Origin of the sequence: Corynebacterium atrinae (assembly GCF_030408455.1) — a bacterium.
Lineage (GTDB): Bacteria > Actinomycetota > Actinomycetes > Mycobacteriales > Mycobacteriaceae > Corynebacterium > Corynebacterium atrinae.
The window spans coordinates 848,507-1,771,252 of the sequence record NZ_CP046977.1 but is presented as its reverse complement, the minus strand read 5'-3'; the positions used below and the strand labels follow the sequence as shown (position 1 = coordinate 1,771,252).

Below are 922,746 nucleotides of genomic sequence, written 5' to 3'. Positions count from 1 at the left end.
CTCATGTCTTCGCCGATCTTGCGCGGCGGCAATCTCATCGTCACCGAGCAGGGTATCCGTGATGGCGTGCGCCAAGCTCTCCTGCCGATCTGGAATGCTTATTCCTTCTTGCAGCTGTACTCCTCGAAGCCTGCTGAGTGGTCGGTTGACTCCACCGATGTGCTCGATCGCTACATCCTGGCGAAGCTCCATGACCTTGTCGCTAACGTGGACACCGCCTTGGCCAACACCGACATCGCCGACGCGACGGACGCCGTCCGCCAGTTCGCCGACGTATTGACCAACTGGTATGTCCGTCGTTCGCGGGATCGTTTCTGGGCCGGTGACACCGAGCACCCGGAGGCCTTCAACACGCTGTACACCGTGCTCGAGGTGCTCACCCGCGTCACGGCTCCGCTGCTTCCGTTCGTCTCGGAGGTCATCTGGCGCGGCCTGACCGGCGAGCGTTCGGTTCACCTGGCTGATTACCCTGCCGCCGAGCAGATCCCGGCGGATCCGGCGCTCGTGGAGGCCATGGATGCCACTCGCGGCGTGTGCTCCGCGGCGTCGTCCGTGCGTAAGTCTCACAAGCTGCGTAACCGCCTGCCGCTGCCGGCTCTGACGGTGGCGCTGCCGGACTCCGGCAAGTTGGAGGCTTTCGCCCCGATCGTGCGCGATGAGGTCAACGTCAAGGAGGTCATCCTCACCAGCGACGTCGACTCTGTCGGTACCTTTGAGGTGGTGGTCAACGCAAAGGTGGCCGGCCCGCGTCTGGGCAAGGACGTCCAGCGCGTGATCAAGGCCGTGAAGTCGGGTAACTACGAGCGCTCCGGCGACAACGTCATCGCCGATGGCATCGAGCTGACCCCGTCCGAGTACACCAAGCGCCTCGTCGCGGCGAACCCCGAGTCCACCGCGCGGATCGACGGGCTCGATGGCCTCGTCGTCCTCGACCTCACCGTCACCGAGGACCTTGAGGCCGAGGGTTGGGCCGCTGACGTTATCCGTGGCCTGCAGGATGCCCGCAAGGCCACCGGGCTGGAGGTCTCCGATCGCATCGCGGTGGAGCTGTCGGTGCCGGAGGACAAGCTGGAGTGGGCGTCCCGCCACCAGGAGCTCATCGCCCGGGAAGTCCTGGCGGTGACTTTCAACATCACCACTGAAGAGCTGTCGGCGGAGAACGTCCACGACGTCGTTAAGGGAGCCACTGCGAGCGTGGAAAAGGTTTCCCAGTAATCTAGCTCGCATGAGTAGGTTTCCTCGCCCCGGGACGGGTATCGCGGCTCCAGCCGTGATGGTCGCCTCGGGGCTCAGCCTTTATGCCGGAGCCGCCGTCGCGGTGGGGCTTTTCGACGTCCTCCCGCCCATCATCGTCGCCTGGTTCCGCATCTCCTCGGCTGCCGTTATCCTGCTGGTTCTGGTCCGCCCTGGAGTCCGGGCCTTCCTCGGCCGCGACGGGGCCCAGGCGGCGATTTACGGCATTGCGACGATGGGCATGAACATGAGCTTCTACGAGGCCATTGCCCGGCTGCCGTTGGGCACGGCCGTGGCGGTGGAGTTCCTCGGCCCCGTCCTCGTGGCGGCCATTGGTTCCCGAAGCATTCGCGATTGGCTGGGGTTGCTCTTGGCCACCATCGGCGTCGTCGTTATCTCCGGCGCCGTCTGGTCGACCTCGGCGTTGGGTCTGTTCTTCGCCTTGCTCGCCGGTGGCCTGTGGGCGGTGTACATCGTCGTCGGCTCCCGCGTCGTGGGCGGAACGGCCAACCCGCGCAAGTCGATGACTGTCGGCTTTTCCATCGCAGCCGTCATCGCTTTGCCTCTCATCGTTGCGCTGTGGCCTGATGACGTCGCCATGCCGGGCACCCAATTGCTGGGCCTCGCGCTCGGCCTGGGCGTTTTGTCCGCCATCATCCCTTATTCCCTCGACCAGGTCGTGATGAAGATGGCCGGACCCTCGTACTTCGCCCTTCTCCAGGCGCTGTTGCCGGTGGTGGCCGCCCTGCTCGGGGCGATCGCTTTGCAGCAGTGGTTGAGCGGGGCGGAGCTCGTCGGCATCGCGCTCGTGGTCGCCGCCGTTGCGATCGTGCGACAGCCGGTGCCCAAGCCGGACGATCCATTGGTGTGACATGCAACGCTGGGTCCTGCACATCGACATGGATGCCTTTTTCGCTTCCGTCGAGCAGTTGACCCGCCCCACCCTCCGCGGGCGGCCGGTCCTGGTGGCGGGCGTATCCGGGCGGGGAGTGGTGGCCGGGGCGAGCTATGAGGCGCGAAGTTTCGGTGCTCGTTCGGCCATGCCCACGCAGCGAGCCGCCCGGCTCATTGGCTATTCCGCCGTGCTCGTCAGCCCGCGCCATGCGGTGTATTCGGCGGCGTCGAGACGCGTCTTTGAACTCATTTCCACCCACGTGGACGTGCTCGAACAGCTCTCCATCGACGAGGCCTTCATGGAGCCCGCGGAGTTGGTCGGCGCGAGCCCAGAGGAGGTCCGCCGCTGGGCTGATAACCTGCGCGCGCTCATCCTGCGGGAGACTGGACTACCCAGCTCCATCGGGGCGGGTACGGGAAAACAATTCGCCAAAATTGGTTCCGGGGAGGCGAAACCCAACGGCACGTTCGTCATTCCGGCGGAGGAGGAACTAGAAATTCTCCACCCCATGGCGGTGGGAAAGCTGTGGGGCGTGGGCCCCGTGACCCAGGCGAAGCTCGCCCAGATTGGCATCGAAACGATCGGAGATCTGGCCGCCCTGAGCGAGAAGGAGGTTGCCATCTCCCTGGGCGGGACGATGGGGCCAATGCTGTGGTCCTTAGCGCGCGGCATCGATGATCGCCCCGTCGAGCCTCGCGCCGAGGCGAAGCAGATCTCCGCCGAGCACACCTATCCCCGCGACCTCACCACCCGCGGCGATGTCGATGCCGCCGCCCGCCGCGCCTTCGATCAGGCCCATCGCCGTTTGCTTATCGACGGTCGCTGCGCCCGCACCGTCTCCGTCAAACTCAAGATGGCAGACTTTCACACCGAGTCGCGTTCCGCGACGATGGGATACGCCACCGATGATGAGGAATCCTTGCGCGCGACCGCCTTCCGTCTCCTGCGCTATCCCAGCGAGGTGGGACCGATTCGCCTGGTCGGCGTCGGATTTTCCGGCCTGGAGCAGACCCGGCAGGACGTCATGTTTCCCGAGCTTGATCGCCACACCACCGTCGCTCACTCCACCGGGACGGATGATTTCGAGTCGGGCGTCAGCGACAATGCCACCCCACCGACTGAGATCGTGACCGATTTCGCCGTCGATGAGTCGGGCTGGCGAGCCACCCAGGATGTCCATCACCCGGAGTTTGGTCATGGGTGGGTGCAGGGCACGGGTCATGGGATCGTGTCGGTGCGTTTTGAAACTAGGGCTACCGGCCCCGGCAAGACCCGTACCTTCGACGTCGATGACCCAGACCTCACGGCGGCTGACCCATTGGCCAGCCTCGCGTGGGACGAGTGGCTGGCCGCAGAAGACCGCTAAAGCATGTCGGCAATCGGGTGGCCACCGGCCAACGCCACGATGAGGGCAATGCGCGATTGCCCGGCGCGGAGGTAGCCGGAACCCACGGCACCCAAAGACCCTAAGGTGGCACCCCCGCCCGCGCCGCCATAAGCCAGCGCCACTTCACCGGCGGGAACCCGGGTGGTGACGACTACGGGGATACCCGCCGCCAAGGCCGCGGCGACGCCCTCACCCATCGCCGGGCCCATGTTGCCGGAGCCGAGGGCCTCGACGACGATGCCCTGGGCGCCGGCGGAGACGGCGGCGTCGATAAGCTCTCGTCCGGCCCCGGGCCAGGCGGCGACGACGGGCACGACCGTGCCAGCGAGGGGCACAACGGGGACAGCCTTGGGGCGGCGATCCTCGCGGGGGGTGGTGGAAATGAATGCGTCAAGCTCGCCGGTGTGGCGCTTGGAGGCCCCGCGCGCCGGGATGGTCCAGCCGCCGAAAGCGATGAGCACTCCCTCGCGGCGGGAGAGGGGATCGGCGGCCAGGCGGATGGCGTCGACGAGATTGCCCACCCCATCAGAGGACGGGTGGTCGAAGGAGCGCTGCGCGCCAGTCAGTACTACAGGGCGGCCGTCGGCGTGGAAGATGTCAAGGGCCAGGGCCGTTTCCTCCATGGAATCCGTGCCGTGGGTGATGACGATGCCGTCTACGTCCGGGTCGGCCAAGTCGGCGTGCACGGCCGCGATGATCCCGTCGAGCTCGCTCAACGTGATCGCCGAGGAGTCCAGTCGGGTGAGGTCGCGCACGGTGACGGAGATGTGATCGGGGAGCGAGGGGAGGGCGGCGTCGAGTAGCTCGCGGCCACTGACGACGGGGACGAACGCCCCAGATTCGTCGGCGGCAGAGGCGATGGTTCCCCCGGTGGTCAGCAGCATGATGCGGGTCATCCCACCACCATGCCACAGGATTCACAGCTTCGGAATGGGGGATAGCGGGATTATCCCGTGTACGATTTATGCCGATACGGGCATCTGAAAAGCTCTGACCGATCGTGCCCAGACTAAGGAGAGTTATTTCCGTGAAGCTGAACAAAATCACCGCGCTGGCGGCCGCCGTGGGCGCTGCCCTCGCCCTGACCGCCTGCAGCACCGACGATGGCGGATCCGCCACCACGTCTGCCAGTGGCTCGGCCACCGAATCAGCCATCGCCGCCCCCAGCTTGCCGACGGCCGACGAACTCAACCAGGTCCTCGCCCGCGCCACCGACCCGAACGTGCCGCTGGAAAACAAGGTGTCCACGGTCCAAGGTGGAGAGACCGCCCCGGAGCTCTTTGAAACGATGGCTGCCTCGCAGGCCGAGTCCGGAGCCCAATTCCAGGTGGTCAACCCGGTCCTGCCGGGCTACACCCCGGACTCCGTCCTCGCATCCGTGAACTTCACCCTCCCGGATCAGCCCGCTCAGCCCGCCGAGAACGTGGAGTTCATCTACGAAAACGGCGAGTGGAAGCTCTCCCAGTCCTGGGCCTGCACCCTGATCACCAACACCGTGGCCCCGGACCAGGTTCCGGCCATGTGCCAGGAGTTTGCACCAGCACCGGCTCCGGCAGAGGAAGCGCCCGCCGAGGCACCGGTGGAGGCCCCGACCTCTTAGCCTTCGCGGCTTTCGCGGCCCTCCAAGGTGAGGATCTTGCCACGGCCGTCGGTGCGCACCGCCCACCGGCGGCGAATCCACCGGTCATGGGTGGCCATGAGCACCGTGCCAGGGAACTGAGACAAGGCCTCCTCCAGCTCCTCCGCTAAGGCGAGGGAGAGGTGGTTGGTGGGCTCATCGAGAAGCAGGATGTCCGGCGGAGACGCCAAGATGATGCCGAGCGATACCCGTCGCCTCTGCCCCAGGGAGAGTTCTCCCAGGGGTCGGGCGGCGGTTTCTTCGTTCATCAGGCCCATATCCATGAGGCTGGGGGAGCCGGCGGGGACGCGGGCAGTGAAGATATCGATGGCGGGAGTATCGAGGTCAATCCACTCGTCGTCCTGGCTCAGCCGGGTGATACGTACTTCCTCCGGGATGCGCAGCAGGCCCTCATCTACTGGCACCCGACCCTGGATTACCGACAAGAAGGTGGATTTACCAGCGCCGTTCGGGCCTTCGACCAGCCAATGGTCGCCGGGCTGCACAGTGATGTCGAGGGGCCCGAGCCGGTCGGTGACCACGAGATCGCGGGCGACGACAGCCGGTTCCCCGAGGGAAGCCAGCGTGCCGTGCTCGGGAATGCCGTGGAACTGCAGGCGTGCGGGCGGCTTGGGCAGCTCGTCGCGCTCCAACGCCTCGAGCCGGTTGCGGGCCGAGCGTAGTCGATTACCCAGGGTCTTGGCCGCGCGGTCGGCGTAGAACTTGTCGGTGATCCGGGACTCAGACTTCGACTTGTCGCTGTGGAAGATGTCCGATTCGCCGGTCTGGGTGGCCTTTTCCAAGCGGAGGCGTTCGTGCTCCTGGGCGGCGTAAAGCTCCTCCCAGCGGCGGCGGATGTCTTCGCGGGACTCCAGGTAGTCGCTGAAGGAGCCCGTGAACTGAATGCCTTGGCGGGTCGCTTCGCCCGAACCGCCCTCCGCGCCGAGTCCAGGATCGAGGTCGACGAGGGCATCGGCGGACTTATCCAGGAAGAAGCGGTCGTGGCTGGCGACGAGAACCGGGCCGGAGAACTCTTTGAGTTCGTTGATGAGGAAGTCCACGCCGTCATCGTCGATGTGGTTGGTGGGCTCGTCAAGCACGAGGGCATCGACAGGGCGCAACAAGAGGGCAGCCAGGGCGAATCGGCGACGCTGTCCACCAGAGAGGTGGCCAATGGTCGTGGCGAGGGGAATATCCGCCAACCCGAGCCCGGCGAGGACGGTGGCGATGCGGGCATCGAGCTCCCACACCCCAGACTGCTCGGCCTGGGCGAGGGCGGCATCGAAGGCATCGGCCAGTGCCGGGTCGTCCGGATTGTCCGCCATGGCGGACGATATTTCGCCGATGCGCGTCTCGACGGCGCGGAGCTCGGCCACGGCGGCGTCGATAAGCGCGGACACGGGGGAGGAGAACGGCAGTTCCGTTTCCTGCGCGATGAACCCCGTGGTCGGAGGGGTAGTGACAAAGCCGACATCCGGTTCCAGGGTGCCGGCGATGATCTCCAGCAGCGTCGATTTTCCGGCACCGTTTTCGCCGATGAGTCCGGTGACGCGCCCGGCGGGGACGGCGAAGTCGACGTCGGTAAGCACGCGGCGGGCAGTACCGGGATAGGTAAAGCTCACGCCGTCAATTTTTAAGTGGTGGGGAGAAGCCATGAGGTGATCCTTCGGCCGGGGCGGGAGCCGAGTGTTCAGGCTGCAACCGCACGGAAGATGGGGAAATGAGGGTGAATTACCAAAGGATCATGGGGGTCACTATATCAGTCAGGAGAACTAGCCTTCAGTAAAGGCCAGGGACGTGGTCGAATCCTGCACGATCCTAATCGTTGGATCCTGCCCGCCGTAGACGACGCGGGTGGTGAAGGAGACGCGGCCATCGATAGGCAGCGGCTTGGTCAGGTCGACGGTGAGCGTGCCCTCGCTGGTGGTGTTGGAGTGCAGGACGTTGAGAGTTTCCCCGGTCATCTGCATCGCCCCGGGGAGACCATCTATGCTCAGTGAGCTGATCGCCGGGCGTTGTTGCACCTTCACGTCGAGGGTGACCGTGTCCCCCTGGATAGACGTCACCGTGTACGTCGTGGTCTGCAGGAGGGTGGATTCGCCCGTGACCCGGGAATCGACAGTCCACCGTGCGCCTTCGGAGATCTCCTCGGTGGGGAACTCGACGGGCAGCGACATCAGCTTGAGCAGGGCCTGCTCCGTGACGGCGCGGCCATTGTCAGTCGCATCCTGCGGGGCGGCTAGCCGCACCGTGGACATGGCCCCGTTATCCTCAGCGCGCCAACCCACGAGGAAGCCCTCGGTGGAGCGAACATCATCGGTCAGCTCCAGGTTGGAGTTCGACGGTTGCCCCAGGACCAACGACACATCCCGGGTGGCGGCCCGCTCCTGATTGTTGGTGTTTGCTTCGGCGGCGACCCGGGTGGCACCGGTCAGCGGCAGACGCATGGTCTGCACATCACCCCCGGCGGGAGCGTTAACATCGAGCTTGTCCTGGGTGATCGCGAACTGGTTGAACCCCTCCGCCACCTCCACATTGAAGGTGTGGTCAGTAACATCCTCGCCCTCGGGGGTGGCGTCGCGGAAGGCGATGACTTGTGCCTGCTGCGCGCCTGTGTCCCCCGCCGGATCGTTCGTCGGATCACCGAGGGATTCCACGACCACCCGACTCGCATCCACCGGCAGACCGACCGCGTTCTCCACCGTAGGGGAGGAGTCCTGCTCGGCCGTGCAGGCGCTGAGCAGCAGGGTCGTTGACGCTACCAGGGAGGCAGCGGCGAGGATCGGACGCGGGAAACGGCGCGACGTGGAGAAATTCACATCGTCCACGCTACTCCATGCAGGTGGACGGGTGGACCTGAGGCGGCGGGGTGGGGGATGATGGTCAGCGTGACTCAGCCAGCAGCTTCCGCAGCACCCGTGCCGCGCGCCCGACATGTGGCCCTCATGGCCGCCATCATCGTCATGGTGGCGGCCGTCGACCAGGTGATCAAGTCGCTGGTGGTGCACCTGATGGAACCGGGCGACATCGTCCCCGTGATTGGTGATTGGCTACGGCTGTACCTGCTGTTCAACCCGGGGGCGGCGTTTTCTATGGGGGAGAACTCCACCTGGCTGTTTACCACCATCCAGCTCACCTTTGTAGTGGTGATCGCGGTGGTGTCCCCCCGCATCCGCGACCGGTGGCAGGCCGTGGGCCTGGCCATGATCGCCGGCGGCGCGCTGGGTAACCTCCTCGATCGTCTCTTCCGAGATCCCGGCTTCTGGTTCGGCCACGTCGTGGATTACATTTCCGTCGGCCGCTTCGCCATCTTCAACCTGGCGGATGCCTCCATTACAGTCGGCGTTGTGGTTTTCGTTGTCGCGATGTTTGTGGAGGAACGCCGCGTCAAACCCGCACCAACCGAGGAGGCCGAGGCATGAGCCAACGCGAAACCCGCACCCTGCCCGTCCCCGAGGGGTTGGCTGGCATGCGCGTCGATGCGGGCCTATCCAAGCTCCTGGGCCTCTCCCGCACGGTCGCGGCCGACCTCGCCACGGCAGGGGAGGTGCTTATCGAAGGCTCGCCCGTCGGCAAGTCCGATCGGCTCACCGCCGACACCTGGCTGGAGGTCACCCTCCCCGAAGTCGCCGACCTCACCCCTCGGGCGGAGTTGGTCGAGGGTCTAGATATCCTCTACTCCGACGACGATCTCATCGCCGTGCACAAGCCGGTCGGGGTCGCCGCCCATCCCACCGTCGGGTGGGAAGGCCCCACGGTCGTCGGTGGATTGGCGGCCGCCGGTTTCCGCATCTCCACCTCTGGCCCGCCGGAGCGCAAGGGCATCGTGCAGAGGCTCGACGTGGGCACCTCCGGCGTCATGGTTGTCGCCGCCTCAGAACGCGGATACTCCGTGCTCAAGCAAGCTTTCCGCGACCGGACCGTGAACAAGACCTACCACGCCCTGGTCCAGGGGCACCCCGATCCTTTCACCGGCACGATCGACGCCCCCATCGGCCGTCACCCCTCCTCCGGCTGGCGTTTCGCCGTGACCGCCGAGGGCAAACATGCGATCACCCACTACGACACGATCGAAGCGTTCCGCGAGGCCACCTTGTTAGAGGTGAAGTTGGAAACCGGCCGCACCCACCAGATCCGCGTCCACATGTCCGCCATCGGTCACCCGTGCGTGGGCGACCCGATGTATGGCTCCAATCCCGACCTCTCCGAGCGCCTGGGGCTTGGCCGCCAGTGGCTCCACGCCGTGCGACTCGGTTTCCATCACCCGGCCGACGGTCGCTGGATGGAGATCGAAGCCTCCTACCCGGATGACCTCGCCCTCGCCTTGGATCGAGTGAAAGAATGACTGAGCAGCGCGCGACCCTGCTTTCTCGCGTCGTCGGCGCCGTTGCCATCATCGCTCTCGTCGGGGCCCTCATCTTCGCCTTCTTTGATGATGCGACATCCAAGCCACTCGCCCCCAACGGCGACATCGTGGGCAAGGAGGCCTCCGAGCCCTATTCGGTCTACGCCGCCCGCGCCGCCGACAGCGTGGCAGAGGCTCACGACCCCGCCTACGCGTTGGTCACTTTCACCCATCCGTTGACGCCCGAAGAGGCACAAACTGCACTCGGTTCGGTGGGCCGCGTCAACGCCATGGTCATCGCCTCGGCTTCGCCGTTCCCCCTGCCGGAACCTGTCGACGGCGCCTCCCGCGCCTCCGTCTTCCACACCGAACTTGGCCGCATCGCGCAAATGCTCTCCGGGGTCGGCCAGGTCCCGGTTCCCGAGCGTTTCGACGCCGTCGTGGTCTACGACAGCGGCGACGCCCTGCGGGAGGTCGCTTCCCACGCCAACATCGCCACCGTGGAGGTGCTTCCCGCCGACGCGTCTTGGGGTCGCTTCGGTGTGCGACCCGTCGACGTCCCGCAGTCCTAGGGCCGCCTGGTGGTTGAGCGGCGTCGAGCTTTCCGCGCCAGGTCGATGAGGTAGATGGCAACAGCACACCAAATGATGATGAAGCCGATCCACCGGCCCGTGGACAAAAGCTCGTGGGTGACAAACAGGGCCCACAGCATCTGCATCGTCGGCGTGAGGTACTGAATCATGCCGAGGGTAGCCAGGGGGATGCGCTTGGAGGCCATGCCGAACAGCAGCAAGGGCACCGTGGTGACCACGCCGGAGATGATGAGCAGCGCGGTGTGTGAGGGGCCTTCGCCCACAAACGTGCTGCGCCCTACGGCGCTGAGCCACACGAGGTAGCCAATCGCTAGCGGCGCCATGACCAGGGATTCGGCGGTCAATGATGCCGTGGGAGGCACCTGTACCTGCTTCTTCACCAAGCCATAGAAGCCAAAGGAGAAGGCCAACCCGAGTGCCAGGATGGGTGCCTGGCCGGAGAGGAAGGTCAACTGGATCACGCCTACGGCTGCGATCGCCACCGAGACTGTCTGGAGTCGGCTGAGGCGCTCGCCCAGAAAGACCACGCCCAGCAGCACCGAAACCAGAGGATTGATGAAGTATCCGAGGGCAGCATCGGCGACGTGATCGGAGTTCACCGCAACGACATAAATGCCCCAGTTGACGGAAATGAGCAACCCCGCCAGGACGAGGAGAAGCCACGTCGAGCGGCTAGCGCGGCGCAGGGCATCCCAGCCTTTGAGCGCGGTGAGCACCACGGTCATGATCACGGCGGTCCACACGATACGGTGGGCAAGAATCTCCACGGGTCCCGCCGGCAACAGCAGGGGGAAAAATGCTGGGAACAGGCCCCACAGCAGGTAAGCGACCAGACCGTAGATCATGTCAGGCCATGCTACTAGCCGTTTCTTCAGCTAATTTCCTTGACTTGCCAGACTGGCTAGACTTCACGGCATGGCAAAGAACTCCTCCTTCGTCCACTTGCATAACCACACCGAGTTTTCGATGCTCGACGGAATGGCCAAGGTGGACCTTCTGGCGGAGGAGGTTGGTCGCCAAGGCATGCCCGCCGTCGGTATGACCGACCACGGCAACATGTTTGGCTCCGATGCCTTTTACAAGCGAATGACGGCCGCGGGGATCAAGCCGATCATTGGCATCGAGGCCTACTTGGCGCCCGAGAGCCGCTTCAACAAAACTCGCGTGCGCTGGGGTGAGCCCCACCAAAAATCCGATGACGTGTCCGCCTCTGGTGCCTATCTGCACCAGACGATGCTCGCCGAGAATGCCACCGGCTTAAAGAACCTGTTTTACCTGTCCTCGATGGCGTCCTACGAGGGGCAGTTGGGCAAGTGGCCGCGCATGGACGCGGAGCTCATCGCCGAGCATGCCGACGGCATCATCGCCACGACCGGTTGCCCTTCCGGCGACGTGCAAACCCGCCTCCGCCTCGGTCAGTTCGACCAGGCTTTGGAAGCCGCCGCCATGTGGCAGGACATTTACGGCAAAGACAACTACTTCCTCGAGCTCATGGATCACGGATTGCACATTGAGCAGCGCGTGCGCTCCGAGCTCCTGGAGATCGGCCGCAAGCTCGAACTACCCGCCCTCGTCACCAACGACTGCCACTATGTCCTGGAATCCCAGGCCCAGGCACACGAGGCGATGCTGTGCGTCCAAACCGGCAAGACCCTCAACGACCCTGATCGCTTCAAATTCGATGGCACCGGCTACTACATCAAGCCAGCCTCGGAGATGAGACAGCTTTTCGACGACATCGTGCCCGACGGATGCGACAACACCCTGCTCATTGCGGAAAGGGTGCAAGACTACAGCGAAATCTGGGAATCCCACCCCCACGACCGCATGCCCGTCGCGGATGTCCCCGACGGCCACACCCCGACGACGTGGCTGCACCACGAGGTGATGGAGGGATTGCGGGAGCGTTTCCACGGCGCCGAGATCCCCGCCGACTACATCGAACGAGCTGAGTTCGAGATCAACGTCATCGACATGAAGGGCTACCCCTCCTACTTCCTCATCGTCGCCGAGATCATCAAGCACGCCCGCTCCATCGGCATTCGCGTCGGCCCGGGCCGTGGCTCCGCGGCAGGTGCCCTCGTCGCCTACGCCTTGACCATTACTAACATCGACCCGATCGAACATGGTCTGCTGTTCGAGCGATTCCTCAACCCCGAGCGACCGTCTGCTCCCGATATCGATATCGACTTCGATGACCGCCGACGCGGTGAGATGATCCGCTACGCCTCCGAACGCTGGGGCGAGGACAAGATCGCCCAGGTGATCACCTTCGGCACGGTGAAAACGAAGCAGGCGCTTAAAGACTCCGCCCGCGTGCAGTTCGGACAGCCCGGCTACCAAATGGCCGACCGCATTACAAAGGTCCTGCCGCCGCCGATCATGGCCAAGGACATCCCCCTTTCCGGCATCACCGATTCCTCGCATGAGCGATTCAACGAGGCCGGAGAGGTCCGCCAGCTCATCGAAACCGACCCAGATATCCGGAAGATCTACGAGACCGCCCGTGGCCTCGAAGGCGTGGTCCGCCAGGCGGGCGTGCACGCCTGTGCCGTGATCATGGCGTCGGTCCCGCTGCTCGACCACATCCCGATGTGGCGGCGAGCCAACGACGGCGCGCTCATCACCGGCTGGGATTACCCGGCGTGCGAGGCCATCGGCCTGCTCAAGATGGACTTCCTCGGTCTGCGTAACCTCACCGTCATTGGCGATGCCCTCGACAACATCAAAGCCAACCGCGGCGAAGACCTCGACCTGGAAACCCTGGCGATCGAGGACACGGAAACCTACGAGCTGCTCGGCCGGGGCGAAACCCTCGGCGTGTTCCAGCTGGACTCCGGCGGCATGCAGGAACTGCTCAAACGCATGAAGCCCACCGGCTTCAACGACATCGTCGCCTCCCTGGCGCTCTACAGACCCGGCCCCATGGGCGTCAACGCCCACCTCGACTACGCCGACCGCAAGAACGGCCGCAAGCCCATCGTGCCCATCCACCCCGAGCTCGAGGAACCGCTGCGCGACATCCTCGACGAGACCTACGGCCTCATCGTCTACCAGGAGCAGATCATGGAGATCTCGCGCCGGGTGGCCAACTACACCGCCGGTGAAGCCGATGGCTTCCGAAAAGCCATGGGTAAGAAGAAACCCGAGGTGCTGGAGAAGGAGTACGCGAAGTTTGAGGCCGGGATGCTCTCCAACGGCTTCAGCGCTGAGCCAATCAAGGCACTGTGGGACACCATCTTGCCTTTCGCCTCCTACGCTTTTAACAAGTCACACGCCGCAGGCTATGGCCTCGTGTCCTTCTGGACCGCTTACCTCAAGGCCCACTACGCCCCCGAATACATGGCCGCCCTGCTGACCTCTGTCGCGGATAAGAAGGACAAATCCGCCATCTACCTCTCGGACTGCCGGCACTTGGGGTTGAAAGTCCTGCCCCCGGACGTCAACCAGTCGGAGAATGACTTCGTCGCCGTCGGCGAGGACATCCGCTTCGGCCTCGGGGCCATCCGCAACGTGGGCGAGGAGGTCGTGGCGTCGATTGTGGAAACGCGCAGGGCAAAGGGGTCGTTTACCTCCTTCTCTGATTACCTCGACAAGATCGACTTGCTTCCCTGCAACAAGCGCATCACGGAATCGCTCATCAAGGGAGGCGCCTTCGACTCCCTGGAGCATCCCCGAAAGGGCCTCATGCTCGTCCACGAGGATGCCGTCGACTCTGTTCTGGCCACCAAGAAGGCCGCGGACAAGGGACAATTCGACCTTTTCGCTGGCTTCGGCGGTGAGGAGGGGGACGACAGCGGCGTGAGCGTGTTCGCCATCGAGGTGCCAGAGGAGAATTGGGACCGCAAGCACGAGCTGGCTTTGGAACGTGAGATGCTCGGCCTCTACGTCTCAGGCCATCCGCTGGACGGTTTCGAAGAGGCGCTCGAGGCTCAAACCGACACCGCCCTGACCACCATCCTGGCGGGGGAGGCCCGCCACGGAGCCGAGGTGACCATCGGTGGCATCATCTCGGGTGTGGACCGCCGCTTCTCCAAAAAGGATGGCTCCCCGTGGGCCATCGTGACCATGGAAGACCACCATGGCGCGCAGGTGGAACTCCTCGTCTTTAACAAGGTCTACTCGCTGGTAGCGTCCCAGATCGTTGAAGACAACATCATCCTGGCGAAGGCACATGTGTCCATCAAGGACGATCGCATGTCATTGTTCTGCGATGACCTCAAGGTCCCCGAGCTGGGGCCCGGCAACGGGGCGGGCCTGCCGCTGCGTCTGACGTTGCGCACCGATCAGTGCACCATCGAGCACATCACCAAACTCAAGCAGGTGTTGGTATCCAACAAGGGCGAATCTGATGTCTATCTCAAGATCGTCAACGGTGATTCCTCGACGATGATGGTCCTCGGTGAGCACCTGCGAGTGGAACGGTCCGGATCATTGATGGGAGACCTTAAGGCGACGATGGGGCAGGGAATTCTAGGCTAAGACCCATGCAGCCAAAAAAGGGGCTCACCGGCCGGTGAGCCCCTTAATCCGTTGTGGAGAACTAGACCGGCACGCCGATGCTGCGGAGCGCGTTGCGCAGCATGGCCTCACCGTTGGGGATGAACGGGGTGGCGAAGGCGGCGACCTTGGTGACGAGGGCGCCGACCATCAAGATCGCCTGCACGGTGTCGAGGACGAGCTTGGCATCACCGGTGACAACGGCGGAGCCCATGAGCGGAGGAATACCCTCGGGCAGATCCTCGGGGGTGCTGCTGAGGGAAGTGTCGGAGGACAGGCTGGAGCCCGAGCCATCTTCGGCCTGGACGGGAGTAACGAGCGCGAGGCCGGTGGCAGTGGCTGCGACGAGTGCGACGGTCAGACGACGACGGTTCATGGGTTCTCCTAATAAGAGGCCTAACGGCGTGAAGACATTCACCATGAAACATAGCAGTTGCATGTGAGATTATCTTCCCCCTGCAGAATTCAGTTGCTTGTTCAGCGCTGAGAACTTGGCGGACTACACTGTTTCCCCATGAGCGAGAACCCATCGGTATCCCTGGCCCCTGACACTTTCGACGCAGTCCGCGCGTCGGACATTCAGCATGCTCAGGCCCGAATTTCGGCGGTCATCGCCCCCACGCCACTGCAGTACTGCCCTCGCCTGTCCGAACAAACCGGGGTCGAGGTCTACCTCAAAAGAGAAGATCTGCAAGACGTGCGCTCCTATAAAATTCGCGGCGCCTACTATGCGGTGGCGAACCTCAACGAGGAACAGCGCGCCGCGGGCATCGTCGCGGCCTCGGCCGGCAATCACGCCCAGGGTGTGGCCTACGCCTGTCGCACAATGGGTATCCGAGGACGCATCTACGTTCCCAGCCAGACCCCGAAGCAAAAGCGCGATCGCATTATGGTCCACGGTGGGGACATGGTGGAGCTCATCGTCACGGGGAACAACTTCGATGAGGCGTCCGCCGCTGCGCATGCCGATGCCGCCGAGCGCGGCGCCACCGTCGTTGAGCCTTTCGACGCCCGAGATACCGTCATCGGGCAGGGCACCGTCGCCGCGGAAATCCTCACCCAGTTGACGTCGGTGGGCAAGTCCCTCGACTCGGTTTTCGTGCCCGTCGGTGGCGGTGGCCTGCTGTCAGGCGTGGCCAGCTACCTTGCCGACATGGCTCCCAGGACCGCCATCATCGGCGTGGAACCTGCCGGTGCGGCCTCCTTGCAGGCTGCCCTTGCCGCCGGTGGACCCGTTACTTTGGACAAACTTGACCCCTTCATCGATGGTGCCGCCGTCAAGCGCATCGGCGACCTGCCATTTCACATCGTCGAGGCCAACCAGGGGCGAATCCACACCATTGATGTTTCAGAGGGCTCGGTGTGCACCGAGTTGTTGGAGCTGTACCAAAACGAGGGCATCATCGCCGAGCCTGCCGGAGCCCTATCCGTCACCGGTTTGCGCCACACGAACCTGGCGCCGGATTCGGTTGTGGTGTGCATCATCTCCGGTGGCAATAACGACGTCCTGCGCTACGCCGAGATCATGGAACGCTCGCTGGTCCACCGCGGCCTCAAGCACTACTTCCTCGTCAACTTCCCGCAGGAGCCCGGCCAGCTGCGTCACTTCCTCACGGACATTCTCGGCCCCGACGATGACATCACGCTGTTTGAGTACCTCAAGCGCAACAACCGCGAGACCGGGGCGGCGCTCGTGGGACTCGAGCTCGGACGAGCCAGCGACTTGGACCCACTGCTGGAGCGGATGTCCACCTCGCGCATTGAATGCCAGCTGCTGCACCCGGAGACCCCCGAATACGAGTACCTGGTGAGCCTCTAGTCTGTCTCCGTCGCTTGCACCATGAACTCGGCAATGGTGTGGGGATCGGCGAAGAAGTCTCGCAACGCCCGGAAGGACGTGGTTTGGTCCACGCCGATCCCGCGGAGGACATCGCCGTCAGCCGTGAACTCGTAGATGCGGGCACCCGGCAAGGACAACAGGACGGGCGAGTGCGTCGCGATGATCAGTTGCGCGCCCGCCTGGGCGATCTGGTGCAGCTCCGCGAGCAACGTCATCTGCCGCACGAAGGACAGGCCCGACTCGGGCTCATCGAGAAGGAACAGGCCGTTGCCGTGGAACTTCTCCTGCACGAGGTGCATGACGGATTCCCCGTGTGACATGGCATTGAGGTCGCGATCGTGATTACGGCCAAATTCCGTCGCCAGGCTGTAGTGGGTTTCTGCCCGCAGGAAGTAGCCCTGCATGGCGCGGGTCCCCATCGTGGGATAAGCGGCATTGCGCAGGGGATTGACCCGCTCTTCTACCCGTTCCCCATAGGCGCCGCCGTCGCTGTTAAATCCGCAGGAGACGGCGATGCCTTCTAGAAGCGTGGACTTTCCCACTCCGTTTTCGCCCGTGAACAAGGTGAAGGGCCGTTCGAGGTTGATCCTTCCCACGTTCTTGAGCACCTGGAACGCCGGGACGGCCTCAACCCACTCCGGTGTCGGCGACGTGAGCGAAGGGGGATACGCCGGGCGGTAGTCACGGATGAACCAACCAGCAATGCTCATGCGTCCTCCTCGGTGAGGAACGCCGCGGAGCCTAAGGGGTCGGAGGCGAACTCCTGGGCTGCGGCGAAGGCATCGGTCTCCTCGAACGGCACCCACCGCACCCCGGTGGGGGTCAGTTCGAGGATCTGGGCATCCGGGATGGCCAAGAGGATGGGGGAGTGGGTCGCCATGATGATCTGGGAACCGGCCTCGGCGAGGTGGTACAGACGCCCCAGCAGCTCCAGCTGACGGAGCGTGGACAGGCCGGCCTCGGGCTCGTCGAGAAGAAACAACCCATCGCCGTGGAAACGGCGAAGAATGGTGGCGATGAGGGACTGGCCGTGGCTCATCCTCCGGAGATCGTTCATGGGAGTGCTGCGCGGCGGCACCGGGTGGAGGGTCTCGTAGTAGCTGGCCAGTTGGTAGAAGGACTCCCCGCGGAGGAAGAAGGCGTCTTCGGGGTTGCGGCGCCGAACCAGCGTGATCGCGGCGTGCAGCGGGGAGACCGAGTCTGTCATGGTTTCAAAGGACGCATGGCGCGAGCCGCCCTCCGGGTTGAGTCGGCTGCCGACGGCGATCGCCTCGATGAAGGTGGACTTTCCCGTCCCGTTCTCACCGGTGATGATGGTGATGGGGGAGTCAAAGTCCACACCCTCCGCGGCTAGCAGCTGAACCACCGGCAGCCCCGCTACGTAGGGCGGGAGCTCTTCGAGGGGGGTATCTAGGCGCGCGGAGGTGATGAACACGGCGGTCAGCGCCTGATCAGCGCGAACTCCCAAGCCCCAAGGTCCGTGGCATCCGGTCCCACGGCAGGCGTGCTGAAGGAGTAAATCAACTCGCCGCCGAAGGGCACAGTAACCGATTCCGCAGAGAGATTGGCCACGAGCATGACGTCCTCGTATCCCATGGCCAGCCACATGTTATCTTCTGAGCCCGTCTCCACGATCAGGCGGGTGAGGTCGGCGCGGGCAAGTCCCAGCTCCGCGCGAAGACGCAGCAGCTCGCGATAAGCGGCGTGAATCTCCTCCTGCGTCTCATCGAACGCCCAGTTCAGTTGGGAAGACTCGAAGGTCATCGGGGAAGCCGGATCGGGCACCATGGCGTGGTCCCAGCCCGTGTGGGAAAACTCGCGGGTCCGGCCTTCGGTGGTGAGGCGATTGAGGTGGTCGTCGGTGTGCGAGCAGAAAAACGCGAACGGGGTGCGTGCACCGAATTCCTCACCCATAAACAGCATCGGGGTGAAGGGGGAGGAGAAGATGATCGCGGCCTTGAGCACCTGCTGCTTCGGGCTGAGGTTCATCGACGGTCGGTCACCGGAGGCACGGTTTCCCACCTGGTCATGGGTGGTGGTGTAGGTGACAAATCGGTGCGCCGGGGTGCTCGCGCGGTTGATGGCCCGGCCGTGGGTACGTCCGCGGAAGTGTGACATCGTGCCGGTGAAAAAGTAGGCTTCGCGCAGGGTTTTCTCCAATGCAGCGAGGGAGCCGTAGTCCTCGTAGTAGGCGTGGTCCTCGCCGGAGACGAGGGTGTGAAGCGCATGGTGGACGTCATCAAGCCATTGTGCAGCGAGGCCGTAGCCACCGGCCTCGGGGGAGGTGATCAGCCGGGGGTCGTTGAGATCGGATTCCGCGATGACGTATCGGGGCACCCCGGTGCGGGTCGTTACGTCGTCGGCGACGGCCTGGATCTGCTCCATGAGGGAAAAGGCACCGCGGTCGTCATAGGCGTGGACGGCGTCGAGGCGCAGCCCATCGATGCGGTACTCGACGAGCCACTGGCGCACGGCGTCGAGAATAAAAGCCCGCACCTCATCCGAATCGGGCCCGGAGATGTTGACCACTTCGCCCCAGCCGGTCGACCCACCGGCGGTGTAGGGGCCGAACATGCCGTTGTAGTTGCCGTCCGGGCCGAAGTGGTTGTACACGACGTCGAGGATGACTCCGATGCCGGCGTTGTGCGCGGCGTCGACAAGCTTTTTCAGGCCCTCAGGGCCACCATATGCCGCATGCACGGCGTGCAGGTCTACCCCGTCGTAACCCCAGTTCCGCGTCCCGCCGAAGGGTTGGACGGGCATGAGTTCGATGGCGGTCACGCCCAAGTCCCGCAGGTAATCAAGCTTGCCGATCACCCCGGCAAACGTCCCCTCCGGCGTGAAGGTGCCCACGTGCAGCTCGTAGATCACCTGCCCCGGCAGCGCCCGCCCCGTCCACTCACCAGAGGTCCAGGCGAAGGCCGGGTCAGTGACCTCGGAAAGCCCATGGATGCCATCGGGCTGTGACGTCGTGCGCGGATCGGGTACGACCTTGGACCAGTCCTCCCCGTTGAACAGGGAATATCCATAGCGCATTCCGGGCTGCGCGATCACCTCAGACACCCACCAATCACCGGCGAGCTTCTGCAGGGGATGAACCGAACCATCCCCCAAGTGCAACCGAACGTCGTGGGCATACGGGGCCCACACGGACAATGGCTCATACGCAGTCATGCGTTCCAGGCTAGGGGTTTGCGCCACGCCGTGCCAGGTAACATCAATGCCCATGGTGACCTCGTACGAACTTCCCGCCGCGAACCGCACCTGGAGCGACGAGTACGAAGTCAAACGCTCCCGCTTCATCGCCGTCGCACGCCGGGTCAGTTCCGAGGAGCAAGCCCGCGAGTTCATCCACGAGGTCAAAGCCACGTACCCCGACGCCCGTCACCACTGCAGCGCCTTCATCGTCGCCGTCGACGGCGCCCAACCCATCGAACGCTCCTCCGACGATGGCGAACCTTCCGGCACCGCCGGTAAGCCCATGTTGGACATGCTCAAAGGTTCCTCGCTTATCGACGCCGCCGTGGTCGTCGTCCGCTACTTCGGCGGCGTCAAGCTCGGCGCAGGGGGCCTCGTCCACGCCTACTCCCACGCCGTCGGCCAACTCCTGCCGCAGGTTGCGCGTGTCACCCGCTCCCTGCGGGAGCTGTACACGCTCGACGTCGGGCATTCCGACGCCGGACGCCTCGAAGCGGAGCTGCGCGGCCGAGGCATCGAGGTGGTCGATGTTAGTTACGCGGCGCGGGTGATGTTCACCCTCGCCGTCGCACCAGGAGGGCGAGAAGAACTTGCTTCTACTTTGGCCGCGCTCACCTCCGGGGCGGCGCAGCTGCGCGAATCAGGAACAGCGTGGGTGGAGTCTTAAGCGCGGGCTACTAGAATGAGGGCTATGACAATGCAACGTCGCCCCAATAATCCGATTGAGCAGCGCAAGCAGGCGGTACGCAAGTACACCCGCAACGCCGCCGTGAGCGTCGGCGTCGGTGTCGTCGGCGGCGTAGCCCTCGGCCTGCTGTTCACCAGCTGGACTTTCCTCATCCTCGGCATGGTCGTCGCCGTCGCCGGAGGCTATATCAACTGGTCGAAGGTGCAAAAGATCGTTAACCACCAAGACAACTACTAGGTTTTTTCGACCATGACTCAACCGGACGGCGGGCCCGTCCGCATCGACGCCTGGGTATGGGCCGTGCGGATCTTCAAAACGCGTTCCGACGCCGCCGCAGCCGTCCGCGCCGGCCACGTCAAACTCAACGGCGTCGCCACAAAACCCGCCCAACAAGTGGTCCCCGGTGACCGCGTCCGCGTCTGGGTCAACCATCGTGAGCTCGACCTGGAAGTGCTGGCAACCGTGCGCAAACGAGTCGGCGCGCCCGTGGCCCGTTCCTGCTACGTCGACCATTCCCCGCCGCCGCCTTCCAAGGAAATCCTCGCTTCCCAACCTCGCCGGGACCGCGGGGCAGGTCGGCCGACGAAGCGCGAGCGACGTGACATCGATCGGCTGCGGGGAAGGGGCTGAAGCGAGTGGCGCGAGGAGCCCAAAACCGGCACTTCCTAACAACTCCGGGGTCAATCCCCCTTCCAAACCCGCCAAGTTGTTAGGAAGTGCGGGTTTCGGTCGGCTCAGTGGGCCAATCAGAGCGCTGAGCTAGGACGACACTCAACCCAGAGCTAGGCCGCGAAAAGGTGCGCCCGCGTCATGATCACGCGGGCGCACCTTCGTAGCGCTGGAAGCTAGCGGTGACTAGAACAGACCCCAGTTGGCAGGCGGGAAGTCAACACCGAAATCCCGGAAGAAATTGGCGACGGCCAGGGCCCAGACGTGAATCGCGTCGGCAGCCTGGGGAAAATCTTCGCGGATGGACGAAAGCATCAGGTCTTCTCCTAAGGAAGTCTGTAATCAGGTTCGTTGACCATGCTACTGCTTCTTCGGCGTTTCCGACGAAACTTGACGCGCGGCGCGGATTCGTTTCAACCGAGCTGCCAAACGCTGCGGGCGTTGCGCCGCCCTCGTGCCACTTCCGCCCGTCCGGGTGATATGGCCCTGGCCAAATCGGCGCAACAAAAGATCATCGATGAGGCGAATCTGGCCCGGGTGGAAGCGGTAGCTCAAGGCCGAGTGAACCTCGCCGATCGCCTTCTCGTCCAGCAGCACCTCCAACTCCGCCACCGTGGTGATGCCGTTAGCGTGGAGGAGCTCTTCCAACCAGCGGTAATTCTCCGAGCGCGAACCGGGGAAGCGATTGCCCAGCAACATGGTGAGCACCCCAGGCAAAGTCTCGGCGGTGAAATCGACATCTCCAGCCTTCAAACCTTCGGAGTTTTGCAGCGCCCCGATCTGGTCGAATTGCTGGTCCGCCAGCTCGATAAGGCCGGCGGCGAGGGTAAAGGCGCGATCAACCCGCGGGTCCAGATCCTCACTGCCGCGCTTGTAGCGGATGTCATGCTCGAACTCGGCCCAGGCGTGTTGCAGCACCGTGCGGACCTGGACCTCAAAACTCACGCCCTGATAAGGGGCCAGTTCCTCGATCTCGGAGGAATTCTCGTCCACAGTGAGCACGAGATGGTGGGAGCCGTAGCCAAAGCCGCCTGAAATGCGAGTCTCGGCGGTCTTGTCCACGGAGCGTTCTACGGTGAAGGACTGCTGGAGAACGTCAATGACCATGGGAATTTCCGTCGACTGAAACGTCGTGACCCGAACTCCGACGAGATCATTGATGTCTTTCCACGGGTCCGGGTAGAGGAACGTCCCATCCGCGCGGCGCTTGCGGGCTTTGGTCTTCATCGACGGCCATTCCTTGACCCGGGCGGTGACGCGATCGTAGGTGACGCCGGCGTCGGCAAGCAGGTCCTCGATCGAGTCTCCGAAATCATCCGCGGCGTTGGGGTGCTGGCGGACCCATTCGTGGTACCGGCTCCCAAGCCGGGAGAGCCGCTCAGACATCTCGCTCCACCGCGGGTTGCTTGACCAACAAGGCGGTGGGGAAAAGCGACAGGACATCCCCCACGGGAACGGTACCGCTGAATTGACGTCCGGTGAGACGCTCCAGCCACAACCCCTCGGGCAGGGTAACCGTCGTTCCCTCCCAGCCACCTCGGTCCTCGAGGATCAGCGGACGTCGGGTCGCTAGGGCGATGACCCCGATCCCCGCGGCACTGGGAGCGCTCACGTCGCCGCGGGCGACGCCGATGAGGTGAGATTCGGCGGGGCCGACTGCGTAGACGGCTTGGCTATCGCCGCCAATGAAGTATTCCGGGTGTTCCGAGCGCACCGAAATGCCAGTGTGGACGACGTGCAGTTTGGCCCGGTCACCGTGGGTCTTCAGGTGAGGGTAGAGCCCCTGGTCGCCCTCCTCTGCGGCCACGGCGTCCCAGGTAGCAGTGCCCTCGGAGAGCATGTCCAAGACCTGACGGCGGGCCGTGTAGTCGACGAAGCGACGGTTGTCGGGGTCGACGAGGGAATCGTCGAAGAACTCGGTGCCCTGATAGACATCAGGAATGCCCGGGCCGACCAATTGGAGCATCTTCCTTCCCAGTGACACCTGTACTGCGCCACGGGCGAGGGGGGCGACGAACTCGGTGATCATGGAGGTGACGGGGCCGTCGAAAAGCGCATCCACCCAGTCGGTGATGGCGAGCTCGAAGCTCTCATCCGGGTCGACCCACGTCGTGTGAACTCCTGCCTCACGGATGGCCTTCATCGCATAAGCGCGGAAACGCTCGCGGATGGCATCGGTAACTAGACCATCGGAAGGCCAGATCCCCAACAGGTTCTGCAGGAGAAAATGCCCGGTCCCAGAGTCGGGAGCGGGAACGATGGACGTGACGCGGTGGACGAACTCGGAGAAATCAGTGGGAACTTCGGTCAGCTCGATGATCCGGGCGCGGACATCCTCGCCGCGCTTCGTGTCATGCGTGGACAAGCTAGTCATCGCCTTGGGCCACAGGCGGGCGCGCTCCTGCTGGAGGAGGTGGAATTCCGCAGCGGAGACTCCGAAGCGACCGGGCGCGCCGCCCACTTCCTGGAGGGCAACGAGCCGACAGGCACGGTAGAAGGTCGTGTCTTCGACGCCCTTGGCCATGACGGCACCACAGACTTGGGCGAATCGGATCTTCGCCTCGGCATTGGCATTGAGTGCGGCAGCAATGAGGTCCAGAGCATCACGGCGCGAGGGGAAACGACGCGACATCTCCGCGACGATGGTGGCGGTGACGCGTGAGAGCGACAGGTAGTCGGCGCGGTAGACGGGCATGGCGGCGACGAGCTCGATGATCGTGGTGCGCAGATCCTCATCGGACACCTGGGAGCCAGCAGTGGAGAAGTTGTCACGGCGGATAGCGCGGCCAAGGCGGCGGATCTCAACCGAAAGCTCCTCCCCAGCTACCTCCCGTTTGAGCTGCTGCGAAGCTGCGTGCATGGCGGCGTCATCCCAGGTGGAACCGGATTGTTGCAGGGCCAACATGGACATCGAGTCCTCAGCCTCCCGGGAGAGGAAAACCCCGTCGAACTCGCGCAGGGCGTCGTAGCCGGTTGTTCCATCGACCGCGAGACGGGGGTCGAGGACTTCATTTACCTCCAAGATCTTTTCCACTACGAGCCAGCGGTCCGGGCCAACGACGTCGCGCAGGCGGTTGAGGTAGCCGAAGGGATCGGAAAGGCCGTCAGGGTGATCGACCCGAACGCCGTCGATGAGATCTTCCGCGATGAGTTGACGGATGATCCGATGCGTGTGCTCGAAGACCATCGGGTCCTCCTGGCGGATTCCCGCGAGCCCGTTCACGGAGAAGAAGCGGCGGTAGGAAATGACTCCGTCGCGCCAGTACATGAGCCGATAGGACTGGCGGTCATAGACCTCGGCGACATCGTCGTCGACGCCGGTGGCGGTACCTTCGGCGACAGGATAGATGTGGTCGAAGTAGGCGAGGACCAGTTCACCGTCGACCTCGCGCAGCTCAAGCTTGTCTTCGTCGCCCGGCTGGCCCAGGATCGGCATGCCCAGCTTTCCGCGGGCACCGTTATCGGCGTGCCAGTCAATGTCGAAGTAGTGCTCGAATTGGGAATCCTGACCATTCTTGAGCACGTCCCACCACCAGGCGTTCAACCTCGGGTCCTCTACCCCGAGATGATTCGGCACGATGTCGATGATGACGCCCATCCCCACTTCGTGGGCCGCGGCGGAAAGCTCTCGCAGCCCCTCGATGCCGCCGAGCTCGGGATTGACCTCCGTGGGATCGGTGACGTCATAGCTGTGGGCCGACGTCGGGGAAGCGGTGAAGATGGGGGAGAGGTAGAGGTGGCTGATCCCCAGATCACGCAGGTAAGGAATTTGGGCGGCCGCCTCGGCAAAACCGAAGGACCGACCCGCGGGGTCCGCCTGTGGGCCGCGCATTTGCAGGCGGTAGGTGGCGGTAAGGGGACGGCGCATGGAACTCCTTGGTCGGGGGCGGATGCTAAAAACGCACCCACTAGCCTAGGCGTGCGCGGGGACTAATGGGGAGCGGGTGAGATCAGCGGGGAACCCCTGGGACCACCGAACGGGGGAGGCGATCAAACTCTCTCGTGGTCGAACCAAAGACGCCGCGGCCTCAATCCAGCGAGAATCCGACAACTGGGAAAGCGGCAAGGCGAACAACAAGGAGTGGGAGGGGACGAGGTAGCCCACCGTCTCGCCGAGCAGGCCTTCCAGATGAGAGTCGAGGATGGAAAAGCTATGCGGATGGGCAAGCCAGGCTGTAGCGCAGGCCCCAGGCGTGGAGACTTCCACCCCCGGAGCACCGGCGCCCAAGGAGATAGGGGCGGGCCGGGTGAGGATGCGCACCCCGTGGGGAGAGCTAGCCCGCTCAATGAGGTTACTGGCGGCGAGGTCCCAGGCCCGGTGTGCAGAGAGATCGAGCTCGCCGAGATGGCGGTAACTCAGCGCCATCTCACCGCTGTAGAGGCAGGCCAGTAGGGTGCGCGACAGGGTGATGGTGGCGCGAGAATCACCAAAACCGTCATCGCTTAAATCGCGCCGCTGCGGTAGCTCGAGGCGGCGGAGGGAAGGGAGGATGGTGGTGGCATCAACGGAGGAGGAAGTCAACATGGGGCGGCCTGTTCCTAGTGGTGTCCGATGGGATTCTCACCACTGTCAGACTCCCCTCCGAGGCCGGTTGGTTCCGTGTCCCCCGCATTGGGGGTGATCAGAACGGGGGTTGCTCGCCGTCCCCAGTGTCAGCTTTGGGGTCGAGCCCCAACACAGCGAAGAGTTGTTCACCGGTCCAAATGCTGATTCCTTGGCCCTTGTCGATGAGCTCCTGCGCCCGCTTCTGTTTCGACGTCGGCGTTGCCCAGTCCCCGGCGACCAGGATCGTGGTCTTGCGGGTGACATTCTTGCCGATAGTGGCACCTAGCTCAGCCATTTTCGTCCACAGCAGGCCCTTATCGAAGGGCTCGAAGTCCCCGGAGAGAGTGACGTTGTGCCCGTAGAGCGGGTTAGCAGAGTCCGCGTCAAGGTTGGGCTCGGGGATGACGTCCGGGGTGGAGAAGGATTTCCATGGTGCCGGCCGACGGCTGCCCCGACCGTTGTTGCCACTGTCTTGAGCGCCGTCGTCGTGGGGAGGCTCAACAACGTCCACCTCTCCGCGCGCCTGCAGAGCTATCCGAGCCCCCGAACGATCCTTGAGAACGGGGTGCACGACGCCATGGGAAAGGTGGCCCAGGATGAAGCCCTGCGAGTGCTGGAAATCTTGCAGACTTCCCTCGTGGCCAGCGCGCCGGGCAAGAGTGACCACAATTTCTCCGGCGGCGCGGGCGTCGGAGGAAGCATCGTGATGGTGCTCCAAGGCCACGCCTAATGCCGCGGCCACGGTGGGAAGTCGGTGGTTTCGCAAACCAAGTTGAGCGTGGCGCGAGAGGGCGAGGGAGCAGGCGAATGTGAACGGAGGTGCGGCTTGGGAGATGCTCCGGCACGCTCGTTCCAGGGCAATCGTGTCGAACTGGGCGTTGTGGGCCACCAGGGGTAGCTCGCCGACAAACTCTGCCAGCCGCGGGAGGATGTCGGCAAAGGTTGGCTGATCTGCCACCATCGCGGGGTTGATCCCGTGGACGGCGATGTTGCCAGAGTCGAAGTGGGAGATCGCCGGTGGGGGAGCACACAGCCAGGATTCCGCCGCGACCTCAACTCCGTCGACGTAACGAATGAGACCGACCTGACAAATGGAGCCGGAGTCGGAGTTGGCGGTTTCGACGTCGAAGGACACGAAGTCCAGGCCCGGCACTCCCGATGCTTCCTCAACGGTCTCACCTCTCAAGGCTGCCTCCACCGTCTGCGCGAAAAGGCGGGCCTGTTCTTCTTGCCCGGGAGCGAAGGAGACGGTGACATCGGCGCCCAAGAGGGAGGTGAAACCGACGTCGATAAGCGAAGGCGGGGTGACCCGCACCCCGGTGACGGAGGCGAGCGGGACGGTGACGGTGGCGGTGCCGTAGAGCGCGGCGGCTAACGCTGAGCGGTCAACGACGATGGCGTCCTTGGTAACACGCAGCTGGGCTCCATGTGCCGAAATCACGTTGCAGGCTCCCTTGAGGATCGGACTGGGGTGAAAGGTCAGTCTACTCGGGTGACCTACTCCACTACGATGGGAGGACATGGATAGCTGGGCACGAGACGTCGATCCTTTCGACCGCACCTGCCGCAGCCGCGGGCTGTTGGCCACCCTGGCTGACAAGTGGTCGATCCTCATCATTGTCAGCCTCGACGGGCAGCACATGCGCTACAGCGACCTCGATCAAGCCGTGGACGGGATTTCGCCGAAAATGCTCACGCAGCGCCTGCATACGCTCGTGGGGGACGGGCTTATCCGGCGCATCGCTCACGACGAGATCCCGCCCCGAGTGGTTTACTCCCTCACTGAGCTTGGGTCCAGCTTGCTGCCCGTGTTTTATCCTTTCGTCGGCTGGCTCATCGAGCACACCGCCGACGTCGAGGACTACCGGGAACAGCAGCTGAACCCTGCCGAGGACGCCTAAGACCTACTCGACGTCCGTGTACTCGTCCGCCGCCGCGGCCTTGAGCTTGGCGGCCAGCTCCTCGGGGGAGAGATCGGTGACGCCGGTGTCTTCGGACACCGTGCCTGAGGTCTCCTTCACCACGGCTTCGACAGTGGCGCTCGAAGCGGCGGTGACCTTGTCGCCCACGCGACCATGATCGGTTTCCCGGTCGGCGGCCTCGACGTATTCCGTGTCGTCGTCCTCCGTGTAATCCGGTCCCTCGATCTGCTTGAGCAGCATCGTCGATCGGGCGGGGACGGTGAGGGTGCCCTTCGCGTCGATCACCGCGGCCTCGATAGGGTAGCCAATATCTTCGGTGGTATCCACCAGCAACTGCCAGCGCACGCCGAGCGAGCGCGGCGGGAGGGTGAACTCGATCTCCTCGTAGTGCGCGTTGAACATGAGGATGAAGGAGTCATCGACGATCTTCTGGCCGCGCTCGTCGGGCTCAGTGATGGCGTTACCGTTGAGGTAGACCATGAGGGCCTTACCAAAGGCGAAGTCCCAGTCGTCTTGGGTCATGAGCTTGCCGGAGGGCACCAACCAGGCGATGTCGCGGTCGCGGACATCGGCGCCCAGGGGGCCGCCTGCGAGGAAGCGGCGGCGACGGAACACCGGGTGGCGGCGACGGATGTTGAGCAGGCGTTTGGTGAACGCATGCAGCGTTGCGTTGTCTTCCAGCTGCTCCCAGTCCATCCATGCCAGCTCGTTGTCCTGACAGTAAACGTTGTTGTTGCCGTCCTGGGTGCGGGCCATCTCATCGCCGTGGGAAATCATCGGGGTACCCAGCGACAAAATGAGGGTGGTGAGGAAGTTACGGCGCTGGCGAGCACGCAGGGAGCGCACGTCCTCGTCATCGGTCGGGCCCTCGACGCCGTGGTTCCACGAGCGGTTGTGGGACTCACCATCGCGGTTGTCCTCGCCGTTGGCCATGTTGTGCTTCTCGTTGTAGCTGACCAGGTCGTTGAGGGTGAACCCGTCGTGGGCGGTGATGAAGTTAATCGACGCAGTAGGGCGACGGTCGTTGTTGCCGTAGAGGTCCGAGGAACCGGTGAGGCGGGAGGCGAACTCGCCGAGGGTGGAGGATTCGCCGCGCCAGAAATCGCGGACGGTGTCGCGGTACTTGCCGTTCCATTCCGTCCACAGCGGCGGGAAATTGCCCACCTGGTAACCGTTGTGTCCCACATCCCAAGGCTCGGCGATGAGCTTGGTTTGGGAGACGACCGGGTCCTGCTGGACCAGATCGAAGAACGTGGCCAGGCGGTCGACGTCGTGGAGCTCGCGCGCGAGGGTGGAGGCGAGGTCGAAGCGGAAGCCGTCGACGTGCATCTCGGTGACCCAGTAGCGCAGCGAATCCATGATCAGCTGCAGGGAATGCGGGTCGCGGACGTTGAGCGAGTTTCCGGTGCCGGTGTAGTCCATGTAGTGGAACTTGTCATCATCAACAAGGCGGTAATAGGCCTCGTTATCGATGCCGCGGAACGCGATCGTCGGGCCCAGGTGGTTGCCCTCGGCGGTGTGGTTGTACACCACGTCGAGGATGACTTCCATGCCGGCCTCGTGGTAGGCCCGGACCATGCCCTTGAACTCGGATACGGCACTGCCAGGCTTGTCGGACGCGGCGTAATCCTGCTGCGGGGCAAAGAAGCCGAAGGTGTTGTAGCCCCAATAGTTGCGCAGCCCAATGTCGCGCAGGCGGTCATCCTGGAGGAATTGGTGGACCGGCATGAGCTCGACCGCCGTGACCCCGAGATCCTTGAAGTAATTGATCACACTGGGGTGAGCCAGGCCGGCGTAGGTGCCGCGCAGGTTGGCGGGCACGTCGGGGTGGGTCATGGTCATGCCCTTGACGTGCGTCTCGTAGATCACGGTCTCGTTGTACGGGATACGCGGCGCGCGATCAGAACCCCAGTCGAAGAAGGGGTTGATGACCACGGAGTACATGGTGTGGCCGAGGCTGTCCTCCTCGTTGCGCCCGGAGCCGGCGGGCTCGGCGTGAATGTCGTAGGAGAACAGGGAGGCGTCACCGTCGAACTCGCCGTCGAAGGCGCGGGCGTAGGGATCAACCAACAGCTTGTTGGGATCGCAGCGCTTGCCATTGTCCGGGTCGTAGGGGCCGTGGACGCGGTAACCGTAGCGCTGCCCGGGCTGAACGCCGGGGAGGTAGCAATGCCAGACGTGGGCATCGACTTCTTCCAGATTGACGCGCGTTTCATTATCGTCAGCGTCAATCAGGCACAGTTCAACTTTGTCAGCGACGTAGGAGAACAGGGCAAAATTAGTGCCCGCGCCGTCGTATGTGGAGCCGAGGGGATATGCCTCTCCCGGCCAGACGGTATAGGTGGGCTCAGACTCAAGTGTCATGAGGTCCGATCATAGTGGTTCGGCGACAGATTTACGTCACGGCCGCGCTGTCTGGGCGCTGGGAAAGTCCTGCGAGGATAAGGTCTACTCCGCGGGCGAAATCTTCCTGCGCCTGATCGAGCCCTACGATGGAGGTTCCGGTATCAAACGCGAACTGTCGTTGAGACTGCTCGAGGGCCGCAGCCCCCAGCACGAAGTGCAACAAAGTCGCCGCGCCGATGCGACGAGTATCGGCATCCAATGCGGGGTCGAGGGAGCTAGCCAAGAGCTTTTCGACGTCCGCGCGGGTCTGTGAATCCGGCATCGACAGGGCAGCACTCACTAGCTCTGCGCCGTCCCGGCGCAGTAGCAGCGCGGTGCGGAGTTGTTCGGTGATTTCCTCAGGTGTGGACAGCGTGTCGCCGTTAAGCACATGCACCAAGATCTGGTCCGCGATGGCGGAGATCAATTGCTGCTTGTTGGCGAAGTGCCAATACAAGGCGCCCGGCGCGACTTCGAGCTGGCTGGCAACTCGGCGCATGGTCATGTCCGCGAGGCCGTAGGAGTCGAGGATGTCCAGGGCGGCTGCGACAATGAGTGTCCGGGTCAATTGCACACCTGGAAGCCTACCCGTCCACATTCCACCAGCTTCGGGGTAAGGTGTCCTTTCGACGCGACCGAAACATCAGGAGACCTAAATCGTGACGACTTCTTTCAACGCCAAGTTGGCCATCGCGGCCCTCGCAGTAGTGACCCCGCTAACCCTGGTGGCGTGTGGGTCGGACGAGGAGACCACCGAGTCGACGAGTGCCCCGAGCACGATCACCAGCACTCGCACCACCTCCTCCACGACCAGCTCTGCTGAGTCCACGACGGAGACCACCTCCGTGGAACCGACGACCGAGGCGACGGCGGAGCCTTCCCCGCTCGCCGACCCGCTGGCAAACCTGCCTGAGGGCTCTCCCGTGGCACCCGTCGCGGGAGCTCCCGCCTCCGAAGCGGACTACAACTCCATCAATGGCCTGGTCAGTGGACTGTACCAGCAGAACACCATGCATGCCTTCCTCCGCTACATGCCGGACAACACCTGCAACGCCGTGGTCGAGGCCAACGGCGGGGCCGGCAACATGGATCTCGCCGGTATTCCCGATGCGCCACTCAACCAAATGCCCGGCTACGCCCAGTCGCAGCCGCACATCCAGTCGGTGGACAATGTGATCGTCGACGGCTCGGTTGCCTCTGCCAACGTCACCGTGGTCACCTCCGGCCAGGTCGATACGAGCACCGTCCGCTTCCTCCATGAAGACGGCCGCTGGAAGTTCTGCAATTAGGGCCTTAAGTAGATGACTGTTCCGCGGGCCTTGGGCAGCGGCGCCGGAGTTCTCGCGGCGTCGCTGCTCGCTTTTTCTGCCGTCGGAGCGGTGTGGGGTCTGTTGCGCCCGGCATACCACGGGACCCTCACTGCCGACGGAAATCTGCTCCTCGATACCTCTTTCAACGTCGAGTTCATCTCCTATATCACTTTCGTTGCCGCCACCGGCCTGTTGGCGACGATCATTGCGCTGAGCTCTTTCATCCTGGTTCCCGAGTCGCGGGGGCCGGGGATGGTGTGGTGGCTCGTTGTGGTCGCCGGGGTCTCCGCTATGGCTTTCCTCGCGGTGGGACAGGTGACGTCCTCGCTCCATTTCCCGGCGCCGGACGTAGACGCATTGGCGGAAGGCTCTGCCGTAGCAATCGTGCCGTCGCTGACACCGGGGGTGGGTCTGATCGCCGCGCCGTTCATGGCTGCATTGGCGTATTGGTGTTCCGTCCTCGTCACTCCGGACCTCGACGACGACCTCCTGGCGGCCTAGGGCCACGCGACGGCGGAGGTGCCCGTCGCGTCCGAGCTAATCGAGTCGATAGCCTGCAGCACCTGGTTAATCGCCACCGCGGTGTTGTGTTCTAGCTGCTCATCGCTGAGGCCCTCGCGGACGGGAACGGTGAACTCCACGCGCACCTGCAGGCCTTCGACGTCCTCGTGGCAAAAGGCCTTGGTGCTGATTGAGGACTCGTTCCAGTCATTGCACAACAGGAACAGGCGCAAAAAGTCCGTCTCTGGGTTGAGGTTGGGATCCCAATGGCCCTTGATGAGGTAGCTGGGCCCGTTGTCGAGGAAGAACCCGAACAAGACGTCGTTGATCCAGGCGATGACGATGTCCTCATCACCCTGGGTTTTCTCAATTCCCATCTCAAACAGCATGGTGCGCACTCGATCGACGCTGACCTCGGTGGGCTCGCTCGGGTGGTCCGGGGAGGGCGAATAAAAGTCGTCGTCAGTGCTCATGGGGGTTGAGTGCTCCTCTGTGGGCGCCATGTCATCGGAGCGCTGGTGGATGTCCTCTTGCGCGCGACGCCGGTCGAGCTCGCGGAGGCTGCTCGGGTCATCGTCGAGCTCGTTGAGGTTGATGTGCCGGTCCCGGGGCAGCGGCCCGGCCAAGGCGGCAGTGTCCTGTTTCTTGCGTTGAGCCTCACCGAGATCGTTGTCGAGGGAAGAAAGCTCGGGAAACTCCTCGGCGAGGTAGTCCACGGCGATGCGGGCGGTCTCCATGGCCAATTTGATAAACGATGTCAGTTGCTCATCGGTGACGCCGCGGCTGATGAGCAAACTGGAACGAGCATGCAGGCTCACCGTGGCGTCGTCTCCCACCCGCAGCGACATCGTGGGTCCCAGGCGCTCACGATTCCATTCGGTGATTACTCGGGCGAGTTGGCTGGTGTATTCCATACCCACGCTGGTGCGCAGGTCGGTATCAAAGACAAGCGCGTTAGGGTTGCGCTCGTCGAGGTAGGCGGTGACGATGTGATCCCGCCAGGGGAAAACGAGCCGGTCAGCGCCGATGTAGCTGTGAAAACCCAGCTCTTCGGACACGGCATACACCTGGATGAGGGGAATCAATGGTGGGGCGCCTCCTTCCACAGTGGAGCCGACTCCTTCCACAGTGGAGCCGACGGGGCGGGTGTGAGCTTCTCGACTCATCAGTCTAGTGCTCGGACGCTGGCCCCGTGGGTCCTACAATGAGGAAACAATCATTCGGACTTCGAGGAGTTGCGTCACGATGCTCAATGTCATCGACCTGCGCGGTCGTACCCCGTCCACCAGCGAGCTGCGCCGGGCGCTGCCGCGGGGAGGCACCGACGTCAACTCTGTCCTGCCGGTTGTTGCCCCCATTGTGGAGGCGATCCGCGAACGGGGCGCGCAGGCGGCGTTGGAGTACGGCCAGCAGTTTGACGGCGTGACGCCGGAGACGGTGCGGGTGCCGGCCGCGGTGATTGCCGGGGCCGTCGATACGCTCGATCCGGACGTGCGCCGCGCCTTGGAGGAGGCGATTTCCCGGGTGCGCACAGTGCACGCCGAGCAGGTTCCTTCCTCGCACACTACGACCCTGGCGGAGGGGGCCACCGTGACGGAGGTGTTCCTGCCGGTGGAGCGCGTTGGCCTGTACGTGCCGGGCGGCAAGGCTGTCTACCCGTCCTCGGTGATCATGAATGTCGTGCCGGCTCAAGAAGCCGGGGCCACGTCGCTCATCGTGTCCTCCCCGCCCCAGGCCGAGCACGACGGCTGGCCGCACCCGACGATTCTCGCGGCGTGTGGGCTGTTGGGAGTCGACGAAGTATGGGCGGTCGGCGGGGCGCAGGCCCTCGCGCTCATGGCCTATGGCGACGACGCTGCGGGCCTCGAGCCGGTGGACATGGTCACCGGGCCGGGCAATATTTTTGTGGCTGCCGCCAAGCGCCTCGTGCAGGGCGTCGTCGGAATTGATGCGGAGGCCGGCCCCTCGGAGATCGCGATCCTCGCCGACGACTCCGCCGATCCCGTGTACCTCGCCTACGACCTCATTTCGCAGGCGGAGCACGACGACCTGGCGGCCTCGGTGCTCATCACCGACTCGGAGGCATTGGCGCACGCCGTCGACCGGGAGATCGAGGCCCGCTACACCGTCACCCGCAACGCCGATCGCGTCGCCGGTGCCTTGAGCGGCAAGCAGTCCGGCATCGTGCTCGTCGATGACATCGAGCAGGGCCTGGCCGTGGTCGACGCCTACGCCTCGGAGCATCTAGAGATCCACACCGTCAACGCCCGCGACACCGCCGAGCGCGTGCGCAACGCCGGCGCTATCTTCGTCGGCGCGTATTCGCCGGTGCCGTTGGGTGATTACGCCGCCGGGTCAAACCACGTCCTGCCCACCTCCGGCACGGCGCGTTTCTCCTCCGGTTTGTCCACCCACACCTTCCTGCGCCCGGTCAACCTCATCGAATACGACGAGGTAGCCCTCAAAGACATCGGTCGCCACGTCATCGCCCTCGCCGACGCCGAAGATCTTCCGGCGCACGGCGAATCCATTCGCGCCCGATTTGAAACCATGCCGACCAACAAGGACAGCAAGTAGATGCCCAAGATCACCCTGGACCAGTTGCCGCTGCGCGAGGAGTTGCGCGGGCAGTCCGCCTATGGCGCCCCGCAGCTGGATGTCCCCGTGCGGCTCAACACGAATGAAAACCCCTACGCCCCCTCGCAGGCGCTCATCGACGACCTCGTGGAAACCGTGGGCAAGGTCGCAGGCGAGCTCAACCGTTACCCCGACCGGGACGCCGTCGAACTGCGCACCGAGCTGGCGAAATATGTCCACGCGCAGACTGGCGTGCCCGTCACGGTGGACAATGTGTGGGCCGCCAACGGCTCGAACGAGGTGCTGCAGCAGTTGCTCCAGGCCTTCGGCGGCCCGGGCCGCAGCGCCCTCGGGTTCCAGCCGTCCTACTCCATGCACCCGATCCTGTCGTCTGGAACGCAGACGACGTTCCTGGATTGCCCGCGGGGCGCTGATTTCCGCATTGATATCGCTGCCGCGCTCGCCGCTATCGCGGAGCACCGCCCGGACGTCATCTTCATCACCTCCCCGAACAATCCCACCGGCGATGTCACCTCGTTGGACGACATTAGGACGCTTATCGACGCCGCCCCCGGCATCGTCATCGTCGACGAGGCCTACGGGGAGTTTTCCGCCTCTCCGTCCGCGACGACGTTGCTGGCCGACTACCCCGCCAAACTGGTCGTCTCCCGCACGATGTCGAAGGCTTTCGACTTCGCCGGGGGCCGGTTGGGCTACTTCGTCGCCGACCCCGCCTTCATCGAGGCAGTCATGCTGGTGCGCTTGCCTTACCACCTGTCGATGCTCTCCCAAGCCGCAGCGACGGTGGCGCTGCGGCATAGCGGTGACACCCTCGCGACTGTCGATAAGCTGGCGCGCGAGCGGGACCGGGTGGTCGCTGGCCTGCACGAACTCGGCTACGATACAGTCCCGAGCGAGTCCAACTTCGTATTCTTTGGCCGTTTCGACGACCAGCACGCCACCTGGCAGCAATTCCTCGACCGGGGAGTGCTCATCCGTGACGTCGGTGTCGCCGGATACCTGCGCACGACCATCGGTCTGCCTGCCGAAAACGATGCCTTCCTCGCCGCCGCAGCCGCCATCGAAGGAGAATGACACCCCATGACCGATCGCATTGGGCGGGCCACCCGCACCACCTCCGAATCCGACATCAGCGTCGAGATCAACCTCGACGGCACCGGCCGCGTCAACATCGACACTGGCCTGCCGTTTTTTGATCACATGCTCACCGCCTTCGGCGTCCACGGTTCCTTCGACCTCACCGTCGCCGCCAAAGGCGACGTCGAGATCGATGCGCATCACACCGTCGAGGACACCGCCATCGTCCTCGGTCAGGCGCTTATCGACGCCCTCGGAACGAAGGCTGGCATCCGCCGTTTCGGTTCCCAGCAGTTGCCGATGGATGAGACCCTCGTCGAGGCAGTGGTCGACATTTCTGGCCGACCTTACTTCGTCATGAACGGCGAGCCGGAGCAGATGATCACCGCCGTCATCGGTGGGCATTACGCCACCGTGATCAACGAGCACTTCTTCGAGACCTTGGCGCTCAACTCCCGCATCACCCTGCACGTTCTATGCCACTACGGCCGGGACCCGCACCACATCACCGAAGCCGAGTACAAGGCCGTCGCCCGCGCCCTGCGGCAGGCCGTCGAACCTGATCCCCGGGTGCAGGGGATCCCCTCGACGAAGGGGGCGCTGTAGGTGGAATCCACTAACTGGTTGATTTATCTGCTCTTTATCGTCGCGGGTTTGCTCGTCGGTGGCGTGTGGTCCGCCTACCAGGCTGGTAACAAGCTGCTCACCATCGTGTTGGCCGTATTCGCCGCCGTGGCGCTAACGGGCGCGGTGCTGTGGCTGGCGGGAGCGATGTCCTAAGTGTGGAAGGCGCCGGGTTTCATCCCCACGCTCGTTGCCGTCTTCGCGGCGTTTGCTAGCTGGGCCTTGCTGCTTCCCGTCATCCCGCTCGCTGCGCTGGAAGCCGGGCACGGCAAAGCCCTGGCAGGTGCCTCGACTGGGGTGTTCATGGCCGCCACCGTGATCACGCAGCTGTTCACCCCGGCCGCCCTGCGCCGGATCGGCTATAACCCCGTCATGGTGTTTTCCGCCTTCATGCTCGGAGTACCTGCGCTGGGTCACCTGCTGGGGCTGGAGGCGTGGAACCTCCTGCTGTTCTCCGCGCTGCGCGGCGTCGGCTTCGGGGCGCTCACCGTGGCCGAGTCGGCGCTCATCGCCGAGCTTGTCCCCGTGCGATTCCTGGGCAAAGCCACCGGCATGCTCGGCGTGTTCGTCGGGGTGGCCCAGATGGTGTGCCTCCCCCTGGGCCTGGCCCTGGCCGACGCCTTTGGCTTCGGTGTCGTCTATGTCCTCGCCGCAGCGATCGCCCTGGTTGCGGCGGTGATGTGTCTGCGCATCCCGCGGCTGAAGGCGGCGTCGAAACGCAGGCCGGTTGCTGACGTCGACGCGCCGGAAGCCGCGACGTGGAAGCTCGTCCTCGTGCCAGCGCTGGCCGTCATGAGCCTCTCCATGAGCTTTGGTGCCGTTTCCTCCTTCCTCCCGGCGGCGGTCATCGACCTCGATGCCGGGAAGGGTGCCGTCATCGGTGGCCTCCTGCTGTCGATCGTCGGTGGTGCCGCCATGGTGATGCGCTACGTCGCGGGCATCATCGCTGACCGACGAGGCCTACCCGGTTTGACGATGATCCCCGCTCAGCTTGTCGCCCTCGTGGGAGTGGGCCTCATGGCCGCCACCTTGGCCGGGGAATGGTCCGTGTGGTGGCTCGTCGTCGCGGGTCTGCTCTTTGGCGGGGCATTCGGCATGGTGCAAAACGAGGCCCTGCTCAGCATGTTCCACCGCCTACCCCGCACGAAGGTATCCGAAGCGTCCGCATGGTGGAATATCTCCTTCGATGCTGGCACAGGCATCGGGTCCTTCATCCTCGGCGCCGTCGCAGCTCAGGCTGCTTATTCCGGCGCCTACGGTGTCGGGGCCGGTATCGTGGCCATTGGGATCATCTTTACCCTCGCCGATCGATTTATCGGCGCGCATCGCATCGCCGAGCACCACAACATCCGCGCCCGTCTTCGGCAAATGCCCATAAGACGGCCCCGGAAGGACTGAAGAGGGAGCCCGACCAAGTAGCTCAAATGATTGTCCGCCTGCGGCTGAGCGGGGAAGACTTCTTCGGTGAATACACCCTGGAGGAGTTGCGCTCCCTGTATTTCTTCACGGACTACCACTCGATTGCCAGGCAGTACCGCCACTATTTCGAGTTTGGTGCCTACGCCTGGATCCCCGAGCAGAGGGTGCAAGTAGAACTCATGCCGATAGACGAGTACAAGGACAAGGTGCCGCGGGAACCCCAGGTGGATCTGGCCACGTGGGAAGCAGAAGCGAGAACGTGGCCACGATTTAAGATCTGGGGAGCCCGCAGAACTCCGGTCGAGGACTGGGAGACCACGTCCGGGGCGTAGACTTTCCGCCATGGCAAAAACTGTCGCCCTCCTTGATTATGGATCCGGCAATCTCCGTTCCGCCCAACGCGCGGTGGAGCGGGTCGGCGCCGATGTCACTGTCACCTCCGATCCGCAGGTCGCCCTCAATGCCGACGGCCTGTTGGTTCCCGGCGTTGGTGCCTTCGCCGCCTGCATGGAGGGTCTGAACAAGGTCCAGGGTGCCCGCCTCATCGGCTCGCGCCTCGCTGGTGGCCGCCCGGTCATGGGTATCTGCGTGGGCATGCAGATCCTGTTCGAGGAGGGCCACGAGCATGGCGTCCACTCCCGCGGGTGCGGCGAATGGCCGGGCACCGTGGAACGCCTGCAGGCTGCCGTGCTGCCGCACATGGGGTGGAACACCGTCGCCGCGCCGGAGGGCTCGCAGATGTTCGCGGGCATCTCCGAGGAGGAGCGCTTCTACTTCGTCCACTCTTATGGTGTCCGCGATTGGACCCTCGTCACCGATGAGCTGACCGCACCGCCGCTGGTGACGTGGGCTGAGCACGGGGGCGACTCCTTCGTGGCCGCCGTGGAAAATGGCCCGTTGTGGGCAACGCAGTTCCACCCCGAAAAGTCCGGCGACACCGGTGCCGTGTTGTTGGAAAACTGGCTCGCGACCCTCTGAGAGATAGGATCGGACACCATGAGCGATTTCACCCTTCTTCCGGCCGTCGATGTGGTTAATGGCCAGGCCGTGCGACTTGATCAGGGCGAGGCCGGGACGGAGAAGTCCTACGGTTCCCCGCTCCAGGCCGCGTTGGAGTGGCAGGAGCAGGGCGCGCAGTGGCTGCACTTCGTCGACCTCGACGCCGCGTTCAATCGTGGTTCTAACCACGAGCTCATGGCGGAGATCACCGGTCAGCTCGACATTAAGGTGGAGCTGACGGGCGGCATCCGCGATGACGCCTCCCTCGAACGAGCGCTGGCTACCGGGGCGACCCGCGTCAACATCGGTACCGCCGCCCTGGAGAACCCGGAATGGATCGCGAAGGTGCTCGCCGCCCACCCCGACACGGTGGCCGTCGACATTGCCGTCCGCGAGATCGACGGGGAGTGGCGTACCCGCGGCAACGGGTGGGTCTCCGATGGTGGGGATCTGTGGGAGGTTCTGGAGCGTCTCGACGCCGCCGGCTGCCGCCGCTTCGTCGTCACCGATGTCTCCAAAGACGGGACCCTCGCGGGTCCCAATGTCGAGCTGCTGCGCGAGGTGGCGGCCGCCACTGATGCCCGCATCGTCGCCTCCGGCGGCATCTCCGTCCTCGACGATGTCATCGAGTTGGCCAAGTACACCGACGAGGGTATCGATTCGGCCATCATCGGTAAAGCCCTCTATGAGGGACGATTTACGTTGAGTGAGGCCCTCGCGGCCGTCGAAAAGCTTTAGGAACGACATGGATGCGCGGGAGCTGCTGGTCGTCGCCGAAGCCGTCGTCGATGACGCGGAGGCGATGTTCATCGCCGGCCTGGGGGCGGACCCTGCGCATTGGAAGCAACCCGGGGAATTCGCCACCGAGGTGGACCTGGCCATTGAGGCGCTGCTGCGGCAGATGCTCACCCAATTCACTGGGATTCCCGTGCTGGGGGAGGAAGCCGGTGGGTTGCTCACCGCCGATCCCGTGTGGGTCGTCGACCCCATCGACGGCACTTCGAACTATGCCGCCGGCAACCCCATGTGCTCCATCCTCATTTCCCTGCTGGTGGATTATCAGCCCGTCGTTGCGCTGACGAGTATGCCGCTGTTGGGCCAACGGGTGACGGCTTTCGAGGGCTCGCCGCTCATCATCAACGGGCAACCCTCGACCCCGCTGGCGGAATCGAGGGAGATGGTCGCCCAGGTGGGATTTTCCTCCGTGGCCTCCCAAGTCCGCTCTACCTTCCCCTCGCTGCTGCGCCAAGGACTTCTGGCCGAGCTGGCCGCGACGTACCTGCGGCCACGGATCACCGGTTCCGTGGGCGTCGACCTGGCCTTCACCGCCCAGGGCATCTTCGGCGGCGCCGTGAGCTTTTCCCCCTACGTGTGGGACAACGCCGCAGGCGTCATGCTGGTCAAGGCCGCCGGGGGAGTGGTCACCGATACCGAAGGCAATGAATGGACGCCGGAATCTATCGGGGTGGTGGCCGGGACCAATCGGGCGCACGAGGCCATCATGAGTACGATGGATGCGATCCTCAATTCCTGACTCACACCTGTACTGAAAGGGGCGGATTCGATGGCCGTCGCTGTCCGTGTCATTCCCTGCCTTGACGTCGATAATGGGCGAGTGGTCAAGGGGGTCAACTTTGAGAACCTCCGGGATGCGGGCGACCCCGTCGAGTTGGCTGCTCGCTACAACCAGGAGGGTGCCGACGAGCTGACCTTCCTCGATGTTTCCGCCTCCAAGGACGGGCGCGGCACGATGCTGGAGGTCGTGCGCCGCACCGCCGACCAGGTGTTCATCCCGCTCACCGTCGGTGGAGGTGTGCGCAGCGTCGAGGACGTGGACCAACTCCTACGCGCCGGGGCGGACAAAGTTTCCGTCAATACGGCCGCCATTTCTCGCCCCGAGTTGCTGCGAGAACTGGCGGATCGTTTCGGATCGCAGTGCATCGTGTTGTCTGTCGATGCCCGCCGCGTCCCCGAAGGCGGCCAGCCCCAACCCTCCGGGTTTGAGGTGACGACCCACGGCGGCTCGAAGTCAGCCGGGTTGGACGCTATCGCCTGGGCCAAGTGGGGCGAAGAACTCGGAGTGGGGGAAATCCTGCTCAATTCCATGGACGGCGACGGCACGAAGGACGGCTTCGACCTGGAACTGCTCCAGCTCGTCCGCGAGGCCGTCTCCGTGCCCGTCATCGCTTCCGGTGGCGCCGGCCTGGCCGCGCATTTCCCGCCCGCCGTTGACGCGGGCGCCGATGCCGTCCTCGCCGCCACCATCTTCCACTTCGGCGAGGTATCCATCCCCGAAGTCAAAGACGCCCTGGCCGAGAGCGGGCACGAGGTCCGCCGATGAACCCCGCCGACTACGAGCTCGACCCCGCGATCGCCGAGCGGCTCAAGCTCAATGACGCGGGCCTTATCCCCGCGATCGTCCAGGCCGAAGGCAGCGGCGAGGTCCTCATGATGGCGTGGATGGATACCCACGCCTTGGCCTATACGTTGGAAACTCGGCGCGGTACCTACTATTCCCGTTCGCGCGGTGAGTACTGGATCAAGGGTCTCACGTCGGGTCATACGCAGGACGTGACGGGAGTGCGCCTCGACTGCGACGGCGACACCATCTTGCTCACCGTCAACCAAACTGGCGGCGCGTGCCACACCGGCGACCGGACCTGTTTCGATGCGGGTGAGCTGCTGTGAAGTCGCGCATGGCCTCGCTGCTGCTGGGCCTCGGCGCCATATTCCTGTGGGTCGGGTCGCGCTTCACCTGGATCACCGCAGACACCTTCGACGATAAGTCCGGAGCCGCCACCCTCGGCATTCCCGGCGCCGCCTGGTCGAACGAGACCACCGCGGTCGCGCTGCTATTGGCCGCTGCGTGCCTCGCTGGCTTTGCTTTACGACGCCTCGGTCGCCGCGTCGTCGGCATCGTCGCGGCTATCGCCGCTATCGGTGGCAGCTGGACGCCGTTGACGCTGCTGGCCGGTTCGCCCGACGGCGAACGGGCCCGCACCATCCTCACGTCTGGCGCGGCCAGCCAACGGGCGGATACGACTATCCTCATTTCCGAATGGGCCGAAGTCACCAACCTTACGGTCCATCCCACCGGGGTCATCATCACCATGCTGGGCTGTGCGATCGCCCTGTTCGGTGGCATCATTTTGGCCCTGCGCCCCGGCGTTGACACCGCCAAGATGAACAAATACGAGCGCAAGCAGGACCGCGAAGCCAAGATCGTCGAGGACTTAGAAACGACCCCGGATTCGGGTCGCGTCATGTGGGACGCCCTCGACGCCGATATCGATCCGACCGAGAATAAAGGCCCGCATACCCCCGACAGGTGATTTCCCGGACTGAAGGGCCACGGGTTAGCCTTAACGCTGAAACAAGGCAACCAGCCCAGCAGAGGGGAGGTGTCGATGAGCACACCTGCATATGCGGAACGCATTGTGTCCGAGGTCCTAGCCGACGTCGCCGCCCGCGAAGCCCTGCTGCCTTTTCAAGAAATCAAAGCCCGCTCCCGAGCTACCGCTGATACGCGCGATGGTGTTGCAGCCCTCTTAAGGAGTGGCTGCAGCGTTATCGCCGAGATCAAAAAGGTCATGCCCGGACGGGCTCCTTTCTTTTCTGATGCCAAACCCGCCTCCATCACTGACCTCGCCCGTGACTTCGAGGCGGGCGGGGCGCACCTCATCGCCTGCCAAACCGAGCGGCTTCGCTTCCAAGGTTCCTTGGCGGACATGCTGGAGGCCCGCCGGGCAGTGGATCTGCCCATGTTCTGCCGCGATATCATCATCGACCCCTATCAAATCCACGAGGCACGGCTTTACGGCGCCGACCTTGTCCCCCTCCAGGTCGAACTCGTCGATCAGGCCCGACTTGAGTCCTTGATAGATCGAATCGAGTCCCTCGGCATGACCGCCGTCGCGGAGGTCCGCACGCCCGAGGAAGCAGACCGGGCGATGAATGCCGGGGCACGGGTGGTGGCAGTGAATGCGCGCCCGTTGACGGGCGGGGACGTCGATATGAATCTTTTCGCCAGCATCGTCCCCGGCCTGCCGGAGGCGACCATCCGCATCGCCCTCTCAGGGGTCCACAGCGCCAAAGACTTGTTGAGCTACGCCTCCTCGGGAGCCGACGCCGTGGTCGTCGGCGAGGAACTCATGACCGCCGACGACCCCGCCCGCCTGACCCGCATTCTGGTCGCGGCCGGGCAGCACCCGTCCTGCCCGTCTCGCTAGAGTCTCTGGCACACTGTGGGGGTGCACACGACGATCCTCGCGAACCTTCCTTCTCCTCCGCAAGGGGTCTGGGACCTAGGGCCCATTCCCATTCGCGCCTACGCGCTCTGCATCATGGCTGGCATTCTCGTCGGCCTGTGGCTCACCCACCGCCGCTACGTCGCGCGCGGCGGCGACGCGGACATGGTGTGGGACGCTGCCCTCGTGGCCATCCCCACCGGCATCATCGGGGCCAGGATTTACCACGTCATCACTGATTACGATAAATACTTCTGCTCCTCCTGCACCCCGGTCGATGCCCTAAAAATCACCAATGGCGGGCTCGGCATCTGGGGTGGCGTCATCCTCGGCTCCATTGGCGTGTGGCTGCTGTTTCGCTGGCGCAAGGTGCCCTTGGGCCCCTTTGCCGACGCCGTTGCCCCCGGCATCATCCTCGGCCAGGCCATCGGCCGCCTGGGGAACTGGTTCAACCAGGAAATTTACGGTCGCCCCACCGACGTACCCTGGGCCTTGGACATCTACTACCGGGTGGACGCCAACGGACAATTCGCCCCACTGACTGGGCATTCCACCGGAGAGGTCATCACCTCCGTCCACCCCACCTTCCTCTACGAGCTGCTGTGGAACCTGCTCATCTGCGCCCTACTGATCTGGGCCGATCGCCGTTTCCGCCTGGGCCACGGGCGCGTGTTCGCCCTCTACGTCGCCGGCTACACCCTCGGACGCTTCTGGATCGAGCTCATGCGCGATGACTCCGCCACAATGATCCTGGGCCAACGAGTCAACACCTGGGTGTCCTTGCTGCTCTTCATCGGCGCCGTCATTGTCTTCTTCCTGCTGAAGAAGGGTCGGGAGACTCCCGAGGAAGTCAATCCCCACCGGGAGAGTGACGTGAGCGACGTGACATCAGACGACTCTGTCACAGAACATGGCGTTGCACACGGTGAAACCGCAGAAAGCCAAGGTCGCGGCCCGATCGGGCAGTCCGATCGGACATCTTCTTCTTAGCGCGTTCGGCTCCGTGAAGGTAGGTTGGGGGCTAGCAACTCAACGCCACTTAGCGAAACGGAGAAGGTAGTAACCCGTGTTTAGAAGAACCAAGATTGTCTGCACCCTCGGTCCGGCTGTCGCCAGCCAGGACGCCATTCTGCGACTTGTGGAAGACGGCATGGACGTCGCCCGCCTCAACTTCTCCCATGGTGAGCACGCAGACCACGAACAGAACTACAACTGGGTCCGCAACGCGACCGACGTCAGCGGCCGCGCCGTGGGCATCCTCGCCGACCTGCAGGGTCCGAAAATCCGCCTAGGCCGCTTCATCGACGGCGCCACCGTCTGGGAGAACGGCGAGATCATCCGCATCACCGTTGATGATGTCGAAGGCACCCACGATCGTGTCTCCACGACCTACAAGAACCTCGCCAAGGACGCTAAGCCCGGCGACCGCCTGCTTGTGGACGACGGCAAGGTTGGCCTCGAATGCATCGCCGTTGAAGGCAACGACGTCGTGTGCAAGGTCACCGAAGGTGGCCCCGTCTCTAACAACAAGGGTGTCTCCCTCCCCGGCATGGATATCTCCGTTCCTGCCCTCTCCGAAAAAGACATCGCCGACCTTCGTTTCGCCCTGAACCTCGGCGTCGATTTCATCGCCCTCTCCTTCGTCCGCTCCCCGGCCGACGTAGACCTGGTCCACGCCGTCATGGATGAGGAGGGCCGCCGAGTCCCCGTCATCGCCAAGCTGGAGAAGCCGGAAGCCGTCGACGCCCTCGAGTCCATCGTCCTGGCCTTCGACGCCATCATGGTCGCCCGCGGCGACCTCGGAGTCGAGGTTCCCCTGGAGCAGGTCCCGCTGGTGCAAAAGCGCGCAATCCAGATCGCCCGCGAGAACGCCAAGCCCGTCATCGTGGCCACCCAGATGCTTGATTCCATGATCGAGAACTCGCGCCCCACCCGCGCGGAAGCCTCCGACGTCGCCAACGCTGTCCTCGACGGTGCCGACGCCGTCATGCTCTCCGGCGAGACCTCCGTCGGCGTGGACCCGCACAACGTCGTGCGCACCATGGCGCGCATCGTCACCCAAGCCGAAACCGACGGTCGCGTCCCGTCATTGAGCCACGTCCCCCGCACCAAGCGCGGAGTGATCTCGTACTCCGCCCGCGACATCGCAGAGCGACTCAATGCCCGCGCCCTCGTGTGCTTCACCACTTCCGGTGACACCGCCCGCCGAGTTGCCCGACTGCACTCGCACCTTCCGCTGCTGGTGTTCACCCCTAACCAGTCAGTTCGTTCCCAGCTTGCTCTGACGTGGGGCGCCGAGACGTTCCTCTCCCCGCCGGTGTTCACCACCGACGACATGATGCGCGAGCTCGACGAAGCGCTGCTGTCCATGGATGCCTACGACCGAGATGACATGATGGTCGTCGTCGCCGGTACGCCTCCAGGAGTCTCCGGCAACACCAACATGATCCACGTCCACCTCCTGGGCGAGGACACCCAAGAGCCGCAGCTTCTCCCTTAGACTGGCTTACGTCGAAGGCACCCTCCTTGGTGGAGGGTGCCTTTGTCGTTGGTGAGCGCGTTGCGGGGGTGGGTTGCCTACACGAATTCTCTAGAATCTAAGGTGCTACCAAGCGTTTCTGCAGGTCGTAGAGAATCGCTTGTCGCATTCTAGAGAATTTTGGCACCAGGGCTGAGCTTGTGCACTTCGGTGACGATGTGGCCCCGATACGACGCACAGGTGCCCCCCTTGGCGGAGGGCGCCTGTGGTGTCAGTCGGGGAAAGTGCAGCTACTCGGTGATGGAAACCGGGTTGAGCTTCCACACCTCGGTGGCGTAGTCATTGATCGTGCGGTCGGAGGAGAAACGACCCGACTCGCAGATGTTGACCCAGCACATCCGGGCCCACGCACGACGATCGGCGACGTAGTCGGCGGCCATCCGGTCGCGGGTCTCGCGGTAGTCGGCGAAATCGCCGAGGACGTAGTAGACATCTGGGGTTTCGTAACCGCCGCCGTCGAGAAGCGACGACCGAAGGTCGTGGAACAAGCCGGTGTGGTTGTCGTCGAGGGTGCCGTCGACAAGCGCATCGAGGGTGCGCTTGAGACCGGGGACGGTCTCGTAGGCCTGCCACGGCTGGTAGGTAGCGCGCAGCTCGGGCAGATCCTCCTCGCGGGCGCCGAAGATGTAGGCGTTATCGTCGCCAACCGAATCGTGAATCTCGACATTGGCGCCGTCCATGGTGCCCAAGGTGAGGGCGCCATTCATCATGAACTTCATGTTGCCGGTGCCGGAGGCTTCCTTGCCCGCGGTGGAGATCTGCTCAGAGACATCGGTGGCGGGGATGATGTGCTCGGCGGGGGAGACGTTGTAGTTCTCCACGAACACCACGCGCAGGACATCGTTGACGTCCTCATCATTGTTGACGACCTCGGCGATGGCATTGATCAGCTTGATGATGGCCTTGGCGCGGACGTATCCCGGGGCTGCCTTGGCGCCGAAGATGAAGGTGCGCGGCGGGACATCCTTGAGGCCGTCCTCCTTGATACGGAGGTAGAGATCTAGGATGTAGAGCGCGTTAAGCAGCTGGCGCTTGTACTCGTGGAGGCGCTTGATCTGGGTGTCGAAGATGGAGTTCGGATCGACCGAGATGCCCTGGCGGGCTTCAATCCACTCGGCGAAGTCAGCCTTATTCGCGGCCTTGATGTCCATGAGCTCATCCATGACGGCGTCGTCGTGGGTGAAGGGGAGCAGCTTCTTCAGCAGGTCCATATCGGTGACCCACGCATCGGAACCGACGAGGCGATCAAGCAGGTCGGACAGGCGTGGGTTGCACATCTTCAGCCAGCGACGCGGAGTGACACCGTTGGTCTTGTTGTTGAACTTCTCCGGCCAAATCTCGTGCCATTCGCCCAGAGTGTCGCGCTTGATGATCTCAGTATGCAGCGCCGCAACTCCGTTGATGGAATAGGAGGCGTAGCAGGCAATCCACGCCATGTGCACCTGGCCGTGTTGAACGGGTGCCATGTAGTTGATGAGTTCCTCGTCCACGCCGCGCTCGCGCATGTCCTCCCGGAAGCGACGATCGATTTCGAGGATGATCTCCAAGACGCGGCCAAACAGCTGTTGGAAGATGGTGACATTCCACTGCTCGAGAGCCTCAGCCAGGACAGTGTGGTTGGTGTAGGCGAAGGTCTTGGTGACGATGTCCCAGGCCTCTTCCCAGCCCATGCCGTGCTCATCGAGGAAGAGACGCATGAGCTCGGGGATGGCCAACACCGGGTGGGTGTCGTTGAGCTGGATGCAGTTGTACTCGGCGAAGGTGTCCAACGAACCGTGGTTGGCCAAGTGCGAATCGATCATCGACTGCAGCGAGGCAGAGACGAAGAAGTACTGCTGGCGCACGCGCAGAACCTTGCCGGCGTAGGTCGTGTCGTTCGGGTAGAGGACGCGGCACAAGTCCATGACGGCCTCGCGCTCGACGATGGCGTCGGTGAAACGCTGAGAGTTGAAGGCGTCGTAGTCGAACTCCTCCAGCGGCTCGGCCTTCCACAGGCGCAGGGTGCCCACATTGTCCGTGCCGTAGCCGGTGATCGGCATGTCATAAGGCACGGCAGAGACGGTCATGTCGTCGAAGTTGACGATGCGGGCTTCAGTCTCGCGGCGAATGTAGAAGGGGTAGCCGTCTTCCTTCCACGCATCAGGGTGCTCGGTTTGGAAGCCATTCTCGAAGGTCTGCTTGAACAGGCCATAGCGGTAAAGGATGCCGTAGCCAGTGACCGGAAGGTCCTGGGTGGCGCAGGAATCGAGGAAGCAAGCGGCGAGGCGGCCAAGGCCGCCATTGCCCAGGGCGGCGTCATTCTCGGCCTCGAGAACATCGGAGAAGTTTTGGCCAAGCTTTTCAACTTCTGCGGCGGCTTCCTCGGTGAGACCAAGGTTGGTCGTGTTGTTCAGCAGGGCGCGGCCCATGAGGAACTCGGCCGAGAAGTAGTGCTGCTGACGGGTAGCGGCGTAGGCCTTGGTGGTGGCCTCCCAGTTGTCGGCGATCTGCTCCATGATGCTGGCGGAGAGGCCGAACCAGAACTTCCTATCGCTGGCGGTTTGAGGGGTCGAGCCTGATGCGGCACGGACATGTCCGCCGACGGTCTGGCTCAGCGCGGGGGCAGATTCGGTCATGAAACTCGCTCCTGGAAATGTTGATGACAAATCGGGTACTTAGTCAGCATATCGGGGTAAACACTTTTCTTCTCCTCCGCCCGCCAGTAATGCTCAGCTACCTTTTATTTCGGAGTGTTCTTTGCCACATATGCCAACACTGCCGCTGCAGCCGCCTTGGTGGTGGCCTCGACGGTGGGCTCGTACTCGGGAAGAAAAGTACTCATATGGTTGACGGGGACGTCTTCTTTTACACGATTGTCTGCAACAGCCTTGTCCCACAACTCACGCGGGGTGCAGCCAACGACCCAGAACAGGTAGGGAACTCCGAACGCGCGAGGTAGGTTGGCAAAGTCCTCAGAGACTGTGGTGCGCTGGGCATCGACGGACTGCTCGGCGAACACGGCGTCGAAAGTCGGCCGGACATGATCAAAGACAACTTTATCGTTATCGATCAGTTCGCCGTGGGCAAAGAATTCGAACGTTGGCTCCTCTTCGACTCCGGATGCCTGACACTCGGCGACAACAATTCGTTTAATTGCGGAATAAACCCGGCGCTTGACGTGATCATCATAAAAGCGGCAGTTGAGCACCAACTCGGCAGAATCGGGAATGATGTTGTTCGTCGTGCCGGACTTTAGGGTGCCCACGGAAACAACGGCGAAGTCATTGGGGTCCACCTCGCGTCCGACAATTCCCTGCAAACGGACGACGACCATCGCGGCGGTGTACGTCGGATCAATCGCGTTATGTGGCATGGAGCCGTGAGCACTACGGCCTGGGATTTTGATGCGGATGGAGTCACACGCGGCGAACTGAGGACCGGACATCGTTTGGACTTCACCGGCGCGGCCAGGCATAACGTGCTGGCCCAGGCACACATCGGGACGGGGAACGCGGTTGAGGAGTCCGTCAGCGATCATGGCATTGGCGCCGACTGCATTTTCTTCCGAGGGCTGGAAGAGAGCAATGAAGGTTCCTGACCAGGCTTCGCGGTGGGCGTCGAGAATTGCGCAGGCACCCATGAGTGCCGTGGTGTGCATGTCATGCCCGCAAGCGTGCATGACGCCGGTCTGGGTGCCATCGGTTCCTGGGCGCAAACGCGTGGAGGCGAACGCAACGCCGGTCTCCTCCTTCACCGGAAGTGCGTCGAAATCGGCGCGGAAGAGCGCGGCAGGGCCCTCACCATTACGGAAGATTCCGATGACCCCGTATCCCCCCATGTGCGTAATCACCTCGCAGTCGAAGTCGGCCAACTTGGCCGCGATCTTCTCTGCCGTCTCACTCTCGTGGCCGGATAACTCGGGCCGCTCGTGCAAGTCCTCGTAGAAGGCCTGCTGCCAAGAGAGATCGGCGGAATGCTGGGAGAGGAGACGGGAGATGTCACTCATGGGGGTGTTCGGAGGCTCCTTAATGGGTTGAGTGCCTGGTACTCGGCATGTGGCCAACTCTAGTAGAAGGCATTCTCATCGCTCAGGAGTCTGCAGAATGGTGAGGTTGGGCCGTGTGAGTTCGTTGGGATTAGTTAGGTACCGATCACTGCGACACAGCTCCCTCAAGGAGGGGGCTCGAACAGTGAAGGAGTCTCCTAATTGCGAATATGTTCATCCTTGGGACGACCGGAAAGCTGGGGCTAGGTGGGCAGGGTTGGCTGATCCCTCGCCGATCCAAGTTTTCAAGCTCGGGGACAGTGAAGGCTCAGTCCCGACGTGCTGCTGCCTAACTCAAAACCAGCACTTCCTAACAACTTGGTGGGTTTAGAAGAGGAATTGACCCCGGAGTTGTTAGGAAGTGCGGGTTTTGGGTCCCCCTGCCAGCCGAACGAACTGTGCTCGTCTGAGACAGTCGGTTCCGGCCACACGACAACCCCAGGGACCCCAACCAACCGCCTACTGCAGCAACGGGTTGTACAGAAGCGAGTTCCGTTCCGCCGAGCATTCGGTGGCGATCTTGATGTCGGGTGCGATGGTGCCTTCGTCACGCAGGCGGTAGAGGGCGGGGACGACGCGGTCGCGAATGTCGGTGGGGGAGAGGGTGTTGACGTAGATCTTGGATACGCCCTCAAAACCAGCGACGGTGGACATGCGCCATTTGATGTTGACTCGCCAAGGCATGGGGATGTCGAGGTCGATGGGTTTGTGGTGCCATTCCTCGTTGCAGGCGACGTCGGGTCCGACGGCTGCGTGGCAGGCGTGGATGAGGTCGCTCATGCTGCGTACTTCTGCCGGGGTTTGGAGCCAGGGTTCGGGGGTAGCGGAGCGCGAATAGACGGTGAGGGTGGGGTAGCGGTGGCCTATGCCAGCGGTGACGACGGCGTGTTCGTTTTCGGCGATGATGAGGTTGCGGTAGCCGGCGAAGTCGACGCCCCATTCGTTGTACATGTTCATGTTGTTGCGGAGACGGGAGATCTCCATTTCCGCCTGGACGGAGCGTTCGTCGATGGCGACGAGTTGCTTGTGCAGGTGATCGAAGGATGCACCGGCGGGGGCGAGCCAGTTTTGGAATGCCACGACGTAGGGGGCGTAGCGGTTGCGCCGGTAGAGGTCCTCGATGGCGTCGATGGTGAAAGCGGTGAAGCCGTAGTGTTCTTCGGGGGTGAGGGTGCCGGATGAGGCGAGTTGGTTATCGAATTCGGCTCCGTCGATGAAGTGGCGGCGCCCGATGATGACGTCGTGGCCGCCGGCGAAGTAGGCGTCGGATAGGTCAAGAAGCTCACTGTCAGTGAGGTCGGCGCTACGGCCGCCGGCGCGGAGTCGGGTTCGCACGATGTCGAGGACGTGCTGCCGGCCGATGGGGTCAGCGAGGTAGGCGGCTTTGCGCTCGATGGTGTCGGTGTCCATGAGGAAGCCGTAGTTTTTCACCCAGTAGTCGTAGGAGACGATCTCGAAGAGGTTGGGTACGCGGCGAAACTGCGCTTCGGTGTCGTTGAGTTGTTCGGGGAGGAGGCCGTGGACGATGGACCAGCCGCCGTCGGCGTCGCGAACCATCCGGGACTTCTCCGGCGGGGTGGCGAGGGGTGTGTCGGCGCAGAATGAGCAGGCGTGGGTTTTGTCGCCGTCCGGCAGGGGCTGCGGGTCCTTCGCTGGGGTGGAGAGCGGCCGGTTGCCGCGCCCGGGGACGGTCCACACTTCTGTGCCGGAAAACGGGTTGACCTGCTTTACCGTCCCGTCGGCCATGGTGATCAGTGGGTCGCGGGGGGCGTGGCCGGGGATGCTCATGCCTTAAACACTATTAGCTAGGCTGGCGCCATGCCTGCAATCCTCTTCGATGTTCTTCTTCCCGCTGAACCTGCCGCCCAACTCCTGCACTCCTTCGAAGGTGCTGTGAACAAACTCATTGCTGCGAACAAGCTCACCGGCGGCTCGGTCGCCCTTGATCCGCACCCACCTCTGGTCGATGGGGTGGAGGAGGCGCTGCGACAGTCATATCGCGATGAACATGAGGACGCCGATCTCGACAATTCCAGTGTCGTCCGCTACATCATCAACGTCGAGGGGGCGACTGGTTCGATCAACCAGCTGGCCATGGTGCTCTCACGGTTCATGACCCCGCAGGCGAATCTTCCCGCCGACGCGGTCCTTTTGGAAAACCAGTCGTCCTTGGAGATCCCCGCGATTTATCCCTGGGCGGTCGAAATTCGCAGGTAGTCGGCGGCTATTGCCGCTCCTGCCTCGAAAAGCTGCTTTTCGACGTCCCCATCACCCAACTGAGCGGCAATCACCCCGTCGCCGGGGTCAAGGTCGATGCGGCCAGCGGCGATTGCCAGAGTGGCATCGGTGCCCGAGACGAGTTCGGCGATCGTGCCCACGACCTTGCCGGTGAGCGACTGCTCATCGAAGGCACCCTCGCCAGTGATGACGAGGCTGGCCTGGGGGATCGACTCCGGCAGCCCCAAGGCATCGGCGACGACCTGCGCGCCGGGCAGAACATGAACTTTGCTCGGGGCACCGTGCAGCAGCGTGGACAGCCAATGGATGGCGACGGGGATGGCGCCGGCGGCACCATAGCCCGGCGTGAGCGGGTCGACGTCGAGGATGGCGCAGGCGTGGGCCAGTGCGGCGTCGAGAAGCATGACTTCCTCGGGGGTGGCCCCCTTTTGGGGGCCGAAGACGGCGGCGGCGCCGTCCGGGCCGACGACGGGGGCGGTGACGTCGGTAAGCAACACCCATTCGACGGCCGCGGCTGGGATGTTGAGCTGCGCGGTGTCTACGCTGGCCAACTCGCCGAGTTGTCCGCCACCCTTGGGAAGGGCATAGCCTTCGGCGTTGAGCGGGGTAGCGCCGAGGGCGACCAAGATGCCGGTGCCAGCGTCGACGGTGGCGGATCCGCCGAGGCAAAGGACGATGCGCTCGGCGCCACGGGTCTGGGCGTCGGCAATGAGGACGCCAGTGCCGTAGGTGTCGCCGGTTAGGGGCACAGGGGAGTCCGCGACGGCGGGCAAGCCGGAGGCGGCGGCCACGTCGATGTAGGCGGTGTTGGCCTCCGCATCGAAGGTGTAGGTGGCATCGGTGAGGCGACCGGCGGCGTCGACAGTCGGGAGGGTGATCTGCTGCCCGGCGAAGGTGGCTGCGGTCCCTTCCCCGCCATCGGCCATGGGGGCGAGGGTGATCTCAGCGTCCCGAATGATGGAACGCACGCCCTCTCCGAGGTAGCGGGCGGCCTCCTGGGCGGTGGCGGTGCCTTTGAACGAGTCCGGGGCGATGATGACGGAAACCATGGGTTTCAGCATAGAGGGGTGACCGAAGTTACTACCCGCCAACTTGCATGAGGCGGCTCGCCCGTGAAAACTACTGGGGAATAGAAATGTATGGGCCCGGCGTTCCGGGACGGAAAGGACACCCATGTCTGTTGATGAGCAGGTCTCGACCTACTACAACATGCTCCTTAAGCGAAACGCGGGCGAACCCGAGTTTCACCAGGCCGTCTCTGAGGTACTCGAATCCCTCAAGATCGTCCTGGAAAAAGACCCGCACTACGCCGATTACGGCCTCATCCAGCGCCTGTGCGAGCCGGAGCGTCAGCTCATCTTCCGCGTCCCGTGGGTCGACGACAACGGCGTTGTCCAGGTCAACCGCGGTTTCCGCGTCCAGTTCAACTCCGCACTTGGCCCCTACAAGGGCGGCCTGCGTTTCCACCCGTCGGTGAACCTGGGCATCGTGAAGTTCCTCGGCTTTGAGCAGATCTTCAAAAACTCCCTCACCGGCCTGCCCATCGGCGGCGGCAAGGGCGGCTCCGACTTCGACCCCAAGGGTAAGTCCGACGCCGAGGTCATGCGTTTTTGCCAGTCCTTCATGACCGAGCTGCACCGCCACATCGGCGAGTACCGCGACGTCCCCGCCGGTGACATCGGCGTCGGCGGCCGCGAGATCGGCTACCTCTTCGGCCAGTACCGCCGCCTGGCTAACCAGCACGAGTCCGGTGTCCTCACCGGCAAGGGCCTGACCTGGGGCGGCTCCCTCGTCCGCACCGAGGCCACCGGCTACGGCACCGTCTACCTCACCCAGGAAATGATGAAGGAGCATGGCGAGGAACTCTCCGGCGCCAAGGTCATCGTCTCCGGCTCCGGCAACGTCGCCATCTACGCCATCGAAAAGGCCCAAGAGCTCGGCGCCACCGTCGTCGGCTTCTCCGACTCCTCGGGCTGGGTCGAGACCCCCAACGGCGTCAACGTGGAACTTCTCCGCGAGATCAAGGAAGTCCGCCGCGAGCGCGTGTCCACCTACGTGGAGGAAGAGACCGGGGCCACCTACCACGCCGATGGTTCCATCTGGGACCTCAAGGCCGACGTCGCCCTGCCCTGCGCCACCCAGAACGAGCTCAACGGCGAGCACGCCGCTACCCTTGCCGCCAATGGTGTTCGCTACGTCGCCGAGGGTGCGAACATGCCGTCCACCCCGGAGGCCATTGAGGTCTTCCGTGAGAAGGGCGTCCACTTCGCCCCGGGCAAGGCCGCCAACGCTGGAGGCGTGGCCACCTCGGCACTAGAAATGCAGCAGAACGCTTCCCGCGACTCCTGGTCCTTCGAGTACACCGACCAGCGTTTGCACATGATCATGTCGAATATCTTCAAGAACATGTCCAAGACAGCGTCCGAGTACGGGCACGAGCACAACTACGTGGTCGGCGCGAACATCGCCGGCTTCAAGAAGGTCGCCGACGCCATGCTCGCCCAGGGTGTCATCTAGCCCTTGCTGGCATCACGCAACTGCTGGTTCGTGGCGCTGCACTGAGACGTGCCGCCCGGACCAGCAGCAGTGCTTTCACTGACCAGGGTCCCTTCCACGAGGATCTGGCAGGTCACCTCGCCGCTTTCCGCCTCGCTGTTCGCTGCCGTGAGGTGAGCGGCGGCGTAGCCGCTCAACGTGGCTGACGCTTCCCATCCAGCTGAGACGTTGCTTTCATCGACGAGGGCTGAGTTCGGTCCGGTGTACGTGATGGAAACGTCCTGGGATGTTCCATCCACCCGGTAGGTGACATCATAGGTGTCGGAAGCCTGCTCTTTTACCTGGTCGGAGGCATTCTTCACGTAGAGGGAACAGGCTCCGAACAGGATTAGGGCTAGCGCCACAATGCCTAAAGGAATGATCACCGCGCTGCGGCGAAACCACGGGGTGGTGGGGCGGGGTGTACTCATGAGACAGCCTTTCTCGTTTATGAAGGTCTAGCGGTGTGCTCTCCTAGCCAACCTAGAGGATTCGTCTGGGAGACACACCCGTCCGGCGAGCGCCCCATATCGCTGAACTGCCGGTACGCTGACATTTATGTATCGCGTTTTCGAGGCCCTAGATGAACTCGTCCAGACTGTGGAGCAGGCGTATGGCGTTCCCATGACGTCGAATTGCATGGTCCCGCGCAACGACATGCTCGCTCTGCTCGATGACCTGCGCAATGCCCTGCCCATCGAGATCGATGATGCCCAGGATGTCTTGGATAAGCAGGACAACATCCTCCGTGGCGCGGAGGATCGCGCCCGCGGCATGGTGGAGGACGCCGAGGCCCAGGCTGCGGGCATCCTCGCGGATTCGCAGGACCAGGCGGACGCCATGGTGGCCGATGCGCAGCATCGCGCCACCACGACCGTCTCCCAGGCTGAGGATGACGCCGACCGCATTGTAGGAGGCGCCCGTCGAGAAGCAGAAGACACCGTCGCCCGCGCCCAGGACGAGGCCGATCGCCTCAACGCGGAAGGCAAGGAGTCCTACCGCCGCGCCGTCGAGGACGGCATGGCGGAGCAGAAGCGACTGGTCTCCGAGGCGGAGGTCGTGCGCCGTTCCAACGAGGAAGCCCACCGCATCGTCGATGCGGCCCACGCGGACTCGAACCGCCTGCGCACCGAGTGCGACGAGTTCGTTGACTCCAAGCTGGGAGAATTCGAGGAGTCCCTCAACGGGGTTCTGCGTTCCATCACCCGTGACCGTCAAGCTTTGCGACGCGGCGCCGGTGCCGCCGGCAGCGACTACACCCCGCGCCGCTGAACTGAGTAAGCTCAGGCCTCGATATGACTTCACCTTTTAAGTTCAACATTGCCCGGCTCAGCGACTTTGAGCAGCGAACCCAGACCGGCCCCGCCCCCGTCCGGATCGGCCCCGAAATGATCGGGATCCCCGAAGGCGGGGAGGTCACCGTCGACGCAAACCTCACTCACCTCGGTGGGGGAGTGCTTGTCGACGCCGACGTGCGCGGCGAGCTCATCGGCCAGTGCGTCCGCTGCCTCACGGAGATCCGCCGCCCGCTGGACATGCACATCAGCCAGGTCTTCTCGACCTCGCCAGATTTCGTCACCGGCGACGAGGACGAAGACGGCCTCACCGATGACATCCCCGAGGTCACCGGCGACACCCTCGACCTTCTGCAGACTGTCATCGACGAAGCCGGCCTCACCCTGCCGTTCAACCCGACCTGCGAGGGTGGCTGCTCGGATGAGGAGACCCCCGCCCCCGACGGCGTCTCCGGCGAAGACGAAGACAAGCTGCAAGATCCCCGCTGGGCCGGGCTGGAGAAGTTTCTGTGAGCCGAAAGAACCGTCTGACCGGCAACGAAGCACTTGACGCGGCATTCCACTCTGTCGATCACTTGCCTCTGCTGGCCGCCCTCGGCGTCCCCTTGGCTGATGAGGGCCTGCGCCTGGCGCTGACCCACCGCAGCTTCGCCAACGAAAACGGCACCCTGCCCAACAACGAACGGCTGGAATTCCTTGGCGACGCCGTCCTCGGCCTCTCCGTAGCCAATCAGCTCTACACCCAATATCCCTCGCGCCCCGAGTCGGACATTTCCAAAATGCGGGCCTCCATCGTCTCCCGCTACGGGCTTGCCGACATCGCCCGCGAGATCAATCTCGGCCCCCACATCCTGCTGGGCAAGGGCGAATTGGTCACCGACGGTCGTGACAAGGATTCCATCCTCGCCGACACCACCGAAGCCCTGCTCGGAGCGATCTACCTCGAGCACGGCTTCGAAACCGCCCGCAGCGTCGTCCTGAGCCTGTTCGCCGCGAAGATCGATGCTGCTTCCGCGACGAACATTCACCGCGACTGGAAGACCGCGCTGCAAGAACGCGTCGCCGAGCTGAAATACCCCTTGCCGATCTACTCGGCCACCTCCACCGGCCCCGACCACGATCTCACCTTTACAGCTACCGTGACGGTTAACGACGTCCCCCTTGGGCACGGTATCGGCGCTAGCAAGAAGTTCGCGGAGCAGAAGTCAGCCCACGAGGCCTACCTGCTTCTCCGCGATAAGCCCCTGGCGGCCCAAAAGGAGCAGTAGTGCCGGAGCTACCCGAGGTTGAGGTCGTTCGGCGGGGCCTAGAATCCCACCTACTCGGATCGCGTTTCGAATCAGTCGAGGTCCTCCATCCCCGCGCCAACCGCGGCCAAGACGCCCCACTCGACGACCTCCTCATCGGCGCCCACATCCACGACGTTCGTCGGCGCGGCAAATACTTATGGTGCGACCTCGGCCGCGAGTCAGCCCTCTTCGTCCACCTCGGCATGAGCGGGCAAATGCTCGTCGGCCAACCAGGAACCTGCACCTCGAAGCACCTGCGCATTCGCGCCTCGCTTATTGGCGATGACGCCGCCCACGAGCTCGCCTTCGTCGACCAACGGACCTTCGGCCGCTGGCTTTTCACCTCCACCCGTGACGGCGTGCCCCTTCCCGTCACCCACATCGCCGTTGACCCCCTAGAACCCGGCTTCGACCCCGCCGCGGTGGCCCGACGCATCCGCACGAAAAACTCCGCGATCAAGGCCGTCCTGCTCGACCAAACCGTGGTCAGCGGCATCGGCAACATCTACGCCGACGAAGCCCTCTGGGCCGCCCAGATCGCCCCCACCCGCCGGGCCTCCTCCCTCACCCAAGAAGAAGTAACCCAGCTTCTCGACGCCGCCGCCGACGTCATGGCCCGCGCCCTCGACCAAGGCGGCACCTCCTTCGACTCCCTCTACGTCAACGTCAACGGCGCCTCAGGTTACTTCTCCCGGTCGCTCAACGCCTACGGGCAGGAGGGTGAGCCGTGCATGCGGTGTGGCACGCCGATCAGGCGCGAGAAGTTTATGAACCGGTCGAGTCACTTTTGCCCGGTTTGTCAGCGGTAAGTCTGACTCTCGATCGCTGGAGCTAGAGTTTCGGTCTATCGGACATAGCTTGTTGTGGCCTATCCCCAGTTCCAGCCCGCTGCTAGGGCATCGTCGTTGGTCAACGCTCAAAGTGGCCCACTGTTTGAGCACTGGAGCTACCTGCGAGGGGTGCTCGAGGAAGTAGTGCTGGTCCGGTGGTGATGTGAGGATGGATATCCAGCTCATGTTGTCCCCCTAAACCGTTCACACTCACAGAGTCGATGCAAACCCGCACTTCCTAACCTGACTTAGGCCAAATTAGTCAGACAGACGAGGAAGCTTAGCCAAGATCTCCTCAACCTCAGCAGGAACCGGGGACTGCGCATAAACAGTCTGACCGGCGACCTCAATAGTGAACGATCGGTACTTCTTCAACGTTCTCACCAGCCGCTTCAACGACAACCCCGAGCGCTGCTCCAACACATGACCCACAGCCATCGCCGCCATCACAATCGTCAAGTGCGCATCAATGGAATCCTTCTTCCGATGGAAGATCGGCCGGGCCTTCAGATCCGACTTCGCCATCCGAAACGCCTTCTCAATCTTGAACAACTGCCGATACGCCCCGATGACCTGCTCAGGATTCAGATCTACCCGTGAGGTCTCATAGCCTTTGACCCCAGCTAGTGCGCGGTGTTTATCCGCTAAGGTGTGGTTGACCTGCTTATTCGGGGCTTTCAAGTCCACATAGCGGTTGCGTTTGACCGGCACTTGACCTGCGACAGCTCGCTGCGCTTTCGCTACCTGCTCATCGATCCCTTTCAAGGTCCGGCGTGCCCGATCCCAGGAATACTGGTAGTAGGTCACCGAATGCGGGATACCATCGGGTCCACGGCCCGTGCGGTCAGCAAACCTCCATACTTGCCCGTCGGTGTAGGACGCCCCGGGATTGGCCTGCCTCCACACCTGGATCGGATAGGGAATGTCACGCTCCCGAGTACCGAGGATGTAGTGCAGTCCGGCATCCACGACGGCTTGTTTATTACCGGCGGAGAACATCCCGGCGTCGGCGACGATGGTGATGTCATCAAGCTGATAAGCATCCTTGAGCCGATCAATCATCGGCAACATCGTCTGGGTTTCGGCTTTGTTCCCCTCGAACGCCCCGATCGCTACGGGGAACCCAGCGGCATCAGACAACAACCCGACGGTGATTTGGGGTTCCAGGCGACGCTCCTTGGAAAACCCTGGTTTCCGAAGGTCGTCGTCTTTGTCTGTTTCGAAGTACAAGGTCGTGACATCGTAGAGGACCATCACGCCTGGGCCGATCCCAGCATGGGTGGCAAGTGCCTTTGTGACCTGGTCGCGGAAGGCGGTGGTGGCGTAGACGGGTAGGCGTCGTTGGATGGTGCGGTAGGAGGCAGAGGCGACACCGATTTCGGCGAGGGTTTCGATGGATTCGAACTTCGAACCGGGGTGGATGATCCGTGCGGTGACTAGGTCGTAGAAGACTGGGTCATGATCGGTGGCCTCGTGTAGTCCCAGCTGGTGGTAGGCGCCGTGGATGGCGTTGATGAGGTGGTTGGCGCGTTCGCTGGTAATGGGTACGGGATTATCCACCGCGCCTGTCCCGGCTGGCATGGTGACCTCGTCGTTTAGTCCTAGGTCGAGGCCTATTTGATCGCCGTCGATCATGCGTTGGGCGCGGGCGAGAAGGAGGCTAAGTTCCTCATCAGTGTGGGCGGAGCCAAGGTGATCAAGGACGGGTTTTCGATTCCGATACCCCCAGATGACCTGCACAGCCGTGGCACCGGACGCAGTCGGTACGGTGCGGATCTTCGGTGGCATGATTCACAGCCTACTGCCACCCCCACTGCTACCCCGCTTAGTCTGACAAACAGCCCCTCACACCGCCAAAATGCCCAGTTCCAGACGTCAAGATGGTCTGCGCCACACCAAAATGGCCTAAGTCAGGAAGTAGTGCTGGTCCGGTGGTGATGTGAGGATGGATATCCAGCTCATGTTGTCCCCCTAAACCGTTCACACTCACAGAGTCGATGCAAACCCGCACTTCCTAACAACTCGGTGGGTTTGGAAGGGGGATTGACCCCGGAGTTGTTAGGAAGTGCGGGTTTTGGGGTTCCTCGTGCGAGCCGCAAGAATAGTGCTCGTGGGCCTGGTGCGTCGACTTGGAGGTCCAATATCATCTCTTAAGGATGCCTGTCGGACTGACGGATATCCCGACGGTCGTTCCTCCGGTTTCGTCTAATTTAGATTAAAGGTCATGCGTCCGATCTCGTCTCCAATAAATTCACTGGCTACCAGATCTACTGGAGTGGTTGTGTCGGTTAGAACGTATGCGATTGCGTTTGCGAGGGTGCCGCCGGCCTTAATGCTCGCCGTTTGTGTCTGGCCAAACGTTGAGTCTGGGAGCATCCCCACTTTCAACTTGTTCTCAATGTTCGGGTTGTTATCCTGGAACGAGTCAAAATGGTAGATGAACCGCATCGGTGTAATCTCGTCGTCTGAGGTTCCGAGGTTCGTTGTGTCATACCAGATTGCGAGGACGGGAGCATCGCCGTACTCATTACCTTCCATCCCCGCCGGAATTACGCGATAATCGGTGATCTTGATCGTGAAGTCGGGCGTAGTGAGGACTCCGTCTACGAATGAATTGGCATTCGAGGTCTCTGTCTCTGGCACATCAACCTCTACGGCGGTGCTGGTGGAGGGAGCGGTCTCTGGTGCTATGGTTGTGCCGCAACCAGTAAGGGACAAGGCCGTCACAATGAAGAGTGAGGCGACAGGGGCGAGGAGATTTCTCATAAGCACTATCTTGGCATGATTGATACTGCTCCAACCCCGGAAACGTGCCCAATTTTGGCGAGGTCATATCATTGTCGTGGTCTCCTTTTGGATTCACGGAGGTTGGAAGGAGGGGCTGAGGATTTGGAAGGTCATTCTGGCTACTGAATCGCAGTCCCTGTTTAGAGCAGGCACCCATTCTCCTGGAACGCACCCCTGATTTCGCCAGGTTATCGTCCCGAACTCTCGCGAAAATGACGGTTGCAAAGGGCCTGAGCATGTGTGGGCTGGCTTTGACGCGATTGAGTATCTGGGAGCATCCGCGTGCCCTGACATTATGCGCACTCAAGGATAGGGGAGGCGCTCGATGCCCAGTGAACCACACCAATATCTGCCTAAGTGGTGACCACAGCCACAAGGCGGGCTACATTAAAGCAATGGAAAACATCGAATCGTTCGTCACAGGGACGATCAACGACAACCTCTGGACGGTCGTACCGTGGTTGCTCATTGCTGCCGGACTCTATTTCGGCATCCGTACCCTGCTGGTCCAGATCCGTCTGGTGCCCGACATGTTCAAGTCCGTCATGGAGAAGCCTGGTGGCAAGGGCAAAGACCAGGATGATGAGTATGGCGGCATCTCTGCGTTCCAGGCGTTCACCATTTCGGCGGCGTCGCGCGTGGGTACCGGCAACGTGGCTGGTGTCGCGGTCGCCATCACCCTGGGCGGCCCCGGTGCGGTCTTTTGGATGTGGATGATCGCCATCATCGGTGGTGCGACGGCGTTTGTGGAGTCGACGTTGGCCCAGCTGTGGAAGACGCGCGATAAGGACGGAAACTATCACGGTGGCCCGGCCTACTACATGACGCGTGGCCTCAATGCCCGCTGGCTGGCAATCCTGTTCGCGATCTTTATCTCGATCACCTACGGCTTTATCTACAACGCCATCCAGACGAACTCGATCGTCGAGGCAGTTGGTCAGTCGCTCCAGCGTGACTCCCTGGGCTTCAAGATGATCATCGGTGGCGTCCTGGCCCTGTTCACGGCGTCGATCATTTTCGGTGGTGTGCGCCGTATTGCCCATGCCACTCAGATCATCGTTCCGTTCATGGCGGTGGCCTACATTGTCGTCGCTGTCATCGTCTTGTCGCTGCGCATCCAGGAAGTTCCGGGTGTCATCGCCGACATCATCGGCCACGCCCTCGGCTTCAAGGAAGTCGTCGGTGCGACGGTTGGCGCGGCGTTCATGAACGGTATGCGTCGAGGTTTGTTCTCCAATGAGGCCGGCCAGGGTTCCGCCCCGAACGCTGCCGCTACGGCGACGGTGTCTCACCCCGTTAAGCAGGGACTTGTGCAGACCCTGGGCGTATATTTTGACACGTTGGTGGTGTGTTCCATCACCGCTTTCATCATTCTGCTCGGCAGCCAAGACATGGTGTACGGCGAGAGCATTCAGGGTGCGTCCCTGACTCAGTCGGCGCTGTCCAGTGAGGTTGGCGCGTGGGGAACCCACTTCGTCACCTTCATCCTCTTCTTCCTGGCGTTCTCCTCCATTTTGGGTAACTACTACTTGGCTCAGGCCAACATTGAGTACTTGACCAAGTCGACGACTTGGCTCAACGTCTTCCGCGTGGTCGTGGTCGGGTTCGTCTTCTTCGGTGCCGTCGGCTCCCTCCCGCTGGTGTGGGCACTGGGCGATACCTTCGCCGCTTCGATGGTGTTCATCAACCTCATCGCGATCGTTCCGCTGGGTGGTGTGGCCTTCAAGCTGCTCAAGAACTACGGAGAACAGAAGCGGCAGGGGCTCGATCCGGTGTTTAACCGTGACATGCTCCCCGAACTCAAGAACGTCGAGGTATGGGACGGTTCCGATCCGGTCACCCGTCGCAGCGCCGAGGATTACCGCAAGCTCGAAGGTCGAAGCGAATGGCCGATCGTCTAACTGCTTACGTGCACGGCTTGGTGCAGGGCGTGGGCTTCCGCTGGTGGGTGCGCGGTGAGGCAATCGAGCTGGACCTCACCGGGTCTGCCACCAATCTTCCCGACGGCCGCGTCTGCGTCGTCGCGGAAGGTTCCGGTGCCCAACTCGAAGAGTTGCTCCATCGTCTGCAGGAAAAGCGCAGTTCCCATCGTCGCCCAGGTCGGGTGGATCGCATTGCTTTCAAGTGGTCCCCGGCGAAGGGTGAACGAGGGTTCACCGTCGAATAGCCTCAGGGTTCTCAGGTGTTAATCTGACCGGGTGCATTTGAAGTCGTTGACGCTTAAAGGATTCAAGTCCTTTGCGTCTGCGACGACCCTGAAATTTGAGCCCGGTATCTGCGCGGTGGTCGGGCCGAACGGGTCGGGCAAGTCCAACGTGGTTGATGCGCTCGCCTGGGTCATGGGGGAGCAGGGGGCAAAGACCCTGCGTGGCGGGAAGATGCAGGATGTCATCTTCGCGGGGGCGGGGGATCGTCAGCAGCTCGGTCGCGCTGAGGTGACGCTGACCATCGATAACTCGGATGGCGCGTTGCCCATTGAGTACAGCGAGGTCTCGCTCACCCGTCGGATGTTCCGCGATGGCGCGAGCGAGTACGAAATCAATGGCGCCAAGGCCCGGCTTATGGACATCCAGGAGCTGTTGTCCGATTCCGGCATTGGCCGCGAGATGCACGTCATCGTCGGGCAGGGCAGGCTGGCGCAGATCTTGGAGTCGAAGCCGGAGGAGCGCCGTGCCTTCATCGAGGAGGCGGCGGGGGTGCTCAAGCACCGCCGCCGGAAGGAGAAGGCGCAGCGCAAGCTCATTGGTATGCAGGCGAATCTTGATCGCCTCACCGACCTCACGGCGGAGCTGAAGCGCCAGCTCAAGCCGTTGGCCAGGCAGGCGGAGGCGGCGCAGCGGGCGGCGACGGTCCAGGCCACGCTTCGCGACGCCCGCCTGCGACTGGCAGGCGATCGCGTCCAGCGACTGCGGCAGGAGTTCGAGGACGCGGACCGCCGGTCCCGCCTGCTCGCAGAGGAGGTGGAGGAGCTCACCGAGCGGCTGGAAGAAGCCACTGATGTGCAGGTCACGCTCGAAGGACAATTGGAGGAAATCACTCCGCAGGCCGAAGAGGCGCAGCAGCTGTGGTTTACCTTGTCCACGCTGGCGGAGCGGGTCTCCGCGACCTCGCGGATCGCGGCGGAACGCAGCGCCAATGCCGGTGCCCAGATCGCCTACGCCGGACAAGACCCGGAGGCGTTGGAGCGTCGCGCCGCGGAGGCGGAGGAGGAGTTCGAGCAACTCACCGACACCGCAGAGATGGCTCGCGAACGGCTGGAGTCGATTCGCGACGAGGTGATGGACCGGGAAGAGGCGCGTCGGGAGGCCGACGCCGAGCACATGGCGCAGGTGCGGGCGATTGCGGACCGTCGGGAAGGTGTGGTTCGCCTCATCGCGGCGGAGGAGTCCCTCGCCAACCAGGTGACTGGGGCTGAGGAGGACATCGCGCGCCAGGAGGAAACCCTCGCTGAGACACTTGCCCGCACCACTGCTGCCGAGGCCGAGGTGACGGAGGTGTCGGCCACGCTCCAGGAACTGGGTGGGCGACGGGAGCCATTGGACGAGGCGCACGTGCGGGCCGCGAGCGAGGCCGGCGCCGCCGAGAAGCGGCTTGAACAGCTCCGGGAGCAGCAACGTCAGCGGGAGCGCGCGGTGTATTCGCTGCAGGCGCGGATCGATACGCTGCGCCAGAACGCCCCAACCGTGTCCGCCGCCGAGAAACTAGGGGAGTGGACGGCCCTCGCCGAGCTCATCAGCAGCCCCGAGCCGCGCGCCGTCTCCGCTGCGCTGGGGCCACACGCCGAAGCCTTGACCGGCCAGCTCAGCGAAGGTCTGCTCGCCGAGCTGAATGATAGCACCCGCACCGTCCTCATCGATGCCAGCGACTCGGGCAAACCCTGGCGGCTCGATGCCACGCTCCCGGCCGGGGTGACGTGGATTCTGGACCACGTGGACGTCGATAAGCGAATCCTGGTGGCAGTCAACCGATTGCTTGCCGACGTCGTCCTCACCGCCGACCTGCCCACCGCCCGGAAGGCGGTGGCACAGGACCCGCGCCTGCGGGCCGTCACCCGCGACGGCGTGCTGTGCGGACAGGGGTGGGTGCAGGTCGGCCATGGTGCCGCGACCCCGGTCGAGGTCAGCGCGCAGATTGCGGAAGCAGAAGAAGAACTCGTGAGCGCTCGGGCGGAGCTGGAGGAGCTCTCGGGCACCCTCGCCGGTGCGAGTATCGCCGCGGAGGACGCACGTGTGGACGCCGCGGCGAAGAAGGCGGCGCTGCGCGAACACGATCAGTCGGTGCTCGCGTGGGAGCGCGACGCCGCGCGCCTGCGGAAACAGTACGAGGCCAACCGGGCGGAACACCAGCGTGCCGCCGAGCGCGCTGCGGGTGCCGATGCCCGTCTCGCCAGCCTGCGCGACGAACTTGCTGAGGTCCGCGATCGCTTGGCGCGGGTGGAGGATTCGGCTGCGCCGGAGGAGCCTTCGACGGTGGCTCGTGACGAGGCGACGGCGGCATTGGCACAGATCAAGGCCATGGAAATGGAAGCGAGCCTAGCGCTGCGCACCGCCGAGGAACGCGCCAACCAGGCGGCTGGCAAAGGGGAAAGCTTGCGCCGACAGGCCGCGCACGAGCGGCAGGCGAAGGCCCGACACGATGAAGCGATGCGACGGCGACGGGCGGCGGCTGAGCTGGCGGAGAGCGTGGAGAAGCATGCCCGTGACCTTGCGGCGCGGGTAGCCGACGCGACGGCGCGGGCGGTGACCAATCGAGATGAGCTGACCCAGCGGCGAACGGCGATCTCCACTGAGCTCGCGCGGGCGAAGGACAAGGACAGCGCCACCCGCAACCAGTTGGCTCGGCTCACCGACAATGCACATGCTGGCGACATTGCCCGTTCCCAGGCACAAGTGCGTATCGACGAGGCCGAGTCGAAGATCGTCGAGCAGCTCGGCGTGCCCATTGCCGATTTGATGGCCGACTACACCCCCGGCGAGGACTTCAACCGGCCGGAGGAAGAAAAACGCCTCAAGCAGGCAGAAAAGGATCTCACCGCCCTGGGCAAGGTCAACCCCCTGGCGCTGGAAGAATTCAAGGCGCTGGAGGAGCGCTACGAGTTCCTATCCACCCAACTCGACGATGTCGTCCAGGCCCGCAAGGACCTTTCCGGAGTTATTGACGAGGTAGACGCGCGGATCCTCCAACTCTTCACAGACGCCTGGCACGACGTCGAGGCCCAGTTCCCGCATGTCTTTGGCACACTCTTCCCGGGCGGCGAGGGCCGACTCATCCTCACCGACCCCGATGACCTCCTGACCACCGGCATCGACGTCGAAGCCCGCCCCCCAGGCAAAAAAGTCAAGCGGTTGTCGCTGCTCTCCGGCGGCGAAAAGTCCCTCACCGCCCTGGCCATGCTCGTCGCCATCTTCAAAGCGCGGCCGAGCCCGTTCTACGTCATGGACGAAGTCGAAGCGGCGTTGGACGATGTCAACCTGCGACGGCTTATTGCGCTCTTCGAAGACCTGCGCAAGGACTCGCAACTCATCGTGATCACACACCAAAAACCCACCATGGATGTGGCAAACGTTCTCTACGGTGTCACCATGCGCGGTGATGGAATCACCCGAGTTCTCAGTCAAAGAATGAGTCCACACCACGAACCTAGGTGAGAATTCCGGCGAGTCCTGCCACTATGGACACTATGAACTTGACTCTGGTCTCCGTAGCGCTCGCCGCGCTAGTCCTTCTCCTCATCCTCATTGCTGTGATCGTTGTCGGGCTGAACCGTAGAAAGAGCAAAACGGTCAGCTTTGAAAAGAAGGACGAAGCACCAAAAGAATTAACCCAACAGGAGAAGTCCGGCAACTATCAAGCCACCGGAGATTTCAACTTCGCCCCCGCGAAGCAGGCTGAGAAGGAGCCCGTGCCTGTCGTGCCTGTCGTGCCTGTCGTGCCTGTCGTGCCTGTCGTGCCCGTCGTGCCGGAAAAGGTCGTCGAACCAGAACCGGTGGCGGACGTTGTTGACAATGTCGAGGTTGAGGAGATCCCGATTCCGGAGCCAGTTTCTGAGGCAACCGAGGGCGTTGAGGTGGCGGAGCCGGAAGTTATTGCCGTGGACGAAGATTCCGAGGTTGCTCCTCACCCTGTGGAGGCCGAAGCCGTGGTGGAGCAGGCTATCGAAGCTGACGTTGCACCCGAGCCTGTCGAGACTGAAGTCGTCGTCGACGAAGTCGCAATTGAGATGGATTCGCAGTCCACTTCCGAACCAGACTCCGACTCAATGGTTGTCGAACCGGAAGTTGAACAAAGCGTGATCCCGGAGCCCGAGATCGTGGAGGAAGCTGAAGAGGCTGCAGCTGCGGCCGCAGTGACTGTCGATGCCGTTGAGGAGGCCGTTGAGCAGACTCCGGTTCCCGAGGTTGCGCCCGAGCAGGAGCCGGCTCCCACCGAGGTAGAGGAGATTGCTCCCGCGTCGGGCAGGTTGGGTCGTTTGCGTGGACGTCTGTCGCGCTCTCAAAACGTCATTGGTCAGGGTGTCCTGGGCATTTTGTCCGCAGGTGACTTGGATGAGGATGCCTGGGAGGAAATTGAGGACACGCTCATCATGGCGGACCTGGGTACCGCGGTGACCATGAAGGTCGTAGAGTCCCTGCGCCTAAAGATTGCCGAGCGCGGTGTATCCAGCGAAGAAGAGGCACGGGCCATGCTGCGAAAAACCCTCATCGAGGCGGGCGGTCCTGAGCTCGATCGTTCCATCAAGGCCATGCCCTATGAGGGTAAGCCGGCCGTGGTGCTCGTTGTGGGAGTCAACGGCACCGGCAAGACCACCACCACCGGCAAGTTGGCTCGTGTGCTCGTGTCCATGGGGCACACGGTGTTGTTGGGTGCGGCGGATACCTTCCGTGCGGCGGCGGCAGATCAGCTCGAGACGTGGGGGCGTCGAGTTGGCGCGTCGACGGTGCGGGGCTCGGAGGGGGCGGATCCCGCGTCGGTGGCCTTCGACGCCGTGGCGAAGGGCATCGAGCAGCAAGCTGACGTCGTGCTCATTGACACCGCCGGGCGCCTGCATACCGCAACCGGGCTGATGGATCAGCTGGGCAAGGTCAAGCGAGTGGTGGAGAAGAAGGCCGTTGTTGATGAGGTCTTGCTGGTCCTGGATGCGACGGTGGGACAGAACGGCCTGACTCAGGCTCGGGTGTTCCGGGATGTCGTGGATATTTCCGGTGTGGTGCTGACGAAGTTGGATGGCACGGCTAAGGGCGGCATCGTGTTCCAGGTGCAGGAGGAGCTGGGTGTTCCCGTCAAACTGGTTGGTTTGGGCGAGGGTGCTGACGATCTGGCCCCGTTTGACATCGAGGCTTTTGTGGACGCGCTCCTCGGGTAGCGGCGTGATCACTTGGGCGGGGGTAGGGTCTACCCCCGCCCAAACCTGTTGAGCTATCGAAACCGTTTCTATCGTCCTATAGTTAGTCGCGGCAGTAAAACCTGTCGCACGATAGTTTAGGGAATTCGATAACGAGGAGGTCCGCACATGAACGCAGATGAAATCATGATGGCGTCGGGAAACGCCAGCTGGATGCTCGTCTCGGCGTCGCTGGTGTTGCTGATGACACCCGCGCTCGCACTTTTCTACGGGGGCATGACGGGTCGCCGCTCTGCGCTGAACATGATGATGATGTCTTTCGGCACCTTAGGTGTCGTCAGCGTGGTGTACATCCTGTGGGGCTGGTCGATGTCCTACGGCACCCAGTCCTGGTGGGGAATCGTCGGCAACCCGTTGGAATTCTTCGGCTTGCGGGACTCCATCACCGGCTCGGCCGGTAACTACCTGGCGGGAGCTTCCGGTTACGCCAACGTCATCGATATTGCATTCCAGCTGACCTTCGCCGTTATCTCGACCGCCCTCATCTCCGGCGCGTTGGCCGGGCGAGTGAAATTCGGGACCTGGCTCATCTTCTCCGGTTTGTGGTCGACCTTCGTCTACTTCCCGCTGGCTCATATGGTGTGGGGAGGGGGACTTCTCTCCCACGCGGAATCCGGCGTCGCCGCCTGGCTTTTCGGCTCCACCAATGGGGAAGCGACCATCGCGCCGATCGACTTCGCCGGCGGCACCGTCGTCCACATCTCCGCTGGTACCGCCGCATTCGTGTTGGCTTTGCTGGTCGGACGTCGACGTGACTTCCTCACTGCTGCACAGCGCCCCCACAACCTGCCCTTCGTCATGCTCGGCGCTGCATTGCTGTGGTTCGGGTGGTTCGGTTTCAACGGTGGCTCCGCTTTCGCCGCCGACGGTGCCGCTGGACTGGCCTGGTTGAACACGACTGCCGCGACGGCGGCAGCGATGCTGGGATGGCTCGGCGTCGAAAAGCTCCGTGACGGCAACCCCACCTCACTCGGTGCCGCCTCGGGCGTGGTAGCTGGCCTGGTCACCATCACCCCGGCGGCGGGCGTGCTGACGCCCCTGACCTCGCTGGTACTCGGCGTCATCGGTGGCGCGCTGGCCTGCCTGGGCGTCGGCCTGAAGTACCGCTTCGGCTACGACGACTCGCTCGATGTCGTTGGCGTGCACCTCGTCGCGGGCCTGTGGGGCACCGTCGGCCTGGCGTTTGTCGCCACGGATACCGGTGTTCTCACCGGCGGCGGCATCGATGGCCTCAAGCTGCTCGTGGTGCAAATCGTCATCGCCCTGGTCACCATGATCTTCTCCGGAGGGATCACCGCGATCATCGGACTCGCTCTGCGGGCCACCCTGGGCTGGCGCATTGATGCCGAGGCCGAATTCGAAGGCATCGACATCCATGAGCACCGCGAGTCCGCCTACGACGACCTAGTTGGACGCGAGCCGCGGCCCTTCGCTGGAGGGGCAGTAGGATTTGTCACGGGAGACCAGCACGCCACCCGCCCCTACCCGGGATCAGTGAGCGCTTCCGTCGAAGATGTCCGCGACAGCAACCAGGAGTAAAGAATGAAACTCGTGACAGCAGTAGTCAAACCTTTCACGCTCGCAGACATTCGTGAGGCCCTTGAGACAGTCGGTGTGCATGGCATGACTGTCACTGAAACCCAAGGTTACGGCCAGCAGCGCGGGCACACCGAGGTCTACCGAGGCGCGGAATACGCCACCGAGTTCGTGCCCAAGGTCAAGCTCGAAATCCTCACCCGCGACGATATGCTCGACGATGTCCTCGACGCCGTGACCAAGGCCGCCTACACCGGGAAAGCCGGCGACGGCAAGGTCTGGGTCACCACCGTCGACCACGTCATCCGCGTCCGCACCGGCGAGCGCAATGACGATGCCATCTGATCCACACCCGGATCACCGCCTGAGCGGCCCGGAGCCCCACCCTGACCCCGCCGCAGTGCGGGAGCAGGTCGCGGCCCGGGCCTTTCGGCTATTACAGACTCTCCCTCTCCCGGACGGCTGCGCGCTCGTCGCCACCGGTTCCCTCGCGCGCCGGGAGATGACCGAACATTCCGACCTTGACCTCATATTCCTGCATCCGGCCGAGCAACCGCCGACGCAGGAGCAGGTAGAGCAGGTGTGGACGCCGATCTGGGATGCGAAGTTCCGCCTCGACTACTCCGTGCGCACCCCCGAAGAATGCGCCGCCATGATCGCCGCCGATTCCACCGCGGCCCTGGCCCTGCTGGAAATGCGACACCTCCGGGGCGACGCGGGCCTCACCGAGCGGGCCCATGCGCTCGTCCGCAGCCGCTGGCGCACCGAAATCTCCCGGAACTTCGACGCGCTCGTCTCTACGGCGGCGGCCCGCTGGCGGCGCGCCGGATCGGTCGTCGCCATGACCCACCCGGACCTCAAGCACGGCCGCGGAGGTCTGCGAGATATCGACCTGCTCAATGCCCTGGCTACGGCCAATCTTTGCGACGCCGCGCCCTTGTCGCGGGAGCGCACGCTCCTGCTGGATGTGCGGACGCTGCTGCACCGGGCGACTCGCCGCCTCCGCGATGTGCTCGACCCAGAATTTGCCGAAGACATCTCCGCCCAGTTGGGGATGGCTGACCGCTACGAGCTGTCCACCACTCTGGCCGAGGCCGCCCGCCGCGTCGACGACGCCCTCAACGCAGGTCTGGCCACCGCCCGCGGGGTCCTGGCTGGCCGCTCCCGGGCCGTGTCTCGTCGGCCGCTCGACCTCGACGTTGTTGACGCGGGTGGGCAGATCACCTTGTCTCGCAACCCTGACTATTCCGATCCGGCGTTGATCCTCCGCGTCGCCGCCGCGGCGGCTCGCACGGGTCTGCCCATCGCCGAACACACCTGGCTGCAGCTGGACAAGGTGCCAGCACTCCCGCCCCGGTGGACCGCAGCGGCTGCCGACGACTTCTTCGCCCTCCTGGCCTCCCCGGAACACAGCGCCCGGGTCATTGAAAATCTCGACCGACACGGCAGGTGGGAGCCCATGGTTCCCGAATGGAGCCACGTTCGCGGGCGCATGCCCCGCGAGCGAACACATATCCACACCATCGACGCCCACTCGCTGGTCACCGTCGCCCTCTGTGCCGCAGTCACCGTGCAAGTTGCACGCCCCGATCTGCTGCTGCTGGCCGCGCTATTCCACGACATCGGCAAGGGCTATGGCCGTCCCCACGCGCAGGTGGGCGCTGAGTTCGTCGCCCGGATGGCTGTTCGCCTGGGCCTGAACCTCCCGGACCGGTCGCGGGTGCAGACCCTCGTCGCAGAGCACACCACCATGGCCCGACTGGTCGCCACGACGGATCCCACGTCCGACGCCTCCCGTGACCTGCTTCTCGACGCCCTCCACTACGACCTCATCAGCGTCAACCTGCTGGAGGTGCTCACCGAAGCCGACGCCCGCGCCACCGGTCCCGGGGTATGGAACCGTCGCCTGGAATCGGGTGTGCGAGTCCTCGCCCGACGAGCCCGCCAGGCTCTCACCGAATTAACGCCGGCGCGCCCCCACCTCCACGCCCCGACGGACCTGGGACTGCGTGTCAACGACGAGGCGGAGACGCTGACCGTGTGGTGGCGGGGGAGTGAGCAACGTGTGTTCGAGCGAGTCCTCGCCGTAGCCGCGGCGAAGGCGTGGACCATTATCGGAGCGCGCCTGGCCACCGACTCAGAAGGCCTGGTCCACGTGGAGCTCGATGTGCGCCCGGCCGTGGCTACCCTGGCGGAGGCAGCCGATGCAGATGGGCTCGTCCAGGCCTACAAGTCGGGGGTGTATTCGACACTTCCGCAGGCCGAACCGGGGCCGACCGCCACCTATTGGAACGGCGCTGTCCTGGAGGTCCGCACGGTGTTTCGCCCCAGGGTGTTGGGCACCTTGCTCTCCGTTCTTCCCGAGCTGTCATGGCTGGAGGCCCGCACGCCAGGTGCCACCTTCATCGTGCAAGCGGCATTCGCAGCACCACCCGACCGGGTCCAGGTGGACAAAGATGTGACCCGGGCGCTTGCAAGGGGCTAACATGGGAAAGTTGTAACTGCCCAAGAGCCAGGGAGAGTGTCCTAGTGTTTGAGTCTCTGTCCGACCGCCTCCAATCCGCCCTCACTGGGCTGCGCGGAAAAGGCAAGCTCACCGAGGCGGACATCAACGCCACGGCCCGCGAGATTCGCCTCGCGCTGTTGGAAGCCGACGTCTCCTTATTGGTTGTCCGCGGCTTTATCAAGCGCATCAAGGAGCGCGCCGCAGGAGCCGAGGTCTCCGAGGCGCTGAACCCCGCGCAACAGGTAGTCAAGATCGTCAACGAGGAGCTGGTGGAGATCCTCGGCGGTGAAACCCGTCGCCTCCAGCTGGCCAAGACCCCGCCGACCGTCATCATGCTCGCCGGCCTGCAGGGTGCCGGTAAGACGACCCTGGCTGGCAAGCTGGCCAAGCACCTGACTAAGCAGGGTCACACCCCGATGCTCGTGGCCTGTGACCTGCAGCGCCCCGGTGCCGTCCAGCAGCTGCAGATCGTCGGTGAGCGCGCGGGTGTTCCCACCTTCGCCCCCGACCCGGGCACGTCGATTGATTCTTATGAGCATGAGATGGGCACCTCCCATGGTGATCCCGTCGCCGTCGCGCAAGCGGGCATCGAAGAAGCTCGCCGCACCCAGCATGACGTGGTCATCGTCGATACCGCCGGTCGCTTGGGCATCGATGAAACGCTGATGACGCAGGCCCGGAACATCCGCGATGCCGTCAACCCCGACGAAGTCCTATTCGTCATCGACGCTATGATCGGCCAGGACGCGGTGAGCACTGCGGAAGCTTTCCGCGACGGCGTCGATTTCACCGGTGTCGTCTTGACCAAGCTCGATGGCGACGCCCGCGGTGGTGCCGCACTCTCCATCCGCGAGGTCACCGGCAAGCCCATCATGTACGCCTCCACGGGTGAAAAGCTCGAAGACTTCGATGTTTTCCACCCTGAGCGCATGGCCAGCCGCATCCTCGGCATGGGTGACGTGCTCAGCCTCATCGAGCAGGCCGAGCAGGTCTTTGACCAGAAGCAGGCGGAAGAAACCGCCGCCAAACTCGGCGCGGGCGAGCTCACCCTCGAGGACTTCCTCAATCAGATGCTCATGATTCGCCGCATGGGCCCCATTGGCAACCTGCTCAAGATGCTGCCCGGCGGCAAGCAGATGAACCAGATGGCCGACATGGTCGACGAGAAGCAGCTTGATCGCATCCAGGCCATCATCCGCGGCATGACCCCCGCTGAGCGCTCGAATCCGAAGATCCTCAATGCCTCCCGTCGCAAGCGCATCGCCGCAGGCTCCGGCGTCGGCGTCACCGACGTTAATCAGCTCGTGGACCGCTTCTTTGAAGCCAAGAAGGCCATGAGCCAGATGGCCGGGCAGTTCGGGATGCCAGGTGCGGGCATGAATCGATCCGCCACCAAGAAGAAGCCCAAGGGCCGCAAGGGTAAGGGTGGCAAGCGCAAGCCGGTAAAGAATCGTCCCACTCAGCCGCAGATGCCGGGTGGGATGCCGGGAATGCCCGACATGGCTCAACTGCAGCAGATGCAAAAGCAGATGGAAGCTGGCGGCGGAATGCCCGGCATGCCTAAGCTCCCGGGGATGCCAAAGATGCCCAAGGGCATGGAGGGTATCGACTTGGACAATCTCGACTTTGGGCAAGGCAAAAAGTAGCTTTCCGCCTGATCAGCGAGTCCGCTGCTTATCGACGCCGTCCCCACCTCCATGTTTGTCGTTCGTCCCGCAGACGTGTGCCGACTTGACCTGTACGTTGACACCTCAATCTTTGGGGATTTCTGATCGGGTGGCGGACCCGGTATAGTTGTCCGAGTTCCTGCGTAGCGCCGCCCTTGACCACGGTCAACCGGACACGTCACACGCAGGTGAATCCAAGGGTTGAACCGGCCCGCCGGCAGTTGGCGGGTGACTGAACTGCCCAGTGACTTAAAGGAGCCATCATGGCTGTCAAGATTAAGCTTCAGCGCCTCGGCAAGATCCGTACCCCGCACTACCGCGTGGTCATCGCCGACGCCCGCACCCGCCGCGACGGCAAGGTTATCGAGAACATCGGTATCTACGAGCCCAAGCAGGACCCCTCCATCATCCAGATCGATTCCGAGCGCGCTCAGCACTGGCTCTCCGTCGGCGCCCAGCCGACCGAGCCGGTTCTCGCTCTGCTGAAGGTCACCGGTGACTGGCAGAAGTTCAAGGGCATCAGCGGCGCCGAGGGCACCCTGCGCGTGGCAGAGCCCAAGCCCTCCAAGCTGGACCTGTTCAACCAGGCCCTGGCCGAGGCTAACGATGGTCCGTCCCTCGAGGCCGTGACCGAAAAGAAGAAGAAGGCCAAGGAAGAGGCCGAGGCCAAGGCTCAGGCAGAGAAGGAAGCAGCTGAGAAGGCTGCTGCCGAGGAAGCCGCCGCCGCTGAGGCTGCTGCAGCTGTTGAGGCTGAAGAAGTTGCTGAAGAGGCCGCTGAGGAGACCGCAGAGTAAATCTGCCTCCATTTTCCACGATCATCCCCTTGCCTATGGCAGGGGGATTTTTCGCGCGAAGGGGCAAGAACATGTTGGGACCTTCTCCAACTCCAACATGTCGAATCCCTTGACCCTTCAAGCCTGCTGAGTCGGCGAAACCGGCACTTCCTAACAACTCATAGGGTTTGGGAGGGGGATTGACCCCGGAGTTGTTAGGAAGTGCGGTTTTTGGGCACTCCTTGGGGCATCATGTGCTGGGGTTCGGTCCCGGCCCGGTGGCATGTCGACCGGTGTGGGTCGTGAAAACCATAGGACAGCGTCCTTAGCGCTGGTCAGATGGTGAAGTGAGGACCGACTCCCAACACATTTTTCCCTTATCCCGTGGCGTGGCCCAGCGCAGAAGCACCGAGCGCGCACTGATAGAGTTTTAGCCATGGATAGTAGAGATGAGCAGGCCCTAAGAGCGGCAAAGCTCTACTACGAATCCGAGCTGAGTCAGGCAGAAGTAGCCGCCGAACTTGGGGTTTCCCGGCCTACCGCAGCCAAGCTCCTGCAGCACGCGCGACAAAGGGGATTCGTTACCATCGAAGTGCGCGATCCACGCGAAATGGGCGGGGAGATAGCCCAGCGACTCGTCGAAAAGTATTCCTCTAGGGGTCTTGTTGAGGTCCGTGTTGTCCAGGCAGCGCGCCAGCGGGAAGAGGAGCTTCTTCGAGAGCTCGGACGGATGGGTGCCGCGGTACTCTCCGAGCATGTCCAGGATGGCCAGCTGGTGGGCGTTTCCTGGGGCAACACCATGTATTCAGTGGCTAAGTCGTTGAGTCACCACACCCACCGCGGGGTGGAAATTGTCCAACTCAAGGGAGGACTGAGCTACACCCAGTCGTCGACCAATGACATTGAAACTATCAATCTCTTCTGCCAAGCTTTCGACGCCTACGCCCGCACGCTGCCGCTACCGGTCATTTTTGACAACGCCGAAGCCAAGCGGATCGTCGAGCAAGATCGCCACATTGCGCACTTGTTGGAGCTGGGACGACGCACAGACGTGGTGATCTTTACCGTTGGTGCCACCACAAAGGAGTCCCTCCCACTCACCATGGGCTACCTCAGCGAGAAAGAGACCGAAACCCTCGTCGAAAAGGCGGTGGGGGACGCTTGCTCCCGTTTCTTTACCCGCGACGGGGAGATCGCGTTGCCCTCCGTTGACGAGCGCACCGTGGGCATCACCTTGAAGGAGCTTTCGACCCGTCCCACCCGGATCCTCGTGGCAGGTGGGCAGGAGAAGGCGGACGCCATTGAGACGGCGCTGCGCATGGGCTTAGCCACCCACCTCGTCGTTGACTCGGTAGTTGCCGCTCAGATCCTGGGTTAATGGGAAAAGCCCTTGACGTCCGCACGGACGTCAAGGGCTTCATTCTTGGGGTTTAACTAAAGCGCTACCACACCGACAATCGCAGCGTTGAGCATGTTGGTGCAGAAGCCGGCGAACAGGGCCTTGAGGCCTAGTTGGGCGACGTCGGATCGGCGTTCGGGAGCGAGGGCACCGAAGGCGCCGATCTGGATGGCGATGGAGGAGAAGTTGGCGAAGCCAGCCAGGGCGAAGGTGGTGATCATGATGGCCTTCGGGCTGAGCACGTCGACGTATTCGGAGAAGGACGTGTAGCCGACGAACTCGTTGATGATCGTCTTTTGTCCGATGAAGTTACCGACAAGGCTGGCCTCTTCCCACGGCACGCCCAGTGCCCAGGCGAGTGGGGAGAAGATGATGCCGAAGAGGCCTTCGAGGGACCAACCTTCTTGGCCGAAGATGTTACCGATGCCGCCGAGCATGGCCGAGAGCATGGCAATGAGGGCAACGAAGGCGATGAGCATACAGCCGACGGTGACGGCGATGCGGCCACCGGCCATGGCGCCGGAGCCGAGGGCGTCGATAATGTTTTTGTTCTCTTCGTCGCGGATGTTGCGAACGTCGGCAGAGGCGACGGATTCCTCGGTCTCTGGGATGAGGGCTTTGGCCATGATGAGGGAGCCGGGGGCGTTCATGACGGAGGCGGCGAGGAGGAAGGGCAGCGGAGCTCCGAGCAGGGAGTAGCCGATGAGGGTGGAGCCTGCGACGGAGGCGAAGCCACCGGTCATGCAGGCAAAGAGCTCGGAGCGGGTGAGTTTGGGCAGCCACGGGCGGATGACCAAAGGTGCCTCGGATTGTCCGAGGAAGATGACCGTGGAGGCCCACACCGATTCGACTTTGGAGGTGCCCAGCAGTTTGTTCAGTGCCGTGCCGACGATCTCGACGAACCATTGCAGGATGCGCAGGTAGTACAGCGCTCCGATGATGGCGCCGAGGAAGATGATGACGGGGAGGACGTTGAGGGCAAAGACGAAGCCGATGTTCTCGCCGAAGAGGGGGCCGAAGACGAAGGAGGTGCCTTCGGCGGTGAAGTCGATGAGCTTCTGGATGCCATCGGCGGTCCACTTGAGGGCGGCGAATCCGGGCTCCCATTTGAGGACGAGGAGGGCGAAGATGACCTGCATCGCGAGGCCGACGCCGAGGGTACGCCAGTTGATCTTTTTGCGGTTGGAAGACAAGAGGATGACCACCGCGAAGATCAGCGCGATGCCAATGAGTCCTTGGAAACGATCCATGGTGGATTACTTCCCTTCGAGGGCGTCGGGGCCGAAGGAGTTCGGCAGGAGTTCGTCGAACGTGAGGGACACGGGGTTGCCGTCGGAGTCCTCGACGATGACGCGTTCACAGTGGAATTCCCTCAAGACCTGGCGGCAGGCGCCGCAGGGCCAGCAGGGGGCGGCCTTGAGGCCGACCACCGCGACCGTCGACAAGCGGGGTAGCGAGCCCGCGGCGATCATGGTGGTCACGGCGTTTCGTTCGGCGCAGATTGTTTCGCCGTAGGCGGCGTTTTCGACGTTGCAGCCGGTGTAGATGGTGCCATCTTCGCTGATCAGGGCGGCGCCGACGGGGAAAGAACTATATGGAGCGTAGGCGCGGGCGGCGGCGTCTCGGGCTGCCTGGAGAAGCTCGGTATCGCTAGGTTGGGTCATGGCCGGGGTCCTTTCTGCAGGGCAACCATGAATCGAACAAAAGAAAAATAATAGGTTGACAATTGTTCTAGAAACGATGATAATCGGGTCATAGCGGGCTACGCAAGTAGTCAGAGTCACAAAATTCGTCCCGTACCGAGGAGTGCACAGTGACCACCGAGTCTTTTGACGCCGTAGACGTCATTCGGACCAAGCGAGATGGCGGAGAATTATCCCCTGAGCAGATCAATTGGATCATCGATGCCTACACCCGTGGCATTGTTGGCGATGAACAGATGGCCGCGCTCAATATGGCCATCTTCCTGCGGGGAATGAACCGAACCGAGATCGCGCACTGGACCCAAGCGATGATCGATTCCGGCGAGACCATGAGCTTTGAATCTCTGTCCAAGCCGACCACCGACAAACATTCGACCGGCGGAGTGGGGGATAAGATCACCCTCCCGCTCGGTCCGCTCGTCTCCTCTTTTGGAGTGGCCGTCCCGCAGCTGTCCGGCCGAGGCCTTGGTCACACCGGTGGCACGCTGGACAAATTGGAGGCCATCCCGGGGTGGAAGGCGGACGTGAGTAACGAACGGCTCATGGAGATCCTCGAGGATTCCGGGGCCGTGGTCGCTGCCGCCGGAGCGGGCCTGGCACCGGCAGATAAGAAGCTCTATGCCCTCCGCGACATCACGTCCACGGTGGATTCCATCCCCCTCATCGCCAGCTCGATCATGTCGAAGAAGATCGCGGAGGGAACGTCCTCACTGGTTCTTGACGTCAAGGTCGGCTCCGGCGCGTTTATGAAGGATCTTGACGCTGCCCGCGAACTCGCCCGCACGATGGTCGACCTCGGCACCGACGCGGGCGTGAACACTCGCGCTCTGCTGACCGACATGAACACCCCGCTCGGCCGGTGCATTGGCAATTCCCTCGAAGTACGCGAGTCGGTGGAGGTGCTCGCTGGTGGTGGGCCCGCCGACATCATCGAGCTGACTTGCGAGCTGGCCCGCAACATGCTGGAACTGGCAGGCATCCCGGACGCGGACGTCGAGGAGGCGCTCAAGGATGGTCGCGCCATGGATTCGTGGAAGAAGATGATCCGCGCCCAAGGCGGTGACCCGGATGCCCCGCTGCCCGTGGCTCCGCACACCCACGATGTCCTCGCTGAGCGTGATGGCTACGTCACCGAGCTGGAAGCCCTGTCCTTGGGCGTGGGATCGTGGCGCCTCGGGGCCGGGCGTGCCCGCAAGGAAGACCCCGTGCAGCTCAGCGCCGGCATTGAGATCCACGCCGGGCTGGGGGAGAAGGTGACCAAGGGGCAGAAGATCCTCACCCTCCACACCGAAACCCCGGAGCGATTCGAGCGCGCCCTCGAATCCATCAATCACGGTGTGAGCATTGGGGATGAGTCCCCCGCCCCGCGCACCCTTATTCATGACCGCATTATCTAAAAGGAACACTATGAACCGTACCGAACTCGCCCACACCATCGATCACACTTTGCTCAAGCCGGAAGCCACCCCGGCCCAGGTCGCCGCACTCATCGACGAGGCCGCCGCCCTGCACACCTACTCCATCTGCGTATCACCGTCCATGCTGCCGGTGACCACGCCGGAGGACGTCAAGGTCGCCACCGTCTGCGGCTTCCCTTCGGGTGCTGTGCACTCGGAGATCAAGGCCGCCGAGGCCGCTCTTTCTGCTGAACAGGGTGCTGACGAGGTAGACATGGTGATCAACCTCGCCAACGCCGTCCAAGATGATTTCGACGCCGTCGAGGCCGACATCCGCGCCGTCCGCGAGGCTATCCCCACCACCTTGCTCAAGGTCATCCTCGAGACCGCGGCACTCACGGATGAGCAGGTCACCCAGTGTTGCCTCGCCGCCGAGCGCGCCGGAGCCGACTTCGTGAAAACCTCCACCGGATTCCACCCGGCCGGTGGTGCTTCCGTGCACGCCATTGAACTGATGAATGCTGCTGTCGGCGGTCGCCTGGGCATCAAGGCCTCCGGCGGCATCCGCGATACCGAAACCGCGCTGGCCATGCTGGCCGCCGGTGCCACCCGCCTGGGCTGCTCGTCCAGCGCTGACGTTTTGGAAGGCCTGAAGTGAATCCCAACGACTGGATGACCCACGATCCCGACCCGATCACCCGCGCCGAGATCAAAGAGCTTATCGACGCCTCGTCCCCCGAGCTCGCAGACCGCTTCGCCGGTCCGTTGGAGTTCGGCACCGCGGGCCTGCGCGGCCCGATCGCCGGTGGCGAATCGGCCATGAACGTGGCCACAGTCACCCGCGCCTCCGCCGGGCTGGGTGCTTGGCTAGTGTCCAAAACCCCGCGCCCCCGCGTCGTCGTGGGCTGCGATGCCCGCCACCGTTCGTCCGACTTCCAGCGCGCCACCGCTGAGGTGCTCGCTGCCGCCGGGTGCGAGGTACTCCTCCTTCCGGCCCAGCTCCCGACCCCGGTCACGGCCTTCGCTGTGCGTCACCTCGACTGCGATGCCGGTGTCATGGTCACCGCCTCCCACAACCCACCCCAGGACAATGGCTACAAGGTCTACCTCGGCGGACGGGTTGTCAACAGCGACAACGAAGCCGGCGTGCAGCTCGTCTCCCCGGCCGACAAGGAGATCGCCGCCGAGATCGCGGCTGCCGGATGGGCCGATGAGATTCCGCGGAGCACCGAGGGCGTGCAGGACGTCGACGTCCTCGACGCCTACCTGGAGCGCGCCGTCTCCCTGGTCCCAACCATGGAACGCGACATGCCCATCGTCATCACCGCCATGCACGGAGTCGGCGGCGAGGTCCTGCGCACCGCTTTGCAGCGGGCGGGATTTATCAACATTATCCCCGTCGCCGAGCAGTTCACCCCGGACCCCGACTTCCCGACCGTCGCCTTCCCCAACCCGGAGGAGGCCGGCGCCCTGGACCTGGCGATCGCCACCGCGGAGCGCGAGGGAGCCCGCCTCATCCTTGCCCTCGACCCGGATGCTGACCGCTGTTCCGTCGCCATCCCGCAGGGCGATGGCTGGGTGCAGCTCACCGGCGACCAAGTCGGTGGACTCCTCGGCGAGGACGCTGCTCGCAGAAACGCCGTCGGCACCCTGGCCTGCTCCATCGTGTCCTCGCGACTGCTCTCCCGCATCGCCGAGAACCACGGGTTGAACTTCCAGCCCACCCTCACCGGGTTCAAGTGGATCGCCCGCACCGAGGGCCTGGTCTACGGCTACGAGGAAGCCCTCGGCTACTGCACCGACCCGGAGTTCGTCCGCGACAAGGACGGCATCACCGCCTGCCTGCGTGTGGCCGACCTCGCTGCCCGGACCGATCTCGGTGAATTCCTCGCCGACATCGGCAACGTGTACGGCTGGTACCTCACCGCGCCGCTGACCATCCGCATGGAAGACCCAGCGGACATCGCGGCGGCACTAGGCCGACTGGCTGCCAACCCGCCGGAGCAGTTCGCCGGATCGCCCGTGACCAGCACCATCGACCTGGCCGACGGCTACCTCGGACTGCCCGGAACGCCCGGCCTGGCAATCCTCACCGACGCCGCCGACCGCGTCATCGCACGGCCCTCAGGCACCGAGCCGAAGCTCAAGTGCTACCTCGAAGTCATCGCCGAATCCCCCGAAGAAGGGCGTGCCCGACTGGAGGAGATCAAGCGCGAACTGGCTGTCGCGCTGGGCGTTTAGCTGTCGGGGTGTCGTTCACCCGTGAGCATCGTCAGCAGCAAAATGTTGGATTCGTCCGGAGCATCCGGTGGGCAATCGACGCGGTGGACGATGTGATCACGCAGGTGAACGACCATACCCGGCTTCAGCCGCACCATCTCCCCACCAGTGGTGAAGTCCAAGGTGCCGGATAGGCACTGCACGGTGATGGGGTGGGCGGCCTGGTGGTCGGGGAGATCCTGGCCGGGAGCGAAGCTAAAGACGATGAGGTTGGCGCCGTCTCCTTGAAGGAGACGCTGCACCGCAGGGCGGGGCCGTGCGGGTTTGGGGGACGGGGCGGCGTCGATAAGCGATAAGACAGTCATGCCCGTCGAATCGTGCACCGAAGCGTCGCCGAAGGTGTCGGGGGAGTTGGTGGGAACGGAATGCTCAGCCATGTTCGCGAGGGTACTACCGGCTACGATCTAAGGCGTGAATGAGAACGACGTACAGATCGGCCGAGTGATCAAACCCCACGGCGTGCGAGGCGAGCTCGTTGTCGACCCCACGACCGACGATCCGGCGGGGCGTTTCGCGGTGGGAGAGGTGCTCACCGGTAAGCAGACGGGCAAGACACTGACGCTCACGGTCAAGTCGGTGCGCCCCCATCAAAATCGCCTGCTGGTCACGTTCGATGAGATTCCCGGGCGCAACGAAGCCGACACTCTCCGGGGCCTCCGCTTTTTCGCCGCTCCGGTTGTGGATGATGATGAGGACGCCTACTACGACCACGAGCTGGTAGGGCTGCGGGTTCTCAACGTTGGGGACGTCTCCGAGGACGAGGCCAACGCCCGGGCCTATGAGGGTGCGCAGCCGGAGCCAGTGGATATCGGCGAGGTGACCGGCGTCGTCCGCGGGCCCGCCCAGCGACTGCTCGAGGTTGCGCTCGACGAAGGTGGTCAGGCCCTGGTCCCGTTTGTCCACGCCATCGTCCCGATCGTGGATCTGGACAACGAAGCGATCGTGATCACCCCGCCCGAAGGGTTGCTGGACCTGTGAGAATAGACGCCGTCACGATCTTCCCCGAGTACCTCGACCCCCTTCGCCATGCCCTCCTGGGCAAGGCCATCGAACAGGGGATCCTCACCGTCGGCGTGCACGACCTGCGGCACTGGGCCACCGACGTCCACAAATCCGTCGACGATTCACCCTACGGCGGTGGTCCCGGCATGGTGATGAAGCCGGAGGTGTGGGGTCCCGCGCTTGACGACGTCGCCGTTGGCACCGTTGCACATCATTCGGACTTGCAGTCCTCTCTGCCTCACCTGGATAAACCGCGCCACGATGACGTAGAAGGCGTGGAGAAGCACTCCTACGACGGAGGGGAGGAATCGGACCTTCCCCTGCTCATCGTGCCTACGCCCGCGGGCAGGCCATTCACTCAGGCGGACGCGCAGGCGTGGTCGAACGAGGAACACATCGTCTTCGCCTGCGGACGCTACGAAGGCATTGACCAGCGCGTCATCGATGACGCCGCCCAGCGCTACCGCGTGCGCGAAGTGTCCATCGGTGATTACGTGCTCATCGGTGGGGAAGTGGCCGTCCTCGTCATCACAGAAGCCATCGTCCGCCTCATCCCCGGGGTCCTGGGCAACCGCCGCAGCCACGAGGAAGACAGCTTCTCCGATGGGCTCCTCGAAGGGCCCAGCTACACCAAACCGCGTTCGTGGCGCGGACTCGACGTCCCTGAGGTCCTCTTCTCCGGGAACCACGCCCTGGTGGACCGGTGGCGCCGCGAGCAAGCCCTGCTGCGAACGCGGGCCGTGCGACCGGAACTGCTTGTCGACGCCGATCTGACGGCTGCTGACCAAGCTTTCCTCGACCAACACCTCGTCGAACACCTCGACGAACACCTCGACGAACAAGGAGAATGACATGACCCGACCCATCTCCACCGACCTTAACGTGCTCATCCGCACCTCCGACTGGGAGCACCTCGCCCCCACGATCCCCGCGACGCTGGCCGAGCGAGGTTACGACGTCGAGTCCATCCACGCCGACTTGGTCGACCTCACCTGCGAGCCAGACAACATGCTGGTCAACCAATACGCCCAGATCGAAGGGCGCGCGCCTGCGGTGGAATCCTTGCACCGCATCGTGGTCAACGGAACCTCCGATCTGGCACTGAAGGACGCGACGAAAGCGGTCGTGGCTGCGCTGCCGCCGAACTCCTATTGGTACGGAACCAGCAATGAAGGAGCCACCGAACCCGGAGTCTCTGCCTCCTGCGCGTGGCAACACGGCGGGAGCTAGCGGATGCACTTGTGGAACTTGGTTGGCTTCGCCGCCCCAAGTGAGGCTATCCGAGGTCTCCAACATACGATCTCTGTCATGGCACGATCGGTGAACAGATGAGTAGCAATCCGCAGGACGAGCGGGACGAAGAGCTGGAGGCCACGGAGATTTCGGAGACTGTGGAGGATCCTAAGGACTCCCCGGACGTTCCTTCCTTCATCTCCCACCCGGAGAAGGCAGACAAGTGGCTGCTGTTCGCACTGTTCGCCATGGGCATCTTCTCCCTCTCGATGATTCCCTTGCGCGCCTATCTCCTGTCCCACCCTCTGGCTTACACGCTGCTCGTCGGCGGGTACACCAGCGCGGTGGTCTCTGGCGCAAATGCCTCAGTGGGAAATGGCCTCTGGCTGGTGTACCTGCTGTGCACCGTCATCGGCGCGGCGAAATTCGTCCCTATCTATTGGTTCATGGGTAAGCGCTGGGGCATGGAATTCATCGACATGTCTCTGCAATACATGCCCCGAGCCCATCGCTTCTTCCAACGGGCCGTGTCGTCAGAGTCGGGTAAGGCGACGGCCCTGACCCTGGCGCTGATCCCCGCCGGTTACGCGCCGGGGCCTGTGCCCGGCAACATCGTCAATGCCGTCGCCGGCCTGTTCAAAGTCAAGCTGTGGATCGTCCTCGCGATAAATGTGGCCAGCATCCTCGTTATCAACGGCATCATGATGTGGCTGGGCTTCCGCTACGGCGAAGAAGTCCTTGACGTCGTCACCATCGTCAACCGCTACCTTCTGTGGTTCACGCTTGCACTATTGGGAGTTGTGTTCTTCCGGGCGTGGCGGCAATCGCAAAGGAAGAACGCCGGGGCTTAACTCGCCTGTACGAACGATCCCCGTATGAAAACCCCCGGAGTTTCCCTTTCTCAACCTAGTGATCAAGTCGAGGGAAACTCTAGGGAGTGTTCAGCGGGTTAGCGGTTTAAGAAACGCCCAGGTATTCGCTGAGCTGCTCAACGATGAGGCGGGCACCTGTCGGGCCGAGGCCCAGGAACCAGACGTCATCGTCGACGCGGAATGCTTTGCCGTCGGCCACGGCGGGGAGTGCCTTCCAGGCGCTACCTTCGACGACGGCGGTTTCGCCGGTGGCATCGGGCTGGCCGTAGCTGGAGTAGAAGATGTAGTCCGCGTTGGCCTCGTCGATGTTCTCGGGGGAGATTTCCACCGCGAGGTCGTCGATGTCCTGGTTGGCCGGGCGGGCGAGGCCTGCGTCTCGGAGGATGACGCCGAGCAGGGACTTGTTGCCGTAAAGGCGCAGGCGCTCCGGCATGAATCGCACGGCCGAGATGGTGGTGTCCGGTTCGACGGAGTCGCGGATCACGGCAACCTTGTCCGCGTAGTCGTTGAGGGCGGCGACAGCGGCGTCTTCCTTGCCCAGGGCATCACCGATGAGCAGGAAGTTCTCCTTCCAGGGGTAGCCCGGGCGGATGGAGAACACGGTGGGGGCGATCTCGGCGAGCTGGGGGTAGAGCTTGTCGGCGCGCAGCTGGCTGCCCAGGATCAGATCGGGTTCGAGGGCGGCGATGGCTTCGAGGTTGAGTTCGTTGATGCTGCCCACGGATTCGACGTCGGCGACCTTGTCGGCGAGGTAGGAGGGCACGGGGTTGGCGCCCTGCGTAGTCACCATGCCGACGGGGGTGATGCCCAAGGTGAGGACGTCGTCAAGCTCTCCGGTGTCGAGGACCACGACGCGCTTGGGCTCGGCGGTGAACTCGGTGGTACCGGCGGCGTGGACGACGGTGCGGGGGAAGACTCCGGCCTCGGCGTCGCTGCCGAGTTTGGCGGTTTCGGCATCGGCGGTGCTGAAACGTTCGCCGCCGACGGCCACGTCGGTGTTGCCAGCTCCGTCAGTAGAGGTGGAGGAGCCGGAAGAACAGGCACTGAGCGTGAGGGCAACGGCGGCCGTCAGCGCAATGGTCACGGTGCGTGACTTTTTAAAGAAAGACATGAAAGTAGGTTAGCCTAAGGTATATATGGATGCTAGGCTTCGCATGGTGAAAAGGAGATTACTTGGAGCAACCGCCTTGCTGGCTGCGTTGCTCGGGCTGGTGATCCTCAGCCTGCTCCTCGGCGCCCGCGCCATTCCGGTGCCAGATATCCTCCACGCATTGTGGAATCCAGACCCCGCCGACCCGTTGACGGCGGTGATCTGGGATCGTCGGCTGCCCCGCACCATCCTGGCTGTGGTAGCTGGTGCCGCGATGGGAATCGCCGGGGCGCTCATCCAGGCGCTCACCCGCAACCCGCTCGCTGATACTGGAGTTCTGGGAATCAACTCCGGTGCCGCCTTCAGCGCCGTGCTTGCTTTCTCCCTCCTGGGCGTCACTTCCGCGCCCGGATTCTTGGCCTTCGCCATCCTCGGTGCGCTAGCCGCGGGTGTGCTGGTTTATGTCATTGGGCGCGGGCGCAGCGTCGGGGTGGATCCGTTGCGGCTTGTCCTCGCCGGTGTGGCTCTCAGCGCCATCTTGGAAGGCGTGGGGGAGGGCATGGCCCTGGTGGATCCGCAGGCCTTCGACCGGTTGCGCAGCTGGATGGTGGGCAATCTCGACGTCGGTAGTTTCCGTCCCATCATGACGGTGAGCATTGGACTGTTAGTAGGAATCCTTGTCCTCCTTCCGGGGCTCACCAGCCTCAACTCATTGGCGCTGGGCGATGATATGGCCACCGCGCTGGGTGTCTCGGTTCGGCGGACCCGGGTGCTCATGCTGTTATCCATCACGATCTCGGCTGCCTCGGCGACCGCAGCTGCCGGCGTCATGGTGTTCCTCGGGCTCATGGTTCCGCACCTCGCCCGGTGGGTTGGGGGAAGCGACCAACGCAGCGTGCTCGTACTCTCTGCCATCATCGGGCCCGTCGTGCTCTTGGCCGCCGACATTATCGGCCGCCTCATCCTTCCCGGCGAACTTCCCGCCGGGGTGGTCGTGGCCTTCGTCGGTGCCCCGTTCCTCATCATGTTCGCGCGCCGTCGAGGGGTGATCACGCTATGACGATTCGAATTGGCTCGCCGACCTCGACGTGGGCATTCTCGCGCCGGGTGTACCGCCGCACCCTTCTCGTTGGTTCCATCATGGTTCTCGCCCTGATGACAGCGAGCCTGGTCACCCTCCTTCTACCCGGCGCAGGAATTGGCTCAGCGAAGGCCCTGGCGGTGCTCCTCGGCCAAGAAACTGGGTTCGCCCGCACCGTGGTCATGGAGTGGCGCCTGCCGCGGCTCGTGGCCGCTGCCGTGATCGGCGCGGCATTGGCGCTGGCCGGTGCCTTGTTCCAGGCGCTGACCCGCAACCCGCTTGGTTCCCCCGACATCATTGGCTTCAACACCGGCGCTTATACCGGAGTGCTGTTTACCCTCCTGATGGGGGCGAGCAGTTTCGCGGCGATCTCCCTCGGCGCGCTCATCGGCGGCTGCGTCACTGCGGTGGCCGTCTTCCTCCTCAGTGCGCGCCGAGGCAGCACCATCAGCGGTATCCGGCTTATCCTCGTCGGTTTGGGCATCTCGATGATGTTGTCGTCGTTTAACCGCTGGCTCATCCTGCGGGGAGATATGGAAACTGCGCTCTCTGCAGCCAGCTGGGGTGCGGGCACCCTCAACGGCGTGCGTTGGGAACAAGCCATTCCCGCTGCCGTGTGCTTGGGTGCCCTCGTCATCATCGCCTTGGTGGCTTTCCGCGGGATCAACATTCTGGCCTTGGGGGATGACACCGCCACCGGACTCGGCCTCGGCGTCAATCGCATCAAGGCCCTCATGCTGAGCATCGGCGTCCTGCTCACCGCCATCTCCACTGCCGTCGCCGGGCCCATCTCCTTCGTTGCTCTCGCCTCACCGCACATCGCCGCGCGCCTGACCCGATCGCCTCGCGTCCCGCTGGCCGTCACGGCCCTCACCGGGGCAACGTTGTTGGTCGTTTCTGATGTTCTCGCGCAACGGCTGTTCGCTCCCGTGCAACTGCCCGTCGGCCTCATCACCGTCACGCTCGGCGGAATTTACCTGCTCACACTCATCGCCCGTCCCGCTAAGAACTAATCAGGAGACGACTATTCATGTCTGATCAACCAGCTTTGGAAGGCCGAGACCTCACCCTCGCCTGGGAGGGCACCGTCGTCCTCGAGGGCATTGACATGTCGGTTCCGCGCGGGCAGTTCACGGCGATCATCGGGCCCAATGGCTGCGGCAAGTCGACTTTGTTGAAGTCTTTTGCCCGGATCCTCGCGCCCCAGGCGGGCCAGGTGTTTCTCCATGACCAGCCGATTAACTCCCTCGCGCCGAAGGAGGTGGCACGCGAGTTGGCCATGTTGCCCCAGAGTGCCACCGCCCCGGCGGACATCACGGTCGAGGAACTCGTCGGGCGGGGCCGGTTCCCGCACCAGACGTTTCTGCGGCAGTGGTCCGAGGATGATGCCAACGCTGTAGCGGCGGCCATGCAGGCCGCCCGCGTGGAGGATCTTGCTTATCGACGAGTGGGGGAACTGTCCGGCGGTCAGCGTCAACGTGTGTGGCTCGCCATGGTCCTTGCCCAGCAGACCGAGGTCCTGCTGCTCGATGAGCCGACCACGTTCCTCGACATTGGGCACCAGTACGCCCTCCTGGAGTTGGTGCGCGCGCTGCGCCGCCAGCAGGGGCGAACGGTCGTGGCGGTGCTCCATGATTTGCAGCAGGCTGTCCGCTACGCCGATCACCTCATCATCATGAATAAGGGCACGGTCATCGCCACGGGAAACCCCCACGACATTGTCGATTCCGCTCTTATCCGTGAGGTCTTCGCCCTCGAAGCTGAGGTCGTCCGCCACGGCACAGAGTTAGTCATCGTCCCGGGCATCCTCGCGGAGCCGGACATCAGCGTGTTGGGGACGGTGCCGAAGAAGGCGCCGGCGCATCGCTAGACTGTCCCAAATGATCGTCACCACCATTGCCCGTGAACTTGGCGTGCGCGAAGACCAGATCCGCGCCGTCCTCAACTTGCTCGCGGAGGGAAATACCGTCCCCTTCATCGCCCGCTATCGCAAAGAGGTGACCGGCGGACTCGATGATGCGCAGCTGCGCACCATCGAGGAGCGCGCCACTTACCTGCGTGAGCTGGAGGAGCGCAAGCAGGCCATCCTGGAGGCCATCGAGGAACAGGGCAAACTCACCGACGACCTCCGCTCGCTCATCCTCGCCTGTGAAACAAAGGCGCGCCTGGAAGATCTGTACCTACCGTTTAAGAAGCGCCGCAAGACCAAGGCCGATATTGCCCGCGAGGCCGGGCTGGAGCCCCTCACCGATCAGCTCATCGCCAACCCCTCCGCCGACCCCCAGGAGTTCGCCGCCAGGTACCTCACCGACGGCTTCGACGACCCGGCCAAGGCCCTTGAGGGAGCTCGCCACATCCTCATCGACCGCTTCGCGCTGGACCCGGACCTCGTCGGCGAGGTCCGCGAACGCATGTACTCCACCGGGTCCATGAAAGCCGGTGTGGTGGCGAGCAAGGAGAACGAGGGCTCCAAGTTCAAGGACTACTTCGAGTTCTCCGAGCCCTTCCACAAGCTCCCGTCCCACCGCATCCTCGCGTTGCTGCGCGGGGAAAGCGAAGGGGTGCTGCACCTCGATCTTGATGCCGGGGATGACACCATCTACCAGGGCATGATCGCCGACCGTTTCGATCTGGATACCCACGCGTCCGCGTGGCTTGCCGACGCCGTCCGTCGCGGCTGGCGCACCAAGCTCGCCGTGTCCTCCGGACTCGACGTCCGCATGCGCCTGAAAGAGAAGGCGGAAGAAGGGGCACTCCAGGTCTTCGCCACCAACCTCCGCGATGTCCTCCTCGCCGCGCCTGCCGGCCAGCGCGCCACCCTCGGCCTGGACCCGGGGTATCGCAATGGCGTCAAGTGCGCGGTGGTCGATTCGACTGGCAAGGTGCTCGATACCGCCATTGTGTACCCGCATCAGCCGCAGAACCGCTGGTCCGACGCCGTGCAGACCCTCGCCGGGCTCTGCGCCACGCATGGAGTGGACTTGCTGGCCGTGGGCAACGGCACCGCCTCCCGCGAAACGGAGAAACTCAGCAACGAGATCGCCGACCTCATCAAACAAGCCGGTGGCACCCGGCCGACCCCGGTGGTAGTCTCCGAGTCGGGGGCGTCCGTCTACTCCGCCTCGGAGCTGGCCTCCCAGGAGTTCCCGGACATGGATGTCTCCCTCCGCGGTGCGGTGTCCATCGCTCGTCGTCTGCAAGACCCGCTGGCGGAGCTGGTTAAGATCGACCCCAAGGCCATCGGCGTGGGCCAGTACCAGCATGACGTTAACCAAACGGCCTTAGCCCGCACCCTCGACGGTGTTGTGGAATCCGCCGTCAACGCGGTAGGCGTCGACCTCAACACCGCCTCCGTCCCACTCCTGGAGCGAGTCGCCGGTGTGACCGGCACCCTGGCGAAGAACATCGTCGCCCACCGCGATGATCACGGAGCATTCGCCTCCCGCAAGGGTCTGCTCAAGGTCCCACGCCTGGGCCCCAAGGCTTATGAACAGTGTGCCGGATTCCTCCGCATCACCGGCGGCAACGATCCTCTCGACGCCTCCGCCGTCCACCCCGAGTCCTACCCGGTCGTCGCGCGCATCGCCGCCGCCACCGGACTGAAGGTGGAAGACCTCATCGGCAACACCCGCGTCCTCTCCACCCTGCGCCCGGCCGACTTCGCCGATGGCACCTTCGGCGTTCCCACCGTCACCGACATCATCGCCGAGCTGGACAAGCCGGGCCGAGACCCCCGCCCGGAGTTCAAGACTGCGAGCTTCAAGGAAGGAGTGGAGAAGGTCTCTGACCTCACACCCGGCATGATCCTCGAAGGCACCGTCACCAATGTCGCAGCCTTCGGTGCCTTCGTCGACGTCGGCGTGCACCAGGACGGCCTCGTGCATGTCTCGGCGATGAGCGAGAAGTTCGTCTCCGACCCCCACCAGGTCGTTCGATCGGGCCAGGTGGTCAAGGTCAAGGTGATGGAGGTGGATGTCGAACGCCAACGCATCGGCCTCTCGCTGCGGCTTAGTGACGAGCCCGGCCAAGCCCCGAAGAAGGCACCTCGCCAGCAGAATCGCCAGCCGAAGAAGCAGCAGCCAGCCGCCAGCGGCAGCATGGCTGATGCTCTCAAGCGCGCCGGGCTAGGCCGTTAACACCGCCGGGTAAATCGACGAGGTCGAAGCCCAAGTCAGCGTAGTGCTCGCAGAAGCGAGCACTACGCGCCCCGGAGGCGCAGTAGACGACGACCCGCGGGGCGTCGACAAGCATTGTTGTGAGCTGTTCTGGACCGGTGACGGTGGACAGCGGCAACCGGAGGGGATGCAGCAAGGCGAGTGGATCAGTGAGCTCCCATTCCTCCGGCTCACGGATGTCGAGCAGGAGGGCGCTGCCAGCCCGGACCTCGTCGAGCAGGGCGTGGGTGCCTCCCGAATAGTCGGACGCCAGCGCCCGCACCCGTGGCCGGGAAGGATCCGCCGATACCTGGAAAGAGCGGGTCGTTCCCGCGAGGGCGTCGTAGCTGAGCAGTCGCCCGGCCTGACCAGTGCCGATCCCGCTGAGGAACGTGATGGCCTCGGTGGCCATGAGTGCGCCGACGACCGCGGTGGTCACCCCCAGCACCCCGGCCGTGGCGCAATCGGGGAGGTCCGTGCCGCGCGGCTGCTCGGGGAAGAGGTCGCGCAGGCCGACGGAGCGATCGAAAAGGCAGACGTCGCCGTGGAAACGCAGCACCGTTCCCCAGACGAGGGGAGTGCCGGTGATTTCGGCCGCGTCGGCGATGAGATATTTCGTGGCGAAGGAATCGGAGCCGTCGAGAACGAGGTCGACTGATCCGATGAGCTCGCAAGCATTGGCTACGGTCAGCCTGTCCGGCAGCGTGGTGACGTCGATCCCCGGCTGCACCTCCCGCAGGCGTGCAGCGGCGACGGCTACTTTTGGCTGGCCGACATCGGAAGCACCGAAGAGGATCTGGCGGTGGATGTTGGAGAGAGAAATGGTGTCATCGTCGATGATTGTTATCCGGCCCACCCCGGCGGACGCCAGGGACTGCAGTGCCGGGCACCCCAGGCCACCGGCGCCAACGACGAGAACGTGGGCCTCGTGCAGGCGAATCTGATTCTCCATCCCGAAGCCCGGTAATTGCAGGTGGCGGGCGGTGCGCTCAACCTCGCTGGGCGGCAGGCTCATCTACAAAACCTCATCCGACCAGGACACGAGCCCCTCAAACGTCGAGGAGGCGACGGCGTGCTCGCGCCGGGGAATGCGCCCGGCAGAGCGGGAGAGATGCCCCGCCGCGACCGCGAGTTTCATGGCGCGGGCCATCGCGACGGGGTCCTGCGCCCGGTTAACGGCCGAGGCGAGCAGCACGCCATCGCAGCCCAGCTCCATGGCCAAAGTGGCGTCGGAGGCGGTGCCAACGCCGGCGTCGAGAAGCACCGGGACACTCGCGCGGGAGCAGATGAGCTCGATGTTGTGCGGGTTGAGGATGCCTAACCCGGTGCCGATGGGCGAACCCAACGGCATGACCGCCGCGCAGCCGACGTCCTCCAGGCGCAGTGCGGTGACCGGGTCGTCGGAGGTGTAGGCGAGGACGGTAAGGCCCTCGGCGACGAGGAGCTCGCAAGCATCGACGAGCTCGACGACGTCGGGAAGCAAGGTGTGCTCATCGGCGATGACCTCGACTTTGACCCAGCTCGTGCCCAGTGCCTCCCGGGCGAGCTGGGCGGTGAGCACGGCGTCGCGGGCCGTGCGGCTGCCCGCGGTGTTCGGCAGCGGGTCAATAGACAGCCGTTGCAGGAGGTCAAAGATTGTTTCCCCCTCGGCGCTGGGGGAGTGGCGGCGCATGGCCACCGTGGTCAGCTGCGTGCCGGAGGCAACCAGCGACTCCTCGAGCATCGAGAGGGAGGTGGCCCCGCCCGTGCCCATGATGAGCCGCGATGCGAAGCTGCGATCGGCGATGGTGAGCATGTGGGTTAGCCTCCCTGGACGGCGCTGAGGATGTCGACGACGCAGCCGTCGACAAGCAGATGCGATGACCACCGGGAACGCGGGACGACCACCCCATCGACGGCCACGGCGAGCCCGGCGGCGGGAATTGTGCCGAGGTGGTCGACCAGCAGGGCCTCCAGCGTGTCGGCGGTGGTGGTCACGGGCTCGTCGTTGAGCGTGATGTTCATGGGTGCTCCTGAAATCGGGTGGGCAAGCAGGCGGAGAGATCGACGGCGGGTTCGTTGCCCTCGATGAGGTCGACGGCGGCCTGCGCGGCCAACGCCGTGAGGAGGATGCCGTGGCGGAAATATCCCGTTGACACGATGAGGCGATCGCTGACCCGACCCAGGTACGGCAGGTCGTCCGGGGTGCCGGGGCGCGCGCCGCACGATGCCCCCAGGAAGTCGCATTCCTCCAGGGCCGGCACGAGGCGGATGGCGTCGCGCAGCAGGTCATGGACCCCGGAGACCTGCGGTACATGGCGGCCATCCTCTCGGCTCGTCGCACCGATCGCAATGGTTCGATCGGCGCGCGGGATGACATACACGGGGCGGCCCTCGACGACACCGCGCACAACTTGCGTGACCGGCGGGGTGAGATGATCGGGCACGCGCAGGCGCACAATATCGCCGTACACCGGGCGCAGGCGCAACCCCTCCACCAAACGGGCAGCATCCAGCCCATTGCTCAAAATCACCTGGCCCTCGGTGGGAAGACGGTGAACCTCCTCGCGGATGAGGTCGACACCAACGTTGCCGAGAGCATCGAGAAGCGCCGCCGCAAGCGTCCGGGGCGCAACCTGATGATCATCCGGGATGCTCACCGCACCAGCCAACCGCGGGTGCAGCGCCGTTTCCAAGGCACGCGCCTGCCGAACGCTCAACCTCTCCACGGTCATGCCGTGCATCGACTGATAATCGGCCAATTCCGTCAGATGCGTCGCATCCGCCCGGTCCGCCGCCACGACGATCGTGCCCTCCGTGCGGTAACCAGTGGGCATCGTCGAATGCTTCTCGACGTCCGCGATCAACTCCGGGTACATCCCCGCCGACGCCCTCATCAGCGGAAAGAGGGCCTCCTGGCGGTACACCACCTCCGCCGTGGGCGCGAGCATGCCGCCGGCGTGGTGGGTCGCACCCCGCGCCGGGGTCGGATCAAACAGCACGACGCGGTGCCCACGCAGCCCCAGCCTGAAAGCCGTGGCCAAACCGATGAGCCCGCCGCCGATGACGGAGATATGCGTCATTGGTGAAACCCCTGGAGGAGGTCCGCGGCGTAGGCCGCGGGGTCGGGGGAGTCCATGAGCCCCCGGCACACCGCGAGGCCAGCGACACCCGTCGCCGCGAGAGCCGGGGCATCGGCGGCCGTGACATCACCTATCGCGACGACGGGCACCGCGGATGCCGCCACCAGCGGCGGGTAACCCGCGACGCCGAGCGGAGCCCGCCCGGAATCCTTCGTCGGGGTCGGGCGGAAGGGGCCGGCTCCGACGTAATCGATGACCTCAGCGAATTCGTTCGCCTCCTCCACCAATGCCACGGTGCCGGTGGTGAGGCCGATGATGGCGTCTTCGCCCAACAACTCTCGAGCCGCCCGCACATCGAGGTCATCCTGGCCGAGGTGGACACCGTGGACGGGGAAGCCCCGGCGACGAAGCGCCAGGGCGACGTCGACGCGGTCGTCGATAAGCACCCTCGTGGCGGGGTTGACCGCCGCGACGGCACGGGCCACCTCGGCCGCCAACTCGTAGAGCGCCCGCGCGGGGATGGGTTTGCTGCGCACCTGGACCACGCCCGCCCCACCCGCTGCAGCCTGGGTGGCCACCTCGACCGCCCGGGCGGCATCGCCGGTGACGAGGTAACAGCGCAGGTCAAGCACGATGATAAACCTGCGAACCCGCCGCCCGAAACTCGGCCGCCTTCAACGCCATGCCCGCCTCCGCGTCCACCGGCTCACCCACCGACGGCATCCCGAGCGAATCGGGGAACGCATCGCGGATATCCTGGCTAATGCGCATGGAACAAAACTTCGGCCCACACATGGAACAAAAATGCGCCGTCTTCGCCGGCTCCGCGGGCAACGTCTCATCGTGATACGCCTGCGCGGTATCGGGATCCAGCGACAACGCGAACTGATCATGCCAGCGGAACTCAAACCGCGCCTTGCTCATCGCGTCATCCCACTCCCGCGCCCCCGGATGCCCCTTGGCCACGTCCGCCGCATGCGCCGCCAACTTGTACGTAATCACCCCAGTCTTGACATCATCGCGGTTGGGCAACCCCAGATGCTCCTTCGGTGTGACATAACAGAGCATCGCCGTACCGCCCATCGCGATATGAGCCGCCCCGATGGCGGAGGTGATGTGGTCATAGCCCGGCGCAATATCCGTCACCAACGGGCCGAGAGTATAAAACGGCGCGTCACCACACCACTCCTGCTCCAACTCGTTGTTCACCTGCACCATGTTCAGCGGCACGTGTCCGGGGCCCTCCACCATGACCTGGACGTCATACTCCCAGGCGCGCCTGGTCAGCTCGCCGATCGTCTTCAGCTCCGCGAACTGAGCGGCATCATTGGCGTCCGCGAGGCTGCCCGGACGCAAGCCATCACCCAAGGAAAACGCAACGTCATACTGCGCAAAGATCTCACAGAGCTCATCGAAACTCTCATAGAGGAACGACTCCTTATGGTGAGCGAGGCACCAGCCCGCCATAATCGAGCCACCCCGACTCACAATCCCCGTCACCCGCTTCGTCGTCAACGGAATGAACGGCAGCCGCACACCTGCGTGAACAGTCATGTAATCCACGCCCTGCTCACACTGCTCGATGACCGTATCCCGGAAAATCTCCCAGGTCAGGTCCTCCGCGACCCCATTGACCTTCTCCAGAGCCTGATAAATCGGCACCGTGCCAATAGGTACCGGGGAATTCCGCAAAATCCACTCGCGCGTGGTGTGAATGTCATTGCCCGTGGACAAATCCATCACCGTATCCGCACCCCACCGCGTCGCCCACCGCAGCTTCGACACCTCTTCCTCGATCGACGAGGTCACCGCCGAATTACCAATGTTCGCGTTGATCTTGGTGAGGAACTTCCGCCCAATGATCATCGGCTCCGACTCGGGATGATTCACGTTATTGGGAATGATTGCCCGCCCGCGCGCCACCTCCGAACGAACGAACTCCGCATCGCAATGCTCACGCAGGGCAACGAACTCCATCTCCCGGGTGATGACCCCCGCCCGCGCATAATGCATCTGCGTGACCCGCTTACCCGAGGTCGCCCGTAGCGGCGAACGCTGCGTACCCCGCCACTCCGCCGATGCCTCCCCGCGCCGGGAGGCTTTGCTGCCATCATCGCCCAGGTTGCGTTCCCGGCCCACATACTTCTCGACGTCCCCGCGCCCCAGAATCCACTCCTCCCGCAGGCCCGGCAATCCGACAGTGACATCGCACTCCGGTCCCCGCGTGCGATACACGCGGAATGGCTCATTTGGGCCCGTGGGGGAATCATCCAACTGGATCTCCGTCTCCGGCACGCTCAACCCGTTGTGGGTCAGCGGCGCGAAACGGTGCTTGGGGTGAATCTCGTGGTTTTGATCGTGGGTAGGCGACATCGCCTGGCCTCTCTTCCTTCGCCGGTGCTAACCGGACAGGTTCAAACGGTATTCACGCAAGCTCCAGCGCGATCTCAGCCCGATGCTTCGGGCACCCGTGGGGTGGTCGTGGGACCACGCTAGCGCACTTCGCCTACGCCCGGAAGAGATTTGCCTGATCCCGCGGCGATGTGGCACACTAACCCGGTTAACCGCGACCTTTGACGGGGTAGTGGTGGCAGTACTTTGCACCGGGCACGAACCGGCCGAGCGTTCCACTAGGAAAGAGCCGCCAGGGTCCTCTGTCCAGAACTTAAAAAGGATTCAGTCCAATGAACATTCTCGACAAAGTTGATGCAGCACAGCTGCGCGACGACATCCCGGCCTTCCGCCCCGGCGACACCCTCGACGTACACGTCAAGGTCATCGAAGGTAGCAACGAGCGTACCCAGCTGTTCAAGGGTGTTGTCATCCGCCGCCAGGGCTCCGGCATCCGCGAGACCTTCACCGTCCGCAAGGTGACCTTCGGCATCGGCGTGGAGCGTACCTTCCCGGTCCACTCCCCGAACATCGAAAAGATCGAGGTCGTCCGCAAGGGTGACGTCCGTCGCGCCAAGCTGTACTACCTGCGCGACCTGCGCGGCAAGGCTGCCCGCATCAAGGAGAAGCGCTAGTCGCTTAGCCCCAGTCATGGCCTATACGGGCCCTGACCAGCGGCCCCACTCCACCATCACCTGGTGGCGTGGGGCCGTTTCTCTACCCCAGTCCCGCAATTAGGGTGATGAAAAGTAACGGGAGTGCGACTGGTGGAGATGCTGCTCGCTCATGCTGGCGATGGTCACGATCTCCCGGTTGGGGTCGAAATTCTTCCGATCGAGCCGAAGCCGTTCGCGGGTTGCACCTGCCAGTGATCCAAAGTGGGAGCAGTTTACTGAACCGCTCCGGCGATCATAGTTGATCGAAAATGCCGGCATCATGACCATAACCCTTTCGTTTAAGGCTCTGACGTGTGCTTTCAAGTGCGTCGCAAGATCGGCGTCGACGTTTTTCAGCAGCCCATCAGTTGCTGGTTGAGTTCCATGGCTCGTTGAAGGCTGGAATGTGGTCTGGGGAGACTACTTCCCCTCAGGGGGCTCTTCACCTGTCTCGATGGGACGCTTTGTTAGTAGCTGCTGGCTGGGGTCAGATGGTTCTGGAATAGGGAGAGTGCCAAAATTCTCTAGAATGCATCGAGCTCCTTAGCGTTTCCGCAGGTCGGTGAGAATCAGCATTCGCATTCTAGAGAATTTTGGCACTCGCGACGCCCTGATCGCGACACTCCGGCTTTCTCAGAAGCAGGGCGATATCGCAGGAGGTGGGGCTGAAGCCGCGACTAGATCCAGCCTTCCTCCCACGCAACGTCGGAGGCTTCGCGACGCGTCGATACTCCGAGCTTGCGCATCGCCTGCGAGAGGTAGTTGCGCACGGTGCCGGGCGCGAGGTGGAGTTCGGCGGCGATGTCGCCGACGGTCGCGGCATCGCGGCCGACGCGCAGGACGTCGAGTTCGCGGTCCGTGAGGGGAGTTCGTTCGGCGGTGAGGGCAGAGGCGGCGATATCGGGGTCGACGTGGCGTTTGCCAGCGGCGATGGCGCGGATGACTTCGGCGAGCTCGGAGGCGGGCGTGGATTTGGTGACGAAGCCAGCCACGCCGGCCGCCATGGCTCGGCGGAGGACTCCGGGGCGGGCGTGCCGGGTGACGATGATGGATTTCGTCGCTATCGTCCGGGCGATCTTTTCGGCTGCTTCTACGCCGTCGAGGCCGGGCATTTCGAGGTCGAGGAGGCACACGTCGGGCTTGAGTTCCACGGCTTTGGTCACGGCGGCTTGGCCATCGCCGACGGAGGCGATGACCTCGATGTCGTCTTCGAGGTCGAGCAGGGTGGTCAGGGCGGTGCGGATCAAGTCTTCGTCGTCGGCGAAGAGCACGCGGATCATTCGGATACCTCCAGCTCAGGGGGAAGGGTCGCTTCGAGGGTAAACCGTTCGGCGTCAACGGTGGTAGAGAGCGAACCGCCGGCGGCGCCGAGGCGTTCGCGTAGTCCTGCCAGGCCGGAGCCTTCCGTAGGAAGGCTTATCGACGCCCCCACCGCATTGCTGATGCGCAGGCTCCAGCCGGGGGTGCCGCGGTCGTCGATAAGCAGTTCCACCGGACCCGGTGCGGCATGCCGGAGGATGTTGGTGGTGGCCTCGCGGAGGACGCGGCCGAAGACGGCTCGTGAACCGGGATGGTGGGGGAGGCGGGGGGCGTCCAGGCGGGTGGGAAAGCCGGCCGCTTCGAGGACGTCGTGGGCATTGCTGAGCTCTTCGGACAGTTCCGGGGCGCGATAGCCCTGGACGAGTTCGCGGGTCTCGCTGAGGGAGTCGGCGGCCAGGGTGCGGATTTCGGCGAGTTGGGCGCGGGCGGCGGCGGGGTCTTTATCCAACAGGCGCTCGGCAAGCTCGGCTTTGAGGGCGATGACCTGCAAGGTATGGCCCTGGATGTCGTGCAGGTCGGAGGCGAAGCGCAGGCGCTCCCGGGCGACGGCGAGACGGCTTTCGCTCGCGCGGGCGTCATCGATGCGCACCACCACATCCCAGGCCCACACGGTGCCAATGGTGGTGAGGGGAAAGACCACGGCGAAGAAGTAGGCGGAGGACCCGCGGTGGGATCCCTCGGGCATGGCCATTACTTCGATGAGGATCGCTCCGGCGGCGACGGCCAGGACTAGCCATCGCCAGCCGCCCTTCACCGCGCATGCCAGGAGGGCCGCGGCCGAGATCAGCGGCAGCGACGACCACGGTAGGGGAGCGGCGATCCCCAACACCCCGGCCCCCGCCAACAGCATCGCCACCGCTACCGGCCAGTTGTCCACGCCGCGGCCCATTCCCTGCCGCAATCCCATGAGGAAAGCGAGCTGCGTGCCCGCGGAGACCACACACACCACCGCAGTGAGGATGGCGCGGGCACTCAGCCCCGGAGTGCTCATCGCCGCTGGCACGACGACCAGTGAGTTCGAGGCGAGGATCACCATGGCTAACCCCGACCAGGAATACCACCAGCTGGCCCGCAGCCCGGTGGCGACGCTACCCCGGGTACGGGTGGCGTCGGAAAGCTGTCCCGCGGGGCGGGGCACGGCGACGTCGTGAGTCTTCGTCATAGCGTCCACCGTAGAGCAATGACAATTGTCACGGTCTGACTATGACAAGCATCCGGGCAGGTCATGACGCCGCAGTACTACCGGGAAGCCGCGGCAGGCGCGATGATAGAAAGCGTCAACGAAATACCCCCACAGAAAAGGACCCCAGATCATGCAAACTCTCCAGAACTTCGTATCCTCCCTTCCCGAGGCCGTCCAGTTCGTCGGCGTTTTCCTCATCGGCTTCATCCCGTTCATTGAATCGCACGCCGGATCCATCATCGGCATCGCCGCCGGCGTGCCCATCCCGGTGGCAGTCCTGGCGGCGACGCTAGGCAACGTCCTGTCGGTGCTGGCGTTCGTATTCTTCGGCGGGTGGATCCGCAAGATCGTGCGTGGTTCCCGATCCGAGGCCGCGCCGACGGAAGGAAAGCGGGCGTCTAAGGCAGTGGCGAACATGAAGCGCTTCGGAGTCCCCGGCGCCAGCCTCATCGGCCCGGCCCTGCTGCCGTCCCAGTTCACCTCCTCCGCTCTGGTGGGTGCGGGTGCCAAGCGCAGCACGGTTGTCGCCTGGACGCTGGTGGCCGTGGTGCTGTGGGGAGTGTTCTCCGGCGCGCTGGCCGCTGGACTGTTCCACGCGGTCGGTGTGGTCTAGCCTGCCTGTCTCAGCGGGTGCTGTCAGGATCGACTGGTAGCATCTGCTGGCGTGAGTAGATCTGAGAAGAAGCAAGCACCCTGGTACATCGAGATTCCAGTGGTCATCCTGGTGACGTTGCTGGCTATCTTCCTCATCCAGACGTTCGTCGGACGGGTGTACATGATCCCCTCGCAGTCCATGGAGCCGACGCTGCATGGCTGCGAGGGCTGTACCGGCGACCGTATTTTCGTGGACAAGGTCAGCTACCAGTTTAGCGATCCGGAGCCGGGCGATGTCGTCGTGTTCAAGGGCACCGACTCGTGGAAAAGCGGCTTCATCTCACAGCGGTCGACCAACGATGTCGTGCGCACGTTGCAAAACCTCGGTTCCTACGTCGGCCTCGTCGCCCCGGATGAGAATGACCTGGTCAAGCGCATCGTGGCCACCGGTGGGCAGACGGTGTCCTGCCAGGCGGGCGACCCGGCGGTCATGGTCGATGGCAGCCCGATCGATCAGTCCTACACCATGAAGCCGCCGACTTACCCGATCAATCCCGCGACCGGTTCGGAGGCCTGCGGCGGGGATTACTTTGGTCCCATCCAAGTGCCCGACGGCAACTACTTCATGATGGGCGATAACCGCACCAACTCCCTCGACTCCCGCGCGCACGTCGGCGACCAATACCAGGGCACCATTCCTGCGGAGAACATTCGCGGCAAAGTCCAGGTCATCATCTTCCCGTTCAACCGCATCGGCACGGTGAAGGACCTGGACATCCAGTAGTGGAGTCCCTGCTCACCCAGCACGGCCTCGGTCCCGTCGCGGGCGTCGACGAGGCTGGTCGTGGTGCCTGCTGCGGTCCCATCACCATCGCCGCCTGCATCCTGCCCGAGGGAGAACTCCCCGAGCTAGCTACCCTCACCGACTCGAAAAAGCTCACCCCGCGCGCCCGCGAGAGACTCTTTCCCATCATCACGTCCATCGCAGTGTCCTGGTCCGTCGTCAGCATTGATGCCCCGCTTATCGACGCCCGCGGCATCCAACATGCAAACATCTCCGGCATGCGCCGGGCCATCGCCCGGCTGGACACCCACCCCGGCTACGTCCTCACTGACGCCTGGTACATTCCGGGGCTCACCTCACCCCACCTGCCCATCATCGGCGGTGACGTGGCCGCCCGCTGCATTTCCGCGGCGAGTGTGCTGGCCAAGGTCACCAGGGATCGCCTCATGGTGGAGATGGATGCCCAGTTCCCTGAATACGGTTTGGCCGGGCACAAGGGCTACTCCACGAAGGTGCATATGGCTGCGGTGCGTCAGCACGGGGCCACGCCCCAGCACCGATACACTTATGCCAACGTTGCGGCAGCCCACCGCGAATGGCTGAACATGCAGGAGGATTAACTGTGAGCGCTGAGGAACTCGACAACTACGAGGCAGAGGTGGAACTCTCCCTCTACCGTGAGTATCGGGACGTGGTCAGCCAGTTCTCCTACGTCGTAGAAACCGAACGACGCTTCTACCTCGCCAACGCCGTGGAGCTCATTCCGCACAACGACGGTACGGATGTCTACTACGAGGTCCGGATGTCCGACGCCTGGGTATGGGACATGTACCGCGCTGCCCGCTTTGTCCGCTACGTCCGGGTGATCACCTACAAGGACGTCAACATCGAAGAGCTGGATAAGCCCGATCTCATCATGCCGGATTAGACGTTTGAAACGGCAAGTCCCCCTTTCCTTATTTTGGTCAGGGGGATTTGTGCTACTTACAAATTATCAACGGCATATTGCGCCTCCTCAGGAGTGAACTGCTCGCCATACGCGCTCGTCAACTGGTCGTAGATCGCGCTGGGGGAGAGGGCCATTTCTTCGTAGGCCTTCGCCTTCTCCAGCGCATTGGCGTTCCAATCCGCTTCGACATTGTCGATCGCATACTGCGCGGCCTCCGCCGTGAACTGTCCGCCGTACTCAGAGGTCAGCTGCTCGTAGAGCCCAGCCTTAGACATGTGCATCATGTCGGAGTAGGTCTTCGCCTGGCGCAGCGCCGACTTGTACTCCTTGGGCACGGCCTGTTCTTGAACGGGGGCCGCCACTTCGGGGGCCGCTGGTGTGGCGGCCTCGGGCGCGGCAGCCTCGGGTGTGGCAGCCTGCGACACGGCCGCGACGCTGCTGGTCGGGACGGGGCTGGTGCCGGAGCCATCGACACACGCGGTGGCGATCGCAACAACCAGCACGCTGGCGGCTCCGATTCCGACGAGTTTGCCACGCTTGGAACGGGGCTGTGTTGCGGGAGTCTGTGAGTTAAACATGTGGGTCTCTCCTTATTTAGTGAGAAGTTTCAATCACGAATGATTGAAAGAAGGAACGGAACTCTTGCTGAGTTATCCGTTGATGGGTGGACAGTTTCGTAGCGTGGCAATCGCTTCTTCTGGCTCGCTACAAAACTCAAACTAATAAGTAGGCCCGACATGAGTTTGTCTTTGTTCGAAATTGCAGCAGCGTAACTTTCGAACGAGGCTGGGAATTCTTTGCTGCGTCCGACGAATCACGAGCGGGGAGTGTCTGTCAAGCACCAGGTTCCTGGCGCTGTGGATAACTCCCAGCTATCCACAGATTCTGGCGCTGCGGTGGGTGACCCATTGCTTGGGCGTGAGTTACCAGGGGAAGGTGGGAATTGCCACAACACCAATTGCCAGGGGGAAAATCATGAGCACTCAAGTACGTACTCGGCTCGCTCAACGGGGTGAGACATTCGCGGCTCACCTCTATCAACGCCGCGGCGCGACGGTTGTCGAATGTAATGTCCGTTACCCCGTCGGTGAACTCGACATCATCGTCCGCGAACCGGACGGGACAATCGTGTTCGTTGAAGTTAAGACCCGGTCGGGACGGGGATATGGCGGTGCCGAAGCGGTCACCGGACGCAAGTTGGCGCGCATGCGTCGAGCCGCCGCGCTGTGGCTAGAGGGCCGTCCTTACTATTCCGTGCGTTTCGACGTGGTCGCCCTCACCACCTCGGGCACGGGATTCGACGTCGAGCTCTATGAGGGAGTCGAACATGGCGCTTGGTAGGAGCTTCACCGCCGCCCTCGAGGGGGTCGACGCGCGCATCGTCACAGTCGAGGCAAACATCGGCCCCGGACTTCCCGGTATTCACGTGGTAGGCCTCGGCGACGCTGCGGTGAGTGAATCCCGAGATCGAATCCGCACCGCGTTCGCCAACTCCCAGCTGGCCTGGCCGAAAACGAAGGTTGTGGTGTCGATGTCACCGGCATCATTACGCAAAGCCGGCTCCCACTTCGACCTACCCACCGCATTGGCAGTCCTTGCCGCACGGGAACCGAGGGCGGCGGCGAAGCTCGATCGCACGCTCGTCCTCGGCGAGCTGGGACTGGATGGCTCGGTGCGGGAAGTCCCGGGAGTGCTGCCATCGCTGCTCGCCGCCGCGGCCCACGGCTGCGTGTATGCGCTCATTCCTGCTGCTAGCCAGGAACAAGCCATACTCGTTCCTGGCTTACGTGTCTTGCCGGTCTCATCCCTTCAACAGGCGTGGGACTGGGCACTGGGGGAGACATTGCTCTTCGAAGTCAGTGGCCAGCCAACCCAATCTGCACCACCTCCCGCCGCCGACTTTTCCGACATCGCCGGGCAGTCCGAAGCCAAGCTTGCAGCCGAAGTCGCAGCCGCCGGGGGACACCATCTCATCATGATCGGACCACCTGGCTCGGGAAAGTCAATGATCGCTGCACGCCTGCCGGGCATCATGCCGCCCTTGACACCCCAAAGCTGTCTCGAGGCAACAGTCGTGCACTCCGTCGTCGGAGAATCCGGTGTGGTCACCCGTGCGCCGTTCATCGCCCCACACCATTCAGTATCAAGGGCCGCCCTCCTCGGTGGTGGCTCCGGACGCGCCCACCCCGGAGCCGTCAGTCTCGCCCATCACGGAGTGCTCTTCCTTGACGAGGTCTCCGAGATCCCTGCGGCCATCCTCGACAGCCTGCGAACTCCACTCGAGGACGGAGAAATTCGCCTCGTTCGCTCCCGACGGGAGGTGACTTTTCCCGCTCAGTTTCAGTTAGTGCTGGCCGCCAATCCGTGCCGCTGCGCCGCGGATGACCCAGCTCGGTGCACCTGCACTTCCCGCCAGCGGGCCACCTACCTCAACAATCTCTCCGGCCCGCTGCGCGACCGTCTCGACATGGTCATCAATCTGACAGCTTCTGGCGCAGTGTTATCCACCTCCCTCGGCGAGAGCTCTGCCACCATCGCGGATCGTGTGGCGGCCGCCAGAGCCAAAGCCGAACAACGGTGGACGGGTCACGGGCTGGCCGCCAGCGTCAATGCCCACGTCGATCCCCACGTGCTCCGCCGACACCATCCCGCCACAGAGGATGCGATGGCCTACCTTGGCGGACTGCTGGCACAGGGCAAAATCAGTCAGCGTGGCGTCGATCGCTCCCTGAAGCTCAGTTGGACGCTCGCTGACCTCGCGGGAGAAGATCAACCGACGCTGGAACACCTCGGCCTCGCCGTGACGCTGAGAGGTGGGCGGATATGAGCTCCCTGGAGTCATGGGCCTACCTCAGCCGAGTGGTGGAAGGCCCCAGCCGACCACTGCAAGCACTCCTGAACGCCGGGCGTGATGCCGACGAGATTGCCCACGGAGTACGGACGCGCGCCAGTTGGCTGGGAGACCTACATTCCCAAACCGAGTCGCGCTACGCCTGGGACCGGGCATCAGAAGATTTGGCGCAGGCGGCAACGATCGGCGCTCGGCTGATCAGCCCCGAAAGCCTCGAGTGGCCTGCCGCAGAACTGGACCAAGCTTTTGGCTTCGCCGCCACGGGGCGCAGTGACCACCTCCGCAGCTACCAAGCGGATGCCGTAGCACCGCACGCTTTGTGGGTGCGGGGTGAAAACGTGAAGGTAGCTGTTGCGCAATCAGTCGCCATTGTGGGCACGCGCGCACTCACCCGCTACGGAATGGAAGCCACGAAGCGGCTCGTCAGCGGGCTTGCCGCCCACCAATGGACGGTTGTCTCTGGCGGGGCGCTAGGGATAGACACCGTAGCGCACGAAGCCGCGCTTGACTTCGGAGGAATAACGATTGCCGTCGCCGCCTGCGGCCTCGACCAGTCATACCCCGCCCGCAATGCAGCGCTGTTTGATCGGATTGCCGAACGTGGCTGTCTGATCAGTGAGTATCCCTCGGGAACGCCGCCTCAACGCCACCGCTTCCTCACCCGCAATCGGCTCGTTGCGGCGCTCACCCAAGGGACGGTCATCGTGGAGGCCGCCTGGCGATCCGGTGCTCTGAATACCCTCAGCTGGGCGGAAGGCTTGGGCCGGATTCCCATGGCTGTTCCTGGCCCGATTACCGGGGTGGGGTCCTTGGGGTGCCACGAGCGGATCAAACGGGGCAGAGCAGAACTGGTCACTGGTGCGGACGATATTCGTGCGCTCCTCGGTGCAGTGGGTGCCCTCGACGTGGAGGAGCAATACGAGTTGGCTTTCGCCGCAACTCCAGCGCAGTCGCTGAGCCGCAACGAACTCCGTGTCTTCGACGCCTGCCCTCCGGAGGGATCAGGTACCCGCGACGTTGCCCGGTCAGCTGGAATGACCATCCCATTGACGATGCACGTGCTGATGGAGTTGGAAAGCCGCGGCATGGTGCGGAGAGAGGGATCGGTGTGGCGTCGGCAGACCAATCAGGGAGGTCGGGGGAGCGGGTAGCATCTGACCCATGAGCACGCAGATCGAGGAGGCCATCGAGGACTTCGCCGAGCATATGCGGCTGGTCCAGGGCCGCTCGGAGGCGACGGTGCGGGGGTATCGTTCTGATCTGCTCGATCTTGCGCTGGCGGCGCCGACTTTCGGCGAACTCGACCTGAACTCGCTGCGCGCGTGGCTCGGTCAGGCTGCGTCGGAGGGGAAGTCGCGGGCGACGTTGGCACGGAGGACAGCATCGGCTAGGGCGTTCTCTACCTGGGCGCGGCGCCAAGGTTATCTCGCCGAGGATGTTGCTGCCCGCTTGGTCAGCCCCAAAGTCGGTCGTCATTTGCCTGAGGTTTTGGGAACGAAGCAGGCGGGGGAGTTCGTCGGCAACGCCGCTTCCGCCAACGAGCCGGAGTTTTGTCGGGATAGTGCGATGCTGGAACTGCTGTACGCCACGGGGATGCGCGTGTCCGAGCTGACGGGGCTCGACGTCCAGGATTTGAACTTGTCCCGGCGGACTGCTCGGGTGACCGGCAAGGGAAATAAGGAGCGGATCGTTCCCTTTGGGGAGGCCGCCGCGAATGCGGTATCGATGTGGCTCGAACTAGCTCGCCCCGGCATGGCTAAGGACACGCCAGCATTGTTTGTGGGCGTGCGGGGGAATCGGATCGATCCGCGACAGGTGCGCCGCGTCGTGGAGAAAGCTGGTCAGGTCAGCGGGCAGCATGTCACGCCGCACGAACTGCGGCACACGGCCGCGACCCACCTCTTGGAGGGTGGGGCGGACTTGCGGGTGGTGCAGGAGCTGCTGGGGCATTCGTCGCTGCAAACCACGCAGATCTATACCCACGTGTCCGCCGAGCGGCTCAAGGAAGTGTTTGCACGCGCTCACCCGCGGGCCTGAACGCTATTCTGGCGTTTATGCCGCAGAATCAACCCGCTCCGAGCTACGCGCCTCGGCAGGAGAAAGTGCACGCGCACCGGTCCAAGCCTTTCTCGGTCGCGGCGGTCGTCGATTGGGTGTTTTTCGTTTTTGGAGCAGTGTTTTCCGCGTGGTTTGCGGTGCTGCTCATCCGCTCGGGACTGAACCTCAACTGGTGGCATCTGCTGTATCTCGTTGGGTTCTGGGTAGTTGCCGCTTATTTGGCGCTGCCGCGACTGCACCGCGTGCTCACTGAGCTTTATGTGCCGGACTATTTTATCGGCCGAGTGCGCACCCCCGATGGGTTGCTCGGCGATCCGGTGAATCTCGCGCTCCGTGGAACGGGTGAACAGGTCGCGGCGGCTTTTGAGAAGGCTGGGTGGGCGGTCGCGGACCCCATCACTTTTCAGTCCTCCCGCAGGATCATCACTAGCTCACTCACTGGGCGGTCCTATCCGGAGGCGCCGGTCAGTTCGCTGAATCTCTTCGGCCGGGCCCAGGATGTGGCGTTCCAACAGGAGGTGGCAGATAGTCCCTCGAAGCGACATCATGTTCGGCTGTGGCGTTGCCCCGAAGGCTGGTTTCTGCCGGGCGGGCACCAAGTGGATTGGTTGGCGGCTGGTACCTATGACCGGGCGGTGGGGCTGTCGTTGTTTACGTGGCAGGTAACTCACAAGATTGACGCGGATACGGACGCGGAACGGGATTACATCGTCGAGACGCTCCGTCACGCTGATTCGGACGTGGACGTCGAGGTGATTAAGGATTTTTCCACGGGCTACCACCACCGAAACGGTGGCGGCGACCTCATCGATACCGACGGAGATCTGCCCGTTATCGATGTCACTCGTGTCCAAGGCACGAGCGATCAGCCGTGGGTGGCAGCAACGAGGAATGACACAGAGAGTAGTGACGCCCCGCCGCGCCCGGCCATCTTCATCCTCGCTGTGGCTGCCATCATCACGGGAGTGTTCTTACAGCTGGCCCAGGTGATCCATCATGGGGTACCCGACATTCCTGAGACCGCCGACTTGGATTTCCGCCTCCTCACTGCGAGTTTGGCGGCAATGGTGTCCCTTGTCGTGTACGTGCCGTTGATGGTCTTCTTTCTACGTGGGCACTCTTGGGCGCGCTACGGCATGTTGGCTGTGTTGGCATCCAATGGAGTTGCGACGATGCTCACCCCGATGAACAGCATTATCTCGGAGGGCGCCCTGGGGATTCTTAATATCGCCACCTGGATTGTGGCGCTGGTGGCACTGTCGGACCGGGCGGCCTCCGACTGGGTGAGGGCCATCAAAGTGCAACGCCGGCGGGAGAAGGCTTCAGGCGGATCGTCGTGGCGTCGAGAAGCGATAGGGGATTGAGGTAGTCCTCGCCGCGCTTGGCGCCCCATTGCAAGCCCGGCCACTGGGTGGTGGGGTGGGCTAACCTTCCGATGACCGAGCCTTCTTTCACCAAGTCGCCGGCGGAGATGAGGGGGTGCACTGGTTGATAGGTGGTGCGCACCCCATCCGGATGGTCGATGGACACGGTTGGGGTGCCCGCCACCGTTCCTGCGAAGGCGACGACGCCGGAACCGCTGGCCAGCACGTCGGAGCCCACCGAGAGGCGGAGATCAACGCCTCGGTGGCCGGGCAGCCAGTTCTGGGCGGGCTTATCAAAAGCCCGGATGACGCCGCTGGCAGTGGAGGCTCCGGTGCTGGGGTCGACGTAGGCGAAAGCCGGAGCGGCGACCAGGAAGGCAACCAGGACGGTAGGCACGGTGATGATGAAGGTCCGCATACCCCGCACGATAGGGCGGAGGGGGAGCGGGGCGGGCGTCGATAAGCGGGAACCTGTGGATGGTGGGACTGGAGTGACTGGCCTGTGGAAAACAACGGCGGATGGTTTGGCAACAGCCTGGCCGGAGGTTAGGATGTGCGACAGCAGTGTGTCTTCACGCTGACTACGCGCGGCGGAACAAGCCCACGCAGACTTGGTCCCGGTTCACCGGGTGTCGGTGTGGTCCCGTCGCTAGGGTGCAGGATTAAAACCTGCACACAAGGACAAGAAAACCGAAACTCTATATGAAAGTGAGCGTGACATGGCAGTCGTAACCATGCGCGAACTTCTCGATGCTGGTGTGCACTTTGGCCACCAGACCCGTCGTTGGAACCCGAAGATGCGTCGCTTCATCTTCACCGACCGCAACGGCATCTACATCATCGACCTGCAGCAGACCCTGACCTACATCGATCAGGCCTTTGAATTTGTCAAGGAGACCGTTGCCCACGGCGGCACCGTCCTCTTCGTTGGCACCAAGAAGCAGGCCCAGGAAGCTGTCCAGACCGAGGCCGAGCGCGTCGGCATGCCTTACGTCAACCACCGTTGGCTCGGCGGCATGCTCACCAACTTCCAGACCGTCTCTAAGCGTCTGCACCGCATGAAGGAACTCCAGGCCATGGAGGCCGCGGAGAACGGCTACGACGGCCGTACCAAGAAGGAGATCCTCATGCTGACCCGCGAGCGCACCAAGCTCGAGCGCGTCCTCGGCGGCATCGCCGAGATGAACAAGATTCCTTCCGCTCTGTGGGTTATTGACACCAACAAGGAGCACATCGCGATCAACGAGGCTCACAAGCTGGGCATTCCGGTCGTCGCGATCCTGGACACCAACTGTGACCCGGATGTTGTCGACTGGCCGGTCCCGGGCAACGACGACGCCATTCGCTCCACCGCTCTGCTGTCCCGCGTCATCTCCACCGCCGTGGAAGAGGGCAAGAAGGCTCGCGAAGAGCGCGCCCTCGCCGCTTCCAAGGAAGCCGCTGGCGATACCGAGGCAAAGGCCGCTGCTGACGCCGAGAAGGCTGCAGAAGCAACCGAGGCCGCTGAGGTCGCGGAGGCTGTGGAAGCAGTCGAGGCCGTTGAGGCTGCGGAAGCCGCTGTTGCTGAGGAAGCAACCGCTACCGAGAACTAGTCTCAACTGAGACTTTCTCAGGCCCCCGTCCGTCGTGTAAGCGCGGCGGGGGCTTTTTCTATCGAGTACGCTCGTTGAACGAATACTTTTCCTACAAGAGGAGGATCGCCCGAACTATGGCGAACTACACTGCAGCAGACGTCAAGAAGATCCGCGAAATCACCGGCGCTGGCATGGTGGCCTGCAAGAAGGCCCTGGAAGAAGCCAATGGTGACTTCGACAAGGCTGTCGAGCTGCTCCGCATCAAGGGTGCCAAGGACGTGGGCAAGCGTGCTGAGCGCAACGCCACCGAGGGCCTGATTGCCGTTTCCGGCAACACCATGGTGGAGATCAACTCGGAGACCGACTTCGTGGCTAAGAATGCCGAGTTCAAGGAAGTTTCCGCCAAGATCGCCGAGGGCGCTGCTAAGGCCAAGGCTAATACTCCCGAAGAGCTCGCTGCCGCTGATGTCGATGGCCAGACTGCCGCAGACGTCCTGCAGGCTCTGTCTGCGAAGATCGGCGAGAAGCTTGAGCTTCGTCGCGCCGCCACCATCGACGGCGACAAGGTTGCCGTCTACCTGCACCACCGCTCTGCTGATCTGCCGCCGTCCGTCGGTGTGCTCGTCGCCTACACCGGTGAGGGTGCAGAGGCCGAGGCAGCTGCAAAGGCCGCTGCTATGCAGGTCGCCGCTCTCAAGGCTGGCTACCTGACCCGCGAGGAGATCCCTGCGGAGATCGTGGAGAAGGAGCGTTCCATCGCCGAGCAGATCACTCGTGAGGAGGGCAAGCCGGAGCAGGCTATCCCGAAGATCGTTGAGGGTCGCTTGGGCGGCTTCTACAAGGACGTCGTCCTGCTGGAGCAGGCCTCCGTCGCCGACTCCAAGAAGAACGTCAAGCAGCTCATGGATGAAGCTGGCGTCACCCTGACCGCGTTCAAGCGCTTCGAGGTTGGCCAGGCCTAATCGGCCCCTGCTTATCGACGACCGCCGTGCCCCGCGCACGGCGGTCGTTTTCTGCAATGCGGGTGTTGCGACCACTGGCTGTGGCCTCATCCCTAAGTTTTGCCCGTGCTTGTTCCAAGCCAGAGCGGCCCGGGGATACCTCGCGACGCATGGCAACAATGGACAAGTGCGTCGCCATCACCGTGTCGCCGAGAAAGTCGATCACGAAATCTAGGCGCTCCACGCTGCCGGGGCACCGAGATAGTCCATGATGATGCAGTCAATGCCGGGGTGATTCTCCAACGTTCCCCACATTGATTCGACATAGATGCGCAGCTGTTCCTGCCATGTCAGGTGGTTGGGGGGTGGGACCAGCGAAGCGGCGACTCGAATGAGAGCTAGCTCGACGAGGTCAGCGCGCAAGGCGGCGATGCCGCCGAGGGTAAAAGTGTCCAGCCCCAGCTTCAAGGCAGCGTTGATCATCCATGCTGGGCGTCCCTCATCGGCGATCGAGAAGACTTGACCGGGCCCTCCGACACGTGGCGCTGCTGTTCCATGTGGTGTCAACTTTGGGTGAATCTCGGGCAACGGGGACTGTCGTGGGAGAATGTAGGATGGATTTAATCTGTTAACCCGACCCACAAGGAGACCTAACGGTGACCACCGCTGACAGCCCCCGGAGTCAAGGCTTCAAACGAGTGATGCTGAAGCTGGGGGGTGAGATGTTCGGAGGTGGCAACGTCGGAATCGACCCCGACGTGGTGGAAAACGTCGCCCGCCAGATCGCCGAAGTCGCCCGCACGGGCGCCGAGATCGCCGTGGTCATCGGCGGCGGCAACTTCTTCCGCGGCGCTCAGCTGCAGCAGCGCGGCATGGATCGCGCCCGCTCAGACTACATGGGCATGCTGGGCACGGTGATGAACTGCCTCGCGCTGCAAGACTTCCTCCAGCAGCAGGGCGTCGATTGCCGAGTCCAGACCGCCATCAACATGGCCCAGGTCGCCGAGCCTTACCTTCCGCTACGCGCCGAGCGCCACTTGGAAAAGGGCCGCGTGGTCATCTTCGGCGCAGGCATGGGCATGCCATACTTCTCTACCGACACCACGGCCGCGCAGCGAGCCCTGGAAATCGGCTGCGATGTCCTCTTCCTGGCCAAGGGCGTGGACGGGGTGTACTCCGATGATCCTCGCACGAACCCCGACGCGGAGCTGTTCCACGAAATCTCTCCCCGGGAGGTCATCGAAAAGGGCCTCAAGGTCGCCGATGCCACCGCCTTCTCCCTCTGCATGGACAACGACATGCCGATCTTGGTGTTCAACCTGCTCACCGAGGGCAACATTGCCCGAGCGGTGGCTGGCGAGCAGATCGGCACTCTGGTCAAGTCCTAAGTGCCTGACCTGGTAGATTAATGCAGACAAAACTATTTAGAAAGGTGCCTTGCAGATGATCGATGACATTCTCCTCGAGTCCGAGGACCGCATGACCAACACGGTCGAGCACACCCGCGAAGATCTGATGACCATTCGCACGGGCCGCGCCAACCCCGCGATGTTCAACGGCGTGATCGCTGACTACTACGGCGCTCCCACCCCCATCACGCAGATGGCCTCCATTTCCGTGCCAGAGCCGCGCATGCTGCTGATCAAGCCCTACGAGATGAGCTCCATGGGAGAGATCGAGAACGCTATCCGCAACTCTGATCTCGGCGTTAACCCCACAAATGATGGCCAGGTCCTGCGCGTTACTATCCCGCAACTGACCGAGGAACGCCGCCGTGATCTGGTGAAGGTGGCCAAGGCGAAGGGCGAAGACGGAAAGATCGCCATTCGCAACATCCGTCGCAAGGGCATGGAACAGCTGAAGAAGCTGCAAAAAGACGGTGACGCAGGTGAGGACGAGGTTCAGGCAGCGGAGAAGGAGCTGGACAAGGTCACCAAGTCCTACGTTGAGCAGATCGATGATGTGGTGACCAAGAAGGAAGCCGAGTTGATGGAGGTCTAGCCTCCTGTTCTCTGCGCCGAAGACCACGTCCATTCCCTCGTCCCCGAAACCACTCCAGGAGGCTCCCGGTGGGAGACCAGCGGCTGATTAGGCCGAAGAACTCCGCTGGCCGTAATCTACCGGCCGCCATTGGCGTCAGCTTGTTCCTCGGCGCCCTCGTCCTCATCGCCGTCTGGCTGGGTCCGAAGGGCTGGTACCCATTGGTCGCCGCGGCCGTGGCCGTAGCGACGTGGGAAGTGGTCACCCGGCTGCGCGAGCACTCCTATCATGTGCCCCGCTGGACCATGATCATCCTGGGGCAAGCGATGGTGTGGTTGTCGTGGCCGTTCCAGACGAAGGGGCTGGTCGCCGCTTACGTCATGGCGGTACTTATTATGATGTTCGGCCGGTTGTTTTACCACGGCCGCAACACCCCGCCACAGCATTATTTGCGGGACGTCTCGGTGGCGATTTTCGTGCTCACCTGGATCCCGCTGTTCGCCTCATTCGCGGCCATGCTCTCGCTGTTCTCGGCGGACGGTGTACCGGGGTGGGCCTACATCATCACCTTCATGCTGTGCGTCATTGCCTCCGACACTGGTGGCTTCATCGCCGGCGTGATGTTCGGCTCGCACCCCATGGCCCCGGCCGTGAGCCCCAAGAAGTCGTGGGAAGGATTCGCCGGTTCCGTCATCTTTGGCACGGTCACCGGCGCGCTCACCGTGCATTTCTTGCTGGGCCACGACTGGTGGATGGGCGCCATCATGGGCGTTGGGCTCGTCTTCTGCGCCACATTGGGCGACCTGGTGGAATCCCAGTTCAAGCGCGAACTGGGCATTAAAGATATGTCGAATTTGTTGCCCGGCCACGGCGGCCTCATGGACCGCCTCGACGGCATGTTGCCCTCGGCGATGGTGACGTGGCTGGTGCTGGGAGTGCTCGTAGCCTAAACGGCTGCTAGCTGCGCTTTTTCAACTGCCGGCGCAGCTCCAACATGCGCACGCCACCGACGAGAGCCATGATGAGCGCGCCGGTGATGGCGGAGAATAAGTATCCGATACCCGCCGGGAAGCTGAAGCTCCACGCAAAGAGGTTGAGTTCTATGGACTGCTGGTTTTGCAAGATGAACACGAGCAGCAAGATGAGCAGCAGTGCACCGATGATGAGTGCTGCCCAGGTGCTGCCCGCCAGCGAACTCTTTACCTTGGGTTTGGGCGCAACTACCGTCGTGGTGTCTACAACGGCGGGCTCTTCTGCGTAGACATCCCGGTTCTCGTCTAGGTGCTGGGGCATCGGTTCGTTCTGCACGGCAGGCAGGTCGGAGAAGTCGTCGCGGGATGGGTTCGGAGAAGTCATACCTAGTATTCAACGCTCTGCGCGCATGTTTTGCCAACAATATTGAGCCCGTGGCATGTCAACAATTCGGTAACACCCGCTGGGGCATGCGAGAATGGGGGCCATTATGGCTGAACCGATTGCTCTCCAGTTTTCCGCGCCCAAGCGCGGGATGCCGCCGACCCATTTTGCCGACCTCACCCCTGAGCAGCGCATCGAGCAGCTCAAGGACCTCGGTCTGCCCAAGTTCCGTGCCGACCAGATTGCCCGCCATTACTACGGCCGCTTTGAGGCCGATCCTTCGACGATGACGGACCTGCCGGAGCAGGCTCGCGCGGACGTCGCCAAGCACATGTTTCCTACTCTGCTCACGCCGGTGCGCAGCATCGAGACCGACGAGGGTGACACGACGAAGTCGTTGTGGCGCCTCAACGACGGCACCTTGCTGGAGTCGGTGCTCATGCGCTACCCGGGCCGCGCGACGTTGTGCATTTCCTCCCAGGCCGGTTGCGGTATGGCGTGCCCGTTCTGTGCCACCGGCCAGGGTGGACTCGACCGCAACCTCTCCACCGGTGAGATCGTCGATCAGGTTCGGGCGGCGGCCGCGACGATGGAAGCGGAAGATTCCCGCCTGAGCAACATCGTCTTCATGGGCATGGGTGAGCCGCTAGCCAACTACAAGCGCGTGGTGTCCGCGGTCCGGCAGATCACCGAGCCCTCGCCACGGGGCTTCGGCATTTCCCAGCGTAACGTCGTCGTGTCCACGGTGGGGCTGGCACCGGCCATTCGCAAGCTCGCCGACGAAGACATGTCAGTCACCCTCGCCGTCTCGCTGCACACCCCGGACGACGAACTGCGTGACACGCTCGTGCCCATCAACAACCGCTTCTCGGTCGATGAGGTTCTCGACGCTGCCCGGTACTACGCCGACAAGTCTGGCCGCCGCGTGTCCATCGAATACGCGCTCATCCGCGACATCAACGATCAAGGCTGGCGCGCTGATTTGTTGGGCAAGAAGCTGCACAAGGCACTCGGCCCGAAGGTTCACGTCAACCTCATTCCCCTCAACCCGACGCCGGGCTCGAAGTGGGATGCCTCACCCCGGGAGCGCCAGGACGAGTTCGTCCGCCGCGTCATTGCCCAGGGAGTAACCTGCACGGTTCGCGACACCAAGGGCCATGAAATCGCGGCGGCGTGCGGTCAGCTTGCAGCGGAGGAGAAGTAAGAGTTCTAGTGTTGGAGGCATGACTTCGGCACTCCTCGCTCGTGACCTGACCAAACGCTTTGGCAAGAATATCGCCGTCGACCGACTCAACCTCGACATTCCTCGCGGATCGATTTACGGCATCGTCGGCCCGAATGGTGCCGGTAAAACAACGATGATCACCATGGCGGCCGGGTTGGCACGCCCGACCGCCGGCGAGGTCTTCATCTGCGGCCACAACGTCTGGACCGATCCTCTTCCCGCGAAGGAAGCCATGGGACTGCTCGTCGACGGCATCGCCGTCTTCGACCGCCTCTCCGGCCCGGAGTACTTGAGCTACCTCGGCGGCCTGCGAGGGATGGATCCGGTGCAGGTCAAGCAGCGCTCCACCCAGCTTCTCGACGCCCTCGGCCTCACCGAGGCCGGCAATAAGTACATCGTCGATTACTCCGCGGGCATGACCAAAAAGATCCTGCTGGCCGGGGCACTGCTCCACGGCCCGGAAGTGCTCATCCTGGATGAGCCCCTTGAGGCCGTCGACCCCGTCTCCGGGCGCCTCATCCAAGAAATCCTGCGGAGTTTCGCCGCCCGCGGTGGCACCGTTATCCTCTCCTCGCACGTCATGGAACTCGTCGAGGGTCTGTGCGATCACGTCGCGATCATCAACCACGGCCAGGTGGCCGTGGCCGGTCATGTGGATGAGGTCCGCCAAGGTCGCAGCCTCGTCGATGTCTTCATCGATGAGGTAGGTGGCGCCGCCTTGCAGGAGGGCTCGCTTGATTGGTTGAACCGCTCATGACCCAACTGATCTTCCGCCTCCAGCGCACCCTGCGCCGCCGGAACTCCGAAGCGAATCGCTCCGGGGCGATCATGACCGTGTTGCTGTACGTTTACGCGGTCATCGGCCTAGCCTCCATACTTCTCTTTTCTCAAGGGGAGTGGGCCGGGCTTGCCGGTATCTCAGCTATCGGCACGGTGGCCTTCTTGGCAGCATCGCTCGTCCTTGCGGCCGGTGATGATGCCGTCCGCCCCTCCTTGCTGGCTTCGCTGCCGCTGACGGCCAAACAAGTTGTCCCCGGCTTCGCCCTGTCAGCGCTGGTGTCCTCCCGAGGCATCCTCGTCATCATCTGCAGCCTCGCCACCGCGATCTTCGGCGCCATTATTCTTCCTGGTGCGTGGGCGGTTCCGTGGATTCTATCCATGGTCGTCGCAGCGCTAACGACGATCGTGCTTTCCCGCATCCTGCTGGCAGTAGGCAGCGGGGGAGGGCGTATCAAACAAGATCGCGCCAACATCTACGGCTCGCTCATCATGATCGTCCTCATCCTCGGCTTCAACATGCTCAACAGTATGAACCCGGACACGATTCGGCTTGACCTCCTTGGGTCCGTTTTGGCCTGGACGCCGCTAGCAGCCGCCCCCGGTGCAGTCGTTTCCGCTGCAGCAGGCAACTGGATTGCTGCCCTGGCGCAGCTATGCATCGCGATAGTCACCTTGGTCGGTGGTGGTTGGCTGTGGACCCGTCAGATTGCCAGCCAGATGGTTGCGCCCCTCGACCAAAGCGGTACTGGGGAAGCCACCGCCAAGTCAAAAGGAACAATCCTGCTCCCCGGCTTCCCCGAGCAGCCCTGGGCATACGTTTACTCCCGCGCTATGCGATACGTCCGCCGCGATTCCCGTCTGCTTTCTTCCCTGGTCACCATGCCAGTAGTCATCATTTTCTTCCTCTACCAGGGATTAAGAGGAGACACATTTTTCCTCACCTTGGGCATCGCCGTCGCATCACTGAGCGCCGCCATGATGGCAGTCAATGACTTCGGCTTTGACGGTCCGGCGACATGGACGCACATCATCACTGGCGTCGACGCCCGAACCCTCGTCATCGCCCGTCACGCAGCCTCCATGACTCCGCTGTCCTCTATCCAACTTGCGCTCGTCGTTGGAGCATTGTTCCTCGGCGAATGGAAGATCGCGGTGCTGTCCATCGGGTTATTGTTCTCCGGTGCCGCGATCGCCCTTTTCCTCTCCACCTTCAACCCATATCCCACATCATTACCGGGTACGAACCCCTGGAACGACAAGTCGGGGTACTCTTCGGCGGCCTTCCTCGCCGTGTTCGCCATCCTCCTCATCGGCTGGATCCCCTCCCTCCCTGGCGGCCTCATCCTCTACTTTGTTAATCCTGTCCTGGGTGCGATTCTCGCCATCGGCCTGCCTGTCGCACTATGGATTGGTTCGGCGGCGTTGTCAGTCAAACGGGTGCGCACGAATCTGCCGGAGATTTTCGACAAGGTCCGCCGCACAGTGAAGTAAGGGTTCGGTTGATCGCGACGGGCTGTTCGCGACGGGAATGGCGTTTTCGTGCGAGTTCGCGGACAGATGGCCGACATGCTTGCCGCGGCTGTGGCTAGATGTCGGGAGGAGTCGTGATCGCGACGGGCTGATCACGACCGGAAGAGCGTTTTCGGGCCGGATTTGGCGTGAAAGCCCAGGTCGGGTTCCGGGCGGTCGGCTAAATGTCGGGAGGAGTCGTGATCGCGACGGGCTGATCACGACCGGAACAGCGTTTTCGGGCCGGATTTGGCGTGAAAGCCCAGGTCGCCTCCAGGGCCAGCGGCTAATAGTCGGGATCACACCAAACGACGGGCAAAGCCCGACCGACCCCATTGCCAGGAATCAAAAAAATCGCCCGCCGAGACAATTTTCGGCGGGCGATCAGATAGAAGGCGAATTAGGCCTTTTCGACCTCGCGCAGGTGGGCAACGCGGGAGGGCTCGATGTTGAGGGCGCGCAATTCGGAGTCAGACAGCTGAGAGTAGCTGCCGGAGAGGGTGGCCTGGTCGTAGTTCCAGTCCGGCTCCACGTGGTTAGCGGCCTTGTTGTGGCCGGTGACGGTGCGGACCTGGGAGAGCTTAGGCTCGAAGAGGTGGATCAGCAGGCCAAGGGCGATAACGGCGGCAATGGCCAGCAGCCAGATGGTTTCGACGTGGCCGGTGTGGTTACCGAAGTTGTATCCGAGCATGATCGCGACGGAGATCCATCCAGATACCTGCACGGTGGTGCGGCTGAGCTCGCTCCAACCGAGGCCCGCGGAGGGGACATCCAGGGTGGAGGTTCCCTTGTGAACCTCTGGCACGATCTCGTGGGAAGCAGCCACGTTCCTTCTCCTTCTCAAGAGCACGCCTAAATGTTGGCATGCTGAACTTTTCTCAGGTACTTGTCCAATATCTTTGCATACTCGACTGGCCGTTGCGACAAAACACCCCCAGCAGTAGCGGGGTCACACTTGGGGTTGCCCCCGTGGGGTGAAACAATAGGTGGTGTGACTACACCCAAGCGGCCTAAGCGCATTCTCATCCTCGGTTCGACGGGGTCGATCGGTACCCAAGCCTTAGAGGTCATCGCCGACAATCCTGACTTATTCGAGGTGGTCGGCATCGCTGCGGGAGGTTCCGATCCTGCTCTGGTCGTCGCTCAGGCGCGGGCATTGAAGTTGGGGCCGAGTCAGGTCTGCGTCGCCCAGCCGAAGGCTGCGGAGGTTGTCGCGCGGGAGCTTGGCGGGGCGGTTGTGCCGCGGGCTGATCAGCTGGTTCGAGATATCGAGGCAGATACGGTTCTCAATGCTCTGGTTGGATCTTTGGGGCTGGCGTCGACGTTGGCCACGATCGAGCTGGGTTCCACGTTGGCTCTGGCCAATAAGGAATCCCTCGTGGCTGGCGGTGACCTGGTCATGGGTTTGGCGAGGCCGGGGCAGATTGTTCCGGTTGATTCGGAGCATTCGGCAATGGCGCAGTGTTTGCGTTCGGGGAGCAGCGAGGAAGTTGCCCGCCTGGTTCTCACCGCTAGCGGTGGACCCTTCCGGGGTTGGACACGGGAGCAGATGTGGGATGTGACCCCGGAGCAGGCGGCTGCGCATCCGACGTGGTCGATGGGGCAGATGAATACGCTGAACTCTGCGACGTTGGTGAATAAAGGCTTAGAGCTCATCGAGGCGACGTTGCTGTTTGGGATGCCGGCGGAGCGTATCGACGTCACGGTGCACCCCCAGTCGATCATCCATTCCGCCGTCACCTTCGTCGATGGTGGCACCATCGCGCAAGCCTCCCCGCCGTCGATGAAGCTGCCCATCGCCCATGCGCTGGATTGGCCGCGCCGCGTCGCCGGCGCGCAGCCGGCGCTCGATTTCACGCAGGCGCATGCCTGGACCTTTGAACCGCTTGACGACGCCGCGTTCCCCGCCGTCCAGCTTGCCCGGGACGTCGCCACGCGACGGGGGATGTTCCCGGCGGTGTACAACGCCGCCAACGAGGAGGCCGCGGCTGCTTTCCTGGCGGGGCGGATCCGCTTCCCGCAGATTGTGGACACCGTGGCGGAAGTGTTGGCGGACGCGGACAGCTTTGCAGACGGTGTACCGTCAACGGTCGATGACATCCTCGCGGTAGAACGAGAGGCTCGCGGGCGGGCCAACGCGATCGTCGATAGTTAAGGAGTCTTGTGGTTTCTTATTTCCTGGGCGTCTTCCTCTTTGCGCTGGGCATCGCGGTGACGATCGCGCTGCACGAGGCGGGGCACATGCTCACTGCGCGGGCCTTTGGCATGCGGGTGCGCCGCTTCTTCATCGGTTTCGGCCCGACGATCTGGTCGAAGAAGATCGGGCAGACGACGTATGGTTTCGCGGCACTGCCCTTCGGCGGTTTCTGCGACATCGCCGGGATGACGGCGCAGGATCCCGTCACCGAAGAAGAAGCTCCGCACGCCATGGTGAAAAAGCCGTGGTGGCAGCGCATTATCGTGCTCTCGGGTGGCGTGATGGCTAACCTCATCATCGGCTTCATCGTTATCTATGGCGTCGCGGTGACTAGTGGTATCCCTAATCCGCACGCCGATACCCGTCCCTTGGTTGGCGAGCTGTCGTGTGTGTCCGATCAGGTTTCTGAGACGACCCTCGCTCGCTGCACTGGGCCGGGACCGGCCGAGGTGGCTGGGCTCGAAGTCGGTGACCGCATCGTCGCGCTCAATGGCCAGCAGGTGCGCTCCTTCACCGAGGTCCGCGACACGGTCCTGGCCATGCCGGGCCAGACGGTCACGTTGTCGGTGGAGCGCAACGGTACCCCGATGGAGATTGCTATCGACGTGCCCACGGTGATCCGCAGTGGGGTAGAAGCGGGCGCTATTGGCGTGACCAGCGCCCCGATCCCCGATGCCATCAAGAGCTATGGCCCCGTCGAGGCCGTCGGCGCCACGGGTGAGTTCACGTGGCGGCTGCTCGACGGCACCGTTCGCGGCCTGGCCGCCTTCCCGGCGAAGATCCCCGGCGTGGTGGCCTCCATCTTCGGTGGCGAACGCGACCAGGAAGGCCCGATGAGCGTGGTCGGCGCCTCCCGCGTGGGTGGCGAGCTGGCGGAGCGTTCCCTGTGGGATGTTTTCTGGCTCATGCTTGCTTCGCTGAACTTCTTCCTCGCGTTGTTCAACTTGGTGCCGCTCCCGCCGCTGGATGGCGGGCACATTGCGGTGGTGCTGTATGAGAAGATTCGCGATCTTGTCCGCCGCGCTCGCGGCTTGGCGCCAGGTGGGCCGGCAAACTACGAGAAGCTCATGCCCATCACTTACGCCATGGCAGCGACGTTGCTGACCATTGGCGTCATTGTCATCGTGGCAGACGTGGTCAACCCGGTACGGATGTTTGGATGAGCGGGGTAGAGTTGGGAAGAACTAATTCCAGCATGAATTGTCAGGAGAATCTCTAACAGTGTCGACTTCCATTGGACTCGGTATCCCGGATGCTCCGCCGCCCACCCTGGCGCCTCGTCGGAAGACTCGCCAGCTGATGGTGGGCAATGTGGGCGTGGGATCTGACTACCCGATCTCGGTGCAGTCCATGACGACCACGAAGACCCACGACATCAACGCCACCTTGCAGCAGATCGCGCAGCTCACGGCCTCCGGCTGTGACATAGTCCGAGTCGCCTGCCCGAAGACGGTGGATGCGGAAGCGCTGCCGATCATCGCGAAGAAGTCGCCGATTCCTGTCATTGCGGATATTCACTTCCAGCCGAAGTACATTTTCGCTGCCATTGACGCTGGTTGCGCAGCGGTGCGTGTCAACCCGGGCAACATCAAGGAGTTTGATGGCCGGGTCAAGGAAGTCGCTAAGGCTGCTGGTGATGCCGGTATTCCCATCCGCATCGGCGTCAACGCCGGCTCCTTGGACAAGCGGCTGATGGAGAAGTACGGAAAGGCCACCCCCGAGGCCCTCGTGGAATCCGCCTTGTGGGAGGCGGGCCTGTTCGAGGAGCACGGCTTCGGAGACATCAAGATTTCGGTCAAGCACAACGACCCGGTCATCATGGTCGAGGCGTACCGCCAGCTGGCCGCGCAGTCTGATTACCCCTTGCACCTCGGCGTGACGGAGGCGGGCCCCGCGTTTCAGGGCACCATCAAGTCGTCCGTCGCCTTCGGCGCCCTGTTGTCTGAGGGCATCGGCGACACCATTCGCGTTTCGCTGTCCGCGGACCCGGTGGAGGAAATCAAGGTCGGTGACCAAATTCTGCAGTCGATGAATTTGCGCCCCCGCAAGCTCGAGATCGTGTCCTGCCCCTCCTGTGGCCGCGCCCAGGTTGATGTGTACACCCTCGCCGAGGAAGTTACCGCCGGGCTGGAGGGCATGGAGTTCCCGTTGCGCGTTGCCGTCATGGGCTGCGTGGTCAATGGCCCGGGCGAGGCCCGCGATGCTGACCTGGGGGTGGCATCGGGCAATGGCAAGGGTCAGATCTTCGTCAAGGGCGAAGTGATCAAGACCGTGCCGGAGTCCAAGATTGTAGAGACCCTCATCGAGGAAGCCATGCGCCTGGCTGAAGAGCAGGGCCTGGAGGAAATCGAAGGCGCTCGGCCAGAGGTCAAGGTCACCCGGTAGCTCATGAAGAGGGCGACCGCGGCCTGCGTGGCCACGACCTTAGTGTTTGGGCTGGCAGCGTGCACGCCCAAGCCTCCCTCCGCCGAGCCCACGGCGGAGGATTTCTTGGAGGCTTTGGCCGACCGGGACGTCGATAAGCTCTCTGAGTTGGTGGACGTGCCATCAACCGCCGAGGACATCATCAGCACGACCTTCGACGGCCTGCAGGCCGAGGGGCTGACGACGACGCTCAATGAGGTTAGCGCCCAGGACAACCTCGCTACCGCGAAATACACGCTGGAGTGGCAGCTTCCGCGGGAACGCACGCTGCGCTATGACACGTCGATGACGCTGACGAAGGCGGGGCAGGACTGGACTGTTCGCTGGCAGCCCACGATTCTGCACCCGCGCCTCGGGGCGAACCAACACCTCGAGTTGCGGCCGGTTCCAGCGGGCAAGGCCAGCGTGGTTAGTTCCGATGGGGCGGATATTCTGCAGCCTGGCGTGGTCTATCGGGTGCTAGTGGACACTGATGCGGTGAGCGATGTGCGCCCCGTGGCGGCGCAGATCGCTAGCGCAGTCAACGCGACGGGGCCCGAGAAGCCGGTCGACGCGGCGGCGTTGGCCAGCCGTCTGGACGGAGCACAGGGCCGCTATTCCGTCATGATGCTCGACTCGACCGTGGGGCCGGTGGTGCGCGACAAGCTGGAAAGCGTGGAGGGCATCATCGTCAATGAGGAAGCCGCGATGGTCACCGTCGATCCAGGTTTCGCCCCGGACATCATGTCGCGCGTGTCCACCATCGTGGGCGACGAGCTCGATGGCGCGAACGGGTGGAAAGTCACGGCCGTTAACCAGTATGGGGCGACTATCGATGACCTCGAATACCATGCGGCCGCCCCGGCCCCGGCAGTGCGCGTCGGGCTGGATTACAACATCCAACGGGCCGCCCAGGATGCGGTTAATTTGCGGCCGGAGTCGCAGGCGATGATTGTGGCTATCCGTCCCTCCACGGGGCAGGTGCTCGCGGTCGCGCAGACGAAGAAGGCGGATGAGGCCGGCGATCTCGCCCTCTCGGGTCAGTTCCCACCCGGCTCCGTGTTCAAGATCATCACCGCCGCCGCCGGTATTCAAGACGAGGGACTGAGCGCTGACACCATCGTGCCCTGCCCCGGCAGCATGGATCTCTACGGCCGCCATGTGGTCAACTACAACATGTTCGCCCTCGGAAACGTGCCGTTAGAGCGAGCATTTGCCAGTTCGTGCAACACCACTTTTGCCGATATTTCCACCAGGTTGGAGCCGGGCCAACTCAAGCACACCGCGAAGCAATTCGGCCTCGGCGTCGACTACGACATCCCAGGCTTGGGCACTGTCACCGGCTCGGTGCCGGAGGGCGAGACTCCGCTGGAGCGCACCGAAGCCGGCTACGGTCAGGGCCTCGACCTCGCGAGCCCCTTCGGTCTGGCGCTGGTCGCCGCCACCGCCGCTCGCGGCGACACCCCCGTGCCCGTGCTTATCGACGGCCACGAGACCCAGGTCAGCGAAAACCTCCCGGCCCCCGACCCGGGTGCAATCAGCCAGGTGCAGCGGATGATGCGCTCGGTGGTCACCTCCGGCACTGCCCGCGGAATGCAGGCGGGCGGCGAGATCCACGGCAAGACCGGTGAGGCGGAAATCAACGAGGGTTCGCACGCCTGGTTCGCCGGCTACCGCGACGACGATATTGCCTTCGCCACGCTGGTGGTGCTGGGAGGCGGATCAGAGGTTTCCGTGGCCATTACGGATCACTTCTTCCGGACCCTGGACGGATACCGGGCCGAGCCCGGACTACGATGACCCGTATGTCTACTCGCGCACCCCTGACTCAAGGCAAGATTTCTCCGATCCGCTCCGTTCCCGACCACATCGCCCGACCTGAATACGTGTGGAAAGACGATGTGCAGGAGAACATCGGCGAGCCGTTCGTCCAGACGCCCGAGGTCATCGAGGCGATGCGTGAGGCCTCGAAGATTGCCGCCAACGCCCTCAAAGTCGCCGGTGAGGCCGTGGTTCCGGGCAACACCACCGACGACCTCGACCGCATTGCCCACGAGTACATGGCCGACCACGGCGCCTACCCCTCCACTCTTGGCTACCGGGGCTTCCCCAAGTCCTCGTGCACCTCAATGAATGAGATCGTCTGCCACGGCATCCCGGACAGCACCGTGATTGAAGACGGCGACATCGTCAACATCGACATCACCGCCTTCAAGAATGGCGTCCACGGCGATACCAATGCGACCTTCCTCGCGGGCAACGTCTCCGAGGAGCACCGCCTCCTCGTCGAGCGGACGAAGGAGGCCATGATGCGGGGCATCAAGGCCGCGAAGCCGGGCCGCGAGATCAACGTCATCGGGCGGGTGATTGAGTCCTACGCCAACCGTTTCGGCTACAACGTAGTCCGCGACTTCACCGGCCACGGTGTCGGCCCCACCTTCCACAACGGCCTCGTGGTCTTGCATTACGATTCCACCGTTTACCGGGACATCCTCGAGCCGGGCATGACCTTGACGGTGGAGCCGATGATCAACCTCGGCGACCTGGACTACACGATCTGGGACAACGACTGGACGGTGCAGAACAACGATCGTCGTTTCACCGCCCAGTTCGAGCACACCATCGTTATCACCGCCGATGGCAATGAAATCCTCACGCTGGCGGACTAGCTAAAACTCCAGCCCCAGCAGCGCGTTCTCGGTCAGCTCCGGCAGGGCGGGGTGGATCCAGTACTGCTGGGTAGCCACCTCGCGGACGTCGAGATCAAAAGCCATGACCGTGATCATCTGCTGGATCAGCGTGGCGGCCTGGGCGCCAAGATAGTGGGCGCCCAACAGTCGGCCCGTCTGCTTGTCGGCGATGAGCTTGCAGATGCCGGTGTGGTCATCCATGGCCCAGCCGTAGGCAACATCACCGTAGTTCTGGATCTTGACGGTGATGTCGTACCCGGCGTCGATGGCCTGCTGCTCGGTCAGCCCGACGGTGGCGATCTGCGGGTGCGTGAACACCGCGGAGGGCACGTTGGTGTGGGGCATTGGCTTGAGGTCTTCTGGGTGCAGCAGGTTGTGGCGAACGGCGCGCATTTCGGCGTTGGCCACGTGCTTAAGCATGTATGGCGAAGAGGCATCGCCCAACGCCCACACACCCGGTGCGGTGGTGGAGCGGCCGAACTCGTCGACGGCGACGCGGCCGTCGGCAAGCATTTCGATGCCGCCGGCCGCCAGGTCGAGGCGATCACCGTTGGGGACGCGACCGGTGGCGACGAGGACGACGTCGGCGGTGACCGTCGAGGCGTCGTCAAGCGTAACGGTTACGCCGTCCTCGCCCTGGGTGAGGGAGGAGACGGTGCGGCCGTAGCGGACGTCGAATCGCTTAGAGGCGATGTCGTTGACCTGCGTGGTCAGGTCGGCGTCGAGGGTACGCATGAGTGTGGACCGCGGAACGAGGGTCACGTGCGTGCCTAAGGCATCAAAGACGTGCGCGAACTCCATCGCGATGAAGCCGCCGCCGATGATGACTATCGACTTCGGCTGCTCAGGCAGGCGCATGATGTCTTCGTTGGTGTAATAGCGCACCCCCGACTCCCGGAAGACGGTGGGCACCTGCGGGCGCGAACCGGTGGCAATGACGATCTGATCCGCGCTGATCGTGTCGGCGCCGACCTGGATGGTCCGCTCGCCGACGAAGGTGGCGTGGCCGCTGTAGACGGTGATATTCGGGGTCTCGGGGCCGCGGCGATAGGCTTCGCCGCCGGCGGCGATCGGGTCGATACGTTGGACGAAGATTCGGTCGACTATGGCCGGCCAGTCGACGGAGTTGACCTGGGCATTAATGCCCAGTTCAGCAGCGTGCTCTGTGTCAAAAGCGGTATCCGCTGCGTAGACGTACATCTTGGTGGGGATACAGCCAACGTTGAGGCAGGTGCCACCAAAGGTGCCCTCTTCGACGATAGCGATCGACTTGTCGTTGAATTCTGGTCCCGGGATGGAGTTGCCGGAGCCGGTGCCGATGATGATGAGGTCGAAATGGGTCATGGAGGCATCTTAGCGCTTCCTAAGGCTGGCAATTAATGCTGACGAAGCCAACCCTCAGTTACCTCGAGTGCCTCCGCCTGGGGAGTAGGGGTGGACAGGAAAACATCGTGGCGGGCGCCCTCAATGGGCCGCACGGTAACGTCCGCGCCGAGCTTCGGCGCCCACCGCTGAATCTGCTCCGTATCCAACACCGTGTCGGCGGAGTTCGAGGCGGGGGAGTAGCCAGCGCCGAGGAGGGAATGCGTCGAGCACAGCGTGAGCACGGGGACACCCACATCCACGTTTCCTTCCTGCACTCGCTTCTGCGCGCGCAGCACCTCGCGCAACCAGCCCAGATACTTGCGGTGCCCACTTACCGGCTTGAGCTCGGTGTCAAAGTCCCATTCGCCGAAGTGGTCCTTGTGCAGTGAGACCCCGTAGGAGCCGAGGTTGCCACCGGGAACCTCGAGGTTGGGCAACAACTTCCCGGCAACGTTGATCACCGGTCGCCCCAGCCTTACCGCCGTTCGTGGGTATTGCATGTCGAGCCAGGGGCTGTTGAGCACCATGCCCTTGAGCTTGGCGTGGCGCGCGCTGTCATTGCGGGCCAGGTGGTCCGCCCACAGCGGCGTGATCAGGCCGCCGGTCGAGTGGGCAATCGGGGTCACATCGGGATGAGTGGCAGTAATAATGTCGAGTGCGGCGGTGAGGTCGGGGAAGTAGTGAGCGAAGTCGAGGCTGAAATGCCACCGCTGCCCCGCTTGGCGGGCCCGCCCAATCTTGCGCGGATCCACGGCGTACACCGCGAAGCCGGCCTCGTGCAGCGCCTTCGCTACATGGCTGTGGAAAAAGTAGTCCGTCATGCCGGGCACCCACAGCACGGCGCTTCTGTTCGTCCACTCTCCATCGGCCGCGTCGAGGCCGTCCGGCAGGTAACGCACCAGCGTCGCCTGTACGTCGCCCTCCCCCTCGGGGTCGGGGCCCAAAGGAATATCCAGGGCGCGGAATCCGGGGCCGAGGATGTCGTCGTGCCAGGTTTCTGCAACAGTCATGCTGTCTAGGATATGACCTTGCAGCGGGGGCCGTCGGGGGAGGGGGCAGGGGGTGGGGAATCCGCGATTGCCACATTGAAATCGGGAGTAGTGCCCACCTCCGATATGTGAAGGCGTAAGGTTGAATGGCACCGGATAATGGGCGAGAAGGGGTAGTGATGCGACGCCAATGCCGATCATGCCTTGCCCACCGCTTCGACGACGAATGAGGAACAACAAGGTGTCCACCGACAATAAGAACTCCGCAAAGGTCACCGACGAGGTCGATATCGCCCTCGTCGGTGCTGGCATTATGAGCGCCACCCTCGGCGCTATGCTCCGAGAATTGGAGCCCAGCTGGTCGCAAATTATCTTCGAGCGACTCGACGGACCCGCCCAGGAGTCCTCATCCCCGTGGAACAATGCGGGCACCGGCCACTCTGCACTGTGCGAGCTCAACTACACCCCGGAAAAGAACGGCAAGATCGATCTTTCCAAGGCCGTCGATATCAACGAGAAGTTCCAGGTCTCCCGCCAGTTCTGGTCCCACCAGATCGATAATGGTGTGCTGGGCGATCCGACCGAGTTCATCAACCCGGTCCCGCACCTGGCTTTCGGCCAGGGCGAGGAGCAGATTGATTACCTGCGTCGCCGCTACGATGCTCTCTCCGGCAACATTTTGTTCCCCGGCATGGAATTCGTGGAGGATGACGCCAAGTTCGCCGAGCGCCTCCCCGTCATGTCTAAGGGCCGTGACTTTGGCGCCGAGAAGGTCGCCTACTCTGGCACCGACATCGGCACCGATGTGAACTTCGGCGCCCTGACCAAGCAGTTCCTCACCGCCGCTAAGGCTTCCGGCACCGAGGTCCGTTACGGCCAGGAGGTGCGCAACCTCAAGCGCGAGGGCAACAAGTGGAAGATCACCGTCAAGAACGTCCACACCGGTGACGTCTCCGTGGTCAAGGCGAAGTTCGTCTTCGTTGGCGCCGGCGGTTACGCCCTCGACCTGCTCCGCAAGGCTGGCGTGCCTGAGGTCCGCGGTTACGCCGGCTTCCCCGTGTCGGGCATGTGGCTGCGCTGCACCAACGACGAGCTCATCGAGCAGCATTCCGCCAAGGTCTACGGCAAGGCCAAGGTGGGTGCCCCGCCGATGTCCGTCCCGCACCTGGATACCCGCGTCATCGACGGCGAAAAGGGCCTGTTGTTTGGCCCCTACGGTGGCTGGACCCCGAAGTTCCTCAAGAAGGGTTCCTACCTCGACCTGTTCAAGTCGATCCGCCCGGACAACATCCCTTCCTACCTCGGTGTTGCGGCTTCCGAGTTCGCGCTGACCAAGTACCTGGTCACCGAGGTGTTGAAGAACTTCGAGGACCGCCTCGTCGATCTGCGCGACTACGTCCCCTCGGCCAATGCTGAGGATTGGGAGACCGTCATTGCCGGTCAGCGCGTCCAGGTGATCAAGCCCACCGCCGCCCCGCGTTTCGGTTCCCTCGAATTCGGTACCGCCTTGGTTAACTCCATCGACGGTTCCGTCGCCGGTCTCCTCGGCGCGTCCCCGGGTGCGTCCATCGCCCCGGCCGCCATGGTTGAGCTCCTCGAGCGTTGTTTCGGTGAGAACCTCATCGAGTGGTCCCCGAAGCTGCACGAGATGATCCCCTCCTACGGCACCAAGCTCATCGACGATGAGACCATGTTCAACGAGCTGTGGGAGTACACCCAGAAGACCCTCAAGCTGGAGCGCTAGAAACTCCCAGCTGCGGCCCCTATCCCTCGCGGGTAGGGGCCGTTATCATTTCCTCATGCAACGCATTGTGCCCAACCTCTGGTTCGATCGAAACGCCGACGAGGCCGCTTCCTTCTACGCGGCCACCTTCCCCAACACGCTTATCGACGCCCGCGTCACCTACCCGTCCGAAGGCCTCCCCGACTTTCAGTCGGACAGGGCCGGCGAGACCCTCACCGTCGATGTGGTCATCGACGGCTATCGCCTCACCCTCATCAACGGAGGCCCCATGTTCAGCCCTACCCCGGCGCTGAGCTTCTTCGTTAACTTCGACCCCTCCCGGATGGCGGATGCCCGTGAACAGCTCGACCTGTTGTGGGGCAGGTTGGTCGACGGCGGCGGGCAGATCCTCATGGAGCTGGGCGCCTACGATTTTTCCGAACACTACGGCTGGATCGCCGACCAGTACGGTGTTAACTGGCAACTCATGCTCACCAATCCGGCTGGAGACCCCCGACCGTTCATCATCCCCAACCTCATGTTCTGCGGCCCGGCCCAGGGCAAGGCCCGGGAGGCCGTTGACGAGTACGTCGCCTTATTCCCCGAGTCCCGGGTGGGCAACCGGGTGAGTTACCCGGATTCCGAGGAGATAGTGTTCTCCGAGTTCCAGCTCTACGGCGAGTGGCTAACAGCCATGGACTCCGCCGTTCCGCAGCCGTTCACCTTCACACCTGGCACCTCGCTCATGGTTAACGCCCACGGGCAAGCGGATCTCGATCACCTGTGGGATGGCCTGACGGCTGTTCCCGAGGCAGAACAATGCGGCTGGCTCCAAGACCGTTTCGGGCTCAGCTGGCAGATCGTGCCCGACAACATGGCCGAACTCATGGCACGCCCCGGCGCCTACGAGACGATGATGGGAATGAAAAAGCTGGAGATCGACAAGTTCTAGGTGCCGCAGAACGTACGGTAGGGGCCAAAATCCTCCGGCGCCGGATGCGCGTAGCGCACCAAGGAGAGCTGCTCCTCGAAGGGGTTCGTCACGGCGCTGACAAGCGAGTGGAAGGGATCGAGGTCGCCGTCGGTGGCGGCGTCGAGTGCTTCCTCGACGAGGTGATTGCGCGGGATGTAGACAGGATGCACCTGCGCAAGGGTGGCGGCACCTGGGTAATGGCTGCGCCAACTGGCGAGCCACGGATCGAGATCCTCGGCCGGAATGAGCTCGCGCAAGATGGCCTCGTCGCCGTCGGCGGCGTTGACGAGACCCCGGTGGAAACGGGTGAGGTCGGGGGAGTGGGCGAGGAGTAGGGCTTCGTACCCCTCGATGACGTCGGTCGCGCTGGCGGGAACGTCGAGTGCTCGGCTGAGCTCCCTGGTTTTCGCCTTCTCCCACCGCTCGGGAAACGTCTCCATCGCTTCGCGGGCGGCGGCGAGACCCGCGTCGTCGTTGCCATCTGGGGTGAATAACGGGAGCATCGCCTCCGCGAGACGGGCGAAGTTCCACCCCAGGACGGCCGGTTGGTTTCGGTAGGCGTAGCGGCCCTGAGTATCGATGGAACTGTAGACCGTCGCCGGATAGTAAGCGTCCATGAATGCGCAGGGGCCATAGTCGATGGTTTCCCCGCTCAGGGTGGTGTTGTCGGTGTTCATCACCCCGTGGATGAAGCCCAGCCGCATCCACGCGGCGACGGTGGCGACCTGGCGGTCCATGATGGCGGTGAACAGCTCGAGGGCGTCGTCGACGTCCGGGTAGTGCCGGAGTCGGACGTGCTCGGCAAGGCGGCTGGCAAGCTCCGGGGTCTCATCCTTGAGTCGGGCGTATTGCATCGTGCCAATGCGGATGTGACTATCGGCGACCCGCACGAGCACCGCGCCGGGGACGACCCGGCCCCGCTGGATTTTCCGGCCCGTGCTCAGCACCGCTAGCGAGCGGGTCGTCGGTACGCCCAGGGCATGCATCGCCTCGGAGACGAGGTACTCCCGCAGCATGGGGCCGACGGCCCCGCGCCCGTCGCCACCCCGGGAGAATGGAGTGGGCCCGGAGCCTTTGACGTGGAGGTCCCGTCGGGCCCCTCCTGGGGTGAGGATTTCGCCGAGGAGGAGTGCGCGGCCGTCGCCAAGCTGGGGTGAGAATTGCCCGAATTGATGCCCCGAATATGCCATGGCGACAGTGCCCTCGCCGCGGCCGAGGAGGAATTCAAATCCCTCCGGGCTGCGGAGCCAATCGAGGTCGAGGCCGAGTTCGACGGCGAGTGGCTCATTCAGAACGAGCAGCTGGGGACTAGGTGATTCCTCGGCGGACCAGGGCATGACCAGCTCGGGGAGATCGGTGGCGAAGGTGTGCTCCAGGTGCGGGGTGCTCATGGTGCCACTGTACGTAGGGGTGAACGTGGCGAGCAGTCCCTGAATGGAACGGCGGGCGGCAAGCGAGCATCGTCGTAGACTTTCCGACCATGGAATCAAGCAACGTTGTGCCCGGAGTGACCCTCGTCGGCGGTGGCCCGGGGGCATGGGACCTCATCACCGTGCGTGGGGCGAATGCGCTGCGGGAGGCAGATGTCATCCTCACCGACCACCTGGGACCGACGGATCAGCTGGACCGGCTCATCGATGTGTTGGGTAAGGAGATCATTGATGTGTCCAAACTGCCGTATGAGCGGCAGGTCACGCAGGAGAGGACGAACGAGCTCATTGTTGAGCACGCGCGCGCCGGGAAGAAGGTCGTGCGGCTCAAGGGCGGCGACCCGTACGTGTTTGGGCGCGGGTTCGAGGAGCTGGAGGTGTGCCGCGACGCAGGCATCCCCTGCGAGGTGGTGCCCGGGGTGACCAGCGCGGTGTCCGTTCCCGGTGCCGCGGGTGTTCCCATCACCCAACGTGGGGTCGTGCATTCCTTCACTGTGGTGTCCGGGCACCTGCCACCCGGGCATCGGTCATCCCTCGTGGACTGGTCGGCTCTCGCGCACGCCGGGGGCACGATTTCGGTGATCATGGGAGTGCGCCACGCCCGTTCCATCGCCGCGGCGCTCATGGCCGCCGGGCTCGATGCGGGCACTCCTGCCGCGATTATTCAGGAGGGAACCAAGGCCGCCCAGCGCAGCTTCCGCTGCACACTGGGCACGCTGGCGGACACGATGGAGACGGAAGACGTGCAGGCCCCGGCCGTGTACGTCATCGGCGAGGTCGCTGGGTTGTAGCCGCTGTTCAAGAGTTGAGAAGCAACTGCAAGGCCGAGTGTGAGCTGCTACCGGGTTCCGCGTAGTGGGTGAGGATGCGTTGGCCGTCACCATCGGGCAGGTGAAGGATCTCATAATCTAGATCGAGGTCGCCGACCTCGGGGTGATGCAGCCGCTTGATGCCACTCGTACACAGCTGGACCGTGTGTTGTAGCCAGAGGCGGGCGAAGTCATCGCTGCGGACGTTGAGCTCCCCAATGAGCTCGTACATGCGACGGTCATCGGGGAACTGCCCGGCGACATAGCGAAGGGATGACACCGACAGCGCGGCTTCGGACTCCCAATCGCGGTACAGCTCACGGGTATGGGGGTCGAGGAAGAGCATCTTCAACTGATTGGGGCGATCGTCGTCGACGCTGGGGGCGTTAACGTCGAGGTGCCCAGCCAAGAGGAGATGCCCGGCCCGATTCCACGCGAGAATGTCATTGCGACGGCCGAGGATCAGCGACGGCACGGACTCCATGGCCTGGAGAAGTCTGGTCGCGCCGGGGGAGGGCCGCTCGGGTTTGGAGGGGATGGGCCGGGTCTTGACCATGCCCGGCCGGGCGAGGGTGAATAGATGAGCGGTCTCATCGGCATCGAGACGCAGGGCGCGCGCTAACGATTCGATGACCGAATCGGAGGCGTTCTGCGACTGACCTTGCTCAAGACGGGTGTAGTACGTGACCGAAACCCCGGCGAGTTGGGCGAGTTCCTCGCGCCGCAGGCCCGCTACCCGGCGGCGACCGTAAGACGGCACCCCGACGTCGTCGGGGGTGAGCCGATCCCTCCGGGAACGGAGAAATTCTCCGAGGTCTTCGGCTCGTGATTCGTGGGTGCGTGCTGGATTGGACACTTCCGGAAAATCCTCCATGGCTCTATGGTGCCGTGCTCGCCCGCGCTTAGCCTATCCCTGCGAGTGCTAGGCACGCCGATGCTAGGCACAACAGGGTGCTGGCTGCTTTTACTCCGGGGGCCGATAGTGGCATGGCAATCGTGAACTGCGCCGGCAACCCAGCCCGGCGCAGGTCACTCACCGACCTATGGAAAGTGTGAAAACCACTCATGACCATCGACACAAAGGCAGTCGTGGGGGCCACCACCCCAGTCCGGGGTTCTCGGACCTCACTAGCCTTGCTTGCTCTCAGCGTGGGCGGCTTCGGTATCGGCCTGACCGAATTCGTCATCGCGGGCCTGCTTACGGAAGTTGCCACTGACCTCAACGTTTCTATCCCCGCCGCAGGACACCTCGTCGGCGCCTATGCCCTCGCCGTGGTGCCCGGCGCGCTCGTCCTCACGCCGTTTCTCATGCGCCGGGCGCCGAGAGTGGCCTTGGTGTCACTGTTGGCGCTATTCGTCGTCGGCAACGTCCTCTCGGCGTGGTCACCGAACTACGAGGTGATGTTTGCCGGCCGGATCGTCGCAGCCCTCGCCCACGGCGGGTATTTCGGAATCGGCGCGGTCTTAGCCGGTTCGCTGGTCTCACCCGCCCGGCAGGCCTCGGCCATTTCGATCCTCTTCGCCGGGCTCACCGTCGCGAATGTGCTCGGCGTTCCTTTGGGCAGCTTCATCGGCCAGCAGTGGGGATGGCGTGCGGTGTTCTGGCTCATCAGCGTCGTTGGCGTGATCGCCCTCATCGGCATGGCAACGCTCGTTCCGCATACGGATCCCGAGCAAAATCAACTGCCCGTCCGGCAGCAATTTGCCTCCCTGGCCAAGCCTCAGGTGTTGTCGTCCTTGGTCACCACTGCTCTCATCTTTGGCGGCATGTTCGGGGTCTTTACCTACATCGAACCCCTCCTGCGCAATGTCACGGGCTATTCTGCCGCAGCCATCCCCTGGCTGCTGGTGCTCTTCGGTGGTGGCCTGTTCATCGGCAACGTCCTCGGTGGCCGGGCAGCAGACCGTGATCCCGATAAGGCGGTCCTGATGTTGTCGATCCTGCTTCCGATCGTCATCCTCGCCTTGGGACTCGCAGCAGGGAACCCGTGGGTGACGGCGGTCCTACTCACACTCATGGGTGCGGTTGGTTTTGCCACGGTCCCGGGGTTGCAGGCCCGCGTCATGCGCCACGCTCAGGGAGCCACCACCTTGGCGTCGGCCGCGAATATTGCCGCCTTCAACCTGGGCAACACGGTGGGGGTGAGTCTCGCGGGCGCGGCTATCGGCGCTGGCTGGGGATTCCGTAGCCCCACGATGGTGGGAGCGGGACTGACTGTCATCGGGCTCATTACTGTGAGCCTGGCCATCGCTCGGACTGTGCGCTCTCATCCCCAGGGATGAGGTGACATGTCGGGTGGGGGTTCTACGCTGGGTGCATGACCAGCTCGGCCACCCACCTGGTAGGGCATCCCGCGCGGGTGCTCGGAATCATCGCGTGCGCCCTGCTCTTTACTAACACGCTCATTACTCGGCTGGATGGGCAGATGCGGTGGTTGGCCGTGGCCCTGCTGCTGATCATCACAATCGCTGTGCTGTTTCATCCCCGGTGGGGTGACGCGTCCATTGCCGTGGTCGCGGTGTGCCTTGCTATCTGCCTCGGATTCTCCGATCTCCGCCAGTCATTTGAAGTCGTTATTCCCGTCCTCTACGTCTCCTATGTAGCCAGCGCGTATTCCCCGCCGACCTGGCGGCGGCTGTGGTTGTCACTGCTTCTGGTCGGCGTCGGGAGTGCCATGTTCACCGCCGTTTTCCGCGTGCCGGTGGAAGGGGGACTCCTCGGAGGGATGGCGGGAGAGCCCAAGGTTGGCGTGGCGATAGTCGCGACGGCGGGAACCTGGATCGTCCTCGGCTTTTTCTGGCTGTTGGGCAGGCGAACGCGCGACCGTTACCGCGACATAGCGGTGCTCCAGGAACGAGCGGAGATGGCCCAGGTGATGGAGCGGACTCGCATTGCGCGGGAGATGCACGACATCGTCGCGCACAGTTTGTCGGGAATTATGGCGTTGTCGGATGGGGCGCGGTTTGCTGCCAAGAAGGACCCGGACGTGGCGGTGGAAACGCTCGAGGCCATCTCTGCGCAGTCGCGGGAAGCTCTCGGGCACATGCGTGGCCTGCTGACGGTCCTTCGCACTGACTCCTCCCGCGCTGCCTTGGCGGCTCCGGGAATCGCGGATCTGAGGGCCCTGATCGCCGAGACGACCCGCGCCGGGCAGGAGATCAGCGTCCGCGGATTGGACGAAGCAGTCGAAAGCGCGGAGATGGGGGAACTGGCTCAATTCACCGTCTACCGGGTGGTTCAGGAGATGTTGAGCAATATCCTTCGCCACGCGGACGGCCCCGCAACGATGGAGTTCGAGGCCATGTCTCGGCGCCTGCGCATCGTCGCCTCCAATCCTTCCCAGCCCTCCCCGGTGGACTGAACCCCTGGCTACGGACTCGTGGGCATGACCGAGCGCGTCCGCGGCCTCGGCGGGGTCGTCCGTGTGCAGGAAACAGCGGACCATTTCACCGTCGCCGTGGAGGTGCCCTTGTGATCAGGGTCGGATTGGTGGATGATCAGCCGTTGGTCCGGGCGAGGTTCGCCCTCCTCATTAATTCTCAGGATGACTTGACTGTGGTGTGGCAGGCAGGCGACGGCGCTGAGCTGCTCACCGAAGCAGCTGATGTCGTGCTCATGGACGTGCAGATGCCGCACGTCGATGGGATCACCGCGGCGCGTCAGCTCCTCGTGGGCGATGACCATGTTCGGGTCATCATGCTCACCACGTTCGACGACGAGGCGTTTGTCTCCGGGGCGATCGCCGCCGGTGCCTCCGGGTTTTTGCTCAAGGATTCCCAACCGGAGCAGTTGCTGCACGCCATCCGTACGGTCGCTGAGGGCAACGCGATTTTGTCCCCGAAGGTCACGGCGGGCGTGCTGCGCCAGCTCCAGGGCGACGCGAAACAGGAGGAGCTCGACCTCACTGCCCGCGAGCGCGACATTCTCCGGCTCATCGCCCTGGGATATAACAATGAGGAGATCGCCGCGCAGGAGTTCGTGTCCATGTCCACGGTGAAGACCCACGTGCGTCACATCTTGCTCAAAACCGGGTCGCGGGACCGCGTCCATGCCGTGCTGCGGGCGTATCGCAGCGGGTTGGTGCGCGTTGATGAGCTGCTCATTCATCCCTAGGGTGGATGAAAGGGGCATTCCCGGGCTGCGACAGTGAGGGCATGAGAGACACTGCCATCGTGACGCAAGGATTGACCAAAACCTACGGGAGGGTGGGCGTCGTCAAGCATCTTGACCTCTGCGTGCCCACCGGATCGATTTATGGATTCCTCGGGCCGAACGGCTCGGGGAAAACGACCACCATGAAGATGATCCTCGGGTTGACCCGGCCGACGGCGGGGCAGGTGACGGTTATGGGCATGGAGATGAATGATGCCAATCGGGGAAAGATCCTGCCGCACGTGGGCTCGCTCATTGAGAACCCGGCTGGGTATGGGCATCTGACGGGCCAGGAAAACCTGGATATCCAGCGTCATCTGCTCGGCCTCGACGAGAAAGCGTGCGCGCGTGCGCTGGAGTTGGTTGGCCTGACTCGCCACCGTGACAAGCTGGTGCGCGGCTACTCCTTGGGCATGAAACAACGCTTGGGGATCGCACTCGCGCTTGCCCGGCAGCCACAATTGCTCGTGCTGGACGAGCCGATCAACGGATTGGACCCGGCGGGCATCGAGGAGATCCGGCACCTCATCGTGAAGCTCGCGGGTGAGGGCGTGACCATCATGATTTCCTCGCACATCCTCGATGAAATCGAACGCATCGCCACCCGCATCGGAATCATCGCGCAAGGCACCCTCCTCTTCGAAGGATCACGCGAAGAACTCATGCGCCACAGCATCCCCGACACCGTCTTCGTCACCTCCCGTGGCACGACGACGGTTCCCGGTCTCACCGCCGAGGCGGTGGCCCGCCGCGTCACAGAGCTTGTCGACGCCCGAGAGGACATCTTCGAAGTCAGGCGCGAGGTCCAGCGCTTGGAGGACGTCTTCATGAACCTCACCAAGGGGGCACTCCTATGACTTTGGTGCGGGTGGAATGGCGGAAAATGCGGCGGCTCAAGGTCGGCTGGCTCCTGGCACTCATGGTGCTCTTCGTCGTCGGCTGGACCCAGGCAGCATCGGCGGCCTCCGCTCAAGATGCAGATTCGGCGACCATTCTCCTGGGATTGGGGATGATCGCCAGCCTCGTGGGCCCGCTGTTCATGGCGATCATCGCCAGCCGCGTCGTCGATATGGAGCACACTGCTGCGGGGTGGACCTTGTACGGGACGATCGGCACCGGATTCAGCCGCCTGCTCCTGGCCAAGATGGCCGCCCTCGCCCCACTCGCGGCCGTGGCTGTCGTAGTCGAAGTGGCTCTCGTCGCTCTGTTGGTTCCGGGCGGTATTGGCGCGCCGGGTTATTGGCTGATGTACCTCGCGGGCGTGATCTTGGTCAATGGTGTCTTCCTGGCTGGTCACGTGGTGCTGGCCGCCGTGACCGACAACCAGCTGATCAGTATCGGAGCAGGCGCGCTCGGCTCTTTCATCGCCTTGTTCTGCCTGTTCCTACCGGTGTGGATGGCCAGGCTTGTGCCGTGGAGCTACTACGCCATGATCATCCCGGCCACCGTCTCTGACGGCGACGAGGCCGGGATCCACTACGTCATGCCCGATTGGCTGACCATTCTCGGTGCCGCCGCTCTGTCGCTCGTGGTGCTCACTGTCGTCCTGCGGCGCCTGAACTCCACTAAGGAGAACTGACATGACCCAAGTTCTTGCTGCCGAGCTGCTTAAGCTCAAGCGCTCCTCGACCTGGCTGGTCGCCGTTATCCTGCCGGTGCTCGCGGTCCTCAGCGGGTCGATGAACTACCAGAACAACACAGAAGTGTTAACCGCGGGATGGCAATCCCTCGCCTCCCAGGTGGTGCTGTTCTACGGTCTCTTCTTCTATTCCGTGGGGGTGTCACTACTGGTGGCGGTAGCCTGGCGGGCGGAAACGAACTCCTGGAACCTCACAGCGACGTCGGTAAGCATGCGTCGGCTGCTGGTGGCCAAGACCCTGGCCGTTGTGCCACTACTGGCGACGATGCAGGCGATCATGTTTGCGGGCATCGTGGCCGCCGGGTTGCTCCTCCAGGTGCCGGGAGCTGTGCCTCCCATGCTGGCAGTGGTCGCGGTGCTGGGGGTGCTGTGCGCCATCCCGCTGGTGGTGCTGCAGTCGCTCATTTCGGCACTCATCCCCAGTTTCGCCGCCTCCGTCGCGCTCGGGTTTGTGGGCGTGTTCATTGCGCTGGGGATTAGTTCGAGTCAGTCGGTATCCGCGTTGGCGTGGGTCGTCCCACAGGCGTTGATCACCCGGGCTGTGTCACTCGGTTCCACCGCGATCTCCACTGCCGGCGGACTAAGTGATGTGGTGCCGTTGACTGGTGCCGCCATTGCCGTGACGGTTGTCCTGACCCTCGTGGGGTCGTGGCTCATGCAGCTTGTTCCGCTAGTTCACCCGCACCGAGCGCGGGTGCGCCTGATGTACTTTTGCCGAAGACGCGACCCGAGCGAGGGAGTTCATCACTATCGAAGCGCGCACCAGAGTTCACCCCGGCAGTGAACAGCCGCCGGTGTGAGATGAGTCAACCTTGCCGCTCGGTGGTGGGGGCTATTGATCGGATTCAGGCTCGGGGGCTTCCGAACTAATATGATAAAAGTCGCGTCTCAATTTCTGATAACGCCCATCCCATTCTTTACTTCGAGGGCATGTTCGTCGTGGCAGGAACAACCAGTGGGAACTTCGCCAACAACTTCGCCCTGGCACCTTCGCGCGCCGGGAGGATAGCTGGGTCTGCCTCAGCACTCCTTGGATCGGGACAGCTTCTTCGTGGCAGAACTGGTCTCCCCTGAAGCGGCTCTGTCCACCTCCGTGAACAGAGCACGAACAGATGGCGGTCAGACGAGTAGTTCTCTTTCCTGTGGAAGAGGCATGCGGCTCGAAATCACCCTATTCCACGTTGGTTTAAAGCGCAGAGTCGGCGGACTTCAGCGCGCAAGTCGGGATGGTGGAAATAACCTTGAGTCCTTCAGTGAGCTCGTCGCCCGGCCCAGATAGTTGCTCGATAGATCCATCACGGGCAACCCGGTAGAAATTTCCACTGGGCGATTCTCCCGAATCGCTGGAATCGGCGAAAGGTTCGATACCCTTGTCGTCCAGAAGCTGCCAAAGTGGCTCCAGCGATCCGGCGGTGTCCGCATAGAAGTCTGATTCCCTGACTCGAAAGAACGTCCAACCAACACGTTCAAGATTCCTCTGCCGCACTAGATCTTGCCTGATTGCATCACCGCTATGCCAGTGATCTCCGTCGCACTCGACAGCGACTCTCTGATCTACACCTTCGACTACAAGGTCAATGTGGTAACCGATTACTGGCACTTGCGGTGTGATCGAATAGCCTCTCGCTGAAATCTGGTTGTAAACGCGCTGTTCAAAGAGAGAATCAAATGGTTCCACGTGACTCCTCTCATCCACAGGTTGGGATGCCTCGAGTTGGCATGTTGATCTAGACGCTACGTTATAGGCATATTCGAGCAGTTCATGGCGCATGTCACCTTCGGTGTGCACGTCCGAGCGTCGAAGGGAATGAACGAGCCAGACTTGGTCCTTTGCACGGCTTACGGCAACGTTGTATCGCTGGACGTACAAATCTCGAGTCAGGGCGGCGACTCTGCGCTCGCCGCTTAGTGATGCGACCATGGAAAGGAACATCACATCTCTTTCGGCACCCTGGAAATCAGATGCGTCACCAACCATGAGTTCCCGGGATTCGATCATGTTAGGCGAAAAACGCTGCTGAACGAGCTGTTGCATCTTCCTGGCCTGGCCTTTGCCGGTCAAAGAGATGATGCCAAAAGTCATGCCCTCATATCGCGCATCCTTGTCGCACGCTGCAACCAGATCAACTACTGCCTGGGCCTCCACCTCATTTTGCAGGCTATCCGTAGTGCCTCTTGTGAAACCCCCCTCAGCGTAAACAACCTTGAAGGGGTCTAACCGGTCCCTCCCGACCTGCCGCACTGGCTCGAGACGAATATTCTCCCGCTCGTATGCGATGAGGTTGGAAAAGTTAATGATCTCAGGAACGCACCGACGGTGCTCCTTCAACGTTATTCGACCGGAGAAACGCATAACTGCGTCGTCGAAGAAAGATCGATTAGGATTTGCGAACGCATCCTTGAAAGGAATACCCTTCAAATACTGGCTAGCTAAGCTATCAACTTCCAAAAGGCTGGTGCCAATTGTATTGGGAGACACTTGTTTGTCATCGCCGATCACCACGACCCGTGGCGCAAGGTACTGGAGGAACGTGGCCTCCATACCCGCCTGCGACGCCTCATCCACGATGATGACATCAAAGGAGTTCTCGTTCAAACTCACCTGATCAACTACTCGACCAAGGGGCATAATCCACACAGGAACATATTCCCTACAAGCATCGAGAGCGCGACGAACTGAGGCCCGTTGCTCGGAAGCATACTTTCCAGTTCCTTTGCCGAGTCGCCGGGTCTCTTGGACATAATGGGTCAGGCGAGCTCGAGCGGTTGGGGTGAGGCGGTGAACGGCTTCACGCCATGCCCGAAGTTGTGCCAGTTCTCCTGCGGATTCATGGAGCTTTTCGTCGATGACACGAATCTCGTCCTGGATGCGGTTGGCGTCAATACTGCCCCGTTGCTGAATCTTGACGCCCAGATGGGCCCAATCAGCCGCATTCTCCAAAGTGGAGAGTTGCTCGTCCCACTTCAGGCTGTTGGGGTCACCAATCACTTCTTTTGCTAGTACTGGATGCCACTGGTTGAGGAGAGAGCTGAGACTCTCCCTTCGTTTGACCGTGTCAATATCTCGAACAATATTTTCTCGTTTTCGAAGAGCCTCAGAATAGGCCAATGTATCTCGACTTTTGACAGCAGAAAGCAGAAGAGTAATCCACTCAGGGTATTGCTGCTGAGTGCGAAGCGCCACGTACAGAGATCTGGACAGCTCCTGAAAAGGAACTTTTGCATCTTTGATGTCTAGCTCGGCGATTCGCCGCTGTAGGGCCTCCGCGTAGCTACGCACCGCGCCAGGGGATTTCCAGGAAATCGTCCGGAGCAGTAGTTTTTCTACGTGTTTGTTAAGTTTAACAATCTCCACACCGAGATCGATGGCTGGCTGCAATAGCTCGACGGTTTGGCGCGCTTCGCTTATCCGGTGGTGTGGAGATTGTGCCGCAGGCACGGGTCGCACTGCGGCGATTAGACTTTCAGCCTGCGTGATAGCTGTCTCGAATTGAATATGGTTCTGTAAAAGAGCGTAATCTTCGGCACTCGTGGGTACGCGGCCATCGACTCGCACTGACTCCAGCAGGGACATGTTGTTTTTGAGAACTGCACGGGAGAGTAGCGGGAGTTTGACAGTTCCGTCGGGCTTTAGACGGATCACATTTCCTGATGCCACGTATTCACTGAGTTCGGCAGCTTGATGTGAATATCTCGCCAGGCCGTCGGCTGGTTCTATCTGTACGTTTCCGCAAGATCTGAGTATCTTTTGAGCACGCCTCGTAGATGAGTCGATGTCACGGACGATTGAAATCCATCGGTCTCCGGAGCCAGCTATGACCTCACGTAACACCTTGTTTCGCCAATCGATGCCTGCTGATTCAATGGCTTCAATTTGGTGGAGAAGGCGAATTAGGTCTGAATGAAGCTGCTCAATTGTTTCCCGAGGAATTTCAGAAATGGACTTAGCTAGGTCTGCCCAGTGTACGGATGGTGAAAGTGAGATGGACTTATTCAGTTGGGAAAGATGATTAGCTGCTTCAGTGAACTCTTCTAAAGGCATGAGAGTCGGAAGATCTTTGGGCGTCAGCTTAAATTCAGAAACTGAAAAGGTCAAAGCATCGTCGCGCAAGAGCTGGAGTAGCTCGATTGCTTCACCGTTCTGGAGCGGGGAGGTGCTCGTTTTGGGGCCATTTCCGTGGAGTATCCAGCGGTACTTTTCTGCGTCGTCAAAATAGCGTCTAACTAGCGCCGGTTTCGTTCCGCGATAGCTTCCTACTTGTTGCGACGTTGATTCGTCCAGCAGTGCATCTACTAGCTTCTTAGTCATCCGCTCTCGTTCGCTCAGTAGTTTGGAAACCTTGTGTCGCTCTTGCTTCTCCAATGCCAGGTTTTCTTGGAGATCGAAGTCTTCGGACGAAGAAGCAATCTTGTGGATTGATCCGTTCAATTCGGCCATCTCGGATGTGCTGTGACCGATGGCTGAGACAGCGAGGTCGCGGATTTCTTCGGGGAGTTTTCCCCGAACTTCGTATAGCGCACGCTCCGTGTGTGCGGTGACGAGAATTCGTTTTCCCTGAGCCAAGAGATGGGTGATGAGAGCTGCTGCGGTATGTGTTTTTCCGGTCCCGGGAGGCCCCTGGACGACGGTTTGAGCATTCGTGTCAACACGTTCGAGAACCATCTCCTGCTCCCGGTTGAGCGGGAGCGGGCTAAAGATTTCGTTGTCTTTGCCTTCAAGCAGTGCACCAGGGCGGGAGTCTCGGACGGTAGAGGGTGGCTGATCTGGATCGATCATGGTGATGAGGCCCGCAGGTACTTCACCGGATTGCTGGATTTGCTCGGCGATGCGGTCGAAGGCAGTAGTGTAGCCACGCTGCCCCTTTTTCCGCATGATGATTGCAGGTGAGTAGGAGACTTGAGGGTAGGCCTGGGCATCCGGAATGGAGGACGTGTCCACGTACGCTCCGTTTGTAGCTAGAAGATTAGCGGTTGGTACCCCGATCTCTTGGGAGAAGCCTGCGGAGATCTCCAGAACTTCATTCGTCTCCGCTAGGGTCTGCAGTCGGCTGGGGAGGGATGCGTCATGCATGCTCGGTTCGAGCATGTTGAGCTCGGTTCGAATCCCTGCGTGAGAATCGGTGAGGGTGACGGAGATTTGTCCGGAAACGTCATCGAAGCCCACTTCAATTCCAACTGTAAAAATGTGACGACGAACTTTACTGCTTCCTGCGGGTAGCCAGGTCAAGAGGCCAAAAGCGAAGACTAACTCGAAAGACTCGCTAGCTCTCTCCATGTCCCTACGCAGCTGGAAGAGATCAGCGTAGAGCTTGCGTATCGGTCGATTTGAAAGCTCCTTCTTCGCCGAGAAGTCCCAGACGGTCAGCCATTCGTGCGCGCGATATTGGACGTCTTCGATTGCGTTCGGACGCACAGTCGGCCGGCTCTCGGGGTCGTCCCACGGGCCATTCAAGTACTCCCTGATGTCGGGAGGCGGCAACTGCGGTTCAGCTGTAGTAACTCGGTCAACTGTAAGGACTGGTTCGTATTCGGTTATGACATCGCTGACACTGACGGCATCATGATGCGGCAAGCTTTGAAGCCAGATGACCTTTCCGTCTTCCTTGTAGGACTCAAGGTCAGAAATGCGTTTTTCTCTCATCTCCTGAAGTCGGGCGAGGTAAGTAAAGAGTTTTGCGGCATTATCAACCAAATCGCTTTTAGAAGGCATTCCATATTCCTGTAGGCCGTAGTGCTTACGCAGAGACTGGGCTCCGCGTGGTGGAGGGGACAAGAGAGAATCCTAGATGACGTCGCTACTCTTAAATGCATGAGGATAGGGGACCTTGGAGAGCTAGAATTGTTTGACTGACCTACTTGAAACAGATATTCAGTTGACCCGGGTAACTCGTCTATTGCTGCGCAGGAATTCCGCCAAGTAGGGGAGTGTGAAGGACACCTGCCCCCATGAAGGTGACTCGATCAGACCCCGGTCTAGCAGTTTTCCGCGGGTGTCGGTTGCCTCGTTCGGGCGTTTGCCTACGGCTTCCGCCACGGCCGACGAGGACACCGATTCCTCATCGCCGATGAGGTCGGCCACCGCCCGGAGGTAGGCGATCTGCGCTGGCGGCACGCCCTTGAGCGAGGGTGCATGAACCTGGGACCCCATGGTCAGGACCGCATCCTGGCGTACCACAGACACGTCCTCTGCGGTGATGGTTCCTCCGGAGCTACTCCACGCGAGATAGCCCACGAGCTGCACCAAGTAGGGATAGCCCTGGGCAAGGTGCACGGCGGCGTCGACCCCGGCGTTGTCGAAGGGTCGGCCGGAGCCCTCGGCGGTAGCGAGGAGGGTGGCGCGGGCATCGTCGTCGGTGAGCGGGCCGAGCTCAAACCGGCGGGCACGGCGCAGGAAGGTAGTGCCCGGTAGGTCGAGGAGCCGATTGACCCCGTGGGTGAGGCCCGCCATAGCGAGTGAAACTTCGAGGTTGTCGCGGATGAGATCCTGGTAGGCCACGGCGAGGTGGCTGAGGTTATCGGGATCGGCATCTTGAACCTCGTCGACCGTGATGAGGACGCCGGCTCCGCTGAGCAGCCCAAGCAGGTCGCGCAGCCGGGAGGACAGGGTGGGAGTGGGATCGACGCCGGGGGTCAGTTCGGTGTCCACGCTGCCCAGGCCGGTGATACTCACACCCGTGACTTTGCGGCCGGGTGGGGGAGCGAGCTCGCGAATCTTCATGGGGATGGTGGATTCGACGAGGGTGCGAATCATGTCGTGGCGGCCGGTGGCGCGCAGGACGATCCAGCCCTGTTGGGCGGCGATATCTTCGAGTTCAGTGAGGAGGACCGTCTTGCCGATGCCGCGGGCGCCATCAATGATGAGGCTGCGGGTGGGGTCTCCCGGGTAGCCGTCGATGGCGCGGGCGAACTCATCGAGAATGACGCGGCGTCCGGCCCAGTAGTACGGGCTGGCGCCGAAAGTGGGGCGGAAAGGGTTCTTCACAGCGACTCCTTGATAAATTGATAAATTCCACCCTAGCTGGGAAATGGCGACTAGACCACCACGGTGAGCACCGTCTGCGAGGTGTGCTCCACCTCCATGCCAGCCGCCCGAACAATCGCGAGGATGTCTTCCACTGACTCCGGCTCATCCGGCGCCAACGCCAGCACCCGGGCCAGCTCACCCTTGTAGTGCTTATTGAAGTGGCTGACCACCTTCCGTGAACCATCCGGCTGAGTTGATTCCACCCGCACCGTCACCGCGCCGGGTACCCGGCCCAATTGCTGGTAGGCGCCGGATCTTAGGTCAACGAGCAACTTTTCCGACGCCAAGGCCTCGGTGATTGTGGTGCCCCAGCGAGCCTTCATGGTGACAGCGACGCCATCGGGACCGGGCAACTTCGTGCCCGCCGACAAGCGATAATGCGGGATGAGATCACCTGCCCGGACGACCCCGAACAGTGCCGAGCCGACGGCGAGGCGTTGCCACGCGGAGGGTGGCAGGGACGGGGCATCGAGGGCGTCGAAAAGCACTCCGGTGTAGCGCTGCAGTGCCGGCATGGTGGGGGACGTGCGGAGCGACCGGTTGGATTCGGCTTCCGGCCGAAGTTTCTCCGAGATACCGAGCACACCCATAGCCTCGTCAACAGGCATGGATTCGAGGAGGCTGATGATGGAGTCGCGAGCCGGATTCAAGCTCGGAAACGACAAAGAATCCAGGTCCAAAGGCGGATGGGACCCACCGTGAGCTTTGGTTTCCGAAGGGGGCAACACAATCAGCATGACGATCAGGCTACCGGGTAGAGTTACCGTTCATGATCACACGTCTGTCCTCGCTGTTCCTGCGCACCTTGCGCGAAGATCCTGCCGACGCCGAGGTGCCCAGCCACAAGCTCCTCGTCCGGGCCGGATACGTTCGCCGCGCCGCGCCCGGCGTCTACTCCTGGCTGCCGCTGGGCCTGCGCACGCTGCGCAAGATCGAAAACGTCGTCCGCGAGGAGATGGACAACATTGGCGGCCAAGAGCTGCTGTTCCCCGCACTCCTGCCCCGTGATCCTTATGAGAAGACGGGTCGGTGGACCGAGTACGGTTCCGCGCTGTTCCGCCTGCAGGACCGCAAGGGAAATGACATGCTCCTCGGCCCGACGCACGAGGAAATGTTCGCCACCGCCGTGAAGGATTTGTACAGCTCCTACAAGGATTTCCCCGTCACCCTGTACCAAATCCAGACGAAGTACCGCGATGAGGAGCGTCCCCGCGCGGGCATCCTCCGCGGGCGCGAGTTCGTGATGAAGGATTCCTACTCCTTCGACATGACCGACGCCGGTTTGGAGCAGTCCTACCAAGTCCACCGGGGCGCCTACCAGGCCATTTTCAACCGCCTGGGCCTGGAGTACGCCATCTGTGAGGCAACCTCGGGTGCGATGGGTGGCTCGGCCTCGGAGGAATTCCTTGCGCTCAGCCCCAACGGCGAGGACACGTTCGTGCGCGCCACCGACGGCGATTACGCCGCCAACGTGGAGGCGGTGGTGACCCAGCCGGGCACCGAGCGGCCCATTGAAGGCTTGGCCGAGGCGGTCGAGCATGACACCCCGGATTCGGAGACCATCGCCACCCTCGTGGACTGGGCCAACACCATTGGCGTGGAGATCGAGGGCCGCCCGGTCACGGCCGCCGACACCCTCAAGTGTCTGGTGGTTACGGTCCTGGAGCCGGGCGCCGAGGAGCGCGAACTCCTCGGTGTTCTCGTGCCGGGCGACCGCGAGGTAGACATGAAGCGCCTCGAGGCTTCCCTCGAGCCCGCCGACGTTGCGCTGGCAGAGGAGAAGGACTTCAAGAAGAATCCCTTCCTGGTCAAGGGCTACGTTGGCCCGCGCGGACTCGCCGCAAACGGGGTTCGTGTTCTCGCCGACCCCCGAGTCGTCTCGGGCACCGCGTGGATCACGGGCGCCGATGCCCCCAACCGCCACGTCGTCGGCCTCGTCGCTGGCCGCGATTTTGAGGTGGATGGCTTCATCGAGGCCGCCGAAATCCGTGAGGGCGATCCCGCTCCGAATGGCATGGGCACGTTGACCCTGGAGCGCGGCATCGAGATCGGCCACATCTTCCAGCTGGGCCGCAAGTACACCGAGGCTTTCGATGTGCAGATCCTCGACGAGAATGGCAAGCGAGCCATCCCGACCATGGGCTCCTATGGCATCGGCGTCTCCCGCCTCATGGCTGTGCTCGCCGAGCAGCGCCACGATGACAAGGGCTTGAACTGGCCCATGGAGATCGCCCCGTATCAAGTGCACGTGGTGGTGGCGAACAAGGACTCCGCCGCCCTGGAAGCGGGCGACGCCATCGTCGCCGAACTCGATGCCGCGGGCCTCGAAGTGCTTTTCGACGACCGTCCCAAGGTCAGCCCCGGCGTCAAGTTCAAGGATGCCGAACTGCTGGGCATGCCCGTCGCCGTGGTCCTTGGTCGCTCCTTCGCCGATGGCATCGTCGAGGTGCGAGTGCGGGGCGGCGAGACCTTCGAGGTTCCCGCCACCGATGCCGTCGCCCGCGTCGTAGAGCTGGTGCGCGGCTAGCGGCTGGGCCACCAGATCTTGTCACCCAACATCTGCACGATCGCGGGCAGCAAGATCGTTCGCACGATGAGGGTGTCCAGCAGCACGCCGATGAAGATGACGATGCCCACCTGAGCGAGCACCACCAGCGGCAGGATGCCCAGTGCCGCGAAGACTGCCGCAAGGAGGATGCCGGCCGAGGTGATCACGCCGCCGGTGGAGGATAGCGCCTTGAGTACGCCCTCCTTGGTGCCGTGCACCTTCGCTTCCTCCTGGGTACGGGTGATGAGGAAGATGGAGTAATCAATGCCCAGCGCAACGAGGAAGACGTAGGCGTAGAGGGGCGTGGCGCCGTCGAAACGCTCGAAGCCGAAGACGGTGGTGGAGATCCACCAGCCCAGGCCGAGTGCCGCGATGTTGGTCAGCAGCACCGAGGCCGTCATAATCAGTGGTGCAAGGACCGAACGCAGCAGGACCATGAGCGCGACGAAAATGAGCGCCAGGATGAGCGGGAAGATGAGTATCCGGTCATCCGACGCGGACTGCTCCTGATCGTAAAGCTCAGCGTTCTGGCCGCCGACGAGGGTATCGGTGCCGGAGAGAATCTCGCGCAGCTCGGCGGTGTCCGGCCCGGACACCTGCAGGATATCCCACCCAGCCACGGCGTCTTGCGGGGCCACGTTGGCGCCCGCGGACTCGAGCGCAGAGGTAGCGGCAGCCGCGTCGTGGGTGGCAACGATCGCGGGCGTTGCCTGCTGATCCGGAAACGCCTGCTCCAATGCTTCGGCCGCCGCAATGGACTCGGGCTTATCAATGAACTGATCTGACTGGGTCAGACCCGTCTGGATCTGTAGTGCGCCAAGGCAGGCGACTCCCAACAGCGCGAGGGCGCCAACGGCCACCGGCATGGGGCGACGGCGAACCACACCGCCAATCCGATCCCAGAACTTATGCTGGGTTTCTTCGCCGACTACGGGAGCCTTGGGCCAGAAGATCCACCGGTTGAACAGCACGAGGGCCCCGGGGAGGGCGAACATGGCGAAGATCATCGCGATGGTTACGCCGATCATGGACGCCATGCCCAGGCCGCGAGTCGTGGGCACCGCGGACAGCAGGAGGCAGGCCACGCCGATGATGACGGTGGTGCCGGAGGCGAAGACCGTCTTCACGGTGGGCAGCCACGCGGCCGCCATGGCCTGGAACCGGTCCTCTGTTTTGGTCAGTTCATCCCGGTAGCGGGAGATGAGCAACAGCGCGTAGTTGGTGCCGGCGCCGAAAACGAGGACGGAGAGGATGCCGCCGGTGGACTCATTCCAGCTCGCCCCGACGGCGTCTAGAATCCACGTGTAGGCCGTGGCAGCGACGCGGTCGGCGATACCGATGACCACGATGGGGATGATCCACAGGATCGGGGAGCGGTAGGTCACGATGAGCAATACCGCCACGATGATGCCGGTGACAGCTAGCAGCATGACATTCGCACCCTCGAAGACTCCCGAGAGGTCGGCGTCGATGGCGGCCGGGCCGGTGACCTGGGCGGTAACCGTATCCGGCAACCCCTCGGCGGCCTGGGTGCGCAAGTCGGTCACCGCGGCGACGTTGTCGAGCAGGCTATCGGAGGACACCTCGACCGGAACCAAGGCGGCGGTTTGGTCCTGGTTGGGGATGAGCGGTCCCCCGAGTTCCGCGGCCCGCGGGGCGAGCGCCGCCAGGTCGAGGCGCGAGCCCTCGTTAGCAGTGAAGACCACAATGGCTTCGTTGCTGTTGTCGCCGGGACGCTCCGCGAGGATCGCAGCGACCTGGGTCGACTCGGCGTCGTCGGGAAGCATCGCGGTGGGGGAGGACGGCTGCTGTGCGGCCCCCAGGGCGATGACGCCCATTCCGAGGGCGAGCAGGAGGAGGGTGAGCCAGCGGAAAGCGCGGGCGGTTGAAGAGGTCACCTTCGGAACTTTACCCGCGCACTACGGCGAGCTTATGAATCCTGTACTGACAATTGTGTGCTGGCAGCCCCGCGAACCGCCCAGTCGCGCCACGCGGTGGTCTTCGCGTCCACGGCTGATGCCATCCATTCTTGCTCGAGGTTGCGCTCAATGTCCTTGATGGACGGCATTGCCTCGCCTTCGGCTAACTCGTAGCCCGGCTCGGCGACCGGCACTACCTCATACGGTGCCAGCAATTCCTGCAGGCGGAGGATCCGCTGTTGGTGGGCCGCCCGGAGCTTATCGACGTCTGCCGGGTCACCCAGTGCGTTCGCCACCCCGATGGCGTATTCCGCAGCGTATTCCTGCATGAGCATCTCCCGCACCAACGTGGCATCAGCCTTGATGTCCACGTCCACTGGGAAGTCGTTCCCTGGATTCACGTTGATCGCCTGGTCGACGGCAAGGCTGACGAGGAGGGGGCGGGACTCGGCGGGGGCCTTCCCAATTCCATCGATCATCACGGAAAGCCCGTCTCCGCTGGGAGCCTTCTCCGGTTCTAGTTCCCAGGCACACGACTGGGGGGCCGTTCCATCGGCGTGAGTCCCGCACAGACGGGCAATCTCAGCTTCAAGCGCTGCCAGTTCCTCATCGCGGCCGTCGGCGGCAGCGCGATTGGCCAATTGCACCAGTTCCGGATTAGGGGAGGGGCCGAACACCGTCGCGATGTCATCGATGGTGCAGGAAGCGAGCAGGGGCACGATGGTGACGAGGGCGATAGACAGGCGACGGTTCACATCCGACAACTTACCGCCTCGCGATAGGGTGGACTCCATGGCATTCCCCGGTATTGAACAACTCCGCACCTTGATCACTCCCATTGCCCAGCGGCACGGCCTCGATGTCGAAGACATCAAGGTCACGCGCGCAGGCAAGAAGTCGGTCGTGGGGATCCGACTCGATGCTGACAACCGCCCCGATCTCGACCTGCTGGAAGTTGTCTCGCAGGAGATCTCGGCGCTTCTCGACGCCGCGGAGGACCGCGGGGAGATTAATCTCGGTGCCGGGTACACGTTGGAGGTGTCCACGCCGGGCGTAGACACGCCGTTGACCGCGCCGCGGCACTGGCGCCGCAACCGCCACCGTCTGGTTTCCCTCGGTGGGGAGAAGTGGCGCATCGGCGCCCTCAACGACGCCGAGGACGAAGTAGTTCTGGTCCGCACCGTGAAGAAGCACCCAGAGATGCGCGTGTGGCAATTGGATGAATCGGTGCCCGCGGTGGTAGAAATTGAATTCGCGAAAGCGCCGGAAGCCGAACTTGAGCTCACCGGTTTGGACAGTGAACAGGCTCAAGCCTGGCGAGAGGATAACAAGTGAATATTGATCTGCGAGCACTCGAGGCCATCGAGAAAGATAAAGGCATTGCGGTCCAGGAACTGCTGCAGACCATCGGCGGCGCACTGATCCACGCGTACCGCGAGTACCGCGGCGAGGACGACAAATCCCGCGCCCGTGTCGATATCGACACCGCATCCGGCTCCGTCACCATCATTGTCAGCGAGTTGGATGACAACGGCGACGTTGTCTCCGAACACGACGACACCCCCGACAACTTTGCTCGACTCGGCGCACCTGCGGTGCGCGACGCGATCGTCGCCAAGCTGCGGGAAGCCGAAGCCGGCCGGGCCTTCGACGAATACCAAGAATTCGAAGGCCGCGTGGTTTCCGGTGTCGTTCAGCGCGATGTCACCGCCAACTCCCGCGGCATCGTCATCGTCCAACTGGGCACGGACACCGACCCCCAAGACGGCATTCTCCTTCCCGCCGAGCAGATTCCCGGTGAGAAGCTCGAGCACGGCGACCGCATCAAGGCCTACATCGTCGGAGTGAACAAGGGCCCCCGCAACGTGCAGGTCAACCTGTCGCGCACCCACCCAGAGCTAGTCCGCGGACTATTCGAACTCGAGGTCCCCGAGGTGGCCGACGGCTCCGTCGAGATCATCAACATCGCGCGCGAGGCCGGCCACCGCTCTAAGGTCGCCGTCTCGGGAACCGTCAAAGGCCTCAACGCCAAGGGTGCTTGCATCGGCCCGCGCGGACAGCGCGTGACCAACATCATGAACGAGCTTGCCGGTGAAAAGATCGACATCATCGACTACTCCACAGACCCCGCCACCTACGTCGGGAGTGCTTTGGCCCCGTCGAAGGTTGTACGAGTCGAGGTCACCGATGAGGAAGCTCAAACGGCCAAGGTGACCGTCCCGGACTACCAGCTGTCCCTGGCGATCGGCCGCGAAGGGCAAAACGCCCGCCTCGCAGCTCGTCTGACGGGGTGGAAGATCGACATCCACTCAGACGCTGACTAACCCGCTCATCGGGCTGCACTTGGCGCGCTGAGGAATGAAAGAGTTCAATTCCGGAAGAAAATGGCGTAAGCTACTCGTTGGCCTAAGTGCAGCCTGCGATGTGAAGGAGACGAATGACGGAGAACCGCGATCCCCGCGAGATCCGTATCCGTACCTGCATCGCTACCCGAGAGCGCAAACCCGACACTGAATTGCTCCGCATCGTCCTCGATCCTGAGGATGAATATCGGCGGCGGCTCGTGGCGGACCCCTCTCGTCGACTCCCCGGCCGGGGAGCCTGGATCACGCCCAGCGTGACCGCACTGGAGCTAGCGGAACAGCGTCGCGCCTTCGGGCGGGCGTTCCGAGTGTCCACGGCCGTGGACACAGGTCACGTAAGTGCGTACCTCGCAGCAATCGCTGCCGGACCCGACATTGTAAGGAAGACCGAACACTGATGAGCACCCTGTAATGAAGCATCAGCGATGAACGTCACAGACATCATCTAGAGTTCGAGCTCACCCCCCGGGGCTTGCTCGTTCTCTAGAAAACCAAGAGGAGAGAAGTGCCCGGAAAGCTACGCGTACACGAGCTGGCTAAGCAGCTCGGCGTAACCAGTAAGGAACTACTTGCCGCGCTCAAGGAGCAAGGCGAGTTCGTCAAGACCGCATCATCCACCATCGAACCCCCGGTGGTGAAGAAGATGCGCGCTCACTACGACAACAACAGTGGCAGCGCAGACGCTGCCCCCAAGACTTCGGCCGACGCCGCTGCCCCAGCGCCGTCGTCCACCCCCAAGCCCGGTGCACCGAAGCCGGGCGCACCGAAGCCGGCTGCCGCCAAGCCAGCCGCTCCGGCCAAGCCCGCCGCCGCGGCTCCGGCCCCGGCAGCACCGTCTGCCCCGAAGCCCGCTGACAAGCCGGCTCAGCCGACCTTCAAGGAGGCCGGAACCCCGGCCGCGAAGAAGCCTGCCGCCCCCAAGCCGGCCTCTCCGAAGCCCGCTTCATCGGCACCGGCCCAGGCCGACGCGCCGAAGCCTGCCGCCCCGGCTCCGACCCCGGGTTCGGCCATGCCGCGCCCGATGCCGAAGCCGGGTGGCCGCCCCCGCGTGGCTAACAACCCCTTCTCTTCTGGCACTGATCGTCCGGCTCCTCGTCCGGGTGGCGGACGCAGCCAGGGCCCGGGCCAGGGCGGCCCTCGTCCCGGCGGCGCCAAGGGCGGACAGCCGGGCGGCCGCGGTCAGCAAGGCGGTCGCGGTGGTCAGCAGGGCGCTGATCGTGCTGATCGTCCGGCACAGGGCGGCGGACGTCGTCCGAGCCCGGCCATGATGCCGAACCACCCGAGCCCCGGTCAGATGCCGCAGAAGTCTGCTGGCACCGGTGGCCGTGGCGGTCGTGGTGGCGCTGGCGGTGGCCAGGGCGGCCAGGGCGGCGGCTTCCGCCCCGGTGGCGGCGGTGGCGGCGCAGGCCGTGGCGGTCGTCGCGGTGGTACCGCTGGTGCTTTCGGTCGTCCGGGTGGCGCTCCGCGCCGTGGACGTAAGTCGAAGCGTCAGAAGCGTTCCGAGTACGAGGCAATGCAGGCACCGAACGTCATTGGTGGCGTTCGCCTGCCCGACGGCAATGGTGCCACCGTGCGTCTGCGCCGCGGTGCCTCCCTGTCCGACTTCGCTGAGAAGATCAACGCCGATCCGGCCGCATTGGTCCAGGCGCTGTTCAACCTCGGCGAGATGATCACCGCTACCGCAGCTGTGCCGGAGGAGACTCTTCAGCTGCTCGGCGCGGAGATCAACTACGTCGTGGACGTCGTGTCCCCCGAGGACGAGGACCGCGAGCTGCTCGAGTCCTTCGACCTGCAGTTCGGTGAGGACGACGGCGACGAGGACGATCTGGCCAAGCGCCCGCCGGTGGTTACCGTCATGGGTCACGTTGACCACGGTAAGACCCGACTGCTCGACACCATCCGTAAGGCTGAGGTCGGCGCGGGTGAGGCCGGTGGCATCACCCAGGGCATCGGTGCGTACCAGATCAAGCGCGAGGTCGATGGCCGCGAGCGCAAGATCACCTTCCTGGATACCCCGGGCCACGAGGCGTTTACCGCCATGCGTGCCCGTGGCGCCAAGTCCACGGATATTGCGATCCTCGTGGTCGCCGCCGACGACGGTGTCATGCCGCAAACGGTAGAGGCCATCAACCACGCGAAGGCCGCTGACGTGCCGATCGTGGTGGCAGTGAACAAGATCGATAAGCCGGAGGCTCAGCCGGACAAGATCCGTGGCCAGCTCACCGAGTACGGCCTCGTCGCCGAGGAGTATGGCGGCGACACCATGTTCGTCAACATCTCCGCAAAGCAGGGCATCAACATTGATGAGCTGCTGGAGGCTGTCGTTCTGACTGCCGATGCTTCCCTCGACCTGCGGGCAAACCCGGACATGGATGCCCAGGGCGTGGCCATCGAAGCCCACCTCGACCGTGGTCGTGGCCCCGTTGCCACCGTCCTGGTCCAGCGCGGTACCCTCCGCGTCGGTGACTCCATCGTCGTCGGTGACACCTATGGTCGCGTGCGTCGCATGATCGACGAGATGGGTCATGACGTCGAAGAGGCTGGCCCGTCCCGCCCCGTCCAGATGCAGGGCCTCAACGGCGTCCCCGGCGCCGGTGACAACCTGCTCGTGGTCGAGGACGATCGCGTTGCCCGTCAGATCGCTGCTCAGCGTGACGCCCGCAAGCGGGCCGCGATGCAGGCGAAGACCCGCAAGCGCGTGTCCCTGGAGGATCTGGATGCTGTGCTCAAGGAGACCAGCGTTCTCAACCTCATCCTCAAGGGCGACAACGCCGGCTCCGTCGAGGCGCTGGAAGAGTCCCTGCTCAAGATCGAGATGGACGACGAGGTCGAGCTCAACATCATCGACCGCGGTGTCGGTGCCGTCACCCAGACCAACGTGTCGCTGGCTTCGGCCTCCGACGCGGTGATCATCGCCTTCAACGTTCGCGCTGAGGGCAAGGCAACCGAGGAAGCCAACGCAGAGGGCGTTGACATCCGCTACTACACCGTCATTTACCGCGCTATCGAAGAGGTCGAGGCTGCTCTCAAGGGCATGCTCAAGCCGATCTACGAGGAGCGCGAGGTCGGTACCGCCGAGATCCGTGCCATCTTCAAGGCTTCTTCCGTGGGCCTCATCGCAGGTTGCATGGTCGAAAGCGGCAAGGTGCGCCGTAACGCCCCCGTCCGCATCACTCGTGATGGGGCAGTCGTGACCGAAAGCGCCACGATCAATTCGCTGCGTCGGGAAAAGGACGACGTGACTGAGGTCGCGGCCGGCTACGAGTGCGGTATGGTCCTGTCCTACCCGAACATCGAGGTCGGGGACAAGATCACCGTCATCGAGCAGGTCGAGGTTCCGCGCGACTAACATGCCGCGCACCCTCTGGGTGGTCTCGGACCTCCACATCACCTGGCCCGCCAACCGCGAACGCGTTGAGCGTCTGCGGCCGGCGGAGCCAGGTGATTGGCTAATCGTCGTTGGAGATGTGGCAGAGGCTATCGACGTCGTCGTCGATACGCTCGCCGCCCTCCGGCGGCGATTTTCGCGTGTTATCTGGACCCCGGGAAACCACGAGCTGTTCGCCCGCATCACCGACCGTTTTCGCGGGCGCGAGCGCTACCGGGTGCTGGTTGATGCCCTGCGGGAGGTGGGCGTCGATACGCCCGAGGACCCGTATCCCGTATTCGGTGATGTCACCGTCGCCCCGCTGTTTACCCTCTACGATTATTCTTTCCGCCCGCCCGGGCTCACCGCCGAACAGGCCCTCGCCGCCGCAGCCGAAGCGCGGGCCACGCTTGACGACGTCCTCTTCATCGCCCCCTACGTTGACATTCCGGAGTGGTGCCGCGAAAGGGTGGACTACTCTCGCCGACGCCTCGATGCTGTTAAGGGAAAGACCTTCCTGGTCAACCATTGGCCCCTGGTCATCGAACCCACCCAAGCGATGTTTCACCCTGAGATGGCATTGTGGTGCGGCACCACCTTGACCAGGGACTTCGCCAGTAGCTACCGGGCGGTCGCGGTGGCCCACGGCCATCTGCACATGCCGCGCGAGCTGATGATCGAGGGCGTCCCGCATTTCGATGTCTCCCTCGGCTATCCCTTCGAGCAAGCGCACCAACCTCGCCGACCCTGGCCGCTGCCGGGCCTGCGGATCGCACAGGTAGACTCAAGTACCTAAAACACCCCGTCGACTCAAAGGAACCAGCACACCATGGCCGATCACGCCCGCGCCGCCCGGATGGCCAAGCGCATTCAGACCATCGTGGCCTCCGCTATCGAGCGCGAAGTCAAGGACCGTCGCCTCGAGCTCGTCACGGTTACTGACACCCGCGTCACCGGCGATCTGCACGATGCGACCGTCTTTTACACCGTCCGCGGTCGCACCCTGGAGGAAAAACCCGACCTCGACGCCGCTGCCGAGGCCCTCCACCGCGCACGCGGTCAACTGCGCAAGATTGTCGGCGACGAGCTCGGCGTCCGTTTCACCCCGACCCTGTCCTTCGAATATGACGCTGTGCCGGAAGCCTCCGCTCACATGGAGGAGCTGCTCGCCCGGGCCAAGGCTCGCGACGAAGAGCTGGCGCGCCTGAAGGAAAACGCCAAGCCCGCCGGTGACGCGAACCCGTACCGGACGGAAGATTAGTGTCCCTCTACGCCGAGGCAGCGGCGATTATCCGGCCGGCGCGCAAAATTGCCGTCGTCGGCCATATCCGCCCAGACGCGGATGCCATCGGGTCCGTGTGCGCCACCGTCACCGCCCTGCGCCAACTTGGCAAGGACGCGGCCGGCTACATCGGCCAATCGCACCCCTTCGCCGATAACCTGCTGAGCATCCCCGGTGCCGACGAGGTCATCCTCTCCGACGAGCTGCCCGAGGTTGACCTCATCACCACCGTCGACTGCGGGGCGCTTGATCGGACCGGCTCGCTGGCCGAGGACATCGGTCGGCGGGCGGGGGCCACCTTGGTCATCGACCACCACTCATCCAACGCCGGTTTTGGGGCCGTCAACCTCATCGTCCGCGATGCCGAGTCCACGACGACGATCCTGGGCAGGCTTTTTGATGTGCTCGAAGTGCAAATCGACAGGCACATCGCTCATTGCCTGTACGCCGGTTTGCTCACCGATACGGGAGGCTTCCGGTGGGGGAGTGCTGCCATGCACACCTTCGCGGCACAGCTCATGAGAACGGGCATTGATATCCGGGAGATCTCGACGGACCTCCTCGACTCTGGCTCCGTGGCAGACCTACGGATGATTGGCCAGGCGTTATCCCGGGTGGCCGTGTACCAGGCCGGTGAACATCGGGTGGCGGTGATCGTCGCCGACCACGATCTATTGGCCAGTGCCTCACTATCCGCAGCCGAGGGCCTCGTCGACTTCGTTCGTTCCCTGGACAACACTGACTTGGGCGTGGTGTTCAAAGAGTCCGCCCCCGGCCTCTGGCACGCCTCCCTGCGCTCGAATTCCGTGGACGTCTCCCGCGTGGCCGTTGCCATGGGCGGCGGCGGCCATATCCCGGCCGCCGGTTACACCGCCTGCGGAAATGCTGACGAGGTGGTAGCGGCTTTGTTGGCTCAGGTTGGTCGATGAAGGACGTTTCAGCCCGGCAAATTTTCGGTCTCGCCTTTCCCGCCCTGGGAGTCCTCGCTGCCACGCCGCTGTACTTGCTTCTCGACACCGCCGTCATCGGCCGGCTCGGCGCCTTCGAGCTGGCAGCCCTCGCCGTGGGCACGACAGTCCAATCCACCGTCACCACCCAGCTGACCTTCCTCTCCTACGGTACGACGGCCCGCTCGGCCCGCCTCTTCGGCGCGGGCAAGCGCCAAGAAGCCGTCGCCGAAGGCGTGCAGGCAACCTGGGTAGGGTTGGGAGTCGGCCTCGTCATCGCCTCGCTGGTGTGGCTGTTCGCCGAGAGAATTGCACTCGCCATCACCGGAAATCCCGATACAGCTGCCGCGGCAGCAACGTGGATGCACGTCGCGGCGTTAGCGATTCCCTTGACCCTGATTGACATGGCGGGCAACGGTTGGCTGCGCGGCATTCAAAACACGCGATGGCCTTTCTACTTCACCCTCGCCGGGGTCATTCCTGGCGCCATCCTCATCCCGATCCTCGTGTCCCGCTTTGGCCTCGTGGGTTCCGCGTGGGCCAACGTTGTCGGCATTGGTATCAGCTCCATTTGCTTCCTCGCGGCCTTGCACCGGGAACATAGCGGCAGCTGGGCGCCCCGCTGGTCGATCATGCGCCGTCAACTGGTGATGGGCCGCGACCTGATTCTCCGTTCGTTGTCCTTCCAAGTAGCTTTTGTTTCAGCGGCGGCTGTCGCAGCACGTTTTGGCACCGCCTCATTGGCCGCGCACCAGATCCTCCTGCAGCTGTGGAACTTCATTACCCTCGTGCTAGATTCACTCGCCATCGCCGCGCAGGCCCTGACAGGGGCGGCGCTCGGGCGGGGAGCGGTGGACGTCGCCAAGCATGTGGGCAAGAAAGTGACCATCTACTCCATGGTCTTTGCTGCGGGTTTGGCTCTGGTGTTCGCGCTGTTTGCGGGTGTTATTCCGCGCATCTTCACCACCGACCAATCGGTCCTCGACGCGATTGCTACGCCGTGGTGGCTGATGATTTGCATGATCATCCTTGGCGGTGTTGTCTTCGCCCTCGACGGCGTGCTTCTCGGAGCAGGTGACGCTGCCTTCCTCCGCACCATCACCATTGGCGCTGTACTTTTCGGATTCCTGCCAGGCGTATGGATCTCCTTCGCCGTCGACGGCGGACTCACCGGTATCTGGATCGGCTTGCTCGCCTTCATCGTGTTGAGAATGCTGGCGGTGATCTGGCGTTTCCAATCGATGAAGTGGGCTGTGATAGACAAGTGAGGGCATAAGATGACACGAGGAAGGAGGTGGCCAACGTGAGCACCACATTGTGGGCCGTCAGCGACTTACACGCAGCCGTCAAAGCGAATGCGGTTCGCATCGACGAAATCCAACCGGCCGACCCTTCCGACTGGCTCATCGTCGCCGGCGACGTGGCAGAACGCACGGACCTCGTCCTCCGGATCCTTAAACAACTCCGTTCCCGGTTCGCCCAGGTGATCTGGGTGCCCGGCAACCACGAACTCTTCTCCCGCTCTACCGAACGCTTTCAAGGGCGCGACAAGTACACCGAACTGGTGGAAGGCTGCCGCGCCCTTGACATCTTCACCCCGGAAGACCCCTACCCGGTTTTCAACGGAGTGACAATTGTTCCGCTGTTTACCCTGTATGACTACAGTTTCCGCCGACCCGGCCTCACCGTCGAGCAAGCCATCGACGCCGCACGGGCAAAACAGATCATGATGACCGACGAGTTCGCCATCGCCCCCTTCGTCGACATTCGTGCCTGGTGCTGGGACCGACTGGCGTATTCCATCAAACGCCTCTCGCGTATCGACGGCCCGACCATCCTGATCAACCACTGGCCCCTCGTCCAAGATCCCACCCTGGACATGCGCATTTCCGAGATCGGACTGTGGTGCGGCACCCGCCATACCCGCACCTGGCCGGAGCGCTACAAAGCTCAAGCGGTCATATACGGGCACCTCCACATGCCTGGAGAACGCCTCGTCGATGGCATCCCCCACATCGAGGTCTCCCTCGGCTACCCGCGCGAATGGGAACGCCACGGCCACCTCAATGCTTGGCCTTACCCAGTAATGACGGTTGGTGAGAACGATGCTTGATTCCTCTCTCTTCCCCGACTCCGCCAAGTTCTGCTACGTCATCACCGACCGCGAGCGCCCCGACCTGCAGAACTTCCAAGGCCTCCATCCCCTGGAGCAAGCCCTCGTCTTTCACTCCGTTGACCTGCGCAAAGCCGAATTCGGTGATGCTCGTTGGTGCGCCCATCAGGCTCTACGGAACCTTGGCCTCGGCGAAGCCGAACCCATCCTCCGCGGCGAACGCGGCATGCCACTCTGGCCGCCGCACATCACTGGCTCCATGACCCATACCGAGGGATTCCGCGGGGCAGTGGTCGCCCCCCAAACTCATGTCCGCTCCATGGGCCTCGATGCCGAACCCGCCGAACCCCTCCCCTGCGAAGTCGTCAGTTCCATCGCTCGCCCCGGTGAAATGGCCCAACTCGAACGCCTCGCCGTCAACGGCATCGACTGCGCCGACCGCCTCCTCTTCTGCGCAAAAGAAGCGACCTATAAGGCGTGGTTCCCCATGACCCACCGCTGGCTCGGGTTCGAACAGGCGGAAATCGATCTGCGCGACGACGGTACCTTCATCTCCTACCTACTCGTCCGCCCCACACCGGTGCCTTTCATCGAAGGTCGCTGGGTCATCCGCGACGGGTACGTCGTCGCGACGACCGCGGTGATCGCGGGCGCCTGAGTTCGGAAAGTGCGATCTGAGTTCACTCATTAATCGAGTGGGGGACGAGGGGTACTCGGTTAATGAGTGAAGTGGAATTGGTGAAGTCGAATTGCACTTTTGGGTGAGCCTGGTCAGTGCGCAAGGTTGAGGCGTCCGCAGAGCCCGCGGTGGGAAAGTGCGATCTGAGTTCACCCATTAATCGAGTAGGGGACGAGGGGTACTCGATTAATGGGTGAAGTGGAATTGGTCAAGTCGAATTGCACTTTCCGGAACACTCCTGTGGATAACCCCCACTCACATCAGGGCTTCTACACAGCCCAAGCCCTAGCACTCTGCCACGCCTGCCCTCGATGACAAATACTTCGGGTATGCGGGATTGGCGCCAAGAGATCGAGTTCATCAAGCTGCGGAGCGCGCGGGCGGGTACACCGAAGTTCACGAGGGAGCTGGCGCAGGGGAGGTTTATCGCCCTATGCCCGGAAATCGCAGTCCCCGCGGAGGCATTCGAGAGTTTTACCTGGTGGGACAGGGAAGCGATCAGGGCATTTGCGGTGGGCTTAGGGGCGAGAAGGGCAGTGGTGGTGGGTAAGTCGGCGGCGAGACTTCATGGGTTGCCGGTGCTGGGCAGGAATGCTCCGGTGGAATTGTGTTTGCCGGGCGCGTCGAGGGCTCCCCGGCAGGCTCAGTGGCCGAGAGGAGTGGTGTATCGCTACACGCAACTGTGGGATGAGCACATCGTCGAGGAGGCGGGGGTCAGGGTCACGCGCTTAATCCGGACGGCTGCCGACCTGGCGCGATTCGAGGGGGTTGCGGATGGGATTCTGGCTTTTGACGCGATTTTGCGGATGGATCAGATCACCAAGCCCGTGGCAATGCAGCACCTGGATGGCTTGGGGCGGATGAAGTTTCGCTCGCGGGCGATCAGGGCGCTGGAGCTGGCGGATGGGCGGGCGGAGAGCCCGGCGGAGTCGTGGGCTCGGGCGCAGATCCTGTTGGTCGACCTTCCGGAGGTCACGAGCATCGAGGTACAACCCAAACTATTGGGCGGACGTTACCGGGGAGACTTGCTGGTCAATGGGTATCTTGTGGTGGAAACCGACGGGGAGCAGAAGTACGACGGGGCCACGACGGGGGTCGAGCCGCGGGAGCAGATGAGAAAGGATCGGGAGAGGGATCGCGCGTTGACGAATGCCGGTATCCCTCGCATCCATGTGACGTGGGCAGACTTGGCCGCAAGCAACGGGGACCACAGCCGCTTTATCCAGATGCTGCTTCGAGCGCTCAGATAGTGCTCGGGCGGGCCACGAACACGGTGGCCAGGCGTTTACCCTTTTCCCTAATCAGCGCAATGGAACGTCCGTCGGGGGCGACAGCCGCGTGGGTGCCGGAGAGCCCGCGGGGTTCGAGCCATTTGCCCATGGCCAGGGCGGCCGCCTCCTCCTCGCTGACGTGGAGGACCGGGTAGGAGCGGGCGAGGGCGTCGTCAAGGCTGAGCGAGAGTCGGGGGGAGGCTTCCAGCTCGTCGAGCGTTAGCGCATCACTCAACTGGAACGGGCCGACCTCTGTTCGTCGGAGGGCGGTGAGGTGCCCGCCGACGCCGAGCGCTTCCCCGAGATCGCGGGCAAGCGAACGGATGTAGGTGCCGGAGGAACAATCGACGGTGACGTCGATGTCGAGGTAGTCAGCGGGACGTCGATAAGCAAGTGCCTCGAAGCGGCTGACGGCGACAGGGCGGGCCGGAATGTCGATCTCCTCACCGGCTCGGACGCGCTCGTGCGCGCGCTTGCCATCGATCTTGATGGCGCTCACGGACGCGGGCCGCTGCATGATGTCGCCGGTCAGCGCCGCCATGGCGGCGAGCACGTCGTCATTGCTTATCGACGCCGCCCCAGCCTCACTCAGCACCTCACCCTCGGCGTCATCGGTCGTCGTCGACGCGCCGAGGCGAATGGTGGCGTCATAAGATTTCGTGGTGGCAACGAGGTGGGCGAGGAACTTGGTGCCTCGTTCGATGCCGACGACCAGCACGCCGGTGGCCATGGGATCGAGCGTCCCGGCGTGGCCGACCCGGCGAGTGGAGAAGATCCGGCGGAGGCGGGCCACGACATCGTGGGAGGTCATCCCGGCTGGCTTGTCCACCACGACGAGCCCCGAGCTGGCTAGTGCATCAGTCATACGGGAAGTGTATGCCGTAGTCTGAAGCGGTGATTGTTTGGCACGGAATAGGCAATGTCCCGGCGTCCCTTGAGGCGTCTGTCGTCACCATTGGCGTTTTTGATGGCGTGCACCGCGGGCATCAGCAACTCATCGAGCGGGCTTCCCAACTGGCTGAGGAACGCGGTATCCCCGCCGTCATGGTCACTTTCGACCCACACCCATTGTCGGTGTTCCTGCCCGAACGTGCCCCCATGATGCTCACGAGCCTGGAACAGCGCCTAGCCCTGGCTGGGGAGATGGGTATTGATGCGGCTCTGGTCGTCGACTTCACCCGCGAGCTCGCGGGCTTGAACCCGCAGGAGTACTTCACGGAGCTGCTCCATAACACCTTGGGCGCCACGGCCCTAGTAGTGGGGGAGAACTTCACTTTTGGCAAGGATGCCGCAGGTACGGCCGATACTGCCCGGGAAATTGGCAAGGAACTTGGCATCGATGTCGAGATTGTCGAGCTACTGCAGGAAGACGGACAGCGCATCTGCTCCTCCTCGATCCGGGACTACCTCCAAGCCGGTGACGTCGAACACGCCGCGTGGGCTCTGGGCCACCCCTACACCATCACCGGGCCTGTCGTCCGTGGCGCTGGTCGGGGCGGAAAGCAACTCGGTTTCCCCACCGCCAACCAGTACTTTCTTGACGACGTCGCCCTTCCCGCCGACGGCGTCTACGCCGGATGGTTCACCGTCAAAGGCCCCCGCGCTATTGATGGCGACATGGAACCGGGAGTGGCCTACCCGGCGGCGATCTCCGTGGGCACCAATCCCACCTTCGGAGACGAGCGACGCAGCGTCGAATCCTTCATCCTGGACCGCGACGCTGACCTCTACGGGTACGAAGCTGACGTCGCCTTCATCGGTCACATTCGCAGCATGGAAAAGTTCACGTCTGTCGAAGAATTGCTCACAGCCATCAATAATGATGTGAGTAAGGTCCGCGAAATCCTCGACATCAACTAGGAGTCCGACACCATGGCACGCAAAGTAATCCTCGATCTAGACACCGGTATTGATGACGCGCTCGCCCTGGTTTACGCGCTTAGCTCGCCTGAACTGGAGTTGATCGGTGTCACCGGTACTTATGGCAACGTCCTCGTCGAAACCGGGGTTCGCAATGCCCTGGCTATCTTGGAGCTCTTCGGCCGCGAGGAAGTGCCGGTGTTTGCCGGCCCGCAAAAACCCGGGTTCGAGGTCCTTGAGATCTCCTCCTTCATCCACGGTTCCAACGGTGTGGGGGAGGCCGTGCTGCCTGAACCGAAAGCGCAGGTGCAGGAGGAAGGTGCGGTGGATTTCCTGCTGCGGTCCGTGCGGGAGCATGGCGATGACCTCGTGATTGTGCCGACGGGGCCATCGACCACCATAGCGGCGGCCGTGGATGCAGACCCCTTCTTCGCCGAGAACGCGCACATCGTCATGATGGGCGGAGCCCTCACCGTGCCCGGCAACATCAAACACTGGGCCGAGGTGAATATCCATCAAGACCCGGAGGCCTCTGACCTGGTGTTCCGGCGCTGCCGCGACGTCTCGATGATCGGGCTCGATGTCACACTCCGGACCCTGCTCACGGTTAAGGAAACGGCTGTCTGGCGGGAGCTGGGTACCGCGCGTGGCACCTTCCTCGCCGATGCCACCGACTACTACATCCGCTCCTACGAAAAATTTGATCCAGATCTCGGGGGCTGCGGGCTCCACGATCCTTTGGCCGTGGCGGTGGCCGCTGATCCGACGCTGGTGAGCACCGTGGATATCAACATGATGGTGGACACCGAAGGCCCCACTCGCGGGCGCACCATCGGCGACCACACCAGGCTCAATGATCCAGTGAAGACCTCCCGAGTCGCGGTAGGCGTGGATGTGGATCGCTTCCTCGGTGAGTTCATGTCCCGGTTGACCTCCCTGGCAGGTGAGCACTGATGGAATTCAAAGAGGGCGTCGCCGCCTTCGACCCCGTGACCTTGCGCATCGCCGCCGAGCAGCTGCCGCTGGTGAACTTGCCTGCCGAATTGGACGGCGAGCTACCCCACCTCCTCGCCGGTTTATCCGTCGTAGAGGTCACGCCCTTCGCGGTCACCTGCACAATCGATACGGGGCTCATGTCGTGGGATGCCTCGCGGGTGTCCTTCAACGGGTACCGCGGGGGAAGCTACCAGGGCGTTCTCGTTCAGGAAGGGATGGTTGCCGAGGTGGGGGAGGTGACTCTCGCCCGGGCACCCATGCGCTTGGGGGAACACCAAGTCTGGGCATGGTTCGCCGAGCTGCCCAGCGAAACTCAAGAGGAGCTCGATGCCTGGGCCATCGTGGCGGGCGTGCGCGGCTGGATGAAGACGTTTTCGGCTAAGGCCCACACCACACCCATTCAGGTACCGGCGCAACAGGTCGACTACGAGGCCTTTGTCAAGGGAATGGATCGGCCGACTCGGCAAAGAATCACGCTCGACCTCGATGACCGGGGAGCGCGCGTCGAAGCCGAGACTGTCATCATCCGCAGTGCGATGCGCGCTCCACAGCAGCCCGTGGTGCTGGGGGAGAATGGTCCCGTGCTCGTGTGGTTCAGCGAAGAAAACTCGACGCTGCCATTCGCGATTGTGTACACGGAGGCGGATGCATGGCTGCCACAGGCGTGAACATCCGCGATGTCCTCTCCGTCGAGCAGGTGAAAAAAGAGGCGGACTATGAGGATTTCCTGGCGGGTAAAGCGATAGTGGAATCCACGGGCGTCGAGGTCATCTACCAGGGGCCACGGCGGTTGGGTGGCATCATTCGTAATCCCAAGCCCTTCACCGCCTCCTTGGAATGGGACGGAAAGTCGATATCGGTAGCGCCCGGCTGCTCCTGTCCGGACGTGGCGGGCCTGTTTAAGACCTGGTGCGAACACTCGGTGGCGCTGGCCGTACATTTCCTCGACGTTGACGACGTGAAAGCGGCCTTTGACGAAGACGATCTGCCAAGGCCCAAGCTCACTCTCCTTCGCTTCGACAATGAGGAAGACGATGAAGGATTTGGTCGCTAGCCACCCGGGCCGGTAACATACCCCGAGGCTCATCATGACTGCGGTTCACAGCAGTCGCGCCGCCCGGAGCCCCGGGACATTTCATGTGGACTGAAACAACGAGAAGAGAATCATCATGGCACTGACTTCTGCACAGAAGAGCGAAATCCTCAAGGAATACGGCCTCCACGAGACCGACACCGGTTCCCCCGAGGCACAGGTGGCAATGCTCACCAAGCGCATCAACGACCTGACCGAGCACCTGAAGTTCCACAAGCACGATCACCACTCCCGTCGTGGTCTGCTGCTCCTCGTCGGACGTCGTCGTGGCCTGCTGAAGTACCTGGCAGCCAACAACATCGACCGCTACCGTGACCTGATCGCCCGCCTGGGCCTGCGTCGCTAAGAGCGCCTACGACTTTTACTGCAAGCCCGTTCCGCCGTTTACGGCGGGGCGGGCTTCGGTGATTCTCACCCAACGATGATCAAGCCGGTGCCCACATTGGCCATCACGTGGGCGAGCGCGGCCGGCCACAGGAAGCTGGATCGCTCCCGCAGCACCCCTAGCAACACTGAAATGAGAAACTTTGCGGGCAACAGTGGCCAGAGGCGGGCGTCGATAAGCAGAAGGACAAGGTGGGGGAAGAGGAAGAAATTTCCTCACCGATGGCGGCCGCGGCGACCGTGATGGCGCTGGCAACGCCGAAGGTGCGGGTGGAGGTGTGGGTGATGGCGGCGTCGGGAAGCAACGCGGTTTCCCCGCCGCCAGTCAGACGATTGTTGGCAACGCCCACAACACCAACATTGACATGCCTGATAGTGTAGATACTCGTTGTATTTGACAGCTCAAACCGGCGGCACCGACGATCGCCGAGCAACACCCCAAGAGGAGAAAAACACATATGGCAAACGTTGAAATCAACGTTGATGAAGAGTTCGGCGTGACCGAGGCGGTCGCGACTATTGATAACGGGGACTTTGGTACCCGCACCATCCGTTTCGAAACTGGCCAGCTTGCGCGCCAGGCCGGCGGATCTGTGACCACCTACCTGGATGATGACAACATGCTGCTGGCCACCACCACGGCATCCAACCAGCCCCGCGAGGGCTTTGATTTCTTCCCGCTCACCGTCGATGTCGAGGAGCGGATGTACGCCGCTGGTCGCATCCCCGGTTCCTTCTTCCGCCGCGAGGGTCGCCCCTCGACCGACGCGATCCTGGCATGTCGCCTCATCGACCGCCCGCTGCGCCCGACCTTCGTGAAGGGTCTGCGCAACGAGGTGCAGGTCGTCATCACCGTCATGTCTCAGGTGCCGGAAGACTACTACGACGTCGTTGCCATCAACGGCGCCTCTGCCGCTACTCAGCTCTCGGGACTGCCCGTGTCCGGCCCCGTCGGCGGTGTGCGCATGGCCCTGATCGCCGATGACAAGCACCCGAAGGGCCAGTGGGTCGCCTTCCCGAACCAGGAGCAGCGCGAGCGTTGCGTGTTCGAGATGGTCGTCGCTGGCCGCATGGTGACCCGAAAGAAGGGCAACAAGAAGGTCGACGACGTCGCGATCATGATGGTCGAAGCCGGCGCCGGCAATAACGTCTTCGAACTGGTCAAGAACGGTGCTCCCGCACCGACCGAGTCCACTGTGTCCGAAGGCCTCGAGGCTGCCAAGCCGTTCATCGAGATCCTGTGCAAGGCCCAGGCTGGCCTGGCCAAGGAGACCGCCAAGGCCACCCGCGAGTTCCCGCTCTTCCCGCCGTACTCCGATGACGTGTACGCACTGGTGGAGAAGAAGGCCTCCCGCAAGCTCGGCCAGATCATGACCATCAAGGCCAAGCACGAGCGCGAAGACGCCGCCAACGACTACATGGTCGAGGTGGAAGAGCAGCTCATCAGCAACTTCGGCGATGATCCGAACGCTGTCAAGGAAATTCGTGCCGCGTTCAACGCCGTGATGAAGAACATCGTCCGCACGAAGATCCTCACCGAGGGCTTCCGTATCGACGGCCGTGGCGTCGCCGCCATCCGCGATCTCGGCATCGAGGTCGAGCTCATTCCCCGCGCCCACGGCTCCTCACTGTTCGAGCGCGGCGAGACCCAAATCCTCGGTGTCACCACCTTGGACATGCTCAAGATGGAGCAGCAGATCGACTCGCTGTCCCCGGAGAAGGCCAAGCGCTACATCCATCACTACAACTTCCCGCCGTACTCCACCGGCGAGACCGGCCGCGTCGGCTCCCCGAAGCGCCGCGAAATCGGCCACGGTGCCCTCGCCGAGCGAGCCCTCCTGCCAGTGATCCCGTCGCGCGAGGACTTCCCGTACACCATCCGCCAGGTCTCTGAGGCGCTCGGCTCCAACGGTTCCACCTCCATGGGTTCCGTCTGTGCCTCGACCCTGTCGATGTACAACGCCGGCGTGCCTCTCCTGGCCCCCGTCGCCGGCATTGCCATGGGCCTCGTCTCCGGCGAGGTTGACGGCGACACGAAGTACGTCGCACTGACCGACATCCTCGGCGCCGAAGACGCTTTCGGTGACATGGACTTTAAGGTCGCTGGCACCTCCGAGTTCATCACCGCCCTGCAGCTGGACACTAAGCTCGACGGCATCCCGTCCCAGGTGCTTTCCGACGCCCTCGAGCAGGCCAAGGATGCGCGTACCGCGATCCTGGAGACGATGGCTGAGGTCATCGACGGCCCCGACGAGATGTCCCCGTTGGCTCCGAAGATCACCTCCGTCAAGGTCCCCGTGTCCAAGATCGGTGAGCTCATCGGTCCGAAGGGCAAGACCATCAACGCCATCACCGAAGAGACCGGCGCTGATGTCTCCATCGAAGACGACGGCACCGTCTACATCTCCGCCACCACCGGCGAAGCTGCCGACGCCGCCATCGAGCGCGTCAATTCCATCGCCAACCCGCAGCTGCCCAAGGTCGGCGAGCGCTTCCTCGGCACCGTGGTCAAGACCGTTCCGTTCGGTGCGTTCGTGTCCCTGACGCCGGGTCGCGACGGACTAGTCCACATCTCGAAGCTGGGTGGCGACACCCGCGTGGAGAAGGTCGAAGACGTGGTCAACGTCGGCGACAAGCTTCAGGTCGAGATCGTTGACATCGACAACCGCGGCAAGATCTCCCTCGCCCCGGTTGAGGACAACTAGGTCCCTCACTGATTGCGGAAAGCCCGCGAGCCCCCTGGGGGCTCGCGGGCCTTGTCGTCTGTTGGGCTGGCACGTGTCGGGCCTACCAGAACTCTCTAAGAAGGGAATCTTTGGAAAGCTACCCCTTGACGAACTCCGCTACCACTTGATTGAGGTCGGGATCGTACTTGAGGTTGTAGCTGACTTGCTCATCCAAGCCGATCACGAATTCCGACTGCGCTTCGAAGACGCTAGTGAAGTTAATGCTCCGCACAACGCTGCCGCCGGGGTAGTCGCCGTGGGGAAGCATTTCGGCGTCGCGGTCCGTGCCCGTGGGATAGGGGGTACCGATGATGGTCAACTGCAATGCGGCATTGCCCACATAGTCAACGGGGTTGCCGGAACCTTGCTGGGTTGGTTCAGATGTGTAGTAGGTGGCCCACCCGGGTTTACCCAGGCCGGAGAGCTGGATGATGAGCGCCTCGTAGTCGTCGTGGTCCTCCAGGGTGACCCCGGTAACCATGAGCTCGGAGTTGGGGGAGGGGTCGCGCCACCTGTCAGCGCGGTTGGTTTGGCCGGGCGGGATCGGCCCGAGTTCGGAGGTGATGGCCGGGATCACCGACGTTTTGGATTCCGAATTAGCCACCTCTGGCGGCGTTGTCTCTTCGGTGGCGCCACTGCAGGCGGTCAGGGTGAGGGAAACGATGGCAACGATGGCCAGGGGCTTCACATACTGAGGGAACTTCATGTTTCTAACTTAGCCGGGTCAAAGCAATAGTATTGGCCTCCATCTCATCCCACCCTTGGGATGGTGCGCGCCTAGAGTAGAGTGCTGGCAGATATTCCTTAAATCAGCAGGAGGCAGTCATGGCGATCAAGGTTGGGGTTCTCGGAGCGCAGGGGCGTGTGGGCTCGGCTGTGGTTGAGGGAGTGAACGCGGCGGAAGGCCTGGAACTCGTCGCCACCGTCGATCAGGGCGATAGCCTGCAGGTGTTGGTGGATAACGGCGCGGAAGTTGTTGTCGATTTCACCACTCCCGGTGTGGTGATGGGCAACTTGGAGTTTTGTATTGCCCATGGCATCAACGCGGTTGTTGGTACGACTGGTTTCGATGCTGATCGCCTCGATCAGGTGCGCGCTTGGTGCGCTGCCGATGGGGCCGGCAATGTTCTCATCGCTCCGAACTTTGCTATTTCTGCGGTCCTGGCGATGAATTTCGCCGCCCAGGCCGCGCGTTTCTTCGATTCTGCTGAGGTCGTCGAATACCACCATCCGAATAAACTCGACGCACCGTCCGGCACGGCCATTCATACGGCGCAGGCAATTGCCGCTGCGCGTAAAGCGGCCGGTTTGGGTCCGATTCCCGATGCCACTGACCAAACGCTCGAGGGTGCGCGCGGCGCCGATGTCGATGGGGTTCGCGTGCATGGCGTGCGGATGACGGGGATGGTGGCGCACGAGGACATTATCTTCGGAGCGCAGGGTCAAACGTTGACCATCCGCCAGGATTCTTATGATCGCACGTCCTTCGTCCCGGGGGTTCTCCTCGGTGTGCGCGAGGTCGCTTCCCACGAGGGACTGACCGTGGGCCTTGATTCCTACCTGGGGCTATAGGGTCGTGGCTAAACCAGTGGAGCTGGATGTCCAGCTGATTGCCGCTACTTCGTTCTTTCAGCCTGCCGGGGTGGAGTGGGTGGCAGATGCCGAAACCACCGACACGGAGGCACTCGTCGAGTTCGCGGGGCGGGCTTGTTACGAGTCGTTCAATAAGCCCAACCCCCGCACTGCTGCGAATGACGCCTACTTGCGCCACATCATGGAAGTGGGGCACTGGGCATTGCTGGAGCACGCATCGGCGACTCTTTATATTCGGGGTCTTTCCCGTTCCGCTTCGCATGAGCTTGTTCGGCACCGTCATTTCAGCTTTTCTCAGCTTTCCCAACGTTTCGTGCACACCGAAGAGGCGGAGGTCGTCCTTCCTCCGCTGGTAGCGGAGGACCCGCAGCTGCGTCAGTTGGTGCTCAATGCGGTCGACGAGTCACGGTTTGTCTATCAAGAGCTTCTCGACGCCCTCGAAGACAAGTTGGAGGACGAGCCCAACGCTTTGCTGCGGAAAAAGCAGGCCCGGCAAGCTGCCCGGGCGGTGCTGCCGAATGCTACCGAGTCGCGGATCGTTGTCACGGGCAACTTTCGGACGTGGCGTCACTTCATTGGGGCGCGCGCCACTGAGCACGCGGACGTCGAGATCCGCGCGCTGGCCGTTGCCTGCCTGCGGATGTTGCAGACGCAGTCGCCGGTGCTGTTCTCAGATTTCCAAATTTCTACCCTGGCGGACGGATCAGAGATGGCCGTTAGCCCCTACGCCACGGAACTCTAGCCAATTCCCGTAGAGTCGATGCGCCAGATCGGGGCTTAAGCAGGTACCCTTGACTCCCATGAGTACAGGTTTGACAGCGAAGACCGGAGTCGAGAACTTCGGAACCGTCAGCGTCGCCATGGTCACCCCCTTTGACCAGGACGGCGCTTTAGATATTGACGCTGGACGACGCCTCGCCGCGCACCTGGTCGACAACGGTGTGGATTCGTTGGTTCTTGCGGGAACCACTGGGGAGTCTCCGACGACAACGGTCGCGGAAAAGTTGAACCTACTCAAAGCAGTGAAGGAGGAGGTGGGCGACCGAGCGAAGCTCATCGCCGGGGCCGGTACCAACAACACCGCCGCTTCGATCGAGCTGGCGCGGGCTTCCGCTGAGGCAGGCGCGGATGCGCTCCTCGTGGTCACCCCGTATTACTCAAAGCCGAGCCAAGAGGGCCTCTTCCAGCACTTTCAGGCCGTCGCCGCGGCCACCGATCTTCCGGTGTGCCTCTACGACATTCCTCCTCGTTCTTCTATTCCGATCGCTCCGGATACTATTCGCCGCCTGGCGGAGATCCCGAATGTGCTCGGGGTGAAAGACGCCAAGGGGAATCTGGCCGAATCGGCAGTGCTCATCCGAGAGACCGGCCTAGCGTACTACTCGGGAGACGACCCGTTGAACATCCCGTGGCTGTCTATTGGCGCCACCGGGTTCATCTCCGTGGTGGGACATGCGTGCCCGTCGCATCTGCGTGAGCTGCACACAAGTTTCGAGGAAGGCGACCTCGCCCGCGCGCGGGAAATCAACGCCACTGTTATCGCCCCGCTGATCGCTGCTCAGGTTCGCCTGGGTGGCGCCAGCATGGCAAAAGCTGCTCTGCGTCTGCAGGGCTTTGAGGTGGGGGATCCCCGTCTTCCGGTCGTCGGTCTCGATGACAAGGAAGTCGAGGAACTCCGCCGCGACATGATGAAGGCTGGAGTCCTTTAAATATGACTGAATCCCGTAATCGTTCCCGGAAGGTCACCCGCAAGGCGGGCCCGCCGGAGGCCACGAGCGGACAACAGAACGACAATTCCGCTGCTTCACCGGTCTTTCAGGCGCCGACCTCGGAAACGAAGGGCAGCACCGCTGCCGCTACCGAATCCGCAGGAAACGCAGGAAACTCGGCAGCGACGGACAACGGTGACACCAATCGGGGTGGCAATCGTTCCCGCAGTGCGAACAAGCGCAATGGCCGCGGCGGGCGTTCTCGCGGTGGCAATAACGGAAATGGTGGCCAGGCGAATCAGGGCGGGAGCAACCAGGGTGGACGGGGACGTCGTAATGTCGTCAAGTCCATGCAGGGTGCAGACCTGACCAAGCGCCTTCCGGAGCCGCCGAAGGCTCCGAAGAACGGCCTGCGTATCTATGCCCTCGGTGGTATTTCCGAGATCGGCCGCAACATGACCGTCTTCGAGTACAACAACCGTCTGCTCATTGTGGACTGTGGTGTGCTCTTCCCGTCCTCCGGTGAGCCCGGTGTGGACCTGATCCTGCCGGATTTCGGCCCGATCGAAAAGCACCTTGACCGCGTCGATGCGCTCGTGATCACCCACGGCCATGAGGACCACATCGGTGCTATCCCGTGGCTGCTTAAGCTGCGTCCGGATATGCCGATTCTGGCTTCCCGCTTCACAGCGGCTCTCATCGCCGCCAAGTGTAAGGAGCACCGTCAGCGTCCGAAGCTGATCGAGGTTAACGAGCAGTCCAACGAGAACCGCGGACCGTTTAACATTCGTTTCTGGGCCGTCAACCACTCCATCCCGGACTGCTTGGGCTTGGCAATCAAGACCGGCGCCGGCCTGGTCATTCACACCGGCGACATCAAGCTCGATCAGACCCCGACGGATGGTCGACCGACCGATCTGCCGGCACTATCTCGCTTCGGTGATGAGGGCGTGGACCTCATGCTCTGCGACTCGACCAACGCCACCACGCCGGGTGTCTCGGGCTCGGAGGCTGAGGTGGCGCCCACGATCAAGCGCCTCGTTGTCGAAGCCAAGCAGCGCGTGATCCTGGCATCGTTTGCTTCGAACGTCTACCGTGTCCAGGCGGCTGTCGACGCCGCCGTCGCCGCTGGCCGCAAGGTTGCCTTCAACGGTCGCTCGATGATCCGCAACATGGAGATCGCCGAGAAGATGGGCTACCTCAAGGCCCCACGCGGCACTATCGTCTCCATGGACGATGCCGCGAAGATGGCGCCGCACAAGGTCATGCTCATCACCACGGGTACGCAGGGCGAGCCGATGGCTGCGCTGTCGCGCATGGCCCGTCGTGAGCACCGCCAGATCACCGTCCGCGACGGCGACCTGATTATCCTGTCCTCCTCGCTCGTTCCCGGTAATGAGGAAGCTGTTTTCGGCGTCCTCAACATGCTCGCGCAGATCGGCGCGACCGTGGTCACGGGTAAGGATGCCAAGGTCCACACCTCGGGCCACGGCTACTCCGGCGAGCTACTCTTCCTGTACAACGCTGCGCGTCCGAAGAACGCCATGCCGGTCCACGGCGAGTGGCGCCACCTGCGCGCTAACAAGGAACTAGCCATCTCCACCGGCGTGGATCGTGAGAACGTGGTTCTCGCGCAGAACGGCGTTGTCGTTGACTTGGTTGATGGTCGGGCACGCGTGGTCGGCCAGATGTCCGTTGGTAACCTCTACGTCGATGGCACCACCATGGGCGAGGTCGATGAGGACGTATTGGCTGATCGCACGAGCCTCGGCTCTGGTGGCCTGATCAACATCACCGCCGTGATCGATAACCGCACCGGTCGCCTGATGGAGTCCCCGCAGGTGGAAACCAAGGGCTTCTCTGAGGACGATCGCGGTATCACCCCGGAGGTCAAGGAACTCGTGGAGAACACGATGAATGACCTCGCTGCCGAGGGTGAGAACGATCCGTACCGTATGGTCCAGCAGCTGCGCCGCAAGGTCTCCCGTTTCGTGGAGCAGAAGTGGCGTCGCGCCCCGATGATCCTGCCGACGGTCGTGCCGATGTCCTCCGACATCGATGATCACATTGACGACGACGAGGTGCACGCCTCCGCCCGTCCGTCGCTGTAGCCACGGAGAACCGTCTCAACCATGCACCCCAGCACTATGCTGGGGTGCATGACTTTTTCTGCCACCGAACGCCGTAACCTCGCCGACTTGTTCCTCGAGGTCGGTCCTGACGCTCCGACGTTGTGTGAGGGGTGGACGACGAAGGATTTAGCCACCCACTTGCTCATCCGGGAACACCGTCCGTTGGCTGCGGCCGGGATGTTCGTTCCACTGTTCAAGGGGCAGCTGGACAAGACCACGGCCGCCGTGGAGCAACGTCCCTACGAGGACATCGTGGGCGAGTGGGCTGCGGGACCGGGGCGACTCAGCCCGGCTCGCTACGCCGATCGGCTGATGAATACCACCGAGCACTTTATCCATCATGAGGATGTGCGGCGCGGTGGTGGCACGTATGAGAAGCGTGATTTCAGCGAGGCCGTCAACGACGAGCTCTATGGTTCGCTGAAGATGATGGCTCCCCGGTTGCTGAAGAACTCTGAGGTTCCGGTTATTTTGGCGCCGGCGGGGCGGGAGCGCATCGTCTGCGCTGACAAGCGTGGGGTGGCGGAGAATGGCGAAGCCGTAGTGAGGGTCAGTGGTGACGTTGGTGAGTTGCTTCTTTGGGTGTTCGGGCGCGATGCGGCGGACGTGGACGTGGAAGGAAATGCGGGCGATGTCCGCAAGTCAGGCGTCTAGGCTTGACGAAAATCCTGTCGGGAAGAGTGCTAGTTTCCGGTGTGGCTGATGTGAATAGTGTGGCTTGACCAACTAGAGTGGGGGCCATGTCTGTTCGAAGCTCGGCATCCCGTTCCACCAAGCGCTCGCCCTCGGGCCGCTCGGCTGATCGCGCTCGCCCATCCGCTAGCACCACGCGGTCACGGCAAAGCGCCCAACCAGCCACCTCCGCTTTCCGCGCCGCCGAGACCTCCGAAGAGAGGACCGGTAGCGCGGTTCGGGCTGTCGGCAACGGCATTGGCGCGATCTTCGGGGCAACGGCCCGGGGTATGGGCAGCTTGACCCGCGGTGCTGCCCGCTCGCGGCGCAACGAGGATCTCTATGATGATTCACTCGCTCCCATCCAGCAGGAACTGAGCCCGGAGCCCCAGGACTCGCACGAGCCACGGGAGCCCCGCGATCACGACGGCCTCGCCCTCATTCTCATCGGTTTAGCGGCAGTGCTGGGCGCCTCGGTGTGGTTGGACATCGCCGGACCCGTCGGCGCGGCCATTTCAACCGCAGCGCATTTGGCTATCGGCGCGGGTGCCCTCATCATGCCGGTCGCATTGGTGGGGCTCGCTATCTTCCTCATGCTGGACTTGCGCCAGCTGACAGTGGCCGGTTCCCGGATTGCCCTGGGCACCGGGCTCATTGCGGTTTCCATGCTCGGTCTGGTCCACCTGCTAGCCGGAAACCCAACGCAGTGGTCTGAGCGCCTTCTCGCCGGAGGCGCTATCGGGGCGTGGACGGGCGGGTTATTGGCCGCGGGCTTTAGCGAGTACGTGGCTATCCCGCTGCTCATCCTCGTCATCGTCTATGGTGCGCTCAAGGTCACGGGAATTACGACTCGCCAGGCTGTGGATTACGTGCGGGAGATGTTCGGCGCCCGTGGGCGGCGAACGGACGATGAATACGTCGACGAAGATTACGATGATGACCTCTACGGGCATGCCTCGGACGACATTGAGGACCTCGCAGAGGGACGGGAGCGGGCACCGCGAGTGCCGCGGGCGTCGATAAGCAGGAAGCCAAAGACGCCGATGGAGGCATATCCGGTCGAAGAACCTGACAATGAGGGCGAGTTCGAGCTGGATACGCAGCACACGCTGTTTAACACTCCGGTAGCGACGCCCGATGCGGTGGACAACTCCCGCGAGGCGATTCGCCAGGCCATCGTGGCGCGTTCAGGCATCGATGCCACCGCTATTCCGGCAAGCACGCCGAAATCAGAGCTGGAGAAAGATCTGCCGATACCGGAAGCTCGCCAGCCGGAGAGTGAGTCGGACTACCAGTTGCCGAGCACCGACCTGCTAGTGGCGGGAGCTCCACCGAAGACGCGCACCGAGACGAATGACCGGATCATCGAAGCCATCACCGATGTCTTCAGTGAGTTCAAGATTGATGCGACCGTGACCGGCTTCTCGCGCGGACCGACAGTGACTCGCTACGAAGTGGAGCTCGGTCCGGGCGTCAAGGTTTCGAAGATTACCAACCTGCAATCGAACCTCGCCTACGCCGTGGCGACGGACAACGTTCGCCTGCTCACCCCGATCCCGGGCAAGTCTGCCGTCGGTATTGAGGTGCCCAACCTCGACCGAGAGATGGTTCGCCTGGCTGACGTGCTTAATGCGCCGGCGACCCGCGGAAACCATGATTCCATGCTCATCGGGCTGGGCAAGGATATTGAGGGCGAGTTCGTCTCGCACAGCCTGCAGAAGATGCCGCACCTCCTCGTGGCCGGCTCGACAGGTTCGGGTAAATCGGCCTTCGTCAACTCGATGCTGGTGTCGCTGCTAACGCGCGCGACCCCGGACGAAGTCCGCCTGATTCTCGTCGACCCGAAGATGGTCGAGCTAACTCCCTATGAGGGGATTCCCCACCTGATCACCCCGATCATCACTCAGCCGAAGAAGGCGTCGGCTGCGCTGCAATGGCTGGTGGAGGAGATGGAACAGCGCTACATGGACATGAAGTCCGCGCGCGTGCGCCACATCAAGGACTACAACCGCAAGGTCAAGTCCGGCGAGGTTCAGGCTCCCCTCGGATCACAGCGCGAGTACCGTCCTTACCCGTTCATCGTTTGTGTCGTCGACGAGCTCGCCGACCTCATGATGACCGCGCCAAAGGAAGTTGAGGATTCCATTGTCCGCATCACGCAGAAGGCGCGTGCGGCAGGCATTCACCTCGTGCTGGCCACCCAGCGACCCTCCGTGGACGTGGTCACCGGCTTGATCAAGACCAACGTGCCCTCACGTCTCGCGTTCGCCACCTCCTCGCTCACTGACTCGCGCGTTATCCTCGACCAGGCTGGCGCCGAGAAACTCATCGGTATGGGCGATGCTCTTTTCATCCCGCAGGGCGCCGGTAAGCCGCAGCGCCTCCAGGGTGCCTTCGTCACCGACGAAGAGGTCCAGGCTGTCGTAGAAGCAGCTAAGGGCCAGGCGATGCCGAACTACACCGAAGGCGTCACCGAGGACAAGACTTCCGACGCGAAGAAGGAAATCGACGAGGACATCGGCAAAGATATGGATGACCTCCTTGAGGCCGTCGAGCTGGTGGTTACCTCCCAACTCGGGTCCACCTCGATGCTTCAGCGCAAGCTGCGCATTGGGTTTGCCAAGGCCGGCCGGCTCATGGACCTCATGGAAACCCGCGGAGTGGTCGGCCCCTCTGAGGGATCCAAAGCCCGCGACGTGTTGGTCAAACCGGAGGAGCTCGACACCATCATTTGGATGATCAAGGGCGCTGATCCCGCTGAGGCCCCAAAGGAAGAAGGCTGGGAGGGCGAGGACAACGAAACCAGGGTCATCCCGGCCAACCCGCCGGGCGGTGTGTTCTAGGCCCAGTGTTCTAGGCCCGCCGTGCAGACGCCACTTGACTGACTGTGTATAGTGGCTCTACGTCATGGAGGGGAGTACCCCGTAAGCGACACCGATCGTCAACACGGATCCTTGAGGGTTCCCGGTCGTGTCGGCCTTCGTTCCACCGCAGGGTGGGGGAGACCTCCGGTCAGCGTTTGCACACTTCGACCGGAGGACTAGTACTTTGACTGTTCCCTTGTGGATCTGGGTGGCCACCATCGTGGTCATCGCTGGATTCTTCATCTTCGATTTCTATTCCCACGTTAAGACCCCGCATGAGCCGACGCTCAAGGAGTCGGCCCTGTGGTCGGCGTTCTACGTAGGCCTGGCGTTGCTGTTCGGCGTCTTCGTCTACTTCATGTGGGACCACCAGCACGGGGTGGAGTATTTCACCGGCTACGTGACGGAGAAGGCGCTGAGCGTCGACAATCTCTTCGTTTTCGCCCTCATCATGGGTGCCTTCAAGATTCCGCGAAAGTACCAGCAGAAGGTGCTGCTCATCGGCATCGCGCTGGCGCTGCTTTTCCGGCTGGCGTTCATCCTGCTTGGCGCGGCCGTCATCGCCGCCTGGTCGGATGTGTTCTACCTCTTCGCCATCTTCCTGTTGTGGACGGCCATCAAGCTCATCTGGGACGAAGCAAACGACACCCCGGAAACTGACCCCAACGACATGCGCGTGATCAAGCTCCTACGCAAGGTCGTTCCCGTCACTCCGGGTTATCACGGTGATTCCTTGATCACTCGCTTCAAGGGCAAGCGTGCCCTGACCCCGTTGTTCGTCGCGCTCGTCGCCATCGGCATGGTCGACATCATGTTTGCCTTCGACTCCATCCCGGCGATCTACGGCATCACCACCGAGGCGTACCTGGTTTTCACCACCAACGCCTTCTCCCTCATGGGCCTGCGCCAGATGTACTTCCTGCTCGACGGCCTGCTCGACCGCCTGGTCTACCTGCCCTACGGCCTGGGTCTTATCCTCGCCTTCATTGGCGTCAAGCTCATGCTCCACGCGCTGCATGAAAACAACCTGCCGTTTGTCAACGGCGGTGAGAACGTCTCCGTGCCGGAGATACCGACCGAGCTCTCGCTACTTGTCATCATCGGCATACTGGTGGTCACGGTGGTGCTCTCGCTGTGGCGCAACCACTACGACAAGTCCCAAGGTGTGATCGACACCCGTGTCCGTGCCCCTGAGTGGGACCACGAACTCACCGAGGAGGAGATGGAGGGCACCGCCGCGCAGTCGGCTGAGTCTTCCGGGGCTTCCGCCCCAGCCGATCGCCCGGAACGCGCTTAAGAAAAGACGTTGATGACCGGATTCCACTCCCGGATGGTGCGGCCTGCGAGGCAGTGCTGCCGGGTGAAGGGATCCTGATCCATCAGCTCTTCAGCATCAGTGATGGTCGCGGGCTCGGGCAGGCGAATGATAATCAAAGCGCCCCCGAGCCCGTCCACGTAGGGTCCGGAGCCGACGAGCTGGCCCTTGTCTCGCAGCTCCCCCAGGAACTGGCGATGCTCGGGGCGAACCCGCACAATGTCTTCCGAATCGGCGGCATAAAGGTAGTGGACAGCAAAGTGGTTCATGACAATCGATTCTAGCCCGGTTGGCATTGACAGCTAACCCTCATCCGGCTCAACATCGTCTCGAACCGAAGGAAAGGTAGGGTGTGTGAGGTGAGTGGAGCAATGACACGGTCGACAGCGGACGGCAAGCCGAGCAACTTTAACCTGCCGAACGTCTTGACCAGCCTGCGCATCTTGTTCATCCCGGTGTTTGCATGGCTCGTCCTTAAGGGTGACAATCAGCACGTCTCCTGGATGTGGTGGTCTTTCGCGGTATTTGCCCTGCTGATGTACACCGACAAACTCGACGGAGACATTGCTCGCAGTCGCGGACTGATCACCGACTTCGGCAAAATCGCGGATCCGATCGCGGATAAGGCGCTCATGACGACGGCCTTGGTGTGCCTCAACCTCACCGGCGCGTTGCCGATCTGGGTTACGGTTCTCATCGTGATCCGTGAGTTCGGCATCACTTTCTGGCGACTGTTCATGCTTCGCCGCGGCCTCGTCGTCCCGGCCAGCAAGGGCGGCAAAATCAAGACCGTCCTGCAGACCCTCGCCGTCGCCCTTTGCCTCATTCCGTTCCCCACCTGGATGGGCATCCCCGTGTTCATCGTCATGCTCGCTGCCGTGGCCGTCACAGTGGTCACCGGCGTGCAATACCTGCTGGACTCCCGGCAAAAGCAATGATCCAGATGCTTATCGACGCCCTCCGTACCCGGCGTCAGACCATCTCCTTCTGTGAGTCCCTCACTGCGGGCCTCGCCTCCGCCACGCTGGCCGACGTCCCCGGTGCCTCCACCGTCCTCCGCGGAGGACTGGTCACCTACGCCACCGAGCTCAAGCACAAGCTTGCACACGTCCCCCAAGAGCTTCTCGACGCCCACGGACCCGTCTCGGCCCCCACCGCCGCCGCCATGGCGGCGGGCTGCCGCCAGGCCTGCGGCTCCGACTGGGCAGTATCACTGACTGGAGTCGCCGGCCCGGAGGGCCAAGACGGCCACCCCGTGGGCGAGGTGTGGCTCGGCTTCGCCGGACCCGGCGGCGTCGATACGCAGGTGCTGCACCTGACCGGATCACGCCGCGAGATCCGGGAGGAAGCCGTCGCCGAAGCGCTAACCGGGGCGCTGCAACGAGTGCGGGAACAAAACAATCAGGGCCGACGTTAAAGGGAGTAATGGTTACCACCGCTGTCCTTGAATCCCCGATCACCACGTCCCGCCGCACTCCCGAGCTGCTGCTACGTGAGGCGCTCGGTGGTGCCCTCCGCGCCTTCCGCGCCGACCAGGGCATCACGCTGCGAGAGCTAGCCGAACAAGCACGCGTCTCGCCCGGCTACCTGTCCGAACTCGAACGCGGCCGCAAGGAAGTATCCTCCGAGCTGCTCGCTTCTGTCTGTTACGCACTTGGCACCTCAGTTGCCGATGTCCTCATTGAGGCCGCTGGCTCGATGGCCATGCAGTCGGTAGCGGAGAAGCTCGCGACGGAGCACCTCTAAACGTGCAAAAACCCACCCCTCTACCTACACAGCAGCGAGACTCCTCCGCTACCATGGTGGCGATGAGGACGATGCGTTCCTCGCTTCTACTGTATTCATCTAGGAAGGCTCACATCCGACATGGCTAACCCCTTCGTCAAGGCATGGAAGTACCTCATGGCGCTGTTCGACTCCAAGATCGAGGAGAACGCGGACCCGAAGGTGCAGATTCAGCAGGCCATCGAGGACGCCCAGCGTCAGCACCAGGAACTCTCCCAGCAGGCTGCCGCCGTCATCGGCAACCAACGCCAGCTCGAAATGCAGCTGAACCGCCGCCTCGGTGAGATCGAGAAGCTCCAGGCCAACACCCGCCAAGCGCTCCAGCTGGCCGACAAGGCCCGCAACGAAGGCGATGACAAAAAGGCCGTGGAGTACGAAAACGCCGCCGAGGCCTTCGCTGCACAGCTTGTCACCGCCGAGCAGTCCGTCGAAGACACCAAGCAACTCCACGACCAGTCCCTCCAGCAGGCCGACCAAGCCAAGCAGGCCGTCGAACGCAACGCCATGGCCCTGCAGCAAAAGGTCTCCGAGCGCACCAAGCTGCTCTCCCAGTTGGAGCAGGCGAAGATGCAGGAGAAGGTCTCTGAGTCCCTGCAGTCCATGAACGCCATCACCAATGGTTCCACCCCGAACCTTGACCAGGTCCGCGAGAAGATCGAGCGCCGCTACGCCAACGCCCTCGGCCAGGCTGAGCTCGCCCAGAACTCGGTTGAAGGCCGCATGGCTGAGGTTCAGCAGGCCGGCATTCAGATGGCTGGCCACTCCCGCCTCGAGCAGATCCGCGCCGAAATGCAGGGCGGTAACCAGCTCTCCTCTGGTGCCGACAAGGCAATCGAGGGTGGCGCTCAGCCTTCCGCGAATGTTTCTAACGATGCTGTCGCTCAGCGGATGAAGGAACTGCGCGGGGAGTAGTTACCTCGCTCCGTTGGAATTTAAGCGATCCCATGCCTTATGTGGTGTGGGGTCGCTTTTCTATTGCTCGTGATCGCGACCTGAACTGGGTCTGCTGGATGGCGACCTGGGTTTTCACCCGGTGGAAGGCGTTCTGCGAGCGTTCCGGTCGGGATCAGCCCGTCGCGATCAGTCGGCGACGCCGCGTGCGATGAGTGCCTCGGCGAGCAAACGGGCGCGACGAATGGAACGCACCAGGACCGGCGTGCCGAAGGCAGCTATCGAAAACCCAGCTCCGCGAGCTTTCCGCGCCGCGAGCACCTCCGTGACGGTTGCCAACTGAAGTGGGATGAGCCGAATGGTGAGGGAAACAGCCAGGGAGATAGTTTCAACTGGTAGGCCGAAGCGGGCAAAAGGGGCGAGGCCGTGTTCGATGGCGCTCATGAGTTCGGCGATGGTGGTGGTGAGCGTGAGCAGAGCCGCCGCGGCCACTGAAGAAAGCAGGGTAAGTACCGTGACGGCGGCGAACTCCCAGCCACGCTGCCACCATTGAAAGGCGCCCAGTACCAGCAGAACTGGCAGGACTGGAGCGGTTTGTTGGATGGTTAGGCGAAGTGGGATTCGGGCGATCACGTACAAAATGGCGACAACAGCTACGCAGGCGAGGGCGAGGGGCCAGGTTTTCACCAGGATGGTAGTGGCTAGGATGTAGATGAGAAGAGCGACGAATTTGGCGCCAGCTGGGACCCGGTGAATGAGGGTGTGGCCGGGGACGTAGACACCGAGTGGGATGTTTCTCACGCGGGGTGCTCCGCCATGAGTGTGCGGTAGAAGGTTGTTACTTCTTCTGGGTGGCCGTCGGCGACGATGCTGCCCCCATCGAGGCAGATGACGCGGTCGAAGCCGTCGAGGATGTCTAGGTCGTGGGTGACCACGATGAGTTGTTGCTCCAGCTGGGAGAATTCGCGCGCGATGCGGGAGCGGTTGCGTAGGTCCAGCAGGGTGGTGGGCTCGTCCGCGATTATGATGTCGGGCTCGATGACCAGCACGGCTGCCAGGGCGAGGAGTTGCTTTTGCCCTCCGGAGAGCGTGTGGGGGGAGGCGTCGGCGAGGTGGGTGAGGCCGAAGCGGTCGAGGGCGGCGTCGACACGCTTGTTTCGTTCCTCCCTTGACAGCTTTAGCCGACGTAGGGAGAAGGCTACGTCGTCACGCACCTGCGGCATGATGATCTGATTTTCCGCATCGGAGAATACGAAGCCGACTTGTCGGCGGATGTCACGACCATGCTTTGCGACGTCCCGGTCATCCACCAGCACCTGCCCACCGGTTGGCTCGCCGAGGCCGTTGATGAGGCGGGCAAGGGTCGACTTGCCGGAGCCGTTGGCCCCGATGATGCCGATGCGGTCTTCGTCAAGGTGCAGATTGATGCCCTGGAGAACGGGCTCGACGTCCCCGTCGAAATGGACGGAGACGTCGTTAAAGGTGATGGTGGGCATTACTTCTTACGAGAAAGCAGATCCGGGAAGGCGGCGTGAATGCCGAGGGCGATGATGACCATGACGGCCACCTTGCCAGCATCCGGAAGGAGGAAGGGGACCTGGGCGACGGTAGCCTCGGAGAGGCTCAAACCAGCGCGCCAAACGAGTCCGAGGACACCGAAGAAGTACTGGAGGAACAGGCCAACGAGCGCCGCAACTGCAAAGTAGGCAACCTGTGCACCGCGCTTGCGGGCCGGTGCGCGGTATGCGATCCAACCAGCAACAGCCGCAGAAATTAGGTAACCGACCAAGTAGCCAACCGTCGGGCCGGCCAAGGCAGCGAGCGTAGTCCGGCCACCAGCGAGGACGGGCAAGCCGATGAGACCGAGTCCAAGGAAGAGGGCTACCGCTAGGAAGCCGCGGCGTCCACCGAGGACGAGACCCGCGAGGATCACAGCGGCATTTTGTAGCACGATCGGGACGCCAGCAGTACCGACCGGAATGGCGACGAAAGCTAAAACGACGAGCAGGGCGGCGAATACTGCGATGTATGCGAGGTCTTGCACACCCGAACGCGAGGACCGAGCTGGGCGGCTAGTGGCAGAAGATGTCATGGAAGCAAACCTTAGCACTGAACAGTGTTCATCGACCATATGCGGGTATTTTCGGGTCGCTTGGTGGGGTAGTGGCGGGGTAAGTACTATCGGGGCCATGCGATTGACGGAGTTTTACCAATTGGTTCAGGATGAGTTTGGAAGCGTCCGGGGCAAATGGATTGTCCACTCCCACGTTCTCGCGGTGTACGGCAAAACGCCCGAACAGCTCATCGAGGAGGGGGAGGGCCTCCGGGCCGTGTGGCACCAGTTGTGTGAGGAGTTCGATGTTCCCGAAGAGCGTCGTCTGGGGATAGATCGGCCCGGCTTCTAGCCATTTTGGCCCGAGCGACGTGTTGCACATTGTGTTCGAACAGTTGTGCGTGTAAGTTCGAAGGCGATGTTCCGGGATGTCCGGGCACGGAGCTAGCGTGTCCTCACAGGACAAAAGCTAAAAATGTGGGTCTCGGGAGCCGAACGTGCGAAATGGAAGTCTAACAAGAGTGTGGACCTCATTGAGCACGAAGATCAGTTAGCGAACTCACCTCAACAATCAGAAGGAAAGACCACCATGGCACCGAAGAAGAAGAACTCTGCTGCGGCCCCGGGGGCTGATCGTCAAAAGGCGCTCGATTCCGCGTTGGCGATGATTGAAAAGGATTTTGGCAAGGGTGCCGTCATGCGGTTGGGCGATGAAAACCGCCCGCCGATCTCGGTCATTTCTTCCGGCAACACCGCTATCGATGTCGCTTTGGGTATCGGTGGATTCCCGCGCGGCCGTATCGTTGAGGTCTACGGCCCGGAGTCCTCGGGTAAGACGACCGTCGCGCTGCACGCCATTGCGCAGGCGCAGCGGGCTGGCGGTATTGCCGCTTTCATCGATGCGGAGCACGCGCTCGATCCGGATTATGCCAAGAAGCTCGGCGTAGACACCGATGCCCTGCTGGTGTCCCAGCCGGACACCGGTGAGCAGGCATTGGAAATTGCGGACATGCTGGTTCGTTCCGGCGCTATTGACATCATCGTTATTGACTCGGTGGCTGCCCTGACTCCCAAGGCTGAGATTGAGGGCGAGATGGGTGACAGTCACGTCGGCCTTCAAGCCCGTCTGATGAGCCAGGCGCTGCGCAAAATGACTGGTGCGCTGCACACCTCCAACACCACTGCCATCTTCATTAACCAGCTGCGAGAAAAGATCGGCGTCATGTTCGGCTCTCCCGAGACCACGACCGGCGGCAAGGCCCTTAAGTTCTACTCCTCCGTCCGGTGCGATGTCCGTCGTATCCAGACCCTGAAGGACGGGCAGGATGCGATTGGTAACCGCACCCGTCTCAAGGTGGTTAAGAACAAGGTGTCTCCGCCTTTCAAGATCGCCGAGTTCGACATCATGTATGGCGAAGGCATCTCCCGTGAGTCCTCGATCATCGACCTGGGCGTGGAGAACGGCATTGTGAAGAAATCCGGCTCCTGGTTCACCTATGAGGGTGACCAGCTGGGTCAGGGCAAGGAGAAGGCTCGCCTTCTCCTCAAAGAGACCCCGGAGCTGGCAGATGAGATCGAGCGCAAGATCTTTGCCAAGCTGGGCATCGGCCCCGAGGCGGCCTCGGCTGACGGATCTGATCTCAGCGATGATCCGGTAGATATGGTCCCCAACGTCGACTTCGATGATGACGAGGACGCTGCCGCAGCTGCGGAGTAGCGGCTTTCGATGGAACAAGCGGAAAAGCTCCAGCAACTGCGGCGTGCTCTGGATGAGTATGCGGCCGGCAACGGCCCCAGCCTGTTTGATCCCGAGGAGGAGGTGGCTAAGGCTGCCGTCCGCAAGCGGGCCCTGGGATTATTGGACCAGCGCGCCCGCTCCCGCCATGAGCTCACCGAGCGCCTGTTGCAGGCGGAGTTTCCTGCTGAGGTCGTGGCTAGAGTGGTGGATGACCTGGCGGAGGTCGGTCTCATCAACGACGAGGATTTCGCCTTCGAGTGGGTGCGGCAGCGTCACGCACGTCGTGGGAAATCCGCTCGGGTCCTCGATCAGGAGCTGAAAGAAAAGGGCGTTGACGCGGCTACTCGCGGGGCAGCCCTCAAACAGATCGCGGCGAACGACGAAGCTGCTATGGCATGCGCCCTGGCGGAGAAGAAGGCCCGCAGCCTGAAAGTCGCTCCAGCAGACCGAGCCGAGAGCGACAAGGCTTTGCGCCGGATTGTGGGCGTGCTGGCGAGGAGGGGTTTCGCTCAGGGAATGAGCCTGCGGATCGCGCGGGAGGCACTGGAGCAACGAATCACCGAGCTGCGGGATTAAACCATGCCCTGCAGGGGGCACCCTGAAACGAAACAACCCGTGTACCCCTACTCGCAGGGGACACGGGTTGAGGCTATTGGCCCGGGTTCTTGATCTCGACGTAGTCGGGATCGTGCCAGTCCACGTTGACGTTATCCTTGGTATCCAGGCCCTGATGGGGGAGCTCGGGAACCTTGGCCACGATATTGCGGCGAGCACGGCCAGCGCGGAGCTGTCGCTCGATGCGCTGGGCGAGGGAGGTCAGGGCCCAGTTGATGAGGATCATGATGATTGCCACGACGACGAGGGAAGCCAGGAAGTTCTGGTTCGCGGACGCCGATTGAATGCCGGATCGAACAACTTCGACGTAGCCGATCTGGTAGCCCAGAGCGGAGTCCTTGAGCGCGATGACCATCTGCGCGATTAGCGCCGGGAGCATGGCCGCGACTGCCTGCGGGAGCAAAATGAACCACATCGTCTGGCGGTGCGACAAGCCTAGGGTGAGTGCTGCCTCGGTTTGCCCCTTTGGCAGCGAGCTAATCCCCGATCGCAGGATCTCCGCGATGACCGAACCGTTGTACATCGTCAGGCCGAAGACGACAGCGGCAAATGCTAGTTCCCGCGGGGGCGCCAGATTGTAAATGGCGAAGAGCTGGTAGGCGAAGATCATGAGCAGCAGAACCGGAATGGCTCGGAAAAACTCTACGATAACGGCGCAGATCCACCGGAGCCAGGCCATCTCGGAGAGGCGACCAAGACCTAGCAGAACTCCCAGAACTAGAGCGAGCAAGATGGAAGCGAAGGCCGCCTTCAGCGTGCCCCAGAGGCCGGGCAAGAGGTACGTCTTCCACGTCAGCGAGTCCAGGAACGGGCTCCACTTCGCGGCTGTGAGTTGTCCATTAGCCTGTAAGGTCCACAGGACCCACGAGATAATCGCGATGGTGACTACGGCGGTGATGCCAGTGATGATCCGGTTGAGTTGGCGGCCGCGGGGGCCAGGAGCATCGTAGAGAACTGTTGCGCGTACGGACATTACTTCCTCACCGCCAGTCGGGTGGAGAGTCGGCCAAGTGCGAGGCCGGTGGGCAGGGTAAGGATGATGAATCCGAGGGCGAAGATTGCGAACACGGCAAACAACATGTTGGCGTGAATTTCAATCGTGGACTTCATGAGCAGGGAGGCTTCGGCGACACCAATGGCCGAGGCGATGGTGGTGTTCTTCGTCAGTGCGATCAGCGTATTGCCCAACGGCACAATTGCGGCGCGGAGAGCCTGTGGGAAGATGATCTCTTTAAAGATCTGGGGAAACGTCAACCCAATGGAACGTGCGGCCTCCGCCTGGCCGAAGTGGACGGTGTTGATTCCTGAGCGGAGTGACTCGGCCACGAACGCTGAGGTGTAGATGATGAAGCCCAGCACCGCGAGCCGGAAGTTGTTGTCCACCAGGAAGGTAGAGGAGTCGCGGCTGGCCATGGCGAACCCGAGGTTCTGGTAGAGGCCGAAGGAACAGAACAAGATGATGAGCGTCAGCGGGGTGTTACGGACGGTATTGATGTAGAAGGACGCCATCCCGCGCAGCATTGCGACGGGGGAGACCCTCATGGCTGTGAGGATGGTGCCCAGGATCATCGATCCGAAGGCGGAGTACACGGTCAGCTTGATGGTGATCCAAAAAGCTGGCCACAGCCGTGGGCCAAGATCAGCCCATAGGTCGGTCATGAGGGTCTCCTCAGTGGGGACGTCGGGTAGGGATTAGGAATTGAGGAAGGACAGGTCGCCCGGAGTACCCGGGGAAACCGCGTCCATGCCGCCGAGGTTCTTGTTCACGAGCTTGTCGAACTCTCCGGAGGACTGCATCTCCTTCAGCGCCTCATTGATGGCGGTGGTGCCTTCGGTGTCGTCCTTGGCCAGGCCGATGCCGTAGTACTCGTTGGTGAACGGCTGGCCGTCCTTCTCCATCTCGATGACCTTGAACTGGCCGGGTGCCTGAGCGGAGTAGCCCAGGAGGATGGTGGCGTCGGTGGTCATGGCGTCGATGTTGCCCTGACGCAATGCCTCAACACAGGAGGAGTAGGTGTCGTACTCCTGGAGCTGGACACCGGGGAGGGCGTCTTTGACCTTCTGAGCAGGGGTGGAGCCGGTGACCGAGCAGAGGATCTTGCCGTCGAGGCTTTCGAGGTTGGTGATCTCGGTCTCGCCGTCGCGGACGAGAAGAGCCTGATGGGTTACCAGGTAAGGACCGCCGAAGTTGACGGACTCGGAGCGGCCCTTGTTGATGGAGTAGGTCGCGGCGATGAGGTCGACCTCGCCGTTCTGGATGAGGGTCTCACGCTGAGCGGAGGGGGTCTCGCGCCAGGTGACCTTCGGCTTCTCCCAGCCGTTCTTCTCTGCGATGTGGTTAACCACGTACTGGGAAACGTCGACGTCGAGGCCGGTCATGGTGCCGTCAGGGTTACGCAGGCCCAGGCCAGGCTGGTCGTACTTGGTGCCGATGGTGACTTCCCCGGCTTCGATGGCGCCGAGCATGCCGTCACCGCCGCCCGAGGAGGAACCGCAGGCTGCGAGGGTGACGCCAGCGACAACGGTGGTGGAGACGATTGCTGCGGTGCGGAAGATGTTTCGCTTCATGGTGATGGTCCTTTGCTGTTGTAAAGATGTGGAGGTGTCTAGTGGGACAGGATCTTGCCCAGGAAGTCCTTGGCGCGGTCAGTCTTGGGATTGGAAAAGAAGTCGTCGGGGGTGGAGTCCTCGACGATCGCTCCGTCGGCCATGAACAGAACTCGATCGGCGGCCCGCCGAGCGAAGCCCATTTCGTGAGTGACCACGACCATGGTCATGCCTTCCTTAGCCAGGCCCGCCATGACGTCGAGGACTTCATTGACCATTTCGGGGTCGAGGGCGGACGTTGGTTCGTCGAAAAGCATGATCTTGGGGTTCATGGCCAGCGCGCGAGCGATGGCCACGCGCTGCTGCTGTCCACCGGACAGCTGCGCCGGGTACTTGTCCGACTGATTAGCGATGCCGACGCGCTCCAGCAGTTGCATTGCCCGTTCGGAGGCGGCGGCCTTCTTCAACTTCCGCACTTTCATCGGGCCAAGCGTGACGTTGTCCTTGATCGTCAGGTGGGGGAAGAGGTTGAACTGCTGGAACACCATTCCCACGTCGGCGCGCAGCTTAGCCAGGTCTTTGCCTTCTTCAGGGAGGAGGACACCGTCGATCTCGATGGTGCCTTGCTCGATGGGCTCAAGCCGGTTGATGGTGCGGCAGAGGGTGGACTTTCCTGAGCCGGAGGGGCCGAGCACGACTACGACTTGGCCGCTGGGAATTTCCAGGTTGATGTCCTTGAGTGCCTGAAAATCATCGAAGTACTTCTGCACGTCGCGCATCCGGATCATGGGCTTGTTGCCTGATCCTTCAGCCGTGGCAGGTGTGTTCTGGGTCATACGAGAACTATAGGCCGATCCGGTAGCAAAGTGAGCATTTTCGGCTAACGATTTTGCAACGTGGCAAATCCCGTTACATACGCAATGTTCGCCCAATGGCCTAGCAAATTGACAACCTGACGCAACGGTCCAGGTTGGGGTGGACTTGCCCGCTCTGGCTCAGCAATTGGTTGGCATCTCACCCCCGGCTAGAATGGCACCCCGTGGCGCAGCAGAACCTTCAAATCCTTGACAATCACCCCCGAACCTATGAGGTCCGCACTTTCGGGTGCCAGATGAACGTGCATGATTCCGAGCGCCTATCCGGCCTCTTGGAGGAGGCCGGCTACGTCGCGGCGGCGGGGGAGGAACCGGATCTTGTCGTCTTTAACACGTGTGCCGTCCGTGAGAATGCTGATGAGCGCCTTTATGGCACGCTGGGTCAGTTGCGGGCGACAAAGAACAACCACCCCGGCATGCAAATCGCCGTTGGTGGTTGCCTGGCGCAGAAGGACCGTGACACGGTCGTCACCAAAGCTCCGTGGGTTGACGTGGTCTTCGGCACCCACAACATAGGTTCCCTGCCGACCTTGCTGGAACGCTCCCGGCACAATCAGACGGCCGAGGTCGAAATCGTTGAGTCCCTGGAGGCGTTTCCTTCGATTCTGCCGGCGAAGCGTGAGTCTGCCTATGCCGGCTGGGTATCGGTTTCCGTCGGTTGCAATAACACCTGCACGTTCTGCATTGTGCCAAGTCTGCGAGGAAAGGAAATTGACCGCCGCCCGGGCGAAATTCTCGCGGAAGTCCAGGCCCTCGTAGATCAAGGAGTGACGGAGGTGACGCTGCTTGGGCAGAACGTCAACTCCTACGGAGTCAACTTCGCCGACCCGGAAATTGAGCGAGATCGTAGCGCCTTTTCCAAGCTGCTGCGCGCCTGTGGCGACATCGACGGCCTCGAGCGTTTGCGGTTCACCTCCCCACACCCTGCCGAGTTCACCTCCGACGTCATTGATGCCATGGCGGAAACGCCGAACATTTGCCCGCAGTTGCACATGCCGTTGCAGTCGGGTTCGGACAAGGTGCTCAAGGAGATGCGTCGCTCGTACCGATCGAAGAAGTTCCTGGCCATCTTGGATGAGGTGCGGGAGAAGCTGCCGCATGCCTCCATCACCACCGACATCATCGTTGGATTCCCCGGGGAGACAGAGGAGGATTTCCAGGCCACCCTTGACGTCGTGGAAAAGGCCCGTTTTACCTCTGCCTATACTTTCCAATACTCCCCGCGGCCCGGCACCCCTGCCGCGACCTATGCCGAGCAGGTACCCAAAAATGTTGTGCAGGAGCGCTTTGAGCGACTCGTTGCCCTCCAGGAACGGGTCTCGGCGGAAGGCAACCGCCAGCTCATCGACACGGAAGTTGAGTTGCTTGTCCAAGAGGGCGGCCGCAAAAATAACCAGACGCACCGGATGACCGGCCGTGCCCGCGATGGCCGCCTGGTCCACTTCGTCCCCGAAGGTGCGCTGGACGGCGACATCCGCCCCGGCGATATGGTCACGACAACCATTACTGGTTCCACCCCTTATTATTTGCTTGCCGACGCCGGCGTGCTCACCCACCGCCGCACGCTCGCAGGGGACATGTCTGCGTCCGGTCGCGTTCCGACGACCGCGCCCATCGGCGTCGGTCTCGGTCTCCCGCGCATCGGCGCTCCCGCCCCGGAGGCGGCCCCGGCTGCAGGGGAGTGCGGCTGCTAGAACACTGGCGGGCTAAGGTGTTCTCCATGAGTGAGATCACCCCAAGCAGCGAAGAAATCCGCGCTTCCGCCGCGTCGGTGCGCCAGCTGGCAGTCGAAGAAAAAAAGGCTGCTCGGCGCATGCACCTGGGACATCATCAGTATGTTCTGCTGGCAGCATTGCTGCTCTACGTGGTGGCGTTGCTACTGCCGCAGGCGGGTAGCGTCCGCGGCTTTGAGGTCCTCCTCCGCATGCCGGCGGCCGCCGAGTCAGGCATCAAGATTACCGAGTACATTTACTCCACCCTGCTGTTTTTGGGCCTGGGTGTGTTCACCACCTTGACCCTTATCACTCGCCGCTCGGTGTTCGGGCTTATCGCCTGGATGTTCTGCACCGTCGGCTTCCCTTACTCTGTCCTGGCCATTTGGCTACGTCAGACGCGGAGTAGTTCGGGAGACGGCGTGGATTTGTCGATCGGCATGTGGCTTTCCATCGTGGCCGTCGGCTTGGCATTCGTGGTGTACTGCCTGGTGGCTTTGCGTCGTGACGATCGCCAGAAGAATCTCGCCGAGTCCCGGGCCTCTCAAACTGTCCTCGACGAGGTGGGTTATGCCCAGCGCTCGGCGATGGTCACCAGCCAGAAAAGCGCCGAGGACACCAACCCACTCTTGGAAGATGATCGCCGTCGGCGCGCCGCCGAGCGGCATCGGCGAAATACTCCTTAAGCCTTAGTCGAGGGGAGCCGCTTTTCCCATCCCGAGCTACCGCTGATAACCGTCCAGCCCAGCGACTCATTTACCGCAATCATGGCGGCATTGTCCACGGCACATGACGTGTAAACCCGCCGCGCCCCAGGGAACCTCAGGGGGATTTCGTTGAGCAGCGCGCGCTTGAGGGCGGTGGCTACGCCTCGCCCTCGGGCCCGGGGCACCACGACGGTGAGATCTTGTTCGAGGACGCCGTCCTCAGATCCCTCATGGTGAACTACCGCCGTCATTCCCACCACGCCTTCGGCATCGTGTGCCAGGACTAGGAGGGATCGGCGGTGTGTGTCGAGGAGCCTTGCGCGGGCGTCAATGAGCCGCTGGGTAGTCCATTCGATGTCGGTGGCCCGAAGTCCGCCGTGGGGAATGCTGGAGGCTGCCAGTTGATAGAGCGCGACTACGGCTGCGAACAATTCCGGCGGGACGTCTAGGTCCTCAACTACGGAAAAGCTCAGGTCAGACTCGCATGTGAGGGGCGCGACCTCGATGTAGCCCTGCAGCTCTGTGAGTCCGAGGTGGTATCCGGCATCCGCCAAGACCTCGGTGCTCGGGCCGGTGCCCGGCTCCTCCGCCGGAGAGTGGAGAAGCCAGCTTTGCAGGACGCTGCGATTTTCCCGCGCGGCGAATAGAGCTGCTTCCTCCAGGAGCTCGTCCCACACAGCCCGCGCCGCAAGTGTGAGCGAGGCACCGGGGAGGGGTTGGAAGGCAGCATCGAGAATGACCTCGACGTCGACGACGTCGCGATCTTCGGTCAGGGGCAGGCCCAACACGAGGTAACCGGACACCTCCCATCCATTCTCCAGGTCAGCGACCACGGGATAAGTGCGAGGGGAAGCTACGTGGGCGTCGATAAGCGCTAATGCTCGGGAGTCGTAGACGGACGAGCCGCGCAGACGGTGAGCCACCCTTTCCACCGACATCGATGAGGCCGTGTCGCCGGTGGTTTCCTGCGCCGCGAGGTTGGACATGAACACGAGCTCGCGAAGACCGGCGGCCGGTTCCTCACCTGGAACCGGCCGCGCAAACTGGACGAAGGGCACTACTGGCTTTCCACTGCCTTTTGGGCGGTATCGGCCCACTCCTGCCACTGGGCGGCTTGCTCGCGCAAGGTGGCGGCCTTAGCGGACTTACCGGCAGCTTCGGCGGCATCAGCTTGGGCATTGAAGTCGGCGACCTTCGCGCGGAACTGATCCACCCGGGCCTGGGCTTCCGGATCGGTGCGCTTCCACTTGGACTCCTCGGCCTGGGAAACCCGTTTTTCAATCGCGGCGATCTTGTCCTCGTATTCCGCGACCTTTCCTCGTGGCACGAAGCCGATCTCATCCCACTTCTCCTGCAGTTCTCGCAGCTTGGCACGAGCAGCACCGAGCCCCTTGGCGGGGTCTACTTGAGAGTCATATTCCGCAATGAGCGCGTCCTTGGCGGCCGCGTTGGTGTCAAACTCCTTATCCCGCTCAGCGGTCTCGGCGTTGCGGGCATTAAAGAAATGATCTTGGGCGCCGCGGAACGCATCCCACAGCTTGTCGTCCACCTCGCGGGGGGCACGACCGGCGGCCTTCCACTCCTTCATGAGGTCACGGAAGGCGCGGGCAGTTTCATTCCAATCGGTCGAGTTCTTCAAAGCCTCGGCGCGCTCAACGAGGGCTTCCTTCGCCCGGCGCGCTGCGGCGCGACCCCGGTCGAGATCGGCGAAGTGGGATCCGCGTCGGCGGTTAAAGGCATCCCGAGCGCGGGAATAGCGCTTCCACAACGCGTCGTCGGTGGAGCGGTCAATTCCGCGGATGGTCTTCCACTCTTCCAGGATTTCGCGCAGGCGATCGCCCGAGGCTTTCCACTCGGTGGAGTTTTCGGCCAGGTCTTCCGCCTCCGCCGCGAGCTTTTCTTTATGCTCGATAGCTTTTTCGCGGCGGCGAGCCTTTTCCGCCCTAGCCTGCTCACCTGCGGCTGCGGAGTGTTCCATGATGGTGTTCAGGCGCTTATCCAAGCTCGATAGGTCACCGATGACGGCCGCCGTGGGCAGGGTCTCGCGCAGTTGCGCGGCCGTCGACTTAATCAAGTTCGCATCATCCGGGTGGGCGTTGAGGCGCGATTCCAGCAGCTCCACCTCAGTGGCCAGGTCGTCGAAGCGATGGCCGTAATGAGCCAAGCCTTCGGCTGGAGTGCCGGCCTGCCAGGAGCCGATCTCCCTCTCCCCGTCTGGTGTCTTGACAAAGACAGTCCCGTCTTCGGCGACGCGACCCCACTTGGCCGGATCATTTTTGGGCGGGACGGGCAGGGGAGCGGTCTTCCCGGCGGGGCGCGGCGAAGGAGTTGGACGATTACCCATGTGCGCTCCCGGGCGTGGTCCCGGCTTGGGCATGTTGCCGGGGGTGGGGGAAGGCGTGGGGGGAGTAGTCATAGTCGTTTTCTCTCTTCGTCGATGTGCCGCGCGTCACGGCTGCCGGGGCACCTCACCAGGTGGGCACCCTATGTGCTGCACCTAACATACCGCGCGCCCAAGGGGCGTGTCAGTAATATGTCGGTGATGACCCCGAACCTGCTAGTCATGCCCGCCAGTCCCGCCCTCGTGGCGGAGTTGTCCCCGCAGGACACCATCGGGGCCGCGGCGCTTGCCACGCTCCGGGAGCTTATCGACGCCCTCCCGGACGCGCTGCCCATCGAGCTGGTTGGTAGCCGCAACCCACGGTGGGAAACCGCCTGCGAAGGCTCCTTCCGGGCGTGGGGCGCCCCGCACGTCAACGTCGGGGCGGGTCGCTTCCTACCGGAGCTGGTCCAGCGCTACGCCCTGGCCGAGCGCGCCTCACGGGTGGTCTCGGTGCGCGGCACCCTGGGGCAGCCCGCGGAGGGTGTGATCACCATCGTGGCGGTGGATGGGAGCGCGGGGCTGACCCCCCGCGCGCCGCTGGCCCTGCTGGAGGCGGCGCCACGGGCGCACGAATGGTGCCGGGCAGTTCTCGGCGGCGAGGATGTGGCAGGGGAGATGGACGCGGCGTCGTTACGCACCGCCGGAGTAATTGAGCCGGACCTGTGGATGGAACTTGCCGCGCTGGCGCCCCGTGAGGCACAGGTGCATTTTGCCGACTTGAGTCTTGGTGTCGGGCGTTTTGTCGCCGGATGGGAGCTGTAGCATGTTGCCCATTGCAGTGGTGGGACCGACTGCGTCGGGGAAGTCTGCCCTTGGCATTGCGCTGGCAGAGGAATTAAACGGGGAGATCGTAAACGTTGATTCGATGCAGCTCTACCGGGGGATGGATATCGGCACCGCCAAGCTGAGCATCGAGGAGCGCGCGGGTATCCCACACCATCAGCTGGACGTGTGGGATGTCACGGAAACGGCGTCGGTGGCGCGCTACCAAGCGGATGCCATCGCGGATGTGGAAGCCATCATCTCCCGCGGCCGGGTGCCCATCCTCGTCGGCGGCTCAATGTTGTACGTGCAATCGCTCATCGATGACTGGCAGTTTCCCCCAACCGACCCGGAGGTGCGGGCCAAGTGGGAATCAACCTTGGCCGAGGTCGGTATAGACGCCCTCCACGCGGAGCTGGCCACACAGGATCCCGCCGCGGCCGCCATCATTGAGGACAAAGATCCCCGCCGCACCGTCCGCGCCCTCGAAGTGATCGAGCTGACGGGCCAACCGTTCAAGGCTTCCCAACCACCCAAAAATGCCCCGCCTCGTTGGGGGACTCGCATTCTGGGTCTGCGCACGCAGGCGGAATGGCTCAATCCGCGCATCGAGCTTCGCACGCGCCAGATGTTTGCGCAGGGACTCGTGTCTGAAGTCGAGCAATTGGTGAGTGAGGGCCTCGTGGCGGACTCGACTGCCGGCCGGGCGATCGGCTACGCCCAGGTACTTGCCGCGATGGAGGGGGAGCTGACGTGGGATGAGGCGCTCGAGCGCACCATTACCGGAACCCGTCGCTACGTGCGGCGCCAGCGCTCCTGGTTTCAGCGTGACCCACGGGTGCAGTGGCTAGAGGCAGCTGCCGATCCCCGCTCCCGCGCACTAGAATTGTTGAGGTGACTCGCATCGACTTTGCTAAAGGCCACGGAACCGAAAACGACTTCATCATTCTGCCCGGACCGACCGACCCCACCCCTGCGCAGATCGCGGCGTTGTGCGACCGCCGAGCGAGCCTCGGAGCTGACGGCGTCTTACGCGTGGACACCCAGGACGGCGGCTGGTTCATGGACTATCGCAATGCCGACGGATCCATCGCCGAGATGTGCGGCAACGGCGTTCGCGTATTCGCCCATTGGCTGAGGTCTCGCGGGCTGGTGGACTCGGATGAATTCATTGTGCATACCCGTGCCGGTCAGCGCCGCGTGGTCGTGAAATCTTTCGACGACACAGATGCCATCGTCACCGTCGACATGGGGCCAGCAGAGGTCACCGGCGTTTCGACGGCGCGCATCGGCGACATCCACGTAGCCGGCCTAGGTGTGAATATGGGCAACCCGCACCTCGCCTGCGTCGTACCCGGCCTGAGGCCGGAGGCACTCGCCGAGTGGGATCTCCTCGCGCCGGAATTTGATCCGGACTTTTTCCCCCAGGGTGTCAACGTCGAAATTGTGACGCCACTGGTCGACGGCCGCGTGCACATGCGCGTCTACGAACGAGGCGTCGGTGAAACCCGTTCCTGCGGAACCGGAACGGTCGCGGCCGCTCGCGCTGCTCTGGCTGATGCTGGGCTTGTCGACGGCCGTGTCACCGTCGCCGTCCCCGGAGGCGAGGTCGTCGTCGAGATTTCCGGAGAGCAGTCGACGTTGACCGGGCCTTCGCAGATTGTGGCGACGGGGCAGGTCGAGATCTAGCTAGTAGTTCGGGCCGAGACGTTTGGCGGCGTGACGCGCCTCGAGCCACGCGTTCTTAATCTCGAGCGCACGCTCGTCGGTGACGTTGAGGAGGTTTTCCAGCTGCCCGACCTCTAGATCCTGATTGGCCAAACGGGCGTCCAAGCGCGAGAGATAGCGCCGCGCGGTCGAAGTCTGGTGGTGGAAGCTTTCAATAGCCGGATCGTCACAGTAGTGATCCGCCAATGCTGGGCGATGGAGCGTCCGATCTGCGAGGGCGTCGGCGTCCGGGGAAGTAGAGAAATACTCATACTCGGCGATGACGTCGCGGATGTCATCGGCGGACAGCGCAATGGAGGTGCGCAATGAATCAGTCTCCGAGGAGTTCGGTCGCCTCAACAGCATCAACGCTGCGATGGCGAAGATCGGCAAAAGAAGTAGGAGGCCTTGCACTCGCAACCAGGCGAAAACGAGCAGGGCTAAGACGATGATGACGACCAGGGGCCACCGAAACCGACTCGGTTCCGGCTGGATGGGTAGTCGATCATTCATGATCACGCTTCCGGCTTAATGTCCGCCGCAGCCGCAGCTTCCACCACAACCACCGCAGCCACCTCCGGCGGAGATAGGGGACAGGACCGAGGCGGTGAGTAGTGCAGTACCAGAAATGATGCTGTCCCGGGCCGGGAGCTCGGGGGCGTCGCCAAGACACACATCGAAGGGGAAGACACCATCAACGGTGAGATGGATGAACCTCTGGCCGGTGAGTTGGTTGGTGCGGTATTCCGCGTCCATGATCCGGGCACTAAACGTAGCCGAGGCATCGGGGGCAGCGGCACCGGAGCCCGAGGCGACAGTGAGCGCGCCTTCGGAGTGGAAGGTCGGGCCGACATAGGAGGGGTCCGCATCGGTGATCGTGGAGTCGAAAGCCAGCGCGGTTACGCCGATTTGCTGCCATTCCTGGGTGGCCTCCTCCGCGAGGAGCGGTCCCTGAGACAGGTTGGCGGTAATGGCGGTAATGACATTGCCAAAGGAATCGATGATCTCGCAGTAAGCGAGGACATCATTGACCATGCTGATGTGGGCGAATGTCTGCGTCACGGCATCGAAACCCGCGAATGTCGCAAAAGGTTCCACCGCCAAGATGTTGATCTGCGCGCCGGAGGCGTCCACGTACTGGATTAGCTGCCCGCCGCGAACTTCGCCGGTCACGGCCAGCTGATTGGTGGCGATGGCGGCTTCCACCGCATCCTGCCAGCGGTCGAAACCCAGGCCGATGCTCTTCAAGTCGGTGCTCATAATCCGACAGTCTAATAGCATCTCCCACACCCGTGGTTCTTGACCTCTCACCGGCTTCTCACCGGCTCCAGCTCATAACATGGAACAATTGAAAGACAATGACTGAATCTGACAACAACCGCACGTCCTACAGCACACACGACGATCTGCTGGCCCGCGCCTTCCGCGATAACGCCCCACAGCCGAGCGCAGATGAAGACCCAGGCACGGATCTGTCCGGGTTGATCGCCCCGACGGTCGGTGAGCTTGATTTGGCGGAGCGCCATGCGCTCCGTCGCGGCAGCGATACCACTATCCGATCCGAGGAGATCGCCGACGGCTTCGAAGTCGAATACCGCAAACTCCGCCTCGAGCAGGTCATCCTTGTCGGGGTGTGGACCGAGGGGAGCTCTGCGGAGATCGAAGCAAACATGGCGGAGCTCTCCGCCCTGGCCGAGACAGCTGGTGCCGAAGTCTTAGAAACCCTCTACCAGCGCCGCGACAAGCCGGACCCGGGTACCTTCATTGGCTCCGGCAAGGTCAACGAGCTCAAGGAGATCATCGCCGCTACCGGAGCTGACACCGTCGTCTGCGACGGCGAACTTACCCCCGGCCAGCTCGTCGCTCTGGAGTCGGCGCTCAACCTCAAGGTCATCGACCGGACCATGCTCATCCTTGACATTTTCGCGCAACACGCGAAGTCCAAGGAGGGCAAAGCGCAGGTCAGCCTGGCGCAGATGGAGTACCTCTACACGCGTGTGCGCGGTTGGGGTGGAAACCTCTCCCGCCAGGCAGGTGGCCGAGCTGGATCCAATGGCGGCGTAGGCCTGCGTGGCCCGGGTGAAACGCGCATTGAAGCTGATCGCCGACGACTGCGTACTGATATGGCTAAGCTGCGCCGTGAGCTAGCCGGAATGAAAACTGCACGAGAGATCAAGCGCCAGCGCCGCCAGGACTCAACCATCCCGCAGGTAGCCATCGCGGGATACACCAATGCGGGAAAGTCCTCCCTCATTAATGCCATGACGGGCGCGGGCGTGCTCGTCGAGAATGCGCTCTTTGCCACACTCGATCCGACGACGCGTCGCGCCGAGCTGGCCGATGGCCGCGCCGTCGTGTTCACCGATACCGTCGGTTTCGTTCGCCACCTTCCCACCCAGCTGGTCGAGGCATTCAAGTCGACCCTGGAGGAAGTGCTGGCGGCTGACCTCATGCTCCATGTCGTCGACGGATCCGATCCTTTTCCGCTCAAGCAGATTGATGCGGTTAACAAGGTGATCTACGACATCGTCAAAGAGACGGGGCAGCCCGCACCGCCTGAGATCATCGTGGTGAACAAGATCGACGCCGCGGATCCCTTGGTGCTGGCGGAGCTACGGCACGCCTTCGACCGCGACAACGTTGTCTATGTGTCTGCCTTGACGAAGGAGGGCATCCCGGAGCTCGAAGCACGCATCGAGCTTTTCCTTAACTCCCTCGACGCCCACGTCGTATTGCTCATCCCGTTTACTCGCGGAGACATCGTCTCCCGGCTCCACGAATATGGGACCGTCCGCAAGGAGGAGTACGGCGCCGAGGGCACGCTAATCGACGTTCGCCTGCCCCGTTCCCTCGCCGCCGAATTGTCGGAGTTCATCGTTGAGGATAATCCAGGGGACTAGCACCAACGATCCGGGCTAGCGGCGGTACGCTACATCCCGTGACTAACAAGTACTTCGGTTGGACCGTCCATGGTGACGGCAAGAAGATTCTCCCCGGCGCCGTCGTCGCGCCCGAAGAAAGACTCAGCTGGCCCCGCACCATCGGGATCGGCATGCAGCACGTCATCGCCATGTTCGGCGCGACGCTCTTGGTGCCCACCCTGACGGGATTCCCCGTCAACACCACGCTGCTGTTTTCGGGCCTGGGAACGATGATCTTCCTGCTCATCACCCGGAACCGACTGCCCTCCTACCTCGGGTCATCCTTCGCCTTCATCGCTCCGCTCGCCGCCAGCCAGGCGTATGGCCCCGGCGCGCAGATCGGCGGAGTGTTGGTCACCGGCCTGGCCCTCATTGGCGTTGGCTTCATCATTAAAGCAGCCGGCCGGCAGGTTATCGACGCCGTCATGCCGCCCGCCGTCACCGGCGCCATTGTCGCCCTCATCGGGCTGAATCTGGCACCCACCGCCGCCACAAACTTCCAGGCGCAGCCCCTGGTTGCCGCGGTAACTCTGTTGGCAATCTTGGCAGCCACCGTGGCCGGGCGGGGCATGGTCGCCCGCCTGGGTATCCTCATTGGCGTCGTCGTCGGGTGGGTCTTTGCCGCCGTGACTGGCAACCTTGCTCCGGGCGCCACCGAAGCCATCCGGGACGCTGCCTGGTTCGGCCTGCCCCAGTTCCATTCGCCCGAGTTCCATCTGTCGGCCATCCTGGTCACCTTGCCCGTGATCATCGTGCTCATCGCGGAAAACGTCGGACACGTCAAAGCAGTGTCGGAAATGACCGGGCGCAACCTCGATGACTTGGCAGGCGATGCTCTCGTCGCCGATGGTCTCGCCACCACCCTCGCCGGGAGCTTTGGCGGATCCGGTACCACCACCTACGCCGAGAACATCGGCGTCATGGCAGCCACCCGTGTGTACTCCACTGCGGCCTACTGGGTCGCTGCTGCCACCGCCATTGCCCTCGCCTTCATCCCGAAATTCGGTGCGCTCATTTTCACCATTCCCGCCGGAGTGCTCGGCGGTGCGACACTCGTCCTCTACGGTCTCATCGGCATGCTGGGCATCCGCATCTGGCAGGACAACAACGTCAACTTCAACAATCCCGTCAACCTGACAACCGCCGCCGTCGCCCTCGTCGCCGGTATCGGCAACCTCACGTTGTCCATCTTCGGTGTCGAACTCGAAGGCATTGCCTGGGGGTCAGCTGGCATCATCATCGCTTACCCGATCCTCAAACGGCTGTACCTGTCCGTCGGGGAAGGCAAGAACGCCACCTTCTAATCTCGGGGCCTTATTCTGGGCAGTATGACGTTTTGTGATGCAGATCTGCTACGCGACCGCGCCCGAGGGTGCCTCCTCGGTCAGTTCATTGGTGATTCGCTGGGAAGCCTCGTGGAGTTTCAATCTGCAGCTCGGATTGCGCAGCTTCATCCCGATGGTGTCCGCGACCTGGCCGACGGCGGCACGTGGGATCTCATCGCCGGGCAGCCCACGGATGATTCGCAGATGGCCATGATGCTCATCCGCAGCCTGCAGCGCAGGGATACCTTCGACGTCGAGGATGTCTTTGCCTCATATGTCCACTGGTATTCCACCGGCCCCTTCGACATTGGTGGTACGTGCGCGGCGGCGTTATCTGGCGGGCCCGTGAATGCGAATTCTCAAGCCAATGGTGCGCTCATGCGCGTGTCACCGCTGGGAGTGTTCGGCGTGCGCAGCGAAGTTGGTCTAGCTACGGCCGTCGAGTTCGCCCGGGCTGATGCCCGATTGACCCATCCCCATCCCGTGTGCGTCGACGCCAACGCGGCATTCGTAGCGGCACTGACGACCGGCATTCGGGGTGGTGACCCTGAGCAGATGATTGCCGCGATGGAAGCAACTGCTACCAATGAGTCGGTCCTGGAGGCCATCGCAGCCGGCCGGGCTGGTGACGTCAGTGCCTATGAGATCCACGAGGGTTGGGTCCTTCTAGCGCTGTCCATCGCGGTACGCCAACTTATGCTTTTCGACGACCCCGAGTCCGCCTTGATCGATGCCGTCGGGATGGGCGGGGACACCGACACCAATGCCGCCATCGCCGGTGCGCTGCTAGGCGCAGCGCACGGCAATAGCGGTTGGCCACGTCGGTGGGTAGATACGGTGCTGGAATGCCGACCGGGGGAGGGAATACCCAGCGTGCGGCACCCGCTGGGCCGTGAATTTTGGGCCACCGATCTGGTGATGCAAGCGGACGAGCTGGCCGGGCTAATGTCTGAACGTTCCTAGACTGCGACCTCCGGGTGGAATTCCTTCATCCGAATCTGGCGTTCGCGGCGGGCTGCCAAGCTCGAAGCCAAAAGCATGCCCAACGCGATGCACACGAGCACGACAATGGCCTGGATCGCGCGGTCATCCCCGGGAGACATGCCAAACATGGCCTGCCTGATCAGATTGACCGAGTAGGTCATCGGGTCGTAGGTGTGGAACCACTTCAGCGGTAGCGGTTGGGTCTCTGGCGGGTAAATTCCGCCCGAGGAAACGATTTGCAAGCTCATGAGCGCGATGCAGAGCACCCGACCGACCGTGGAACCGAACACCACGTTAAGACCCTGGGTAATGGCCATGAACGCCATGGAGGTTAAGCACATCGCCGCCCACATGCCGAGTTCGCTGACCGCATGGACACCGATGAAGAGGCGCTGGATGCCAAACATCACGGTGGCCTGGGCTAAACCAACCAGCATTGCCGGAATGTAGGAGGCCATGACGACGCGCAATGGGTTTGCCCCGGCGTCGACGGCGCGGCGCTGGAGGGGACGCAGCAGCATGAAGCAGACCGTGCCACCCATGAAAAGACCCAAGCTGATGAAGATGGGGGCCAGTCCCTCACCGAACAGCTGGGAGGACGAGCTGGTGTAGTTAAGAGCAGCGGGGCTGGATACATTCCGAGCAGCGTCATCCAGGGTGTCTTCCGGGAAGTTTGGTATCTGAGTGGCGCTTTCATTGAGTTTCAGTGCAAGTTCATTGCTGCCGTCATCGAGTTTTACTAAACCGGTAGCCAGTGAATTCGCGCCGACGGTGAGCTGATTGGATCCTTCGACTAGTTTCGACGTGCCATCGGCGAGGGTTTGGGTCCCTATCACCAACTGTTGCGAACCATCGGCTAACGTGTGCAAGCCCGTGGCCAACTGGCCCGATGCGGCGGTCGCGGAGTCGACCCCGGACCGATAAGCCGCTGCCGGATCGGCCAATTGATTGTGGATCGTCTTGGCTCCCGCGTTGAGTTGATCTAGCTTGCTGATCAACTCGGACACGTTGTTGCCATTAGGGTTTTGGAGACCGGCAATGATCTGATCCGCTTGATCTGCAGCGGCCATGGCCTGCGGCAGCCCGGTAGCCCGCAGGGAGGCAGACAAGTTCACCAGGGGAGCGAGGAGCTGTTGCTGGGTCTGTTCGATTCCGCTGGCGAAGCCGGTGAGTTGGTCGACACCATCGGCGACCTGGCCTGCGCCAGCTCCCAGTTCGTCGGTAGCTGATTGCAATCGAGTCATGCCGCTCGCGAGTTGGTCTGCCCCGTTTGCCGCGCTGTTGATGCCTGCGTCGAGCTTCTGTGCGCCCTCCGCGAGTTGGCCGACCCCGTCCTGGGCGGAGGTAAGTCCGTCATTGAGCTGGCTCGCACCGTCGGCAAGCTTCGTGGCACCGTCTTCGGCGGTGCCGGTGCCCTCGGCGAGTTGGGAAGCGCCGTCGCCGGCTTGGTGCAATCCTTCGCCGATGGTGTTGAACCCCACCAAGAGTTTGGAGGCAACTTCCGCGCCGAGTTCCTCGTTGATGGTGTCAATGATTCTCACCACGACCTGGTTTCCCAGCGTCATGGCCATGAAGCCGTTGTTGGTGTTGAACACAACATTAAGCTTGGCTTTATGGGGGGTATCCGAATTCGCGCTGACCGCAGCCACCGAGAAGTCGGTGGGGAATTCGATGGCGAAGTAGTACTTACCGTCATTAACGCCAGACAGTGCGTCTTGGCTGCTGACTTGTTCCAAGTGGACTTGGTCAGATTCTCGGAGCTTGTCGACGATTTGCGATGCCGCTTTGATTTGCTGACCATCGACGCTGGCACCTTCGTCGGAATTGACTAGCGCAATCGGCATTTTATTGATGCGGTCGATCGGATCCCAGTAGGACCACACGAAAAGACCGCCGAACAACAGCGGCAACATAATGATGACGGTCAAGGCCAGGGGAGGTAGTTTGCCGCGGCTGAAGCGCTTGAGTTCCGATCCCAAATGCAATCCATTGAGCATCATGCTTTTGCCTCCTGGTTCATGGCAATCTGGGCCGTCACCAAGCCCTCATCGGAATGCGCCGCATCGTAGTCATCGCTGGTGACCGAAATGAAGTGATCACAAATGCCATCGATGTCACTGTTGGAGGTGACGGCAATACAGCTCAGTCCTGGGTCAGCAGATTCTTCGCTGCCGCGCCATTCGCGTGAAAGCCGGCGAAGCGAGAGCAACACCTGCTTACGTGCGCGCAAGCTGCGCAGCTGGTCGATGTCATCGAAGATGAACAGCGAAGGATCTGGCCGGGCGATGAGAGCCAGGACGATCCCCAGCTTCACCCGGTCCACCACTCCGAGGTGCGAGACGCGATGATGGCGGACGAAGTCATCACTCCATTCCAGGCCCATCACATCCAGTGCCTGCAGGCAACCGGGGATCTTGGCCAGTGAACTGGGGCCAAGTTTCCACCACGGGGAGACCCAGGAGGCCTGCTCGCTGATGACGGTCCACAGCTCGACTTCCCTTTCCAGCTGGTGGTGGAAGTCCACTCCCGCAAAGGCCACCCGCTTGTGCAGCATGCCTGGTGTCATCTGCGCCTCGGAAGTAGCCTCATCCTCGTACAGGTAAAATTCTCCCGCCTCGGGCTTCATCCGCCCGGCGAGAACCATGGACAACACCGTGGCGCCTTCTTCTCTGCCCGCATGAACCATGGTCAGCCCGCGTTCGATCTCAAAGTTCTCGCGGGTGCCTCCGGCCGGCAACCGGAGGTCTCGCACTCGGAAAACCAATTCATCCACGCTGTCTTCTTGTTTAGCTGGCATTGATTTTCACACTCCCAACGTCTATTTCAGTCATTCAGTTTCTCGGGTGCCGTTGATCGCTGTGTGTTTGTAGAATTTCTAGCAGTGTCGTTGACGTTTAATTACTACGCACTAACTATGTACTTCTGCGTCCCGCCAATGGGCGGATTGATAGTTCGTTTCGGCGTCCTACTAAATTCAATACGTCAGCGTTTGAGCATCCCTGTGATTTAAAACATCTTGAAGACAAGCTACACCTCATGCAGGGCAGCGAGAAGCTGGGAAATGCCTGTCAGGATATTAGTCAACTGCATGCGAAATTGAGCCAAAGTTCGAGGAACTGGGGAAACGGGGGAGGGGGCCGCACAATTCATGCGTGAGCGATTGATATATGCACTCAGTCGGGCCCGGGGACTCGGAAAGTGCGTCACTGATGGTGATATAACTCACATTAGAGTTGTTGCCTGACTTAGGCCATTTTGGTGTGGCGCAGATCATCTTGACGTCTGGGCCTGGGCATTTTGGCGGTGTGAGGGGCTGTTTGTCAGACTAAGCGGGTAGCAGTGGGGGTGGCAGTAGGCTGTGAATCATGCCACCGAAGATCCGCACCGTACCGACTGCGTCCGGTGCCACGGCTGTGCAGGTCATCTGGGGGTATCGGAATCGAAAGCCGGTTCTTAATCACCTTGGCTCCGCCCACACTGATGAGGAACTTAGCCTCCTTCTCGCCCGCGCCCAACGCATGATCGACGGCGATCAAATAGGCCTCGACCTAGGACTAAACGACGAGGTCACCATGCCAGCCGGGACAGGCGCGGTGGATAATCCCGTACCCATTACCAGCGAACGCGCCAACCACCTCATCAACGCCATCCACGGCGCCTACCACCAGCTGGGACTACACGAGGCCACCGATCATGACCCAGTCTTCTACGACCTAGTCACCGCACGGATCATCCACCCCGGTTCGAAGTTCGAATCCATCGAAACCCTCGCCGAAATCGGTGTCGCCTCTGCCTCCTACCGCACCATCCAACGACGCCTACCCGTCTACGCCACCACCGCCTTCCGCGACCAGGTCACAAAGGCACTTGCCACCCATGCTGGGATCGGCCCAGGCGTGATGGTCCTCTACGATGTCACGACCTTGTACTTCGAAACAGACAAAGACGACGACCTTCGGAAACCAGGATTTTCGAAGGAGCGTCGCCTGGAACCCCAAATCACCGTCGGGTTGTTGTCTGATGCCGCTGGGTTCCCCGTAGCGATCGGGGCGTTCGAGGGGAACAAAGCCGAAACCCAGACGATGTTGCCGATGATTGATCGGCTCAAGGATGCTTATCAGCTTGATGACATCACCATCGTCGCCGACGCCGGGATGTTCTCCGCCGGTAACAAGCAGGCCGTCGTGGATGCCGGACTGCACTACATCCTCGGTACTCGGGAGCGTGACATTCCCTATCCGGTGCAGGTGTGGCTTGATGCTGAACCCACGCGCAGCTTCGAGGACTACACCGACGGGCAGGTATGGAGGTTTGCTGACCGCACGGGCCGTGGACCCGATGGTATCCCGCATTCGGTGACCTACTACCAGTATTCCTGGGATCGGGCACGCCGGACCTTGAAAGGGATCGATGAGCAGGTAGCGAAAGCGCAGCGAGCTGTCGCAGGTCAAGTGCCGGTCAAGCGAAACCGTTATGTGGACTTGAAAGCCCCGAATAAGCAGGTCAACCACACGTTAGCGGATAAACACCGCGCGCTAGCTGGGGTCAAAGGCTATGAGACCTCACGGGTAGATCTGAATCCTGAGCAGGTCATCGGGGCGTATCGGCAGTTGTTCAAGATTGAGAAGGCGTTTCGGATGGCGAAGTCGGATCTGAAGGCCCGGCCGATCTTCCATCGGAAGAAGGATTCCATTGATGCGCACTTGACGATTGTGATGGCGGCGATGGCTGTGGGGCATGTGTTGGAGCAGGCGTCGGGGTTGTCGTTGAAGCGTCTGGTGAGAACGTTGAAGAAGTGCCGGTCGTTCACTATTGAGGTCGCTGGTCAGACTGTTTATGCGCAGTCCCCGGTTCCTGCTGAGGTTGAGGAGATCTTGGCTAAGCTTCCTCGTCTGTCTGACTAATTTGGCCTAAGTCAGGATATATGCACTCAGTCGGGCCCGGGGACTCGGAAAGTGCGTCACTGATGGTGATATAACTCACATTAGAGTTGTTGGAATCCAACAAGCAGCTCGCTCACCGTCAACATCTTCGAGTTCCGAGCATGAAAAAACTCCCCGGAGAGTCGGACCTGTAAATCTCAGTCCGACTCTCCGGGGAGTAGCTCACTAGCCGCCAGATCGGGCTAGGAGAACATTGAGCTTAGGCGTCCAGATCGGACTCAATGAGAGCGGCAATCTTCTCAACAGCCTCGGCGTTGTCAGAAGTGACGGTGACCTTGTCACCCTTCTCGGCGCCCAGTGCCATGATCATGAGAGAGGAGGCAGCGTCTGCTTCCTCGTCTTCATCATCGGCCATGGTGAGGATGATGTCCTCATCGTATTCGCCAGCAGCGTCGGCGACGAGGGAAGCAGGACGGGCATGCAGGCCGACGGAGGAGCCGACGACAACAGTCTTAGAAGCCATGGGGCAGAGGTCCTTTCAACTAAAGGGATGGTGCTATCCAGTGTAGGCAAAGAGCTAGGAGGCGGCCACGACCGAACCGCGAGCGGCAGCTTCCTCAGCGGCCTTGTTAGGCCAGAACTGTTTGAGGGCGATGACCGCGATTGCAGAGACAATGGTGCCAACAGCGATGGAGAGGAGGAAGCCCCACCAGGGATCAATGGCGAAGAGGACAAACACGCCGCCGTGGGGTGCCCGCGAACCGACTTCGAAGGCCATGGACAGAGCGCCAGTGGTGGCACCACCGACCATCATTGCGGGGATGACGCGCAGCGGATCAGCAGCGGCGAAGGGGATGGCACCTTCAGAGATGAAGGACAGGCCCAGCAGCCAGGCAGACTTGCCATTCTCCTGCTCGGCCGGGGTAAACAGGTGCTTACGCACGAGGGTGGCCAACGACAGTGCGATGGGGGGAACCATACCGGCGGACATGACAGCGGCCATGATCTGCATTGAGGCTTCGTCACCGGTGGACAAGCCTGCGGTAGCGAAGAGGTACGCGGCCTTGTTGACGGGTCCGCCGAGGTCAAAGCACATCATGAGGCCGAGGATCACGCCGAGGAGGACAGCGGACGAGCCGGACATCGCGCCTAGCCAGTTGGTCATTCCGGTCATCGCGGCAGCCAGCGGGCGGCCGAGGAGCAAGAACATGACAAGGCCGATAGTCAGCGAGGTCAGCAGCGGAATAATGACCACGGGCATGAGGGAGTTGAGGATCCGCGGGACCTTCCAATTACCGATCCAGTAGGCAATGAGGCCTGCGAGAATACCGGTGACCAGGCCGCCGAGGAAGCCAGCGCCGATCAGCACGGAAATGGCGCCGCCGACGAAGCCGGGGGCAATGCCGGGGCGTCCCGCCAGGGAGTAGGCGGTGTAGCCGGACAGTGCGGCGACGATGAAGCCCATCGCCATCTGTCCTGTGGCAAACAACACAGCACCGAGGTAGAGCGCGAGACCTGAACGGTCGAAGGTAACTGCGACTCCGTCAACGTCGACGGTGTGTCCGGGCAGGTTACCCAGCGAATGGCCGGTGGCGATGGCCTGCCAACCATTGGCCATGTCGTAGCCACCGATGAGGAAGCCGAGGGCCAGGAGGAGGCCACCGGCAGCCACGAATGGAATCATGTACGAAACGCCGGTCATGACGGCCTGTTGGATGCGGCGCGCCCAGCCCAGCTGCTTGCCCGCCTCTTCCGCTGTGGCCGATGCCGCTCCGGCGGAGACTTTGCGGGAGTTGGGGTTCTGCGCCGCGGCGATGGCTTCGTCGATCATGACCTTGGGGTCGTTGATGGCGCGCTTGACTCCGGATTCGATAACGGGCTTGCCCGCGAATCGCTCCCGGTCGCGGACTCCCACGTCGGTGGCAAAAATCACTGCATCGGCGGCCTTGACCAGGGAAGAGTCAATCGCCTTGGTCGAGGAAGAACCTTGGGTCTCCACGACGAGCTCGACGTCGTCGCGAGCCTCGGCAGCCTGGACCAGGGCGTCGGCCGCCATGTAGGTGTGAGCTATGCCGGTGGGGCAGGCGGTAATCGCGACAATGCGCGTCACCTGCTTATCGACGCCCGGTCTTCCCGCAGGAAGGGGGGCAGCTGAGGCGGCTGCAGGCTTCTTTTCTGCAGAAGTGATCTCGATAACGTCCCGAACGATGTCCTCTGGGGAATTGGCGGTACGGAGCCGCTCGAGGAAGTCACCGCGGACGAGAGCGCGGGCGAGCTTGGACAGAATCTTGAGGTGTTCCTTGCCGCCGCCCTCCGGGGCGGCAATGAGGAACACCAATTCAGCATCGCCGTCGGGACCGCCAAAGTTGACGGGACGGGTGAGTCGGGCAAACGCGAGCGTCGGCACGCTTACTGCTGCTGAGCGGCAGTGGGGAATCGCCACCTTGCCTGGTACCCCAGTGGGGGCCTTCGACTCGCGGGCGATAGCGTCTTCAGCGAGCTGAGCGGCGTCCGTCGCCCGGCCGCTGGACGCGACGGTGTTGGCGAGCTGGGTGATGACATCGGTGGGTGAGGCGCCTAGGTCGGCGTCAAGGAGGACCAGATCATTCGTAATGATCTGATTGTTCGGCGAGGTCATGGTTGTTCCTCAGATTTCGTGGGAGAGGTCGTGCACTGTTGTGCCCGCCATATTGAGTTGTGATGGAGATGGAATAGTTGTTCCGGCCAAACTAGCGGCAGCCGAACCGTACGCGACTGCGCGACGGAGGCACTCTGCGGGCGAGTCGCCCTGGGAACGAGCGATGAGGTAGCCAGCCAAGGAGCTGTCACCTGCTCCGACGGTGGAGACCACGTTGGTGGGCGGGGGAGTAGCCACCCAGGCGCCTGCTTCCGTCACGAGTACTGCGCCCGCAGGACCCAGAGTCACGAGCACTTCCGCCACCCCCCGGTCAACAACCTGTCGACCTGCGCGGATCGCCGGAACGAAGTTGCCTTCGGCGGCGGCAGATTCGATTGCGTCACCGTCAGCGCCCACCATCTGACCAATCTCGAGACCGTTGGGCTTGATCAAGGTCGGGGCAGCAATGTTGAGGTTGCGCCCGAGGGAGGCGATGGCCTCGTCCGAGGTGTCGACAGCGATTGGTAGGTCCGGGAACTTGGAACGGACGAGGGCTAGGAGGCTGGTGTACCAATCCAACGGCACTCCGGGCGGCAGGGAACCCGCGAGGACCAGGTAGGTGGCATTGGCGCCAAGCAATGAAATCAAAAACTCTTCCACTTGCTGGCGGGCCTGGGAATCGAGAGTGGCACCGGCGCCATTGATTTTGGTGGTGGTGCCGTCATTCTCAGTGAGGGTGGTGTTGATTCGCACGCTCTCTGTCACCGGAACGTGGCGGTAGGGGATGCCCGTTTTGGCGACCAACGTGAGGAAGGGGTCGCCCTCATCGGCGGGGAAGAGTGCGGTGCTCTCGACTCCAGCCAACACGAGCGCGTGGGAGACATTGATCCCCTTGCCTCCCGCGACCTGGGAAATGGACACGGGGCGAATGACCTGCCCCCGCTGGAGGGGTGAGTCCAACTCCATAGTCGCGTCGATGCTGGGATTAGGGGTCAAAGTGACAATCAAGGGGTGCTCCCTGTCCGTTCGGAAACCGGCGACGTCCGACTTGTGGATTCTTTGCTCTCAACCTGCCTCTTGGCTGGCTAGAACCTCAGGAGATGTTCACAGTGCCTTTGAGCTGGCAATATGGGGTTCTTGGGGGAATTCTAGCTGGTCGCGAGGTGGCTGACGCGTTAAGATAACAACCTAGAGTCGTGCGATGGATCACATTCGATACTCGAATGTGTTTTTAGTATTGTCCGAATGTGTCCGTTTGTCAAGAGTTTACGCCCGGAAACCAGAAAATTGGTAGGCTGGTCGCATTACTCGAGAACTCCTCAATCCGAGATGGGAGACAACCATGGAGGCTGTTCACAGCACCTCTATTAAGGGAACTGGTGTCGTTGCCGGCATCGCCTACGCCCCCGCCGTTTGGGCCCGACCCCGCCCCGAACTGCCCACGCCTGCAGACGATGTGCCGGAGGACCGGCGCGACGCTGAGTATGAGCGCTTTGTCGCCGCTTCCGACACGGTCGCGGATCGACTCCTGACACGCTCGGGGCATTTGGAGGGCTCATCCGCCGAGGTCCTCAAGGCCACTGCTGGAATGGTTAAAGATCGTGGTTGGCGCAAGACTGCTCAAAAGTTCATTGCCAAGGGCCAGCCAGCGGAAAACGCCACAGCCGCGGCAACGGACAAGTTTGTGTCGATGTTCGAGGCTGCAGGCGGTCTCATGGCCGAGCGCACCACCGACTTGAAGGACATTCGTGATCGAGTCCTCGCGGAACTCCGCGGCGAGCCGGAACCGGGCCTGCCGGAGATCGAGGGGGAAGGCGTCCTCTTCGCCGATGACCTCTCTCCCGCGGACACTGCCACGCTGAACACCGACAACATCGTGGCGCTGGTAACCGAGCTTGGTGGCCCGACTAGCCACACAGCAATCATCGCCCGTCAGCTCAGCCTCCCCTGCATCGTCGCCGTAGGATCCTCCATCAGCTCCGTCGAGCAGGATGAAATGGTGCTTATTGACGGCGCGATGGGAACCATCACCCTCAACGCCGACCCGGTCCTGTCGAAGGAAAAGGTCCGCGAATCCCGTGAGACGGCTGCCCTCGTCGCCCAGTGGCGTGGTCCAGCCAAGACCAAGGACGACTACCGGGTCCAGCTTTTGGCCAACGTCGCGGACGGCAACGCAGCGCGTCTGGCTGCAGAGGGTCAGGCTGAAGGTATTGGCCTCTACCGCACCGAGCTGAGCTTCCTGTCGGCATCCGAAGAGCCCAGTGTCGACGATCAGGCCAAGATCTACCGCAAGGTGTTCGAAGCCTTCCCCTCCTCCAAGGTAGTTATCCGAACCTTGGATGCTGGTTCGGATAAGCCCATCGCCTACGCCAACATGATCGCTGAGGAAAACCCGGCGCTTGGTGTGCGTGGTCTGCGCATCGCCAACAACAATGAGCCGCTGTTGACTCGCCAGCTTGACGCCATTGCCCAGGCTGCGGAAGACCGCAGAGATGACGCTCCGACGTGGGTTATGGCACCGATGGTTGCCACTGCGCGTGAAGCCAAGTGGTTTGCCGGCTTGTGCCGGGAGCGTGGACTCGTCGCCGGTGCGATGATCGAGGTTCCGGCAGCCGCCCTCATGGCCGACAAGCTCATGCCTCACTTGGACTTCGTGTCCATTGGTACCAACGACCTCACCCAGTACACGATGGCCGCTGACCGACTCTCTCCGCAGTTGGCATATCTGACGGACCCCTGGCAGCCGGCAGTGCTGCGGCTGATCCGTCATACCTGCATCGTCGGCAACGACACCCAAACGCCGGTCGGCGTCTGTGGCGAGGCGGCCGCAGACCCCATGCTGGCATGTGTCCTCACCGGACTTGGTGTTAACTCCCTCTCGGCTGCTTCCACGGCCCTGCCGGGAGTCGGCGCCCAGTTGGCAAAGGTGGATCTGGAGACTTGTAAGAAGGCCGCAGACCTGGCTCTCGAGTCCGTCGGTGCTGCAGCCGCCCGCGACGCGGTGCGTGAGCTCCTCCTGGGCTAAACATCGACGATTAAGAGAATGTGCCCCTCGAACCAGAAAGGTTTCGAGGGGCACATCTTTGTCTCTGTTTTCAACGCCGCGCTTACTCGGCGATGATGACATCCACTTCGCGTTCCCGAAGTGCGGAAACATAGGACTCCGGCGCCGATGCGTCCGTGATAACGACGTCGATATCACTGATGCTGGCAAAGCTGACGAGGTAGTCGTTTCCGAGCTTGGTTGAATCGCAGAGGACGACAACTTTGTGGGCGTTGGTGACCATCGCGGACTTGATCGCTGCCTCTTGGGCATCCGCCGTGGACAAGCCGTGATCCAAGGTCAGGGCATTAGTACCAATGAAGGCTACGTCCGCCCGCATAAGAGCCAGAGTGCGAAGCGCGGTGTCGCCGACCACGGCTTGGGTAATCGCACGAACGGAGCCACCCAGAAGCTGCACCTTCGACAGTCCCTTGTTGGCCAAGTTCAGCGCTATTGACAGACTGTTGGTCACGATTGACCACTGGCCAGCATCTTGCTGCTCGGCGATCAACTCTGCCAGGGTGCCGATGGTGGTTCCGGAGTCTAAAAACAGTCCCCCATTAGCTTCGGGGAGGAATTCGAGGGCTGCCCGGGAGATTGCTGATTTTGCAGTCGGGGCGGAGCGAAATCGAGCGTCGAGGGAGAACTCGGCTGTCTGAAATGTTTGGCTGGCAACTGCGCCACCGTGAACCCGGTGAACAACCCCCTCCCGGTCCAGGACAGCGAGATCGCGACGAATGGTCTCGGCGGTAACGTCAAACCGACTAGCTAGCTCAGTGACGTTGACTCGCCCTTCGACGGCCGTCAAAGAGGCTATCTGCCGACGACGCTCCTCTGCATACATCACAATTTCCTCGCGTTCCCACACAATCGGTCGGGTAAATGCCCGTTTGTGCCATTCTCCCAAAAAATCGGGGGCAAAGCCCAACAAAGCGCATCACATTTGGTCCCATTCGGGCAATTCTGGGCCGAAAATCCGCGAAACAACCGCTCAGCGCGTTGAGTTATGTTTGTTACATCGGTAACGAGCGGCCCTTTTTCCTCGGCGCATCCCGAATTCGGGGGTAACGTCGGGATGCGACTGCATAGTCTAGCTCGCTGCGAGGGGGTTACATCAGACATCTGACGATGGGAGAGATGCAGTCCCTAGAGCTTACGAAGAACTGACACAATCTTGCCCATGATTTCCGCATGCTCGGCTGGGATTGGAGCGAAGTCATCGTTGTGGGGGAGTAACCACACGCCTGTGGAGTCTTTGTGGAACTCCTTGGCTGTGGCTTCACCCTCAATGAGGGCAGCGACAAACTCGCCCTGCTCTGCTACTGGCTGGGAACGAACAACGACCCAATCTCCGTCGAGAATGCCAGCATCCTTCATGGAATGCCCCACTACCTTGAGCATGAACAGCTCTCCCTCGCCGACGATGTCGGAAGGGAGCGGGTAGTACTCCTCCACATCCTGCTCGGCGAGGATGGGCGAGCCGGCGGCGATGCGTCCAACAACGGGAATGAAGTTTGTCGGGCTGGCGTCGGTAGGGGCATCGGGGTAGTTGGGTCCAGATGCCTCAGCTGCCGAGCGGCGCCCCGGCTTCTTTTTCATGTCGGTGGAAGGAAGGGTTCGTACATCAACGGCGCGCGGCTTGTTGGCGTCGCGGCGCAAGAATCCCTTCTTTTCCAGCTGCTTGAGCTGATAGGCGACGGAGGAGGTCGACTGTAGGCCAGCAGCGTCACCGATTTCCCGAATGCTTGGCGGGTAGCCACGGAGAACCACCGCATCCCTAATAACTTCGAGGATCCGGCGTTGGCGATCTGAAAGTTCGGAGGGGTCTGGTTTGCCGGTCGGGTCGACCTTCGGAGTTGAGCCACTGCGTGCCATGATTTTGGGTCCTTTGCGGTTGGGGTGTGGTTGTGGGGAAACGGGCTGGTTGAGGTGTCTAGTTCGAATGGTGGATTCTGCCGAGCCATCCATCACCTACATGTTTACCACGACTTGGTACGAATGTTCGAGATATTTTGCGGCGGGTGGACATTTTTTCGAACGGGTGCTATAAATCGAACATAGCAGCTACATCGAACATATGAACGTCATATCTGTTCGAGAGTGTCGGGTCCGCTCGATACTCTGACGCACATCGACGAAAGGATATCATCATGACCATCTCGCTCAATCGCACTACTGCAGGTCGCCGCGCTCCGCATGTCCGCATTTCCTCGCCTTCTGCGGTGGCTGTGTGGGAGCCTTCCGGTTATCGTGAGGCGGCGGCAGAGCAGCGAGTTGTTCGAACTCTACGCATTTCGGATCGAACGGAGCGGCGAGGTGAAGAGCTGGAATCCGTTCGAACAAATCCGGGTCCAACCAAGAAGACTGTCAGCCTTGGACGGCGCAGCCTTCAAGCTTTCGGAACTTACCTACTTGGTGCGGTGTTTGGCGTCTGCGTGGTTACCGCCGCCTTGTCGCAGAGTGGCACTGACTCCACCCCGGGGGCGATTGATACGGGATATAGCTACTCTTCTTCCCCGGCTGCTGCAGGCCAGTAGTCGAGCCAGCTACATCGTGATCGGCGGCGGGTACCATGAGCTCTGTGCCAGGCCAATGACTGGTGCGATCATCTCGCTCCCTGTGCTAGCTGAGGAAGTTCACTGTGTATTGCCCGTTTTGCCACCACGATCATTCCCGAGTCATTGACTCTCGCATCATTGATGCCGGCGCCGCGATTCGTCGTCGACGGGAGTGCACCGAGTGCCAGGGACGCTTCACCACCATCGAGAAAGCCGTCCTGTTGGTAGTTAAACGCAATGGCGTGACGGAGCCGTTCAGTCGTGACAAGGTCGTGCTTGGTGTGCGGCGCGCTTGTCAGGGTCGGGATGTTTCGGATGACGCGCTGAAGCGGCTTGCTCAAGAAGTAGAAGAGACCGTGCGTAGCCATGGCAGCTCACAGGTGCACGCCAACGCCATCGGCCTCGCAATCCTTGAGCCACTCCGCGCCTTGGACGAGGTGGCGTACCTGCGCTTTGCGTCCGTGTATAAGTCTTTCGAGTCTGCTGAAGACTTTGAATCAGAGATCCGGCTCATGCATCGAAGGGCTCGAGAGGAAGACTCGGCTGTGGATCGCTGATCGGTTCTTTAAATTAGCGGAGCTTATCCACTGCCTTTTCGATCCTGCGCAAGGAAATCGGACGGGCGGTACCGAGGCGTTGGGCGAAGAGGCTAATCCTAAGCTCCTCAATCATCCAGCGGATTTCTTTGACTTCTCGCGATTTCTCACGTCCTTTGGGGAGTTTTGCCAACTTGATGTCCAAGTACGACTTGGCTTGGTCAATCTCATCTTGTCGATCGGCGTCTTTGCCCGGGTCGAGTGACATCTCCTCGAGGCGAATGCGCATGCCTTGGAGGTAGCGGGGGAGATGTCGAAGGTGCTGCATGCCATGGACTGTGACGGCGTTTTTTGGCAGGAGGAAAGCTAACTGCGCCTTCATATCGTCGATGGCCTCGCCATCCCACTGCGAAAGCTCCTCGGCCACGGTGTGATATTCAACCAATGCGGGGGCGAGTCCCACGATAGAGCGTCTGACTACGCCAGCCACCTCGGGCTTAATCTTGGCGGCCAACGCGGTGAATTCGGCGGGGTCTCTGACGGGTCCGCCGTTTTCCACCATGAGATCGCGAACTGCGGCTACTCGGGCATCGTCGACAAGACCTGTGGCGCCGCCGTGTGGGTAGGTATCGACCGCTACTCGCTGTTGCAAGGGCAGACCCTTGACCATGGGGCTCGGTTGGACGGCGATCTGGCGAAGCAGCATGGTCAGGGTGGCCGTAAGCATTGAACTATCGGCTGCCGCCTTGGTGGGGTGTACTCGAACCTCGATCCCGGCTGGGGTCACTACCAATGCGGGATAGGCGATGACTTGGTGTCCGTCGACGACGGTTGGCACCTCTTCATCGATGATTCCAAGGGTGTCTGGAGTCCATTCCGATACTGCCTGGGACTCGGCCTTCCGGCTAAGTCGGCTGACTGAAGATGTAATGGAACCTGCCTGGCGAGAAACGAGGGCCGCGAGGACTTTGTCAGCGTCAATGACTTTTCCACGTTTGTCCACGGCTCCGAATGTCATCTTCAGATGGTCTGGGATAGCGGCAGGATGAAAGGAAGCGGCGTCGATATTCGGCCGTCCCATGGTGTGAAGGACCTCGGTGATCTGCTCGACGAGGGAACCCTCATAGGGGATCAGTCGGGGAAGAATCCGGGCTGCGAAATCTGGGGCTGGAACGACGGTGCGGCGCATTTCTTTGGGCAGAGTACGGAGAAGTTCCGTGATCAGCTCTTCCCGCAGCCCCGGAACAAGCCAATCAAAACCATCGGTGTCTAGACCTGCGAGGAGGGGAACTGGAATGAGAATGCTCACGCCGTCTTGTGGGTGTCCGGGCTCGAATCGGTAGGTCAGATCAAAGGTCATCGACCCTGTGCGCCAGCGATCGGGGAAGGCCTCCTCGGTAATGGTGTCGGCATCTTCGGCCAGGAGAGTGTCGGGATCGAAGTCGAGGAGGTGGGGGTGAATCCGCCGCTCTTTCTTCCACCAGGAATCGAAGTGGCGGCCGGTGGTGATGGTCTTGGGCAGTCGGGCATCGTAGAAATCGAACAGCGAGTCTTCGTCGACGACCATGCCGCGCCGGCGCGCCTTCTCCTCAACTTCTGCCGCCGATTCAAGCTTGCCCACATTGTCGTGGAAGAAGGTGTGATGAGTGGTCCAATCTCCTTCAATGAGCGCGTGCCGGATGAACATGTCACGTGCGGCCTCTGGGTCAACGACGTGATAGGGCACCACTCGGTCAGCGACGATGGTGACGCCGTACAACGTGGACTTTTGGTGCGCAATGCCGGAGGCGCGCTTGCGGGACCACGTTGGCTCAGAATGCTGATGTTTGAGCAGCGGGCCTGCTAGCTTCTCCACCCAGGAGGGCTCGATTTTGGCAACGTCTCTGGCCCATAGGCGAGAGGTTTCCACCAGTTCGGCCGCCATGAGGAACTCTGGTGGCTTTTTGGCAAGTGAAGAGCCAGGGAACACCATGAAGCGGGTGCCTCGGGCGCCCTTGAATTCGCGGGTATTGTCGTCGCGAGCGCCGATGTGAGAGAGCAAGCCAGCGAGTAGGGACTGGTGGATGGCGTCCGGGTCGCGTTCATCTGCAGATTCGTGGCGGGTAGTCCACCCCAGCTGGCGGGAAACCTCCCGTAGCTGGCGCACGAGGTCGTACCACTCACGGATACGCATGTAGTGAAGATATTCCTTCTTCATCCGCTTACGGAAGGCATTGCCGGTGAGGTCGTCTCGGGATTGACCGATGTAGTCCCACAACTTGAGGAAGGAGAGGAAGTCGCTGGTGGGTGACTTGAAGCGGGCATGAGCCTGGTCGGCCTGTGCCTGGAATTCCAGTGGTCGTTCGCGCACATCCTGGATGGTCATGGCGGCGACGATGACCAAGACGTCGTCAAGCACTCCCAATCGATTCGCTTCGACGAGCATGCGGGCCATGCGGGGGTCGACGGGGAGGCGGGCAATATCACGTCCGACGGGGGTGAGAGTTGGTTGGCCGTCGCGTTCTTCCTCATTGAGCGCACCGAGCTCGTGGAGGAGCAAAAGCCCATCCCGGATGGCACGGTTTTCGGGCGGTTGGACGAAGGGGAACTCCGTGATGTCGCCCAGCCGCATGAGTGCCATTTGCAGGATGACGCTGGCCAGGTTCGTGCGCAGAATCTCGGGGTCGGTGAATTCCGGACGTGATTCAAAGTCCTCTTCTGAGTAGAGCCGGATGGCAATTCCGTCGGCCACACGGCCGCAGCGGCCGGAGCGCTGGTTGGCGCTGGCCTGCGAGATCGGTTCAATCGGGAGGCGCTGAACTTTGGTGCGTGTGGAATAGCGGGAGATACGCGCGGTACCGGTATCCACGACATAGCGGATGCCGGGAACGGTCAACGAGGTCTCGGCAATGTTGGTGGACAACACGATTCGGCGCCCCGCGTGAGGTTGGAATACGCGATGCTGTTCTTGGTTAGACAAGCGGCCAAACAGCGGTGTGATCTCGACTCCTTTCCACTTTCGGCCCGCCATTGCTTCCATGGCGTCCCGAATATCACGTTCGCCGGGGAAGAAACACAGGATATCGCCGGGACCTTCTGCCATGAGCTCTTCGCATGCCTCACACACGGCGTCGAGTGGATCCTGGTCGACGACCTTTCCAGCCATCTTGAATTCCATGGGCTGGTAGCGGATTTCCACGGGGTAGGTGCGCCCCGAGACCTCAATGATTGGCGCGGGATTGCCTTGAGCGTCGGAGAAGTGGTTGGCGAAACGCTCTGGATCGATCGTGGCTGAGGTGATGATGACCTTGAGGTCGGGGCGCTTCGGTAGTAGTTGACGCAGGTAACCCAGGATGAAGTCGATATTAAGGGAACGCTCGTGCGCCTCGTCAATGATGATCGTGTCGTAGGCATTGAGGTTTCTATCGCGCTGCATTTCAGCGAGCAAGATGCCATCAGTCATCAGTTTTACGGCGGACGTAGGGGAGACGCGGTCGTCGAAACGAATCGCATAGCCAACGGTCTCACCGATCTCTTGCCCCAATTCCTCGGCGATGCGCTCCGCCACCGTGCGGGCGGCGAGACGACGCGGCTGAGTGTGGCCAATGAGGCCACGGCGTCCGCGTCCGAGTTCGAGGCAGATCTTAGGGATCTGCGTTGTCTTTCCGGAGCCGGTTTCACCTGCGATGATGACGACTTGATTGGCTTCGATAGCCTCAGCGATGTCATCCCGCCGGGCGGAAACGGGAAGAGACTCCGGATAGTCGATTTCCGGTACTGCGGCGTCAATCAAAGCCCGCTTATCGACGGCCGCGTCAATGTCACGGTTGATCGCCGCCAGCGCCTTCGGCGCCTTCGCCTTGTGCAGGCGACGACGGAAGGCGCGCTCGTCGGCAAGTGAAACTTCCGGAAGGCGTGCCAGGAGGTCCGCGCGGGTAAGAGAGAAAGGTTCAGTAGTCATAGCTGTTCTTGGATGTTACCTCGTGAGAAAGGCGGTAACCTTGGACGCGAATCGACGAAAGGATTCTGTTGCCATGGATACGCCTGGAAACGACCCCTACCCCTCCACTCCGCATCCCGAAGACCAGCCCAATTACGGATACGGGAACTGGCAGGAATCGTCCCAGCCTTCGCCCGACCAACCGACGGGTACGGGCAAGGTCAACGTTTTGGATGCGATCGGTTGGGGTTTCAAAGCCATGTTCCGGACGCCACTCATCTGGGTTCTTGGTTCGTTCTTGGTCTTGTTGGCATCAGCGGTAGTGAGCTTTTCCGTTGACTTCGCCTTCCGCGCGGATTCCTCGGACACCTCCTACCAACTCAGCACCGGCTACCAGGGGATTCAACTGCTTCTGTCGGTGGCAATGGCGATAGTGGGCATCTTTGTCGTCCACGGCTCCCTAAAGCAGGTCGACCAGCCAAAGGTGAAGCTGGCTGACTTCTTCAGCAACGTCAATTTCCTTCCCTCTTTGGTCACGATGATCCTTGTGCAAGTCATCAACGGAGTCATCATGGCCGTGATTGTCCTGCCCGTCATCTGGCCGGTGTTTACCACCGATCCCACGACGTGGGGGGATGACACTGAGGCCATGGCCATGCTCGGGCGACTGCTGGGCGCGCTGGCACTGCTGATCCTCGTGGCAGTCCTGATCTCGCCGTTGACGTCCTACATCCTTTATTACGTGGTGGATCGCCGAGAAACAGTAACCGGGGCATTTAGGGCCGGAGTGAAAAACAGCCTGGCCAACTATCCCAAGCTGTTGCTCTTCCACTTCCTGGCCATCCTGGTAATGGTGTTGGCGGCGCTGATTACCTTTGGATTTGCCATGATCATTCTCATGCCCGCCTGGTTGCTCATCTCGGCGATGCTTTACCGCCAAATGTCCGGGGGAGCGCTGCCGGTTCCCGATCAGCGGTAAGCGGCCACGGCCTCGGTGTAGGCGGCCGTAGCCAACTCGCCGAGGGCTTCGAACTCCTTAGATCGAGAGCTGGAGCTGCGGTACACCAGGCCGACCTCGCGCTGGGCCGTAATGTCTTCGCGGAACCGGGCGGTGGCGAGACCGGGGCGAGAGCATTCGGTCTCCACCGCTGACAAGGGGGCCAACGTTGCGCCGAGCCCACTGGCCACGAGTTGAGTGACGGTGGTCAGGGAGGACGCTCGGGTATCCGAATTGGTTACTTCAGAAGGATTCAAATCCGCGGCCCGGCATAGATCAATGATTTGGTCGTGGAGGCAGTGCCCGTCATCCAACAGCAGTAGGTTGAGGCCGTCTAGAGATTTCAAGATGAGATCGGTCCGGCCCGCCAGGGGATGGTCTTCGGTGACAACGAGGACGAAGTCCTCCTCATAAAGTCGCTTTTCGACGACGCTCGGCGCACCCGAGGGAAGCGCCATGAGGCCGAGATCAATGTGTCCATCACGCAGCATTTCCAGCAAGTGGTGCGTTTGGTCTTCGATAATGCGCGGCTCAAGCTCTGGGTATGCCTCCGTGAGAGACCTCAGCAGTGCTGGCAAGATATATGGCGCAATTGTGGGGATGATTCCAATGGTTAGCGGCCCGCTCAGAGTCCCACCGTTGCCTCGTGACTGGACAAGGAAGGCATCTGCCGCGTCGAGGGTGGCCTTGGCATAAGGGAGGAGAGCTTCGCCTGCGGAGGTGACGATCACCCGACGAGTAGAGCGCTCGATCAACTGCATGTTGAGCCCCTGCTCTAATGCGACCAGAGCCTGGGACAACGAGGGCTGGGAGATTCCGAGCTTGGCTGCGGCGGAGCCAAAGTGTTTGTTCTCCGCGATGGTGACAAAGGTGCGCAGCTGAGACAGGGTAGGACGGTACTCCTTATTGTGCATGCCTATCACTATATACACACTTGCAAGATTTGTTTATTGACGTACGTCGAGAGGAGGCGCATAATGGATGGCGGCCATCACCGGCTTGCCCTTTCCGGGGCGGCCCTGATGGCGGAGAGTTGCACCGGTCACATTGGCCGGTTGCCCCCAAGATTTCGACGTTTCTAGAAGGAGACACTCATGGCAATCCTGACCGTTGGCGAAAAGTTCCCCGAGTTCGAACTCACCGCATTGAAGGGTGGTGACCTGCACGGAGTCAACGCTTCGCAGCCCGAGGATTACTTCGAGACCGTCTCCTTGGACAAGTACGAAGGTAAGTGGAAGATTGTCTTCTTCTACCCGAAGGACTTCACTTTTGTCTGCCCGACCGAGATTGCCGCCTTCGGCAAGCTCGACGAAGAGTTCCAGGACCGCGACACCCAGGTCCTCGGCGGCTCCACCGACAATGAGTTTGCTCACTTCAATTGGCGTGCCACCCACCCGGAGCTCAAGGACGTTCCATTCCCGATGTTCGCTGACATTAAGCACGACCTCATCCGTGCCCTCGGCGTCGAGAACGCCGCTGGCGTGGCCGATCGCGCGACCTTCATCATCGACCCCGACGGCATCATCCAGTTCGTCTCCGTCACCCCGGACGCAGTCGGCCGCAACGTCGACGAGGTGCTCCGTGTCCTCGACGCCCTGCAGTCGGAAGAGGTCTGCGCTTGCAACTGGCAGGCAAACGACCCGACCAAGAACATCGACAAGCTCGCCGTCGTGCAGGAAGGCCTGAAGTAATCTATGTCGATCGATAACCTGAAGGCGGCTCTGCCGGAGTACGCCAAGGACCAGAAACTCAACCTCGGAGCCTTGACTCGTTCGACCGAGCTCAACGAGCAGCAGCTTTGGGGAACCATGCTGGCCTGTGCCGCTGCCACCCGCAATGACACGGTCTTCGCTGAGATCGCCGAAGAGGCCAAGGAGCACCTCTCTGAGGAAGCTTTCGAGTCCGCCCTTGGCGCCGCCACCGTCATGGCAATGAACAATGTTGGCTACCGCGCCAAGCACTGGCTCGGAGACGATTTCGCTCAGGTCAAGTTCGGCCTTCGCATGAACATCATCTCCAAGCCCGGCGTGGACAAGGCTGACTTCGAGCTGTGGTCACTGGCTGTCTCTACCATCAACGGCTGTGAGTTCTGTGCTGTCGCACATTCCAACACCGTGCGCGAAGAGGGACTGACCAAGGAACAGGTATGGGAGTCCGTTAAGGTCGCCGCCGTTCTGCAGGCAGTTGCCCAGGCAGTCCAGATCGAGGCTGCTCGCTAAGAGCCCACGAGCAAGGGCCCGTGACCGTTTGGTCACGGGCCCTTCATGGCGTTTCTGGAGCTAGTTAGCGGCGATCTTGAGCTCTGCCAGGTCGTTGCCGGATTGATCGTCGAGGTTGACCTCCCATTGCAGACGGCCATTTTCTTCGTCCAAGTCGGCATCATCCAGTACGCCGTCTGGGTGCTGAATCAGTGCCTGGCGGATGGCATCTTCGGCGGTGAGCGTGGCGTTTTGAGCCTTGATCACATCATCGCGATCGCTCTCGCGGTCATCTTCGGTCACATTGCCCGCGGAGTCGACCGTGAGGTCGAAAATTTCATCACCCACTACGACGTCAATGTCGTAGTGCCCGCCGCGGTTGTCACGGTCGATGCTGACGATGATGCCGCCGGAATGGGCGGTGAGGACGGCATCGATCGCGGCGATAACCGGATCCTCACCAGCCACGGCAGGGGCGGTGGAAGCGGGCTGTGTCGGTGCTTCCGAGGTGACGGTGGCCGTGTCAGTGGAGTTTGAGCAGGCGACCAGGGCAAGGCTCACAGAGGTAGCTACGGCGGCGAGCTTAATGGCACGAATTGTCAAAATACTCACTCCTGAGTTTGATGCGCGGACATTGCTGTACTGAAAAGGCTACTTGGCTAGTCCGCAAAACACATTAAAGTTCCTTCATCGAAGAATGTGCGGGGAGGGAACCAGGCGGTCGTCGATAAGCAACACCCACGCAGTGGGTGAGGGGTTACACCTGCACCAACTCCAGCGAACGCAGACGGACTTCGCCTGCCTCGTCCGAGGCATCGAGATCGATGGTGGCGACGAATTGGAAAGAGTTATCGCCCTCTGGATCCTTAATGATCTGGCGGGCGGTCCACAACCGACCCTGATCCGCAGTGAGTTGGAAATACTGTGAAGAACGGGCATCTAAACCGGTATCCATATCGGCGTACTCGTCGAAATAGTCATCCAGGGCGGTGCCGAAGTCCGGCTTATCCTCCCGGTCGAGATACTCGGTGAGCCGAGCCAGATCCGCTTCCTTCTCGTAGGCGAACAGCTCGACGAACCGCCACATGAGGTTACGGACCATGATGGTGAAGGCACGACGGTTGGAGGTCAACGCCGAGGGATCTTCGACACCGAAGGCAAGCTCGCGTTCGAGGGCTTCCTTGGAAATCGGCGTGTCCTCATCTGCCATGTGCGCCCACTCATCGACGAGCGAGGAGTCGACCTGCTTAATGAGCTCGCCGAGCCATTCGACGACGTCATCGAGCTGTTCCGTTGAATGATCTTGGGGAATGGAGTTCTTCAACGTGCGCCAGGCATCAGTGAGGTAGCGCAGGACGACGCCCTCGGAACGAGCCAGGCCGTAGGTCGCAATGAGGTCCGAAAAAGTCATCGCGCGCTCGATCATTTCGCGGATGACAGACTTCGGAGATAGCTCAAATTCCCGCGCCCAAGGGTTACCCTCGCTGAAGGTGGTGAACGCCTCCTCGAGCTCTTCGGCGAGCGGTTTGGGCCACGTGACGTCCTCAATAATCGCCATCCGCTCCGTGTAGTCGACCCCCTCAGCCTTGAGCGCGGCGATCTCCTCCCCACGCTCAGCCTTCTGCTGGGCGATGAGGACCTGCCGGGGATCATCCAGGATCGCTTCATAGGTTGAGATAACGTCGAGCAAGTAGGTGTCAGACTCGGGGTCCAACAACGTCAAGGCGGCGAGAGCAAAGGGAGACAACGGCTGGTTGAGCGCGAAATCCCGTGGTAGATCCAATGTCAGGTGGTAGGGGCGGCCTTCCTCGTCTATCCCATCCTTGGCCTTGACCACGACGTCTGCATCGAGCAGACCTTGGAACAGCTCTAGGGCGGTGAGGATATCGCGGTTCTGCTTAGCGCGAGTGTCGTGGTTACCACGGAGCAGATGCTTGAGATGCTCATAGCCATCACCAGGGCGGGCAATGACATTGATAAGCATGGAGTTGCTGACCTTGAACTGCGAAGTCATCGGCTCCGGCTCCGCGCTGGTCAAACGTTCGTACGTCTTCTCCGACCACGTCACCTCGCCCTCCCGAGCGGACTTCTTACGCAGCTTCTTCAACTTCTTGGGATCCGTGCCCGCGCGCTGCCGCAGGCGCCAGTTCTCAATTTCGTGCTCGGGGGCTTCGATGACTACTGTGCCGATGGTATCGAAGCCAGCCCGCCCCGCCCGCCCGGCGATTTGGTGGAATTCGCGGGACTTGAGAATCCGTTGCTTAACCCCGTCATACTTGGCCAGGCCGGTGAACAACACCGTGCGGATGGGCACGTTGATGCCCACGCCCAGGGTGTCGGTGCCGCAGATAACCTTGAGCAGACCGGTTTGGGAGAGACGCTCCACCAAGCGCCGGTATTTGGGCAGCATGCCCGCGTGGTGAACCCCAATGCCACGGCGCAGCAGCTTGGACAGTGTTTTGCCATACGTGGTGGTGAATTTGAAATCACCAATCTCGGCAACGATCTTGTCCTTCGTGGCATCATCAATAATCTTCAGCGAAGTCAGTGCCTGGGCACGTTCCGTTGCCTCCCGCTGGGAGAAATGAACAACGTAAATGGGGGCCTTGCCGTCTTTGAGTAACTCCTCGATCGTCTCATGCACCGGCGTGTAGACGTAAGAAAACTCCAGCGGAACCGGCCTTTCGGAACCTGCCACCAAGGTGGTGGTGCGGCCAGTTCTTTCGCTGAGGTCTTGTTGGAGGAAGCTCGTGTCGCCGAGCGTGGCCGACATGAGGAGGAACTGTGCTTTGGGGAGTTCCAGGAGCGGAACCTGCCACGCCCATCCTCGTTCGGGATCGGAATAGTAGTGGAACTCGTCCATCACCACCTGATCGATGTCCGCAGCGGCGCCATCGCGCAGGGCGATGTTGGCGACAATCTCCGCCGTGGCCGCGATAATCGGCGCGCGGCCATTGACGGTCGCATCGCCCGTCATCATTCCGACATTCTCCGGCCCGAAGATCTCACACAGTGCAAAGAACTTCTCGCTGACCAGCGCCTTGATCGGCGCGGTATAGAACGACCGCTGCCCGCGAGCCATGGCAATAAAGTGGGCGGCATTAGCCACCATCGATTTACCCGAGCCGGTGGGGGTAGCCAAGATGACGTTATCCCCGGCCAGGATCCCCAAAGCAGCCTCTTCTTGCGCCGGATAAAGGGAAATGCCGCGACCCTGAACCCACGACAGGAACGAATCAAAAATTGATTCATCCAGCAGGGGCGCAGGGACGTCGGAGAGGTCGGGGAGCATCTGGGCGAGGTTCACACCATCAAACCTAGCGGGTTGCCCCGACACGGAGGCCCGACTATTCCCGATTACTCATCATCGCTGAGGTCAGTGCCTTCTTCGGGCCCCTCAGGACCTGCGGGATCTTCTGAGTTGCGATCCACATCGTCGAGGGTGGCTAGGAACCGCTCAAACTCTTCACCGATCTCGTCGCCGGTCGGCATTTCACGCTCACTAGGCAGCATGGCCTGAGGGTTCTTCGAGCGGTAGTTCTCCAACTCCTCGTCAAACTGGTGCTCCAGTTGGCGCACCACGTGCTGAATCTCCGCGGAGTCCTCGATCTGTTCACCCAACTGAGCGGCCACCCGCTCCATGTCATGGGTGAGGCTGCCCAGCGGGAACTCCAAGTCGGCGGCCTGGGCCACCGAAGAAAGAAGCTCACGGGTCGCCTCGGGGTAAGGAGAAGCCGCCAAGTAGTGGGGAACATGAGCGGTGTAACCACCCACGTTGCGCCCTCGCTTGTGCAGCGCACGCTCGATCATCATCGATGCTGAACCTGGCATGACCAGCTTGGAATCATAGGTAAACATCCCGCCGACGAGCCCTAGGGAGTTACCGTGGCCGGAAACTACGAGGGGCCGGGTGTGGGGGACTGCCATCGGTGCTGAGTACAAGCAGATGGTTTGTTCGACCCCAAACTTCTCGACGAGATCCGCGACGGCTTCGGTGAATGCTGCCCAGCGCAGATCGGGCTCGGGTCCGGAAAGCAGCAGAAACGGAGTGCCCGCAGTGTCCTTGACCACGCGCATCCCGAGAGAAATGTCTTCCATGTCGGTGATGCGATGGTGGTCCATCGTTACCGCTGGACGGCGGGAACGGTAGTCAATGAGTTCATCATTGTTGAATGACGCTACAGGGCGAGAATCCAGCGCCGCCAAGAGATGGTCAGCGCTCGCCTCGACCGCATGACCAGCGTCAGCATATCCCTGCAGCGCGACAATGAGGGTGGGGCCGCTTTTGGCGTCCGCGCCCATTTCCGGAGTCGGGTATTCCAATTCGTACATACCACGCTCGTTGTCCTGCATACCCTTCATCCTCCTTCATTTGAAGCAAAAACCGCTGCTAGAGCTTCTCGCCCCCGCTGGACCTGGTGGCCTACGTCGGTCACCCGTTCTGCAGTCGCAGAGGACAGCTCTTGAACGGCAGATATCCTCTTCAACACAGCGTGCGGGGAAGTTAATCCCGCGAACTCTCCACTGTGTTCACCCTGACATCTTGGCGGAATGGCAACCGTCCGGTGGCAACAGTGTATTCGGTCCATCGTGCCGTACTTGGTTCCAACGTGCCACCACCGCCCCTGCCTCCTGTGGATAACTGGAATTTTCATCCACAGATCTATTCAGCCGATAGCAGTCCTCTTCCTCCCCGCCCCGCTGGCTTGCATGATCGACAACATGACCAATTCATTTCGCACCTCTAATGCCCGACTGGACGGCCCCGGCCAACTCATTGCTAACCTCCCAGGTTTTCTAGGTTTCTATCCAGAGGACTCGCTGATATTTGCTGCCCTCGAGAAGACCAAAAGCCCCGGTAGCTTTAAGCTCGGTCCCATCCTTCGAATAAACCTGGAAGATATACCCCTGGTACCTCGGGTTCTGGCCTCGTTGAAGGACTACGAAGTCGAGTTTTCTTCCGTGTTGAGTTTCCTCGTCACCGAGCGTGATAGGGAAGAAGTCATGCTGTCCGGAAGGGACATCAGTCTGCTTGCCGCTAGCAATGGAGTTCACCTGGAGGGCATCTGGTGGGCCGAGAGAGTCCTTTCTGGCGAGCCATACCACTGTCTCTTCGGTCCGCCTTTCGGTGCCGGGCCACCGTCTCCGGCCTGTCACAGCGGAGTGATTCCTCCCGTGACCCAAGCTGTGTCGCTCGGCAAACTAGCGGAGCACGGGGAGCTTCCGGAGATTAGTCGACTGGACGCCTTTCGGCACGTTGCTCGGGACAACCACCGCGTAACCGACTGCGAAGCCGAACAACTTTCCGATTTCGCCCGCAGCTACGCCATCGAGTTGGTTACCCAGATCACGGAAACATCGCCCTACAGGAAGGCTTTCCACCCAGGCCCGTGGGACACCGTTGACGGGATCGTCGAGGATGTGGGCTACCTTCTCACTGAAATTGAGGAGCAGGACCTGAGCGTCGAGGAGCTCATGGATCAGCAAGAAATCCTCCTCAGTGCAGCAGTTTTCCTCTCGGCGAATTTGCTGCGAGACATCATCCTGGAGGATCTCGTTGTTCGCCCAAGACCGGCGGCCCGCCTTATGTTGGCACTCGCCCGCACCTTCGGCGGCAGCATCCGAGCCAATGCCCTGTGTGGCTATTCAGTGGCCTATCTTAGGCAGGGACTCTCCATGCGGGCCTTGCCGGCGCTTTCTAGGGCAGTGGAGGAATTTCCGGGGCACACGCTGAGCGAGATGCTGCACATCAACTGCCATCTGGGCTTGTTCGACAACGTCATTGATCGCGTCAGACGTGGAAGCCGCAGCGTGCGGATTACGTACGGGATCGCTGATCCCGAGCATTCCGACGCCGCGGCCTAGGCCTGGCTGGTCAACGTCCCGTTAGCGCCGAGCAGAGTATGCCCGATCGCCAAGTTGGCTGGTAAACGCCCAAGCATCTTCAACGATAGTTGGCAGGTCGGTGCGGGAGGGGGCCCAGCCCAGCTCAGACTTGATCTTCTCCGATGAGGCGATGAGGACGGCTGGGTCGCCAGCTCGGCGCGGGGCCACTTCGGCTGGAATGGCATGACCGGTCACTCGACGGCATTCCTCAATCACTTCGGCTACCGAATACCCATCTCCGGAACCAAGGTTAAAAATGCGGTGGGTGCCAGGAGAGTTGGTCTGCAGTGCGAGGACGTGGGCGTCGGCGAGGTCGCGGACGTGGATGTAGTCACGGACACAGGTGCCGTCGTTGGTCTCCCAATCATCGCCGAAGATGAAAATCTTATCTCGGTGCCCCAAAGCCACCTGTAGGACCAGGGGAATGAGGTGGGTTTCAACTTCGCGGTTTTCCCCGATGAGGCCGTAGGCGCCAGCCACGTTGAAGTAACGCAGGCTGGTCGCGCCTAGTCCATGGGCATGAGCATAGGAGGTAATGGCGTAGTCGATGGAAAGTTTCGTTGCGCCGTAGGGGTTAGTCGGCGCGGTCGGCATGTCTTCGGTGATGGGGACCTGCTCCGGCTCGCCATAAGTGGCAGCGGTGGAAGAGAATACCAAGTTGTTCACGCCATGCGCCCGCATAGCATCAAGCAGACGGAGAGTGGTCACTACATTGTGCTGCCAATACTCTTCCGGTTTGTCCATCGATTCGCCCACGAGGGAGCGGGCAGCGAAGTGAACAATTCCGTCAAAGCCACCCTCGGCAAGAACTTTGTCGGCTACTTCGCGAACATCTCCTTCCACCAGGCGGGCACCGTGGGGCACGGCGTCGCGGTTTCCGGTAGAGAAGTTGTCGATAATCGTGACATCGTGACCGGCTTCCAACAGCACGGTGGCGCAGACACTTCCGACGTAGCCGGCACCGCCGGTGACGAGGAGCTTCATGGGTGTGGGAGACCTTTCTCGATGCTGCTCAGGCAGTAGTTACACGCGTTCCACGCGAATGGCGTGGGCCAGTTCGGGCGATACCTTGACTTCGTCTGACCCGGCAGTAATGAGGACGGTGCCGTTGTCGTTGACCACCGTGGCGGTATCGCCGACCTGGATACCGGCATCGCGCAGTGCGGCAAACTGCTCAACGTCGACCTGCAGGATTTCGTTGAGCTGCACGATCCGCACCTCTAAAGCTTCGCCTTCGGGTAGATCGACAGCCCGGACGCCGCTGTCGGTGGAGCTGATATTGCCCGCCCCGAGCTCTTCGAGGCCCGGAATCGGGTTGCCGAAGGGAGATCGTGAGGCGTCATCGAGCACAGTGACCAGGCGTTCTTCGACGGCCTTGCTCATCACGTGCTCCCAGCGGCAGGCTTCCTCATGGACTTGGGAGATTTCCATGCCGAGGATGTCAGTAAGCAGGAGCTCGGCGAGCCGGTGTTTGCGCATGACGGCGGTAGCCAGTTCGCGACCCTTCTCGGTCATCTCGAGGCTGCGGTCAGGTCGGACGACGACCAAATCATCACGCTCCATGCGTGCAACCGTTTGGCTAACCGTCGGACCAGACTGCTCGAGGCGTTCGGCAATGCGGGCGCGCAGAGGTGTAATGCCCTCTTCTTCGAGTTCGTAAATAGTTCGCAGGTACATCTCGGTGGTATCGACCAAGTCCTTCACGAGGGAGACCCTTTCTAGAGTGAACTGAGGGACTCATCGCAGGAGGTTCCGGCGGGAGTCAATGTGTATTACCTTAGCTTAATTGCCGGGGCCCGTCGTTGAGATCACACCGACCGATCTCGGGAGCCGCAGGTAGGCGGGAGAAAAGCCCGCCAGTTCCTTAAGCAGAATTAAGGCACTGGCGGGCTCGTCGAGAAATGGTGTTTACATGGCGTATTCGCGTAGGCGCTCTGCGCGGTGCCCGTCGCGGAGCTTGCTCATGACCTCGCGCTCGATTTGGCGGACTCGCTCACGGGATAGCCCAAAGCGGCGACCAATCTGGTCGAGGGTGCGGGGTACACCATCGTCGAGGCCGTAGCGCAGGCGGATAACGTCCTGCTCACGCTCCTCGAGCGTATCCAACACGGCGCGAATATCAGAGTGGCGCATGGAAGCCACCACGGCGGTCTCCGCGTCGGTGGCTTCCGCGTCCTCGATGAAGTCACCCAAGGGGGCTTCTTCGTCCGCGCCCACCGGCATGTCCAGGCTCACCGGATCGCGAGACTGGCGCAGCAGCATTTCGATCTTGGACTCGTCGATTCCAGATTCCTCTGCGAGCTCCTCGTTCGTTGCTTCACGCCCGAGCGACTGGTACAACTCACGCTTGATACGAGAAAGCTTATTTACCTGTTCCACGAGATGAACGGGGAGGCGAATGGTGCGCGATTGATCGGCCATGCCACGGGTAATTGCCTGGCGGATCCACCACGTTGCGTACGTAGAGAACTTAAAGCCCTTGGCGTAGTCGAACTTTTCCATGGCGCGAATGAGCCCTAAGTTTCCCTCCTGAATGAGATCCAGCAGGGGCATGCCACGGCCGGTGTAGCGCTTTGCCAGGGAGACGACGAGCCGAAGGTTAGCTTCCAGCAGGTGGGAACGAGCCTTATTGCCCTCCTTGACCAAGACCTTCAGGTCGCGTTTCATGGCGCGAGTGAGCTGCTTGTCCGGAGCAGTTAACAAGTAGTCGGCATAAAGTCCGACCTCGATGCGCTGGGCGAGTTCCACTTCATCTTCAGCGGTCAACAGAGCGGTTTTGCCGATTCCGTTGAGGTAGACGCGGACGAGGTCCGCCGAAGGGTTGTCATTAGTTTGCCCACGACGGCTGCCGCGGTCGCGGGACTCCTCAACATCCAATTCCTGCGGGGAAGGGTTTGTCATGAGTACAGCCTCCTGTGGTTTCGCCAGTCTTAATATGACAACGCACTACCCCTGTCATTTGTTCCCGGAAACTCTCAGCAGGGTTGTTCAGCATTCAACGAGGACGGTAAAGGGTCCTTCATTGACCGAGGTGACCTGCATGATGGCACCGAATTTTCCTTCCTCCACGTGGATTCCGCGGGCTTTCAAGCCTGCGGCGATCCGCGCCACGACGGGTTCAGCGATTTCCCCCGGTGCGGCATCCGACCAGCTGGGCCGCCGTCCCTTTTTCGTTTGACCATGCAGGGTGAACTGACTCACCAACAATACTGACGCCCCAGCATCCTCAACGCTGAGTTCTCCCTCGAGGATCCGCAGTTCAGCGATTTTGCGCACCATGGTTTCCCAGGCATCAGCGGCATCGTCGCGCCCGACACCGACCAGTGCCAGCAATCCCGGGCCAATCGCGCCGACGATGTCGCCGTCTACTGCGACAGATGCTGAGCTCACTCGAGTGAGCACCGCCTTCATTCTTCGTCTCCCGCCAGGTCGACTGGCACGATCATGCCGCGCCGAATGAGGTCCACAAACGCCGGCAGGGCCAGCTGCATGAGCTCTTCCTCCTCATAACCCTGCGCCATCGCATACAGTCCGATCGTCTCGCCTAAGCTGAGACCCTGCGGGTGCAGCCCGGCCACCAGGGCAGCAACATGCTTATCGACGTCGTGACTCCACCGCGGGCCGTCCGTCCTGGTCAGCCGCAAAGCAGCCTCCACGAAACCGACCTCTGCTTCAGTGTCTGCCCTGGAAATGCTCTCCTTGACAAGGCCGGGCCGGGCAAAGAAGCGAGCAGACATGATGTCCTCGACTCCGCGGTTCCGCAACCACTGAGCGCGCAGAAAGTACTCTTCGACTTCCGGGCCGAGGGGATCGCTGAACGCCTGAGTCATTGATTCGGCGACGACCTCGGAAGGGGCATCGCCGATGTTGCGCAGGGCCACGAAGCCAAATCCGATGCCGGTGACGTTGTGGGACTCGAAGTGATCGAGCCACGCGTTGGTGCGAGCCTCACCCTCCGGTGACAAGGGATCGACTGTCTCATCACGCAGCCACGTCCCTACATGCAGTGCGGGATCGGCGACGTCTCTTTGGAGGAACCACGCCGACACTCCGACGTCCGGTATCCACGAGGCGACCCGTTCCTCCCACGTGGATTCTGGGGTATGCACCCACGCCGCCAAAAGGTGTGCCGTCCCTCCCTCGGCTAGATACTCGGCTGCTTGAGATACGACGAGTTCACTGGCGGAGTCGAGGTTTAGCCCAGAGTCCCGGTAGACGTGACCCACGTTCGGGAGTCCGACCACGAAGGGCGGGTTGGCCACGATCCGGTCGAATCTGCGGCCCGCCACCGGCTCGAACCAGGGCCCCTCCAGTAGTTCGATGTCGCTGGCTCCGGCCGCGGCGAACGTTGCCTCGGCGAGGTCAAGAGCGCGGGGATGGATATCGGTGGCGGTAATTGCCTCGGCGTAACCGATCTGCCCAAGTGCTTGCACACCCGAGCCCGTGCCCAGATCCAGGACCGATCCGGTGAGGGTGGCGGGTGTGGCTTGTAAAAGCGACAAGCTAGCCCCGCCGACGCCGACAACATGGTCCGGGCCGGGGACAATGCCTGTAAAGGAGGCGTCGCCATCGGAAAAGACCCACCGGTTGATGCCGACGATGGTGTGGGGCTGGACATCCAAGATGACTCGAACTGTACCGTGAGGGTCGACGTCTGCCAGGCGGGCGTCGATAAGCGAAGCTGCCAGGCTCGCGCCCACCAGATCCGCGAAGGCGGTGGCCGGGAGGGGATCGCGGAGGATGAAAGCGCGGATGAGGCCTGCGAAGCGGGAGCCATCCGCCGTGGCCCGACGCACGACGGCGGGCTCGCGGCGATACAGGGCAGCGTGGACGTCGGGGCCCAGGTATGCCGCTATGCCATCGGCGGTGAAACCGACGTCCTGGAATACCCGGACGAGCTCGGGAGCAAGCTGTGTAAGGGGAGAACGGGTCACGGGTGGTGGCCTTCCGAAGATTCATCGTGGTCAATAACGTCAGGAGCGGTCGCCGGCGGCAGTGCCGGGGGAGAGGGGGCTTCCACTGCTTCTCGACGCCGCGCCTCCAACTGCGCGTAGTACTCGCGCGCAGCGGCCGGCTTATACACCTGAGCGGTGCGCTTATCCCTCGGCTCCCCATGCCCATTGGCAATGACCACCGCTATCCACGGTAGCGGTACTGAAATGAGAAACAACACACCCGAGATCCACCAGTTTTCCCACCACAGGTACGAGGCCGCACTGAGCAACAGAAAGGGGAGTCGGGAGAGCTGCAGCCAGGAATACGCCCGCTCGCGATGGCGGCGATCTTGCTCGGGAGAACGCCGGGCATCAGTAATCAGCTGGGCGTTACGCCGCCCAAATCTCCGCGGACGACGTTGTGGCTGCCCATCATCGGGCTCGTCGTCGAAGGTGTGCTGATTCATACTGATCAGGGTAGCCCTGTGTGCCAAAGATAACCCCGTGGGGCATGATGGTGGGCGTGAGAACTAGTACGAAGACCATCGAACGCCCCGACGTCACCGAAGACACGCAGCTCGACGACGGAACCCCGAAGTTCTTCCACTATGTCAAGAAGAACCAGATCGTCGATTCCGCTGTGAGCGGGAAAATGGTCGTCGCCCTGTGCGGCGAGACCTTCCCGGTGACCAAGTCTGCCAAGCCCGGTTCCCCCGTCTGCCCCGACTGCGAACGGATCTACCAGGGCCTGCGCAAGAAGTGAGTGGGGGGAACAAGGGGCAGCTGCGCGCCTGGCAGCGGGCGGCACTGACCAAATTTCTGCTCCATAAGCCTAAGGACTTCCTTGCCGTCGCCACCCCCGGTGCCGGCAAGACGACCTTTGCGCTCCGCGTGGCCACGGAACTGACCTCCACTCGCGTCGTCGACCGAGTCATCGTCGTTGTTCCCACTGAACACCTCAAGGTTCAGTGGGCGGAGGCGGCTGCCCGTGTCGGTTTGTCGCTCGACCCATACTTCACCAACTCCTCGGCGGTGAACCCGGCTTATGACGGCGTGGTGGTCACTTACGCCCAGGTCTCCATGCACCCCTACAAGCACCGGGGGGTGTGCACGGCCAAGCGCTCGTTGGTCATCCTCGATGAGATTCACCACGGCGGCGACGCCAAGAGCTGGGGTGATGGAATCCGCGAGGCCTATGGCGACGCCGTCCATCGCCTTGCCTTGACCGGAACTCCCTTCCGCTCCGACGATTCGCCGATCCCTTTCGTCCGCTACGAAGAAGACGGCGAGGGGCACCTCGTGTCGCGGGCGGACCACACCTACGGCTACGCCGACGCCTTGGCCGACGGTGTCGTGCGCCCGGTGGTCTTCCTGGCCTACTCGGGCGAAGCTCGCTGGCGCACGAGCGCAGGGGAAGAGTACGCAGCCCGCCTGGGTGAGCCACTTAGTCCCGAACAAACTGCCCGGGCATGGAAGACCGCGCTCGATCCCAAGGGTGACTGGGTGCCTGCAGTGCTCGGAGCCGCCCACACCCGACTCCAGCAGCTCCGACGAAACATGCCGGATGCTGGCGGCCTGGTTATCGCTACTGACACGACAACGGCGCGCGCCTACGCCTCCATCCTGCGCACCATGTCCAGCACGCCCGTCGCGGTGATCCTCTCGGATGAGCCGGGATCGTCCAAGCGCATCGAAGAATTCAACGCCTCCACTGACGAGTGGATGGTGGCGGTGCGCATGGTTTCCGAGGGGGTCGATGTGCCTCGCCTGGCCGTGGGTATCTACGCCACGTCCGCCTCCACACCCCTGTTTTTTGCCCAGGCCATCGGCCGGTTCGTGCGATCGCGCATGCCGGGGGAGACCGCCTCGGTGTTCCTGCCCAGTGTCCCAGTGCTGTTGGACCTCGCCGCCAAGTTGGAGACATCCCGCGACCACGTCCTGGGCAAGCCCGATCGCCCGAATGAGGGCTGGGATGACGAAGCCCTGGTAGAGGCCAACCGGGAGCAGAATGAAAAAGATGAGGAAAAGAGCTACGAGTCTCTTGGTGCAGATGCCGAGCTCGATTCCCTCATCTATGACGGCTCCACCTACGGCACGGCCACGTTGTCCGGCTCGGATGAGGAAGCAGACTACCTAGGTTTGCCTGGTCTCCTCGACGCTGAGCAGATGAAAGCCCTGCTGCGAAAAAGACAAGAAGAGCAACTCGACGCCCGCGAAGCCGCGGCCAAGGCTAATGATGAGGCACGACTTTCCCCTGGTAATCAGGCAGCTGCGTCCCGCGTGGCGAGCGAAGAGATTCCCCAGTTAAGGAAAGAACTCAACGCGCTGGTATCAATCACCGCCACCCGCACGGGCCGCCCCCATGGTGCCGTTCACACCGAAGTGAGGTCGGCCTGCGGTGGTCCGCCGACCGCGCTGTGCTCGGCTGAGCAGTTGAGAGACCGCATTGCCTACTTGCGTAAGTGGTAGGCGGTTCACAGCAAAGTATGTTTACAACTGCTGATTATTATTGGCAAAGCCAAAGTAGCGTACTTAAGTTGGCTAACCTAAGGTTGTCACGTGAGAAAGTGAAAACAGCCTGCTCGATTCTTGATGCCTTAAGAAAGGTGCACGGACATGACCAACCCATACGATTCCCAGCAGCCTGAGAAGGATGCCACCCCGGACGTCGGCAACTACCAGGCGCCGTCGTCGGAGCCGACTGACTTCGCTGCAACCTCCAGCACCCCCTACGGCTCCTACAATTCGGGTGCCGCAGGATACGCCGGAACCTCTGGCAACTCTGGATGGGCCACCGCCGACGAGCGGAAGAACGCTGTCGCCCCGTGGGCACTGGGCGTAGGAATTTTTGCCATCCTCGCGGGAGTTTCCATCATCGGTTCGGGCCTCTCGTTCGTGCCGGGCCTCATTGGCCTCATTTTGGGCATCATCGCGGTGGTCAAGGGCCGTGGAATCCAGGGCCCGGGTCGACGCATGGGCATGTCAGTTACTTCGATCATTCTGTCCATCCTCGCCATCTTGGCGACCATCGCATTCTGGCTGATCGCGACCTACGTCATGAATGAGACGGGGATGGCGGATTGCATGAGCATTCAAGACCCAGCTGCTCAGCAGGCCTGCATCGAAGACGCTGCGAATAGTTTGGTTCAGTAGTACCCGGTATCTCAACACTGAAGGAACTCGTGTACTGATGAGCACACCCGCGCCCAACCGCGAAGTACAAATCCGCTATATTGCGCCCGACATGGCCCGCGGAATTGCGCTTCTGGGCATTGCTATGGCCAATATCGGCACGGCCTGGGCCCTGACCAATTCAGCCAACTATGCCGACTACTTCGGCGGAATCTTCGGCCCCGGAACTGTGGTGGATAAGGCTGCCGTGGTATTTGCCGCTATGTTCGTCCACGTCCGTGGCATGCCGATGTTTGCCACTCTGTTGGGCTTCGGCGTCGGGCTCATCGCCATGAGCCTGTGGCGTCGGCAATTCCCTTTGGACAAGGCCAAGCGGGTGCTGTGGCGTCGCTACGGGTGGCTCTCTCTGTTCGGCATCGTGCATATGCTCTTGATTTTCTACGGCGACGTCATGTTTGCCTACGGTGTGTGCGCCATGATCGTCGCCGCGATGATTGGGCTCAAGGACCGGACCCTCATGGTTATCGCTTGGTGCATGATGGGTGTCTATCTCATCTTCACCATCGGTTCCTCGGTCGCGATGTTGCTGTATCCGAATGCGATGGCCTTCGATTACTCCTTCCTGGTCCGCAGCGACAGCATCGGGGCGTTCGTCCGCATTAATCTTGTTGGTGCCCTCGGTCAGGCTCTGATGCTGCCAATGGTCATGATCATGATCATCCCGCTCATCCTCATTGGATTTGTCTGGGCCCGCCGCGGGGTGCTAACCAATGTCGAAGAACACCTCTCCACCTTGCGGGCCTGGATGTTGGTCACCGTCGTGGTCATCATGATCATCGGGCTGCCCTGGGGTCTTGCCGCCATCGGCGTTCTGCCGGAAAACCTCGAGCCCTTCCTCATGACGTTGAACTCTGGTTTCGGGCTACTCACCGGCCCGGGCATCTTGGCTGCGATCACGCTCGCCACCCATGGACTACAAAAGCGTCTCGACGCCGCCCGTGCCCAGGGCGAGCAGTATAAGCTGCCGCCGCCGGTCGTTGCGGTGACTGCCCTGGGAAAGCGCTCCATGAGTGGCTACCTCTTCCAAAGCATCCTCTTTGTCATCTTCACCCAGCCCTTCATGCTTGGGTGGGGGATCGACGTGGGCATTGTGAAGCAGATGGGCATTGCGTTCCTCATCTGGTTCATCACCGTGATTGTCGCCTACCTCTTTGAACTGGCCGGCTGGCAGGGCCCCTTCGAGCGCCTCCACCGCCGACTGGCCTACGGCAAGAGCGGGCTGCCGCAGCACTATCCGGCACAAGTCACGTCCTAGCTCCAAACACAACGAAGCCGCCCTGGTTCACTAACCAGGGCGGCTTCGTTATGCAGAGATAGCCTAGTCCAGGTAGTCGCGGAGCACCTGTGAACGCGACGGGTGGCGCAGCTTCGACATCGTCTTGGACTCGATCTGGCGGATACGCTCCCGGGTGACCCCGTACACCTGACCGATCTCATCGAGGGTGCGTGGCATGCCGTCGGTCAGGCCAAAGCGCAGACGGACCACACCAGCTTCACGCTCCGAGAGAGTCTGCAGCACATCCTGCAGCTGATCTTGCAGGAGAGTGAAGGAGACGGCATCGACGGCGACGACTGCCTCAGAGTCCTCGATGAAGTCACCGAGCTGGGAGTCACCTTCGTCGCCGATGGTCTGGTCGAGGGAAATGGGCTCACGAGCGTACTGCTGGATCTCGAGAACCTTCTCCTCGGTGATGTCCATTTCCTTCGCCAACTCGCCCGGGGTGGGTTCGCGGCCCAGATCCTGGAGCAGCTCACGCTGGATACGGCCAAGCTTGTTGATGACTTCGACCATGTGCACCGGGATACGAATCGTGCGGGCTTGGTCCGCCATCGCACGGGTGATGGCCTGGCGGATCCACCAGGTGGCGTAAGTAGAGAACTTATATCCCTTGGTGTAGTCGAACTTCTCCACCGCGCGGATCAGGCCCAGGTTGCCCTCCTGGATAAGGTCGAGAAAGGCCATGCCGCGGCCGGTGTAGCGCTTTGCTAGCGAGACCACGAGGCGGAGGTTAGCCTCCAACAGGTGGTTCTTGGCCTTGCGGCCGTCGCGGGCGATGGCGCGCAAATCACGCTTGACGGCGGGGGTCAGCTTGGCGTCCTTGTCCCCACCGGCGAAAGCAGCTTCCATCTGCTCCATGCGATGAGTGGCGTACAGGCCAGCCTCGATGCGCTTGGCCAGGGAGACCTCTTGCTCGGCGTTGAGGAGAGCGACCTTGCCAATCTGCTTGAGGTAAGCGCGCACCGAGTCAGCCGACGCCGTGAGCTCAGCGTCCTTCCGGGCCTGGCGCAACGTAGCGGACTCGTCTTCGTCCCAGACAGAAGCGCCTTCGTCCTCAGCTACTTCCTCGGTCTCGGCTTCGTCGCCCAACTCGTCTTCGTCGAGAGTGACTTCCGTGTCGTCGTCCTCAGCCAGCTCCGGATCGAAGTCGACGTTGACGTCGGCCTCGTCCTCGACTTCCGGGGTAGGAGAATCTTCCCCGTCAACGCCGTCGACTACTTCAGCCTTGGTCGTTGCTTTAGCCGCAGTCTTCTTGGCCGACTTCTTAGTCGTTTTCTTTGCGGCCTTGCGCGCAGTCTTCTTGGTTGCTTTGCGCGCTGCCTTCTTGGCCACCTTGCGGGCGGCCTTCTTCACCGGGGCGGACTCGGTCGTCTCCTGATTGGAAACCTCCCCGCCGTCCGTGAGTGCCTTGTCTGAAGAAGATTCCTTGGCTGCCACGTACGCCCTTTCGCCTTACCTAATTCGTTCGTGTGGATCGAGATGCGAAGCCGCACCAAAATCACACTGTTCAACAGTGGGACCGTGCTTTCCATTGGGACACTACGCAGGGGATTTGGAAATTCTGCGGGGTGAGTAGAAAGCGGTGACGGCCCACTGCCGTCACGATCAACCGCCTATTGTAGATCAATTATTCCCCGGCTGTTGCACCGGCTAGCTGATTCAGCAGGATTTGTCTAGGGGGTGAGGTGATCGTGAACGGCCATCGCCGCGCCGACAATACCAGCGCGGTTGCGCAGGGTGGCGGGGATGACCGGTGTCTCGACGGTAAGGCGCGGAATCCACTTGTCGTGCAGCCGCGAAATGCCGCCACCGACGACGAAGACGGTGGGGTTGAACAGGCGCTCATATTCGTTGAGGACCACAGAGACTCGTTTGGCCCACTTCTTGTAGCTCAGTTCCTCCCGATCCTTCGCGTGCGATGACGCCAGGTGCTCGGCCTCGCCGCCGTCAATGATGAGATGCCCGACCTCAGTGTTGGGGAACAGATGGCCATCAGTGATGAAGGCGGAACCGATACCGGTGCCAAAGGTGAGGAACACGACCGCGCCCTCGCGAGCCTCCGGGGCGCCGAACTTGACCTCGGCGAGGCCGGCGGCGTCCGCATCGTTGAGAACGCTGATCTCCCGCTCGGAGAGATACCGGCCGAAAAGCTCCTTGACATCGGTGTTGATCCAAGTCGGGTCAATATTGGCGGCGGTGGTGGCCACCTGACCCTTGATCACCGAGGGAATGGTGATTCCCACCGGGCCATCCCATTCAGCCAACCGAATGATCTCGGCGACAGTCTCTGCGACCGCGTCGGGTGTCGCCGGCTTAGGAGTGGGAATTTTAATCCGGTCGCCGACGAACTCCCCGTCGTCGAGGTTAACGCGGGCACCCTTGATGCCGGAGCCGCCGATGTCGATGCCAAACCCGATGTTGCTCATGCCGCCCAGCATACAAATTATGGGCACAATGGGGAGGTGACTTTAACCCCAAAAGAGCTATCCGCATTGCGCACCACAGCCGTCGAGGTTGCCACCCTGGCCGCAGAACGCATCCGCGCTAAGCGCGCAGAGCTCGTCGCCACCGCAGACATTCGTGATTTCTCAACGACTAAGTCCTCGGCAGTTGACCCCGTGACCATCGTCGATACCTTGGCGGAGGACGTCATCGCCGACGAACTGCAGCGGCGGCGGCCTGCGGACGGGATGATTGGGGAGGAGGGGCACGATCGGGCGTCGATAAGCGGAGTGTCCTGGATCGTCGATCCCATCGACGGAACAGTCAATTTTCTCTACGGCATCAGTGAGTACGCAGTCTCCCTCGGAGCGGCAGTTGACGGAGACGTCGTCGCGGGTGCGGTAGTCAACGTGGCGACGTCCGCGGTGTACTCCGCCGCTGCCGGCCACGGAGCCACGCTGGAACGCGCAGGCAGTGTGCGCACCCTCCGCGCCAACACCCTTACCGACCCCGCACAGGCCCTGGTGGCCACAGGTTTCGCCTACTCGGCAGAGCGGCGACGTGCCCAAGCTCAGTTACTCACACACATCCTGCCGCAGGTGCGAGACATCCGTCGGATGGGTGCCGCCGCCCTGGATTTATGTCGAGTCGCCGAGGGAAGCGTCGATGCCTACTATGAGCACGGCATCAACAGCTGGGATTATGCTGCAGGAACGATCATCGCCCGGGAGGCGGGAGCCTTCGTTATGGCCCCGAAACTCTCTACACCTGGGTTGGTAGGAGAAATAACTTATGTTTCGGCTCCACATTTGGCGAAATCTCTGACACACATGTTGGAAGAAGTTGGCGCATTTAGGCCACTTAACCTGCAGGGATGACAGGGAAGAAAAATCCGCTTAATATGCGCCTCGACACGTTGGTTAGATACAAACAAGACATACCGACTTAGCCAAAGGACACCAAACGCATGGCCACTGATTACGACGCCCCCCGACGCCGGGCAGAGGACGAGATCGAGACCGACTCCCTTGAGGGCTTGAAGGCCGCGGAAAACCAAAACTCCGACATGGACGATGATGGCGACATCGTGGAGCCGTTCGACCTCCCCGCCATTGACCTCACAGGCGAGGAACTCAACGTCACTGTCGTGCCGAAGCAGGCCAACGAGTTCACTTGCTCGGTCTGCTTCCTGGTACAGCGCAACAACCTCAAATCCCACACCGAGCCCGACGGATCCGACGTCTGCCTCGACTGCGCTTAGGGACTGTCTAGGTGCACTGAAGAGGCACTGAATGAAACAGATCCCCGCTCACGCCTATGTGAACGGGGATTATTTGCTTTAAACCTGACCTCAGTTTCCCGAGCGGTAGTGCGCGAGCGAGGTATCGGTCTGCTCCGGCAGGAACGCCGTGAGCACCGCCTCTGGATTGCGGGTGCTGATGAGCCAATATGGCGTGGGATCTTCCGGGTCGTCGAGAACCAGCATCACCATCTCGTGGACCCACCCGTGAGAGACGACAAACGCAGCGGGATCGAGCTGTCGGCCCATCGCGTTTCGCTTGGCCGTGGCAGGAACAGCCAGGGAGCGGGACACCACATCCGAAGGCAAGGTGGCTGAGCGGACTGAGAGCCAACGGGTTCCATCCGGGTCTTCTTCCACGGTGAGGACGGTGGAGGACCAGGTCAACAGCACCCACACTGCTACTGCGCCGAGCACGACGGCGGGGACGATGAGCCACCAAATATTGCGGTTGTTTGCCAGCTGGGCGGTGGTCAGTGCCGCGAGCAGTGCAGCGAGGATCCACCAATACGCAGGAACCCATTGGCGCTCGCGGTAGAGCACGTGGGGCGCCTGGTTCTTTGCAGTCTCTGGAGGAAGGGAAGAGGTGTCACTCACAAGGAGACACTCTACTGCACCCTCGTTGGGGCACCCGCTGCTGCGTCGGGGCGAATGGCCCGTATCCTTGGGAGCCGTGAGTGAACAATCAGCCTTCAGCCCCATTTCCGTCCTGCGCTTGGATAAGGACCTTCCGTTGCCGCAGCGTGCCCACCGAGGTGACGCTGGCGTTGATCTCTACGCAACCGAGGACGTCACCCTGGCCCCGGGGGAGCGCGCCCTCGTCGGCACGGGAATCGCCCTCGCCCTGCCCTTGGGCACGGTGGGCCTGATTCACCCGCGCTCGGGGTTGGCCGCCAAGCAAGGTCTGAGCATTGTCAACGCGCCGGGCACCGTGGATGCCGATTATCGCGGTGAGCTGAAGGTCTGCCTGATAAACCTCGACCCCGCCACACCGATTGAGATCACCCGGGGTATGCGGATTGCGCAGTTGGTTATCCAGCGGGTGGAACTCGTCGACTTCGTAGAGGTTGATGAGCTCGATGAGACCGTGCGCGGCGCGGGGGGCTACGGTTCCACTGGCGTCCATTAAGCGTCAGTCAATTGACCCGGCGGTAGAGTGGCCAACAAGTACGTGCGCATTCTAAGAGCACCGTTTTCGCTATTTCAGAGGAGATTAGTTCCATGGCAATGTGGCCATTCGGCAAGAAGAACCACGACGAGCCCGCCGGGGTAAACGAACCCGAAATCGCGGTTGAGGAAGCTGAGCCGGTTGTTGAACAGCCTGTCCACGATGCTGTTAGCGGTGACACTGGGCCGTTTGACGGGGATACCGTCAATATCGATGATTTTGATTTCAGCGACTTCTCTATAGGCGTCCTCAATTTGGGCTCGATGATCATTCCGCTGCCCAAGAACTCCCAGGTGCAGGTCGAGATGGGAGAAGGCGGCCCGCGCATGGTGCACGTAGTGACCGAGTTTGGTCGCCTCACCCCGGTCGCCTTCGCCGCTCCGAGTTCGGCTGGCCAGTGGGCTGAGTCCGTCGAGCAGATCTCCGCAGGAATGACCGGCGATGGGCTTAACGTCGAGACCGAACAGGGGCCGTGGGGGACGGAGATCGTGGGTACCGGTGCCAACGGTTCCATTCGCGTCATCGGTGTGGAAGGTCCACGCTGGATGCTGCGGATGACCACCACCGCCCCGCCCGAGCGCGTCGAGAAACTGCGCGACCTTGCCCGCGAGATGACGGCGCGCACGTTTGTCTACCGCGGCTCGGACCCCATTTTGGCCGGAAACTCGCTGCCGGTGACGTTGCCTGGCCCGTTGGTCGAGCAAGTGCAGCAGGCAATGCAACAGCGATCGCAACAGGCGAATCCCAATCAATAATTTTGATCAACACAGCAATCAAGGAGCACACATCGTGACCGAGCTCGAGCGGGGTACCACCCGGGAACTGCACATCACCCGGATGGCCCACGGCGGCGAAGGCATCGCCGATATCGACGGGCGGGTCATTTTCGTTCGCGGCGCCTACCCCGGCGATACGGTTTCCGCGACGATCACCAAGGTGAAGAAGAATTTTGCTCGCGCCGAGGTGGACGAGGTTGTCTCCGCGGGCCCCTACCGGGTCAAGCAGGCCTGCCCGGCGGCCGCAGCGGGGGCGGGCTGCTGTGATTTCGGCGATCTCGACCCGGCGAAGGAACTCGACCTCAAGATCGGGGTGCTCGAGGGCCAGCTGAGCCGCTTGGGCAAGGTCGCCGAGGTACCCGCGGTGGAGCCGCTCGACCTCCTGCCGGCGCGCGGATGGCGCACGCGGGTGCGACTGGGCGTCGATAAGCAGGGCAAGGCGGGCTTCCGTGCCCGAGGTTCCAATGACATCATCACCGTGGCGTGCACCCAGGTCGCCGATACGCTTCTCGACGGCCTCGTCGGCCCCGGCGCCCGCACCTTCACTCCGGGCGCGGAGGTCATCGCCGTCCTCGACGGCGAAGGCCAGCGCCACGTCGTCGAGACTCGCCGCGCCCCGCGCGGCCGACGAGTCGAGCGCATCACCGAGGTGCTGGAGGGGTCCGGCACCGTCACCGAGCTTGCCGACGCCCACGCCTTCCGCTTCCCGGCCACCGCCTTCTGGCAGGCGCATCGCAACGCCCCTGACGCCTACACCGGCCTCATTCGCCGCTGGCTCGCCGACCTCGCTCCCCGGGAGGATGCGAAGCCAGTCGGTTGGGACCTCTACGGCGGCGTCGGCCTGTTCGTCCCCGCTCTCGCAGCGAGTCTCGGCGCAGATGCCATCGTCCACTCCGTCGACTACTCCGCGGCCGCGAGCAAGCTGGAGCAAAAGGACCTGGCCCAGTACGGCCTGAAGATGCACAACCAGCGGGTGGAGGGTGCCGTGGGTACCCTGCCGAGGCCGCGCGTCGTCGTGCTGGACCCGCCGCGCACGGGCGCGGGCGATGCGGTCGTCGCGGCCGTCGCCAAGCAGGAACCGGAACGCATTATCCATATCGGATGCGACCCGGCGACGTTTTCCCGTGATGTCGCGGCGTGGGCGGAGGGCGGATACCGCCTGAGCAGGCTCGCAGTTGTCAATGCTTTCCCTGGCACCCATCATTTCGAGATCGTCGGCGAACTGACGCGCTAAGGCCATTGACTGGGGATGTCCAGAACTCCGGACATCGACAGGTACCATGGACGGATACCAGCGGCTGCGGTTTGTACACATTGAGACAAGGAGACGATCACACACCAATGGGTATTCTCAATGGATTGTCATCGCCAGCCGACCTCAAGGCTCTAGATGCGACTCAGCTTGATGACCTAGCGGATGAGATCCGCCACCTGCTCGTGGAGAAGGTATCGGCCACGGGTGGGCACTTGGGCCCCAACCTCGGCGTGGTGGAACTCACCATTGCCCTGCACCGCGTATTCAACTCGCCGACTGATCCGATTATCTTCGACACGTCGCACCAGTCGTATGTACACAAAATTCTCACCGGTCGAGCGGATAAGTTTGACACCCTTAGGCAGACCGGGGGCCTGTCCGGCTACACCGATCGCGGCGAATCCGAACACGATTGGACCGAATCCTCCCACGCCTCCGCCGCCCTGTCCTACGCCGACGGCCTGGCCAAGGCGTTCGACCTCACCGGGCAACCCGAACGTAACGTCATTGCCGTCGTTGGCGACGGCGCCCTGACCGGCGGAATGTGCTGGGAGGCCCTGAACAACATCGCCTCGGGCCACGACCGCAATGTGGTCATTGTGGTCAATGACAACGGCCGCTCCTATTCGCCCACCATTGGCGGTTTTGCCACCAACCTCGCGCAACTGCGGATGCAGCGCAGCTACGACGAGATCATGGAGCACGGCAAGAAGACATTAAAGTCCATGGGATGGGTAGGGGAGCGCACCTTCGAGGCGCTGCAAGCCTTCAAAGAAGGCGTGAAATCCCAAGTCATCCCCACCGAAATGTTCCCCGAATTGGGCATGAAATACGTCGGCCCGGTGCACGGGCATGACTTGACCATGCTCATCGACGCCCTCACTTACGCACGCAACTACGACGGCCCCATCATCGTCCACGCCGTCACGGAAAAAGGACACGGTTTCGCCCCCGCGGTCAACGACCTCGCCGATCAGATGCATGCCACCGGGGTCATCGACCCCATCACTGGCGAGCCCAAATCGGCGTCCTCCCCGGGCTGGACCAGCATCTTCACCGAAGAGGTCATCGAGGCGGCGGCGCGGCGCGAGGATATTGTCGCCATCACTGCTGCCATGGCCGGGCCCACAGGTTTGGCCGAATTCTCCGAGAAGTTTCCTTCCCGATTCTTCGACGTTGGCATCGCCGAGCAACACGCGTTAACCTCTGCCGCCGGCTTGGCCCTCGGCGGGCTGCATCCCGTGGTGGCCATCTACGCCACCTTCCTCAACCGAGCCTTCGACCAACTGGTCATGGACGTCGGCTTGCTTGACCTGCCTGTCACGCTGGTGCTCGATCGAGCTGGTGTGACCGGTACGGACGGCGCGAGCCACAACGGCGTGTGGGACATGGCGATCACCTCGATCGTGCCCGGCATCAAGGTGGCCGCTCCGCGCGATGGTGCGCAGTTGCGCGAGCTCTTCCGCGAATCCCTTGACGCTACTGATGGCCCGACTGTCGTGCGTTATCCCAAGGGGTCGCTGCCTGAGGAACACTCCGCGCTGATGCGTCTCGATGACGGCGTGGACATCCTCCGATACACCGACGCCTCGGATTCTGAGGGCGTGGACGTCCTTATCGTGTCCGTCGGCTGTTTCGCAGGCCTCGCCCTGGAGGCCGCCGCCCGCATTGAAGCAGAAGGCGTCAACGTTACTGTCGTCGACCCGCGGTGGATTGCCCCGGTCGCTCCCTCACTCATCGCGCTTGCCGACGACCACGACCTCGTCGTCGTCATCGAAGATGGCGTTGTCCGCGGCGGCGTCGGCTCCCTGATTTCTGAGGCCCTCGACGCTGCGGAAGTAAATACGCCGCTCCGCCGCCTCGGTTTCCCGGACTTCTATCCCGCACACGCCTCCCGCGACGAATTGCTTGCCCAGGTCGGCCTGGACGTCGATGGGATCGTGGCTTCCATCACCGGCTCGTTGGAAGCACTAACGGAATAGAGCATCGACCAGCAGGGGAGCGACCAACTCCACCTGCCACTCGCGGGCACCGTGAGCGTGAAGCCACCCCACGAGGTCATTCTCCGTGCCGATCTCCCGGGTTTCGGTAGCCGCCCAGATCGCCTCGCGTGCCAGCGAAGGCTGCAGGAGATTCTCCACGGGGATTCCCAGATCGAGGGAGACTTCCTCCACGTCCGCGCGGAAGTGCGTCAACGCCTCCCATGCCTCCGGGTGGTAGCCGGCCCACGTGCTGTGGTGCGGCGCGCCCCGCGAGCTGCGCTCCCGCTTCGGCCACGTGCTGGGCTGAGAGGCACGAGCGCGGCGGATGATCTGAAACCAAAAGCTGGTCGAGGATTGGCGCTTGCGCGGGAAACCCTTTACCCGAGCCAGGTCCGCAACAGAATCGGGGAGAGCGCGGGCGATCTCCACCAGCACTTTGTTCGGCAGCACCTTCGACACCGCGCGATCATTATCCACCGCAATCGACTGCCGAGCCAACCACAATTCCCGCGCGACAGCGAACTGTTCCGGGCGGGAAAGCGTGGATACGCCCTTCGTGTCGCGCCACGTCAATGTCGCTGGCTCAACAATGTCGGCATGGCCGGTGCGAATGTGCTCGAATTCCTCCTCGGCCCATTGCAGCTTGCCCTGCTGATCGAGAATCTCCGCCATCGCCTCCGCCAATTCGAGGAGCAGCTCGACATCTAACGCGGCATAAGACAGCCAGTTCTCCGGCAACGGCACTTTCGACCAATCCTCGGCACCGTGCCCCTTGGCCAGCTGTTGATCAAAAACATCCGAAATCATCGCCGCGAGATTAACGTGATCGAAGCCGGCGAGCCTTCCCGCTAGCTCCGTATCAAACAATGTCCCCGGGTATAGGCCCAGCCACGCGAGGCTCGGTAGATCTGACGGAGCTGCATGAATCACCCACTCCTGCCCATTTAGCACCGGAGCAAGCGCCGAAGTGAACGCATCGCGCACGCCCTCCGGGGCGAAAAGCAGCGTGCCGACGCCGCGCCTGCGCACTTGGATGAGGAAGGCGCGGTCGTCGAAACGAAAGCCGGAGGCGCGTTCGGTATCGATCGCAATCGGACCCGTGCCCCCTTGCAGCCTCGTCGCAGCGGACATGAAGCCCTCTACCGTATCGAGCACTGCCGGAATACCTTCGCGCGGGGCAGACAACTCAAACGTCATCGATCTACCGCCCGAGCTGGGTGACGCCCTCCGGCGGCAAGCCCGCGACATTGGCCAACACGCGCGAGAAAGCTGCCACGTGCGGGGCCAAGTCAATGCCCTCAGCAGTCCACGATGCGCGCATCTCCAACTGATGAGACCGCGGCGGACCGCCAATCTCTCCAAAGCGTACCGACGCCGTCGCCGTCACCGTCCCACCCAAATTGGTGTGGTGGGCGCCGGCCTGTGCCAGGCCTTCCGTCAGCCACTCCCACGCCACATCCGGCAATAACGGATCTGCCGCCACCTCATGATCCATATCCGCCTGGATATAGGCGACCAGCCGCATCGAGCCAGTCCACGCTTCCTCCGCACCCGGATCATGCAGCAGAATCAGCCGGCCGAAGGCATCACCCTCCGAATCCGTCGCAATGACCTCATCATCCTGTTCCACCTCCAGCCCAATGGCATGGCTAAACGGAGCCAAACGCTGCGGAGGGCGAATCGTCCCCAACGTAATCTCCGGGCGAAGGGTCGCGCGATGCATCGACTCGACAGCCTCAGAAAACGCCGGAGGTGTCGTATTGCCGGAGACTGTCTCGGTCATCTCGTTGGCGTCCTTAGTGGTGTCTTGAATAGCGCCGAGGGCGAAGCGCTGAGAAATGCTGGAAGACAAATGGGTCTGCCTATCCTTATGCGTCGTCGAAGTGACATCGGTGAATACGCCATTAAAGTAACAACCTGCCTGGATAAGCCGGGGAGGCGCGCCGATAAGGGTGGGTCAAACTACCCCTCCACCAGTATCCAACTTATGATTGACCTAAACGCCGGACACACGGCGCGTCATTTCCTCGAAAGGACACGTGAGAACTTCGTGAGCAAACTGAACTTCGATGAGCTCAACAGCATGCAGCGCTACACCCAATGGGTCACCTTCCGCGCCATCCCCGGTGCCCTTGGCTCAGAGCGCGACAACATTATCGCCGAGGTCCGCGACTATCTCACCCGCCTCGAAGCTGAAGGTAAAGTTGTCGTCCGCGGCATCTACGACATCTCCGGCATCCGCGCCGAAGCCGACGTCATGATCTGGTGGCACGCCGAGCAATTCGAAGAGCTCCAAGACGCCCTCAACCGCCTCCGCCGCACCACCGTCTTCGGCCAAGCAGTCGAGCTATTTTGGATCGGTAACGGCCTCCACCGGCCCGCCGAATTCAACCGATCTCACTTGCCCTCCTTCATCATGGGTGAAGACGCTGAACGCTGGATAACCGTTTACCCCTTCGTTCGGTCCTACGACTGGTACCTCCTCGACCCCAAGGAACGCCGCCGCATCCTCGCCGAACACGGCCAGAGCGCCCGCGACTTCCCCGACGTCCGTGCCAACACCGTCCCAGCCTTCGCGCTCGGCGACTACGAGTGGCTCCTCGCATTTGAAGGTCCGCGCCTCGACCGTATCGTCGACCTCATGCACAAGATGCGCTACACCGATGCCCGCTTGCACGTCCGGGAGGAAATCCCCTTCTTCTCCGGCCGCCGCGTGGACGATGTCGCTGAAGTAATTGAGATGCTGCCGTAAATCTGGTCTGACTCCTGGCCCTGCTCCGGTTCCCCTTGGGGTGCTGGGGTGGGGCCTTGTTGTGCGCCGTCTTCGCGGTTCCGGTCGCGATCAGGGCGTCGGGATCTGCCAAAATTCTCTAGAATGCGAAATCCGATTCTCCGCGACCTGCGGAAACGCTAAGTAGCATCATTCATTCTAGAGAATTTTGGCACTCTGCCCTCCACTCTGCCCGACCCCACCCCATAAAAAAGCGCCGGGAGCCCTCCACGAGGTTCCCGGCGCCAGATACGCAGAAGCTACTCCGCCTCTTCCAGCTGCAGGCTGATGGAGTTGATGCAGTAGCGCAAATCAGTCGGCGTGTTAAAGCCTTCGCCCTCAAAGACGTGCCCCAGGTGAGACTCGCAGTTGGCGCAAAGAACCTCGGTGCGGGCCATACCGAGCGAGGTGTCGGTGCGCTCGATGATGCGATCTTCGGCGAGCGGGGAGAAGAAGGACGGCCAGCCGCAGTGGGAGTCAAACTTCTCATTGGAGCGGAAGAGTTCGGCTCCGCAGGCGCGACAGGTATAGATTCCTTCGGCAGTGGTGTGGGTGTACTCGCCGACGCCGGGCGGCTCAGTACCGGCTTCGCGCAGGACGTGGAATTCCTCGGGGGTGAGGCGTTGACGCCATTCGTTATCGCTGATGAGCTTGAAGTCGGTCATCGTGGTGCCTTCCGTTGTCTTTCGGAGCCCTCACTGTCGGCTCCGCGGGCCCATTGCCCGTGCTCTTGCTCCAACGTCGTCCAGCATCAGCGTATTCCGAACGCCACCACATGAGTGCGCAGGTGGTGATGATGATCAGTAGCATTGCCCAGCCGGCGGTGGCTCGGAAGTACTCGAGCCAGCGGGTGAGGTCCGGGGCCTCGTTGGTGATCCATCCGTCTGGGGTTAGGAAGAGGTATGCGGCGAGCCAGGCGGGCCAGGCGTGGAACACGCTGGTGCGCAGGAGCACGGTGAACATCATGGGGAACAGGGTCATCGAGTAGTACATTTGCCCCAGGGAGGAGAGGAAGAATACGCCGGTGAGCAGCAATCCGGTGGTGGTGGTCGTCCACAGCAAGGGGTCGGTGTAGCGCCAGCGCAGCAAGACGATGACGCCAACACCAACGATGGCCGCGAAGATGAGCCACAGGAAAGACTCCAGGATGGATGGCATTCCGAAATAGACAGCGAAGCCGGCGAGTGAGGAGTTGGCGTAGTCGCGGACTTCGCCGAGGTAGGGCACTAGCCGTGTCAGGTAGTCGGATGCCCCGGGCACGAGCGGCCACGCGACTATGTTGAAGGCAACGGGGACGGTGATGCCACCGGCGACGGTCCTCCAATCTAGTTTGACGGCGGGGAGAAAGAGCAGCGGAGCGAATTGGGGTTTGACCAGGATTGCCAGGCCAATGACTACTCCGGCCCACCAGCTGTGTCCGCGCAACAGCAGCCATAGAAATGCGACGAGCGCCAGCAGCAGGATGCCGTTGATATTGGAAAAGATCAGGGTGTTGCGCACCGATTCGGTGAGAAATGCCAGAGTGATCGCAACTGGCCACACCAGCGACCGGAGTGAAAATCCGAACAGCCTGGTCAGCAGCGCCAGGGCAGCCACGATTGCCAGGGCATTGACGATGATGAATCCCAGCCGGGCACTGTCGAAGTCCGTTGCCCAGCCCAGCGGCGTTAGTAGAAGCGTCGCCCCAGGGTTGTAAAGGTAGTGCGGGTCAACGTAGTGATACGTCTCGTTGTATACCGGTACACCGTCGATCGAGCGGCGGATGGCCGAGTATACGGTGGTGAAGTCATCCGTCACTGATCCATTGACGGCCAGAATAAACACTCGGTGCAGCACGAGCATCACGGCCAAGGGCCAAGCGATGGAGTTGCCGATGAAGTCCCAACGCATCCGGCGGGGGTGCGCCTCATCGACGCTGTCGGTGAGCGGGGAGGGCGCGACCCATATGCGTTCGAGTCTGGCTGTTGGCAAAGTCACATGGTTTACCCTATCTGACCTGCCCGCTACCTCCAGGTTCAACACTCTTGCGATAGCGAAGGAAGACTGTGCTGTCGTCAGTGGCCGCGAGATAGTCCAGCGCCAGCCGCCGGTGGAAACCCTCACCATCCGCCGGTACGTGAAACAGCTGCCTATCGACGGGCGCATTCGCCACCGGTGCCACCGTCAGGTGCCACACATCAACGAGGTCGGCACCAAACATCATGGCGTAGATCCCAGGACCACCCTCGCACGTCACTCTGACCAGGCCCTCGGCGTGCAGTGCGGCGAGGATCTCCATCGGCGAGCCCTGCCCAGTCGGCAAAAAGCGGGCACCGGCTGCCACAAGAGCTTCTCGACGCCCCGCCAGCCGCGGGTCGTCGAGCGCCGCGGCCGGCGTCAACAATAGGGGAGACCCACCCAGCACCCGGTGCCCCGGTTCAAGGCTGAGGCTGCGGGTGATGATCGCAATCGGCGTGGTGGAGGGGCGATAGTTCTCGGCGATGACCGTGCGGGCCCCGACGAGGATGACATCCGCCCATTCCCGCAGCCCTAGCAGCAGCTTCGTGTCGGTTTCGTTGCCTAGGGCCCCAGAGGTGCCGTCGACCGATATGCTGCCGCCCGGCGTAGCGACGGTGACCGCCCTCAGTTCCTTAACCCTCGGCGGTTGAATCGGGCCAATGAGCTCGGTTAGGTCGAGGTCGGTGGGGTAGGGGCGTGTCATATGGGAAAGGTACCAAAAAGAAAAAGCCTAGCGACTTACGCTGGGCTTCATGGAGCGGATGACGAGACTCGAACTCGCGACCCTCACCTTGGCAAGGTGATGCGCTACCAACTGCGCTACATCCGCATCGAGGTTTAACCCTCTGTGCGCGATACTGGGATTGAACCAGTGACCTCTTCCGTGTCAGGGAAGCGCTCTCCCGCTGAGCTAATCGCGCTTGGTCTAACTAGAGGTGGAAACGGGAATCGAACCCGTGTGCACGGTTTTGCAGACCGTTGCCTCACCACTCGGCCATTCCACCGTGGCGTGTTACCGCCTCCGGCATCTTGATGAGAAGATACCAGAGCGGATGACGAGACTCGAACTCGCGACCCTCACCTTGGCAAGGTGATGCGCTACCAACTGCGCTACATCCGCATCGAGGTTTAACCCTCTGTGCGCGATACTGGGATTGAACCAGTGACCTCTTCCGTGTCAGGGAAGCGCTCTCCCGCTGAGCTAATCGCGCGGGTTCATTTCTTACCGATTGGCCCGGTGAAATGAGAGCGGATGACGAGACTCGAACTCGCGACCCTCACCTTGGCAAGGTGATGCGCTACCAACTGCGCTACATCCGCACGCACCTTGCTGTTGCTTGGTGCGAGTCAAAACTCTATCGGTATCCGCATACACAATACAAATCCCCTGGTTGAGGACGATGTCCTCACCTAAGGACGCCCATCAAAGTTACGTTGGTGTCATTTTGTCGTACAACCTGCGGATTAGGAGCCGCGAATACTGCGGTGTAAAGTCTGTTAGCGCACGCTAACGCGTTGCGGTCCTATGGCTCAGTGGAAGAGCGTTCCGTTCACACCGGAAAGGTCGCTGGTTCGAACCCAGCTAGGACCACCAGTTAAACCCCCTGGAAACAGGGGGTTTTCTTCTTTTCACATCGTGGTACAAGGCGTGTCGTGGTACCTGCGTGGTACTCACGTTTCACATGCCGGACTGTCCGGCAGCTGGACGCGCCAAAGGTGGCGCTTCGTGGCGACCGTAGGTATCCTTGAGGCGATCGCATCGAAGGTGACCTGGCGTGGATATCCCCCACTTAGCCCGGCCATCGGAGCGAGCGAGAGGACGTAATGGGATTAGACGTCTAATGACTTATTGAGTCATTACGGGACCGCGCGACGGAGCGGGACTGCAGGACTTCGCCTCAGGGGACTGTCCCCGGGCCGGGGCACCGATAGGCCCCGGTAGCACCACCTTGACGGGTGGGCAGCTACCGGAGGTATATCTCTATGGCTAACGCCGCCCCCACTCTTCCCTCGATCACCGCTGATGACCTGCTCAGGACATTTCGCCGTGAAGACGTATGTGAACGTCTGGGCATCTCTGTCCGCACCCTTGACCGCCTGCTCGCCAGGGATGAGTTAAAGACTGTCCCCGGTACCCGAGGCAAGGGACGCACCACGCTGATCACGGCTGCATCGCTGTACGACTACATTTACGGCGGTGGTCGGTAGTGGCCATCCATAAGAAAACCCCCACCGGGCTGGGCGGGGGTTCCTGGGAAATCGAACATGGTGCTGTAGATAGTTTACCGTCTACCATTCAGCAGGCACACTTGGCGGCTGTTTCCGACGTTGAAGATACCGATTGGAACGCCCGTCTCGTTGACGTTTCTTTGGGCAATCCTGACATCAAGGACGCATCATTTTTCAGCGTCCTGATCCGTCGTGTAGAGCGAGGGAATATGGGGTGGGTCTCCGAGACCCACCCCACGGATTCATTCGAACAAAGCTCTGAAACTGCTGGTCAGAACATTCGAACACTTTCAGGCCAAAATCCCCTATGGGAGAGCAGATTGGCTGGCCTGAAAGGACAGCCAACGTGCGACCCCGCCGGGGCCGCGGCCCCGGCGTTCGGAGACCTCGCCACGGTCCGGTCGATGGGCACTGGACAGTGCTCGCATGTCATCGGTTTCGACACCGAATTCACTTACGTCAGTGAGACTGAGCGGGTCATCGATAGCTACCAATTCTGCTGCCTCGATCCCACCGATGAGGGTGTGCGTATCGACGTGGTGATCCTGCCGCTGCAGCAGCAACGCATCCTGGTGGAGGACGCGCTATACATCGTCGTCCGCGCCGCCGGCCTGCATCGGTTGGTTGAAGATCTCCACCCTCGGGGTGTCGCTCGTCGTGATTTCTGGAAGAACGGTGATTTCAAAGGGGCGCTCGATGCACTGTTTAAGCATCGGGTCCCCCTGGTTTTGGCAGGTCACTACCTTCCGGCTGACCTCACGGCGTTCGCCCGACCCGCCCGGCAGCGTCGCGGTGGTGAGAAGTACAACGATCTCCTCCGGCGCGTGACCAGCGCCAGCGGGGGCCTGGTAGGGCTCAACCCCATTCGTGTGGTGCGCCGGGGAGGTCGTAGTGACGGCTCCCGGTGGATGCCGATGTCGGTCATTGTCCGCGACACGATGGGGCAGGTGGCCCCCGGTCAGAAGACTCTTGCTGCGTTGGGCAAGTCCTGCGGAGTAGAGAAGTTGGATATCGGAGAGTCGATTTCGGACATGAGCGCTCTACGCCGTGATCATCTCCTGGAGTTCCTGGAATACGGTGCTAACGATTCGGTCATTGTCTTGGAGTATCTGGGTGCCCTGTGGGGGTTGAACACGGTACCACCGGTGACGATCTCCGGTGGTGGTGCTCATGCCCTCCGTGATGGTGTCATGGATTACTGGGGGATTGACTCACCGGCTGATTTTCGTATGAGGTTTCAAGGTCTCGTGGAGCTCTCGACTGCCCAGGCCGAGGGCAACGACGGTGATGATGGTCTGTCTTACTACGCCGTGCGTGATCTCGCGCCAGTGGACGGTGACGCGAATCAGACCCACACCGCATGGAAGAAGGCGTTCCATGGTGGGTGGAACGGGTGTATCGCTCCGGGGCATCACCCGTACCCGACCTATGACCACGACATCCAGTCCGCATACCCGTCAGCGATGGCGTCGATTTACGATGTCGATTACGTAGGGGGGGCGATCGATAAGGTGATCAAGGACCGGGAGCTCACCCTGGATGATTTCGACCGTGGGCCGATCACGCCGATGGTGGTCTATGCCTCGTGGGAGTTCCCTGATGACACCGTGGCCCCGTGCCTGCCAGTGCGCTCTGGTGACTCAGTGATCTACCCATTGACTTCTCACGGGTGTGGTGCTGCCCAGGGCGATGACGTCGACGGATACCAAGGTTTTGAAGGTGCCTGGTGCGCCGGGCCTGAGGTGTATCTCGCCTTGCGGCTGGGGGCGCGGGTAACCGTGCAGATCGGCTACACGATGCGCGTGATGGACGCACCGGATGATAGCGAGGACGGTTCTCGTTCTCTCCGGTCGGCGTTGCGGCAGATGGTCGCTGACCGGGCCATCGCTAAGGAGGTTTTCGGCAAAGGGTCGCTTGAAGAGCAGACCATCAAGGTCGGGACTAATTCTGGCTACGGCAAGCTCGCACAGGACGTAGCCGAGCGGAATGGCTGGGATGCGTGGGAAGAACGGATGGAGTCCATCGGCGGGTCCGCAGTCACCAGTCCGTACCACGCGTCTATGACTACGTCTTTAGTGCGTACCTTGCTGTTGGCCATGGCCAACGAGATTGAGATTCTATCCGTGACCACGGACGGTTTCATCACTGCTGTCGAGAAAATTGAAGCATTGGAGTGCTTTGGCATCGCTGATGTTTTCCGCGACACCCGCCTGGCTCTGGCTGATGATCCGACCGTGTGGGAGGTCAAGCACAAGCAGGACGATCTGGTTAATCTTTCAACCCGGGGGAACGTGTCTCTGTCCGCCGGTGGGGTGCTGGCGAAGGCTGGGCTGAAGACCCCAAAAGCATAGAGCGCGAAAGTCTAGAAGAACGACGGTGGTTTCGTGCCACCGCACTTTCGCGCGAAGGGAAAGTGTCCAATCCGTACACGTCGTTTCCGACGTTCCGGGAGCTGTCCCGGTCTGAAGACCGCAAGGATTTTCACCCGGTGACGCGTGATCCGCACGTCTCAACCCTGGACTTCGATTTGAAACGTCGTCCTGATATGTCCACGCTCCGTGTGGATATCGTCGACGGGCATGATTTCGCGGGTTTTGGCACTGTGCCCTGGAAGAGTGTCACTGACTATGAGCGGGCTCGTGGAATTGCCCGTCATATGCAGGACGTACGTCCCGGAACCGTGGGCGAAGACCGACCGTCTGGATGTCTGCGGACTGGTGATGACTGGCGCACCTGGGAGAAGCGGTTTAGCTCTGTGAAAGGGCGTCGTGTGCGCACTGCCAATGATGCCTTGGTGACTGAGTTGGTAGCAGGGCATAAGGAAGGTCTATGGTCCTTGCCGGTGCTGGCGTCGAAGTTGTCTGTGGTCGACAAGCTCACCTGGTTGTCGGGTCTCGGCTATGGCGCTTTCACCCGCGCCCAGTGGGACCACATGAGTAAGCGGGATAGGCGGGTGCGGGTGCTCGACAATGCGGATATGAACCTACTGGAGAGCGTCGTCGAGGGGGTACTCGACATGGATCGTGATGTGGCATGACATCACCGAAACCGCACCGGGAGTGTGTTCGTGCCCCGCCTATTCTCGGCGACACTGACGCACCTCGCATCCTCCCGAATGCAGCCCACAACAACCCCGAAAGGCCACCAATCACCATGGCTACCGCCACCGAAATTCAAGCCCAGATCAACGCCGAAAAGCAGGCCCACGCCCGTCGCCTGGCCGAGCTAGAACAGAAGATGCTCACCGCTGAACACGACGAGCTGGCTGAGCTGATTACCACCCACGCCGGCACCCTGCCCGAGGATGAGATCGAGGCCCTCGAACTGGCCCAGATCCGCCATGATGTGACCCGCCTCAAGGCTGATATCAAGGTTGCGAAGAAGGTTCTGGAGCAGGTCTCTACAACCGGGAATCCAGGTCAGAATCGGGTCATTTCTAACCCAGAAACTGGGTCAGAAGTGACCCCGTAACTTAGGTAACGCGGCCTCCGCGACCACGTGGTAGCGACCCCCTGCAGAGAGCATCTGCAGGGGGTCGTTTTCATGATTTTTGACCCCGAAGATGCGAGAGTCGCAGCAACGACGGGGTCTAAAATCTGCCCTGAATGGCACAAACCGAGCGAGCGAGGGCTTGGGCTATTCAGGGCCAGCCCCCGGCAGGGCACACCCCTTACGTTAACGAGGGAGCGCCAGCGACCAAGTGTAAGGGTAGTGTGTTACGCTTATCTCTAACCGTGGGCAGGTGGAGTAGCGGAGCGAGAGGCTCCACATGTTCAGGGTTAGAGATAAGCGGGGGCCACAGAGGCGGCCCGATCGGCCAGACCGTGACCGGGGTGAGGAACGAACCAACGGCCGTGTCTGGCGAGCGGGTCACCGACGTGGCCCCACCGTCGTAGCCGGGACAGTGCAACGGAATCAATCGACTGGATCGTGCGGGGACACAGTCATCCGCCGCCTCCAACGATCGACGAAGGGGAGCTGGCACGGGCTGGATAAAGCCATTGATGAGACGGAGCCAGGGATGTCTGAGGGGTATTCGACGGTCCTCCGGTGGGAGGGTGTCGCCAAAGCTGATGTCACGCCGAGGATGCGGCACAACGGCCGTGAGGCGGAAGAAGAAGCCGGTATCGTGGCGGCGCACGGCAACGAGCTGATCAATGCCGCGATGACTGCCCGTAACGAGTCCTATCTGTGGCGTGACGGGGTACGCGAACCGTTGACGGGACAGGATCCGATCGGCCAGATGTATGCCGTGGCTGAGGAACGGTGGTCTCAGGCGCAGCATGCACGGTTGAACAAGAAGACGGGCGAATACACCAAACGGGGCACACCATCGAACGCGGCGCACGTGGCTGAGTTTGTGTTGCAGCTGGACCCGAAGTTCACAGGACCCAGTTGGAGCCAGTACGACGACACCTTCGAGGATGGCGCAAAAGATTATCTCGAGAAACTGGAGCAGCGGGTCGACTACTTCGCCGATGTGCTGGAGCGGGCCCCTGCAGGCGGTGTCGATGTCTATGATGCTCATCTTGATGCCGAGGGTGCTCAGATCGAGCTTAAGGAAGGCCGTGAGGATGTAGACCGCTGGCGCGGCACCATCACCGAACGCCGAGAGGCCACAGACATACTTCTGCGCGCGATGATTGACAAGGTCCACGAATGGATGGATGTCGATGGCACGAAAGCTAACCTCGTCTCCGACCACATCCACCGTGACGAGACGAGCCCTCATGCCCAGATCTTCGCCGTCCCTGTAGGTGACGAGCTCAAGCTGCCGGGCGGTGTGACGGAGAGAAAGTTGTCTCTCAAGCAGCTGCTCGTCGGCCACTCCCCCACCAAGTCCGAGGCACAGCGCAATTACTCCGAGCGGCACGACGAGATGCGCAATTACATCAACGACGTGGCCCGGGCGCACGGCATCGACTATGTGGCGACGATGGAGCGCGTGGACAACCAGCGGTCGAACCTGAATAAGACCCAGTTGCGCCGCCACAAGGTCGAGCAACTGCGTCAGCGGGTGCATGACACGCGGGTCGTCGATAACGTCGTGGAGGCCGGCGACCGGCTCAAGAGCCTGGCCGAACGCGAGACCGCAGTGACTGCACGTGAGGACGCTCTGAAAGAACGAGAAATGGCGGTGTCTACCCGCGAGACCGCCGTTAGTGACGCTGAGGAGAAGGCTGCGAAGCTGATTGCCGCTGCCGAGGTCGAAGCGCCGGAGATCCACCGCCGGGCGAGGTCAGCCGGCGAGAAGGATGCCGAGGCGGTGCGCGCCGACGCCGACGACTACGCGAGCAAAACGAAGGGCGCGGCAGATCTGACTCTGCAGAAAGCTCTAGCCGATGCACAGCATCGACGACAAGAGGCCGAAGAACTCATGGCTGATGCGAAGGCTGACCGCGAGGCTGCTGCCCGCCAGCGGACCCGTGCGGCGACGGTGCTCGCCGACGCCGAGGGGATGCTTGCCTCAGTGAAATCGGTCCCCGACTTCGACCCATCCGTGCTTGACGGTGACACTCGTGACGCGATGAAGCAGGTTGATGCCGACTTCCTGGACTGGCTCTGTGAGCGAAACCCGCAGATAGCGGAGATGCGTGAGCGCACGCACAAATCCCTTTGGTCGAAGAACCAGGCGCAGCGGGACCTGGCCAACCGTACTGTCGCGGAGAACCGTCGCCAGGCTCGAGGCCTCCGTGAGCGGTTAGATCGTCCGCCGACAGCCCAGAAGGGCCGAAAGGGCCAAGGCCCTCGTCGCGGTTCTCCAGGGGCCCAGGCGGGCTTCTAGCGGTGTTTTATTAGGTAAGAGCACGACCACGGTGATGATCCTGGCTAGGTTCTTCCCTAATCACCCACCGTGGGTGCGGTAGTGGGGGCAGAATAAAGTCCCGATCGATATCCCTCCACGAGGCTGAACGGGCCGGGTTGATCACTAGTCCCGCCTAGTCCTGTGATAAGCAGTACCTTGTGGCGCAAACAGATGAGATAGATGGGCACATTCTGGCACCGGTCAGTAACTGGCTGAGTGAATCTTTGTGGCCGTGGGTAAGTGACCAGTCTGCAGCCGTAGGTGATCAGATTGTGTCTTTAACCCTCAGCGCTCTTGCTGGTGGCCTTATCTCATGGTCAATCACTCGCCGGTCCGATAAAAAGGCCCGCCGGAAGCAGGCTGAACGTGATGAGAAGCTTCAGCAAGAGCAAGAGCGAAGAGACAGGCGGCGGAATCTTTTTGAGTATCGGCATTGGCGAGCCACTGAATCAGCCGCTGAAGAAAAGCAATGGAATGTATATGTCGATACCACGCCGTGGTATCGCTATAACTGGGTTCTATCTGCCACACCAAAGTTTCAGGAGCGAGTGACGTCCGCTCGCTTTTTGATTGAAAGCATGAACCCTGAGAAAAAGTCAGTTGAACTAACGGGTCAATTCTCCTCGCGCAGTCAGAAGATTCCACCTCTCGGCGTGAACTGGGTGATAGGCGTGAACTGGGCGATAGACGAACATGGCCTTGGTCATTGGGAGTCGGATGGTGGTGACAGTTGCTTTTTTACCTTTGATATCGAAAAAGTAATCGACGATGCCGACGGACTAGTCATCACCTACGAAACAGAGGGAGGCGAAAAGGGCTATGAGCACCATTATTTCTCTCCGTTTGATTCGATGAAGGATTATCGACCATGGGAAGTTATTGAACTTAAAGGAGACGACTAATTGGGTGTCGTTACAAGCAACACTTATAGAATCGGAGGCTAGCTACCCTTACAGTTGACAGGAGGGTGGGGTTCAGAGTGCTCAGCCCGCAAAGCAACCTCTAATACTTAGAGATTGCGCGGATAGGAAGATACAGGGGGCCACGGTGGGGTGGTGAACAAGAGCAGGCACGAGGCCTGGTAGATACGGATTCGACCAAGAAAACGTACACCACTCAGGAGCACTCGTGCCTGCCCTTCCATCCTCTATCATCGACCCCCTCTGGTGCCAGTTCGCCGCGCTGATCCCACCCGTGACCGACACCCACCCACTTCGATGCCACCGCCCACGCATCCTGGACCGGATCATCTTCGACAAGCTCATCCAGGTCCTCGTCCTCGGCGCCTCGTATGCCAAGATCGCCGACACGACATGCTCGGCCACCACCTTGCGCACCCGCCGGGACGAGTGGATCACCGCTGGCATCTTCGAGCAGCTGGAACAGATCTGTTTGGAATTCTACGACCGTATCGTCGGACTCGATCTGGAAAACTTAAGCGTGGACGGGTGCATCGTCAAAGCCCCCTGCGGTGGTGAAGCCGCCGGGCGATCCCCGGTTGACCGGGGCAAACAAGGCACGAAACGCTCCCTGCTGGTCGACGGCGCAGGTATCCCGCTTGGGTGCGTGGTCGCCGGTGCCAACCGGCATGACTCACCGTTGTTGCGCCCGACATTGGAGAAACTAGGCCGGTTCGGACTCGCCCTGCCCGATCAAATCACCGTGCATCTGGACGCCGGATACGACTCAAGCAAGACCCGCAGTCTGTTGACCGAACTTGGCTGCGAGTGGGTGATCAGCCAGAAAGGGGTCCCGTTGCAGGCCGGGGCCCGGTGGGTGGTGGAACGGACGAACTCGTGGCATAACCGCGGGTTCAAGAAACTGCAGGTGTGTACCGAACGTCGCATCCGGGTCATTGAAGCGTTCATTTCTTTAGCCAACGCCGTGATCGTTGTTCGCCGGCTCGTCCGCGAGGCCTGGTGCACCTATCGCTGGGAGACTCGCCCGACCCAACAACCCTGACCTATCCGCGCGATCTCTTAAATGAATGTAGTTGAAGAAGCTCTTATGCACGTCGATTGGGGCGATGCGCCGGCTTGGGTGGCGGCGCTTGGCACTGTGGGGACCCTGGCTGCTGCCCTGTGGCAAATTCGAAACGAACGCCGCGCCAGAAGGAAACTAGAAGAGCAAAGCAGGCAGCCGCAATTTCCACGTGGATAGGTGCCGGGACTTCGCCTCAGTCAACTGGAATCGTCATACAAAACACGTCCGGTGCCCCGATCTATGACGTGGTGGTGACGTTGGTAATCGCGTCAGGAGCGGGACCTGGGACCGGAGAGAAGGTGGCAGAACTACCAGGGCAAAAAGATCACAGCACGCCCAGTATGCGGCGAGCAAGCTCTATAGTCCCCCCTGGAAAGTTCGTGATGGAACTCCCTTCTTCATGGGGCGGTATGAATCGCAAACCGGGAAGTGAGATTGCTTTTACTGATTTTCAGGGGAAACATTGGGTGCGCCGATATAACGGTCAACTAGAACAACTCAAGAAAGACGCGCTGAAGACAATGCACTACCCCTTGCCTTTTGGAGACTTTCCCCTTAGATCATTAGAAAGCTAGCCGACATAAGGTGCGGTCGAAGACGTAACGGGGACGGAGATGTAATCGTTCTGGAGCAATAGTTCCTCGGCGGCGCGCTCCCGCCGGTTACTATTTCCTCCTGGCCCCGCCATGATTTCAGCGATTGCATTGCGTGCGAACTTGACCTCGACGTAAGGTACGGGTCCTTGAGCTGATGCCCGAAACTTCACGGGACCAGCATCACCCACGTGGACTCGCCATTCATTTTCAGCTCGAAAAGCTGGGTGTTTCGTGAGGACCAAGGCTGGAACCATCATTTCCTTAACAGTGAGATAAGTGTTGACTCCCGGCGGAGCAGCAGGATACCCACGTTCGTAGAGCGTCTTAACGGTGTCCGAAACCCGGTTCTGAAGGTATGTATCCGCCTCTTCTCCATAGTGGATTTTCTCAAGAAAAGGTGGGTTTTGTTTCACGTCTACCGCTGGGCTGTCCCCGGCAGGGGCGAGATAGTTTTGGAGCGAGGCGCGGTGGAAGGCTATGCAATATCCGTCTGAGGCATATCCTCGCCACTGGCTCAAATCGTCACGTTCTTCCGAGAAAGAAGCTACGTAGGGGAATTCGAAACGCCCGGCTCCTGGTGTGTTAATAGATTCAAGGGAGTGTGCAACATCTTCCAATGCGTCTGCGACATAGTTGTTCATCCCGCTGTCGTCTGACGAAGACCGTGCCTCGTCTGCCCTGCTGCGAAGCTGTGTAGCTGCCTTTCCAGCACCGTAGGTGAGTTCCTCAGCGTCGTTAAGAAAGCCAGCATTGGTCAACCACATGCGTCCAGATGTAAGGATCCCGATGAGACCGGCTGTGGTGGTGTAGTGATACAAAAAATCACCGGGTTTTTCCCAAGGTTGGTGACCTGCCACGTGAAGCTCCTTTTATGCCTGGCATCAATAGTTGACGCTTCGTTTCCGAGATTTCTCTGCAATACCCTAGCAGTGCTTTAGGGCATATCTCAGTGAGACGATTTCAGACTCAGAAGGCGTTGGTGCAGGGCACTGGGCATGAAAAGGGCGCCCCGTTGGCTGGACCTCGGGGGTGGGTCGCGGTGCTACTCCGACCTCGGGGTCGGACCGTGGACGGGGGTGTGCCATGGTGCCGGCGTAGACTTATGCCCTCGCGGAGTAGGAACACCACATCGAGAAGCTGTCAGGTCGTATCGGCGGGTCTATTTATGCTGTTCAGGGGTCCTACTTGCTCGCTCCGGCAGTTATCCTGCCGATACGATCACGCTTATCGGCAGGTTGTCGACAGGTTCATTTCCCCAGTTCAGAGTGGGTAAGTGTATTGTCCTGTCGATATGTCGATATAAAAGAGAAGAAAGTAACGCACGGCTTTGCTTGACCATCCTTCGCTCTGGCGTGGTTTATGAGTGTTCTGTAGAAAGATTTCGTTTTTATCGACACATCGACAGGACGAGCTAAAGCAAGGTTGAAAACACCCTCTTACCTGCCTAAATGATCCTGCCGACTGATTTGTCGACTGGCTTGTGTCGTGTCGGCAGGTCGACAGGTCGTATCGACAGGCCTGTTGGCACCGGTGGCAAGGCTGTGAAGCTAAGGCACAACACCAAGAAGTATTATCTTTGGCGCGCCTGTCCTGCGCTCGATAGCCACTGTGGGTGACTGTGGCCAGGCTGAGGTGAATCGCTACCTGTCCTCTGGCAAGAGCGCAGACGGACTAGCGGCACGGAAGCATGCCGAGCATTGATCAGGCCCTCAGGTTTGTAGATGCAGTCGAGATAGACGTATCCCACCCATAGGCGCAGCGCTCGGGAGGGTCGATACGAGGGGGATACACGAGTGTCCATATTTTCGACACTGGGAGCACGCATTTTCCGCACTGAAAAGTGGACATTGGAGTGTGCGTTGAGGTGGTACGGAAAGTGCAGCCTGCGCAGACTGTCCGCGGACGGCTCGAAAACGGTGCTGAAAAATGTGCCACACCCTGACTAACAGGATTGTGTCTGGAAAACAGCGCCTGTGGTGGTGCAGTTTTTTAGCTGTCCTGGAGTGCACTGCATAGCGCCGTGGGGGTGTCTGTCTGGGGCACATCTTCGGGTGCTTGCGAGGGTAGGACGGGTAGCCGTGGTTGTGCCTTAGAATAACAACCACGTAATTATTAAGGAGTTTTTACTACATGGGTAATACGAGCCTGGGAGCTGCGAAGAAGGCCAAAAATGATGAGTTCTACACGCAGTGGGCGGACATCGAGCGTGAGATGAATGCCTACTTGGAGTACGACCCCGATGTCTTCCGCGGTAAGACGCTGCTCTTGCCGTGCGACGACCCCGAGTGGTCGAACTTCACCAAGTTCTTCGCACTGCACTTCGAGGAGTACGGCCTGAAGAAACTTATCTCGACGAGCTACGCTCCGATGGCGAACCAGGCTGCCGCGTTCTATCAGCCGACGCTGTTCGAGACCGAGGCCCCGGACTACAACGAAGACAAGTCTCTCTACAGGGGTCGGGTGTTTACTCTCGTGCCTGAGGACCTGGACGGTGACGGCAGAATCAACATCGACGACCTCCGGTGGGAGTATCTGGATGGCGACGGTGACTTCCGCAGCACTGAGGTGACCGCGATGAGGGATGCCGCTGACGTAGTGATCACGAACCCGCCATTTTCGCTGTTCCGTGAGTTTCTCGGTTGGTTGGTGGACGGCGGCGTGTTGTTCTCAGTCATCGGGAACACGAACGCTATTACTTATCGCGAGGTGTTCCCCCTCATCCGCGACAATAAGATGTGGTTGGGTGCCACGGGCAACTCCACGGACATGGTGTTCGCAGTTCCGGCGGGGACCGAGGTGAAGGAAACTGACAAGGCGAAGGCTGAGCGGATGGGCTACGTCGGTGACTACACACGCCTAGGAAACTCATGCTGGTTCACTAGCATTCAGCATGGTCGTCGTCATGAGCCGATGCAGCTAATGTCCATGGAAGACAACAAACGGTTTGGACCTAAGAAGGTCGTCGAGCAGGGTTACCAGCAGTACGACAATTTCGACGCGATCGAGGTTCCCAACACTTCTGCGATTCCTAACGACTACGACAGCGTGATGGGTGTGCCGATCAGCTTCTTGGAGCGTTACAACCCCGATCAGTTTGAGATCCTCGGTACGAGTGAGGGTGACTATCCGGCGACAAAGACGTACACAAAGAAACAGCGGGTCGTAAACGGCGTCCATCAGAAGTCCAATACCGGTACGATGAGCGGCGTCATCCGAGTTGACGACTTCGGTTCTGGGACGTTCTTCGACGTTGGATACCCTGTTCGTGCCGTGTACAAGCGCATCTTCATCCGTCACAGAAACCCCGAGGTGAGGCAGTGAAAACCAAGCTGAAGCAGTACACTGTCGCTGAGGTCGTGGACGGGTTCTTTTATAATGAACTGGAGGGCAAGGGTCTCTACGGCCTGGGTGGCACGCTCATCATCCAGCCTGAGTACCAGCGCCACTACATTTATGGTGACGGCAAGCGCGATGTGGCCGTCATCGAGTCCATGCTCAAGAGTTACCCCCTGGGTCTGATCTACTTCAACAGCGACACCGTCAATGATCGGTATGAGGTCCTCGATGGCCAGCAGCGCATCACCTCCATCGGTCGGTTCGTGACCGGCAAGTTTGCGATCCAGCTTGACAGTCAGGAACAAGTGTTCTCATCACTGCCCAGTGAGCTGCAGGACAAGATCTTGAACACCGAACTGCTCGTCTACATCTGTGAAGGCACCGAGCAGGAGATCAAAGAGTGGTTCAAGACCATCAACATCGTCGGCATGCCACTAGTGGAACAGGAGCTGCTCAACGCTATCTACTCGGGCCCGTTCGTGACGGCGGCCAAACAGGTCTTCAGTGATTCCCGTGATGCCCGTCAGAACAAGTGGGCCGTGTACGTCAAAGGCGATCCCCTGCGTCAGGGCGTACTCGAAGTAGCACTGGAATGGATCTCCGCTCGGAAGGGTACGACGATCGACGGGTACATGGCAAAGCACCGTCTAGATGCCGACGCGGTCGAGCTGGAGTCGTACTTCACCACGGTCATCGACTGGGCCGCGGCTCGCTTTCCTGGACCAATCCATAAGGAGATGCGTGGTCTGCCGTGGAACGAGTATTACGAGCAGTACCACGGTCAGTCCTACAACGGTAAGGAGACCACAGAGCGTGTGGAAACCCTAATGGGTGACGCGGACGTGAAGAAGAAGTCTGGTATCTACCCGTACATCCTCGGCGGTGAAGAGGACACCAAGTTGCTGGAAGTCCGGGTTTTCGACGAAAAGACCAAGAAGGCCACTTACAAGAAGCAGACGGATGCTGCAAAGGCCGCGGAGATCTCCAACTGCCCTTTGTGCGCTGTCGGTACTAACGCCAACAAGACCAAGATCTGGAAGATCGGGGAGATGGATGCCGACCATGTCCAAGCCTGGTCTAAAGGTGGCGCCACCGACATCGATAATTGCGAGATGCTCTGCAAGACGCACAACCGTTCAAAAGGTAACGCTTAGTCGTCACAAAAATTAACCCCTCCACCCGATTGGGTAGAGGGAATTCCTCATGTTTTCTTCCGGTGTTACCTGTCGAGCGTAGCAAGAGATCGCCAGGCATCAGAGTAGAAAGATTAGATCCTGTCGAAGAGGTTAATCACGCTTGCCACTTGGGATGACGTGTGCTGCGGGGCTGTTGTGGCTGACTCTTCCCCTACTGTCTCCTCGTGCCCCAGGGCAGGAAGGGAGGGTGTGCGGGTGAGAGGCATTTCGACTGGAATATGCACGGGTTCGTTCTTCCGCCAGCCACGGGAGCTGATCTGGATCATGAGACTGCGGTAGCGATCGTGATCGATGATGGCGAGATCTCGGGCACGGCGCACGAGTGCCTGGATGGACACCCCCCATTTGGCCTTGAGTCGGGCATAAGACTCGAGCGTGAAGTCGGGAGAGATGAGGTCCATCATGGGCTCTCGAGGGAGCAGGAAGGCTGACGCGAACATGTCTGCCTCGGCTTCCCGATCCGCGAGGCTTCCGTCATGTCCGATAGTGTGCATCATGATGTGGCCAAGTTCATGAGCAGCGGAGAAGCGTAAGCGGTCGCCGGGGACGTTGTAGTTGAGGGCAGTGACGAACGGCGCCTGTGATCGGACGGGCGTGGAAATGCCGTCGATCCGCTCCATGGGTAGGAGCGGGTTGTTCAGGCCGGTGACGATGATGCCAATTTTGTCGAGGCAGCGGGTGACATTATGGATAACTGCATCAGGTTTGATTCCGATGAGCGCACGAGACTCTGCAGCAAATTTTTCAACGGTCGCCAGTGATCGTCGAGAAGCAACAGGTGTGGTTGCTAGCACATCCAGGGGATTGCTCTGACCTGGGGAGCGAACGGCCTGCTCAGTGAGCCCGAACGTGGCGGTAGCCATGTTCAGATGCCGCACGCTGAGCTTCTGGCGGCGGTAGTTCAGTGATGTTGCAGTGTAGGTCAGCGCTGGCGCGTCGAAATAGTCGGAGTCGAGATGGAAGTGAAGCTTGGTGGACACTTTGTGGGCGGGAGTCAGGGCGCGGAGACCTTTTTCGATCTGAGAGTATTGCGCCTGGCCCACACCAAGGATCGCTGCGAATTCCTTCTGCGTAAGCCCATTGAGAGCCCGCAGCGTTTGCAGGCGATGATGGGCATTGTTCACTGTCCTTCTGCCTCCTCTTCCCCATCAACATCCCAGTCCGGAGTATCCATATCGAACTCCGCCGAAGTTGGCATAATACCGGGCTCGGGCAGTAACGCGAACCCGCTCTCCCACTGGCCCTGCCCCAGAAGAGTGTTTGGTTTCGCAACCTTGACCACAAAGGGAAACGGTCCAACTGCCTCATGATCTTCATTTAGCAGTGGGAGGTCCCAGATACAGGCGATCTGTCGGAACTGTGCGTCCGGGCGTGGCGGGAAAACTCGTTCAGGCGTCCGGAACAAAGCCCACGCTGCGTCTTCACGCTTACTTTTGTATGCGTCAAGGGAGCCACGACGACGGAAAATCAATTCAGCTTCGTGGATCTGCGACCGGTAGAGGAGTCGGTTCTGTGGGTAAAGGTCGGCCTCGAGCACAAAAGTGCCCAGCTTTTCTGGCAAGGTGCGACGCAGGCCATGGAGAAAGGGATTTCGCTGAAGACGCTTAATTTTCCACTGATCTCCGTCGTAGGGCGAAGCCGCAACCCGACGGAGTCCGTCGGCACCCGCTGTCTGGAACTCTTCTGCAAGAGGCAAAAGCTCCGAACGAATCTTCTCAATCATGCGTCCTCCATGGGAACTCGATGTTTCTTTGACGCTAAGAATATCACTACATGTTTCAAATGCGGTGATAACTTCACAGAAGAGTGATAATATCACTGTAATTGAAACATCTTGATCGGGGTACAGGGGGGGATACTAGTTCGCATGCTGCCATCGATCTTCATTATTCCAACCGAGCCGAGTGGTCCGCCCCTCTGGGTTGATGTGCTGGTCAATCTGGGTTCAGCCACGCTCGGCGGCATAGTGTCTGGACTTATCGTGGCGTGGGCTGTTAAGCGGGCGACCCGACGATCAAAGCCCCTTTTTGAGTACTTTGACACGGGTCTTGGGGATGGGACCGCCCACCTGTTCTACAACGGGGCTAAACCCATCGTTATCGGTGGTAGTCATGTTCACCACCACGGCCCTGCACTCTTTGAACGGAGCCCCAGAGCAGAGCCCCATGGTTTTTTCATGGAGGGGCGGAGTAACCAAGTCTTTAGCACGTCCGGGAGTCAGGGTTTCGGGCTGAGCCCTGGGGAACGTATCGAGATTGTCTACCGTCACGCCCCGCGAGACATGGTGAAGAACCATGAGGCACGTTATGAGGCGTTCTCGATGGCCTGTCATCCGAATGAACTTCTTTCTGCTCGTGGCCGTATCCGAGAAGCTAAAGAAAAAGGGGAAGCCCTAGATTCTCAAGATGTGGAGATGGACGAGACTTGGATGATGGAAGTCGTGAATCTTCTCCCCAGCTCCACAAGGATTACAGAGTAAAAATAACCCCGTAATCAGCGATACTGCTGGTTGCGGTGTTATTCGTTGCCTAGAAGTTGCGGCACACGTGCCGGCTGCTCGAGTCGAGGCAGTGCTCCGTTGCCTTGGCCACGAAGTAGTCCTGGTCGTCGCTGCCGGTACGGGGTTGAAGGTGTATTTCGCTGATCCCCACTCACCCTGGCAACGCGGAACTAACGAGAACACCAACCGGTTGTTGCGCCAGTATTTCCTGTAGAAAACATCGATGAAAGGCTTCAGCCAGGCTGATCTGAATTAGGTGACCGACAGACTCAACAACCGTCCCTGGAAGATCCTTAGATTCCGCACTCCCGCTGAGCAGTATGAAGCAATATTGCATTGACGAATTGAACCCAAGTCGTAACAAACTATCAACCTCGCGATGCCTGGTCTTCAACATCTGCAGTGATCTCAAGCAGGTTGGTGTATGGGACGTCGTCTTCTCCAAAGTGGTACCGGCGAACAAGGAGGTCGCGGAGGGTACCGGAGCCAGGGGTTTCGCCTCGAGTTTGAAGCTTCCAATTCCTCGCGACGCTGGCGACCTGAATGAAAAGATTGTTCTCAAGATGTTCAAGGATAAACTCCACGGGCAGTCGAAGCTCCGACTCAATCTCGGGACGCGTGGCGAGCTCTCGCATCTGCTGCGGGGTGATCGACATCGGGTCGATCGCTTCCCGCTGTATTCTCCAGTTAAGGCCGATGTTCACGAAGGTCACCAAGATCTGCCAGTCGAGCCATCCATCAGCCTGAAGCCGATCAATTGCATTGCGTCCCCTCGGATCCTGGAGGAACGCCGCGAGCGATAGGCTCCAGCTCTCAGCCGTTCGGTATCGCTGCTCGATGCGTTCGAGTGACTCTGCTCGGTTGTAATCCGGACCTTCGCGAGTCGATGCTGCAAGCGACTCATGACTGGATGGTGTGAACGCGTCCGAGGACGATGGCCGCGTGGCTCCTGCGCACCGCTCGTAGTGCTCCTCGCTCAGAAGATCGGCCGACTCGTTATACGGGCGCCCCATCAGCACCTTGTGGAAGATCCCGTCGCGGCCCAGCGAGTCAAGGAGTGCCATCAGGTCTTCTCTTGGACGTGCGTGCACCTCGCCAAGAAGCTGGATGCTCATGGAGATGATTGATCGGGAGATCTCATCAAGATCGCCGGTGGAGTCAGACCAATTGATCTGCACCGAGACTTCGTCGCCGTCATCATCGAACCGCACGTCATTGCTGGCGTGAGAGGCACCGCGAGTCGTCTCTACCCTGATGCGAGCTGTCGCTCGGATAATTACCGGATGGAAGCGTGCGACGTCTGCGAGGAAGACCTGGAAGGCAGCGACGAGCCCCTCTGCTGTCAGGACCGAGACGTGGTCGTTGTCGAATTTGAAGACCCACCGTACGCCGAGGGCTTCGAAGTCGATCGTGCGCGTGGGTCCGATGTCAGCCAGGACTGGCCCGGCTAACTGCTCACGCGCGAGCTCCTGGAACCGTTCCTCGTCCAAGGGCATCGCTGCGTCAGGATGTAACGCTTGCTCCGAGAGAAGTTCGTATCTGCCCGTGGTCTGATGCGCGTGGTGAAACAACGGCTCGATATCGGGCCAGAAGGTGCGGACGGCGACGTACTCGATCAGTTCGTTCGTATGGTGGTGCTCGAGGTCTGGGTGGTTGGAGAGGTCGAACGGGTTGGTGGCGTGCGAGTTGTGAGCGAGGAGGGCTATCTCTGTCAGGGCGGCTGCATCGATCCAGCAGCCCGCCATCTGGGCGGCACGGGCAGCCTGGAAGAGTGCCTTGGGTATCTGCGTCTTGACGTCGTCGTCGGGGCTCTGGTTCGCCATCATCGTGGCGCCGCAGGCGTACATCTTCGCCGCATAGGTCAAGCCCAGATCAAGGTAGATCTTGGCGATGTATCGTGAGACAAGCACTGTGCCATACATCAAGTCTCCATGGAACCACCGGGCCTTGGCTATGTGCAGTTCGGCGAGCGCCTCGAGGGGTTGGCCGGCCCTCTCGAACGCGATTGCGCGATCGCGGCATCGTTCAGCGATGGCGGCGTCGCCCTGTACTTCTGAGACTCGGGCATCGAGCGCGTCGCGCACTTTCGCATAGCTCGGGTGGGATGCGACCGCGGGCGCGAACATGTTGAAGATCTGACTGACACCGCTTGCTGAGTATGGACGTGCTCGGGGCAAGAGATCGACAAGGTCGTCGAGATATCGCATAGCGGTATCTAGATCGAAGGGGCCATCCGCGAGAGAGGAATCGACTTGCACCGGATCCAGCTTCACGCAGGCATGCGCCGCCACGGCGGCCTTGGGCGGGCGGAATCCGTTCTCCTCTGCAAGTTCCCACCTGGGCTGAAGATGCAGGTAGACGAGTGTGCCTGTCAAGGCCGCGGAACGAACTGGATAGGTGCCTCGGTCCGTTGCCGTTAGCTCTGCAGTGATGTGTTCCCGAAGTTTTTCCCTCACCGCTGCGATCTCAGTCGCGGCGACGGTCGCCACGCCCGCGATCCACATGTTTCCCCAGTAGGTAACAAGTGTGACAGCATCGTCGAGTATGTTCGTGTGGGTGTTCGATAGGGCGTAGTTCACGGCACGGCGGATAAGATCCTCGCTTGTTCCAGCGACGCCCATGCCCCGGAAGCGGGCGACTGCGATCTCGTAGCAGGCGCGGAAAACGGTGTCGTCGTCAGCGTCCCTGTCGAGGAACGCACCCATGAAGTCCAGCCACTCGGGGAGATCCGCGTTCGCGACCTCATCCCAGGTCGCGAATCGGAGGGCCTCTGTAATCTCCCCTTGTGTCGCAGGCGTGAGCGCTACCGGGCCGTCATTGCGACGCAGAGCATCTCGGAGTTCTCCATACCACTCCGGGATGACGTCCTCGGGCTCAGGTATCATGGCAGCGGGCACGCCGAGGTAGTGCTGCGCTACCCAGACCAGGTCGGGCTCGGCGAGGATCGTGGCTACCTTCATCCCGCTGTACACGTCCAGCGTGACACCGTAAGTGGACCGCGCAATCTCCTGGACCTCATGGGTGGCGGCTTCGGGAATCGAGTGCACGCTGAAAAACGCTACGAGTTCAACGGGTGCCGCGTCGTCCGCGCAGATTCCTGCGAGGTCATCTAGGATTTTCCTCTTCAGACCTGTCTTCTGGACCGTGCACGCGATGACCATAGGTGAGGTGGAAGCAGAAGCGGAGAACCCAGCCGCATTCGGCAGTTCATCGGGAATACGCGTCGTGTAGCTCTCTGCGTCTCTTTGCTGGTCTCCGCCGGCGCTGACGGGCCCATTCGCGACGAGGATGTTAGCGCTAACCCGCTTCCGCGCGATTCGCGTTGCAATTGTCTCGAACGTATGGTGCTCGTTGCGCTCGCTGAGTTGACCGAGGCGGAAGGAGATATACGTCTCAAGCTCGGGTACCATACTGTTCATAGACAAATCCTCTCAGTTCCTGGCCGCTTTGGCCCTCAATGCTCCCGGTGCGCGTGGTTATTTTAGTGAGCGCGATGGTTGCGTTAACCCCGCTACGGGCGTCCTCAATGTGGCCTCGCTGGAAACCCTTGACCGAGAGTTCCAGTCCTGGAGCTACCGAGTAACTCCATTCCATGACACCGGGGCGAACCGCCGAAGAGCTATTTTTGTGTCTATGTCCAGCATACTTGGACCTGGACACTAGGGTGTGAGCCATGGCAACAGCGGAGGAGACGCTACGAGCGATACTCAGTAAGTCTGAGTTCGGCGTTATGAGAGTGCTCTCCGAGGGCATCCTCCCGCTTTCCGGCCGCAAAGTCGCGACCGCCTTAGGCGTGTCGCCAACGACTGCCAATAAAGCGTTGATCACGTTGCCAGAAGCGGGGTTCTCCGCCTCACGGAAATCGGAGCGGGCAACCCTGTGGCAGCTCGCTGTCTCGAACCCTTCCATCAGCGCGTGGTTAGCGAAAGCCGTACCCGGTGACCGGGGAACTTTGACTGGGTCAAGCCTTTACTCGACGGGCGGGGGTGGCGTCCGTTTGGAGCACTCGTACGCTGCTTGCCTCGTTGCTGGCCTCCTCACAGGTGACGGACTTCCGGAACTTGGCGATGCTATAGGCGCGGACTTGATTCGGCTCCAGGCCAGCGACCTGAGTGTTACTGAGGACATCGTCATCGAAGGCCACGTGCCCATGGTCAACTGCATCGAGCCTCTATCGCTGTGCGAAGAAGCCCCCGTTCTCCCCCGCACGCAGGAACGATCTCTGAAGCAACTACCCCATCAATTCGTCGAATGCTTCTTCCCCGTAAGCAGAAATTATTCACGGGAAATACCGGGTATGAAACATACTGTCAGCGCAGCTGTGCTGCGCTGGGTCACCGCGCAGCGCGACGCGCAAGCTCGTCATCTCGAGTACCAGCATGTTGGTAGCGCATCGCAGCCACGGGAGAGCTGTGCCCGAGGCGGGCCATCGTTTCCTTCAACGTCGCACCGGTCTGCGCGTAGCGGGTGCCGCTGTAATGCCGCAATGAGTGAAAGTTTGCGATAGAGCCTACGGCCGCTGCTGCTCTCTTCCAGTTATGTTCGAACGTGTGGTACGGCAGTGGTTGATTTGGGTCGCGGGTAGCGTGCCATAGGCGCTTACCTGGGGCGGTCTTTTTGGCATAGGCAGCAATGGTCTCCGCGTCGGCACCGAAGATAGCGATCACGCGCTCACCCGCTTCACTCTTCGTCGTACCCTCGACTCGGCCAGACCTCTTTGTGTGGGCAATCGACTTGGTGACGGCAACCCGCACGGCGTCGATGTCGCCGTCGTCAGTCAGCTCGATAGTGATGTCGTCGCGGGTCAAGGCGATGATTTCGCCGAAGCGCAGACCACCGGCGGCAGCCAAGACGGCAACTGGCCGGTACTTCTCGGGCAGGGCCTCGATAATCTGGTCCAGCTCGTCGTCGGTCGGCGGGATGACCTTCTTGCCTGTGGTTGCTGTTGATCCACCGCGGACTCGGCAGGGGTTGGTTTCGATGAGCTCGTCCTCCACAGCGGTCTTAAGCACGGACTTCATCAGGTCGTAAGCGCGGGCTGCAGCAGTTAGTTTCCCGGTAGCGATCTGCTCGGCATACCAGTTGCGCACGGCAGCAGTGTTGATCTCAGCCAGCGGTGTCTCTGACCAGGAGGCAAGGCGTCCAGTCTCGATCAGCCTCAAGTACTCGTCTCGGGTCGACACCTTGATGGGGTGGCCACGCCCATTCGTCCGTGTGGTGACCCAACGGGTCGCATATGCGCCGAAGGTGATCTGGGCCCGGTCACGAGCCAGCTGGGCTTGCTTACGGGCTTTCTCCCGCTCATCCGGATGAATCCACGTTCCAGCTGCAATAGCTGAGCGCTCCCCGGCAAGATATTCACGTGCCTGAGTTTTGGTCTCGAATGTATCGGGTGCCTTATAGCGGGCACCGTCGTGGGTGTAACGGGCGCGGTAGCGTCCGGACGGTAGACGGTCAATGATTCCCCAGGATTCGCGGGCCATGGTAGTTTCCTCATTCTCGTGGTACCTGCGTGGTATTCAGGTTGGCATTTCGTGGTATTCAACGACGCTTTCCGGCGCTCTTACAACACTACTACCTGCATTGATAATGTATCTACCGTATCATTACTAGCTGGTTCGAACCCAGCTAGGACCACCATGCGCTGCTTACTAGAATTACCGTCCAAAAGCAGGGATTCGAGCAGGTAGCGCGAGGTTTTGGCAGGGTCGTCCTTCGGGGCGACCCTGTTTGCGTTTGCAGACGTTCGGGCAGTTGTGCGTGGCCTCGGCACGATGTGAGCCGTTTGGGCGGCCGTGGCGAGCGAAAGGGCGTCGGCTGGGTCTTTGGGTCGTTTGGTGGCGCTCCCAGCCACGTTCGGCACCGTGGAGGCTGCTGAAGGTACCGCCTAGGCCGTAGTCGGTCACCTCATCGTCGATGACGAAGAGATGCGTGAAGACGGCTTGGTTGATCTCCCGCCGGACGTGGTGGTCGGCCGCAAGGTAGAGCTGGGGGAGCTCAGCCAGGAACGAGAGGCACTCTTCGATGTGCTCGGCTCCCGAGGCGAGATCTTCGGCTGACTGTTCCAGTTCGGCGCGGAGTTTGCGGCGGTCGAGTTCGATGTCACGGATGCGCTGCTGAATTTTGGTCTTGGGCAGGGCGCTGTCGGCAGCCAGGTCGAGGAGGTTCTCTTCCTTGGCGTCGAGCGACGTGAGTTGCTTTGCGATCTGGTCGTGGCGCACTTTTGCGGCTTTGTCGGTGTCGGCCACGGTCTCTGCCATGAGAGATCGCAAGGATGCGAGGAAGTCCGGTGAGAACCGGATGGTTTGGTAGTGGTCTTCGACTGCCTTCTCGACGCGATGGATATTGACGTGCGGTGCATCGCAGGTCTTGTCCTGGATGCCCATGCAGAAGAAGTAGAAGTACTCCTTGCCGTGGCGTCCCACGGTGCGTTGGAGGACCATACGGCGGAGGACTTCCCGCTCCCGCCAGCAGCGGCCACAGAAGAGGCTGCCTTTGAGGTAGTGGTGGTGCTCGCGGCGGCGCTCCCCGGCTACGCCGCGCGCCGCCAGGAACTCCTGCACCTTGGCGAACAGCGCTTCTGACACCAGCGGCTGGTGTCGACCGGGGTAGGTGTGTCCCTTGTAGGTCACGATCCCGAGGTAATACGGGTCGCGAAGTATCTGTGCCATCTTCGAGCTGCTGACGGGTTGGCGGGGTGGATGGGAGTTGACCGTGCGCGCGGGGTTCTAGACGAGCCTGACTCGCTCAGACGTGCGGGATTCGTTACACAGAATCCCACCACCTACGTCGACCGTTTGGGGCTCGACTGGTGGAATCCATTCAGCTGGAAGAAGGATACTTGGCGGAATGTCGGAGCCGGTCTTGTTGGAGTGGCGGCGGCATTCGCTGTGGCTGCGGTGGTTGTGGGAACTGGCTGTGGCGCGGGAGTGGGGTGCGCGGTAGGCGCAGGCCTCCTCGCGGGTGCTGTAGGCGGAGCAGCAGGATCAGTCGCGGCCTATGACTTGCAACCTGGACGCAAGACTAATTGGGGCTACGTTGAAGCTGGTGCTTCCGGATGGCTCTGGGGAGCAGGAACATCTGGCTTATTGGGGCTGGGAAGTGCCGCTTTCGGGGCGGCAGCTCCCAGCATTGGTGCAGCAGTCGGTGGCGCGGCGAGATACGTTGGACGACTTCTCCCGCCCTCAGTGAGAAATGCGGCCTATTCCTTTATGAATCGCTTGCAAATCTCACCAAATGCATCCATAATTAGAACGGATGAAAATTCTCGAATCGGCTCAGCGCTACCCGCTCATATGTCAGGAGCGGAAGCGAAGTCTTGGGCAAGTGAACGGACTGCTCAGTTACAGGCTAGCCTTCCGGAAGCTTCTCGGAGAAGAATTACCATGGAGGCTGGACTCTTGAGGGATTCAACCGGCAAGGAAATTAGGGTGATCTCAACGAGCGAGCCTAACGGATATCTGAGGCCAGGAGTTGAATTACAGCCGGGCGAAATTAAGGTTCCCGGTACTGGTCACGCAGAGGCCGATATTGTACGGTGGGCTACCGATCATGGATATGAAGTCGTGGCGGTTGGTGCCGGAAGGCCAATCTGCGGTGCTTGTGCCGGGTCAATTGTTGACTCAGGCGGTCAAACTGCAGGCCAGCTGAAAGGAGGCGGATGGTGAGCAGGCTATCCTCATGCTATCCAGAACTCGCAGAAGTTATTATTAATGCCAACGATGGCCAGAAGAGGAGAATCGCATTGGCGGTTTCTGAGTTGGCGTTATCTGCTTTTCCCAATGAACTTGAACCCTCCTGGAATCTTCTCAGGTGCGACAGAATTGCAGCTGAACAACTTAGTATAACCACATCCTCTGCGCTTCAACTCGTAGAAAGGCTGGATGAGGAGGCATGGAAAATCCAGGAAGCAGCCGACCGGGGTGAGGCTTCCGAAATTGATTACCTTCATTCATTTATGAAAGCCCGGGCAGCTTCATCTGCCGTTTTTGCAAGCGGTCAAGATCCGGAGTCATCGGCACTTGATTCTGTATATGAGGCGATTGCGGCCCTGGGTTCCTACGATGTCGTACAGAAGGCTGTCCACGGTAACCTTACGGCGTGAAATATATTGCCGCATAGACGTTCGTGGAAATGCTCAGGGTTCTTTAGTTTCGTAGTGTGTAGCAGCGACTCGGTCACCAACTAGCAACTGCTGTGGCTTGGCTGAAAATTCATCAGTTGCATCGCTGAGATTCCGAGCCTCTCCGCGATCCTCTCCACACTCCGCAGCGTCAAGTTCCGCTCGCCTCGTTCTACACCGCCCATGTAGGTGCGGTGGACTCCGAGGACTTCCGCGAAGTCTTCTTGGGAGAGGCCTCTCTCCAGACGGTAGGCACGGAGATTCCGTCCTACCGTTCGTTGGAGATCCGCTGAGCTAGAGTACTGGATCGGAGGGATACCCAAATGACGATGATCGCGCTAGCCATTGCGCTTGCTCTAATCGCTGCCCTGGCAGTCCTGCAACTACTCGTGGCAGCGGGCCTCCCTTTGGGGCGATGGGTATGGGGAGGACAACACCGCGTGCTGCCTCAGCGGTTGCGCCTCAGCAGCCTCATTACAGTGCTGATCTACTTAGTATTTGGGGCTATTCTTCTCTGTCGGGCTGGGGTGATTCCTGGCGGAAGCAGCGTGGCGGTGGTGATCCTCACTTGGGCGCTGTTCGTATTTTTTACTCTGAGCATCTTGTTGAATGGGATTTCACGAAGCCCAGCCGAGCGGTGGGCGATGGCGCCGGTCAGTGCCGCGTTGGCGGTAGCAACATTGGTCATTGCCCTCGGCTAACCTGCAGGCCTTTTCCACTGCCTGCTCGCCTTCTGTTGAGGCTGCGAGTCGTGTGTTTCATGGGTGGTGGTCTAGGTTCTTTTGACTTGCCACACATGCAAGTGCTGCGGTGAATTGCCTATTTAACCTGACTTAGGCCATTTTGGTGTGGCGCAGATCATCTTGACGTCTGGGCCTGGGCATTTTGGCGGTGTGAGGGGCTGTTTGTCAGACTAAGCGGGTAGCAGTGGGGGTGGCAGTAGGCTGTGAATCATGCCACCGAAGATCCGCACCGTACCGACTGCGTCCGGTGCCACGGCTGTGCAGGTCATCTGGGGGTATCGGAATCGAAAGCCGGTTCTTAATCACCTTGGCTCCGCCCACACTGATGAGGAACTTAGCCTCCTTCTCGCCCGCGCCCAACGCATGATCGACGGCGATCAAATAGGCCTCGACCTAGGACTAAACGACGAGGTCACCATGCCAGCCGGGACAGGCGCGGTGGATAATCCCGTACCCATTACCAGCGAACGCGCCAACCACCTCATCAACGCCATCCACGGCGCCTACCACCAGCTGGGACTACACGAGGCCACCGATCATGACCCAGTCTTCTACGACCTAGTCACCGCACGGATCATCCACCCCGGTTCGAAGTTCGAATCCATCGAAACCCTCGCCGAAATCGGTGTCGCCTCTGCCTCCTACCGCACCATCCAACGACGCCTACCCGTCTACGCCACCACCGCCTTCCGCGACCAGGTCACAAAGGCACTTGCCACCCATGCTGGGATCGGCCCAGGCGTGATGGTCCTCTACGATGTCACGACCTTGTACTTCGAAACAGACAAAGACGACGACCTGCGGAAACCAGGATTTTCGAAGGAGCGTCGCCTGGAACCCCAAATCACCGTCGGGTTGTTGTCTGATGCCGCTGGGTTCCCCGTAGCGATCGGGGCGTTCGAGGGGAACAAAGCCGAAACCCAGACGATGTTGCCGATGATTGATCGGCTCAAGGATGCTTATCAGCTTGATGACATCACCATCGTCGCCGACGCCGGGATGTTCTCCGCCGGTAATAAACAAGCCGTCGTGGATGCCGGACTGCACTACATCCTCGGTACTCGGGAGCGTGACATTCCCTATCCGATCCAGGTGTGGAGGCAGGCCAATCCCGGGGCGTCCTACACCGACGGGCAAGTATGGAGGTTTGCTGACCGCACGGGCCGTGGACCCGATGGTATCCCGCATTCGGTGACCTACTACCAGTATTCCTGGGATCGGGCACGCCGGACCTTGAAAGGGATCGATGAGCAGGTAGCGAAAGCGCAGCGAGCTGTCGCAGGTCAAGTGCCGGTCAAACGCAACCGCTATGTGGACTTGAAAGCCCCGAATAAGCAGGTCAACCACACCTTAGCGGATAAACACCGCGCACTAGCTGGGGTCAAAGGCTATGAGACCTCACGGGTAGATCTGAATCCTGAGCAGGTCATCGGGGCGTATCGGCAGTTGTTCAAGATTGAGAAGGCGTTTCGGATGGCGAAGTCGGATCTGAAGGCCCGGCCGATCTTCCATCGGAAGAAGGATTCCATTGATGCGCACTTGACGATTGTGATGGCGGCGATGGCTGTGGGTCATGTGTTGGAGCAGCGCTCGGGGTTGTCGTTGAAGCGGCTGGTGAGAACGTTGAAGAAGTACCGATCGTTCACTATTGAGGTTGCCGGTCAGACTGTTTATGCGCAGTCCCCGGTTCCTGCTGAGGTTGAGGAGATCCTGGATAAGCTTCCTCGTCTGTCTGACTAATTTGGCCTAAGTCAGGACACATGCAAGTGCTGCGGTGAATTGCCTATTTAACTGGGACTATGTTGATGGTCGGCCGTTGAGAAATAGTTCCGATTCCGCGTAGATGAAAGTAGGTCTACGATTCTGTCCATGTCTTTTCGATTGCGGGTTCGCCCGACTACCGGAGTAGCTATGGGCTTCTTCGGAGTCATCCTCTTGGGCACCGTCGCTCTGATGATGCCGTGGGCTTCTCGCAGCACTCCGACGTCGTTTCTCGACGCATTTTTTACGTCAACCTCAGCCACGTGTCTAACTGGTCTGATCACGGTCGATACGGCCACGCACTGGTCATTGGCCGGGCAGATCACCATTATGCTCCTGATTCAGTTGGGCGGCCTAGGGTTCATGACCTTGGCTTCCCTCCTTGGACTCTTCCTCGCTGGCCGCCTTGGGTTGCAGCAGCGGCTAGGGGCGAGCGCGGAAGGGCGCGGTGTTGACCTCGGTGAGGTGTCTTGGGTTATTCGGGCGACGATACTCTTCACGTTGTTGGCGGAAGCGGTCGTCACGGTGGTGTTGGCCTTCCGATTTCACATCGGGTATGGATACTCCTTGGGCAGGTCCTTGTGGGAGGGGTTGTTCCACGCGATTTCGAGCTTCAACAATGCTGGGTTTGCACTCTACACAGATAACGTCATCGGCTTTGCCGCAGATGCGTGGGTGCTCCTGCCGCTGGCATTTTCGCTCATGGTGGGCGGGTTGGGTTTTCCAGTTTTGCTTGAGGCGTATCGACGCACGCGTGGCCGCCTGCTGGGCTTCCATCCTCGCCGGTGGAGCCTGACGGCGAGGTTCACGTTCGTCGGCACGCTGTTTCTGACGCTCAGCGGAACGGTGCTTTTTGCTGTCGCCGAGTGGCGGGGAGCGTTTGCGCATCTGGATTCCGCTGAGAAAATCCTCAATGCTTTCTTCGCCAGTGTCAGCCCCCGTACGGCGGGGTTTAATGCGGTGGATTACGCCGATTTCCACCCGTCGACGCTGTTGGGCACCGACTTCCTCATGTTCATCGGTGGTGGCTCCGGTGGTACGGCGGGCGGCGTAAAGATCACTACGGCTGCCGTGCTGCTCGCGGCGATCATCGCTGAAGTAATGGGGCGTGACTCGGTTTCAGTGCACGGTCGATCCATTGAAGGGCGGATCATTCGTCAGGCCCTGGCGGTATTGACGGCGGCGGTAGGCATGGTGGCCTTGTCTACCATGGCGATCTTGTTTATCGCTCCGCAGTTTACGTCTGACCAGATTTTGTTTGATGTAGTAAGTGCCTTTGCCACAGTGGGATTGTCGACGGGCATCACGCCAAATTTGCCGGCTCCGGCGCAACTCATCCTTATTGTCCTTATGTATGCGGGGCGTGTGGGGCCATTGGTCCTGGCGTCTGCGTTGGCTGGACGATCACGTCCGCGTCAGTTTGAATACCCTGTAGAAAGGCCGTTCATTGCTTAAGCAATTTCGTCAATCATCTCGCGATCGCGGGCCCGTGTTCATCCTCGGTCTGGGACGATTTGGACGCGCTCTCGGCATGGAACTCATCGCCGGTGGCGTTGAAGTTTTGGGTGTCGATGCTGACCCGAAGATCGTTCAGGAGGTGTCTGCAACTTTTGACCATGTGGTCACGGCGGACACGACGAACCCGGAGGTTCTGCGACAACTGGGGATCGAGGAGTCGAGTCGGGTGGTTATCGCCATTGGCCGCAAGGTTGAGAACTCTCTCCTAACTGCCTCTGCGGTGGTGGATATGAAGGTGGCTTCAGTCTGGGCGAAGGCTGACAATGACGCCCACGCGAAGATCCTGCGTCAGATTGGGGTGCATCACGTAATTAGACCCGAAGCCGACTCGGGCCGTCGCGTGGCGCACCTCATGGGTGGAAAGCTGCAGGACTACCTCGAGTTCGACAGGGACTTCGCTGTGGCCAAGATTGCGCCGCCAGTCTCCGAATTGGAGCAAACGGTGGCGCAGATCCACGCTCGCACAGGTGGAAAAATTCAGATCCTCGCGCTGCGGGACCCCAATGGGTGCTTTCACCGGGCTGAAAATGATGACGTCGTGCGTGCTGGAGACTTGATCATCGTGGCGGGGCGAGTGGAGACGATTGAGGATTTCGCTGGACAGAGCTAGGTGTGCTGGAGATCACGCACACCCCGGATGGAGGTCTTCCCGCAGGTTGCAGATAGAAACGGAGTGACTCAGGCCTCGCCATGATGCCTACTGACCATTTGGTCGGGAACTAGTGGATGCGGCGATACGACTGTTCTAATGATGCTCGCCACCTAGCGGGTATCGTGACTCCCAAACCAGTGAAGGTAGTTAATCAATCGTGAAGTTGTCCCGAGTCTCCGTGGTGCACAGTGCCGTTGCCCTGGCGGCAACTGGTTTACTGACGGTCGGTGCGCCAGCGGCGTTCGCCCACGACTCCGTCATCGGAGGCGACCCTGCCAACGGGACCGTGCTGGAGCAATTCCCCGACAAGGTGACTTTGGAGTTCTCCGGCAACATCAAAGACGACTTCAACACATTTGCCATTTCGAATGTCGAATCGGGCGACATCTTGTTCACAGGTGAGCCCACGACCGATGGTCGATTCGCCACCCTGGAGCTTCCCGCAAGCCTTGACGCGGGAGACGGTGAATACCGGATCGGCTTCCAGATCACTTCCTCCGATGGGCACTCCACCCGCGGCATGACGACGTTTAGTGTCGGCGAGGAGGGGACTGCGGAGACGACTTCGGCGGTCGTCGATAGTGAAGAACCCGAGGAGACTGGCTTGGGCAAGTGGTTGATTGCTGGCTTGGGAGCTATCGCATTGCTGGGAGTCATCACAATGGTGATTTTCAAGGGCCGAAACAACAATTAGGAGTAATAATGTTCACTCGCGGTCGAATCGCACTATCTGCCATCGTCATTGCTGGCCTCGCACTTGCTGGTTGCAGCCCGGCGGGGGAAAGCGCCTCTGAATCCAAGGCCAACACCGCCACTTCCGCAGCGGCGCCGTCTACTGTCGCCCATGCTGACGTCGAAGACAGCGTCACCTTCACCAATGCGTTTGTTCGTGCCAAGGGGACGGACAAGGATATGACCGGAATTTTCGGCGTGTTCCACAACTTCAGCGATCACGAGGTGAACGTCGTCGGTTTCAAGGCCGACTTCGATGATGCCAAGTATGAGGTCCATGAAGTGGTCGATGGAGTGATGCGCGAGAAGGAAGGCGGCATCGTCATTCCGGCAGGTGGAACTCACGAACTCGTGCCGGGTGGAGATCACTTGATGATCCTCGACCATAAGGAAGAGATCCCGGCCGGAGGCGAGATCAATCTGGTTATCGAGCTCGGCGATGGCACCACCATTGAAGTTCCCAACGTTCCCGTGCGCACGATCAACTCCGGTGACGAGAACTACGGTGCTGACGGCGAATTGGTCGGCCATGCTCCAGCCCACGGTTCCAACTAAGTAGTAGAGGAGCGCGAGTTCATGTCGTCGATGTCCCGCAGGGGCTTCCTTACCGGGCTGAGTGTCACCGCGGGCGGCGCGGCACTGGTGGGATGCGCTAACGGTCAAGAAGAGCAGCCAGTGATGTCGCAGGGACATGACACGAATGCGTATCTGCAGGACGCCATCGTTGCCTTCGATGATGTCCATCAGGCTGGCATTGGTACGCCGGCCCAGTCTAATCTCAACCTCATCGGGTTCAACCTCGTTGACGGCGTGGACCGGGCTGGCCTGACTCGCCTCATGCGCTCCTGGACGGAGGACTCGCGCTCCCTTAGTACGGGTGAGACGCCCCTGGGCAGTCTCGAACCGGAATTGGTTATCTCGCCAGCTAACCTCACCATTACCTGTGGCCTCGGTGAAGGGGCCTTCACAAAGGCGGGGCTCGACGCCGAGAAGCCAGAATGGTTGGCTCCTATCAAGCCCTTCAGCCGGGACAAGCTTGATCCCGCGTGGGGTCAGACTGACCTGGTGATTCAGATCTGTTCGGATGACCCCCTCATGGTGGCGCATGCCACGCGACACCTAGTGCGATCCGGGGTCGACTACGCCAGGGTGGCGTGGATTCAACAGGGTTTTCTCCACGCAAACGGCTCTGTTGAAAAGGGTACGACCCCGCGCAATCTCTTCGGACAAGTTGATGGCACCGTCAATCCCCGCAGCTCGGAGCAATTTGATGAGCAGGTGTGGATCGATGATGCGCCTACCTGGCAGCAAGGATCGACCTGCCTGGTCGTCCGCCGGATCAACATGAACATGGACACCTGGGAGATGCTTGATCGCGCCTCTCGGGAGGAGTCCGTAGGACGACGACTAGACAATGGTGCCCCCCTGACCGGCGACAACGAGTTTGATAATGCGGATTTCGCGGCCGTCGATAAGTTTGGTTTGCCAGTGATAGATAAAGACAGCCACATGGCGCGTTCGCGGCCGGTGGAAGGGCACCCGGAGCAGCGCCTCCTGCGTCGCGCCTATAACTATGACCTGGCCCCGGAACCCGGCAGCGAGCAGCTGTCTAACTCGGGCCTGGTGTTCATCTGCTTCCAGCGCGATCCTATTGCCCAGTTCACTGCCATCCAGGAACGGTTGGACGAATCGGATCGCCTCAATGAGTGGATTACCCACATCGGTTCAGCAGTGTATTGGATTCCGCCCGGGACCAGTGCCGATGGCCGGGAACGAGATCGATTCTGGGCTGAAGGTGTGCTCGCGGACGCATAAATCCGGAAGTGTGTGGGTGAGGGGGTAGGATGATCGACGAACGTTTTGCGGCTCCGGTCGCCAACGTGCCCACATGTTGAGCAGGTGACGGCCAGGTATGCCGCCGCCTGCGTGAACGAAGTCTAGGAGCGCAGTACAACCATGGTGAATGTCACCTCTGTCATCGAGCACCCCTCCTTCCGCGTAGAAGCAGGTACTGCTGTCGGAACCGCCATGCGGGAGCTGGAGCTTCCGAATAAGGGTGCCGACGCTATCGTCTGCGTAAGGGATGCGGAGGGCAACCTCAAGGACCTGTCCCACGTTCCGGACACAGCTGGTGAATTCACCCCGGTTGCGGCCAACTCCGAGGCTGGTCGCAGCGTCATTCGTCACTCCTGCGCGCACGTGCTTGCTCAGGCGGTGCAGGCGGAGTTCCCTGGCACGAAGCTTGGTATCGGCCCGGCCATCGAGAACGGCTTCTACTACGACTTCCAGGTCGCGGAGCCCTTCACCCCGAAAGATCTGAAGACGCTGGAAAAGCGGATGAAGAAGATCATCAAGTCCGGCCAGCGCTTCGAGCGACGCCTCTACGCCTCTGCGGAGGCCGCGGCGGAAGAGCTGAAGAATGAGCCTTTCAAGCTGGAACTCATCCACGACAAGGGCAACGTTGACCCCAATTCGGATGAGGCGACGGAGGTCGGCGCCGGCGAACTGACCGCCTACGACAACGTCAACCCGCGAACGAATGACGTCGAGTGGTCGGACCTGTGCCGCGGACCGCACATCCCGACGACCCGCTACATTCCGGCGTTCGCACTGACGCGGTCGTCGGCAGCCTATTGGCGCGGCAACCAGGACAACGCTGACCTGCAGAGGGTATACGGCACCGCCTGGGAGACGAAGGAGGCGCTGGAGGAGTACCAGCTCATGCTGGCTGAAGCGGAAAAGCGTGATCACCGCCGCCTGGGCAACGAGCTGGACCTGTTCAGCTTCCCGGACGAGATTGGTTCCGGCCTGCCTGTGTTCCACCCCAATGGCGCGATCGTCCGCCAGGAGATGGAGGAGCATTCGCGCCGCCGCCACATCCAAGACGGCTACTCCTTCGTCACCACCCCGCACATCACCAAGGCGGACCTGTACGAGAAGTCGGGGCACCTCGGCTTTTACAAGGACGGTATGTTCCCGCCCCTGCAGGTCGACGCGGAATATGACGCTGACGGCAAGGAAACCAAGCCGGGCCAGAATTACTACCTCAAGCCCATGAACTGCCCCATGCACAACCTCATCTTTGATTCCCGGGGACGTTCCTACCGCGAACTGCCGCTGCGCCTGTTCGAGTTCGGCACCGTATACCGTTACGAGAAGTCCGGCGTCGTCCACGGCCTGACGCGCGCCCGCGGATTCACCCAGGATGATGCCCACATCTACTGCACCGATGAGCAGTTGGAGCAGGAGCTGACTAGCGTTCTCGACTTCATCATCTCTCTGCTCCAGGATTATGGTCTCGACGATTTCTACCTTGAGCTGTCCACGAAAGACCCGAACAAGTTCGTGGGGTCCGATGAGATCTGGGAGCGCTCCACCGACATCCTGCAGCGAGTGGCTACCAACTCCGGGCTGGAGCTTGTGCCGGACCCGGAGGGTGCCGCGTTCTACGGCCCGAAGATCTCCGTCCAAGCGCGCGACGCCATCGGCCGCACCTGGCAGATGTCGACGGTGCAGCTCGACTTCAACATGCCCGAGCGGATGAACCTGGAGTACACCGCATCCGATGGCACGAAGAAGCGCCCGATCATGATTCACCGCGCGCTGTTTGGTTCCATCGAGCGTTTCTTTGGCGTCCTGCTGGAGCACTACGCCGGTGCTTTCCCGGTGTGGTTGGCCCCGCACCAGGTCATCGGCATTCCCGTGGCCGACGATTTCTCCCCGCACCTGGAGAAGGTCACTTCCCGGCTGCGCCAGCGGGGCATTCGCGCGAATGTCGACACCTCGGATGACCGCATGCAGAAGAAGATCCGCAATCACACCACCGGCAAGGTGCCCTTCATGCTGCTGGCGGGTGCCCGCGACGTCGAGGCCGACGCCGTGAGTTTCCGTTTCCTCGACGGCACCCAGGTCAATGGCGTGCCGGTGGACGAAGCCGTGGAGCTCATCAATGCGTGGGTGAAGGAGCGCATTAATGAACAACCGAGTGAGCAGTCTCTTGCAGCCCGCCGCTGACTCGCCTTCGACAAATGGGGAATACGTCGATACCGGCGTCGGTGTCAATGATGCGCTGACCCGGTTATGGGCGCCTTACCGGATGGGATACATCCAGAAGTGTCCGGACGATGGTGAGTTCAACCGCCCGGCCGACCCGTTTTTGGTGGCCCCGCAGTTGACGGATGAGGAGGCGCTGATCATTGCCCGTGGGCAGACGGTGTACGCCATCCTCAACCTCTATCCGTACAACGCCGGGCACCTCATGATCATCCCTTATCGCAAGGTCGCCAACTTGGAAGACCTGACGGTGGAGGAATCACATGAGTTGATGGCTTTTGCCCAGCGGGCGGTACGCGCGCTCAAGCAGATTTCCCGCCCGGAGGGCATCAACGTGGGATTCAACTTAGGTAAGGCGTCCGGCGGTTCGGTGGGGGATCACCTGCACATGCACGTGGTTCCTCGCTGGTCGGGGGATGCCAACTTCCTTACTATTCTTGACGGCACGAAGGTCTTGCCACAGTTACTTCGGGACACGAGGGCCCTGTTGGCGCAGGCCTGGATTGAGATGGACGATGCTTAGCGTTCACGGTCGCAAGCCGGCCGCAGTCATTGTTGAACCCGCCGCGAAGGCCATGCTCAAGTTGGGTCTGAGCCCGAACGTGGTCACCGTGGCAGGGGCCATTATCACCATTGTCATCGCCGTGGTGTTCATCCCCACCGGCCACCTCGTTTGGGCGGCTGCTTTATCCGGATTGTTCGCCGCTTTCGATATGGTCGACGGCACTATGGCTCGCCTGCGCGGGGGCGGAACGAAGTTCGGTGCGACCCTCGATGCGACGTGCGACCGTATCACCGATGGCGCGTTGTTTGCCGCCATCACCTGGTGGCTCATCTACTCCTATGATGCTCACCCCTCGCTGGTCGTCGCTTCCTTCGTGGTGCTGGTGTCCTCCCAGGTCATTAGCTATGTCAAGGCTCGCGGTGAAGCCAGCGGTTTCACTATGGTCGGTGGGCTGGTGGAGCGGCCCGAGCGACTCATCTTGGGCCTCGGCGGCATCGGTCTGCAGGGCCTTGGTGTTCCCTACGCCATCGATGTGGCGTTGTGGATCTTGGCAGTTGGTTCCGCCATCACCATTGTTCAGCGTCTGGTCATTGCCGCGAAGTCACCCGATGCCCAAGATGTCATCGCACCGCCAGCTGGGGCTAAGGAGGCTGCCCACTGATGCGGGCTAGCCTTGATCCCGTAGCGATGGGTTATCTGGCGGGATGGTCGATTGTTCGTCGCTTGCCCCTGCCGGTGTCGCAGTTCTTGTTCCAATTCGGTGCAGATAAGGCAAGTAGGAATGGCCGGGGAATGGAGCAGTTGCGGAAGAACCTCACCCGGGTGGTGGGGGCGGAAAACGTCACCGCCGAGCTGGTGCGTGAATCGGTTCGTTCCTATGCCCGCTACTGGCTCGAGGCTTTCCGGCTTCCGGCAATGAAGGACGATCCGGAGCTCTTAGCTCAGCTGGTTAACAGTGTGGAGGGCTTAGCGGACCTTGATGCTTCCATCACGTCCGGGCGTGGCGTCGTGCTCACGCTCCCGCATTCGGGAAATTGGGACATGGCTGGGCTCTTCCTGGTTCATCAGTACGGGCAATTCGCCACCGTCGCCGAGCGCCTCAAGCCGGAGGTGCTTTTCGACGCCTTCGTGGACTATCGGCAGTCCCTCGGCTTCGAGGTCCTAGCCCATACGGGTGGCACGCCACCCTTCCCGCGCTTGCGGGAGGTGCTCAACGACGGCGGCGTCGTTTGTCTCTTGGGGGAGCGAGACCTCAAGCAAAAAGGCGTGCCCGTGCAGTTGTTCGGAGAGGCAACCACTATGCCGGCTGGTCCGGCGCAATTGGCCCTGGAAACCGGGGCCGCCCTACACGCCGTGCATTGCTGGTTCACCCCCAAGGGCTGGGGGTTTTCCGTTTCCCCGGAGGTGACGTTGGATGGGCTCGGCGCCACGACTCAACGCATCGCCGATCACTTCGCGGCTAGCATCGCACGCCATCCAGCTGATTGGCATATGCTCCAACCTCAATGGACGGCCGATGTGACAAGGAGGCAGGGATGAGAGTCGGCATCGTTTGCCCTTATTCCTTTGACCTGCCGGGCGGGGTGCAAGCCCACATCCTGGACTTGGCGCAGGAACTCATCAACCGAGGTCACCACGTCGAGGCGATTGGCCCCGCCAACGATGACACGGAGCTGCCCGATTTTGTCACCAAGGGTGGTCGTTCCGTGTCCATTCGTTACAACGGTTCCGTTGCGCGATTGGCCATTGGCCGGCACGTAACTGAACGCCTGCGGACGTTTATCACCGAGGGCCAGTTCGATGTGCTCCACATCCACGAACCGAATTCGCCGAGCTTCTCATTGGCGGCCTTGCGTATCGCCACCGGTCCGATTGTGGCCACCTACCATGCTTCAAGCGCGGGCTCACTTGCTTTGCTGGTCGCCCGCCCAATCCTTCGTCCCTCGTTGGAGAAGATCCGCGGGGGCATCGCGGTGTCAGAGATGGCTCGCCGTTGGCAAGTTGAACAGTTGGGGGGAGACCCGGTGCTCATCCCCAACGGAGTTGATACGTCGCGCTACGCCGCCAGCCGCATTCCGCCGGTGGACGGCGCCCCAGTAGAAATCGTCTTTTTGGGCCGCCTCGACGAACCCCGCAAGGGTCTCGATATCCTCCTGGAGGCCCTCCTTACCGTCGGCCGCGACATCCGCGTCACCGTCATCGGTGGGGGAAAGCACCGTGAGGTCCCCGGGGTGGACTTCGTCGGCCGAGTCAGCGACGAAGAGAAGGCCGAGATCCTCGGCCGCGCGGATATCTATGTCGCTCCGAACACCGGCGGTGAGAGCTTTGGCATCGTGTTGGTGGAAGCGATGGCGGCGGGGTGCGCGGTCGTCGCCAGTGATCTGGAGGCCTTCGCCAGCGTCTGTGACGCCGCCTCTGATCATCCCGCGGGTCGGCTCTTCGAGACCGGTTCTGCGTCGGCGTTGGCCGCCGCCCTGACAGAGCTTATCGACGACCGCGCCCAGCGCGAACAGCTCATCACCGCCGGCACGACCCGTGCCCGGCGATACGACTGGGACACCGTGGCCGGTGATGTCCTGCAGGTATATGAGACTGTGGCGGATGGCACGACAGTGGGAGTGGTCCGATGATCTGGTACATTCTGCTGGCTATTGTCCTTACCGCCATTGCTCTGTGGGCCTACTTCACTGCCCAGCGCCTCAATCGCCTCCACATCCGAACCGACGCGGCCCTGGCGTCCCTGCAGGCTGCTCTCGATCGCCGCGCCGCGGTGGTCGCCGTCGTTATTCCCGAGGCCCGAGAAATAGCCGCCTCAGCCGAGGCAGTTCCCTTGGCTAGCGGCAACTTCGAGGAAAGGATCGGAAGGGAGTCCGAACTGACTAAAGCGCTGGAGCCGGTGGTGGGAAGGGTGCCCGTCCAATTGGCTGATGCTGAAGTCCGCGTGCAGCTAGCCCACCGTTTTTATAATGAGGCGGTCGCCGATACGCGGGCGTTGCGCCTGCGCCCCGCCGTCCGAGTGCTGCGGCTCGGCGGTACCGCGCCGCTACCGGAGTTTTTCGAGTACCGGACCTAAACGTCGACTTTCCTCCGCCAGCCAAGCCAGGGATAGGACGGTGAGCGCCAGCATGAGAACGTTGCGGCTAACCAGGACTACCAGGGATACCGCTCCGGCCTGTGAGCCAATGTCCATGAACAGCGGGTCGTAGAGGAAGGGGAAGATCAAAAGGCTCAGGCCCGCAATGGCGACGGAGAGCCACGCCATGTTTCGGACGTATCGGGAGGCCGAGAGGCACAAGCACACCGCTATGAGGGGACCGAACCACACGGTGTACTGCGGGGAGAAAACCTTGTTGGTGACGATGAGTACGAGCACTATCACCAGGGCGAAGGCCACCGCGGGGCGCGGATTCCAGCGCTGAGTAAAGAATAGGTAGGCCGCCCACACGATGGCGGCGAGGAGGCAGCCGTACATGAGGGCATCAATGATTCCGACGGCGGCGGGGGTGCCGGGGCCGGAGATCTCAAAGCTCTTCGAGGTGGCGTACTCGATGGTGTAGGCCTCGGGCTGGAAGTGAGCCGCAACCATGAACGGAGTAGCCACGAGGGATTCGATCTGCAGCCCGCGGTCTCCCTGGTACTCCAGGGGGCTGAGCAGGCGATCTACTCCGGATGTGAGGGCGGTGAACACGCTCAGCGCCGCTAAGGTGCCAAAGAATACGCCAAGCCTGATCCACGTCGCCGAGGATTTCCAGCCACCCACCAACGTGGCGGCCAGAGCAGCGGGCCAGAGCTTTACTGCCGCAGCACCGGCCAGGAGGGCCGGGGCGATGCGCGGGTGCCGGGTGAGCAAAGCGGCGAAAGCCGCGACGAGCAGCCCGGGGAACAGGTCCAGCCTTTGCACCAGGACCGGCCCGACGGCGAGGCCGAATGCCACCCAGAACCACCCTGCCTGGAAGCGGCGGGCACCGCCGAACCGGAGGAGGAGGGTGAGGAAGACGGCGTCGATAAGCAGACACATGGCGGGGAAAGCCCACCGGAATAGTTCCGCATTCTCCCCAGTGAGCACGGCGAGCAGGTGGACGGGCCACACGCCGGCGTGCGGGTACTCCGTCATGACAGTGGGGTCGGGGCCATAAACACCGGAAAAGTAGTAATGAACATCACCGGCGGTGTCGGGGTCGACGAGGAGGAGGGCCACCAAACCCAGGCGGGCGATGGCCCAGCCGAGCCACACGCCGGCCACGGACTTCCAATTGAGCATGATGGGAATAGTAACCTTGGCACGAATAGAAAGCCGCGTCCCCCTCACCATAAGGGCCCCGCGCCACCTAGAGTTCTTGGAGTAGTTACTGAGATCATTCGAAGGAGCAGGTGTAGATGAGCAATTTCACATCCGTGGATCAATTCGCCGGTGGCGTCATCATGGACGTTGTCAACCCCGAGCAGGCGCGCATTGCCGCCGATGCTGGAGCCGTCGCCGTCATGGCCTTGGAGCGCGTTCCGGCCGACATCCGTGCGGAGGGTGGGGTGTCGCGGATGTCCGACCCCGACATGATCAACGGCATCATCGCGGCCGTCGATATCCCCGTGATGGCCAAGGCTCGCATCGGACACTTCGTGGAGGCTCAGGTGCTTGAAGCGCTGGGCGTGGATTTCATTGACGAGTCCGAGGTGCTCACGCCCGCTGACTACGCCCACCACATCGACAAACGGGCATTTCGCACCCCCTTCGTGTGCGGCTCCACCAACCTCGGCGAAGCGCTGCGCCGCATCAATGAGGGCGCCGCGATGATCCGCTCCAAGGGCGAGGCCGGCACGGGCGATGTGTCCAACGCCGTCACCCACATGCGCACCATCCGCGCGGAGATCGCCCGGCTGACCACCTTGCCCGAAGACGAGCTCTTCGTGGCCGCCAAGGAGCTGCAGGCGCCTTACGACCTCGTCGTTTCTGTCGCGCGCGACGGACGCCTTCCCGTCCCGCTGTTTACTGCCGGTGGCGTGGCCACCCCGGCCGACGCCGCCATGATGCGACAGCTGGGCGCCGACGGCGTCTTCGTCGGCTCCGGCATCTTCAAGTCCGGCGATCCCGTCAAGCGTGCCGCCGCAATCGTCGAGGCTGTGAACAACTACGACAATCCCGAGGTCATCGCCCGGGTGTCCGCCGGGCTTGGCGACGCCATGGTGGGCATCAATGTCGATGATCTTCCGGTTTCCCACCGCCTGGCTGAGCGCGGCTGGTAGTCCTGAGGTTGCTAGCCCGCGATCGCCTCGGGATCGTAGGGCTGGCCCATCGCCAGCAAGAGGCTGAACACGATGGCCACGACGACGAGCAGGACCAGCCCCGAGCGCAGCGGGTGACGCACGAACTGGGCCAAGATCTTGTCCGGCAGCGAATGCGGCTGCGCCGCGGGATCCTGGAATCGCCAGCTGCCATCGAGCAAGCCCCGGCGTTCGGCCCACAGTGAATAAGGCCAGGCAGCCCACGGCACGATAGACACGGCCAGACCAGCAATACCTTGGCCGAAGCTCCAACGATTATTCACCCACAGCAACACGGTGATGGCCACGAAACAGAGGAAGCCGAAACCGTGAATCCCACCGGCAAAAGGCATCACCGCTTCGGTCGTTCCGCTGTACTTGAGGATCATTCCGAGAATGAGGACTGTCCAGGTGACCATCTCGGTAGCGGCGGCAATTCGGTGGAGCTTCATCGGTGTCATGTGCTCTCATGCTACTGGGTGGTGGCTTGGCACCCCGCGTAGACTCGGCTGCTGAACTGTGGACTAGGTGACCGGAGAAGGAGACCGCCCCGCCGTGAGTGACATTGAATACATCCTTAGCTTGGAGAAGATCGACCGAGACATTTTTCGCGGCCCCGCCGTGAAGTCCACGCTGGCCCGAACCTTCGGAGGCCAGGTCGCGGCCCAAGCCCTCGTGGCGGCCACCGAAACTATCGACGCTGAGGTCAAAGACGTCCACTCCCTGCACGGCTACTTCGTCGCCCCCGGCAAGTCCTCCGTACCCACCGTGTTCCTCGTCGATCGCATTCGTGATGGCCGCTCCTTCTCCTCCCGCCAGGTCCGGGCGGTCCAGGACGGAGAGACGATCTTCTCCATGCAAGCCAGCTTTCACCAGCGCGGCGACATCGGCCCTGAGCACTCAGACATCATGCGGGATGTTCCCGGGCCCGAGGAATTGGAGCCGCTGAGCGGTGCAGCTCCGCATAGCTCCCGCGCACTACTCGATGAGTGGGGCGATTGGGACATTCGGGTCGTCCCGAGTGAGAGCTATGAGCACAACAAATACACCCCAAGTCAGCAGGTGGTGTGGTTCCGCTCGAAGCGCCCGCTGCCTGACGATGACACTTTCCACGTGTGCACCCTGGCTTACATGTCGGACATGACCCTGTTGCATTCCTCCCTGGTCCCACATCCCGGACACCGGGTGCAAATGGCGAGCCTCGACCACGCCATGTGGTTCCTCCGACCCTTTCGCACGGACGAGTGGTTGCTCTACGACCAGGTGTCACCGTCGGCCTCGGCGGGACGAGCGTTGACCCACGGCCGGATCTTTGATCGGGCAGGCAATCTGGTGGCGATGGTCACTCAAGAGGGACTCACCCGCACGCTTCGCGACGGCGCTGAGTCCATCCCACTGCGTCGTCCCGAAAGCTAGGCGGCACGCTGCGTATAGTGGAGCGAGTCACAACATCAACGACGTCACCGTGCTCCCTGCCGTTGAAGGCGGGTTGAGGGTCGAATGATGGCGCAAGTTTAGAAAGGTAGTGAGCAGATGTCAGGCCATTCCAAGTGGGCAACCACCAAACACAAGAAGGCTGCGAACGACGCCAAGCGCGGCAAGGAGTTCGCCAAGATGATCAAGAACATCGAGGTGGCGGCCCGGCAGGGAGGCGGCGACCCTGCTGCTAACCCGACGCTCGATGACATGATTAAGAAGGCCAAGAAGGCCTCGGTGCCCAACGACAACATCGAGCGCGCCCGCAAGCGGGGCTCCGGCGAAGAGGCTGGCGGTGCGGATTGGGAAAACATCACCTACGAAGGCTATGGCCCCAACGGCGTGGCCATGCTCATCGAGTGTTTGACCGATAACCGCAACCGTGCAGCCACTGAGGTTCGCACAGCGATGAACCGTAACAACGGCAACCTGGGCGAGTCCGGCTCGGTGGCGTACATGTTCACCCGTACCGGCTTGGTTTTCGTGGCCAAGGGCGAGTTGGCTGAGGACGATGTCCTCATGGCCGTCCTCGATGCCGGTGCAGAAGAGGTGGTGGACTTGGGCGAGAAGTTCGAGGTCGTCTGCGCGCCGACCGATATCGCCGCTGTCAAGGCCGCCCTCGAGGACGCTGGCATTGAGGTCGACGACACGGATCAGGATTTCCGCGCTTCGGTGCAGGTTCCCCTGGAATTGGATGATGCGAAGAAGGTCCTTCGGCTGATCGACGCCCTCGAGGATTCCGATGACGTTCAAAACGTCTACACCAACATGGAGTTGTCCGACGAGGTCATCGCGCAGCTCGATGATTAGCCCCTATTTCGGACAGGTGTGCTATACCTTGAGATGGTTAGGCATCACGTGAGCTAAGCGGAAGGGTGGGGTGCATGGATCTCAACGGCCTGCGCGTCATGGGCATTGACCCGGGCCTCACCCGTTGTGGCCTATCGGTCGTCCAGGCTGGGCACGGGCGAGCCGTGTTCCCCGTGGCCGTGGGGGTTGTTCGCACACCTGCGGCTGAGGACCTGACTGGGCGTCTGTTGCGCTTGTCCAACTCGGTCAATGAATGGATGGATGACTATCAGCCTGACGTCGTCGCCATCGAGAGGATCTTTGAGCGCGGCAACGTCTCCACCGTCATGCACACCGCCCATGCGGTCGGCGTACTCGTCTTATCCGCCGCTCAGCGTGGAATTCCCGTGCACATGTACACCCCGTCCGAGGTGAAGAAAGCCATCTCAGGCAATGGCCGCGCCGACAAGAAGCAGATGACCATCATGATCACCCGGATCTTGGGGCTAAGCGAGCCACCGAAGCCAGCCGACGCTGCCGATGCCCTTGCATTGGCCGTCTGCCACTGCTGGCGCGCCCCACTTCTGGCCCGTCAGGCTGCGTTGACCTCCGTTCCCCAGCAAGGAAATCGCCCATGATCGCCTCTCTGCGCGGCCGCGTCCTTTCACTCGGCCTCGACCACGCCGTTATCGAATGCTCCGGTGTCGGATACCGGGTGGAAGCCACTCCATCCACCTTGGCCAGTTTGCGCCGGGGGGAAGAGCAGATGGTGCTGACGTATTTGGCAGTCAAGGAAGACTCGCTGACGCTGTATGGCTTTACTGCTGATGAAGATCGCTCGATGTTCCACTTGCTGCAGACGGTCACCGGCCTGGGCCCGCGCCTGGCAGTCGCCTCGTTGTCTGTGATGAACGCGGGTGAAATTTCTCAAGCCATTGGGGGTGGCGATTCCAAGGCACTGCAGCGGATTCCCGGGGTGGGCAAGCGGATGGCTGAACGCCTAGTCCTGGAGCTCAAGGACAAAGTTGCAGCCTTTGCCCCCACAGTGGCAGACGAAGGTGTGCAGGTGGTGCTTCCATCTTCAGCAGAGGCAGTAGCCACCCAGGTGTCGGAAGCCCTCGTTGGTTTGGGCTTTAGCGACCGAGTCGCCCAACCGGTCGTGGAAGGTTTGCTGGCCGATAACCCGGACCTGGGCACCGCCGCCGCCTTGCGGGCCGCTCTTTCCCAACTCGGACGCAAGTAGGGGAGTGAGCTAGCTAATGTCGGATATTGAGCGTACTGAGTTCGAACTGCCCGCGTCTGTGATGCCGCCGCGCCAAACAGTGGCTCCGCAGCAACAAGACGGAGAACAGGATGCGGAGACCACCCTGCGCCCCCGAAGTCTCGATGAGTTCATCGGACAGCGCAAGGTCCGCGACCAGCTTTCTCTCGTGCTCACCGGAGCCAAACGACGCGGCGTTACTCCGGATCACGTGCTCTTGTCCGGGCCGCCCGGGCTGGGTAAAACAACGATGGCGATGATTATTGCCCAAGAACTCAACACAAACCTGCGGATGACTTCGGGACCAGCCTTGGAACGCGCAGGTGACCTCGCCGCGATGCTATCGAATCTCATGGAGGGAGACGTCCTCTTTATCGATGAGATTCACCGCATCGCCCGGCCAGCCGAGGAAATGCTCTACATGGCGATGGAGGACTTCCGGATCGACGTGATCGTGGGAAAGGGCCCCGGAGCCACGTCCATCCCCTTGGAGATTCCCCCGTTTACGCTTGTCGGCGCCACCACCCGTTCAGGCATGCTCACCGGTCCGCTGCGCGATCGATTTGGGTTTACCGCCCAGATGGAATTCTATGACGTCACCGACTTGACCCGCGTGGTCACGCGCGCGGCGAAGATACTCGACCTCACCATCGACCCGGATGCCTCGGTAGAGATTGCTTCACGCTCTCGGGGCACTCCTCGCATCGCTAACCGGCTTCTGCGTCGAGTCCGGGACTTTGCTGAGGTCAACGCCGATGGACACGTCAACCTTGCCGCGGCCCAAGGTGCTCTGCAAGTCTTTGACGTGGATGAAGTGGGCCTGGATCGTCTCGACCGGGCTGTCCTCACCGCCCTCATCAAGGGCCACGGTGGGGGGCCGGTTGGGGTCAATACCCTCGCTGTAGCTGTGGGGGAGGAGGCCTCGACCGTCGAGGAGGTGTGTGAGCCTTACCTCGTGCGCGCTGGACTGGTGGCTCGCACTGGGCGCGGCCGCGTGGCCACGGCCTCGGCATGGCGTCACTTAGGGTTGGTGCCGCCGGAAGGAACCCTGGGCCTGCATTGATGGTCCGCTCCGCTGTCTGGCACACTAGGGGACCATGGAACCACTACTCCTTGTCCTTCTGTTGGCCGTTTTCCTCCTTCCTTCTTTCTTCATGATGCGCACGCAGCGCCGTCGCCAGGCTGCCGTGCAGGATTTGCAGTCCCGCGTAAAGGCCGGTGATCGCGTGGTTAACGTCGCCGGTATTCACGGCACCGTCGTTGCGGTGGAGGGTGACATCGTGACGCTGGAGGTGTCCCCGGGCGTCGAGCTGACGATGGACCGCATTGGCATCATGCGCGTGGTAGAAGAGGTGGAAGTTGCTCCCGTCGAAGACGTCACCGTTTTCGAGGAAACTGAGGAGCACCCCGAGAACCGCTAATCGGAGGCTTGTCGCCGATACTCCGGTATCCGTCCATGACGTAGCATGATGAGCTGTACATCCGCTTTGGCGGTCCATGCTGTCTCAATACTTGCCACCCCGGCTCGCCCGCGCGCGGTCGAGGGTGGTGCTTGTTCCCAGAGGAGTTACCTCATTGTCCGCATCATCCCGACTCGCCTCCAGCGGCAGTAGTCAGAGGACGTGGCCGAAGCGCGCTATTGCGCTTTTCGTCCTTATTCTCGCTGTCGTCTATGCCCTCGTCTTTTTTACGGGCGACAGGCAAGCTACCCCGAAACTTGGCATTGACCTGCAGGGTGGTACCCGAGTCACTCTTGTTCCGCAGGGCGATGAGCCGAGCCAGGAGCAGCTTTCGCAGGCTCGCGTCATCTTGGAGAATCGCGTCAACGGCATGGGTGTCACCGGAGCCAGCGTGGTCACCGACGGCAATACCCTCGTGATTACCGTCCCCGGTGAGGATACTTCCGAGGCCCGGGCTGTTGGGCAGACGTCGCAACTGTTGTTCCGTCCGGTCGCCCAGCCCGGCGCCCCGGATGTTGCAGCCCTCCCGGGCGTGTTGGGGGAGATGGCTAACGAGTGGGTCAAGCTGGGAGTCATTACCAAGGAGCAGGCGGATGAGTCCGTCTCGGTGCTCATCAACGCCATTAACACCCAGCAAGCTGAAGGCACTGCGGCAATCGAGGCCCCTCAGATCACGGCCACGCCGCTGCCGGAGCCTGCCAACTCCATCGAGGCGACGGAGCGCCGCCAGCAAGTTACTGAGCAGTTGAGGGCGGATCGTCAGTCGACTGACCCCACAGTCCAAGCCGCCGCCAGCACTCTGTTGCGCTGTGACGCCGCCTCGGACCCCATCTCCGGCACTGACGACCCGGCATTGCCCTTCGTCACCTGCGAGGCCGCTTCCGGCCAGGTGTACCTCCTCGACCCCGCTCCGCTGCTGGCCGGGGTGGAAGACCCCACCGGCCCAAGGTTGACGGGCAACGAGATCAACACCAATGATCCGATCTTCGGTGGATTCAACCCGCAGACGGGCCAGATGGAGATCAACTTCTCTTTCAAGACCGATGACACGCCCAGCGGCTCCGAGACCTGGGCCCAGTTGACCAACGCCTACCTCCAGCGACAGATCGCCATCACGCTGGATTCCCGCGTCATTTCGGCACCTGTTATTCAGTCCGCCACCCCGTTTGGTTCGGCAACTTCGATCACGGGTCAGTTCACGCAGCAGGAGGCGCAGGACCTAGCGAACAACCTGCGCTACGGCGCCCTCCCGCTCTCCTTCGCGGGTGAGGATGGCGAGCCGGGTGGCACCGCCCAGTCCGTTCCTGCCTCTCTCGGTGCGGCATCTCTCCAGGCGGGCCTCATCGCCGGCGTGGTGGGCCTGGTCCTCGTGGCCATCTTCGTGTTCGCCTACTACCGGGTATTCGGCTTGATTTCCCTGGCTACGCTGTTCACCGCGGGCCTGTTGGTCTACGGATCGCTCATCCTCCTGGGCCGTTGGATCGGCTACTCGCTGGATCTGTCAGGCGTGGCCGGTTTGATCATCGGTATCGGCACGACCGCAGACTCCTTCGTCGTGTTCTACGAGCGCGTCAAAGACGAGGTGCGAGAGGGACGAACTTTCCGTTCCGCCATGCAACGAGGTTGGGACCGCGCCAAGCGCACGATTGTCACAGGAAACATGGTCACGCTTATCGGTGCGGTGGTTATCTACTTCCTGGCTGTCGGCGAGGTGAAGGGCTTTGCCTTCACCCTTGGCCTGACGACGGTGTTCGACCTGCTGACCACGTTCCTCATTACTGCTCCGCTCATGCTGTTGGCTGCTCGGAAGCCCTTCTTTGCCAAGCCATCGGTCAATGGCATGGGGAAGGTTTTCGACTTGGCAGAAACCCATCGCCGCGAAGCTAAAGAAACCGCCATTACCACCAACGAGGAGAAGTAGATGAGCACCACAACCAACTCTCGTGGCACGTTCAGCCGGATCTTCACCGGTGAGGGTGGCGTTGACTTCATCGGCCGCTCGAAGCTGTGGTACCGCATCGCCGCGGCGCTGGTGATCTTGAGCATCGCTGCCATCGGTTTCCGTGGCCTCGATCTCAGCATCGACTTTGAGGGCGGCACCAAGATGAATATGCCGGCTGCGGAGCTCACGACCGATGAGGTCGAGCAGACGTTCATCGACTCCACCGGTGTCACTCCTGAGATCACTCAGATCGTGGGCTCGGGCGACGCCCGCACCCTGGAAATCAACTCCCAACGCTTGACCACGGAACAGGTCGATTCGGCCCGCGGAGCGATCTACGAGCAGTACCAGCCGCTCGACGCCAAAGGCCAGCCCTCCCCGGACGCGATCGGCGATTCCACGGTGTCCGAGTCCTGGGGCTCGACGATTACCCAGCGGATGCTCATCGCGATGGGTGTCTTCCTGGCCCTAGCCTTCCTCTACATCGCGCTGCGCTTAGAGAAGGAAATGGCGGCAGCGGCGATGATCGCCCTCGTGGTGGACGGCATCGTTATCGCCGGCATCTACGCCGTGTTCGGCTTCGAGGTTTCCCCGGCCTCTGTCATTGGTCTCCTCACGGTTTTGTCCTTCTCTATCTATGACACCGTCATCGTCTTTGACAAGGTCAGAGAGAACACCGCCGGGGTGACCGATTCGCGTCGGAGCACTTACGCGGAAGAGGCCAACCTCGCGGTCAACCAGACCGTTATGCGATCCATTTCCACCTCGGTGATCTCGGCTCTGCCGATCATCGCGCTCATGGTCGTTGCCGTGTGGATGATGGGCGTGGGCACGCTGAAGGACCTTGCCCTCATTCAGCTCATTGGCGTCATCGAGGGTGTCTTCTCCTCCATTTTCTTGGCCACCCCAATCCTGGTCTCGTTGGCTAATCGCCGCAAGGACATCCGCGCCCACAACAAGGAAGTCGCGGATTACCGTGCGGGGATTACCGACGGTGAGGGGGACGCTGACATGGATGAGGCGGACGTCGATAAGCGAACTGTGACGAGCCCGACTGCCCCTCCGGCAGTCGGAACGAGCTGGCGGCCCGATCGTCGCTAGACCCTGCGCCTATAATGATTTGATCATTGCGAATCAGGGTGAAGGAAGCGGGGCCCGAGTGGCACGACGATCATGGCAAACGATTGTGACGGCTGTGCTGGCCGTCGCGGCCATCGGCCTCAGCGCTTGCTCGAGCGGCGGTGACAGCGATGACACTGGCACGAAATCCAGCACCGAGCACTTCGGCTACCTGGTGGATACCCAGCTGGTCACCACCAATGCAGGCACTCCCGTGGGCGCTACCTCCAACACGGAGGCCCTCGCAGGACGCCTCTACCCGGCTGTGTTCGTGCCGGGGCCGTCGGGGCAGATGATCCCCAACTCCGATCTGGTGCAGACCCAGGTGTTGCCGGGGGTGCACCGCAAGGTCATTTACACGCTCAGCGAGAATTCGCAATACTCCGACGGCGCGGAGATGACATGCACGGACTTCCTGCTCCACGTCGTCGCCGGACAGAACCCAGACCTTTTCGGCTCGCACCTGCCGCTGACCAAGCAGGTGAGCAACGTGGAGTGCGAACCCGGCATGAAACGATTTACCGTCGAGTTCAGCGACGACGGGGGTGGGCGCTGGCGCCATCTGTTCGGGCCCGGTTCGGTGATGCCCGCGCATGCCGTCGCGAAGAAGGCTGGCATGAGTATCACGGACCTGCACCTCGCCCTGCGCAACCGTGATCTCGCGGCGTTGCAGGAACCCGCCCGTATTTGGCGCGAGGGTTTCAGCCTGTCGGAATTCGACCCGGAACTCCAGGTCAGTTCCGGGCCGTTCGTTGTGGAGAGTGTCGGCTCGGAAGGCGAGGCCGTCTTGGGTGTCAACCCCCACTATTACGGCGATAGTCCTCGCCAAAGCAGCTTGGTCGTCTGGCCCCGCACGGCAGAAGCGGCGGAGCTGGCAGAGGTCGGGGCGCTGCGGATCGCGGATATCCGAAGTGAAAACCCCACCTGGGTCAATCGGGATGACCCGACGAATAAGTTCATCATCGAGGCTCAGGTCGGCGATCTTACGGATACCCTCATGCTCGGCGAGCTGGGGATCTTCCAACAAAAGACCTCCCGCGCGGCGTTTGCTGCCTGTGTGGATCAGGCGGCGGTGGCCGGGGCGTCCTCCCAAGTATCCGGCATAGAGGTTCCGCCGGTGGTACTGCGCACCGTCATGCACCACGATCCCGTGACGGCACAGATGCAGGACATCATTGACCGTCACTCCGGCGTAGATTTGGCGAAGGCGAGCCTACTGTCCGGCTATACAATTCGGATTGGCTATCCCGGACCGGATGAGCGTAAAGCTGCGATGGTGCAGGCAATTGCGGATTCCTGCGCGCAAGCGGGAATCACGGTGGTCGACGCCTCTGGTGAGGGTTCGACGATGGCCGAAATGCCGCGGCGCGAGGCCACGGAATGGGGCGGGCAGATCGTCACGGAGGGCACAATTGATGCGGTCCTCATGGCGGTGGACCCTCTTGCCGAATACGGCACGGTCTCCGCTCGCGCACCGGAGATTGAGGGTCTGCGGGCAGCGGAGGACTATCTCTGGGATGAAGTACCCACGGTCCCGCTGTCTGCCCAACCCCGAAGGTTCGTGATCGACCGCACAGTGAGTAACGTAGTTGTGTACACGGGACTGGCCGGAATTGGCTGGAACATGGACCGCTGGCATGTGAGTGAGGACGGCAATGCTCGATAAGGTGTCGAATCAGGAAAACAAGTACGCCACGGCCAAGGAGGCCCTCGCGGAAAAGATTCGATTGGTGCAGGATTTCCCAGCTGAGGGCATCCTCTTCGAGGATCTCACCCCCGTGCTTGCCGACGCCGACGCTTTCCACATGGTCGTTGACGAACTCTCCGCCGCCTGCCGCGAACTCGGCGCCGATATCATTGGTGGGCTCGACGCCCGCGGCTTCCTCCTGGGTTCCGCCGTCGCCTACGATCTCGGAGTTGGAATCCTTGCCATTCGTAAGAAGGGCAAACTCCCGCCGCCGGTTCATTCCCAGGAATACCAGCTGGAATACGGCACCGCGGCCCTGGAGATCCCTGCCGATGGGCAGGATCTCCACGGCAAGCGTGTCGTGCTTGTCGACGACGTCCTGGCCACCGGTGGCACACTCGTCGCCGCCCGCAAACTCATTGAAAAATGTGGGGGAATAGTCGTCGGCTATGTTGTCGTCTTGGAAGTTCCTTCGCTAGGGGGTCGTGAGAAACTCGCCGGCTCGCCGCTGGTGGTGATCAACGCATGACGCAGGAACGCCCCCGCAACCGATCCAATGTGGGCGTGCGCAGCATGTCCGCGCGCCTCGCCCGCAGCCTCACCGGCAACCGTGGTCGCACCAACCCGGTGCTGGACCCGCTGTTGTCCATTCACCGGCAGTTCCACCCCAAAGCCGATGCCGAGCTGCTCAGCCGCGCCTACGAAACCGCCGAGCGCCTCCACGATGGGGTGTTCCGCAAATCCGGTGATCCGTACATCACCCACCCGCTGGCCGTGGCCACCATTGCCGCCGAGATAGGCATGGACACGACCACCCTCGTCGCTGCTCTACTCCACGACACCGTCGAAGACACCGACTACGGTTTGGAACAGCTCACCGAGGAATTCGGCTCGGAAGTTGCCCGCCTAGTTGATGGCGTCACCAAACTTGACAAGGTCGCCCTTGGCGCAGCCGCTGAGGCAGAGACGATCCGCAAAATGATTGTCGCAATGGCCCAAGACCCCCGAGTCCTCGTGATCAAGGTGGCCGACCGCTTGCACAACATGCGCACCATGCGTTTCCTCCCGCCGGAGAAGCAAGCTAAAAAGGCCCGCCAGACCCTCGAAGTCATTGCCCCGCTGGCGCATCGCCTGGGCATGGCCAACGTCAAATGGGAGCTCGAAGACCTCTCCTTCGCGATCCTCTATCCGAAGAAGTACGACGAAATCGTCCGCCTCGTCGCCGACCGCGCTCCCTCCCGGGACCGGGCCCTCAAGGAGATCATCGAACAAGTAACTTCCGCCCTCCGGGAAAACAACATTGAGGCTGAGGTCGCTGGGCGCCCCAAGCACTATTGGTCGATCTATCAGAAGATGATCGTCCGCGGCCGTGACTTCGATGAGATCTTCGACCTAGTCGGAATCCGCATCCTCGTGGACACCGTGAACAACTGCTACGCCGCTATTGGCGTGGTCCACTCGATCTACTCGGCTCTGCCCGGCCGCTTCAAGGACTACATCTCTTCGCCGCGCTTCGGCGTCTACCAGTCCCTTCACACCACCGTGCTTGCCGATGGCGGCAAACCCCTCGAAGTCCAGGTCCGCACCAATGAGATGCACTACAACGCCGAATTCGGTGTCGCCGCGCATTGGCGCTACAAGGAAACCAAGGGATCCCACAAGGGCGACCGTGAAGAAGTAGACCAGATGGCGTGGATGCGCCAGCTCCTCGACTGGCAAAAGGAAGCCGCCGACCCGAACGAGTTCCTCGACTCCCTGCGCTATGACCTCACCGCCAAGCAAATCTTCGTCTTCACCCCCAAGGGCGACGTGGTCAACCTGCCCGCCGATTCGACCTCCGTCGACTTTGCTTACGCCGTCCACACCGAAGTGGGGCACCGCTGCATCGGCGCCAAGGTCAACGGCAAGCTCGTAGCACTGGAATCTAAGCTCAAGTCCGGCGATCGCGTCGAAGTATTCACTTCAAAGGACCCCAACGCCGGCCCCTCCCGCGACTGGCAAGACTTCGTGGTCTCCCCGCGGGCTAAGGCGAAAATCCGCCAGTGGTTTGCCAAGGAACGCCGCGAAGAACATCTCGACGCCGGCCGCGATGCTCTCGCCGCCGAAGTCCAGCGCGGTGGACTCCCGCTGCACCGCCTCTTCACCGCGCAGTCGATGAAGACCGTCGCCACGCAGCTGCATTACCCAGACGTCGACGCTCTCTACACCGCCATTGGCGCGGGCAATGTCTCCGCCCAGCACGTAGCCAACCAGCTTATGGCCATCTTCGGAGACCAAGACGATGCTGTCGACGCCCTCGTCGCGCGATCGCCCATCTCGGAGATCATCAGCTCCCAGGCGAAGGCGGCGGACTCCGAATCTGGCACCGGCATCCTCGTTGAGGGAAGCCCCGATGTCATGGCCAAAATGGCAAAGTGTTGCCAACCGGTCCCCGGCGATGACATCTTCGGCTTCGTTACCCGCGGCGGGGGAGTCTCCGTGCACCGCACCGACTGCACCAATGCCGACAAGCTCAAGGAAGAACCAGAGCGCCTCATCCAGGTGTCCTGGGCATCCCAGAGCGTGCAGGGTGGAGCATTTGCCGCGACGCTGCAGGTCGAGGCACTGGACCGCCAGGGACTTCTCTACGAGATCACCCGCGTGTTTAGCGAGCAGAAGCTCTCAGTGATGTCGATGAACTCCCAGGCCTCCGACGATCACATCGCCACAATTCGAATTACTTTCACCGTCTCCGACACCAAGCAGCTTGGCCAGCTTTTGACTACCTTGCGCAACACCGAAGGAGTATTCGACGTCTACCGCGTCAATTCCTAATGCCAACGCGTAACGTGGACAACCGTGGATAGGCTGCTTGCTGAACTGACCATCGAACCCTGGCGGATACCCGTCGTCGTCATCTCCGCCACGGGTATCTACCTGGGCTTCATGGTGTTGGTGAAGCTCTTCGGCTCCCGGGTGCTGACGTCGATGACTGCTTCCGACGCCGTCGTCGTCATCATGTTTGGTGCCGTCGGTGGGCGCGTCATCCTTGGGCACCCTCCGACCCTCGCCGCCGGTCTCATCGGTCTGCTGACACTGATGCTTCTCGAAGCCGCCTTCGGTACCCTCCGCCGCTACACCGGCTGGGGCAAAATGATCAACCGTCAAGCCGTCCTCATCGTTGCCCACGGCGAACTGCAACCCGACCTCATGCGCCAAGCCCACGTCAGCCGAACAGACGTCTACACAGCCGTGCGTCGAGCTGGATTGGGATCCTTGGACCAAGTTCAGGCCATGTTCCTTGAACCGACCGGCACCCTGTCCCTCATTCAAACCGGCCAGAGTATTCAGCCAGAAATTCTCCGCAGTGTCCAGGGTGCCGAGCGGTTGGTGGCTGGGGACTAGTTCTGCCGATATGGCTTGTTAGAACGGTGGTGGCTCGGGTTCCGGTGGGGGACCGGCCTTTTCTGCTTTGGACTGGGCTCTGATCCTCGCCCTACGTTTCTCAATTCGTTGAGTTACCGTCTGCATCCATCGCCGCTCGCTATCTGCCAGCGGCCCATTAGCCTCAGCCTCGGCCCAAGTTCCGTCTTCGAAAAGGAAGAACTTGTGTCGGGTGTGCGAGTCCATGACGTACGTCATCCGACGATCGGTCTTCATCGTATGGTGCTTCACACACAGCGGAGCAAGGTTAGCCGCAGTGGTGGGACCGCCCTCCGCGAAGTTAATCCTGTGATCCATCTGCGCGTGGTGTGCAGGACTACTGCATCCGCCCATCGCACACGTCCCCTCCAATCCGACAACCATGGAGCGGATATCCGGCGGCGTGGCATACGCGGAAGAGACCTTGTCCCTGATGGCATCGATATCAACCTGTTTGGTACCCCGCTCGAGCAGCTGTCTTGTGGCCGTCGCGCTGAGATACCCTATCCCGGATACCCACCCTGGAGCCTGTGGGATATCGCTGGCCTTGAAGAGATTGATGGTGACATTTGTTGTGCCTTCTCCCTTGAGCAATGCGATCATCGCCTCGGTCTGGCTGACGCCATGAGTCTGGGCGTACTTCCTCACTCTGAGCTCAATCTCGTGGGCGCTGACGGCATCAAGATCTGCCCTGATCACGCCCCTATCCTCGTAGTAACTAACGCCGAAGCTATCGGTTGGAGATGGGGCCGGATCGTTCTCACTGATCGACTCATCCAACATAGTGATGATTGCGTTGAGACGGTTCTTGATCTTGCCCGCGGAAGGGAGGATCTGGTTTGGTCGGGACGGCATGAGAAACTCTGTTAGCGCCGAGTCAATGAAGCCCAAGTGCTCGTCGACCGAGATGTCTGCCTTGCACAAGACACTGTCGATGGCCTTCAACCGCTCCAGATCGAGGTGAAACCAGCATTGCTGGAGGTCATGTAGTTGCGGAAGTTCTCTTAGCCGATAATGAGCGTTAATCGCGGACATGAGGTACTGATCTCCCCGGCCTAATAGCTTGCGTAGACGGGCGAGAACAATCTCAATATCCTCATCATCACTGGGGAGCGCGGACTGCCACAAGAAGTAATCTTCGCGCCGCATTCGCGTGCCCAGGATCGAGATCGGATCATGGATCGAACTGACTGCGAAGTAATTGATTGGATCGAGCATCCGGTGGCGCTCATACTTGAGCAAGCTCTCGTGAAGATCCATGATTCCCCCTCCCAAAAATCGTTCTGATGTTCTAATGATAGAACACATAGTCGATGTGCGCAATGATTGGGCGAAAAAACTTTCGAAGGATTGCGTGGGTGTGCACACATGCAAAAAGCCGCCTCCCCGAATGGGGAGGCGGCTGAAGCTTAGCTGGTAGCTACTGCTACTGCGTGACTACTTGATGAACTTCTGCACGAAGGCGAAGCCAGCAGACAGGGCGCCGATGATGGCGGTGAAGAGGCCGATCCAGGCCTTCCACTGATCGGCACTAGCCTTGTCGAAAGAAGAGCCATTGGTCTCGCCACCAGTCGTGTCATCGCCACCGGTCGTGTCATCGCCACCGGTCGTCTCCTTCGAGTTTGAAGAGAGGGCGGGAAGGGATGAGTCACTCGCGGCGAAGGCCGGAGCGGACATGCCGGAGGTGGTCAGGGCGAGGGCGGTAGCAGCGGCAACCAGGGCCTTGCGAGAAGTAAGCTTCATGAATTTTTCCTTCGGGAAAGGTAGTACTCGGACGGTTGAACTTTAACGTGCCACCTGCAAGTTTGCAACAGTTTGATATCAACCATTGGATTGGCTGTGGGTATATGCAGGTCACAGCCCTTCTGCTGTGACCTGTGCTACAAAAAACCCTTCATAACTCGATATCGAGAAAGATTGGTTACACCATTGCGGGGGTAATCGCTTATGTTTTTGCCGGGACAACTATCCGACGTTGGCGGAGGTGATGCGAACTTCCTCTGCGGGGGCTCCGTCAGCTGCACCATTGGCGACGCCGACTCCGGCGATGTCGTCGAGAACCTTGAGGCCGCTTTCGGAGATCTGGCCGAAGTAGGTGTAGTCGGGGGCCAGTGGGGAGTCGAGGTAGTTAAGGAAGAACTGAGAGCCGTTGGTTCCGGCGCCGGCGTTGGCCATGGCGATGGAGCCGCGGGGGTAGATCACCGGGGAGGTGGCTGCGCCGTCGACTTCGTCGGTGGGGTATTCGTTGGCGAATTGGAAGCCGGGGCCACCAGCGCCGGTGCCGGAGGGATCGCCGCACTGGAGGACGTGGATGCCGGAGGTGGTGAGGCGGTGGCAGACGGTGTCGTTGTAGTAGCCCTGTTCAACGAGGTGCTCGACGGCGTTCACGGTGCACGGGGAGACGGTGCGGTCGAGTTCCATGCCGATGTCGCCCTTGTTGGTGGCCAAGGTGATGTTGACGGTGCCCGTGGCGGGGACGTTCTCGGTCGCGGGGGTGCTCACCTCGCGAGAGGCATCACCGGCTGGTTCGTAGGCGCAGGTCACGGTGTCCGCCAGGGGAGTGGTGCGCACCATGGCGAGGGGTTCCATTTCGGGAGCCTCGGCGGTGGTAGGGGCGGTGGACTCGGAGGCGGTGACCTCTTCATCGTCGCTTTGGGTGGCTAGGTACCAAATGCCACCAACCAGGGCGAGGATGACGGCGGCTGCCGCCAGGCTTACTTTAAGAGGCTTGGATTTTTCAGCGCGGTCACGCGATTTGATTTCGCGGTCGAGCTTGGCGAGGGCTTCCTCGCCGCGATTCTGATTAGTCACCGTAGAAACTTCCTCTGGTTGGTCGACGAAAAGGTCTTGAGGCGTCAGTCTAGCGCCCGTGGCACGAGACCCAGAACACCTCTACTCTTGTGGCATGGCTAACGTAACTTTCCAAAACTCTGAGACCTCGACATCCGGCAACCTCCCGCAGGTCGGCGATCAGCTGCCTGCTTTCGATCTGGTCGGCTCCTCCCTTAACGAAGTCACCAATGGTGATTTTGCGGGAAAGCGCCTTGTTCTCAATATCTTCCCGTCGATTGATACCGGCGTGTGTGCGCAGTCGGTCCGCGAGTTCAACAAGCTCGCGGCGTCCCTGGACAACACCGTCGTGCTTGGGGTGTCGCAGGATTTGCCTTTCGCGCACGGCCGTTTCTGTGCCGCCGAAGGTATCGACAATGTCGTCACCGCTTCCGCCTTCCGTTCCTCTTTTGGCGAGGACTTTGGTCTGACGCTGGAGGGTTCGCCGCTTAAGGGCTTGCTGGCCCGCGCCGTCATCATCGCAGATGAGAATGGCAACGTCATCTACACCCAGCTCGTCGATGAAATCACCGATGAGCCGGATTACGACGCCGCTGTCGCCGCTCTGGCCTAAGCACTAGAATCCGGGAGCATGCAGCTTCTCGGATTCGCCGGTGGTCCCTACCAGACCAATACTTACCTCCTTGCGGACGAGACGTCCGCCGTGGTCATTGACCCGGGCATGCACACCCATGACCGGGTCATTGATCTGCTCGAGGAGCATGGGGTGGACCTCGAGGCCATCGTGCTCACCCACGGACACATCGATCACACCCGCGATGCGGGTGATCTGGCCAAACGCTTCACCGTTCCCGTTTATATCCATTCGGAGGATGCCTTCATGTTGGAGGCGGGTGAAGGGGTGTCACCGCAGTCACAGGTGCTTTTCGACGCCGCGCATATGACCCCCATCGCCGACTTGCGGATGCTGCGGGACGGGCAGACGTTGACCCTCGCGGGCGTCGATACGCAGGTTCTGCACGCTCCCGGGCATTCGCCCGGCAGCGTGCTCATCGTGGCTGACGCCTTTGCCTTCACCGGGGATGTCCTGTTTCAGGGTTCCATTGGGCGTACCGACCTGCCGCATTCGGATCCAGCGGCGATGGACGCGAGCCTTGCCGGGCCGGTGTGGGGGTTGGCGGATCGGCTGCAGCTGCTGCCGGGGCATGGTCCGTTGACGTCGATGCGCGCGGAGCGCACGAGCAACCCCTTCCTCCGTGGTATCGGGTAGCGGCAGGTACTCTTAAACCTCGTGAGCGAGAAAAAGGCAGCTAAGTTCCAGGCCCTGTCCGCGCCGAAGGGCGTTCCGGACTATGTTCCTCCGGCATCCCCGGTGTTCCAATTCGTGCGCGATACCCTCGTGCACCAGGCGCACCTGGCGGGTTTCCAGCACATTGAGCTGCCGATCTTCGAGGACACTGCGCTGTTCGCGCGCGGTGTTGGCGAGTCCACCGATGTGGTGAGCAAGGAGATGTACTCCTTTGCCGACCGCGGCGAGCGTTCCGTCACTCTCCGTCCGGAGGGCACCGCGGGTGTCATGCGCGCGGTCATCGAGCACAATCTCGATCGCGGCCAGCTGCCCGTCAAACTGAACTACGCGGGACCGTTCTTCCGTTATGAGCGCCCCCAGGCCGGACGCTACCGCCAATTGCAGCAGGTCGGTGTCGAAGCGATTGGTATCGATGACCCCGCCCTCGACGCCGAGGTCGTAGCCCTGGCTGATCGTTCCTTCCGTGCCCTCGGACTGCGGGAATTCCGCCTGGAGCTGACCAGCCTGGGCGATAGCACCTGCCGCCCGGCCTACCGCCAGAAGCTGCAGGAATTCCTGTACACGCTGCCGCTGGATGAGGAGACTCGCCACCGCGCGGAGATCAACCCCTTGCGGGTGCTTGATGATAAGCGCGCGGAGGTCCAGGAGATGACCGCCGATGCTCCCCTTATGCTCGACCACCTTTCGAAGGAGTCGCGCGAGCACTTCGAGGTGGTCACGGGCCTGCTCGACGACATGGCGGTGCCCTATGTCATCAACCCGCGCATGGTCCGCGGGCTGGACTACTACACAAAGACATGTTTCGAGTTCGTCCACGATGGCCTCGGTGCGCAGTCCGGAATCGGCGGCGGCGGGCGCTACGACGGCCTCATGGCGCAGCTGGGTGGCCAGGACCTGTCCGGCATTGGCTACGGCCTCGGCGTTGATCGCGCGATCCTGGCATTGGCGGCCGAAGGCATTGAGGTGGAAGGTTCCCAGCGCCGTGTCGATGTCTACGGCGTGGCGCTAGGAGCGGAAGCTAAGCAGCGGATGGCGGTGCTGATCAACCAGCTGCGTGCCGCCGGAATTTCCGCCGACATGGCCTATGGTGACCGTGGACTCAAGGGGGCCATGAAGGGCGCGGACCGGGCCGGAGCTCGCTTCGCCCTTGTGCTCGGTGAATCCGAGCTTGCCGCCGGGGAGGTCCAACTCAAGGATCTCGGCGCGCACGCCCAAGACGGCATTTCTCTGGAAGGGGCCGTCGAGGAAATCGCTCGCCGTTTGAGCTAGCACTCCGTGATGTTCACGGGCAGGCCGAGTGTTACTGCGAGGCCGCCCGTGGACGTTTCTTTGTATTTGGTCATCATGTCGCGGCCAGTCTCCGCCATGGTGGCCACGACCTCGTCCAAGGTGACCCGGTTGGTGCCATTGCCCAGTCGGGCCAAGCGAGCGGCGTTGATGGACTTGACCGCGCCGATGGCATTGCGTTCGATGCAGGGGATCTGCACCAGTCCGCCGACGGGGTCGCACGTCAGACCGAGGTTGTGTTCGAGGGCGATCTCGGCGGCGTTTTCGATTTGAGCGGCTGATCCGCCAAGGATGGCGCAGAGTCCGGCCGCCGCCATCGCCGACGCCGAACCGACCTCACCTTGGCAACCCACCTCCGCGCCCGAGATGGAGGCGTTTTCCTTGATGATGATCCCGATCGCCCCGGCAACGAGGAGAAACTCGCGGGCCTGCGTGGCGGTGAATTCGCCGAGGAAGTCGCGCGCGTAGTGCATCACCGCGGGGATGATACCGGCGGCCCCGTTGGTGGGGGCCGTAACTATGCGCCCGCCCGCAGCGTTTTCCTCGTTGACCGCGAGGGCGTAGAGGTTGACCCATTCGATGGCGCCAAGGCCGCCGCCGTAATGTCCGTCGGTTTGGTCGAGCAGTTGGGCGTAGAGGCCCGGGGCGCGCCGCACGACGCCGAGGCCGCCGGGCAGCATTCCTGGCGTGGAGATCCCGGCGGTGACGCATTGGCGCATGATCATCCACACGTTGTCTAGGTGGTCATTCATGCTTCCGCAGGGACGTAGTGCCGTCTCATTGCGTTCCATAAGTTGGGCAATGGAGAGGTTCTCCCGGGCGCAGTGGGCGAGCAGCTCGGCGCCGCTCGAAAAGGGGAAGGGTATGTCGCTGGCGTCTGGGGCTGCGGTGGCCGCACCGGATGGCAGGGCGGTGAAGGCGCGGGCGTCGAACTCGGCTTGGGAAAGAATGAAGCCGCCGCCGACGGAGAAGTACCGGTCGCCGTTGAAGGAGAGGCAGTTGGGGTGCTCGCCGACGGGGACGGGGTCGAAGCTCAACTGGTAGGTGCTTGACTCATTGATCCGGCCCGCGGCAGGAATGGCGGTGCCGAGCGGAGGCTCCACATCAGCCGGAACAGTCGTGGGTGTCCAGCCTGCCAGTCCGAGTAGGACGGCCCGGTCGGTGCCATGACCAGCGCCGGTGGCGGCCAGGGAGCCGTAGAGAATGATGTCCACGTGATCGGGGAGGCCGCCTTGTTCCTCCACCCAGGCGACGGCGGCCCGCATGGGGCCGACCGTGTGGGAGGAGGAGGGGCCAATACCGATGCTGAACAGATCCACGACACTGAGCGTCATGTGTCCTAGCTTACAAACAGCAGAGGCTAGACGCCGTCGTGCCCCTTGAGCAGGGAAGCGAAGCTGGGCACGTTCTCGTCGGGCGAGACGCCGGTGCGGCGGGCGGTCACTCCACCGACGCTGGCGGTGTTGACGATCTGGTCGGCGAGTTCCCCGGCGGCGCGGCTAATGCGGGAGTCTAGACCCTGGCCTTCTTCCGAGCCGAAGTCGTCGGTAGCGACGAACACGCCGGTCGGCACGACGAAGGCTCTCATGTAGGTCATCAGAGGTCTAAGCGCGTAGTCCAGCACCAACTGGTGGCGGGAGGAGCCGGCGGTAGCCGCGATGATGACAGGCATGCCATTGAGGGAATCCTGGTCGAGCACGTCGAAGAAGGTCTTGAAAAAGCCGGAATAGCTGGCCTTAAACACCGGGGTGACTACCACGAGCCCGTCGGAGGCGGAGACCTTGGTCTTGACCTCGTCGAGCTCCGGGGTGGATATGCCGGTGCTCAAGGACTTGCCCAGGTCGTTGACCAGGTCGCGCAGCTCTATGACCTCGACGTTGAGCGATTCTCCGCGGGCGGAGACCGCGGCGGTGACCGCCGCGGAGATGGAGTCGGCGACTTGGCGGGTCGACGACGGCGTCGATAAGCCAGCGGTGATGACGGAGAGCGTGCGCATTATGCTTCCTCTTCTGCAGAGTCCTCCACCGGGCGGACCTTAAAGTGGGGGGAATCTGGATTGGCCTTCAGCGAGGCGTGGGTCGGGGGGTTGGACGGGACATGCTCGGGGCGGCGGGTCTCCATGCGGCGGCGCAGCTCCGGAACAACCTCGGTGCCAAGGAGTTCAATCTGCTCCAGGACCATCTCCAGGGGCAGTCCGGCATGGTCGACGAGGAACAGCTGGCGCTGGTAGTCGCCCACCCAATCGGCGAACTGCATGGTGCGGTCGATGACCTGCTCGGCGGTACCGACGGTTAACGGGGTCATGGCTTCGAACTCCTCGAGGGACGGGCCATGGCCGTACACCGGGGCGTTATCGAAATAGGGTCGGAACTTCTTCTTGGCGTCTGCTTCGGTGTCGCCGATGAAGATCTGGCCGCCGAGGCCAACGATAGCCTGGTCCGCCTGGCCGTGGCCGTAGTGCTCAAAGCGGCGGCGGTACAGGTTCACCATCTTGGCGGTGTGCTCTTTGTTCCAGAAGATGTTGTTGTGGAAGAAGCCGTCGCCGTAGAAAGCGGCCTGTTCGGCGATCTCCGTGGAGCGGATCGAGCCGTGCCAGACGAACGGAGGCACGCCGTCGAGCGGGGCCGGGGTGGAGGTGTAGCCCTGGAGCGGGGTGCGGAACTGGCCCTGCCAGTTGACTACTGGCTCGCGCCACAGGCGGCGCAGGAGGTGGTAGTTTTCCACGGCCAGTGGGATGCCCTGCCGAATGTCCTTGCCAAACCAGGGGTAGACCGGGCCGGTGTTGCCACGGCCCATCATGAGGTCGACGCGCCCGCCGGCCAGGTGCTGGAGGAAGGCGTAGTCCTCGGCGATCTTGACCGGGTCGTTGGTGGTGATCAGCGTCGTGGAGGTAGACAGCAGCAGGTTCTTGGTCTGCGCAGCGATGTAGGCCAGGTGCGTCGTCGGGGAGGACGGCACGAAGGGCGGGTTGTGGTGTTCGCCGGTGGCGAAAACGTCGAGCCCGACTTCCTCGGCCTTGAGGGCGATTTGGGTCATGGCCTCGATGCGCTCACCCTCGGTGGGCTTAGTGCCATTGGTGGGGTCGGCGGTGACGTCACCGATGCTGAAGATGCCGAATTGCATGTCATGCTCCTTAGTCTGATCTATATGTCATGTCAACAACTGTTCTTCTGATCTATTCCCCATTCGCCGCATCCAGTAATAACGCGAGGTCAGCGCCACCAATGATGCGTAAGGGGCGCTGATGAGCCTTCCCATGTTCGGTGATCAGCGCAGCGCGAGGGAGCGTACCGTCCTTCGTCGGAGTGGTCAGGGCGTCGCAAGCCTCCTGCGCTGTGACCGACCGGGGGAGAAATACCGCTCGATCACTACCTTCAGCAAAACGCAGAACCTCCGCGACCGTGCGCGCGTCGAGATGTTCGTTGTCGTCCAAGTCCGCCGCCACCCACCGGGCGATTGTGTTCGTGGTCAACAAATCAACGTAACGCTGCTGCTCGTAGATCGGGAACTGGCTGATCGTCGTCGCCCGCACCACGCGCAGCACCTGCCGGATGTCATCGCCCGGAGCGAAAACCTGGACCTCATGGTGGCCGAGGACTCCCAGCGCAGTCGGCGGATCCCGCAGCACATCCCGAATGCGCTCAATCGCTGAGACGGTCTCTGGCAACGGCTCCGCGATGGGCCGAAAGTCATCGGTGTACTGGCCGTGACTAATCGCATTGCGCAGCTCCGCAAACTCCTTGAGGTCGTTCGCCTGTTGCTCCGATACCAGGTGTTGCCGCTTCGCCTGGTCCACCATCCACCGGAAGCTGTCGGATTTCTTGGCGTCCAGCACCTCTCGCAGGTGGGTCTCAATAGCATTGAAAGCAGCTAGAAACGCGATTGCCCGATTCTCAGTCACACCCTCAGACTAGACTGATCCACCATGATCAACCGCGCGGATTTGCAGCGACTCCTCTACGACAGCGACCAGCTCACCGCCTTGATCGCCCCGGCCCGCTCGCTTATCGACGCCCTCCGTACCCCACGTTTGCCCACCGTCACCGCCGCCGTCCGCTTCGACGACGGCACGGTCCTGCTCCCTCCGGGAGCAGTTTCCTGGCCAGCGGATTTCTACGCCACGGTGGAGCTGTCATCTTTGCCCGGGGCACGGGAAAGGCTGGAGGAGTTCGTCTTTCAGGCCTCGAACCTCGCCCCCATCCGGGCGGTCGCCCGCGACGCTGCCCCAGGTTTCTTCGGCCGACTGTTCAGTGCTGGTGGGAGGACCGCGACGGCGGAGGCAGCCGCGTCGGATCTCGCGCGTCGCGTGTCCGAGCTGTCGCTCTTGGCTGCCGATGTGCGGACCTACGTTGATATCGCCTCTGCCTCCGCTTCGCGGCAAGCCCGCGGAGTGGCGCTGTTTCCTGGTTCCCACGGCACCCCGGATCATCTCCTCGCCGCCGCACAGTCAGCTCTCGCCGGTGCCGTCGGCGCACCGGGGGAGTTCGCGCCCTACGATGCCTCCACCGCGCGACCCGTTCTCGCCGCCGCCCGCGCACTGCGCGATGACCCGAACTCAGAGCCCGCCATGCGCCGCGACGCCGAACGGCAGCTCGATGCCCTCACCGACGAGCGGGCACAGGTCCTCCTGGAGCAGTTGCCCGTCGAGGCGCTGAAAACGGCCACCGCCGAGCGCCTGCGATTCAGTGGCCTCGACCAGGTCCGCGTGTCCACGGTCGCCGATGTTCTCCGCGCACCTCTTGGTTTGCTTACCCAGGTCTCCGGAATCGGCGAGCAAACCGCCCGCCGGCTCAAGGCCGCCGCGGAATCCCTTCGCCGGGAAGCCGTGGACACCCACACAACGGGCATTGGTGATACCCCCACCGCGGCCGCGACTGCCCTGGTGCGGACCCTGGCCCGCTTTGACCAGATCAATGATCTCGATGAGGTGGAACGCGCCCGGCGACGCCGGATTCTCGGCCACGTCGACCACCTGGACGTACCAACGAGCCTGGAGCCCTGGACCGTGGTGGGCAGCGGGCCCGATTGGGAGCAGTTCCTCGACGACATCTCCTGGGCCCAGGCGCACCCGCAGATTCTCCAGCCCGCCCAACCGGTGAGCCTCAGCGGAGAGACGTGGGCCGATTACCTCGTGCGCCCGGCCCACTACCAAGCATTGTTGGCCACCTTGTTGGGACTCGAGGTGGAAGGCGGCGACGATCTCGCGGCTGACATCCTCACCCGCATTCGCTCCCTGAAACTCGACCAGACCCACCTCACCGATCTCCACTTGCGCGGCTACCAATCATTCGGCGCCCGCTTCGCCCTTGTGCAGGAGAAGGTTATCCTCGGCGATGAGATGGGCCTGGGTAAAACGGTGCAGGCGCTAGCGGTGGCGGCTCATCTCGGGGGCCGGACGCTGGTGGTGGCTCCGGCGTCGGTGATCACCAACTGGGTGCGCGAATCGCGCCGCTTCACCGACCTACCCGTCTACAAAGCCCACGGTGAGGGCAAGGACACCGCAGTCGGCGCCTGGGCCGAGTCCGGAGGTATCTGCGTGGTCACCTACGACGGCGCCCGGACCATGACCTTGCCGGCCCCGGACCTCATCGTTGTCGACGAGGCCCACATGATAAAAAACCCCGCCGCCGCCCGCACCCGCGCCTGCCGGACGCTCATCGACCAGGCTTCCCACGCCCTGCTCATGACGGGTACGCCGCTGGAGAACCGCGTCTCGGAATTCGCCACCCTCGTCGGCTACGTTGCCCCCGATCTCGTGGTGGCAGGCATGGAATCGCTCAGCGCCGAGGACTTCCGCGTCCGCGTCGCCCCCGCATACTTGCGGCGTAATCAAGCCGAAGTGCTTGATGAGCTCCCCGACAAACTCGACCAGCTCGACTGGGTCGACCTAACTTCTCAGGACCAAGCGCACTACGCCTCCGCCGTCCAGGCGGCGAATTTCATGGCCATGTGCCGCGCGCCAATGACCACCCCCGATGCCATACCCGCCAAGCTGGAACGCATCCTCGAGATCGTCGCAGAATCCGAGGAAGCGGGACGCAAGATCCTCATCTTCACGTACTTCCTCGACGTCCTCACCGTCCTCGAACAGGCGTTGGGTGAGCGCGTCGTGGGCACCGTTTCCGGGTCTGTCGCCCCCGCCGCGCGCCAAGAGCTTATCGACGCCCTCGGCACCTCCGCCCCCGGCTCCGTCCTCCTGGCACAGATCACCGCCGGAGGGACCGGCTTGAACATCCAGTCCGCGTCTGTGGTCATCCTCGTGGAGCCACAAGTCAAGCCCTCCATCGAGGCCCAGGCCATCGCCCGGGTCCACCGCATGGGCCAGACTTCTTCGGTGCTCGTTCACCGGCTCATCGCCGACGACACCGTCGACGAGCGGATGCTCGACATGCTGGCCGGGAAGAGCTCGCTGTTTGAGGCCTACGCGCGGCCGTCGGAAAGCGCCGCCGTCCCCGACGCCATCGATGTGACGGAGGGACAGCTGGCCACCGCGATCATCGCGGCCGAACGGGCGCGGCTTGGGTACTCCTAGCTGGAGTAGGCGTTGCGCCCGAGGGTGTCGCAGGACGCCATGGTGCCATTGTTGTAGCCGGCGAGGAAGGCTTCTTGGCGCTGCTCCGAGGAACCGTGGGTCCACACATCGGGGCGGACCTCGCCACCGGTGCGCTTCTGGATGTTGTCGTCGCCGACGGCCCTCGCAGTATCGATGGCAGTGGCCACCTGGTCGCGGGTAATGGGCTCGAGGGATGCGTTGTCGCCCTTGTCCGCTTGGGAGACCCAGATGCCGGCATAGCAATCGGCTTGGAGCTCGATCTTGACGGCATTGGAGTCGGCGCCCGGGTTGTTGTAGTTGCTCAAACCAAGGGTGCCTTCCAGCTGCTGGACGTGATGCCCGAACTCGTGGGCGACGATGTACATCTGCGCCAACGGAGAGTCAGAACCGCCGAGCTGGTTGAGCTGATTGAAGAAGGAGACATCGAAGTAGGCCGTCTGGTCGGCGGGGCAATAGAAGGGGCCCGTCGCCGAGGACGCCATGCCGCAGCCGGACTGGACGGAGTTCTGGAAGACCACGCGACCGGGGTCGGTGTACTGAATACCGGCCTGCTCCGGCAGCATCGTCTGCCACATCTGATCCACCGACTGGGCGGTGAAGTCCACGCGGCAATCGGCATACTTATTGCCGTCTTCGGGGGTATTACAGTGCTCCAGCTGGCTGGAGGTACCCGCGGGCAGCTGCTCCTGTTGGCCGCCGCCGAGAACTTGCCCAATGTCGCCGGGATTGCCGCCGAGAAGAAGAAAGAGGCCGACGAGGAGGAGCGAACCGATGCCGCCGCCGACTGCGATTTTTCCGCCACCGCCACCGGTTGTGGCGCGGCGGCCACCGGTGACATTGGCATCCTTACGGAATGTCATGTGGTTATCTTTACACACCTTGCCCAAGGTTGTGGGGGAGTGGAGTGGGGAAAATGGGCAAAAGGGTAGACTCCACCGGAGATAGGGCTGCCTTCGGCTGCCTGATGAAAGTGATCAACGAAATTGGAAGGACGTAGAACGAACGTGCTGCGCACTCACCTCGCGGGCGACCTCCGCAAAGAAACCGCTGGCCAGACTGTCACCCTCACTGGTTGGGTGGCCCGTCGCCGCGACCATGGAGGCGTGATCTTCATCGACCTGCGCGACCGCTCCGGACTGGCCCAGGTCGTCTTCCGTGAGTCCGACGTCGCCGAGCGCGCCCATGACCTGCGCTCGGAGTACTGCGTCCGCGTTACCGGCGTCGTGGAGCCCCGCCCGGAGGGGTCGGAAAACCCGAACCTCGCTTCCGGTGACATCGAGCTCAACGTCACCGAGCTGGAGGTTCTCAACGAGTCTGCTCCGCTACCTTTCCAGATCGATGACAGCTCCCAGTCCGGCGGCGAGGTCGGTGAAGAAGCGCGCCTGCGCTACCGCTACCTCGACCTACGTCGTCAGCGCCAAGCCCAGGCCCTGCGCCTGCGCTCGGCCGCGAACCGTGCAGCGCGGGAGGTTCTTGATGCGCACGACTTCGCAGAGATTGAAACCCCGACGCTGACCCGTTCCACCCCCGAGGGCGCCCGCGACTTCGTCGTGCCGGCGCGCCTCAAGCCGGGTAGCTTCTACGCCTTGCCGCAGTCCCCACAGCTGTTCAAGCAGCTGCTCATGGTCGCGGGCATGGAGCGTTATTACCAGATTGCTCGTTGCTACCGCGATGAGGATTTCCGCGCCGACCGCCAGCCGGAATTCACCCAGCTTGACGTCGAGATGAGCTTCGTCGACCAGGACGATGTTATTGCCCTGGCCGAGGAAATCCTCGTGTCCCTGTGGAAGCTCATCGGCTACGAGATCTCCACCCCGATCCCACGCATGACCTACGCCGAAGCTATGCGCCGATACGGCTCGGATAAGCCGGACCTGCGCTTTGATATCGAGATCACGGAGTGCACCGAGTTCTTTAAGGACACCTCCTTCCGCGTCTTCAAGAACGACTACGTCGGTGCTGTCGTCATGGAGGGCGGTGCCTCCCAGCCGCGACGCCAGCTCGATGCCTGGCAGGAGTGGGCCAAGCAGCGCGGCGCCAAAGGTCTCGCCTACATTCTCGTCGGTGAAGACGGAGAGTTGTCTGGCCCCGTGGCTAAAAACATCACCGAGGCCGAGCGCGCCGGTATTGCCGCCCACGTGGGAGCCAAGCCGGGCGACTGCATCTTCTTCGCTGCCGGGGAAACCAAGTCCTCCCGTGCACTCCTCGGTGCCGCTCGCGGCGAGATCGCCAACAAGCTAGGCCTGATCAAGGAGGGCGACTGGGCCTTCACCTGGGTCGTTGACGCCCCCATGTTTGAACCCGCAGCTGAGGCAACCGCTTCCGGTGACGTCGCCCTGGGCCACTCCAAGTGGACCGCCGTGCACCACGCCTTCACCTCCCCGAAGCCGGAGTGGCTCGACAGCTTTGATAGCAACCCGGGCGAGGCCACCGCCTACGCCTACGACATCGTGTGCAACGGCAACGAGATCGGCGGCGGCTCCATCCGTATCCACCAGCGTGCTGTTCAGGAGCGCGTATTCGAGGTCATGGGTATTTCCAACGAGGAAGCTCAGGAAAAGTTCGGCTTCCTGCTCGACGCCTTCGCCTTCGGCGCCCCGCCTCACGGCGGCATCGCTTTTGGCTGGGACCGCATCGTCTCCCTGCTCGGCGGCTTCGACTCCATTCGCGACGTCATTGCCTTCCCGAAGTCGGGCGGCGGAGTTGACCCGCTGACCGAGGCCCCGGCCCCGATTTCTGCGCAGCAGCGCAAGGAAACCGGTATCGACGCTAAGCCTGCCAAGCCCGAATAAGGATCACTCTGAGGGACCATGAACTTGCTCAACCAGGACGCTATCGTCGCCGTCGCCCAGGACACCCTGTCCCAGCGCTTCGGTGGAAATCAGCTGTTGTCGGATGTCACACAGCTCAGCGGCTCTGGCAACGCCTTGGTCCTTCGCGCTCGGGTAGCGCCCTCGCCGTTCCTGCAGCAACGATCGGTGATTTTGAAGTACTCCCCGCACTCCGGGGACGCGCTCAATGATGCCGCTCTCATTCGGGAGATCGTCTCCTACCAATTCACCACGTCGTTGAGTGAATCCGTTCGCCCCGGTCCGGTCCTGCTGGCCTACGACGTGGACCAGCGGATCATCGTCCTCAGTGACTCCGGTGACGGGGACACGTTCGCCGATCTGCTCCAGACAGAGGATGCGGAACGTCGAGTGCACATCCTGCGGAATCTCGGTACCGCGCTGGGACGCATGCACGCTGGTACCGCCGAGCATGAACAAGATTTTGACATCTTGCTTTCGCGGATGCTGCGCACTCACTCCGGTTCGCAGGAGATTCAACAGCTGCGGAGCGTGGCCTTCGGTCAGGCGATCCAGGTGGGAGAGGAGCTATTACGTAGCGCCGGATTCGAGATCCCGGAACTGGTCAGCGAGTTTTCCACTGAGGCGCGCCACCGCCTCAAAGTAGCGCGGCATCGCGCGTTTTCGCCCTTCGATTTGTCCCCAGACAACATCATCGTGGCGAACAAGACCCACTTCCTGGACTACGAGTGGGCGGGCTTCCGCGACGTCAGTTTTGACCTGGCGTGCGTCATTGCCGGATTCCCGCAGTTCATCTTCACCCATCCGATCACCGACGACGAAGCCGATGTCTTCGTCGATTCCTGGGTGCACGAGGTCGGCGCCTTGTGGCCGAACTTCACCGATGAAGATAACCTCCACAAGCGAATCACCGGCGCGTTGTTGGGCTGGGCGCTGTCAAGCGTGGCGCTCATGCACTTCGGTTCGCTCTCGGAGGCCGTTCATACCTTGCACGAGGAGGGCGATGATTTCGATCCCACCCGAGTCGCGGCGGATACCCGCCTGCTGCGGCCTGCGGATCACGGTCCCTTCACCCGAGAAGAGATCATCTTCCGCCGGGATATGTATGAGACCTTTGAAGCCCTGGCTCGGTACTCGGCCCGTGGCGCCGACCCTTCTTTTGGCGTGATCGCGAAGTTTGCCAAGGAACTCGCCGATCGCCTGGCTGAGCCCCGCTTGCAGGCCTATTAATCGTGGCTCAGGACGCGCTGTTCGGTCAGGAACCCAGCGGGGTAGAAGGGGCCAACTTCTTCCACGCCGGGGATCATTCGCCGCTGGCGGCGCGCATGCGGCCGCGCACCCTGGACGAGGTCGTCGGCCAGGAGCACCTCCTCGGTGAGGGCCGCCCCCTGCGACGCCTCGTTGAGGGCTCCGGGCACGCCTCGGTCATCCTCTACGGCCCGCCTGGCACCGGTAAGACGACCATCGCGTCGCTCGTATCCACTGCCACCGACCGGAACTTCGTGGGCCTATCTGCGCTCAACTCCGGAGTCAAGGAAGTCCGCGAGGTCATCACCAAAGCCCGCCGAGACTTAGTGCACGGGGAACGCACCGTCCTGTTCATCGACGAGGTGCATCGCTTCTCCAAGACCCAGCAGGATGCGTTGCTGTCGGCAGTGGAAAACCGCACTGTCTTGCTGGTGGCCGCGACGACGGAAAATCCGTCGTTTTCCGTAGTCGCGCCGCTGCTGTCGCGTTCGTTGTTGCTGCAGCTCAACCCGCTTGACGACGCCGCCGTGGCCGACGTCATCACCCGCGCCATCAACGACGAGCGCGGTCTGGGCGGCCGCGTCACCATCGACGAGAAGGCACTCGAACAGCTGGTGTTGTTGGCGGGCGGCGACGCCCGCCGGGCCCTGACCTACCTGGAGGCGGCCGCGGAGGCGGTGGCCGACGGGGCGTCGATAGGCGTCGACGTGATCAAAGACAACGTCAATCGGGCGGTGGTGCGCTACGACCGCGACGGCGACCAGCATTATGACGTCATCAGCGCGTTCATCAAGTCGCTGCGGGGATCGGATGTCGATGCCGCACTGCACTACCTGGCTCGGATGCTCGAGGCGGGCGAGGACCCACGCTTCGTGGCCCGACGACTCGTCATCCTCGCCTCCGAGGACATCGGCATGGCCGATCCCACTGCCTTACAAACAGCCGTTGCCGCCGCGCAGGCGGTCCAACTCATCGGCATGCCGGAAGCACAACTGACGTTGGCTCAAGCGGTGGTGCATCTGGCAACTGCCCCGAAATCGAATGCCGTCTATGAGGCGATCAGTTCCGCCCAGGCGGATGTGCGGGCGGGCAAGATCGGGCACGTGCCTTCCCACCTGCGAGATGGCCACTACGAAGGTGCGAAAAAGCTGGGACATGCGGTGGGCTACGTCTATCCCCACGATGATCCGCGCGGCGTCGTCAAGCAGCAGTATCTGCCGGATGAGCTGGTAGAAGCCATGTACTACCGGCCGAAGGAGCACGGTTCGGAGAAGAGGATCGCCGATTACATCGGTAGGCTGCGGAGGATCGTGCGAGGCCGAGAGTAGGGCCTTATGAAAAGGGGGTAAGGTAGGACGCTGTTATAGCACCACCAGCGATACCTTTGAAAGGACCCCCTGACGTGCAGACTCATGAGATCCGGGAGCGTTTCACCCAACACTTCGTCGACGCTGGCCACGAGGCCGTCCCGAGCGCGTCGCTCATCTTGGAGGATCCGGACCTTCTGTTCGTCAACGCGGGCATGGTGCCCTTCAAGCCTTACTTCCTTGGCCAGCAGAATCCGCCGTTCCCCAACGGCACCGCTACCTCGATCCAGAAGTGCGTGCGCACCCTCGACATCGACGAGGTGGGCATCACCACCCGCCACAACACCTTCTTCCAGATGGCCGGTAACTTCTCCTTCGGCCAGTACTTCAAGGAAGGTGCCATCACGCACGCCTGGGAGCTGCTGACCAACCCCCTGTCTGAGGGCGGTTATGGGCTCGACCCGGAACGACTGTGGGTCACCGTCTACCTCGACGACGATGAGGCCGCCGAGATCTGGGAGAAGAAGATCGGCGTGCCCGCCGAGCGCATCCAGCGCCTTGGTATGGCCGACAACTACTGGTCGATGGGCGTGCCCGGGCCGTGTGGCCCGTGCTCGGAGATCTACTACGACCGCGGCCCCGAGCACGGGAAGGAAGGCGGCCCGGCCGCCGACGACACCCGCTACCTAGAGATCTGGAACCTCGTCTTCATGGAGAAGATCCGCGGCGAGGGTACCGGCAAGGATTCCTTCGAGATTCTCGGTGATCTGCCGAAGAAGAACATCGACACGGGCCTGGGCGTCGAGCGCGTCGCCCTGCTGCTCCAGGACGTGGAGAACGTCTACGAGACCGATCTGCTGCGCCCGGTAATCGACGTCGCTGAGGAGATCACCGGCGCCAAATACCAGGGCGACGGCCCCGATGCCATCCGCTTCCGAGTCATCGCTGACCACTCGCGCACCGGCATGATGCTCATCCTCGACGGCGTGACCCCCTCCAACGAGGGCCGCGGCTACATCCTCCGTCGCCTCCTGCGTCGCATCGTCCGCTCGGCCCGCCTGCTCGGTGCCACCGGGGAGACCCTCGAGCGTTTCATGAACACCATCATGGACACGATGACCCCGTCCTACCCGGAGATTGCCGACAACCGCGACCGCATCGTGCGCACCGCCGTCGCCGAGGAAAAGGCCTTCCTCAAGACCTTGGAGTCCGGAACCCAGCGTTTCGACGAAGCAGCCTCCCGACTCGTCGAGTCGGGGACGAAGCTGTTCTCCGGCGAGGATGCTTTCTCGTTGCACGACACCTACGGCTTCCCGATCGACCTGACGCTGGAGATGGCCGCCGAGGCTGGCCTCGAGGTCGACGTGGCCGGCTTTGAGGCCGCCATGAGCGAGCAGCGGGCCCGTGCCAAGGCCGATAACCGCGCCAAGAAGCACGGCAACGCTGACCTGTCCGTGTACCGCGAATGGGTGGACAACAACCCGACCGAGTTCGTCGGGTTCTCCGAGCTGACCGCTGATGCCAAGGTGCTGGGTCTGGTCATCAATGGCCAGTCGGTCACGCACGCCACCCAGGGCGACGAGGTCGAGGTTATCCTCGACGTCTCCCCGCTGTACGCCGAGTCCGGTGGACAAACGGCCGACCGCGGCCGCCTCGTCGCCGGTGACACGATCCTGGAGGTCAATGACGTCCAGAAGATCGGCAAGAAGCTGTGGGTGCACAAGGCCACCGTCACCTCCGGCGGAATCGACCTCGGTCAGGCCGTGCGCGCCGAGGTGGATCCGCAGTGGCGCCACGGCGCCCGCCAGGCCCACACCGGCACGCACCTCATCCACGCTGCCCTGCGCCAGGTGCTCGGCCCCACCGCCGTCCAGGCTGGCTCGCTCAACCGACCCGGCTACCTCCGCTTCGACTTCAACTACACCGAGCAGCTCACCCCGTCGCAGCTCAGCGAGATCGCCACGATTACCAACCAGGCCGTGGACGCCGACTTGGCCGTCAACACCATCGAAACCTCGCTGGAGGAGGCCAAGAAGATGGGGGCCATGGCTCTATTCGGGGAGAACTACGGCTCGGAGGTTCGTGTCGTCGAAATCGGTGGGCCCTTCTCCATCGAGCTGTGCGGTGGTACTCACACCGAGCACACCTCGCAGATCGGCCCGGTCGCCGTGCTGGGCGAGTCCTCGGTGGGTTCCGGTGCCCGCCGCATCGAGGCCTACTCCGGTCTGGATTCCTTCCGCTACTTCTCTAAGGAAGCCGCGCTGGCCAACGGCCTCGCTGCCTCCCTCAAGGCTCCGACGGAGGAGCTCCCGGAGCGAGTCTCTCAGCTGACCGAAAAGCTCAAGGCCGCCGAAAAGCAGATCGCCGACCTCAACCGCCAGCAGCTGGCCTCCCGCACCGGGGAACTGGTGTCACAGGCTGAGACCGTCGGCAAGGTGACGGTGCTCCTGCAGCGCCTGCCCGACGGTGTTTCCGGTGGCGACCTGCGATCCATCGCCACGGATCTGCGCGGCCGCCTCTCCGGAAAGCCGGCCGTCATCGTCCTGGCCTCCGCCGATGGTGACAAGCTGCCGTTCATCGTTGGTGCTACCCAGGATGCCCTCGACCTAGGAGTCGAGTCCGGCGAGTTGGTCAAGCTGCTGTCCAGCTACGTCGACGGTCGCGGTGGCGGAAAGCCCGACATGGCTCAAGGCTCTGGCACGGACGTTGCGGGCCTCGACGTCGGATTTAATGCCGTGCGCGAAGAACTGGGGCGCTTGTAGGATCTGTAAGATCAGGCAAAGATCACGGATTGGTCACGAGACACGCCGGAGGTGTACCTCGCCAGGGCGAGTCTCGGGGCTACCGTGAACATGTGCCCGCGCCGTTGTCGACGAAAGGTCTCTGCCTGCTATGAAGGTCACTCCTGACACCCCGGGGCCGGATGACCCCGGGGAGGGTCGCCGAATCGGGCTCGACGTGGGCACGGTACGCATCGGCGTAGCAGTGTCCGACCGAGCTGCCGTGTTGGCCACTCCAGTGGAGACCGTCGCGCGGGAGACCGGGTTCAAGGACCGCGACAAGGGTGATATTGACCGATTGGTTGGCCTCATTGAGGAATACGGTGCCGTAGAGGTAGTCGTGGGATTGCCCCGCGACCTCAAAGGCTATGGCTCGGCGAGTGTCAAGCACGCCAAGGAAATCGCCTTTCGGATTAAACGTCGCCTACCAAATGTCCCCGTACGCATGGCCGATGAACGCCTCACTACCGTCGCCGCCACGGCAGCCCTGCGTGCCTCGGGAGTATCGGAAAAAGCCGGTCGAAAGGTGATCGATCAGGCTGCGGCCGTCGAGATCCTGCAGTCCTGGCTCGATGCCCGCGCCGCCACCTTTACCCAGGAGACTTCATGAGCAACAGCATTCCCGTCCGAGGCCAGGGAGGCCGTCGCATGGATCCCAAGTACGTCAAACGCCGCCAGCGAGGGGCGGCCGTGCTCATCGCCTCGCTCATTCTTATCATCGGAGCCGTGGTGTACATCGGTGTCCAGTTCTCCGGCGGATCCGGCGGCAAGCGCGATTTCGAGGGCACTGGCAATGGGACCTACCAATTGGTGGAGATCCCTGAAGGTTCGGCTGTGTCCCTGCTGGGGCCAGAGTTGGAAGAACGCGGCATCGTTAAATCGGATGGTGCCTTCCAAACCGCTGCTGCCAACAATCCCAACGCCGGCAGTATCCAGCCTGGGTTCTACCGCCTGCAGGAGGAAATGAGCGCCGCTTCGGCGGTGCAGGCGCTGCTCGACCCTGCCAACCAAGTTGAGATGCTGGACATTCACGGCGGCTCGACTCTGCTTGACGTCCGTGTCATCGCGGGGCAGACCCGCCAGGGTATCTACAGCCAGATTTCTAGCGTGACCTGCACCGAGGGCTCCACCAACTGCATCTCGGCCGCGGACCTCCAAAAGGCGGGTGCCACCGCCAGCCTGGACACTTTAGGAGTCCCTGATTGGGCCCGCGACGCCGTCACTGCCCGCGGCAATGATCCCAAGCGCCTCGAAGGCCTCATCGTTCCGGGTCGCTACATCGTCAACCCGCAGATGAACGCCGAAGAGATCCTCACCGACCTGGTCACCCGTTCGGCGAACCAGTTCAACGAGTCCGGGATCGTCGACCGTGCCGCTGCCCTCAACCTGACGCCCTATCAGCTGCTCATTGCGGCCTCGTTGGTCGAACGGGAGGCTCCAGCCGGCGACTTCGACAAGGTTGCCCGCGTCATCCTCAATCGTCTGGATGAGCCCATGCGGCTCGAGTTTGACTCCACCGTCAACTACGGGCTGGAGGACGTCGAGGTGGCCACCACCGACGAGGATCGTGCTCGCGTGACGCCGTGGAACAGCTACGCCATGGATGGCCTGCCGGCCACACCCATCGCTGCGGCCTCCATGGAGGCAATCTCCGCCATGGAAAACCCCGCCGACGGCAACTGGCTCTTCTTCGTCACCGTGGATCAGGACGGCACCACGCTGTTCAATGACACCTTCGAGGAGCACCTGCGCGACACCCAGCAAGCTCTCGAGTCTGGAGTTCTGGACACGAACCGATGAGTCAGCCGAAAACCCAGCGGGCTGCTGTGTTGGGCACTCCAATCGAGCATTCCCGCTCACCGATCCTCCACAACGCCGGTTACGCGGCCGCAGGCCTGCCGCACTGGGAATACTCCCGGATCGAGTGTGCGGCAGAAGATTTGCCGCGCATTGTCCGCGAGGCGGATGAGAGCTTTCGTGGCTTCTCCGTCACCATGCCCGCTAAGTTTGCGGCTCTGAAATTCGCCGATGAGGCAAGCGAGCGCGCGAGGGAGATCGGTTCGGCGAACACCCTGATCCGAACCGAGAACGGCTGGTTCGCCGACAACACCGACGTCGACGGCATCATCGGCGCCTTGTCGGAATTGGTGGGCTCCCGGCCGATCCGCCGTGCGCTCGTCATCGGTGGCGGCGGCACTGCTCGCCCAGCGTTGTGGGCGCTGCGCCAGGCGGGTGTAGAAGAAATCGACATAATTAACCGCACCGATCGCAGCGAGGAGCTTCGCACATTGCTGGGGGAGGTACCCTTCAGCATCAGTAGCTTTGACGCCGACCTCGCGGCGTTGTCCTTTGCCGCAGACGTCATCATTTCCACGGTCCCCCCGGCCGCAATTGAGGGCCACGAGTCCGCCCTCGCGCACGCCCCCATCCTCGACGTTATTTATGATCCCTGGCCTACCCCCCTCACCACCGCTGCGGCCGCGAACGGGTACGTGACCGTCGGTGGCGATGTCATGCTCGCCTACCAGGCCTTCGGGCAGTTCGAGCTCTTCACCGGCGTGGAGCCCCCGCGCGAGATCATGCGCCAAGCGCTCAAGGACTCGTTGCGCTAGTCTCTCGGGCATGTGGATGCTCGGGGGAGCTGTCATTATCGTCGTCGGTTGGGCGGTCGCCCTTTCGCTTATCGACGTCCGCGTCCTCCGCCTCCCCAATCATCTCACCGTTCCCGCCGCCTGCGGCGCCGTTGTCGGTGCCATCGGCACCGATCCGCTGTTGCTGGTGGGTGGGCTGGCGTGGGCGTTGCTTTACGTTGTGCTCGGCGGATTTGGGGGCGGGGACGTTAAGCTCGCTGTTTCCCTGGGCATTTTGGCCGCCTCGGGAGGGGCAGTCGCGTGGTTCGGCGCGGTTATTGGGGCGTCGCTGTTAACGGTGGCCCACGGGCTAGTGGTGGGGCAGCGCTCCCTGCCCCACGGTCCGGCCATGATCGTGGCGACTTTCGCTTCAATCGCCGCGGTGAGCGGGCTCTAACTCGAGTCCATCGCCGTCATGTCAGGGGTACATGACACAATGTGCGTATGCTTCGATGGACTACTGCAGGGGAATCACACGGTCAAGCATTGATTGCCCTGCTTGAACACATGCCCGCCGGCGTCCCTGTGACGCGCGAAGAGATCTCGGCTCAGCTGTCCCGCCGCCGCCTCGGCTATGGTCGCGGGGCGCGCATGAAGTTTGAGGCCGACGAGTTGACGCTGCTCACCGGCGTTCGGCACGGTCTCACCTTGGGCAGTCCCATCGCCATCATGATCGGCAACACGGAGTGGCCAAAGTGGACGACCATCATGTCGGCCGATCCGCTGGATCTGGACGATGAGGACGTCGCCAAGCAGATGACATCTGGCCGGGGGGCCAAGCTCACTCGCCCCCGCCCGGGCCACGCTGACTTCGCCGGGATGATCAAGTACGACCAGGATGAGGCTCGACCCATCCTGGAGCGTTCCTCCGCCCGGGAAACCGCGGCTCGGGTCGCCGCCGCCACTGTTGCCCGCAGCTTCCTGCGGGAGACCTTGGGAGTCGAGGTGCTCAGCCACGTGATTTGCATCGGCCGCTCCGAGGTCGTCGAAGGGGAGGAGCCGACCTTCGCCGATCTGGAGAAGATTGATGAGTCCCCGGTGCGCGCCTTTAGCCGAGTAGCCGAAGAGTCCATGATCTCCGAGATCGAGGCCGCGAAGAAGGCTGGTGACACCCTCGGCGGTGTCGTCGAAGTGATCGTCGAGGGCCTGCCGATCGGCCTCGGCTCGCACGTGTCGGGCGAGGACCGCCTCGACGCGCAGCTCGCCGCCGCCCTCATGGGAATCCAGGCCATCAAGGGTGTTGAGGTCGGAGACGGATTTGAGGAGGCTCGCCGCCGCGGCAGCGAGGCCCACGATGAAATGGTGCGCGGTTCTGATGGGATCGAGCGCCTGAGCAACCGGGCTGGCGGACTGGAAGGCGGTATGACCAACGGCCAGCCATTGCGTGTGCGGGCCGCTATGAAGCCCATCTCGACCGTGCCGCGGGCGCTGAAGACGGTGGATATGTCCGATGGCTCCGCCGCTACCGGCATTCACCAGCGTTCCGATGTTTGCGCTGTCCCAGCCGCCGGTGTGGTGGCAGAATCCATGGTGGCGCTCGTCCTGGCGCGGGCGGTGCTGGAAAAATTCGGCGGCGACTCGCTGGCAGAAACGAAGCGCAATGTCGACTCCTACTTGGCTTATGTCGGTCAGCGACTGGATTTCGGAGAGGCAGAGTGATGATCGGGCCGAAGGTCGTTCTCGTCGGTCCCCCCGGTGCCGGTAAGTCCACGATTGGTCGGCGCCTCGCACGGGCCCTCGCGCTTCCCCTCATCGACTCGGACCACCTCATTGAGATCGAGGCGGGAAAGACCTGCGGGGAAGTATTCTCCGACCTCGGGGAACCTGATTTCCGTACCCTCGAAGCCCGCCATGTGGCTGCGGCCCTGGACAGCAATGGTGTGGTGAGCCTCGGCGGGGGAGCGGTCCTCACAGATTCGACCCGACGCTTGCTGGCAGATCACGACGTGGTGTGGATCGACGTCTCCGCCGACGAAGGCGTTCGACGAACTGCCAATGAGACGTCCCGCCCGGTCTTGGCCGCCGATGACCCAGCCGCACACTACCGCCAGCTCCTGGACAGCCGCGCACCGTTCTACGACGAAGTCTCCGGATACCGCGTCCGCACCGACGGGCGTACCCCCCAACAGGTCGTGGCGGATATCCTCGGCTACCTAGACTCCCTGTGAAAGGACACCGACCCGCAGTGACCACCATCAAGGTAAATGGCCCCAGCCCCTACGAGGTCATCATCGATCACGGTCTGGACACCGCGATCGCTGAGCGCGTCGTGTCCACCGGGGCTGCCAAGGTGATGATCATTCATCAGCCGCCGCTCACCGAGCCCGCTTTCAGCTTGGGTGAAGCACTCACCGCCCGCGGAATCGAAGTCGTCGTGGCCGAGGTACCGGACGCCGAAGCCGGCAAGGTCCTCTCCGTCGCCGGGTCCCTATGGGATCGTTTGGGTGCAGAAGCTTTTGGTCGTGGCGACGCGATCATCGGTCTGGGCGGGGGAGCGGCGACCGACCTCGCGGGCTTCGTCGCCGCTGCCTGGATGCGCGGAATTAGGGTCATCCAGGTTCCCACCACTTTGCTGGCGATGGTGGACGCCGCGGTCGGCGGCAAGACCGGAATCAACACGGGGGCGGGAAAGAACCTCGTTGGCGCTTTCCACGAGCCGGATGCGGTGTTCATCGATCTCGATCGCCTGGTATCACTCCCCGCGGATGAGATCGTTGCCGGTTCCGCCGAGATCATCAAGACTGGCTTCATCGCAGACACCGCAATCCTCGATCTCTACGAGTCAGATCCCGTGGCGTGTTTGCGGGTCGACGGCCATCTCCCGGAACTTATAGCCCGTTCTGTCAGTGTGAAGGCCAACGTCGTGGGCCAGGATCTCAAAGAATCTGGACTGCGGGAAATCCTCAACTACGGCCACACTTTCGGCCACGCTGTCGAGCTGCGCGAAAACTACCACTGGCGCCACGGCAACGCCGTCGCCGTCGGCATGATGTTCATCGCCCACCTGTCCCAGCAGCAAAAGCTTATTGACGCCGAACTGGTCGCCCGCCACCGAACCATCCTGCAATCCGTCGGCTTGCCCGTGTCCTACGAGGGTGGACATTTCGAGGAGCTCTACTCCGGCATGACTCGGGACAAGAAAAACCGGGATGGACACATCCGTTTCGTTGCTCTGGATGGGCAGGCCGGTGCGACGACCCGGCTAGAGGGTCCGTCGGTGGAACAGCTGCAAGCGGCTTATGAGGCACTAGTGGAAGGTGGCGCACGATGAAAATCCTGGTTATCAACGGCCCTAATCTCAACCGCCTGGGCAAGCGCCAGCCGGAGGTGTACGGGACTACCACGTTGAGCGACGTCGAAAATTTCATCGCTGCCCGTGCTGAGTCTCTCGGCCTTGAGGTGGAATGCCGCCAGTCCAACCATGAGGGCGACCTCCTCGATTGGGCGCACGAGGCTGCTGATGAAGGTTGGGGAGTGATCATTAACCCCGGTGCCTTCACCCACACCTCGGTGGCCATACGTGATGCTCTCGCCGAGGTATCTGATGGCGCAGGCTTCGTCGAGGTGCACATTTCCAATGTCCACGCCCGCGAGGAATTCCGTCATCACAGCTATCTTTCTCCAATTGCCCGCGGCGTCATCGTCGGACTCGGTGTCCGCGGCTACCTCTTGGCCCTCGAGTCTTTCGCGGGCTAGCCGCAGACCGTGGCCGGGGACAGATACTCTGGTGAGACAACTGTTAGTTTTTGACCGGGAAGGGACCCCACATGGCCTACGCTGACACCCGTTTTGCCACTCGCCGCCGAGCACTATCGGCCAAGCTATCCGGCATGCGCATTGATGAAATGCTGGTGACCAACCTGCTGCATGTCCGATTCCTCTCAGGGTTCTCCGGCTCCAACGCCGCCCTGGTCCTGGCCAAGGACTTGACTGCCTCCATCTGCACCGATGGCCGTTACATTACTCAGATCGCCGAAGAGGTCCCGGACATCCCGGCGATCATTGATCGTCCTTCCGCCGAGGCCCTTCTCCGCCGGATTGAAGGCCCTCGCCGCGTCGGTTTCGAGGCCGACTATGTCTCCGTGGCGGAGCTGGAAAACCTCCAAGAGGCCTGCAACGAAGACGTCACCCTGGTACCCGTGACCGGTGTCATCGAAGACATTCGCCTGATTAAGGACACCACCGAGCGCATTCGACTGGTCGAGACCGCCGAGATCGCGGTCGAGGCCTTCGAGGGCCTCTTAGCCAACGGAGAGGTCGCAATCGGTCGTTCGGAGCGGGAGATCGCTGCTGACCTTGAACACCGAATGCGCCTTCTCGGCGCCGAGCGCCCCAGCTTTGACACCATCGTCGCCTCCGGCGAGAACTCCGCCAAGCCCCACCACAGCGCCGGTGACCGCATTCTCCGCCGTGGTGATTTGGTGACCATCGACTTCGGCGCTCACGCCCGCGGCTTCAACTCGGACATGACCCGAACCCTCGTCATGGGCGAGGCAGATGAATTCTCCCGCGAAATCTACGACGTTGTCTTGCGCTCCCAGCTGGCCGGCGTCGAAGCCGCCACCCCAGGTACCCCGCTTATCGACGTCGACGCCGCCTGCCGCGCCGTCATCGACGAGGCAGGCTACGGCGAATACTTCGTCCACTCCACCGGACACGGCATCGGTCTGGAGGTCCACGAACGTCCCTACGCCTCCAAGGTGGGCGAGGGCGAATTGAAAGAACACATGACGCTGACCATCGAGCCGGGCATTTATGTCCCCGGACGCGGCGGCGTCCGCATCGAAGACACCTTATTGATCACCCAGGGTCCGGCGCGCATTATCACCCCGCTCAGTAAGGAAATGCACGTGGTGTAGGCTGGTAAAGCTGATATACCAGGACAACAAACACCAAGGGAGATAGCTTCGTGGCGTCCACCGCTGATTTTAAGAACGGTCTTGTGCTCAAGGTCGACGGCAAGTTGCAGCAGATCGTTGAGTTCCAGCACGTCAAGCCGGGCAAGGGTCCCGCTTTCGTGCGCACCAAGCTCAAGGACGTTGTCACCGGCAAGAATGTCGATAAGACCTGGAACGCTGGCGTCAAGGTCGAAACCGCTACGGTTGACCGCCGCGACATGACCTACCTGTACAACGACGGCACCTCCTACGTTGTCATGGACGATAAGAACTACGAGCAGGTTGAGCTGTCCGAGGACAAGTTCGGCGAGGCCGCTCAGTTCCTCCTGGAGAACATGCGAGTGCAGGTCTCCTTCCACGAGGGTGAGGCCCTGTTCGCTGAGCTTCCGGTCTCCGTGGACTTGAAGATCACCCACACCGAGCCCGGCCTGCAGGGTGACCGCTCCACCGGCGGTACCAAGCCCGCTACCTTGGAGTCCGGCGCTGAGATTCAGGTTCCGCTGTTCCTCGAAATCGGTAACGTGGTCAAGGTCGACACCCGCACCGGCGACTACCAGTCCCGCGTCTCCAACTAAGGCATTAACCAACTGTGAGTGAAACCTCTGAGACCGGCGCCGACAAGAAGAACTGGCGCCGCCATGGCGCGCGTTATCGCGCCCGCCGCCGCGCCGTTGATGTCCTCTTCGAAGCAGAGGCCCGCGATATCGATCCCGTCGCGATTATCGAGGATCGTATTGCGTTAGCCAAGCTGCCCGATTCGCAGGTGGCTCCCGTGGCCGACTACACCCGTGTGATCGTCGCCGGCTCCGCTGAAGAGCTCGACTCGGTCGACGAAGCCATCGAGCGCTACTTGGCCGAGGACTGGGAATTGGACCGGCTTCCCGCCGTCGACCGAGCTATCTTGCGCGTCGCGGCCTGGGAGATCCTTTTCAACGACGACGTCGATGCCGCCACCTCCGTCGTGGAAGGCGTGGAATTGGCCTCCCAGTACGGAAACGATGTCGCTGCACCGTACATCCATGCTGTCCTGGACGACATCGCGCAGTCCACCTCCGCGGACAACCCCATGATGGCCGAGCCGATCGCTGACGCAGAAGCTGATCCTGAGTTCACTCCGGATGAACCCGGAGTGGACGCTGAGCCGCGGCCGTCAAACGCCGCCGACCCCGGCCCCGGTCCGGTCCGATCTACCGAGAGCCCCGACCTCTGATCGACTCTCGTGAAACGCACCTTCCATGCTCCGCCTCGATATTGTGAGGCGCATTGCGGAAGGTGCGTTTCTCTTTGCCTATACGAGTAGTGGGGGCAGCTAGGGGACCGAGCTACATTCGTTTGGTGAGTGAGGCTGAAAAAGTTGCTCCTACCCCTTGCGTGACTCGCTTGCGTGTTCTAACATTGTGTTAGAACACGCAAGCGAAACACTTGGGGGTGAGCACACGTGACCATCGACATATACCACTCAATGGTAGAGATCTACCTTGAGAAAGCACTGACCCCTCCCCAGCACTACTACGCTGTCAGCTCACCCGATGATCCTGTCGCTCGCCGGGGAACGCAAATGCGACGCGAGGATCACGAACTGTGGCAATCAGTGTTGCCCGGTGATGATGAGGACATCGACATCGTGCTGGCTAGGCTTCGGCGTTCCCTGGGGCGCGGGGATCACTACCTCATGTCCGCGATCAGCGCCCACCACCGCCTCAACGAGCTTCCCGCATTGAAGGAAATCCAGGAGCACTACTTCCATCTCGACCTCCCCCGGCTCAAGATCATCGATAGTGTCCTGTGCAAAGCAGACACCACCGTGTCAGAACACCTGGACCTCATTGATACCGAACTAGCTAAGTTCCTCACCCCGACCCGGGCGAATCAGATCCTTCCCACAGCCGGCAAGATCAAACAGCGTCTCAATGCGATCATCACCATGCTCGACGAGACGATCTCCTCCGAGGATCCCGCCCCGCAGCCGGTTGATAGTGTCTCGATCGTCTTCGATGACGGTAGAGGCCTGCTGCATGCTGATCTCGATGGAGTCACAGCCCAAGAGATCGACCTTCGTATCCGCAAGTACGCGATTACTCACGGGGTCAGCCAAGCAGACGCACTCGTAGCACTGATTAGGGGTGAGGGGGCTACGAATGTCACCCTCAACGTCTATAAGGCATCGGATATCCCCACTGCCCCGGGGTGGGTCTCTGGGGTGGGGTATCTCACGGTTAAGCAGACCGAGGATCTTCTCAACCGGGTTGATGTCGAGATTGATCTAGATGCCATCACCGAGAAGGTCTCCCAGGCGTACGCCACACCGGCAGATATCCGCTCCCTCGTGATTGGTCTTGATGGGTCGTGTGCGGTGGGTGGGTGTGATGCCCCGGCTCATCGAGCACAGATGGATCACCGGATTAATCATGCTGATGGCGGGCCGACGACAGCAGCCAACCTCGCCCCATTGTGTGTCAAGCACCATGCGATCAAGACAGACCGTCGAGTCACCTACGTCATGGACCCGGTGACGAGGCGGAAGTATTTCTTGTTTGATGATGGGTCCTGGGCAGAGTCCGAAGGTGATGGGCCACTAGCCCCCGGCGAAAGACGGTGGTTGCAGACGGTGTCCCAGCGGATTACGAAGCGCAGAGCGAGGATCAGATCGGAGTCCCAAGCACAGAAGACAGAGCAGATAGAGCGGGAAGGACCACCACCGTTCTGACATAAGGCGAGGGTAGTCGACGAAGACAGGCCGCTATTAGATTCCCTACGATCGGTAGCATGGACAAATTCACCATGGATGAGGCCCTCCAGCATCGTGTCGGCCCTGATTTCCAGCTAGCCGATGTCGATCCCACATCGACCCCCGGATTCGAATGGAACAAAAAAGACTGGGAGCGAGAATTCCACCAGTATGACGATGAGCTCGACGAGCTCCAGGAGAAACTCTTCGCCAATGGTCGTGCCAAAGTGCCCGGAACTGGGGCAGTTCTCCTCGTCCTACAAGGCATGGATACCTCCGGCAAAGGCGGCGTCATCCGGCATGTGTTCAATGCCTTCGATCCCCAGGCATTGAGCATTTCCTCTTTCGGTGCGCCGACGGCGGAGGAACGCCAGCATGACTTCCTGTGGCGTATCCGCCCGCATGAGCCGGCGGTAGGGCAGATTGCTGTATTCGACCGATCGCACTACGAGGACGTGCTCATTCAGCGAGTAAGGCAGATGGCGCCGCCGGAGGAGATTGAGCGGCGTTACGGGGCGATCGTCGATTTCGAGCAGGACATGGTGGCCCGGAACGTGAAGATCATCAAGGTGATGCTCCACATTTCCAAGGACTTCCAAAAGGACAACCTCATCGAGCGCCTGGAAAACCCGGACAAGTACTGGAAGTACAACCCGGGTGATCTGGACGAGCGTGAATTGTGGGACGAGTATCAGGAAGCCTACGAGATCGCGATGCGGCGCACGTCGACGGAAGATGCCCCGTGGTACTGCCTACCGGGTGATAACAAACGTTATGCCCGGATGGCGGTGAAATACCTTGTCCTCGACGCGCTACGGTCGATGGACCTGGAATGGCCCGCCGCCACCTTCAACGTCGCGGCGGAACTGCGCAGGGCGGAGAAGGCCTAGCCCTGCTCTTCTTCCAACTGCTTTTCGACGGCCGCGCGGACCTCCGATAGCTCCTCGGCTACGACTTTGATGCCATCGTGGGTAGCGAGGACAGCATCGACGCCGTCGCGGAGGGACGCCGACAGCTGGGCGTCGGTCATACCGGCGGCGATGGAGAGGTCGCGCTCGGTGCGGACGATGAGTGTTTCGGCCCGGTCGACGACCGTGGCGCGGGCCCCAAAGCTGACGCAGTTGACCTGGTTGGCTGCGAGATAGAGGGTGGGGTCGGCGTCGTTAAGCACCTGATCCGTGACGGAGTCGGCGCGAATGATGGCGGTGGAACCGAGGACGGCGAAAGTCATGGGTAAGCCGTTGAGGTTGGCGGTGGCGACCTCGTTCTCAGGGTGGTGCTCCAGTTCGACATCGAATCCGCGCATGGCTTCGACAATTCGGTCGATGGTTACCGCTTGAATTTCGCTATTAGTGCTCATCGGAATGGGGCTCCTCCCACGTGACCAGCTCCGGCAGTTGGCCCTCGACCCATTCGTAAGCGCGCAGGATGCCGTCGAGGGTGGACATCACAAAAGCGCCGATCTGATTGCGGCTGAGGCCCTCGCCGATGAAGATTTGGCGGTGGGCGCTCACCGTGAGGTGGCCCATGCCGGCCGAGGACTCGAAGAAGCGCAGCGTCGGCATGTACTGGGTTTGATTCCACTCGTTGACCATGGCCAGCAAGCGCGGTGCTTCCTTTTTGGTCACTTCGCCGCGCCACATGGAGTCGGCGACGAGGTGATCGCTGTCGACGCTCAGGGCAATCGCGGCGTTAATAAACCCGGTGCGGACCACGACGGTGGCCTCTTCATCGGCAGCAGCCGGAGCGGCTTCGAGGCGGTGCTGCAAACCCTCTTCGTTAAGCAGTTCCGCCAGCCGCTCCGGGGTGACCGGGGCAACCGGGGTGTCGGGGATGGGGGACATCGGTGGTGAAGTAGTCACCTGGTCCACTGTAGCTAGTTAGCCCCTACAGGTCTGTCACGTCTTCCTTGACTAACTCGGGATCGACTAGCTCTTCGCCGCCGAGCTCGTGGGCGAGGGCAGTGTCGATGGTGGGGTAGCGGAAGACGTGAGCATCGGCGTGGAGCTTGGCTGGCACGACTCGTTGATCGGCCAAGGCCAATTCCTGGGCGCCTTCTTTACCCAACAGTATGGTGGGGCCGAGCGAGGGGATGGGCATGACCGCCGGGCGGCGTAGTTCCTTGCCAAGGGCAGCGGTGAAGTCACGGTTGAGCACCGGGTTGGGAGAGACGGCGTTGATGGGGCCGGACCAGGAGTCATCAAGACAGGCTTGGACGAGGATGTCGGTAAGGTCATCGAGGGCAATCCAGGAGAGCCAGAAGTTGCCGTCGCCGAAGTTGCCGCCGAGGCCGGTGGAAAACAGGGCCTTGAGGACGGGGAGCAGGCCGGAGTCGCCGGAGAGGACGACGCCGGTGCGGATCTGAATGACCCTTTTGCCGCCTTCGGCGGCGGGTGAGGTGGCTGCCTCCCAGTCCACGACGACGTCGCTAAGAAAGCCATCGCCGCGGGGCGAGTCTTCCGTGAGCACTTCTTCTCCTCGGTCGGAGCCGTAGAAGCCGACGGCGGAGGAGGAGATCATGGTGGATACGGAAGGGGAGTTGGCGACTAGTTGCGCGAGGCGACGGGTTGGCTCGATGCGGGACTCGCGAATCGCCTTTTTGTGGGAATCGCTAAAGCGGCCGAAAATCGGCTCGCCGGCGAGGTGAATGAGGATATCGACGCCGCTCAGTAGCTCACGATCAGGGTGGAAAGGCTCCCAGAGGCGCTGGCCTTCCTTGGAGTTCTTACGGACGAGCTGGATGACGTTGTGCCCGGCGGTGGTCAGTTGGGCGCTAAGTGCGCGCCCAACGAGCCCCCGGGAACCGGTGATGGCGACGGTGAGCGGTGTGCTCGGTTGCAGAGGGGCGATCCGGGATAGGAAAGCCATATCGCCGATGAGTTGGCGCTGGCGGTAGGCGAAGAAAGACTTCAGGGAATTGCCGGGCAGGCGAGTGGTGACGGTGTCGGTAATGAGGGTGCCGTCCGGATGATCAGCGAAATCGTGGACATGCCGCCAATTGGCCAGCAGCTTCAGGGGTGCGGAGGTACAGACGTCGGTGAAGCGGTAGCCGCGGCGAAAATTGGAAAGGTCGTGGCGGGCGACCCATTTGAGGCCTGCAGGCAGGCCGAAGATCGTGGTTCCGTCGGATAGCTTCTCTGCCTGCTGAATGGGGGTGAAAGGGAGGAAGGGTGCGGTCAGGCGAGAAAGAGCGCCGGGGCGGGTATGCCACTCCCAGACCTGCTCGCGGGGTGCGGGAACGACGTGGCTCACAGTCAGGCTCACGGGGTAGCCGCCTCTCTTAGGGTCGGGGGTGCTAGGATCAGCATCAGTCTTCAAGCATAGACACCATTCGTACTATTCAGACATCCTTTAAATACCGCACAGAGAGGCGGGGAAGGAGGTCACGATGAGTGAACGTAATGGCGCAGTGACAAGCGTCGAGCTCTTGGGCTCGGACGACGTCGCGCGCACTGTCGCACGCATCGCGCACCAGATTATTGAGAAGACGGCGCTGGACGCCCCGGACGCCGTACCTGTCATGTTGTTGGGCATCCCATCGGGGGGTGTGCCCCTCGCTGAGCGTCTTGCAGCCAAAATCGAGGAATTCTCGGGTGTCACCGTCCCCGTGGGTGCCCTCGACATCACCCTCTATCGCGACGACCTGCGTCGTGGACCGCACCGAGCGCTCAAGCCCACCACCATTCCTACTGGTGGCATTGACGGCAGCACGGTCGTGTTGGTCGACGACGTGTTGTACTCCGGACGTACGATCCGCGCGGCGCTCGATGCCCTGCGTGACATCGGCCGGCCGGAAAATATCCAGCTCGCAGTCTTGGTCGATCGGGGCCATCGTCAGCTGCCCATCCGCGCTGACTATGTGGGAAAGAACTTGCCCACGGCCCGCAATGAGGGCGTTACCGTGTTTCTCGAATCGATCGATGGCCGCGATGCCGTCGAGCTGACCCAGGAGGGCAAAGAATGAAGCACTTGCTGTCCATCGCGGACTTGAGCAGTGACGAGATCGTTGGCCTCATGGATGAAGCCGATCGTTTTCGGGAGGCGCTGGAGGGGCGGGAGATTAAGAAGTTGCCCACCTTGCGGGGCCGGACGATCTACACACTGTTCTATGAGAACTCGACCCGGACGCGTTCTTCCTTCGAAACCGCAGGTAAGTGGATGAGCGCGGACGTGATCAACCTGTCTGCTTCGACGTCTTCGGTGAAGAAGGGTGAGTCCCTCAAGGACACAGTCTTGACTCTCAGCTCCATTGGGGCGGATGCGATCATCATGCGGCATCCGTCCTCCGGGGCTGCCAACCTCGTCGCCGAGTGGGTGGCACCCGGTGGCAATGGCCCGAGTGTGATCAACGCCGGCGATGGCTCCCACCAGCATCCGACCCAGGCGCTGCTGGATGCCGTAACCATGCGCCAGCGCATCGGCGAAATCCGCGGCCGTAAGGTCCTCATTGTCGGCGACGTTCTCCATTCGCGAGTTGTGCGCTCGAATGTGGATTTGTTGTCCAAGCTGGGAGCCGAGGTCGTGCTCGTCGCCCCGCCAACCCTCCTGCCTTTCGGTGTGGAGAACTGGCCGGTGCGGACCTTCCAGGACTTCGATGCAGAAATCGCCGACGCCGACGTCGTCATGATGTTGCGGGTCCAACAGGAGCGCATGAACGGCGGCTTCTTCCCCTCTCACCGCGAATACGCCAACTTCTTCGGCCTGTCCAAGGCACGCGCGGCGAAGATGAAAAAGGACGCGATCATCATGCACCCGGGTCCGATGCTGCGCGGCATGGAAATCAATTACGCCGTCGCCGACTATGACTCAACGGCGATCCTGCAACAGGTGAACAACGGCGTTCACCTGCGCATGGCCGTCCTATTCACCCTTCTCGTCGGCGACTCCGCCGCGGCCGGATACTAAAGGAGAATCCCCCATGACCTTTCCCGCCACCGGCCCCCTGTCCGCCGTCGAGCCGGGCACCCTGAAGCTTGTCGACGTCCGCCCCTACGGTGAGGGCGATCCCGTCACGGTCCTCATCAAAGACGGCATCATCGTCGATCTCGATGCGTCGGCTGATGCCGACGCCGACCGCACCATCGATGGTTGCGGCAATGTCCTCCTACCGGGCCTCGTCGATATGCATGTTCACCTGCGTGAACCTGGCCGCGAGGACACTGAAACCATTATCACTGGCTCCCAAGCTGCCGCACAGGGTGGCTTCACTGCCGTGTTCACCATGGCCAACACCATGCCCGTCATGGACCAGCCGGTCTTGGCTGAATCCGTGTGGCTGAAGGGCCAGCACGCCGGAATCTGCGACGTGCACCCTGTCGGCTCTATCACCAAGGGCCTCGAGGGCAAGGAGATCACCGAATTCGGGATGATGGCGACCTCCCAAGCCAAGGTCCGCATGTTCTCCGATGACGGCAAATGCGTCGACGACCCGCTCATCATGCGGCGAGCACTCGAATATGCCAAGGGCCACGACGTTTTGTTGGCCCAACATGCGGAAGATAGTCGCCTCACGGGCGGGGCCGTCGCCCATGAAGGTGAGACTGCGGCCCGCCTGGGTCTGCGGGGGTGGCCGCGCGTAGCCGAGGAGTCCATCGTGGTGCGCGATGCCCTGCTTGCCCGTGACTACGGCAACCGGGTCCACATCTGTCACGCCTCGACGACTGGCACCGTCGAGCTGGTGTCATGGGCCAAGGATCAAGGCATCCCGCTGACGGCGGAGGTGACCCCGCACCATCTGCTTCTGACCGACGAGAAGCTGAATACCTATGACGGCAACTTCCGGGTTAACCCGCCCTTGCGCGAGGAGCACGACACGCTTGCTCTGCGTCAGGCCCTGCTGGACGGTGTCATCGACTGCGTCGCTACCGATCACGCCCCGCACGGCTCCGAAGAGAAGTGCTGCGAGTTCGAGCATGCCCGACCAGGCATGCTTGGGCTGGAGACATCCTTGGCAATCATCGCTGAGATCTTCGTCCGCTCCGGTCTCGCCGACTGGCGCTGGGTGGCGAAGGTGATGAGCGAGCGCCCGGCCGAGATCGTCCGCCTTCCCGGCCACGGCCGTCCCATCGCGGTGGGGGAGCCTGCCAACCTCACCATCATCGACCCAGGGGCGAGCTGGACTGCCCGGGGGGCGGAGATGGCCTCGAAGTCGGAAAACACTCCCTACGAGGGCATGGATTTCGGCGCCAAGGTGACCACCACGGTGCTGCGTGGCCGCCTCACCTGCGTGGACGGCGTGGCTACCGAGCCACGTGAAATCTCCCCCGGCGCCGTATAAGATACAAATTGCTGAATATCATGCAGAACAATAATGTTGCGAAAGGTGACGCCTTGACGTCCTCCTCCGACCCGACACGGGTCCCCGCTGTCCTCGTCCTCGCCGACGGTTCCGTTTTCCGCGGCTACAACTTCGGAGCCTCCGGCACCACCTTGGGTGAGGCTGTGTTCACCACCGCCATGACCGGGTACCAGGAGACCATGACGGACCCCTCCTATCACCGCCAGATCGTGGTCACTACCGCTCCGCAGATTGGCAACACCGGCTGGAACGAGCAAGACAACGAGTCGCGCCACGGCCAGATCTGGGTGGCAGGCCTGGTCATCCGCGATCTCGCCCATCGGGTGTCCAACTGGCGGGCCACGCACAGCTTGGCCGAGGAGATGGACAAGCAGGACGTGGTGGGAATCCGGGGCGTCGATACGCGTGCCCTCGTGCGCCACCTTCGGAACAACGGGTCCACTGCCGCTGGCATCTTCACCGGAGCGGACGCGCGTCGACCGATCGAAGAGCTGCTCGCTGAGGTCAACGCCCAGCCGTCCATGAAGGGGGCTGATCTCTCCGCCGAGGTCTCCACCGGCGAGGTCTACGAGGTCCCCGCCATCGGAGATGCCAAGTTCACCGTCGTCGCCTACGACCTGGGCATTAAGTCCGCCACCCCCGGCCATTTTTCCAAGCGCGGCATCCGCACCATTGTCGTGCCCGCCAACACTCCTTTCGCCGAGATCCAGCAGTTCCACCCGGACGGGGTGTTCCTCTCCAACGGCCCCGGCGACCCTGCCACTGCCGACGAGATGGTCGCCATCACCCGCGACGTCATTGCGGCGAGCATTCCGCTGTTTGGAATCTGCTTCGGTAACCAGATCCTCGGTCGCGCATTCGGGCTGGATACCTACAAGCTGAAGTTCGGGCACCGCGGGATCAACGTGCCCGTCATCAACACGGTGACCTCGAAGATCGACATCACCTCTCAAAACCACGGCTTTGCGCTCAAGGCGCCGGAGGGGGAGACCTTCGACACCGATTTCGGTCCGGCTCGCGTTACCCACCTCTGCCTCAATGACAAGACGGTGGAGGGCGTCGCGCTGGTGGACGGCCGTGCCTTCTCGGTTCAGTATCACCCAGAGTCTGCCGCCGGCCCAAACGATGCGAACCCGCTATTTGACCAGTTCATCGAGTTGATGTCCGCTCACGCTAGCACCGCCGCAGCCGCCAAGTAAGTACCAGGAAGAAGACAAGGAAAACTCATGCCTAAGCGCACAGATCTCAAGCACGTCCTGGTCATTGGTTCCGGCCCCATCGTCATCGGCCAGGCCTGCGAATTCGACTACTCCGGCACTCAGGCCTGCCGTGTCCTTCGCGAAGAGGGCCTGCGAGTAACGCTCATCAACTCCAACCCGGCGACGATCATGACCGACCCGGAGTTTGCGGACCACACCTACGTCGAGCCGATCCAGCCCGAGTACATCGAGAAGATCTTTGAAAAAGAGATCGAGCAGGGCCACCCGATCGATGCTGTCTTGGCTACTTTGGGCGGCCAGACCGCGCTTAACGCCGCCATCCAGCTCGATCGCCGAGGAACCCTGAAGAAGTTCGGCGCCGAGCTCATCGGTGCCGACATTGATGCCATTGAGCGGGGCGAGGATCGCCAGAAGTTCAAGGACATCGTCGCCTCCATCGGTGGCGAGTCCGCGCGCTCGGCCGTCTGCCACAACATGGATGAGGTGCACGCGGCCGTCGCCGAACTCGGACTACCCGTCGTGGTGCGCCCCTCCTTCACCATGGGTGGCCTTGGCTCGGGCTTGGCCTACAACAACGAAGACCTCGAGCGTATCGCCGGCGGCGGACTGGCTGCCTCCCCGGAAGCCAACGTCCTCATCGAGGAGTCGATCCTCGGGTGGAAGGAATTCGAGCTGGAGCTCATGCGAGACGGCGACGATAACGTCGTGGTCATCGCCTCTATCGAGAATGTCGACGCCCTCGGCGTCCACACCGGCGACTCTGTCACCGTGGCCCCTGCTCTCACCCTGACCGACCGCGAGTTCCAAAAGATGCGTGACCAGGGTATTGCCATTATCCGTGAGGTCGGCGTTGACACCGGCGGTTGCAACATTCAGTTCGCCATCAACCCCAATGATGGCCGCATCATCACCATCGAAATGAATCCGCGCGTGTCCCGTTCCTCAGCGCTGGCCTCGAAGGCGACGGGTTTCCCCATCGCGAAGATCGCCGCCAAGCTCGCCATCGGCTATACGCTCGACGAGATCACCAATGACATCACCGGTGTCACCCCCGCTGCCTTTGAGCCGACCCTCGACTACGTCATCGTCAAGGCCCCCCGCTTTGCGTTTGAGAAGTTTCCCGGCGCTGACGACACCCTGACCACCACGATGAAGTCCGTCGGTGAGGCCATGGGCATCGGCCGCAACTACATCGCCGGCTTGAACAAGGTCATGCGCTCGCTGGAGCAGAAGCAGGCAGGCTTTTGGACCAAGCCGGACGAGTACTTCGCCGGTGAGCGGGCCACGGACTTGGTTGCGGTGCTTGAGGATCTGAAGCGTCCCACCGATGGCCGCATGTACGACATCGAGCTGGCCCTGCGCTTGGGCGCCACCATCGAGGAACTGTACGACGCCTCCGACGTCGACCCTTGGTTCCTCGCCGAGCTGAAGGCCCTGGTGGATTTCCGAAAGAGGCTTATCGACGCCCCGGTGCTCGACGCCGATCTCCTCCGCGAGGCTAAAGTCTTCGGCCTCTCAGACGCACAAATCGCCGTCCTGCGCCCTGAGTTCGCCGGTGAGGAGGGCGTGCGCCGCCTCCGCTGGTCGCTGGGGATCCGCCCGGTATTCAAGACGGTGGATACCTGCGCCGCCGAGTTCGAGGCCCAAACTCCATACCACTACTCCGCTTATGAGCTTGACCCCGCCGCAGAGACCGAGGTCGAGCCGCAGACGGAGAAGGAAAAGGTCATCATCTTGGGCTCCGGCCCGAACCGCATCGGCCAGGGCATCGAATTCGACTACTCCTGTGTCCACGCCGCGTTAGAACTCTCCCGCATTGGCTACGAGACCGTCATGGTTAACTGCAACCCGGAGACCGTCTCCACCGACTATGACACCGCCGACCGCCTGTACTTCGAGCCGCTGACGTTCGAAGACGTCATGGAGGTCTACCACGCTGAGGCAACCTCCGGCACCGTCGCCGGCGTCATCGTTCAGCTCGGTGGTCAGACTCCGTTGGGCCTGGCCCAACAGCTTGCCGACGCCGGTGTCCCCGTCGTGGGCACCACCCCGGAGGCCATCAACTTGGCTGAGGATCGCGGCGAGTTTGGCGAGGTCCTCAAGGCCGCCGCACTGCCCGCCCCGGCCTTCGGCACTGCTACCTCCTTCGACGAGGCCCGACAGGTCGCCGATGCCATCGGCTACCCGGTGCTAGTTCGTCCTTCCTATGTCTTGGGTGGACGTGGCATGGAAATCGTCTACGACGAAGAATCCCTGTCGGACTACATCGAGCGCGCCACCGAGCTCAACCCAGCGCACCCGGTGCTCGTTGACCGCTTCCTCGACTCGGCCATCGAGATCGACGTTGATGCCCTGTGTGACGGCGAGGACGTCTACCTCGCAGGCGTCATGGAGCACATCGAGGAGGCCGGCATTCACTCCGGTGACTCCGCCTGTGCCTTGCCGCCCATGACACTGGGCGCGGAGGACATTGAAAAGGTCCGCCAGTCCACCATTGCCCTGGCGCAGGGTATCGGCGTCAAGGGCCTGATGAACGTCCAATTCGCACTTAAGGACGACATCTTGTACGTCATTGAGGCAAACCCGCGTGCCTCTCGCACCGTGCCGTTTGTGTCCAAGGCAACTGGCGTTCACCTGGCCAAGGCCGCTTCCCGCATCATGCTTGGCTCCACCCTCGCTGAGCTGAAGGAAGAGGGAATGCTCCCCACCGATTACGACGGGGGCTCCCTGCCGCTGGAGCACCCGATCGCCGTCAAGGAGGCAGTGCTTCCCTTCAACCGTTTCCGCCGCCCCGATGGCAAGATGCTGGACACTTTGCTTTCTCCGGAAATGAAGTCCACCGGCGAGGTCATGGGTTTGGCGGAAAACTTCGGGGCCGCCTACGCCAAGGCCGAAGCTGCCGCATTCGGCGAGCTGCCGACCGCCGGCAACGTCTTTGTCTCGGTGGCCAACCGCGACAAGCGCACCCTGATCTTCCCGATCCAGCGCCTCTCCTCGCTGGGGTTCAATCTCCTGGCCACCGCCGGAACGGCCGCCATGCTGCGGCGCAACGGCATCGAATGCCAGACGGTGCTCAAGGCCTCCGATATCCGCGAAGCCGGAGAAGGTAAGTCCATCGTTGACCTCATTTTGGCCGGAGACATCGACCTCATCCTCAACACTCCCGCTGGTTCCGCCGGAGCTCGTCACGATGGCTACGACATCCGTGCGGCGGCCGTCTCGGTCGGAGTGCCGCTGGTGACCACCGTGCAGGGTGTTACCGCTGCGGTGCAGGGTATTGAGGCCCTGCGGGCCGGTGACCTGGAGGTCCGGGCGCTGCAGGAGCTTGATCACACGGTGGGTAACTAGCATGACATTTGGCGAGAAGCTTCTTTGCGCCGCCGCTACCCGCGGCCGCCTCTGCGTCGGCATCGATCCGCACGCCAGCTTGCTGCAATCCTGGGGATTGAGCGATGACGCGGAGGGAGTGGCCGAATTTAGCCGCCGCTGCGTGGAGGCTTTCGCCGACACGGCCGCTTTGGTTAAGCCTCAAGTTGCCTTTTATGAGAGACATGGCTCCGCCGGCTTCCGGGTCCTTGAGGAGACCCTTGTTGCTCTCCGGGAGGCGGGGTGCCTGGTCGTCGCTGATGCTAAGCGGGGCGACATTGGCTCCACCATGGCCGGCTATGCACACGCTTGGCTGGGGGAGGGGTCGACGTTGCAGACGGATGCCGTCACCGTGTCTCCTTATCTCGGTGTGGGTTCCCTGCGGCCGGTCTTCGAGCTGGCAGAAGCTACCGGCCGCGGAGTCTTCGTCTTGGCTGCCACTTCTAATCCGGAGGCCGTCGAACTGCAGAGTCACGTGAATTCGGATGGCCGAACTATCGCCCAGCAAGTGGTGGATGAGTGCGCCGCGCTGAACGCGTCCCACAGCGGGCCTGGCAACATCGGTGTGGTTGTTGGAGCAACCTTGGCCAGCCCGCCGAATCTTTCCCGCCTGAATGGGCCGGTTCTATTGCCGGGAGTGGGCGCGCAAGGTGCTAATGCTCAGGACGTGGCCAGAATCGCAGCCGGTGTGAGCAATTTGGCCTTCCCGAATGTCTCGCGAGCCATCCTCTCTGCCGGTCCGAACGTTTCTGACCTGCGGAAAGCCGTGCTGTCGACGGCGTCAGAATTCCCAGGTCACTGATACTAGAAACTGGGCCCGCTGTCCTGGTATTTTATGAAATGCGAGGCGTTGACGTGCCCAAATGGGCGGGTCAATCTCCCCGCTGTCGGCCCGGTGCTAAACTAGTCGGAGTTCAGTGAGTTGCACGCTTGAAATTCGCAGGTAAATCGCTGAAGTCTGGTGCTGAAGTTGAGTACCAAATCTAACCAAACTATCCCCTTTTGAATCGGAGGAACCCCGTGGCCCTTCCCAAGTTGACCGACGAGCAGCGCAAGGAAGCCCTCGCTAAGGCTGCAGAGGCTCGTAAGGCTCGTGCAGAGCTGAAGGCAGAGCTCAAGCGCGGCAGCACCAACCTCAAGGAGGTTCTGGCAAAGGCTCAGACCGACGAGATCATTGGCAAGACCAAGGTCTCCGCACTGCTCGAGGCACTCCCGAAGGTCGGCAAGGTCAAGGCTAAGGAGATCATGGAGGAGCTCGAGATCGCCCAGACCCGTCGTCTGCGTGGTCTCGGTGACCGCCAGCGCCGCGCTCTGCTTGAGCGCTTCGGCTTCTCCGAGGACTAGAACATGCCCGGCGAGAACCCCCAGGGTCGGCTAGTGGTATTGGCCGGTCCTTCCGCAGTGGGAAAATCCACCGTGGTTCATCGCCTGCGCAGTGACGTCAAGGATCTTTACTTCAGCGTCTCCATGACTACCCGGGCACCGCGTCCCGGTGAAGTCGATGGGGTTGACTACTTCTACGTCACCGCTGATCAGTTTCAGGACAACATCGACCGTGGGCGGATGCTCGAATGGGCAGAAATCCACGGTGGCCTGCAGCGCTCTGGTACTCCCGCCGAACCGGTGGAAAAGGCTCTAGCGCAAGGCCGTCCGGTTCTCGTCGAGGTAGACCTCGAAGGGGCGCGCAACGTTAAGGCCGCGATGTCTCAGGCCGAGACTGTGTTCCTCGCCCCGCCCTCGTGGGAGGTCCTGGTGGACCGCCTGACGGGACGCGGAACAGAGCCGGAAGATGTCATCGCCCGCCGTTTGGAGACCGCTCGAGAAGAGCTGGCCAGCCAGGGCGAGTTCGACCACGTGGTGGTCAATGACAACGTCGATGATGCTGTGGCTGCGATCAGTGCTATCCTGCAGGGCGCATCCCGCTAAAATCTTCACAACCCCAATGAAAAGGTGCAAGTGACCAACGTGAGCAACGAGAAGTCCACGTCCGCCGCCGCTGTGTTCGATCCGCCGGAGGGCATTACCTCCCCGCCGATCGACGTGCTGCTCGACACGGTCTCCTCCAAGTATGCCCTGGTGATCTTCGCCGCCAAGCGCGCGCGTCAGATCAACAGCTACTACCAGCAGCACGACGAGGGTGTCTTCGAGTTCGTCGGACCCCTAGTGACCCCTGAGCCCGGCGAGAAGCCGCTGTCCATCGCCCTGCGCGAGATCGAGGCCGGCTTGCTCGACCACGAAGAAGGCAACTAGCCCTCAGGCGCTTCATCTGCCCCCTGAGCCCTTGACCGGGTCAGGGGGCCGTTGTCGTTGCTACCTCGGTAGAGTGTCCACCATGAGTGAGCAGAGTTCTCCCCGCAAGATCGTCGTTGGTGTTTCCGGTGGCATCGCCGCCTACAAGGCCTGTCACCTGGTCCGCGATTTTAAAGAGGCGGGGGATGATGTCCGCGTCGTGCCGACGCCGAACGCCCTCACCTTTGTCGGTGCCGCCACCTTCGAGGCGCTCAGTGGGCATCGCGTATCGACGTCGGTGTTTGACGCCGTCGACGAAGTCCAACACGTTCGCATCGGGCAGGAAGCCGAGGCGGTGGTCATCGCCCCGGCTACGGCCGATGTCATCGCCCGGCTCGCCGCCGGGCGAGCGGACGACCTGCTCACTTCGACGGTGTTGGTTGCCACCTGTCCGATCGTGGTGGCCCCGGCGATGCACACCGAAATGTGGCTGAATGCAGCGACCCGCGCGAACGTCGCCACGCTGCGGGAGCGAGGAATGATCGTGATGGAGCCCGCCCATGGGCGGCTCACGGGCAAGGACTCTGGGCCGGGGCGATTGCCGGAGCCCAGCCAGATCGCCGACCTTGTTCGCCTGGCGCTCGATGGACATGTGCCGCGGTTTGATTGGGTGGGCAAGAAGGTCCTCATTACAGCCGGTGGGACCCAGGAAGCACTCGACCCGGTGCGGTTTTTGGGTAATCGTTCCTCGGGCCGGCAAGGTTTTGCCTTGGCGGAGATCGCGGTTCAGCGCGGCGCGGAGGTGACCATTGTCGCCGGCGCTACCGATCAGTTGCCAGTTCCTTCGGGCGCGACGGTGGAGCGAGTGACGTCTACTCGTGACATGGCGGCGGCGGTCGCTCGGTTGGCTCCGGAATCGGACGTCGTCGTCATGGCCGCGGCAGTGGCTGATTTCCGTCCGGCTGTTCAGGCGGATGCGAAGCTGAAGAAGGGCGCGGATGACGAGTCCCTCGCGCGCCTGGAGCTCATCGAGAACCCGGACATTTTGGCCACGACGGTCCAGCGCCGGCGAGATGGGCAGATTCCCGCGGGCACCGTGATCGTTGGGTTCGCCGCGGAGACGGGCGATGCCACCCATTCCGCCTTGGAGCATGCCCAGGCTAAGTTGCAGCGCAAGGGCTGCGATCTCATGATGGCTAATGAGGTGGGGGAGGGCAAAGTGTTTGGTGAGGCCCGCAATCGTGGGTGGTTGCTGGCCGCGGATGGCTCGGTGACGGCGATCAGTGATGGCTCGAAACTGGCCGTCGCGGCGCAGATTCTTGACGCTGTAGACAGCTTGGTCTAGAGTGGGCGAGACATTAAGTACTGATACTGAAAGAAGCACCCCTTTGTCTAACGACTCTTCCACTGTCCGCCTGTTTACCAGCGAGTCTGTGACAGAAGGTCACCCCGATAAGATCTGCGACGCCATTTCCGACGCCGTGCTGGACGCACTGCTGAAGGAGGATCCGAACGCCCGTGTCGCTGTCGAGACGCTCGTGACCACCGGTCAGGTCCATGTCGTCGGTGAGGTCCGGACGAGCGGCTACGTCGAGATTCCGCAGATCGTGCGCCAAACCCTCCGCGGCATTGGCTTCACCTCTTCCGATGTGGGCTTCGACGGCAATACCTGCGGGGTGAGCGTCGCGATTGGCGAGCAGTCCCCAGAAATTGGGCACGGGGTGGACACCTCCCACGAAGTTCGCCAGGGCGGATCCGTGGAGGACGATGATTACGCCGGTGCTGGCGACCAGGGGCTCATGTTCGGCTACGCCACGGATGAGACCGAAGAGTTTATGCCGCTGCCGATCGCTCTGGCGCATCGTCTGGCCCGCCGCCTGACACAGGTCCGCAAGGAGGGCATCGTCCCGCACCTGCGCCCCGACGGCAAGACCCAGGTCACCTTCGCCTACGACGCGGACGACCAACCGGTCCGCCTCGACACGGTCGTGGTGTCCACTCAGCACGACCCGGAGGTCACTCAGGAGTGGCTCGAGGAGCAGATTCGCACGCATGTCGTCGACTGGGTAGTGGACGATGCCGGGATCAGGCACATGGTGGATGGGGACCTCACGCTGTTGGTGAATCCCTCCGGCTCCTTTATCTTGGGCGGTCCGATGGGCGATGCCGGGTTGACGGGGCGCAAGATTATCGTCGACACCTACGGCGGCATGGCTCGTCACGGCGGCGGCGCCTTCTCCGGCAAGGACCCCTCCAAGGTGGACCGGTCTGGCGCTTATGCCATGCGGTGGGTGGCCAAGAACATCGTGGCCGCCGGTCTGGCCAAGCGAGCTGAGGTCCAGGTGGCCTACGCAATCGGCCGCGCGAAGCCGGTTGGCCTCTACGTCGAGACCTTCGGCACCGCCCGCCCGGGCCTCAACGATGAGGACATCCAGGCCGCCGTGGAGAAGGTCTTCGATCTGCGCCCCGCCGCGATCATCCGCCAGTTGGAATTGCTGCGTCCCATTTACCGCCAGACGGCCGCCTATGGGCACTTCGGTCGTCTCGATCTTCAGCTGCCGTGGGAGCGAACCGACCGAGTCGAGCAGCTGCAGGCAGCCCTGTAGAATCCTGGGCTATGGCCACCCCCCGCGTCCCCGCGCAACACCAGCCGGTGGCGCGGGTTTTGCCTTTGCTGGGGCTAGCGCACCTCGACCGGCCCTTTGACTATCTCGTCTCCGCCGCCGATGACGAGGTCGTTCAGCCGGGCGTGCGGGTCCGGGTGCGCTTCGCCGGTCGGCTTGTCGACGCTCTTGTCCTCGAGCGCCTCGCCACCTCCGACCACGAGGGGGACTTGCGTTACCTCGAAAGGTCAGTGTCCAACGACGTCGTCTATCCCTCCCGGATAGCGCAGCTTATCGACGCCCTGGCCGACCGCTACGGCGGCGTCCGGTCCGACATCATTCGTTCGGCCATCCCGTCTCGCCATGCGCGGGCGGAGGAATCCGACGTGTCCACCCCCTGGGCTGAGCTCGGGGAGGCCACGGAGCCGGATCTTTCCGCCTGGTCCGCTTATGAGTTCGGGGAGTCCTTTGTTGACTCTGTGCTCACGGCGGGAAAGGCGCGGGCGGCCTGGCAGGTGCGGCCAGGGGATGAGTGGGACACAACCCTCGCCGCTTTGGCGGTGAAGGTAGTTAAGGACGGCGGCGGTGCGCTGCTGATCGTGCCGGACCAACGGGACGTCGATAAGCTCGAAGCCGCCTTAAGGGAACTGGTGTCCGCCCGGCAGATCACGGTGCTCACCGCGGGTCTCGGGCCGCAGGCGCGCTACCGGCGCTACCTGTCCGTCCTGCACGGGCAGGGCAGGCTCGTCGTGGGAACTCGCTCCGCCGCCTTCGCCCCCGTGGAGAACCTCCAACTCGCGGTGGTCATGCACGATGGTGACGACAGCCTCGTCGACCCCCGCGCCCCCTACGTGCACGCCCGCGAAGTCCTGACCACGCGCAGCACCATCGAGGGCTGTTCCCTCATCATCGGCGGATACACCCGGACCGCCGAGTCGCAACTACTCGTCGAATCGGGGTGGGCGCACAACCTAGTGGCCCCGCGGGAGACGATCCGGGCGGGCATGCCCCGCATCCGGGCGGCGGCCGACTCGGACTTCGAAATGATCCGAGACCCCCGCGCCGCCCAGTCGCGCATCCCCCTGTTGGCCTTCGATGCCGTTCGGCGCAGCCTCGAACGGGGCAAACCAGCCCTCATCCAAGTCCCGCGCAAGGGCTACGTGCCTACTCTCGCCTGCGGCAACTGCCGGACGCCCGCCCGCTGCCGCACCTGCAACGGGCCCTTGAGCCTGCCCGCGGACGACGGAACCGGGCCGGGAGTGCCCACGTGTCGCTGGTGCGGCCGACCCGACGCCCGCCACCGCTGTGGAGTCTGCGGCTCCGTCAAACTGCGCGCTGTCGTGCTCGGAACGGAACGAACCGCCGAGGAACTGGGCCGCGCGTTCCCCTCTGTCCGGGTTATCACTTCCGGTGGATCGAAGATCGTGAGTGAGGTAGACGACGGTCCTGCGCTGGTCGTGTCCACTCCCGGCGCGGAACCCTGGGGGGAATACGGCGCGGCGATCCTGCTGGATACGTGGTCCTTGTTGGGTAGGCAAGACCTCCGCGCTACGGAAGACACCCTGGCAAAGTGGGCTCAAGCCGCCGCCCTCGTGCAATCCCATGGGGAAGGCGGGGAAGTTGTCGTCATGGCCGATCCGGGCCTGCCGGTGGTGCAGTTCTTCATCCGCTGGGACATGGTGGGCGCCGCTGCGCTGGAGCTGCAGCAGCGCCGGGAGGTAGGCTTCCCGCCCGCCGTGCACATGGCGGCTATCGACGGCGCCAACGCCAGTCTCGATGTCTTCCGCGACGTCGTCACCCTCCCGGACGGTGCCGAGCTTCTCGGCCCCGTCGACTTGCCTCCCGGAGTCACCCTGCCAGGGGAATATGACGAGAAGCGATTCGGGCCCGCCCAGCGCTTGCTCGTGCGTGTGCCCCTGGGGCCACGAGCGGAGGTGGGCCGCGCGTTGCGCGCGGCGATGGTATCGCGGGCGGGCCGCAAAGACGACCTACCACTGCGGGTGCAGGTTGACCCGCTGCACATCGGCTAGCGCTGACGTAGGGGAAGTACACTGAGGAGTCTGTGGAAAGCACCAGGCGCGAAACCGCTACGCAAGGAAATACAAGGAGCCAGCACGCCCCATGACAGTTCGTGAGATCCGATTTTTCGGCGATCCCGTCCTCACCACTCGGTCTGAGGAAATCACCACCTTCGACCATTCCCTGGAGGTCTTGGTCGAGGACATGCTTGAGACCATGGACGAGGCCGGGGGAGTGGGCCTGGCAGCCAACCAAGTGGGCGTCGCCCGCCGCGTCTTCGTCTACGACTGCAGTCACATTGAGGATGGCCTGCGCGGACACATCATCAACCCGGTGTGGGAGCCTATCGGCGATGAGACTCAGCTCGGCAACGAAGGCTGCCTTTCCATCCCCGATATTTCCGCGGACACCGAGCGTTTTGAGACGGTCCGGGTCTCCGGCCAGGACATCAACGGCCATCCCATTGCGATGGTCGCCTCAGGCCTGATGTCACGGTGCATTCAGCATGAAACTGACCACCTTGATGGAGTGCTCTTTCTCAAACGTCTCACGCCAGAGCGACGCAAAGCAGCGATGGCCGCCATCCGTACGTCTACCTGGTTCGACGCCTAACCCCCATAAGGAATCCATGCGCTTGATTTTCGCCGGAACCCCGGAACCCGCGGTTGTGGCTCTCCGCCGTCTACTAGAAACCAATCACGAGATCGTCGCTGTCATCACCCGACCGGACGCGCGCCGGGGACGTGGACGCACCCTCCATCCGTCTCCCGTTTCTGCTCTGGCGCAGGAACATGGCATCGAAGTCCTCACGCCGACGACATTGAAGCCCGGGACGGAGGACGGAGAAGCCCTGCGCGCGAGGCTCGCGGAACTGGCTCCTGAAGCCATACCCGTTGTGGCCTACGGCAACCTCATTACCAAGGACCTGCTTGATGCGGCGCCGCACGGCTGGGTTAACCTCCACTTTTCTTTGCTCCCGGCCTGGCGCGGCGCTGCTCCTGTGCAGGCGGCCATCAAGGCCGGCGACGACATCACCGGCGCCTCGACCTTCCGCATTGAAGAGGGGTTGGACACCGGACCGGTGCTTGGGACCATCACGGAAGCTATTCGCGACACCGACACGGCCGATGACCTGCTGACCCGCCTGGCCTATTCCGGAGCCGAACTACTCGCGGCGACGATGGATGGCTTGGAATCGGGCACCATCGTGTCCCAGGATCAGTCGGGTGAACCGACTTATGCGCACAAGATCAGCACCCAAGACGCGCGGATCGCCTGGACCGCACCTGCCTTGTCCGTTGATCGACATATCCGGTCGCATACCCCGGGCCCCGGCGCGTGGACTGTCCTGGGGGAAGACCGGCTCAAAGTCGGGCCCATTAAGCTCGCCCCGGATGCGGAGGCGTTGGGCGCCGGTGAGCTCCGGGTCATTAAAAATGAAGTCCAGGTCGGAACCGGTTCCGGGGTAGTGACCTTGGGGCAGGTCCAACCGCCGGGGAAGAAGATGATGGACGCTGCCGCGTGGGCGCGCGGCAACGCCGCTATTCAGGGAAAAACGAATACAGGGGAGAGGGTGAGCTTTTCATGAGTGGTGGAGGATTTCGCTCGCGGGCAAAAGGCTCGAAGGAGACAAAGCGAACGACCAAGGGCACGTCGCGGGCACCCCAGCGGGGAGCGGATAAGCCCACCCAGAGCCGTACCGTCCCGGGGCTCGATGCCCCCCGTCTGTTGGCCCACGAGGTGCTGGGTCGGGTGCGCGCCGATGAGGCCTATGCCAACCTCATTCTGCCGAAGGCCTTGAAGCAGCGGAAGATCACGGAACGTGACGCCGCGTTTACGACGGAGATCACCTATGGCACCTTGCGTGCCCAAGGGGTGCTGGACGCGGTCATCGCCGACTGTTCAAGCCGGCCACTGGATCAGATCGCCCCGGAGGTCCTAGAAGCCCTCCGCCTGGGTACGTACCAGTTGCTGTACACGCGGGTAGAGCCGCATGCGGCGGTGGATACGACCGTGCGCCTGGTCGATGCTGCGGGCCACGAGCACGCAAAGGGCTTCGCCAACGCCATCATGCGCACCATCTCACGCACTCCCGCGGAGAAGTGGATCGAGAAGCTCACTCCTAAGGGCGAGATCGCGGCCGCTGCTTTCCGTCATGCCCATCCGACGTGGATTGCCGAGTCATTCTCGCGGGTTCTGGGCCTGGGGGACTTGGAGGAGGCGCTCGCCGCGGATTCGCAGCGTCCCTCGGTCCACCTCGTGGCTCGACCTGGTGAGATCTCCGCTGAGGAGCTGGCACTGATCACCGGTGGTGAACCGGGTCGCTATTCTCCTTATGCGGTGCGCCTGGATTCCGGCGATCCGGGTGACGCCGAGCCGGTTCGGCAGGGCCTCGCGGCTGTTCAGGACGAGGGCTCCCAGCTCATCGCGCGCGCGGTCGTCGAGGCGCCGCTGGAGGGCCCGGATCAGGGGCGCTGGCTGGACCTCTGTGCCGGACCGGGCGGAAAGGCCGCCCTCATGGGGGCGCTGGCCCGCATTGATGGGGCGCATGTCGACGCGGTGGAAGTGTCGCCGCATCGCGCCACCCTCGTCAAAAAGACCGTCGGTGACCTGCCTGTGACAGTCCACGTTGCCGATGGTCGAGAGCCCGGGCTGGAGCCCGGTTTCGACCGCGTGCTTGTCGACGCCCCCTGCACCGGCCTCGGTGCCCTCCGTCGCCGCCCGGAGGCGCGCTGGCGGAAGTCGGAGTCAGACATCGCCCAGCTCAGCCTGCTGCAGTTCGAGCTGTTGGCATCGGCGTTAAAACTCGTTCGCCCGGGCGGGGTTGTCGTGTATTCGACCTGTTCCCCGGATCTGCGGGAGACCCGGTCGGTGGTGGATCGCGCCGTCAAGGAACTCGGCGCCACGGAACTGGCCGCCCACGAGCTGGTGGCCCCGATGGACAACGTGGGCAATGAGCTCAGCGTGCAAATGTGGCCCCACCGCCACGGCACGGACGCCATGTTCTTCGCCGTCCTACGCCGCGCCGACTAACTGCCGGTGAACCGGGGCGGGCGCTTTTCTGCCCGGGCCGCGCGGGATTCGGCGGCATCGCTGGATTCCCAGGCTGCCCGGGCGGCCTCACGTCGGGTAGCTGCATCGTAGGGGCGATGTGAGGTCCGGGCGAATTCGTACTTGAGGTGGCGCAGGGTCAGCGGCGCTTTGGTGGCGAGCAGCTCGGCCAGGGAGAGTGCTGCGGAGAAGTCTCCCGCGGACGTCGCAAAGCCTGTTTCTAGCGCATCGGCGCTGGACAGTTCCGCTCCCGTGAACAGCATCGTGCGGGCCCGGGACCCTCCGACGAGGTTCTCTAACGTGGCGATAGTGACCTCGTCGAGGGCAATTGCAACGTCGACGATGGGCACTCGAAACAGCGCCGTGGTATCCACAACCCTCAGGTCGCAGGCCATCGCGAGTTGCGTGCCCGCGCCGATGGCTGGGCCGTTGACCCAGGCGATGACAGGGATCGGCAGGGTCTGAATCGTCCCCAGCATGTGGAGCAGCGCCTCGTAGAACCCTCCGGCGTACACGCCGCCGGAAAGGTCGGCGCCGGAAGAAAAGACGGTTCCTTCGCCGTGCAGGACGACCACCCGTGCGCCGTGCTCGCACGCGTCCACCATCGCCTGCTCGATCGCCTCGCACATGGGGATGTTTAGCGCGTTGCGGTTGCTGTGCCGGTTGAGCGTGATCACGCGGATCGCGCCTTCCCCGTGGGTGGACGTGAGGACGAGGGGGTGGGTCATAGAAAGCATTCTGCCTGAGAATTATCCCACCCACACGCCGCGTACACTGTGTGCCATGGCTACCCCGATTATTGCTCCGTCCATTCTGGCTGCCGATTTCTCTCAGTTGGGCGAGGAGGTGCGCGCCGTCGACAACGCGGATTGGATCCATGTTGACATCATGGATGGCCACTTCGTCCCGAATCTTTCGTTCGGCCCGGACATCACCATGACCGTCAATAACATCACTGACCAGCATTTGGACGTTCACTTGATGATCGAGAACCCGGAAGAATGGGTGGACAAGTACATTGAAGCGGGCGCGGATTGCGTCATCTTCCACGTGGAAGCGACCACGGACCACGTTGCCTTGGCGAAGCACCTGCGATCCAAGGGCGTCAAAGCGGGCTTTTCCTTGAAGCCTGGCACCCCCATCGAACCGTACCTGGCAGATCTGCGCTTCTTTGACTTGGTGTTGGTCATGAGCGTTGAACCGGGCTTCGGCGGGCAGTCCTTCATGCCGGATCAGCTGGAAAAGGTCCGTACTCTGCGCGAGGCGATCGACAACAACAAGCTCACCACCCTCATCGAAATTGACGGCGGGATCTCCGAGCACACTATCGCAGAGGCCGCCGAGGCCGGCTGTGATGCCTTCGTCGCCGGATCCGCCATTTTTGGCAAGGACGATCGGGCTGCCGCGGTGGACAACCTGCGTCGGCTCGCCACGGTCTAATGCCGCTGTCCGTCGAGGAGGCGCTCCAGGTCGCTCTCCAGGCCGGGGCAGCTGTGCATGGGACTACGAGCCCGAATCCCCCGGTGGGGGCGGTGATGCTCTCGGCCGATGGCGAGCTCGTCGGGGTCGGAGCGACCCAACCGGCGGGCGGTTCCCACGCCGAAGTCATGGCGCTACGCGAGGCGGGGGATCGAGCCCGCGGGGGCACCGCAGTGGTCTCCCTGGAACCCTGCAACCACACCGGCCGCACAGGCCCCTGCTCGCAGGCGCTTATCGACGCCGGCGTCGCCCACGTCCGATTCCTCCACCCCGATCCCACCATCCCCGCCTCCGGCGGGGCAGATTTCCTGCGTGCCAATGGAGTGGATGTCGCCCAACTGTCCGGCAACGCACCGGATTTGGCCCCCTGGCTGACGGCGGTGCGGTTGTCGCGCCCGCACGTGACCTTAAAGTTTGCCCAGACCCTCGACGGATTCACTGCAGCCATCGATGGCTCGAGCCAGTGGATCACGGGTGAGGCGGCGCGCCGCCACGTGCATGCGGATCGGCGGCGTCGAGACGCGATCATTATCGGCACCGGAACAGCCCTAGCGGACAATCCCTCGCTGACCGCCCGATTGGATGATGGGCTCACCCATCAGCCCCGGCGGGTCATCATTGGAACCCGTGACCTGCAGCGTGAGGGCTTTGAGCAGTATCCGGGCATAACGCAGGCCCTGCGCGCGTTATGGGAAACAGGCGCCCGCGACATCCTCGTCGAGGGCGGGGCGAGTCTCGCGTCCAGCTTCCTGGAGGCGGGGCTGGTCGATGCGGTCCAGGCTTATCTCGCCCCAACTTTGCTCGGTGACGGCCGCGGGGTCCTCGCCCGCTCCGTCGGCCCCTCCCTGGCCGATGCCGCGAGCTTTCACCTGGATCGCGTGACCCGCTTGGGGGACGATGTCCTCTTAGAACTCAAGAGAAGGGACTAATAAGTGTTCACTGGTCTGGTAGAAGAAAAGGGCACCGTCGCCAAGCTGGAGCCACAGGGCGATGCCGTGAGAGTGACCATCGCTGCAGACACCGTCTTGTCTGACGCCGCCCTCGGTGACTCCATCGCTGTTAACGGGGTCTGCCTCACCGTGGCAGAACTCGGCGATGGCCGCTTCACCGCGGATGTCATGCAGGAGTCCCTCGATCGGACCAGCCTCGGCGCGCTGGGCGTGGGCTCGCCGGTCAACCTGGAGCGCGCGCTTGCGGCCAATGCCCGCCTGGGAGGGCACATCATGCAGGGACACGTCGATGGCACGGCTTCATTGGTCGAGCGGACCTCATCGGAGAACTGGGACGTTTTGAGGTTTAGCCTCCCAGCAGGGTTGGCCCACTACGTGGTGGAGAAGGGCTCAATCGCTGTCAATGGCACATCCTTGACTGTTTCGGCGGTGGGGGAGGATTGGTTCGAAGTCTCTCTCATCCCCACCACTCTCGCGGAGACGACTCATGGCGACCTCGCCGTGGGTGACGTGGTCAACCTCGAAGTGGATGTGCTGGCCAAGTACGTGGAGCGGATGCTCGCGGGCCGGGCCGATGGTCAAACCTTGGGTACCCAAGGCTAAGGTTGAGCAGCGTGAGTGATCAATCAGTGGAGCACAGTGCCAGCATTCGACTCGACACTGTGGAGCAGGCCATCGCCGATATCGCAGCGGGCAAAGCAGTCGTCGTGGTTGACGATGAAGGCCGAGAAAACGAGGGTGACCTCATTTTCGCCGCCGAGCTGGCGACCCCGGAGCTCGTGGCCTTCATGGTGCGTTACAGCTCGGGCTACATCTGCGCCCCACTGACCTCCGAGGATTGCGATCGCCTCGAACTTCCGCCCATGGTGGCACTCAACGAGGATGCCCGCCAGACGGCATACACGGTGACGGTCGACGCCGCTACCGGCACGACCGGCATTTCCGCGCGCTCTCGCTGCGAGACCCTCCTCCGCCTCGCCAATCCGACGACCGATCGGCATGACTTCACCCGCCCCGGGCACGTGGTTCCGCTGCGGGCTGTCAACGGGGGAGTACTAGCCCGCGATGGACACACCGAGGCTGCCGTGGACCTAGCTCGTCTGGCTGGACTACGCCCCGCTGGTGTGCTCTGCGAGGTTGTATCCGAGAGTGACCCGACCGACATGGCCCGCGGTCCCGAGCTGCGTGCGTTCTCCGACGAACATGGTTTGACGATGATTTCCATCGAGCAACTCATTGACTATCGGCGCCGGAATGAGTCCCAGGTGGAGCGGATCGTCGAAACGCATCTGCCCACCGAATACGGCGAATTCACCATCGTCGGGTACCGACACCTGATCGACAGCACCGAGTTCGTTGCCCTCGTCACCGGAGACGTACAAGCGCCGGGCGAGGTACCCGTGCGTGTTCACTCTGAGTGCCTCACCGGTGATGTCTTTGGTTCCCGCCGCTGTGACTGCGGACCGCAGTTGCACGAATCCATGCGGATGGTGCAGGACAACGGCCGTGGCGTCATCATCTACTTGCGTGGGCACGAAGGCCGTGGCATCGGGCTGATGTCGAAGCTGCGGGCCTACCAGCTCCAGGATTTGGGCTTGGACACCGTCGACGCAAACCTCGAGCAGGGTCTGCCTGCCGACGCCCGCGAGTACTCCGCCGCAGGTCAAATCCTGCGGGACCTCGGCATTGACTCAGTCTCTCTGCTGACGAATAACCCCACGAAGTGCTCGGCGATGGCTGGCTTCGGAGTTGACATCATTGGCCGCACCTCCGTTCCGGTCGAGCCGAACGAGGACAACATCCGCTACCTGCGCACCAAGCGGGATCGAATGGGCCACGACCTGCCCTACGTCGACGAATGGGACAAGACGCACCCCAACAAGGAGAATTCATGAGTAAGGAAGGCTTGCCGGTCGCCGATTCCCTCGATGCTTCCGGCTTGAAGGTAGGCGTGGTCACCGCCCGGTGGAACACCGAGATCTGTGAACAGATGCGCGCCAACGCTTTGGCAACGGCCCGCGAGGCCGGGGTTACCGAAATCACCGACGTCCACGTCATGGGGGCACTGGAATTGCCCGTCGTAGCACAAGCCCTGGCCCGCACTCACGATGCGGTGGTCGCCCTCGGCTGCGTCATTCGCGGCGGCACCCCTCATTTTGACTACGTCTGCGACTCCGTTACCGCAGGTCTGACGCGCATCGCCTTGGACGAATCCACCCCCATTGGCAACGGCGTGCTCACCACCAATGATCAGCCGCAGGCCATCGATCGCGCGGGATTCCCTGGCTCCGTAGAGAACAAAGGGGCGGAAGCAATGACCGCAGCCCTCGACGCGGCATTAACCCTCGCCGACCTGCGCCGCTAGACTGCAATGCAGACTCAAGTACTTTCGCCCGGAACCAGGAAGACTCCCTAAACGTGGACGCCGAGAAAACCACCCGCAAGCCGCTGACCGACGAGGATCGGGCCTTCTACAACGCCCTGGACCCCCACGCGGTCACCACCACGAAGCCATGGGAGTTGGAGGTTCACTCCCGGCGCCTGAAGCTGTTGGCCTGGGTCGTGGTCGCCGTAGTTATGTCGGTCCACATCTTCATGGGCATCGTCCTAGATGTCAGCTTCACCGGTGCTACCGTTTCCTTCATCGATAAGTTCGCCTTCCCCGTGGTGGGCGTAGTTATCTCGATCCTGGGTTTCCTCGCCTTTACTCGCCCGCGCTTGCGCGCCAATGAGGACGGGGTGGAAGTTCGAAACATCGTCGGCACGCGTTTCTACCCCTGGGTGGTCATTTACGGGCTGACGTTCCCCGAGGGCTCCCGCATGGCCCGCCTTGAGCTGCCCGAGTTCGAGTACGTTCCCATTTGGGCCATGCAGGCCGGTGATGGTCCCAGCGTGGTCAAGGCCGTCACCGACTTCCGCGAGCTCGAAGCCAAGTACATGCCGCAGGACTAGCGGAAGGCTTTCGTGGCAGATCCAACAACCTATCGCCCGGCCGCTGGCACTATCCCGACCGAACCCGGGGTGTACAAGTTCCGAGATGATGCCGGGCGTGTCGTCTACGTTGGCAAAGCGAAGAACCTTCGCTCGCGGCTATCCAACTACTTCCAAGACGTCACCGCCCTCCACCCGCGCACGCGTCAGATGGTTTTCGCCGCCTCTTCGGTGGAATGGACCGTGGTTGCCAGCGAAGTGGAAGCACTCCAGCTCGAATACACCTGGATCAAGAAGTTCGACCCGCGCTTTAACGTCAAGTATCGCGACGACAAGACCTATCCCATGCTGGCTATCTCCACGGGTGAGATCGTCCCGCGGGCGTTTTTCTACCGGGGTCCCCGCCGCCGGGGAGTGCGCTACTTTGGTCCCTATGCTCACGCGTGGGCAGTGCGGGAAACCCTCGATCTGCTCACTCGCGTATTTCCTATGCGGACCTGCTCAAAAGGGGTGTTTAACCGCCACGAAAAGCTGGGCAGGCCATGCCTGCTGGGATATATAGATAAGTGTGCCGCCCCATGCGTGGGCCGGGTGAGCGTCGAAGAGCACCGCGACATTGTTGATGGCTTCATCGCCTTCATGGCCGGTCAGACCGCGCCCGTGATCAGGCAGCTCACCAAAGAAATGGAACAAGCCGCAGGCGAACTCGACTTCGAGCGGGCGGCCCGACTGAGGGATGACCTCGGCGCCATCAACAAGGTAATGGAGCAGCAAGCGGTTGTCTTTGGCGATGGGACGGATGCCGACCTCGTGGCATTTCACGTCGACGAGTTGGAAGCCTCGGTCCAGATCTTCCACGTCCGCAGCGGGCGCATTCGGGGCCAGCGCGGCTGGGTCGTCGAAACCGCGGAAGATTCCACCCTCCCGCAGCTCATGCGCGATTTCCTCGTCCAGTTCTACGGCGACGCAGTGGACCGAGCCCGCGTGGAAGCAGTAGAAGATGAGCGGACGGTGCGGCGACGGGGCGTCGATAAGCTCTCTCATGCGCCGGCGAAAGCCGGGGCAGTGGTGCCCCGGGAAATCCTGGTCCAGGAGCTGCCGGATGAGTCCGGGGACGTTACTCAGTTGCTGGAGGAGCTGCGGGGCGCGAGTGTGGATCTTCGAGTTCCCCAGCGCGGTGACAAGCGGGCGTTGATGGAGACGGTGGAGAAGAATGCAACGGAAGCTTTGCGTCAGCACAAGCTCAAGCGCGTCGGTGATCTCACCGCCCGCTCGGCGGCCCTCCAAGACATTCAAGAAGCTCTGGGATTGGAAGAAGCACCCCTGCGGATCGAATGTACTGACATTTCTCATATTCAGGGAACGGATGTTGTAGCTTCCCTCGTCGTCTTCGAGGACGGACTGCCCCGCAAAGCCGATTACCGCCGCTATCGCGTCAAAGAGGCGGCGGGGGACGGGCACTCTGACGACGTTGCGTCGATTGCGGAGATCACACGACGACGATTCCTCCGCCACAACCAGGACAAGCTGGCCGTTCCGGACGAGACGGAATTTCCCGACGACGCGGTCGTAGAAGAGATGAGCACCGACCAACGCAGGTTCGCCTATCCGCCAAATCTGTTCATTGTGGACGGCGGTCTGCCGCAGGTCAACGCCGCTCAACGTATCTTCGATGAACTAGGAATCAGCGACGTCATGCTCGTTGGATTGGCGAAGCGGCTCGAAGAACTGTGGCTCCCAGGTGATGATGAACCGGTCATCCTGCCCCGCAACTCGCAGGGATTGTTCCTCCTGCAGCAGATCCGCGATGAAGCCCACCGCTTCGCCATCACCTATCACCGCCAGCAGCGTTCGAAGCGGATGAGAGTGTCCGAGCTGGACGGCATTCCCGGGCTAGGGGCGACGCGCCGCACGGAACTAGTCCGCCACTTCGGATCGGTGAAGAAGCTGAAAGAGGCCAGCGCAGAAGAGATCGCGCAGGTCAAGGGATTTGGGCCGAAGCTGGCGGAGAGTGTGTATCAGGGCCTGCACCCCTGACAATGAGCACGATAGGATGGGGCGCATGACTGATCCTGTCTCTTCCCTGTCGGCACCGCCTGTCCTCATCACCGGCATGTCTGGTGGTGGCCTTAGTTCCGCGGCGCGAGTCCTCGAAGATAAGGGCTTCTATGTGGCACATAATCTTCCGCCGCAGCTGCTCGTTGATTTTCTCGAACTATGTGCACAGGAAGATTCCCCGGTGGACAAAGTCGCCGTGGTGACAGATGTGCGATCCCGGATGTTCAGTGGGGGATTGCTCGACATTCTGCGCCAGCTGGATGAGCGCGGCCTGCGCCCGACGGTGCTGTTTATGGATGCCCGCAACGACATCCTCATCCGCCGCTTCGATAGCGTGCGCCGCACCCACCCGCTCCAGGAGGGGGACACGCTGCAGGTAGGGATCGAGCGCGAGAGGGCGATCACGTCCGACATTAAAGAGAACGCCGACATCGTGATCGATACCTCGAATCTCTCTGTCCATGACCTGCGGCGGGCGATTGAAGCGTCCTTTGGCACAATGGCGCAGAACCGACAGCACGTCACGGTGGAGTCTTTCGGATTCAAACATGGCGCTCCGCGCGACGCCGACCTCATGGTGGACGTGCGCTTCCTGCCCAATCCCTATTGGGTGCCGGAGCTGCGGGCCTTCCGCGGCGTAGACGCGCCGGTGTCGGATTATGTGCTGAGCCAACCAGGCGCTGAGGAGTTCATCGACAACTTCGTCAAGATGTTTGATTCGATGTTGGAAGGCTACCGGCACGAGGGCAAGCACTTCATCACCATTGCCGTGGGCTGCACTGGGGGGCACCATCGATCAGTTGCGGTCTCTGAGGAGATCGGCCGGCGGCTGGGCAGACGCGAGGAGATCGACGTAAATGTCATCCATCGCGACATCGAACGCAACTAGCGGAGGAGATTCCCAATGAAGATCACCTCTCTCGGTGGCGGCCACGGCCTGTACCAAACCCTGGTGGCAGCCCGCCTGTGCGCGGCCGATGATATTAGCGCGATTGTGACTGTTGCCGACGATGGCGGTTCCTCCGGTCGCATCCGGCGTGAGCTGGGAATTATCCCTCCTGGGGATCTGCGTATGGCCTTGTCGGCGCTGGCTCGCGATGATGAACATGGTCAGATGTGGGCAACGACTCTGCAGCACCGCTTCGGCGGGAGCGGCGCCCTAGCCGGGCATGCCGTTGGCAACCTCCTCATCGCCGGTCTAACGAGCGTTTTAGGCAGCGAGCAAGCCGCACTCGATGCCGTTGCAGACCTCACCCATTCTCATGGTCGGGTTTTCCCCATGTGTGATCAGCCGCTGGAAATTGAAGCAGATGTTGCCGGGCTTGACGACGACCCCCGCATCATGCGGACCGTCCGCGGCCAGGTAGCGGTGGCCACCACTCCGGGCACTGTCCGGAGGGTGCGGCTTATCCCTGAAAAGTCCACCGCCAGCTCTGCGGCTGTTGCCGCTATCACCGATGCTGACCTGGTGACTTTAGGCCCGGGGTCGTGGTTTTCTTCTGTCATCCCACATTTGCTCCTGCCCGGAATTGTTCAAGCCCTCAACGACACGTCGGCGTTGAAAGTCGTGCTGCTCAACCTCTCCGCCGAGCCGGGGGAGACCCAAGGATTCTCATCCGAGCGGCACTTGCACATGCTGAGCCAGCATGCGCCGACATTGCGGATTGATCAGATCCTGGTGGACGAAGACAGCATTTCTACTACCTCCGAGCGAGGCTATGTCGAGCGGGCCGCCCGTGCCTTAGGAGCCGTCGTTGTCTACGCGGACCTGCGGGAAGCAGATGAATCGGGGCGGATGACAAACCGCCATGATCCGTCCAAGATGAGTGCGGCGATGATGGCGATGTATCAGTCAGCGCGACCTGAGCACTAGACTTCACTCCCATTGCTTACTTGCTTGTTTGGAATTGATTGGAATGCCGGAAGAAAGGCAGTCACCTCGCCATGGCGTTGACAGCGAAAGTTAAAGAAGAACTAGCAACCGTATCGGTTCCCCGTCAGTCCGAACGAGCTTCGGAGACGGCCGCGCTGCTGAGGTTTGCGGGCGAGATGCAGGTGGTAGCCGGGGGCCGGTTGGTCATCGAGGTGGAACTCGACTCCGCGGCGGTGGCTAACCGAGTCAGCCAGTCGCTGGCGGATCTCTATGGCATCGAGGTGCACGCTCACACGATTGGGCCGGGTGGGGCTTCCAAGTCCACCCGTCATCTTCTACGCATCACTCAGGGGGCAGAAGACCTTACCCGCCGCCTGGGCTTGGTCACGCGCTCCGGACATCCCGTTGTTGGGCTTCCTCCGCAGGTCATCAGCGGCACAGTCGCCGATAGCGAGGCGGCCTGGCGGGGTGCATTCCTGGCGCATGGATTTTTGACTGAGCCAGGACGATCCTCGGCCTTGGAAGTGGAATGCCCATGCCAAGAGGCGGCGCTGGCTCTGGTGGGCTGTGCCCGACGGTTGGGCATTACCGCCAAGACCAAGGAGACGCGTGGCTCCGATCGCGTGGTTATCCGCGACGGCGATGCCATTGGGGCGCTGCTGACCCGAATGGGTGCCCAGCAAATTCGCTTGCAGTGGGAGGAGAAGCGCCAACGCCGGGAAAGTCGCACGCAAGGAAATCGCTTGGCCAACTTCGACGACGCCAACCTGCGTCGTTCTGCTCGCGCTGCCGTCACCGCAGCTGCCAGGGTAAACCGGGCCATGCACATCTTGGGCGATGACGTCCCCGAGCATCTTGCCGAGGCCGGACAGCTACGCGTTAAACACAGCCAAGCGTCGCTGGAGGAACTGGGGCGATACGCGGATCCGCAGATGACCAAAGATGCAGTGGCTGGGCGGATCCGTCGGTTGCTGTCGATGGCGGATAAGCGAGCAGAGGAATTGGGCATCCCGGATACTAGTGAAGCAGTCACGGACGACCTGTTGGATGACGCCTGACCCGGTTTCCGGTCGGGCGTGGCGCACACCACAATCGAGTTGGTTTACACCATTCGGGGGTAGGGAACCTGCGATGCTCTCACTATTTCCGCCCCAGCACTATCCGGGAAGTTCGCTGATCACCGAGGATGGCACCTAAATTGTGGTGGTTTTTGGCGCAAAGGTGTGTCTTTTGCGCCCGAGGCAAAAATAGCCAAAAGCAACCGGAAACCAATTGTGGGAAAAAACCTCACTGCGCGCGCGGGAATTCGTAGCTAAACTGAGTGGAAGATCGGCCGTGAACGAATGTCCCACGATGGGAGCCATGGCCGTATCCGGACACAGGTATTCGACACCGAGGAGAAAATTGTGACCACTCGCGTTGGCATTAACGGCTTCGGCCGCATCGGCCGTAACTTCTACCGTGCAGTGCTTGAGCGCAGCGATGACATCGAGATCGTTGCGGTCAATGACCTGACCGACAACAAGACTCTGGCAAACCTGCTGAAGTACGACTCCATCATGGGCAAGATCAAGGGCGACGTCGAGTACGACGACGAGTCCATCACCGTCGGTGGCAAGCGCATCGCTGTTTCTGCAGAGCGCGATCCGAAGAACCTTGACTGGGCTGCTCACGACGTCGACATCGTCATCGAGTCCACCGGCTTCTTCACCGACGCTGAGGCTGCCAAGGCTCACCTCGAGGCTGGTGCCAAGAAGGTCATCATCTCCGCTCCGGCGAAGAACGAGGACGCAACCTTCGTCTACGGCGTCAACCACACGGACTACGATCCGGAGAACCACACCGTCATCTCCGGCGCATCCTGCACCACCAACTGCCTGGCTCCGATGGCCAAGGTCCTGGACGAGAAGCTCGGCATCGTCCGCGGTCTCATGACCACCGTCCACGCATACACCGGTGACCAGCGCCTCCACGACGCCCCGCACTCGGACCTGCGTCGCGCCCGCGCTGCCGCCGTCAACATTGTCCCGACCTCCACCGGTGCAGCCAAGGCTGTCTCCCTGGTTCTCCCGCAGCTCAAGGGCAAGCTCGACGGCTACGCACTCCGCGTCCCGGTCATCACCGGTTCTGCCACGGACCTCACCTTCACTGCTTCCCGCGAGACCACCGTTGAAGAGGTCAACGCAATCATCAAGGAAGCCGCTGTAGGCGAGTTCGGCGACACCCTGGCCTACACCGAGGATCCGATCGTCTCCACCGACATCGTCGGTGATGATCACGGCTCGATCTTCGACGCTGGCCTGACCAAGGTCATCGGCGACCAGGTCAAGGTTGTGTCCTGGTACGACAACGAGTGGGGCTACACCTGCCAGCTGCTGCGTCTGACTGAGTACGTCGCTGACAAGCTCTAAGAAAAATTAGCCGCACCTCCTGAATCATGTGATGCTAGGGGAGTGCGACCCCTGCGGCCCGGGGTGTGCCTCGGCACACTTCCCGGGCCGCATCTATATGTCTAGTACCTATAACTTCACCCCTATTGAACCCAGGAGCTTTTCATGACTGTCAAGACCTTGCAGGACCTCCTCGACGAAGGCGTCGAAGGCCGTCACATTCTCGTCCGTTCCGACTTCAACGTGCCGCTCAATGACGCCGGTGAAATCACCGACCCGGGCCGCATCACCGCATCCTTGCCCACCCTCAAGGCACTCGTCGACGGCGGTGCCAAGGTCATCGTCATGGCGCACCTGGGCCGCCCAAAGGGCGAGGTTAATCCCAAGTACTCCTTGGCCCCGGTTGCTGAAGCCCTCTCCGAGGCCCTCGGGCAATACGTCGTTCTCGCTGCCGATGTGGTCGGCGAAGATGCGCATGAGCGCGCGAACGGTCTAACCGATGGCGATGTTCTCCTGCTGGAGAACGTGCGTTTCGACGCCCGCGAGACCTCCAAGGATGAGGCAGAGCGCGGCGAGTTCGCCGACTTGCTCGTCGACCTTGCGGCTGACAACGGCGCCTTCGTGTCCGACGGCTTCGGCGTCGTCCACCGCGCTCAGGCCTCCGTCTACGATGTGGCCAAGCGTCTGCCGGCCTTCGCCGGCAAGCTGGTGGAAAAGGAAATCTCCGTCCTGGAGAAGACTGCCACCGCCCCGGAGCACCCCTACGTCGTCGTCCTTGGTGGTTCCAAGGTCTCTGACAAGCTCGGCGTCATCGAGGCCCTGGCAAGCAAGGCCGATCACATCATCATCGGCGGCGGCATGTGCTACACCTTCCTCGCAGGCGAAGGCTACAACGTCCAGAAGTCGCTGCTGCAAGAAGAGATGATCGACACCTGCAAGAGTCTCCTCGAGCGCTTCGGTGACAAGATCGTCCTGCCGGTTGACCTCGTTGCCGCCTCGGAGTTCTCCGCCGATGCTGAGCGCAAGATCGTGGGACTCGACGGAATCCCCGAGGGGTGGATGTCCCTCGACATCGGCCCGGAATCCGTGAAGAAGTTCGCCGACGTGCTGGCCACCTCCAAGACCGTCTTCTGGAACGGCCCCATGGGCGTGTTCGAGATGGAGCCCTTCTCCAAGGGCACCGCCGGTGTCGCACAAGCAATCATCGATGCCACCGCCAACAATGGTTCCTTCTCTGTCGTCGGCGGCGGCGACTCTGCAGCTTCCGTCCGCGTTCTTGGCCTCGATGAGGATGGTTTCTCCCACATCTCCACCGGTGGCGGTGCTTCCCTCGAGTTCCTCGAGGGCAAGGACCTGCCCGGCGTTTCCATCCTCAACCGCTAGCACTCACCCCTATTGAAAGGAGTGCCACCACCATGGCACGTACCCCCCTCATTGCCGGCAACTGGAAGATGAACCTGGACCACCAGCAGGCCATCGGAACCGTGCAGAAGCTCGACTTCGCCCTGCCGAAGGAATACTACGAGAAGGTTGACGTCGCACTCACCGTCCCCTTCACTGATATTCGCTCCGTGCAGACCCTGGTCGACGCCGAAAAAATGAAGATCACCTACGGCGCACAGGACGTTTCCCAGCACGAGTCCGGTGCGTACACCGGCGAGGTGAGCGCCCAGATGCTGGCCAAGCTGGGCTGCACCTGGGTCGTCGTGGGCCACTCGGAGCGTCGGGAATACCACAACGAATCTGATGAGCTGGTTGCAGCGAAGGCTGCTGCGGCCCTCAAGCACGGAATGAGCCCCATTGTCTGCGTGGGTGAGCCGCTGGAGATCCGCGAGGCAGGCACGCACGTTGACTACGTCGTGGAGCAAACTCGCGCCTCCCTCGCAGGGTTGTCGGCCGAGGACCTGACCAACACTGTCATCGCTTACGAGCCGGTGTGGGCTATCGGTACCGGCAAGGTTGCTTCCGCAGCCGACGCCCAGGAAGTATGCGCCGCCATTCGTGGACTCGTCCGCGAGCTGGCGGGGGACGAGGTTGCTGACGGCATCCGAATCCTCTACGGCGGTTCTGTGAAGTCTGACTCGGTGGGCGAGATCGTCGGCCAGCCGGACGTAGACGGCGGCCTCGTCGGCGGCGCTTCGCTGGACGGCGAGGACTTCGCAAAGCTGGCAGCTAACGCTGCCTCGGCCGTCTAGGCACGACCCAGCACGACCTCAAGCACTAACCCGGACAACCAGGGAGATGACCGCGTGACTGCACGCAATCACCTACAGGAAGATATTCGATACCTGGGCCGAATTCTCGGCCAGGTGATTGCGGAGCAGGAAGGCGACGAGGTTTTCAACCTGGTTGAGCTAGCCCGCCAACAGGCCTTCGAGGTGGCGAAGGGAAACGCCGACCTCGAGGTCTTAGTGGAGCTTTTCCGCAATATTGAACCGACGCAGGCCACGCGAGTTATTCGCGCGTTTTCCCACTTCGCCCTCATGGCGAACCTAGCGGAGGACATCCACGACGATGTTAACCGTGAACTCCAGCTCGATGCCGGTGGCCCCGCGCCCGATTCCACCCTGGACGCCACCTGGGACAAGCTGGCTGAAGCACAGCTCAAGTCCGCGGACATTGCCCGCACTCTCGACGGGGCCCTCGTGGCGCCGGTTCTCACAGCACACCCGACGGAAACGCGTCGGCGCACGGTGTTCGATGCCCAAAAACACATCACCGAGCTGCTCATCCAGCGCAATGACGTCCTCGAGGCCGAGCCGAACGCCCGCACTGAGGCCCGACTCGCTTCCATCGACAGCAACATTCGCCGTCGCATGACAATCCTGTGGCAAACCGCCCTCATCCGCGTGGCTCGTCCGCGGATTGAGGACGAGATTGAGGTGGGGTTGCGCTACTACAAGCTTTCCCTTCTCAAGGAGATTCCGGCACTTAACCGTGCAGTCAATCAGCGACTCACGTCCGACTTCGGTGACGTCACCCCTGCCCGGCCAATCTTGCGGCCGGGATCTTGGATCGGTGGTGACCACGACGGTAACCCCTACGTCACTGCCGAGACGCTTGACTATGCCTCCCGCCGTGCGGCACAGACGGTGTTGAAGTACTACGCCGCCCAATTGCATGCCCTGGAGCACGAACTCAGTCTCTCCGACCGTATGACAGCAGTGACCGTCGAACTCGTCGCCTTGGCCAAAGAAGGCAACAACGAAGTTCCCAGCCGCGTGGATGAGCCCTACCGCCGCGCTGTCCACGGCGTCCGCGGTCGCGTCCTGGCAACGACGGCTTCATTGGTGGGGGAGGACGCAGTCGAAGGCGTGTGGCACCGCAACTACCTGCCCTATGCTTCAGCAGAAGAATTCGACGCTGACCTTGGCGTCATTGATGAATCCCTGCGCAGCTCGCAGGACGACATCATCGCCGATGATCGCCTCGCTTCCATTCGAGCAGCGATCGCTAGCTTTGGTTTCCACTTATACTCGATTGACCTGCGGCAGAACTCCGAGAGCTTCGAAGACGTGCTCACGGAAGTGTTCTCCACCGCACACGTGACTGAGGACTATTCGGCACTGTCCGAGGACGCGAAGGTGGAGCTCCTCACGGCGGAACTGCGCACCCCGCGCCCACTGGTGCCCAGGGGCTATCGGGGATTCACCGAGCCAACGCAGCGCGAACTGGACCTGATCGCCCAGGCAGCCGATTCCGTCGATCGCTTCGGCGAGAAGATGGTCCCACACCAAATTATCTCGATGGCGACCTCGGTCAGCGACATTTTGGAGCCGATGGTGCTGCTCAAGGAGGCTGGTCTCATTCAGGCTGGCGGTGATGAGCCGACCGGCAGCATCGACATCATTCCGTTGTTTGAAACCATCGATGACCTTGAGGCTGGCGCCGACATCCTGCGCAGGTTGTGGGACCTTCCCCTCTACCGTTCCTACCTCGCCCAGCGCGGTGGGGTCCAGGAGATCATGTTGGGATACTCCGACTCGAACAAGGACGGTGGCTATTTCGCCGCAAACTGGGCCCTGTACGCCGCTGAGCTTGAGCTGGTTGAGATCTCCCGCGAGTACGGTATCCGTCTGCGGTTGTTCCACGGCCGCGGCGGCACCGTTGGTCGCGGTGGCGGCCCATCCTACGATGCCATCTTGGCTCAGCCCAAGGGCGCGGTTGACGGCTCGGTCCGCGTGACTGAACAGGGCGAAATCATTTCCGCGAAATATGGCAGCCCCCGGGCCGCTCGTCGTAATCTCGAGGCACTCGTGTCTGCGACCCTGGAGGCCAGCCTTCTCCCCGTCGATGAATTGGAGGACCGCGACCGGGCAATTGAGATCATGACTGAGGTGTCTCGCCTCAGCCGCGAGAAGTACGCCTCGTTGATCCACAATGACCCGGGCTTCATTCCTTACTTCGTCCAATCCACGCCGCTGGCGGAAATTGGGGCGCTGAACATTGGCTCCCGCCCGACGGCCCGAAAGCAAACTAAAGCTGTCGATGACTTGCGGGCCATCCCCTGGGTGCTGGCTTGGTCCCAGTCGCGCGTCCTGCTTCCTGGCTGGTTTGGCGTGGGTACTGCGCTGGCCGAGTGGATCGGGGAGGGCGACGGTGCTGAGGAGCGCCGGGCCGAGCTTCGTCACCTGTATGAGACCTGGCCGTTCTTCTCTTCCGTGATGTCCAACATGGCGCAGGTTATGAGCAAAGCGGGCATGGAACTCGCCGAGCTGTACGCTCGGCTTGTCGACGATCGCGAGATCGCCTCGCGCGTCCACGCCGTCATTGCGGAAGAGTTTGACCTCACCCGCCGCATGTTCAGCGAGGTCACCGGCAGCGATGATCTCCTGGCGGACAACCCTTCGTTGGCACGGTCGGTGCGTCGCCGCTTCCCGTACCTGTTGCCGCTCAACATCATTCAGCTTGAGTTGCTTCGTCGTCACCGCGCCGGAGATGAGCGTGACTCCGTTTCGCGGGGTATCCAATTGACCATGAATGGACTAGCCACGGCGCTGCGGAATTCCGGCTAGTCCCTGGTGTAGACTGACCGGAGTTTCACCCCACCAATTGTTTAAGGATCCTAATGCTCCTCGCGCTTCAGATCATCCTCGTACTCTCTGCCGTGCTCATGACTGTGTTTGTCTTGCTGCACAAGGGTAAGGGTGGCGGTCTGTCGAGCCTCTTCGGTGGAGGTGTCCAGTCAAACCTCTCCGGCTCGACGATCGTGGAGAAGAACCTTGATCGCTATACCATCCTCATGGCGGTCGTGTGGATCGCGTGTATCGTCGCGCTGAACCTGTTGCAGGCCTTCGCCGGCTAGGTCCGACCAAGAACAAGCGGATGCTCCCCAGACACCGTCTGGGGAGCATTCATTTTTGACAGTTCAGCCGGTTGGCCTACTTGAGGCGGCTGAACTTCGCCTTGAGAGCGTCGACCCGCTCTTCGACTTTCTCGTGACGCTCCTGCTTGCGCTGCTCCCTCATGGCGTGTCGGGCGGCGTCGGCGGCATCGGCGACGGCTTGCTGTTGTGCCTCGATTTCCGCGACGATCTCTGCGACCGGGCGGCGAATAATCGTGCCACCTGCCTCCTTCACTACGGCGTCGAGTGCAGTCGTGTCGTTCTCGGCTGTCTCGGCAATGATGGCGTTTCGACCAGTGGGGACGAGTCCAGCGAACTCGGTGATGGCATCATCAGCGGTGTTGGCTCGGGCGGCATCGAAGATCAGTCCGCCCGAGGCGCCTACGGACGCCCCGAGGAGCATGCCGAGCGGGCCGCCGAGGACTCCCACCAACATGCCGAGGAGAGTTCCGGTGAGGGTGCCTTCGCCGGTGAGCGTGTCGTCGCCCTCGGTGAGCCGGATGGCTCCCTGGTCATCGCGTTCCACGATGGCGGCCGCGGAGACTCCAAGTTGTTCGTAGTAGGGCTTCAATTTTGAGTAGAGCTCGTAAGTCGAAGCGTTGTCAGGCAAGGTGATTGCTACTGCGTAGTCGGTCATAGGTTCTCCTCTCGACCGCAGTGAGGTGCCGCGGAATGGTGGAATCCTTCCGGAAACGTTTTCGGGAAGGGGGTAAAACCCAGCCTAAGTCGGAGTAAATAGGGTGTCATCCCTGGTTCCCTGGCAAACCGAACCCTAGCCATTCACTCGTCAGCTAAGAAATGGTTTGTTAGGAATGGAGTTTGGCTACGTGAGTAGCAGTCATCGCGAGCATCATGTGCCAAAGGATCTAAGGCGTCAAGATGGAGAAATTTCCAAAAATCCCCCGAAAGTGCACTACTTTCGGGGGTAACTAAAGGTAGTTCCAATGGAGATGTCAGTCGAACTAGGGTCGCGATTACTCCTCGGCCGCATCGTCGGTCAGGAACAGTACTGTCTCGGACCGGCCCCGCGCTCCCGCAGCTGGCCATTCCACCGCGGGGGAGCCGGCGATGACGTGGGACGCTGCTTCGGCCTTCTCGCCACCGGAGACCAAAAGCCACACCCGCTCGGCGCTGGCGACGGCGGGCAGGGTGAGGGTAACGCGCTCCGCGGGAGGCTTGGGGGAGTCTTCCACTGCCACCACCAATAGGTTTTCCTCGGCAACCGCAGCGGAATGGGGGAACAGTGAGTTGATGTGGCCTTCGTGCCCCATGCCCAGCAGGTGCAAGTCGAAGCCGCCTGGCGCATAGGTTGCTATGGCCTCGGTGTAGGCAGCTACGGCCGGTTTCATGTCCGAGCCGTCAAGGCCGTAGCCGTGGATGTTCTCTGCCGGGATGTCCACGTGGTCCAGGAGGGCCTCGCGGGCTTGGCGTTCATTGGATTCTTCGTGGCTTAAGTCCACGTTGCGCTCGTCGCCGAAGAAGACGTGGACCCGCGTCCAGTCAATCTGGTTTGGCAACGCGCGCAGGTGCCGAAGCAAGCCGATGCCGGCCCCGCCTCCGGTGATGACGACGTGGGCAACCCCACGCTCCGAAATGGCCTCATTAACCACTGACACGAAGCGCAGGGCGGCATCAGAAATAAGGGATTCGAGGTCGGGAACCCGGTGAACGGTGACCATGGGACTAGTCCTTTTCTACGTATTCCACGCGATTGAGACCACGGAGGGCGTTGGCGTAGGTGAGGTCGGGGTCGAGGTGGCGAAGCTCCTCGGCAAGGCAGTCTGCATCCGAGCGGACCACCATCGACACCAGGGACTCTGGCCGGTCGGGCATGGCGACGCGGACGGTGCGGTGGTCGAGCACGTCGACCGTGAGCGGGCCGGAGGCCCGTTCGAAACGAAGTGTTTGGATGGGGAACAGGCGGGCGTCGATAAGCGGCCCCGTGATCTCCCGAATGATGGGGACCCCGAGACGGTCGGCAAGCCAACCAGCGGCAATGTCGACCGCTGGGGTGTCCGGCGGGCCGGACAAAGTGACCGATTCGACGTCCTCGTGGGGAAAGCGGTCCAGGGAGGAGGCAACGATGCCCCGCCAGCTGGTAATTGCCGACCACACCATGTCCGAATCGCCGGGCGCATAGGTGGCGCGCAGCCGCTCGAGGATACCGATGGTTGGGCAGTGCGCCGAGTTGGTGATGCGGCGCTGAGCCAGCAAGCCGAGCGGATGCTCCGAGGGGTCCTCCGGGGCGGCCGTCGGCCACCAGGTGACCACCGGGGTGTCTGGGAGTAGGAGGGGAGTGACCACGGACTCCAAATGCTGAGTCAGCTCCCCGGTGATCTGCATGATGACCATCTCTGACGCGCCCGCATGCCCGCCGACGCGCACCTCGGCGTTGAGGTGCGGCTCGCCCTCCGCAGAACCGGTGAGCAAGACGATGACACGGGCGGGATGCTCGTGGGAAGCATCGCGGGTCACGGAAATGATGTGGTCAACGTTGTCGTCCATTTCCGCAACGACGATGAGCGTAAGCACGCGGCCGGTCGTTTGGGAATTATTCTCGCGCGCATCCAGGAGGCTGGCGGCGATCTTCCGGGTGGAGGTATCCGGCAAAGTGATGATCATGGGGGCCTTTCCAACTGTAATCAGCGACGAGATTAGGGGCGACGCCACGTGCGGCCAGTGCGCTCAAGCATGCGGTCGGCGCTAGCGGGACCCCACGTGCCCGCCCGATACTGCTCGGGCTGGCCCTGCGAGGCCCAGTATTCAAGGATCGGGTCCAGGATCGCCCAGGAGAGCTCGACCTCTTCGTTAGTTGGGAAGAGGCTGGACTCGTCGAGCAGGGCGTCGAGGATGAGACGCTCGTAGGCTTCGGGCGACTCCTCGGTGAAGGCTTCTGCGTAGGAAAAGTCCATGTTGACGTCGCGGACCTCCATGGCCGAGCCTGGGACCTTGGACCCGAACCGCATGAGCACGCCCTCGTCCGGCTGCACCCGAATGACCACGGCGTTGCGCCCCAGCGAGGCGGTTTGGCGTTCAGAGAACGGCTGGTGGGGTGCTTCTTTAAACACCACGGCGATCTCGGTGACACGACGCCCCAGGCGCTTGCCGGTGCGCAGGTAAAAGGGCACGCCCGCCCAGCGACGGGAGTTGATCTGTAGGGTGCAGGCCGCATAGGTCTCGGTCGTGGAATTGACGTCGAAACCGTCCTCCTCCCGCAGGCCAAGAACCTGCTCGGAACCCTGCCAGCCGGAGGCATACTGCCCGCGGGCCGTGGTTTTGCTCAGCGGGTACACCGGTGAGGTAGCGCGCAGGACCTTGACTTTCTCGGCCTGAAGCTCGGTGGGGTCGAAGGTAACGGGTTCTTCCATCGCCACCAGAGCCAACAACTGGATGAGGTGGTTCTGGATGACGTCGCGTGCCGCGCCAATGCCGTCGTAATATCCGGCTCGGCCGCCCAACCCGATGTCCTCGGCCATGGTGATCTGGACGTGGTCGACGTAGTGGGAGTTCCACAGCGGATCAAACAGCTGGTTGGCAAAGCGCAACGCCAGGATGTTCTGGACGGTCTCCTTGCCCAAATAGTGGTCGATGCGGAAGACGGACTCCTCTGGAAAAACCGCGTTGACCACCTGGTTCAGCTCCCGGGCGCTGGCCTCATCGTGGCCAAACGGCTTCTCGATGATCACGCGCCGCCACGATTCCTCAGTCGCTTCCGCCAGCCCCGAACGCTCGAGCTGATGGCAGACCTTAGAGAAGTAGTCCGGCGGAACAGAAAGGTAGAACGCCCAGTTCCCGGCTGTGCCGCGCGTCCGGTCCATCTCCTTCAACGTGGCGGCCAGCCGGTCAAACCCGGCGTCGTCGAAGTTGCCTTCTACGAAGTGCGCGCCCTCGGCGAGGCGTTCCCACACGTGCTCGCGGAACTTGGTGCGCGCGCCGGCCTCCACGGCCTCCCGGACGTAGGCCTCGAAATCGGCCTTGCTCCAATCGCGTCGACCGAATCCCACCAGCGTGAAGCCGGCTGGCAGGAGTCCACGATTAGCGAGGTCGTACACCGCCGGCAGCAGCTTCTTGCGTGCCAAGTCGCCGGTCACGCCGAAGATCACCATGCCGGAAGGGCCGGCGATCCGCGGTAGCCGCTTGTCGTGGACATCGCGCAGCGGGTTGTCCCACTGCTCAGTATCGGTCGAGGCCATGAAGCGTCGTCCTTTCTTCGTTACTGCAGTTGGGTTTCCATGGAGTCGAGCAGTTCCTGCCACGCGGACACAAACTTATCGACGCCCTCCTGCTCCAGCACTGCGAACACATCCTCCATGTCGATGCCGACTGCAGTCAGCTGCTCGAACAACGCCTGTGCCGCATCCGCGGCACCGTCGAGGGTGTCACCGTGGAGGCCACCAAGCTCGAGGACGGCGTCGATAGTCGCTTCAGGCATGGTGTTGACCGTGTCGGGGCCGGCCAGCTCAGTAACATACAAGGTGGCCGAGTAGTCCAGGTTCTTCACTCCGGTCGATGCCCACAGCGGGCGCTGGACGTTAGCGCCGACGGGGAGACCTTCGCGTCCGAGTTCTTGGAACACGGCGTACGCACGCTGTGCGTTGGCCACGCCTGCTTTGCCGCGCAGCGCCAGGGCCTCGTCAGTGCCGATTTCCTCGAGGCGACGATCCACCTCGGAGTCGAGGCGGGAGACGAAGAAGGAAGCGACGGAGAAGATGTCGGAAACGTCATGGCCATTTTCAGCGGCACGCTGGATGCCCTCGCGGTAAGCGATGATGACTTGGCGGTAGCGGGCCACCGAGAAAATCAAGGTGACGTTGACGGAAATACCCGCGGCCAAAGCGTCGGAGATCGCCGGAAGCGAACCGTCCGTGGCCGGGATCTTGATCATCACGTTGGGGCGGTCCACCTTCTTCCACAACTCCTTGGCCTGGGCGATGGTGGCGTCGCGGTCGTCGGAGATTCGCGGGTCGACCTCGATGGAGACACGACCGTCACGACCCCCGGAGCTCTCGAAGATCGGGAGGAACACGTCACAGGCATCGCGAACGTCATCGACTGACATTGCGTAGACGGCTTCGTCCACGGCGGCACCAGCGGCCTTGAGCTCAGCGATCTGCGCGTCGTAGGCGTTGCCCTTGCTCATGGCGGCGGCAAAGATTGCCGGGTTGGTGGTGACACCAACGACCGACTTGGTCTCGATGACCTCTTGCAGGTTGCCGGAGGTGATGCGATCGCGGGAAAGATCATCCAACCAGGTGGATGTGCCCAGCGAGGCTAGCTCGTCGATAAAACTCATCTGTAGATCCTTTACTGAGTTGATGGTGGTTACTGGGAAGCGGCGAGGGATTCCTTGGCGGCGGCGGCAACGGCCGCGGACGTAATGCCGAATTCCTCATAGAGCTTCTCGTAGGCGGCGGAGGCACCGAAGTGTTCGAGGGACACGTTGCGGCCATGCGTGCCGGTCCAGCGGTGCCACGGCTGAGCGATACCGGCCTCGACGGAAACGCGGGCGGGGACGGCTGCCGGGAGTACGGATTCGATGTACTCAGCATCTTGCTCTGCGAACCACTCCATGCAGGGAACAGACACCACGCGGGCGGCGATTCCCTCAGCTTCAAGGGAGGCTGCGGCCTCCACGGCGAGCTGCACCTCGGAGCCGGTACCCAACAAGATGACATCGGGGGTTTGCTTGGAGCCCTCAACGAGGACGTAGGCGCCTCGGCGGACACCCTCGGCCGCCTTCTCCTTCGTGCCTTCCAGCACGGGGACGTTCTGACGGGTCAAGGCAAGGCCCTTGGGGGATTCGCGGTACTCCAGCGCTGCGGCCCACGCCTGAGCGGTCTCGTTAGCATCCGCCGGACGGATAACCGACAGGCCCGGGATCGCGCGAAGCGCAGCCAGGGTTTCCACTGGCTGGTGGGTGGGCCCATCTTCGCCCAGACCGATGGAGTCGTGAGTCCACACGTAGTAGGCATCGCACTTCATCAAGGCGCCGAGTCGAACGGCCGGGCGCATGTAGTCAGAGAAGATGAGGAAGGTGCCGCCGTAGGGCCGGGTCGGGCCGTGGAGGGAAATGCCATTAAGAATGGATCCCATCGCATGTTCGCGGATACCGAAATGAAGGTTGCGGCCATAAGGCTCAGCAGACCAGGTGTCGGTGGAGATCTCCTTCGGGCCGAAGGACGGCGAACCCTTGATCACGGTGTTGTTCGAGCCCGCGAGATCCGCAGATCCACCCCACAGCTCCGGCATGACGGCACCCAATGCCTGGAGAGTGGCTTCGGAGGCCTTGCGGGTAGCAACGCCCTTGGCATCAGCATCCCAGGTGGGGAGGGACTCGTGGAAGCCGGCCGGCAGCTCGCGGTCAGTGAGGCGATCGAACAGGGCCTTGTTCTCCGGGTGGGCGGTAGCCCAGGCATCGAACTTCTTCTGCCAGGCGGCGTGCTTCTCAGCGCCGCGCTTGGTTAGCTCGCGGGTGTGGGAAATTACCTCCTCCGAGACATCGAAATTCTTCGACGGATCGAAGCCCAGGAGCTCCTTGGTGGCTGCAACCTCAGCTTCGCCCAGAGCGGCGCCGTGGGAGGCACCGGTGTTCTGCAGGTTCGGTGCCGGGTAGCCAATGATGGTGCGCAGACGGATGAAGGTCGGGCGAGAGGTGTCGGCCTTGGCTGCGACGACAGCCGATTCGATGGCAGCGACGTTTTCGCCGCCTTCGATCTCAATGGTCTGCCATCCATAAGCCTGGTAGCGGGCGACGACGTCTTCGGTGAAGGCGATCTGGGTGTCATCTTCGATGGAGATGCGGTTGTCGTCCCAGAAGACGATGAGGTTGCCCAGTTCCTGCGTGCCAGCGAGGGAGCAGGCCTCGGAGGTAACACCTTCCTGGAGGTCACCGTCGGAGGCGATGACGTAGACATAGTGGTCGAAGGGGGACTCGCCGGCTGGAGTCTCCGGGTCGAAGAGACCGCGCTCACGGCGAGATGCCATGGCCATGCCGACAGCAGAGGCCAGGCCCTGCCCCAGCGGACCGGTGGTGATCTCCACACCACGGGTGTGATGGACCTCGGGGTGACCCGGGGTCAGTGAATTCCAGGAGCGCAGCGCCTTGATGTCATCGAGCTCGAGGCCAAAGCCTCCCAAATAGAGCTGAATGTACTGAGTGAGGGAAGAGTGACCGCAGGAGAGGACGAAACGGTCGCGGCCCACCCAGTCGGTGTCATTGGGGTCGTGGTTAATGATGCGCTGGTATAGCGTGTACGCCAGCGGAGCGAGGGACATCGCGGTGCCCGGGTGACCGGAACCCACGTTCTGGACTGCATCAGCCGCCAAGACGCGGACGGTGTCGACCGCTCGGGTGTCGGTTTCCGTCCAATCGACGGGGTAGTGGCGCTCGGTCAGAGCCTGCAGTTCGGGTGTCAAGGTCACGGGAAATCCTCACTTCAGTAGAGATTGGGTCAGGAGAAACCACCAACAAAGGCATCGGAGGTTTTCGTCTCCGTCTACTTTAGTGCTCATTGAGACTCTCATGTGATCAGATGCTCTCAATGCCAGCACCGAGTGGCTATTTCCGCCCTGATTCTCACGCGTGATCGATCAGCCGTTAGTATGACAAGAACGCGCGCGCCCCTGAACTTCTCGCTGAGACTGCCCTTCGTTGCGTGCGGTGGGAACTTTTCGAGTCCTAGACACGACAAGTCTGGGGACGCGTCCGTGTCGTCGAAAACCATGTTGTTGGAGGAATCTCACTTGGAGACAATCAAGGCCTACATTGCGCTGACGAAGCCGAGGGTCATTGAACTACTCCTCGTTGCCACGATTCCGGCGATGCTGCAGGCCGAACGTGGCGAGAATAATATCCTGCTGATCTTGCTTACCGTCGTTGGTGGTTGGATGGGCGCGGCCGCGGCGAATACCTTCAATATGGTCGAGGATTCAGACATCGATCAGAAGATGGGTCGCACGCGAGCTCGCCCCCTGGTGCGCAAGAAAGTCTCCAACCGCGAGGCCTCTATTTTCGCCTGGGCGTTGTTGATCATTTCGGTTTTGTGGCTCGGTGTGCTGTGTAACTCCTGGCTGGCCGCGCTTTTTATTGTGCTGACCAACTGGTTCTACGTGTTCGTCTACACCAAGTGGCTTAAGCGTCGCACCTGGCAAAACGTCATTTGGGGCGGTGCCGCGGGCTGCATGCCCGTTTTGGTGGGCTGGGCCGTAATCACCGATAACCTGCCGGAGGGCGTCCCCCACCAGTGGTGGCAGGCGATCGTGCTCTTCATGATCATCTTCTTCTGGACGCCGCCGCACACCTGGGCACTGGCAATGAAGTACAAGGACGACTACCAAAAAGCCGGAGTCCCCATGCTTCCGGTGGTGCGCAAGCCCGTGGAGGTGACTCGGCAGATCGTGTGGTACACCTGGGCCACGGTTATCACCACGCTGCTGCTAGTCCCCGCTGCCTCGTGGATCTATCTCATCGGCGCCCTCGCAGGCGGGGCTTACTTTCTCGTGATGGCGCATGTCCTGCACAACGGCGTGGTCAAGGGCGCGAACGTCAAGCCCCTCAAGCTGTTCATCCTTTCGAACAACTACCTGGCGCTCGTGTTCGTCGCCCTGTCCGTCGACGCGGTCCTAGGGTGGCAGACCATCGGCGAGATGCTCGGCTGGACCACCACCTTTTTCTAGTCCTGCACCTGCAGCACGATCGACCCGGTGGTCTTGCGGGCATGCAGATCCCGATGGGCCTGCGCAGCCTCGGCCAGTGGATAAGAGCTGGATACTCGGAACTTGAGCGTGCCATCAACCACGGCCTGGGTGACCGCCTGCGCGCGCATTCGGAATTCTCCCTCGCCTGAGGTCCACGCACCGATTGACGGTCGAGTGAGGAAGATCGAGCCGTGAGTATTCAGCAGCTGCGGGTCGAAGGGCTCCACCGGCCCGGACGCGGCGCCGAAGAGGCAGACCGTGCCGCGGGGGCGGACGGCTTCGAGGGACTCGTTGAACGTGTCCTTGCCGACGCCGTCGTAGACCACGTCCACTCCAACTCCATCATTGCGGCGGCGGACAACCTCTGCGAGGTTGTCTGAATAGCGAAAGACCTCGGTTGCGCCCGCTTCGAGTGCTAGCTTCTCCTTTTGATTGGAGGAGACGACTGAAAATACGCGAGCCCCCTTGGCGGCCGCCATCTGGGTCGCGAGTAGACCAACACCGCCAGCGCCGGCGGTGATGAGGCAGGAATCTCCCTCCTGAAGGTCGTAGACGCCGTAGGTGAGGTAGTGGGCGGTGATGCCCTGCAACAGCATCGACGCCGCGACGTCCGGGCTTACGCCCTCCGGAACCGCGACGAGGCGATCGCGGGGGACACAGACCTGCTCAGCGTAGGACCCAAATGCATCACACCAGGCGACGACGGTGCCCTCGGCGATCTCGCCTTGGGGGTCATACACCACTCGGCCGGTGCCCTCGAGTCCGGGCACGAAGGGGAGGGCCGCGTGGTAGACGCCTTCCCGGTAGTACGTGTCGATGTAGTTGACGCCCGCCACCTGGACGTCGACAAGCACCTCGTCCTCGGAGGGGACGGGTGCGTCGATGTCGCGTACGTGGAGGACCTCAGGTCCACCGGTCTGGGAAATTTGGATTGCCTTCATGGCATCCAGGCTAGCGACCTCTAGGCAGAAACGGGGGCGTTTTCTGCTGTGGGACCGATTCGACGCCGCCCGTGGGCGTAAAGGAAGGCGGAGAAAGCGACCACAATGGACGACATCGCAATGTGGGCAGGGATGGTCCAGCGCGGGATGCCGAGGTTGAATTGGATGATGCCGATCGCCCACTGCACCAGGATCATCGCGATGAGGACCCAGGCTGTTCGTTTGGCGGCGAGAGAGGCCTTGCCCTGATAAAGCAGCCACACAATGACGACGGTCGCCGTGAGGTAGATGTACATCGTCGCGGCGTGGATGTAGGCCATCAGCTCAATGTTGACGTCGAGGCGACCCTCCATGCCAGCGCCCGAATCACCGGAGTGAACACCGGCTCCCGTAACCATCGTTCCGGTAACGAGGACCACGCTGAGGCAGACGGCGGCGACGACACTGAATCCGCGGATGAGGGGGGAGAACAGGCGGACGGGCTCCGCGCCATCGGGTTCGGCCAGGCGCATGTAAAGCAAAGCGGCGATCCACACCAGCGCCATGGACGGCAGGAAGTGAATGGCCACCGCCCACCACTTCAGATCCAAGTGGACAGAGATTCCGCCGAGCACTGCTTGGAGGACGATGCCCAACCCGGAAATCACCGAGTACACGATGATCTCCCGGCGCCGTTTCGCCCGGAGCACCGCCACGAAAACGGCGATGGCAATGGCGGCCAACACGAAGGTCAGCAGACGGTTACCGAACTCAATCGCCTGATGCAAAGCCGGTGCGGCTCCCTGGACGGGAACCAATGAACCCTCGTGGCAATTGGGCCAAGTGTTGCAGCCCAAGCCGGAACCAGTCACGCGGACGATGGAACCGGTGACGGTGATCGCGCCCTGCGCGACGAGCAAAATCATGGCAAGGACTCGCTGAACCTTCAGCGAAGGGAGCATTGGTTCTTTGATAACGGGGGTTGTCGCAATCTGAGTCACGGCGTCCACCCTACCTGTTCGTGCAGCTTGCGGGCCAATTCTGCGCGGTTGTCGGACGTGGCGTATCCCACTAAAGAACTAGGCGGAAAAGCGGAACCATTTCGCGGCGGCAGCCGACGCCACACCAGCCCACGCGAGAAGGACGAGGATCTCGCGCCAGGGGAAGGCGCCGTCAAAAGCGAGGGTCAAGCCGGAGGCCATCGCCACCGAGGGGATGAGTGTGTACCAGCCGGCGTCGTAGAGGCCCTGTGAGTATAGGACCCAGCCGACGATGCCGACGAGGATCACCCAGATGAGGTTGGCCAACGCCAACACCAGCTCTGAGCTAAACGTGCCACCCATAAGCAGACCTAGGGAGGTGAAGGCCGCGACGCCGGCGAAGAGCACGACGAGGCCGAGCACGACGCCCGTGAAATCGGTGCGCCAGCCGAGCACAAAGGCTGTCCCGGCCAACAGGATGGTTTGGAGGACGGCCATGACGGTAACTGCGATGACCTTGCCCGCGATAATGATGCTGGCCGAGACTCCTGAAGCTCCGGTACGCTTGAGCGCCCCATAACGACGGTCAAAGGCCAGGGCGATTGCCTGCCCAGTGAATCCGGAACTGGTTGTGGCGATGGCCAGCATCATGGGCAGGATCTCGGACACGCCGGTCTCCTCACCCAAGAGGGGAATGCTGCCCGCGATGATGAGCATGCCCAAGGGGATGATGATGCTCAACAGTTGTTGCTCGCCGTGGCGGAGGAAAAGAATGGTCTCCATGCGCCCCTGCGCCATGACCATGCGGCGCTGGGAGGCTCTTTTCGGGGCCGGGGTGAAGGTGCCGGGGGCGAAGCGCGAGGCGTTCGTGGTGTTAGACATGTCAGCTCCTCAGGCTTCGGCCGGTGATGTCGAGGAAGACTTCCTCGAGGTTGCGATGATCGACGTCGAGGCGCCGGATAAGCACTCCTTGCCTTGCGGCGGCAGCCGTCAGGGAAGCGAGGAGCTCCGGGGTGGGGTTCCCGGCAGCTCGATAGTTGAGCGGGCGAACGGTTTCGATGTCGAGCCCCGCGATGTCCGGGAGGTTGAGCGGGCAGTCGGTCTCGAAATTCACTCGGCTCGACCCTGCTCCGGCGGTGAGCGCAGCGGGGGAACCCTCGGCCACGACGCAACCACGATCGATAATGACGATGTGGTCGGCCAAAGATTCCGCTTCGTCCATGAGGTGGGTGGTCAGGATGACTGTGACACCATCCGCCCGCAGTGCACTGACTAGCTCCCACACCGCGAGGCGGGACTGAGTGTCCAAGCCCGCTGTGGGTTCATCGAGGAAGACCAACTCGGGGCGTCCGATGAGTGCGAGCGCGAGAGAGAGCCGCTGCTGTTGTCCACCGGACAGCCGCCGATAGGTGGTGTTGCGGACGCCGCCGAGCCCCAGGACGTCGATAAGCCATTCGGGATCGTGCGGATTGTCGTTGTAGGCCGCGGCCAAACGAAGCATCTCTGCGACTCGGATACCGGAGTAGGAACCGCCGCCCTGCAGCATGATGCCAATGTGTCGGCGGACCTCGTCCGCGTGGCGCGTCGGATCAATGCCGAGAACTCGGATGGCGCCCGAAGTGGGGGAGGTGAAACCCTCGCACATTTCGATGGTAGTGGTCTTGCCGGCACCGTTGGGGCCCAAAAGGGCCAAGACCTCCCCGCGGCGGGCGGTGAAGGTTAGCCCATTGACCGCAGCGGTGTTTCCGTAGGTCTTGACCACGTCCCTCAGTTCGAGGGCTGGTGTCTCCATCGCCGAAGATCCATCAAAAGTTGCAGGCACGATGTATCAGTGTAGGCCAAGCACTCCGCGGCGCCTCAACAGCCACCATCCGCCCGCGACGACTGCTGCAAATACCAGCGCAGCCCCCACGTAAATGCTCACCACTGTCATGGGTGGCAGGGAAAGGCCGCGGGGGAGAACGAAGACACTGAAGGTGGCGGAATAGGCCATGACGGCGAAGCGGAAGAAGGAACGGTTGGCCCATGCTGCTAGGGGGAGGATGGCCCACAGCATGTACCAGGGGTGAACAACGGGGAAGAGGATAACCAGGACAAAGGTAGCCACTCCGAGGCCGCCTACGGGGTGGATTGTTCCCCGGAAGGTGGCGAAGAGCAGGCGGATGAGGAAGCTCCCGGCGACGATGATGCCGACCGCCTGGGAGACGCGGATGACCATCGCCGAGTGATCGCCAAGGCCCAATAGCATGCCAAAGAACCCAGAGATCACGCCGATGGTGGTTGACAGGGACAACCAGCTGCGGATGGTGGCTGCGCCGCCTTGCCCGGTGACCCAGCCGAGGCCGATGCCGGTGCAGAGAGTAACCACCGCGATGGTCGCCAAGAGCAAGGCAACCTGGATGCACACCGCCACGGTGACGGCGACCACCGGATGTCGTCCCGCGCGGAGGAAATAGCGGGCCAGGTTCATGCCCACGAACCCAAGTGCGAGGAAGCCAGTTACCTTGACCATGCCGGCGCAGGCGATGAGCGCGGCGGAAGCGACGATGAAGGCTGCTGCTCTCGCGAGGTTCGCTTTCTCGCCATTGCGGCCGTCGAGCATGTCTACTCCCCGCAAGCCCAGATGCAAACCCACGAGCATCAAGCTCAGCAGCAGGGCCTCATTATGAATCCCGCCGATCAGATGCAGGATGGTCAGGGGATTGAGCACTCCTAGCCACACGGCTGCAACCGGGCTCACGCCGCAGCGCGTAGCCAGCCGACTGATCGCCCACCCGGCGGCGATGAGGCCGATGAGCGACAGCAGGCGATGGGAAAACACGCCCAGGATGATGGAATCAGAGGTGATGTGGCTGATCGCGGAGGAAATCCAGAGAGCGACCGGACCGTATGGCGAGGGGGAGTGCGACCAGATGAAGGGCACGGAACGTGCCAGCGGGTCCTCGGTGCCCAGCAGGTCCACGGGACCGGCGGAGTAGGGATCCATTCCGCGGGCCACGATCGAACCCTGGGCCAAATAGGAGTAGATGTCCTGGGTGAATAGCGGAGCAGTGAAGATTAACGGCAGGACCCAAGCGGCAAAAGTACGTTTGAGAGCGGACATCGACACCGTGGGTTGACGGGAAGTTCTGCGGGATACGCCCACGAACGGAGCCATGAGCAACCAGGCCAGGACTAACAGGCCAACTCCCACCATGACCATGACGGAGGAGGTTTGCAAAAGGCGGGAGAGGAGAAATCCGCCGGGGAAAGAGGAATAGGGATTATCAACCACTGGTAGGGCGCCTGCGCCGAGGGCGCCGAATCCGATGAGCACAGTGCCTGTGGTGCCGACGATGCGCAGGACCTGAAAGCGCGAAAGCTCCCGGACGCCGAGCCGACCGCTGGCCGGAGTGGGGGCGGCGTCTTGGTGCAGGGTCGCCGAGCGGGATCCCGCGGACCCGAGCCGCGGGAGATTTGAGGCAACATCGTCGATGATGGCCGGGCGTCTGCGTTCCACAGAGATCATCCTAGCGGTCGGGCGGTCCCCCATCGGGCAGTGTCGAGCATGGTTACTACTTAGTCACGCCTAAGAGATGGTGGTGGCGTATCAAGTTGGACAAGGGGAATGAATTAAGGAACACTTGTGTTGTCGAATACATACGGAACTTGGCAACCAGTCCGTTTATGTCAGACGCAACAAACAATGAAGCATGAAGGTGACTGCGATGGCTGAGATCGAGGACGGGGACACCCGCCGCCAGATCACGCATACGTTGTTAAAACACGCGCCAATCACCGCTTCGGATCTAGCTAACCGTCTCAACATGTCCGCCGCAGGCATCCGCCGCCACCTCGACATCTTGGAAGCTGATGGCTTCATTGAGATCGATACCCGGCGCGCTGCCCGCTCCGCGACGAGGGGCCGTCCGGCAAAGGCCTTCCGGCTCACCGATCGCGGGCACCTCCAATTCGGCCATTCCTATGACCAATTGGCCGCTGACGCCATCGAGACCCTTCGGGCCACCAGTGGGGAAGAAGCGGTGCGGGATTTCGCTCGCCGCCGGATCGAGCGCATCGTCGAGGGAGTCACTCCCGCCGGCGACACCGCGGAATCGGTCGAGCGCACCGTGGAAGAGTTGGCCGCGGCATTTGACCGCCATGGCTACGCCGCTACGGTGCGCCAGGCGGGCCCAGGAATCCAGATTTGCCACCACCATTGTCCGGTGGCAAGTGTCGCGGCGGACCACCCGGAACTCTGCGAGGCGGAGCATGAGACAATTTCCCATTTGGTAGGCGTGCATGTCCAACCCTTGGCTACCGTCGCTGGTGGGCACGGCATTTGTACGACGAACATCCCTTTAACACCCGTGCAACACACCCCCGACAATCTCACCCCAGAAGAAAGGAGCGGATCATGACCCAGGCAACACAAAACCCCGGAGTCGATACCCCGATGAATGATGATCAGATCATCGAGTCGATCGGTCCGTACAACTACGGCTGGCACGATTCTGACGTGGCGGGCGCCTCTGCTCGTCGCGGCCTGAACGAAGACGTCGTCCGCGACATTTCCGCGAAGAAGGATGAGCCGCAGTGGATGCTTGACCAGCGGCTGAAGGCCCTGAGCATCTTCGATCGCAAGCCCATGCCCACCTGGGGTGCAGACTTATCGGACATCAACTTCGACACGATTAAGTACTTCGTGCGCTCCACCGAGGGACAGGCTCAGTCCTGGGAGGATCTGCCCGAGGATATTAAGAACACCTATGATCGCCTGGGCATCCCGGAGGCGGAGAAGCAGCGCCTCGTCGCCGGTGTCGCCGCTCAGTATGAGTCGGAGGTCGTCTACCACCAGATCCGCGAGGACCTGGAGGAAAAGGGCGTCATCTTCCTCGATACGGATTCCGCGCTCAAGGAGCAGCCGGAGCTGTTCCAGGAGTACTTCGGCACCGTCATTCCGGCGGGCGACAACAAGTTCTCCGCCCTTAACACCGCAGTCTGGTCCGGCGGGTCCTTCATTTACGTGCCCAAGGGCGTCCATGTGGACATCCCGCTGCAAGCCTATTTCCGTATTAATACCGAGAACATGGGGCAGTTCGAGCGCACGCTGATCATCGTCGACGAAGATGCCTACGTCCACTACGTCGAGGGTTGTACCGCCCCCATTTACAAGTCCGATTCGCTCCACTCCGCAGTGGTGGAGATCGTGGTGAAGAAGGGTGGTCGCTGCCGCTACACCACCATCCAGAACTGGTCGAACAACGTCTACAACCTCGTGACAAAGCGCGCCAAGGCGGAAGAGGGCGCGACCATGGAATGGGTCGACGGCAACATCGGCTCCAAGGTCACGATGAAGTACCCGGCCGTCTGGATGACTGGCCCCTACGCCAAGGGCGAGGTCCTCTCTGTTGCCTTCGCTGGTGAGGGTCAGTTCCAGGACACTGGCGCGAAGATGACGCACATGGCTCCGTACACCTCCTCCAATGTGGTCTCGAAGTCCGTTGCCCGTGGTGGTGGCCGCTCCGCCTACCGTGGCTTGGTACAGATCAATGCCAACGCGCACCACTCGACGTCCAACATCGAGTGCGACGCGCTGCTGGTGGATAACATCTCCCGCTCGGATACTTACCCCTACAACGACATCCGCAACGACCACGTGACCCTGGGCCACGAGGCGACGGTGTCCCGCGTCTCCGACGAGCAGCTGTTCTACCTCATGTCCCGCGGCATCGCGCAAGAGGAAGCCATGGCGATGATCGTGCGTGGTTTCGTTGAGCCCATCGCCAAGGAGCTGCCGATGGAGTACGCCCTGGAGCTCAACCGACTGATCGAACTGCAGATGGAAGGATCGGTGGGTTAGACCGATGCAAGCAAGGACAATCGAGACCGAAGCGGTCCGCAATGCAACCCCGCATAACAACAAGGGTGACCTGTTCACCTCGTTCAACGTCGATGATTTCCCCATTCCGGGTGGTCGCGACGAAGTGTGGCGGTTTATTGCTTTGCGACGGATCCGTGGCCTCCACAATGGCACCTTCGCCGAGGCCGTAGAGCAGGATGTGCGTGTCGACGCCCCCGCGGGCGTCATCGTAGACACCCTCACCCCGGGCGATGCGCGCCTCGGGCGCGCTGGCGCGCCCGTCGATCGAGTCGCCGCGCAGGCTTGGACTTCCATGCCTTCGGCCCAGTACGTCGGGTTCGCCAAGGATTCCGTCACCACCGAGCCGGTCGCCATCACGATCACCGGCCGCGGCGAAGGAGTCACCTCCTTCGGCGCCACCGTCATTGAGGTGGAGGCTGGCGCTCAGGCGACGGTCACGCTCAACTACCGCGGCTCGGGCACCCACGCCGACAATATTGAGATGATCGTTGGCGACAACGCCAACCTCACCGTCGTCGTCGACGCCGATTGGGACAACGACGCCGTCCACCTGTCCGGTCAGATCGCGCAGCTCGGCCGCGACGCTGTCCTGCGCCACAACGTGGCCACCTTCGGCGGCGAGATCGTTCGCATCGTCCCCCGGGTGAAGTTCACTGCCCCGGGCGCAGATGCCGAGATGCTCGGTGTCTACTTCGCGGATGACGGACAGTACTTCGAAAACCGCCTCCTCGTGGACCACTCGGTGCCGAATTGCCGTTCCAACGTGATGTACAAGGGCGCCCTGCAGGCGGACCCGACCTCCGATAATCCGGAAGCCCGCACCTGCTGGGTAGGCGACGTGCTCATCCGGGCCAACGCCCAGGGCACCGACACCTATGAGGTCAACCGCAACTTGCTGCTCACCGAAGGTGCGCGGGCGGATGCCATCCCGAACCTTGAGATCGAGACCGGCGAGATCGCCGGTGCTGGACACGCCGCCACCGTCGGTCGTTTTGACGACGACCAGGTCTTCTACCTCATGGCTCGCGGTATCCCCGAGTCCCAGGCTCGCCGACTCATCATCCGAGGCTTCTTCTCCGAGGTCATCAACCGAATTCCGGTGGAGTCCATTAGGGAAGTCCTAGAAGCTCGCGTTGCCTCTGAGCTCGAATCCGTCCACGCCTAAGTACACGTAGAACTGAAAGAGAATCCCACGATGTCCACTCTGGAAATCAAAAACCTGCACGCCCAGGTCCTGCCCTCGGACGACTCCTCCGAGCCTAAGCCCATCCTCAAGGGTGTCAATCTGACCATCAACTCGGGCGAGACCCACGCCGTCATGGGCCCCAACGGCTCCGGTAAGTCCACCCTGGCGTACACCATCGCTGGTCACCCACGCTACGAGGTCACCGAGGGTGAGGTGCTTCTTGACGGCGTGAACATCCTCGACCTGGAGGTCGACGAGCGCGCCCGCGCCGGCCTCTTCCTGGCCATGCAGTACCCCACGGAGATCCCCGGCGTGTCCTCCTCCAACTTCATGCGCACCGCCGTGTCCGCCGTTCGCGGCGAGGCCCCGAAGCTGCGCGAATGGGTCAAGGAACTCAACTCGGCCCGCGATTTCCTTCACATCGACAAATCCTTCGGTGAGCGCTCCGTCAACGAGGGCTTCTCCGGCGGTGAGAAGAAGCGCCACGAGGTGCTCCAGCTGGACCTGCTCAAGCCCAAGTTCGCCATCATGGATGAAACCGACTCCGGCCTCGACGTCGACGCTCTGCGTATCGTCTCCGACGGAATCAACCGCTACCAGGAGGAGACCAACGGCGGCATCCTCATGATCACGCACTACAAGCGCATTCTTAACTACGTCCAGCCCGATTTCGTGCACGTCTTCGCCGATGGCAAGATCGTCGCCACCGGTGGGTCTGAGTTCGCCGACAAGCTTGAGGCCGGCGGATACGACCAGTTCCTGCAATGAGCAAGCACTTGGACGTCGATAAGCTGCGGGCGCAGTTTCCCATCCTGCAGCGCACCGTCCGCGATGGGCGCCCGCTGGTGTATTTGGACTCCGGCGCGACCTCGCAGCGCCCGGAGCGAGTGTGGAAGGCCGAGGAGCACTTCGTCCTGCACACCAATGCTCCTGTCCACCGCGGTGCTTACCAGCTCGCGGAGGAAGCGACCGACGCCTACGAGGCCGCCCGCGAGAAGATCGCGGCGTTCGTCGGCGCCGAGGGCCACGAGATTGCGTTCGTGAAAAATGCCACCGAAGGTCTCAACCTTGTCTCCTACGTGCTTGGCGACGACCGCGCGGGGCAATGGCGCATCACCGCCGACGACACCGTCGTGGTCACCGAATTGGAGCACCACGCCAACTTGGTGCCGTGGCAGGAGTTGTGCCGCCGTACCGGTGCCACCCTCAAGTGGTACAAGTCAACCGACGACGGCCGCATTGACCTCAATTCCCTCGAACTCGACGACACCGTCAAGGTCGTGGCGTTTACCCATCAGTCGAACGTGACGGGTGCGGTGGCCGACGTGGCCGAAATCGTCCGTCGGGCCAAAGCTGTCGGCGCGCTCACTGTGCTCGATGCCTGCCAGTCTGTGCCGCACATGCCGGTCGACTTCCACGAGCTTGACGTAGATTTTGCGGCGTTCTCCGGGCATAAGATGTGTGGCCCTAGTGGCGTCGGGGTCGTCTACGCTAAGGCCCCGCTGCTCGACGAACTGCCCCCGTTCCTGACGGGCGGTTCGATGATCGAGGTTGTCCACATGGACGGCTCCACTTATGCCCCCGCGCCCCAGCGATTCGAGGCCGGAACGCAGATGACCAGCCAGGTCGTCGCGCTCGGGGAAGCCGTGGACTTTCTCTCCGAGGTCGGGATGGACAATATTCACGCCCACGAGCAGGAACTGACGGCTTATGCCTTGGAGAAGCTGTCCAGCGTTCCGGGCTTGCGAATCCTTGGGCCCCTGGGCACCGACAATCGCGGTGGGGCAGTGTCCTTCGACGTGAATGGGATCCACCCCCACGACCTTGGCCAGGTCCTCGACGACCAAGGCGTGTGCATCCGGGTCGGGCACCATTGTGCGTGGCCGACCCACCGGGCGCTATCCGCCCAGTCCACTGCTCGCGCCAGCTTCTACCTCTACAACACGCGCGATGAGGTTGATACCCTCGTCGACGCCATCAACCACGCTCGAGACTTCTTCGGAGTGAGCTAAATGAATCTGGAATCGATGTACCAGGAAGTGATCCTGGACCACTACAAGAATCCTCAACACGCCGGCCTCCGTGACCCTTATGAGGCCGAGGTTCACCACGTCAACCCATCCTGCGGTGACGAGCTCACTCTCCGAGTCCACCTCTCGGAAGACGGCTCGACGGTAGAAGACGTCTCCTACCATGCACAAGGATGCTCGATCTCCCAGGCGTCGACCTCCGTCATGGCCGAGGAAGTCATTGGCGTTCCCATTGATGAAGCAATGGCAAAACTCGCCGAGTTTGACAAGATGATCACCTCCCGCGGCACCGCCACCGGCGACGAAGACATCATCGGCGATGGGATTGCCTTCTCCGGTGTCGCCAAATATCCGGCCCGCGTGAAGTGCGCCCTGCTTGGCTGGAAAGCCTTCCAGGCCGCCACCGCTGAAGCCCTCAACGAAAGGGGTTAAGACATGTCCGAAGAAAACACCACCTCTGCTTCCAACTTCGACGGTGCCCGCGAGCGCCCTGAACAGACCCCGGAGCAGGAAGCCCTCACCTTCGACGTTGAGGAGTACATGCGCGACGTCATCGACCCTGAGCTTGGCATCAACGTCGTCGACCTGGGCCTCGTCTACGACATTTGGATCGAAGAAGAGGGCGAAGAGAAGACGGCCGTGGTCAACATGACCCTCACCTCCCCGGCCTGCCCCCTGACCGATGTCATTGAAGACCAGACGCAATCCGCAGTGGTGGGGAACGGGATCGTCGATAAGCTCGAACTGAATTGGGTGTGGATGCCCCCGTGGGGCGCTCACATGATCACCGAAGACGGCCGCGAGCAGCTGCGCGCCCTCGGCTTCGCGGTGTAGCCCGAATCTAAAACCCCGACCGGAAGCACCCGCTGTGAAAAGGACGGCGGACCAGGACGTATCTCAACCTTTGACCTTTAGTTTAGGTGCGTACGGGCCGGTTTGACCGGGTTGTTAGAGTGGTTCCTTGTGATTGTCACTAATGACCTTGAAGTGCGCGTTGGCGCCCGTACCCTGCTGACTGCCCCGGGACAGCACCTGCGGGTACAGCCCGGCGACCGCATCGGTCTCGTCGGGCGCAACGGCGCGGGCAAGACGACCTCCATGCGCATCCTGGCGGGGGAGACTCAACCCTACGGTGGCACTGTCGTTTCCTCCGGATCGATTGGCTACCTTCCGCAGGATTCCCGCGAGGGCAATATCGATCAGACTGCCCGCGACCGTGTCCTTTCGGCCCGTGGGCTCGACCAAATTCGCAGCTCCATGGAACGCCAGCAGGAAGTCATGGAGACCACATCGGATGAACGCAAGCGTGACGCCGCGATCCGGAAATATTCCCGCCTCGAGGAGCAGTACCATACCCTCGGTGGCTACGAAGCGGACTCCGAGGCCGCCCAAATCTGCGTGAACCTGGGTCTCCCCGAGCGCATCCTCGATCAGCCGCTCAAGACCCTGTCCGGTGGCCAGCGCCGCCGCGTCGAGCTCGCGCAAATCCTCTTCGCCGCGACCAACGGCTCGGGCAAGTCCCAGACCACCTTGCTTCTCGACGAGCCCACCAACCACCTCGACGCCGACTCCATCACCTGGCTGCGCGGATTCCTGTCCAAGCACGAGGGCGGCCTTATCATGATCTCCCACGATGTCGAGCTTCTCGACGCCGTCTGCAACAAGATTTGGTTCCTCGACGCCGTCCGCGCCGAAGCCGACGTCTACAACATGGGCTTTTCCAAGTACAAGGACGCCCGCGCCCTCGACGAGGCCCGTCGCCGTCGCGAACGCGCCAACGCCGAAAAGAAAGCCTCCGCCCTGCAGAAGCAGGCCGCCAAGCTCGGCGCCAAAGCCACAAAGGCTGCCGCCGCCAAGCAGATGCTCGCCCGCGCCGAGCGCATGGTCGATTCGCTTGACGACGTCCGCGTCGCCGATCGCGTCGCCCACATCTCCTTCCCGGAGCCCGCTCCCTGTGGCAAGACCCCACTCTTTGCCAAGGGCTTGACCAAGATGTACGGCTCCCTCGAAGTCTTCGCTGGGGTGGACTTAGCCATCGATAAGGGCTCGCGCGTCGTCGTCCTCGGTTTCAATGGCGCCGGTAAGACGACTCTGCTCAAGCTGCTGGCCGGGGTCGAACGCACCGATGGTGAAGGCGGCATCGTGTCCGGGCATGGCCTCAAGATCGGCTACTTCGCCCAGGAGCACGACACCATCGATCCAGAGAAGTCCGTGTGGCAAAACACTATCGACGCTTGTCCTGAGGCAGGCGAGCAGGACCTCCGAGGTCTGCTCGGCGCCTTCATGTTCTCCGGCCCTCAGCTTGACCAGCCCGCCGGCACCCTCTCCGGTGGTGAGAAGACCCGCCTGGCTCTGGCCGCCCTGGTGTCTTCTCGTTCCAACGTTCTGCTTCTCGACGAGCCCACCAACAACCTTGACCCCCAGTCCCGCGAGCAGGTCCTCGACGCTCTGCGCACCTACACCGGCGCTGTCGTCCTGGTCACCCACGACCCGGGCGCCGTTAAAGCTCTCGAGCCGGAACGAGTCATCGTTCTCCCCGACGGCGACGAGGACCTCTGGTCGGATGAATACATGGAAATCGTAGAGCTGGCGTAGCGTTTCTCCAAGTCATGCACGCTCGAGTGCGCCTGACACTACGTTTGATCCCGCATGCTAGAGCCACCCCGAGTCAGAAAGTTGGTGGTCCTTCCCGCTCTACCTGCTCTGTCTTCTGCGCTTGGGACTCCGACCTAATCCTCGCCCTGCGCTTCGTAATCCGCTGGGACACCGTCTGCAACCACCGTCTTTCGCCGGGGGCTAGTGGCCCATCACCTTCGGACTCTGCCCAGGACCCATCATCAAACAAGAAATACTTCCGCCTCGTCACCGGGTCCATGACGTAGGTGACTCGACGGTCTGTCTTGATCGCATGGTGCTTGACACACAATGGGGCGAGGTTGGCTGCTGTCGTCGGCCCGCCATCAGCATGATTAATCCGGTGATCCATCTGTGCTCGATGAGCCGGGGCATCACACCCACCCACCGCACACGACCCATCAAGACCAATCACGAGGGAGCGGATATCTGCCGGTGTGGCGTACGCCTGGGAGACCTTCTCGGTGATGGCATCTAGATCAATCTCGACATCAACCCGGTTGAGAAGATCCTCGGTCTGCTTAACCGTGAGATACCCCACCCCAGAGACCCACCCCGGGGCAGTGGGGATATCCGATGCCTTATAGACGTTGAGGGTGACATTCGTAGCCCCCTCACCCCTAATCAGTGCTACGAGTGCGTCTGCTTGGCTGACCCCGTGAGTAATCGCGTACTTGCGGATACGAAGGTCGATCTCTTGGGCTGTGACTCCATCGAGATCAGCATGCAGCAGGCCTCTACCGTCATCGAAGACGATCGAGACACTATCAACCGGCTGCGGGGCGGGATCCTCGGAGGAGATCGTCTCGTCGAGCATGGTGATGATCGCATTGAGACGCTGTTTGATCTTGCCGGCTGTGGGAAGGATCTGATTCGCCCGGGTCGGGGTGAGGAACTTAGCTAGTTCGGTATCAATGAGGTCCAGGTGTTCTGACACGGTGGTGTCTGCTTTGCACAGGACACTATCGATGATCTTGAGCCGGGGGAGGTCGAGATGGAAGTAGTGCTCCTGGATTTCCTTCAATGCGGGAAGCTCGTTGAGGCGGTGGTGGGCGCTGATCGCGGACATGAGGTAGTGATCCCCGCGCCCCAGGGAACGCCGAAGCCTAGCCAGCACGATGTCGATGTCCTCATCATCACCGGGCAACACTGATTGCCACAGTTCGTGATCCTCGCGTCGCATTTGCGTTCCCCGGCGAGCGACAGGATCATCGGGTGAGCTGACAGCGTAGTAGTGCTGGGGAGGGGTCAGTGCTTTCTCAAGGTAGATCTCTACCATTGAGTGGTATATGTCGATGGTCACGTGTGCTCACCCCCAAGTGTTTCGCTTGCGTGTTCTAACACAATGTTAGAACACGCAAGCGAGTCACGCAAGGGGTAGGAGCAACTTTGTTGGAAGAGTTCTCGGCACTTGATCACGCACTTCGTGGCATGCCGTTCGATAGCTCTAGGTAGTGCGGTTCTTCAATGCTCTGCGGGTATCTAGCGCAAGCACCCAGGCAGTGGCGAGGAGGCATACCGTTAAGGTTGCGGGGGAAGCATCGAGGTAGAACATGAAGCCGGTGATGGCGGCTATCAGTACTGTCATGGCTGGCTCCTTGTCGGGGGACGTCGATTAGCGGGCGTAACGGCGGGCGAAGTTGAGCAAAATACGGTCATCGACCGTCAGGTTGACACCGCGGGTAGTGGCGAGAATTTCTTCGAATTCCTGGGGATCATAGTATCCGGCGTTGGCGTAGATGCGTAGGCGTTGTTCGAAGGCGTCGGGGGCGAGTTCGGGGTGGAACTGGGTGGCATAAATGTTCTCTTGAACTCGGAACATTTGCGTGGGGCAGTCGGCACCGGTGGCGAGGAGGTCTGCCACATCAGGCAAGTACGAGATTGCTTCCTTGTGTCCGACGATCGAGGCGAACCGCTGGGGGAGTCCTTCGAGGAGTCTGTCCTCCTTGACGAGGGTGATGTCGACGACCTTGGGCTTTTCGCTGTAGGTTTCATCGATGGTGGCTCCAATAGCGGTGCCGATCGAACCGACTCCGTAGCACGCTCCGAAGAGGGGAAAGTCTTGATCGAGAACCTCGTCGAGCATGAGGGCAATATCTGACTCGACTCGCAACTGCAGATCCGACTTGTGGGTGTCTGAGGAGTTGAAGGGACTTCCCCCCAGAATGATGCCGGAAAAGTCGCGGAGGTCCAGCCTGCCGAGGGGTCGTTCTTCCATGCGGATTTGAACAACCCCGTCGTGGGAAAGACCCATCTTGCTGCGGAAGCTAACGAATTCTGCTGCGGCTGCTTCGTCCTCGGGCCGGGTGCTCAGGAGCACAAACGGCTTGCGCGGGGAGATGAGGGAGTCGACCATACCAAGCAGTCTAGAGTGGGCTCGCCGCATCTCCGATTCCGGGGTGTTTAAAAGAGTGGAACGGACTAGGAGTTAGTTGCGCATTCCATGCACGGGGGCGGGGATAAACCCACCGCGGCGAATGAACTCGGCATTTCCCACCTGGTTGACGGGGATGACTGGCGCGTAGCCAAGCAATCCACCGAAGCTGACTTCATCACCAGGTTTGGTACCGGGGACGGGGATAACGCGAACGGCGGTGGTCTTGTGGTTCATGACGCCGATGGCAGCCTCGTCGGCGATCATGCCGGAAATGGTTTCGGCGGAGGTATCGCCGGGAATGGCGATCATATCGAAACCCACCGAGCAGATCGCGGTCATTGCTTCGAGCTTGTCCATGGTGATGGACCCGGCGCGGACGGCGTCGATCATCCCCTTGTCTTCCGAAACGGGGATGAAGGACCCGGATAGTCCGCCGACCCGGGAACAGGCCATCATGCCGCCTTTCTTGACGGCGTCGTTAAGCAATGCCAACGCGGCGGTCGTGCCGTGGGTGCCCACCTGGTCCAGGCCCATGTGTTCGAGGATGTGGGCGACGGAATCTCCTTGCTCGGCAGTGGGAGCCAGGGAGAGATCAACGATGCCGAAGGGGACCCCGAGGCGCTCGGACGCCATGTTGCCGACCAATTGGCCTGCACGGGTGATCTTGAAGGCAGCCTTTTTGATCTCCTCGGCGACCTGATCCAGGGTCGCGCCGGAGAGGTTGCCCAGGGCGCGGTCGACGACGCCGGGGCCGGAGACACCGACGGAGACGACGCAATCGGGCTCTTCAACACCGTGATACGCCCCAGCCATGAATGGATTGTCTCCGACAGAGTTGGCGAAGACGACGAGCTTGGCGCAGGCGATCGCGGAACGATCCTTCGTGAGCTCGGCGGCCTCCTTGATGACGTGTCCCATGGTGGCCACAGCATTCATGTTGATGCCGGCGCGGGAAGTCGCGATATTGACGGAGGAACAGACAACATCCGTATCAGAAAGAGCCTCCGGGATAGAACGGATGAGCGCTTCCTCGGATGTCGTGGCACCCTTGGCCACAAGCGCAGAGTAGCCACCAATGAAGTTGACCCCGACTTCGCGGCCAGCCTTGTCCAATGCCCGGGCGACATCAGCCGGGTTGCCCGTGACCCCCGCGGTGATCAGGGACACTGGAGTTATGGAAATGCGCTTGTTGACGATCGGAATGCCAAGCTCAGATTCGATACCCTCACAGACTTCGACCAGTCGGGAAGCGCGGGTGGTCACGTGCTCATAGACCGCCTGACACGTTTCCTCCATGGTGGAGCGGGCGCAGGTCAACAAGGAAATACCCATGGTGACAGTGCGGATATCGAGGCGATAATCCTCGATCATTTCAATGGTGTCAAGGATGTTGTGGGAATTCAGATGGAAACTCATGGATGCCTAGATCTCGTTGACTGCCGTGAACAAGGCCTCAGCCTGGATGCGGATGACGAGTCCTTGGGCCTGGCCGACCGCCTCCATCTGCCGATCAATCGTGGCAATGTCGGTACGGTTTTGATCGAACTCGACGCGGAGGATCATGGTGAAGTACTTGTCCATGATGGTTTGGGAGACGTCGAGGATGTTGACTTCTTGGGCGGCCAGTTCGGAGGTGACGGCGGCGATTATTCCGGTGTGGTCGGCGCCAGTGACAGTCATGATGGCAAACATGGATCCCATCCTAAACCGCTCGACCTACAATGAGACCTATGAGCACCAAGAGCAGAAAGTTCTCTGAACTGTCGACGCAAGCTCAGGCCGGTATCGTCGTCGGTGCACTCGTGGAATTGACCGCGAAGGTAGGCATGTGGATCGATCTCTCGCGACGTCCCGCCGAGCAGGTCCGTGGTCCAAAATGGGCCTGGGCGGCTGCTTCATTTATCAATGGGTTCGGTCCGGCGGCCTATTGGACATTCGGCCGGAAGTGAGCTCACTGACGTACCCCGATCACTTGCAGTTGGCCACCCTGGCGCTGGCCGACGGCCTACCATCGGGAGTCGATGATTCCTGGCACCTGACCGACTGCAGCGCGGTGCTGGGGACGGGGGAGTCGGTGTTTGCGGCGGCGTCGATAAGCTTGGTGACATGGCGGGCGCATGCCCGCGCAGGAGTCCGAGTATGCCAGGACGGGCCGCTCGTTCGACTGCAATTTGGGCCGACTCTGTCGCCGTGTTTGATTCTCTTCGAAGAACGGACGCCGACGCGAACGGTCATCGTCTACGGGACGCTGCCGGGTCACGTTGAATGTGGGGAAGAAGCCTTCATCGTGGAGATGGCGGAGGACGGCACTGTCACGGGACGGTGCGTGGCGTTTTCGCGCCATGCCTGGTGGCTGGCGCGCCTTGGAGCTCCGGTGGCGAGGGCCGTGCAGCGATGGGTAACTGCGCGATATGTTGACGGCATGCGCCCCTGATAATACGTAGGGTGGGGCCATGACCCACTCGCTAAAGAAAATCTTGCTCATCGGCGGACACGGCCGCGTAGCCCAATTAGCCACTTCGCGACTGGTATCCGCTGGGCTTGATGTGACCTCGCTCATCCGCAGGCCAGAACAAGTCTCCGATATCGAAGCTCTCGGATCGACCCCGCTGGTTCGTGACCTCACGGTCCTTAGCGTCGATGATTGGGCCGACATCCTCAGCGAATTCGACATCGCCGTGTGGTCGGCTGGCAACGGAGGGCGCGGCGGCGAGGCAGATACCTACGCCATTGACCGCGAAGGGGCGCTGACCTGCATTGAAGCTCTGGAAAAATTGGACAACCCGCCAAAGTTCCTCATGGTCTCTTACCTCGGATCGTTAGACCACGACATTGATCCCGAGGACTCCTTCTACCCCTACGCGGATTCGAAGGAAACCGTGGATCGGCGCTTGTTGGCTTCCAATGTGGAGTTCGTCATCTTGGCCCCCGCCCTGTTGACAATGGAGAAAGCCGGGGGAGTGGACATCGTGGCAAATAAGCCTAAGGAGGGCTACACCACCTCCCGCGCGCTTGTCGCCGATGTCATCGTCGAACTAGCGCAGCGGACTGAGCTGCCGAAGGAAAAAATCTTGGCCTTCGTTGACGGATCCGGGCAGCTGGCTCAATTTGCGGAGTTGCCACCGCAGTAGTTGACGAAGTTCTCTAGCAGCCGGTTCGACCACGTCGTGTCGATCTCTGGAAGCGAAGCGACGATGGCGTCGTAGTCTTCGGGTGAAAAGTAGCCGTAGTCGTAGAAGAAGTCCATCCGCGCCTTCATGGCCACCGCATCCATGTCGGAGTGAAATTGGGTGGCCCACACGTGGTCACCGAAGCGGATGAACTGCACGGGGCAGGTCGGGCCGGTTGCCAGCGTGGTCAGGCCTGGGCCCAGTTCCTCGACGTTTTCCGTGTGACCAGTTAACGAGGTAAAGGTCTGGGGAAGGCCCTGCGTGAGGGGATCCTTCTGGCCATCGCTGGTGAGCTCGACGATGGTCTTGCCAGTCTTCTCTGAGTGCCCGTGTCCAATCCGGCCGCCCAACTCGTGGACCAACCAGCTGGTGCCGTAGCACACGAAAAAGGCGGGGATACCGGCGTCGATGATCGTGCGCAGCTGCGCGTGGACGTGATGTTGCCACTCGCCCCACTGCTCATTCGTGATATTGAGGGAGCTGCCACCGATCAGAACGCCATCGAAGCCCGACAGGTCCGGGATGGTGGCCTCCGGAGAATCGAGAACTACCAGCGGCATGTCTTTCGCCTGCATCCTCGTCGCCTCGAGGAAATCACGGTGTTCAGCTGCCGCAACGAGGGAACTGGTGACCCCGGACCGAAGGGAGACGAGGAGAACTCTAGGCATAAGAAAGCATTCTATACGCGAGGGACTAGGCGCCCCGGCGCACGGTGCCTTCGACGAGATCCAAGACCTCTTCCAGCCCTTCGGTTGATCGCCCTGACGCCAGCCGGGCGATGAACCCGTCGAGGACTGTCTCCAAGTAGGTGTGCAGGACATCGGTGGACACGTCGGTGCGCATCCGGCCATCGGCGGCCAATCGCGCTAGGCGCTCCTGAACTGCTTCATCCAACACTGCCTGATGGTCGAGCCAACGGGCGCGGAAAGCCGCATCGGTGCGCAGCATCTTGGTGATCTCAAGGCGAGTAGCCAGCCAGTCATGCCGCTCGGGGTGTTGAAGCATCTCCCGCATAACTTCCACCAGGCCTTCCTCGGCGACAACTTCTGCCTGGCGCGCCGCATCCTCCCGCGCCAGGGCGAGGAACAAGTTCTCTTTATCCCCGAAGTGGTGGAAGATGGCCCCGCGAGACTTCCCTGTTGCCTTCTCCAGCAGACGCACGGTAGCGCCTTCGTAGCCGTGCTCGGCAAAGCAACGTCGCGCGCCTTCTAAAATCTCGGTGCGGCGGCGCGTCAATTCGACGTCACTGACGATGGGCATGCGATGGATCTCCTTTAGGCGAACACACAGAGAAATGGGTGAGGGGGCTACACGCTCTCCCGGCAGGAAACTACCGGGGGAGATGTAACCCCCTCATTGGGGCAGCAACGTTGCCCACGACGAGATGGCGCTAGTTGTTGGCCATCTGACGCAGGACGAACTGCAGGATACCGCCGTTGCGGTAGTAGTCAGCCTCACCAGGGGTGTCGATGCGGACGACTGCGTCGAAGGACACGACGTCACCGTTTTCCTTGGTGGCGGTAACCTTGACGGTCTCCGGGGTAACACCGTTGTTCAGCTCCTCGATGCCTTCGATATCGAAGGTCTCGGTGCCGTCCAGGCCCAAGGACTCGTGGGACTCGCCCTCCGGGAACTGCAGCGGGATGACGCCCATACCGATGAGGTTCGAGCGGTGAATACGCTCGAAGGACTCGGTAATGACGGCCTTCACGCCGAGCAGGTTCGTGCCCTTGGCTGCCCAGTCACGGGAGGAACCGGTGCCGTACTCCTTGCCGCCGAGGACGACCAGCGGGATGCCGGCTGCCTCGTAGTTGACGGCGGCGTCGTAAATGAACGCCTGGGGGCCACCCTCCAGGGTGAAGTCGCGGGTGTAGCCACCGGTGACGTCGACCAGCTGGTTGGCCAGGCGGATGTTGGCGAAGGTACCGCGGACCATGACCTCGTGGTTGCCGCGACGGGAACCGAGCGAGTTGTAGTCCTGACGCTCAACGCCCTTGGAGTCCAGGTACTGAGCAGCCGGGGTGCCGGGCTTGATGGAGGACGCGGGGGAGATGTGGTCAGTGGTGACAGAGTCGCCGAGCTTGGCCAGGACGCGGGCGCCCTTGATGTCGGAGACCGGCTGTGCCTCGGCGGGCATGCCGTCGAAGTAAGGAGCCTTGCGGATGTAGGTCGAATCCTCGTCCCACTCGAAGGTCTTACCGGTCGGGATGTCCAGATCCTGCCACTGCTGGTCGCCCTTGAAGACATCGGCGTAGTCAGCTTCGTACAGCTCACGGGAGATGGCCCCGTCGATGGTGGCCTCGATCTCCTCGGTGGAGGGCCAGATATCCTTGAGGAAGACATCGTTGCCGTTCTGATCCTGACCCAGGGGCTCAGTATCAAAGTCGAAGTCCATGGTGCCGGCGATGGCGTAGGCGATGACCAGCGGCGGGGAAGCCAGGTAGTTCATCTTCACGTCGGGGGAAATGCGACCCTCGAAGTTACGGTTGCCAGACAGGACTGCGGTGGCAGCCAAGTCGTGCTCGTTGATCGCAGCGGACACCTCAGCCGGCAGCGGGCCAGAGTTGCCGATGCACGAGGTGCAGCCGAAGCCGGAGAGGTAGAAGCCGAGGGCCTCCAGGTCCTTCCACAGATCAGCGCGCTTGAAGTAGCCATCGACGACCTGGGAACCCGGGGCACAGATGGTCTTGATCCAGGGCTTGGACTTCAGGCCGAGCTCGTTGGCCTTGCGGGCCAGGAGGCCAGCCGCCACGAGGACGGATGGGTTCGAGGTGTTGGTGCAGGAGGTGATGGAGGCAATGGCCACCATGCCGTGGTCGAGGGTGTACTCGCCGCCCTGCGGGGATTCCACGATAACCGGGCTGGATGCGCGGCCCTCGGCGGACGCCGCAGCGGACTCACCGTGGCCAGCGAAGGACTGGTTGTAAGAGTCGCCCTCAACCTTGGTGGCGCGGACGGCCTCCTTGGTCTCACCATCGGAGTAGGTCGGCAGGTCCTTGCGGAAAGCGGCCTTGGAGTTCGACAGCAAAATGCGGTCCTGCGGACGCTTCGGGCCGGCGATGGACGGAACCACGGTGGAGAGGTCGAGCTCGAGGTACTCGGAGTACTCAGCTTCAGGGGCGTCCATTTCGAGCCACATGCCCTGGGCCTTGGCGTAAGCCTCGACGCGGGCGATGTCCTCGGCGGAGCGGCCGGTGAGCTCCAGGTACTTGATGGTCTCTTCGTCGATCGGGAACATGGCACAGGTGGAGCCGAACTCCGGAGACATGTTGCCGATGGTGGCGCGGTTGGCCAGCGGAACAGACTTCACACCGTTGCCGTAGAACTCGACGAACTTCTGCACGACACCGTGTGCGCGGAGCATCTCGGTGATCGTCAGCACGACGTCGGTAGCGGTGACGCCAGCGGGGATCTCGCCGCTGAGCTTGAAGCCAACGACGCGGGGAATGAGCATGGAGACGGGCTGGCCGAGCATGGCAGCCTCTGCCTCGATGCCGCCGACGCCCCAGCCCAGGATGCCCAAACCATTCTCCATGGTGGTGTGGGAATCCGTGCCGATGCAGCTATCCGGGTAAGCAACGCCATCGTTGTCGAAGACGACGCGGGAAAGGTACTCGATGTTGACCTGGTGAACGATGCCGGTTCCCGGGGGAACCACGCGGAAGTTGGAGAAGTTCTCCGCGCCCCAGCGGAGGAACTGGTAACGCTCTTCGTTGCGCTGGTACTCGATAGCGACGTTCTTCTCGATGGCGTCGGAGGTGCCGAAGGCCTCAACGATGACCGAGTGATCGATGACCATCTCGGCGGGGTTCAGCGGGTTGACCTTGTCCGGGTCGCCGCCCAAGGTCTTCACGGCTTCGCGCATGGTGGCGAGGTCAACGACACAGGCGACGCCGGTGAAGTCCTGCATGAGCACGCGGGCTGGGGTGAACTGGATCTCGATGGAAGGCTCTGCCTTCGGATCCCAGTTGGCAATTGCCTCGATGTGCTCGGTGGTGATGTTGGCACCGTCTTCGGTGCGCAACAGGTTCTCACCGAGAACCTTGAGGGAGTAAGGCAGTTTCTCCATACCCGGCACGGCGTCGAGGGCGAAGTAGTCATAAGACTTGTCGCCGACCTCAAGGGTGCGCTTGGCGTTGAAGGAGTTCTTGCTTTCGGTCACAGGGAGCTCCATTTCCTCTTCATTGAACTGGATGTTCAGTTCCGCCCGCAGCTCTCCCCGGTAAAGGGCAAGCGCTAGCGGCTGAACGCGGTGGTCCGCCCTCAAGTTTAGGGCGCAGGGCCACCGACTGCCCATATTCTAACAGTACGATCGTCCCGTTTATGACATTTCTCCCTGTCACGCGGCGAGTCGCCACCCCCGCTACACCCCTAAGGGATAAAACTAGCTTGATGAAGGGGCGTGCGGGCGTCAACCGCAGTCACCCGAAAAGCCCACCTAAAGACCCGCCTCAGGAGAGTTGCGATGATCCCTGCCGATGTTGACATGAGCGATCTCGCACGCCAGCTCAATGAGGATACCGTCGCTTTTGCCGGCGCCAATGCCCCCCAGATGGAGGTAGATCTCCAGCCTGGACTTATCGAGGCTACGAGCCGGGCTGCCAATGGAGAGGCGGGTTCTCTTGGGGTCGTGGTTTTCGATTGGACTCCCGGCAAGGCTGCTGACCTCCGCGATGTTGCCCAGGACCTAATGGACACCACGGGACTGGACACTGTCATCGTTCGCGCTCCAGGTGGAGGTGCCGTCGTGAGTGATATTCATTCTCGAGCGGTGGTGGAGTCGGCCCAGGCGACGTTTCTATCCAATTGGGACTACGTCGGGGCCACGCAGATTCTTGTCGATGACGTTGCTAACTCCGGCATGAACTGGATTGTGGTGGCAGTCGCGATCTTGGCGTTCGTCGTGGCCGTGACTGTCGTGACGGCCTGGGCCGTCCACTCGGCCCTACGTGCCCGGCTGGCCTAAAGCGCAATACAAACGCACACCAAGTGCGGTCAAGGCTTGGGGCAAGACTCGCGCCCGCCCCACGGCTAAGTGGGGTAATCCTAAACTTGAGGTCAGGACACGCCGAACTGCGCCCTAATGTGAGCAACGTCACAGTGTCGTTATGTTCCCGTAATGCTGCAGGTCAGCGAAACCTTGGGGGTCATGGTGCCAAGCTTTACTTATGTGAAAGTTGATAAAGGTTGTGTCACAAGCGGTCTGCGTGAACTATGGTGCAGATATCGGCTCACGAGTCGATAGACATCTCCATCAAATCAGGAGTCACGGCTTGACGGCCGTCAACGTCGACGCACGGGCATGTGGGGAAGCACGCCAAGGGCGACGAGGCAACGGAAGCGGTGGGTGAGGTCTAGAAACTCGTGTGCCTCAATTGAGAGATGAACAAGTTTCACCCACCCCTCTCCCGAGTCAGGTCGTCGTGCTTGAACCAGGGGGACTGTGAGGAGTCTTCGTGGCCACCGCCCTCCGTCGTTCCCGTGCCCAAATGCGCACGGTCTTAGCCGTCGCACTAGGCGCGGCCACCTTGAGCAGCTTCACCCCTGTTGTAGCTCAGCCCGTCAACCCAGATGACGCGACGGTCACGCGCGCTCAAGAGGCAGTTGGAGCCGGAGAGGCCTCGGTCTCTGAGCTAGTGGGTACGCTGGCTTCCACCCAGTCCGAGTTAGACAGCCTTGAGTTGGAACTAGGTGAGCTGCGCGAGGGTGTGAACAAAGCCCTCGTCGATCTCCATGATGCTCAAGCTTCCGCCGAACAGGCGCGCCAGGGTGTAATTGCGGCCCGCGCGGAACTTGATGCCACCCAGAAGGCACTGGAGGAAGCTCAGGCTGCGCTCGACGAAACTTCTCGCGCGGCATACCGCCGATCCACCACCCCCACTGCCATCGCGACTCTCGCTGGTGAAGAAGCCTCTAACGATTCTCTCGAGCGGCAGACGTTCCTTCGGACTAATGCGGAAAAGCAGCGGGAAAAGGTCGAAGAGCTTGATCGTCTCCGCACGGAGCAGGCGAATAGGGAGTCGCAGCTGCGTGCAGCTCGTAATCTTGCCGAGCAACGTGAATCCGCTGCCAAGGAACGGGAAGCCGCCGCGCGCGCCGCCATTGAGGACAACTCCCGACAGATCTCCGTCCGTACAGCCGAGCGCGACCGCCTTGCTGCTACCCGCGATGAAGCCCAGAATCAGCTCAACGCCGCCCGCAATGACGCGGCCGCCGTCAATTCTCAGCGCCAGGACTATGAGGAGTATCGCGAGGCGGAGGCTCAGCGTAAGCGTGCCGAGGACGAGGCGGCCCGCGCAGCCGCAGCCCGAGCAGAAGCGGACGCAGCAGCCCAAGCCGCTGCCGATGAGGCGGCCCGCCAGCGCGCTGCTGCCGAGGCCGCCCAGTCTCAAGAGGCTGCGGAGGCCGCTCAACGTGCGGAGGCACAGGCCGCTGCGGCGGCTGAAGCTCAGCGCCAGGCAGCCGCCCAGGAGCAGCAAGCTCAGACGGTCACCGATTTGGCGGCGACGGCAGCGGCAGCCGCTGCGGCAGCCCTCATTGCTCAGTCACAGCCGGATCACTCCAACCTCAACAACCCTTACCCCTCGGTGAGCGACGAGGAGACCGCCCCAGGGCCGATCGCTGCAGTCCAGGGCCCCGGAGCCGAGACAGTACCGCAGTCGCCGGATGTGACCACGGTCCCCGACATCAGCACAGTCGACGATATTTCCTCCGCCGTCAGCGACTCGCTTGGCGGCGCGCTGACTGGCAACCGGTCGGCAACCATCGAGGCGGTCATTGCTCGCGCTGAGTCCCAGCTCGGCTTGCCCTATGCCTGGGGCGGCGGCAACGCCACGGGGCCGACCAGGGGTATCCGGGATGGTGGAGTCGCTGATGCCAACGGAGACTTCAACAAGATTGGTTTCGACTGCTCTGGACTGACCCTTTACGCATTCGCTGGTGCTGGCATCGCTTTGCCGCACTACACCGGTTACCAGTACAACCACGGAACAAAGGTCAGCCCCAGCGAGATGCAGCGTGGTGATCTCATATTCTACGGCCCGGGGGGCAGCCAACACGTCGCCATTTACCTTGGGGACGGCATGATGATCGAGGCCCCCAACTCGGGCTCTTACGTGCAGAAGTCGCCGGTCCGTTGGTCCGGAATGACGGAGTACGCCGTGCGTCTGGTGTGATAGTGGCAATCAACCTATTGGTTGATACGCTGGATCGCATGTCTGAAGATACTTCCTTTGATGCCCTCCTCGTCCTTTCTTTCGGTGGCCCCGAATCGGACGAGGAGGTCGTTCCTTTTTTGGAGAATGTCACCCGCGGACGCGGCATTCCGAAGGAACGACTAGTACAGGTCGGGGAGCACTATTTTCACTTTGGGGGGAAGAGCCCTCTCAATGACCTCAATAGGGAAATCATCGCTAACTTAGAGGTCGAAATCGCCAGGCGCGGGCTGGACCTTCCCGTTTACTTTGGCAATCGAAACTGGCACCCGTTTGGCAACGACACCGCCGAGCAAATGGCTCGAGATGGGGTTCGAAAAGCTCTCGTCTTCGCTACGAGTGCGTGGGGTGGCTACTCCGCGTGCTTGCAATACCACGAAGATATCCGAGGAATCCGAGCACACTTGGCCGACGAGGGCCTGCCGGTCATAGATTTCACCAAGCTCCGTCAGTTCTATGATCATCCGGCCTTTATCAGCGAGATGGCCGAAGCGGTGCGTGAAGCCTACTCGCGTATTCCGGAAGATCGCCTCGAAAGCACCCGGATGCTCTTTACCGCGCATTCTGTTCCCACCGCCGCCGATAAGGCTGCCGGCGGTGAATCCAATCCGCATCTCTACTCTCGCCAGGTGGCGGAGGCGGCGCGGCTAATCGCGGAGGCAGCGAGCATCGACGATTATGACCTCGTGTGGCAGTCCCGGTCCGGAAACCCGCGCACACCGTGGTTGGAGCCCGACATCGTCGACCACACGACAGAGCTCGCCGGCCAGGGAACAACCGCCGTCGTGGTCTGCCCGGTCGGGTTTATCTCTGATCACATGGAGGTCGTCTGGGACTTGGACACCGAACTGGTCAACGCTGCACAGGAGCTCGGAGTTGTCGTCGAGCGGGCCCGCACCGTCGGTCCCACTGACACGTTTTCGCACATGGTGTTGGACCTCGTCGCCGAAGTCATGAACGGGGCACCACCCATCGGCCTAGGCACCGTCACCGTTGCTGGCTGCACCACCAATGGCGAGCCGTGCCGCCCAGGTTGCTGTCAGCTCACGCGGCCAAACTCCCCCACGGCATAGGCCACCCCGGCCATGCGTGCCTGACGGATGTGCCGCCACAGGCCAAGCAGCTGAGGGTCGAGGCGGTGATCGTTCATCCGAGTGGTCACCGTCTCGATAATGGCGGCCACGTGGTCAGCTCTCGCGAACAATTTGGCGGCGCGGGGCGGCACTGCTTCCGGGAGGCCCGGAGTGTCGTAGAAGTCCGCCAACGTGCCCACGGTCAGGCGCGGGGAACTCAGTGCATCAGTGCGATAGCCGGACGCCTCGACGATCCGGGCTGCCTCGTCCGTCGCCCGGGTAAGCAATAGATCCGCTTCCCCGGGGCTGAGCCATGCGGGAGCGGGAAGCGGCTGATCCTCCGTGAACCACTCCCATCCGCCGGACATCGTGGGCACAAGAATGTGCGAGGTCAGCGGGTCGCTGTCCCGTACCACGATGGCGTCACCAGTGCTTTGCGACGCCGCCCTGGCCGCCGCACTCCCCGCCCGCAGGGCGGGAGCGTCCCCCGGTCCCGACAACACCAACCGCAAAAGCGGTTCCCCAGGTGCCACCTCGCGGGTGAAGCGGCGAAGGTCCCGGAGAGCGTCGATAAGCTCGTGTGTGCCTAAGTCGTTGAGCGCATCGATGAGGTGATCGGTAGAGGTAAGCCCATAAAGCCACGCACCGAGCCACACCGAGGTGTTTTGCAGCGGCGACCAGACTTGCGAGCGGATATCCATGGCGGGGGAGTCTAGCCGATAGACTGACCCGCCATGAGCTTCAGTGATCCTTATGGCGGCGATATCTTTTCCGGACATCGACGCAACCAACCACGTTCCTATCCGTCGATCCCCGCGAAGCCCGGCCTCGTTGTAGAAATTAGGGGAGAGGACTTTGTTGGGGCAGTTGTGGGTTGGGAGCGCACCTACGACGGGGAGTTTGTGCGCCTGGAAGATCGCCGCGGTGTGCAGCGGCTGTTCCAGCTCACCCCAGGAGGCTTCCTTTTCGAGGGCCAGCCGGTCTCCCTCACCCGCTACCTTCCCCCGAAGGACACCACCCCGCAACGTTCCAATTCCGGTTCGCGGAAAGTGGAGAATGTCCAGGCAAAAGTCGCCGCCCCCTCGAGGATTTGGGTGGAGGGTATCCATGACGCAGCGATTGTGGAAAAGGTCTGGGGTCATGATCTCCGGGTCGAGGGTGTGGTCGTTGAATATCTGGAAGGCCTGGACAACCTCGAAGCTCGTCTCGCCGAATTCAGCCCAGGGCCCGGTCGACGCGTCGGAGTGCTGGCCGATCACCTAGTCACCGGCTCCAAAGAATCGCGCCTCACGGAATCAGTGGGGGAGCACGTGCTGGTCACTGGCCACCCATTCATCGATATCTGGGCGGCGGTGAAACCCGAGCGCCTGCGCCTGAAGGCGTGGCCCGACGTGCCCTACGGCGAGGACTGGAAAACCGGGGTGTGCCGCCGCGTCGGCTGGTCGGACCCGCAGGAGGGGTGGCGGCGGGTATCGTCCGCCGTGACGTCTTTCCGCGACCTCGACTCCACGCTTATTGGGGCCGTCGAGCGGCTCGTGGACTTTGTCACCACACCCGAGCTGAGCAAGTCCGACCTCATGTAGGTGCCGTCCGGTACCTTGGTCTTCGTGGGAGCAATAGTCTGGTTCATAGCATCGCTGGTACTGGCCGGCCTCGAATTGGCGGTCGGTGAATTCACCCTGCTAATGCTGGCAGGCGGCGCCCTCGTCGGCGGAGGCGTGGCGCTAACAGGTGCTCCACTGTGGGCTTCCGTCCTCGCGTTCGCCATTACGTCCATTGGGCTGCTGATGTTCCTGCGGCCCTTTCTTAAGCGCCGGCTTCTTCGGCCACAAGTGCTTGATACCTCTTTCAACGCGCTCGTTGGTTCCACTGCACTGGTCATTGACTCGGTGGAGGAGCACGGGGGTCAGATTCGGCTCGATGGATCGGTGTGGTCCGCGCGTTCATTGGATCCCTCACACACGTTTGTCGAAGGTGAGCGTGTCACCGTCATCAGCATTGATGGCACCACCGCCGTAGTTTGGAAGGAAGATTAATTCGTGTTTGAACTCATATTTCTCGCAGTTCTTCTCATATTCATCGCCATCATCGTCATTAAATCTATCGCGCTGATTCCCCAGGGTGAGGCGGCGGTTATTGAGCGCTTGGGCAGCTACACCCGCACCGTATCCGGCGGTTTGACGTTTTTGTTCCCATTTATTGATCGGGTGCGTACCCGGATCGATACCCGTGAACGCGTCGTTTCCTTCCCGCCGCAGGCCGTTATTACCCAAGACAACCTGACGGTCGCGATCGATATTGTGGTGACATTCCAGATTAACGATCCGGCGAAGGCCATCTACGGCGTGGACAACTACATCGTCGGTGTCGAGCAGATTTCCGTGGCTACGCTGCGTGACGTCGTCGGCGGCATGACCCTGGAAGAGACGCTGACCTCGCGCGATACCATCAACCGGCGCCTGCGCGGCGAGTTGGACGCCGCCACTGCCAAGTGGGGCCTTCGTATTAGCCGAGTCGAGCTCAAGGCCATTGACCCGCCGCCCTCCATCCAGCAGTCGATGGAAATGCAGATGAAGGCGGATCGCGAAAAGCGCGCCATGATCCTCACCGCCGAGGGTCGCCGCGAGTCTGACATCAAGACCGCTGAGGGTGAAAAGCAGGCTCGTATCCTTTCCGCTGAGGGTGACAAGCACGCGGCGATTCTGGCTGCCGAGGCTGAGCGTCAGGCCATGATTCTGCGCGCTGAAGGTGAGCGCGCATCGCGTTACCTCCAGGCTCAGGGTGAGGCCCGCGCAATCCAGAAGGTTAACGCTGCCATCAAGTCCTCGAAGCTCACGCCGGAGGTCCTGGCGTACCAGTACCTGGAAAAGCTGCCCCAGCTGGCCGAGGGCAAGGCTTCAACGATGTGGATGATCCCTTCGCAGTTCGGTGATTCTCTCGAGCAGTTCGCCCGTACCTTCGCGAAGAAGGACGACGAGGGGGTTTTCCGCTACGAGCCCGCCCACGTCGACGACGAAACTCGCGAGATGGCCGAAGCCGAGAACACCGACGACTGGTTCTCTACCGCCTCCGACCCGGAGATCGCGGCCGCGGTCGCTGCGGCGAATGCGGTGGCCAACAAGCCCGTGGACCCAGAGCTTCATGAGCTCAAGGGCCGCACCCAAAAGTCTGATAGCCCCGCGGAACTCGAGTCTTCGCCGCTAAGCCTCGAGGGCGAGGACTACTAGCTTTCTGCCTGGCTGAGTAGATTGACCGCCAGCTGCCAGCCAGCGGTTTCTGCTTGCCACCCAGCCGCCTGAAGGCGCTGCGACATCGCCTGTTTGGAGATGCCCAGCACCTCGGCGGCTTCGTTTTGGTTCAGCCCGGAACGCACCAATGACGTGGCCTCGCGTCCCTCGATCGTCCGCTTGGACAGCACGTGCCCCAGGAGGGCGAAAGTAGCAGCAATATCATCCGCCAGCGTCCCCGACGCCTGCTGCTTCACGTAAACAATGCCGGCCCGTGCGGTCCGGCTTATCGACGCCGTCGCCTCCCGCCTTGCCCCATCCTCAGCGGGGGCCAGCCCAACGCCGATGGCCCAATTGCCATCGGACAGCAGCGCCATAATCGTGTCGCATACCGCGCGTGGCGAGTCGACAACTGCGCGAATATCTTCGACACCGAGCAATTCAAACTCGCCGACCCCGTCGAGGGTGGACAACGCTTCCGCGGATCGTTTTACGAGGTCAGCGCGGCGGGCCTCCCGGCCCCGGTAGCGAGCATGCACCGCAAACATCGGTGTGTGGCCTCCTTCTACTTCCTTAAGTTTCTCTTAAGTAAGAGTCTACGGCACAGGCTTGACCGGCAGGCGTTGGTCGACGGCGAGTCCAAGGAATCCTATGCCAGCCAGCGTTAGGGTGATCACCAGCACTTCGGGATCAAGATGCCCGGTGAGGGCGTCGCCAAGCACGACGGTGGTCACCGTACCCGGCAGCGAACCCACGAACGTGGCGATAGTAAACGCCCACAGTGGCACACTCGTCAGTGCCGCCGCGTAATTGAGGACCGAGAATGGCACGCCCGCAATCATGCGCAGCGACGTCACCGCGAGCCAACCCCGCTGTTCGAGGCGGCGATTTATGGTGGCCACCGCCGGGTGGTTCAACCTGGGACGCATCCACTCACCAAGAAGACGCCGCATGATGGTCAGCGATAGCGCAGCGGCGGCCGTTGTGGCGCTAATAGCCAGCAAAATCCCCAGCCAAGGGCCATAGAGTACCCCGCTGGCCAGGGTGAGAAACGTGCGAGGGATGGGAAACTGGGTGACCGCGACGTAGCCCAACCAGAACAGCACCATGAAACTCGGCCCCGCCGCCGTCGCCCATTCGCGCAATGTGGCAATCGACGGAATATCGATGAGGGCAGTGATGGCGATGAAGGCAACCAGACCCGCGACGACCAAAAGACGACGCTGCCACGACCACCCTCGGACTGCCGCGACGGCGTCATGGACCACGCCGCCAACAAACTGCCCAAATCGATTCACGAGGCATGAGTCTACTGCGCCCCTCGTGCGAGACGGCGAATCCCGCGCCCGGTGCCTCCAGTACGTCGCTATGCTTGGACGTGGATTATGCACTCAGTTAGTTCTAAGGAGAGAACATGGCAGACCTACGCACCGATCACGGCCCCAACCCCTACGTGCTGGACATCGAGGATGTGACCAAAGAGAACGAAGCATTCCGCGACACCCTGTGGACCGGTAAGTTCCTCCAAATGACCGTGATGGCCATCCCCGCCGGCGGTGAAATCGGCGCCGAAGTCCACGATGACCACGACCAGTTCCTGCGCCTCGAGGCAGGCAAGGGTCACATCATGATCGGCGATTCCCCGGACAACCTCGACGTCGACCAAATCGTCGAAGACGATTTCGCCATCTTCGTCCCGGCCGGCAAGTGGCACAACATGGTGAACGAGGGCGAAGAGACCATCAAGCTCTACTCCATCTACGCCGCCCCTGACCACGTGCCCGGTACTTATCATGAGACCAAGGAAGACGCTGACAACGATCCGAACGAGCAGCACTAAACAGTTATGTCTCAGGGTGCTTACGTCTCGTTTCTGGGGATCGACGGAATAGACAAGACGACCCTCGCGCGAGCATTCCGAGACGAACTTGTTGCGCTGGGTGTGAAGGTCGAGGAAGTCTCTTGGCGTTCCACCAATCGAGAGGGCCGTCAATCTTGGCCCACTGACGCTCTCCAGGAGCTCTGGGTAGAGACTTTCCGTCTGCTCTTCGGTGGGTCGACTACGGCTGGTAAACCGCTCGCTCTTCCGCGCGACTTCGCCTCGTGGGAGGGCGGCGGGTGGGAAGACAAACTGGGTGAGATGTCCCTCACCAGCGCGCACCGAAGTGGTCCTATGGCAGCGGCGCTGGCCGAGTTGTCCGGAAACCTCGTGCTTACCGACGCCGTCATCCGCCCACTCGTGGACTCTGGCACCGTGGTGATTCAAGAAACCTTCCCCTACAAGCACGTGCTTAAGGAAATTCTCGTAGCCCGTCAAATTTCAGACGAGCCTCGTTTTACGGGAATGTGTGACTTGTTGGGAAGCGTCATTCTGGACGTATTCGGCAGTGCTCACATGCAACCCGACCTTGGCGTTTTCGTCGACAGAGATCCTTACCTGGCCCATGCTTGGCGGATGAATGAAACCGGCAGGCTGGGACTTCTGGAAGACTTCGGCGCGGCCGGGGATCGAGGTAGGGAAAGCTATCTGCAGCTGCAAGAACAATCCGCCTCTTACTTCTCCGCCGCCGCGACATCCTGGGGTTGGGAGACACACGTCGTGGACAACTCCGGACTCGACGCCAACCTCTCCCGGGGACTCGACCTGCTCATGACTTCCCCGACGGTCAGTCGGATTCTCACCTGACCAATCAGAAACGCTCGTAGGATTCCCCTTCTTGGTAGCCGTGCCTCTATTCCCACGACCGTGGAGGACGGGGTGAGATTTCTTGAGCGCAGGCTTTGGCACTCGCGTCGGGATCAGGAAGTCGCGATCAACATGAATTCTCTAGAATCCGAATTCTGGTTTTCAGTGACCAGGGGAAATGCTAAGTAGCACCATTCATCTTAGAGAATTTGTGGACCCCGCCGATTCGGTCCCATGGGTAGCAGCCCGAACGGCATAAGGCCCAGGAAAGGCATACCAACGAAAAAACTAGGGCCCCTCCCACCGATTTCGGTGGGAGGGGCCCTAGTATGGTTGTGCCCGAGGGGGTGTCTGATTCCGTGACATCGTTCCGCATGTCTCATGAGATCGTTCCGCCCCATAAAGCCCTGATGTCTCACAACACTCTTCCGCATGCCCCGCCCTCCCACGGGAGGAACATCATCGTGCCCAGGATCAGAAAAGCAGATGTCCCGGGACATCGTTCCACCCACTACGAACACGCAGTGTGGACGAGTATCAGAAGGGGCCACGGAAACGTCAAGGCCAGCCGCTAGCAGCCTTACAACTCGGATCAGTAGGTTCCCTTGGTATCAGCGAAGATCAGCCAGGTACAGGAGGCCGCCAGTGGCGGCTTTAAATACTGGGGCACCCAAGAAGTCTCACGCATCAGTGGAGAAGAAGCTCCGATACTCCCGCCGAATCGACCAGATTCGACCGACCTGAACCCGCACAAAAAAGGTCATGCCCCGAGACAAAGTAGGAACTATGTCTCGAGACACGACATTGTGCCCGAGGGGGGACTTGAACCCCCACGTCCGTTAGTAGGACACTAGCACCTCAAGCTAGCGCGTCTGCCATTCCGCCACCCGGGCTGGGTGTTTTTCAATTTTCATGCTCACCCTCTTGGCTGGGCACTCGCATTACTGTAGCCGCAACTCACTAGCGGACACAAATCCGCATGTCACAGGTAGTTACAGGGGTGTAACTGATACTCTTTTGTATCACTATGAAGCGTACGTATTCTCCTCTCAAGCGGATGGCCACGTGGTCGTGGTTTGTTCCTGCTCAGGTGCCCACTGACGATCCGGTGGTGGCTCCTGAGGGCTGGACTTCCCGACGTCAGGGTGCGTTGGCGATGTTGGGGTTGCATGGCCGGGCTGTGGCGGTCGTGGTTGCGTGTGTGTTGTTGGCGCAGGTTCAGATGGTTCTTGTTTCGGTTCTGGTTTCGAAGGGGTCGCAGGCGGCGTTTGAGGAGCGGTCGATGACGATTGCGGCGCTGGCGATCGTGGCGGTTGCTGGTTTAAGTCTCTTTGGCTGGGTTGCGGAGAGTACCAGCGATGCGCTGACGGATTTGGCGGCGTCGCGGACGGTGAACTCGGTTCGGATGTCGTTGACGTCTCGGCTGGTGGGGGCGATTCCGACGTCGCTGACGCCGGGTCAGGTGCTCAATACGGTGGATGCGGATTCGTATCAGATGGGGGAGTTGAAGCAGCTGATTAACTGGCCGGTGATGATGTCGTCCTATCTCGTGGGTACGGCAATTGCGGTTGGTTTTGCCCACCCGTGGTTGGGGCTGCTGACGTTGTTGGCGGGAGTGTTGACGGCGGTGGCAACGTTGGCGACGGCTGGGCCGTTGGCGCGGGTGGCGGCTCGGCGTCGAGAAGCGGAGGGACATGCCATGTCCCTGGCGACGGACTTGGCGCAGGGTTCGCGGGTGGTGAAGGGCTTGGGCGCGGTGAACGCGTCGACCCAAAGGTTCGAGTTCGCTACGGGCAGGGCTTTGCGGGTCATGTTGGTGGAGGCGCGGCTGATGGGGTGGTTGACGTTGGTTCGGCAGCTGGTGCCGACGGCGTCGATAGTCGGCATTCTCGTGGTGGCGATGGTCATGACGCGGGAGGAAATGATTAGTCCGGCGGGGTTGGTGACGGCGTCGTTGTTGGTGCCGCCGGGGTTGATGTTTCTTGGCTATTCGTTGAGTTTTGCGGTGGATTATTGGTCACGGGGTGTGGTGTCGGCGCAGCGTATTCGGGATTTGGTCGGCGACCTGGAGGCACCCCAAGCACCTCAATCATTAACCCAACCTCTTCCTCCGAAGGGGCTGACGGTGTGGTCGGCGACGTCGGCGGCAGGAGTGAAGAAGATCCGTAAGCGCCTCAATGAGCTCGAGCACTTAGGCGACCCGGAGGTCATTGTCGCGCCCCATACTGTGGCGGTGTTTGAAGGTTCGCTGGCCGATAACATCGACGCTCTCGGGACGAGTTCACCGGACCATGTGCAGGCGGCTCTTACGGCTGCGGCTTGCGGAGATATCATCACTCGCCTCGGCGGGATGGACGGTGGAACGTTGCCGGATTCGCCGATCGGCGAAGCGGGTCTCAACCTTTCCGGTGGGCAGCGGCAACGGGTGGCGTTGGCGCGCTGGCTGGTCCGCGACCCGGAAGTGCTGGTGTTGGATGAGCCGACGACGGGGTTGGATGCGGTGACGCTGGATACGGTGGCGCATAGTGTGTCGCGCCTGCGCCGGGATCGATCGACGGTAGTGGTGACGACATCGGCTGCGTGGATTGCGGTCGCTGAAAGGGTGGAGGATTTCGGATGACAGCCTGGCAATTGAGCGACCGGGAGGACGCGCTGGCGCCAGCGAGCCTGAGGCAGTCCCTGGCGATGCTGCGGACGTTGCCGACGAGCCCGCGATGGTCGTGGTATCTCGGCACCGGCGCCGTCGTGGGGCTGACGGTGGGGGCGATGGCAGCTTCTGCTTCGTTGCTCGGTCGAACGGTCGATCTACTCAATGAACCGATGCGTAGCTTCCTCTGGCTGTTGATTGCTGTTGGTGTGGCCATGCTGGTGGAAACGGCTGGACGTGCTGCCACCGGATGGGTCCTCCTGGCCCGCACCCGGATGCTGTCGGTGGACCTGCGCCGGGCGGCCCTGTCGTCGGTGCTGCGCGCGCCTGTGCCGGACGTGCTCGAATTGGGCACCGGTACGGTGATCACTCGGCTGACCCACGACATTGACACGGTCGTCCGGGTGGCGTCCACGGTGGGCGTGCGATTGGTGCTTACCGTTTTCATGTTCCCCGTGACACTTATCGCGCTGCTGATAATCCGTTGGGAGTTCATCTTCCCCTTGGCGCTGATGGTGGTGGTGATCATCCCGCTGCTGAAGTCGATACTGCCGCGGATGCCGCAGGCCGCGAACATCGTGTCTACCGCCGAAGCTCGCCGCAATGCGGTGCTGCTGGACACGGTGCGTAGCTTGCCGACGGTCCGGGCTCTGCGCTTAGGGCCCTGGTCACTGGAGCGCACCCGGCAGGCCTCTTGGGCTGCCGTGCAAGCCCAGGCTGATCGGGCCCCGCTCTTCGTGCGTCTGTTGGGCTTCGGCAATATCGCCTACATCACCCTGTTGGCTGGGACGTTGGGGATCGCCTTGTGGCTGGTCAGTACCGAGCAAATCAGCCTCGGCGCGGCCACCGCCGCGATCGTCCTCGTCGTCCGGCTCGAAGGGCACGTTTTCAACGTGCTCTTCTTCGCCGGCGAAATCCAGGAGGCCAGCACCTCCCTCGGCCGGGCTGTCGCCCTGGCCAGATTGGTGCGTGACGACGAACGCGTGTCCCCAGTCGATCTCACCTCCGCGCCGACGATCACGATCGACTCCCTCGGTTTCTCCTACCCGGGTGGCGCGGCCATCCTCCCCGATATTTCCGTCACCTTGCCTGCTGGTTCGACGACTGCTTTGGTCGGTGCTTCCGGGGCGGGGAAGTCGACGTTAGCTGGTCTCATCGCGGGTTTGCAGCGCCCGAACACTGGTCGCATCATCATCGACGGGATCGATACCGCTGAGGTTGATGATGCCTGGACCACCCGGCAAGTCACGTTGCTGACTCAGGATGTGCACCTTTTCAGCGGGACTCTCCGGGAGGATCTGCGCATGGCCTTCGCCGATGCCAGTGATGAACAGCTGCTAGAGGCATTGGCCGCCACGGGTCTCAAACCAGGTTCCGCTGCGTGGGCGCGCCACCTGCCCGCTGGTTTGGATACCACCGTCGGGGCTGGGGCCGACCCACTGCCGCCCGAAGCTGCCCAACAAGTGGCGCTGGCACGCATTATTCTGCGCGACCCGCCCGTGCTCATTATGGACGAGGCGACCTCGGAGGCCGGAAGTGATGATGCCCGAGCACTGGAAGAGGCGGCCACCGCGGCAGCCCGTGGGCGGACCAGCCTCATTGTGGCTCACCGCCTGGACCAGGCCGTGAAAGCGGACCGAATCCTCGTCATGGACCTGGGGCGGATTGTGGAAAGCGGAACTCACGCGGAACTCATTGCTGCGGGTGGCCGCTATGCCGAGTTGTACTCGCGCTGGGAGGGGCACAACGGCGGCGATATGTGATCTCGGGTACAAAAGAAGGTATGAGTAACTACGCCGAAGATTCCCGATTCCCCGGACCCGACCCCTACGCGCCGCTGAAGGATCTCCCCTCCTTTTCCCTCACCTCGACTGATTTCGAGGACGGCGACAAACTGGGGGACTCGCTCCGCGCACCAGCGAGCATCTCCCCGCAATTGTCGTGGTCTGGCCTGCCGGAGGGTACGAAATCAATAGCTATCACCTGCTTCGACCCGGACGCCCCAACCGCTTCCGGGTACTGGCACTGGTCAGTATTCAACATTCCCGTCTCGGTCACTTCGCTCCCTTCAGGGGCAGGATCGACCTCTGACCTAGGAATCGAGGGAGTGATCACGCTCAAAGGAGATAGCGGCGAAAAGGCCTACTTTGGGGCATACCCTCCGGAAGGCCACGGGCCGCACCGCTACCTCTTTGCGGTGCACGCGGTGGACGTCGAGAAGCTTGACATTGACCCGGATTCCACCGCGACGGTGCTGGGATTCAACCTCTACTTCCATTCGCTCGGCCGGGCCATTCTCTGGGGCTGGTCCGAAACCAAGTAGGCTCTACAGGATATGAGCGAAAAGCAGAATCAGCCTGAACCCGTCTTCCGTGTCCCGCTGGCACTTCGTGTCGGCGGTGCCTTCATGGCCTTAGCGTTGGCTCTGGTGGTCTTTACCGTTATTGCCGTGTTCAGTGATGGTTGGGGACAGCCGTACGACGTTACCGGCCGCATGCTCGTGCTGTTGGTGGCTGCGGCAATTCTGGGAGCCTTTGCCACGATTCGCAAGGATCAAGCGTCGAGCCGAGCACAGATCATCGCTCTCATAGTGGCCGTGGCGCTGGTGGTTTTGGCCCGCTTCATCCCCAACGAGTCGATCTACCGGATGCCGCAGTATCTACTGGCCATGTACGCGGTGTTCGCGCTGTTCTGCGCCCTGATCATTCGTCGATCGCTGATCCCCAAGGACTAGTCCTTTTATTCAGGCAAGATCGACGAGCGCCATTCCAGTCCGGAGCCAATGGCCTCGCTGATGTTGCTCAGACCGTGAGCGTGGATCTGGGCAGCGATTCCGCGGTGAATGTTGCGGATCCAGTCGGGCCCGCCGTAGATCAACCCGGTGTAGCCCTGTAGAAGGGTGGCGCCGGAGGTGATACGCTCCCACGCCTGCTCGGGAGTGGTGATGCCACCGACGGAGATGAGAACGAGGTTGTCTCCCACGCGGGCATAGAGGCGCTTGAGTACCTCCAACGAACGGGCGGCCACGGGGGGACCGGAGATGCCGCCGGCGCCTAGTGCTTCGACCTTAGCGGCCGGAGTCACGAGGTTCTCGCGGGAAATGGTCGTGTTCGTGGCAACGATGCCGGCCAAGCCAAGCTCGAGGGCCAGGTCGGCGACGGCGTCGACATCCTCATCGCTGAGGTCCGGGGCGATCTTGACCAACACCGGGGTGGTGGTTGATTCCTGGACGGCGGCGAGGATGGGGCGCAGTGATTCCACGGCCTGCAAGTCCCGCAGGCCCGGGGTGTTGGGGGAGGAGACGTTGACCACGAGGAAGTCAGCGAGATCGCCGAGGAGAGTAGCAGAGCGGCGATAGTCCTCGACGGACTCTTCGACCGGCACGACCTTGGTTTTACCAATGTTAATGCCAATGACATCGTTGTAGCGGCGGCGCCGGAGATTCTGAGCTGCTTCGGCCGCACCGGCGTTGTTAAAACCCATGCGATTGAGGATCGCGTGGTCTTCTTTTAGTCGGAACAGCCGCGGGGTCGGATTGCCCGCCTGAGGTGAGGCGGTAACGGTACCCAGTTCGGAGTAGCCGAAGCCGACCGCTGTCCACGCATCGGCAGAGGTGGCATTCTTATCAAAACCCGCCGCGAGCCCCAGCGGGCGCGGAATGGTTCGGCCGAAAACCTCCTGGGCAAGGACGGGATCATTCACCGGAACAATCTTGCCAAGCACGCGGTTCGCCGGACCGACTGACTGCAAAACGGCCAGGCCATTGTTAATGAGGCCATGGATCCGCTCCGGTCGGAGAGTAAACATGGCTTTCAAGGCCACCTGGTAAGCAGAGGTACGCAAAGACACTTAGGCTCCTTCGAGGTCGTCGATAACTTGGAGGCCGTCGCCGGACGCGGAGGCGATAACGACTGTGCCGTTTGGCAAGACGACGAGGTGGTGGGCATTGGCGATTGTGGACAGGGATAGTTGTTCTTCCGGCACGCCTTGGGCGATAGAGAAGCCCGCGAGGGTATTCGTCGCGGTCGAAGTGACTAACGCGAGGTCACGTCCGGATTCCCAAGCCACGCCCCAGGGGCTGTCATCAACCGGGTGGGTCTGGTGGAGGCGAATAACGTCGGTCGCGGTGTAAATGGCGACCTGATCACCCATCGTGTCGGAGGCCACGACCAGGCCATCCTCCCCGCCAGCGATCTGACCGATTCCAACGCCGACGCGCAACGTGCCGCCTTGGACCTTCTTCTCCCAGTGAATGTCCTGGATCGTGGTGTTGGGGAGATTGGTGCGGACGGCGACGTCGGGTGCTCCGTCCACCGGAACGGTAATCAGCTGGGTGGTCGGGCCCGCTACCGAGATGACTTCCGGGTCTCGGTCCGGGCGGTAAACGGCGACCTTATCGGCGTCCGCGCTGCCCGCGATGAGCTCACCACTACCGGTGAGGGAGGCGGAGGCGACCGGTGCGACCTCGCTGACTGTGATGGTGTTGACGGTGGTGGGCTCGGCGGCGTCGATAAGCATGACCTCATCCCCGCAGGCCAAGGCAAAGGTATTGCCGGTAGCGGTGAGGTCGGCGCAGGAATCCGGAATCTCGATAGAGGTGGCGGAGCCAGCGTCAAAATCGGCGATGGTGCCCACAACCAGGCGGGCACCCGAACGCAAGCCGAGGATATCTCCCGCGAGTTCCATGTCGGAGACTTCGGCGTAGTCACTAGGTAGTGCGATGACACGACCGGCAGGATTTGTGGCAGGAGGGGAGTCGCTAGCCACTGCATTTCCCATCTCGGGCCCCGGTTCGGGGGAAGAACCCGCCTGACAGGCGCCAAGAAGTAGTGAGGTGGCGGCCACTGCCGCCAGGGCTGTCACACGTCCGGATTTCACAAGTGTTCAGCCTATCAGGGGCTCTAGCGGGAGACGTCGTCTAGCGCCTTGGTGATGGCACGGGGTAGCTGGGTATCCGTGGCCTGGAGCAACTCGGTGAGTTGGGCCGGGGTGGAGGCACCGACGACCGTCGAGGATATGCCGATGCGATCGCGGGCCCAGGCCAGAGCCACCACGGCGGGCGGCAGACCGAGACCTTCGGCAGCGGTGTCTACGGCATCAACGACAGTGTCCGACTTCGTCCCCAGCATGGCGTGGACTTCGGCCCGAGCGGAACGTGGGGCTCCGGTGCGATAGCGGCCGGCCAAGACTCCTCGGGCCAATGAGGCCGCCGCAATCACCCCGACGCCCAGGTGAGAGGCCGCGGGCAGCAACTCTTCCTCGATGCCCCGGACCAGCAGGGAATATTCGTGCTGGGTAGCCACAATTCTGTGGGGGGCCAACGGCTGAGTGACGGCGAGTTGCCAGCCGCTGTAGTCGCGTACTCCGGCATATCGAGTACGGCCGGTGCGCACGGCCCAGTCGAGGGTGTCCGCCACCTCAGCTGGTGGAGTTTTCTCATCCCAGTATCCCACCGACCAGAGGTCTAGGTGGTCCGTGTTCAAGGCGCGCAGCGTGGCTTCCAACTGCGCGATGAGCGAACGGCGGGAGCAATCCACCCGTCGGCCGACCGGCGAATGAGGATCCACGCCGGCGGAAGAAGAGAGCAGAATCTCCTCGCGGGGGATTTTCATGGTGCGTAACACCTCAGCCAACGCCGCTTGCGCCGCACCGGAGCCATAGGCGGGGGAACTATCCACCAATGTGCCACCGGATCCAAGGAAAATGCCGAGGAGTTCCGTGGCATCCTCCAACGATGTGGACTGTCCCCACTGGGCAGTACCCAGCCCGACTTCCGAGACGCGCAATCCGCTGACACCCACAAGTCGTTGCTTCACTTGGTCCACAGTAGTAGTAGCGTAAGCCCGGTGATTGAATTGACGCATGCGGCGGCGGCTGCAGACAACATGAGTTGGATTCAGGTTATTGTCCTCTCAATCGTGCAAGGTCTGACCGAGTTTTTGCCGGTGAGCTCCTCCGGGCATTTGCGGATCGTTTCCCAGCTGTTCTGGGGTCAAGACGCTGGCGCGTCCTTTACCGCCGTGGTGCAGCTAGGCACGGAGCTGGCGGTCCTCGTGTTCTTCGCCCGGGACATTTGGCAAATCCTCACCGGCTGGTTCCGGGGGCTGTTAAATAAGGAACTGCGCGGTTTTGATTACCGTATGGGCTGGATGGTCATCGTCGGCACCCTGCCCGTGGCCATTATCGGCTACCTGGGCAAGGATCTCATCCGAGAGGGCCTGCGCAATCTCTGGATCACCGCCACCGTGCTCATCGTCTTCTCCTTCGTATTCATCCTGGCGGAGCGCTACGGCAAGAAGCAGCGGTCATTTGACGAGCTGAACATGAAAGACGCGATCATCATGGGCTTCGCGCAGTGCTTGGCCCTCATTCCGGGCGTCTCACGTTCGGGAGGCACCATCTCTGCCGGCCTGTTCCTCAATCTGGACCGCGAGGTGGCCACCCGTTTCAGCTTCCTGCTCGCTATCCCCGCCGTCTTGGCTTCCGGGTTGTTCTCGCTTCCCGATGCCTTCGCTCCGGCAGCGGGCCAGGCAGCCAGCGGTTCCCAGCTGCTCCTCGGCGTGAGTATCGCCTTCGTCTTGGGCTATGCCTCCATCGCCTGGCTGCTCAAGTTCGTGGCCAACCATTCCTTCGCCTGGTTCGCCGCCTACCGCATCCCAGTTGGCCTGCTCGTCATGGCTCTGCTGGCATTCGGGGTGTTGCAGCCCGTATAGAGTGTGAGTCATGCGTTCTTGGCCCACCCCCGTTGTCCCGCTTATCGACGCCGCGGGTCCAACCATCCCGCTCAACCTCTACGACACCGCCGACGAGGCTATTCGCCCCGTCGGCGGTGTGAAAGACGATGGCAGCGTCGGCATGTATGTCTGCGGAATCACCCCGTATGATTCGACCCACCTCGGCCACGCCGCGACTTATCTCACTTTCGACCTCATTCACCGCCAGCTGCTGGATAACGGCCACCGGGTTCATTATGTCCAGAACATTACCGACGTGGATGATCCGCTCTTCGAACGCGCAGAGCGCGATGGTGTGGATTGGCGCGAGCTCGGAGACAGCCAGATCGACCTCTTCCGATCCGACATGACCGACCTTTCGGTCATTCCTCCGCGGGACTATATCGGCGCGATGGAATCCATCGATGAGGTCATCGACTTGGTCCAACGGCTCATCGACCGGGGCGCGGCCTACATCGTCGACGACCCCGAGTACCCGGACGTGTACGCCTCTATCGCCGCCACCGATCAGTTCGGATATGAGTCCAACTACGATCGCGCGACGATGGATGAACTGTTCGCCGAAAGAGGCGGCGATCCCGATCGCCCCGGCAAGCGTGATCCGCTCGACGCCCTCATCTGGCGGGCGCACCGCGAGGGCGAACCGGCCTGGGAGTCGCCCTTCGGCCCGGGTCGGCCGGGCTGGCACATCGAGTGCTCCGCGATAGCGACGAATCGGCTGGGGGAGAGCTTTGCCATCCAAGGTGGTGGCAGCGACCTTATCTTCCCGCACCACGAGTTCTCGGCGGCGCACGCCGAGGCTGGGCTCGGCAGCGAGCGAATGGCCGGGCACTACGTCCATTCCGGCATGATAGGCCTCGATGGCGTGAAGATGAGCAAGTCCTTGGGCAACCTCGTCTTCGTCTCCAAGCTCACCGCCGCGGGCGTCGATCCCTCCGCCATCCGGCTTGGCGTCTTCGCCTCCCACTACCGTGCCAACCGGGATTGGTCTGACGCCGTCTTAGCTCAGGCCATTGGACGGCTTGATTCCTGGCGCGAAGCGATTACCCACCCCGGATCCGTGGACAGCGCGCAAGCGCTGGTCCAGGACCTCCGCGCGCACCTGGCGGCGGATCTGGATACTCCTGGGGCACTCGCGGGCGTCGATAAGTGGGCGAGTAGCCCCCGGGGAGAGGACGAGGAAGGCGCAGCAGAACTGGTGATTGCTGCCTTGGATTCCCTCCTGGGAGTGCGGCTCTGATCTTTTTCGGCCACAATGGCCACCATGACCATTCGCGCTGAATTCCAACCAGCTGTAGACGAGTTCATTTCCACGCTGACCGACTTTTCCACCGGCAGCTACCTCAAGGACGAAGACAAGGAATTCTGGGAGCAACCCTTTGATCCTGCAGTGTTGCCCCAGCTACGCGGCATTCTCGAAACGCTCCTGGATAGCCTCGACACCCTGCCGGATGACCCGTCGGCGGAACTACTCGTCGGTGTGGTCACCAAGACGGTAGGCGAGCTCGAGTCATTCAACAGTGCTCAGCATGATGCCGTATTGGAGCCAGAAGAAAAGGCCGAGCTCAATCAGATAATCCGCGATGCTTCCGCAGCCACCGGCGCCGAAGATGACGCCCTGGCCGAACTGCCTGAGCTAGATTAACGGGCATGCTCAAAGCAATTTTCTGGGATATGGACGGCACCCTAGTGGATTCAGAGCCGCTGTGGGAGATCGCTACCTATGAACTAAGCGAAAGGCTAGGGCGGCGACTGACGCCTGAGCTGAGAGAGTCGACCGTCGGCGGCAGCTTGCGGCACACGATCGACGTGTGCGCCTCACACGCAGGGGTCGTGTTGGAAGAGGCGGACTACGTCACCCAACGACGTATCATTTATGACCGGATGGCGGAGCTCATGGCCGACCAGCTGGTGCCTAATCCGGGAGTTCAAGAACTACTGGGAGACTTTCGCGCCGCTGGTCTCCCAATGCTGGTGACCACCAACACTGAACGCGAGTTGGCCGACCCTTCCATTGCGGCGGTTGGCGCCTCCTACTTCTCTGGTTCCGTGGCTGGTGATGAGGTTATCCACCCGAAACCCGCTCCCGAGATGTATCTGGAGGCGGCGCGCAGAGTGGACGTCGCCCCATCCGATTGTCTCGTATTCGAAGATTCCCATGCTGGTATGACCGCAGCTCGGGCTGCCGGATGCCGGGTTATCGGGCTCGCCGACGCAGGACCTGAGGGCGTGACGCTGCTCAAAGAAATTCACGGAGACACCACCTTTGAGGGGGTCACTGCCGAGAAAGTTCGCGACTGGTTCGCGCGCCTGTCGGTGTAGTGGGCTACTCTAATCGCCGTGAAGAACTTTGACTCTCTCTACGCCGAATTGTCCGCCCGCGCGAAGGACCGACCTGAAGGGTCCGGCACCGTTGCAGCCCTCGACGCGGGTGTGCATCATATTGGCAAGAAAGTCATCGAGGAGGCAGGCGAAGTATGGATCGCCGCCGAATACCAGTCCGATGAAGAGCTCGCCGAGGAAATGTCGCAGCTGATCTATTGGACGCAGGTTTTGATGGTCGCCCGCGGCCTCAACCCGGACGACATCTATAAGTACCTTTAGGAGCCCGTGACCATGATCAAGATTGCCGTCCCTAACAAGGGCTCACTCTCCGAGGCCGCCGTCGAAATTCTCGCGGAGGCCGGATACAAAGGTCGCGGAGATTCCAAGGCCCTCGCGGTATTCGATACTTCCAATGACGTTGAGTTCTACTTCCTGCGCCCCAAAGATATCGCCATCTACGTCGCCGCCGGCATGCTCGACTTGGGCATCACGGGCCGAGATTTGGCTCGCGATTCCCGCGCGGAGGTCCAAGAGGTTCTGTCTCTTGGCTTCGGGGGGTCGACCTTCCACTACGCCGGTCCCGCCGACGAGACGTGGACCATCGAAGATCTGGCGGGGAAGCGGATTGCCACGTCCTATCCCAACTTGGTGCGCGATGACCTGGCCGCTCGCGGCATTGAAGCCGAGGTTATCCGCCTGGACGGTGCGGTGGAAATTTCCATCAAGCTCGGCGTGGCCGACGCCATCGCCGACGTCGTTTCCACCGGAAACACCCTGCGCCGCCAGGGCCTATCGACCTTCGGCGAGCCCCTCGTTGACTCGGAGGCCGTGATCGTCGCCCGTGCCGGCACAGAACTTACTGCGGACGAGCGCGTCCTCCTCGCCCGCATCGAAGGCATCTTGCATGCGCAGAACTACCTCATGCTCGACTACAACATTGCCCGCGATCGACTCGATGCCGTATCCCGCGTAACTCCTGGTTTGTCTGCCCCGACGGTCTCGCCACTGGCACGAGAGGACATGGTCGCCGTCCGTGCCCTCGTCCCCCGTAAGCGCGCCAACGACATTATGGACGAACTTTCCCAGCTCGGAGCCCAAGCAATCTTGGCTACTGAATTGCGCATCGTGCGTATTTGATAGCTTTTCGACGACCGCGTGTCCCCACCGCACCGCAGAAAAATTCTGCGGTGCGGTGGTTTCTGTTTTGGGGCTAGCATGGAAGTAAATCAGATTCTTTCTTGTACGGAATACACCCAATCTCAGAGGAGATGTTCACATATGGCAAAAACGACGAAGGCTCAGCCGAAGTCCGAGAAGGAGACGAAGGACGTGAAGGAGCACAACTCCACCGCCGTCGCCCGCGCCACTCGCACCGAGGAAGACCTGCTCGGCCACATGGAAGTACCCGCGGACGCCTACTACGGCATTCACACTCTCCGCGCAATGGAGAACTTCCAGATTTCCCGCACCCAAATCAACGATGTTCCCGAGTTCATTCGCGGCATGGTTCAGGTAAAGAAGGCCGCTGCGATGGCCAACCGTCGCCTGCACACCCTGCCAGCCAAGAAGTACGAGGCAATCGTCTGGGCCTGCAACCAGATCCTCGATGAGGGACGCTGCATGGACCAGTTCCCGATCGACGTCTTCCAGGGTGGTGCTGGCACCTCGCTGAACATGAACACCAACGAAGTGGTGGCCAACCTCGCGCTGGAGCACCTGGGTGAGCCGAAGGGCTCCTACGACATCATCAACCCCAACGACGATGTCAACATGTCGCAGTCGACCAACGATGCGTACCCCACCGGCTTCCGCCTCGGTGTGTACACCGCCATGACGACCCTCATCGAAGAAATTGATCTTCTGCAGAAGGCATTCCAGGAAAAGGGCCGCGAGTTCCAGGACATCCTCAAGATGGGTCGCACCCAGCTGCAGGACGCCGTGCCGATGACCCTCGGCGACGAGTTCAACGCCTTTGCCCACAACCTCGCCGAAGAACAGGCCGTGCTCCGGCACGCAGCCGATCGCCTCCTCGAGGTCAACCTTGGCGCCACCGCCATTGGTACCGGCGTCAACACCCCCTCGGGCTATCGCCACCAGGTGACCGCATCTCTGTCTGAGGTCACTGGTCTGGACCTTAAGTCCTCCCGCGACCTCATCGAGGCAACGAGCGACACCGGCGCATACGTGCTCGCTCATTCGGCCGTCAAGCGCGCTGCAATGAAGCTGTCCAAGATTTGCAACGACCTTCGACTGCTGTCCTCTGGCCCGCGTGCCGGACTCAACGAAATCAACTTGCCGCCCCGCCAGGCCGGCTCCTCGATTATGCCGGGCAAGGTCAACCCGGTCATTCCCGAGGTGGTCAATCAGGTCTGCTTCAAGGTCTTCGGCAACGATCTCGTCGTCACGATGGCCGCAGAAGCTGGTCAGCTGCAGCTCAATGTCATGGAGCCGGTGCTGGGTGAGGCACTGTTCCAGTCCATCCGCATCCTCGGCAACGCCGCTCGCAGTCTGCGCGAAAAGTGCATCGTGGGAATCACTGCCAACCCCGAGGTTTGCCGCATGTACGTGGAAAACTCCATCGGCATCGTCACCTACCTCAACCCGATCATTGGTCACCATAACGGCGACATGGTTGCAAAGGAAGCCACCATCACGGGGCGTTCGGTAAAGGATATTATCCTGGAGCGGGGTCTGATGGAGGAAGAGGAGTTGAACAAAGTCCTTAGCGTAGAGAATCTCATGCACCCGCAGTTCCGCGGAACTTTGTACCTCGATTCCTAAAACCTCCAACCATACGGGAGCGAAATCGAGAGAGAAACCCTGTCCACTTGTGTCCTTACCCACACAAGTGGACATTTCTATGCGCCCGGTTGGATACTTGAGACAGTTGCCCAAATTCAATAAAGGAAGGATTGGCCTCCATGTTGTTGGTCCTCCAAATCCTCATCGTTCTCGGCGCCATCGTCCTCGGTGCTCGCCTGGGTTCGATCGCCATCGGCTTCGCCGGTGGCCTGGGTGTCCTCTTGCTCGCTGCGACCGGTGTCACCGTCACCGCAGAGGATATTCCCTTTGATGTCATCGGCATCATCATGTGTGTTATCGCCGCTATCGCCGCTATGCAGCGCGCCGGTGGCATGGATTACCTCGTCCACCTGGCCGAGAGGTTCCTCCGTCGTAACCCCAAGCAAATCACCTTGTGGGCTCCAGTTGTTACCTGGGCCATGACGGTGTTCGCTGGAACCGGCCACACCGCCTTCTCGACCCTGCCCGTCATCGTCGAGGTCGCCAAGGAGGGCAAGGTTCGCCCCTCCCGCCCCCTTTCAGTCGCTGTCATCGCCTCCCAGATGGCGATCGTCGCTTCACCGATCTCTGCGGCCGTCGTTTTCATGGCGTCGATCCTGGAGCCGCTAGGGGTGAGCTACCTCCAGCTCCTCGGCATCATGATCCCCGCGACTTTCCTCGCTATCTTCCCGACGGCACTGTTGGCTAACCGCCTAGGAAAGAATCTCGAGGACGATCCAGTTTATCAGGACCGACTGGCAAAGAACCTCGTTCGCAAGCCGATCGGCCAAGCCGAATGGACTCCGCCCAAGGGTGCCAAGTCTTCTGTCTGGGTCTTCTTGGTCGCCATCATTGGCGTCATGCTCTACGCCACCGCCATCTCCGAGCAGGTCGGCCTCATTACCGATCCCTCGCTGCCGCGCAACGAAGCCATCATGTGTATCATGCTGGCTGCCGCTACCATCATCGTTCTCGTGACCAAGATCCCGGCCGACGAGATCATCAAGACCCAGGTCTTCCGCTCCGGTATGTCTGCCGCTGTCTGTGTCCTCGGCGTCGCTTGGCTCGGCACGACGATCATCAACCACTACATCGACAACATTCAGGTCCTGGCTGGCGATATCCTTGAGTCCAGCCCGTGGCTGCTCGCCGTGGTCCTCTTCTTCGCCGCAGCCCTGCTCTACTCGCAGGCCGCCACCGCCAAGGCACTCATGCCAGCGGCCCTCGCCATCGGTGTCAGCCCGCTCACCGCGATTGCTGCGTTCCCCGCAGTCTCCGCGCTTTTCGTCCTTCCGACTTACCCGACCCTGCTCGCCGCAGTCGAGATGGACGATACCGGCTCCACTCGCATTGGCAAGTACGTCTTCAACCACCCGTTCCTCCTTCCCGGTGTCGTCTGCATCACGATCTCGGTGATCCTGGGCTACCTCCTAGGAGCGATCATCCTCTAATCCCCAGATTGGCAATGTGATCTGCGGAATTCACTGCCCACCGGCCGCTAGGCTGGTGGGCATGGTCTTATCTGACGTCGATATTGCACAAGCTCACACGCTTGAACCCATTACCGATATAGCTGACAGGGCAGGCATTGATCCTGCCGCCCTGACCCTTTTTGGCAACACCAAAGCCAAGGTAGACATCACCCAACTCGTTGACACACCCGCCAACGGCAAGCTCATCCTCGTTACTGGAATCTCTCCGACGCCGGCGGGCGAAGGAAAATCCACCGTTCTCATTGGTTTGTCTGATGCCATGACCCGTCTCGGGCACAAAGCAGCCGCCGCTCTTCGCGAGCCCTCCCAGGGACCGGTCATGGGAATTAAGGGCGGTGCTGCCGGTGGCGGATATTCCCAGATCGTCCCTATGGAGGACATCAACCTCCACTTCACTGGTGACTTCCACGCCATCGCCGCTGCCAACAACACCCTCGCTGCCCTCATCGACAACCACATCCACCAAGGCAACGACCTCAACATCGATCCCCGTCGCGTGTCCTGGCAGCGCTGCCTCGACGTCAATGACCGTGCTCTACGCAACGTGAACACCGGCCTGGGAGGCCCTGCCCACGGTGTTCCCCGAGAAACCGGCTTCACCATCACCGCAGCCTCTGAGATCATGGCTGTTCTCTGCATGTCGACCGACTTGGAAGATTTCAAGCAGCGAGTACGTAACATCACCATCGGTTTTACCTACGACGACCAGCCTGTCACCGCGGGCCAGCTCGGGGCGGAAGGCGCCTTGAGTGCCCTGATGAAAGACGCCCTCAACCCCAATCTCGTCCAAACCCTTGGTGGTACCCCCGCCTATATTCACGGTGGTCCCTTTGCCAATATCGCCCACGGCTGCAATTCCCTTATTGCTACCCGGGTAGCGATGCAGCACGCTGATTTCGTCCTCACCGAAGCTGGCTTTGGTTCCGATTTGGGTGCAGAAAAGTTCTTCGATATCAAAGCTCGCTACGGCAACCTCGATGTCAATGGCGCGGTCATCGTCGCCACGATCCGCTCACTCAAGTACAACGCAGGCGTGCCGTTAGACCAACTCAAGGAGGAAAACCTCGAAGCTCTCAAGAAAGGGGTAGTCAACCTCGCCCGCCACGTCTCCAACACGCAGCAGTTCGGCGTCACCCCAGTCGTCGCGCTCAATCTTTTCGCCTCCGACACCGTCGCCGAGCGAGAGTTCATGCGTGAATGGGCGAAGGGGTTCCAGGTCCCGTTGGCCGAAGTCAACGTCTGGGCCGAAGGCGGAGCCGGAGCAGAGGACTTGGCACTCGCCGTCCTCGACAACCTTCGCTCGGGATCGACACCGTTGTACGATCCGCAATTGGGCATCGAAAAGTCAATTGAGACCATCGCCAAACGAATCTACCGAGCCGCCGAAGTGGAGTACTCGCCCCGCGCGCGCAAGGACTTGGCGATGATCAAGGCCAATGGGTGGGACAAGCTCCCGGTCTGTATTTCTAAGACTCAGTACTCCTTCAGCGACAACCCCAGTGAACTCGGGGCTCCCTCAGGTCACACTCTCCACATCCGTGAGCTATTGCCGCGTACCGGAGCCGGCTTCGTCGTCGTCCTCACCGGAGACGTGATGACGATGCCAGGCCTGCCCAAAAAGCCCGCGGCCGACAACATCGACATCACAGCCGACGGAAAAATTTCGGGACTCTTCTAAACCTGCACGACGAGGAGTTCCTTGGCAACTTACGTTTGGCAGTCGCCGAGTATGAGGTGAGCCCGGCGTTTTTTGCGCTGGGGCTTTCGTATGAGGTGCCTAGCGGCGGATGGGTACGTTCCCAGGCCGGAGATGAAGAACCTGTCGGAAAGTTGCTTCTACCTCTTGCGCGGTTCGATTCTGTGTTCTACTATTGGAGTTAGAACACCTAATCGAAGGGGCAAGGGGGTGAACGAACATGAGCAGTGACATTTTCTACCCAGGCAAAGCGCTACCACTCACGCTCGAGATCGGCTTTTCCATGGTGGAGGCGCACCTGAAAGAGGCAGCCGCCGGCCCCCAGCACTACTTCGCGGTCAGCTCACCTCATGACCCGGTCGCTCGGCGGGGAACACAGATGCGACGCGAGGACCACAAACTGTGGCAATCCGTTCTCCCCAATGGTGATGAGGACGTTGACATCGTCCTCGCTAAGCTACGGCGCTCCCTAGGTCGTGGGGATCAGTACCTTATGTCCGCGATCAGCGCCCACCAACGGCTTAACGAACTGCCGAAGTTGAAGGAGATTCAGGAGGTGTACTTCCACCTCGACCTTGTCCGCTTGAAGACGATTGACGGTGTGTTGTGTAAAGCAGACACCACCATCACCGAACACCTCGACCTCATCGACACCGAACTAGCCGAATTCCTCACGCCCACCCGGACGAATCAGATCCTGCCCACCCCAGGAAAGATCAAAAGCCGGCTCAATGCGATCATCACCATGCTCGATGAGACGATCTCCTCCGAGGATCCCGCACCACAACCGGTTGATAGTGTCTCCATCTCCTTCGACGACGGCCGGGGCTTCCTCCACGCTGATCTTGATGGGGTCGTCGCCCAAGAAATCGACCTCCGTATCCGCAAGCACGCCATCGCCCATGGGATCAGTCAGGCAGACGCCTTCGTGGCCTTGATGAGGGGTGAGGGGTCAACGAATGTCACCCTCAACATCTACCGAGCATCCGATATCCCGAATGCTCCAGCATGGGTCTCCGGGGTCGGGTACCTCACCGCAAAGCAGACCGAAGATCTGCTCAACCGAGTTGGTGTGGAGATTGATCTCGATGCGATTGCTCAGAAAGTCTCGTCTGCGTATGCCACCCCCTCAGATATCCGCTCCCTCGTCATCGGCCTTGATGGGACGTGTGCTGTCGGTGGGTGTGATGCACCTGCTCATCGAGCACAGATGGATCACCGGATCAATCACGCTGATGGCGGGCCCACCACAGCAGCGAATTTGGCGGCGTTGTGTGTGAAGCATCATGCGGTCAAGACTGATCGGCGAGTCACCTACGTCATGGACCCGGTGACGAGGCGGAAGTACTTCCTGTTTGATGATGGGTCGTGGGCGGAGTCCGAAGGTGACGGGCCACTGGCTGCTAGTGAGCGACGCTGGTTGCAAACCGTGTCCCAACGGATCGAGAAGCGCAGGGCGAGGATTAGGTCGGAGTCCCAAGCCCAGAGAGCAGAACAGATCGAGAAGGAAGGTCCTCCGCCGCCCCCACCACCGGAAGAACCACCACCGTTCTAGCGTTGATGCCCGGTGAAGCGGGGTTCTCCACGCCCACGCATGTGACAAGCGGACAGAGTGACGGGTGATTCCTACTGAGGAATCTTCGGGATTTTCCGAGCGACTACGATGCTGACGATCGCCGCCACTGCGATGGACACTGCCCAGTCAACTGGGGTTGGCCACGCGACCAGAAGATCGATAATTATCCGTGCCACGAGCGTCGTCAAGAGTGCGGTGAGCGCAATAGTGAGTCCGCCGTGGTCGTGTATCAATCTGCCCATGGGTCCCCACCCTACGAAAAAGATGATTCTCGAGTTTAGTGATCTCGCTGATTCTGGTTGACCACAATGTCGGAAGTCGTGGTGAATAAGGCCAGCAGTGAGACCAGTGAACCCGCATAGAAGAACGAAGAAGCGTAGAACCAGGTAGAGCTTGTGGGCGAATGGTGAGTGACGAATGGATGCGCGGGGGATTGCTTGCGGGCTTCTCTCGCCGCCCAGAAGGTGACACAGGCTGAGTTGATGAGAATCAGGAGGGGAGCCAGATGGACCACAGGTCAGGCACAATTCCTCCTTAGTTCGAGTCTGTCGCTGGAGTGCCGGGCCACCCGGGGTACTCCGGGGGAGTACCACCGAATTCGGGGCACAGCGATTGGAAGGAGCACCACCCGCAGAGCTTGGAGGTTTTGGGGCGAAAGCGACCGGATTGTCCGTCGGCGGTGATTTTTCCCCAGAGGTCGGCAAGGTCTCGTTCGAAGTATTCAAGTTCCTCTTCGGAGGGTTGCAGGAACATGGAGTCGAGGACCTTGAGGTACATCAGTCGAAGCTGGTGGGGAATGGTGCCGTGGAGGCGCCAGTAGACGAGGGCGTAGAAGCGCATTTGGAACTGGGCGTCGTGCGACCATCGGGGTTGGGGTTTCTTACCGGTCTTGTAGTCGACGACGCGGACCTCGCCGGTGGGGGCAACGTCGACGCGGTCGATGAAGCCCCGCACCGGCACGCCGTTAGGGAGGACAGTGTTGACGTACATTTCGACGGCGTGGGCGTCGAAACCTTGGGGGTTCTCCATTTCGAAATAGCCGCGGAGGAGGTCTCGGCATTCGATGAGGAAGTCCATCAGTTGGTCGTCTGGGACGAGTTGGACGAGCTCATCATCAGCGGTGCACATGGTGGCCCAGGTGGGCTTGAGCTGCTTCACGGCGGCAGGGTAGGTCCGATCTTCCCGGACGAGGCCGTGCATGTTTTCCAGCACCGCGTGGACGAGGGTTCCCTTGACCTGTGCGAGAGTCTTTGGTTCGGCGAGGCGATCAATGGCCCGGAAGCGATAGAGCAGGGGGCATTGCTTGTAGTCGGAGGCGCGGGAGGGTGACAGGGCCAGGGGTCGGGGAGTGCTCATGATGCTTCACACCCTAGCCGTGGCACAGTGGAGGGTATGAACCAGACTTCTGATTTCCTTGACTTCATCGCTGCGTCACCGAGTTCTTTCCACGCTGCGGAGGAAGTGGCGCAGCGGTTGGAGGCGGCGGGGTTCCATCGTCAGGATGAACAGGATGCGTGGAACGCCGAGGCTGGGGGGCACGTCTTGGTGAGGGGCGGGGCAGTGATGGCGTGGTGGGTGCCGGAGGGTGCGGGGCCGCAGGCGGGTTTCCGCATCATCGGGTCTCATACTGATTCGCCTGGGTTTACTCTCAAGCCTCGGCCAGAGATTGGTGCGGGCGGTTGGCAGCAGGCGGGAGTCGAGGTTTATGGCGGGCCGATTCTCGCTTCTTGGTTGGATAGGGAGCTTAGCTTCGCCGGGCAGATTGTTTTGGCGGACGGCTCGCAACGGTTGGTTAACACGGGTCCGATTGCCCGGATTCCTCATTTGGCTATCCACCTGGATCGCTCCAGCGAGTTGAAGCTGGACCGCCAACAGCACATGCAACCGGTGGTCTCGACCACCGGGACGACGGTGTTGGACGCAGTGGCGGGGGCGGCGGGCGTCGATAAGCAAGATATTTACGGACATGCCCTGATCACTGTTGACGCGCAAACCGGCGATGTGTTTGGTGCCGATATGGACCTCATTGCGGCGGGACGTATGGACAACTTGTCATCCGTGCATGCGTCGCTCGTGGCGTTCCAGCGGGCGATCGCTTCGGGGGATGCGGGAGATGATGTCCTCGTGCTGGCTGCCTTCGATCATGAGGAGGTTGGTTCGGCGTCGACGACGGGAGCGGCGGGGCCGATTCTGGAGCAGATACTTAGCCGGACGGCTGACGCGCTAGGGGCGACGGCAGATGAATTCCAGCGGATGCTGCGGCGTTCGTTCTGCGTTTCGGCGGATGCTGCGCACTCGGTGCACCCGAACTACGTGGGGAAACATGACGCTGCGCATCAGCCGATTATCGGGAAGGGGCCAGTCACGAAGATCAACGCCAACCAGCGTTATGCCTCGACGGCGGAATCGGTAGCTAGGTGGGAGCTTGCGTGCCGGGCGGCCCGGGTGCCCTCGCAGGTGTTCGTTGGAAACAATGAGGTGCCGTGCGGGTCGACCATTGGGCCGATCACGGCAACGCGTCTGGGTATCCCTACGGTTGACGTCGGGGTGCCGCTGCTATCGATGCACTCGGCGCGCGAACTGGCTGGGGTACGTGACCAGCTGTGGTTCGCGGACGCTCTTGAGGCATACTTGATCAATCATTAATCCCACATGAGGAGCACTTCACCCATGGCCTACTCCGGCCCCTTTCAGCCAGGCGATCGAGTTCAGCTCACCGACGCCAAGCGCCGCCACTTCACCCTGATCTTGCAGCCGGGCGCGAAGTTCCATTCCCACAAGGGCATCGTCGAGCACGATCAGATCATCGGAATGGATGAAGGGTCAGTTGTCCGCTCTACGTTGGGCGCGGACTACCTGCTGTTTCGGCATTTGATGGTCGATCATGTGCTGTCCATGCCTCGGGGTGCGGCGGTTATTTATCCGAAGGATTCAGCTCAGATCATCCTTGAGGGAGACATCTTTCCGGGGGCCCGGGTCTTGGAGGCGGGAGCCGGCTCGGGCGCGCTGTCCATGAGCCTGCTGCGTGCCATCGGCGAGAATGGCCAGCTGATTTCCTACGAGATCCGCCAGGATCACCTGGATTACGCCATGTCGAATGTCGATGAGTTTTTTGGCGGGCGACCCGCGACGTGGGACCCGCGGCTGGGAGACCTCAACGAGGTGACCGTTGATGACCTCGGCGGGCCGGTGGATCGCGTGGTTTTGGACATGCTGGAGCCGTGGGAGTGCCTGCCTGTTGTCCGAGACGTCCTCATTCCAGGTGGCGTGTTCATGACATACGTGGCCACCGTCCCGCAGCTGATGAAGGTCATGGAGGGCATCCGGGAGCTACAGTGCTTCACCGAGCCGAAGGCGTGGGAATCGCTAGTGAGGGAATGGAAGGTCGAGGGGCTCGCCACCCGACCGGAGCACCGCATGAATGCCCACACGGCTTTCCTCATTTGGGCTCGTCGCCTGGCAGATGGGGTGACGCCGCCTCGCCCACAGCGTCGCGCACGCAAGTAGAGCCTGATTACAGTAGAGGTATGGAATCAGCCGACACCACTTCCCTCAAGCGCGAACTGCAGACCTTGGGGACCCGAAACGCCAAGCTAGCTCAGTTGCTCAAGGCGTCTCGGGACAAGCTGCAAGATTTGCAGGGGCAGATCGACGCGCTCGCGGAGCCGGCCTCTACCTACGGGGTCTTCCTCGACCATGGGGAGAAGGGGCGTGACGCGGAGGTGTTCACCGCTGGGCGCCACATGCGGCTGAAAATCTCGCCCAATGTAGCGCCGGAAGAGCTCGTTCCAGGCACGTTGGTGCGATTAGGCGACGGGTCGATCGTCGTCGAGGCCTGCGGTTTCACGGAAACAGGAGAGCTCGCCATGGTGACCGAGCGGGTCACGTCGACGAGGGCGTTGGTGACCACTCACAACGGGGATGAGCGGCTCATTCGCCTGGCCACGCCCCTGCTCGATACCGCCCGAGCGGGAGACACTCTCCTAGTTGATACCAAAGCGGGTTTCGCCTTCGAGCGGATTCCCAAGACCGAGGTCTCCCAGTTGTCGCTGGAAGAAGTGCCGGACGTGACCTACGAGGACATCGGCGGCCTCGACGAGCAGATTGACCAGATCAAGGATGCGGTGGAGCTGCCATTTTCGCATCCGCAGCTCTACCGGGACTATCAGCTGCATCCCCCCAAGGGCGTGCTGCTGTACGGACCGCCCGGTTGCGGTAAGACGCTCATAGCCAAGGCGGTGGCGAATTCGCTGGCTACGCGGGTGGGGGATGGTTCGGCCAGCTACTTCCTCAACGTCAAAGGCCCGGAACTGCTGAACAAGTTCGTGGGCGAGACCGAGCGCCGCATCCGCCTCATTTTCGAACGCGCGCGGGAGCTGGCCGGTGACGGGCGCCCGGTGATCATTTTCTTCGATGAGATGGAATCGATTTTCCGCACGCGTGGTTCCGGTGTGTCCTCCGATATGGAGACTACCGTCGTACCGCAGCTGCTCACCGAGCTTGATGGCGTGGAGAATCTCTCCAACGTGATCATCATCGGGGCGACCAACCGGGAGGAGCTCATCGATCCGGCCCTGCTGCGCCCTGGCCGCCTTGACGTGAAGATTAGGGTCCAACGCCCGACCCGCAAGGGGTCCTGCGACATCTTCCGCCGCCATCTCACTGAACGGGTCCCGCATGCGGCACCGGTGGAGGAGTTGATTGAGGTGGGCGTCGATAAGCTTTTTGAACCCCGGCCGTACGTTGAGCTGACCCTCGTCGATGGACGTGTGGAAACGCTGTACTACTCGGATTTTGTCTCCGGCGCGATGATCGCGAATATCGTCGATCGGGCGAAGAAGCTGGCCATTAAGGATCATCTGGCAGGGACGAACACTGCGGGCGTGACCGCACAGCACCTCACCGAGGCCGTCATCGCCGAGCATCTCGAAAGCGAGGACCTGCCGGACACCGCGAACCCCGATGTGTGGAGTCGAATCACCGGACGCCACGGATCGCGGGTCGTGGAAGCCCGTGTGGTGGGCTGACGTCGATTAGGGTGAGGGGCATGACTCGTTTCATGGGCACGGAAATTGAGTATGGGATCTCCACTCCGACTGATCCGGGGTTGAGTCCCATCGTCACGTCGACTCACGCGGTGGTGGCGTATGCCGCGATGAACACGGGTGCTCGTTCGCGCTGGGACTATGAGGAAGAGTCGCCGTTGAAGGATGCGCGCGGCTTTGACCTGCGCCGTTATCACACGGTTCCGGTGGTAGACCCCGACGCGGTGGGTATCGCCAACGTGGTCACGGCCAATGGCGCGCGCTTCTACGTCGATCACGCGCACCCCGAGTACTCCTCGCCGGAATGCTCCAATGCTTATGACGCGATGGTGTACGACGCCGCCGGCGACCTCATCCTGCTCAAAGCCGCTGCGGACGTGGCGGAGTTATTTGAGGAGGGCGTGTCCATTCTCAAGCATCATGATCCGTGCCCGCCGTTGAAGTTCTATAAGAACAATGTCGACGGTAAGGGCGCCTCATATGGTGCGCACGAAAACTATCAGTACTCGCGCCAGACGGACTTCGACGTACTGTCGCAGGCACTCATTCCCTTCTTTGTCACCCGCAACGTCATCATTGGAGCCGGGCGATTGGGCATCGGGGAGGCGGGGGAGCGGGAGGGCTTTCAGATTTCCCAGCGCGCGGACTACTTCTTCCAGGAGGTGTCGCTGGAGACGACGCTCAACCGCGGAATCATCAACACCCGCGACGAGCCGCACGCCAACGCCGTGAAATTCCGTCGCCTGCACACCATTGTCGGCGATGCGAACATGTCGCAGTATTCGACTTTCCTTAAATTAGGCATGACCAAGCTGGTCATCGACGCGATCGAGAACGGCGTGGACTTCTCCGATCTGCGGCTGCGTGATTCTGTCGCGGAGTTGAAGAACGTCTCCCATGACTTAGGCCTCACTCATCAACTGCTGCTTCGCGACGGCCGCGAACTCACCGCCCTCGACATCCTGCGGGTCTATCTCTCCCGCGTCACCGCGGTCGATGAGGTGGATCAGCGCGTCATCGCGCTGTGGGGGGAGGTCCTTGACCTGCTGGCGGACGACCCGATGAAGACTTCGCATCTGTTGGATTGGACCGCGAAGTGGTCGCTGATCAAGGGCTATGTGGATCGCGGGGTGAGCCTCTCGGATGCCAAGCTGCAGCTCATTGACCTGCAGTACGCCGACATCGATCCGGCGAAGTCGCTCTACCACGCGCTGGTGCGCCGGGGCCGGATGCAGACCCTGGCGACGCCGGAGGAGATCGAGCGGGCTGCTTCCACCCCACCTGCTGATTCTCGGGCATGGTTCCGCGGGGAGGTGTCGGCCAAGTTCGGCGAGGACGTTATCGCTGCCTCCTGGCAGACGATGATCCTCAAGGTCGGCGACGTCTCAGCCCGTCTTGCTACCAATGACGTCGACGGCCTCACCCGGGAGCAGGTGGGAGCGATTATTGACGACGCCACCACCACTGCCGAGCTGCTCCAAGGCCTGCAGGCGGTCGGCATCGAACCCAACAACACCTACGTCACGCACCACAACAAATCCTGATTGAAAGGGAGCACCCTCACTATGACCGGACCCCAGACCCATGTCGCCTCGGGTGGCGCTGGCGATGACGATAGCGATCACCTTGACGCCACGGCCGGGCAAGCCCAGCTCAACACCACTGGCACCGATGGCCTCCTCGACGAGATCGACGGGTTGCTGGAAACCAACGCCGAGGACTTCGTCCGTTCCTACGTGCAGAAGGGCGGTCAGTAGGCCGTGGAGGGTCTGTTCGCGCGCCGCATCGTCGGGGTGGAGACGGAGTACGGGATCACCGCGGTTCCGGCAGACCCCAACCTCAAGCTGTCTGTTGATGAGATCGCCCGCTACCTCTTCCGTCCCATCGTCGCCCGTTACAACAGCTCCAACATTTTCACGCTCAATGGCTCGCGCCTCTACCTCGATGTCGGATCGCATCCCGAGATCGCAACGGCCGAGTGTGACAGCCTCACCCAGGTTCTCAACTACGACCGCGCGGGCGATCGGATGGTCGATGACCTCGCACAGTCGGCGGAGCAGGCGCTGAAGACAGACGGCATCGACGCCAAGGTGTTCCTGTTTAAAAACAACGTCGACTCCGTGGGCAACTCCTATGGCTGCCACGAAAACTACCTCGTCGGCCGCCATCTCCCGCTACGCACGTTGGGCAAATTGCTGCTTCCATTTATGGTGACCCGTCAACTCATCTGCGGAGCCGGAATGATCGGACGGGCCACGGGCAATTTCCCAGCCGGGTTCCTGCTGTCGCAGCGCGCTGACCAGGTATGGGAGGGTATCTCTTCGGCCACCACGCGCTCGCGGCCGATCATCAACACCCGCGACGAGCCGCACGGCGATTCCGAGCGCTTCCGACGCATGCACGTCATCGTCGGGGACTCGAACATGTCGGAGCCAACGTTCGCGCTCAAGGTGGGCTCGACGATGCTCGTCCTCGAAATGATCGAGTCCGGGGTTTCGTTGCCAGACTTCGAGCTGGATAACCCCATTGCGCACATCCGAGACATCGCCCGCGACCTCACCGGTTCGACGCCGCTTACATTGAAAAGTGGGGGCACCGTCACCGCCCTGCAGGTCCAGGAGGAAACCCTGGCGGCGGCGAAGGCCTGGCTGGAGGAACGCCCGGACGAGGGCACCCCCACCGAGGAGTTGCGACGCGTTGTCGACTTGTGGGCCCGGCAGGTTGAGGCAATCCGTACCCAAGACTTTTCCCAGGTCGACCAAGAGATCGACTGGGTGATCAAGTACACCCTGCTCAACCGCTATCGAGAGCGGCTGGGGGAGGAGTGGAACAACCCCAAGCTCGCCCAGATCGATCTGACCTATCACGACATTCGCCCTGGCCGGGGGCTGTTCCCCCTCCTGCAATCCAAAGGCTTGGCCCAGCGGTGGACCTCCGACGAGGACATCGCCGCCGCTGTCCTCGAGCCACCGACGACGACCCGTGCCCACCTGCGGGGACGATTCCTTCGCCACGCCGAACGCCTCGGTGCTCCGGTCACGGCGGATTGGGTGCACCTGAAAGTCAATGCGCCGGAACCGCAGCTGATTGAGCTGAGTGACCCGTTCGCGGCCGTCGATAAGCGTGTCGACACTCTTCTGGACTACATGGACGCGCACGCCGGGGACTACGGAGATGACGCATGAGCAAGCACGATGCGGCCGTGCAACGGCTGACCAGCTTGGTGTTCGCCCTGCTGGCAGCCGATAAGAACGGCGGCCGGCGCCTCACCCCCGCGTGGATCCGCGAGCATGTGGATGGCTATGCCGACCTCAGCAACGACTCATTTTTGACCAAGCTGCACCGGGATATCGCCACCCTCGCTCGCGCCGGAGTCCCCCTGGAGTCCCGGCAATCCGAGGAACTAGGCGGCGGCACCACCTACGGCCTGCAGTCCGCGGAGTACGAGCTTCCCGCAATGTCGTTCACGCCCGAGGAGGCGGCAGTCCTGGGGTTAGCGGGGGAAATGGGCCAGGCCACCGAACTGGGCGTTTTCGCCCGATCCGGCTGGACCAAACTGGCCGCCTCCGGCGCGAGCCGCGACCTCTCCCAGGCCCCCGTGTTCACGGCCGTCAACGACCTGAACACACTGTCGCCGGTGGTGCTGACCTCGATCCTCACCATCGTCCGCAATGGTTACCGCATGACGTTTTCCTACGCCTCCCTCCCTACTTCCGAGCCGGTGCGCCGCACGATGGACCCCTGGAGCCTGGTCAACCTGCATGGCCGCCTCTACCTCGTCGGTCACGATATCGACCGGGATGCGCCCCGTTCTTTCCGCCTCAACCGTATTAGCGATATCCGTGCGCGGCGAGAGCCAGCCACTCACCCCGAACCCGAATCGGTCCAGGAAATAGTCGAGGAATCGCTGCGGCTCGGTCGCCAAAGGGTGGACGCGCTCCTGCGTATCCCCGAAGGCGTCGCCTTCGAGCTTTCTTCCGCAGGCAGCCGTCGTCCCGACGGGTTGCTGGAGCTTATCGACGTCGACCGGGACTGGCTCGCCCGCACTGCAGCGGGCTTCGCCCCCGAGGTTGTTGTGGTGGAACCTGCCGACGTACGTTCTCAGATCGCCGCTCTACTGCAAGGAGCCCGCTAGCATGGCCGCCCACCAGGACTCGCCCGCGAAGCTCGACAACCTCGTCCGCTCCCTCAACCTCTTGCCGTACTTCCAGGCGCACCCGGATCGAACCATCATGGAGGCGGCGAAAGATTTGGGGCGGGAGCCTGGAGAAATTCTGGCTGACCTTCACCGCTTGACTTGCACTGGAGTGGGTTCCTGGCCGGAGGAGCTCGTGGACCTCACCGCCGATTATCGCGCCGTAATGATCAACAATTCCCAGGGCATGGACCGCGCCCTGCGACTCACACCCACCGAAGCAGGGGCGTTGCTGCTGACGCTGGAGTCCCTCGAGGCCATGCCTGGACTCACAGACAGGGAGGCCGTGCTGTCCGCAGCGGCCAAACTCCGGGGAATCCTGGCGCCGAAGGCCGTGGCGGTTTATGACTCACTCGCTACCGATGACCCCGCCGAAACCCAACCCCAGGAGCTCATGCGCCGAGCGCTGGACACGGGCCGCCGCGTCCGGTTCACCTACTATTCGGCCTCCGCGGACACCTCGACTGTCCGCACCGTCGATCCAGTGCGCATCTTCGTCAATGCGGGCGAAACCTACCTCACCGCCTGGGAGGAATCCAGCGGGCGGCACAAGCACTATCGCGCCGACCGCATGAGTCACGTCGACGTGCTCGATGAGGCCGCGGCGCCGCACCTGGACCAGATGCCCTTCGACGCACATGACCCCTTCGGTTTCCGGGCGGTCGAAGAAAAAGCGGTGCTGGCGGTCGAACCTGATGCCACGTGGTTGGCGGACTATTACCCGCTTACCCTGGGAGAAGAGCTTGTCGACGGCCGCGTCGAAGCCACCATGCCCGTCGGTTCACGCGAGTGGTTCATCCGCTTCGTCCTCGGCCAATCTGATCGCCTCGCCGTCATCGGCCCGGAATCTCTCGTGGCCGCCGTGCATCAACGCGCGCTTGTGGGACTCGGTGCGTATGATGGGACGTCAGACTAGCTGCCTTCAGCAGACCCGCCCCGTCTTGAAAGGTTCCAATGCCTAACCTCGGCCTCCCTGAGATCCTCATCATCGCCGTCCTCCTCGTGCTCCTTTTCGGTGCCAAGAAGCTTCCCGACGCCGCCCGGTCCATTGGTCGCTCCATGCGCATCTTCAAGTCCGAGGTCAAGGAGATGAAGAACGACGACGAACCGCAACAGACCCCGCAGGGTCAGATCACCACGGGTCAGCAGAGCTACTGGGATCAGCCCCAGAATCAGCCCACCCCGCAGGCCCAGCACAATCCTCAGCAGGGTAACCCGCCGCAGCAGCCTCAGCAGTAGTTGGTCATGACGACCTCGCAGAAGAATAGGCGACTCCGGCTGAGACTGAAGCGGAAGCCGAGGAATGAGACCGGGGAGATGTCCCTGGTCGAGCACCTCCAGGAACTGCGCCGGCGAGTGGTTATCTCTTTGCTGGCTCTCCTGGTGGGTACCATCATCGGCTTCATTTGGTACCAATCCGCCCCCTTTGGCTTGATGCCCTTGGGGGAAATCTTGCGTGGCCCGTATTGTTCTCTCCCGCCGGAGAGCCGGGCTGATTTCTCCGGTGACGGTCAGTGTCGCCTCTTGGCCACGGGTGTGTTTGAGATGTTCATGCTGCGCCTCAAGGTTGGTGCTCTCGCCGGTGCGGTGCTGTCTTCCCCGGTGTGGCTTTTCCAGATCTGGGAGTTCATTACCCCGGGCCTGCTGAAGAATGAGCGCCGGTGGACGTTCATCTTCGTCACCATTGCCGTGTCGCTCTTCGTCGCCGGTGCCGTCCTCGCCTACTTTGTAGTCCACTTCGGCCTGGCCTTCCTGTTGACGATTGGTGATGAATTCCAAGCCGCGGCCCTCACCGGCGAACGCTACTTCGGCTTCCTCCTGGCGCTGTTGTTGATTTTCGGTGTGAGCTTCGAAGTTCCGCTCTTCATTGCCGCCCTCAATATCATCGGCATTCTCGAATACGAAACGATTAAGGGCAAGCGCCGGGTCATCATTCTCGTGCTCTTTGTCTTCGCGGCCTTCATGACACCGGGTCAAGACCCCTTCTCCATGGTCGTCCTCGCGCTCTCGCTCACCCTTTTGGTGGAAATGGCGCTGCAATTTTGCCGATGGAACGACAAACGCCGCAAACGCGAACGCCCGGAGTGGATGGACCTGGACGACGATTCCTCTTCGTCACTGAATACCGGCCCCGGTGGCGTCGATGCCCCGCAACCCGTCGGCTCACCCATGCCCGTCGAGCCCGCCACTGATTTCGGTAATCGTCGCCAGCGACCAGATTTCGGGGACGTCCTCTAGTTCCTTCAGTACCGTGGTGGTCATGATCGAAGACCACCACTTGTCCCATCTCGCCGAGTTTGCCGCCGCCGTGGATTTCCCCCTCGATGACTTCCAGCTCGCTGGTTGCCAGGCGGTGGAAGAAGGCCACGGGGTGTTGGTCTGTGCTCCGACCGGGGCGGGCAAGACCATCGTCGGCGAATTTGCGGTCTCACTCGCCTTGTCGCAGGGCACGAAGTGTTTCTACACCACGCCCATCAAGGCGCTGAGCAACCAGAAGTACCACGACCTGGTGGAGGCCCACGGCGAGGACGTCGTCGGCCTGTTAACCGGCGACGTGTCGATCAATAGCCACGCCGAGATCGTCGTCATGACGACCGAGGTCTTGAGGAACATGATCTATGCCGGATCATTCGCCCTGGATCGGCTCAGCCACGTGGTGATGGACGAAATCCACTACCTTGCGGATCAGTCCCGTGGCGCGGTGTGGGAAGAGGTCATCCTCAACCTCGATGAGTCAGTCAACATCATTGGGCTCTCGGCAACCGTGTCCAACTCCGAGGAATTCGGCAATTGGCTGAGCACCGTCCGCGGCGACACGACGGTGATCGTCTCCGATACCCGTCCAGTCCCGTTGGAGCAGTGGATGATGGTCGGCCGGAAAGTCTACCCGCTGTTCGAACCGGGCACTGGTGGGGAAGTTAACCGTGAGCTGGAGCGGCGCATCGACCGCCTCCAGGAGGCCGCCGCGACGGAGGGGCGCGATGACTGGGAATCGGGCCAGGGGTTCCGCGCCCGGGCGGCGGGTCGCCGCTCTGGGGTCAAGCGCCCCCAGGATCGGCAACGTCCCGTCGGACGCCCCGATGTTCTCCGCGTGCTCCAGGGCATGGACATGCTCCCCGCGATCACGTTCATTTTCTCCCGCGCCGGATGCGAGGGGGCGCTGTTCCAGTGCTTGCGTTCCAGTCTGGTGTTGACCTCGCAGGACGAATCCCGGCTCATCGCCGAGATTGTCGATGCCGGCGTCGCAGGTATCCCCGAGGAAGACCTGGAGGTGCTGCAGTTCAGCCAGTGGAAGGCCGCCCTCCAGCGCGGCTTCGCCGCCCACCACGCCGGCATGCTCCCGGCCTTCAAACACATCGTGGAGGACTTGTTTGTGCGGGGGCTCGTCCGGGCGGTATTCGCCACCGAGACCCTGGCGCTGGGCATCAATATGCCCGCGCGGAGCGTCGTGTTGGAAAAGCTCGTCAAGTACAACGGCGAGGCTCACGTGGAACTCACCCCGGGGCAGTACACGCAGCTCACGGGACGGGCTGGTCGGCGGGGGATTGACGTTATCGGGCACGCGGTCGTGCAGTGGTCGCCGGCGATGGACCCGCGGGCAGTGGCCGGGCTGGCGTCGACGAGGACGTACCCCCTGATTTCTACCTTTGCGCCCGGCTACAACATGGCCGTCAACCTGCTCAACATGATTGGCTTCGCGCCCTCCTTGCGTCTGCTGGAGAAGTCCTTTGCCCAGTACCAGGCGGACGGCTCGGTCGTCGATGAGGTCCGGGAAATCGAGCGGGCGGAGCATCGGGTCAGAGAGCTGCGGGCGCAGTTGGACAAAGACATCGCGGTGTTCAGCCCTCCCGTCACCGACGGGGAGGATCCGGCGGAGCAGCTCGTGGAGTACATGCGCCTGCGCCGTGAGCTCTCCGAGGAGGAAAGGGCAGCCCGGCAGGATTCGCTCAATCAGCGCGTCGAGGAAACCGTGGCCATCTTGGCGCGCCTGCAGCTAGGCGAGGTCATCGCGATCCCGGGCCGGAAGCATCCGGTGTTGGCGGTGGTCGTTTCACCGGCCAGCCAGGCAAAGGATCCGCGACCGTGGGTGACCACGGAGCAGGGGTGGTCGGGAAGGATCGATGCTGCGGGATTTGCCAATCCACCGATCGTCCTGGGGCACATGAGTCTTCCGCGCAAGGTGACGTCAGCGCCGCGGAAGAACACCCGCTACGTCATGCAGCAGTTCCAGCGCAGTTCTTTTGGGCGCCCGAAGAAGATGCGCCAGCAGGCCCGAGTGCGGGATTCGAAAAGGGTGGTCGCCTTGCGGGCGGAGCTCAAGGCTCACCCGGTGCATTCCTGGCCGAACACGGACCGGGAGCAGTTGGCGCGGGTGGGGGAGAAGCTCACCCGCCGGGAGCGCGATCTCGCTCGGCTGCAGACGCGGGTGGAGCGAGCAACGGACACCCTGGGCAAGCACTTCGAGCGCATCATCGGGTTGCTCTCGGAGATGAACTACGTCGAGTTCGAGGGCACCGGTCCGGAGCGCACGCCGGTGATCAGCGAGGAAGGGGCGCGGCTGGCACAGATCCACAACGAGTCGGATCTCTTGGTGGCCCAATGCCTGCGCCGCGGCATTTGGAATGAGCTGGACCCGGCTGAGCTGGCGGGAGTGGTGTCCCTGTGTACCTTTGAAAATCGGAAGTACTCGGGCGGTGGGGAATCGCAGTCGGCGACTGATCGCATGGCGGCCGCCATGGATGCGACGGCTGGGATTTGGTCGGAGTTGGCGGAGGATGAGCGTCGTCACCGCTTGCCCATCACGCGCGAGCCGGAGGGCGGCTTCGCATTGTCTATACATCAGTGGGCGGCGGGTGCTCCACTAGGCTACTGCCTCGCCGCGGCAGCGGAATCGGGGGCGGAGCTGACCCCGGGTGACTTCGTGCGCTGGTGCCGCCAAGTTATTGACCTGCTCGAACAGGTGGCCAAGACCGGCTACACCGATGACATCAGCGCCAATGCCCGGCGCGCCATCGACGCCATCCGTCGCGGTGTGGTGGCGATCGGTAGCTAGTGGCGGTGCCGTAAGGTCGCCACCGCCTCGGCGATCGCGGGGCGGTGCGGGGCGAGCTGCTGGCTGCTGCCGAACCGGATGACGTTACCTCCCCAGTCATTTCCGATCGATTGGAGCGCCACCAGCTCATCGCCGATGATGACGGGCGCTCCCGAGTCTCCCCCGACTGTCGGGGGAGTGTTCCACAGCACGGCCGAGGGGCGGATGACAATCTGGCCGTTGCGGGAGATGGAGGCGGAGGAGCGTGCCCATACTCGACCGTGGCGTTCGGTCGCCCGGACTGAACTGCCTCCGAAGCCGAGGGTGAGGGCACGGGCGAAGAGGGGTGGCCGGGACGTCGATACGCGAAGCAGCTGGGCTGCTGAGGATGCCCGATCCACGCGGACCACCGCCAGGTCGGTGCGGGGGATGTGGACGGAGTCCAGGACTAGGGCGTCTACCCGCTGTCCCGTGACGTGCACAGGTGCGGTTACGTAGGGGATAAAGTGTCCGCAGGTGAGCAGGTACTCGGTGTGGGCTTCGGCGGCGTTGAGGTCCGGGCTGATGAGGACGCCGGAGCAATAGGCGGGGCCGGCTGACAGTCGCACAACGAAGTCGTCGTTCATCATCCCTACAATACGGTCGGCGCTTACCATGGTCGGCATGTCTGACTTCGTCTACCGAAATCGTCTCACCCGTGCCGCCGAGCTTGCCCGCGAGGCTGGGCTGGCAGGCCTCATCATTGGCACGGGTCCGGAGCTGGCCTATCTCACTGGTTCGTGGCTTTCATCGCATGAACGCCTCACTGCGCTCGTGGTTCCCGCGCAAGGCTCGCCAGTGCTGCTGGCCCCTGCCACCGATATCGGGGAAGCTCCTCGAGAGCTTATCGACGTCCGCGGGTGGCACGACGGCGACAATCCTCACCGCCTGGCGGTGGAGATCTTGCCCCCGACGGGGGCAGTGGCGCTCGGGTCGAGCCTGACCACCGTTCACGTGCTGCGCCTGCAGGAGCTACTCGGTGGGCGGGCAACCGTGCCGGCCGCGACGACGCTGTCGGAGCTGTTCATGCGCAAGGATGCCGCGGAGATCGCGCAGCTGCGCCGGGCTGCCCGCGCCATCGATGAGGTCCACGCGCGGGTGCCCGGGCTCCTGCGGGCCGGGCGCACGGAGGAAGAGGTGGCGAAGGAGCTGGAGCAGCTCATCCTGGCAGAGCATGTGGCCGTGGACTTTGTCATCGTCGGATCAGGGCCCAATGGGGCGAATCCGCACCACAGCTTCTCTGCGCGTGTGCTGGAGGAGGGCGACTGCGTGGTGGTGGATATCGGCGGCACCCTGGACAGCGGCTATCACTCGGACTCGACCCGCACGTATACGGTGGGGCGGCCGTCGACGGATGTGGCGTCGGCCTACGAGGTGCTGGAGCGGGCGCATGGGGCGGCAGTTGCTGCGGTGCGACCCGGGGTTTCCGCTGCGGCGATTGATCGGGCGGCCCGGAACGTAATCGAGGAGGCAGGGTACGGCGAGTTCTTTATCCACCGAACCGGCCACGGGATTGGGCTATCCACCCATGAGGAGCCGTACCTCATGGCGGGCAATGACCTGGTGCTGGAGGAGGGAATGTGCTTTTCCATCGAACCGGGGATCTATGTGCCGGGTCAGTGGGGCATGCGACTGGAGGACATCGTGACGGTGACCGAATCCGGCGTCGATATGTTGACGCGACAACAACGTTGCCTATAATGGCTGCATGACTACAGCACTGTTCGTCGGCCATGGCTCTCCCATGAACGCCATCGAGAACAACGACTTCACCCGCACTTGGTCCTCGCTGGGCACAAACATCGCCCCGCGCGCCATCCTCTCGGTATCCGCCCACTGGTACACCGAAGGAACCGGCGTGACCGCGATGGAGAACCCACGTACCATCCACGACTTCTGGGGCTTCCCACCGGAGCTATCCGAAGTCACCTACGACGCCCCCGGCGACCCAGAAATCGCCGAGTTAGTCCGCGACGTCGCCAAGCCCACTCTGGTCCAGAATGACCACGAGTGGGGCCTGGACCACGGCACGTGGTCTGTGCTCAAGCACATGTTCCCCGACGCCTCCATCCCCGTAGTCCAGCTTTCCATTGACGCCACCAAGCCCCTGAGCGAGCACTTCGCCTTGGGCACCCGCCTGGCCCGGCTGGCGCGAGAAAACAACGTCCTCATCGTTGGCTCCGGCAACGTGGTCCACAACCTTTCCCTCGTGGACTGGCAGGCGGGAAACACCGGAGTGGCCTGGGCCGACTCCTTCGACGCCGCTGCCCGCGACGTCATGCTCGACGATCCCTCCCGCCTGGAATCGCTGACCTCACACGCCGATTTCTCCCGCGCCGTCCCAACCCCGGACCACTTCCTGCCGCTGGCCTACATCGCCGGCATTAGCTCCGAACTCGGGGGTGAGGTGGAGGTATTTAATGAACAGCGCACCCTGAGCTCACTGTCGATGACGGGGTACCGAGTAGCCTAAACAACATGAGCAACGGCATCCTCCTCCTCGGCGGCACGAGCGATATCGGTGGAGAACTCATGCTCCGCCTGTGCGCAGGTCGACCTATCGTGCTCACCGCTCGGCGACCCTTCGCCCTCGAAGAGATTTCCCGCCGCGCGCTGGAAGCCGGCGCCACCGAGGTCCGCACGCTCGCATTTGATGCCACCGACCTCGCCTCCCACCGCGCCCTCGTCGAGGAAGCTGGGCCGGTAAGTACCGCCATCGTCGCCTTCGGAATATTAGGGGATCAGGCCGTAGCCGAACGGGATGAAACCCACGCCGTCGAAATCGCCACCGTCGACTACACCGCGCAGGTAAGTATGCTCACGGTCCTGGCCTCGACGATGACCAGCGGTGAGATCGTCGCCTTTTCCTCCATCGCCGGCTGGCGGGCGCGACGCGCCAACTACGTGTACGGCTCGACCAAGGCCGGGCTCGACGCCTTCTGCCAGGGGCTCTCTGATCGGCTGCACGGTAGCCCGCTGCGATTGATCACCGCTCGTCCGGGCTTTGTCATCGGCTCAATGACGGAGGGCATGACCCCCGCACCGATGTCGGTAACCCCCGAGGACGTCGCCGAGGCGGTGGCCAAAGAATTCTCCCACGGAAAAGGCAGCCGCACGCTGTGGATTCCCGCTCGACTGCGCCTCCTGGCCTACGTGATGCGCCTGATTCCGCGGTCGGTGTGGCGGCGGATGCCTCGCTAATCCTGCGTCAAGAGAGGCGAATTTTCGTCAAAGACAAGTCCTAGCGGCGCCAACACCCGGACGACCTGCTCCGCGATGTGTTCCGGCAGGTCGGTGATGTGCAGAACACGGTCGGCACACAGCACGATGGGTGTCTCAATGACGTCGAGCATCCGCGCGATATGGGAGGTAAGCGCGCCCGGTGGCACCGCGGCACCGAGGGGGACCAAGCCATCTTCGTGCTCGATCCACCCGATCTGGCCATCTTTGACGGTGCCTGAGGCAGGGGTCAGTGGCTCAATCTGCGTCACGGTGGTGGTGCGGATGACCACGCCCCCTTCGAACGGCACGTGCAACAGGCCATCGGCGTGGCGGTCCGCCATGGCCGCGAGCGCTTCCCAGCCGCCTGGGGCAACGACCGTTCCCGGGAAGGCGAGGACAATGGTGTGCGTAGCGTCAGTCACAGTGGCCCATTCTAGTTAGGGTGGGGGACATGGCCCGCATCCACCGCACCGGCGTGAATCGAACCGCCGCCCGCACCGCGCTGTCATTGGGGCACGCGGTGGTGAGCGGGGGTCTGCGGAGGGTGATGGGTCGGCAGCGACCCCCAACGCGCGCCCGTGACTATCCGCGGTGGGAAACCGAGCCCGGGTTCGGCGACGCCACGTGGGTGATTGGCCAGAAACCGGGCACCTTGCTGAAGTCTTCTCCGATGCGTCTGCTGGGAACGGAGGGCTCGCTTAATCCCGCGACGGCCCACCGGATCGAGTACGTCACCACCGATGCTCGCGGCCACACCATCACCGCGACGGGCGCCTACTTCCATTCGCACAGTCGCTGGCGGGGAGGTTCGCGACCGGTCGTCGCGTTCGCACCCTCAACCCAGGGCGTCGCGAAGCATTGCGACCCTTCTTACAGCTGCACCGTCGGAGCCAGCGTGTTCCGCACCCGTCCCGTGGACATTATTGCCGCCTATGAGCTCCCCGTGACCAACCTCCTCCTCGCCGCTGGTTGCCACGTCGTTATCACCGATTATCCGCGCGACCCCGACCTGCAATTGCAGCTCTACTGCGACCACACCTCCGGTGCGCATTCGCTTATCGACGCCGTCCGAGCCTCCCACGTCCTTGGCCTCCCGCAGGAGGCCCCTGTAGGCATGTGGGGGTTCTCCCAGGGCGGCGGGACCGTGGCACAGGCCCTGGAAGACCCGACATACGCGCCCGACATGAGAGTGAAGGCCGCTGTCGTGGGTGCGCCACCGGCCCGGCTGGAGGAGGTCTTGCGCCACGTCGACGGCAGCCTGGTCACCGGAGTGCTCGCCTACGCCACCGCCGGACTCATGGTCACCTCCCCGGAGATCCACGAGGAGATCTTCTCCGTTCTCACACCCGAGGGGATCACCAAGCTCTTGAACTACCTCGCCACCTGCGCGGGCGGTTCAGTCTTAGCGTCTGGCTGGCAGTCCTCGGCCACGTGGACGCGCAATGGCGCCACGCTGGGCTCGCTATTGGAAGACCTACCGGCGGTGTCGAAGGAATTTGAGGCCCGGCACCTGGGTCGAGCGAAGCCGTCTGCACCTGTCCTCCTCTGGGGTTCCACCAATGACGACGTCGTGCCCATTGGCATCGTCCGCGACCTGAACCGACGGTGGAGACGCCTGGGCGGTGATGTCACCTGGCGCGAAGACCGCACCCCGCACCTACCTGGGCGAACGGGATTCAATCACTTCGGCCCCTACTACCGTCGCCTGGCCGACGATGTGGGGTGGTTGCTCGATCAGTTGCGACGGTAGGGTGGCGTACGTGCCATTTCTTCTTGCAGTCATTCCGTACCTCCTCATCGAAGCCCTCGCCTTTTGGGCAGTCGCTGCCTGGATCGGTGTGGGATGGGCCATTGTTAGCGTGTTCGCCCTGATGGCCATCTCCCTGGTTCTCTCCGGCGTAGAGATGCGTCGGGTCAGCCGTGCCGCCGCAGCACAGCAGATCGGGCCTGGTCGCCTCGCGGGCGACTATGGGTTGCTCACCGCTGGGGCAATCCTCGGCGGAATTCCCGGTATCGTCTCCTCGGTCCTCGGTTTGTTCCTCATCTTCGCCCCGACCCGCGGGCTCATTCGAAAAGTCCTCGCCGTCAAGCTGGTCAAGACCGTCGAAGACCTCGGGGTCCGCAGCTTCGAAGCGACGAATGCTGGCCGCGCACAGACCAACTACGGCTCCTTCGGGGCCGGGACCGTCATCGACGAAGAAGAGATCCGCGGCTGGACCGACAACATCCAGCCCGAGGACTTCGGCACTGACGAACAGCCGAAAGACGATAAGTGATTCTGCTGCTCAGACTGCTCATCGCGGCGGGCGCAGGGCTTTTGGCGTACCTTTCCAACGAACCGACCGGCTGGTGGTGGGCGGCCATTGCGGGAATGGCCCTGCTGTATGTCTCCCTCATGCCCTGGCGTTCACGCCCAGGTATGTGGTCCGGTGCCCTCATTGGATTCGTCCACGCCCTCGTCCTTTACTTGCTCATGTTGCCGTGGATCGGCGAATTCGTAGGCAACCTGCCCTATATCGCTCTCGCGGTCTTCTGCGCCCTCTACGCACTGGCACTCGGCGTCGGTGGCGTGGCGATTGCCCGCTGGCGCTTCGGCTTCCTCGCTTTCCCTTTCTTCTACATCCTCGTGGAATGGGCGCGCAGTTCTTTCCCCTACGGCGGATTCTCCTGGGTACGCCTGGCGTGGGGTCAGATCAACGGGCCGTTGGCCAACCTCGCGGTCTGGGGCGGACCTGCGCTGGTGAGCTTCGCGGCCGTCTTGTGCGGCGTGAGCGTGGTGGGTCTGTTCTACCGTCAGACCCGGGTGGTGGCGCTGTTGGCCATCATTGTTCCGCTGGCCGCCGGTGTGGTGACTGGCATGACCGAGGTTAACCGCGACAGTGCGACAGTGGGGGAGAAGGAGGTCGCCGCCATCCAAGGCAACGTGCCGCGGATGGGTCTAGATTTCAATGCCCAGCGCCGGGCCGTCCTGGCCAACCACGTGCGCGTCACCGAGACGCTCGAGGCCTCGCCCGACATCGTCATCTGGCCCGAGAACTCCTCCGATGTCAATCCCTTCACGGACCCGCAGGCCCGCCAGCTTATCGACGCCGCCGTGGCCGCCGTCGATGCCCCCATCCTGGTCGGCACCATCACCCGCGATGATGTCGGGCCGCGCAACACCATGATTGTCTTCGATCCAGAGACCGGGCCGGGGGACTATCACCACAAACACTTCCTTCAGCCGTTCGGGGAGTACATGCCCATGCGCGACTTCCTCCGTAGGTTTTCCCCCTATGTGGACCAGGCTGGAAACTACCAGCCCGGCGAACGGGACTTCACCGTTGACATCGGCGGCATCGTTCTCGGGGTGGCTACCTGCTACGAGGTCGCCTTCGACCCCGCTTATCGCCAAGCGGTACTCGATGGAGCCCAGTTGCTGAGCACTCCCACGAACAACGCCACCTTCGGTTTCACCGATATGACTTACCAGCAGTTGGCCATGAGCCGACTCCGCGCCATCGAAACAGACCGGGCCCTCGTCGTGGCAGCGACGTCAGGGGTGTCCGCGATTGTCCAGCCAGATGGTTCGGTCTCCCAAGAAACCGGCATCTTCGAGGCGGGTAGCCTGGTGGAAACTCTGCCGCTGCGAGATTCCATCACCTTCGCCGTTCGCCACGGTTTCGCAGTACAACTGGCGCTGATTATTATGGGTGGAGTTCTTGTGATTTCTGCTCTGGTAACCACCCGACGCTGATCACCAGCACCGACACGACCAAGGAGATCTCTTTGACTAAGCCCAGTGACGCGACCCTGGTGATCATCCCGACCTACAACGAGCTGGAGAACCTCCCGCTCATCGTCGGCCGGGTTCGGGCAGCCACCCCGGACGTGGACATCCTCATCGTCGACGACAACAGCCCCGACGGCACCGGCGACAAGGCTGATGCTCTCGCCGCCGACGATACCAACGTGCATGTGCTCCACCGCGAGGGCAAGGGCGGCCTCCTGGGCGCCTACCTCGCTGGATTCCAGTGGGGCCTCGACCGCGACTACACCGTGTTCTGCGAAATGGATGCCGATGGCTCACACGCACCCGAGCAGCTGCACCTCCTGCTGGAGGAAGTGGACCAGGGAGCGGACCTCGTCATCGGTTCCCGCTACGTCCCCGGCGGCAAGGTGATTAACTGGCCTAAGCAGCGTTGGATCTTGTCTAAGGGCGGCAACCTCTACATCTCCCTGGCGCTTGGCGCTGGCCTGAGCGATATGACCGCGGGCTACCGAGCAATCCGCCGCCAGGTTCTCGAGGCTCTGGACTTCGACGAGCTCTCCGCAGCCGGCTACATCTTCCAGGTTGATCTCGCCTGGCGGGCTGTCACAGACGGCTTCGACGTCCGCGAGGTCCCGATTACCTTTACCGAGCGAGAAATTGGCGAGTCCAAGCTCGACGGTAGCTTTGTCAAGGATTCCCTGTTTGAGGTGACCAAGTGGGGCATTAGACACCGCACCTCCCAGGTCAAGGAGATCGCCAAGGAAACTGGCAAGCTCTTTTCTCACGAGCTCAAGCGCTTCCGTCGCCGCCACTAACGGCAAAGAGGGCCGGTGAGGGGATTTACCCTCAACGGCCCTCTTTCGATTCTTACTCTGCCTGCTGAGCCTGCTGTTCCTTCAGCAGACGAGCTGCCGAGCGGCGACGCTTGCGCAGGTGCTCAATGCGCTCCTCCAGGAGAACATCAAGCTCTTCAATCGTGCGACGCTCACGGAGCATGTCCCAGTGAGTACGCGGCGGCTTCGTCGGCTTAGACTCGACTCCCTCGCCCTCGATGAGCGTGCCAAGCTGGCCGTTTTTGCACATCCACTCCTCGGGGATTTCCGCATCGTCCGCAAAGGGGACGTCGAAAATCTCGCCGCTTTCGGTGCGGTACTTGACCATCTGGCGCGGGGCAAGGTCGTGGTCGCGGTCAGTTTCGTAGCTGACTGCGCCCATTCGACTGCCGCGGAGTACGCGATCTGCCATTGCGGCATCATCCTTTACTGTGGATTTTTCTGATAGACGTACCAGTATAACGGACTGCACCAGCCATTTGTTCCCAGCCTTTGAGTGCCGATGCACTATGGTTAATCGAGTGACGATATCCCGCAATGACCAGGTGTTGACGTGCGCCTGGTGTGGTCGCGAAATCAACAGGTCGGGGCGGGGGAGACCCCGTAAATACTGCAGCGTTTCCTGCAAGCAACGCGCCTACGAACAGCGGAATAACGTCACGGGTACCACTATCCCGCAAAATGCGGTTATTATTCACCCTGATCGCGTCGACACTCTGCGGGATTCTCTGTTCGAGCTGCGATGCGCGGCCGAGGATGTCGCGACAGCCGCTTCGGAAGGCGCCGATCCAGATGAGATCAACGACCTGTGCACAGAGCTGGTGCAGCTTGCTCGGGCCATCGAAAAATTGAGGTAGCAGATTATGTCCAATAGATCCATGCCCACCAGCCGTAAGCTGGTCATTTCTCTCTTCGTCGTATTGATCATCATCCTAGCGCTCGTCGCGGTCGTCCCGATGGTCTATTCAGCCTTCATGGGCCCCGGCGTCCGCACCGAAGGCCTGAGCACCGACGACGTCAAGCCTGCTTCCACAGACATAAACGGTGAATGGGAAGTGGCCCGTGGCGGAGGAGCCAACGCCACCTCGGTCGGGTATACCTTCTTCGAGATCCTGCCCGGCGAGCGCAAGAACACGTCCGGTTCGACCTCCGCAGTCGGGGGCTTTGCGACGATCGAGGCTGGCACCCTCACGGCCGGATCCATCACTGTGGACATGACGAAGGTCTCCTCGGACAACGAGCGCCGCGACATTAACGTCCGCAACAAGATCCTCAATACCGACCAGTTCCCGGACGCCGTGTTCACCGTCACCGAGCCGGTCGATCTTTCGGCCGTGCCTAGCGATGGCCGCGTCGTCCCCGTTAAGCTCATCGGCGACCTAGAGGTGCGCGGCGAAAGCCGCCCGCTGGTCCATGACTTCGACGTGGTTCGCGATGGCGACCGCATCATCGTCTCTGGCGACATCCGCATCAACCGGCACGACTATGGCGTCGAGTCACCCGAGTTCGTCGCTGCAAAGATCGACGAAGAAGGCGAACTGAACATCCGCGTCGCCTTAGAGAAGATCTCATGATCGCCACCCGCATGATCCCTGCGATGTGGATCCGCCTCATCGCCATCATCGCTTTCGGCATCTTCATGGCCGCTCAATCACAGACCCTGTTCGTGGTGATTTCCATCGGGCTCGCTGGCCTGACTGTTGCCCAACTGATTTATGCCTACCGCCAGAAGGGCTCTGATCACGCTAAATAACGTCACAGTGACGTAATAGAGGTGGCCCGGAGTGCAGGGGGAGAAGGTGCCCTAGGGCCACTTTTTACGATTCTGGGTGCGGGTAGCAAAAGGGCAATTCGAGAACACTGATTTGAGTTCACCCATTAATCGAGTGGACTCGCGCAGCCACTCGATTAATGAGTGAACTCGAATTGCACTCCTGTACTGAGCATAATGGCCTCGGTTCGCTCTGTGGCAACCAAGAGGGCCTCCCTGCATGTGCCCCTACTTAAAGGAGTCCGATAATGTACATTATGTCATTTAATGTCGATGGCCGCGAGTGTTACCGTTGCCATACTGTCCGTTGACGTGAAACATGCCCACTTTGACACAAAACATGTCCAATAACGGAATACGCCTCTTTTGACACAAAACATGCCCAATCACCGATGAGGTGCAGTCTTCATAACTCATAGACCCGGCCCTGGTATGAGCATTAGGATGAAAGGAACATGGGCATCCATGATATGCGGCCATCAAGGAGAATTATGGTTAGTCGAAGTAGCCAACCCCTGTACTTCAACCACAACGATCAGCCGGTCCTAGCGTTCATTGATGCCGAAAACACTTATTCAGAACATTCAATATCGACTAGTCTTGCCACCATCCCCTTCGAGGACGCTACCCCCATTCGCACCGTGGCCTCTTGGAAAGGCAAGAACACCTACGAGGGTGATTACTGGTCAGCGACCCTCCGACGGCACATTCATCACGAATCCTTCCTGGAACGCGAATACCTGATGGATGCTGATTTTGACCCCCACGTCGTCGCCCTTCAGTGGCAGCCTTTCGTCCTGAAATGGCCCCGTGGAACGCCTAAACACCGAGGCCATGTCCCAGATTTCTTCGTTCGATTTGATGATGGTGACGGAAAGGTCATCGATGTGAAGCGCCCCGATAAGGTGGAGGCCAATGTCCGCCAATTCGAGATGACGCAGCAGATCTGTGAACAGGTCGGCTGGGGTTATGACGTGTTCACCGGTCTTCCTGAGCCTCAGGCGTCAAACATCACCTTCCTATGTGGGTTTCGGCAAGATCGCTACTCCCCTGCCTCGGCTCATCTCGCTGCCCTTCTCGACGCCTTCACACCGGAAACCTCATTGAAAACAGGCATCCATCGCGCTGCACGAACAACAAGACTTCCTAAGTCCTTAATCCATGGTCACGTGCTGCATCTATTATGGAAACAGGTTTTAGGTATCCACGTGGATACTCTTCTCGATATGGATTCCATAGTGTTCGCTGCCCATCAGGTGAGCAGCGCATGAAATCCGTCCGACTTTTCGACTACCTCCATTTCGATGGTGATTCTTTCCAAGTGATCGCCTTAGAAGGAACAACACTTTCCTTGATGTCCCTCACAACTAACCGTGTGCGTCATCTCGGCGTTTCAGAACTACTCTCCGATGATTCCTACGAGCCTGATTCCCCAGACCGCCTCCCCATTCTTGACGACGTTTCCGTCTTGGACTCCCTCGACAGCGAAACCCGAGAAAAGACCCTCTGGCTGTACCGCCATATCCACGAGATCGTTCACGGCGCCCCTCCCCTCACGGTGATGGAGAACATCGCAACTGAGCCAAACCCCCAATACGCGGCTGATCACCCCCTACTCGCCAGGGTCGAGGCGAAAGCCAGGGAACTTGCGTCAACCGCTCGCCCGCTCTCGGCGTACACGATTCGACAGTACGTATCAAAATATAGAAAACATGGTGTGACAGCGCTCGTCGACGGTCGTACTCGCCGCCGCCATACCCCGGGGCGCGACCAGGATCCCCGCCTATTGAACCTCATCCGGGATGAGATTGCGTCTCAGAAAATCATCAGCACGGGCACCCGGAACCGTGTCATCACCCGCGTCACCCTGCAGGCTAAAGATCTCGGCATTCCCACCCCGACTTCGCGGACTCTCTACCGGCTCCTTGCCGCCGAAGAACGCGACAGTCACGCCTTCGGGGATGCCACGTCGCGCCGCACCCAGGACAATCGTCCTTCCCGCCCTTACGGTCGGCGCACCCCTCTGCGTCCCGGTGAGCTCGTCGAGATTGATTCCACCCGCCTAGACCTCATGGTCGTCTTCCCGGACGGTACTACCGGACGGCCGGAACTAACCTCCATGATTGATGTCGCCACTCGCACGGTTAGCGCCGCCATCCTCTTCCCGGAATCCACCACCTCGATCGACGTGGCTGCGCTAGTCCTTGCTCGGTCATTAACCCCGCTGCCGATGCAGCCGGGCTGGGCCGAGGAACTGTCATTGTCGCGCTCGGTGCTGCCTGCCGAGATGATTGAACCCGATGCAACCCTCCACGACAGCATTGCAGCCCGCCCGCTGATCTATCCGGAGACCATCACCATCGACCGGGGCCGGGTGTTTACCGGAAGTGTGTTCCAGGTGGCCTGCGACCGCCTCCAGATCAGTATTATCCCCGCTCCCCCAGCCACCCCGACCGCGAAGCCGCATATCGAGCGCCAGTTCAAGGCGGTGCATGACGGGCTCATCCAATACCTGCGGGGTTATGTGGGCCGCAGCATCAACCGTCGGGGCCACGACCCTGCAGCCGAGGCACACTGGACTCTGTCGCAGCTGCAGTCGATCCTCGACCAATGGCTGGTGCAGACCTGGCAGACTACACCGCGCAAACATCTGACCGTTCCCGCCCTGCCGAAAAGAGCACTCTCGCCCAATGAGATGTACGCGGCCTTGTCCGGCGTCTCCCCCACCCCGGCGGTCGCCTTGACCCGGGATGACTACATCTCGTTGTTGCCGATGTCCTTCCGCTCAATTCAGCCTTATGGCGTCAACTATTCCGGTCTAGTCTATGACGCCCCCGAACTGCATCCATACCGCTCTCAACCTTCAGGGCTGGGTGGGCGTGCGAAAGACCAGTGGGAAGTACGCACAGACCCGGCCCGTATGAACAGGATTTTCGTCCGTGATCACCTCAAAGGACGTTGGATCGAAGCACACTGGCACCTCGATGATAAAACCTTGGCTCCGTTCTCCAAGGCAGTTTTGGAAGCAGCACGTAAAGCTGCTTCTTTTCGAGACGAGTCAGTCCCGCAGCACACTGTCTTGGAAGAAATCATCCGTATCCAATCTGGGATTGCGGTAACTGGGACTGAGCGCTCAGCGGCCCGACGACGCTCCTCCCCCACCGTGCCCGAACTAGAGATGGTGGAGGAAGTCGATTCCACTCCCCTGTCTCAAATATCCACCTCAACACCGCCCCAGAAAAATCGACTGAGCCCTCGGACTGATCTTCCGGATCGACTACTTTGAAGGATTACCGATGGAATTCCTATCATCGACGCCCGACTCACTTACTGGTTGGCGCGACTTCATGATGTACAAGCCCAACCGACCTGCGGTGCTTCTGACCAGTGAACGCGACGCGCTTAAGTTAGCGAAACGTGAGGACTACGACGATGCACGAATTACTTTCATCAACGCCCCTATGGTGCTACCCACCCCCGATCTCGACAAATTGATTCGTGAAGAGAGGATTGTCACAGGTCTGAATAGGGGGCACCATTTCACAGCCCGCCAAGCGCTAGCGGTTTCCGGTCGTCAAACCATGGGAAAAAGTACCGCCGCAATGTACTTGGGCCGCCGGCACGAAGAACGAATGAGAGCTAAGTCTGCTCGTGAAACCGATAATCGGTACACGCCAGTTGTTTACCTCACCACCCCGCCACAAACCACCCCCAAAGGCCTAATGACGCGATTTGCAAACACTTTGGGGCTGCCATTATCTCAAAGGTTGACAACAGAAAGGCAGATGGACGTGGTGGTGAACGTCCTCCGACAAATGGAAACCAGCATGGTTATCCTCGACGAAATTCAACATCTTCGCACCCGGGCCCAGGCTGGAATGGAAGCTGCTTCTGCACTCAAGGCATTCTCGGAACGCATTCCTGCGACATTTCTTTACGTAGGTGTAAATCTCTCCCAAAGTGATTTTCTAGGGGGCGCTATGGGGGCGCAAATGCAAGGACGTACCACATTTATAGAAATGGAGCCATACTCTCTTGCTTCAGCCAAACACCGAAAACAATGGGAAGAGATCATAGCTCTGTTTGAGCGAGAATTTCCTTTGGCTAACCATGAAATAGGAACACTAGAAGAAGAAGGCGCCTGGCTCCACGCAGTAACTGGAGGGGTAATCGGATCCTTGCGTACTCTCCTACGTAAGGGACAAATCGCCGCGATCATCGACGGACGTGAACATCTCGATCGGGTTGCTCTGGAAGACATCTTGCCGGACTATCGAGCAGAGCTTGATCGACAGAAAAGGGTCGATCGACGAGGGAAATACCCTAGAGGGGTAGCAAATGGATGAGATCCGACCTCTGCCTATTCGAACCCGGCTTATGCATGGAGAAATACTAGACTCCTATGCCTATCGGCATGCGCGCAACAATAGTTTAAGAGTTGATCTTATAGAGATAGAACTGAGAAAGATGGGACTTTTCCCTCGTTCCTCAGCACAGTTACACCCAGGGCGCAAAGCAGCTTGGCGTGCACTGGGAGATTTACACCCACGAGCCTTTTCCCATACTGACACGGTCGCAGGTAACCATGTATACGCTCGTCCGCTGTGTGAACGTTGTTGCGGGGATATTATGGGGACTATAAGACCTATCGGACTCCGTTCCGACATGGGATGGATTTGTTTGACGCACAAACGGTGGATCGGGCCATTAGCGTGGACTGGACCAGGGTCGGAAAAGCAGGTTTTTCTCGCTGATTTCGAGGAAGCTATAGCAGCTGAGCGGCATTGGCGTCGAAAGTTGGCTCCTCGCGGTGTGACGGTTTACAGTCCTATCGCTCTTCTTGCTGAAGAGTGTGCTTCTATAAGCTGGTATCACGAAAGTAGCGATGCCCGCTCGGAGAAAGCTCCCGCCCATGCCCCTCGCATTGTTTTATACCCTGAGTCTGTTAAATTTACAGAGTTACTTACCCGTTCATCCTTCCTTAACGCGGTGGTGGGTGATGCTAGTTGGGCTACAAAGAGGAACATCATTCAGCGTGAGATACAACGAATACTCCCGGATTCGGTCGATTGGGATTGCCAAGAAGCCATTGGCCCTATCCAGGGCCTCGCACTTAATGTGGAAAGAGTTTTGTTGAGCTTAAGGAATAGGCAGAAACAAAGCCAGGATAAATGGAATGTTCTGCAGTATTGGTCGGGGACCATTCATTAATCGGGCTCTTCACGATTTAGAGTGCGTTGATCCGGTTTTGTAGCTGTCCGGAGTGGATCAGACACCGCAAGATGTAGTGGTTGAGATTCCCGAAGCCCAGTGCGATGCCGCGTAGGTGCTCAAGCCGGCCGTTGATCGCCTCGACCGGGCCGTTGGACACCCCGACATCGAAGTACGCCAGGACGTCGTCGCGGCGACGCCACAACGTGCGGCCGAGTTGGGTGAGCTCCTCCAGCCCCTTCGAAAGCCCTCGGCGACAAGTAACTGATCCCGGAGTGCCGACGACGTGTGTTGTACCTCGTGATCCACCGGAACACCTCCCGTCGACACTGAACCGGCGATGCCCAGCTACCAGAACCTTGCAGCGTCTCCCGCTTCAGCGAGGCATTGAACGACTCAGCCATCGCGTTATCCGCACTCGATCCAATCCGGCCCATCGACTGGCGGATCCCCAGCCTTCGACAAGTGTCCTGGAACGCTGATGAGGTATAGACGAGTATTCTAGACAGCCTGACAACGCTGGTACACGATACCCACCAGGAGATGAAAGCTGGACTTTCTCGGCTCTCCCCAACTTTGCAACAGCACCAGGAAAAGTAACGTTGCCAGCTCCACTCTGCCTAACATCACATCGGAATATCCGGGTAGGATCAGTTAAAACCGGGTCAAACCCGGTAACCTCGGTCAGAAGCACGGGGACGCCCCCTTGATCCGCATCAGCAAGAAAGGTCCCGTAGTGTCTGAGCTCTGGTTATCGGCTGACGACATCGCTACCCATCTCGGAGTCTCGAAGGACACCGTCTACACCTGGATCGCGGACAGAAGCATGCCCGCCCACAAAATCGGCCGCCTATGGAAGTTCCAGGCCAGCGAGGTCGACGACTGGGTGCGGCGAGGTGGCGCCTCAGCATCAGGAGGCTCCGAATAAATGCTACCGATGTCGCCACCGGTAAACCCACACACCTTGATATACCGCTACAACATGGAAGGAGATTCTATGAACGCAACTTACGATGCGTCATCCCAGTACTCCCTCTCCTTCACTACCGGCGGACTTTTGACCCGCGAAGCAGGTCTTATCGCGCCGCTATACCTGCGAAATCAAGACTGGCAAGCAGTCCGACGGACCATCACCGAAGACAACCTGCTTCAAGTCCGCACCATCTCATCGCGCACACGCATCACACGTGAGGCTATTCAGCGGCTCAGTGTCTTAAACGACTCGGAGATAGAACTCCTCGTCGAGGCAAGCCCTACCGAGCGTTGCCACCTCATGTGGGTTGCCGCGTGTCGTCGCTACGAACTGATCGGTGACTTCGCTGAAGAAGTCCTTCGTGAGCGTTTCTTGCTCATGACCCCGACGCTCAGCTTCGATGACTTTGATCGGTTCATCACGGGCAAGAGCCTGTGGCACCCGGAGCTTGACGATCTCAAAAATTCCACACGGGCGAAGCTTCGCCAGAATCTTTTCCGGATGCTCCGCGAGGCGGGGCTTCTCACTGTACATGGCGATATTGTCCCGGCAGTGGTCTCCGGACGAGTGCTGAGCCTCTTTCAATCCCACATGCCGAGCGATGTGCGTTTCCTGCCGACCACCCTGCCTGTTGAGGTGAGCTCCCAATGAAGAGTATGACTAATGAACGAAACCTCCAGAATGAGGAGCAACATGTATACGAGGTGCTGCGCAGCAAGCGGTTCCTCAACATGGAAGGACTCTCAAAGGAAGTTCCCTTCTTCATTTATCACTACCCGCCAGTGTGGGAACTCGACGTGCGAGCTGCGCGTAACCGAGTGACCACCAAGCTTCGCAGCGATGACGGGCTGCGCGTCATTGAGATCAACCTCTATGACCTCGCGATCATGCTCCTCAAAAAGCGAGGAGTGTGGGAGCGGCTCTTCGCCTTGGAACTTACCCAGGACAAGTACGAATTCCGCGAGGCCCTCCAGGGAATGCTTGACCCGCATGACCATCTCGCGCCCGCCATCCGTGAACACCTCGCTGAGAACCCGAGCGACATGGTGTTTCTTACTGGCATTGGTGAGGTATTTCCCTACATCCGCACTCATACCGTGCTGGAGAACCTACAAAGCGTGGTGGTCGGCAGACCGATGCTCGCTTGGTTCCCGGGAACCTACGAGTTCACACCGGCAGGTGGTCACCAGCTCCGAGCACTCAACCTCACCACGAGTGATAGCTACTACCGGGCCAAAGACATTATGGAACAGGAAGCATGACGATGACCCAGATCAACGAAATCTTCGCCAAAGACGTTCAGCGCCCCATCGAAGGTGTCATCAAAGCTGACGACACCTCCCAGCTGGCTGTCGAGATCGAGGAATACGTCCTCACTAACGAAGCCGCCAAGGGCGTCGAACAGGTCTTGGAAGCCTACACAAACTACACCAACGCCAACGGTGTCTGGATCTCCGGTTTCTTCGGCTCAGGCAAGTCCCACCTGCTCAAAATGCTTGCTCACCTCCTGGGTGATATTGACGGGCACGATTACCCGCGCAGTAAGGTGTCAGAGTCGTTCCGTACTAAGTCCGAGGACGCATTCCTACCGGCATTACTCGCTAAGGCCGACTCGATCGCGGCCAAGAGCCTGCTGTTCAACATTGATCAGAAGGCCACATTAATCAGCAAGGACCAAAGCGACGCTCTGCTGAAGGTCTTCGTGAAAATCTTTGACGAATCTCGTGGTTACTACGGCAATCAGGGCCACATTGCACGCTTCGAACGTGACCTCGACAGCCGCGGTCAATATCAGGAGTTTAAGGACGCATTCTCCCGTATCGCTGGAATCCCGTGGTCGCAGGGGCGGGAACAAAGTGCACTGGAAGCCGGACACATTGACCAGGCTTTCGCTGAGATCAACGGCAGCCCGAGTGCCGGGATCATCCGGCAATACAGCTCATCGTACTCCGTTTCGATTGAGGACTTCGCTGACGAAGTCGCCGATTGGCTGACACAGCAGCCTGAAGGCTTCCGGATCAACTTCTTCGTTGACGAGGTCGGCCAGTTCATCGGAACCAACAGTCAGTTGATGTTGAACCTTCAGACTATCGCTGAGTCACTCGCGACGAAGTGCAAGGGCCGAGCCTGGATCTTTGTCACCTCCCAGGAAGACATGGAAAAGATTGGCGGCGACCGCACTAAGAGCCAGGCCAACGACTTCTCCAAGATCCAGGCACGTTTCGCCAACCGCCTCAAGCTCACCAGCCAGGACGTCGAAGAGGTCATCCGCAAGCGACTGCTGTCTAAAAACGATGAAGGGTCAGTAGAGGTCGCCAAGATCTACGCGGCTGAGCACGCCAACTTCAAGGCCCTGTTCGACTTCGCCGATGGGAACCGATACCCGAATTACCGCGATAAGGACCACTTCGTTGGTTCCTACCCGTTCGCGAGCTACCAGTTTTCGCTATTCCAGTCCGCGATCGAAGGGATCTCGGATCATAACCTCTTCGAAGGGCGCAACAGCTCTGTCGGTGAGAGATCGATGCTTGGTGTCGTCCAAGAGGTCGCTCAGCAGCTTGCTGGCAAACCCCTCGGACAGCTGGCCTCGTTTGACCAAATGTTTGCTGGTATCCGTGCCTCGTTGAAAGCGGCCAACCACCGCGCCATCTTGAACGCTGAAAATAGTGGAAAACTCAGCGAACTCGCGATCCGGCTGCTCAAAGCGCTATTCCTCGTGAAATACGTCGACGGGTTCAAAGCGACGACACGCAACCTGACCGTACTGGTCTACAACCGTTTCGGCACAGATCTAGCTGCCCTGTCGAAAGAGGTCATCGAAGCTCTCGCAGCGCTGGAATCTCAGACCTACATCCAGCGCAATGGTGACGTATACGACTACCTCACCAATGAAGAGCAAAAGATCGAGCAAGAGATCAAAAACGTTGACATTGACTCTTCCGAGGTTGCGGGGAAGCTGGCGAAAATGCTGGCTGAATCAGTGGTGAAGACGAGCAAGGTCGTGTACGCGAAAAACAATCAGAGCTTCCCCTTCGGGTACAAGCTTGACGGTGCACCAGTGGGCAAGCAGTATGAACTCTCATTGCACTTCACCAGTCCCGATACCTACTTCAGTCTGGACCAGATCAAGCAACACAGCATTGGGCTTGATGAACTGCGAGTGGTACTCCCTGCCGATAGTGAAAGAATCCTATTCGACCTGCGCCTCCAGCTGAAAACTGACAAATACGTGAAACGTGCCCAGACCAGCAGCCGCACAGCCATTGAGCAGACCATCTTGCAGGCCAAGGGCACTCAGAATGCCGAGCGCGAAAAGGAAATCGTCGAGCGACTACGCAGTGCTGTTGGTCACGCAGTGCTCATTCACAACGCGGCGATTCTCGATGTGACCTCGGTCGACCCGGTGAGCCGGATCAATGAGGGATTCCAGCGGCTAATCGCAGCGACGTATACCAACCTGGGTCAGCTCGGTGGTCACGCATTCGGGGAAAAGGACATTTCGAGGCTGGTGAACCCACCTGAGGGGGCTTTACTCGATGAGAGCTTTAGCATGCTTGAGGTCCCTGGTGGAGATCTGCTGGGGCACCTGGAGATGCGGAGTAAACGCCACGAACAGGTCACCATGAGACAACTGGTCGATAGGTACACGACCAAACCGTACGGCTGGGATCACTGGTCGACCGTCTCCATCGTGGCGTACCTTGCAGGCGAGTCCAAGATTGAGATCACCCTGGACGGGACTCTCCTTAAACGTACTGAGATCGCTGCCACACTGCGCAACACGCAGAAATACTCGCATATGGTCATTGCACCTCCGCGGGTGTTCGATCAGAAAGTGGTGTCTTCCTTCCGTAAGTTCGTCATGGATTTCACTGATGAGGGTGCCATTTCCAAGGATCCTTTAGAGCTTGCACGAATGGGCAAGGAACTCCTGGACAAGAAACTCGTCGAACTAAAGTCGCTCAGCGCAGGCGCGCGCTATCCGTTTATCGATCAGCTCGATGAGCCCATCAGTATGCTCACGCAGCTGTGTGGCCACACCGCTGAGTGGTATATCTCCGATTTCCCTGGCGCCGATGATCTGCTCGATGCCAAAGACAATGTCATCGACCCGGTCAAAGCGTTTCTCAACGGCAAGCAGCGCACGATCTACGACACCGCTGCAGAATTCATGAAGACCCAGCAGGTAAATCTTGGCTACCTGCCTTCAGATGTCGCGGGTGAGGTGTCACTCCTTCTGGAAGACCCACAGGTCTTCCGCGGAAACAAAATCAGCCGGTTAAATTCCGCAGTAAAGGCACTGGAAAGCTGCGTTCAGACTGCTATTGAGGAGCAGCAGGCTGAAGCGATTGACGACATCAATGCGCGTTGGCAGCATATCCCCGCCGGCAAGGCCTACCAAGATGCAACCGAGGTCGCACAGCAATCGGTTACCCAGAAATCCCAGACAGTACTCGACCGGGTCCGACACGAAACCCAGATCCCGGTCATCCGATCCCTTGCTACAACGTTCGCTGACACCACCTACCCTGAGATCCTCGACGAGCTCGCGGCTGCTGCCCCCGCCCCAGAACCCGTGGTTAACTCGGACCCTGACATCCCAGATCCGCCCGCGCCAGTACCGGCGAAGCACACCATTGCGATCAAAAGGATTCCCCTCCCGGGTACAGGTGACGTGCTTGAAACCGCAGAGGACATCGAACACTACCTGGATCAGCTCCGCGAGACACTGCTGATCGCCATCAACAACAACCAGCGCATCGCGCTCTAGACAAGTAGGACACGCACACATGGACACCAAACCCCTAGAGCGCTTCGCCACCTGGGCCCGCCAGGAACTGCTCACCGCAGTCGAAGCCCAGGCCACCACCGTACTCAAAGCAGACTCGGTCGCCCGCACCGAACGAGCACACTCAGTCAGAGCACTTGAAGCCGAGATCAATCGACATGGGCGTGAGCATGTGATCGACAAGGTGGCTTACACGTGGTTCAACCGAATCATCGCGCTACGATTCATGGACGCTCGCGGTTACACCGATACGGGCGTCGTCTCTCCTGCACAGGGACAACCACACGGTCAACCGGAAATCCTCGCGGATGCCAAACGCGGCAACATTGATACTGATGTCATCACCAAAAGTCGCACTGCTGACGCCATTATCGGGCTCCTCGACGGCACCCGCCGCAGCACTGATGCTGAAGGTGAGGCGTATGCGTTGCTCCTCACTGCATATTGCCACTATTGGCACGGGCCGATGCCGTTCATGTTCGAACGCGAGGATAACTACACCGAGGTTCTTGTTCCTGCGAACTTGCTCGCTGACGGCGCTATCCTGTCTCGCGTGACCGAGGTGCTCACCGCGGACATTTGTGATGACGTTGAGGTCATCGGCTGGCTCTACCAGTTCTATATCTCGGAGAGAAAAAATGAAGTCTTCGCTGGATTCAAGAACAACCAGAAGGCCGGTGCGGACGAGATCCCCGCGGCCACCCAGCTCTTTACTCCGCATTGGATCGTTCGCTATCTCGTCGAGAACTCCCTCGGCCGCCTCTGGATGCTCAACCATCCCCGCTCGCAACTGGTTGACCAGATGGACTACTATATCGCGTCTGTCGACGAGGAGACAGATTTTCTCAAAATCAGCAGTCCCGAAGACCTGAAGGTCATCGACCCGGCTTGTGGGTCTGGACACATGCTCACATATGCTTTCGATCTCATCTACGCGATATATGAGGAGGAGGGCTATGCGCCATCCGAAATCCCCGGATTAGTCCTCACCCACAATCTTTACGGCGCAGAGATCGACCCACGCGCTGGATCGCTCGCTGCGTTCGCACTCACCATGAAAGCGCGCGCCAAGCAGCGGACTTTTTTCAACAAACAGGTAAAACCAAATATCTGTGTGATTGAACCGATCTCGTTCAGCCCCGTGGAGCTGGACTTCCTGGTGACTCCTAGTGGTGACCGGAACGAGGAGATCGTCTTCTGGAACCAATTCGCTGAAGCTGACACACTGGGCTCGCTGATTCAGCCTGATGCTGCCCTAGCCATTCAGTTAGCATGTCGCCTTGAAGTCCTCGATGACGATGGCGACATGCTAAGGGTCGCCACGATCGATTCGGCGAAGCGAGTTCTCACCCAAGCTGACTATCTGACCCAGAGATACCATGTAGTCGTAGCGAATCCTCCTTACATGGGATCCTCAAATATGGTGGGCGTTCTTGGAAATTTTATACAGGAGCGTCTACCCGACTCGAAAGCGGATCTCTTTGCCACTTTCATTGAGAGATCTCAGACCCTAGCTCTTCGCGGTGGGCGCCTCGCTATGATTGCGAAACAGAATTGGCTCTTCCGTCCAGCGTTCTCCGCATTGCGTAGCAAGTTCTTGGCGGTTCACCAGTTGGAACAGGTTCTCCACTTCGGTGCTGGTGCTTTTGACAGTATTAGCGGTGAGATCGCTTCAACCGCAGCATTTGTGGTGCGGCTAGACGATTCCAGCGGTCGAGACTGCTGGTTCGCACGTCTCGTTGATGGAGAAAGTGAGTCTGTGAAAGAAGCAAACCTTCGCGAAGCTATAACTCAAGGGCAACGTGTTTTCCGTCGTAAGCTTAGCGATTTCCTAGCTATTCCGGGTGCTCCCGTCTGTTATTGGATGTCAGACGCTGCTCTGGACGCATTTGCTTCCGGTCCATATCTCGGTGATGTCCTCAACCCGCGCGAAGGAATGGCAACTGGCAACAATGCTAGGTACCTGAGGTTCTGGTGGGAAGTGTCCACTAGCGCGACGAAACGCAATGCACTTACGCGGGAGGAGGCTTTTAGAAGTAAGAAGCGTTGGTTCCCTTACAACAAAGGTGGCGGACCTAGGCGTTGGTACGGGCACGACGATTACGTTGTTGACTGGTACCAGGATGGGCATGAGCTTCAAACAACATTACATCCAAGTGGTAGTAGGATTTGGGCGCACAATTTCAACCTGGATTTCATATTCAAAGAGGCTGTTTCTTGGTCTTCTATAACGACTCGTGGCCTTGCTCTGCGTTACTACCCGCCGGGATTCCTGTTCGATGCAGCTGGCTTGTCTGCCTACCCACGAGGCGAAGGTGATGCCATGTTTGCAGCGCTGGCCCTTGTAAACTCCAGTTATGGCTCTGAGTTCGCAGACCTTCTTAACCCCACGCACCATTTCAAAGCCGGGGATTTTGCCCGACTGCCGTTGCCCAAAGTAGACCTTAACAGGATGAAGCAAAGTGTGACCACCGCAGTCCAAATCGCAAAGCTGGACTGGCGTTCTCAAGAAAACGCACCTGACTTCACTACATTAGTAGTGGCCCCGACTTCGGGGACCGTATCCTCGTGGATGGAGCAATGCCGCGCGATAGGTGAGGAGCGTACCTCTGATCTCCTTGAGATCGAGCAAGCTATCCAGGATGAAGTCGGGGCAGTGCTAGAGGAGAATAGTCATTCGGTTTCAAGAGAACGAGCGGATATCACTCTCTTTGGCAATGAGCTGTACGTACATGGGAATGCGGAGGACCCCGGGGCCGGTGCACGGCGGGATCTCATCGTGAAGTTGCTTTCCTATGCGGTGGGTTGCATGTTTGGGCGCTACAGCCTTGATGAACCAGGGCTGATTCTCGCGGACCAGGGAGCGACGTTGCAGGATTACGTAGCGAAGGTCCACACGCCGATCTTCATGCCAGATGCAGACAATGTTATTCCGATTCTTGCTGATGACCGGTTCGAAGACGACATTGTCGCCCGATTCCGGCAGTTCCTCCGCGCAGCGTTTGGTTCCGAGCATTTCGAAGAGAACCTGCGGTTCGTTGAAGAATCACTCGGAATCAAGACCTTGCGGGACTACTTCATCACGAAGACAGGCAAGTCGAAGTTCTATGAGGATCATGTGCAGCGCTACAAGAAGCGTCCGATCTATTGGATGTTTTCCAGCCCGAAAGGTTCCTTTAATGCGTTGATCTACATGCACCGCTACACCCCGTCAACGGTATCGACGGTACTTAACGAATACTTGCGTGAGTATCGCGGCAAACTGGAGATCGCTTTGCAAAACGCCGAACACGAAGCAACAGGCGGCGGGTCAACGAAAGCGCAGAAGGAAGCCGAACGGATACGTAAGATTCTCGTCGAACTAGCCGAGTACGAGCACGATGTGCTGTACCCGCTGGCGACCCAACAAGTCGCAATCGATCTTGATGACGGCGTGAAGGTGAACTACCCGAAGTTCGGCACGGCCTTAAAGAAGATCAAAGGTCTCGAGGCAACTGAATGAGCAAAGCTGTCTCAATTCAGGATCACCTGGTATCACGTTTCGCCCAGCACCGTCTGGTGATCTGGCACGACGCGGAAGGCAACTACGCGGCCGACCTCGACATTCATGTCCCGCCCGGCGTCACTGTGCTGCGGGTCGAGGACAACGAGTTCGCACTTAAGCACCGTGTGCTGCGTGAAGACTCGAGCAGCAACTACTTGATCTACCGAGCCGGCCCAATTCCCAAGGGTCCTGCGAACTGGTTGCTTGACCTGGAGCTTGCTTACGGTATCTTCACCGCCGATCGTGGCGCGCTGCTGCGCGCCGACCTCGGACTTAGTGTTACCGGCGCTGAGGAACTCATTGCTGCACACGATTCCTTCTTCGCTACCAGTAAACTCGTCGCGAAATTTAAGGATCTCCTACGAGATAATGACGATCTCGTTACGGTGCAGGCAAAAATGTGCGCCGTCGTGCTAGGTCAGAAGGAACACAGCTTCTCGGAACTGATGCGCACTCTTCTCGTTGAGCATGCCCACGGTAGCAGTGCCAGTTATGACGGACTCGTTGAGCAGAATCTTGCGGAGTTCCACTGGAATGGTGCAGCCAAGATCTATGGCTATAAGGCTGAGATGCCGAGTATGGCCGGATTCGTGCTGTGGATGTTTCGCCAGGCCGCAGCAGATTTTACTGCCTCAACCTCTCGCGCTGCGCGCAATATTGAAATTGACTTCCGTAGCTTCCGCGATAATCGCCAAAGTACCCAGGCGCTTAAGACCCTCGCGCGTCAGGCTGAAAAGAACCTTGACTATGCCGAGCAGGCATCTACTGCATCCCTGGATGAACTCGTCGCCTCCGATATTTTTGATGCCGGCGAGAAAGAAATCATTCTGCGGCTGATCAACGCGATCGCCACGCACACGATGTCAGAACGCGACATCGCTGAAACCATTCGCTCACGCCGCACGAGCATATGGTTCGATGACCATGCCACACTTTATACGGCACTCGATGCCGCAGCGGAATTACTCCCGTTAATTAAATCCACCCAACTCGACATACCGACCTTCGATCAGGGGCTTACCCGCTACCGTGATGAATGGTACCGAATAGATCAGCTGTACCGGCAGTTCACCCATGCAGCTCATACCGCGGAGTTCAAGCAACCCCTGGAAGCTTTAACCGAACAGGTCGAAAACGCCTACGTCAATGACTTCCTCTACCGTCTCGGCACTACCTGGCAGCAACAGGTCGATACGATAGACCAATGGAAAAGCCCCGTGCTTACTTCCCAAGGGGCATTCTTTGACCACTACGTCGCACCGATTATCCACGGTGGCCGCAAAAAAGCCGTCGTCATCATCTCCGATGCGATGCGGTACGAAGTCGCCGATGAGCTGCACGCTCGGATCCGCGGTGAAAATAAGTATGAAGCCCAGCTAGAGGCAATGCTCGGGGTGCTCCCCAGCTACACCCAACTCGGCATGGCATCATTATTGCCCCACCAGGCCCTCGCCCACTCTCCCGACGGTGATCCCGTGCTCGTGGATGGGCAACGCTCGAACGGGACCAGCAATCGCGCCAAGATCCTTGCCGCAGTGGGAGGTACCGCGATCCAAGCCGGAGATTTCCTCAAGCTCAAGCCGAGCGAGCGCCGTGACCTGTATTCAGCGCACCAGGTTCTCTACGTTTACCACGACACCATCGACGCCACCGGTGACAACGCAGTCTCAGAGCGCCGCACATTCACTGCTGCGGCAGAGGCGATTGAGGAACTCATCAGCCTTGTGAAGTCACTCGCAAGCGCGAACGCCACCAATATCCTGCTCACCGCCGATCACGGTTTTCTTTATCAAGACGAAAAGCTTCCCCCACAGTTCAATCTCACGGTGAAACCACAGGGCGATAAAATAGTTGCGGAGAAGCGTCGATACGTACTGGGCCGGGGGCTAAAAGACGATCCCGCGTTCCGGAAGTTCCTACCCGAACAGGTGGGCTTAACTAGTGAGGTCGAGATTCAGATCGCGAACTCAATCCATCGGATTATCCGACCCGGTGCCGGATCCCAGTTTGTCCATGGAGGTGCCTCACTCCAGGAGATTATCGTTCCCGTAATCACTGTCAACAAGCGGCGTTCCGACACGGTCGAACAGGTCAACGTGGATATTCATCCCGAGACCGACAAGATCACCACCGGCCAGGTCGTCGTGAAACTCTACCAGTCGATGCCGGCAACCGATCAACGGCTGGCTCGGCGTCTGAGGGCTGGGGTGTACTTCGGTGAAAAACTGATTTCCAATCAGGTCGAATTACTTTTCGATCATACGAGTAGGGAGGGACGCGACCGATTCCAAAGCGTGGTTCTTTTGCTGAGTAAAGACGCTGATCAGGCGAACAACCACAGCGTGGAGTTCCGGTTGGAGCAACCCATTCCAGGCACTGATGAGTGGAAGCGGTATAAGAGTGCGCCGTATACGATCAAACGTTCGTTTACTTCAGACTTTGACTTCTAAGGACTCCTGATGAGTGATGACCTCAACCTGACCCTGGCTGCCCTAGACACAGCAGCTGAGGAGACCAGCGTGCCGGAGACCGATAATGGTGCGGAAGAGCCGAACGCTTTAGACCGCAAGATCAATCAGTACTTTGCTGGAGCGGTTGTCCGTAAAGATCTCGTCAAAGCAGTCAAGGGCAACGCGATCGTGCCGTCCTACGTACTGGAGTACCTACTTGGTCAATACGCGGCGTCTGACGATGAGGCAACGATTCAGGCGGGCATCGAGAGGGTACGAGACATCCTGGCGCAGCACTACGTCCATCGCAACGAGTCGGAGCTGGTCAAGTCGAAAATCAAAGAACGAGGCCGCCACCGGGTTATCGACCGGGTGAGCGTCACGCTCAATGAGAAAGAAGATGTCTACCAGGCCGAGTTCGCAAACCTGGGAATCAAAGGTATCCACGTCGATTCAGGGACTGTCACTGCCCACCAGAAGCTACTGGTCGGCGGGGTGTGGTGCTTGTGTGACGTCGAGTATTTTCCTTCCGATGAAGCCAAGGGCGTGCCGTGGATTCTCGGCTCCCTCAAGCCGATCCAGATGTCGCATTTCGACTTCGAAGGCTATCTTTCCGCGCGTGCCGAGTTCACCACCGAGGAATGGATCGATTTACTCATCCAGTCAATCGGTTTCAACCCGGAGATGTTCGGACGACGCGCGAAGCTACTACAGCTAGTACGGCTCATCCCGTTCGTCGAACGTAATTATAACCTCGTTGAACTGGGGCCGAAGGGTACCGGTAAGTCCCATATCTACTCGGAATTTTCGCCTCACGGCATGCTGATCTCCGGCGGAGAAGTGACAGCGCCCAAGCTGTTCGTCAACAACGCCAACGGCCGGCTTGGCCTGGTCGGATACTGGGACGTCGTCGCGTTTGACGAGTTCGCGGGCAAGAAAAAGCGCACCGATAAAGCACTCGTCGACATCATGAAAAACTACATGGCGAACAAGTCGTTTTCCCGTGGCGTGGAGACACTCGGGGCCGAAGCCTCCATGGTGTTCGTCGGCAACACCTCACACAACGTGGCCTACATGCTCAAGCACTCTGATCTCTTTGATGAACTGCCTGAGAGCTACCATGACTCGGCGTTCCTTGATCGGTTGCACTTCTACATTCCTGGGTGGGAGGTAGATACGATCCGTGGTGAGATGTTTTCGAGCGGTTACGGATTTGTGGTTGATTACATTGCTGAAGTGCTTAAATCGATGCGCAACCTCGATTTCTCCGACCGCTACCAGCAGCACTTCACTTTAGGGTCGGATATTTCTACCCGGGACCGCGACAGCATCCACAAGACCTTCTCCGGTCTCATGAAACTGTTGTATCCGCATGAGCAAGCCACAGCTGAGGAGATCGAGGAGATCCTCAGGTTCGCGGTCGAAGGCCGAAAACGTGTGAAAGACCAGATCCTCCGCATCGATGACACGATGGCGGCCGTAAAGTTCGGATACAACACGGCGACGGGGACATGGCGTGGCGTCACCACGCTGGAAGAAGAAGAGCACCCAGGGCATTACTACCGGGATTCGGGAGCGAGCGCCCACATTGTCCCAGATCCCGAGCCGCTGGCGGCCGCCTCCACAGTTGCAATAAAGGCTGCAATGGACGAGCCTAAGCCTCTCTACGAGGGGCAACGGGACTTCCAGGAGAATCAGCGAGGAGTCTCATACGAGACGCTGCTACTGCCCTACCTGGCTGGAGCTACCGAGATCGAGCTTCAGGATCCCTATATTAGACAACCCCACCAAGGGCGCAATCTGGTCGAGCTGCTCGCCGCGATCGCGTCGGCAAAGGACCCAGCCGAGGAAGTGACTTTCCGCCTCACCACTAGCGAAGAACCTGACACTACCTTTAAGCAAAAGCAGCTGCTCATGCTCAAGGAGATCTACGACCGAGCACCACAGTACGGCATCGATTTCCACGTCAGTTTCAGCGGCAGCGCACATGACCGATGGATTCGAACTGACACCGGGTGGCGGATCAATCTCGGGCGAGGTCTAGACATCTTCCAAAAGTTCGAAGGCGGTTGGATGGACTTCGCTACCAGCCGTCAGGAGTTCCGACAGGTTCGCGAGTTTGGGGTGACTTATATACACGAGTAGGGATGCGCAAGGATGCTGCCGCTTCCCTGGCCTCTCGCCGTCAGATGGAGTCAGAACCTAGGTCATCGGGGTGCAGGGCATGGTCCATGATGGTGCGGAATTCTCGGTCGATGACGGATTCCTCGTAGTCGGTGGCCTGCTGCACCCAGTAGTTTTCCTCCAGGATCGGCAGCATCGCTTGGATGGCTGCCTTGAGGTAGAACCCCCTGCTTCGCTCGGTGAGTCGGGCGAGGCGGGCGATGGTCTCGGTGTCCAGGCGGACGGAGACCACCCTGCTCGACCGCTGCGGGGAGTGGGTGTTGTCTGTCATCGTGGCTGGCCCTTTCTCGTGGGTGCTTCCCCAGGGTGGTGTACGGCGTGTACCCCTGCTGCCCACTCCAGTGGGCAGCAGGGCCACCACGTCAGGCCACAGGGCACTACCAGCTGTCGTCGGTCCTGCCCAGTTCTTCGCAGATGGCCGCCAACTGTCTTGGATCTATCTGACGGAGAAACTTCGGCGGGTCTCCCATTGGGAGGGCGCGGATGAGAAGCGTATTGGTGGGGTAGGAAGTCAACTCCTCCCTGGTGGCCGTGATATCTGAGATATAGCCACCGCCCCAGGCCTTCGTCCAAAGCCCCTCGTCGGTGACCAGGGGGGTGACCCAGAACAGTTCTTGAGGATCGTGCGGAAACTGGATCGTCTGCCCCCGTTGTCCTGGGATGCCGTGCTGAGATTAACGGTGAACGCTTCTCTCTTCGGCTCGGAGAAAGTGATCTCCCCGATATTCTCCGGAGGACGCCGCGGGTCCTGGGCCAGAGCATCGCGAATGTCCTCGTCGATCGCGTACATCCGAGTGACTGCCCCGTCACAGACCACGACATGGGCGAGGACGTCGCCGTTATCATCCAAGGACATCGCCATTTTCCCTACTGGAACAGCGGTGACGAGGTTGCCGCAGGCCACCATGCCTGGGGATAGGCAGGCACGCAGGCAGAGCGTCACGCCACGGACAAGATCTTTGGTAGCTCGTGGGCCGCGCAGAGGGGAGCTTCTCCAGGAGCGGAACCTCAACGTCTTCCTCCCGACATGAAAGGCTTCCCGGCTTGGGAGTCGGCTACTACGCCATGGGGTGTGGCGGAAATTTTCAAGTCAAGCGGTACCACGGTGAGTTAGACAGTTGTTTTTTCGGTGGGTTGCTTTGGTTCGTTGATCCATGACGGCCCGGGTAGAGCCAGGATCTTAGGATCGGTGATGGTGCTGAATCGATGGGGGTGCCTGGCCCGGGCCGCCGCCAGCGTCTGAGAGCGCTTCCTGGCGACCCCGTCGGCGAAACCGTAGTGCAGGTTGGCCGGGGTATGAAACCCGATCCCTTAAGTGTTGGTGATCATGGTTGTACCAGTCCATAAACTCGCTGATAAAGGCCCGGGCATCACCCAGGGACGTGAAACTTTCAGGAAACCTCGGCCCGTATTTCATGGTCTTAAATAGCGACTCCGAATAGGGGTTATCGTTGCTCACGCGGGGTCTGGAATGTGAACGGGTGACCTCCAGATATGATAGCAATGTGGCCACGGTCTTCGATGTCATTGACGTTCCACGGTCGGCGTGGACCACCTGTGGCACACCGTAGATGCAGAAGATCTCTTTCATCATCTCCACCGCCAGGACTGCGGACTCAGACGCGTGAACATGCGCGCCGGCAATGAACCGCGAGTAGATATCGATCATCAGGTAGCAATCGAAGTACTTGCCCTTGACTGGGCCGGCGAGTTTGGTGATGTCCCAGCTCAACACCTGACCAGGGGCGGTGGCCACAGGCCACCAGCTCGGGGATGACTCGGGGGTGGGTGCGTGGCCATCACCCGGCGTTCCTTGACCTTCTGGTTTTCCTCCAGCACCCGTAGAACGTGGACACTGATCCCAGGTAGATGCCCTGATCGAGTAGTTTTGCATAGATTTGTTGCGGTGCCAGGTCCACGAACCACGGGGAATTCAGCACTGCCAGGATCTCGGCTCGTTCCACGGTGCTGAGCTTGTTCGGCGACGCTGCTGGCAGGTACTCCGCGGGGGTTGTGGGCTTGCGGTAGATCGTGGTGCGGGAAAGCCCCAGCAACGTTGCTGCGTGCCTGGTGGGCACCGCCAGATCAACCAGGTGCCGGTAGGCACCCATCAGCGTTTCTTGGATTTCGGATCGTTGTCGGTGTCCTCGTCAGAGTGTCTCCAAGAAGTCGTGTAGTTTTCCCATCACACCAAGGGCTGCCCCCGGATCGTTTCAACCGGCTCTCGCTCACCTCTAGCTGGCGGCGAAGACTGGCAATCTCGGCTTGGTCTTTCGTGAGTTTCCCGATCTTCTCGCCGGGGTTCTTGCCAGCGAGGACTCCGGCGTCGCGTAGTTTGCGCCACTCGGTGATCTGTGAGGAATACAGTCCCTGTTCGCGGAGGAAGGCCCCGCTTTCCTAGCTGGTGCAGGCCTGTTCGTACTGGGCCAGCAATTCAAGCTTTTGCGCGGGGGTGAATGACCTGCAAGGGGTCGGTCCACCAGCGCGTGGTCCGGGAGTGCTCATGGGGCCATCTTGGCGTACTTCGACTACATCTGGCTACGACATGGTGGTTAATGTCCTGGTTCTCGCCCTACGTGATGGAGCTGATGTGCTCTGTCACCGTGGTACCACCCCAGCCTGACACGTAGGACCCGCTGAGTTGGGTTCTCTCCCCGTGGCAGAGGCGAAAACTGACACAATCACAGGAACCGGCACGTGGTCAGCGGGGTCACCTTCGACGTACATTTCAACGTCGTAGTCCCAGGAAACCTCTGTATCGTCCCGAAACAGACATGCTTGTTGACCGACTACATCAAAAGTGACCGATAGCGAGGCGTTCATGACGAGCTCTCCTTTTATACGGGCTGTCCAGGCCTCACAGCCAGGACGACAGCTTCATTCTAATCCTGAGATGTCCCCCATCATTCCGTAGATCGGGTTGCGCTGACCGGTGGCCCGACCGACATCGAGGATGTAGCGCTCGGCGGAACTCAGCGAGGAGTGTCCGAGGAAAGTCTTGAGCCCGTGTGGGGTCACCGACGGGTCATCGGCCAACATGGTCGCCACGGTTTGGCGCAGCTGATGCGACAACGCTCCCGGGGCACGGTGCGCGGTGATCTCGGCCGCCCGATAGGCGTACTCGAGGCGTTGGTGGAACATTGCCGGCGTCACCGGGCCGCCATCGACCTGGACGAACAGCTCCTGCTCAGGTGCCCACCGGTTCCACAGATCATCGCCATAGCCCATCCCGCGCTCATCGTTGACACGTTCTGACCTGCTCCGCAGGTACTTCTCCATGACCTCGACGGCCGGGGCCTCAAGGGTGAGCTTGCGCTCCTTGTGGCCCTTGCCACGGATGACCACCTGACGTGCTCCGTCATCGGCATACGGCGAGGTGATATCACCGAAAGTGATGCCGCACAGCTCCGAAGCACGCACGGCCGTCACCAGCGTGACCAGCACCATCGCGTGATCGCGCTCCCACCAGCGCCTGGGGTGCGGGTGGTGGCTGTCGGCACCGCCCACCTCGGTCCCTGCATCCGCTGCACGGCCCGCATCGCCTTCCGCCAATCTCTTCAGCAGGGCCTCAACCGCCTCCGTCGGCAACGTCTTGGCCAGGGTGACCGCCGGTAGTTCACCGGAGGGCACCTGCCCCATGGGGTTACGCGCTATCACTTCATGGTCGACGAGTAGGCGGCACATCCCGTTCCACACCGCCCAGGCCTGCTTCTGACTGGCCGGCGAACGTGTGGCTGCATACTCATTGAAGGCGTCACCCAGGTCGTTGCGGTTGACTACCTCCAGCGGAAGAGTGTCGACGGGGTGCCCGGTGATCCCCGCTAAGAGCTGACCGATCCGGTTGAGTCCACCTCGGTAGGCTCGGATCGTGTGCTCCGACATTCGCCGGCCCTGGCACACCGCGAGATACCACCTGGCTGCGTCAGACACGGTGACCACTCGAGATCCTGTCTGCCAGCGATAACGGTCGCACACGTCGATCATATCCCCAGTGGTCACGGTATCTGTCTGCGTACTCATAGCTCCAGCGTAGCGGGTCGCTGACCCCCGTTGGATCGGGGACGTGGGACTAAAGCGGCCATTATGGTTTTATGTCAAACCATTTCGGCGCCTCCCCATACCCACACCCCACCCCGAAAAAAGACACGAAAATAGCTGTTCCAAATTCGGAGTGCGTAATGGGACAAAGAAGACCATCACGGGTTCAGCGGGCCACCACAACATATAGTGCTCCCCGTGTGAAGATGAAAGTTCCTACACAACTATCTGAACACACCAGGGATCCGCACTCTGGGGTTCTGTAATCTCAACCACTATATATTGGGGTGCCTTCCCCACTTCGGGCAGCTGCAGGGGAAGATCAACGCACTCTAAGCTGGGAAGAGTCGGCAGAGTCGCAAGATCGCCAAGGTTGATCACAAACTTTGTACAGACGTTCGAGAGCCGGGGCGAGAAGTTGCCATCGCTTTAGGTCAAGGACCGGGTAGTCGCCAATATAGAGTCAGCTGCCAGCACGGCCTCCAACTGGTGTCGAGGAGTCTCAGCAGCAGAAAGCTCATCTCGGGCGTTCATCAGCCGGCGGTAGATCTCGGAGATTTCCTCTTCTCGCCCTTCCAGCTGAGTGCCAATCCCCTTCGAGAACTTAAGCTTGTCCCAGAAGATAATCTGCTCGCTGACATCAAAGGAGGCATCATTGACCATCGCTTCAATTTCTCTGTTAACGGCTTCACTTTCACGGTCACCAGAGTAGTTGGAGCGAATAATCAAAAAAACTCCGATACTAGGAATGCCGAAGGTCACTACGAACGCTAATATCCACAACAAATGGCCCCAAATACTAAGTATTAAAATGACTACTGGGGAACCAATCAATAGGCCGAGGCCCATCATGCCGACTTTAAAGTCGTACTTGTCTTTCTCTGAACTATCTTCATTCATAACTATGATTCCAGTCATTCAGTAGTAGTAGCGCCAGGCCAAGTCTGCGGCGTAAAACAATGCGAGACCAATGATTAGCCCAATGGCGATGAGTGCAATTCCAGTATTTTTTAGATATCGGGCATTCGAACTGGGTTTCTCCTGGATATCGCCGACAAGGTTGCGGAGATGCATTCGCACGTCTGCCTGCTCAGCTTCCGTCATGACTTGACGGCGCTGGCGGCGGATACGCTCAACGTCAGCTACCGAGACTGACACCTCTCCGCCCGGACTCTTTAGCTTCCCCAAACTGATCTTAATCATAGTTTGAACTTAGCATTGGCCCGGATCGTTGACGGGTCTTGACGCTGAGTTCTCGGTACAGGGGGGCCGACCGTAGGACCAGCTGATTCCCAGCGGATGCTGGGCCGGGTGAACCAGGGCGCCGAGTGAAGGGTTACAGTGGCAAATCGTTGGGCCAGGTGGGGCCAGGATCAGACAATGCGCCTGATCCTGGACAGCCCGTGCTCGAGTAGTTCGCGATACGGTGCGGCGGCGAGGATTATCCTCTTTTGATGGGGCTTCTTTTATGTCAATAAAACAGTGCCTTCGCGACATAAAAGAGGCACAATCGCTTGGTCAGAGTGGGCATGTTCCATGTCAACGGACACATACAACTGATGTCAGATCTCTAGCTGCACTGCCCCAGCAAAGATGACACAATCAAGGCATGGTCCCGGCTTTGTTCGACGCGCACTTTCACATCGTTGACCCACGTCATCCACTGATCCCCAACAATGGCTACGTTCCGCCCAACTTTTCTACGGCGGACTATAAGAAGCGGACCAAGGACCTCAACGTCGTGGGCGGCGCCATCGTCTCAGGTTCCTTCCAGGCCTTTGATACTGGGTACCTTGTGGCCGCGCTCCGCAGCCTCGGCCCTAGTTTCGTGGGCGTAGCCCAAGTTCCTGGTGACATCTCAGACTCGGAAGTACTCCGCCTTGACGCCTCTGGAGTGCGGGGTGTTCGCTTCAACCTGGCTCGGGGTGGTTCCGCAGGCTTGGAGGAATTGGACAGCTTAGCGCGGCATTGCTACGACATTGCAGGCTGGCACACGGAGGTCTATGTAGATTCCCGCCACCTGCCGGCGCTGCATGATGTGTTGGCGAACCTTCCCGCTGTGAGCATTGACCATCTCGGGTTGAGTCAAGAAGGCCTCCCCCACCTTCTTCGTTTGGTTGAACAGGGTGTCAAGGTCAAGGCGACAGGATTTGGCCGGGTCGATCTCAACACTGTGGAGGCGATGCACGCCATCATGGAAGTCGATCCTTCGGCCCTTATGGCAGGTACAGATCTGCCATCGACGCGTGCAACTCGCCCCTTTTCCGATGAAGACCTCCAGCTCATTCAGGATTCCATAGCACCGGAGCAGGTCGAGGCGGTATTTCACAAGAATGCGGAAGATCTCTATCTAGACCCTATCCGCTTATAGGTAGGTGTATTTACATTAAACGCCGCAACGGTTGAGGCTCCCCCACCGTTGCAGCGTCTCCTGAAAGCTAGGCAGTCTTCTGCGCGGCATTTCGCGCATCGTTCCTGCGGCAGATGGCAGCGAAGATGGCGCCCGTGATGTTCGACCAGACGGTGGCGATAGCGCCCGGGATTGCGGCTTCGGGGCTAAAGAACTGACCGGCCAGGCCGGAGGCCAGCGCCGAGTTCTGGGTGGCCACCTCGATGGAGGTTGTCCGGCAGGCAGCGACGTCGTGTCGCAGCAACTTGGGCAGGAAGTAGCCCGCTACGAAGCCGATGAAGTTCTGGATCGCGACGCCCGCGACGGCGATCAGGCCGACAGTGATCAGCACGGAGGCGCTCCGGGCCACGACAGTCATGAGGACCATGACGATGACGATGATCGACAGCCACGGCAGTGCGGGCAGGATCTTGTCCACGAGCTTTCCGGCAAACAGGCGGATGAGTAGGCCGGCGGTTACTGGGATAAGCACAGTCTTCAATAGTGAGATGGTCATGCCCAGTGCATCGACATCGGTCGATTGGCCGGCGAGCCATAGCATGAGTAGTGGGGTGACGATCGGAGAGATGAGAGTCGACACGCTGGTCATGGCCACCGAGAGCGCGACGTCGCCTTTGGCTAGGTAGGCGATGACGTTGGAGGCCGTGCCGCCCGGGACGGACCCCAGCATGATCAAGCCGACGGTCAACTCGGGGCTGAAGCCCAGCATCCAGGCGGCTGCGACGGCGCTCAGCGGCATGATGATGTATTGACAAGCAACCCCGATGAAGATGGGCCAGGGACGACGGGCGATCGTCGATAAGTCAGGCATCGTCAGGGTGAGGCCCATGCAGAACATGATGATCATGAGCATGGTGCTCACGTGTGGCCCGAACGGTTCCATCATCGACGGGTTGAAGAAGGCCACCACTGCCCCAGCGAGAATGGCTAGGGGGAAGACGAGAACTGCCCAGGTGGCGGAGCGATCCTCCACGGTCGTGCCTTCGGGCGTGGTTTTGTGACTATCTGCGAAGGTCGTCATGGCGATGATCCCCGACTTTCCTGAAATTGGAATAGATGAAACATGGACGAATGTCTTAAAGATACAACATCATTCCACTAGATGGAAACATGGTCCCAAAGGTTGGGATACGCTAATCCCCACGGGCTCGATGGCACAGGATTAGGGTTAGAGATATGCGAAAACTCTTCAGTCCCAAGCCAGCAACCATCGGGCGGCCCAAGGGTGCCACTAGTCAGGCCGATGCCGTCAGCGAATCCCATGTGGATGGCACCCCCCAGCCGGTGGTGGACGATCTATCGCGCATCGTCGGTAAAGAAAACGTTCTCGGACGATTGAGCGACCTCGTCCGCTATGCCTCCGATGCAGGCCCATACCGCACGATCCCTAGCGTCGTCGTGCGCTCCCGGAACGCCGAAGACCTTTCAGGCCTAATGAAATACGCGCACCAGAACAATCGGCACCTCGTGTTTCGGGCAGCCGGCACCTCACTTAACGGTCAAGCAATGACTGATGACATCCTCGTCGACGTCAAGACGCACTTCGCTGGCATGCGGGTGCTGGACGACGGAGCGCGCCTGTGGTCTCGTCCGGGCGTCATTTTAGGCGATGCCCAAGCCGTGTTGGCACGCCACGGTTTCATGATCGGCCCGGATCCGGGCTCAACCTCGGTGTGCACCATCGGCGGCGTGATCGCGGATAACGCCGGAGGGATGCGGTGTTCAGTCCCCCGCGATTCCTATCACTGCCTGGAGTCGGCAACCATCGTGCTCCCCTCTGGCACCATCATCGACACGAGCGCCGAGGATGCCGATGAGCAATTAGCCCGCCTCGAGCCGGAAATACACGGTGGGTTGATCAACCTGCGGGATGAGATTCGTGGCGATGAAGAGCTAGTGGCATTGCTCAAGCGGAAGTTCTCCATCCGCAATACCAACGGCTTGCGGCTTGATGCCTTCCTCGATGAGGAGCGTCCCGTCGATATTCTTTTGCGTCTCATGGTGTCCTCGGAGGGAACCTTGGGAGCAGTGACGGAGTTCGTTCTCCGCACGATTCCGCTCCCCCGGAAGAAGGCGGTCGCTTGGGTCATGTTGGCCGACCTGCGCCAGGCCGCATCATACGTCCATGCGCTCATGGAGACCGGCGCGGAGGCCTGCGAGCTACTGGTAGCCCCGGTGCTCAAGCGCGCCGTGGGGAATTTCCCCACTGCCCCGGCCGAGTGGGCCGATTTTAATGAGAATGCTGCGGCCCTGCTGCTGGAAGTTGGCGGGACCGACGAGGCTGACTTGGCGGATGCCATCAAGCGTGCCGAAGATGTACTGACAACTGCGGAACTGCTCAGCCCCCTTAGTTTCGATGACACCCCGGAGGGCATGCGCGGCGCCTGGAGCATCCGCAATGGACTCTTCGGACTCATCGGCGCCGACCGCCCGCAGGGCAGCGCGCTGATCACCGAGGACGTTTGTTTCCCTCCCGCGGATGTCGGGGCGGGCGCCGCCGACCTGCTAGATCTGCTGGCAGCCTACGGGTATCCGGAAATGGTCATGGGACACGCGGCCTTCGGTAACCTGCACTTCTTCCTGCTGCCACGCTTCGATATCGAGGAGGAGCGGGAGGCTTACGCTAACTTCCTCGATGACTTGGCTGACCTGGTCATCGGCAAGTATCAGGGTTCGCTCAAGGCAGAGCACGGCACGGGCGTTAACATGGCGCCGTTCCTCCAGCGTGAGTGGGGCGATCGCGCCTGGGAGCTGATGTGGGATGTGAAAAATCTCCTCGACCCGGCCGGGATACTCGCCCCCAACGTTAAGCTCACCCGCGATCCCCTGGTGCACCTGCAGAATTTTAAGTCCTTCCCGCAGGTGGAAGCAGAGATCAACCAGTGTGTCGAGTGCGGGTTCTGCGAACCGGTCTGTCCCTCTCGCCACATCACTGTCACCCCTCGTCAGCGGATCGTTTTGCGCCGCGAGATGGCTCGCCAGCCAGAGGGTTCAAAGGTCTTGGACAAGCTCCAAGAGGAGTTCCAATACGACGGCATCGAGATGTGTGCGGTGGACGGGACGTGTTCGATCCCCTGTCCCATCAGTATCGATACGGGTGCTGCGATGAAGCAGTTGCGCGCGCAGCAGCACTCGGCTACTGCCAAGAAGGTGGCGCTGAGCACCGCCAAGAACTGGGCAAAGGTGGAAACAGGTGCCCGCGTGGGCATGGGCGTGGCTGAGAAGCTCCCGACGCCACTCTTGCGAACCGCCGCCAACCTCGGGCGGGCCGTCATCAATGAGGATCTGCTGCCCACGGTGCCGGGACCGCTTCCCGATGCAGCCGCGGCGAACCTCCCCCTCACCTCCCGCGAAGGCGCCAGCGCCCTCTACTTCCCGGCTTGTGTCAACCGGATTTTCGGCCAGCCCGGAGACGCCTCCCCCGAGCACTTGAGCCTGCCTGAGTCCGTGGTGGAGCTTGGGCGTCGTTCGGGGCGTCCGGTGTGGATCCCCGAGGGCGTTGCCGGCGATTGCTGCGGCACCCCGTGGTCGTCCAAGGGGTACAAGGAGGGCTTTAACTACCAAGCCCAGCAGATCGCGCGGGACTTGGTGGAATGGTCGGATTACGGGGCTCTCCCCGTCGTGGTCGACGCCGCGAGCTGCACCCATGGTCTGCTGGAGCAGGTGCCCCACGCCCTAGAGGGTGAGCTGGCAGAACAGTTTGCGCAGCTGAGGATCCTCGACGTTGTTGAGTGGCTTCACGCGGAGGTCATGCCGGGGCTGCCGATCGTGCGCACGGTCGGCCGCGCCGCCGTCCACCCGACGTGTTCCACCACCCACATGGGCATCAATGACCAGCTCCGCGAGCTCACCGAGCTAGCGGCAGACGAGGTCGTCGTGCCTGAGCGGGCCACCTGTTGTGGCACCGCTGGCGACCGGGTTTTGCTGCACCCCGAGCTGGTCAAGTCCGCCACGAGTGAGGAGATGGCCGAGGTCACAGGCCATTTCGACGCCTTCGTCTCCGATAACCGCACGTGTGAGATGGGCCTGGAGATGACGTCCGGGCACACTTACGAGAGCATCGCGGTCTTGTTGGAGAGGGCGTCCCGCCCGGTGGTGACGCCCTAGCGGCGACCCCTCCGGTGGCGATGCGTCAGGGTGAATTGCACGACGTCGAGCATGCCCAGGCGGAACATCGCCTCCCGGAGGGCGAATTGGTACCTCCACAGGCGGCGGTAGACCGAGTCGAAGCCCTCGGCGGCTGCCTCGCGCGAGTGCCCCTCAAAGAGGGAACGCTGCATGGCCAACGTCTGTTGGGCGTGCTCGGCGAGGTGGGTCTGGCCGATGACGCGCAGCCCGGTCTCCCGGTCGACGAGAGAATGGACGTCGACCACCGTGGGGTAATCCAGCCCAGGCCAGACGTAGGCGCGCAGGAATCCGAGGGCCGCGCGGGCGGCGGGGGTCGTCGCCTCGGTGGCCACGGGGGTCTGGAGGGCGATGCGACCGCCGTGATCGAGAATTCGGTCAAAGGAGCGCAGCAGCTCAACCCGCTCGCGCGGTTCCACCACCGCCAACTTGTCTACACTAATGATGGAATCGTAGCGCCCCAGCCAATCCCGTGGTCCCGGCAGCGATTGGGAAATGACGCTGGTGTGCACGTTGTCGTCCACACCCGCAAAAGTCAGGCTCTCCCGGACTGCCGCGGCCTGCGCCGCGTCAGCAGTGAGCGTATCGACGGTCGCCCGACGCCGCGCCGCACCCATCGCCACTGCCCCACCCGAGCTGGGAAACTCCATGAGGTGGGTGCCGGGGGTGACGAGGGCGGCGTCGAGAAGCATGTCTGCGCTCCGGCGCTGCGCATCGCCGAGGTCTCCCCGTTCGGCGCCGAGGGGAGGAGTGAACGTAGTGAGGTCGATGAAATGGGTGTCCGGGCCATCTGACGCATGGGAGGGGACGGATGTACGAACCGTGGTCGGCACCCCCGAGGCGAACACGCCACTGAAGTCACTCATCCCATCGCCGGAACTTAAACGCACCAGCTCCGCGGGGATCTCTCCCCCGGTGCCGACCCCCACAGGCAACCGCGACATCCCGCGGGGGCGATAGCCGGTGCGCAAAAAGGCCGCGAGGACATCGGTGAGCGAATCGGTGCGCCACTCCCCTGCCAAATACCCTTCAGCCAGGCCCAGCCAACCCGAGACCGCGAGGCGAGCGAACAGTTCCTCGCGTTCCACGATGAGATCGGCGGATCCCTCGGGATCGAGGGAGAGACCGGCATTAGTGCAGGCGCGGGCGAAGGAAGCCTCGGCGAGGCGCGCGCGGACGTCGATAAGCAAGCCGGAAGGCACCTGGGCGATTCCGGGCCATGCTTTCGCGTCGATAGTGTCAAGATGGGAGGGCCTCACAAGCGGTCATCCTATCTATGTGACGAGGCGATTCCCGGCAGGCGCGGCGGGCGGCGACGTGCGAAAACCCCGGTTGTTGTGACCCGAACTGTGAATAGTCATATGAGGGTCTAAAGTAGGGGTGATCTTTTCCGCCCGTAGAACAGTTGAGGAAACAATCTCATGTCTAACACGCCTTTTCGTCCTGAAAGTGGACGCCACCATGTGGTCATCGTCGGTTCCGGGTTCGGAGGCCTGTTTGCCGCTAAGGAATTTGAGAAGGCTGACGTCGATGTCACCCTCATTGACCGCACGAATCATCACCTTTTCCAGCCGCTGCTCTACCAGGTAGCCACCGGCATTTTGTCTTCCGGCGAGATCGCGCCGTCCACCCGCCAGGTGCTCCGCAACCAGGAGAACGTCAGCGTGGTTAAGGCCGAGGTCACCGACGTTGACCTGGAGAACCGCCTGGTCACCACCTCGCTCGGTGCTTATGATCGCGTCTTCGAGTACGACTCCCTCATCGTGGCGGCGGGCGCCTCCCAGTCCTACTTCGGCAATGATCACTTCGCGGAGTTCGCGCCGGGCATGAAGACTATTGACGATGCCTTGGAGATCCGCGCCCGCGTTATCGGTGCTTTCGAGCGGGCCGAGCTCGCGAAGGATGCCGCCCAGCGCGAGCGTCAGTTGACCTTTGTTATCGTCGGCGCTGGCCCGACCGGCGTGGAGCTCGCTGGCCAGCTGGCCGAGCTGTCCCACCGCACCCTCGTGTCGGAGTACTCCAACTTCTCCACCTCCGCAGCGAAGATCATCCTGCTCGATGGCGCTCCGCAGGTCCTGCCCCCGTTTGGCAAGCGCCTCGGCCGCAATGCGCAGCGCGAACTGGAGCGCCTTGGTGTCGATGTGCGCCTCAACGCGCTGGTGACCAATGTCGATGAGAAGACTGTCACTTATAAGAATGCCAACGACGGCACCGAGCACACCATCGACGCCTTCACCAAGATTTGGTCGGCCGGTGTCGCCGCATCCCCGCTGGGCAAGCTCATTGCCAACCAGGCCGGGGTGGAGACCGACCGCGCGGGCCGCGTCATGGTCAACCCAGACCTCTCTGTCGGTGAGTACGGCAACGTCTTCGTTGTGGGCGACATGATGAACTACAAGGGCCTTCCGGGCGTTGCCCAGGTTGCTATCCAGGCCGGCCAATACGTGGCCGAGAACCTGGTCAATGAGGCATCGGGCAAGTCGACCCCGGATCAGCGCGAGGAATTCGAGTACTTCGACAAGGGATCCATGGCTATCGTGTCCCGCTTTAATGCCGTGGTGAAGATGGGCAAGGTTGAGGTCACTGGCCTGGCCGGTTGGATGCTGTGGCTCGGCGTGCACGTGGTCTTCCTTGTTGGTTTCCGCAACCGTCTCGTCTCGATGATCAACTGGGGCGTCAACAGCGTCTCGCGTACTCGCTACAACCTGGCTACCACTCGCCAGCAGCTCCACTCCCGCACCGCGCTGATGAAGCTGCAGCAGTTCACCTCCGAGATTGAAGGTGACACCCCGATCGAGCTGCGCGACACCGCGAAGTTCACCGGTAAGAAGTAGCTCAGCTTTTCTGGCCCAACCGGCGGTCCTCATCCTCATCGGATGTGGGCCGCCGGTTGTTGTGCTTTTCGACGTCGCCCGGTCGCGTCCTTGGGTAATTGTGGTCAGACCACGTATACTAGTGGACAGAAACTGTGACGTACATATCATTACGTAGAACGGTTTAATGTTCAATACATAAAAGAACACTCTGAGAGGTACCACCTGTGACCACCGTTACCGCGCCTGAAACCCAGGCCTGGGAGGGTTTCCACGAGGGCCCATGGCAAGAAGCCATCGACGTTCGCGACTTCATCTCCCGCAACTTCACTCCCTACTCGGGAGATGCCAAGTTCTTGGCCGGCCCCACGGAGAAGACCCTCCGCACCTGGAAGCACCTGGAAGACAACTACCTGTCTGTCGAACGCCAACGCCGCGTGTACGACGTTGACACCACCACTCCCGCCGACATCGATGCCTTCGAGCCCGGCTTCATTAGCGAAGACGACAACATTATCGTCGGCCTGCAAACCGATACCCCGCTCAAGCGCGCCATGATGCCCTACGGTGGTTGGCGCATGGTCGAAACCGCTATTCGTGAGGCCAACCTGGAGCCGAACGAAGACATCAAGAAGATCTTCACCCGCTACCGCAAGACCCACAATGACGCGGTTTTTGACATCTATACCCCTCGCATTCGCGCCGCCCGTTCCTCCCACATCATCACCGGCCTGCCTGATGCCTATGGCCGCGGACGAATTATCGGCGACTACCGCCGCGTGGCCCTCTACGGAGTGGACAAGCTCATCGCCGAGAAGGAAGCCTCCAAGCACGCCGTCGGACCTCAGGGCTTCTCCGAACACTGGGCCCGCTTCCGCGAGGAGCACTCGGAGCAGATCAAAGCCCTGAAAAAGCTCAAGGCTATGGCCGCTTCCTATGGCTTTGATATCTCCGGCCCCGCCACCACCGCCCAGGAAGCGGTGCAGTGGACGTACTTCGGCTACCTCGGTGCGGTGAAGTCCCAGGACGGCGCGGCCATGTCTATCGGCCGCCTGTCGTCCTTCTTCGACATCTACTTTGAGCGTGACCTCGCCAACGGCACTATCACCGAGGAAGACGCCCAGGAGATCATCGACTCGCTGGTGCTTAAGCTGCGTATTGTCCGATTCCTGCGCACCATCGACTACGACCAGATCTTCTCCGGCGATCCTTATTGGGCCACCTGGTCAGATGCGGGTTTCATGGCCGATGGTCGCCCTCAGGTGACCAAGACATCCTTCCGCTTGCTCCAGACTCTGCGCAACCTCGGTCCCGCCCCGGAGCCGAACATCACGGTGTTCTGGGACCCGCAGCTGCCCGCCGGCTACAAGGAATTCTGCGCTGCCATTTCCATCGAGACCTCCTCCATCCAGTACGAATCAGATAAGCAGATCCGTGACCGGTGGGGCGATGACTCGGCGATTGCCTGCTGCGTGTCGCCGATGGCCGTCGGTAAGCAGATGCAGTTCTTCGGCGCACGCGTCAACGCCGCAAAGTCTCTCCTTTATGCCATCAATGGTGGCCGTGATGAGGTCACCGGCAAGCAGATCACCGCCGAGGGCGAATTTCGCCCCATCGAAGGTGATGGTCCGCTCGACTTTGACGAGGTGTGGCAGAAGTACGAGGAGATGCTCAACTGGGTCATCGGGACCTACGTTGAGGCGCTCAACATCATCCACTGGAGCCATGACAAGTATGCCTACGAGGCCATCGAAATGGCCCTCCATGATTCGGACATCGTTCGTTCCATGGGCTGCGGCATCGCGGGGTTGTCCATCGTCGCCGACTCGCTCTCCGCGATCAAGTACGCCAAGGTCACCCCAATCCGCGATGAAACCGGCCTCATCGTCGACTTCATCACTGAGGGCGACTTCCCCGTTTACGGCAACGACGACGACCGCGCTGATGACATCGCCGCCACGATCGTCCACACCGTCATGGCCAAGATCAAGGAAATTCCGATGTACCGGGATGCCATCCCGACCCAGTCGGTTCTGACGATCACCTCGAACGTCGTCTACGGCAAGGCCACCGGCAACTTCCCCTCCGGTCACCGCGCGGGCACCCCGTTCGCCCCGGGCGCCAACCCGGAAAACGGAGCCGATAACCACGGCATGGTTGCCTCCATGCTGTCCGTGGGCAAGTTGGACTACCATGACGCCCTCGACGGCATTTCCCTCACCAATACCATCACCCCGTCCGGACTCGGCCGCACCAAGGACGAGCAGATTTCCAACCTCGTCGGTGTCCTCGATGCCGGCTTCATCATGGACGAAAACTAAGGAGATCCCCGATGTCCACCAAGACCTACGAAGAACGCCTCAACGACATGAAGGCCAACCGCTCCGAGCGCAACATGGAGTCCGGTCTCTACCACGCCAACATCAATGTCCTGGATGAGTCGACTCTCCACGACGCCATGGCTCACCCGGAGGAGTACCCGAACCTCACCGTTCGTGTGTCCGGCTACGCCGTGAACTTTGTCAAGCTCACTGAGGAACAGCAGCGCGACATTATCTCCCGCACGTTCCACCACGGAGCCTAAGTAGTTTCGATGGCCCACAGTTCGGACGGGGTCACGGGAGTCGTCCACCTCGAGCCGGAGGTGGGCGAACGGGTCCGTGGCGTAGCAGGCGGCTTGGGCGACTCCCCCGACCTGGCGGAAGATTTGACTCGCCCGGAACTCATGGCGGCCCGCCACACTGGCGATGTCGCCCTGGTGCACTCCTGGGAGATGGTCACCGCAGTCGATGGGCCCGGCACACGCATGACATTGTTCCTCAGCGGATGCCCGTTGCGCTGCCTGTATTGCCACAACCCAGACACAATGGAGATGCGCACGGGCACCTTGGAAAAGGTGGAGGACGTGGTCAAGCGCATCACCCGATATAAGCGGGTCTTCCAGGCCTCCCACGGCGGGCTGACCATCTCCGGGGGCGAGCCTCTTTTCCAGATCGCCTTTACTCGCCGAGTGTTGGCTGATGTCCACGCGGCCGGTATCCACACCGCGATCGACACTTCCGGCTTCCTGGGTTCCCGCCTGAGTGACGAGGACCTGGACAATATCGACCTCGTTCTGCTGGACGTTAAATCCGGTGACCCGGACACCTATAAGCGTGTCACTAGCCGGGAATTGCAACCAACTCTCGAGTTCGGTGATCGGCTATCAGCCCTAGGGAAGCCGGTATGGGTGCGCTTCGTTCTCGTTCCAGGCTTGACGGATGATCCTGCAAATGTCGCCAGCGTGGCCGACATCGTCTCTCACTGGCCCAATGTCGAGCGGGTGGAAGTTCTCCCCTTCCACAACATGGGCGTAGATAAGTGGCGAGAATTGGGCTTGAACTATGAGCTCGCGGACGTCCGGCCGCCGACCCCAGAGTCGGTCAACCAGGTGCGCGAGGTCTTCCGATCCCGGGGGATGGAAACGTTCTGATTTTTTGATTGGAATAGCCTTTCGCTCTGCTACCGTAGTTGCAGTTGACATGGGGTGCGCATCACGACCGCGCAGAAATCAGACTCGTTGAACCTGCACTAACTTGCACTTGCGAAGGGATCGTCATGGCCCCCGCTGGCCTCTCTACCTCTAGTTTTTCGGCCCTTGTTGCGTCATTGCGCGAGCACGCTCCGCTCGTGCAGTGCCTGACCAATACTGTGGCTCAGGAGATCACTGCGAACGTCCTGCTGGCCGCAGGGGCATGTCCAGTCATGGCGGACTCGCCACTCGAGGCGGGGGAGATTGCGGCGAAGGCGGATGCGGTCCTCATCAACTCTGGTACCCCCTCCCGGGAGAGCTCTGGAGCGATGCTCGACGCGATTGCGGTAGCGAATGAACGTGGCAAGCCATGGGTCCTGGACCCGGTCGGAATTGGTGCCTCAACCTATCGCACCGACTTCCTGCTGTCAGTCCTAGACAGTCGTCCGACAGCTATCCGCGGGAATGCCTCGGAAATCCGGGCGCTGGCCGGTGAGAAGGTCTCCGGGAAGGGCACAGCCTCGCTGCATGACGTCCCTGGGGCCTTGAACGCTGCCCATCAACTCGCTGAACGCATTAGCGGAGTGGTCGCGATCTCTGGTCCGGTCGACCTCATCGTGTCCCCTTCAAAGTCGAGTTGGGTCACTAGCGGAAGCGGCCTCCTCCAGCGGATCGCGGGCACCGGGTGCTCCTTGGGCGCGCTCACCGCCGCATACCTTGCTATCCCTGGTGCCGACCCGCATTCTGCGGTGATTGCTGCCCACGCGCATGTTGGTGCCGCCGCCCAGATCGCGGCTCGCAAGGCGATGTCGCCGGGAAGCTTTCGCGTCGCCTGGCTGGATGCTCTCGATGAAGTCTGCCCGGATTTGGTCCAAGACCTCGTAAACGTCGAGGACACGCAGTGACCGTGCCCGACAGAATCCTCATTCCCCGCATACTTTCCATAGCTGGCACCGATCCCACCGGAGGCGCCGGTATCCAGGCTGACCTCAAGGCCATCATGGCGGCCGGTGGCTACGGGATGGCAGTGGTCACAGCCCTCGTGTCTCAAAACACCCGCGGGGTCCGCTCGGTGTTCACTCCCCCTCCGGCATTCCTGGCTGATCAGCTGGAGGCGGTGTTCACTGATGTCACCGTCGACGCGATCAAGGTGGGAATGCTTGGCGACGCCCAGACGGTCGAGACCGTCCGCGCCGCCCTGCGGCGATTCGGGCACGGGCCCGTCATTCTCGATCCGGTGATGGTGGCCAGCTCGGGCGACCGACTCCTCGACGAAGCCGCCGAGGAGGCAGTGCGTGCGCTCGTCGCCGACGTCGACGTTGTTACCCCGAATCTCCAGGAACTGGCGGTGCTCGTGGAACTGGACCCAGCCGAGACCTTCGACGACGCGGTGGCGCAGGCCGCTGATCTCGCCCGGACTTCGGGGACGGTGATCATCGTGAAGGGTGGTCACCTGTCCGGTCCCCTCGCCGATAACGCCGTCGTGCATCCCTCCGGAGACGTTCACCGGGTGCCCAGCCCTCGCGTGGATACCAAGAACACCCACGGCACCGGCTGCTCCCTCTCCTCCGCTGTGGCAACGCGGATCGGGGCTGGCAACGGCGTCGAGCAGGCCGTGGCCTGGTCGACTCGCTGGCTCCACGAAGCCATCATGCATGCCGACGCCCTCGACGTCGGCAGCGGACGTGGTCCGGTGGACCATGGGCACCGCGGGCGTCGATTAGCGGATGCGGCGTCTACCGCCCCTTGGCCACACTTATATGTACATCTGCCGTCTCGTCCGGCCCCTGCCCCGCGCCTGACGCCCGCCGGGCCCTTCACCAACAAGCTGTGGGGGCTGACCGGCGACGTATGGTCAGAAATCATGGAGCTGCCCTTCATCCGGGGCCTGCGCTCAGGAACGCTACCTGCCGAGGATTTCGACTTCTACGGTGACCAGCACTCCCAGTTTTCGGACCGCTACTGCCGCGCACTGGCCACGCTCGCAGCCCCCGGCCGCGGGCTTCAGCTCGGCTGGTCGGCCACGTCCGCCCCCTCCCCCGTCACGATGGCCTACGCGGACTTCCTCATCGCCACCAACGCCGTCGACGACGAGGTTGTCCGGGCCGCCGCTGGCCTACCCCGCTACTGGCTCACCGCCGAAATCGCCCTCGACCTCAAGGCCGAGCAGCGTGCGACCAACCCCTGGACAGCCACGTTTGGCAGCGAGGTGTTCCTTCAGGGCACCATCGACACCATCGCCCACGTGGAAAGGATGCTGTCGCGGGCGAGCGACCAGCAACGCGAGGCCGCGACCCGCGCCTATCTGACTGCTTGCACCCACGAGCGGGAGTTTTTCGCCCAGGCAGATCGGGCTTGGTAGCCGATAGCTCTAGGCTGGAGCGCATGACTGATATCGATATCGTTGTCCATGGGGCCACCGGGTTCGTCGGCCGGCTCACCGCCCACTACTTGGCGACGGTCCCTGACGTGCGGGTGGCCCTTTCTGGCCGCGATGCGGCCAAGCTCGAGGCGGTGAGGGACGAGCTTGGTAAGGATTGGGAGATCATTACCGTCGATGCTCACGATGCCGCCGACATGTCCAGGCTCGCGGCGCGTACCTCCGTCGTGATCTCTTGCGTCGGACCGTACACCCGCCTGGGCGAACAACTAGTGCGGGCTTGCGCTCAGGCTGGCACCGACTACGTCGACCTCTGCGGCGAAGCCCTGTTCATCCGCGACATGATCGATAAATACCACGCAGTTGCACACGGCAGTGGCGCTCGAATTGTTTCCTCCTGCGGCTTCGACTCGGTTCCCTCCGACATGGGAGTGTTCGCCCTGCATCGCTACGCCGGGGAGCCGTTCCGCGAGGTCACCATGGTGGTCGAGGAACTCAAAGGCGGAATTTCCGGCGGCACTATCGATTCCATGCGCGCCGTCTCCGCCCAGGCCCGAACGGATCGAGAAAAAGCTCGATTGCTCCACAACCCCTACACCCTCTCCCCCGTCCCTTCCGCCGAGCCTCGCATCGACGGACTGGAGAAAGACTTCGACGTAACCAAGCTTGCCGACGGCCGCTGGTCCGGTCCATTTTTCATGTCCATGTTCAACACCCGCATCGTCCGCCGCTCCAACTCTCTCCGCGAGCACGCCTACGGCTCCTTCCGCTACCACGAGCGATGGGCGACCGGCCGGGGACTATGGGGGCGAATCCGGGCGTACGGACTTGCAGGAATCACCGCCGGACTGTTCTGGGTCGTCCAGCAAAAATTCGCCCAACGCTGGATTCCCAGCCCTGGAGAAGGCCCCTCCGAAATGGACCGGAAGAAGGGCCGTTTCACCGTCCGGCACGTCGGATTCACCGAGTCCGGCCGGCGAGTCACCTGCACCATCTCCGCTCTGGGTGACCCTGGATACGAGGTCACCGCAATGATGCTGAGTCAAGCAGCGCTGACGCTACTCCACAACCCCGGAGGATCGGGCGGATTGCTCACCCCCGCGACGGCCCTCCGCGCACCGTACGTGGATCGGCTGGAGGCCGGTGGGATGAGCTTCACGCTGGAGGGTGATGGTTCCTAGGTCAAGGGTTTCGATCGCTACTCCCCGGCCCGCAAGATCGCGACGAGGAACGTCGACTCTTCGTCGAAGGGATCTAGTTCCCAGGATTCAAAAACGTTCTCCGCCTTGAGTCCGACCGAGCTGGCAGTCTCAAGGAAATCGTCAAAGCCCCAGCCACGGCCTGCACCAAAACCGACAACCAGGCGACCGCCCGGTTTGAGAGCCTGGGTAAGGTGCACGAGGGCATCGCGGCGACCTGCTGGAGCAAGGAATCCCATGACGTTGCCCGCCGAGACAGCTAGATCGAAGCCGCCCTCCGGAATCGGGTCGGCACTGAGGTCACCTACCTCCCAGCGGGCGTTGGGGTAGTCGCGGCGGGCGTAGTCGATGAGGAGCGGGTCGATATCGGTGCCCACAACGTCATGGCCGTGGGCTGCCAGGTAGCCGCCCACTCGGCCAGTGCCGCAGCCAGCGTCGAGAATGCGCGCCTGGCGGGGTACGAGGGCGTCGATAAGCCGTGCTTCCCCGTTAATGTCTTGCCCTTCGGCAACTAAGGAACGCCACCGCCGCGCGTAGTTTTCCGAATGCGAGGGGTTGGCGTTCGTTATCTCTCTCCACGTGCGCATGGAATCAGTATAGGTTCGCGACTTCCGCTAGACGGGGCGGGTAATCTAAGGCGGTTGACCCCTCCGCAATGCCGACCAAGGAGACACCCGCGCTATGGCACCGTCGCCTCCCTCGCCCAAATCGCCCGGTTCCCGCCTCCGGGTGCCCGTCGAGCGGGCCATTGACCACTGTCGGGTCTTCGTCGACGGACGCAGGCTCCCCGGCGAGTACGTCCCCTCCTCGGCGCTTACGGAGGCGAAGGAACACCCGGGCGGGTTCGTCTGGCTCGGTCTGCACGAGCCGGACGAGGCCCAGATGGAGCGCGTGGCGGAGGAATTTGGGATCCATCCCCTCATCGTCGAGGATGCCGTCACAGCCCATCAGCGGCCGAAGGTTGAGCGTTACGACGACCAGTTGTTCATGGTCGTGCGCTCCATCCGCTACTCCGAGGAGGAAAAGGTCAGAGACTCCCGTGAAATCATCGAAACCGGTGAAGTCCAAATCCTCATCGGAAAGGACTTCATCATTACCGTCCGCCACAGCGCTAAACTCCCTGACTTGTCCGACATCCTTATCGACGACCCCGAGATCTACGCCCTCGGCCCCTCCACGCTGGCGTGGCGCGCCGCCGACTACCTTGTCGACGAATACAGTCGCATTTCCGACCTCCTCGGCGTGGAAGTCGACGCGCTGGAAGAGGAAGTGTTCACCCCCGGCTCCCGCTTCAACGTCGAGCAGATCTACTGGTACAAGCGAGAAATCCTAGAGATGCGGCATTCGACGGACCCGCTGGGCCCCGCTTTGAGAATGCTTATCACCGACAACAAGGACCTGTTGCCTAAGCAAGTGCGCAGCTACTTCCGCGATATCCTCGACCACGAACTCAGCGTTAAAGACCAGATTGGGGGCTACGATGAGCGCCTTTCCGCCCTCATCGACGCTTCGGTGGCCAAGATAACCATGCAGCAAAACACCGATATGCGCACCATCTCCGCAGTTGTTGGTATGGCCGCCGGCCCCACCCTCATCGCCGGGATTTACGGCATGAACTTTGAGAACATGCCCGAGCTGAAGTGGGAGTACGGCTACTACATAGTCCTCGGTGTCATCTTGGCGTTCATGGTCATCGCCTTCTATTGGTTCCGGCGCAACGACTGGCTATAAGCCACTTGTACACATTCGTCACCTTGACCGCGATATATCGATACATTAAGTCGGGATGACTCACTTAATCCGGGGAACAGCACAACTCTCCCCGGTGGCGCCGTGGCTGTTGTATACCTATACGTTCCCCCGTTCCGGGCCTACCGTAACATTCTCCGGCGAACGTCTAGCGATATTAACTGTCCAGCCACATTGATTCGTCACTTGTATCTATTTACAGGTTTGCAAACTAGCCGTTCAGGAGCCACGCAACACCATCGTCCGCAGCGTCGAACGAGCCACTAGCCGACCCTGGTTCATCATCAGCACTTCCCACAATTGGGTGCGTCCACCCAGTTGGATTGGTGTTGCCTTTGCATCGATGGACCCTGTGCGGACGGCGTCGATAAAGTCTGTTGAATTATTTACACCCACCACTGGTGCGCCAGCTGAGACCAATCCAGCTAAACTTCCAACGGACTCGGCGAGGGCACAGAACACTCCACCGTTGACCAAGCCAGCAGGCTGGAGCAGATGCTCGCCGACGTCGAGGGTTGCCCGGACACGTCCGTCGGCGATCTGGGTGTAGCGCACCCCGAGGTGGGCATCGAGTCCACCCTTCTGGGCGTTGACTACCTCGAGCATGGCCGCATCCAATGAGCGCCCGGTGCCCTTCAAACGGAAGAGGTCTGTGTAGCTGAATTCCTGTGAGCTCGTCATGGCCACCGAGCTTAGCGGCGCAGCTGGGCGACGACCGATCGGCGGTGAATCGTCCTCTCCAGTTACCTCACAGCGGGTCGGCGCGTAAAGTGAGCAACCATGAGCACTCCTGAATCACCCGAATCACTCGCCCAGATCGGTGTCGTCGGCCTCGCTGTTATGGGTTCCAACCTCGCCCGCAACTTCGCCCACAAGGGGCACACCGTCGCGGTTTTTAATCGCAGTCCGGAAAAGACCCGGGCTCTCATCGCAGAGCACGGCGACGAAGGCAACTTCATTCCCTCCGAGACCATCGAGGATTTTGTTGCTTCCCTCGAACGCCCCCGCAAGGCCATCATCATGGTTCAGGCCGGCCCGGCGACTGACGCTGTGATCAACCAGCTCGCCGATGCCATGGACGACGGCGACATCATCATTGATGGCGGAAACGCGCTGTACACCGACACCATCCGGCGTGAGAAGGAGATGGCAGAGCGCAACCGTCACTTCGTCGGCGCGGGCATCTCGGGCGGCGAGGAAGGTGCCCTCACCGGACCCTCCATCATGCCCGGTGGCCCGATTGAGTCCTGGGAGACCCTCGGCCCGCTGCTGGAATCCATCGCCGCCAACGTCGATGGCACCCCGTGCGTGACCCACATCGGCCCGGACGGTGCCGGCCATTACGTCAAGATGGTGCACAACGGCATCGAATACGCCGACATGCAGGTCATCGGCGAGGCCTACCAGCTCCTCCGCTACGCCGCTGGCATCGAACCCGCCCAGTTGTCGGAGATCTTCTCCACCTGGAACAAGGGTGAGCTGGAGTCCTACCTCATTGAGATCACCGCTGAGGTACTCAAGCAGGTCGATGCCGAAACCGGAAAGCCGCTTGTCGACGTCGTCGTGGACGCCGCCGGTCAAAAGGGCACAGGTCGATGGACCGTCAAGGAGGCCCTCGACCTGGGTATCCCCGTCACCGCCATCGGCGAGGCCGTGTTCGCCCGCGCACTGTCCTCGTCCCTCGATCAGCGCGCCGCGGCGCAAGGCGTGCTCCCTTCCGGGGAACTGGCCACCTTCGAGTCCATGGGGATAGATAAGGAACAGTTCGTTGAGGACGTCCGCCGCGCCCTCTACGCCTCGAAGTTCGTCGCCTACGCCCAGGGTTTCGATGAGATCAAGGCTGGCTCCGACGAGCACGACTGGGACGTAGACCCCCGCGACCTGGCGACCATTTGGCGCGGCGGTTGCATTATCCGAGCCAAGTTCCTCAACCGCATCGTCGAAGCCTACGACCGCAATCCGGCATTGCCGTCGCTGTTGCTTGACCCCTACTTCACGGGTGAGCTTGAGGGCTTGATCGACTCGTGGCGGCGCGTCATCGTCGTGGCTACCCAACTCGGACTGCCGGTTCCGGTCTTCGCCTCCTCGTTGTCCTACTACGACAGCCTGCGGGCCAAGCGTCTGCCCGCCGCCCTCATCCAGGCGCAGCGTGACTTCTTCGGTGCTCACACCTACGGCCGCGTGGATAAGCCGGGTGCCTTCCACACCTTGTGGTCGGGCGATCGCACGGAAATCCTCACCTAGACCCACATAGGTTTGGGATACCGAATATTGGGCGGCCAGGTACTACAGTGAAGCCAATGACCACATTCAAGGACCTCGGCCTGCCCCTTCCCATCGTGAGAGAACTTCAGCGGCAGGGCATCACCGAGCCTTTCCCCATCCAGGAAGCGGCTATCCCCGATGCCCTGGCTGGGCGGGATGTCCTTGGCCGTGGACCCACCGGCTCGGGCAAGACCTTCACCTTCGGCCTGCCCATGCTCACTCGTCTCTCAGAGTCAGGGGCTTCTCGCCCCGGTCACCCGCGCGCCATCGTGCTTACCCCGACGCGCGAGTTGGCCGCTCAGGTCCGCGAGCGCCTGGAGGAGCCCGCCGCTGCCCTGGGACTGCGGGTGCTCGACGTCGTCGGCGGTGTCAACATCAATCGGCACATTCGTTCCCTGGCTTCTCCGGTGGATCTGCTCGTGGCCACCCCGGGTCGCGCACAGGATCTCCTCGATCAGGGCAAGCTCTTCTTCGACGAGGTTGCCGTGGCCGCGCTCGACGAGGCCGACCAGATGGCCGACATGGGTTTTCTCCCCCAGGTACGTCGCCTCATGGATCGCACGCCGAAGAATGGGCAGCGCTTGCTTTTCTCCGCAACACTGGACGGCGATGTGCAAAAGCTCATCGATCGCTACATGCACGACCCGGTCACTCACTCGACCGCACCGGTCTCCGCCAGTGTGGACACCATGACTCATTTCCGCTTGCTTGTCGGCGACCGGGATTCCCGTCATAGTGTCATCGAACGCATCGCCGCTCGCGAGGGCAAGACGATCATGTTCATGCGGACGAAGCACGGTGTTGATCGGTTGGTGAAGAAGCTCCGACGCGTCGGCATCAATGCCGCCGGCTTGCACGGCGATAAGGGGCAGTCGACCCGCACCAACGCACTCGTCGGCTTCGCCGATGGCTCTGTTCCCGTCCTCGTGGCAACTGATATCGCTGCCCGCGGTATCGACATCGATGATGTCTCGTTGGTCGTCCACGTGGACCCTCCCGCCGAGCACAAGGCCTACCTCCACCGGGCGGGACGCACGGCGCGCGCTGGTACCTCCGGAACCGTGGTCACCCTGGTGATGGATGAGCAGCGTAAGGAAGTCGAAGCCCTCATGCGCAAGGCGGGCGTGAAGGCGAAGGAGATCTCGGTCACCGCGGATGCGGATGTGTTGGCCAAGATCACCGGCGCGCGCACGCCGTCAGGCAAATCATTGCTCCCAGTGGGCCAGCAGCAGCCCCGACGTCGCGGCTCGGCCCCGAAGCAGCGTGGCGGTCGGCCGCAAGGCCACGGCAATCGTAGTCGCCGATCCTCCTAAATTCCCTGACGAGATAGACCTCCATGGACATATTCCTCAGCATCCTCTCCCTTCTAGGGTTCGTGGCGCTCACGGCGTCGACCGGCTTGTTTGTCGCCATTGAATTCGCCCTCACCGGCATGGAACGTTCCACGGTGGACAACCACGCTCGCGATAAGGGCGACCGCAGCGCCCTGGCTGTCCAACGCGACTACGGCAACCTCTCATTTGTCTTGTCGGGGGCCCAGCTGGGCATCACCGTGACCACGCTGGCGACGGGTTTCCTGGCGGAGCCGATCCTCGCCCGCTACTTCACTCCCCTGCTGGAGCTGGTGGGCCTAACCGAGGCCTCATCATCGGCCGTCGCGTTGGTGTTGGCGCTTATCGTCGCCACGTTCTTGTCCATGGTCTTCGGTGAGTTGGTGCCTAAGAACATCGCGATCACCCAGCCGCTGCATACCGCGCGCGTCGTTGTCCACCCGGTTAATGCCTTTAACGTGGTGTTTAAATGGTTTATCGTGGCCATGAATCGCTCGGCTAATTTCATCGTCCGCAAGCTCGGTTTCGAGCCCGCGGACGAACTGGCCTCCGCTCGTTCCTCCCAAGAGCTCGGTACGTTGGTACGCAACTCCGCCGAGCACGGGGGCCTCGACATTGACACGGCGGAGGTCATTGATCGGTCCTTGCAGTTTGGTGATGCCATTGCCACCGAGTTCATGACCCCCCGCTCCACTATCGATTCCCTGGGGGTGGACGATACTGTCGACGACCTCATCGCCTTGGCCCTGGAGTCTGGGCACTCCCGCTTCCCGGTGGTCCGCGGCGATCTCGACGACACGGCTGGTGTGGTCCACGTCAAGGATGCCTTTTCCGTCCCCCGGGAGTTGCGTTCAACCACGACGGTCGGCTCGCTGTGCCGTGCGGTGCCTATTGTCCCCGACACGCTTGATGGCGACGCTGTCCTCAACGCCGTGCGTTCCGCGGGCTCCCAGGTCGTCCTCGTCGCCGATGAATACGGGGGCACCGCCGGGTTGGTCACCATCGAAGACGTTGTCGAGGAAATCCTCGGAGAGGTCTACGACGAACACGACGACGCGGAGGCCGAACGTGACTTCCAGGCCTTCGGCTCCTCCTGGGAGGTCTCGGGCCTGGTTCGCATTGACGAGCTGACCCAGCGCGTCGGCTACACCGCCCCGGATGGGCCCTATGAAACCCTTGGTGGCTTGTTCATGACCACGCTGGGGCGGATTCCTCGGGTGGGCGACCTGGTCCTCCTCCCGGAGGCCGATAATCCCGCTCGCGCTGAGTTTGAGACGGGCTACGACGGCCGATGGATTGCCCGCGTTACGGTCATGGAGGACCGCCGGGTAGACAAAGTCATTATCACCCCAGTGACCGATGAGGAAGCCAAGGAGTTCCACGCATGAGCATCTTCACCACCATCCTCCTCATCGTCGGGCTTTTGTCCGCCAACGCCTTTTTCGTGGCCGCCGAATTCGCCTTGATTTCCTCGCGGCGTGACCGCATCGAATCACTCATTGCCCAGGGTCGCCCCGCCGCGCGCAAGGTGCTGTACGCCACCGAGCACTTGTCCATCATGTTGGCGGGCGCCCAATTCGGCATCACGATCTGTTCGCTGATCTTGGGCAAGGTAGCTGAGCCGGCTGTCGCGCATTTCATTGAGGAACCTTTCCTTGCCCTCGGCATGCCGGAGAATCTCCTCCACCCAATTTCTTTCGTCATTGCTCTCGGCATTATCACGTTCCTCCATATTCTCTTTGGCGAGATGGTGCCCAAGAACATCGCCATTGCCGGCCCGGAGACCCTCGCCATGTGGTTGGCGCCCGCCATGATTTGGTGGGTGCGCCTGACTCGCCCGCTCATCGAGTTCATGAACTGGATCGCGCGGATCACCCTCCGCGCCTTTGGCATCGAGCAAAAGGACGAACTGGATTCCACGGTCGATGAGGCCCAACTCGCGTTCATGATCAAGGAGTCCCGCGCCGAAGGCCTGCTCGACGCCGAGGAAACCCTCCGGCTGTCAAAGGCGCTAAGGTCAGAAAAGCGCAGCCTCAAGGAAGTCATGATTCCCCTGGATAATGTCCGCACCCTCGACTTTGGGCGCCGGGGTCCGACCCTGAAGCAACTGGAACTCGCGGTGGTGGAGACCGGGTTCTCCCGCTTCCCGGTGACGGGCCAGGACGGGTCGTTCCTTGGTTACATTCACGTCAAGGATGTCCTCGATCGTCTCGCATCCGCGCAGGAAGACGAGGTCATTCCCCGCTCGCAGATCCGGCCTCTCACCATCGTCGACAGCTCGGGGCTCATGGATGAGGCTCTGCGCAAGCTCCACCGCGGCTCCGCCCACATGGCGCAGGTCCGCGAGCGTGGCGAGCTCATCGGAGTCATCACCTTGGAAGACCTCATCGAAGAATACGTCGGCACCGTCAACGACTGGACCCATGAGGATTCTTGATACCGCCACGTGGCACGCCCGGCAAGAAGCACACATCACCCGCGCGGAGGCGTTGACTCGCGATCATCTGGAGCGTCGACGCCGCAACGTCAAGCACCCGGTATTTGACTTCCTATTTGAGTATTATCCGGTCCGTCCGGCGCATCTGCGCCGCTGGCACCCCGGCCACGGGCTCGCTCTGGAAGGGCACATCGATATGCGGGACTACCTGCTTATCGACGCCCCGCCGGCCACCGCCGTCGACGTCACCGCCCTGTGGCGCCGCCGCGGCGGCGCTTATCTATATATTCGCGACCTCCTCCGGCGAACAAACCTCAACCCGACACACTTCGACTGCTTTGGCCTCCACGAATGGGCCATGGTCTATCGCAGCGATGCCCCTCGCCACGATCTTCCGCTGCGCCTGGGCGCAGCGGGAAGCGACGCGGTCGTCGAAAAGCACCAAATACGGTGTACGCACTTTGATGCGTTCCGATTCTTCACCCCACCTGCCCGATCGCTCAATATTGCGGTGTTGGAGCGTGCGGATCAGCCCGAGTTCGACCAGGCTGGCTGCGTGCATGCGACGATGGATGTGTTCAAATGGGCATCTAAATTGGGCCCGCTTGTCCCTGGCGAGGTTTTGCTCGAGGCCTTTGAACTAGCCGTCGACGCCCGCATTCTCGACATGGAAGCCTCCCCCTACGATTGCCGCGACTATGGGTTCGGAGTGGTAGCGATTGAAACTCCGGAGGGAAAGGCCGAATACGTGGCCCGACAACGGGGTCTGGCAGAGCGGGGAAAACCCCTGCGTGACCGGCTTGTCGCAATCATCGATGCTGCGGAAGTCGATACACTGAGAACTTAAATACCTTTCGTCTCAGGTGAGGATAGACATCCATGGGCCGTCATTCCAATGGACAACCAAACAACCGCCTTTCCGGCGGGCTCATTGCGGCGGCCATTGTGGCGCTCATCCTGGTCATCTCTTTGGTGACGTGGTTTATCGCCCGCAACAACAATGAGGTAGAGAAGGTAGCCGCCTCTGGCGACTGCATCGACGGCGATCTCATCTTGCCCATCGCATCGGCGGGCCCGGAGGCCGAAGAGTTGGTGAACGCTTACAACGAGTCAAACCCCGTGGTCCGCGACTTCTGTGTCAAGGCCCAACTGGTAGATTCTGTTGACTCCGCCGCCCTCTATCTGGCTCCGGACTCTCCCCGTACCGTGCAAGCCTTGGGCAGCCGCACTGTTTCGCTCACGACCCCCGTGTCCATTGAGGCCTCTCAGTTGTGGAACGCAGACGGCGGCGACCTGAGCAACGTTGACCCAGCCTCCATCACCTACCCTGTTGCCACCGACCCCGACGCGGCAGTCGCCGTCGCGACTGCTCTGGACAAGGATCTCGCGCCGCAGTTCATTGAGCGGGATCGCAACGCCACGATTACCGACGCCACCGGAGTCATCGCCGTGGGCGCCAACGACGAGGTGGATCGCAGTATCGGTTCCACCGTCGACATTAACGGCGCCGAGGTCATCCAGATCGCCCACGTCCTCAACCCCTCCGGGTCGGTCACCGAGGAGCAGACGCGCGCCGCCGCCCACTTCGCCGACTTCAGCTCCATCGAGTCCGAAGTGCCTTCCGATCTCCCCGATCGTTCCGCTGCGTGGGCGGTCATCGGCACGGACACCCCGCCGAGCTCCAACGGCGCATCCACTTCCCTCGCCTCGACCCCCACGGACACCCTCATCCTCCTCGATACCTCCTCCGCCGCGGGTGCTACCTTCTTCGGAGAAACTGCCGCGGCTTTGTCCTCCACCGCCCTCGACTTGGGGAGCGACGGGCAGCAGGTCAGCGTATGGAACTACTCTTCCCCGCTCAACCCCGGGGTGACCAAGGGCTGGCGCGCCAACGTCAATTTCACCGACAGCGGTGAACCCGGTGCGAATGCCCTCGTGCGCTTCGGCTACGGCGGGGTTCCCCAGACTCGCTCCGCGCTCGTCGCTGCTGCCGGGGCCGCTGCGGACCACGCCCGCACTGCCGGCAAGACCACCCGCATTCTCTTGGTCACCACTGGTACCGATCAGGATATGGATGATGCTTCGTTCACTCAGGCCTTCTACGGTGCCGTAGCAGGCGCGGACGTCCTAGTGGATGTCATCCAACTCGGTTCGGGCGAGGCCGACCAGGCCGTCACTGGTGTGGCTACCTCCACCACCACGGTCACTTCGCCGGATCAGCTTGATAGCTCCATCCGGAAGGCAGTCGGCCTCTAGCTGGTCCGGCAAGCGTAAAGCCGCTTCCCTGCAACCCTCCCGCCCGTGAGCGGAGCGAGAGTGAATGGGGAAGCGGCTTTTTCTGTTCTAGCGTGACAGCTTAGGAGGTCTTGCGGGTACGGCGCGCGGCCAGCTCGTCCATGCCGATGACTTCGGCTCCGGACTCTTCATCGACGCGCTCCGAGGGGAAGGAGGCGATGGTGCCGGTGAGTTCCTTCATGATGCCGGGGACTGCGATACCAAAGACACCCTGGCCGCCTCCCAGCAAGTCGATGACCTCATCGGCGGAACGGCATTCGTAGACCGTGGTGCCGTCAGAGACGAGGGTGATCTCGGCGATATCGTTGGCACCGCGGTCACGCAGCTTTTCCACGGCGAGGCGGATGTTCTGCAGCGAGATGCCGGTGTCCAGCAGGCGCTTGACGATCTTCAGCACGAGGATGTCGCGGAAGGAATAGAGACGCTGCGAGCCGGAGCCGCGGGCGCCACGAATCGAGGGAACAACGAGCTTGGTCCGGGCCCAGTAGTCGAGCTGGCGGTAGGTGATGCCAGCGACTTGGCAAGCGATGGGGACACGGTAGCCAACCTCTTCCCCGGGGCCGAGGTCGAAGAGGGATTCTTGGACGGGGGCCTGGGTGGTGTCCGAATGATCGTGGGTGCTCACGTAATTACTCCAATGGTGTTTGGAAAAACGCCTTATGCGTCATTTAAAGCCAAGAGTAGAGCAACGTCAAGGCACAACTTGGCAACACGCCGCAACTCTAACCCTCAAGTTGAAGATTAGACTTCATTCTACCCGTTGTCACCTTTAGTCACATCCGTGTCATCTGCCCCGTCGGCACCATCGCCACCCGGCTCCAGGAAATCATTCTCATCCATGCCCAGCGAACGCATCATTTCTTCGAAATCGGCATCCGCCTGGGCATCACCCGAGGCCGACAGGTCATCCTCCACTGATGACCCCGCGGCAGGACTCAGACGCAGCCCGAAGTACTCCTCCAACGCATCATCTGAGACGAAAAAGGACGCTTGGGTGAGCACATCTTCTTCCACCTGAATATCGAGCTCCAACGCCCGCGCCAACTTAATGGCATCAGAGGGTCGGGCATCGATCTCTTCGCCATCGTTGAACACCACCGAGGCAATGAACACGCCCTCGAAATGGCTAATAATGTTGACAGCCGTGACTCCACTGGTCAGACGAGTCGACATTTCCGCCATGAGATCTGGGGTACCCGGGCGACGTGGCACAAAGCCCTCATCCCGGGCTTCCAACTCAGCCGCCGACAAGGGCGACATCCAGATGGGAAGGATACGGTTGTGCTCGGCCCATCGCAGCAGAACGCAACTGAAGTGTTCTGGGCCGGTGCTGTGCACACCGTGGTACTCGACGGGAATCAGCGTCATGATTCCAGCACGTCGCGGAGGGCGCTTTTGACCAATGAGCTGTGCAAAGACACAGCCAGGGCCGTCATCTGCTGACCCATATCCTCCGCCCGCTGGCGCGCGGTAGATCCCTTCGACTTCGCCACCGGCGAAATAACTTGTCCAATGAGGTCAGCCTGACGGCGCGCGGTGTTGCGCATGGACTTCAAATGCCGGGCATCAAAACCAAAGCCCTTGAGCGCCTCGGCCGCTGAAACGATCTTGATGTCATCAACAGAGAAGTAGCCCGCGCCATCCGGCTTGATCAACCCAATCTCTAGCAGCTCAAGGACCAGCTGCATTTCCACGCCCGCCTGGCTGGCCAGGTCGGCGTCTGTGAGCCGGGAGGCAGCTGGTTTGCGAAAGTCCTCGGGTGAGGCACCCGTGGTAAGAATCGCGGCAACAGCCCCGGAATCCATCGCTTCCAGCTGCTCACGGATAACCTTCAGCGGCAGGTAATTGTCCCGCTGGGTCACCAAAATGTAGCGCAACCGCTGGACATCATCGTTGGTGAAACGACGGTACCCTGACGCCGTGCGCTGCGGCGTAATCAGCCCCTCGGCCTCGAGGAAGCGAATCTTGGAGACAGCCACATCGGGGAACTCGGAGCGCAACAACTCCAAAACCTTGCCGATGGACAACGTCCGGGCTGAGGTCCTGGCAGCGTTGTCGCCCGATGCCGCGCGGACTGCCGTCGACTTTCGAACTGCACTCACTGTCTCGGACTAATTTCCCTCTAGTCGGCCTTGGGGCCGGCGACGAAAACGAGACGGAACTTACCGATTTGCACCTCATCGCCCGTGGTCAACACCTGGGAATTACGGGGCTCACGGTTAACATACGTGCCGTTGAGGGATCCCACATCGAATACCTCGAACTCACCCTCATTGGTGCGGAACTCCGCGTGGCGGCGGGAAACGGTGACATCATCGAGGAAGATGTCAGACTCCGGGTGGCGCCCAGCCGTGGTAATCGGCTGATCAAGCAAAAAGCGCGCACCCGCGTTGGGTCCACGTTTAACGACGAGAAGGCCCGCACCAGCAGGCAGATTATCCGCCCCAGAGGTGGCCGGAGCGGCGCCGGACTCCATTTCCTTCAGCAAATCAGCCCGGAAGACCGATGTGGTCTCGACCTGCGCTTCAGGAGTACCGGTGTTCTCACTCATTTCAAAACCTCCGATTGTCGGAACTGTGACTGTTTGCAATCATAGCCGTTGTCGCCCGCCGAGGCGGGCACGGGGACGGCCAAGTCACCCATTCACCCACGCTGATCAGCGGAAAAGATTGCCGATACCGGACACAACCGAATTGCCCGATCCTGCGAGCGGGTTGTCGGAAACCATGTAGGTCCACGTGGCGGACGGCCGAGCGAGGCCGTTGTCGCCGAGATGTGCCCCGGCGGCGTCGATAAGCACAGTACGGAACGTCTCGACGGATTTGTCCACCGCCCGCTGCGCCACGCCTTTGAATTCTCGCACGGCAATGCGGTGGTATTCATCAATCGGAGTCTCGCGCGCAATGGCCCTCAGGTGGATCGACTCTCGCACGTCATCCATGACGGCGAGGTGTTCGGCCCATTCATTGTCCAGGTGGAAGAGCATGATGTCGCGGGCAGCCTGCTCACGCACGCTCACGTCCAGGTCTGCGAGGCCGAGTGCCTTCTCCGGCGCGTGCCCAGATAGCTCCTCCCATGCCAGGGGCGTATCCAACAGTCGGGCGCGGCGCTCATCGAAGATGTCACGCTGATCGGCCAGTAGCTGGTTGTACTTCCACGTCTGGGCATGGATTTCCAACAATTGGCCTTCAGTCACGCGCTGGCAATGCGCCACAAAATTGGCGATCTTGTTGGAAGTGATCCGGCCGAGCGCATCAGGCTGGGCGGTGACGGATTCCCCGGAGCCACCAGACACCACGACGTCGTCCTCTAAAGAAACGAAGAACAGCGAGAGCCCCGGATCGCCCTGTCGCCCTGCCCGGCCGCGCAACTGGTTATCCAAGCGCACAGTGCGATGGCGAGAGGTACCGATGACAGCTAGTCCACCCAGCTTGGCGACGGCGTCGTGGTCCCGCTCATCCGCCCCGCCAAGGCGGATGTCGGTTCCGCGCCCCGCCATCTGCGTCGACACCGTCACCCGCCCGAGGTCGCCAGCTTCCGCAACGATCCGGGCCTCTTCGGCATCGTTTTTGGCATTGAGGACGTTGACCTCGACTCCCCGCTCCGCCAACGCCGCCGCTAGGGCCTCCGACTCGGCGACATCATGGGTGCCCACTAGCACGGGCTGGCCCACGGCATGCAGCGCGGAGATCTCCTCCACGATCGCCCGGTTCTTTTCAGCAGCAGTGGCATAGATCCGATCGGCCTCATCAAAACGCTGGAGCGCCTTGTTTCTCTCAATCTCCGAAACATGTAGGCCATAGAACTGCCGCAGCTGATCCGTTGCTTCGACGGCGGTGCCCGTCATCCCGCACACCATCGGGTAGCGGCGCATGAGGGCTTGAAGAGTAATCGTGTCGAGGATCCGCCCTCCCTCGCTCACGTCCAACCCCTCCTTCGCCTCGACGGCTGCCTGCAGCCCGTCGGGCCACCGCTGGAGATCGGCGACGCGGCCCCGGGAGGCGTCGATTAGCGCGACCTTGCCCTCATCAACTAGATAGTGAATGTCGCGGATAAGCAGAGCCTTCGCGTGCAACGCGAGGTTGACGCGGACGAGGGTGGTACCAATGTGTTCGTCGTCGTAGAGCGTCGTAATACCCAACGCCTGCTCGACGCGAGTGGCGCCGGCATCGGTGAGGAAGACGTTGCGGCGATCATCGTCGATGGAATAGTGTTCGTTCTCCCGCAGCGTGCGCACGACCTCGGTTATCTTTCCGGTGGTTTCCACCCCCGGTTGGCTCCCGGCAAGAACGAGCGGAACGAGCGCCTCATCCACCAGCACCGAATCCGCCTCGTCGACCAGAGCAACATCGGACGGGGCCTGCACCGCATCACTGCGGCGGGTGACCTGCTGATCACGCAGGACATCGAAACCGATTTCATTGACCGGACCGTAAACGACATCACAGCCATATGCCTCACGCCGCTCCTGCGGACCAAGCTTTTCCGTGATGGCGCCTACCGACAGGCCAAAGAAGGACACCAGCGGCCGCATCCATTCCGCGTCACGGTCAGCGAGATAATCATTAATGGTTATGAGGTGGACGCGCTTGCCCATGAGGCCGAACCCGGTCGCCGCCATCGCTCCGACCAAGGTCTTGCCCTCACCGGTGGCCATCTGGATGACATCTCCCTCAAGAAGCCGCAAGACCGCCTGCGACTGGACCGGGAACGGCCGCAGCCCGAGCGTGCGTTCCGACGCGACCCCCAGCACCGCCAAAAATTCCGCGGGATCTGTGAGAGTGCCGCCGGCAGTGAGGTCGTGCGCGCGCTGGGCCAAAGCAGAGTCATCAAGGTGCGACAACTCGGCAGCACGAGCGGCAGAATCCTCAACAATCGCGAGGCTCCGCTTCTGATTGCGTGACTGCTGCGCCCCCATTGCTTTCCAGAACCAGTTGAAAGCCAAGGACCCACTCCTTATGAATTGCTGCTTAAATCGTCGTCTCCACAGTAGTTTAAGGCGACTCAACTACCATGAGCCCATGCATTCTCTGAGCGTGAAATTGCCCTCCAGCACAGGCACTACGATGGCCGGCACGATTGACTTCCCAGACTCCACCCCCGTCGCCTATGCGGTGTTCGCCCATTGTTTTACCTGTTCACGCTTCGCACCCGCTGCCTCCCGAGTGTGCAAAACCCTCGCCGAGCACGGCATCGCCGCCCTGCGTTTCGATTTCCCCGGCCTCGGACAATCCGAAGGCAACTTCGCCGACACCAGCTTTAGCCAAAACGTCGCCGACATCATTGCCGCCTCCGAGTGGCTGACGGACAACTACGAGGCGCCCCAGCTGCTCGTCGGCCATTCCCTCGGCGGAGCCGCCGTCCTGCAAGCAGCTACCAAGCCGGTGATGGCTTCCATCAAAGCGGTGGCCACGATGGGCGCCCCCTTCGACCCTGCGCACGCCGTCCTCCACTTCGCTGAACGGGTCAAAGACGCCGACGAGGACGGTTCCGTCACCGTTGTCCTCGGCGGTCGCGACATCGTCATCTCCCGCGAGTTCCTCGAGGACCTCGCCGACACCGACCCCCAGTCCTACCTGCCTACTCTGCGCAAACCGCTCATGCTGCTGCATTCCCCCGTCGACCACACCGTCGGAGTCGAAAACGCCCAGAACATCTTCCGCCTCACCCGCTACCCGAAATCACTGGTCAGCATCGACAAAGCCGACCACCTCTTTACCCGCGGAACCACCGCGCAACGGGCCGGCCGGTTGATCGCCGAATGGGCCCGCCCTTACCTCACACCAACGCAGGTCCCCTCCCCCGTCTCCGACGGCCAAGCCGTGGCGACCATCGCCGCCGGCACCCGCCTGGGATCAGTAGTGCGGACCTCCCGCGAAGCGATCGTCACCGACCGCCCCAAGGGCGACGGTGGCAAAGGCGCCGGCGTCAGCGCCCTGGAACTACTCATGTCAGCTCTCGCCGCAGCCACCTCCGAAGCCGTCCGCGCCGCCGCGCGTGGCATGAAGCTTCACGACGTCCGCGTCACCATCATCCACGTCTTCGACAACACCTTCGAGCGCAAGGTCGAACTCATCGGCAGCCTCACCACAGCTCAACACCGCCAGCTTCTCGACGCCGCCGCCTCCACCAACATCCAAGGAATGCTGTCCGGAGCCAATATCATGGACGTGTCGGCATGACCTTTCCCTTAGACCGACGATGTCCCTGCGGATCGGGCCTGACATACGGCGAATGCTGCCATAAGTACCACGCCGGGGCCCTCGCCCCCACCGCCGAAACGCTCATGCGCTCCCGCTTCACCGCGTTTGTAACCCGAGATGCCGACTATCTCCTCCGCACCTGGGACCCCGACACCCGCCCCTTCGAACTGACCCTCGTCGACCTCCCCGTCACCTTCTACCGTCTCGACATCCTCGACGTCGTCGAGGGCGGACCCCTTGACCCTCAAGGCATCGTCGAGTTCGAAGCCTTCTACAAAGGCGACCCCGCCGGAAGCCAGCGGGAGCGCTCCACCTTCCGCCGCATCAATGGCCAGTGGTACTACTCCACGGGCGCCGTGCCTTAAAAATGTTCGATGAACAGCAGATTCGTCATTTCAGATGACACTGTTGTAACCTAAACGAGTTGCAAAATGCTGCAACGGCGGACTGTGGCGCAGTTTGGTAGCGCACTACACTGGGGGTGTAGGGGTCGCAGGTTCAAATCCTGTCAGTCCGACAACAGCAGGTCAAGGCATATAAACAGGCTCTGGCCTGTTTTATTTTTCGGGCGTGTTTGCTGCTCAGGGCGCATTTTGATCCTAGGGCGTGCCACCGCATCATCAACCGCCCGGTGTGCCATTGGGCACGGATTGGGCACAAATTGGGCACGCGATTTCACCCTGCCACTCCTTGTTGCGGATCTCAGACAGGGTTTACAAATCAAGCTTGACGGGGATAAGTTGCCCCGCGACACTTCCTTAATTCGAAGGCAGCGATAGGTAAACCTCCGAACGAATCAGAGATATGAGAGGTTCTGGCTAGTGAGCCGCATTGCAGCAGCACTTCCCCACTTGCATGCAAGCGTGCCAACTCTCCGCCGCCATTAATGTCTAGAACGGTGGTGGTTCCTCCGGTGGTGGAGGCGGCGGAGGACCTTCCCGCTCAATCTGTTCTGTCTTTTGGGTTTGGGACTCCGACCTAATCCTCGCTCTTCGCTTCGTGATGCGTTGGGACACCGTTTGCATCCAGCGCCGTTCACTCGGAGCTAGTGGGCCGTCGCCTTCGGACTCCGCCCAGGACCCATCATCGAAGAGGAAGTACTTTCGCCTCGTCACCGGGTCCATGACGTAGGTGACCCGCCGGTCGGTTTTCATCGCATGATGCTTCACACACAACGCAGCCAAATTAGCTGCTGTCGTGGGCCCACCATCAGCATGATTAACCCGATGATCCATCTGAGCCCGATGAGCAGGAGTATCACACCCACCGACCGCACACGTCCCATCCAACGGTTACGTCCTCTAGCGTGGTGTATCTGTAACTGCCGGTGACGACCCCCAGAGAAAATGTGGGCGACCACCGCAGTACCTTTCGAATCAACTCTTACCTCTCCTCGAAAGGGAACCCACGATGGCCGCTGGCCCCCATTCTATCGACCCGACCACCTACCTCGACGATCTACTCTCCCAGGCCTCGCCGGACCTGATGCGCGAGATGCTCCAAAGCTTCATCAACCAGATTCTGTCGACCCAGGCCGACCAGGTCTGCGGCGCCGATTACGCCACCACCAGTGATGCTCGCGTCAACGTCCGCAATGGCTACCGCCACCGCGACCTCGACACCCGCGTCGGCACCGTGGATGTCGCCGTGCCGAAGCTGCGCACCGGCTCATTCTTTCCGGACTGGCTGCTAGAACGACGCACCCGAGCCGAACGGGCCCTGACCACCGTCATCGCCACTTGCTACCTGAAGGGCGTGTCCACCCGCAGGATGAACGACCTGGTCGCCACCCTCGGGATATCCAACCTGTCGAAGTCGCAGGTATCCGAGATGGCCAAGGATCTTGACTCCATGGTGGAGGATTTCCGCACCCGGCCGCTGGATACCAGCCCGTATCTCTACGTCTCGTGTGACGCCCTAACCATGAAAGTCCGCGAAGGCGGACGGGTGGTCAAGACCTCCGTGCTGCTGGCCACCGGCGTCAACGCCGAAGGCTACCGGGAATTGCTGGGCATGCAGGTCGCCACATCCGAGTCAGTCGCCTCATGGACCGGCTTCTTCCGCGATCTCAAGGCCCGGGGCCTAGATGAGGTGTACCTGGTCACCAGTGATGCGCACGTGGGTATCCAGCACGCGATCGGCGAGGTCCTGCCGAATGCGTCGTGGCAGCGGTGCCGCACTCATTTTGCGAAGAACCTGTCCGGGCTGGTGTCGAAGACGCAGTGGCCGACATTATCGGCGATGTTCCACACGATCTTCCAGCAACCGGATGCAGCATCGGTGTGGGCCCAGGCCCGCGAAGTCGTGACCTTCTGCGAGCAGAAGTTCCCGCACGTAGCCGACTACCTGGAGGAGTCCCTAGACGAGCTGTTGGCCTTCACCCACGCCCCGAAGAGCGTGTGGAAAAAAGTCTGGTCGAATAACCCCACCGAGCGGCTGAACCGGGAGATCCGCCGGCGTACCGACGTCGTCGGGATCTTCCCCAACCGGGACGCCGTGGTGCGTCTGGTGGGCGCGGTCCTGGCCGAGCAGCATGACGATTGGATACAGCAGAAGCGCTACATGTCGCTCACGGCACTGGAGCAGACGAAGGCCATGATGAGCGCCACCGTCATCGATGCCGGCGAATCCACTCAGGAGGTCGCATGAGTCGACACCACTACCGGGCTCGGGACGGCCCTTGCACCGTCATCCTGCCTGTTTTATCGAAAGGCAGAAACACCACTCCCGCGGACTTGACCCCATCCAACCCGATGACCAGGGAACGAATATCTGCTGGGGTGGCATACGCATACGAGACCTTCTGGGCAATCTCATCCAAGTCGATCTCGACATCAACCCGGTTAAGAAGATCCTCAGTCTGCTTACGCGTGAGATACCCCACCCCAGAGACCCATCCAGGTGCATTCGGGATATCCGATGCCTTGTACAGGTTGAGGGTGACATTCGTTGACCCCTCCCCTTTGATGAGCGCTACGAGTGCGTCTGCTTGGCTGACGCCGTGAGTAATCGCATACTTGCGCACTCTGAGGTCGATTTCTTGGGCTGTGACCCCATCAAGATCGGCGTGCAGGAGGCCTCTGCCGTCAACGAAGGATATCGAGACGCTATCAGCAGGTGCAGGGGCGGGGTCCTCAGCAGAAATACTCTCATCAAGCATGGTGATGATCGCATTAAGGCGGCTTTTGATCTTGCCCACTGTCGGCAGGATCTGATTCGCCCGAGTCGGGGTCAGGAACTCCGCTAGTTCGGTATCAATGAGATCCACATGCTCTAACACAGTCGTGTCTGCTTTACAGAGGACACTATCGATGACCTTGAGCCGGGGGAGATCGAGATGGAAGTAGTGCTCCTGGATTTCCTTTACCTGTGGAAGCTCGTTGAGACGGCGGTGAGCACTGATCGCGGACATGAGGTACTGATCCCCACGCCCTAAAGAACGCCGAAGCTTAGCGAGAACGATGTCGATGTCCTCATCATCCCCGGGCAGGACTGATTGCCACAGTTCGTGGTCGTCGCGGCGCATCTGCGTTCCCCGGCAAGCAACAGGGTCATCGGGTGAGCTGACAGCGTAGTAGTACTGGGCGCGGGTGAGTGTGCGTTTGAGTAGCTCTTCCACTAGTGAGTGGTAGATCTCGGTGGTCACGCGCGTTCACCCCCTAAAGCAATTCGCTTGCGTGTTCTAATATCTATGTTAGAACACAACATCGAACTCCGCAAGGGCTGGAGGGAAAAATCCTGTAGAAAATTCCGCCTCTGCTGAGACGCGAACGCCCCAGCGCGGTTAAGCACTGGGGCAGACACGAACAGACAAGCTAGCCGAGGAAGGCCTTGTCCGAGAGGGTTGCTCCCTTGATGTTGGCGAATTCCTGCAGGAGATCACGAACGGTGAGCTTGGCTTTATGCTCAGCGCTCGCCTCGTAGACGATCTGACCTTCGTGCATCATGATCAGGCGGTTGCCGAGTCGCAAGGCCTGTTCCATGTTGTGGGTGACCATGAGGGTGGTCAGGTTTCCTTCGGCGACGATGCGTTCGGTCAGGGCGGTGACCAGGTCGGCGCGTTGGGGGTCGAGGGCGGCGGTGTGCTCGTCGAGAAGCATGATGCGCGGGTTGGTGAACCCCGCCATGAGGAGGGACAGAGCTTGGCGTTGGCCGCCAGAGAGGAGGCCCACCTTGGCGCCCAGGCGGTCCTCGAGGCCCAGTTCGAGGGAGGCGAGGTGGTCAATGAACTCGGCGCGCCTTTTAGCGGTGAGGCTAAGTCCCAGCCCTCGGCCTTTACCGCGCAGCCACGCGAGGGAGAGGTTCTCCTCGATGGTGAGGTTCGGTGCGGTGCCGGCTAGTGGGTCCTGGAAGACGCGTCCGACGTAGCGGGCGCGTTTGAATTCGGGGAGTTTGTTGACCCGCTTGCCGTCGATGATGACGTCACCAGAGTCGACGAACAGACGCCCGGCGACGGCGTTGAGCAGGGTTGACTTGCCCGCGCCGTTGGAGCCAATGACGGTGACGAAATCACCTTCATCGAGTTGTAGCGACAAATCTCGAAGTGCGACCCGTTCGTTGACCGTGCCGGGGAAGAAGGTCTTGGTGATGCCTGTGACTTGTAGCATGTCAGGCTCCCTTCGCGGCAAGGGCGGGCTCGGGTGTGCGGACGGCTCGTGACTTTGGCTTGACGGAGACCATCGCTTTGAATCTTGGGAGGAGCAGCGCCACGATCACCAGCAAGGCCGTAATGAGCTTCATGTCGTTGGGGTTGAGGCCAACCTGGAGCGCGGCGAAGATGATCAGGCGGTAGATCACAGCACCGATGATGACGGCGTAAACGGCGAGCCAGAGATTGCGCTGGCCAAAAATCGCCTGCCCCATGATGACCGAAGCCAAGCCAACGAGGATGAGGCCAATGCCCATGGAGATGTCGGAGAACCCTTGGTATTGAGCGATGAGCGCACCGCACATGCCAACAAGGCCATTGGACAGCGCGAGAGTCAGGGTCTTGGTGAAGTCGGTTGACACACCGAAGGAGGTGATCATCTGCCCGTTATCACCGGTGGCGCGCAGCGACAGGCCGAGGTCGGTTTTGAGGAACCCCACCACGAGCGCGCCGAGCACCGCCATGATCACTGCCAGTCCCCCGACGCCGCCCCAGGTGTTGAGCAGTCCTGCCTCGCGAAGCGGAGTAAATAGCGTGTCTTGGCGCAACAGTGGGATGTTGGCGCTGCCCATGATGCGCAGGTTGATCGACCAGAGCGCGATCATGGTGAGGATGCCAGCAAGCAGGCCGTCAATGCGTCCCTTGGTGTGCAGCAGGCCAGTGACACAACCGGCGATGAATCCGGTGCCGAAACCGGCGAGCGTAGCGAGCGCGGGATGCCAACCGTTGAGGATTCCTACGGCGGCGGTGGCCGCGCCCGTCGTAAAGCTGCCGTCGACCGTCAAGTCGGGGAAGTTGAGCACACGGAAAGTCAGGAAGACGCCGAGTGCCATGACCCCGTAGATAAGGCCGACTTCGACCGCGCCGATCATACGGTTTCGGCCTCGCTGAGGATCTCGGCGGGAATGGTGACGCCCTGGCGGGCGGCGGCGTCCTCGTTGATGACGTAAGAAAACTCCGTAGCGGTCTCGACCGGCATGGTGGCCGGATCAGCGCCATCCTGGAGAATGCGCAGGGCCATCTCACCGGTCTGGCGACCGAGCTCATGGTAGTCAATGCCCAGGGTGGCTACGGCGCCACCCTCGACGGTGCCAGCTTCCGCGCCGATGACCGGGATCTTGTTCTGCTCGGCTACCTGGATGAGGGAGGCGATGCCGGACACGACCATGTTGTCGGTGGGGACATAGATCGCGTCGACGTCGCCAAGCGCACCCACAGCCTGCTGGATCTCGTTGACGGTGGTGACCGTCTGGGTCTTGATCTCGAGGTCGAGCGGCGCAGCGGCTTCCTTGACGGCGTCGACCTGGACCTGGGAGTTGACCTCGCCGGAGGCGTAGACGATACCGACGGACTTCGCATCCGGGACAAGCTGCTTGAGCAACTCGAGCTGGGCGTCGATCGGAGCGGCATCGGAGGTACCGGTGACATTAGCGCCCGGGGCCTCATTGGATTCCACTAGATCAGCAGACTCAGCATCGGTGACCGCGGTAAACAGCACGGGGACGTTGGTGATGTTCTGGGCGGTGGCCTGGGCTGCGGGCGTCGCCACCGCAAGCACGAGGTCCTTGTTCGAGTTCGCGAACTGCTGCGCGATGGTCAGAGCGGTGGACTGCTCGCCATTTGCGTTTTGTTCGTCGAAGTCGACGTCAACTCCTGCGTCCGCAAAGGCCTCCTTGAAGCCCGCGGTGGCGGCATCCAACGCCGGGTGCTGCACGAGCTGGTTGATACCGATGGAGTAGCTTTCCCCGCCAGCCTTGTCCGCGCCCGAAGCGTCGGAGGAAGAACTGCCAGAGCCTGAGGTGCAAGCGGTGAGGGTGAGCGCTACGGCGGCGGTAATGCCGGCCAGGGCGCGGGAAGTGCGGGAGGAGAACATAGGGTAGTCCTTCACAGTCAGATTTCCAACAAAGTAGTGATCTAATACGCATTTCAATCTACTTTGCGGAACCGTCACAAGGAACAGCCGCCCCCATTTAACTCCCCCCGGCGCTAAGCCACCTCGCCAGGCTCCTCCACAGGCGGCGGTGAGGATTGGCACACCACTAATCCACCGGGGTCAATGCTGATGTTAAAGGCGGTCACCTGGCCAATTTCTTCACCGTCGACCTCGAAAACCTCGGGATGCTTGAGGGTCGCCTCTAGGTGAGTCCCAGAGAGGTAGCGCAGGGAACTAAGGTCTTGCGCGCCGCCAGTCACAGGGGCCGAGCTGCGGGTCAAGCGGCGGCGGACCTTCTCGCCTGCCTGGCGGATGAGCCTGCCGGCGATCTGCGCCCAGCCGAACACACCCGTGGGTCGAATGAACACGAGGTCGAAGATCCCGTCATTAGCCTGGGCATCGGGTAGCAACGGCAGTCCGCCGACGAGCTCCCCGCAGTTGCCGCCGATCAGCGAGTGCACCCTAGTCTTCTCGGGCTGACCTCCATCGATGCGGTATTCCGCTCGAATCCGATTCCCGCCCGCCAACGATTTCGCGATGGCCACGCCGTAGGCCAGGAATCCGACCTTCCTTTTCAGCTCGTCGTCGGTATTAACAATCATTTGGGCATCAACCCCGACGCCCGCCATGACGACGAAATCAAACCTCTCAGAACTGCCATCCGGCCTGGTCACCGCAGCGGTACACAGGTCGATTGCCGCGTCTTGCCCACCGAACACCGCGTCGACCGCTTCTTCCATGTTCAGCGGCAACTTCAGGTTGCGCGCCAGCAGGTTGCCTGTTCCCAGCGGAATCACGCCTAACGACGCCCCCGTATCCCGCAATCCCGTCGCAGCCGCCCGCACCGTTCCATCCCCGCCGCAGGCCACGACCATGGTCGCGCCCCGCGCGACCGCCTCGCGCGCCGGTCCCTCTCCGGGGTCGTCCTTGGTGGTCTCCCACCACTCGACCTCGCCCCATCCATGCTTATCGACGGCCGCTGCTACCGCAGCTTTCAGCTCATCCAGCTCTACCTTCCCGGGGTGGTAGACGATGGCGACGCGTCCTTTCGGGGCAGCAGTATTCATAAGCGCCAAGTTACACACCAAAGAAGGAACGAACCTCCGCGGTCGCGCCGTCCGGCCAGACGTGTTCACCCCCGCCAACTCGCAGGTGACTCAATGGCATCTCGCATCCTTGCCAGTGCTGCTCAATCTCAGTCGTGCTGCGGCGCACGATAACCGGCTCCTCGCAGCCGTTTCGTTTCGCCACTTCACTGAGTACTTCTGGAACGGACTCGTAGTCCGTATCGTGGCGGCGACCGCCGTAATAATTGATCGTCTGATCATGGGTGCCGTGGATGTCGAGCCAGGCGACGGGGGTGTGCGAACAATCTTTGAGAATCGCCGTGTAGTACGCGGCCCCCACCGGGGCGATGGCGGTTACCTGGTCGGGCATCTGGCAGCTGAGGTAGGCCGCAAATCCACCACCATTGGAGAATCCGGCGGCGAAAATCCGGCGGTGATCGACGTTGAATCTCTTGTCTACTTCGCTGATGATGGTGCGGACGAAGCCCAGATCTTCCTTGCCGGAAGACTTGGCGTAGGGGGCAGGAGCCCAGGCTTTGTCGATGCCGTCGGCGAAGACAACGATGGCGCGGGCCTTATCCAGCTGAGTGGCATCCCGCATGCTTTGCGCGTCCTGGCCCCACCCGTGGAAGGCGAGGATGACGGGCCAGGACCGGGTGCTGTCGTACCCAGGCGGCGTGGAGACGAGGTAGGAGCGTTCCTTGCCCTCCGAAGTAGTGATCACTCGATCGATCGAGCCGGCACTGACCTCCTGGGCTAGTGGGGCTGCTGCGGTGATCGTAGCTGAGGGTTCCGCTGCGATAATGCGCGATGGGTCGCCGACAGTACAGGCGCTTAACCCGACTATGGCGGTAGCCAAAAGCAACATCAGGCGCCTCATGATTGCCTTCCTTTCGACCACGCTGTCCACAAGTCGGTATAGCGACCGCCATTGGCCACCAACTCGGCATGCGTGCCTTCCTCCACAATCCGCCCCTCGTCCATGACGGCGATTCGGTCGGCGCGGGAGGCCTGATCAAGACGATGGGCGATGACCAAAGCCGCCCGGTCGCGGGTGACTTCGTCGGCTGCGGCCTCCAACTCCCCCGCGCTGGCGGAACCTGCTTCCGCCGTGGCTTCATCCATGACGACGACCTTCGGGTCCAGCAAGAGGATTCGGGCCAGCGCGAGCTGCTGGGCGGCAACCGGCTCGAGTTGGTGCCCCCGAGCACCAACCTCAGTATCCAACCCATCAACTAGGGAGCCAAACCACCCAGCCTGGACGCGGTCGAGTACCGCACGGAGTTCGTCATCGCTGGCCTCCGGCTTGGCCAGGGTCAAGTCGTCGCGAAGCGTGCCGGAAAACACGTGGACGTCCTGGGAAATCATGGCCAGGCGGGCGACCCGCTCGGCGTCGGAAAGCTCTGACACCGCGACGCCATCGACAGTGACTGTCCCCTCGTCGGGGACGCGCAGACCGGCAAGCAGTGCCGCGACCGTCGTCTTACCGGCTCCGGAGGCGCCGACGAGCGCGAGTGTCTCACCGGGGCGAATGCTCAAGGACACGTCGCAGACGGCCCAGCCGCCATCGTCATACGCAAAGCTGACGTTGTCCATGACGACATTCCCGACCGGCGCCATCGCCCCAGAGTCGGGCACCGCCGCCGGTGGGTCGATGACCACGCCCACTATGCGGGACAGCGAGGCGTAGCCAGACTGCACGGTGTCGAGCACCCGCATGGTCATCATCAGCGGTCCTCGAAGGCGAATGAGCATGAACATCGCCGCAGTAACTTCTCCCACCGACAGTATTCCCTGGCTGACCGTGTGGTAGCCCACGAGGAGGCCCCCGCTGAGGATGATGAGTTCTCCAATCGATAGCCACACCTGCAGCACAATCATCGTCATGCGGGCGGAGTAGCCGTTGTCCACCACGGCTTGCGACGTGACGCGGATCCGCTCGTGCATCTCCGCTTCCATCCGGTAGGCGCCGACCGTCTCCCGGCCGTGGATCGCCTCGAGCAACTTGCGGGCACGGTCAGACATCGACGCCCGCTCGGCGGCATAACGACTCGGGGCAACAGCCAAATACTGCCGCGACGCGAAGTAATAGAGGGGTGCCACCAGAACCAGGATGATGAGGAACTGCCAGTTCAGCGACACCAACGCCACTCCGGTGGCGGCAATGATAAACAAAGAGCTGCTGAGAATCGGGACCGTCTCCGTGACCGCAGAGGATAACACGGCGACGTCATCGGTAGAACGGGAAACCAAATCACCGGTGCCCGCATCCTCCACTCGATGCACCGGCAGGCTCAGAGCCGTGCCGACCATTTCTTCGCGCAAGTGGGCAATAACACGTTCGCTCAGTGTGGAGACAACGAAAAACCCACCCGCGCTAAAGCAGGCCCCGGCGACCGCCGCGAGGACCAACAAGCCCGCCACCTCGACCAAACCGGACCCGCCCTCAATGACGATGTCCACGACTTTGCCCAGCAGCCACGGAACTGCCACCGTCGCCGCTGCCCCGAGGCTTAACAAAATGAACGCGTAGGAAGCCCGCATCCGCGCGCCGGGTACCCGGGAGATCTGGCGCCCGAGCTCTCGTCGAACCTGGTTGATATTGGCTAAGGGGAACCGCAATTGCGTGCTCATAGCTTCACCTCTGAGGCCGAATCGACGACCCGCTCTGCGACAGCTTTCCACGCCGGGGCATTTGTAAAGACAACCGTCGACTTTCCGTGGCGGTGCGCGGCAACCCGCCGCGAGATAGCCGCCTCAGTGACGGAGTCGACGGCCGTAGTCGGATCCTCCAGAACTAACAGATCCGGGTCGGCGGCAATCGCCCGCGCGAGTGCGACCCGTTGGCGCTGCCCTCCGGATAAATTGCGGCCGTTCTCCCCCACTTCGCGCTCTGGTCCGCCGGGAATATCTTCTGCTGAGGCGCAGTGCAATGCCGCCAACGCCCGTTCCCGGTCGGGATGGATGTTGGTGAGGACGCTACCGTCGAAGAGGTCCGCCGAATGCGGCGCGACAATGACGCGATCCCGCGGGGCAAGGATGATGTCTTCTGGTACCTGACCGGTAACCACCGTCAATCCCACGGGAGTCGCTGGCATAGTGGAGCGCTCCTGGCCGAGGGCGAAAGGCGAACACAGGACCTCTTGGACACGCGCGCCAGATGCCTGAGCCGCAGCCCACCGGGAGGCGATGTTCTTTCCCAGCATGGTCATCGGCGTGATGATGAACTGGGTCAGGCCAATCGCCGTGATGAGGTCGCCAATCGAGATCTGGCCGCCGATCGCCAGCCAGGCCGCAGCGACCGCGATGGTGATGATGTACATGAAGCCGGCTGTGTCGGTGATCGCATCAAGTCGAGCCTCGGAGGCATTGGCGCTGACCGTACGGTCATAGGCATCATCGGACACAGACTGGTAGCGGCCCCGCACCGTGGTGATGGCACCTAAACCCTTGAGAATCCGCAAGCCTTGCACGACATCGGTCGCCGCCGCCGCTGCCCGGGCCAAGGCGGCCTGCCGTTGGGCGGAGCGCTTGCGCAGGGGTTTCGCCGCCCTCAAAGCGACCCACACCAGCAAGGGTCCGCCGATGAACACGGCGATGCCCAAGGGCACGGAAATCGTCAGCATGACCGCGCCGACATAGATGATCGACGCGAGCTCCGCCACCGGGAACACCGTCATGAACACGGCATCCGCGATCTTCTGAGTATCCGAAGAGGCAATGGACAGCAGTTCGCCCGCGGTACGCCGCCGAGGCCCACCCATCCCCCGCGGGTCCTGGATACGATCGGTGACCTCCATCCGCAGATCATGTCCAATGACCAAGATTGCCCGGTTCATCAGGGCACGGCCCCACCAGCTAGCCACCATGCCGACGGCGAACACCACGACCAGGGCGCCCAACCAGGTGAACAACCGCTGAGCATTGAGCTCGGCGATGGCCTCGTCTATCGCTTTGCCAATGATCAATGGAGACAGGCCATTGCCCAGGAACGCGACGGCCACCAAGATCCCCGCTGGCAATGTCCACTGCCAACGCGACAACACCGTTTTCGGTAGCCAGTGTGGATCATTGGCTGCCGGGAGTTGTCGTGTCATGGCTAGCCATCTTAGACGACTAAGGTTGAGCTACGATGACCAGCTCACCTGCATTTCGTCCCGCTTCCACCAAGGATGCCCCGACTTTTCTTGACAGTTCCCATCGGCACCAATCGGCCTCCGCTTTTCGACGCGGCGCTGACACCTACGATGCGGTCCGCCCCGGCTACCCGCCGGCAGTCGCCGCCCTGCTCGCCGGTTACCACCGGGTCCTCGACCTCGGAGCCGGAACCGGCAAGCTCACCACCGACCTTATCGACGCCGGACACGACGTCCTTGCCCTCGACCCCAGCGAGGACATGGTGCGGGTGCTGGCCCGGTTGAACATCCCCGTCTGGCGGGCCACTGCGGAAGCGACCTCGCTCGGTGTCACTCTTGATGCCGTGACCTGCGCGCAGACTTGGCATTGGGTCGACTCCCCCGCCGCTTGCGCGGAACTGGATCGGGTGGTGCGCCCGGGAGGTCGGGTCGTGCTGGTCTGGAACAACCTCGATGTTTCCCACCCGTGGATCCTGCGCCTGGCGAGGATCATGCACTCGGGCGACATCCAACGCCCCGGCTTCCTCCCCGAGGTCCATTCCCCCTGGCGCATCACCGAAGAGTTTCGCACCGGCTGGATCCAACACCTGCGGGTGGAGCAGCTGTTCGACCTCATGGCCTCACGCTCCTACTGGCTGCGTTCAGGAGAGAAGGTCCGAGCTCGGATGACGGAGAATCTGCGCTGGTATCTCTTCGATCGTCTGGAGTACCACCCGGGCCAACTCGTGGCCATCCCCTACCGAACGGATGCGTTCGTGCTGGAGCGTGCTGGGGCCGCGTGATTTCACGCTGGCATGGAGGCTACTTCCGCTGACGGCGCTCGCGCACTCGCACCGCGATTCTCACGGGCGTGCCGTGGAATCCGAAGCGCTCACGGAACTTGCGCTCCAGGTAGCGGCGGTAACCGGCATCAAGGAAACCCGTGGTGAATAGGACGATCACCGGCGGACGGGTTGACGCTTGGGTAGCGAAGAGGACACGCGGGAGGCGACCATTCTTCATCGGCGGCGGGTTCGCAGCGATCGCCTCGCGCAGCCAGGTGTTGAGCTGGCCGGTGGAAATGCGCTTGTCCCAGTTTTCCAAGGCCTCCAGCATGGCGGGCTCGAGGCGCTGAAGGGCTCGGCCCGTCTTGGCGGAGATGTTGACGCGGGTGACCCAGGGCAGGTGGGCCAGCTGCAGGTCGATCTCCCGGTCGAGTTCGTAGCGGCGGTCCTCGTCCATGAGGTCCCACTTGTTGAAAGCGATGACCATGGCTTTGCCGGAGTCGAGGATCATGGAGATGACTCGTTGGTCCTGCTCGGAGACGGGCTCGGAGGCGTCGATAAGCAGGACACAGACTTCGGCGGCGTCGATGGCTGCACGGGTGCGCAGGGAGGCGTAGTACTCGTGGCCCTGGGACGTCTTGACCTTTTTGCGAAGGCCGGCGGTGTCGACGAACTTCCACACGTTCTCGTCGAGTTGCACGAAGGAGTCGACGGGGTCGACGGTGGTGCCTGCCACGTTATCGACGACCGAGCGTTCCTCCTTCGCCATCTTGTTCAGCAGGGAGGACTTTCCCACGTTCGGCTTGCCCACCAGCGCCACTCGGCGGGGGCCTTCGACGATCGATTTGTCACGAGGGACCTCGGGGAACTTCGCCAGGACCTCATCAAGGACGTCGGCGCCGCCGCGGCCGTGGAGGGCGGACACGGGCCAGGGGTCCCCAAGGCCGAGGGCGTAGAACTCGGCCATGTCGGCGTACATCGAGTCGGAGTCGAACTTGTTGGCCACGAGGAGAACCGGGACCTGGGCTTTTTGCAGGTTGCGCGCCATGACGGCATCGGTCTCGGTAATGCCCACCTTGGTGTCCACGACCATGACGATGACGTCGGCGGACTCCATGGCGATCTCAGCCTGGCGGGCAATCGCCCCGTGGATACCCTTGACGTTGGGGTCCCAGCCGCCAGTGTCTTGGACCCAGTAACGGCGCCCATTCCACTCGGCGAGGTACTTAATGCGGTCACGGGTGACGCCGGGAAAATCTTCCACGACGGCTTCCCGTCGACCGAGGAAGCGGTTGACCAGGGTTGACTTGCCCACGTTTGGGCGGCCAACAATCGCGACGGTGCAGAGTTCTTCTTCTAGGTGCTCGGGGTTCTCAAAGCCGACGCTGGCTTCTAGTGCGGCCCACTGCTCCTCGGTCATTTCCTCGAAGTTGAAGTCCTCGGCGTCAAACTCGGCAGGGGCCCAGCCATCACCGGGGGCGAGTTCTTCTTCGTCGATGAACACACCTTCAGCGTCCATTTCTCCGCCACCGGGGGTGTGGAAGACGAACTGGGTGTCCTCTTCGTTCTCGAAATCTTTGGTGCTCATCGGGCGCTCTCCTCCACCAATGTCATGAGGGTGTCGAGCACCTGCGCGAAGCTGAGCTCCGAAGTGTCGACGATGATGGCATCCTCCGCCGGACGAAGCGGGGAGGTTGCACGGTTGGAATCCAGCTCGTCTCGACGCACAACGTCGGCGAGCACGGTGTCAAAGTCAACGTCTCGGCCGGCCACGACATCTTGGTCGAAGCGGCGCCGGGCACGGACCTCAGCGGAAGCGGTGAGGAAGACTTTGACCGGGGCGTCGACAAGCACAACGGTGCCGATGTCGCGGCCCTCGACGATGGCGCGATGCGCCTGGGTTGCCAATCGACGCTGCAGTGCCACCAGGTTGTCACGGACCTGCGGGATAGCAGACACAGCGGAGACGTGGCGGGTGACCTCCGGGCCGCGAATCTCGGCGGAGACATCCTCCCCGGCGAGGAGAACCTCAGTGGAATCGGGGTCATCGTTGACAGATAGCGGCAGGTCAGCGGTAACCTCGATGACTCGGGAAGCATCGGCCGGATCGACGGCAGCACGAAGCACCGCGAGGGTAGCGACGCGGTACATCGCTCCTGTGTCGACGTATTTGGCGTCGAGCTGGGTGGCCAGGCGACGACAGGTCGTGGACTTGCCGGTACCGGAAGGACCATCGACGGCGAGCAGGAGGCCACCATCTGGCATATTGGACAAGGTCACAGTTCGACCGCCTTGTACAGCGACGTCAGCTCGGAATCATTCAAGGCGCGCATGGTGCCGGGCTTTTGCTCACCGAGCTGGACGGTGTGGAGCTTCGTGCGCACGAGGCGCTGCACGGGAAATCCCGCCTCCTTCAGCATGCGGCGCACGATGTGCTTGCGGCCCTCGTGCAGCTCGATGCGAATGAGCGACTGGCCCATGTGGGTGTCCACGATCTGCACGAAGTCGGCCTTGGCGGGGCCGTCATCGAGTTCGATGCCCTTTTGCAGGCGGTGGACGAGGCGCTTGTCGGCCTCTCCGAGCACGGTAGCCAGGTAGGTCTTGCGGACCTCGTGCTTAGGATGCATGAGGCGGTTAGCCAGCTCACCATCGTTGGTCAGCAGCAGCAGGCCTTCGGTGTCGGCGTCGAGGCGGCCGACGTGGAAAAGCCGCTGACCGGAGACTGTCTTCTCCGCGACAATGTCGCCGACGCACGGCCGACCCATGTCATCGGACATGGTGGACTGCATTCCGCGCGGCTTGTTCAGCAGGAAGTACTCGTGGTTTTCATTGACGTTGATACGCACGCCATCGACGCGGATAACGTCGACGTTCGGGTTGACTCGGGTTCCTTGGGTCTTGACAATCTTGCCGTTGACCTCGACTCGGCCCTTATCGATAAGAACTTCGGCGTGGCGGCGAGAGGCGACTCCGGCCTGGGCCAGGACCTTCTGGAGGCGGATGCGTTCATCAGCAGCCGGCTGGTCTTCGACGAGCCAGTCGGCGCCGAGGCTGCGGGCCACCGAGTCGGCGGTGGCAGCTTCCTTGCGGCGCTGATCAGAGTTGACGTTTTGGCGGCGGGCGGGGCGCGCGTTGGACAGCGGAATCTCGGATGCCCGCAGCTTCTTAGGCTGCTGGTCCTTGTCCGGTGTGCCGTCGCGGCGAGCGGGTGGAGTCACGTAGATCGTGTCCTATCTGTAGTTTTAGTGCTAAATCCAGCACCACCCTACCTGAGGAAAGCCTAGAACTCCTCATCAATGGAGTCGACGTCAGGCAACAACGGTGCCAGGTCCGGCAAGCGCTCGAGCGAGTCAATGCCGAGGAGCTCGAGGAACAGCTCCGTCGTCGCGTAACGGTGAGCGCCGGTGGAGGGCTCGATGTCGACCTCCTTGATCAATCCGCGCAGGTGCAGGGTACGCATAACGCCATCGACGTTAACTCCGCGCACACAGGAGATCTGCGATCTGGTGGCCGGTTGCCGATAGGCGATTACCGCCAGGGTTTCCAGGGCGGCGCGGGATAGCTTGGTTTGCGAGCCGTCCAGGAGGAACTGCTCTACCGCAGGGGCGTTCTCGGTGCGGGTGTACAGCCGCCAGCCCTCGGCGGTTTCCCGCAGGTCGAAGCCGGATCCGCGCTCATTGAACTCAGCGGCAATGGAGGTGAGCAGAGAAAAGACTGTGGCCTCGTCGACTTCCAATACCCGCGCCAAGACGGTCTCCGAAGCGGGGGTATCAATGACCAGGAGGATGGATTCGAGTCGCGAGCGAAGTTGGGAAATCATGGGCAAGCTCATGCGATTGCCACGTCCCGCCCACTGTCGGGGCGCCCCCATTCGGACCATGATCCCTCGTACACAGCCAAATCTTCATATCCGGCGAGGGTGGCGGCCAAAGCGTCCACACAGGCAGTTACCCCGGAGCCGCAGGTAAACGCCAGGTCTTCTCGCTTATCGACGACCGCCTCGAACAATGCCCGCAGCTGTCCCGCAGGTCGATAGGTGCCGTCGGAGGCAAACACCTCGGTGTACGGCAAGTTGACCGAGCCGGGAATGTGTCCGGGACGTAGTCCCGGGCGCGGTTCCGCTTCGGTCCCGGCGAATCGGCCCGCCGAGCGGGCATCGACGATGAGGCGGCCACCGGCGGCGACTGCGGCGGCGTCGATAAGCAGTTCGGGCCGGGAGGGAGCGCTAATGGTACCCCGTTGAGTGGGCCGGGCGAAAGGCGCAGTTTCAAAGGTCCAAGGGCCGTTGAGAACCCGGACGTTACTCAGACCTGCGACCCGCGCCAGCCACCAGATTCGCGGAGCAACCGCACCAGCTTGCTGGTCATAGACCACAACGGCGGTGTCATCGCTGATCCCATAGGCTTCGAAGAGCCCGCGGAGGTTTGCCGGAGCAGTATGGGGGAGCTGGCCTGACGGATCGGAAAAGTCTGCCTCCAAATCGGCCAGGTAAGAATCCGGGATGCCGTGGGTCGGCGGTGTCGGCCCCATGGAAGCGCATAAAAGAGTCAGGCCGGCCTGGCTCGCGCGGAGCTCGTCGATGGAGATAAGTGGAGACATACTGTTCAGTTTAAGTTGTGATCAAAGGTATGCGAAGACGTTAAAGATTTTCGTGCAAATCACCTTCTCTCCAATTCGTGATGTGTGTAACATGCCGGTATGAGTACGATCACCCGCACCGACCGCCTGATTTTGATGCCGCTGACCTCGGAGCATGACGCCGAGGCCTACAAGGTTTATAGCGACAAACGAATCTGGACCCACCGCCCGCAAGCTCGCCACGAGGATGTGCGCGAAACACACGTCCTCATCGGCCGAACCCAGGCCTCCTGGGCAGCGAAGGACCTGGGCCCTTGGGGCATTTACCTGCGGGATCAGCCTTCGGAGTTCATTGGCGTCGGCGGACTCGAGCTCGTTGATGGCCGGGTGTGGGACTTGAAGTTCCGCTTCCGCCCCGACAAATGGGGCAATGGCTACGCCACGGAGGTTTCCGAGACTGCCCTGCGTTTAGCAAAGCACCTCGACCCGGACACCCCAGTCACCGCGCGTATCACCACTAACCACCCTTCGTCGGAGCGCGTGCTGGAAAAGCTCGGATTGTCTCCGGTGTGGGAGGGGCGCCGCGTCGGCACCGAGGGCGCCCCGGATGAGCCGGACGTGCGCATCTACTCCGATCGGGAACTGCCGGTCGAGATCCTCGAGTTCCTCAAGGCCCGCCCCTAGTTCTTCTCCCCCGTCCAACAGCCCGCCGGTAAGTATCGGTGGGCTGTTTCTGCGAATGCTGCGTCCTGGCCTAGGCCGGCGGGCAACGTTCCCCAGAGTGGGACGCCCGTGACCACTGGCAGTTCGCTGAGGTTAAGCGAGGTCGCCAGGTCTTGGTCATCAGGCAGGGAGCCGCCGATGAGCCCGAGGACCTTAAGCCCCCTTGCCCTCGTGGCCTCCACGGTCAGCGCCGCGGAATTGAGCGAGCCCAGGCCCAGGGTGGTGACGACGACAACTTCCGCATCAAGTTCCCTGGCTAGATCCGCGCAGGTCTCGCTGTCAGTGAGATGAACGAGCAATCCCCCAGCCCCCTCCACCAACACGACGGTGTCGGGCGCATCGAGCTCGCGGATCTGTTCGGCCAGTTCTTCCAGGTCCGGCGCCGGGCGGCCCGCGCGCCGGGCGGCGAGGTTGGGCGCCAACGGGTCGGGGTAGCGGTGGAATTCCACTCCCCCAAGTCCAGTCAGCTTTTCGACGGTCGCAATGTCCCCGTCGTCCGTGTCCCCGTCCTTCACCCCGGTTTGCACGGGCTTGACAGGGATGACGCGGTGGCCGTCGGCGGTGATGCGTAAGGCAAGGGCGGCCGTGGCAATGGTCTTGCCCACATCGGTACCGGTCCCGGTGACGAAGATGATGCTCATTGGTTTTCCGTTCTCTTAGTTGCGGCTCCGACTGCGGCGTCAACGGCTGCGCAGATCGTAGCGATGTGCTCGGGTGTACATATATATGGCGGCATGACGTAGATGAGGCGTCCGAACGGCCTGATCCACACGCCGTGATCTAGTGCCGCGGCGGTAGTCCTGGACATATCTACCGGCTCGGCCATCTCGACGACGCCGATGGCCCCCAAAACGCGGACATCGGCGACCCCCTCGCGTTGCCGGAGTGGCTCAAGTCCGTCGAGCAGGGCCGATTCAATGGCCGGTACTTGGACTCGCCACTGCCCTTCCTGCAGCATGCGCACCGATTCGGTGGCGACAGCGCACGCCAGCGGGTTGGCCATGAAGGTAGGGCCGTGCATGAGTGCCCCACCACCGGCCGGGCTCTTGATCGCATCGGCGACGGCCTGGGTGGTCAACGTTGCCGCCAAAGTCATGAATCCTCCGGTCAGCGCCTTTCCCACGCAGAGGATGTCCGGGTTGAGGCCCTCGGTGGCGAACATTTTTCCCGCTCGGCCCCATCCACTGGCGATCTCATCAGCGATGAACAGTATCCCTTTCCGCTCACAGAGCTCGCGGACCGCAGCGACGAGAGCCCGGTCGTGGAAGCGCATCCCGCCTGCCCCCTGAACGATTGGCTCGATAATGAGCGCGGCGATGTCGTCCGCGATGAGCCCGTCCATGTTGTCTACATATTCTGTGATCTGGTCCGGGGTGGCGCCCCGGGCCGGTGGAGCCGGCGCGAATACCTGCTGCGCGAGGGTGCCCTCCCACAGCGCGTGCATCCCACCTTCCGGATCACACACGCTCATGGCCGCGAAAGTGTCACCGTGATAGCCCCCGCGCCAGGTCAGCAGCCGTCGGCGCTCGGGGTGGCCGATCCCCCGCTGGTACTGCAGCGCCATTTTGATGGCGACTTCCACGGCCACCGATCCCGAGTCGGAGTAGAAGACTTTGGTCAGTACGGGATCGGTGACCTCGATGAGGGCTTGGGCGAGCTCCACCGCCGGGCGATGGGTGAGGCCGCCGAACATGACGTGGCTCATCGTTTCCGCTTGACGGTGGGCGGCGGCGACAAGGCGCGGATGGCTGTGACCATGGACGACTGCCCACCAGGAACTCATGGCATCGATGACTTCGCGGCCGTCGCCAAGCGCCAGAGTGACTCCGCTGGCCGATTCGACCGGCAGCGCCGGTGTGCCTGCCGCAGCGTACGGGTGCCAGATGTGTGCGGAGTCGAGCCGTTGCACATCGGCTGGATCGAGTGGGTGAACCATCATTTCCTTCGGATTACTGAACACTGTTCAAGTTTAGGTGGGGCTTTGATCATATCCCATTGGCGAGTCTGGCATGATGCTGCTCATGACAATGATTGAACACCGTTCAGGGCAGGCGCCCCACCGCCATCCCCTGGCCATGCCAGCCGTGGTCAGCATCGAAATGTGGGAAAGGTTTAGCTTCTACGGAATGCAAGCCATCCTGGCGTATTACCTCTACGCCACCGTCTCCGATGGCGGCCTCGGAATGGACAAGGCAGAAGCCACCGCCCTCGTCGGGGCCTACGGATCCCTGCTCTACCTCTGCGCCTTTGGCGGTGGCTGGGTCGGCGACCGCCTCTTCGGGCCCGAACGCACTCTGCTGCTCGGCGCGGGCCTCCTCATGTTCGGGCACGTGAGCCTCTCCCTGATCCCCGGTTGGTTGGGAACCGCCCCCGGACTCCTCGCCATCGCCGTGGGCTCGGGCCTGCTGAAAACAGCCGCCATCACCGTCCTCGGGCGTGTCTACCCCGCCGATGGCGCCCGCCACGGCGTCGCCTTCCAGCTGTTCTACCTGGGCATCAACGTGGGCGCGCTCTTCGGCCCGCTGCTTACCGGGTGGCTCGCGGCCCGCTACTCCTACCATCACGGATTCGCTGCGGCCGCGGTCCTCATGGCCGTGGGCGTTGCCATTTATCTCAGCCTGCGACCCCGCATGATGGCCTCCCTCAGCGACTCGGCCCGAGTTGCCATCACCACGGTTCCTTCTCCCCTGTTCGGGCCCGCACGCTACCTCCTCCCGCTTGCCGTCATCCTCGGTGCGGGAGCCGTCCTGACTGTAGGGATGCGCAGCTTTGCCACCCTGGCCACCGTATTGCTCGTCGCGACCTTGAGCGTCGCAGTAGCCCTGTTCATCCAAATGTTCCGATCACCATTGGTCAGTTCCGCCGAACGCCACCGAGTAGCCGCCTTCCTCCCCATGTTCATCGCCTCCACCACCTATTGGGCGCTCCTCGCCCAGACTTACGGAGTCTTCGCGGTCTACTCCGCCGAACGCCTTAACCGCTCCCTCCTCGGCTTCGAGATCCCCCCGGCATGGACCCAATCCCTCAACCCCTTCTACATCCTCACCCTCGCCTTGCCCGTCACCTGGGCCCTCGCCCGCCTGCGCAGTCGCAGAGGCCCCCACTCCGCCACCACGATGGCCTCGGGACTCCTCATTGCCGGGGCAGGCATGCTCGTCCTGCTCCCGTTCGCGGGCGGCGCAGCCGGATCCACCCCGTTCCTCGCACTCGCGGGCTGTATCCTGCTCTTCTCCCTGGGCGAACTCCTCATCGGCCCCGTTGGTATGGCAGCCACCAGCGCCCACGCACCAGCGGCATTCGCCACCCGCTTCTCCGCGCTCTACTTCCTCACCCTGTCCATCGGCACCTCCCTGGCGGGGTCTCTGTCGAGGTTCTTTGACCCCAGCAACGCCGTCGCCGAGCGCACCTACCTTCTCAGCGTGGCCGGCACCGTCATCGCCATCGCGGTGGGCGTGTTCTTCGCAGCTCGCGCCTTGCGGCGAGACTAGTCCCAGTTCCTCGCCGCCACGACAGCCGGGTCGACGTCGAGACCGGTCCAGGCGACGTTGAGCTCCCCCAGCGGCTCAGCTTGCTCAGCCTCCACGGCCTTGGCTTTATAAAGCTCAAGGAGGGCGAGGAACCGCCCCACGATCTCCATCGATATAGTGCAGTCGCGGGTGAGGGCTGCGAAGGTGAGCCAGTGGTTTTGCCCCATAAGTCGCAGCGTATCCAGAATGCGGCCAGCCTGTTCCGGAACGGAGACCGCCACCTGGTGGATATGGCCAATGCCCACTTCTTCTGGCGGCTTGGGGCGGAAAACCCCCGCTGCCAGCTCTGCGAAGGACGCGGGAGTGTGGCCGAGGGTGACGGGTGGAAGGAGATCAGCGAACTGCTCCTCCATTCCGACGGCTCGGGGGTAGCGGCGTTGGGCGTTTTTCTGCCATTGGGCAAACAAGTCCGCTACCTGTTTGTAGGCCTTGTATTGCAGGAGCCGGGCGAAGAGGAGATCGCGGGTTTCCAAAAGGGCGAGGTCTTCGAGGTCGTCGACTTCGCCCCGGGGAAGCAGGCGCGCCGCCTTGAGGTCCAGCAGGGTGGCCGCGATGACGAGGAACTCCGTGGTTTCGTCCAGGTCGGCGGTTTCGCCTAGGCGACGCGTGTACGCAATGAAATCGTCGGTGACTTCAGAGAGCGCCACCTCGGTGACGTCAAGCTTCTTAGCGCCGATGAGCTGGAGCAACAGGTCAAAGGGGCCCTCAAAGTTCTTCAATGCCACGCGGAAGCCCGGCAACTCCGGCTGTACGCCCGCCTCGGGCAGACTCGCTGATCTGCGAGGCGGGATAGTAATCGTCGGTGCGGACACGTGAATTAGCTGGCCCGCTCCAGGACCTCGAGGGCGAGGTGGCGGTACTGCTCAGCGCCCTGGGAGGACGGGGCCCACGTGATGATGGGCTCGCCGGCAACGGAGGTTTCTGGGAAGCGGACGGTGCGGGTAATCACTGAGTCGAAGACTTGGTCCCCGAAGACCTCCACGACTCGGGACATGACCTCACGGGCGTGGGAGGTACGCCGATCAAACATCGTCACCAGAATGCCGAGAATTTCGAGGTCGAAGTTGAGGCGATCACTTACCTTTTCCACCGTGTCGGTCAACAGGGCCAAGCCGCGGAGGGAGAAATACTCACACTCCATGGGGATGATGACTCCGTGGGAGCAGGCCAGCGCGTTGACGGTCAGCAAGCCTAGGGAGGGCTGACAGTCGAGGATGATGAAGTCATACTCCTTCATCACCGGACGCAGTGCTCGGGCTAAAGTCTGCTCGCGGCCAACCTCGTTGACCAACTGGATTTCGGCGGCCGAGAGATCGATGTTGGCGGGCACCAGGTCCATCCCGGGCACGCTCGTGGAATGGATGGCCGAATGGATGGAGGTCTGGTTGTCTATCAGCAAGTTGTAGACCGTTAGGTCCAGCTCGTCATAGGGCACTCCCAGTCCGGCGGACAGCGCGCCTTGGGGGTCGAGGTCAACGAGGAGGACTTTGCGGCCCTGTTCCGCCAGGCAGGCACCCAGGTTGATGGTGGAAGTGGTCTTACCTACTCCACCCTTCTGGTTACACATGGAGATGATCTTGGCGGGACCGTGCTTTTCTAAGTGTGCGGGCTGAGGCAGGTCGCGGACGGGTCGTCCGGTCAGTCCGAGTTCAGAACCCGGAGTCTCAAAGAGTCCGTCTCCGGTCACAGTCACTCCCTCTTCCTTGACGCTACTTACACCAATGTCATCCATAGACTACCCCCACCGGGGCCAACCTGGTGGAGGCACGTCCATCACCCGAACGGTCAAGGCTACAGACCAGACGGACGGTGAACGTCTCATGCCCGTGGATGCGCTTCCCGCCACACCTGCCGCAAGTTCTCTGCGGTCACGTGAGTATATATCTGGGTGGTGGTCACCGATGAATGGCCGAGCAGCTCTTGGACCGATCGCACGTCGGCGCCGCCTTCCAACAGATGCGTGGCGTAGGAGTGGCGGAGCGTATGGGGGGAAATTTCCTTGTCCAGTCTCGCGCGAGCACCCGCAGTCTTGAGGATGGCCCAGGCTGACTGCCGCGACAATGCCCCACCACGTTTGTTCAGCAACAGCGCATGGGACCTGCCGGTGGCGAATGCCGGGCGCGCCCGGACGAGGTAGTCGTCCACGGCCGCCATGGCGGGGGCACCGACGGGAACAATCCGCTGTTTGTTGCCCTTGCCCGTCAACCGCAAGATGCCGTCGCAATCGACGAGGTCATCGACGGCCAACCCCAGGATCTCGGATATGCGGGCGCCGGTGCCGTAGAGCAATTCCAACAGGGCGCGATCGCGCAGGTCGACGGGGGTGGCAGTGTCTCCGGTAGGGACGGCGTCGATAAGCAGGGACACCTCCTCGATGCTCAACGTGTCAGGCAGGTGCCGGCCGGTGGCTGGTGGGGACACGTCGGCGGCGACATCGACGCCGATGTGGCCCTCGACGACGGCGAATTTGTGCAGTCCGCGCGCAACGACGAGGGCCCGCCCGGCGGAACTGGCCGCCAGGCCGCCGCGGCGCAGGTCGGCGACGTAAGCCTCGATGTCGAGGGCCGTCACCGATCCCAGCTCCGTGATACCGGTTGCCTCGAGCCACTCCAGGTAGCGTTCGACGTCGCGGCGATAGTTGCTCAAGGTGTTAGCGGATAGGCCCCGCTCCACGGCAAGGTGGTTGAGCCACGCGGTGGCCAGCGCGCGGGCGGAGATCACCGGGGCAGCATCTTCATGTCGGGTGCGATACCTTCATCGATCCGGCGCTGTGCCAAGCTAGCGGGGCGCAGATCGAAGGGGACCGACACCGGCCGCGCCTCCGAGCGTCCGGCGAGAACCTCTGCGGCGGCGAAGATCCCGGCGATGGCGATGGAATTGACTATCTCGCCGGACATAATCATCGACACCGCCTGCTCAACGCTCACCCATTGGGTGGCCATGTCCGCCTCTTCGTCGTCACCGCTGGGAGGGCGGCCGACCTCGCTCAGCGCAGTGGCCAGGAAGACGCGGACCGATTCGTCGCAGAAGCCGGGCGAGGTCACCAGATCAACCAGGACGGACCACGAATCCGCAACGAGCCCGGCTTCTTCCTCCAGCTCCCGTTGGGCGCCGGTGAGCTCGTCTTCGCCGGCCATGTCGAGCAGGCCCGCGGGCAGCTCCCACAGGCGGCGGCCAATGGAGTGGCGGTACTGCTGGACTAGAGGCAGGCGGCCGCGATCATCCACGGCGACGACCGCCACTGCACCAAAATGTTCCACGATCTCGCGTTTGGCCAAGGTGCCACCCGGCATCAGCACGCGATCTTGGCGCACCGCGAGGATCGGGGACTCGAGAAGAACCTCGGAGCCGTGGACGGAAAACTCGTGCGATCGGGAAACCATGCCCACCAATCTAGTTGAGGGCTAGTTCAGGGCTAGTTAAGTGCAGCACCCACGAGGCCGACGAAGAGCGGATGGGCATCCGTCGGACGCGACTTGTACTCCGGGTGAGCCTGGGTGGCCACGAGGAAGGGGTGGATGGAGCTCGGATACTCGACGAACTCGACGAGGTTGCCATCGGGTGAGGTGCCCGAGAACACCAGCCCACTGCCCTCCTCGATGGCAGTTCGGAAAGCGTTGTTGACCTCGTAGCGGTGGCGGTGGCGTTCGCTCACGTCGGTGGAACCGTACAGCCCAGCCACGACGGAATCCTCCGCCAGCACGGCCGGGTACGCACCCAAACGCATCGTGCCGCCGAGATCTGCTTCGCCGGAGACCGCCGCGCGCTGTTCCTCCATCGTGGAAATGACCGGCGCTTCCGTCTCGGGATCGAACTCCGTCGACGTGGCCCCCTCGATGCCGGCCCGCTGGGCCGCTTCGATAACGATGCACTGCAATCCCAGGCAGATCCCCAGCAACGGAACGCCGTTGTCCCGGCAGTAACGAATGGCGGCGATCTTTCCGTCGATACCGCGAGAGCCGAAGCCGCCGGGAATGACGACGGCGTCGATGCCCGCGAGGGCCGAAGCGGCGTCGACAACGCAGGAATCGGAACCAATCCAGGCGATCTTCGCCTCGACGTGGTGGTGGAAACCGGCGGCCCGGATGGCTTCCACGACCGAGAGATACGCATCTGGGAGGTCGATATACTTGCCCACAATGCCGACGGTGATGCTCCGCTGCGGATTCTCTACCCGCTCCAGCAGGTCGCGCCACGTCGTCCAATCGACGTCGCGGAAGGGCAGGTTGAGGCGGCGAATGAGGAAAGTATCCAGCTGCTCCCGGAACAGGACCTCGGGGATCCGGTAGATCGAGGAAGCATCGGCGCAGGATACGACGCCTTCCGGCTCGACGTCGCACATGAGCGCAATCTTTTCCTTCAGGCCGGCAGGCACTTCGCGGTCGGCGCGCAAGACGATCGCGTCGGGCTGGATGCCGATGGCGCGCAGCTGCGCGACGGAGTGCTGCGTCGGCTTCGTCTTGAGCTCACCCGAGGGCGCGAGGTAGGGAACGAGCGAGACGTGAATGAAGAAAATGTTGGCGCGCCCGACGACCTGGCGCACCTGGCGCACGGCCTCGAGGAAGGGCTGCGATTCGATATCGCCGACCGTGCCGCCGATCTCGCAAATGACGACATCGGGGCGATCACCGTTGGCGTCGGGCTCGCCCATGGCGAGGATGCGCTCCTTGATCTCGTCGGTGACGTGCGGGATAACCTGCACTGTTTTTCCAAGGTAGCCGCCCCGCCGCTCCCGCGCGATGACCGAGGAGTACACCTTGCCGGTGGTGACGTTGGCGTTCTGCGTGAGGTTGCGGTCGAGGAAACGCTCGTAATGCCCGAGGTCCAGGTCGGTTTCCGCGCCGTCCTCGGTGACGAATACCTCTCCGTGTTCGAAGGGGTTCATCGTGCCGGGGTCAACGTTGAGGTACGGGTCCAGCTTTTGCATGGTCACGCTCAGCCCGCGGGCGATGAGCAACTGGCCCAGGCTGGCGGCCGTGAGCCCCTTGCCTAAGGAGGAGACCACTCCCCCGGTGACGACGATGTATTTGGTCGGCTCGGCTGCCATGGCATCCTCCTGAGAATATGAAAATCCGCAGGTGCATCGGTTGATTGCACCTACGGACCCTCAGCATAACACCAATATCTAGCGGCCGATAGTTACGCCTCTAAGGTGCAGGAATGGCCGCTTCCGCCGACGCCGCACTGCCATAAGCTCCGGCCTCACCGGCCAGCTGCTCGCGGACCGCGAGCACGGTGGCCAGTTGGCCCCAGGATCGGTCGACAGAATCGACCGTTGATACGCCAGCCCCATCGGCCCGTACCTTCGCCACGGCACCGCTTTCCGACGCCGCCGTGCGGATCCGTCCCGCCAACACGACACCGTTGCCGCGCGAGTCGAGTGCCTCGGAGAAATCGGCGAGGTTCTGGGCGGCAAAGGCCGCTTCCCCGGCACCATCGGAATCACCGGTGATGATAACGATGACTTGGCCCGGCAGGATCGTCCCGGATTCAAAATCGACGTAACCCGCGTCCCGCAGGGTACTCAGCAACAACGCGCGATCCTCGGAGCTAGCCTGCTCCTCACCGTTGTCGGGATTGAGCAGCAGCGCCGAACCCAACGCCTCCCCGGCATGCACGCCCGGATCGAGACGATCAACCGAGAGCTCCGCCCCCGCCGGGAGGGTATTGGTCACGATCGACTTGAGCTGATCGGCCCCCTCCCGCGAGAAAAACTTCTCCGTCAACGTGATCGTGCCAGCGTCGATGGCACCGGAGGCTTCCAAGAGCGTCTCGACGCCGTCCACTTCCCCGTCGTTGGCGTCAGCCGTGCGCATCACCAAAACCGGGCGTCCATCCAAGGTTCCGCGCACCGCCCCAGTAACCAGCTCCTTAATGACGCTGTCGGCGGAGGCCGCCTGGGACTCGGCGATGTTCGCCTGCTCTTCCGCGGCCGCAAGCTCGTCACTGTTGGCCGAGGGAGACAACCCCACTCCATCTGGCATGTTGGGGGCTAACACTAGAGTGCCGAGGGCCACGCCCACTGCCACGCCGACGCCACCGCCGGCGATGAGCCAGCCACCTACTCCGGGCTTTCGTGCCATGAGACTATGTTCCTCCCCTATTTGAACCAGCCCTGGACGGTCAGCGCAATACCGTTCCAGGTGTCGATGAGGTTGTTGATAAAGCTGTCCGAACCCGTCAAACCCACAATGAGAATGATGGCCGCGAGGGCCACGATGACGCCGAGGACGGCCCACAGCCACGCGAGGTTCGCACCCGAGCGCAGCACGTAGAGTTCGGTAATCGCCTTGGCATCAACCAACTTGGCCCCCACCTTGGTGCGGGTTAGCAACGCCGATGGGGTCGCCGAGGGATCGTTAGCGAACACCGCATCCAGATCGAAGCGCGAGCCAGCATTCACGATCAGCTGAGCGCCGTGGTAATCCGCGAGGAGCAGGGCAAGATCCGTGGCGGAGTCGGTCGCCGTCGGGAACGTCATGGCCCCGATTCCTAAGTCCTGGATCCGCTCCAGGCCCGCGGCATGCCCATCCGGGTCGGCCGGCAGCACCACCCGCGCGCCACTGCGAAGAACATCGGCACCAATCCCGGCGGGATTACCCACGATGAGATCCGGCTTGTATCCCAGCTCCAAGAGAGTATCCGCGGCCTCGTCCACGCCGATGATCACCGGCGAGTACTCCCGGATGAAGTTCCGCAGGAGCTTCACTTCGTTGCGATGATCTGGGCCGGGGCTGACAACCAACACCTTGCGGTCGTGGAGTTGGGCACCGGTGTCGGGGATGCCGAGGCCGTCGATAAGCAACGGACCTTCAGAGTGAATGAACTGAATCGTGTTCCCGAAGTAGGCCTCCATGTGGTCGACGAGCCCCTGTTGGGCCTCCGTGAACGCAGCCTCGGCGGCTTGGGCGTTGACCACCTGGCCCGAGCCAATCGTCTTCTCACCGACGTGGATGCCACCATCGTCGGTAATGCGGCCACGCTTGCCGTCCTTGAAGCCCTCCAGGAGGGAATCCCCCGCCCCCTCCACGAGGAGGATGCCCGCCTCCAGCAGCATGTGCGGACCGAAATTCGGGACCGCACCAGTGCTGAATCGGGCAAGGTTAATAACTGCCGCCGGAGAGGCATCGAGGAGCCGTTGAGAATCCTGGCGGGTGATATCCGGCGCATTGACCACGGCAATGTCGCCGGAGCGCAGGCGCTTAAATCCCTTGCCGGACGTGCAATCGCGCAGGGGTCCCTGCAGGCCGGGCAGGTCAACGTTGCGGGAGAACAGACTCATGGGGTCATTGTGACGCGAGCGACCCGATCGGTGGTGAAGGCGCGCGGGTTAGTGCGAACGAAACTCCGCCCGCTCACTCCGCGCCCGATCAAGCAGCTCAGTCGCGTGGGCGCGCCCGGTGTCGCTCCCATCGAGGCCGGCCAGCATCCGCGCTAGTTCCTCCACCCGTTCCTGGTCGTTCAAGGTGAGCACCCCTGAGGTGACCGCGTCGTCGCCGACGTCCTTCGCCACTAGCAAATGGGTATCGGCGTAGGCGGCGACCTGGGGCAGGTGGGTCACCACAATGACCTGGTTGCGCCCGGCCAGGCGGGCGAGGCGGCGGCCAATCTCCACGGCGGCCCGACCACCGACCCCGGCGTCAACCTCATCAAACACCAACGTGGCCCCCTCACTATCCGCGGAGAGAATCACCTCCAGGGCGAGCATGACCCGGGATAGCTCACCACCGGAGGCCGAGGCGGCCAGCGGGCGGGGTTCCGCCGCGGAATTGGGGGCGAGCATGAGCTGCACAGCGTCCGCGCCATCCTTGCCTGGATCTCCGACGCTGATGTCGACAATGAGGCGTGACTTGCCCATAGCCAGGCCCTGCAACTCGGCGGTGACTGCCTCTCCCAGCGCTTGGGCTGCTTTCGCCCGGGCCGCGCTCAACTTCTTTGCAGCCACCCCTAGTGCCTTCTTCGCCGCCACGACTTGTTTCTTCAACTCATCAAGAGCCTCGGAGGAGATATCGATCTTTGCGAGGCGAGCCCGGGCCTTTTCGCGCCACGCGATGACCCCCTCAGCGTCGTTGGCATACTTGCGGGTGAGCACCTTCAACTGCTGTTGGCGTTGGAGCAACGCGTCCAACTGGTCAACATCGGATGGGAGGTCAGCCAGATAGCTGCCCAGCTCGGCGGAGATTTCCCGCAAGCCAGTCGTCATCTCCGCCAACCGCTCGCCCAACTCCTTCAGCGTTGAGTCTTCGGAGGCCAGCAAGGCGGCTTCGGCTCGACCGAGCAGGGTCGAGGCAGCATCCTCTTCTGTCTCGTACCCGCCAAACACCTCGGGGCCATCAATCGCCCCCAGCGCAGTGGTCGCTTGCTCCCGGAGACTATCCACATCCTGGAGGCGTTGAATGTGCATGAGCAGCGCAGAATCTTCCCCCGGCTCCGGGTCAACCGCATTGATTTCGTCGAGAGCGAACTGCAGGCGGTCGATCTCCTGGGCCAATTCGCGCCGCGACTCGGTGCGCTCCTGCAAGTCCTTCGACAGCGTGCGCCACGCCCGATACTTCTGACGATAATCCGCCAGCAAGGGAGCGATGCGAGGATCAAATCGGTCAAGGGCTGCCAACTGCTGCTCGGGCGCCAGCAGGCGCAGCTGATCATTTTGTCCGTGGATGGTCAAAAGTGGTGCCGTGAACTCGGCCAAGGTCGCGGCGGGGACTGATCGGCCGCCGAGATGGGCGCGGGACCGTCCCGCAGCACTGACGGTGCGGGAGGCGATGTACTCGCCGTTTTCGTCGGCCGCACCCCCGGCGGCGTCGACAAGCTCTTCTACTTGGGTAGACGCCGACTCGGAGGCGATGAATCGCCCCTCAACCACGGCCTGTGCTGCTCCGCTGCGCACGCGGGAAGCGTCGGCGCGACCGCCAGCCAACAGACGTAGGCCGGTGACGACCATAGTTTTTCCGGCTCCAGTTTCGCCGGTCAGGACCGTGAGGCCTTCGGCTAATTCCGCCGTGGCCGCTGGGATGACGCCGAGATTCTCAATGGCGATGTCTGCGAGCATGCGAGCCAGCCTACGCGAACACTCGTGCTAGTTCTTCGTCGAGGTCCGCGGACCTCGCCATCCCGACACCGGCAGCCGCAACTTCGTCACCAATCGATCCGTGAACGTGGAGTTATCCAGGCGCACCCACCGCACAGAACGACGCCCGCGCACCACCTCGACCCGCGATCCCGGCGGCATGGGAATCGGGCGGAAGCCATCCATAACCGCCATCGCGGGCGACGCATCGGGGTTCGATTCGACCGCAACGGTGGAGTACGGGGACACGACCAGCGGCTTGGTGAACAGCGCGTGCGCATTGTTCGGCACGACCAAAATCGCATCGAGCTCCGGCCACAATACGGGACCACCAGCGGAAAAGGCATACGCGGTCGAACCGGTCGGGGTGGAAATAAGGACTCCGTCACACCCAAACGACGACACCGGGCGCCCGTCGACCTCGAGGATGGCATCCAATACGCCGCGCCGGTTGAGGTTTTCCACGCTGACCTCGTTGAGCGCCCAGCCTCGACCAATGACCTCCAAGTCGTTGTCCAACACCGTGACATCGATCGTCATGCGGTCCTCAATGCGGTACTCGCGATCAATGACCCGCCGGATTGCCTCATCCAGCGACTCCGCCTCCCACTCGGCGAGGAAGCCGACATGTCCAAGGTTGATGCCAAGAACCGGCAAGTTGACAGCGTGGGCAAGGTCAGCGGCGCGCAGGAACGTGCCGTCGCCGCCCAGCACCAGCACCAGCTCGCAGCCCTCGGCGGCCGTCTGGGAATGGGTGACGCGCTCCAGCGGTGAGAGAATCTCACTGCCTTCCAACGGGCGGCCATCCTGATGGACCAGCACCCTGACCTTAATGCCGGCCGCCTGCAGCAGCTCCGCAGTGCGCTCAGCAGCGGAGATGTTAGAACTCCGTCCCGTGTGGGGGACGAGCAATACCGTGCGGGCTGTCGTCGGTGCGCTCACTGGGGTCCTTCCTGGACGGCCGTGTCGATCATGGCATTGAGTTGTTCCGGCGTGGGGGCTGTCTTGCCGCCATCCTTGACCAGCCATAGGAAGTATTCTACGTTCCCGCTCGGACCCGGCAGCGGCGAGGCCACCACTCCGTGGCAGCTCAATCCCAGCGTTTGGGCAAACTGAGCGACCTCCGTTGTCACCTCCGCGCGCAGTTGTGGGCTCTTCACCACACCGCCGTTGCCCAGACGATCCTTACCGACTTCAAACTGTGGCTTCACCATGGGCAACAGGTCCGCACCGACAACCAAGGAATCGGCGATCGCCGGGAGAGTTAGGCGAAGAGAAATGAAGGACAAGTCACCGACCATGAGCTCGGCGGGACCGTCCATCATCTCCTGGGTGAGGTTGCGGATGTTCGTCCGGTCGAGCACCGTCACGCGTTTATCGTCCTGCAAGCGCCAGATCAGCTGTCCATAGCCAACGTCGACGGCGACGACCTCCCTCGCGCCGCGACGAAGCAGGACGTCGGTGAATCCACCCGTCGACGCACCCGCATCCAGGACTTTCTTCCCTTTCACGGATAGGCCCAACGGCTCGAAGGCCTCCAGCGCCCCCAGCAGTTTGTGCGCCCCCCGCGACGCCCAGTTCTCATCGCCGGAATCCTCCACGCGGATGGAGACCTCCGGCTCCACCACCGTCGCCGGCTTCAGCGCCGGGAAGCCCCCGACGATCACCCGACCAGCCTTGATCATCTCCACGGCCTGCTCGCGCGAACGAGCGATCTTACGGCGCACTAGCTCGGCGTCAAGACGCCGCCGTGACACGGCCATCCGCGCCCTCCTACCCCTCGTTGTCCTGCAAAGCCCGGTGCAACACCGCGTGCGCCCGGGTGAGCTGCTCGGCCTCCGCTGCAAGCCCCTCGGCCGTCTCGCCGAGGATCTCCTCGATCTGCTTATCGACGTCCGCCGGACTCAACCGATGCGACTGGCCTTCGCTTGCCCTGCGGGCAAGCTCCGCTGGATTGACCACTGGGTTCGTCACCGCCACCCAGCAACGACACGAGCAGCATCCTCCGACATGGGGCGGATGAGCGCAGGCTCCTTCTTCCCCGCCCAGGCGACTTCCAACACCGTCCGAAGGGCCTCGATGGACGTCGACTCCGGGGTTCCCCGCTCCAGGAGAATATCCGCACCGTCAATCCGAGCGGTAAACCCACCCTGAGCGCCGGGCTGAAGGTTCTCCGGAGCTTGGTGGAGATCAAGCAGCGTCTCGCCGATGTAGGTTGGGCGCTGATCCTCTGGCGCTTCGATGAGCGCGAGTTCGCCAGAGACCCCGGTGAGGACATGGAAGGTGGGCATCTTCGCGGCGTTGCCGCCCTGGATATCCGTATCGAGGCGATCACCCACGGCCAGCGGCGACTTCGCCCCAAGCCGGTTGACGGCTGAATAGAACATCGCCGGGCCGGGCTTCCCAGCCGACTGCGGAGCAACCTCAGTGGCCGTGACCACGGCCGCCACCATCGATCCGTTGCCGACCATCAGGCCGCGCTCAGTGGGCAGCGTCGTATCCAAATTAGATGCGAAGTAACGTGCCCCTTGACGGATGGCGAGTGCGGCCTCGGACAGCTCCCGCCATCCCAGGTCCGGATTCATGCCCTGCAGCACGGCTTTCGGCTCATCCTCGGCGCTATCGACAACCACGTAGCCCGCATCAATGGCCAGCGCCCGAAAAGAATCCGTGCCGACGATGAGAATCTTGTCTCCGGGTTGCAGATGCTCTGCAGCCATATCGATGGCAGCTTGCGCCGAGGTAACCACGTTCGCTTCGCTCGTCTCCAGCCCAATGGCACGCAATTTCTCCGCCACCGCCCCGGGGCCGCGCATCGCGTTATTGGTGACATACATGCTGTCGACCCCAGCCGCAGCGGCACCCGAAATAGCTTCTACCGCACCGGGAATAGCTCGCCCGCCCTCCCATACGGTTCCGTCGAGATCCAGCAGTAGGGCATCATGTGAAGCGAGAAGACTCATGCCCACGACTCTACTTGTTAGCCCAGTTCCTCGAGACGATCGGCAGCATCAAGCAGCTCATCCTCGTCGATCTTGTCGGCGTGGCTAAACCACGTTTTGGCCTCATCCACCCGACCCGCCGCGGCCAAGGCGTCCGCGTAGGCATAGGAGAGGCGGGCGGCGATGGGGCCGGTCGCATCCAGCGATGGCTCCAAACGCTGCAGGGTCACCACCGCGGCATCAACCTGACCCATGTCCAAGCGTGCACCGGCAACGACGATCGCCAGCTCGACCTTGCCCTCAGCGTCCAACTGACGAGCCTCCTCCGAACGACCCAACTCAACTGCCTTCTCGGGCCGGCCGAGGCCACGCTCACAATCAGCCATGACCGCCAGCAACCCTGGACCGCCGGACATCCTGCGCGCTGCGCGCAGCTCCGCCAGCGCTTCCTTCCACTCTCCTGCCCGATAGGCAGCAATGCCATTGGTCTCCCGGGCGACAGCGACGCGACCAGCGCGGTTCTTCGCCGCCTGCGCGTGACGCAACGCCAACTGCGGATCATCTTCCATGAGGGTGGCAGCCATAATCATGTGCTTGGCCACGCCCTCCGCATTGTCCTTGGACAACACCTTCAGGTCTTGCAGAACCATCGGATCCAAATCATGGATATCAATGTCAGCCGGCAGATCCGGTTCCGTCAGCCGCTTGTTCAGGCGCTCCTCGCGGAATCCTGAGCGCTGCGGTGCGGAACGGTTGGAGGAAGAATGCTCCGCGCCGGCTCGCTGTGCGTGCCGACGGTCGCCCTGTCCCCCACGGCGATCTGGACGGCCACCGCGGTCAGCACGATCTCCCCGCTCACCCCGGTTGTCGCGGTCGCCCCGGGAGGGCTTGCGGTTGTTGGACTGGTTGCGGTCACGTGACGGACGATCAGACATAGAACCATTCTTCCCAAAAAAGCCCCTAAGGGGGCACAAATGACGACAGGCGCGGCCTACCGAGGAGAAGACTCTCAACTCGGTAGGCCGCGCCTGTCATTCCTCTTTTAAGTTTTTAGTGTCGGCGGTAACCTACTCTCCCACACCCTCCCAGGTGCAGTACCATCAGCGCAACCAGGCTTAGCTTCCGGGTTCGGAAAGGGACCGGGCGTTTCCCTGCTGCCATCAACCACCGACACACCCACCGAAACAACACCACCCACCCCACACAAGGCAAGGCACGTGAACTGTTTCGTGACACGATGTGTTGTGTCAGACACTGCATAATGGACGCGAACCAACCACCACAAGGGCGATCATTGGTTTATTTTTGTTACGTTGCGCAACACCACCACACTCAATCACTCAAGCGTGCGCGTGTGTTTCGTCGGTCTATTAGTACCAGTCACCTCCACACCTTACAATGCGTCCAGATCTGGCCTATCAACCCCGTCATCTCCAGGGGACCTCACATGAAACCTCATCTCGAAACAGGCTTCCCGCTTAGATGCTTTCAGCGGTTATCCCTTCCGTACGTAGCCAACCAGCCCTGCTCCTGGCGGAACAACTGGCACACCAGAGGTACGTCCGTCCCGGTCCTCTCGTACTAGGGACAGCCTTCCACAAGTTTCTACGCGCGCGGCGGATAGAGACCGAACTGTCTCACGACGTTCTAAACCCAGCTCGCGTGCCGCTTTAATGGGCGAACAGCCCAACCCTTGGGACCTACTCCAGCCCCAGGATGCGACGAGCCGACATCGAGGTGCCAAACCATCCCGTCGATATGGACTCTTGGGGAAGATCAGCCTGTTATCCCCGGGGTACCTTTTATCCGTTGAGCGACACCACTTCCACAAGTAGGTGCCGGATCACTAGTCCCGACTTTCGTCCCTGCTCGAGCTGTCACTCTCACAGTCAAGCTCCCTTGTGCACTTACACTCACCACCTGATTACCAACCAGGCTGAGGGAACCTTTGGGCGCCTCCGTTACATTTTGGGAGGCAACCGCCCCAGTTAAACTACCCACCAGGCACTGTCCCCAACCCAGATCATGGGCCAAGGTTCAGGTATCCAATCCGATCAGAGTGGTATTTCAACAACGACTCACACACAACTAGCGTCACATGATCTAAGTCTCCCACCTATCCTACACAAACCGAACCGAACACCAATACCAAGCTATAGTGAAGGTCCCGGGGTCTTTTCGTCCTGCCGCGCGTAACGAGCATCTTTACTCGTACTGCAATTTCACCGGGCCTGTGGTTGAGACAGCAGGGAAGTCGTTACGCCATTCGTGCAGGTCGGAACTTACCCGACAAGGAATTTCGCTACCTTAGGATGGTTATAGTTACCACCGCCGTTTACTGGGGCTTAAATTCTCCGCTTCGACCCCACAAGTGAGATCTAACAGGTCCTCTTAACCTTCCAGCACCGGGCAGGCGTCAGTCCGTATACCTCAACTTCAACGTTTTCGCACGGACCTGTGTTTTTAATAAACAGTCGCTTCCCTCTATTCTCTGCGACCACCACCAGCAACCACACCGCAAAGATGTGTCACCAACAGTGGCCCCCCTTCTCCCGAAGTTACGGGGGCATTTTGCCGAGTTCCTTAACCACAGTTCACCCGAACGCCTTAGTATTCTCTACCTGACTACCTGTGTCGGTTTAGGGTACGGGCCATATACATACATCGCTAGAGGCTTTTCTCGACAGTACGGGATCACCAACTTCACCCCAAAGGGGCTACGCATCACGCCTCACACTAAATGAGGGGCGGATTTACCACTCCCCTCGTGCCACACGCTTACACCACAATCCAATAAGTGGCTTAGCTACCCCACTGCGTCACCCCATCACTTGGCTACTACCAGTTCAGGCCCCACGCACTCACACCACCAACCACAGCAAAACTGCAGTCAGGCGATGATCGCGGGCGGTTAGTATCACTGATTCACACATGGGCGCACATACACGGGTACCAGAATATCAACTGGTTGTCCATCGACTACGCCTGTCGGCCTCGCCTTAGGTCCCGACTCACCCTGGGAAGACGAACTTGACCCAGGAACCCTTAGTCATCCGGCGGATGAGATTCTCACTCATCAATCGTTACTCATGCCTGCATTCTCACTCGCACACACTCCACGCCCCCTCACGGTAACGCTTCACAGCTGTGCACGACGCTCCCCTACCCAACACCCACCCCAAAAGGCGGGTTGTTGCCGCGGCTTCGGCGGTGTACTTGAGCCCCACTACATTGTCGGCGCAGAACCACTCGACCAGTGAGCTATTACGCACTCTTTCAAGGATGGCTGCTTCTAAGCCAACCTCCTGGCTGTCTTCGCGATCCCACATCCTTTTCCACTTAGTACACGCTTAGGGGCCTTAGCCGGCGATCTGGGCTGTTTCCCTCTCGACTATGAAGCTTATCCCCCACAGTCTCACTGCTGTGCTCAACTTAACCGGCATTCGGAGTTTGGCTGACATTGCTAAGATTGTCGTCCCGCTCAACCAACCAGTAGCTCTACCTCCAGCAAGCAACACACAACGCTGCACCTAAATGCATTTCGGGGAGAACCAGCTATCACGGAGTTTGATTGGCCTTTCACCCCTACCCACAACTCATCCCCTCAGTTTTCAACCTAAGTGGGTTCGCGCCTCCACAAAGTCTTACCTCTGCTTCACACTGGCCATGGGTAGATCACTCCGCTTCGGGTCCAGGACATGCCACTAACAACACCCTCGTTAGGATTCGCTTTCGCTACGACTACCCCACACGGGTTAACCTCGCGACATGCCGCTGACTCGCAGGCTCATTCTTCAAAAGGCACGCCATCACACACAAGAGGTGCTCTGACGGATTGTAAGCACATGGTTTCAGGTACTATTTCACTCCCCTCCCGGGGTACTTTTCACCATTCCCTCACGGTACTATCCGCTATCGGTCACACTGAGTATTTAGGCTTACCGGGTGGTCCCGGCAGATTCACAGCAGATTTCACGAGCCCGCTGCTACTCGGGACAACACCAACACACACCACAAGCTATTAACGTACGGGACTCTCACCCACTCCGGCAGGCCATCCCAAACCACTTCCGCTCAACTCATGATCATGCGCGGCGGGTCAACAGCCCCACCACAGGTGCATCCCACAACACCGCATGCGCAACCCCTGTCAGGTATCACACACACACACGGTTTAGCCTCATCCACGTTCGCTCGCCACTACTAGCGGAATCATTATTTATTTTCCTCTCCTGCGGGTACTGAGATGTTTCACTTCCCCGCGTCAACCTCCACCACGACTATGAATTCATCGTGAGGTGACCACCCATAACGATGGCCGGGTTCCCCCATTCGGACATCCTCGGATCAACGCTTAGTTGTCAACTCCCCGAGGCTTAACGCAGACTCACACGTCCTTCATCGGCTCAGCATGCCAAGGCATCCACCATGTGCCCTTACACAAACACACACCCACACACACCAACCACCCAACCCCCAGCCCACCCAAAAAAAGGGCACACCAAGGAACCAAGGCAACCAGCGCGTGTGCGGTGAACACACAACACAAAACACTTACAAAATGCTCTCTACCAAAAATAAAGATGCTCGCGTCCACTATACAGTTCTCACACAACACACCACCCCCACACCACACCACCACCCACCAGGACATAAACCCAGGTCAGACACGACGATGCGACACAGACATGATCACGAAACAACAAAAACGATGTTGTCCCAGACACCCAACAGCATGCCAATGCACCATAATTTACGCTTGCGACAACAATCACCTGTCAACCACACGTGGTATGCGATCCACCCGATAATTTACGATGGCGGGTCAACACTTGTGACCACCAACCACCAACCACCCACCAGACACACACCCACCGACCACAACTGTGACCAGCAAGAAAATGGTGACTACTCAACGTGAGTGAGAAAAATATTTAAGCTCCTTAGAAAGGAGGTGATCCAGCCGCACCTTCCGGTACGGCTACCTTGTTACGACTTCGTCCCAATCGCCGATCCCACCTTCGACAGCTCCCCCCTGTAAACAGGTTGGGCCACTGGCTTCGGGTGTTACCAACTTTCATGACGTGACGGGCGGTGTGTACAAGGCCCGGGAACGTATTCACCGCAGCGTTGCTGATCTGCGATTACTAGCGACTCCGACTTCATGGGGTCGAGTTGCAGACCCCAATCCGAACTGAGGCCGGCTTTCAGCGATTAGCGCACCCTCACGGGCTGGCAACGCGTTGTACCGACCATTGTAGCATGTGTGAAGCCCTGGACATAAGGGGCATGATGATTTGACGTCATCCCCACCTTCCTCCGAGTTGACCCCGGCAGTCTCTCATGAGTCCCCACCATAACGTGCTGGCAACATAAGACAAGGGTTGCGCTCGTTGCGGGACTTAACCCAACATCTCACGACACGAGCTGACGACAACCATGCACCACCTGTATACGAGCCACAAGGGAAACCACATCTCTGCGGCGATCCCGTATATGTCAAGCCCAGGTAAGGTTCTTCGCGTTGCATCGAATTAATCCACATGCTCCGCCGCTTGTGCGGGCCCCCGTCAATTCCTTTGAGTTTTAGCCTTGCGGCCGTACTCCCCAGGCGGGGCGCTTAATGCGTTAGCTACGGCACAGAAGTCGTGGAAGACCCCTACACCTAGCGCCCACCGTTTACGGCATGGACTACCAGGGTATCTAATCCTGTTCGCTACCCATGCTTTCGCTCCTCAGCGTCAGTTACTGCCCAGAGACCTGCCTTCGCCATTGGTGTTCCTCCTGATATCTGCGCATTTCACCGCTACACCAGGAATTCCAGTCTCCCCTACAGCACTCAAGTATTGCCCGTATCGCCTGCACGCCCGGAGTTAAGCCCCGGAATTTCACAGACGACGCGACAAACCACCTACGAGCTCTTTACGCCCAGTAATTCCGGACAACGCTCGCACCCTACGTATTACCGCGGCTGCTGGCACGTAGTTAGCCGGTGCTTCTTATCCAGGTACCGTCACCACCCCACAAAGGGCAGCTTCGTCCCTAGCGAAAGAGGTTTACAACCCGAAGGCCGTCATCCCCCACGCGGCGTCGCTGCATCAGGCTTGCGCCCATTGTGCAATATTCCCCACTGCTGCCTCCCGTAGGAGTCTGGGCCGTATCTCAGTCCCAATGTGGCCGTCCACCCTCTCAGGCCGGCTACCCGTCGACGCCTTGGTAGGCCATTACCCCACCAACAAGCTGATAGGCCGCGGGCTCATCTCGTACCGAAAAACTTTCCACCCACCACACTAAAGGAAGGTTATATCCGGTATTAGACCCAGTTTCCCAAGCTTATCCCGAAGTACGAGGCAGATCACCCACGTGTTACTCACCCGTTCGCCACTCGAGTACCCCAGCAAGCTGAGGCCTTTCCGTTCGACTTGCATGTGTTAAGCACGCCGCCAGCGTTCGTCCTGAGCCAGGATCAAACTCTCCATAAAAAAATTTCAGAAGAAACAATTCCAGGCAGAGCCCAAAACCCAACCAAAAAACAAACAACCAACGATTAAAAAATCATCAACTGCTCACACCCACCCCCACAACCCGACGGGGAAGATACAAGGTGGGCAAAAAAATATACGACAACGATATACATCACTGCACGTACCGGACACACTCACCACCCACACACCCCACCACACAGGCAAGGACATGCACATGGCGCGTTATTTACCGTGGCACCCGATCCAAGAAGAGGTACCACCCGGCACACACCAACCACACCCACCAAACAACACGCCGGAGGGCACAGCTGGCCAACAGCACAATCATCATCACAAACAAAAGTACATTGGCACACTATTGAGTTCTCACACAACATCCGCACGCAGCTCCTCACCCAAGGGCTCGTCGTCTGCGGCTGGAGATCCGACTTTAGTTCAACTCTTCAATCAAAGTCAACTCTTGGTTAATCTCCGTGTCATCTTCACAGTGTCTCGGTTTCCCGCGGCCCTGCTCGGCGACTTGGACTAAGTTACTGGAAACGCCCCAACCCGGCAAATCGCCAGGTAGGGGCACAGATATCAGTCGGAAGGAGACCGCTATCCGATCACTCGGACGCCAGCGAAGTTCTTCTTCCCTCTCCGTAGAACCAACCACGATCCGTGCAACAGATCGCCGGCGGCAGGCTCCCACTCATCACTGTCCACCCGGACATTGTTGACATAGACGCCACCCTCCTTCACAGACCGGCGAGCGGCGCCCTTAGAGTCAGCAAGACCAGAGCCAACCAACAGGTCGACGATCGTGCGCGGCTGGTCGCCCGAGACCTCGAACACCTGGGTCTCGGACACGGCAGAGGCCAGCGTCTTTTCATCAAGGTCGCTGAGCTCAGCACGCCCAAACAACGCTTGCGCAGCCAACTCCACGGCAGCGGTAGCTTCTTCGCCGTGGACCAGGTTGGTCATCTCCCGAGCGAGGCGCTTTTGGGCCTCGCGTTTAAAGGGGCGCTCGGCAACCTCGACCTCAAGCTCGTCGAGTTCCTCTTGGGTGAGGAAAGTAAACCAGCGCAAGTAGCGGATGACATCGGCATCGGCGGCGTTGATGAAGTATTGGTACCACGCGTAGGGGCTCGTCATCTCCGGGTCAAGCCACAGGGATCCACCGCCGGTGGATTTGCCAAATTTCTTACCTTCGGAGTCCGTCACTAGTGGCACGGTCAAGGCGTGAACTGCCTCGCCGTCCATGCGGCGGACGAGGTCCACACCGGCAATGAGGTTGCCCCATTGGTCGCCACCACCGACCTGCAAAGTGCAGTCGAAATTGCGTCGAAGCTGCACGAAGTCGTTGGCCTGCAGCAGCATGTAGGAAAACTCGGTGTAGGAGATCCCGTCGTTTTCCAGGCGGCGCTTGACGGTATCGCGCGCCAGCATGGTGTTGAGCGGGAAGTGCTTACCGATGTCTCGCAGGAAAGCGATGACGGAGAGGTTCTTGGTCCAGTCGTTGTTATTGACCATTTGGGCAGCATTGTCCCTGTCGAAGGAGACGAAGCGGGACAGCTGGCCGGAAATGCGGCTGGACCAGTCGGCGACGGTGTCGGCGGAGTTCATGGTGCGCTCGCCGACATCGCGCGGATCGCCGATCATTCCCGTGGCGCCACCGGCGAGAACGAGAGGTCGGTGCCCGGCCTGTTGGAAGCGGCGGAGCATGAGCAGCGGCACGAGGTGTCCGGCATGCAGGGAGGGCCCGGTTGGGTCGAAGCCGCAGTACAACGTAATGGGGCCAGCTTCGGTCGCCTCGCGCAGCTTGTCGAGGTCGGTGGACTGGTTGATGAGCCCGCGCCAGCTCAGCTCGTCAATGATGTTCATGAAATGGGTGATCCTTTATTGTTCGTTGGTGGAAGCCGGCGGCCAGGGGGTCGCTTCGTCGATGAGCATGACGGGAATGCCGTCGTCAATGCGATAGGCGAGGCCGAGCCGTTCGTTGACCAGGACGTTCTCATCTTCCAGATAGGTCAGCGGGCCCTTGTCCTTGGGACAGGCCAGGACCTCCAACAGTTGCGGATCAAGACTCATAATGGCTCATGGTACCTGGCGGTCGTGGGGACGGGAAAACCCCGACTCCTCGGGTTCGAGGAGTCGGGGTTGGGAAGCAACTTAGCCGCGCACGGGCGTCGTTGCCCACGTCAGGTGGGCCTTCGACGCTTCGACTACGCGTTCGCGTTGCTCGTTGACTCGCGGACCGGCTGTTCCTCCGCGGGTCGCGCGGGAGGCCACGGCGCCGTCGATAGTGAGGACTTCCCGTACAGCGGGCGTCAGACGCTTATCGACGCCCTGCAGTTCCGCGTCAGTGAGTTCGTCCAGACCCACGCCGCGCGCCTCTGCGAGGCGCACGCAGGCGCCGGAGGCTTCGTGCGCCTCGCGGAACGGCACGCCTTCGCGCACCATCCACTCGGCCAGGTCTGTGGCCAGGGTGAATCCTGCGGGGGCGAGCTCGCGCATGCGATCCTCGTGGAAGGTGAGGGTGGAGACGAGTCCCGTCATGGCCGGCAGTAGCAAGTTGAGCTGGGCGATCGAATCAACGATCGGCTCCTTGTCTTCCTGCAGGTCGCGGTTGTAGGCCAAGGGCTGTGCCTTAAGCGTCGCCATGAGTCCGGCCAGGTTGCCGATGAGCCGTCCCGTCTTGCCGCGAGTGAGTTCGGCGACATCCGGGTTCTTCTTCTGCGGCATGATCGACGAGCCGGTGGACCACGCGTCAGACAGGGTGACGTAGCCAAACTCGGGGGTACACCACGCGATGATTTCTTCGGCGAGGCGAGACATATCGACAGCGAGTTGCGCCAGCACATAAGCAGTTTCGGCCGCGAAGTCACGCGACGAGGTCGCGTCGATGGAGTTATCGGCAGCCGAGTCGAAGCCCAGCTCCGCGGCAATCGCCTCGGGGTTGAGCTGGAGGGACGAGCCCGCGAGTGCCCCGGAACCATAAGGGCTCACGGCCAGGCGCTTATCCAGATCGCGGATCCGCTCCACATCGCGCAGCAGCGGCTGCGCGTGAGCGAGCAGCTGGTGTGCGAGCAGGACGGGCTGGGCGGCCTGGAAGTGTGTCTTGCCAGGCATGATGGCATCGGGGTGGCGTGCGGCCTGGTCGACGAGGGCGTCGATAAGCTCAATCGTGCCGACCGCAATACCGCGGACGGCGTCGCGGACCCACATGCGAAACAGCGTGGCCACCTGGTCGTTGCGGGAACGGCCTGCGCGCAGGCGGCCGCCGACCTCGGGGCCGACGCGGTCAATGAGACCGCGCTCCATGGCGCCGTGGACGTCCTCGTCGGTCGGCGCGGGGCGGAAGCTACCATCAGCGACGTCGCGACCCAATTGCTGCAATCCGGCCAGCATGGTCTGCAGGTCTTCATCCGACAGCAAACCGGCGGAGTGCAGAACCTTGGCGTGCGCCTGGGAGGCGAGCACGTCATAGGGGGCGAGCACCCAGTCGAAATGCGTAGACACGCTCAGGGCGAACAGTGCCTCGGCGGGGCCACCGGAGAAGCGGCCACCCCACAGGGCGCCCTCGTTGGTTCCGTGTTGCTCCATCTACTTGGCCTCCCGGTCCCGACTGTTGGCGATCTTGGAGGACAGTCCGTGCAGCTCCACGAAGCCCTTGGCCAGCGTTTGGTCGAAGGTGTCACCGGTGTCGTAAGTGGCCAGGTTGAAGTCGTAGAGCGAGTGGTTGGAGCGGCGGCCGTTGACCACGATGTTTCCAGCGTGCAGAACAAGGCGGATATCGCCGGTGACGTGCTCCTGAGTGGACTCGATGAAGGCATCGAGGGAGCGCTTCAGCGGGCCGTACCAGAGGCCGTCGTAGACCTCCTCGGACCAGCGGGCGTCGATAAGCCGCTTGTAGCGTGCCAGTTCGCGCTCAACGGTAACATCCTCGAGGGCCTCGTGGGCCTTGATGAGGACGAGGGCACCAGGGGCCTCGTAGATCTCGCGGGACTTGATGCCGACGAGACGGTCTTCGACCATGTCGAGACGACCAACACCCTGTGCGCCGCCGCGACGGTTAAGCTCCTCAATTGCCTCCAGCACGGTGACGGGGCGGCCATCGATGGCGACGGGCTTGCCGCCTTCGAAGGAGATGATGAGCTCGTCGGGGGCGTTACCCAGGGAAGGATCCTCGGTGTAGGAGTAGAGGTCCTTCGTCGGCGGGTTCCACAGATCCTCCAGGAAGCCGGTCTCGACGGCGCGGCCCCACACGTTCTGGTCGATGGAGAAAGGCGACTTCGTGGACTGCTCGATGGGCAGGTCAATTTCTTCGGCGAAGGCGATGGCCTTGTCGCGGGTCCAGGCGTAGTCACGGGCCGGAGCAATGATCTCCAGATCCGGGTTGGTGTTGCGGAAGCCGACCTCGAAGCGCACCTGATCGTTGCCCTTGCCGGTGCAGCCGTGGGAGACGTGGGTGCCGCCGTGCTCACGGGCGGCCTCGACGAGGTGCTTGACAATCAACGGGCGGGAAATCGCCGAGACCAGCGGGTACTGCTTCATGTACATGCCGTTGGCCTTGATGGTGGGCAGGCAGTATTCATTGGCAAACTCGTCCTTGGCGTCAATGACGATGGACTCCACAGCACCGCAGTCGATCGCGCGCTGGCGCACGGACTCCATGTCTTCGCCCCCCTGACCCAGGTCGAGGGAGACAGCGACAACTTCGCCACCGGTCATCTTGGCCAGATAAGGGATGGCCACGGAAGTGTCAAGGCCACCGGAGTAGGCGAGGACGACGCGTGCAGTCATGGAAATTTCTCCTTGTAGGAAAGTACTTGCAGGAAGTAATTGGTGATACGGATTAGAGAGTACCGGGGCCTCACCGCGAGGTGAGCAGCTCCCCCAGCTCGTGCCCAGTCATGGGTTCCCGGGCGAGAACAAAAATGGTGTCATCGCCGGCAATGGTGCCCACCACCTCGTCGAGGGAGACCCGGTCGATAAAGCTGGCCAGGTACTGCGCGGCGCCCGGCGGAGTGCGCAACACCGCCGTGTTACCGGAGGAATCGACAGCGACGACGAGCTCATCGAGCATCCTTCGCAGCTTCTCCCTCGGCCCGGACAGCGACTCCGCCAAGGCTTGCTCGACGGCGCCGACCGTGTAATAGGCGCGCCCGTCATCGGGGCGAACCTTCTTGGCACCGAGTTCATCCAGGTCCCGCGACAGCGTGGCCTGAGTGATGTCGAAGCCTTCGTCGAGGAGCAGTTCGGACAGTTGCACCTGACTGGACACCCGGGTTTTCTCGAGGATGTCGAGGATTTTCGCCTGCCTCGCAGTGCGGGTTGCCGGAACACTCATCGCGGATTCGGCTGATTCTCGAGCAACCACACCAGCAGAGCCTTCTGCGCGTGCAGGCGGTTTTCCGCCTCGTCGAAAACGCGGGAGGCGGGGCCGTCGATAACCTCGGCGGTCACTTCGTTGCCGCGGTAGGCCGGGAGGCAGTGCAGGAAGATCGCACCATCTTTGGCCTGGCCCATGATCCCCTCGGTGACCTGATATGGCAGGAAGGGGGTCCGGCGATCCTTGCCATCGTTTTCTTGGCCCATGGACACCCAGGTGTCGGTGATGACGACATCCGCGCCTTCGACTTCGGCGAGGTCAGAGGTCACGGTGACGGTTGCTCCGGTCTCCGCTGCTCGCTGACTCGCCCGCTCGACGAAGCGCTCAGCTGGGTGGAAGCCTTCGGGCGCCACGATCGAGATGTCCATGCCCGCGGTAGCGAATCCAAGCATGTAGGAGTTGGCCATGTTGTTGTCGCCGTCGCCGAGGTAGACGGCCTTCTTGCCGCGCAGACCGGCCGGGCCCTCCTCGGGGCTGAGGTTTTCCACGCACGTCTGCAGGTCCGCGAGGATCTGGCACGGGTGCAGGTCATCGGAGAGGGAATTGATGATCGGCACCGTCGATGTTTCGGCCATGGCGTGGAAGCCCTCGTGGTCGAAGGTCCGCCACACAATGGCCTCGACGTAGCGGGACAGCACCGCCGCAGTGTCCTGCAGGGTTTCACCCTTGCCCATTTGGGACTGGCTCGCATCGACGACGATGGGGTGTCCGCCGAGGTGAGCGATGCCAGCGTCGAAGGAGAAACGCGTGCGCGTGGAGGTCTTATCGAAGAGGACGGCCACGGACAGCGGACCTTCAAGCGGACGCTTGGACAGCGGCGCCTTCTTCAACTCAGCGGCAAGGGTGAGTACCTGGGCCTGCTCAGCCGGGGTCAGGTCATCGTCGGCGAGGAAGTGCCGGACAGTGGGTTGCGTCATGTTAATTCTCCTGGAAGTTCAGTTCGACGAGTAGATCATTGAGGGCTTGGCTCGCGGTGGCGATCTCCTCGTCGGTAATCACCAGTGGCGGGGTCAGCCGGAGGACGTTGGCAGCGGGGGCGTTGAGCACTAGGCCGTGTTCGAATCCCTTCGCCACCGCCTGCTTGGCGACGTCGCGGTCCAGCACCACCCCCAGCATCAGTCCGCGTCCGCGGACTTCCTGCACGCCGACAATCTGGGACACCTTGGCCGCCAACACCTCTCCCTTGCGGGCGACCTCAGCGCAGAAAGCGTCATCGACGATCGACAGCACCGCGTTGGCGGCCGCGCAGGCAATGGGATTACCACCGAAGGTCGTGCCGTGAGCACCCGGGGTAAACAGTTCGGCTGCTGCGCCGCGGGCGACGGTAGCGCCAATGGGCAGACCACCACCGAGGCCCTTGGCCATGGTGATGACATCCGGCAGGACCCCGTCATGCTCGAAGGCGAAGAAGGTGCCGGTGCGGCCCACACCCGTCTGGACTTCGTCCACGATCATGAGGATGCCGTGCTTGTCGCAGAGATCCCGAATACCCTGCATGAATCCTTCCGGCGCCGGGATCACCCCCGTCTCACCCTGGATCGGCTCAAGGATGATGGCGGCCGTGTCCGTCGGATTCACTTCGACGAGTTTGGTGAGGTAGTCGAGGTCGCCATAGGGATAGAACTCCACGCCGACGGGCATCGGCTCGAAGGGCTTCCGCTTGTCCGGCTGGCCGGTCATCGCCAGCGACCCCATGGTGCGGCCATGGAAACCGTGGACGGCGGCCAAGATGCGACCCCGCCCCGTCAGTCGAGCAAGCTTGAAGGCCGCTTCGTTGGCTTCGGCCCCTGAGTTGCAGAAGAAGACGCGGGTGGAGTTATCGCCCACTTTCTCCTTCAACGCGGTGGCGGCGCGGACTACGGGCTCGGAGGCAAACAGGTTGGATACGTGCCCGAGCGTCGAGAGCTGGGAGGTCACGGCCTCGATGATCGCCGGGTGGGCGTGTCCGAGGGAGTTAACGGCGATGCCGCCGAGGAGGTCGATGAGTTCCCGGCCATCGGCATCCACCACGACGGCGCCGTGCCCGGAGACGAGCTCCACCGGCGGGGTGCCGTAATTGTTCATCAGCACCTGGTTCCATTGTTCTACGGCATGGGGCATGGTCAGGTGTCCTTTCTAAAGACGGTGCCAGCTGGGTAGTCGTCGCGGTCGTAGCCATCGGGGAGCACCATCGTGCCGATGCCACCCATGGTGAGCAGCTCGAGGATGACGGAGTGAGCGGTGCGGCCGTCGATGACGTGGGCGGCGCTCACCCCGCCCTGCACAGCGCGCAGGCATGATTCCATCTTGGGGATCATGCCCGAATCCAGATTCGGCAGGACCTCGGCGAGCTCGGCGGTGAGGATTTTCGACACCAGAGAGTCCCGGTTCGGCCAGTCGGTGTAGAGACCCTCGACATTGGTGAGGATGACCAGGCGTTCCGCCCCAATGGCCTCAGCCAGGGCACCCGCAGCAGTGTCGGCGTTGATGTTGTAGACCTCCCCATCGTCGCCTGGGGCGATGGTGGAGACGACCGGGATGCGGCCGGCATCGATAATGTCCATGAGCGCCTCAGGGTTGACGTTGGTGATATCACCCACGAGCCCGATGTCGGTGGGCACTCCCCCGACGTCCACGTAGCGCTTTGTCGCCCTGAACAGGCCTGCATCCTCGCCGGACGTGCCGACGGCGTAGGGGCCGTGCGAGTTGATGAGGCCGACCAGGTCGCGGCCGACCTGACCGAACAGCACCATCCGCACGACCTCCATGACCTCCGGGGTTGTTACGCGGAATCCGCCGGTAAACTCACCGTCCAGGCCAAGTCGTTTAAGCATGGAAGAGATTTGCGGGCCACCGCCATGCACCACTACGGGTTTTGCCCCAACGGTGCGAAGCAACACCATGTCGGCGGCGAAAGCAGCCTTGAGGTCCTCATCCACCATGGCGTTGCCGCCGTACTTGACCACGACGATCTTGTCGCGGTAATGCTGCAGCCAGGGCAAAGCCTCGGCCAGGACATGCGCCCGGGCTTCGTTGCTGAGATTGCTTAGTGTATCCATGTGAGGCGTTTCCTAGCTGGAGTAAGCGGAGTTGATCTCCACGTAGTCGTGGGAGAGATCCGTGGTGCGGACGGTCGCACGGCCGGGGCCGTCGATGCCAAGGTTGACCAGCACGTCAATGTCGGCGCCGGAGAGGTCGACGTCGCGCGCGCCCGGGGTGCCGGTGGTGTTCACGCACACTGCCTCCCCATTGAAGTACACCGAAATATGGTCGGGGTCCATGTCTGCCTCTGCCATCCCGACGGCCGCGAGAACGCGCCCCCAGTTCGGGTCCGATCCAAACATGGCGCATTTGAACAGGTTGTCGCGTGCCAGAGTCCGGGCAGCATTCACGGCTTGCTCATCGGTCGACGTTCCCTCCACCGTGACGGTCACCCGCTTGGTTACGCCTTCGGCGTCGGCCTGCATCTGCCGGGCGATGTCCTCGCTGGCCTGCAGGACCGCTGCGTTGAGCTCTTCCTGGCTCGGGGTGATTCCCGAAGCACCAGAGGCGAGGAGAAAGACCGTGTCATTGGTCGAGGTAGAACCGTCAATATCCAGGGTGTCGAAGGTGACGTGGCTGGCCGCGCGCACTGCCTCATCGAGCATCGCCGGCGTGGCGCTGGCATCGGTGGTCAAGCAAACCAACATCGTGGCTAGTGAGGGCGACATCATTCCGACGCCCTTCCCCATGCCACCGAGCGTCCAGCCCTCAGCGTTGACCACGGTCTCCTTCTTCACCAGATCGGTGGTCATGATGGCTTCAGCTGCCGCCTCACCGTTGTCCCCCAAAACGGTCGACAGCTTATCGACGCCCGCGCGCATCCTTCCCATCGGCAGCACCTCACCGATGAGCCCGGTGCTGCACACCCCGACATCCGTCGGGGCAATGTCCAGCAGGTCTGCCACCTGCTGCTGCAACTCCGCGGCATCCTCGTCGCCCTGCACGCCATTGCAGGCGTTGGCGTTGCCCGAGTTATACAGCACCGCCTTGATCTGCCCATCAGCAATCGCCACACGCGAGAGCTTCACCGGCGACGCCACCACTCGGTTACGAGTGAACACCGCTGCGGCATGAAACTCCGGCCCCTCATTGACCACCAAGGCCATGTCGGGATTACCAGAGGGCTTAATGCCCGCGATCAATGCTGCAGCACTGAAACCAGCAGGCGCAGTGATTCCGATGGAGCTCATGATTTTCTCCTGAAAGTGTGCGGGAAGTCTAAGGGGCGACGGCAACGGCGAGAAGTCCCGCCGTCTCCTCGAGGCCGAGGGCAAGATTCATGCATTGCACAGCCGCACCGCCAGTACCCTTGGTGAGGTTGTCCAACGCCGAAGTCATCAGCAAACGTCCCGATCGCTCATCAACTTCGACCTGCACGTGACAGTAGTTGCTACCCATGACATTTTGGGTTTGCGGCTGCTGCCCCTCCGGCAACAGATGAACAAAGGGCTCGTCAGCGTAGAAAGCCCGATAAGTCTCCGTGGCGATCTGCTGGGTAACACCCTCGACAAGTGGTGCCGTAATCGTGGTGAGTATCCCCCGCGGCAGTGGAGCCAATACCGGCGTAAAACTAACGGTGACCTCGGCATCAGTGACCTCAGCAAGGTTTTGAATGATCTCCGGAGTGTGCCGGTGCTTCCCGGCCGTGTTGTAAGCCTTGAGGTTGCCCATGACCTCCGAGCCGAGCAAACCAACAGAGGCCTTCTTGCCTGCCCCCGAAACCCCCGTGACAGAAACGACGGCGAGGTCCGGCGTAATCAACCCACCCGCGACTGCCGGCAGCGCGGCCAGCGTCGCCCCGGTGGGAAAACAACCCGGAACCGCTACCCGAGTAGCGCCCTGCAGCTCTTCCCGGTGACCGGGCAACTCCGGAATGCCATACGGCCACGTGCCCGCATGCTCCGAACCGTAGTAATGCTCCCACTCCCCTGCATCCTGCAACCGGAAGTCCGCGGCACAGTCAATGACGACAGTGTCTGGGTTAGCAGAAGCAAGCGCCTGACCGATCGGACCCGAATGGCCGTGCGGAAGGGCAAGGAACACCACATCGTGGCCTGCCAAGACCTCCGGAGTAGTGTCCTCAATAATCCGGTCGGCTAGCGGCGACAGCTGGGGCATCAATTCCGCCACCGCCTGACCTGCCGACGATCCGGCGGTCAATGCCCCAATCTCTAGCTCACCCGAGACATAAGCGGGGTGACTGAGCAGCAGGCGGAGGATCTCCCCACCCGCGTAGCCAGTAGCGCCTGCGACTGCAACCTTGTATGCCATGTCGAACAATGTAGCACTTTATGCATCCTCATGCAAACTATTCAGCATGCGATTTTTGACGCTTCCCCGTTGCATCCATTTCTTCCACCAGCGGCTGATGGCATGGTTATGGCCACATATGTCACCGACCCCGACAAAGAGCACCGCCTTAAGGCTACGCGGAAAACCACCACATCAACGGTCTTCGTGACGATCACAGCCGCGATCCCCACAACAACCACCGCCCAAGCTGACAAGACCGTCATCCCGGACAAGATCGACGCCTATGTTGCCGAATTCGAACGAGACCCCCACATGACGCCCTCATCAAGGGCGTCTGCACGATCAGCGACACCGAACAGGACACCCTGCCGAGCATCGAGTCCCTGAACAGCCTCGACAGTCAGATGATGGCGAGGGCTTTGAGCTCGTCGGGCCACTTCTTTGGTCTTGATAGATTCTTTGGGGAAGTGCAGGTTTTCACCCTCGATTAAACAAGGGACATAACAGGTCACCACATCGGCCGTGGCCCACTCAAAAGCGGCGACTGGAAAAGGTCGCGACGGGTGCACTAATAAAGGAAGGCTCCACTGATGACCAACCCCCTGCTGTGCCTCAGGCCTGAATACGGCCACCCCACCTCACTATGGGCTGATATTGTCCCCTTTCCACGAAGTGGACCTCGCGTCGTAACCTATCCAGATGAAATGGAGTTATCTGAAGAGTTGGGTGACCGCCTGTACCGCTGGACCCGACTATGGCATGAGAATTTCCTTGGACGAGAGGATCGACCTGATGGACAACTCAGATGGCGTCCTGGTTTCAATATTGAAGAGTGGACTGACGAAGGCCTCTGGATTGAGAAAGCTCTCATTTCGGAACTGCCCGAGTATGACTTCGACTTTTTGTGGCGCCACTGGGTTCCCGGCTACTTTTCCGGGGACAATTGAGGGCTTTTCGGTGTTGGACCGCCACGATCGCCTTCCCAGGGTAAAATCTGGTCTTTCACTACCCCAGGTTGACTCATCCCGTCGCTAAGTTGAGACCGTCTTCGCAAGTCAGCTCGTGTGTCATCGGGACTTGCTCTCAGCGGTGTGGCTACCATTCGCCGAACGACATCGTAACCACTGTATCCGCTAAGATTACTTTTGCATATTGAATTAGTCCCTCGTCCAGTATCGAGGTCCAGGCCCAGAGAGGCAGGCGTTCATTGTGAGAAGTGCACGTCTGTCAATGGATCAGATCCTCTACCTCTCCGGAGTAGCCGCGGTCCCCTGGGCCGAAATTGGAGCGATAGCGGTGGGCTTCGTAATCCTGCTGAAAGGCCAATTAGTCCCCGACGACTCCAGCCCAGAACCTGCCAACTTCCTCATCGCGCTTGGAGCCCTCGCCATATTTTTCGGTCTTCCGCTCGGAGTCACGCAGATCGACTCCAAATTGTGGGACTTCGTCTATGTGCTCCTAGGCGCAGCAATCACTGGGGTTCTCATTGCGCTACCCCCGGGTCCGGTGATGTTCTTGGGCTTTCTGTTCTACCTAGGGCCACCCCTCCTACTTGCAGGGGCATCAACGGGGCTGCGCAGGTGCCTGGTTCGACATCGAATCCAAAAGTCCTTTATCAAGAAGGGCACCACACCGGGGCCTCAGCGCAGAGATTCAATACCAGCATCGACTCCGAGCCAACATGACTGAGTCAATTTTTCGCGCCCTGGCTAGGTGCAGATCATCTTCCCTACCTGAGTCGACGTTCAAAGTGGGGCATGACAAAGAGCAATAACACCCTGGGCCAAGGTGGCAGTGAAATTGTCCGCAAGCCCCCGGATGTCCATAATCGGCCGGTGACTTTGGAGCGTACGTCAGGAACAAATTGGGCTCACGACCTGGTTGTCGGCCCAGAAGACGACGAAGAGTAAAACGGCGACCTCCTCGCCTTCAACAAACTGAATGCGGAAGGCAACGGCGACGGAGCCGCCCACCGTAGTGGGGTGTCTCCGGCCATAGCCTCCCGCATTAAGGAGCAAAGGTTAGGCGCGCATGTCGGCGCCGAAGCGCTCCTTCGCCAGTTCGGCTGCAGCGAGCCGACGCTCATTGGCCTCCTCGTCGGTAAGGGTACGATCCTGGGCGCGGAAGAGCAGAGCGAAGGCCAGGGACTTCTTGCCCTCGCCGAGGTGCTGGGAACGGTAGACGTCGAAAAGCTCGACGCTTTCCAGCAAGTCTCCGGCGCCTTCCGCAACCACTCGGCGCACATCCTCCGCGGGGACTGACTCATCGACGACGAGGGCGATGTCCTGGTGGAGTGCCGGGAAGGAGGACAACACTGGGGCCGGGAAGGTCTCTTCCAGCGGCAGGGCGGTGACGTCGATTTCCATGGCGCAAGTGCGGGCCGGCAAGCCCAGAGCCTCGATGACCTGGGGGTGCAGCTCGCCGGCGTGGCCGACGACGGTGCCATCGACTACCAAGGCGGCACAACGCCCCGGGTGCCAGGGCAGCGAGTCGGCCGAGACCACGTCGAGTTCCACTCCTGCGGCACGGGCAACGACGCGGGCTGATTCGATTGCATCAGCGTAGGAATATGTGCGTCCCTTGCCCCAGGGACCCTCGAATTCGATGTCGCCGGTGCCGACGGTGGCGGCATGCAGCGGCTGGTACGGGAGAGATTCCCGCAACTCTTGCAGCACCTCGTCGAAAGGACGCTCCTTCACCGAAGGCATCGGGGACACATCGTCGCGAGCGAAGGAAACCTGCTGGATGCCGAAGAGCGCTACGTCGCCGAGGCCGCGGGCGACGTTGCGAGCCAAGGAATCGAGCATCGAGGGCAGCAACGTGGTGCCCAGGATTCCGCGGTCGGCCTCCAGGGGGTTTCGCACTGAGACTGCCTGGCGGCGCTCGTCGTCGGCAGGCAGGCCCCAGGTATCGAACGTGTCGTTGGGAATGAAGGGGCTGGGCAAGATTTCGGCGTACCCGTTGTAGGCCAGTGCGTGGCCAACGGCCCGACGGCGGATCTGGGCAGGCGTCAGACCGCGGCCACCGGCCGGAGTCGGCAGGACGAGCGGGATGTCTTCCAGACCCTCTAGCCGCATGATCTCTTCGATGAGATCCTCCGGCAAGGCGAAGTCAGTTCGCCAGGTCGGCGGGGTGACGGTGAGCTTGCCACCGCATTCGGAGACCTCAACGGCGCAACCAACTTCTTCGAGGCGGCGGATAACGGTGTCGCGGTCGTAGTCCACGCCGATAAGCTCGGACGGGTGGGTCACGCGCATGGTGATGGCCGAACGTGCGGGAACCTCACCGATGAGAGTGCGGCCCTCATCGACGGTGCCACCGGCAATGTCGACGAGGAGGGCGCACGCCATGTCGAGGGCTACCTCGACGATGGCTGGGTCGACGCCCCGCTCGAAGCGTCGAGAAGCTTCTGACGACAACTTGTGCCGGCGAGAGGTGCGCGCGACGGTGATGGGGTCCCACGTCGCGGCCTCGAAGTAGACATCGGTGGTCTGTTCCGAAATCTCCGAACGCGTGCCGCCCATAACGCCAGCCAGGGACTGGATGCCGGTTTCATCGCAGATGACGACATCGCCCGAATCGAGGGTGCGCGTGACGTGATCGAGGGTCTCGAACTTCTCCCCCGCCGTCGCATTGCGCACCACCAGGCCGCCAGAGATCTCGGCGGCATCGAAGGCGTGCATCGGCTGCCCGAGGAGCAACATGACGTAGTTGGTGACGTCGGTGGCGACGTTGACTGGGCGCTGGCCGGAGAGCATGAGCTCGCGCTGCAGCCAGAACGGCGACACCGCCTGCGGGTCGATGCCGGTGACCTTGCGCAGGCCGAAGCGGATGGTCTTGGTCTCCGGATTGACATCGATGTCGATGAGCTGACCGGCGGGAGCCGGGACGTCGGAAAGCTCGAAGCCGCCGACAGCGGGTTCCAGGGCGACGTCGGTGTAAGTGAGATCGAAGGCCGAGGCGATCTCACGAGTAAGACCACGGGCGGACAGCGCGTAACCGCGATCCGGGGTGATGTTGACGTCGAAGACCGTGTCATTCAATCCGAGGGCTTCGCGGGCATCTTGACCGGGCTCGCCATAGGACGGATCAAGGGTGATGATGCCGGGATTCTGCTTGTCGGTGAAACCGAGCTCGGCGGCCGAGCAGATCATGCCGTTGGAAATGTGGTCATAGGTCTCGCGGGCAGCGATCTTGAATCCACCGGGCAGTTCGGAGCCGGGCAGCGCGACGACGACGGTGTCGCCTTCGACGAAGTTGCGAGCACCGCAGACGATGCCCTGGAGCTCACCCGTGCCGTTGGCGTCGCCGACATCGACGAGGCAGTAGCGGATGGGCTTTTTGAACTGCGTCAGCTCTTCAATGTTCTTCACCACGCCGATGACCAGCGGGCCAGTCGTCTCTGGGATGGGAGCGAAACCCTCGGTCTCGAAGCCGACGCGGACGAAGCCGGAGTCCAGCTCCTCGTTGGACACCGCGAAGTCCGGGTTGGCATGACGGAGGAGTCCGGTCACCCAGTTCTGAGCGATAAGCATATGAATTTCCCTCTTTTTCTTCTCGAACCGGGGTGACTACTTGGCAATGCCGAACGGCAGGGTGAAGCGGACGTCGCCCTCCACCATGTCGCGCATATCAGACAGGCCATTGCGGAACTGCAGGGTGCGCTCAAGCCCCATGCCGAACGCAAATCCGGTGTAGACCTCCGGATCGATACCCACGGCCCTCAGGACATTCGGGTTGACCATGCCGCATCCGCCCCACTCGATCCAGCCGGCGCCGCCCTTTTTATTGGGGAACCAGACGTCCACCTCGGCAGAGGGTTCGGTGAAGGGGAAGAAGTTCGTGCGCATGCGGGTGCGAGTCTCCGGCCCGAACAGCGTCTTGGCCAGGTGGTCCAGGGTTCCGCGCAGGTGAGCCATGGTCAGCCCTTTATCCACTGCCAAGCCCTCGACCTGGTGGAAGACGGGCGTGTGCGTCGCGTCGAGCTCGTCGGTGCGGAACACGCGGCCGGGGCACGCGATGTACACCGGCACATCGCGATCGAGCAGCGTGCGGACCTGAACCGGCGAAGTGTGGGTGCGCAGCACCTGCTTGGAGCCCTCCACGGAGACATGGAAGGTGTCCTGCAGCGTGCGGGCCGGGTGATCTGGAAGGAAATTCAACGCGTCGAAGTTGAAGTACTCGGCCTCGACCTCGGGCCCGTCGGCAATTTCCCAGCCCATGGCGAGGAAGATGTCGGAGATCGACTCCATCAAGGACGTGATCGGGTGCAGGGCACCCACCTGCTGGCGGGTGGTAAGAACCGTCACATCGACGGTCTCTGCCACCAGCTGCTCCGCACGGTGCTGCGCTTCGAGCCGCTCAGCCACGTCGGCAAAGTGCTTTTCGACGCGGCCACGTGCCATATTCACCAGTCGACCAGCGTCCTTGCGCTGATCCTTCGGCAAACTTCCGAGCGCGCGGCGTGCCTGAGGAATCGGGGCGTCATCGCCGAGATGATCACGGCGGGCGGCGGCCAATGACTCGAGATCCGAAGCAGCATCAAAAGCAGCGACAGCCTGGTCAGCGGCGGCGTTGAGACCCGCCTCGGTCAGTTCAATTCCCGGTGTGTCAGACACGTGACGCTACCCGAACCTTTCCTTGCATTGGACGCTTCATTTTGAGACTCGTACAGCATACCTGCCCGACCGGATTTACAGCTGACGGGGCTTGCGCGGGCGCCGGGTCGCGAGTGCCACTCCGATGGCCACGGGAATGCACATAGCCAAAGCAATCGGCGAGGCCGACTCCCGAAGAATGAGAGCGCCCAGGGCGATACTGATCAGCGGAGGGAGGAAATGGGCCACGGCAGCGCGATCGGGCCCGGCCTGGCGGATGAGTTGCAGCCACATCGTCATTCCCAGGACGGAGGCCCCGAGTATGAGGTAGGCCTCGGCCAGGATGAACGAGGTGTCGAAGGTGGGGGCTTCTTCCAAAAGGAAAGACAATCCGAGCGCAGGGATGCCCGCGGCCAGACTTTGGATTCCGGTGGACAACCACGGGCTGCCGGGCGGAACGAGTTTCGGGGTAAGTACGGTGCCCGCCACCAGACACGCCACCGCTCCCAACGCAAAGAAGATGCCCCGCCATTGGGTCTCGCCACTGTCGAGTCGGGTCCACGCCGAACCGACGACGCCGAGAAAACCGATGACGCAGCCGATCCACTGCGTGATCATGAGGGCTCGACCCCGCAAAGCAGAAATGACGAGCACCGCCAACGGTGTGAGTGCGGTGATGATCGCGGCCATTCCCGCCGACACATATGGCATAGCACTGGCCATGAGTCCGAGGTATCCGAGGTTGTTCAGCACCCCGACGACGATCGTTCCCCTCAGCCCACTTCGGTTCATGGCCCTTCGTGCGCCCCAGGCCGCCGCTATCATGAGCACACCGGCAATCGTGCAGCGAATGCCCACGATTGCGAACGCTCCAGCAGAACCGCTGGCTACCTTCATCGCGACAAAAGCACCGGACCAAATGGTGGCCCAGGTGACAGCAAGCACGATGAGGCGGGCAGGAGAAATGGTCACCGGAAGCTAATCCTTGCGCGCCTGTGCCTTGGCGGATTCATAAAGACAGATGGAAGCGGCGGTGGCCAAGTTCAGCGACTCAGCGCGCCCTCGGATAGGAATGCGCACCCGGTGGTCCGCAGCGTTGAGCAGCTCCTCCCCCAGGCCATGCGCCTCGTTACCGAATAGCCACGCCGTCGGCTTCTCGAGCAAATCTCCGGCCTCATCGAGATCAACTTCGCCGTCAGCAGCCGTGGCCAAAATTTGCAGACCAGCCTTGCGCAGCTGACCCAATACATCCTTGACTCCCACGTTGCGGGCCACGGGAAGATGAAAGAGGGAACCTGCCGATGCGCGCGCAGCCTTGCTCGACTGCGGGTCGACCGTCTCACCGGCAAAGACGACCGCATCGGCGCCCATTGCATCGGCCACGCGGACCAAGGTTCCTGCATTACCGGGATCGTTGGTCTCGACCGGCACGCACACCAGGCTCGGGCGACCCTGAATCGCCCGGCCTACGGTCCACAAGACGGGCTCACACAGCGCGAAGAGGCCAGTGGTGGTCACCGTGTCGGAGAGGTGCTTAGCCGCGCGCTCGGTAATGGGGTGAACGTACACGCCCATATGGCCCGCAGTAGCGACGATCTCGGGGAATCGCGTGGCAGCCTGCTCGGTGACAAAAAGGTCCTTGGCGGCCCCGGTTGCTACGGCAGCATCCACGGCGTTCTCCCCTTCCACGAGGAAGGCTTCTGCCTTCTTGCGGGCGGCAGCACGGTGGAGCTTCGCCGCATTAACAATGCGGGGTGTGCGCTCAGTGAAGGGATCGTCGAAGTTAAGGTGCATGCGAATAACGCTAGCTCAACGGAACGCCGTGAGAATCATAGGCCATCTGACCACCACCGACGAGGATGAGAATGAACTCGACGAAGGCCCAGACTCCCACCACCATGATGAAGATGAAGCCGATCAAGAAGATCGCCGTGAACCAGCCAAGGATGGTCAGCCCGAGCTGAATGACTCCCCGGTTGGTGTAACCCAGGTAGAAGTTGTGCACACCAAGGGTGCCGAAGAAGAACGCGAGGAGTGCCGCCACGATCTTCGACTTCTGTGCATACGCCGGGTAGCCGTACTGCTGAACCGGGACTGCATACTGGGGCTGGGCAAAAGCGTGGTAGTTGTGGGCGGCCGGATCAATCGGCATACCGTCCTGGTCGTAGTGCTGATAAGGCTGTGTCATGAAAGCGAGTCCTTAATTCAAAGGAGAATACGAGTGAATAAGGGCATGTTAACAGCACCCGCCGACACCACGGATTATGGTTAGTACGTTTTGGCGAGGGTGACGGCGCAAAGTGCGATATGACTTCACCCGTCAATCGAGTGCCCGGGTTTCGTCACTCGATTGACGCGTCAGCTCGTATTGGTCAACTCGAATTGCACTTTTGGGGAGCGCCACCGAGGGATCGTGAGAACGCCAAAACCCCTGTTCCAGCGAGGAACAGGGGCTTATGACGAAGACAAGGGGCGCTTAGGCAGCCTTGGGAGCGTTGACGTCCTCCGGCAGGGCAGCCTTTGCAGCCTCGCAGAGAGCGGAGAAGGCAGCGAAGTCGCTGACGGCCAGCTCGGCGAGGATCTTACGGTCGACCTCGATCTCGGCCAGGCGGAGGCCGTGGATGAGGCGGTTGTAAGTGATGTCGTTCATGCGGGCAGCAGCGTTGATGCGCTGGATCCACAGCTTGCGGAACTCAGACTTACGCTTACGACGATCGTTGTAAGCGTAGGTCATGGAGTGCAGCCACTGCTCCTTGGCCTTACGGTAAAGGCGGGAGCGCTGGCCGCGGTAGCCCTTGGCGGACTTGAGAATTGCGCGACGCTTCTTCTTGGCGTTTACGGACCGCTTGACACGTGCCACGGTGATACTTCCTTACAGTGCTGAGAATTTGTGGGGTGGACAGGCGGCCTATTAGGCCTTGCCGAGGAGACGCTTGATGCGCTTGGTGTCGGCCGGAGCGACATCCTCGGTACCCTTCAGACGACGGGTACGACGGGACGGCTTGCCCTCGAGGAGGTGGCGACGGCCGGCCTGCTCGCGGCGAAGCTTGCCGGAGCCGGTGATCTTCACGCGCTTAGCGGTGCCCTTGTGGGTCTTCTGCTTCATGAGAGTTAAGTCCTTAAATCCCGATTAGTTGTCTTCTACTTCTTACCCTTGCGCAAGGGGCCCAGAACCATGGTCATGTTCCTGCCGTCTTGCTTCGGTCGCATCTCGACGACGCCGTAATCCTTGACGTCCTCGGCGAGGCGCTCGAGAAGGCGGTAACCCAGCTCCGGACGCGATTGCTCACGGCCACGGAACATGATGGTCACCTTGACTTTGGATCCCTTCTCCAGGAAGCGGACCACGTTGCCCTTTTTCGTCTCGTAGTCGTGGTCATCGATCTTCGGTCGGAACTTCTGCTCCTTGACCACAGTCTGCTGCTGGTTCTTGCGAGACTCGCGGGCCTTTTGGGCCTGCTCGTACTTGAACTTTCCGTAGTCCATGATCTTGGCGACCGGCGGCTTAGCGTTCGGTGCGACCTCGACCAGGTCGAGATCGGCATCGAAAGCGAGCTTCCGGGCATCGTCCGTGCGGACAATGCCGACCTGTTCTCCGCCCGGGCCGACAAGGCGGACCTCGGGAACTCGGATACGCTCATTAATTCGAGCTTCAGCGCTGATGTGTGACTCCTCAAATAGCAGGGGTTTCGTAAATCCATACCGTGCCACTCGCGGGGAGGTCCCATAAGAAAAACCCGCCTGCCGTAAATGGCACGCGGGAGATCTCACTAGTATGACGCCAGAACCAAATGCTCCTGGCGTTCTACAAATGACCTGTATCCAACCGGCGAACCGGCGGCGTGAGGTGGGATGATCTCCGCTTGTGACCCGAGCCCCTGGAGAGGCGCTACGGGTGGTAGTGGGGACTACTTTAACCACCGGGGACCGTGATAATCAAATCGACGCGCTGGGGCGCGGACGTCGATAAGCAATTTAGTCCCGAATAGCCCGCTCTTCCAGGACGATGAGCGCATTGTCGCCGCCCTGGCAGACGAAGGAATTGGTCGCCTCCGGCAGGCAACGTACCTGGTACGCCTGCCCCGTGACGGGGCTGGTGACCCTGACCTGATGCTCCGTGGGCTGGCCGGAGTTGCCGGCCATGGCGATCGCGACATTCTTAGCGAACTCGCAACTGGTGGCATCGCTTGCGCGGAAGATCCGCCAATTGACGTTGGCAGCGCACTGCTCGGCCCCCGCTGGCAAGGTGAAAGACAGGACTGGCTCAGTCGATGGCGACGAAGTGGATGTCGTGGAGGTCGGGGTGGCGCTCGACGTCACCGTCGTGGGGGCCTGCGACGTCGTGGTGCGCGAGGAACTGGGTGCCGCGGTGGACACCACTGTCGACGTCGTCGGCGGCGCGGCAACAGGAGCCTCGTCCCGAGCCAGGAAAGCATAATAGAGCCAGACCCCCAGGATGACGGCGCCAAGCACCAGTGCGGCGAGGATGACCATCGCCAGACCCGAGCGATTCCGCGCCACCGGTGCAGACTCCGGGAAATACTGCGGGGCGGAGGTGGCAGCTTGGGGAGCAAACTCGGCGGTCTCCGGATCCTCAGGTGAAGACGGGAATTGCCCAGTGGCCATGTACTGCTCCTCGGACGGTCTCAGTTTGATATCGGACGGGCGCCACGCTCACTAATGGTAGCGGGGCTAATCTTAACGGCCTAGTCTTTAGCCATGGAAAACGACCATCGTTCTGCTCTGGATCTTCGCATAGCGCTGTCCAGACTGGAAAAAGCGGAAAAGCTCCTGACAGAAACTCGCAAGGGACTGGAAGGAATGGTGGAGCGGATAGAAGTTTCCGCACCAACCCATGCCGCCTCCGAGGCCACGGTTCCCGCCATGGCGACGATAGCCGAGCCGCCAGCCGCCGCGCAGGCAGGCCCCTTCTCCCCCGCGCCACGAACTGTTCCTGCAGCGTCGGCCTCTCCCTATGCGAATCAGCCGGTGCGGCCGCCCAAGCCCGCGAAGCCTAGGAAGCCCGCGAAACCTGCGAAACCACCCGTGTCGCTGGAGACCAAGGTCATCCGGGTAGTCGCGGTCGTGGGTTCGTTAATCACGGTCGCTGGCGTGGGGTTGGCGGTAGCGTTGGCCATTCAGAATGGACTGCTCGGTCCTCTTGGGCGGGTCCTGCTGTCCGTGCTCCTGGCCGTGTTGTTGCTTGGAGCTGGCCTGTGGTTGGATCGCCGGCGTCCGGCGGAGGGCACCGTTAACCCAGGCGTGAGTGCTTTGGTGGTGACCTCCTTCATCACGGTGGCCCTCGTGGTTAACTCACTGTTCTCGCTGTTGGGTTGGTGGCCACGTTGGCTGGCAGTCGCCGTCGTGCTGGCCGTATGGATCGCCTACCTCGCACTGACGCGGGTTAGGAAGATGCGCATGGTCGGTTTCGCGATGTGTATCGTCGCCGTCTTCCTCGTGATGAGCTTCTTCACTTCCGAAGACGCAGGCAGCTGGCCCATCGTCATCGTGCCGCTCACTCTTCTCGCGCTCACCTGGAAGACCTCCTGGAACGAGGTTCGATTCGCCGCAGCCGCGACCGCCGTCATTGTGCAAATCGGCTACACCTTGACGGTGTGGTCAGAAGCAACGATTCTCACCGTCTTGGTCGGGATCGTCACGGCACTGGTGTTTGCCGGTGTCTCGATGTTCGACTCGCTCGAAGACAATTCCACGAACATGGTCACCGGCATCATTGCGCCTTTGGTACTGCTGCTCGTCTCGGTTGAGCTGGCGGAAGGTACCTGGACCATCTGGCTATTTATTCCGGCAACCGCCGCGCTGGCGGCGCTTGGCTACTCTCGCTCCTCCAAAATGGCAATTCAATTGGCCCCCATCGCTCTCGCTGCGACGGCCGTCGCCTTCGTCTTTGTCTGGGAGTTCACGCCTCCGCTTGGCTCCGGTGCCCGACTCGACTCGACGATCGTCGTGGCCTTGTTCTTCATCGCCGCCATCGGCACTACCATTTGGCTGGCCATGCGCAATGAAAACCGAATTTGGCCCTGGGCATTTTGGCTGGGCGCCGCGCTGATTGTTACGTGGAATCTGTCTCGCAACGTGCTGTCCAAGACTCCCCTGTGGCTCACGGACAACAGCGCCCTCATCCAGGCGCTCCTCATCGTGGCCTTCCTAGTCGTGGCTATCCGGCTCCGCAGATCCCTGGCCGTCCTCCCCATCCCAGCTCAGGTCATCTTCGCCGTTGCTGGACTGCACCTGTCAATGGTGGCGCTGGTGACGATTTCCACTTGGGTGGGAACCCTAGTTGGAAACACCACGGGGATGTGGCTCGGCTACCTTGTTGGCCACGCCGGAACATCGATCCTGTGGATGATCCTGGCAGCCTGGATACTGCTAGCTGCCCGGGGCATTTCCGAGCGTGCTTCCCTCGGTGCCGGAATGGTGCTCGCGATCGCTGGAGTGGTCAAGCTCGTCTTCTTCGACCTCGGAAACCTCGAAGGTCTCCCGCGCGCCGTGGCGTTCCTCGTCTGCGGTGTTGCCTTGCTGGCCATGGCTGCACTGCGGGCGCGCCGCAAGGATCTTGTCAAGGGTCCGGCCAACGACATCCCAGTGGCTGCACCGACCAGTTCAACGGCCAACCCTTACGCCAGCTTGTCGACGCCGTCGGTTCAGCCGGAGGAGCCACGCGACAACTAGAGCAACTCCGCCAAGAACTGCCCGGTGTAGGAACCGGGCACCTTGGCAACGTCCTCAGGGCTGCCTTGGGCGACGACGGTTCCTCCACCGGAGCCGCCGTCCGGCCCCATGTCAATGATCCAGTCTGCGGCCTTGATTACATCGAGGTTGTGCTCGATGACGAGGACAGAGTTGCCTTTGTCTACTAGGCCCTGGATGACGAGCATGAGCTTGCGAATGTCCTCGAAGTGCAGTCCTGTCGTCGGTTCATCGAGGATATACACGGTACGGCCGTTGGAGCGTTTCTGTAGCTCGGCTGCAAGCTTGACTCGCTGTGCCTCACCACCCGACAGGGTGGTGGCGGATTGCCCGAGGCGGACGTATCCCAGGCCGACGTCGACAAGCGTCTTGAGGTAGCGGTGAATGGAGCCGATGGGCTCGAAGAAGTCCGCTGCCTCGGAAATAGGCATATCGAGAACCTCGGCGATGTTCTTGCCCTTGTAAGTAACTTCGAGGGTTTCGCGGTTGTAGCGAGCGCCGCCGCAGACTTCGCACGGAACGTAGACATCGGGCAGGAAGTTCATCTCGATTTTCAACGTGCCGTCACCCTGGCAGGCTTCGCAGCGCCCGCCCTTGATGTTGAAGGAGAAGCGTCCCGCTTTGTAGCCACGCACTTTCGCTTCGGTCGTTTCGGCGAAAAGCTTTCGGACCTTGTCAAACACTCCCGTGTAGGTGGCGGCATTTGAGCGCGGAGTGCGGCCGATGGGCGACTGGTCGACCTGGACGAGCTTGTCCAAATGCTCGGTGCCCTCGACCCGCTTGGCCCGACCCGGAACCTGGCGGGCCTTGTTCAACTTGTTTGCTAGCGTCTTAGCCAGAATCTGGTTGACCAAGGTGGACTTTCCGGAGCCGGACACACCGGTGATGCAGCACAACACGCCAAGCGGGATGGAAACGTCAACGTTTTGAAGGTTGTTTTCGCGGGCACCGACGATGCGCAACTCTCGGTCGGGGTCGATAGAGCGACGCTCATCGGGCACGCCAAGCACCTTGCGTCCGGAGAGGTAGGCGCCGGTGAGGGACTCTTCGCTTTCATATAGCCCGGCGGGGTCGCCCTGGTAGACAATCTCACCGCCGAACTCACCAGCGCGCGGACCGACATCGACAACCCAGTCAGAGGCGCGGATGGTTTCCTCATCGTGTTCGACGACGATAAGGGTGTTACCGATGTCGCGCAGGCGCTGCAAAGTCGCAATGAGCTTCTGGTTGTCGCGTTGATGCAGGCCAATTGAGGGTTCGTCAAGGACGTAGAGCACGCCCGCCAGGCCAGAGCCGATCTGGGTGGCCAAGCGAATGCGCTGGGCCTCGCCGCCGGACAGTGTGCCGGCGGAACGGCTGAGGGTGAGATAGGACAGGCCGACGTCGAGGAGGAACTGCAGGCGGGCCTGAATTTCCTTCAGCACCGCCCCGGCGATCATCTCTTCCTTCTTGCCCAGCACCAGTGAGTCGAGGAACTCCCGGGCATGCAGGATGGAGAGACTCGTCAAACCGGCGATTGACTTCTCCCCGTGGGCTTCAGAGGCGAGGCGCACCGCCAGGATTTCCGGCTTGAGGCGTTCGCCGTGGCAGGTGGGGCAGGCGACCTCGCGGGTGTATGCGAGGAAGCGCTCCTTGGACCATTCTGATTCAACCTGTTCGATCTTGCGGTTGAGGTAGCCCATGACGCCTTCGAAGGGGCGTGAGTAGCTGCGGACCCGACCAAAACGGTTCTTGTACTTGACGGGAACGACGACGCTGGAGCCGTGCACGAGGGCCTTACGTTGGACGCTGGTCAACTCCGAGTAGGGGGTGTCCGAGTCGAATCCGAGCTCCACCCCCAGGCCCTCAATGAGTTTTTCAAAGTAGGTGTGGTTGGGGCTAGCATTCCACGGCTGGATGGCATTGATCACCGGGGCATCTGGGTCCGGGATGATGAGGTCGATGTCCACCTCAGTGCGGGTGCCAATGCCATCGCACGCCGGGCAGGCACCATAGGGCGAGTTGAAGGAAAAGGCGCGCGGTTCGAGCTCATCAACGTGAAGGACGTGGCCGTTCGGGCACGCCAGCTTCTCGGAGAAGCGGGCGAAGCGCTGGGGATCATCGTCCGGGAGGGAGACGAATTCTAAGACCACAACCCCGTCGGCAAGCTGGAGTGCGGTTTCCACCGAATCGGTGAGGCGCTGACGCTGGTTTGGTTTGACCTGCAGGCGGTCCACGACGACGTCGATATCGTGTTTGATCTGCTTCTTCAGTGTCGGCGGATCAGAGAGCTGATAGACCTCGCCGTCGACGCGAACACGGGAGTAGCCCTGCGACGCCAGGTCGGCGAAGAGGTCCACGAACTCGCCCTTGCGTGTGCGAACAACCGGGGCCAGGACCTGGAATCGCAGGCCCTCCTCCATCTCGAGGACCTGGTCGACGATTTGTTGCGGGGTCTGCCGACGCACCACGGCGTCACATACGGGACAATGCGCGGTACCGGCCCTTGAGAAGAGCAGACGCAGGTAATCATAGATCTCGGTGATGGTGCCAACCGTCGAGCGCGGGTTTCGGTTGGTCGATTTCTGATCGATCGACACCGCCGGCGATAGGCCTTCAATGAAGTCGACATCGGGCTTATCCATCTTGCCCAGGAACATGCGCGCATACGAGCTCAGGGACTCCATGTAGCGGCGTTGCCCTTCGGCAAAAATGGTGTCAAAAGCCAAGGACGACTTGCCTGACCCTGATAGGCCGGTGAAAGCGACCATCTTGTCGCGGGGGAGGTCAACATCCACACCCTTGAGGTTGTGTTCACGTGCTCCGCGCACCACGAGGCGGTCTGCCACTTTGTTTCTCGCCCTTCTCTCGCCCTAATAGCCCTGATGCCATCAACTGCCATCATCAACAATTCGCGGCCGGGTTTGTTTCCACGGCCGCTTGCACCTCTCGAACATACCAACGACTACACCTTCCTCGCTACTCTGGGTGGCATGAACAATCCGCTGAACCTTCAACAACTGTCCGTTTCGGAGATGGATAACAACTGCTATCTCCTCATTGCCGGTGATGAGGCATTGCTTATCGACGCCGCAGACGAAGCCCCTGCCCTGCTCGCCCTCGCCAAGGAGGCGGGAGCACGCATCACCGCAGTGCTGACAACTCACCGTCACGCCGACCACCACCGGGCCCTCGTCGAGGTCCTCGAGGCAACCGGCGCGACCCACTACGCATCCTTCCTCGACACTCCGGCTCTGCCAGCACCGGTCGACGTCGAATTGAATCACGGGGACACAATCGAATTTGCCGGGCATAGCCTCCCGGTTTCCATTCTCCGCGGGCACACCCCGGGTGGGGTTGCCATCTCCGCGGAAGTAGAAGGTCAGACTCATGTTTTCGTGGGAGACAGCCTGTTCCCGGGCGGTTTGGGCAAGACGTCCTCGGAGAGTGACTTCGTTCGCCTCTTCAATGACGTGACCAAGCGGATCTTCGATGTTTATCCGGATGACGCGATTATCGAGCCGGGGCACGGCGCCTCCACTACCCTCGGCGCGGAACGCCCACACCTCGATGTCTGGTGGGAGCGCCGTTGGTAGCGATTCCTCGCTAAGGTGGATTGAGTACAAACATCGCATAAAAGGAGCCAGAGATGATCCGCAAGATTGCCCGACCAATGATCGCGTCCGTCTATATTGCTGATGGCGCTGACAGCCTCCTCAACACCAAGGAGCACACGGAGAACGCGCAGTCCCTGATCAATCGCGTTCGAGCTATCCTTCCGCGTCAGTACGCCCGCCAGGTCCCGCAGGATCCGGAGTTGGTCGTCCGCGCCATCGGAGGCGCCAAGGTCGCTTCCGGTGCCGCTCTGGCCGTGGGCTTCCTGCCCCGCGTTTCTGCATCTGCGCTGGCCATCCTGGCGGTTCCGACGATGATCGGCCGCCACGCATTCTGGGAAACCCAGGACAAGGAGGAGCGCCAGGCTCGCCGCTCCGGGTTCCTCACCAATGCCGCGCTCCTCGGTGGCCTCATGATTACCTCCATGGATACCCAGGGCAAGCCGGGTGTGCGCTGGCGCGCCAACAAGGCCGTGGAGGCCGCGAACCAGAAGGTCCAGGCTGCACTGCCGACCAAGTCGGAGACGGAGAAGCTGGGTGATAATGCCCGCGACTGGTTCGAGGATGCTTCCGAGAAGGTGTCCGAGTACGCCACCCGCGCGCAGGACTACGTCGCTGATAACAAGGACGAGTGGTTCGACTCTGCCGCCGCGGCCGCCACCACCGCTACTGCCGTCGCCGCCGGTGCGGCACACAAGGTCAGCGACTACGTTTCCGAAAACAAGGATGACTGGCTGTCCGCTGCCCAGGACAATGCCAAGGCTGCGCGCAAGAGCGTGGTTAAGACCGCCGCTAAGGCCCAGGACCGCGCCGACGAAGCCTACACCCTCGCTGAGAAGAAGTCCGGGCGCGCTGCCAAGAAGGCTCGTAAGAACGCCTCCAAGCTACAGGGGCGCGCAAACAAGGCCATTCACAAGGCTCAAAAGAAGGTCGGCGACCTGCGCTAAATATTGCGCTAGGCTGGTACCTCCGTTCTTCCAGGAGGTACCACGCTTGACTGAGCACGACAATCGGGAGCTAGCGCGCGAGCAGGCCTACACGGATGGCCTGTTCGCGCGTCTTGACGCGGAAGTGTCTCAGGCGAACCAACGCCTGGCCGAAGTTCAACTAGAAGTCGACCCTGCTAACCCTGACGCGGATGCTCTCATCCGCCGCGAGACCGAGTATCACGGTCTCAATTCCAAGCTTGACCGCCTCAACCTCGCCCAGCTGGGCCTGGTGTTTGGTCGCATCGACATCGCCGATCCCGCAGAGGGGCCGGGGCTGGATCGCCGCTACATCGGTCGCATGGGGCTCGATGTCCGCGAGGAGGGCTACCGCACTCTCCTGCTGGATTGGCGCGTCCCTATGGCGCGTCCGTTCTACCTCGCCACGACGGCCCAGCCTGAGGGCGTGCATCTGCGACGCCATATCCGCACCAAGGGCCGCAAAGTCACCGGCATCGATGACGAGTATCTTTCCGGTGAGTTGGCCGGCCAGGGTCGCGATGGCGTCGGCGGGGAATCCGCGCTGTTCCAGGCCATGAAGGCCGCCCGCACCGGGCGGATGAAGTCAATCGTGGAGACGATCCAGCGCGAACAGGACCTCATCATTCGCGATGAGACCCGCGGCGTCATGGTGGTCGAAGGCGGCCCGGGTACTGGCAAAACCGCCGTTGCCCTGCACCGCGTCGCGTATTTGCTCTACACCGCCCGTGAGCAACTGTCCAAGACCGGTGTCCTCATTGTCGGCCCCAATTCCACCTTCTTGGACTACATCTCCCACGTCCTCCCCGAACTTGGCGAAACTGGCGTGGTGCTGTCCACCGTCGGCGACCTCTACCCCGGCGTATCCGGCACCGCGGAAGAGTCCCTCCTCACCAGGGAGGTCAAAGGGTCGCAGGAAATGGTCACCATCCTTACCGAGGCAGTCCGCGCCTATCAGAGCCTGCCGGACGAGCCCGTTGAGCTGTCGCACGGATCACTCACCCTGCTTATCGACGCCCCGATGGTCAAGGCCGCCCGCACCCGCGCGCGCCGCGCGCGTCGTCCACACAACGACGCCCGCGTGGTCTTCGGCGAGCACCTCATCGGTCAACTCGCCGAGCAGTTGGCCGAGAAGATCGGGGCGGACCCACTGGGTGGGAAGAACTTGCTCTCCCCCGCCGACGTCGATCAATTGCATGGTGACCTCGCGGAAGAGGGGGACGTCGATAAGCTCATCGAGCGCTTCTGGCCGGAGCTGACCCCGGAACGGGTTCTCCGGGAGTTGCTGGAGTCCCCGGCAGTGATCGACTCTGCGGCCAGCGCTTACGACGATGAGACCCGGCAGGCCCTGCTGCGTCCTACGGGTTCGGAGTGGTCGGCGTCTGATGCGGCCCTGCTCGACGAGCTTTCAGTCCTCATCGGCCTGCCCGAGGAGACAACCGCGGAGGCGACAACCGAGGAGGACATCGACGATGCGCAGGAGTTGCTCGATATTCTCGAGTCCTCCGCGTCAGTCGACGACGACGACCTCGGCGACATTTTCGACGCCGAGCACCTCGCCGCCACCGACGTCATCGACGCCGAAACCCTCGCGCGCCGCCAAGACACCCGCGACTCGCTCTCCACCGCCGAACGCGCCCGGGCTGACCACAGCTGGGCCTACGGCCACGTCATCGTCGACGAAGCCCAAGAGCTATCCCCGATGGAATGGCGCATGGTCTTCCGGCGCATCCCCTCCCGCTGGATGACGCTGGTCGGCGACACCGCCCAAACCGGCTCCCCCGCCGGAGTCGATACCTGGGCGACGGCACTGGAACCATTCGTCGGCAGCCGCTTCCGCCACCACGAGCTGACCGTCAACTACCGCACCCCCGCCGAGGTCATGGAGGTAGCCAACCAGATTCTGGCGATCATCGATCCGACTGCGATGCCGGCGCTGACCATTCGGGAATCCGGCCAGCCAGTTCTCTTCCTGCCCGCGGGCACGGAAGTGGAGGTGGAAACCGAGGGCCTTACACTGATCATTACAGCCGCCAACGTGGCCTCGATCAAGGGGTTGGAGTTCGACCACGTCATTGTGGAGGACCCGGCGGCGATCGTCGCGCAGTCCCCCCAGGGCTGGCAGGACCTCTACGTCGCAGTCACCCGGGCGACCCAGACGTTGACGGTCATCGGAGAGTGGCCAGCTCCCCACTAGACCGAATATTTGTTTCATGCTTTCGCTTCCAATGTCGAAGTCCCTCGATATGGTATACATATCCAATTTCTGAGACAGAACCTAAGCGAGTTGAAGTGACACGAGGACACCGTGCGAGAACCGTCCGCGACTTGGTCGAAGAGTCGGAGGGCTTCGGAACTCTAACCGAACAAATGGACGCAGCCGAGCGTGAGCTCTCTTGGCGGATATCGACTGTCGACAAAAAGGGCACAAAGGTGATCCTCCCCGAGCCTCTCCTGGCCGCAGACATGAGATTGACCACCGCCGAGTATGAGTGGCTTCTCGCTCTGCTCGGAAAGGCACTCCAAGGTGCCATCAAGTATCCGCACGCTGTTGAGAAACTTCTCGATAATTTTCCCCTAGTGATCATCGCGGGCCTCACAGGGTCTGCGCTGTTGAACACAAACGACAGCTTCTGGGCGGGCTTCCGGCAACAAATTAACCTTCAGGACAGCACTCGCCTGGAGTCCGTCATCCGCAAGAATCTCCACCGAATCCTCCAACGGAAAAAGCTCGCCGCCTTCACCAAGGCCGATCTTTCCGGGCGCGATTATGTCGGGGCTATCGAACTGCACTCGCTTCTCCCAAATCGCTACCTCAGCAGCGTGCTGTCCTTCCTCGATGACCTGCACACCAGAGGCGTGCTGTTTGAAAATGCCGAGGAATGCGGACGATACGCCGTCAGTGAATTCTCCCGTCATGCGAAGGAGCTCGGAATTCCTGCAGCGGTGCACAACCTCGCTACCCACATCCCAGGTAGGGCTGCCGACTTCTTCTCCCGCATTGAGGAGATCCGTGCATTCTTCACGGAACCAGACACCGATCCTGCGGAGGTAGAGTTCCAGGACACCAACGGACTACCGGAGCCACTTTTTACACACCTGATCCGCCTGGTCACCGAGGAAGAAGACATCCAGGAGGCGGAATCCTCCCCCGTAGCTGCCGGTCCCGAATGGGAACAACCATATCTATCACTGGATCCGGAGGAGTTGGAGCTCCGCATCAACTTCCCTGCTATCGCCAGAAGTGCGTCGCAGGGCGAAGAACTATCCCCCTGGGTGGTTTATCTCGACGACGAAATCATCAGTGTGACTTCGAACCTCGACCGCTCAATCGGCGCCTTCGGAACCACTTCACTGCTCATTGACCGACCGTTTTCCCGGTTGTCTGTTCTCCTTCCGCACGGATCTGCATCCAAGCTCGACGTGAGCATTAGTCGACAGGTACCTGTTTTGCTATTCCGAGAGGACGGTGTACTCCGTGCCAATCAGAGCCAACTAGGCCGCCGCAATTCGGTTGCCCTCTCACAAACAAGTACTGTGCTGGATGCCTCCACCATAGATGGCTCCACATTCGCATCAGAGGATCTTGGTCCTCTCCGTGGATGGAAAGGGTGGTCTGTCCGAAACGTGCCATCCGATGGTCTGAAGTCACTGACCGTTAAGCACGACAGTCACCGGCTCCACCTCCCCGTGGACCGGAAGACTGAGGCCCAGTGGGTTGACACGGATGTCACTATTCCATACCTCAAAGGCCACGATCACCAGCCGGTGTTTCACCGGTCACCCCAAATTCTCATCCCGAGCGACCAATCTCACTGGACACTGGAGTACGTGCACTTCAACCCCGAGGGGCACCGGGAATCTCTTGGCTTTTACCAGGTGGAGGATGAGTACCGAGACACTCCCTTCGATATCTTCGATGAACAAGAGGACCCGTGGGTAGGACGATACGAAGTCGTTGTGCGACGTGGAAACCGGGTCCACATGCGCAGAACATTCAATATTGCTGAGGGCTTACGAGCCAAGGTTTCTTTCGAAAAGGCCGTACAACGCGGCCGATTCCGGGTGCCTGACATGGCGGACAGGAAACCTGGACTCTCGAAGGGCTGGGTAGAGTTCAGTTCTTCCCCCGGGAGTGGAATCAAGCATCCCATTGGTTCGAAGGCCCTTGGTACCAGACACCGAACCCGCTCATTTCTGATCTCCAGTACCTACAATCCGGATGTTTACTGCCTCAATGTCCGCGTCGATGCACCCAGGCTCCAGTACCTCCTACCGCTTCGAGATGAGTCGGCGCAATGGGTGGACACCCCGATGACGATCAACGTCGATGATTTGGCTGACAATGACGAAATCCAGCTCAAGTTCCCGCAGAAAGTATTCGACGTCGAGCTCCGCGTCGCCCCCTATTCGTCCAACACCAGTTTTTCGAACCCCAAAGTCATCACATTGTCTCGGAGGGGAAGCAGCAACGTTTGGACCTGCGCGGCCAGCCGCCTCACTTTCGCGCTCGGTACGACCTCCACCTTCCGGGTTGTCGCAAGCTGGAATGTCCTCTCACTTGACGACTACGTCCGCAACGAAATGGACAAGTATCAGCGCCGCGCCTGGAACAGGACTCCAGTGGAAGAAAGGCAGGACCCCCGACAGCGGGCCTTCGCTTTCCTTTTCTCCGTATCCAGAAAAGCCCTGTTGTCGGGCGTCACCATCAAAGAGGGCGTCCTGAACCTCCACCTTGGTCGTCACACCGATCGTCCTCTCGTCACCTGGGTATGGCCACTACGCGATCCGACAGCTGCACCCGTCCAGGTCTCCATGAAGGGGTCGCGCGGTCAGCTCCCTGCCAATCTCGCAAATTCGGGCCCCTTGATCGTTGATACTCGCGAGGAAGAATTCCTCACAACTTGGGAGCCTGACATTCCTTCGTCCCGATCCCTGCTGGTAGGCAAGTCAGTCCTGAATCCCGCTTTCGATCCCACCAATCAACACCGCTGGCTGTTCACTCGTGATCGCGAGCTGATGCCGAGTGAAGTGAGGACTGTATGGGACATCCGCGACCGAATGCACAACGTGCTGGCTCAAAGCCGGCATCGCACTCACCCGACGCTGGCCCAGCTCGACTCCACTACATTGAAGTACCTCACTGCATCACCTCGCGTCGCCCTGGCTGAACTCGACAACAGTGCCATCCCACGGGACAGGCAGCTCGAAGCATTCATCCGTTCCGGTCTCGCCGTGGAGAAGTTCAGCAGTTTTACCACTGCGGGCGACATCCATCCCACACCTTGGATCGGACTAATCCAAGAAATGAACGACCTGATGATTCTTCAGAAGCGTTCCGCAAAAGACACCTCGACAGAAGCTGAACGCGCAGAATCTGAGCAATACGTCCGTTCTGTTGGTGGCTCCGAACTTTGGAAAATTCTCAGCGGTGAGAGCCTGGGTATGCCCGTAATTCAGGACCATGTACTGAGCACAACTGAGCTGACTTTAGTACGAAATCAGAACATTGAGAGGCTGCGGGCAAGTATTGGCTTTTCTGCAGTAGGTGCGGCCTTCGTCTCCCCCGATGCCCGTGTTGCCGCTCAACTGACTTGGATGGAAAATCACCGTGACTTCACCTCCAGCTCGAAATTGGAGGAAACGTTCCGAGCTCTCAAAGACTGGGAACACCTCATCGATCATCTGAACGACCCGGAGATGAAGAAGACTGCCCGCTCACTCGCACTCATTCCCGAAGAGCATCATCGATCGGCGTCGGACAACTGGCTTTTTGTCCCTTACATCTCCTTCGTCTCCAGCCTCCTGTCCCGTGCCATTGCCCAGAACATCGTCCGGCCGATCAAAGAACTGCACGAACGTCGGCACACCTGGGCCTCCTGTGCCAGGTATGCCTCCGAACTCGCAGCGTTTGATCTCGTAGCGGCAGAGGCCGCCGCCCTCAACGCCCGGTACCGACTACAAAAGAAAAGTGCGACTCATGGCCCCTCATGATTTCCCCACCTTTGAAGAACTGTTTCCAACCGACAATGTCGATATCTCCAGCCCACATTCTGCTTTTGCTGAGAAATCCGCAGACGACGTGCGAGACTTCGCGCAGGACGCCGGATCCCGCAATATCGACCCAGTGGCCGCCTCGGAAAGCATAAACAGGGATTATCGCAGGTACCTCAAGTCAATTCTGCGCCCAAACAGCGGGAGAATTGCACGGGAATTCTACCGTGCAGTGGATGAAGCCCCTAATCTCAGTAAGGGCTCGATTCTCCAATTGACACCGCCCTATGCGCCCGGCTCAACACCCGAGGAACTCATGGAGCAGGGAATCCTTCACGAGTCATTTCGTTCGCTGAACTCCAGATTCCCACTTCATCGTCCTCTGTACAGTCATCAAGAACGGGCGCTGAAGAAGATCACCTCCGGACGGAACCTGATTCTGTCGACCGGTACGGGATCAGGCAAGACCGAGAGCTTTCTCATCCCCATCATCGATCATCTGCTCCGAGAGAAGGCAAAAGGTTCCCTCGGTCCTGGTGTGCGAGCGCTGCTCCTCTACCCAATGAACGCGCTGGCCAATGACCAGGTTAAACGTCTCCGAGAATTACTGGCCGACAATCCGGAAATCACTTTCGGACGATACACCGGTGAGACCCCACAGTCGTTCTCCGATGCTCGGGCCATCTACAAGGAGATCAACGGCGCCGATTCGAGTCCGTTGCCCAATGAGTTGATCAGCCGAGACGACATGCAGGAGACTCCTCCACACATCCTCCTGACCAACTACGCGATGCTCGAGTACCTACTCCTCCGTCCTGAGGACAATGCGTTCTTCGACGACGAGCATTCCCACCAGTGGCGATTCATTGTTCTCGACGAAGCTCATGTTTACGCCGGTGCCCAAGGCGCCGAAGTTGGTATGCTCCTGCGTCGGCTGAAAGACCGCGTCGGTCGCGACCGTCCCCTGCAGTGCATCGCCACCAGTGCCTCACTAGAAGGCACCGAGAAGCGCATTATGGACTTTGGAACTACCCTTTTCGGAGAACCTTTCGAATACGATTCCAACGACGATTTTCGTCAAGACCTAGTGCGAGCAGAGATTCTCACCCGCCCCACAACACCTACCTGGGAATTTCCCGCCGTCCTTTTTGACGCTCCCATCGGCGACGATACGTTGTGGAAGGCACTCCAAGAGCAAGCATGTTCTCGGGACGCCTACGAGGTTTTGTCTGAAGAACGGCATCTCGTCGAGATTCGCGCCATGCTGGCTGAGCACAGTCTATCGCTGAGCGAGGTGGGAAGTAGGTTGTGGCCTGATGTGCCAGTAGAACAGGCGATGCATCGAGCCCACATGCTGGTGCTGCTGGGCAGCATTGTGCTGTCCAGGACCGGAGTTCCGGTTTTGACTGCGCGCTACCACATGTTCGTCCGTGCAGCGGAGGGTGCCTATCTGGGCTTCGAAGAGGACGGAGAACCGGTGATTTCCCTCGATCGGCAGGTCACCCTCCCAGAGTCGGATCGGCCAGCCTTTGAGCTCGGTACTTGTACCAAATGCGGTGCGGTTCACATCAACGCACTCACAGAAAATGACTATTTGGTTCCTCCGGACAGCACCCGTTCAATGGACTCCGCCCACTGGGTGGTGGTGTCCGATGAAGCGCGCTCCGCCGAACTGGATGAAGATGACCTGGAGCAGTCAGACACAGCGATGGATGTGGATCTGCCACCGCTTTCCCTCATGTGCGTGGCGTGCGGCAGGCTCATGGACAGCACCCTCACTTCGTGCCCCAATGGTCGCTGCCAGAGCACCGATCTCATCTCCGTTCGCGTGCTGCCGAAACCTGGGGGAAAGCTAGAAACGTGCACAGTCTGTGGGGGCCGAGCCCGTGATTTGATCCGTCGTCTCATTACGGACGCCAATGCTGCTCCTGCAGTGTTAACCACTTCGCTATTCCAGTTGCTTCCGGAAGCTGCTGATGAGGAGGCAGCCCGCAAAGTCGGAGCCGGAAGAAAGCTGCTGACGTTTTCGGATTCCCGCCAGGCCGCTGCATACGCGGCACCATACCTCGAAAACTCGTATCGGCGCCTTTTGGAACGGCGCATCCTGGTGGAAACGCTTCTCGCCGACGAATTTGAACAGGGCGCCCCGATCGAACGATGGATCATCCGCGCTGGTCAGCTTGCGAAACAGTTGCAAGTTCTGTCTGCTCACCAGACAGAGCGTGCAATTCTGGAAGAAGTCGGCAGTTGGGTATTCGCCGATCTCGCTTCCACTACCCGGCGACTCTCGACTGAGGGACTAGGACTGGCACGTGTGGAGATAGATCCCGAGGCTTTGTCGCGGTTGAAGCTGTTTCCCGGGCTCATCCAATTGTTCGCGGGTCAAAAGCAGGCGGCGGAGAACTTCCTGAATGTGCTCCTCCAAGACGTAAGACATAAGGGGGCGGTCATCCCACCCGACTATGTACGTTTCGACAATGAGCGGTTTGAACCACGCACTGGGCAGCAGACCTTCCGCTATGCAGGGGGGCGCGATGCCAAGAAAAAGGTGTACTCCTGGATCCCTCAACGCGGAACAAACAATCGCAGAGATTTGATCACCAAGGTGCTCAGGAATCTTGGTCAGGCAGGTGAACATGACCGCAACGTCGACAAATTCCTCCGGATGATCTGGGACGACGTAACGAATGCGGGGCTGCTCCGCGTCCCTGATACCAAAAATCCAAATTATGCCATAGACAGTACGTGCCTGCAGGTTTCTCCGGGAACTGCTCACGACTGGTTTGAGTGCGACACCTGTCGCGCTGTCACTGCCTTCGATGTCAGAGGACTATGCCCCAACGGTTGGTGTCCAGGCAAGCTGCACATCATTGAAGATCCCGATCAATCTGAGAACCACTATCGAAATCTCGCTCAGCAAATGGAGATCGTTCCACTCTCTGCGAAGGAACACACCGCTCAGTGGACACCGACGGAAGCTGCGGAGGTCCAAAAAAGCTTCATCTCCGGTGATATCAACGTCCTGAGCTGTTCCACGACTTTCGAACTTGGAGTGGATGTCGGTGACCTCCAGTCGGTGGTGTTGCGCAACGTCCCGCCCCGGACTGCCAACTACGTCCAGCGAGCGGGCCGCGCCGGCCGCCGGACGGGATCTGCCGCTTTCGTGCTCACTTTTGCTAAACGTGGAGCACACGACATGTCGATTTTCAAAGATCCGCAGTCGATGATCGACGGGGAGATGACTGCACCATTCATCAAGATCGATAATGACCGAATTGCCAAGCGCCACGCCTACTCAGTTGCCTTTGCTGCATTCCTGCGAAATCAAGCGGAGCGAGGAAATACCTGGTCACGGATCGCGGATTTCTTCCTTCCCAACGAAGGAATCCTCCACGCTAGGAAAGACTCCCCAGCTAAAGAAGGCCTGCCTCTGTTGAGGGAGTTTCTGTCCCCTGTCCCCAGAGAGATCACTGAGGCCCTCTACCGGATCATGCCGCCAGCAATTCATCAGTCTGTGGAAATAGGTACGGGAGGCTGGGCGGCCGACTATCTGAAATTATTCACCGATGTCGCTACCGAGGTATCCGACGACTATCACACCCTCAACGGGATAAGATTGGACTTGTTGAACCAGGGGCAGGGACGTCATGCGGACGGCTACAAGTTCACGATTCGCACACTGACGGACCAGCATCTTCTCGGGTATCTGGCGAAAAAGAACCTGTTACCCAAGTACAGCTTCCCGGTCGACACCGTCGACCTGCAGACGAACTTCACCAATGAGGGAAGCAAGATTAACCTGTCACGGGATCTGCTCTTGGCCATCAGCGATTACGCCCCCGGAACGCAAGTGGTCGCAGGCGGAATGGTATGGGAGTCTGCCGGGATCCGTCACCTGCCTGGCAAGAAGCTACACAGCTGGAGCTGGGCAGAATGCCCACATTGTCGGCATATCCAGACCTCTTTGGAGGAATTCCAGGACGGTGCCAAATGCTCCCGCTGCAACGCCGAACTACCAGTGACGTCTAAGAGAAAGTTCCTCATCCCCACTTACGGTTTCGTAGCCAAAAAGACACCTCGCAGTGTTGGGATGTCACCACCACGGCGTCAGTGGGGGCGGATCGAGTTCGTCCAGAAATTTGGTGAGGACTCTACTGTGGACGAATACGCTGATATGGAAAGCACTGAGAAAACGTTGGTGCTCGTCCGTTCCTCCGTTCGGACGGAAATGGGCGCACTCGAGACCGGTTCGAATCAACGCGGCTATTGGTATTGCGAAACATGTGGATTCGCAGCACCCGTCGAAGGAGCGAGGCCCAAAGAGCACACCAATCCGCGGACTCAAAAGTCGTGTAGCAGCTGGCTAATGGTTCGTTCGTTGGGACACACTTATCAGACAGATATCACCCAGATCTCCGTCCCAACATTTCTCCAATCTGACTACGCTGACTGGCGGCCGGCGATGTACGCACTCCTCGAAGCTGCGTCCGAAGTGCTCGAGATCAACCGCGACGACTTCAACGGAACCATGTCAACGTACGACGGTATTCCAACAATGGTTCTTTTCGATGCAGTCCCGGGCGGCGCTGGCATCACCCGTAAGGTCAGGGAAGCATTCCCAGAAGTACTAGATGCGGCGATTCGGCGCGTATCCGACTGCGGCTGTGGCGAGGACACCTCGTGTTACGCCTGCCTTCGGTCTTACTCCAACCAGAGGTTCCACCGTGAATTGCGTAGAGATTTAGCAATCCAGTTGCTTTCACACATGAAACAGGCGGTGGCTGCGACCACTGCCACGTCGATCAAAGGTCGGTGAAAGTCGTCAGCGCCGCCTAGTTGGCGGTGCGGATTGACTGACCGCGATATGCCTCGAGCAGTTGAGGAGCCCCTTCACTCTTGGCTCCTACTCCAGTCCGGTTGTGTGCCGTCGAACCACGGAGGCCCGCATGAACCAGAAAAAGGGGCCCCAGGGGCCCCTTTACCGAAAGAAAACTTCGGATGTTGTCTAAGCGACGGTGTGGACGATCATGACATCGCAATCCGACTGACGGGCAACGTCCGCCGGGACGGAGCCGAGCAGGCGACCGGTGAGGGAGTTGATGCCACGGTTACCGACGACGAGGAGGTCAGCCTTGTTGTCGTTAACGATGGACATGAGGGCCTCGACCGGGGTGCCCGGGCGGATAGCCTTTTCGGTCTTGTTGGCGCCGACCGCGCGAGCAGCCTCCTCGCCAGCAGCTAGGTTTGCCTGGGCAGTTTCGTCGCCCAGGATGGTCACCGAATCCTGACGCAGCGTCTTGGAGGCCGCGTCCTTGTCCTCGTAGTAGGCGCAACCGATGATAAGGGTGGCGTCAAATGCCGCGGCAATCCGGGCGGCGCGCTCTACAGCCAGCAGGGAAGACTTGGAGCCATCCGTGCCAACAACGATCTTTTGGTAGTTATCACTCATGGGACTTGTCAGGACCTTTCCTCGGGGGTGATTGATTGAGCTATGTTAGCAACGATACGCGTTAGGAATCGACGCCTTCGGTATTCACAATCATAACGTTGACCGAGGAATGACGGACGACCTCAGTCGGGATGTTTCCAAATACCCTGCCGGTCAAGGTGTTGACACCCTTGTTGCCGACGACCAGCAGATCAATACCACTGTCCTCCACTTCCTGGACGAGAACTGCCGCGGGGGCACCCGCACGCTTGCGCAGATCGATCTTGGTGGCACCCTCTTCTTCCGCCACGGCCTTGGCGTCACTCAAGTATTCATCCGCGACGTCCTCTCCGACGATCGGGATGGCGGAGACGTCCGAGTGCGGCGAGTTCAGGAGGGACCCGGAAGCGGAGTGCCACGCGACGATGATGACGAGGGTGGCGTCATAGACGCGAGCCAAGCTGGCTGCTGCGCGAACAGCCAACAAGGAAGAATCCGACCCGTCGGTGCCAACGGCAATGCTGTTGTACGTAATCATGCTTTCCAGATTACATTCCGATGTCCTTCATGCCGCGCTGTTCCTTCTTCAGGTCCGCAATCTCATCGCGCAGTCGGCCGGCCAGCTCGAACTTGAGGTCGCGCGCAGCTGCCCCCATTTGAGCAGTGAGGTCATCGATGAGCTTTTGGAGCTGTTCCATCGGCATGTCGGTGGTGTCGGGGCGCTCCACCATGGCCGCCTCGCCGCCTAAGGAACCGGCGGCGTCGGGGTTGTTCTCGTAGACCTGGTCGAGGATGTCCGCGATCTTCTTCCGCAGGGGCTGAGGATCGATGCCGTGTTCGGTGTTGTAGGCAATCTGCTTCTCGCGGCGCCGCTCCGTCTCCTCGATGGCCTGCGCCATGGAGTCGGTGATCTTGTCGGCGTACATGATGACCTCACCGGAGACGTTTCGAGCGGCGCGCCCGATAGTCTGGATCAGGGACGTCGCGGAGCGGAGGAATCCTTCCTTATCCGCATCGAGAATGGCCACCAAGGACACCTCCGGCAGGTCGAGTCCCTCACGCAGCAGGTTGATGCCGACGAGGACGTCGAACTCCCCCAGCCGCAACTGACGCAGGAGCTCGACGCGCTGAAGCGTATCGATGTCCGAGTGGAGGTAGCGAACCTTGATGCTGTTTTCCAAGAGGTAGTCGGTGAGGTCCTCCGCCATCTTCTTGGTCAAGGTGGTGACCAGGACGCGCTCGTTGTTGTCGGTGCGTTGACGGATCTCGTGAATGAGGTCGTCGATCTGCCCCTGGGTCGGCTTCACCGTCACCTTTGGATCGACCAATCCCGTCGGGCGAATAACCTGCTCGACGAATTCACCTCGTGCGGCCGCCATCTCGTACTTACCCGGCGTCGCCGACAGGTAGACGGTTTGTCCGACGCGCTCCTCAAACTCCTCCCACGTCAGGGGGCGGTTATCCATCGCTGAGGGTAGCCGGAACCCGAATTCGACGAGGTTACGCTTGCGCGACATGTCGCCTTCGAACATGCCGCCGATTTGCGGGACGGTCACATGGGACTCGTCGATGATGGTGAGGAAGTCTTCCGGGAAGTAATCAATGAGGGTGGCCGGCGCCGTGCCTGCACCGCGCCCATCGATGTGCCGCGAATAGTTCTCAATGCCGGAGCAAAAGCCGACCTGCTCGATCATCTCGAGGTCGTATTCGGTGCGCATGCGCAGCCGCTGGGCCTCCAAGAGCTTGCCCTTGTTCTCCAGGTCGGCCAGCCGCTCCGCCAGCTCTGCCTTGATTGCTACGACCGCCTTTTCCATGCGCTCCGGGCCGGCTACGTAGTGGGTAGCGGGAAAAATGCGGATGTCATCGACCTGGCGCACGACATCACCGGTAAGCGGGTGAATGTAATACAGCGCGTCGATCTCATCGCCGAAGAACTCCACCCGAACCGCCAGTTCCTCATACGCCGGGATGATGTCAACGGTGTCGCCCTTCGCGCGGAACGTGCCGCGTTGAAAGGCGATGTCGTTGCGTTCATACTGAATATCCACGAGCAGCCGGAGGAAGCGATCGCGTTCGACCTCCTCCCCCACGTTAAGAACCACCGAACGATCCAAATAGGACTGTGGCGTGCCCAGGCCATAGATGCTCGACACCGAGGACACGACTACGACATCGCGGCGGGAGAGCAACGCCGAGGTGGCCGAGTGCCGCAACCGTTCCACGTCGTCGTTGATTGAGGAGTCCTTCTCGATGTAGGTATCGGTCTGCGCGATATACGCCTCGGGTTGGTAGTAGTCGTAGTAGGAAACGAAGTACTCGACGGCGTTGTTGGGCAACAATTGCTTGAGCTCATTGGCCAGCTGCGCTGCCAGGGTCTTGTTCGGCGCCATGACGAGAGTGGGCCGCTGCTGTTTTTCGATCAGCCACGCTGCCGTCGCCGACTTACCCGTGCCGGTGGCACCGAGGAGCACGATGTCCTCCTCGCCTCGATTCAGCCGGGCATCCAAGTCCTCGATCGCGGCTGGCTGATCACCGGCGGGTTGGTAGTCCGAGATGACTTCGAAGCGACCGTCGCTTCTTTCGATCTCTCCAACGGGCCGGTGCTCGGAGTGGGACAAGACTGGGTGCTCAGCTGCAAACGCCATGGCCCACATGGTACACCTGTTCGGTACCACGTCAGTGGTGCCGGGCTAATCGTCCTTTGTCAGCACGCTTGCCAAGTGTTGCTGCAGCGGTTGCCCGGCGGCGGCCATGTTAAAAGCCGTGGTCAATGAGTTGCCGACCCTGGTGTACGTGCGGGACGTCGAGACAACGGGTTTGGAGGTGCGGGAGTTGCTGACCGTGGATTCGTCGAAGGTAAGGGTTGCGCGGTCGTCGAAAAGCTCGGCTATGCCATGGAGCAGTTCCGTCTGCCCAGTGGGTTGGGCGAGCACCAACTCGACGCCACCGTCTGATTGCGGCCGGAGGAAACCGAGCTCCGTGTGCATGGGAGCGCCGCTGTCGAGGTTCTGGGTGCGTTGCTCATAGCGGAGGAAGGGTTTGCCGGGGAGCGCGGAGAATGTCACGGTCTCTTGGTAGCGGAAATCGGAAATCGTCGGGTAGAAACCGCGACCCTCGCCTCGCCAGGTGCCGATGAGGAATGCAAAGGGAGCAACGTCTTGGTGGTAGTCCATACCTAGATCATTCCACCTCAAGGCCGCGAATTCGCACCATCAAGTCAGCGATCTGCCGGTCGAGGCATTCCAGGTGGCCATTGTTATCAATGACCACGTCCGCCGCCGCCAGCCGTTGTTCATCGGAAATCTGCGCATCCAGTCGCCGACGCGCATCCTCCTCGGTGAGGCCGCGCCACTTCACCAGCCGGGAAACACGGGTTTCGGCATCGACGTTTACAACCACGACGAGATCCATGTCCTTATCCAGGCCGTTATCCACCAGCAGCGGCATGTCGTAGACCACCGCCTTCTCCCCTGCTGCCTCTGCGACGGCGAAACGCCGAGCCGTTTCAGCTTTGATACGCGGATGGGTGATGGAGTTGAGCAACTCCGTGTGTTTGGCATCCACGAAAGCACGGGTGGCCAAAAGTGAACGGTTCAGGGAGCCATCCTCGTTGAGGATGTCGTGGCCAAACGCCTCCGCCAGTTCGGCCAAGGCAGGTTCCCCTGGCTTGACGACGTCGCGGGCAATGAGGTCTGCGTCAATGACAGGCAGGCCGTGAGAACGCAAAAGATCGGCAACGGTGGTTTTACCGCTGCCGATCCCTCCGGTGAGTCCAATGCGAAGCATGGACCCGAGTCTAGCTTTTACTCGTCGTTGGCCTTGATGGTGATGACGTTGTCACCCAAGTTGACGTGTTCTGCGGGGTGCCCCTCGACGGAGGCGAACTTCTTCGTGTTCACCACGAGGACCGGGGTGACGGCGGAGAAGCCGGCCTCGGCGATCTTGGCCGTGTCGAAACGAATGAGCGGGGTACCGGCAGTGACCTGCTGGCGCTTCTCCACGAGAACCTCGAAGCCCTCGCCGTTCATCTGCACAGTGTCCACGCCGATGTGGATGAGCAGCTCCACGCCGCTGTCCAGGCGCAGACCCACCGCGTGGCCGGTCTTCTGGACGGTGAGGATCAGGCCATCAGCCGGGGCGACGACGGTATCGCCGCTCGGCGCGATGCCCACGCCGTTGCCCAGGGCACCGCTAGCGAATGCGGCGTCGGGAACCTCGGAGAGAGGCATGACGCGACCTTCGAGCGGGGCGCCGATCTCGGTGATAGCACCAGCCATGAGGGCGGGCTTGACGGCGGTCGCGGTAGCGACGCCCCCTGCTACGCCGGCGGCGGCAGCGGTGCCGGCCACGGCGGCGTCGATACGCTCTTCCTCAGCCTCATTGGCGGCTTCACGCTCAGCGGCGATCTGGGCCAAAACCTCAGCCTTTTCATCCTTACCGCGGTAGTCGAAGAAGATGACCAGGAACATGGAGGTGAAGAACGCCACGGCAATGCCGATGGTGTAGCCCCACCACGGATCCATGGCCGGGATGGTGAGCAGGGAGGTGAAGACGAAGGCGTAGGCCTTGATGTTGAAGATGCCCATAACGACGCCACCGGCGAAACAGCCCGGAAGCAGTCGAGCGTAAGACTTCTTGAAACGCAGGAGCACACCGTAGAGGGAGGGCTCCGAAATACCACCGAGCAGGCCGGCCATCATGCCACCAAGGGAGACCTGACGCATGGACTTGTTGTGCTCGCGGATGGAGACGATCATGACGCCGGTGACGACACCGAAGCAGGCGAAGTTCCAAGCACCCATCGGGCCCTGGATGAAGTCGTAGCCGAGGGTAGCGATGTTCTGGATCATGATGGCATTCAGCGGCCAGTGCAGACCCAGCGGAACCAGGAACGGGTACAGCAGCGGAATGATGATGGCCAGGATGAACGGCGAGAAGTTGTTGACCGACTCCAGGAAGGTGGAGATGCCGTTACCCACACCGATGCCGAATGGGCCGAGCAGGAATGCAGTAGCCGGGATCATGATGAGCAGCGAGAAGAACGGCACGAACACCATCTGGATCGAAGAAGGAATGATCTTCTTCAGGCCCTTCTCCACCCAGAACAGGCCGATAGCGGCGATGAGCGGCGGGAACACCTGACCGGCGTAGCTGTTGATGACCATGGGCAAGCCGAAGACCTGCACCGTGTCGCCGGCTTCACCGAGAGCCAAGAACTCCGGGGTGAGCAGGGCGGCCGGGATAGCGGCACCCACCCACTCGTTGGCTCCCAGCTTGCGAGCAGCGGTGGCGCCCACCATGATCGGCAGGAAGTAGAACACCGAACGCCACATAGCGTGCATGAAGACGTAGGTCGACGGCTGCTCATCCATCGGAGCGCGGAAGTCCTGGAGACCGAAGGTGTCCGCGAGGACGAGGAGGGTGATGATCAGCGAGGCGCCGAGCAGTGCCCACAGAATGGGGCGGAAGGTATCAGAGAGGAATTCGAAGGCGTAATCGATGAACGAGTACTTGGAGCGAACGCCGCCGTACTCCTTCTTGGACGAAGCCTCCTGCTTCTCCGAATCACCCATGCCGGGCTCTTTGACGATGGCGCCGTAGTACTCGGCCACGCCACCGCCCATCACAACTTGGAGGCCGGTAGTGCCCTGTTTCACCACACCAAGGACAGCGGGATCAGATTCAAGGGCAGCGACGTCGACCTTGCTTTGGTCGTTTAGTTGGAAACGCAGCCGAGTAGCACAGTGCGTCAACGAGGTCACGTTATCGGCACCGCCCACCTCCTTCAGGATGTGCTGCGACGTCGATGTCGTCTTGGACGCCATGTAAGGGACCTTTCTCATGGGCCATGCCCGCCCACTAGTGACGGACATGACTCGACTGTTCCGGAGACCCTGGGAGGAAAATTCCCCCACGCTTTGGAGAAGCTGTCAAAGCCTCCGGTATGACAAAGTCATTCTATCCCCCATACCCACATAAACGGAACATTTGGCCCACAACAGTTTGGTGTCGTTCCGGGCCAGACAGACCCATACAAAAGTTGTGATAACCAGCAGTGCTGTGCGGTCAGACCACATTGAGCAGGTCAGCGCCCCAGGAGACAGCAAAGCCGCCCTTCTGCACCTGGCCCGATTTCTCGGGCCGGCGCGGAAGGGCGGCTACAGCTGCTGGCTAAAAGAGCTTAGTTGCCAGCGAGCTTCTCGCGGAGAGCAGCGAGCTGCTCGTCGGAAGCCAGGGAACCACCGGTGGTCTCCACCTGTGCGATGTCCTCGGATGCCGGAGCGTCAGCATCTTCGGTCTCGGAGGAGTAGTTGGTGGCGGACTGCTCGGCAGCCTCGGCGGCAGCAACACGGGAACGCTCGATCTGAGCGGTGTGCAGCTGGAAGCGACGCTCGGACTCAGCGTAACGAGCCTCCCACGCCTGACGCTGCTCCTCGAAGCCCTCGAGCCATTCATTGGTCTCAGGATCGAAGCCCTCGGGGAAGATGTAGTTGCCCTGCTCGTCGTAGGAGTCGGCCATACCGTACTTGGACGGGTCGAATTCCTCGGAGAAGTCCTCATCTGCCTGCTTGAGGGAGAGGGAGATGCGGCGACGCTCGAGGTCGATGTCGATGACCTTGACCATGGCCTCTTCGCCGACGTTGACAACCTGGTCCGGGACCTCGACGTGGCGCTGGGCCAGCTCGGAGATGTGGACGAGGCCCTCGATGCCCTCTTCGACGCGAACAAACGCACCGAACGGGACGAGCTTGGTGACCTTGCCGGGGACGATCTGGCCGACGGCGTGGGTGCGTGCGAACACGCGCCACGGGTCTTCCTGGGTGGCCTTCAGCGAGAGGGACACGCGCTCGCGGTCGAGATCGACGTCGAGAACCTCAACGGTGACCTCATCGCCGACGGTGACAACCTCAGACGGGTGATCGATGTGCTTCCAGGACAGCTCGGAAACGTGAACCAGGCCGTCGACTCCGCCGAGATCGACGAAGGCGCCGAAGTTGACGATGGAGGACACGACGCCCTTGCGGACCTGGCCCTTCTGCAGCTGGTGCAGGAACTCAGAGCGGACCTCAGACTGGGTCTGCTCGAGCCATGCGCGGCGGGACAGGACCACGTTGTTGCGGTGCTTGTCCAGCTCGATGATCTTGGCTTCGAGCTCCTGGCCGATGTACGGATCCAGGTCGCGGACGCGACGCATCTCCACGAGGGAGGCGGGCAGGAAGCCACGCAGGCCGATGTCCAGGATGAGGCCGCCCTTGACGACCTCGATGACGGTACCGGTAACCGGCTCCTCGTTCTCCTGCAGCTTCTCGATGGCACCCCAGGCGCGCTCGTACTGCGCACGCTTCTTGGAGAGGATCAGCCGACCTTCCTTGTCCTCCTTGGTGAGGACGAGTGCGTCGATCTGATCGCCGACCTGGACGACCTCGTCCGGGTCAACATCGTGCTTGATGGACAGCTCGCGGGACGGGATAACGCCCTCGGTCTTGTATCCGATGTCGAGCAGGACCTCATCGCGGTCGACCTTGACCACGGTGCCTTCGACGATGTCACCATCGTTGAAGTACTTGATCGTGGCGTCGACTGCTGCGAGGAAATCCTCAGCGGTGCCAATGTCATTGATGGCAACCTGAGGGGTGTTGGTGTTGGGCATGTGTTCAGTTGCTCCGAGTTGGATAGGAGATAGAAAGTGGACAGGAACGAATCTCTCAAAAACCCACGGTGATGCGAGTTTTGATCACACCCTGAGGTCGTGCAGGCCCTCCCATTTTGACCTAACCCGCCTCAAAGCTGCGATACGCCCTTGACACAGTACCCTGAAAGTGCTTTCCCGGCAAGCTTCGAAACACCGCCCTGACATGGAGGTTTTCCTTGACCACATCCGACACATCAGCCACGGCCAACCGCGCGTGGTGGGATGGTGATGCGGATCGCTATCACGCGGAGCACGCCTCCTATCTCGACGGGTTTCATTGGTCGCCGGAAATGCTGGCGGAATCCTCCGCCCGATTGCTTGGCGACGTCCGCGCCCTCAAGGTCCTGGAAATAGGGTGCGGGTCCGCACCCTGTTCCACCTGGTTGGCCGAGGATGGCGTGGGCTTCGTCACCGGTTTCGACCTCTCGCGCGAGATGCTGCGGCGCGCACAGCCAGGTGTCCCCTTGGTCCAGGCCGACGCGCAAGCTCTCCCCTACCGCGATGATTCCTTCGACGTCGCCTTCTCCGCCTTCGGAGCCTTCCCCTTCGTCCCTGATATTTCGCACGTGCTTATCGACGTCGCCCGAGTCCTGCGCCCCGGCGGGCGCCTGGTGTTCTCGGTCAACCACCCCATGCGGTGGATCTTCCCCGACGATCCTGGACCCGAAGGCCTGGTCGCCTCCATCCCCTACTTCCAACGGGAGTACGTAGAAACCGACGAGCATGGCACCGTCACCTATGCCGAGTATCACCGCACCATGGGCGATTGGGTTCGTGCCCTTCACTCTGCCGGATTTCAGCTCATCGACCTCATCGAACCCGAATGGCCGGAGCACCTCACTCAGACGTGGGGCCAGTGGTCGCCGCTGAGGGGTCAGATCTTTCCTGGCTCGGCGATCTTTATCACCCAGCTGGGTATCGTGGAGGCATGAACTTAAGCCCCGACATCACCCCGGAAGGCGCTGGCTCCATCGCCAACAATTCCCTTCGTTTCGATCGTTCCCTCCCGGGATCGGTTGAAGACATCTATAACGCGGTCTATGCCGTCATGGTGTCCGAGGACGGGACCGTTGATTTCCATTACGGGGATGACGGCAATGCAGTGGGAGAGGTTCTAGTGAAAGACGTGCCTCGCACGCTCGTCCACACGTGGAGCGGGCCGGGTCTGCCAATTTCAACTGTGACGTGGAAGTGCGGCGAGGGCAACGTCCGCCTGCTCCACGAGGGCCTGGTGGGTAAGGAGGCAGTCGAGTACGCCGTGTGCTGGCACCTCACCCTCGATCGCCTCAGCGGCGACACTTCCGATGTGGACAAGCTTTACGAGTATTACGGACACCTCGCATGAAATATGACGCCATCCTCTTCGACATTGACGGCACCCTCGTCGACTCCACTCCCGCAGTAGAGAAGGTCTGGCGCACCTGGGCCGCCAGCGCGGGCGTGGATGCCGATGCCATCATGGCCGTGAGCCACGGACGCCGCACCCGCGACACCCTCGCCGAGTTCATCCCGGAGGAGGACATCGATCAGGCCCTCGCCGACATGCGGGTCGTCGAACTCGCGGAGCTGCATTCGGTGACAGCTCTCCCCGGAGTGAGGAACCTGCTGACCACGCTGCCGCCGGAACGCTGGGCGGCCGTGACCTCTGGTGACCGCGAACTCATGGTTGCCCGCCTGGAGGCCTCCGAGGTACCAGTCCCTGAAATCCTCATCGACGCCGATGATGTCGCCACCGGCAAGCCAGACCCCGAGGGCTACCTCCTCGCCGCAGCGCGGCTTGGCTTCGAGCCGAGCAGGTGCCTCGTGGTTGAAGATGCCCCGGCGGGCCTGAAGGCGGGCCGCGCCGCCGGAGGCGGTGTGCTCGCCGTAGCCACCTCGCACCCGGCGAGGGAGCTGGCGGGGTTGGGTGACGCGGTCGTCGATACGCTGTTGGACGTTGACTTTGCCATCGACGACGATGGCATCACCGTTACCTCTAGTGAGCAGCCTCGTCCCAGTTAGCACCGTGCCCCGCGGAGACCTCCAAGGGCACGCGCAGGGTAATCGCCTGATCCATCTCGTGCTCCACGATCTCGCGGACCTGCTCCAACTCGCCCGGGGCAATCTCGACGACCAATTCGTCGTGCACCTGGAGGAGGACGCGGGAGGTGACGCCCGCCGCGCGCAGTGAGCGATCGACGCGGATCATCGCGACCTTAATGATGTCCGCGGCCGTGCCCTGAATCGGCGCATTCAACGCCGCGCGCTCCGCATTCTCCCGCGCCACGCGGTTATCCGACGTCAGCTCCGGCAGGTAACGGCGCCGCCCAAACAGCGTCGAGGTGTAGCCGTCCTTGCGGGCCTGATCGACGACCTCAGCGAGGTAGCGCTGGACGCCGCCGAAACGCTCGAAGTAGCTCTCCATGATCGACTTCGCCTCACCGGCGGGAATATTGAGCTGCTGGGAGAGGCCGAACGCCGACAGGCCGTAGACGAGGCCGTAAGACATCGCCTTGACGCGGCGACGCAACTCCGGCGTGACCTCATCAATCGGAACCTCGAAGACCTTGGAACCAACAAAGTTGTGCAGGTCCTCGCCTTCGCGATACGCCTCGATCAACCCCGGATCCTGCGACAGGTGCGCCATGACGCGCATCTCAATCTGGGAATAGTCCGCCGTCAGGAGCGTCTCGAAGCCCTTGCCCACCACGAACGCCGAACGGATCTTGCGACCAGCCGGAGTGCGCACGGGAATATTCTGCAAATTCGGCTCGGTCGAGCTCAGCCGACCCGTCGAAGCCACCGTCTGATTGAAGGTCGTGCGGATGCGCCCATCAGGCTGAACTGTCTTGATCAGCCCCTCCAGCGTGGTCTTCATCTTCTGATACTCACGGTGTGCGAGCAGGTGATCCAGGAAGGGATGCGGATGCTTCTCCGCCAGGCCCTCAATCTCCTTCGCCGCGGTGGAATACCCGGTCTTCGTCTTCTTGGTTTTGGGCAGACCCAACTTGTCAAAGAGCACGACCTGCAGCTGCTTTGGGCTCGAGAGATTCAAGCCCGGATCATCAGCCAATTCGCGGGCCGCGATCTCCTCCTCCGCCACCATGTCAATGAACGAGCCCAGCTGATCCTCCAAGATCTCCACATCGACGGCAATACCCACGGCCTCCATCTCGGCGAGGATCCGCGCCAGCGGCAACTCCATGTCGTAGTACAGCTCGAAGGCATTGATCTCCTTGAGCTGCTCGGTGAGCTTCTCGCTCAGCTCCAACACGGCAACCGCGGAATCGACCAGGGAGGTATCCCCCATCAGTGACAGCTGCCCATCGGGCTCCACGAGCTGGCGCTGCAAATGACGCTGGTACACATCCTTGAGGTCATATGTCCGCTGCCCCGGCCGCAGCAAATACGCCGCAATCGCCGTATCCTGCGTCACCCCATTGAGCACCATGCCTCGGCCAGCAAACATATGAAACGCCGCCTTCGACTCATGCAGGTACTTCGGATCCTCCGACGCCAACCACCCGGCCAGCGCCTTCTCATCGCGCGGGGACAGGTCAACCGCTTCCACGCTCACCGCGTGCCTTTGCTTATCGACGATCGCGAAACCCGACACGTCACCCTGCCCCGGGCTGGGCGTCCCCACCGCAAACAACGCCAAGCCCTGCCCGCTGCGCTCCGCCAACCAGTCGGCGAGCTCGGCGTCGTCGACGACGACGTCGGCAAGCTCTACCGACTCCTCCACCGCCGAACCATCCGTGCGGACGACTGCTAGGACTCGCTCGCGGAGATTCGTACCAAACTGTAGGGCATCAAACTGCTCGGCCACCGCCGCGACATCCACCGGCTGAAACTCCAACTGATCAGGAGTGACCGGCAGCTCCATGTCCGTGAGCATGTGCGTGAGCTTCCGATTGAGTTTGACCTGTTCAATGCGCTCCCGGAGATTCTCCCCCGCCTTGCCCTTAATCTCATCGGCATGCTCGAGGAGATTGTCCAAGGTTCCGTACTGCTGAATCCACTTCGTGGCGGTCTTCTCCCCCACCCCCGGGATATTCGGCAAGTTGTCCGACGGGTCCCCCCGCAACGCCGCGAAATCCGGATACTGCTCCGGCGTCAGCCCGTACTTCTCCTCTACCGCCTCCGGCGTAAACGTATGGATCGTGGAGACCCCGCGCATCGGATACAGCACCGTCGTCTTCGGGTCCACCAACTGCAGATAATCACGATCACCGGTGACGATGAGCGTCTCATAATCAAGCCCCTTCGCCGCTGTGGTCAACGTGGCGAGGATGTCATCTGCCTCAAAATTTTCCATACTCAACGTCGTGATACCCAAGGTCCCCAGCAGCCCCTCCAGGATCCCGACCTGGCCCTTGAATTCCTCCGGAGACGCCTCCCGCTGGGCCTTGTACTCCGGGAACATATCCGTGCGAAACGTCTTCCGCCCCACGTCAAACGCCACCGCCACCTTGTCAGGCTTCTCCTCCGACAAAATATTGGCCAACATGGACAAGAACCCATAGATAGCGTTCGTGTGCTGCCCGCCCGTCGTAGAGAAATTCTCTGCCGGCAGGGCATAAAAAGCGCGGAAGGCCATAGAGTGACCATCAATGAGCAAAAGGCGATTGTTCTCGTTCACCCGCCCCACTCTAGCGACTAACAAACCCCACCTTGTCGAGGGCGATTTTTCGACATCCACCGCCCTAGACTAAGCTGCTCCCAGTACGCTGATTCTCGCCTGTTGGCGCTGGCGTACAGCACGACAGCACGGCCCTCGTAGCCCAATTGGCAGAGGCAACGGATTCAAAACCCGTTCAGTGTGGGTTCGAGTCCCACCGAGGGCACTATTTATGTGTTTGAACATGGTCATACTGAGGGCCTCCCACCGGTTTCGGTAGGAGGCCCTCAGTTTTTCGTTGGTTGACCCTCTTCTCGCCGCCCCCAAGTCTTCAACCTTGGCAGGCTCACCGAATGTGACGGTCTGATAGTGCCTGGCGTCAGGCAGGGTGCCAAAATTCTCTAGAATGAATGGTGCCACTTATCGTTTCCGCAGTTCGCGGAGAAGCGAGCTTTGCATTCTAGAGAATTTTGGCACTCGCGACTTCCTGATCCCGCAGTTGCTTCAAGCCAGACGACCGCCTAGCCGGTAGCCTGTACGGAAGGCCTAGATCGATAAGCGATTGAGAATAGACCGTAAAGGCGGTGCGAACAGCCTTGAAGATCCTTCTCGCTGTGGAAGCAATGACCACTGGCGCCAGCAAGCTAGGTGAGCACGCTCATGAGCTCGGGTATCAATTGAGGCTCCTTGCAGAGGACCCATCCCTGTACTCCGACCTAGACGGCGTCGATGTGGTCGCATTTCCGACTCGGGATGACACAGCACTTCGCGACTACGTGCGGGGGTCTGCCACGAGCTCCGTGGCATCTTCAGCCCGACAGACACCTGGGGTGTGATTGCTGCTGAGCTACGGGAACAGTTCGATCTCCCGCGGAGATACTCGGCTGCCCAGTTAAGGGACCTGCGCGATAAGCAGTGGGTCAGGCGCACACTCGGCGAGGTCGCCGTCGATTCCTTCCCGCGGATCATCAAGCCACGCGGTGGAACAGGCTCCACAGGAGTGACCCTTGTGCACAACGAAGACGAGCTGGCTAGCGCCCTCAACGCCGTTGATGATGTGTCTTCCTACGTCATCGAGCCTTACTATCGCGGCCCGCACTACTCGGCTGAGCTGTGGTCAAACGGCACTACGACAGTCTTTTTCGGAGTGACCAACCGTATCCTCACGCCACCGCCCCTCTTCCTCGAGAAGGTCAAAACCTTTCCGCATGAGCACGGCACCCCATGGGAAGCATCGGTCGAGCAGTGGGGCCGAGGGATTTTAGCCAGGCTGGATTACCGTGTCGGATTCGCCCATCTCGAGTTCATCGAAACTGCAGCCGGGTTCGAGTTAGTCGAGCTCAATGCCCGGATGCCTGGCGCCTTGATCACTCCGGCGATCGAGGCGTGTACCAATTACGACCCTTACGCATTGGTTATCGACGACGCCCTCAACCGTCAACCTGAGCTCCCCGAAACGCGGGAGGTCATTGGAGGCCACAGTCACGTCAGCCTCTACCCCAGCACAACCGGATGCCTTGCCAGCATCGAAGGGCTTCCAGATCTGAAGGATTATCCAGGTAGCCCGGGCTGGGTGCCCTCGAAATCCCTGGGAGATGAGGTCCCCGATATCTCCTCCTATCGGGCACGGATTGGCAATGTCTACGCCACGGCTACGAGCCCGGCGTTAGCGCAGGACCGGGCTATTGCGGCGTCGCAAGCGATTTCGGTGGACATCCAGTGACCGACCAGAACTCCAATAGCTCCACAATCATGATCGGCGCGGCTGAATAAAGAGTTGTCTATTCGTCTCTCCACAGCGCTTAGACGGCCTTGGTGTGCCACTTTCGCTGCGTCTCACTCTGATTTTGCGGGGCCATGCTCTAAAGTTGAAGGTCGATTCATGCCCTTGACCATGGAAGGCCGATAGATGGCCTACGAAAGGCAACGTGTCCACTAACACCATTCACCCAGCCCCGATGTCGCAGAGTCCTTTGACTATTGCGGCCAACATTGTTCGTGGTGCCCTCATCGGCATGGCGGAGCTCGTGCCTGGCATCTCCGGTGGCACGGTCGCCCTGGTCGTGGGTATCTACGAGCGCGCCCTACACAACGGCAACGCTCTCCTACGCCGCAAGTTCAGCCAGGTTGACTGGTTCTTCCTTGCTGCGGTCGGCGTGGGCATGGTGACAGCTGTGTTCACCATGTCTACTGTCATGCACAACTTCGTCGAGGAAAACACGGAGTACGCCCGCGGGTTGTTCCTCGGCATGGTCACGGTATCCATTTGGGTTCCATTAGCAATGATGGATCCCCGCGATGTGCGCAAGCGTGGTTGGGTGCTCGCCCTGGTCTTCGCACTGGCAGCGGCCTTGAGCTTTTTTGCCACGGGCTTTACTGCGGCGCCGCAAAGCAACCCGTCGCTCATCGTCATTTTCTTGGCCGCATCCATCGCCATTTGCGCCCTGGTGCTTCCCGGAGTTTCTGGTTCCTTCTTCCTCATGGCTGTTGGCCTGTACTCCCCCGTCATGGGCGCCATTTCGGATCGCAATTGGACGGTCATTGTTACCTTCGCCGCTGGTGCACTCGTCGGCATTGTGCTTTTCATCCGCCTGTTGACCAAGGCCATGGAACATCACCGCACTTTGACATTGACCGTCATGGCCGGCCTCATGTTGGGTTCCCTGCGTGCGTTGTGGCCGTGGCAGTCCCCCGATGCGCAGCTGCTCTCGCCCGGCGATAACCTGCTTCCCATCATTGGCCTCGCCGTCCTCGGCGGCGCGATTGTGCTCGTGTTCATCATCGCCGACCGCGTGGCGTCTGCTCGCCGTGACGCGGACGTCGTCACAGAATCGCAGCCGAGCTGATGAGGGGCCCGATTAGCAACGGCGCGCTCAGAGCTACCCTGGCTACTCTCGCCGCTGCCACTCTGTTGGCGGGTTGCGTCACCAATGTCGAAGACGGCAAACCTCAGGGCTGGGAACCCATCATTCCAGATGAGGTGCCGGAGATTGCCGCCATGGTTCCGTCAGATGTCGGCACCGATGGGGTTCTCACCGGCGGAACGAACCCGCCCTTCGCTCCTTTCGAGCTCAAGGATTCAGATGGCTCCATCATTGGCCTCGAGATGGACCTTGCCCGGGCGACGGCCGCGGTCATGGGTCTCGATTTCCAACCCGTGGAGCAGGACTTTTCCATGATCTTGCCTGCCGTTCAGGCTGGCACCCTAGATATCGGAGCCAGTGGCTTTACGGACAACCCGGAACGTCGGCAGAACTTCGACTTCGTCAACTTCCTCTATGCGGGCGTGCAGTGGGCGCAGCAAACGGGTGTTCCGGTTGATCCGGACAACGCTTGCGGCTTGACTGTTGCTGTTCAGCGGACAACCGTGTCAGAGACCGATGATGTCCGCCCCAAGTCTGAGGCTTGTGAAGAAGCCGGCCTAGAACCCATCACTATCTTGTCCTACGACACGTCTGACAATGCCGCGCTTGCACTTCTCGTTGGTCGCGCCGATGCACTGTCGGCCGACTCCCCGGTGACCGCCTGGGCCGTATCGCGGTCGGAGGGGAAGATGGAGCTGACTGGTGAGATGTTCCAGGCTGCGCCTTATGGTTGGGCGCTGCCAAAGGACTCCCCCCTTGCTCCCGCAATGGCGGCCGCATTGCAGCACCTCATCGACAACGGTGACTACGAACGCATTCTCGCCCAATGGGGCGTCGAAACTGGTCTGTTGGATCAGGCCCTGATCAATGAAGAACCTGTGGAAGGAATTTCCTCATGACGACCACCCCTCAGCCTATTCAGGCGAAGCCTCTCCGCCATCCGGGACGGTGGGTGTTGGCGGCCATCGTGCTCGCCGTAACGGCCTGGTTCATCATTGGCGCCGTCACCAACGAGGCCTACGGTTGGGCGACGTACCGCAGCTACCTTTTCGACACCCGGATCGCTACCGCTGCCTTGCACACGCTCGCACTTACTGTCTTGGCAATGATCATCGGCGTCGTCCTCGGCGCCACTCTAGCGGTGATGCGCATGTCGCCGAACCCGGTGCTGCGGGGTGTGGCGTGGGGTTATCTCTGGGTGTTCCGTGGCACTCCGGTGTACGTGCAGCTCGTGTTCTGGGGCCTGCTTGGCTCGCTTTATCAAAGTATCAACGTCGGTTTCACCGAGGTTGATCTCAGCGGGATGCTCAAGAACGCCTTCATCCTCGCTGTCCTGGGCCTCGGCCTCAACGAGGCTGCCTACATGGCCGAGATCGTCCGTTCGGGCATCTCTTCGGTCCCCGAAGGCCAGATGGAAGCATCCAAGGCCCTGGGTATGAGCTGGTGGATGACCATGCGCCGCACGGTGTTGCCGCAGGCCATGCGCATCATCATTCCCCCGACGGGCAATGAGTTGATCTCCATGCTGAAGACCACTTCGCTCGTCGTCGCGGTTCCCTACAGCCTGGAGCTTTATGGCCGATCAATGGATATCGCTGCTGCTCTCTTCGAGCCGGTACCCATGCTGCTCGTCGCCGCCACCTGGTACCTCGCCGTGACGTCCTTGCTCATGGTGGGCCAGCACTTCTTGGAGAAGCACTTTGAGAAGGGTGCCACCCGCCAGCTCACCGCCCGCCAACTCGCGTCCCTCGCTGACGCTGAGGGCACTGTCCCCGGCAACGTCACGATCGTGAAGGAGAACTAGTCATGACCGATCTCATGATCGACGCCCAGCAGGTATGCAAGTCTTTCGGTCAGCTGGAAGTGCTCAAGGGCATTGATATGCAGGTGCCCACTGGCACCGTCACCTGCCTCATCGGCCCGTCCGGTTCCGGTAAGTCCACATTCCTGCGCTGCGTGAACCACCTCGAGCAAGTCACCGCTGGTCGGCTCTACGTCGACGGCGATCTCATCGGTTACCGCGAGCGCGATGGCGTTCTCTACGAGATTTCCGAGAAGGACGCTGCCCGCCAGCGCGCCGACATCGGCATGGTGTTCCAGCAGTTCAATCTTTTCCCGCACCGCACAGCCCTGGAGAACATCATTGAGGCACCCATTCACGTCAAGGGTGTCTCTCCCGCCGCCGCCAAGGAGCGCGGCATGGAACTGCTGGAAAAGGTGGGTTTGACGCACAAGGCCAATGCCTACCCGTTGCAGCTTTCCGGTGGTCAGCAGCAGCGCATTGCCATTGCTCGTGCGGTGGCAATGGAGCCCAAACTGATGCTTTTCGACGAGCCCACGTCAGCTCTCGACCCCGAGCTTGTCGGGGAGGTTCTGCGCGTGATGAAGGAACTCGCCAACGACGGCATGACCATGCTCGTGGTGACTCATGAGATGGGCTTTGCCCGCGAAGTCGCCGATTCGGTCGCTTTCATGGATGGCGGCGTCGTAGTCGAGAAGGGCACCCCCGCCGAGGTCATCGACAACCCCCGTGAGCGCCGCACCCAGGCTTTTCTTTCCTCGCTTCTCTAAGCTCCGACCATGCCGCTGATGCCCCGAACGAGGGCCGTCACGCCTCCCGCGCTAGCCAAAATTAGGGAGAGCTTGCGGGCTTGTTCACGCGGCACCTTGCGGCTGAGCTGCACCCCGATCCACAGGCCAAGTGCCATACCAAGCACTCCCACCGGCCAAATGAGCCAGTCGGTCTGAGTGAGGTCGCCCGCACCAGAAAACACCTTGGTCAGGAAGGATATGAGTCCGGCGACCATGAAGATCGGTTGGAGCGTGGCAGCGAACGCTTGCTGCGGCCAGCGCGAGGCTTGTGCGTAAACGGTGATCGCCGGCCCCGCGATTCCGGCGAGGGTGTTCATGAAGCCACCCGCGATGCCCGCGACCACGGCCGGTGCCGTCCCCGAAACCGGCGGGATGAAACGCTTGCCGAAGGTCGTGACAGCCAGGGCCAACAACAACAGCCCACCGACGAGGGATTGCAGGAGATCACCAGACACTTCCCGAACGAGGAGAGCAGCGGGCACCGATCCGACGATCAGTACCGAAGCGATGATGGTGAATTTTCGCCAATCAACATACTCGCGAACGGTCATGGTGGTCGCGGCGGCATTGAGGAACGCCAGAATGTTCACCACCAGGATGCCCTCGACGGGGCCCATGATGATCACGAGGACGGGTCCGGCGATAAGGCCCAGGCCCATGCCGGAGATGCGTTGCATCGCCGAGCCAATAACAACGACGATGAAAATGAGAGCTAGATCAAGGAGCACCCGATTAGGCTACCCCAACGCCTCTCGGTATTTGGCGGTAACCGCGTCCACGACGAGGTCCGGAAGGAGACCGGAGACATCGCCGCCATAACGAGCGACCTCTTTACACAGCGAGGAAGAGATGTAGCCGTACTTCTCGTCGGTGAGGAGGAAGAAGGTATCCACCCCCGACAAACGCCGGTTCATCTGAGCCATGGGCAGCTCATACTCGTAGTCCAAGGCGGTGCGCAGGCCCTTCACCAGGGCATTGACGCCATGTTTCGTCGTGTAATCGACGAGCAATCCCGCCCACCAGTCCACGCGCAGGTTGGGGATGTCTTCGGTGACCCGCTCGATGAGGTCGATTCGCTCCTCCACCGTGAACAATCCCGATGGCTTTTTCGGGTTGCCGGTCACCAGGACGATGACCTCATCGAAGTGGGAGGCGGCGCGTCGATAGATGTCGAGGTGACCCATGGTCACCGGGTCAAAGGATCCGGGGCAGACGGCTTTCATCGCTTCTCCTGGTTAGTCGGCGTTAATTTGCACGGTGGAACACAGCCATGTCCATGCGGGCAATGCCGTAGGTCCGCTTCTTCAGCTTCTGGGTGGTAGGTTCGAATCCAGCAGGCCAATCTGTCTCCGGGGAGTCAACATGTCGCTCAACGACCACGGCAGCCCCATCGGTGAGAGCGGGCTCCAATGCTTCCAGCATTTCCCGCACCGCCTCATCGGCGAGGTCATACGGCGGGTCGGCGAGCACCATGTCGAAGTAATTCTGTGGCGCCTGCGCCACGTAGGTCGACGCCTTCATCGCCTCGACCCGTACCCCAGGATGCTTTACGACGCCCACGTTGTGCCGGATCACCTCCACCGCCTGGGGATCGCTCTCAACTAATACGACTTCTGCCGCCCCGCGCGATGCCGCCTCGAGCCCGAGTGCCCCGGAACCTGCAAAAAGATCGAGCACGCGGGCCTCAAGGAAACCAAAGCGCACCTGCAACGAGGAAAAGAGCCCTTCGCGGGCACGGTCAGAGGTCGGACGTGTGCCGCGCGGCGGAACCTTGATAGTGCGCCCGCGCGCCTCACCAGCGATGATGCGGGTCATGCTCCCACCTCCAGGAGGACGTCGCCGCCCAGCACATCACTAAAGTCGTCATGAGAAATGCCCGTGACAACCCCGGGTCCCGGAGCGAGGACAGGTGCTTCAAGCTTCACTGCTTCCACCGTGGCCAGTCGGTCGCCCGTAGCGACGGTGTCCCCGACTGCGACGTGATAACGCACAATGCCGGCGAATGGGGCGAAGATGTTCATGGTTACACCCTAATGCACCGCCTACCGAGGCTATAACGCCTGGAGTGAGGGGCTACACCAAGGCCCCCAGGATCGCCGCTGAGGCGATGGAGTTGATAGTGACGTGCATCGCCAAGGGCGCCCAGAGGTTGTCGTGAAAGACTCGCAAACCCCCCAATACCAGGCCTAGGGCTAGCACGTACGGCAGCAAGATCGGTATCCCATGGACGATCGCAAAAAGTACCGAGGACGCTGCGATGGCGATGCCTGTCCCCCACCGTCCGCGCATCGAACTCAGCAGCACGCCGCGAAACAGCAGCTCTTCCCACAAGGGTGTCAAAACGGCTATGCCAATGAAGCCTAACACCGCGAACACTGGTGGCAACCCAGTTATGTCATCGCTGGCGCCACGTCCAGGGATAGGGTCTTCCCCGCCAAGGATGGCAAACATGGTGGCCTGGATCGCGATAAGCACCACTAGTGCACTAGGGATCTGCCATGCCAGGTGGGCTAGTCGCCAAGTCGGGCGGGAGATACCCAGCACATGTGGGGTAACCCCCGACCTCCAGAGCAGCCCCACCAAGAAAGACACACACGAAATGGCATGAACGACGACCGTCAAAGTTAAGGCTTCGGCCAGATTGTTGCGTATAGCAGTAATTTTCAGTGCTAAAGCCGCAACGGCCCCGAACTCGACGACCGTGATCGCTACGCATCCTGCTACTGCCAGAACTGCGGTCCTCAATCGAGGATGTGCAGAGTTGTTCATCGGCGTGGGAGTTGTTGGTGTTCCGTGTAGCTAGAAGGGAGCCGGTGATCAACTATTGATCCAATAAGTATTCCAATGGCAAGGAATACGAGCAAAGCCATCATTCCCGCGAACTGCTCGACGATCGGAGTGGTGAAACCGAACCACTGGGGCCACACCGCGTAGACTCCCACGCACAGTATCCCCAAGAATCCACAGACTCCAAGGATCTTCCTACCTGGCGTGCCTTTATTGGGGCCCTCGAACTCTCCGGCATAGTCCTGAGGCTTGCCGAATTCCTCTTCGGCGGTGCGTCCTGTCGAGCTGATTGCGTCATCGACGGTGTGCAGTACTTCCGCTACTTGGTCGTCGCCGCAGCCTCGGCGGCGGAGATGATAGGCAAGGTCATTGTGGTAGTTCACGAGATGATGTTCCTGTCATTGGTCGATCGTCGATGTGAGCGTGTTGTCTAGCAGTCCACGTGCCAGCAACCATTGTTTTTCGAGGTCCAAGTAGTGACTATGTCCAGCATCGCTGACCGTGAGGATCTTTCTCGCCGGACCCGCCTCCGGGGTGTGCCATTGGCTGGTGATGTACCCGGCATCCTGCAGTTTGGTCAGGTGGGGATACACCGTTGTTCCCCGGGCTTCGATGCCCGAGTCCCGCAATTTCTCCACTAAACCGTATCCATGACCTGGCTGATCCATGAGAAATCTCAACAGCAATAAAGGCAGCGCCGGACGTAACCAGTCTCCGAGACTCACGGTGTCTGACATTCCTCCACCCTAATCGCAACTAATTTGTATAGCAACTAGTTGCCCGAGAACGCTAGCTCTTCTCTAAGTACTCCCGATCATCGCGGTCGATCTCCAGAACCAGGCGTTGCGCGAGGAGCGGGTGGCGTTCCACCAGAGCGGCGGCGTCAGCATTCGCGAGGGTGATGATGTCGATGTCTTGGAGCAGGTTGAGCAGCTTCACGGTGCGAACGGCGCCCGATTGGGAGGTGCCGAGCACATCGCCCTCTTGGCGTTGGTAGAGGTCGAGTTCGGCGAGGGCGAAGCCGTCGGTGGTGTCGGCGATTTGTGCCAAGCGCTCGTAGCCAGGGCTGCCGGGTTCGGCGAAGGTGTGAAACAGGCACAGGGAGGCGCGGGCGCCTCGACCGACGCGGCCGCGCAGCTGGTGGAGCTGGGAGACGCCAAAGTTGTCGGCCTCGCGGACGAGCATGATGGAGGCGTTGGGGACGTCGACGCCGACTTCAATGACGGTCGTCGCGATGAGGATGTCCAATTCGCCAGCGACAAACATGCCCATGACCTCGTCTTTGGCGTCGTTGGGCATGCGGCCGTGCAGGATCCCAATGCGGTAGTCGGCGAACGGGCCGGAGGAGAGGACCTCGAAGAAGTCGAGCACGCCGCCGTCGCCGTCGATGCGGGGGCAGACGATGTAGGCCTGGTGGCCGGCGTCGATCTCCTCGCGGATGCGCTGGAGGGCTCGGTGGACCCAGGTGGGTCGGGACTGGGGCACCAGGCCCGAGTGGATGGGCACGCGACCGCCGGGGAGTTCCTTGAGCGTGGACAACGACAAATCACCGAAGACGGTCATGGCGATGGTGCGCGGGATGGGGGTGGCCGTCATGACCAGGAGGTGTGGGGTGATGCCGTCGCGACCTTTGGTGCGGAGGCGATCGCGTTGCTCCACGCCGAAGCGGTGTTGCTCATCGACGACGACGAACCCGAGGTCGAAGAACTCGACGCTGTCTTGGATGATGGCGTGAGTGCCCACGACGATGTCGGCTTGGCCGGAGACGATGTCCAGCAGGGCTTGGCGTTTGGCGGGCACGGGCATGGACCCGGTGAGGGGGACGACGGTGGCGGGGACGGCGGCGTCGGCTAGCAAAGCGGTGAGGGTGCGTGCATGTTGGACCGCGAGGACTTCCGTCGGCGCCAGCAGGGCGCATTGGCGGCCAGCGTCGACGGCCTGCAGCATGGCGAGGAGGGAGACGATGGTTTTGCCGGAACCGACCTCGCCTTGGAGCAGGCGGCTCATGGGGTGGTCGGCGGAGATGTCGGAGGTGATGTCCGCGAGGACTTCCTGTTGTCCGGCGGTGAGTTCGTAGGGCAGGCGGCCGAGCAGCTCGGCCCGGTAGCCGTCCGGCTTGGCGGGGAGGGCGGGGGCGACGCGCTTGAGGGTATCGAGGCGTCTTAACGCCATGACCAACCCGAGGGTGATGGCCTCGTTGTACTTGAACCTACGCAGGTTCGGCTCGGGGCCCTCCGGGCCGGGCAGGTGGATGCCGCGGATGCAGTGATCGAAGCTGACCATGCCTTCCGGGGTGTCGCCGAGGGGCTCCGGGACGGGCGGCAGGGTGGCCAGGACGTGTTGGATGGCGCTCATGATCCGCCAGGAGGTGATGCGCGAGGTCGCCGGGTAGACGGGAACGTAATCGAGCTTGCTCAGTAGTTCATCCGGGTCGCCGTAGGCTTCGAGGCTTTTCAGCGAGCCTGTCCCGACGCCTTTTCGCCCGGGTTCGGGGATGACGATGAAGTCCGGGTGTTGGAGCTGCGGGGTACCACGGAAGAACTTCAGCTTGCCGGCGAACATGGCGCGCACGCCGGGGCGGAGGATTTTGGCCACGTAGGAGGCGTGGAAGAAGGAGGCGGTGAAGACGGTGCGGCCGTCATCGATGGTCACGCGCGTGACGGTGTTGCCGCGGCGCGGCGGCTGGGTGGTGACCCCGGTAACCTCGCCCACGCAGGTGATCATGTCGCCTTCTTCGGCGTCCTCGGCGAGCACGCCGGAGCCGTGGCGCGAGTAGGCGCGCGGGAAGTGTTCGAGCAGCTCGCCGCAGGTTTCGTAGCCGAACGCGGCGGTGATGGCCTTGGCCTCCTTCGCGGGGAGGACAGTGGCTAGCAGCCGTTCGTCCGACCATCCGAGCACTACTCGACTCCGATCTCCACCAAGTGGTCCAGCCCGTCCGCGGGGAAGGCCATCACGTCGAGGCCCAATTCGGCCTCTAGCTTATCGACGTCCAGCTCCACCCGCGACAGCAAAACCACCTGCTCCGCCCCGTCCCCCAGCAAAGGCAAACACACCCGTTCGGTGGCCTGCTCTGCAGTTTCCCCTGGGGCGCATTCGCTGAGGATGGTGGTGCGCATCGCCGCGGCCGCCTCGGTCATGGCGTAGGCCGCGACGCTCACGGGGACGGAGGGGTTGTGGACGGTGAGGGCAGCAATGCCCGAGACCAGTCGACTGGTGGGGACGATGGTGAGGGTCTGCTCAAAGGCGTGGGTGGCGCGTTCGACGGCGACGAGTTGGCGCTGGTCGAGCTGGCCGTTGGGCAACAAGATGAGTTCCTGGGCACTGGTGGTGCGGACCTCGGCGAGGATCGCGGAGACAACGTCCTCCCCCGGCGTGACCACGACCGCGCCCGCTTCGCGGTACAACTCCGCGATGGAACCGGCCGGGGTGATGGCCACGACGACGCGGCGGGGTGCGCCGACCTGCGGGGCGTCGGGAAGCACTTCGAGGCGCAGATCAGTGACCTGGCCGATGGCAAAGGCAGTTTCGATGACCGCGCCGGCGGTGCGGGAATGAATGTGGACGCTGCCACAGTTCTCCTCCGCCCGGGCGATACCCAGGCTGTCCCCGAGGCCTTGCAGGCGCTGTTCCAAGCGGTCGAGGTCGCCGGTAAAGAAGAACATCACCTCTAGTTCGGCGGCCTGGCCGTGGACCTCCGAGGCGGAAGTAGTGGTGGCGGCGCTGCCTTCTACCTCGGCAAGCAACGCTTCCAGCAGCACGAGCAAACCCATGCCCCCGGCGTCGACGACCCCGGCGTCGCGGAGGACATCGAGCTGCGAGGGGGTATTAGCCAGGGCGATTCTTGCCGCGGCGACGGCGGCGTTCACCACCTCGTGCAGCTCCTCCCCCGCCTCCTGGGCAGCAAGGGCGGCGGAGCGGAGCACGGTGATGATGGTGCCCTCGACCGGCTTGGAGATAGCCCGGTCCACCAGTTGCACCGCGGTAGTGAGGGCGTAAGCGACGTCCGCACCGGCGATCTGCCCGACGACGGCGGCATCGGCGATTGCTCGGAGCACCTGGCTCAGGACCAAACCGGAATTACCGCGGGCCCCCCGCACGCTGCCAATGGATAGTGCCCGGGCCACTTGAGCGACATCGTCGTGGCTGGCCAACTTATTGGCCTCCGCCAGTGCTGCCTCCATCGTGTGCGCCATATTCGAACCGGTATCCGCGTCCGGGACCGGAAAGACATTCAGGGCATTGATTTCCGCCCGCCGGGCCGAGAGCTCGGCCACCGAACGGGTCGCCCAGTCGTACAGCCGGGGACCGTCTATCGCACGCGGAAAGGACATAGGTCGTTAGTCTACAGCTGCCAGTTCACCGGATCGGCTCCGGCAGCAATGAGCAACTCATTGGCGCGGGAAAATGGCCGTGAGCCGAAGAAGCCCCGCGAAGCCGACAGCGGCGAGGGGTGGGGGGATTCTATGCGCGGGTGCTGGCCGAGGAAGCGTGCCGCCGATTGCGCATCGCGGCCCCAGAGGATGGAGACGAGGGGTTGGTCCCGAGCGGCTAAGGCTCGGATGGCGGCCTCGGTCACTTCTTCCCATCCCTTGTTTCGGTGGGAGGCGGGGGCTCCGGGCCGGACGGTGAGGACTCTGTTGAGTAACAGGACGCCCTGACGAGTCCACGGAGTGAGGTCCCCATCCACCGCCATGGGAAGCCCAAGGTCGCTGTTGAGCTCCCGAAAGATATTCTGCAGGCTGCGCGGTAGGGGGCGAACGCCGGGGCGGGTGGAAAAGCTCAACCCCATGGGATGGCCCGGCGTGGGATACGGGTCTTGCCCGACGATGAGGACTTTGACGTCGTCAAAAGGGTCCTGGAACGCGCGGAGGATGTCGTTGCCCGCCGGTAGGTAGGCGGGTTCGGCGCGGAGGAAATTTCCCAGCGCGTGAATGCGATCCTCGACGGGTTCGAGGGCAGGAAGCCAGGACGGGTGAACGGGCAGCATGTTAGAAGCTCACCCACCCGTCGGTGTAGGCGGGCACGGCGCCATCAACAGTAACTCCCTCACCCTTGGCCACCCGGCCGATGACCCGAAAACCCGAGGGCGGATCCCCGGCGGTCGTGGCCAGGAGAGTGTGGTCTTCTCCCCCGGAGAGGACCCATTCCCACGGGTCAGCGTTGAGGAGCTCGGCTGCCTGGAACAGCAGGTCATCGGGGCTAATGTCGGCGGAGTGGAGATCGATCCCCACCCCGGAGCGCCTGGCCACCGTGGACAGGTCAACGACGAGACCGTCGGAGTTATCGGTCATCGCCGTCGCGCCCGTGGCGCGGGCGATGACCCCGCGACCGGGGTTGAGGCGTGGGGCACAGTGGGCGTCGATAAGCGGTGAGAAGATGGAAGGGATATCGGAACGACCGAAGGCTTTGAGGAGGGCAAGACCGGCCGCCGACCAGCCGATTCGGCCGTGTGCGACGACCCGCTGACCGAAGCGCGCGCGGTCGAGCCGCAGCGGCGGACGGGAGCCGCCCAGCGAGCCGATGGCCGTGACGGAGAGGACGAGCTCCTTCGCGGAGGTCAGATCCCCGCCCACGAGCTCGGCCGAGTAAGACCCCACCCGATCCGCGATGCCAGCAGCGATGCCCGTGAGATAGCTCAACGGGGTCTCCGGCGGGGCGGCGATCGCGAGGAGCGCGGCAATGGGACGTGCCCCCATCGCCTCAATGTCGGCAAAGTTCTGCACGATCGCCTTCTGACCGATCTCCTCGGGTGTTGACCAATCGACAGAAAAGTGACGCCCCTCGATCAACATGTCGGTCGTGGCCACCCCCTGGGAGTTTGGGGAGGCGTGGGACAGCACAGCGGCATCATCACCATTCCTCGCTGACGGCGCGGCCTGGATGATCGCCTCGATCGCGCGATGCTCACCGACCTCGCCGAGGGTCGGGCCGGAAAAGTGGGCTGGGAAGTGGGTCACACCAGTCCTTTCGATAGACTTGCGGTCCATGAGCACCATTGCCTCCTCCCAATTTAGCCGCACTGGCAAAACCGCCATCTATCTCTCCCTGGTCTTGGCCGTGGCGCTGGTAGTGGGGGTGTTGGTGGGAGCGAAGCTCGTGTTCAGTCGCGCCGCCGACCAACCCGTTGGCATGACGGAGCTGCCCGCGCCGCTCGCCGACTCCGCCGAATGCAATGCGGTGCTGGACGCATTGCCCGAGAAGGTACTGAGTCACGACCGCGCCGAGATCGCCGAGCCCGCGCCCGCCGGGGTCGCCGCGTGGGCCTCCAGCTCCACCGAGCGAATCACCTTCCGCTGCGGCATCGACCTGCCCATGCAATACAACGAATACTCGCAGGTCCAGGACATCGACGGGGTGTCGTGGCTGCAGGTGTCCGACGTCACCCCCGGGTCGACGCTGTCCACCTGGTACACCATCAACCGCTCCCCCGTCGTCGCCGTCACCGCTGATGAGGTCTCACTGGGCTCCGCCGATAATCCCGTCGCCGAATTGGCAGGCGCTACCTCCACGCTTCCCGTCGTTGCTTCGCAGCCCAATCCGGCACCGCTGTCCCAACTTGCCACCGGCGACGGCGGCGAATGCGGGTCTTTGATGGCCGCGCTGCCCGACTCGCTACCCGATGACTATTCGCGTATCGACGTCCCGGAAGCAAACACTGCGGCCTGGGCCGCCCTCGGCCGGGAACCGGTGGTCCTCCGCTGTGGCGTCGCCCCGCCCGCCAACTACGAGGCCGGTGCCCGCTTGACGCAGGTCGACGACATACCGTGGTTCGAAGACACGACGCTGGCCAACGGCACGACATCCTCCACGTGGTTTGCGCTTGGGCGTTCCACTGACATTGCCGTGAGTGCCCCACAAGAAATGGGCAACGCGGCAGTAGTGACCTTGGGCAAGCTCATCGCGGAGCACACCTCGGAACAGCCTTAGCGGGCTAGCGCCTGCTCGACGAGGGTGCGCAACAAGTCCTCATAAGCGACGCCGCTAGCCGCGAAGACCTGCGGGTACATCGAGATGGGTGTGAAGCCGGGCATGGTGTTGATCTCGTTGATCACCGGACCTTGGTCGGTGACAAAAAAGTCCACCCGGGCCAGGCCCTCGCAGTTGAGGGCCTGGAACGTATCGATGGCCATGTTTTGCAGCGCTGAGGTCATGCCCTCGTCGAAGGGGGCCGGGATCGTAGCCGTAACCACGTCATCAAGATACTTGGTGTCAAAACCGTAGAAGCCCTCGTCCGAGTCCCCGGTGCCGTTGAGCATGGCCGGGACTGAGGCGACGACGCTGCCATCCGGGCGCTCCAGCACACCGACCTCTACCTCAGCGCCGATAATCTCGGCCTCAACGATGACCTTGTTATCGGACTCCAGAGCCAGGGCAACAGCTGCCGGAAGATCAGCCCAGTCCTTCACCTTGGACACACCAATCGATGAACCACCGCGGGCAGGTTTCACGAACACCGGCAACCCGAGCAATGCCTTCTCCTCGGCAGTGAGCTCCGTGCGATCCCGCAAAATGACCTCAGGGGTGATCGGCAATCCGACCGCCGCCATGAGTTTCTTCATGTACTCCTTGTCCATGCCGCACGCGGAGGAGAGCACGCCGGTACCCACGTAAGGAATGCCCGACATCTCGAGCAGCCCCTGAATGGTGCCGTCCTCACCGAAGGGGCCGTGGAGCACGGGGAAGATGACATCCACGGTGGCATGAAGCTCGCCGGTCTCGGCGTTGCGGATCTGCCCACGTGTGACTGGGTTGAGGGAGAGCGCCAGCTCAGGCCCCTGATCGCCCACGGTGGGGAGCTTGCCATCCCGGATGACCAGGGCGCTGGGATCGGACTCCCCCGCCGTCCACTTGCCCTCTGGGGTAATACCGATTGCCACGACGTCAAACGCCTCGGGGTCCAGGTGTGTCATGATCGCCCCTGCCGACACGCAGGAAACGGAATGCTCTGGACTGCGGCCGCCATAGACGACCCCGACGCGAATTCGTTGTGGCTTTTCCATGGCGGTTAGCCTACCCGGCTAGCGACCGTTCACAGGAAGTGGCACGGTGTTTGAGGGAGGCTGCCAGAGTGCGATATGACTAGACCCATTAATCGAGTGGCCACTCCAGGCTTCTCGATTAATGGGTCTAGTCATATCGCACTTTACAGCTGCCCCCTATTCCGCCTTCTTCGATCGACCCATGAGCGCGGTAACCATGTCGGAAACTTCCAACCCTTGGTGGCACACGGAAAATACCGCCTGCGTGATCGGCATCTCCACCCGGTTGGCCTCCGCTAGTTGGAAGATCGAATTGGAGGAGATCACTCCCTCGGCGACCTGGCCGTGGGTAGCTTCCGTCGCCTCTTCGAGGGTTCCGCCTTCGCCGAGCCGGACGCCAAAGGTGCGGTTACGCGACAGCGGCGAGGTACACGTGGCAACGAGGTCGCCCATGCCCGCGAGACCGGCAAAGGTACTGGGATCAGCCCCCATTGCAACGCCAAGTCGGGTGACCTCGGCCAGGCCGCGAGTGATCAAGGAGGCCAGGGTGTTTTCTCCCAGGCCACGGCCGGCCGCCATGCCACAGGCCAAGGCGATGACGTTCTTACAGGCACCGCCGAGTTCGACCCCCACCACATCAGTGTTGGTGTAAGGGCGCAGGTAAGGGGTAGCCACGGCCGCCTGGACCAGCTTTGCACGGTTTTCATCCACGCACGCGATGACGGTGGCGGCGGGCTGCTCTTCCGCGATTTCACGCGCGAGGTTCGGCCCAGACAGCACCGCCACCCGCGAGGGGTCCGCGCCGGTGATCTGGCAGATGACCTCACTCATGCGCAGGTAGGTGCCAGTTTCCACACCCTTGGAGATGCTCACCAGCGTGGCGTCCGCAGGAATGAGCGGCGCCCAATCGGTGAGATTGTTGCGCATCGTCTGGCTGGGAACGGCGAAGACGACGATGGTGGCATTCTCCAGCGCGACTGCGGCGTCGGAGGTGGCGGTGATCGCGGCGGGCAAGGTGATGTCGCCGAGGTAGTCGGGGTTGGTGTGGGTGGTCTGGATCTGTTCGGCCAGCTCAGGGCGGCGGGCCCAGAGCCTGACGGTGTTCCCGGCATCAGCGAAGACCTTGGCGAGGGTGGTACCCCACGATCCGGCTCCCATGACTGCAACGTTGACCACGAGGATCTCCCTTTTCGTTAGTTGGTACAAACAGCTTAAAGGATGACGATTCCCCTGGGCCAAGCTGCCGGTCACGATTGGGCGTCTGTTTCGGCGGTGTCTACCGTGCGCTCGGGCCTGCGATGGGTAAAGATGAGGGGAACGCAGCACACCATCTTGAAGGAGCGTCATGGCGAAAAAGTCCCAGCCCCATGAGACTGATAAGGATCAGGGTTCCGCCTTGCTGGTAAATGGTCGGCACCAGGTCATTCCTGCCGACCCAGCCGGGCAGTTTAGACGGGCGACGCTCGCGGCGGGTGCGGTGTTGTGGCGGGGCGATATCTCGGATGTGGACAACCTTGAGGTCGCAGTCATTCACCGCCCCCACTACGACGATTGGTCATTGGCCAAGGGCAAGGTCGATCCCGGCGAGTCCCTGCCGACGACCGCAGCCCGCGAAATTCTCGAGGAAACCGGCTACGACATCCGCCTGGGCAAGCTGCTGGGCAAGGTCACCTACCCCGTCGCAGATCGCACGAAGGTGGTTTATTACTGGACCGGCGAGGTCATCGGTGGTCAATTCACCCCCAACGGCGAGGTAGATGAGATCCGCTGGCTTCCCATTGCACAGGCCCGCGAGCTGCTCAGCTACGAGGTCGATACCCAGGTTCTGGCGAAGGCAGAAAAGCGTTTCCGGCTCCCCGCCACCTCCCGGATCCTCTACGTCCGACATGCCCGCGCGCATCAGCGCCACAATTGGCACGGCGATGACAATTTGCGGCCATTGGATAAGAAGGGGCGTCGGCAAGCGGAAATGCTGATTCCGATGCTCCTGCCCTACAAGCCGCATGCGGTCTACTCCGCGCTGCCGGACCGCTGCCAGGCCACGGCCGCGCCGTTGGCAGACGAGCTCAACCTCGACGTCGTCGTCGATCCAGCCCTCGGCGATGACGCCTGGTTGTCGAACATGGTCGGCGCGCAGGCGCGCTTTCAAGAGCTTATCGACGCCGGCGGTACCTCCGTCGTCGTCGCCCAGGGCACCATCATCCCCGATATGATCGCCTGGCTCAGTGCGAACGGACGCCTCCCACTCCATGAGATTGAAGCGAAGAAGGCGTCCGTGTGGGTGCTGTCCTTCAACGAAGGCCAGCTCACCGGGGCTGACTATCTGGCGAGCCCGCTCCCGGTGAAGTAAACCGCTAGGCCGTGATCACCGGTTTGAAAGCCGGTCGAGTGTTCTCGTAACGGGTGATAGCGGGCTCGTCGCGGAGCGTGAGTCCAATGTCGTCGAGGCCTTCCATGAGGCGCCAGCGGGTGTAGTCGTCGACGGAGAATTGGTAAGCATTCTCCCCGGCGGTCACCGTACGGGAATCGAGGTCGACGGTGATTTCCATGCCAGGCTCGGCCTCGAGTTGCTTCCACAGCAACTCGATATCGGCCTCTTCCATCTGCGCGGCGAGGAAGCCAGCCTTGCCGGAGTTACCGCGGAAGATGTCGGCGAAGCGCGCGGATAGCACAACGCGGAAGCCGTAGTCCATGAGCGCCCACACGGCATGCTCGCGGGAGGAGCCGGTTCCGAAGTCGGGACCGGCGACCAGGATCGAGCCGTTGTGGTAGGGCTCCTGATTGAGTACGAAGTTCTCGTCCTTGCGCCAACCGGCGAACAAACCGTCCTCGAAGCCGGTGCGGGTAACGCGCTTGAGGTACACGGCGGGGATGATCTGGTCGGTGTCGACGTTTGAGCGGGTCAGCGGGACGCCGACCCCGGTGTGGGTGGTGAATTTTTCCACGATTGTCTCCTTAGAGGTCGGCGGGTGAGGCCAGATGGCCCAGCACTGCGGTGGCGGCGGCGACGGGCGGGGACACGAGGTGGGTTCGTCCTCCCGGGCCCTGGCGGCCCTCGAAGTTGCGGTTCGAGGTGGAAGCGGAGCGCTCACCGGGTGCGAGCTGGTCGGGATTCATGCCCAAGCACATGGAGCAGCCGGCGGTGCGCCACTCAGCGCCGAACTCGGTGAAAATCTTGTCCAGCCCTTCTTCTTCGGCCTGTTCCTTGACCATGGTGGAGGAAGGAACGACGAGCATGCGGGTATTAGGAGCGATGGAGCGACCCCGGACGACTTCGGCGGCTTCGCGCAGATCCTCGATCCGCGCATTGGTGCAGGATCCGAGGAAGACGGTGTCGATGGCGACGTCGCGAAGCGGAGTTCCGGGGGTCAGACCCATGTAGGCGAGGGCCTTCTCGGCGGCGGCCTTGTCGGAGTCATTGGTGAAGGTCTCCGGGTCCGGGACCTCCGCACTCAGCGGCAGGCCCTGGCCGGGGTTGGTGCCCCAGGTGATGAAGGGGGTGAGCGCTGAGCCGTCGATCTCGACGACCGTGTCAAAGGTCGCGCCCTCATCCGTCGGCAGCGTCTTCCAATACTCCACGGCGGCGTCCCAGTCGGCGCCCTTCGGAGCGAACTCACGGCCCTGGACGTAGTCAAAGGTCTTTTGGTCCGGGGCCACCATGCCAGCCCTCGCGCCAGCCTCGATGGACATGTTGCAGATGGTCATCCGGGCTTCCATGGACAGCTTCTCGATGGCCTCACCGCGGTATTCAATGATGTGCCCTTGGCCGCCGCCGGTACCAATCTTGGCGATGATCGCCAAGATGAGATCCTTCGCCGTCACCCCCGGCTGCAGCTCACCGGAGACCTCGATGGCCATCGTCTTGAACGGCTTGAGGGGCAGCGTCTGCGTCGCCATGACGTGTTCGACCTCGGAGGTACCAATGCCCATCGCGATGGAACCGAACGCCCCGTGGGTGGACGTGTGCGAGTCACCGCAGACGATCGTCATGCCCGGCTGGGTCGCGCCGAGCTGCGGGCCCACGGTGTGGACGATGCCCTGCTTGACATCGCCCATCGGGTGCAGGCGCACCCCAAACTCAGCGCAGTTCTTACGCAGCGTTTCCACCTGGACACGCGAGGTCGGTTCCGCGATCTCAAGCAGGTTGCCGGAGACAATTCCCTCAGTGGGGACATTGTGGTCCTCGGTGGCGAGGTGAAGGTCAGGGCGGCGGAGCTTACGCCCAGCGAGGCGCAGCCCATCGAAGGCCTGCGGGGAGGTAACTTCGTGCAGGAGCTGCAGATCGATATAGAGCAGATCGGGGTCCCCGTTCTCGCCCTTGGCAACAATATGGTCGTTCCACACCTTCTCAGCGAGCGTGAGTTTGTCGGCCATGGATGTTCACCGCCTCTTTCCGTCTAGAAATCTCATACGATGGGATGATAGTATCACCGCATGGGACAGTATAACGCAGTTTCCGGCATTAAAGTACTCGATCGCTCCGTAGCAATCCTGCAAGCAGTCGCCGCCGAACCCCTCTCGCTCACCGAACTGTGCGAGACCACCGGCCTACCCCGCGCCACCACCCACCGCCTGGCCACCGCCCTCGAAGCCCACCGCCTCCTCTCCCGCGGCCCGGACGGTCGCTGGTCCACCGGCCCCACCATCGCCGCCCTTAACGCCGGCGGCAAAGACCTGCTTATCGACGCCGCCCTCCCCCTCATGTCCGCACTCAAAGACATCACCGGCGAATCCGTCCAGCTCTACGAGCTCGACGGCGACACCCGCACCTGCGTCGCCGCCCAAGAGCCCGCTGCCGGACTCCAAAACACCGTCCCCGTCGGCTCCCAACTGCCCCTCACCTCCGGGTCCGCCGCCAAAATCTTCCTCGCCCACGGCAGCACACAGCTTCGCGACGCCCTCCTCCCCCACGCCGCCTTCACCGCCGAGGAACTCGACGAAGTCCGCCACCAAGGCTGGTCCGAGTCCGTCGCCGAACGCGAAGTCGGCCTCGCCTCCCTCTCCGCTCCCGTCTTCTCCTCCGCCGGGACCCTCGTCGCCGTACTGTCCATCTCGGGCCCCGCCGAACGCCTGCGCCCCCACCCTGGGCACAAGTGGAGCGCCGAGCTCGTCAATTCAGCGCAACAGCTCTCGAAGGCGTTGTAGACCTTGGCACTGTTCCTCCGTCGCTGGAAGCGACTGGCGTCGCGATCAGGAAGTCGCGATCAACAAAAATTCTCTAGAATGTGAATTCAGATTCTCCGCGACCTGCGGAAACGTGAAGTAGCCGGATGCATTCTAGAGAATCTGTGTAGCCACCATGCCGGTAACACGGATTCAAATCCCGTACGGGGTACAAATGCTCTTGGATCATGTTCCTGGCTGATTTTCTTGTCTGGTGGCTAACCCAAAACCCGCGGACTTGACCCACTTCCTAACAACTTGGCAGGTTTGGAAGGGGGATTCACCCTGGAGTTGTTAGGAAGTGCGGGTTTTATGGTCTGCGTGGACTCAAGGGACAAGAAGTGCTGGTGCTCCGGCCTGGCACCGGGGCATCGTCTTTAGTCAGTGCTCCGAAAGGCTCACTGCATTGAGTAGTGCAGCTGCCCGAGAAAGGGGCTCGCGGCGGAAGGATGATGGCCTGAGCGTCTTCCATCGGCAGCCAGCCGATGGGTCTGAAGGTAGTCCGGCAGTCCACCGCCTCAAGTGAGACCTGTTGATCGCTGTTTGGGTGGCTATTTGAGGATGGATCTCCGACCCTTTTCGTCCCTCAACCCGCCCTTGTGTGCCGCCCGATCGTAGAAGAGAATGTCCTTATGCTTCCGATAGCAGCGATTCTCGGCTTCGGCTTGGCCGTCACGCCCTTGGTACTGACACCCGGAGCGAGCTTCGCGCTGGTCAGTACTCGCGGTCTGGCTGGCGATCGACGAGGCGCTTGGGCGACCATCGTCGGGACGGCAGCCGGAATCCTGACTCATGCCGTTCTCGCAGGTTTTGGACTCGCTGCGTTGGTAATGCGCTCCGCCGAGCTTTACCACGTTGTCCGTCTGGCCGGGGCGGTCTATTTGGTGGGGCTCGGGATATTTCTCATTTGGCAGGGCTATCGCCGTCAGCCAAAGACCTCCCGGAACGAACAGGCAGACTCTGCCGGGCATCAGTGTCGACGACTATGGCAGGCATATGTGGCAAATGTTTTGAATGTGAAGGCTGCCTCGGTGTATCTCACTCTGGCACCGCAGTTCGTCAACACCGATGGGGTTTCCGTGTCTTCCATGCTTGCCTTGGCCGGTGTCCATATTGTTGTCATGACCGTGTGGCTCGGCGCATGGTCATTTGGATTGACGTCCCTAGCTGTCCGTTTCGATCCGCGGAGGTGGATCCGGGTGATCAATGCGGCGGGTGGAGTTGCCCTCATTGCATTGGGCGTCCGCAGTTTCCGCCCCGCCGTCTAATCTTGTTGAACTCCCCGGCGCTACAACGCCTTCGCGCACTATTCTTTCGTCGTTGGAAGTGGCGGGCGTCGCGATCAACATGAATTCTCTAGAATGCGAATTCCGATTCTCCGCGACCTGCGGAAACGTAAAGTAGCCGGATGCATTCTAGAGAATTCTTGTAGCCACCAAGCCTGTCAACAAAAAACCAGGGCCTTCCACCAAGTGGTGAGAGACCCTGAGTTGTACCCCGTACGGGATTTGAACCCGTGTTACCGGCGTGAGAGGCCGACGTCCTAGGCCGCTAGACGAACGGGGCGTGTTCGCTGTTAGGCACTGTCCGAAGCGGACTTCATAACAATAATCTGCCCCCTACTTCTACCACAAATCACCTGGTCAACGGGCGTTGCCTGGGCCACGACGCGCACATAGAAACCCACCACCTGCGAGGTGGTGGGTGATTCCGAACCTTGGACGATGGGAGATCCACCGCTACCGACTGTGGTTGCGAAAGTTTCGTTGACCCGAGTTGGTGATGCCTCGTGGCCACGTCCGCTGGGGTTCCTTGGGAACTTTAGGGGCCGGGGGTTGGCTTGTCCTTACCGTGGGGTTCGGTTGACGCCATTCGCTTCATATCGCTCCCGTGTAGCTCCTACTTCGCGCATGCTGTGCGCCTGGAAGTTCTGGATTCTGGCGATGCCGCTTATGGGAGGACGCCTGCGATGCGTCCGGAGATATGGTTTTTACCTTCTGCCATATGCTCTCCTTCCGGTATCTTCCTACAGTCGGAGTACCGATCTTCCCTCTACCTGGTACCGGGTCTTCGAGGTTGGATCCTCTCCGTTAATTGCACTATATGCCCAGTTCCTTGAGGTGAAAAGGGGTTTTGTCACAATTGTTATCTGACGTTACCCCCGCCATATTGTTGGCCCTGTTGTGGGCCACGCACCAAAAGTTAGTTCGGGGGTAAAACTTGTTTTAGAAACGAAAACAGGGCCCCCAAACTAAACGTTTGGGAGCCCTGTTTTCAGTTGTACCCCGTACGGGATTTGAACCCGTGTTACCGGCGTGAGAGGCCGACGTCCTAGGCCGCTAGACGAACGGGGCGAAGCGAATGAACCTTCGCCAGCAGATTGCTCTGCGGCTGGCCTACCAGGACTCGAACCTAGAATGACGGTACCAGAAACCGTAGTGTTGCCAATTACACCATAGGCCATTATGTGATTTTTAGTCCCTCACTCGCGGTGAGCAACGTTGAATACTATAACCACAACGGTGCAACATGGCCAAATCCCCTGTTCACGGCGCTTCACCAACTGCGAAAACTCCCCTCCGTGGTCACGGCTTTCCAACCACATCCCTATCGATATACGATAGCTATCTCACGTTCATCGATAGTAGGAGTGCCATGTCAGCCAGACTCATCACCCTTCTCCGGGGCATTTTAGTCCTGGGCATCATCGGAAGCGGCGCCATCCAGCTCCGCTTCGCCATCGGCTTGCTCTTCTTCGGCACCGAAACCCTCCTCGCCCGGATAGCGCTCACACTCTGCATCGTCATTGGCTTGGGGTGCCTCCAATTCGCAGCGCTGTGCATCTGGAAACTCCTCAACCTGGTCAACGCTGACACGGTCTTCTCCCCCACGGCAATCACCTGGGTTAATCGAATCATCGGGGCCATTTTTGGGTTCGCCGCATGCATTCTTCTCGCGGGCTACGTCGTCGCCGAAGTCGACGATGCGCCAGGACTCGTTCTCGTTGCTTTCCTGGCTGCCCTCCTCGTGTGCGGGGTCGCGCTCATCGTCTACGTCCAGCGCACGCTGCTTGTCCAGGCCACCGGCTTTTCCGCCGATCTCGAGGGGGTCATTTAATGGCCAGCAGCGAAGGGAGCATCGTCGTCGACATCGACGTCATGTTGGCCACACGCAAGATGTCCGTGGGAGAGCTCGCCGAGCGGGTGGGCATCACCCCGGCCAACCTCGCAGTCTTGAAAAACGGAAGGGCCAAGGCGGTGAGATTCACCACCTTGGCCGCCTTATGCCACGCCCTGGACTGTCAGCCCGGGGATTTGCTCCGCTACGCCCCTTAAGCCTCGAAGGGCGTTTCGGCGCGAGCTGCCCGCAAGCGAGCAAGGGTGGATTCCCGGCCGAGGAGTTCCATCGACTCGAACAGCGGCGGGGAGACAGCCGCACCGGAAAGGGCGACGCGCAGGGCGCCGTAGGCTTTGCGGGGCTTGAGCTCCAGATCCTCGATGAGCGCCTTGGACAGAGCGGCTTCGATCTCCGGGGTTGTCCAATTCTCCACGGCCTCGAGGGCCACGATGCCGGCCTCGAGGGGCTCGACAGCGTCCTCCTTGAGGTTCTTGCGGGCGGACTTCTCGTCGAGGACCAGCTCGGAATCTGGGGTGACCAGGAATTTGAGGAGACCGTAGGCGTCGGAAAGCACCTTAATGCGGGTCTGGACCAAGTCAGCGGCGATGGCGAACTTGTCCGCCGGGTAGTCGGCGGGGAAATCGGTGTACTCACTGAGGTAGGCGCGCAGGCGCGCGGCGAAATCCTCGGAGGAAAGCAGACGAATGTGGTCGGCGTTGATGGCCTCCAGCTTCTTCTGGTCGAAGCGAGCAGGGTTGCCCAGCACATTAGCGACATCGAAGTTGGCCACCAGGTCATCCACGGAGAAGATGTCCTGATCCGCGGACAGGGACCACCCGAGCAGCGCCAGGTAGTTGAGCATGCCCTCGGGGATGATGCCGTTTTCGCGGTGGTTGAACAGGTTCGATTCGGGGTCGCGCTTGGACAGCTTCTTGTTGCCTTCCCCCATGACGAAGGGCAGGTGGCCGAACTGCGGGGTGAAGTCGGCGATGCCGATGCGCTTGAGGGCTTCATAAAGCGCGAGCTGGCGCGGGGTGGAGGGCAAGAGGTCCTCGCCGCGGAGGACGTGCGTGACCTTCATCAGCGCGTCGTCGACGGGGTTGACCAGGGTGTAGAGCGGAGCACCATTGGAACGGGCGACGACGAAGTCGGGCTGGGTGGCAGCTTTGAATTCCACCTCGCCGCGGACGAGGTCATTCCACTTCCAATCCTGCTCGGGCATGCGCAGGCGCCACACGGGCTGACGGCCCTCGGCCTCGAAGGCGGCCACCTGCTCGTCGCTGAGGTCGCGATCAAAGTTGTCGTATCCGAGCTTGGGGTCCCGACCAGCCGCCTTGTGGCGTTCTTCCACCTCCGCTGCGGTGGAGTAGGCGGGATACACCTCGCCGGCGTCGATAAGCTTTTTCAGGACATCTGCATAGATGTCCATGCGCTGGGACTGGCGGTAGGGCTCGTGCGGGCCGCCTTTTTCGACGCCCTCGTCCCAGTCGAGTCCAAGCCAGGTGAGGCCATCGATGATCGCTTGGTACGACTCCTCGCTATCGCGGGCGGCATCGGTGTCTTCGATGCGAAAGACCATGACGCCGCCGGTGTGGCGGGCGTATGCCCAGTTGAACAGAGCGGTGCGCACCAGCCCGACGTGGGGGGTTCCGGTGGGCGATGGGCAGAAGCGAACTCGAACATCAGTCATGTCCGTCATGTTACTGGTCGACGGCCGCGGGGTCGGAGGAGGTCCCAGACCCCGGGCAACTCCGGTGGTATTGGCAGGATTTTTCGTTAGCGATCGTAGCGAGCAGGTGCTTTGCGACGTCCACGTTCCCGAACGTCAACAATGCCGCCCCGGCCCCGCACCATTCGAGGGATTGGCCTTTCGGATGCGTTCCCGCATGGCCCGTGAGGACCTGCACAACTAACGGCCGCACGGCACCGGGCGCTAAAGTGTTTCTCCATGTGTGCTCATCGCCCCGCCAGCGCGCCGGACTTCCTGCTGTCCCGCGCGCATGGCTCGGTACGCTCTCAAGGGAGCGTGGAGTCATTTACGGGCCCCTGGGCAGCCATCGACGCGCTTCGATCCCGCCGCGTGCCCATCGTCGTCGGGGCTCTCCCCTTCGACCGCTCCGCCCCGGCCGCGCTGACGGTCCCAGAGAAGGTCATCCGGGAGGACGGCCCCCTGGAGCCGCACGCTTATTACCGCCAAGGCCCCGGCGCAATGTTGTCCGCCACCTTCGCGGGAGTCGATCCCGAGCCGGAGGAGCACCTGCGGCGGGTGGAGGCGGCGATCAGCACGATTCAGGCCTCCAAGTTGGAGAAAGTGGTCCTCGCCCGCGCCGTCGACATCACCTTCGATCCCCCGGTGGACCCATTGCTCGTCGCTGCCCGACTCATCGACAATTCGGTCAACCGTGACGGCTTTATCGCCGACCTCACTCCGGCTGGTCTGCCGGGCAGCATGCTCGTCGGCTCCTCCCCCGAGGTCCTCATCAAACGGCAAGGTTCTACCGTCTCGGCCTATCCTCTGGCGGGCTCCGCGGCCCGGCACCCGGACCCCGACACGGATCGACGCATTGGCCATCAGCTAGCTGAGTCCGCGAAAAACCTCGAAGAACACGCCTACGTCGTCGAACACCTGCGATCCACGCTGACCCCCTTCTGCTCCCGCCTCGACATTGCCGAGATCCCCGAGGTCACCATGACCAACGAGATGTGGCACCTGGCCACCCCAATCGTAGGCACGCTCGCCGAACCCGCGCTCTCCGCGCTGGAGCTAGCCCTCCACGTCCATCCCACCCCGGCTGTGTGTGGAACGCCCACCGACGCCGCCGAAGCCCTCATCCACACCGCCGAATCCGACCGCAGCTTCTACGCTGGGGCCGTCGGTTGGTGCGATGATTCCGGCGATGGCGAGTACATGGTGGCCATCCGCTGCGCCGAAGTCTCCGGCGATGGCCGCACCGCCCGAGCCTGGGCCGGAGGCGGCATCGTCGCCGACTCCGATGCTGAAGAGGAACTAGAAGAGACGACCGCCAAACTGCGGACGATCCTGCGTTCCCTCGGCCTCTAGCGTCGCGCCCGCAGGACGAGGTCGCGGTGGTGATGTGCGCCCGCGCCATGTTTCACGGCCCGCTCAGCGTGCGTCAAAGTGACCTCCGCACACCGCGCTCCGAGTTGCTTGGCGACGTCCGCGGGGCTCAACCACCCCCGCGCGTCACCGTCTATTTCATGGTGGACGTAAAGAAGCGTGCCCCCGGGGGCGACGAGCTGCAGCAGATCCTCGGCGTCCGTCAAAGGGCAATAGAAGCAGCTCACTAGGTCGAACTCGCGGCCGGAGGCCGCGAACTCCGTGAGCCCGGTGACGTGGAGTTCGGCGCTGAGCTGCTCGGCGTCGATAAGCATCTTTGTACGCTCGATGGCGACGGCCACGGGATCGATGCCCGTGACCACCCAGCCTTGCTGCGCCAACCAAGCGACATCGGCGCCTTCACCGCAGCCGACGTCGAGCGCCGTACCCGGCTCCATACCGGAGACTTCTCGGACGAGGCCCTCATTGGGGTAGCCCGACCAGCGAAATCCCTCGGCGTAAAAGCCCGCGAAGTCCTCGGGGCTGTGGCTATGCGCGGGCAACCGGATTGCCAAGCTTGCCGATGCCCGGGATATCAATTTCGATAAAGTCGCCCGGGACCATAGCTTCGGTGCCGGCCGGGGAACCGGTGGAGATCACGTCTCCCGGCAGGAGGGTCATCGAGGCGGTGATGAATTCGATGATTTCCGGAATGGTCATGATCATCTGGTCGGAGTTGGAATCCTGCTTGATGGAGGTCACCCCATCGTGGGTAAGGCGGGCCTTGATGAGCAGGTTTTCGATGTCAATGCCGTCGATATCCGTCTCAATCCAGGGGCCGAGGGGGCAGAACGTGTCGATGCCCTTGGCTCGGGCCCACTGACCATCCGAGAACTGCAGGTCGCGGGAGGAAACATCATTGACGATGGTGTACCCCAACACCACAGACTTCCAGTCTGCAGCCTTGACATTCTTACAGGGCTTAGCGATGACCAAGGCCAGTTCGCCCTCGAACTCCACGTTGGTGGCGAAATCTGGGATGCGGATCGGCACCCCGGGGCCCACGACTGAAGTCGGCGGCTTAAGGAACAGTGTCGGCGGCAGGTGTTCCGCGGACTGTTGGAACACCTCGGCGACGTGATCGGCGTAGTTGCGACCAATGGCCACAATCTTGCCCGGCAGCATCGGTGCCAGCAGGCGTACGTCGGCCAGGGGCCATTCACGACCAGTGTAGGAAGGCTCGACGAACGGGTGCTCCTTGACTTCCTTCGCGACTAGATTGTTCTCATCGTCCCCGTCGATGACGGCGAAACACATTCCTTCAGGGTGGGCAATTCTTCCAAAGCGCATGGAGGACAGCGTACTTGTTTCCCATCCGCCATCAATCCATGAGATCCTTCAGCGTCGTGGCCGGGAGGTTAGCCCGATGAGCCAAGTATTGTTCGGCGCACGCCAAAGCATCCGTGAGCGCGTTGTGGTTGTGATAGCTAGGCAGCCCGTAGCGGGTGCGTACCCGCGCCAGGCGCAGATCCTCACCCCGCGGATAGGTACCCATCCGCTCCATGTGGCGGCGCTCGATGGCGAAGGTGTCCACCACGGGAACCTCCAGCTCTGCGCCGAAGTGCTTCTTCGTCGCCGCAGAAAGGAAGCCTGTCTCCATAGCCGCGAAATGTGCCAGCAACACCCTGCCTTGCAGTGCCTCAAGCATGAGGGCGAGGGCGTCGGCTGCGGGAACACCGGCGGCAATCTGGTCGTCGGTCAGGTGGTGAATGGTGGCGGAGGAACCCACCGAAAAGCCCTCGACGCCACGCAATACGACGTAGCCCGCCCCGGAGAGATCGATCGTGGGGCCGTTGACGGGCACCCAGCCGATCGAAACGAGTTCATGCTTGTCGGGTTTAAGCCCCGTCGTTTCGACATCGACGGCCAGCAGGGGCAGATCATCCAACGCGGTGGCCGGGCCTGGTGAGGGTGCGAGATAGAACTCGGCCAGGGCGCCGGTGGCCTTTCGTGAAGGTTGGGAGCGAAACGGCCACATCAGATGTTCCTCACCGGGTACTTGGTGGCCAGCGCGTTTTGCATGTCTTTGATGATCTGGAAGCTGTCTCGCAGATGCTCACGATCCAGCTTGGAAAGCTTATTGGGATCGATGTTGTAGTTCGGCGTGACGTTCTCCCGGATTTGCATCACCTGGTGGCGGAAAGTGATGGTGCGCAGGTACTCGAAAGCGTCGAGGAGGTCCTGGGAGCCGCGGACAGAGACTCCCCCGGCCTGGGCGGCTTCGGTGAGGCGACGGCGGGTGCTCACCGCTTGCACGCCGGAGGCCAAGGAAAATAGCCGCGCCATCTGGACGATGCCAGCCGTGCCGCCCTTCTTCACGTTGAGAGTGTTGGCGTATTCACCCGACCTGTCCACGACGAGCCCGCGGAAGAATCCCAGTGGGGGCTCTCGGCGAGCGGCCAGCGACGCCAGGTGGGCATGCAAACGCCTCGCACCGTGCGCCATGGAGACCGCATCAGCATGGACCTGCTCGGCCATCTCCACGTCACCATGGATAGCGCGAAAGTCGAAGAAGGTCTGCGCGTGCAGGAGAGCGTCAGGGTCTGGGGCCGTGATCCAGGTGTGGAAGGTATTCGTCCACTCCGTGACCGTCATGCGCCACTTCGGGTTCATGGCCATCATGTCACCCGGGCACAGGACTTGGCCGGCGGTGTCCAGGCCCCGATTGACGTATTCAGACAACTTCGCGAAGTACTCGCCGTGCTCAGCCTCATTGAAATCGTTGGACAACACGAGCGCATTGTCCTGGTCGGACGCCAAACCCATTTCGCGGCGCCCTTGGGAGCCGACGACGACAAAGGCATAGGGCACGGGCGGTGCCCCAAACTTCTCCTCTGCCAAAGTGAGCAGGCGACGGGCAAGGGAATCCGCCGCGATGGTCATCATGCCGGCGGTTTCCTCGGCGGAGGCACCACGCTCAATGAAGCGGGCAGCAACCTCAGAGGCCTGCTCGTACGCATGCGCCAGTTCTTCCGGGGAGTTGCGGCGCGACAGATCAGCGGTGAGATAAATCGGGTCGTGGCGAAGCAAACGCATGACATCGGCGGTGGACACGATGCCCGTCAGCTGACCTTCGTCGACGATCGGCAAATGGTGGATGCGCATCTCCGCCATGAGCAACATCGCCTCGAAGGCGAGGGTATCCGAAGGCACCGTCCGCGGATTGGCCGTCATGATCTCCGTAATAGGCAAGTGAATATCAAGGCCCTGGGCCACGACCCGCCCGCGCAGGTCACGATCCGTAACAATGCCCTGCACTCGGCCGTCGACGGTGATGAGCAGCGACGATACTCGGCGTTCCTCCATCAACTGTGCCGCCTGCTGGATCGTGGATTCCGGCGTGATGGAGGCCGGGTCAGAAACCTTGAAATCAGCCAATTGGGTCCGCAAGACCTCGGAGGAGGGGTCATCTCGCAGCTCATTAGCGGCGGCGCGGATGCGGTGGGATTGCGATTGATAAAAACGCTCAATGTCTGGGTTGCGCTCAATGAGCGCAGCGAAATCCTCCCGCGGCAAGGTAAGCAGCAGGGAATCCTCTACGGCGATCATGGAATAGCGGGAAGAGTTTTCACCGACCAGCGTCGAATATCCGAAGGTACGACCGGCATCGCGGCGGTCCAGCAGCATCCCACCCTCATCAACGATGTCGATGGCGCCGGAACGAATGAGATAGAGGACATCATTGGGTTCGCCGACGCGGACAATTTCCTCTCCCCGACGGACGTAACTCATGCTCATCCGCGCTGGCAAATGGTCCAACTCCAAGGCGGGCAGGCGGGTGAATGGCTCCAAGTCGGCGATGAAATCGCGGACCTCTTCAAGTTCGACCGTCATATCCCTAGCGTAGTGGGACGCCAGGGCTGGGGGTACCTTTTAGGGACAAACTACTGATATGACACAAACCACGGACGAGGCGTGACCTCATAGGTCTGTTCAGGGGTGAAGGTGGGAGTGTCCTCATCGATGAAGTTCTTCCAAGCCATAAACCAGCCCGGGCCCAGCCCCTCTTGGACTGCGTGCCAGGTGTCCAGCTTCTCCCCTGGGCCGCCATGGCCATCGGCGTGGAGGATGAAAGCCAGCTCAGGGCGATTGGTGTTGATCTGCTCACGGTCGCGGATCATTTGGTTCTGGAACTGGTGCAAGATCAGACCCTTTTGCGGGAGATCGTTGTCGCGCACGAGGGAGGCCAGCCAATCCGCAACCTCATTGACCTCAGCCGCTTGGACATGCCCGACCTGGGTCAGGGGCTTTTCATCTGGGCCCAACTTCCACTCAGGGTCGAGGGCCAGCCCGACGTTGGGGCGCTTGAGTAGCTCCTCGTACACCTTGGCTTGCTCCAGCAAGCTCGCCCGACCGGGTTGAAGATCGAGGAAGGCGTAACCGCCAGCGTTAGTAATCGCGTCGATGTAGGGCAGGAACTCGGAAGGGTCACCGACATTGGTGTATTGGCCGCTGTCACCGGGAGCGGCGGACGCAACGGTGACGATAATCTCGAAGGCGGGCACCACCGGCAGCTCCTCCAGCGCCTGGTAGTTGGCGATGTGGTCTTGCACTCGCTTGACCGCCTCGTCCGGGCCCTGCTCCCCCATCACTCCGAGCGCCCCTCCGGAGGGGTGCCCGTAGAAGGCGATCATGCGCCGGCCGGGAAACACAAGGCCGCCGCCGCCCGGGAGCTCGCCGTTCTTGGCCAAGTCAATAGCGGTATCGAAGTGCTGCTGGGTGCCAAATTGCTGTCCGAGGGCGATGACGTTGCCCTCATTGACCGTATTCATCGATTCCGCACTGATCCTCGGGTCGGGGTAGGACAGCACGTCCACCTGCGCTCCCGCGGCCCGAGCAGTAGCCACCGAGGGGATCGACGTCTGCGCGGTGGCCAACATGACTGGCATGCGCAGGGAATGCTTCGTATGTTGCACGCCGTCCAGGCCGTTCGCGGAATCGGGGTCCAAGGCTGCGACGCCCGCGACGTCAAGCACTCCGAGATCGTCGCCTGACTCCGCCACCGCAACCTGCACACCATCTGGCAGCGGCCCCACCAATCCGACCGTGATCGCCCGGGAGGCCCGAAGGCGAGCGAGTTCTTCTTCCATGCCGTCGCCGACCAAGAGCATGGGCGCACCGGCGGCGACGGCGAAGTGGGCGGCCCGGGTCTGGGCTTGGGGAGTGTCCTCTGAAACGACCACGAGGTCCGAGCTGTCGAAGAGGCGGCGGGACGTCTCCACGCCTGTCCCGGCGGCGTCGGCAATCACTTCAGAGTTGACCAACTCCAGTTCCGGTGGCTCGGTATCGTCCTTTGTGGTGGAGCAGGACGCCGCCATGAGGCTCGTGGCGATGGCCAGTACTGCTATGAGACGCCGCATGTAGTGTGTCTCCCCTTTGCCTTGTAGTAGTCGCTACAAGAACACGCTACGCACTCTAGGTCAGGGCCGCGACGATGCGGTCGCCTACCTCTGTGGTCCGTACCTCTCCGGTTCGGGTGGCCACGTCGGCAGCCACGGCCTCTTCGATCCGGGCGGCCGCAGCGTCATCACCAAGGTGACGCAGCAGCATCGCTGCCGACAAAATGGCGGCGGTCGGGTCGGCGATGCCCTGGCCTTGGATGTCCGGCGCGGAACCATGGACCGGCTCGAACATGGAGGGGTTGGTGCCGGTGGCGTCGATATTGCCCGAGGCAGCGAGGCCAATTCCGCCGGAGACGGCGCCGGCTTCGTCGGTGAGGATGTCGCCGAAGAGGTTGTCGGTGACGATGACGTCGAAGCGCGAGGGGTTGGTGATGAGGTAGATCGTCGCGGCATCAATGTGGGCGTAGTCGACCGTAACCTCGGGGTACTCGGCGGCGATCTCGTCGACGGCGCGCTGCCACAGGCCACCGCCGTGGACGAGGACGTTCGTCTTGTGCACGAGGGTGAGGTGCTTGCGGCGAGTCATGGCCAGGTCGAAGGCGTAGCGGATGACGCGTTCGGCGCCGTAGCGGGTATTCACGGAGGTCTCGTTCGCTACCTCGTGCGGGGTGCCCACGCGGATGCCGCCGCCGTTGCCGGTGTAGGCGCCCTCCGTGCCTTCGCGGACGACGACGAAGTCGATCTCGCCGGGGTTTCTCAAGGGGGACTCAACGCCCTCGAAGAGCTTGGAGGGGCGCAGATTGACATGGTGGTCCAAGGCGAAGCGCATCTTCAGCAGGAGCCCACGTTCGAGGACTCCGGGGGCCACCAGGCCCGGCGCGCCGATGGCGCCGAGGAGGATGGCGTCGTGCTCGCGGAGGGAGTCCAGGTCAGCTTCGGTGAGGAGTTCGCCGCTGCGGAGGTAACGGCGGGCACCAAGGTCATAGTCGGTGGTCTCGATGTCATCGCGGACGGCACGGAGCACTTTGAGCGCTTCGGCGGTCACTTCGGGGCCGATGCCATCTCCGCCGATCACTGCAAGTTTCATTCTATGGAATTCCCTTCTCACCTAATGGACTTATCGGACAGCTTAGCAGGCAGTGCTATTCCCGACGCACCCTGACTAAATCTGATACTCCGGGAACAGGTGGATTTGCCCGCGCTGGTACAACAGCGGGCGGGTGGATTCATCGGTCCCGCAGTCCTCGACCGCGACGGTAATGATCGTGTGATCCCCGCCGGCGTGAAAGTGGGCGATGTGGCCGACGAACCAGGCCGCCGCGCCATGCACCGTGGGCACGTTATCCGCGCGCCGTTCCGTGTGGACCCCCTCGAAGCGGTCGATGCCACGGCGGGAGAACTGGCGCGCCAAGTACTCCTGTCCCTCCGCCAGCACCGATACTCCGATGGGCCCGCCGACCTTTAGGGATGGCAGCGAGGTCGAGGCGTTATCCACGCTGAGCACAACCATCGCGGGGTCGAGCGAGAGCGAGGAAAACGCGCTCACGGTCAGGCCCACGTCCTGTCCTTCCGCGGTGTGGGTGGTCACGATGGTGACTCCGGTAGGAAAGGTCCCGGCTGCCGCCCGGAGGCGTTCCGCAGTTACTATCACGCTTTAGCCTTCCTGTTGTTCGCGAGCTCGCTGCAGTTCCCACTTCAGCTGGGTCTCCGAGGGCGATTGCACGGGGATGAACGCGGCCTCGCGGAAGCGCCGTGACGCCGGCGAGCTCTGCGCGTATCCCGCTCCACCCGCGAGTCGCACCTCGAGGTTGGCAGCAGCGACAGCGGCCTCCGCCGCGGCCAGGCGCAGCTCCAGCAGCTCCACCTTCGTCACTGCCTCGCACCCATCGATCCGCCGCGCCAGGTCTTCTTGCTTATCGACGAGCGTGCGAATCCGACTCGCAGCCTCCTCCACGTCGTCCGTGAGCACCTCGTTGACGCCGTGGAGGCGCTGGGCGGCTGCCTCAATGGCGGCTTCCGCCACTCCGAGGCATTCGGAGGTTTGCAGCACGACGAAGGTGGGTCGCACCGCGGCCACGAAGTTCGCGAAGTCAGTGCTGAGCACCTGTTCATCGTCGACGAACACTCCGTCGAGAGACACCCACGCCGACGACGTCGCGTTGAGTCCCAGCAGAGCGAAGGGCTGGCCGAGGGTGACACCCGGGGCATCGCCATCGAGGACGACCAACACCCGCTCCCCGTCCTCGGTCTTGCCTGCGGTGACGATGACAGCATCATCGGCCAGGTTAGAAGCCCAATTCAGCTTGCCGTTGAGAAGGTAGCCACCCTCGGTGCGCTCGGCGCGGAGATCTATCTGCCCAGCACCAGCCGCCTCCTTGAACGCCGAGGCCATGCCGGTCACTCCGGGGCGCCGACCTTGCAGCAACTCCGGGAGAAGCTCGCGGGCATAGGCGGTGTCAGCAGTCTGGAGATAGGTGACCACCATGGTGTGGGCCCACAAGCCGAAAGCGACGGACAAATCCACGGAGGCAATTTCGCGGAGCTGGCGCACCCTCTCCAGCAGGTCGCCACGGAGGATCTCATCTCGCTGTCCCAGCAACTCGATGCCATAGCGGGCGGATATCTCGTTGTTGTCCACTCCCTTGGCCTGCTCAGCGATGGTCGCCAGGACCTGCGGGGCGGTCACGGTGGTCGCGGTGATAGTCATCAGATCAACTCGGACGTCAGCGTGGCGGGGCGGGTGTAGGTGTTGACTACGGGCGACCAGGTGATGGCATCCTTCTGAATCTGGTCGAGGGTCTCGCGATCAGCATCACCCTCCAAGGCGATCTTGACGCGGACATCGGAGACACCCGGGCGCTTCACATCGTTGAGGTCGCCGACGCCCCAGGTCGGGGAGATATCAATGTCAGACTCGATATCAATGGCAATCTTGGTCAAGGTCACGCCACGGTGGGTGGCAATTGCTTGAATGCCCACCGAGATGCAGGCCGCGAGAGCGGACTGGGCCACCTCCGTGGGGTTGGGGGCGGAATCGTCCCCGAGGAGCTGCGGCGGCTCGGAGACGAGGACGGGTTCCAGGTCGCGGATCTGGGTGTAGTTGCGGAACAGGCCGTCCGCCTCGGTGTGCGTGCGGATGGTCTTGCGACCGCCCTCGGGGTTATTAATGTTCTTCTCCGCCAGGGAAGCGAGCTTCTCCGCGTCGATGGGCTGCAGCGGCTCGCCGGACTGATGGTTCGGGGTGAGGTCGGACATGTTTGTTTGCTCCTTGACGTTGTAAAAATCGGTTCTACTGCCGACAACTTAGCACCGATTAGTCCAGTCCTAACATACCGTGTTGTCTATTTAGTTTCCTCATTCCGGTTTGCAGCCACAGTGAACAGCGACAATGCCCCCGGGGCGAGGTGAATAAAACCCTTCCCTCCCCGGGAATCGACCACTGAGTCCAGGCCGCTGGGGCATAATGCGGACTATGCCAGGCACGCCCCCACTCTCTGCGCTCACTGACGCCCGTCGCCTTCCCCGGCTGGATGAGCCGCGGGATATCCCCCTCCGCGAGCAAGTAGCCGAACATCTCCGCCACGCGATCATCGTGGGCGAGCTTGCCCCAGGCCAGGTTCTTAGCGCTCCGACCCTGGCCGACAAGTTCGGAATCTCCGCCACTCCCGTTCGTGAGGCCATGCTCGACCTAGCAAACGAAGGCCACGTCGTAGCGCTGCGCTACAAGGGTTACCGGGTGCTGGAGATCTCGCCCGAGGTCCACGCCCAACACGTGGAACTACGGCGGTTCATCGAGATTCCCCTCATGGTGCGACTAGCCGAACAGGGCCTCCCCGCCGCTTTGCTTGCTTCCTCGCGCTCCTTGGCCGCCGATAGCCTCGAGGCGGCCGACAACGGCGACCTCATTGAGTTCATTCGACTCGATTCTTCCCTACATTTGGGATTACTCGCGGCGGCCGGTAACTCGGTTGCCGTCCGCCATCTCCGCTCTTTGCGTTCCATGGCGCGCCTGTCCGGACTGCGCGATCTGGCCAATTCTGGCCAATTAGAGCAGACAGCACGGGAACATGTGGACCTGGTAGAAACGATCGCTCAACGTGACCCGGAGAGAATGTTCTCCCTGATCAGCCAGCACCTAGGCCACGTCACCGGGGTGTGGGCGGGCAAGTCCACCACCAGCTAAGCTGCCAAGTTTTCCCCTCGAACCTAGACGCGGGACCCAGTAACATTGTACTGTGCCCTACATCACTTACTTTGGCGGATCGAACCCGAAACACATCCGGGTGGCTACCGCCTCGACCACGAAAAGGCTGCGCACATGACCGAATCTGTCACCACTCCGCCTCGGGAAACCAAGAAGAAGCACGCCCGAGTCCTCACCGCCGCCCTTTCCGGAAGCTCGATCGAGTGGTACGACTTCTTCCTCTACGCCACCGCCTCCGCGTTGATCTTCAACCACCAGTTCTTCCCCACGGACGATCCCTTCGTCTCCCAGATGCTGTCTTATCTCACGCTGGCGTTGACTTTCTTCGTCCGCCCCTTCGGCGGCATCATCTTCTCCCACTTTGGCGACCGAGTCGGCCGCAAAGTCACCCTCGTGGTCACCCTCACTATGATGGGCGCCGCCACCGTCGCCATCGGACTCATCCCCACCTATGACCAGATCGGCATCGCGGCCCCCATCCTGTTGGTGATCTGCCGCATCATCCAAGGCTTGGCCATCGGCGGCGAATGGGGAGGGGCGATGCTCCTCGCCTTCGAAAACGCACCGAAGGGTCGCCGCGGTTTCTTCGGTTCTGTCCCCCAGATGGGCATCACCATCGGCATGCTCCTGTCTTCGCTGGCATTCGCCATCGTCTCTTCCTTCGGCGATGAGTTCCTCTTGGGCATCGGCTGGCGCATCCCGTTCATCGCTTCCATCGTTCTCGTCTTCGTCGGCTTGTGGATTCGTTCCGGCCTCGGTGAGACCGATGACTTCGAAAAGGCCCGCAAGAGCGGCGACGTGGCCAAGATCCCTTTGCTTGAAACTCTTACCCACCACTTCCCCGCCGTCCTCGTCGCCGTGGGCATCAAGGTCGTAGAAACCGCCCCGTTCTACATCTTCGCCACCTTCGTCGCCTCCTACGCCACGGGCACTCTTGATTTCCAGCGCTCCACCGTCCTCAATGCGGTCAGCCTCGGAGCCTTCGCCTCGACGATCATGATCCCGGTCATGGGCACACTCTCTGACCGTGTTGGGCGGACCCGGGTCTATGTCACAGGCGCCGTAGCCATCGCCGCCTTCGCCTTCCCCTTCTTCCTCCTCCTGGACACCGGCGCTAACTGGGCAGTGTTCGCCGCCGTCGTCATCGGCCTCGGAGTGGTGTGGCCGCCGGTCACCGCCACGCTCGGCACGATGAGCTCAGAAATTTTCTCCCCTCGCATCCGCTACACCGGCGTCACCTTGGGCTACCAAATCGGCGCTGCCCTCGCCGGCGGAACCGCGCCATTGATCGCGACCTGGCTGCTGCACGAGTTCAACAACCAGTGGCACCCCATCGCCATCTACATCATCATTGCTGCGTCCATCTCCTTGTTGGCGGTGGCCTTCGCACCGGCCATCGCGCGCCGCGAGGCCGCCAATGAAGCCGCCACTACCTCTTAAGGGACTTTTCATGACTTTCGCCCACTCCGAATCCCCTCGCTGGATCACCTCCGACCAGATCGCCGCGGCCGTCAGCGTCGAACGCGCCCGCGTCCTCCTCGAGGAGGCACTAAAGTCTGGCTTCCAGCCCTCCCAGGACCCCGCCCGCGTCAATATTCCGGTGCACGACGCCGGTCACGTCCTGCTCATGCCTTCGGTGCTCAGTGATTGGACGGGCACGAAAATCGCCACCGTCGCTCCTGACAACCCCTCCAAGGGCGCCCCCCGCATCCAGGCCATCTATCTCCTCATGGATGCCGAGACCCTCTCCCCCCAAGCCCTCATGGAAGGCAACGCGCTCACCACCCTGCGCACCCCTGCTGTGAGCGCCGTGGCGGTGGATTACCTTGCTCCGCGCACGCCGATCGAGCGGATGGTCTTGTTCGGCACTGGCCCCCAAGCACTCAGCCATATCCAGGCCATGACGGAAGTCCGCGAAATCCACGAGCTTGTGGTCTGCGGCCGCGAAGAGGACAAGATCGTCGAGACAGTGGAGGCTGGGCTCGCGGCAGGCATCCCCATCTCCCGCGCGGGAAGCCCCGAGGATGTCAGCGGAGCCGACCTCATCGTCTGCTGCACGTCGTCGTCGACGCCGCTTTTCGACGGCACCCTCGTCCCCGAAAACGCCGTCGTCGTCGCCATGGGCTCGCACGAGCCCGAAGCTCGCGAATTAGACTCCGCGCTGCTGTCACGCGCACAGGTCGTCGTCGAGGACCACGCCACCGCCATGCGAGAGGCCGGTGACGTTATCCAACCCATCAAGGAGGGCGTCCTCGACGAGGATTCGCTGGTCGAGCTCGTCGACCTGGTCAACGGCTCCGCCACGGCCGATCCCACTCGCCCCCGCGTGTTCAAGTGCGTGGGTATGAGCTGGGAAGACCTGGCGGTAGCGGTGGGAGTGATGGACTAAGTCAGGTCGATCTGGACAGAAGTCGCGCCGAGGGAATCGGCGATGGACTTCTCCAGGGCCTCGGGGATCTCGGTGTCGACCCGCAGGACGAGGGTCGCGCCGTCGCCCTTGGCGGCCTGGGTGAGCGCGGCGGCCTCGATGTTGATGCCTGCGTCGCCCAGCTGCGAGCCCACCTTGCCCAAGGCGCCGGGGGCGTCGGTGTACTGCAGGAAGAGGTTGCGGCCCTCGGCCCGCATGTCGACCCCGCGGGCGTCGATACGCACAATCTTTTCCACCCGCTCGAGACCGGTGAGGGCACCGACGACGGTGGACGAGGAGCCGTCGGAGGCGATGGCCTTAACCTCCACCGAGGAACGGTGCGTGGTGGACTCCGAGGCGGTGTCCACCCGGTATTCCAAACCGCGGCTCTCCGCGATGGTCGGCGCGTTGACAAAAGTGACAGGCTCGTCGGTGATTCCGGAGAACAGCCCTCGCACGGCGGACAGGCCGAGGACAGACAGGTCATCTTCGGTGGACAGCTCGCCGCGGGCCTCCACTTCAAGCGCCACCGGGGCTGCGTCGAGCAGTCGGCCGGCCAGTAGGCCGAGCTTGCGGGTGAGCTCCAGCCACAGGGCGACTTCTTCGCCGACGCGCCCACCGGAAACGTTGACGGCATCCGGGACGAACTCGCCAGCCAGGGCCTTGAGAACAGAATCGGCGACGTCAGTGCCTGCGCGATCCTGGGCCTCGGCGGTGGACGCACCCAGGTGCGGGGTCACGATCACCTGCGGGAGGTCGAAGAGCGGGGAATCCGTGCAGGGCTCAGTGGAGAACACATCGAAGCCGGCACCCCAGATGTGGCCGGAGGTGATCGCATCGGCCAACGCCTGCTCGTCGACAAGCCCGCCACGGGCAGCGTTGATGATGATCTGACCCTTCTTGGACTTAGCCAACAGCTCGGCGTTGAACATGCCGGCCGTTTCCTTCGTCTTGGGCAGGTGAATGGTGATGATGTCGGCGCGGGACACCAGCTCATCGAGGTCCACGAGCTCAACTCCCAGCTGCGCGGCACGGGCCGGGTTAGCGTAAGGGTCGAAGGCGATGATCTTCGTCTCGAATGCCGCCAGACGCTGGGCAAACAGCTGCCCAATGTGTCCGAAGCCAACGACACCGATGGTCTTTCCGAAGATCTCCACGCCGTTGAAAGCAGAACGCTTCCACTCGTGATCGCGGAGGGTGGCATCGGCGGCGGGGATCTGGCGCACCGTGGACATCAGCAGGGCGATGGCGTGCTCGCAGGCGGAGTGAATGTTCGAGGTCGGGGCGTTGACGACCATGACGCCGCGATCGGTGGCGGCGGCGATGTCAACGTTGTCCAAGCCCACACCGGCGCGGCCCACGATCTTGAGATTCGGCGCGGCCTCCAGGACCTCGCGAGTCACCGTCGTCGCGGAACGGACGAGGAGAGCATCAGCCTCAGGAACCGCCGCGAGGAGCTCCGCGGTGTTCGGGCCGTCGACCCACCGCACCTCCACGGAGTCTCCAAGCGCTTCTACGGTGGAAGGGGCTAACTTATCGGCGATGAGAACGACGGGCTTGCTCACGGGGAACGACTCCTGCTTCTACACAACTAGGGTATGGACCGAATGACACTCTAGTCGCTGACTATTCCAGCAGTACCCGAACCTCCAATTAAATTCACCTGCGAGGGGAAAACTTAAGATTCGAAGGCGTTCGGCCCCTCTTCTCCACCCGAATAGTCCGAATCATCCACGTCACGAATGATTGGCTTGCCCATAGAGTGTTCGATCATCTCCAGGATCCGGGTCCGACGATCGCGCAAGAACGAACGCATATCGTCGTGGTGCAGCATGACCGGGTCGAGCTCGTGGGTGGCCAAGACCGCATCAAACTCTTCGTCCTCCATGAGGGACTTGGATTGCACGCGGGCCAAATAGCGCGAGGGACCGTAGCCATCGATGACCACTTCGGTGCGCTTGCCCATCGGGGTGCGGTTAAGCACGCTGTCCGCCAGAACTGGGTCGATGCCGTGATCCACGCACCACTCCAAGGGGAAGACGCGGAAGAACCCGGGGTTGAGTTCGGGGAAGGTCCACCGATCGAAGGGCTGAGCGGTGCGCCAGTCGCGGGCCCCGCGTGCCATGAGCAGGGCATAAATACCCTGGTACACCCCTGAGTTTTCCCGCACTGAAAACAGGCGGGACTCGGAGAAGGACGCATCCCGCACCGTCTTGGGGACCTCGTCCGTTTCCTCCAAGATCCAGGCAGTGACCTGGTCGACGTCGCGGGCCGAACGGCTAATCACCGCCGACGAGCCGTAGAGCTCGCCGAAGATGCCGCACCAGAACCACTGGTTCAGCCGATCCCAGGCGCGGGTGGATGCGAGCGCGCGCGGATGGTCAGACAAAACGGCAAAGATGACGGCCAGTGGGATGAGCTGGGCGGTGTAGGGCACCTGCTCGATGGTGAGCATGCACCGCTGGGAGAGGAACTCCGCTGACTCCCGGAAGGTAATGCGCAGCTCATGGCGGGCCCGCAGGTAGTCGGACAAAGTCAGGTTGAGGATGTCCTCGCGCTGCCCGGCAGAGTGGCCTTTCCGCGCGGATACCAACAAGGCAACTGCCGTGAGGAAGTCGGTGCGATTGACGTTGTCCAATGCCGGGTAGCGGCGCAGGATCGCCTCGGTGGCCTCCCAATCCTCGGAGAGCCGGAAATTCGGGTCTTCGGTGGCAAAGACGGCGGTGAGCAACTCGAACACGTCCATCTGTAGGCCGGTGGAGTTGGCCTGGGCAAAGATCGAGCCCACGCCAGTCTGCGCGGTCTCGCGGTTGAGCAAGACCATCGGAATGTCATAGGCAGATAAAGGTCGAACAACCCGGTCATAGAAACGTTTGACCGTTTCCCGCATCCCGGACTCGGCCCCGAGATCGAAGAGGAAGTCGGTTCCGGATTCCCACAGGAGGTCGGCGACGGGGACGCATCCCGCAGCGACGGCGGCTTCGCGGCTGGTCACTCCGCCCGGAATTGAGGGCCCAAAGTGCGACATGACCATGCCGGACTCATCGACGGCGAAGATGGCCTCGTCGGGCATGACCTGGGCCTCTACGGCGCGGGTGACGTCAACGTAGAAGGTGCGGCGGATCCGCTTGGAGCGGAAATCGACAGTATCTACTCCCCCGTCGCCGGCCAGGCAGTGATAGAGAGTGGTGAGGCGCTGCTGACCATCAAGGAGCAAAAGGCCCGGCTCGACGCCGGTGTCGGGAGCCCCCGCGATGGGGCGGGGACGGAAACGCATCGGGGCGTCGCGAGTATCCAAGGAAAGCAGGGAACCCACCGGATAGCCGCGTAACACGGTGACGAGGAGGGCCCGAATGCGATCAACATCCCAGGCGTAGGAGCGCTGAAAATCCGGCAACTGAAGGTCGCCGCGGTTGATCTGCGCAATGAGGTCGGTCAAGTCATAGCTTGGCGTGGTAAAGCCCATGGGCTCGAGTCTAGCCCTGGGCGCCTGGATAATCTTGATTGTGAATGAAATGTCGACAATCTAATGAACCGATCAGTACAGTTTGGACGATCCATTAAAGACCATTCTGTCTATCTGGGAGGTACCGTCCTTGTCGACGCTCACCCGCCGCACCTTTCTCGGCGCCGCCGCCCTCGGCTCCCTGGGGCTGCTTGGCGCACAGAAGCTCACGGCTTCACCCGCAGTTGCCAGCGGCAGCGCCATCACCGTCGGCTACGTCCCGATCGCCTGCTCCTCCCCGCTCCTACTGGCCGACGCCACCGGCGCTTTCGCCCGCCGCGGCCTGGACATCCGCCTCAAGCGCTACGCCGGCTGGGCCGAACTATGGTCTGCCCTCCTCACCGGGCAACTCCACGTCACCCACATGTTGGCACCCATGGCCGTGACCCCGACGTCCCGCCCCACAACCCTGGCATACACCCTCAATACCAACGGCCAAGCGCTCACGATCGCCTCCAACCTCCACTCCCAGGTCAATGGCCTAGACGACCTCCGCGGCCGGATCATCGGTATCCCCTTCGAGTACTCGATCCACGCCCTCCTGCTTCGCGACGCCCTCGCCTCCCGCGGCATCGACCCCATCTCCGACCTCGAACTACGCCTTCTGCGTCCGGCCGACATGGTCGCCCAACTTGAGGTAGGCGGAATCGACGGCTTCGTCGGGCCGGAACCCTTCAATCAGCGCGCCCTCGTTTCCGGCGCCGGCCGCGTGCTCACCATGACGAAGGAATGGTGGAACCGCCACCCCTGCTGCTCCGTCTCCATGGGCACTGACTGGATGAGCGCCCACCCCGACGAAGCAACCGCAATCACCGAAGCCCTTGCCGAGGCCAGCGACTTCCTCAACACCCCGGGCAACCACGCTGCCGCAGCCGCCACCCTGTCCCAGGAGAAGTACCTCAACCAAAAGGCAGCGCTCATCGAGCCCGTCTTCGAGGGCGCGTACCGCAACTGGGCCGGAGACGACATCATCGATCCCGAACGCATCCACTTCGGCGACGCCACCGACCCGAGGGCCACTGCCTGGATGTCCGAGCAAATCACCCGCTGGGGGTTGGCATGAACGATCGGATACGCGCTGGCCTCCTCGGACTCGTCCTCTTCATCGCCGCCATTGCTGCCTGGCAGCTCTCCGCCGATCACCTCGCTGCAATCGCTCCGACGCCGCTCGGGGTGTGGAACCGCGGCGTCGAGATCCTCTCCGACCCCTTCTATCGTGACGGCCCCGCGAGCGTCGGTATCTTCTGGCATCTGGTCACGTCACTGCGGCGAGTCCTCACCGGCTTCCTCCTGGCAGCGATCATCGCCATCCCCTTGGGTTTCCTCCTTGGCCGCCTGACGATCCTCCGCTGGGCCATCGACCCAGTGGTCCAAATCCTGCGTCCTGTCTCCCCCCTGGCCTGGCTGCCCATTGGCCTCGCCCTACTCCACGACGCCGAGCGCACCGCTATCTTCGTCATCGTCCTTTCCGCGCTGTGGCCGATCCTGCTCAACACCATCGACGCCGTCCGCACGATCAACCCCACCTACCTCAAACTCACCTCCACCTTGGGCACCCCTCTGTGGCTGAGTATCACGCAGGTCTGGCTCCCGGCCACACTGCCCGGCATCATCACCGGCCTCCGCCTATCCCTTTCCACGTCCTGGCTGGTCATCATCGCTGCCGAGATGCTCGTCGGGGGTCAAGGCATTGGCTTTTTCGTGTGGAATATGTGGAACCGTCTCGACATCAACGCCATCGTCGTCGCCATCATCCTCATCGGTCTCACCGGCCTCATCCTCGACCACCTGGTCTCCGCCCTGCAGAAGACGGTTCGCTATGACTAACGCCATCTCCCTCGACAGCATCACCCGCTCCTACGGCCCCACCCGCATCATCGCCCCGACATCCGTCGACATCGAGCCCGGCCAATTCGTCTCCCTGCTCGGCCCCTCCGGCTGTGGCAAATCCACCATCCTCTCGATGCTGGCCAACCTCGACAGGCCCTCCACCGGATCAGTCAACGTCGACGGGCGGTTCGCCGTCGTGTTCCAAGACCACGCCCTCCTGCCATGGATGTCCGCCCGCGCCAACATCGAATTCGGCCTCCGCTCCGCCCGCCCGTCCCTCACCCCAGATCAGCGCCGTGCGATCTCCGATCGCCGCCTCGCCGAAGTCGGGCTTATCGACGCCGCCGGTCGACGCCCTGCCCGCCTCTCCGGCGGCATGCAGCAGCGCGTCGGCATCGCCCGTGCCTTTGCCGTCGAGCCCGAGATCTTGCTTCTCGACGAACCCTTTGGAGCATTGGACGCCCTCACCCGCCGCGAACTGCAACTTGCACTCCTCGACCTCTGGGAATCCGATCGCCGCACCGTCGTCATGGTCACCCACGACGTCGATGAAGCACTCCTCCTCTCCGACCGCATCCTCGTCATGTCCCCCAGCCCCGACGCCACCATCATCGCCGACATCTCCATCGACCTTCCCCGCCCACGTCACGACGTCGAGGTGCCCGCCGAACTCCGCCGCGAGCTACTCGGCCTGCTACACAGCTGACCATTCAACCCCCTGGTTGAAAAACATCCACAAACTTGCTCCTACCCCTTGCGTGACTCGCTTGCGTGTTCTAACATTGTATTAGAACACGCAAGCGAAACACTTGGGGGTGAGCACACGTGACCATCGACATTTACCACTCAATGGTAGAGATCTACCTTGAGAAAGCACTGACCCCTCCCCAGCACTACTACGCTGTCAGCTCACCACACGACCCCGTCGCTCGCCGGGGAACCCAAATACGCCAAGAAGACCACGAACTGTGGCAATCAGTCCTGCCCGGTGATGACGAGGACATCGACATCGTCCTCGCTAAGCTTCGGCGTTCCCTGGGGCGCGGGGATCACTACCTCATGTCCGCGATCAGCGCCCACCACCGCCTCAACGAACTCCCGAAGTTGAAGGAAGTCCAGGAGCACTACTTCCATCTTGACCTCCCCCGGCTCAAGGCCATTGATAGTGTCCTGTGCAAAGCAGACACCACCGTGTCAGAACACCTCGACCTCATTGATACCGAACTAGCTAAGTTCCTCACCCCGACCCGGGCGAATCAGATCCTTCCCACACCAAGAAAGATCAATCGGCGTCTTAATGCGATCATCACCATGCTCGACGAGACGATCTCCTCCGAGGATCCCGCCCCGCAGCCGGTTGATAGTGTTTCGATCGTCTTCGATGACGGTAGAGGCTTCTTGCATGCTGACCTGGATGGGATCATCGCCCAAGAAATCGACCTTCGTATCCGCAAGTACGCGATTACTCATGGGGTCAATCAAGCAGACGCACTCGTAGCACTGATTAGGGGTGAGGGGTCAACGAATGTCACCCTCAACGTCTATAAGGCATCGGATATCCCGACTGCCCCGGGGTGGGTCTCTGGGGTGGGGTATCTCACTGTTGTGTCCCGTGTTTAATGGAGGGTGCAAACCTGCACATCCTCAAGGAATCTATCAATGCCTAAGAAGTACCCCGACGAGCTCAAAGCACGCGCCATCGAACTCGTCATCCACGCCCAATCCGACTCAGTCACCGCACGCGGTGCAGCCGGTCGGGTAGCTGAACAACTCGGACTCAACCGTGAAACCCTGCGTAGCTGGGTCAGCGCCCACAAGAAATCTGGTGCCACCACCGTCGATGAGTCCCTCGATCTAGAGGCAGAAAACCGGCGGCTACGTGCCGAACTCGCCGAGTCCAGGCGTGCTAATGAGATCTTGAAGAGGGCTTCGGCTTTCTTCGCGGCGGAGCTCGACCGCCCACACCGGTAATCGTCGCCTTCATTGACGACAACCGTAAGGAGTTTGGTGTCGAGCCGATCGTACGGGTACTAGCTAGTACTCCCGCGCGTATCGCGACGAGCTCCTATTACGCCTTCAAGTCCCGACCTACCTCGGCCAGGGCCATCCGTGATGTGAAGATCGTGGCTGCTCTTCGTCGAATCCACGCCGAGAACTACTCCTGTTACGGGGTGCGGAAGATGTGGCACGCGATCAACCGTGACGGCAGCTGCGGGCATGTCGCCCGCTGCACCGTGGAACGGCTCATGCGTGAGGCCAGCCTCGATGGTGTGCGTCGCAAGCGGAAGAAACCATCCACACGCTCGGCTGACGCTGCTGACTGTCCTACAGATCTGGTTGACCGGGTATTCGGGGTACTGGCACCGAATCAGTTGTGGGTCGCGGACATCACCTACATTCCCACTGCGTTGGGCTGGGTGTATACCGCGTTTGTCTTAGATGTCTACTCCCGACAGATCGTCGGCTGGCAGGTCACCAATCACCTGCGGCAATCATTAGCTACTGATGCGGTGACCATGGCGTTAGCTGCCCGTCGGCGTGCGGGCGAGTCGGTCGCCGGGCTGGTCCACCACAGCGATAGAGGCGTGCAATACCGGGCGGTGCACTACACCGACACCCTGGCCGATAGTGAGGTTGTCGCCTCTGTCGGATCCAGGGGCGACTCCTACGACAATGCGATGGCTGAGGCGTTGAACTCGGTGTACAAGGCCGAGTTGATTGACCGCCACCACTGGGACGGCCTCATCGATGTCATGGCTGCTACAGCGCAGTGGGTCGGGTGGTACAACTCTGCTCGGCTTCACTCCCAGATTGGCTATCGCACGCCTGATGAAGCTCACTCACAGTTGGCGGTTATGGCCGCTGCTGGTTGAGTTCTCCAATTTCCAGACCCTCCACAAAACCCGGGGCTTGACAGTCGGAGTCCCAAGCACAAAAGAGAGAACACGGCGAACCGGAGAAACCACCACCACCGCCCCACGAACGTCCTAGCTGCTCCGAATGGGGACGCCCCCTTGACAGCAGGGAGACCTAAAAGGCCAGGCCGAAGCCTGACCTTTTCCAAGCGATACGTTTTTTAGGCCCAACCCTTCGGAGGCGATACGCCATCAGACGTATCGCCTCCGAAGGAATCTCAACCAGTGCCCTTAGGCAGTGGCGTCGAGCGGATTCTTCACCCAGCTCATCAGATCACGAAGCTTGGTGCCGGTTTCCTCGATCTGGTGCTGTGCGTACTCAGCACGCAGACCCTCAAGTTCCTTGTTGCCGTTCTCAACGTTGGCGATAAGGCGCTTGGTGAAGGTGCCATCCTGGATGTCGGAGAGGATGTCCTTCATGCGGGCCTTGGTGTCAGCATCGATGACGCGGGGGCCGGAGAGGTAGCCACCGAACTCGGCGGTGTCAGAAACCGAGTAGTTCATGTTGGCGATGCCGCCCTCGAACATGAGGTCAACGATGAGCTTGAGCTCATGCAGGCACTCGAAGTAGGCCATCTCGGGCTCGTAGCCGGCCTCAACGAGGACCTCGAAACCGGTCTTGACCAGTTCTTCGGTACCACCGCACAGAACGGCCTGCTCACCGAAGAGATCGGTAACGGTCTCGGCCTCGAAGGTGGTGGGGATAACGCCAGCGCGGGCGCCACCGATGGCTGCGGCGTAGGACAGGCACAGCTCCTTGCCGTTGCCCTTCGGATCCTGGTCCACGGCGATGAGGCAGGGGACGCCCTTGCCATCGACGAACTGGCGGCGGACGAGGTGGCCGGGGCCCTTCGGAGCAACCATGCCAACGACGACGTTGTCGGCGGGCTGGATCAGGTCGAAGTGGATGTTGAGACCGTGGCCGAAGAGGAGGGCGTCGCCGTCGTTGAGGTTCGGGGCGATGTCGTTTTCAAAGATTTCCTTCTGGGAGGTATCGGGGGCCAGAAGCATGATGACATCGGCCCAGGCGGCGGCGTCAGCGTTGGACTTGACGTCGAAGCCAGCTTCCTTGGCCTTTGCGGCGGACTTGGAGCCCTCGCGCAAACCGATGCAAACCTCAACGCCGGACTCGCGGAGGTTCTGAGCGTGGGCGTGGCCCTGGGAGCCGTAGCCGATGATGGCGACCTTGCGGCCCTGGATCAGTCCGAGGTCTGCGTCTGCGTCGTAAAGCAATTCAATAGCCATGAGTGAGGTTCTTGCCTTTCGATTTAAGTGTTGTTCCCATGCTGTTGTACCACAACATGAGATGAAATCCGCCCTATGTGGCCAAAAATCTCACCACATGGGACAAATTGGCCTATTTGGAGGGTGCCATGGTCTTCGGGCCGCGGTTCAGGGCAATCTGACCGGACTGGATGAGCTCGCGGATGCCGAAGGGTTCCAACACCTCGAGGAGAGCCTTGAGTTTGCCGGGGGTGCCGGTTACCTCAATGACCACGGAGTCCTGGGCCACGTCGACGATGCGCGCGCGGAAGATGTTGGCGGCGTCGACGACCTGGGGGCGATTAGAGTTATCCGCGTTGACCTTGACCAGCATGATGGCGCGGGCAATGGTGGTTTCCTCTTCGAGGCGGACAACCTTGAGCACCGGGATGATCTTGTTGAGTTGCTTGGTGATCTGCTCGATGACCAGCTCGTCCGCGTCCACCACCATGGTGATGCGGTTGATACCAGGTGTCCCGGTGTCTGCCGAGACGATCGACACGAGGCTGTAGCCGCGTCGAGTGAAGAGCGCGACAACGCGGGAGATGATGCCGTCAACGTTTTGGACCAAAACGCTGAGGGTGTGGCGGGTGATGTCAGTGTTCGCCATGAGACTTAGTTCTCCTTCTGCTGAGCGGACTCGTCGATGGCGGCGTCGATGTCGGCGGGCGTTTCGGCAGCGGACTCCTCGTCGTCGAAGAACGGGCGCAGGCCGAGTGCGTACTGAATCTCCGAGTTTGAAGCCCCGCCGGAGATCATCGGCCACACCTGGGCGTCTTCGCCCACGATGAAGTCGATGACCACGGGCCGGTCATTGATAGCGCGGGCCTTCTCGATCGCGGGTGCGACGTCTTCTTCGCGGGTGACTCGAATGGCGACGCATCCCAGTGCCTCGGCCAGTCCGACGAAGTCGGGAACGTACTCGCCCTGCTCGCGCAGCTTAGTGTTGGAGTAGCGGCCCTCGTAGAAGAGAGTCTGCCACTGCCGAACCATGCCGAGGTTGCCGTTGTTGATCAGGGCAACCTTGATCGGGAAGCCTTCGATGGCACAGGTGGTCAGTTCCTGGTTGGTCATTTGGAAGCAGCCATCACCGTCGATGGCCCAGACCTCAACGTCCGGCTGGCCAGCCTTAGCACCCATGGCTGCGGGAACGGCGTAGCCCATTGTTCCCAGGCCGCCAGAGTTGAGCCAAGTGCGGGGGTTTTCGAAATCCAGGAACTGAGCGGACCACATCTGGTGCTGTCCGACTCCCGCGCAGTAAATAGCCTCCGGGCCAACGATCTTCGACAGCGTTTCGATGACGTACTGCGGGCTCATCATTCCATCGGACTGCTTCTCATAGCCCCGCGGGAATCGTTCCTTGAGGCTGTTCAGGTAGTCGACCCAGGCGCCGACCTCCGGGGCCTCCAAGTTCTTGGAGGATTTGTAGGTGCGCGCCAGCGCCGAGAGGACCTCGCGGGCGTCGCCGACGATCGGGACGGTGACTTCCCTGATCTTGCCAATTTCGGCTGGGTCGATGTCGGCGTGGATGATCTTCGCATCGGGGGCGAAACTGTCGACGTCGCCGGTGACGCGGTCGTCGAAACGCGTACCAATGGCAATCAGCAGATCCGACTGCTGCATGGCACCAACAGCGGGGACAGAACCGTGCATCCCCGGCATACCCATGTTCAGCGGGTGGGAATGCGGGAAAGCGCCCAGGGCCATGAGGGTGGTGACCACGGGGATCCCGGTGTACTCGACGAGTTCGAGCAGTTCCTTATTCGCATCGGCCTTGATCACGCCGCCGCCGATGTAGAAGATGGGGCGCTCGGCCTGCGAGATGAGCTGGACGGCCTGAGAGATCTGGCGGGAGTGCGGCGAGGTAACCGGCTTGTATCCCGGGAGATCAATCTTGGGGGGCCACACAAAGTCGAGCTCGGCGTTTTGGACATCCTTGGGCACGTCAACCAGGACGGGACCCGGACGGCCGGTGTGGGCGAGGTGGAAGGCCTCGGCCATGGCCTGCGGGATGTCCTTCGCGTCGGTGACCATGAAGTTGTGTTTGGTGATGGGCATCGTCACGCCGCGGATGTCGGCCTCTTGGAAGGCGTCGGTACCGAGCAGGCTGCTGCCGACCTGGCCAGTGATAGCGACGACCGGGACGGAGTCCAGGTTGGCATCCGCCAGCGGGGTCACCAGGTTGGTGGCACCCGGACCGGAGGTGGCGATGCAGACGCCAACCTTGCCGGTGGCCTGGGCGTAGCCGGTCGCTGCGTGTCCAGAACCCTGCTCGTGGCGCACGAGTACGTGACGAAGCTTGGTTGAGGAGTAAAGCGGGTCATACAGTGGGAGAACGGCTCCACCGGGCAGTCCGAAGACAATGTCGGTGCCAAGTTCCTCAAGGCTGCGGACGATGGCCTGAGCGCCAGTCATACGCTCGGGGGCCTCTGCAGCTGCGGAAACCTTTTTGGCGACCGTTGCCGGGGTGGGCGATTGCGAAGCTGCCACGTTATCAAGCTCCTAATTCACAGGACATTTTTAATTTGCGGGGCGGCCCACCTTCGACCCCGAGGTGTGAGAGGTCTAAAACGGGCCAAGTCGACGACAGATTAAACAGCGACCACAATGACAAAACCCCCGTCTAGCACTGAAGGTGGGTGCTAGTCGAGGGCGCTTGTCGAGACGACTGGGTAAGGCCGTAGCGGCGAGCGCCGTTAGGTAATTACCACAAGTCGAATGTTGATCATGGCCTTGATGATACACACCCGATTAGCGATCGTCGTATCGTGGTCGGCATGCCCTTGTCCTACATACTCACCCGAACCTGGCAATGGGTCGCCGATCAAGGCCTATCCTTAGCACTTTTGCTGGTCATCGCCCTATTGGTGCCCCGGGTCGGCCGGTTTGCGCAACGTTGGATCAACCGTGGCGTCGAGGAATCCGGCGACGAAGATGAATCTAAAACGAGGCTCGTGGTAGCGGGCGTCTCGATTTACATCGTCCAAATGATCGTCTTCTTCCTCCTGTTGGTCTTCTTCCTTCAGGTGATGGGATTCTCCTTGGCTGGTGCCGCCATCCCCGCCACCGTGGCCTCGGCCGCCGTTGGTTTTGGCGCGCAGTCGATTATCGCGGACTTCCTCGCCGGGTTCTTCATCCTCACCGAGAAGCAGTTCGGCGTCGGCGACTGGGTTCGCTTCCAGGGCAATGGCATCGAGGTCGAGGGCACGGTTATTCAGGTGACCATGCGTGCAACTCGGATCCGCACGCTCGCCGAGGAGACGGTCATCATCCCGAACTCGACGGCGCGCGTGTGTATTAACTCCTCAAACTTCTGGTCGCGGGCGGTGGTGGTCATGCCGGTGCCGCTGCTGGGTTCGCGGAGCCCGCAGGAGACGATCGAGCGATCGGAGTCCGCTACTCGCCGCGCTCTTCGCCGCGAGGACGTCGCCCGCCAGCTGCTCGGCGAGCTGGACGTCCACCCGGCGGTGGGTATCAACCCACCGGCGACCGTGGGCATGCCATGGACCGTCAATATGCGCTTCATGGTGCAGGTCAAGGCCGGTTCCCAATGGCTCGTTGAGCGCGCGATTCGTACCTCCATCCTGGAAGAGTTCTGGGATGAGTACGGCTCCGCCACTACTATCACGGGCGAAGTCCGCGAGACGGTCATCTCGACGTCGCTGGATGCCACGACGCTTCTCGACGCCCCCCGTACCCCCAGCCCGCACGAATCCACCAGCGACGAACGCTCCCGCGTTCCCGACACCTTCCCCGCGGACCATGACCCTGCGGTAGATGACGCCGAAGTAAAGGAAGAAAGGGATTCCGCCGTTTTCCGTTCGGAGGAGTTTGACTCCGGGTGGAAACGATTTGCCTCCATTGGGGGACGGGTGCGGCCGTCGACAAGCTATCTTTTTGTGGCCCTATTCGTGCTGCTCATTCTTAAGGGACTCACCCTCGAGACAGCTGCTTCCTGGGAAGGCAATAGCGGAGTACTGGCCCCGCCACGGGAAACTCCCGTGACCAGCACGCCAGTCGTGCCGAGCTACTCGCCGGAGCCGACGTACACCCAGTCCCCCACGCCGACGCCGACTGTGACGGGAACTCCAACGCAAACCCCCACGGCTGGGACGCCAACCCCGGAGGAAGCCACCACTCCAGCGGAGACCCCAGAGATAGAGCCCACCCCGACCCTGAACTAGCATGGTCGGCATGAGTTCCGACGCCCCCGTTACTTTCCGCCCCGAACGCGCCAACCTCATCGTCGCTTTCCTCATCATCGCCATCGCCGGCTTGGTATTGGGCACGATGTGGCAGTTCTTGTGGATCCTGCTGTTCCCGCTCGCTTTCGTGTACTGGATCCTCCGGGCAAAAACGACGGTAGGCGAAGAAGGTATCGATATCACTTACGCCTTCCGCAGCGGCAAGCAGGTTGGTTGGGACGATCTCAAGGGCGTGGGGTTTAAGGGCTCGCGGGCATTGGCTACGACGAAGGACGGCAAAGAGTACCCCATGCCGGGCGTGACCTTTAATTCTTTGCCTGAGCTCTCGGCGGCTTCGCGTGGCCGGGTCCCCGATGCCCTTTCCGCTGGCCGTGAGGCTGCGGACGACAAGGTCGTCATCATTAACCGGGATGGTGATCAGATCCTCCTGACCAAGGAGGAGTACGCTGCACGTCTAGCAGCTAACCCCGAGACTCCGAGGAGCCAGCAATGATCCCTCTTCGTTCACGCATCACCACAGTCGGACGAAATGCCGCCGGGGCTAGGGCCCTCTGGCGCGCCACGGGCACCAAGGAAAACGAGTTTGGCAAGCCGATCGTGGCCATCGTCAATTCCTACACTCAGTTTGTCCCAGGCCACGTTCATTTGAAGAACGTCGGTGACATCGTCGCCGAGGCCGTTCGTGCGGCCGGGGGCGTGCCCAAGGAGTTCAACACCATCGCGGTCGATGACGGTATCGCCATGGGCCACAGCGGAATGCTCTACTCGCTGCCCAGCCGCGAGATCATCGCCGACTCAGTGGAGTACATGGTCAACGCCCACACCGCGGATGCCATGGTCTGCATCTCCAACTGTGACAAGATCACCCCGGGCATGCTCAACGCCGCGCTACGGCTCAACATCCCCGCCATCTTCGTCTCCGGCGGCCCGATGGAGGCCGGTAAGGCCGTGGTCGTGGACGGTGTCGCGAGCACGGGCCACGCCACCGACTTGATCTCCGCCATCTCAGCCTCGGCGGACGAGTCGGTGTCGGACGCCAACCTCGCCGCCATCGAGGAGTCGGCCTGCCCCACCTGCGGATCTTGCTCCGGCATGTTCACCGCGAACTCGATGAACTGCCTCACTGAGGCGCTGGGGCTGTCTCTGCCGGGTAATGGCACCACGCTTGCTACCCATACGGCTCGGCGCGACCTGTTTACCAAGGCCGGCGAGATGATCGTCGATATGTGTCGCCGCTACTACGGAGAGGAGGATGAATCGGTCCTCCCTCGCAACGTCGCCACCAAGGAAGCCTTTACTAACGCCATGGCTCTCGATATGGCGATGGGCGGCTCGACGAACACTATCCTGCATACCCTCGCCGCAGCACAGGAGGGCGAGATTGACTTCACCCTTCATGACATCGAAGAGATCTCCCACCGGGTGCCCTGCCTGTCCAAGGTGGCACCGAACGGCATCTATCACATCGAGGATGTTCACCGCGCCGGCGGCATCCCCGCCATCCTCGGTGAGCTGCGCCGGGCTGGGCATATCAACGAAGATGTCCACACCGTCGCCTATGACACGGTTGATGGCTGGCTCAATGACTGGGATATCCGCGGCGGCAAAGCCGTCGACGCCGCCGAGGAGCTCTTCCACGCTGCCCCCGGCGGGGTGCGCACGACGGAGCCCTTCTCCCAGTCGAACCGCTGGGACACCCTGGACACCGACGCGGTCAACGGCTGCATCCATGACGTAATGCACGCCCACAGCGCTGACGGCGGCCTCGTCGTTTTGCGAGGTAACCTCGCGCCGGATGGTTCGGTGTTGAAGTCTGCGGGCGTGGAGGAAGAACTGTGGACGTTTACCGGTCCCGCCCGTGTCGTCGATAGCCAGGAGGAGGCCGTCTCGGTCATCCTCAAACGCGAAGTCCAGCCGGGCGAGGTCGTGGTCATCCGTTACGAGGGGCCTGCGGGTGGACCCGGCATGCAGGAAATGCTGCACCCTACGTCTTTCCTTAAGGGTGCGGGCTTGGGAAAGAAGTGCGCCCTGATCACCGATGGTCGTTTCTCCGGCGGTACGTCGGGGCTGTCGGTCGGCCACATCTCCCCCGAGGCTGCCCACGGTGGGCTCATTGGTCTCATCGAAAATGGTGACCCCATCACCATCGACGTCCACACCCGCCGACTCTCCCTGGATGTGCCCGACGAGGAGATAGCGCGGCGTCGGGAAGCAATGGAGGCTTCGGAGAAGCCGTGGACGCCTCGCCGCGAGCGCCACGTGTCCAAGGCATTGCGCGCTTACGCCAAGATGGCCACCTCCGCCGATAAGGGTGCCGTCCGCCACGTAGACTAAAGTTGTCGCGGTGAATATCGCTGCAGAAAAACCCGCCACTCTCCCCCAGTCATTCATCCTTCGGATCGTGACTGTGCTGGGATTGCTGGCGGGTTTCGGCGCTGTGGGGCGGCAAATCGACTTCACCACCTTCCCCGTGGACATGGTTGTCTACCGCGAAGGCGTGGTTGCGTTCCTCGAGGGGCGCGAAATGTACTCAGTGCGTATGCCAGCTGGGGGTGTCGAATTACCCTTCATCTACCCGCCGTTTGGCGCCCTCGTGCTGGTGCCGCTGTCCATTCCCGGCGTCTTCTCCGACGATCAGGCGGGCAATATCATGCTGTCGGTGTCGGCGGTCTTGATCTTGGTGTGCCTGTTTTTTGTCCTGCGCACCGTCACCGCCGGCAAGGTTGATCGCCTGTCGCTCTATGCGCTGTCGTCCGTGGCGTGGGCGGCGATGATGCTCATCGAGCCGGTCTATCTCAACTCAAGCTATGCGCAGATCAACGTCATCCTCATGGCGTTGGTCATCCTCGACATCGTCCCGCGCAAGCGCTGGCTACCGCAGGGAACGCTCATCGGAATCGCGGCGGCCATCAAGCTCTCCCCGCTGGCGATGCTGTTGTATTTCCTTCTGCGTGGGAAGCTTCGCCCTATCTTCGTGGCGGTGGCGTCCGCGCTCATCGCCACCGGGGCGGCGGCGCTCGTGCGTTGGGATGCCACCGTGGAGTTCTTTTCCTCCGTGCTGCTGGGCATGGGCACGGAAGCCGAGTTCGGCGTGGACTCGACCTACCAGTCCAACAGCTCCCTCAAAGGCATGATCATGCGCTGGTACTCCACCGCAGACAGCCTCGCGGCACATGGCACGCAGGTCAACATCATCTGGCTCGGACTTGTCGTCCTCACCATCGGGTTGGGTGGGTGGCTGATGTGGGCACTGATCCGAAGGGGAATGCTTATCGACGCCGCCCTGGTCAACGCCTTCATCATGCTGCTGGTCTCACCGGTGTCGTGGTCCCACCACTGGGTCTGGCTGGCGCTAGCCCTTCCGGTGCTCGGCTGGCGCTGCGTGACCACGTTCGGGGTACCCGTGGGGCTCAGCGCCCTGACGCTTGTGTGGACCTGGCTGGTCCTGCAGGAGCCGCCGAAGTGGTGGTACGGAGACAATTACGACGTCCACTCCCTGACCTACGTGGAGAAGTTTCTCATCTCCGACTTCGTGTGGTTGGCGATCGCGACGATGATCGCCATCGCCGTCAACCTGCGGAAAGTCCCGCTTAGTTCAGCGGATTAGTGCCCGCGCCGAACCACCACAGGGCGACGCCACCGGCGATGGCCAGGAGGACGAAGACCCAGGAGCTCACGAGCGGACGACGGGCCCAGCTACGCCCATAGTCGAATGAGTACAGGCCCGGGCCAGTGAACTGCAGCGCCACGGAGATCCCCAGCAACACCACCGAGAGCCAGACGGCCTCGGACCATGCGAAGACGTTGAGTCCGGCGCCGGTGCCCGTGAGGGCGTGCAATGCGGTGAAGGACGAGGCGATCGTCGCGATCATGGCGAAGAACGGCGTAATGAGGCCAAGCACCAAGAACACGCCCGCGGCCAGCTGCAGCGAAGGAATGATAATCGCCAGAGCGCTCGGGACGAGGTAACCAGCGAACTCCGCTTCCAGCCCGGAGATACCGGCGTTGCCGCCGAGACGGAAGAAGGTGCCCACGGCCTCGAGGATGAGCCACACGCCCAGCAGCAGCCGGACGATCAGCAGACCGAAGTCAGTGGTGCCTCGGCGGTAGTCCGGGGCGGCGGTCTCTTCTACCTCTGTAGCCACGAAAGGATCAGAGGTGAAGGCGGCGGGAGCAGGGGCAACCGGCTCGCGATCAAAAGACACGGTCTCATACGACGGAGCCGGCGTCGGTGCGAAGTCCTGGTCGCGGTAGCTGGGTTCGGCGGCCGGGATCTCTTGCGGCGGGACGCGGCCCGCCCGGTCAAACATGGTGGTTTCCTGCTGAGAGGAGTAGGTGGGAACGTCAATGCCATCGTTGTCGGGAGAATTGGCGTTGTCCGGGGTCAGGTTTTTCTCGCTCATGCCTGCCAGGTTATGACACCGACCCCGTTTTTCCTGCGACCATACCCGGCGAGCCGTCACACCGGGCCAATTCTCGGGCCAACGCATCTTTCTCCGCAGCCGTGACTGACAGGCCATAACGACCTTTCACGGCGACGATGCGTTGGGCGTAGTCACACCGGAATGCCTTGTTGGGCGGCAGCCACGTCGCGGCATCACCCGCGCCTTTTTGTTGATTGAGCCCGGCATCGACGGCCAGCAGGTTCAGCGGGTCATTGGCAAAGTCACGGCGCGTGTCCTCGTCCCAGGCCTGCGCTCCCTTGGCCCACGCGTCCGCTAATGCGACCACGTGATCGATGTGGAGCTGGTTGTCGCCGCGCACGAAGGCGATGGGTGTGCCGCTGTAGGGGTCGTCGAGCGTTCCGGACTCCACGAGGCAGCCAAAGGTTCCGGGCCTGATCTGCGGGTCGGTGAGGTCCCGGCGCAAAATATCGTTGCGAGTATCGCAGCCATTATGGCCCCCGTCCACCCGGACGTCATCGCTCCACCGCTGGCCGAACAGGTCGCGGTCATAGCCGGTCATGGGCGCGCGCCCCTTGACCTCGAGGGCGTCGAGGTCCGCAGGGACCACTGGTGCGGCCGGCACGACGCTGACGACGGTGGTGGGCGCGGGTACGTCGACAAGCAGTCCGCCGCCGACGGCGACGAACACAATGGCGATGAGGAGCGCGATCCTTTTCATGTCGCCTCACACCGTAGCAACCACCCCAGACACAACAATCGTGTAGGGTTGTTGATATGACATCAACTAAGGAATGGGCAGGCGACGCCCACAACGCCTCGACCGACGGCGAATTCGTCCGCGATACCAACTACATCGACGACCGGATCGTCAACACCGTCGATGAGGTCGTCGAACAGCCCGACGGCACCTTCCATTGGCCCGTCGAACCCGGCCGCTACCGCCTCGTCGCCGCCCGCGCGTGCCCCTGGGCCCACCGCGCCGTCATCGTCCGCCAACTCATGGGACTCGAAGACGTCATTTCCCTCGGCCTGACCGGCCCCACCCATGACAAGCGCTCGTGGACTTTTGACCTGGACCCGGACGGCCTCGACCCCGTTCTGGGCATCCCCCGCCTGCAGGACGCGTACCTCAAACGATTCCCCGACTATCCCCGCGGCATCACTGTTCCTGCGATGGTGGACATCCCCACCGGTCAGGTCGTGACCAATGACTATCCCTCACTGGTGCGCGACCTCATCACTCAATGGGGTGACTATGCCCGCCCGGACGCCCCAGACCTGTGGCCCGCCGATCATGTCGAGGAGATGGACCAGCTCAATGAGTGGATCTTCACCGAGGTCAACAACGGCGTCTACCGCTGCGGCTTCGCCGGATCCCAGGAGGCCTATGACAAGGCCTACGACCGCCTCTGGACAGCCTTGGACAAGCTGGAAGAACGCTTGAGCACCCGCCGTTACCTCGTCACCGATCACATCACCGAGACAGACATCCGCCTGTTCACCACCCTCGTGCGTTTTGATGCCGTCTACCACGGGCATTTCAAAGCCAACCGCAACAAGATCACCGAGATGCCCAACCTCTGGGGCTACCTGCGCGAGCTCTATCAGATGCCCGGATTCGGTGACACCACCGATTTCGAGCAGATCAAGGAGCACTATTACGTGGTGCACAAGGAAGTCAATCCCACCCAGATCGTGCCCAAGGGCCCCGACCTATCCGGCCTGCTCACCCCGCATGGGCGGGAGGCAATACGCTAGCGGCATCCCGCACGGCAGTGGTGAGCCGCTCCACCAGCTCCGATTCGAGCCGCCAGCGCTGCCAATACAAGGGCACGTCCACGATGTCGTCATCCAACGTGACCAACTCCCCCGACTCCACCAACTCGGAAGCCTGAAGCAGGGGCAACAACGCCCACCCCAGGCCCACGCGCGTGGCTTCCACAAAGGCCTCGGACGAGGGGATCTGCGAGATGGCGCGCTGGCGCCGGACCGTTTCATCAAGGCGGCCGTCGAGGTCGGCGTCCTGCAACGCATCATTGGGCCCGAACCTCAACGCGGGCATGCGAGCCCAATCGATGGTTCCGTCCACGGTGTAGTCCTCCTTGAGCTGCGGCGTCGACACTGCCCGATAGCGCATCACGCCGAGCTCTAGCGTGTCGCACCCGGACACCGGGGTAGCCTCCCGCGTGATCGCCCCGAGCACATCGCCCCGCCTCAACAGGGCCAGAGTGCGGGCCTCACCTTCTTCTCGCAGCCGCAGGACCGCGGAGCCCATGCGGGCGACGTCGGCGAGCGCGGGGCGAAACCACGTCGCCAGGGAATCCGCGTTGACCGCCACGGACAGCGGGACGCGCTCCGGGCGGGTGCTTAGTTGCGCGTTGGTTTCCGCCTGGAGCAAGGCCATGCGGCGGGCGGCCTGGACCATGACCTCGCCGGCCTCGGTCGGGCTGGCCGGGCTGGTGCGCTGAACAAGCACTCGGCCAACCTGAGCTTCCAGCGCCTTGATCCGTTGACTCACCGCCGATGGGGACACTCCCAGCACCGCGGCGGCGATTTCAAAGCTGCCTTCGTCGACGACGGCGAGCAGTGTTTCCAGGTGGATCGGGTTCATGAAGCAATTCTAAACCAGGTTGCAGAAATGTAATTGGTCTTAAGTTCTCAGCTAAAGGAGAATATCGCTCATGTCGATTATGCTCGCCGGGTTCTTCCTCGGACTCTCCCTCATCATCGCGGTCGGGCCGCAGAACATCCTGCTGATCAAGCAGGGTATCCGCCGCGAAGGCATCACCGCCGTCATCATCGTCTGTGTGCTTTCCGACATCGTCCTCATCACCGGTGGCATCGCCGGTGTAGGCATCCTCGTAGAAAAGGCCCCCCTCGTTCTCGAGGTCCTGCGCTGGGGAGGCGCGGTTTATCTGCTCTGGTTTGCCTGGCGCACCTTCAAAGACGCCCTGCACCCGGGCTCCGTGACCGTCGTCGACGAGGCCCCAACTGGACAGCCGGAAGGCACCGGCGGAAGCAGCGCGGTCTTGACCAAGACCAGGCTCCGGCAACGGACCCACGCAACGCAACGACCGGTGTGGTTTAAACCGATGCTCATGGCCATCGCACTGACCTGGCTCAACCCCGCCGCCTACGTCGACGTGGTGGTCATGGTCGGCGGCATAGCCAATCAGTATGGCGAGGAAGGCCGCTGGCTCTTCGGCCTTGGAGCCTTGGGCGCGACCTTCCTCTGGTTCCCACTCGTTGGCTACGGCGCTGGCCTCCTGCGCAAGCCACTATCCAAGCCCGAGGTGTGGCGCTGGCTCAACTTCATCATCACCGGCGTCCTGGTCGCCCTCGCCCTCAAGCTGATCCTGATGTAACTTACTCGTCTCCGTGGATCCGGGAGGCCGTGGCGTCTGCCCAAATGTTGATCCCGGCGTCTCGGGCAACCTCATCGATGGCAGCGAGTTCGGCGGCGCTGAACTCCAAGTGGTTGAGGGTATCGAGGTTCTCATCCAGCTGGGTCACCGAGGACGATCCAATGAGCGCTGACGTCACGGTCTCTGCCCCGTAGTCACCCTGCTCGCGCAGCACCCATGCCAGCGACATCTGGGCGAGCGACTGCCCGCGCTCCTGAGCGATGTCGTTGAGCCGGGACACCATCTCCAGGTTTTCCTCACTGAGCATCTCACCCGAGAGGGACTTCTGCGCAGCTGCGCGCGACCCCGACGGCACGCCCTTCAGGTAACGGCTGGTGAGCAGGCCCTGCGCCAACGGCGAGAAGGCGATGACACCGAGGCCATTGTCGGCGGCGGCGGTGAGGAGCGAATCGCCGTCCTCGCCCGGTTCCTCGACCCAACGGTTGACGATGGAATAGCTCGGCTGGTGGATCAGCAGCGGGCAACCCTCTTCGGCCATGAACTCCGCGGCCTCCGCTGTGAGCTCGGGACCATAGGAAGAAATACCCACGTAGAGGGCCTTGCCGGACGCCACAATGTCGCGCAGGGCGTACATCGTTTCCTCCAGGGGGGTCTCCGGGTCCGGACGGTGGTGGTAGAAGATGTCGACGTAGTCCAGGCCCATGCGCTCCAACGACTGATCAAGCGAGGCCATGAGGTACTTGCGCGAGCCACCGAAGCCGTAGGGCCCCGGCCACATGTCCCAGCCGGCCTTGGAGGAGATGACGAGCTCGTCGCGGTAAGGCTTGAAATCCTCCGCGAAAATGCGACCGAAGTTGGTCTCCGCCGAGCCGATCGGCGGGCCGTAGTTGTTGGCCAGGTCGAAGTGGGTGACTCCCCGATCGAAGGCGCGGCGCAGGATGGAGCGCTGGGTCTCTAGCGGCTTATCGTCGCCGAAGTTGTGCCACATTCCGAGGGAGATGGCGGGCAATTTCAGGCCCGACCGTCCCACTCGGCGATACGGCATGGAGTCATAGCGGTTATCTGACGGGTGATAGGTGCTCATAGAGAACCATTGTGCCAGTGGACCAGGCCGGTGGACCTCCACGCTTAAATTCTCAGCGTATTTATATCTACCAAATGACCGAATCCTGTGTTAGCCTCGTCACATTTCCGGTCAGGCCTATGCCTCTCAATGAAAGGACCCTCCGCGATGTCCTCACCACCCACCTCCCGTAAATGGACGGTCATTGGCCCCGGTCTGGTGGCAGCGGCCACCGGAGTCGGCTCTGGCGACCTCGTGGCCACTCTCATCGCCGGCCAGCGCTATGGCTACGCGCTCCTCTGGGCATGCGTAGCTGGAACGCTCATGAAAATCGTCCTCGTCGAGGGGGTGGGCCGCTATACGCTAGCCACCGGCAACACCATCTTCCACGGCTGGTCCACGCTGGGTAAGTGGACGACCTGGTACTTCGCCCCCTACATCGTTATCTGGGGCTTCGTGTACGGCGCTGCCGCCATGAGCGCCTCCGGCATGGCGCTGGCCGCCCTCTTCCCCGGAACTCCCCTCCTCATGTGGGCGGTGTTCTCCGGCTTGATCGGTTTCGGCCTGACGTGGCTGGGCCACTACAAAATGTTCGAGAAAGTCATCGCGTTTCTCGTGGCAATCATGTTCCTCACGGTGGTGGGTATCGCCACCTTGTCACTGCGTAACCTGCCGGAAATTCTCACCGGCCTCATCCCGACGCTTCCCGAGGGATCCTTTGTCTACGTCCTCTCCCTCGCCGGAGGTGTGGGCGGCACCATCACGCTCGCCGCTTACGGCTACTGGCTGCATGAAAAGAAATGGGACTCACCACCGTGGATGAAGGTCATGCGCCTGAACAATTCAGTGGCCTACATCGTCACCGGCATTTTCGTCGTCGCCATGCTCATCGTCGGCGGCGACCTGCTCTACAGCGCGAACATCGCGGTGTCCTCCGGCGACAAGGGTCTCGTGGATCTGGCCGAGGTGCTCAATGACCGGTATGGATCAGGAATGGCCACCGTCTTCCTCGTGGGATTTTGGGCCGCAGCCGTGTCCTCCGTCATCGGCGTGTGGAACGGCGTGTCCATGATGTTCGCCGACTTCATCGGCCACCTACGCAAGCTCCCCAAGGATCATCCAGATACCCGCTCGGGTGGGAAATACTACCGCTGGTACATCCTGTGGTTAACGTTCCCCCCGATGCTTCTGCTGTTCCTGGGCCGCCCGACAGCGCTGGTCATCGCCTATGGCGTCCTGGGCGCGTTCTTCATGCCATTCCTCGGGCTGACCCTGCTCATCCTGCTCAACACGAAACGCACACCACAGGAGTGGCGCAACGGGTGGTTCAGCAACACCCTCATGGCGATCATTTCGGCGTCGTTCGTGTTTATCTGCGTCACCGAGATCGCCAAGCTGCTGACGTAGCGCAGCTACGCCAGCTTCTCGGCGATGAGCTTGTTCACCTGGGCCGGATCGGCCTTGCCACGGGTGGCCTTCATGACGGCTCCGACGATCGCGCCGGTGACCTTCGTGTTGCCCGCGCGGTACTTTTCCACGATGTCCGGGTTGGCGGCCAGGGCCTCGTCGACGGCGGCCTCGATGGCGCCGTCATCGCGCACGACCTCCAGGCCGCGCTGGGCGACGACCTCGTCCACATCGCCCTCACCAGCGAGGACGCCGTCGACGGCTTGGCGCCCGAGCTTGGTGGTCAGTTTCCCTTCCTTGACCAAGGCGATGACGCGGGCGACCTGCTCCGGGGTGATTGCCAGGGCATCCAGATCCGCCTCGGCTTCCTTCGCTTTCGCCGCCAGGTAGTTGACCCACCAGGCGCGGGCCTCGTCGGGGGTGGAGCCTTCCTCGACGGTGGCGATGATGAGTTCCAAGGCGCCAGCGTTGACGAGGTCGCGCATCTCGGCGTCGGGGAGCTTCCACTCCTCCTGAATACGGGCGCGGCGGACCCACGGCAGCTCGGGCAGCGTCGCCCGGATTTCTTCCACCCATTCCTTCGGGGCGATGACCGGCGGCAGATCCGGATCGTTGAAGTAGCGGTAGTCCTCGGAGGTCTCCTTCGGGCGCCCCTTGGAGGTGGTGCCGTCCGTCTCCTGGTAGTGGCGGGTTTCCTGGACGATGACCTCGCCATTTTCAATGGCGGCTGCCTGGCGCATCATCTCAAAGCGCACAGCCTGCTCGACGGACTTGAGGGAGTTGATGTTCTTCGTCTCGGTGCGGGTGCCAAATTCCTCTTGACCAATGGGGCGCAGAGAGAGGTTGGAATCCACGCGCATGGAACCTTGATCCATGCGGGCATCGGACACCCCGAGCGCCTTAACCAGGTCACGCAGGGCGGAGACATAGGCCTTGGCGATCTCCGGGGCACGCGAGCCTGCGCCCTCGATCGGCTTGGTCACGATCTCGATGAGGGGGATGCCCGCGCGGTTGCAGTCCACCAGCGAAGCAGTGGCGCCGTGGATGCGCCCCGAGGTGCCGCCCAGGTGGGTGAGCTTACCGGTGTCTTCTTCCATGTGGGCGCGCTCGATCTCCACGCGCCACTCGGTGCCGTCGAGGAGCTGGACGTCCAGGTAACCGTTGTAGGCAATCGGCTCGTCGTACTGGGAGATCTGGTAATTCTTCGGCTGATCCGGGTAGAAGTAGTTCTTCCGGGCGAAACGCGAGGACTCCGCGATGGAGCAGTTCAGTGCCAGACCGATCTTGATGGCCCATTCAACGCCCTTGGCATTGACCACGGGCAACGCACCGGGCAGGCCGAGGGAGACGGGATCGACGTGAGAGTTCGGGGCCGCGCCGAAATGAGCGGAGCTTGCGGAGAACATCTTCGTCTCCGTGGCTAATTCAACGTGGACCTCCAGGCCCATGACGGGGTCAAACTTCACCAGAACGTCGTCGAAATCCATCAAGTCATACATCGGGGCAGTCATGGGCCAGATTTTAGCCCGTCTCGCCCTCATCGTCCGCCATCGGGGCGCCATAGGCCGTGCGCAGCTCCAACCACTCTCGTAGAGGTACCCCATCCTTGCCGGGGGCGGCCGCGAGCTCGGCGGCGAGTTCCCTGGCCCGGCGGGCCGAGGGGACGTCGATAAGCATCCAGCCAGCCACCAGGGCCTTGGAAGCGGGGACCGCGCGGGTGGAGCCGTCGGCGGTGATCAATTCGGCCTCCTCTGACAGCGCGAGACTGTCCACGAACTCACCGCTGGCGCGCAGCTTGTCGGCGAATCGGTCCATGTAGTCGACGTGGGCGCGAACATCGTCCGGTGTCCACGTGGACATGGGAGGGAAGTCGGCGGGGACGCCGCGATAGTGCTTGATCAGTGCGTAGCGGGGCATTTTTATAGGATACGGGAATGAGACTTTCCATCATTCGCGGCGGAACCAGCCGAGCAGTCTTCCTTCACCTGCGTGATCTGCCTGCTCTCCCGGCCGATCGCGATGAGCTGTGCCTGCGGTTGATCGGGAGCCCCGATCCCCTGGCCATTGATGGGCTCGGTGGCGGGGTCTCGTCCAACAGCAAGGTGATGTTTGTTGGCCTACCGCCTGAGCATCCAGATTGTCCGCCGAATGTCGACCTGGTCAGTGTGTTCGCGCAGGTCTCCCCCACCGAGTCCCACGTCGATTGGTCTGGCAATTGCGGCAATATCTCTGCCGCCATCTCGACGTTTGCCGTCCACCACGGGCTGATAAGCCCGCGGGAGACCGTCCGCGTGTGGAATGCCAACACCGACAGCATCTTCGAGCTTTCCCATTCAGGTGAGCGTATCGACGTCCGCTTCCTCGCCCCCGGCACACTCGGCCCGCGAGTCATCCTCCCGGACAGTGGCCTTGAGGCCAGCCTCGTCGACATCGCCAATCCGATTGCGATGCTGCGGGCTGCTGACGTGGGCATAGATACGTGTGCCACTCCGGCCGCGCTCAACGCCGATGAGGAACTCCTCGACCGACTCGAGGAAATTCGCCAGGAAGCGGCAGGCCTCATGGGCCTGGACGGCCCCGTGCTTCCCCGCCTGGCATTACTCGGCGAGGGAGACCCGCTGCCCGTTCTCATGACCTCGGTTGGGCGGGTACACCATGCCCTGCCCGCGACGGGCATCCTGGGTATCGGCGGCGCGCTCGCCCTCGGCGGCACCATTGCTGATCGGCCACCAAGCACAGAAACCGTCCTCCGGCACCCGAAGGGCACCGTGACGGTTTCGGCTTCAGTAGTGGACGGCGAGTTGGAGTGGGTTGCACTTGCCCGCAGCGCCCGCCTCATCATGGACGGCGAAGGCTTCTAGCCAAACATCGCCTGCGCGGTGGTGTAGCGATCCAGCGGCACGGTCTTGAGGTGACCCACGGCGACGTCGAGGGGGATGTTGATGATCCGCTCGCCGTCAAGCGCGACACAGGTGCCGAACTTGCCCTCATGCACCGCGCGGGTGGCGCGCACGCCGTAGCGCGTAGCCAGGACGCGGTCGAAGGCGGTGGGGGTGCCGCCACGCTGAATGTGACCCAGAACGGTGGTGCGGACATCGTGGCCCAGGCGAGCGTGAATTTCATCGGCGACCTGCTGGCCAATGCCGGTGAACAGCTCGTGGCCGAACTGGTCAACGCCACCGGAACGCAGCTCCATGGTGCCCTCCTTCGGGGCGGCACCTTCGGCGACGACGATGATGCCGTACTTCTCGCCCATCTGGAAACGGCGCTCCATGGCCTTGCAGATTTCCGCGATGTCGAAGGGCACCTCGGGAATGACGGTGTAGTGGGCGCCGCCGGCGAGGCCAGCGTGCAAAGCAATCCAGCCCACGTGGCGGCCCATGACCTCCACGATGAGGATGCGGTTGTGAGACTCCGCGGTGGTGTGGAGGCGATCCACCGCATCGGTGGCCACGGCCACGGCAGTATCAAACCCGAAGGTGTAATCGGTGCCGTAGACGTCATTATCAATGGTCTTGGGAACGCCGACAACCGGAATGCCGTTATCGGAGAGCCACTTGGCGCCCTTGAGGGTGCCTTCGCCGCCGATGGGGATCAGGGCATCAATCTTGGCGTCCGCAAGGTTAGCCTTGATCTGGTCAAGGCCAGCCTTGAACTTATCCGGGTGCAGACGGCCCGTGCCGAGGATGGTGCCACCGCGCAGCAGGATGCGGTCAATGTTCTCGTCGTCGTAGAGATCAACGCGACGGTCCTCCATGAGACCGACCCAGCCGTCTTCGTACCCGACGACTGTCGAGCCGAATTCGGCGCTGGCGGTGCGGACGATTCCGCGGATAACTGCGTTGAGTCCGGGGCAGTCGCCGCCGGAGGTAAGGGTGGCAAGTCGCATGACCTCCACTCTATCCCCGCGTCCGCCTACACGCGAAGGCTGGGACGGAAGAAAGAGACGGCGACGAAGCCAAGACCCAGGGCGACAGCAGGAATGAGCAGGGCGATTGCCATGCCGTGTTCAAGTCCGAGTGCGACCGATCCCACTTGCATCGCTGCACCCACCATCGCGGCACCAAGAACGGAACCGATCTGGCGGGTCGTGTTGTAGACCCCGGACGCCGCACCCATGTACGCGAGGTCGACGTCGCGCATCGCCGTGGCAGAATTCGGTGCCCAGATGAAGGAGCTGCCGAGCCCGTACAGGCCGATGGCGAAAAGGAAATAGTACGTGGGGGCATCGGACAGCATGATCCAGCTGGCCACCACGAGGGAGACGGCGGAAATACCGAAACCCACCATGGACATCACCCGCGGGTGGTAGCGGTCAGAGAAGGGACCCACGAGCGGGGAGCCGATCATGGCGATGATCGCCATGGGAACCATCATCAGGCCCGCGCGGGAGGAATCAAGTCCGCGGCCATCCTGCAGCCACACCATGATGGGCAGCATCATCGAGGACACGGTAAATCCCATGGTCGCGATGGAAAACGCGGCGAGGGAGAAGTTGCGGTTGTGGAAAATCCCCAGCGGAACCAGCGGCTCGTCCACCCTGGCTTGAAGGCGAACGAACCAGTACAGGCAGATGAACCCGACGATGAGCAACCACCACGGCCAGCCAAATTCGGGGCCCTGTTGGATGGCAAAGACGAGCGAGGTCATGCCGACGAAGGAGACGATGACCGAGGGGACGTCGATCTTCTTTGCGTAGGTGGGCAGGCGCGGGACCCACAACCCGGACAACACGATCGCCAGCACGCCCACGGGGACGTGCAATAAGAAGATGCCCTGCCAGCCGACGGTGCCAACGATGAACCCGCCCACGACCGGGCCGACGAGGCTGGCAACAGATCCGACTGCACCCCACACGCCGAGCGCGGCACCCCGGTTTTCCTTGGCAAAGACACGGTTGATCACGCTCATCGTCTGCGGGGTGAGGATCGCCGCGCCGAGGCCCTGGACAGCACGACAGGCGATGAGCACCTCAATCGTGGGGGCGAAGGCGCAGGCCACCGCCGCGAGCGTGAAAATTGCCACGCCCGTCTGGTACACCGCGCGCTGCCCGAACCGATCCCCCAATCGGCCGGTGAACAGCAGCGGCACGACGATGCACAGCAGGTACACCGACGTGACCCACACGACCTGGTTGAGCGAGGCGTCGAAGTACTCCACAAAGGACGGCATGGCCACGGCCACGATGGTCTGATCCACCAAGATCATGAAGAACCCGAGACAGAGCGCGGCGAGTGCGCGCCACGCCTGGGGTTTGGGAAGGACCGTGTTCATTCGCACGAGTGTAACTAAGATCAAAAACATGATCGATCTCAAGAAACCAGAAGAAGTTGCTACCGCCCCAGTCGTCGCGTTGGGCCTGGTCGGAGGCTGGCTCACCGCCCGCGAGACCGGCGTGCGCCCGCTCGGCGGGGTGCTGCTCGCCGCGGCCGGAGGATGGGCAGTGCGCAGCTGGCTGGCCACGTCCGGGCCGGTGACCGCCGTTGGTTTGGGCGCGTTGTACGTCGGCGCGTTCGGCGCCTCGCACCCGTTGGCAAAGAAAATCGGCCCCTGGCCCGCCGTCATCTCAGTGACAACGGTGGCTGCCGGGGCCGCACATTACTTGGCTGACCGCCACTAGGCCTGTTCGGCGGCGTCCAGTTCCGCGTTGAACTCGCGCTTGGACGCCTGCCACTGGTCTTCGGTCATGCCGATGCGCCAGTAGCCGGAGATGGATACGTCTTTCCGATCGACGTCGCCGTCAATGAACAGAAAACGCCGCATTTCCTTGATCATTTCCGCCACGCCGTGGATGAACCACCCCGTGCGTTGCGGCGGAATGCCCGCGGCCCGCACGGCCTCCGATAGCCGGGTGCCGTGGGTCGCGCCCTGCCGGGGCACCCAGTGCACGGTGACTCCTGCTGGTTCGGGCATCTCGAAGGTGTCGTCGCAGGTTTCTACCTCGATGTAGACTTCGGCGCTCGCCCCGGCCGGGAGCTTGTCAAGGCCCGCGGCAATCGCCGGGGCAGCCGATTCGTCCCCGGCGAGGACGAAGTGGTCATAATCTCCCGGGTGCCAGGCCCCGCCCGGCCCGCGGTACTCGATGGTATCCCCGACCTGGGCCCGCTGGGCCCACGGGCCAGCCAACCCTTCGTCGCCGTGGGTGACGAAGTCGATGTCGACGCGTCCCGTCGTCGTGTCAGCCCGACGGAACGTATAGGTCCGAGTCACCGATTCACCGAACACGATCTTGATGTAGTGATCGGTGTGCGGCAGTTCCGCCCCGACGAGGTCGGGACAATCAAAGCTGATGCGCACCAGGTCGTTGGTGAGGCGACGGACAGCGGTGACGGTGGCGTGGGACAAGGGACGAACCTCCTGATTGGCTTAGGTGACCCTAAGGTACCAGGCGGCCCGCCTCGTAGGCAGAACCGATGCGGTAGAGACGGTCGTCGGCAAACGCCGGGGCCATGATCTGCAGGCCGACGGGCAGCCCGGTGTCCGAGGCGAAACCGGAGGGCACCGAGATACCGCACAGCCCCGCGAGGTTGAGCGGGAGCGTGCACAGGTCGAAGTTGTACATCTCCAGTGGATCGGAGACCTTCTCCCCCAGCTTGAAGGCCGTCGACGGGGTCGTCGGCGTGACCAGCACATCCACCTTCTCGTAGGCAGCGGCGAAGTCCTGGGCGATGAGGGTACGAACACGCTGAGCCTGCAAGTAGTAGGCGTCGTAGTAGCCCACGGACAGCGCGTAGGTGCCGATGAGGATGCGGCGTTTGACCTCCGGGCCAAAACCCTCGGCGCGCGAGAGAGACATCACTTCTTCGGCCGAGCGGGTGCCGTCATCACCGGCGCGCAGGCCGTAACGCATGCCGTCGAAGCGAGCGAGGTTGGAGGACACCTCGCAGGGCATGATGAGGTAGTACGCGGCCAGCGCGTCATCGAAGTGGGGGCAATCCACCTCGATGATCTCCGCGCCCTGCTCGGGGAGCTGACGCAGGGCAGCGTGGTAGTTCTCCATGACACCGGGCTGCCAACCTGCGCGGTCGAACTGCTTGACCACGCCGACCTTGACGCCGCTGAGGTCACCGTTGGCGCCTTCGCGGGCTGCCGCAACGACCGGGGCGACAGGCCGGTTGACGCTGGTGGCGTCGAAAGAATCGTATCCGGCGATGATCTCGTGCAGCAGTGCGGTGTCCAGGACCGTGCGGGCCGTGGGGCCCGCCTGGTCCAGCGAGGACGCTGCGGCGATGAGACCGTAGCGGGAGACGGTGCCGTAGGTGGGCTTGACGCCAACGGTGTTGGTCAGCGCGGCCGGCTGGCGAATGGAACCACCGGTGTCGGTGCCAATGGCGAGGGGTGCCTGCCCCGCAGCCAGGGCCGCGGAGGAGCCGCCACCGGAACCACCCGGGGTGCGCTCAAGGTCATAGGGATTGCGGGTGACGCCGTAGGCCGAGTTCTCCGTGGAGGAACCCATGGCGAACTCATCCAGGTTGGTCTTGCCCAGGATCGGGATGCCGGCCGCGCGGATCTTGGCGGTGACGGTCGAGTCGTAGGGGCTCATCCACCCGTCGAGCATCTTCGACGCGGCGGTGGTGGGCGCATCGGTGGTGGTGAGCAGGTCCTTGAGTGCCAGGGGGACGCCAGCCAGCGCCGAGGCCGGGGCCTCGCCCTGATCCAGAGAGGCGTCGACGGCGTCGGCCGCGGCCAGAGCTTGCTCCGCGCCGACGTAGAGGAATGCGTTGACCCGATCGTCGGTCTCGGCGATGCGATCGAGGTGCGCCTGGGTGACCTCACGGGAGGTGACCTCGCGGGAGTGGATCTTCTCGGCGAGCTCGGCGGCCGAGAGGGACGTCAACCCGGAATCCGGAACGGTGTAATTCATGGCTACTGCTCCTCCCCGAGGATCTGCGGAACGACGAAACGACCATCTTCGACGGCGGGAGCCTGGTCGAGAGCCTGCTCAGCGGTGAGCGTCGGGACGATGACGTCTTCGCGCATGGAGGTCGTGATCGAATGCGGGTGGCTCATGGGCTCCACCCCGCTGGTATCGACCCGCTGGACGGCGGAGACACTGTCGACGATCCCGTCGATCTGGTCAGCGAACGGCTTCAGCTCTTCTTCACTGAGCGCCAGGCGGGACAGCTTCGCGAGGTGGGCGACCTCGTCACGCGAAATTTCGGACACTTTAGGCTCAATCCTTACTACACGTCTACGAATGAACTTTTCCCATGGTACTGCAGCTGCCATCCCGGCCGAAGATTGCGCGGGCGAAACGGAGAGGGTCCCCAATTTGGGCAGTTTTGTATCTAAGATGAACTCACACTGATGTATCCGGCAAGCAATTGATTGAAAAGGTGGCCCACTCACCATGTCCTTCCTCATCCGCGTTCTGCTCCCCGATGCACCGGGAAGCTTAGGTGAACTAGCGGAGGCGATTGGCGTGGTCAGCGGCAATATTATGTCCGTTGACGTTGTCGAGACCTTCCCTGATGGCACGGTCATGGATGACATTGTCGTGGAGCTGCCCAACGATGTCATGGCCGATACGCTCATCACGGCCGCCAATTCCATCGACGGCGTCGAGGTCGATTCCATCCGGCCCTTCTCTGGCCGCGTGGATCGCCGGGGACAGATCGAGATGCTCTCTAAAGTGGCCGCCCACTCGGGCAACATCCCCCGCGCCATGGAGGAGCTGGTCAAGGTCACTCCCCAGTCCATGACTGCGTCGTGGGGCATCGTGCTTGATGATGTCGAGGCGAGTACTTCCATCACCCGCGTCGCTGCTTCCCAAGCTGCACCCGAGGACGATGGTTCGAGCCCCGTTGACATTTCCGTCACCGCTGCCCGCATCCTCAACCCCGACATGGAGGACTGGGTTCCCGCGTCATGGGGGCTGCTCGACTCCTCCCTCGCCGTCACCCCGTTGGAGGGCACCGGCTTGGTTTTGGTCGTGGGGCGTACCGGTGGCCCGGACTTCCTCGCTAGCGAGGTGGAGCACCTGGGCCACCTGGGGCGGATCGTCGGCGCGATCCTCCGCTAGCCGCCCAGAACTGTTCCCTCCCGGCGGGGATCGGCGCCGCCGAGAATTCCCGTGTCTGTGACCACGAGGGCAGATAGCCCACTGGACTGGTCATCTACCGATATCTCATGCCCCAGGCTTTCAAGCTGGCTGAGCAAGACTCCCGGGTCATCCATGAGGGGATGCTCGCCGCCGATGCCGGTGACCGGGGTATTGCGGGCACCGAAGTTGGGCGCGGAGACCGCCTGCTGCGGATTCATCTCCCAGTCGATGATATTGACCAGTGTTTTGGTCACGTACTGGATGATGAGCGAGCCACCGGGTGAGCCGACGACCATGCTGAGCTGGCCGTCGTCAAACACCAGCATCGGCGCCATTGACGAGCGCGGCCGCTTGGCCGGCTCGACTCGGTTAGCCACTGGTTGGCCATCCTCCCCGACCGGGTCCGCGCTGAAGTCGGTGAGCTGATTGTTCAGGAGGAATCCGTTCGTCATGTGGAAGGAGCCGAACGCGGCTTCGACGCTCGTCGTCGCGGAGGCAGCATTTCCCTGGCCGTCGATGATGCTGATGTGCGTCGTGCCTTGTTCGGGCAGGTCGGCCCCGCGGGCCATCGCGGGAACCAGCTCGCCGGGCTGGGCGCTGCCCATGGACTTCTCGGGGTCAATGAGCGTTTCCCGTTCCGCGATGTAGGAGTCGCTGAGGAATACTCCCACGCCACCGGGGATGTCGGTGAACGCGGGGTCGGCGATGTATGCGTCGCGGTCGGCGTAGGCGAGTCGCTCGGCCTCCGACACGAGGTGCACGGCTTCGGCGGCCGGTAGGGCGCCATTTGGTCCCGCCTCGGCGGGGGCATATTGCGCCAGGTCATAGGCGTTGAGCAGGCGCAGGGTCTCTAAGACTGCGACGCCACCCGATGAGGACGGCGGCATGCCGCATACCTCGAATGAGCGATAGGGCGCACACAGCGCCTCGTGGGTCACCGGGGTGTAGCCGGCCAGGTCAGCGGTGGTCATGAGCGAGGGAGTCATCCCACCATCGGTGGAGGCCGCCTTGTCCACAATGGCTTGCGCCAGCTCACCGGTGTACAGCGCGTCCGGGCCTTCCGCAGCGAGCTTATCGACGACCGCGGCGTACTCCGGGTTCTGCATCCTCGTCCCGGCTGGCTTCGCCACCCCATCGTCGAGGAAGTAGGCGGCAGCTTCCGGATCGCGGGCGAGGTCCTCGGCCGAGTCGGCCACGGACGCGGCCATCCTTGGCGAAATCTCGAAGCCTGCGGTGGCGAGCTCCGCCGCCGGAGTCAGGTTGTCCGACCATGCGCGGGCTCCCTGGCGCTCGTGCAATTCACCGAGCGCCGCGACAATTCCGGGGACGCCGATGGAGCGACCCGAGCGGCGCGCATCCGGCACCGCATCCTGGAGATAGTTCTCATCCGCTGCCAGCGGGGCTACCTCCCGGCCATCGATGGCCGAGGTCTGCCCGGAGGCGGCGTCGTAGTAAAGGATGTATCCCCCGCCACCGATGCCCGAGGATTGCGGCTCGGTGAGGCCGAGGACGAATTGGGCGGTCACGAGCGCATCCGCCGCTGTGCCGCCGTCCATGAGGACGTCGCAGGCCGCCTTGGTTGCCAGTGGATTCGCGGTGGCGACGGAGAAGTTCTCGCTGGCCACCGCCTGCATGCCGGAGCGGTAGCCGGTGGCGATCTCCGGGTTGGTGGTGATGTCTCGGTCGCTATCGGCCGCTGCCGCTGCGGAGGAGTCGGCGGTGTCCGCCGCCTCCACCTGGCAGTTGGTGGCGTTGAGCGGCTCGACTGTCGGGGCACTCGCCGGGGCGGCATGGGAGGTGGTGGGTGCCGGTGGATCGCTGTCGCTAGGTCCACCACAGGCGGCCAGGAGCAGCGCCGTCGTGCTCATGACGGCCGTGAGGGTCATTGGCCGTGTGGCATTCATGACCCCAATGTAACCCACATCACATGGCCGAGGGAGGGCCTTCTTCCAACAGCTGGATAAATCCGGCCTCGTCGAGGATCGTCAACCCTAGGTCGCGGGCCTTGGTTTCCTTGGAGCCAGCGTTCTCCCCGACCACCACAAAGTCAGTTTTTTTCGATACCGAGCCCGATGCCTTACCTCCGCGGGAAATGATCGCCTCCTTGGCGCCATCCCGGGTGAAGTTCTCCAGGGATCCCGTGACCACAACCGTCAGACCGTCTAAGGTCTGCTCGGCGAGGTCGGTGCTCTCATCCTCCATGGTCACCCCGGCGTGCGCCCAAGAATCGACGATCTGGCGGTGCCAGTCGACGTCGTACCAGTCGGCGAGGCTCTCAGCAATGATCGTGCCCACGCCGTCGGTGTCGGCGATGTCGGTGACCTCGGCGTCGAAAAGCACCTTCAACGAGCGGAAACGTGAGGCCAAGGCGCGAGCTGCCGAGGGCCCGACATGGCGGATCGACAGGGCAACAATGACGCGCCACAGGTCAGCCTTCTTCGCCGATTCCAGGTTGGCCAGCAGCTTCCGACCGGAGGCGTTCACCTTGCCGGCATTGGTCGTGTACACCTTCGAGGACTCCAGATCCGTCGAGGTGAGGTCGAACAAGCCTGCCTCGTCCTCCAAGATGCCGGTGCGAATGAGATCCTGGGCGCCCTTCTCCCCCAGCGCTTCAATATCGAAGGCTCCGCGCCCCGCCAGGTAGGTCAGGCGGGCAGACAGCTGCGCGGGGCAGGAACGCGTGTTGGGGCAGCGCCAATCGGCGTCGCCCTCTTTCTGCGGAGCGAGACGGGTGCCGCAGGAGGGGCACAACGTGGGGAAAATGAACTCGCGCTCGGTGCCGTCCCGCTTCTCCACGACCGGGCCGAGCACCTCCGGGATGATCTCGCCCGCCTTGCGGATGACCACCGTATCGCCGATGAGCACGCCCTTGCGGATGACCTCGGTCTGATTGTGCAACGTCGCCATGGACACGGTCGAGCCGGCGACAAACACGGGCTCCATGATCGCGAAAGGAGTGACGCGACCCGTGCGGCCCACCCCAACCTGAATGTCGAGAAGAACCGTCGTTACTTCCTCCGGCGGGTATTTGTAGGCGATCGCCCACCGCGGCGCCCGGCTGGTGGAGCCAAGAGCGCGCTGCTCGGCGATGGAATCAACCTTGACCACCAAACCGTCCATTTCAAAGATCGCGTCATGGCGGTGATCGGCCCAGTAGGCCACTTTCTCGCGCACCTGCTCCGGAGTATGGACCTGCTCGGTGTAGGGACTGACGGGCAACCCCCAGGCAGCCAGCGCCAAATAGGCCTCGTGCTGGGTCGCCGGCGCAAACCCCTCGCGAGCACCGATGCCGTGGGCAACCATGCGCAGGCGGCGCTTTTTCACATCCTCCGGGTTTTTCTGGCGCAAAGATCCGGCGGCGGCATTGCGTGGATTGGCAAAGGGCTTACCACCTTCGGCCTGGCGAAGTTCATTGACCTGGGAGAAGTCCTCGACCGCGATGAACACCTCGCCGCGGACCTCAATGAGTGCGGGGATGGGAGAATCCGGATGCGGGGTCAAAGAATGCGGGATGTCCTCAATCACCCGGGCATTGGCGGTGACATCCTCGCCGATCCGGCCATCTCCACGCGTCGCGGCCCGCTCCAGGCGGCCGTCCCGATAGACCAGCGCCAACGACAAGCCGTCGATTTTCAGCTCGGCGAGGTAGGTCTCGCTGGGCGTACGCGTCAGCCATTCGGTGAGTTCTTCGTCGTCGAAGACGTTATCCAGGCTCATCATGCGCTCGAGGTGTTCGACGTTGGCGAAGGTCGAGGAGACGACCGCGCCGACCTCCATCGTCGGGCTATCCGGCACGGCGAGCTCTGGGTGGTCCGCCTCAAGCTGCTGCAGCTGGGCAAATAGCCGGTCAAAGTCGGCGTCGGGGATCGAGGGCTGATCGTTGTAATAGAGGTCGCGGTGGTGGCGTACTTCTTCGGCCAGTTCGTTCCACTGTCGGCGGAGGTCGGAGTTCTGCTCAGTCACCGTGCTGATTCTAATCGTTGCGCGCGGTTCCAGATTTCCGTACTTTTGGAATTATGGAATTAGACGAGAGATTAGCTGCCATAGAATCCCGGCTCGCTGCCCTGGAGGGCACACGCCCAGACCTTTCGGATGTCGATGACCTCATCTCCTTCACCGGAACTCACGGAGGTGTTGTCTACGAATGGAACCGCCCCGCGCAGTTTCTTATCGACACCACGTGGACGGATCACCTCGACCGGCTCGCCGCCCTCGCCCACCCGGTGCGCGGCGCCATCCTCCAGCGCCTCCTGCAGGCGCCATCAACCGTCGCCGAGCTTGTCGACGACCGTGTGGTCACTTCCACCGGCACTGCCTACCACCACCTCGGGGCCTTGCAGGCCGGCGGGTGGGTGGCCAAGGAACAGGCCGGAGTGTTTTCCCTCCGCCCCACCCGGGTCATTCCCCTCCTCACCATCATCGCCGCAACGGAGGAACACTAATGCGCATTGTATTGAGCATCCTGGCCGGACTGGCCGTCTTAGCCGCAGCGATTGTCGTTGGGCCGAGTAAAGTGACGGTCTCCGACGAGCGGACGGGAGACCCCGCCCTGGCCGCCTCGCTCGCTGAGCATGCCCAACGCGGCCACCATCACCTTTCGGCCTTCACCATGGTGGGCGACGACACCACCTTCGCCGGGTTAGGCGCCGACGAAAACACCGAGTACGAAATCGGATCCATCACCAAAACCTTCACCGCCGAGCTTCTGGCGCGGACGGATGATTCGCAGACCGTCGGGGAGATCATCGACGTCCCCGGCGCGCCCATTGCTGATGTCACCCTGCGGGAGCTGGCCGATCACACCTCTGGGCTCCCGCGGCTGGGAAAGACCAACGTGTTCCGCGATATCTACCTACAGATGACTGCCGGGAACCCTTACGCTGGTCACACTCGCGACGAGCTGCTGGCCGAGGTCGCCGATAGTGAGCTTTCCCAGCGCGGTGAGTTCAACTATTCCAATCTGGGAAGCGCCTTGTTGGGCCACCTCCTCGCTATGGAAGCGGGAACCACCTATGAAGAATTGCTCCACGACGTTGTCCTCGGCCCGAGCGGGATGGATGACAGCTACCTCATGACGTTCGGCTCCGTGCCCCCGGATGCTCCCCGCGGCTTTAATGCTGCGGGCCGCGAAGCCGAGCCCTGGGAGATGGATAGTTACCTCCCGGCCGGCGGCCTGCGGTCCACCGCCACCGATATGGCCCGATATGCCCGCCACGCTACTGTCCCCGACGTTGCTTGGGTCGTGCGCGAGGACGGCTCGCGGGCCCACAATGGCGGGACCTTTGGCTATTCTTCGATACTCATTGTGGATCGCGCCACGAACAAGGCGGTGTACGTCGTCGGTGACACTGACCTCGGGGTCGAGGACATTGCGTACGCACTGTGGGGGTCGATCTAAATGGGAGCGCTCATCGGTTGGGGATTGGCCCTGTTTCTCATCGGCAGCCTGGTGCTGTCTCTCCGGAAACGCCCCTCGTTGACTGATCTGGTGGCGACGTGGTTGCTTGCCTTCATCATCGGTGCGACGTGGAAGCTGCCCTGGGTGGAGGTGTGGTGGATCATTGCGCTGCTGCTAGCAGCGCATGCAGCGGCGTTCGCCTATTCATGTCTGGGGCGCAAGCTAGGGTGAGTGGCATGAACTTCGACGCCACCCGAATGCTGTCTTTTGACTTGGAAACCACCTCCGCCAACCCCCTGGAGGCACGCATTGTTACCTCTGCCCTCGTGCGCATTGATGGCAGGGATGTCAGCGCCGTCGAGCACCTCGCCGATCCGGGGGTGGAGATCCCGGAGGGGGCCGCGAAGATTCACGGCATCACCACGGAGAAGGCTCGGGCCGAGGGCCGCCCCCACGATGAGGTGCTCGCGGATACGGTGCAGGCCATTCGGCAGGCCTGGGCGGATGGCCTCACCCTCGTGGTGTTTAATGCCAGCTATGATCTGACGGTCTTGCGCAAGCTCACCGGTGATTTCACTGTCACCGGACCGGTGTTTGATCCATTCGTGGTGGACAAGATCAAGGACCGCTACCGCCCTGGGCGTCGCACGCTGACTGATTTGTCGGAGCACTATGGCGTGCGGCTAGAAAATGCGCATGAGGCCACCTCCGATGCGTTGGCTGCCGCGCGGATTGCCTGGAAGCAGGTGAAGCAGTGGCCGGAGTTGGGGACGATGGATTCGGATGAGCTCATGGAAACGCAGGCGGTGGGCTACTACGAGCGGCAGAAGGATTTCGCCCGCTACCTAGAAGGCCAGGGCAAGGACCCGAAGACGGTCAACACGAGTTGGCCTATGCAGTCTTAAGGGCCCGAACTGTGTTGAGGGAGAGGTGGATGATCACCAGGGCCAGGAAAATCTTGCTGAGGGCGTCCCACCATCCCAGGCCGGTGGCCACGGAGAGGTAGTGGCAGCCCAGGCTCATCGTGCCGATGGGGAAGGTGGCGCCCCACCAGGCCGGGGAATAGTTGGCCCACGTGAAGGCGGCTCCCCAGTATCGATAAGCGGCATAGATGAACATGGGTATGGCCACGACGAAGAAGGTCGTGCCGTAGATGACCGCTGCCTTGTCTCCGAAAAAGAGGACCTGAGCGGCGGCGGTGGACTGCCCGGCGATGCCCAGGGGAATCCACGTGCTCCCGGCCATGCTCGCGGGAATGGAGGTCGTTCGCCGAATGAGGGCGAGGTAGACCCGGGCGAAGGTGGGCACGGCCGTGAGGAAGCTGAGGGCGAAACAGCCCACCGAGATCACCCAGAAGGCTCGTGGCAACACCCCCGCAGCAGAGAGCTGCCCACCCGAGGTCGCCGCGACCATGGGAGCCACCAAGCCAAGACCCCAGAGGAACGTCGGGGCGCCAGAGAACTTACGCAGCTGCCACAGGCAGGTGATCAGGCCCAGCGGCAAGGCGATCGCGTAGGCGATGAGTTGGAAGCTCCACATTCCAGTGACACCGGTCCAGGCAGCTCCCAGTGCCAGCACGCCCATGGCGACCATGCCCCACGGGCCCATGAACTCCTGGTGAAAACCCGGGTTGCGGTGTCTTAGCCAGCCAATGCTCAACACGGCGAGGACAACGGTGGCGATGACGAGAAAGCCATAGGCCAGCCACGTCCATCCGTGAATGAGGCTCAGCGTCGACGCGATGGAGGTGCCCATGAGGGTGCCAGCCCATGCGGGACCCACCGGCGGGAGCTTCGGCTGCTGAGGCTGCTGAGACTGCGGGGACACGGCCATGGAGGATAACCTTATATTCGTCGCCCACCGTGGCGAGCATCACCTCCCCGGCGTTTTCTCCGCTAAGAAAGAGCCTCCGCAGGCCGGATCGCGGCAGCGAGGCGGTAGGCCCGGGCGGCGTCGAGAAGCGATCCCGTGGGGAAGCCTCCCCGCGGGTGGATATCCACCTGGGTGTCCAGCAGCGCGGGGTCGAGGCCGAGTTCATCCCACAGCCGGGCGATCTGGCCCATGACCTCGCGCTCCGTGGCGCGCGGGGTGGTGATTCCGAGCCCGACTCGCAGGCCGGAGCTGATTGCTTGGCCCAGCGAATCGAGCTGGGTGGTGCCGGACACCTGGTCTACGGTGACCTGGACGGTTTCTACCCCCGACTCTCGGGCGACGGACCACAGCGGGGCGTAGCCGGTCTGGTTGAGATAGACCGGACCCGGTACTCCCCCCACGACTCGGGAGAGCAGTTCGGCGAGGTCCTTGGCGTGGACGGGGCGGACGGGGTGGAAGTCGGAGGCGCCGGGCATGCCGGCGTTGACAATCGGCAGCAGCGGCTCATCCAGCTGCACGATGACCTCGGCTCCGAACCGACGGTGGACATCGGCCACGTGGGTGCGAATTCCCTCGATGAGGGCATCCGTGAGATCGCGGAGAGCGCCGCCATCGGTGAGCACGCGGTGACCGTTGGCCAATTCGATGGAACCGGCCAACGTCCACGGGCCGGTGACCTGCACCTTGACCGTCTCCAGGGTGGTACCCCAGGCCTCTTCGCAGCCATCGAGGTCGCGGGATAGTTGGTCCTCGACGCGTCGGGTGAGCAGCTGGGGGCGGTCAGTGAGGATCCAGGAGCGGGGTCCCCGATCGACGCTTACTGATTCGAGCAGGGCGGCCGTGCGGCCGACCGCATCGGAGCTGATCCCGCGGGCGGGAAGCTGGGGGATGTGCGGAAGCTGGCCGGTTTCGGAGATGATGACATCGGCGGCGTCGATAAGCGAGGTGCCGGGGAGGACGCCCAAGCCATACGCGGTCATCGGGTGCCGCTGATCGTTCCGGACCCGAGGACAATGTCCCCGTCCGGGTCGGGCAGGTACAGCACTGCGGCCTGGCCACGCGCAACACCCTGCAACGGGCTGTCCAAAGTCAGCGTCATGGTGTCGCCGTCGATGACGGCGCGGCAGGCAGCGATGCCACCATGGGCACGGACCTGCACGATCGCGTCCAAGGAACCGGTCATGGCCGGGTGCAGCACCTTGAGCCGGTCGGCGGTGATTCCGGTGACGGCAAGCGCGGCGCGGGGCCCGACGGTGACGGTGCCGGTCGCGGCGTCGATATCCGTGACGTAGCGCGGGCGACCATCGTCGGCCGGGTTGCGCAGGTCAAGGCCCTTACGTTGTCCGATGGTGTAGTTCCAGGCGCCGTCGTGCTCCTTCAACGGAGTCCCCGATGTGTCCACGATGAGGCCGGGACGAACGCCGATCCGCGCGCCGAGGAAGGCTTGGGTGTTGCCGTCGGGGATGAAGCAAATGTCATAGGAATCGGGCTTCGACGCCGTGGAAAAGCCGTGGCGGGCGGCCTCCTCGCGGATGAGCGGCTTGGGCGTATCCCCGATGGGAAACAGGCAATGCTCGAGTTCGTGGCGCGTGAGCACACCAAGGACATAGGACTGATCCTTGTCGGGATCGGTGGAACGGCGCAGATGACCATCGGCATCAATGGAGGCATAGTGGCCGGTAGCCACGGCATCAAACCCCAAGGCCAGGCCGCGTTCGAGGAGCGCGGCAAACTTGATCTTCTCGTTGCAGCGCAGGCAAGGGTTCGGGGTCTCCCCCACCTCATAGGAGGCGACGAAATCATCGATGACGTCGGCCTGGAATCGATCGGAAAAGTCCCACACATAGAAAGGGATGCCCAGCTTGTCGCACACCCGGCGCGCATCCGCCGAATCCTCGAGCGAACAGCACCCACGGGAGGATTCACGCACTGCCTGCGGATCGCGTGACAGCGCGAGGTGGACGCCCACGACGTCGTGCCCCGCTTCCACCATGCGGGCGGCGGCCACCGAGGAATCGACTCCGCCACTCATCGCTACCAGAACGCGCATTGTTTCCTTCCTTATATTCGTGCCCTATTTTCCTGCCCACTATCGAGTACAGATCCCACAGTGTAATACTCCCTGCTCTAAACTCGGCAGCCATGGGCAGAACGCGAAACAAGCCGACGGGGAGCTATGAGATCTCCACCGGCACGGCTGAGTTGGTGCCGGATGACTTTTACCCGGATGCCTGGACCCTCATGGTCAACGGCGTGCCGTCATCGCATATTCAGATCGGCCGGCCTGATCAGCTCGATTTCGAGTACATGCGGTGGATGGCCGCGATCATCGAGGATGTCGTGTCCGATCCTTCCTCGGTCCGGGTCACGCACCTTGGTGGGGCGGCCTGCTCCATGGCCCGCTACTTGGCGCATGTGTGGCCGAGTTCGCGGCACACGGTGGTGGAGCTCGATGCCAAATTGGCGGCTTACGTGCGCGAATGGTTCGACATCCCGCGCGCCCCGACGGTGAAGATCCGCGTCGGTGAGGCCGGCGAGGTTACTCGCGGGTTTCACCCCGCCAGCCGGGACATCATCATCCGGGACGTCTTTTCCGGCGCTGTCACGCCACAAAGCTTATCGACGCCGTCGTTTTTCCGCGCCGTCCACACTTCCCTTTCGGCAGGTGGGTTGTACGTGGCCAACTGTGGCGATCATCCTGATTTGAGCAATGCGAAGGCGGAGTTGGCGGGCATGGCGGAGGTGTTCGAGCACGTCGCCGTCATCGCTGATCCGGCGATGCTCAAGGGCCGCCGCTACGGCAACATCATTTTGCTGGGCTCAGATGCGGAGCTTCCCGGGGAGGGGGCGCTGGCCCGGCGCCTGCTCGGTGGCGCGGTTCCCGCCCAATACAAGGACGAGGCGTGGACGAGGGCGTTTTTCTCAGGGGCGCGCCCGCACCCCGAGTGAGGCCAAAACGACCGGGACCTCGTGCAGAAGGCGGCTGTGACTGACGCCGGTAAGTTCAATGACGTGCCCCAGACGTGATGACCACGAGGGCACGACCTTGTCCGCGTCAGAGACGATAGAGACGATCGTGACTCCTTCCGGGACCTCGGCGGGGAAAGGCTCAGTGGTTTTGACCTGGACAAAGGACTCGCCCAGCACCTTCTTTGTCAGGCGATGGCTCCCATGATCGGGAACGCCGCGCCAGGCGGCGCCCAGACCCACGATCGTTCCAATCCTGCCGCGCAGTGCGGGGCGATGCGCAAGCCGCAGGGCCAGCAACCCACCGAGAGAGTGCCCGACGATGTCCAAGGTCGGGGCCTCAATCTGGAGCAATCTGCGTTCGATGTCCTCCACGGAGCGGTCGAGGTCTTCGGTCCCGCGCCGGCCATAGGCCAGGGCAAGCGGGCGGATGTCATGGGCGCGCAAGGCACGGGCAAGCTTGTGGAATACCCCTGGTTCGGAACCGGTGCCGTGTAATAACACCACGACGCGATCCCCGCCCGACGTCGCGCGGGGTCGCGGCAAGAGCCGGGGGACCAATCCCAAGAGTGAAGGCACGGGAGCGAGTGTAGTCCTTGGTCCCTGTTCAAAACTTAAGAATTATCAGATAGTTCGCCCGTCGATAGCGCGGGAATATGTTCGGTGCCGCATACTAAAGCCCATGATTCACTTGCCTCTGGTGTCGCTGACTGACACCACTGCCCAAATCTTTATCGCGGTCATCGCGGTGGTGACCACCCTGGTTGCGCTGTTGGGCAAGCCCCGCTGGTATCCGCTCATCGGTTCGGCCCTCACCGGCGTCATCGTCTGGTTCGTTTTGGAAAAGCTGTGGCATCCGTTCCCGGACAAGGTCCCGGCGGTGGTGTACGTCGCGGGGTCGGCGGCCGTCTTTGTCCTGGTGTGCGCCATCGTTCAGCGGCGCTGGTTGGTGGGTATTCTCGCGATCATTGCTCTGGTCAATGCCGGGGCGGTGGCCAATGTGATTTACCAGCAGTACCCCACGCTGCGCTCGCTCAATCCCATACCCGTCACCGTCGAGATGACCTACGATCAGTTCCGCAACCAACAGGCTGCCCCCACGGTCAATGACCGGGAAGTTGGTGCGTTGGTTACCGTGCCGATGCACACGCCCGGGTTCGCCGCCCGCGACGCCATGGCGTACGTCCCGCCGGCCTATTGGTCGAAGCCGGACCGAGAGCTGCCCGTCCTGGTCCTTCTGGCGGGTAATCCCGGCAAGCCGGCGCAATGGTTTGGCGCGGGCGAGGCCTCGCAGACCGCGGATGACTACCAGTCCACCCATGACGGTCTCTCCCCCATCGTCATCAGCGTCGATGCCACCGGATCACTCACCGGCAATCCGGGTTGCGTGGATGGGCCCAAGGACAAGGTGGACACCTACCTGTCCAGCGAGGTTCCGCAGATGGTCAAGGAGAAATTCCGCGTCGTCGCTGACCAGTCGCGCTGGACCATCGGCGGCTTGAGCTACGGCGGCACCTGTGCCTTGCAGATTGTGACCAATCACCCCGACTCCTACGGCTCCTTCCTCGATTTTTCCGGCCAGGCCGAGCCGTCGCTGGGGACTCGCCAACAGACCATTGACACCCTGTTCGGCGGTGACGAGGCCGCCTTCGACGCTGTTAACCCGGCGACCCTGCTCGCCAACAACCGCTACCCCACCACCCAGGGCCGCTTCGTCGCCGGTGAGGATGACCCATCCGCCGAGGAAGCCCTGCAGCACCTCAACGATCTCGCGCAAAAAGCCGGAATGACCACCACGTATGAGACGGTCCCCGGCGGACACTCCTATCAGGTGTGGCGCGTGGCATTGGTAGAGACCTTCGAGTGGGCCGCCCAGCGCGGTGGCCTATAACCCCGAGAGACGAACTGGTATGAAAGAAAAACTGCAGTATGCCCTCCGTCAGGTCGGAAAGACCTTTCGCTTCGCCCCCCTGAGCCTTCTGTTGCTGGCCGTGTTGTGGATCCTCCGGGAGATGGTGGGACCCAACTCCGATGATCTCCTGGCCACCTTGGGCATCAGCCGACCCCTCTACCTTCTGGATACGCACCTGCTGACGGCAGGATTGACGGCGTCGACACGCGGCGGGGCACTGCTGGCCACCTTGGGCATCCTCGCCTTCGCCCTGCCCGCCGAGCGGGTCCTGGGAACACGGCGCTTCGCGCTCGTGGCGCTGGCGTCCTACGCCATCGCCACCCCCCTGGGCGTCGTCCTTGCCGCCCCGATCGATAGCACCGGCCTCAACCACTGGGGTACTGAGCTGCTGCAAGATACGTTCCTTTCCCCCTCCCCGTGGATCTTCGGCACTCTGGCCGTCGCCTCGGGCGCCATGCCGCTGCTGTGGCGCCGCCGCACCCGGCTCATCCTGGTCACCCTCGCCACCACCTTGCTGCTCTTCACCGGGACGCTGTCCGACGTCGTCGCCTGGATCGCCACCATCGGCGGCATTCTCGCCGGGCGGCTATGGTTCCAGGGCCGCACCCGCCCCTCCATGTCTGTCTCCCTTCGTGAGGGCCGCATCCTCGTCACCGTCATCGTCATCGCCGCCTCGCTCGGCCCCGTCCTCGCCGGGCTCAACCCCCGGGCGGAGGGTCCGTTCGCGGCCGTGACGTCCTTCATCTGGCAGCCGGACATCTCCGAGGACCAGGCCTACTTCCTCTGCGCGTTGGACAGCAGCAGCCGCGAATGCACCGATGCCATCCTCATGCTCCAGCAATCCGGCTTCGGGTCCTTGCTGGCCAACCTCATGCCCCTGATCCTGCAGGTGGTCATCGCGCTCGGCCTCATGCGCGGACGACGCCTCGCCTGGTGGCTGTCCATCGCCGCCCAGTTGGTCACCATGTTCGCCGTCCTCAACCAGCTCTACCTGCTCAGCGACGCGCCCGACGGAGCCCTGCTCATTATCAACCTGCTCCTCATCGTGGCACCGTGGCTGCTGGTCACCCTCCTGCTCATCCTCACCCGTCGACTGTTCGCCGTGCGTATCGACGTCTCGCGTCTCGCCCGCGGTGCGGGCCTCGTCGTCGGCACCTGGGTGCTCACTGCCGCGGCCTGGCTCATCGGTGCCATGGTGCTGCGTGGCGGCTTCCACACGACCGCGACCTGGGCGCTCGCGTTCGAGGAACTGCCCAACCGCTTCCTCCCGCCGGCGCTCGGCCAGCTCTACACCTACTACCTCATCCCCACCACCTCGGCCACGTGGGCGCTGTACAGCTGGGTAGGCGTCGTATTCTGGCTGGTCACCGCCTACGCGCTCTACCGATTGCTCATGAGCGTGCCCAACCGCTCAACCGCCGCTGACCAGGCCCGCGCGCAGCAGATCCTCGAGTCCGGCACCGGCGACCATCTGTCCTGGATGACCCTGTGGGACAACAACCAATACTGGTTCGCCGAGGACGGCTATGTCGCCTACCGGGTGCACAACGGCATCGCGGTGACCGTCGGCGGCCCCATCGTCGGGGCCGAGGGCAACCGGGACGAGGTCGCGGACCGCTTCGAAACCTTCGCCACCTCCCAGGGTTGGCAGCCCGCCTGGTACTCCGTGTCGGCCGATTTCGCCGAGGAGCGCTCCTCCCGCGGATTCCAGCAGGTGCACGTGGCCGAGGAATCGATCCTGTCCACCGCCGACACCGAGTTCAAGGGCAAGAAATTCCAGAACATCCGCACCGCCCGAAACCGCGCGCCCAAAGAGGGCATCTCCACCGTCTGGACGACGTGGGAGGACGCGGGCCCGGAACTGCGCGAGAAGATCATCGAGCTGTCCGAGCAGTGGGTATCAGAAAAATCCCTGCCCGAGATGGGCTTCACGCTCGGTGCTGTCCCCGAGCTGGGAATCGACGGGACCAAGATGTTGCTCGCCGTGGGCGAGGACGGCACCCTCCACGGCATTACCAGCTGGCTGCCCGTCTACGAGGACGGCCACGTGGTCGGCTACACCCTTGACGTGATGCGCCGCAATGCCGAGGGCTTCCGGCCCGTCATCGAATACCTGCTGGCTGAGGCCCTGCTCATTGCCGCGGCGGAGGGGCTCCAGTGGATTTCGCTCTCCGGCGCCCCGCTGGCAACCTCCGAGGTGGCCGAGTCCCGCGGGCTTCTCGACGTCACCTTGGACAAAGTCGGCGAGACCATGGAGCCGCTCTACGGCTTCCGCTCCCTGGCCGCCTCGAAGTACAAGTTCCACCCGGAGCACCACTCGTGGTTCTTGTGCTACCGCGATGAACTCTCGCTGCCGGCCATCGGCCTGGCGGTGTCCAGCTGCTACCTACCCCAGCTCAAGGCCAAGGACGCGATGGAGGCCATCCGGGTGTGGGCGGCCTCCCAGCGCGAAGAGGAAACGGCGAGCTAGCCGGCCATCCCGGCGAGGCGGGCGCGGGAGACCACGTCCGCGATGACGGCGAGCACGGCGTCAACAGTTTCATCGGTCGTCTCGCGCCCGAGGGTAAAGCGCACGGCGCCACGGGCCACATAGTCGCTGACCCCGGCGGCCAGCAGGACATCGCTGGCGCGGTTGACGCCGCTGGAGCAGGCCGATCCGGTGGAGGCCTCGATCCCCGCTTGGTCCAGCAACATGATGAGACTATCGCCCTCCGCCCCGGGGAACGATAGGTGCAGGTGCCCGGGAAGGGCGGGCTCCGCGGTGTGAACGATGACGTCGGGAACGAGCTCGCAGATCCCGGAGCGAAGGCGATCGCGGAGCCCTGACAGGCGCAGGATCTCGGCATCCATCTCGCCCACGGCCTCCTCCAACGCTGCGGCGATGGCGGCGGCGGATGCGACATCGAGGGTGCCGGGACGAATGCCCCGCTCCTGTCCGCCGCCATGGAGAACCGGCAGCGGGGCCGGCGAGCGACGAGCAAGCAGCAGGCCCGCACCGCGTGGACCGCCGAACTTGTGGGCACTGGCCGCCAAGGTGGTCGCGCCGAGGGCGTGGAAATCGATGGGCAGGCGCCCGGCGACCTGGACGGCGTCCACATGAACCGGGGTCTCCCCCGCCGCCTCGACGATCGAGGTGACCGGCTGGATCGCGCCCGTTTCGTTGTTGGCCCACATGCAGGCGACCAGGGCGGCTGGGGTGTCCAACAGCGAGAGGTCATGGACGTGGCCCGTGGCATCCACCGGCAGCAAGTCCACGGTGGCGCCGGTGGCCCGGACGGTGGCCAAGACCGCCGGATGCTCGATCGGGGTGGTGATGATGCGATCCAGCGGGCTCGCCGCGTACAACCCGGTGACGGCGAGGTTGTCGGCCTCCGTGCCCGAGGCGGTGAAGATGACCTCGATCGGATCGGCCCCGAGCAGCTCGGCGATGCGCTCGCGGGCCGTGTCCAATACGCTGCGCGCCTGCCGGCCCGAACCATATTGGCTGCCCGGATTCAGTGCCTGGGCATGGGTGACCCAGGCATCGATGGCCACCTGGCGCATCGGCATGGTGGCGGCGTGGTCGAGAAAGTGCGTCATGAGCGGCGGGCGGCGATCTCCGCGACGAGGGCGGGAACGATCTCATTGACATCGCCGACGATGCCCAGGTCCGCGATCTGGAAAATCGGGGCATCCTCATCGTTGTTGATGACCACGATCTTGCGGGCGGTCTGCATGCCCGAGGTGTGCTGAATCGCGCCCGAGATACCCAGGCCGATGTAGAGATCCGGGGACACGGTGATACCGGTCTGGCCGATTTGGTAGGCACCGTCGTAGTACTCCAAATCGACGGCATCGCGCGTCGCGCCAACGGCGCCGCCGAGGGCATCGGCCAGCTTCTCCACGAGGTCGGTGAAGCCCTCGGCCGATCCCACGCCGCGGCCACCAGCAATGACGATTTTCGCCTGGGCGAGCTCGGGACGGTCGCCCCGCTCCGCCGGGGTGAAGGAGGTGACCACCGCATCCTTGGCGGTGGCAGCGGGCAGCTGCAGCAAGGACACGGTGCCAGCCGCCGGGATCGGAGCGGGCTCGACCGCGCCGGGACGCAGGGTGTAGATGGGGCTCGCACCGCCAACGGCCGCGGAGACCTGCACGGAATCGCCGAATACGGACTGCGCGGCGGTGCGATCGGCGTTGATCCCGACGACGTCGCAAAGCACGCCGGAGGCGAGGCGGGCGGCGAGGCGACCGGCGATCTCATTGCCAGTCGGACCAGCGGCGATGACAATGGGGCCGGGGTTGCCGGCGGCCAACATGGACAAGGCATCGACCTGCGGGAGGATAAGCCGGGTGTCGGCGTCGGGCGCGGTCGCCACGACGACGGTGGTGGCGCCCAACTCGGCGAGCTCCGGTGCGGTGGCCTGATCGGTGGTAACGGCGGTGACCTCGCCGAGCACCCGCGCGGCCGTGATCAGCTCAGCGGTGACGGGAGAGTTCGGCTCGACCAGGACATAAACAGTAGACATGGTGATGTGGCTCCTTAGAGTGGTCGAGGGTTAGAGAAACTTCTCGGCGACGAGGTACTCAGCGATCTGAGCGGCAGTGTCGTCTCCACGGATAATCTCGCCCGCAGTGCGCGCTGGGCGGGTCGTCGCTGCGGTGACCGCGGTGGAGGAATGAGCCAGGCCCACCTGCTCCGGGGTGACACCGATGGCCGCGAGGTCGAGCACGGTGATCTCGTGCTTCTTCGCCGCCATGAGGCCCTTGAAGTTGGGGAAGCGCGGCTTGGCGGCTTTATCCGTCACGGAGAGGATGACCGGCAGCGGCGCAGACAGCTCGTAGTGGCCCTCCGCGGACTCCCGCACGGCCGTCACGGTCGAACCGTCGAGGGTTGCCGAGCGGACGTTGGTCAACGCGGGGACCTGGCGGTATTCCGCCAAAATGCCCGGGAGAGCGCCCATCGCGCCATCGGAGGAGGAGTTTCCGGCGACAATAATCGCCACATCGTCGATGGTGTTGAGGGCGTTGGTGATAATCCACGTGGTGCCCATGACATCGGAACCGGCGATGGCGTCATCGCGGACATGCACGGCGTCGTCGGCACCCATGGCCAGCGCCTTGCGCAACGCCTCATCAGCGCCATCCGGGCCGACGGTGAGGGCGACGACGCGGTAGCCTTCCTGAGCGTCGCGCAATTGCAGCGCCTGCTCCATGGCGTATTCATTGATCTCATCAATAACAGAGTCAACGTTGACACGGTCGAGGGTGTTGTCACCTTCAAGGGTCTTGAGCGACCAGGTATCGGGCACGTGCTTAACCAGCGCGACGATGGTGGGCATCGGGTTGTGTCACCTTTCTATCAAGGGGTTTAGAGGTGCATCCTACGCCTGTCGAGCATGGCAGATCAGAGCCACTCCCTGCCGACCGATCCGCGTGCACACCACCGCCATCGGCCGCGAGCCCGTGAGTTTAAGCTTCTTGCGCAAGACATCCGGGTCGACATCGACGCCGCGGACGAGGATTTCCACGCTTCCCGCATCATGTGCCTGCAGCGCGGCTTTGAGCTTTTTCAACGCAACGACCTCCACGATCTGGAAACCGCTTCTACCAGCCGGAATGCGATCGCCGGTGAGGTAGGCGATGCGCTCATCGAGCATCCACAGCCCCTCCCGGTGGGCATAATGCCGCACGAGCCCGGCGCGCACCACGGCCCCGTCCGGGTCGATGAGGTACTTGCCTGGGGCGCCGGCTGTGACATCATCCGACTCGAGATCGGTGATCCGATCGACCTCTCCATGGTGAATAATTACTGCCTCGCGCGTCTCCGCACCGGCCAATCCCGGGGTGTAGAGGCACGCCTCCTTCACCCCGCCATCGACGCTGGCGATGCTGACCAACCCCTCCCACCCGGAGTAGTCGAGCCCCGGGGCGCATTTGATGGCCATCTCCGTGGTGCGCCACGCGGCCTGCAGATCCGGCAGCGGGGGCAGCAGCTGATCGGGGTGGGTGATCCGCTTGCCTCCTGCCCGTCGCGCCGGGTCCGCCACGACCACGTCCGGGGCGCTGATCGTCCGCAGCGCATCGGCTTGCGCGAGCCACGCGCCGGGAAGGTTGTGCTGCGCCATGCGCAGTCGCACGGGGTCGAGGTCGCTTCCCAGGTACCGCAATCCGTTCGTGCTTATCGACGCCCCCTCTGTCCCCACCGAGCACGTCACGTCATGCACCAGCGCCCCCGGCCCGAGGGCCCGGGCCAGGCGTTGGGCCCGAAGCCGGGCCACCGGCTCGGGGGTGGCCTGCTGGGCGGCATCCAGATCAGTCAGCCACGTGGAAGGAAACTTGCCGACGCCCGCCCTCCGCGCCCGCGCCAATTCCGCCACGGCCCGGCCATGGTCACCGAAACGAGCACGCAAAGCCGTCGCGTCGTTGAGCGTTGACTTCGCAGTGAGCTGAAGTGATTGCGTGGCGTCGATAATCTCTGCCTGGTGGGCAGCGAGAAACGCCACCTCCGCGCGGGTAAAAGACATGTTAAATGCGTTCGATTCGGGTGGTGTGGAAGTAATCATGGAAACGGGGATCCTCGACCGGATCACCCACGATCGGGGTCATATCGACAGCCTCGGCGGCGGCGAGGGCCGCGGCTGTCGAATCGAATCGGACGAGGAAGCGCATCTGCGCCCACGTCGGCAGAGCCAGGCGGACCAACCCGCACTCCCACCCCTCCAGCAACAGCCGCGGGGTGAACCAACCAGCATCATCCGCCTCGGAGGTGTCCCCATCCGGCTCCTGCCCGGCGGGGGCGACAGCGAGAAAAGACACCGTGTCGAACCAATGATGGTCCCGCCAGCCCCCGACCCAACGAGCCCACGGGACAAGCAGATCCGAGCGGACACGAAAGTCCCGCTCGGTCAACACCTCGGTGAGTGACTTGCGGTGCGAGGTCAGCGAGAGCCGGTCCTCATGATGAGGAGTATCAATGGGGCGACCGTCGCCATGAACCGCCAGGAGCAGCCCCGTCTCCTCAAACAGCTCCCTCACCGCCGCAAAGACCATGGCGTGGGCTTGTTCATTGCTCATGCCAATGCGAGCAGCCATCTCCTCGACCGTTGGTCCTGTCCACAGGGCCGCGTGATCCCACTCGCCGATGGGGAAATCTCGCTTGTCCACTCCCCCACCCGGAAACACCGTCATACCGGGGTAGTTGAGCATGGTAGAAACCCGCTCCTGCGCCCACACCTGAAGGCCCTCGGCGGAATCGCGCACGAGAATGACCGTCGTGGCCATCCGAGCCTCATTAAATCCAGTGGGGGCAACCACGCCTACCTCCGATGGGCGAAGTAGCGATCCCCAATGCGGGAGACCTCAATCGGCTGATGGAAAGCACGCGACAAGTTCTCGCTGGTCATCACTGCATCGATGAGGCCCTGCGCGACGACCTTCCCATCATCGAGGAGCATCGCGTGGGTAAACCCATAGGGGATCTCCTCCACATGATGGGTGATCATGACGATCGCCGGGGCATCCGCATCCATCGCCAGCTCCCCCAGATAACCAACCAAGTCCTCGCGGCCACCCAAGTCCATGCCCGCCCCCGGCTCATCGAGAATGAGCAACTCCGGATTAATCATGAGAGCCCGGGCCACCAGGACTCGCTTGCGCTCGCCCTCCGACAACGTCCCCCACGTGCGATCGCTGAGATGCAGCGCCCCCACCTGATCCAGGATTTCCTTCGCTTGCTCGAAGTCAACCTCTTCGTATTCCTCCCGCCACCGACCGAGCACCGCATATCCGGCAGACACAACCAAGTCCCCCACCTTTTCCTCCGGCGGGATGCGATTGCCCAAGGCCGAGGAGGACACGCCAATCATGGACCGCAAGTCACGCATATCGGTACGTCCCAGGCGCTCCGCCATGACATACGCCACGCCGGACGAAGGAAACTCCTCTGCCGCCGCCATGCGAATCAACGTGGTCTTACCCGCACCGTTCGGGCCGATGATGACCCACCGCTCGTCCAATTCCACTTGCCAGGTGATGGGTCCGACGAGGGTGCGCCCCCCACGCCGGAACGTCACCTCACGAAAGTCGACCAGCAGGTCCTCGTTGATCTCATCCACAATCTTTTCCACGTTGTCGTTCACGCCCCCCATTGTGTCCGATTCTCCGGCTCGCCGGTGAAAATGACACAGCTGGACTAGGCTCGGTGGGGAGCAAAAACCCAACTTCGGAAGGTGAAACCTTATGACCGGTCGACTCGGAATTGATGATGTCCGCCCGCAGATTTCCGGCCGCCTGTATCCCGCCAAGGCAGTGGTCGGCGAGGTAGTGCCCGTATCCGCGCTGGTGTGGCGCGAAGGCCACGATGCCATTGCCGCCGCTGTCAACGTCACCTTCCCTGACGGCTCCCGCACCGTGGCTTTGCAAATGCACCCGGAGAAATACAACCCGGACCGCGTCCACGCCCTCTTCGTCCCGCATGAGCCGGGAACCTGGACCTTCCGCGTCGATGCCTGGTCGGATGTTTTCGCCACCTGGCGCAATGCCGTAACGAAGAAGCGCGCCGCCGGACAGGGCGCGGAAGAACTGGCCAATGACATTGCTCACGGAGTTGAAAGCTTCGAGCGGGCTGCCGAGAACGCCCCGGCGCCGGCCGATGCGACCCTGCGCGCTGTTGCCGCCACTCTCGCCGACGACACCCTGGACATCGATGAGCGCCTCGGCGCCGCACTCACCGAGGAGGTCTCCGAGATCCTTGTGCAGTACCCCTTGCGCGATCTCCTCGTGCACGGCCCCATCTGCGAGGTCACGGTTGATCGCCGCGATGCCCTGGTCAACTCCTGGTACGAGCTCTTCCCCCGCTCCACCGGTGGTTGGGACGAGGCGGGCAACCCCGTGCACGGCACTTTCGCCACCACCGCGGACGCGCTAGACCGGGTCGCCGCCATGGGCTTTGACACCGTCTACCTGCCGCCGATCCACCCCATCGGAGAAATCAACCGCAAGGGCCGCAACAACTCCCTGACACCTGACTCCCACAATGTCGGCTCCCCCTGGGCCATTGGTTCCGCCGAGGGCGGCCACGACGCCGTCCACCCGGAGCTCGGAACCGTCGAAGATTTCGTGGCGTTGCTCGATCGCGCCGAGGAACTCGACCTGGAAATCGCCATCGACTTGGCTCTCCAAGCCGCGCCTGATCACCCCTGGGCGAAGGACCACCGCGACTTCTTCACCGAGCTGGCTGATGGCACCATCGCCTACGCCGAGAACCCGCCGAAGAAGTACCAGGACATCTACCCCCTCAACTTCGACAACAACCCGCAGGCGATCTACGACGAGATCTACCGCGTGGTCAAGTACTGGGCTGATTTGGGCGTGCGGACCTTCCGCGTGGACAACCCCCACACCAAGCCCGCCAACTTTTGGGAATGGCTCATCTCTAAGATCCATGAGACCGATCCCGACGTCATCTTCCTTGCCGAGGCCTTCACCCGCCCCGCACGCCTCTACGGGTTGGCCAAGCTCGGGTTCTCCCAGTCCTACACCTACTTCACGTGGAAGACGGATAAGAAGGATCTCACCGAATTCGCCTCCGAAATCCGCGATTCGGCTGATATTTCCCGCCCGAACCTCTTCGTCAATACCCCGGATATCCTCCACGAGTCGCTGCAGACCGGTGGCCGGGGAATGTTCGCTATCCGGGCCACCCTGGCGGCCACCATGTCCCCACTGTGGGGCGTGTACTCCGGCTACGAGCTCTACGAGCACGAGGCCGTCGCTCATGGGTCCGAGGAATACCTGGATTCGGAAAAGTACGAGCTGCGGCCGCGCGACTTCGCCGCCGCCGTGGCTTCGGGCGATTCGCTCGAGCCGTACATCACCCTGCTCAACAGCATTCGGCGTGAGAACCCCGCCCTGCAGCAATTGCGCAACCTCACCTTCCACGAGGTCGACAACGACCAGCTCATCGCCTACTCCAAGGTCGATTCCGTCACCGGGAGCCAGGTGTTGGTGGTGGTCAACCTCGACCCGCGCAATGCCCAGGAAGGCACCGTCACCATCGATTACGCGGCCCTGGGTCTGCCCGAGGGGTCGTCCTTCCCGGTGCACGATGCCATTTCGGGCGCTGACTGGACGTGGGGTGCACGCAACTTTGTCCGCCTCGTCCCCTCCCAGGACGTTGCCCACATTCTCGTACTCCCGGAGGTCCCGGCAGAGCTACGGGATCAATTGTCGTGGAGAAACATCACTGACTACCGGGCCTAAACCTCTTCACCGGGGTCATCAACTCCGGTAGCGTCAACATTTAAGTTCCCTTCCTTCCACCCCAGAGGATTTCACTATGCACGACGCCTTCGACGGCATCGACCAGAACCTGCTTATCCCAGACCACGATCTGGAGCGGTTGCGTCATTGCCAACACCATGCCCCGCATGATTTCTATGGTTGGCACGCTACATCGGGAGGGGCGGTCATCCGCACCCGACAGCTCGGCGCGACCTCGGTGGAGGTCCTGGTCAACGGTGAAATCTACGAGGCAACCCCGATCGGCGACGACATCTGGGTGCTGGGCCTCAACGATCCCAATCCGCAGGACTACCGCCTCCGCATCACCTGGCCCGATGCTCCGCCGGTGCTCACCGCCGACGCCTATGCCTTCCTGCCCACGCTGGGCAACTTGGATATTCACCTCATCGCGGAGGGCCGCCACGAGCGCCTCTGGGATGTCCTTGGCGCCAACGTTCACACCTACGAAACCAACTTGGGCACCGTCCATGGCACCGCGTTCGCGGTGTGGGCCCCCAACGCTTTAGGTGTCGCGGTCGTCGGCGACTTCTGCGGGTGGAATGCCTCGCAATACCCCATGCGCTCGCTTGGTTCGAGCGGCGTCTGGGAAATCTTCATCCCCGGCATCGGGGCCGGCGAGACATACAAGTTCGCCATCCAGACCCAGCAGGGCAATCGTCGTGACAAAGCCGACCCGATGGCTAAGGCCACCCAGGCGCCGCCGGAGACCACCTCCGTGGTGGTGGATTCTCGCTACGACTGGAATGACGGCGACTGGCTGCGCGCCCGCTCGGAGAGCAATCCCGACCAGGAACCAATGTCCATCTACGAGGTGCACTTGGGTTCCTGGAAGATCGGCAAGGGCTACAAGGAGCTAGCCACTGAGCTTGTGGATTACGTCGCCGATCAGGGCTACACCCACGTAGAATTCATGCCCGTCGCCGAGCACCCCTTCGGCGGGTCCTGGGGCTACCAAGTGTCGGGCTACTTCGCTCCTACCGCCCGGTGGGGCAGCCCGGATGAGCTGCGCGCCCTCATTGAGGCCTTCCACCAGCGTGGCATCGGTGTCATCGTGGACTGGGTTCCCGCGCACTTCCCCAAGGACGACTGGGCGTTGGCTCGATTCGACGGCCCCGCTTTGTACGAGCACCCCGACTGGCGCCGCGGCGAGCAGAAGGACTGGGGCACCTACGTCTTCGACTTCGGCCGCAACGAGGTCCGCAACTTCCTCGTCGCCAATGCCCTCTACTGGATCGAAGAGTTCCACATTGATGGTCTGCGGGTCGACGCCGTCGCGTCGATGCTCTATCTGGACTACTCCCGCGAAGACGGCGAGTGGGAACCGAACCAGTTCGGCGGCCGCGAGAACCTAGAGGCGGTGCAGTTCCTCCAGGAGATGAACGCCACCGTCCACCGCGCCCATCCCGGCGTGCTCACCATCGCCGAGGAATCGACCTCCTGGCCGGGGGTCACCGCACCGACCGAGCACGGTGGCTTGGGATTCAGCCTCAAGTGGAACATGGGCTGGATGAATGACACCCTCGAGTACTTCAAGCTCGACCCGGTTCACCGCGAGTACCACCACAACGAGATCACGTTCTCGATGATCTACCAGTACTCCGAGAAGTACGTTCTTCCCTTCTCCCACGACGAGGTCGTCCACGGCAAGGGGTCCCTGTGGGGCCGCATGCCCGGCGACGATTGGAACAAGGCCGCGGGCCTGCGCACCCTCTTTGGGTACATGTTCTCTCACCCGGGCAAGAAGCTCATGTTCATGGGCCAGGAGTTCGGTCAGACCGGCGAGTGGAACGAGGCTTACTCCATCGACTGGTCAAACCTGGAAGGCTGGGGCCACGAGTTCCACGTCGGCATTCAGCAGTTGGTCAAGGATATTCACTGGACTTACCGCGCTATCCCCGCGCTTCACTCCCTCGACTCCAGCCCGGAGGGTTTCCAGTGGATCAAGGGCGACGCCGCAGCCCAGAACCTCCTGGCCTTCGTCCGCTGGGGCACTGATGGCTCCGGCGTCCTGTCCGTGATCAACCTCTCTGGTTCTTCGCACCCCAAGTTCACCCTGGGTAGCCCCCGTGGTGGGCGCTGGGAGCTGGTGCTCAACAGCGACGACGCTAAGTACGCCGGCGCGGGCAACAACCTCCCGCACACCGTCAGCACGAATGGTTCCGGGTGGGATGGTTTCGAGGATTCCCTGACCCTCGACATCCCGGCTAACTCCGTCCAGTGGTACCGCTGGGTCGGATAACCGGGACGGATAGCCTCCGGCGCTACTTCAGTTGAAGGACTGGGTCGCCGAAGGAAGCATCAAGGTGGAGTTCGCCGGGCTCCACCTTTTTTGCGTTCGTGACCACGACGACGGTGATCATCGAGGGTACTTTGGCCTCCAGGTCGGCGAGGTTGTTCAATCGCACCACGGGGGCGCCTGCCTCGACCTTGTCGCCGCGCACGGCAATTGCTTCAAAACCCTCGCCGTCAAGCTTTCCGGTGTCGATCCCGACGTGGACCAGGACCTCCACCCCGGAATCTGTGCGCACGGTGAAGGCATGAGCTGTGCGGAACATCATGATGATCTCGCCCTCGACCGGAGAGACGACGGACTCTCCGGCGGTCTTCACACCGAATCCGTAGCCCACGGTGCCCTGCGCGAAGGTCGGGTCCGGGACCTCGGACAACGGGATGATCTGACCGCTTACAGGCGCGATGAGCTGGGTTTTCTTGTGTCCGAACAACGTGGGTCTCCTCGGAAGACGGGAATAGTTACCTCAATCATAGACCCTATTCGGGGGTAAGATCTGATCACTGACTTCGGGTGGTCAACCTGCCGATATGAAGAGCCAAATAGGCGGTCTCGTTCTTGCTCAAACCACGCTTGAGTTCTCCTTCCAGATAGCCTCCGATGATCTCTGCTATTGCCCACGACCGGGCAAGCGAATCCCGGATGGCGGCGACGACCTCGCTTTGGCCCTCCTCATACGTGCTGGCCTTGTCAATCCGGGAGAACAGGTAGCGGATGTGGGTGATGAAGCGCGCAGTTGCGCGTTCATTCTTCGACAGCTCGATGCCGGACTCGCGGCTGACAATCGACAGGATCTCATCGATCATCGTCGTCATCGCGACGGCGAGTGGGATCCGCGAGCTGGTGAACTGGGTGCTCACCGCGTGGAGTGCGAAGGCCGCCGCCTCCACCGGCGGCAACGTCACCCCCAGCTCCGCCATGGTCATCCGGCAGACGTGTCGGCCAAAGTCCAACTCCTGGGGGTAGAGCTGGGCGATGTCGGCCTCGAGGGGGAAGTCGATCTGCTCCCCGGTGCGGCTTCGTTTAACGGCGGCGTGGAGGTGGTCCGCGATGGGCAGCAGCAGGGCCTGCGGGTTGGCCATCCCCAATCTATCTTCGGCAGCGGTGACGACATGGCGTGCCAGGGTGAGGATGTCGGCGGGGAGGGCGCTGAGGGCGTCGGCAATGGAAGCAGCGCGCTGTTGGGTCTCCAACACGTAGGTCATTTCGACTCGGGCAGGGTCAAGCTGCTCGCCCTTGGACACCCCGAATCCCACTCCCCGGCCGAGAATGACGAGGCTCCTACCGGCGTCATCGGTGGCCTGGACAACGTTGTTGTTGTAGCGCCGCTGCAGCCACAGCATGACTAACTCGATTCCACCTTGGCCGCAGTGAGGGGAAGGTCTGTGCTCACGACGATGGTCACCAGCGATGGAACCTTTTCGGCCAAGGCCACCAGGTCGGTCAACTGCACCACGGGTGTGCCTGCCTTGACCTGATCGCCCTGGGCAGCGAGGGCATGAAAGCCCTCCCCCTTCAAAGAGACCGTATCGACGCCGATGTGGACAAGCACCTCCTCACCCTTCGGGGTGCGCACAGCAAAGGCATGAGCAGTGGGAAAGAGCACGATGATCTCGCCGTCGACTGGAGAACGCACGATGTCGCCCGCGGTTTCCACCGCGAATCCCTCTCCGAGCATTCCCTGCGCGAAGACCGGGTCCGGGACCTCGGACAAGGGGATGATGGTGCCCTCGACGGGCGCTACCACCTGGGAGGCCTTCTTAAATCCAAACATCTTTGTGCTCCTAATCGTCGAGGTCCATGAGGTCAGCAATGGCGTTTTTGTACAAGACCGCCTTAGCACCGTAGACGGCCTGAATCCCGCCGGATACCTCAAGCACGTCGACGGCCCCGAGGGCTCTCAACGCATCTCGGTCCACGGCCGCGGAGTCCTTCACCGACACCCGGAGGCGGGTGATGCAGGCATCGAGGTCTTCGATGTTGTCCTCCCCGCCCAAGGCCGCGAGGATGTTCGTGGCCTCGGAATAGAGAGCATCCTTTTTCGTGCCCTTGGCGGTTGTGCCATCGTCATCGGTGGTGGCAGCAGGAGCCTCCGTGTCCGCCAGATGGCCGGGGGTGGGCACCATGAAGCGGGTGATGTACCAGCGGAAGACCACGTAGTAGAGGCAGAACCAGATGATTCCTACGGGGATGACGTACATCCAGTGGGTCTTAGCCTCACCCTGGAAAACACCGAAGAGCAAGAAGTCGATGAGGCCGCCGGAGAAGGTATTGCCGATGCGGATGTTCAGCAGGTCTGCCACGAGGAAGCTCAAGCCGTCGAAGAAGGCGTGGATGACGTAGAGCAGCGGGGCCACGAAGAGGAACATGAACTCCAGCGGCTCGGTGATGCCGGTGATGAACGAGGTCAGGGCGACACCGAGGAACAGGCCCAGGTAGCGAGCGCGGCGATCTTTGGGCACGCAGTGGTACATGGCCAGCGCGGCGCCTGGCAGACCGAACATCATGGTGGCAAAACGCCCGGCGAAGTAGCGGGTACCTTCCGTGTACAAGCCCTGGTGAGTCGGGTCGGCCAATTGGGCGAAGAAGATCTTCTGCGCGCCGACGACCGTCTCCCCGGCGACCTGCTCGACTCCGCCGAGCTCGGTGTACCAGAACATGGGATAGATCGTGTGGTGGAGGCCAACTGCGCCGGAGAGGCGGAGGAGGAAACCGTAGAGGAAGGTTCCGAAGGCGCCCAAGGAGGCCATTCCGTCGCCAGCGCTGATGAGCAGTTGCTGGAACGGCGGCCAGATGAGGTAGAACGCCGCTCCGATGAGGACGGCGGCTCCGGCGGTGACGATGGGCACGAACCGGGAGCCGCCAAAGAATCCAAGCACCGCCGGCAGTTGGATATTGTGATAGCGATTGTGCAGGTAGACAGTGATCGAGCCGATGACCAGGGCGCCGATGATGCCGGTATCGATCGCCTGTCCCTCGGGATTGAACACCTTGAGAAGTGAGGCGGTCGTGCCCGTCATGACGAGGTAGCCGACGACACCAGCCAGCGCCGCCGTTCCCTTGTCGCGCCGTGCCAAGCCGATACACAGACCGACGGCCAGCAGTAGCGCCAAGTTAGCGAAAATCACGCTGCCCGCGTCCGACATCACGGTGAAGATGCCTTGCGCGACAGCGTTGTCCAGGACGGGGTAGGCCTCGACCGTCGTGGGGTTTGATAGGGCTCCGCCGATGCCAAGGAGCAAGCCCGCGGCCGGGAGGATAGCAATGGGAAGCATGAAGGCCTTGCCGACCTTCTGCATTGTCTTAAACACCTTGCCCTTGGGGGTGGGCCTCGTCGGGGTGTTGGTGGACATGATGAGCTCCGATCTCCATAGTGGGAGTTCGCAAGCCAAATGGCCGGGGGTGATGCCTCAGTGAGTAACATTCCCCCGCCGGGGGTAATCGATGCTTATCTTACTAGAAAAGCGCGCTCGCCATCTTCGTTCGGGCGGCGGTGACGCGCGGATCGGCGGCGTCGAAAAGCGCCAACAGCTCGATGAGGCGAGCCCGCACGCGATCCTTCTCCGGGGTATGCAACAACCCGATGAGGCGGTCGAAGGCCCGCTCGGGCGCACCTGCAACGATTTCTGCGTCAACCGCAGCAAACTGCTTATCGACGTCCGCGGGGTCAGCCTCTGCGGCTGCCATCGGGTCGTCGTCGGGGTTCATCCGCTTGAGCAACAGGGTGGTGTTTCGAGCCTGCTGGATGTCCTTGTTCTCCGGCTCCTCGGCGAGGATCTCTTCGTAGAAGGCGATTGCGGCATCGAAGTCGCCGGCGTTGAGCGCCTCCATGGCAGCGTCCAACCGCGGATCTTCTTCAGCGGGCTGTTCTTCGGCTCCCGCGGCATCAAGCCCCTGCAACTGGGGAGCAACCTCATTGACCAGGCCGGTAAGCCATTGGTCCAGGACCTCGCGGGGCTGGGCACCTTCGAACTGGGTGAGGGGACGCCCGCCGGCCAACGCGATGACCGTGGGCAGCGCCTGCACCCCGAAGGCCTGCGCTACCTCTGGGTGGGTATCCGCATCCGCGTAACCCACGATGAAGCGCAGGTTTCCGGCCGCGGCCAACGCCTGCAGATCAGCCTTTAGTTGCTCAGACTCGGGACTCCGCGAGGAACCCGCCATGACGATGACCGGCACCTGGAGCGAGCGACGCACGACATCGGCTTCGAAATTTTCCGGAGTGACCTCGATAAAGGAGGCAATGGCTCCAGCAGGCTGCTGACGAGCTTCCGCTTGAGCCTTGACATCAGCCAAGTCGATGGCGCCGGACACATAACGATGGGGGGTGGTCATCTACTTCTCTTCCTGGGACAAACGCGACTCCACGGCCGCGACCTTCTGGTGCAACTGGTCTTGGTGGCCCGGGCGGATATCCGCCTTGAGCACCAAGGACACGCGCGGAGAGACAGCGAGGACGGCATCAGTGGCGCGTTTGACCACGTCCATGACCTCATCCCACTCCCCCTCCACGAGGGTGAACATGGCATTGGTTTCGTTGGGCAACCCCGACTCACGCACGACTCGCACGGCCGCCGAGACGGCATCGGCCATCTCAGCATCAGCCGTCGCCGTCACTGCGGGGGCAACCGAGAAGGCGATGATCATGGGGACAAGGCTACCCTCTTATCTGCGGTCCCAGCACCCTCGGTGCCAATGGCGGCGGTCCTCGGCTCCCCGGCCCACCTCCTTCGGCCACGCGACGATATGGGCCGTGCCCGGCGGGATGTTCTGATTGCAGCCAGGGCAGATATAGAACTTGATGGCGGCGGACGCACTCATGTGCCGCATGAGATACAGCTCGCCGTGTGGGCCTTCGACGGTTTGCGTGCCAAAGACATCCGTCGGCAAGGGGCGCAGCTCAGGCCGCACAGACCGATTACGACGAGGCATTAGAACAACCGCAGCTCGTTGCTTTCCGTGCCACGCAGGGAGTGATAATCGAGCGTGACGCAGCGGATGCCGCGATCTTCCGCGAGCAAACGGGCCTGGGGCTTGATCTCCTGCGCGGCGAACACTCCGGTCACGGGCTTGAGTAGCTCATCTCGATTGAGCAGCTCAAGATAGCGGGTGAGCTGTTCCACGCCGTCGATCCCGCCGCGCCGCTTAATCTCCACCGCGATGGTCGCCCCGCGGGGATCCCGAGCCAAAATGTCGACCGGGCCGATAGCCGTGGGAAACTCGCGGCGGACCAGCTCGTAGCCGTCGCCTAGGGTCGTGATGTGTTCGGCCAGCAACTCTTGCAGGTGGGCCTCGACGCCATCTTTGACCAGACCGGGATCAACGCCCAGGTCGACGGACGTATCGTGCTGAATGCTCTCGATGGTGATGCGCAACTGCTCACCCTTGGGGTTTTCCACGATCCACAAGAGTTCCCCGGTATCGTCGCCATCGGCATCGGTGATGGGCTGCTCGACCAGGGTGCACGGAGGTGTCATCCAGTTGAGGGGCTTGTAGGCGCGATCATCCGCGTGAATGGAGACTGACCCGTCAGCCTTGATCATCAGCAGGCGATCCGCCTTCGGCAGATGGGCCTCAAGGCGGCCAACGTAATCAACAGAGCAACGAGCAATGACAAGACGCATGCGTTACAGGGTAGCTGGAACCTAGCGACCGTTCTGGTGCCGGGTGATGCGATTGCGGAGCTTGTTGAAATCAGTGCGCTCTTGACGGATATTCGGGGCAGACTCCATCCAGGCGGTCAGCGCCATGAGACCCCGGGAATCCACCACAATTTCATAGAGCTGTCCGTCATTGGAGATGGTGGTCACTTTCAGACTGGGGTCCATGAACGAGGCCTCCCGGTCCGTCAGCGGGCGACTATCCAGGAACTCCAACTGCTGTCGGTTGAGCACCAGGTCCGCCCCAGGTGACAGGGAGCGGAGCTTGTAGTAGTGCAATTCTTCCCCGTTATAGCGCACCCGGCCATGCCGCCAACCGTGCGTACCGGAGGCAGGAAGCCGTCGAATAATCACCGACGTGCCCTGAGAACGCAGCGTCAGAAACCGCCAGAGCGCAAGCAACATCGCCACGGCGGCGATCACAACCAGGACCCAGGCGACAATCTCCACAGACGTTCCCCTCTCATGCTGTATAGGCCAGAATTCTAGTCCCACACTAGGGATATCCCCAACACGGTGGGAGCAGACAAGCACAAGCACCGCTGACCCGAGACGGGACAGCGGTGCATGTGAGAGGAAGAGGCGGTGCCTAATGTCAGGCTTCGGCCTTCCGGCGGACGGCCTTGAGGCCGGCCTCAGCGCGAGCACGAACATTCTCGTCCTCAGCCTGGAGCTCGGACTCGGCGGCAGAGGAATCAACCTCATCAGCCCAGACCGCGTAATCCGCGAGGATAGTAACCTTCTCCGCAGACACGGAGAGGAAACCACCCTGAACGGCGGCGACGAGCTTGTCACCGTCGATCGGACGGATGGTCACGACGCCATTTTCGACCAGCTGGCCGAGCATGGGCTCGTGTCCGGACAGCACGCCGATCTCACCCTCGGTGGTCTGCGCGGTGACGATGCTGGCCTGTCCAGACCAGAGCATGCGCTCCACGGAGACCAGTTCCACGGTGATGTCAGCCATGTGCGTCTCCTCTTACTTCTCGGTGAGCTTCTTGTAAGCGGCCTCGACGTCGTCCAGGCCACCGAGGCCGTTGAAGGCCTGCTCGGGGTAGTGATCGAAGTCGCCGTCGCAGATGCGCTCGAAGGCTTCAATCGTGTGCTCCAGCGGGACGTAGGAGCCCGGGATGCCGGTGAACTTCTCCGCAACGAAGAAGTTCTGGCCCAGGAAGCGCTCCAGACGACGTGCACGCTGCACGGTGATCTTGTCCTCTTCAGACAGCTCGTCCATACCAAGGATGGCGATGATGTCCTGGAGTTCCTTGTTCTTCTGCAGGATGCCGATGACGCGCTGAGCGACAGCGTAGTGGCGCTCGCCGACGATCGACGGCTCGAGGATACGAGACGTCGAGGACAGCGGGTTCACGGCCGGGTAGATGCCCTTGGAAGCGATGCTTCGGTCGAGCTCGGTCGTGGCGTCAAGGTGCGCGAAGGTGGTGGCCGGAGCCGGGTCGGTGTAGTCGTCAGCAGGGACGTAGACGGCCTGCAGCGAGGTGATCGACTTACCCTTCGTGGAGGTAATGCGCTCCTGAAGAACACCCATCTCATCAGCCAGGGTGGGCTGGTAACCCACGGCGGAGGGCATACGACCCAGCAGGGTCGAGACCTCAGAGCCGGCCTGGGTGAAACGGAAGATGTTATCGATGAACAGCAGGACGTCCTGGTGCTGAACATCGCGGAAGTACTCCGCCATGGTCAGACCGGACAGAGCCACGCGCATACGGACTCCCGGCGGCTCATCCATCTGGCCGAACACGAGAGCGGTGTCCTGAAGAACACCCATCTCTTCCATTTCGAGGTGAAGGTCGGTGCCCTCACGGGTGCGCTCGCCGACGCCGGCGAACACGGAGGTACCGGAGAACTCGCGGGCGATACGGGTAATCATCTCCTGGATGAGGACCGTCTTGCCCACACCGGCGCCGCCGAACAGGCCAATCTTGCCGCCCTTGACGTACGGGGTCAGCAGGTCAATGACCTTGATGCCGGTCTCGAGGATTTCGGTCTTGCCTTCGAGCTGGTCGAAGGGCGGGGGCTCGCGGTGGATGCCCCACTGCTCGCCATCGCGGCCGAGGCCCGGAACGTCAAGGCAGTCACCGAGGGCGTTGAACACGTGGCCCTTGACAACGTCACCGACGGGAACGGAGATCGGCTTGCCGGAGTCCACGACCTGGGCGCCGCGAACGAGGCCGTCGGTCGGTGCCATGGAAACGGCGCGGACGAGGTTATCACCGAGGTGCTGGGCAACCTCAAGGGTGATGGTCTTGGCGACTGCTTCGAGGGTGACCTCGACAGTCAGTGCGTTGTAGAGGGCCGGCAACTCGCCGCGCGGGAATTCCACGTCGACGACCGGACCAATGACACGCACGACACGGCCGGCGGTAGACGCCTGCGGTGCGTTCTGCTCTGCGAGAGCTGTAGTCATTTTCTAGTCACTTTCTCCGCTATCGGACAGCGCGCCAGCGCCACCGACGATCTCTGTGATTTCCTGGGTGATCTGTGCCTGACGGGCCTGGTTAGCCACGCGGGACAGGTCTTTGACCAGCTCCGTGGCGTTATCAGTTGCAGACTTCATCGCGTTTCGACGCGAGGCGGACTCCGAGGCCGAAGACTCGAGGAACTTCGCGTACAGGCTGCGCGACACGTACTTCGGAAGCAGCTCGGACAGCAAGGTGTCCGCGTCGGGCTCGAAGTCGTAATCGGGGCTGATGGATCCCTCGGGGGAACCCTGCATGCTCTCGCCCAGGTTGAGGTCCTCATCCTGGATGACCGGCTCAACCGGCAGCAGCTGGAGGACACGCGGAGTCTGCGTCAGCATGGACTCGAACTCCGTGTACACCACGTGCAGCTGGTCAAAGCCACGGACAGGGGCACCGTCGGTGTGAACACCGTCGCGGTACTTGGCCTCCCCGTTGGAGCTGGCGACGAAGCCGTCAATGAGGTGACGACGCACATCGTGGGTCAGGTCCCACTGCGGGTCCTGGGAGAACCCGGTCCACGAGCCAGCGACTGGCTTTTCGCGGAACTTGTAGTATCCAACGCCCTTACCACCGGTGACGTAGCGCACGACTTCGTAACCAGCTTCTTCGAGCATCTTCTCGAGCTCGGCGGCCTTCTTGAGCACGTTGTGGTTGTAGCCACCACACATGCCGCGGTCCGAGGTGATGACGAGCACGGCGGCAACCTTGCCGTCCTCACGCTCGCGCAGCATCGGGTGATCGAGGGAACTCGCGGCCGCGAGACGCTCCATGACGCTGTTGAGCTCATGGGCGTACGGCAGGGATGCCTCGACCCGGGCCTGCGCCTTGGTGATGCGCGAGGTCGCGATCAGCTCCTGAGCCTTGGTGATCTTCTTGGTCGAGTTCACGGACCGGATTCGGTCACGCAATTCGCGAAGATTAGCCATGGTTCACACTCCTCCCTTCGTTGTTAATGACGGTTATCGAATGGGGCATGAATGCCCTACTTCTTAGCCGTCTTGCGAGAGACGTTGAGCTGAGTCTTGCCGACCTGATCGCCGGACAGTGCCTCAACCTCGGGCTCGTTGATAACAACGTGGCCTTCGGTGGTCTGGAAGGTGCGACCGAACGCGTCGTTGGCAGCCAGCAGGGCTTCCTTGGACTCGTTCGACAGCTCCTTGCCGCCGGCAATCTGCTCGTAGACCTCAGGGTTGTTCGCACGAACGTACTCGTGCAGCTCGGCCTCGTAGCGACGGACATCTTCGACGGGAACGACATCGAAGACACCTTCGCCGGCGAGCCAGATCGAGATGATCTGGTACTCAACGGGCTGCGGGGTGTTCTCGGCCTGCTTGAGCAGCTCGACCAGACGCTGGCCACGCTCAAGCTGTGCCTTGGACGCGGAGTCCAGGTCAGAAGCGAAGGTGGCGAAAGCCTCCAGGTCGCGGTAAGCAGCGAGATCCAGACGCAGGGAGCCTGCGACCTTCTTCATGCCCTTGGTCTGAGCGGCGCCACCGACACGGGAGACGGAGACACCGACGTTGATGGCCGGTCGGACACCCTGGTTGAACAGGTCCGACTCCAGGAAGACCTGGCCGTCGGTGATGGAGATGACGTTGGTCGGAATGAAGGCCGACACGTCGTTCGCCTTGGTCTCAATGATCGGCAGGGCGGTGATGGAACCCGCACCCAGCTCGTCGTTGAGCTTTGCGGCGCGCTCCAGCAGACGGGAGTGCAGGTAGAACACGTCGCCCGGGTATGCCTCGCGGCCCGGCGGGCGGCGCAGCAGAAGGGAGATCGCACGGTAGGCCTCGGCCTGCTTGGTCAGATCATCGTAGATGACCAGGACGTGGGCGCCCTGGTACATCCAGTGCTGAGCCAGAGCAGCACCGGTGAACGGTGCGAGCCACTTGAAGCCAGCAGAGTCGGAGGCCGGGGCCGCCACGATGGTGGTGTAGTCGAGGGCACCATTTTCTTCGAGGGTCTTGCGGACCGCTGCGATGGTGGAGCCCTTCTGACCGATAGCGACGTAGATGCAGCGAACCTGCTTCGTCTTGTCGCCGGACTCCCAGTTGGCCTTCTGGTTGAGGATGGTGTCGATGCAGACCGCGGTCTTGCCGGTCTTACGGTCACCAATGATCAGCTGACGCTGACCACGGCCGATCGGGGTCATCGCGTCGATGGCCTTGATACCGGTGGCCAACGGCTCCTCAACGGGCTGGCGCTGCAGCACCGACGGTGCCTGCAGTTCGAGGACTCGCTCCCCTTCCGCCTCGATGGCACCAAGGCCATCGATCGGAACGCCCAACGGGTTAATTACTCGGCCGAGGAACTTCTCTCCGACCGGAATGGACAGGACTTCTCCCGTCCTCTTGACTTCTTCACCCTCCTTGAGGGTTTCGAAGTTACCCAGGACCACGACGCCGACAGAGTCGGTGTCAAGGTTCTGCGCGACGCCGATGACGCCGCCCGGGAACTCAAGCAGCTCATTCGCCATGACCGACGGGAGGCCCGAAACTCGGGCAATACCGTCAGCTGCCGAAATGACCACGCCGACCTCCTCACGGGAGGCCTCCGCGGAGTAGCTCGAGGTGTAGTTCGCAATCGCGCTACGGATCTCATCGGAGGAGATCATCAGCTCCGCCATGTTCTTCCTGCTCTCGGTTGTATCTTCCAGCATTATTTTTGTCGTTATGTAGTCGTGTACTAGACGAGGTTGGCCCGCAGTCGGGCGAGCTTGCCCGCCGTACTGCCGTCAATGATCTCGTCGTCAACGCGGATAGTCATACCACCGAGGAGGCTGGGGTCAACCTCAGAATGGATGGACATCTCACGACCGTAAATTCGTCCCAGCTTGTCGGCTAGTGCCGCCTGCTGGCCGTCGTTCAGCTCTTGAGCAGTGACGACCGAAGCAACCGAACGGCCCTGCAGGGATGCTGCAGCGGACGAGAGGTGTGCGATGTCGTCAATCGGGTTGTGCTCCGGGCGGCCGATGACCTGAAGCGCGAGGGCTTCCGTCACCATCGACACCTTGCCGTAGAGCACGCTCGCGAGCAGACCGCGCTTGCGTTCCGGCCCCGACGTCCGGTCAGAGAGAAGCTGAGTCAGCTCACCCTCACGATCCAGGACGCGGGACAGACGGAAGAGTTCTTCTTCCACCTGGGAAAGCTGGCCCTGGAGCTCGGCGCTGCGGAAAAATGCGCGGCGACCAAGTGACACCAGGCCCGTGCGGAACTCGCGCGGGGTGGACCATGTCTTGGCGGCGGCTTCGACAAGCACCGACAGGGTGCTTTCAGAAACCTTGCCTCCAAACACGGCCCGGATAAGTCCCGTGCGCTGCTCCGGCGTCGTCGATGCCTCGGCGACGGCGACGCGCAGGGCGCGATCGCTGTCGAGGACCCCGACGACGTCGAAAAGCTCGGTTCCGGTCTGGGCGGAAACGGCGATGGCGTTATCCGAACCCTGGACGAGATTGTCCAGGTAGGACTCCACCTGTGCTAGTGCTTCGCGGCTCGCTGCGTGCATGGCGCTCACTTTCCGGCCGGTGCCACAGAGTCGAGCTCAGAGAGGAACGAGTCGATCGTGCCGGAGCGCTTGGTGGCGTCGGAAAGCTCGCCACCGAGCAGACGCTCGGCCAGATTGATCGAATTCTGTCCCATCTCCTGCCGAAGCTCCACCACGACCTGCTCACGCTGGGCCAGTAGCTGCCTCTCACCGGACGCGATGATGCGGTTGCTCTCCTCGGCGGCCTGTGCCTTCATCTCAGCCTCGATCTGCTTGCCCTTCTCGCGGGCCTGCTCACGGATCTCGGCTGCCTCAGCACGTGCCTCGGCGAGCTGCGCGTTGTACTTCTCAAGTGCGGCCTTCGCCTCAGCCTGTGCGGCCTCGGCGCGCTGAATGCCACCCTTGATCCGGTCCTCACGCTCCGTCAGGACCTCCTGGAACTTCGGAAGAACAAACTTGCCGAAGATAATCAGGATGATTACGAGCGGAATGATGGACCAGACGATGTCGTAGGTCTTGGGCAGGAGGATGGAGTTGCCGCCTTCCCAGGGAAGGGTTTCACCCGCCTCTGCCGCAAGGTAATAAATGACGTTCGTCATGAGTCTCCAGTCTTAAAGGGGTGTAGTTACCGCTCGGAATTAGAGGCTGGAGAACAGGAAGCCAGCGACCAGGCCGATAAGAGCCAGGGCCTCAACGAAGGCGATGCCCAGGAACATGGTGGTACGCAGCTGGCCGGCCATCTCGGGCTGGCGAGCCATGCCCTCGAGTGCCTTACCAACGAGGATGCCGATGCCCAGGCCCGGGCCGATGGTGGCGATGCCGTAGCCAATGGCGCCAAGGTGTGCAACCTGAGCAGCATTCTCAGTCTGAGCCAGGATGATCTCGTTCATGAAAGTCGTTCCCTTTCTAGGTGCCCGGTGTAGTTCGCCGGGACTTGAAGTGATTCTGTGGGGTTATTCAGTTGGCCGCGTTGATTCGCGACTTGTCAGTGCGAGTCCGCATGCAGCGACAGTTCGATGTACACCGCCACCAGCAGGGCGAAAATGTACGCCTGCAGGAAGATAATGATGCACTCGTAGAGCGTGAAGAGGACTGCTGCCAGGATGGTCACACCAGAAAGTGCAGTCCAGCCGTTCATCTGCCAGAAGAAGAAGTTCGTGGCGGAGTACAGCAGAACCAGGATCAGGTGTCCCGCAAGGAAGTTCGCCATGAGACGAAGAGCGAGAGTGACCGGACGCATGATGAAGGTTGAGAAGAACTCAATCGGCACCACTAGGAAGTGGAGAACCAGCGGCAAGTTCGGGATGACCACGGAGGACTTCATGAACTTACCGAAGCCGTAACGCTTAGCTCCGGCGTAGATCATGGTGAAGTAGCCCAAGATGGCCAGCGCGATCGGCATACCGATGCGGGCGTTGGCCGAGATGTTCAAGCCCGGAATAATCGTCGACACATTCATGAAGAGGACGGCGAAGAAGATGGTGGCGATGACCGGCAGGAACCGGCGGCCTTCCTTCTTGCCAAGGATGTCCTCAGCGATGTGGATGCGGACGAAGTCCATTGCGAGTTCTGCAACATTCTGCAGGCCCGACGGAATCAGCTTGGGATTCCGGAAGGCGACAAGGAAAAGGACGACCAGAATTGCTGCCATCAGAAGACGGACCAGCATCAGTCGATCCAGTGCGAACCACCCGTTAGCGAAGTCGTTAAACAGGATTTGGCCGTAGTATTGCCCCGGGAAAAATTCCGAGTCCAGATCGGGTGCGTGAAATTCACCCTTCATGGACAGTGTTGTAACGCTCAGCGTTCTCTCCCGTGTTCGGGCCGTGTGGATTGTCACTTCCAGCACGGTGCGATGGACGTCTGAAAAACTCTTCTGACACCACCACGGACTCCGTCGCACATCAGCGAGGTGGCGCCAGGGGACCACAGACCGGTTGTATGCCCTTCCCGAAGGAGGCCACTGAACTTGCCGGGGTAACCCGCAGGACAGCCTATCAGTCGTGCCCGGGTTTCTCGCACCCTGGTCCGTTGTGTTTTCACCCTCCCCCGAGGCCGTCGATCCACCCCGGCCAAAAACCCCCTGTAACTGGGAATTTTCCCCCGCTTGTAAGGTCGATCACACCATAATGTGTTCAACCTCCGACGGGGGTACCCACCCCCAAGCCAGATAAGCGGGGGTAAAGTGCCTGCGCTTTCCCTCCCCCGCCGATGGGGCTAACTATCAGACCTTTTGCGGCAGTCAGTTGACGTAGGTGACCCGCGCGGTGATGACACCCCACACCTCGGTACCGAGGACGACGATGAGCGCGATCACGGTGGTAACGAACAAGGCGGTGCGGTCGTAGAACGTCATGTCGCGGAGGACGAAGAGGACGACGAGCAGGACGACGATCTTGAGCAGCCAGCTGCCTAACACCACGGCTCCGGTGGTCGCGGCGCTCGTCGACGAGGTCATGAGAACACTGAGCGCGGTGAGCAGAACAAAGCCGCCACCGATGGCAGCTCCGATGAGCACGCCCCAGATACCGGGCAGATCACGCAGTGCCCCCCAGAGGACCAGGGAAATCACCGTGATAGCGACCAGGGCGATAGAGCCGAAGCGCACGGCTCGCAGGAGTGGTCGCCGGGGGTCGTCGTACTGGGAGACAGAAGCGGTGGATTCCATGAAGCGACATCCTACCGCCCCGCTCACTCACGGGGCCGATGGATCCTGGTCAATAACCACGCGGGTGGGTGGAACCTGGCGTCCGAGTTTGCCGGCCCGCAGCGGAATGAGGGTGACGCCGAAGGCGACGAGGAAGGCGAGGAACAGCAGGGCGAGGGCGTAACGGGCCGGGATGATGGAGAAGCTCACGGCGCCGAAAGCGACGACACACACCCACATGTTGAGCACAAGGACGGTGCGGCGGTGGGTATGCCCGAGGGAGAGCAGCCGGTGGTGCAGGTGCATTTTGTCCGCGGAGAACGGTGAGGTGCCGCGGGAGAGGCGCCGCAACACGGCAAGCACGAGGTCAAGCACGGGCACGAAGACCGCTGCGGCGACAACGATGATGGGGCTCATCAACGCAACGATTTCGGCGGTGCCGTAGAGCGACATGTTGATCTTGCCCGAGGCGGACGTGGAGGCGGCGGCGAGGAGAAGCCCGATGAGCATGGACCCTGAGTCGCCCATGAAGATGCGCGAGGGCTCGAAGTTGTGGGGCAGGAAGCCGAGGCACACGCCCACGAGCCCGGCGGCGATGATGGCCGGCGGATAGGCGGACACGGCACCACCCTGGTCGTGGAGGACGGTGAGGGAAAAGACCAAGATGGCGGCACCGGCGATCATGCCCAGGCCCGCGGCGAGGCCATCGAGACCGTCCACGAAGTTGATGGCGTTGACCAACGCCACGGTGAACAAGGTGGTGATGATCGTGGCTTGTACCTGGTCAAGCACGACGGTGGTGCCGTCTCCGATCGGCAGGTACAGCAGCGTCCACGACAGGCCCAGGATGCTCATGATGATCGCCGAGAGCACCTGGCCGATGAGTTTGGTGATCGCGTCTAGTTCATATAAATCGTCCAACACCCCGACGAGGACGATGGCAAATGCGGACCAGATGACGGCGTTCATTTCCGGGGTGATCGGCATGAACCCGCGGGTCAGCGCCGGTAGCTGGGCGGCCAGGAAGACGGCGGCAAGGAACCCGGAGAACATGGCCACGCCCCCGAGCCGGGGCGTCGGCTGCTTGTGTACGTCGCGTTCTCGGATCTCGGCCACGCGACCGGACCGGACCATGATGGAACGAATGACCCCGGTGGCCAGGTAGGTTATCGCCGCGGCGACGAGGATGACCAGCCCCAGTTCGCGCAGCGGGACACCCGCTCCCATTTAGGCGGTTCCCCGCAACGCCTCCGCTGACATGCCGAGGACCTCCCCGATGCGCTCGGCCGTGATGGCACCTTCGCGCAGGATGTGCGGGGCCGGACCGGACAAGTCAATGATCGTGGAGGCCTCGCCGACGGGGGTCTCTCCCCCATCAAGGTAGACCGACACGGCGTTGCCCAGCTGTTGCTTGGCGGCGATGGCGGTGGTGGGCGGCTCATGGCCGGAGATGTTGGCCGAGGACACAGCCATCGGGCCCACCTCCCGGAGCAATTCTATGGCGACGGGGTGCAGCGGCATGCGCACCATGACGGTGCCCCGGGTATCACCGAGGTTCCACGGCAGGGACGGCGCCTGCGGGACGACGATGGACAGGCCACCCGGCCAGAACGCCTCGACGAGGGCCTCGGCCTGCGGGGTAAATTCCCGCACTAGCCCTTTGACGGTGTCCCAGGAGCCCACGAGCACCGGCACGGGCATGTCGGGCCCGCGCTTCTTGGTGGCCAGGAGGGTGGCCACCGCCTCGTTGTTGAAGGCATCGCACCCCAGGCCGTAGAGGGTATCCGTGGGCATGACGACCAGCCGTCCGCTGCGCGCAGCGTCGACAGCGGCACTCATGCCCTCAGCGCGGGTGACCTCATCGGCGCAGGAGTAGATCCGGCTCATAGGTGAATCCTCAGTCCTTATGTGGGTGTAGGGGGAGGTTATCAGTCTGACAGCTTACTCGCTGTGACAAACCGGGCCCGTCCGGTGAGGTCGCGGAGCACGGAAATCTGCTCAAATCCACCGTGCTGGCTCAGCACTGCTTGGACTTCTTCGGAGGTGGAATCGTCGTGCTCGATGCCGACGGCGGCACCGGGGCGTAGCAAGCGATGGATGAGCTCGACCATGTCGCTGATGATGTCCATCCCGCTCGGGCCGGCAAACACTGCTTCGGGGGGATCGGCATACACCTCCGGATCAAGATCCAGGGTCTCGGGAACGTAGGGCGGGTTAGTCACCACCAGGTCCACCGTTCCGTGCCACTGACGAAGGGTGTCGGGGTCAGTGACATCGCCTTGGAGCATGTCAACGCCCGTGCCCGCCGCATTGCGGCGCGCATAGTCAAGGGCTACAGCTTGCTTGTCGACGCCCGCGACTTCCGCGGCAGGGCACGCCGCCGCAATGTAGAGAGCAAGTGCACCGGAACCGGTGCACAGGTCAACGACCCGCGGGGCGTTAATCAGCGCCAGCTGGCGCACCCCCCAATCGGCGAGGACTTCTGTCTCGGGCCGGGGAATGAACACGCCCGGCCCGACAGTGAGGTCAAGCGGGCCGAATGGGGCGGTGCCCAGGATGTGCTGCAGCGGTTCGCGCCGCTCCCGGCGCTCTACCGCCTCCCAAAACCCCTCCGGGACGTCGGTACGCCCGTGCAGATCCAGCTGGCCGACGCCGTGGAAATGGGCGGCGATGAGCCGCGCATCGACCTCCGGGGAGGCGACGCCGGCGGCGGACAGTCGCTGCGCGGCGTCGATAAGCGCGGCGCGAAGCGCCTGACCCTCCATCGACCTACTCAGCCTCGAGCCGATCGGCGCGCTCGGAGGCCTGCAGCGCGGTGATGAGATCACCGAGGTTGCCATCAAGCACGGAATCGAGGTTGTTGGCCTTGAAACCGATGCGGTGATCGCTGATGCGGTTCTCCGGCCAGTTGTACGTGCGGATGCGCTCCGAACGGTCCATGTTGCGCACCTGCGCAGCACGGCCCTCAGCGGCCTCGGCGTCAGCCTTCTCGCGCTCCATCTGCTCCAAACGGGCCTGCAGCACCTGCATGGCGCGCGCCTTATTTTGAATCTGGGAACGTTCCTTCTGACACGTCACCACGATGCCCGAGGGCAAGTGGGTGAGGCGGACGGCAGAGTCCGTCGTGTTCACACCCTGACCACCCTTGCCCGAGGAACGGTAAACGTCCACGCGCAGATCCTTCTCATCGATCTCGACGGCACCCGGCTCATCGGTCTCCGGGAAGACCATGACGCCAGCGGCCGAGGTCTGGATGCGCCCCTGGGACTCGGTCACCGGAACGCGCTGGACGCGGTGGACGCCGCCCTCGAACTTGAACACGCTCCACGCACCATCGCGGCCCGCGTTCTTCGCCCGGAAAGACAAGGTGATGTCCTTGACTCCACCGAGATCCGACTCCGACAGGCCCAAGACCTCCCAGGTCAGACCATTCTTATCAGCGTAACGCTCATACATGCGCGCCAAGTCACCGGCGAAGAGCGCAGCTTCCTCCCCACCAGCACCCGCCTTGATCTCCATGATGATGTCATCGGCGTCATGGGGATCGCGCGGAGCCAACAGATCAGCGAGCTGCTCCTCCAACGCAATGGCCTCCGCCTCCAGGCGCTCGGCCTCGACCTTGAACTCATGGTCCTCATGGGCCATCTCGCGGGCTGCCTCCAGATCACCCTTGGTCTCCACCCACTGGGAGTTGACCTTGATGATCGGCTGCAGCTCGGCATAACGCTTCGACAGCTTACGGAACAGGGCTTGATCCCCCGCGGTCTCCGGGTCAGCCATCTGGGCCTCAATGCCCTGGTACTCCGAGACGATGTCGTCTACGGCAGAAACCCGGTTAGTCATTAGGAATAGTCCTCCTCGTCCCTATCCGCAGCCATCGGAGCGGAAGATGCAACCTGCATGAGGAACTCGCCATTGCTCTTCGACTTCTTCAGCTGCTTAATCAGCAAGTCAATAGCCTGCTGCGGGTCCAATGCCGAGAGGATACGCCGCAACTTGTGCATGATGCGGACCTCCTCCGGGGCGAGCAACAACTCGTCCTTGCGGGTACCCGACGGGTTGACATCCACGGCCGGGAACACCCGGCGCTCCGAGATCTTGCGATCCAGCTTGAGCTCGGCGTTGCCGGTGCCCTTGAACTCCTCGAAGATAACCGTGTCGCCAGCGGAACCGGTCTCCACCATGGCGGTGGCGATGATCGTCAGCGAACCGCCATTTTCGATGTTGCGGGCAGCACCGAGGAAACGCTTCGGCGGGTACAGGGCGTTGGAATCCACACCACCGGAGAGGATGCGGCCCGACGCCGGGGAGGAGTTGTTGTACGCACGACCCAAACGGGTGATGGAGTCGAGCAAGACTACGACGTCCTTGCCCTGCTCCACGAGGCGCTTCGCGCGCTCAATGGCCAGCTCCGCGATGGCAGTGTGCTCTGACGGCGGGCGGTCGAAGGTCGAGGCAATGACCTCACCCTTGACGGAACGCTGCATGTCCGTCACTTCTTCGGGGCGCTCATCGACGAGCACGACCATGAGGTAGCACTCCGGGTTGTTCGTCGAGATCGCGTTGGCGATGTTCTGCATGATCGTCGTCTTACCGGCCTTCGGCGGGGAGACGATAAGCGCACGCTGGCCCTTACCAATCGGCATGATGAGGTCAATGACGCGGGTGGTGAGAATCCGGGGATCCGTCTCCAGGCGCAGACGCTGGTTCGGGTACAGCGGAGTCAGCTTGGCAAACTCCGGACGGTTACGAGCCTCTTCGACCGACAGGCCGTTGACCGTCTCAACCCGGACGAGCTGGTTGTACTTCTGGCGGTTACGCCCCTGGCCATGGGTCTGCTGAGCACCCATCTTCACCTGGCCGGTGACGGCGTCACCGGAACGCAGGCCGAAGCGGCGGACCAACTGGTTGTTGACGTAGACGTCCGCGGAAGAAGGCTGGTAGCCCGTGGTGCGGACGAACGCGGCATTGTTGTCGAGGATATCGAGGATGCCCGCAACATCTTGCAGCTCCCCGCCGCCGTCATTGTGCTGATCCTGCTGCTGGTTACCCTGCTGATTGTTGTCGTTGAAGTCGCTTCCGCCCCCACGGTTGCGACGATTGCGACGGTTGCGGCGACCGCGGCGGCCTTCGCCGTCCTCATTCCGGTCGTTGCGATCATTCCGCTCATTCCGCTCGTTGCGGTCGTTGCGGCTGTTGCGATTATTGCGGTTGCCGCGGTTGTCCCGGCCCTCGCGGTTCTCGCGCTGATCGTCGGCGTTTGAGTTGTTGGAGTTATCTTCTACAGCACTATCGGCATGGACGGCGTTGTCACGCTTTTCCGGCCGAGAGTCCTGCTGCTGCTCCTCGCGCTTATCCCCGGAGTCCTGGGAATCCTGCTGGCTGTGGCGGGCGCGGTTGCGTCGGGCCCGGCGGGCAGCGGAACGCGACTCATAGCGGCCCTCATCGGAGCCATCCTGTGAGTTCTCTTGGGAGCCCTGGCTATCGCCGGACTGGGCGGGCTCGTCCTGCTTCGCAGGCGCAGCGGCCTGGGGTGCTTCCTTTGTCGGCGCCGCAGCCTTCGGCGTGTCGGCCTTCTCAGCGCGGGCCTTTGCTGGCACGGATCCCGATTGGATCGCGGCGATGAGGTCCCCCTTGCGCAGCCCGGAGGTTCCCTTAAGGCCCCTATCGGCTGCGAGTTTCCGCAGCTCAGGGAGCTTGAGGGGCGCCAGGTTGGGCTGGTCGCTTCCTCCCGCGGCGGTACCGGCGGCGGGGGTGGTGTCCGTTGTGGTCACGGATGTCCTTTCATTGCTTGACCAGCCGCGAATGTGGAAGTAAAAGGTGCGGTACGCGCGCGGCTGGAAGCCTTCATGTTGAATTGAGCGACTCTACGCGTCCATGACCGACGCACTTTCGCGTTCGGAAACTTTGGCTACGGAGCCGTACTTCAGTGGTGATTAGACCGAGCCGGATCAGGTACCTCACAGCCTGACCCGACAGTGCATGACGGTGACGAGGGAGTGGGCGGACGCTACATCCTGGTGGATCGGGGTCTACAAGGTAGCCCCGTCGATCTGTGGACAGTGTAGCGCATCTGTCCGACATGTCCGCATCAACGCGCCCGGCTAGAGTATGGGACATGCTCTCCACCATGCAGAATGTTCCCCTGTCGATTGCGCGCATTCTGGAGTACGGCTCTACGGTTCACGCCTCGACCAAGGTGACGACGTGGCGGACTGATTCCGCCGAGGAGTCTACTTTTGCGGATATTCGCGCCCGAGCAGCGGCTTTTGCGCACGCTCTGCACGATGAGCTGGGGATTACTGGGGATCAACGGGTGGGCTCCTTCCTCTATAACTGCGCCGAGCACCTGGAGGTCCAGTTCGCCGCGGCCTGCAAGGGCGCGGTGTTTACCCCGTTGAACAAGCAGTTGATGACGGACCAGATCCGGCACATCATCAATCATGCCGAGGTGGAGGTCATTGTCGCGGATCCTCGCTTGGCGGCGTCGCTGGGCAAGGCACTCATCGACTGCCCGACGGTGCGGGCGGTGGCGTTCACGGGGTTGCCGCTCCTGACTGAGCTGGCGGAGCTACTGCCCGACGGCATAGATGTTTACTCTTACGAGTCGCTTCTCGACGGTCGCGCGACCCGCTATGACTGGCCCGTCCTTGATGAGAACACTGCGGCGGCCATTTGTTATTCCACGGGCACCTCCGGTGCACCGAAGGGCGTGGCTTATTCTCATCGTTCGATCTACCTGCAGGCGATGGCCTTGCGCACGACAGATTCGCTGGCGGTGTCCAATGGTGAGTCGTTCTTGTGCTGCGTGCCCATTTATCACGTCTTGTCCTGGGGCGTTCCTTTCGCAGCGTTCATGTCCGGCACTCCCCTGGTCTTTCCCGATTCGGATGTGTCCGCCCCCACCCTCGCTCGCCTCATCGCGGCCGTCCATCCCCGCGTGGCCACCGGAGTTCCCACCCTGTGGATCCAGCTCATGGTCCATTACCTGCACAATCCCCCGGAGCGGATGTCGCTCACGGAGCTGTATGTGGGCGGCTCGCAGGCTCCGCCGATCCTCATCAAACTGTGGGAGGAGCGTTACGGCGTCGACGTGGTCCACCTGTGGGGCATGACGGAGACCTCGTCGGTGGGGACGATCGCCCGCCCGCCGTCAGGCTCCTCGGGTGAGGCACGCTGGGCTTATCGCATCAGCCAGGGCCGATTTTCCAACCTGTTGGAGTATCGCGTGGTCAATGATGGCCACGTCGTGTCCTCCACCGACCGCAATCAGGGCGAGATCCAGGTGCGCGGCAACATCGTCACCGGCTCCTACTATCACTCCCCGGCGGAGGAGGATCACGGCGCCGCCAGCCGTTTTCGCGGCAAGGAGGTCGATGACGCCGAGCAGCTGTTCACGGCCGATGGGTGGCTGCGCACCGGCGATGTCGGTTCCGTGAGCGCGGACGGCTTTCTCACCGTGTCGGACCGCGCGCGCGACGTTATTCGATCCGGCGGCGAGTGGATCTATTCGGCGATGCTGGAAAACCTCGTCATGGATGCGGCAGAAGTCGTCGAAAGTGCCGTCATTGGCTACCCGGATGACAAATGGGGCGAGCGCCCCCTGGCCGTCACCGTTTTGCACTCGGATGTGGAGCCCACGGAGGAGACGGCCGAGAAGCTCCGCGAACGCCTGCGTTCTAGCCTTCCGGGATGGATGTTGCCGGAGTACTGGACTTTTGTGAAGGACATCGACAAAACCTCGGTGGGCAAGTTCGACAAGAAGGACCTGCGAAAGCACCTGGAGCAGGGCGAGTTCGAGATCATCAAGCTCACGGGCCCGGGCGAGAAAAGGATCACATCCCCCGAGAATTAACACGGATGAACCCGTGGGTATTTGCTTCCTGGCGCAATGTTCCTAGGATGGGAAGAACATGACTACGCAGCTTCCCCTCCCCCGCTTCCAGGCGGCACCTCCACCACCGCGGATCGACGGCGCTACCAAGCTCGTTGATACGTACGGTCGGGTTGCCCGGGATATGCGCGTCAGCCTCACCGACCGCTGCAATCTCCGCTGCACGTATTGCATGCCCGCCGAGGGCCTCGAGTGGCTGCCCACGGAACAAGCACTCACCGACGCTGAGACCATCCGCCTCATCACCATCGCCGTCGAAAAGCTGGGCATCCGACAAGTGCGTTTCACCGGCGGCGAGCCGCTACTGCGCAAGTCGCTGGCAGACATCATCGCCGCCACCACAGCGCTGCGCACCGACGAGGGCGTGGCCCCGGCGACAGCCCTGACCACCAATGGCCTGGGGTTGGACCGCCGCCTGCCCGCGCTCATCAGCGCTGGCCTGGACCGCGTCAATATCTCCCTCGACACCCTGGACCGTGAGCGCTACCACCAGCTCACCCGGCGCGACCGGCTAGCGGATGTCCTGACCGCCATCGACGCCACCATTGATGCTGGCTTGCATCCCGTGAAGCTCAATTCGGTCATCATGCCCGGGGTCAATGAGGACGACATCGTGCCCTTGGCGGATTTCGCCTTATCCAAGGGCGCTCAGCTGCGCTTTATTGAGCAGATGCCGCTCGGGCCGAGGGACAAGTGGCGCCGTGAGGACATGGTCACCGCCGATGAGATCCTCGAGCACCTACGGACGGCCTTTGACTTGACTCCAGCCGAGGAACCTCGGGGGGCGGCTCCGGCCGCCCTGTGGCGGGCCCGGAGCCGGACGACGGACGGCGACCCCGGGGGCGTCGATAAGCAAGGACTCATCGGTGTCATTGCTACGGTGACCAGGCCTTTTTGCGGGGATTGCGACCGCACGCGCCTGACCACGGACGGGGCGATTCGCACCTGTTTGTTCTCCCGTTCGGAGACAAGCCTGCGCGATCTCATGCGTTCGGGTGCCAGCGATGACGAGTTGGCTGCCGTGTGGGCGGGGGCGATGTGGGGCAAGTTGCCCGGCCATGGCATTGATGATCCGGGTTTCCTCCAGCCTGATCGCCTCATGTCCGCGATCGGCGGCTAGGGTCGGAGCATGCGCTCGATCACTGATCACCTCGCGGCAGCCCTGGCGTTGGCTGCGCCCCGCCCGGCGGAGACTGTGCCGGCGACGGAGACGCTCGGCCGGTTCCTCGCCGAGGATGCCGTGTCGACGTGGCCGGTGCCGCCGTTTTCCAACTCGGCGATGGATGGTTTCCTCGTCCATTCGGCCGACGTCGCCGGCGCGCCTCCGTGGACGTTGCCCGTCGCGGGTGACATCCCCGCCGGGTCCGCGGCGGTGGAGGTTCCAGCTGGCCGCGCGGTGCAAATCATGACGGGCGCGCCGGTCGGCCCCGATCCGACGGGCCTGCGCGTCATTCCTGTTGAGGACACCGATATTCCCGCTGGCCCCGTGCCGCTGCCCTCGGCGATCACGATTTCCCGGGTGCGCGAGGACCGCACTCACATCCGGCTGCAGGGGGAAAACACCGGGCCTGGCGACACCATCATCCCGGCTGGATCGCTTATCGGCCCCGGCGCCATCGCCGCCGCAGTCTCCTGCGGCATCACCCACCTCAGCGTCTTCCCTGTCCCCCGCGTCGCGGTCGTGTCCACCGGTAATGAGCTCGTCTCCCCCGGGGTCACGCCCGGCCCGGGGCAGCTGCCAGATTCCAACCTCTCGATGGTGCGCGCACTGCTCGCCGCCGGCGGGGTCGAGGCGACTGCCGTGCACGCCGGCGATGGGGACATGGATACCGCGGCGATCCTCGATGATCTCTGCGCCACCCATGACCTCGTGATCACAACCGGCGGCATTTCCGCGGGGGCCTTCGACGTGGTGCGCGCCGTCACCTCGGGTGCGGACATGTGGTTCGGGCACGTCGCCCAGCGCCCCGGCGCCTCCCAGGGGCTGGGGCGCCGCGGGGAGGCAGTCCTGCTGTGTCTTCCGGGCAACCCCGTCGCAGCTTTTGTCTCCTTCTGGCTCTACGCCCCGCCCCTGTTTATGGCGTTGGCGGGGGCAACGGCGGACGGTGACCTGTGGGATCGCCCCCACGTCACGGCCCGCCTGGCCGAGGGCCTGAGTTTGCCCGCCTCACCCGAGCGCGCTTTCCTCGCCCCGGTTCACCTCACCTATCATCGCGATGGCGTGCTCGCGGCCCCATTCAATCGTCGGGCCACCGGCTCCCACCTCGTCGGTTCCCTGGCCACCACCAACGGCCTGGCGGTCATCGAGCCCGGGGCTGAGAAACCCACTCCGGGCAGCTCGATCCGCGTCCTCCTGCTCGGCGTCTAACTACTTTTTAAGGATGTGCTCGTGAAGTTCACCCACCTCAACGACGCTGGCACGGCCTACATGGTCGATGTCACCGACAAGTCCCCCACCGTCCGTTCTGCCACGGCGCAGGGGGAGGTTGCCTGTTCGCCGGAGGTGTTGCAGGCGCTGCGCGACGGCACTGTCCCCAAGGGCGATGTCCTCGCCGTCGCGCGGATCGCGGGAATCTCGGCGGCGAAGAAGGTCCCGGACCTGCTGCCGCTCGCGCACACGATTGGGGTGCACGGGTGTGTGGTGGACCTATCCATCGAGGACGATCACGTGTTCATCTCGGCAACGGTGCGGACCGCCGATCGCACGGGCGTCGAGATGGAAGCCCTCACCGCCGTCACGGTCGCGGCGTTGGCCGTCATCGACATGGTCAAGGGCGTGGATCGTTCTGCCGTCATTCGCCGGTGCGGGATCGTGGCCAAGTCGGGCGGTCGATCCGGGGATTGGTCGCGGGAGCTGTGAGCCTCGGCGCCATCATCCTCGCGGGGGGCCGCAGCACCCGTATGGGCGCTGACAAGGCGACAGTGCTTCTCGACGGCCGCCCGCTCATCACCATTCTCCTCGCCTCGCTCGGGCGCGTCCCCGGCGTCGACCAGGTTGTCGTCGTCTCCCCCTCCCTCACGCTGGAGGGGGTCACGGTGGTCTCGGAGGACCCGCCTTTCGGCGGTCCCGTCGCGGGGATCGCCGCGGGTGCGGCCGCTCTGTCCGAAGTTGACCTGGTGGGCGTGGTGTCCGTGGATGCGCCTGATGCCGCGGCCGCCCTGCCGCAGTTGGTGCAGGCACTGGAGGTGGACGCTGATGCGGATGTCGCCGTCATCCGCGCCGCCGATGGCTACCTGCAACCTCTTTGTGCGGTGTGGCGCACCGCGTCTTTGGCCCGCGCGTTGGCGTCCCTGCCCTCGGTCCGGGATGTGGCTGCGAAGAAGCTCCTCGCGGGTGCCGAGGTGATCATCGAAGTGCCCGGCGACGGGAGCGAGCGCGACTATGACACCGCCGCTGAGCTGGCTGAACGCGGCGAGGTCGACTTCGCTTAACTGACCTTGATGGTCCCGTGCTGGCCCTTCTCCGCATCTGTCATGAGGTGGTTGACAAAGGTGTAGCTCCCCGGCTCGTCGAAGGTGACTTCCACGAACCCGCCCTGTGCGGGGAGGAGTGGGAGGACTTGGGCTCCGGTGTCCTGGTCCAGGCCATGGCGAATGGTGTACTGGCCTTCGGTGAATACCGTGTCAAAGACGGTGCCGACGATGTGGAAGGCCAGCGGGTTGTCCGGGCCGACATTGAGTACCCAGAAGCGGGCCCGCTGCCCCACCTTCAGTTCGATGGGGCGGCCATCGTATTGGTTGGGGAAGCCGTTGAAGGCGGTGAGGTCGTAGGAGCCGGCGGTGACGCGGTCGGCATCGGCACCCGTGGTCTCCGCCCCGAGGAAGACCTCACTGGCCACCAGTGCGTATTCGCTGTCCACCGTGTCTAGTCCCCCCGGCGGGTCAATGATGACCGTCCCGGCCATCCCGTTGGCGATGTGGAGGCTCATCGGTGCCGTGGCGCAGTGATACATCCAGATGCCGTAGCGGCGGGCCACGAACTCGTACACCAGGCTCTCACCTGGGTTGATGGTGGACATGGGGGCGTCGGGGCTGACTTCTCCGGCGTGAAAATCGACGGAGTGACCCATCGAGCCTTCGTTTTTCAACGTGATGCGGAAGGTGTCGCCGACCTTGCCTCGCAGGGTCGGACCCGGGGCTTGGCCGTTGAAGAGCCATTGCAGTTGGCGATGACCAGGGGCAACTTCCCGGATCTCCTCGGTGACGGTCATCTCCACGTCGTGGACCGTGCCGGTGGGCGCGGGATCGAGTTCCGGGTCGCGCCAGATCGCATCGGTGATCTCGTGGGAGAGGCGTTCGGCGGAGCTGGGGACCTCGACTAGCGAGTCGGTCGCCGGGGCCTCCGCCGCACTGACAGCGGACCCGGTGACCACGACGTCGAACACCATGCCCTGGGATTTGTGTCCGGCGACGGTGCAGTAGCCCTGGGTGTTGTCCGTGAAGACCCCAGCATCGAGGGTGACCGTGTCACCTGGGTCAATGAGCGGGGTGGTCACTCCGTTGAGGGTGAGGTCGTGGCGCTGGTTGTCATCGTTGGTCAGCTGGATGGTGAGCTGGGTGCCCGGGGGAACCTCGATGCGATTGGGAATGTACGCCATGCCCTCAATGCGCACGTCCGCGGTCATTGATCCGGTGGCGACGGCGGTGGGAGCCGAGGTGGGTGTGGGGTTCATGACCCGGGTGGTCAGGGTGACGCCGAGGATGACCACGGCCGCGATCGCGACGCCGATGATGAGCCAGGACGCCCACGACGACGTCTGCTGAGCATCCGCCCCGGAGCTGTTGCCGGAGTGAGGTGCGCCCAAGGGGATGGTCATGAGGATTCCGATCGATGGTGAAGGAGGACGGCGACGGCGAGCGAGCCCACGTGGGCGACAAGGCCGAGGCCGAGGAGGAGGAAGCCGGCGGTGCGGGAGGGGCCGGCGTCGATAAGCAGCAGGAGCAACGCTCCGAGATTGACCAGCAAGACTCGTGCCACCCCGCCGTAGTCGGCGGCGGCCTTCGCGCGGAGGACGCGGGCGCGGCCGCCCGCGAGGAGGACGGGCAGCAGATGATGCAGCACTCCGAAGATGAGCTGCAGGAGTCCCGCCCCAAGGAACACGGGAATGAGCAGGAGGGTGATCATCCGGGGGTCGGCGCCGGTGATGTTGCTGGCGGCATCGGCGGCACAGACCGCAATCATCCACAACAGACCGGCGGTGACGCTTAGTGACGCCGTGGTCCAGACCGCTCCACCCGTGAGCACCGCCGACAACACCGGTTGCAGGATGAGCAACGCTGCGGCCACCACGACGAGTTGGAACACCCCCGCCCACACGGCGTGTCCCAGCATCTGCGCCACGATGACCGCGCTGAGTCCAAGGCAGTGCACGATGAGCGCCCTCGTGCAGCGGCGGCGAGCGAGGTCGCTGATGCGGGTGCCGGACAACGTGGGCAGGAGGGTAACCATGGTGCCCAACACCGTGAGCCAGGCGAAACCCCAGATGGCGGCGCGCGAATGGGCGGCGATCATGTCGGAATAGGTGCCCACTCCCCGACCCGCAAAGTTGCCCAAGAGCCCCGCGACAACGAGGAAGGCGGCGGCCGCGAGATAGAACGGCACGGTGACGGCGAACTGACCGGCCAAGCTGCTTCGCAGGTGGCGGTACACCACCACCATGTGCCAGATGAAGGCGCCGATGACAAGGGTGGCCGCGAAGTCCGCGAGCGCACCCCAGTCACAACCGGCTTTACCGATGATGAGCAGGATCAGCCCGACCTGAACGAGGCCAACGCGGATGCTTAAGCCCCGGACGTCGTCGGCGGCGGTGCGGGTCAGCGCCTGCGTGAAGTGGGTGGAGTAGATGAGGATGGCGGTGGCCACGACTCCCAGGGTGAAAGAGTGGACGCTCACCCACCAGCTGATGGGGGCGCCGAAGGCCCGGGCGATGGCGATGCCCACTCCCGTGAGCAGCCACAGTCCGATGAGGGCGGCGGCCCAGGTGTGCCAGCGGCTGCGTGCTCGGAGGGAGACATCGGAAAGCGTGAGATCAGCCACGAGCAGGCCGCCTTGTCCGTGTGGTGATGAGGATGACGCTGGTGAGAGCGAAAAGCAGGATCGCGAGGACGTTGATGATGCCGCCGCTCACCCATGCGGTGTTCGCTGCGCGGAGGTCCGCGATTACCCGCACGGCCAGTCCGCCGTGAAGCAGGACGACGGGCACGTACAGCGCCGGGTGGAAGGGGATGGTCCGGCGGATGACCCCGCCGAGGATGAAGGGGGCGTGGGCAAAGATCATGGAGACGACAAACCCCAGGAAGATGGAGTGGACCGCGGCGTCGTGCAGGTGCCCGGCGCGGGTTTGGCCGAATCCGATCCACAGCAGCCCGGCGACGGTGAGCCAGGCGTAGCCCAGCAGCATGCAGATGGCGGTGTAGCGGGGCAGCTTCCCGGCGTGAACGAGTCGTCGGGCGGCATCGACGCGGACGGTGACTAAGGCGGTGGCTATCAGCAGCACGCCCATGCTGAAGAACCCGACCTGGGGGCTCAAGGCAAACACCAGGGAGGACACCACGAGGGCGATGATGAGCGAGGTGATGAGTTTTTCTGCAGCGGTTCCGGTAAAGGAGACGCGGGCGAGTTCCATGCGTTCGCCGATGATCGTCGCGACGGCGAAGACCACGGCGAAGGGGACAACGTCGGCGAAGTCGGCGCCACTGCCCCACGTGACCGCAGCCATGACTCCGCCGATGACGCCGCTGGCTTGGACGAGTAGGGACAGGCTGGCTTGGCGCTGGTAGATGAGCACGTACACGGCCCCGAGGACGAGGAAGGAGATGGTGAAGGCGGCGGCGGGGACGGCGCGGGGGAAGCCAGCTAACACGGTGACCACGCCGAGGGCATTGGCGATGGGGCCAGCCCAGGCCCAGGTAGTTTTCGCTGCGACTGTTCTTTCGAGCCCGATGGCGCCGCCGACGAAACCGAAAACCATGAGCGGCCCGTGGTCTTCGCCCAGGGAGGAGGCCGGGGTATCGGTCCAGATTCCGAGGAGCGTTAGCCCGGCCACAAGCCCGGTGAGCATGGAGGCACCCGCGAAGGCCAGCAACACTCCTCGCGGCCAGATGGGGGCTCGCCCGGTGGGTCCGCGGCCCTGCTTATTTTTCACGGTTTTCATCGTACTAAATCTGCTCTAGGGTGGAAACTGACCATCCACCCTCTTTTTCAGAAAGGCACCCACCCCATGGGCATGCAGCTTCCCCTCTCCCAGGACATCCCCACCCTCAACGCCTCGCAGATCCCCCACGCCGTGCGCCACGGCGCCATCCACGGGGCCCTGGACACCCGCCAGGTCGGCGAATCCATGATCCTCATCGCGCCGCACAACCCGCTGCCGCTGCTGCAGGAAGTGGACAACCGCGCGGAGGATTTCGAGGTCACCTACCTCCAGGAGGGCCCCGAGGAGTGGCACCTGAAGTTCACCCGCACGGCGTAGCCGCCGTTTGTCGGGACTAGAATCGCAGGCATGTCGAAGTCCCCGGAGGTCAGACTCACCTGGTCCCACCCCGGCGATGCCTCCCCCGATGAGGCGGGCAGCTATCAACTGAGCGGGCTCACCAGGTATTCGCCGGAAGGCACGGAAGCGCTATCCGCGTTTGACCCCGCCGACAACCTCATCCTCCGCGGTGATAATCTCCCCGCGCTTCAGGCGCTGCGCCCCCACGTGGCGGGCAGCGTTCGCCTCATCTACATCGACCCGCCGTACAACACCGGCAGCTCCGATTATCTCTACGCCGACAAGCGCAGCCGGGCCGATTGGCTAAGTTTCATGCAATCCCGGATCGACGCCGCCTTGCCGTTGCTTCACGACGACGCCGTGGTCATCGTCCAATGCTCCTTCCACCAATCGGCCTACCTCGAGGTCCTGCTCGATCAGACCGAAGGGCTGCACAAGGTCGCCGTCATTCATGCGCTGGTCCGCCACCCCGGCCGGGCCCTCACGGCCGATAAGCAATTCAACGATGTCGTGGAGCAGATCCTCATCTACGCCACGAGCCCGGCCTTCCGCATGCCGGGCCAGCTCCGCGAGCGCGATCTCGCGGACTACCGCTGGGAGGTCGAGCTCACCGGCCCCGGCACACCGATGCTTCTCGACGGCCGCGCCTGCACCATCTACCCACCCCAGTCCTGGCAGGCAATCGACGTCGGACCCGGCCAGGGCACCTTCCGCACCCACTCCATCCGCGGCACGCTGAGGGAGAAAAACTCCTCGGGGCGGTTCTGGGTCGCGAATCTGGAACCGCTGGACTTAGCACCCCTCACGCTTATCCGCGTCCCCGGCATTGGCGCCGATGGCCTCGGCCACCGTTTCTTCCACACCCCCAAACCGGGCAATCGCAATGGCTCCTACTTCCAGGGCGTGCCGGAGGGTTCGACGCACACGCGCATCCCCTACCCCAACTTCCTCGACGTGCACGAGGCGTACAACAAGGTCGCCGCCGAAGGGGGCGTGAGCTTTCGCAACGGCAAAAAGCCCGAATCGCTCTTACGCCAGCTCATTGAGATGTTCACCGAACCGGGGGATGTGGTCCTCGACTATCACCTGGGTTCCGGGACTACCGCGGCCGTCGCCCATAAGCTGGGCCGCCGCTACATCGGGATCGAACAGCGCGAATGGGTGGAAACGATCGCCCTGGCCCGTCTGCGGGATGTCATCGCCGGGGAGCAATCCGGCATCTCGGCCGATAGTGGCTGGCAGGGCGGCGGGAGCGTCGTCTACGGGGAGTTGCGTTAGCTCAAGCGCTCAAAAATGTTGGGCAGCAAAGGCACCACGACGACGAGGGTGTCCCGGACCGCGCCTTTCGAGCTGGGCGAATTGATGATGAGGGCATCATCGGGGCCGCGCCCGGTGAGTCCGATGAGGGCTCGCGAGAGTCCCGCGCACGGCGAGTGCGCCAGGCCTTCGAGCAGGATCTGCGTCATCAATCCCGTGAGCACGACGGCGAGCAGCGGCTCGGTGGCCTCCGGAGTTTGATTGCGCGGGCCTAGGCCCGTGCCGCCGACGGTGAGGATGAGGCGGTGGTGGTTCGCGCGGGCGTCGGCAAGCGCGGCCGAGACCGCCTCGAAGCCTTCCTCGACGATGACGATGTCTCCCGTGATGCCCGCTTCGGCCAGCAGTCGCTGGGCGAGCGGGCCGGAGGCATCCTCCCGCTCGCCGCTGCTGACGCGATCCGAGGCGACGATGATCACCGCGGTGAGGGTGGTTCCCATGATGAGTCCTGTCTGTGGTGGGGTGGGCGCCCGATCGAGCTACCAGCGACGTCGTGAATTTTAGTCAATTCCGCAACAGATTCATGCCCTAAATAGTTAATCACTATTCGTGTTAATTAATAGACATCGCAGGTCAGAGCCTATACCGTGTAATTAACAAACGTCCAGCATTAACTAATAATCCACCCCTTGTGACGAGTGAGGAATTCATGTCAACAGCCCTCAACACCGAAGGCCGGGTCCTCCATGGCTGGGACCCCGAGAAGGAAGAAAACTGGGACTCCGGCATAGCCTGGCGAACCCTCTGGATCACCACCTTCACCCTCTTCATGGCCTTCTGTACCTGGTACCTGGTATCCGCCATCGCCCCAGTGCTCAACCAGATCGGCTTTGATCTCTCCACCTCCCAGCTCTACTGGCTCACCTCCCTGCCCGGCCTCGCCGGCGGCCTCCTGCGCCTGGTGTTCATGTTCCTCCCACCCATCCTGGGCACCCGGAAACTCATCTCCATCTCCTCCCTCCTGTTCGTCATCCCCATGCTCGGCTGGTTCTTCGCCGTCCAAAACACCGACACCCCCTTCTGGTGGCTGCTGTGCCTGGCCTTCCTCGCCGGCATCGGCGGCGGCGTGTTCTCCGGCTTCATGCCCTCTACCGGCTACTTCTTCCCGAAGCGCCTAGCCGGTACCGCCCTCGGTCTGCAGGCCGGACTGGGCAACTTCGGTGTCTCCTTCATCCTGCTTCTCGCCCCGTGGCTCATGGGCGTGACCCTGCTGGGCATCGGCTTCATCGCCCCGCAGCGCACAGGCGATGGCGAACTCTTCGTCCACAACCCCGCCATCTTCATGGTGCCGTGGGCCATCGCCATGGCCATCGTCGCCTGGGTGTTCCTCAAAGATGTTCCCGTCAAGGCGAACTTCAGGCAGCAGATGGACATCTTCAGCAACAAAAACACCTGGATCCTCACCATCGCCTACCTCATGACCTTCGGCGCATTCTCCGGCTTCGCCGCCCAGCTCGCGCTGATCATCAACAACGTCTACGGCCGCAATTCCGAGTTCGCTGCCACCTACGCCATCGAAGACCTGCCCAAGGGCGCGGCGTTCGCCTTCCTCGGCCCACTCATCGGCTCCCTTGTCCGCGCCGCCTGGGGCCCCCTGTGCGACCGCTACGGCGGAGCCATCTGGACCTTCTTCGCCGGCGTTGGCATGACCATCTCCACCATCGTCGCCGCCCTCTTCCTCACCCCCGACTCCCCGGATGACTTCTGGTGGTTCCTCGGCGCCATGCTCTTCCTGTTCTTCTTCTCCGGAGTAGGCAACGCCTCCACCTTCAAACAAATGCCCATGATCCTGCCCAAGCGCCAAGCCGGCGGCGTCATCGGCTGGACCGGCGCCATCGCCGCCTTCGGCCCCTTCATCGTCGGCGTCATGCTCTCCATGATTGCCCCCTCCACCTTCTTCTGGGGCTGCGTCGTCTTCTTCGCCTTCGCCACCACCCTCGTGTGGATCTACTACGCCCGCCCCAACGCCCCATTCCCCGGTTAACTCACCTCCCCCGAGCTACCGAAAAGGACTACCCATCCCATGACTACCACCGCCAACCCGCTGTTTAAGTTCGGCAGCTACCTGCGCAAAGGCCAAGTCTCCGACAGCGGCCAGCAGCTCTTCCTCAAGGGTGGCCGCCAAGCCGACATCTTCTACCGCAACCGCTGGTCCTTCGACAAGATGGTCCGCTCCACCCACGGCGTCAACTGCACCGGCTCCTGCTCCTGGAAGGTCTACGTCAAAGACGGCGTGATCACCTGGGAATCCCAGGCCGTGGACTACCCCACCACGAGCCCGGACATGCCGGACTATGAGCCCCGCGGCTGCCCCCGCGGCGCCTCCTTCTCCTGGTACACCTACTCCCCCACCCGCATCCGCTTCCCCTACGCCCGCGGCGTCCTCGTGGACATGTACCGCGAGGCCAAAGCCCGCCTCGGCGATCCGGTGCTGGCCTGGCGCGAAATCGTGGAAACGCCCGAGAAACGCCACGCCTACGTCTCCCAGCGCGGCAAGGGCGGCCTCATCCGCATCTCCTACGAAGAGGCCATCGAGATCGCGGCCGCCGCCCACACCTACACCATCCGCCAGTACGGCCCGGACCGAGTGGCCGGCTTCACCGTCATTCCGGCGATGTCACAGGTTTCTTACGGCGCCGGTACCCGCTTCCTGCAGATGATCGGCGGTGTCGCCCTCTCCTTCTACGACTGGTACGCCGACCTGCCACCCGCCTCCCCGCAAACTTTCGGCGACCAGACCGACGTTCCGGAATCGGGTGACTGGTACAACTCCTCCTACCTCATGATGTGGGGTTCCAACATCCCCGTCACCCGTACCCCGGATTCCCACTTCATGGTGGAAACCCGCTACAACGGCACCAAAGTTGTTGTCGTCTCGCCCGACTTCGCCGACAACACCAAGTTTGCCGATGAATGGCTGCGCATCGATCCGGGTACCGACGCCGCCCTGGCTTTCGCCATGGGACACGTCATCCTCTCGGAGTTCCACGTGGCGAAGAAGACCCCCTTCTTCCTCGACTACATGCGCAAATACACCGACTCGCCCTTCCTCATCTCCCTCGACGAGCGCGAGGATGGCTCACTGACCCCGGGCAAGTTCCTCACCGCCTCGCTGCTCGATGATTCCCACGCCGAGCTCCGCTCCACACCCAACGCCTCCCACCGACTGCTCATGATGCAGGCCGATGGCGCCATCGTCGACCCGGGCGGAACCCTGGCCGATCGCTACGGCGACGACGGCACCGGCAAGTGGAACCTCCGCCAAGACGGCGTGGACACCGTGCTATCCATCGCCGACACCGAGGACTTCTGCACCACCGAGATCCTCCTGCCCCGCTTCGACCTCGACGCCGACCCCGACGATGTCAACGGCACCGGGCCCATCGGCGCCGGCATCATCACCCGCGGCGTCCCCTACCGGGTCGTCGACGGACAAAAGGTCACCACCGTCTTCGACGTCATGCTGGCCCACTACGGCGTGCCCCGCCCCGACCTCGATCTCCCCGGCCAGTGGCCCACTGACTTCCACGACGCCACCTCGCCGGGCACCCCTGCCTGGCAGGAAGAACTCACGGGCGTGCCCGCCAACGCCGCCATCCGCATTGGCCGCGAATTCGCGCAGAACGCGGTGGACTCCAAGGGACGCTCGCAGATCATCATGGGCGCGGGCGTCAACCACTACTTCCACGCCGACAGCATCTACCGCACCTTCCTGGCCCTGACCTCGATGTGTGGCACCCAGGGCGTCAACGGTGGCGGTTGGGCGCACTACGTCGGCCAGGAAAAACTCCGGCCGATGAACGGCTGGTCGCAATACGCCTTCGCGCTGGACTGGCAGCGCCCGGCGCGCCAGATGATCACCACCGGCTTCTACTACCTCACCACCGATCAGTGGCGCTACGACAACTCCAAGGCTTCCCGCCTCGCCTCGCCGTTGGCTAACCGGGGTGTTGTGGGAACCAAGTCCTTGTCGGACACCCTCATCGAATCGATGAAGCGCGGTTGGATGCCGTCCTACCCGCAGTTCAACCGCAACCCTCTCCTCCTGGCCGACGAGGCAGCCGCTGCCGGCATGGATGTTAAGGATTACATCGTCGACCAGTTGGAATCCGGTGAGATGCAGTTCGCCTGCGAGGACCCGGATGCCCCAGAGAACTGGCCGCGCATCCTGCTCAACTGGCGCACCAACCTCATGGGTTCCTCCGCCAAGGGCACCGAGTTCTTCCTGCGCCACATGCTCGGCGTTGATTCTGATGCCACGGCCACCGAACTCACCCCGGATGAGCGCCCCGAGACGATCACCTGGCGGGAGAAGGCCCCCGAGGGCAAGCTCGATTTGATGCTCACGACGGACTTCCGCAACACGTCGACGACGCTGGTCTCCGACATCGTCCTCCCGGCCGCCACGTGGTACGAGAAGCACGATCTGTCCACCACGGACATGCACCCGTTCATTCACTCCTTCAACGCGGCCATCAACCCGCCATGGGAGACGCGCACCGATTTCGAGGTCTTCCGTGACCTGTCCAAGTCCGTGGCCGAGCAGGCAGTGAAGTGGCTGGGCACCCAGACCGACATCATCACCGCTCCGCTGGGACATGACTCGCCCGACGAGTTGAACATGCCCAATGGCATCGTCCCTGATCTCGCGGAATCCGGCCTCGTGCCCGGCACGACAATGGCCAAACTCGTTCCCATCGAACGGGACTACACCAAGATCTACGAGAAGTGGACGCACCTGGGTCCGCTGACCGGCACGCTTGGCACCGGTGTGCACGGCACGGCCTACAACGTCTCCCAGCAGGTGGAGGAGTTGGGGTTGATCAACGGCACCAGCGAGACTTCCATTGGTGATCTGCCGGACCTCGACACCGATATCAAGGCCATCGAGATGATCTTGCACCTGTCTGGCGTATCCAACGGCGAGGTAGCCAAGGAGGGATTTACCAACCAGGGCAAGCGCGTCGGCGCCGACATGTCCGACCTCTACGCCGGAAACGAGAGCACCCACATCGGGTGGGACCAGATCAAGGAACGCCCCACCGAGGTCATTACCTCACCGGAGTGGACCGGTTCCAAGAAGGACGGGCGACGCTACACCGCCTTTTCCATCAACATCGAATACGACAAGCCCTTCCACACCCTGTCTGGTCGCATGCATTACTACCTCGACCACGATTGGTTCCTCGACTACGGCGAAGCCCTGCCCGTGTATCGCCCACCGTTGGATCGCCTGCACCTCAACGGGGAGACGAACCCCGGCCAGCTGGTCAAGGGCGAGGACGGTAACCCGGAAGTCACCGTCCGCTACCTCACCCCGCACAACAAGTGGTCCATCCACTCGCAGTACTTTGACAACCTCCACGTGCTCTCCATCTCGCGGGGCGGCCAGGTGGTGTGGATGTCGGACAAGGACGCCGCGAAGATCGGCGTCGTGGACAACGAGTGGATCGAGGTCTATAACCGCAACGGCATCGTCTCCGCCCGCGCCATTGTCACCCACCGCATCCCGGAGGGCACGGCGATTATGAACCACGCCCAGGAGCGCACCGTTGGCACCCCGCTCAATGAGAACACGGGCCGCCGCGGCGGAACCCACAACTCTCTCACCCGCATCATGATCAAGCCGATCCACGTGGCGGGCGGCTACGGCCACCTGACCTATGGCTTTAACTACATCGGCCCCACCGGCAACAACCGCGACGAGGTCACCCGCATCCGTCGCCGCTCCCAGGAGGTGCAGTTCTAATGAAGGTTATGGCTCAAATCGCCATGGTCATGAACCTGGACAAGTGCATCGGCTGCCACACCTGTTCCGTCACCTGTAAGCAGGCGTGGACCAACCGTGAAGGCACCGAGTACATCTGGTTCAACAACGTCGAAACCCGACCCGGTGTGGGCTACCCGCGCGGCTGGGAGGACCAGGATAAGTGGGAGGGCGGTTGGACCCGCACGTCTTCGGGCAAGCTCAAGCCGCGCGCCGGTGGGCGCCTGTCCAAGCTGTTTAACATCTTCCACAACCCGAAGCTGCCGACCATCCAGGACTACTATGAGCCCTGGACCTACGAGTACGACAAGTTGCTGCAGGCACCGAGCAACCAGAACACCCAGCCCACGGCACGCCCGGTTTCCCAACTCGACGGCAGGAATATCGACACGATTTCGTGGTCATCGAACTGGGACGACAACCTCGGCGGCTCCTCGGCCACGATGGATGAGGATCCGGTTTTGCACCAGATGAACCTCACGGTGCAGAAGGAAATCGAAGACTCCTTCATGTTCTACCTGCCGCGCATTTGCGAGCATTGCCTCAACCCGACCTGCGTGTCTTCCTGCCCCTCCGGTGCGATGTACAAGCGCACCGAGGACGGCATCGTGCTCGTCGATCAGGATCAGTGCCGTGGCTGGCGCATGTGCGTATCCGGGTGCCCGTACAAGAAGGTCTACTTCAACCATAAGACCGGCAAGGCCGAAAAATGTACGTTGTGTTACCCGCGCATTGAGGTCGGCCAGCCCACGGTCTGCTCTGAGACCTGCGTCGGCCGCCTGCGCTACCTCGGCGTGTTGCTTTACGACGCCGACCGGGTCGCCGAGGCTGCCGCCACCGAGAACCCGCAGGATCTGTACGAGGCACAGAAGGACATCCTCCTCGACCCGCACGATCCCCGCGTCGTGGCCGCCGCCCAGGAAGCGGGCATCCCGCATTCCTGGATCGACGCCGCGCAGCAGTCTCCCATCTGGGATCTCATCTTCACCTACGAGGTCGCCCTGCCGTTGCATCCGGAATACCGCACCCTGCCAATGGTCTGGTACATCCCGCCGCTATCCCCGGTCGTCGACGCCGTCACCGCCTCCGGCAACGATGGCGAAGACCACAAGGTGCTGTTCACCGCCCTATCGACGATGCGCATTCCACTCGACTACCTCGCCGGATTGTTCACGGCGGGTGATACCGCACCCGTCGAACGGTCCCTGCGCCGGCTCGTGGCCACGCGTTCCTACATGCGTGACATCAACTTGGGCAATGAACCACGGGAGGAGATCGCCGCAGCCGTCGGGATGACGGGCAAGGCCGTGCAGAAGACGTATCGCCTCCTGGGCATCGCCAAATACGACGATCGCTACGTCATCCCCACCGCGTCGCCAGAATCCGCCCGCGGCATCACCTCCCTCGACCCGTTCGGGGACGTCGATCCTTCGGACCCGACGTTGCAATTCCCGGACCTCGGCATGGGCGCCCCGGAGGCCTGCACCACGCACGCCGCGGAGCCGAGTGGGAAAGTATCCCTGCTGAGTTGGACGGGAGATCGCCCCTCCGGGATGTTCCCACCTCGCCACGAGGAGCCCTGACATGGCCCGCACCCCGGTCGGGATCATCCCCGACATACTGACCACCCCGGTCAAGGTCACTGATGACCAACGCCGGACAGTCGCCATCGCGGCGTCCTTTCTCCTGGACTACCCGGACGATGACTTCGAGGCGAAGATCGCGGCCGTCGATAAGCACATTGACACCCTGCCGCCAGCGATAGCGGCGGAGGTGGCCGCCTTCACCGACGCCGCGCGCGCCTTGGGGCGCCGCGGCCTGGAAGAGCACTACGTCGAAACCTTCGACCAACGGCGACGCTGCTCCCTCTACCTCTCGTATTACTCCGTCGGCGATACCCGCCAACGCGGCACCGCCATCTTGGCCTTCCGCCAAGCTCTGGAACAGCTCGGATTTGAAGAGCAACGCGAGGAACTCCCCGACCACCTGTGTGTCGTCCTCGAAGCCGTCGCGCGCAGCGACGGTGAACAGCACGCCCAGACCGTAGAGATGCTCGCCGCCCACCGCGACGGACTCGAAGTCCTCCGCTCCGCCCTGCAACAGCAGAATTCGCCCTTCGCGCACCTCATCATCGCCGTCGCCATGTCGCTGCCACAGATCGACGCCGACACCGCCCACAACTACCTCGACCTGATCCGCTCCGGCCCCCCGGCGGAACTCGTCGGCATCGGCACACCCCTGCCCTTCCCCACTGCCCACCTGGAATCGAGTTAGGACACCATCATGGCCAACTACAACGAATTCTTGTGGGTCGCCTTTCCCTGGCTGGCTATCGCCGCGTTCGTCATCGGCATCATCTGGCGCTGGCGCACCGACCAGTTCGGCTGGACGACCCACTCCACCCAAATCTACGAATCAAAACTCCTGCGACTGTCCTCCCCCCTGTTCCACTGGGGCATGGTCTTTGTCATCCTCGGCCACCTCATGGGACTGGCATTCCCGAAATCCTGGACCCAAGCCATCGGCATCAGCGACGCTGCCTATCACGTCATCGCCACCTACCCCGGCACGCTCGCAGGCATCGCCGCCATCCTGGGCCTGGCAGGGTTGCTCTACCGGCGCATTGTCAATCGCTCGGTCTTCCTCTCCACCTCTAAATCCGACAAGGTGATGTACGTCCTGCTGGGTGGCGCCATCCTCACCGGATTCTTCGCCACCGTCAGCCTCCAGCTATTCGGCGACGCGCACGGCTACGACTACCGCGAAACCATCTCCCCCTGGCTGCGCCAACTGCTGGTCTTCAACGCCCAGCCCGAGCTCATGACCGACGTGCCGTGGCAGTTCAAGCTCCACATCATCGCCGGCTTCACCCTCCTCGCAGTCTGGCCCTTCACCCGCCTCGTCCACGCCTTCTCCGCCCCAGTGGGATACACCACCCGCCCCTACGTGGTCTATCGTTCCCGCGACACCCGCACCGGTCCGGTCAAAGAGCACGTGGCCTGGGAACCGATCCGTTCCCACACGGAACAACTCGACGAAAGAAATGAGACACCCTCCCGCGGGGCGTAGATCTGGGGTTGTATTCCGGGTTGAATTCCGGGGTTGTATTCCGGCGCAGTTTCCACTACCATTGATTGAGATACCCGAAAGGTAATTCCATGAGATTGTTCTCCAGGGCCGGAGCGACCGCGGCCGCCTTCTTGGCAGCCGTCACCCTCCTGGCGGGCTGCACCTCCAGCTCGAGCGACACCGCCGCATCGACCGATCCGAGTAGCAGTGACGCTGGCGTGGCGCTCACCGTCCTCGGTGCCTCCTCAACGCGCGTGCTCAATGAGGACCTGCAGGAACTCACCAACCTCGACCTGACGTTTATCAACGCCGGTTCCTCCACGCTGGTGCAGCAACTGGCCGATGGGTCCCCCGGCGACCTGCTCATCACCGCCGATCGTCCGACGATGGATTCCGCCGTGGGCCAGGACCTGGTCAACGATCCGGTCGAGGTAGCCACGAACTCCCTGGTCATGGTCGTCCCCCAGGGCAATCCCGCCGGGATCACCAGCACTGCTGATCTCGCTGGCGCGAGCGTCGTGCTGTGCGATCCGGTCGTCCCGTGCGGTGCAACCTCCCAGACGATCATCCAAGAGCAGAACATCGAGGTCACGCCAGTGTCTTTGGAGCACGCCGTGGCGGATGTGCTGGGCAAGGTCACCTCCGGCGAGGCTGACGCCGGCTGGGTCTATCGCACCGACGCCCAGGCGGCGGGCGACGCCGTTGAGGTCATCGAGATTCCGGGCTCGGAGTCACACCGCAACTCCGTGATGGCTGCCACCACGACGTCGTCGGAGCACCTGGAAGCAGCCGAGAAGTTGCTCGCCCTGCTCACCTCCCCCAAGGCCGCACCGCTGTGGTCGAAGCATGGGTTTACCCCCGTCACCGCTTAACCGATGTCCGTCCCCCGCCCCGTCACCCCGCGGCCACCGATCGTGGTGGCCGTCCTCGGGGCGATCGCGCTGGCCATCATCCTCGGCCCGGTCATCGCGCTGGGCATCCGGGTCCCGTGGTCGAGGTTCGGGGAGGTCCTGGCCAGTCCAGACACAACGAGCCTGCTCACCGTCACGTTTGCCTCCGCGATCTGCTCCACCCTCATCACCACCGTGCTCGGCGTGCCGCTGGCCGCCTGGCTGCGTCACCTGCGGCGTGGCCAGCGTCTGGTGCGGCTGCTGGTCATGCTCCCGCTGGCCATGCCCCCGGTGGTCGGCGGCCTGGCACTGACGGCGGCCGTCGGCAGGCGCGGGGTGACGGCCCCGCTTCTCGATGCCCTGGGCATCCAGTTCGCCTTCGCCTTCCCCGGCGTCGTCCTCGCCCACATCTTCATCTCCCTCCCCTTCGTCGTGGTCACCGTCGACGCGGCCCTCCGCCAGCTTGACCCCGAGGTCACCGCCAGCGCCCAGGGCGTGGGCATGCGGCCGCTGGAGATCCTCCGCCTGGTCATCCTCCCGGCGGTGGCGCCCGCGATCGTCACCGGCGCGGGGCTCGCCTTCGCCCGCTCCCTCGGCGAATTCGGCACCACCCTCACCTTCGCCGGTTCCATGCCCGGGGTCACCCGCACGATGCCGCTGGGCATCTACCTTGAGCGCGAAACCGACCCCGGCCAGGCCTATGTCCTCGGCGCCATCCTCATCTTCTCCGCCGTGGTGGTCCTCGGGCTCGCCGCCCTGCCCTCCATCCTGCGCCGTCGCCCCACCCCGCCCGGCTTTATCGACGCCCTGACACCCCCCGCCCTGCAGCCTCACGCCCCACCCGCCGCCCGGGCAGTTGCGGTCGATGCCGACGGCATCACCTTCCCCGCCAACCTCATCACCGCGGTCGTCGGCCCCAACGGTTCCGGCAAAACAACCCTCATGAGCCAAATCGCCGGCCGCCTCACCGGGGGCGCCGTCACCGTCGACGGTTCCGTCGTCCTGCTCACCCAGCGTCCCGGCTTGCCGCCTGCTTCCACCGTCGCCCAGGCGATCACGATGGTCACCCGGGATCGGGCCGCCACCACCAGGCTTCTCAGTGCCGCCGGGCTCACCCCCCTCGCGGGCGTCGCCGTCCCCGCACTCTCGGGCGGGCAGGCCGCCCACGTGGCCCTCGTTCGCGCCCTCGCCGCCCGACCCGACGTCCTCATCCTCGACGAACCACTCTCCGCCATCGACGTTGCCTCCGCCGAACACTGGCGGCGTCTCCTGCGCGCCGCCGCCCAAGACCGCACGACCTTGATGGTCACCCACGACCCGCTGGAAGTGGCGGCACTCTCGGAACACCTCGTGGTCCTCACCGGCGGCAGCATCACCGCCGCTGGACCGACCATCGACCTGCTGGATAACCCGCCGAATGAGTTCGTTGCCTCCTTGGCCGGAGTGAACCGAATTGTTGGCACCGTCACGTCCAGAGAAGTTGACACGATCACAATTAACCAAGGACAATGGGACATCGCTGGCACGTTCTCAGGCCCGGACGATCAACTTCCGCTGGTCGGTGACAACGCCGTTGCTACCTTCCCACCCGAGGCAACCACCCTTCGCCTCCCATCCCCGTCCACGGTGAGAGAATCTGCCCGAAACGTCTGGCCAGGAGTCGTAGAATCCGTCGTGGCCTCCACCGCCCGTTCCGGGGCAACCGTGCACGTCAAGGTGGGCGATATCCGGCTGAGCATCCCCGTGACCAGGCGCTCCGTCCTCGACCTCGGGCTCAGCAACGGTACCGCCGTCGAGTGCGTTACCAAGGCCGCCGCCATCACCATCCATCCCAGAACCTAGGAGAGGATCACCTCCCGCCATGGCCAAAGCACCAGCTCCCCAGCCAGCAACCGAACTTTTCTCGGAATCGCTGCAGCTGAGCCTCAAGCAACGGGAAGTCCTCGATGCACTCCAAGCATTCCCCCAAGGCGCTGGATCGGCCGAGCTGGCAGCCACCCTCGGCATGCACGTCAACACCGCCCGTGGGCACCTCGACGAGCTCGTCGCCCGCGGTGCCGTCCGGGTCTCCTCGCTGCCGGCGGAGGGTCGGGGCCGCCCCTCCTACATCTTCCAGGTCCGGGTACCCGACAACCGCACCGTCGCCGATGAATACGTCTCCCTGGTCGAAGTGCTCGCCGGGATGCTCACCGACACCGATGCCGCCACGCCGGAGAACCTGGCCCGGGGCCGGGAGATCGGGCGTACCTGGGCCCGGCGCATGGGGGCGGTCGATCAGCCCACCCGCTCCCCCGCCGAGACCCTCGACCTGTTGTTCGTCCGGCTGCGCGACATGGGCTTCGACCCGGTCTCCATGCCCGCCGAGGCACCCGGGGACGCCCCGGCCGTCGCCCTGCACTCCTGCCCCTTCGTCACCGGCGACAGCGTGCCGACGCCGTTCGTCTGCGCCATCCACGAGGGTTTCCTCGAGGAGAGCCTCGGCACCACCAATCCGCAGGGGCGCACGGTGTCACTGACCCTGCGCCCCTTCGCCGGGGACGGCACCTGCCGCGTCGAGGTCGCCGGCTAGTTCCGGGAGACCTCCGCGGTGACCGGTCCCGCCACCTCGAGCTCATGGACCTTCAGGCCCGCGTCACGGGCCTCGTCGAGGATCGAGGCCTCGACCGGCTCGGTGGACAGGACCATGATGGTCGGGCCCGCCCCGGAGAGGTAGGCGGCGTAACCACGGTTGCGCAGCCGGTTGACCCACTCCGCGGTCACCGGCAGCACGTCCGCACGGTACGGCTGGTGCAGCCGGTCGCGGGTGCCCTCCCACAGCAGCTCGGGGTGGTTCTGCAGCGCGACCGTCATCACGGCCGTGCGCGAGACGTTGAAACGCGCGTCGGTGTGGGTCACGTGGCTGGGCAGGACCCGGCGCACGGCCTGGGTGGAGGCGTGGAAGTCCGGCACCAGGGCGGTGGCCCGGATCCGCTCGTCCACCGGGACGGCGACCGCCCGGTACCCGGGCTGGGAGCCGTCGACGGGGGTGGTGGTCCAGGAAACCACCGCTGAGCCGAGCACGGAGGCGGCGGCGTTGTCGGGGTGCCCCTCGAAGGCGGAGGAGAGCTGGACCACCTGCTCGGTAGTTAGAGGATCACCGGCTAGCGCGTTGCCGGCCACGACGCCACCGACCGCCGCGGAGGCCGAGGAACCCAGGCCACGCGACTGCGGGATGGTGTTGGTGCAGACCACCCGCAGGCCCGGGGCCTCGGCGTCGGCGGCGTTGAGGGCCGAGCGGATGGCCTTGACCACCAGGTGGGAGCCGTCGCGGGGAAGGTCGTCCTCCCCCTCGCCGTACACCTCGATCTCCAGGCCGGAGGCGGTGACCTCGACCTCGATGGTGTCGTAGATACCCAGGGCGAGGCCCAGGGTGTCGAACCCCGGGCCCAGGTTGGCGGAGGACCCGGGGACGGTGACGGTGACCCGGGTGCCCACTTCGAGCTCGATGCTCACGTGCTGTGCTCCTGTCTTAGAAGAGGCGGATGACGCTGTCGACGGCCTTGACGGCGGGCGAGGTCTTCAGCTCCTCGACGGTGGCGGCCAGATCGGCCTCGCGGGCGCTGTGGGTGACCACGATGAGGCGGGCGTCATCCCCGGACTCCTCCTGGCGGATGGTCTTGAGCGAGATGCCACGGGCGGCGAAGGTGGCGGCCAGCTCGGCGAGGACACCGGTCCGGTCCTCGACCTCCATGTCGATGTGGTAGCGGGTGAGCACGTCACCACCGTCGGCGACGGGCAGGTTGGCGTAGGTGTTCTCACCCGGGGCGCGGCCGCCGTGGACCTTGTTGCGGGCGGCGCCGACGAGGTCACCGAGCACGGCGGAGGCGGTGGGGTTACCGCCTGCGCCGTTGCCGTAGAACATGAGACGGCCGGCTGCCTCGGCCTCGACGAAGATGGCGTTGTAGGACTCGTTGACGCTGGCCAGCGGGTGCTCGAGCGGCACGAGGGTCGGGTGGACGCGGGCGGAGACCGCCTCCGCACCCTGAGCGTCGGTGATGCGCTCACAGATGGCCAGCAGCTTGATCACGTAGCCGGCGTTACGGGCGGCCTCGATGTCGGCGGCGGTGACGTTGGTGATGCCCTCGCAGCTGACGTCGTCGAACTTCACGCGGGTGTGGAAACCGAGGGAGGCGAGGATGGCTGCCTTGGAGGCGGCGTCGTGGCCCTCGACGTCGGCGGTCGGGTCGGCCTCCGCGTAGCCCAGGCGGGTGGCCTCGGCGAGTGCGTCATCGTAGGAGGCGCCGGTGGACTCCATGGCGTCGAGGATGAAGTTGGTGGTGCCGTTGACGATGCCGGAGATCCGCACGACCTGGTCGCCGGCCAGCGAGCGGCGCAGCATGCCGACCACCGGGATGGCGGCGGCGACGGCGGCCTCGAAGTAGAGGTCGACGTTGGCGGCGTCGGCGGCCTCGGCCAGCTCGTCGGCGTGGGCGGCGACGAGGGCCTTGTTGGCGGTGACGACGGACTTGCCGGCGTTGAGCGCAGCGAGCACGAGACGGCGCGGGTAGTCGATGCCGCCGATGACCTCGACGACGATGTCCACGTCGTCGCGGGTGATCAGGGACATGGCGTCGTCGGTGAGCAGCTCACGGTCCACACCCTCTCGGCGCTTCTCCAGGTCGGAGACGGCCACGCCCTTGATCTCCAGGGGGCCGCCGACGCGGTGGGCGAAGGCGTCGTGGTGCTCGCCCATGAGGCGGAGCACCTCCGTGCCGACGGTGCCGAGGCCGAGAATGGCGACGCCGACCGGCTCGCCGGCTCCCTTGCCGGGGTTGTAGGTGGGCTGCTTCGTTGCCGAGTCGGCCATGTCGTCCCCTTTGTACAGACTGTGGTGTTCGCTGGTGTTCACGGTTATCCGCTCCCACCTTAGACAAAGCTTTCCGGGTGCTCAGTACAAGGGTGGCCTACCTCCCCGCCCGACCGGCGGTTATCCGTCGACGACCGGGGTGGTCTCGAGGGTCTCCAGGGTCGGCAGGTCCAGGGCGACGAGGATCTCCCGGACGGAGTTGATGGCGGACTCCAGCCGGTCCAGTCGGGCCGCCTGCTCCGGGGACAGCCGGCCGTCGGCGGCGAAGTGGCGCAGGCGGGCGAAGCGGCCGGCGAGCAGGGTGCCCCAGAAGATCTTGAGGTCGAGGATCTCCTGTTCCCCCGGCACCGGCTGGCCGTTGTGGAAGGCGACGATGTCGGACAGCTGGGTCTCGATCATCGTCAGATCCATGTCGGCGCCGGGCAGGCCGGCGTCGGCGCTGTAGGTGTCGATGCCGTGGCGGGTCGGGCCACCGGGGGTGTCATAGAAGCGGTTGAGGGTCATCGCCTCGGCACCGAGCACCGGCTCGTTGACCGGGAGGACCGGGGAGCCCGCCTCGCCGAGCAGCTGCCCGCGGCTCATCCGGATGAAGGTGTTCTGGTTCTCCATCCCGGGTGCGGTGCACGCCAGGCCGACGCCGTAGGACTCGAGGTCCTCCGCCTGGAACATGTATCCCAGGTAGCGGGCGCGGGGGTTGATGCGGAAGTCCTCGCAGGTGGCACCGGGCAGGTGGAAGTTGACGGCCCGGAGGTAGGTGCGGACCCGGTCGATCTGGTCGTCGGACAGGTGGATGTCCTGGTAGAGAGCTCGTGACATGGTGGCTGCCTCCTAGAGGGTCTGAAGCCGGTCGTAGCTGTCGGTGTCCTCGAAGAAGCCACCCTTGCCGTTGCCGATGATGTCGAAGCGGTTGACCACCTCGATACGGTCGAGCCACTTGGCGGAGCGGAAACCGGTGGAGGTCTCCAGTCGCAGGCGCATCGGGGCGCCGTTCTTGATGGGCAGCTCGTCGCCGTCGTAGCCGATGGCGATGAGGGTCTGCGGCTGCACGGCCTCGTCCATGGGCATCGTCTCGTAGTAGTAGGAGCCGTTGTAGGAGTCGTCGTCGCGGGTCATGTTCTGGAAACTGTGCACCACCACGTCCGTGGCGCCGTCCAGCGGGGTGACCAGCTCGAGCAGGGTGGCCAGGGGGACACCGTCCCACTTGCCCACGGAGGAGAACCCCTGGACGCAGTGGTGGATGGTGGTCTGGGAATGACCGTCGGCGATCTCCCGCAGATCCTGGAGGGTCAGGCGCATGGGCTTTTCGACGAACCCGCCGATCTCCAGGACGTAGTCGTCCTCGTAGCCGTTGCACACCATGGCCATGTAGGCCTCGGTGGACGGCGGCATGCCGGAGGCACGGTGGTGCGGTGCCGGGGTGACGTCGTCGGAGGTGTAGAGGTGCTGGCGGGAGGGCAGCTTCCGCAGCGCGCGGGTGAGCGGGCGGACCAGGACGTTGTGGAGCCGTTCGATGACCCGCGGCCGGTTGGTGGAGGTCATGGTCGCCCAGATGTGGACGAAGACGATGAACACCAGGCCGATGGTGAAGATGACACCGCCGGCGACGGGGCGGTCGGCGTGGCCGAAGACCATCTTGGACACCTCGTGGCCGTAGCCGTGGAGGATGACCATGCCCACGTGGATGAGGATGAACACGACGTAGGCGATGAGTCCCCAGAAGTGGAGGGTCCGGATGACCTGGCGGCCGCCGAGTGCCCGGGAGATCCGCGGGAAGTGGTTGTTGATGGCCGGGGACTGGAATGCGCCGGTGATGATCATCCACAGCGGGAGGATGAGGATCACGAAGCCGTAGGACAGCTGCTGGATGGCGTTGAAGGGGTAGCCGTCCATGGCGGGCGGGACCTGGAAGGCGAGGTACTGGATGAGGTTGTCCCAGGCCTCGGCGAACACGCCGAGGTCCTCGGGCCAGTAGCGGCGCCACTGGCCGGTGACCGCCAGGAGGATCCAGTAGGCGGCCATGAGCAGGACCCAGCAGATGACGGAGATGAAGTGCCAGTAGCGGCCCTGGCCGAGGTCGCCGTGTCCGGGGAGCGAGACGATGGGGCTGTAGTCGTCGTATTCACCGGAGACGGGGAAGTACTTGCGCTTGCGTTTCTCCTTGATGGTGAACTGGGCCCACTGGCCGCCCAGCGGGGAGTGGACCGACCGGTGGAGCTTGGGGAAGGTGCCCAGGATCTCGATGCCGCTGCGAATGAACAGGGTGATGAAGAGGATGTTGACGAAGTGCTCGATGCGGAGCCAGACGGGGAAGTCGGTGAGCATGATGGGTGTCTCCTTGGTTGTTGTCCGCCGTCAGTCCACGAAACCCTGGTCGTCCGGGTAGGCGACGAGGATGCCGTAGGCCAGGGCCCATCGGATGATCAGGTAGGCGAGCCCGCACAGCATCATGGTGTTCCAGGCGGCCGCCAGGTGGACGCTGGCGCCGTTCCACACATAGGGCGCGGTGCCGAAGAGCCCGCCGCCGTAGGCGATGAGGGCGCCGAAGGCGGGGACCATGCCGTAGTCCCAGATGCGGGCCTTCGTCACCAGGCCGACGAGTACGAAGATGACCGCGAGTGCCACCACGAGCCACAGCGCGATGTCGCCGCCGACGAACGGGAGGTGGTCGCTCAGTGCGACGGTGCCGGCGCAGAAGGCCAGCAGGGCCATGACCCCGAGGATGACCGCCTTGGTCAGCCGGGGCAGGTTGATGCGGATGTACCGGAAGAAGGGGGCCCGTTTCCGGCCCGGGGGAACATACCTGTTCCAGTCGTGGGTGTTGATGTCAACGCCGGCTGGTGCGCCTGACATGGGTACTCCTGAGGTCGGGGCCGACGGCGGTGTCACGGGTCCACCGAGGGCGGGGATGTGTCTCGCGGGCCACCGCCGGAGATGTCGGTGTTCTGCGAGGTGAAACTCCCGCGAAGCCTCTCGCCGGTGTTTCCTCTTGCAACGATAATAGATGACCATTGATCGCGGGGGAAGAACAGTCGTTCTGCCCGCGCAAAAACCGCCTGAACTGCAGGACCAGACGACTGTTCGGTCAGTGAACTTCCCCCGTTCCCGCGCCGGGTCTAGCATCAGGCCTGTGTCACCCAGCGGGGCAGGCCACCGTCACAGGCCCGCCGCCGTCGCTACCGGAGAAGCAGCTCGGGACCACATATCCCCCAGTCATTACACGAAAGGCTCTGCCCACCATGTCAGCCATGGTCATCTTCGGTCTCATCGCATCCGTCGCGCTGTTGTTCGCCTTCGCGATGCTCAACCTCGGCAAATGGACCACCGCCGACTACCCGTACCAGGTCCTCAACTTCGTCGGCGCGGGTTTTCTCACCCTCTCCGCCGCCAACCCCTTCAACGCGGGTGTGTTCTGGACGGAGCTGATCTGGTCACTGCTCGGCCTCTACGGCATCATCAAGATCTTCCTCAGCCGCCGACGCGCCGCCGCCACGCCCGAGCAGACCCCCGCCGCCTCCTGATCCGGCCACGACCACTTCCTCACGTAAAGGACCACTCCCATGGAATTCTCCTATGAAATCGGCATCGTCGCCGGCATCCTGTTCGTGCTCGGTTACGGACTGCTCAACTTCGGCTTCGTCACCTCCAAGTCGGTGCTGTACCAGACGCTCAATTTCCTCGGCGCCCTCGGTTTCACCTACACCGCGATCTCCCCGTTCAACCCGGGCCTGATGATCACCGAGGTCGTGTGGGCGATCGTCGCCCTGTTCGGCCTGTGGAAGATCTTCTCCGGCCCCTCCCGCCGGAACACCGCGACCGCGGCGGGAGCGTAAACTCGGCGGCCGTGCCCCCACACCCCCACGAACCCCACGAGCCTCCCGGTGCCAACGGCGGTCACCGCGACCGCATCATCGACGCGACCCTCGACTGCCTGGTCATCCACGGCGTCGCCGGGACCTCGATGCGCATGGTCGCCGAGGGGGCGCACGTGTCTCTCGGGTCGGTGACCCACCACTTCGCCGACAAGGACGCGCTGCTCAGCGCCGCCTTCCAGGTGTTCGCCGAACGGTCGGTGGCCCGCTTCCGGGAATACTACGACGGGGTGGATTCCCTCGAGTCGGCCCGGAGGGCGACGGTGCACATGCTGACGGATTCGGCGGCGTCGAGACGCGGCACGATCCTCGGCAGCGAGCTCTACACCCTGTCGCTGCGACGCCCCCGCCACCGCATGGTGCTGGTGCAGTGGACGCACCGCTGCCGCAAGGTCATCCGGGAGCATTTCGACGCCGAGACGACCTATCTTCTCGACGCCTTCTACGAGGGCGTCCTCCTCCACCGCAGCATGCAGCTGGGCGAATACTCGGACGAGATCATCACCCTGGCCGTGCAGCGGCTGACTCCCCCGGCCAGTTATCTCGGCCGGGGTTAACCCTCGAGGGCGAGGAAGTCCTCGACGGTCTCGCGCCGCAGCATGAGCTTCGACTTCCCGGCCCGCACGGAGACCACCGCGGGCCGGTTGACGGCGTTGTAGCGGCTGGACATGGCGTAGGCGTAGGCACCGGTGGCCGCCAGGGCGACGAGATCGCCGGGGACGATGTCATCGGGGAAGGCGGCGTCGCGGATGAGGATGTCGCCGGATTCGCAGTGCGATCCCACCAGGCGGGAGGAGATCTCCGTGCCCTCGGTGAAACGGGAGACGACGCGGGCGTCATACAGCGAACCGTAGAGGGCGGGGCGGATGTTGTCGGACATGCCGCCGTCGACCGAGAGATAGCGGCGCTGCTCATCCTCGGCGACGGTGACGTCCTTGACGGTGCCGACCTCGTAGACGGTGACGGTACCGGGGCCCGCGATGGCACGGCCGGGTTCGACGAGGACGGCGGGCGCCTCGATGCCCAGCTCGGCGGCAGTCTTGGCCACGGCGGTGAGCAGGTCGTGGGCGACGTCGTCGACGTCGAGGGGCTCCTCGTCGGCGGTGTAGGCGATGCCGTAGCCGCCACCGAGGTCGAGTTCGGGCAGCTGGACCCCGAGCTCGGCGTGGATCCGCGAGTAGAGCTCGAGGACGCGGTCGGCGGCGGCGGTGAAACCGCGGGCGTCGAAGACCTGCGAACCGACGTGGCAGTGCAGACCAACGAGGTCGAGATTGCTGGCATCCACGGCTGCCGCAGCCGCGCGGAATGCCGACCCGGAAGCCAGGGAGAAGCCAAATTTCTGGTCCTCGTGGCTGGTGGCAATCGCCTCGTGGGTGTGGGCCTCGATGCCGGGCTTGACGCGGATCATGACCTGCTGCGTCCGGCCCTCCTCAGCCGCGATGGCGTTGAGCTCACGCAACTCCGCATCCGAATCGAGGACGACGTGGCCAACGCCGGCCACCACGCAGGCGCGGAGAAACTCCGAACCTTTGTTATTGCCATGCGCCGTGATCCGCTCGGCGGGGAAATCTGCCAGCAGGGCAATCTGCAGCTCATTGTGCGAGGCGACATCGAGACTGAGGCCCTCCTCATCAACCCAGCGGGCGACCGCGCGGGTGAGGAACGCCTTCGAGGCATAGTGCACGTGCTGGGGCCCACCGAAGGCGCGCGCCATGTCCTGGCAGCGTGAGCGGAAATCATCCTCGTCTACGACGAAGACGGGCGTGCCGTACTGTTCGGCGATTTCCGGCAGCGGGACCCCGGCGATGGTGACCACGCCGTCTTCTTCCCGGCGGGCGTTGCGCGGCCAGACGTGCGCGGGGAGCTCGTTGAAGTCTGCGGCAGCCATTACATTCTTTCCGGGGCGTTCACGCCCACGAGGCCGAGAGCATTAGCCAAAGTCTGGCGGGTGGCGGCGGCGAGCGCGAGGCGCGCGGAATGGATCGGCTCCGTCTCTTCGCCAGCCTTGGGCAGGATCTGGCAATTGTCGTAAAAGCGGTGGAATACTCCGGCCAGCTCCTCGGCGTAGCGGGCAACGCGGTGCGGTTCGCGCAGCTCAGCGGCCGCCTTCACCACGGCGGGGAACTCACCGAGGGTGCGAATGAGGTCGCCTTCGCGCTCGTGGGTGAGCAGGGAGAAATCGGCGCCGTCATAATCCAGGCCCAGCTCGGCGGCTTTGCGGGCGATCGAGCACAGGCGGGCGTGGCCGTACTGGACGTAGTAGACGGGGTTGTCCGAGGACTGCGATGCCCACAGCGCCAGGTCAATGTCCAGGGAGGAATCGACCGAGGAGCGGATGAGCGAGTAGCGGGCAGCGTCGATGCCGATGGCCTCCACGAGGTCATCGAGGGTGATGATGGTGCCCGCCCGCTTGGACATGCGCACGGCCTCGCCATCGCGGACGAGGTTGACCATCTGCCCGATCATGACCTCGACCTGGTCGGCGTTATAGCCCAGCGCCGCCGCCGCAGCCTTGAGGCGAGCGATGTAGCCGTGGTGATCCGCGCCGAGCATGTAAATGCACAGCGTGTGCCCGCGGTCGAACTTGTCCTTGACGTAGGCGATGTCACCAGCGATGTACGCGGCCTCGCCGTCGGATTTGATGACCACGCGGTCCTTGTCATCGCCGAAGTCGGTCGACCGCAGCCACCAGGCATTATCCGCCTCGTAGAGGTTGCCGTTGTCCTTGAGCGTTTGCACCGCCCGGTCGACGGCCCCGGACTCGAACAGCGAATTCTCGTGGAAGAACACGTCGAAGTCAGTCCCGAACTCGTGCAGCGACTCGCGGATGTGCGCGAACATCATGTCCACGCCCTCCGCGCGGAAGGTTTCCTGCACTTGTTCTGCAGTCCCTTCCAGGGCCTGCGGCTGCTTATCGACGACCGCCCGAGCAATCTCCGCAATATAGGCGCCACCGTAGCCGTCCTCCGGGGTCGGCTCGCCCTTGGCGGCCGCCACGAGGGAACGGGCAAAGCGGTCGATCTGCCCGCCGTGATCGTTGAAGTAGTACTCGCGGGTGACCTCTGCTCCCGCAGCCGTGAGGACACGCCCCAAGGAATCGCCAACGGCTGCCCAGCGGGTTCCGCCCAGGTGAATCGGTCCCGTCGGGTTAGCGGAGACGAACTCCAGGTTGATCTTCTCCCCCGCATACAGGTCCGAAGAACCGAAGGCCTCTCCCTCCGCGAGAATCCGACCGACGACCTCGCCCTGCGCGGCGGCCGCCAGGCGAATGTTAAGGAAGCCCGGCCCGGCAATCTCCGCGACCTCAATCGCGGGATCCTCCGCCAGCGCCTCCGCCAGCCACGTGGCTAGCTCTCGCGGGTTCTGCCCCACCTTTTTTGCCACCTGCAACGCGAGGTTCGTCGCGTAATCACCATGCTCCGGGTTGCGCGGACGCTCGACCACCACCTGCTCGGGCAGAACAGAGGTGTCGAGGTCGCGGCTGGCGAGCACGCCGATGGCGACCTCCCGGATCAGGGAGGAAAGGTCAGCTGGTGTCATGGCGGATAAGTGTAATGCACACCCACGACAGATTCTTACCCCGGCCACTAGCGGGCAAAAGACTAGAAGAGGAACCAGTTTGCAATTAAGCTGATGCGGACCTGCCACGTAACTGAGAAGAGACGACGCCACCCATGAACGTATCGCGCCCAGTCGCGGCTTTCGCCGCTGCCATTGTCGGACTAGCTGGACTGTCCATCGCCACCGCTCCCGCCAATGCCGCCCCCGCCCAGCCCATCACCTGGGAAGAGTGCCCAGAGCAGGTCACCGATCCTGCCGCAACCTGCGGGCGTATCGACGTCCCCATGTACCACTCCGATCCGGCCGGCGCGACCATTTCCGTGGGCTTCATCAAAGTCCCCGCATCCAACCCAGGTGCCAAGCGCGGCACGCTCTTCGGCAACCCAGGTGGCCCAGGCGGCGACGCCTACTCCTACTTCGGCAACCCCCAGGTCTTCGCCTGGCCGACCGGCATCACCTCCGAGTGGGACCGCGTCGCCGTTCAACCCCGCGGCCTCGCCGGCTCCACCCCGCTCGACTGCACCGAGATGCCCGCCAACACCAGCCCCACCGACCCCCACCTGCGTCAGGGTGCCTTCATCCGCGACTCCTGCGAAATCAAGACCCCCGGCTACACCGCATCGCTGACCACCGACAACACCGCCAACGACTGGGAATGGGTCCGACAAGCCCTCAACGAGGACCGCATCTCCATCATGGGCCTGAGCTACGGCACCTACTTGGGCTCCGTCTACGCCTCCCGCTACCCCCAGCACACCGACCGCGTTGTCCTCGACTCTGGCATGGACCCCAACCTGGCCTGGAACGGTGTCATGGGCACCCAGCAGGGCGGCTTCGAGTCCAGCCTCCATGACTTCCTCGGCTGGGTCGCCGAGCGCAACGACACCTACGGCCTGGGCACCACTCCCCTCGCCGTCTACCAATCCTGGTCCCGCAAGGTCGTCTCCGAGGCCGGCACCAACCCCACCGTCGTCCCGCCGCCCGCCCAGATCGGCGACATCCCACCGGGATTCGACTGGGCCGGGCAACTCGCAGCTGACGCCATGACCGCCACCGGCCCCGCCCGCGTCTCCTCCGAGGGCCTCTCCTCCCAGGCAGTACGCCCCGGTGCGAACCAGTCTCGCTCCGTCACCTTGTCCATCACCCGCATGTCCCTGCCCAACCCCGGTGCCTGGGACCAACTAGCCAAGATGATTAACGGCACCGCCGAGATCCCCACCATCGAAGATCTCTCCGGCACACCGGAACAGCAGTTGGCCGTGTTGAACACTTCAGCAATGCAGCGCATGGTCATGTGCAACGAAAACACCACCACTCCCAACCTGGCCGACGTTCCCCGCTACGCCTGGACCAACTACGTCACCGGCGACATCTTCACCGCCCCCAACGCCATGTTCACCTCCGGCGCCGGCTGCTCCGGCATCGAGCCCAACTCCGGCCGCCAGCTCACCGACGGTTCCCAGCTCGCCACTCGCCCGCTGCAGATCCAAGCCACCGGCGACCCCCAGACCCCCTACCAAAACCACTACACGCTTGCCGAGCAGATGCGCAGCCAAGTCATCACCGTCCACGGCAACGGCCACGGCCACGTCGCCACCGGCAACCAGGCTGTCGACGACGCCGTCGTCTCCTACCTGCGCACCGGCGTCGCCCCCGTAGCGGACGTCCCCGGCGTGAACTAGATTTCGCCAGGTTTGCTTACGCAGTTTTTTGTAGGTGATTCGGCCCCGGCGTAGACCGGGTGCTAAGATTTCACCGTTGTTATCCCGACCGCTCGTCGGGGTGCAACGGGTCTCCGTAGCTCAGTGGATAGAGCATTGGTTTCCGGTACCAAAGGTCGCAGGTTCGAATCCTGTCGGGGACACCATGTCATGTCTCGAGACATAGTTCCTACTTTGTCTCGGGGCATGACCTTTTTTGTGCGGGTTCAGGTGGGTCGAATGTGGTTGATTCTGCGGGAGTAACGGAGCTTCTTCTCCGCTGATGCTTGCGACTTTTCGGGTGCCCCAGTCTTCAAAGCCGTCACTGGCGGCCTCCTGAGCCTGGCTGATCTTCGCTGATGCCAAGGAATCTGCTGATCCGAGCTGTAAGGTTGTTAGCAGCTGGCCTTGACGTTTCGGTGGCGTCTTTTGAGACTCGTCCCCCTGCGTGTTCGTGGTGGGTGGAACGATGTCGCAGGACATCTGTTTTTCTGATCTTGGGCACGATGGTGTTCCTCCCGTGGGAGGGTGGGGCATGCGGAACTATGTTGTGAGACATCAGGGCCTTGTGGGGCGGAACGATGTCACGGAATCAGACACTGCTGGGGGCACAATGTCATGTCTCGAGACATAGTTCCTACTATGGCTCGGGGCATGACCTTTTTTGTGCGGGTTCACGTGGGTCGAATCTGGTCGATGCGGCGGGAGCAAAGGAACTCATTTTCCTCTGTGTCACACTGCTTCCCGAGTGCCTCAGTCTTCAAAGCTGACATTGGCGGTGTTCTTCACGTGGAACTATGGGGGGTAGTGAATCGATACCGAAACGCTGCCGTTGGTTCTCTGCTCCATCATGTCATGCTGGAGCCAGTTAGGGCTCTTGGGCTGCTGGTTCCTCACCCTCACTGGTCCACGCGTCCGCTTCCCAATCCATCACGCAGTCCCAGGCCTTGTCTTTGATGGCCTCCCGCAGTTGAGTCTGATACTGACGGTAATCCGCACCGCCGAGTGTCGACCATGCACCATTGGGAGGAGTGACCTCGAGAGTCTCCTTCCCTCGATCGTAGATAATGCGGTCAACAGGGGCGTGAAGGTACTGGTAAACCTTCCCGATTGCGGAATGGTCAAGAACTGCAAGAGAGGGTGTCAGATGGTTTGTGTGTGAGGGATTCCCCTCACACCAAGGAGATGAACCAGAATGACTACCGTGGCACGACGAAACCAAGAAGACTCCGCAAAGATCAAAGCGATCGAGGAAAAGCTGCTGGCCAATCCTGAGATGGCGAAACTGATCGACGAGCTCGGCACCTCCACAACGGATGCCAACGATCTCGTCCGGGGCCTGCTCCAGGCCTCGATCAACCGCGGCCTCAACGCCGAGATGGATGCCCACCTCGGCTACCAGCACGGTGACCGGGACAGCAAGGAAGCCGCTGGTCAGAACAATTCCCGTAACGGTTCCTACCCCAAGCGGGTCGATTCAAACTACGGACCGGTCGATGTCGCTGTTCCCAGGGACCGTGACGGATCCTTCCTGCCGACAATGGTGCCCAAAGGATCCCGCCGGCTGACCGACGTCGACGACATGATCATCAGTCTCTATGCCGGTGGCATGACCGTCCGAGACATCCAGCACCACATGGCCACCGCCATGGGCGTGGACATCTCCCATGAAACAATCTCCGCGATCACCGATGCGGTCCTCGAGGAGGTGATGATCTGGCAGAACCGCCAACTCGAGGAGTTCTACCCCGTGATCTTCCTCGATGCGTTACGCATCAAAGTCCGTGACGGGGGCCGGGTGGTCAACAAATCCGCGTACCTGGCTATCGGGGTGGACATGGACGGGATCAAACACATCCTCGGTATCTGGCTGGCGAAAGAGGAAGGAGCCTCGTTCTGGGCCCAGGTGTGCGCCAACCTCGCTACCCGCGGCGTACACGATGTGTTTATCGTGTGCTGCGACGGGCTCAAGGGCCTGCCGGAGGCTGTGGAAGCCACCTGGCCGGATTCGATGGTCCAGACCTGTGTCGTCCATCTGATCAGGGCAGCGAACCGGTGGGTGGCCTACGGAGATCGCAAAGCGGTGTCCGCCCAGCTGAAGAAGATCTACACCGCCCCCACCGAGCAGACCGCTCTGGCGGCGTTGGCGGAGTTCGAGGCCTCCGAGCTGGGGGAAAAGTACCCGCAGTCAGTCAAGGTGTGGCGCGATGCGTGGGACCGGTTCATCCCGTTCCTGGAGTTTCCTCCCATGGCCCGGAAGGTGATCTACACCACGAACTCGATTGAGTCGATGAACAACGAGCTGCGCAAAGCCACCCGGAATCGGGTGCAGTTTACCAACGATGAGTCCGCGATCAAAACCTTGTGGTTGATGATCTGCAACATCGAGGACAAACGGGCCGCCAAGCGCGCTAAGCAGGGCAAACGGGTCGCGGCTACCAGTGGCCGGCTGATCGAGGGCAGGCGGGTGACGAACTGGAAGCAGGCCATCAACCAGATGTCTGTGGCCTACCCGGACCGCTTCGAGCCCTACCTCTAATAATCACGCCCCACACACAAACAACTTGACACGCTCCTGCAAGATATTTGAGAGTCATGTTTAACCACTTCTGCGCTTGCCCGTAATGGAACTTGAACGTCGGACGCTGAGGGTGCTCTTCAGCGTTGACCATCTCTACTACGCCTTCGCACCAGGCTTGGTGTGCGATGTCGAACCTGTCCTGGTCACCAATTTCTTTCAAAGACTCTACGAACGAGAGGACGCTGTCCTCGACATTCCGCTTGATTCTTTCCGCTGACGGGTGCGACCCAATCCCGCGAAGGGTCCGTGCCAAATCGCGATATGCGCGCTTGGAGACAACCCTGATTGCCTCGTCACCGTGCGGTTTGTGTGCCACCCCTCTGGAGAATTCGTGCGCCACCCCTTTGGAGAAATAGAACGCTACCAGGGAATTCATGCGTCGGTCTAGTTCCATAACCCCACGGTACCCACACCCAGCATTTTCCATACAGGAAACTCACGCGGCACTGAGATGCTAGCCCCCAAACCGCGACGACACACCATTGCGACATCCACGGAAGGGGCACCACCACCGCCCGTTTACTGCCCATGGAAGCTATTTCATTCGCGTCCCCCACCAACACCATGATCCATACATCGTCCCTGCTAAGCCCCTAGAGACAAGCACCCCAATTCCGACTTCAAGAAGATAACGTGATGCACATCTATCCACCCTCCTTTTGTAACCTGTGCCACTATTGGTGAGGTCAGAACGATACCGATGAGGAGAGCTGGACATGACCAACGTCATCGACGTGAAGGAAACCGTAACCGAGTGGCTCCGCTCTTTGGAGCAGGCGGGTGGAGCTTCTGACGCTGCCACCGCCGCCACGGCAATAAGCGAGCTGTTTGAACCCGAGGGATACTGGCGTGATCTGCTCGCCTTCACTTGGAACATCACCACCGCCGAAGGGGCGGAAGAGATTGCGGGGATGATCCGCACCACCTGGCCCGCCAGCAGGTTGAGCAATGTCGTCCTGGACGGCGACCCGGTTGATGAGGGAAACGGCGTCACGCGCGTCAAGTTCTCCTGCGACTCCCAGGACTTCCGTTGCACGGGCATCGTGCGACTTCGCAACGGCAAGGCGTGGACCATGCTCACCTCGGCGCGCGAGTTGAGGGAATATCCAGAACCGAGCGGTCGGCGTCGTCCGCTGGGTGCGGAGCACGGGCAAAGCGCCGACAAGCGGAACTGGGCAGACAAGAAACTCGATCGTCAGAAGGCACTCGGGGTGACGGAGCAACCCTATGTTCTCATCGTGGGAGGCGGTCAGGGCGGCATCGCTCTGGGTGCGCGACTAAAGCGCCTGGGGGTGCCCGCCCTCATTTTGGACAAGGCCGCGCGCCCCGGTGACCAGTGGCGCGGTCGCTACCACTCACTCTGCCTCCACGATCCGGTCTGGTACGACCACCTCCCTTACCTGCCCTTCCCGGATGACTGGCCCGTGTTCACCCCTAAGGACAAGATGGGTGACTGGCTCGAGCACTACGTCGGAATCATGGACTTGGACTACTGGACGAGGACGGAGTGCGTGCGAGCCAGTTACAACGAGGCCGAGAACCGCTGGGATGTCACCGTTAATCGGGATGGCGCCGAGATGACCCTCCATCCCGCTCAGCTTGTCCTAGCGACGGGGATGTCAGGTGTGCCGAACCGGCCCTCACTGCCGGGTGAGGATAGCTTCCACGGGGAGATCCGACACTCTTCCGAGCATGCTGGAGGTGAGGTTGATCGGGATAAGGATGTCGTCGTGTTGGGTGCGAACAACTCGGCCCACGACATCTGCGCGGACCTCTATGACAACGGTGCTCGTCCGGTGATGATTCAGCGCTCCTCGACCCACATCGTGCGTTCCGAGACGCTCATGCAGGAGGTTTTCGGGCCCCTGTATTCCGAGGAAGCTCTGGAAGCCGGGGTGGATACCGACACCGCCGACCTGCTCTTTGCTTCGTGGCCGTACAAGGTTCTGCCCGAGGTACAGAAGGTAGCCTTTGACAAGGTCCGGGAGATCGATAAGGACTTCTACGATCGATTGGAGAAAGCAGGTTTCCTCCTCGACTTCGGTGATGATGATTCGGGGTTGTTCCTCAAGTACCTGCGGCGCGGTTCCGGCTACTACATCGATGTCGGTGCCTCCGAGCTCGTCGCCAGTGGAGAGATCCCGGTTCGCTCGCGAGTCAACATCGAGGAAGTCCGGGAGCGCTCCGTAGTGCTGTCCGACGGCACCGAGTTGCCTGCCGACGTCATCGTCCTGGCCACCGGGTACGGGAACATGAACAACTGGGCCGCCCAACTGATCAGCCAAGAAGTCGCTGATCAAGTCGGGCCGTGCTGGGGCTTGGGTTCGGACACCACGAAGGATCCGGGCCCGTGGGAAGGTGAATTGCGGAACATGTGGAAGCCGACGGCAGTAGACGGGCTGTGGTTCCACGGCGGTAACCTCCATCAGTCACGGCACTATTCGAGGTACCTGTCCATGCAGCTCAAGGCTCGATACGAAGGTATGGAGACACCGGTCTACGACAACACTAGAGATCAATAATCTGACTAAACTGCAGCTAGCATAGTCTGCTAGTCAACTGGCGGCGGACGGCAACGAAATATCAGTCGATCGCCGCCAGGATCGCCGACTGGCAAACTGTTCGAAGTAAATTCGAGCTTAATGAAGGCGGCAAATATCCGAACAGGATTTAGTGTCAGATGCCGCAGAGTCGATACCTTAGGGGAAAACTACCTGCGATTGCACCGTCGAGCTCTATGTCAGAATTCATTTATCTAGAGGAATTATAAAGTCCATTGCGGACACGTGAAGTCCTAGGATCCATTAAAGATGCACAGCACAAAGCTTGTTAGGTCAATGGTTCTCTACAGATTGATACCCGAAGTTCCCTAGATAGCTTCTTTACACTATTTAGCATCCCCATTTTATTCGGTGATCTCCATCCCCACTAAGGCACAGCGCGACTAGACCCTTTACTGTGCCGATAACCTTCTCAGTTAAACATCTGAAATTCGTTCATTTCTGGAGGCTCTTTGCAAAACACGAGCTATTCAACTACTGGAGCATCTGGTTGCTACAAACCTCAGTCCATCCAGAGGTTCCATCGGTGAAAAATGTGGTACCGGTTTGGTGAATTTGAGGGTCCCCACAGTGAGAGACTTGCTTATCGAGAACTCTAGGTGCTTCTACGCCAGGAGCTCCAGTAAAACCAACAACGGGAGACGCTTCCGGAGTTGGACGAGGGGCTGGCGCGACCGGCGCCGGCGTGTGAGCAAAATTGGGCGTTGGGCCTGGCTCTTGCGCGGGACCTACCTCGTCGAGTGAGGCACGCGTTGCAGACGCATCGGGAGCCGGGAATTCCCACCTCGCACCATTTAGGGTTTCCGTCAATCGAATCTTTGAAGCACCATCAGGAACATCCATAATGTGAACCCTCCGTTCAGTATCTCCGACTTGCATCGTTTCCCTCCAAGCTTGCTCACGCGTCGATGGTGAACACCAAGAAGACTGGGGAAGCTCTTGGTTGATTCCTTCTTTGTCCAATGCTGACCAATCCGACCAAATCGGGAATTCACCAGGACGATAGTCAGAGTCGGATGGCTTTGTTTCCAGAAGAACAGTCGCTTTAACGAGGTGAGTTCCTGAAGGCTGCTCGCCAAAAACTGTTCCTTCGCACATCTCCAGCAGATCGAGCGATTCCACAGTAAAGTTGATTGAACAATCGGAAACGTCAGTACAGTCCATGCCGTGTCGAAATCCTACTTGCCCCTCCACACCTTTACTTAGATCTCCAAGCTGAGCAGTCGCGCCATTCGAGACCTCCTCATCAATCGTCGTGGTTGGTTCTGACTCGACACCACCGTTTCCTTGTGTACAAGCTACGACTCCAATAAGGAGCATTGGAGCCATGATTGACGCCAGTACGAGGCTTTTTTTCATAGATAGTCCCTTCAATTCTTTTACTGTTTCCCGGGATGTAATGGATGGTCTCGCGAGACCGGAGCTAAATGTTTTAAGAACAAGCTGGGCTTTCCTGGCGGAAAAGACGGTTTAACCGCGAGTACGAATAGATGACTTGGAGGAATACTTGTGATACATCACCCATCACGATCTCGCCTAGGCTTGTCGTCAGTATAAGTCTCGCACATTGAACCCCTGGGCATCCGGGAATCACTCAAGCAGCGCCCACGAAGATCTCGTCGGACACAAGCACAAACCTTCATGCCAGTTCGTGTGTAGGGCCGAATTTGGAGGGAGGCCAGTATCCACCGATCATTTGCTCTGGCGCGTCGTTGGTCACGCTCACCAATGAGTAACCGGTGCCAGCACCTAGACGAACTACAACGCGATCGGCCGCACTCCTCTCAGGGACACGTCCAAGGTCGAAATACGGCACGCTAATCGCACTGGCTCACCGGTTCGCGGAAGTCCATATCCAAAACCGATGGGCGCAGTCCGACATGGGGCAAGAGCCTTCCCCATGTCGGTAACTCCCACTATGGTTGTGACATGACCAACAACATCAGCGGTTTCCTGTCCAGCTTGCCCATCGACAAGATCGCCAACCAGCTCGGCGAGAGCCCCGACGACGTTCGCTCCGCAGCCGAAGCTATCGTGCCGACTCTGCTCATGGGAATGGGCGCCAATGCTCAAGATCCCAACGGCAAGGAGTCCTTGGAGAAGGCGCTGGATGGCCACGATCCCTCACTGGTGGAAGGCGAGGTCGATGTGGAGGCCATCGACACCGAGGATGGCGCTAAGATTGCCCACCATATTTTTGGCTCCCAGGAGGAGCAGGTGGTCAGCCAGCTCGGTGGCCTGGGCAGTGGAGGCAGCAGCCTGGTGAACAAGCTCATCCCCATCCTCGCGCCGTTGGCAATGTCGTGGTTGGCGGGTCAGCTGACCAAGAACTCCCAAGGCGGCGGTGCCCAAGGTGGGCTGTTGGAGCAGATCCTCGGGCAGGTGCTCGGCAGCGGGAATACTCAAGCCACCACCGGAGGTGGTGGTGGATTCGGTGAGATTCTCGGCGGACTGCTGGGCGGCGGACGTCGATAAGCAATTCCCACGAAGCGAGAGGATCTTACGTGCTGTTTATTGCTCGCATGGATGTGTCATTCCCCGATAATTTGACACCGGAGCAGGTGGCGGATTTCCAGGCCCGGGAGAAGGAATATTCTGGGAACCTGCAGGCCAAAGGGACGATGAAGGGTATTTGGAGGGTCGTAGGCAAGTATTCGAACTACTCAATTTATGACGTCGCGAGCAACGATGAGTTGCAGGAGGTGCTCAGCGGTTTCCCGATGTACAAGTACATGAACATCGAGGTCACCCCGCTCGCGCAACACCCCAACGCCACGCGCGACTTCTTCGTCTAGCCGCGAGTAACAGACAACCGCCCGTCCCCCAGCAAAGGGAAACGGGCGGTTGTTGCGCCTAGTGCTTAGGCCTCCGGCATGAGGATCCAGGCCACCAGGTACAAAATGGCCTGCGGGCCGGGGAGCAAGAAGGAAGCGACAAAAAGCAGGCGGACCAGGGTGGGGTTCCAGCCGTAGGTTTCGGCGATGCCGCCGAGGACGCCGGCGACGTAGCGGTCGGTGATCGAGCGGTGAAGGCGACGCTGGTAGATGGGTTCGTTAGTCATGATCTGGGGCTCCTTGTGCCTCGTTTTGTGCTGATGACTCCATTGTGATGGAGCGGGGAGGCAAATACATCGGGAGAGCCCCTGATATCCACCCTGATCTATGTGGCTCCCAATCCCGGGGAGATGCCGGAGTGTCCGATGACGTTATCTACGTCCACCACGCCCTTCCAGAATGAGGTCAGCGCCGTCATTTGTTCCGGGGTCATGTGGTCGAAGACGACGCGACGCACGCTTTCCACGTGGTCGGGAGCGGCATCGGAGAGCCGTTTGAGGCCTTCATCGGTGAGGGTGACTTCGACACCTCGGGCATCGCATTCACTCTTATTTTTGGTCACGAGGCCGCGACGTTCCATCCGGGTGATCTGGTGGGACGTGCGGGAGCGGTCCCAATCGAGTGAATTGCACAGGTCACGTAGGCGGAGGGTCTGGTCGGGGGCCTCGGAGATGGAGACGAGGACGGCAAATTCAGAGGCCGAGACGCCGCTTACGGCCTCCAAGGTGTCGTCGAGCACGCGATCAATCTTGCGCGTGGCGGCGAGCATGAGGCGCCAGAACGCCTGTTCCTCGTCATTGAGCCAGCGGGTTTCAGTAGCCATGTCAACAATCATAGCCCCTTGCCTACCGTGATTGATAATCGTTGTCAACCCCTACTGCCTGGGGTTTCGTTAATGTCGAGTTTCTTGTTGACACGTCATACACATCGCGCTATTGTTGCTCCTGCACTTGAGAAAACACCACACTTAAAAGGAGCAACACAATGTCTAACCTCACCGGTACCTGGGTCCTCGATCCCGCCCACACCAGCATCGCCTTCATCGCCCGCCACGCCATGGTGACCAAGGTGCGCGGCAACTTCGATGAGTTCGAGGCCACCGTCGTCGTCGACGAAGCCAACCCGGCCAATGACTCCGCAGTCGCCGTCATCAAGACCGCTTCCGTCCACACCGGCAACGCTGACCGCGACGGCCACGTCCGCGGCGACGACTTCTTCGCTGTGGAGAAGTTCCCCGAGATGACCTTCGCCGCCACCTCCTTCAACCTCCACGGCGATGGCAGCACCGTCACCGGCGACCTCACCATCAAGGACGTAACCAAGCCCGTCACCCTCGACGTGGAGATCTTCGGCGTCGAGGAAGATCCCTTCGGCAACACCCGCGTCGGCTTCGAAGCCAACACCAAGATCAACCGCAAGGACTTCGGCGTCGACTTCCAGGCCCCGCTGGCCTCCGGCGGCGTGCTCGTCTCCGAGCAGGTCACCATTCAGATCGACGGTTCGGGCATCAAGCAGGCCTAAGCTCCGCGCTCTTCACCCCCGCACGGGCCCACAGTGGTCTGCGCGGGGGTTTTCTTCTACCTCATCTTCAAATCATCAATGGCAAACTCAGTTCGATCCTGCACGAAGTGATAACGCTCCGGTACGCAGGTGAGCACGATAACTTGCCCCTTCTTTCCCATCTGCTCAAACAATGTCGACATGAGGGCCAGCCGGTGCATATCGGTGGACCCCAACGCATCATCAACGACGACGGGAACAGGTACCCATCCATCACTGGCCTCCCGAGACACCAACTCGGCGATGGCGAAGCGAGTGAGAATCGCTAGCTGTTCTCTAGCCCCGCCCGACAGGAAGTCGAGGCCGACCGTGGCCTCCCCGACGGTGCGATCAGTCACCTGCAGCGTGTCGGACAGCTGGAACTCCACATCATCGCCGAACACCCACCGAGCCAGTCGGCTGAGCTCATCAGCAAACGGCTGCGCGTAACGGGCCCGTGCCGCATCCCGATGCCGGTGAAGAGTGTTTCTCAACATCTCCACCGCCTCGGCACGACGCTGCACCGAATCCAGACGATGCGTTGCGGCAGCCAACGACGCCTCCGCCTTTTCCAGGCGTTCGGCCGCACCCGTGGCCATCTCGATCCGCCCACTGAGCTCCGCAAGCTGCGTCGTCGAATCCGCGATTTGCTTATGCAGCGATTCGACTCGCGTCGCCTTCGTCCGGTGCAGGCCCGCGGCCCGCTCCGGATCGGCCGCCGCCACCTCGGCCTGGGCCACGCGCCACTGCTCGACCACCGCATCCCGCGCTGCGCGCTGCTTGTCGACGTCCCCGTCCAACTCCGCCGCGCCCGCCTTCTCCTCCGCGTCAGCCAACGATTTCTTCGCGGCACCGTCGGCCTGCTCCGCAGCTTCGATTCGCACGCTCAGCGTGCTCAGCGCGGTCGTGGCTTGTCGCTCACGCCACGGAGTTAGCGCCGCATCGAGTTCGGCGGCCTCCGCTCCAAGCCGATCGAGTTCCTCTTCCGTCGCCCGAACGTTCGCGGTGGCGGCAGCGACATCAAGGTCCTCGGGGAGCGCCTCGCTCCCCTCTCCGTCGGCTGTGAGTCCGGCGAGCTCGGCGGCGAGGGACTCCGCATCGGTGCCGCTGAGCACTGACGTTCTTTCGCGCTCTAGGGCAGCGAGCTTTTCGGCTACCTCCCGGTAGGCATCGCGGCGGGTGCGAAGTGCGTCGAGGGAGGAGCAGCCCAAGTCTTGGAGTAGCTCAGCCACCCGGGCCGTGGCCCGAGCAACCAGATCCTCCTCAGCAGCCGATTCAGCCAGTCCGGGGAGGTAGCGGGCGGTGACCTCGCCGATTGTGATTTCACTTCCGCGTTCCAACTCCACGGAGACAGCTTCAGTGCCAATGGCAACTTCTTCGCCGTTGACCAGCACTGACCCGGGGGTAGTCGCCGTCAACTGGAGTTTGGATGTGGTTTGCTCCCGCAGCCGTTGTTGGAGGATGAGTTCTTGGCTGGCTTCCTCTACCGCGCGGACGTGGGCATCAGAGACCTTCAGGCGAGCATGTTCTTGTCGCAGCTCCGCGATCTGGGTAGTCAGCTCCGTGACCTGCCTGTGCTTCGCAGCCACCTCGTCCCGACGCACAGCTGCCTCGACCCGCCGCGCCACTGAGCGCGCCTCCCGCACATTGGCTGCTGCCACCGCCTGTTGGCGCTTGGCCTCCTCTAACTTCTCCCCCAGCTCTACCAATTGGGCTGCTTCGGTGGCCGCGGCCGCGGCCGCATCCTCCAGCCCGGCGCGGCGGCGGTCGAGCTCGGCGGCGGCGAGAACGACGGCGTCGATAAGCAACCGGCGCTGCTCGACGGCGTGAGTGGCGCGCTGAAATTCCCGCTCCGCTCGCTCTACCTCGCCCGCCAACGCCTCCGCCTTCGCTGCGGCCTCGGCGGCAACGCGGGCCACCTCGGCGGCAGCCTCCGCTTCGGCCACAGCCTCCGGCAGCACCGCGGTCGCCCGTGCGCGGGTATCCGTGACGTGGTCGTGCCGGAGAACGTAACCATCGAGCTCCGCGGCCGAAGCCTGGGCTGCGGAGTTTTCCTCGGTGGCGGCCTTGACATCGTCCATGGCCTGGGCCAGCTCGCCGCGCTGCTTGCCGGTCGCGGTGTAGTAGCGCTGGTATTCACTGTTCACCGCAGCCATGAGCCCGGTGTCCTCGATACCAGCCCCCTGGGTACCGGATGCCCCGTCAAGAGCGCGGGTGAGGGAGGAAATGCCAAGGGCATCGACGCTGTTGCCCAGGTCATCCTGGCGCAGGAACAAAGTGCTCAGCAGGTCCGAGTCAAGGTGCTCGGCGATGAGCTCCTTCAGCTTCGATTCCGCTTCGTCGCCGGTGAACACCTGGCGCTGCGGGGAGGACAGGGACAAGCGAGCACTTTTGTCCCGGAACCACGTCTTCTCCACCGAGAAGGCCACCGGGCCCAAGGACATGGTCACCGCAACAGAGGGAGAGACGTCGCGGTCGACGGGCTTGGCCGCCTTGACCACCTTGTTCTTCGCACTGTGCTTCTCGTTGAGAACGAGGTGGAGGGCATCAAGAATGGTGGACTTACCCTTCTCGTTATCGCCGTGAATGACGATAACCCCAGTGTCGGGCAGTTCCTTGAGTTCCAGGTGGTCAATGCCGCGGACGTTGTCAAGGGTCAGGGAGTGGATGCGCATGAGCTAGGACTCCTGGGACAGACGGAAGAGGAGGTTGACGGCGTCGCGGGCGGTGGGGTCCTCGTCGGCTGTGCTGACTAACTCGGTCAACGCGGTGGCCGCGAAACCGGATAGGCCGAGATCCGCGAGCTCCTCCTCCCCCGGTTCCACGTGCAGGTCGGTGAGGCGCTCACGTTCGTAGAGGGCGGCGAAGACGGGGGTGCGAGCCGCCACTCCGGTCTCGAGCTGACGGGTATCGGTCATGGTGAGGGTCCCGCGCAGACCGTATTTGATCACGGTGCGGTCTTTATGGGGATAGGCGTCAAGGGCCGCCAGGAACTCCGCCACATCCGCGGCGGACGCCAGCTCGCGGTCCAGGGCCTCGAAGGTCCACTCCCCGATCGGGACCTCTTCCACCACGACGGACGCATCCGACGCCGAGGATTTAGTCACCTCCACAACGAGGGCCTTGCCGGAGTTTGTCTCGCCCCCGCCGGCGGTGGCCAGATCACGAAAATCAGTTACCTCGGGTGACCCCGAAAACCACACTCGCCCGGAGTCGCCCACAGGTTGCGCGGAATGGGTGTCCCCTAACGCCAGGTAGTCAATGGTGCCGTCAGCGAGCCGGGCCTCGACGTGGGCCAGATCAATGAGGTCGGCGTGGATGTCATTGGAGCGGGATTCCGCCTGGCCATGGCCCACCATCACCCGGATCCCATCGGTGGGCTCGAGGCCATCGAGTGCCCGGCGCACCAGGTCAGTCGTCGAGCGCTTGGCCAACAAGGGCGCCCCGACGAGCTCCACCCCCGGGGCCACCTCCACCGGAATGGAGTCCCCGAGGACGTGGACCCCATCGACGTCGATGCGGCGGAAAACCGAATCCGCCACGAGCGGGTCGTGGTTGCCGGGCAGCAGATACACGGGGACAGGCAACGCCCGCAACCGCTCCAGTGCGCGGCCGGTCACCCGGTCAGACAGAGAGTTATGTTCAAACACGTCACCGGCGACGACGATGAAGGCGCAGCCGTGCTCGGCCGCCACCTGGCCGAGCCGGTCGATCGAGCGGAGGCGGGCATCATCGAAGCGGCCTTGGGCATCGGAGTCCAAGAACCACCGGGTCATTCCCAATTGCAGGTCAGAGGTGTGGAGGAACGTGCATGACGTCATGAGTCATTGTCTATCACGCCACCCTGACACAAGGCGTCGTACAGGTCTTCCAAGTCGGACACGGCCCGCAATTGTTCGACATTGGTATAGGAAATAATCCGCATGGCCTTGTGCAGAAGATCCAGGTCAGAGTCGTCGAGCGCCGGAGCCAGGCGAGGGGTCGGCAGGTCAGGGAACTGCCGGCCCGACCAGAACAGCTGTGGGTCATCCTCCGACTCCTTCGCCGCTCCCTTCGCCTGGGCCATGACGGCCTGCTCCAACGCGGGAAGGTTGAGGCCCCGGATCTCGAAGAGCAGCTGCGGGTCGGCATCAATACGCGAGGCAAGCACCTCAACGACCGCCACCTCGTGCTTGCACACCGGGGCCGGATCGGGGCAGTCACAGAGGAAACGAATGTCCTCCGGGAGTTCGGTGACCAGCACCTTGAGCAATTCCTCGGACAGATCTCCCTGCCGGGCCCGCTTCATGCCGTTCGGGGTACGGGCCAGTGCCGCCGCGACGTCACTGAGCTCATCGGAGGAGCGATAGGGCAACACGACGGAGACATTGAAGGGCTCGTTTTGGGAGCCCGCCACCTGCGCATGTGCCCGACCGTTGAGCAGCTCCAGGGTGACCACGTGGCCTCCGGCCGCGTACTTGCGGCCGCGGCTGAGGCGACCGCTGTCGGTGCGGGAGGTAATGGCGTCGATAAGCACTTGTGCCCCCGGCGACATCTTCTGCCGGGATCGCTGCGGGATGGCCGTGACATCGGCCGGGCCACTGACGCGGGTTTTGGCGCCGAAGTTGGCGTAGATGACGTTGTCCTCAGATGGGCGCTGCGGCATGTTATTCCTCCCTCCCGCGATAGCTCATGAGCTGGGCAAGCTGCTCCGGGCCGAGCTCAGTGATCCAGCCCTCGCCCTCACCGATGACGGCGCCAGCAAGTTCCGTCTTGCCATCAAGAATGTCTTGGATGGATTCCTCCAGCGTACCGGCGGTAATCATCTTGTACACCGCGACGTTTTTGTCCTGCCCGATGCGGAAAGCCCGGTCGGTGGCCTGATTTTCCACGGCCGGGTTCCACCACCGGTCCATGTGGATGACCATCGACGCAGCGGTGAGGTTGAGGCCCGTGCCACCCGCCTTGAGCGAAAGGATCATCGCGGGCGGACCTCCGGGCGATTGGAAGTTGGCAACCATGCGATCGCGGCCAGTCTTGGTCACGCCGCCGTGGAGGAAGGGAATGGTCTCGCCGAAACGCTCGGAAAGATAAGGAACGAGGAGATCGCCGAAGGCCTTGTACTGGGTAAAAATGAGCACGCGCTGCTCAGTCGCCACGGCCTCGTCGAGCAGGCGCATAAGTTCCGCCACCTTGCCGGAACGATGGCGGCCCTTGGACGTCACCGAGGAACCGTCGCCGAGGTACTGCGCCGGGTGATTACAAATCTGCTTGATGCGCGTGATCGTGGCCAGCACGAGGCCGCGGCGGGCCATCCCCTGGCGCTGGGCGAGGCGAGTCTGGACATCATCGACCAGCGCCTTGTACAGCGCCGCCTGCTCCGCCGTCATCTGCACAGTAATAATCTCCTCATTCTTCTCCGGGAGATCATCGATGATCGTCGGATCAGTTTTGAGGCGGCGCAAGATAAACGGCGCGGTGAGGGCACGCAGCCGTTCCGTCATCTCCGGGTCCTGCTCGCGCTCGATGGCTTTGGCGAAATGGTTGCGGAAAAAGCTCGTCGACCCGAGCACGCCCGGATTGACAAAATCCAGGATGGAACGCATTTCGCTCAGGCGGTTTTCCACCGGAGTGCCGGTCAGAGCGATGCGGTGTCGGCTGGGCAGTGAACGCACGGCCTTGGACGCCCGCGTGGTGGAATTCTTAATCGCCTGGGCTTCATCGAGCACCACGCGATCCCACTCCACCGTGCCCAGCTCCTGGAAGTCGCGCCCCACCACGCCGTAGCTGGTGACCATGAGGTCGGTGGTGTTCAACGTCGCAAGCAACTCCTCGCCGTGGAGGCGCTCCGGCCCGTGATGCACCAAGACCCGCAGGTCCGGCACGAAACGCGCCGCTTCCTTCGCCCAGTTGCCCACCACGGACGTTGGGGCGACCACGAGGGTCGGCCCGGCGGCTTCCCCCCGCTCGTGCTCGATGGCCAGCAGGGACAAAAGCTGCAGCGTCTTGCCCAAGCCCATGTCATCGGCGAGGACCGCACCAAGGTTATTGCGCGACATCCAGTACAACCAGTCAACGCCGCGCCGCTGATAGTCACGCAGCTCCGCGTGGACGGTAGCGGGCAGCTCGACGCGTTCCGGGGCAACGGTCGCGGTTCCGCCGAGCAGGGCTGCGTGCCACGTCGAGCCGGTGAACTCGATGGGCTCGGCGGCCATGGATTCCAGAGCAAGCTGCCGCAACTCCGCGAGGGTGACCTCGCCGACATCCCCGCCCTCCGAGAAATCCTGGTTAAACGCTTCGCGCTGCCGGTCCACAGCAGCAACGAGCTCCTCCCAGCCCGGTTCCTCCAGCACGCGCGCCCGCTCCGCACGAGCGGCGGCCTTATCCAACTCTTTCCTGCGCCGCTTCCGCGAGGTCGCGGCCAGCTCCTGCATATAGCCCGTGATCTTGGCCAGGGCGGAGGTATCGGCCATGACCCACTCGCCGCGCAGCTTAATCAGGCCGGTCTTGGAATTAACCAGCTCCGTCATCTCCGCATCGGTCAGCTCAATATCGCCCACCGACATGCGCCAGTTGTACTCCACGATTTGATCGAGCCCGAAATGCTTCTTCGTCGCCCCCACGGCCGCATCGGTCTGCTCGGAGGTTTCCAACCGCGCCTTGGTCTCATAGGTCGACCACGCCTTCGGCAGCATGACCACGAACCCGGCAGCCTTAAGCTTGGGCACATCACGGGCAATAAACTCGACGATTTCAGCGGTGGTCAGGTACACATCCCAGTCACCGGCTTGCTCGCGGTGTCCCGGGTCAATGCCAGCATCAGTGCCAAAGCGGGTCCGCAGGGAAGGATCAAGCAGATCACTGACGTCGATCGCCCGGCGCTGGGACGAGCGCAGCTTTTCCACGCTCGCCCGGTCCACCTCATCCGTGCGCACCGGTCGCGGCGAGTCCGTCCCCGAGCGCACCTGCACCCGAACGGGCCACGAGTTGTCATCCGGATCGACGTGCAGATCATCCTTGGAAGGTTCCTCCACGATGAAGACCAACTGCAGATCGATCGCAGTGATGGAATCTTTCCAATCGTTCACTGCGCGCAGCAGTGTCGGCCCACCGCGGCGCAGCGGCGTGGAATTGAGCAAGGATTCGGCGAAATCGTGCCAGGGATAAGGCCGCGGCGATTGCGACAAATCCTCCAATAGCGCCGAGGCATTCCAATGGATGAGCTGATCCGCAATCGACTCGAGGTTCCGGTTATTCGCCGTGAGAATGCCCGGCGCGGAGGCGACCATCTCCGCCAACCAGCCCCGCTCCCCCAGGCCCGAGGCCAGTTGCCACTGCGGCCACCACATGCCGTCTTCGAAGAGCAGCTTGGGCACCACCCGACCGGCTTGGGCAAAGCGCGCCAAGCCGGTGTTCATGCGCACCAGCCACTCCAGGTCGGGGGCGATGGCCGCCCGCTGGGCTTTCGTCGCCGCCGCGCCTGGCTCCAGGAGGAACGCCAGCTGGCTGAGCACCTCCACTGCCTGTTCCGGCGCGAAAGAGGCGGTGGGAATGGTCAACTCAACCTTGCGGCCTTTCGGAGTCCGCAACTCTGTGCGAACTCGATGCCGAAAAGAACGGTCCCGGAGGAGGAAACGGGCCGCTGGCGGGAAGGTCGACTGAGGCACCGCTGAGGGCAACACCACCCGATGTCCCTCCACCTGCTCGACCCAAATATGGAGGCCGGAAGGCATCCAGAGGCCGTGCAGAAGGAAAGAAGGCATAGGTTCTTTTCTACCACCTGGGGCAGACACAAGCAGGGTCGAGCATCATCGACGTCATCGTGGGCTCGCTCCCCTGGTGACGAGTTTGTTACAGGGTTGTTACGTTCAGGCCCGATGCAGGTTATCTCCTGGTTCTGCACACTAAGATCGTGGGCTAGGTCTCAATGGTGGGACTATCGGTTTGGGCACACAATGCCTGGGCCGTTAACGTGCGGAACGACACCCTGTTTCCACGTCTACGAGATTTTCTACAAGGAGGACCGCACGGTGAGCGAAACAACCTGGTTCATCATCGCCATCATCATGTATATGGCGCTGATGCTCGCGATTGGTTATTGGAGTTATCGCAAGACAGATAAGTACGACGACTACGTGCTGGCTGATCGCGGATTGAACCCCTTCGTCGCCGCCATGTCCGCCGGCGCCTCTGACATGTCGGGCTGGCTGCTCATGGGCCTGCCGGGCGCCCTGTTTGTCACCGGTATGTCCGAGCTGTGGATTGCCATCGGCCTTCTCGTCGGTGCCTGGGCAAACTGGAAGTGGGTGGCCCCCAGGCTGCGCTCCTACTCTGAGGTGGCCAACAACTCCATCACCTTGCCCAGCTTCTTCGAAAACCGCCTGCACGACAAGTCCCGGATCCTCCGCATCGTGGCGGCAGGCATTATTATCTTCTTCTTCACCTTCTACGTCTCCGCCGGCATGGTTTCCGGCGGCCGCTACTTCGAGGCAACCTTCGGTGGCGAATACCTCAACGGCATGCTCATCATCGCGGCCGTGACCGTGGCGTACACCTTCATCGGCGGCTTCCTGGCCGTCTCTTATACCGATGCGGTGCAGGGCATGATCATGTTCGCCTCGCTCATTATTGTGCCGGTCATGGCGCTCATTGCCTTGGACAATCCCTCCGATATCTGGACCTGGGCCGCGTCGAATGACTACGGCCCGTACACCAGCGGCGTGGGCAATCCGACGTACTTCAACATGATCGCCGGTGTTTCGGCCGCGGCGATCATCGGTAACTTGGCGTGGGGTTTGGGCTACTTCGGGCAGCCGCACATCCTCGTCCGCTTCATGGCTCTGCGCTCCCCCGCCGAGGCGAAGGTGGGCCGCTGGATCGGCATTGGCTGGATGCTCCTGTGCATCCTCGGTGCCACGGCCACTGCTGTCATCGGTACCGTGTTCTTCTCGCAGAACCCGGATATCGCCGTCACCGACCGTTCTGCGTTTGAGACGGTCTTCCTCGACATGGGGCGCATTCTCTTCCACCCGCTGCTCGCTGGCCTCGTCCTCACGGCCGTGCTCGCCGCGATCATGTCGACGATGTCTTCCCAGCTGCTTGTCGTGTCCTCCTCGCTCATTGAGGATCTGTACAAGATCATCCGCAAGCGTCTGCCTGAGGAGAATGTCCTCATTAACCTCTCGCGCTCGGCGGTCTTCGTCGTCGCCATCGTGGCCGGCATCTTGGCCATCACGCCCTCCGACACCATTTTGGGCCTGGTCGGCTTCGCCTGGGCAGGCTTCGGTGCCGCCTTCGGCCCGCTGGTCTTGGCGTCGCTGTATTGGAAGCGCCTCAACGCTCCGGGCGCGATCGCCGGCATGATCACCGGCGCGGTCGTGGTCCTCGCCTGGGGCACGCTCGGTGGGTCCGACATCATCTACGAAATGGTTCCGGGCTTCATCGCCGCCTCCGTCGTGATGATTGCTGTCACGCTGCTCACCGCCCCTCCCAAGCCGGAGGTTCTCGAGGAGTTTGATAAGGCCTCTCACCTGGCCGCCATCGTGAATAAGCACGAAGACATCGACATTGAGGTCGCCGCCGCAAAGGTCGAGCGCGGCGAACTCTAGCCAGGGGATCTTCTCAGGGAACCTGCGCAGCCTCACACCAGTCCAATACTGGTGTGAGGCTTTCTTTTTTCTTCGCCGTCCTCGTTGTCGCCACCGCCGTCATGGTGGTGCCCCGCGGCCTTCCCCAACCGCTGCCTGAGGTCGCTGACGTTCCCCAACGTGCCCGCGTCCTGGGCTACTCGCGCGCCGAGTTCGGCTCCGGCTGGGCTCCCCATGGCCCCTGCACAATCCGGGAGGCGCTTCTCGCCTCCCTGCTTATCGACGCCGTCTTAGACACCCCCACCTGCACCCTCACCGGTGCAGCCACCTTCGACGATCCCTATACGGGATCCACGTTGAGCGTCTCCGATGCCATCGACATCGATCACATCTTCCCGCTCTCCGCGGCGTGGGATTTGGGCGCGCATCGTTGGACACCGAGCCAGCGCCAGGCATTCGCCAATGATCCCCGCAACCTCTACCCCGTGTCCGCCGCCGCGAACCGGGACAAATCTGACCAGCTTCCGTCGGACTGGATGCCGTCGCACCGTAGCTCGCGCTGCTGGTACGCCCAGCGCCTCGCGGCAGTCGCCGAGGCCTACGAGCTTCCTCTCCCCACCGCAGACATCCGCACGATGAGGCGGGCGTGTCACCACATCCTCACGTAGCTTCCCCCACCTGGCTTCACTAGGATGGCCAGGGAATACCGAGACTACCAATTCTGAAAGGGTCACTCCTTGACCACCATCATGATCGTCCTCCACGTGCTGGCGGCTGTCCTGTTCATCGGACCCGTCACCATCGCTACGTCCACCTTCCCGGCCCAGGCTGTCAAGGCCCGCGCGGGTGACGCGAAGGCCGCTGGAGCCGCTGCCGTCCTGCACCGGATCACCAGTGTCTACGGCATGCTCTCCGCCCTCGCGCCGATCATCGGCGTGGGCATCATGTTCACCGATGGCTCCTATTGGCGGGAGGGCAAGTACCACATCGCGATCACCCTGGCCGTTATCGCGTGGGCAATCCTCCTCTTCCTCATCCAGCCTCGCCAACGGAAGATGATGGGCTCTCTCGGCCTGCTCGACGCTGGGGACTTCGATCCCGAGGCAGATCAGCTCGACGACGCCAAGTGGGACAAGACCAAGTCTCAGCTGTCCATGTTTAGCGGCATCTTCGCCCTCCTTTGGGTCATCATGCTCGTCCTCATGTACCTCTAGAGGTCACCCCAGCGGGCAACCAGGTGTGGCTTTTCTCCAGCAACACCACGGGCTCTGGATTCCACTGCAAGTTCACCCCACGTACTTCCGATTGGAGTAAAAAGTGAACATTGATTTTAGGGACTATGCAGCGTCAATTTTGCAGGGCGACAAGGTTCGCCTGCGAGCTCTCGAGGAGGATGACCTCCCCCTGCTGGCTACCTGGTGGAATGACCCGACGTGGATGGTCTTTCAAAACGCCAAGATCACACCGACGCCGCACTCTTCTACGATTGACATGTTTCGAACGTGGAGTGGCAACAAGGATGCGAGCAGCTTCGGCTTTTCCATCGAGGAGACCGCGAGCAAGGAACTAGTAGGTCACGTCACTGTCTGGGGAATTGATCCGATTGTCCGTGCCGGAACTCTCGCTATCATCATCGGTGGCGAGCACGTCGGTCGGGGCCTCGGCACGGATGCCATGCGGGTGGTGCTCCGATTCGCTTTCGAAGAGCTAGGCATCAACAAGATCGAGCTCAGTGTCTGGGAGTACAACTCCCGGGCGCTGCGAACGTACGAACGCGTGGGGTTTGTCGTCGAAGGGTCACGTCGCGCGGCTACTTTTCACGCCGGGCAGTACTGGGCCCAGATTCAGATGGGAATTCTCCGGAGCGAATATCTGGAGACTCGTTGATCTGAATCGACCGCCCATCCGGGTCGTCAATACGAAGAGAGCGGCCGAAATCTTCGTCCACAATCTCTCCACCCGAAAACTCGGCATCGTTCAACCGCCGCATCGTGTCCTCAAGCGGCTGATCCGCCTCGAAGCACAGATCAATCGACCTCGATTTGTGTCCGGTGTCTGCGCTCGACACCGAGTGGAGAGCCAACGTGCCCCCACTGGCCTGGAGCTCCACCCAGTCGCCCGCCTCGGCGTGAAAACCCTGGTCCAGGCCAAGAGCCGAGTAGAACCGAATGCTTGCGTCAGTATTCCCGACATAGATGACCGGCAACAGGCGCATCTTGTTACTCCTGTCGAAGCTGTTGAAGACGATTGTCGCTCGTGGAAAAGCGCATGCACCCCAACTGTAACCGGGCTGACCCACTGACATGCAGGCGTTGATATTCCCCAATGCGAGCTCGTCCACGTGGTTGAGGGCGGGTCCTTTGTGTTGCGACAGTTGTGTGAGCCTCTCGTCTTTTCACCGAGGGACACACGCACACGGGGGTAAAGGTCTGCCGGGTCTCCGCCGGCTGTCATTCACTGACATTGCTGCGTGCGGATGTAGAAATCATGGCGGAATCGCAATCGCCCACCTGGACGCCGCACAGCGACTTTCGCGGCAGTGCACCCACCCCTCACATCCGCCTCGAAACCAACAGAGGGGATGTCCATTAGCCTGAGCTTCACTTATGCCATACGTGATCTAGGTCATACGCTAGGCTTGAAGCCACCTAGCCACAAAGGGGACATGATGAGCGTCATGCTTGCCGCATCCGGCATCTCGTCCGCTTTGCGGCTAACGTCCAGCCACTCATGATCTACGAATACGAGAACGGCACACATTGCACTGGTAAGGATCCAAACGCAAACAGCTGCCGAGACACTTTCAACAAGCCAGGGGTTAAGAACTACCAGCTCAGTGCTTGTCTCGCGCGGAGAAAATACGAAAGTCAGGGCTAGAATGTCTACCTTCATCGTTGTCGCCATCGCGGCCATCGTGCTCATCATCATTCCTGGCGGGCTGATGCAACAGCGCATCCGCAAGCATTCGGAAGAGCCCGACGCCGAAGCCCGCCAGGCAGCACTCGACTTTCAACGAGATGTTGACCGAGGACGAGCAGGGTTTTAGCCCGATATTCTGCATCAATCCCTCAATGACGGGAATGACCGCGGAGCCGGCCGCGACCTGAATGGACTGTCGGTCCCCCTTTTTCCGATGCCGCAGGGATTTAGCATGCCGTTGGGGCACTACTCAGTAGGGTCGGTTTCCCAGCGCTTGCCTTTGTAGCGCAAGCGGTCACCTGTCTTTAGTGGTGCTACCCGGTGCCAGGCCGGGGCCGGGATCCAGCACATTGTGTCCCTCGACCGCCGAGCAACCCAAAACCCGCACTTGCTAACAACTCCGGGGTCAAACGCCCTTCCCCACCCGCCGAGTTGTTAGGAAGTGCGGGTTTCGCCGACACAGTGGGCCTGAAGAGCTAAGGAACAAGAAAATTGGACATCCATCCAAACAGCTCTACCGCCACGAGCACCCGCCCGGGTGACAGGCCGGAGCCGGGCCAAAACCCGCACTTGCTAACAACTCCGGGGCCAAACGCCCTTCCCCACCCGCCAAGTTGTTAGGAAGTGCGGGTTTCGTCGTCGGCAGTGGGTCTGCAGACGAAAGGCCTGGTGCCTCCCCACATCGGGGAGGAACCAGGCCTCTAGTTAGGTCGGCGTACTAGTCGCGCCAACCGCCACGTCCACCGCGGTCATTGCGGTCGCGTCCGCCACGGTCATCGCGGTTGCCACGGTATCCACCGCGTCCACCACGATCGTCGCGGTCACGTCCACCGCGGAAACCACCGCGGTCTCCGCCACGACCACCACGGTCGTCGCGCTCAAAGCGACGCGGGGGGCGTCCACCGGAGTCGGGCTCGATGTTGATGAGCTGACCGGAGATGCGGGTATCGGACAGGCGGCCCAGGACCGACTTGTCCATGTCCTTCGGCAGTTCGACCAGGGTGTGGTCGACGGCGATGGTGATGCGGCCGAAGTCCTTGGAGGTGAGGCCACCCTCGTTGGCCAGGGCGCCGACGATGGCACCTGGGCGTACGTTGTGGCGCTTGCCCACGGCAAGACGGTAGGTGGAGAAGTCACCGTCGCGGTCGAAGCGGGAGCCACGGTCTCCGCCACGATCATCGCGGTCGAAACGGCCGCCACGGTCACGGTCGAAGCGACCACCACGGTCGCCGCGATCGCGGTCGTTGCGCTCGCGGCGTTTCTCCGGCGGGGCTTCCTTCATGAGGAAGTCGCTGCCAGCCTGAGCCTGGGAGGCCAGAGCTGCGGCGATATCCTCGACGGGAACGTCGTGTTCTTCGGCGTAAGCCTTGATCATGCCGCGGAACAGGTCGATCTGCTTGGACTCCAGGGACTCGGTGATCGAGTCCATGAACTTGCCCTTGCGGGATTCGTTGACCTCATCGACCGTCGGCAGTTCCATCTCGGTGAGCGGCGCGTTGGTGGCGCGCTCGATGGCGCGCAGCATACGACGCTCACGCGGGGTGACGAAGAGGATCGCCTCGCCCGTGCGACCCGCACGGCCGGTGCGGCCGATGCGGTGAACGTAGGACTCGGTGTCGTTCGGGATGTCGAAGTTGAACACGTGGCTGATGCGGTCGACGTCAAGGCCTCGGGCGGCGACGTCGGTGGCAACCAGGATGTCCAGGCGACCGTCCTTGAGCTGATCGACGGTGCGTTCACGCTGGTTCTGCGCGATGTCGCCGTTGATGGCGGCAGCGGAGAACCCGCGGGCGCGCAGCTTCTCGGCGATTTCCTCGGTCTCGTGCTTGGTGCGCACGAAGACGATCATGGCCTCGAACTCGGTGACCTCGAGGATGCGGGTGATCGCGTCGAGCTTGTTGCGATGCGCGACGTTGAGGAAGCGCTGCGTGATGTTGGTGGCCGTGCGGGTCTCCGACTTGACGGAGATTTCGCGCGGGTCCTGCAGGTACTGCTTGGAGATCTTGCGGATGCCGTTGGGCATCGTCGCAGAGAACAGAGCGACCTGCTTGTCCTCCGGGGTGTCCTCCAGGATGCGCTCAACATCGTCTTGGAAGCCCATGTTGAGCATCTCGTCGGCCTCATCGAGGACGAGGAAGCGCAGGCGGGAGATGTCGAGGGAACCCTTTTCCAGGTGGTCGATGATACGACCGGGGGTGCCGACGATGATCTGAGCGCCGCGGCGCAAGCCGGAGAGCTGGATACCGTAGGCCTGGCCACCGTAGATCGGCAGGACGCTGATCTTGCCGAGGTGGTCAGCGAAGGACTGGAAGGAATCGGCGACCTGGAGCGCGAGCTCACGGGTCGGAGCAAGGACCAGCGCCTGGGGCGAGCGATCCTGCATGTCAATGCGGGCAAGAATCGGCAGCGCGAAGGCTGCGGTCTTGCCAGTACCGGTCTGGGCAAGGCCGACGACGTCGTTGCCTTCCATGAGGACCGGGATAGTCTGCGCCTGGATGGCGGAAGGGGTCTCGTAACCGACCTTCTTCACCGCGTTGAGGACGGCGGAGGGCAGACCGAGGTTGGCGAAACCGTGTTCGTCATCCTGGTCATCGCCAGCGTCTTCTGAGGCGTCTACTGCCATGTCGGCAGCGGTATTAATAGTGTCATCGTTGTCCGAGAAATCTTCGGTCTCGGAGCCGGTGGCCTCAGAAGTATCCGCGTCCCTGGTGTCCTTGTCGCCCTGGGCCGGAACATCGGGATCAATAACATCCTCGACGGTCAGCGGCCCGGTGGCGGTGGAGGCAGCAGAAGCTGCGTCACCTTGCGGGTTTTCCTGAGATTCCGACGTGCTTAGGTCATCCGGCTCATTTACGCCGCCGGTGGCGTTATCGGTAATGCTCATTGCCTGACCAGAGTACGCCACGAGAACACAAGATGCTATTCATCTCCGTGGTGTCTTCCGCTACATTGCTTATCGACGTCCGCCGGGGTCACAGTAGGGCAAAACCTACTGCAACACCCCGGTCTCCGTTTCCACGGCCGCCACCACGTCCCCGGAGACAACGAGCTGCGTGGCGTGCTCGATCTCGGGTGCTAGGAACCTGTCCGGGCCGGGGCCCGGCACAGCCTCCCGGAGGGCGTTAATCACCGCGGTCGTTGCCGGCGAGGGTCGATGCTCCCGCATCTCGATGGCCCGCGTGGCGGTGAGGATCTCCACGGCCAGCACCCGGGCGAGTCCGTCGACGCTGCGGCGGAGCTTGCGGGCGGCCGACCAGCCCATGGACACGTGATCTTCTTGCATCGCCGACGACGGGATCGAATCGACGCTCGCGGGGGCGGCGAGGCGCTTCATTTCTGAGACAATGCCCGCCTGGGTGTACTGGGCAATCATGTGGCCTGAGTCCACCCCTGGGTCGAAAGCGAGGAAGGGAGTGAGTCCGCGGTTGCGGGCGGCGTCGAGGAAGCGATCGGTGCGGCGCTCAGAGATGCTGGCCAGATCCGCGCTGACGATGGCGAGGAAGTCCAGCACGTATCCCACCGGCGCGCCATGAAAGTTGCCGTTGGAGGTCACCCGCCCGTCGAGGGCGACAACGGGATTATCGATCGCGGAGGACAGTTCCACCCCGGCCACCCGGCGGGCGTGGTCGAGTGTGTCCCGGAACCCGCCTGCCACCTGCGGAGCGCAGCGCAGGGAGTAAGCACCCTGGACGTGGTGTTTGGCAAAGCGCTCGGCGGCGCGCTCAAGGATGTCCGAACCTTGAGCGACGGCGAGAATGTTCGCGGCCGACGCAGCCTGCCCCGGGTGGGGCCGCAATTCTTGCAGGTCCGGGGCGAAGACGGTGAGCGTTCCCTCCAGCCCCTCGACGGTCATGGCTGCGGCCACGTCTGCCGTCCGAGCGAGTCGATCGAGGTCGTGGATGGCCAGGCACAGCATGCCGAGCATGCCATCGGTGCCGTTGATGAGCGCCAGGCCTTCCTTTTCCTGGAGCACCACCGGTGCGATGTTGTGGGCAGGGAGGGCCACGGCGGCGTCGATAAGCTCTCCGGAAGTGTCGCGGACCTGCCCGTCCCCCATCAACGCCAACGCGCAGTGCGACAGGGGTGCGAGGTCGCCGGAGCAGCCGAGTGAGCCGTACTCATGGACGACGGGGGTCAGTCCCGAATTGAGCATCGCGGCATAGGTGCTGGCGACCAGGGGGCGGACGCCGGTGCGGCCCGTGCATAGGGTGGACAGCCGCAGGAGCATGAGGGCGCGAATAACCTCGCGTTCGACCTCTGGGCCGGAACCCGCCGCGTGCGAGCGGATGAGGCTGCGCTGCAGCTCAGTGCGCTTGTTGTGGGGGATGTGCTTGCGCGCCAGCGCCCCGAAACCAGTGGATACGCCGTAGACGGGATCGGGCCCTTCCGCGAGGGAATCAATGTGCGCTCGGGTCTCCTCCATGGCGGCGAGGGACTCAGCCGAGATCTCCACCCGCGCTCCGTGGCGGGCCACGTTCACGACGTCGTCGATGCTCAGGGCACCAATGCCGATGGTGATTGCTTCAGTCATGTTTTTTAAAGCCCTTCGTCATGGGAAGTGTGCTGGTGCCAGGCGGAGACAAGCTCGCCCGCCCGATAGGTCTGCCAGGTCAGCGGCATCCCCGGCCGGTAAGCCAGGTCAATGGCGTGGGGAGTGTTGAGGACGTGGAAGTCGGCGGCCGCCCCCACCACGACCGTGCCCTTAGCGGGTCGCCCCTGGGCATCCAAGCCACCGCCGACATCGTGGCGGCGCAATGCTCGCGCCCCGCCGGCCGTTCCGGCATGGATCGCCTCGTCCAAGGTGAGGTGCTGCTGGAGCACCGCAGTGGCAATGCAGAAATTCATCGAGGAGGTACACGACGTCCCCGGATTGAGGTTGGAGGCGATGGCGACGTGAACCCCGGCGTCGAGAAGCTGGCGCCCTGGCGCCAATGGTTGGCGGGTCGACAAATCGCAGGCGGGCAAAATCGTCGCGACGGTCTCGGAGCCAGCCAGCGCCGCGATGTCCTCGCCGGTAACGAAGTTGACGTGATCGACGCTCGCCGCCCCCAGCTCCACGGCCAACTGCACGCCGGCACCGGGCCCCAGCTGATTTCCGTGGACCCGCAGGCCCAAACCCTTCCGGTGCCCGGCTTCTAACACTCGGCGCGACTGCTCCTCGGTGAATGCGCCCCGTTCGCAGAAGACGTCAATCCAATCAACGTGCGGGGCGACGGTGTCGAGCATCTTTCCAACGACGAGGTCGACATACTCTTCCGTGTCGGCCCCCGGAGGAACGAGATGGGCACCTAGGAAGGTGACATCGTCGACGAAGCGGGACGCCAGCTCGGTGGCGGCGAGCTCGGAGGCCACGTCGAGCCCATAGCCAGTTTTGGTCTCCAAGGTGGTGGTTCCGCCGGCGTGGGCGGCCGCGATGCGCTCGAGGAGGAGGCTTTCCAGCACATCCAGCCTGGCAGATCGGGTAGCCTCCATGGTCACAGCGATACCGCCGGCGGCATAGTCCTGCCCCGCCATGCGAGCCTCGAACTCGGCGGCCCGGCTACCGGCGAAGATCATGTGGGTGTGCGAGTCCACCCATCCCGGCAGCACCACCCGCCCACCGAGGTCTATTGCGCCGTCGGCGGCGGGTGCTTTCACTGCCGAGCCGACCCAGGCGACGCGGCCGTCTTCGACGAGGATGGCGGCGTCCTCGATGGTTCCGCGGTCGGACACGGTGCGGAGCTCGGATATTCCTTTAAACAATTGGGAGTTCATCGGACCCTCCTTGAAATAGTGGACACTGTCTTTGGCTACATCACGATGAGCATGGCCACCGGAACTGTAATGATGACGCTGATAACGACCCGGAAGAACCAGGTAAGGACCATCTGCCAGATCTTGAGCGGGATTTCGGTCGCCAGCACCGCAGGGATCATCGCGGAGAAAAACAGCACCTGAGACACCGACACCATGGCGATAATCATGCGTAACAGCTCCGAGTCATTGCCCGCCACCAATGTGGCCGGGAGGAATAGCTCGGCCAAGCCGATGGCCAATGATTCGGCGGCCAACCCGGGATCAGGAATGGGCAGCAGGTGGACCAGGGGGTAGAAGATGTAGCCGAGGACCTTAAAAGCGGGGGTGAATGTCGCGGCGAGCAGCCCCAAGAAGCCCACGGAGAGGATGCCAGGCAGGATCTGCATGGCCATGACAACTCCGTCGCGGAAGTTGTACCAGAGGACTTTTCCCACGGACGGGCTGGCAACGAGCGTCTGTCGCGCAGCGTCCCAGGCCGCGCGAATGCGGCTGCCACTCACGCACTGCTCGGGGGTCGGTGTCACACCCGGGTAGCAGTCGGTGCTGAAGGTGCGCAGAGGCGGGAGGTAGACCGTGATGGCGGTGGTGGCGAAGGTGACCACCAGGGTGCCCAGGAAGTATGGCCCCCACACATGCATGATGTCCAAGGTTTTGGCGATGACGATCATAAAGGTGGCCGACACGGTAGAAAACCCCGTCGCGATGATCGCGGCTTCCTTCGCGGTGTATCCCCCTCGTTTGTACACCCGGTTGGTCACCAAAAGCCCGAGAGAATAGCTACCAACGAAGGAGGCCACGGCATCAATCGCCGCCCTGCCGGGGAGCTTGAACACTGGGCGCATGAGCGGTTGGGCGAGCACGCCCACGAACTCCATGAGCCCGAATCCCACGAGAAAGGCGAGGAAGATGCCTCCCACGGGGACGAGCAGGCCGATCGGGACGACCAACTTGTCGAAGAGGAACGGGCCAATATCCGGGCGGAACACCACTGCCGGGCCAAAGTTGAACACCAGCATGGTAGCGACGACCAGGCCCAGGATTCCCAAGAGCGCAAACGTTGTCTTAGCAGCCGATTGGCGCCAGCGCCCCGTGGCAAAGGGGTAGATCGCGCCGGCCACAATCATGAGATAGATGAGGTACTTGGTGGAGTCCCCCAGCACGGTTCTGATTCCAGTGACGATGTGATCAAGCAGAATCGTCGACGTCCCAGCGATGGTGACCGGCACGAAGAAGGCGAAGATCCCAATCGCGCTGTAGACGAAGAAACGCCACGAACCACTGGTTCTTCGGCTTTGTGTTTCCACTGTGTTCACCTCGGTTCACCTCGCGATTGTCAGAAGTTTTCCCTGGAACGGAAGGGCATGGGCACGCGCACTCCACGTTCCTCGGCCACTTCATGGGCGCGGTTGTATCCCGCGTCGACGTGGCGGATAACTCCCATGCCGGGATCATTGGTGAGGACGGCAGTGAGCTTGGCTGCTGCGAGCTCCGTACCATCGGCGACGATGACTTGCCCGGCGTGGATTGATCGCCCGATTCCGACGCCGCCACCATGGTGGATGGACACCCAGGTGGCGCCGGAGGAGGTCGCGGTGAGGGCATTGAGCAGGGGCCAGTCGGCGATGGCATCGGAACCGTCGAGCATCGATTCGGTCTCGCGGTAGGGGGAGGCGACGGACCCTGAATCGAGATGGTCGCGTCCGATGACGATGGGGGCTTTGACCTTGCCTTCGGCCACGAGTCGGTTGAACAGCAGCCCGGCCTGGTGGCGCTCGCCGTAGCCGAGCCAAGCGATGCGAGCGGGCAGACCCTCAAACTCGACGTATTCGCCTGCCGCGTCGATCCAGCGGTGCAGGTGTTCGTTGTCGGGGAAGAATTCCTTGATGGCCTCGTCGGTGACGCGGATGTCCTCGGGGTCACCGGAGAGTGCTACCCAACGGAAGGGGCCAAGACCCTCGCAGAATAAGGGGCGGATGTAGGCGGGGACGAAGCCAGGGAACTCGAAGGCGCGGCCGTAGCCAGCGTGGCGGGCTTCATCGCGGATGCAGTTGCCATAGTCGAATACTTCGGCGCCTTCGTCTTGGAACTCCACCATCGCTTGGACTTGGGCGGCCATGGATTCGCGGGCCTTTTTGGTGAAGGTGACGGGGTCCTCGGCGGCCTCGCGCTGCCAATCCTCGATGGCGATCTCGGCGGGCAGGTAGCTCAGCGGATCGTGCGCGGAAGTCTGGTCGGTGACAATATCGAAGGTGATTTCCCCGGCGCGGTGGCGGCGCAACAGCTCGGGGAAGACGTCGGCGGCGTTGCCGACCAAGCCGACGGAGAGGGCGCGCTTTTCTGCCTTGGCCGCGTTGACCCGAGCGATGGCCTCGTCAATGTCGGTGGTGACCTCGTCGAGGTAGCGCTTGGCTTGGCGGCGCCTAAGGTGAGATTCGTCGACGTCGACGATGAGGCAGACGCCGCCGTTGAGGGTGACGGAGAGCGGCTGGGCACCTCCCATGCCGCCACACCCACCGGTCAGGGTTAAGGTTCCGGCCAAGGTGTTGCCAAAGCGCTTGCGGGCAATGGCGCCGAAGGTTTCGAAGGTGCCCTGAAGGATGCCTTGGGTGGCGATGTAGATCCAGGATCCGGCGGTCATCTGGCCGTACATCATGAGTCCCTCGGCTTCGAGGCGACGAAACTCCGGCCAGTTGGCCCAGTCGCCGACCAGGTTGGAGTTGGCGATGAGCACGCGCGGGGCCCAGACGTTGGTGCGGAAGACGCCCACGGGCTTGCCGGACTGGACCAGCAGGGTCTCGTCCTCTTCGAGGTCTTTGAGGGTGTCCACGATGGCGTCGAATGCCTCCCAGCTGCGGGCGGCTCGGCCGGTTCCGCCGTAGACGACGAGGTCTTCGGGGCGCTCGGCAACCTCGGGGTCGAGGTTGTTCATGAGCATGCGCAGGGGCGCTTCGGTCTGCCAGTTCTTGGCGTTGAGTTCGGTTCCGCGGGGTGCTCGTACTTCTCGGGCGTGCGACATAGCGTGGGTTCCTTCACGGTATTGGATGCAGTGTGATTCGCTTCACTGTCTCCCCACTGTAGGGATCGGCCCCCGGACTGCCCATCCCTGAATGGTCCCATGTGTCTGAAATGCCAGACTCTTAACCTTTGGCGCCGTACATCCTTTCCGAAAGCAGAGACGCATTCCGCTGCAGATTCAAAGCCGCAGTCTCCACCTCGTCATTGCCAAACCGCCCCACGGGAAACGTCACAGCTAAAGCCGCCGCAGGACGTTGTAGGTGGTCAAGCACGGCGACGGCAATGCTGCGCTGGCCACGAGCCACTTCCTCGATCTCCTCAGCCCAACCGCGCTTGCGCACCTCCGCCAACCGCTCCTGAAACCCTCGGAGTGTCTCCCCGGTATCTGGAGCGGTAGCGAACGCAGCCCGGGCTTCACGCTCCGGCAGTACCGCGAGCATCGACCTGCCCGACGCTGTCCTCGTGGCTGGCAATCGCACCCCGACTTCCGTCACCAACGACACCGCTCCCGGCGCGCGCAACTCATGCAGGTAGACAATCTCCGAGCCCGCCAACCGCGAAATATGCCCAGAACCCTGCAGCATCTCCGCGGCCTGGACAATGAGCTTGGCCCCCAACCTCACCAAAGGTTGCTGGGTCGTGTACGCATTCGCCATGGCATACGCCGCCAATCCCAAACCATAGGTCCTCTCCCCCGGAATGTGGACGACGTACCCCGCCTCCTCCATCACCTTGAGCAGGTGGTACATCGTCGAGCGAGGAATGCCAAGCTCCTGGCGGATGCGAGCGGCGGAAATGGGAACGTCGATGGTCGACAGCAAGGTGAGGATGCGCAGCGTGTGCTGGGCGGCAGGGACGTGACCCATGGTGGTTCCTTGGAGAAATCTGGGATTGCGGGCAACATGCGTTACCGCCCGACTATAGACAGCACCGGCCACTGTTATTGTTTTCCCCCATGAGCGAGACGACCACACCATTCACGCCTTGGAATGGGCGTAACGACGGCCCCGGCATCGAGCATGCCCGCTGGCATTCCACCATCACCACCCCCGGATCGACCCCAGGCATCGCCCTGCTGGGCTTCGCCTCCGACGAAGGCGTCCGCCGCAACGGCGGCCGTCCCGGGGCCGCTGCCGGTCCCGATGCCATCCGCGCAGCGCTCGCCTCCCTGGCCGTCCACCAGGACACCCCGCTTTACGACGCCGGGACGGTCACCGTCACCGGCACCGACCTGGAATCAGGGCACGAAGCCCTCAGCCGCGCGGTCGCCTCACTGGTGGAGGCCGGACACCTCGTCTTCGTCTTGGGCGGCGGACACGAAACAGCTTTCGGAAGCCACCGCGGAGTCCGCGCAGCCCTGGGTTACTCCCCCGCGATCATCAATCTCGATGCCCACTTTGACCTCCGCGAGGCGGAGCACCCCTCCTCAGGCACCCCGTTCAAGCAGATCGCGGATCTCGCCGGCCCGGAGTTCGATTACGCAGTCTTGGGCATTTCACGCCCGAACAACACCCGCCAACTCTTTTGCACCGCTGCCTCGCTCGACGTCCACGTGGTCAGCGACGTCAAGCTTGGCTCCCTCTCGCTGGAGGAATGCACCGAATTGGCCAAATCCCTGGCAGAGGGCCGCGATGCGATCCATTTGAGCATCGACCTCGATGTGTTGCCCGCCGCCACCGCACCCGGAGTCAGCGCCCCTGCTGCCTTGGGTGTCGACTTCCCCCGCATCCTCGCCCTGGCCACCGCGATCGCCGCCACCGGAAAACTCCGCCTCGTCGACATTGTGGAACTTAATCCGGACTACGACATTGATGGGCGGACCGCCAAGGTCGCCGCCCGCTTAGTAGACGAAATCAGCTCCGCAGCTCGTGGCTGAGTGAATCGAGCTCCCCGCCGCCCGCCATGAGGATGGTGAGCTCCTCGAGGGTCACCTCGTCACGAGTGGCATCAAGGATCTGTCGGCCGAGGTTAAGCATGATGAAGCGATCGCCAACCAGGTAGGCGTGGTGGGGGTTGTGGGTGATAAGGATGACCCCAATGCCCCGGTCGCGCGCCGCCGCGACGAAACGCAGCACCATGCCGGACTGCTTGACGCCGAGGGCCGCGGTGGGCTCGTCGAGGATGAGAACCTTCGCGCCGAAATAGATGGCCCGGGCGATGGCGACGACCTGTCGCTGGCCGCCGGAGAGGGAGGCGACGGGGACGTCGACATTGCGCAGTTCGACCCCCATCTCGCGCAACTGCTCGTCGGCAATCTTTTTCATCTCATCTTCACACAGGCGCCCGAAGGCGCCGACGATTTCCTGACCGAGGAAGAAGTTGCGCCACACGCTCATTTGGCCGACGACGGCCAAATCCTGATAGACGGTGGCGATGCCCGCATCGAGGGCATCCCGGGGCGTCGAAAAGCTCACTTCTTCCCCGGAGACGTACATCGTGCCGGAGGTGGCCTGGTGCAGGCCGGCCAGGATTTTGATGAGGGTGGATTTGCCCGCGCCATTATCGCCGAGCACGCACGTGACCTCGCCGGAGTTGGCCGTCAACGACACGGAATCAAGGGCGGTGAAAACGCCGTAGGTTTTGGAGACATCGTCGAGGCGGATGAGTTCGGTCATGATCGCTTCCTGGTGAACTTCTCGAAGGTGTTGTTGGTCAGCACCGCGAACAGCAGCATCGCACCGAGGAAGAACATGAACCAATCGGGGTTCCATCCCGCGTAGACGATGCCCTGGTTGGTCATACCGAAGATGAGCGCACCGATGGCAGTACCGATGACCGTGCCACGGCCACCCGTCATCGCACAGCCACCGATGACGGCAGCGATGATGTAGAGGAATTCGTTGCCAACGCCCTGGCCAGCCTGGATCGAATCGAACATGAACAAGTTGTGCATGCCCACGAACCAGGCGGCGGCGCCAACGAACATGAACAGGGTAATCTTCACTCGCCGCACCGGCACCCCGACGGCCCGGGCAGCATCCTCATCGCCACCGACGGCGAAAATCCAGTTGCCGAACCGGGTCTTGAACAGCAAGAAGCTGCCCAGAGCAACGAACAGCAGCCACCACAAGACCGTGATGCGGATGTTCACGCCACCGATGGTCAGCGTCGAGGCGAACACTGCCCGCGCGGAGGCGAAGCCCTCCATATCCGAAATGATCGGCGTGGCCACCTGGCCGGTGACGAACTTCGTAATGGCCAAGTTCAGGCCCTGCAGCATGAGGAATGCCGCCAGCGTAATCAGGAAGGACGCGATCTTGGTGCGGGAGACCAAGTAGCCGTTAATAAAGCCAATGCTCAGGGCAATAGCCAAGGAGATCAGGGCCCCGACCCAGGAGTTGAGCCACAAGTTGTAATTCAGCATCGTCGCAGCCAGCGACGCCGTGGTCACCGCAACTCCGGCGGAGAGGTCAAACTCACTGCCGATCATGAGCAGGCCGACCGCGACCGCCATGATCCCGATCGTCGAGCTGGCGTACAGCACCGTGGCGAAGGCATCGACCGAGCGGAACGCCGGGGCCACGCTAAAGAAGAGGACGAAGATGATGATGGCGCCGACGAGACTGGTCAGTTCGGGACGTCTAATAAGGGTGGTCAGGCTGTCGGATACTCGGTTGATCGTGGGGCTCATCGCAACCCTGCCTGGGCGGCGTCGGCAATCGTGTCGATGTTGGAGGCATCGACGAAGCTCGGCCCGGTGTACACGGGGCGCCCACCTCCGATGGTGCTGCCATTGCGATGAGCTAACCAAATGGCATCCACCGCCATGTATCCCTGCAGGTAGGGTTGCTGATCGATGGCGAAGGCTATGTCGCCCTTACGGACGGCCTCCACCAACTGGGCGTTGGTATCAAACGTCGCGATCTTCACTTCTGCCCCCGCATCGCGAGCCGAATTCACTGCGGCCAGTGCCACCGGAGTGACCAGTCCCATCACCCAATCAATCGACTTATCCTGCGCGAGCTTCGCCTGCAGCGTCGACTGCACCGACGTCAGGTCCATGCCGTTGACATAAATCGTCTCCACTTCTCCGCCACCGCCGAGCCCCGTGGCCACACCCGAGCAACGCGCCTCCTGCGAAGAGTTGCCTTGCTCGTGGATGACACACAACACATGCTTCGCATTCTCCTTAGCCAAGCGCTCACCCGCCCGAGTGCCGGCCACCTTCTCCTCCTGCCCAAAGAAACCAGACAGGCCAAAATCCTGATAGCGGTCCATGCCCGCATTCAGCCCCACCACTGGAATACCGGCATCAACCGCACGCTGCGCAGCCGGACCCAAGGCATCAGCGTTAGGTAACGTCACGGCCAGTCCGTCCACGCGCGCATCGATAGCCGACTGAATGAGATTCGCCTGGTTAGGCACCTCCGGATCAGCCGAGTACCTCAACTCCACATTGTTCTTTTGCGCCGCATCCTCCGCGCCCTTACGCACCAAGTCCCAGAACGTATCGCCCGGAGCACCGTGGCTCACCATCGACACCACGATCCGCTCCGTATCCACCGTTCCCCCTCCCCCGGCTTGCCCAGCAGTACGCGGAGCACCACCCGTAGCGGAACAACCAGTGAGGAACAAGACCGCCGAAGTAACAACGACAGCTACTGAGGCGGCCAGCGGCCGACTAAAGAACTTCATTCCATGAAGTAAACGCAGGTCAGGGGGCATAGTCAAACCTATGACACCGCTTCCTTATCGATACAGATGGATTGTGCTGGTCGTTTCCAACGACAGCAAAGTCACTCTTAACGAATGCTTATCGACGCCGCCGTGGTCGGCGTAGCAGTCCCGCCCGGGCACCCGGCCTCCAGACATCTATGGTTGTTCCTATGTCTCAACGGATAGAGGTAGTGGGCGCAGTCATTGTGCGGGACGGCCTCATCCTCGCCGTCAAACGTGGACCTAACAAAGCTCTCCCCGGAAAGTGGGAGTTCCCCGGCGGAAAAGTCGAAGACGGTGAAAGCCCCACGGACGCCCTCAGACGCGAACTTCGCGAGGAACTCCTCTGCGAGGCAACCATCGGCGATGTCATCACCACCACCACACACAACTACAACTTTGGCACCGTCGTGCTGACCACCTTCTACTGCGCACTCAAACACGACGAACCGACCTTGACCGAGCACGTGGACTTGCACTGGCTCCAGCCCGCCGAGCTCCTTTCGATCGATTGGGCGCCCGCAGATGTGCCCGCCGTGAAGATAGTCGACGAACAGCTATCAGGCGCCACAAACCCCTAATCATGCCGTCAGCATTCAGGCATTTCAGATTGACAAATAGTACAACTGTTCGATACTGTTGGCAACATGAAGGGCCCGACAGGCTACAATGCTGCCAAGAATCAGAAGACTAGACTAGGGTGAATCCAGTGCGACCGACTCCATCTTTCATCCGGCCGGAACAAGCGGGTTCCAGGGCGGACGCTGCGGACGAGCTAGTCCATACGTCCTCGACAGATGCCCTAGTTTCGCTCGAAATTTGCGGTGGAGCAGGCGGCCAGGCGCTAGGTTTGGAGATGGCCGGATTTAGCCATGCGGCAGTCATCGAAATTGACGATTGGGCCTGCAAGACACTTGAGCTAAACCGTGGGCAAAACGGCCCCCACGGCCCATGGCCGATCATCCACGCCGATGTCCATGATGTCGATGCCACTGCATGGGAGGGGCAAGTTGACCTTTTTGCTGGCGGGGTCCCCTGCCCCCCGTTTTCTATAGCCGGGCAGCAGCTCGGTGCTGACGACGAGCGTGATCTTTTCCCCCGAGCCCTTGAAATGATCCGGCAGATCCAGCCAAATGCCGTGATGCTGGAAAACGTAAAAGGCCTAGGTCAGCGGAGATTCGATGACTACCGAAAGGCCATCGTTGCTGAACTCCAAGCCATGGGCTACGACGTTTTTTGGGAGATCCTTCAGGCTGCAGACTATGGCGTCCCGCAGCTCCGACCACGGTTTATCCTCGTCGCAGTCAAATCCCAGTACGCCCCTTACTTCGTCTGGCCGGAAAAGCTGTCCGCTCGAGTATCAGTTGGTCAAGCGCTACATCACCTCATGTCTGCAAATGGATGGCCCGGTGCAAAAGCTTGGGCACAAGGAGCGGATGGGGTCGCTCCCACCCTTGTCGGCGGCTCCAAAAAACACGGTGGTCCCGATGTGGGCCCCACCCGAGCTCGTGAAGCATGGAAAAAGTTCGGTATCCGAGGCTCCTCCATTGCAGAAGAGTCGCCGTCGGAGAACTTTCCCGTGGACGATCCGGACACTTTGCCGCGCTTGACCGTGCGCATGGGCGGAGTGATTCAAGGCTTTCCTGAGTCGTGGACGTGGGCCGGAGGAAAGACCGCGCAATGGCGCCAAGTAGGCAACGCCTTCCCCCCTCCGGTCGCCAGGGCAGTTGGACAATCAATTGCTAATGCACTGCGCATGAAGGATTTGCCCGAGAACACTCTAGCTTCCACACCGCTAGAAGCAGTGTTGAAGAACTAACAACCCTAAACAACCCTAATAGCTAGGACCCGTCAATGACCACCGATCAAGTCTCCGAGCATCTTTCACAAATTATGCAGGAGGCTGATCCCGGCGGTGAGAGACTTTCGAGAGTGTTCCGTCAATCCTTCGATCAAGCATACGACGGAGTGAATACTGGTAGGTACCGACCGGAAGACCTCAGTAAGACAGAGTCTGCCCACATAGGGTCGCTAGTCGAAATCAATATTCGGCGTGAATTTAAGGACCTCATTGGGGACGGCACCGCGATGGACTACATGATCGACGGCCACGAGGTGGACTGCAAGTATTCAAAACATCCCTACGGCTGGATGATTCCTAATGAGACTCTCGGTCACCACGCGATGGTCTGCCATGCCAACGACCGAGCATCAACTTGGCGTGTCGGTTTCGTGAAAATCACAGAAGATATACTCACTACGGGCAGCAATCGAGATCAGAAGCGGACTATCAAAGCGGCGGGGCGCGAGGATATTTCTTGGGCTTGGTTCGACACCGATCTAGTTCCCAACACACTTCTCCAAATCGACCAAGAAACTGCTAGCCACATCATGGAGCCGAAATCCGGCCAAGAACGCGTGAATCGACTCTTTAGAAATGCTGCTGGCCATATAATCCCCCGTGGCACCGTGGCAACAGTTGCCATGCAAAAAGACTACATGAAGCGAGTGAGGTCAAACGGGGGTGCTCGATCTCGCCTCCAGCCTGAGGGAATTATTATTCTAGGCGACTTTTCTTATCACCAAGAACTCGCCAAGGAGCTTGGCCTCCCGATACCCAAGAAAGGGGACTTTCTTTCAGTGCGGGTAGCTCAATGCGATAAGAACGATCCTCGGAGAAAAGTACGATTGGAGCATAGATACTGGACCGTAGCAGCTGCGGACGATCCAGCCGAGATGGCCCCAAACGTTCCTCATGTTCCCAGAGAATCGGTCATAGAGTCCCATCTAGATTCTGCTCTTTACACCTAACCCGCAACGAAGGATGCCGGCCCGAAAAATGAGCTGTTAGCTTCTGCATTTTCAGGGGCCGGACCAACTGCAAACCCTCTATCTGACCACTCGAAAGTACAGCAGCTTTGTACTGCTAATATCAAGCTATCAGTACAAGTCGTCTCCAATCGAGTCGACCGTCTCGCGAGGCAGGTCATGTCTAATCCCATCTACACTATGAGCTTGTTCAACAACAAGGGGGGCGTCGGTAAGACAACCTTGTCGGCAAATATTGCGCACGATTTCGCTCTCCGCGGAGAACGAGTCCTCTACGTTGACTGCGATCCCCAATGCAACGCGACCCAGCTCATGCTCACCGAAGAGCAGACGACTGCGCTCTACGCTTCCCATAGTGACCCCGAAGAATCCCTGCGCAGCTCTTTGGCCAATACCGTGTACGGCATCTTCATTCCGCTCCGCGAAGGAGAGCCGACTATTGATGCCAACATTCATACCGTGCGCTCTGAGAGATTTGAAGTTGATGTCCTTGCCGGTCACCCCAGCCTCTCACAGATCGAAGATGTCATGAGTAGTGCTTGGCAGTCGGCTATGAGCCGCGAGACCGCCGCGTTTCGTCGCATCCATTGGGCAGGCCAGCTGGCATCAATGTTGGAGAAGCAAGACCGCTATGACATCATCTTCTTCGATGTCGGACCGAGCCTTGGTCCATTCAATCGCACTGTACTTCTCGGTTGTGACGCCTTTGTTACGCCTACTGCGACAGACCTATTTAGCTTTCATGCCTTCGGCAACTTGGCCCGTTGGTTTGAAGGGTGGGTCACTGAATACAGCGAGCTTCAAGAAGCAAACATCGCTGCCTGGAGTAGTTACTCCGCCAACATCGAAGAAAAGCTGGAACCTCTGCGACTTCACGGAAGCAATGGACGTGAGTTGCGCTACCTGGGATACACCACGCTCGAATACCTCAAGAAGAAGTCCAGTGGTGGCGAGCAGCTCATTGGAGCATTTGAACGCTTTCGTCCTCGGTTGCCGGAGGAAGCACAGCGGATGGCACGCAGTCTCGGACAGCACCGAGATGAGTACCTTTTGGGCCATATACCCCACATGTTTTCCATGCCTGCAACAGCTCAAGATGCGCACGCGCCGATCGCGCAACTCTTAAGCAAAGATGGCGTTCGCGGAACCCAGCTAAATCAGCGCAACGGATACGTCAGCAAAATTAAGAATGCAGCCGATGCCATTCACGAGCGCTTGATGGAGCTACCGCGCTAGTCGCCTCGACGCAATGCCGGAGTCCGATAGCGATCAACTACCCAGCCCCTAGGGCAGGGTGCTCCTTCGTGTCCGGGTCCGTAGCGCTGTGTCTGCCGACCCCATCGTCTTCTGCACCACCCGGTGCACGGCCCATTCGACAGGGCCACGGCGGAAGAACCAACGCCACAGGGATGCGAAGAGTAGGAAGCCGAGCACTTGGGCCAGGAACATCCCCATCCAGGCGGGATCGGATTCGATTGGCATGGGATAGGTCCCTTCACCTGGCGGATACATGCTCCACTCAAAGTCGGATCCATAGGCACCGTCCCAGGCCCATTCGTCTCCCAATTTAGGGTCGGGATCTATGTCCGGGTCGTAGTACGGCGGCTCGGTGGGAAAGAAGTGAGCGGAGACGAAGGTGCCGTTAGCGATGGTGGTGATCAGCACATGGACGATGTAGACCGTGTAGGACATCGCACCGAGCGCTCGGAGCGGGTAGGTCATCCACACGATGGCGGGGACGCGGCTGGCGAGGAGGCAGACGGCGATGACAACCATCGACATAGCGCTCGAGCCCACGACGTCAAGGAATCCCCCGGAGTGGGGCACGTCGCCCAAGAACTCCGTGAGAAGTCCTCCGCTGACGATCACGGCGACCGATATCATCCAGGTCACGAAGAGGAGTATTCCGCCGATTCCGAGCATCATCCACTGTCGATCTGCTCGTGCCAGCGCCAAGCGGTGGATGAGCAACCCGATGAGGAGGTAAGCGACCCAGGCTAATAGCGGGTAGGAACCGAACAGTAGATCGCTGAGCTGCATGCTCGAGAATCCGATGTAGAAAAAGTACTGCGAGGCGGCTAGTAACGGCCCGACGATGAGCAGCACCGCTAACAAGGTAAAGAGCCACCGAATACGCCAACCGATCACCGGAAGTAGCAGGAGGTAGGCTGCACCGATTGCGGTCAACACGATCATGATGTAGCTCTGGATTCCTGACAGGAGCACTCCCAGTCCGAGCAGGATGACGGCACGGATGAGGATGTTAAATCGAGCTCGGCTCAGAGATTCCGAACGTTCGGTGATGATGCCCATCGATACGCCAGCTAGCACGGCAAAGAGCACTGAGGGATAGCCAGTGGTGATCCACGTCTCGGGTCCCAAGTGGGCGGCGATCATCCCGATGATAGCGAGGGCTCGGGCGAGATCCAGCCCGTGGATGCGAATCATAGATCCAGAGTAAGAGATGACCTTCAGATTCGCTCCAGCTTCGGGGTGCGACCTTCCACCATCAATGTCTCTCGGCCGAAAGACCATGTCAGGGCCGCGAGCAAACCGATGACCCCACAGATGAGGAAGCCCACTTCGAAGCCGTAGACCTGGGCAACATAGCCGATGAGGATCGGTCCGGTGATCGCTCCGAGGTCCATGGCCATTTGGTAGTTGGCCAACACGCTTCCGCCAGACCGCTCGCTGCCAATGACGTCGGCCACTGCTGCTTGCTGGGATGGATTGAGCATGCCTGCACCCGCGCCGGCGAGTGCCGAGACGATGAGCAGGGGCCACAGGTCGTGGGTGAACCCGAGGGTGGCGGTGAATATCGCATTGATCACGAGCCCGACGATAATGAGCGGCTTGCGGCCAATCGTGTCTGCCAGTCGGCCCGAGACTTGCAACACCACAGCATTGCCAGCGGCGAAGGCGGCCATGGCCAAGCCTGCGATAGCAGCGCCGTTGTCGAAGGCAGCGGCGACGAAGAGCGGCAGGGTGGCTACACGGACGCCGAAGTTGATCCAGCCGTGGGCGAAGGCGGAGATGAGGGCGGATCGGTAGGCACTGTCGCGGATCGCCTCGCGAAACAGCAATGGCGGTGGTTTTTCCTTGTCGGAGGAAGCATCTTCCTTCGGCTTGGGCATTCGCCACCACACCACGAAAGCCGCCAAAGCTACCGAGAACCCGTAAATGACGAAAGGAATCCGCATGCCGAGAATCGATAGGGCGGCGCCGATAACAGGACCGATGATGTTGCCCACGAGGAAGGCCGTGCCGTAGAGGGCTGAGGCCCGACCGCGACAATCCGGCGGTGACATCTTGACAATCAACCCCATCGCGGAGACCGTAAACATCGTGGAACCGATGCCAGCGATGCCTCGGAGCAGCAGGATGTGCCAATACTCTTGAGCTCCGCCGACCAGCGCGGTGGTCACCGCCACCGTCATCAGGCCGGTGAGGTAGACGCGGCGGGAGCCGATGCGGTCGATGAGCTTTCCTGATGCCGGGGCGAATAGGAGGCGGGATCCGGCGAAAACGGAGATGACGGCGCCAGCAGCAGCCATCGAAACATCAAAGCTGACCACAAACTGCGGCATGATGGGTGCGATGAAGCCGTAGCCCAGCGCGATGATGAAGGCTGCAGATACGAGTATCCAGATCTCGCTGGGCAGTTTCGGCTTTAGGGGTTTCGTGTGCTCCGTCATGTCTCGTTCAGATTACACGCACCCCCGACGATTAGTACTATTGTTCGATCCCGTCGGCCTCTCGTGTCCACCACTGGATCTAGAGTTCTCCCCATGACAACCAACACTGCCAACCACTTCGCCCACATCCTCCGCCAGCGCCAAGCTCATACCCTCGATGACATCGCGTCGATCATTCATCACCCGCGCTCCCTTGCCCGCCCGACTGCGTCCTGGCGCCCACCACTCAAGCGACTACCTGTGCCTCCGGGTGGTGATGCGCTTAACGTCACCATCACTCGCCACCGCGTTGGCCCGCAGGCTAGGGCTCGCGTCCTCGGCTTCGGCGAAGACCGAGTTCCCGCCTACTTGATCACTTTTCGTTTTACCGACCCACGGGGAGGAAGCGTTGATGTGGCCCTCGCGGAAGGCTGGGTTCGGGCCCTCATTCACGACTCTGCGGCTGACGCCGTGCACGAAGTCACTGTCACAGGCCACGCCCCCACCTTTGTGTGGCTCGTCGATAGCGACTACCTACCGGTACGCTCCCCCGCTTCCTTATTTGGCGGGTTTGAGCAGGCTGCCTAACGGTGAACTAGAGCACTCGGAGATAGCGGTCGATCACATCGAAGGGGGACGTGAGGATCGAGTTGATGGAGCCAGCGATGAAGACATCTTCGTCCGGGCTGTAGAACGCAAACGCACCCGTAACGCCGGAATGGCCCAGCATGAGTTGCTTCTTCGGCCCCAGCGGAAGTCGGCGGTTGTGGGGCACAGCCATCATGCCCGCCCCATAACGCAGCGGCCAGTACTGGATCCGCCGCAATTCAGGGTTAACCAGATGACGGGGATTGAAGAGCTTCCCCGTGTGGAAAGCACGAATGAATGTCAGAAGGTCCTGCGCTGTGGAGATGACCCCGGCCGAACCTGGGGAGCTTGATAGGTAACGCGACGCCCACACTGGTTCCTTGTGGGTCCGAAACGGTGCGTAATCACGAGTCGCCGGGACGACAAACGTCGTCAGCTCCATCCCCAACGGCACCAAAATGTACTCGTATGCCAGCTCCTGGAAGCTCTGACCCGTCGTGTGCTGGGCTACTTGTGAAAGCAGTTCGGCATTGAGGTCTGAATAGTGCGCGCGCCGATCTGATCCGCCGGGAGGAAACTTGGCACCGATCGCAGCGGAAATCTCCATCTGTTCGTCAACGTGGACCACCCGGTCCCAGTCAACGATTTGCTCCACCACGGTGCGGCCGCCGGGGTCGCGGCTGTCTTCCCAACTGGGCAGGCCCGATGTTTGATCAAGTAGGTGCCGGACGGTGATGTCGGCTCCGTAGTCAGCTCCCCCAACCACGTGCAGTCCATCCAAGGAGCCTGAAGGCATCCGGGAGGCTACGGAAGAGTGATATTTCAGCCGCCCCTCGTCGATGAGGCGGAAGATTATCGCGTGGGTGAACAGTTTGCTGACCGATTCCGCTGCGAAGCGGGAATCAGTTTCCATTGCCTCGGAGCAGTAGGAATGGCGGACGGTGCCGTCGGCACTTTCCAGGGCCACGGCGACGTCGCCAAGCTTGTTCATTGCCTCAACCTTGGCGTCGGCGTCGGCAAGCGACTCCTTCACGGTGGGTTGCGGTCGATTCCGCCAGCTACTGAGCTGCATGCGGAATGGGGAGCGGGCCATGCCCAGCTACCTACCTTTCGTCATCCTCAACATCATCGTCGGAATCATCCTCAGAGTCATCAAAATCGTCGTCATCGTCAGCACCGAAGAGGTCGTAGACATCCGGCTCGTCGAACTCATCCTCGTCGAAGGGGACGAGCTGGGATTCCCAGTCGTTGGCCTGGTCGGCGGCGAGCGAGAGGACATCAAACAGCCGGTCAAAGTCGGTGAAGGAACCGAGTTCGAGCACCTCATCGGTGGCCAGCTCTACGTCGGAGTTGAGGTCCGCGAACAACCGCATGCGGTCCTCGTCAGAAAGCTGGTCGTCGCCGTCGGATTCCCACAGCTCGCCGATGGCCTGGTCGATGAGGTCCTCGAAAGACTCGCCGATCGCGACGAAAGTCACCGAGGCAGTGGGGATTCCGTCGACCACTTCCACGTGAACCTGCAGTTCGGAGTTCTCTCCGACCTCGGCACGGACGAGATTACCGATCAAGGAATCCTGGTAGAACTCCAGCTCGCCGATGCGCTCATCGGTGCCCTCCAACAGGTCACGCAGGACGGTGATCACCTGGTCGGTGGCCACGTGGGTGTCCACGGTGGCCACGGCGTCTTCGACGGAAAAGACCACGGAGACCAAGACGGCCTCGAAGTTCTCGTCGTCTTCGTCGACGTCGGCGGCCGCGATGTAGACATTGGCGGCGGGCATGTGCGGATCGATTTCCACGAACTGGATCTCCAAGTCCGAGGTGATGGGGACGAACATCGTGTCGTCGTTCACCCGGGACTCGATGCCGTCGGCGTCCAGTGCTGCAGCGATGTCCTCAAAGAAACTCATGGTGGGCTGTGGTCCTTCCAAAAAGAGAGGCGAAACCGCGGTCGGCAGTCCCGATCTAGCCTAGCCGCGCGGTGACGTTCCCGCCGCAAGAAACGGCAGGGGTCAGCGGGAATCAGCAACTTGCATGAGCATTCCCAGCTCTTCCAACAATTCGGGGCGCCCATTTCCCCATTCCGTCATGCGGTATCCCTCCCAGGCGCGGCGCTGGGCGGCTTTAGGGTCAAAGAGTGCGCGGGTATCCTGATCGAACACGACCGTAGCGCGCCCGGGCCGGGTGTCATCGGCACCGACATAAGCGGGCCATTCCTCCCCCGGGTGACCGTTACGAATGAAGCAGCCCCAGTGGTATTGGATGAGGTCGGTGAGTTCTTCATAGCCGTCCATGCCGCCGAAGCGGGACAAACCGGCGGTGCGGGAAGCGGTGGGATCGCCGAAAACGGCGGAGAGTTCCAGAGAGTGCATGGCACCCAGGCCCAGCCAGCGGAGGGCGGCGGGCGCGTAATCGAAGCGGTACATCCAGGTGGAGGCGGTGCGGGCGTGCGCACCGGCGAGGCGGACGGAGGGGGCCCAGAAGAGGGCGTCGGCAAGCAGTTCAGCAAATTGGGTGCGTTCGGTGGCCCCTTCGTAGGCTTGGAGGACGCGCGGGGCGTGGTCCGGGTCGAAGGCAGAGAGCAGACGCAGGGCGCTGCGCGAACGCGCCGAGGTGCGCATGTAGAAGACTTTGGAAAAGCTAGCCTCGTCGGAGTTGGTGCCGATGAGCAGCGGAACTTGGGCCTGGCCACCGGATTCGAAGATGTTGAGCGGGTGGTCGGGGACGACTCCGCCGTCGATAGTCGGCCCGTAGCAGGAGTTGAGGTGCAGCAGTTCGCCGCCGTGCCACATCATCGATTGCCCGGCGCGCACCAGATCAGCGGCGGTTTCGGCGCGCAAGTCGCTCAGGGTTGCTTGGCGAGGGAGGGCCATGCGGTAAACGAGCTCACGGGCCCAGAGGGTGGCTTGGGCGCGGGAGTGGATAAGCGAGATCGGTGGGGATTGGGCGATGGCGCGGTGGAACAGGCCGGAGACGGCGGGCACTCCCATGAGAGTGGTTACGGCGGCACCACCGGCGGATTCGCCCATGAGGGTGACGCTGTCGGGGTCCCCTCCGAAGGCGGCGATATTGGCGCGGACCCATTTCAGGGCGAGGATTTGGTCGCGAACGGCCGGGTTGGCCACGCAATCCTCCCCGATGCTGCGCAGGTCAAGGTAGCCCAAGACCCCGAGCCTGAAGTTGAGGGAAACGTACACAGCGTTCATGTTGCGGGCGAAGTGGTAGCCGCGCAGCATTCGCTCGTGGGAGGAGCCCATGATGAAGGATCCCCCGTGGAGGTAGACAACAACGGGCAAGACATCGTCTGTGTCAGGGCGAACGATGTCGAGTTTGAGGCAATCTTCGTCACCGATAATTTTGTCGGTCCAGGAATAGGTCGGCTGCGGAGCAGGCGCGGCGAAGTGGGTAGCGTCCCGTACCCCGCGCCAGGGTTCGCGCTGCTGAGGTGCCCTAAATCGGCCCGCGCCGGAGGTGGGCGCGCCGAAGGGGACACCGCGCCAGGTCCGGACTCCTAGCTGTTGATCGACAAGGCCGCGCACCACTCCGGCGGTGGTGACGATATCGGGCCCCGTACTCATAGCTACTACGGTAGTGAGCATGGTTAATTACGTCGACCGGGAAACCACCCTGTGCATTTCGTTGTCTGCTCGCCCTTCGAATCACGGCGTCCGTTTCCATAACTGGCTCTACGCCGAACTCGGCCTCAACTTCCTATACAAGGCGGTCGCGCCGACGGACATCACTGCGGCGATCGCGGGCGTGCGTGGCCTGGACATCCGCGGGGCCGGGGTGTCCATGCCCTATAAGCAAGATGTCATCCCGCTTATCGACGCCCTGGATCCCTCCGCCGAGCGCATCAACGCCGTCAATACGATCGTCAATACCGATGGCGAGCTCGTCGGCTATAACACCGACTACGTCGCGGTGGCTCAACTGCTGCGCACCCACGACGTTGATCCTTCGCTGCGCGTCGCCGTGCGCGGCTCAGGCGGCATGGCCAACGCAGTGGTTGCGGCCCTGGCCGATCATGGGCTGCAGGGCACCGTTGTGGCCCGGAATCACGCGACGGGTTCGGCCCTGGCCTCGCGCTATGGGTGGGAGTACTCGGCGGAGGTCCCTGCCGCTGCGGGCTTGCTGGTCAACGTCACCCCGATGGGCATGGATGGCGACTCCGCGCACGTGCAGTCCTTCTCCGATGAGGAGATCATGGCCGCCGACGTGGTTTTCGATGTCGTTGCCTTCCCCGTGGAGACCCCGCTCATTCAGGCGGCCCGCCGCCTGGGTAAGCCGGTGATCACCGGCGGGGAGGTTGTTGCCTTGCAAGCAGCGGAGCAATTCTCGCTATACACCGGCGTTACCCCGACGCCTGAGCAGATCATCGCGGCCGAAGATTACGCTGGCAAATAGCTTTCACAGCATATTGCCAGCTGGGAATGGGAATGACCCGGGTGTGAGAGCCTGTTGATCCAGAAGTAAGCGATATATCGCCATAGAACGCCACTGCACAAAAGGAGTGACTTCATGACCATCACCGACGGCATTAATTCCGACCCTCAGGCCGTGGAGGCCACCAGCGGGTCTTCGGGTCGCCTCCTCGTCGGCGCCCTGGACCGGGCAGTGTCCATCCAGTCGGGCGCCATCATCGCCTACGTCGAACGCCTCCGCCGCAAGAACCCGGACGCGAGCCCGCAGGAACTTCAGGACAAGATTGACAAGCACTTCACCTACCTGTCCACCGGCTCCGGGGCCGGGGCGGGTGCCGCCGCCGCGATCCCCGGGATCGGTTTCTTTACCGGCGCGGCCGCCATCGGGGCGGAATCGCTCGTTTTCCTCGACGCCGCCACCTGGTACACCATGGCCAGCGCCCACCTGCGGGGCGTGGACATCTCCGAAAAGGAGCGCCGAAAGGCGCTCATCCTCATCGTTTTGCTGGGGTCGAAGGGCACAGCGATCGTCGATACGCTGGTGGGCGATGTGTCGAAGGGCTCCGGGCTTTCGACCGTCGCCACGATGGCACGCTTTTCCGCGCCAAAGCTGACCGAAGTCAATAACCGCCTCATGCGCACGGCGTTGAAGTCGGTGTCGAAGAAGTTCCGCCGCGCGTGGCTGGGAAAAATCATGCCGCTGGGTATCGGCGCGGTGCTGGGCACCCTGGCGAACCGAAAGCTGGCGAAGGCGGTCATCGCGAATTCACGCGAGTCGCTCGGGCCGCTTCCGCGGGAGTTCACCACCCCGGGCCCCGTGATTGAGTCCTAGCTTGGATGGGCAATCCGGTCGGCGGGTGCTCATTCACGCGCTACGCCAGCGCCGGGGCATTACGATCGCGGCCTTCCTAGCCACGGTCGGCGCTGTGCTTTTCGAAGTCGCCATCCCACTGCTCACCGGCTCGGCCGTCGACGTCGCCACCGGGGCGATCTCCTCAACCCCGGCGACACGGATGCTGCCCCAATGGTCGCCGCTAACGGCGATCATTGTCGTCCTCGTCCTGGTCGCGATCGGGCGTTTCGCCTGCCAATTCGCGCGGCGCTACACCGCGGGACGACTGTCCATCGGCACCCAGCACACGCTGCGGGTGCGCCTGCTCGATTCACTGCAGCGTCTCGACGGCCCCGGCCAGGACAACATCGTCACCGGCCAGGTCGTCTCCCGCTCGATCTCCGACCTCAACGCCACGCAAGGCCTCGTCGCGATGGGACCGCTGGCGCTGGGATTGATCATCCAGCTGGTGATCACCGCCGCCGTGATGTTTTCGGTCTCTCCCCTGCTCACCGTCATTGCCTGCGCCTTCCTCCCCCTCATCGTCGGGGTGGCGATGTTCTCGCGCCGGACGATGTACGCCGCCAACTGGGTGGCCCAGCAGGCCAGCGCCGACTTGGCAACCCAGGTCGAGCAAACCGTCACCGGCGTCCGAGTGGTCAAGGCCTTCGCCCAAGAAACCCGTGAGGTCGGCCGCCTCGATTCCCTCGGGCGTGCGCTCTACGCCGCGAAGATGCGCTCCGCCAAACTGATGGCTCGCTACCAGCCGTTGCTGCAAAACCTGCCCCAGCTCGCTCTCGTAATCAACATTCTCCTCGGCGGATGGATGGCGCTGCGGGGCGAGATCACGGTGGGCACCTTCTTCGCCTTCTCCGTGTACCTCACTTCAATGACCCAGATCGTCAGCATGCTGTCCGGGATGATCGTCACCTTCCAGATGGGGCTGGCCTCCCTCGACCGCATCGCCGACATCTTGGACCTGCGCCCCTCTCGGATCGACCCGGCCAACCCGGTGGCCGTCCCTCAGGGCCCGCTCGGCGTGCGCCTCGAGGCAGTCACCTTCGACACCGGCGGACGCCGCGTCCTCGACGGACTGAGCTTCCGCGTCCCCGCCGGCGGCTCCCTCGCCGTCATCGGCCCACCCGGCTCCGGAAAATCAATGGCCGTCCAGCTCCTCGGGGGCTTTTACCAACCGGAATCCGGCTCACTCTCGCTTATCGACGCCGCCGGTACCCCCACCGCCTACGACCAGCTCACGCTGGCCGGGCTGCGGCAAGCGGTCACGTGCGTCTTCGACGAACCATTCCTCTATTCCTCTAGCATCCGCGACAACATCGCGATGGGCGCCGACGCGCCCGAGGACGATATCCGCCACGCCGCGGATCTGGCACAGGCGTTGGCTTTCATTGAGGAGCTCCCCGATGGCTTTGACACCGTCGTCGGCGAGCGCGGCCTCACTCTGTCCGGCGGGCAGCGCCAGCGCATCGCACTCGCCCGGGCCTTGTTTGCCCGGCCCCGCGTCCTCATTCTCGACGACGCCACCTCCGCCATCGACGCCGCCACCGAGGCCCGCATCATCCACGGCCTGCGGGCGGAACTGACCGAGGTCACTATCGTCTCGGTCGCCCACCGCCAGTCCACCCTGGACCTTGCCGATACTGTCGCCATTGTCGACTCCGGCCGGGTGATCGCTGAAGGCACCGTCGCGGACTTAGCCACCGACCCCCGCTTCCTCGCCCTCATGGACCCGGCCGAGCCCGAGCGGCACAGTGGGCCGGAGCCCGCCCACGACGTGCTCTGGCCTGAGGTCTCCGATTCGCCCCGCGAGCATGTCATCGATTCCTCTGCTGCGGTCGGCGGGCGCGGCGGCGGTGGCCGGGGAATCGGCGCGATCACCGCCACGCCGGAGCTGCTGGAGCGCGTAGAGAAGCTACCTCCCGCTACGGAAGAGCCGGGGCTCGATTCCGCCGGGATCCGGGACGACCTCTCCGACTTTCACCTGCGCGATCTCTTCCGCTCCGTGCGTTTCCTCATCCTCGGTGTCATCGCTCTCCTCATCGTCGGAGTTTTAAGCTCGCTGGCGTTTCCCACCCTCATGCGCTGGGCCGTCGATTTCGGTGTGGGACGGGATTCGGTGGCCACCCTCTGGGAGGTCGCCGGCGCTGGCCTCGTCGTCGTCGCGATTTCCTGGGCGGCGGCGGTCGCCTTGGTCATCTACACCTCCCGAACCGGAGAACGCCTGCTCTACAGCCTGCGCCTGCGCAGCTACGCCCATCTCCAGCGCCTGAGCATGAGTTTCTACGAGACGACGATGTCCGGGCGGATCATGACGCGCATGACCACCGACATCGATACCCTCAGCTCCTTCCTCCAAACCGGGCTTGCTCAGGCGATCGTGTCGGTGGGCACCCTCGTGGGCATCCTTGTCATGCTCGCCTACACCGATGCCGGGCTCTCCCTCGTCGCGGTGGCCGCCATCCCCCTCATCGTCGCGGTGACCATCACCTTCCGCCGGATCTCCACCCGCCTGTACACCCAGGCCCGCGAGCAGATCAGCGCCGTCAACTCCACTTTCCAAGAAGACATCAACGGGCTGCGCATCGCCCAGATGCACGGACGCACTCCCCTAGCGCTGGCCACGTTCGAAGAGCAATCGGAACAGTACCGCCGCCTGCGGGTGCGCTCCCAGGCCGCGGTCGCGCTCTATTTCCCCGGGGTCAACGCCATCTCCCAAATCACCACCGCCCTGGTGCTGGGGGTCGGGGCAAGCCAGGTTGCCGGTGGCGACCTCACCGCCGGTGTGCTCGTCGCCTTCGTCATGTACCTCGCCCAGCTTTACGGACCCATTCAACAACTGGGGCAGATCTTCGACTCCTGGCAACAGGCCGCTGTGGGCCTGCGCCGCATCACCGACCTGCTGGCCCAGCGCCCTACCGTCGAGGACACAGGCACAAACCCGGGGGCGGGCGAGGCCGCCCGCGGCGACCTCGCCCTGCGCGGGGTGTCCTTTTCCTACGGCCCCGACTCCCCCCTTGTTGCCGAAGACATGAACCTGGCCATCACGCCGGGGACGACGCTCGCCCTGGTGGGGCCAACGGGGGCGGGGAAATCGACCGTTGTCAAGCTGGTGGCCCGCTTCTACGACCCGGTGGCCGGGCAGGTGACGGCGAGTGGCACCGACATCCGCGACTTCCCCCTGCCGCAGTGGCGCCGCCGCATCGCGCAAGTACCGCAGGAAGCCCACCTGTTCATGGGCACCATCGCGGAGAATATCGCCTACGGCGAGCCCGGGGCGTCGACAAGCGACATCGAAGACGCGGTGCGGCGCATCGGCGCGCTGCACATCATCGCCGACATCCCCGGCGGCTTCCGCCACCTCGTCGGCGAACGCGGCCGCGGCCTGTCCTCCGGACAGCGCCAACTCATCGCCCTTGCCCGCGCCGAGTTGTTGCGTCCCGACGTCATGCTTCTCGACGAAGCCACCGCCACCCTCGACCCCGCCACCGAGGCCGCCGTCCTCGACGCTTCCGACCGCATCACCCGCGAACGCACCTCCATCGTCGTGGCGCACCGCCTAGCCACGGCCGCGCGCGCCGACCGCATCCTGGTCATCGACGAGGGACGTATCATCGAAGACGGCACCCACCCGGAGCTCCTCGAACGGAACGGTGTGTACGCGGGCATGTGGCACTCCCACCGATAATGGGGGTGCAAAACTCCCCCTCCGCTATCTAGGCTCGGGCGGTCACACGCTACCCTGTAGTGAGCTATTACCGTGTGAGCTAACGGACCCCAAAAAGATCAATGAAATGAGGCGAGCACCTGCCGTGAGCAGCGCAAGTACTTTCGGCCCGAACGAGTGGCTGGTAGACGAGATGTTCCAGCAGTTCCAAAAGGACCCCAAGTCCGTGGATAAGGAATGGCGGGAGTTGTTTGAGAAGAACGGCGCCCCCTCCACCGCCTCCACTACCAGCGGAAAGGCTGCCGCTGCGAAGGACGATAAGGTTGCAGCACCGAAGCGGGAGACCCTCGTGACCGAGCAAGCGAAGAAGGCCCAGGAAGTGACCAAGAAGGCCACCGCCGCCCGCCCGGCGAAGAAGGCTCAGGTCTCCCCCCTCGACCGCGCTGAGACCTCCGTGCTCCCGGAAGCTGGGACCAAGCCACTCAAGGGCTTGTTTAAGGCAATCGCCAAGAACATGGACGAGTCCCTCGAGGTCCCGACTGCCACGTCCGTTCGCGACATGCCGGTCAAGCTCATGTTTGAAAACCGCGCTATGGTCAACGACCACCTCAAGCGCACCCGTGGCGGCAAGATCTCCTTCACCCACATCATCGGCTATGCCATGGTTAAGGCCATCATGGCCCACCCGGGCATGAACGTCTCCTACTCGGCAGCCGACGGCAAGCCCTCGGTGGTTACCCCCGAGCACATCAACATCGGCCTCGCCATCGATCTCCCGCAGAAGGACGGCTCCCGCGCTCTCGTGGTCGCCGCCATCAAGGAGACCGAGAACATGAACTTCGACGAGTTCCTCGAGGCATACGAGGACATCGTCTCCCGTTCGCGCGTCGGCAAGCTCACGATGGACGACTACTCCGGTGTCACCGTCTCGCTGACCAACCCCGGCGGAATCGGCACCCGCCACTCCGTGCCCCGCCTGACCAAGGGCCAAGGCACCATCATCGGCGTCGGTTCCATGGATTACCCTGCCGAGTTCGCCGGCGCCTCTGAGGACCGCCTCGCCGAACTCGGCGTGGGCAAGCTCGTTACCATCACCTCAACCTACGACCACCGCGTCATCCAGGGCGCCGAGTCCGGCGAGTTCCTGCGCACCATGTCGCAACTGCTCGTCGACGACAAGTTCTGGGACCACATCTTCCAGCGGATGGGTATTCCCTACAGCCCGATGCGTTGGGCCCAGGACATCCCCAACCGCGGCCTGGACAAAAACACCCGCGTCATGCAGCTCATTGAGGCCTACCGCTCGCGCGGCCACCTCATCGCCGACACCAACCCGCTGGATTGGAAGCAGCCCGGCCTCCACGTTCCGGACCACCGTGACCTGGACATCTCCACCCACGGCCTTTCCATCTGGGACCTCGACCGTGTCTTCCACGTCGGTGGCTTCGGTGGCAAGGAGACCATGACCCTGCGCGAGGTGCTCTCCCGCCTGCGCGCCGCCTACACCCTCAAGGTCGGCTCCGAATACACCCACATCCTCGACCGCGACGAGCGCGAATGGCTCCAAGACCGCCTCGAGGCCGGTATGCCTAAGCCGACCAACGCCGAGCAGAAGTACATCCTGCAGAAGCTCAACGCCGCCGAGGCCTTTGAGAACTTCCTGCAAACCAAGTACGTCGGCCAGAAGCGTTTCTCCCTTGAAGGCGCCGAATCCCTCATCCCTCTCATGGACGCCGCGATCGACACCGCCGCCGGCCAGGGCCTCGATGAGGTTGTCATCGGTATGCCCCACCGCGGCCGCCTCAACGTGCTGTTCAACATTGTGGGCAAGCCGCTCGCCCAGATCTTCAACGAGTTCGAAGGCAACATGAAGCAGGGCCAGATCGGTGGCTCCGGCGACGTGAAGTACCACCTCGGTGCTGAAGGCCGCCACCTGCAGATGTTCGGCGACGGCGAGATCGACGTCTCCCTCGCCGCGAACCCCTCGCACCTTGAGGCCGTCGATCCGGTCATGATCGGTATCGCCCGCGCCAAGCAAGACGTGCTGGACAAGGGCGAAGACGGCTTCACCGTCATGCCGCTCATGCTCCACGGTGACGCCTCCTTCGCTGGACTGGGCATCGTCCAAGAGACGATCAACATTTCCGGCCTGCGTGGCTACACCGTCGGCGGCACCGTCCACATCGTGGTGAACAACCAGATCGGCTTCACCACCACCCCGGATTCTTCCCGCTCCACCCACTACGCCACCGACCTGGCGAAGGGCTTCGACTGCCCCGTCTTCCACGTCAACGGCGATGACCCCGAGGCCGTCGTGTGGGTTGGCCAGCTGGCCACCGAGTACCGCCGCCGCTTTGGCAAGGACGTGTTCATCGACCTCGTCTGCTACCGCCGCCGTGGCCACAACGAGGCCGACGATCCCTCGATGACGCAGCCGCTCATGTACGAGATCATCGGTGACCGCGCCTCCGTGCGAGCCCGCTACACCGAAGACCTCGTCGGTCGTGGCGATCTCTCCGTCGAAGACGCCGAAGCAGCCGCCCGCGACTTCCACGACCAGATGGAGTCCGTCTTCAACGAAGTCAAGGAATCCGACAAGGCGCTCCCGCAGGAGCAGACCGGTATCACCGGATCGCAGGAACTCACCCGCGGCCTCGATACCTCCATCACCCGCGAGGAAATCGTCGAGATCGGCCAGGCCTACGCCCACGTGCCCGATGGCTTCGAGCTGCACCCGCGCGTCGCCCCGGTGGCCAAGAAGCGCGCCGAGTCCGTCACCGAAGGCGGCATCGACTGGGGTTGGGGCGAGCTCATCGCTTTCTCCTCCTTGGCCAACTCCGGCCGCCTCGTTCGCCTCGCTGGCGAGGATTCCCGCCGCGGCACCTTCACCCAGCGCCACGCCGTGGTCTATGACCCGCGCACCGGCGAGGAGTTCAACGGCCTCAATGAGCTGGCCCAGGAGAAGGGCGACGGCAAGTTCCTCGTCTACAACTCCGCTCTCACCGAGTACGCTGGCATGGGCTTCGAGTACGGCTACACCCTGGGCAACCAGGACGCCGTGGTTGCCTGGGAAGCACAGTTCGGCGATTTCGCCAACGGCGCCCAGACCATCATCGACGAGTACGTCTCCTCCGGCGAGGCCAAGTGGGGTGAGACTTCCGGCGTCATCCTCCTCCTGCCCCACGGCTACGAGGGCCAGGGCCCGGACCACTCCTCCGCCCGCATTGAGCGCTTCCTGCAGCTGTGTGCCGAGGGTTCCATGACCGTGGCTCAGCCCACCACCCCGGCTAACCACTTCCACCTGTTGCGCCGACACGCCTTGGGCACGATGAAGCGTCCACTGGTCGTCTTCACTCCGAAGTCGATGCTGCGCAACAAGGATGCGGCCTCCGCCGTGTCGGACTTCACCGAGGTCACTGCCTTCCAGTCCATCTTCAACGATCCGCGTCTGGTCAACCTCGAAGGCGAGATCATCGGTGATGCCGAGAAGGTCACCACGATCCTGCTGTGCTCCGGCAAGATTTACTACGAGCTGGAGAAGCGCCGCGCGAAGGACAATCGCGAGGATGTCGCCATCATCCGCATCGAGATGCTGCATCCGATCCCCTTCAACCGCCTCCGCGAAGCATTCGAGTGCTTCCCGAACGCCGAAGAGGTTCGCTTCGTCCAAGATGAGCCCGCGAACCAGGGTCCGTGGCCGTTCTACAACGAGCACCTGCGCAATCTCATCCCCGAGATGCCGCCGATGCGCCGCATCTCCCGCCGCGCGCAGTCCTCGACTGCCACCGGTGTGGCGAAGGTCCACCAGCTGGAGCAGGCGCAGCTGATCGACGAGGCCTTCGAGGCCTAACACAGGAACAAAAAGTCCCGCCACCCCTTCACCGGGGGGCGGGATTTTTAGTACGCCAGCCACTCCGCCACGACGGTGGAGATCGACGACTCACGCTTCGCCGACTCGACCAGTTCCTTCAGGTCCGCGGTAGTGAGGTCGCGGGTGGCTTTGTTCAGGGCCTGGGTTTCGCTGCGGTTGAACAGCTCCCGGTAGTACACGGGAACGATGTTGTGGGGCAGGCGTTGGGTGCCTTCTGTCGCGCAACCCTCCGCCGTCGATGGGTCCGGGGTGGCCAACGAGCCGGGGAGGGAACCAACGAACTCGTCATAGGTGCGCTCGGAGAGGTCACCGGCGTTGGGGTTGGAGCCCGCGTTGGCGTATTCCTTGGCCAGTTCGTTGGCGGCGGCGGAGTCGACGTACTCGAGCATGGGGCCGGAGCAGTCGATGATGAAGTCGACCTCGCCGCTGCTGATGGCGTCGATCCGGCCCTCAACCCCGGCTTCGGTGTCTACCCGCAGGCTCGTGTTGCGCCCTTGGCCTTGGAGAACCTGCTGATAAATCTCGGCGAGGACGCTTTGTTCCATCGAGTTGGGCGCGATGAGCACGATGACGGAGCGTTTGAGGCCGTCCAGCTCGTCTCGGTCCGGTTCCATGTTGGTGCAGGCGGTGAGGGTCGCGGCCGTCGCCACGGCGAGGGAGGTGGCGAGGATGCGGGTGCCTCGACGCGACATGGTGGCTCCTCTACTTCGACGGGGATGGCAAATCTCCCGAGAAGTCTACTCCGCCGCCGTGAACTCACTCCGATGCTTGGCGATGATGTCGCGAGCCTCCGGCGCCCGCTCGGGCTCACAGAGGACGTCGTAGCGCCCGGCGACGATCTGCGTCTGGGAGGTGAAGTCGCGGCGGCCGCTCGACAAGGCGTAGGGCACGACGGCCATGACGATGCCGAAGATGGCGCCAATGAAGATGCCGGTGACCAGCGGAGAAAGGAAGTTGTTGAAGACGATGCCGATGAGCACGCCGAAGAACACACCAAGCCACGCGCCGGAAAGTGCTCCACCGCCGATGACCCTGCCCCAGGTCAACCGCCCGGTCACCCGTTCGACTTCCATGAGGTCTACGCCAACAATCGTCAATTGTTTGACGTCAAACTCCAGGTCAGAGAGCTTATCGACGGCCGCCTGGGCCTCCGTGTAGTGGTCAAAGCTGCCCACCGGCCAGCCGGTGGGCAGGGGGCGAAGGTCAGCGATGGGGCGTGGGTTTGTCATACCTGGTTAACGCCGAACCGCCCCAGTTGGTTCCCGGTAGGAGGTGACTAGACTTGGTCACCATGAGTGCAGTGACCCGCGTTTACGCTGGCCGTCTCGTTGGACTTCAGGTTCGTGGCCCGGATCTGGATCCGATCGGGCGAGTCCGCGACGTCGTCGTCAACATCCGCGCCGAGGGGCAGCCTTCGCGCGCGCTGGGCGTGGTGGTGGAGCTGATCCAAAAACGTCGAATCTTCGTGCCGATGCTGCGCATCGCGGCAATCGAGCCCGGCGATATCACCCTGGCTACTGGTTCAGTGTCCATGCGCGCGTTCCAGGTGAGGACGGGCGAGCTGACCGTTATGTCGGACCTCGTCGGTTCTAAGGTGCACACTGATGATCCGGAGCTGGGCCAATTCCATGGCCGGGCGATTGAGATTGCCGATGTCGAATTGGAGCGCACCCGCTCCCGCGACTGGGTGATCTCCCGCGTCGCCGTGTTTGGGTCACGCCCCAAGTTTGGTCGCGCCCCGGAGCTGTTCACGGTGCCGTGGGCCTATGTGCATGGTGTCTCGGCGGCGGGAGTGGGACAGACGGACAGCATCGCGGAAAAGATCGCGGAGTTTGACCAGATGCGCCCGGCGGATGTGGCGAACTCGCTGCACCAGATGTCGACCACGATGCGCCACGAGCTGGCCAATCATCTCAACGATCACCGCCTAGCCGATATTCTCCAGGAGTTGCCGGAAGATCACCAGGCCGAATTGCTGGAGACTCTCGACATCGAGCGCGCCGCCGACGTCCTGGAAGAGATGGATCCGGATGATGCTGCCGACATCCTCCAGGAGCTCCCTGATGCCAAGGCCGAGGTCCTCCTTGAGCTCATGGACCCGGAGGAGTCCGCACCCGTCCGCCGCCTCATGAGCTTCTCCCCCGACACGGTCGGCGCGCTCATGACCCCCGAGCCTCTCATCCTCACCCCGCAGACGACGGTCGCGGAGGCCCTCGCTCTCGCACGGGACCCCGATTTGCCCACATCCCTCGCCTCGATGGTCTTCGTCGTCCGCCCGCCGACGGCCACCCCGACGGGCAAATACTTGGGCTGCGTGCACCTGCAAAAACTTCTGCGAGAGCCCCCCTCGTCACTGGTCTCAGGTATTCTCGACCCGGATCTTCCACCCCTGTACGCCGACGACGATCAGGAGATCGCGGCCCGCTACTTCGCTACCTACAACCTGGTGTGCGGTCCGGTCCTCGACGCGAACAACCACCTCCTGGGGGCGGTCGCCGTCGACGACCTCCTTGACCACCTCCTGCCCGAGGATTGGCGCTCGCAGGGCGTGCGTCCCGCGACCGTCGATAAGAAGGTGACCCATGGCTGAGTACACCCGCTCGGAGTTAGACACGCCGGTCGGCGTTCGCCGCCGGAACTTCTTCAAGCTTGACGACGACACCATCGGCGCCGCCGCCGAAAAGGTGGCACGTTTCTTCGGCACCGGCAACTACCTCATGTGGCAGACCGTGTTCGTCATCATTTGGATCTGCCTCAACGTCGGCGGCATGTGGTGGAACTGGGACCCCTATCCCTTCATCCTGCTCAATCTGGCCTTTTCCACCCAGGCCGCCTACGCCGCCCCCCTGATCCTGCTTGCCCAGAACCGGCAGGAAGACCGCGATAAGGTCTCGGTCAACGCCGACCGGCGGCGCGCGGAACAGACGAAGGCCGATACGGAGTTCCTAGCCCGGGAGCTCGCCGGGGTACGCCTGGCTGTCGGCGACATGGTCTCCCGCGACTACCTGCGCCACGAGCTCGATGATCTGCGCTCCCTCATGGAACGCATCGAGGCCAAGTTGGACGACGTTTCCGCCGATGTCATCGATTCCGCCGGCGACCTCCGCGAGCCCATCCAGGGTGACCTGACGGAAGATAGGGATCGCTGACGGGGCGTACTACTATTGGTCACGTCATGACTGCACTCACCGAATCCGCTGTCCGCAGCGCGCTTTCCCGCGTAGAGGATCCTGAAATCGGCAAACCCATCACCGAACTGGGGATGGTCAAATCGGTGGAAATCACCGGCAACGACGTCGCGGTGGAGGTCTATCTCACCATCGCCGGTTGCCCGATGAAGTCCACCATCACCGAAAACACCCGCGCCGCCGTCGAGGAGATTGAGGGGGTGGGCACCGTCACCGTCACCACCGACGTGATGAGCGATGAGCAACGCCGCGAGCTCCGCGCCTCCCTCCGCGGCAATGCCCCGGAGGCGGTCATTCCCTTCGCCCAACCCGATTCGACGACCCGCGTGTACGCGGTGGCATCGGGCAAGGGCGGGGTCGGCAAGTCTTCGATGACCGTCAACCTTGCCGTCGCGCTGGCCGCCCAAGGGTGGAAGGTCGGCGTGCTCGACGCCGACATCTACGGCCACTCGGTGCCGGCTCTCCTGGGGTCTGACGCCCGTCCCAACGCCGTCGACGACATGATCATGCCGCCGATTGCCCACGGCGTAAAAATGATCTCCATCGGCCACTTCGTCGACGGCAACGCACCGATCGTGTGGCGCGGCCCCATGTTGCACCGCGCCATCCAGCAATTCCTCGGCGATGTCTTCTGGGGCGACCTCGACTTCCTCTTCATGGACCTCCCGCCCGGAACTGGCGACGTCGCGATCTCCGTGGCTCAACTTGTCCCCAACGCGGAGCTGCTCATCATCACGACACCGCAGGCCGCCGCCGCCGAGGTCGCAGAGCGGGCCGGGTCGGTGTCACAGCAGACCCGCCAGCGCATCGCCGGTGTCATTGAGAACATGTCAGCCATGGTGCTCCCCGACGGCACCACCCTCGACGTCTTTGGCTCCGGGGGTGGCCAGCAGGTAGCCGACCGCCTCACGGCTCTCACCGGCGCGAAGGTTCCGCTGCTCGGCCAGATTCCTCTGGATCCGCAGCTGCGCGTTCATGGCGACGATGGCAACCCCATCGCCATCTCCGAGCCGGACTCCCCGGCTGGCCAGGCTGTGCGCGACGTCGCCGCTACCCTGGTGACGCGGCGCGAATCCCTTGCCGGGAAGTCGCTCGGGCTGGGAGTAACCCGTTCCTAGGTGATGTCGGCCCAGGAGAATCCTCCACGGCCGGCTTCGCCCTCGTCGTTGGGCGGCTGCTGGGGATCCGCTGGCTTCGCTACAGGATGTGCTGACGGACGCGGCGCAGGCCTACGCGGATCCTCCTGCATCATCTTCTTCGGGTCGAAATCGTCGAGGAACTCGTCGTCCCCGTCGAATAGCGCTTTGGTGATCGCGGCCCGCGGGCCAAGCCTAGTGTAGGAAGCGACCTGTTCGAAGGGCTTGCGGAGCTCCTCGAATTCCGACCCGAGCTCCCCATTGAGTTCCTTCTTCGCGTTATTAATAGCGCGCCGCGCTGCAAAAATCGCGGCACGAATATCCTCGATCAGGCCTGGAAGACGTTCTGGGCCGACGACGATGAGCGCCACGACCAACAGCGTGAATATCTCCAGCCAACCGATGCTCTCAAACACACGTCTACCTTAGCTGTCAGTAGCCTTGATTGCGCTTCACGGCCCGCATCAGCATCTCGACCTTGTCCAACAGGCCCTGTGGGGCTTGCGTAGGGGTTGACTCGGCGTCCGGGCCGGGACAGACGGGGCCGGTGGCGATGCCCGCCAGTCGGTTGAGCAGATCGCGGGGAGCGCGGACCTCATCGGTGATGTTGGAGCCACGCAGCCACTCGGAGGCGCCGCGCTGGCGCTCAATCTCCGCGCGGCATTCGGCACAGTGCACGAGGTGTACCCGAGCGCGGTGCGCCGCGAGATCGGTGAGTTCCCCATCGACAAAAGCTGCAACCGCCTCCGGGCTAAGGTGCTCAACGGAGGCGAATTGACGGGGCTTACGCGGTTTACGGGGTTTCAGAGGACGACGAGGCGCGTCGTGTCCGTTCATGGATGGAAATTCTGGGTTAAACATCCCTACGCCAGGCCTCCTCACTCAAAGCACTCTGTGCTGCCAGAATACGCCTTTTCGCTACTTTGCGTCCCAGTGAAACTTTAGCGAGTCCGCAGCAGCAGCTTCGCTCCCTCATCTTCGACGGCGGCGGCCTCAAGGCTCGCGCGCAGTTGGGAACGGCCCCGGTGGATGCGGGAGCGGACGGTACCCATCTTGACGCCGAGGGTATCGGCAATCTCGTCGTAGCTCATGCCGACGACGTCACAGAGGACGACGGCGACGCGGAAATCGGCGCCCAAATCGTCGAGGGCTCGCTGCAAGGCCGGGTCGAGGTAGGCGATGTTGAAGGCCTGCTCGGGGGTCATATCGGTGCCGGCGACTCGCTCATAGTCCTCCGGCAGGGCCTCCATGCGGATCTTGCTGCGGTGACGAACCATGTCGAGGAAGAGGTTGGTGGTGATGCGATGCAGCCAGCCCTCGAAGGTGCCGGGCTGATAGTGCTTGAGGGAACGGAAGACTCGCATGAATGTCTCCTGCGTGAGATCCTCCGCATCGTATTGGTTTCCCGACAGCCGGAACGCGAGGCGGTAGACGCTATCCGCGTGTTCCGCAACGAGCTCACCCCACGACGGCATGTTTCCCTCACCCGCATCAAATGCAGCAGTGCCGGTCAATTCTGCAGACTGTACCGACTCTTCGGGGCCAGGGATGCTCGGAGAGAACGTCATGGGCATCATTGTGCTATATCCGACTGCAGAACACTACACAGAGTTCTGGCAAAGTTCTGTGAAGGCCCCTTCCGGCGAGCACGTCAGCCCCAACAACCTCATCCACCACATCTGCGCGTGTCCAAATCCAGCCGAAGTCTCGCGCCCTACACTCAAAGATGTGACTGACACGGCATTTGACGCACTCCGTTCCTTCATCGAGTCCTCCTCGGAGGTTCCCGAGCCCTTGGCCGCCGCCCGCCGCGACGCCGAGGAGTTCGGGCTCACCGTCCCCGATGAGATAACCGGCCAGCTCTTGGCCACCCTGGCGGCAACGTCCCACCACGACAAGTCCACCGGCGCGGTCGCAGTGACTCCCGCCGCGGCCGTCGCGGGACTCTACCTCTTGCGTGGCCTCGGCGACAAGGGCACTCTGACCTGCATCGACTCCGAGGCGGAGCATCAGGCCAACGCGCGCACCACCTTCCGTGACGCCGGCTTCGCTCCTTCCCGGGTGCGCTTCCTGCCCTCCCGCCCGCTCGACGTTATGGGCCGACTCGCCAACGAGTCCTACCAGCTCGTCTACGCCGAAGTCTCCCCCGTCGAGCTTCCGGCCATCCTTGCCACGGCCTGGCCCCTACTCACTCCTGGCGGCACCCTCGTCCTCGCGGACTCGCTTCTCGACGGCACCATCGCCGACGCCTCCCGCAAAGACCGTGCCACCGCTGCGGCCCGCGAAGCGGACGAAGCTGCCCGCAACCTAGAAGGTGCCCTGGTCACGCGCCTTCCCCTGGGCGCCGGTCTGACGTTGATTACCCGCCTTTAGGCGGGAAAGACGCCCGCAGCATCCTGGAGGATGCCGCGGGCGTCGATACGCTGTTGTGGTTTACACCACGTCGTTCTTGCCGACGGCCACGACGCCGCCAACGGAGATCTTGAACCGGGCCTCATCGCGAGCCCGATCGACGCCGATGATCTCGCCTTCTCGGACATAGACGTTCTTGTCCAAGATGGCGTGGCGCACCACGGCCCCCTTGCCGATGCGCACACCCGGCATGAGGACGGAACCTTCGACGGTCGCACCTTCCGCCACGTGGACGTCACCCGCCAGAACCGAATTGCGGACCGTACCACCGGAGATGATCGAACCCGGGGCCACGATCGAGGACTGCGCGATGCCGCCCTGGGTGAACTTGGCGGGCGGGAAGTTCTCATCGTCCGTCGAGTGGATCGGCCACTGGCGGTTGTACAGGTTGAACACCGGGTGGACAGAGATCAGATCCATGTGCGCCTCGTAGAAAGCGTCGATGGTACCGACGTCACGCCAGTAACCATGATCGCGCTCGGTGGAGCCGGGGACACCGTTGGAATTGAAGTCGTAGACGTGGGCCTGTTCCTTGTTGACAAAATAAGGAATGATGTCGCCGCCCATGTCGTGGTCGGAGTCATCATTTTGCTCATCCTCCAACAGCGCCTGAATGAGGGCGCCCGTGGTGAACACGTAGTTGCCCATCGAGGCGTAGGTGACATCCGGGTCATCCGGGGTCGACGGCGGGTCGGCCGGCTTCTCCAGGAACTCCGTGATGTTGCCATCCGCATCCGACTGAATGCAGCCAAAGGCCGAGGCTTCAGAGCGCGGAATGCGGATGCCCGCGACGGAACAGTCCTTACCGGAGGCGATGTGCTCCTCCACCATCTGGGAGGGATCCATGCGGTAGACGTGGTCAGCACCAAAAACGAGGACGTAATCGGGCTTCTCGTCGTAGATCAAGTTCAACGACTGGACGATCGCGTCTGCCGAGCCGGTGAACCATCGCTTGCCGCGGCGCTGCTGGGCGGGCACGGAAGCGATGTACTGCTTCACCGGGCCATGCAGGGACCACGCCATGGAGATGTGTCGGTCGAGCGAGTGCGACTTGTACTGCGTCAACACGGCAATTTTGAGGTAACCAGCGTTGACGAGGTTCGACAGAACGAAGTCGATGAGTCGGTAGGTGCCGCCGAACGGGACTGCGGGCTTAGCTCGGTCCTCCGTGAGGGGGAACAATCGCTTACCTTCGCCGCCGGCGAGAACGATAGCTAGAACATTCGGCTGAGTCTTCACATAGTCCAATCTAGGTCGTCTCGGACATTTTTGCCCGTGATGATGCCAAACCGTTTTCCACGCCGCGCGCCCCTTTACCCCCGATCCCCCCGGCATTGAGGCGCAGGCGTGGCTACGCTCGGGGGTTATGAGAGTCGGAATGTTGACCAGAGAATATCCCCCGGAGATTTACGGCGGCGCGGGAGTCCATGTCACGGAGCTCACTCGGTTCATGCGAGAGATCGTCGAAGTCGACGTTCACTGCATGGGCGCACCCCGTGACCTGCCCGGAGTCTACGTCCACGGCGTTGACCCAGCGTTGGAGGACGCGAACCCAGCGATCAAAACCTTGTCCACGGGTCTGCGGATGGCGACGGCGGCTAACAACGTCGATGTCGTCCATTCCCATACCTGGTACGCGGGCCTGGGCGGTCATTTGGCCGCCCGACTCTATGACATTCCCCACGTAGTGACGGCCCACTCTTTGGAGCCGCATCGCCCCTGGAAGAGGGAGCAGCTCGGCGGCGGCTACGAGGTGTCGTCCTGGTCGGAACGCAACGCGATGGAGTACGCGGACACGGTCATTGCGGTCTCCGCCCAGATGCGTGAGTCGATCCTCGAGGCCTACCCACGTATCGACGCCGAGAAGGTCACCGTCGTCCTCAACGGCATCGACACCGAATTGTGGCAACCGCGGCCCACCTTTGCGGAGAATCCAGAGTCCGTGCTCACCGAGTTGGGCGTGGACCCGGCTCGCCCCATCGTCGCTTTCGTGGGGCGCATCACCCGGCAGAAGGGGGTGGAGCACCTGATCAAGGCGGCAGCCCACTTCAGCGAGGATGTCCAGCTCGTGTTGTGTGCCGGAGCACCGGATACCCCGGAAATCGCTGCCCGCATCACTACCCTCGTCGAGGACCTCCAATCCCAGCGCGATGGCATCTTCTGGGTGCAGGACATGCTGGGGAAGGAGAAGATCCAGGAGATCCTGACCGCGGCCGACACGTTCGTGTGTCCGTCGATCTACGAGCCGCTGGGCATCGTCAATCTCGAGGCCATGGCCTGCGGAACCGCCGTCGTCGCCTCCGATGTGGGAGGCATCCCCGAGGTTGTCGTCGACGGGGTCACCGGCACGCTCGTGCACTACGACGAGAATGACCCTGAGACCTTCGAACGGGACTTCGCCGCGGCGGTCAACGCCATGGTGTCCGACCCGGCCCGCGCCGCCGAGTTCGGAGTAGCTGGCCGCGAGCGCGCCGTCAGTGATTTCTCCTGGGCGGCCATCGCCCGGCAAACCGTCGATATCTACGAGTCGCTGCGCTAGGAGAACCACTGACTGTGAGCATCCACTCTTACCGCCCTGAACTGCACGTTACGGCCGAGACGGGCATCCTGGACGCCCCGGCGGGAGTCCTTCTCGACGGCCCCGGGGACGGCACCTGGCATCTGTTCTACCAGTATCGCCCCACCCCCGAGGCTCCGGGCCGGTGGGCCCACGTCGTCTCCGAAGACGGACCCTTCGACTGGGAAGTATGCGACGACGTGCTCGTCCCCGTCGGCGGCGAAACGGAACTGCGGGCGGGCTCGGTGGTGGCGGCTGCTCGCGCGGGTGACGTTGACCTGTACTTCACCTCCGTCACGGCGGCCGGAACGTCGATCCAGAAAGCACAGTTGAGCGACATCGCTAACACGTGCCCGATCAGCGACGACCCGTTGGCCATCGATCCGCGGGTACTCCGCCTCGGCGATGTCGTTTCCGACCGCGACGACCGGGTACGCTTTCGTTCCCCGTGCGTGGTGCCCGACTGGGAATCCGACGAGGACCGCGATGCGGGGCACGACGGTTGGCTCATGCTGGCCGTGACCGGCGCTAAGGGTCATCCCTCTCCGGTCGTGCTTACAAGCGCCGACGGGGAGTCCTGGTCCTTCCAGGGGCCGCTGGGCTTCGATAATGATCCCGGTTTCGAAGAGTCGGCCGTTGTGGTTGGGCCGCGCATTCTGCGCCTGCGCGACGAGGTGGACGGCGAGATCTATGACATCCTCCTGGTCACGCTGGAGGCTTCGGGCCGCGATATTTCCGGTTACCTCGTGGGCACGCTGACCGGCACCAGCTTCGCCGTGAAAACCCCGTTCACGCGAGTCGATCAGGGGCATGACTTCACCCGCCCCCGCAACACCAACGTCACGCCGGGCACGGTGGCACCCGAAGACCGCTACCGGCAGTCGGTCCTGTTCGGCCTGCTCAACGGGGTGGGACGCGGGGATGAGCCCCTCACTCACGCCTCCATGTCCAACGAGGGATGGGCCAATGTCATCTCCTTGCCGCGCGTGATCACTCTTCAGGGCGGCATCCTCTTCCAAACGCCGCCACCCGGCCTGCCGGATGCCATCGCCCGCACGCATCACGCACGATCGTGGACCGGTCTGTGCGAAGTCCCCGAGGGTGCGACGGTGTCGGCACAGCTTATCGACGCCGCCGGAAACACCGCCGCAACCATCGCGCACACCGGCAGCGAGCTCGTCCTCGACCGCTCGATGAATCCGCACCACCGGAGGGATGCCCCGGCGCGAGCGCGACTCATCGAGGGAGACAGCGATTCCCTATCGATCTTCGTCGACGGCTCCTGCGTGGAAGTCTTCGCCGACGGCGGGGCGATCGCGATGTCCAGCCGCGTCTACATCGATGGCGGCTGCTCTGACATCCGGCTCACAACCTCCGGCGGCGCCGAGATCATCCGCGGCTGGCACCGCGAGCCAGTCAGCTCGCAGGAGCTTCCGGATTACGGGGAGCCTTCGCCAGGCGAGTGAGGCGGGCGCGCGCCGTGATGGTCATCGTCTCTGGCAGCGCTGCCACCCGGGAGTTGAGCTCCTCCGGCCCGATGTGACGGGCGGAGGGGCTCATTTTGATCTGGGCGGCGATGGATTCCTTGTCCAAGGTCATCGGGAATTCGATGAGTTCCGGTTCCCCCACCAGCTCGAGGTGCCCGGCGAACTGCTCGAGGAGGCGCTCAACCTTGCCCTCTTCCACTTCGATGATGCCGAGCGGGTCACGCAGCTCCGAAAGGTGCCCGCGGTCGGCGGTGAGAATGACGGCTTGGCCGCCGGGAACGAGGACGCGAGCGAACTCGGCTGCATTGCGGGGCGCGAACACGACGGTGATGACGTCGATCGAGTTATCGCGCAGCGGCAACCGCTCCCACACGTCGGCCGCCACGGAGCCGACGCGCTGGTGGCTGCGCGCTAAGTGCTTCACGGCGTGCGGCGAGACGTCGATGCCGACGCCGCGGGAGGACTCGACGTCGTCAAGCGTGTGGGACAGGTAATAGCCCGTGCCAGCGCCGACTTCGGCGATGACCGGGCGGGCGTCGATAGGCACCTCATTGTCGTCGAGGGCGTCGTGCACGCCAGCGGTGACCGCCTCGACGAAGGGGGCGAAATGCCCGCGAGAAAGGAAGGTCTCTCGGGCGAGAACCATGTCCATGCTGTCGCCGCTGTGGCGCAGGCCGCTACCGCCCGCCAGGGTCACGTACCCCTGGCGGGCAACGTCATAGGAATGGCCCGTTTCGGAGACCAGGCGGGTGAAGTCGTCTGCACCGGACAGCGGGGAGCCGTCGACGGGATCGGCGAGGACGTCGATGATGTCGGAAAGCATAGAACTCAGACTACCTGCCGGGGTAGCAGGCGATTTTACTCAGCCGCAGCGATGAGCAAGGCCCCCAGCTCGGCGGCTTCTTCCTTTGTTAATTCGACGACGAGGCGACCGCCACCGTCGGAGGGGATGCGCATAACGATCTTTCGGCTCTCCTCGACCGCTTCCATCGGTCCGTTACCGGTACGAGGCTTCATAGCTGCCATGGTGGGTGGGGCTCCTTCGTCCTAATTGAGTATCCCCATCCAGCTTAGACTTTTTCGGATCCCCGGTTGGATCGTTCCTGCGCAAGCTGCCATTCCAGGTGAGCTATGACGTCGTCGACCTGCTCGGGCCGATAGCCGCGCGGCACGATCTCAAACTGCACGTCTGTCAATTCCCCGCGCGCGATGGCGAGGCGATTGTTCTCGATTTGGCTGTGGTTGTCGACCGGTTCCAGAATTTCACCTCGCCCAAACACGCGTCCCCACAGCCAGGTGCCCAGCACCACGAGGGCCGCCAGAAGGAGGATGAGCAAAATCCAGGTGAGCATGGTGTTAAAGAATACTCGACAAAGCAGGTCGCTTATCGACGCCCGCGCGGTCCAACATCGTAGCCGCCACCACGTCCGCCATCGGAGCCAACTCCGCCAGCGGTCGGTTGCGGTGGGTGCGCACCCCCAGGTCCACCTGGGCGATTGCGCCCGCGCCGTGGGCGGCGGCGACGTCGATAAGCAGGCCCGCCTCGACGCCATAGCCGGACACGAACTCCAAGCTCCGGGCCGTACTGGCGCGGATGGCGTACTCCCCCGCGAGCGGCTGGCGGATGTGGGCGAGCTCCGGGTAGCGCAACTGCAGCAGCGGCCGGGCCGTGAGCTCGGTGACGCGGCCGCCGCCGGTGGGCTGCCCGTTGATCGAGCGTTGGTAGTCGGCCTTGACCAGGTGGATGCGCTCGTCCTGGAAAGGCTCGGTGAGGGCACGCACCATGCCGGGGCGCGGACCGACTAGGTCGGCGTCGATGAAGACGATGATCTCCCCGGTCGCGGCCGCGACTCCGCGCCACAGGGACTCCCCCTTGCCGGGGCGCGTCGGGATCTCGGGGAGGATGTCGCGCCAGTTGATCACCGTGGCGTGTTTGGCCCGCTCGGCTGTTCGGTCGGTGGAATCGGCGTCAATGACCAAGATCTCATCGGGATTGTCCTCCGCGACGGCCGCGACGACGTCAGCGATGGTGGCCTCTTCATTGAGGGCCGGGATGACCACCGAGATCCTCATGCCAAGCCCCGGACAGTGTTGAGGGGCGACATACTCCCTTGGATGGCGGCGGTCATGCGCAGGACATCGATGGTTTCAGCCACCTCGTGGACCCGGAAGGCGGCGACCCCCCGAGCGGCGGCCCAGGCAGTCGCGGCGAGGGTTCCCGCGACGCGCTCCCCCACCGGGCGATCCAGCGTCTCACCGATGAAGTCCTTGTTACTCAAGGCCATGAGAATCGGCCAGCCCGTGGCCACCAACTCGTCCACCCGGCGCAACAACTCCAGGCCGTGGAAGGTGTTCTTGCCGAAGTCATGGGTCGGATCAAGAAAGATCTGCTCCTCCGGGACGCCGCAGGCCACGGCCCGCTCGGCGAGGCGGGTGGTCTCGGCGATGACGTCGGCCACCACATCGTCGAAGTGAACACGGTGGGGCCGGGTGCGCGGGATTACGCCGCCGGTGTGCGAACAGACGTAGCCCACGCGATGCTGCCCAGCGACCTCGACGAGCTCCGGGTCGTGGCCGGCCCACGTGTCATTGACCAGTGTGGCCCCGGCGCGAATGGCGGCGTCGGCCACCTCGGCGCGCCAGGTGTCCACGGAGATGGCGATGTCAGGGTGTTGCTTGGCGACGGCCGCGATCGTCGGCACTACCCTGTCCATCTCCTCCTGGGCGTCCACTTCCGCCCCCGGGCCGGCCTTGACCCCACCAATATCGACGATGCTGGCGCCCTCGGCGATGACTCGGGCGCAGCGGTCCAGGGCAGCCTGATCCGCGAAGGTAGCCCCCTGGTCATAAAAAGAATCCGGGGTGCGGTTGACGATCGCCATGACGGCGGGCAGCTGGTTCACTCTTCGTTTTCTCGCAGGCGCCCGTCGGTCATGACGCGGTGGGCTTCGACGACGTGCGCGACGGCTTCATCAACGGAATCGGTGACGAGGAACAAGTCCACGTCTTGCTCCGAGATCAATCCCTCGGCGAGGAGGCGGCCGGTGATCCAATCGACGAGGCCTGACCAAAACTCGGTGCCTAGGAGGACGATCGGGAAGTTGGTGACTTTGCCGGTCTGCACCATGCACAGCACCTCAAAGAGCTCATCGAGGGTGCCAAACCCACCCGGCAGACAGATGAAGGCCTGCGAGTACTTCAAAAACATCGTCTTGCGAACAAAGAAGTACCGGAAGTTGAGACCGATATCCACCCAATCATTGAGGTGCTGCTCATGTGGTAACTCGATGCCCAAGCCCACCGACAGCCCGCCCGACTCGCTGGTACCCCGGTTTGCTGCCTCCATGAGGCCGGGGCCACCACCCGTAATGACCGCGTAATCGGCAGCCACGAGCTTCTCACCCAGCTCAACCCCCTTCTCATACCAAGGCTGTCCCTCAGGGATTCGGGCGGAACCAAAAACGGTCACCGCGCGCGGCAGGTTGGCCAGGGCATCAAAGCCGGTGACAAACTCGCCCTGGATCCGCAGGATGCGCCAAGGATCTGCGTGCTGCCAATCGTGGTCGGCACCAAGCTCAAGGAGGCGCTGGTCATAGGTAGACGACTGCCCACTCGCGGGGCGCAGCAGCAAGGGGCCACGCAGGAGGCGCGCTTTATGCGGATCGGGAGTGATGTTCGGGGCCATGTGAGACAACCTAACTGTTAGGGGTGGGTGAGCAGGAATCGTTCCAGCTGCTCAGCCACCCGGGTGACCTGGGCGATGGGCAGCTGCTCGTCAATCTTGTGGGCGAAACTCGGATCTCCCGGACCGAAATTAACGGCCGGAATCCCCAATTCCGCAAAGCGCGATACGTCGGTCCAGCCATACTTCGCCTTCACGGTGCCGCCGACAGCATTGATGAGGGCGGCTGCCGCCGGGTGATGCAGACCCGGGAGGGCGCCTAAGACGAGGTCGTCTACCTCCAGGGTGAAGTTCTCATCCAGCTGGAGCACCTCCGCCAGGTGATCCTGCGCCTGCTGGCCGTCGCGGTCGGGGGCGAAACGGAAGTTAACAAACATCTCCGCCTGGTCCGGAATAGTGTTCGTGGCCACGAAAGACTCTAGCTTCACCACATTGATGCCCTCCCGGTAGACGCAGCCATCGATGTCAACGCTGCGGGGCACATATTCAGCGATGCGCCGGATGACCTCCCCGAGGCGATGCGCGGCGTTATGACCGAGCCAACTGCGGGCGGAATGTGCGCGCACGCCATGAGCCGTGACCTTGACCCGCAGAGAACCCTGACAACCAGCCTCGATGACGGCCCCCGAAGGCTCGCCCAACAAGGCTAGATCCCCTTCGAGCCACTCGGGATCAGACTCGGCCAAGTGGCCGAGACCGTTGAAGCGACCATCTACTTCTTCACATTCATAAGCAATGACAGTGAGGTCGTGGGCACTGCTCGCCGCCAAATTGGCGAAACAATGGAGATAGACCGCCAGTCCGGACTTCATATCGACGGTGCCGCACCCAAACATCGTCTCGCCTTCCAGGCGGTGAGGAACGTTGCCGGCCAGGGGGACGGTGTCCAAGTGTCCAGCGAGGATGACTCGGGACCCGCAGCCGCGATTGGTGCGGGCGGCGACGGTGTTGCCGCGGCGGATGACTTCGACGTCGATAAGCTCGCGGAGCGCCTGTTCCACCGCATCGGCGATTACCTCCTCCTGATGAGAAGGGCTGGGAATATCGACCAGCGCCGCGGTCAGGGCAACGGGGTCAGCAGAAAGATCGAGTCGGTGCACCCGATCTAGCGTACCGGCCCACACCAAAGGTGTCCCGAGCGAGGCGGAGCCTTAGAATTGGCAGTATGATGACTCAGGGCGCCACCGCCATTGGTATTGCCAACATCGCTATGGACGGCACCATCCTCGATACGTGGTATCCCGAACCAGAACTCGTCCCTGGCACTGGCCTCGTCTCCGGCACGGAACGCCTCGGCGCGCGCGACCTGCCCGACAGCCTGCTTAAACTCGTTCTCCTCGATGAAGACCGCATGGTCGAACAAGTCGCCGTCCGCACCACCATCGCGGACCTCCAGGCCTCTCCTATCGACGCACACGACGTCTACCTGCGCCTTCACCTGCTCTCGCACCGGCTGGTCCGCCCCCTCGAACTCAACATGGACGGCTCCCTCCGCCGCCTATCCACCGTCGTGTGGACCAACAAAGGCCCCTGCACCCCTGGCAACTTCGAGTTCGTCCGCACAGCCCTGCGCAGCCGCGGACTTATCCACGTCTACGGCATCGAAAAGCTACCCCGCATGGTCGACTACGTCGTACCGACGGGAGTCAATATCGCCGAAGCCGAACGAGTCCGTCTCGGGGCATACCTCGCCCCAGGAACCCGCGTCCTGCGCGAAGGCTACGTTTCCTTCAACTCCGGCTCGCTCGGAGCCGCCCGCATCGAAGGACGCATGTCCTCCTCCACCGTCGTCGGAGAAGGCACAGACGTCGGGCTATCGGCGACGATCATGGCGCGGCGACGATCCGACGGCCTCCGCGATCCCATCACCCTCGGCGCCAACTGCCGGCTCGGCGTCTCCTCCGGAGTAGTCGGCCTCACCATCGGCGACAACTGCACGATCGGCGCCAACATCGTCCTTGAACCCGACACCCAGATTTTCGACGCCGACGCCGGACACCACATTCCTGCCTCCGCCCTCAACGGCCGCTCCGGCTGGACGGTGCGCATGGAGGTCGGCCACCCCGAACCGGTCCTGCGACGCACGTGGTAGGAGACTGGTTGATTCTGCTTGCTGGGGCGAGGACTAGCCTCATTAAGTATGACGACTCAGGAACAAGGTCCGACTGCCGGGCCTGGGACTCACCAGCCCACCCCTAGCGCAGGGACCAAGCCGGGAACGGGGCTCGGCACCGGCCTCAAGACCCGCCACCTCACCATGATGGGCCTCGGCTCCGCGATCGGCGCGGGCCTCTTCCTCGGCACCGGCGTGGGCATCGAAGCGGCCGGACCAGCCATTCTCCTCGCCTACATCGCCGCCGGCGCCATCGTGGTCTTGGTCATGGAAATGCTCGGCGAAATGGCCGCCGCACGCCCCTCTTCCGGCTCCTTCTCCACCTACGGAAAGAACGCATTCGGCCACTGGGCCGGATTCACCCTCGGTTGGCTCTACTGGTTCATGCTCATCATGGTGATGGGCGCCGAAATGACCGGGGCGGCCGCCATCCTCGGCGCCTGGTTCGGCGTCGACCCCTGGATCCCCGCACTCATCGCCGTCGTGTTCTTCGCAGTAGTGAATTTCGCGCAAGTACGCGGATTCGGCGAGTTCGAGTTTTGGTTCGCATTCATCAAGGTTGCGGTGATCATCGGCTTCCTGATCATTGGTATTGGCCTTATCTTTGGCTTGCTGCCGGGCACGACTTTCATTGGCACGACCCACTTCATCGGCGAGCACGGCTTCATGCCAAACGGGTGGTCTGGCATGGCTGCCGGCCTTCTCGCCGTCGCGTTCGCCTTCGGCGGCATCGAACTTGTCACCATCGCAGCAGCGGAGTCGGAGAACCCGCAATCTTCGATCGCCACGGCGGTACGAGCGGTCATCTGGCGCATCTCCGTCTTCTACCTCGGCGCAGTACTCGTCATCACTTTCCTCGTGCCTTACCAGCAGCTCGGCAGCGCCCAAACGGCCGCCGAATCCCCCTTCACCGCCGTGCTTTCCCTGGCACACTTGCCCGGAGTCGTCGGATTCATGGAGGGCGTCATCGTGCTGGCACTGCTATCCGCCTTTAACGCTCAGATCTACGCCACCTCCCGCCTCGTGCACAGCCTCGCCCTCGACGGCGATGCCCCCGCAATCTTCGCCGTGACCAACCGTGAGAACGTGCCAATCAATGCCGTCGTGTTGTCCATGGTGTTCGCCTTCGCCTCAGTCGGCCTGCAGTACTGGAACCCCGAAGGCCTACTGACCTTCCTCCTCAACGCCGTCGGCGGCTGCCTCATCGTCATCTGGATCATGATCACTGCCTCGTACCTCAAACTGCATCCCGAGCTTGAAGCAAACGGAGAGATCTCCACAGTCCGCATGTGGGGATGGCCGTGGCTCGGATGGGCAACAATGGCCGCACTCTTGGGTCTCGTGGCACTCATGCTCTTCGACGCCACTGCCCGTTCCCAGGTCTTCGCCGTTGTGATCGTTGTCGCAGTACTCATTGGCCTCTCCGCAATCACGAATCTGTGGCATCGTCGGGTATCGTCTCGTCCATGACTTCAGCCACCGCGCGCGGACTAGCTACCATTACGCACGACGGAACCGTCCTTGACGTCTGGTTCCCCGCCCCTGCTTTGGCGGATGATCCGCTCACCACCGGCACCGAACGTCTGACGGAGACGCCACAACAGTTCGCCAGCCTCGTTGGCCCGGACGAAGACCGGGGGGTCGCGCGCGTCGCAGTCCATACTTCCATTGCCTCGCTTGACGACGCCCCAGTCGACGCCTACGACGTCTACCTCCGCCTCCACCTTCTCTCCCACCGCCTCGTGCGCCCACACGGGATGAATATGGACGGCGTGTTCGACCTGCTGGCTAACGTAGTGTGGACCAACTATGGCCCCTGTGAGGTGTCTGACTTCCAAATGGTGCGTGGGCGTCTCAACGCTCACGGCCCGGTGACCGTCTACTCGGTGGACAAGTTCCCCCGCATGGTTGACTACGTCGTCCCGGAAGGGGTCCGCATCGCGGATGCCGACCGCGTTCGACTCGGCGCATACCTCTCCCCCGGTACGACGGTAATGCACGAGGGCTTCGTCAACTACAACGCTGGCACACTGGGCACCTCCATGGTGGAGGGCCGAATTTCGGCCGGTGTCGTCGTCGGTGACGGCAGCGACATCGGTGGCGGCGCTTCGATTATGGGCACGCTGTCCGGCGGCGGCAAGGAAGTGATTTCCATCGGCGAAAGGTGCCTGCTGGGTGCCAACTCCGGAGTGGGTATTTCGCTTGGCGACGATTGTGTGGTCGAAGCCGGCCTTTACGTCACTGCCGGTACCAAGCTCTCGGTGTTTGGCGCTGTAGCTGTCGCAGCCGGGGTCGATGACGGAACCCGCGTCAAGGCCGCTGAACTGTCCGGGGTGGATAGCATTCTGTTCCGCCGTAACTCGATCAATGGCGCAGTCGAGGCCACTCCGCACGCAAAGGCCCAGGGCATCGAGCTCAACTCGGTCTTGCATAACAACTAGGCGCTCTTAGGCTCGTCGGGATACAACAGCTCGTCCCAAATATCGTCTTCTGTTAGCCCGCCCGAATTGTCGGGTGGGTTTTTCCATGAGTCGGCCGCGCCGGGTGACATGGGCGGGCCCACGTCTCCCTCGGATGGATCCTTCTCCTGGAACTTGTGCGGATTGAGACCTGTTTCGTGTGCCCTATTTCGGGCTCTGATTCTCGCTCCGGCTGAATGCTCTTGCAATTCAGTCTCGTTGAATTGGAGCTCTTCACTACCCGCGGGTTTCCAGGCAGCTCTCCCGGTTGCTTTGTCCCTGGTCATATGGCCCATTCCTCTGGCGCCGTCCCGGTTGTCGTTGTTATCCGCATGGTGGCTGGGACAAGCGAGAGTCAAATTCTCTAAGTCGGTCATCCCGCCGTGGATCCAGGCCTGAATGTGGTGGACGTGGGAGTAAATGGCGGCTCCGGAACAGCTCCCGCAGGCGCATAGACCTTCAAGTGCGAAGAGTGCCAGGCGTTGGTACAGGGTGGCTGTTCGCGCTGTGCGTCCAACTGCCAGTGGCTTGCCTTTGGTGTCGTGCAGCATTCCTAGGTCGAATGCTGCGGCTCCGAGCTTCAGGATGTCGAACGGAGTCAAAAGGTCCCCTGTGTTGGAGAGGAACACCGAGTTAGAGCTCATGTTCTTAACGTCGTCGGTGGTCATGCTCACCACAACTGAGCCGACACCTTGACGGTTAATCTTGCTCTCGTCCGCCAAGTGGGTTTTCAGAATAGCTTCGAGCTGGTCGACTGCTCTCACTGAGCGGCGACGTTTGTCTTCCCCTTCCGGAACAGTGGTGTTGGCTCCGGGGCGCAGTCCGGGAGCTAGGGCGGCCTTGAGCATCGCTGCAAGTGAAGCAGGCAGGCTGGCAACTACGCGGACATTGCCGTCTTCTTCCGGCTCCCCGATGCTGAGAAAGCGACGCTTGTAGCCCGCGAAAGGATCCTTGGTGCCATCCGTCCGGCGTGCCGCTGCGTTGGCGTTCTTGACCTGCCTGCGTAACCAAATGCGAAGATCTTCTGGGGTTCGCTTCTCCGCCTGCTCCAGAGATTGTTCGTGGAGGACTGATTTGCTGGGGCGAGAGCGCTCGCCGAGATTCCGCAATTCTTGAGAGATGATGCGTTGTTTCTCAGCCGCGACTTCCTGGGCCTTCTTACGGGCACGCTCTTGAGCTTCACGGTCGCGTCGGTGGCGCGCCTCCGCTTCTTTGCGGGCGGCCTCTTCCCGGCGCCGACGTTCCTCTGCAGAATCTGCCTCCGCCCCATCCTCCGGAGAGGATGGCGCGGCAGATGGCATGGGCGCAGCGGGCACCGGCTCGGCAACTGGGGTGGTGAACAGGTTTTCCCCGCGTGCCAGTCGGTCTACGGCTTCCCGATATGAAATTCCCAAGGTCTTGGTGAGGTATTCGACGGACCTAGTCGATCCAACAAGACGTCCGGCATTGGATCGCTCAGCAATCCACGCAAATGCCGCGTCGGCGGTGGATTTGGCGCCAGTAATGGACTCGAGCTTGACCATGCCTTCCCGCACAGCTTCGAAGTCAAGCGAAGAGGGATCCGACATGACAGAGGCTAATTGCGCCATGGCAGAGACAGCCTGGTCAACCAGTGCGTCAATGTGGTGCTTTGTCGACATCTTCCCCTCCAATCCCCCCGATTTCATCGCTTACACTTTCGACAATAACACCGTTCCAAGCGCAGTCAAGGCCAATGGCCGAATAGTTGTTCGATCACCCCCAAACGTGTTAGAACTTTTACTCTATGCCCATTTTTCCGATGATGTTGTAAACTATCCTTGACATGCACCTTAGGAAGAAGGATTCAGCATGTAGTCAACATAGTCGACCAGGAGGTACATGGCCTTCCAAAAATTGCCCTCGTGACCCCTCTACCGCAACCACCCACTCAGGAGCTCGACACCATGAGCGATCAAGACCAGCAGAACATGGTCCGCAAGTACCGCCGCTGGCACGAGCTAAGCCAGGCGGAACTGGCCGAGAAGGTCGGAGTATCACGACAGACCATCGCCAACATTGAGCGGGGTAACTACTCTCCCTCAGTCCACCTCGCACTTTCCATCTGCAAAGTGCTCAACCACACCGTCGAAGAAATCTTCGGCGAAGAACAGGAAGGCAAATAGCGTGAGCTATTCAGACGACATCATTGCCCAAGCGGACGCATCCGTCGATGACGAATTCGAACGGCAGATGCTGCACAAATCATCGACTGTCACTGTGAAATGGATGTCTTGGGCAATCCTTGTCACCGCGGCAATGTTGGCTTGGGTCCTCGACGGGCTTGACACACTATGGACAGCCCTCATCTTTCCTGCGCCCCTCGTCGCATCATGGATTGGCTTGGCGTGGCTCCGCAAGTCGGTGCCTGCACCGCGACCTGTTCCCCTTTCCCGAATCGACTGGATAGCACTCATCTTTATCATCGTTATTTGGCTGGCCGGCATTGCCGTTAAGGGGTTTGGATCTTCTTTGGCTTTCACCGTAGGTGCCGCCGTTGGGGCAATCCTCGGCCTGCTCGCGGCAGTTTTCCTTGCCTCTCGCATCCCAGCACGCCAGCGGAGGAAGGATATTCAGCGTCTGAACGACGATGCAGAGGCGGAAGATACCTAAGCTTGAGCTACCGGTTCCTGCTCAACCACGATTTCTGCCTTCTTACTGGAGCCCCTGAACGCCCACAGTTTGTTAATCATAAAATTCACCGGCATTGCCACAATGATGGAGATTGCGGAGGCCCAGTAGAACTTGGTTCGCAGGCCCGTGGAGTCGTCGAAGATGTCAACGGGCAGAGTGAGGGGCGAGGTTGGGTTCATCAGCAGAGTCAGGACGATCTGGCTGACCACAAACGCGCCAATTCCGGTCAATAGGAAGGGGAAGAATCCACGCCACCAACTGCGGCGAGGATAGCCCCGGAAGGTCCAACTGCGGTTCAGCTGGTAGTTCCAGGTGTTGGCCACGAGGAAGGCGATCGTGGCGAAGACGTGGTACCAGCGAATGTGGAAGCTTGATCCCAGCAGGTTGAGAAACGCATCGTGTTCGGAGATGCCCCAGCCCCAGCCGCTGATCTTCTTGGTCAGGTAGACCACGAGCAGGTTGACCACAGTGCCCGAGCCGCCGACGATCCCGAACATGATGAATTGTCGGAACGTAGTGGAAAACCGTTCGCTCAAACCGCTTCGCTCCGCCATTACGGCCCTACCCTCGCTTCTTACCGGATATTAACCACTCAATCCTACTGGTGGAAGCGGAAAATAACTAAGAAAGGCACGTTGCTCACCAGAAATTGGGTCCTCAAAGCGAAGTTCGGATGCTCGAAGATGGAGTGGGGTCGAGAAATCGTACAGGGACAGGCCTTGGTCGACGGGATAGGTGTCGTCGCCGATGATCGGACATCCAAGGTGGTTCAGCACCGCCCGAATCTGATGGGTGTGCCCCGTGAGAGGTTCAACTTCAACAAGCCCCGAACCAAGCTCCGAAGCAACCGACCGAACTATCGTCCGCGTGGGCACTCCCTGACCATCCGACACCACTTCCACGGCTCGCCTCCCCGGCACTTTCAAGAGATCAACCCGCACCTCAATCTCGCTACCAAAGTCCACGGAACTAGATACCCGTGCGTGATAGGTCTTTCGCACTTGCCCGGCCTGGAACATCCGTTGGTACAACCCTCGGGTCTTTGCTCGTCGTGAGCACAGGAGAACTCCGCTGGTCAGCCGGTCTAGGCGATGAAGGGGAACAATGTCATCCGAGTCGTACATCAACCGAAGTCGCGTTTGAACGGTTTCGCGGATGATGCGTCCGTTGCTCGTTGAGGGGAGAAATCCGGGCTTGTCCACCACGATGAGGTCCGGGTTCTCCCACAGGACCCGCAGATCAAATGGAATATCCGGTTCTGGCGGGACGACGGGGTGGAACCAGACGGGCTGTGGGCACTCGAGCAAGGTCCCGGGCACCAGCTTCTCACCGAAGGTGAAGGGTGAGTCCCCCGCCGAGCCGGCCCAGAATTCTGGCGAGGTAGGGACGATGCCTCGGAGAACCACTCGCTGAGGCGAGATGCCCTCCCGCGCCGATATCGGGGCCCGCGACTGTGAGCCCAAACTCAGGCACCTAGCCTTAGGCTGCCAGCCGGGCGACGGCGGCGTCGATACGCTCATCGGTGCCGGTGAGGGCGACGCGAACGTAGTGTTGCCCGGCGGGTCCGTAGAAGTCGCCGGGTGCGACGAGGATCCCGCGTGACGCGAACCAGTCGACGGTGGCGCGACAGTCCTCTCCCCTAGTAGCCCATAAATACAATCCAGCAGAGGAATCGGCGATCTCAAAGCCTGCGGACAGCAGGGCTCGCATGAGTTTTGCCCGCCGCGAAGCGTAGCGGTTTTTCTGGGCTGCTTCTTGGTCGTCGTCGGCTAGGGCGGCGACCATGGCAGATTGGATGGGCCCGGGCACCATGAGGCCCATGTGCTTGCGCACGGAGAGGAGTTCGGCGATGAGCTCGCTGTCGCCCGCGAGGTATCCCGCGCGGTAGGACGCCAGGTTAGAGGTCTTGGATAGCGAGTGAATGGCCAACAGGCCGGTGTGGTTTCCATCGCAGACGCGTGGGTCGAGGATCGAGACTGGCTCGTCCTCATCATCCCAGCCCAGACCTAAGTAGCACTCATCGGAGGCGACGATGACGCCGCGCTCTTGCGCCCAGGACACCACTTTACGCAGGTGGTCAACCCCGAGGACTTTACCAGTGGGGTTAGAAGGCGAGTTGAGGAACAGCAGCGCGGGAGTCTCCGGCCCCAAAGCAACGAGCGAATCTGCCCGCAGAACTCGATTGGCCGCAACCAAGGCGGCAACCTCATAAGTCGGGTAGGCGACTTCGGGGATGACGACCAGTGAGTCGCGGATGCCCAGCAAGGTAGGAAGCCACGCGATGGCTTCCTTAGTCCCCACGACCGGAAGGACGGAGGTTGTAGTCAGCCCGGTCATCCCATAGCGGCGTTCCAACGCCGAAACAATCGCTGAGCGTAGTTCCTCGGTGCCGGCGGTTTGCGGGTAGCCGGGTTCGGCTGCGGCATCCATGAGTGCTAGCTGGATCCCCGGGGCGACTGGGTCGACGGGGGTACCCACGGAAAGGTTGACGATGCCGTCTGGGTGCTCGGATGCCCGCTGTTTGGCGTCCGCGAGGGTGTCCCAGGGGAAGTCGGGCAGACGGGTTCCCAGCGGGGTGCGAGCCACGTTTTACTCCTGGTTCTGCGGGGGAAGAGCGGCGATCATGGGGACGTCGAAGTCCTGCGGGCCGAGCTTGGCGGCGCCGCCTGGGGAACCGAGGTCGTCGAAAAACGCGGCATTGGCATCGTTGTATTCGAGCCACTCATCGGGGACGTCGTCTTCATAAAAGATGGCCTCCACCGGGCAGGCAGGCTCACAGGCACCGCAGTCGACGCACTCGTCGGGGTGGATGTAGAGCATCCGTTTGCCTTCGTAGATGCAGTCCACGGGGCACTCTTCAACACAAGCGCGGTCGAGAACGTCGACGCAAGGTTGCGCAATGGTGTATGTCATCTCTTTTGCAAACTCCTGGGCTTTAGCGAAAATCTTCCCCCAGTATGTCACTTTCCTCGTATCAGAGGCCAAATACCTCCGGCGATCCCGGCGCCGAGCAGGGCGACGCTGCGGATGCTGCTGATGACGAGTTGGTCTCCGGTGACTCCGCCGCCGAGCATGAGACCGAAAAATCCCAAGCACCAGACCACCAGGGGGATGAGTGCCACGGCGGGGGTGGAGCTCCAGAGGCGGGCGGTGCGGGTGAGCACGATGTTGAATAGAAACGCGATGGCGATGGTGTAGGGGAACGCGACTTTCGCGCCGCCGGGCAGGCTAATCCACGTGCCGAGGTAGACAATTTCTAGCAGCACCGAGACAAGGGCGCCGACTGATAGCCACACGAGTCCGAAGATGACTTCACCCCGCGAGAAGTCGGTGCGGATGATACGTTCGTTCATCCTTGCCACTCGCGATCGAGGCCGTCGAGGAGCCCCGGCCCGTCGATAGTTCCGGCACCAAGCTGGTAATACTCTTGCCGCAGGATGGGTTGGGCGTGCAGGTTGGACAGGGCGAACACGGGGTCGGGTCCGACGGCCCAGGCGGCCTGGGGGTTGGTGTGTGAGACGTAGCCGTCGGCAATCCACACCTGGGTGGCGTGGGCGCGCATGGATTCGCGTTTGGCGTGGAGGTCGGAGCTGTCGAGCTCGACCACTAAGTCATGCTTATCGACGCCCTGGTTCTCCGGGTAAGCAGTATCCGGCCGGGTCCAGCCCGTGGGGATCTCTTCGATGCGGTCAATCCCCGCCGCTGTCGCGGCGAGGGAGTTGACCACCCACAACAGGCGTGGCACGGCCACGCGAGCGGCCGCCGCGTGGGTGATGTCGTGGGCGTGGATGTGGTCAGGGTGGCCATACCCGCCATCGGGACCGTAGGTGATGACGAGGTGTGGGCGAATGTCATCGAATACTTCGGCAAGCAGGTCAACCGCGAGAGAACCGGAGTTCACGAAGGCGCGCAGGTTAGCGTGCGCGGGGCTGCCCACCATGCCGGAATCGCGGAAGCGACCGGCCCCGCCGAGATAGATGCCGCGTACGCCGAGGATGGACAGGGAGGCCGCCAATTCGGCTGTCCGGAATCCACCCAGCTGATCCGACTCCGAGGCCACCAATCTGGCCCAGGTGGGTCCGATGACCTCGCCTTCCTCACCCAGCGTGCAGGTGACTACAGTGACGTCGGCGCCGCGTCGCGCCAGTTGAAACAGTGCACCGCCGGTGGAAATGGCTTCATCGTCGGGGTGGGCGTGGACGGCAACTACACGAAAACCCACCAGGTCACGGGAGCTCACAATTTCCTCCAGCTTGGGACCGTCGAGAGCGCATCAGTCAAGGTCCAGTTATTGAGATCAGGGTCGGGGCCAACGATACCCTCGCCGAGTACTTGCATTCGGGTGTCCCCCAACAGCGGGATCGTCAGGTGCTCACGCTCGTTGATGAGCCTAAACACCTCAGCGGCATCCTCGGGAGCGACCATGCCGGACAGCACGTCCCTGGCTAAGGCGTCACTCTCCGGGGTGCAGTAGGCGCTGAGGTTGGCGGCGCGCGGGGAGGAAGGCGCTTCGGGGCAGAGCCACTCCCCTGCTAGACCCGTGGAACTCCCACCGGTGTTCTCCCAAGTGATTACTGCATCGACTCGCCCGCGGGGCAGCAAGATCCCCGTGATCTCCGGGAGATCGGTGGAGATAACCTGCGCCTTCACGCCGCGGGCAGCGAGCAGCTCGACGATGGCGCGGGAGGCGGCGGCCGAGGCGTCGTCACCAACGTTGACCCCCAGCCGGAGGGGCTCCTCGGCGGTCAATGACTGCAGCACCGTGGGAGTAAAAGATGGATCAGCCGCAGGCTGATTCGCGGGGACGCGCAGGTTGGAGGACCGTCCGGCGGCGATGCGGGCGATGAGGGGGACGTCGATAAGCGAACGCAGTTCCTCGCGGGCAGCGACGCTACCAAGCATTGTTGACGTGGTGGACAGGCTCAACCGGAGCTCGCGCTGCAGTTCAACCGTGCGGACCTGGGTGCCCACCATGATGGAGTAGGCGTCGACGGAGGTCTCAGCGGGGTAAGTATCCAGAAAACCTATTTGTCCGCTGCGGAGCTGCTCAGCGCCCTGAGTCACCGATCGCACCTCCCGGAAGTTGACCAGGTCGATGCTGGCGGGATTCGCGCCCCAGAAACGATCATTGCGGTTGATAGTGATGATGCCGCGGGAGCGATCGACGCTGCGGATCATGTACCGCCCAGCGGAGGCGGGGATGGTGTCCGCCAGCGCTCGTTCGAAGTCGGAGGCATCGGACTGCAGCAGGTGGCTGGGTAAAAAGTGGGCAAACAGCTCCTGCCATTCGGCCACCTTTGTCCCCAGGTCAACGTCGATTGTTCGACCATCGGCGGAGACCCGCATGCCCGTGATGGCCTGGTAGCCAGCGGGATCGACGACGGCCGGAGTATCACTCATGCCGTGCCACATGTAGCGGAAATCGGCGCCCGTGATCGGTGTGCCGTCCGACCACTGCGCCCCCGGAGCGATGACATAACGCAGCGATTGAGCCACGCCTTCTCGCTCCGAAGGAACCTCTTCCGCGGAGCTTAGAACGTCTGCGTCCATGACTCCATCGCGGAAGGCACTCGGCAGGACGAGGCTGGCCAGGGATTCCACGAAAGAGGATTTGTCCGAGATCAGGTGCGGGTTGAGTCCGCTGTGCAGCGGATCCACGCCAACATCAATAATCGCCTCCGCCCGAGTGGGAGTAGCCGGAGCACTAGAAGTTGCCGAGGGCTCTGGCGTCGGCGTCGGCTCCTCCACCGGTGGCGGGCCAGGGTTGGCGACACAGGAACTCAGCACCGCCGCGCAGGCAACACTTAGGAGGATTCGGCTTTTCACCCTGCCAATTATGCCTTGGCGACAGGCGTGGACCCAGTTCGCAGCGCCGGGGCGAGGAAGGCAACCAGCACTCCAATGACGATGAGCAGGCCGAATGCCCACCGCAGGCTCAGCCCAGTCGAGATGGCACCGATGAGCGGGCTCGTACCCAAAAAGCCCAGGCGCATGAGCCAACCCACGGCGGTGACGCCGGCACCTTGGGATAGCCCCGGGATGCGGGCGGCCGCGGCAAAGGCGCTGGGCACGAGGGTGGCGCAGCCGAAGCCCGCGAACGCCAGACCCAGGAACAGCAGCTCGGGGCCGGTGGCGAGGACAACCAAGACGCCGCCGATACCGATGAGCACGCCGCCGTTGCGGGCGATGGCGACGGTCCCGTAGCGATTAATCAGCAGATCTCCGGTGAAACGTCCGATGCACTGCGCAGCCAACATGACTGTGAAGGCCAACCCGGCGGCCTCGAGCGAGCCGCCCGCCAGCTCCACGGACGCCAGCCCGGACCAGTTGTTGGCCAAGTCCTCCATCATCGTGCCCGACAGCGCCACCAGGGCAATCGGCAGCACCACCATGAGCGATGCCCACACTCGCTTATCGACGCCGCCGTCCCCCTCGTAGCTGTCGTCCATCGTCGGGGCCGGCACAGGGCCGGTGAGCCACGTAGCCAACAGTGCAAACAGCGTCACGACGACCGCGACAATCCCCAGGTGGACCCGAATGTCCAAGCCCGCCACGGCTGCGGCGGTGCCCGCCGCACCACCTGCCACCGCGCCCAAGGACCAAAAGGCATGAAGGGAGGAAATGATGGACTTACCCAGCCGATCCTGAACGCGCACGCCTGCGACGTTCTGCGAGACATCCACCACCGCGTCCATGAGACCAAAGCAGGCAAAGACCAACGCCAGGGGCCAGGCGGAGGGGATCCAGCCGATCGCCGCTACCAACAACGCCAAAATGGCGGTGCCGTAGAAGACAACCTTGCGCGGCCCGAACCGATTCACAGCCCACGATGGCAACACGGTGGAACCGAGGGAACCGACGGCGACGGCAGCGACGAGGAGGCCGAAAGCGAGATCGCTGAGCCCCCACTGAGTCTTAATCGTCGGGTACCACGGCAAAACGGAAGCGAAAACAGCTCCGTTGGTGGCAAACATAATTCCCACGCCGGAAACTCGCCTAAGTCGTTGGCTCATGCGGCCCATGCTTCCACAGCGCCCCCTTTTCTCTCACACCGCGCAGATCAGCGGAGCCTTCACAAACTGGGAAAGGTTTCAACCCCTTTCCCGTTCAATGCCTTGCCAACCTGCTAAAGAGAACGTCGTCGCCGGACAAAATGTGGGACATTCAGGAAGCCCAGCCGCCGTGGGAAGGTGGGAGAAATCACGGCGGCGTGAGCCGGGGGCTTCTGGGGGTAACAATTCTTTGGCAACTTGCTGCGAAACTCCTGTGAAAGGTGGGAGAATTTCCAGGTCGCCCGAAATCTCACCAAAGGAAATCAATGCGCCGCCTGCTCACGCTCCCCTTCGCTTTGTCCGCCATGTTCGTCCTCACGGCCTGCGGTGGCGGAGAGCCCACGCCAGTCACAGAGACGGTCACCTCCGTAAAGGTGTCAACGCAGAAGGTCACGGTCACCAAATCCGTGGTGGTGGAGCCCGAACCGGAACCTGCACCCGAACCGGAGCCTGTTGTCGCTCCCGTGGAAGCAGAGGTGAACACCGTCCCGCAAGGCTTCGCCTCCATCCCCGAACCTGCCCGAGCCGTGGCTCCCGCTGCCGCCTACTACAAGAACTGCTCCGCAGCACGCGCTGCCGGTGCCGCCCCGGTGTACGCGGGCAGCCCCGGATACGGCAAGCACCTCGACCGGGACGGCGATGGCGTCGGGTGCGAGTAGCTGCTCTCTGGGCCACTCAGGCTGTTCTACCTGAGTAGCCCTGCGGGTTAAGCCACACACGTAGCCGATCCGTGACGCTCAAAAGGAGAGTTTTCCCGGGAGCCCTCGATCGAAAAATGTCGAAGAACCATGCCGGCGCGGTGTCGATGAAGCACCCGGTGAAGGGGATCATTGGTTCTCTACATCACGACAGAGCCACGACAGAGCCGCGCCGGTGTCGAGACGAAATCAAGACACCGGCGCGGCTGTTGGTCGAGCGCTACTACTTATTCAGCTGCTTCTCACGGGAGCGAGCACGGGCACGCTCCGTGGCGTTGAGGTTGAGCTTGCGCACCCGCAGGATGTCCGGGGTGACCTCGACGCACTCGTCTTGGCCGCAGAACTCCATGGCCTCATCCAAGGACAGGGTGTGTGCCTTCGCCAGCGTGACGGTGGTGTCGGCGGAAGCTGCACGCATGTTGGTGAGCTTCTTCTCCTTGGTGATGTTGACGTCCATGTCCTCTTCGCGGTTGTTCGCGCCGACGACCATGCCTTCGTAGGCCTCAGTGCCGGGCTCGACGAAGAAGGAGCCGCGATCTGCCAGGTTCTGGAGGGCATAAGTGGTGATCTGGCCCGAACGGTCGGCAACGAGGGAGCCGGAGTTGCGGCCCTTGATCTCGCCGGCCCAGGGGCGCATCTCGATGGCGTAGCTGTTGGCGATGCCGGTGCCGCGGGTCTCGGTCATGAAGGTGGTACGGAAACCGATGAGGCCACGGGCGGGAACGTCGAACTCCATGCGGACCCACTCGCCAGCGCCGGTGTCCATACCGGTCATCTGGCCCTTGCGGGCTGCCATGAGCTGGGTGACCGCACCCTGGTGCTCCCCGGGGACGTCGATAACCATGTGCTCGTAGGGCTCGTGGACGGTGCCGTCGATGACCTGGGTAACCACCTGCGGCTTGCCCACGGTCAGCTCGAAGCCCTCGCGGCGCATCGTCTCCACCAGGATGGACAAAGCCATCTCACCGCGGCCCTGCACCTCCCAGGTATCGGGGCGCTCGGTCGGCAGCACGCGCAGGGAGACGTTACCGATGAGCTCGTTGTCCAGGCGGGACTTGAGGACACGGGCGGTGAGCTTGTCGCCGCCACCGCGGCCGGCCAGCGGGGAGGTGTTGACACCGATAGTCATGGAGATGGCCGGCTCGTCGACGGTGATACGCGGGAGAGCAACCGGGTTCTCGGGATCGGCGAGAGTATCACCGATCATGATCTCGTCGATGCCGGAAATAGCGGCGATGTCACCGGCGATAACCTCGTCGGTGGGCTGTCGGGACACACCGACGGTGCGGAGCAGCTCGGCGATCTTGACGGTCTTGAAGTGCTCGTTGCCCTCGTCATCGTAGTGAATCCAAGAGACCTGCTGGCCCTTGTGCAGCTTGCCGGCGTGGATACGCACGAGGCCGATACGACCTAGGAAGGAGGAGGAGTCCAGGTTGGTGACGTGGGCCTGCAGCGGAGCGTCGAGCTCTGCGGAGGGCTCCGGGAGGACTTCGTAGATGACGTCGAACAGGGCCTGGAGGTTCTCGGCGTCGGGGACATTGCCATCGCCGGGGTTTTCGGTGGAGGCCTTGCCCTCACGGCCGGAGGCATAGAGGACCGGCAGGTCCAGCAGGGACTCGGCAGCCTGGGCGGCCTCCGGATCTTCGAGGTTGGCGGCGAGTTCGAGCAGGAGGTCCTGAGAATCGCTGACAACCTCTTCGATGCGCGCATCGGGTCGGTCAGTCTTATTCACGAGGATGATGACGGGCATCTTGGCGGCCAGCGCCTTGCCCAAAACAAAGCGGGTCTGCGGGAGCGGGCCTTCGGAAGCGTCAACGAGCAGGACGACGCCGTCGACCATGGACAGTGCGCGCTCCACCTCGCCACCGAAGTCGGCGTGGCCCGGGGTGTCGATGACGTTAATGATCAGGTCATTGCCGTCCTTGCCCTGGCCTTGACGGCGGATAGCCGTGTTCTTGGCCAGGATGGTGATGCCCTTTTCGCGTTCCAGATCTCCGGAGTCCATGACGCGGTCGGTGACTTCGCCGTGATCGCCGAAAACGCCGGACTGCTCCAGCATGGCGTTAACGAGGGTGGTCTTGCCGTGGTCAACGTGCGCGACGATGGCGACGTTACGGAACTCAGGGTGGGACACGAGTGGGCTGCTCCTAGCGGATGTTGATCGGGCCAATCGAGGCCGCGATGGTGAACAGCCCATAAGACTACTCGCGATTGGCCAGACCTGCACTATCGGAGAGCTGGGAGTGTGACCAACCCGTCTCGTTCACATCCAGGGCTTTGCCGTGAGGCGCGCGAATCTTTAGAGTCGAGGAACGCGCAAGTGTAACGAAATGGTCTCGAAGTGCGACAGAACTAAATAGTTAAGCAAAATGGCTTGACTGTGGGATACAAGTGAATATTGTTGTGCAATGAAACTACTGTTAAAGATGTGAATTCGGAAAGGTCCTCTGTGGGATCACCAATCCGTCCGGCAAAGCGTGTCGGCACCCGCTCGGCGTTTGTCGCCGTGGCCGCGGCTTCAGCAATCGCCCTCACCGGCCTGCTGGCGCCGTCGGCCGCCTCGGCGTCTTCTCTACCGCAGAGTCCGCTGGACGAGCTCGGCCGACCCACGCCGCAGGTCACTCAGCAGGTGCGCGATTTCGCTAACCACCCCTGGTTGCCCAAGGAGATCTCTGACGCCGTTTTGTCTGCCCTAGCTTTCTATGCGGGCAACGGCAATGGGTCTGAGGGCGGCGTCCCGCTCCCCGTCGATGGACCCGGGTTCACCCAGTTCATCTGGCCGACGGTGTCGGGAAAGTGCATCGAAGGTGGCTTGGACGCGGTCGGCTCAGCCATCGCAGTTCCCGGGCCGACCACGATTCCAGCCCCCGGTGCTGCCGATGGCCAGACTGCTTTCCTTTTCACCGCTCTTGGCACCTCCCCCGCCGCCGCCAATCAGGGCGAGCTGTTCGTACATTGGTTCAATCTCACTAACCTGCGCCACGGCATCACCTCCCTGGACAACAACGGCATCAATCCAGAAGGACCGGCGACAGTCTCCGGCACCGCCAACACGGGGCACGGCACGGTCGTCGCCGTCGTTTCTGGAAACGTGCGCACTGAAACCAACTCGTGCCACTTCATCCCCACTGCCGCGATTATCGATGCGAGGTAATAGACGTGACTGCTGATCTTCATCCCGTAAAGCAGGAGACATTCAACACCTCCGATCGAGTCAACATTGACCCGAAGGGTTACCAGCGCGCAGTGGACACCTTTCACGTCACCGATTTCGGCCTGTATATGGCTCGCGGTGCTAACCACCCCAAGTTTGGCTACCTCGAATCGTGGCTGCTGCCTAACCTGGGCTTGCGCGCCAACATTTTCCATTTCCGCGAGGGTATCAACGAGCGCCAGGATTTCTACTTTGATGTCGCCGATATCGACGTGGACGGCGAGGTGTGGTCGACCCGTGACCTTTACGTCGACCTCATTTCCGTCACCGGTGAGCCGATCGACGTCCAGGACATCGATGAGTTGGCCGCCGCCACCTCGGCTGGCCTCATCACGGCGGAGGACGCCGAGCGCGCTATCGACACCACATTGACCGCCGTGGAGGGCATTACTCGCCACCAGGACGACGCCATGGAATGGCTGCGCACCCTGGGAATCGAGTTGACGTGGGCCGAGTCGGTCAGTTTGGCACCTGCAGACAACTAAGGGTTGTGACGCTGACCACGTTCGCGGGGTAGATTTAAGGGTAGATATCCCCCACGAAAGGAGCTGTCATGTCCGACCAACACAATGGCGAAGAAAAGAAGCTGCTCTGGGAATTCCCAGAGGACAAGCCCTTCACGCACAATCACCCGGAGAAAATAGGCAAGTCATCCGAGGAATTGCGCGATGAACTGCCCGAGGAATGGGGCCAAGAGTCCTTCCCCGCTAGCGATCCGCCGGCTAACTACTAAGTTATGGCGACTATTTTCCATAATCCCCGCTGTTCCAAGTCCAGGCAGGCTCTCGCCTATCTGCGGGAGCGTGGGATCGAGCCGGAGGTGGTCGCTTACCTGGAAGCACCGCCGAGCGTCGAAAAGCTCAAAGAGCTTCTCGACGCCGCCGGGCTCAGCCCGCACGACGCCATCCGCGTGCGGGAGGCGGAATACCGCAAGCTCGGCCTCAGCAAAGATACTCCCGCCGAGGATCTCCTAGCCGCCATGGTGGTCCACCCTCGTTTGATTGAGCGGCCGATCGTGGTGACGGAAAAGGGCGTGCGGATCGCACGCCCCACTGAGATCCTCGACGAGATCATCTAGCGCCGGGCGCTACTTCTCCCAGCCGATGTCCTCCACGGGGATCTCGGCGAAGGAGAATGCTCCGTAGTTGGCCAGCCCCGGCTTCACGGCAATGATCTCCGGTCCGTTGGCGTAAGGCATGATGCCGAAGGTGCCCATGGCCTCCTGCTCGAGCACATTGGCGCGCGCGATCTGCTCATCGGGATCGGAGATACGCTGCAGTTCGCGGATCTTGGTATCCAGCTCCGGGGTGCCGGTGCCGGACAGGTTCAGCTCCGAGTCGGACAGGTACACCTGACCGAAGTAGGCGACGCCGAAGGGGTCACCGGAGCGGAAGCCCATGAGGAAGATGTCGAAGTCTCGCTGGCTGGTCACCTGGGAGAACTCGGAAGAGGGGCGTTCCTGGATCTGAACGTCGACGCCCACGTTCTTGAGCATCGCCTGGATCGCGCCAGCCGTGGCTTGGACCATCGGGCTTTCACCGGTGATGACGTAGCGCAGGGTAAGGGGCTGGCCATCCTTCTCGCGGATGCCGTTGGCCCCCTCGGTCCAGCCGGCCTCCTCCAACAGGGTCTTAGCCCGATCGGCGTCAAAGCTGAGGACCTCACCGAAATTGTTCTCATAGCCCTCCTGGGTCTGGAACAGCGCGAAGGAGCCCGGGAGATCCTCGGTGTAGTCGAGGCCATTGAATCGGATGGCGGCGAGCTGCTCGCGATCAACGGCCGTCATGATGGCCTCGCGTACCTTGATGTCTTCCAGCATCGGCGACTTGCTGTTGACAGTCATGAGGTAGTTGGCTGGCAGCAAAGCGGTACGGATATCGAGCTTGTCGCCCATTTCCTTCGCGGTAGCCAATCGATCCTTGGAAGCCACTGCAGAGGCGTCGATTTCACCTGCGCGGAGGGCGTTGAGGCTGGCCTGATCTTCCATCTGACGGTAGGTAACTTTGTCCAGCTTGCCGGTGTCTCCCCACCACTTTTCGTTTTGGACAAAGCTGATCTCGCCTGTGTTGAAGTTGACGTTTTCCACCTTGTAGGGGCCCGCTCCCCATTCCGGGCGCACCTGGCCGAGGTAGCCGGTGTTGTAGAGCTCAGGGGTGTTGACGGCGTTGTGCAGCAGGAAGCCGAATAGGCCCTGCCACCAGGCGTAAGAACCGTCGTAGGTGACCACAGCTTGCTTGTCGTTCTCCCCGCGGGTGACGGACTTGATCAGCTCATAACCGTCGGTGGAGGAAACATTGAGCTCTTTGTTCTCGCCGTTGGAGAACTTCCAGGTGTGCTCGAAGGTGGTCCAATCAATCGGGGTGCCATCGTTGAAGGTAGCGTCCGGGTGGATGGTGTAAGTAATGACGGTATTGCCATCGACTACCTCATCCTTAACGTCCGTGAGGTAGTCCGGGTTGGCGTGCCAGGTGCCGTCGCCGTCGAACAGTGAGACCTGCGGGTTGTACCACTTCCACACGTTTTTGGTGTAGAGGTTGCCGTCCGCCTGCCAGGTGTTCTGCTGCTGGCTGAGCTCGGTCAGGGGCAGGATGAGGGTGCCGCCGTCTTGGAGTGCGTCACGCTCCTGGATGTTGTAGTCGCCCGAGGCGCTGACGCTGTGGGCGTCAATCGCTCCTGAACCAGCCGAGCCTCCGCTAGTCGAGTCTGAAGAGCCGCCGCCAGAACCACAGGCAGCCAGGGTGAGCGCGCTAACGGAGAGGGTGGCGATAGTGAGAGTACGGAAACGTGATCGCATGAGCTTTCACTTCCTTTCAGTATTGGGGACGTAATGGTCTATTCGGGTCGTGCTTCGGAGCCTGAACCTGGGCGGTCCCGGGTTCTCGTGGCGACGGGATCCGGGATCGGAATCGCCGACAGCAGCTTCTGGGTGTAGTCGTGTTGGGGATTATCGAAAATGCTGTCCACCGGTCCCTCCTCGACAAACTCGCCCTTGTACATCACGGCGACCCGATCCGAGAGGTGTCGGACCACCGAAAGATCGTGGGCAACGAAGAGGTAGGAAAGCCCCAGCTTGCGCTTGAGGTCTTCCAACAGGTTGATCACGCCAGCCTGGATGGACACATCCAGCGCCGACACCGGCTCGTCGAGAGCGATGACCGACGGCCGAGTCGCCAGCGCTCGAGCCAAACCGATGCGTTGGCGCTGACCCCCGGAAAACTGCCCCGGAAACCGGTCGATCTGGCTGGCGTCAAGGCCAACAAGCCGCATGAGCTCCGCAACGCGGGCCTTGTTGTCCCCCTCGAACCCGAGGGAGGCAAGGGGCTCTTCCAGGATTTCGCGGATGGTCATGCGCGGATTGAGCGAGCTCATGGGGTCCTGGAAGACCATTTGGATGTCGCGGCGTGCTTGTCTGCGCTGCCCGCGAGACATCGCCGCGGCATCCTTACCGTTGAGGACAATTGAGGTCCCCTCCTCGGGTTCAAGACCCATAACTTCCAACAGGGCGGTCGTCTTGCCGGAGCCGGACTCGCCGACGATGGCCAAGCACTCCCCCTCCCGGAGGTCAAAGCTGACGCCTTTGACAGCGTGGACGGTGCCCACGCGTCGCTTGATCACCGTGCCCTTAATGAGGGGGAACTCCTTCTTCAGGTTGTCGACCTGGAGGGTGACCTTGCGCTGATCTCGTGGGACACCCTCCAGCACGTCCTCGGATAGGACCGGCACCGGATAGAGAGCCTCACCGTTGAGCTGAGCATCATGAATCTCCGGGGAACGCAGGCAGGCCGTGAGGTGGTCCGGGTCGTCGTCGACAGGTACGAGCGGCGGTTCAGCACTGAGGCAGGCATCGACCACAATCGGGCACCGTGTGGCGAACTGGCAGCGATCCTCGATGTTGACCAAAATTGGCGGTGACCCCTCGATCGGGGTGAGCGGATCATCAGAGCGCTGGTCGACTCGAGGCGTGGACCCCAATAGGCCGATCGTGTAAGGCATCTTCGGCTGGGCGAAGGTGGAAAACACATCCGCCTTCTCGATGGGACGACCCGCGTACATCACCATCACGTCGTCGGCGGTTTCGGCCACCACGCCCATGTCATGGGTAATGAGGATCATTGCCGCGCCCGTCTCCCGCTGAGCCAGCTTCAGTACGTCGAGAATCTGGGCCTGAATGGTGACGTCGAGCGCAGTGGTCGGTTCGTCCGCAATGAGCAGGCGCGGGTTGTTGGCGATCGCGATGGCGATGACGACGCGCTGGCGCATACCGCCGGAGAATTCATGGGGGAAATTCTTGACCCGCTTTTGCGGGTCCGGGATACCCACCAGGTCGAGCAACTCGACGGCCCGCTTCATCGCTTGGTTTTTCGAAATGCGGTTGTGGGCTTGCAATGCCTCCACGATCTGATCACCAATGGAAAACACCGGTGTTAGCGCCGACAGCGGATCCTGAAAGATCATGCCGATGCCGGACCCACGGATTTTTGACATCTGGGGATCGGACAGGCCGAGGAGTTCGCGGTCGTCGAAAAGCACCGACCCGGAGACGTTCGCATACTGGGGCAACAGGCCCATGACGGCCAGAGAGGTGACGGACTTGCCGGAGCCGGACTCACCAACGATGCCGAGAGTGCGACCTTCGTGGATATCGAAGTCAACGCCCCGGACGGCTTGAACCTTGCCGGCCTCTGAAGGGAAGGTGACCCGCAGGTCACGCACGGACAGGATGGGAGTAGCCACACTCATGCCTTGCCTCCGGACTTTGAATTGGGATCGAGTGCGTCGCGTAGGCCGTCAGCGATGAACGCCATGGACACCGTGAGCAATGTCAGGGTCGCCGCCGGGAAATAGAACTGCCACGGTGCGGATTGGAGGGCACCTGAGCCCACCGAGAGGAGCGTGCCCAGCGACACATCCGGCAGCTTCACACCCAGACCGAGGAAGGAGAGGCCGGTCTCTGCCATCACAGTGGAGACGATCGACAGCATGAACTGAATGATGAGTAGCGAGCCAATGTTGGGGATGATGTGCCGCACGACCGTTCGTGCCCGAGACACGCCCATGAAGCGGGCGGCTCGCACGTAGTCGTTCTCCCGCACGCTCAAGGCCAATGACCAAATCACACGGGCGGGGTACATCCAGCCAAAGAGGATGAACACCACGACAAGGATCTTCCAATCGCCCGCCGAGTCCGCGACGAGCAACGCGATGAGGAGAAAGGTCGGGATTGCGAGCAGGAAGTGGATAACGGCCAAGACTGCCTTTTCCATGAAGCCGCCATACAACGCGGCGCCGGCACCAATGACCGCCGAGAGCACCAACGTGGCCAGGGATACCAATACGGCAATGGTCAGCGAACGACCAAGGCCATGAACCGTCTGGGCAAATAGGTCATTGCCACCGTCCGTGGTGCCAAACCAATGCTCGGACGACGGCGGCGTGGACAAGTTCATAAAGTCTGGCTCGTCGTAGGACCATTGGGACAAATACCCGCCGAAAATGGAGGCCAGCACGAGGCCCGCGAAGATGATGAGGCCCACCACCGCCAGCTTGTTGCGGAAGAAGCGGCGGACGTAGAGACGGAGTTTGTTCGTACCAACCGCCCGCTCCGGGGCAGCCTCGATGGCCAGGAGGGTCTCAGGGTCGTGTCCACCCGTCGCTTGCGAACCGAACTCCGACGCCGGGGTGAGGTCCGCGACGGGAGCCACTGGCCGAACGCCCAGATTCTCGCGAGCGGTGTCCATCGAGAGATCGTGGCGGCGCTTGTTGTTGTCTTTGCTCATTTTCAGCTCACCCTCACTCGGGGATCCAAGGCGACCACCACGAGGTCAGCCAGAATTGCCGACACGGCCACCATGAGGGCACCGAAGGCCGCCACGGCGACGACACCGTTGACATCATTTTTGGAAATCGTCTCAATGAAGTACTGGCCCATGCCGTTCCACGCGAAAATGCGCTCAGTCATCACGGCACCCGTGAAGATACCCGGCACGGAGAAAGCAACCGAGGTAGCGACGGGGATGATCGACGTCCGCAGCGCATGCTTACGGATCGCTTTCTGCCTCGTGAGCCCCTTAGCGCGGGCAGTCCTGACGTAATCAGCCGACAGGTTATCCAACAACAGGGTCCGCTGCATCAGGTGATAACTGGCATAAGAAATGATGAGCAGCGAGATGGTGGGCAGTGCTAGGTGCTGGAAGGTGTTAATCAGTCGGGGAAGGAATCCTTCCCCTCCCCCTGAACTTGGAGCACCAGTGACATAGAAGACGCGGGTTCCGGTCCATTCGTTGATCTTCAGTGCCAACGCGACAACCAAGAGCGATGCGACAACGACGTGGGTATTCATCGTGACGATGGAAACACCCTGCCACAGCCGATCGGACGCTTTGTACTGCCGTGAGGCGGTGTAGACACCGAGGCCCACGCCGATGACAACCGCCAACAGCGTTGCCATGAGCAACAGCTGGGCCGAGACCCAAATTCGGTAGGAAATCTGGGCATTGACTGGGTCACCTAGTGGGGATGTTCCCCAATTCCAGTGGAAAAGGATCCCGCTCAACCAGGTCCACCACCGCTCCAATAGCGGCGTTTGAGGGTTGAGATTCAAGGGAGTGAGGATTCTGTCAATCTGTTCGGAAGACAGCGGCGGCCGACGACCTGCATAATTGGAACGAGGGTCGAGGAAGGTGGCTGCCAGCAGGTAAGCGACGTTGGTGGCGAGGAAAATGACGATCAACCACGTCAGGGTCTTCCTAAGAAGATATTTCAGCATCGGCATCAAACCCCAAGTTTGTCGGGATACGAATAATCAGAACACCATGGATAATGTGTCTTAGGTTACAAATCTACTCATTATGAGACTGATTCGCTGGAAAACCGCCAAATATTCGGCTCCGGCGCCCGTCGGCTCAGCTTTTTCGAGCTTTCTATCAAGGTTTGAATCAGTAAAAACCTAACCTAGCTGCCCGAACGCCGAGGCCATAGCCAGGCGAACCCGTGCATAAAAAGCCACCCCTCCTCCGCGGCTTCCAGCATCGATTGCAGGCGGCTCCCAGAGATGGGGTGGCGAATTAACTTTTGGCTTCTGCTCCCCTACTGCTCGGCGAGCCCTAGGTTCGCTCCCGTGCCCAGCTCGATGTTCAGACCGGGGACAGAATTGATGAGGTCCTTGGTGTAGTCCTCGCGCGGATTGGCAAATACTTCGTCGGCGGTTCCCTGCTCCACGACGGCGCCTTGCTTCATCACCACGACATCGTCAGCGGTCTGGCGGACCACTGCGAGGTCATGGGTAATGAAGAGGTACGACAGGTGCAGCTCCGACTGCAGGTTACCCAGCAGTTGGATGATCTGGTTCTGGACCAGCACGTCGAGCGCGGAAACTGCCTCATCAAGGACGAGCACATCCGGGGACAACGCGAGGGCGCGCGCGATGGCGATGCGCTGGCGCTGGCCACCGGAGAGCTCATTCGGGAAACGTCGCATGGTTGAACGCGGCATGGCCACCATGTCCAGCAGCTCCGCCACGCGGGTCTCGCGCTCCTTGCGGTTTCCCACCTTGTGCAGGGCCAGGGGCTCTTCGATGCACTTGTAGATGGAGAACATTGGATCCAGGGAACCATAGGGGTTCTGAAAGACCACCTGCATCTTGCGGCGCATGTTGAACAGCTCGCGGTTGTTCAGGGTGCTTAGGTCGGTGCCCTGGTAGTAGACCTTGCCCTCGGTCGGATCGAGGAGGTTGAGCACCATATTGGCCACGGTGGATTTACCCGAACCAGATTCACCCACCAGCGCCAGGGTGGTGCCTTTACGCAAAGTGAAGCTGACGTTGTCAACGGCGCGCAGGGTCTTCTTCGCCCCTCGGGAACCGCGGACGTCGAATTCCTTGGTCAGGTTCTCGACGCGGATGACCTCTTCCTCGGACACCCCTTCGCCACCTGTGGCCATGAGCTCGTTGGACTCCACACCTGCCGCCAAGGCGGACTGAATACGGGAGGATGCCAACGAAGGCGCGGCCTTGACCAGGCGCTTGGTGTAGGGGTGTTGCGGATCGCGCAGGATCTGCAAGGACGGGCCGGATTCCACAATGCGGCCACGGTGCATGACCACGAGGTGCTCGGCTCGCTCGGCGGCCAGGCCGAGGTCGTGGGTAATGAACAGCACTGCGGCACCGAGGTCACGGGTGAGTCCAGCCAAGTGATCGAGAATGCGCTTTTGCACCGTCACGTCGAGGGCGGAGGTCGGTTCATCCGCGATGAGGAGGGATGGACGCGCCGCGAGGCCCATGGCAATGAGGGCACGTTGGCGCATACCGCCCGAAAACTCATGGGGATACTGCTTGGCGCGCCGCTCGGCATCAGGAAGACCAGCTTCGCCGAGGAGCTCCGCGACCCGGGCGTTGACCTCCGAGTTCTTGACCACGTCGTTGGCCTTGAGAGACTCCCCGATCTGGGTACCGATGCGCCACACGGGATTGAGGTTCGACATCGGATCCTGGGGAACCAGGCCGATCTCGGAGCCGCGGAGGGTTTGCATTTCCTTTTCAGAAAGTTTGGTGATGTCCTGGCCTTTGAACAGGATCTGGCCATCGGTCACCTGGCCGGTGCCGGGCAGCAGTCCCAGGATGGACATCGCCGCGGTGGATTTACCGGAGCCGGACTCGCCAACGATGGCGACCGACTGCCCCGGATAGATGGTGAGGTTGATGCCGCGGACGGCTTCGACCACACCGGTGGAGGACTTGAATGCGATCTTGACGTCCTTCATTTCCAGCAGCGGAGTCTGATTCGTATCAGTTGTCATCGCTTCCTCGCCTTCGGGTCAAGCGCGTCGCGGACGACGTCGCCCATCATGATGAAGCTGAGCACCGTCAGTGCCAGCGCCATGGCCGGGTAGAACAGCACCATCGGTTGGGTGCGGAGGCTGGCCTGGGCGGCGGAAATATCGCCACCCCAGCTGACGATGCTGGGCGGAAGTCCGATTCCTAGGAAGGACAGGGTCGCCTCGGCGACGATGAAGGTACCCAGGGCTACCGTGGCGTACACGATGATCGGGGCTGCCGCGTTCGGCAGGATGTGGCTGGTGAGGATCTTCCATTTAGAAGCACCGACGGCACGCGCCGCAGTGACGTACTCCTCGTTTTTCACGCTCAGAACCGCACCACGGGTAATGCGGGCAATGTTGGTCCAGCCGAAGAGACCAAGGACGAGTACGACGGTGATAATCGTGCGGTAATCCTTGAACACCTGCATGACGACGATGGCTGCCAGCACCAGCGGCACGGCGAAGAAGACGTCCGTCACCCGGGAGAGGATCGAGTCCAGGATGCCACCGAAGTAGCCGGCCAGGGAACCGATCAAGGTGCCGATGAGCACGACGAGCGCGGTGGTGAGGATACCCACCGTAACGGAGGCGCGGGCGCCGTAGATGGTGCGAGCGAAGATGTCACAGCCCTGGCGGTCAAAACCAAAGGGGTGGCCGGCACGCGGTTGGTCAAGCGAGTTGGCCAGCACACACATGCGCGGGTCCGTGGAGGTGAACAGCTGCGGGAACAGTGCCAACAGCACGGCGATGAGGATGAGGGCGGACGACACCCAGAACAGGGGTCGGACGCTAAGGTTGCGCCACGCTTGGCGCCACTGGGACACCGGAGCCGATTCATCGGAGACAGCATCGACGGCGCCCAGGCCGGTCTCGTCCGTTTCGGCGATGAAGTGGTCTTGGCCCATGCGGGGACGAAGAGCGTTGCCCGCCAGGATGTCATCTTCACCGGCCGGGTTGGATACGTTGCGGTTGATGTCAGGCATATCGGATCCTCGGGTCGAGAACGGCGTAGATCAAGTCAACGATGAGGTTGGCAATGATGTACACGATGACTAGCACGGTTGTAAACGATACGACCGTCGTGGGCTCACCTTTAATGATGGCCTGGTAGATCGTGCCGCCGACACCGTTGATGGCGAAGATACCTTCGGTGACGATGGCGCCACCCATGAGCGAACCAAGGTCAGCACCGAGAAAGGTCGCCACTGGGATGAGCGAGTTCCGCAGCACATGGCGGCTCATGACCTTGCCGTTAGACAGGCCCTTGGCCCGGGCGGTGCGGACGTAGTCGGCGCGCAGGTTTTCCGAGACCGATTGTCGGGTGAGCCGCAGCACGTAGGCGAAGGAGACGGCTCCGAGCACGAGGGCTGGCATGAGCAAGGAGGTAAACGTTTCTCTTGAGCCCACGGTGACGGGGAGTATCCCCCACTTCACGCCAACGACGAACTGCAAGACGAAGCCGATGACGAAGGAAGGAACAGCGATGACGATGAGCGACATGACCAACACGGTGGAGTCGAAGATTCCGCCGCGGCGGACACCAGCGATGACACCGAAGATAATGCCGAAGACTGCCTCGAAGACGATGGCCATTGCTGCCAATTTGATGGTGACAGGGAAGGCGTTCGCCATGACGCTTGACACTGGCTGTCCGGAGAAGGTGGTTCCGAAGTCCAGGGTGAAAATGCCCTTGATGTAGAGCAGGTACTGGATGATGAAGGGTTTATCCAGGTTGTACTCCGCCTCGATGCGGGCGCGAGCCGCCTCGGTCAATCCGCGGTCGCCGCCGAGGGCTTCGACCGGGTCGCCTGGCATGAGGAAGACGAGTGCATAGATGAGTAGCGTGGCTCCGAAGAACACGGGGATCATCTGGAGCAGTCGTCGCCCGATGTAGCGCAACATAACTATTCCTTAACTAGATCTGGAGTATGCCGTTTTAATGCAACGACCGAACCCCGCGTGAGTCAAGCTTTCACGCGGGGTAAGGGCCACAACTACAGCATTCACAGATCAGATTGTTCCGACAGTGATTTCGCGAACTACTTCTTGGTGATGTCGTAGTACACCGGGACAGACTTCCAGGAGAAGACGACGTTGTCGACGTTCTGGCTGGAACCACCAGTGACGTTGGAGTACCACAGCGGGATCACGGGCAGGTCCTGGAAGAGGATCTCCTGAGACTCGTTGTAGATCGTGGCGGCTGCCTCCGGGGAGTCGGCGCCAGCAGCCTCAGCCAGCTTGGCGTCGAAAGCCGGGTTGGAGTAGTCGCCGTCGTTGGAGCCGGCACCGGTGCCATACAGCGGGCCGAGGAAGTTACCCAGGGACGGGTAGTCGGCCTGCCAACCGGTACGGAAGGCACCCTGGATCTTACGGCTGGTCACGTCATCGCGCAGGGACTTGAAGTCCGGGTACGGGTTGCCGATTGCTTCGATGCCGAGGGTGTTGCGGATGGAGTTGACAGTGGCGTCAACCCAGGCCTGGTGCCCACCATCAGCGTTGTAGGAGAGGGTGAACTCGCCGGTGAAGGGGGAAATGGCGTCAGCCTGGGCCCACAGGTCCTTGGCCTTCTCCGGGTCGTAGTCGAGGACGTCATTGCCCGTGATGTCGCCGTTGTAGTTCGGCAGAACTGGGGAGGTGAAGTCGGAGGCCGGGGTCCGGGTGCCCTGGAAGATGGTGGCGGTGATCTCTTCGCGGTTGATGGCGTGGGAGATGGCCTCGCGGCGAAGCTTGCCCTCTTCACCACTCCAGTGCTCGAGGCGCTCCGGGATGGTGAAGGACTGGAAAACAGCGGAAGGCTGGTTCACAGCACGGTCACCGAGCTCGGACTCGAAGGTGGAGAAAGCGGTGTCCGGGACAGCGTCCAGAACGTCGAGGTTCCCGGCGAGGAGGTCGTTGTAGGCGGCATCCTGCTGGGCGTAGAAGTCGAACTTGATGCCGTCGTTCTTTGGCTTACGCTCGCCGGTGTAAGCCTCATTCGGGACGAGGGTCGCATCCTGGTTGTGGTTCCAGCTTGCCAGCTTGTACGGGCCGTTGCCGTTCGGGCTCTCACCGAAGGCTGCCTCGTCCTCACGTGCCTCGTCCGGCAGCGGATAGAAGGCGGAGTATCCCAGGCGCTGCGGGAAGTCGGCCTCAGGCTGGTTGAGCTCGATGGTAAAGGTCTTGTCATCGATGACCTTCAGACCCTCCATGGACTGAGCGCCTTCGGCGTAGCCCAGGATCGGCTCGAAGAAGTACTCGGAGAGGTGAGAGTTGGCCACCGCGTAGTTCCAGGAGTCCACGAAGTGGTGGGCGGTGATCTCAGTGCCGTCCGCGAAGGTCCAGCCATCCTTGAGGGTGACGCGGAAGGTCTTGTCGCCCTCGGGCTCGATGGACTCAGCCACCTCGTTGTGGATTTCACCCTCGGCGTCGTAGTAGACGAGGCCGGAATAGATGAGGTCGACGATGCGGCCGCCACCGACCTCGTTGGTGTTCGAGGGGATGAGCGGGTTCTGCGGCTCAGTGCCATTAGCAACAACGTAGTTGTCACCACCGGTGGAGCCGGAACCGGAGTCGCTCGAGCAGGCAACCAAGCCCATGGCCAGGGTGCTGGCCGCCAGAACGCTGAGCGCCTTCTTACTGAGAGTCATACTGTGGACCTCCAGGTAGGTTTGATGATGTCCCCCCAGCATAAACTGTGACGGACCTCATTAAGAACGGCACCCACCCAGGAATGTCACTGTCGCTCCGCAGCTTCTCCTAAGACCGCCATGCGACCAGCACAAATCAGACATCTGACGTTTACGTGCCCGACAACCCTCGATACCCCCAATTACCCCCACTCATGTCGATCCGGAGATGAACGGGCACGTGGCCCGGTCCGGCGAAGTGTTCGCGCTCCTGCGCGGCCCACATTTCCCACCACGGTTCGAAGCCCGGATCGCGCTCCAGGGCGCGCCTACGACGCAGGGCAGCAGGGGCGCAGACACGCACCGTCAAAACGTCTCCGCGCTCCTCCGCCCTGCTTATCGACGCCCCCGTCACCGCCCCCACCCCTTCCACGATCACCGAGGCGCCCGGGTCAAGGTCCACCCACCCTGCGGGGCGGTTGTCCACCCAATCCCACCGGCGGTAGCCGGGGTGGGAAGGATGCAAGACGTCGTCCACCACCATGGCGGCGGCTGCCACCAAACCCGACCACCCGGGATAGAAGCTATCCAGGTGGACCACCGGCAGGCCCCAGTGACGCCCGAGGGCCTCGGCGAAGGTGGACTTGCCGGACCCAGAGGGACCGTCGATAAGCACGGTGAGCATCAGGCCACGCCCAGGAAGCGGAAGTATCCGGTGGCCACGGCAATGCCAATCGCAGAGGCCGAGACGAGCAGGCACACCGCCATGACCGCCCAGTCGCGGGCGTGCAGGCGGGACTCGCGGGCCCACGTGCGTCCATGTTCGGCGACCCGGCCAAACCCGCGGGCCTCCATGGCCGTCGCAAGCTTCGAGCCCCGCCGCAACGAAAGGACTAGCAAGCCGAAGGCAAGGGTGAGCAAATAGCGAACGCGGCCTTGGTCGGCGATTCCGCGGGCCCGGCGCGCTCGACGCATCGACGTGAGGTCTTCGCGGAACAGGGACGCCAGGCGGGCAGCGGCAACCGCACCCAACACAAAACGTTCGGGCAAGCGCAGCACCTGGGCGAGACCATCACCGAAGTCGGTGGGATCAACGTCGGCCGACAGTACGATGACGGGCAGGCCGATAGCGAGGACACGCACGAAAATAGCAATCGCCAGCGACAGGGAGTTGTCGGTGACGTGAATGAGGAGGAATTGGAAGTGGGTCTCCCCCTCCGGACGCCCGTACAAAGCCATGGGCACCGCGGCGAGCGGAGCGGCTAGGAAGATCGGCCACCCGCGGCGGAGGAGGCGGGGCCAACTCACCCCACACAAGGGAGCCGCGAGAACCGTGAAGGCTAGGGCCACGGCCGCGGAGACGACGTCCACCGACAACAGCAACGGGGTGGTCAGCACCATGAGCCCGATGACGCGCGTCACCGGATTGATGTCCTTGAGCACGTTCATCTAATCCGCACCTCGTGATCGCCGAGGGCATGGAAGAATAGTTCATCGTGGGTGATGGAGGCGACCGTCACTCCTTGTTCCGTGAGCTCGCGAACGAGGCCAACTAGTTCGACGAAGGTGGTGGGGTCCTGGCCGAAGGTGGGCTCATCGAGGAGGAGGAAGCGGGGCGTGTTCACCAGCGCCGTGGCCACCGACAGCCGCCGCTTCTCCCCTCCCGAGAGGGTAAACGGGTTGGCGTGCTCTAAGTGCTTGAGCCACAGGCGGTGGAGGAGGTCGTCGATGCGATCCTGCGCTCCACCCGATACGGCCATCTCCTCGCCCACCGTGCGCGCAACAAACTGGTGCTCGGGGTCTTGGAAGACGTAGCCCACCCGCTGCGCCAAGTCCCGGGAGGACCACTTGTGCGGCGGGGCGATCAACCCCTGACGCAGCGCTTTGGCGTAGCGGAGTTCTCCCCCCACCGGAGCAACCAGGCCGGCCAGCGTCAGCGCCAGGGTGGACTTCCCCGACCCATTGGGACCGGTGATGACGGTCGAGCATCCTTCCGGCAGCTCCAAGTTTCGGGGCGGACCCCAATAGGGTTGCAGCTCACAGGCTTCGACCAACGCGGGGGTATTTGCGGGGACCGGCGGGGCGGCAGGGAGGATCGGAAGGGTCGGCAGCTGGGAGGACGTGATCTCGTGCAGCCCTTCGGCATCTAGATGGAGGAAGCGATCAACGGCGTGCGCCCACAACTGCGGGCGGTGCTCGACCACGATGAGGCTGGCACCCGTCTCCGCAACGACCTTTTCCACCGCTTCTACCACTTCCCGCTGGCCGTCCGGGTCGAGGTTCGCAGTCGGCTCATCGAGGAGGATCAGCTCGGCCTCCATCGCGATGACACCGGCCAAGGCGAGGCGCTGCTTCTGCCCGCCCGAGAGGTAGCGGGTAGGGTGATCCAGCGGGAAATTCAGGCCCACGAGGTCGAGGGCGCGGCGAACGCGCGGCCAGATCTCCTCCCGGGGCACGCGGAGGTTTTCGCAGCCAAAGGCAACGTCATCACCGATCCGCGAGGCGATCACTTGCGAATCCGGGTCCTGCAGCACCATGCCCACCGTGCCGTTGATGGACAGCGAGCCCATCGATTCGCCATCTTCCTCGTCGCCGAGAATGCCGGCCAGGGCGGCCAAAAGCGTGGACTTTCCGGCACCGGAGTTGCCAGTGAGGAGGATCTTCTCCCCGCGCTCGACGCGCAGACTCACCCCCTCCAGCGCTGCCTCCCGGCGTGAGGCGTGCCGCCAGCCGAGATCGCGAGCCTCGACGACCACGGACCCGGAGGCAGGCATCAGACCTGTTTCCGCCCAGCCGCGAAACGATCAAGCGCGCCAGTCGAGGCAAGAGCCTTGACCAGCCAGTGGCCGAGGAAGCCCGCGAGGATAGCCCCGGAGATGATGAGGCAGGTGAGGTAGATGGAGTTGAACGCCAGAGACTTCGCCAGGTTCGCGCTGGTGAACAGCTCTAGGAGGAAGGCTCCCACGCCAGCGGCAGCGCCGGCCAGCATGGCGACGGGAAGAGTGAAACGGCGGTAACGGAAGGCCGCGAAGATCAACTCCGCGCCGAGGCCTTGAGCCACTCCGGCGTACATCGTCTCGATGCCCCACTGATTACCCAGAAGCGCAGACACCGTCGCCGCCACGACTTCGACGAACAACGCGGCACCCGGCTTGCGGATGACCAGACCACCGATGACGCCGCCGAGCAGCCACACACCCACGGCAATGCCGCCGAAGCCGGGCGTGAGCGCATCCATGGCGGTGAACCAGGCGTAGCCGATGGAGTTCCACACCCAGAAAATGAGGCCGCAGGCCACACCGAGAACGGAAGCAATAATGATGTCGATGACGCGCCATGAGGTGCGCGCGCGTGAAGTACTCACAGTATTTTCTCCCTAGCGCCGGTACTAGCCGGATCAGGTTCGACGGTTCGCCTTAAAAGGCATCTCAGCCCGGATTCGAACCGGGTACCCGTGTTGGTTTCTACAATCGTGCGGGAGCTACCTTACCCGGACCGGCTTAAGCCTGGCCAGCCACCCACCGGGAGCCGTCGCCGCCACCTGGGTGCTTCCACTCCACCACGAGGTCCTCGTCTCCCCCAACATCGATAACACCGGTGCCGACGATGGCCTCCAGTTGATCCCGGTGCTCAGGTGAGGACTCTATATGCAGTAATAGGACCCCATCGCCAGCGATCATGTCGACCTCTCCGACATTGCCCGCAGGGAAGACTAGGGAGCCGCGTCCAGAATCCCCATCCCACTCGGTGCGAGCGGAATGGGCGAAGTGGGCAGCGAGAGCTTTGGCGCAGCGCCCTGGCCTGGCACTACGAATCCGAGCAGTCGCGGAAGCAGTCATAGGGCCACGCTACCCCAGCACCTCCAGCAACAAATTATGCAGGCGGGTGTCCACCCCCTGCGCACGACCCATTCGGCAGATGGCGCCGACCTGGGCATCAAGCTCGTTCGGGCGCCCGTCCCGCAGGTCGCGCTGCATCGAGCTGGTGGCTTCCGCGGGCATCCGATCGGCGAAGGCGAGGGTGTCCTCGATGGCCGTGGCGGGCATGTCGACGCCGTTGGCCAGCGCCGTCTCATAAGTCTCCCGCATGAGGGCTTCCAGGGAGGAGCGGTAACGGCCGCGCAGCTCGGCCATCGGCTGGTCGGTCAGGGCTCCTAGCGCGCCGGTGCTGGTCACGAGCATCGCCTTGAGCCACACATCGCTGAAGATGTCGTCGATGACGCTGGCCTCGACGCCAGCTTCTCGCAGGGCCGCGGCGAAGGGCTCACTCTGCTCGTCCGCCGAGCCATCCCACGGGCTGAAAGAGTACGTCATCGGCCCGCCGTGGTATTCGACCTGGCCGGGGCCAATGTGGTGGAAGTAGGCGCGGACGACACCCGGCCACGTCCGCTCCTTGCCCACCACGTCGGCGACGAGGGAAGGCACCTCGACGGAGTTTTGCGTTAGCGCCACCACCGCGGTGGGTGGCAGGCCCTCGAGCAGAGCCGCCAGGTCGGTCTCTGCGGTGACCTTCACCGCCATCAGCACGACGTCGGTGTCGTCGGGCACCTCCGCCAGCGTGCCGACGGCACGGACCGGGATGGGCGCGGCGTCGTTAAGCACCAGACCCCGGCCCTGCAGCACCTCCAAGGTCTCGCCCCGGGCGACGAACACGACCTCATGCCCGGCTTCAACAAGCCGACCGCCGAACCAGCCACCGATTGCTCCTGCTCCCAGGATCGCGATTCTCATGGCACCCCATTGTAGGATTTCTTTGTTCCCTTGTATTGACGAAAGGTTCCAACATGGCCGGTGGTCTGCTCGCACTGCTTGACGACGTCGCCCTCATCGCCCGCAGCGCCGCCTCCAGCTTGGATGACGTCGCGGCCGCCGCAGGAAAGACCTCTGCTAAGGCGGCCGGCGTGGTCGTCGATGACGCCGCCGTCACCCCCCGCTTCGTCACCGGCGTCACCCCCGCCCGGGAATTGCCGATGATCTGGCGCATTACCAAAGGCTCCCTGGTCAACAAGATCATCATCATCCTCCCCATCGCGCTCCTGCTCAGCTGGATCGCGCCCTGGGCACTCACCCCCATCCTCATGATCGGCGGCACCTACCTCTGCTTCGAAGGAGCCGAGAAGATCATCCACATGGTCGCGCCGCACAACTCCCACGAGGACAAGACGCCCGTCCGGGAACAGGTCAACGCCAAGGAGGCCGAGGACAAGCTGGTTAAGGGGGCAATCACCACTGACCTCATCCTCTCCGCAGAGATCATGGTCATCTCGCTCAACGAGGTCGCCGACCAGCCAATACTCTTCCGCGCCGCCGTACTCATCGTCGTCGCCATCGGCATCACCGCCCTGGTCTACGGCGCCGTGGCCGTCCTGGTGAAGATGGATGATCTGGGCCTGCGGATGGTTGAGCGAGGCAAGGCCGCCGGGTTCGGTCGAGGCCTCGTTGCTGCCATGCCCAAGGTGCTGTCCACGATCGGTTTCATCGGCACCTTCGCCATGCTGTGGGTTGGTGGCCACATCATCATCGCCGGACTCGAGGAATTCGGCCTCACCTGGCCTTATCACTTCATCCACAGCCTCGAAGTCGCGGCCGGCGGCGGGTTCCTGGGATGGGCGGTCAACACCTTCTTCTCCCTCATCGTCGGCCTCGTCTGGGGCCTCGTCGTCGCGGGCATCGTGATGGGTGTGAAGAAGCTCACGGGCCGCAAAGCCGTCGATTCCGTCCACCACGAGTAGCGTGCGCTTCGCCCTCGCCGTCTTCTCTGGTGGCATCGCTGCCGGGGTTGTTGGCGCTGCGATGGCCTGGCTCTTTCACCTCATCCACTCCCTCGACGGCTGGTGGTGGGCCCTCGCCGGAGGTGGCCTCGCGGGCCTCGGTTGGTGGTGGCTGCGACGGGATGGCCCCGTCCGCCACATCGAAGATTCCCTCCACACCGGCGCTCCCCTCCCGCTCGGTCGTTCGCTTATCGACGCCCTCCTTCAAATCCTCGCCGTCGCCTCCGGCCTGTCCCTGGGCAAAGAACAAGCGCCGCGCCAAGGCGCGGCGGCGCTCATGTCCACGATCGCCGGTTGGGTACGAGTAACCCCCGAGCAGCGCCGCCTCCTCGTGGCGGCGTCGGCGGGAGCCGGGTTAGCGGCGGTCTACAACGTGCCCGTGGCTGGCTTCCTCTTTTGCGTGGAAGTCCTGCCCGTCCGTCGAAGCTGGCGCCTCCTCGCCGCCGCGGGCGCGACATCCGCCCTGGCCACCGGAATTTCCTGGCTCCTGCTGGGGCGACAACCGATCTACCGTTTCCCCGCTTTGGACTTCTCCTGGTCGATTCTTGCCTGGGCGCTCCTCCTCGTTCCCCTCGCCGCCCTCCTGGGCTCCGCTTTCCTCCGCCTCATCGCCGTCGCGCAGGAGGGCGCCACGTTCGATCCCCGCTGGCTGATCGTGAGCATCCCGGCGGCCATCGGCGTTGCTGTCGACATCTCCCACCTCATCCCCGACCTCACCGGCAACGGCGAAGAAATCCTCCAAGCCGCCTTCACCGCCGACTCCCCCTGGGGACTCTTCCTCGCCCTCCTCCTACTCAAACCCCTGCTCACCGCGCTCTCCCTTCGTGCGGGCGCAGTGGGCGGCACCATGACTCCCTCGCTCGCCATCGGAGCAGCGCTGGGCGGGCTCGCCGGAAGCATCAGCGGACTCGACGCACCCCTCATCGCCGCCTTCGCCCTCGTCGGAGCCGCCGGAGTCCTGGCCGTGGTGCAACGCGCGCCCTTCTTCGCCGCCGTCATCGCCTGGGAACTCACCTGGGCGCCCTGGTGGATCCTGCCGATCCTGGTTGCTGTGGCGTGGGCGGCCCACCGCTTGGCTGTGCGTATTTCTTCCACCCACTAGGCGTGAATTCACGGCCTAGTTGTACTGACTGGGGAGGTCAGTTAACCGAGAAACCGGGGCACGACCTCCACACCCGGTATGGGGTCGGTGGTGATTGTAATCATGCAACCACCGCCCCAACTCATCTCAACGTTGCTGTTCACAGTTATAGTGCCCGGCGTAGGCCCACCCATCGGTCAGCGTGCGGAGGAACCGCTCGATCTTCCCGTTGGCCTGAGGCCGATAAGGCCTGGTCCACTTCGGCACGATCCCCAACTCACCACAGGTCGTAGCCCACAACCGTGATCGGTACGCCGATCCGTTGTCGCTGATCACCCAGCGGGTAGTAACGCCACAGGCTGCGAACCAGGCCACTGCCCGCCGCAACACCCCGGCAAGCTCCGGGTTTTGTAGAGTGTCTGGAAATTGGAGAACTCAACCAGCAGCGGCCACAACTGCCAACCGTGAGTGAGCTTCATCAGGCGTACGATAACCAATCTGGGAATGAAGCCGAGCAGAGTTGTACCACCCAACCCACTGCGCAGTAGCAGCCATAACGTCAATGAGCCCGCCCCAGTGGTGGCGGTCAATCAACTCGGCCTTGTACACCGAGTTCAAGGCCTCGGCCATCGCATTGTCGTAGGAGTCGCCCCTGGATCCAACAGAGGCAACAACCTCACTATCGGCCAGGGTGTCGGTGTAATGCACCGCCCGGTATTGCTTGGGCTCAATCGGTCGTTGCAACACCGAGTCGTTGCAGCAAGTGTAGCTGCTGCTCGAACACCTCAGCAGGAGTCTTCCAGCCGAGGACTTTGCGTGGCCTGTTGTTGAGAGTGTGAGCGACGGCCTTTGAAGTCGTCGGCGGACCAGCGAGACAGGTCGGTGCCTTTGGGGAAGTACTGGCGAAGCAGGCCGTTGGTGTTCTCGTTCGTGCCTGGTTGCCAAGGCGAATGCGGATCGGTGAAATAGACAGCGGTGCCAGTCTGGAAGGTGAACTGCACATGGCCCGACAGTTCCTTGCCACGGTCCCACGTAATCGTTTTGCGCATGTACTCGGGGAGTATGCCAACCGAGGCTGTCAGGGCCTGATTTATCGCCACCGCGCCATAGCCGCCCAGTGCGGGTCCGTTCTTCAGGTGAGGCTGTGTGCCCCAGACGTTGATGCGTGGCAGGTTGAGAAACGTCGTGGCCCGGGAGGTGCGTTCAACCAGTGTCCCAATCGCTGATCTTCCGGTCCCGATAATTAAGTCCCTCTGCCCTGTGCCCTGGTACGGCGCGGTCGTCGGCTTCGGACGGACGTGCACTGAGTACGACTTCGGCGCTCACGTGTCCTTGAGGTTTGTTTCGCGAGCGTTGACGAGGCTGTCGTAAGGCGCGATCGGTGCGCAGGCAGGCCACGAGCTCACGTTGGAGCGCGCCACGGCCGTGGATGTAGATCGCCTGGTAGATCGCCTCGTGACTGATCCGCATGGACTCATCGTCAGGGAAGTCGATGGGTAGGCGGTGCGCGATCTGTTCGTAGGCTCCATGCCGTAGCCCAGCGGCGGTCTTGGCGGTGAGGCTTATTGCGCCCCTTCCACGTCGGCGGCGCCGGACCAACTCTGATGCTGCCGTTTGACCCACAGACATTGCCAGTCAGATGCTGCTGAACGTACTCACGCAGCCTGTCATTGGTGACAAGCTTCGCTGTTTTTGGGCGTTTGGCTGCTTGTTGAGACTTCCATTGCGCTACCAGTGCCAGGTCATTCGACATTGCCACTGTGTGTGGCCGCATTACGGCGTAGTTCCCGGGAGACAGTCGAAGGGTCGCGGCCGATCCTGTGCGCGATCCCACGCATGCTGATCTGCTGTGCGCGCAGCAACGCGATCTCTTCGCGTTCCTCGAAAGACAAATAACGGCCGGTGGGCTCGGTCAGGCAAATAGGTGGCATACCTCCAGCGTGACGGAACCAGCGACTGCCCACTGGGACGGACACGCCCACCTTCACTGCTGCTTCTGCTGTGGTGATGCCGGTTGCGATCAGAGCCCAGAATTGTCTCTGGACTGTGCGTGAGGGTTCTGGGCGTCCGGGTGAGCGCATCGGTGGCCGTAATGCGCGATCTGAGCGCCATTGCCGGCGTACACCTTCGGGCGCATCTTTCGTTGTCGCGGTCCAGTCTTTACTTGCCATAGCGATACACCTCCGGGATTGGGGTGTTGCGACGACCAATTGAATTCGCCTTGCACACCCCTATCGCTGTGGTGGACCAGCCCGGCGACCGACTCGCCCGCACGCCGACACCCTGGCCGATAGTGAGGTTGTCGCCTCTGTCGGATCCAGGGGCGACTCCTACGACAATGCGATGGCCGAAGCATTGAACTCGGTGTACAAGGCCGAGTTGATTGACCGCCACCACTGGGACGGACTCATCGATGTCATGGCTGCTACAGCGCAGTGGGTCGGGTGGTACAACTCTGCTCGGCTTCACTCCCAGATTGGCTATCGCACGCCTGATGAAGCTCACTCACAGTTGGCGGTTATGGCCGCTGCTGGTTGAGTTCTCCAATTTCCAGACCCTCTACAAAACCCGGGGCTTGACATAATGTGGTCGCGCTTAGTGCCTGGGAGCTGGCAGGAAGGGCAGGTGGGGTCGATGGTGATGGGGGTGGCGTCGATGTGGGTGAGGTGGTCCTCGGCGGCAGCGTTGGTGATGGTCAGGCCGAGTTCGATGGTGCGGCGTGAAAAGTATCGGCGACGAGATTCCCGGTAGGCTGCACAGTAGGGTCCTGGTTCGGTCAGATGATGGTGTGGTAACTCTCATCTTGTACCGGCCAGGACCACAGTATGTTGTGCCACCCCGAGCCCCACCTCGCGGTCAACTACGCACTCTAAAACCGGAAGAGCCGGTTTTCTGCCTCTAGATCGAGGGACTCATCGACGGTGGTGGCACCAGATTTTTTGTGGGCGCTGACCCAGCTGCGCAGGGTTTCACGGTTGAGCCCGAGTTGTTCAGCTACCCGACCGGCTGCACCGCGTGCGGTGACTGAGTCGGATTGGGCATGGATGACGAGTTCGATGGCGCGTGCTTTGAGCTCGTCGGGGTACTTCTTAGGCATTGATAGATTCCTTGAGGATGTGCAGGTTTGCACCCTCCATTAAACACGAAACATGACATATCTAAACTACTTATTATAAAACAATAATTTTTCCCTGATTTTCGTCATCCGAAAGCAAATCGTAGGTCTTCACCACCCCTCTGTGATACCATGTGCGAAATTGCAAATCTTTTAATCTGTAAATCTGCAACTACGTTAGCTGCAGTGGCTCGCAATATAAGAGGCCTCCTTGTTTTTCCCAAATTTCACCGTATGCGTGACGGGTGCAGCTTCTGGCATTGGGCGAGCTACAGCAATGCTACTCGCACAGAGCGGCGTAAATTTGGTCTTAGTCGACCGCCATGAGCGGAACCTTAAGAAGGTAGTGGCCACCATCGGTAGCCACTCGTGTATAGCATTATCCGGAGATCTCACAGACCAACATGTGGCCGAAAAGGTCCTCGAAACAGCAGTTAAAACACACGGGAGACTAGATGGGGTGGTCTTTGCCGCCGGGTCCAATGGTCGCGGAACTCTAAGAAACACCCAAATCAATGACTTTAATTTGGCAATGAAGAACAACGTAGTTTTACACCTCCTTCTCTCCCAAGCCGTACTTAAGCGTCATGTTGAAAATGCTCTTGAACAGTTCGAATGCTCTCTCGTCTACGTAGCGTCAAAAGCCTCAATTGCCCCTAGCACGGGGTTTGGCGCATATCCGCTAGCGAAAGCAGCCGAACTCCAGCTAGCACGAGTCATAGCACTCGAGGGAGGACGATTTGGAATACGAGCAAACGTGGTCAACCCAGGAGCGGTTCTAAAAGACTCTGACTTCTGGGAACCAGATCTCCTAAGAGCAAAGGCGGAAGACCATGGTATTTCCCCACAAGATCTAGGGAGTTTCTATGCAGAGAGAACGCTGCTCGGAGTAACCGTTACCACAGAAGATGTTGCCCGCATGTTAGCTTTCATGGTTTCCCCTTGGAGTCGAGCAACTACTGGCGCCATCATCGCTGTAGATGGCGGACTTCCAGTGAGTTTTGGGCGCTAGAACATGAAAGAATACCATTCATCAGTAGGTAACCGTCTTCTTCAAAGCAGTACACCTGTCCCATTACCGCCTGCATGGCCAGTATATGACTCTGCCGTAGCGAGAGAGGTCGATCGAATGATTAGGGCGGGAGATGTTTTCGCTTTCGGCGATCATCCCCGTCTTCTCGATCTAGAGAATTGGGCCAGGACTTATTTTGGGGTCAAATTTGCGCTGGCGGTAAGCAGCGGCACCGCTGCGTTACATTCCGCATACGTGGCGTTAGGAATACGTCCGGGCGACGAGGTATTGTTGCCGACTTATACTTTTCACGCTACGGCCACCCCTTTGCTCTCTTTGGGGGCGGTTCCAGTTCTTTATGACTGCGAAATAGACTCAACAAAGCCTTCGATACCGCATCTCGAATCGAGAATCGGACCCAATACTGCGGCGATAGTCGTCTCGCACATGTTCGGACTCGTAGGAGACATGAGTACCGTAATGCAAGTTGCATCAAAACGAGGTATACCTGTCATCGAGGACGCAGCTCAATCACATGGAGCCTGGACCGATATAGGAAAGGCTGGCGCCATCGGCACAGTAGGCTGCTTTAGCCTTGGTGGTCAGAAAATGATAACAGGAGGTATGGGAGGGTTGCTACTAACTAATAGCCGAGATATATTCTACCGAGCGCTTACCCTCGGCCACTCGCACGAAAGAGCCAAAGAACACCTCACGGACTCCTCATTTCAGAAGTATGGCGGAGATGTTGGCGGCGGCCTGAACTTGCGTATGCATCCAGTTGCTGCCACCCTTGCTCTAAGCCATGCAAAAACCCTAGATGAACGTATTGCTAGGAGAGGCCGATCTTTGACCCGCCTATCAAAAGGGCTTCAGGGTGTCAAAGGGTTCTATCCTCCAATGCAAGAGTTGGGAACTTCAAGAGGCGGATGGTACGGGTACAAGGCGCTTTACAATGATGAGGAGCTCCAGTGCGACTCCCCTTCGAACGCAGTGAAGAAAATGGGCACCGCGGGACTTAAGGTAAGCATCCCAAGCACCCGTCCCCTGCATCAGACATCCCTTGCAGAGCTCCACCCCTCGCTGAACCCTGCTAACGAATTTCCTAATGCTATGCACCTTACATCTCGGACCATAGGCTTTCCGGATAAACATTTCCACAACGTTTCGGATGAAGTAATCGACGAATACGTTCTCCGCGCAATTCATATATTTGGGGAAAAATAACCCAGAAGGGATAGTAATATATGTTTGAAAATAATTTTTTTTCTAGCAATTTTGCTGACGCAAAGCTTGACAATAAGATTGAGCGAACAACAGTAGAGGTTGACTGGCTTCAGCGGGAAGTTGGTTCTTTTAGAACGGTTTTGGACCTTGGATGCGGAAGAGGTCGGTTGGCCATTGAGCTCGCTGGACGGGGTTATTCAGTCATTGCCATCGACATCAATAAACAGTATCTAGACATAGCAAAGGAACGCGGTGGCTCTTTGCCAATCGAGTGGAGGCTCTAGGACGAAAGAACTCTTTCCGATGTTAACCGCTTCAATTTGGTTCTGAGTGCCTTCTCCTCGTTTGGATATCATACTGATATTGAGAATGCAGATCTACTCCATCGCATCAGTAGGTCACTACGAGAAGGCGGACAATTTGTTCTCGAGGCAACTAATCGAGATGGTTTGGGACATTTGGACGCTTCGGCGAGTGTAGAGCATAAAGACCAAAATACTTTCATAATTAAGGAATACGCGTTTGATCACGCTCTAAGTAGGAGAAAGATGCAATTTTCCTACATAGAGGAAGGGCATTTGGTAGACGTAGGCACCTTATCTTTCAGACTGTATTCTCTCCATGAATTAATCAACCTCGGACGGCAGTTTGGTTTGATTTGCGAGAAAGTATTCTCTAACATGAGAGGCGCGCCATTTAACATGAAGGATCAGCATTTTGTGATTGTTTTCCGAAAGGAAGCTCATGACTAAAGGGGCCTACGTCTCGTTCTTGGGGATCGACGGAATCGGCAAGACGACACTCGCCCGGGCATTCCGAGACGAACTTGTCGGTTTAGGGGTAGACGTCAAGGAGGTCTCGTGGCGATCCACCAACCGCGAAGGTGGACAATCCTGGCCCCATGACGCTCTCCAGGAGCTCTGGGTGGACACCTTCCGGCTGCTCTTCGGCGGATCGACCCTTGCTGGTCATCCGCTCGCCCTCCCACGTGACTTCTCCACATGGGACAGTGGCGAGTGGGAAGACAAACTGGGGGAGATGCCCCTCACCAGCGCACATCGCAGTGGACCCTTGGCAGCGGCGCTGTCCGAATTGTCCGGCAACCTCGTGCTCACCGACGCCGTCATCCGCCCACTCGTGGACTCCGGCACCGTCGTCATTCAAGAAACCTTCCCCTACAAGCACGTGCTCAAAGAGATACTCGTGGCCCGGCAGATTTCCGACGAGCCCCGTTTCACCTCAATCTGCGACCTGCTGGAAAGAGTCATCCTCGATGTATTCGGCAGTGCCCACATGCAACCCGACCTCGGTGTCTTCGTTGACGGTGACCCTAACCTGGCTCATGCGTGGCGGATGAACGAAACCGGCCGGCTGGGGCTTCTGGAAGATTTCGGCGCGGCCGGGGACAGGGGCCGCGAAAGCTACCTGCAGCTGCAAAAGCAGTCTGCCTCCTACTTCTCCGCCGCCGCAAAGTCCTGGGGATGGGAGACCCACTGCGTCGATAATTCCGGGCTTGAGGCGAACCTGGCGAGAGGACTCAACCTACTCATGACAACACCGACGATTATTCGTCTTACGACCAAACCCGACTTGCCATGAAGAAGATGGGCCGTTCTTTCAATCTCTTTTGGACAAGTATGTCCGTTTCGGTCCTCGGAAGTGAACTTACTACTTTTGCTATTCCTATCATCGCGGCCGTCTCACTTGGCGCCACGGCGCAGCAAATGGGCCTTCTTGTCGCATGTTCTCAAATTCCCAATATATTTGTAAGCATCCTCGCCGGACCCGCTATCGATAGAAGTGCCATGCGTAGCCTGCTGGCGGTGCTAGACTTCGGAAGGAGTATTTTACTTGCACTTATAGCCGTACTCGCTTTCACAGGATACCTTTCCATTCCAACTTTGGCCGTGATAGCGTTCCTTATTGGTTGTGCCAACTCAGCATTTGACACCGCATATGTAGGATTTACACCATACCTGGTGTCACAGGATTCGCTATATCAAGCCAATAGTAGGGTAGAAGCATCAAACTCGACTGCCCAGGTGGTAGGACCAAGCTTAGGTGGTGCACTAGTCGGATCTGCCGGCCCTGCATTCTCGGCACTTTCAGCCGCCGTCGCATTCCTGAGTGCGGCCTTACTGGTGCTAAGAATTGGGGAGAGCGGGTCAGCCGACAAAGCGGACGACCTGACCCGTGAAAGTGTCAGTGTTCTTCAATATAGAAACCTTGTGTCAAGCGGTTTAAAATTTGTATGGAGGAGTCCAGCTCTCCGCCTTATAGTAATCTCAAGCGGAAGTTTTAATCTCTTTTCTGGAGCTTCAGCATCCATACTGACACTTTTTATACTCCGCGAGCTCGGTCTTACTCCTACTTTGTTTGGGATCGCCGCGGGAATCGGATCGATCGGAGGCTTAATTGGCGCAGCTTTAACCCCATTCTTGGTTGGGCGCTTAGGAGCGCCACTAGTCATTGGACTATCTCTGCTAACTGCAGCTCTCGGTGAACTTATAGTAGTATGGTCGCCTCGTAGTGCTTCAGGCGCTTCTATCTTTGTCACGATTTCAACGTTCACTGCCGTATCAGGGATCACGATCTTCATTGTGGCTAATATTGCCATACGGCAGCAAGTCATTCCCAGGTCACGTATCGCATCGGTTTATGGATCAATGAGATTCTTCACCAGAGGATTGCTGCCAATTGGCGCTTTATGCAGTGGACTACTTGTCAGCCTGTTCGGTCTCAGAGGAGGTCTGATTGCGATTGGTGTTGGCCAGGTTTTAGTCGCGCTCTATTGCCTAGCAAAACGAAGGAAGCTTGATATTTCGGTGACCAGTAATGGATTTTGAGGAAAAGGAAAGATGAAACACAAGAAGCAGTTCAATTTTGACCAGTTGGATTCCATCCGTACGAGGGTGTCAGATGGTTTGTGTGTAGGTTCCCAACCCACACAAGGAGATAAGCCACAATGACTACCGTGACACGACGAGACCCGGCTGATAAAGCCAAGATTGACGCGATCGAAGCCAAGCTGCTCGCCAACCCAGAAATCGCCAAACTCATCGACGAGCTCGGCACATCAACAACCGACGCCAACGACCTCGTCCGGGGCATGCTCCAAGCATCAATCACCCGGGGGCTGCACACCGAAATGGACGCCCACCTTGGCTACGGCTGCGGTGACCGGCAAGCAAAGGCCGCGGCAGGGACCAATAACCACCGCAACGGCACCTACCAAAAGACAGTCGATTCCAACTACGGGCCAGTGACCATTGATATCCCCCGAGACCGGGCAGGAACGTTTACCCCGATGATGGTGCCGAAAGGCTCCAGACGTCTCACCGATGTCGATGACATGATCGTGAGCTTGTACGCCGGGGGCATGACCATCCGCGATATCCAACACCATATGGCCACTGCCATGCGCGTGGATATCTCCCACGAGACGATCTCGGCGGTTACTGATGCAGTCCTTGAAGAGGTCATGTGGTGGCAAAACCGCCAGCTTGACGAGTTCTACCCCGTGATCTTCCTTGATGCCTTGCGCATCAAAGTTCGTGATGGTGGACGAGTGGTCAATAAGTCCGCGTATATGGCCATTGGGGTGGATATGGATGGTGTCAAGCACATCCTGGGCTTGTGGATCGCGAAGGAAGAGGGCGCTTCCTTGTGGGCGCATGTATGCGCTCAGCTAGCTAATCGGGGTATCAAAGATGTGTTCATCGTCTGCTGTGATGGGCTGAAAGCCTTGCCGGAGGCAGTGGAGTCAACCTGGCCGGATTCGATGGTCCAGACCTGCATTGTGCACTTGATCAGGGCAGCGAACCGGTGGGTGAGCTACAGCGATCGTAAGCAGGTATCGGCTGCGTTGAAGAAGATCTATACCGCCCCGGATGAGGCTGGTGCGATAGCGGCGTTGGATGATTTCGCTGCGTCGGCACTAGGGGTGAAGTATCCGCAGTCGGTGAAGGTCTGGCGTGATGCTTGGGATCGGTTTACACCGTTTTTGCAGTTCCCGCCGGCGGCGAGGAAGGTGATCTATACGACGAATTCGATTGAGTCGTTGAATAGTCAGCTGCGGAAAGCTACGAGGAATCGGGTGCAGTTCACCAATGATGAGTCCGCGATGAAAACGTTGTGGTTGATGATCTGCACTATTGAGGACCGGCGTGCTGCCAAGCGGGCTAAGGAAGGTGCGCGTGCGTCGGCTACGGCTGGTCGATTGGTCGAGGGCGCGCGTGTTGCTGGGTGGAAGCAGGCCATTAATCAGATGGCTGTGGCCTACCCGGAGCGCTTTGAGGAGTACCTGTAAGAAATCCCCCGCACACAAACAACTTGACACGCCCACTTTTGTCAGATTAGTGCGGAAGCCCCCGACCATGAATCCGATCAATAATCCCCACCACCTCATCCGGTACCGGCGAGGCAGCATGAACCTTCTGCCCGGCCACCACCAACTCAAACGTCCGGTACTTCTTCAATGACCTGACCAAACGCTTCAGCGATAGCCCCGAGCGCTCCTCCAACACATGCCCCACCGCCATCGCCGCCATCACCACCGACAGATGAGCATCAATCGACTCAGCCTTACGGTGATAGATCGGCCGGGCCTTCAGATCCGATTTCGACATCCGGAACGCTTTCTCAATCTTCAGCAACCGCCGATACGCCCCAATAGCCTGCTCAGCAGGTAAATCCACTCTTGAGGTCTCGTACCCCTTAATGGCTCTTCCGGTTTTAGAGTGCGTTGATCCGTCCTTGTAGCTGCCCAGAGTGAATCAGGCACCTCAAGATGTAGTGGTCTAGATTCCGAAACCCCAACGCAATCCCACGCAGATGCTCCAACCGGCCGTTGATCGCTTCCACCGGCCCGTTGGACACACCCCGATCAAAATAAGCCACGATGTCGTGGCGCCTGCGCCATAAACTCCGGCCCATCGACGCTACCTCCTCCAACCCCTCGGGCACGCCGTGTCGGACGCTCGCCAGCAACTGCCACATCCGCCTTTTACCCACGCGCCTGTCCTTGTCAGCGTATGCGTCGATCATCATCTGGTAGACTATCCACGTCACCTCTAACACCACGTAGTCGTCGTCGGTGTCCCACAACTCCTCCAAGCGCTGTGCCTGCCGGTCGGTGAGGAAATCAATGCGGGTCAGCAAGGTTTTTCGGTTCTTATACAACGGATCGCCCGTCCGGCCACGCCGCCCGGAGGTTTCCCGTTGTAGCCGCTGCCGACAGGTGGTGAGTTTCTCAGCGGCCAGGTGGACCACATGGAACGGGTCCATGACCTTCTGCGCTGTGGGGATCTGCTTGCCAACGGCCGTGGCGTAGCCTGCGAACCCATCCATCGCCACTGTTGTCACCATTGACCGGAACTGCTCAGTGCGCTGGGCTAACCACTGCTCGACCACTACTCCTGATCGGCCTGGCACCACGTCAAGCAGCCTGCTTGGCCCTGTGCCCTCGATGACCGGGGTCAAGTCGACGAAGATCGTGACAAATTTCGATGGCTGCCCAGGCCGTGTGGTGTGTTTCCAGACGTGTTCATCAACGCCTAGCACCCGGACTTGGTCAAAGTGTCCTGGTTGGTCGTAGATCAAGCTCCGGCAGGCATCTAAGGCGATGGAATTGACCAGATCCCAGCCCACGCCTAACACCTTCGCCGTGGCTTGGACACTCATCCGATCCAACGCCAGGCGCTGTAACACCCAGCGGGTTACTCGCCGGGTGACTGAGGAGCCGGCCTGTGCGCAGGCTAGTGGGGTTTGGTAGATCCGCCGCTGACAGGTGTTGGTGGCGGAGGTAAAACGCGGCACACGCACCCGTAGGCGTACAGGGAAACCAAAGGCTGGCAGGTCAACAAGTGTGCGGGTGACGTGGTCGCGCAGGCGTCCGTTTTCCCGGCAGTCGGGGCAGGCCGGGTCGACGGTGATGGGGTGGGCGTGGATGTAGGTGATATCACCGGCATCAGCGGCATCGGTGATGGTCAGGCCGAGTTCGGCGGTGCGGCAAATGGTGTCGACGATGATGTTGCCCGTAAGCTCCATGGTGCGGGTCCTTGGTGTGTTGGTGTTTCTGTAGGAGGTTTCATCTTCTCACCAAGGGCCCCTATATGTTGTGGTGACCCGCTGTGGTCACTGTGGGGGCTGCGGGAGTGCTACGCACTCTAAAACCGGAAGAGCCCCCTTAATCCCGGCCAACGCTTTGTTCTTATCCACTAATGCCCAGTTGACCTGCTTATTTGGGGCTTTAAGATCAACAAACCTGTTGCGCTTGACCGCGATGGTCCCGGCCACTGCCTTCTCAGCCTTGGCGACCTGCTCATCAATTCCCTTCAGTGTGCGCCGTGCTCGATCCCAGGAGTACTGGTAATAGGTCACCGAGTGCGGCACCCCATCAGGGCCCCGTCCCGTCCGGTCAGCAATCATCCAGATCTGACCATCCACATAGTCCTGGCCGGGATTGTTCGTGCGCCACGTCGCTACCGGGTATGGGATATCGCGAAACCGGGTACCCAGAATGTAGTCCAGACCGGCTTCAACGATTGCTGCCTTGTTGCCAGCAGAAAACATCCCCGCATCAGCAACCACAGTGATCTCATCAACGTGGAACGATTCTTGAAACCGCCGGATCATCGGCACCATTGTCCGGGTCTCTGCCATGTTGCCCTCAAATGCCCCGACCGCCAATGGGAACCCCGTCGCATCGGATAACAACCCGACCGTGATCTGTGGCTCGAGACGCCGCTCCTTGGAAAAACCAGGCTTGCGTAAGTCGTCTTCTTTGTCGGTTTCGAAGTACAACGTCGTCACATCGTAGAGGACTAGTACCCCGGGTCCGATACCAGCGTGGCTAGCGCACGCGCTGGTCAGCCGGTCCCGAAACTGCGTGGTCGCGTACTTCGGCAACCGGCGGTTGATCGTGGGATAGCTTGCAGATTCCATTCCGATCTCGGCGAGTGTTTCCACACTGTCGAACGTAGAGCCTGGTTGAACGATCCTGGCCATCACGAGATCAGCGAAGACCTGGTCATGGTCGGTGGCTCATCGAAGCTTAAGTCGGTGTAGGCACGGGTGATCGCGTCGATGAGATGGCCTGCCCGTTCTGCGGTCACTGGTACCGGGGCGTGCGCGCTGCCAGTGGCAGCAGCCGTGGTATCCACGCCGAGTTCAAGGCTGATCTGATCGCCGTCTAGTAAGCGTTGGGCTTTGGCTTTGAGCAGGGCGAGATCTTCTGGTGTGTGGGCGGATCCGATGTGGTCCAACTTCTTGGTGCCGTGGTGTTCGGAGTAGATGACCTGCACGGCGGTGGCACCGGAGGCGGTGGTCACGGTGCAGATGTACGGGCTCATAGAAGTTCAATCTACTGGTTACCCCCTCCTGCCACCCCCTTAGTGCGCAATTGTGGCATCTTGCCGGTCCGAGCGCACTGGTCAGACTGTCAATATGGGCTAGCTCACCCCAAAATGATCAAAGTCGGGGGATAAACCGACTGGCCACGCTGTCAATATGATCTACATCAACCGCAAATGAGCCAACTCAGGCTACTAGGATGAAGTCACGCGAAGGAGGTGCGGACACCCAGAGGAGGCACTAGGTAAGCATCAACAGCGACAGCGCCATGACCGCCATACCCAGAATGAGGCCATAGACCGCGGTGTGGTGGCGCCCGGTGGCCTGCGCGGTGGGCAGAAGCTCGTCGAGGCAGATGAAGACCATCACTCCGGCGACTGCGGCGAAGGCGATGCCCAAGGCGACGGGTCCGAGCAGGGGCATGAACAAGAGGAAGCCGATGAGGGCTCCGGCGGGTTCGGCCAGCCCGGAGAGCAGCGACCAGGTGAAGGCCTTCGAGCGTGAGCCGGTGGCCTCGCGGATGGGCACGGCGACGGCTATGCCTTCGGGGATGTTGTGGATCGCGATCGCCACCGCCACGGCGAGAGCCACTTCCGGCGCCTCCAGGCCGGCGATGAAGGTGGCGAAGCCTTCGGGGAAGTTGTGGATGGCGATGGCCCCGGCGGTGAAGGCACCCATCTTCATGAGGCGTCGGCGGCGGGCGTCGAGGACGGGGTCGGCCCCGATGCCGCGTTCGTGGGGATTGATGGGTTCGGGTACCAAACGGTCGATGATGGCGATGACCGCGATGCCGAAGAAGAAGGCACCGACCGCGCCCCATGGGCCCCTGCCCTCGCCCCAGGCCTCGGTGAGTTCGTCGAAGCCCTTGGGCAGGATCTCCATGAAGGAGACGTAGAGCATGACGCCGGCGGAGAAGCCGAGGGAACCGGCCATGAATCGGTCGCCGGGGTTTTTGCGGAGCACAGCGATGGCTCCGCCGATGCCTGTGGAGAGGCCGGCGAAGACGGTCAGCCCGAGGGCGAAGAGCACCGTGCTCAGGTCATACATGGAGGACTACTTTACCGCGTCGTCGTCGCCGGTTGGTGTGCATCCCTCCGGTCCGCAGACGGGGGCGTCCTCGGCGCCGTTGACCACGATGAGATTGGAAAAATCGAAGTTGTTTGCATTCGTTTTCATTAGCATTGCACCTTAATCTCTTTGCGTACTCTGTGCAAGTATGACGCAGCATTTTGAGATTAAAGTCCCCGGCGGCAAGCTCGTCGTCGCGGACGTGGATGTAGAAGACAACCGCATTAGCGCCGCAAAGATTTCCGGCGACTTTTTCCTCGAGCCGGACGGGGCGTACGGGGCGATCGCCCCCTCGCTGGTCGGGGCGTCGACAAGCGAAACCACCGAGCAGCTGCAGGAGCGGATCGACACCGCCCTGTCCACGTTCGACGACCTTGCCCTGCATGGTTTTGGCACTCACGACGTCGCCGTGGCCGTCAAGCGCGCGATCAGTGGCGGCACGGATTTCACCGATCACACGTGGGAGGTCATCCACCCGGGTCCGCTGCCGACGCCGGTCAATGTGGCGCTCGACGAGGTCATGCTGAACCAGCTCGCTGAGGGCACGCGGGGCCCGACGCTGCGTTTTTGGGAGTGGGAGGACAAGGCCACGGTGATTGGCTCCTACCAGTCGTATGTCAATGAGGTGGACCCGGAGGGCGTCGAGAAGCATGGCATTACCGTCGTGCGGCGGATCTCTGGGGGCGGCGCCATGTTCATGGAGGGTGGCAACTGCATCACCTATTCGCTGTATGTGCCGGAGTCGATGGTTGCGGGACTCTCCTACGAGTCTTCTTACGAGTACTTGGATCAGTGGGTGCTCGCCGCGTTGAAGAAGCAGGGGGTCAACGCCTGGTATGAGCCGATCAATGACATCACTTCCGATGGCGGCAAGATTGGCGGCGCGGCCCAGAAGCGCCGCAAGGACGTCGTGTTGCATCACGCGACGATGAGCTATGACATTGACGCGGACAAGATGATGGAGGTCTTGCGCATCGGCAAGGTCAAGCTCGCGTCGAAAGGGTTGCGGTCGGCGAAGAAGCGGGTGGATCCGTTGCGGCGGCAGACGGGCTCGCCGCGCGAGGAGATCATTGAGACGATGATCAATGAGTTCATGGCTCGTTACGGGGCGCAGCGCGCTGAGTTGTCACACGCTGACCTGGAAGCGGCGGAGAAGCTCGTGAGCGAGAAGTACGGCACCGAGGAATGGACTCATCTTGTCCCCTAATATCATTCGCGTCCTCGGCGCCCACGAAAACAATCTCCGCGGCATCGACGTCGACATCCCGAAGCGCCAGCTCACGGTCTTTACGGGTGTGTCCGGTTCCGGAAAGTCTTCCCTGGTGTTTGGCACCATAGCGGCGGAGTCGCAGCGCCTGATCAACGAGACTTATTCCACGTTTGTCCAGGGTTTCATGCCCACGCTTGCCCGCCCGGATGTCGATCATTTGGAGGGCATCACCACCGCCATCATCGTCGACCAGGAGCCGATGGGCGCGAATTCGCGGTCCACCGTCGGCACTGCTACCGATGCCACGGCGATGTTGCGCATCCTCTTCTCCCGGATTGCCGAGCCGTCGGCGGGCGGCCCCGGCGCGTACTCCTTCAATGTGCCCTCGGTCTCCGCCTCGGGCGCGATCGCGGTGGGCGAAGGCAAGAAGGAACGCGTCGACTTCAAGCGCACCGGCGGCCAGTGCCCCACGTGCGAGGGCATGGGTCGAGTCTCCGACATCGACTTAACCCAGCTTATCGACGTCTCCTTGTCCCTCAATGACGGCGCCCTCCTGGTCCCCGGGTACAAGGTCGGTTCCTGGGTGTGGAAGACCTTCGCCGAGTCCGGCCTCTACCCGGCGGACATCCCGATCGCGGAGTTCACCGAGGCGCAGCGCCACGCACTGCTCGACGAGGAATCACAGAAGATCAAGTTCAACGGGTTCAACTACACCTACGATGGCCTGGTCGTCCGGGTGAAGAAGTCGATCTTGTCCAAGGATCGCGACTCGATGCAGAAGGCCATCGGCGAGTTCGTCGACCGGGCCGTTACCTTCGTTCCCTGCCCCTCCTGCGGCGGCACTCGGCTCGCCCAGCACGCCCTGGAATCACGAATCATGGGCAAGAACATCGCCGAGCTCTGCGCAATGGAGATCCGCGACCTCGCCGAGTGGATGGAGCAGGTGGAGAACCCGTCCGTGGCCCCGCTCATCACGGCCATCCAGGAGACCCTGCGCAGCTTCGTCGAGATTGGCCTGGGCTACCTCACCCTCGACCGCCCGGCGGGTACCTTGTCGGGCGGCGAGGCGCAGCGCACGAAGATGATCCGCCACCTCGGCTCGGCGCTGACGGACATCACTTATGTCTTCGACGAGCCCACCGCGGGCCTGCACCCGCACGACATCGAGCGGATGAACAAGCTCCTGCTCGAGCTCCGGGACAAAGGCAACACCGTGCTCGTCGTCGAGCACAAGCCGGAAACCATCGCCATCGCCGATCACGTCGTCGACCTCGGTCCCGGCGCGGGTTCTGCCGGTGGCCAGCTGCAATACCAGGGTCCGCTAGCGGGCCTGCGCGGCGCGGGCACGATCACCGGCCAGCACCTCGATGATCGAGCGAAGCTGAAGGATTCCGTGCGGGAAGGCAGCGGGGCGATCGAGATCCGTGGGGCCTCGCGCAATAACCTTCGCGACGTCGACGTCGATATTCCGCTCGGGGTGCTCACCGCCATCACGGGAGTCGCGGGCTCTGGAAAGTCGTCCCTGGTCGGGTCGCTGCCTGCGCGAGAGGACATGGTCATCGTCGACCAGTCCCCCATCCGCGGGTCCCGCCGCTCCAACCCGGCCACCTACACGGGGGCGCTGGAGCCGATCCGCAAGGCTTTCGCCAAGGCCCACGGGGTGAAACCGGCGTTGTTCTCCCCCAACTCCGAGGGCGCCTGCCCCAATTGCAAGGGTGCCGGGGTGGTCTACGTCGATCTGGGCATCATGTCCGGCGTGGATCTGCCCTGTGAGGTCTGCGAGGGACGGCGTTTCGACGACGCCGTCCTGCACTATCTCTTTGGCGGCAAGGACATCGCCGAGGTATTGCAGATGCCCGCCGCCGAGGCCGCCGAATTCTTCGCTTCCGCAGAAGCCAAGGTTCCGGCGGCGGCCAAGATCTGCGCCCGCCTCGTCGACGTCGGGCTGGGCTATATCACTTTGGGCCAGCCCCTGACCACGCTCTCCGGCGGTGAGCGCCAGCGCCTCAAGCTGGCCAGCCACCTCGGCGAGAAGGCGAATGTGTTCATCCTCGATGAGCCGACGACGGGCCTGCACCTCGCGGACGTCGATACGCTGTTGGCATTGCTCGACCGGATGGTCGAGCAGGGCAAGACGGTCGTGTGCATCGAGCATCACCTGGCCGTGGTGGCGCACGCCGATCACGTCATCGACGTCGGCCCCGGCGCGGGTACCGATGGCGGCACCATCGCCTTCACCGGCACCCCCGCCGAGATGGTGGCCGAGGCCGCGACGCTGACGGGGCGCTACCTCAAGGAGTACGTGGGCTAGGCCGGATTTACTAGGCTGAACACATGGTTGTCCCCAGCTATCCCCTTGCGCTGCCCCCGTCGGGCACGCCGCCGCGCTCTCTGGCGGTGGAGCGCGTCAACCAGGCGATTCTCTTCTCCCAGCTGCGTTCGGCGGAGCTCATCGGGCCAGATGGAGTCCTGATCGAGGTGACGTTGGTTCCCAATCTGGGTGATGGGGGCTGGCGGATACGGTGGGAGTTCGGCATCATCGGCTCCCTGTCAGCGCAGGTCCGCGCGGAATACCCGGAGATCGAGCGCGTCGTGGAGGCCGGTCTCACCCCGCTCACGCGCGCGCGGGTGAGCATCGACCGGGCCGCAGGCCGCCTCGCCGTCGCGGTGGAACTGCCCGAGCCCGGCACCGCGGTCCCGCTCAACAACCTTCCCCCCGGCTCGGTCCTCGTCCCCCAGGGCGAGCTCCACCCGCTGCCCGCCGAGCTGCCCGATGGGCACTACCTCGGGGTCATGGCGGAAGAATCATTGCTTATCGACGACCGCGTCATCCCCACCCCGCACGCCCCCTGGCGGGTGCGTGCCTACGGCCTTCAGGGGCCCGTCGGGGTCCGGGTGTTCTCCCACCACGGGTACTGCGTGGTGGATGCGGGCCCGGGTCAGGCCTACGAGCTTCCCGCCTTACCGGTGGTGGAGCCCGAACCGGAGCAGGTGGAGGTCCTGGCCCCTGGGGTCTGGGCGATCACCATGGACGGCGACGAGCTCGCCGAGCCCGTGCCCGCCGGCCCCCGGACCGTCATGTTTCGGGCCATCAACGTCGAGGAGCTCTAGCGGATCCGCCGGTACCCCCCATCGAGCCGGGAAGTCACACCCGTGCGGTCGAGGTATTCCAGCAGGGGGATGGCGACGCGGCGCGTCGTGGACAACGCCTGGCGGGCCTGTGACGTACTGAACGGCTGTTCCAGCTGACTGAGCAGGGCTATCGCCCGAGCCGGGGCGGTGGGAAGAACGACGATTCCATCTGGCAGGCGCAGGATTCTCCCGGCCCGCTCCGCTGCGGCCAGCTCTCTGCTTCCCAAGCTGAGGGCACGGAGTTCATCGGCGTCCGGGGCATGGAAAGGCGCATCGTGCAGCCGTTCCTCCAGGTGGGCGATGGGTTCCTCTGCCGCGCCCAGGTCAACTGCAGCACCGGGTGCCCGGATAGTCCCCTCCGACTGCTCCAGTTTCGCGGCAGCCACGACGAGGCCCAGGAGCGAATCGTCGGGGAGGTCGAGGATACCCAGCGCGGCCCCGCAGCTCAGACCCGCCGAGAGCGGATGCTCGAGGGTGTGCTGATCGAGGGCACGGGTGAGCTCATCGCGCCAGGCGCCCAACTGGCAGATGTGAATCCACCACTCCCGCAGGGCAATGGCACCCTGGGGTGGCTTGTCCCCCACCGTCAGGCCCATCTGTGCGAGCTCCGATCGGCGGATCGCCCCGCGGCGGGCGATCTCGGCGAGGACGTCTCCGCGCTCGTCCGTGCTGCTCAACGTCAGCGCCCGGCGATGCCCATCACCGCGACGCTGCAGGGCGGGCGGGTCGACATCGAGGATGCTCGCACCCGCGTAGACGGCGCGATCCCCGGAGCGGCGCAACACGAGGCGGTCGCCGACAATGAGCGGCAGCGGACGCTGCAGGACGAGGCGGGCATGGTCGGCGTCAAATGGTCGCAGCGTAGCGACGACCGCGGCCGTCCCGACGTGGACGACCACCTCAGCCGGTGCGTCCGCAAAGGTGTGACCCGAGGACCGGCGGATGTCCACCGTGTCCACGATCGGCCACGCATCCGGGGTGAGCAGAACGTTGCCGCGGTGAATGTCCTCGCTGGACTGACCACGCAGATTGATGGCAACGCGGTTGACGGGGCCGACCTCGGGCGCGGAGGCGTTTTGGCTGTGCAGGCCCCGGATGTTCACCGCCCGCGTACCGTCCGCACCGTGCAGATCGAGCGTGCTCCCCTCCGCCACCGTGCCCGCGGCCAAGGTGCCGGTGACCACGGTGCCAGTCCCCTTGAGGCTGAAGGCCCGGTCGACCCACATCCGCACCCGCGCCGTCGGGTCCGGGGTGGGAGCGGCAGCGAGCACCCGGGCGAGGGTGGTGCGGAGGGCGTCGAGGCCCTCGCCGGTGCGGGCAGAGACGGTGACCACGGGGGCGTCGGCAAGCATGGTGTCAGCGAATTCGTGCCGGACCTGGGCTGCTACCTGCGCGCGCCGGGCCTCGTCCGCCCGGTCGGCGCGGGTGAGCGCGATGACGCCGTGGCGGATGCCGAGGGCGCGCACCGCATCGCGATGGTCCGCCGACTGCGCCTGCCAGCCCTCATCCGCAGCGACGACAAAACAGACCACCGGGGCGGGGCCGAGGCCCGCGAGCATGTTGCCGAGGTAGCGCTCGTGGCCGGGGACATCCACGAACGCGACATCTGTGTCGGCGTCGAGGTGGGTCCACACGAAGCCGAGATCGATGGTGAGGCCGCGGCGCTTTTCCTCCTCCCAACGATCCGGTTCCATGCCCGTGAGCGCCTTGACCAGCGTGGACTTGCCGTGATCGACGTGGCCGGCGGTGGCGACGACGAACATCTACGCTGCCCCGCGGGCACGTAAGATCGCCGCGGCAACCTCAGAGTCGAGGGAGGCAGGCACGCATCGGAGGTCGATGAGGCACACGCCCTGGTGCACCCGGGGCAGGACGACGGGATCGCCCGCGCGAAGCCGCTCGGCCAGTTCAGCGGGCAGCTCGACGGCCCAGCCGGGCAGCGGAAAACCGGGGGCGCCTCCCCCGCCGACGCGGCCGACATGCTCGACGACTCTCCCGCCGACGGCGGCGGCCAGAGTAACGGTCCGCCCGCGCAAGGTCTCCGGGTCGACGTGGAGGGCCTGGTGCACCGGGGTTTCTTTGGCATTCACGGTCGCCTCGAGCGCCGCGAGGCGCAGCTTATCGATCCGCAGCGCCCGCGCGAGAGGATGCTTCCGCAACCGCTCAATGATCGCCGCCGAACCCAGAAGGATGCCCGCCTGCGGGCCGCCGAGGAGCTTGTCGCCGGACGCGATAACGACGTCGGCCCCCTCCGCGAGCTGCGCGGACACATCGGGTTCCTCCGGCAACGCGGAATCGTTGGTGAGCAGCCCGGAGCCGAGATCGACGATGAGCGGAAGATCATGCTCATCTGCCAACCCGCGCAGCTGCGCGACCGTCGCCTCAGCGGTGAACCCCTCCATACGGAAGTTCGACGGATGCACCTTGAGCAGCGCGCGAGTGCGGGAAGTAATCGCGGCGGCGTAGTCCGCGAGGTGAGTGCGGTTGGTGGCCCCGACCTCGCGGAGTCGGACGTCGGTGGACTCGATGAGCTCCGGCAGCCGGAACCCCGCGCCGATTTCGATGAGCTCCCCACGGCTGATGATGACCTCGCCGCCGTCGGCCAGCGCAGTGGTAGCCAAAAGTAGCGCCGCCGCACCATTGTTGACCACGAGGGCGTCCTCCGCGCCGGGGCATGCTGCGAGCAGCGCGCGGGTGGCACCGGCACCGCGTTCGCGGGAGCGCAGACCCGTGGCCAAGTCCATTTCGACATCGACGTAGCCCGCCGCTTTCGTCAGCGCCGCCGTGGCGGCATCCGACAAGGGCGCGCGGCCAATGTTGGTGTGAATGATGACGCCGGTGGCGTTGATAACGGGAGTGAGCGAAGTCGCGGGGGCCTGGCTGAGCTTTTGGGCGAGGGTGTCGGCCACCGCCTCCGGCGCGATCTCCCCCGCGCGAGCAGACTCCTGCACCGACTGAAGATGGGAACGAATAACCTGCTCGGACAGCACTTCCCGTGCGGCCTCCACGGCCGGCATCCGGAGCAGATCATCGGTCCGGGGGATTCGGCGGCGAGGATCCATCGCGGCTGGCCCTTGTCCTTTCGGCGTCTGAACTAAAGCAAGATTGGCGGAGACGGACGAGAATCGAACTCGCCAGACCGAGGTACTCGGCCTCACCGGTTTTGAAGACCGGGGCGCCCACCAGGACACGTACGCCTCCACAGGACAGGCTACCTCGTGACTAATGTTTGAAGAATGACACCTGACATCAAGCTCACCGGATTCGCCGCTGGCGGGGGCTGCGCCTGCAAAATTCCCCCCGGGGAACTCGAGGACGCCGTCCGGGGGCTGACCGGCGTCAACAACGCAGACGTCCTCGTGGGGCTCGACGATGGTGACGACGCCGCGGCCGTCCGCATCACCGACGACATCGCGGTGATCTCCACCGCCGACTTCTTCACCCCCGTGGTCAACTCCGCCTACGACTGGGGTCGCATCGCAGCCGCCAACGCGCTCTCGGATGTTTATGCCATGGGCGGTCGCCCGGTCACCGCCATTAACCTGCTGTGCTGGCCACGAGAGAAGCTGCCGATGGAGTTGCTCACCGAGGTGCTGCGCGGCGGCATGGACGTGGCCAACGAGGCCGGCGCGCCCGTCACCGGTGGACATTCCATCGACGGCCCCGAGCCCGTCTACGGCATGGCGGTCACCGGCATCGCCGACCCGGCTCGCCTCATGCGTAACGACGCCGCCACCGCCGGCCTCCCCATCACCCTCACCAAACCGATTGGCGTGGGGTTGTTAAACAACCGCCACAAAAACACCGGGGAGGTGTTCCCCTCCGCGATCGAGACGATGACAGCACTCAACCGCGAGGCCTCGCAGGCCGCCGTCGCCGCCGGAGCAAAGGCAGCAACCGACGTCACCGGCTTCGGCCTGCTCGGCCACCTGTACAAGATGATGCGCGCCTCCGGCGTCTCCGCTGTCATTGACCACGCGGCCGTCCCCCACGTCGACGGCGCCGACGAAGCCCTGCGCGACGGCTTCATCTCCGGCGGCTCACGCCGCAACCTCGACTGGGTCCGCCCGCACCTGCGCGCGGATGGCATCAGCGAAGATGACCTCATCATGCTTGCCGACGCCCAGACGTCCGGAGGTCTCCTCGTCATCGGCGAGGTCCCCGGCTATCCGGTCATCGGCGAAACCACCGCCGGTCCCGCCGGGACCGTCACCGTGCGCTAACCGGCAGTCGTGATTCCCTCGCCGGTATGACCGGCGGTGACGCGCTCCTCCAAACGACGCTTCTGCGGCTCGATGACGTACTTCGGATCGGTGACCGAATGCAGTCCTGCCTCCAGCACGCCGAAACGGGTGAGCACCGACCCGGCCAGCAGGGCCGCCCCGGATGCCGCGGCGACTTTGCGGTTGCCGCCCCCGATGAGCGCCCCGAAGCCGCCCGCGATGACGAGCCGCTCTGCCCAATGGAGTAGCTTCCCGGCCGTGCCGTGCTCGTAGGGTTCCATCGAGATCTCATCGATCTGCGAGTACATCGCCTTCGTCGCGGCGACATCGCACGCCGCGCCGACGACCGCCAAAGCCCGCGCCGGGCCGGCTTCCGCCACGGGGGTGGTGAGCATCCCCAGTCCTCCCGACGCCGCCGAGGCGGAGCTGACGAAGAGGAAGGGCAAGTGGAACTTCGCGGCGTTCCACGCGGGGTTCGAGGTGTCCCCGAACAGCACCGCTGTGTACACCGCCAAGGGTGCGCCGAGAGCTCCGGCGAGCAGACCGGCCGTCGGAGCGGCGGCCTGATGCGTAACCGTGCGAGCCACCTTCGGCAGCGGCAGGCGACGACCGGTGAGATCGTCGACCTCCGCCGCAGCCGACACGGCAGCCAACGTGCTGAAGCTCGCCAGAATCCAGGAACCGACGTTCATCGGCGATGACAGCTTGAACACCCGGAACATGTGGAGCAGCCGCTCTGGGCGACCGAGGTCAGCGATCAACGCGAGAGAACCGACGCTCGCAGCAGTGACGGCCGCCAATCGACTATTGCGCCGCAGAATAGGGCGGCCACTGAGCTGGGCCCCGGCGGCCAGCAGCGAGGAACCTCCCGCCACGCCACCGAGGAAGAGGTAGGTGCCAATCGGCCATTCCCACGGCGGGGCCTTGACTACGGGCTTGCCATAATAGGACTCGAACTGCATGTCCGGAACCATGCGCTCCTCGCGGGAGCCGTCCATGGGGCCCGCGCCGCGGCGCTTCCTTTTTCGCCCGCCGCCAGAACCGTGACGGCGGGGTTCGACGGGATCGCGATAGTTGTCGAAACGACTGGTCACTTGCGGCCTCCGATCAGGAAAGAACCGACGACGGCAGCCATCATGCCGGCCGCCGCGATGGCGGCCTTCTTCGCCATGGCGGGCAGATCCGCGGTAGGAACCCGCGGATCGGGTGGCAGACCGTAGACCTCGGGGGCGTCGAGAAGCAAGAAGATGGACCCCGTACCACCGACACCATCGTGGGAGTTCGCGCCGTACAGGCGCGCCTCGGTGCGACCCTGCGCGTGGAGCTGGGCGACACGCTCGCGGGCCCGCGCCAGCATCTCCTCGTAGTCGCCGAACTGGATGGACTCCGTCGGGCAGGCCTTCTGGCAGGCCGGCGGGAGGCCATCCTTGAGGCGGTCATAACACAGGGTGCACTTCTGCGCGACGCCGACATTTTTCGCCGGGGCCTGCACGCCCGCGGTGAAATCAGGACCTTCTCGAGTGTCTTTCTTGACCACTCCCCCGTCGGGGCGACGCTCGATGACGCCGAAGGGACAGCCCGCCACGCAGGTGCCGCAACCGTTGCACACATCATCCTGCACGACGACGGTGCCGAACTCGGTGCGGAAGAGCGCGCCCGTGGGGCAGACATCGAGGCAACCAGCATTCGTGCAGTGCTTGCACACGTCCGAGGACATGAGCCAGCGGAAATCGGGAGTATCGGGATGGTCGCTCGACGCCTCGCCTGCTGGGGGCGCCATGGACGGCATCCCCAACCCGATGAGCTGGCGCCCAGACTCGCGGGCGATGTCAATGCGCTCGACGTCCTGCTCGATGAAGGCGACGTGCCGCCAGGTATCGGCACCCAAGGAACCGGTGTTGTCATAGGAATTGCCCGAGAGCTCATAGCCCTCGACCGGGTTGCGGTTCCATTCCTTGCAGGCGACCTCGCAGGCCTTGCAGCCGATGCACACCGAGGTGTCGGTGAAAAACGCCTTCCGAGCACCCGGGGCGTAACCCACGTGCAAGGGCGACTCCGTCAAATCATTCGTGTTAGTCGTCGTCATGCGCATGGCCCTCCCGAGCCTCAATGTCTTCTTCCAAGCGGTCCTCGGACTCCAGATAGCCCACGGGATCCGTCACCTTCGTATTGCCCGACGCCGCCGTCAGACCCGCCCGGACCTGATACAAGGTGATCAAATCGTCGCGCGCCGCGCCGCGAGGGCGGCGGCCCGCCCGAATGTCACAGGCACCGACCTTGGACGCCTGAATTGAGACGTTCGGGTCGAGGGTGATGCCCAACAAATCGTTGGGGCCATCGCCCGTGACCGGCGCGTATGGGCCATTACCGAAGTGGAAGGGCAAGCCGATGTTGTGATACTCGTGCCCGTTGATGATCATCGCCGGCATGCGGTCGGTGACCAGAACGCGAGCCTCAATCGCCCCGCGCGGGGAAATCAGCGTCGCCCACCCGGCGTTTTCCAGCCCGCGCAGCTGCGCCAACTCCGGGGAGACCTCGCAGAACAACTCCGGCTGCAGTTCCGCGAGGAACGGCAGCGCCCGCGACATCGCACCCGAGGTGTAATGCTCCGTCAGGCGATACGTGGAGAAGGCGAACGGGTACACGTCGGAACCAAACTGCCCCGGCTCTGGCTTGGACAGGTTGTCCGCCCCCGGGAAGGTAAGGCGAGCCGGGGACTGCTGCTGTTCGTACACCGCATTACCCACCGGGGACTCATGCGGCTCATAGTGCGTCGGTAGCGGACCATCCACCATGCCCTTCGGCGCGAAGAGCCAACCCTTGCCGTCTGCCTGCATGATGAAGGCATCGGTTCCGGCCAAGGCTGCAGGGCCCACGGCCGTGTGCTCCGGCTTGTAATCCGGGCGCAGGCCGACGGGGAAATCGGGGACGTCGTCGCCGACCCATTTGCCCTGGTCCTCGTCCCACCAGACGTACTTCTTGCGCTCCGACCACGGCTTGCCATCCGGATCAGCCGAGGCACGATTGTAAAGCAGGCGCCGGTTCAGCGGCCACACCCAACCCCAATCCATGGCGAGCTCGTTTTGCTCACGCCCGGGGCGCTTCTTCGCCGAGTGGTTCACTCCATCGGCGAACACACCGGCGTAAATCCAACAGCCACCTGAGGTGGAGCCATCAGCCTTCATCTCACCGAAGGAACTGAGCAGTTGACCTGCCTTGTCACCAGAGACGTGGAAACCGTTGATCTCCTGCAATACGGCTTCCGCGTCCGGGTCGCCGTGTTCATCCACCGGGTAATCCCAGGTGATGTTCTGCAGGGGAAGGTCACGAGGATCATCCGAATCAGCGAGCTTCTCGCGAATGCGCACGCCGAGGTCATAGAAGAACTTCAGCTCGCTGGTGGCCTCGCCTGGCGGCTGCTTGGCTTGGAACCGCCACTGCAGCATGCGCTGGGTCTGGGTGAACGTGCCGGACTTTTCCACGTGGTTGGCCGCGGGCATGAAGAAGACCTCAGTCTCCACCTCCTCCGGAATGAGTTCGCCGGATTTGACCTCCGGGGAGTCCTTCCAGAAGGTAGCAGTCTCCATGAGCTGGAAGTCCCGCACGACGAGCCATTTGAGATGGCTCAAGCCCAAACGCTGGAGGCGACCATGCGACTGTGCCACCGCTGGGTTCTGGCCGAAGACCAAATAGCCCTCAACCTCGTCCCGCAGCATGGCTTGCAGCGTGTGGTACGTCGAGTGCGCGCCGGTGAGCTTGGGGATCCAGTTGAAGCCCCAGTCATTGTCCTTCGTGGCGTGCTCACCGAAGTAGGCCTTGAGCAGGCTCACCGCGTAGGTATCACCCTTCTGCCAGAAACCAGCCTGGTTCGGGTTCGACACCGTCCACATGTAGTCGTTGAAGCTTTGCTCCTGGACCGTGGGCATGGGTAGGTAACCGGGCAACAGGTTAAACAGAGTCGGGATGTCCGTGCTGCCCTGAATGGAGGCGTGCCCGCGCAGCGCCATGATGCCGCCACCGGGGCGACCCATGTTGCCCAGCAGCAGCTGCAGGATTGCCGACGTGCGGATGAACTGCGCACCCAAGGTGTGCTGAGTCCAGCCCAGTGCGTAGGCGAAACAGGTCGTGCGCTCACGGCCCGAGTTCTGAGTGATCGATTCTGCCAGGTAGTAGAAGTCCTCCAGCGGGATGCCGCAGGTTTCTTCCACCAACTCCGGGGTGTACCGGGAGTAGTGACGGCGCAGGATCTGGAACACCGTGTGCGGATCCTGCAGCGTCGGGTCCTGCTTGAAGTGCCACGTGTCCAGCGGGGCGCCACCGTCACCGGCGGACTCCGCCCAGGCGGCCTTCTGGTGCTCGTCGTCCTGATCCGTATCCGTGGGTGTTTCCACCGGGACGCCGTGGGTCGCCCGCTGGTACCCCCACGTCTCGTTGTCGTACTGGCCCGTCTCTGGGTCGAAGCCAGAAAACAGCCCATCCAGGTCCTCGGTGTCGAGGAACTCCTCATTAATCAGCGTCGCCGCGTTGGTGTAGTTGAGGACGTAATCCTTAAACCACAGCTCGTTTTCAATGACATAACGGATGAGCGCACCGAGCAACACGACGTCGCTACCTGCCCGGATGCCGATGTGGCGATCCGACACGGCGGAGGTCCGCGTGTAGCGCGGATCGACGTGAATGAGTCGAGCCCCTCGCTTCTTGGCCTCCATCACCCATTGGAATCCCACCGGGTGAGCCTCGGCCATGTTTGAACCCTGAATGACGATGCAGTCTGCATTCGCCATATCCTGCAGTGGCTGGGTCGCTCCACCGCGGCCAAACGAGGTTCCTAAACTAGGAACCGTGGCGGAGTGTCATATGCGGGCTTGGTTTTCGAGCTGAATCGCCCCGGCGGCGGTAAACAGCTTCTTGATGAGGTAGTTTTCCTCATTATCCAGCGTCGCCCCACCCAGGCCAGCGATAGCCATCGTGCGGTTAACTGGGCGGCCAAATTGGTCGGTGTCCTGCCAACCGTTGCGGCGGGATTCGATGAAACGATCGGCGATCATGTCCATCGCCTGCTCCGGGTCGAGCCGCTGCCATTGCGTGGACTTCGGTGCGCGGTACAGCACCTCCGTCTGGCGCGAAGAAGAGTTCACCAGCTGCTCGGAGGCCGAACCCTTCGGGCAGAGGCGCCCGCGGGAGATCGGCGAATCCGGGTCGCCTTCGATCTGAATGACCTTCTCGTCCTTGACGTAGACGAGTTGACCGCATCCCACCGCACAATAGGGGCACACGCTCTTGACCACGCGATCTGCCTCGGAGGTGCGAGCGTGCATCTGCTCGCTCTTCGGCGATTCAGCATTGTGATCGCGACCAAAGGCGTCACCATCACGCAATTGCTTGATGACGGGCCAGTTCAGCGGACTCAAGCGGGACATAATGACAACTTTAGCCTCATTTGTTCGCTGGATCACAGGAGGGTGGTTACCGGAGTGTGGTCCGAAAGCCTAAATGGAGTCAAACACCCGGAAGCGCACGGCTGGCTGGCCGTCGGGCTGTTCCACCAAATGGGGAATGAACTCCGCCGGGTTGGGGTGATTGGGCAGCTCCTCCAGGTAGCGCACGTGGCTGGACAGGGAGGCGATGCCGGCCTGGATGGCCGCGGCGCTAATAAGCATCCTGTGAGTGGGTTCACCTGCATTGACGATGAGCAAGCGTGAGACCTTCCATGCTTCCAGGTCGGGATCGCTGAAGATCCAGGGATTGTCGGCATCGCGGACGGCATCGACCGTGGCCAGCCCCACCGCGCGGTGGTCGGCCTGGTTGAACGTCCCATAAGCCTCGAGCTCGAAGTTCGCGGTGATAACAGTATCGGGGCGGAACTCGCGAATGCGGCGAGCAATGTCGCGGCGCAGGTCCAAGCCGTACACCATCTGCCCATCCGGGTGATTGAGCAGCGTCAAATCACTCACGCCAACGGCCTCGCAGGCGCGGCGCTGCTCTTCGGCGCGCAGCGGGCCACACTCAGCCGGGTCGAGGGATCGGATGCCCGCCTCACCGTGGGTGAGCAGCAGGTAGGCCACCTCCACCCCGGCGCGGGTCCACTGGTCAACCGCGCAGGACAATCCATATTCCGCATCGTCGGGGTGGGCGACGACGATGAGAACTCGGGCAATGTCGGAGGCATCAAGGTCCGGGAGAATCTCAGGTGTCGTTGTCATGACACCAGGGTAGCCACGGCCAGATCAGTTGTGCCGCCACTGCCAGGAGTGCAGCCGATCCGTCTCCTCAAAGCCCAGGTCGCGGTTAATGGCCAGCATCCAGTGGTTGTCCACCGCGTTCCACGTGTGGATCCTGCTCACACCGGGATAATGGCGCTGGAGCAGCCGCACATTCTCCAGTTTGACGGCCCGGCCAAGCCCATGGCCGCGATCTTCCTTTCGCACCAAAGTGCCGTCCTGGTAAGCGAATTCCCTGCCTGCCAGCGATGTCTCCATCGTGGTGTACGCGACGGCCTCCCCCGTTGCCTTGCTCAACGCCACGGCGGTGAAGACGGCGAAGCCCCCGGCCGCGATCTTCGCCTCCCACGCCTTGATGCGGTCGACGTCCCACACCTCAGGCTCGATGTCGGCTTCTCCGATCGGGGCATCAGTGCTCATGCGCTCCCGCAGGCGGCACATCGGTTCCAAAAGGTTCTGAGGCGTGGCGCCTTCGAAGCTCACTAGCTCGTAGTCGCTGCTGGTGGTGGGCTCGGCGGCATTGGCCAGCACCAACGTACTGATGATTTCTTCGTGCACCCGGCTAAATCCGTGGCTCTCCAGCCAGTTGTTCGTGCCCGTGAGCCCCTGCAGCGCCACACAGTTCACGGTCGTGCGGGCCATGTCTGTCCGGAGCTTATCGACGCCGCGCCACAGCGCGTCCAGCACATCCGCATCGTCCGGCGCCGCCCGCATCTGCAGTTCCATCAGGTGCTGGTTGTCCAACAGGGGGAAAATCACCTTGGCCATGCCCACCGGGGTGTCGCCCCGGTAGGCGATGAAGGCGTCCCGCCTGCTCAGCCGGTCACTGTTGGTGATCGCCACCAGCTCCGGCACAGTCCACTGGAAGTCCGCGCTCCACGGGGAACCGGGATCCGCGCGCTCCCACACCTGAAGTCCATCGGCGGCGGCTTGAGCAGTGAGCTGTCCATGGTGGACCACGGTGATGGCTGACATGGTGTCAGCTTAGTGGGCCTTTTAATAGGCGACAGAGAACCGCTCGCGGCGGTGGGCAGGCTTCTCGATCTCATCGACAATCGCCTGGGCGAAGTCAGCTCCGGAAATCTCACTGTTGCCCTCATCGTCGACTATGAGGACGTCGCCGCCGATGCGGAACGTGCCGGTGTGCTCGCCCGGATTGTAGGCACCGAAGTTGGCAGCAGGGCTGACATAGAACCAATCGAGCGCCTCGTCGGAAGCGCGCAGGTCGTCGAGGATGCCGGCCATTTCAAGTGCCTCGGGCTTGTACTCTTCCGGGAAGTCTTCACCGGAGGCGAGGGTCGGCCCATTCGGGGAAGCGAGCAGGGAGCCTGCACCTCCAACCATTCCCAAGCGGGTGCCGCTCGCTTGCGCAACATCTGCCAGATCCTTGGCAACCCCAGCCATCTTCCCCTCCAGCGCGCCGCGCGGCGAGAGGGCTCCAACAATCACGTCTGCGCCTTCTAGGGCAGCTGCGAGGGCTGCTGAGTCCAGGACGTCAACCTCTACATAGGTGACGCCGCGTGTCTTGTCGGCGGGTGCCTTGCGCGATATCGCCGTGACCTCATGCCCGCGCTGCGCAGCTTCCCGAACGATGTTTCCCCCGGCGTAGCCAGTTCCGCCGACGACAGTGATTCGAGCCATGTTCCTACTCCTTCATGTTCATGGGGTTTCCTTCCGAAACCCTCGTCACTTACCATAAGTAACCAACAACGCGATAGCTAGTAGGTACCAAAAAGTGCGTATGAAACTCTTTCGTGCCCGAGAGGAAGCCACACCATGACCACCGAAGACTGGAACCCCTATGAACGCGACTGCCCCACCCGTCGCCTGCTCGACCAGATCGGAGACACCTGGACCGTTCTCGTCGTGGGCGCCCTGTCCGACGGCCCACTGCGCTTCGGCGAGCTGACCAGGCGCATTGAGGGCATCTCCCAGAAAATGCTCACCCAAACACTTCGAGCCCTCGAACGCGATGGCCTGGTCAAGCGCACGCAGTATCCGGAAATCCCGCCGCGCGTCGAATACGAGCTCACCCCCGAGGGGCATTCGCTGCGCGAGCCCCTCAAAATCCTCGAGGACTGGGCCAACGCACACATGTCCAGCATCATCACATCCAGGAAGCTTTACGACGCCCCCGCCTAGCTCCCCGGCCCCACACCTCACACGTGGATACGCCCGTACAATGCCCCGTCATAGGAATGTGGGAGGATTCACGAGCCGCAGCAAACACTTCCAGCTCGGCACGTCTGACCCCTTGCTGACACCGAAAGAATAAAAATTCTACCTGCGGATAGTCCCGTTGGGCGACTATAAGCTCCCGTGCGATCAAATTTTTGAGCTTCTCCGGAGAATCCTGAGAAGTGATTCAATGATGGTGACATGTCCACAATGAGGGTCTAGCGTTAGCTCGTACCTCAAATCACCAAGGAGATCACCATGACGGACAACAGTTCCGGCAAGACCAAAAAGATCATCGCCATCGCGGCGGCAGTAGTGGCCGTCATCATTGCTGCGGCATTGATCATTCCTCGCATCTATGCGGCAAATGAATCCAGCGACGTCGCTGCTCCCAGCCTGAGCACCAGCAGCTCGGCCGAGGCCACCACCGCTACTGTCACAGATATCAACGGGGCATGGACCGTCAGTGCCGGTTCCTATGCGGGATACCGAGTCAACGAAGTCCTCAACGGCGCCGACGTCACCGTCGTCGGCCGCACCGACACCGTCACTGGCGACGCCGCCGTAGACAATGACACCCTCAACTCCGGCAGCATCACCGTCGACCTGGCCAGCGTGACCACCGACTCAGATCGCCGAGACAACTACTTCCGCACCCAAGCCATCGACACCGCCGTCAACCCGAGCGCGGTTTTCACCATCACTGAGCCCGCCTCCCTCGAAGGCTTGGGTAGCGACCCGATCGATGTCACGGTCCAGGGCGACTTGACCATCAACGGAATCACTAAGCCGGCCTCCGCCACGCTCCAAGTAGCCGTAGTCAACGGTGAGATCAACGCAGCAGGCAGTGTTCCCATCACCTGGTCCGACTTCGGTGTCGAAGCACCGAACCTGGGATTCGTCGCGGTTGAAGATGCGGGGACCTTGGAGTTCCTTGTCGTCCTGGCGAAGTAGATTTTCCCGACATTTCAGCAGCTAGAGTGGTTGACATGAAAGATCTGCCGATCGCACCAGGTCCCGGGGTTCCCGAGGGCCTGGTCATTCCAGCGGCGGATCTCAATGAGCGTTTCGCCCGGTCTTCGGGTCCTGGTGGCCAGGGTGTCAACACCACCGACAGCAAGGTTCAACTATCGATCGATCTCGCCACCAACAGCTTCTTGACCGATGCTCAACGCCGACGGGCCTTGCGCAATCTCGAAAATCGGACCAGCGGAACCGTACTTACCGTCTCCGTCACCACGCAGCGGTCTCAGATCCGCAACCGGGCGGAAGCCCGGGAGCGGATGGCCGCGTTATTGCGCCAGGCACTGGCACCGCAACCGCCGACCCGGCGAAGGACGAAGCCGACGCGGGGATCAGTGCGGCGTCGATTAGCAACGAAGAAGCACCGATCCGACATCAAAGCCGCGAGGCGTCGACCCACTTTCGAGTGATCCCTCTCCTGGGGAACCGCTACCAAGTCCCTCGGACTATTCGATAGATCGAACATCGTTGCCGATAGCTGCCCTATGGTCGAAGACATGGCTACTCATTATGAACTGAACTACGACTGGTCCAAGCTGGGCCCGACGCCGTGGACGGAAACGTCCCTGGTGAAGCTGCAGGCCGACTTCCACTCCTACGACCTCGGCGACCAACTGTGGCTGGCAGTCAGCCAGTGGTGGGAAGCAATGGAAAAGGACGACAGTGGTATCGCCTTCGATGGGGGCTGTTTCTTCCCTGCGCCAGTTCGAGTATCCACCGAGCACGTGACCGCGTGGGTCTGTTCGCACGGTCAGGATGCGTTTGACTCGATTGCCCACTACGCGGAGGAGCTGCGCACCGTGGCCGAGTCATCCGATGCCGACGTCGTAGCCACATGGACCGAACTCCCCCACACCTCTGATCAGGCGGACCGCTGAGCCACGATCTGCTCGACGAGGATGTCCGCGTGGCCTGCGTGTTGAGCTAGCTCGCGGATGCAGTGAGTAAGCACCCACCGGAGGGAGAGCTCGCCCATGGTCGGATGGGTACAGTGGTCATCCAGGCTCAGGTGGCTGATGACCTGGTCGGCGGCGGCAATTGCCTTCTCGTGTTCTGCGGCAAGATCTGCAAGGGTGCCGTCGGGTTCCAACATAAAGCTCTCATCGATCGTCTCGGGGACGCCCATCTCGGCGCGCGTTTTCCCGCCGAAACGGCACACAAACCACACATTCTCGACGAAGGCCGCGTGCTTGAGAAGCCCCATTGGAGTGGTCAAGGAGGGCACGAGGCGACGTCGAGCCTCCTCGTCGTTAAGCTGTAGGACGGTCTCCCGGAGCAGCCGCCGATGTTCGGTCAGGAAAGCCAGGAGTACGTCGCGTTCTTCCTCTGCGCTTGCCGATGGCTGACTTGCTTCATGTTCCCGACCGTCGTAATAGCTTTGAGTGCCTTTACCCATCTTGAGGTTCCTCTCTTGAACACCAATAGAGCCAAGGTGCGTTTTGGGTTTAGCCTGTGAGCTGACGCCAAATGGATGGCGACGTGCACTCGTTGAAGTTGGACTCTTGAAAGCCTCAAAACTCCAGCGCTCGCCGCGCGATGGAGAGTGTCTCTGGCACAAGCCTAAACCACGCCCACTGACCACGACGCTCACGAGCAAGGAGGTCAGCCTCTACGAGGATCTTGAGATGATGGCTCACAGTGGGCTGGGTAATGCCCAGCGGCTCCGGCAATTCACAAGCGCAAATTTCTTGATCGGGCGAGCTACGAACAAGGCCGAGTATCTGCAGGCGAATTGGATCAGCGATGGCCTTGAACAACCGAGAAATGACTTCAGCATCCTCACGGGTGACCGGGGGATTTCCCCCGGGGGCGCAGCACCGGTCCAGAGCTAGCTCAAGTGAATCCTGTGCGTGTGCAGCTGTCGTCATGCACTCATATTGACACATATCGATGTGGATGTCATAGTTTCCATATCGACTCTTATCGATATGTTTTCGGAAGGACCGGAAGGACACTGCCGTGGGCCTAGGGCAGATCACCCTCGATGGGCGTCAACTCGACGCAGGTCGGAGCTCTACCCCAAACACACCTTCCGATTTAGCAGCAGCCACTTCGCCACCCTTCCATCGAGTGGGTTCTTGCAATCAATTTCCAATTCCTTCCACTTAAAGAAGAGAAATCTTAACGAGGTACGTCCGTGAACATCCCTTCGCAAAAATCACCAACAGTGGACGTAGTGGTCAAAATGTCGTCCCTTGATCGCTTTCTACCAGTGTGGATCGGGGCAGCAATGGGGCTCGGACTACTGCTGGGCCGAAACATCCCAGGGCTCGATACCGCCTTAGATGCTGTACAGATTCACGGTGTTTCTCTGCCGATCGCAATAGGCCTACTCGTGATGATGTATCCACCATTGGCAAAAGTCCGGTACGACAAGATCGGCACAGTGACGAGCGACCGGCGGATGATCTTCAGCTCCATTATCCTCAACTGGTTAGTGGGCCCCGCACTGATGTTCACGCTTGCATGGACGTTCCTCCCCGACTTGCCTGAGTATCAGACAGGGTTGATTATTGTCGGCCTTGCGCGGTGTATCGCCATGGTCATCATCTGGAATGACCTCGCGTGCGGCGACCGTGAAGCAGCAGCCGTCCTAGTCGCCATCAATTCAGTTTTCCAGATCATCGCATTCGCCACTCTCGGATGGTTTTACCTTTCGGTGCTGCCAGGGTGGTTGGGTCTCCAGCAAACCGTGCTCGATGTCTCTTTCCAAGAGATTGCGGTGTCCGTATTGATTTTCTTAGGGGTCCCCCTTCTCGCTGGCTACTTTTCGCGCCGAATCGGAGAGGCGACCAAGGGACGAGTTTGGTACGAAGACAGATTCCTACCTCGAATATCGCCATTTGCGCTGCTAGGACTGTTGTTTACCATCGTCATTCTCTTCGCCCTTCAAGGGGACCAGATCACCAGCAAGCCTTTCGACGTAGCCCGTATCGCAATACCCCTACTCATCTATTTTGCTGTGATGTGGGGCGGCGGGTACTTGCTAGGCAGGGCCTTGAACCTGTCCTACGAACGGACGACAACCCTCGCTTTCACTGCAGCAGGTAACAACTTCGAGCTTGCGATTGCCGTAGCCATCGCGACGTTTGGGGTTACATCTGGGCAAGCTTTGGCGGGGGTCGTCGGACCGCTAATTGAAGTTCCTGTTCTCGTCGCTCTTGTCTACGTATCACTCGCCCTTCGCGACCGATTTCCGATCAAACCCTCAAAGCGGCTGGACAGCTAAATACAGCGCAAGCTCATCAGATCTTGGCGGACAACGCGACAAGTCTTCGCGGTCGCGGCCCATTACCACTACACCCCTCATTGAAAAGGACTATCCATGCTTGAAGAATCGCCCCGCCCTTCCGTACTTTTCGTCTGCGTCCACAACGCTGGCCGCTCGCAGATGGCCCAGGCCTGGCTCAGCCACCTTGCAGGTCAAGCTGTGGAAGTTCGTTCCGCCGGTTCGGCCCCTGCCGACACTGTAAATCCCGCCGCAGTCCAAGCAATGGCTGAAGTAGGGATCGACATTAGTGCTTCCCAACCCAAGTTGCTTACCAATGAAACTGTCCAATCTTCGGACGTCGTAATCACCATGGGATGCGGAGATGCCTGCCCATACTTTCCTGGCAAACGCTTCGAAGACTGGCTCCTCGAAGATCCAGCGGGAATGGGAGTCGCGGCAGTACGTCCGATCCGTGACGAAATTCGCGATAGAGTAGTGGTCCTATTGAGGTCATTGAAAATCCCGACCATCGCTGACGGCGCTTAGAGTTCGTACCTGCACATACTGTGTGAGACCGACTTTTCCAGTGCTTTCGAATTCCTTGCTTCCGCACCGACATGTTTGTGGTTCACTTGCGGCATGTCCCTAATAGGCAAATACCGCTCCACCGGAGCCGACCCGCTCTTCGGCGATCCCCGTCGCGCCCACCGTGGGGTGGCGATGGAGGGCTACTTCTGGCGAATCACCGATCCCGATACTGGCCGCGTGGTCATCGCGCTGTGCGGCGCAAACGAGGGACCGGAAGGCTCTTGGTCGACAATTGGTCTGGCATCGTGGCCGACCGGCTTTGTTCGCACTGAGGCCCTCGATGGAGCGTGGACCGATCCCGATGGGCTGGGAGTCCGTGGCGGTTTTTCCAACGCGAGTCGCACCAGGCCGGCATTCGACGGCAACGACCGAGAATTGCACGTCAACCTGGGCGAAGACGCTCAACTCGACGTGACTTTCCACGATCTCGCCCCGTGGCCGCATCGCATGCTCGGCGGCTCCAGCATCTTCCAAACGATCCCCGCACTCAATCAGTATTGGCACCCATGGTTGCCAGGCGGACGCGCATCGGGTGTGGCGAGAATCGGCGGTGAGACCTGGGAATTCGATGGCGCCCAAGTGTACTCGGAGAAGAACTGGGGTCGCGAGGGCTTCCCCGAATCGTGGTGGTGGGGTCAGGCGCAGGGCTTCGCCGAGCCCGCCGCGTCGGTGGCCTTCGCCGGAGGTGTGGTCACCTCGGGCCCCCTCACGGTCGAGGTGACAGCACTGGTGGTCATGCTTCCCGACGGCCGCGTCATCCGACTCGGCGATCCCGCCATCAGTCCGGTCGCCACGACAACATCCGACGAGGAATGGCATCTGTCGGGTCGCGGTTTCGGGTGGCGCATCGAGGTGTCGGCCTCAGCACCCTTGGACCAGGCCTTCGTGTTGCCGGTTCCGCTGCCCAGTGAGCATCGGAATACCCCGGGCGACTTGGAACATCTCGGCGGCGATCTCACTGTGACTGTTTCTAGGTTCGGCAAGCATGTGTGGACGGGCACGACCGAGCTCGCTGCCCTTGAGCATGGCGGCTTGGATCGGGCCCGCGCGGAATTGCGACGTCGTGGGCTTGACGAGGGTTTGACGCACGCGCCACCGCAATGTTGACACCGTTAACTTAGCTCGCTACCCTCCCATGTATGCACCGTTTACATACTACGTCCCCCGTCTTCGAACCCCTCACCCTCGCCAACGGCGCGACGCTGCCCAACCGCATCGCCAAAGCCGCAATGGAGGAGAACATGGCCGCCCCGGGCCAGCTGCCCGGCGAAGAGCTGACCACCTTGTACCGACGCTGGAGCAAGGGCGGCACGGGCCTGCTCATCACCGGAAACGTCATGGTCCACGATGCCGCGTTGACTGGACCGGCCGGGATCGTGCTCGACGGCGACCAGCCGCTCGAACCCTTCCGCCGTTGGGCAGAGGCTGCCAAGTCCGGCGGCGCGCGGGTGTGGATGCAGATCAACCATCCCGGGCGCCAGGTCATGGCGGACATGCCGGGCGTGGCGTGGGCACCCTCGGCACGGCGCGTGGACGTCGGCAAGCAAAGTCGACGTTTCGCCGTGCCGACCGAAATGACCGCCGCCCAGATCCGGGAGACCATCGACCGCTTCGCCACCACGGCGTCGCTGGCCGAGCAGGCCGGCTTCGACGGCGTGGAGGTCCACGCCGCCCACGGGTACCTGTTGTCCCAATTCCTGTCGCCGCTGAGCAACATGCGCACCGACGAGTGGGGCGGCTCGCTGGACAATCGTGCCCGCTTGCTCCTCGAGATCGTGCGGGCCATCCGCGCCTCAGTTGACCCGGGATTCGCCGTCGCCGTCAAGCTCAATTCCGCTGATTTCCAGCGCGGAGGCTTCGACGCAGATGATGCCCGGCGCGTCATCGACATGCTGGCGCCGCTGGGAGTTGACCTCGTCGAGCTCAGCGGCGGCAGCTACGAAAGCCCCGCGATGACCGGCTCCTCCGCCGATGAGCGCACGCTCGCCCGAGAGGCCTATTTCCTCGAGCTGGCCACGGAGCTGGCGGCGACGAGCCCCCTTCCTCTCATCCTCACGGGAGGTATCACGCGTTTGGCGGTCGCGGAGCAAGTCCTCGCCGAGGGCGTCGCGGTCGTCGGCATGGGCTCGGCGCTGGCCGTCGACCCGGGCCTGCCGAAGAAGTGGCAGCACGACGCTGAGGCAAAGGTGACGCTGGCCCCGATTAATGCCAAGGACAAGGCCATCGCCTCGGCCATGTCGATGGCCCGCATCCGCACCCAGCTGCGACGGGTGGGTGCCGGCAAGCCCACGCGCCCCGACGCCAATCCTTTGCTGATGTTCGCCGCCGATCAGGTACGGCAGAAACTGGCGCTGCGCCGCTACCGCCGTTGGCTTGCCGCGCGCCCCTGAACCCGCTCCCATGCACGGCTACCATGAATGCAATCAACTCAGCGGCACCCCCTCGGGCGCGGAAAGTGCAGATGGATATGGCGACGGAACCCAAGTCCGCGTATCACCACGGTGACCTGCGGGCGGCGCTGTTGGGCCACGCCGCAGACATGCTCGAGTCCGGGGAAAACTTCTCCATGCGGGCGCTGGCCAAGCGGGCCGGCGTGTCCAACGCCGCACCCTACCGGCACTTCGATGACCGGGAGGCCCTCGAATCGGCCGTCGCCCTCGAGGGTTTCCAGGACCTTCGGGCGCAGCTGGCTTCATTGCCCACTCCCCCATCCGATCCGACTGATCTCGCGGAGTTCGGCGTCATCTACGTCCGATTCGCCCTCGCCCATCCGGCCCGCTTCAAGCTCATGTTCGGCCGCGAGTGCGACGATCGCGATGACGAACGGGTCCGCGCTGCGGGAGCCCTCAATGATCTCCTGACCAGCGCAGTCGCCGCCGACTTCCCCGACTCGGATGCGCCCGCCCTGGCCACTGCGGCGTGGGCGCTGGCCCACGGGCTGGCGTTTCTCCATCTTGATGGGAAACTCGACAACCACGACCCCACGACTATCGACGCCCGCGTCCGCACATCGTTCGCCGCCATCCTCACCTAGGAGCACACCATGACCAAGCGCATCCTCCACGTAGTCACCAACGTCGACCACTACGAATCCGACCCGTCCCATCCCACCGGCCTGTGGCTCTCCGAACTCACCCACGCCTGGGACGAGTTCGAGGCCCAAGGCTTCGAGCAAACCATCGTCAGCCCGGTCGGCGGCCATTCCCCGCTCGAGCCGCGGTCGCTGAAATTCCCCACCTACGACAAATCCGCGAAGGCGTGGCACGAGGATCCCGCGCGCATGGCGCTTCTCGACGACACCCGTTCCCCAGACCAACTCCAATCCTCCGACTTCGACGCCATCTTCTTCACCGGTGGCCACGCCGTCATGTACGACTTCCCCGACTCCGACGGCCTCCAACGCCTCACCCGCGAGATCTTCGAAGCCGGGGGCGTCGTCGGTGCCGTGTGCCACGGCTATTGCGGACTGCTGAACACCAAGCTTTCCGACGGCCGCCTACTCGTCGATGGCCGCCGCCTGACAGGTTTCTCCTGGCGGGAAGAGGTACTCGCGGGCGTCACAAAGCTTGTACCGTACGACGTGGAAGCCGACATGAAGGAGCGCGGCGCCGACTACCACAAAACCCTCGTTCCCTTTGCCCCTTATGCCATCGCAGATGGCAACCTTGTCACCGGGCAGAACCCCGGTTCGGCGAAGAAGACTGCAGAGAAGATCGTAGAGGTGCTCAAGGGGTAGCGCGCCGCAATGAGAACTATGAGCTACACCGAGTCACGTGCCAACTACGCACAGGTTCTGGACGATGTGACCAATGATCGCGAAGCAATCGTCATTACTCGAGCCGGACACGACCCTGTCGTCATGGTCTCGCTCGCCGATTACGAATCCCTTCGAGAAACTGCTTACCTGCTCCGCTCCCCTGCTAACGCGCGGCGTCTTCTCGACGCCATGGAACGCCTTGAAGCCGGCCGCGGCGAACCACATGATGCCGCCTGTCTGGGATGAGCATGCGTGGGACGACTATCTCTGGTGGCAAACGCAAGACCGAAAAGTACTGAAAAGAATCAACCTGCTAGTGAAAGACATTGTCCGAAACGGCAATGAGGGTATTGGCAAACCGGAGCCGCTGAAGCACGACTTCGCCGGCTACTGGTCTCGCCGCATCACCGACGAGCACCGGCTCGTCTACAAACTCACCGCAACAGAGCTTCTCATTGCCGCCTTCCGCTATCACTACTGACGTGCGTCAGGCTTTAAGCACGTACCTCAAGATCTCCACGACCTGATCGGGCGTCGTGCACCACGCCTGGGCTGCGGCATCGACTTCCTTGAGCGGATGAACAATGTCCTCAACATGCAGCGTCACATAGGGCTTACCTAGAGCCGCACAATAGCCCGCGTCAAAAGCAGCGTTCCACTGCTTATACTCCTCACCAAAGCGGACGACGACCATATCGGCCTGCTCGATGAGCGTCCGAGTACGAATGGAATTGACCTTGGCGGACTGATGATCGCGCCAGAAGCCGCTGGCAGCATGAGCAAGGTGATCACCCGCGGCATCACTGGCCGGATGATCAGTCACCGGAGCCGTAAAGACGACATCGAGTCCCGCAGCGGTGGCCCCGCGCTGGATCTGCTCGCGCCAATCGGTGTGGATCTCGCCAGAAAGATAAACAGTGAAACTCATGGGTGATTCCTCCTTATGTGGCCTTCTATGGCGCAGGCTACCTCACCTCGTCCACCGGTGGCCGCCAGACGAGCACCGCGACAGTGACCGCCAAGATCACCGCAGTCAGCGCGAACGGGACGGGAATGAGTGGGTCGACGAGTACTAGGATGCCCGCCAACGGCACGACAGTATTGACGATCCGGTCGGCGTGAGACCTTATCGCCAGCACCCAAATGCCGAGGATAAACACGGCTAGCGGGATAGTAAACGCGAAAGAAGCCCACGGCTGATGCAGCTCGCTGCGCCCAGTGATGACATCGATCTCAGCCTCAATACCCGCAGAGAACGCTCCCGCCGCAGCGAAGATAAAAAAGTGCCCGTACCCATAAACCAAGGAACTACTAAACGAGCTAATAGCGTTGTGATGCGGCGGCCAGAAATAGATCCACCACAACGCGGCCGTCGCGACCAACGTGAGCACCGCCATCGCGATCAAAGGGCCAAGATCATGGTCGTCGTGGACGGCCTCGATGATGGCGTTGGCGGAGGCCAAAAGGCTCTCGCCAAGCAAGATGAGCGCGAACAGGCCGTAGCGTTCCGTGATGTGGTGCGGGTGCCAGGGCGTCGACCCAGTGTTCTCAGCGAGGATCGGCACCGCCAGCTCCGCCAAGATGAGGACTACCAGGGCGACGTAGAACAGGTCCGTTGGCAGAAGGAGCGAACCTAGCCATATCACCTGCACCACGGCAATCCCTGCGGCATAGATCTGCGTCGCTCGGCGAGTCGGCCCCGCCCACCGGGAAGCCCGCAACCACTGGGCAACCATCGCCAGACGCATGACAATGTAGGCGATGATGAGGACCGTGAAATCACGGTGCTCGAAGACGGGGCCAATGCCCGAGGCAAGCACCAAAACTCCGGCCATCTGCACGAACGTGAGAACGCGATACAACCAATCATCAGTATCAAAACTGGTGGCGAACCACGTGAAATTCATCCACGCCCACCAGATCCCGAAGAACACCATCCCGTAGCTGGCGATCCCGTCCCAGACATGGCCTGCGCTAAGGGCGTGATGCAGTTGGACTGCTGCAGTACTGACCGCGACGACGAAAACGAGATCAAAAAACAGCTCCAGCGTCGACGCAGTACGACCCTCTTCACCGGGGTCGCGGGGGCGCATCGGAACGAGGCGGAAGCGGGATTGAGTTGTCATGGCAAGGCTTTCTGCGCAGGGGGACGGTCCCGCAATGATCTTAGTTGAGGCAGAAAGCTCTCCCCGTTTTCCGCGGTGCAGGTGAGTCGACGAAATGCACCGAGTTGTCGCTAGTAAAGTAGTTCACCGCTATCCGTGGCGTGCGACCGTTTGCTCGGTTCGCCTCTCTGGCCGAGGGGGTTCGCGGGGTTCGAGCTATCACACTTTGGTGAGAACCTTCACGACGCCCCGGGCAGTCCTCCCAAACTTGGACCTCATCTCCCGACGAACCTTCCAGACCCACAACCGCCTGAGTTCCCAATCTTCGCCCCTGGCAGAGTCCCCCGCTTCCTCGAGCCTCAACGCGAACAGCGCGAGCGCAGCCACCACATCGCTCGGTGTACCGGCGATTTTGTACGCCCGCTTGATCTCATCACCGGAAAGGATGAAACGCACAGCATCCGCATCCGAGTCGTAGACAAAAGCATCAGCGCCTTCGACTGCGAAGACCAGCCAGCTCGGGGGCCACCCCTCGATCGGCACATTCTTCCGGAAGTTCCACCCAAAGGCATCCTGTTCCTTCCAGAGATCCGCCAGTCGAGGGACGAGAATGTCGTTGCCCCCACAGTCGAAGCTGACACCCCGAGGCTTTCGGCCGTCCTCTCCGAGAGGACCCATCTCCTGATAGAACTCAATGAGTGCCGGGGGCAGTGGCATTGGCCCCTGCCAGTCAGAGGCGGGCTGAGGCGCGCAGACGCCGAAGTGCTTGAGAAAATCTAGTCCATTGGTCATGGAAATAAAGTACGGGATCCTTCTCGATGCCGCAGCTGAAGGCACGAAAGTTCTCTCATTGATCAGCCAATGTAGCCAGCGGCGATTGCCCCCGCGAGGTGGAAGCTACATTTGGCAGGAGGCACGGAGCTAGAGCTGGAGCTGGAGCCGATTGGTCTGGTGAGGATGACTATGACTCCGTGTACACCGCCATGACATCCCGGCCGGTGGCCCCGAACTTCTCCTCCATTTCCGTGCGGACCTTTTCGACCCACGAAGGGAGGAGATCGAAATCCTCAGTGAACTTTGAGTCGCCGGCTTCCTCATCACGCAGCGAGAACAGCGCGACTGCACCTGTCACTTCAATGGGCGTACCGGCAATTTCTTTGGCATCCTCGAAATCTTCACCCGGGAGCAGAAAACGCACGACGTCGGCGTCCGAGTCATAGACGAATACCTCCCCCGCCTCGTCCGCGAACACCAACCAATTCTGCGGCCAGCCCTCAATCGGGACATCATCACGGAAGTTCCACCCAAAGGCGTCCTGAGCCTTCCACAGATCGGACAGGCGAGGGAAAAAGACCTCGTTGCCGCCGCCTCCATAGAACCAAATGCCGCGAGGCTTCCGGCCAGGTTTCCCCGCCGTCGTGAGGTCTTCCTCACCAAACGGACCGACCTGCTGGTAGAAATCGGCGAGCGCAGCTGGCAGCGGCATGGGACCTTGCCAGTCAGAAGCAGGTTGCGGCTTGCAGATGCCAAAATGACTGAGGAATTCTAGAGCAGTTTTCATGAGGAAAGTTTACAAGGTGATCCAGGGAACTTTCCACCCGACGTCTAGAACTTTTCCTCCTGGCGGCAATGCCCCGGATCGATCATCAGACGAGAGTGGCGGAGCGTCCGCTGCGACGTCCATCGGTGAAGTGCTCTTGACCGATCATCTGCGGACGGTCCCCGCGGTCCACACAGACTTCAATCGTCGTCATCGCGCACGTTTCTGCCCAATAGACCCCGCACGAAGTTAACCGACGTCGCTAGCAAGCGGGTCTGCCGCCTCGACGACCTGATCCAGCACTCCGAGCTCCCGGAGCACCTGGGCGACGTTTCCCACGGCAACAGGGGTGCCTACGATGAGGTTCCATGAGTGGCGGCAATGCTCGCGTCATTGTCGGCCTTGTCGAACACGCCGCCTAGCGCTACCGACACGGCAATTGCGATTATCCCGCCCGCAGCGGGCACAACCCATACCCACCACTGGAGGTTCCCCATGACTGCGAGCGCCCCATACAGGGAGATGATGTTGTTTACCGCGTGCGCCGCGACGGCGCCTGTCAAAGAACTTGTGGTCAGATAGGCAAGAGTGAAGAAAGCCGCGAGCACAAACAAAAGAAAGATGTCTGCGGCTCCTCCCCCGTGCACGCTCACAAAGGCGACGCCGCTGAGAAGGAATGCCAGGAGCGTCGATACCCGTACCCGGGTAGACCCAACAGCTGCTCCCTTTGAAAATCCATCACGGAGTGGCCGAAAAATCCCCGCACGAAAGTACAGTTCCTCACACACTGGAGCTATTAGCGCGACGCTGGCTAGAAAAGTCACGGTCGCAGACACGCTCGTTCCGACACCGCCCTCACGGAGCACACTGACCGTTCCGCCATTTCCGAGGTTGAACAGGCGCTGCAAGAGGCTCACAGTGAGCCAGCAGGCCAGCCCGTAGCCGGTCCCGATCAGGAGAGTGCGGCCAAGCTGCCGGCCACCCAAACCAATCCATCCGAGGGGACGCGAGAGCTTTCGACCGAACACTAAGAGCACAATCGGGAGCGCGAGGGCATAGCCCACCATCTGTCCCTGAGAGCTGATCCATTCCCAGCCGATTAGCAGCCCTCCGTAGGAGAGCGCGCTCGTCACCACGATGGCGATGACATAAACAACGATGGCCCACCACCAGCGCATGGGCGATATAGCAAGTCGGTCAAGAATCAATGCCCGCTGACGCGAGGGAGTGTTCATAGCTCTACTTTCTTCTTGCAGGTGCGATACGGCCTGATTGATGAGCTTAATGATTATCACCCCCAAGTCCTCATTGTGGACGATGGAGGTTTCGATCGTGCCTGAGGACTGGAGTGTGAGAAGGTGGCGACATCGAAGCTGAACCATCCGGTACCTGTGGCCAAAGATCGGGACACATCGACCTTCACTTGGGACTTTAGCGTGGCCCCACACTTATGAGTTGCCGATCGAAGGCGGGACGAGGGGCGATGTGCGACAACTCTCCTCCACTACAAATCCCTCAGTTGCCTGCGAACTCAAGCTGCAATGCCAAGCTAAGACCTATCGGTCGGACCAAACAACGGCTGCGAGAGTATCGTGAATGAGCTGAGCTGGGTCGCAGCTCAAAGGTCGACTGCGTCAGCAAGTGCCGACGCCAAGACCTGCCACTTAAGCAGCTGAACGGGCAATACGTCGATATCGTCCCGGCCAAACAGCAATCGGGTCTCCTCCATAAGTCCAGACGCTCGCATCAGGAGATTTCCATCAGCAGGATCCATTTCGACCAGAATGTCTATATCGGACTCTGGTGTACAGCTACCGCGAGCAACGGATCCAAATATCCTTGGCCGAGCTGCGCCGTACCGCTCTAGAAGCCTCTGAAACTCACCACGATGCTCGTCTAGCAGCTCGCACAGGGAAAGCGCTTCAGGTGCCGTGGGACCATCAATCATAGAAGAATCCACCCAGCCTTCTGCTCGTCCGACATGCGATTTCAGTAACTAAAGCCACCTTAGGCGATCTCGGTCGACTATCTGCTTCAGCAGTCGACGTACTAATAGTCCCTCCATCGATATGCCTCACGGCGGGCCCGACTTTGAGCACGAGGACAATCCGCTCATCATCCTCGATCTCATCGACGATTCGATTGTCTCTGCCCTCCCCCTTTAGCTGAATCCACCCAGAAGATCGCGGGTCGCTTGCAATCAACTATATTGCGCCGCTCAAGCGACGTGCCGTCGACTTGTCGAACCTTCGAATCGCCTTCGCCACAGATGGGAAATGGCTAACGGCACGGGGACGGTTCAGAGGTCCAGCTCGCGCATGAGATCCTCGTGGCCGACTCGCCCCTCCTCACTTCGCGCCGCGAAAGCAGCGCGAATATCGGCCTGGTCCTCCAGAGCTCGCAACGCGCGATCGTAAAATTCCGGTGAGACCAGTACCGCGCGTGGGATGGCTCCACGTGAGGTGATTTCGACAGGCTCGCGCTGTACTGCAGCGATATAGGCGCTCTGCTGGCTGCGGAACTGGGACAACGTCACGGAGATCATGCAACAATGGCACAACTTATACATGTTGTACTGGAGTCCCTCAACGGCTCGATCTACATGACCTAGACGTCAAGCCGGAACTCAACAGAGTCACGAAGCCCAACAACCTCAGCGGCCAGCTTGCTGCGCAAAAGATCATGAGCGGCACCCAGTCGATGGACAGGGTCTGTCCAATGGTCCGGAGAATAGAGCCACACGGGACGCGCTCCAAGCTCCTTAGGTTCCCACTCGTAGCGGGGCCATATGTGCGCGTGCAGAAACGCATCAGTATTCCCAAGGATCTCGACGTTGACCCTGCGGTAAGCAGGGTCCAACTCACTGCAGACTTTTTCAACAGCGGTTGCCACCAAATCGATATCCGCCAAGAACTTCACCCGTTCGGGCCTGGCCAGGTCCGATAGCCGGTCCGCTCCGGGACGCTTCGCCAGTGCTAGGCAGTATCCGGGAAGGAACTGAACGTCCCCGATGACCGCGTAGGCCGCATTCAGCTCCGCTAGCACTGTGGGATTTCGTCCTTCTATTGCGGCACGAACCCGGTCGCCTCGCCAATCTGCCATGCGATCTCCAACGTGTCGATGCAGACGAGCCCTCGCCTAACGACTCCTTTTACATACTCTAGGTTGCCATGCAGGCGGAGGTTGATCCAGTACCGTTGGCCCATTCCACGCAGCTGACAACCGTTAGCTCAACGGGAGCTGGCTTGATGAAATTCTCAACCCACATCAGAATTTTTCCACTTTCCAAAGCTCAGGCCCTCCCTGAGGATGACCCTGAAACCAGACGGCGCTACGGCTGGCGGAAGCAGAACTCCGCCACTCCCGGACAGACCGTGAACGGAGCATCGCCCCGACGCACTGTTCTGAGCACCGGCCGGGTCAAGCGGTCTGCAGGGGCGCGATCGCGTCAATCTGCTCACTCAACGCGCGCCGCTCAAGCCGCAACTCATAATTGGACTGCAAGTTCATCCACAACTCTGCCGAGGTGCCGAAGTACTTGGCCAGGCGGATGGCGGTATCGGCAGTAATCCCACGCTTGCCGTGCACGATCTCATTGATCCGCCGCGGCGGCACGCCGATGGATACGGCGAGCTTGTTCTGCGTGATCCCGAAACCTGCAATGAAATCCTCCATCAGGATCTCCCCCGGGTGGATCGGCTCGATCAAGTTGCTCTCAGTGGTGGTCGACGAGTTCGACATTTTCTGCACCTCCATCTCTCCAAACGAAGCAAATCCGCCATTGCGAGTTCACTCGGCTACTGTGCTAACCACGACGGTCGCCCTGCAATCGCTCCAAGCGGTTTCCTGGCGGTATCCGGAGATCTTCGACGTCCTTCGCAGCGTGGATCAGTTCGAGCTTCCTCAACGTCGCACGCTACACCGTCCGGTCGACACGCTTGACGTAATGCTCATACCAGATTCGTTCGGTGTCCTTGTTCTCGAACGATCTGATCACAGGAGCATCATATAACGGAACTCGTCAATAACGCTACACGTTAAATTTAAACTCAAGCAGACATTGCTCCCCAACTCATTACCCTGTTCAGGTCACTTTCTTCCAGACTCCGCTAACGTCCTCGCTATGCCTCCACACCAGAAGTCCACGCCTATCCCCGGCGGTCAAGCCCGACTCTACGCCCCCATCACGACCGGAGGCTTCTGGCAAGTTGTCTGGCGAGATTCAATCACCGGCAGGCCGAAGAGCCGGACTGCCTCCTCAAAAGAGGCGATCATCTAGAAGGACGCTGAAGCCCTCGGCGAATGGCTCGACAACGTCTCCGGCGTTACCCCGCCGACCGTCGGTAAAGTCGTGGAGACGTGGATCTCCGACAACAAGCGCCGGTGGTTCAGCGGAACCGTTACGGCGTACCGGTACCGCGCCCGGGCCCTCCAGGACCTCTGGGACCTCCCTGTCACCGCTGTCCGGCCCGCGGATCTCCGCGGGCACGGCTGCGGTGTCTGCCGTGCCTGCCGTGACCAAGCCAAGCGGATTCGGACCATCGTCCGTGCCACTTTCGACTTGGTGGAGCGCTGGACCGAACACCCCCAGCGACCGCTACGCCGACGCCATCTGTCTCCTTGGAAGCCACCTCGGAGGACGGACCGCGCGTAGTTTCGCGTGCTCAAATCACCACATCAGAGAGGGTATCCGGGGTCATCGATACGTGCTACGAGACTTGCCAGCTACATCCAGCACTTCCCCGCACCGGGGAATACATCGACCCAGTATCGGGGAAACCCACCGGAAAGGTACCTGCGGACGATCCGGGTTCCCTGTGGTTCGTACGTGAGCAACTCCAGCTCGGAGCTCCGCTCACTCTTATCGACAGCATGCGGCGCGTCATCCCGAAGCACTACACGAACCGAGACAGTCAGTGTCAGGCGGAAACGGCTGAACTTGCATCCCGAATCCGCCAGATCGCTCCTCTGATCGCTTAAGGCGCGGCGGGGGTCTACGTATCGGGGAAGCCCCAATTCGAGTGCGGCACCTGTTCGGACTTCACCTGGACCAAATCACCGCACGCAACGTCGGGGCAACCATGCACAGGGTGATCCTGCGCGAGATCTATGCCGGCTACACGCCACGCCCCTCGAAGACATGACACCCCTCCGCATGCGCGGATACCACGGTGCGATGGATGTGGTCGCGCAAGTCTCACCGGAAGGCGGCCGAATGACCGTCACCAGGACTAAGCTGGGCAAGTCACGGAGGGTGTTCCTCTCCCCTGCCTGGGATCGGCATGCACAGAGGTCTCTGCGGAGACTGCTCACTGATTCGCACAACGCCAGCCCCGGTGCGGACGGCTTCGACGTCTTCGACCCAAAGTCACGCTCCGCAAGCCTCTGGGACGTGTCCTAGACTGACGCACTCTTCCTTAGGAAGGCGGGATTTATCCCCGTCGCCTACCTCCTCCACGATCGACTCCACCAGATGTGGATCGAGTCCGATCGGGACGTTCGGGTCTTTTGGGACTGCCTACTGTTCCCTGCCTGGAAACGCGGCCCCGGAGTTTCCTTCCCTGCTCGCTGGCCATACACAACCCTGGTCCCCCACGGCACGTACCAGTCGCCTACAAACCTCACCAACCGCTAGGTGGCCCCGCTCTACGACCAAGTCTCGGAGACCCTCCACGTCTGACCGGGCCACAAGGGAACCAGCCGACGCGGCTGGTCACACCACCAGCTTAGGCACTACACAGTCTTCCAGTGCCTCTCCAAGAGTGTCCCTGTCTCGCTCGTCACGCAGCAGGCCGGCCACGCCTACGCGGAGTTCACCCTGTCGAGGTATGTGTGGGCGATCAGTGACTCGCTGACGGCCCAGGGGTTCGAGCTCTGTCGCGTTGCGGCGGTCACCCCAACTGACGCAAAGACTGAATAAGGTGGGATTGGTGAGCACCTCTACCCCCACCGCCCTCGACCGCGCGACGATCCGCTATCGTCTCCTGCAGTTCTCCGTGACTTGGCGGGAGAAGATCGACGGCTGGCGGCTGTCCGGCCAGTCACACACCGAGAAGTCGTACGCCCATCTCTTCTGGTCCGACATGCTCCGGTGCTTCGACGTCATCCCCGAGCGGGTTGACCTCTTCGAACGAGACGCGCAACGCGCGTCGACAGGCCGTGGTGGTTTCATCGATCTGTTCTGGTCCGGTGTTGTCATCGGAGAGGCCAAGAGTTTGGGACGGGACCTGTCCGGCGCCCATGCGCAGGCCCTCGACTACCTTACGGGTGGCTCTATCGGCCAGCATGAATGGCCGAAGTACACGATCGTGTCAGACTTCGAGAGATTCCAGGTAGACCGGCTCGGCGACGACGCCTGGAAGGTCGAGTTCACCATCGACGAGGTAGCGGACCACGTCGACCAACTCCTCTTCCTCGCTGGCCAGGAGACCGTCACACGCCGGGAAGAAGTAGACGCTTCCATTCACGCCTCACGGCTCATGGCCGACCTATACACGGCCATGCTGTCCGACGAGGCAGACGACGGGATCGCCGATGCCGCCTCGATTTCCCCGGAGGAAGAGGACGAGGCCGTCCAGCGGACCTCGATGTGGATGACCCGGCTCCTATTCCTCTTGTTCGGAGACGACGCTGGGCTTTGGGAAGTCGACCTCTTCTACCGATTCGTCCTCCACGACACCACCGCCGCAAACCTCGGTTCACAACTGACTTCGTTGTTCCAGGTCCTCAACACTCCTGAGGATGCCCGTCGCCGCGTGCCGGACTCCATGGCCCGGTTTCCGTACGTCAATGGATCTGTCTTTGCCGATGCTCTCCAGCCGGAATTCTTCGACGAAGAGATGCGCGAGGCATTGCTGGCAGCTTGCCGCTTCCACTGGACGCGCATCTCGCCTGCCGTCTTCGGCGCGATGTTCCAGTTGGTCAAGTCGAAAGAGGCACGACGGGCAGACGGCGAGCACTACACATCCGAATCGAGCATCCTGAAGGTCTTGGAACCACTCTTCCTCTCGGAGCTACGCGATCAGGCAAGCCGCCTCATCCGAAATAAGTCGACAACGGCCTCAGACCTACAGCGATTCCAAGATCGCCTCTCTCAGATGGCTTTCGTCGATCCGGCCTGCGGCTGCGGGAACTTCCTCGTGGTCGCGTACCGGGAGGTCCGAGCCATCGAAACCGAGATCATCGTCGCTCTGCGTGCAAAGCTCGGGCACATCACGGCCTCGATCGACACATCGCTGGATCAGAAAGTCACCATCGACCAGTTTCACGGCATCGAACTGCACTGGTGGCCAGCCCGAATCGCTGAAACCGCCATGTACCTGGTTGACCACCAAGCGAATCGCTCCCTGGCCGCCCGCATCGGTGACGCCCCCGACCGACTCCCCATCAAGATCACCGCACACATCCACCACGGCGATGCACTGGCCTCCGACTGGGAATCGATCATCCCGAAGTCTGACGGGGAGACTTTCGTGTTCGGCAATCCGCCCTTCGCTGGGCACAAGGAACGGACCAAAGAGCAGACCGCTGGACTACGACAAGCCTGGGGAACTCCGAAGATCGGCCACCTCGACTTTGTGACGGCCTGGTTCGTCAAGAGCCTCGACCTGCTTGCTTCACGTCAGGGGCGGTTCGCGTTCGTATCCACGAACTCGATTACCCAAGGTGAAGGCGTATACGCACTCTTCAACCGGATCTTCGATGCTGGCTGGCGAATCCAGTTCGCCCACCGTACCTTCAGATGGGATTCTGAAGCTCCTGGCAAGGCGGCGGTCCACTGCGTCATCACTGGATTCGACCGCGACCGCAAACGGCAGCCACATTTGTACTGGCCAGGAAAGGCCGAGCCCGAGTCAGTCAAGGCGATCAGCCCCTACCTTTTGCCTGGCCCACCTGTGGTTGCCGTGAAGCCTTCACGGAAGGTACTTAGTCCTGGGCTTCCGCCACTGCGCGCAGGCTCGACTCCCCTTGACTGGGACAACCTAGTCGTTACTGAAGAACAATATGACGAGGTGGCGGCGGACCCTATCGCTGCGAAATACCTCCGGCGTTACCTCGGAGGCGACGAACTGATAAACGGGCTCCAGCGCTGGTGCCTCTGGATGGCCGACGACGACTTTGATCCATCGGATGTGACCAGGTCAAGGGTGCTGCGGGAGCGAATCGGGAAGGTCCACGAAATGCGGCTCTCTCGTGACCGCGAAGCAACGAAGAAGGCGGCGGACACACCGCACCTCTTTGGAGAAAACCGCCAACCCGCCACTGATTACCTCGCACTCCCCCAGAGCTTCACCGAAGCCCGACGCTTCGCCACAGCCGGCCACCTCGAACGGAGCGACATCGCCTCCGTCAAGCTCTTCACCGTTGAGGACAGGGACGGATTCCTGTTCAGCCTCATCTCCTCTGGGATGTTCATCGCGTGGCAGAAGACCGTGGGAGGACGCATCAAGTCAGACCCGAGCGTGTCCACTTCGATGGTGTGGAACACATGGCCGGCCCCTGCTTTCAGGCCGACCCAGCGCGCGGCGATCATCGAGGCAGGAAAACGGATCCTCGAAGTCCGGGCTGAGTGGCCGTCTCGTACGTTGGCCGAACACTATAACCCCCTGGCAATGGACCCAAGGCTCGTCGCCGCCCACAACAGACTCGACCGTGATGTCGACAGGGCATTCGGGGCCGAGCGGAAGCTGACTTCGGAAGCACAACGCGCCGAACTTCTCTTCAAACGCTACGTTGCCCTCGCTTACCCGGACGGGGCCCCTTCGGGGGGTCTCTGAGATTCAGCGACACTCATCCCAATACAAGGAGGTCAGGTTATGGTTGATCATCTCGCAGCGCCATCAGCTCAAATACCCTTTTGGCTGGAAGTTACCCAACCAATTGCCACTACCACGGGTGTCCTCGTTGCACTCGCGGTAGCCCTGTGGAACGTAAGCCAAAACAGAGCAGAGCGAAAAGACAGGAGCCTTCAGCTGGCAGCACTTGACCGCGCTGAGCAGGACCGAATTTCAGCTCAAGCACGCAAGGTCGTACCAACACTCGTCCGCGCAACAGTCTTCGGCCCCGATATGTGGAGTATCAAAGTGTCAAACCACTCCAATGCGGTCGTAACTGAACTGCATGTGGATGTTGAGGGTGACGATGAGAGTGGCAACCCGATCGAGAACTCTTGCACCCCAGCGAACGGAAAGATCGGCACTAGCGAGGTCTTCCGGCGCGTCATCGGAGAAGCTCTGAGCGGTTCAATCAACGCAGCAGTCTCCCGGGCCCAAGCCCCGTACGGTGGGTGGTCGGGCCTCTCTGGTATGTCAACCTCCCGAATCGGTGCCCTAGCCAGCCAGCAACTTGCACCCCAGATCTCCCAAGCCTTGCAAGAGGCGTTGAACGGTCAGCTGGCAACGCACTGGCCCACCGCCCTCACACCGGAACAGCAGGCAGTCATGGCATATTCAGCTTCGGACAATGCAAAATCAATTAAGGTTCGAATCACCTTCACCGATGAGGCGGGTTACCGATGGACTCGAACTGACAAGAGCGGCCCAAGGCGAATCGAGAAAGAGGCATGACCCTTCCGGCGTGAATGGGCAGGTCATTCCCGTGAGATGCCCTCTAGATCGCTTTCAGTCGCACACAGCTAGCCAAACTCGGCGGAATCACGGCCACGCGATACGTGGGTCACGTGGTCGGCGTCGGCTCATGGGACGCAACTTGGAGCATTCTAGCCTACGGCCGGTACGTGGCTCCACTACCCAACTCCAGCCCTCATCCAGACGTCCTCTACCGCGTGCTCCTTGAAGCGCTGGCCGGCATCGGGAAGGTTCCGTCCGATGAGGGCCACACCGAGGATCAACTCGCGCGGTTCGTCTTTGCTTGGGATGCTTGCCCTACCCTCCAGGTGCCAACCCGGCGGCCGTTCCCGGGTCGCCTGCCTGGGGTCGGCTGGGAATGCCCTTCCGCCCCTTCAGGTTCCCCTTCACACACTTGAACTTCCCTCCAGGAGGCGCCGCTGGCGTTTCCTGACGTCGGTGCGCAGGGACGGTAGTGGGTGACGACCCACAACTTGAAGGAGAGCCCCTCCCCATGGAGATCTCCGCGATCACCGCCGTGGACGGTGCCACGCTGGCCGCAGCTGAGGCCCAGGTCTTCACCGAAGAGAAGGCCCAGAAGGGTACCGAAGCCCACCCCGCGGAGGTTGAGGCCGCTGCGCGGGCCGCGCCATCGACATAGTAAGAACATGTCGATTGCTACGACCCCAACTCCCCGGTCGACATTGGCCGGAGGTTCCCTTTCGCTAAAGGGCTGCCGAGGGAAGCACGCTATCCCTGGTCGTCTTTAGCGAATAGAAACGCCGTGACCTGCGTGATTAAACGTTAAACCTAAACTCCACCACGTCCCCATCAGCCATCACGTAGTCCTTGCCTTCCTGGCGCACCTTGCCTTTGGCTTTGGCTTCGGCCATGGAGCCGGCGGCGTCGAGGTCGGCGAAGGAGACGATTTCGGCTTTGATGAAGCCGCGTTCGAAGTCGGTGTGGATGACGCCGGCGGCTTGAGGTGCGGTGTCACCTTGGTGGATGGTCCAGGCGCGGGATTCTTTGGGGCCGGCGGTGAGGTAGGTCTGGAGGCCGAGGGTGGCGAAGCCGGCTTTGGCGAGAGAGTGGAGGCCGGGTTCGTGTTGGCCGACGGATTCGAGGAGTTCGGCGGCTTCATCCTCGTCGAGTTCGAGGAGTTCGGTTTCGGTTTTGGCGTCGAGGAAGACGCAGTCGGCGGGGGCGACGAGGGCGCGGAGTTCGTCCTTGCGGGCGTCGTCGGTCAGCACTTCTTCGTCGGAGTTGAAGACGTAGAGGAAGGGCTTGGCGGTCATGAGGTGAAGGTCGCGGAGCAGGGCGAGGTCGATCTCGCCGCCTTTGGCGGCGGAGAAGAGGGTGCGATCGTCCTCCAGGACGGATTGTGCTTTCTTGACTTCAGCGACGGCGTCGATAAGCGACTTGTCCTTGCGGGCATCCTTTTCCAGGCGGGGCAGGGCCTTTTCGATCGTCTGGAGGTCGGCGAGGATGAGCTCGGTGTTGATGACGGAAATGTCGGAGGTGGGGTTGACCACACCGTCGACGTGGATGACGTTGTCGTCGGAGAAGGCACGAACGACCTGGCAGATGGCGTCGGCCTCGCGGATATTGGCGAGGAAGGCGTTGCCCATGCCTTCGCCTTCGGAGGCGCCCTTGACGATGCCGGCGATGTCGACGAAGGAGACCGTGGCGGGCAGGATGCGCTCGGAGCCGAAGATTTCGGCGAGGCGGACCAGGCGGTCGTCGGGAAGCTCGACGAGACCGATGTTGGGCTCGATGGTGGCGAACGGGTAGTTCGCGGCTAGCACATCGTTGCGGGTCAGGGCATTAAAGAGGGTGGACTTGCCAACATTGGGCAGGCCGACAATTCCAAGAGTAAGGCTCACGGGGGCATATCCTATCAGCCACAGTTATTGACCTTGGTTGTCTCGTTATATGATACGAGCACTCAGGTAAGCGGCGTCTCACCCATGGTGCCGTTGTCGAGTGCTCCACTGCCACACCCCGGGCTGCTGGAAAGCATCGACCTTTCATCCGTTTCAAGGATCAGACAGGTAATTCTTATGTCCGCGACTTCATCGCAGCCCGGGCAGACGCAACGTCGTGAGGTGTTTTCCTCTCGATGGGTGTTCCTGCTCGCCGCAGTCGGCTCTGCCGTTGGCCTCGGCAACATTTGGCGTTTCCCCTATGTCGCTTATGACAATGGTGGCGGCGCCTTCCTTATCCCTTACCTCGTGGCGCTGCTGACAGCCGGTATTCCCCTGCTGTTCCTCGACTATGCGCTGGGGCACCGCTACCGCGGCTCCGCTCCCCTGGTATTCCGCCGGATCAAGTCTTGGGCGGAGCCGGTGGGATGGATCCAGGTCGGCGTGGCCTTCTTCATCACCATTTACTACGCCGCGATCATCGGCTGGGCGGGCCTCTACGCCTTCAAGTCCTTCACCAAGGCCTGGGGCGATGACCCCAACGCTTACTTCTTCGGCGACTTCTTGCAGTTCGATGACACCGCGACCTTCTCCACTGACATCGTTCCGCAGATCGCCCTCGCGCTAGCCGTGGTGTGGATTGCGGCGATCATCGTGCTCGCCATCGGCGTGGATAAGGGCATCGGACGGGTATCGATGTTCTTCATGCCAATCCTCGTCGTGTTGTTCGTCATTGTGGTCATCCAAGCGCTCCTGCTTCCCGGTGCCGCAGCTGGCCTCGACGCACTCTTTACCCCCGAATGGTCCGCCCTAGCCAACCCGACGGTGTGGATCGCGGCGTATGGCCAGATCTTCTTCTCCCTGTCCGTGGGCTTCGGCATCATGCTGACTTACTCCTCGTACCTGCGCCCCCGCTCCAACCTGACAGGCACGGGCCTGACCACAGCTTTCGCCAACTCCTCCTTCGAGGTCCTCGCTGGCGTCGGCGTTTTCGCCGCCCTGGGGTTCATGGCGACGCAGCAGCACGTTGCGGTCGATGAGGTCGCTACTTCGGGCATTGGCCTGGCCTTCGTGGCCTTCCCCGCCATCATCAACGAGATGACCTTGGGCCCGATCTTCGGTTTCTTCTTCTTCGCCTCCCTCACCCTGGCGGGCTTCACCTCCTTGTTCTCCCTGCTCGAGGTCGTGGTCTCCGCGTTCAAAGAGAAGTTCAATCTGCCGCGCAAGGCCGTCGCCATCGGTATCGGTACCTTCATGGCGCTGCTGTCGCTGGGATTGTTCTCCACCACGTCCGGCCTCATGGCCCTGGACGTGATGGACAAGTTCACCAACAACATCGGCATCGTCGCCATCGCGCTGATCTCCGTTATTGTCATCGACTGGATCTTGCGCCGAATCGATGAGTTCGGTTCCCACCTCAACGCCGTTTCCTCCTTCCGAGTGGGAACCATCTGGCGCATCTGCGTGGTCAACGTGACCACCCTGGTCCTGGGTTTCACCCTCATCCAGGAGCTCTTTAGCCTGTTCAAGGAGCCATATGGCGGCTACACCGGCCTCCAGATCGCGCTGTACGGCTGGGCGGTACTGGCGATAATTATCTTGAGCTCCCTGACGCTGTCGCTCATGCCGTGGCGCGGAACCAACCGCCTCGAGGGCCCGCCAGGCTCCGACTTCGGCGTTGATCCTTACCTGCGCCGCATCATCCGGGAGCCACGCCGCTTCGAACCAGAAACCGCAACCTCACAACAGCCCGCCTCGCAGAATGGAGAGCAATCATGAGCGGAATCGCAGTCATGATGATGGTGATGTTCATGATCGTCATTTGGGGCGGGCTCATCGTCAGCGCCCTGCAGTTGCGCCGAAACCCGGATGAGAAGTCCGGCGAGCTCGGTATGTCCATGTGGGCGAGTGACGATGTCCTCGCCGAGCAGGAAGTCCACTAGCCCTCACCACCCACGCGCCCCCTGCATCCTCATCATCACGAGGAGGCAGGGGGCTTAGGCGTGTCTCGGCCCGCTGACGCCGCTCGGCTCCCCCGTCAGGCAAGATGGGGAGCGTGACCGAGCACCAAAAGCAGACACCGAGCACTCCGCCGCGCACACCGGAGCCGGACATTGAGTCCGTGCTGGATGCAGTGGTCGCCAATGGTACGGCCAACCCTGCCAACCCAGCCGACCCAGCCGGGCCAACGAGCACGGCCGATCTGAAGCAGGCTCGCGAACCTTTTGACCAGGTCGATCGATCGGTCGTGGTGGGTGAAGGGCTGAAGTCGGTCGCAATGTGGGCTCTTCGCCTGCTCATCATCGCCGCGTTCCTGTACGTGGCGTGGTACGTGCTCAAGCAAGTCGGCCAGGGTGTGTTGCCCATTATTTTCGCCATCATCGTGTGCACGGTGCTGGCTCCCCCGACGACGTGGATGCGCAGTAAGGGTGTGCCGTCGGCGCTGGCGGCCATCATTTCCATCCTTGGCTTCTTCGGATTCTTCGGCACTCTGTTGTGGATGATTGCCCCTGATATTGCTCGCCAGTCGCAGGTACTGTACCTGCAGACGCTGGAGGGTGTGCAGCGCCTGCAGTTGTGGGCCCAGGGACCACCGTTCAATGTGGACGGCGATGACTTGGACAAGTTCGTCAACGATATTGCTAGTTGGGCGCAGGACCAGGCGGGCGCCATTGCCGGCGGGATTGTGACGGGCGTGAGCACGGCGACGTCGATAGTGATTACGTTGTTCGTGGTGCTGGTGCTCACCTTCTTCTTCCTCAAGGATGGTTTCCGTTTCCTGCCGTGGATGCGCGCGGTCGTGGGCCGTCGCATGGGGTGGCATTTGACGGAATCTCTCATGCGTGGGTGGAAGACCCTGGGTGGTTTCATTCGCGCCCAGGCGACCGTGTCGTTTATTGATGCCTTCTTCATCGGCCTCGGCCTCGTCTTCATCGGCGTGCCCATGGCTTTGGCCCTTGCGGTGATCACGTTTATCGCTGGGTTCATTCCTTATGTCGGCGCGATTGTCGCCGGCACGCTGTCCGTGATGGTGGCACTCGTGTCGCTGGGCTTTACCGAAGCTCTCATGGTCCTCGCGGTTGTTCTCGCGGTTCAGCAGCTCGAGGGCAACGTTCTTTCACCGTGGCTGCAGGCGCGGGCGATGAATCTCCATCCCGTGATCGTGCTGGTCTCGGTGATTATCGGTGGCGGCCTGTTCGGTCTGTTGGGGTCTTTCCTCGCGGTTCCCGTCGCCGCCATGATTGCGGTCGGCTTCCGTTATCTCCTCGACATTACGGCGCTGCGCTCGGGCGAGAAGCTCGCCAATGACATCGATTTTGTCACCCACGAGGGCCTGCTCGCGGGCCGCCTCACCGAGGAGGAGGGGCGTCTCATGCGCAAGCAGTGGCGCAATTCCTTGGTGTACGTCGACGAGGAGCTGGAAGACGATGTCGCGATGAATCCCACTCCCCCGTCGCAGCCTCGTCGCTTCGGTCGGATGATCCTCACCAACTCCCGGATAGAACAATTGTTTGGTAAATTCGGGCGTCGTTAAACGTCGTGTCGGGGTGGTGTGAGAGGGTGTGGCCATGGGTTCCACCTTGTTAGTCCTCCTCCTCGGCATCGCCCTCGGCGCTGCTCTGGGCTGGTTGGGGCATGCTTATCTGCGTACCTCTGTCCCCCACCCCACCACCGCACCGGACGGTGCGGAGTTGCACCGCTCCCTCGCTCCGCTCGAGGAAGCGGTGAGCACGATCGGCGGCCAGCTGAAAGAGTTGGAGTTGGGCCGCGCCACGGCCTATGCCTC

At 62.0% G+C, this 922,746-nt stretch carries 847 protein-coding genes, 15 tRNA genes, 3 rRNA genes, 12 pseudogenes, 1 riboswitch and 1 other annotated feature (2 of these 879 only partly in view); of the genes and pseudogenes, 469 read left to right on the top strand and 408 right to left on the bottom strand.

Annotated features, from left to right (window positions below; translation table 11 throughout):
* The 3 genes in view from ileS to CATRI_RS08650 are tightly spaced (at most 10 nt apart) and all read left to right on the top strand, a layout consistent with a single transcriptional unit that may run on beyond the window.
* On the top strand, positions 1–1,215 hold the 3' portion of the coding sequence (gene ileS, locus CATRI_RS08660; RefSeq protein ID WP_290216662.1) for an isoleucine--tRNA ligase. It extends 2,013 nt beyond the left edge of the window; 1,215 of the gene's 3,228 nt are visible here — the last part of the coding sequence; its start codon lies off the left edge, out of view; its stop codon occupies positions 1,213–1,215.
* Between the two features lie 10 nt (positions 1,216–1,225).
* Positions 1,226–2,104, top strand: a complete 879-nt coding sequence (locus tag CATRI_RS08655) for an EamA family transporter (RefSeq protein WP_290216660.1) — start codon at positions 1,226–1,228, stop codon at positions 2,102–2,104.
* A 1-nt stretch (position 2,105) separates the two neighbouring features.
* On the top strand, positions 2,106–3,494 hold the full coding sequence (locus tag CATRI_RS08650) for a DNA polymerase IV (protein ID WP_290216658.1): 1,389 nt from the start codon (positions 2,106–2,108) through the stop codon (positions 3,492–3,494).
* On the opposite strand, the gene CATRI_RS08645 is transcribed toward CATRI_RS08650, so the two are convergent.
* Positions 3,491–4,411, bottom strand: coding sequence for an asparaginase (locus tag CATRI_RS08645; protein ID WP_290216657.1), 921 nt, complete (start codon positions 4,409–4,411; stop codon positions 3,491–3,493). The genes CATRI_RS08650 and CATRI_RS08645 overlap by 4 nt on opposite strands.
* A 131-nt stretch (positions 4,412–4,542) precedes the next feature.
* On the opposite strand from CATRI_RS08645, the gene CATRI_RS08640 reads away from it, so the two are divergent.
* Positions 4,543–5,115 carry a WKL family lipoprotein gene (locus CATRI_RS08640; protein WP_290216654.1) on the top strand — a complete coding sequence of 191 codons (573 nt, stop codon included), beginning with the start codon at positions 4,543–4,545 and terminating at the stop codon, positions 5,113–5,115.
* On the opposite strand, the gene CATRI_RS08635 is transcribed toward CATRI_RS08640, so the two are convergent.
* Together CATRI_RS08635 and CATRI_RS08630 are read right to left on the bottom strand one after the other, a co-directional pair.
* Entirely contained in the window at positions 5,112–6,788 is a 1,677-nt protein-coding gene (locus tag CATRI_RS08635; RefSeq protein ID WP_290216652.1) for an ABC-F family ATP-binding cassette domain-containing protein, read from the bottom strand. The genes CATRI_RS08640 and CATRI_RS08635 overlap by 4 nt on opposite strands.
* A 117-nt stretch (positions 6,789–6,905) precedes the next feature.
* Complete coding sequence (locus CATRI_RS08630) at positions 6,906–7,952, bottom strand: hypothetical protein (protein WP_290216650.1); 1,047 nt, start codon at positions 7,950–7,952, stop codon at positions 6,906–6,908.
* A gap of 60 nt (positions 7,953–8,012) precedes the next feature.
* On the opposite strand from CATRI_RS08630, the gene lspA reads away from it, so the two are divergent.
* The 3 genes from lspA to CATRI_RS08615 are packed head-to-tail and all read left to right on the top strand — an operon-like array spanning position 8,013 to position 10,050.
* On the top strand, positions 8,013–8,555 hold the full coding sequence (gene lspA, locus CATRI_RS08625) for a signal peptidase II (RefSeq protein ID WP_290221067.1): 543 nt from the start codon (positions 8,013–8,015) through the stop codon (positions 8,553–8,555).
* The gene (locus tag CATRI_RS08620) at positions 8,552–9,478 is read left to right on the top strand and encodes an RluA family pseudouridine synthase (protein WP_290216649.1); all 927 of its coding nucleotides are present in this window, start codon (positions 8,552–8,554) and stop codon (positions 9,476–9,478) included. Before lspA ends, CATRI_RS08620 begins: the two co-directional genes overlap by 4 nt.
* The gene (locus CATRI_RS08615) at positions 9,475–10,050 is read left to right on the top strand and encodes a hypothetical protein (RefSeq protein ID WP_290216647.1); all 576 of its coding nucleotides are present in this window, start codon (positions 9,475–9,477) and stop codon (positions 10,048–10,050) included. Before CATRI_RS08620 ends, CATRI_RS08615 begins: the two co-directional genes overlap by 4 nt.
* On the opposite strand, the gene rarD is transcribed toward CATRI_RS08615, so the two are convergent.
* Positions 10,047–10,916 carry an EamA family transporter RarD gene (gene rarD, locus CATRI_RS08610; RefSeq protein WP_290216645.1) on the bottom strand — a complete coding sequence of 290 codons (870 nt, stop codon included), beginning with the start codon at positions 10,914–10,916 and terminating at the stop codon, positions 10,047–10,049. The genes CATRI_RS08615 and rarD overlap by 4 nt on opposite strands.
* 70 nt (positions 10,917–10,986) lie before the next feature.
* Here rarD and dnaE point away from each other — a divergent pair, with 70 nt between their 5' ends.
* Positions 10,987–14,553, top strand: coding sequence for a DNA polymerase III subunit alpha (gene dnaE / locus CATRI_RS08605; protein WP_290216643.1), 3,567 nt, complete (start codon positions 10,987–10,989; stop codon positions 14,551–14,553).
* A gap of 61 nt (positions 14,554–14,614) precedes the next feature.
* On the opposite strand, the gene CATRI_RS08600 is transcribed toward dnaE, so the two are convergent.
* Positions 14,615–14,947 carry a hypothetical protein gene (locus CATRI_RS08600; protein ID WP_290216641.1) on the bottom strand — a complete coding sequence of 111 codons (333 nt, stop codon included), beginning with the start codon at positions 14,945–14,947 and terminating at the stop codon, positions 14,615–14,617.
* Between the two features lie 138 nt (positions 14,948–15,085).
* Between CATRI_RS08600 and ilvA the strand changes: the two genes are divergently transcribed.
* Positions 15,086–16,390 carry a threonine ammonia-lyase IlvA gene (gene ilvA, locus CATRI_RS08595; protein ID WP_290216639.1) on the top strand — a complete coding sequence of 435 codons (1,305 nt, stop codon included), beginning with the start codon at positions 15,086–15,088 and terminating at the stop codon, positions 16,388–16,390.
* On the opposite strand, the gene CATRI_RS08590 is transcribed toward ilvA, so the two are convergent.
* The 3 genes from CATRI_RS08590 to treZ are packed head-to-tail and all read right to left on the bottom strand — an operon-like array spanning position 16,387 to position 19,585.
* Positions 16,387–17,121: an AAA family ATPase gene (locus CATRI_RS08590; protein ID WP_290216637.1), complete on the bottom strand. Its 735-nt coding sequence runs from the start codon at positions 17,119–17,121 to the stop codon at positions 16,387–16,389. The two genes, ilvA and CATRI_RS08590, sit on opposite strands and share 4 nt — an antisense overlap.
* Positions 17,118–17,846, bottom strand: a complete 729-nt coding sequence (locus CATRI_RS08585) for an AAA family ATPase (RefSeq protein WP_435384200.1) — start codon at positions 17,844–17,846, stop codon at positions 17,118–17,120. Before CATRI_RS08585 ends, CATRI_RS08590 begins: the two co-directional genes overlap by 4 nt.
* A 5-nt stretch (positions 17,847–17,851) precedes the next feature.
* Positions 17,852–19,585, bottom strand: coding sequence for a malto-oligosyltrehalose trehalohydrolase (treZ, locus tag CATRI_RS08580; RefSeq protein ID WP_290216633.1), 1,734 nt, complete (start codon positions 19,583–19,585; stop codon positions 17,852–17,854).
* A gap of 46 nt (positions 19,586–19,631) precedes the next feature.
* Between treZ and CATRI_RS08575 the strand changes: the two genes are divergently transcribed.
* Genes CATRI_RS08575 through CATRI_RS08565 form a run of 3 tightly spaced genes read left to right on the top strand, consistent with a single transcriptional unit; the run spans position 19,632 to position 20,927 of the window.
* The gene (locus CATRI_RS08575) at positions 19,632–20,276 is read left to right on the top strand and encodes a YigZ family protein (RefSeq protein ID WP_290216632.1); all 645 of its coding nucleotides are present in this window, start codon (positions 19,632–19,634) and stop codon (positions 20,274–20,276) included.
* A 24-nt stretch (positions 20,277–20,300) separates the two neighbouring features.
* Positions 20,301–20,534, top strand: coding sequence for a hypothetical protein (locus CATRI_RS08570; protein ID WP_290216630.1), 234 nt, complete (start codon positions 20,301–20,303; stop codon positions 20,532–20,534).
* A 12-nt stretch (positions 20,535–20,546) separates the two neighbouring features.
* Positions 20,547–20,927, top strand: a complete 381-nt coding sequence (locus CATRI_RS08565) for an RNA-binding S4 domain-containing protein (RefSeq protein ID WP_290216628.1) — start codon at positions 20,547–20,549, stop codon at positions 20,925–20,927.
* Positions 20,928–21,152: 225 nt separating this feature from the next.
* On the opposite strand, the gene CATRI_RS08560 is transcribed toward CATRI_RS08565, so the two are convergent.
* The 5 genes from CATRI_RS08560 to CATRI_RS08540 form a co-directional block, all read right to left on the bottom strand.
* The gene (locus CATRI_RS08560) at positions 21,153–21,281 is read right to left on the bottom strand and encodes a hypothetical protein (protein ID WP_290216627.1); all 129 of its coding nucleotides are present in this window, start codon (positions 21,279–21,281) and stop codon (positions 21,153–21,155) included.
* Between the two features lie 45 nt (positions 21,282–21,326).
* Entirely contained in the window at positions 21,327–22,352 is a 1,026-nt protein-coding gene (locus tag CATRI_RS08555) for a GTP pyrophosphokinase (protein ID WP_290216625.1), read from the bottom strand.
* On the bottom strand, positions 22,345–24,834 hold the full coding sequence (gene treY / locus CATRI_RS08550) for a malto-oligosyltrehalose synthase (protein WP_290216622.1): 2,490 nt from the start codon (positions 24,832–24,834) through the stop codon (positions 22,345–22,347). The genes CATRI_RS08555 and treY overlap by 8 nt, the downstream gene beginning before the upstream one ends.
* 45 nt (positions 24,835–24,879) lie before the next feature.
* Entirely contained in the window at positions 24,880–25,491 is a 612-nt protein-coding gene (locus CATRI_RS08545) for a hypothetical protein (RefSeq protein ID WP_290216620.1), read from the bottom strand.
* A gap of 97 nt (positions 25,492–25,588) precedes the next feature.
* The gene (locus CATRI_RS08540; RefSeq protein WP_290216618.1) at positions 25,589–26,953 is read right to left on the bottom strand and encodes a 3'-5' exonuclease; all 1,365 of its coding nucleotides are present in this window, start codon (positions 26,951–26,953) and stop codon (positions 25,589–25,591) included.
* A 79-nt stretch (positions 26,954–27,032) separates the two neighbouring features.
* On the opposite strand from CATRI_RS08540, the gene CATRI_RS08535 reads away from it, so the two are divergent.
* Positions 27,033–27,413, top strand: coding sequence for a winged helix-turn-helix transcriptional regulator (locus CATRI_RS08535; RefSeq protein WP_290216616.1), 381 nt, complete (start codon positions 27,033–27,035; stop codon positions 27,411–27,413).
* Positions 27,414–27,416: 3 nt separating this feature from the next.
* Here the strand turns inward: CATRI_RS08535 and glgX are convergent, their stop codons facing one another.
* Positions 27,417–29,798, bottom strand: coding sequence for a glycogen debranching protein GlgX (gene glgX, locus CATRI_RS08530; protein WP_290216614.1), 2,382 nt, complete (start codon positions 29,796–29,798; stop codon positions 27,417–27,419).
* 31 nt (positions 29,799–29,829) lie between these two features.
* On the bottom strand, positions 29,830–30,393 hold the full coding sequence (locus CATRI_RS08525) for a TetR family transcriptional regulator (RefSeq protein WP_290216612.1): 564 nt from the start codon (positions 30,391–30,393) through the stop codon (positions 29,830–29,832).
* Positions 30,394–30,478: 85 nt separating this feature from the next.
* On the opposite strand from CATRI_RS08525, the gene CATRI_RS08520 reads away from it, so the two are divergent.
* Together CATRI_RS08520 and CATRI_RS08515 are read left to right on the top strand one after the other, a co-directional pair.
* Positions 30,479–31,108, top strand: coding sequence for an RAD23 family protein (locus CATRI_RS08520; RefSeq protein ID WP_290216610.1), 630 nt, complete (start codon positions 30,479–30,481; stop codon positions 31,106–31,108).
* Positions 31,109–31,120: 12 nt separating this feature from the next.
* Complete coding sequence (locus CATRI_RS08515) at positions 31,121–31,630, top strand: hypothetical protein (RefSeq protein ID WP_290216608.1); 510 nt, start codon at positions 31,121–31,123, stop codon at positions 31,628–31,630.
* On the opposite strand, the gene CATRI_RS08510 is transcribed toward CATRI_RS08515, so the two are convergent.
* The gene (locus tag CATRI_RS08510; RefSeq protein ID WP_290216606.1) at positions 31,627–32,796 is read right to left on the bottom strand and encodes a YbjN domain-containing protein; all 1,170 of its coding nucleotides are present in this window, start codon (positions 32,794–32,796) and stop codon (positions 31,627–31,629) included. The genes CATRI_RS08515 and CATRI_RS08510 overlap by 4 nt on opposite strands.
* 79 nt (positions 32,797–32,875) lie before the next feature.
* Here CATRI_RS08510 and hisD point away from each other — a divergent pair, with 79 nt between their 5' ends.
* From hisD to pyk, 15 genes are all read left to right on the top strand, one after another.
* The gene (gene hisD / locus CATRI_RS08505; protein ID WP_290216605.1) at positions 32,876–34,207 is read left to right on the top strand and encodes a histidinol dehydrogenase; all 1,332 of its coding nucleotides are present in this window, start codon (positions 32,876–32,878) and stop codon (positions 34,205–34,207) included.
* Positions 34,208–35,302, top strand: coding sequence for a histidinol-phosphate transaminase (locus CATRI_RS08500; protein ID WP_290216602.1), 1,095 nt, complete (start codon positions 34,208–34,210; stop codon positions 35,300–35,302).
* Positions 35,303–35,308: 6 nt separating this feature from the next.
* On the top strand, positions 35,309–35,911 hold the full coding sequence (gene hisB, locus CATRI_RS08495) for an imidazoleglycerol-phosphate dehydratase HisB (protein WP_290216600.1): 603 nt from the start codon (positions 35,309–35,311) through the stop codon (positions 35,909–35,911).
* Positions 35,912–36,085 carry a hypothetical protein gene (locus tag CATRI_RS08490; protein WP_290216598.1) on the top strand — a complete coding sequence of 58 codons (174 nt, stop codon included), beginning with the start codon at positions 35,912–35,914 and terminating at the stop codon, positions 36,083–36,085.
* Complete coding sequence (locus tag CATRI_RS08485; protein ID WP_290216596.1) at positions 36,086–37,327, top strand: MFS transporter; 1,242 nt, start codon at positions 36,086–36,088, stop codon at positions 37,325–37,327.
* 26 nt (positions 37,328–37,353) lie between these two features.
* Positions 37,354–37,680, top strand: a complete 327-nt coding sequence (locus tag CATRI_RS08480) for a hypothetical protein (RefSeq protein WP_290216594.1) — start codon at positions 37,354–37,356, stop codon at positions 37,678–37,680.
* A gap of 10 nt (positions 37,681–37,690) precedes the next feature.
* On the top strand, positions 37,691–38,326 hold the full coding sequence (gene hisH / locus CATRI_RS08475) for an imidazole glycerol phosphate synthase subunit HisH (RefSeq protein ID WP_290216593.1): 636 nt from the start codon (positions 37,691–37,693) through the stop codon (positions 38,324–38,326).
* 18 nt (positions 38,327–38,344) lie between these two features.
* Positions 38,345–39,085, top strand: coding sequence for a bifunctional 1-(5-phosphoribosyl)-5-((5-phosphoribosylamino)methylideneamino)imidazole-4-carboxamide isomerase/phosphoribosylanthranilate isomerase PriA (priA, locus tag CATRI_RS08470; RefSeq protein WP_290216591.1), 741 nt, complete (start codon positions 38,345–38,347; stop codon positions 39,083–39,085).
* A gap of 7 nt (positions 39,086–39,092) precedes the next feature.
* Entirely contained in the window at positions 39,093–39,881 is a 789-nt protein-coding gene (locus CATRI_RS08465; RefSeq protein ID WP_290216589.1) for an inositol monophosphatase family protein, read from the top strand.
* A gap of 30 nt (positions 39,882–39,911) precedes the next feature.
* Positions 39,912–40,688: an imidazole glycerol phosphate synthase subunit HisF gene (gene hisF, locus CATRI_RS08460; protein ID WP_290216587.1), complete on the top strand. Its 777-nt coding sequence runs from the start codon at positions 39,912–39,914 to the stop codon at positions 40,686–40,688.
* The gene (hisI, locus tag CATRI_RS08455) at positions 40,685–41,035 is read left to right on the top strand and encodes a phosphoribosyl-AMP cyclohydrolase (protein WP_290216585.1); all 351 of its coding nucleotides are present in this window, start codon (positions 40,685–40,687) and stop codon (positions 41,033–41,035) included. Before hisF ends, hisI begins: the two co-directional genes overlap by 4 nt.
* Entirely contained in the window at positions 41,032–41,679 is a 648-nt protein-coding gene (locus tag CATRI_RS08450; RefSeq protein ID WP_290216584.1) for a TIGR02234 family membrane protein, read from the top strand. The genes hisI and CATRI_RS08450 overlap by 4 nt, the downstream gene beginning before the upstream one ends.
* Positions 41,680–41,754: 75 nt before the next feature.
* Entirely contained in the window at positions 41,755–42,576 is an 822-nt protein-coding gene (locus CATRI_RS08445; RefSeq protein ID WP_290216582.1) for an indole-3-glycerol phosphate synthase TrpC, read from the top strand.
* Positions 42,577–42,597: 21 nt separating this feature from the next.
* Positions 42,598–43,584 (top strand): prolipoprotein diacylglyceryl transferase, encoded by a 987-nt coding sequence (lgt, locus tag CATRI_RS08440; protein WP_290216580.1) that lies wholly within the window; start codon positions 42,598–42,600, stop codon positions 43,582–43,584.
* Positions 43,585–43,660: 76 nt separating this feature from the next.
* Positions 43,661–45,094 carry a pyruvate kinase gene (gene pyk / locus CATRI_RS08435; protein WP_290216578.1) on the top strand — a complete coding sequence of 478 codons (1,434 nt, stop codon included), beginning with the start codon at positions 43,661–43,663 and terminating at the stop codon, positions 45,092–45,094.
* A gap of 269 nt (positions 45,095–45,363) precedes the next feature.
* Here the strand turns inward: pyk and CATRI_RS08430 are convergent, their stop codons facing one another.
* From CATRI_RS08430 to CATRI_RS08420, 3 genes are all read right to left on the bottom strand, one after another.
* The gene (locus CATRI_RS08430; protein ID WP_290216576.1) at positions 45,364–47,748 is read right to left on the bottom strand and encodes a glycogen/starch/alpha-glucan phosphorylase; all 2,385 of its coding nucleotides are present in this window, start codon (positions 47,746–47,748) and stop codon (positions 45,364–45,366) included.
* A gap of 104 nt (positions 47,749–47,852) precedes the next feature.
* Positions 47,853–49,118 (bottom strand): amidohydrolase, encoded by a 1,266-nt coding sequence (locus tag CATRI_RS08425; RefSeq protein WP_290216574.1) that lies wholly within the window; start codon positions 49,116–49,118, stop codon positions 47,853–47,855.
* A 498-nt stretch (positions 49,119–49,616) separates the two neighbouring features.
* On the bottom strand, positions 49,617–50,945 hold the full coding sequence (locus CATRI_RS08420; protein WP_290216572.1) for a DUF4921 family protein: 1,329 nt from the start codon (positions 50,943–50,945) through the stop codon (positions 49,617–49,619).
* Positions 50,946–50,975: 30 nt separating this feature from the next.
* Between CATRI_RS08420 and CATRI_RS08415 the strand changes: the two genes are divergently transcribed.
* Complete coding sequence (locus tag CATRI_RS08415) at positions 50,976–51,374, top strand: hypothetical protein (RefSeq protein WP_290216570.1); 399 nt, start codon at positions 50,976–50,978, stop codon at positions 51,372–51,374.
* On the opposite strand, the gene CATRI_RS08410 is transcribed toward CATRI_RS08415, so the two are convergent.
* Positions 51,344–52,444, bottom strand: a complete 1,101-nt coding sequence (locus CATRI_RS08410; protein WP_290216568.1) for a glycerate kinase — start codon at positions 52,442–52,444, stop codon at positions 51,344–51,346. The two genes, CATRI_RS08415 and CATRI_RS08410, sit on opposite strands and share 31 nt — an antisense overlap.
* A gap of 124 nt (positions 52,445–52,568) precedes the next feature.
* Between CATRI_RS08410 and gdhA the strand changes: the two genes are divergently transcribed.
* The gene (gdhA, locus tag CATRI_RS08405) at positions 52,569–53,912 is read left to right on the top strand and encodes an NADP-specific glutamate dehydrogenase (RefSeq protein ID WP_290216566.1); all 1,344 of its coding nucleotides are present in this window, start codon (positions 52,569–52,571) and stop codon (positions 53,910–53,912) included.
* Here gdhA and CATRI_RS08400 read toward each other — a convergent pair.
* Positions 53,909–54,361 carry an MmpS family transport accessory protein gene (locus CATRI_RS08400; protein WP_290216564.1) on the bottom strand — a complete coding sequence of 151 codons (453 nt, stop codon included), beginning with the start codon at positions 54,359–54,361 and terminating at the stop codon, positions 53,909–53,911. The genes gdhA and CATRI_RS08400 overlap by 4 nt on opposite strands.
* A 127-nt stretch (positions 54,362–54,488) precedes the next feature.
* Here CATRI_RS08400 and CATRI_RS08395 point away from each other — a divergent pair, with 127 nt between their 5' ends.
* The 4 genes from CATRI_RS08395 to mutM are packed head-to-tail and all read left to right on the top strand — an operon-like array spanning position 54,489 to position 57,323.
* Positions 54,489–55,202 carry a DivIVA domain-containing protein gene (locus tag CATRI_RS08395; RefSeq protein WP_290216562.1) on the top strand — a complete coding sequence of 238 codons (714 nt, stop codon included), beginning with the start codon at positions 54,489–54,491 and terminating at the stop codon, positions 55,200–55,202.
* A gap of 23 nt (positions 55,203–55,225) precedes the next feature.
* Positions 55,226–55,738 (top strand): YceD family protein, encoded by a 513-nt coding sequence (locus tag CATRI_RS08390; protein ID WP_290216561.1) that lies wholly within the window; start codon positions 55,226–55,228, stop codon positions 55,736–55,738.
* The gene (gene rnc / locus CATRI_RS08385; protein ID WP_290216558.1) at positions 55,735–56,493 is read left to right on the top strand and encodes a ribonuclease III; all 759 of its coding nucleotides are present in this window, start codon (positions 55,735–55,737) and stop codon (positions 56,491–56,493) included. Before CATRI_RS08390 ends, rnc begins: the two co-directional genes overlap by 4 nt.
* Complete coding sequence (gene mutM / locus CATRI_RS08380; RefSeq protein ID WP_290216556.1) at positions 56,493–57,323, top strand: bifunctional DNA-formamidopyrimidine glycosylase/DNA-(apurinic or apyrimidinic site) lyase; 831 nt, start codon at positions 56,493–56,495, stop codon at positions 57,321–57,323. Before rnc ends, mutM begins: the two co-directional genes overlap by 1 nt.
* A 279-nt stretch (positions 57,324–57,602) precedes the next feature.
* On the opposite strand, the gene CATRI_RS08375 is transcribed toward mutM, so the two are convergent.
* Together CATRI_RS08375 and CATRI_RS08370 are read right to left on the bottom strand one after the other, a co-directional pair.
* Positions 57,603–59,132, bottom strand: a complete 1,530-nt coding sequence (locus tag CATRI_RS08375; protein WP_290216554.1) for an IS1634 family transposase — start codon at positions 59,130–59,132, stop codon at positions 57,603–57,605.
* A 417-nt stretch (positions 59,133–59,549) separates the two neighbouring features.
* Entirely contained in the window at positions 59,550–60,110 is a 561-nt protein-coding gene (locus CATRI_RS08370; protein WP_290216550.1) for a DUF5067 domain-containing protein, read from the bottom strand.
* Between the two features lie 416 nt (positions 60,111–60,526).
* On the opposite strand from CATRI_RS08370, the gene CATRI_RS08365 reads away from it, so the two are divergent.
* The 10 genes from CATRI_RS08365 (at position 60,527) to CATRI_RS08320 (ending at position 75,393) form a co-directional block, all read left to right on the top strand.
* Complete coding sequence (locus tag CATRI_RS08365) at positions 60,527–62,032, top strand: alanine/glycine:cation symporter family protein (protein WP_290216547.1); 1,506 nt, start codon at positions 60,527–60,529, stop codon at positions 62,030–62,032.
* Positions 62,017–62,298 (top strand): acylphosphatase, encoded by a 282-nt coding sequence (locus CATRI_RS08360; RefSeq protein ID WP_290216546.1) that lies wholly within the window; start codon positions 62,017–62,019, stop codon positions 62,296–62,298. The genes CATRI_RS08365 and CATRI_RS08360 overlap by 16 nt, the downstream gene beginning before the upstream one ends.
* Positions 62,299–62,329: 31 nt before the next feature.
* A complete protein-coding gene (gene smc / locus CATRI_RS08355; RefSeq protein ID WP_290216544.1) occupies positions 62,330–65,779 on the top strand; it encodes a chromosome segregation protein SMC in 3,450 nt (1,149 codons plus the stop codon).
* 32 nt (positions 65,780–65,811) lie between these two features.
* Positions 65,812–67,494: a signal recognition particle-docking protein FtsY gene (gene ftsY, locus CATRI_RS08350; protein WP_290216543.1), complete on the top strand. Its 1,683-nt coding sequence runs from the start codon at positions 65,812–65,814 to the stop codon at positions 67,492–67,494.
* A gap of 147 nt (positions 67,495–67,641) precedes the next feature.
* Positions 67,642–69,072 carry an ammonium transporter gene (locus CATRI_RS08345; protein WP_290216541.1) on the top strand — a complete coding sequence of 477 codons (1,431 nt, stop codon included), beginning with the start codon at positions 67,642–67,644 and terminating at the stop codon, positions 69,070–69,072.
* A gap of 3 nt (positions 69,073–69,075) precedes the next feature.
* Positions 69,076–69,414, top strand: coding sequence for a P-II family nitrogen regulator (locus CATRI_RS08340; RefSeq protein ID WP_290216539.1), 339 nt, complete (start codon positions 69,076–69,078; stop codon positions 69,412–69,414).
* Positions 69,404–71,554, top strand: coding sequence for a [protein-PII] uridylyltransferase (locus CATRI_RS08335; protein ID WP_290216536.1), 2,151 nt, complete (start codon positions 69,404–69,406; stop codon positions 71,552–71,554). The genes CATRI_RS08340 and CATRI_RS08335 overlap by 11 nt, the downstream gene beginning before the upstream one ends.
* A gap of 44 nt (positions 71,555–71,598) precedes the next feature.
* Positions 71,599–73,221 carry a signal recognition particle protein gene (gene ffh, locus CATRI_RS08330; protein ID WP_290216534.1) on the top strand — a complete coding sequence of 541 codons (1,623 nt, stop codon included), beginning with the start codon at positions 71,599–71,601 and terminating at the stop codon, positions 73,219–73,221.
* Positions 73,222–73,505: 284 nt separating this feature from the next.
* Complete coding sequence (gene rpsP / locus CATRI_RS08325) at positions 73,506–74,036, top strand: 30S ribosomal protein S16 (protein WP_290216532.1); 531 nt, start codon at positions 73,506–73,508, stop codon at positions 74,034–74,036.
* A 415-nt stretch (positions 74,037–74,451) separates the two neighbouring features.
* The gene (locus CATRI_RS08320; RefSeq protein ID WP_290216530.1) at positions 74,452–75,393 is read left to right on the top strand and encodes a sugar-binding transcriptional regulator; all 942 of its coding nucleotides are present in this window, start codon (positions 74,452–74,454) and stop codon (positions 75,391–75,393) included.
* Between the two features lie 56 nt (positions 75,394–75,449).
* On the opposite strand, the gene CATRI_RS08315 is transcribed toward CATRI_RS08320, so the two are convergent.
* On the bottom strand, positions 75,450–76,664 hold the full coding sequence (locus tag CATRI_RS08315; RefSeq protein WP_290216528.1) for a NupC/NupG family nucleoside CNT transporter: 1,215 nt from the start codon (positions 76,662–76,664) through the stop codon (positions 75,450–75,452).
* A 6-nt stretch (positions 76,665–76,670) separates the two neighbouring features.
* Positions 76,671–77,078, bottom strand: coding sequence for a cytidine deaminase (locus tag CATRI_RS08310; protein WP_290216526.1), 408 nt, complete (start codon positions 77,076–77,078; stop codon positions 76,671–76,673).
* 149 nt (positions 77,079–77,227) lie between these two features.
* Between CATRI_RS08310 and CATRI_RS08305 the strand changes: the two genes are divergently transcribed.
* The 3 genes from CATRI_RS08305 to CATRI_RS08295 are packed head-to-tail and all read left to right on the top strand — an operon-like array spanning position 77,228 to position 80,755.
* On the top strand, positions 77,228–78,514 hold the full coding sequence (locus CATRI_RS08305; protein WP_290216524.1) for a thymidine phosphorylase: 1,287 nt from the start codon (positions 77,228–77,230) through the stop codon (positions 78,512–78,514).
* A 10-nt stretch (positions 78,515–78,524) separates the two neighbouring features.
* Positions 78,525–79,172: a deoxyribose-phosphate aldolase gene (gene deoC, locus CATRI_RS08300; protein ID WP_290216521.1), complete on the top strand. Its 648-nt coding sequence runs from the start codon at positions 78,525–78,527 to the stop codon at positions 79,170–79,172.
* A 14-nt stretch (positions 79,173–79,186) separates the two neighbouring features.
* On the top strand, positions 79,187–80,755 hold the full coding sequence (locus CATRI_RS08295) for a phospho-sugar mutase (RefSeq protein WP_290221064.1): 1,569 nt from the start codon (positions 79,187–79,189) through the stop codon (positions 80,753–80,755).
* On the opposite strand, the gene CATRI_RS08290 is transcribed toward CATRI_RS08295, so the two are convergent.
* On the bottom strand, positions 80,752–81,099 hold the full coding sequence (locus tag CATRI_RS08290) for a cupin domain-containing protein (RefSeq protein ID WP_290221061.1): 348 nt from the start codon (positions 81,097–81,099) through the stop codon (positions 80,752–80,754). The two genes, CATRI_RS08295 and CATRI_RS08290, sit on opposite strands and share 4 nt — an antisense overlap.
* Before the next feature lie 106 nt (positions 81,100–81,205).
* Between CATRI_RS08290 and rimM the strand changes: the two genes are divergently transcribed.
* The 4 genes from rimM to CATRI_RS08270 all read left to right on the top strand — a co-directional run bounded on the left by rimM (position 81,206) and on the right by CATRI_RS08270 (position 83,880).
* Complete coding sequence (gene rimM, locus CATRI_RS08285; protein ID WP_290216520.1) at positions 81,206–81,772, top strand: ribosome maturation factor RimM; 567 nt, start codon at positions 81,206–81,208, stop codon at positions 81,770–81,772.
* Positions 81,769–82,647, top strand: a complete 879-nt coding sequence (gene trmD, locus CATRI_RS08280) for a tRNA (guanosine(37)-N1)-methyltransferase TrmD (protein WP_290216519.1) — start codon at positions 81,769–81,771, stop codon at positions 82,645–82,647. Before rimM ends, trmD begins: the two co-directional genes overlap by 4 nt.
* A gap of 1 nt (position 82,648) precedes the next feature.
* Positions 82,649–83,026 (top strand): hypothetical protein, encoded by a 378-nt coding sequence (locus tag CATRI_RS08275; protein WP_290216518.1) that lies wholly within the window; start codon positions 82,649–82,651, stop codon positions 83,024–83,026.
* Positions 83,027–83,124: 98 nt separating this feature from the next.
* Positions 83,125–83,880 (top strand): DedA family protein, encoded by a 756-nt coding sequence (locus tag CATRI_RS08270; RefSeq protein WP_290216517.1) that lies wholly within the window; start codon positions 83,125–83,127, stop codon positions 83,878–83,880.
* A gap of 106 nt (positions 83,881–83,986) precedes the next feature.
* On the opposite strand, the gene CATRI_RS08265 is transcribed toward CATRI_RS08270, so the two are convergent.
* Entirely contained in the window at positions 83,987–85,012 is a 1,026-nt protein-coding gene (locus CATRI_RS08265) for an ABC transporter substrate-binding protein (protein ID WP_290216516.1), read from the bottom strand.
* Positions 85,013–85,037: 25 nt separating this feature from the next.
* On the opposite strand from CATRI_RS08265, the gene CATRI_RS08260 reads away from it, so the two are divergent.
* From CATRI_RS08260 to CATRI_RS08245, 4 genes are all read left to right on the top strand, one after another.
* The gene (locus tag CATRI_RS08260) at positions 85,038–86,051 is read left to right on the top strand and encodes a FecCD family ABC transporter permease (RefSeq protein ID WP_290216514.1); all 1,014 of its coding nucleotides are present in this window, start codon (positions 85,038–85,040) and stop codon (positions 86,049–86,051) included.
* A gap of 80 nt (positions 86,052–86,131) precedes the next feature.
* The gene (locus tag CATRI_RS08255; protein WP_353959745.1) at positions 86,132–87,085 is read left to right on the top strand and encodes a FecCD family ABC transporter permease; all 954 of its coding nucleotides are present in this window, start codon (positions 86,132–86,134) and stop codon (positions 87,083–87,085) included.
* Positions 87,086–87,102: 17 nt separating this feature from the next.
* Entirely contained in the window at positions 87,103–87,942 is an 840-nt protein-coding gene (locus CATRI_RS08250; RefSeq protein ID WP_290216510.1) for an ABC transporter ATP-binding protein, read from the top strand.
* 10 nt (positions 87,943–87,952) lie between these two features.
* Positions 87,953–90,208 (top strand): Tex family protein, encoded by a 2,256-nt coding sequence (locus CATRI_RS08245; RefSeq protein ID WP_290216508.1) that lies wholly within the window; start codon positions 87,953–87,955, stop codon positions 90,206–90,208.
* On the opposite strand, the gene CATRI_RS08240 is transcribed toward CATRI_RS08245, so the two are convergent.
* The 6 genes from CATRI_RS08240 to thiC form a co-directional block, all read right to left on the bottom strand.
* Entirely contained in the window at positions 90,183–91,241 is a 1,059-nt protein-coding gene (locus CATRI_RS08240) for a ThiF family adenylyltransferase (RefSeq protein WP_290216506.1), read from the bottom strand. The genes CATRI_RS08245 and CATRI_RS08240 overlap by 26 nt on opposite strands.
* Positions 91,242–92,021 (bottom strand): thiazole synthase, encoded by a 780-nt coding sequence (locus CATRI_RS08235; RefSeq protein ID WP_290216504.1) that lies wholly within the window; start codon positions 92,019–92,021, stop codon positions 91,242–91,244.
* A 5-nt stretch (positions 92,022–92,026) separates the two neighbouring features.
* The gene (gene thiS / locus CATRI_RS08230; RefSeq protein ID WP_290216502.1) at positions 92,027–92,230 is read right to left on the bottom strand and encodes a sulfur carrier protein ThiS; all 204 of its coding nucleotides are present in this window, start codon (positions 92,228–92,230) and stop codon (positions 92,027–92,029) included.
* Positions 92,227–93,288: a glycine oxidase ThiO gene (gene thiO, locus CATRI_RS08225; protein ID WP_290216500.1), complete on the bottom strand. Its 1,062-nt coding sequence runs from the start codon at positions 93,286–93,288 to the stop codon at positions 92,227–92,229. Before thiO ends, thiS begins: the two co-directional genes overlap by 4 nt.
* Positions 93,285–93,920, bottom strand: a complete 636-nt coding sequence (locus CATRI_RS08220) for a thiamine phosphate synthase (RefSeq protein ID WP_290216498.1) — start codon at positions 93,918–93,920, stop codon at positions 93,285–93,287. The genes thiO and CATRI_RS08220 overlap by 4 nt, the downstream gene beginning before the upstream one ends.
* Positions 93,913–95,661, bottom strand: a complete 1,749-nt coding sequence (thiC, locus tag CATRI_RS08215; RefSeq protein WP_290216496.1) for a phosphomethylpyrimidine synthase ThiC — start codon at positions 95,659–95,661, stop codon at positions 93,913–93,915. The genes CATRI_RS08220 and thiC overlap by 8 nt, the downstream gene beginning before the upstream one ends.
* Positions 95,658–95,770, bottom strand: a riboswitch (TPP riboswitch). Its footprint overlaps the gene before it by 4 nt.
* A gap of 202 nt (positions 95,771–95,972) precedes the next feature.
* On the opposite strand from thiC, the gene rplS reads away from it, so the two are divergent.
* On the top strand, positions 95,973–96,314 hold the full coding sequence (rplS, locus tag CATRI_RS08210) for a 50S ribosomal protein L19 (protein WP_290216495.1): 342 nt from the start codon (positions 95,973–95,975) through the stop codon (positions 96,312–96,314).
* Between the two features lie 698 nt (positions 96,315–97,012).
* On the opposite strand, the gene CATRI_RS08205 is transcribed toward rplS, so the two are convergent.
* Positions 97,013–97,615, bottom strand: a complete 603-nt coding sequence (locus CATRI_RS08205; RefSeq protein ID WP_290216494.1) for a response regulator transcription factor — start codon at positions 97,613–97,615, stop codon at positions 97,013–97,015.
* Complete coding sequence (locus CATRI_RS08200) at positions 97,612–98,817, bottom strand: sensor histidine kinase (RefSeq protein WP_290216492.1); 1,206 nt, start codon at positions 98,815–98,817, stop codon at positions 97,612–97,614. Before CATRI_RS08200 ends, CATRI_RS08205 begins: the two co-directional genes overlap by 4 nt.
* Positions 98,818–98,968: 151 nt before the next feature.
* Here CATRI_RS08200 and CATRI_RS08195 point away from each other — a divergent pair, with 151 nt between their 5' ends.
* From CATRI_RS08195 to CATRI_RS08180, 4 genes are read left to right on the top strand one after another with little or no spacing between them, the layout of a single operon-like run.
* On the top strand, positions 98,969–99,451 hold the full coding sequence (locus CATRI_RS08195) for a hypothetical protein (protein WP_290216490.1): 483 nt from the start codon (positions 98,969–98,971) through the stop codon (positions 99,449–99,451).
* A gap of 33 nt (positions 99,452–99,484) precedes the next feature.
* Positions 99,485–100,216, top strand: a complete 732-nt coding sequence (lepB, locus tag CATRI_RS08190; RefSeq protein ID WP_290221058.1) for a signal peptidase I — start codon at positions 99,485–99,487, stop codon at positions 100,214–100,216.
* Positions 100,216–100,836, top strand: a complete 621-nt coding sequence (locus CATRI_RS08185; protein ID WP_290216488.1) for a ribonuclease HII — start codon at positions 100,216–100,218, stop codon at positions 100,834–100,836. The genes lepB and CATRI_RS08185 overlap by 1 nt, the downstream gene beginning before the upstream one ends.
* 2 nt (positions 100,837–100,838) lie before the next feature.
* Positions 100,839–101,144, top strand: coding sequence for a DUF2469 domain-containing protein (locus CATRI_RS08180; protein ID WP_290216487.1), 306 nt, complete (start codon positions 100,839–100,841; stop codon positions 101,142–101,144).
* A gap of 56 nt (positions 101,145–101,200) precedes the next feature.
* On the opposite strand, the gene CATRI_RS08175 is transcribed toward CATRI_RS08180, so the two are convergent.
* Positions 101,201–101,743, bottom strand: coding sequence for an Ltp family lipoprotein (locus CATRI_RS08175; RefSeq protein WP_290216485.1), 543 nt, complete (start codon positions 101,741–101,743; stop codon positions 101,201–101,203).
* Between the two features lie 397 nt (positions 101,744–102,140).
* Between CATRI_RS08175 and CATRI_RS08170 the strand changes: the two genes are divergently transcribed.
* The 5 genes from CATRI_RS08170 to CATRI_RS08150 are packed head-to-tail and all read left to right on the top strand — an operon-like array spanning position 102,141 to position 107,438.
* The gene (locus tag CATRI_RS08170) at positions 102,141–102,506 is read left to right on the top strand and encodes a YraN family protein (RefSeq protein ID WP_290216477.1); all 366 of its coding nucleotides are present in this window, start codon (positions 102,141–102,143) and stop codon (positions 102,504–102,506) included.
* Complete coding sequence (locus CATRI_RS08165) at positions 102,493–103,992, top strand: YifB family Mg chelatase-like AAA ATPase (protein WP_290216475.1); 1,500 nt, start codon at positions 102,493–102,495, stop codon at positions 103,990–103,992. The genes CATRI_RS08170 and CATRI_RS08165 overlap by 14 nt, the downstream gene beginning before the upstream one ends.
* Positions 103,989–105,167 carry a DNA-processing protein DprA gene (gene dprA / locus CATRI_RS08160; RefSeq protein ID WP_290216473.1) on the top strand — a complete coding sequence of 393 codons (1,179 nt, stop codon included), beginning with the start codon at positions 103,989–103,991 and terminating at the stop codon, positions 105,165–105,167. Before CATRI_RS08165 ends, dprA begins: the two co-directional genes overlap by 4 nt.
* A gap of 10 nt (positions 105,168–105,177) precedes the next feature.
* A complete protein-coding gene (locus CATRI_RS08155; RefSeq protein WP_290216471.1) occupies positions 105,178–106,053 on the top strand; it encodes a tyrosine recombinase XerC in 876 nt (291 codons plus the stop codon).
* A gap of 17 nt (positions 106,054–106,070) precedes the next feature.
* Positions 106,071–107,438, top strand: a complete 1,368-nt coding sequence (locus CATRI_RS08150; RefSeq protein ID WP_290216469.1) for an LssY C-terminal domain-containing protein — start codon at positions 106,071–106,073, stop codon at positions 107,436–107,438.
* Here the strand turns inward: CATRI_RS08150 and CATRI_RS08145 are convergent.
* Complete coding sequence (locus CATRI_RS08145; protein WP_290216467.1) at positions 107,368–107,856, bottom strand: M23 family metallopeptidase; 489 nt, start codon at positions 107,854–107,856, stop codon at positions 107,368–107,370. The genes CATRI_RS08150 and CATRI_RS08145 overlap by 71 nt on opposite strands.
* Before the next feature lie 301 nt (positions 107,857–108,157).
* Here CATRI_RS08145 and rpsB point away from each other — a divergent pair, with 301 nt between their 5' ends.
* Positions 108,158–109,030 (top strand): 30S ribosomal protein S2, encoded by an 873-nt coding sequence (gene rpsB / locus CATRI_RS08140; protein WP_290216465.1) that lies wholly within the window; start codon positions 108,158–108,160, stop codon positions 109,028–109,030.
* Between the two features lie 116 nt (positions 109,031–109,146).
* On the top strand, positions 109,147–109,974 hold the full coding sequence (gene tsf / locus CATRI_RS08135) for a translation elongation factor Ts (RefSeq protein WP_290216462.1): 828 nt from the start codon (positions 109,147–109,149) through the stop codon (positions 109,972–109,974).
* On the opposite strand, the gene CATRI_RS08130 is transcribed toward tsf, so the two are convergent.
* Positions 109,946–110,179, bottom strand: a complete 234-nt coding sequence (locus CATRI_RS08130; RefSeq protein ID WP_290216460.1) for a hypothetical protein — start codon at positions 110,177–110,179, stop codon at positions 109,946–109,948. The two genes, tsf and CATRI_RS08130, sit on opposite strands and share 29 nt — an antisense overlap.
* Before the next feature lie 5 nt (positions 110,180–110,184).
* On the bottom strand, positions 110,185–110,436 hold the full coding sequence (locus tag CATRI_RS08125; RefSeq protein WP_290216458.1) for a hypothetical protein: 252 nt from the start codon (positions 110,434–110,436) through the stop codon (positions 110,185–110,187).
* Positions 110,437–110,654: 218 nt separating this feature from the next.
* On the opposite strand from CATRI_RS08125, the gene pyrH reads away from it, so the two are divergent.
* The 3 genes from pyrH to CATRI_RS08110 all read left to right on the top strand — a co-directional run bounded on the left by pyrH (position 110,655) and on the right by CATRI_RS08110 (position 112,883).
* The gene (pyrH, locus tag CATRI_RS08120; RefSeq protein WP_290221055.1) at positions 110,655–111,341 is read left to right on the top strand and encodes a UMP kinase; all 687 of its coding nucleotides are present in this window, start codon (positions 110,655–110,657) and stop codon (positions 111,339–111,341) included.
* 55 nt (positions 111,342–111,396) lie between these two features.
* Positions 111,397–111,954 carry a ribosome recycling factor gene (gene frr, locus CATRI_RS08115; protein WP_290216457.1) on the top strand — a complete coding sequence of 186 codons (558 nt, stop codon included), beginning with the start codon at positions 111,397–111,399 and terminating at the stop codon, positions 111,952–111,954.
* 68 nt (positions 111,955–112,022) lie between these two features.
* Positions 112,023–112,883 carry a phosphatidate cytidylyltransferase gene (locus CATRI_RS08110; protein ID WP_290216455.1) on the top strand — a complete coding sequence of 287 codons (861 nt, stop codon included), beginning with the start codon at positions 112,023–112,025 and terminating at the stop codon, positions 112,881–112,883.
* Between the two features lie 7 nt (positions 112,884–112,890).
* Here CATRI_RS08110 and CATRI_RS08105 read toward each other — a convergent pair whose 3' ends face one another.
* Positions 112,891–113,289, bottom strand: a complete 399-nt coding sequence (locus CATRI_RS08105; protein ID WP_290216453.1) for a LapA family protein — start codon at positions 113,287–113,289, stop codon at positions 112,891–112,893.
* A 106-nt stretch (positions 113,290–113,395) separates the two neighbouring features.
* Between CATRI_RS08105 and rlmN the strand changes: the two genes are divergently transcribed.
* Genes rlmN through CATRI_RS08090 form a run of 3 tightly spaced genes read left to right on the top strand, consistent with a single transcriptional unit; the run spans position 113,396 to position 116,785 of the window.
* Positions 113,396–114,493, top strand: a complete 1,098-nt coding sequence (gene rlmN, locus CATRI_RS08100; protein WP_290216450.1) for a dual-specificity RNA methyltransferase RlmN — start codon at positions 113,396–113,398, stop codon at positions 114,491–114,493.
* 19 nt (positions 114,494–114,512) lie between these two features.
* Positions 114,513–115,271: an ABC transporter ATP-binding protein gene (locus tag CATRI_RS08095; RefSeq protein WP_290216448.1), complete on the top strand. Its 759-nt coding sequence runs from the start codon at positions 114,513–114,515 to the stop codon at positions 115,269–115,271.
* On the top strand, positions 115,268–116,785 hold the full coding sequence (locus CATRI_RS08090) for a hypothetical protein (protein ID WP_290216446.1): 1,518 nt from the start codon (positions 115,268–115,270) through the stop codon (positions 116,783–116,785). The genes CATRI_RS08095 and CATRI_RS08090 overlap by 4 nt, the downstream gene beginning before the upstream one ends.
* Positions 116,786–117,203: 418 nt before the next feature.
* Here CATRI_RS08090 and CATRI_RS08085 read toward each other — a convergent pair whose 3' ends face one another.
* A complete protein-coding gene (locus tag CATRI_RS08085) occupies positions 117,204–117,629 on the bottom strand; it encodes a DUF2631 domain-containing protein (protein ID WP_290216445.1) in 426 nt (141 codons plus the stop codon).
* A gap of 165 nt (positions 117,630–117,794) precedes the next feature.
* Here CATRI_RS08085 and dxr point away from each other — a divergent pair, with 165 nt between their 5' ends.
* The 5 genes from dxr to map are packed head-to-tail and all read left to right on the top strand — an operon-like array spanning position 117,795 to position 124,072.
* The gene (gene dxr, locus CATRI_RS08080) at positions 117,795–118,958 is read left to right on the top strand and encodes a 1-deoxy-D-xylulose-5-phosphate reductoisomerase (protein ID WP_290216443.1); all 1,164 of its coding nucleotides are present in this window, start codon (positions 117,795–117,797) and stop codon (positions 118,956–118,958) included.
* Between the two features lie 8 nt (positions 118,959–118,966).
* Complete coding sequence (locus CATRI_RS08075; RefSeq protein ID WP_290216441.1) at positions 118,967–120,163, top strand: M50 family metallopeptidase; 1,197 nt, start codon at positions 118,967–118,969, stop codon at positions 120,161–120,163.
* A 58-nt stretch (positions 120,164–120,221) separates the two neighbouring features.
* Positions 120,222–121,385 carry a flavodoxin-dependent (E)-4-hydroxy-3-methylbut-2-enyl-diphosphate synthase gene (ispG, locus tag CATRI_RS08070; protein WP_290216439.1) on the top strand — a complete coding sequence of 388 codons (1,164 nt, stop codon included), beginning with the start codon at positions 120,222–120,224 and terminating at the stop codon, positions 121,383–121,385.
* Positions 121,386–121,388: 3 nt separating this feature from the next.
* Positions 121,389–123,203, top strand: coding sequence for a penicillin-binding transpeptidase domain-containing protein (locus tag CATRI_RS08065; protein ID WP_290216437.1), 1,815 nt, complete (start codon positions 121,389–121,391; stop codon positions 123,201–123,203).
* Positions 123,204–123,208: 5 nt separating this feature from the next.
* Positions 123,209–124,072: a type I methionyl aminopeptidase gene (gene map, locus CATRI_RS08060; RefSeq protein ID WP_290216435.1), complete on the top strand. Its 864-nt coding sequence runs from the start codon at positions 123,209–123,211 to the stop codon at positions 124,070–124,072.
* Here map and mtr read toward each other — a convergent pair whose 3' ends face one another.
* The gene (gene mtr, locus CATRI_RS08055; protein WP_290216432.1) at positions 124,073–125,437 is read right to left on the bottom strand and encodes a mycothione reductase; all 1,365 of its coding nucleotides are present in this window, start codon (positions 125,435–125,437) and stop codon (positions 124,073–124,075) included.
* 32 nt (positions 125,438–125,469) lie between these two features.
* Positions 125,470–126,468 (bottom strand): alpha/beta fold hydrolase, encoded by a 999-nt coding sequence (locus CATRI_RS08050; RefSeq protein ID WP_290216430.1) that lies wholly within the window; start codon positions 126,466–126,468, stop codon positions 125,470–125,472.
* Positions 126,469–126,688: 220 nt separating this feature from the next.
* Between CATRI_RS08050 and mqo the strand changes: the two genes are divergently transcribed.
* Positions 126,689–128,191 (top strand): malate dehydrogenase (quinone), encoded by a 1,503-nt coding sequence (gene mqo / locus CATRI_RS08045; RefSeq protein ID WP_290216428.1) that lies wholly within the window; start codon positions 126,689–126,691, stop codon positions 128,189–128,191.
* Positions 128,192–128,246: 55 nt separating this feature from the next.
* A complete protein-coding gene (locus CATRI_RS08040; protein WP_290216426.1) occupies positions 128,247–129,122 on the top strand; it encodes a VOC family protein in 876 nt (291 codons plus the stop codon).
* On the opposite strand, the gene CATRI_RS08035 is transcribed toward CATRI_RS08040, so the two are convergent.
* Positions 129,119–130,534, bottom strand: a complete 1,416-nt coding sequence (locus tag CATRI_RS08035) for a protein adenylyltransferase SelO (RefSeq protein ID WP_290216423.1) — start codon at positions 130,532–130,534, stop codon at positions 129,119–129,121. The two genes, CATRI_RS08040 and CATRI_RS08035, sit on opposite strands and share 4 nt — an antisense overlap.
* An 89-nt stretch (positions 130,535–130,623) precedes the next feature.
* Here CATRI_RS08035 and cobA point away from each other — a divergent pair, with 89 nt between their 5' ends.
* A complete protein-coding gene (cobA, locus tag CATRI_RS08030) occupies positions 130,624–131,364 on the top strand; it encodes a uroporphyrinogen-III C-methyltransferase (protein ID WP_290216422.1) in 741 nt (246 codons plus the stop codon).
* Positions 131,365–131,371: 7 nt separating this feature from the next.
* Here cobA and CATRI_RS08025 read toward each other — a convergent pair whose 3' ends face one another.
* The gene (locus CATRI_RS08025; RefSeq protein ID WP_290216420.1) at positions 131,372–132,256 is read right to left on the bottom strand and encodes a helix-turn-helix transcriptional regulator; all 885 of its coding nucleotides are present in this window, start codon (positions 132,254–132,256) and stop codon (positions 131,372–131,374) included.
* 191 nt (positions 132,257–132,447) lie between these two features.
* On the opposite strand from CATRI_RS08025, the gene CATRI_RS08020 reads away from it, so the two are divergent.
* The 6 genes from CATRI_RS08020 to CATRI_RS07995 all read left to right on the top strand — a co-directional run bounded on the left by CATRI_RS08020 (position 132,448) and on the right by CATRI_RS07995 (position 137,958).
* Positions 132,448–133,665: an MFS transporter gene (locus CATRI_RS08020; protein WP_290216418.1), complete on the top strand. Its 1,218-nt coding sequence runs from the start codon at positions 132,448–132,450 to the stop codon at positions 133,663–133,665.
* 35 nt (positions 133,666–133,700) lie between these two features.
* On the top strand, positions 133,701–134,744 hold the full coding sequence (locus CATRI_RS08015) for a sensor histidine kinase (RefSeq protein ID WP_290216416.1): 1,044 nt from the start codon (positions 133,701–133,703) through the stop codon (positions 134,742–134,744).
* Positions 134,745–134,854: 110 nt separating this feature from the next.
* A complete protein-coding gene (locus CATRI_RS08010) occupies positions 134,855–135,496 on the top strand; it encodes a response regulator (RefSeq protein WP_290216414.1) in 642 nt (213 codons plus the stop codon).
* A 41-nt stretch (positions 135,497–135,537) separates the two neighbouring features.
* The gene (locus CATRI_RS08005; RefSeq protein WP_290216412.1) at positions 135,538–136,392 is read left to right on the top strand and encodes an ABC transporter ATP-binding protein; all 855 of its coding nucleotides are present in this window, start codon (positions 135,538–135,540) and stop codon (positions 136,390–136,392) included.
* Positions 136,389–137,114, top strand: coding sequence for an ABC transporter permease (locus CATRI_RS08000; RefSeq protein ID WP_290216410.1), 726 nt, complete (start codon positions 136,389–136,391; stop codon positions 137,112–137,114). The genes CATRI_RS08005 and CATRI_RS08000 overlap by 4 nt, the downstream gene beginning before the upstream one ends.
* A gap of 1 nt (position 137,115) precedes the next feature.
* Complete coding sequence (locus CATRI_RS07995; RefSeq protein WP_290216408.1) at positions 137,116–137,958, top strand: ABC transporter permease; 843 nt, start codon at positions 137,116–137,118, stop codon at positions 137,956–137,958.
* A 402-nt stretch (positions 137,959–138,360) separates the two neighbouring features.
* Here CATRI_RS07995 and CATRI_RS07990 read toward each other — a convergent pair whose 3' ends face one another.
* The 3 genes from CATRI_RS07990 to yaaA form a co-directional block, all read right to left on the bottom strand.
* Positions 138,361–142,884 (bottom strand): PDDEXK-like endonuclease domain-containing protein, encoded by a 4,524-nt coding sequence (locus CATRI_RS07990; RefSeq protein ID WP_290216405.1) that lies wholly within the window; start codon positions 142,882–142,884, stop codon positions 138,361–138,363.
* 159 nt (positions 142,885–143,043) lie between these two features.
* Entirely contained in the window at positions 143,044–144,156 is a 1,113-nt protein-coding gene (locus CATRI_RS07985) for an ATP-binding protein (protein ID WP_290216403.1), read from the bottom strand.
* A gap of 50 nt (positions 144,157–144,206) precedes the next feature.
* On the bottom strand, positions 144,207–144,935 hold the full coding sequence (gene yaaA, locus CATRI_RS07980; RefSeq protein ID WP_290216402.1) for a peroxide stress protein YaaA: 729 nt from the start codon (positions 144,933–144,935) through the stop codon (positions 144,207–144,209).
* A gap of 32 nt (positions 144,936–144,967) precedes the next feature.
* Between yaaA and CATRI_RS07975 the strand changes: the two genes are divergently transcribed.
* Positions 144,968–146,725 (top strand): proline--tRNA ligase, encoded by a 1,758-nt coding sequence (locus tag CATRI_RS07975; protein ID WP_290216399.1) that lies wholly within the window; start codon positions 144,968–144,970, stop codon positions 146,723–146,725.
* Here CATRI_RS07975 and CATRI_RS07970 read toward each other — a convergent pair.
* Positions 146,722–148,644 carry an MMPL family transporter gene (locus CATRI_RS07970; RefSeq protein WP_290216397.1) on the bottom strand — a complete coding sequence of 641 codons (1,923 nt, stop codon included), beginning with the start codon at positions 148,642–148,644 and terminating at the stop codon, positions 146,722–146,724. The two genes, CATRI_RS07975 and CATRI_RS07970, sit on opposite strands and share 4 nt — an antisense overlap.
* A 32-nt stretch (positions 148,645–148,676) precedes the next feature.
* Entirely contained in the window at positions 148,677–149,459 is a 783-nt protein-coding gene (locus tag CATRI_RS07965; protein WP_290216395.1) for a hypothetical protein, read from the bottom strand.
* Here CATRI_RS07965 and rimP point away from each other — a divergent pair.
* The 11 genes from rimP to CATRI_RS07910 all read left to right on the top strand — a co-directional run bounded on the left by rimP (position 149,458) and on the right by CATRI_RS07910 (position 160,666).
* The gene (gene rimP, locus CATRI_RS07960; protein WP_290216393.1) at positions 149,458–150,000 is read left to right on the top strand and encodes a ribosome maturation factor RimP; all 543 of its coding nucleotides are present in this window, start codon (positions 149,458–149,460) and stop codon (positions 149,998–150,000) included. The genes CATRI_RS07965 and rimP overlap by 2 nt on opposite strands.
* Positions 149,997–150,989: a transcription termination factor NusA gene (gene nusA / locus CATRI_RS07955; RefSeq protein ID WP_290216391.1), complete on the top strand. Its 993-nt coding sequence runs from the start codon at positions 149,997–149,999 to the stop codon at positions 150,987–150,989. The genes rimP and nusA overlap by 4 nt, the downstream gene beginning before the upstream one ends.
* A 113-nt stretch (positions 150,990–151,102) precedes the next feature.
* Positions 151,103–151,426, top strand: a complete 324-nt coding sequence (locus CATRI_RS07950; RefSeq protein ID WP_290216388.1) for a YlxR family protein — start codon at positions 151,103–151,105, stop codon at positions 151,424–151,426.
* Positions 151,427–151,533: 107 nt separating this feature from the next.
* Positions 151,534–154,377 (top strand): translation initiation factor IF-2, encoded by a 2,844-nt coding sequence (gene infB / locus CATRI_RS07945; protein ID WP_290216385.1) that lies wholly within the window; start codon positions 151,534–151,536, stop codon positions 154,375–154,377.
* Between the two features lies 1 nt (position 154,378).
* The gene (locus CATRI_RS07940; protein WP_290216383.1) at positions 154,379–155,191 is read left to right on the top strand and encodes a metallophosphoesterase family protein; all 813 of its coding nucleotides are present in this window, start codon (positions 154,379–154,381) and stop codon (positions 155,189–155,191) included.
* 33 nt (positions 155,192–155,224) lie between these two features.
* The gene (gene rbfA, locus CATRI_RS07935) at positions 155,225–155,656 is read left to right on the top strand and encodes a 30S ribosome-binding factor RbfA (protein WP_290216381.1); all 432 of its coding nucleotides are present in this window, start codon (positions 155,225–155,227) and stop codon (positions 155,654–155,656) included.
* A complete protein-coding gene (locus CATRI_RS07930; RefSeq protein WP_290216379.1) occupies positions 155,656–156,606 on the top strand; it encodes a DHH family phosphoesterase in 951 nt (316 codons plus the stop codon). Before rbfA ends, CATRI_RS07930 begins: the two co-directional genes overlap by 1 nt.
* Positions 156,603–157,892: an MATE family efflux transporter gene (locus CATRI_RS07925; protein ID WP_290216376.1), complete on the top strand. Its 1,290-nt coding sequence runs from the start codon at positions 156,603–156,605 to the stop codon at positions 157,890–157,892. Before CATRI_RS07930 ends, CATRI_RS07925 begins: the two co-directional genes overlap by 4 nt.
* Before the next feature lie 35 nt (positions 157,893–157,927).
* Entirely contained in the window at positions 157,928–158,737 is an 810-nt protein-coding gene (locus tag CATRI_RS07920) for a metallophosphoesterase family protein (protein WP_290216374.1), read from the top strand.
* Positions 158,730–159,395: a 4'-phosphopantetheinyl transferase family protein gene (locus CATRI_RS07915; RefSeq protein WP_290216372.1), complete on the top strand. Its 666-nt coding sequence runs from the start codon at positions 158,730–158,732 to the stop codon at positions 159,393–159,395. Before CATRI_RS07920 ends, CATRI_RS07915 begins: the two co-directional genes overlap by 8 nt.
* A gap of 332 nt (positions 159,396–159,727) precedes the next feature.
* Positions 159,728–160,666: a putative endonuclease domain-containing protein gene (locus tag CATRI_RS07910; RefSeq protein ID WP_290216370.1), complete on the top strand. Its 939-nt coding sequence runs from the start codon at positions 159,728–159,730 to the stop codon at positions 160,664–160,666.
* On the opposite strand, the gene truB is transcribed toward CATRI_RS07910, so the two are convergent.
* Positions 160,659–161,552, bottom strand: a complete 894-nt coding sequence (gene truB, locus CATRI_RS07905; RefSeq protein WP_290216368.1) for a tRNA pseudouridine(55) synthase TruB — start codon at positions 161,550–161,552, stop codon at positions 160,659–160,661. The genes CATRI_RS07910 and truB overlap by 8 nt on opposite strands.
* 29 nt (positions 161,553–161,581) lie before the next feature.
* Between truB and CATRI_RS07900 the strand changes: the two genes are divergently transcribed.
* The 5 genes from CATRI_RS07900 (at position 161,582) to rpsO (ending at position 164,982) form a co-directional block, all read left to right on the top strand.
* Positions 161,582–162,547, top strand: coding sequence for a bifunctional riboflavin kinase/FAD synthetase (locus tag CATRI_RS07900; RefSeq protein WP_290216365.1), 966 nt, complete (start codon positions 161,582–161,584; stop codon positions 162,545–162,547).
* A gap of 12 nt (positions 162,548–162,559) precedes the next feature.
* Positions 162,560–163,501 (top strand): nucleoside hydrolase, encoded by a 942-nt coding sequence (locus tag CATRI_RS07895; protein ID WP_290216363.1) that lies wholly within the window; start codon positions 162,560–162,562, stop codon positions 163,499–163,501.
* Entirely contained in the window at positions 163,501–164,211 is a 711-nt protein-coding gene (locus CATRI_RS07890; RefSeq protein ID WP_290216361.1) for a thioredoxin domain-containing protein, read from the top strand. The genes CATRI_RS07895 and CATRI_RS07890 overlap by 1 nt, the downstream gene beginning before the upstream one ends.
* On the top strand, positions 164,193–164,597 hold the full coding sequence (locus CATRI_RS07885; protein WP_290216359.1) for a hypothetical protein: 405 nt from the start codon (positions 164,193–164,195) through the stop codon (positions 164,595–164,597). The genes CATRI_RS07890 and CATRI_RS07885 overlap by 19 nt, the downstream gene beginning before the upstream one ends.
* Before the next feature lie 115 nt (positions 164,598–164,712).
* Positions 164,713–164,982, top strand: a complete 270-nt coding sequence (rpsO, locus tag CATRI_RS07880; RefSeq protein WP_047253283.1) for a 30S ribosomal protein S15 — start codon at positions 164,713–164,715, stop codon at positions 164,980–164,982.
* A 65-nt stretch (positions 164,983–165,047) separates the two neighbouring features.
* Here rpsO and CATRI_RS13555 read toward each other — a convergent pair whose 3' ends face one another.
* Positions 165,048–165,173 (bottom strand): hypothetical protein, encoded by a 126-nt coding sequence (locus CATRI_RS13555; protein ID WP_353959718.1) that lies wholly within the window; start codon positions 165,171–165,173, stop codon positions 165,048–165,050.
* Entirely contained in the window at positions 165,140–165,370 is a 231-nt protein-coding gene (locus tag CATRI_RS07875) for a hypothetical protein (RefSeq protein ID WP_290216356.1), read from the bottom strand. Before CATRI_RS07875 ends, CATRI_RS13555 begins: the two co-directional genes overlap by 34 nt.
* A 108-nt stretch (positions 165,371–165,478) precedes the next feature.
* Between CATRI_RS07875 and CATRI_RS07870 the strand changes: the two genes are divergently transcribed.
* Positions 165,479–167,725, top strand: coding sequence for a polyribonucleotide nucleotidyltransferase (locus tag CATRI_RS07870; RefSeq protein ID WP_435384154.1), 2,247 nt, complete (start codon positions 165,479–165,481; stop codon positions 167,723–167,725).
* A gap of 118 nt (positions 167,726–167,843) precedes the next feature.
* On the opposite strand, the gene CATRI_RS07865 is transcribed toward CATRI_RS07870, so the two are convergent.
* Positions 167,844–168,452: an AMIN-like domain-containing (lipo)protein gene (locus tag CATRI_RS07865; protein ID WP_290216355.1), complete on the bottom strand. Its 609-nt coding sequence runs from the start codon at positions 168,450–168,452 to the stop codon at positions 167,844–167,846.
* A 119-nt stretch (positions 168,453–168,571) separates the two neighbouring features.
* Here CATRI_RS07865 and dapB point away from each other — a divergent pair, with 119 nt between their 5' ends.
* The 7 genes from dapB to CATRI_RS07830 all read left to right on the top strand — a co-directional run bounded on the left by dapB (position 168,572) and on the right by CATRI_RS07830 (position 178,013).
* Complete coding sequence (gene dapB, locus CATRI_RS07860; protein ID WP_290216353.1) at positions 168,572–169,318, top strand: 4-hydroxy-tetrahydrodipicolinate reductase; 747 nt, start codon at positions 168,572–168,574, stop codon at positions 169,316–169,318.
* Positions 169,319–169,322: 4 nt separating this feature from the next.
* The gene (gene thyX / locus CATRI_RS07855) at positions 169,323–170,081 is read left to right on the top strand and encodes an FAD-dependent thymidylate synthase (protein WP_290216350.1); all 759 of its coding nucleotides are present in this window, start codon (positions 169,323–169,325) and stop codon (positions 170,079–170,081) included.
* 58 nt (positions 170,082–170,139) lie between these two features.
* Complete coding sequence (gene dapA / locus CATRI_RS07850; protein WP_290216348.1) at positions 170,140–171,048, top strand: 4-hydroxy-tetrahydrodipicolinate synthase; 909 nt, start codon at positions 170,140–170,142, stop codon at positions 171,046–171,048.
* A gap of 2 nt (positions 171,049–171,050) precedes the next feature.
* Positions 171,051–173,159, top strand: a complete 2,109-nt coding sequence (locus CATRI_RS07845) for a ribonuclease J (RefSeq protein ID WP_290216346.1) — start codon at positions 171,051–171,053, stop codon at positions 173,157–173,159.
* Positions 173,160–173,207: 48 nt separating this feature from the next.
* Entirely contained in the window at positions 173,208–173,834 is a 627-nt protein-coding gene (locus CATRI_RS07840) for a TIGR03085 family metal-binding protein (RefSeq protein WP_290216343.1), read from the top strand.
* Between the two features lie 86 nt (positions 173,835–173,920).
* Positions 173,921–176,695 carry an FtsK/SpoIIIE family DNA translocase gene (locus tag CATRI_RS07835; RefSeq protein ID WP_290216342.1) on the top strand — a complete coding sequence of 925 codons (2,775 nt, stop codon included), beginning with the start codon at positions 173,921–173,923 and terminating at the stop codon, positions 176,693–176,695.
* A 205-nt stretch (positions 176,696–176,900) separates the two neighbouring features.
* Positions 176,901–178,013, top strand: coding sequence for a TerC family protein (locus CATRI_RS07830; RefSeq protein WP_290216339.1), 1,113 nt, complete (start codon positions 176,901–176,903; stop codon positions 178,011–178,013).
* On the opposite strand, the gene CATRI_RS07825 is transcribed toward CATRI_RS07830, so the two are convergent.
* Complete coding sequence (locus CATRI_RS07825; protein ID WP_290216337.1) at positions 178,010–178,300, bottom strand: YciI family protein; 291 nt, start codon at positions 178,298–178,300, stop codon at positions 178,010–178,012. The two genes, CATRI_RS07830 and CATRI_RS07825, sit on opposite strands and share 4 nt — an antisense overlap.
* A gap of 102 nt (positions 178,301–178,402) precedes the next feature.
* Between CATRI_RS07825 and pgsA (CATRI_RS07820) the strand changes: the two genes are divergently transcribed.
* The 4 genes from pgsA (CATRI_RS07820) (at position 178,403) to CATRI_RS07805 (ending at position 180,728) form a co-directional block, all read left to right on the top strand.
* Positions 178,403–178,969, top strand: a complete 567-nt coding sequence (gene pgsA / locus CATRI_RS07820; protein ID WP_290216335.1) for a CDP-diacylglycerol--glycerol-3-phosphate 3-phosphatidyltransferase — start codon at positions 178,403–178,405, stop codon at positions 178,967–178,969.
* Positions 178,970–178,974: 5 nt separating this feature from the next.
* On the top strand, positions 178,975–179,448 hold the full coding sequence (locus CATRI_RS07815; RefSeq protein WP_290216333.1) for a CinA family protein: 474 nt from the start codon (positions 178,975–178,977) through the stop codon (positions 179,446–179,448).
* 8 nt (positions 179,449–179,456) lie between these two features.
* On the top strand, positions 179,457–179,777 hold the full coding sequence (locus CATRI_RS07810) for a helix-turn-helix domain-containing protein (protein WP_290216332.1): 321 nt from the start codon (positions 179,457–179,459) through the stop codon (positions 179,775–179,777).
* Positions 179,778–179,897: 120 nt separating this feature from the next.
* Entirely contained in the window at positions 179,898–180,728 is an 831-nt protein-coding gene (locus CATRI_RS07805; RefSeq protein ID WP_290216330.1) for a PspA/IM30 family protein, read from the top strand.
* A 168-nt stretch (positions 180,729–180,896) separates the two neighbouring features.
* Here the strand turns inward: CATRI_RS07805 and CATRI_RS07800 are convergent, their stop codons facing one another.
* The 3 genes from CATRI_RS07800 to CATRI_RS07790 are packed head-to-tail and all read right to left on the bottom strand — an operon-like array spanning position 180,897 to position 182,799.
* Positions 180,897–181,508: an energy-coupling factor transporter transmembrane component T family protein gene (locus CATRI_RS07800; protein ID WP_290216328.1), complete on the bottom strand. Its 612-nt coding sequence runs from the start codon at positions 181,506–181,508 to the stop codon at positions 180,897–180,899.
* Positions 181,505–182,203, bottom strand: a complete 699-nt coding sequence (locus CATRI_RS07795; RefSeq protein WP_290216326.1) for an energy-coupling factor ABC transporter ATP-binding protein — start codon at positions 182,201–182,203, stop codon at positions 181,505–181,507. The genes CATRI_RS07800 and CATRI_RS07795 overlap by 4 nt, the downstream gene beginning before the upstream one ends.
* Positions 182,203–182,799 carry a biotin transporter BioY gene (locus CATRI_RS07790; protein ID WP_290216325.1) on the bottom strand — a complete coding sequence of 199 codons (597 nt, stop codon included), beginning with the start codon at positions 182,797–182,799 and terminating at the stop codon, positions 182,203–182,205. The genes CATRI_RS07795 and CATRI_RS07790 overlap by 1 nt, the downstream gene beginning before the upstream one ends.
* 97 nt (positions 182,800–182,896) lie before the next feature.
* On the opposite strand from CATRI_RS07790, the gene CATRI_RS07785 reads away from it, so the two are divergent.
* From CATRI_RS07785 to recX, 3 genes are all read left to right on the top strand, one after another.
* Complete coding sequence (locus tag CATRI_RS07785; RefSeq protein ID WP_290216323.1) at positions 182,897–183,112, top strand: DUF3046 domain-containing protein; 216 nt, start codon at positions 182,897–182,899, stop codon at positions 183,110–183,112.
* A 237-nt stretch (positions 183,113–183,349) separates the two neighbouring features.
* Positions 183,350–184,477, top strand: coding sequence for a recombinase RecA (gene recA, locus CATRI_RS07780; RefSeq protein WP_290216322.1), 1,128 nt, complete (start codon positions 183,350–183,352; stop codon positions 184,475–184,477).
* A gap of 9 nt (positions 184,478–184,486) precedes the next feature.
* A complete protein-coding gene (gene recX, locus CATRI_RS07775) occupies positions 184,487–185,074 on the top strand; it encodes a recombination regulator RecX (protein ID WP_290216320.1) in 588 nt (195 codons plus the stop codon).
* A 73-nt stretch (positions 185,075–185,147) separates the two neighbouring features.
* Here the strand turns inward: recX and CATRI_RS07770 are convergent, their stop codons facing one another.
* From CATRI_RS07770 to gluA, 4 genes are read right to left on the bottom strand one after another with little or no spacing between them, the layout of a single operon-like run.
* Positions 185,148–186,086, bottom strand: coding sequence for an amino acid ABC transporter permease (locus CATRI_RS07770; protein ID WP_290216319.1), 939 nt, complete (start codon positions 186,084–186,086; stop codon positions 185,148–185,150).
* Positions 186,086–186,772: an amino acid ABC transporter permease gene (locus CATRI_RS07765; RefSeq protein ID WP_290216317.1), complete on the bottom strand. Its 687-nt coding sequence runs from the start codon at positions 186,770–186,772 to the stop codon at positions 186,086–186,088. Before CATRI_RS07765 ends, CATRI_RS07770 begins: the two co-directional genes overlap by 1 nt.
* Positions 186,773–186,805: 33 nt before the next feature.
* Positions 186,806–187,681: a glutamate ABC transporter substrate-binding protein gene (locus tag CATRI_RS07760; RefSeq protein WP_290216315.1), complete on the bottom strand. Its 876-nt coding sequence runs from the start codon at positions 187,679–187,681 to the stop codon at positions 186,806–186,808.
* Between the two features lie 38 nt (positions 187,682–187,719).
* On the bottom strand, positions 187,720–188,448 hold the full coding sequence (gluA, locus tag CATRI_RS07755) for a glutamate ABC transporter ATP-binding protein GluA (protein ID WP_290221049.1): 729 nt from the start codon (positions 188,446–188,448) through the stop codon (positions 187,720–187,722).
* A gap of 251 nt (positions 188,449–188,699) precedes the next feature.
* Between gluA and miaB the strand changes: the two genes are divergently transcribed.
* Positions 188,700–190,229, top strand: a complete 1,530-nt coding sequence (gene miaB / locus CATRI_RS07750; protein ID WP_290216313.1) for a tRNA (N6-isopentenyl adenosine(37)-C2)-methylthiotransferase MiaB — start codon at positions 188,700–188,702, stop codon at positions 190,227–190,229.
* Between the two features lie 26 nt (positions 190,230–190,255).
* Positions 190,256–190,933, top strand: coding sequence for an Rv2732c family membrane protein (locus CATRI_RS07745; protein ID WP_290216311.1), 678 nt, complete (start codon positions 190,256–190,258; stop codon positions 190,931–190,933).
* Here the strand turns inward: CATRI_RS07745 and CATRI_RS07740 are convergent.
* Positions 190,930–192,012, bottom strand: a complete 1,083-nt coding sequence (locus tag CATRI_RS07740) for a GNAT family N-acetyltransferase (RefSeq protein WP_290216309.1) — start codon at positions 192,010–192,012, stop codon at positions 190,930–190,932. The two genes, CATRI_RS07745 and CATRI_RS07740, sit on opposite strands and share 4 nt — an antisense overlap.
* Positions 192,012–193,370 carry a DUF349 domain-containing protein gene (locus tag CATRI_RS07735; protein ID WP_290216307.1) on the bottom strand — a complete coding sequence of 453 codons (1,359 nt, stop codon included), beginning with the start codon at positions 193,368–193,370 and terminating at the stop codon, positions 192,012–192,014. The genes CATRI_RS07740 and CATRI_RS07735 overlap by 1 nt, the downstream gene beginning before the upstream one ends.
* Before the next feature lie 126 nt (positions 193,371–193,496).
* Between CATRI_RS07735 and CATRI_RS07730 the strand changes: the two genes are divergently transcribed.
* Genes CATRI_RS07730 through dapF form a run of 3 tightly spaced genes read left to right on the top strand, consistent with a single transcriptional unit; the run spans position 193,497 to position 195,788 of the window.
* Positions 193,497–194,099 (top strand): hypothetical protein, encoded by a 603-nt coding sequence (locus CATRI_RS07730; RefSeq protein WP_290216305.1) that lies wholly within the window; start codon positions 193,497–193,499, stop codon positions 194,097–194,099.
* 1 nt (position 194,100) lies between these two features.
* A complete protein-coding gene (gene miaA, locus CATRI_RS07725; protein ID WP_290216304.1) occupies positions 194,101–194,997 on the top strand; it encodes a tRNA (adenosine(37)-N6)-dimethylallyltransferase MiaA in 897 nt (298 codons plus the stop codon).
* 5 nt (positions 194,998–195,002) lie between these two features.
* Positions 195,003–195,788 carry a diaminopimelate epimerase gene (gene dapF, locus CATRI_RS07720; protein ID WP_290221046.1) on the top strand — a complete coding sequence of 262 codons (786 nt, stop codon included), beginning with the start codon at positions 195,003–195,005 and terminating at the stop codon, positions 195,786–195,788.
* Here dapF and CATRI_RS07715 read toward each other — a convergent pair whose 3' ends face one another.
* Both CATRI_RS07715 and CATRI_RS07710 read right to left on the bottom strand, forming a co-directional pair.
* Complete coding sequence (locus CATRI_RS07715) at positions 195,789–196,319, bottom strand: hypothetical protein (protein WP_290216302.1); 531 nt, start codon at positions 196,317–196,319, stop codon at positions 195,789–195,791. It lies immediately after the preceding gene.
* Between the two features lie 15 nt (positions 196,320–196,334).
* On the bottom strand, positions 196,335–197,066 hold the full coding sequence (locus tag CATRI_RS07710) for a hypothetical protein (protein ID WP_290216300.1): 732 nt from the start codon (positions 197,064–197,066) through the stop codon (positions 196,335–196,337).
* 98 nt (positions 197,067–197,164) lie between these two features.
* Here CATRI_RS07710 and hflX point away from each other — a divergent pair, with 98 nt between their 5' ends.
* From hflX to CATRI_RS07695, 3 genes are read left to right on the top strand one after another with little or no spacing between them, the layout of a single operon-like run.
* The gene (gene hflX / locus CATRI_RS07705) at positions 197,165–198,706 is read left to right on the top strand and encodes a GTPase HflX (protein WP_290216298.1); all 1,542 of its coding nucleotides are present in this window, start codon (positions 197,165–197,167) and stop codon (positions 198,704–198,706) included.
* Positions 198,707–198,744: 38 nt separating this feature from the next.
* Positions 198,745–200,031, top strand: a complete 1,287-nt coding sequence (locus CATRI_RS07700) for a uracil-xanthine permease family protein (RefSeq protein ID WP_290216296.1) — start codon at positions 198,745–198,747, stop codon at positions 200,029–200,031.
* 24 nt (positions 200,032–200,055) lie between these two features.
* Positions 200,056–201,015, top strand: a complete 960-nt coding sequence (locus CATRI_RS07695) for an ADP-ribosylglycohydrolase family protein (RefSeq protein ID WP_290216294.1) — start codon at positions 200,056–200,058, stop codon at positions 201,013–201,015.
* On the opposite strand, the gene CATRI_RS07690 is transcribed toward CATRI_RS07695, so the two are convergent.
* Both CATRI_RS07690 and CATRI_RS07685 read right to left on the bottom strand, forming a co-directional pair.
* Positions 201,012–203,036, bottom strand: coding sequence for a YhgE/Pip domain-containing protein (locus tag CATRI_RS07690; RefSeq protein WP_290216292.1), 2,025 nt, complete (start codon positions 203,034–203,036; stop codon positions 201,012–201,014). The genes CATRI_RS07695 and CATRI_RS07690 overlap by 4 nt on opposite strands.
* A complete protein-coding gene (locus CATRI_RS07685; protein WP_290216290.1) occupies positions 203,033–203,809 on the bottom strand; it encodes a hypothetical protein in 777 nt (258 codons plus the stop codon). The genes CATRI_RS07690 and CATRI_RS07685 overlap by 4 nt, the downstream gene beginning before the upstream one ends.
* Positions 203,810–204,401: 592 nt before the next feature.
* Between CATRI_RS07685 and CATRI_RS07680 the strand changes: the two genes are divergently transcribed.
* Positions 204,402–205,940 carry an IS1634 family transposase gene (locus CATRI_RS07680; RefSeq protein ID WP_290216288.1) on the top strand — a complete coding sequence of 513 codons (1,539 nt, stop codon included), beginning with the start codon at positions 204,402–204,404 and terminating at the stop codon, positions 205,938–205,940.
* Positions 205,941–206,178: 238 nt separating this feature from the next.
* On the opposite strand, the gene CATRI_RS07675 is transcribed toward CATRI_RS07680, so the two are convergent.
* The 3 genes from CATRI_RS07675 to CATRI_RS07665 are packed head-to-tail and all read right to left on the bottom strand — an operon-like array spanning position 206,179 to position 209,544.
* Positions 206,179–206,442: an HPr family phosphocarrier protein gene (locus tag CATRI_RS07675; RefSeq protein WP_047253249.1), complete on the bottom strand. Its 264-nt coding sequence runs from the start codon at positions 206,440–206,442 to the stop codon at positions 206,179–206,181.
* Positions 206,443–206,496: 54 nt separating this feature from the next.
* The gene (locus tag CATRI_RS07670) at positions 206,497–208,557 is read right to left on the bottom strand and encodes a PTS fructose transporter subunit IIABC (RefSeq protein ID WP_290216283.1); all 2,061 of its coding nucleotides are present in this window, start codon (positions 208,555–208,557) and stop codon (positions 206,497–206,499) included.
* 9 nt (positions 208,558–208,566) lie between these two features.
* Entirely contained in the window at positions 208,567–209,544 is a 978-nt protein-coding gene (locus tag CATRI_RS07665; protein ID WP_290216282.1) for a 1-phosphofructokinase family hexose kinase, read from the bottom strand.
* A gap of 334 nt (positions 209,545–209,878) precedes the next feature.
* Here CATRI_RS07665 and ptsP point away from each other — a divergent pair, with 334 nt between their 5' ends.
* Positions 209,879–211,561: a phosphoenolpyruvate--protein phosphotransferase gene (ptsP, locus tag CATRI_RS07660; protein ID WP_290216280.1), complete on the top strand. Its 1,683-nt coding sequence runs from the start codon at positions 209,879–209,881 to the stop codon at positions 211,559–211,561.
* A gap of 82 nt (positions 211,562–211,643) precedes the next feature.
* Here the strand turns inward: ptsP and sugR are convergent, their stop codons facing one another.
* Both sugR and lexA read right to left on the bottom strand, forming a co-directional pair.
* Positions 211,644–212,423 carry a transcriptional regulator SugR gene (gene sugR / locus CATRI_RS07655; protein WP_290216278.1) on the bottom strand — a complete coding sequence of 260 codons (780 nt, stop codon included), beginning with the start codon at positions 212,421–212,423 and terminating at the stop codon, positions 211,644–211,646.
* Between the two features lie 302 nt (positions 212,424–212,725).
* Positions 212,726–213,454, bottom strand: a complete 729-nt coding sequence (gene lexA / locus CATRI_RS07650) for a transcriptional repressor LexA (RefSeq protein ID WP_290216276.1) — start codon at positions 213,452–213,454, stop codon at positions 212,726–212,728.
* Positions 213,455–213,729: 275 nt separating this feature from the next.
* On the opposite strand from lexA, the gene CATRI_RS07645 reads away from it, so the two are divergent.
* Together CATRI_RS07645 and nrdR are read left to right on the top strand one after the other, a co-directional pair.
* Complete coding sequence (locus tag CATRI_RS07645; protein WP_290216274.1) at positions 213,730–214,116, top strand: hypothetical protein; 387 nt, start codon at positions 213,730–213,732, stop codon at positions 214,114–214,116.
* A 104-nt stretch (positions 214,117–214,220) separates the two neighbouring features.
* Entirely contained in the window at positions 214,221–214,694 is a 474-nt protein-coding gene (gene nrdR / locus CATRI_RS07640) for a transcriptional regulator NrdR (RefSeq protein ID WP_290216272.1), read from the top strand.
* 13 nt (positions 214,695–214,707) lie between these two features.
* On the opposite strand, the gene hrpA is transcribed toward nrdR, so the two are convergent.
* Positions 214,708–218,613, bottom strand: coding sequence for an ATP-dependent RNA helicase HrpA (gene hrpA, locus CATRI_RS07635; protein WP_290216269.1), 3,906 nt, complete (start codon positions 218,611–218,613; stop codon positions 214,708–214,710).
* A gap of 73 nt (positions 218,614–218,686) precedes the next feature.
* Here hrpA and CATRI_RS07630 point away from each other — a divergent pair, with 73 nt between their 5' ends.
* The gene (locus tag CATRI_RS07630; protein WP_290216267.1) at positions 218,687–219,571 is read left to right on the top strand and encodes a hypothetical protein; all 885 of its coding nucleotides are present in this window, start codon (positions 218,687–218,689) and stop codon (positions 219,569–219,571) included.
* On the opposite strand, the gene CATRI_RS07625 is transcribed toward CATRI_RS07630, so the two are convergent.
* Positions 219,562–220,503, bottom strand: coding sequence for a hydrogen peroxide-inducible genes activator (locus tag CATRI_RS07625; protein WP_290216265.1), 942 nt, complete (start codon positions 220,501–220,503; stop codon positions 219,562–219,564). The genes CATRI_RS07630 and CATRI_RS07625 overlap by 10 nt on opposite strands.
* Positions 220,504–220,683: 180 nt before the next feature.
* Between CATRI_RS07625 and CATRI_RS07620 the strand changes: the two genes are divergently transcribed.
* Together CATRI_RS07620 and ahpD are read left to right on the top strand one after the other, a co-directional pair.
* Positions 220,684–221,280 carry a peroxiredoxin gene (locus CATRI_RS07620; protein WP_290216263.1) on the top strand — a complete coding sequence of 199 codons (597 nt, stop codon included), beginning with the start codon at positions 220,684–220,686 and terminating at the stop codon, positions 221,278–221,280.
* A 3-nt stretch (positions 221,281–221,283) separates the two neighbouring features.
* Positions 221,284–221,808, top strand: a complete 525-nt coding sequence (gene ahpD / locus CATRI_RS07615) for an alkylhydroperoxidase, AhpD family (protein WP_290216261.1) — start codon at positions 221,284–221,286, stop codon at positions 221,806–221,808.
* Between the two features lie 60 nt (positions 221,809–221,868).
* Here ahpD and CATRI_RS07610 read toward each other — a convergent pair whose 3' ends face one another.
* The 3 genes from CATRI_RS07610 to CATRI_RS07600 form a co-directional block, all read right to left on the bottom strand.
* Positions 221,869–222,399 (bottom strand): PepSY domain-containing protein, encoded by a 531-nt coding sequence (locus tag CATRI_RS07610; RefSeq protein WP_290216260.1) that lies wholly within the window; start codon positions 222,397–222,399, stop codon positions 221,869–221,871.
* Between the two features lie 145 nt (positions 222,400–222,544).
* Positions 222,545–225,094, bottom strand: a complete 2,550-nt coding sequence (locus CATRI_RS07605; RefSeq protein ID WP_435384153.1) for a DEAD/DEAH box helicase — start codon at positions 225,092–225,094, stop codon at positions 222,545–222,547.
* 50 nt (positions 225,095–225,144) lie between these two features.
* Positions 225,145–226,140 carry a PAC2 family protein gene (locus tag CATRI_RS07600; protein ID WP_290216258.1) on the bottom strand — a complete coding sequence of 332 codons (996 nt, stop codon included), beginning with the start codon at positions 226,138–226,140 and terminating at the stop codon, positions 225,145–225,147.
* Positions 226,141–226,497: 357 nt separating this feature from the next.
* Between CATRI_RS07600 and CATRI_RS07595 the strand changes: the two genes are divergently transcribed.
* Positions 226,498–227,652 (top strand): DUF4192 domain-containing protein, encoded by a 1,155-nt coding sequence (locus CATRI_RS07595; RefSeq protein ID WP_290216256.1) that lies wholly within the window; start codon positions 226,498–226,500, stop codon positions 227,650–227,652.
* Positions 227,653–227,673: 21 nt separating this feature from the next.
* On the opposite strand, the gene galE is transcribed toward CATRI_RS07595, so the two are convergent.
* From galE to CATRI_RS07565, 6 genes are all read right to left on the bottom strand, one after another.
* Complete coding sequence (galE, locus tag CATRI_RS07590; RefSeq protein ID WP_290216254.1) at positions 227,674–228,657, bottom strand: UDP-glucose 4-epimerase GalE; 984 nt, start codon at positions 228,655–228,657, stop codon at positions 227,674–227,676.
* 39 nt (positions 228,658–228,696) lie between these two features.
* Positions 228,697–229,377 (bottom strand): metal-dependent transcriptional regulator, encoded by a 681-nt coding sequence (locus CATRI_RS07585; RefSeq protein WP_290216251.1) that lies wholly within the window; start codon positions 229,375–229,377, stop codon positions 228,697–228,699.
* 204 nt (positions 229,378–229,581) lie between these two features.
* Complete coding sequence (locus CATRI_RS07580) at positions 229,582–230,574, bottom strand: sigma-70 family RNA polymerase sigma factor (RefSeq protein ID WP_290216249.1); 993 nt, start codon at positions 230,572–230,574, stop codon at positions 229,582–229,584.
* An 87-nt stretch (positions 230,575–230,661) separates the two neighbouring features.
* The gene (gene dtd, locus CATRI_RS07575; protein WP_290216246.1) at positions 230,662–231,084 is read right to left on the bottom strand and encodes a D-aminoacyl-tRNA deacylase; all 423 of its coding nucleotides are present in this window, start codon (positions 231,082–231,084) and stop codon (positions 230,662–230,664) included.
* Complete coding sequence (locus CATRI_RS07570; protein WP_290216244.1) at positions 231,081–232,607, bottom strand: DUF7782 domain-containing protein; 1,527 nt, start codon at positions 232,605–232,607, stop codon at positions 231,081–231,083. The genes dtd and CATRI_RS07570 overlap by 4 nt, the downstream gene beginning before the upstream one ends.
* Positions 232,604–233,074 carry a DUF3099 domain-containing protein gene (locus tag CATRI_RS07565; RefSeq protein WP_290216243.1) on the bottom strand — a complete coding sequence of 157 codons (471 nt, stop codon included), beginning with the start codon at positions 233,072–233,074 and terminating at the stop codon, positions 232,604–232,606. Before CATRI_RS07565 ends, CATRI_RS07570 begins: the two co-directional genes overlap by 4 nt.
* Positions 233,075–233,118: 44 nt before the next feature.
* Between CATRI_RS07565 and CATRI_RS07560 the strand changes: the two genes are divergently transcribed.
* From CATRI_RS07560 to CATRI_RS07545, 4 genes are all read left to right on the top strand, one after another.
* Positions 233,119–233,370: a DUF3039 domain-containing protein gene (locus CATRI_RS07560; RefSeq protein ID WP_290221040.1), complete on the top strand. Its 252-nt coding sequence runs from the start codon at positions 233,119–233,121 to the stop codon at positions 233,368–233,370.
* On the top strand, positions 233,367–235,076 hold the full coding sequence (locus CATRI_RS07555) for a DEAD/DEAH box helicase (RefSeq protein ID WP_290216241.1): 1,710 nt from the start codon (positions 233,367–233,369) through the stop codon (positions 235,074–235,076). Before CATRI_RS07560 ends, CATRI_RS07555 begins: the two co-directional genes overlap by 4 nt.
* Positions 235,077–235,223: 147 nt before the next feature.
* Positions 235,224–235,760: a hypothetical protein gene (locus CATRI_RS07550; RefSeq protein WP_290216239.1), complete on the top strand. Its 537-nt coding sequence runs from the start codon at positions 235,224–235,226 to the stop codon at positions 235,758–235,760.
* A 37-nt stretch (positions 235,761–235,797) separates the two neighbouring features.
* Positions 235,798–237,054, top strand: coding sequence for a DUF418 domain-containing protein (locus tag CATRI_RS07545; protein WP_290216237.1), 1,257 nt, complete (start codon positions 235,798–235,800; stop codon positions 237,052–237,054).
* A gap of 63 nt (positions 237,055–237,117) precedes the next feature.
* On the opposite strand, the gene CATRI_RS07540 is transcribed toward CATRI_RS07545, so the two are convergent.
* Both CATRI_RS07540 and ppgK read right to left on the bottom strand, forming a co-directional pair.
* The gene (locus CATRI_RS07540) at positions 237,118–238,515 is read right to left on the bottom strand and encodes an RNA polymerase sigma factor (protein ID WP_290216235.1); all 1,398 of its coding nucleotides are present in this window, start codon (positions 238,513–238,515) and stop codon (positions 237,118–237,120) included.
* Positions 238,516–238,751: 236 nt separating this feature from the next.
* Positions 238,752–239,504 (bottom strand): polyphosphate--glucose phosphotransferase, encoded by a 753-nt coding sequence (gene ppgK, locus CATRI_RS07535; protein WP_290216233.1) that lies wholly within the window; start codon positions 239,502–239,504, stop codon positions 238,752–238,754.
* Positions 239,505–239,540: 36 nt separating this feature from the next.
* Here ppgK and CATRI_RS07530 point away from each other — a divergent pair, with 36 nt between their 5' ends.
* Both CATRI_RS07530 and CATRI_RS07525 read left to right on the top strand, forming a co-directional pair.
* On the top strand, positions 239,541–240,398 hold the full coding sequence (locus CATRI_RS07530) for an inositol monophosphatase family protein (protein ID WP_290216231.1): 858 nt from the start codon (positions 239,541–239,543) through the stop codon (positions 240,396–240,398).
* An 89-nt stretch (positions 240,399–240,487) separates the two neighbouring features.
* Positions 240,488–240,781 (top strand): DUF4193 domain-containing protein, encoded by a 294-nt coding sequence (locus tag CATRI_RS07525; RefSeq protein WP_290216229.1) that lies wholly within the window; start codon positions 240,488–240,490, stop codon positions 240,779–240,781.
* Between the two features lie 90 nt (positions 240,782–240,871).
* Here the strand turns inward: CATRI_RS07525 and CATRI_RS07520 are convergent, their stop codons facing one another.
* Positions 240,872–241,417: a DUF3093 domain-containing protein gene (locus CATRI_RS07520; RefSeq protein WP_290216227.1), complete on the bottom strand. Its 546-nt coding sequence runs from the start codon at positions 241,415–241,417 to the stop codon at positions 240,872–240,874.
* Between the two features lie 76 nt (positions 241,418–241,493).
* Here CATRI_RS07520 and dut point away from each other — a divergent pair, with 76 nt between their 5' ends.
* From dut to dxs, 4 genes are all read left to right on the top strand, one after another.
* A complete protein-coding gene (gene dut, locus CATRI_RS07515) occupies positions 241,494–241,949 on the top strand; it encodes a dUTP diphosphatase (RefSeq protein ID WP_290216225.1) in 456 nt (151 codons plus the stop codon).
* Positions 241,950–242,047: 98 nt separating this feature from the next.
* Positions 242,048–242,743, top strand: coding sequence for a DUF3710 domain-containing protein (locus CATRI_RS07510; RefSeq protein WP_435384198.1), 696 nt, complete (start codon positions 242,048–242,050; stop codon positions 242,741–242,743).
* A 34-nt stretch (positions 242,744–242,777) separates the two neighbouring features.
* Complete coding sequence (locus CATRI_RS07505) at positions 242,778–243,998, top strand: class I SAM-dependent RNA methyltransferase (RefSeq protein WP_290216221.1); 1,221 nt, start codon at positions 242,778–242,780, stop codon at positions 243,996–243,998.
* Positions 243,999–244,105: 107 nt separating this feature from the next.
* The gene (gene dxs / locus CATRI_RS07500; RefSeq protein ID WP_290216219.1) at positions 244,106–246,001 is read left to right on the top strand and encodes a 1-deoxy-D-xylulose-5-phosphate synthase; all 1,896 of its coding nucleotides are present in this window, start codon (positions 244,106–244,108) and stop codon (positions 245,999–246,001) included.
* On the opposite strand, the gene CATRI_RS07495 is transcribed toward dxs, so the two are convergent.
* Positions 245,990–247,198 carry an HRDC domain-containing protein gene (locus CATRI_RS07495; RefSeq protein WP_290216217.1) on the bottom strand — a complete coding sequence of 403 codons (1,209 nt, stop codon included), beginning with the start codon at positions 247,196–247,198 and terminating at the stop codon, positions 245,990–245,992. The two genes, dxs and CATRI_RS07495, sit on opposite strands and share 12 nt — an antisense overlap.
* A 4-nt stretch (positions 247,199–247,202) precedes the next feature.
* On the bottom strand, positions 247,203–247,784 hold the full coding sequence (locus CATRI_RS07490) for a DUF3000 domain-containing protein (RefSeq protein ID WP_290221037.1): 582 nt from the start codon (positions 247,782–247,784) through the stop codon (positions 247,203–247,205).
* 300 nt (positions 247,785–248,084) lie between these two features.
* Here CATRI_RS07490 and hemQ point away from each other — a divergent pair, with 300 nt between their 5' ends.
* Positions 248,085–248,753 (top strand): hydrogen peroxide-dependent heme synthase, encoded by a 669-nt coding sequence (hemQ, locus tag CATRI_RS07485; RefSeq protein WP_290221032.1) that lies wholly within the window; start codon positions 248,085–248,087, stop codon positions 248,751–248,753.
* A 278-nt stretch (positions 248,754–249,031) separates the two neighbouring features.
* Here hemQ and msrB read toward each other — a convergent pair whose 3' ends face one another.
* The 9 genes from msrB to CATRI_RS07440 form a co-directional block, all read right to left on the bottom strand.
* Positions 249,032–249,436 (bottom strand): peptide-methionine (R)-S-oxide reductase MsrB, encoded by a 405-nt coding sequence (gene msrB / locus CATRI_RS07480; protein ID WP_290216215.1) that lies wholly within the window; start codon positions 249,434–249,436, stop codon positions 249,032–249,034.
* On the bottom strand, positions 249,408–250,661 hold the full coding sequence (locus tag CATRI_RS07475; protein WP_290221029.1) for a glycosyltransferase family 87 protein: 1,254 nt from the start codon (positions 250,659–250,661) through the stop codon (positions 249,408–249,410). The genes msrB and CATRI_RS07475 overlap by 29 nt, the downstream gene beginning before the upstream one ends.
* Positions 250,662–250,758: 97 nt before the next feature.
* The gene (locus tag CATRI_RS07470; RefSeq protein ID WP_290216213.1) at positions 250,759–251,472 is read right to left on the bottom strand and encodes a dihydrofolate reductase family protein; all 714 of its coding nucleotides are present in this window, start codon (positions 251,470–251,472) and stop codon (positions 250,759–250,761) included.
* 50 nt (positions 251,473–251,522) lie between these two features.
* A tRNA-Gly gene (locus CATRI_RS07465) sits at positions 251,523–251,598 on the bottom strand.
* A 19-nt stretch (positions 251,599–251,617) separates the two neighbouring features.
* Positions 251,618–251,689: transfer RNA gene (locus tag CATRI_RS07460), tRNA-Val, on the bottom strand.
* 13 nt (positions 251,690–251,702) lie between these two features.
* Positions 251,703–251,773, bottom strand: a tRNA-Cys gene (locus CATRI_RS07455).
* 43 nt (positions 251,774–251,816) lie between these two features.
* Positions 251,817–251,889, bottom strand: a tRNA-Gly gene (locus CATRI_RS07450).
* Between the two features lie 19 nt (positions 251,890–251,908).
* Positions 251,909–251,980 (bottom strand) — tRNA-Val (locus tag CATRI_RS07445).
* Between the two features lie 36 nt (positions 251,981–252,016).
* Positions 252,017–252,089: transfer RNA gene (locus CATRI_RS07440), tRNA-Gly, on the bottom strand.
* A 199-nt stretch (positions 252,090–252,288) separates the two neighbouring features.
* Between CATRI_RS07440 and CATRI_RS07435 the strand changes: the two genes are divergently transcribed.
* The 8 genes from CATRI_RS07435 to CATRI_RS07400 all read left to right on the top strand — a co-directional run bounded on the left by CATRI_RS07435 (position 252,289) and on the right by CATRI_RS07400 (position 260,766).
* Positions 252,289–252,363, top strand: a tRNA-Val gene (locus CATRI_RS07435).
* A 389-nt stretch (positions 252,364–252,752) separates the two neighbouring features.
* The gene (locus tag CATRI_RS07430; protein WP_290216210.1) at positions 252,753–252,977 is read left to right on the top strand and encodes a helix-turn-helix domain-containing protein; all 225 of its coding nucleotides are present in this window, start codon (positions 252,753–252,755) and stop codon (positions 252,975–252,977) included.
* Between the two features lie 425 nt (positions 252,978–253,402).
* Positions 253,403–255,349: a hypothetical protein gene (locus CATRI_RS07425; protein WP_290216208.1), complete on the top strand. Its 1,947-nt coding sequence runs from the start codon at positions 253,403–253,405 to the stop codon at positions 255,347–255,349.
* Positions 255,350–255,411: 62 nt separating this feature from the next.
* Positions 255,412–256,035 (top strand): hypothetical protein, encoded by a 624-nt coding sequence (locus CATRI_RS07420; protein WP_290216206.1) that lies wholly within the window; start codon positions 255,412–255,414, stop codon positions 256,033–256,035.
* Positions 256,032–256,469 carry a hypothetical protein gene (locus tag CATRI_RS07415; protein WP_290216204.1) on the top strand — a complete coding sequence of 146 codons (438 nt, stop codon included), beginning with the start codon at positions 256,032–256,034 and terminating at the stop codon, positions 256,467–256,469. The genes CATRI_RS07420 and CATRI_RS07415 overlap by 4 nt, the downstream gene beginning before the upstream one ends.
* A 550-nt stretch (positions 256,470–257,019) precedes the next feature.
* The gene (locus CATRI_RS07410) at positions 257,020–258,783 is read left to right on the top strand and encodes a hypothetical protein (RefSeq protein WP_290216203.1); all 1,764 of its coding nucleotides are present in this window, start codon (positions 257,020–257,022) and stop codon (positions 258,781–258,783) included.
* A 179-nt stretch (positions 258,784–258,962) separates the two neighbouring features.
* A complete protein-coding gene (locus CATRI_RS07405; protein ID WP_290216201.1) occupies positions 258,963–259,706 on the top strand; it encodes a hypothetical protein in 744 nt (247 codons plus the stop codon).
* A gap of 226 nt (positions 259,707–259,932) precedes the next feature.
* Complete coding sequence (locus CATRI_RS07400; RefSeq protein ID WP_290216199.1) at positions 259,933–260,766, top strand: IS5 family transposase; 834 nt, start codon at positions 259,933–259,935, stop codon at positions 260,764–260,766.
* 592 nt (positions 260,767–261,358) lie between these two features.
* Here CATRI_RS07400 and CATRI_RS07395 read toward each other — a convergent pair.
* The gene (locus tag CATRI_RS07395; RefSeq protein WP_290216197.1) at positions 261,359–262,240 is read right to left on the bottom strand and encodes a DUF2971 domain-containing protein; all 882 of its coding nucleotides are present in this window, start codon (positions 262,238–262,240) and stop codon (positions 261,359–261,361) included.
* 1,273 nt (positions 262,241–263,513) lie between these two features.
* On the opposite strand from CATRI_RS07395, the gene CATRI_RS07390 reads away from it, so the two are divergent.
* Together CATRI_RS07390 and CATRI_RS07385 are read left to right on the top strand one after the other, a co-directional pair.
* Positions 263,514–264,704 (top strand): adenine-specific methyltransferase EcoRI family protein, encoded by a 1,191-nt coding sequence (locus CATRI_RS07390; RefSeq protein ID WP_290216195.1) that lies wholly within the window; start codon positions 263,514–263,516, stop codon positions 264,702–264,704.
* The gene (locus tag CATRI_RS07385; RefSeq protein ID WP_290216194.1) at positions 264,701–265,873 is read left to right on the top strand and encodes an HNH endonuclease family protein; all 1,173 of its coding nucleotides are present in this window, start codon (positions 264,701–264,703) and stop codon (positions 265,871–265,873) included. The genes CATRI_RS07390 and CATRI_RS07385 overlap by 4 nt, the downstream gene beginning before the upstream one ends.
* A gap of 113 nt (positions 265,874–265,986) precedes the next feature.
* On the opposite strand, the gene CATRI_RS07380 is transcribed toward CATRI_RS07385, so the two are convergent.
* Together CATRI_RS07380 and CATRI_RS07375 are read right to left on the bottom strand one after the other, a co-directional pair.
* Positions 265,987–267,039, bottom strand: a complete 1,053-nt coding sequence (locus tag CATRI_RS07380) for a helix-turn-helix domain-containing protein (protein WP_290216192.1) — start codon at positions 267,037–267,039, stop codon at positions 265,987–265,989.
* Positions 267,036–267,638, bottom strand: a complete 603-nt coding sequence (locus CATRI_RS07375) for a hypothetical protein (RefSeq protein WP_290216190.1) — start codon at positions 267,636–267,638, stop codon at positions 267,036–267,038. Before CATRI_RS07375 ends, CATRI_RS07380 begins: the two co-directional genes overlap by 4 nt.
* Positions 267,639–267,782: 144 nt before the next feature.
* On the opposite strand from CATRI_RS07375, the gene CATRI_RS07370 reads away from it, so the two are divergent.
* Together CATRI_RS07370 and CATRI_RS07365 are read left to right on the top strand one after the other, a co-directional pair.
* Entirely contained in the window at positions 267,783–268,394 is a 612-nt protein-coding gene (locus CATRI_RS07370; RefSeq protein ID WP_290216188.1) for a hypothetical protein, read from the top strand.
* 130 nt (positions 268,395–268,524) lie between these two features.
* Positions 268,525–268,755: pseudogene (locus CATRI_RS07365) on the top strand (IS30 family transposase); the annotation flags it as partial.
* Between the two features lie 28 nt (positions 268,756–268,783).
* On the opposite strand, the gene CATRI_RS07360 reads toward CATRI_RS07365, so the two are convergent.
* The 4 genes and pseudogenes from CATRI_RS07360 to CATRI_RS07345 form a co-directional block, all read right to left on the bottom strand.
* Complete coding sequence (locus CATRI_RS07360) at positions 268,784–271,834, bottom strand: hypothetical protein (protein WP_290216186.1); 3,051 nt, start codon at positions 271,832–271,834, stop codon at positions 268,784–268,786.
* Positions 271,835–272,376: 542 nt separating this feature from the next.
* Entirely contained in the window at positions 272,377–272,559 is a 183-nt protein-coding gene (locus CATRI_RS07355) for a hypothetical protein (RefSeq protein ID WP_290216185.1), read from the bottom strand.
* 190 nt (positions 272,560–272,749) lie between these two features.
* The gene (locus CATRI_RS07350; RefSeq protein ID WP_290216183.1) at positions 272,750–273,898 is read right to left on the bottom strand and encodes a tyrosine-type recombinase/integrase; all 1,149 of its coding nucleotides are present in this window, start codon (positions 273,896–273,898) and stop codon (positions 272,750–272,752) included.
* Between the two features lie 174 nt (positions 273,899–274,072).
* Positions 274,073–275,089, bottom strand: a pseudogene (locus tag CATRI_RS07345) (recombinase family protein); the annotation flags it as partial.
* A 986-nt stretch (positions 275,090–276,075) separates the two neighbouring features.
* Between CATRI_RS07345 and CATRI_RS07340 the strand changes: the two are divergent.
* Complete coding sequence (locus CATRI_RS07340; protein ID WP_290216179.1) at positions 276,076–276,519, top strand: hypothetical protein; 444 nt, start codon at positions 276,076–276,078, stop codon at positions 276,517–276,519.
* 80 nt (positions 276,520–276,599) lie between these two features.
* Here CATRI_RS07340 and CATRI_RS07335 read toward each other — a convergent pair whose 3' ends face one another.
* The gene (locus CATRI_RS07335; protein WP_353959717.1) at positions 276,600–276,860 is read right to left on the bottom strand and encodes a helix-turn-helix domain-containing protein; all 261 of its coding nucleotides are present in this window, start codon (positions 276,858–276,860) and stop codon (positions 276,600–276,602) included.
* Here CATRI_RS07335 and CATRI_RS07330 point away from each other — a divergent pair, their 5' ends adjacent.
* The 13 genes from CATRI_RS07330 (at position 276,861) to CATRI_RS07270 (ending at position 289,574) form a co-directional block, all read left to right on the top strand.
* The gene (locus CATRI_RS07330) at positions 276,861–277,238 is read left to right on the top strand and encodes a hypothetical protein (RefSeq protein ID WP_290216178.1); all 378 of its coding nucleotides are present in this window, start codon (positions 276,861–276,863) and stop codon (positions 277,236–277,238) included.
* A gap of 252 nt (positions 277,239–277,490) precedes the next feature.
* Entirely contained in the window at positions 277,491–279,020 is a 1,530-nt protein-coding gene (locus CATRI_RS07325; protein WP_290216177.1) for an IS1634 family transposase, read from the top strand.
* A gap of 141 nt (positions 279,021–279,161) precedes the next feature.
* Complete coding sequence (locus CATRI_RS07320; protein WP_435384197.1) at positions 279,162–280,496, top strand: TrkH family potassium uptake protein; 1,335 nt, start codon at positions 279,162–279,164, stop codon at positions 280,494–280,496.
* Positions 280,489–281,169 carry a potassium channel family protein gene (locus tag CATRI_RS07315; RefSeq protein WP_290216175.1) on the top strand — a complete coding sequence of 227 codons (681 nt, stop codon included), beginning with the start codon at positions 280,489–280,491 and terminating at the stop codon, positions 281,167–281,169. The genes CATRI_RS07320 and CATRI_RS07315 overlap by 8 nt, the downstream gene beginning before the upstream one ends.
* A gap of 199 nt (positions 281,170–281,368) precedes the next feature.
* Entirely contained in the window at positions 281,369–281,905 is a 537-nt protein-coding gene (locus tag CATRI_RS07310; RefSeq protein WP_290216174.1) for a copper resistance CopC family protein, read from the top strand.
* An 8-nt stretch (positions 281,906–281,913) separates the two neighbouring features.
* Entirely contained in the window at positions 281,914–282,498 is a 585-nt protein-coding gene (locus CATRI_RS07305; protein WP_290216173.1) for a copper chaperone PCu(A)C, read from the top strand.
* A gap of 21 nt (positions 282,499–282,519) precedes the next feature.
* The gene (locus tag CATRI_RS07300; protein ID WP_290216172.1) at positions 282,520–283,758 is read left to right on the top strand and encodes a Dyp-type peroxidase; all 1,239 of its coding nucleotides are present in this window, start codon (positions 282,520–282,522) and stop codon (positions 283,756–283,758) included.
* Between the two features lie 141 nt (positions 283,759–283,899).
* Positions 283,900–285,957, top strand: coding sequence for a threonine--tRNA ligase (thrS, locus tag CATRI_RS07295; RefSeq protein ID WP_290216171.1), 2,058 nt, complete (start codon positions 283,900–283,902; stop codon positions 285,955–285,957).
* Positions 285,917–286,519: an ATP adenylyltransferase gene (locus CATRI_RS07290; RefSeq protein ID WP_290216170.1), complete on the top strand. Its 603-nt coding sequence runs from the start codon at positions 285,917–285,919 to the stop codon at positions 286,517–286,519. Before thrS ends, CATRI_RS07290 begins: the two co-directional genes overlap by 41 nt.
* Complete coding sequence (gene pgsA / locus CATRI_RS07285; RefSeq protein WP_290216169.1) at positions 286,512–287,162, top strand: phosphatidylinositol phosphate synthase; 651 nt, start codon at positions 286,512–286,514, stop codon at positions 287,160–287,162. Before CATRI_RS07290 ends, pgsA (CATRI_RS07285) begins: the two co-directional genes overlap by 8 nt.
* Positions 287,162–288,040, top strand: coding sequence for a phosphatidylinositol mannoside acyltransferase (locus CATRI_RS07280; protein ID WP_290216168.1), 879 nt, complete (start codon positions 287,162–287,164; stop codon positions 288,038–288,040). Before pgsA (CATRI_RS07285) ends, CATRI_RS07280 begins: the two co-directional genes overlap by 1 nt.
* Entirely contained in the window at positions 288,037–289,131 is a 1,095-nt protein-coding gene (locus CATRI_RS07275; protein ID WP_290216167.1) for a glycosyltransferase family 4 protein, read from the top strand. The genes CATRI_RS07280 and CATRI_RS07275 overlap by 4 nt, the downstream gene beginning before the upstream one ends.
* Positions 289,128–289,574 (top strand): hypothetical protein, encoded by a 447-nt coding sequence (locus tag CATRI_RS07270; RefSeq protein ID WP_290216166.1) that lies wholly within the window; start codon positions 289,128–289,130, stop codon positions 289,572–289,574. Before CATRI_RS07275 ends, CATRI_RS07270 begins: the two co-directional genes overlap by 4 nt.
* On the opposite strand, the gene CATRI_RS07265 is transcribed toward CATRI_RS07270, so the two are convergent.
* Entirely contained in the window at positions 289,545–290,762 is a 1,218-nt protein-coding gene (locus tag CATRI_RS07265; RefSeq protein WP_290216165.1) for a DUF2029 domain-containing protein, read from the bottom strand. The two genes, CATRI_RS07270 and CATRI_RS07265, sit on opposite strands and share 30 nt — an antisense overlap.
* Positions 290,763–290,878: 116 nt before the next feature.
* On the opposite strand from CATRI_RS07265, the gene pdxS reads away from it, so the two are divergent.
* The gene (pdxS, locus tag CATRI_RS07260; protein ID WP_290216164.1) at positions 290,879–291,742 is read left to right on the top strand and encodes a pyridoxal 5'-phosphate synthase lyase subunit PdxS; all 864 of its coding nucleotides are present in this window, start codon (positions 290,879–290,881) and stop codon (positions 291,740–291,742) included.
* An 11-nt stretch (positions 291,743–291,753) separates the two neighbouring features.
* Here the strand turns inward: pdxS and CATRI_RS07255 are convergent, their stop codons facing one another.
* The gene (locus CATRI_RS07255) at positions 291,754–292,221 is read right to left on the bottom strand and encodes a DUF3817 domain-containing protein (RefSeq protein WP_290216163.1); all 468 of its coding nucleotides are present in this window, start codon (positions 292,219–292,221) and stop codon (positions 291,754–291,756) included.
* Between the two features lie 94 nt (positions 292,222–292,315).
* Between CATRI_RS07255 and CATRI_RS07250 the strand changes: the two genes are divergently transcribed.
* From CATRI_RS07250 to CATRI_RS07195, 12 genes are all read left to right on the top strand, one after another.
* The gene (locus CATRI_RS07250) at positions 292,316–293,176 is read left to right on the top strand and encodes an acyl-CoA thioesterase (protein ID WP_290216162.1); all 861 of its coding nucleotides are present in this window, start codon (positions 292,316–292,318) and stop codon (positions 293,174–293,176) included.
* 117 nt (positions 293,177–293,293) lie between these two features.
* A complete protein-coding gene (locus CATRI_RS07245; RefSeq protein WP_290216161.1) occupies positions 293,294–294,046 on the top strand; it encodes a YebC/PmpR family DNA-binding transcriptional regulator in 753 nt (250 codons plus the stop codon).
* Positions 294,047–294,120: 74 nt separating this feature from the next.
* Positions 294,121–294,663, top strand: coding sequence for a crossover junction endodeoxyribonuclease RuvC (gene ruvC / locus CATRI_RS07240; RefSeq protein ID WP_290216160.1), 543 nt, complete (start codon positions 294,121–294,123; stop codon positions 294,661–294,663).
* Positions 294,660–295,268 carry a Holliday junction branch migration protein RuvA gene (gene ruvA, locus CATRI_RS07235; RefSeq protein ID WP_290216159.1) on the top strand — a complete coding sequence of 203 codons (609 nt, stop codon included), beginning with the start codon at positions 294,660–294,662 and terminating at the stop codon, positions 295,266–295,268. The genes ruvC and ruvA overlap by 4 nt, the downstream gene beginning before the upstream one ends.
* A gap of 16 nt (positions 295,269–295,284) precedes the next feature.
* Positions 295,285–296,349, top strand: coding sequence for a Holliday junction branch migration DNA helicase RuvB (gene ruvB, locus CATRI_RS07230; protein WP_290216158.1), 1,065 nt, complete (start codon positions 295,285–295,287; stop codon positions 296,347–296,349).
* Between the two features lie 34 nt (positions 296,350–296,383).
* A complete protein-coding gene (yajC, locus tag CATRI_RS07225) occupies positions 296,384–296,707 on the top strand; it encodes a preprotein translocase subunit YajC (RefSeq protein ID WP_290216156.1) in 324 nt (107 codons plus the stop codon).
* A 154-nt stretch (positions 296,708–296,861) separates the two neighbouring features.
* The gene (gene secD, locus CATRI_RS07220; protein WP_290216153.1) at positions 296,862–298,667 is read left to right on the top strand and encodes a protein translocase subunit SecD; all 1,806 of its coding nucleotides are present in this window, start codon (positions 296,862–296,864) and stop codon (positions 298,665–298,667) included.
* Entirely contained in the window at positions 298,668–299,789 is a 1,122-nt protein-coding gene (secF, locus tag CATRI_RS07215; RefSeq protein ID WP_290216151.1) for a protein translocase subunit SecF, read from the top strand.
* 58 nt (positions 299,790–299,847) lie between these two features.
* Positions 299,848–301,473: a periplasmic substrate-binding domain-containing protein gene (locus CATRI_RS07210; RefSeq protein ID WP_290216149.1), complete on the top strand. Its 1,626-nt coding sequence runs from the start codon at positions 299,848–299,850 to the stop codon at positions 301,471–301,473.
* A gap of 1 nt (position 301,474) precedes the next feature.
* Positions 301,475–302,023: an adenine phosphoribosyltransferase gene (locus tag CATRI_RS07205; protein ID WP_290216147.1), complete on the top strand. Its 549-nt coding sequence runs from the start codon at positions 301,475–301,477 to the stop codon at positions 302,021–302,023.
* Complete coding sequence (locus tag CATRI_RS07200) at positions 302,020–304,308, top strand: RelA/SpoT family protein (RefSeq protein ID WP_290216145.1); 2,289 nt, start codon at positions 302,020–302,022, stop codon at positions 304,306–304,308. The genes CATRI_RS07205 and CATRI_RS07200 overlap by 4 nt, the downstream gene beginning before the upstream one ends.
* A 24-nt stretch (positions 304,309–304,332) precedes the next feature.
* Positions 304,333–304,878, top strand: a complete 546-nt coding sequence (locus CATRI_RS07195) for a DUF421 domain-containing protein (protein ID WP_290216144.1) — start codon at positions 304,333–304,335, stop codon at positions 304,876–304,878.
* An 18-nt stretch (positions 304,879–304,896) separates the two neighbouring features.
* On the opposite strand, the gene CATRI_RS07190 is transcribed toward CATRI_RS07195, so the two are convergent.
* The 3 genes from CATRI_RS07190 to CATRI_RS07180 form a co-directional block, all read right to left on the bottom strand.
* Positions 304,897–306,156: an HNH endonuclease signature motif containing protein gene (locus CATRI_RS07190; protein ID WP_290216142.1), complete on the bottom strand. Its 1,260-nt coding sequence runs from the start codon at positions 306,154–306,156 to the stop codon at positions 304,897–304,899.
* A gap of 177 nt (positions 306,157–306,333) precedes the next feature.
* Entirely contained in the window at positions 306,334–306,639 is a 306-nt protein-coding gene (locus CATRI_RS07185; protein WP_290216140.1) for a hypothetical protein, read from the bottom strand.
* A 222-nt stretch (positions 306,640–306,861) separates the two neighbouring features.
* A complete protein-coding gene (locus tag CATRI_RS07180) occupies positions 306,862–307,707 on the bottom strand; it encodes a peptidylprolyl isomerase (protein ID WP_290216138.1) in 846 nt (281 codons plus the stop codon).
* A gap of 94 nt (positions 307,708–307,801) precedes the next feature.
* Here CATRI_RS07180 and tpx point away from each other — a divergent pair, with 94 nt between their 5' ends.
* From tpx to hisS, 3 genes are read left to right on the top strand one after another with little or no spacing between them, the layout of a single operon-like run.
* Complete coding sequence (gene tpx / locus CATRI_RS07175; protein WP_290216136.1) at positions 307,802–308,299, top strand: thiol peroxidase; 498 nt, start codon at positions 307,802–307,804, stop codon at positions 308,297–308,299.
* Positions 308,300–308,317: 18 nt separating this feature from the next.
* A complete protein-coding gene (locus CATRI_RS07170; RefSeq protein ID WP_290216134.1) occupies positions 308,318–308,956 on the top strand; it encodes an MBL fold metallo-hydrolase in 639 nt (212 codons plus the stop codon).
* Between the two features lie 21 nt (positions 308,957–308,977).
* Positions 308,978–310,264, top strand: a complete 1,287-nt coding sequence (gene hisS / locus CATRI_RS07165; RefSeq protein WP_290216133.1) for a histidine--tRNA ligase — start codon at positions 308,978–308,980, stop codon at positions 310,262–310,264.
* On the opposite strand, the gene CATRI_RS07160 is transcribed toward hisS, so the two are convergent.
* From CATRI_RS07160 to CATRI_RS07145, 4 genes are read right to left on the bottom strand one after another with little or no spacing between them, the layout of a single operon-like run.
* On the bottom strand, positions 310,261–311,616 hold the full coding sequence (locus CATRI_RS07160; RefSeq protein WP_290216130.1) for an L-serine ammonia-lyase: 1,356 nt from the start codon (positions 311,614–311,616) through the stop codon (positions 310,261–310,263). The genes hisS and CATRI_RS07160 overlap by 4 nt on opposite strands.
* Before the next feature lie 26 nt (positions 311,617–311,642).
* Entirely contained in the window at positions 311,643–312,278 is a 636-nt protein-coding gene (locus tag CATRI_RS07155; RefSeq protein WP_290216128.1) for an FMN reductase, read from the bottom strand.
* A complete protein-coding gene (locus CATRI_RS07150) occupies positions 312,278–313,405 on the bottom strand; it encodes an LLM class flavin-dependent oxidoreductase (RefSeq protein ID WP_290216126.1) in 1,128 nt (375 codons plus the stop codon). Before CATRI_RS07150 ends, CATRI_RS07155 begins: the two co-directional genes overlap by 1 nt.
* A gap of 52 nt (positions 313,406–313,457) precedes the next feature.
* The gene (locus tag CATRI_RS07145) at positions 313,458–314,183 is read right to left on the bottom strand and encodes a hypothetical protein (RefSeq protein WP_290216122.1); all 726 of its coding nucleotides are present in this window, start codon (positions 314,181–314,183) and stop codon (positions 313,458–313,460) included.
* A gap of 24 nt (positions 314,184–314,207) precedes the next feature.
* Here CATRI_RS07145 and CATRI_RS07140 point away from each other — a divergent pair, with 24 nt between their 5' ends.
* Positions 314,208–316,814, top strand: a complete 2,607-nt coding sequence (locus CATRI_RS07140; protein WP_290216120.1) for a DEAD/DEAH box helicase — start codon at positions 314,208–314,210, stop codon at positions 316,812–316,814.
* Here CATRI_RS07140 and ypfJ read toward each other — a convergent pair.
* Positions 316,811–317,695, bottom strand: a complete 885-nt coding sequence (ypfJ, locus tag CATRI_RS07135) for a KPN_02809 family neutral zinc metallopeptidase (RefSeq protein WP_290216118.1) — start codon at positions 317,693–317,695, stop codon at positions 316,811–316,813. The two genes, CATRI_RS07140 and ypfJ, sit on opposite strands and share 4 nt — an antisense overlap.
* Before the next feature lie 144 nt (positions 317,696–317,839).
* Between ypfJ and aspS the strand changes: the two genes are divergently transcribed.
* The 17 genes from aspS (at position 317,840) to CATRI_RS07050 (ending at position 336,126) form a co-directional block, all read left to right on the top strand.
* A complete protein-coding gene (aspS, locus tag CATRI_RS07130) occupies positions 317,840–319,627 on the top strand; it encodes an aspartate--tRNA ligase (protein WP_290216116.1) in 1,788 nt (595 codons plus the stop codon).
* 24 nt (positions 319,628–319,651) lie between these two features.
* The gene (locus CATRI_RS07125; protein WP_290221024.1) at positions 319,652–320,875 is read left to right on the top strand and encodes a phosphotransferase family protein; all 1,224 of its coding nucleotides are present in this window, start codon (positions 319,652–319,654) and stop codon (positions 320,873–320,875) included.
* Between the two features lie 2 nt (positions 320,876–320,877).
* The gene (locus tag CATRI_RS07120; protein ID WP_435384152.1) at positions 320,878–322,221 is read left to right on the top strand and encodes a replication-associated recombination protein A; all 1,344 of its coding nucleotides are present in this window, start codon (positions 320,878–320,880) and stop codon (positions 322,219–322,221) included.
* Between the two features lie 74 nt (positions 322,222–322,295).
* Positions 322,296–324,962 (top strand): alanine--tRNA ligase, encoded by a 2,667-nt coding sequence (gene alaS, locus CATRI_RS07115; RefSeq protein ID WP_290216114.1) that lies wholly within the window; start codon positions 322,296–322,298, stop codon positions 324,960–324,962.
* A gap of 130 nt (positions 324,963–325,092) precedes the next feature.
* A complete protein-coding gene (gene ruvX / locus CATRI_RS07110; protein ID WP_290216113.1) occupies positions 325,093–325,590 on the top strand; it encodes a Holliday junction resolvase RuvX in 498 nt (165 codons plus the stop codon).
* The gene (mltG, locus tag CATRI_RS07105) at positions 325,587–326,780 is read left to right on the top strand and encodes an endolytic transglycosylase MltG (protein WP_290216111.1); all 1,194 of its coding nucleotides are present in this window, start codon (positions 325,587–325,589) and stop codon (positions 326,778–326,780) included. The genes ruvX and mltG overlap by 4 nt, the downstream gene beginning before the upstream one ends.
* Entirely contained in the window at positions 326,777–327,592 is an 816-nt protein-coding gene (locus CATRI_RS07100; protein ID WP_290216109.1) for a shikimate dehydrogenase, read from the top strand. Before mltG ends, CATRI_RS07100 begins: the two co-directional genes overlap by 4 nt.
* Positions 327,593–327,602: 10 nt before the next feature.
* Complete coding sequence (locus tag CATRI_RS07095) at positions 327,603–328,007, top strand: prepilin peptidase (RefSeq protein ID WP_290216107.1); 405 nt, start codon at positions 327,603–327,605, stop codon at positions 328,005–328,007.
* Positions 328,008–328,054: 47 nt separating this feature from the next.
* On the top strand, positions 328,055–329,269 hold the full coding sequence (gene aroC, locus CATRI_RS07090) for a chorismate synthase (protein WP_290216104.1): 1,215 nt from the start codon (positions 328,055–328,057) through the stop codon (positions 329,267–329,269).
* Entirely contained in the window at positions 329,269–329,778 is a 510-nt protein-coding gene (locus tag CATRI_RS07085; RefSeq protein ID WP_290216102.1) for a shikimate kinase, read from the top strand. The genes aroC and CATRI_RS07085 overlap by 1 nt, the downstream gene beginning before the upstream one ends.
* A 17-nt stretch (positions 329,779–329,795) precedes the next feature.
* A complete protein-coding gene (aroB, locus tag CATRI_RS07080; RefSeq protein ID WP_290216101.1) occupies positions 329,796–330,881 on the top strand; it encodes a 3-dehydroquinate synthase in 1,086 nt (361 codons plus the stop codon).
* Positions 330,878–331,306: a type II 3-dehydroquinate dehydratase gene (gene aroQ / locus CATRI_RS07075; RefSeq protein ID WP_290216099.1), complete on the top strand. Its 429-nt coding sequence runs from the start codon at positions 330,878–330,880 to the stop codon at positions 331,304–331,306. Before aroB ends, aroQ begins: the two co-directional genes overlap by 4 nt.
* A 71-nt stretch (positions 331,307–331,377) precedes the next feature.
* A complete protein-coding gene (locus CATRI_RS07070) occupies positions 331,378–332,469 on the top strand; it encodes an aminopeptidase P family protein (RefSeq protein ID WP_290216097.1) in 1,092 nt (363 codons plus the stop codon).
* Positions 332,470–332,519: 50 nt separating this feature from the next.
* Positions 332,520–333,083 carry an elongation factor P gene (efp, locus tag CATRI_RS07065; protein ID WP_290216095.1) on the top strand — a complete coding sequence of 188 codons (564 nt, stop codon included), beginning with the start codon at positions 332,520–332,522 and terminating at the stop codon, positions 333,081–333,083.
* Positions 333,084–333,097: 14 nt separating this feature from the next.
* On the top strand, positions 333,098–333,718 hold the full coding sequence (gene nusB, locus CATRI_RS07060) for a transcription antitermination factor NusB (protein ID WP_290216093.1): 621 nt from the start codon (positions 333,098–333,100) through the stop codon (positions 333,716–333,718).
* A gap of 228 nt (positions 333,719–333,946) precedes the next feature.
* Entirely contained in the window at positions 333,947–335,215 is a 1,269-nt protein-coding gene (locus CATRI_RS07055; RefSeq protein WP_290216091.1) for an HNH endonuclease signature motif containing protein, read from the top strand.
* Positions 335,216–335,274: 59 nt separating this feature from the next.
* On the top strand, positions 335,275–336,126 hold the full coding sequence (locus CATRI_RS07050) for a PPK2 family polyphosphate kinase (RefSeq protein WP_290216089.1): 852 nt from the start codon (positions 335,275–335,277) through the stop codon (positions 336,124–336,126).
* Here the strand turns inward: CATRI_RS07050 and CATRI_RS07045 are convergent.
* The 3 genes from CATRI_RS07045 to CATRI_RS07035 are packed head-to-tail and all read right to left on the bottom strand — an operon-like array spanning position 336,123 to position 338,500.
* Positions 336,123–336,596 carry a YbjN domain-containing protein gene (locus CATRI_RS07045; RefSeq protein WP_290216087.1) on the bottom strand — a complete coding sequence of 158 codons (474 nt, stop codon included), beginning with the start codon at positions 336,594–336,596 and terminating at the stop codon, positions 336,123–336,125. The two genes, CATRI_RS07050 and CATRI_RS07045, sit on opposite strands and share 4 nt — an antisense overlap.
* Complete coding sequence (locus CATRI_RS07040; protein WP_353959716.1) at positions 336,586–337,098, bottom strand: YbjN domain-containing protein; 513 nt, start codon at positions 337,096–337,098, stop codon at positions 336,586–336,588. The genes CATRI_RS07045 and CATRI_RS07040 overlap by 11 nt, the downstream gene beginning before the upstream one ends.
* Before the next feature lie 25 nt (positions 337,099–337,123).
* Entirely contained in the window at positions 337,124–338,500 is a 1,377-nt protein-coding gene (locus CATRI_RS07035) for a TIGR01777 family oxidoreductase (protein WP_290216085.1), read from the bottom strand.
* Positions 338,501–338,624: 124 nt separating this feature from the next.
* On the opposite strand from CATRI_RS07035, the gene pyrR reads away from it, so the two are divergent.
* From pyrR to CATRI_RS06960, 15 genes are all read left to right on the top strand, one after another.
* The gene (gene pyrR / locus CATRI_RS07030; RefSeq protein WP_290216083.1) at positions 338,625–339,200 is read left to right on the top strand and encodes a bifunctional pyr operon transcriptional regulator/uracil phosphoribosyltransferase PyrR; all 576 of its coding nucleotides are present in this window, start codon (positions 338,625–338,627) and stop codon (positions 339,198–339,200) included.
* Positions 339,197–340,141 carry an aspartate carbamoyltransferase catalytic subunit gene (locus CATRI_RS07025; protein WP_290216081.1) on the top strand — a complete coding sequence of 315 codons (945 nt, stop codon included), beginning with the start codon at positions 339,197–339,199 and terminating at the stop codon, positions 340,139–340,141. Before pyrR ends, CATRI_RS07025 begins: the two co-directional genes overlap by 4 nt.
* 13 nt (positions 340,142–340,154) lie before the next feature.
* Positions 340,155–341,513 (top strand): dihydroorotase, encoded by a 1,359-nt coding sequence (locus CATRI_RS07020; RefSeq protein WP_290216079.1) that lies wholly within the window; start codon positions 340,155–340,157, stop codon positions 341,511–341,513.
* A 20-nt stretch (positions 341,514–341,533) separates the two neighbouring features.
* Complete coding sequence (gene carA / locus CATRI_RS07015; RefSeq protein ID WP_290216077.1) at positions 341,534–342,733, top strand: glutamine-hydrolyzing carbamoyl-phosphate synthase small subunit; 1,200 nt, start codon at positions 341,534–341,536, stop codon at positions 342,731–342,733.
* A gap of 27 nt (positions 342,734–342,760) precedes the next feature.
* Positions 342,761–346,102 (top strand): carbamoyl-phosphate synthase large subunit, encoded by a 3,342-nt coding sequence (gene carB, locus CATRI_RS07010; protein WP_290216075.1) that lies wholly within the window; start codon positions 342,761–342,763, stop codon positions 346,100–346,102.
* 1 nt (position 346,103) lies between these two features.
* The gene (gene pyrF, locus CATRI_RS07005; RefSeq protein ID WP_290216073.1) at positions 346,104–346,922 is read left to right on the top strand and encodes an orotidine-5'-phosphate decarboxylase; all 819 of its coding nucleotides are present in this window, start codon (positions 346,104–346,106) and stop codon (positions 346,920–346,922) included.
* A gap of 218 nt (positions 346,923–347,140) precedes the next feature.
* Positions 347,141–347,464, top strand: a complete 324-nt coding sequence (gene mihF, locus CATRI_RS07000; RefSeq protein ID WP_047253157.1) for an integration host factor, actinobacterial type — start codon at positions 347,141–347,143, stop codon at positions 347,462–347,464.
* A gap of 3 nt (positions 347,465–347,467) precedes the next feature.
* The gene (gene gmk / locus CATRI_RS06995) at positions 347,468–348,046 is read left to right on the top strand and encodes a guanylate kinase (RefSeq protein ID WP_290216070.1); all 579 of its coding nucleotides are present in this window, start codon (positions 347,468–347,470) and stop codon (positions 348,044–348,046) included.
* A 30-nt stretch (positions 348,047–348,076) separates the two neighbouring features.
* On the top strand, positions 348,077–348,370 hold the full coding sequence (gene rpoZ, locus CATRI_RS06990; RefSeq protein WP_047253155.1) for a DNA-directed RNA polymerase subunit omega: 294 nt from the start codon (positions 348,077–348,079) through the stop codon (positions 348,368–348,370).
* Between the two features lie 82 nt (positions 348,371–348,452).
* A complete protein-coding gene (gene coaBC / locus CATRI_RS06985) occupies positions 348,453–349,694 on the top strand; it encodes a bifunctional phosphopantothenoylcysteine decarboxylase/phosphopantothenate--cysteine ligase CoaBC (protein WP_290216065.1) in 1,242 nt (413 codons plus the stop codon).
* 43 nt (positions 349,695–349,737) lie between these two features.
* Complete coding sequence (gene metK, locus CATRI_RS06980) at positions 349,738–350,955, top strand: methionine adenosyltransferase (RefSeq protein WP_290216063.1); 1,218 nt, start codon at positions 349,738–349,740, stop codon at positions 350,953–350,955.
* 11 nt (positions 350,956–350,966) lie between these two features.
* Positions 350,967–352,982, top strand: a complete 2,016-nt coding sequence (locus CATRI_RS06975) for a primosomal protein N' (protein ID WP_290216061.1) — start codon at positions 350,967–350,969, stop codon at positions 352,980–352,982.
* 91 nt (positions 352,983–353,073) lie between these two features.
* Positions 353,074–353,583: a peptide deformylase gene (gene def, locus CATRI_RS06970; RefSeq protein ID WP_290216059.1), complete on the top strand. Its 510-nt coding sequence runs from the start codon at positions 353,074–353,076 to the stop codon at positions 353,581–353,583.
* A gap of 16 nt (positions 353,584–353,599) precedes the next feature.
* Entirely contained in the window at positions 353,600–354,559 is a 960-nt protein-coding gene (gene fmt, locus CATRI_RS06965; RefSeq protein WP_290216057.1) for a methionyl-tRNA formyltransferase, read from the top strand.
* Complete coding sequence (locus CATRI_RS06960; protein WP_290216055.1) at positions 354,556–356,004, top strand: RsmB/NOP family class I SAM-dependent RNA methyltransferase; 1,449 nt, start codon at positions 354,556–354,558, stop codon at positions 356,002–356,004. Before fmt ends, CATRI_RS06960 begins: the two co-directional genes overlap by 4 nt.
* Here the strand turns inward: CATRI_RS06960 and CATRI_RS06955 are convergent.
* Positions 356,001–356,750 (bottom strand): enoyl-CoA hydratase, encoded by a 750-nt coding sequence (locus CATRI_RS06955; protein ID WP_290216052.1) that lies wholly within the window; start codon positions 356,748–356,750, stop codon positions 356,001–356,003. The genes CATRI_RS06960 and CATRI_RS06955 overlap by 4 nt on opposite strands.
* A gap of 55 nt (positions 356,751–356,805) precedes the next feature.
* On the opposite strand from CATRI_RS06955, the gene rpe reads away from it, so the two are divergent.
* The 15 genes from rpe to secG all read left to right on the top strand — a co-directional run bounded on the left by rpe (position 356,806) and on the right by secG (position 373,008).
* The gene (gene rpe / locus CATRI_RS06950; protein ID WP_290216050.1) at positions 356,806–357,462 is read left to right on the top strand and encodes a ribulose-phosphate 3-epimerase; all 657 of its coding nucleotides are present in this window, start codon (positions 356,806–356,808) and stop codon (positions 357,460–357,462) included.
* The gene (ribD, locus tag CATRI_RS06945) at positions 357,462–358,430 is read left to right on the top strand and encodes a bifunctional diaminohydroxyphosphoribosylaminopyrimidine deaminase/5-amino-6-(5-phosphoribosylamino)uracil reductase RibD (RefSeq protein ID WP_290216048.1); all 969 of its coding nucleotides are present in this window, start codon (positions 357,462–357,464) and stop codon (positions 358,428–358,430) included. The genes rpe and ribD overlap by 1 nt, the downstream gene beginning before the upstream one ends.
* Positions 358,431–358,433: 3 nt before the next feature.
* Positions 358,434–359,054, top strand: a complete 621-nt coding sequence (locus CATRI_RS06940) for a riboflavin synthase (protein ID WP_290216047.1) — start codon at positions 358,434–358,436, stop codon at positions 359,052–359,054.
* Positions 359,055–359,065: 11 nt separating this feature from the next.
* On the top strand, positions 359,066–360,346 hold the full coding sequence (locus CATRI_RS06935) for a bifunctional 3,4-dihydroxy-2-butanone-4-phosphate synthase/GTP cyclohydrolase II (protein WP_435384151.1): 1,281 nt from the start codon (positions 359,066–359,068) through the stop codon (positions 360,344–360,346).
* Entirely contained in the window at positions 360,343–360,816 is a 474-nt protein-coding gene (ribH, locus tag CATRI_RS06930) for a 6,7-dimethyl-8-ribityllumazine synthase (RefSeq protein ID WP_290216043.1), read from the top strand. Before CATRI_RS06935 ends, ribH begins: the two co-directional genes overlap by 4 nt.
* A 53-nt stretch (positions 360,817–360,869) precedes the next feature.
* Positions 360,870–361,403 (top strand): PH domain-containing protein, encoded by a 534-nt coding sequence (locus CATRI_RS06925; protein WP_290216040.1) that lies wholly within the window; start codon positions 360,870–360,872, stop codon positions 361,401–361,403.
* Between the two features lie 12 nt (positions 361,404–361,415).
* Positions 361,416–363,419 carry an excinuclease ABC subunit UvrC gene (gene uvrC, locus CATRI_RS06920; protein WP_290216038.1) on the top strand — a complete coding sequence of 668 codons (2,004 nt, stop codon included), beginning with the start codon at positions 361,416–361,418 and terminating at the stop codon, positions 363,417–363,419.
* A gap of 25 nt (positions 363,420–363,444) precedes the next feature.
* A complete protein-coding gene (rapZ, locus tag CATRI_RS06915) occupies positions 363,445–364,329 on the top strand; it encodes an RNase adapter RapZ (protein ID WP_290216036.1) in 885 nt (294 codons plus the stop codon).
* A gap of 15 nt (positions 364,330–364,344) precedes the next feature.
* Positions 364,345–365,313 (top strand): gluconeogenesis factor YvcK family protein, encoded by a 969-nt coding sequence (locus CATRI_RS06910; protein ID WP_290216034.1) that lies wholly within the window; start codon positions 364,345–364,347, stop codon positions 365,311–365,313.
* A gap of 71 nt (positions 365,314–365,384) precedes the next feature.
* On the top strand, positions 365,385–366,371 hold the full coding sequence (gene whiA / locus CATRI_RS06905; protein ID WP_290216032.1) for a DNA-binding protein WhiA: 987 nt from the start codon (positions 365,385–365,387) through the stop codon (positions 366,369–366,371).
* A 348-nt stretch (positions 366,372–366,719) separates the two neighbouring features.
* Positions 366,720–367,724 carry a type I glyceraldehyde-3-phosphate dehydrogenase gene (gene gap, locus CATRI_RS06900; RefSeq protein WP_290216030.1) on the top strand — a complete coding sequence of 335 codons (1,005 nt, stop codon included), beginning with the start codon at positions 366,720–366,722 and terminating at the stop codon, positions 367,722–367,724.
* Positions 367,725–367,868: 144 nt separating this feature from the next.
* The gene (gene pgk, locus CATRI_RS06895; RefSeq protein ID WP_290216027.1) at positions 367,869–369,086 is read left to right on the top strand and encodes a phosphoglycerate kinase; all 1,218 of its coding nucleotides are present in this window, start codon (positions 367,869–367,871) and stop codon (positions 369,084–369,086) included.
* Between the two features lie 32 nt (positions 369,087–369,118).
* Complete coding sequence (tpiA, locus tag CATRI_RS06890; RefSeq protein ID WP_290216026.1) at positions 369,119–369,898, top strand: triose-phosphate isomerase; 780 nt, start codon at positions 369,119–369,121, stop codon at positions 369,896–369,898.
* Positions 369,899–369,952: 54 nt separating this feature from the next.
* Entirely contained in the window at positions 369,953–372,718 is a 2,766-nt protein-coding gene (gene ppc, locus CATRI_RS06885) for a phosphoenolpyruvate carboxylase (protein WP_290216024.1), read from the top strand.
* A 53-nt stretch (positions 372,719–372,771) separates the two neighbouring features.
* Positions 372,772–373,008: a preprotein translocase subunit SecG gene (gene secG, locus CATRI_RS06880; RefSeq protein ID WP_290216021.1), complete on the top strand. Its 237-nt coding sequence runs from the start codon at positions 372,772–372,774 to the stop codon at positions 373,006–373,008.
* A gap of 76 nt (positions 373,009–373,084) precedes the next feature.
* On the opposite strand, the gene CATRI_RS06875 is transcribed toward secG, so the two are convergent.
* The 6 genes from CATRI_RS06875 to tkt all read right to left on the bottom strand — a co-directional run bounded on the left by CATRI_RS06875 (position 373,085) and on the right by tkt (position 380,469).
* The gene (locus CATRI_RS06875) at positions 373,085–373,684 is read right to left on the bottom strand and encodes a DUF1269 domain-containing protein (RefSeq protein ID WP_290216020.1); all 600 of its coding nucleotides are present in this window, start codon (positions 373,682–373,684) and stop codon (positions 373,085–373,087) included.
* Between the two features lie 337 nt (positions 373,685–374,021).
* A complete protein-coding gene (pgl, locus tag CATRI_RS06870) occupies positions 374,022–374,726 on the bottom strand; it encodes a 6-phosphogluconolactonase (protein WP_290216018.1) in 705 nt (234 codons plus the stop codon).
* A 4-nt stretch (positions 374,727–374,730) separates the two neighbouring features.
* Complete coding sequence (locus CATRI_RS06865) at positions 374,731–375,669, bottom strand: glucose-6-phosphate dehydrogenase assembly protein OpcA (RefSeq protein ID WP_290216016.1); 939 nt, start codon at positions 375,667–375,669, stop codon at positions 374,731–374,733.
* Positions 375,670–375,701: 32 nt separating this feature from the next.
* Positions 375,702–377,240: a glucose-6-phosphate dehydrogenase gene (gene zwf / locus CATRI_RS06860; RefSeq protein ID WP_290216014.1), complete on the bottom strand. Its 1,539-nt coding sequence runs from the start codon at positions 377,238–377,240 to the stop codon at positions 375,702–375,704.
* 20 nt (positions 377,241–377,260) lie between these two features.
* Positions 377,261–378,340, bottom strand: a complete 1,080-nt coding sequence (gene tal / locus CATRI_RS06855) for a transaldolase (RefSeq protein WP_290216011.1) — start codon at positions 378,338–378,340, stop codon at positions 377,261–377,263.
* Positions 378,341–378,369: 29 nt separating this feature from the next.
* A complete protein-coding gene (gene tkt, locus CATRI_RS06850; RefSeq protein ID WP_290216008.1) occupies positions 378,370–380,469 on the bottom strand; it encodes a transketolase in 2,100 nt (699 codons plus the stop codon).
* 180 nt (positions 380,470–380,649) lie between these two features.
* Here tkt and CATRI_RS06845 point away from each other — a divergent pair, with 180 nt between their 5' ends.
* On the top strand, positions 380,650–381,723 hold the full coding sequence (locus CATRI_RS06845) for a heme o synthase (protein ID WP_435384150.1): 1,074 nt from the start codon (positions 380,650–380,652) through the stop codon (positions 381,721–381,723).
* On the opposite strand, the gene CATRI_RS06840 is transcribed toward CATRI_RS06845, so the two are convergent.
* The 5 genes from CATRI_RS06840 to mptB form a co-directional block, all read right to left on the bottom strand.
* Entirely contained in the window at positions 381,720–382,685 is a 966-nt protein-coding gene (locus CATRI_RS06840) for a quinone oxidoreductase family protein (protein ID WP_290216004.1), read from the bottom strand. The genes CATRI_RS06845 and CATRI_RS06840 overlap by 4 nt on opposite strands.
* A 20-nt stretch (positions 382,686–382,705) precedes the next feature.
* The gene (locus CATRI_RS06835; protein WP_290221015.1) at positions 382,706–383,626 is read right to left on the bottom strand and encodes a COX15/CtaA family protein; all 921 of its coding nucleotides are present in this window, start codon (positions 383,624–383,626) and stop codon (positions 382,706–382,708) included.
* Between the two features lie 117 nt (positions 383,627–383,743).
* Positions 383,744–384,526, bottom strand: coding sequence for an ABC transporter permease (locus CATRI_RS06830; RefSeq protein WP_290216003.1), 783 nt, complete (start codon positions 384,524–384,526; stop codon positions 383,744–383,746).
* A gap of 1 nt (position 384,527) precedes the next feature.
* Positions 384,528–385,436, bottom strand: a complete 909-nt coding sequence (locus CATRI_RS06825) for an ABC transporter ATP-binding protein (RefSeq protein WP_290221011.1) — start codon at positions 385,434–385,436, stop codon at positions 384,528–384,530.
* A gap of 36 nt (positions 385,437–385,472) precedes the next feature.
* The gene (gene mptB, locus CATRI_RS06820; RefSeq protein WP_290216001.1) at positions 385,473–387,152 is read right to left on the bottom strand and encodes a polyprenol phosphomannose-dependent alpha 1,6 mannosyltransferase MptB; all 1,680 of its coding nucleotides are present in this window, start codon (positions 387,150–387,152) and stop codon (positions 385,473–385,475) included.
* Between the two features lie 199 nt (positions 387,153–387,351).
* Between mptB and CATRI_RS06815 the strand changes: the two genes are divergently transcribed.
* The 8 genes from CATRI_RS06815 to CATRI_RS06780 all read left to right on the top strand — a co-directional run bounded on the left by CATRI_RS06815 (position 387,352) and on the right by CATRI_RS06780 (position 395,318).
* On the top strand, positions 387,352–388,044 hold the full coding sequence (locus CATRI_RS06815; RefSeq protein WP_290215998.1) for a helix-turn-helix transcriptional regulator: 693 nt from the start codon (positions 387,352–387,354) through the stop codon (positions 388,042–388,044).
* Positions 388,041–389,486 (top strand): Fe-S cluster assembly protein SufB, encoded by a 1,446-nt coding sequence (gene sufB / locus CATRI_RS06810; protein ID WP_290215997.1) that lies wholly within the window; start codon positions 388,041–388,043, stop codon positions 389,484–389,486. The genes CATRI_RS06815 and sufB overlap by 4 nt, the downstream gene beginning before the upstream one ends.
* A 4-nt stretch (positions 389,487–389,490) precedes the next feature.
* A complete protein-coding gene (gene sufD, locus CATRI_RS06805; RefSeq protein ID WP_290215995.1) occupies positions 389,491–390,672 on the top strand; it encodes a Fe-S cluster assembly protein SufD in 1,182 nt (393 codons plus the stop codon).
* Between the two features lie 30 nt (positions 390,673–390,702).
* Positions 390,703–391,461: a Fe-S cluster assembly ATPase SufC gene (gene sufC, locus CATRI_RS06800; protein WP_290215993.1), complete on the top strand. Its 759-nt coding sequence runs from the start codon at positions 390,703–390,705 to the stop codon at positions 391,459–391,461.
* Positions 391,458–392,705: a cysteine desulfurase gene (locus tag CATRI_RS06795; RefSeq protein WP_290215991.1), complete on the top strand. Its 1,248-nt coding sequence runs from the start codon at positions 391,458–391,460 to the stop codon at positions 392,703–392,705. The genes sufC and CATRI_RS06795 overlap by 4 nt, the downstream gene beginning before the upstream one ends.
* Entirely contained in the window at positions 392,706–393,155 is a 450-nt protein-coding gene (gene sufU / locus CATRI_RS06790; protein WP_290215989.1) for a Fe-S cluster assembly sulfur transfer protein SufU, read from the top strand.
* 3 nt (positions 393,156–393,158) lie between these two features.
* Positions 393,159–393,557 (top strand): metal-sulfur cluster assembly factor, encoded by a 399-nt coding sequence (locus tag CATRI_RS06785; protein WP_290215987.1) that lies wholly within the window; start codon positions 393,159–393,161, stop codon positions 393,555–393,557.
* Positions 393,558–393,686: 129 nt separating this feature from the next.
* Complete coding sequence (locus tag CATRI_RS06780) at positions 393,687–395,318, top strand: ABC-F family ATP-binding cassette domain-containing protein (protein ID WP_290215986.1); 1,632 nt, start codon at positions 393,687–393,689, stop codon at positions 395,316–395,318.
* A 73-nt stretch (positions 395,319–395,391) separates the two neighbouring features.
* Here CATRI_RS06780 and CATRI_RS06775 read toward each other — a convergent pair whose 3' ends face one another.
* The 5 genes from CATRI_RS06775 to CATRI_RS06755 form a co-directional block, all read right to left on the bottom strand.
* Positions 395,392–396,660 (bottom strand): HNH endonuclease signature motif containing protein, encoded by a 1,269-nt coding sequence (locus CATRI_RS06775; RefSeq protein WP_290215985.1) that lies wholly within the window; start codon positions 396,658–396,660, stop codon positions 395,392–395,394.
* 144 nt (positions 396,661–396,804) lie between these two features.
* Entirely contained in the window at positions 396,805–396,945 is a 141-nt protein-coding gene (locus CATRI_RS06770; RefSeq protein WP_290215984.1) for a hypothetical protein, read from the bottom strand.
* A 27-nt stretch (positions 396,946–396,972) separates the two neighbouring features.
* The gene (locus tag CATRI_RS06765) at positions 396,973–397,713 is read right to left on the bottom strand and encodes a glutamine amidotransferase (protein WP_290215983.1); all 741 of its coding nucleotides are present in this window, start codon (positions 397,711–397,713) and stop codon (positions 396,973–396,975) included.
* A gap of 72 nt (positions 397,714–397,785) precedes the next feature.
* On the bottom strand, positions 397,786–399,150 hold the full coding sequence (locus CATRI_RS06760; RefSeq protein ID WP_290215982.1) for a PFL family protein: 1,365 nt from the start codon (positions 399,148–399,150) through the stop codon (positions 397,786–397,788).
* Positions 399,151–399,156: 6 nt separating this feature from the next.
* Positions 399,157–399,426 carry an ACT domain-containing protein gene (locus tag CATRI_RS06755; protein ID WP_290215981.1) on the bottom strand — a complete coding sequence of 90 codons (270 nt, stop codon included), beginning with the start codon at positions 399,424–399,426 and terminating at the stop codon, positions 399,157–399,159.
* A 38-nt stretch (positions 399,427–399,464) separates the two neighbouring features.
* Between CATRI_RS06755 and CATRI_RS06750 the strand changes: the two genes are divergently transcribed.
* From CATRI_RS06750 to CATRI_RS06740, 3 genes are read left to right on the top strand one after another with little or no spacing between them, the layout of a single operon-like run.
* Positions 399,465–399,683, top strand: coding sequence for a PLDc N-terminal domain-containing protein (locus CATRI_RS06750; protein WP_290215980.1), 219 nt, complete (start codon positions 399,465–399,467; stop codon positions 399,681–399,683).
* On the top strand, positions 399,680–400,168 hold the full coding sequence (locus CATRI_RS06745; protein ID WP_290215978.1) for a DUF1990 domain-containing protein: 489 nt from the start codon (positions 399,680–399,682) through the stop codon (positions 400,166–400,168). The genes CATRI_RS06750 and CATRI_RS06745 overlap by 4 nt, the downstream gene beginning before the upstream one ends.
* A 19-nt stretch (positions 400,169–400,187) precedes the next feature.
* Positions 400,188–400,865, top strand: coding sequence for an SDR family oxidoreductase (locus tag CATRI_RS06740; RefSeq protein ID WP_290215976.1), 678 nt, complete (start codon positions 400,188–400,190; stop codon positions 400,863–400,865).
* Here the strand turns inward: CATRI_RS06740 and CATRI_RS06735 are convergent.
* The 3 genes from CATRI_RS06735 to acnA all read right to left on the bottom strand — a co-directional run bounded on the left by CATRI_RS06735 (position 400,838) and on the right by acnA (position 405,066).
* Positions 400,838–401,572, bottom strand: coding sequence for a glutamine amidotransferase (locus CATRI_RS06735; protein ID WP_290215973.1), 735 nt, complete (start codon positions 401,570–401,572; stop codon positions 400,838–400,840). The genes CATRI_RS06740 and CATRI_RS06735 overlap by 28 nt on opposite strands.
* Positions 401,573–401,597: 25 nt before the next feature.
* A complete protein-coding gene (locus tag CATRI_RS06730) occupies positions 401,598–402,164 on the bottom strand; it encodes a TetR/AcrR family transcriptional regulator (protein WP_290215971.1) in 567 nt (188 codons plus the stop codon).
* Positions 402,165–402,294: 130 nt separating this feature from the next.
* Positions 402,295–405,066 (bottom strand): aconitate hydratase AcnA, encoded by a 2,772-nt coding sequence (gene acnA / locus CATRI_RS06725; protein WP_290215969.1) that lies wholly within the window; start codon positions 405,064–405,066, stop codon positions 402,295–402,297.
* 303 nt (positions 405,067–405,369) lie between these two features.
* Between acnA and CATRI_RS06720 the strand changes: the two genes are divergently transcribed.
* From CATRI_RS06720 to CATRI_RS06710, 3 genes are all read left to right on the top strand, one after another.
* The gene (locus CATRI_RS06720; RefSeq protein ID WP_353959715.1) at positions 405,370–405,870 is read left to right on the top strand and encodes an Rv1476 family membrane protein; all 501 of its coding nucleotides are present in this window, start codon (positions 405,370–405,372) and stop codon (positions 405,868–405,870) included.
* A gap of 523 nt (positions 405,871–406,393) precedes the next feature.
* Entirely contained in the window at positions 406,394–408,079 is a 1,686-nt protein-coding gene (locus tag CATRI_RS06715) for a DIP1281 family NlpC/P60 protein (RefSeq protein WP_290221008.1), read from the top strand.
* A gap of 38 nt (positions 408,080–408,117) precedes the next feature.
* Positions 408,118–409,191, top strand: a complete 1,074-nt coding sequence (locus CATRI_RS06710; protein ID WP_290215964.1) for a ferrochelatase — start codon at positions 408,118–408,120, stop codon at positions 409,189–409,191.
* Here CATRI_RS06710 and CATRI_RS06705 read toward each other — a convergent pair.
* Positions 409,158–409,892 carry an Rv1486c family protein gene (locus tag CATRI_RS06705; protein WP_290215962.1) on the bottom strand — a complete coding sequence of 245 codons (735 nt, stop codon included), beginning with the start codon at positions 409,890–409,892 and terminating at the stop codon, positions 409,158–409,160. The two genes, CATRI_RS06710 and CATRI_RS06705, sit on opposite strands and share 34 nt — an antisense overlap.
* Before the next feature lie 33 nt (positions 409,893–409,925).
* Here CATRI_RS06705 and CATRI_RS06700 point away from each other — a divergent pair, with 33 nt between their 5' ends.
* Genes CATRI_RS06700 through CATRI_RS06690 form a run of 3 tightly spaced genes read left to right on the top strand, consistent with a single transcriptional unit; the run spans position 409,926 to position 412,418 of the window.
* Positions 409,926–410,774, top strand: a complete 849-nt coding sequence (locus tag CATRI_RS06700; RefSeq protein WP_290220886.1) for a DUF3097 domain-containing protein — start codon at positions 409,926–409,928, stop codon at positions 410,772–410,774.
* Between the two features lie 24 nt (positions 410,775–410,798).
* The gene (locus tag CATRI_RS06695) at positions 410,799–411,227 is read left to right on the top strand and encodes an NfeD family protein (protein ID WP_290220881.1); all 429 of its coding nucleotides are present in this window, start codon (positions 410,799–410,801) and stop codon (positions 411,225–411,227) included.
* Positions 411,228–411,230: 3 nt separating this feature from the next.
* The gene (locus CATRI_RS06690) at positions 411,231–412,418 is read left to right on the top strand and encodes an SPFH domain-containing protein (protein WP_290220879.1); all 1,188 of its coding nucleotides are present in this window, start codon (positions 411,231–411,233) and stop codon (positions 412,416–412,418) included.
* Here the strand turns inward: CATRI_RS06690 and CATRI_RS06685 are convergent.
* Positions 412,415–412,966: a MarR family transcriptional regulator gene (locus CATRI_RS06685; RefSeq protein WP_290220875.1), complete on the bottom strand. Its 552-nt coding sequence runs from the start codon at positions 412,964–412,966 to the stop codon at positions 412,415–412,417. The two genes, CATRI_RS06690 and CATRI_RS06685, sit on opposite strands and share 4 nt — an antisense overlap.
* 48 nt (positions 412,967–413,014) lie before the next feature.
* Positions 413,015–413,716: a TVP38/TMEM64 family protein gene (locus CATRI_RS06680; RefSeq protein WP_290220872.1), complete on the bottom strand. Its 702-nt coding sequence runs from the start codon at positions 413,714–413,716 to the stop codon at positions 413,015–413,017.
* 116 nt (positions 413,717–413,832) lie between these two features.
* Here CATRI_RS06680 and CATRI_RS06675 point away from each other — a divergent pair, with 116 nt between their 5' ends.
* A complete protein-coding gene (locus CATRI_RS06675) occupies positions 413,833–414,258 on the top strand; it encodes a cupin domain-containing protein (protein WP_290220868.1) in 426 nt (141 codons plus the stop codon).
* 6 nt (positions 414,259–414,264) lie between these two features.
* The gene (locus tag CATRI_RS06670; protein WP_290220865.1) at positions 414,265–415,104 is read left to right on the top strand and encodes a hypothetical protein; all 840 of its coding nucleotides are present in this window, start codon (positions 414,265–414,267) and stop codon (positions 415,102–415,104) included.
* Between the two features lie 807 nt (positions 415,105–415,911).
* Here CATRI_RS06670 and CATRI_RS06665 read toward each other — a convergent pair.
* Positions 415,912–415,997: transfer RNA gene (locus CATRI_RS06665), tRNA-Leu, on the bottom strand.
* 134 nt (positions 415,998–416,131) lie between these two features.
* Here CATRI_RS06665 and CATRI_RS06660 point away from each other — a divergent pair.
* The 4 genes from CATRI_RS06660 to CATRI_RS06645 are packed head-to-tail and all read left to right on the top strand — an operon-like array spanning position 416,132 to position 420,485.
* Positions 416,132–417,724, top strand: a complete 1,593-nt coding sequence (locus CATRI_RS06660) for an ABC transporter transmembrane domain-containing protein (RefSeq protein ID WP_290220863.1) — start codon at positions 416,132–416,134, stop codon at positions 417,722–417,724.
* Entirely contained in the window at positions 417,721–419,514 is a 1,794-nt protein-coding gene (locus tag CATRI_RS06655) for an ABC transporter ATP-binding protein (RefSeq protein WP_290220852.1), read from the top strand. Before CATRI_RS06660 ends, CATRI_RS06655 begins: the two co-directional genes overlap by 4 nt.
* A 20-nt stretch (positions 419,515–419,534) precedes the next feature.
* Entirely contained in the window at positions 419,535–420,074 is a 540-nt protein-coding gene (locus CATRI_RS06650) for a YbhB/YbcL family Raf kinase inhibitor-like protein (RefSeq protein ID WP_290220850.1), read from the top strand.
* A 12-nt stretch (positions 420,075–420,086) separates the two neighbouring features.
* Complete coding sequence (locus tag CATRI_RS06645; protein ID WP_290220848.1) at positions 420,087–420,485, top strand: hypothetical protein; 399 nt, start codon at positions 420,087–420,089, stop codon at positions 420,483–420,485.
* A gap of 5 nt (positions 420,486–420,490) precedes the next feature.
* Here the strand turns inward: CATRI_RS06645 and CATRI_RS06640 are convergent, their stop codons facing one another.
* Genes CATRI_RS06640 through CATRI_RS06630 form a run of 3 tightly spaced genes read right to left on the bottom strand, consistent with a single transcriptional unit; the run spans position 420,491 to position 423,615 of the window.
* A complete protein-coding gene (locus CATRI_RS06640; RefSeq protein ID WP_290220846.1) occupies positions 420,491–421,600 on the bottom strand; it encodes a quinone-dependent dihydroorotate dehydrogenase in 1,110 nt (369 codons plus the stop codon).
* Positions 421,601–422,629 carry a hypothetical protein gene (locus CATRI_RS06635; protein WP_290220844.1) on the bottom strand — a complete coding sequence of 343 codons (1,029 nt, stop codon included), beginning with the start codon at positions 422,627–422,629 and terminating at the stop codon, positions 421,601–421,603.
* Between the two features lie 23 nt (positions 422,630–422,652).
* The gene (locus CATRI_RS06630; protein ID WP_290220842.1) at positions 422,653–423,615 is read right to left on the bottom strand and encodes an aldo/keto reductase; all 963 of its coding nucleotides are present in this window, start codon (positions 423,613–423,615) and stop codon (positions 422,653–422,655) included.
* A gap of 21 nt (positions 423,616–423,636) precedes the next feature.
* Here CATRI_RS06630 and CATRI_RS06625 point away from each other — a divergent pair, with 21 nt between their 5' ends.
* The 10 genes from CATRI_RS06625 to CATRI_RS06580 all read left to right on the top strand — a co-directional run bounded on the left by CATRI_RS06625 (position 423,637) and on the right by CATRI_RS06580 (position 434,335).
* Positions 423,637–424,464 (top strand): undecaprenyl-diphosphate phosphatase, encoded by an 828-nt coding sequence (locus tag CATRI_RS06625; protein ID WP_290221005.1) that lies wholly within the window; start codon positions 423,637–423,639, stop codon positions 424,462–424,464.
* A gap of 10 nt (positions 424,465–424,474) precedes the next feature.
* A complete protein-coding gene (gene mshC / locus CATRI_RS06620) occupies positions 424,475–425,725 on the top strand; it encodes a cysteine--1-D-myo-inosityl 2-amino-2-deoxy-alpha-D-glucopyranoside ligase (RefSeq protein WP_290220840.1) in 1,251 nt (416 codons plus the stop codon).
* A 24-nt stretch (positions 425,726–425,749) separates the two neighbouring features.
* Positions 425,750–426,130, top strand: coding sequence for a hypothetical protein (locus CATRI_RS06615; protein ID WP_290220838.1), 381 nt, complete (start codon positions 425,750–425,752; stop codon positions 426,128–426,130).
* 5 nt (positions 426,131–426,135) lie between these two features.
* The gene (locus CATRI_RS06610; protein WP_290220836.1) at positions 426,136–426,807 is read left to right on the top strand and encodes an HAD family hydrolase; all 672 of its coding nucleotides are present in this window, start codon (positions 426,136–426,138) and stop codon (positions 426,805–426,807) included.
* An 18-nt stretch (positions 426,808–426,825) separates the two neighbouring features.
* Positions 426,826–427,089, top strand: a complete 264-nt coding sequence (locus CATRI_RS06605; RefSeq protein ID WP_290220835.1) for a phosphoribosyl-ATP diphosphatase — start codon at positions 426,826–426,828, stop codon at positions 427,087–427,089.
* A gap of 12 nt (positions 427,090–427,101) precedes the next feature.
* Positions 427,102–427,947: an ATP phosphoribosyltransferase gene (hisG, locus tag CATRI_RS06600; RefSeq protein WP_290220833.1), complete on the top strand. Its 846-nt coding sequence runs from the start codon at positions 427,102–427,104 to the stop codon at positions 427,945–427,947.
* A 141-nt stretch (positions 427,948–428,088) separates the two neighbouring features.
* Entirely contained in the window at positions 428,089–429,591 is a 1,503-nt protein-coding gene (aspA, locus tag CATRI_RS06595; RefSeq protein ID WP_290220831.1) for an aspartate ammonia-lyase, read from the top strand.
* Positions 429,592–429,731: 140 nt separating this feature from the next.
* On the top strand, positions 429,732–431,042 hold the full coding sequence (locus CATRI_RS06590; RefSeq protein ID WP_290220829.1) for an anaerobic C4-dicarboxylate transporter: 1,311 nt from the start codon (positions 429,732–429,734) through the stop codon (positions 431,040–431,042).
* Positions 431,043–431,103: 61 nt separating this feature from the next.
* Entirely contained in the window at positions 431,104–432,762 is a 1,659-nt protein-coding gene (locus tag CATRI_RS06585) for a formate--tetrahydrofolate ligase (protein WP_290220827.1), read from the top strand.
* Positions 432,763–433,000: 238 nt separating this feature from the next.
* Positions 433,001–434,335 carry an HNH endonuclease signature motif containing protein gene (locus CATRI_RS06580; protein ID WP_290220825.1) on the top strand — a complete coding sequence of 445 codons (1,335 nt, stop codon included), beginning with the start codon at positions 433,001–433,003 and terminating at the stop codon, positions 434,333–434,335.
* Between the two features lie 71 nt (positions 434,336–434,406).
* Here the strand turns inward: CATRI_RS06580 and CATRI_RS06575 are convergent, their stop codons facing one another.
* Positions 434,407–434,598: a hypothetical protein gene (locus CATRI_RS06575; protein ID WP_290220823.1), complete on the bottom strand. Its 192-nt coding sequence runs from the start codon at positions 434,596–434,598 to the stop codon at positions 434,407–434,409.
* Positions 434,599–434,890: 292 nt separating this feature from the next.
* Positions 434,891–435,712 (bottom strand): RecB family exonuclease, encoded by an 822-nt coding sequence (locus CATRI_RS06570; RefSeq protein WP_290220821.1) that lies wholly within the window; start codon positions 435,710–435,712, stop codon positions 434,891–434,893.
* A 36-nt stretch (positions 435,713–435,748) separates the two neighbouring features.
* Here CATRI_RS06570 and CATRI_RS06565 point away from each other — a divergent pair, with 36 nt between their 5' ends.
* From CATRI_RS06565 to CATRI_RS06515, 11 genes are read left to right on the top strand one after another with little or no spacing between them, the layout of a single operon-like run.
* Positions 435,749–437,002 carry a M18 family aminopeptidase gene (locus CATRI_RS06565; RefSeq protein WP_290220819.1) on the top strand — a complete coding sequence of 418 codons (1,254 nt, stop codon included), beginning with the start codon at positions 435,749–435,751 and terminating at the stop codon, positions 437,000–437,002.
* Positions 437,003–437,026: 24 nt separating this feature from the next.
* On the top strand, positions 437,027–437,863 hold the full coding sequence (locus tag CATRI_RS06560) for a tRNA (adenine-N1)-methyltransferase (RefSeq protein WP_290220817.1): 837 nt from the start codon (positions 437,027–437,029) through the stop codon (positions 437,861–437,863).
* A gap of 20 nt (positions 437,864–437,883) precedes the next feature.
* On the top strand, positions 437,884–439,383 hold the full coding sequence (gene arc / locus CATRI_RS06555; protein ID WP_290220814.1) for a proteasome ATPase: 1,500 nt from the start codon (positions 437,884–437,886) through the stop codon (positions 439,381–439,383).
* Positions 439,384–439,403: 20 nt separating this feature from the next.
* Positions 439,404–440,945, top strand: a complete 1,542-nt coding sequence (gene dop, locus CATRI_RS06550) for a depupylase/deamidase Dop (protein ID WP_290220812.1) — start codon at positions 439,404–439,406, stop codon at positions 440,943–440,945.
* Positions 440,946–440,966: 21 nt separating this feature from the next.
* A complete protein-coding gene (locus tag CATRI_RS06545) occupies positions 440,967–441,158 on the top strand; it encodes a ubiquitin-like protein Pup (protein ID WP_290220810.1) in 192 nt (63 codons plus the stop codon).
* 3 nt (positions 441,159–441,161) lie between these two features.
* The gene (gene pafA, locus CATRI_RS06540; RefSeq protein WP_290220809.1) at positions 441,162–442,586 is read left to right on the top strand and encodes a Pup--protein ligase; all 1,425 of its coding nucleotides are present in this window, start codon (positions 441,162–441,164) and stop codon (positions 442,584–442,586) included.
* Positions 442,583–443,536, top strand: coding sequence for a helix-turn-helix transcriptional regulator (locus CATRI_RS06535; RefSeq protein ID WP_290220807.1), 954 nt, complete (start codon positions 442,583–442,585; stop codon positions 443,534–443,536). Before pafA ends, CATRI_RS06535 begins: the two co-directional genes overlap by 4 nt.
* A 1-nt stretch (position 443,537) precedes the next feature.
* Positions 443,538–444,512, top strand: a complete 975-nt coding sequence (locus tag CATRI_RS06530; RefSeq protein WP_290220805.1) for a helix-turn-helix transcriptional regulator — start codon at positions 443,538–443,540, stop codon at positions 444,510–444,512.
* Between the two features lie 38 nt (positions 444,513–444,550).
* On the top strand, positions 444,551–444,835 hold the full coding sequence (gene tatA, locus CATRI_RS06525) for a Sec-independent protein translocase subunit TatA (protein ID WP_290220803.1): 285 nt from the start codon (positions 444,551–444,553) through the stop codon (positions 444,833–444,835).
* A gap of 6 nt (positions 444,836–444,841) precedes the next feature.
* Positions 444,842–445,834 (top strand): twin-arginine translocase subunit TatC, encoded by a 993-nt coding sequence (tatC, locus tag CATRI_RS06520; protein WP_290220801.1) that lies wholly within the window; start codon positions 444,842–444,844, stop codon positions 445,832–445,834.
* A gap of 22 nt (positions 445,835–445,856) precedes the next feature.
* A complete protein-coding gene (locus tag CATRI_RS06515; RefSeq protein WP_290220799.1) occupies positions 445,857–448,649 on the top strand; it encodes a DEAD/DEAH box helicase in 2,793 nt (930 codons plus the stop codon).
* Here the strand turns inward: CATRI_RS06515 and CATRI_RS06510 are convergent.
* The gene (locus CATRI_RS06510) at positions 448,646–449,257 is read right to left on the bottom strand and encodes a trypsin-like peptidase domain-containing protein (RefSeq protein ID WP_290220797.1); all 612 of its coding nucleotides are present in this window, start codon (positions 449,255–449,257) and stop codon (positions 448,646–448,648) included. The genes CATRI_RS06515 and CATRI_RS06510 overlap by 4 nt on opposite strands.
* Positions 449,258–449,282: 25 nt before the next feature.
* Between CATRI_RS06510 and CATRI_RS06505 the strand changes: the two genes are divergently transcribed.
* From CATRI_RS06505 to CATRI_RS06495, 3 genes are read left to right on the top strand one after another with little or no spacing between them, the layout of a single operon-like run.
* The gene (locus CATRI_RS06505) at positions 449,283–450,368 is read left to right on the top strand and encodes a M24 family metallopeptidase (RefSeq protein ID WP_435384187.1); all 1,086 of its coding nucleotides are present in this window, start codon (positions 449,283–449,285) and stop codon (positions 450,366–450,368) included.
* Positions 450,369–450,375: 7 nt separating this feature from the next.
* Positions 450,376–451,140, top strand: coding sequence for a 4,5-DOPA-extradiol-dioxygenase (ygiD, locus tag CATRI_RS06500; RefSeq protein WP_290220794.1), 765 nt, complete (start codon positions 450,376–450,378; stop codon positions 451,138–451,140).
* A 5-nt stretch (positions 451,141–451,145) separates the two neighbouring features.
* On the top strand, positions 451,146–451,868 hold the full coding sequence (locus tag CATRI_RS06495) for an SDR family oxidoreductase (RefSeq protein ID WP_290220792.1): 723 nt from the start codon (positions 451,146–451,148) through the stop codon (positions 451,866–451,868).
* Here the strand turns inward: CATRI_RS06495 and CATRI_RS06490 are convergent.
* Positions 451,865–452,311, bottom strand: a complete 447-nt coding sequence (locus tag CATRI_RS06490; protein WP_290220791.1) for a hypothetical protein — start codon at positions 452,309–452,311, stop codon at positions 451,865–451,867. The two genes, CATRI_RS06495 and CATRI_RS06490, sit on opposite strands and share 4 nt — an antisense overlap.
* A 29-nt stretch (positions 452,312–452,340) precedes the next feature.
* Between CATRI_RS06490 and CATRI_RS06485 the strand changes: the two genes are divergently transcribed.
* The 4 genes from CATRI_RS06485 to CATRI_RS06470 are packed head-to-tail and all read left to right on the top strand — an operon-like array spanning position 452,341 to position 456,455.
* The gene (locus CATRI_RS06485; protein ID WP_290220788.1) at positions 452,341–453,639 is read left to right on the top strand and encodes a lipase family protein; all 1,299 of its coding nucleotides are present in this window, start codon (positions 452,341–452,343) and stop codon (positions 453,637–453,639) included.
* A 10-nt stretch (positions 453,640–453,649) separates the two neighbouring features.
* The gene (locus tag CATRI_RS06480) at positions 453,650–454,165 is read left to right on the top strand and encodes an FxsA family protein (protein ID WP_290220787.1); all 516 of its coding nucleotides are present in this window, start codon (positions 453,650–453,652) and stop codon (positions 454,163–454,165) included.
* Positions 454,162–455,625 (top strand): apolipoprotein N-acyltransferase, encoded by a 1,464-nt coding sequence (lnt, locus tag CATRI_RS06475; RefSeq protein WP_290220786.1) that lies wholly within the window; start codon positions 454,162–454,164, stop codon positions 455,623–455,625. The genes CATRI_RS06480 and lnt overlap by 4 nt, the downstream gene beginning before the upstream one ends.
* Before the next feature lie 32 nt (positions 455,626–455,657).
* Positions 455,658–456,455 carry a polyprenol monophosphomannose synthase gene (locus CATRI_RS06470; RefSeq protein ID WP_290220785.1) on the top strand — a complete coding sequence of 266 codons (798 nt, stop codon included), beginning with the start codon at positions 455,658–455,660 and terminating at the stop codon, positions 456,453–456,455.
* Between the two features lie 52 nt (positions 456,456–456,507).
* Here CATRI_RS06470 and CATRI_RS06465 read toward each other — a convergent pair whose 3' ends face one another.
* The gene (locus CATRI_RS06465) at positions 456,508–456,885 is read right to left on the bottom strand and encodes an RNA polymerase-binding protein RbpA (protein WP_047253054.1); all 378 of its coding nucleotides are present in this window, start codon (positions 456,883–456,885) and stop codon (positions 456,508–456,510) included.
* A gap of 97 nt (positions 456,886–456,982) precedes the next feature.
* Here CATRI_RS06465 and CATRI_RS06460 point away from each other — a divergent pair, with 97 nt between their 5' ends.
* The 6 genes from CATRI_RS06460 to CATRI_RS06435 all read left to right on the top strand — a co-directional run bounded on the left by CATRI_RS06460 (position 456,983) and on the right by CATRI_RS06435 (position 462,590).
* A complete protein-coding gene (locus CATRI_RS06460) occupies positions 456,983–457,330 on the top strand; it encodes a hypothetical protein (RefSeq protein ID WP_290220784.1) in 348 nt (115 codons plus the stop codon).
* 21 nt (positions 457,331–457,351) lie between these two features.
* Positions 457,352–458,047, top strand: a complete 696-nt coding sequence (locus CATRI_RS06455; protein ID WP_290220783.1) for a YceI family protein — start codon at positions 457,352–457,354, stop codon at positions 458,045–458,047.
* Positions 458,044–458,226, top strand: coding sequence for a hypothetical protein (locus CATRI_RS06450; RefSeq protein ID WP_290220782.1), 183 nt, complete (start codon positions 458,044–458,046; stop codon positions 458,224–458,226). Before CATRI_RS06455 ends, CATRI_RS06450 begins: the two co-directional genes overlap by 4 nt.
* Positions 458,227–458,699: 473 nt before the next feature.
* Positions 458,700–459,515 carry a TnsA-like heteromeric transposase endonuclease subunit gene (locus tag CATRI_RS06445; RefSeq protein WP_290220781.1) on the top strand — a complete coding sequence of 272 codons (816 nt, stop codon included), beginning with the start codon at positions 458,700–458,702 and terminating at the stop codon, positions 459,513–459,515.
* Positions 459,516–459,598: 83 nt separating this feature from the next.
* Complete coding sequence (locus CATRI_RS06440; protein WP_290220780.1) at positions 459,599–461,530, top strand: TnsB C-terminal domain-containing protein; 1,932 nt, start codon at positions 459,599–459,601, stop codon at positions 461,528–461,530.
* 10 nt (positions 461,531–461,540) lie between these two features.
* The gene (locus CATRI_RS06435; RefSeq protein ID WP_290220778.1) at positions 461,541–462,590 is read left to right on the top strand and encodes a TniB family NTP-binding protein; all 1,050 of its coding nucleotides are present in this window, start codon (positions 461,541–461,543) and stop codon (positions 462,588–462,590) included.
* A gap of 881 nt (positions 462,591–463,471) precedes the next feature.
* On the opposite strand, the pseudogene CATRI_RS06430 reads toward CATRI_RS06435, so the two are convergent.
* Positions 463,472–463,696: pseudogene (locus CATRI_RS06430) on the bottom strand (transposase); the annotation flags it as partial.
* Positions 463,695–463,949: pseudogene (locus CATRI_RS06425) on the bottom strand (integrase core domain-containing protein); the annotation flags it as partial. The pseudogenes CATRI_RS06425 and CATRI_RS06430, both read right to left, overlap by 2 nt.
* Positions 463,950–464,191: 242 nt before the next feature.
* Between CATRI_RS06425 and CATRI_RS06420 the strand changes: the two are divergent.
* From CATRI_RS06420 to brxL, 7 genes are all read left to right on the top strand, one after another.
* Positions 464,192–464,383, top strand: coding sequence for a helix-turn-helix domain-containing protein (locus tag CATRI_RS06420; RefSeq protein WP_290220776.1), 192 nt, complete (start codon positions 464,192–464,194; stop codon positions 464,381–464,383).
* Between the two features lie 69 nt (positions 464,384–464,452).
* Positions 464,453–465,079, top strand: coding sequence for a DUF1819 family protein (locus CATRI_RS06415; protein WP_290220775.1), 627 nt, complete (start codon positions 464,453–464,455; stop codon positions 465,077–465,079).
* Positions 465,080–465,084: 5 nt separating this feature from the next.
* Positions 465,085–465,690 carry a DUF1788 domain-containing protein gene (locus CATRI_RS06410; RefSeq protein WP_290220774.1) on the top strand — a complete coding sequence of 202 codons (606 nt, stop codon included), beginning with the start codon at positions 465,085–465,087 and terminating at the stop codon, positions 465,688–465,690.
* Between the two features lie 2 nt (positions 465,691–465,692).
* A complete protein-coding gene (brxC, locus tag CATRI_RS06405) occupies positions 465,693–469,199 on the top strand; it encodes a BREX system P-loop protein BrxC (RefSeq protein ID WP_290220773.1) in 3,507 nt (1,168 codons plus the stop codon).
* 19 nt (positions 469,200–469,218) lie between these two features.
* Positions 469,219–472,719, top strand: a complete 3,501-nt coding sequence (pglX, locus tag CATRI_RS06400; RefSeq protein ID WP_290220772.1) for a BREX-1 system adenine-specific DNA-methyltransferase PglX — start codon at positions 469,219–469,221, stop codon at positions 472,717–472,719.
* Complete coding sequence (pglZ, locus tag CATRI_RS06395; protein WP_290220770.1) at positions 472,716–475,211, top strand: BREX-1 system phosphatase PglZ type A; 2,496 nt, start codon at positions 472,716–472,718, stop codon at positions 475,209–475,211. Before pglX ends, pglZ begins: the two co-directional genes overlap by 4 nt.
* Before the next feature lie 9 nt (positions 475,212–475,220).
* Positions 475,221–477,356, top strand: a complete 2,136-nt coding sequence (brxL, locus tag CATRI_RS06390; RefSeq protein ID WP_290220768.1) for a BREX system Lon protease-like protein BrxL — start codon at positions 475,221–475,223, stop codon at positions 477,354–477,356.
* Between the two features lie 40 nt (positions 477,357–477,396).
* Here the strand turns inward: brxL and CATRI_RS06385 are convergent, their stop codons facing one another.
* From CATRI_RS06385 to CATRI_RS06375, 3 genes and pseudogenes are all read right to left on the bottom strand, one after another.
* On the bottom strand, positions 477,397–477,666 hold the full coding sequence (locus CATRI_RS06385) for a ribbon-helix-helix domain-containing protein (protein ID WP_290220766.1): 270 nt from the start codon (positions 477,664–477,666) through the stop codon (positions 477,397–477,399).
* A gap of 839 nt (positions 477,667–478,505) precedes the next feature.
* Positions 478,506–479,900 (bottom strand): annotated as a pseudogene (locus CATRI_RS06380) (IS3 family transposase).
* 372 nt (positions 479,901–480,272) lie between these two features.
* Positions 480,273–481,415 (bottom strand): tyrosine-type recombinase/integrase, encoded by a 1,143-nt coding sequence (locus CATRI_RS06375; RefSeq protein WP_290220764.1) that lies wholly within the window; start codon positions 481,413–481,415, stop codon positions 480,273–480,275.
* A gap of 270 nt (positions 481,416–481,685) precedes the next feature.
* Between CATRI_RS06375 and CATRI_RS13625 the strand changes: the two are divergent.
* A pseudogene (locus tag CATRI_RS13625) lies at positions 481,686–481,769 on the top strand (transposase); the annotation flags it as partial.
* 93 nt (positions 481,770–481,862) lie between these two features.
* Here CATRI_RS13625 and CATRI_RS06370 read toward each other — a convergent pair.
* Both CATRI_RS06370 and CATRI_RS06365 read right to left on the bottom strand, forming a co-directional pair.
* Positions 481,863–482,333, bottom strand: a complete 471-nt coding sequence (locus CATRI_RS06370; protein ID WP_290220762.1) for a M48 family metalloprotease — start codon at positions 482,331–482,333, stop codon at positions 481,863–481,865.
* Positions 482,334–482,351: 18 nt separating this feature from the next.
* Complete coding sequence (locus CATRI_RS06365) at positions 482,352–482,591, bottom strand: hypothetical protein (RefSeq protein ID WP_290220761.1); 240 nt, start codon at positions 482,589–482,591, stop codon at positions 482,352–482,354.
* A 451-nt stretch (positions 482,592–483,042) separates the two neighbouring features.
* Between CATRI_RS06365 and CATRI_RS06360 the strand changes: the two genes are divergently transcribed.
* Positions 483,043–483,804 carry an amidohydrolase family protein gene (locus CATRI_RS06360; protein ID WP_290220759.1) on the top strand — a complete coding sequence of 254 codons (762 nt, stop codon included), beginning with the start codon at positions 483,043–483,045 and terminating at the stop codon, positions 483,802–483,804.
* Between the two features lie 67 nt (positions 483,805–483,871).
* Here CATRI_RS06360 and CATRI_RS06355 read toward each other — a convergent pair whose 3' ends face one another.
* Positions 483,872–484,864: a bile acid:sodium symporter family protein gene (locus CATRI_RS06355; protein ID WP_290220757.1), complete on the bottom strand. Its 993-nt coding sequence runs from the start codon at positions 484,862–484,864 to the stop codon at positions 483,872–483,874.
* Between the two features lie 155 nt (positions 484,865–485,019).
* Here CATRI_RS06355 and CATRI_RS06350 point away from each other — a divergent pair, with 155 nt between their 5' ends.
* Positions 485,020–487,950, top strand: a complete 2,931-nt coding sequence (locus tag CATRI_RS06350; protein ID WP_290220755.1) for an FAD-binding and (Fe-S)-binding domain-containing protein — start codon at positions 485,020–485,022, stop codon at positions 487,948–487,950.
* Here the strand turns inward: CATRI_RS06350 and CATRI_RS06345 are convergent.
* On the bottom strand, positions 487,947–489,227 hold the full coding sequence (locus tag CATRI_RS06345; protein ID WP_290220752.1) for a class I SAM-dependent methyltransferase: 1,281 nt from the start codon (positions 489,225–489,227) through the stop codon (positions 487,947–487,949). The two genes, CATRI_RS06350 and CATRI_RS06345, sit on opposite strands and share 4 nt — an antisense overlap.
* A gap of 162 nt (positions 489,228–489,389) precedes the next feature.
* Between CATRI_RS06345 and CATRI_RS06340 the strand changes: the two genes are divergently transcribed.
* The 7 genes from CATRI_RS06340 (at position 489,390) to CATRI_RS06310 (ending at position 497,853) form a co-directional block, all read left to right on the top strand.
* Positions 489,390–490,802, top strand: coding sequence for an NAD(P)/FAD-dependent oxidoreductase (locus CATRI_RS06340; RefSeq protein ID WP_290220750.1), 1,413 nt, complete (start codon positions 489,390–489,392; stop codon positions 490,800–490,802).
* A 206-nt stretch (positions 490,803–491,008) separates the two neighbouring features.
* Positions 491,009–493,102 (top strand): pyruvate formate lyase family protein, encoded by a 2,094-nt coding sequence (locus CATRI_RS06335; protein WP_290220748.1) that lies wholly within the window; start codon positions 491,009–491,011, stop codon positions 493,100–493,102.
* 11 nt (positions 493,103–493,113) lie between these two features.
* Positions 493,114–493,365: an autonomous glycyl radical cofactor GrcA2 gene (grcA2, locus tag CATRI_RS06330; RefSeq protein ID WP_290220746.1), complete on the top strand. Its 252-nt coding sequence runs from the start codon at positions 493,114–493,116 to the stop codon at positions 493,363–493,365.
* Between the two features lie 9 nt (positions 493,366–493,374).
* Positions 493,375–494,253 (top strand): pyruvate formate-lyase-activating protein, encoded by an 879-nt coding sequence (gene pflA, locus CATRI_RS06325; RefSeq protein ID WP_290220744.1) that lies wholly within the window; start codon positions 493,375–493,377, stop codon positions 494,251–494,253.
* A 125-nt stretch (positions 494,254–494,378) separates the two neighbouring features.
* Entirely contained in the window at positions 494,379–495,197 is an 819-nt protein-coding gene (thiM, locus tag CATRI_RS06320) for a hydroxyethylthiazole kinase (protein ID WP_290220742.1), read from the top strand.
* Complete coding sequence (locus CATRI_RS06315) at positions 495,149–496,654, top strand: bifunctional hydroxymethylpyrimidine kinase/phosphomethylpyrimidine kinase (protein ID WP_435384196.1); 1,506 nt, start codon at positions 495,149–495,151, stop codon at positions 496,652–496,654. Before thiM ends, CATRI_RS06315 begins: the two co-directional genes overlap by 49 nt.
* 23 nt (positions 496,655–496,677) lie before the next feature.
* Positions 496,678–497,853 carry a saccharopine dehydrogenase family protein gene (locus tag CATRI_RS06310; protein ID WP_290220739.1) on the top strand — a complete coding sequence of 392 codons (1,176 nt, stop codon included), beginning with the start codon at positions 496,678–496,680 and terminating at the stop codon, positions 497,851–497,853.
* Between the two features lie 17 nt (positions 497,854–497,870).
* On the opposite strand, the gene CATRI_RS06305 is transcribed toward CATRI_RS06310, so the two are convergent.
* Positions 497,871–498,458: a class I SAM-dependent methyltransferase gene (locus tag CATRI_RS06305; protein ID WP_290220737.1), complete on the bottom strand. Its 588-nt coding sequence runs from the start codon at positions 498,456–498,458 to the stop codon at positions 497,871–497,873.
* A 94-nt stretch (positions 498,459–498,552) separates the two neighbouring features.
* Between CATRI_RS06305 and CATRI_RS06300 the strand changes: the two genes are divergently transcribed.
* On the top strand, positions 498,553–499,602 hold the full coding sequence (locus CATRI_RS06300; RefSeq protein ID WP_290220735.1) for a magnesium and cobalt transport protein CorA: 1,050 nt from the start codon (positions 498,553–498,555) through the stop codon (positions 499,600–499,602).
* Between the two features lie 237 nt (positions 499,603–499,839).
* Here CATRI_RS06300 and CATRI_RS06295 read toward each other — a convergent pair whose 3' ends face one another.
* Entirely contained in the window at positions 499,840–500,301 is a 462-nt protein-coding gene (locus tag CATRI_RS06295; protein ID WP_290220733.1) for a PaaI family thioesterase, read from the bottom strand.
* A 99-nt stretch (positions 500,302–500,400) separates the two neighbouring features.
* Here CATRI_RS06295 and gnd point away from each other — a divergent pair, with 99 nt between their 5' ends.
* The 6 genes from gnd to CATRI_RS06265 are packed head-to-tail and all read left to right on the top strand — an operon-like array spanning position 500,401 to position 507,909.
* Positions 500,401–501,864, top strand: coding sequence for an NADP-dependent phosphogluconate dehydrogenase (gene gnd, locus CATRI_RS06290; protein ID WP_290220731.1), 1,464 nt, complete (start codon positions 500,401–500,403; stop codon positions 501,862–501,864).
* Positions 501,865–501,920: 56 nt separating this feature from the next.
* Positions 501,921–503,198 carry a DEAD/DEAH box helicase gene (locus tag CATRI_RS06285; RefSeq protein ID WP_290220729.1) on the top strand — a complete coding sequence of 426 codons (1,278 nt, stop codon included), beginning with the start codon at positions 501,921–501,923 and terminating at the stop codon, positions 503,196–503,198.
* 23 nt (positions 503,199–503,221) lie between these two features.
* The gene (locus CATRI_RS06280) at positions 503,222–504,604 is read left to right on the top strand and encodes a hemolysin family protein (RefSeq protein WP_290220727.1); all 1,383 of its coding nucleotides are present in this window, start codon (positions 503,222–503,224) and stop codon (positions 504,602–504,604) included.
* Entirely contained in the window at positions 504,601–505,653 is a 1,053-nt protein-coding gene (locus CATRI_RS06275) for a hemolysin family protein (RefSeq protein WP_290220725.1), read from the top strand. The genes CATRI_RS06280 and CATRI_RS06275 overlap by 4 nt, the downstream gene beginning before the upstream one ends.
* A complete protein-coding gene (locus CATRI_RS06270; protein ID WP_290220723.1) occupies positions 505,640–506,500 on the top strand; it encodes a 3-methyladenine DNA glycosylase in 861 nt (286 codons plus the stop codon). Before CATRI_RS06275 ends, CATRI_RS06270 begins: the two co-directional genes overlap by 14 nt.
* Positions 506,501–506,532: 32 nt before the next feature.
* The gene (locus CATRI_RS06265; RefSeq protein ID WP_290220722.1) at positions 506,533–507,909 is read left to right on the top strand and encodes a hypothetical protein; all 1,377 of its coding nucleotides are present in this window, start codon (positions 506,533–506,535) and stop codon (positions 507,907–507,909) included.
* A 100-nt stretch (positions 507,910–508,009) separates the two neighbouring features.
* Here the strand turns inward: CATRI_RS06265 and CATRI_RS06260 are convergent, their stop codons facing one another.
* From CATRI_RS06260 to secA2, 5 genes are all read right to left on the bottom strand, one after another.
* Positions 508,010–508,573: a MerR family transcriptional regulator gene (locus tag CATRI_RS06260; RefSeq protein ID WP_290220720.1), complete on the bottom strand. Its 564-nt coding sequence runs from the start codon at positions 508,571–508,573 to the stop codon at positions 508,010–508,012.
* A 128-nt stretch (positions 508,574–508,701) separates the two neighbouring features.
* Positions 508,702–509,316, bottom strand: coding sequence for a bifunctional nuclease family protein (locus CATRI_RS06255; RefSeq protein WP_290220719.1), 615 nt, complete (start codon positions 509,314–509,316; stop codon positions 508,702–508,704).
* On the bottom strand, positions 509,313–510,050 hold the full coding sequence (gene ftsR, locus CATRI_RS06250) for a transcriptional regulator FtsR (RefSeq protein ID WP_290220717.1): 738 nt from the start codon (positions 510,048–510,050) through the stop codon (positions 509,313–509,315). Before ftsR ends, CATRI_RS06255 begins: the two co-directional genes overlap by 4 nt.
* Positions 510,051–510,070: 20 nt before the next feature.
* Entirely contained in the window at positions 510,071–510,499 is a 429-nt protein-coding gene (gene odhI / locus CATRI_RS06245; protein WP_290220714.1) for an oxoglutarate dehydrogenase inhibitor Odhl, read from the bottom strand.
* A gap of 105 nt (positions 510,500–510,604) precedes the next feature.
* Positions 510,605–512,866, bottom strand: coding sequence for an accessory Sec system translocase SecA2 (secA2, locus tag CATRI_RS06240; protein WP_435384195.1), 2,262 nt, complete (start codon positions 512,864–512,866; stop codon positions 510,605–510,607).
* A gap of 103 nt (positions 512,867–512,969) precedes the next feature.
* Here secA2 and CATRI_RS06235 point away from each other — a divergent pair, with 103 nt between their 5' ends.
* From CATRI_RS06235 to CATRI_RS06225, 3 genes are all read left to right on the top strand, one after another.
* Complete coding sequence (locus tag CATRI_RS06235) at positions 512,970–514,130, top strand: bifunctional alpha/beta hydrolase/OsmC family protein (RefSeq protein ID WP_290220710.1); 1,161 nt, start codon at positions 512,970–512,972, stop codon at positions 514,128–514,130.
* Positions 514,127–514,516 (top strand): YchJ family protein, encoded by a 390-nt coding sequence (locus CATRI_RS06230; RefSeq protein WP_290220708.1) that lies wholly within the window; start codon positions 514,127–514,129, stop codon positions 514,514–514,516. Before CATRI_RS06235 ends, CATRI_RS06230 begins: the two co-directional genes overlap by 4 nt.
* Before the next feature lie 78 nt (positions 514,517–514,594).
* Positions 514,595–514,668 (top strand) — tRNA-Pro (locus tag CATRI_RS06225).
* A gap of 373 nt (positions 514,669–515,041) precedes the next feature.
* Here CATRI_RS06225 and CATRI_RS06220 read toward each other — a convergent pair.
* Positions 515,042–515,440 carry an HNH endonuclease signature motif containing protein gene (locus tag CATRI_RS06220; protein ID WP_290220706.1) on the bottom strand — a complete coding sequence of 133 codons (399 nt, stop codon included), beginning with the start codon at positions 515,438–515,440 and terminating at the stop codon, positions 515,042–515,044.
* 121 nt (positions 515,441–515,561) lie between these two features.
* On the opposite strand from CATRI_RS06220, the gene CATRI_RS06215 reads away from it, so the two are divergent.
* On the top strand, positions 515,562–516,800 hold the full coding sequence (locus tag CATRI_RS06215) for an IS256 family transposase (protein WP_290218465.1): 1,239 nt from the start codon (positions 515,562–515,564) through the stop codon (positions 516,798–516,800).
* Between the two features lie 10 nt (positions 516,801–516,810).
* Here CATRI_RS06215 and CATRI_RS06210 read toward each other — a convergent pair whose 3' ends face one another.
* The 8 genes from CATRI_RS06210 to CATRI_RS06175 form a co-directional block, all read right to left on the bottom strand.
* On the bottom strand, positions 516,811–517,797 hold the full coding sequence (locus CATRI_RS06210) for a hypothetical protein (protein WP_290220705.1): 987 nt from the start codon (positions 517,795–517,797) through the stop codon (positions 516,811–516,813).
* Positions 517,798–517,966: 169 nt separating this feature from the next.
* On the bottom strand, positions 517,967–518,758 hold the full coding sequence (locus CATRI_RS06205; RefSeq protein ID WP_290220704.1) for an ABC transporter ATP-binding protein: 792 nt from the start codon (positions 518,756–518,758) through the stop codon (positions 517,967–517,969).
* Between the two features lies 1 nt (position 518,759).
* Positions 518,760–519,671, bottom strand: coding sequence for an ABC transporter permease (locus CATRI_RS06200; protein WP_290220702.1), 912 nt, complete (start codon positions 519,669–519,671; stop codon positions 518,760–518,762).
* The gene (locus CATRI_RS06195) at positions 519,668–520,672 is read right to left on the bottom strand and encodes an ABC transporter substrate-binding protein (RefSeq protein WP_290220700.1); all 1,005 of its coding nucleotides are present in this window, start codon (positions 520,670–520,672) and stop codon (positions 519,668–519,670) included. Before CATRI_RS06195 ends, CATRI_RS06200 begins: the two co-directional genes overlap by 4 nt.
* 113 nt (positions 520,673–520,785) lie before the next feature.
* Entirely contained in the window at positions 520,786–521,799 is a 1,014-nt protein-coding gene (locus CATRI_RS06190) for a diacylglycerol/lipid kinase family protein (protein ID WP_290220698.1), read from the bottom strand.
* 10 nt (positions 521,800–521,809) lie between these two features.
* A complete protein-coding gene (locus CATRI_RS06185; protein ID WP_290220695.1) occupies positions 521,810–522,679 on the bottom strand; it encodes a CE1 family esterase in 870 nt (289 codons plus the stop codon).
* Positions 522,676–524,433 (bottom strand): ABC transporter ATP-binding protein, encoded by a 1,758-nt coding sequence (locus CATRI_RS06180; RefSeq protein WP_290220693.1) that lies wholly within the window; start codon positions 524,431–524,433, stop codon positions 522,676–522,678. The genes CATRI_RS06185 and CATRI_RS06180 overlap by 4 nt, the downstream gene beginning before the upstream one ends.
* A complete protein-coding gene (locus tag CATRI_RS06175; RefSeq protein WP_290220691.1) occupies positions 524,430–525,896 on the bottom strand; it encodes an ABC transporter transmembrane domain-containing protein in 1,467 nt (488 codons plus the stop codon). Before CATRI_RS06175 ends, CATRI_RS06180 begins: the two co-directional genes overlap by 4 nt.
* A 35-nt stretch (positions 525,897–525,931) precedes the next feature.
* Here CATRI_RS06175 and CATRI_RS06170 point away from each other — a divergent pair, with 35 nt between their 5' ends.
* Positions 525,932–526,717 (top strand): class I SAM-dependent methyltransferase, encoded by a 786-nt coding sequence (locus CATRI_RS06170; RefSeq protein WP_290220689.1) that lies wholly within the window; start codon positions 525,932–525,934, stop codon positions 526,715–526,717.
* Between the two features lie 19 nt (positions 526,718–526,736).
* Here CATRI_RS06170 and der read toward each other — a convergent pair whose 3' ends face one another.
* From der to CATRI_RS06145, 5 genes are all read right to left on the bottom strand, one after another.
* Positions 526,737–528,287, bottom strand: a complete 1,551-nt coding sequence (gene der / locus CATRI_RS06165) for a ribosome biogenesis GTPase Der (RefSeq protein WP_290220687.1) — start codon at positions 528,285–528,287, stop codon at positions 526,737–526,739.
* Positions 528,284–528,964, bottom strand: a complete 681-nt coding sequence (gene cmk, locus CATRI_RS06160; protein WP_290221003.1) for a (d)CMP kinase — start codon at positions 528,962–528,964, stop codon at positions 528,284–528,286. The genes der and cmk overlap by 4 nt, the downstream gene beginning before the upstream one ends.
* Positions 528,965–528,975: 11 nt before the next feature.
* Positions 528,976–529,917 (bottom strand): pseudouridine synthase, encoded by a 942-nt coding sequence (locus CATRI_RS06155; protein WP_290220685.1) that lies wholly within the window; start codon positions 529,915–529,917, stop codon positions 528,976–528,978.
* A gap of 62 nt (positions 529,918–529,979) precedes the next feature.
* Positions 529,980–530,531, bottom strand: coding sequence for an SMC-Scp complex subunit ScpB (scpB, locus tag CATRI_RS06150; protein WP_290220684.1), 552 nt, complete (start codon positions 530,529–530,531; stop codon positions 529,980–529,982).
* On the bottom strand, positions 530,528–531,298 hold the full coding sequence (locus CATRI_RS06145) for a sulfurtransferase (protein WP_290220682.1): 771 nt from the start codon (positions 531,296–531,298) through the stop codon (positions 530,528–530,530). Before CATRI_RS06145 ends, scpB begins: the two co-directional genes overlap by 4 nt.
* A gap of 99 nt (positions 531,299–531,397) precedes the next feature.
* Here CATRI_RS06145 and CATRI_RS06140 point away from each other — a divergent pair, with 99 nt between their 5' ends.
* Entirely contained in the window at positions 531,398–531,961 is a 564-nt protein-coding gene (locus CATRI_RS06140) for a GNAT family N-acetyltransferase (protein ID WP_290220680.1), read from the top strand.
* Here the strand turns inward: CATRI_RS06140 and bioD are convergent.
* Together bioD and CATRI_RS06130 are read right to left on the bottom strand one after the other, a co-directional pair.
* Entirely contained in the window at positions 531,958–532,641 is a 684-nt protein-coding gene (gene bioD, locus CATRI_RS06135; protein WP_290220679.1) for a dethiobiotin synthase, read from the bottom strand. The two genes, CATRI_RS06140 and bioD, sit on opposite strands and share 4 nt — an antisense overlap.
* Positions 532,638–533,939: an adenosylmethionine--8-amino-7-oxononanoate transaminase gene (locus tag CATRI_RS06130; protein WP_435384194.1), complete on the bottom strand. Its 1,302-nt coding sequence runs from the start codon at positions 533,937–533,939 to the stop codon at positions 532,638–532,640. The genes bioD and CATRI_RS06130 overlap by 4 nt, the downstream gene beginning before the upstream one ends.
* A gap of 82 nt (positions 533,940–534,021) precedes the next feature.
* On the opposite strand from CATRI_RS06130, the gene CATRI_RS06125 reads away from it, so the two are divergent.
* Complete coding sequence (locus tag CATRI_RS06125; RefSeq protein WP_290220675.1) at positions 534,022–535,488, top strand: peptide MFS transporter; 1,467 nt, start codon at positions 534,022–534,024, stop codon at positions 535,486–535,488.
* Here CATRI_RS06125 and CATRI_RS06120 read toward each other — a convergent pair.
* From CATRI_RS06120 to argC, 26 genes are all read right to left on the bottom strand, one after another.
* Positions 535,485–536,294 carry a segregation and condensation protein A gene (locus CATRI_RS06120; protein ID WP_290220998.1) on the bottom strand — a complete coding sequence of 270 codons (810 nt, stop codon included), beginning with the start codon at positions 536,292–536,294 and terminating at the stop codon, positions 535,485–535,487. The two genes, CATRI_RS06125 and CATRI_RS06120, sit on opposite strands and share 4 nt — an antisense overlap.
* Before the next feature lie 50 nt (positions 536,295–536,344).
* Positions 536,345–537,214 (bottom strand): ParA family protein, encoded by an 870-nt coding sequence (locus CATRI_RS06115; protein ID WP_290220995.1) that lies wholly within the window; start codon positions 537,212–537,214, stop codon positions 536,345–536,347.
* A 131-nt stretch (positions 537,215–537,345) separates the two neighbouring features.
* The gene (gene xerD, locus CATRI_RS06110; RefSeq protein WP_290220992.1) at positions 537,346–538,245 is read right to left on the bottom strand and encodes a site-specific tyrosine recombinase XerD; all 900 of its coding nucleotides are present in this window, start codon (positions 538,243–538,245) and stop codon (positions 537,346–537,348) included.
* Positions 538,245–538,910, bottom strand: coding sequence for an NUDIX domain-containing protein (locus CATRI_RS06105; RefSeq protein ID WP_290220667.1), 666 nt, complete (start codon positions 538,908–538,910; stop codon positions 538,245–538,247). The genes xerD and CATRI_RS06105 overlap by 1 nt, the downstream gene beginning before the upstream one ends.
* A gap of 32 nt (positions 538,911–538,942) precedes the next feature.
* A complete protein-coding gene (gene pyrG, locus CATRI_RS06100) occupies positions 538,943–540,574 on the bottom strand; it encodes a CTP synthase (protein WP_290220649.1) in 1,632 nt (543 codons plus the stop codon).
* Between the two features lie 100 nt (positions 540,575–540,674).
* Positions 540,675–541,610: a copper transporter gene (locus tag CATRI_RS06095; RefSeq protein ID WP_290220644.1), complete on the bottom strand. Its 936-nt coding sequence runs from the start codon at positions 541,608–541,610 to the stop codon at positions 540,675–540,677.
* Positions 541,611–541,627: 17 nt separating this feature from the next.
* Positions 541,628–542,809 (bottom strand): putative cytokinetic ring protein SteA, encoded by a 1,182-nt coding sequence (gene steA, locus CATRI_RS06090; protein ID WP_290220639.1) that lies wholly within the window; start codon positions 542,807–542,809, stop codon positions 541,628–541,630.
* 48 nt (positions 542,810–542,857) lie between these two features.
* Positions 542,858–544,579 carry a DNA repair protein RecN gene (gene recN, locus CATRI_RS06085; RefSeq protein WP_290220637.1) on the bottom strand — a complete coding sequence of 574 codons (1,722 nt, stop codon included), beginning with the start codon at positions 544,577–544,579 and terminating at the stop codon, positions 542,858–542,860.
* Between the two features lie 27 nt (positions 544,580–544,606).
* Complete coding sequence (locus CATRI_RS06080) at positions 544,607–545,539, bottom strand: NAD kinase (RefSeq protein ID WP_290220635.1); 933 nt, start codon at positions 545,537–545,539, stop codon at positions 544,607–544,609.
* Positions 545,536–546,360 carry a TlyA family RNA methyltransferase gene (locus CATRI_RS06075; RefSeq protein WP_290220633.1) on the bottom strand — a complete coding sequence of 275 codons (825 nt, stop codon included), beginning with the start codon at positions 546,358–546,360 and terminating at the stop codon, positions 545,536–545,538. The genes CATRI_RS06080 and CATRI_RS06075 overlap by 4 nt, the downstream gene beginning before the upstream one ends.
* Positions 546,361–546,370: 10 nt before the next feature.
* On the bottom strand, positions 546,371–546,571 hold the full coding sequence (locus CATRI_RS06070) for a hypothetical protein (RefSeq protein WP_290220630.1): 201 nt from the start codon (positions 546,569–546,571) through the stop codon (positions 546,371–546,373).
* Positions 546,568–547,560 (bottom strand): HAD-IIA family hydrolase, encoded by a 993-nt coding sequence (locus CATRI_RS06065; protein ID WP_290220628.1) that lies wholly within the window; start codon positions 547,558–547,560, stop codon positions 546,568–546,570. The genes CATRI_RS06070 and CATRI_RS06065 overlap by 4 nt, the downstream gene beginning before the upstream one ends.
* A 17-nt stretch (positions 547,561–547,577) precedes the next feature.
* Positions 547,578–548,474, bottom strand: coding sequence for a hypothetical protein (locus CATRI_RS06060; RefSeq protein WP_435384186.1), 897 nt, complete (start codon positions 548,472–548,474; stop codon positions 547,578–547,580).
* A gap of 119 nt (positions 548,475–548,593) precedes the next feature.
* A 5S ribosomal RNA gene (gene rrf, locus CATRI_RS06055) occupies positions 548,594–548,711 on the bottom strand.
* 178 nt (positions 548,712–548,889) lie between these two features.
* Positions 548,890–551,989, bottom strand: a 23S ribosomal RNA gene (locus CATRI_RS06050).
* Between the two features lie 497 nt (positions 551,990–552,486).
* Positions 552,487–554,021, bottom strand: a 16S ribosomal RNA gene (locus tag CATRI_RS06045).
* The 16S, 23S and 5S rRNA genes sit together here, the layout of an rRNA operon.
* Positions 554,022–554,621: 600 nt before the next feature.
* A complete protein-coding gene (gene tyrS / locus CATRI_RS06040; RefSeq protein ID WP_290220627.1) occupies positions 554,622–555,887 on the bottom strand; it encodes a tyrosine--tRNA ligase in 1,266 nt (421 codons plus the stop codon).
* Positions 555,888–555,902: 15 nt separating this feature from the next.
* Positions 555,903–556,094: a Trm112 family protein gene (locus tag CATRI_RS06035; RefSeq protein WP_290220625.1), complete on the bottom strand. Its 192-nt coding sequence runs from the start codon at positions 556,092–556,094 to the stop codon at positions 555,903–555,905.
* An 81-nt stretch (positions 556,095–556,175) separates the two neighbouring features.
* On the bottom strand, positions 556,176–557,609 hold the full coding sequence (gene argH, locus CATRI_RS06030; protein ID WP_290220623.1) for an argininosuccinate lyase: 1,434 nt from the start codon (positions 557,607–557,609) through the stop codon (positions 556,176–556,178).
* On the bottom strand, positions 557,610–558,809 hold the full coding sequence (locus tag CATRI_RS06025) for an argininosuccinate synthase (RefSeq protein WP_290220621.1): 1,200 nt from the start codon (positions 558,807–558,809) through the stop codon (positions 557,610–557,612).
* Positions 558,810–558,879: 70 nt separating this feature from the next.
* Positions 558,880–559,356 carry an arginine repressor gene (locus CATRI_RS06020; RefSeq protein WP_290220619.1) on the bottom strand — a complete coding sequence of 159 codons (477 nt, stop codon included), beginning with the start codon at positions 559,354–559,356 and terminating at the stop codon, positions 558,880–558,882.
* A complete protein-coding gene (gene argF / locus CATRI_RS06015; protein ID WP_290220616.1) occupies positions 559,353–560,315 on the bottom strand; it encodes an ornithine carbamoyltransferase in 963 nt (320 codons plus the stop codon). The genes CATRI_RS06020 and argF overlap by 4 nt, the downstream gene beginning before the upstream one ends.
* A 1-nt stretch (position 560,316) precedes the next feature.
* The gene (locus CATRI_RS06010; RefSeq protein ID WP_290220614.1) at positions 560,317–561,498 is read right to left on the bottom strand and encodes an acetylornithine transaminase; all 1,182 of its coding nucleotides are present in this window, start codon (positions 561,496–561,498) and stop codon (positions 560,317–560,319) included.
* Between the two features lie 2 nt (positions 561,499–561,500).
* A complete protein-coding gene (gene argB, locus CATRI_RS06005; RefSeq protein WP_290220611.1) occupies positions 561,501–562,436 on the bottom strand; it encodes an acetylglutamate kinase in 936 nt (311 codons plus the stop codon).
* Between the two features lie 12 nt (positions 562,437–562,448).
* Positions 562,449–563,609 carry a bifunctional glutamate N-acetyltransferase/amino-acid acetyltransferase ArgJ gene (argJ, locus tag CATRI_RS06000; protein ID WP_290220609.1) on the bottom strand — a complete coding sequence of 387 codons (1,161 nt, stop codon included), beginning with the start codon at positions 563,607–563,609 and terminating at the stop codon, positions 562,449–562,451.
* 28 nt (positions 563,610–563,637) lie between these two features.
* Positions 563,638–564,690, bottom strand: coding sequence for an N-acetyl-gamma-glutamyl-phosphate reductase (gene argC / locus CATRI_RS05995; protein WP_290220607.1), 1,053 nt, complete (start codon positions 564,688–564,690; stop codon positions 563,638–563,640).
* A 572-nt stretch (positions 564,691–565,262) separates the two neighbouring features.
* Here argC and CATRI_RS05990 point away from each other — a divergent pair.
* Both CATRI_RS05990 and CATRI_RS05985 read left to right on the top strand, forming a co-directional pair.
* A complete protein-coding gene (locus tag CATRI_RS05990) occupies positions 565,263–565,619 on the top strand; it encodes a hypothetical protein (protein WP_290220605.1) in 357 nt (118 codons plus the stop codon).
* A 283-nt stretch (positions 565,620–565,902) separates the two neighbouring features.
* Positions 565,903–566,361, top strand: coding sequence for a hypothetical protein (locus CATRI_RS05985; RefSeq protein ID WP_290220603.1), 459 nt, complete (start codon positions 565,903–565,905; stop codon positions 566,359–566,361).
* A 332-nt stretch (positions 566,362–566,693) separates the two neighbouring features.
* Here the strand turns inward: CATRI_RS05985 and pheT are convergent, their stop codons facing one another.
* The 9 genes from pheT to CATRI_RS05940 all read right to left on the bottom strand — a co-directional run bounded on the left by pheT (position 566,694) and on the right by CATRI_RS05940 (position 574,895).
* A complete protein-coding gene (gene pheT, locus CATRI_RS05980; protein WP_290220601.1) occupies positions 566,694–569,207 on the bottom strand; it encodes a phenylalanine--tRNA ligase subunit beta in 2,514 nt (837 codons plus the stop codon).
* 36 nt (positions 569,208–569,243) lie between these two features.
* The gene (gene pheS, locus CATRI_RS05975) at positions 569,244–570,290 is read right to left on the bottom strand and encodes a phenylalanine--tRNA ligase subunit alpha (protein WP_290220599.1); all 1,047 of its coding nucleotides are present in this window, start codon (positions 570,288–570,290) and stop codon (positions 569,244–569,246) included.
* A gap of 75 nt (positions 570,291–570,365) precedes the next feature.
* Positions 570,366–571,241 (bottom strand): DMT family transporter, encoded by an 876-nt coding sequence (locus CATRI_RS05970; RefSeq protein ID WP_290220596.1) that lies wholly within the window; start codon positions 571,239–571,241, stop codon positions 570,366–570,368.
* 6 nt (positions 571,242–571,247) lie between these two features.
* Positions 571,248–572,063 carry a TrmH family RNA methyltransferase gene (locus CATRI_RS05965; RefSeq protein WP_290220594.1) on the bottom strand — a complete coding sequence of 272 codons (816 nt, stop codon included), beginning with the start codon at positions 572,061–572,063 and terminating at the stop codon, positions 571,248–571,250.
* A 10-nt stretch (positions 572,064–572,073) separates the two neighbouring features.
* Positions 572,074–572,457, bottom strand: a complete 384-nt coding sequence (locus CATRI_RS05960) for a TM2 domain-containing protein (protein WP_290220592.1) — start codon at positions 572,455–572,457, stop codon at positions 572,074–572,076.
* Between the two features lie 288 nt (positions 572,458–572,745).
* Positions 572,746–573,129, bottom strand: a complete 384-nt coding sequence (rplT, locus tag CATRI_RS05955; protein WP_047252981.1) for a 50S ribosomal protein L20 — start codon at positions 573,127–573,129, stop codon at positions 572,746–572,748.
* Between the two features lie 51 nt (positions 573,130–573,180).
* Positions 573,181–573,375 carry a 50S ribosomal protein L35 gene (gene rpmI, locus CATRI_RS05950; protein ID WP_047252980.1) on the bottom strand — a complete coding sequence of 65 codons (195 nt, stop codon included), beginning with the start codon at positions 573,373–573,375 and terminating at the stop codon, positions 573,181–573,183.
* Positions 573,376–573,410: 35 nt separating this feature from the next.
* The gene (gene infC / locus CATRI_RS05945) at positions 573,411–573,980 is read right to left on the bottom strand and encodes a translation initiation factor IF-3 (RefSeq protein WP_290220589.1); all 570 of its coding nucleotides are present in this window, start codon (positions 573,978–573,980) and stop codon (positions 573,411–573,413) included.
* A gap of 264 nt (positions 573,981–574,244) precedes the next feature.
* Positions 574,245–574,895 carry a hypothetical protein gene (locus CATRI_RS05940; protein ID WP_290220587.1) on the bottom strand — a complete coding sequence of 217 codons (651 nt, stop codon included), beginning with the start codon at positions 574,893–574,895 and terminating at the stop codon, positions 574,245–574,247.
* Between the two features lie 93 nt (positions 574,896–574,988).
* On the opposite strand from CATRI_RS05940, the gene CATRI_RS05935 reads away from it, so the two are divergent.
* Positions 574,989–576,962, top strand: a complete 1,974-nt coding sequence (locus CATRI_RS05935) for a DUF2339 domain-containing protein (RefSeq protein ID WP_290220586.1) — start codon at positions 574,989–574,991, stop codon at positions 576,960–576,962.
* On the opposite strand, the gene uvrA is transcribed toward CATRI_RS05935, so the two are convergent.
* Complete coding sequence (uvrA, locus tag CATRI_RS05930) at positions 576,959–579,808, bottom strand: excinuclease ABC subunit UvrA (RefSeq protein ID WP_290220584.1); 2,850 nt, start codon at positions 579,806–579,808, stop codon at positions 576,959–576,961. The genes CATRI_RS05935 and uvrA overlap by 4 nt on opposite strands.
* Before the next feature lie 144 nt (positions 579,809–579,952).
* On the opposite strand from uvrA, the gene CATRI_RS05925 reads away from it, so the two are divergent.
* The 5 genes from CATRI_RS05925 (at position 579,953) to CATRI_RS05905 (ending at position 592,348) form a co-directional block, all read left to right on the top strand.
* Positions 579,953–580,555, top strand: a complete 603-nt coding sequence (locus CATRI_RS05925) for an MBL fold metallo-hydrolase (protein ID WP_290220582.1) — start codon at positions 579,953–579,955, stop codon at positions 580,553–580,555.
* Between the two features lie 53 nt (positions 580,556–580,608).
* Complete coding sequence (locus tag CATRI_RS05920; RefSeq protein ID WP_290220580.1) at positions 580,609–581,520, top strand: DoxX family protein; 912 nt, start codon at positions 580,609–580,611, stop codon at positions 581,518–581,520.
* A gap of 46 nt (positions 581,521–581,566) precedes the next feature.
* Positions 581,567–583,735, top strand: coding sequence for a HelD family protein (locus CATRI_RS05915; protein WP_290220578.1), 2,169 nt, complete (start codon positions 581,567–581,569; stop codon positions 583,733–583,735).
* A 173-nt stretch (positions 583,736–583,908) separates the two neighbouring features.
* Positions 583,909–587,532: a hypothetical protein gene (locus CATRI_RS05910; RefSeq protein WP_290220576.1), complete on the top strand. Its 3,624-nt coding sequence runs from the start codon at positions 583,909–583,911 to the stop codon at positions 587,530–587,532.
* Positions 587,519–592,348, top strand: a complete 4,830-nt coding sequence (locus CATRI_RS05905) for a DEAD/DEAH box helicase (protein WP_290220573.1) — start codon at positions 587,519–587,521, stop codon at positions 592,346–592,348. Before CATRI_RS05910 ends, CATRI_RS05905 begins: the two co-directional genes overlap by 14 nt.
* 189 nt (positions 592,349–592,537) lie before the next feature.
* Here CATRI_RS05905 and CATRI_RS05900 read toward each other — a convergent pair whose 3' ends face one another.
* The 7 genes from CATRI_RS05900 to rpsA form a co-directional block, all read right to left on the bottom strand.
* The gene (locus CATRI_RS05900) at positions 592,538–592,981 is read right to left on the bottom strand and encodes a universal stress protein (protein ID WP_290220571.1); all 444 of its coding nucleotides are present in this window, start codon (positions 592,979–592,981) and stop codon (positions 592,538–592,540) included.
* A gap of 61 nt (positions 592,982–593,042) precedes the next feature.
* Positions 593,043–593,498, bottom strand: coding sequence for a universal stress protein (locus CATRI_RS05895; protein WP_290220570.1), 456 nt, complete (start codon positions 593,496–593,498; stop codon positions 593,043–593,045).
* 10 nt (positions 593,499–593,508) lie between these two features.
* Positions 593,509–595,605: an excinuclease ABC subunit UvrB gene (gene uvrB, locus CATRI_RS05890; protein WP_290220568.1), complete on the bottom strand. Its 2,097-nt coding sequence runs from the start codon at positions 595,603–595,605 to the stop codon at positions 593,509–593,511.
* A 45-nt stretch (positions 595,606–595,650) separates the two neighbouring features.
* Complete coding sequence (locus CATRI_RS05885) at positions 595,651–596,133, bottom strand: heme-binding beta-barrel domain-containing protein (protein ID WP_290220566.1); 483 nt, start codon at positions 596,131–596,133, stop codon at positions 595,651–595,653.
* A 7-nt stretch (positions 596,134–596,140) separates the two neighbouring features.
* Positions 596,141–596,746 carry a dephospho-CoA kinase gene (coaE, locus tag CATRI_RS05880; RefSeq protein ID WP_290220564.1) on the bottom strand — a complete coding sequence of 202 codons (606 nt, stop codon included), beginning with the start codon at positions 596,744–596,746 and terminating at the stop codon, positions 596,141–596,143.
* Positions 596,747–596,763: 17 nt separating this feature from the next.
* Complete coding sequence (locus CATRI_RS05875) at positions 596,764–598,785, bottom strand: glucose PTS transporter subunit IIA (RefSeq protein ID WP_290220563.1); 2,022 nt, start codon at positions 598,783–598,785, stop codon at positions 596,764–596,766.
* A gap of 356 nt (positions 598,786–599,141) precedes the next feature.
* On the bottom strand, positions 599,142–600,611 hold the full coding sequence (rpsA, locus tag CATRI_RS05870) for a 30S ribosomal protein S1 (RefSeq protein ID WP_290220561.1): 1,470 nt from the start codon (positions 600,609–600,611) through the stop codon (positions 599,142–599,144).
* A gap of 218 nt (positions 600,612–600,829) precedes the next feature.
* Here rpsA and CATRI_RS05865 point away from each other — a divergent pair, with 218 nt between their 5' ends.
* Genes CATRI_RS05865 through CATRI_RS05855 form a run of 3 tightly spaced genes read left to right on the top strand, consistent with a single transcriptional unit; the run spans position 600,830 to position 602,654 of the window.
* Positions 600,830–601,585, top strand: a complete 756-nt coding sequence (locus CATRI_RS05865; RefSeq protein ID WP_290220556.1) for a class I SAM-dependent methyltransferase — start codon at positions 600,830–600,832, stop codon at positions 601,583–601,585.
* Positions 601,582–601,998: an SRPBCC family protein gene (locus tag CATRI_RS05860; RefSeq protein ID WP_290220552.1), complete on the top strand. Its 417-nt coding sequence runs from the start codon at positions 601,582–601,584 to the stop codon at positions 601,996–601,998. The genes CATRI_RS05865 and CATRI_RS05860 overlap by 4 nt, the downstream gene beginning before the upstream one ends.
* Positions 601,995–602,654 (top strand): HAD-IA family hydrolase, encoded by a 660-nt coding sequence (locus CATRI_RS05855; protein WP_290220551.1) that lies wholly within the window; start codon positions 601,995–601,997, stop codon positions 602,652–602,654. Before CATRI_RS05860 ends, CATRI_RS05855 begins: the two co-directional genes overlap by 4 nt.
* Here CATRI_RS05855 and polA read toward each other — a convergent pair.
* A complete protein-coding gene (polA, locus tag CATRI_RS05850) occupies positions 602,629–605,253 on the bottom strand; it encodes a DNA polymerase I (RefSeq protein ID WP_290220990.1) in 2,625 nt (874 codons plus the stop codon). The genes CATRI_RS05855 and polA overlap by 26 nt on opposite strands.
* 152 nt (positions 605,254–605,405) lie before the next feature.
* On the opposite strand from polA, the gene CATRI_RS05845 reads away from it, so the two are divergent.
* The 6 genes from CATRI_RS05845 (at position 605,406) to CATRI_RS05820 (ending at position 610,688) form a co-directional block, all read left to right on the top strand.
* A tRNA-Leu gene (locus CATRI_RS05845) sits at positions 605,406–605,479 on the top strand.
* A gap of 606 nt (positions 605,480–606,085) precedes the next feature.
* Positions 606,086–606,976 (top strand): ATP-grasp domain-containing protein, encoded by an 891-nt coding sequence (locus CATRI_RS05840; RefSeq protein ID WP_290220549.1) that lies wholly within the window; start codon positions 606,086–606,088, stop codon positions 606,974–606,976.
* 235 nt (positions 606,977–607,211) lie between these two features.
* Positions 607,212–608,099, top strand: coding sequence for a DUF368 domain-containing protein (locus tag CATRI_RS05835; protein ID WP_290220988.1), 888 nt, complete (start codon positions 607,212–607,214; stop codon positions 608,097–608,099).
* Complete coding sequence (locus CATRI_RS05830; protein WP_290220547.1) at positions 608,099–609,016, top strand: ABC transporter substrate-binding protein; 918 nt, start codon at positions 608,099–608,101, stop codon at positions 609,014–609,016. Before CATRI_RS05835 ends, CATRI_RS05830 begins: the two co-directional genes overlap by 1 nt.
* Entirely contained in the window at positions 609,013–609,921 is a 909-nt protein-coding gene (locus tag CATRI_RS05825; protein ID WP_290220545.1) for an amino acid ABC transporter permease, read from the top strand. Before CATRI_RS05830 ends, CATRI_RS05825 begins: the two co-directional genes overlap by 4 nt.
* A 2-nt stretch (positions 609,922–609,923) precedes the next feature.
* Positions 609,924–610,688 (top strand): amino acid ABC transporter ATP-binding protein, encoded by a 765-nt coding sequence (locus CATRI_RS05820; RefSeq protein ID WP_290220543.1) that lies wholly within the window; start codon positions 609,924–609,926, stop codon positions 610,686–610,688.
* On the opposite strand, the gene CATRI_RS05815 is transcribed toward CATRI_RS05820, so the two are convergent.
* Genes CATRI_RS05815 through CATRI_RS05765 form a run of 11 tightly spaced genes read right to left on the bottom strand, consistent with a single transcriptional unit; the run spans position 610,685 to position 619,483 of the window.
* Positions 610,685–611,437, bottom strand: a complete 753-nt coding sequence (locus tag CATRI_RS05815) for a sulfite exporter TauE/SafE family protein (protein WP_290220541.1) — start codon at positions 611,435–611,437, stop codon at positions 610,685–610,687. The genes CATRI_RS05820 and CATRI_RS05815 overlap by 4 nt on opposite strands.
* Before the next feature lie 9 nt (positions 611,438–611,446).
* Positions 611,447–611,932 (bottom strand): pantetheine-phosphate adenylyltransferase, encoded by a 486-nt coding sequence (coaD, locus tag CATRI_RS05810; RefSeq protein WP_290220539.1) that lies wholly within the window; start codon positions 611,930–611,932, stop codon positions 611,447–611,449.
* Between the two features lie 22 nt (positions 611,933–611,954).
* Complete coding sequence (rsmD, locus tag CATRI_RS05805; protein WP_290220537.1) at positions 611,955–612,524, bottom strand: 16S rRNA (guanine(966)-N(2))-methyltransferase RsmD; 570 nt, start codon at positions 612,522–612,524, stop codon at positions 611,955–611,957.
* The gene (locus CATRI_RS05800; protein WP_290220535.1) at positions 612,521–612,730 is read right to left on the bottom strand and encodes an acyl-CoA carboxylase biotin carboxyl carrier protein subunit; all 210 of its coding nucleotides are present in this window, start codon (positions 612,728–612,730) and stop codon (positions 612,521–612,523) included. Before CATRI_RS05800 ends, rsmD begins: the two co-directional genes overlap by 4 nt.
* 52 nt (positions 612,731–612,782) lie before the next feature.
* Positions 612,783–613,478, bottom strand: coding sequence for a CPBP family intramembrane glutamic endopeptidase (locus CATRI_RS05795; protein ID WP_290220533.1), 696 nt, complete (start codon positions 613,476–613,478; stop codon positions 612,783–612,785).
* Positions 613,475–613,879, bottom strand: a complete 405-nt coding sequence (locus tag CATRI_RS05790) for a hypothetical protein (RefSeq protein ID WP_290220530.1) — start codon at positions 613,877–613,879, stop codon at positions 613,475–613,477. Before CATRI_RS05790 ends, CATRI_RS05795 begins: the two co-directional genes overlap by 4 nt.
* 15 nt (positions 613,880–613,894) lie before the next feature.
* Positions 613,895–614,233: a PadR family transcriptional regulator gene (locus CATRI_RS05785; RefSeq protein ID WP_290220528.1), complete on the bottom strand. Its 339-nt coding sequence runs from the start codon at positions 614,231–614,233 to the stop codon at positions 613,895–613,897.
* Positions 614,234–614,285: 52 nt separating this feature from the next.
* Positions 614,286–616,394 carry an ATP-dependent DNA helicase RecG gene (locus CATRI_RS05780; RefSeq protein ID WP_290220526.1) on the bottom strand — a complete coding sequence of 703 codons (2,109 nt, stop codon included), beginning with the start codon at positions 616,392–616,394 and terminating at the stop codon, positions 614,286–614,288.
* The gene (locus CATRI_RS05775; RefSeq protein WP_290220524.1) at positions 616,394–617,827 is read right to left on the bottom strand and encodes a DAK2 domain-containing protein; all 1,434 of its coding nucleotides are present in this window, start codon (positions 617,825–617,827) and stop codon (positions 616,394–616,396) included. Before CATRI_RS05775 ends, CATRI_RS05780 begins: the two co-directional genes overlap by 1 nt.
* A gap of 11 nt (positions 617,828–617,838) precedes the next feature.
* Positions 617,839–618,483, bottom strand: a complete 645-nt coding sequence (locus tag CATRI_RS05770; protein ID WP_290220522.1) for a uracil-DNA glycosylase — start codon at positions 618,481–618,483, stop codon at positions 617,839–617,841.
* A 1-nt stretch (position 618,484) separates the two neighbouring features.
* Positions 618,485–619,483 carry a thiamine-phosphate kinase gene (locus tag CATRI_RS05765; RefSeq protein ID WP_290220520.1) on the bottom strand — a complete coding sequence of 333 codons (999 nt, stop codon included), beginning with the start codon at positions 619,481–619,483 and terminating at the stop codon, positions 618,485–618,487.
* Between CATRI_RS05765 and CATRI_RS05760 the strand changes: the two genes are divergently transcribed.
* Positions 619,482–620,423 (top strand): DUF3515 domain-containing protein, encoded by a 942-nt coding sequence (locus CATRI_RS05760; RefSeq protein ID WP_290220518.1) that lies wholly within the window; start codon positions 619,482–619,484, stop codon positions 620,421–620,423. The two genes, CATRI_RS05765 and CATRI_RS05760, sit on opposite strands and share 2 nt — an antisense overlap.
* On the opposite strand, the gene CATRI_RS05755 is transcribed toward CATRI_RS05760, so the two are convergent.
* Positions 620,420–621,496, bottom strand: coding sequence for a D-alanine--D-alanine ligase family protein (locus tag CATRI_RS05755; protein ID WP_290220516.1), 1,077 nt, complete (start codon positions 621,494–621,496; stop codon positions 620,420–620,422). The genes CATRI_RS05760 and CATRI_RS05755 overlap by 4 nt on opposite strands.
* Positions 621,497–621,652: 156 nt before the next feature.
* A complete protein-coding gene (locus CATRI_RS05750) occupies positions 621,653–622,651 on the bottom strand; it encodes an NAD(P)H-dependent glycerol-3-phosphate dehydrogenase (protein ID WP_353959739.1) in 999 nt (332 codons plus the stop codon).
* Between the two features lie 169 nt (positions 622,652–622,820).
* On the opposite strand from CATRI_RS05750, the gene CATRI_RS05745 reads away from it, so the two are divergent.
* Positions 622,821–623,825: an NUDIX hydrolase gene (locus tag CATRI_RS05745; RefSeq protein ID WP_290220514.1), complete on the top strand. Its 1,005-nt coding sequence runs from the start codon at positions 622,821–622,823 to the stop codon at positions 623,823–623,825.
* A gap of 4 nt (positions 623,826–623,829) precedes the next feature.
* Here CATRI_RS05745 and leuD read toward each other — a convergent pair whose 3' ends face one another.
* A complete protein-coding gene (gene leuD, locus CATRI_RS05740; protein ID WP_290220513.1) occupies positions 623,830–624,420 on the bottom strand; it encodes a 3-isopropylmalate dehydratase small subunit in 591 nt (196 codons plus the stop codon).
* A gap of 10 nt (positions 624,421–624,430) precedes the next feature.
* Positions 624,431–625,849 carry a 3-isopropylmalate dehydratase large subunit gene (gene leuC, locus CATRI_RS05735; RefSeq protein ID WP_290220511.1) on the bottom strand — a complete coding sequence of 473 codons (1,419 nt, stop codon included), beginning with the start codon at positions 625,847–625,849 and terminating at the stop codon, positions 624,431–624,433.
* Positions 625,850–625,909: 60 nt separating this feature from the next.
* On the opposite strand from leuC, the gene CATRI_RS05730 reads away from it, so the two are divergent.
* Together CATRI_RS05730 and CATRI_RS05725 are read left to right on the top strand one after the other, a co-directional pair.
* On the top strand, positions 625,910–626,620 hold the full coding sequence (locus tag CATRI_RS05730) for an IclR family transcriptional regulator (RefSeq protein WP_290220508.1): 711 nt from the start codon (positions 625,910–625,912) through the stop codon (positions 626,618–626,620).
* A gap of 650 nt (positions 626,621–627,270) precedes the next feature.
* Entirely contained in the window at positions 627,271–627,906 is a 636-nt protein-coding gene (locus CATRI_RS05725) for a LysE family translocator (RefSeq protein WP_290220506.1), read from the top strand.
* A 225-nt stretch (positions 627,907–628,131) separates the two neighbouring features.
* Here CATRI_RS05725 and CATRI_RS05720 read toward each other — a convergent pair.
* The 3 genes from CATRI_RS05720 to CATRI_RS05710 form a co-directional block, all read right to left on the bottom strand.
* Positions 628,132–628,204: transfer RNA gene (locus CATRI_RS05720), tRNA-Glu, on the bottom strand.
* Between the two features lie 715 nt (positions 628,205–628,919).
* Positions 628,920–628,992 (bottom strand) — tRNA-Glu (locus CATRI_RS05715).
* 37 nt (positions 628,993–629,029) lie between these two features.
* Positions 629,030–629,101: transfer RNA gene (locus CATRI_RS05710), tRNA-Gln, on the bottom strand.
* A 192-nt stretch (positions 629,102–629,293) separates the two neighbouring features.
* On the opposite strand from CATRI_RS05710, the gene CATRI_RS05705 reads away from it, so the two are divergent.
* Complete coding sequence (locus CATRI_RS05705; protein WP_290220504.1) at positions 629,294–629,755, top strand: DUF2975 domain-containing protein; 462 nt, start codon at positions 629,294–629,296, stop codon at positions 629,753–629,755.
* Entirely contained in the window at positions 629,755–629,973 is a 219-nt protein-coding gene (locus CATRI_RS05700) for a helix-turn-helix domain-containing protein (RefSeq protein ID WP_290220502.1), read from the top strand. Before CATRI_RS05705 ends, CATRI_RS05700 begins: the two co-directional genes overlap by 1 nt.
* On the opposite strand, the gene gltX is transcribed toward CATRI_RS05700, so the two are convergent.
* A complete protein-coding gene (gene gltX, locus CATRI_RS05695; RefSeq protein WP_290220500.1) occupies positions 629,970–631,454 on the bottom strand; it encodes a glutamate--tRNA ligase in 1,485 nt (494 codons plus the stop codon). The genes CATRI_RS05700 and gltX overlap by 4 nt on opposite strands.
* Before the next feature lie 249 nt (positions 631,455–631,703).
* Here gltX and CATRI_RS05690 point away from each other — a divergent pair, with 249 nt between their 5' ends.
* On the top strand, positions 631,704–632,816 hold the full coding sequence (locus tag CATRI_RS05690; protein WP_290220498.1) for an isochorismate synthase: 1,113 nt from the start codon (positions 631,704–631,706) through the stop codon (positions 632,814–632,816).
* Here the strand turns inward: CATRI_RS05690 and CATRI_RS05685 are convergent.
* The 9 genes from CATRI_RS05685 to CATRI_RS05645 all read right to left on the bottom strand — a co-directional run bounded on the left by CATRI_RS05685 (position 632,813) and on the right by CATRI_RS05645 (position 641,470).
* Positions 632,813–633,376: a class I SAM-dependent methyltransferase gene (locus tag CATRI_RS05685; protein ID WP_290220496.1), complete on the bottom strand. Its 564-nt coding sequence runs from the start codon at positions 633,374–633,376 to the stop codon at positions 632,813–632,815. The genes CATRI_RS05690 and CATRI_RS05685 overlap by 4 nt on opposite strands.
* Positions 633,363–634,163 carry a fumarylacetoacetate hydrolase family protein gene (locus CATRI_RS05680; protein ID WP_290220495.1) on the bottom strand — a complete coding sequence of 267 codons (801 nt, stop codon included), beginning with the start codon at positions 634,161–634,163 and terminating at the stop codon, positions 633,363–633,365. The genes CATRI_RS05685 and CATRI_RS05680 overlap by 14 nt, the downstream gene beginning before the upstream one ends.
* Positions 634,164–634,194: 31 nt before the next feature.
* Entirely contained in the window at positions 634,195–634,851 is a 657-nt protein-coding gene (locus tag CATRI_RS05675) for an exonuclease domain-containing protein (protein ID WP_290220493.1), read from the bottom strand.
* A complete protein-coding gene (locus CATRI_RS05670; protein WP_290220491.1) occupies positions 634,851–636,707 on the bottom strand; it encodes a DUF294 nucleotidyltransferase-like domain-containing protein in 1,857 nt (618 codons plus the stop codon). Before CATRI_RS05670 ends, CATRI_RS05675 begins: the two co-directional genes overlap by 1 nt.
* A 50-nt stretch (positions 636,708–636,757) precedes the next feature.
* Positions 636,758–638,233, bottom strand: coding sequence for a cell wall-binding repeat-containing protein (locus tag CATRI_RS05665; RefSeq protein WP_290220489.1), 1,476 nt, complete (start codon positions 638,231–638,233; stop codon positions 636,758–636,760).
* 55 nt (positions 638,234–638,288) lie between these two features.
* A complete protein-coding gene (locus CATRI_RS05660) occupies positions 638,289–639,302 on the bottom strand; it encodes a 3-isopropylmalate dehydrogenase (RefSeq protein WP_290220487.1) in 1,014 nt (337 codons plus the stop codon).
* 75 nt (positions 639,303–639,377) lie between these two features.
* Positions 639,378–639,866, bottom strand: coding sequence for a flavin reductase family protein (locus CATRI_RS05655; RefSeq protein WP_290220485.1), 489 nt, complete (start codon positions 639,864–639,866; stop codon positions 639,378–639,380).
* 3 nt (positions 639,867–639,869) lie between these two features.
* Entirely contained in the window at positions 639,870–640,922 is a 1,053-nt protein-coding gene (locus CATRI_RS05650; RefSeq protein WP_290220483.1) for an acyl-CoA dehydrogenase family protein, read from the bottom strand.
* Entirely contained in the window at positions 640,922–641,470 is a 549-nt protein-coding gene (locus CATRI_RS05645; RefSeq protein WP_290220481.1) for an OsmC family protein, read from the bottom strand. Before CATRI_RS05645 ends, CATRI_RS05650 begins: the two co-directional genes overlap by 1 nt.
* Before the next feature lie 217 nt (positions 641,471–641,687).
* On the opposite strand from CATRI_RS05645, the gene CATRI_RS05640 reads away from it, so the two are divergent.
* From CATRI_RS05640 to CATRI_RS05630, 3 genes are all read left to right on the top strand, one after another.
* Complete coding sequence (locus CATRI_RS05640; protein WP_290220480.1) at positions 641,688–642,398, top strand: GntR family transcriptional regulator; 711 nt, start codon at positions 641,688–641,690, stop codon at positions 642,396–642,398.
* 135 nt (positions 642,399–642,533) lie between these two features.
* Complete coding sequence (locus CATRI_RS05635) at positions 642,534–643,859, top strand: MFS transporter (protein ID WP_290220478.1); 1,326 nt, start codon at positions 642,534–642,536, stop codon at positions 643,857–643,859.
* A gap of 10 nt (positions 643,860–643,869) precedes the next feature.
* Positions 643,870–644,808: an ornithine cyclodeaminase family protein gene (locus CATRI_RS05630; protein WP_290220477.1), complete on the top strand. Its 939-nt coding sequence runs from the start codon at positions 643,870–643,872 to the stop codon at positions 644,806–644,808.
* Here the strand turns inward: CATRI_RS05630 and serA are convergent.
* Positions 644,805–646,391 carry a phosphoglycerate dehydrogenase gene (serA, locus tag CATRI_RS05625; protein ID WP_290220475.1) on the bottom strand — a complete coding sequence of 529 codons (1,587 nt, stop codon included), beginning with the start codon at positions 646,389–646,391 and terminating at the stop codon, positions 644,805–644,807. The two genes, CATRI_RS05630 and serA, sit on opposite strands and share 4 nt — an antisense overlap.
* A 113-nt stretch (positions 646,392–646,504) precedes the next feature.
* Positions 646,505–648,292: a GmrSD restriction endonuclease domain-containing protein gene (locus CATRI_RS05620; RefSeq protein WP_290220473.1), complete on the bottom strand. Its 1,788-nt coding sequence runs from the start codon at positions 648,290–648,292 to the stop codon at positions 646,505–646,507.
* A 130-nt stretch (positions 648,293–648,422) separates the two neighbouring features.
* On the opposite strand from CATRI_RS05620, the gene CATRI_RS05615 reads away from it, so the two are divergent.
* The 6 genes from CATRI_RS05615 to CATRI_RS05590 all read left to right on the top strand — a co-directional run bounded on the left by CATRI_RS05615 (position 648,423) and on the right by CATRI_RS05590 (position 653,034).
* Entirely contained in the window at positions 648,423–649,394 is a 972-nt protein-coding gene (locus CATRI_RS05615; RefSeq protein ID WP_290220471.1) for an ABC transporter substrate-binding protein, read from the top strand.
* Positions 649,391–650,158 carry an ABC transporter permease gene (locus tag CATRI_RS05610; RefSeq protein WP_290220469.1) on the top strand — a complete coding sequence of 256 codons (768 nt, stop codon included), beginning with the start codon at positions 649,391–649,393 and terminating at the stop codon, positions 650,156–650,158. The genes CATRI_RS05615 and CATRI_RS05610 overlap by 4 nt, the downstream gene beginning before the upstream one ends.
* The gene (locus tag CATRI_RS05605) at positions 650,151–650,867 is read left to right on the top strand and encodes an ABC transporter ATP-binding protein (protein WP_290220467.1); all 717 of its coding nucleotides are present in this window, start codon (positions 650,151–650,153) and stop codon (positions 650,865–650,867) included. The genes CATRI_RS05610 and CATRI_RS05605 overlap by 8 nt, the downstream gene beginning before the upstream one ends.
* A 119-nt stretch (positions 650,868–650,986) precedes the next feature.
* The gene (locus CATRI_RS05600; RefSeq protein WP_290220466.1) at positions 650,987–651,781 is read left to right on the top strand and encodes a hypothetical protein; all 795 of its coding nucleotides are present in this window, start codon (positions 650,987–650,989) and stop codon (positions 651,779–651,781) included.
* A gap of 39 nt (positions 651,782–651,820) precedes the next feature.
* A complete protein-coding gene (locus tag CATRI_RS05595) occupies positions 651,821–652,132 on the top strand; it encodes a transposase (RefSeq protein WP_290220464.1) in 312 nt (103 codons plus the stop codon).
* Positions 652,093–652,206: a sequence feature (AL1L pseudoknot), on the top strand. It overlaps the preceding gene by 40 nt.
* Positions 652,132–653,034, top strand: a complete 903-nt coding sequence (locus CATRI_RS05590; protein WP_353959744.1) for an IS3 family transposase — start codon at positions 652,132–652,134, stop codon at positions 653,032–653,034. (Overlaps the previous feature by 75 nt.) Before CATRI_RS05595 ends, CATRI_RS05590 begins: the two co-directional genes overlap by 1 nt.
* Before the next feature lie 273 nt (positions 653,035–653,307).
* Here CATRI_RS05590 and ilvC read toward each other — a convergent pair whose 3' ends face one another.
* From ilvC to CATRI_RS05575, 3 genes are all read right to left on the bottom strand, one after another.
* On the bottom strand, positions 653,308–654,321 hold the full coding sequence (ilvC, locus tag CATRI_RS05585; protein WP_290220462.1) for a ketol-acid reductoisomerase: 1,014 nt from the start codon (positions 654,319–654,321) through the stop codon (positions 653,308–653,310).
* Between the two features lie 112 nt (positions 654,322–654,433).
* Positions 654,434–654,949 carry an acetolactate synthase small subunit gene (gene ilvN, locus CATRI_RS05580; RefSeq protein ID WP_290220460.1) on the bottom strand — a complete coding sequence of 172 codons (516 nt, stop codon included), beginning with the start codon at positions 654,947–654,949 and terminating at the stop codon, positions 654,434–654,436.
* A gap of 5 nt (positions 654,950–654,954) precedes the next feature.
* Complete coding sequence (locus tag CATRI_RS05575) at positions 654,955–656,829, bottom strand: acetolactate synthase large subunit (RefSeq protein ID WP_290220458.1); 1,875 nt, start codon at positions 656,827–656,829, stop codon at positions 654,955–654,957.
* A gap of 287 nt (positions 656,830–657,116) precedes the next feature.
* Between CATRI_RS05575 and CATRI_RS05570 the strand changes: the two genes are divergently transcribed.
* From CATRI_RS05570 to CATRI_RS05555, 4 genes are read left to right on the top strand one after another with little or no spacing between them, the layout of a single operon-like run.
* Positions 657,117–658,523, top strand: a complete 1,407-nt coding sequence (locus CATRI_RS05570) for a mechanosensitive ion channel family protein (RefSeq protein ID WP_290220456.1) — start codon at positions 657,117–657,119, stop codon at positions 658,521–658,523.
* Between the two features lie 10 nt (positions 658,524–658,533).
* Positions 658,534–659,037, top strand: a complete 504-nt coding sequence (locus CATRI_RS05565; protein ID WP_353959738.1) for a PH domain-containing protein — start codon at positions 658,534–658,536, stop codon at positions 659,035–659,037.
* Positions 659,034–660,878, top strand: coding sequence for a dihydroxy-acid dehydratase (gene ilvD / locus CATRI_RS05560; RefSeq protein ID WP_290220452.1), 1,845 nt, complete (start codon positions 659,034–659,036; stop codon positions 660,876–660,878). Before CATRI_RS05565 ends, ilvD begins: the two co-directional genes overlap by 4 nt.
* Before the next feature lie 10 nt (positions 660,879–660,888).
* On the top strand, positions 660,889–662,151 hold the full coding sequence (locus CATRI_RS05555; protein ID WP_290220450.1) for a glycosyltransferase 87 family protein: 1,263 nt from the start codon (positions 660,889–660,891) through the stop codon (positions 662,149–662,151).
* Here the strand turns inward: CATRI_RS05555 and CATRI_RS05550 are convergent.
* Positions 662,135–662,947 carry a DoxX family protein gene (locus CATRI_RS05550; protein WP_047252905.1) on the bottom strand — a complete coding sequence of 271 codons (813 nt, stop codon included), beginning with the start codon at positions 662,945–662,947 and terminating at the stop codon, positions 662,135–662,137. The genes CATRI_RS05555 and CATRI_RS05550 overlap by 17 nt on opposite strands.
* 10 nt (positions 662,948–662,957) lie before the next feature.
* The gene (locus CATRI_RS05545) at positions 662,958–663,668 is read right to left on the bottom strand and encodes an HNH endonuclease family protein (protein WP_290220447.1); all 711 of its coding nucleotides are present in this window, start codon (positions 663,666–663,668) and stop codon (positions 662,958–662,960) included.
* A gap of 56 nt (positions 663,669–663,724) precedes the next feature.
* Here CATRI_RS05545 and CATRI_RS05540 point away from each other — a divergent pair.
* Positions 663,725–664,702: pseudogene (locus CATRI_RS05540) on the top strand (glutathione S-transferase family protein); the annotation flags it as partial.
* Here CATRI_RS05540 and CATRI_RS05535 read toward each other — a convergent pair.
* A complete protein-coding gene (locus tag CATRI_RS05535) occupies positions 664,677–665,561 on the bottom strand; it encodes a LysR family transcriptional regulator ArgP (RefSeq protein WP_290220445.1) in 885 nt (294 codons plus the stop codon). The pseudogene CATRI_RS05540 and the gene CATRI_RS05535 sit on opposite strands and share 26 nt — an antisense overlap.
* 70 nt (positions 665,562–665,631) lie before the next feature.
* Between CATRI_RS05535 and CATRI_RS05530 the strand changes: the two genes are divergently transcribed.
* Positions 665,632–666,315 (top strand): LysE/ArgO family amino acid transporter, encoded by a 684-nt coding sequence (locus tag CATRI_RS05530; protein WP_290220443.1) that lies wholly within the window; start codon positions 665,632–665,634, stop codon positions 666,313–666,315.
* A 1-nt stretch (position 666,316) separates the two neighbouring features.
* On the opposite strand, the gene mgrA is transcribed toward CATRI_RS05530, so the two are convergent.
* The gene (gene mgrA / locus CATRI_RS05525) at positions 666,317–667,399 is read right to left on the bottom strand and encodes an L-glyceraldehyde 3-phosphate reductase (RefSeq protein ID WP_047252902.1); all 1,083 of its coding nucleotides are present in this window, start codon (positions 667,397–667,399) and stop codon (positions 666,317–666,319) included.
* A 147-nt stretch (positions 667,400–667,546) separates the two neighbouring features.
* Here mgrA and CATRI_RS05520 point away from each other — a divergent pair, with 147 nt between their 5' ends.
* Positions 667,547–668,785 (top strand): Nramp family divalent metal transporter, encoded by a 1,239-nt coding sequence (locus CATRI_RS05520; protein ID WP_290220440.1) that lies wholly within the window; start codon positions 667,547–667,549, stop codon positions 668,783–668,785.
* 5 nt (positions 668,786–668,790) lie between these two features.
* Here CATRI_RS05520 and gatB read toward each other — a convergent pair whose 3' ends face one another.
* Together gatB and CATRI_RS05510 are read right to left on the bottom strand one after the other, a co-directional pair.
* The gene (gene gatB, locus CATRI_RS05515; RefSeq protein WP_290220438.1) at positions 668,791–670,296 is read right to left on the bottom strand and encodes an Asp-tRNA(Asn)/Glu-tRNA(Gln) amidotransferase subunit GatB; all 1,506 of its coding nucleotides are present in this window, start codon (positions 670,294–670,296) and stop codon (positions 668,791–668,793) included.
* A gap of 10 nt (positions 670,297–670,306) precedes the next feature.
* Positions 670,307–670,702 carry a YciI family protein gene (locus CATRI_RS05510; protein WP_290220436.1) on the bottom strand — a complete coding sequence of 132 codons (396 nt, stop codon included), beginning with the start codon at positions 670,700–670,702 and terminating at the stop codon, positions 670,307–670,309.
* A gap of 17 nt (positions 670,703–670,719) precedes the next feature.
* Between CATRI_RS05510 and CATRI_RS05505 the strand changes: the two genes are divergently transcribed.
* A complete protein-coding gene (locus tag CATRI_RS05505) occupies positions 670,720–671,646 on the top strand; it encodes a PrpF domain-containing protein (protein WP_290220434.1) in 927 nt (308 codons plus the stop codon).
* On the opposite strand, the gene CATRI_RS05500 is transcribed toward CATRI_RS05505, so the two are convergent.
* Positions 671,643–672,674, bottom strand: coding sequence for a 6-phosphofructokinase (locus CATRI_RS05500; RefSeq protein ID WP_047252897.1), 1,032 nt, complete (start codon positions 672,672–672,674; stop codon positions 671,643–671,645). The genes CATRI_RS05505 and CATRI_RS05500 overlap by 4 nt on opposite strands.
* 26 nt (positions 672,675–672,700) lie before the next feature.
* Complete coding sequence (locus CATRI_RS05495) at positions 672,701–674,059, bottom strand: MFS transporter (protein WP_144413228.1); 1,359 nt, start codon at positions 674,057–674,059, stop codon at positions 672,701–672,703.
* Positions 674,060–674,087: 28 nt separating this feature from the next.
* Here CATRI_RS05495 and CATRI_RS05490 point away from each other — a divergent pair, with 28 nt between their 5' ends.
* Positions 674,088–674,405 (top strand): hypothetical protein, encoded by a 318-nt coding sequence (locus CATRI_RS05490; protein ID WP_290220430.1) that lies wholly within the window; start codon positions 674,088–674,090, stop codon positions 674,403–674,405.
* Here the strand turns inward: CATRI_RS05490 and CATRI_RS05485 are convergent.
* Genes CATRI_RS05485 through gatC form a run of 3 tightly spaced genes read right to left on the bottom strand, consistent with a single transcriptional unit; the run spans position 674,402 to position 676,951 of the window.
* A complete protein-coding gene (locus CATRI_RS05485; protein ID WP_290220428.1) occupies positions 674,402–675,130 on the bottom strand; it encodes a siderophore-interacting protein in 729 nt (242 codons plus the stop codon). The genes CATRI_RS05490 and CATRI_RS05485 overlap by 4 nt on opposite strands.
* 31 nt (positions 675,131–675,161) lie before the next feature.
* Positions 675,162–676,649, bottom strand: coding sequence for an Asp-tRNA(Asn)/Glu-tRNA(Gln) amidotransferase subunit GatA (gatA, locus tag CATRI_RS05480; protein WP_290220425.1), 1,488 nt, complete (start codon positions 676,647–676,649; stop codon positions 675,162–675,164).
* 2 nt (positions 676,650–676,651) lie between these two features.
* Positions 676,652–676,951 (bottom strand): Asp-tRNA(Asn)/Glu-tRNA(Gln) amidotransferase subunit GatC, encoded by a 300-nt coding sequence (gene gatC, locus CATRI_RS05475; RefSeq protein ID WP_290220423.1) that lies wholly within the window; start codon positions 676,949–676,951, stop codon positions 676,652–676,654.
* A gap of 184 nt (positions 676,952–677,135) precedes the next feature.
* Between gatC and CATRI_RS05470 the strand changes: the two genes are divergently transcribed.
* The gene (locus CATRI_RS05470) at positions 677,136–677,807 is read left to right on the top strand and encodes an ACT domain-containing protein (protein WP_290220422.1); all 672 of its coding nucleotides are present in this window, start codon (positions 677,136–677,138) and stop codon (positions 677,805–677,807) included.
* Here CATRI_RS05470 and ggt read toward each other — a convergent pair.
* Both ggt and ligA read right to left on the bottom strand, forming a co-directional pair.
* Positions 677,804–679,732: a gamma-glutamyltransferase gene (gene ggt, locus CATRI_RS05465; protein WP_290220420.1), complete on the bottom strand. Its 1,929-nt coding sequence runs from the start codon at positions 679,730–679,732 to the stop codon at positions 677,804–677,806. The two genes, CATRI_RS05470 and ggt, sit on opposite strands and share 4 nt — an antisense overlap.
* A 19-nt stretch (positions 679,733–679,751) precedes the next feature.
* Entirely contained in the window at positions 679,752–681,791 is a 2,040-nt protein-coding gene (gene ligA, locus CATRI_RS05460; protein WP_290220418.1) for an NAD-dependent DNA ligase LigA, read from the bottom strand.
* 53 nt (positions 681,792–681,844) lie between these two features.
* Between ligA and CATRI_RS05455 the strand changes: the two genes are divergently transcribed.
* Genes CATRI_RS05455 through CATRI_RS05440 form a run of 4 tightly spaced genes read left to right on the top strand, consistent with a single transcriptional unit; the run spans position 681,845 to position 684,131 of the window.
* Positions 681,845–682,270, top strand: a complete 426-nt coding sequence (locus tag CATRI_RS05455) for an ArsR/SmtB family transcription factor (RefSeq protein ID WP_290220416.1) — start codon at positions 681,845–681,847, stop codon at positions 682,268–682,270.
* The gene (locus tag CATRI_RS05450; protein WP_290220415.1) at positions 682,270–683,226 is read left to right on the top strand and encodes a serine hydrolase domain-containing protein; all 957 of its coding nucleotides are present in this window, start codon (positions 682,270–682,272) and stop codon (positions 683,224–683,226) included. Before CATRI_RS05455 ends, CATRI_RS05450 begins: the two co-directional genes overlap by 1 nt.
* Positions 683,227–683,457 (top strand): hypothetical protein, encoded by a 231-nt coding sequence (locus CATRI_RS05445; RefSeq protein WP_290220413.1) that lies wholly within the window; start codon positions 683,227–683,229, stop codon positions 683,455–683,457.
* 5 nt (positions 683,458–683,462) lie between these two features.
* Positions 683,463–684,131 carry a 3'-5' exonuclease gene (locus CATRI_RS05440; protein WP_047252887.1) on the top strand — a complete coding sequence of 223 codons (669 nt, stop codon included), beginning with the start codon at positions 683,463–683,465 and terminating at the stop codon, positions 684,129–684,131.
* On the opposite strand, the gene CATRI_RS05435 is transcribed toward CATRI_RS05440, so the two are convergent.
* The 3 genes from CATRI_RS05435 to mnmA all read right to left on the bottom strand — a co-directional run bounded on the left by CATRI_RS05435 (position 684,118) and on the right by mnmA (position 687,148).
* Complete coding sequence (locus CATRI_RS05435; RefSeq protein ID WP_290220410.1) at positions 684,118–685,059, bottom strand: SLAC1 family transporter; 942 nt, start codon at positions 685,057–685,059, stop codon at positions 684,118–684,120. The two genes, CATRI_RS05440 and CATRI_RS05435, sit on opposite strands and share 14 nt — an antisense overlap.
* 62 nt (positions 685,060–685,121) lie before the next feature.
* A complete protein-coding gene (locus CATRI_RS05430) occupies positions 685,122–686,078 on the bottom strand; it encodes a uroporphyrinogen decarboxylase/cobalamine-independent methonine synthase family protein (protein ID WP_290220408.1) in 957 nt (318 codons plus the stop codon).
* Positions 686,075–687,148, bottom strand: coding sequence for a tRNA 2-thiouridine(34) synthase MnmA (gene mnmA / locus CATRI_RS05425; protein WP_047252885.1), 1,074 nt, complete (start codon positions 687,146–687,148; stop codon positions 686,075–686,077). Before mnmA ends, CATRI_RS05430 begins: the two co-directional genes overlap by 4 nt.
* Before the next feature lie 92 nt (positions 687,149–687,240).
* Here mnmA and CATRI_RS05420 point away from each other — a divergent pair, with 92 nt between their 5' ends.
* Positions 687,241–688,047: a spermidine synthase gene (locus CATRI_RS05420; protein ID WP_290220405.1), complete on the top strand. Its 807-nt coding sequence runs from the start codon at positions 687,241–687,243 to the stop codon at positions 688,045–688,047.
* Here CATRI_RS05420 and CATRI_RS05415 read toward each other — a convergent pair.
* Complete coding sequence (locus tag CATRI_RS05415) at positions 688,021–688,644, bottom strand: esterase/lipase family protein (protein WP_290220403.1); 624 nt, start codon at positions 688,642–688,644, stop codon at positions 688,021–688,023. The two genes, CATRI_RS05420 and CATRI_RS05415, sit on opposite strands and share 27 nt — an antisense overlap.
* Positions 688,645–688,747: 103 nt before the next feature.
* Between CATRI_RS05415 and CATRI_RS05410 the strand changes: the two genes are divergently transcribed.
* Positions 688,748–689,956 carry an alpha/beta hydrolase gene (locus CATRI_RS05410; RefSeq protein ID WP_290220401.1) on the top strand — a complete coding sequence of 403 codons (1,209 nt, stop codon included), beginning with the start codon at positions 688,748–688,750 and terminating at the stop codon, positions 689,954–689,956.
* Between the two features lie 19 nt (positions 689,957–689,975).
* Positions 689,976–692,447, top strand: a complete 2,472-nt coding sequence (locus tag CATRI_RS05405) for a bifunctional lysylphosphatidylglycerol flippase/synthetase MprF (RefSeq protein WP_290220399.1) — start codon at positions 689,976–689,978, stop codon at positions 692,445–692,447.
* Here CATRI_RS05405 and CATRI_RS05400 read toward each other — a convergent pair.
* From CATRI_RS05400 to CATRI_RS05375, 6 genes are read right to left on the bottom strand one after another with little or no spacing between them, the layout of a single operon-like run.
* Complete coding sequence (locus tag CATRI_RS05400; protein WP_290220397.1) at positions 692,444–693,556, bottom strand: cysteine desulfurase family protein; 1,113 nt, start codon at positions 693,554–693,556, stop codon at positions 692,444–692,446. The genes CATRI_RS05405 and CATRI_RS05400 overlap by 4 nt on opposite strands.
* Positions 693,553–694,482, bottom strand: coding sequence for an electron transfer flavoprotein subunit alpha/FixB family protein (locus CATRI_RS05395; protein WP_290220395.1), 930 nt, complete (start codon positions 694,480–694,482; stop codon positions 693,553–693,555). Before CATRI_RS05395 ends, CATRI_RS05400 begins: the two co-directional genes overlap by 4 nt.
* Before the next feature lie 30 nt (positions 694,483–694,512).
* Positions 694,513–695,295: an electron transfer flavoprotein subunit beta/FixA family protein gene (locus CATRI_RS05390; protein ID WP_290220393.1), complete on the bottom strand. Its 783-nt coding sequence runs from the start codon at positions 695,293–695,295 to the stop codon at positions 694,513–694,515.
* A gap of 42 nt (positions 695,296–695,337) precedes the next feature.
* Positions 695,338–696,480 (bottom strand): THUMP-like domain-containing protein, encoded by a 1,143-nt coding sequence (locus tag CATRI_RS05385; RefSeq protein WP_290220392.1) that lies wholly within the window; start codon positions 696,478–696,480, stop codon positions 695,338–695,340.
* 1 nt (position 696,481) lies between these two features.
* Positions 696,482–697,270 (bottom strand): NUDIX hydrolase, encoded by a 789-nt coding sequence (locus CATRI_RS05380; RefSeq protein ID WP_290220390.1) that lies wholly within the window; start codon positions 697,268–697,270, stop codon positions 696,482–696,484.
* A gap of 2 nt (positions 697,271–697,272) precedes the next feature.
* On the bottom strand, positions 697,273–698,103 hold the full coding sequence (locus CATRI_RS05375; protein WP_290220389.1) for an ABC transporter ATP-binding protein: 831 nt from the start codon (positions 698,101–698,103) through the stop codon (positions 697,273–697,275).
* A 91-nt stretch (positions 698,104–698,194) separates the two neighbouring features.
* Between CATRI_RS05375 and CATRI_RS05370 the strand changes: the two genes are divergently transcribed.
* The gene (locus tag CATRI_RS05370) at positions 698,195–700,216 is read left to right on the top strand and encodes a maltotransferase domain-containing protein (protein ID WP_290220388.1); all 2,022 of its coding nucleotides are present in this window, start codon (positions 698,195–698,197) and stop codon (positions 700,214–700,216) included.
* A gap of 76 nt (positions 700,217–700,292) precedes the next feature.
* Positions 700,293–702,497, top strand: coding sequence for a 1,4-alpha-glucan branching protein GlgB (gene glgB, locus CATRI_RS05365; RefSeq protein ID WP_047252874.1), 2,205 nt, complete (start codon positions 700,293–700,295; stop codon positions 702,495–702,497).
* Between the two features lie 22 nt (positions 702,498–702,519).
* Here glgB and CATRI_RS05360 read toward each other — a convergent pair whose 3' ends face one another.
* The 23 genes from CATRI_RS05360 to rho all read right to left on the bottom strand — a co-directional run bounded on the left by CATRI_RS05360 (position 702,520) and on the right by rho (position 722,529).
* Positions 702,520–702,981 (bottom strand): PTS sugar transporter subunit IIA, encoded by a 462-nt coding sequence (locus CATRI_RS05360; protein WP_290220385.1) that lies wholly within the window; start codon positions 702,979–702,981, stop codon positions 702,520–702,522.
* Between the two features lie 67 nt (positions 702,982–703,048).
* Entirely contained in the window at positions 703,049–703,891 is an 843-nt protein-coding gene (locus tag CATRI_RS05355) for a PRD domain-containing protein (protein WP_290220383.1), read from the bottom strand.
* Between the two features lie 2 nt (positions 703,892–703,893).
* Positions 703,894–704,322 carry a PTS sugar transporter subunit IIA gene (locus CATRI_RS05350; RefSeq protein WP_047252871.1) on the bottom strand — a complete coding sequence of 143 codons (429 nt, stop codon included), beginning with the start codon at positions 704,320–704,322 and terminating at the stop codon, positions 703,894–703,896.
* 10 nt (positions 704,323–704,332) lie between these two features.
* Complete coding sequence (locus CATRI_RS05345; protein WP_290220380.1) at positions 704,333–705,901, bottom strand: PTS transporter subunit EIIC; 1,569 nt, start codon at positions 705,899–705,901, stop codon at positions 704,333–704,335.
* Between the two features lie 103 nt (positions 705,902–706,004).
* Positions 706,005–706,883: a tetratricopeptide repeat protein gene (locus tag CATRI_RS05340; protein ID WP_290220378.1), complete on the bottom strand. Its 879-nt coding sequence runs from the start codon at positions 706,881–706,883 to the stop codon at positions 706,005–706,007.
* Positions 706,884–707,195, bottom strand: coding sequence for a thiamine-binding protein (locus tag CATRI_RS05335; RefSeq protein ID WP_047252869.1), 312 nt, complete (start codon positions 707,193–707,195; stop codon positions 706,884–706,886).
* A gap of 18 nt (positions 707,196–707,213) precedes the next feature.
* The gene (locus CATRI_RS05330) at positions 707,214–707,480 is read right to left on the bottom strand and encodes an Rv1322 family protein (protein WP_290220375.1); all 267 of its coding nucleotides are present in this window, start codon (positions 707,478–707,480) and stop codon (positions 707,214–707,216) included.
* Positions 707,480–708,172, bottom strand: coding sequence for an endonuclease NucS (gene nucS / locus CATRI_RS05325; protein ID WP_047252868.1), 693 nt, complete (start codon positions 708,170–708,172; stop codon positions 707,480–707,482). Before nucS ends, CATRI_RS05330 begins: the two co-directional genes overlap by 1 nt.
* A gap of 21 nt (positions 708,173–708,193) precedes the next feature.
* A complete protein-coding gene (locus CATRI_RS05320) occupies positions 708,194–708,658 on the bottom strand; it encodes a DUF2550 domain-containing protein (protein WP_047252867.1) in 465 nt (154 codons plus the stop codon).
* 145 nt (positions 708,659–708,803) lie between these two features.
* Positions 708,804–709,175 carry a F0F1 ATP synthase subunit epsilon gene (locus tag CATRI_RS05315; protein WP_290220372.1) on the bottom strand — a complete coding sequence of 124 codons (372 nt, stop codon included), beginning with the start codon at positions 709,173–709,175 and terminating at the stop codon, positions 708,804–708,806.
* A 12-nt stretch (positions 709,176–709,187) separates the two neighbouring features.
* On the bottom strand, positions 709,188–710,633 hold the full coding sequence (gene atpD / locus CATRI_RS05310; RefSeq protein WP_047252865.1) for a F0F1 ATP synthase subunit beta: 1,446 nt from the start codon (positions 710,631–710,633) through the stop codon (positions 709,188–709,190).
* A 3-nt stretch (positions 710,634–710,636) separates the two neighbouring features.
* Positions 710,637–711,614, bottom strand: a complete 978-nt coding sequence (locus tag CATRI_RS05305; protein ID WP_047252864.1) for a F0F1 ATP synthase subunit gamma — start codon at positions 711,612–711,614, stop codon at positions 710,637–710,639.
* A 56-nt stretch (positions 711,615–711,670) separates the two neighbouring features.
* Positions 711,671–713,314 (bottom strand): F0F1 ATP synthase subunit alpha, encoded by a 1,644-nt coding sequence (gene atpA, locus CATRI_RS05300; protein WP_047252863.1) that lies wholly within the window; start codon positions 713,312–713,314, stop codon positions 711,671–711,673.
* A 59-nt stretch (positions 713,315–713,373) separates the two neighbouring features.
* Positions 713,374–714,192 carry a F0F1 ATP synthase subunit delta gene (locus tag CATRI_RS05295; protein ID WP_047252862.1) on the bottom strand — a complete coding sequence of 273 codons (819 nt, stop codon included), beginning with the start codon at positions 714,190–714,192 and terminating at the stop codon, positions 713,374–713,376.
* Positions 714,193–714,197: 5 nt separating this feature from the next.
* Positions 714,198–714,770, bottom strand: a complete 573-nt coding sequence (locus CATRI_RS05290) for a F0F1 ATP synthase subunit B (RefSeq protein ID WP_047252861.1) — start codon at positions 714,768–714,770, stop codon at positions 714,198–714,200.
* 39 nt (positions 714,771–714,809) lie between these two features.
* Positions 714,810–715,061 carry an ATP synthase F0 subunit C gene (locus CATRI_RS05285; protein WP_047252860.1) on the bottom strand — a complete coding sequence of 84 codons (252 nt, stop codon included), beginning with the start codon at positions 715,059–715,061 and terminating at the stop codon, positions 714,810–714,812.
* Between the two features lie 95 nt (positions 715,062–715,156).
* On the bottom strand, positions 715,157–715,954 hold the full coding sequence (gene atpB / locus CATRI_RS05280) for a F0F1 ATP synthase subunit A (protein WP_047252859.1): 798 nt from the start codon (positions 715,952–715,954) through the stop codon (positions 715,157–715,159).
* Between the two features lie 459 nt (positions 715,955–716,413).
* Positions 716,414–716,839 carry a Cg1360 family ATP-synthase-associated protein gene (locus CATRI_RS05275; RefSeq protein ID WP_047252858.1) on the bottom strand — a complete coding sequence of 142 codons (426 nt, stop codon included), beginning with the start codon at positions 716,837–716,839 and terminating at the stop codon, positions 716,414–716,416.
* 27 nt (positions 716,840–716,866) lie between these two features.
* Positions 716,867–718,045 (bottom strand): glycosyltransferase family 4 protein, encoded by a 1,179-nt coding sequence (locus CATRI_RS05270; RefSeq protein WP_290220362.1) that lies wholly within the window; start codon positions 718,043–718,045, stop codon positions 716,867–716,869.
* Positions 718,046–718,705, bottom strand: coding sequence for an L-threonylcarbamoyladenylate synthase (locus tag CATRI_RS05265; protein ID WP_047252856.1), 660 nt, complete (start codon positions 718,703–718,705; stop codon positions 718,046–718,048).
* 41 nt (positions 718,706–718,746) lie between these two features.
* Entirely contained in the window at positions 718,747–719,583 is an 837-nt protein-coding gene (gene prmC, locus CATRI_RS05260) for a peptide chain release factor N(5)-glutamine methyltransferase (RefSeq protein WP_290220359.1), read from the bottom strand.
* 4 nt (positions 719,584–719,587) lie between these two features.
* The gene (gene prfA / locus CATRI_RS05255; protein WP_047252854.1) at positions 719,588–720,661 is read right to left on the bottom strand and encodes a peptide chain release factor 1; all 1,074 of its coding nucleotides are present in this window, start codon (positions 720,659–720,661) and stop codon (positions 719,588–719,590) included.
* Positions 720,661–722,529, bottom strand: a complete 1,869-nt coding sequence (gene rho, locus CATRI_RS05250) for a transcription termination factor Rho (protein WP_290220978.1) — start codon at positions 722,527–722,529, stop codon at positions 720,661–720,663. The genes prfA and rho overlap by 1 nt, the downstream gene beginning before the upstream one ends.
* A 407-nt stretch (positions 722,530–722,936) precedes the next feature.
* On the opposite strand from rho, the gene CATRI_RS05245 reads away from it, so the two are divergent.
* The 5 genes from CATRI_RS05245 to mobA are packed head-to-tail and all read left to right on the top strand — an operon-like array spanning position 722,937 to position 728,144.
* A complete protein-coding gene (locus tag CATRI_RS05245; protein ID WP_047252852.1) occupies positions 722,937–724,673 on the top strand; it encodes a long-chain fatty-acid--CoA ligase in 1,737 nt (578 codons plus the stop codon).
* Positions 724,674–724,731: 58 nt separating this feature from the next.
* Positions 724,732–725,832 carry a GTP 3',8-cyclase MoaA gene (moaA, locus tag CATRI_RS05240; RefSeq protein ID WP_290220356.1) on the top strand — a complete coding sequence of 367 codons (1,101 nt, stop codon included), beginning with the start codon at positions 724,732–724,734 and terminating at the stop codon, positions 725,830–725,832.
* 9 nt (positions 725,833–725,841) lie between these two features.
* On the top strand, positions 725,842–727,080 hold the full coding sequence (locus tag CATRI_RS05235) for a molybdopterin molybdotransferase MoeA (RefSeq protein WP_290220353.1): 1,239 nt from the start codon (positions 725,842–725,844) through the stop codon (positions 727,078–727,080).
* A 21-nt stretch (positions 727,081–727,101) separates the two neighbouring features.
* A complete protein-coding gene (gene moaC, locus CATRI_RS05230) occupies positions 727,102–727,572 on the top strand; it encodes a cyclic pyranopterin monophosphate synthase MoaC (RefSeq protein ID WP_290220352.1) in 471 nt (156 codons plus the stop codon).
* Complete coding sequence (gene mobA / locus CATRI_RS05225) at positions 727,569–728,144, top strand: molybdenum cofactor guanylyltransferase (protein WP_290220351.1); 576 nt, start codon at positions 727,569–727,571, stop codon at positions 728,142–728,144. The genes moaC and mobA overlap by 4 nt, the downstream gene beginning before the upstream one ends.
* On the opposite strand, the gene CATRI_RS05220 is transcribed toward mobA, so the two are convergent.
* The 3 genes from CATRI_RS05220 to CATRI_RS05210 are packed head-to-tail and all read right to left on the bottom strand — an operon-like array spanning position 728,141 to position 731,857.
* Positions 728,141–729,529 carry a multicopper oxidase domain-containing protein gene (locus CATRI_RS05220; protein WP_290220350.1) on the bottom strand — a complete coding sequence of 463 codons (1,389 nt, stop codon included), beginning with the start codon at positions 729,527–729,529 and terminating at the stop codon, positions 728,141–728,143. The two genes, mobA and CATRI_RS05220, sit on opposite strands and share 4 nt — an antisense overlap.
* Positions 729,526–730,749 (bottom strand): beta-carotene 15,15'-monooxygenase, encoded by a 1,224-nt coding sequence (locus tag CATRI_RS05215; protein WP_290220349.1) that lies wholly within the window; start codon positions 730,747–730,749, stop codon positions 729,526–729,528. The genes CATRI_RS05220 and CATRI_RS05215 overlap by 4 nt, the downstream gene beginning before the upstream one ends.
* The gene (locus CATRI_RS05210) at positions 730,742–731,857 is read right to left on the bottom strand and encodes a DUF8744 domain-containing protein (protein ID WP_290220348.1); all 1,116 of its coding nucleotides are present in this window, start codon (positions 731,855–731,857) and stop codon (positions 730,742–730,744) included. The genes CATRI_RS05215 and CATRI_RS05210 overlap by 8 nt, the downstream gene beginning before the upstream one ends.
* Positions 731,858–731,938: 81 nt before the next feature.
* Between CATRI_RS05210 and CATRI_RS05205 the strand changes: the two genes are divergently transcribed.
* Both CATRI_RS05205 and CATRI_RS05200 read left to right on the top strand, forming a co-directional pair.
* Entirely contained in the window at positions 731,939–732,184 is a 246-nt protein-coding gene (locus tag CATRI_RS05205) for a DUF2249 domain-containing protein (protein WP_047254239.1), read from the top strand.
* 30 nt (positions 732,185–732,214) lie between these two features.
* Positions 732,215–733,483, top strand: coding sequence for a DNA methyltransferase (locus tag CATRI_RS05200; protein ID WP_290220347.1), 1,269 nt, complete (start codon positions 732,215–732,217; stop codon positions 733,481–733,483).
* On the opposite strand, the gene CATRI_RS05195 is transcribed toward CATRI_RS05200, so the two are convergent.
* The gene (locus CATRI_RS05195) at positions 733,480–733,959 is read right to left on the bottom strand and encodes a molybdopterin-binding protein (protein WP_290220344.1); all 480 of its coding nucleotides are present in this window, start codon (positions 733,957–733,959) and stop codon (positions 733,480–733,482) included. The genes CATRI_RS05200 and CATRI_RS05195 overlap by 4 nt on opposite strands.
* Positions 733,960–734,168: 209 nt before the next feature.
* Here CATRI_RS05195 and CATRI_RS05190 point away from each other — a divergent pair, with 209 nt between their 5' ends.
* The 8 genes from CATRI_RS05190 (at position 734,169) to CATRI_RS05155 (ending at position 745,814) form a co-directional block, all read left to right on the top strand.
* Complete coding sequence (locus CATRI_RS05190; protein WP_290220342.1) at positions 734,169–735,503, top strand: nitrate/nitrite transporter; 1,335 nt, start codon at positions 734,169–734,171, stop codon at positions 735,501–735,503.
* Positions 735,504–735,542: 39 nt separating this feature from the next.
* Positions 735,543–739,268 carry a nitrate reductase subunit alpha gene (locus CATRI_RS05185; protein WP_290220340.1) on the top strand — a complete coding sequence of 1,242 codons (3,726 nt, stop codon included), beginning with the start codon at positions 735,543–735,545 and terminating at the stop codon, positions 739,266–739,268.
* Positions 739,268–740,869 carry a nitrate reductase subunit beta gene (gene narH / locus CATRI_RS05180; RefSeq protein ID WP_290220339.1) on the top strand — a complete coding sequence of 534 codons (1,602 nt, stop codon included), beginning with the start codon at positions 739,268–739,270 and terminating at the stop codon, positions 740,867–740,869. Before CATRI_RS05185 ends, narH begins: the two co-directional genes overlap by 1 nt.
* A gap of 1 nt (position 740,870) precedes the next feature.
* Positions 740,871–741,560, top strand: a complete 690-nt coding sequence (gene narJ / locus CATRI_RS05175) for a nitrate reductase molybdenum cofactor assembly chaperone (protein ID WP_290220337.1) — start codon at positions 740,871–740,873, stop codon at positions 741,558–741,560.
* A 9-nt stretch (positions 741,561–741,569) separates the two neighbouring features.
* Positions 741,570–742,355 (top strand): respiratory nitrate reductase subunit gamma, encoded by a 786-nt coding sequence (narI, locus tag CATRI_RS05170; RefSeq protein WP_047252839.1) that lies wholly within the window; start codon positions 741,570–741,572, stop codon positions 742,353–742,355.
* Positions 742,356–742,444: 89 nt separating this feature from the next.
* The gene (modA, locus tag CATRI_RS05165; protein WP_290220335.1) at positions 742,445–743,227 is read left to right on the top strand and encodes a molybdate ABC transporter substrate-binding protein; all 783 of its coding nucleotides are present in this window, start codon (positions 742,445–742,447) and stop codon (positions 743,225–743,227) included.
* 3 nt (positions 743,228–743,230) lie between these two features.
* Positions 743,231–745,087: an ATP-binding cassette domain-containing protein gene (locus CATRI_RS05160; RefSeq protein WP_290220334.1), complete on the top strand. Its 1,857-nt coding sequence runs from the start codon at positions 743,231–743,233 to the stop codon at positions 745,085–745,087.
* 19 nt (positions 745,088–745,106) lie between these two features.
* Positions 745,107–745,814: a helix-turn-helix transcriptional regulator gene (locus CATRI_RS05155; RefSeq protein ID WP_290220333.1), complete on the top strand. Its 708-nt coding sequence runs from the start codon at positions 745,107–745,109 to the stop codon at positions 745,812–745,814.
* On the opposite strand, the gene thrB is transcribed toward CATRI_RS05155, so the two are convergent.
* The 5 genes from thrB to CATRI_RS05130 form a co-directional block, all read right to left on the bottom strand.
* Positions 745,811–746,737, bottom strand: coding sequence for a homoserine kinase (thrB, locus tag CATRI_RS05150; RefSeq protein ID WP_290220332.1), 927 nt, complete (start codon positions 746,735–746,737; stop codon positions 745,811–745,813). The two genes, CATRI_RS05155 and thrB, sit on opposite strands and share 4 nt — an antisense overlap.
* A gap of 16 nt (positions 746,738–746,753) precedes the next feature.
* Positions 746,754–748,091 carry a homoserine dehydrogenase gene (locus CATRI_RS05145; RefSeq protein WP_290220971.1) on the bottom strand — a complete coding sequence of 446 codons (1,338 nt, stop codon included), beginning with the start codon at positions 748,089–748,091 and terminating at the stop codon, positions 746,754–746,756.
* 120 nt (positions 748,092–748,211) lie between these two features.
* Complete coding sequence (locus tag CATRI_RS05140) at positions 748,212–748,907, bottom strand: hypothetical protein (RefSeq protein WP_290220331.1); 696 nt, start codon at positions 748,905–748,907, stop codon at positions 748,212–748,214.
* A gap of 12 nt (positions 748,908–748,919) precedes the next feature.
* Positions 748,920–750,413, bottom strand: a complete 1,494-nt coding sequence (locus tag CATRI_RS05135; protein ID WP_290220330.1) for a molybdopterin-dependent oxidoreductase — start codon at positions 750,411–750,413, stop codon at positions 748,920–748,922.
* Between the two features lie 30 nt (positions 750,414–750,443).
* Positions 750,444–750,941, bottom strand: a complete 498-nt coding sequence (locus CATRI_RS05130; protein ID WP_290220329.1) for a hypothetical protein — start codon at positions 750,939–750,941, stop codon at positions 750,444–750,446.
* Positions 750,942–751,336: 395 nt separating this feature from the next.
* Here CATRI_RS05130 and CATRI_RS05125 point away from each other — a divergent pair, with 395 nt between their 5' ends.
* From CATRI_RS05125 to CATRI_RS05115, 3 genes are read left to right on the top strand one after another with little or no spacing between them, the layout of a single operon-like run.
* Positions 751,337–751,609 (top strand): CBU_0592 family membrane protein, encoded by a 273-nt coding sequence (locus CATRI_RS05125; protein WP_290220326.1) that lies wholly within the window; start codon positions 751,337–751,339, stop codon positions 751,607–751,609.
* Positions 751,610–751,648: 39 nt separating this feature from the next.
* Positions 751,649–751,921: a CBU_0592 family membrane protein gene (locus tag CATRI_RS05120; RefSeq protein ID WP_290220325.1), complete on the top strand. Its 273-nt coding sequence runs from the start codon at positions 751,649–751,651 to the stop codon at positions 751,919–751,921.
* An 11-nt stretch (positions 751,922–751,932) separates the two neighbouring features.
* Positions 751,933–752,517 (top strand): TetR/AcrR family transcriptional regulator, encoded by a 585-nt coding sequence (locus CATRI_RS05115; RefSeq protein ID WP_290220324.1) that lies wholly within the window; start codon positions 751,933–751,935, stop codon positions 752,515–752,517.
* On the opposite strand, the gene lysA is transcribed toward CATRI_RS05115, so the two are convergent.
* Both lysA and argS read right to left on the bottom strand, forming a co-directional pair.
* Entirely contained in the window at positions 752,514–753,848 is a 1,335-nt protein-coding gene (gene lysA, locus CATRI_RS05110) for a diaminopimelate decarboxylase (protein WP_290220323.1), read from the bottom strand. The genes CATRI_RS05115 and lysA overlap by 4 nt on opposite strands.
* The gene (argS, locus tag CATRI_RS05105) at positions 753,848–755,500 is read right to left on the bottom strand and encodes an arginine--tRNA ligase (protein ID WP_290220322.1); all 1,653 of its coding nucleotides are present in this window, start codon (positions 755,498–755,500) and stop codon (positions 753,848–753,850) included. Before argS ends, lysA begins: the two co-directional genes overlap by 1 nt.
* A gap of 134 nt (positions 755,501–755,634) precedes the next feature.
* Between argS and CATRI_RS05100 the strand changes: the two genes are divergently transcribed.
* From CATRI_RS05100 to CATRI_RS05080, 5 genes are all read left to right on the top strand, one after another.
* Complete coding sequence (locus tag CATRI_RS05100) at positions 755,635–757,203, top strand: alpha/beta hydrolase (protein ID WP_290220320.1); 1,569 nt, start codon at positions 755,635–755,637, stop codon at positions 757,201–757,203.
* Positions 757,204–757,312: 109 nt separating this feature from the next.
* Positions 757,313–757,388, top strand: a tRNA-Arg gene (locus tag CATRI_RS05095).
* Between the two features lie 1,028 nt (positions 757,389–758,416).
* Complete coding sequence (locus tag CATRI_RS05090; RefSeq protein WP_290220318.1) at positions 758,417–759,760, top strand: IS256 family transposase; 1,344 nt, start codon at positions 758,417–758,419, stop codon at positions 759,758–759,760.
* Positions 759,761–759,845: 85 nt separating this feature from the next.
* The gene (locus tag CATRI_RS05085; protein WP_290220316.1) at positions 759,846–760,019 is read left to right on the top strand and encodes a hypothetical protein; all 174 of its coding nucleotides are present in this window, start codon (positions 759,846–759,848) and stop codon (positions 760,017–760,019) included.
* A 499-nt stretch (positions 760,020–760,518) separates the two neighbouring features.
* The gene (locus tag CATRI_RS05080) at positions 760,519–762,324 is read left to right on the top strand and encodes an NAD(P)-binding domain-containing protein (RefSeq protein WP_290220315.1); all 1,806 of its coding nucleotides are present in this window, start codon (positions 760,519–760,521) and stop codon (positions 762,322–762,324) included.
* A gap of 513 nt (positions 762,325–762,837) precedes the next feature.
* Here CATRI_RS05080 and CATRI_RS05075 read toward each other — a convergent pair.
* Positions 762,838–763,722, bottom strand: coding sequence for a hypothetical protein (locus CATRI_RS05075; protein ID WP_144413227.1), 885 nt, complete (start codon positions 763,720–763,722; stop codon positions 762,838–762,840).
* A 570-nt stretch (positions 763,723–764,292) separates the two neighbouring features.
* On the opposite strand from CATRI_RS05075, the gene CATRI_RS05070 reads away from it, so the two are divergent.
* Both CATRI_RS05070 and catC read left to right on the top strand, forming a co-directional pair.
* Positions 764,293–764,838, top strand: a complete 546-nt coding sequence (locus tag CATRI_RS05070) for a DUF937 domain-containing protein (RefSeq protein ID WP_290220313.1) — start codon at positions 764,293–764,295, stop codon at positions 764,836–764,838.
* A 29-nt stretch (positions 764,839–764,867) separates the two neighbouring features.
* Positions 764,868–765,158: a muconolactone Delta-isomerase gene (gene catC, locus CATRI_RS05065; protein ID WP_290220311.1), complete on the top strand. Its 291-nt coding sequence runs from the start codon at positions 764,868–764,870 to the stop codon at positions 765,156–765,158.
* A gap of 65 nt (positions 765,159–765,223) precedes the next feature.
* Here catC and CATRI_RS05060 read toward each other — a convergent pair whose 3' ends face one another.
* Positions 765,224–765,424, bottom strand: a complete 201-nt coding sequence (locus tag CATRI_RS05060) for a PspC domain-containing protein (protein WP_047252828.1) — start codon at positions 765,422–765,424, stop codon at positions 765,224–765,226.
* Between the two features lie 98 nt (positions 765,425–765,522).
* Complete coding sequence (locus CATRI_RS05055) at positions 765,523–766,020, bottom strand: MarR family winged helix-turn-helix transcriptional regulator (protein WP_047254236.1); 498 nt, start codon at positions 766,018–766,020, stop codon at positions 765,523–765,525.
* Positions 766,021–766,181: 161 nt separating this feature from the next.
* On the opposite strand from CATRI_RS05055, the gene CATRI_RS05050 reads away from it, so the two are divergent.
* Complete coding sequence (locus CATRI_RS05050) at positions 766,182–766,718, top strand: YceI family protein (protein ID WP_290220307.1); 537 nt, start codon at positions 766,182–766,184, stop codon at positions 766,716–766,718.
* Positions 766,719–766,774: 56 nt separating this feature from the next.
* Here CATRI_RS05050 and CATRI_RS05045 read toward each other — a convergent pair whose 3' ends face one another.
* Genes CATRI_RS05045 through CATRI_RS05030 form a run of 4 tightly spaced genes read right to left on the bottom strand, consistent with a single transcriptional unit; the run spans position 766,775 to position 774,478 of the window.
* Positions 766,775–769,411: an AAA family ATPase gene (locus tag CATRI_RS05045; protein ID WP_290220305.1), complete on the bottom strand. Its 2,637-nt coding sequence runs from the start codon at positions 769,409–769,411 to the stop codon at positions 766,775–766,777.
* Positions 769,412–769,414: 3 nt separating this feature from the next.
* Positions 769,415–770,557 (bottom strand): metallophosphoesterase family protein, encoded by a 1,143-nt coding sequence (locus CATRI_RS05040; RefSeq protein WP_290220303.1) that lies wholly within the window; start codon positions 770,555–770,557, stop codon positions 769,415–769,417.
* A complete protein-coding gene (locus CATRI_RS05035; protein WP_047252825.1) occupies positions 770,554–771,381 on the bottom strand; it encodes an SWIM zinc finger family protein in 828 nt (275 codons plus the stop codon). The genes CATRI_RS05040 and CATRI_RS05035 overlap by 4 nt, the downstream gene beginning before the upstream one ends.
* A 1-nt stretch (position 771,382) precedes the next feature.
* Positions 771,383–774,478, bottom strand: a complete 3,096-nt coding sequence (locus CATRI_RS05030) for a DEAD/DEAH box helicase (RefSeq protein WP_290220300.1) — start codon at positions 774,476–774,478, stop codon at positions 771,383–771,385.
* Between the two features lie 267 nt (positions 774,479–774,745).
* Between CATRI_RS05030 and putP the strand changes: the two genes are divergently transcribed.
* The 4 genes from putP (at position 774,746) to CATRI_RS05010 (ending at position 778,189) form a co-directional block, all read left to right on the top strand.
* Entirely contained in the window at positions 774,746–776,323 is a 1,578-nt protein-coding gene (gene putP, locus CATRI_RS05025; protein WP_290220298.1) for a sodium/proline symporter PutP, read from the top strand.
* 53 nt (positions 776,324–776,376) lie between these two features.
* Entirely contained in the window at positions 776,377–776,970 is a 594-nt protein-coding gene (locus CATRI_RS05020) for an HNH endonuclease family protein (protein WP_290220296.1), read from the top strand.
* A 69-nt stretch (positions 776,971–777,039) separates the two neighbouring features.
* Positions 777,040–777,516: a DUF2269 domain-containing protein gene (locus CATRI_RS05015; RefSeq protein ID WP_290220294.1), complete on the top strand. Its 477-nt coding sequence runs from the start codon at positions 777,040–777,042 to the stop codon at positions 777,514–777,516.
* 103 nt (positions 777,517–777,619) lie between these two features.
* Positions 777,620–778,189: a GNAT family N-acetyltransferase gene (locus CATRI_RS05010; protein ID WP_290220292.1), complete on the top strand. Its 570-nt coding sequence runs from the start codon at positions 777,620–777,622 to the stop codon at positions 778,187–778,189.
* Here the strand turns inward: CATRI_RS05010 and CATRI_RS05005 are convergent.
* Complete coding sequence (locus tag CATRI_RS05005) at positions 778,113–778,643, bottom strand: VOC family protein (protein WP_290220290.1); 531 nt, start codon at positions 778,641–778,643, stop codon at positions 778,113–778,115. The genes CATRI_RS05010 and CATRI_RS05005 overlap by 77 nt on opposite strands.
* A 537-nt stretch (positions 778,644–779,180) precedes the next feature.
* On the opposite strand from CATRI_RS05005, the gene CATRI_RS05000 reads away from it, so the two are divergent.
* Entirely contained in the window at positions 779,181–779,348 is a 168-nt protein-coding gene (locus CATRI_RS05000) for a hypothetical protein (RefSeq protein WP_290220288.1), read from the top strand.
* A gap of 591 nt (positions 779,349–779,939) precedes the next feature.
* On the opposite strand, the gene CATRI_RS04995 is transcribed toward CATRI_RS05000, so the two are convergent.
* The 6 genes from CATRI_RS04995 to CATRI_RS04970 form a co-directional block, all read right to left on the bottom strand.
* Positions 779,940–782,105, bottom strand: coding sequence for a DEAD/DEAH box helicase (locus tag CATRI_RS04995; RefSeq protein ID WP_290220286.1), 2,166 nt, complete (start codon positions 782,103–782,105; stop codon positions 779,940–779,942).
* A 105-nt stretch (positions 782,106–782,210) separates the two neighbouring features.
* Positions 782,211–783,752: a histidine ammonia-lyase gene (gene hutH / locus CATRI_RS04990; RefSeq protein ID WP_290220284.1), complete on the bottom strand. Its 1,542-nt coding sequence runs from the start codon at positions 783,750–783,752 to the stop codon at positions 782,211–782,213.
* A 5-nt stretch (positions 783,753–783,757) separates the two neighbouring features.
* Positions 783,758–784,975: an imidazolonepropionase gene (gene hutI, locus CATRI_RS04985; protein ID WP_290220282.1), complete on the bottom strand. Its 1,218-nt coding sequence runs from the start codon at positions 784,973–784,975 to the stop codon at positions 783,758–783,760.
* 35 nt (positions 784,976–785,010) lie between these two features.
* The gene (locus tag CATRI_RS04980; RefSeq protein ID WP_290220280.1) at positions 785,011–786,321 is read right to left on the bottom strand and encodes a YjiH family protein; all 1,311 of its coding nucleotides are present in this window, start codon (positions 786,319–786,321) and stop codon (positions 785,011–785,013) included.
* Between the two features lie 29 nt (positions 786,322–786,350).
* On the bottom strand, positions 786,351–788,033 hold the full coding sequence (gene hutU, locus CATRI_RS04975) for a urocanate hydratase (RefSeq protein WP_290220279.1): 1,683 nt from the start codon (positions 788,031–788,033) through the stop codon (positions 786,351–786,353).
* Between the two features lie 121 nt (positions 788,034–788,154).
* Positions 788,155–788,898 carry an IclR family transcriptional regulator gene (locus CATRI_RS04970; protein WP_290220277.1) on the bottom strand — a complete coding sequence of 248 codons (744 nt, stop codon included), beginning with the start codon at positions 788,896–788,898 and terminating at the stop codon, positions 788,155–788,157.
* A gap of 89 nt (positions 788,899–788,987) precedes the next feature.
* On the opposite strand from CATRI_RS04970, the gene hutG reads away from it, so the two are divergent.
* Positions 788,988–789,908 carry a formimidoylglutamase gene (gene hutG / locus CATRI_RS04965; protein WP_290220275.1) on the top strand — a complete coding sequence of 307 codons (921 nt, stop codon included), beginning with the start codon at positions 788,988–788,990 and terminating at the stop codon, positions 789,906–789,908.
* Here the strand turns inward: hutG and CATRI_RS04960 are convergent.
* The 3 genes from CATRI_RS04960 to CATRI_RS04950 are packed head-to-tail and all read right to left on the bottom strand — an operon-like array spanning position 789,886 to position 792,667.
* Positions 789,886–790,647 carry an ATP-binding cassette domain-containing protein gene (locus CATRI_RS04960; RefSeq protein ID WP_290220273.1) on the bottom strand — a complete coding sequence of 254 codons (762 nt, stop codon included), beginning with the start codon at positions 790,645–790,647 and terminating at the stop codon, positions 789,886–789,888. The two genes, hutG and CATRI_RS04960, sit on opposite strands and share 23 nt — an antisense overlap.
* Positions 790,644–791,663, bottom strand: coding sequence for an ABC transporter permease (locus CATRI_RS04955; RefSeq protein WP_290220271.1), 1,020 nt, complete (start codon positions 791,661–791,663; stop codon positions 790,644–790,646). The genes CATRI_RS04960 and CATRI_RS04955 overlap by 4 nt, the downstream gene beginning before the upstream one ends.
* On the bottom strand, positions 791,660–792,667 hold the full coding sequence (locus CATRI_RS04950) for a substrate-binding domain-containing protein (protein WP_290220268.1): 1,008 nt from the start codon (positions 792,665–792,667) through the stop codon (positions 791,660–791,662). Before CATRI_RS04950 ends, CATRI_RS04955 begins: the two co-directional genes overlap by 4 nt.
* Positions 792,668–792,858: 191 nt before the next feature.
* Between CATRI_RS04950 and CATRI_RS04945 the strand changes: the two genes are divergently transcribed.
* From CATRI_RS04945 to CATRI_RS04930, 4 genes are all read left to right on the top strand, one after another.
* Positions 792,859–793,269: a (deoxy)nucleoside triphosphate pyrophosphohydrolase gene (locus tag CATRI_RS04945; RefSeq protein WP_290220266.1), complete on the top strand. Its 411-nt coding sequence runs from the start codon at positions 792,859–792,861 to the stop codon at positions 793,267–793,269.
* A gap of 236 nt (positions 793,270–793,505) precedes the next feature.
* Positions 793,506–794,507 carry a DNA cytosine methyltransferase gene (locus CATRI_RS04940; RefSeq protein ID WP_290220968.1) on the top strand — a complete coding sequence of 334 codons (1,002 nt, stop codon included), beginning with the start codon at positions 793,506–793,508 and terminating at the stop codon, positions 794,505–794,507.
* A 35-nt stretch (positions 794,508–794,542) separates the two neighbouring features.
* A complete protein-coding gene (locus CATRI_RS04935) occupies positions 794,543–795,499 on the top strand; it encodes a NaeI family type II restriction endonuclease (protein ID WP_290220264.1) in 957 nt (318 codons plus the stop codon).
* 189 nt (positions 795,500–795,688) lie between these two features.
* A complete protein-coding gene (locus CATRI_RS04930) occupies positions 795,689–796,753 on the top strand; it encodes a ParA family protein (protein ID WP_353959743.1) in 1,065 nt (354 codons plus the stop codon).
* 48 nt (positions 796,754–796,801) lie between these two features.
* Here the strand turns inward: CATRI_RS04930 and CATRI_RS04925 are convergent, their stop codons facing one another.
* Both CATRI_RS04925 and CATRI_RS04920 read right to left on the bottom strand, forming a co-directional pair.
* The gene (locus CATRI_RS04925; RefSeq protein ID WP_290220260.1) at positions 796,802–797,965 is read right to left on the bottom strand and encodes a DUF418 domain-containing protein; all 1,164 of its coding nucleotides are present in this window, start codon (positions 797,963–797,965) and stop codon (positions 796,802–796,804) included.
* A gap of 23 nt (positions 797,966–797,988) precedes the next feature.
* Positions 797,989–799,212 (bottom strand): MFS transporter, encoded by a 1,224-nt coding sequence (locus CATRI_RS04920; protein ID WP_290220258.1) that lies wholly within the window; start codon positions 799,210–799,212, stop codon positions 797,989–797,991.
* Positions 799,213–799,305: 93 nt separating this feature from the next.
* Between CATRI_RS04920 and CATRI_RS04915 the strand changes: the two genes are divergently transcribed.
* Complete coding sequence (locus CATRI_RS04915) at positions 799,306–799,779, top strand: hypothetical protein (protein WP_290220256.1); 474 nt, start codon at positions 799,306–799,308, stop codon at positions 799,777–799,779.
* 7 nt (positions 799,780–799,786) lie between these two features.
* Here the strand turns inward: CATRI_RS04915 and CATRI_RS04910 are convergent, their stop codons facing one another.
* From CATRI_RS04910 to CATRI_RS04900, 3 genes are all read right to left on the bottom strand, one after another.
* Positions 799,787–800,872 (bottom strand): serine hydrolase domain-containing protein, encoded by a 1,086-nt coding sequence (locus CATRI_RS04910; protein WP_290220254.1) that lies wholly within the window; start codon positions 800,870–800,872, stop codon positions 799,787–799,789.
* A 10-nt stretch (positions 800,873–800,882) separates the two neighbouring features.
* The gene (locus CATRI_RS04905; protein ID WP_290220253.1) at positions 800,883–801,689 is read right to left on the bottom strand and encodes a hypothetical protein; all 807 of its coding nucleotides are present in this window, start codon (positions 801,687–801,689) and stop codon (positions 800,883–800,885) included.
* Positions 801,690–801,791: 102 nt separating this feature from the next.
* On the bottom strand, positions 801,792–803,357 hold the full coding sequence (locus CATRI_RS04900) for a carboxylesterase/lipase family protein (RefSeq protein ID WP_290220251.1): 1,566 nt from the start codon (positions 803,355–803,357) through the stop codon (positions 801,792–801,794).
* 19 nt (positions 803,358–803,376) lie between these two features.
* Here CATRI_RS04900 and CATRI_RS04895 point away from each other — a divergent pair, with 19 nt between their 5' ends.
* The 4 genes from CATRI_RS04895 (at position 803,377) to CATRI_RS04880 (ending at position 812,567) form a co-directional block, all read left to right on the top strand.
* On the top strand, positions 803,377–804,186 hold the full coding sequence (locus CATRI_RS04895) for a shikimate 5-dehydrogenase (protein ID WP_290220249.1): 810 nt from the start codon (positions 803,377–803,379) through the stop codon (positions 804,184–804,186).
* A gap of 114 nt (positions 804,187–804,300) precedes the next feature.
* Entirely contained in the window at positions 804,301–805,035 is a 735-nt protein-coding gene (locus CATRI_RS04890; RefSeq protein WP_290220246.1) for a hypothetical protein, read from the top strand.
* 1 nt (position 805,036) lies between these two features.
* Entirely contained in the window at positions 805,037–808,738 is a 3,702-nt protein-coding gene (locus CATRI_RS04885) for an ABC transporter ATP-binding protein (protein ID WP_290220244.1), read from the top strand.
* Positions 808,739–808,862: 124 nt separating this feature from the next.
* Entirely contained in the window at positions 808,863–812,567 is a 3,705-nt protein-coding gene (locus CATRI_RS04880; protein ID WP_290220243.1) for a multifunctional oxoglutarate decarboxylase/oxoglutarate dehydrogenase thiamine pyrophosphate-binding subunit/dihydrolipoyllysine-residue succinyltransferase subunit, read from the top strand.
* 47 nt (positions 812,568–812,614) lie between these two features.
* Here the strand turns inward: CATRI_RS04880 and CATRI_RS04875 are convergent, their stop codons facing one another.
* The gene (locus CATRI_RS04875) at positions 812,615–813,280 is read right to left on the bottom strand and encodes a type 2 periplasmic-binding domain-containing protein (protein ID WP_290220241.1); all 666 of its coding nucleotides are present in this window, start codon (positions 813,278–813,280) and stop codon (positions 812,615–812,617) included.
* Positions 813,281–813,325: 45 nt separating this feature from the next.
* Entirely contained in the window at positions 813,326–813,817 is a 492-nt protein-coding gene (locus tag CATRI_RS04870) for a YflT domain-containing protein (RefSeq protein WP_290220239.1), read from the bottom strand.
* Positions 813,818–813,879: 62 nt separating this feature from the next.
* Here CATRI_RS04870 and CATRI_RS04865 point away from each other — a divergent pair, with 62 nt between their 5' ends.
* From CATRI_RS04865 to CATRI_RS04855, 3 genes are read left to right on the top strand one after another with little or no spacing between them, the layout of a single operon-like run.
* On the top strand, positions 813,880–815,178 hold the full coding sequence (locus tag CATRI_RS04865) for a magnesium transporter MgtE N-terminal domain-containing protein (RefSeq protein WP_290220237.1): 1,299 nt from the start codon (positions 813,880–813,882) through the stop codon (positions 815,176–815,178).
* Positions 815,171–815,737, top strand: a complete 567-nt coding sequence (locus CATRI_RS04860) for a DUF1003 domain-containing protein (protein WP_290220234.1) — start codon at positions 815,171–815,173, stop codon at positions 815,735–815,737. Before CATRI_RS04865 ends, CATRI_RS04860 begins: the two co-directional genes overlap by 8 nt.
* Before the next feature lie 26 nt (positions 815,738–815,763).
* Positions 815,764–816,894 carry an Mrp/NBP35 family ATP-binding protein gene (locus tag CATRI_RS04855; protein WP_290220232.1) on the top strand — a complete coding sequence of 377 codons (1,131 nt, stop codon included), beginning with the start codon at positions 815,764–815,766 and terminating at the stop codon, positions 816,892–816,894.
* Here the strand turns inward: CATRI_RS04855 and tatB are convergent.
* The 3 genes from tatB to sigE form a co-directional block, all read right to left on the bottom strand.
* Positions 816,891–817,328, bottom strand: coding sequence for a Sec-independent protein translocase protein TatB (tatB, locus tag CATRI_RS04850; RefSeq protein ID WP_290220231.1), 438 nt, complete (start codon positions 817,326–817,328; stop codon positions 816,891–816,893). The two genes, CATRI_RS04855 and tatB, sit on opposite strands and share 4 nt — an antisense overlap.
* A gap of 16 nt (positions 817,329–817,344) precedes the next feature.
* Positions 817,345–817,749, bottom strand: a complete 405-nt coding sequence (locus CATRI_RS04845) for an anti-sigma factor family protein (protein WP_290220230.1) — start codon at positions 817,747–817,749, stop codon at positions 817,345–817,347.
* Between the two features lie 104 nt (positions 817,750–817,853).
* Positions 817,854–818,480 carry an RNA polymerase sigma factor SigE gene (sigE, locus tag CATRI_RS04840; RefSeq protein WP_290220228.1) on the bottom strand — a complete coding sequence of 209 codons (627 nt, stop codon included), beginning with the start codon at positions 818,478–818,480 and terminating at the stop codon, positions 817,854–817,856.
* A gap of 160 nt (positions 818,481–818,640) precedes the next feature.
* Here sigE and CATRI_RS04835 point away from each other — a divergent pair, with 160 nt between their 5' ends.
* Entirely contained in the window at positions 818,641–819,285 is a 645-nt protein-coding gene (locus CATRI_RS04835; RefSeq protein WP_290220226.1) for an O-methyltransferase, read from the top strand.
* A gap of 60 nt (positions 819,286–819,345) precedes the next feature.
* Here the strand turns inward: CATRI_RS04835 and glgC are convergent, their stop codons facing one another.
* Positions 819,346–820,563: a glucose-1-phosphate adenylyltransferase gene (gene glgC / locus CATRI_RS04830; protein WP_290220224.1), complete on the bottom strand. Its 1,218-nt coding sequence runs from the start codon at positions 820,561–820,563 to the stop codon at positions 819,346–819,348.
* Between the two features lie 127 nt (positions 820,564–820,690).
* Between glgC and glgA the strand changes: the two genes are divergently transcribed.
* Positions 820,691–821,863 carry a glycogen synthase gene (glgA, locus tag CATRI_RS04825; RefSeq protein ID WP_290220222.1) on the top strand — a complete coding sequence of 391 codons (1,173 nt, stop codon included), beginning with the start codon at positions 820,691–820,693 and terminating at the stop codon, positions 821,861–821,863.
* Positions 821,864–821,883: 20 nt separating this feature from the next.
* Entirely contained in the window at positions 821,884–823,347 is a 1,464-nt protein-coding gene (locus CATRI_RS04820; RefSeq protein WP_290220965.1) for a GH32 C-terminal domain-containing protein, read from the top strand.
* Here the strand turns inward: CATRI_RS04820 and CATRI_RS04815 are convergent.
* The 7 genes from CATRI_RS04815 to dapE are packed head-to-tail and all read right to left on the bottom strand — an operon-like array spanning position 823,298 to position 828,150.
* Positions 823,298–824,191 carry a methyltransferase domain-containing protein gene (locus CATRI_RS04815; protein WP_290220220.1) on the bottom strand — a complete coding sequence of 298 codons (894 nt, stop codon included), beginning with the start codon at positions 824,189–824,191 and terminating at the stop codon, positions 823,298–823,300. The two genes, CATRI_RS04820 and CATRI_RS04815, sit on opposite strands and share 50 nt — an antisense overlap.
* Before the next feature lie 35 nt (positions 824,192–824,226).
* On the bottom strand, positions 824,227–824,394 hold the full coding sequence (locus tag CATRI_RS04810) for a DUF3117 domain-containing protein (RefSeq protein ID WP_083985440.1): 168 nt from the start codon (positions 824,392–824,394) through the stop codon (positions 824,227–824,229).
* Positions 824,395–824,438: 44 nt separating this feature from the next.
* Complete coding sequence (locus CATRI_RS04805; protein ID WP_290220219.1) at positions 824,439–824,720, bottom strand: hypothetical protein; 282 nt, start codon at positions 824,718–824,720, stop codon at positions 824,439–824,441.
* A 4-nt stretch (positions 824,721–824,724) separates the two neighbouring features.
* Positions 824,725–825,441: a glucosyl-3-phosphoglycerate synthase gene (locus CATRI_RS04800; RefSeq protein ID WP_290220218.1), complete on the bottom strand. Its 717-nt coding sequence runs from the start codon at positions 825,439–825,441 to the stop codon at positions 824,725–824,727.
* Complete coding sequence (gene folP / locus CATRI_RS04795) at positions 825,438–826,250, bottom strand: dihydropteroate synthase (RefSeq protein ID WP_435384192.1); 813 nt, start codon at positions 826,248–826,250, stop codon at positions 825,438–825,440. The genes CATRI_RS04800 and folP overlap by 4 nt, the downstream gene beginning before the upstream one ends.
* A gap of 17 nt (positions 826,251–826,267) precedes the next feature.
* Positions 826,268–827,053, bottom strand: coding sequence for an LOG family protein (locus tag CATRI_RS04790; RefSeq protein ID WP_290220216.1), 786 nt, complete (start codon positions 827,051–827,053; stop codon positions 826,268–826,270).
* A gap of 17 nt (positions 827,054–827,070) precedes the next feature.
* Positions 827,071–828,150 carry a succinyl-diaminopimelate desuccinylase gene (dapE, locus tag CATRI_RS04785; protein ID WP_290220215.1) on the bottom strand — a complete coding sequence of 360 codons (1,080 nt, stop codon included), beginning with the start codon at positions 828,148–828,150 and terminating at the stop codon, positions 827,071–827,073.
* A gap of 65 nt (positions 828,151–828,215) precedes the next feature.
* Between dapE and CATRI_RS04780 the strand changes: the two genes are divergently transcribed.
* The 3 genes from CATRI_RS04780 to dapD are packed head-to-tail and all read left to right on the top strand — an operon-like array spanning position 828,216 to position 831,604.
* Complete coding sequence (locus tag CATRI_RS04780; RefSeq protein ID WP_290220214.1) at positions 828,216–829,142, top strand: DapH/DapD/GlmU-related protein; 927 nt, start codon at positions 828,216–828,218, stop codon at positions 829,140–829,142.
* A gap of 48 nt (positions 829,143–829,190) precedes the next feature.
* Positions 829,191–830,633 (top strand): amino acid permease, encoded by a 1,443-nt coding sequence (locus CATRI_RS04775; protein WP_290220213.1) that lies wholly within the window; start codon positions 829,191–829,193, stop codon positions 830,631–830,633.
* Positions 830,630–831,604: a 2,3,4,5-tetrahydropyridine-2,6-dicarboxylate N-succinyltransferase gene (dapD, locus tag CATRI_RS04770; RefSeq protein ID WP_290220211.1), complete on the top strand. Its 975-nt coding sequence runs from the start codon at positions 830,630–830,632 to the stop codon at positions 831,602–831,604. Before CATRI_RS04775 ends, dapD begins: the two co-directional genes overlap by 4 nt.
* Here the strand turns inward: dapD and CATRI_RS04765 are convergent.
* A complete protein-coding gene (locus CATRI_RS04765) occupies positions 831,601–833,262 on the bottom strand; it encodes an HNH endonuclease signature motif containing protein (protein WP_290220210.1) in 1,662 nt (553 codons plus the stop codon). The genes dapD and CATRI_RS04765 overlap by 4 nt on opposite strands.
* Positions 833,263–833,547: 285 nt before the next feature.
* Between CATRI_RS04765 and CATRI_RS04760 the strand changes: the two genes are divergently transcribed.
* Positions 833,548–833,766: a helix-turn-helix transcriptional regulator gene (locus tag CATRI_RS04760; protein ID WP_290220209.1), complete on the top strand. Its 219-nt coding sequence runs from the start codon at positions 833,548–833,550 to the stop codon at positions 833,764–833,766.
* A gap of 1 nt (position 833,767) precedes the next feature.
* Positions 833,768–834,253: a hypothetical protein gene (locus CATRI_RS04755; protein WP_290220208.1), complete on the top strand. Its 486-nt coding sequence runs from the start codon at positions 833,768–833,770 to the stop codon at positions 834,251–834,253.
* Here the strand turns inward: CATRI_RS04755 and CATRI_RS04750 are convergent.
* From CATRI_RS04750 to CATRI_RS04715, 8 genes are read right to left on the bottom strand one after another with little or no spacing between them, the layout of a single operon-like run.
* Positions 834,250–834,828, bottom strand: coding sequence for a GtrA family protein (locus CATRI_RS04750; RefSeq protein WP_290220207.1), 579 nt, complete (start codon positions 834,826–834,828; stop codon positions 834,250–834,252). The two genes, CATRI_RS04755 and CATRI_RS04750, sit on opposite strands and share 4 nt — an antisense overlap.
* A gap of 30 nt (positions 834,829–834,858) precedes the next feature.
* A complete protein-coding gene (locus tag CATRI_RS04745) occupies positions 834,859–835,794 on the bottom strand; it encodes a pseudouridine synthase (RefSeq protein WP_435384185.1) in 936 nt (311 codons plus the stop codon).
* On the bottom strand, positions 835,754–836,860 hold the full coding sequence (gene dapC, locus CATRI_RS04740; protein ID WP_290220205.1) for a succinyldiaminopimelate transaminase: 1,107 nt from the start codon (positions 836,858–836,860) through the stop codon (positions 835,754–835,756). The genes CATRI_RS04745 and dapC overlap by 41 nt, the downstream gene beginning before the upstream one ends.
* A gap of 3 nt (positions 836,861–836,863) precedes the next feature.
* Positions 836,864–837,187 (bottom strand): ferredoxin, encoded by a 324-nt coding sequence (gene fdxA, locus CATRI_RS04735; protein ID WP_290220204.1) that lies wholly within the window; start codon positions 837,185–837,187, stop codon positions 836,864–836,866.
* A gap of 47 nt (positions 837,188–837,234) precedes the next feature.
* The gene (locus CATRI_RS04730; RefSeq protein WP_290220203.1) at positions 837,235–837,627 is read right to left on the bottom strand and encodes a hypothetical protein; all 393 of its coding nucleotides are present in this window, start codon (positions 837,625–837,627) and stop codon (positions 837,235–837,237) included.
* Positions 837,624–838,514: an N-acetyl-1-D-myo-inositol-2-amino-2-deoxy-alpha-D-glucopyranoside deacetylase gene (gene mshB, locus CATRI_RS04725; RefSeq protein WP_290220202.1), complete on the bottom strand. Its 891-nt coding sequence runs from the start codon at positions 838,512–838,514 to the stop codon at positions 837,624–837,626. The genes CATRI_RS04730 and mshB overlap by 4 nt, the downstream gene beginning before the upstream one ends.
* On the bottom strand, positions 838,511–840,100 hold the full coding sequence (locus tag CATRI_RS04720) for an ABC transporter family substrate-binding protein (protein WP_290220201.1): 1,590 nt from the start codon (positions 840,098–840,100) through the stop codon (positions 838,511–838,513). The genes mshB and CATRI_RS04720 overlap by 4 nt, the downstream gene beginning before the upstream one ends.
* Positions 840,101–840,108: 8 nt before the next feature.
* On the bottom strand, positions 840,109–841,287 hold the full coding sequence (locus CATRI_RS04715) for an MFS transporter (RefSeq protein WP_290220199.1): 1,179 nt from the start codon (positions 841,285–841,287) through the stop codon (positions 840,109–840,111).
* A 305-nt stretch (positions 841,288–841,592) separates the two neighbouring features.
* Between CATRI_RS04715 and CATRI_RS04710 the strand changes: the two genes are divergently transcribed.
* On the top strand, positions 841,593–841,985 hold the full coding sequence (locus tag CATRI_RS04710) for an excalibur calcium-binding domain-containing protein (protein ID WP_290220197.1): 393 nt from the start codon (positions 841,593–841,595) through the stop codon (positions 841,983–841,985).
* Positions 841,986–842,247: 262 nt separating this feature from the next.
* On the opposite strand, the gene typA is transcribed toward CATRI_RS04710, so the two are convergent.
* A complete protein-coding gene (gene typA, locus CATRI_RS04705; protein ID WP_290220196.1) occupies positions 842,248–844,158 on the bottom strand; it encodes a translational GTPase TypA in 1,911 nt (636 codons plus the stop codon).
* Positions 844,159–844,473: 315 nt separating this feature from the next.
* Between typA and CATRI_RS04700 the strand changes: the two genes are divergently transcribed.
* From CATRI_RS04700 to arsC, 4 genes are all read left to right on the top strand, one after another.
* A complete protein-coding gene (locus tag CATRI_RS04700; protein WP_290220195.1) occupies positions 844,474–845,178 on the top strand; it encodes an Rv1157c family protein in 705 nt (234 codons plus the stop codon).
* Between the two features lie 5 nt (positions 845,179–845,183).
* On the top strand, positions 845,184–845,723 hold the full coding sequence (locus CATRI_RS04695) for a ribonuclease FAU-1 family protein (RefSeq protein WP_290220194.1): 540 nt from the start codon (positions 845,184–845,186) through the stop codon (positions 845,721–845,723).
* Positions 845,724–845,791: 68 nt separating this feature from the next.
* A complete protein-coding gene (locus tag CATRI_RS04690) occupies positions 845,792–845,971 on the top strand; it encodes a hypothetical protein (RefSeq protein WP_290220193.1) in 180 nt (59 codons plus the stop codon).
* Positions 845,972–845,974: 3 nt separating this feature from the next.
* Positions 845,975–846,316, top strand: a complete 342-nt coding sequence (gene arsC, locus CATRI_RS04685; RefSeq protein ID WP_290220192.1) for an arsenate reductase (glutaredoxin) — start codon at positions 845,975–845,977, stop codon at positions 846,314–846,316.
* A gap of 9 nt (positions 846,317–846,325) precedes the next feature.
* Here the strand turns inward: arsC and CATRI_RS04680 are convergent, their stop codons facing one another.
* The 14 genes from CATRI_RS04680 to CATRI_RS04615 form a co-directional block, all read right to left on the bottom strand.
* Entirely contained in the window at positions 846,326–848,032 is a 1,707-nt protein-coding gene (locus CATRI_RS04680) for an ABC transporter family substrate-binding protein (protein WP_290220191.1), read from the bottom strand.
* A gap of 38 nt (positions 848,033–848,070) precedes the next feature.
* Positions 848,071–849,978: a dipeptide ABC transporter ATP-binding protein gene (locus CATRI_RS04675; RefSeq protein ID WP_435384184.1), complete on the bottom strand. Its 1,908-nt coding sequence runs from the start codon at positions 849,976–849,978 to the stop codon at positions 848,071–848,073.
* Positions 849,975–851,015: an ABC transporter permease gene (locus tag CATRI_RS04670; RefSeq protein WP_290220189.1), complete on the bottom strand. Its 1,041-nt coding sequence runs from the start codon at positions 851,013–851,015 to the stop codon at positions 849,975–849,977. Before CATRI_RS04670 ends, CATRI_RS04675 begins: the two co-directional genes overlap by 4 nt.
* 2 nt (positions 851,016–851,017) lie before the next feature.
* A complete protein-coding gene (locus CATRI_RS04665) occupies positions 851,018–852,004 on the bottom strand; it encodes an ABC transporter permease (protein ID WP_290220188.1) in 987 nt (328 codons plus the stop codon).
* A 320-nt stretch (positions 852,005–852,324) separates the two neighbouring features.
* Positions 852,325–854,031, bottom strand: a complete 1,707-nt coding sequence (locus CATRI_RS04660) for an ABC transporter ATP-binding protein (RefSeq protein WP_290220187.1) — start codon at positions 854,029–854,031, stop codon at positions 852,325–852,327.
* Positions 854,028–855,035 carry an ABC transporter permease gene (locus tag CATRI_RS04655; RefSeq protein WP_290220186.1) on the bottom strand — a complete coding sequence of 336 codons (1,008 nt, stop codon included), beginning with the start codon at positions 855,033–855,035 and terminating at the stop codon, positions 854,028–854,030. The genes CATRI_RS04660 and CATRI_RS04655 overlap by 4 nt, the downstream gene beginning before the upstream one ends.
* Complete coding sequence (locus CATRI_RS04650) at positions 855,028–855,954, bottom strand: ABC transporter permease (protein WP_290220185.1); 927 nt, start codon at positions 855,952–855,954, stop codon at positions 855,028–855,030. Before CATRI_RS04650 ends, CATRI_RS04655 begins: the two co-directional genes overlap by 8 nt.
* Positions 855,955–856,091: 137 nt before the next feature.
* Positions 856,092–857,678, bottom strand: a complete 1,587-nt coding sequence (locus CATRI_RS04645; protein ID WP_290220184.1) for a peptide ABC transporter substrate-binding protein — start codon at positions 857,676–857,678, stop codon at positions 856,092–856,094.
* A 151-nt stretch (positions 857,679–857,829) separates the two neighbouring features.
* Positions 857,830–858,342 (bottom strand): nucleoside/nucleotide kinase family protein, encoded by a 513-nt coding sequence (locus tag CATRI_RS04640; RefSeq protein ID WP_290220183.1) that lies wholly within the window; start codon positions 858,340–858,342, stop codon positions 857,830–857,832.
* A complete protein-coding gene (locus tag CATRI_RS04635) occupies positions 858,342–859,106 on the bottom strand; it encodes an energy-coupling factor transporter transmembrane component T family protein (RefSeq protein ID WP_290220182.1) in 765 nt (254 codons plus the stop codon). The genes CATRI_RS04640 and CATRI_RS04635 overlap by 1 nt, the downstream gene beginning before the upstream one ends.
* Complete coding sequence (locus CATRI_RS04630) at positions 859,103–860,434, bottom strand: ABC transporter ATP-binding protein (protein ID WP_290220962.1); 1,332 nt, start codon at positions 860,432–860,434, stop codon at positions 859,103–859,105. Before CATRI_RS04630 ends, CATRI_RS04635 begins: the two co-directional genes overlap by 4 nt.
* Entirely contained in the window at positions 860,431–861,021 is a 591-nt protein-coding gene (locus CATRI_RS04625) for an ECF transporter S component (RefSeq protein ID WP_290220181.1), read from the bottom strand. The genes CATRI_RS04630 and CATRI_RS04625 overlap by 4 nt, the downstream gene beginning before the upstream one ends.
* 136 nt (positions 861,022–861,157) lie before the next feature.
* A complete protein-coding gene (locus tag CATRI_RS04620) occupies positions 861,158–861,496 on the bottom strand; it encodes a DUF2218 domain-containing protein (protein WP_290220180.1) in 339 nt (112 codons plus the stop codon).
* 9 nt (positions 861,497–861,505) lie between these two features.
* Positions 861,506–862,387 carry a 2-dehydropantoate 2-reductase gene (locus CATRI_RS04615; protein WP_290220179.1) on the bottom strand — a complete coding sequence of 294 codons (882 nt, stop codon included), beginning with the start codon at positions 862,385–862,387 and terminating at the stop codon, positions 861,506–861,508.
* A 53-nt stretch (positions 862,388–862,440) separates the two neighbouring features.
* On the opposite strand from CATRI_RS04615, the gene CATRI_RS04610 reads away from it, so the two are divergent.
* Entirely contained in the window at positions 862,441–863,388 is a 948-nt protein-coding gene (locus tag CATRI_RS04610) for a DUF808 domain-containing protein (RefSeq protein ID WP_290220178.1), read from the top strand.
* A 1-nt stretch (position 863,389) separates the two neighbouring features.
* Complete coding sequence (locus CATRI_RS04605) at positions 863,390–864,529, top strand: chloride channel protein (RefSeq protein WP_290220177.1); 1,140 nt, start codon at positions 863,390–863,392, stop codon at positions 864,527–864,529.
* Positions 864,530–864,544: 15 nt separating this feature from the next.
* On the opposite strand, the pseudogene CATRI_RS04600 reads toward CATRI_RS04605, so the two are convergent.
* The 3 genes and pseudogenes from CATRI_RS04600 to CATRI_RS04590 form a co-directional block, all read right to left on the bottom strand.
* Positions 864,545–864,901: pseudogene (locus CATRI_RS04600) on the bottom strand (integrase core domain-containing protein); the annotation flags it as partial.
* 42 nt (positions 864,902–864,943) lie between these two features.
* Positions 864,944–865,255, bottom strand: a complete 312-nt coding sequence (locus CATRI_RS04595) for an integrase core domain-containing protein (RefSeq protein WP_290220175.1) — start codon at positions 865,253–865,255, stop codon at positions 864,944–864,946.
* Positions 865,236–866,679: pseudogene (locus tag CATRI_RS04590) on the bottom strand (IS30 family transposase). The gene CATRI_RS04595 and the pseudogene CATRI_RS04590 overlap by 20 nt, the downstream one beginning before the upstream one ends.
* A 43-nt stretch (positions 866,680–866,722) precedes the next feature.
* On the opposite strand from CATRI_RS04590, the gene CATRI_RS04585 reads away from it, so the two are divergent.
* Positions 866,723–867,046, top strand: a complete 324-nt coding sequence (locus tag CATRI_RS04585; protein ID WP_353959742.1) for an integrase core domain-containing protein — start codon at positions 866,723–866,725, stop codon at positions 867,044–867,046.
* A gap of 331 nt (positions 867,047–867,377) precedes the next feature.
* Here CATRI_RS04585 and CATRI_RS04580 read toward each other — a convergent pair whose 3' ends face one another.
* On the bottom strand, positions 867,378–867,605 hold the full coding sequence (locus CATRI_RS04580; RefSeq protein ID WP_290220172.1) for a transposase: 228 nt from the start codon (positions 867,603–867,605) through the stop codon (positions 867,378–867,380).
* Positions 867,606–867,861: 256 nt separating this feature from the next.
* On the opposite strand from CATRI_RS04580, the gene CATRI_RS04575 reads away from it, so the two are divergent.
* The 6 genes from CATRI_RS04575 (at position 867,862) to CATRI_RS04550 (ending at position 874,171) form a co-directional block, all read left to right on the top strand.
* Complete coding sequence (locus tag CATRI_RS04575) at positions 867,862–868,635, top strand: SDR family oxidoreductase (protein ID WP_290220170.1); 774 nt, start codon at positions 867,862–867,864, stop codon at positions 868,633–868,635.
* 3 nt (positions 868,636–868,638) lie between these two features.
* A complete protein-coding gene (locus CATRI_RS04570; protein ID WP_353959737.1) occupies positions 868,639–869,862 on the top strand; it encodes an aminotransferase class I/II-fold pyridoxal phosphate-dependent enzyme in 1,224 nt (407 codons plus the stop codon).
* Between the two features lie 20 nt (positions 869,863–869,882).
* Positions 869,883–870,146, top strand: coding sequence for a class I SAM-dependent methyltransferase (locus tag CATRI_RS04565; RefSeq protein WP_290220167.1), 264 nt, complete (start codon positions 869,883–869,885; stop codon positions 870,144–870,146).
* A 460-nt stretch (positions 870,147–870,606) separates the two neighbouring features.
* The gene (locus CATRI_RS04560) at positions 870,607–871,461 is read left to right on the top strand and encodes a hypothetical protein (protein WP_290220165.1); all 855 of its coding nucleotides are present in this window, start codon (positions 870,607–870,609) and stop codon (positions 871,459–871,461) included.
* Between the two features lie 5 nt (positions 871,462–871,466).
* Positions 871,467–872,708 (top strand): MFS transporter, encoded by a 1,242-nt coding sequence (locus CATRI_RS04555; RefSeq protein WP_290220163.1) that lies wholly within the window; start codon positions 871,467–871,469, stop codon positions 872,706–872,708.
* A 119-nt stretch (positions 872,709–872,827) separates the two neighbouring features.
* The gene (locus tag CATRI_RS04550; RefSeq protein ID WP_290218537.1) at positions 872,828–874,171 is read left to right on the top strand and encodes an IS256 family transposase; all 1,344 of its coding nucleotides are present in this window, start codon (positions 872,828–872,830) and stop codon (positions 874,169–874,171) included.
* A 46-nt stretch (positions 874,172–874,217) separates the two neighbouring features.
* Here the strand turns inward: CATRI_RS04550 and CATRI_RS04545 are convergent.
* The 5 genes and pseudogenes from CATRI_RS04545 to CATRI_RS04520 all read right to left on the bottom strand — a co-directional run.
* Positions 874,218–874,583 (bottom strand): annotated as a pseudogene (locus CATRI_RS04545) (IS1634 family transposase); the annotation flags it as partial.
* Between the two features lie 13 nt (positions 874,584–874,596).
* Complete coding sequence (locus CATRI_RS04540) at positions 874,597–875,910, bottom strand: ISL3 family transposase (RefSeq protein ID WP_290220160.1); 1,314 nt, start codon at positions 875,908–875,910, stop codon at positions 874,597–874,599.
* 135 nt (positions 875,911–876,045) lie between these two features.
* A pseudogene (locus CATRI_RS04535) lies at positions 876,046–877,214 on the bottom strand (IS1634 family transposase); the annotation flags it as partial.
* A gap of 241 nt (positions 877,215–877,455) precedes the next feature.
* Positions 877,456–878,262, bottom strand: a complete 807-nt coding sequence (gene zupT / locus CATRI_RS04525) for a zinc transporter ZupT (RefSeq protein ID WP_290220156.1) — start codon at positions 878,260–878,262, stop codon at positions 877,456–877,458.
* A 6-nt stretch (positions 878,263–878,268) separates the two neighbouring features.
* Positions 878,269–878,391: a hypothetical protein gene (locus CATRI_RS04520; RefSeq protein WP_290220155.1), complete on the bottom strand. Its 123-nt coding sequence runs from the start codon at positions 878,389–878,391 to the stop codon at positions 878,269–878,271.
* 40 nt (positions 878,392–878,431) lie between these two features.
* Between CATRI_RS04520 and lplB the strand changes: the two genes are divergently transcribed.
* The 3 genes from lplB to CATRI_RS04505 are packed head-to-tail and all read left to right on the top strand — an operon-like array spanning position 878,432 to position 882,604.
* Positions 878,432–879,490, top strand: coding sequence for a lipoate-protein ligase small subunit (gene lplB, locus CATRI_RS04515; protein WP_290220154.1), 1,059 nt, complete (start codon positions 878,432–878,434; stop codon positions 879,488–879,490).
* Positions 879,480–881,804 (top strand): ATP-binding cassette domain-containing protein, encoded by a 2,325-nt coding sequence (locus tag CATRI_RS04510; protein ID WP_290220152.1) that lies wholly within the window; start codon positions 879,480–879,482, stop codon positions 881,802–881,804. The genes lplB and CATRI_RS04510 overlap by 11 nt, the downstream gene beginning before the upstream one ends.
* 23 nt (positions 881,805–881,827) lie before the next feature.
* Positions 881,828–882,604 carry a hypothetical protein gene (locus tag CATRI_RS04505; protein WP_290220150.1) on the top strand — a complete coding sequence of 259 codons (777 nt, stop codon included), beginning with the start codon at positions 881,828–881,830 and terminating at the stop codon, positions 882,602–882,604.
* On the opposite strand, the gene selB is transcribed toward CATRI_RS04505, so the two are convergent.
* From selB to CATRI_RS04490, 3 genes are all read right to left on the bottom strand, one after another.
* Positions 882,601–884,388, bottom strand: a complete 1,788-nt coding sequence (selB, locus tag CATRI_RS04500) for a selenocysteine-specific translation elongation factor (RefSeq protein ID WP_290220148.1) — start codon at positions 884,386–884,388, stop codon at positions 882,601–882,603. The genes CATRI_RS04505 and selB overlap by 4 nt on opposite strands.
* Complete coding sequence (selA, locus tag CATRI_RS04495) at positions 884,389–885,687, bottom strand: L-seryl-tRNA(Sec) selenium transferase (protein WP_290220147.1); 1,299 nt, start codon at positions 885,685–885,687, stop codon at positions 884,389–884,391.
* A gap of 44 nt (positions 885,688–885,731) precedes the next feature.
* Positions 885,732–885,826: transfer RNA gene (locus CATRI_RS04490), tRNA-Sec, on the bottom strand.
* Positions 885,827–885,861: 35 nt separating this feature from the next.
* Here CATRI_RS04490 and selD point away from each other — a divergent pair.
* Positions 885,862–886,848: a selenide, water dikinase SelD gene (selD, locus tag CATRI_RS04485; RefSeq protein ID WP_290220145.1), complete on the top strand. Its 987-nt coding sequence runs from the start codon at positions 885,862–885,864 to the stop codon at positions 886,846–886,848.
* Here the strand turns inward: selD and nrfD are convergent.
* The 6 genes from nrfD to CATRI_RS04455 all read right to left on the bottom strand — a co-directional run bounded on the left by nrfD (position 886,845) and on the right by CATRI_RS04455 (position 894,710).
* Entirely contained in the window at positions 886,845–887,942 is a 1,098-nt protein-coding gene (gene nrfD, locus CATRI_RS04480) for an NrfD/PsrC family molybdoenzyme membrane anchor subunit (protein WP_290220143.1), read from the bottom strand. The genes selD and nrfD overlap by 4 nt on opposite strands.
* The gene (locus CATRI_RS04475; RefSeq protein WP_290220141.1) at positions 887,939–888,934 is read right to left on the bottom strand and encodes a 4Fe-4S dicluster domain-containing protein; all 996 of its coding nucleotides are present in this window, start codon (positions 888,932–888,934) and stop codon (positions 887,939–887,941) included. The genes nrfD and CATRI_RS04475 overlap by 4 nt, the downstream gene beginning before the upstream one ends.
* On the bottom strand, positions 888,921–892,268 hold the full coding sequence (gene fdh, locus CATRI_RS04470) for a formate dehydrogenase (protein WP_290220140.1): 3,348 nt from the start codon (positions 892,266–892,268) through the stop codon (positions 888,921–888,923). Before fdh ends, CATRI_RS04475 begins: the two co-directional genes overlap by 14 nt.
* A 69-nt stretch (positions 892,269–892,337) precedes the next feature.
* Positions 892,338–893,051: a PIG-L deacetylase family protein gene (locus CATRI_RS04465; RefSeq protein WP_290220138.1), complete on the bottom strand. Its 714-nt coding sequence runs from the start codon at positions 893,049–893,051 to the stop codon at positions 892,338–892,340.
* Between the two features lie 24 nt (positions 893,052–893,075).
* A complete protein-coding gene (locus tag CATRI_RS04460; protein WP_290220135.1) occupies positions 893,076–894,044 on the bottom strand; it encodes a GNAT family N-acetyltransferase in 969 nt (322 codons plus the stop codon).
* 21 nt (positions 894,045–894,065) lie between these two features.
* Entirely contained in the window at positions 894,066–894,710 is a 645-nt protein-coding gene (locus tag CATRI_RS04455) for an NAD(P)-dependent oxidoreductase (RefSeq protein ID WP_290220133.1), read from the bottom strand.
* Between the two features lie 135 nt (positions 894,711–894,845).
* Here CATRI_RS04455 and CATRI_RS04450 point away from each other — a divergent pair, with 135 nt between their 5' ends.
* The 4 genes from CATRI_RS04450 (at position 894,846) to CATRI_RS04435 (ending at position 897,148) form a co-directional block, all read left to right on the top strand.
* Entirely contained in the window at positions 894,846–895,211 is a 366-nt protein-coding gene (locus CATRI_RS04450; RefSeq protein ID WP_290220131.1) for a winged helix-turn-helix transcriptional regulator, read from the top strand.
* Between the two features lie 294 nt (positions 895,212–895,505).
* Positions 895,506–896,201: a YceI family protein gene (locus CATRI_RS04445; RefSeq protein WP_290220128.1), complete on the top strand. Its 696-nt coding sequence runs from the start codon at positions 895,506–895,508 to the stop codon at positions 896,199–896,201.
* A 35-nt stretch (positions 896,202–896,236) separates the two neighbouring features.
* A complete protein-coding gene (gene arfB, locus CATRI_RS04440) occupies positions 896,237–896,680 on the top strand; it encodes an alternative ribosome rescue aminoacyl-tRNA hydrolase ArfB (RefSeq protein WP_290220126.1) in 444 nt (147 codons plus the stop codon).
* An 87-nt stretch (positions 896,681–896,767) separates the two neighbouring features.
* Positions 896,768–897,148: a hypothetical protein gene (locus tag CATRI_RS04435; RefSeq protein ID WP_290220124.1), complete on the top strand. Its 381-nt coding sequence runs from the start codon at positions 896,768–896,770 to the stop codon at positions 897,146–897,148.
* Here CATRI_RS04435 and CATRI_RS04430 read toward each other — a convergent pair.
* A complete protein-coding gene (locus CATRI_RS04430; RefSeq protein WP_290220122.1) occupies positions 897,133–897,666 on the bottom strand; it encodes a DinB family protein in 534 nt (177 codons plus the stop codon). The two genes, CATRI_RS04435 and CATRI_RS04430, sit on opposite strands and share 16 nt — an antisense overlap.
* Positions 897,667–897,781: 115 nt before the next feature.
* Entirely contained in the window at positions 897,782–898,138 is a 357-nt protein-coding gene (locus CATRI_RS04425; protein ID WP_290220120.1) for an ArsR/SmtB family transcription factor, read from the bottom strand.
* A gap of 317 nt (positions 898,139–898,455) precedes the next feature.
* On the opposite strand from CATRI_RS04425, the gene arsB reads away from it, so the two are divergent.
* The 8 genes from arsB (at position 898,456) to CATRI_RS04385 (ending at position 904,307) form a co-directional block, all read left to right on the top strand.
* Positions 898,456–899,499 (top strand): ACR3 family arsenite efflux transporter, encoded by a 1,044-nt coding sequence (gene arsB / locus CATRI_RS04420; RefSeq protein ID WP_290220955.1) that lies wholly within the window; start codon positions 898,456–898,458, stop codon positions 899,497–899,499.
* Positions 899,500–899,595: 96 nt separating this feature from the next.
* Positions 899,596–900,027 (top strand): arsenate reductase ArsC, encoded by a 432-nt coding sequence (locus CATRI_RS04415; RefSeq protein WP_290220118.1) that lies wholly within the window; start codon positions 899,596–899,598, stop codon positions 900,025–900,027.
* A gap of 93 nt (positions 900,028–900,120) precedes the next feature.
* A complete protein-coding gene (locus CATRI_RS04410; RefSeq protein WP_290220116.1) occupies positions 900,121–901,176 on the top strand; it encodes a tocopherol cyclase family protein in 1,056 nt (351 codons plus the stop codon).
* A gap of 32 nt (positions 901,177–901,208) precedes the next feature.
* Positions 901,209–902,459, top strand: coding sequence for an NADH:flavin oxidoreductase/NADH oxidase family protein (locus CATRI_RS04405; protein ID WP_290220114.1), 1,251 nt, complete (start codon positions 901,209–901,211; stop codon positions 902,457–902,459).
* A 23-nt stretch (positions 902,460–902,482) separates the two neighbouring features.
* Positions 902,483–903,103 carry a TetR/AcrR family transcriptional regulator gene (locus CATRI_RS04400; protein WP_353959736.1) on the top strand — a complete coding sequence of 207 codons (621 nt, stop codon included), beginning with the start codon at positions 902,483–902,485 and terminating at the stop codon, positions 903,101–903,103.
* A 9-nt stretch (positions 903,104–903,112) separates the two neighbouring features.
* A complete protein-coding gene (locus CATRI_RS04395) occupies positions 903,113–903,805 on the top strand; it encodes a type 1 glutamine amidotransferase domain-containing protein (protein ID WP_290220112.1) in 693 nt (230 codons plus the stop codon).
* A gap of 9 nt (positions 903,806–903,814) precedes the next feature.
* A complete protein-coding gene (locus CATRI_RS04390) occupies positions 903,815–904,072 on the top strand; it encodes a type II toxin-antitoxin system Phd/YefM family antitoxin (protein ID WP_290220110.1) in 258 nt (85 codons plus the stop codon).
* Positions 904,053–904,307, top strand: coding sequence for a Txe/YoeB family addiction module toxin (locus CATRI_RS04385; RefSeq protein ID WP_290220951.1), 255 nt, complete (start codon positions 904,053–904,055; stop codon positions 904,305–904,307). The genes CATRI_RS04390 and CATRI_RS04385 overlap by 20 nt, the downstream gene beginning before the upstream one ends.
* 6 nt (positions 904,308–904,313) lie before the next feature.
* Here the strand turns inward: CATRI_RS04385 and CATRI_RS04380 are convergent, their stop codons facing one another.
* The 11 genes and pseudogenes from CATRI_RS04380 to CATRI_RS04330 all read right to left on the bottom strand — a co-directional run bounded on the left by CATRI_RS04380 (position 904,314) and on the right by CATRI_RS04330 (position 911,993).
* Positions 904,314–904,754 (bottom strand): YtoQ family protein, encoded by a 441-nt coding sequence (locus tag CATRI_RS04380; protein ID WP_290220108.1) that lies wholly within the window; start codon positions 904,752–904,754, stop codon positions 904,314–904,316.
* Positions 904,755–904,791: 37 nt separating this feature from the next.
* Entirely contained in the window at positions 904,792–905,952 is a 1,161-nt protein-coding gene (locus CATRI_RS04375; protein ID WP_236686140.1) for a low temperature requirement protein A, read from the bottom strand.
* Between the two features lie 198 nt (positions 905,953–906,150).
* Positions 906,151–906,723, bottom strand: coding sequence for a hypothetical protein (locus tag CATRI_RS04370; protein ID WP_052844299.1), 573 nt, complete (start codon positions 906,721–906,723; stop codon positions 906,151–906,153).
* Positions 906,724–906,892: 169 nt separating this feature from the next.
* Positions 906,893–907,492 carry a hypothetical protein gene (locus tag CATRI_RS04365; RefSeq protein WP_290220103.1) on the bottom strand — a complete coding sequence of 200 codons (600 nt, stop codon included), beginning with the start codon at positions 907,490–907,492 and terminating at the stop codon, positions 906,893–906,895.
* Positions 907,493–907,824: 332 nt separating this feature from the next.
* Positions 907,825–908,706, bottom strand: coding sequence for a CPBP family intramembrane glutamic endopeptidase (locus CATRI_RS04360; protein WP_290220101.1), 882 nt, complete (start codon positions 908,704–908,706; stop codon positions 907,825–907,827).
* Positions 908,707–909,089: 383 nt separating this feature from the next.
* Positions 909,090–909,419 carry a nucleotidyltransferase family protein gene (locus CATRI_RS04355; protein WP_290220099.1) on the bottom strand — a complete coding sequence of 110 codons (330 nt, stop codon included), beginning with the start codon at positions 909,417–909,419 and terminating at the stop codon, positions 909,090–909,092.
* Between the two features lie 351 nt (positions 909,420–909,770).
* On the bottom strand, positions 909,771–910,040 hold the full coding sequence (locus CATRI_RS04350; RefSeq protein ID WP_290220098.1) for a type II toxin-antitoxin system Phd/YefM family antitoxin: 270 nt from the start codon (positions 910,038–910,040) through the stop codon (positions 909,771–909,773).
* Between the two features lie 38 nt (positions 910,041–910,078).
* Positions 910,079–910,573 (bottom strand): HIT family protein, encoded by a 495-nt coding sequence (locus CATRI_RS04345; RefSeq protein ID WP_290220096.1) that lies wholly within the window; start codon positions 910,571–910,573, stop codon positions 910,079–910,081.
* 318 nt (positions 910,574–910,891) lie between these two features.
* On the bottom strand, positions 910,892–911,212 hold the full coding sequence (locus tag CATRI_RS04340; protein ID WP_047254216.1) for a HigA family addiction module antitoxin: 321 nt from the start codon (positions 911,210–911,212) through the stop codon (positions 910,892–910,894).
* Positions 911,187–911,378, bottom strand: a pseudogene (locus tag CATRI_RS04335) (type II toxin-antitoxin system RelE/ParE family toxin). The gene CATRI_RS04340 and the pseudogene CATRI_RS04335 overlap by 26 nt, the downstream one beginning before the upstream one ends.
* 351 nt (positions 911,379–911,729) lie before the next feature.
* Complete coding sequence (locus CATRI_RS04330) at positions 911,730–911,993, bottom strand: hypothetical protein (protein WP_290220091.1); 264 nt, start codon at positions 911,991–911,993, stop codon at positions 911,730–911,732.
* Positions 911,994–912,611: 618 nt separating this feature from the next.
* On the opposite strand from CATRI_RS04330, the gene CATRI_RS04325 reads away from it, so the two are divergent.
* From CATRI_RS04325 to CATRI_RS04310, 4 genes are all read left to right on the top strand, one after another.
* On the top strand, positions 912,612–912,872 hold the full coding sequence (locus CATRI_RS04325) for a hypothetical protein (RefSeq protein WP_290220089.1): 261 nt from the start codon (positions 912,612–912,614) through the stop codon (positions 912,870–912,872).
* A gap of 529 nt (positions 912,873–913,401) precedes the next feature.
* Positions 913,402–916,248 carry a DNA methyltransferase gene (locus CATRI_RS04320; RefSeq protein WP_353959735.1) on the top strand — a complete coding sequence of 949 codons (2,847 nt, stop codon included), beginning with the start codon at positions 913,402–913,404 and terminating at the stop codon, positions 916,246–916,248.
* 39 nt (positions 916,249–916,287) lie between these two features.
* Positions 916,288–917,037, top strand: coding sequence for a hypothetical protein (locus CATRI_RS04315; RefSeq protein WP_290220087.1), 750 nt, complete (start codon positions 916,288–916,290; stop codon positions 917,035–917,037).
* Positions 917,038–917,551: 514 nt separating this feature from the next.
* A complete protein-coding gene (locus CATRI_RS04310) occupies positions 917,552–917,698 on the top strand; it encodes a hypothetical protein (RefSeq protein ID WP_290220084.1) in 147 nt (48 codons plus the stop codon).
* Between the two features lie 136 nt (positions 917,699–917,834).
* Here CATRI_RS04310 and ychF read toward each other — a convergent pair whose 3' ends face one another.
* Entirely contained in the window at positions 917,835–918,920 is a 1,086-nt protein-coding gene (ychF, locus tag CATRI_RS04305; RefSeq protein WP_290220082.1) for a redox-regulated ATPase YchF, read from the bottom strand.
* A 177-nt stretch (positions 918,921–919,097) separates the two neighbouring features.
* On the opposite strand from ychF, the gene CATRI_RS04300 reads away from it, so the two are divergent.
* The 4 genes from CATRI_RS04300 to CATRI_RS04285 all read left to right on the top strand — a co-directional run.
* Positions 919,098–920,738, top strand: coding sequence for a sodium-dependent transporter (locus CATRI_RS04300; RefSeq protein ID WP_290220080.1), 1,641 nt, complete (start codon positions 919,098–919,100; stop codon positions 920,736–920,738).
* Complete coding sequence (gene metS, locus CATRI_RS04295) at positions 920,735–920,902, top strand: methionine/alanine import NSS transporter subunit MetS (protein ID WP_290220078.1); 168 nt, start codon at positions 920,735–920,737, stop codon at positions 920,900–920,902. Before CATRI_RS04300 ends, metS begins: the two co-directional genes overlap by 4 nt.
* Positions 920,903–921,006: 104 nt before the next feature.
* Positions 921,007–922,494: an AI-2E family transporter gene (locus tag CATRI_RS04290; protein ID WP_435384183.1), complete on the top strand. Its 1,488-nt coding sequence runs from the start codon at positions 921,007–921,009 to the stop codon at positions 922,492–922,494.
* 34 nt (positions 922,495–922,528) lie between these two features.
* Positions 922,529–922,746: the 5' end (the start) of a DNA recombination protein RmuC gene (locus CATRI_RS04285; RefSeq protein WP_290220074.1), read on the top strand. 862 nt of this gene lie beyond the right edge of the window; only the first 218 of its 1,080 coding nucleotides appear in the window; its start codon is at positions 922,529–922,531; its stop codon lies beyond the right edge, outside the window.

What these genes read in the sequence shown, in the direction of transcription:
- CATRI_RS08655 (WP_290216660.1), top strand. Translation starts at nt 1,226, where the DNA reads ATGAGTAGGTTTCCTCGCCCCGGGACGGGTATCGCGGCTCCAGCCGTG.
- CATRI_RS08650 (WP_290216658.1), top strand. Translation starts at nt 2,106, where the DNA reads ATGCAACGCTGGGTCCTGCACATCGACATGGATGCCTTTTTCGCTTCC.
- CATRI_RS08645 (WP_290216657.1), bottom strand. Translation starts at nt 4,411, where the DNA reads ATGACCCGCATCATGCTGCTGACCACCGGGGGAACCATCGCCTCTGCC.
- CATRI_RS08635 (WP_290216652.1), bottom strand. Translation starts at nt 6,788, where the DNA reads ATGGCTTCTCCCCACCACTTAAAAATTGACGGCGTGAGCTTTACCTAT.
- lspA (WP_290221067.1), top strand. Translation starts at nt 8,013, where the DNA reads ATGGTCAGCGTGACTCAGCCAGCAGCTTCCGCAGCACCCGTGCCGCGC.
- CATRI_RS08620 (WP_290216649.1), top strand. Translation starts at nt 8,552, where the DNA reads ATGAGCCAACGCGAAACCCGCACCCTGCCCGTCCCCGAGGGGTTGGCT.
- CATRI_RS08615 (WP_290216647.1), top strand. Translation starts at nt 9,475, where the DNA reads ATGACTGAGCAGCGCGCGACCCTGCTTTCTCGCGTCGTCGGCGCCGTT.
- rarD (WP_290216645.1), bottom strand. Translation starts at nt 10,916, where the DNA reads ATGATCTACGGTCTGGTCGCTTACCTGCTGTGGGGCCTGTTCCCAGCA.
- dnaE (WP_290216643.1), top strand. Translation starts at nt 10,987, where the DNA reads ATGGCAAAGAACTCCTCCTTCGTCCACTTGCATAACCACACCGAGTTT.
- CATRI_RS08600 (WP_290216641.1), bottom strand. Translation starts at nt 14,947, where the DNA reads ATGAACCGTCGTCGTCTGACCGTCGCACTCGTCGCAGCCACTGCCACC.
- ilvA (WP_290216639.1), top strand. Translation starts at nt 15,086, where the DNA reads ATGAGCGAGAACCCATCGGTATCCCTGGCCCCTGACACTTTCGACGCA.
- CATRI_RS08590 (WP_290216637.1), bottom strand. Translation starts at nt 17,121, where the DNA reads ATGAGCATTGCTGGTTGGTTCATCCGTGACTACCGCCCGGCGTATCCC.
- treZ (WP_290216633.1), bottom strand. Translation starts at nt 19,585, where the DNA reads ATGACTGCGTATGAGCCATTGTCCGTGTGGGCCCCGTATGCCCACGAC.
- CATRI_RS08575 (WP_290216632.1), top strand. Translation starts at nt 19,632, where the DNA reads ATGCCCATGGTGACCTCGTACGAACTTCCCGCCGCGAACCGCACCTGG.
- CATRI_RS08570 (WP_290216630.1), top strand. Translation starts at nt 20,301, where the DNA reads ATGACAATGCAACGTCGCCCCAATAATCCGATTGAGCAGCGCAAGCAG.
- CATRI_RS08565 (WP_290216628.1), top strand. Translation starts at nt 20,547, where the DNA reads ATGACTCAACCGGACGGCGGGCCCGTCCGCATCGACGCCTGGGTATGG.
- CATRI_RS08560 (WP_290216627.1), bottom strand. Translation starts at nt 21,281, where the DNA reads ATGCTTTCGTCCATCCGCGAAGATTTTCCCCAGGCTGCCGACGCGATT.
- CATRI_RS08555 (WP_290216625.1), bottom strand. Translation starts at nt 22,352, where the DNA reads ATGTCTGAGCGGCTCTCCCGGCTTGGGAGCCGGTACCACGAATGGGTC.
- treY (WP_290216622.1), bottom strand. Translation starts at nt 24,834, where the DNA reads ATGCGCCGTCCCCTTACCGCCACCTACCGCCTGCAAATGCGCGGCCCA.
- CATRI_RS08545 (WP_290216620.1), bottom strand. Translation starts at nt 25,491, where the DNA reads ATGTTGACTTCCTCCTCCGTTGATGCCACCACCATCCTCCCTTCCCTC.
- CATRI_RS08535 (WP_290216616.1), top strand. Translation starts at nt 27,033, where the DNA reads ATGGATAGCTGGGCACGAGACGTCGATCCTTTCGACCGCACCTGCCGC.
- glgX (WP_290216614.1), bottom strand. Translation starts at nt 29,798, where the DNA reads ATGACACTTGAGTCTGAGCCCACCTATACCGTCTGGCCGGGAGAGGCA.
- CATRI_RS08515 (WP_290216608.1), top strand. Translation starts at nt 31,121, where the DNA reads ATGACTGTTCCGCGGGCCTTGGGCAGCGGCGCCGGAGTTCTCGCGGCG.
- CATRI_RS08510 (WP_290216606.1), bottom strand. Translation starts at nt 32,796, where the DNA reads ATGAGTCGAGAAGCTCACACCCGCCCCGTCGGCTCCACTGTGGAAGGA.
- hisD (WP_290216605.1), top strand. Translation starts at nt 32,876, where the DNA reads ATGCTCAATGTCATCGACCTGCGCGGTCGTACCCCGTCCACCAGCGAG.
- CATRI_RS08500 (WP_290216602.1), top strand. Translation starts at nt 34,208, where the DNA reads ATGCCCAAGATCACCCTGGACCAGTTGCCGCTGCGCGAGGAGTTGCGC.
- hisB (WP_290216600.1), top strand. Translation starts at nt 35,309, where the DNA reads ATGACCGATCGCATTGGGCGGGCCACCCGCACCACCTCCGAATCCGAC.
- CATRI_RS08480 (WP_290216594.1), top strand. Translation starts at nt 37,354, where the DNA reads ATGATTGTCCGCCTGCGGCTGAGCGGGGAAGACTTCTTCGGTGAATAC.
- hisH (WP_290216593.1), top strand. Translation starts at nt 37,691, where the DNA reads ATGGCAAAAACTGTCGCCCTCCTTGATTATGGATCCGGCAATCTCCGT.
- priA (WP_290216591.1), top strand. Translation starts at nt 38,345, where the DNA reads ATGAGCGATTTCACCCTTCTTCCGGCCGTCGATGTGGTTAATGGCCAG.
- CATRI_RS08465 (WP_290216589.1), top strand. Translation starts at nt 39,093, where the DNA reads ATGGATGCGCGGGAGCTGCTGGTCGTCGCCGAAGCCGTCGTCGATGAC.
- hisF (WP_290216587.1), top strand. Translation starts at nt 39,912, where the DNA reads ATGGCCGTCGCTGTCCGTGTCATTCCCTGCCTTGACGTCGATAATGGG.
- hisI (WP_290216585.1), top strand. Translation starts at nt 40,685, where the DNA reads ATGAACCCCGCCGACTACGAGCTCGACCCCGCGATCGCCGAGCGGCTC.
- CATRI_RS08445 (WP_290216582.1), top strand. Translation starts at nt 41,755, where the DNA reads ATGAGCACACCTGCATATGCGGAACGCATTGTGTCCGAGGTCCTAGCC.
- CATRI_RS08430 (WP_290216576.1), bottom strand. Translation starts at nt 47,748, where the DNA reads ATGACCGAATCTGCCCCCGCGCTGAGCCAGACCGTCGGCGGACATGTC.
- CATRI_RS08425 (WP_290216574.1), bottom strand. Translation starts at nt 49,118, where the DNA reads ATGAGTGACATCTCCCGTCTCCTCTCCCAGCATTCCGCCGATCTCTCT.
- CATRI_RS08420 (WP_290216572.1), bottom strand. Translation starts at nt 50,945, where the DNA reads ATGAGCATCCCCGGCCACGCCCCCCGCGACCCACTGATCACCATGGCC.
- CATRI_RS08415 (WP_290216570.1), top strand. Translation starts at nt 50,976, where the DNA reads ATGCCTGCAATCCTCTTCGATGTTCTTCTTCCCGCTGAACCTGCCGCC.
- CATRI_RS08410 (WP_290216568.1), bottom strand. Translation starts at nt 52,444, where the DNA reads ATGGTTTCCGTCATCATCGCCCCGGACTCGTTCAAAGGCACCGCCACC.
- gdhA (WP_290216566.1), top strand. Translation starts at nt 52,569, where the DNA reads ATGTCTGTTGATGAGCAGGTCTCGACCTACTACAACATGCTCCTTAAG.
- CATRI_RS08400 (WP_290216564.1), bottom strand. Translation starts at nt 54,361, where the DNA reads ATGAGTACACCCCGCCCCACCACCCCGTGGTTTCGCCGCAGCGCGGTG.
- CATRI_RS08395 (WP_290216562.1), top strand. Translation starts at nt 54,489, where the DNA reads ATGTATCGCGTTTTCGAGGCCCTAGATGAACTCGTCCAGACTGTGGAG.
- CATRI_RS08390 (WP_290216561.1), top strand. Translation starts at nt 55,226, where the DNA reads ATGACTTCACCTTTTAAGTTCAACATTGCCCGGCTCAGCGACTTTGAG.
- CATRI_RS08375 (WP_290216554.1), bottom strand. Translation starts at nt 59,132, where the DNA reads ATGCCACCGAAGATCCGCACCGTACCGACTGCGTCCGGTGCCACGGCT.
- CATRI_RS08370 (WP_290216550.1), bottom strand. Translation starts at nt 60,110, where the DNA reads ATGAGAAATCTCCTCGCCCCTGTCGCCTCACTCTTCATTGTGACGGCC.
- CATRI_RS08365 (WP_290216547.1), top strand. Translation starts at nt 60,527, where the DNA reads ATGGAAAACATCGAATCGTTCGTCACAGGGACGATCAACGACAACCTC.
- CATRI_RS08360 (WP_290216546.1), top strand. Translation starts at nt 62,017, where the DNA reads ATGGCCGATCGTCTAACTGCTTACGTGCACGGCTTGGTGCAGGGCGTG.
- ftsY (WP_290216543.1), top strand. Translation starts at nt 65,812, where the DNA reads ATGAACTTGACTCTGGTCTCCGTAGCGCTCGCCGCGCTAGTCCTTCTC.
- CATRI_RS08345 (WP_290216541.1), top strand. Translation starts at nt 67,642, where the DNA reads ATGAACGCAGATGAAATCATGATGGCGTCGGGAAACGCCAGCTGGATG.
- CATRI_RS08340 (WP_290216539.1), top strand. Translation starts at nt 69,076, where the DNA reads ATGAAACTCGTGACAGCAGTAGTCAAACCTTTCACGCTCGCAGACATT.
- CATRI_RS08335 (WP_290216536.1), top strand. Translation starts at nt 69,404, where the DNA reads ATGCCATCTGATCCACACCCGGATCACCGCCTGAGCGGCCCGGAGCCC.
- rpsP (WP_290216532.1), top strand. Translation starts at nt 73,506, where the DNA reads ATGGCTGTCAAGATTAAGCTTCAGCGCCTCGGCAAGATCCGTACCCCG.
- CATRI_RS08320 (WP_290216530.1), top strand. Translation starts at nt 74,452, where the DNA reads ATGGATAGTAGAGATGAGCAGGCCCTAAGAGCGGCAAAGCTCTACTAC.
- CATRI_RS08315 (WP_290216528.1), bottom strand. Translation starts at nt 76,664, where the DNA reads ATGGATCGTTTCCAAGGACTCATTGGCATCGCGCTGATCTTCGCGGTG.
- CATRI_RS08310 (WP_290216526.1), bottom strand. Translation starts at nt 77,078, where the DNA reads ATGACCCAACCTAGCGATACCGAGCTTCTCCAGGCAGCCCGAGACGCC.
- deoC (WP_290216521.1), top strand. Translation starts at nt 78,525, where the DNA reads ATGAACCGTACCGAACTCGCCCACACCATCGATCACACTTTGCTCAAG.
- CATRI_RS08295 (WP_290221064.1), top strand. Translation starts at nt 79,187, where the DNA reads ATGACCCACGATCCCGACCCGATCACCCGCGCCGAGATCAAAGAGCTT.
- CATRI_RS08290 (WP_290221061.1), bottom strand. Translation starts at nt 81,099, where the DNA reads ATGACTGTCTTATCGCTTATCGACGCCGCCCCGTCCCCCAAACCCGCA.
- CATRI_RS08275 (WP_290216518.1), top strand. Translation starts at nt 82,649, where the DNA reads ATGACCCGACCCATCTCCACCGACCTTAACGTGCTCATCCGCACCTCC.
- CATRI_RS08270 (WP_290216517.1), top strand. Translation starts at nt 83,125, where the DNA reads ATGAGTAGCAATCCGCAGGACGAGCGGGACGAAGAGCTGGAGGCCACG.
- CATRI_RS08265 (WP_290216516.1), bottom strand. Translation starts at nt 85,012, where the DNA reads ATGTCTTTCTTTAAAAAGTCACGCACCGTGACCATTGCGCTGACGGCC.
- CATRI_RS08260 (WP_290216514.1), top strand. Translation starts at nt 85,038, where the DNA reads ATGGATGCTAGGCTTCGCATGGTGAAAAGGAGATTACTTGGAGCAACC.
- CATRI_RS08255 (WP_353959745.1), top strand. Translation starts at nt 86,132, where the DNA reads ATGGTTCTCGCCCTGATGACAGCGAGCCTGGTCACCCTCCTTCTACCC.
- CATRI_RS08250 (WP_290216510.1), top strand. Translation starts at nt 87,103, where the DNA reads ATGTCTGATCAACCAGCTTTGGAAGGCCGAGACCTCACCCTCGCCTGG.
- CATRI_RS08245 (WP_290216508.1), top strand. Translation starts at nt 87,953, where the DNA reads ATGATCGTCACCACCATTGCCCGTGAACTTGGCGTGCGCGAAGACCAG.
- CATRI_RS08240 (WP_290216506.1), bottom strand. Translation starts at nt 91,241, where the DNA reads ATGAGCCTGCCGCCCAGCGAGGTTGAGCGCACCGCCCGCCACCTGCAA.
- CATRI_RS08235 (WP_290216504.1), bottom strand. Translation starts at nt 92,021, where the DNA reads ATGCTCACCATCGCCGATCGCAGCTTCGCATCGCGGCTCATCATGGGC.
- thiS (WP_290216502.1), bottom strand. Translation starts at nt 92,230, where the DNA reads ATGAACATCACGCTCAACGACGAGCCCGTGACCACCACCGCCGACACG.
- thiO (WP_290216500.1), bottom strand. Translation starts at nt 93,288, where the DNA reads ATGACGCATATCTCCGTCATCGGCGGCGGGCTCATCGGTTTGGCCACG.
- thiC (WP_290216496.1), bottom strand. Translation starts at nt 95,661, where the DNA reads ATGTCGCCTACCCACGATCAAAACCACGAGATTCACCCCAAGCACCGT.
- rplS (WP_290216495.1), top strand. Translation starts at nt 95,973, where the DNA reads ATGAACATTCTCGACAAAGTTGATGCAGCACAGCTGCGCGACGACATC.
- CATRI_RS08205 (WP_290216494.1), bottom strand. Translation starts at nt 97,615, where the DNA reads ATGATCCGCGTGCTCTTCGCCGACGACGAAGACTTGATCCGCACCGCC.
- CATRI_RS08200 (WP_290216492.1), bottom strand. Translation starts at nt 98,817, where the DNA reads ATGACGAAGACTCACGACGTCGCCGTGCCCCGCCCCGCGGGACAGCTT.
- CATRI_RS08195 (WP_290216490.1), top strand. Translation starts at nt 98,969, where the DNA reads ATGCAAACTCTCCAGAACTTCGTATCCTCCCTTCCCGAGGCCGTCCAG.
- CATRI_RS08175 (WP_290216485.1), bottom strand. Translation starts at nt 101,743, where the DNA reads ATGTTTAACTCACAGACTCCCGCAACACAGCCCCGTTCCAAGCGTGGC.
- CATRI_RS08170 (WP_290216477.1), top strand. Translation starts at nt 102,141, where the DNA reads ATGAGCACTCAAGTACGTACTCGGCTCGCTCAACGGGGTGAGACATTC.
- CATRI_RS08165 (WP_290216475.1), top strand. Translation starts at nt 102,493, where the DNA reads ATGGCGCTTGGTAGGAGCTTCACCGCCGCCCTCGAGGGGGTCGACGCG.
- dprA (WP_290216473.1), top strand. Translation starts at nt 103,989, where the DNA reads ATGAGCTCCCTGGAGTCATGGGCCTACCTCAGCCGAGTGGTGGAAGGC.
- CATRI_RS08155 (WP_290216471.1), top strand. Translation starts at nt 105,178, where the DNA reads ATGAGCACGCAGATCGAGGAGGCCATCGAGGACTTCGCCGAGCATATG.
- CATRI_RS08150 (WP_290216469.1), top strand. Translation starts at nt 106,071, where the DNA reads ATGCCGCAGAATCAACCCGCTCCGAGCTACGCGCCTCGGCAGGAGAAA.
- CATRI_RS08145 (WP_290216467.1), bottom strand. Translation starts at nt 107,856, where the DNA reads ATGCGGACCTTCATCATCACCGTGCCTACCGTCCTGGTTGCCTTCCTG.
- rpsB (WP_290216465.1), top strand. Translation starts at nt 108,158, where the DNA reads ATGGCAGTCGTAACCATGCGCGAACTTCTCGATGCTGGTGTGCACTTT.
- tsf (WP_290216462.1), top strand. Translation starts at nt 109,147, where the DNA reads ATGGCGAACTACACTGCAGCAGACGTCAAGAAGATCCGCGAAATCACC.
- CATRI_RS08125 (WP_290216458.1), bottom strand. Translation starts at nt 110,436, where the DNA reads ATGATCAACGCTGCCTTGAAGCTGGGGCTGGACACTTTTACCCTCGGC.
- pyrH (WP_290221055.1), top strand. Translation starts at nt 110,655, where the DNA reads ATGCTGAAGCTGGGGGGTGAGATGTTCGGAGGTGGCAACGTCGGAATC.
- frr (WP_290216457.1), top strand. Translation starts at nt 111,397, where the DNA reads ATGATCGATGACATTCTCCTCGAGTCCGAGGACCGCATGACCAACACG.
- CATRI_RS08105 (WP_290216453.1), bottom strand. Translation starts at nt 113,289, where the DNA reads ATGACTTCTCCGAACCCATCCCGCGACGACTTCTCCGACCTGCCTGCC.
- rlmN (WP_290216450.1), top strand. Translation starts at nt 113,396, where the DNA reads ATGGCTGAACCGATTGCTCTCCAGTTTTCCGCGCCCAAGCGCGGGATG.
- CATRI_RS08095 (WP_290216448.1), top strand. Translation starts at nt 114,513, where the DNA reads ATGACTTCGGCACTCCTCGCTCGTGACCTGACCAAACGCTTTGGCAAG.
- CATRI_RS08090 (WP_290216446.1), top strand. Translation starts at nt 115,268, where the DNA reads ATGACCCAACTGATCTTCCGCCTCCAGCGCACCCTGCGCCGCCGGAAC.
- CATRI_RS08065 (WP_290216437.1), top strand. Translation starts at nt 121,389, where the DNA reads ATGAAGAGGGCGACCGCGGCCTGCGTGGCCACGACCTTAGTGTTTGGG.
- map (WP_290216435.1), top strand. Translation starts at nt 123,209, where the DNA reads ATGTCTACTCGCGCACCCCTGACTCAAGGCAAGATTTCTCCGATCCGC.
- mtr (WP_290216432.1), bottom strand. Translation starts at nt 125,437, where the DNA reads ATGACCCATTTCGACCTCATCATCATCGGCACCGGCTCCGGCAACTCC.
- CATRI_RS08050 (WP_290216430.1), bottom strand. Translation starts at nt 126,468, where the DNA reads ATGACTGTTGCAGAAACCTGGCACGACGACATCCTCGGCCCCGGATTC.
- CATRI_RS08040 (WP_290216426.1), top strand. Translation starts at nt 128,247, where the DNA reads ATGCAACGCATTGTGCCCAACCTCTGGTTCGATCGAAACGCCGACGAG.
- CATRI_RS08035 (WP_290216423.1), bottom strand. Translation starts at nt 130,534, where the DNA reads ATGAGCACCCCGCACCTGGAGCACACCTTCGCCACCGATCTCCCCGAG.
- cobA (WP_290216422.1), top strand. Translation starts at nt 130,624, where the DNA reads ATGGAATCAAGCAACGTTGTGCCCGGAGTGACCCTCGTCGGCGGTGGC.
- CATRI_RS08025 (WP_290216420.1), bottom strand. Translation starts at nt 132,256, where the DNA reads ATGGAGGATTTTCCGGAAGTGTCCAATCCAGCACGCACCCACGAATCA.
- CATRI_RS08020 (WP_290216418.1), top strand. Translation starts at nt 132,448, where the DNA reads ATGACCATCGACACAAAGGCAGTCGTGGGGGCCACCACCCCAGTCCGG.
- CATRI_RS08015 (WP_290216416.1), top strand. Translation starts at nt 133,701, where the DNA reads ATGACCAGCTCGGCCACCCACCTGGTAGGGCATCCCGCGCGGGTGCTC.
- CATRI_RS08005 (WP_290216412.1), top strand. Translation starts at nt 135,538, where the DNA reads ATGAGAGACACTGCCATCGTGACGCAAGGATTGACCAAAACCTACGGG.
- CATRI_RS08000 (WP_290216410.1), top strand. Translation starts at nt 136,389, where the DNA reads ATGACTTTGGTGCGGGTGGAATGGCGGAAAATGCGGCGGCTCAAGGTC.
- CATRI_RS07995 (WP_290216408.1), top strand. Translation starts at nt 137,116, where the DNA reads ATGACCCAAGTTCTTGCTGCCGAGCTGCTTAAGCTCAAGCGCTCCTCG.
- CATRI_RS07990 (WP_290216405.1), bottom strand. Translation starts at nt 142,884, where the DNA reads ATGCCTTCTAAAAGCGATTTGGTTGATAATGCCGCAAAACTCTTTACT.
- yaaA (WP_290216402.1), bottom strand. Translation starts at nt 144,935, where the DNA reads ATGCTGATTGTGTTGCCCCCTTCGGAAACCAAAGCTCACGGTGGGTCC.
- CATRI_RS07975 (WP_290216399.1), top strand. Translation starts at nt 144,968, where the DNA reads ATGATCACACGTCTGTCCTCGCTGTTCCTGCGCACCTTGCGCGAAGAT.
- rimP (WP_290216393.1), top strand. Translation starts at nt 149,458, where the DNA reads ATGGCATTCCCCGGTATTGAACAACTCCGCACCTTGATCACTCCCATT.
- CATRI_RS07965 (WP_290216395.1), bottom strand. Translation starts at nt 149,459, where the DNA reads ATGGAGTCCACCCTATCGCGAGGCGGTAAGTTGTCGGATGTGAACCGT.
- CATRI_RS07950 (WP_290216388.1), top strand. Translation starts at nt 151,103, where the DNA reads ATGACGGAGAACCGCGATCCCCGCGAGATCCGTATCCGTACCTGCATC.
- CATRI_RS07940 (WP_290216383.1), top strand. Translation starts at nt 154,379, where the DNA reads ATGCCGCGCACCCTCTGGGTGGTCTCGGACCTCCACATCACCTGGCCC.
- rbfA (WP_290216381.1), top strand. Translation starts at nt 155,225, where the DNA reads ATGGCCGATCACGCCCGCGCCGCCCGGATGGCCAAGCGCATTCAGACC.
- CATRI_RS07925 (WP_290216376.1), top strand. Translation starts at nt 156,603, where the DNA reads ATGAAGGACGTTTCAGCCCGGCAAATTTTCGGTCTCGCCTTTCCCGCC.
- CATRI_RS07915 (WP_290216372.1), top strand. Translation starts at nt 158,730, where the DNA reads ATGCTTGATTCCTCTCTCTTCCCCGACTCCGCCAAGTTCTGCTACGTC.
- CATRI_RS07910 (WP_290216370.1), top strand. Translation starts at nt 159,728, where the DNA reads ATGACAAATACTTCGGGTATGCGGGATTGGCGCCAAGAGATCGAGTTC.
- truB (WP_290216368.1), bottom strand. Translation starts at nt 161,552, where the DNA reads ATGACTGATGCACTAGCCAGCTCGGGGCTCGTCGTGGTGGACAAGCCA.
- CATRI_RS07895 (WP_290216363.1), top strand. Translation starts at nt 162,560, where the DNA reads ATGGCACGCAAAGTAATCCTCGATCTAGACACCGGTATTGATGACGCG.
- CATRI_RS07890 (WP_290216361.1), top strand. Translation starts at nt 163,501, where the DNA reads ATGGAATTCAAAGAGGGCGTCGCCGCCTTCGACCCCGTGACCTTGCGC.
- CATRI_RS07885 (WP_290216359.1), top strand. Translation starts at nt 164,193, where the DNA reads ATGGCTGCCACAGGCGTGAACATCCGCGATGTCCTCTCCGTCGAGCAG.
- rpsO (WP_047253283.1), top strand. Translation starts at nt 164,713, where the DNA reads ATGGCACTGACTTCTGCACAGAAGAGCGAAATCCTCAAGGAATACGGC.
- CATRI_RS07870 (WP_435384154.1), top strand. Translation starts at nt 165,479, where the DNA reads ATGGCAAACGTTGAAATCAACGTTGATGAAGAGTTCGGCGTGACCGAG.
- CATRI_RS07865 (WP_290216355.1), bottom strand. Translation starts at nt 168,452, where the DNA reads ATGAAGTTCCCTCAGTATGTGAAGCCCCTGGCCATCGTTGCCATCGTT.
- dapB (WP_290216353.1), top strand. Translation starts at nt 168,572, where the DNA reads ATGGCGATCAAGGTTGGGGTTCTCGGAGCGCAGGGGCGTGTGGGCTCG.
- dapA (WP_290216348.1), top strand. Translation starts at nt 170,140, where the DNA reads ATGAGTACAGGTTTGACAGCGAAGACCGGAGTCGAGAACTTCGGAACC.
- CATRI_RS07845 (WP_290216346.1), top strand. Translation starts at nt 171,051, where the DNA reads ATGACTGAATCCCGTAATCGTTCCCGGAAGGTCACCCGCAAGGCGGGC.
- CATRI_RS07840 (WP_290216343.1), top strand. Translation starts at nt 173,208, where the DNA reads ATGACTTTTTCTGCCACCGAACGCCGTAACCTCGCCGACTTGTTCCTC.
- CATRI_RS07835 (WP_290216342.1), top strand. Translation starts at nt 173,921, where the DNA reads ATGTCTGTTCGAAGCTCGGCATCCCGTTCCACCAAGCGCTCGCCCTCG.
- CATRI_RS07825 (WP_290216337.1), bottom strand. Translation starts at nt 178,300, where the DNA reads ATGAACCACTTTGCTGTCCACTACCTTTATGCCGCCGATTCGGAAGAC.
- pgsA (WP_290216335.1), top strand. Translation starts at nt 178,403, where the DNA reads ATGACACGGTCGACAGCGGACGGCAAGCCGAGCAACTTTAACCTGCCG.
- CATRI_RS07815 (WP_290216333.1), top strand. Translation starts at nt 178,975, where the DNA reads ATGCTTATCGACGCCCTCCGTACCCGGCGTCAGACCATCTCCTTCTGT.
- CATRI_RS07810 (WP_290216332.1), top strand. Translation starts at nt 179,457, where the DNA reads ATGGTTACCACCGCTGTCCTTGAATCCCCGATCACCACGTCCCGCCGC.
- CATRI_RS07805 (WP_290216330.1), top strand. Translation starts at nt 179,898, where the DNA reads ATGGCTAACCCCTTCGTCAAGGCATGGAAGTACCTCATGGCGCTGTTC.
- CATRI_RS07795 (WP_290216326.1), bottom strand. Translation starts at nt 182,203, where the DNA reads ATGCCCACCATCACCTTTAACGACGTCTCCGTCCATTTCGACGGGGAC.
- CATRI_RS07790 (WP_290216325.1), bottom strand. Translation starts at nt 182,799, where the DNA reads ATGACATCTTCTGCCACTAGCCGCCCAGCTCGGTCCTCGCGTTCGGGT.
- CATRI_RS07785 (WP_290216323.1), top strand. Translation starts at nt 182,897, where the DNA reads ATGCGATTGACGGAGTTTTACCAATTGGTTCAGGATGAGTTTGGAAGC.
- recA (WP_290216322.1), top strand. Translation starts at nt 183,350, where the DNA reads ATGGCACCGAAGAAGAAGAACTCTGCTGCGGCCCCGGGGGCTGATCGT.
- recX (WP_290216320.1), top strand. Translation starts at nt 184,487, where the DNA reads ATGGAACAAGCGGAAAAGCTCCAGCAACTGCGGCGTGCTCTGGATGAG.
- CATRI_RS07770 (WP_290216319.1), bottom strand. Translation starts at nt 186,086, where the DNA reads ATGTCCGTACGCGCAACAGTTCTCTACGATGCTCCTGGCCCCCGCGGC.
- CATRI_RS07765 (WP_290216317.1), bottom strand. Translation starts at nt 186,772, where the DNA reads ATGACCGACCTATGGGCTGATCTTGGCCCACGGCTGTGGCCAGCTTTT.
- CATRI_RS07760 (WP_290216315.1), bottom strand. Translation starts at nt 187,681, where the DNA reads ATGAAGCGAAACATCTTCCGCACCGCAGCAATCGTCTCCACCACCGTT.
- gluA (WP_290221049.1), bottom strand. Translation starts at nt 188,448, where the DNA reads ATGATCCGGATGCGCGACGTGCAGAAGTACTTCGATGATTTTCAGGCA.
- CATRI_RS07745 (WP_290216311.1), top strand. Translation starts at nt 190,256, where the DNA reads ATGAGTGAGATCACCCCAAGCAGCGAAGAAATCCGCGCTTCCGCCGCG.
- CATRI_RS07735 (WP_290216307.1), bottom strand. Translation starts at nt 193,370, where the DNA reads ATGACTACTCCCCCCACGCCTTCCCCCACCCCCGGCAACATGCCCAAG.
- CATRI_RS07730 (WP_290216305.1), top strand. Translation starts at nt 193,497, where the DNA reads ATGACCCCGAACCTGCTAGTCATGCCCGCCAGTCCCGCCCTCGTGGCG.
- miaA (WP_290216304.1), top strand. Translation starts at nt 194,101, where the DNA reads ATGTTGCCCATTGCAGTGGTGGGACCGACTGCGTCGGGGAAGTCTGCC.
- CATRI_RS07715 (WP_290216302.1), bottom strand. Translation starts at nt 196,319, where the DNA reads ATGAATGATCGACTACCCATCCAGCCGGAACCGAGTCGGTTTCGGTGG.
- CATRI_RS07710 (WP_290216300.1), bottom strand. Translation starts at nt 197,066, where the DNA reads ATGAGCACCGACTTGAAGAGCATCGGCCTGGGTTTCGACCGCTGGCAG.
- hflX (WP_290216298.1), top strand. Translation starts at nt 197,165, where the DNA reads ATGACTGAATCTGACAACAACCGCACGTCCTACAGCACACACGACGAT.
- CATRI_RS07695 (WP_290216294.1), top strand. Translation starts at nt 200,056, where the DNA reads ATGACGTTTTGTGATGCAGATCTGCTACGCGACCGCGCCCGAGGGTGC.
- CATRI_RS07690 (WP_290216292.1), bottom strand. Translation starts at nt 203,036, where the DNA reads ATGATGCTCAATGGATTGCATTTGGGATCGGAACTCAAGCGCTTCAGC.
- CATRI_RS07680 (WP_290216288.1), top strand. Translation starts at nt 204,402, where the DNA reads ATGCCACCGAAGATCCGCACCGTACCGACTGCGTCCGGTGCCACGGCT.
- CATRI_RS07675 (WP_047253249.1), bottom strand. Translation starts at nt 206,442, where the DNA reads ATGGCTTCTAAGACTGTTGTCGTCGGCTCCTCCGTCGGCCTGCATGCC.
- CATRI_RS07670 (WP_290216283.1), bottom strand. Translation starts at nt 208,557, where the DNA reads ATGACCTCGCCGAACAATCAGATCATTACGAATGATCTGGTCCTCCTT.
- ptsP (WP_290216280.1), top strand. Translation starts at nt 209,879, where the DNA reads ATGGAGGCTGTTCACAGCACCTCTATTAAGGGAACTGGTGTCGTTGCC.
- sugR (WP_290216278.1), bottom strand. Translation starts at nt 212,423, where the DNA reads ATGTATGCAGAGGAGCGTCGTCGGCAGATAGCCTCTTTGACGGCCGTC.
- lexA (WP_290216276.1), bottom strand. Translation starts at nt 213,454, where the DNA reads ATGGCACGCAGTGGCTCAACTCCGAAGGTCGACCCGACCGGCAAACCA.
- CATRI_RS07645 (WP_290216274.1), top strand. Translation starts at nt 213,730, where the DNA reads ATGACCATCTCGCTCAATCGCACTACTGCAGGTCGCCGCGCTCCGCAT.
- hrpA (WP_290216269.1), bottom strand. Translation starts at nt 218,613, where the DNA reads ATGACTACTGAACCTTTCTCTCTTACCCGCGCGGACCTCCTGGCACGC.
- CATRI_RS07630 (WP_290216267.1), top strand. Translation starts at nt 218,687, where the DNA reads ATGGATACGCCTGGAAACGACCCCTACCCCTCCACTCCGCATCCCGAA.
- CATRI_RS07625 (WP_290216265.1), bottom strand. Translation starts at nt 220,503, where the DNA reads ATGCACAATAAGGAGTACCGTCCTACCCTGTCTCAGCTGCGCACCTTT.
- CATRI_RS07620 (WP_290216263.1), top strand. Translation starts at nt 220,684, where the DNA reads ATGGCAATCCTGACCGTTGGCGAAAAGTTCCCCGAGTTCGAACTCACC.
- ahpD (WP_290216261.1), top strand. Translation starts at nt 221,284, where the DNA reads ATGTCGATCGATAACCTGAAGGCGGCTCTGCCGGAGTACGCCAAGGAC.
- CATRI_RS07600 (WP_290216258.1), bottom strand. Translation starts at nt 226,140, where the DNA reads ATGCAGGACAACGAGCGTGGTATGTACGAATTGGAATACCCGACTCCG.
- CATRI_RS07595 (WP_290216256.1), top strand. Translation starts at nt 226,498, where the DNA reads ATGATCGACAACATGACCAATTCATTTCGCACCTCTAATGCCCGACTG.
- galE (WP_290216254.1), bottom strand. Translation starts at nt 228,657, where the DNA reads ATGAAGCTCCTCGTCACCGGCGGTGCCGGCTACGTCGGAAGTGTCTGC.
- CATRI_RS07580 (WP_290216249.1), bottom strand. Translation starts at nt 230,574, where the DNA reads ATGACAAACCCTTCCCCGCAGGAATTGGATGTTGAGGAGTCCCGCGAC.
- dtd (WP_290216246.1), bottom strand. Translation starts at nt 231,084, where the DNA reads ATGAAGGCGGTGCTCACTCGAGTGAGCTCAGCATCTGTCGCAGTAGAC.
- CATRI_RS07565 (WP_290216243.1), bottom strand. Translation starts at nt 233,074, where the DNA reads ATGAATCAGCACACCTTCGACGACGAGCCCGATGATGGGCAGCCACAA.
- CATRI_RS07560 (WP_290221040.1), top strand. Translation starts at nt 233,119, where the DNA reads ATGATGGTGGGCGTGAGAACTAGTACGAAGACCATCGAACGCCCCGAC.
- CATRI_RS07550 (WP_290216239.1), top strand. Translation starts at nt 235,224, where the DNA reads ATGACCAACCCATACGATTCCCAGCAGCCTGAGAAGGATGCCACCCCG.
- CATRI_RS07545 (WP_290216237.1), top strand. Translation starts at nt 235,798, where the DNA reads ATGAGCACACCCGCGCCCAACCGCGAAGTACAAATCCGCTATATTGCG.
- ppgK (WP_290216233.1), bottom strand. Translation starts at nt 239,504, where the DNA reads ATGAGCAACATCGGGTTTGGCATCGACATCGGCGGCTCCGGCATCAAG.
- CATRI_RS07525 (WP_290216229.1), top strand. Translation starts at nt 240,488, where the DNA reads ATGGCCACTGATTACGACGCCCCCCGACGCCGGGCAGAGGACGAGATC.
- CATRI_RS07510 (WP_435384198.1), top strand. Translation starts at nt 242,048, where the DNA reads ATGTGGCCATTCGGCAAGAAGAACCACGACGAGCCCGCCGGGGTAAAC.
- dxs (WP_290216219.1), top strand. Translation starts at nt 244,106, where the DNA reads ATGGGTATTCTCAATGGATTGTCATCGCCAGCCGACCTCAAGGCTCTA.
- CATRI_RS07495 (WP_290216217.1), bottom strand. Translation starts at nt 247,198, where the DNA reads ATGACGTTTGAGTTGTCTGCCCCGCGCGAAGGTATTCCGGCAGTGCTC.
- CATRI_RS07490 (WP_290221037.1), bottom strand. Translation starts at nt 247,784, where the DNA reads ATGACCGAGACAGTCTCCGGCAATACGACACCTCCGGCGTTTTCTGAG.
- hemQ (WP_290221032.1), top strand. Translation starts at nt 248,085, where the DNA reads ATGCAGCGCTACACCCAATGGGTCACCTTCCGCGCCATCCCCGGTGCC.
- msrB (WP_290216215.1), bottom strand. Translation starts at nt 249,436, where the DNA reads ATGACCGACTTCAAGCTCATCAGCGATAACGAATGGCGTCAACGCCTC.
- CATRI_RS07475 (WP_290221029.1), bottom strand. Translation starts at nt 250,661, where the DNA reads ATGCGTTGGGACTTCATCGGCAACTCCATCGCTTGGCCCTTGGCCGTG.
- CATRI_RS07470 (WP_290216213.1), bottom strand. Translation starts at nt 251,472, where the DNA reads ATGACACGCCCCTACCCCACCGACCTCGACCTAACCGAGCTCATTGGC.
- CATRI_RS07430 (WP_290216210.1), top strand. Translation starts at nt 252,753, where the DNA reads ATGGCTAACGCCGCCCCCACTCTTCCCTCGATCACCGCTGATGACCTG.
- CATRI_RS07425 (WP_290216208.1), top strand. Translation starts at nt 253,403, where the DNA reads ATGGGCACTGGACAGTGCTCGCATGTCATCGGTTTCGACACCGAATTC.
- CATRI_RS07415 (WP_290216204.1), top strand. Translation starts at nt 256,032, where the DNA reads ATGACATCACCGAAACCGCACCGGGAGTGTGTTCGTGCCCCGCCTATT.
- CATRI_RS07410 (WP_290216203.1), top strand. Translation starts at nt 257,020, where the DNA reads ATGTCTGAGGGGTATTCGACGGTCCTCCGGTGGGAGGGTGTCGCCAAA.
- CATRI_RS07390 (WP_290216195.1), top strand. Translation starts at nt 263,514, where the DNA reads ATGGGTAATACGAGCCTGGGAGCTGCGAAGAAGGCCAAAAATGATGAG.
- CATRI_RS07375 (WP_290216190.1), bottom strand. Translation starts at nt 267,638, where the DNA reads ATGATTGAGAAGATTCGTTCGGAGCTTTTGCCTCTTGCAGAAGAGTTC.
- CATRI_RS07370 (WP_290216188.1), top strand. Translation starts at nt 267,783, where the DNA reads ATGCTGCCATCGATCTTCATTATTCCAACCGAGCCGAGTGGTCCGCCC.
- CATRI_RS07360 (WP_290216186.1), bottom strand. Translation starts at nt 271,834, where the DNA reads ATGAACAGTATGGTACCCGAGCTTGAGACGTATATCTCCTTCCGCCTC.
- CATRI_RS07350 (WP_290216183.1), bottom strand. Translation starts at nt 273,898, where the DNA reads ATGGCCCGCGAATCCTGGGGAATCATTGACCGTCTACCGTCCGGACGC.
- CATRI_RS07340 (WP_290216179.1), top strand. Translation starts at nt 276,076, where the DNA reads ATGGTGAGCAGGCTATCCTCATGCTATCCAGAACTCGCAGAAGTTATT.
- CATRI_RS07330 (WP_290216178.1), top strand. Translation starts at nt 276,861, where the DNA reads ATGACGATGATCGCGCTAGCCATTGCGCTTGCTCTAATCGCTGCCCTG.
- CATRI_RS07325 (WP_290216177.1), top strand. Translation starts at nt 277,491, where the DNA reads ATGCCACCGAAGATCCGCACCGTACCGACTGCGTCCGGTGCCACGGCT.
- CATRI_RS07305 (WP_290216173.1), top strand. Translation starts at nt 281,914, where the DNA reads ATGTTCACTCGCGGTCGAATCGCACTATCTGCCATCGTCATTGCTGGC.
- CATRI_RS07300 (WP_290216172.1), top strand. Translation starts at nt 282,520, where the DNA reads ATGTCGTCGATGTCCCGCAGGGGCTTCCTTACCGGGCTGAGTGTCACC.
- thrS (WP_290216171.1), top strand. Translation starts at nt 283,900, where the DNA reads ATGGTGAATGTCACCTCTGTCATCGAGCACCCCTCCTTCCGCGTAGAA.
- CATRI_RS07290 (WP_290216170.1), top strand. Translation starts at nt 285,917, where the DNA reads ATGAACAACCGAGTGAGCAGTCTCTTGCAGCCCGCCGCTGACTCGCCT.
- pgsA (WP_290216169.1), top strand. Translation starts at nt 286,512, where the DNA reads ATGCTTAGCGTTCACGGTCGCAAGCCGGCCGCAGTCATTGTTGAACCC.
- CATRI_RS07280 (WP_290216168.1), top strand. Translation starts at nt 287,162, where the DNA reads ATGCGGGCTAGCCTTGATCCCGTAGCGATGGGTTATCTGGCGGGATGG.
- CATRI_RS07275 (WP_290216167.1), top strand. Translation starts at nt 288,037, where the DNA reads ATGAGAGTCGGCATCGTTTGCCCTTATTCCTTTGACCTGCCGGGCGGG.
- CATRI_RS07270 (WP_290216166.1), top strand. Translation starts at nt 289,128, where the DNA reads ATGATCTGGTACATTCTGCTGGCTATTGTCCTTACCGCCATTGCTCTG.
- CATRI_RS07265 (WP_290216165.1), bottom strand. Translation starts at nt 290,762, where the DNA reads ATGCTCAATTGGAAGTCCGTGGCCGGCGTGTGGCTCGGCTGGGCCATC.
- pdxS (WP_290216164.1), top strand. Translation starts at nt 290,879, where the DNA reads ATGAGCAATTTCACATCCGTGGATCAATTCGCCGGTGGCGTCATCATG.
- CATRI_RS07255 (WP_290216163.1), bottom strand. Translation starts at nt 292,221, where the DNA reads ATGACACCGATGAAGCTCCACCGAATTGCCGCCGCTACCGAGATGGTC.
- CATRI_RS07245 (WP_290216161.1), top strand. Translation starts at nt 293,294, where the DNA reads ATGTCAGGCCATTCCAAGTGGGCAACCACCAAACACAAGAAGGCTGCG.
- ruvC (WP_290216160.1), top strand. Translation starts at nt 294,121, where the DNA reads ATGGATCTCAACGGCCTGCGCGTCATGGGCATTGACCCGGGCCTCACC.
- ruvA (WP_290216159.1), top strand. Translation starts at nt 294,660, where the DNA reads ATGATCGCCTCTCTGCGCGGCCGCGTCCTTTCACTCGGCCTCGACCAC.
- ruvB (WP_290216158.1), top strand. Translation starts at nt 295,285, where the DNA reads ATGTCGGATATTGAGCGTACTGAGTTCGAACTGCCCGCGTCTGTGATG.
- yajC (WP_290216156.1), top strand. Translation starts at nt 296,384, where the DNA reads ATGGAACCACTACTCCTTGTCCTTCTGTTGGCCGTTTTCCTCCTTCCT.
- secF (WP_290216151.1), top strand. Translation starts at nt 298,668, where the DNA reads ATGAGCACCACAACCAACTCTCGTGGCACGTTCAGCCGGATCTTCACC.
- CATRI_RS07200 (WP_290216145.1), top strand. Translation starts at nt 302,020, where the DNA reads ATGACGCAGGAACGCCCCCGCAACCGATCCAATGTGGGCGTGCGCAGC.
- CATRI_RS07190 (WP_290216142.1), bottom strand. Translation starts at nt 306,156, where the DNA reads ATGGATCTTCACGAGAGCTTGCTCAAGTATGAGCGCCACCGGATGCTC.
- CATRI_RS07185 (WP_290216140.1), bottom strand. Translation starts at nt 306,639, where the DNA reads ATGAAGCTTACTTCTCGCAAGGCCCTGGTTGCCGCTGCTACCGCCCTC.
- tpx (WP_290216136.1), top strand. Translation starts at nt 307,802, where the DNA reads ATGGCTAACGTAACTTTCCAAAACTCTGAGACCTCGACATCCGGCAAC.
- CATRI_RS07170 (WP_290216134.1), top strand. Translation starts at nt 308,318, where the DNA reads ATGCAGCTTCTCGGATTCGCCGGTGGTCCCTACCAGACCAATACTTAC.
- CATRI_RS07160 (WP_290216130.1), bottom strand. Translation starts at nt 311,616, where the DNA reads ATGACGCTCAGTGTCGTGGATCTGTTCAGCATCGGTATTGGCCCCTCC.
- CATRI_RS07155 (WP_290216128.1), bottom strand. Translation starts at nt 312,278, where the DNA reads ATGCGCACGCTCTCCGTCATCACCGCTGGCTTATCGACGCCGTCGTCG.
- CATRI_RS07150 (WP_290216126.1), bottom strand. Translation starts at nt 313,405, where the DNA reads ATGCAATTCGGCATCTTCAGCATCGGTGACGTCACCGCCGACCCCACC.
- CATRI_RS07140 (WP_290216120.1), top strand. Translation starts at nt 314,208, where the DNA reads ATGATCAACCGCGCGGATTTGCAGCGACTCCTCTACGACAGCGACCAG.
- ypfJ (WP_290216118.1), bottom strand. Translation starts at nt 317,695, where the DNA reads ATGACATTCCGTAAGGATGCCAATGTCACCGGTGGCCGCCGCGCCACA.
- ruvX (WP_290216113.1), top strand. Translation starts at nt 325,093, where the DNA reads ATGAAGGTCACTCCTGACACCCCGGGGCCGGATGACCCCGGGGAGGGT.
- mltG (WP_290216111.1), top strand. Translation starts at nt 325,587, where the DNA reads ATGAGCAACAGCATTCCCGTCCGAGGCCAGGGAGGCCGTCGCATGGAT.
- CATRI_RS07100 (WP_290216109.1), top strand. Translation starts at nt 326,777, where the DNA reads ATGAGTCAGCCGAAAACCCAGCGGGCTGCTGTGTTGGGCACTCCAATC.
- CATRI_RS07095 (WP_290216107.1), top strand. Translation starts at nt 327,603, where the DNA reads ATGTGGATGCTCGGGGGAGCTGTCATTATCGTCGTCGGTTGGGCGGTC.
- aroC (WP_290216104.1), top strand. Translation starts at nt 328,055, where the DNA reads ATGCTTCGATGGACTACTGCAGGGGAATCACACGGTCAAGCATTGATT.
- CATRI_RS07085 (WP_290216102.1), top strand. Translation starts at nt 329,269, where the DNA reads ATGATCGGGCCGAAGGTCGTTCTCGTCGGTCCCCCCGGTGCCGGTAAG.
- aroQ (WP_290216099.1), top strand. Translation starts at nt 330,878, where the DNA reads ATGAAAATCCTGGTTATCAACGGCCCTAATCTCAACCGCCTGGGCAAG.
- CATRI_RS07070 (WP_290216097.1), top strand. Translation starts at nt 331,378, where the DNA reads ATGGCCTACGCTGACACCCGTTTTGCCACTCGCCGCCGAGCACTATCG.
- CATRI_RS07050 (WP_290216089.1), top strand. Translation starts at nt 335,275, where the DNA reads ATGGACAAATTCACCATGGATGAGGCCCTCCAGCATCGTGTCGGCCCT.
- CATRI_RS07045 (WP_290216087.1), bottom strand. Translation starts at nt 336,596, where the DNA reads ATGAGCACTAATAGCGAAATTCAAGCGGTAACCATCGACCGAATTGTC.
- pyrR (WP_290216083.1), top strand. Translation starts at nt 338,625, where the DNA reads ATGAGTGAACGTAATGGCGCAGTGACAAGCGTCGAGCTCTTGGGCTCG.
- CATRI_RS07025 (WP_290216081.1), top strand. Translation starts at nt 339,197, where the DNA reads ATGAAGCACTTGCTGTCCATCGCGGACTTGAGCAGTGACGAGATCGTT.
- CATRI_RS07020 (WP_290216079.1), top strand. Translation starts at nt 340,155, where the DNA reads ATGACCTTTCCCGCCACCGGCCCCCTGTCCGCCGTCGAGCCGGGCACC.
- carA (WP_290216077.1), top strand. Translation starts at nt 341,534, where the DNA reads ATGCAGAACAATAATGTTGCGAAAGGTGACGCCTTGACGTCCTCCTCC.
- carB (WP_290216075.1), top strand. Translation starts at nt 342,761, where the DNA reads ATGCCTAAGCGCACAGATCTCAAGCACGTCCTGGTCATTGGTTCCGGC.
- pyrF (WP_290216073.1), top strand. Translation starts at nt 346,104, where the DNA reads ATGACATTTGGCGAGAAGCTTCTTTGCGCCGCCGCTACCCGCGGCCGC.
- gmk (WP_290216070.1), top strand. Translation starts at nt 347,468, where the DNA reads ATGCCCGGCGAGAACCCCCAGGGTCGGCTAGTGGTATTGGCCGGTCCT.
- coaBC (WP_290216065.1), top strand. Translation starts at nt 348,453, where the DNA reads ATGAGTGAGCAGAGTTCTCCCCGCAAGATCGTCGTTGGTGTTTCCGGT.
- CATRI_RS06975 (WP_290216061.1), top strand. Translation starts at nt 350,967, where the DNA reads ATGGCCACCCCCCGCGTCCCCGCGCAACACCAGCCGGTGGCGCGGGTT.
- def (WP_290216059.1), top strand. Translation starts at nt 353,074, where the DNA reads ATGACAGTTCGTGAGATCCGATTTTTCGGCGATCCCGTCCTCACCACT.
- fmt (WP_290216057.1), top strand. Translation starts at nt 353,600, where the DNA reads ATGCGCTTGATTTTCGCCGGAACCCCGGAACCCGCGGTTGTGGCTCTC.
- CATRI_RS06960 (WP_290216055.1), top strand. Translation starts at nt 354,556, where the DNA reads ATGAGTGGTGGAGGATTTCGCTCGCGGGCAAAAGGCTCGAAGGAGACA.
- CATRI_RS06955 (WP_290216052.1), bottom strand. Translation starts at nt 356,750, where the DNA reads ATGACCCACCCCCTCGTCCTCACGTCCACCCACGGGGAAGGCGCGATC.
- rpe (WP_290216050.1), top strand. Translation starts at nt 356,806, where the DNA reads ATGGCTACCCCGATTATTGCTCCGTCCATTCTGGCTGCCGATTTCTCT.
- ribD (WP_290216048.1), top strand. Translation starts at nt 357,462, where the DNA reads ATGCCGCTGTCCGTCGAGGAGGCGCTCCAGGTCGCTCTCCAGGCCGGG.
- ribH (WP_290216043.1), top strand. Translation starts at nt 360,343, where the DNA reads ATGAGTAAGGAAGGCTTGCCGGTCGCCGATTCCCTCGATGCTTCCGGC.
- rapZ (WP_290216036.1), top strand. Translation starts at nt 363,445, where the DNA reads ATGACTGATCCTGTCTCTTCCCTGTCGGCACCGCCTGTCCTCATCACC.
- CATRI_RS06910 (WP_290216034.1), top strand. Translation starts at nt 364,345, where the DNA reads ATGAAGATCACCTCTCTCGGTGGCGGCCACGGCCTGTACCAAACCCTG.
- whiA (WP_290216032.1), top strand. Translation starts at nt 365,385, where the DNA reads ATGGCGTTGACAGCGAAAGTTAAAGAAGAACTAGCAACCGTATCGGTT.
- pgk (WP_290216027.1), top strand. Translation starts at nt 367,869, where the DNA reads ATGACTGTCAAGACCTTGCAGGACCTCCTCGACGAAGGCGTCGAAGGC.
- tpiA (WP_290216026.1), top strand. Translation starts at nt 369,119, where the DNA reads ATGGCACGTACCCCCCTCATTGCCGGCAACTGGAAGATGAACCTGGAC.
- secG (WP_290216021.1), top strand. Translation starts at nt 372,772, where the DNA reads ATGCTCCTCGCGCTTCAGATCATCCTCGTACTCTCTGCCGTGCTCATG.
- CATRI_RS06875 (WP_290216020.1), bottom strand. Translation starts at nt 373,684, where the DNA reads ATGACCGACTACGCAGTAGCAATCACCTTGCCTGACAACGCTTCGACT.
- pgl (WP_290216018.1), bottom strand. Translation starts at nt 374,726, where the DNA reads ATGGTCACCGTTCACCGGGTTCCCGACCTCGAATCCCTTATTTCTGAT.
- CATRI_RS06865 (WP_290216016.1), bottom strand. Translation starts at nt 375,669, where the DNA reads ATGATCATCACTTTGCCGGATACCTCCACCCGGAAGATCGCCGCCAGC.
- zwf (WP_290216014.1), bottom strand. Translation starts at nt 377,240, where the DNA reads ATGGCCTCGACCGATACTGAGCAGTGGGACAACCCGCTGCGCGATGTC.
- tal (WP_290216011.1), bottom strand. Translation starts at nt 378,340, where the DNA reads ATGAGTTTTATCGACGAGCTAGCCTCGCTGGGCACATCCACCTGGTTG.
- CATRI_RS06845 (WP_435384150.1), top strand. Translation starts at nt 380,650, where the DNA reads ATGACAAGAACGCGCGCGCCCCTGAACTTCTCGCTGAGACTGCCCTTC.
- CATRI_RS06840 (WP_290216004.1), bottom strand. Translation starts at nt 382,685, where the DNA reads ATGAAGGCAATCCAAATTTCCCAGACCGGTGGACCTGAGGTCCTCCAC.
- CATRI_RS06835 (WP_290221015.1), bottom strand. Translation starts at nt 383,626, where the DNA reads ATGCTCCCTTCGCTGAAGGTTCAGCGAGTCCTTGCCATGATTTTGCTC.
- CATRI_RS06830 (WP_290216003.1), bottom strand. Translation starts at nt 384,526, where the DNA reads ATGTCTAACACCACGAACGCCTCGCGCTTCGCCCCCGGCACCTTCACC.
- CATRI_RS06825 (WP_290221011.1), bottom strand. Translation starts at nt 385,436, where the DNA reads ATGGAGACACCAGCCCTCGAACTGAGGGACGTGGTCAAGACCTACGGA.
- mptB (WP_290216001.1), bottom strand. Translation starts at nt 387,152, where the DNA reads ATGATCTCTGTGGAACGCAGACGCCCGGCCATCATCGACGATGTTGCC.
- CATRI_RS06815 (WP_290215998.1), top strand. Translation starts at nt 387,352, where the DNA reads ATGGCTGAGATCGAGGACGGGGACACCCGCCGCCAGATCACGCATACG.
- sufB (WP_290215997.1), top strand. Translation starts at nt 388,041, where the DNA reads ATGACCCAGGCAACACAAAACCCCGGAGTCGATACCCCGATGAATGAT.
- sufD (WP_290215995.1), top strand. Translation starts at nt 389,491, where the DNA reads ATGCAAGCAAGGACAATCGAGACCGAAGCGGTCCGCAATGCAACCCCG.
- sufC (WP_290215993.1), top strand. Translation starts at nt 390,703, where the DNA reads ATGTCCACTCTGGAAATCAAAAACCTGCACGCCCAGGTCCTGCCCTCG.
- CATRI_RS06795 (WP_290215991.1), top strand. Translation starts at nt 391,458, where the DNA reads ATGAGCAAGCACTTGGACGTCGATAAGCTGCGGGCGCAGTTTCCCATC.
- sufU (WP_290215989.1), top strand. Translation starts at nt 392,706, where the DNA reads ATGAATCTGGAATCGATGTACCAGGAAGTGATCCTGGACCACTACAAG.
- CATRI_RS06785 (WP_290215987.1), top strand. Translation starts at nt 393,159, where the DNA reads ATGTCCGAAGAAAACACCACCTCTGCTTCCAACTTCGACGGTGCCCGC.
- CATRI_RS06770 (WP_290215984.1), bottom strand. Translation starts at nt 396,945, where the DNA reads ATGACAGTACTGATAGCCGCCATCACCGGCTTCATGTTCTACCTCGAT.
- CATRI_RS06765 (WP_290215983.1), bottom strand. Translation starts at nt 397,713, where the DNA reads ATGGTCGACTCCCTCATCTCCCCGCGCAAGCCGTTTGTGCTCCTGAGC.
- CATRI_RS06760 (WP_290215982.1), bottom strand. Translation starts at nt 399,150, where the DNA reads ATGAGTTTCCATCTGAATTCCCACAACATCCTTGACACCATTGAAATG.
- CATRI_RS06755 (WP_290215981.1), bottom strand. Translation starts at nt 399,426, where the DNA reads ATGTTTGCCATCATGACTGTCACTGGCGCCGACCACACCGGAATAATC.
- CATRI_RS06750 (WP_290215980.1), top strand. Translation starts at nt 399,465, where the DNA reads ATGAGCACCAAGAGCAGAAAGTTCTCTGAACTGTCGACGCAAGCTCAG.
- CATRI_RS06740 (WP_290215976.1), top strand. Translation starts at nt 400,188, where the DNA reads ATGACCCACTCGCTAAAGAAAATCTTGCTCATCGGCGGACACGGCCGC.
- CATRI_RS06735 (WP_290215973.1), bottom strand. Translation starts at nt 401,572, where the DNA reads ATGCCTAGAGTTCTCCTCGTCTCCCTTCGGTCCGGGGTCACCAGTTCC.
- CATRI_RS06730 (WP_290215971.1), bottom strand. Translation starts at nt 402,164, where the DNA reads ATGCCCATCGTCAGTGACGTCGAATTGACGCGCCGCCGCACCGAGATT.
- CATRI_RS06720 (WP_353959715.1), top strand. Translation starts at nt 405,370, where the DNA reads ATGATCCCTGCCGATGTTGACATGAGCGATCTCGCACGCCAGCTCAAT.
- CATRI_RS06715 (WP_290221008.1), top strand. Translation starts at nt 406,394, where the DNA reads ATGCGCACGGTCTTAGCCGTCGCACTAGGCGCGGCCACCTTGAGCAGC.
- CATRI_RS06710 (WP_290215964.1), top strand. Translation starts at nt 408,118, where the DNA reads ATGTCTGAAGATACTTCCTTTGATGCCCTCCTCGTCCTTTCTTTCGGT.
- CATRI_RS06705 (WP_290215962.1), bottom strand. Translation starts at nt 409,892, where the DNA reads ATGGATATCCGCTCGCAAGTCTGGTCGCCGCTGCAAAACACCTCGGTG.
- CATRI_RS06700 (WP_290220886.1), top strand. Translation starts at nt 409,926, where the DNA reads ATGAGCTTCAGTGATCCTTATGGCGGCGATATCTTTTCCGGACATCGA.
- CATRI_RS06685 (WP_290220875.1), bottom strand. Translation starts at nt 412,966, where the DNA reads ATGTTTGCGGTGCATGCTCGCTACCGGGGCCGGGAGGCCCGCCGCGCT.
- CATRI_RS06675 (WP_290220868.1), top strand. Translation starts at nt 413,833, where the DNA reads ATGGCAGACCTACGCACCGATCACGGCCCCAACCCCTACGTGCTGGAC.
- CATRI_RS06670 (WP_290220865.1), top strand. Translation starts at nt 414,265, where the DNA reads ATGTCTCAGGGTGCTTACGTCTCGTTTCTGGGGATCGACGGAATAGAC.
- CATRI_RS06660 (WP_290220863.1), top strand. Translation starts at nt 416,132, where the DNA reads ATGAAGCGTACGTATTCTCCTCTCAAGCGGATGGCCACGTGGTCGTGG.
- CATRI_RS06655 (WP_290220852.1), top strand. Translation starts at nt 417,721, where the DNA reads ATGACAGCCTGGCAATTGAGCGACCGGGAGGACGCGCTGGCGCCAGCG.
- CATRI_RS06650 (WP_290220850.1), top strand. Translation starts at nt 419,535, where the DNA reads ATGAGTAACTACGCCGAAGATTCCCGATTCCCCGGACCCGACCCCTAC.
- CATRI_RS06645 (WP_290220848.1), top strand. Translation starts at nt 420,087, where the DNA reads ATGAGCGAAAAGCAGAATCAGCCTGAACCCGTCTTCCGTGTCCCGCTG.
- CATRI_RS06630 (WP_290220842.1), bottom strand. Translation starts at nt 423,615, where the DNA reads ATGCGTCAATTCAATCACCGGGCTTACGCTACTACTACTGTGGACCAA.
- CATRI_RS06625 (WP_290221005.1), top strand. Translation starts at nt 423,637, where the DNA reads ATGAGTTGGATTCAGGTTATTGTCCTCTCAATCGTGCAAGGTCTGACC.
- mshC (WP_290220840.1), top strand. Translation starts at nt 424,475, where the DNA reads ATGCGTTCTTGGCCCACCCCCGTTGTCCCGCTTATCGACGCCGCGGGT.
- CATRI_RS06615 (WP_290220838.1), top strand. Translation starts at nt 425,750, where the DNA reads ATGACCATTCGCGCTGAATTCCAACCAGCTGTAGACGAGTTCATTTCC.
- CATRI_RS06610 (WP_290220836.1), top strand. Translation starts at nt 426,136, where the DNA reads ATGCTCAAAGCAATTTTCTGGGATATGGACGGCACCCTAGTGGATTCA.
- hisG (WP_290220833.1), top strand. Translation starts at nt 427,102, where the DNA reads ATGATCAAGATTGCCGTCCCTAACAAGGGCTCACTCTCCGAGGCCGCC.
- aspA (WP_290220831.1), top strand. Translation starts at nt 428,089, where the DNA reads ATGGCAAAAACGACGAAGGCTCAGCCGAAGTCCGAGAAGGAGACGAAG.
- CATRI_RS06590 (WP_290220829.1), top strand. Translation starts at nt 429,732, where the DNA reads ATGTTGTTGGTCCTCCAAATCCTCATCGTTCTCGGCGCCATCGTCCTC.
- CATRI_RS06585 (WP_290220827.1), top strand. Translation starts at nt 431,104, where the DNA reads ATGGTCTTATCTGACGTCGATATTGCACAAGCTCACACGCTTGAACCC.
- CATRI_RS06580 (WP_290220825.1), top strand. Translation starts at nt 433,001, where the DNA reads ATGAGCAGTGACATTTTCTACCCAGGCAAAGCGCTACCACTCACGCTC.
- CATRI_RS06575 (WP_290220823.1), bottom strand. Translation starts at nt 434,598, where the DNA reads ATGGGCAGATTGATACACGACCACGGCGGACTCACTATTGCGCTCACC.
- CATRI_RS06570 (WP_290220821.1), bottom strand. Translation starts at nt 435,712, where the DNA reads ATGAGCACTCCCCGACCCCTGGCCCTGTCACCCTCCCGCGCCTCCGAC.
- CATRI_RS06565 (WP_290220819.1), top strand. Translation starts at nt 435,749, where the DNA reads ATGAACCAGACTTCTGATTTCCTTGACTTCATCGCTGCGTCACCGAGT.
- CATRI_RS06560 (WP_290220817.1), top strand. Translation starts at nt 437,027, where the DNA reads ATGGCCTACTCCGGCCCCTTTCAGCCAGGCGATCGAGTTCAGCTCACC.
- arc (WP_290220814.1), top strand. Translation starts at nt 437,884, where the DNA reads ATGGAATCAGCCGACACCACTTCCCTCAAGCGCGAACTGCAGACCTTG.
- dop (WP_290220812.1), top strand. Translation starts at nt 439,404, where the DNA reads ATGACTCGTTTCATGGGCACGGAAATTGAGTATGGGATCTCCACTCCG.
- CATRI_RS06545 (WP_290220810.1), top strand. Translation starts at nt 440,967, where the DNA reads ATGACCGGACCCCAGACCCATGTCGCCTCGGGTGGCGCTGGCGATGAC.
- CATRI_RS06535 (WP_290220807.1), top strand. Translation starts at nt 442,583, where the DNA reads ATGAGCAAGCACGATGCGGCCGTGCAACGGCTGACCAGCTTGGTGTTC.
- CATRI_RS06530 (WP_290220805.1), top strand. Translation starts at nt 443,538, where the DNA reads ATGGCCGCCCACCAGGACTCGCCCGCGAAGCTCGACAACCTCGTCCGC.
- tatA (WP_290220803.1), top strand. Translation starts at nt 444,551, where the DNA reads ATGCCTAACCTCGGCCTCCCTGAGATCCTCATCATCGCCGTCCTCCTC.
- tatC (WP_290220801.1), top strand. Translation starts at nt 444,842, where the DNA reads ATGACGACCTCGCAGAAGAATAGGCGACTCCGGCTGAGACTGAAGCGG.
- CATRI_RS06515 (WP_290220799.1), top strand. Translation starts at nt 445,857, where the DNA reads ATGATCGAAGACCACCACTTGTCCCATCTCGCCGAGTTTGCCGCCGCC.
- CATRI_RS06510 (WP_290220797.1), bottom strand. Translation starts at nt 449,257, where the DNA reads ATGATGAACGACGACTTCGTTGTGCGACTGTCAGCCGGCCCCGCCTAT.
- CATRI_RS06505 (WP_435384187.1), top strand. Translation starts at nt 449,283, where the DNA reads ATGGTCGGCATGTCTGACTTCGTCTACCGAAATCGTCTCACCCGTGCC.
- ygiD (WP_290220794.1), top strand. Translation starts at nt 450,376, where the DNA reads ATGACTACAGCACTGTTCGTCGGCCATGGCTCTCCCATGAACGCCATC.
- CATRI_RS06495 (WP_290220792.1), top strand. Translation starts at nt 451,146, where the DNA reads ATGAGCAACGGCATCCTCCTCCTCGGCGGCACGAGCGATATCGGTGGA.
- CATRI_RS06485 (WP_290220788.1), top strand. Translation starts at nt 452,341, where the DNA reads ATGGCCCGCATCCACCGCACCGGCGTGAATCGAACCGCCGCCCGCACC.
- CATRI_RS06465 (WP_047253054.1), bottom strand. Translation starts at nt 456,885, where the DNA reads ATGGCAGATCGCGTACTCCGCGGCAGTCGAATGGGCGCAGTCAGCTAC.
- CATRI_RS06460 (WP_290220784.1), top strand. Translation starts at nt 456,983, where the DNA reads ATGGTTAATCGAGTGACGATATCCCGCAATGACCAGGTGTTGACGTGC.
- CATRI_RS06455 (WP_290220783.1), top strand. Translation starts at nt 457,352, where the DNA reads ATGCCCACCAGCCGTAAGCTGGTCATTTCTCTCTTCGTCGTATTGATC.
- CATRI_RS06450 (WP_290220782.1), top strand. Translation starts at nt 458,044, where the DNA reads ATGATCGCCACCCGCATGATCCCTGCGATGTGGATCCGCCTCATCGCC.
- CATRI_RS06445 (WP_290220781.1), top strand. Translation starts at nt 458,700, where the DNA reads ATGGGCATCCATGATATGCGGCCATCAAGGAGAATTATGGTTAGTCGA.
- CATRI_RS06440 (WP_290220780.1), top strand. Translation starts at nt 459,599, where the DNA reads ATGTCCCTCACAACTAACCGTGTGCGTCATCTCGGCGTTTCAGAACTA.
- CATRI_RS06435 (WP_290220778.1), top strand. Translation starts at nt 461,541, where the DNA reads ATGGAATTCCTATCATCGACGCCCGACTCACTTACTGGTTGGCGCGAC.
- CATRI_RS06415 (WP_290220775.1), top strand. Translation starts at nt 464,453, where the DNA reads ATGAACGCAACTTACGATGCGTCATCCCAGTACTCCCTCTCCTTCACT.
- CATRI_RS06410 (WP_290220774.1), top strand. Translation starts at nt 465,085, where the DNA reads ATGACTAATGAACGAAACCTCCAGAATGAGGAGCAACATGTATACGAG.
- brxC (WP_290220773.1), top strand. Translation starts at nt 465,693, where the DNA reads ATGACCCAGATCAACGAAATCTTCGCCAAAGACGTTCAGCGCCCCATC.
- pglX (WP_290220772.1), top strand. Translation starts at nt 469,219, where the DNA reads ATGGACACCAAACCCCTAGAGCGCTTCGCCACCTGGGCCCGCCAGGAA.
- pglZ (WP_290220770.1), top strand. Translation starts at nt 472,716, where the DNA reads ATGAGCAAAGCTGTCTCAATTCAGGATCACCTGGTATCACGTTTCGCC.
- brxL (WP_290220768.1), top strand. Translation starts at nt 475,221, where the DNA reads ATGAGTGATGACCTCAACCTGACCCTGGCTGCCCTAGACACAGCAGCT.
- CATRI_RS06385 (WP_290220766.1), bottom strand. Translation starts at nt 477,666, where the DNA reads ATGACAGACAACACCCACTCCCCGCAGCGGTCGAGCAGGGTGGTCTCC.
- CATRI_RS06375 (WP_290220764.1), bottom strand. Translation starts at nt 481,415, where the DNA reads ATGAGTACGCAGACAGATACCGTGACCACTGGGGATATGATCGACGTG.
- CATRI_RS06370 (WP_290220762.1), bottom strand. Translation starts at nt 482,333, where the DNA reads ATGAATGAAGATAGTTCAGAGAAAGACAAGTACGACTTTAAAGTCGGC.
- CATRI_RS06360 (WP_290220759.1), top strand. Translation starts at nt 483,043, where the DNA reads ATGGTCCCGGCTTTGTTCGACGCGCACTTTCACATCGTTGACCCACGT.
- CATRI_RS06355 (WP_290220757.1), bottom strand. Translation starts at nt 484,864, where the DNA reads ATGACGACCTTCGCAGATAGTCACAAAACCACGCCCGAAGGCACGACC.
- CATRI_RS06350 (WP_290220755.1), top strand. Translation starts at nt 485,020, where the DNA reads ATGCGAAAACTCTTCAGTCCCAAGCCAGCAACCATCGGGCGGCCCAAG.
- CATRI_RS06340 (WP_290220750.1), top strand. Translation starts at nt 489,390, where the DNA reads ATGTCTAACACGCCTTTTCGTCCTGAAAGTGGACGCCACCATGTGGTC.
- grcA2 (WP_290220746.1), top strand. Translation starts at nt 493,114, where the DNA reads ATGTCCACCAAGACCTACGAAGAACGCCTCAACGACATGAAGGCCAAC.
- pflA (WP_290220744.1), top strand. Translation starts at nt 493,375, where the DNA reads ATGGCCCACAGTTCGGACGGGGTCACGGGAGTCGTCCACCTCGAGCCG.
- thiM (WP_290220742.1), top strand. Translation starts at nt 494,379, where the DNA reads ATGGCCCCCGCTGGCCTCTCTACCTCTAGTTTTTCGGCCCTTGTTGCG.
- CATRI_RS06310 (WP_290220739.1), top strand. Translation starts at nt 496,678, where the DNA reads ATGACTGATATCGATATCGTTGTCCATGGGGCCACCGGGTTCGTCGGC.
- CATRI_RS06305 (WP_290220737.1), bottom strand. Translation starts at nt 498,458, where the DNA reads ATGCGCACGTGGAGAGAGATAACGAACGCCAACCCCTCGCATTCGGAA.
- CATRI_RS06300 (WP_290220735.1), top strand. Translation starts at nt 498,553, where the DNA reads ATGGCACCGTCGCCTCCCTCGCCCAAATCGCCCGGTTCCCGCCTCCGG.
- CATRI_RS06295 (WP_290220733.1), bottom strand. Translation starts at nt 500,301, where the DNA reads ATGACGAGCTCACAGGAATTCAGCTACACAGACCTCTTCCGTTTGAAG.
- gnd (WP_290220731.1), top strand. Translation starts at nt 500,401, where the DNA reads ATGAGCACTCCTGAATCACCCGAATCACTCGCCCAGATCGGTGTCGTC.
- CATRI_RS06285 (WP_290220729.1), top strand. Translation starts at nt 501,921, where the DNA reads ATGACCACATTCAAGGACCTCGGCCTGCCCCTTCCCATCGTGAGAGAA.
- CATRI_RS06280 (WP_290220727.1), top strand. Translation starts at nt 503,222, where the DNA reads ATGGACATATTCCTCAGCATCCTCTCCCTTCTAGGGTTCGTGGCGCTC.
- CATRI_RS06275 (WP_290220725.1), top strand. Translation starts at nt 504,601, where the DNA reads ATGAGCATCTTCACCACCATCCTCCTCATCGTCGGGCTTTTGTCCGCC.
- CATRI_RS06270 (WP_290220723.1), top strand. Translation starts at nt 505,640, where the DNA reads ATGAGGATTCTTGATACCGCCACGTGGCACGCCCGGCAAGAAGCACAC.
- CATRI_RS06265 (WP_290220722.1), top strand. Translation starts at nt 506,533, where the DNA reads ATGGGCCGTCATTCCAATGGACAACCAAACAACCGCCTTTCCGGCGGG.
- CATRI_RS06255 (WP_290220719.1), bottom strand. Translation starts at nt 509,316, where the DNA reads ATGACGCTGATTCCCGTCGAGTACCACGGTGTGCACAGCACCGGCCCA.
- odhI (WP_290220714.1), bottom strand. Translation starts at nt 510,499, where the DNA reads ATGAGTGAGAACACCGGTACTCCTGAAGCGCAGGTCGAGACCACATCG.
- secA2 (WP_435384195.1), bottom strand. Translation starts at nt 512,866, where the DNA reads ATGGGGGCGCAGCAGTCACGCAATCAGAAGCGGAGCCTCGCGATTGTT.
- CATRI_RS06235 (WP_290220710.1), top strand. Translation starts at nt 512,970, where the DNA reads ATGCATTCTCTGAGCGTGAAATTGCCCTCCAGCACAGGCACTACGATG.
- CATRI_RS06230 (WP_290220708.1), top strand. Translation starts at nt 514,127, where the DNA reads ATGACCTTTCCCTTAGACCGACGATGTCCCTGCGGATCGGGCCTGACA.
- CATRI_RS06215 (WP_290218465.1), top strand. Translation starts at nt 515,562, where the DNA reads ATGGCCGCTGGCCCCCATTCTATCGACCCGACCACCTACCTCGACGAT.
- CATRI_RS06205 (WP_290220704.1), bottom strand. Translation starts at nt 518,758, where the DNA reads ATGCTACAAGTCACAGGCATCACCAAGACCTTCTTCCCCGGCACGGTC.
- CATRI_RS06200 (WP_290220702.1), bottom strand. Translation starts at nt 519,671, where the DNA reads ATGATCGGCGCGGTCGAAGTCGGCCTTATCTACGGGGTCATGGCACTC.
- CATRI_RS06195 (WP_290220700.1), bottom strand. Translation starts at nt 520,672, where the DNA reads ATGTTCTCCTCCCGCACTTCCCGCGCCCTGGCCGGCATTACCGCCGCC.
- CATRI_RS06190 (WP_290220698.1), bottom strand. Translation starts at nt 521,799, where the DNA reads ATGAATACTGCTGCCCCGAAAGGACGCGTCGCCATCGTCTACCACCCC.
- CATRI_RS06185 (WP_290220695.1), bottom strand. Translation starts at nt 522,679, where the DNA reads ATGAGGCGCCTGATGTTGCTTTTGGCTACCGCCATAGTCGGGTTAAGC.
- CATRI_RS06180 (WP_290220693.1), bottom strand. Translation starts at nt 524,433, where the DNA reads ATGAGCACGCAATTGCGGTTCCCCTTAGCCAATATCAACCAGGTTCGA.
- CATRI_RS06175 (WP_290220691.1), bottom strand. Translation starts at nt 525,896, where the DNA reads ATGACACGACAACTCCCGGCAGCCAATGATCCACACTGGCTACCGAAA.
- CATRI_RS06170 (WP_290220689.1), top strand. Translation starts at nt 525,932, where the DNA reads ATGACCAGCTCACCTGCATTTCGTCCCGCTTCCACCAAGGATGCCCCG.
- der (WP_290220687.1), bottom strand. Translation starts at nt 528,287, where the DNA reads ATGAGCACCAAAGATTTCGAGAACGAAGAGGACACCCAGTTCGTCTTC.
- cmk (WP_290221003.1), bottom strand. Translation starts at nt 528,964, where the DNA reads ATGCCAGATGGTGGCCTCCTGCTCGCCGTCGATGGTCCTTCCGGTACC.
- scpB (WP_290220684.1), bottom strand. Translation starts at nt 530,531, where the DNA reads ATGAGCTTGCCCATGATTTCCCAACTTCGCTCGCGACTCGAATCCATC.
- CATRI_RS06145 (WP_290220682.1), bottom strand. Translation starts at nt 531,298, where the DNA reads ATGTCTCCACTTATCTCCATCGACGAGCTCCGCGCGAGCCAGGCCGGC.
- CATRI_RS06140 (WP_290220680.1), top strand. Translation starts at nt 531,398, where the DNA reads ATGAGTACGATCACCCGCACCGACCGCCTGATTTTGATGCCGCTGACC.
- bioD (WP_290220679.1), bottom strand. Translation starts at nt 532,641, where the DNA reads ATGAGCATCATCTTCGTCACCGGGACCGGTACCGATGTGGGCAAGACC.
- CATRI_RS06130 (WP_435384194.1), bottom strand. Translation starts at nt 533,939, where the DNA reads ATGATGGTTCACCCACTCGATCCAGCCGATGTGCAACGGCTCGACTCC.
- CATRI_RS06125 (WP_290220675.1), top strand. Translation starts at nt 534,022, where the DNA reads ATGACAATGATTGAACACCGTTCAGGGCAGGCGCCCCACCGCCATCCC.
- CATRI_RS06105 (WP_290220667.1), bottom strand. Translation starts at nt 538,910, where the DNA reads ATGGTTTCCCGATCGCACGAGTTTTCCGTCCACGGCTCCGAGGTTCTT.
- pyrG (WP_290220649.1), bottom strand. Translation starts at nt 540,574, where the DNA reads ATGGCAGCCGAGCCGACCAAATACATCGTCGTCACCGGGGGAGTGGTC.
- CATRI_RS06095 (WP_290220644.1), bottom strand. Translation starts at nt 541,610, where the DNA reads ATGGCACGAAAGCCCGGAGTAGGTGGCTGGCTCATCGCCGGCGGTGGC.
- steA (WP_290220639.1), bottom strand. Translation starts at nt 542,809, where the DNA reads ATGAGTCTGTTCTCCCGCAACGTTGACCTGCCCGGCCTGCAGGGACCC.
- recN (WP_290220637.1), bottom strand. Translation starts at nt 544,579, where the DNA reads ATGCTCGCAGACATCGCCATTGAGAATCTCGGCGTCATCCCAGCGGCC.
- CATRI_RS06075 (WP_290220633.1), bottom strand. Translation starts at nt 546,360, where the DNA reads ATGGCCGTGTCACGGCGGCGTCTTGACGCCGAGCTAGTGCGCCGTAAG.
- CATRI_RS06065 (WP_290220628.1), bottom strand. Translation starts at nt 547,560, where the DNA reads ATGAGTCTTCTCGCTTCACATGATGCCCTACTGCTGGATCTCGACGGA.
- CATRI_RS06060 (WP_435384186.1), bottom strand. Translation starts at nt 548,474, where the DNA reads ATGTCTGATCGTCCGTCACGTGACCGCAACCAGTCCAACAACCGCAAG.
- tyrS (WP_290220627.1), bottom strand. Translation starts at nt 555,887, where the DNA reads ATGAACATCATTGACGAGCTGAGCTGGCGCGGGCTCATCAACCAGTCC.
- CATRI_RS06035 (WP_290220625.1), bottom strand. Translation starts at nt 556,094, where the DNA reads ATGAGTCTTGATCCGCAACTGTTGGAGGTCCTGGCCTGTCCCAAGGAC.
- argH (WP_290220623.1), bottom strand. Translation starts at nt 557,609, where the DNA reads ATGGAGCAACACGGAACCAACGAGGGCGCCCTGTGGGGTGGCCGCTTC.
- CATRI_RS06025 (WP_290220621.1), bottom strand. Translation starts at nt 558,809, where the DNA reads ATGACTGCACGCGTCGTCCTCGCCTACTCCGGTGGCCTTGACACTTCC.
- CATRI_RS06020 (WP_290220619.1), bottom strand. Translation starts at nt 559,356, where the DNA reads ATGAGTGTTCCGGCAACCCGCACTGCGAGGCAGGCGAAAATCCTCGAC.
- argF (WP_290220616.1), bottom strand. Translation starts at nt 560,315, where the DNA reads ATGACGCAACCCACTGTCCGGCACTTCCTCGCCGACGATGACCTGACC.
- CATRI_RS06010 (WP_290220614.1), bottom strand. Translation starts at nt 561,498, where the DNA reads ATGCCCCATGCCGTAGAACAATGGAACCAGGTGCTGATGAACAATTAC.
- argB (WP_290220611.1), bottom strand. Translation starts at nt 562,436, where the DNA reads ATGGATACACTAAGCAATCTCAGCAACGAAGCCCGGGCGCATGTCCTG.
- argJ (WP_290220609.1), bottom strand. Translation starts at nt 563,609, where the DNA reads ATGAGCTCCATCGGAATCACTGCGCCTGCTGGTTTCAGTGCTGCAGCA.
- argC (WP_290220607.1), bottom strand. Translation starts at nt 564,690, where the DNA reads ATGGCATACAAGGTTGCAGTCGCAGGCGCTACTGGCTACGCGGGTGGG.
- CATRI_RS05990 (WP_290220605.1), top strand. Translation starts at nt 565,263, where the DNA reads ATGACCAACCCCCTGCTGTGCCTCAGGCCTGAATACGGCCACCCCACC.
- CATRI_RS05985 (WP_290220603.1), top strand. Translation starts at nt 565,903, where the DNA reads ATGGATCAGATCCTCTACCTCTCCGGAGTAGCCGCGGTCCCCTGGGCC.
- pheT (WP_290220601.1), bottom strand. Translation starts at nt 569,207, where the DNA reads ATGCTTATCGCTCAGAACTGGGTGACCGGACTCCTCCGTCATGCCAAC.
- CATRI_RS05965 (WP_290220594.1), bottom strand. Translation starts at nt 572,063, where the DNA reads ATGCACCTTAACTTCGACGATCCCTTCACTGAGCGCACACCCCGCATT.
- CATRI_RS05960 (WP_290220592.1), bottom strand. Translation starts at nt 572,457, where the DNA reads ATGACACAGCCTTATCAGCACTACGACCAGGACGGTATGCCGATTGAT.
- rpmI (WP_047252980.1), bottom strand. Translation starts at nt 573,375, where the DNA reads ATGAAGCAGAAGACCCACAAGGGCACCGCTAAGCGCGTGAAGATCACC.
- CATRI_RS05940 (WP_290220587.1), bottom strand. Translation starts at nt 574,895, where the DNA reads ATGGCCACTGGGCAATTCCCGTCTTCACCTGAGGATCCGGAGACCGCC.
- CATRI_RS05935 (WP_290220586.1), top strand. Translation starts at nt 574,989, where the DNA reads ATGGAAAACGACCATCGTTCTGCTCTGGATCTTCGCATAGCGCTGTCC.
- CATRI_RS05925 (WP_290220582.1), top strand. Translation starts at nt 579,953, where the DNA reads ATGAACAATCCGCTGAACCTTCAACAACTGTCCGTTTCGGAGATGGAT.
- CATRI_RS05920 (WP_290220580.1), top strand. Translation starts at nt 580,609, where the DNA reads ATGATCCGCAAGATTGCCCGACCAATGATCGCGTCCGTCTATATTGCT.
- CATRI_RS05910 (WP_290220576.1), top strand. Translation starts at nt 583,909, where the DNA reads ATGGACGCAGCCGAGCGTGAGCTCTCTTGGCGGATATCGACTGTCGAC.
- CATRI_RS05905 (WP_290220573.1), top strand. Translation starts at nt 587,519, where the DNA reads ATGGCCCCTCATGATTTCCCCACCTTTGAAGAACTGTTTCCAACCGAC.
- CATRI_RS05900 (WP_290220571.1), bottom strand. Translation starts at nt 592,981, where the DNA reads ATGAGTGATAACTACCAAAAGATCGTTGTTGGCACGGATGGCTCCAAG.
- CATRI_RS05895 (WP_290220570.1), bottom strand. Translation starts at nt 593,498, where the DNA reads ATGATTACGTACAACAGCATTGCCGTTGGCACCGACGGGTCGGATTCT.
- uvrB (WP_290220568.1), bottom strand. Translation starts at nt 595,605, where the DNA reads ATGGCGTTTGCAGCTGAGCACCCAGTCTTGTCCCACTCCGAGCACCGG.
- CATRI_RS05885 (WP_290220566.1), bottom strand. Translation starts at nt 596,133, where the DNA reads ATGGACTACCACCAAGACGTTGCTCCCTTTGCATTCCTCATCGGCACC.
- coaE (WP_290220564.1), bottom strand. Translation starts at nt 596,746, where the DNA reads ATGCTTCGCATTGGACTCACCGGAGGGATCGGCAGCGGTAAAACCACC.
- CATRI_RS05875 (WP_290220563.1), bottom strand. Translation starts at nt 598,785, where the DNA reads ATGGCGTCCAAGACGACATCGACGTCGCAGCACATCCTGAAGGAGGTG.
- rpsA (WP_290220561.1), bottom strand. Translation starts at nt 600,611, where the DNA reads ATGCCCAACACCAACACCCCTCAGGTTGCCATCAATGACATTGGCACC.
- CATRI_RS05860 (WP_290220552.1), top strand. Translation starts at nt 601,582, where the DNA reads ATGAACTTAAGCCCCGACATCACCCCGGAAGGCGCTGGCTCCATCGCC.
- CATRI_RS05855 (WP_290220551.1), top strand. Translation starts at nt 601,995, where the DNA reads ATGAAATATGACGCCATCCTCTTCGACATTGACGGCACCCTCGTCGAC.
- CATRI_RS05835 (WP_290220988.1), top strand. Translation starts at nt 607,212, where the DNA reads ATGTCGCAGAGTCCTTTGACTATTGCGGCCAACATTGTTCGTGGTGCC.
- CATRI_RS05830 (WP_290220547.1), top strand. Translation starts at nt 608,099, where the DNA reads ATGAGGGGCCCGATTAGCAACGGCGCGCTCAGAGCTACCCTGGCTACT.
- CATRI_RS05825 (WP_290220545.1), top strand. Translation starts at nt 609,013, where the DNA reads ATGACGACCACCCCTCAGCCTATTCAGGCGAAGCCTCTCCGCCATCCG.
- CATRI_RS05820 (WP_290220543.1), top strand. Translation starts at nt 609,924, where the DNA reads ATGACCGATCTCATGATCGACGCCCAGCAGGTATGCAAGTCTTTCGGT.
- coaD (WP_290220539.1), bottom strand. Translation starts at nt 611,932, where the DNA reads ATGAAAGCCGTCTGCCCCGGATCCTTTGACCCGGTGACCATGGGTCAC.
- rsmD (WP_290220537.1), bottom strand. Translation starts at nt 612,524, where the DNA reads ATGACCCGCATCATCGCTGGTGAGGCGCGCGGGCGCACTATCAAGGTT.
- CATRI_RS05800 (WP_290220535.1), bottom strand. Translation starts at nt 612,730, where the DNA reads ATGAACATCTTCGCCCCATTCGCCGGCATTGTGCGTTATCACGTCGCA.
- CATRI_RS05795 (WP_290220533.1), bottom strand. Translation starts at nt 613,478, where the DNA reads ATGAACAACTCTGCACATCCTCGATTGAGGACCGCAGTTCTGGCAGTA.
- CATRI_RS05785 (WP_290220528.1), bottom strand. Translation starts at nt 614,233, where the DNA reads ATGTCAGACACCGTGAGTCTCGGAGACTGGTTACGTCCGGCGCTGCCT.
- CATRI_RS05775 (WP_290220524.1), bottom strand. Translation starts at nt 617,827, where the DNA reads ATGTCCTTTCCGCGTGCGATAGACGGTCCCCGGCTGTACGACTGGGCG.
- CATRI_RS05770 (WP_290220522.1), bottom strand. Translation starts at nt 618,483, where the DNA reads ATGCTGCCCGTTCACCCGTCCTGGCTTCCTGCCCTCGAACCCGTCGAG.
- CATRI_RS05760 (WP_290220518.1), top strand. Translation starts at nt 619,482, where the DNA reads ATGAGCACCATTGCCTCCTCCCAATTTAGCCGCACTGGCAAAACCGCC.
- CATRI_RS05765 (WP_290220520.1), bottom strand. Translation starts at nt 619,483, where the DNA reads ATGGACCGCAAGTCTATCGAAAGGACTGGTGTGACCCACTTCCCAGCC.
- CATRI_RS05755 (WP_290220516.1), bottom strand. Translation starts at nt 621,496, where the DNA reads ATGGAAAAGCCACAACGAATTCGCGTCGGGGTCGTCTATGGCGGCCGC.
- CATRI_RS05745 (WP_290220514.1), top strand. Translation starts at nt 622,821, where the DNA reads ATGGCGAAAAAGTCCCAGCCCCATGAGACTGATAAGGATCAGGGTTCC.
- leuC (WP_290220511.1), bottom strand. Translation starts at nt 625,849, where the DNA reads ATGGCCGACAAACTCACGCTCGCTGAGAAGGTGTGGAACGACCATATT.
- CATRI_RS05730 (WP_290220508.1), top strand. Translation starts at nt 625,910, where the DNA reads ATGGGACAGTATAACGCAGTTTCCGGCATTAAAGTACTCGATCGCTCC.
- CATRI_RS05725 (WP_290220506.1), top strand. Translation starts at nt 627,271, where the DNA reads ATGCTTCCGATAGCAGCGATTCTCGGCTTCGGCTTGGCCGTCACGCCC.
- CATRI_RS05705 (WP_290220504.1), top strand. Translation starts at nt 629,294, where the DNA reads ATGTCAGCCAGACTCATCACCCTTCTCCGGGGCATTTTAGTCCTGGGC.
- CATRI_RS05700 (WP_290220502.1), top strand. Translation starts at nt 629,755, where the DNA reads ATGGCCAGCAGCGAAGGGAGCATCGTCGTCGACATCGACGTCATGTTG.
- gltX (WP_290220500.1), bottom strand. Translation starts at nt 631,454, where the DNA reads ATGACGGACATGACTGATGTTCGAGTTCGCTTCTGCCCATCGCCCACC.
- CATRI_RS05690 (WP_290220498.1), top strand. Translation starts at nt 631,704, where the DNA reads ATGTGTGCTCATCGCCCCGCCAGCGCGCCGGACTTCCTGCTGTCCCGC.
- CATRI_RS05680 (WP_290220495.1), bottom strand. Translation starts at nt 634,163, where the DNA reads ATGCGCTTTGGAAGAATTGCCCACCCTGAAGGAATGTGTTTCGCCGTC.
- CATRI_RS05675 (WP_290220493.1), bottom strand. Translation starts at nt 634,851, where the DNA reads ATGTGGCCGTTTCGCTCCCAACCTTCACGAAAGGCCACCGGCGCCCTG.
- CATRI_RS05670 (WP_290220491.1), bottom strand. Translation starts at nt 636,707, where the DNA reads ATGACGGTCGAACTTGAAGAGGTCCGCGATTTCATCGCCGACTTGGAG.
- CATRI_RS05665 (WP_290220489.1), bottom strand. Translation starts at nt 638,233, where the DNA reads ATGCGGCGTCTCATAGCAGTACTGGCCATCGCCACGAGCCTCATGGCG.
- CATRI_RS05660 (WP_290220487.1), bottom strand. Translation starts at nt 639,302, where the DNA reads ATGAAACTTGCAGTGATCGGCGGAGATGGCATCGGCCCCGAAGTGACC.
- CATRI_RS05650 (WP_290220483.1), bottom strand. Translation starts at nt 640,922, where the DNA reads ATGACTATCACCGCGACCACCGTGACCGCCCCGCAGGTCCTGGCGACC.
- CATRI_RS05645 (WP_290220481.1), bottom strand. Translation starts at nt 641,470, where the DNA reads ATGTCCGACCTCACCCCGAACCATCAGTCCGGCGAGCCGCTGCAGCCC.
- CATRI_RS05640 (WP_290220480.1), top strand. Translation starts at nt 641,688, where the DNA reads ATGCCAGGCACGCCCCCACTCTCTGCGCTCACTGACGCCCGTCGCCTT.
- CATRI_RS05635 (WP_290220478.1), top strand. Translation starts at nt 642,534, where the DNA reads ATGACCGAATCTGTCACCACTCCGCCTCGGGAAACCAAGAAGAAGCAC.
- CATRI_RS05630 (WP_290220477.1), top strand. Translation starts at nt 643,870, where the DNA reads ATGACTTTCGCCCACTCCGAATCCCCTCGCTGGATCACCTCCGACCAG.
- CATRI_RS05620 (WP_290220473.1), bottom strand. Translation starts at nt 648,292, where the DNA reads ATGGGCTTTACCACGCCAAGCTATGACTTGACCGACCTCATTGCGCAG.
- CATRI_RS05610 (WP_290220469.1), top strand. Translation starts at nt 649,391, where the DNA reads ATGAACGATCGGATACGCGCTGGCCTCCTCGGACTCGTCCTCTTCATC.
- CATRI_RS05605 (WP_290220467.1), top strand. Translation starts at nt 650,151, where the DNA reads ATGACTAACGCCATCTCCCTCGACAGCATCACCCGCTCCTACGGCCCC.
- CATRI_RS05595 (WP_290220464.1), top strand. Translation starts at nt 651,821, where the DNA reads ATGCCTAAGAAGTACCCCGACGAGCTCAAAGCACGCGCCATCGAACTC.
- ilvC (WP_290220462.1), bottom strand. Translation starts at nt 654,321, where the DNA reads ATGGCTATTGAATTGCTTTACGACGCAGACGCAGACCTCGGACTGATC.
- ilvN (WP_290220460.1), bottom strand. Translation starts at nt 654,949, where the DNA reads ATGGCGAACACTGACATCACCCGCCACACCCTCAGCGTTTTGGTCCAA.
- CATRI_RS05570 (WP_290220456.1), top strand. Translation starts at nt 657,117, where the DNA reads ATGCCCTTGTCCTACATACTCACCCGAACCTGGCAATGGGTCGCCGAT.
- CATRI_RS05565 (WP_353959738.1), top strand. Translation starts at nt 658,534, where the DNA reads ATGAGTTCCGACGCCCCCGTTACTTTCCGCCCCGAACGCGCCAACCTC.
- ilvD (WP_290220452.1), top strand. Translation starts at nt 659,034, where the DNA reads ATGATCCCTCTTCGTTCACGCATCACCACAGTCGGACGAAATGCCGCC.
- CATRI_RS05550 (WP_047252905.1), bottom strand. Translation starts at nt 662,947, where the DNA reads ATGAGCGAGAAAAACCTGACCCCGGACAACGCCAATTCTCCCGACAAC.
- CATRI_RS05545 (WP_290220447.1), bottom strand. Translation starts at nt 663,668, where the DNA reads ATGAAAAGGATCGCGCTCCTCATCGCCATTGTGTTCGTCGCCGTCGGC.
- CATRI_RS05535 (WP_290220445.1), bottom strand. Translation starts at nt 665,561, where the DNA reads ATGAACCCGATCCACCTGGAAACACTGCTCGCCGTCGTCGACGAAGGC.
- CATRI_RS05530 (WP_290220443.1), top strand. Translation starts at nt 665,632, where the DNA reads ATGTCGATTATGCTCGCCGGGTTCTTCCTCGGACTCTCCCTCATCATC.
- mgrA (WP_047252902.1), bottom strand. Translation starts at nt 667,399, where the DNA reads ATGAGCACCTATCACCCGTCAGATAACCGCTATGACTCCATGCCGTAT.
- CATRI_RS05520 (WP_290220440.1), top strand. Translation starts at nt 667,547, where the DNA reads ATGTCCTCACCACCCACCTCCCGTAAATGGACGGTCATTGGCCCCGGT.
- gatB (WP_290220438.1), bottom strand. Translation starts at nt 670,296, where the DNA reads ATGACTGCCCCGATGTATGACTTGATGGATTTCGACGACGTTCTGGTG.
- CATRI_RS05510 (WP_290220436.1), bottom strand. Translation starts at nt 670,702, where the DNA reads ATGCCCCGCTACGCACTGATCAAGCACTATCGCGGCGTCCCCGCCGAC.
- CATRI_RS05505 (WP_290220434.1), top strand. Translation starts at nt 670,720, where the DNA reads ATGAGACTTTCCATCATTCGCGGCGGAACCAGCCGAGCAGTCTTCCTT.
- CATRI_RS05500 (WP_047252897.1), bottom strand. Translation starts at nt 672,674, where the DNA reads ATGCGACTTGCCACCCTTACCTCCGGCGGCGACTGCCCCGGACTCAAC.
- CATRI_RS05495 (WP_144413228.1), bottom strand. Translation starts at nt 674,059, where the DNA reads ATGAACACGGTCCTTCCCAAACCCCAGGCGTGGCGCGCACTCGCCGCG.
- CATRI_RS05490 (WP_290220430.1), top strand. Translation starts at nt 674,088, where the DNA reads ATGATCGATCTCAAGAAACCAGAAGAAGTTGCTACCGCCCCAGTCGTC.
- gatA (WP_290220425.1), bottom strand. Translation starts at nt 676,649, where the DNA reads ATGAATTACACCGTTCCGGATTCCGGGTTGACGTCCCTCTCGGCCGCC.
- CATRI_RS05470 (WP_290220422.1), top strand. Translation starts at nt 677,136, where the DNA reads ATGTCCTTCCTCATCCGCGTTCTGCTCCCCGATGCACCGGGAAGCTTA.
- ggt (WP_290220420.1), bottom strand. Translation starts at nt 679,732, where the DNA reads ATGAATGCCACACGGCCAATGACCCTCACGGCCGTCATGAGCACGACG.
- CATRI_RS05455 (WP_290220416.1), top strand. Translation starts at nt 681,845, where the DNA reads ATGGAATTAGACGAGAGATTAGCTGCCATAGAATCCCGGCTCGCTGCC.
- CATRI_RS05450 (WP_290220415.1), top strand. Translation starts at nt 682,270, where the DNA reads ATGCGCATTGTATTGAGCATCCTGGCCGGACTGGCCGTCTTAGCCGCA.
- CATRI_RS05445 (WP_290220413.1), top strand. Translation starts at nt 683,227, where the DNA reads ATGGGAGCGCTCATCGGTTGGGGATTGGCCCTGTTTCTCATCGGCAGC.
- CATRI_RS05440 (WP_047252887.1), top strand. Translation starts at nt 683,463, where the DNA reads ATGAACTTCGACGCCACCCGAATGCTGTCTTTTGACTTGGAAACCACC.
- CATRI_RS05435 (WP_290220410.1), bottom strand. Translation starts at nt 685,059, where the DNA reads ATGGCCGTGTCCCCGCAGTCTCAGCAGCCTCAGCAGCCGAAGCTCCCG.
- CATRI_RS05430 (WP_290220408.1), bottom strand. Translation starts at nt 686,078, where the DNA reads ATGACCGCGTATGGCTTGGGCGTCCTCCCCGGCACCTCGCTTATCGAC.
- mnmA (WP_047252885.1), bottom strand. Translation starts at nt 687,148, where the DNA reads ATGCGCGTTCTGGTAGCGATGAGTGGCGGAGTCGATTCCTCGGTGGCC.
- CATRI_RS05420 (WP_290220405.1), top strand. Translation starts at nt 687,241, where the DNA reads ATGGGCAGAACGCGAAACAAGCCGACGGGGAGCTATGAGATCTCCACC.
- CATRI_RS05410 (WP_290220401.1), top strand. Translation starts at nt 688,748, where the DNA reads ATGATTCACTTGCCTCTGGTGTCGCTGACTGACACCACTGCCCAAATC.
- CATRI_RS05405 (WP_290220399.1), top strand. Translation starts at nt 689,976, where the DNA reads ATGAAAGAAAAACTGCAGTATGCCCTCCGTCAGGTCGGAAAGACCTTT.
- CATRI_RS05400 (WP_290220397.1), bottom strand. Translation starts at nt 693,556, where the DNA reads ATGACGCACTTTCTCGACCACGCCGCCACCATGCCGATGCGCCAGGTG.
- CATRI_RS05395 (WP_290220395.1), bottom strand. Translation starts at nt 694,482, where the DNA reads ATGTCTACTGTTTATGTCCTGGTCGAGCCGAACTCTCCCGTCACCGCT.
- CATRI_RS05390 (WP_290220393.1), bottom strand. Translation starts at nt 695,295, where the DNA reads ATGCCCACCATCGTCGCGCTGGTTAAGCACGTGCCCGATACCTGGTCG.
- CATRI_RS05385 (WP_290220392.1), bottom strand. Translation starts at nt 696,480, where the DNA reads ATGTCTTTTACCCGCGCGGAGGTGGCGTTTCTCGCTGCCCACCAGGCA.
- CATRI_RS05375 (WP_290220389.1), bottom strand. Translation starts at nt 698,103, where the DNA reads ATGGGGGGCGTGAACGACAACGTGGAAAAGATTGTGGATGAGATCAAC.
- CATRI_RS05370 (WP_290220388.1), top strand. Translation starts at nt 698,195, where the DNA reads ATGACCGGTCGACTCGGAATTGATGATGTCCGCCCGCAGATTTCCGGC.
- glgB (WP_047252874.1), top strand. Translation starts at nt 700,293, where the DNA reads ATGCACGACGCCTTCGACGGCATCGACCAGAACCTGCTTATCCCAGAC.
- CATRI_RS05355 (WP_290220383.1), bottom strand. Translation starts at nt 703,891, where the DNA reads ATGCTGTGGCTGCAGCGGCGCTACAACAACAACGTTGTCCAGGCCACC.
- CATRI_RS05350 (WP_047252871.1), bottom strand. Translation starts at nt 704,322, where the DNA reads ATGTTTGGATTTAAGAAGGCCTCCCAGGTGGTAGCGCCCGTCGAGGGC.
- CATRI_RS05345 (WP_290220380.1), bottom strand. Translation starts at nt 705,901, where the DNA reads ATGTCCACCAACACCCCGACGAGGCCCACCCCCAAGGGCAAGGTGTTT.
- CATRI_RS05340 (WP_290220378.1), bottom strand. Translation starts at nt 706,883, where the DNA reads ATGACCACCCCCCATCGTTATGTGTCCGGCGCCATCGACTTGGCTGAT.
- CATRI_RS05335 (WP_047252869.1), bottom strand. Translation starts at nt 707,195, where the DNA reads ATGATCATCGCCTTCTCGGTTGCCCCCGCAGTGACGGCGACGGCTGAT.
- CATRI_RS05330 (WP_290220375.1), bottom strand. Translation starts at nt 707,480, where the DNA reads ATGCCTCGTCGTAATCGGTCTGTGCGGCCTGAGCTGCGCCCCTTGCCG.
- nucS (WP_047252868.1), bottom strand. Translation starts at nt 708,172, where the DNA reads ATGCGTCTTGTCATTGCTCGTTGCTCTGTTGATTACGTTGGCCGCCTT.
- CATRI_RS05315 (WP_290220372.1), bottom strand. Translation starts at nt 709,175, where the DNA reads ATGGCTGACATCACCGTGGAACTGGTCTCCGTGGAGCGCATGCTCTGG.
- atpD (WP_047252865.1), bottom strand. Translation starts at nt 710,633, where the DNA reads ATGACTACAGCTCTCGCAGAGCAGAACGCACCGCAGGCGTCTACCGCC.
- CATRI_RS05305 (WP_047252864.1), bottom strand. Translation starts at nt 711,614, where the DNA reads ATGGCTAATCTTCGCGAATTGCGTGACCGAATCCGGTCCGTGAACTCG.
- atpA (WP_047252863.1), bottom strand. Translation starts at nt 713,314, where the DNA reads ATGGCGGAGCTGATGATCTCCTCCGATGAGATCCGTAGCGCGATTGCG.
- CATRI_RS05295 (WP_047252862.1), bottom strand. Translation starts at nt 714,192, where the DNA reads ATGCACGCAGCGAGCCGCGAAGCACTAGCACAGGTGGAGTCCTACCTG.
- CATRI_RS05290 (WP_047252861.1), bottom strand. Translation starts at nt 714,770, where the DNA reads ATGACGAACGTCATTTATTACCTTGCGGCAGAGGCGGGTGAAACCCTT.
- CATRI_RS05285 (WP_047252860.1), bottom strand. Translation starts at nt 715,061, where the DNA reads ATGAACGAGATCATCCTGGCTCAGACTGAGAATGCTGCTCAGGTTGCA.
- atpB (WP_047252859.1), bottom strand. Translation starts at nt 715,954, where the DNA reads ATGAAGGGTGAATTTCACGCACCCGATCTGGACTCGGAATTTTTCCCG.
- CATRI_RS05275 (WP_047252858.1), bottom strand. Translation starts at nt 716,839, where the DNA reads ATGGAATCCACCGCTTCTGTCTCCCAGTACGACGACCCCCGGCGACCA.
- CATRI_RS05270 (WP_290220362.1), bottom strand. Translation starts at nt 718,045, where the DNA reads ATGGGAGCGGGTGTCCCGCTGCGCGAACTGGGGCTGGTCATCCTCGTC.
- CATRI_RS05265 (WP_047252856.1), bottom strand. Translation starts at nt 718,705, where the DNA reads ATGAGCCGGATCTACTCCTGCGCCGATGAGGTCACCCGCGCTGAGGGC.
- prmC (WP_290220359.1), bottom strand. Translation starts at nt 719,583, where the DNA reads ATGGAGGGTCAGGCGCTTCGCGCCGCGCTTATCGACGCCGCGCAGCGA.
- prfA (WP_047252854.1), bottom strand. Translation starts at nt 720,661, where the DNA reads ATGACTAACCGGGTTTCTGCCGTAGACGACATCGTCTCGGAGTACCAG.
- CATRI_RS05245 (WP_047252852.1), top strand. Translation starts at nt 722,937, where the DNA reads ATGCTCTCCACCATGCAGAATGTTCCCCTGTCGATTGCGCGCATTCTG.
- moaA (WP_290220356.1), top strand. Translation starts at nt 724,732, where the DNA reads ATGACTACGCAGCTTCCCCTCCCCCGCTTCCAGGCGGCACCTCCACCA.
- CATRI_RS05235 (WP_290220353.1), top strand. Translation starts at nt 725,842, where the DNA reads ATGCGCTCGATCACTGATCACCTCGCGGCAGCCCTGGCGTTGGCTGCG.
- CATRI_RS05220 (WP_290220350.1), bottom strand. Translation starts at nt 729,529, where the DNA reads ATGACCATCCCCTTGGGCGCACCTCACTCCGGCAACAGCTCCGGGGCG.
- CATRI_RS05205 (WP_047254239.1), top strand. Translation starts at nt 731,939, where the DNA reads ATGCAGCTTCCCCTCTCCCAGGACATCCCCACCCTCAACGCCTCGCAG.
- CATRI_RS05200 (WP_290220347.1), top strand. Translation starts at nt 732,215, where the DNA reads ATGTCGAAGTCCCCGGAGGTCAGACTCACCTGGTCCCACCCCGGCGAT.
- CATRI_RS05195 (WP_290220344.1), bottom strand. Translation starts at nt 733,959, where the DNA reads ATGGGAACCACCCTCACCGCGGTGATCATCGTCGCCTCGGATCGCGTC.
- CATRI_RS05190 (WP_290220342.1), top strand. Translation starts at nt 734,169, where the DNA reads ATGTCAACAGCCCTCAACACCGAAGGCCGGGTCCTCCATGGCTGGGAC.
- CATRI_RS05185 (WP_290220340.1), top strand. Translation starts at nt 735,543, where the DNA reads ATGACTACCACCGCCAACCCGCTGTTTAAGTTCGGCAGCTACCTGCGC.
- narH (WP_290220339.1), top strand. Translation starts at nt 739,268, where the DNA reads ATGAAGGTTATGGCTCAAATCGCCATGGTCATGAACCTGGACAAGTGC.
- narJ (WP_290220337.1), top strand. Translation starts at nt 740,871, where the DNA reads ATGGCCCGCACCCCGGTCGGGATCATCCCCGACATACTGACCACCCCG.
- narI (WP_047252839.1), top strand. Translation starts at nt 741,570, where the DNA reads ATGGCCAACTACAACGAATTCTTGTGGGTCGCCTTTCCCTGGCTGGCT.
- modA (WP_290220335.1), top strand. Translation starts at nt 742,445, where the DNA reads ATGAGATTGTTCTCCAGGGCCGGAGCGACCGCGGCCGCCTTCTTGGCA.
- CATRI_RS05160 (WP_290220334.1), top strand. Translation starts at nt 743,231, where the DNA reads ATGTCCGTCCCCCGCCCCGTCACCCCGCGGCCACCGATCGTGGTGGCC.
- CATRI_RS05155 (WP_290220333.1), top strand. Translation starts at nt 745,107, where the DNA reads ATGGCCAAAGCACCAGCTCCCCAGCCAGCAACCGAACTTTTCTCGGAA.
- CATRI_RS05145 (WP_290220971.1), bottom strand. Translation starts at nt 748,091, where the DNA reads ATGGCCGACTCGGCAACGAAGCAGCCCACCTACAACCCCGGCAAGGGA.
- CATRI_RS05140 (WP_290220331.1), bottom strand. Translation starts at nt 748,907, where the DNA reads ATGTCACGAGCTCTCTACCAGGACATCCACCTGTCCGACGACCAGATC.
- CATRI_RS05135 (WP_290220330.1), bottom strand. Translation starts at nt 750,413, where the DNA reads ATGCTCACCGACTTCCCCGTCTGGCTCCGCATCGAGCACTTCGTCAAC.
- CATRI_RS05130 (WP_290220329.1), bottom strand. Translation starts at nt 750,941, where the DNA reads ATGTCAGGCGCACCAGCCGGCGTTGACATCAACACCCACGACTGGAAC.
- CATRI_RS05125 (WP_290220326.1), top strand. Translation starts at nt 751,337, where the DNA reads ATGGTCATCTTCGGTCTCATCGCATCCGTCGCGCTGTTGTTCGCCTTC.
- CATRI_RS05120 (WP_290220325.1), top strand. Translation starts at nt 751,649, where the DNA reads ATGGAATTCTCCTATGAAATCGGCATCGTCGCCGGCATCCTGTTCGTG.
- lysA (WP_290220323.1), bottom strand. Translation starts at nt 753,848, where the DNA reads ATGGCTGCCGCAGACTTCAACGAGCTCCCCGCGCACGTCTGGCCGCGC.
- argS (WP_290220322.1), bottom strand. Translation starts at nt 755,500, where the DNA reads ATGACACCAGCTGACCTTTCCTCCCTGATCCGGGAGGTCGCCATCGGC.
- CATRI_RS05100 (WP_290220320.1), top strand. Translation starts at nt 755,635, where the DNA reads ATGAACGTATCGCGCCCAGTCGCGGCTTTCGCCGCTGCCATTGTCGGA.
- CATRI_RS05090 (WP_290220318.1), top strand. Translation starts at nt 758,417, where the DNA reads ATGACTACCGTGGCACGACGAAACCAAGAAGACTCCGCAAAGATCAAA.
- CATRI_RS05085 (WP_290220316.1), top strand. Translation starts at nt 759,846, where the DNA reads ATGGAACTTGAACGTCGGACGCTGAGGGTGCTCTTCAGCGTTGACCAT.
- CATRI_RS05080 (WP_290220315.1), top strand. Translation starts at nt 760,519, where the DNA reads ATGACCAACGTCATCGACGTGAAGGAAACCGTAACCGAGTGGCTCCGC.
- CATRI_RS05075 (WP_144413227.1), bottom strand. Translation starts at nt 763,722, where the DNA reads ATGAAAAAAAGCCTCGTACTGGCGTCAATCATGGCTCCAATGCTCCTT.
- CATRI_RS05070 (WP_290220313.1), top strand. Translation starts at nt 764,293, where the DNA reads ATGACCAACAACATCAGCGGTTTCCTGTCCAGCTTGCCCATCGACAAG.
- CATRI_RS05060 (WP_047252828.1), bottom strand. Translation starts at nt 765,424, where the DNA reads ATGACTAACGAACCCATCTACCAGCGTCGCCTTCACCGCTCGATCACC.
- CATRI_RS05055 (WP_047254236.1), bottom strand. Translation starts at nt 766,020, where the DNA reads ATGGCTACTGAAACCCGCTGGCTCAATGACGAGGAACAGGCGTTCTGG.
- CATRI_RS05050 (WP_290220307.1), top strand. Translation starts at nt 766,182, where the DNA reads ATGTCTAACCTCACCGGTACCTGGGTCCTCGATCCCGCCCACACCAGC.
- CATRI_RS05045 (WP_290220305.1), bottom strand. Translation starts at nt 769,411, where the DNA reads ATGCGCATCCACTCCCTGACCCTTGACAACGTCCGCGGCATTGACCAC.
- CATRI_RS05040 (WP_290220303.1), bottom strand. Translation starts at nt 770,557, where the DNA reads ATGACGTCATGCACGTTCCTCCACACCTCTGACCTGCAATTGGGAATG.
- CATRI_RS05035 (WP_047252825.1), bottom strand. Translation starts at nt 771,381, where the DNA reads ATGCCGCAGCGCCCATCTGAGGACAACGTCATCTACGCCAACTTCGGC.
- CATRI_RS05030 (WP_290220300.1), bottom strand. Translation starts at nt 774,478, where the DNA reads ATGCCTTCTTTCCTTCTGCACGGCCTCTGGATGCCTTCCGGCCTCCAT.
- CATRI_RS05000 (WP_290220288.1), top strand. Translation starts at nt 779,181, where the DNA reads ATGTCTACCTTCATCGTTGTCGCCATCGCGGCCATCGTGCTCATCATC.
- CATRI_RS04995 (WP_290220286.1), bottom strand. Translation starts at nt 782,105, where the DNA reads ATGAGCATTACCGATAACGCCACCGGCGGCGTAAATGAGCCGGATGAC.
- hutH (WP_290220284.1), bottom strand. Translation starts at nt 783,752, where the DNA reads ATGACTGAAGCAATCACCATCGGCATTGGTGCCCTGAGCATCGACGAC.
- hutI (WP_290220282.1), bottom strand. Translation starts at nt 784,975, where the DNA reads ATGAACTCCCAATTGTTTAAAGGAATATCCGAGCTCCGCACCGTGTCC.
- hutU (WP_290220279.1), bottom strand. Translation starts at nt 788,033, where the DNA reads ATGTCGCACGCCCGAGAAGTACGAGCACCCCGCGGAACCGAACTCAAC.
- CATRI_RS04970 (WP_290220277.1), bottom strand. Translation starts at nt 788,898, where the DNA reads ATGGGTCACGTCCCTGCCGCCCAGCACACGCTGCGCATCCTCACCTTG.
- hutG (WP_290220275.1), top strand. Translation starts at nt 788,988, where the DNA reads ATGAGCGAGACGACCACACCATTCACGCCTTGGAATGGGCGTAACGAC.
- CATRI_RS04960 (WP_290220273.1), bottom strand. Translation starts at nt 790,647, where the DNA reads ATGACCGAACTCATCCGCCTCGACGATGTCTCCAAAACCTACGGCGTT.
- CATRI_RS04955 (WP_290220271.1), bottom strand. Translation starts at nt 791,663, where the DNA reads ATGAGCCCCACGATCAACCGAGTATCCGACAGCCTGACCACCCTTATT.
- CATRI_RS04950 (WP_290220268.1), bottom strand. Translation starts at nt 792,667, where the DNA reads ATGAAGTTCTTTAGTCGGCCGCTGGCCGCCTCAGTAGCTGTCGTTGTT.
- CATRI_RS04945 (WP_290220266.1), top strand. Translation starts at nt 792,859, where the DNA reads ATGTCTCAACGGATAGAGGTAGTGGGCGCAGTCATTGTGCGGGACGGC.
- CATRI_RS04935 (WP_290220264.1), top strand. Translation starts at nt 794,543, where the DNA reads ATGACCACCGATCAAGTCTCCGAGCATCTTTCACAAATTATGCAGGAG.
- CATRI_RS04925 (WP_290220260.1), bottom strand. Translation starts at nt 797,965, where the DNA reads ATGATTCGCATCCACGGGCTGGATCTCGCCCGAGCCCTCGCTATCATC.
- CATRI_RS04920 (WP_290220258.1), bottom strand. Translation starts at nt 799,212, where the DNA reads ATGACGGAGCACACGAAACCCCTAAAGCCGAAACTGCCCAGCGAGATC.
- CATRI_RS04915 (WP_290220256.1), top strand. Translation starts at nt 799,306, where the DNA reads ATGACAACCAACACTGCCAACCACTTCGCCCACATCCTCCGCCAGCGC.
- CATRI_RS04910 (WP_290220254.1), bottom strand. Translation starts at nt 800,872, where the DNA reads ATGGCCCGCTCCCCATTCCGCATGCAGCTCAGTAGCTGGCGGAATCGA.
- CATRI_RS04905 (WP_290220253.1), bottom strand. Translation starts at nt 801,689, where the DNA reads ATGAGTTTCTTTGAGGACATCGCTGCAGCACTGGACGCCGACGGCATC.
- CATRI_RS04900 (WP_290220251.1), bottom strand. Translation starts at nt 803,357, where the DNA reads ATGAGTACGGGGCCCGATATCGTCACCACCGCCGGAGTGGTGCGCGGC.
- CATRI_RS04895 (WP_290220249.1), top strand. Translation starts at nt 803,377, where the DNA reads ATGGTTAATTACGTCGACCGGGAAACCACCCTGTGCATTTCGTTGTCT.
- CATRI_RS04890 (WP_290220246.1), top strand. Translation starts at nt 804,301, where the DNA reads ATGACCATCACCGACGGCATTAATTCCGACCCTCAGGCCGTGGAGGCC.
- CATRI_RS04875 (WP_290220241.1), bottom strand. Translation starts at nt 813,280, where the DNA reads ATGTCGCGTCGAGGCACCCGCATCCTCGCCACCTCCCTCGCCGTGGCG.
- CATRI_RS04870 (WP_290220239.1), bottom strand. Translation starts at nt 813,817, where the DNA reads ATGACAAACCCACGCCCCATCGCTGACCTTCGCCCCCTGCCCACCGGC.
- CATRI_RS04865 (WP_290220237.1), top strand. Translation starts at nt 813,880, where the DNA reads ATGAGTGCAGTGACCCGCGTTTACGCTGGCCGTCTCGTTGGACTTCAG.
- CATRI_RS04860 (WP_290220234.1), top strand. Translation starts at nt 815,171, where the DNA reads ATGGCTGAGTACACCCGCTCGGAGTTAGACACGCCGGTCGGCGTTCGC.
- CATRI_RS04855 (WP_290220232.1), top strand. Translation starts at nt 815,764, where the DNA reads ATGACTGCACTCACCGAATCCGCTGTCCGCAGCGCGCTTTCCCGCGTA.
- CATRI_RS04845 (WP_290220230.1), bottom strand. Translation starts at nt 817,749, where the DNA reads ATGAACGGACACGACGCGCCTCGTCGTCCTCTGAAACCCCGTAAACCG.
- sigE (WP_290220228.1), bottom strand. Translation starts at nt 818,480, where the DNA reads ATGACGTTCTCTCCGAGCATCCCTGGCCCCGAAGAGTCGGTACAGTCT.
- glgA (WP_290220222.1), top strand. Translation starts at nt 820,691, where the DNA reads ATGAGAGTCGGAATGTTGACCAGAGAATATCCCCCGGAGATTTACGGC.
- CATRI_RS04815 (WP_290220220.1), bottom strand. Translation starts at nt 824,191, where the DNA reads ATGCTTTCCGACATCATCGACGTCCTCGCCGATCCCGTCGACGGCTCC.
- CATRI_RS04810 (WP_083985440.1), bottom strand. Translation starts at nt 824,394, where the DNA reads ATGGCAGCTATGAAGCCTCGTACCGGTAACGGACCGATGGAAGCGGTC.
- CATRI_RS04805 (WP_290220219.1), bottom strand. Translation starts at nt 824,720, where the DNA reads ATGCTCACCTGGATTTTGCTCATCCTCCTTCTGGCGGCCCTCGTGGTG.
- CATRI_RS04800 (WP_290220218.1), bottom strand. Translation starts at nt 825,441, where the DNA reads ATGAGGATCTCGGTGGTCATCCCGGCCCTCAATGAAGAGGCCACCATC.
- folP (WP_435384192.1), bottom strand. Translation starts at nt 826,250, where the DNA reads ATGGCGATCGTCAACCGCACCCCGGATTCTTTTTATGACCAGGGGGCT.
- CATRI_RS04790 (WP_290220216.1), bottom strand. Translation starts at nt 827,053, where the DNA reads ATGGCCCCGAACATCACTCCCGATCCGCATAAAGCGCGCCTCCTGCGT.
- CATRI_RS04780 (WP_290220214.1), top strand. Translation starts at nt 828,216, where the DNA reads ATGATGACTCAGGGCGCCACCGCCATTGGTATTGCCAACATCGCTATG.
- CATRI_RS04775 (WP_290220213.1), top strand. Translation starts at nt 829,191, where the DNA reads ATGACGACTCAGGAACAAGGTCCGACTGCCGGGCCTGGGACTCACCAG.
- dapD (WP_290220211.1), top strand. Translation starts at nt 830,630, where the DNA reads ATGACTTCAGCCACCGCGCGCGGACTAGCTACCATTACGCACGACGGA.
- CATRI_RS04765 (WP_290220210.1), bottom strand. Translation starts at nt 833,262, where the DNA reads ATGTCGACAAAGCACCACATTGACGCACTGGTTGACCAGGCTGTCTCT.
- CATRI_RS04760 (WP_290220209.1), top strand. Translation starts at nt 833,548, where the DNA reads ATGAGCGATCAAGACCAGCAGAACATGGTCCGCAAGTACCGCCGCTGG.
- CATRI_RS04750 (WP_290220207.1), bottom strand. Translation starts at nt 834,828, where the DNA reads ATGGCGGAGCGAAGCGGTTTGAGCGAACGGTTTTCCACTACGTTCCGA.
- CATRI_RS04745 (WP_435384185.1), bottom strand. Translation starts at nt 835,794, where the DNA reads ATGAGCGTATCGACGCCGCCGTCGCCCGGCTGGCAGCCTAAGGCTAGG.
- fdxA (WP_290220204.1), bottom strand. Translation starts at nt 837,187, where the DNA reads ATGACATACACCATTGCGCAACCTTGCGTCGACGTTCTCGACCGCGCT.
- CATRI_RS04730 (WP_290220203.1), bottom strand. Translation starts at nt 837,627, where the DNA reads ATGAACGAACGTATCATCCGCACCGACTTCTCGCGGGGTGAAGTCATC.
- CATRI_RS04715 (WP_290220199.1), bottom strand. Translation starts at nt 841,287, where the DNA reads ATGAGCCAACGACTTAGGCGAGTTTCCGGCGTGGGAATTATGTTTGCC.
- CATRI_RS04710 (WP_290220197.1), top strand. Translation starts at nt 841,593, where the DNA reads ATGCGCCGCCTGCTCACGCTCCCCTTCGCTTTGTCCGCCATGTTCGTC.
- CATRI_RS04690 (WP_290220193.1), top strand. Translation starts at nt 845,792, where the DNA reads ATGTCCGACCAACACAATGGCGAAGAAAAGAAGCTGCTCTGGGAATTC.
- arsC (WP_290220192.1), top strand. Translation starts at nt 845,975, where the DNA reads ATGGCGACTATTTTCCATAATCCCCGCTGTTCCAAGTCCAGGCAGGCT.
- CATRI_RS04680 (WP_290220191.1), bottom strand. Translation starts at nt 848,032, where the DNA reads ATGCGATCACGTTTCCGTACTCTCACTATCGCCACCCTCTCCGTTAGC.
- CATRI_RS04675 (WP_435384184.1), bottom strand. Translation starts at nt 849,978, where the DNA reads ATGAGTGTGGCTACTCCCATCCTGTCCGTGCGTGACCTGCGGGTCACC.
- CATRI_RS04670 (WP_290220189.1), bottom strand. Translation starts at nt 851,015, where the DNA reads ATGAGCAAAGACAACAACAAGCGCCGCCACGATCTCTCGATGGACACC.
- CATRI_RS04665 (WP_290220188.1), bottom strand. Translation starts at nt 852,004, where the DNA reads ATGCTGAAATATCTTCTTAGGAAGACCCTGACGTGGTTGATCGTCATT.
- CATRI_RS04660 (WP_290220187.1), bottom strand. Translation starts at nt 854,031, where the DNA reads ATGACAACTGATACGAATCAGACTCCGCTGCTGGAAATGAAGGACGTC.
- CATRI_RS04655 (WP_290220186.1), bottom strand. Translation starts at nt 855,035, where the DNA reads ATGCCTGACATCAACCGCAACGTATCCAACCCGGCCGGTGAAGATGAC.
- CATRI_RS04650 (WP_290220185.1), bottom strand. Translation starts at nt 855,954, where the DNA reads ATGTTGCGCTACATCGGGCGACGACTGCTCCAGATGATCCCCGTGTTC.
- CATRI_RS04645 (WP_290220184.1), bottom strand. Translation starts at nt 857,678, where the DNA reads ATGACTCTCAGTAAGAAGGCGCTCAGCGTTCTGGCGGCCAGCACCCTG.
- CATRI_RS04640 (WP_290220183.1), bottom strand. Translation starts at nt 858,342, where the DNA reads ATGCTCACCGTGCTTATCGACGGTCCCTCTGGGTCCGGCAAGTCCACC.
- CATRI_RS04635 (WP_290220182.1), bottom strand. Translation starts at nt 859,106, where the DNA reads ATGAACGTGCTCAAGGACATCAATCCGGTGACGCGCGTCATCGGGCTC.
- CATRI_RS04620 (WP_290220180.1), bottom strand. Translation starts at nt 861,496, where the DNA reads ATGACTGCTTCCGCGACTGCTCGGATTCGTAGTGCCAGGCCAGGGCGC.
- CATRI_RS04615 (WP_290220179.1), bottom strand. Translation starts at nt 862,387, where the DNA reads ATGAGAATCGCGATCCTGGGAGCAGGAGCAATCGGTGGCTGGTTCGGC.
- CATRI_RS04610 (WP_290220178.1), top strand. Translation starts at nt 862,441, where the DNA reads ATGGCCGGTGGTCTGCTCGCACTGCTTGACGACGTCGCCCTCATCGCC.
- CATRI_RS04580 (WP_290220172.1), bottom strand. Translation starts at nt 867,605, where the DNA reads ATGCCTAAGAAGTACCCCGACGAGCTCAAAGCACGCGCCATCGAACTC.
- CATRI_RS04570 (WP_353959737.1), top strand. Translation starts at nt 868,639, where the DNA reads ATGAAAGAATACCATTCATCAGTAGGTAACCGTCTTCTTCAAAGCAGT.
- CATRI_RS04565 (WP_290220167.1), top strand. Translation starts at nt 869,883, where the DNA reads ATGTTTGAAAATAATTTTTTTTCTAGCAATTTTGCTGACGCAAAGCTT.
- CATRI_RS04560 (WP_290220165.1), top strand. Translation starts at nt 870,607, where the DNA reads ATGACTAAAGGGGCCTACGTCTCGTTCTTGGGGATCGACGGAATCGGC.
- CATRI_RS04555 (WP_290220163.1), top strand. Translation starts at nt 871,467, where the DNA reads ATGGGCCGTTCTTTCAATCTCTTTTGGACAAGTATGTCCGTTTCGGTC.
- CATRI_RS04550 (WP_290218537.1), top strand. Translation starts at nt 872,828, where the DNA reads ATGACTACCGTGACACGACGAGACCCGGCTGATAAAGCCAAGATTGAC.
- CATRI_RS04540 (WP_290220160.1), bottom strand. Translation starts at nt 875,910, where the DNA reads ATGGAGCTTACGGGCAACATCATCGTCGACACCATTTGCCGCACCGCC.
- zupT (WP_290220156.1), bottom strand. Translation starts at nt 878,262, where the DNA reads ATGTATGACCTGAGCACGGTGCTCTTCGCCCTCGGGCTGACCGTCTTC.
- CATRI_RS04520 (WP_290220155.1), bottom strand. Translation starts at nt 878,391, where the DNA reads ATGAAAACGAATGCAAACAACTTCGATTTTTCCAATCTCATCGTGGTC.
- lplB (WP_290220154.1), top strand. Translation starts at nt 878,432, where the DNA reads ATGACGCAGCATTTTGAGATTAAAGTCCCCGGCGGCAAGCTCGTCGTC.
- CATRI_RS04505 (WP_290220150.1), top strand. Translation starts at nt 881,828, where the DNA reads ATGGTTGTCCCCAGCTATCCCCTTGCGCTGCCCCCGTCGGGCACGCCG.
- selB (WP_290220148.1), bottom strand. Translation starts at nt 884,388, where the DNA reads ATGTTCGTCGTCGCCACCGCCGGCCACGTCGATCACGGCAAGTCCACG.
- selA (WP_290220147.1), bottom strand. Translation starts at nt 885,687, where the DNA reads ATGGATCCTCGCCGCCGAATCCCCCGGACCGATGATCTGCTCCGGATG.
- selD (WP_290220145.1), top strand. Translation starts at nt 885,862, where the DNA reads ATGACACCTGACATCAAGCTCACCGGATTCGCCGCTGGCGGGGGCTGC.
- CATRI_RS04475 (WP_290220141.1), bottom strand. Translation starts at nt 888,934, where the DNA reads ATGACGACGACTAACACGAATGATTTGACGGAGTCGCCCTTGCACGTG.
- CATRI_RS04465 (WP_290220138.1), bottom strand. Translation starts at nt 893,051, where the DNA reads ATGACAACGACACCTGAGATTCTCCCGGACCTTGATGCCTCCGACATT.
- CATRI_RS04460 (WP_290220135.1), bottom strand. Translation starts at nt 894,044, where the DNA reads ATGTCAGCCATCACCGTGGTCCACCATGGACAGCTCACTGCTCAAGCC.
- CATRI_RS04455 (WP_290220133.1), bottom strand. Translation starts at nt 894,710, where the DNA reads ATGGCTCGAATCACTGTCGTCGGCGGAACTGGCTACGCCGGGGGAAAC.
- CATRI_RS04450 (WP_290220131.1), top strand. Translation starts at nt 894,846, where the DNA reads ATGACCACCGAAGACTGGAACCCCTATGAACGCGACTGCCCCACCCGT.
- CATRI_RS04445 (WP_290220128.1), top strand. Translation starts at nt 895,506, where the DNA reads ATGACGGACAACAGTTCCGGCAAGACCAAAAAGATCATCGCCATCGCG.
- arfB (WP_290220126.1), top strand. Translation starts at nt 896,237, where the DNA reads ATGAAAGATCTGCCGATCGCACCAGGTCCCGGGGTTCCCGAGGGCCTG.
- CATRI_RS04435 (WP_290220124.1), top strand. Translation starts at nt 896,768, where the DNA reads ATGGCTACTCATTATGAACTGAACTACGACTGGTCCAAGCTGGGCCCG.
- CATRI_RS04430 (WP_290220122.1), bottom strand. Translation starts at nt 897,666, where the DNA reads ATGGGTAAAGGCACTCAAAGCTATTACGACGGTCGGGAACATGAAGCA.
- CATRI_RS04425 (WP_290220120.1), bottom strand. Translation starts at nt 898,138, where the DNA reads ATGACGACAGCTGCACACGCACAGGATTCACTTGAGCTAGCTCTGGAC.
- arsB (WP_290220955.1), top strand. Translation starts at nt 898,456, where the DNA reads ATGTCGTCCCTTGATCGCTTTCTACCAGTGTGGATCGGGGCAGCAATG.
- CATRI_RS04415 (WP_290220118.1), top strand. Translation starts at nt 899,596, where the DNA reads ATGCTTGAAGAATCGCCCCGCCCTTCCGTACTTTTCGTCTGCGTCCAC.
- CATRI_RS04410 (WP_290220116.1), top strand. Translation starts at nt 900,121, where the DNA reads ATGTCCCTAATAGGCAAATACCGCTCCACCGGAGCCGACCCGCTCTTC.
- CATRI_RS04405 (WP_290220114.1), top strand. Translation starts at nt 901,209, where the DNA reads ATGCACCGTTTACATACTACGTCCCCCGTCTTCGAACCCCTCACCCTC.
- CATRI_RS04400 (WP_353959736.1), top strand. Translation starts at nt 902,483, where the DNA reads ATGAATGCAATCAACTCAGCGGCACCCCCTCGGGCGCGGAAAGTGCAG.
- CATRI_RS04395 (WP_290220112.1), top strand. Translation starts at nt 903,113, where the DNA reads ATGACCAAGCGCATCCTCCACGTAGTCACCAACGTCGACCACTACGAA.
- CATRI_RS04390 (WP_290220110.1), top strand. Translation starts at nt 903,815, where the DNA reads ATGAGAACTATGAGCTACACCGAGTCACGTGCCAACTACGCACAGGTT.
- CATRI_RS04385 (WP_290220951.1), top strand. Translation starts at nt 904,053, where the DNA reads ATGCCGCCTGTCTGGGATGAGCATGCGTGGGACGACTATCTCTGGTGG.
- CATRI_RS04380 (WP_290220108.1), bottom strand. Translation starts at nt 904,754, where the DNA reads ATGAGTTTCACTGTTTATCTTTCTGGCGAGATCCACACCGATTGGCGC.
- CATRI_RS04375 (WP_236686140.1), bottom strand. Translation starts at nt 905,952, where the DNA reads ATGACAACTCAATCCCGCTTCCGCCTCGTTCCGATGCGCCCCCGCGAC.
- CATRI_RS04370 (WP_052844299.1), bottom strand. Translation starts at nt 906,723, where the DNA reads ATGACCAATGGACTAGATTTTCTCAAGCACTTCGGCGTCTGCGCGCCT.
- CATRI_RS04365 (WP_290220103.1), bottom strand. Translation starts at nt 907,492, where the DNA reads ATGAAAACTGCTCTAGAATTCCTCAGTCATTTTGGCATCTGCAAGCCG.
- CATRI_RS04360 (WP_290220101.1), bottom strand. Translation starts at nt 908,706, where the DNA reads ATGAACACTCCCTCGCGTCAGCGGGCATTGATTCTTGACCGACTTGCT.
- CATRI_RS04355 (WP_290220099.1), bottom strand. Translation starts at nt 909,419, where the DNA reads ATGATTGATGGTCCCACGGCACCTGAAGCGCTTTCCCTGTGCGAGCTG.
- CATRI_RS04350 (WP_290220098.1), bottom strand. Translation starts at nt 910,040, where the DNA reads ATGTATAAGTTGTGCCATTGTTGCATGATCTCCGTGACGTTGTCCCAG.
- CATRI_RS04345 (WP_290220096.1), bottom strand. Translation starts at nt 910,573, where the DNA reads ATGGCAGATTGGCGAGGCGACCGGGTTCGTGCCGCAATAGAAGGACGA.
- CATRI_RS04340 (WP_047254216.1), bottom strand. Translation starts at nt 911,212, where the DNA reads ATGTCGAACTCGTCGACCACCACTGAGAGCAACTTGATCGAGCCGATC.
- CATRI_RS04325 (WP_290220089.1), top strand. Translation starts at nt 912,612, where the DNA reads ATGACACCCCTCCGCATGCGCGGATACCACGGTGCGATGGATGTGGTC.
- CATRI_RS04315 (WP_290220087.1), top strand. Translation starts at nt 916,288, where the DNA reads ATGGTTGATCATCTCGCAGCGCCATCAGCTCAAATACCCTTTTGGCTG.
- CATRI_RS04310 (WP_290220084.1), top strand. Translation starts at nt 917,552, where the DNA reads ATGGAGATCTCCGCGATCACCGCCGTGGACGGTGCCACGCTGGCCGCA.
- CATRI_RS04300 (WP_290220080.1), top strand. Translation starts at nt 919,098, where the DNA reads ATGTCCGCGACTTCATCGCAGCCCGGGCAGACGCAACGTCGTGAGGTG.
- metS (WP_290220078.1), top strand. Translation starts at nt 920,735, where the DNA reads ATGAGCGGAATCGCAGTCATGATGATGGTGATGTTCATGATCGTCATT.
- CATRI_RS04290 (WP_435384183.1), top strand. Translation starts at nt 921,007, where the DNA reads ATGGGGAGCGTGACCGAGCACCAAAAGCAGACACCGAGCACTCCGCCG.